This window comes from Streptomyces sulfonofaciens (genome assembly GCF_014656295.1).
GTDB lineage: Bacteria > Actinomycetota > Actinomycetes > Streptomycetales > Streptomycetaceae > Streptomyces > Streptomyces sulfonofaciens.
Genome location: NZ_BNCD01000001.1, coordinates 1 through 765,347 on the forward strand (window position 1 = coordinate 1; position 765,347 = coordinate 765,347).

Annotated in this window: 570 protein-coding genes, 19 tRNA genes, 1 other RNA gene, 15 pseudogenes and 2 riboswitches; of the genes and pseudogenes, 297 read left to right on the plus strand and 308 right to left on the minus strand. The window is 72.9% G+C overall.

Features of this window, described 5'->3' with window-relative positions; genetic code table 11:
• Nucleotides 1-877 precede the first annotated feature (877 nt).
• Complete coding sequence (locus tag IE313_RS00005) at nt 878-1,804, plus strand: phosphotransferase family protein (RefSeq protein WP_189928767.1); 927 nt, start codon at nt 878-880, stop codon at nt 1,802-1,804.
• A gap of 43 nt (nt 1,805-1,847) precedes the next feature.
• Here IE313_RS00005 and IE313_RS00010 read toward each other — a convergent pair whose 3' ends face one another.
• Nucleotides 1,848-3,233, minus strand: coding sequence for a helix-turn-helix domain-containing protein (locus tag IE313_RS00010; RefSeq protein ID WP_506005221.1), 1,386 nt, complete (start codon nt 3,231-3,233; stop codon nt 1,848-1,850).
• A gap of 241 nt (nt 3,234-3,474) precedes the next feature.
• Here IE313_RS00010 and IE313_RS00015 point away from each other — a divergent pair.
• The 5 genes and pseudogenes from IE313_RS00015 to IE313_RS00035 all read left to right on the plus strand — a co-directional run.
• A pseudogene (locus tag IE313_RS00015) lies at nt 3,475-4,068 on the plus strand (bifunctional DNA primase/polymerase); the annotation flags it as partial.
• Nucleotides 4,058-4,351 carry a hypothetical protein gene (locus tag IE313_RS00020; RefSeq protein ID WP_189928769.1) on the plus strand — a complete coding sequence of 98 codons (294 nt, stop codon included), beginning with the start codon at nt 4,058-4,060 and terminating at the stop codon, nt 4,349-4,351. The pseudogene IE313_RS00015 and the gene IE313_RS00020, both read left to right, overlap by 11 nt.
• A gap of 14 nt (nt 4,352-4,365) precedes the next feature.
• The gene (locus tag IE313_RS00025; RefSeq protein ID WP_189928770.1) at nt 4,366-4,686 is read left to right on the plus strand and encodes a hypothetical protein; all 321 of its coding nucleotides are present in this window, start codon (nt 4,366-4,368) and stop codon (nt 4,684-4,686) included.
• Between the two features lie 660 nt (nt 4,687-5,346).
• Entirely contained in the window at nt 5,347-7,512 is a 2,166-nt protein-coding gene (locus tag IE313_RS00030) for a site-specific DNA-methyltransferase (protein ID WP_229924254.1), read from the plus strand.
• Nucleotides 7,513-7,519: 7 nt separating this feature from the next.
• Nucleotides 7,520-10,120, plus strand: a complete 2,601-nt coding sequence (locus IE313_RS00035) for a DEAD/DEAH box helicase (protein WP_189928772.1) — start codon at nt 7,520-7,522, stop codon at nt 10,118-10,120.
• A gap of 291 nt (nt 10,121-10,411) precedes the next feature.
• Here the strand turns inward: IE313_RS00035 and IE313_RS00040 are convergent, their stop codons facing one another.
• Nucleotides 10,412-11,152 (minus strand): GntR family transcriptional regulator, encoded by a 741-nt coding sequence (locus IE313_RS00040; protein ID WP_189928773.1) that lies wholly within the window; start codon nt 11,150-11,152, stop codon nt 10,412-10,414.
• 211 nt (nt 11,153-11,363) lie between these two features.
• Here IE313_RS00040 and IE313_RS00045 point away from each other — a divergent pair, with 211 nt between their 5' ends.
• The 7 genes from IE313_RS00045 (at nt 11,364) to IE313_RS00075 (ending at nt 16,485) form a co-directional block, all read left to right on the plus strand.
• The gene (locus IE313_RS00045; RefSeq protein WP_189928774.1) at nt 11,364-11,726 is read left to right on the plus strand and encodes an SCO3933 family regulatory protein; all 363 of its coding nucleotides are present in this window, start codon (nt 11,364-11,366) and stop codon (nt 11,724-11,726) included.
• Nucleotides 11,723-13,120: an FtsK/SpoIIIE domain-containing protein gene (locus tag IE313_RS00050; protein WP_229924255.1), complete on the plus strand. Its 1,398-nt coding sequence runs from the start codon at nt 11,723-11,725 to the stop codon at nt 13,118-13,120. Before IE313_RS00045 ends, IE313_RS00050 begins: the two co-directional genes overlap by 4 nt.
• Nucleotides 13,121-13,132: 12 nt before the next feature.
• Nucleotides 13,133-13,327, plus strand: a complete 195-nt coding sequence (locus tag IE313_RS00055; protein WP_189928775.1) for a hypothetical protein — start codon at nt 13,133-13,135, stop codon at nt 13,325-13,327.
• Nucleotides 13,328-13,464: 137 nt separating this feature from the next.
• Nucleotides 13,465-13,710: a hypothetical protein gene (locus tag IE313_RS00060; RefSeq protein WP_189928776.1), complete on the plus strand. Its 246-nt coding sequence runs from the start codon at nt 13,465-13,467 to the stop codon at nt 13,708-13,710.
• Nucleotides 13,707-15,095, plus strand: coding sequence for a replication initiator (locus IE313_RS00065; RefSeq protein ID WP_189928777.1), 1,389 nt, complete (start codon nt 13,707-13,709; stop codon nt 15,093-15,095). The genes IE313_RS00060 and IE313_RS00065 overlap by 4 nt, the downstream gene beginning before the upstream one ends.
• Nucleotides 15,092-15,298, plus strand: a complete 207-nt coding sequence (locus IE313_RS00070; protein WP_189928778.1) for a helix-turn-helix domain-containing protein — start codon at nt 15,092-15,094, stop codon at nt 15,296-15,298. The genes IE313_RS00065 and IE313_RS00070 overlap by 4 nt, the downstream gene beginning before the upstream one ends.
• Nucleotides 15,298-16,485: a tyrosine-type recombinase/integrase gene (locus tag IE313_RS00075; RefSeq protein WP_189928779.1), complete on the plus strand. Its 1,188-nt coding sequence runs from the start codon at nt 15,298-15,300 to the stop codon at nt 16,483-16,485. The genes IE313_RS00070 and IE313_RS00075 overlap by 1 nt, the downstream gene beginning before the upstream one ends.
• 129 nt (nt 16,486-16,614) lie before the next feature.
• Here the strand turns inward: IE313_RS00075 and IE313_RS00080 are convergent.
• Together IE313_RS00080 and hglS are read right to left on the minus strand one after the other, a co-directional pair.
• Nucleotides 16,615-16,687: transfer RNA gene (locus tag IE313_RS00080), tRNA-Arg, on the minus strand.
• 666 nt (nt 16,688-17,353) lie between these two features.
• A complete protein-coding gene (gene hglS, locus IE313_RS00085; RefSeq protein WP_189929236.1) occupies nt 17,354-18,778 on the minus strand; it encodes a 2-oxoadipate dioxygenase/decarboxylase in 1,425 nt (474 codons plus the stop codon).
• A 913-nt stretch (nt 18,779-19,691) separates the two neighbouring features.
• Here hglS and IE313_RS00090 point away from each other — a divergent pair.
• From IE313_RS00090 to IE313_RS00100, 3 genes are all read left to right on the plus strand, one after another.
• A complete protein-coding gene (locus IE313_RS00090) occupies nt 19,692-20,360 on the plus strand; it encodes a chitinase (protein ID WP_373316873.1) in 669 nt (222 codons plus the stop codon).
• A 215-nt stretch (nt 20,361-20,575) separates the two neighbouring features.
• Nucleotides 20,576-21,130 (plus strand): glutathione peroxidase, encoded by a 555-nt coding sequence (locus tag IE313_RS00095; protein ID WP_189928781.1) that lies wholly within the window; start codon nt 20,576-20,578, stop codon nt 21,128-21,130.
• 635 nt (nt 21,131-21,765) lie between these two features.
• Nucleotides 21,766-22,608 (plus strand): MerR family transcriptional regulator, encoded by an 843-nt coding sequence (locus IE313_RS00100; RefSeq protein ID WP_229924308.1) that lies wholly within the window; start codon nt 21,766-21,768, stop codon nt 22,606-22,608.
• 104 nt (nt 22,609-22,712) lie between these two features.
• Here IE313_RS00100 and IE313_RS00105 read toward each other — a convergent pair whose 3' ends face one another.
• Both IE313_RS00105 and IE313_RS00110 read right to left on the minus strand, forming a co-directional pair.
• Nucleotides 22,713-24,794 carry a DUF8823 domain-containing protein gene (locus IE313_RS00105; RefSeq protein ID WP_373316874.1) on the minus strand — a complete coding sequence of 694 codons (2,082 nt, stop codon included), beginning with the start codon at nt 24,792-24,794 and terminating at the stop codon, nt 22,713-22,715.
• A 511-nt stretch (nt 24,795-25,305) separates the two neighbouring features.
• Nucleotides 25,306-27,279, minus strand: a complete 1,974-nt coding sequence (locus IE313_RS00110; RefSeq protein WP_308439114.1) for a D-alanyl-D-alanine carboxypeptidase — start codon at nt 27,277-27,279, stop codon at nt 25,306-25,308.
• A 963-nt stretch (nt 27,280-28,242) separates the two neighbouring features.
• Between IE313_RS00110 and IE313_RS00115 the strand changes: the two genes are divergently transcribed.
• The 4 genes from IE313_RS00115 to IE313_RS00130 all read left to right on the plus strand — a co-directional run bounded on the left by IE313_RS00115 (nt 28,243) and on the right by IE313_RS00130 (nt 32,951).
• Nucleotides 28,243-28,989, plus strand: a complete 747-nt coding sequence (locus IE313_RS00115) for a GOLPH3/VPS74 family protein (RefSeq protein ID WP_189928782.1) — start codon at nt 28,243-28,245, stop codon at nt 28,987-28,989.
• A 650-nt stretch (nt 28,990-29,639) separates the two neighbouring features.
• A complete protein-coding gene (locus tag IE313_RS00120; RefSeq protein ID WP_189928783.1) occupies nt 29,640-30,497 on the plus strand; it encodes a helix-turn-helix domain-containing protein in 858 nt (285 codons plus the stop codon).
• A gap of 248 nt (nt 30,498-30,745) precedes the next feature.
• Nucleotides 30,746-30,955 carry a DUF397 domain-containing protein gene (locus IE313_RS00125; RefSeq protein WP_189928784.1) on the plus strand — a complete coding sequence of 70 codons (210 nt, stop codon included), beginning with the start codon at nt 30,746-30,748 and terminating at the stop codon, nt 30,953-30,955.
• A gap of 466 nt (nt 30,956-31,421) precedes the next feature.
• Nucleotides 31,422-32,951, plus strand: a complete 1,530-nt coding sequence (locus IE313_RS00130; RefSeq protein WP_189928785.1) for a sodium:solute symporter family protein — start codon at nt 31,422-31,424, stop codon at nt 32,949-32,951.
• Between the two features lie 241 nt (nt 32,952-33,192).
• On the opposite strand, the gene IE313_RS00135 is transcribed toward IE313_RS00130, so the two are convergent.
• Together IE313_RS00135 and IE313_RS00140 are read right to left on the minus strand one after the other, a co-directional pair.
• Nucleotides 33,193-34,308 (minus strand): ADP-ribosylglycohydrolase family protein, encoded by a 1,116-nt coding sequence (locus IE313_RS00135; RefSeq protein WP_189928786.1) that lies wholly within the window; start codon nt 34,306-34,308, stop codon nt 33,193-33,195.
• Nucleotides 34,309-35,239: 931 nt separating this feature from the next.
• Nucleotides 35,240-37,864: a bifunctional FO biosynthesis protein CofGH gene (locus IE313_RS00140; RefSeq protein ID WP_189928787.1), complete on the minus strand. Its 2,625-nt coding sequence runs from the start codon at nt 37,862-37,864 to the stop codon at nt 35,240-35,242.
• Between the two features lie 472 nt (nt 37,865-38,336).
• Here IE313_RS00140 and IE313_RS00145 point away from each other — a divergent pair, with 472 nt between their 5' ends.
• The 4 genes from IE313_RS00145 (at nt 38,337) to leuS (ending at nt 47,372) form a co-directional block, all read left to right on the plus strand.
• Nucleotides 38,337-39,929, plus strand: a complete 1,593-nt coding sequence (locus IE313_RS00145) for a CehA/McbA family metallohydrolase (RefSeq protein ID WP_189928788.1) — start codon at nt 38,337-38,339, stop codon at nt 39,927-39,929.
• Nucleotides 39,930-40,987: 1,058 nt separating this feature from the next.
• Nucleotides 40,988-43,936, plus strand: a complete 2,949-nt coding sequence (gene afsR, locus IE313_RS00150; RefSeq protein ID WP_189928789.1) for an SARP-family global regulator AfsR — start codon at nt 40,988-40,990, stop codon at nt 43,934-43,936.
• Between the two features lie 211 nt (nt 43,937-44,147).
• Nucleotides 44,148-44,426, plus strand: coding sequence for a hypothetical protein (locus tag IE313_RS00155; protein ID WP_189928790.1), 279 nt, complete (start codon nt 44,148-44,150; stop codon nt 44,424-44,426).
• Nucleotides 44,427-44,906: 480 nt separating this feature from the next.
• Entirely contained in the window at nt 44,907-47,372 is a 2,466-nt protein-coding gene (gene leuS, locus IE313_RS00160) for a leucine--tRNA ligase (RefSeq protein ID WP_189928791.1), read from the plus strand.
• 150 nt (nt 47,373-47,522) lie between these two features.
• Here leuS and IE313_RS00165 read toward each other — a convergent pair whose 3' ends face one another.
• From IE313_RS00165 to IE313_RS00175, 3 genes are all read right to left on the minus strand, one after another.
• Nucleotides 47,523-48,728 (minus strand): phospholipase D-like domain-containing protein, encoded by a 1,206-nt coding sequence (locus IE313_RS00165; protein ID WP_229924257.1) that lies wholly within the window; start codon nt 48,726-48,728, stop codon nt 47,523-47,525.
• Nucleotides 48,729-49,121: 393 nt separating this feature from the next.
• Entirely contained in the window at nt 49,122-50,294 is a 1,173-nt protein-coding gene (locus IE313_RS00170; protein ID WP_189928792.1) for an acetamidase/formamidase family protein, read from the minus strand.
• Nucleotides 50,295-50,738: 444 nt separating this feature from the next.
• The gene (locus IE313_RS00175) at nt 50,739-52,262 is read right to left on the minus strand and encodes an AMP-binding protein (protein ID WP_189928793.1); all 1,524 of its coding nucleotides are present in this window, start codon (nt 52,260-52,262) and stop codon (nt 50,739-50,741) included.
• Between the two features lie 693 nt (nt 52,263-52,955).
• Here IE313_RS00175 and IE313_RS00180 point away from each other — a divergent pair.
• Nucleotides 52,956-53,561: a hypothetical protein gene (locus IE313_RS00180; protein ID WP_189928794.1), complete on the plus strand. Its 606-nt coding sequence runs from the start codon at nt 52,956-52,958 to the stop codon at nt 53,559-53,561.
• 139 nt (nt 53,562-53,700) lie between these two features.
• Here IE313_RS00180 and afsK read toward each other — a convergent pair whose 3' ends face one another.
• Together afsK and IE313_RS00190 are read right to left on the minus strand one after the other, a co-directional pair.
• On the minus strand, nt 53,701-56,097 hold the full coding sequence (gene afsK / locus IE313_RS00185; RefSeq protein WP_189928795.1) for a protein serine/threonine kinase AfsK: 2,397 nt from the start codon (nt 56,095-56,097) through the stop codon (nt 53,701-53,703).
• 486 nt (nt 56,098-56,583) lie between these two features.
• On the minus strand, nt 56,584-56,907 hold the full coding sequence (locus IE313_RS00190; RefSeq protein WP_189928796.1) for a hypothetical protein: 324 nt from the start codon (nt 56,905-56,907) through the stop codon (nt 56,584-56,586).
• Between the two features lie 211 nt (nt 56,908-57,118).
• Here IE313_RS00190 and IE313_RS00195 point away from each other — a divergent pair, with 211 nt between their 5' ends.
• Nucleotides 57,119-57,766 (plus strand): TetR family transcriptional regulator, encoded by a 648-nt coding sequence (locus tag IE313_RS00195; RefSeq protein ID WP_189928797.1) that lies wholly within the window; start codon nt 57,119-57,121, stop codon nt 57,764-57,766.
• A 288-nt stretch (nt 57,767-58,054) separates the two neighbouring features.
• Here the strand turns inward: IE313_RS00195 and IE313_RS35920 are convergent, their stop codons facing one another.
• The 3 genes from IE313_RS35920 to IE313_RS00205 form a co-directional block, all read right to left on the minus strand.
• Nucleotides 58,055-58,189 (minus strand): GNAT family N-acetyltransferase, encoded by a 135-nt coding sequence (locus IE313_RS35920; RefSeq protein ID WP_268256672.1) that lies wholly within the window; start codon nt 58,187-58,189, stop codon nt 58,055-58,057.
• A 254-nt stretch (nt 58,190-58,443) separates the two neighbouring features.
• Nucleotides 58,444-58,578 (minus strand): hypothetical protein, encoded by a 135-nt coding sequence (locus IE313_RS35925; RefSeq protein WP_268256673.1) that lies wholly within the window; start codon nt 58,576-58,578, stop codon nt 58,444-58,446.
• 53 nt (nt 58,579-58,631) lie between these two features.
• Nucleotides 58,632-59,354, minus strand: a complete 723-nt coding sequence (locus IE313_RS00205) for a GNAT family N-acetyltransferase (RefSeq protein ID WP_189928798.1) — start codon at nt 59,352-59,354, stop codon at nt 58,632-58,634.
• Between the two features lie 96 nt (nt 59,355-59,450).
• On the opposite strand from IE313_RS00205, the gene IE313_RS00210 reads away from it, so the two are divergent.
• Entirely contained in the window at nt 59,451-60,638 is a 1,188-nt protein-coding gene (locus IE313_RS00210; protein WP_189928799.1) for a flavin-containing monooxygenase, read from the plus strand.
• A 52-nt stretch (nt 60,639-60,690) separates the two neighbouring features.
• Here IE313_RS00210 and IE313_RS00215 read toward each other — a convergent pair whose 3' ends face one another.
• Entirely contained in the window at nt 60,691-62,016 is a 1,326-nt protein-coding gene (locus IE313_RS00215) for an MFS transporter (protein WP_229924258.1), read from the minus strand.
• Between the two features lie 70 nt (nt 62,017-62,086).
• Between IE313_RS00215 and IE313_RS00220 the strand changes: the two genes are divergently transcribed.
• Complete coding sequence (locus tag IE313_RS00220) at nt 62,087-63,166, plus strand: GlxA family transcriptional regulator (protein ID WP_189928801.1); 1,080 nt, start codon at nt 62,087-62,089, stop codon at nt 63,164-63,166.
• 456 nt (nt 63,167-63,622) lie between these two features.
• Here IE313_RS00220 and IE313_RS00225 read toward each other — a convergent pair whose 3' ends face one another.
• The 3 genes from IE313_RS00225 to IE313_RS00235 form a co-directional block, all read right to left on the minus strand.
• Nucleotides 63,623-64,255 (minus strand): ATP-binding protein, encoded by a 633-nt coding sequence (locus IE313_RS00225; RefSeq protein ID WP_189928802.1) that lies wholly within the window; start codon nt 64,253-64,255, stop codon nt 63,623-63,625.
• 541 nt (nt 64,256-64,796) lie between these two features.
• On the minus strand, nt 64,797-65,309 hold the full coding sequence (locus IE313_RS00230) for an EF-hand domain-containing protein (protein WP_189928803.1): 513 nt from the start codon (nt 65,307-65,309) through the stop codon (nt 64,797-64,799).
• Nucleotides 65,310-65,568: 259 nt separating this feature from the next.
• On the minus strand, nt 65,569-65,943 hold the full coding sequence (locus IE313_RS00235; RefSeq protein WP_189928804.1) for an STAS domain-containing protein: 375 nt from the start codon (nt 65,941-65,943) through the stop codon (nt 65,569-65,571).
• Nucleotides 65,944-66,418: 475 nt separating this feature from the next.
• Between IE313_RS00235 and IE313_RS00240 the strand changes: the two genes are divergently transcribed.
• Nucleotides 66,419-67,075, plus strand: coding sequence for a sigma-70 family RNA polymerase sigma factor (locus IE313_RS00240; RefSeq protein WP_189928805.1), 657 nt, complete (start codon nt 66,419-66,421; stop codon nt 67,073-67,075).
• Nucleotides 67,072-68,508 carry an anti-sigma factor family protein gene (locus IE313_RS00245; protein ID WP_229924259.1) on the plus strand — a complete coding sequence of 479 codons (1,437 nt, stop codon included), beginning with the start codon at nt 67,072-67,074 and terminating at the stop codon, nt 68,506-68,508. Before IE313_RS00240 ends, IE313_RS00245 begins: the two co-directional genes overlap by 4 nt.
• 224 nt (nt 68,509-68,732) lie before the next feature.
• Here the strand turns inward: IE313_RS00245 and purU are convergent, their stop codons facing one another.
• Nucleotides 68,733-69,614 carry a formyltetrahydrofolate deformylase gene (purU, locus tag IE313_RS00250; protein WP_189928806.1) on the minus strand — a complete coding sequence of 294 codons (882 nt, stop codon included), beginning with the start codon at nt 69,612-69,614 and terminating at the stop codon, nt 68,733-68,735.
• Nucleotides 69,615-69,645: 31 nt separating this feature from the next.
• On the minus strand, nt 69,646-70,092 hold the full coding sequence (locus IE313_RS00255) for an SCO4402 family protein (RefSeq protein WP_189928807.1): 447 nt from the start codon (nt 70,090-70,092) through the stop codon (nt 69,646-69,648).
• 171 nt (nt 70,093-70,263) lie between these two features.
• Between IE313_RS00255 and IE313_RS00260 the strand changes: the two genes are divergently transcribed.
• A complete protein-coding gene (locus IE313_RS00260; protein ID WP_189928808.1) occupies nt 70,264-71,574 on the plus strand; it encodes an ABC transporter substrate-binding protein in 1,311 nt (436 codons plus the stop codon).
• Nucleotides 71,575-71,722: 148 nt separating this feature from the next.
• Here IE313_RS00260 and IE313_RS00265 read toward each other — a convergent pair whose 3' ends face one another.
• Both IE313_RS00265 and IE313_RS00270 read right to left on the minus strand, forming a co-directional pair.
• A complete protein-coding gene (locus tag IE313_RS00265; protein WP_189928809.1) occupies nt 71,723-73,510 on the minus strand; it encodes a hypothetical protein in 1,788 nt (595 codons plus the stop codon).
• Nucleotides 73,511-73,971: 461 nt separating this feature from the next.
• The gene (locus IE313_RS00270; protein WP_189928810.1) at nt 73,972-75,360 is read right to left on the minus strand and encodes an NsdA family TPR-like regulatory protein; all 1,389 of its coding nucleotides are present in this window, start codon (nt 75,358-75,360) and stop codon (nt 73,972-73,974) included.
• 575 nt (nt 75,361-75,935) lie between these two features.
• On the opposite strand from IE313_RS00270, the gene IE313_RS00275 reads away from it, so the two are divergent.
• The 3 genes from IE313_RS00275 to IE313_RS00285 all read left to right on the plus strand — a co-directional run bounded on the left by IE313_RS00275 (nt 75,936) and on the right by IE313_RS00285 (nt 79,512).
• Nucleotides 75,936-76,559, plus strand: coding sequence for a bifunctional DNA primase/polymerase (locus IE313_RS00275; RefSeq protein ID WP_189928811.1), 624 nt, complete (start codon nt 75,936-75,938; stop codon nt 76,557-76,559).
• A 482-nt stretch (nt 76,560-77,041) separates the two neighbouring features.
• Nucleotides 77,042-77,863: an ABC transporter ATP-binding protein gene (locus IE313_RS00280; protein ID WP_189929242.1), complete on the plus strand. Its 822-nt coding sequence runs from the start codon at nt 77,042-77,044 to the stop codon at nt 77,861-77,863.
• Nucleotides 77,860-79,512 (plus strand): transporter, encoded by a 1,653-nt coding sequence (locus IE313_RS00285; protein ID WP_189928812.1) that lies wholly within the window; start codon nt 77,860-77,862, stop codon nt 79,510-79,512. The genes IE313_RS00280 and IE313_RS00285 overlap by 4 nt, the downstream gene beginning before the upstream one ends.
• Nucleotides 79,513-79,654: 142 nt before the next feature.
• On the opposite strand, the gene IE313_RS00290 is transcribed toward IE313_RS00285, so the two are convergent.
• Nucleotides 79,655-80,515: an alpha/beta fold hydrolase gene (locus IE313_RS00290; RefSeq protein ID WP_189928813.1), complete on the minus strand. Its 861-nt coding sequence runs from the start codon at nt 80,513-80,515 to the stop codon at nt 79,655-79,657.
• Between the two features lie 606 nt (nt 80,516-81,121).
• Complete coding sequence (locus tag IE313_RS00295; RefSeq protein ID WP_189928814.1) at nt 81,122-81,814, minus strand: iron-dependent transcriptional repressor DtxR; 693 nt, start codon at nt 81,812-81,814, stop codon at nt 81,122-81,124.
• 428 nt (nt 81,815-82,242) lie between these two features.
• Between IE313_RS00295 and IE313_RS00300 the strand changes: the two genes are divergently transcribed.
• A complete protein-coding gene (locus tag IE313_RS00300; RefSeq protein ID WP_189928815.1) occupies nt 82,243-82,998 on the plus strand; it encodes an SIS domain-containing protein in 756 nt (251 codons plus the stop codon).
• A gap of 63 nt (nt 82,999-83,061) precedes the next feature.
• On the opposite strand, the gene IE313_RS00305 is transcribed toward IE313_RS00300, so the two are convergent.
• Nucleotides 83,062-84,492 carry a PAS domain-containing protein gene (locus tag IE313_RS00305; protein WP_189928816.1) on the minus strand — a complete coding sequence of 477 codons (1,431 nt, stop codon included), beginning with the start codon at nt 84,490-84,492 and terminating at the stop codon, nt 83,062-83,064.
• 611 nt (nt 84,493-85,103) lie between these two features.
• Nucleotides 85,104-85,742, minus strand: coding sequence for a pyridoxamine 5'-phosphate oxidase (pdxH, locus tag IE313_RS00310; RefSeq protein ID WP_189929243.1), 639 nt, complete (start codon nt 85,740-85,742; stop codon nt 85,104-85,106).
• A 344-nt stretch (nt 85,743-86,086) separates the two neighbouring features.
• Between pdxH and IE313_RS00315 the strand changes: the two genes are divergently transcribed.
• A complete protein-coding gene (locus tag IE313_RS00315; protein WP_189928817.1) occupies nt 86,087-87,199 on the plus strand; it encodes a citrate synthase 2 in 1,113 nt (370 codons plus the stop codon).
• A gap of 116 nt (nt 87,200-87,315) precedes the next feature.
• Here IE313_RS00315 and IE313_RS00320 read toward each other — a convergent pair whose 3' ends face one another.
• The 15 genes and pseudogenes from IE313_RS00320 to IE313_RS00385 form a co-directional block, all read right to left on the minus strand.
• A complete protein-coding gene (locus tag IE313_RS00320; RefSeq protein WP_189928818.1) occupies nt 87,316-87,945 on the minus strand; it encodes a TetR/AcrR family transcriptional regulator in 630 nt (209 codons plus the stop codon).
• Nucleotides 87,933-88,070: pseudogene (locus IE313_RS34855) on the minus strand (enoyl-CoA hydratase); the annotation flags it as partial. The gene IE313_RS00320 and the pseudogene IE313_RS34855, both read right to left, overlap by 13 nt.
• Before the next feature lie 356 nt (nt 88,071-88,426).
• Complete coding sequence (locus IE313_RS00325) at nt 88,427-89,593, minus strand: acyl-CoA dehydrogenase family protein (protein WP_189928819.1); 1,167 nt, start codon at nt 89,591-89,593, stop codon at nt 88,427-88,429.
• The gene (locus IE313_RS00330; RefSeq protein ID WP_189928820.1) at nt 89,590-91,773 is read right to left on the minus strand and encodes an acetyl/propionyl/methylcrotonyl-CoA carboxylase subunit alpha; all 2,184 of its coding nucleotides are present in this window, start codon (nt 91,771-91,773) and stop codon (nt 89,590-89,592) included. The genes IE313_RS00325 and IE313_RS00330 overlap by 4 nt, the downstream gene beginning before the upstream one ends.
• A gap of 175 nt (nt 91,774-91,948) precedes the next feature.
• A complete protein-coding gene (locus tag IE313_RS00335; protein WP_189928821.1) occupies nt 91,949-93,553 on the minus strand; it encodes an acyl-CoA carboxylase subunit beta in 1,605 nt (534 codons plus the stop codon).
• Complete coding sequence (locus IE313_RS00340; RefSeq protein WP_229924312.1) at nt 93,550-95,484, minus strand: acyclic terpene utilization AtuA family protein; 1,935 nt, start codon at nt 95,482-95,484, stop codon at nt 93,550-93,552. The genes IE313_RS00335 and IE313_RS00340 overlap by 4 nt, the downstream gene beginning before the upstream one ends.
• 383 nt (nt 95,485-95,867) lie before the next feature.
• Nucleotides 95,868-96,656 (minus strand): annotated as a pseudogene (locus IE313_RS00345) (TIGR03084 family metal-binding protein); the annotation flags it as partial.
• Nucleotides 96,657-97,175: 519 nt separating this feature from the next.
• Complete coding sequence (locus IE313_RS00350; protein ID WP_189928823.1) at nt 97,176-98,045, minus strand: LLM class flavin-dependent oxidoreductase; 870 nt, start codon at nt 98,043-98,045, stop codon at nt 97,176-97,178.
• Between the two features lie 101 nt (nt 98,046-98,146).
• A complete protein-coding gene (locus IE313_RS00355) occupies nt 98,147-99,754 on the minus strand; it encodes an APC family permease (protein ID WP_189929245.1) in 1,608 nt (535 codons plus the stop codon).
• A gap of 295 nt (nt 99,755-100,049) precedes the next feature.
• On the minus strand, nt 100,050-100,787 hold the full coding sequence (locus tag IE313_RS00360) for an SDR family oxidoreductase (protein WP_189928824.1): 738 nt from the start codon (nt 100,785-100,787) through the stop codon (nt 100,050-100,052).
• Nucleotides 100,788-100,834: 47 nt separating this feature from the next.
• Complete coding sequence (locus IE313_RS00365; protein WP_189928825.1) at nt 100,835-101,893, minus strand: EamA family transporter; 1,059 nt, start codon at nt 101,891-101,893, stop codon at nt 100,835-100,837.
• Nucleotides 101,894-102,056: 163 nt separating this feature from the next.
• Nucleotides 102,057-105,122 carry an FAD-binding and (Fe-S)-binding domain-containing protein gene (locus IE313_RS00370; RefSeq protein WP_373316876.1) on the minus strand — a complete coding sequence of 1,022 codons (3,066 nt, stop codon included), beginning with the start codon at nt 105,120-105,122 and terminating at the stop codon, nt 102,057-102,059.
• 100 nt (nt 105,123-105,222) lie between these two features.
• Entirely contained in the window at nt 105,223-106,083 is an 861-nt protein-coding gene (locus IE313_RS00375; protein ID WP_189928826.1) for a Sco1979 family transcriptional regulator, read from the minus strand.
• 536 nt (nt 106,084-106,619) lie between these two features.
• A complete protein-coding gene (locus IE313_RS00380; protein WP_189928827.1) occupies nt 106,620-107,111 on the minus strand; it encodes a hypothetical protein in 492 nt (163 codons plus the stop codon).
• Between the two features lie 82 nt (nt 107,112-107,193).
• The gene (locus IE313_RS00385) at nt 107,194-107,859 is read right to left on the minus strand and encodes a SigE family RNA polymerase sigma factor (protein ID WP_189928828.1); all 666 of its coding nucleotides are present in this window, start codon (nt 107,857-107,859) and stop codon (nt 107,194-107,196) included.
• A gap of 1,067 nt (nt 107,860-108,926) precedes the next feature.
• Between IE313_RS00385 and serC the strand changes: the two genes are divergently transcribed.
• The gene (gene serC, locus IE313_RS00390; protein WP_189928829.1) at nt 108,927-110,045 is read left to right on the plus strand and encodes a phosphoserine transaminase; all 1,119 of its coding nucleotides are present in this window, start codon (nt 108,927-108,929) and stop codon (nt 110,043-110,045) included.
• 269 nt (nt 110,046-110,314) lie between these two features.
• On the opposite strand, the gene IE313_RS00395 is transcribed toward serC, so the two are convergent.
• Nucleotides 110,315-111,301 (minus strand): WD40 repeat domain-containing protein, encoded by a 987-nt coding sequence (locus IE313_RS00395; RefSeq protein ID WP_189928830.1) that lies wholly within the window; start codon nt 111,299-111,301, stop codon nt 110,315-110,317.
• Between the two features lie 162 nt (nt 111,302-111,463).
• On the opposite strand from IE313_RS00395, the gene IE313_RS00400 reads away from it, so the two are divergent.
• Entirely contained in the window at nt 111,464-112,150 is a 687-nt protein-coding gene (locus tag IE313_RS00400; protein WP_189928831.1) for an SGNH/GDSL hydrolase family protein, read from the plus strand.
• Between the two features lie 43 nt (nt 112,151-112,193).
• On the opposite strand, the gene IE313_RS00405 is transcribed toward IE313_RS00400, so the two are convergent.
• Nucleotides 112,194-113,177 (minus strand): aldo/keto reductase, encoded by a 984-nt coding sequence (locus tag IE313_RS00405; protein WP_189928832.1) that lies wholly within the window; start codon nt 113,175-113,177, stop codon nt 112,194-112,196.
• A 275-nt stretch (nt 113,178-113,452) separates the two neighbouring features.
• Between IE313_RS00405 and IE313_RS00410 the strand changes: the two genes are divergently transcribed.
• Nucleotides 113,453-114,442, plus strand: a complete 990-nt coding sequence (locus tag IE313_RS00410) for an aldo/keto reductase (protein ID WP_189929247.1) — start codon at nt 113,453-113,455, stop codon at nt 114,440-114,442.
• 207 nt (nt 114,443-114,649) lie between these two features.
• Here the strand turns inward: IE313_RS00410 and IE313_RS00415 are convergent, their stop codons facing one another.
• The 5 genes from IE313_RS00415 to IE313_RS00435 all read right to left on the minus strand — a co-directional run bounded on the left by IE313_RS00415 (nt 114,650) and on the right by IE313_RS00435 (nt 120,077).
• Nucleotides 114,650-114,973 (minus strand): hypothetical protein, encoded by a 324-nt coding sequence (locus IE313_RS00415; protein ID WP_189928833.1) that lies wholly within the window; start codon nt 114,971-114,973, stop codon nt 114,650-114,652.
• Nucleotides 114,974-115,243: 270 nt separating this feature from the next.
• Nucleotides 115,244-115,822 carry an RNA 2',3'-cyclic phosphodiesterase gene (thpR, locus tag IE313_RS00420; RefSeq protein WP_189928834.1) on the minus strand — a complete coding sequence of 193 codons (579 nt, stop codon included), beginning with the start codon at nt 115,820-115,822 and terminating at the stop codon, nt 115,244-115,246.
• 316 nt (nt 115,823-116,138) lie between these two features.
• On the minus strand, nt 116,139-117,767 hold the full coding sequence (locus tag IE313_RS00425) for an MFS transporter (protein ID WP_229924261.1): 1,629 nt from the start codon (nt 117,765-117,767) through the stop codon (nt 116,139-116,141).
• A gap of 144 nt (nt 117,768-117,911) precedes the next feature.
• Nucleotides 117,912-118,349: a MarR family winged helix-turn-helix transcriptional regulator gene (locus IE313_RS00430; protein WP_189928835.1), complete on the minus strand. Its 438-nt coding sequence runs from the start codon at nt 118,347-118,349 to the stop codon at nt 117,912-117,914.
• A gap of 297 nt (nt 118,350-118,646) precedes the next feature.
• On the minus strand, nt 118,647-120,077 hold the full coding sequence (locus IE313_RS00435; protein ID WP_189928836.1) for an NCS2 family permease: 1,431 nt from the start codon (nt 120,075-120,077) through the stop codon (nt 118,647-118,649).
• A gap of 203 nt (nt 120,078-120,280) precedes the next feature.
• On the opposite strand from IE313_RS00435, the gene IE313_RS00440 reads away from it, so the two are divergent.
• On the plus strand, nt 120,281-120,565 hold the full coding sequence (locus IE313_RS00440) for a DUF2530 domain-containing protein (RefSeq protein WP_189928837.1): 285 nt from the start codon (nt 120,281-120,283) through the stop codon (nt 120,563-120,565).
• A gap of 101 nt (nt 120,566-120,666) precedes the next feature.
• The gene (locus tag IE313_RS00445) at nt 120,667-123,081 is read left to right on the plus strand and encodes an HAD-IC family P-type ATPase (protein ID WP_189928838.1); all 2,415 of its coding nucleotides are present in this window, start codon (nt 120,667-120,669) and stop codon (nt 123,079-123,081) included.
• 44 nt (nt 123,082-123,125) lie between these two features.
• On the opposite strand, the gene IE313_RS00450 is transcribed toward IE313_RS00445, so the two are convergent.
• The 3 genes from IE313_RS00450 to IE313_RS00460 form a co-directional block, all read right to left on the minus strand.
• Nucleotides 123,126-123,995 (minus strand): DUF5707 domain-containing protein, encoded by an 870-nt coding sequence (locus IE313_RS00450; protein ID WP_189928839.1) that lies wholly within the window; start codon nt 123,993-123,995, stop codon nt 123,126-123,128.
• Between the two features lie 302 nt (nt 123,996-124,297).
• A complete protein-coding gene (locus IE313_RS00455) occupies nt 124,298-127,663 on the minus strand; it encodes a sacsin N-terminal ATP-binding-like domain-containing protein (protein WP_189928840.1) in 3,366 nt (1,121 codons plus the stop codon).
• 323 nt (nt 127,664-127,986) lie between these two features.
• Entirely contained in the window at nt 127,987-128,907 is a 921-nt protein-coding gene (locus IE313_RS00460) for a DUF3027 domain-containing protein (RefSeq protein WP_189928841.1), read from the minus strand.
• A gap of 455 nt (nt 128,908-129,362) precedes the next feature.
• On the opposite strand from IE313_RS00460, the gene IE313_RS00465 reads away from it, so the two are divergent.
• The 4 genes from IE313_RS00465 to IE313_RS00480 all read left to right on the plus strand — a co-directional run bounded on the left by IE313_RS00465 (nt 129,363) and on the right by IE313_RS00480 (nt 133,203).
• The gene (locus IE313_RS00465) at nt 129,363-130,754 is read left to right on the plus strand and encodes an MFS transporter (protein ID WP_373316877.1); all 1,392 of its coding nucleotides are present in this window, start codon (nt 129,363-129,365) and stop codon (nt 130,752-130,754) included.
• A 162-nt stretch (nt 130,755-130,916) separates the two neighbouring features.
• Complete coding sequence (locus tag IE313_RS00470) at nt 130,917-131,483, plus strand: DUF2771 domain-containing protein (protein WP_229924262.1); 567 nt, start codon at nt 130,917-130,919, stop codon at nt 131,481-131,483.
• A gap of 57 nt (nt 131,484-131,540) precedes the next feature.
• Entirely contained in the window at nt 131,541-132,362 is an 822-nt protein-coding gene (locus IE313_RS00475) for a futalosine hydrolase (protein ID WP_189928842.1), read from the plus strand.
• Nucleotides 132,310-133,203 (plus strand): 1,4-dihydroxy-6-naphtoate synthase, encoded by an 894-nt coding sequence (locus tag IE313_RS00480; RefSeq protein ID WP_189928843.1) that lies wholly within the window; start codon nt 132,310-132,312, stop codon nt 133,201-133,203. Before IE313_RS00475 ends, IE313_RS00480 begins: the two co-directional genes overlap by 53 nt.
• 125 nt (nt 133,204-133,328) lie before the next feature.
• Here IE313_RS00480 and IE313_RS36140 read toward each other — a convergent pair whose 3' ends face one another.
• The 3 genes from IE313_RS36140 to IE313_RS00495 form a co-directional block, all read right to left on the minus strand.
• Nucleotides 133,329-133,712 (minus strand): cold-shock protein, encoded by a 384-nt coding sequence (locus IE313_RS36140; protein WP_189928844.1) that lies wholly within the window; start codon nt 133,710-133,712, stop codon nt 133,329-133,331.
• A 158-nt stretch (nt 133,713-133,870) separates the two neighbouring features.
• Nucleotides 133,871-134,206, minus strand: coding sequence for a recombinase family protein (locus IE313_RS00490; protein ID WP_229924263.1), 336 nt, complete (start codon nt 134,204-134,206; stop codon nt 133,871-133,873).
• 231 nt (nt 134,207-134,437) lie between these two features.
• Complete coding sequence (locus IE313_RS00495) at nt 134,438-136,048, minus strand: recombinase family protein (protein ID WP_189928845.1); 1,611 nt, start codon at nt 136,046-136,048, stop codon at nt 134,438-134,440.
• 223 nt (nt 136,049-136,271) lie between these two features.
• Between IE313_RS00495 and IE313_RS00500 the strand changes: the two genes are divergently transcribed.
• Entirely contained in the window at nt 136,272-136,511 is a 240-nt protein-coding gene (locus tag IE313_RS00500; RefSeq protein ID WP_189928846.1) for a hypothetical protein, read from the plus strand.
• A gap of 110 nt (nt 136,512-136,621) precedes the next feature.
• Here IE313_RS00500 and IE313_RS00505 read toward each other — a convergent pair whose 3' ends face one another.
• From IE313_RS00505 to IE313_RS00515, 3 genes are all read right to left on the minus strand, one after another.
• Nucleotides 136,622-137,245: an HAD family hydrolase gene (locus IE313_RS00505; protein ID WP_189928847.1), complete on the minus strand. Its 624-nt coding sequence runs from the start codon at nt 137,243-137,245 to the stop codon at nt 136,622-136,624.
• 49 nt (nt 137,246-137,294) lie between these two features.
• Nucleotides 137,295-138,122 carry a hypothetical protein gene (locus IE313_RS00510; protein WP_189928848.1) on the minus strand — a complete coding sequence of 276 codons (828 nt, stop codon included), beginning with the start codon at nt 138,120-138,122 and terminating at the stop codon, nt 137,295-137,297.
• A 139-nt stretch (nt 138,123-138,261) separates the two neighbouring features.
• Complete coding sequence (locus IE313_RS00515; protein WP_189928849.1) at nt 138,262-139,572, minus strand: HAAS signaling domain-containing protein; 1,311 nt, start codon at nt 139,570-139,572, stop codon at nt 138,262-138,264.
• Between the two features lie 165 nt (nt 139,573-139,737).
• Between IE313_RS00515 and IE313_RS00520 the strand changes: the two genes are divergently transcribed.
• Nucleotides 139,738-142,428 (plus strand): helicase-associated domain-containing protein, encoded by a 2,691-nt coding sequence (locus IE313_RS00520; RefSeq protein WP_189928850.1) that lies wholly within the window; start codon nt 139,738-139,740, stop codon nt 142,426-142,428.
• 61 nt (nt 142,429-142,489) lie between these two features.
• Here IE313_RS00520 and IE313_RS00525 read toward each other — a convergent pair whose 3' ends face one another.
• The 3 genes from IE313_RS00525 to IE313_RS00535 all read right to left on the minus strand — a co-directional run bounded on the left by IE313_RS00525 (nt 142,490) and on the right by IE313_RS00535 (nt 146,768).
• Nucleotides 142,490-144,250, minus strand: coding sequence for a condensation domain-containing protein (locus IE313_RS00525; RefSeq protein WP_189928851.1), 1,761 nt, complete (start codon nt 144,248-144,250; stop codon nt 142,490-142,492).
• Nucleotides 144,251-144,388: 138 nt separating this feature from the next.
• Nucleotides 144,389-145,945: an amino acid adenylation domain-containing protein gene (locus tag IE313_RS00530; RefSeq protein WP_189928852.1), complete on the minus strand. Its 1,557-nt coding sequence runs from the start codon at nt 145,943-145,945 to the stop codon at nt 144,389-144,391.
• Nucleotides 145,946-146,129: 184 nt separating this feature from the next.
• Entirely contained in the window at nt 146,130-146,768 is a 639-nt protein-coding gene (locus tag IE313_RS00535; RefSeq protein WP_189928853.1) for a hypothetical protein, read from the minus strand.
• A gap of 688 nt (nt 146,769-147,456) precedes the next feature.
• On the opposite strand from IE313_RS00535, the gene IE313_RS00540 reads away from it, so the two are divergent.
• Complete coding sequence (locus IE313_RS00540) at nt 147,457-149,106, plus strand: DNA repair helicase XPB (protein ID WP_189928854.1); 1,650 nt, start codon at nt 147,457-147,459, stop codon at nt 149,104-149,106.
• Nucleotides 149,107-149,347: 241 nt separating this feature from the next.
• A complete protein-coding gene (locus IE313_RS00545) occupies nt 149,348-149,650 on the plus strand; it encodes a hypothetical protein (RefSeq protein ID WP_189928855.1) in 303 nt (100 codons plus the stop codon).
• A 266-nt stretch (nt 149,651-149,916) separates the two neighbouring features.
• On the opposite strand, the gene IE313_RS00550 is transcribed toward IE313_RS00545, so the two are convergent.
• The gene (locus IE313_RS00550) at nt 149,917-150,132 is read right to left on the minus strand and encodes a hypothetical protein (protein WP_189928856.1); all 216 of its coding nucleotides are present in this window, start codon (nt 150,130-150,132) and stop codon (nt 149,917-149,919) included.
• A gap of 799 nt (nt 150,133-150,931) precedes the next feature.
• Here IE313_RS00550 and IE313_RS00555 point away from each other — a divergent pair.
• The gene (locus IE313_RS00555; RefSeq protein ID WP_229924314.1) at nt 150,932-153,004 is read left to right on the plus strand and encodes a HelD family protein; all 2,073 of its coding nucleotides are present in this window, start codon (nt 150,932-150,934) and stop codon (nt 153,002-153,004) included.
• 162 nt (nt 153,005-153,166) lie between these two features.
• Here the strand turns inward: IE313_RS00555 and IE313_RS00560 are convergent, their stop codons facing one another.
• Together IE313_RS00560 and IE313_RS00565 are read right to left on the minus strand one after the other, a co-directional pair.
• Complete coding sequence (locus IE313_RS00560) at nt 153,167-153,874, minus strand: copper homeostasis protein CutC (protein ID WP_189928857.1); 708 nt, start codon at nt 153,872-153,874, stop codon at nt 153,167-153,169.
• 258 nt (nt 153,875-154,132) lie between these two features.
• Nucleotides 154,133-154,891, minus strand: coding sequence for a maleylpyruvate isomerase family mycothiol-dependent enzyme (locus IE313_RS00565; protein WP_189928858.1), 759 nt, complete (start codon nt 154,889-154,891; stop codon nt 154,133-154,135).
• 67 nt (nt 154,892-154,958) lie between these two features.
• Between IE313_RS00565 and IE313_RS00570 the strand changes: the two genes are divergently transcribed.
• Both IE313_RS00570 and IE313_RS00575 read left to right on the plus strand, forming a co-directional pair.
• Nucleotides 154,959-155,630, plus strand: coding sequence for an HD domain-containing protein (locus tag IE313_RS00570; protein ID WP_189929252.1), 672 nt, complete (start codon nt 154,959-154,961; stop codon nt 155,628-155,630).
• Nucleotides 155,631-155,887: 257 nt separating this feature from the next.
• Nucleotides 155,888-157,123 (plus strand): Cmx/CmrA family chloramphenicol efflux MFS transporter, encoded by a 1,236-nt coding sequence (locus IE313_RS00575; RefSeq protein WP_189929253.1) that lies wholly within the window; start codon nt 155,888-155,890, stop codon nt 157,121-157,123.
• Nucleotides 157,124-157,134: 11 nt separating this feature from the next.
• Here the strand turns inward: IE313_RS00575 and IE313_RS00580 are convergent, their stop codons facing one another.
• Complete coding sequence (locus IE313_RS00580) at nt 157,135-157,395, minus strand: DUF4031 domain-containing protein (RefSeq protein ID WP_189928859.1); 261 nt, start codon at nt 157,393-157,395, stop codon at nt 157,135-157,137.
• A 16-nt stretch (nt 157,396-157,411) separates the two neighbouring features.
• Nucleotides 157,412-157,828, minus strand: coding sequence for a DUF8819 family protein (locus IE313_RS00585; RefSeq protein ID WP_189928860.1), 417 nt, complete (start codon nt 157,826-157,828; stop codon nt 157,412-157,414).
• Between the two features lie 254 nt (nt 157,829-158,082).
• On the opposite strand from IE313_RS00585, the gene IE313_RS00590 reads away from it, so the two are divergent.
• Nucleotides 158,083-159,009, plus strand: coding sequence for a MurR/RpiR family transcriptional regulator (locus IE313_RS00590; protein WP_189928861.1), 927 nt, complete (start codon nt 158,083-158,085; stop codon nt 159,007-159,009).
• Between the two features lie 308 nt (nt 159,010-159,317).
• Nucleotides 159,318-160,370, plus strand: coding sequence for an N-acetylmuramic acid 6-phosphate etherase (gene murQ, locus IE313_RS00595; RefSeq protein ID WP_189928862.1), 1,053 nt, complete (start codon nt 159,318-159,320; stop codon nt 160,368-160,370).
• Between the two features lie 649 nt (nt 160,371-161,019).
• Here the strand turns inward: murQ and IE313_RS00600 are convergent.
• Nucleotides 161,020-164,385, minus strand: a complete 3,366-nt coding sequence (locus tag IE313_RS00600; protein ID WP_189928863.1) for an AfsR/SARP family transcriptional regulator — start codon at nt 164,383-164,385, stop codon at nt 161,020-161,022.
• Between the two features lie 869 nt (nt 164,386-165,254).
• Between IE313_RS00600 and IE313_RS00605 the strand changes: the two genes are divergently transcribed.
• From IE313_RS00605 to IE313_RS34875, 3 genes and pseudogenes are all read left to right on the plus strand, one after another.
• Nucleotides 165,255-166,376, plus strand: coding sequence for an FAD-dependent oxidoreductase (locus IE313_RS00605; RefSeq protein ID WP_189928864.1), 1,122 nt, complete (start codon nt 165,255-165,257; stop codon nt 166,374-166,376).
• A gap of 238 nt (nt 166,377-166,614) precedes the next feature.
• A pseudogene (locus tag IE313_RS34865) lies at nt 166,615-166,947 on the plus strand (transposase); the annotation flags it as partial.
• Between the two features lie 240 nt (nt 166,948-167,187).
• Nucleotides 167,188-170,091: a tetratricopeptide repeat protein gene (locus tag IE313_RS34875; RefSeq protein WP_268256677.1), complete on the plus strand. Its 2,904-nt coding sequence runs from the start codon at nt 167,188-167,190 to the stop codon at nt 170,089-170,091.
• 30 nt (nt 170,092-170,121) lie between these two features.
• Here IE313_RS34875 and IE313_RS00615 read toward each other — a convergent pair whose 3' ends face one another.
• The gene (locus IE313_RS00615; protein ID WP_189928866.1) at nt 170,122-171,327 is read right to left on the minus strand and encodes a hypothetical protein; all 1,206 of its coding nucleotides are present in this window, start codon (nt 171,325-171,327) and stop codon (nt 170,122-170,124) included.
• The gene (locus IE313_RS00620; RefSeq protein WP_229924316.1) at nt 171,324-172,505 is read right to left on the minus strand and encodes a hypothetical protein; all 1,182 of its coding nucleotides are present in this window, start codon (nt 172,503-172,505) and stop codon (nt 171,324-171,326) included. The genes IE313_RS00615 and IE313_RS00620 overlap by 4 nt, the downstream gene beginning before the upstream one ends.
• 1,363 nt (nt 172,506-173,868) lie before the next feature.
• Between IE313_RS00620 and IE313_RS00625 the strand changes: the two genes are divergently transcribed.
• The gene (locus tag IE313_RS00625; RefSeq protein WP_229924317.1) at nt 173,869-176,178 is read left to right on the plus strand and encodes a glycoside hydrolase family 9 protein; all 2,310 of its coding nucleotides are present in this window, start codon (nt 173,869-173,871) and stop codon (nt 176,176-176,178) included.
• A gap of 259 nt (nt 176,179-176,437) precedes the next feature.
• Nucleotides 176,438-177,274, plus strand: coding sequence for an undecaprenyl-diphosphate phosphatase (locus IE313_RS00630; RefSeq protein WP_189928868.1), 837 nt, complete (start codon nt 176,438-176,440; stop codon nt 177,272-177,274).
• 284 nt (nt 177,275-177,558) lie between these two features.
• Here IE313_RS00630 and IE313_RS00635 read toward each other — a convergent pair whose 3' ends face one another.
• On the minus strand, nt 177,559-178,422 hold the full coding sequence (locus IE313_RS00635) for an acyl carrier protein (RefSeq protein ID WP_189928869.1): 864 nt from the start codon (nt 178,420-178,422) through the stop codon (nt 177,559-177,561).
• A 423-nt stretch (nt 178,423-178,845) separates the two neighbouring features.
• On the opposite strand from IE313_RS00635, the gene IE313_RS00640 reads away from it, so the two are divergent.
• The 6 genes and pseudogenes from IE313_RS00640 to IE313_RS00665 all read left to right on the plus strand — a co-directional run bounded on the left by IE313_RS00640 (nt 178,846) and on the right by IE313_RS00665 (nt 186,425).
• The gene (locus IE313_RS00640; RefSeq protein WP_189929255.1) at nt 178,846-180,807 is read left to right on the plus strand and encodes an NAD-binding protein; all 1,962 of its coding nucleotides are present in this window, start codon (nt 178,846-178,848) and stop codon (nt 180,805-180,807) included.
• A gap of 320 nt (nt 180,808-181,127) precedes the next feature.
• A pseudogene (locus IE313_RS00645) lies at nt 181,128-182,435 on the plus strand (glycoside hydrolase family 27 protein); the annotation flags it as partial.
• Nucleotides 182,436-182,670: 235 nt separating this feature from the next.
• Nucleotides 182,671-183,156, plus strand: a complete 486-nt coding sequence (locus tag IE313_RS00650) for a DUF6924 domain-containing protein (RefSeq protein WP_189928870.1) — start codon at nt 182,671-182,673, stop codon at nt 183,154-183,156.
• Between the two features lie 244 nt (nt 183,157-183,400).
• On the plus strand, nt 183,401-184,651 hold the full coding sequence (locus tag IE313_RS00655; RefSeq protein ID WP_268256674.1) for a helix-turn-helix domain-containing protein: 1,251 nt from the start codon (nt 183,401-183,403) through the stop codon (nt 184,649-184,651).
• A gap of 159 nt (nt 184,652-184,810) precedes the next feature.
• A complete protein-coding gene (locus IE313_RS00660) occupies nt 184,811-185,995 on the plus strand; it encodes a helix-turn-helix domain-containing protein (RefSeq protein ID WP_189928871.1) in 1,185 nt (394 codons plus the stop codon).
• A 103-nt stretch (nt 185,996-186,098) separates the two neighbouring features.
• The gene (locus tag IE313_RS00665) at nt 186,099-186,425 is read left to right on the plus strand and encodes a hypothetical protein (RefSeq protein ID WP_189929315.1); all 327 of its coding nucleotides are present in this window, start codon (nt 186,099-186,101) and stop codon (nt 186,423-186,425) included.
• Nucleotides 186,426-186,437: 12 nt separating this feature from the next.
• On the opposite strand, the gene IE313_RS34880 is transcribed toward IE313_RS00665, so the two are convergent.
• Entirely contained in the window at nt 186,438-186,767 is a 330-nt protein-coding gene (locus IE313_RS34880) for a TOBE domain-containing protein (protein ID WP_229924265.1), read from the minus strand.
• Between the two features lie 60 nt (nt 186,768-186,827).
• Between IE313_RS34880 and IE313_RS00675 the strand changes: the two genes are divergently transcribed.
• From IE313_RS00675 to IE313_RS00685, 3 genes are all read left to right on the plus strand, one after another.
• Entirely contained in the window at nt 186,828-188,033 is a 1,206-nt protein-coding gene (locus tag IE313_RS00675) for a helix-turn-helix transcriptional regulator (protein WP_189928872.1), read from the plus strand.
• A gap of 417 nt (nt 188,034-188,450) precedes the next feature.
• Nucleotides 188,451-188,861, plus strand: a complete 411-nt coding sequence (locus IE313_RS00680) for an ATP-binding protein (protein ID WP_189928873.1) — start codon at nt 188,451-188,453, stop codon at nt 188,859-188,861.
• 53 nt (nt 188,862-188,914) lie between these two features.
• Complete coding sequence (locus IE313_RS00685; protein ID WP_189928874.1) at nt 188,915-189,643, plus strand: GntR family transcriptional regulator; 729 nt, start codon at nt 188,915-188,917, stop codon at nt 189,641-189,643.
• A 27-nt stretch (nt 189,644-189,670) separates the two neighbouring features.
• Here the strand turns inward: IE313_RS00685 and IE313_RS00690 are convergent, their stop codons facing one another.
• The 8 genes from IE313_RS00690 to IE313_RS00725 all read right to left on the minus strand — a co-directional run bounded on the left by IE313_RS00690 (nt 189,671) and on the right by IE313_RS00725 (nt 198,263).
• Nucleotides 189,671-191,971: an ABC transporter permease gene (locus IE313_RS00690; RefSeq protein ID WP_229924266.1), complete on the minus strand. Its 2,301-nt coding sequence runs from the start codon at nt 191,969-191,971 to the stop codon at nt 189,671-189,673.
• A 13-nt stretch (nt 191,972-191,984) separates the two neighbouring features.
• Nucleotides 191,985-192,806: a molybdate ABC transporter substrate-binding protein gene (gene modA / locus IE313_RS00695; RefSeq protein WP_189928875.1), complete on the minus strand. Its 822-nt coding sequence runs from the start codon at nt 192,804-192,806 to the stop codon at nt 191,985-191,987.
• Nucleotides 192,807-193,171: 365 nt separating this feature from the next.
• A complete protein-coding gene (locus tag IE313_RS00700) occupies nt 193,172-193,567 on the minus strand; it encodes a TOBE domain-containing protein (protein ID WP_189928876.1) in 396 nt (131 codons plus the stop codon).
• A 250-nt stretch (nt 193,568-193,817) separates the two neighbouring features.
• Nucleotides 193,818-194,684: a tyrosinase family protein gene (locus tag IE313_RS00705; RefSeq protein ID WP_189928877.1), complete on the minus strand. Its 867-nt coding sequence runs from the start codon at nt 194,682-194,684 to the stop codon at nt 193,818-193,820.
• A 43-nt stretch (nt 194,685-194,727) separates the two neighbouring features.
• On the minus strand, nt 194,728-195,195 hold the full coding sequence (locus tag IE313_RS00710; protein WP_189928878.1) for a tyrosinase family oxidase copper chaperone: 468 nt from the start codon (nt 195,193-195,195) through the stop codon (nt 194,728-194,730).
• A 376-nt stretch (nt 195,196-195,571) separates the two neighbouring features.
• Nucleotides 195,572-196,153: a vitamin K epoxide reductase family protein gene (locus IE313_RS00715; RefSeq protein ID WP_189928879.1), complete on the minus strand. Its 582-nt coding sequence runs from the start codon at nt 196,151-196,153 to the stop codon at nt 195,572-195,574.
• Between the two features lie 117 nt (nt 196,154-196,270).
• Nucleotides 196,271-196,549 carry a hypothetical protein gene (locus IE313_RS00720; RefSeq protein WP_189928880.1) on the minus strand — a complete coding sequence of 93 codons (279 nt, stop codon included), beginning with the start codon at nt 196,547-196,549 and terminating at the stop codon, nt 196,271-196,273.
• A 535-nt stretch (nt 196,550-197,084) separates the two neighbouring features.
• A complete protein-coding gene (locus IE313_RS00725; RefSeq protein WP_189928881.1) occupies nt 197,085-198,263 on the minus strand; it encodes a hypothetical protein in 1,179 nt (392 codons plus the stop codon).
• Nucleotides 198,264-199,019: 756 nt separating this feature from the next.
• Between IE313_RS00725 and IE313_RS00730 the strand changes: the two genes are divergently transcribed.
• The 8 genes and pseudogenes from IE313_RS00730 to IE313_RS00770 all read left to right on the plus strand — a co-directional run bounded on the left by IE313_RS00730 (nt 199,020) and on the right by IE313_RS00770 (nt 211,983).
• The gene (locus IE313_RS00730) at nt 199,020-200,267 is read left to right on the plus strand and encodes a glycosyltransferase family 4 protein (protein WP_189928882.1); all 1,248 of its coding nucleotides are present in this window, start codon (nt 199,020-199,022) and stop codon (nt 200,265-200,267) included.
• Nucleotides 200,264-202,021 carry a sugar transferase gene (locus IE313_RS00735; RefSeq protein ID WP_229924267.1) on the plus strand — a complete coding sequence of 586 codons (1,758 nt, stop codon included), beginning with the start codon at nt 200,264-200,266 and terminating at the stop codon, nt 202,019-202,021. Before IE313_RS00730 ends, IE313_RS00735 begins: the two co-directional genes overlap by 4 nt.
• 108 nt (nt 202,022-202,129) lie before the next feature.
• Nucleotides 202,130-203,803 carry an O-antigen ligase family protein gene (locus IE313_RS00740; protein WP_373316900.1) on the plus strand — a complete coding sequence of 558 codons (1,674 nt, stop codon included), beginning with the start codon at nt 202,130-202,132 and terminating at the stop codon, nt 203,801-203,803.
• On the plus strand, nt 203,800-207,117 hold the full coding sequence (locus IE313_RS36580; RefSeq protein WP_444546244.1) for a lipid II flippase MurJ: 3,318 nt from the start codon (nt 203,800-203,802) through the stop codon (nt 207,115-207,117). Before IE313_RS00740 ends, IE313_RS36580 begins: the two co-directional genes overlap by 4 nt.
• Nucleotides 207,114-207,888, plus strand: a pseudogene (locus tag IE313_RS00755) (glycosyltransferase); the annotation flags it as partial. The gene IE313_RS36580 and the pseudogene IE313_RS00755, both read left to right, overlap by 4 nt.
• A 530-nt stretch (nt 207,889-208,418) precedes the next feature.
• Nucleotides 208,419-209,834 (plus strand): glycosyltransferase, encoded by a 1,416-nt coding sequence (locus tag IE313_RS36145; protein WP_444546245.1) that lies wholly within the window; start codon nt 208,419-208,421, stop codon nt 209,832-209,834.
• Nucleotides 209,835-210,010: 176 nt separating this feature from the next.
• On the plus strand, nt 210,011-210,664 hold the full coding sequence (locus IE313_RS00765; RefSeq protein ID WP_373316901.1) for a YveK family protein: 654 nt from the start codon (nt 210,011-210,013) through the stop codon (nt 210,662-210,664).
• Entirely contained in the window at nt 210,664-211,983 is a 1,320-nt protein-coding gene (locus IE313_RS00770; protein ID WP_189928883.1) for a GNAT family N-acetyltransferase, read from the plus strand. The genes IE313_RS00765 and IE313_RS00770 overlap by 1 nt, the downstream gene beginning before the upstream one ends.
• A 175-nt stretch (nt 211,984-212,158) precedes the next feature.
• On the opposite strand, the gene IE313_RS00775 is transcribed toward IE313_RS00770, so the two are convergent.
• Together IE313_RS00775 and IE313_RS00780 are read right to left on the minus strand one after the other, a co-directional pair.
• On the minus strand, nt 212,159-212,662 hold the full coding sequence (locus tag IE313_RS00775) for a chaplin family protein (protein WP_229924269.1): 504 nt from the start codon (nt 212,660-212,662) through the stop codon (nt 212,159-212,161).
• A gap of 279 nt (nt 212,663-212,941) precedes the next feature.
• Nucleotides 212,942-213,145: a hypothetical protein gene (locus IE313_RS00780; protein ID WP_189928885.1), complete on the minus strand. Its 204-nt coding sequence runs from the start codon at nt 213,143-213,145 to the stop codon at nt 212,942-212,944.
• A 161-nt stretch (nt 213,146-213,306) separates the two neighbouring features.
• Here IE313_RS00780 and IE313_RS00785 point away from each other — a divergent pair, with 161 nt between their 5' ends.
• Nucleotides 213,307-214,410: an LCP family protein gene (locus IE313_RS00785; RefSeq protein WP_189928886.1), complete on the plus strand. Its 1,104-nt coding sequence runs from the start codon at nt 213,307-213,309 to the stop codon at nt 214,408-214,410.
• Nucleotides 214,411-214,630: 220 nt separating this feature from the next.
• Complete coding sequence (locus tag IE313_RS00790) at nt 214,631-215,497, plus strand: SURF1 family protein (RefSeq protein ID WP_189928887.1); 867 nt, start codon at nt 214,631-214,633, stop codon at nt 215,495-215,497.
• Between the two features lie 307 nt (nt 215,498-215,804).
• Here IE313_RS00790 and IE313_RS00795 read toward each other — a convergent pair whose 3' ends face one another.
• The 7 genes from IE313_RS00795 to IE313_RS00825 all read right to left on the minus strand — a co-directional run bounded on the left by IE313_RS00795 (nt 215,805) and on the right by IE313_RS00825 (nt 222,842).
• The gene (locus IE313_RS00795; protein WP_189928888.1) at nt 215,805-216,938 is read right to left on the minus strand and encodes a hypothetical protein; all 1,134 of its coding nucleotides are present in this window, start codon (nt 216,936-216,938) and stop codon (nt 215,805-215,807) included.
• 335 nt (nt 216,939-217,273) lie between these two features.
• Nucleotides 217,274-217,855, minus strand: a complete 582-nt coding sequence (locus tag IE313_RS00800) for a SigE family RNA polymerase sigma factor (protein WP_373316879.1) — start codon at nt 217,853-217,855, stop codon at nt 217,274-217,276.
• 500 nt (nt 217,856-218,355) lie between these two features.
• Nucleotides 218,356-219,420, minus strand: a complete 1,065-nt coding sequence (locus IE313_RS00805; protein ID WP_189928889.1) for an aspartate-semialdehyde dehydrogenase — start codon at nt 219,418-219,420, stop codon at nt 218,356-218,358.
• A complete protein-coding gene (locus IE313_RS00810; protein WP_189928890.1) occupies nt 219,420-220,712 on the minus strand; it encodes an aspartate kinase in 1,293 nt (430 codons plus the stop codon). The genes IE313_RS00805 and IE313_RS00810 overlap by 1 nt, the downstream gene beginning before the upstream one ends.
• Nucleotides 220,713-220,911: 199 nt before the next feature.
• A complete protein-coding gene (locus tag IE313_RS00815; RefSeq protein ID WP_189928891.1) occupies nt 220,912-221,613 on the minus strand; it encodes a DUF5063 domain-containing protein in 702 nt (233 codons plus the stop codon).
• Nucleotides 221,606-222,205, minus strand: a complete 600-nt coding sequence (recR, locus tag IE313_RS00820; RefSeq protein ID WP_189928892.1) for a recombination mediator RecR — start codon at nt 222,203-222,205, stop codon at nt 221,606-221,608. Before recR ends, IE313_RS00815 begins: the two co-directional genes overlap by 8 nt.
• 298 nt (nt 222,206-222,503) lie before the next feature.
• Nucleotides 222,504-222,842 carry a YbaB/EbfC family nucleoid-associated protein gene (locus IE313_RS00825; protein WP_189928893.1) on the minus strand — a complete coding sequence of 113 codons (339 nt, stop codon included), beginning with the start codon at nt 222,840-222,842 and terminating at the stop codon, nt 222,504-222,506.
• Nucleotides 222,843-223,009: 167 nt separating this feature from the next.
• Here IE313_RS00825 and IE313_RS00830 point away from each other — a divergent pair, with 167 nt between their 5' ends.
• Entirely contained in the window at nt 223,010-223,945 is a 936-nt protein-coding gene (locus IE313_RS00830; RefSeq protein ID WP_189928894.1) for a DNA-formamidopyrimidine glycosylase family protein, read from the plus strand.
• A 218-nt stretch (nt 223,946-224,163) separates the two neighbouring features.
• Here IE313_RS00830 and IE313_RS00835 read toward each other — a convergent pair whose 3' ends face one another.
• From IE313_RS00835 to IE313_RS00845, 3 genes are all read right to left on the minus strand, one after another.
• Nucleotides 224,164-224,814, minus strand: a complete 651-nt coding sequence (locus tag IE313_RS00835) for a putative DNA-mimic protein (protein WP_189928895.1) — start codon at nt 224,812-224,814, stop codon at nt 224,164-224,166.
• Between the two features lie 160 nt (nt 224,815-224,974).
• A complete protein-coding gene (locus IE313_RS00840; protein WP_189928896.1) occupies nt 224,975-227,542 on the minus strand; it encodes a dolichyl-phosphate beta-glucosyltransferase in 2,568 nt (855 codons plus the stop codon).
• Entirely contained in the window at nt 227,539-228,372 is an 834-nt protein-coding gene (locus IE313_RS00845; RefSeq protein WP_189928897.1) for a GntR family transcriptional regulator, read from the minus strand. Before IE313_RS00845 ends, IE313_RS00840 begins: the two co-directional genes overlap by 4 nt.
• A gap of 276 nt (nt 228,373-228,648) precedes the next feature.
• Here IE313_RS00845 and IE313_RS00850 point away from each other — a divergent pair, with 276 nt between their 5' ends.
• Together IE313_RS00850 and IE313_RS00855 are read left to right on the plus strand one after the other, a co-directional pair.
• Nucleotides 228,649-231,177: a serine/threonine-protein kinase gene (locus IE313_RS00850; RefSeq protein WP_189928898.1), complete on the plus strand. Its 2,529-nt coding sequence runs from the start codon at nt 228,649-228,651 to the stop codon at nt 231,175-231,177.
• Between the two features lie 235 nt (nt 231,178-231,412).
• Complete coding sequence (locus IE313_RS00855; protein ID WP_189928899.1) at nt 231,413-231,850, plus strand: VOC family protein; 438 nt, start codon at nt 231,413-231,415, stop codon at nt 231,848-231,850.
• Between the two features lie 40 nt (nt 231,851-231,890).
• On the opposite strand, the gene IE313_RS00860 is transcribed toward IE313_RS00855, so the two are convergent.
• Both IE313_RS00860 and IE313_RS00865 read right to left on the minus strand, forming a co-directional pair.
• A complete protein-coding gene (locus IE313_RS00860) occupies nt 231,891-232,400 on the minus strand; it encodes a DUF6624 domain-containing protein (RefSeq protein ID WP_189928900.1) in 510 nt (169 codons plus the stop codon).
• Nucleotides 232,401-232,546: 146 nt separating this feature from the next.
• Nucleotides 232,547-233,830, minus strand: a complete 1,284-nt coding sequence (locus IE313_RS00865) for an adenylosuccinate synthase (protein ID WP_189928901.1) — start codon at nt 233,828-233,830, stop codon at nt 232,547-232,549.
• A gap of 190 nt (nt 233,831-234,020) precedes the next feature.
• Here IE313_RS00865 and IE313_RS00870 point away from each other — a divergent pair.
• Nucleotides 234,021-234,443: pseudogene (locus IE313_RS00870) on the plus strand (diacylglycerol kinase family protein); the annotation flags it as partial.
• A 1,122-nt stretch (nt 234,444-235,565) separates the two neighbouring features.
• Here IE313_RS00870 and IE313_RS00875 read toward each other — a convergent pair.
• Entirely contained in the window at nt 235,566-236,024 is a 459-nt protein-coding gene (locus tag IE313_RS00875) for a GbsR/MarR family transcriptional regulator (RefSeq protein ID WP_189928902.1), read from the minus strand.
• Nucleotides 236,025-236,663: 639 nt separating this feature from the next.
• On the opposite strand from IE313_RS00875, the gene IE313_RS00880 reads away from it, so the two are divergent.
• Both IE313_RS00880 and IE313_RS00885 read left to right on the plus strand, forming a co-directional pair.
• Nucleotides 236,664-237,614: an ABC transporter ATP-binding protein gene (locus IE313_RS00880; RefSeq protein ID WP_189928903.1), complete on the plus strand. Its 951-nt coding sequence runs from the start codon at nt 236,664-236,666 to the stop codon at nt 237,612-237,614.
• The gene (locus IE313_RS00885) at nt 237,611-239,248 is read left to right on the plus strand and encodes an ABC transporter permease (RefSeq protein ID WP_189928904.1); all 1,638 of its coding nucleotides are present in this window, start codon (nt 237,611-237,613) and stop codon (nt 239,246-239,248) included. Before IE313_RS00880 ends, IE313_RS00885 begins: the two co-directional genes overlap by 4 nt.
• Before the next feature lie 51 nt (nt 239,249-239,299).
• On the opposite strand, the gene IE313_RS00890 is transcribed toward IE313_RS00885, so the two are convergent.
• The 7 genes from IE313_RS00890 to IE313_RS00920 all read right to left on the minus strand — a co-directional run bounded on the left by IE313_RS00890 (nt 239,300) and on the right by IE313_RS00920 (nt 246,730).
• Complete coding sequence (locus tag IE313_RS00890; protein WP_189928905.1) at nt 239,300-240,502, minus strand: cytochrome P450; 1,203 nt, start codon at nt 240,500-240,502, stop codon at nt 239,300-239,302.
• A gap of 305 nt (nt 240,503-240,807) precedes the next feature.
• The gene (locus IE313_RS00895; protein ID WP_189929263.1) at nt 240,808-242,223 is read right to left on the minus strand and encodes an RNA polymerase sigma factor; all 1,416 of its coding nucleotides are present in this window, start codon (nt 242,221-242,223) and stop codon (nt 240,808-240,810) included.
• Nucleotides 242,224-242,325: 102 nt separating this feature from the next.
• Complete coding sequence (locus tag IE313_RS00900) at nt 242,326-242,655, minus strand: YciI family protein (RefSeq protein ID WP_189928906.1); 330 nt, start codon at nt 242,653-242,655, stop codon at nt 242,326-242,328.
• 207 nt (nt 242,656-242,862) lie between these two features.
• Entirely contained in the window at nt 242,863-243,417 is a 555-nt protein-coding gene (locus IE313_RS00905) for an SRPBCC family protein (protein WP_189928907.1), read from the minus strand.
• Nucleotides 243,418-243,622: 205 nt separating this feature from the next.
• The gene (locus IE313_RS00910) at nt 243,623-244,288 is read right to left on the minus strand and encodes a response regulator (RefSeq protein WP_189928908.1); all 666 of its coding nucleotides are present in this window, start codon (nt 244,286-244,288) and stop codon (nt 243,623-243,625) included.
• On the minus strand, nt 244,285-245,769 hold the full coding sequence (locus tag IE313_RS00915) for a histidine kinase (RefSeq protein WP_189928909.1): 1,485 nt from the start codon (nt 245,767-245,769) through the stop codon (nt 244,285-244,287). The genes IE313_RS00910 and IE313_RS00915 overlap by 4 nt, the downstream gene beginning before the upstream one ends.
• A 394-nt stretch (nt 245,770-246,163) precedes the next feature.
• A complete protein-coding gene (locus IE313_RS00920) occupies nt 246,164-246,730 on the minus strand; it encodes a DJ-1/PfpI family protein (protein WP_189928910.1) in 567 nt (188 codons plus the stop codon).
• A 302-nt stretch (nt 246,731-247,032) separates the two neighbouring features.
• On the opposite strand from IE313_RS00920, the gene IE313_RS00925 reads away from it, so the two are divergent.
• Entirely contained in the window at nt 247,033-247,635 is a 603-nt protein-coding gene (locus IE313_RS00925) for a hypothetical protein (RefSeq protein ID WP_189928911.1), read from the plus strand.
• A 142-nt stretch (nt 247,636-247,777) separates the two neighbouring features.
• On the opposite strand, the gene IE313_RS00930 is transcribed toward IE313_RS00925, so the two are convergent.
• From IE313_RS00930 to IE313_RS00940, 3 genes are all read right to left on the minus strand, one after another.
• On the minus strand, nt 247,778-248,686 hold the full coding sequence (locus IE313_RS00930) for an alpha/beta hydrolase family protein (protein WP_189928912.1): 909 nt from the start codon (nt 248,684-248,686) through the stop codon (nt 247,778-247,780).
• A gap of 242 nt (nt 248,687-248,928) precedes the next feature.
• Nucleotides 248,929-250,155, minus strand: a complete 1,227-nt coding sequence (gene kynU / locus IE313_RS00935; protein ID WP_229924319.1) for a kynureninase — start codon at nt 250,153-250,155, stop codon at nt 248,929-248,931.
• A 79-nt stretch (nt 250,156-250,234) separates the two neighbouring features.
• Nucleotides 250,235-251,083 carry a tryptophan 2,3-dioxygenase family protein gene (locus IE313_RS00940; protein ID WP_189928914.1) on the minus strand — a complete coding sequence of 283 codons (849 nt, stop codon included), beginning with the start codon at nt 251,081-251,083 and terminating at the stop codon, nt 250,235-250,237.
• 178 nt (nt 251,084-251,261) lie between these two features.
• Between IE313_RS00940 and IE313_RS00945 the strand changes: the two genes are divergently transcribed.
• Nucleotides 251,262-251,690, plus strand: coding sequence for a DUF3151 domain-containing protein (locus tag IE313_RS00945; RefSeq protein WP_189928915.1), 429 nt, complete (start codon nt 251,262-251,264; stop codon nt 251,688-251,690).
• Between the two features lie 481 nt (nt 251,691-252,171).
• On the opposite strand, the gene fbaA is transcribed toward IE313_RS00945, so the two are convergent.
• The 7 genes from fbaA to IE313_RS00980 all read right to left on the minus strand — a co-directional run bounded on the left by fbaA (nt 252,172) and on the right by IE313_RS00980 (nt 258,703).
• Nucleotides 252,172-253,194, minus strand: coding sequence for a class II fructose-bisphosphate aldolase (fbaA, locus tag IE313_RS00950; RefSeq protein WP_189928916.1), 1,023 nt, complete (start codon nt 253,192-253,194; stop codon nt 252,172-252,174).
• Between the two features lie 147 nt (nt 253,195-253,341).
• The gene (gene pyrE / locus IE313_RS00955; protein WP_189928917.1) at nt 253,342-253,890 is read right to left on the minus strand and encodes an orotate phosphoribosyltransferase; all 549 of its coding nucleotides are present in this window, start codon (nt 253,888-253,890) and stop codon (nt 253,342-253,344) included.
• A gap of 142 nt (nt 253,891-254,032) precedes the next feature.
• A complete protein-coding gene (locus tag IE313_RS00960) occupies nt 254,033-254,827 on the minus strand; it encodes an aldose epimerase family protein (RefSeq protein ID WP_189928918.1) in 795 nt (264 codons plus the stop codon).
• Nucleotides 254,828-254,938: 111 nt separating this feature from the next.
• Nucleotides 254,939-255,775, minus strand: a complete 837-nt coding sequence (locus IE313_RS00965; protein WP_189928919.1) for an SRPBCC domain-containing protein — start codon at nt 255,773-255,775, stop codon at nt 254,939-254,941.
• Between the two features lie 34 nt (nt 255,776-255,809).
• Nucleotides 255,810-257,363: a polyamine aminopropyltransferase gene (locus tag IE313_RS00970; protein ID WP_189928920.1), complete on the minus strand. Its 1,554-nt coding sequence runs from the start codon at nt 257,361-257,363 to the stop codon at nt 255,810-255,812.
• 69 nt (nt 257,364-257,432) lie between these two features.
• On the minus strand, nt 257,433-257,963 hold the full coding sequence (locus IE313_RS00975) for a DUF2617 family protein (RefSeq protein WP_189928921.1): 531 nt from the start codon (nt 257,961-257,963) through the stop codon (nt 257,433-257,435).
• A gap of 431 nt (nt 257,964-258,394) precedes the next feature.
• On the minus strand, nt 258,395-258,703 hold the full coding sequence (locus IE313_RS00980) for a hypothetical protein (RefSeq protein WP_189928922.1): 309 nt from the start codon (nt 258,701-258,703) through the stop codon (nt 258,395-258,397).
• Nucleotides 258,704-258,956: 253 nt separating this feature from the next.
• Between IE313_RS00980 and IE313_RS00985 the strand changes: the two genes are divergently transcribed.
• Nucleotides 258,957-260,282 (plus strand): aminotransferase class I/II-fold pyridoxal phosphate-dependent enzyme, encoded by a 1,326-nt coding sequence (locus IE313_RS00985; RefSeq protein WP_189928923.1) that lies wholly within the window; start codon nt 258,957-258,959, stop codon nt 260,280-260,282.
• A 138-nt stretch (nt 260,283-260,420) separates the two neighbouring features.
• Here the strand turns inward: IE313_RS00985 and IE313_RS00990 are convergent, their stop codons facing one another.
• Both IE313_RS00990 and clpB read right to left on the minus strand, forming a co-directional pair.
• Nucleotides 260,421-260,957: a type III secretion system chaperone family protein gene (locus tag IE313_RS00990; RefSeq protein WP_189928924.1), complete on the minus strand. Its 537-nt coding sequence runs from the start codon at nt 260,955-260,957 to the stop codon at nt 260,421-260,423.
• A gap of 190 nt (nt 260,958-261,147) precedes the next feature.
• Complete coding sequence (clpB, locus tag IE313_RS00995; protein WP_189928925.1) at nt 261,148-263,769, minus strand: ATP-dependent chaperone ClpB; 2,622 nt, start codon at nt 263,767-263,769, stop codon at nt 261,148-261,150.
• A 187-nt stretch (nt 263,770-263,956) separates the two neighbouring features.
• Here clpB and IE313_RS36585 point away from each other — a divergent pair.
• A pseudogene (locus IE313_RS36585) lies at nt 263,957-264,166 on the plus strand (pyridoxamine 5'-phosphate oxidase family protein); the annotation flags it as partial.
• Nucleotides 264,143-264,517: a pyridoxamine 5'-phosphate oxidase family protein gene (locus IE313_RS36150; RefSeq protein WP_444546246.1), complete on the plus strand. Its 375-nt coding sequence runs from the start codon at nt 264,143-264,145 to the stop codon at nt 264,515-264,517. The pseudogene IE313_RS36585 and the gene IE313_RS36150, both read left to right, overlap by 24 nt.
• A gap of 131 nt (nt 264,518-264,648) precedes the next feature.
• On the opposite strand, the gene IE313_RS01010 is transcribed toward IE313_RS36150, so the two are convergent.
• Together IE313_RS01010 and IE313_RS01015 are read right to left on the minus strand one after the other, a co-directional pair.
• Complete coding sequence (locus tag IE313_RS01010; protein ID WP_189928926.1) at nt 264,649-264,987, minus strand: Rieske (2Fe-2S) protein; 339 nt, start codon at nt 264,985-264,987, stop codon at nt 264,649-264,651.
• Entirely contained in the window at nt 264,984-265,379 is a 396-nt protein-coding gene (locus IE313_RS01015; protein WP_189928927.1) for a hypothetical protein, read from the minus strand. Before IE313_RS01015 ends, IE313_RS01010 begins: the two co-directional genes overlap by 4 nt.
• A gap of 182 nt (nt 265,380-265,561) precedes the next feature.
• Between IE313_RS01015 and IE313_RS01020 the strand changes: the two genes are divergently transcribed.
• From IE313_RS01020 to IE313_RS01035, 4 genes are all read left to right on the plus strand, one after another.
• A complete protein-coding gene (locus tag IE313_RS01020) occupies nt 265,562-266,545 on the plus strand; it encodes a helix-turn-helix transcriptional regulator (RefSeq protein WP_189928928.1) in 984 nt (327 codons plus the stop codon).
• Between the two features lie 102 nt (nt 266,546-266,647).
• On the plus strand, nt 266,648-267,628 hold the full coding sequence (locus tag IE313_RS01025; protein ID WP_229924272.1) for a helix-turn-helix transcriptional regulator: 981 nt from the start codon (nt 266,648-266,650) through the stop codon (nt 267,626-267,628).
• Nucleotides 267,629-268,103: 475 nt separating this feature from the next.
• Complete coding sequence (locus tag IE313_RS01030) at nt 268,104-268,985, plus strand: helix-turn-helix domain-containing protein (protein ID WP_189928929.1); 882 nt, start codon at nt 268,104-268,106, stop codon at nt 268,983-268,985.
• 10 nt (nt 268,986-268,995) lie between these two features.
• Nucleotides 268,996-269,187, plus strand: coding sequence for a DUF397 domain-containing protein (locus IE313_RS01035; RefSeq protein WP_189928930.1), 192 nt, complete (start codon nt 268,996-268,998; stop codon nt 269,185-269,187).
• Between the two features lie 525 nt (nt 269,188-269,712).
• Here the strand turns inward: IE313_RS01035 and IE313_RS01040 are convergent.
• The 4 genes from IE313_RS01040 to dnaK form a co-directional block, all read right to left on the minus strand.
• Nucleotides 269,713-270,168 (minus strand): heat shock protein transcriptional repressor HspR, encoded by a 456-nt coding sequence (locus tag IE313_RS01040; protein ID WP_189928931.1) that lies wholly within the window; start codon nt 270,166-270,168, stop codon nt 269,713-269,715.
• A gap of 4 nt (nt 270,169-270,172) precedes the next feature.
• Entirely contained in the window at nt 270,173-271,360 is a 1,188-nt protein-coding gene (gene dnaJ / locus IE313_RS01045; protein WP_189928932.1) for a molecular chaperone DnaJ, read from the minus strand.
• Nucleotides 271,361-271,423: 63 nt separating this feature from the next.
• Entirely contained in the window at nt 271,424-272,155 is a 732-nt protein-coding gene (grpE, locus tag IE313_RS01050; protein WP_189928933.1) for a nucleotide exchange factor GrpE, read from the minus strand.
• A complete protein-coding gene (gene dnaK, locus IE313_RS01055) occupies nt 272,152-274,011 on the minus strand; it encodes a molecular chaperone DnaK (RefSeq protein ID WP_189928934.1) in 1,860 nt (619 codons plus the stop codon). Before dnaK ends, grpE begins: the two co-directional genes overlap by 4 nt.
• Nucleotides 274,012-274,877: 866 nt before the next feature.
• On the opposite strand from dnaK, the gene hrpA reads away from it, so the two are divergent.
• The 3 genes from hrpA (at nt 274,878) to IE313_RS01070 (ending at nt 280,148) form a co-directional block, all read left to right on the plus strand.
• Nucleotides 274,878-278,927: an ATP-dependent RNA helicase HrpA gene (hrpA, locus tag IE313_RS01060; protein WP_373316880.1), complete on the plus strand. Its 4,050-nt coding sequence runs from the start codon at nt 274,878-274,880 to the stop codon at nt 278,925-278,927.
• 108 nt (nt 278,928-279,035) lie between these two features.
• Nucleotides 279,036-279,110: transfer RNA gene (locus tag IE313_RS01065), tRNA-Asp, on the plus strand.
• Nucleotides 279,111-279,926: 816 nt separating this feature from the next.
• Nucleotides 279,927-280,148 carry a DUF6274 family protein gene (locus IE313_RS01070; RefSeq protein ID WP_189929316.1) on the plus strand — a complete coding sequence of 74 codons (222 nt, stop codon included), beginning with the start codon at nt 279,927-279,929 and terminating at the stop codon, nt 280,146-280,148.
• Nucleotides 280,149-280,905: 757 nt separating this feature from the next.
• On the opposite strand, the gene bldC is transcribed toward IE313_RS01070, so the two are convergent.
• Together bldC and IE313_RS01080 are read right to left on the minus strand one after the other, a co-directional pair.
• Nucleotides 280,906-281,112, minus strand: a complete 207-nt coding sequence (gene bldC / locus IE313_RS01075; RefSeq protein ID WP_003949541.1) for a developmental transcriptional regulator BldC — start codon at nt 281,110-281,112, stop codon at nt 280,906-280,908.
• 618 nt (nt 281,113-281,730) lie between these two features.
• Nucleotides 281,731-282,573 carry a DUF8083 family protein gene (locus IE313_RS01080; RefSeq protein WP_189928936.1) on the minus strand — a complete coding sequence of 281 codons (843 nt, stop codon included), beginning with the start codon at nt 282,571-282,573 and terminating at the stop codon, nt 281,731-281,733.
• A 254-nt stretch (nt 282,574-282,827) separates the two neighbouring features.
• On the opposite strand from IE313_RS01080, the gene IE313_RS01085 reads away from it, so the two are divergent.
• Nucleotides 282,828-283,937: a Leu/Phe/Val dehydrogenase gene (locus IE313_RS01085; protein WP_189928937.1), complete on the plus strand. Its 1,110-nt coding sequence runs from the start codon at nt 282,828-282,830 to the stop codon at nt 283,935-283,937.
• A 509-nt stretch (nt 283,938-284,446) separates the two neighbouring features.
• Complete coding sequence (locus tag IE313_RS01090; protein WP_189929265.1) at nt 284,447-284,698, plus strand: DUF3073 domain-containing protein; 252 nt, start codon at nt 284,447-284,449, stop codon at nt 284,696-284,698.
• Nucleotides 284,699-284,892: 194 nt separating this feature from the next.
• Here the strand turns inward: IE313_RS01090 and purM are convergent, their stop codons facing one another.
• From purM to purS, 6 genes are all read right to left on the minus strand, one after another.
• Complete coding sequence (gene purM, locus IE313_RS01095; RefSeq protein WP_189928938.1) at nt 284,893-285,963, minus strand: phosphoribosylformylglycinamidine cyclo-ligase; 1,071 nt, start codon at nt 285,961-285,963, stop codon at nt 284,893-284,895.
• Nucleotides 285,964-286,043: 80 nt separating this feature from the next.
• Nucleotides 286,044-287,570: an amidophosphoribosyltransferase gene (gene purF / locus IE313_RS01100; RefSeq protein ID WP_189928939.1), complete on the minus strand. Its 1,527-nt coding sequence runs from the start codon at nt 287,568-287,570 to the stop codon at nt 286,044-286,046.
• 144 nt (nt 287,571-287,714) lie between these two features.
• Complete coding sequence (locus IE313_RS01105) at nt 287,715-288,509, minus strand: maleylpyruvate isomerase family mycothiol-dependent enzyme (protein ID WP_189928940.1); 795 nt, start codon at nt 288,507-288,509, stop codon at nt 287,715-287,717.
• Between the two features lie 179 nt (nt 288,510-288,688).
• Entirely contained in the window at nt 288,689-290,983 is a 2,295-nt protein-coding gene (gene purL, locus IE313_RS01110) for a phosphoribosylformylglycinamidine synthase subunit PurL (RefSeq protein WP_189928941.1), read from the minus strand.
• Nucleotides 290,980-291,753, minus strand: coding sequence for a phosphoribosylformylglycinamidine synthase subunit PurQ (gene purQ, locus IE313_RS01115; protein ID WP_373316881.1), 774 nt, complete (start codon nt 291,751-291,753; stop codon nt 290,980-290,982). Before purQ ends, purL begins: the two co-directional genes overlap by 4 nt.
• Nucleotides 291,750-292,052 (minus strand): phosphoribosylformylglycinamidine synthase subunit PurS, encoded by a 303-nt coding sequence (gene purS, locus IE313_RS01120; RefSeq protein WP_189928942.1) that lies wholly within the window; start codon nt 292,050-292,052, stop codon nt 291,750-291,752. Before purS ends, purQ begins: the two co-directional genes overlap by 4 nt.
• A gap of 390 nt (nt 292,053-292,442) precedes the next feature.
• Here purS and IE313_RS01125 point away from each other — a divergent pair, with 390 nt between their 5' ends.
• The 4 genes from IE313_RS01125 (at nt 292,443) to IE313_RS01140 (ending at nt 294,071) form a co-directional block, all read left to right on the plus strand.
• Nucleotides 292,443-292,772 (plus strand): histone-like nucleoid-structuring protein Lsr2, encoded by a 330-nt coding sequence (locus IE313_RS01125; RefSeq protein ID WP_189928943.1) that lies wholly within the window; start codon nt 292,443-292,445, stop codon nt 292,770-292,772.
• A 488-nt stretch (nt 292,773-293,260) separates the two neighbouring features.
• Nucleotides 293,261-293,332 (plus strand) — tRNA-Gly (locus IE313_RS01130).
• A 98-nt stretch (nt 293,333-293,430) separates the two neighbouring features.
• Nucleotides 293,431-293,503 (plus strand) — tRNA-Gly (locus IE313_RS01135).
• Between the two features lie 492 nt (nt 293,504-293,995).
• Nucleotides 293,996-294,071: transfer RNA gene (locus IE313_RS01140), tRNA-Gly, on the plus strand.
• Nucleotides 294,072-294,524: 453 nt separating this feature from the next.
• Here IE313_RS01140 and IE313_RS01145 read toward each other — a convergent pair.
• From IE313_RS01145 to ffs, 6 genes are all read right to left on the minus strand, one after another.
• Nucleotides 294,525-295,424, minus strand: coding sequence for a phosphoribosylaminoimidazolesuccinocarboxamide synthase (locus IE313_RS01145; RefSeq protein WP_189928944.1), 900 nt, complete (start codon nt 295,422-295,424; stop codon nt 294,525-294,527).
• 407 nt (nt 295,425-295,831) lie between these two features.
• Complete coding sequence (locus IE313_RS01150; protein ID WP_189928945.1) at nt 295,832-297,337, minus strand: N,N-dimethylformamidase beta subunit family domain-containing protein; 1,506 nt, start codon at nt 297,335-297,337, stop codon at nt 295,832-295,834.
• Nucleotides 297,338-297,494: 157 nt separating this feature from the next.
• Complete coding sequence (locus IE313_RS01155) at nt 297,495-300,071, minus strand: hypothetical protein (RefSeq protein ID WP_189928946.1); 2,577 nt, start codon at nt 300,069-300,071, stop codon at nt 297,495-297,497.
• A gap of 631 nt (nt 300,072-300,702) precedes the next feature.
• Nucleotides 300,703-301,968 (minus strand): phosphoribosylamine--glycine ligase, encoded by a 1,266-nt coding sequence (purD, locus tag IE313_RS01160; RefSeq protein ID WP_189928947.1) that lies wholly within the window; start codon nt 301,966-301,968, stop codon nt 300,703-300,705.
• Between the two features lie 376 nt (nt 301,969-302,344).
• On the minus strand, nt 302,345-305,107 hold the full coding sequence (locus IE313_RS01165) for a DNA polymerase III subunit gamma and tau (protein ID WP_189928948.1): 2,763 nt from the start codon (nt 305,105-305,107) through the stop codon (nt 302,345-302,347).
• Nucleotides 305,108-305,193: 86 nt separating this feature from the next.
• Nucleotides 305,194-305,292: signal recognition particle sRNA small type (gene ffs / locus IE313_RS01170), an RNA gene on the minus strand.
• Between the two features lie 72 nt (nt 305,293-305,364).
• On the opposite strand from ffs, the gene IE313_RS01175 reads away from it, so the two are divergent.
• The 4 genes and pseudogenes from IE313_RS01175 (at nt 305,365) to IE313_RS01190 (ending at nt 309,159) form a co-directional block, all read left to right on the plus strand.
• Nucleotides 305,365-305,452, plus strand: a tRNA-Ser gene (locus tag IE313_RS01175).
• Between the two features lie 685 nt (nt 305,453-306,137).
• Nucleotides 306,138-306,503, plus strand: a complete 366-nt coding sequence (locus IE313_RS34900; RefSeq protein WP_229924274.1) for a helicase-associated domain-containing protein — start codon at nt 306,138-306,140, stop codon at nt 306,501-306,503.
• Between the two features lie 32 nt (nt 306,504-306,535).
• Nucleotides 306,536-307,756, plus strand: a pseudogene (locus tag IE313_RS01185) (AAA family ATPase); the annotation flags it as partial.
• 698 nt (nt 307,757-308,454) lie between these two features.
• A complete protein-coding gene (locus IE313_RS01190; RefSeq protein ID WP_189928949.1) occupies nt 308,455-309,159 on the plus strand; it encodes a nucleotidyltransferase domain-containing protein in 705 nt (234 codons plus the stop codon).
• 256 nt (nt 309,160-309,415) lie between these two features.
• Here the strand turns inward: IE313_RS01190 and IE313_RS01195 are convergent.
• The 10 genes and pseudogenes from IE313_RS01195 to IE313_RS01240 all read right to left on the minus strand — a co-directional run.
• Nucleotides 309,416-310,315 (minus strand): annotated as a pseudogene (locus tag IE313_RS01195) (non-reducing end alpha-L-arabinofuranosidase family hydrolase); the annotation flags it as partial.
• Nucleotides 310,316-311,805: 1,490 nt separating this feature from the next.
• Entirely contained in the window at nt 311,806-312,087 is a 282-nt protein-coding gene (locus IE313_RS01200; RefSeq protein WP_189928951.1) for a helix-turn-helix domain-containing protein, read from the minus strand.
• 533 nt (nt 312,088-312,620) lie between these two features.
• On the minus strand, nt 312,621-313,949 hold the full coding sequence (locus IE313_RS01205; RefSeq protein ID WP_189928952.1) for a hypothetical protein: 1,329 nt from the start codon (nt 313,947-313,949) through the stop codon (nt 312,621-312,623).
• A gap of 20 nt (nt 313,950-313,969) precedes the next feature.
• The gene (locus IE313_RS01210) at nt 313,970-315,907 is read right to left on the minus strand and encodes a hypothetical protein (RefSeq protein ID WP_189928953.1); all 1,938 of its coding nucleotides are present in this window, start codon (nt 315,905-315,907) and stop codon (nt 313,970-313,972) included.
• A 41-nt stretch (nt 315,908-315,948) separates the two neighbouring features.
• Nucleotides 315,949-316,761 carry a toll/interleukin-1 receptor domain-containing protein gene (locus IE313_RS01215; protein WP_189928954.1) on the minus strand — a complete coding sequence of 271 codons (813 nt, stop codon included), beginning with the start codon at nt 316,759-316,761 and terminating at the stop codon, nt 315,949-315,951.
• 237 nt (nt 316,762-316,998) lie between these two features.
• The gene (locus IE313_RS01220; protein ID WP_308439120.1) at nt 316,999-318,219 is read right to left on the minus strand and encodes a helix-turn-helix domain-containing protein; all 1,221 of its coding nucleotides are present in this window, start codon (nt 318,217-318,219) and stop codon (nt 316,999-317,001) included.
• 403 nt (nt 318,220-318,622) lie between these two features.
• Nucleotides 318,623-319,300 carry a DUF4232 domain-containing protein gene (locus IE313_RS01225; protein WP_308439121.1) on the minus strand — a complete coding sequence of 226 codons (678 nt, stop codon included), beginning with the start codon at nt 319,298-319,300 and terminating at the stop codon, nt 318,623-318,625.
• Between the two features lie 206 nt (nt 319,301-319,506).
• Complete coding sequence (locus IE313_RS01230) at nt 319,507-320,097, minus strand: cyclase family protein (RefSeq protein WP_308439128.1); 591 nt, start codon at nt 320,095-320,097, stop codon at nt 319,507-319,509.
• Between the two features lie 410 nt (nt 320,098-320,507).
• The gene (locus tag IE313_RS01235) at nt 320,508-321,404 is read right to left on the minus strand and encodes a class I SAM-dependent methyltransferase (RefSeq protein WP_229924276.1); all 897 of its coding nucleotides are present in this window, start codon (nt 321,402-321,404) and stop codon (nt 320,508-320,510) included.
• 5 nt (nt 321,405-321,409) lie between these two features.
• A complete protein-coding gene (locus IE313_RS01240) occupies nt 321,410-321,943 on the minus strand; it encodes an EF-hand domain-containing protein (RefSeq protein ID WP_189928957.1) in 534 nt (177 codons plus the stop codon).
• Nucleotides 321,944-322,116: 173 nt separating this feature from the next.
• Here IE313_RS01240 and IE313_RS01245 point away from each other — a divergent pair, with 173 nt between their 5' ends.
• Together IE313_RS01245 and IE313_RS01250 are read left to right on the plus strand one after the other, a co-directional pair.
• The gene (locus IE313_RS01245; protein ID WP_189928958.1) at nt 322,117-322,446 is read left to right on the plus strand and encodes a hypothetical protein; all 330 of its coding nucleotides are present in this window, start codon (nt 322,117-322,119) and stop codon (nt 322,444-322,446) included.
• A gap of 76 nt (nt 322,447-322,522) precedes the next feature.
• Nucleotides 322,523-323,551, plus strand: coding sequence for an LLM class flavin-dependent oxidoreductase (locus IE313_RS01250; protein WP_189928959.1), 1,029 nt, complete (start codon nt 322,523-322,525; stop codon nt 323,549-323,551).
• A 119-nt stretch (nt 323,552-323,670) separates the two neighbouring features.
• Here the strand turns inward: IE313_RS01250 and IE313_RS01255 are convergent, their stop codons facing one another.
• Entirely contained in the window at nt 323,671-324,471 is an 801-nt protein-coding gene (locus IE313_RS01255; protein WP_189928960.1) for an SDR family NAD(P)-dependent oxidoreductase, read from the minus strand.
• A 216-nt stretch (nt 324,472-324,687) separates the two neighbouring features.
• Between IE313_RS01255 and IE313_RS01260 the strand changes: the two genes are divergently transcribed.
• Together IE313_RS01260 and IE313_RS01265 are read left to right on the plus strand one after the other, a co-directional pair.
• The gene (locus IE313_RS01260; protein ID WP_189928961.1) at nt 324,688-325,311 is read left to right on the plus strand and encodes a TetR/AcrR family transcriptional regulator; all 624 of its coding nucleotides are present in this window, start codon (nt 324,688-324,690) and stop codon (nt 325,309-325,311) included.
• Nucleotides 325,312-325,496: 185 nt separating this feature from the next.
• Complete coding sequence (locus IE313_RS01265) at nt 325,497-325,910, plus strand: PPOX class F420-dependent oxidoreductase (protein WP_189929268.1); 414 nt, start codon at nt 325,497-325,499, stop codon at nt 325,908-325,910.
• A 274-nt stretch (nt 325,911-326,184) separates the two neighbouring features.
• Here the strand turns inward: IE313_RS01265 and IE313_RS01270 are convergent, their stop codons facing one another.
• Nucleotides 326,185-326,748, minus strand: coding sequence for a ferritin-like fold-containing protein (locus tag IE313_RS01270; protein ID WP_373316882.1), 564 nt, complete (start codon nt 326,746-326,748; stop codon nt 326,185-326,187).
• A 1,713-nt stretch (nt 326,749-328,461) separates the two neighbouring features.
• Here IE313_RS01270 and IE313_RS01275 point away from each other — a divergent pair.
• The 4 genes from IE313_RS01275 (at nt 328,462) to IE313_RS01290 (ending at nt 332,647) form a co-directional block, all read left to right on the plus strand.
• Nucleotides 328,462-328,833, plus strand: a complete 372-nt coding sequence (locus IE313_RS01275; protein ID WP_189928962.1) for a YciI family protein — start codon at nt 328,462-328,464, stop codon at nt 328,831-328,833.
• Complete coding sequence (locus IE313_RS01280) at nt 328,830-330,041, plus strand: RNA polymerase sigma factor (RefSeq protein ID WP_189928963.1); 1,212 nt, start codon at nt 328,830-328,832, stop codon at nt 330,039-330,041. Before IE313_RS01275 ends, IE313_RS01280 begins: the two co-directional genes overlap by 4 nt.
• Before the next feature lie 259 nt (nt 330,042-330,300).
• The gene (locus tag IE313_RS01285; RefSeq protein ID WP_189928964.1) at nt 330,301-331,488 is read left to right on the plus strand and encodes a PQQ-dependent sugar dehydrogenase; all 1,188 of its coding nucleotides are present in this window, start codon (nt 330,301-330,303) and stop codon (nt 331,486-331,488) included.
• A 343-nt stretch (nt 331,489-331,831) separates the two neighbouring features.
• Nucleotides 331,832-332,647 carry a hypothetical protein gene (locus tag IE313_RS01290; RefSeq protein WP_189928965.1) on the plus strand — a complete coding sequence of 272 codons (816 nt, stop codon included), beginning with the start codon at nt 331,832-331,834 and terminating at the stop codon, nt 332,645-332,647.
• Nucleotides 332,648-333,254: 607 nt separating this feature from the next.
• On the opposite strand, the gene IE313_RS01295 is transcribed toward IE313_RS01290, so the two are convergent.
• Both IE313_RS01295 and IE313_RS01300 read right to left on the minus strand, forming a co-directional pair.
• Entirely contained in the window at nt 333,255-333,920 is a 666-nt protein-coding gene (locus tag IE313_RS01295; protein ID WP_189928966.1) for an SDR family NAD(P)-dependent oxidoreductase, read from the minus strand.
• Between the two features lie 313 nt (nt 333,921-334,233).
• Nucleotides 334,234-334,929 carry an antibiotic biosynthesis monooxygenase gene (locus IE313_RS01300; protein ID WP_189928967.1) on the minus strand — a complete coding sequence of 232 codons (696 nt, stop codon included), beginning with the start codon at nt 334,927-334,929 and terminating at the stop codon, nt 334,234-334,236.
• A 245-nt stretch (nt 334,930-335,174) separates the two neighbouring features.
• Here IE313_RS01300 and IE313_RS01305 point away from each other — a divergent pair, with 245 nt between their 5' ends.
• From IE313_RS01305 to IE313_RS01320, 4 genes are all read left to right on the plus strand, one after another.
• Complete coding sequence (locus IE313_RS01305; RefSeq protein WP_189928968.1) at nt 335,175-336,005, plus strand: class I SAM-dependent methyltransferase; 831 nt, start codon at nt 335,175-335,177, stop codon at nt 336,003-336,005.
• A gap of 187 nt (nt 336,006-336,192) precedes the next feature.
• Complete coding sequence (locus IE313_RS01310) at nt 336,193-336,759, plus strand: HhH-GPD-type base excision DNA repair protein (protein WP_189928969.1); 567 nt, start codon at nt 336,193-336,195, stop codon at nt 336,757-336,759.
• 505 nt (nt 336,760-337,264) lie between these two features.
• Nucleotides 337,265-337,561, plus strand: coding sequence for a type II toxin-antitoxin system VapB family antitoxin (locus tag IE313_RS01315; RefSeq protein WP_003955420.1), 297 nt, complete (start codon nt 337,265-337,267; stop codon nt 337,559-337,561).
• Nucleotides 337,562-337,710: 149 nt separating this feature from the next.
• Entirely contained in the window at nt 337,711-338,385 is a 675-nt protein-coding gene (locus IE313_RS01320) for a LytR C-terminal domain-containing protein (protein WP_189928970.1), read from the plus strand.
• 194 nt (nt 338,386-338,579) lie between these two features.
• On the opposite strand, the gene upp is transcribed toward IE313_RS01320, so the two are convergent.
• Entirely contained in the window at nt 338,580-339,215 is a 636-nt protein-coding gene (gene upp, locus IE313_RS01325) for a uracil phosphoribosyltransferase (RefSeq protein ID WP_189928971.1), read from the minus strand.
• 103 nt (nt 339,216-339,318) lie between these two features.
• Between upp and IE313_RS01330 the strand changes: the two genes are divergently transcribed.
• The 8 genes from IE313_RS01330 (at nt 339,319) to IE313_RS01365 (ending at nt 344,490) form a co-directional block, all read left to right on the plus strand.
• On the plus strand, nt 339,319-339,591 hold the full coding sequence (locus IE313_RS01330) for a hypothetical protein (protein ID WP_189928972.1): 273 nt from the start codon (nt 339,319-339,321) through the stop codon (nt 339,589-339,591).
• A gap of 418 nt (nt 339,592-340,009) precedes the next feature.
• On the plus strand, nt 340,010-340,570 hold the full coding sequence (locus tag IE313_RS01335) for a tRNA adenosine deaminase-associated protein (protein ID WP_229924277.1): 561 nt from the start codon (nt 340,010-340,012) through the stop codon (nt 340,568-340,570).
• Nucleotides 340,571-340,634: 64 nt separating this feature from the next.
• Nucleotides 340,635-341,120: a tRNA adenosine(34) deaminase TadA gene (gene tadA, locus IE313_RS01340; RefSeq protein ID WP_189928973.1), complete on the plus strand. Its 486-nt coding sequence runs from the start codon at nt 340,635-340,637 to the stop codon at nt 341,118-341,120.
• 153 nt (nt 341,121-341,273) lie between these two features.
• Nucleotides 341,274-341,358: transfer RNA gene (locus IE313_RS01345), tRNA-Ser, on the plus strand.
• 232 nt (nt 341,359-341,590) lie between these two features.
• A complete protein-coding gene (locus IE313_RS01350) occupies nt 341,591-341,761 on the plus strand; it encodes a hypothetical protein (RefSeq protein WP_189928974.1) in 171 nt (56 codons plus the stop codon).
• A gap of 148 nt (nt 341,762-341,909) precedes the next feature.
• Nucleotides 341,910-342,203, plus strand: a complete 294-nt coding sequence (locus IE313_RS01355; RefSeq protein ID WP_189928975.1) for a Dabb family protein — start codon at nt 341,910-341,912, stop codon at nt 342,201-342,203.
• A gap of 211 nt (nt 342,204-342,414) precedes the next feature.
• Nucleotides 342,415-343,383 (plus strand): RNA polymerase sigma factor SigF, encoded by a 969-nt coding sequence (locus IE313_RS01360; protein ID WP_373316884.1) that lies wholly within the window; start codon nt 342,415-342,417, stop codon nt 343,381-343,383.
• A 252-nt stretch (nt 343,384-343,635) separates the two neighbouring features.
• The gene (locus IE313_RS01365; protein ID WP_189928977.1) at nt 343,636-344,490 is read left to right on the plus strand and encodes an RNA polymerase sigma factor SigF; all 855 of its coding nucleotides are present in this window, start codon (nt 343,636-343,638) and stop codon (nt 344,488-344,490) included.
• A gap of 356 nt (nt 344,491-344,846) precedes the next feature.
• Here IE313_RS01365 and IE313_RS01370 read toward each other — a convergent pair whose 3' ends face one another.
• Nucleotides 344,847-345,059: a hypothetical protein gene (locus tag IE313_RS01370; protein ID WP_189928978.1), complete on the minus strand. Its 213-nt coding sequence runs from the start codon at nt 345,057-345,059 to the stop codon at nt 344,847-344,849.
• A gap of 190 nt (nt 345,060-345,249) precedes the next feature.
• Between IE313_RS01370 and IE313_RS01375 the strand changes: the two genes are divergently transcribed.
• The 4 genes from IE313_RS01375 to IE313_RS01390 all read left to right on the plus strand — a co-directional run bounded on the left by IE313_RS01375 (nt 345,250) and on the right by IE313_RS01390 (nt 350,018).
• Entirely contained in the window at nt 345,250-345,732 is a 483-nt protein-coding gene (locus tag IE313_RS01375) for a MarR family winged helix-turn-helix transcriptional regulator (protein WP_189928979.1), read from the plus strand.
• 135 nt (nt 345,733-345,867) lie between these two features.
• Nucleotides 345,868-348,420: an MFS transporter gene (locus tag IE313_RS01380; protein ID WP_506005223.1), complete on the plus strand. Its 2,553-nt coding sequence runs from the start codon at nt 345,868-345,870 to the stop codon at nt 348,418-348,420.
• A 256-nt stretch (nt 348,421-348,676) separates the two neighbouring features.
• A complete protein-coding gene (locus tag IE313_RS01385; RefSeq protein WP_189928981.1) occupies nt 348,677-349,540 on the plus strand; it encodes a YceI family protein in 864 nt (287 codons plus the stop codon).
• Nucleotides 349,541-349,550: 10 nt separating this feature from the next.
• Nucleotides 349,551-350,018, plus strand: a complete 468-nt coding sequence (locus IE313_RS01390; RefSeq protein ID WP_189928982.1) for a PPOX class F420-dependent oxidoreductase — start codon at nt 349,551-349,553, stop codon at nt 350,016-350,018.
• Nucleotides 350,019-350,175: 157 nt separating this feature from the next.
• Here the strand turns inward: IE313_RS01390 and IE313_RS01395 are convergent, their stop codons facing one another.
• Entirely contained in the window at nt 350,176-350,949 is a 774-nt protein-coding gene (locus tag IE313_RS01395) for a TetR/AcrR family transcriptional regulator (RefSeq protein WP_189928983.1), read from the minus strand.
• Nucleotides 350,950-351,098: 149 nt separating this feature from the next.
• Nucleotides 351,099-352,586: an MFS transporter gene (locus IE313_RS01400; RefSeq protein WP_189928984.1), complete on the minus strand. Its 1,488-nt coding sequence runs from the start codon at nt 352,584-352,586 to the stop codon at nt 351,099-351,101.
• 228 nt (nt 352,587-352,814) lie between these two features.
• Between IE313_RS01400 and IE313_RS01405 the strand changes: the two genes are divergently transcribed.
• Nucleotides 352,815-353,714, plus strand: a complete 900-nt coding sequence (locus IE313_RS01405) for an endonuclease/exonuclease/phosphatase family protein (protein WP_189928985.1) — start codon at nt 352,815-352,817, stop codon at nt 353,712-353,714.
• A gap of 166 nt (nt 353,715-353,880) precedes the next feature.
• Here IE313_RS01405 and IE313_RS01410 read toward each other — a convergent pair whose 3' ends face one another.
• The 5 genes from IE313_RS01410 to IE313_RS01430 form a co-directional block, all read right to left on the minus strand.
• Nucleotides 353,881-356,334, minus strand: a complete 2,454-nt coding sequence (locus IE313_RS01410; protein ID WP_189928986.1) for an ArnT family glycosyltransferase — start codon at nt 356,332-356,334, stop codon at nt 353,881-353,883.
• Nucleotides 356,331-357,998: a bifunctional glycosyltransferase family 2/GtrA family protein gene (locus tag IE313_RS01415; protein WP_229924278.1), complete on the minus strand. Its 1,668-nt coding sequence runs from the start codon at nt 357,996-357,998 to the stop codon at nt 356,331-356,333. Before IE313_RS01415 ends, IE313_RS01410 begins: the two co-directional genes overlap by 4 nt.
• Nucleotides 357,999-358,258: 260 nt before the next feature.
• Nucleotides 358,259-360,061, minus strand: coding sequence for a sensor histidine kinase (locus IE313_RS01420; protein WP_229924321.1), 1,803 nt, complete (start codon nt 360,059-360,061; stop codon nt 358,259-358,261).
• 230 nt (nt 360,062-360,291) lie between these two features.
• The gene (locus IE313_RS01425; RefSeq protein ID WP_308439122.1) at nt 360,292-361,038 is read right to left on the minus strand and encodes a response regulator transcription factor; all 747 of its coding nucleotides are present in this window, start codon (nt 361,036-361,038) and stop codon (nt 360,292-360,294) included.
• A gap of 470 nt (nt 361,039-361,508) precedes the next feature.
• Entirely contained in the window at nt 361,509-361,940 is a 432-nt protein-coding gene (locus IE313_RS01430; protein WP_189929273.1) for a protein-tyrosine phosphatase family protein, read from the minus strand.
• A 275-nt stretch (nt 361,941-362,215) separates the two neighbouring features.
• Here IE313_RS01430 and IE313_RS01435 point away from each other — a divergent pair, with 275 nt between their 5' ends.
• Nucleotides 362,216-362,635, plus strand: coding sequence for a TIGR03668 family PPOX class F420-dependent oxidoreductase (locus IE313_RS01435; RefSeq protein WP_189928987.1), 420 nt, complete (start codon nt 362,216-362,218; stop codon nt 362,633-362,635).
• Between the two features lie 932 nt (nt 362,636-363,567).
• Nucleotides 363,568-366,351 (plus strand): nSTAND1 domain-containing NTPase, encoded by a 2,784-nt coding sequence (locus tag IE313_RS01440; protein ID WP_189928988.1) that lies wholly within the window; start codon nt 363,568-363,570, stop codon nt 366,349-366,351.
• A gap of 98 nt (nt 366,352-366,449) precedes the next feature.
• Here IE313_RS01440 and IE313_RS01445 read toward each other — a convergent pair whose 3' ends face one another.
• The 3 genes from IE313_RS01445 to IE313_RS01455 all read right to left on the minus strand — a co-directional run bounded on the left by IE313_RS01445 (nt 366,450) and on the right by IE313_RS01455 (nt 368,616).
• The gene (locus IE313_RS01445; RefSeq protein WP_189928989.1) at nt 366,450-367,259 is read right to left on the minus strand and encodes a hypothetical protein; all 810 of its coding nucleotides are present in this window, start codon (nt 367,257-367,259) and stop codon (nt 366,450-366,452) included.
• Between the two features lie 137 nt (nt 367,260-367,396).
• Entirely contained in the window at nt 367,397-367,867 is a 471-nt protein-coding gene (locus tag IE313_RS01450; RefSeq protein ID WP_189928990.1) for an NUDIX domain-containing protein, read from the minus strand.
• A gap of 2 nt (nt 367,868-367,869) precedes the next feature.
• On the minus strand, nt 367,870-368,616 hold the full coding sequence (locus IE313_RS01455) for a DUF5919 domain-containing protein (protein WP_189928991.1): 747 nt from the start codon (nt 368,614-368,616) through the stop codon (nt 367,870-367,872).
• A 119-nt stretch (nt 368,617-368,735) separates the two neighbouring features.
• Here IE313_RS01455 and IE313_RS01460 point away from each other — a divergent pair, with 119 nt between their 5' ends.
• The 4 genes from IE313_RS01460 (at nt 368,736) to IE313_RS01475 (ending at nt 371,829) form a co-directional block, all read left to right on the plus strand.
• A complete protein-coding gene (locus IE313_RS01460; protein ID WP_229924279.1) occupies nt 368,736-368,966 on the plus strand; it encodes a hypothetical protein in 231 nt (76 codons plus the stop codon).
• A gap of 249 nt (nt 368,967-369,215) precedes the next feature.
• The gene (locus IE313_RS01465; RefSeq protein WP_189928993.1) at nt 369,216-369,659 is read left to right on the plus strand and encodes a glycine-rich domain-containing protein; all 444 of its coding nucleotides are present in this window, start codon (nt 369,216-369,218) and stop codon (nt 369,657-369,659) included.
• Nucleotides 369,660-369,730: 71 nt separating this feature from the next.
• Nucleotides 369,731-370,567, plus strand: a complete 837-nt coding sequence (locus tag IE313_RS01470; RefSeq protein WP_189928994.1) for a serine/threonine-protein kinase — start codon at nt 369,731-369,733, stop codon at nt 370,565-370,567.
• An 806-nt stretch (nt 370,568-371,373) separates the two neighbouring features.
• The gene (locus IE313_RS01475; protein WP_268256675.1) at nt 371,374-371,829 is read left to right on the plus strand and encodes a tyrosine-type recombinase/integrase; all 456 of its coding nucleotides are present in this window, start codon (nt 371,374-371,376) and stop codon (nt 371,827-371,829) included.
• A 115-nt stretch (nt 371,830-371,944) separates the two neighbouring features.
• Here IE313_RS01475 and IE313_RS01480 read toward each other — a convergent pair whose 3' ends face one another.
• The 4 genes from IE313_RS01480 to IE313_RS01495 all read right to left on the minus strand — a co-directional run bounded on the left by IE313_RS01480 (nt 371,945) and on the right by IE313_RS01495 (nt 373,403).
• On the minus strand, nt 371,945-372,121 hold the full coding sequence (locus tag IE313_RS01480; RefSeq protein WP_189928995.1) for a hypothetical protein: 177 nt from the start codon (nt 372,119-372,121) through the stop codon (nt 371,945-371,947).
• Between the two features lie 5 nt (nt 372,122-372,126).
• The gene (locus IE313_RS01485) at nt 372,127-372,339 is read right to left on the minus strand and encodes a DUF2188 domain-containing protein (protein ID WP_229924281.1); all 213 of its coding nucleotides are present in this window, start codon (nt 372,337-372,339) and stop codon (nt 372,127-372,129) included.
• Between the two features lie 549 nt (nt 372,340-372,888).
• A tRNA-Arg gene (locus IE313_RS01490) sits at nt 372,889-372,961 on the minus strand.
• Nucleotides 372,962-373,312: 351 nt separating this feature from the next.
• Nucleotides 373,313-373,403 (minus strand) — tRNA-Ser (locus IE313_RS01495).
• A 195-nt stretch (nt 373,404-373,598) separates the two neighbouring features.
• Here IE313_RS01495 and IE313_RS01500 point away from each other — a divergent pair.
• Together IE313_RS01500 and IE313_RS01505 are read left to right on the plus strand one after the other, a co-directional pair.
• Nucleotides 373,599-374,048, plus strand: coding sequence for an SSI family serine proteinase inhibitor (locus tag IE313_RS01500; RefSeq protein ID WP_189928997.1), 450 nt, complete (start codon nt 373,599-373,601; stop codon nt 374,046-374,048).
• A 759-nt stretch (nt 374,049-374,807) separates the two neighbouring features.
• Nucleotides 374,808-379,742 carry a PAS domain-containing protein gene (locus tag IE313_RS01505; RefSeq protein ID WP_189928998.1) on the plus strand — a complete coding sequence of 1,645 codons (4,935 nt, stop codon included), beginning with the start codon at nt 374,808-374,810 and terminating at the stop codon, nt 379,740-379,742.
• Nucleotides 379,743-379,858: 116 nt separating this feature from the next.
• Here the strand turns inward: IE313_RS01505 and IE313_RS01510 are convergent, their stop codons facing one another.
• Both IE313_RS01510 and IE313_RS01515 read right to left on the minus strand, forming a co-directional pair.
• Nucleotides 379,859-381,529, minus strand: coding sequence for a long-chain fatty acid--CoA ligase (locus IE313_RS01510; RefSeq protein WP_189928999.1), 1,671 nt, complete (start codon nt 381,527-381,529; stop codon nt 379,859-379,861).
• A 596-nt stretch (nt 381,530-382,125) separates the two neighbouring features.
• Nucleotides 382,126-382,791 carry a SigE family RNA polymerase sigma factor gene (locus IE313_RS01515; RefSeq protein WP_373316886.1) on the minus strand — a complete coding sequence of 222 codons (666 nt, stop codon included), beginning with the start codon at nt 382,789-382,791 and terminating at the stop codon, nt 382,126-382,128.
• 1,329 nt (nt 382,792-384,120) lie between these two features.
• Here IE313_RS01515 and IE313_RS01520 point away from each other — a divergent pair.
• Nucleotides 384,121-385,005, plus strand: a complete 885-nt coding sequence (locus IE313_RS01520; RefSeq protein WP_189929001.1) for a bifunctional DNA primase/polymerase — start codon at nt 384,121-384,123, stop codon at nt 385,003-385,005.
• 244 nt (nt 385,006-385,249) lie between these two features.
• Here the strand turns inward: IE313_RS01520 and IE313_RS01525 are convergent, their stop codons facing one another.
• The 5 genes from IE313_RS01525 to IE313_RS01545 all read right to left on the minus strand — a co-directional run bounded on the left by IE313_RS01525 (nt 385,250) and on the right by IE313_RS01545 (nt 390,013).
• Nucleotides 385,250-385,687 carry a DUF488 domain-containing protein gene (locus IE313_RS01525; RefSeq protein ID WP_189929002.1) on the minus strand — a complete coding sequence of 146 codons (438 nt, stop codon included), beginning with the start codon at nt 385,685-385,687 and terminating at the stop codon, nt 385,250-385,252.
• Nucleotides 385,684-386,298 (minus strand): DUF488 domain-containing protein, encoded by a 615-nt coding sequence (locus IE313_RS01530; RefSeq protein ID WP_189929003.1) that lies wholly within the window; start codon nt 386,296-386,298, stop codon nt 385,684-385,686. Before IE313_RS01530 ends, IE313_RS01525 begins: the two co-directional genes overlap by 4 nt.
• Nucleotides 386,298-386,990, minus strand: a complete 693-nt coding sequence (locus IE313_RS01535; RefSeq protein WP_373316887.1) for a dual OB domain-containing protein — start codon at nt 386,988-386,990, stop codon at nt 386,298-386,300. Before IE313_RS01535 ends, IE313_RS01530 begins: the two co-directional genes overlap by 1 nt.
• A 759-nt stretch (nt 386,991-387,749) precedes the next feature.
• Nucleotides 387,750-387,836 (minus strand) — tRNA-Ser (locus IE313_RS01540).
• Between the two features lie 557 nt (nt 387,837-388,393).
• Nucleotides 388,394-390,013, minus strand: a complete 1,620-nt coding sequence (locus IE313_RS01545; protein WP_189929004.1) for a S1C family serine protease — start codon at nt 390,011-390,013, stop codon at nt 388,394-388,396.
• A 257-nt stretch (nt 390,014-390,270) separates the two neighbouring features.
• Between IE313_RS01545 and IE313_RS36290 the strand changes: the two genes are divergently transcribed.
• The 3 genes and pseudogenes from IE313_RS36290 to IE313_RS01565 all read left to right on the plus strand — a co-directional run bounded on the left by IE313_RS36290 (nt 390,271) and on the right by IE313_RS01565 (nt 393,921).
• On the plus strand, nt 390,271-391,449 hold the full coding sequence (locus tag IE313_RS36290; protein ID WP_373316888.1) for a glycerophosphodiester phosphodiesterase family protein: 1,179 nt from the start codon (nt 390,271-390,273) through the stop codon (nt 391,447-391,449).
• Between the two features lie 77 nt (nt 391,450-391,526).
• Nucleotides 391,527-392,099 (plus strand): annotated as a pseudogene (locus tag IE313_RS01560) (ATP-binding protein); the annotation flags it as partial.
• A gap of 847 nt (nt 392,100-392,946) precedes the next feature.
• Nucleotides 392,947-393,921: a DUF5926 family protein gene (locus IE313_RS01565; protein WP_189929005.1), complete on the plus strand. Its 975-nt coding sequence runs from the start codon at nt 392,947-392,949 to the stop codon at nt 393,919-393,921.
• 1,142 nt (nt 393,922-395,063) lie between these two features.
• On the opposite strand, the gene IE313_RS01570 is transcribed toward IE313_RS01565, so the two are convergent.
• Nucleotides 395,064-395,840 carry a bifunctional DNA primase/polymerase gene (locus tag IE313_RS01570; RefSeq protein ID WP_373316889.1) on the minus strand — a complete coding sequence of 259 codons (777 nt, stop codon included), beginning with the start codon at nt 395,838-395,840 and terminating at the stop codon, nt 395,064-395,066.
• 597 nt (nt 395,841-396,437) lie between these two features.
• On the opposite strand from IE313_RS01570, the gene IE313_RS01575 reads away from it, so the two are divergent.
• Both IE313_RS01575 and IE313_RS01580 read left to right on the plus strand, forming a co-directional pair.
• Nucleotides 396,438-397,904 (plus strand): PP2C family protein-serine/threonine phosphatase, encoded by a 1,467-nt coding sequence (locus IE313_RS01575; RefSeq protein ID WP_189929006.1) that lies wholly within the window; start codon nt 396,438-396,440, stop codon nt 397,902-397,904.
• A 193-nt stretch (nt 397,905-398,097) separates the two neighbouring features.
• Nucleotides 398,098-399,615, plus strand: coding sequence for an aminopeptidase P family protein (locus IE313_RS01580; RefSeq protein ID WP_189929007.1), 1,518 nt, complete (start codon nt 398,098-398,100; stop codon nt 399,613-399,615).
• Nucleotides 399,616-399,699: 84 nt separating this feature from the next.
• Here the strand turns inward: IE313_RS01580 and IE313_RS01585 are convergent, their stop codons facing one another.
• On the minus strand, nt 399,700-400,155 hold the full coding sequence (locus tag IE313_RS01585) for an ATP-binding protein (RefSeq protein ID WP_189929008.1): 456 nt from the start codon (nt 400,153-400,155) through the stop codon (nt 399,700-399,702).
• A gap of 401 nt (nt 400,156-400,556) precedes the next feature.
• Between IE313_RS01585 and IE313_RS01590 the strand changes: the two genes are divergently transcribed.
• From IE313_RS01590 to IE313_RS01630, 9 genes are all read left to right on the plus strand, one after another.
• A complete protein-coding gene (locus tag IE313_RS01590; protein WP_189929009.1) occupies nt 400,557-401,504 on the plus strand; it encodes a hypothetical protein in 948 nt (315 codons plus the stop codon).
• A gap of 229 nt (nt 401,505-401,733) precedes the next feature.
• Entirely contained in the window at nt 401,734-402,477 is a 744-nt protein-coding gene (locus IE313_RS01595) for a YcnI family copper-binding membrane protein (protein WP_189929010.1), read from the plus strand.
• 220 nt (nt 402,478-402,697) lie between these two features.
• A complete protein-coding gene (locus IE313_RS01600; protein WP_189929011.1) occupies nt 402,698-403,360 on the plus strand; it encodes an SCO family protein in 663 nt (220 codons plus the stop codon).
• Nucleotides 403,361-403,449: 89 nt separating this feature from the next.
• A complete protein-coding gene (locus IE313_RS01605; protein ID WP_189929012.1) occupies nt 403,450-404,037 on the plus strand; it encodes a copper chaperone PCu(A)C in 588 nt (195 codons plus the stop codon).
• Nucleotides 404,038-404,047: 10 nt separating this feature from the next.
• Nucleotides 404,048-406,432, plus strand: coding sequence for a copper resistance CopC/CopD family protein (locus IE313_RS01610; RefSeq protein ID WP_373316890.1), 2,385 nt, complete (start codon nt 404,048-404,050; stop codon nt 406,430-406,432).
• Nucleotides 406,433-406,438: 6 nt separating this feature from the next.
• On the plus strand, nt 406,439-407,761 hold the full coding sequence (gene efeB / locus IE313_RS01615; RefSeq protein WP_189929013.1) for an iron uptake transporter deferrochelatase/peroxidase subunit: 1,323 nt from the start codon (nt 406,439-406,441) through the stop codon (nt 407,759-407,761).
• A gap of 114 nt (nt 407,762-407,875) precedes the next feature.
• Nucleotides 407,876-408,811, plus strand: coding sequence for a prephenate dehydratase (gene pheA, locus IE313_RS01620; RefSeq protein ID WP_189929014.1), 936 nt, complete (start codon nt 407,876-407,878; stop codon nt 408,809-408,811).
• Nucleotides 408,812-409,530: 719 nt separating this feature from the next.
• Nucleotides 409,531-410,802, plus strand: a complete 1,272-nt coding sequence (serS, locus tag IE313_RS01625; RefSeq protein ID WP_189929015.1) for a serine--tRNA ligase — start codon at nt 409,531-409,533, stop codon at nt 410,800-410,802.
• Nucleotides 410,799-411,776: an HAD family hydrolase gene (locus IE313_RS01630; protein ID WP_189929016.1), complete on the plus strand. Its 978-nt coding sequence runs from the start codon at nt 410,799-410,801 to the stop codon at nt 411,774-411,776. The genes serS and IE313_RS01630 overlap by 4 nt, the downstream gene beginning before the upstream one ends.
• Here the strand turns inward: IE313_RS01630 and IE313_RS01635 are convergent.
• The 5 genes from IE313_RS01635 to IE313_RS01655 all read right to left on the minus strand — a co-directional run bounded on the left by IE313_RS01635 (nt 411,736) and on the right by IE313_RS01655 (nt 415,999).
• Complete coding sequence (locus tag IE313_RS01635; protein ID WP_189929017.1) at nt 411,736-411,975, minus strand: SGM_3592 family protein; 240 nt, start codon at nt 411,973-411,975, stop codon at nt 411,736-411,738. The genes IE313_RS01630 and IE313_RS01635 overlap by 41 nt on opposite strands.
• A 268-nt stretch (nt 411,976-412,243) precedes the next feature.
• Nucleotides 412,244-412,963 carry an ABC transporter permease gene (locus IE313_RS01640; RefSeq protein WP_189929018.1) on the minus strand — a complete coding sequence of 240 codons (720 nt, stop codon included), beginning with the start codon at nt 412,961-412,963 and terminating at the stop codon, nt 412,244-412,246.
• A gap of 22 nt (nt 412,964-412,985) precedes the next feature.
• Nucleotides 412,986-413,897, minus strand: coding sequence for an ABC transporter ATP-binding protein (locus tag IE313_RS01645; protein WP_189929019.1), 912 nt, complete (start codon nt 413,895-413,897; stop codon nt 412,986-412,988).
• 100 nt (nt 413,898-413,997) lie between these two features.
• Nucleotides 413,998-414,969: an ABC transporter permease subunit gene (locus IE313_RS01650; protein ID WP_189929020.1), complete on the minus strand. Its 972-nt coding sequence runs from the start codon at nt 414,967-414,969 to the stop codon at nt 413,998-414,000.
• A complete protein-coding gene (locus IE313_RS01655; RefSeq protein ID WP_189929277.1) occupies nt 414,959-415,999 on the minus strand; it encodes an ABC transporter ATP-binding protein in 1,041 nt (346 codons plus the stop codon). The genes IE313_RS01650 and IE313_RS01655 overlap by 11 nt, the downstream gene beginning before the upstream one ends.
• Nucleotides 416,000-416,733: 734 nt before the next feature.
• On the opposite strand from IE313_RS01655, the gene IE313_RS01660 reads away from it, so the two are divergent.
• The 3 genes from IE313_RS01660 to IE313_RS01670 all read left to right on the plus strand — a co-directional run bounded on the left by IE313_RS01660 (nt 416,734) and on the right by IE313_RS01670 (nt 419,463).
• Nucleotides 416,734-417,390 carry a cyclodeaminase/cyclohydrolase family protein gene (locus IE313_RS01660; RefSeq protein ID WP_229924283.1) on the plus strand — a complete coding sequence of 219 codons (657 nt, stop codon included), beginning with the start codon at nt 416,734-416,736 and terminating at the stop codon, nt 417,388-417,390.
• The gene (locus tag IE313_RS01665; protein WP_189929021.1) at nt 417,387-418,271 is read left to right on the plus strand and encodes a bifunctional 5,10-methylenetetrahydrofolate dehydrogenase/5,10-methenyltetrahydrofolate cyclohydrolase; all 885 of its coding nucleotides are present in this window, start codon (nt 417,387-417,389) and stop codon (nt 418,269-418,271) included. The genes IE313_RS01660 and IE313_RS01665 overlap by 4 nt, the downstream gene beginning before the upstream one ends.
• Before the next feature lie 157 nt (nt 418,272-418,428).
• Nucleotides 418,429-419,463 (plus strand): HAD hydrolase family protein, encoded by a 1,035-nt coding sequence (locus IE313_RS01670; RefSeq protein ID WP_229924284.1) that lies wholly within the window; start codon nt 418,429-418,431, stop codon nt 419,461-419,463.
• Between the two features lie 349 nt (nt 419,464-419,812).
• On the opposite strand, the gene cydD is transcribed toward IE313_RS01670, so the two are convergent.
• From cydD to hisC, 4 genes are all read right to left on the minus strand, one after another.
• Nucleotides 419,813-423,559, minus strand: coding sequence for a thiol reductant ABC exporter subunit CydD (gene cydD, locus IE313_RS01675; RefSeq protein WP_189929022.1), 3,747 nt, complete (start codon nt 423,557-423,559; stop codon nt 419,813-419,815).
• A 28-nt stretch (nt 423,560-423,587) separates the two neighbouring features.
• Complete coding sequence (gene cydB / locus IE313_RS01680; protein ID WP_189929023.1) at nt 423,588-424,592, minus strand: cytochrome d ubiquinol oxidase subunit II; 1,005 nt, start codon at nt 424,590-424,592, stop codon at nt 423,588-423,590.
• A gap of 45 nt (nt 424,593-424,637) precedes the next feature.
• A complete protein-coding gene (locus IE313_RS01685; protein WP_189929024.1) occupies nt 424,638-426,155 on the minus strand; it encodes a cytochrome ubiquinol oxidase subunit I in 1,518 nt (505 codons plus the stop codon).
• A 775-nt stretch (nt 426,156-426,930) separates the two neighbouring features.
• Nucleotides 426,931-428,019: a histidinol-phosphate transaminase gene (gene hisC, locus IE313_RS01690; RefSeq protein ID WP_189929025.1), complete on the minus strand. Its 1,089-nt coding sequence runs from the start codon at nt 428,017-428,019 to the stop codon at nt 426,931-426,933.
• Nucleotides 428,020-428,647: 628 nt separating this feature from the next.
• Between hisC and IE313_RS01695 the strand changes: the two genes are divergently transcribed.
• The 3 genes from IE313_RS01695 to IE313_RS01705 all read left to right on the plus strand — a co-directional run bounded on the left by IE313_RS01695 (nt 428,648) and on the right by IE313_RS01705 (nt 432,804).
• Nucleotides 428,648-429,769 carry a LacI family DNA-binding transcriptional regulator gene (locus IE313_RS01695; RefSeq protein WP_189929026.1) on the plus strand — a complete coding sequence of 374 codons (1,122 nt, stop codon included), beginning with the start codon at nt 428,648-428,650 and terminating at the stop codon, nt 429,767-429,769.
• 725 nt (nt 429,770-430,494) lie between these two features.
• Complete coding sequence (locus IE313_RS01700) at nt 430,495-431,508, plus strand: metallophosphoesterase (protein WP_373316902.1); 1,014 nt, start codon at nt 430,495-430,497, stop codon at nt 431,506-431,508.
• Between the two features lie 195 nt (nt 431,509-431,703).
• On the plus strand, nt 431,704-432,804 hold the full coding sequence (locus tag IE313_RS01705; RefSeq protein ID WP_189929027.1) for a hypothetical protein: 1,101 nt from the start codon (nt 431,704-431,706) through the stop codon (nt 432,802-432,804).
• 152 nt (nt 432,805-432,956) lie between these two features.
• Here IE313_RS01705 and thiC read toward each other — a convergent pair whose 3' ends face one another.
• On the minus strand, nt 432,957-434,798 hold the full coding sequence (gene thiC / locus IE313_RS01710; RefSeq protein WP_189929028.1) for a phosphomethylpyrimidine synthase ThiC: 1,842 nt from the start codon (nt 434,796-434,798) through the stop codon (nt 432,957-432,959).
• A 683-nt stretch (nt 434,799-435,481) separates the two neighbouring features.
• On the opposite strand from thiC, the gene IE313_RS01715 reads away from it, so the two are divergent.
• Nucleotides 435,482-437,053: a YibE/F family protein gene (locus IE313_RS01715; RefSeq protein WP_229924325.1), complete on the plus strand. Its 1,572-nt coding sequence runs from the start codon at nt 435,482-435,484 to the stop codon at nt 437,051-437,053.
• A 223-nt stretch (nt 437,054-437,276) separates the two neighbouring features.
• Here IE313_RS01715 and IE313_RS01720 read toward each other — a convergent pair whose 3' ends face one another.
• Both IE313_RS01720 and IE313_RS01725 read right to left on the minus strand, forming a co-directional pair.
• Nucleotides 437,277-437,489, minus strand: coding sequence for a DUF5326 family protein (locus tag IE313_RS01720; RefSeq protein WP_189929282.1), 213 nt, complete (start codon nt 437,487-437,489; stop codon nt 437,277-437,279).
• A gap of 284 nt (nt 437,490-437,773) precedes the next feature.
• On the minus strand, nt 437,774-438,094 hold the full coding sequence (locus IE313_RS01725) for a cupin domain-containing protein (RefSeq protein ID WP_189929029.1): 321 nt from the start codon (nt 438,092-438,094) through the stop codon (nt 437,774-437,776).
• A 153-nt stretch (nt 438,095-438,247) separates the two neighbouring features.
• Between IE313_RS01725 and IE313_RS01730 the strand changes: the two genes are divergently transcribed.
• The 4 genes from IE313_RS01730 to IE313_RS01745 all read left to right on the plus strand — a co-directional run bounded on the left by IE313_RS01730 (nt 438,248) and on the right by IE313_RS01745 (nt 441,385).
• The gene (locus tag IE313_RS01730) at nt 438,248-438,625 is read left to right on the plus strand and encodes a phage holin family protein (protein ID WP_189929030.1); all 378 of its coding nucleotides are present in this window, start codon (nt 438,248-438,250) and stop codon (nt 438,623-438,625) included.
• Nucleotides 438,626-438,633: 8 nt separating this feature from the next.
• Nucleotides 438,634-439,149, plus strand: a complete 516-nt coding sequence (locus tag IE313_RS01735) for a low molecular weight protein-tyrosine-phosphatase (protein ID WP_189929031.1) — start codon at nt 438,634-438,636, stop codon at nt 439,147-439,149.
• Entirely contained in the window at nt 439,146-440,420 is a 1,275-nt protein-coding gene (locus IE313_RS01740; protein ID WP_189929032.1) for a cystathionine gamma-lyase, read from the plus strand. The genes IE313_RS01735 and IE313_RS01740 overlap by 4 nt, the downstream gene beginning before the upstream one ends.
• 152 nt (nt 440,421-440,572) lie before the next feature.
• The gene (locus tag IE313_RS01745; protein WP_189929033.1) at nt 440,573-441,385 is read left to right on the plus strand and encodes an SAM-dependent methyltransferase; all 813 of its coding nucleotides are present in this window, start codon (nt 440,573-440,575) and stop codon (nt 441,383-441,385) included.
• A gap of 60 nt (nt 441,386-441,445) precedes the next feature.
• Here IE313_RS01745 and IE313_RS01750 read toward each other — a convergent pair whose 3' ends face one another.
• From IE313_RS01750 to IE313_RS01760, 3 genes are all read right to left on the minus strand, one after another.
• Nucleotides 441,446-442,804, minus strand: coding sequence for a VanZ family protein (locus tag IE313_RS01750; RefSeq protein WP_189929034.1), 1,359 nt, complete (start codon nt 442,802-442,804; stop codon nt 441,446-441,448).
• A 172-nt stretch (nt 442,805-442,976) separates the two neighbouring features.
• A complete protein-coding gene (locus tag IE313_RS01755) occupies nt 442,977-444,422 on the minus strand; it encodes an NAD(P)/FAD-dependent oxidoreductase (protein WP_189929035.1) in 1,446 nt (481 codons plus the stop codon).
• Nucleotides 444,423-444,608: 186 nt separating this feature from the next.
• On the minus strand, nt 444,609-445,727 hold the full coding sequence (locus IE313_RS01760; protein ID WP_189929036.1) for a lipid II:glycine glycyltransferase FemX: 1,119 nt from the start codon (nt 445,725-445,727) through the stop codon (nt 444,609-444,611).
• A 326-nt stretch (nt 445,728-446,053) separates the two neighbouring features.
• Between IE313_RS01760 and IE313_RS01765 the strand changes: the two genes are divergently transcribed.
• The 5 genes from IE313_RS01765 to IE313_RS01785 all read left to right on the plus strand — a co-directional run bounded on the left by IE313_RS01765 (nt 446,054) and on the right by IE313_RS01785 (nt 449,613).
• Nucleotides 446,054-446,956 carry a LysR family transcriptional regulator gene (locus IE313_RS01765; RefSeq protein ID WP_189929037.1) on the plus strand — a complete coding sequence of 301 codons (903 nt, stop codon included), beginning with the start codon at nt 446,054-446,056 and terminating at the stop codon, nt 446,954-446,956.
• 43 nt (nt 446,957-446,999) lie between these two features.
• The gene (locus IE313_RS01770) at nt 447,000-447,482 is read left to right on the plus strand and encodes an NUDIX domain-containing protein (RefSeq protein WP_189929038.1); all 483 of its coding nucleotides are present in this window, start codon (nt 447,000-447,002) and stop codon (nt 447,480-447,482) included.
• A gap of 175 nt (nt 447,483-447,657) precedes the next feature.
• Nucleotides 447,658-448,194 carry a DUF2269 family protein gene (locus IE313_RS01775; protein WP_189929039.1) on the plus strand — a complete coding sequence of 179 codons (537 nt, stop codon included), beginning with the start codon at nt 447,658-447,660 and terminating at the stop codon, nt 448,192-448,194.
• A 5-nt stretch (nt 448,195-448,199) separates the two neighbouring features.
• Nucleotides 448,200-449,063 carry a GNAT family N-acetyltransferase gene (locus tag IE313_RS01780; protein ID WP_189929040.1) on the plus strand — a complete coding sequence of 288 codons (864 nt, stop codon included), beginning with the start codon at nt 448,200-448,202 and terminating at the stop codon, nt 449,061-449,063.
• Nucleotides 449,064-449,160: 97 nt separating this feature from the next.
• Nucleotides 449,161-449,613 (plus strand): GNAT family N-acetyltransferase, encoded by a 453-nt coding sequence (locus IE313_RS01785; RefSeq protein WP_189929041.1) that lies wholly within the window; start codon nt 449,161-449,163, stop codon nt 449,611-449,613.
• A 73-nt stretch (nt 449,614-449,686) separates the two neighbouring features.
• Here the strand turns inward: IE313_RS01785 and IE313_RS01790 are convergent, their stop codons facing one another.
• From IE313_RS01790 to dnaB, 5 genes are all read right to left on the minus strand, one after another.
• Nucleotides 449,687-451,099: a serine hydrolase domain-containing protein gene (locus tag IE313_RS01790; RefSeq protein WP_189929042.1), complete on the minus strand. Its 1,413-nt coding sequence runs from the start codon at nt 451,097-451,099 to the stop codon at nt 449,687-449,689.
• A 151-nt stretch (nt 451,100-451,250) separates the two neighbouring features.
• Nucleotides 451,251-452,594, minus strand: coding sequence for an alpha/beta hydrolase family protein (locus tag IE313_RS01795; RefSeq protein ID WP_189929043.1), 1,344 nt, complete (start codon nt 452,592-452,594; stop codon nt 451,251-451,253).
• Between the two features lie 569 nt (nt 452,595-453,163).
• A complete protein-coding gene (locus IE313_RS01800) occupies nt 453,164-453,820 on the minus strand; it encodes a M15 family metallopeptidase (RefSeq protein ID WP_189929044.1) in 657 nt (218 codons plus the stop codon).
• A 138-nt stretch (nt 453,821-453,958) separates the two neighbouring features.
• The gene (locus IE313_RS01805) at nt 453,959-454,990 is read right to left on the minus strand and encodes a hypothetical protein (protein WP_189929045.1); all 1,032 of its coding nucleotides are present in this window, start codon (nt 454,988-454,990) and stop codon (nt 453,959-453,961) included.
• Nucleotides 454,991-455,450: 460 nt separating this feature from the next.
• Complete coding sequence (gene dnaB, locus IE313_RS01810) at nt 455,451-458,942, minus strand: replicative DNA helicase (protein WP_308439129.1); 3,492 nt, start codon at nt 458,940-458,942, stop codon at nt 455,451-455,453.
• A 311-nt stretch (nt 458,943-459,253) separates the two neighbouring features.
• Here dnaB and IE313_RS01815 point away from each other — a divergent pair, with 311 nt between their 5' ends.
• Nucleotides 459,254-460,603 carry an MATE family efflux transporter gene (locus IE313_RS01815; protein ID WP_189929046.1) on the plus strand — a complete coding sequence of 450 codons (1,350 nt, stop codon included), beginning with the start codon at nt 459,254-459,256 and terminating at the stop codon, nt 460,601-460,603.
• 311 nt (nt 460,604-460,914) lie between these two features.
• Here IE313_RS01815 and rplI read toward each other — a convergent pair whose 3' ends face one another.
• From rplI to rpsF, 4 genes are all read right to left on the minus strand, one after another.
• The gene (rplI, locus tag IE313_RS01820) at nt 460,915-461,361 is read right to left on the minus strand and encodes a 50S ribosomal protein L9 (protein WP_189929047.1); all 447 of its coding nucleotides are present in this window, start codon (nt 461,359-461,361) and stop codon (nt 460,915-460,917) included.
• Nucleotides 461,362-461,379: 18 nt separating this feature from the next.
• Nucleotides 461,380-461,616, minus strand: a complete 237-nt coding sequence (gene rpsR / locus IE313_RS01825; RefSeq protein WP_003949403.1) for a 30S ribosomal protein S18 — start codon at nt 461,614-461,616, stop codon at nt 461,380-461,382.
• A 42-nt stretch (nt 461,617-461,658) separates the two neighbouring features.
• Nucleotides 461,659-462,246: a single-stranded DNA-binding protein gene (locus tag IE313_RS01830; RefSeq protein WP_189929048.1), complete on the minus strand. Its 588-nt coding sequence runs from the start codon at nt 462,244-462,246 to the stop codon at nt 461,659-461,661.
• 73 nt (nt 462,247-462,319) lie between these two features.
• Nucleotides 462,320-462,610 (minus strand): 30S ribosomal protein S6, encoded by a 291-nt coding sequence (gene rpsF, locus IE313_RS01835; RefSeq protein ID WP_189929049.1) that lies wholly within the window; start codon nt 462,608-462,610, stop codon nt 462,320-462,322.
• Nucleotides 462,611-462,902: 292 nt separating this feature from the next.
• Between rpsF and IE313_RS01840 the strand changes: the two genes are divergently transcribed.
• The 3 genes from IE313_RS01840 (at nt 462,903) to IE313_RS01850 (ending at nt 465,691) form a co-directional block, all read left to right on the plus strand.
• Nucleotides 462,903-463,217, plus strand: a complete 315-nt coding sequence (locus IE313_RS01840; protein ID WP_189929050.1) for a hypothetical protein — start codon at nt 462,903-462,905, stop codon at nt 463,215-463,217.
• Nucleotides 463,218-463,375: 158 nt separating this feature from the next.
• Nucleotides 463,376-464,497 carry a lipid II:glycine glycyltransferase FemX gene (locus tag IE313_RS01845; protein WP_189929051.1) on the plus strand — a complete coding sequence of 374 codons (1,122 nt, stop codon included), beginning with the start codon at nt 463,376-463,378 and terminating at the stop codon, nt 464,495-464,497.
• Between the two features lie 159 nt (nt 464,498-464,656).
• Nucleotides 464,657-465,691, plus strand: coding sequence for an alanine racemase (locus tag IE313_RS01850; RefSeq protein ID WP_189929284.1), 1,035 nt, complete (start codon nt 464,657-464,659; stop codon nt 465,689-465,691).
• 118 nt (nt 465,692-465,809) lie between these two features.
• On the opposite strand, the gene IE313_RS01855 is transcribed toward IE313_RS01850, so the two are convergent.
• Both IE313_RS01855 and IE313_RS01860 read right to left on the minus strand, forming a co-directional pair.
• Nucleotides 465,810-467,339, minus strand: a complete 1,530-nt coding sequence (locus IE313_RS01855; RefSeq protein ID WP_373316891.1) for a glycosyltransferase family 87 protein — start codon at nt 467,337-467,339, stop codon at nt 465,810-465,812.
• A 267-nt stretch (nt 467,340-467,606) separates the two neighbouring features.
• Entirely contained in the window at nt 467,607-470,372 is a 2,766-nt protein-coding gene (locus IE313_RS01860; RefSeq protein WP_189929053.1) for a transglycosylase domain-containing protein, read from the minus strand.
• A gap of 438 nt (nt 470,373-470,810) precedes the next feature.
• On the opposite strand from IE313_RS01860, the gene IE313_RS01865 reads away from it, so the two are divergent.
• From IE313_RS01865 to IE313_RS01880, 4 genes are all read left to right on the plus strand, one after another.
• The gene (locus tag IE313_RS01865; RefSeq protein ID WP_189929054.1) at nt 470,811-471,503 is read left to right on the plus strand and encodes a PadR family transcriptional regulator; all 693 of its coding nucleotides are present in this window, start codon (nt 470,811-470,813) and stop codon (nt 471,501-471,503) included.
• Nucleotides 471,504-471,561: 58 nt separating this feature from the next.
• A complete protein-coding gene (locus IE313_RS01870) occupies nt 471,562-472,644 on the plus strand; it encodes an inositol-3-phosphate synthase (RefSeq protein ID WP_189929055.1) in 1,083 nt (360 codons plus the stop codon).
• A 132-nt stretch (nt 472,645-472,776) separates the two neighbouring features.
• Nucleotides 472,777-474,057 carry an MFS transporter gene (locus IE313_RS01875; protein ID WP_189929056.1) on the plus strand — a complete coding sequence of 427 codons (1,281 nt, stop codon included), beginning with the start codon at nt 472,777-472,779 and terminating at the stop codon, nt 474,055-474,057.
• Nucleotides 474,058-474,169: 112 nt separating this feature from the next.
• Nucleotides 474,170-474,688 carry an LppU/SCO3897 family protein gene (locus IE313_RS01880; RefSeq protein WP_189929057.1) on the plus strand — a complete coding sequence of 173 codons (519 nt, stop codon included), beginning with the start codon at nt 474,170-474,172 and terminating at the stop codon, nt 474,686-474,688.
• Between the two features lie 206 nt (nt 474,689-474,894).
• Here IE313_RS01880 and IE313_RS01885 read toward each other — a convergent pair whose 3' ends face one another.
• Nucleotides 474,895-476,382 carry a CCA tRNA nucleotidyltransferase gene (locus IE313_RS01885; RefSeq protein WP_189929058.1) on the minus strand — a complete coding sequence of 496 codons (1,488 nt, stop codon included), beginning with the start codon at nt 476,380-476,382 and terminating at the stop codon, nt 474,895-474,897.
• 258 nt (nt 476,383-476,640) lie between these two features.
• Here IE313_RS01885 and IE313_RS01890 point away from each other — a divergent pair, with 258 nt between their 5' ends.
• The 9 genes from IE313_RS01890 (at nt 476,641) to IE313_RS01930 (ending at nt 489,641) form a co-directional block, all read left to right on the plus strand.
• Nucleotides 476,641-479,190 carry a DUF6049 family protein gene (locus IE313_RS01890; RefSeq protein ID WP_189929059.1) on the plus strand — a complete coding sequence of 850 codons (2,550 nt, stop codon included), beginning with the start codon at nt 476,641-476,643 and terminating at the stop codon, nt 479,188-479,190.
• Nucleotides 479,191-479,521: 331 nt separating this feature from the next.
• Nucleotides 479,522-481,708 (plus strand): murein biosynthesis integral membrane protein MurJ, encoded by a 2,187-nt coding sequence (gene murJ / locus IE313_RS01895; RefSeq protein ID WP_444546247.1) that lies wholly within the window; start codon nt 479,522-479,524, stop codon nt 481,706-481,708.
• Between the two features lie 136 nt (nt 481,709-481,844).
• Nucleotides 481,845-483,884: a serine/threonine protein kinase gene (locus tag IE313_RS01900; protein WP_229924285.1), complete on the plus strand. Its 2,040-nt coding sequence runs from the start codon at nt 481,845-481,847 to the stop codon at nt 483,882-483,884.
• A 275-nt stretch (nt 483,885-484,159) separates the two neighbouring features.
• Nucleotides 484,160-485,017 (plus strand): RNA polymerase sigma factor SigM, encoded by an 858-nt coding sequence (gene sigM / locus IE313_RS01905; protein ID WP_229924327.1) that lies wholly within the window; start codon nt 484,160-484,162, stop codon nt 485,015-485,017.
• Nucleotides 485,014-485,955: an anti-sigma factor family protein gene (locus tag IE313_RS01910; RefSeq protein ID WP_189929062.1), complete on the plus strand. Its 942-nt coding sequence runs from the start codon at nt 485,014-485,016 to the stop codon at nt 485,953-485,955. The genes sigM and IE313_RS01910 overlap by 4 nt, the downstream gene beginning before the upstream one ends.
• Nucleotides 485,956-486,308: 353 nt before the next feature.
• Nucleotides 486,309-487,277, plus strand: a complete 969-nt coding sequence (gene trxB / locus IE313_RS01915) for a thioredoxin-disulfide reductase (RefSeq protein ID WP_189929063.1) — start codon at nt 486,309-486,311, stop codon at nt 487,275-487,277.
• A gap of 33 nt (nt 487,278-487,310) precedes the next feature.
• The gene (gene trxA, locus IE313_RS01920; protein WP_189929064.1) at nt 487,311-487,643 is read left to right on the plus strand and encodes a thioredoxin; all 333 of its coding nucleotides are present in this window, start codon (nt 487,311-487,313) and stop codon (nt 487,641-487,643) included.
• Nucleotides 487,644-487,993: 350 nt separating this feature from the next.
• Entirely contained in the window at nt 487,994-488,842 is an 849-nt protein-coding gene (locus tag IE313_RS01925; protein WP_189929065.1) for a methyltransferase domain-containing protein, read from the plus strand.
• Nucleotides 488,843-489,059: 217 nt separating this feature from the next.
• Nucleotides 489,060-489,641: a GNAT family N-acetyltransferase gene (locus IE313_RS01930; RefSeq protein WP_189929066.1), complete on the plus strand. Its 582-nt coding sequence runs from the start codon at nt 489,060-489,062 to the stop codon at nt 489,639-489,641.
• Between the two features lie 471 nt (nt 489,642-490,112).
• Here the strand turns inward: IE313_RS01930 and IE313_RS01940 are convergent, their stop codons facing one another.
• From IE313_RS01940 to rpmH, 9 genes are all read right to left on the minus strand, one after another.
• Nucleotides 490,113-490,730 carry a GNAT family N-acetyltransferase gene (locus IE313_RS01940; RefSeq protein WP_189929067.1) on the minus strand — a complete coding sequence of 206 codons (618 nt, stop codon included), beginning with the start codon at nt 490,728-490,730 and terminating at the stop codon, nt 490,113-490,115.
• A 321-nt stretch (nt 490,731-491,051) separates the two neighbouring features.
• On the minus strand, nt 491,052-492,179 hold the full coding sequence (locus IE313_RS01945; RefSeq protein WP_189929068.1) for a ParB/RepB/Spo0J family partition protein: 1,128 nt from the start codon (nt 492,177-492,179) through the stop codon (nt 491,052-491,054).
• Nucleotides 492,176-493,252: a ParA family protein gene (locus tag IE313_RS01950; RefSeq protein WP_189929285.1), complete on the minus strand. Its 1,077-nt coding sequence runs from the start codon at nt 493,250-493,252 to the stop codon at nt 492,176-492,178. The genes IE313_RS01945 and IE313_RS01950 overlap by 4 nt, the downstream gene beginning before the upstream one ends.
• A gap of 367 nt (nt 493,253-493,619) precedes the next feature.
• Complete coding sequence (gene rsmG, locus IE313_RS01955) at nt 493,620-494,336, minus strand: 16S rRNA (guanine(527)-N(7))-methyltransferase RsmG (RefSeq protein ID WP_189929069.1); 717 nt, start codon at nt 494,334-494,336, stop codon at nt 493,620-493,622.
• Between the two features lie 102 nt (nt 494,337-494,438).
• The gene (locus tag IE313_RS01960; protein WP_189929070.1) at nt 494,439-494,951 is read right to left on the minus strand and encodes a Jag family protein; all 513 of its coding nucleotides are present in this window, start codon (nt 494,949-494,951) and stop codon (nt 494,439-494,441) included.
• A gap of 14 nt (nt 494,952-494,965) precedes the next feature.
• Entirely contained in the window at nt 494,966-496,336 is a 1,371-nt protein-coding gene (gene yidC, locus IE313_RS01965; RefSeq protein ID WP_189929071.1) for a membrane protein insertase YidC, read from the minus strand.
• Between the two features lie 3 nt (nt 496,337-496,339).
• Complete coding sequence (gene yidD / locus IE313_RS01970; RefSeq protein WP_189929072.1) at nt 496,340-496,702, minus strand: membrane protein insertion efficiency factor YidD; 363 nt, start codon at nt 496,700-496,702, stop codon at nt 496,340-496,342.
• Entirely contained in the window at nt 496,699-497,070 is a 372-nt protein-coding gene (gene rnpA / locus IE313_RS01975; protein WP_189929073.1) for a ribonuclease P protein component, read from the minus strand. The genes yidD and rnpA overlap by 4 nt, the downstream gene beginning before the upstream one ends.
• 27 nt (nt 497,071-497,097) lie before the next feature.
• Nucleotides 497,098-497,235 (minus strand): 50S ribosomal protein L34, encoded by a 138-nt coding sequence (gene rpmH / locus IE313_RS01980; protein ID WP_031511218.1) that lies wholly within the window; start codon nt 497,233-497,235, stop codon nt 497,098-497,100.
• Nucleotides 497,236-497,682: 447 nt separating this feature from the next.
• On the opposite strand from rpmH, the gene dnaA reads away from it, so the two are divergent.
• From dnaA to IE313_RS02025, 9 genes are all read left to right on the plus strand, one after another.
• Nucleotides 497,683-499,635 carry a chromosomal replication initiator protein DnaA gene (dnaA, locus tag IE313_RS01985; RefSeq protein ID WP_189929074.1) on the plus strand — a complete coding sequence of 651 codons (1,953 nt, stop codon included), beginning with the start codon at nt 497,683-497,685 and terminating at the stop codon, nt 499,633-499,635.
• Between the two features lie 1,431 nt (nt 499,636-501,066).
• Entirely contained in the window at nt 501,067-502,197 is a 1,131-nt protein-coding gene (dnaN, locus tag IE313_RS01990) for a DNA polymerase III subunit beta (RefSeq protein ID WP_189929075.1), read from the plus strand.
• Between the two features lie 129 nt (nt 502,198-502,326).
• Nucleotides 502,327-503,202 (plus strand): phosphogluconate dehydrogenase (NAD(+)-dependent, decarboxylating), encoded by an 876-nt coding sequence (gene gnd / locus IE313_RS01995; protein WP_189929076.1) that lies wholly within the window; start codon nt 502,327-502,329, stop codon nt 503,200-503,202.
• 208 nt (nt 503,203-503,410) lie between these two features.
• Complete coding sequence (gene recF, locus IE313_RS02000; RefSeq protein WP_189929077.1) at nt 503,411-504,640, plus strand: DNA replication/repair protein RecF; 1,230 nt, start codon at nt 503,411-503,413, stop codon at nt 504,638-504,640.
• A complete protein-coding gene (locus IE313_RS02005) occupies nt 504,637-505,419 on the plus strand; it encodes a DciA family protein (RefSeq protein WP_373316892.1) in 783 nt (260 codons plus the stop codon). Before recF ends, IE313_RS02005 begins: the two co-directional genes overlap by 4 nt.
• 385 nt (nt 505,420-505,804) lie before the next feature.
• Nucleotides 505,805-507,979, plus strand: a complete 2,175-nt coding sequence (gene gyrB, locus IE313_RS02010; protein ID WP_189929078.1) for a DNA topoisomerase (ATP-hydrolyzing) subunit B — start codon at nt 505,805-505,807, stop codon at nt 507,977-507,979.
• Nucleotides 507,980-508,048: 69 nt separating this feature from the next.
• Nucleotides 508,049-510,799 (plus strand): DNA gyrase subunit A, encoded by a 2,751-nt coding sequence (gene gyrA, locus IE313_RS02015; RefSeq protein WP_189929079.1) that lies wholly within the window; start codon nt 508,049-508,051, stop codon nt 510,797-510,799.
• An 18-nt stretch (nt 510,800-510,817) separates the two neighbouring features.
• Nucleotides 510,818-511,501 (plus strand): DUF3566 domain-containing protein, encoded by a 684-nt coding sequence (locus tag IE313_RS02020; RefSeq protein WP_189929080.1) that lies wholly within the window; start codon nt 510,818-510,820, stop codon nt 511,499-511,501.
• A gap of 152 nt (nt 511,502-511,653) precedes the next feature.
• Nucleotides 511,654-511,727: transfer RNA gene (locus IE313_RS02025), tRNA-Ile, on the plus strand.
• A gap of 217 nt (nt 511,728-511,944) precedes the next feature.
• On the opposite strand, the gene IE313_RS02030 is transcribed toward IE313_RS02025, so the two are convergent.
• Nucleotides 511,945-513,297, minus strand: coding sequence for an acyltransferase family protein (locus tag IE313_RS02030; RefSeq protein WP_189929081.1), 1,353 nt, complete (start codon nt 513,295-513,297; stop codon nt 511,945-511,947).
• Nucleotides 513,298-513,509: 212 nt separating this feature from the next.
• The gene (locus tag IE313_RS02035; RefSeq protein ID WP_189929082.1) at nt 513,510-514,637 is read right to left on the minus strand and encodes a DUF6344 domain-containing protein; all 1,128 of its coding nucleotides are present in this window, start codon (nt 514,635-514,637) and stop codon (nt 513,510-513,512) included.
• Nucleotides 514,638-515,032: 395 nt separating this feature from the next.
• Between IE313_RS02035 and IE313_RS34910 the strand changes: the two genes are divergently transcribed.
• Together IE313_RS34910 and IE313_RS02045 are read left to right on the plus strand one after the other, a co-directional pair.
• Nucleotides 515,033-515,161, plus strand: a complete 129-nt coding sequence (locus tag IE313_RS34910; RefSeq protein WP_003999697.1) for a DLW-39 family protein — start codon at nt 515,033-515,035, stop codon at nt 515,159-515,161.
• A 477-nt stretch (nt 515,162-515,638) separates the two neighbouring features.
• Nucleotides 515,639-517,390: a hypothetical protein gene (locus IE313_RS02045; RefSeq protein WP_189929084.1), complete on the plus strand. Its 1,752-nt coding sequence runs from the start codon at nt 515,639-515,641 to the stop codon at nt 517,388-517,390.
• A gap of 490 nt (nt 517,391-517,880) precedes the next feature.
• Here IE313_RS02045 and IE313_RS02050 read toward each other — a convergent pair whose 3' ends face one another.
• Both IE313_RS02050 and IE313_RS02055 read right to left on the minus strand, forming a co-directional pair.
• Nucleotides 517,881-519,950, minus strand: a complete 2,070-nt coding sequence (locus tag IE313_RS02050) for a serine/threonine-protein kinase (protein ID WP_189929085.1) — start codon at nt 519,948-519,950, stop codon at nt 517,881-517,883.
• 48 nt (nt 519,951-519,998) lie between these two features.
• Nucleotides 519,999-520,547 (minus strand): helix-turn-helix domain-containing protein, encoded by a 549-nt coding sequence (locus IE313_RS02055; RefSeq protein ID WP_189929086.1) that lies wholly within the window; start codon nt 520,545-520,547, stop codon nt 519,999-520,001.
• Between the two features lie 189 nt (nt 520,548-520,736).
• Here IE313_RS02055 and IE313_RS02060 point away from each other — a divergent pair.
• Nucleotides 520,737-520,809: transfer RNA gene (locus IE313_RS02060), tRNA-Ala, on the plus strand.
• A gap of 138 nt (nt 520,810-520,947) precedes the next feature.
• On the opposite strand, the gene IE313_RS36665 is transcribed toward IE313_RS02060, so the two are convergent.
• On the minus strand, nt 520,948-521,430 hold the full coding sequence (locus tag IE313_RS36665) for a DUF6415 family natural product biosynthesis protein (protein WP_506005222.1): 483 nt from the start codon (nt 521,428-521,430) through the stop codon (nt 520,948-520,950).
• Between the two features lie 1,228 nt (nt 521,431-522,658).
• On the opposite strand from IE313_RS36665, the gene IE313_RS02065 reads away from it, so the two are divergent.
• Nucleotides 522,659-523,693, plus strand: a complete 1,035-nt coding sequence (locus IE313_RS02065) for a phage baseplate protein (protein WP_189929087.1) — start codon at nt 522,659-522,661, stop codon at nt 523,691-523,693.
• 343 nt (nt 523,694-524,036) lie between these two features.
• Here IE313_RS02065 and IE313_RS02070 read toward each other — a convergent pair whose 3' ends face one another.
• Nucleotides 524,037-524,786 (minus strand): DUF5324 family protein, encoded by a 750-nt coding sequence (locus IE313_RS02070; protein WP_189929088.1) that lies wholly within the window; start codon nt 524,784-524,786, stop codon nt 524,037-524,039.
• A 384-nt stretch (nt 524,787-525,170) separates the two neighbouring features.
• Here IE313_RS02070 and IE313_RS02075 point away from each other — a divergent pair, with 384 nt between their 5' ends.
• Together IE313_RS02075 and IE313_RS02080 are read left to right on the plus strand one after the other, a co-directional pair.
• The gene (locus IE313_RS02075; protein WP_189929089.1) at nt 525,171-525,704 is read left to right on the plus strand and encodes a peptidylprolyl isomerase; all 534 of its coding nucleotides are present in this window, start codon (nt 525,171-525,173) and stop codon (nt 525,702-525,704) included.
• Nucleotides 525,705-525,907: 203 nt separating this feature from the next.
• The gene (locus tag IE313_RS02080; RefSeq protein WP_189929090.1) at nt 525,908-526,846 is read left to right on the plus strand and encodes a rhomboid family intramembrane serine protease; all 939 of its coding nucleotides are present in this window, start codon (nt 525,908-525,910) and stop codon (nt 526,844-526,846) included.
• Between the two features lie 405 nt (nt 526,847-527,251).
• Here the strand turns inward: IE313_RS02080 and crgA are convergent, their stop codons facing one another.
• Nucleotides 527,252-527,506, minus strand: coding sequence for a cell division protein CrgA (gene crgA / locus IE313_RS02085; RefSeq protein ID WP_189929091.1), 255 nt, complete (start codon nt 527,504-527,506; stop codon nt 527,252-527,254).
• A 153-nt stretch (nt 527,507-527,659) separates the two neighbouring features.
• On the opposite strand from crgA, the gene IE313_RS02090 reads away from it, so the two are divergent.
• The 5 genes from IE313_RS02090 to IE313_RS02110 all read left to right on the plus strand — a co-directional run bounded on the left by IE313_RS02090 (nt 527,660) and on the right by IE313_RS02110 (nt 532,347).
• Nucleotides 527,660-528,481, plus strand: a complete 822-nt coding sequence (locus IE313_RS02090; protein WP_189929092.1) for a DUF881 domain-containing protein — start codon at nt 527,660-527,662, stop codon at nt 528,479-528,481.
• A 194-nt stretch (nt 528,482-528,675) separates the two neighbouring features.
• Nucleotides 528,676-528,867 (plus strand): hypothetical protein, encoded by a 192-nt coding sequence (locus IE313_RS02095; RefSeq protein ID WP_189929287.1) that lies wholly within the window; start codon nt 528,676-528,678, stop codon nt 528,865-528,867.
• A gap of 101 nt (nt 528,868-528,968) precedes the next feature.
• The gene (locus tag IE313_RS02100; protein ID WP_229924287.1) at nt 528,969-529,613 is read left to right on the plus strand and encodes an aminodeoxychorismate/anthranilate synthase component II; all 645 of its coding nucleotides are present in this window, start codon (nt 528,969-528,971) and stop codon (nt 529,611-529,613) included.
• Between the two features lie 659 nt (nt 529,614-530,272).
• Entirely contained in the window at nt 530,273-531,481 is a 1,209-nt protein-coding gene (locus tag IE313_RS02105) for a class E sortase (protein ID WP_308439130.1), read from the plus strand.
• 131 nt (nt 531,482-531,612) lie between these two features.
• Complete coding sequence (locus tag IE313_RS02110) at nt 531,613-532,347, plus strand: class E sortase (protein WP_189929095.1); 735 nt, start codon at nt 531,613-531,615, stop codon at nt 532,345-532,347.
• A 353-nt stretch (nt 532,348-532,700) separates the two neighbouring features.
• Here the strand turns inward: IE313_RS02110 and pknB are convergent, their stop codons facing one another.
• The 6 genes from pknB to IE313_RS02140 all read right to left on the minus strand — a co-directional run bounded on the left by pknB (nt 532,701) and on the right by IE313_RS02140 (nt 540,921).
• Nucleotides 532,701-534,731, minus strand: coding sequence for a Stk1 family PASTA domain-containing Ser/Thr kinase (pknB, locus tag IE313_RS02115; protein ID WP_189929096.1), 2,031 nt, complete (start codon nt 534,729-534,731; stop codon nt 532,701-532,703).
• Between the two features lie 182 nt (nt 534,732-534,913).
• Nucleotides 534,914-536,380 (minus strand): peptidoglycan D,D-transpeptidase FtsI family protein, encoded by a 1,467-nt coding sequence (locus IE313_RS02120; protein ID WP_189929097.1) that lies wholly within the window; start codon nt 536,378-536,380, stop codon nt 534,914-534,916.
• Nucleotides 536,377-537,807: an FtsW/RodA/SpoVE family cell cycle protein gene (locus IE313_RS02125; protein ID WP_189929098.1), complete on the minus strand. Its 1,431-nt coding sequence runs from the start codon at nt 537,805-537,807 to the stop codon at nt 536,377-536,379. The genes IE313_RS02120 and IE313_RS02125 overlap by 4 nt, the downstream gene beginning before the upstream one ends.
• A gap of 23 nt (nt 537,808-537,830) precedes the next feature.
• Nucleotides 537,831-539,420, minus strand: coding sequence for a Stp1/IreP family PP2C-type Ser/Thr phosphatase (locus IE313_RS02130; protein WP_189929099.1), 1,590 nt, complete (start codon nt 539,418-539,420; stop codon nt 537,831-537,833).
• Nucleotides 539,421-539,552: 132 nt separating this feature from the next.
• A complete protein-coding gene (locus IE313_RS02135; protein ID WP_189929100.1) occupies nt 539,553-540,065 on the minus strand; it encodes an FHA domain-containing protein FhaB/FipA in 513 nt (170 codons plus the stop codon).
• A gap of 10 nt (nt 540,066-540,075) precedes the next feature.
• Nucleotides 540,076-540,921, minus strand: a complete 846-nt coding sequence (locus IE313_RS02140) for an FHA domain-containing protein (protein WP_189929101.1) — start codon at nt 540,919-540,921, stop codon at nt 540,076-540,078.
• Between the two features lie 1,066 nt (nt 540,922-541,987).
• Here IE313_RS02140 and IE313_RS02145 point away from each other — a divergent pair.
• Nucleotides 541,988-542,071, plus strand: a tRNA-Leu gene (locus IE313_RS02145).
• Between the two features lie 495 nt (nt 542,072-542,566).
• On the opposite strand, the gene IE313_RS02150 is transcribed toward IE313_RS02145, so the two are convergent.
• Nucleotides 542,567-543,226, minus strand: a complete 660-nt coding sequence (locus IE313_RS02150; RefSeq protein ID WP_189929102.1) for an FMN-dependent NADH-azoreductase — start codon at nt 543,224-543,226, stop codon at nt 542,567-542,569.
• Between the two features lie 139 nt (nt 543,227-543,365).
• Here IE313_RS02150 and IE313_RS02155 point away from each other — a divergent pair, with 139 nt between their 5' ends.
• The 4 genes from IE313_RS02155 (at nt 543,366) to IE313_RS02170 (ending at nt 547,724) form a co-directional block, all read left to right on the plus strand.
• On the plus strand, nt 543,366-543,737 hold the full coding sequence (locus IE313_RS02155; protein WP_189929103.1) for a winged helix-turn-helix transcriptional regulator: 372 nt from the start codon (nt 543,366-543,368) through the stop codon (nt 543,735-543,737).
• Nucleotides 543,738-544,056: 319 nt separating this feature from the next.
• Entirely contained in the window at nt 544,057-545,541 is a 1,485-nt protein-coding gene (locus IE313_RS02160; protein WP_189929104.1) for a DUF2252 domain-containing protein, read from the plus strand.
• A gap of 660 nt (nt 545,542-546,201) precedes the next feature.
• Nucleotides 546,202-547,047 (plus strand): J domain-containing protein, encoded by an 846-nt coding sequence (locus tag IE313_RS02165; protein ID WP_189929105.1) that lies wholly within the window; start codon nt 546,202-546,204, stop codon nt 547,045-547,047.
• Nucleotides 547,048-547,394: 347 nt separating this feature from the next.
• Nucleotides 547,395-547,724, plus strand: coding sequence for a rhodanese-like domain-containing protein (locus IE313_RS02170; protein WP_189929288.1), 330 nt, complete (start codon nt 547,395-547,397; stop codon nt 547,722-547,724).
• Between the two features lie 394 nt (nt 547,725-548,118).
• Here the strand turns inward: IE313_RS02170 and IE313_RS02175 are convergent, their stop codons facing one another.
• From IE313_RS02175 to paaA, 5 genes are all read right to left on the minus strand, one after another.
• Entirely contained in the window at nt 548,119-549,282 is a 1,164-nt protein-coding gene (locus IE313_RS02175) for a 2Fe-2S iron-sulfur cluster-binding protein (RefSeq protein WP_189929106.1), read from the minus strand.
• A complete protein-coding gene (locus tag IE313_RS02180) occupies nt 549,282-549,899 on the minus strand; it encodes a PaaD-like zinc ribbon domain-containing protein (RefSeq protein ID WP_189929289.1) in 618 nt (205 codons plus the stop codon). Before IE313_RS02180 ends, IE313_RS02175 begins: the two co-directional genes overlap by 1 nt.
• Before the next feature lie 203 nt (nt 549,900-550,102).
• Entirely contained in the window at nt 550,103-550,909 is an 807-nt protein-coding gene (gene paaC / locus IE313_RS02185; RefSeq protein WP_189929107.1) for a 1,2-phenylacetyl-CoA epoxidase subunit PaaC, read from the minus strand.
• Nucleotides 550,906-551,292, minus strand: coding sequence for a 1,2-phenylacetyl-CoA epoxidase subunit PaaB (gene paaB / locus IE313_RS02190; protein ID WP_373316893.1), 387 nt, complete (start codon nt 551,290-551,292; stop codon nt 550,906-550,908). Before paaB ends, paaC begins: the two co-directional genes overlap by 4 nt.
• On the minus strand, nt 551,289-552,314 hold the full coding sequence (gene paaA / locus IE313_RS02195) for a 1,2-phenylacetyl-CoA epoxidase subunit PaaA (protein ID WP_189929108.1): 1,026 nt from the start codon (nt 552,312-552,314) through the stop codon (nt 551,289-551,291). Before paaA ends, paaB begins: the two co-directional genes overlap by 4 nt.
• Nucleotides 552,315-553,071: 757 nt before the next feature.
• On the opposite strand from paaA, the gene IE313_RS02200 reads away from it, so the two are divergent.
• From IE313_RS02200 to IE313_RS02210, 3 genes are all read left to right on the plus strand, one after another.
• Nucleotides 553,072-553,992, plus strand: coding sequence for a DUF5819 family protein (locus IE313_RS02200; protein WP_189929109.1), 921 nt, complete (start codon nt 553,072-553,074; stop codon nt 553,990-553,992).
• Complete coding sequence (locus IE313_RS02205) at nt 553,989-555,344, plus strand: HTTM domain-containing protein (protein WP_189929110.1); 1,356 nt, start codon at nt 553,989-553,991, stop codon at nt 555,342-555,344. The genes IE313_RS02200 and IE313_RS02205 overlap by 4 nt, the downstream gene beginning before the upstream one ends.
• Nucleotides 555,345-555,495: 151 nt before the next feature.
• Nucleotides 555,496-556,296, plus strand: a complete 801-nt coding sequence (locus IE313_RS02210) for a TrmH family RNA methyltransferase (protein ID WP_189929111.1) — start codon at nt 555,496-555,498, stop codon at nt 556,294-556,296.
• Between the two features lie 45 nt (nt 556,297-556,341).
• Here IE313_RS02210 and paaN read toward each other — a convergent pair whose 3' ends face one another.
• A complete protein-coding gene (paaN, locus tag IE313_RS02215; protein WP_189929112.1) occupies nt 556,342-558,033 on the minus strand; it encodes a phenylacetic acid degradation protein PaaN in 1,692 nt (563 codons plus the stop codon).
• A gap of 199 nt (nt 558,034-558,232) precedes the next feature.
• On the opposite strand from paaN, the gene IE313_RS02220 reads away from it, so the two are divergent.
• Together IE313_RS02220 and IE313_RS02225 are read left to right on the plus strand one after the other, a co-directional pair.
• Nucleotides 558,233-559,759, plus strand: a complete 1,527-nt coding sequence (locus tag IE313_RS02220; RefSeq protein WP_189929113.1) for a 3-hydroxyacyl-CoA dehydrogenase — start codon at nt 558,233-558,235, stop codon at nt 559,757-559,759.
• Nucleotides 559,756-560,346 carry a TetR/AcrR family transcriptional regulator gene (locus IE313_RS02225; RefSeq protein WP_189929114.1) on the plus strand — a complete coding sequence of 197 codons (591 nt, stop codon included), beginning with the start codon at nt 559,756-559,758 and terminating at the stop codon, nt 560,344-560,346. The genes IE313_RS02220 and IE313_RS02225 overlap by 4 nt, the downstream gene beginning before the upstream one ends.
• Before the next feature lie 110 nt (nt 560,347-560,456).
• Here IE313_RS02225 and IE313_RS02230 read toward each other — a convergent pair whose 3' ends face one another.
• Nucleotides 560,457-560,912 carry an Lrp/AsnC family transcriptional regulator gene (locus tag IE313_RS02230; protein ID WP_189929291.1) on the minus strand — a complete coding sequence of 152 codons (456 nt, stop codon included), beginning with the start codon at nt 560,910-560,912 and terminating at the stop codon, nt 560,457-560,459.
• 471 nt (nt 560,913-561,383) lie between these two features.
• On the opposite strand from IE313_RS02230, the gene pdhA (IE313_RS02235) reads away from it, so the two are divergent.
• From pdhA (IE313_RS02235) to IE313_RS02255, 5 genes are all read left to right on the plus strand, one after another.
• On the plus strand, nt 561,384-562,553 hold the full coding sequence (pdhA, locus tag IE313_RS02235) for a pyruvate dehydrogenase (acetyl-transferring) E1 component subunit alpha (RefSeq protein WP_189929292.1): 1,170 nt from the start codon (nt 561,384-561,386) through the stop codon (nt 562,551-562,553).
• A complete protein-coding gene (locus IE313_RS02240) occupies nt 562,550-563,584 on the plus strand; it encodes an alpha-ketoacid dehydrogenase subunit beta (RefSeq protein WP_189929115.1) in 1,035 nt (344 codons plus the stop codon). Before pdhA (IE313_RS02235) ends, IE313_RS02240 begins: the two co-directional genes overlap by 4 nt.
• Nucleotides 563,584-565,362, plus strand: a complete 1,779-nt coding sequence (locus IE313_RS02245; RefSeq protein WP_229924288.1) for a dihydrolipoamide acetyltransferase family protein — start codon at nt 563,584-563,586, stop codon at nt 565,360-565,362. Before IE313_RS02240 ends, IE313_RS02245 begins: the two co-directional genes overlap by 1 nt.
• A 69-nt stretch (nt 565,363-565,431) precedes the next feature.
• On the plus strand, nt 565,432-566,499 hold the full coding sequence (locus IE313_RS02250; RefSeq protein WP_189929116.1) for a DUF6457 domain-containing protein: 1,068 nt from the start codon (nt 565,432-565,434) through the stop codon (nt 566,497-566,499).
• The gene (locus IE313_RS02255; RefSeq protein WP_189929117.1) at nt 566,496-568,082 is read left to right on the plus strand and encodes a molybdopterin molybdotransferase MoeA; all 1,587 of its coding nucleotides are present in this window, start codon (nt 566,496-566,498) and stop codon (nt 568,080-568,082) included. The genes IE313_RS02250 and IE313_RS02255 overlap by 4 nt, the downstream gene beginning before the upstream one ends.
• Before the next feature lie 173 nt (nt 568,083-568,255).
• Here the strand turns inward: IE313_RS02255 and IE313_RS02260 are convergent, their stop codons facing one another.
• On the minus strand, nt 568,256-569,311 hold the full coding sequence (locus IE313_RS02260) for a potassium channel family protein (protein ID WP_373316894.1): 1,056 nt from the start codon (nt 569,309-569,311) through the stop codon (nt 568,256-568,258).
• A 511-nt stretch (nt 569,312-569,822) separates the two neighbouring features.
• Complete coding sequence (locus tag IE313_RS02265; RefSeq protein ID WP_189929294.1) at nt 569,823-570,632, minus strand: NPP1 family protein; 810 nt, start codon at nt 570,630-570,632, stop codon at nt 569,823-569,825.
• A gap of 408 nt (nt 570,633-571,040) precedes the next feature.
• Here IE313_RS02265 and IE313_RS02270 point away from each other — a divergent pair, with 408 nt between their 5' ends.
• From IE313_RS02270 to IE313_RS02280, 3 genes and pseudogenes are all read left to right on the plus strand, one after another.
• Complete coding sequence (locus IE313_RS02270; RefSeq protein ID WP_189929119.1) at nt 571,041-571,178, plus strand: hypothetical protein; 138 nt, start codon at nt 571,041-571,043, stop codon at nt 571,176-571,178.
• A gap of 191 nt (nt 571,179-571,369) precedes the next feature.
• Nucleotides 571,370-572,119: pseudogene (locus IE313_RS02275) on the plus strand (potassium channel family protein); the annotation flags it as partial.
• Nucleotides 572,120-572,572: 453 nt separating this feature from the next.
• Nucleotides 572,573-573,550 (plus strand): NAD(P)H-quinone oxidoreductase, encoded by a 978-nt coding sequence (locus IE313_RS02280; RefSeq protein WP_189929120.1) that lies wholly within the window; start codon nt 572,573-572,575, stop codon nt 573,548-573,550.
• 879 nt (nt 573,551-574,429) lie between these two features.
• Here the strand turns inward: IE313_RS02280 and IE313_RS02285 are convergent.
• A complete protein-coding gene (locus tag IE313_RS02285) occupies nt 574,430-574,735 on the minus strand; it encodes a hypothetical protein (RefSeq protein ID WP_189929121.1) in 306 nt (101 codons plus the stop codon).
• Between the two features lie 279 nt (nt 574,736-575,014).
• On the opposite strand from IE313_RS02285, the gene IE313_RS02290 reads away from it, so the two are divergent.
• On the plus strand, nt 575,015-575,278 hold the full coding sequence (locus IE313_RS02290) for a hypothetical protein (protein WP_189929122.1): 264 nt from the start codon (nt 575,015-575,017) through the stop codon (nt 575,276-575,278).
• Between the two features lie 357 nt (nt 575,279-575,635).
• Nucleotides 575,636-576,178 carry a bacterial proteasome activator family protein gene (locus IE313_RS02295; protein ID WP_189929123.1) on the plus strand — a complete coding sequence of 181 codons (543 nt, stop codon included), beginning with the start codon at nt 575,636-575,638 and terminating at the stop codon, nt 576,176-576,178.
• A gap of 528 nt (nt 576,179-576,706) precedes the next feature.
• On the opposite strand, the gene IE313_RS02300 is transcribed toward IE313_RS02295, so the two are convergent.
• On the minus strand, nt 576,707-578,338 hold the full coding sequence (locus IE313_RS02300; protein ID WP_189929124.1) for a Stk1 family PASTA domain-containing Ser/Thr kinase: 1,632 nt from the start codon (nt 578,336-578,338) through the stop codon (nt 576,707-576,709).
• 757 nt (nt 578,339-579,095) lie between these two features.
• On the opposite strand from IE313_RS02300, the gene IE313_RS02305 reads away from it, so the two are divergent.
• From IE313_RS02305 to IE313_RS02335, 7 genes are all read left to right on the plus strand, one after another.
• A complete protein-coding gene (locus IE313_RS02305; protein ID WP_189929125.1) occupies nt 579,096-580,661 on the plus strand; it encodes a protein kinase domain-containing protein in 1,566 nt (521 codons plus the stop codon).
• Nucleotides 580,662-581,532: 871 nt separating this feature from the next.
• On the plus strand, nt 581,533-582,762 hold the full coding sequence (gene pdhA / locus IE313_RS02310) for a pyruvate dehydrogenase (acetyl-transferring) E1 component subunit alpha (protein WP_189929126.1): 1,230 nt from the start codon (nt 581,533-581,535) through the stop codon (nt 582,760-582,762).
• 2 nt (nt 582,763-582,764) lie between these two features.
• A complete protein-coding gene (locus IE313_RS02315) occupies nt 582,765-583,745 on the plus strand; it encodes an alpha-ketoacid dehydrogenase subunit beta (RefSeq protein WP_189929127.1) in 981 nt (326 codons plus the stop codon).
• A 12-nt stretch (nt 583,746-583,757) separates the two neighbouring features.
• On the plus strand, nt 583,758-585,356 hold the full coding sequence (locus IE313_RS02320; protein WP_189929128.1) for a dihydrolipoamide acetyltransferase family protein: 1,599 nt from the start codon (nt 583,758-583,760) through the stop codon (nt 585,354-585,356).
• 362 nt (nt 585,357-585,718) lie between these two features.
• Complete coding sequence (locus IE313_RS02325) at nt 585,719-586,663, plus strand: calcium-binding protein (protein WP_189929129.1); 945 nt, start codon at nt 585,719-585,721, stop codon at nt 586,661-586,663.
• Between the two features lie 255 nt (nt 586,664-586,918).
• Nucleotides 586,919-587,641 (plus strand): GntR family transcriptional regulator, encoded by a 723-nt coding sequence (locus tag IE313_RS02330; RefSeq protein WP_189929130.1) that lies wholly within the window; start codon nt 586,919-586,921, stop codon nt 587,639-587,641.
• The gene (locus tag IE313_RS02335) at nt 587,638-588,981 is read left to right on the plus strand and encodes an MFS transporter (protein WP_189929131.1); all 1,344 of its coding nucleotides are present in this window, start codon (nt 587,638-587,640) and stop codon (nt 588,979-588,981) included. The genes IE313_RS02330 and IE313_RS02335 overlap by 4 nt, the downstream gene beginning before the upstream one ends.
• Nucleotides 588,982-589,092: 111 nt before the next feature.
• On the opposite strand, the gene IE313_RS02340 is transcribed toward IE313_RS02335, so the two are convergent.
• Complete coding sequence (locus IE313_RS02340) at nt 589,093-589,917, minus strand: maleylpyruvate isomerase family mycothiol-dependent enzyme (RefSeq protein ID WP_189929132.1); 825 nt, start codon at nt 589,915-589,917, stop codon at nt 589,093-589,095.
• Nucleotides 589,918-590,133: 216 nt separating this feature from the next.
• Between IE313_RS02340 and IE313_RS02345 the strand changes: the two genes are divergently transcribed.
• A complete protein-coding gene (locus IE313_RS02345; protein ID WP_189929133.1) occupies nt 590,134-591,024 on the plus strand; it encodes a carbon-nitrogen family hydrolase in 891 nt (296 codons plus the stop codon).
• A 259-nt stretch (nt 591,025-591,283) separates the two neighbouring features.
• Here IE313_RS02345 and IE313_RS02350 read toward each other — a convergent pair whose 3' ends face one another.
• Together IE313_RS02350 and IE313_RS02355 are read right to left on the minus strand one after the other, a co-directional pair.
• Complete coding sequence (locus IE313_RS02350; protein ID WP_189929134.1) at nt 591,284-591,778, minus strand: LURP-one-related/scramblase family protein; 495 nt, start codon at nt 591,776-591,778, stop codon at nt 591,284-591,286.
• Nucleotides 591,775-592,932 carry a GlxA family transcriptional regulator gene (locus tag IE313_RS02355; RefSeq protein ID WP_229924289.1) on the minus strand — a complete coding sequence of 386 codons (1,158 nt, stop codon included), beginning with the start codon at nt 592,930-592,932 and terminating at the stop codon, nt 591,775-591,777. The genes IE313_RS02350 and IE313_RS02355 overlap by 4 nt, the downstream gene beginning before the upstream one ends.
• A gap of 53 nt (nt 592,933-592,985) precedes the next feature.
• Between IE313_RS02355 and IE313_RS02360 the strand changes: the two genes are divergently transcribed.
• Both IE313_RS02360 and IE313_RS02365 read left to right on the plus strand, forming a co-directional pair.
• Nucleotides 592,986-593,438, plus strand: coding sequence for a cupin domain-containing protein (locus IE313_RS02360; protein WP_189929135.1), 453 nt, complete (start codon nt 592,986-592,988; stop codon nt 593,436-593,438).
• 106 nt (nt 593,439-593,544) lie between these two features.
• Entirely contained in the window at nt 593,545-595,383 is a 1,839-nt protein-coding gene (locus IE313_RS02365) for an NHL domain-containing thioredoxin family protein (protein ID WP_189929136.1), read from the plus strand.
• A 99-nt stretch (nt 595,384-595,482) separates the two neighbouring features.
• Here the strand turns inward: IE313_RS02365 and IE313_RS02370 are convergent, their stop codons facing one another.
• From IE313_RS02370 to IE313_RS02380, 3 genes are all read right to left on the minus strand, one after another.
• A complete protein-coding gene (locus IE313_RS02370; protein WP_189929137.1) occupies nt 595,483-595,740 on the minus strand; it encodes a DUF6458 family protein in 258 nt (85 codons plus the stop codon).
• 310 nt (nt 595,741-596,050) lie between these two features.
• On the minus strand, nt 596,051-597,352 hold the full coding sequence (locus tag IE313_RS02375; protein WP_229924332.1) for a M18 family aminopeptidase: 1,302 nt from the start codon (nt 597,350-597,352) through the stop codon (nt 596,051-596,053).
• A gap of 392 nt (nt 597,353-597,744) precedes the next feature.
• Nucleotides 597,745-599,580: an acyl-CoA dehydrogenase gene (locus IE313_RS02380; RefSeq protein WP_189929139.1), complete on the minus strand. Its 1,836-nt coding sequence runs from the start codon at nt 599,578-599,580 to the stop codon at nt 597,745-597,747.
• Nucleotides 599,581-599,915: 335 nt separating this feature from the next.
• On the opposite strand from IE313_RS02380, the gene IE313_RS02385 reads away from it, so the two are divergent.
• Together IE313_RS02385 and IE313_RS02390 are read left to right on the plus strand one after the other, a co-directional pair.
• Nucleotides 599,916-600,389 (plus strand): SseB family protein, encoded by a 474-nt coding sequence (locus tag IE313_RS02385; protein WP_189929140.1) that lies wholly within the window; start codon nt 599,916-599,918, stop codon nt 600,387-600,389.
• Between the two features lie 198 nt (nt 600,390-600,587).
• Complete coding sequence (locus IE313_RS02390; RefSeq protein ID WP_189929141.1) at nt 600,588-601,541, plus strand: pirin family protein; 954 nt, start codon at nt 600,588-600,590, stop codon at nt 601,539-601,541.
• Between the two features lie 225 nt (nt 601,542-601,766).
• Here IE313_RS02390 and IE313_RS02395 read toward each other — a convergent pair whose 3' ends face one another.
• A complete protein-coding gene (locus tag IE313_RS02395; protein ID WP_189929142.1) occupies nt 601,767-603,224 on the minus strand; it encodes a glycosyltransferase 87 family protein in 1,458 nt (485 codons plus the stop codon).
• A gap of 272 nt (nt 603,225-603,496) precedes the next feature.
• Here IE313_RS02395 and IE313_RS02400 point away from each other — a divergent pair, with 272 nt between their 5' ends.
• Nucleotides 603,497-604,534, plus strand: a complete 1,038-nt coding sequence (locus IE313_RS02400) for an AI-2E family transporter (protein ID WP_189929143.1) — start codon at nt 603,497-603,499, stop codon at nt 604,532-604,534.
• Between the two features lie 61 nt (nt 604,535-604,595).
• Here IE313_RS02400 and IE313_RS02405 read toward each other — a convergent pair whose 3' ends face one another.
• Nucleotides 604,596-606,803, minus strand: a complete 2,208-nt coding sequence (locus tag IE313_RS02405; protein ID WP_189929144.1) for a SpoIIE family protein phosphatase — start codon at nt 606,801-606,803, stop codon at nt 604,596-604,598.
• A 375-nt stretch (nt 606,804-607,178) separates the two neighbouring features.
• Between IE313_RS02405 and aspS the strand changes: the two genes are divergently transcribed.
• The gene (gene aspS / locus IE313_RS02410) at nt 607,179-608,942 is read left to right on the plus strand and encodes an aspartate--tRNA ligase (protein ID WP_189929145.1); all 1,764 of its coding nucleotides are present in this window, start codon (nt 607,179-607,181) and stop codon (nt 608,940-608,942) included.
• Nucleotides 608,943-609,044: 102 nt separating this feature from the next.
• On the opposite strand, the gene metG is transcribed toward aspS, so the two are convergent.
• From metG to IE313_RS02425, 3 genes are all read right to left on the minus strand, one after another.
• Nucleotides 609,045-610,661, minus strand: a complete 1,617-nt coding sequence (gene metG, locus IE313_RS02415) for a methionine--tRNA ligase (RefSeq protein WP_189929146.1) — start codon at nt 610,659-610,661, stop codon at nt 609,045-609,047.
• 123 nt (nt 610,662-610,784) lie between these two features.
• Nucleotides 610,785-612,458 (minus strand): VWA domain-containing protein, encoded by a 1,674-nt coding sequence (locus IE313_RS02420; RefSeq protein WP_308439124.1) that lies wholly within the window; start codon nt 612,456-612,458, stop codon nt 610,785-610,787.
• 480 nt (nt 612,459-612,938) lie between these two features.
• Nucleotides 612,939-613,946: a LysR family transcriptional regulator gene (locus IE313_RS02425; RefSeq protein ID WP_189929148.1), complete on the minus strand. Its 1,008-nt coding sequence runs from the start codon at nt 613,944-613,946 to the stop codon at nt 612,939-612,941.
• Nucleotides 613,947-614,135: 189 nt separating this feature from the next.
• Between IE313_RS02425 and snpA the strand changes: the two genes are divergently transcribed.
• Nucleotides 614,136-614,819: a snapalysin gene (gene snpA / locus IE313_RS02430; protein ID WP_229924290.1), complete on the plus strand. Its 684-nt coding sequence runs from the start codon at nt 614,136-614,138 to the stop codon at nt 614,817-614,819.
• Nucleotides 614,820-615,128: 309 nt separating this feature from the next.
• On the opposite strand, the gene IE313_RS02435 is transcribed toward snpA, so the two are convergent.
• Nucleotides 615,129-616,214 (minus strand): endonuclease/exonuclease/phosphatase family protein, encoded by a 1,086-nt coding sequence (locus IE313_RS02435; RefSeq protein WP_229924291.1) that lies wholly within the window; start codon nt 616,212-616,214, stop codon nt 615,129-615,131.
• 153 nt (nt 616,215-616,367) lie between these two features.
• Nucleotides 616,368-617,252, minus strand: a complete 885-nt coding sequence (locus IE313_RS02440) for a hypothetical protein (RefSeq protein ID WP_189929149.1) — start codon at nt 617,250-617,252, stop codon at nt 616,368-616,370.
• Between the two features lie 249 nt (nt 617,253-617,501).
• Here IE313_RS02440 and IE313_RS02445 point away from each other — a divergent pair, with 249 nt between their 5' ends.
• Nucleotides 617,502-617,924, plus strand: a complete 423-nt coding sequence (locus IE313_RS02445; protein WP_189929150.1) for a hypothetical protein — start codon at nt 617,502-617,504, stop codon at nt 617,922-617,924.
• 49 nt (nt 617,925-617,973) lie between these two features.
• On the opposite strand, the gene IE313_RS02450 is transcribed toward IE313_RS02445, so the two are convergent.
• Nucleotides 617,974-619,365 (minus strand): hypothetical protein, encoded by a 1,392-nt coding sequence (locus IE313_RS02450; protein ID WP_229924333.1) that lies wholly within the window; start codon nt 619,363-619,365, stop codon nt 617,974-617,976.
• Between the two features lie 455 nt (nt 619,366-619,820).
• Between IE313_RS02450 and IE313_RS02455 the strand changes: the two genes are divergently transcribed.
• Nucleotides 619,821-621,218, plus strand: coding sequence for a molybdopterin-dependent oxidoreductase (locus IE313_RS02455; protein WP_189929151.1), 1,398 nt, complete (start codon nt 619,821-619,823; stop codon nt 621,216-621,218).
• A gap of 682 nt (nt 621,219-621,900) precedes the next feature.
• On the opposite strand, the gene IE313_RS02460 is transcribed toward IE313_RS02455, so the two are convergent.
• The 4 genes and pseudogenes from IE313_RS02460 to IE313_RS02475 all read right to left on the minus strand — a co-directional run bounded on the left by IE313_RS02460 (nt 621,901) and on the right by IE313_RS02475 (nt 625,051).
• Nucleotides 621,901-622,710, minus strand: coding sequence for a class I SAM-dependent methyltransferase (locus IE313_RS02460; protein WP_189929152.1), 810 nt, complete (start codon nt 622,708-622,710; stop codon nt 621,901-621,903).
• 125 nt (nt 622,711-622,835) lie between these two features.
• Entirely contained in the window at nt 622,836-623,516 is a 681-nt protein-coding gene (locus tag IE313_RS02465) for a TIGR04282 family arsenosugar biosynthesis glycosyltransferase (protein ID WP_189929153.1), read from the minus strand.
• Between the two features lie 320 nt (nt 623,517-623,836).
• Nucleotides 623,837-624,559: pseudogene (locus IE313_RS02470) on the minus strand (glycosyltransferase family 2 protein); the annotation flags it as partial.
• Between the two features lie 90 nt (nt 624,560-624,649).
• Nucleotides 624,650-625,051, minus strand: coding sequence for a thiol-disulfide oxidoreductase DCC family protein (locus IE313_RS02475; protein WP_189929154.1), 402 nt, complete (start codon nt 625,049-625,051; stop codon nt 624,650-624,652).
• A 649-nt stretch (nt 625,052-625,700) separates the two neighbouring features.
• On the opposite strand from IE313_RS02475, the gene IE313_RS02480 reads away from it, so the two are divergent.
• Together IE313_RS02480 and IE313_RS02485 are read left to right on the plus strand one after the other, a co-directional pair.
• A complete protein-coding gene (locus IE313_RS02480; protein ID WP_229924334.1) occupies nt 625,701-626,516 on the plus strand; it encodes a response regulator transcription factor in 816 nt (271 codons plus the stop codon).
• 60 nt (nt 626,517-626,576) lie between these two features.
• Entirely contained in the window at nt 626,577-627,695 is a 1,119-nt protein-coding gene (locus IE313_RS02485) for a sensor histidine kinase (RefSeq protein ID WP_189929156.1), read from the plus strand.
• 177 nt (nt 627,696-627,872) lie between these two features.
• On the opposite strand, the gene IE313_RS02490 is transcribed toward IE313_RS02485, so the two are convergent.
• Nucleotides 627,873-628,952 carry a sugar ABC transporter substrate-binding protein gene (locus IE313_RS02490; protein WP_229924292.1) on the minus strand — a complete coding sequence of 360 codons (1,080 nt, stop codon included), beginning with the start codon at nt 628,950-628,952 and terminating at the stop codon, nt 627,873-627,875.
• 354 nt (nt 628,953-629,306) lie between these two features.
• A complete protein-coding gene (locus IE313_RS02495) occupies nt 629,307-630,392 on the minus strand; it encodes an NAD-dependent epimerase/dehydratase family protein (protein ID WP_189929157.1) in 1,086 nt (361 codons plus the stop codon).
• A gap of 218 nt (nt 630,393-630,610) precedes the next feature.
• On the opposite strand from IE313_RS02495, the gene IE313_RS02500 reads away from it, so the two are divergent.
• A complete protein-coding gene (locus IE313_RS02500) occupies nt 630,611-631,411 on the plus strand; it encodes a class I SAM-dependent DNA methyltransferase (protein ID WP_189929158.1) in 801 nt (266 codons plus the stop codon).
• A gap of 746 nt (nt 631,412-632,157) precedes the next feature.
• Entirely contained in the window at nt 632,158-633,612 is a 1,455-nt protein-coding gene (locus tag IE313_RS02505; RefSeq protein ID WP_189929159.1) for an FAD-binding oxidoreductase, read from the plus strand.
• Between the two features lie 517 nt (nt 633,613-634,129).
• Here IE313_RS02505 and IE313_RS02510 read toward each other — a convergent pair.
• The 3 genes from IE313_RS02510 to IE313_RS02520 form a co-directional block, all read right to left on the minus strand.
• Nucleotides 634,130-635,233: a hypothetical protein gene (locus IE313_RS02510; protein WP_189929160.1), complete on the minus strand. Its 1,104-nt coding sequence runs from the start codon at nt 635,231-635,233 to the stop codon at nt 634,130-634,132.
• A 188-nt stretch (nt 635,234-635,421) separates the two neighbouring features.
• Nucleotides 635,422-635,688: a hypothetical protein gene (locus tag IE313_RS02515; RefSeq protein WP_189929161.1), complete on the minus strand. Its 267-nt coding sequence runs from the start codon at nt 635,686-635,688 to the stop codon at nt 635,422-635,424.
• A gap of 168 nt (nt 635,689-635,856) precedes the next feature.
• Complete coding sequence (locus tag IE313_RS02520; RefSeq protein ID WP_189929162.1) at nt 635,857-636,246, minus strand: ATP-binding protein; 390 nt, start codon at nt 636,244-636,246, stop codon at nt 635,857-635,859.
• 146 nt (nt 636,247-636,392) lie between these two features.
• On the opposite strand from IE313_RS02520, the gene IE313_RS02525 reads away from it, so the two are divergent.
• A complete protein-coding gene (locus tag IE313_RS02525) occupies nt 636,393-637,217 on the plus strand; it encodes a helix-turn-helix domain-containing protein (RefSeq protein ID WP_189929163.1) in 825 nt (274 codons plus the stop codon).
• On the plus strand, nt 637,201-637,476 hold the full coding sequence (locus IE313_RS02530) for a DUF397 domain-containing protein (RefSeq protein WP_189929164.1): 276 nt from the start codon (nt 637,201-637,203) through the stop codon (nt 637,474-637,476). The genes IE313_RS02525 and IE313_RS02530 overlap by 17 nt, the downstream gene beginning before the upstream one ends.
• Before the next feature lie 78 nt (nt 637,477-637,554).
• On the opposite strand, the gene IE313_RS02535 is transcribed toward IE313_RS02530, so the two are convergent.
• The 3 genes from IE313_RS02535 to IE313_RS02545 form a co-directional block, all read right to left on the minus strand.
• Nucleotides 637,555-637,923, minus strand: a complete 369-nt coding sequence (locus tag IE313_RS02535) for a pentapeptide repeat-containing protein (RefSeq protein ID WP_189929165.1) — start codon at nt 637,921-637,923, stop codon at nt 637,555-637,557.
• Complete coding sequence (locus IE313_RS02540) at nt 637,923-638,213, minus strand: hypothetical protein (RefSeq protein ID WP_189929166.1); 291 nt, start codon at nt 638,211-638,213, stop codon at nt 637,923-637,925. Before IE313_RS02540 ends, IE313_RS02535 begins: the two co-directional genes overlap by 1 nt.
• Nucleotides 638,214-638,307: 94 nt before the next feature.
• Nucleotides 638,308-638,538: a hypothetical protein gene (locus IE313_RS02545; RefSeq protein WP_189929167.1), complete on the minus strand. Its 231-nt coding sequence runs from the start codon at nt 638,536-638,538 to the stop codon at nt 638,308-638,310.
• Between the two features lie 137 nt (nt 638,539-638,675).
• Here IE313_RS02545 and tgmA point away from each other — a divergent pair, with 137 nt between their 5' ends.
• The 6 genes from tgmA to cobM all read left to right on the plus strand — a co-directional run bounded on the left by tgmA (nt 638,676) and on the right by cobM (nt 644,103).
• Nucleotides 638,676-638,927: a putative ATP-grasp-modified RiPP gene (gene tgmA / locus IE313_RS02550; RefSeq protein WP_189929168.1), complete on the plus strand. Its 252-nt coding sequence runs from the start codon at nt 638,676-638,678 to the stop codon at nt 638,925-638,927.
• Nucleotides 638,927-639,907 (plus strand): ATP-grasp ribosomal peptide maturase, encoded by a 981-nt coding sequence (tgmB, locus tag IE313_RS02555; RefSeq protein WP_189929169.1) that lies wholly within the window; start codon nt 638,927-638,929, stop codon nt 639,905-639,907. The genes tgmA and tgmB overlap by 1 nt, the downstream gene beginning before the upstream one ends.
• On the plus strand, nt 639,897-641,033 hold the full coding sequence (gene tgmC, locus IE313_RS02560; RefSeq protein WP_189929170.1) for an ATP-grasp peptide maturase system methyltransferase: 1,137 nt from the start codon (nt 639,897-639,899) through the stop codon (nt 641,031-641,033). The genes tgmB and tgmC overlap by 11 nt, the downstream gene beginning before the upstream one ends.
• Before the next feature lie 115 nt (nt 641,034-641,148).
• Nucleotides 641,149-641,826, plus strand: a complete 678-nt coding sequence (locus IE313_RS02565) for a GNAT family N-acetyltransferase (protein ID WP_189929171.1) — start codon at nt 641,149-641,151, stop codon at nt 641,824-641,826.
• An 85-nt stretch (nt 641,827-641,911) separates the two neighbouring features.
• Nucleotides 641,912-643,357 carry a precorrin-6y C5,15-methyltransferase (decarboxylating) subunit CbiE gene (cbiE, locus tag IE313_RS02570; RefSeq protein WP_229924293.1) on the plus strand — a complete coding sequence of 482 codons (1,446 nt, stop codon included), beginning with the start codon at nt 641,912-641,914 and terminating at the stop codon, nt 643,355-643,357.
• Complete coding sequence (cobM, locus tag IE313_RS02575) at nt 643,354-644,103, plus strand: precorrin-4 C(11)-methyltransferase (RefSeq protein ID WP_189929172.1); 750 nt, start codon at nt 643,354-643,356, stop codon at nt 644,101-644,103. The genes cbiE and cobM overlap by 4 nt, the downstream gene beginning before the upstream one ends.
• A 426-nt stretch (nt 644,104-644,529) precedes the next feature.
• Here the strand turns inward: cobM and IE313_RS02580 are convergent, their stop codons facing one another.
• On the minus strand, nt 644,530-645,891 hold the full coding sequence (locus IE313_RS02580) for an MFS transporter (protein WP_189929173.1): 1,362 nt from the start codon (nt 645,889-645,891) through the stop codon (nt 644,530-644,532).
• A 152-nt stretch (nt 645,892-646,043) separates the two neighbouring features.
• Here IE313_RS02580 and IE313_RS02585 point away from each other — a divergent pair, with 152 nt between their 5' ends.
• On the plus strand, nt 646,044-647,027 hold the full coding sequence (locus IE313_RS02585; RefSeq protein ID WP_189929174.1) for a LysR family transcriptional regulator: 984 nt from the start codon (nt 646,044-646,046) through the stop codon (nt 647,025-647,027).
• Here the strand turns inward: IE313_RS02585 and IE313_RS02590 are convergent.
• The gene (locus tag IE313_RS02590) at nt 647,024-648,355 is read right to left on the minus strand and encodes a cobalt-precorrin-5B (C(1))-methyltransferase (protein ID WP_189929175.1); all 1,332 of its coding nucleotides are present in this window, start codon (nt 648,353-648,355) and stop codon (nt 647,024-647,026) included. The two genes, IE313_RS02585 and IE313_RS02590, sit on opposite strands and share 4 nt — an antisense overlap.
• A gap of 17 nt (nt 648,356-648,372) precedes the next feature.
• Between IE313_RS02590 and IE313_RS02595 the strand changes: the two genes are divergently transcribed.
• Nucleotides 648,373-649,239, plus strand: a complete 867-nt coding sequence (locus IE313_RS02595; RefSeq protein ID WP_229924294.1) for a cobalt-precorrin-6A reductase — start codon at nt 648,373-648,375, stop codon at nt 649,237-649,239.
• On the opposite strand, the gene cobJ is transcribed toward IE313_RS02595, so the two are convergent.
• From cobJ to cobG, 3 genes are all read right to left on the minus strand, one after another.
• Nucleotides 649,213-650,883, minus strand: a complete 1,671-nt coding sequence (gene cobJ, locus IE313_RS02600; protein WP_189929301.1) for a precorrin-3B C(17)-methyltransferase — start codon at nt 650,881-650,883, stop codon at nt 649,213-649,215. The two genes, IE313_RS02595 and cobJ, sit on opposite strands and share 27 nt — an antisense overlap.
• Nucleotides 650,884-651,140: 257 nt before the next feature.
• The gene (locus tag IE313_RS02605; protein WP_189929176.1) at nt 651,141-651,776 is read right to left on the minus strand and encodes a precorrin-8X methylmutase; all 636 of its coding nucleotides are present in this window, start codon (nt 651,774-651,776) and stop codon (nt 651,141-651,143) included.
• Between the two features lie 2 nt (nt 651,777-651,778).
• Nucleotides 651,779-653,350: a precorrin-3B synthase gene (gene cobG / locus IE313_RS02610; RefSeq protein ID WP_229924295.1), complete on the minus strand. Its 1,572-nt coding sequence runs from the start codon at nt 653,348-653,350 to the stop codon at nt 651,779-651,781.
• A 139-nt stretch (nt 653,351-653,489) separates the two neighbouring features.
• On the opposite strand from cobG, the gene IE313_RS02615 reads away from it, so the two are divergent.
• Both IE313_RS02615 and cobN read left to right on the plus strand, forming a co-directional pair.
• Complete coding sequence (locus IE313_RS02615; protein ID WP_189929177.1) at nt 653,490-653,777, plus strand: hypothetical protein; 288 nt, start codon at nt 653,490-653,492, stop codon at nt 653,775-653,777.
• Between the two features lie 444 nt (nt 653,778-654,221).
• Nucleotides 654,222-654,304: riboswitch (cobalamin riboswitch) on the plus strand.
• A 54-nt stretch (nt 654,305-654,358) separates the two neighbouring features.
• Entirely contained in the window at nt 654,359-658,144 is a 3,786-nt protein-coding gene (cobN, locus tag IE313_RS02620) for a cobaltochelatase subunit CobN (protein WP_189929178.1), read from the plus strand.
• Between the two features lie 152 nt (nt 658,145-658,296).
• Here cobN and IE313_RS02625 read toward each other — a convergent pair whose 3' ends face one another.
• The 3 genes from IE313_RS02625 to IE313_RS02635 all read right to left on the minus strand — a co-directional run bounded on the left by IE313_RS02625 (nt 658,297) and on the right by IE313_RS02635 (nt 660,728).
• Nucleotides 658,297-659,418 carry a zinc-binding dehydrogenase gene (locus IE313_RS02625; protein ID WP_189929179.1) on the minus strand — a complete coding sequence of 374 codons (1,122 nt, stop codon included), beginning with the start codon at nt 659,416-659,418 and terminating at the stop codon, nt 658,297-658,299.
• Nucleotides 659,419-659,635: 217 nt separating this feature from the next.
• A complete protein-coding gene (locus IE313_RS02630; protein ID WP_189929303.1) occupies nt 659,636-660,073 on the minus strand; it encodes a potassium channel family protein in 438 nt (145 codons plus the stop codon).
• Between the two features lie 217 nt (nt 660,074-660,290).
• Nucleotides 660,291-660,728, minus strand: a complete 438-nt coding sequence (locus IE313_RS02635; protein ID WP_189929180.1) for a DUF7144 family membrane protein — start codon at nt 660,726-660,728, stop codon at nt 660,291-660,293.
• Between the two features lie 564 nt (nt 660,729-661,292).
• Here IE313_RS02635 and IE313_RS02640 point away from each other — a divergent pair.
• Nucleotides 661,293-662,432, plus strand: coding sequence for a serine hydrolase domain-containing protein (locus IE313_RS02640; protein WP_189929181.1), 1,140 nt, complete (start codon nt 661,293-661,295; stop codon nt 662,430-662,432).
• Nucleotides 662,433-662,579: 147 nt separating this feature from the next.
• Here the strand turns inward: IE313_RS02640 and IE313_RS02645 are convergent, their stop codons facing one another.
• Nucleotides 662,580-663,944, minus strand: coding sequence for a cryptochrome/photolyase family protein (locus IE313_RS02645; RefSeq protein ID WP_189929182.1), 1,365 nt, complete (start codon nt 663,942-663,944; stop codon nt 662,580-662,582).
• A gap of 279 nt (nt 663,945-664,223) precedes the next feature.
• On the opposite strand from IE313_RS02645, the gene IE313_RS02650 reads away from it, so the two are divergent.
• Nucleotides 664,224-665,054 (plus strand): hypothetical protein, encoded by an 831-nt coding sequence (locus tag IE313_RS02650; RefSeq protein ID WP_189929183.1) that lies wholly within the window; start codon nt 664,224-664,226, stop codon nt 665,052-665,054.
• A gap of 254 nt (nt 665,055-665,308) precedes the next feature.
• Here the strand turns inward: IE313_RS02650 and IE313_RS02655 are convergent, their stop codons facing one another.
• Genes IE313_RS02655 through IE313_RS02665 form a run of 3 tightly spaced genes read right to left on the minus strand, consistent with a single transcriptional unit; the run spans nt 665,309 to nt 670,691 of the window.
• Nucleotides 665,309-666,103, minus strand: a complete 795-nt coding sequence (locus IE313_RS02655; protein ID WP_189929184.1) for an FHA domain-containing protein — start codon at nt 666,101-666,103, stop codon at nt 665,309-665,311.
• A 48-nt stretch (nt 666,104-666,151) separates the two neighbouring features.
• Nucleotides 666,152-667,621 (minus strand): protein kinase domain-containing protein, encoded by a 1,470-nt coding sequence (locus IE313_RS02660; RefSeq protein ID WP_189929185.1) that lies wholly within the window; start codon nt 667,619-667,621, stop codon nt 666,152-666,154.
• A complete protein-coding gene (locus tag IE313_RS02665) occupies nt 667,608-670,691 on the minus strand; it encodes a serine/threonine-protein kinase (RefSeq protein WP_189929186.1) in 3,084 nt (1,027 codons plus the stop codon). The genes IE313_RS02660 and IE313_RS02665 overlap by 14 nt, the downstream gene beginning before the upstream one ends.
• Nucleotides 670,692-671,239: 548 nt before the next feature.
• On the opposite strand from IE313_RS02665, the gene IE313_RS02670 reads away from it, so the two are divergent.
• From IE313_RS02670 to IE313_RS02690, 5 genes are all read left to right on the plus strand, one after another.
• Nucleotides 671,240-671,671 (plus strand): SAV_915 family protein, encoded by a 432-nt coding sequence (locus tag IE313_RS02670; RefSeq protein ID WP_189929187.1) that lies wholly within the window; start codon nt 671,240-671,242, stop codon nt 671,669-671,671.
• Nucleotides 671,672-671,681: 10 nt separating this feature from the next.
• Nucleotides 671,682-673,013 (plus strand): diaminopimelate decarboxylase, encoded by a 1,332-nt coding sequence (gene lysA / locus IE313_RS02675; RefSeq protein WP_189929188.1) that lies wholly within the window; start codon nt 671,682-671,684, stop codon nt 673,011-673,013.
• A 273-nt stretch (nt 673,014-673,286) separates the two neighbouring features.
• Nucleotides 673,287-674,441, plus strand: coding sequence for an inorganic phosphate transporter (locus IE313_RS02680; RefSeq protein WP_189929189.1), 1,155 nt, complete (start codon nt 673,287-673,289; stop codon nt 674,439-674,441).
• Nucleotides 674,442-674,461: 20 nt separating this feature from the next.
• Nucleotides 674,462-674,728 (plus strand): hypothetical protein, encoded by a 267-nt coding sequence (locus IE313_RS02685; protein ID WP_189929190.1) that lies wholly within the window; start codon nt 674,462-674,464, stop codon nt 674,726-674,728.
• 309 nt (nt 674,729-675,037) lie between these two features.
• Nucleotides 675,038-676,210, plus strand: a complete 1,173-nt coding sequence (locus IE313_RS02690; protein ID WP_189929191.1) for a PASTA domain-containing protein — start codon at nt 675,038-675,040, stop codon at nt 676,208-676,210.
• A gap of 131 nt (nt 676,211-676,341) precedes the next feature.
• Here the strand turns inward: IE313_RS02690 and IE313_RS02695 are convergent, their stop codons facing one another.
• The 3 genes from IE313_RS02695 to IE313_RS02705 all read right to left on the minus strand — a co-directional run bounded on the left by IE313_RS02695 (nt 676,342) and on the right by IE313_RS02705 (nt 680,570).
• Nucleotides 676,342-677,478, minus strand: coding sequence for a hypothetical protein (locus IE313_RS02695; protein ID WP_189929192.1), 1,137 nt, complete (start codon nt 677,476-677,478; stop codon nt 676,342-676,344).
• Between the two features lie 348 nt (nt 677,479-677,826).
• Entirely contained in the window at nt 677,827-678,915 is a 1,089-nt protein-coding gene (locus IE313_RS02700; RefSeq protein ID WP_373316897.1) for a DUF72 domain-containing protein, read from the minus strand.
• 107 nt (nt 678,916-679,022) lie between these two features.
• Nucleotides 679,023-680,570, minus strand: coding sequence for a helix-turn-helix domain-containing protein (locus IE313_RS02705; protein WP_189929193.1), 1,548 nt, complete (start codon nt 680,568-680,570; stop codon nt 679,023-679,025).
• A gap of 185 nt (nt 680,571-680,755) precedes the next feature.
• Between IE313_RS02705 and IE313_RS02710 the strand changes: the two genes are divergently transcribed.
• Nucleotides 680,756-681,499 (plus strand): DUF4232 domain-containing protein, encoded by a 744-nt coding sequence (locus IE313_RS02710; protein WP_189929194.1) that lies wholly within the window; start codon nt 680,756-680,758, stop codon nt 681,497-681,499.
• A gap of 124 nt (nt 681,500-681,623) precedes the next feature.
• Here the strand turns inward: IE313_RS02710 and IE313_RS02715 are convergent, their stop codons facing one another.
• A complete protein-coding gene (locus tag IE313_RS02715) occupies nt 681,624-682,112 on the minus strand; it encodes a DUF6650 family protein (protein ID WP_189929195.1) in 489 nt (162 codons plus the stop codon).
• 668 nt (nt 682,113-682,780) lie between these two features.
• Between IE313_RS02715 and IE313_RS02720 the strand changes: the two genes are divergently transcribed.
• The 5 genes from IE313_RS02720 (at nt 682,781) to IE313_RS02740 (ending at nt 688,111) form a co-directional block, all read left to right on the plus strand.
• Nucleotides 682,781-683,287: a SigE family RNA polymerase sigma factor gene (locus IE313_RS02720; protein ID WP_189929196.1), complete on the plus strand. Its 507-nt coding sequence runs from the start codon at nt 682,781-682,783 to the stop codon at nt 683,285-683,287.
• An 11-nt stretch (nt 683,288-683,298) separates the two neighbouring features.
• On the plus strand, nt 683,299-683,739 hold the full coding sequence (locus IE313_RS34920) for a cellulase (protein ID WP_229924296.1): 441 nt from the start codon (nt 683,299-683,301) through the stop codon (nt 683,737-683,739).
• Nucleotides 683,740-684,171: 432 nt separating this feature from the next.
• Nucleotides 684,172-685,365: a dolichyl-phosphate beta-glucosyltransferase gene (locus IE313_RS02730; RefSeq protein ID WP_373316903.1), complete on the plus strand. Its 1,194-nt coding sequence runs from the start codon at nt 684,172-684,174 to the stop codon at nt 685,363-685,365.
• Nucleotides 685,362-686,654 (plus strand): glycosyltransferase family 39 protein, encoded by a 1,293-nt coding sequence (locus tag IE313_RS02735; protein ID WP_189929197.1) that lies wholly within the window; start codon nt 685,362-685,364, stop codon nt 686,652-686,654. The genes IE313_RS02730 and IE313_RS02735 overlap by 4 nt, the downstream gene beginning before the upstream one ends.
• A 26-nt stretch (nt 686,655-686,680) precedes the next feature.
• On the plus strand, nt 686,681-688,111 hold the full coding sequence (locus IE313_RS02740; RefSeq protein WP_229924297.1) for a glycosyltransferase family protein: 1,431 nt from the start codon (nt 686,681-686,683) through the stop codon (nt 688,109-688,111).
• A 98-nt stretch (nt 688,112-688,209) separates the two neighbouring features.
• On the opposite strand, the gene IE313_RS02745 is transcribed toward IE313_RS02740, so the two are convergent.
• From IE313_RS02745 to IE313_RS02765, 5 genes and pseudogenes are all read right to left on the minus strand, one after another.
• Nucleotides 688,210-688,530 (minus strand): GYD domain-containing protein, encoded by a 321-nt coding sequence (locus IE313_RS02745; RefSeq protein ID WP_189929198.1) that lies wholly within the window; start codon nt 688,528-688,530, stop codon nt 688,210-688,212.
• Nucleotides 688,531-688,696: 166 nt separating this feature from the next.
• Nucleotides 688,697-689,242: a hypothetical protein gene (locus tag IE313_RS02750; RefSeq protein ID WP_229924298.1), complete on the minus strand. Its 546-nt coding sequence runs from the start codon at nt 689,240-689,242 to the stop codon at nt 688,697-688,699.
• Between the two features lie 111 nt (nt 689,243-689,353).
• Entirely contained in the window at nt 689,354-689,806 is a 453-nt protein-coding gene (locus tag IE313_RS02755; RefSeq protein ID WP_189929199.1) for a hypothetical protein, read from the minus strand.
• A gap of 323 nt (nt 689,807-690,129) precedes the next feature.
• Nucleotides 690,130-690,306: pseudogene (locus IE313_RS34930) on the minus strand (RHS repeat-associated core domain-containing protein); the annotation flags it as partial.
• Between the two features lie 2 nt (nt 690,307-690,308).
• Nucleotides 690,309-691,010, minus strand: a pseudogene (locus tag IE313_RS02765) (IS481 family transposase); the annotation flags it as partial.
• 765 nt (nt 691,011-691,775) lie between these two features.
• On the opposite strand from IE313_RS02765, the gene IE313_RS02770 reads away from it, so the two are divergent.
• Both IE313_RS02770 and IE313_RS02775 read left to right on the plus strand, forming a co-directional pair.
• Nucleotides 691,776-693,464: an ORC-CDC6 family AAA ATPase gene (locus tag IE313_RS02770; protein ID WP_189929200.1), complete on the plus strand. Its 1,689-nt coding sequence runs from the start codon at nt 691,776-691,778 to the stop codon at nt 693,462-693,464.
• Nucleotides 693,457-694,302 carry a hypothetical protein gene (locus IE313_RS02775; RefSeq protein ID WP_189929201.1) on the plus strand — a complete coding sequence of 282 codons (846 nt, stop codon included), beginning with the start codon at nt 693,457-693,459 and terminating at the stop codon, nt 694,300-694,302. The genes IE313_RS02770 and IE313_RS02775 overlap by 8 nt, the downstream gene beginning before the upstream one ends.
• Nucleotides 694,303-694,661: 359 nt before the next feature.
• Here IE313_RS02775 and IE313_RS02780 read toward each other — a convergent pair whose 3' ends face one another.
• The 3 genes from IE313_RS02780 to IE313_RS02790 are packed head-to-tail and all read right to left on the minus strand — an operon-like array spanning nt 694,662 to nt 695,980.
• On the minus strand, nt 694,662-695,063 hold the full coding sequence (locus IE313_RS02780; RefSeq protein ID WP_189929202.1) for a hypothetical protein: 402 nt from the start codon (nt 695,061-695,063) through the stop codon (nt 694,662-694,664).
• Nucleotides 695,057-695,515: an ATP-binding protein gene (locus tag IE313_RS02785; RefSeq protein ID WP_229924299.1), complete on the minus strand. Its 459-nt coding sequence runs from the start codon at nt 695,513-695,515 to the stop codon at nt 695,057-695,059. The genes IE313_RS02780 and IE313_RS02785 overlap by 7 nt, the downstream gene beginning before the upstream one ends.
• 57 nt (nt 695,516-695,572) lie before the next feature.
• Nucleotides 695,573-695,980 (minus strand): NUDIX hydrolase, encoded by a 408-nt coding sequence (locus tag IE313_RS02790; protein WP_189929204.1) that lies wholly within the window; start codon nt 695,978-695,980, stop codon nt 695,573-695,575.
• A gap of 109 nt (nt 695,981-696,089) precedes the next feature.
• On the opposite strand from IE313_RS02790, the gene IE313_RS02795 reads away from it, so the two are divergent.
• Nucleotides 696,090-696,878: a GntR family transcriptional regulator gene (locus tag IE313_RS02795; RefSeq protein ID WP_189929205.1), complete on the plus strand. Its 789-nt coding sequence runs from the start codon at nt 696,090-696,092 to the stop codon at nt 696,876-696,878.
• 145 nt (nt 696,879-697,023) lie between these two features.
• Here the strand turns inward: IE313_RS02795 and IE313_RS02800 are convergent.
• From IE313_RS02800 to IE313_RS02850, 11 genes are all read right to left on the minus strand, one after another.
• A tRNA-Gly gene (locus IE313_RS02800) sits at nt 697,024-697,097 on the minus strand.
• 785 nt (nt 697,098-697,882) lie between these two features.
• Complete coding sequence (locus IE313_RS02805) at nt 697,883-698,359, minus strand: phosphoribosyltransferase (protein WP_189929306.1); 477 nt, start codon at nt 698,357-698,359, stop codon at nt 697,883-697,885.
• Nucleotides 698,360-698,691: 332 nt separating this feature from the next.
• Nucleotides 698,692-699,267, minus strand: coding sequence for a dCTP deaminase (gene dcd / locus IE313_RS02810; protein ID WP_189929206.1), 576 nt, complete (start codon nt 699,265-699,267; stop codon nt 698,692-698,694).
• Nucleotides 699,268-699,513: 246 nt separating this feature from the next.
• A complete protein-coding gene (locus IE313_RS02815; RefSeq protein ID WP_189929207.1) occupies nt 699,514-700,488 on the minus strand; it encodes a Yip1 family protein in 975 nt (324 codons plus the stop codon).
• Nucleotides 700,489-701,457: 969 nt separating this feature from the next.
• Nucleotides 701,458-703,140 (minus strand): FG-GAP repeat protein, encoded by a 1,683-nt coding sequence (locus IE313_RS02820; protein ID WP_189929208.1) that lies wholly within the window; start codon nt 703,138-703,140, stop codon nt 701,458-701,460.
• 232 nt (nt 703,141-703,372) lie between these two features.
• Complete coding sequence (locus IE313_RS02825) at nt 703,373-705,931, minus strand: (Fe-S)-binding protein (protein ID WP_229924300.1); 2,559 nt, start codon at nt 705,929-705,931, stop codon at nt 703,373-703,375.
• Between the two features lie 382 nt (nt 705,932-706,313).
• Complete coding sequence (locus IE313_RS02830) at nt 706,314-707,405, minus strand: PP2C family protein-serine/threonine phosphatase (RefSeq protein ID WP_308439131.1); 1,092 nt, start codon at nt 707,403-707,405, stop codon at nt 706,314-706,316.
• Between the two features lie 230 nt (nt 707,406-707,635).
• Nucleotides 707,636-707,709: transfer RNA gene (locus IE313_RS02835), tRNA-Phe, on the minus strand.
• Between the two features lie 23 nt (nt 707,710-707,732).
• Nucleotides 707,733-707,807: transfer RNA gene (locus IE313_RS02840), tRNA-Asp, on the minus strand.
• Nucleotides 707,808-707,852: 45 nt separating this feature from the next.
• Nucleotides 707,853-707,925, minus strand: a tRNA-Glu gene (locus IE313_RS02845).
• A gap of 383 nt (nt 707,926-708,308) precedes the next feature.
• Nucleotides 708,309-710,003 carry a metallophosphoesterase family protein gene (locus IE313_RS02850; protein ID WP_373316904.1) on the minus strand — a complete coding sequence of 565 codons (1,695 nt, stop codon included), beginning with the start codon at nt 710,001-710,003 and terminating at the stop codon, nt 708,309-708,311.
• Nucleotides 710,004-710,628: 625 nt separating this feature from the next.
• On the opposite strand from IE313_RS02850, the gene IE313_RS02855 reads away from it, so the two are divergent.
• The 6 genes from IE313_RS02855 to IE313_RS02880 all read left to right on the plus strand — a co-directional run bounded on the left by IE313_RS02855 (nt 710,629) and on the right by IE313_RS02880 (nt 720,120).
• The gene (locus IE313_RS02855) at nt 710,629-710,979 is read left to right on the plus strand and encodes a metallopeptidase family protein (protein WP_189929209.1); all 351 of its coding nucleotides are present in this window, start codon (nt 710,629-710,631) and stop codon (nt 710,977-710,979) included.
• 1,988 nt (nt 710,980-712,967) lie between these two features.
• The gene (locus IE313_RS02860; RefSeq protein WP_229924301.1) at nt 712,968-715,973 is read left to right on the plus strand and encodes a DEAD/DEAH box helicase; all 3,006 of its coding nucleotides are present in this window, start codon (nt 712,968-712,970) and stop codon (nt 715,971-715,973) included.
• Nucleotides 715,974-716,219: 246 nt separating this feature from the next.
• A complete protein-coding gene (locus IE313_RS02865) occupies nt 716,220-717,797 on the plus strand; it encodes an amino acid permease (protein WP_229924302.1) in 1,578 nt (525 codons plus the stop codon).
• A gap of 229 nt (nt 717,798-718,026) precedes the next feature.
• Nucleotides 718,027-719,133, plus strand: coding sequence for a DUF5954 family protein (locus tag IE313_RS02870; RefSeq protein WP_189929210.1), 1,107 nt, complete (start codon nt 718,027-718,029; stop codon nt 719,131-719,133).
• A 407-nt stretch (nt 719,134-719,540) separates the two neighbouring features.
• Nucleotides 719,541-719,613, plus strand: a tRNA-Lys gene (locus IE313_RS02875).
• 249 nt (nt 719,614-719,862) lie between these two features.
• On the plus strand, nt 719,863-720,120 hold the full coding sequence (locus tag IE313_RS02880) for a hypothetical protein (protein WP_189929211.1): 258 nt from the start codon (nt 719,863-719,865) through the stop codon (nt 720,118-720,120).
• A gap of 245 nt (nt 720,121-720,365) precedes the next feature.
• On the opposite strand, the gene IE313_RS02885 is transcribed toward IE313_RS02880, so the two are convergent.
• Nucleotides 720,366-720,770 (minus strand): hypothetical protein, encoded by a 405-nt coding sequence (locus IE313_RS02885; RefSeq protein WP_189929212.1) that lies wholly within the window; start codon nt 720,768-720,770, stop codon nt 720,366-720,368.
• Nucleotides 720,771-721,620: 850 nt separating this feature from the next.
• Here IE313_RS02885 and IE313_RS02890 point away from each other — a divergent pair.
• On the plus strand, nt 721,621-722,148 hold the full coding sequence (locus IE313_RS02890) for a flavoprotein (protein ID WP_229924303.1): 528 nt from the start codon (nt 721,621-721,623) through the stop codon (nt 722,146-722,148).
• 653 nt (nt 722,149-722,801) lie between these two features.
• Here the strand turns inward: IE313_RS02890 and IE313_RS02895 are convergent.
• On the minus strand, nt 722,802-723,053 hold the full coding sequence (locus IE313_RS02895; RefSeq protein WP_189929214.1) for a hypothetical protein: 252 nt from the start codon (nt 723,051-723,053) through the stop codon (nt 722,802-722,804).
• Between the two features lie 541 nt (nt 723,054-723,594).
• Between IE313_RS02895 and IE313_RS02900 the strand changes: the two genes are divergently transcribed.
• From IE313_RS02900 to IE313_RS02910, 3 genes are read left to right on the plus strand one after another with little or no spacing between them, the layout of a single operon-like run.
• Entirely contained in the window at nt 723,595-724,881 is a 1,287-nt protein-coding gene (locus IE313_RS02900) for an ABC transporter ATP-binding protein (protein ID WP_189929215.1), read from the plus strand.
• Complete coding sequence (locus IE313_RS02905; protein ID WP_189929216.1) at nt 724,878-725,639, plus strand: ABC transporter permease; 762 nt, start codon at nt 724,878-724,880, stop codon at nt 725,637-725,639. Before IE313_RS02900 ends, IE313_RS02905 begins: the two co-directional genes overlap by 4 nt.
• Nucleotides 725,636-726,301 (plus strand): ABC transporter permease, encoded by a 666-nt coding sequence (locus IE313_RS02910; RefSeq protein ID WP_189929217.1) that lies wholly within the window; start codon nt 725,636-725,638, stop codon nt 726,299-726,301. Before IE313_RS02905 ends, IE313_RS02910 begins: the two co-directional genes overlap by 4 nt.
• Nucleotides 726,302-726,576: 275 nt before the next feature.
• Here IE313_RS02910 and IE313_RS02915 read toward each other — a convergent pair whose 3' ends face one another.
• The 4 genes from IE313_RS02915 to IE313_RS02930 all read right to left on the minus strand — a co-directional run bounded on the left by IE313_RS02915 (nt 726,577) and on the right by IE313_RS02930 (nt 731,543).
• Complete coding sequence (locus tag IE313_RS02915) at nt 726,577-727,221, minus strand: GTP-binding protein (RefSeq protein ID WP_189929218.1); 645 nt, start codon at nt 727,219-727,221, stop codon at nt 726,577-726,579.
• Nucleotides 727,172-727,657 carry a DUF742 domain-containing protein gene (locus IE313_RS02920; protein WP_189929219.1) on the minus strand — a complete coding sequence of 162 codons (486 nt, stop codon included), beginning with the start codon at nt 727,655-727,657 and terminating at the stop codon, nt 727,172-727,174. The genes IE313_RS02915 and IE313_RS02920 overlap by 50 nt, the downstream gene beginning before the upstream one ends.
• Nucleotides 727,658-727,761: 104 nt before the next feature.
• The gene (locus IE313_RS02925; protein WP_189929220.1) at nt 727,762-728,349 is read right to left on the minus strand and encodes a roadblock/LC7 domain-containing protein; all 588 of its coding nucleotides are present in this window, start codon (nt 728,347-728,349) and stop codon (nt 727,762-727,764) included.
• Nucleotides 728,346-731,543 (minus strand): ATP-binding protein, encoded by a 3,198-nt coding sequence (locus tag IE313_RS02930; protein WP_229924304.1) that lies wholly within the window; start codon nt 731,541-731,543, stop codon nt 728,346-728,348. The genes IE313_RS02925 and IE313_RS02930 overlap by 4 nt, the downstream gene beginning before the upstream one ends.
• A 426-nt stretch (nt 731,544-731,969) precedes the next feature.
• On the opposite strand from IE313_RS02930, the gene IE313_RS02935 reads away from it, so the two are divergent.
• The 6 genes from IE313_RS02935 to IE313_RS02960 all read left to right on the plus strand — a co-directional run bounded on the left by IE313_RS02935 (nt 731,970) and on the right by IE313_RS02960 (nt 740,635).
• Nucleotides 731,970-732,911 (plus strand): ABC transporter substrate-binding protein, encoded by a 942-nt coding sequence (locus IE313_RS02935; protein ID WP_189929221.1) that lies wholly within the window; start codon nt 731,970-731,972, stop codon nt 732,909-732,911.
• A gap of 216 nt (nt 732,912-733,127) precedes the next feature.
• Nucleotides 733,128-734,639: an aromatic amino acid ammonia-lyase gene (locus IE313_RS02940; RefSeq protein ID WP_189929222.1), complete on the plus strand. Its 1,512-nt coding sequence runs from the start codon at nt 733,128-733,130 to the stop codon at nt 734,637-734,639.
• A 1,029-nt stretch (nt 734,640-735,668) separates the two neighbouring features.
• Nucleotides 735,669-735,742: transfer RNA gene (locus IE313_RS02945), tRNA-Met, on the plus strand.
• A 531-nt stretch (nt 735,743-736,273) separates the two neighbouring features.
• The gene (locus IE313_RS02950; RefSeq protein ID WP_229924305.1) at nt 736,274-737,491 is read left to right on the plus strand and encodes a PP2C family protein-serine/threonine phosphatase; all 1,218 of its coding nucleotides are present in this window, start codon (nt 736,274-736,276) and stop codon (nt 737,489-737,491) included.
• Nucleotides 737,492-737,750: 259 nt separating this feature from the next.
• Nucleotides 737,751-737,915, plus strand: a riboswitch (cyclic di-AMP (ydaO/yuaA leader).
• Between the two features lie 492 nt (nt 737,916-738,407).
• Entirely contained in the window at nt 738,408-739,538 is a 1,131-nt protein-coding gene (locus tag IE313_RS02955; protein WP_373316905.1) for a M23 family metallopeptidase, read from the plus strand.
• Between the two features lie 152 nt (nt 739,539-739,690).
• Nucleotides 739,691-740,635: an aldo/keto reductase gene (locus IE313_RS02960; protein WP_189929223.1), complete on the plus strand. Its 945-nt coding sequence runs from the start codon at nt 739,691-739,693 to the stop codon at nt 740,633-740,635.
• 40 nt (nt 740,636-740,675) lie between these two features.
• Here the strand turns inward: IE313_RS02960 and IE313_RS02965 are convergent, their stop codons facing one another.
• The 4 genes from IE313_RS02965 to IE313_RS02980 form a co-directional block, all read right to left on the minus strand.
• Nucleotides 740,676-742,181 carry a PrsW family intramembrane metalloprotease gene (locus IE313_RS02965; protein ID WP_189929313.1) on the minus strand — a complete coding sequence of 502 codons (1,506 nt, stop codon included), beginning with the start codon at nt 742,179-742,181 and terminating at the stop codon, nt 740,676-740,678.
• Between the two features lie 363 nt (nt 742,182-742,544).
• Entirely contained in the window at nt 742,545-743,441 is an 897-nt protein-coding gene (gene trmB, locus IE313_RS02970) for a tRNA (guanosine(46)-N7)-methyltransferase TrmB (RefSeq protein ID WP_189929224.1), read from the minus strand.
• 71 nt (nt 743,442-743,512) lie between these two features.
• Nucleotides 743,513-744,715 carry an L-2-hydroxyglutarate dehydrogenase gene (gene lhgD, locus IE313_RS02975; protein ID WP_189929225.1) on the minus strand — a complete coding sequence of 401 codons (1,203 nt, stop codon included), beginning with the start codon at nt 744,713-744,715 and terminating at the stop codon, nt 743,513-743,515.
• A 267-nt stretch (nt 744,716-744,982) separates the two neighbouring features.
• Nucleotides 744,983-746,404, minus strand: coding sequence for an NsdA family TPR-like regulatory protein (locus IE313_RS02980; RefSeq protein WP_189929226.1), 1,422 nt, complete (start codon nt 746,402-746,404; stop codon nt 744,983-744,985).
• Between the two features lie 1,854 nt (nt 746,405-748,258).
• Here IE313_RS02980 and IE313_RS02985 point away from each other — a divergent pair.
• Both IE313_RS02985 and IE313_RS02990 read left to right on the plus strand, forming a co-directional pair.
• On the plus strand, nt 748,259-750,379 hold the full coding sequence (locus IE313_RS02985; RefSeq protein WP_189929227.1) for an asparagine synthase-related protein: 2,121 nt from the start codon (nt 748,259-748,261) through the stop codon (nt 750,377-750,379).
• A gap of 495 nt (nt 750,380-750,874) precedes the next feature.
• Complete coding sequence (locus IE313_RS02990; protein ID WP_189929228.1) at nt 750,875-754,852, plus strand: AfsR/SARP family transcriptional regulator; 3,978 nt, start codon at nt 750,875-750,877, stop codon at nt 754,850-754,852.
• A 297-nt stretch (nt 754,853-755,149) separates the two neighbouring features.
• On the opposite strand, the gene IE313_RS02995 is transcribed toward IE313_RS02990, so the two are convergent.
• Nucleotides 755,150-757,243 (minus strand): sigma-70 family RNA polymerase sigma factor, encoded by a 2,094-nt coding sequence (locus tag IE313_RS02995; RefSeq protein ID WP_189929229.1) that lies wholly within the window; start codon nt 757,241-757,243, stop codon nt 755,150-755,152.
• Nucleotides 757,244-758,043: 800 nt separating this feature from the next.
• The gene (locus IE313_RS03000) at nt 758,044-758,949 is read right to left on the minus strand and encodes a TetR/AcrR family transcriptional regulator (RefSeq protein WP_189929230.1); all 906 of its coding nucleotides are present in this window, start codon (nt 758,947-758,949) and stop codon (nt 758,044-758,046) included.
• A gap of 359 nt (nt 758,950-759,308) precedes the next feature.
• Between IE313_RS03000 and IE313_RS03005 the strand changes: the two genes are divergently transcribed.
• On the plus strand, nt 759,309-760,724 hold the full coding sequence (locus IE313_RS03005; protein WP_189929231.1) for an NAD(P)/FAD-dependent oxidoreductase: 1,416 nt from the start codon (nt 759,309-759,311) through the stop codon (nt 760,722-760,724).
• 279 nt (nt 760,725-761,003) lie between these two features.
• Nucleotides 761,004-762,728 carry an ATP-binding SpoIIE family protein phosphatase gene (locus IE313_RS03010; RefSeq protein ID WP_189929232.1) on the plus strand — a complete coding sequence of 575 codons (1,725 nt, stop codon included), beginning with the start codon at nt 761,004-761,006 and terminating at the stop codon, nt 762,726-762,728.
• 28 nt (nt 762,729-762,756) lie between these two features.
• Here IE313_RS03010 and IE313_RS03015 read toward each other — a convergent pair whose 3' ends face one another.
• On the minus strand, nt 762,757-764,061 hold the full coding sequence (locus IE313_RS03015) for an MFS transporter (RefSeq protein ID WP_189929314.1): 1,305 nt from the start codon (nt 764,059-764,061) through the stop codon (nt 762,757-762,759).
• Between the two features lie 108 nt (nt 764,062-764,169).
• Between IE313_RS03015 and IE313_RS03020 the strand changes: the two genes are divergently transcribed.
• The gene (locus IE313_RS03020; RefSeq protein ID WP_189929233.1) at nt 764,170-764,724 is read left to right on the plus strand and encodes a MarR family winged helix-turn-helix transcriptional regulator; all 555 of its coding nucleotides are present in this window, start codon (nt 764,170-764,172) and stop codon (nt 764,722-764,724) included.
• Nucleotides 764,725-765,347 lie beyond the last annotated feature (623 nt).

Genomic DNA, 765,347 nt, shown 5'->3' on the forward strand with positions numbered 1-765,347 from the left:
AAGCGGGTAACGGGAGGGTCGTGCCATGACCCGATCCTTTCATGAAATCGAGTCTCCATACGAGCCGGGGCGGTTCACGCACTGCCGACACTCTGCTCGTGACAGCATTCCGCCAGTGCCAAGACACGTTGGCTTCTGCATACCTCAAGGACACATGAGCCTCGACCTTCCCGGGCACGCGATTCAGGCACTGATCCGCCCTCGCACCGGGACGAAGGTCCGCCTACGACACACCGAGCGCGGGTTCTCTTCGCATCCACCAGCCCTGGTTCCGCCACATCGCGCGTGTATCACCGGTTCGCCAGGCGGAAGCCAGCTCCCCACGGTTAAAGGCCATGGTTGCGACAGCCCAATGATGGATTGATCACCGCGTGCTCACCGGTAGGGGCGCGCGGGGGTCAGCCACGTCACCCCCATCACCGCCTCAGTCACGTCCTCCCCCTCCGCGGGAGCATCCGGAGCTGGTGCGCGCCGGACCTGTTCGATCTGGCGCTCGATGCCGGAAGGACGGCACCCGCCCTTCACCGAGACCGGCCCCGGCCCCGGCCCCGACGAGAACAACAAGATCAACTGATCTGGCACGGCGGCTCCAGCGCCATGATCCACTCCCCCACATGACTGAGGCCCAGGCATCCGGCTATGTACCGGCTGACCTGGGCCTTAGTCGTGCTCGCCGCGGACGCGGCGTTCGGTGCCCCCGGCAGGATTCGAACCTGCGACACCCGCTTTAGGAGGGTGCTCCGGCGATCATGTCCCTGACCTGGCGAACGCCCAGGCTGCGTGGTTGCGGGTGCCGCTGGCCGTGCTGGACCGTCGGTGACCGTCCGTCCCCCGTCCATCTGGCACGGATCTGGCACGCGCGAGTACCGTCGAGCACATGATCTCTCAGGGGGCGGGCGAGCCGGACGGGCGGCAGGACTTCACGGCGGAGACGGCTGGGACGGCACTGCGTGAGGCGTGCGCTGTCGCTCGCATCGACGCATCGGGGGCGGAGCTGCTGCGGCTCGGCTCGAACGCCGTCTACCGGCTGCCGTCCGCTCCGGTCATCGTCCGTATCGCCCGTGACGTGGACGCGGCGGCGGAGATGGAACGTGCCGTCGCCGTGGCTCGCTGGCTGGAGTCGGAGGACTTCCCCGCGACCCGGGTCCTGCCCGGGGTGGAGCAGCCTCTCACTGCCGGCGGTCGGGTGGTGACGTTCTGGGAGAGCGCGCAGGAGCGCGAGGAGTACGCGACGGTCACAGAGCTGGCGGACCTCTTGCGGCGGCTCCACTGGCTTGAGGAACCCGAGTCACTGCACCTGTCGTACTTCGACCCGGTGGGCAAGCTGTGGTCCTCGCTGCGTGCGATGCGCGGGGTCTCGGCAGAGGACGCGGCGTACCTTGAACAGCGCGTCGTACGCCTGGCCAAGGAGTACGAGAAGCTGGACTTCGTCCTGCCCTTCGGGATGATCCACGGCGACGCCAACATCGGCAACATACTCCGCCATCGCAACGGGCACGCGATCCTCATCGACCTGGACGGCTTCACCCTCGCACCGCGGGAGTGGGACCTGATCCTCACGGCGATCTACTCCGACCGCTTCGGCTGGCACTCCCGCGAACAGTACGAGGACTTCGTTCACCACTACGGCTTCGACGTCATGAACTGGCCCGGGTATCGCGTCCTGGCGGACGTGCGTGAACTGATGATGGTGCTGTGGATGGGCCAGCAGGTTGCCGGTAGCGAGAAGTCGGCTGCGGAGTTCGCGCGGCGGGTGGAGACGCTGCGCACGGACGGGAGCCGTAAGGAGTGGAGTCCGTTCTGAGGGGCTTCGGCACTCAAGTGGTTCGGTGATCGACCACCGACACTCAAACCGGGACCGGACCGTCGGTCGCGATCCAAAGGCGGTGACCCGCCGCCTGTTCCGTGAGCTCTCGTAGCGCGGGCGAGGGGCCCAGCGCTTCGAGATGCCGGCGGAACTCCACCAGATACGCGGCGCACCGAGCCGACTTGAGCTGTTCACCCATGTCGAGGGCATCAAGCGCCACCCGGCAGGCTTCCTCCACGTCCCCGGCGTGCAGGTGCGCGTCCGCGAGCACCAGGGTCGCGAAGAAGTCGCTGCGCACGTGGCTGCCGCTCATGGCGTTCTCCGCGTGGGTCACGGCCTCGCGCGCCTTCCGCACGTCGCGGAAGCAGTGAGCCGTCTCCGCCGCCAGTTCCGCGGCGTCGAAGTAGGTGATCCACTCCGGCTCGTCGCCGATGTTGGCGGCCCCCAGTGCTTTGGCGGCTTGACTGATCGCGAGTTCGGTGGCGCGGCGGTCACCGGTACGTGCGAGAGCACGGGCCTCCATGGCGTGGAACTGCGCGCGCAGGGTCGGCGTCGCCACTCCGGAAATCCCCATGAGCGCCGCGCGGGCGAGCGTCGCAGCATGCGTGTACTGGCCCAGGAAGGTGGCCTGGTGGCTCATCGCGGACAGGATGCTGCCCGCAAGGCGCCGGTCGTTCCCGTCCTGGGCGAGCCGAAGGGCCTGGAGGAAGTAGCGCTGGGCCAGCCCGTGGTGCCCGGCATCGTAGGACATCCACCCGGCGAGCAACGTCGCCTCGGCCACCGTGGAGAACAGTGCGCGCCCCACCTTCTCGGTGTACTGCCCCTTGAGCAGTGGAGCGACATCCCGGCTCAGGTACTGGATGACGGACTGACGGGCGTGGTCGCCACCGAACTGGTCGTCGAGCTGAGCGAACACGTCACCCGTCGACTTGATCACAGCGACGTCGGTGAGGCCCACTTTCGGCGTTCGGCCGTTCCGGGGAGCAGGGAAGGAGGCTTCCGGCGCGACCAACCAGCGGAGCGATGCCTCGTTCCACGCGGGCTCGGACGGCTCGGACTGGAGCAGCGGTTCATACCCGTTCAGGTCAGCACGCCACAACTGGTCAACGGTCGCAATGGCGGCGTCCGGACTCGCGGGGTATGCAGCGTCGAGCAGCGAGAAATCCTGACCTGTGAAGTGGCTGAGCCCCAGTTCGGCGGCCGACAGCTCGAACGCCTCGCACAGCAACGGGCCGTAGAACGCGTCCGGCGTACTGTGTCCGTTCTCCCAACTCGCGATGCGGCGCTTCACACTGGCATCGGTCGGCAGGGTTTGGCCATGATGCGCCGCGGTACGCCGCAGCTCGCTCACCAGCCGGAGCTGACTCCAACCGCGCTGCGTGCGGGCACCCCTTAAGAGGTCCCCGACCGACTGCGCCGCGCCCACAGTTCCCGCCTCCTGAGCCTCCAGCCATGGGCAACGTCGTCCGTTGCCACTCGTCGAATGTACGGAACCCACAGAGCACTTGAACACCGCGTGCGCGAGATGCACGCCAGGAGGCGCGGCGTCTGACAGGGGATGACGCGCTCAGCAGAGGCTCGTCATCCCCCGTCACCTCTCGTCATCTGTCGAGGTCAAAGACCGCGCAGCACCCTTTTCGTAAGCGGCCGCAAGGGCCGGCGAGAAGCGTCCGACCGAGGTGGATGACGTGCAGAGGATGACGAAGCGGGGTGCGGAATGGCTGTCCTCCGTGGCGGAGGACCCGGAACTGTGTCGAAAGCAGTGGGCTGACGACCCGCGGCGTCCCGGCACCCTGCCGACCGGTCTCGCCTTCGACATCGTGATCACCGAACAGCGACTCGGCGTCGAGACCTTCGATCAGCTCGTCAGGCGGCAGATGCCGGTAGGGCCGGTTATGGTCGACCGTGCCGCCCGAAGCATGGGCTTCTTCCTGCCCGCCAGGTCCTGCGAGCGCTTTGAGCGCCTGGTCTTCGAGGAGACGGACTCGCCTCCGGACTACCGCTACCTCCACCAGGGCTCGTTCGTAGTCGTACCGGGTCCTATCCCTCTCGCCTGCGACCGGTACCAGTGGTTGCGCGCCCCCATTCGCTGCCCCGAAAGCAGTCCACTGCGCACGGCCTCGCTGGCAGTCATGCTCGTGGCCGCTGCTGCGCTCATGGAACGCGCCGAGCACTACGGCGAGCGGTACTCCACGGACCACTTCGGCCACGTCGAGGGCCTGGACGACGGGCAGGGATCGGCGGTCGACGATGGCGAGTGAGAACGAGTACCCGGACGCCGCCCACTGGTCCCCGCTGGAAACCGACGAATGGTACGCAGCTCGCAACGCTGCCTCAGCGCTGCGTGAAGTCCTCACCGCGGCGGGCCTGGCCTGCGACTTCCCCTACCTGCGCGCCGATCTCAACGCCTTCGGCCACGGCCTCATCGACCTCGGCCGCGTCGCACCGGAAACTGCCGAACGCCTGGCGGAGATACTGCGGATAGCGCTGCGGTGCACCCAGGACCATCGCGATACCGCCGGCAACTGCCGCCGAACGAACTGACCGGGAGAAAAGACATGGCAGATCGGATGGACCCGCGCCGGGTCGTGGCCCGCCGCGCGGAGAACCTGGCCGAAGCACGCCCCTACGTACGCGGCTGGGCCCAGGCCAAGCGAGCCGCCGAGACCTTGGCGGAACAGCTCCGTTCTGCCGGCCTGGAGACGGACTTCCGCGGACTCAAGGCCGACGTGTCGGTCTTCGGTGACGGCCTGGTCTGCCTCGGCACCCTCCGACCGGATGCGGTGCAGCTGATGGCACGGCTGGTCGCAACGGGACTGACGGCGGAGATGGCGGAGCCCGCGGGCCGGACGGACCATCCGGACACCTCGGCCGCCTGAAGTCGAACTCCGGTCCCGTCGCTCGTCCAAGAGACGACTGGCGGGGCTGTTCGATGTCCTGGCTGGTGCATAGTTCCTCGCCGAGCGCCCGGCCGGGACCGGCGCCCCAGCGCCGCAGCCCGGGCGGAGCGCGAGACAGCGAACCCGCTATCGCGAGCCATCAGCTTGGGAAGCCGCGATCCCTTGAGGCCCGTTCAGGCGCTGACCTGGGCGGAAGCTCGGTGAGCGGCCTCGGCAGGCCGGGCCGCATTCACCGTGACTCCCCACTGTTCCCCGCTCGATCTGGGGTGCGTGCCGTGGATGCTCCGAGGGGCATACAGCTGCACACGCGCGAAGACCCCGGTCTCCGCCTTTCCGCTGGTGACGGGGTCGATGGGCACCTGAGGCAAGGCGCCCTCGGCAGGGCGAACCGGCGCACACGGCTCCGGAGGCCGTTAGCGAGGACCACGGTGGTGCAGGTCACGAGGGAGCCGACGGACCAGAACCTCGGCCTCGTCCACGCATAGTCCACGCAGAGCGCGAGTGCTGACGCCAGGGCTGGGGACCTGCGTCTGCTCCAACTGGCCCTCTGCATGCTGGTGCACCCGATAGCCTTCCATGCGCTGGTGAAGCCAGGGAAGCACATAGTGGACGGCGGAAGGACAGGACCGAGTGTCGACGTTGAGCAACCTCCTGCGGCAGGTCGGACAGAAGGATCCGCAGCTGGCTGCCGACCTAGCTAGGGAGGTGGAAGCGCTAAGCCGGCGTCGCCGCTTCGGACTCAACTTTGAACGCCACGTGCCTGAGACGGTCGATCTGCCAGGGCGGCCGGTTCGCAAGGGTGACAAGGTGCGCTTCCTAGCCGAGCGTGGGGCCCGTCCCAAGTCAGTCGATCAGCGCATCTGGAGAGTCGTTGGTCTCACGCGTACTGGGAGTGGCCGCGTTGCCACCCTCACTCGTCAAGACACTTCCGATGCGGAGGTTGAGACCGCAACCCGCTCCGTAGATGATCTCGTTGTCGTAGCGGAGTTCCGTGACGCCATTTTCCCGGGCCTCATTTCTACTGGCAAAGTCGAGCGAGGGGGCGAAAAGCCGTTCCATTCTGTTATCAATGCGGAGAACTACCACGCACTGCAGACCTTGCTCTTCACCCATGAGGGGAAAGTCGACGCCATCTTCATCGACCCCCCATACAACACTCGCGACAATGATTGGAAGTACAATAACGATTACGTCGACCCTGAAGACGATTACGCCCACTCTAAGTGGCTGGCCTTCATGGAACGGCGTCTGAAGCTCGCGAAGCGCCTTCTTAGCCCCGAGTCCTCTGCCCTTATCGTCACAATCGACGAGAAAGAGGTCCTTCGTCTCGGCCTGCTGCTTGAGCAAACCTTCCCAGAGGCCGCTATTCAGATGGTCACGTCCGTCATTAGCGCAAAGGGGGCAGTGCGGCGCGGGAAATTCTCACGAGTCGAGGAGCATATCTTTTTCTTGACCTTCGGGGGGGCGAAAATTCACCCGTGGGAAAGTAACATGCTCCCGTCGTACAAGGAAACACAGGAAGACGAAGCCGCCGAAGAGGTAGAAGCTGCTCCCAAGCCAATCGAATGGCTTGGCTTGCGACGTAGAGAGCCGTCCAGCGTCCGTGGTTCGCGACCGAATCAGTTCTATCCCATCTTCGTGTCCCGTGAGGATGGGACATTGCACTCTGTTGGTGATCCGATCGATGACGACGTCGATCGATCTGCCGTTCCGACCCCTGCGGGTACAGTCGCGCTTTGGCCACTAAAGCCTGACGGGACAGAAATGCTGTGGGGACTGACGCCTGAGGTTCTGAGGAAAAATTGGACTAACGGCTACGCACGGGTTAAAAACTGGAAGCCAGCCACCGCAAAGGGCACGGTTTATTACCTGCCCAGTGGCACTATTGAGCGCATCCGCAAGGGAGAAATCACCGTCACTGGGCGAGCTGCGGATGGCGCCGTAGAAGGACACGTCACGCCAGACAGTTCAATTGTCACTCCGCCGAAGCGGGTGTGGAATATGGCGTCACACAATGCCGAGATCGGCGGTACAAGTATTCTCTCAGCGCTTATTCCAAAGCGCCACTTCCCGTACCCTAAGTCTCTGTTCGCGGTCGAGGACATCCTGCGCTTCGTTGTTGGCCCCAAAAAGGATGCTCTTGTCGTCGATTTCTTCGGCGGCTCTGGCACTACTGCTCATGCCGTTATGCGTCTGAATCGCCAAGACGAAGGATCCCGATCCAGCATCATCGTCACAAATAACGAGGTGTCGGCGAACGAGCAGGCTCGGCTGCGGACACAAGGATTGCGGCCTGGTGATGCCGAATGGGAGCGACTCGGCATCTGCGACTTCATTACTAAGCCGCGACTGCAAGCGGCAGTCACAGGTTTGACACCCGAGGGCGAGCCCATTAAAGGAAAGTACAGGTTCGCCGACCCATTTCCTATGTCGGATGGCTTCGATGAGAACATCGAATTTTTTACGATGACTTATGAAGCTCCGCGAGCAGTTGCACATCACCGTTCTTTCGAGGCTGTGGCTCCCCTGCTTTGGCTTAAGGCCGGAGCACGAGGACGTCGTATAGAGAACGCGCGCGACGGCTTTGATATCGCTGACTCATACGGCGTGCTTTTTGACATGGATTACTCGCACGACTTTCTGACCGCTCTTGCAGAGGTCGATAGCGTACGAATGGCGTTCATCGTGACTGACGACGACCGTAGCTTCCAAATGGTCTGCTCAGAGCTTCCAGGCCACGTAGAACCAGTGCGCTTGTACGAGTCTTATCTGACGAATTTCACAATCAACACGGGCAGGGAGTAACTGCACGATGCGATTCACGCTGAAGGAGTACCAGAACGACGCCGTGGGTCAAATGCTGACCTACTTCAGTGACGCCCGTGAGGACTTCCATCGGAAGGGTCGTAACGTCTCCTTCTCTCTCGCAGCCACTACCGGTGCCGGTAAAACGGTTATGGCCGCCGCAGTGATCGAGTCTCTTTTCCTCGGCAACGATGATTGGGATTTTGAAGCCGACCAAGGAGCGGTAGTTTTGTGGTTCACAGACGATCCGTCTCTCAACGAGCAGACACGTTTGCGGCTAGTTGAGGCGGCATGTGACCGCATCGCTCACTCCCAATTGCACGTGATCGAGAACACCTTCAATCGAGAGAAGTTTGAATCAGGGAAGGTATACTTCCTCAACTCGCAGAAGCTCTCGAAGAAGTCGCTGCTTGTCCGGGGAGCGGCAGAGGACGAACAGACACCTCTAGTAGAGCGCTCAGTGTCGCCGGACCTACGCGCCTTTACTATCTGGGAGACAATCAAGAACACCATCGAGGATGACCGCCTGACCCTTTATCTGATTCTTGATGAGGCACATAAAGGGATGCGGAAGCTCACTAAAAGCGACCGTGAGGATAGGACCACTATCGTCAAGCGCCTGGTCAACGGAGGTAGTGGGGTGCCTCCGGTCCCCGTGGTGTGGGGCATTTCTGCGACAATTGAACGGTTCTCGGAAGCGATGTCGCAGGCGCAAGGCCGCTTCACCTACCCGGACTATGAGGTTGATCCCGCCCTGATCCAGGAGTCTGGCCTCCTGAAGGACGACATTCGTCTCGACTTCCCCTCAGAATCAGGCGTGTTCGACACCGTCCTTCTAAAGCGAGGCACGCGAAAAGTACGCGAGTCAGCCGCGCAGTGGAAGCAATACGCCGAAGAGCAAGGCACGACATCGGACCCAGTGGTACCGCTCCTGGTGGTACAGGTCCCCAACACTCCATCAGACAGCCTGCTCGTATCGGCCATCGATACTATCCGCGAAGAGTGGCCAGAACTGCCGGCCGGCAGCATCGCGCATGTATTCGGAGAACACGCAAACATCCAATTGGGCGACTACGTGATTCCATACGTGGCGCCGGAAAAGGTCCAGGATAGGTCACATATCAGAGTCATTCTTGCAAAAGATGCTATCTCCACGGGCTGGGATTGTCCTCGGGCTGAGGTGCTTGTATCTTTTCGCCCGGCTACTGACAGGACGCATATCACACAGCTCCTTGGCCGCATGGTTCGGACTCCACTAGCGCGCCGAATTACCGGAAATGATCGCCTCAATTCCGTCGAGTGTGTCCTTCCGTTCTTCAATCGCGCGACCGCCACTGGGGTCGCCGAGATCCTCCTCGGAAAGAGCTCTGGCGACGACAGTGAAGACGGATCTGGAGGTTCCGGCGGAGGCGAGGGACGCCGCGTCCTCTATAAGCCGGTCGACATGGTCGTTAATCAGGCGGTCCCCGCGGAAGTTTGGGATGCATTTGACGCTATTCCGTCCCAGACCCTTCCACGTAAAGCAGCAAAGCCTACTAAGCGACTAACAGCACTTGCCCAGGCTCTCTCACGCGACCACCTCTTGGCTGACGCCCGGAAGGTTGCTTACGCGGAACTATTCGCAGTTCTCGATGGCTTGATGGCTCGACACAAAGAGCAGGTGCAAGTCGCAACGACTGGCATATTGGATGTCAGGGGAGAGACGCTCATTGCCTCCGTTCACAACAAAAATGTTGTTGTAGCGGAAAAATTCACTGAGATCGCGGACGAGCGCTCGGTGGATTCAGACTTCAAAGTTGCGCAACGTCTCCTTTCCCCGGATCTGGCACGCAAGTATGCCGACCATATCGCAGTGGAGGATGATGACGATGATGGTCTTTTTGATGCTCACGTAAAAGTCGCTGCCTTGGCGCAAGTCAACGGTGTTCAGGAGGCTGTCGATCGGGAGGCCGACGCCCTGGCGACCAAATGGCTCTCTCAGTTCCGGGTAGCCATCAAGGGACTGACGGACGAACGCAAGGCCGTCTATGACGACATCGTCGCGATGTCCGTAGAGCCGCAGCGCACCGGAGTTGCACGACCAAAAGTTCGGTCCGAGGAAACAGAGTATTCGGACGGTAGCAAGGTTGTGACTAAGCCTGGACACCTCATGGCTGACGAGAACGGTGACTTCCCCATTTCATCGCTCAACCAGTGGGAAACGAAGGTTCTAGAGTCGGAGATGGGGCAGCCGGGCTTCCTGGCTTGGTATAGGAACCCGGGACGCGCCTCTGAGGATTCGCTCGCAATCGCTTATAAGGACGGCAAGGGTGATTGGCGGCGCATGTGTCCTGACTTCATCTTCTTCCATGGTGATCTCTCTGATGTGAAGGTCTCCATTGTCGATCCGCACGGCTTCCACCTCCGGGACGCTCTCCCTAAGTTGGTGGGTCTGGTGGATTTCACTGAGGAGTACGGCGCTGAATTCCACCGCATCGAGGCTGTGGCAGAGACGAAGGACAAGAGGCTTCGAGTGCTCGACCTAAAGAGTTCTTCGGTGCGAGAAGCTATTAAGGGAGCGAGCGACGCGGAACAGCTTTATCTGTCCGCGGCTGCGACAGATTACTGAGCTTGTCAGGTCGACGGGGCGCGGAAAGCGCGGTCGGCGGAGCGGCTTTGGGGTGGCGCTGCTTTGGCGCGAGTGATCATGGCCCTGTAAGCTTTCGGCGCGTCGGGCAGTCTGTCTACCTGCCCGGTAAAGCACGACGTTGGGGCCATGATCTTCGAGGCTCGCGCCAAAGTGGCTCCGTAAAGCCGCGACAGGAGCGCAGGCTCGGCCGAGGGCTGGGCCGCGCGCGGTGAGCGGAGCGAGCCGCCTTGAAGACGTAGAGAAAGTCTGAGCCACGCAAGTTATCGCGCTTCAGAGTTGGTAGCTCAGTTCCAGGTCGTCGCCCGGCAAGTGGAACTCTTCCAGGGCCAGGGGCTTGCCGTGCTCGTTGAGCGTGACGCGGAGGATGTGCAGGAGTGGCACGCCATCGGGGAGGCGGAGCGCTTCTGCCTCGTCCGGGAGGGGCATGCGGGGGCGTAGGTACTCCGTGAACCGAAGATCGTGGCCTAGGCCCGTCAGTGCTGCGTAGAGCTGCGGGGCCGGTGGTGGGGCCTCCTCCTCATACTTGGTGTCGAGGAGGACCGAGAACGGAATGTGCGTGCGGTGAAGCTGGCGGAGTCGGCCTCGCTCGGCCGTCTGCAAGACGTCGTAGCTGTACATGGGCTCGCCCGGCGGGATGTTCAGCAAGTCTGCGAGCGCCAGCGGTGCGTCTGTGCGTGTGACCGTGGGGTTCTCGGCGTCTGTCCAGCGCAGGCCGTCTGCCTCGACGTAACGTCCGTCGCTGTCTTGGCGGACGCCGCGCGGTCGTGTGTAGCTGGGGCGCGAGTGGGGCGAGCGGACGAACATGCCTCGGCCCATCATGACTTCGACCAGGCCCGCAGCGCGTAGCTCCGCGATGCCCTGGCGGACGGTGGGCCTGGTGACGCCGAACTGCTTGGCCAGGATCTCTTCCGATGGGAGTGGCTGGCCGGCCGGGTAGGTGCCGTCCAGGATGCCTGCGCGCAGGTGCTCGGCGATCAACCGGTACTTGGCAGGGGTCTTCTCCGGCGGCATAGCGGTCTCCACGTCGGCACTTGGCTCGGTCGGTGTCCCTGGTTCCTAGACGATTCGTCTCCGTTCTTGGGACAGCCTCAGCATCTCCCATCCTGTACGGCTTGACAACCCGTAGTACGGGATGCACTCTCGTACCTGCAACCCGTACTACGGGTGGAAGTCATCCCGTAGGCGTCGCCTACGGGCCTTCAAGTCAAGGGAGTTGTACGCAGTGGCAAGCCTTCCGATCGACACAAGCAAGTTCACGGGGATCTTTTGCGCGGTCCCGCCTGCGCCGCGTCTCCAGAACCGCGAGACGGGACAGGTCCGGGTCGACCGCGAGACCGGGCAGACAATGTTCCAGGTCGGCCTGTGCCTGATGGCCGGGGCCGCAGCCGAGGTCGTCAACGTGAGCGTGGCCGGTGAGCCGCGTGGGGTTCAGCTCGGGATGCCCGTACAGGTGCGTGACCTGGTGGCCACGCCGTGGGAGAACGACGGTCGTCACGGCATCGCCTTCCGTGCCGCCGAGATCAAGCCGCTGTCCGCCACCCCGTCGTCCGGTGGCGCTGCGGCAGGCAAGGGCGGTGCGCAGTGACCTACCTCGCCACATCGGCGGCGCACTGGCCCGGCACGGTCCTCGTGCTGATCGCCGGGCTGGCACTCGGCCTCCTGCTCGCCGGTCCGCTGCTGCGGCGCACGTTCCCGGTCGCCTGGTGGCTCCTCCTCGGGTTCCCCGTGGCGTGCGTGCAGGTCGCCCGTACGTGGCGACCGTTGATGGCCGGGTGCGGGCTGGCCGTGAGCCGCAAAGCCGCGCTCGTCGTGGTCTCTGGGCTTGTCGGCAAGGGTGCTCCGCCTCCTCAGCCCCGTGTCCCGCGACGAGGTGTCATGCACCCGACCGCGGGCGGCTTCTGGTTCCTGGTGCGTTTGTTGCCGGGGCAGGTGCCGGAAGCGTTCGCCAAAGCGGCGCCCGCGATGGCGGAGAACTGGCAGGTGCACGCCGTGCGCGTCACCTCGCACCGGCCCGGCATCGTGCGCGTCGTCGCCTCGACCGCGGACCCGTTGCGGGAGCCGCGGATATCCAGGCAACGGGGATCCGGTCGTCTGCTGCGAGTCGTCGTCGGGGCGCTGGAAACCGGCGCGCAGTGGGTGATCGACCTGCGGCAGGTGCCGCACTGGCTCATCGTCGGTGCCACTCGGTCGGGCAAGTCGACGCTCATCAACGCACTCGTGGCCGGCCTCGCGCCCCAACCCGTGGCCCTGGTGGGGATCGACTGTAAGGGCGGCATGGAGCTGTCCCTGTACGGGCCGCGACTATCGGCCCTCGCGACCGATCGGCGGCAGGCGGTGAAGCTGCTCGCCGCACTCGTCGAGCTGACCCTCGACAGGATGGCCGTCTGCCGGAAAGCGCACGTCCGCAATATATGGGGGCTACCCGACGCCGATCAGCCGGTACCCGTCGTGGTCATCGTCGACGAGATCGCGGAACTCTTCCTCATAGCGAACCGCGGTGAGAAGGACGAAGCGCAGGCGGCCGGTACGGCGTTGATCCGGCTCGCTCAGCTCGGTGCCGCGCTCGGGGTGTTCCTGATCGTCGCCGGGCAGCGGGTCGGCTCCGACCTCGGCCCCGGAGTCACCGCGCTACGGGCACAGCTCGGTGGCCGCGTCTGTCACCGCGTCGCCGACCCGGGAACGGCGGAGATGGCCCTCGGCGATCTCAACCCGGACGCCATCAAGGCGGCCCAGGCCATCGCTCCGGAGCAAGCGGGAACCGCTGTCCTCGCCTCGGGGGACGGCTGGGAACGCGCCCGGTCGCACCTCGTCTCCGAGGCCCAGGCCGAGGCGACCGCCGTCGAGTACGCCCACCTGACCCCGTTCCTCCCTGAACTGGCCGATGTCCTCGGCGGCCCGTCCGCCGGGCTGACCGTCCGTCTCGAACGGCTCGACCGCGACAGCCGGACCAGCAACGACGACCACGACCACGACTCATGAAAGGCACCCGCCGTGCTCATCACCATGTCGGCCGCGTTACTGCTCGGCCTCCTGATCTGGTTCCTGCTGCGCATCCGCTACCTGCGCTGGCTGGAGTTCCTGCTCTGCTCGGTCTTCGGCTTCCTCGTCGCCACGACCGCAGCGGCCCCATTCGTCCGCAGCGCACTGGAAGGGGTGAGCACCTTCCTCGGTCACCTGCACTTCTGACCGGCCACGAGACGAAGGAGGCAGTCATGCCCGCGCTCGTTTCCCATGGCCTCCGACGGGGCGCGAAGTCGCCAAACCCGACCCCGCCGGAAGCCCACTCCGACCACCACGTGGACAGTGAAAGGAGCACTCACACTTTGACCAACCCCACCCACCCGCGCAAATCTCCGCCGCCCCGTTGCGAGCTGCGCGAGACCGAGACCCCGACCTGTGTCGGACGTCCGGAAGCCATCCTGGTTGACCGCAATGGTGCCGAGCAGCGGCTCTGCCCGGCGCACGCCGCCGCGTTGTGGCTGACCGATCCCACCCTGCGGTTCAGCGCCAAGACCCGGCCGGAAGCCATCGCGACCGTCATGGCGCAGGCGTTCGGAGGTGGCCGATGAACACTAGGGCGAACGCCATCACCGCACTTGCCGAACGCGCGTCGGCAGGTGACTTCGGGGCCTGGTACCGCAGCATCGTGCGTCTGGGCGGCTGCACCAATCCCGTGCACCTCGTCGGGAACGCCTCGCTCGTCGACGCGACCACGGGAGAGGTGCTGCACTCCTTCGCGACCGACGAGCGCGGCGGCCGGTTGCTCACAGCCTGTGGAAACCGGCGGGCGACCGTCTGCCCGACCTGCGCCGCCCTCTACCGCGCCGACACGTACCAGCTCATCCGTGCCGGACTTGTCGGCGGCAAGGAGACACCGGCCACGGTCGGCGGGCACCCGCGCGTCTTCGTGACCCTCACCGCGCCCGGGTTCGGTGCCGTCCATACCCGCCGTGAACGCTCCGGACGGCTCCAGCCATGCCATGCCCGCCGCACGCAGAAGCACTGCGCGCACGGTGTACCGATCGGTTGCCGCGTGCGGCACGCGGAGGACGACAAGCGACTCGGCGAAGCGCTCTGCCCGCACTGCTACGACTACGCGGGCGCCGTCCTCTGGCAGGCTCACGCGGGACAGCTCTGGCACCGGTTCGCGCTGGAGCTGCGCCGCGAGATCGCCCGGCGGGCCGGGCTCACCCGTACAGAGCTGGGCGGCCGACTGCGGGTCTCGTATGCCAAGGTCGCCGAGTACCAGCGGCGCGGCCTGATCCACTTCCACGCCGTGATCCGGCTCGACGGACCGGAGGGGTCCGAGTCGTCTCCGCCGGGTTGGGCAACCACGCAGTTCCTTGCCGACGCAGTGCACCACGCCTCCAGCCTGGTCCGCCTGCGTGCTCCGGGCGGCGACATCATCGGGCCGCGTGTGCTGCGCTTCGGCTCACAGGTCGACGTACGGCCCATCGCCGAGTTCGGCACCGGAGAGCGGCTGCCCTCTGCGGCCGTGGCCGCGTACATCGCCAAGTACGCGACCAAGGGAGCCGAAGCGGCCGGCGCCGTCGATGCCCGCATTCATAGGGCGGCCGACCTGGCGACGCTCCCCGTCCGGGAGCACACATTGCGCATGATCGGAACGTGCTGGTGGCTCGGCGCGCTGCCGCAGTTCGAGCCGCTGAGGCTGAGGCAGTGGGCGCACATGCTCGGCTACGGCGGCCACTTCTCGACCAAGTCACGCCGCTACTCGACCACCTTGACCGCCCTTCGCACGGCTCGTGCCGAACACCTCGCACAGCAACAGCGCACCGTCCTCGGCCTGGCCGACCGGCCGACGGTCACCGTCTCTCACTGGCGCTTCGCCGGACGCGGCTACGCACCCGACGAAGCGCTCATCGCGGCGGGCGTCCGGGCGGCCAAGACCGAGGTGCCCGCCCCGCGGACAGGCGCACAGGAGGTGCGGGCATGAGTGACCGCCTCCTCTCCGTCGCCCAAGTCGCCGAACGGCTCGGGACCACGCAGCGCTTCCCCCGGCGGCTGATCGCCGAACGGCGCATTGCCTTCGTCAAGGTCGGCCGCCACGTCCGTATACCCGAGTCCGCGCTGAACGCCTACATCGAGCGCCGGACGACGAACCCACACACCACCACGGCAGGAAGGACGGTGGCCTGATGCCGAACAACAAGGGGCGCAAGCGGCGGTTCGGTGCCGTGCGCCAACTTCCGTCCGGCCGGTTCCAGATCCGCTACCCCGACCCGGTGACCAAGCAGCTCCGCAACGGTGACCGGACCTATCCGACGAAGCGTGACGCCGAGGTGGCCTTGTCCGGGATCGAGGCGGACATTGATCGGGGTCGCTGGACCGATCCGGACGCTGGGAAGGTCACGCTCGGCGACTTCATCGACCGCTGGTTCCGCGAGCGGGACTACGCGGCCACCAGTCGCGGCAGGAACGAGGGCGTCATCCGGCTGCACATACGCCCGTACCTCGGGGACCTGGCCGTCGCCGAGATCACCACACCGCGCGTGCGGCAGTGGCGGCGTGACCTGCTCGACGCAGGCGTGGGCGAAGCCACCGTGGTCAAGGCGTACCAGATCCTGCGGGCCGCCATGAACACCGCCGTGGACGACGGGCTGATCCAGCGCAACCCGTGCCGTATCAAGGGCGCAGGCATCACCAAGTCCCCCGAGCGGCCTGTGCTCACCGTTGAGGAAGTCTTCGCCGTGGCCGGCGCCATCGAGGGCCGCTACCGCGTGCTGGTCCTGCTCGCCGCCTTCACCGGTCTCCGCTTCGGCGAACTGGCTGCCCTGCAACGCCGTGACATCGACGTGGAGGGACGCTTCGTCCACGTGCGCCGGGCCCAGGCCGAGCCGCAGTCGGGCAAGCTGGAGATCAAGGCGCCCAAGAGCGCGGCGGGCGTCCGCACGGTGTCGTTCCCAGCCTCCCTCGTGCCGGAGATCAGCGAGCATCTGCGCATCTTCGGTGCGGACGGCCGGACCGGTCTGCTGTTCGTCGGCCCGAAGGGCGGGCGGCTGCGGCGGAACAACTTCCACGACTCGTGGACCGCCGCCTGCCGCCGGGCCGGCGTCAAGGGCGTGCACTTCCACGACCTGCGGCACACCGGCAACAGCCTCGCCGCGACCGGCGGGGCCACTACCCGGGAACTGATGGCCCGTATGGGGCACTCGACGGTCCGGGCCGCCATGATCTATCAGCACCTCGTCGGCGGCCGTGACCGGGAGATCGCCGATCACGTCGACGGACTGATCAAGAAGTCCCAGAGCAAGCAGGGCAACAGGAAGAGCGGCCCCCGTCCCTCCACCGACCCCCACCCCGAGGTGAACAACAAGATCAACTGATCTGGCACGGATCTGGCACGGCAGCTCCGGCGCCATGATCCACCCCCGCACATGACTGAGGCCCAGGCGTCCGGCTACATACCGGCTGACCTGGGCCTTCGTCGTGCTCGCCGCGCACGCGGCGTTCGGTGCCCCCGGCAGGATTCGAACCTGCGACACCCGCTTTAGGAGAGCGGTGCTCTATCCCCTGAGCTACGAAGGCGGGGAGCTGTCGGGCGGTGTGCCGGGGCCGTCCGTGGAGGCGGTCCCGGGGCACGGGTGGCCCGGGCAGTCCGTGGTGCACCAGGGTGGTGCGCCGCCATCAGTGTAGCGGCTGGGGCGATGGCGGCGGTGCCCGGCGGGCGAAGGGGTCCCTGCGCCCCCGCCAGGAGCCCGCGAGCCCCACCAAACACCTTGGGGCCCAAACAAGCACCTCGCGAGCCCCACCAAACACCTCGGGGCCCCATCAAACACCTCGGGGGCCTCACCAGCGTCCCCGAACCCGCCAGGGCCCAAGAGGCCACCCGGGGCCCGGTCGGCTCCACCGAGCATCGCGCGCCCCGTCAGGAACCCGAACCCACCAGGCGCCTCGGCCCGCTCCGAACACCGCGAGCCCCGCCAGGAACCCGAACCCTGCCGGGAAAACGACCCCCACCAAGCATCGCAAGCCCCGCCAGCGTTGCGAACCCCGCCGGCATTGGCGAACCCCCCGACGGCATTGGCGAGCCCCCGCCGGCATCGCGAACCCCGCCGGCATCGCGAACCCCGGAGCCAACCCGGACCCCGCAAAACGCTGCGAGCCCCAAGATCAGGAACCCGATCACCGCCGGGGCCCCCGAGAAACCGGTGCCCGCCTCGGGCGTGGGCGGGGTGGCTCGCCGCAGTGTGTTCAGCGGGTGGCCCGCTCCCTCTGCGCCAGCCCCTGCGTGCCGGGCACGGCGATGCCCAGCTCTTCCGCCGCCGCCTCCAGCGAGCGGCGCTGCTGGGCGTCGTACAGGGTGTAGGGGTCCAGGACGTCACGATCGAGGGCGCCGGAGAGCCAGGTGCTGTCGTAGGCGGTGGCGGTCTGGTCGTCGTCCCTGCGGCCCCGGTCGGTCAGGTTGGACTGGAAGATCCCGGCCGCGGAACGGGGCAGGAAGTCCTCGTAGACGATGGGCTCGGCGCGCAGCCAGCCGGTCGCGAGCAGGTCGGCGAGGGCGGTGGGCGGGTGGGCGCCGTCCCGGGGGCGCTCGGGTGCGGGGCGGTAGGTGAAGTAGGCCAGGCCCTGGGCGGCCAGTTCGTGCTCGGTGCCCGGCATGAGGTCCGCCCACAGGGTCCGGGCGACGGAGGGACGGTCCGCGTCCGGGTCGTGGGCCAGCCGCTCGTCGACCCCGGCCAGCAGGGTGTCGTAGCGCTCGCGTCCTGCCCTGGTGAGCGCGATGCCGCGGGCCTCTACCTCGCCGAACCGTACGCGCAGCGCGCCCTCGCGCACCTGTCCGTCGGGCTCGCGCATCGTCCTGGGCTCCGCGAGGGCGCGGAAGGAGGTCTGGCGGAGGAGGACCGCGGGCCCCCGGCCACCCGGCGGGCCCTGGATGGCGTCGATCATCTCGATGCCGCGGGCGGTCATCCGGCGGTAGAGCTCGTCGATGTCGAGCACGCGCGGGGTGAGGTGGTTGACGTGGGTGCTGCGCACGCCGCCGATGTCCGCGGCGACAGCGGACACCTTCTCCAGCGTCTCGTACCAGACCCGGTCGATGGGCTGGGTGGACAGTTCGAAGGCCGCCACGGCGAGCTGGAGGAAGCGCTCGGCCGCGTCGTCCGGCAGTTCGCCCTCGGCCTCGGCGCGGTCGGCGAGGGCGAGCAGCTCGGGCGGGAAGAGTTCGCGGCCGGCGAGGAACGTCTCCAGGCGGGCGCGGAGTTCCGGGTCGAAGAAGCGGGGGTCGGCCGGGGTGAGCAGGGAGGTGAAGACCCGGAAGGGGTTGCGGGCCAGTTCCTCGCCGTCCACCGGCCTGAACGCCGTCGACACCACGGGGACGGCGCTGGCGGCGGCCTCCCTGAGGTCGTAGAAGCCGACCGGGTGCATGCCGAGGGCACCGAAGACGCGGGCGACCTGCTGGAGTTCCGCGGGTGTGCCGACTCGGACGGCGCCGTGCCGTTCCGCGGTCACCCGGCCGATGGAGCCGAGGCGTTCGGCGTCGGCGCCGCGGTCGCGCAGGACGTCCTCGTTGACCTCGCGCGAGACGTCCACGAGCGTGGTGTACGCCGGGACCTCCCGCCCGTACATCGCGGAGAGCCGTCGGGCGAAAGCGGCACGCAGGCGCCACTGGCTGATCATCTTCACCGGCTTCCCTTCGGTGGCCGCGGTCCGGCGGAGCGGCACGGGTCACATCGCGTCATATCAGTCGTGTCATACCGGTCGCGTCATATCAGTCGCAGCAGTAGTCGCATCAGTAGTCGCATCAGTAGTCACCTCGGTTACCTCGGTCGCACCGGTGGTCCGGTGTGGAGGGTGTAAGGGGACCCAACGGTATGTACTCGTGCATATGGGTGCGTTCCGTGTCGTCTCGTTGTCTCTCCGTCATCGTGCAGCACGTGCACGGCCGGCGTCCAGGTGGCCTCTCACCCGCACCCACCAGGCGCTCCGCCCTCCTTCGATCCCTCCGGAGCCCCTCCGATCCCCCCGGTCCGTGCCCTGCGACCCCGCGCCCTGCGGCCCATGTCCTGCGACCCGTGTCCGCAGGTCCTGTGCGGGAGGGCGACGGAGGCCGTACCCGTAACCGGGTGGTCGGCGCGGCACCCCCGCCCCCGTGCGCCGGGCCTTAGCACACGGCACCGGCCCGCACCACAGGGCGACTTCCGTACGTGGTCTAGACCTGCTAGCCCGGCCGGGCCTATCCTCACCGCGACTCCCCTCCCGATCGGCTCCGACCTCCTCTCCCCTCCTTTCCTTTCCTCACCTTTCCTCACCTTTCATCCCATCTCATCTCCTCTCCTTTGCTCTCCTTTGTTCTCCTTTCCTTCCCTCCTCTTCTGTCCCCCTGCTCCGCCCCCGCCAGTTCCCACTCCCTGCTCCGCCCCCGTTCCGCCCCTGTTCCGTCCCGAACCGGTGCCGTCCCCCGGTTCCCGTTCCGGTTCCACCCCTCCCCCACCGGCTGCGACCCGAGGAGTGACGAAGCGCGTGCTGCGACGACGTATGAGCGGCCTGCCGGCCCTGATGGCGGCCCTCGTGACGGCCCTGACGCTCGCCCGTGCCCGCGGCGTCGGCCGAGGACGGTGCACCGCACACCGTGTCCCCCATGCGCCTGGTGCTCGGCGAGGCGCAGTTCGACCGGATGTTCCCGGACCGCGACCCGTTCTTCACCTACCAGGGGCTGCTCGACGCGACCCGCTCGTACCCGGGGTTCGCGCACACCGGTTCGCTGCTCGTGCGCAGGCAGGAAGCCGCCGCCTTCCTCGCCAACGTCAGCCACGAGACGGGGGCGCTGGTCTACAAGGTCAACCAGAACCCGGCGTCGTACCCCGTCTTCTGCGACGACACCCAGCCCTTCGGTTGCCCGGCCGGCCGTGACGCCTACTACGGGCGCGGTGCGATCATGCTGAGCTGGAACTTCAACTACAAGGCCGCGGGTGACGCACTCGGGCTCGACCTGCTGAACGACCCGTGGCTGGTGGAGCGCGATCCGGCCGTCGCCTGGGCCACCGCCCTGTGGTACTGGAACACCCAGACCGGCCCCGGCACCATGACCGGGCACGACGCCATCGTCCACCACGAGGGGTTCGGCGAGACCATCCGCAGCCTGAACGGCACGGCCGAGTGCGACGGCGGCAACCCCGACCAGATGCGGCACCGCGTCACCCTCTACCGGCAGTACACCCGCATCCTGCACACCCTCCCGGGCCCCGGCCAGACCTGCTGAACCCCGACGGCTCCCCCGGGGGACGCGCACCGCTTCGCAGAGGCGGGCGCCGCTCCCCCGGGCAGCGGGCGGGGCTTTCCCCTGGCAGGCGGGGCTTTCCCGGGGAGCAGGCGGGGCTTTCCCCTGGCAGGCGGGGCTTTCCCGGGGAGCAGGTGGGGCCTTCCCGGGAGGCGGGCGCCGCTCCCGTCGCCCCGCCGCGGCGTTAGGCTCCGGACATGAGCGACAACGAGGCGCAGAACGCGCAGACGGTGGACGGCGGTCCGGTCGACGGGGCCGCGGAGGACGTGTACGGAGTGGAGATCGGGGCGCTGAAGGGCGGCTCGGCGGAGCTCGGGCGGTTCCGCGGCAGCGTCGTCCTGGTGGTGAACGTCGCCTCCCGGTGCGGTCTGACGCCGCAGTACGAGGCCCTCGAACAGTTGCACGAGCAGTACGCGGGCCGTGGGTTCAGCGTGCTGGGCGTGCCCTGCAACCAGTTCATGGGCCAGGAGCCGGGCAGCGCCGACGAGATCGCCGAGTTCTGCTCGGCCACCTACGGGGTGACGTTCCCGATGACCGAGAAGGTCGAGGTCAACGGCGAGGGACGGCACGCACTGTACGAACGCCTGGTGGGCCACGCCGACGCGGAAGGCCACACGGGCGACATCCGCTGGAACTTCGAGAAGTTCCTGATCGGCCGGGACGGCACGGTCACGGCCCGGTTCGCGCCGCAGACGGTTCCGGACGCCCCCGAGGTCGTCGCCGCACTGGAGAAGGCGCTCGCCCGGGAGTGAGCGGCTTTCCCCGCGCCCCTTCCGGGGCCCGGGGCGCCAGCGCTCTTCCGGGCCCGGGGCGCCGGCATGCGCCTCCGCCGCGCGGGCGCGGGCGACCACGACGTGCCCGCTGCGGCCAGCGAGGCGCCCGGCTCCTCACCGCCATCGCCCAGCCGCTCGCCGTCATCACCCAGGCCGTCGCCGTCACCACCCAGGCCCTCGCCGTCATCACCCAGGCCCTCGCCGTCATGATCCGGCCATCGGTCGGCGATCGAGGGGCCGCCGGGCCGCGGCCACCGATCGCCAGTGGCCGATCGCCGGTTGCCGGTTGCCGGTGGCCGGTTGCCCGTCCGCGGCCACTGCCGACTGGCCACCGGCCACGGACCGGCAACCGGCGATCGGCAACCGGCGGGCGCACCGTACCCCCGCCCCGTCCGGTCTCCCGGTGCGGCCGCCCCACCTTGGCCTTGACCTTGTCCTTGGGGCAGAGTTCATCGTCCCTGACACCGGGCGGCAGGCGCCCGGTGACGGAGGATGGGGCTGTGGACGCGGACGACAGGAACGACGGCGTGGACGGCGGCACGGGCGGCAGGGCGAGCGGTCGGGACCGGGGGGCCCGCAGAGGCGCCGACGACACCCCGACCGGTGGCGGAGCACTGCTCACCATAGGTGCCTTCGCCGCCCGCGCCCGTCTCTCGCCCAAGGCCCTGCGGCTCTACGACCGTACGGGCCTGCTCGCTCCTGCCCATGTCGACGAAGCGAACGGCTACCGCTACTACCGCGCCGACCAGGTCGAGCGGGCCCGTCTGGTGGCGCTGCTGCGCCGGCTCGACATGCCGCTCGCCGGGATCGCCGCGGTGGTGCGTGAGCCGGGCGAGCCGGCGGCCCACCGCGTCGCCGCGTACTGGCGCGGCGTCGAGGAGCGCATCGCGGCCCAGCGCACCCTGGTCGACTACCTCCGTGCACGCCTTTCGGGGAGGAGCTCCGAGTTGTACGGGAAGTTCGGGATCAGGACCATGGACGTACCGGCGCGGTACGTCATCACCCAGTCGCGCCACACGCTCGCCGACGAACTGCCGGCCTGGATCGGCGCCTCGATGACCCGGCTGCTGACCGCGGCCGCGGCGTGCGGCGGGGTCACGGGCGCGCCGTTCGTCGTCTACCACGCGGAGGTCACCCAGGAGAGCGACGGCCCCGTCGAGACCTGCGTGCCCGTGCGCGACCCGGCGGCCGCCAGGGCCTGGGTGCTGTCCCAGGGCCGAAGCTGGGACACCCGGGCCCGCCAGGAGCCCGCGCAGCGCCTCGCGTACACCAGGATCACCAAGGCACAGGTGGTGTACCCGCAGATCATCGCCGCCTTCGAGGCGGTGGAGGAGTGGATCGCACGGCAGGGCCTGGGCATCACGGGGCCGAGCCGCGAGGTCTACTTCACGGACTGGATCTCGGCGGACCCCGACGACGAGGTCTGCGACGTGGCGTTCCCGGTGACCGCGGGCTGAGCCCCGGCCCGGACCCTCTGTCCTGCCTCCTGGTCCGCGGGGCCGCGGACCAGGAGGCCAGGCAGCCAGAAGACCAGGGGACGGCTGACGGCTGACGGCCGGTCCTAGCGCAGTTCCGCCGGGCAGGGTGTGCCGCGCGGCAACTGGTAGGGGGCGGCCAGGCGGTAGACGCCGGCGCGCGGGGCGAGGAGTTCGGTCCAGCGGTCGCCCGCGGCGTCCTCCTCGGTCTCCATGAGGCAGCCGTTGACGTTGTCGTAGGACTTGGGTCCGCCGTCCGCGCGGTGCTTGGACTCCTCCGTCTCCTGCGGCGGCTCCACGCCCTTGCCCTGCTTGTCGACGAGGCCGAGCCACGGCGAGTACGGCACCCGGATCAGCACCCGTCCGGCCCGTTTGACCTCGATCGTCAGCTCGCCCTGCTCCGCACGGTCCACCACCGCGGGCGGAGTGGCGAGCGGCATGGGGTCGGTGACGGAGAAGAGCTGCCAGTTGGCGTCGCCCCAGATCTGCTTGAGGTAGGGCTGGCCGCGCATCACCAGCTCGCGCTCCCGCTCGCCGCCGTCGCCGTCCGGCTCGTCCTTGGGGAGCACCACGTAGTGCACGGCCCAGCGCTGGAGCCATTCGTGGTAGTTCGCCGAGTTCAGGGTGTCGTCGTAGAAGAGCGGGTTGCGCTCCATGTCGGCCTGGCGGTTCCAGCCGCGGGCCAGGTTCACGTACGGCGCGAGCGCGGACGCCTCACGGTGGCTGCGGGCCGGCACCACCTCGACCCGGCCACGCTCGGCACCCACCACCTGGAGCTGGTTGACCAGCGGAGCGAGCTGGTGCGCCCAGGACGCGGCGGGCCTGGTGTGCACGACGTCCGCGACGGTGTGTATCCCGATCCACACCACGAACCCGACCAGCGCCACCACCATCGTGTACCACCTGCGGGTGCGCGGCACGGTGAACGGCAGCGCGGCCAGCAGCACGGCGCCCGTGAACAGCATGGCCAACCGGGTGATGTTGGAGCCGACCTGCGAGCTGACCAGCCACGCGAGCAGGACCGAGAGCGCGTAGACGGCACTGGTGATGCGCACCGTCTTCCACCGCCGCGGCACCAGGAAGAAGGCGATCAGGGCGCACGCGATCGGCTCCAGGGCCGAGGCGAACGTCATGGGCTGGGTGCCGGAGAACGGGAACAGCAGCGACGACAGGCCCACCACCGCCGCCGGTGCCAGGCCCAGCGCGTACGCCCCCGGCCGGCGCCGCTGGAGGAAGAGCGCGACCGCGATCAGGCCCACGAAGAGTCCCGCGACCGGCGAGGCGGCGGTGGCGATGCCGGCGAGCGGCGCCGCGACGGCCGCCTTCGCCCAGCGCCTGTACCGCCAGCGGTAGGGCCAGCAGAAGACGGTGGCGACGGCGGCGAGGCCGAACATGGTGCCGAGCCCGAAGGTGACCCGGCCGGAGACGGCGTTGCACAGCAGTCCGAAGACGCCGGCCAGCGCGGGCGGCAGCGGCTTCCGCACGGCACGGCTGCGCATCAGGACCAGGGTGAGCAGCCCGGCCGAGGCGGTGCCCGCCACCATCATCGTGCTGCGCACCCCGAGCACCGACATCAGGTACGGCGACACCACGCTGTACGAGACCGGGTGCATACCGCCGTACCAGGCCAGGTTGTAGGCGGAGTCGGGGTGCCTGCCGACGAACTCGGCCCAGGCGTCCTGTGCCGCCAGGTCACCGCCGCCGTTGGCGAAGACGAAGAACCACACCAGGTGGGCCAGGGCGGCCACGGCGGTGACGACGGTCACGGGGTGGTGCACGAACCGGCGGAGCCGCTCGCGCGCCGGGGGCCGTGAGGGGCGCGGGCCCGCCCCCCTCGGACTCGGCCCGACGTCCTCCGGACCCGGCCCGGCAACCTTCGGACCCGGCCCGACGTCCGCCGGACCCGGCCCGGCGTCCTTCGGGCCCGGTCCGGCGTCCTTCGGCCGAGCACCGGTGCCCCTCGGCGGGGCGCCGGCACTCTTCTCGTCCGGTGCGGAGCGGGTGTCCTTCGCCTGCGGGCCGGTCGCCTCCGTGGCCGTACGTTCTGCGCGCCGGTCCCGGGCTGCGGACTGCGGTATTCGCGTGTCCGTCCTGCCACCTGCCCCCACGCTGCGGCCCCCGCCCGTCTCGTCGGCGTCGTCGGCCCGCGTCGGCTCCGCAGTGGCCACTGAAGGTTCTCCCCGTTTCTCCTGGCCGGGCTCCGGAGGCTTCGCCTCTGGAAACTCCCGACAGCCATCCGGTGACGTAACCCCGATTTCGCGACGCTAGCACGCGGCCCGCGGCGAGGAGCGCGGGCGGGCGCCCGGCGGGGACGGTCCGGCCGGACCGCGCCGGGCCGGCGGCCCTGCAACAACGGGCGGGCCCCCTCGCCCGGTCGGGGGAGGGGGCCCTGGCACACCGCCGGACGGCACACGCCGGACGGCAGACGGCGCACGGCGCAGGCGGCCGGCCGCGGCGGGCCTACGGGAGCGGCGGGCCCGGACTGACCGGCACACGACCGGCACGACCGGAGCGACCGGAGCGACCGGTACGGGCGGGACGGGCGGACGGACGGGCCCAACCAGCCCGACCGGCCCAACCAGCCCGACCGGCCCAACCGAAACGGACGGAACGGACGGAAGGGACGACCGGAACAGCCGATACGCACCCGGCCCGCGCGACCGGTACCGGTCGCCGGGGTCAGCCGATACGGGTGAACTTGGCGCCGTAGCCGGGTTCCGCGAGGTCCTTCTGGAGGGCCACCGGCACCTTGATGGCACTGCCCTTGCCACCGCCCGAGCTGTCACCGGACGCCGAGCCGCCGACGTTGAGCCAACCGACCTCGGTACCCGCCTTCGCCGTGTGCGGCAGGCTCTTGCCGGAGCCGTCGCCGAGTGCCAGGCCCACGGTCAGGCCGGACCAGCCGACGGCACTCACGTCCTTGGTGGCGACGACCGGCGTGTGGCCCCCCAGGCCGTCGTCCACGTACCCGACGACGTCCCCCTTCTTCAGGACCACCGACGACTTCAGCACCTCGCGGGCGGCGACCATGACCGTCCTGCTTGCGTCGTTGACGGCGTCCAGGATCGGTGTCCTGTGCTGGCCGAGGACCGCGCCGACGACGGTGACGGTCTGCCCGTCGACCTCCTTCGTCGCCGCGAACACCAGGTTGCCGCCCGCCTTGGTGGTGGTGCCGGTCTTGATGCCGATCGCGCCGTCGAACGGCACCAGGTGGTTGTAGTTCGGCCAGGTGTGGCCGGACGGGTCCTTCCAGCTCGGCAGCTTGGTGATGTTGGTCAGCGCCGGGTACTTCACCAGCTCGTCCGCGAGCTTGACCTGGTCCTCGGCGCTGCTGACGGTGGTCGCCTCCAGTCCCGAGGGGTCGCTGTACGTGGTGTTCTTCATGCCGAGGTCCTTGGCCGTGGCGTTCATCTTCGCGACGAAGGACTTGACGGAGCCGGCGTCCCAGCGCGCCAGCAGGCGCGCCACGTTGTTCGCGGACGGGATCATGATGGCCGCCAGCGCCTGCTGCTCGGTCAGCATGTCGCCTTCCTTGATGGTGTCCACCGTCGACTCGCCCTGGGCGCTGTAGGCCCCCTCCTTCTCCGCGGTCGCGTCGACCCTGATCTTGGGACCGGCCGCGCCGGCCCCCAGCGGGTGCTCCTTGAGGATGATGTAGGCGGTCATGTTCTTGGCGACCGAACCGATCGGCACGGGTTTCTGCTCGCCGAAGCGGCCCATGGTGCCGATGCCCGAGACGTCCACCCAGCCCTGCCCCTCATCGGGCCAGGGCAGCGCCGGGTGCCCGCCGTCGAAGGCGAAGTTGTCGTCCGCGGTGAGCGCCAGCGTCGGGGCGGGCAGTGGCCGCACCGCCTGTACGACTGCGAACACGACCACCAGCAGCAGGGCCAGCGGCGTCCAGATCTTGATCCGGCGCAGCACGGTGCGCAGCGGGGTCTGCGGGGGCGGCGGGGTGTTCGTCAGCTCGGCGAGGAGGTCGATCGGCGGACGCGGCGGCACGGTCGGCAGCGCGTTGGTGTCCTGCGCTCCGGACGCGCCCTCTGCCTCCTGCCCGCGCACGGGTCCTTCGAGCGGCTTGAGCGCGACGAACTTGCTGGTGCGCTCCGACGGGCTCTCAGGACCCTCGGTGCTCCCGGTGTCCTCGGAGCCCTCGGCGCCCCCGGAGGGCTTGGGGCTCCCGGATGGCTTGGGGCTCCCGGTGTCCTCGGGACTCCCGGAGCCCCCGGATGTCGCGGGGCCCTCGGTCACGCGCTCGCCGCGCGCCCAGGAGGGCGCTCCGGCCCGCGGCCCGCCGGAGGCACCTCCGGACGTGCCGGAGGACGCACCGGCAGACGTGCCGGAGGAGGCGGCGTCCGCACCGGCGGCCGACGCGCCGCCCGCCGTGCCGGCGGCGCCGGTGCGGCGGGCGGCGCCCCACTTCAGCGCGGTCGTCGGCTGGTCCACTGCGGGTGCGGGCTTGGGGGCACGGAAGACGGCGGTCTTCTGGTCGACGTCCGGAGCGTGCGCACCGCGCCCGGCCCCCTCTGCCCCATCCGTATCCGCGTCCGCGTCCACCGTCCGGCCGCCTCCGCTCGCACCCGCGCCCGCATCCGCGCCGGTGTCCTCGTGAGAGCCGGAGGACGCGCCTGCCGCCCGCTCCCCTTCCGTGACCACGCCTGCACCTGCACCTGCGTCGTGAGCCCTGCCCACCTCGCGAGCCTCGTCCCTCTCGCGGGCCTCGTCGGCCTCCTCGGCCTCGCCCGTCTCATCCGTCTCGTCCGTTGCGTCCCCCGCCTCAGGTTCCCCGGACCCCGTGTCCGCGTCCCCGTCGACGGCGCCGCCCTCCCGTGCACCGGTCCGCACGCCCTCCGAAGGGGCTTCCCGCGCGCCGGACGCCTCCGGACCACCGGAACCCCCGGCGGCGTCCTCCGCACCCCCGGAAGCGGCCGTCTCGTCCGTCCCGGCGGCATGCTGTGCCCCGTCGGCACCCTGCGCCCCGTCCGTCCCGGCTGCCGTCCCCGCAGAACCCGCACCCGCAGAACCCGCGGAACCCGCAGAGCCCTCGCGCCCCGCGGACCCCCCGGAAGCCCCCGCAGCCCCGGTCCCGGATCCGGAACGCCTCTCTGCGTCCTTTCCGCCCGGGTTTCCGCCCGGGTTTCCCTCCGGGTTCCCGTCCGGCTCTCCGTCCCGCGCAACCGTTCCGGGGTCCTCCGGCGTCCTTGACTGCGCAGGAGCCGTCGAGGGCTCGTTGCGCTGGGGCGGGGTGCGGAAGACCGCCGTCGGCTGGTCGAGGCGGCCGCGTGCCACCGCCCGCCGGGGGTCGGCCGCGTCCGAGGACGCGGGGTCGGGCTCCGGTGCCGCGGGCGGGCCCCCCGACGACTTCTGCTGCTCGGACCTGTCGGGGGACTGACCCGCCACCGATGCCTCCTCCATATCGCCCTGCGCCATGCCGTCAAGAAGTCAACCCGGCCCGGACCACGGTGTCCGAACCATGTACCAGTGTCCCGTGTGAGGGGTTGACCCCTGTGCTAGACGAGAACGACATACCTACCGGTTCCCTTACGAAGCGGTCACGCGCTCTCGACAGACCAATGTGAGAGGGGTCACCCTGTCATTCATCCACGCGGGGAGGCATGGATGGGCAGGAGCCGCAGAACACTTCCGGAGGAGCTTCTGCTGCTCGCTCTGGACCCGACCACGGGTACCACAGCGCAGCCGCAGTCGCTCGACCTCGGTCTGGCCGGAGCACAGCTAGTGGAGCTGGCGCTGGCCGGACGAATAGCCCCAGACGGGGATCGTATCGCCGTGGTGGTACCACGGCCGACCGGAGATCCGACTCTGGACTGCGCACTGGAGCTGCTGCGAAGGCGCGGCGCACCGGTCAGGGCGGTCCACTGGATCGGCGGGCCCCGCCTGGGGCTGCGCCAGACGTATCTCTCGCATCTCGAACGGTGCGGCATGGTGCATGCCGTGGCGGGCCAGATGTGCGGGGTGCTGCCGACGACTCGCTACCAGGCGACGGACACGGCCATCAGCAGGGAGATCAGGTCCCGACTCGACTCCGCGATCCGCACCGGCGTGCCGCCGGACCCGCGGACCGCGGCGCTCGCCGCGCTGGCCCACGCGGTGGGTCTCGGCAAGCACCTCTACCCGGGCAACGAGGGGCGCTCGTCGCGCTCCCGCCTCCGGGACCTCATCAGGCACGACCCGATGGGCGGCCTCGTGGCGCACGCCGTGATGGACGTCCAGAACGGTGCCGCGGCACAGCCCCGGCGCGGAGGTCCGGCACCCGCCGGACGCCAGGCCGGCGGGCCGGCACCGGAACCCGGCAGGGTCCCGATGCAGCCGCACCGCGGATCCATGGCGCGCGCCGCGGTCCACTGACCCCCGGGCACACCACCGAGCAGGACCGACCCGGCAGCAGGCCGGCACCACCCTGACCGTGATCCAGCACCGGGACGGGGCGGCCGCACGGCGGATCGGGCACCACCCGTACGACCACGCACCCCGGACAGCTCCGGGGCAGATCCAGGAGAGACCCGCGGCACGGACTCAGGAACCGTGCCGCGCCGCAGTCCCGAGACCCGGGCCGGGAGCCGCCGGGGTCGCGCGGGGCGCTGACCGCCGGACGTCACGGACGAGGACACCGGCCCACCGCCCCGTGCGACCCGCCCCCGCCCCGCCCCCGCCACGGGCGGCTCAGGACGCGCGGCGGGCGTCTGCCGGGAAATCGCCGAGCAAGCGCCGAGCGCCAAGCCCCCGATGCCCGATGTCCGATGCCTGATGTCCGACGCCTGATGCCCGCTGCCTGATGTCCGACGCCTGATGCCCGCTGCCTGATGTCCGACGCTGATGTCCGAGGCTGATGTCCGACGCCTGATGTCCGATGCTCGAAGCACCTCGCACAGGTACGGCATATCTGTCGCATATCCCATGCATATCCGCCGTTTCCCAGCGGTGGAAAGGCTCTTGGTGGCAATCTGCTGAACAGCAGATACGCAAAGTGCAGGCCCCAAGCCGGAGGTGCACGTCCCGTGGCGTCCCACGTCAACCCCACCGTAAGACGACGCCGTCTCGGCCAGGAGCTGCGCCGGCTGCGCGAGCTGAAGGGCATGACCGCCGAGGAGGTGGCGGAGCGGCTGCTCGTCTCCCAGTCGAAGATCAGCCGCCTGGAGAACGGCCGGCGCAGCATCAGCCAGCGCGACGTCCGCGACCTCTGCGGGGTCTACGAGGTCGACGACCACCGCATCGTCGAATCGCTGATGCAGATGGCCAAGGACTCCCGCCAGCAGGGCTGGTGGCACTCCTTCGGCGACATCCCCTACAGCGTCTACATCGGCCTGGAGACGGACGCCGCCTCGCTGCGCGTCTACGATCCGCAGGTCGTGCCCGGCCTGCTGCAGACCCGGTGCTACGCCGACGCGCTGATCCGGGGCGCACTGCCGGAGACGCCGCCGGCCGACATCGACAAGCGGGTGCAGGTGCGGATGCGCCGCCAGGACCGGATCCTCTCCTCCGAGAACCCGCTGCGGCTGTGGACGGTCATGGACGAGGCGGCGCTGCGCCGGGTCGTCGGCGACCGCGGCCTGATGCGGGACCAGTTGGAGCACCTGGTGGAGCAGTCCCGACTGCCGCACGTGACCGTGCAGGTGATCCCGTTCGACATGGGAGCGCATCCGGGGCTCAACGGCCAGTACGCGATTCTGGAATTCCCGGACGCCTCCGATTCGAGCGTGGTCTATATCGAAGGAGTCACGAGCGACCTCTACCTGGAGAAGTCGGGTGACGTCCAGAAATACAGCGTGATGTACGAGCACCTGCGGGCACAGGCCCTGAACGTGGAGCAGTCCCGCGAATTCATTTCGAAGATCGCGAAGGACTACGCGCACTGACGAATGCCGTCGTATCCGGCGGAATGAAAGATTCCGAAGCGACTCGGGAACAAACGTGCCGCACGGTACACCTTCATCAGGCGGCGGCGGAAGACTCGGATGGAATATGCCATCCGGTCGGGTGAACGCTCCGTTCAGCGCCTCGGCCGGGCGAGTAGCGTCGATCACGGTCGGCGCCCCTGCGCCGACGGTATGCCGCCCCCGCGGCGGCGCACAGTTCCATGACGACTGGCTGAACCGGAGCAAACATGGCAATCAAGCAGGGCGCTACGTGTGCGTGGACCAAGTCTTCGTATTCCACGGGAAACGGCGCGTGCGTAGAGGTCAAGTCCCCGGTTTCGCACGCGATCGCGGTGCGGGACTCGAAGGTACCCGAGGGGCGTGCGCTCGCGTTCGCGCCCGCATCCTGGACAGCGTTCGTGTCTGAGGTGAACCGGGGCGCGTTCGGTCTCGACTGACGCCCCGTGGGCGGGTACACCCGCCCCGCACCACGCACGGAGCCCTCTCGACTGGTTCGCCGTCCCGGCCGAGGGGGCTCGGCCATGTCCGCATACGTGCACACCCCCACCCCTGTGTGCGTGTCCGCCCCAGCACCGGCCGCCCGGGACCCGCATCCCGTGGCGGCCGTCGTCTTGGCGGGTATCTCTGACGAAGTGCCCGCTCATGGTGGATTCGCCGACCCGGCCACGACAACAGCCCAGCAGGTCAAGAGAACGTAAAATCGTTCTGCTTTCTGACCTGTGTTCATATCCGTGACCTTGAAGGTCTTGACCGTCCCCCACGTACAACGGTTCAATCCCCGAAGTCCCCTCCCGCAAACGGTTGCCCGACCTGGGGGCCCCTCCCACGCCCGACGCCGTGGGGAGTGCTGGCGAAGAGCACACCGGTACGTGGAAGTTCACAAGGCGGACCCCAGGAGGGGGCATGAACGGTTTCGACTGGGCCGTGCTCATCGGCTACTTCGGCGTGATGGCGGCCATCGGCTACTGGTCGCACAAGCGCGTCAACGACGTCAGCGACTTCTTCACCGCGGGCGGCAGGATGCCCTGGTGGATGTCCGGCATCTCGCACCACATGTCCGGTTACAGCGCCGTCATGTTCACCGGGTACGCGGGCATCGCCTACCAGTACGGCTTCACCTCCTTCGCGACCTGGTCCTTCCCGATCGCCGTCGGCATCGCCATCGGCATCAGGACGTTCGCGCCCCGGCTCAACAGACTGCGCTCCCGGCTCGGGGTGGCCTCACCTCTGGAGTACCTGAAGAGCCGTTACAACGTGACGACACAGCAGGCGCTGGCCGTCTCCGGCGTGCTGCTCAAGATCGTCGACGTGGGCGCCAAGTGGGCCGCGATCGCCACCCTGCTCTCGGTGTTCACCGGACTCTCCCTCAACCAGGGCATCCTCATCACCGGTGTGGTCACGGCCGTGTACTGCACCATCGGCGGCCTGTGGGCCGACGCGCTCACGGAGATGGGGCAGTTCATCATCCAGTTCGTCGCGGGCATCGCCATGCTGGTGGCGGTGCTGGGCGAGCTCGGCGGCTTCTCCAGCCTGTGGACCGTGTGGGACAAGCTGCCCGCAGGACACGGGCACCCCACCGCGGGCCCGTACACCGTGACGTTCTTCCTCGCCCTCACCTTCATCAAGACCTTCGAGTACAACGGCGGCATGTGGAACCAGGCCCAGCGGTACATGGCCACCCGCACCGCCCGCGAGGCATCCCGGTCCGCGGCGCTGTCGGCCGCGCTGTGGCTGGTGTGGCCGGCGGTCCTGTTCTTCCCGATGTGGGCCTCGCCGCTGCTGGTCAAGGCGCAGAAGCCGGATGCCTCGGACTCGTACGCCCTGCTCACCGAGCACCTGCTGCCGCACGGTCTGCTGGGTCTCGTCGTCGTCGGGTTCTTCTCGCACACCATGGCCATGTGCTCGTCCGACGCCAACGCGATCGCGGCCGTCTTCACCCGTGACATCCTGCCCGCCGTCACCGAGCGGGCCAGGACCTGGAGCCACCGGGCGGGGCTGCTGGCGGCGCGGTGGACGACGGTCGCCTTCCTCGCGCTCTCCATGGCGGTCGCGACGCAGGTGTCCTCGCCGACGTTCGGCAGCATCATCTCCGTCGTGATCAAGTGGGTGGCGGGACTCATGGGCCCGATCGCCATCCCCTTCATGCTCGGCCTGCTGCGGCCGTGGCGGCGCTCCGGACCGACCGCGGCCCTGGTGTCCTGGGCGCTCGGCCTGTTCGCCTTCTGGCTGACGAACTACGGGATCGACGGGCTCAGTACGCAGGTGCAGACCGCGACGCCGGTGGCGACGTCGCTGGTGCTGTACACCGTGCTGGGGTGGATCAAGCCGGAGCCGTCGGCCGAGCGGGACGCGATCCTGGAGCGCGTCAACACGGACGGGGACGACGAGCAGGCCGGTGGGATCGCCGCACCGGCCGCGGCGGTCAAGGACTGAGTCCGGAACCCTTCGCCCGGCTTCCGCCCGGCTCCCCTGCGGCCCGCTCCCTCTCCTGCCGCCCGCCCACCCATCCGGGGTGGGCGGGCGGCTGCGTTCCCGCCCCCGGTCCCCCCGGCTTGCGGGCTTGCGACCACCGCGCGTGGTGGCACGCCTACCGTCCTGAGCCCGGCACGGCGTACACGGCGGGTGTCGCCGCGGTCACCCGCGCGGGCTCCGGCCGTGCCGGCCCAGGTGGCCGTCAGCCGCGGGGATAGCGGACGAGCCAGACCGGCGAGGCCGTCGCCGGTCCGTGCAGGGCGGGCCCCTGCGTCATCTCCATGGCGAAGTCGTCGGCGAGTTGGAGGACGGTGGCACGCCCCTCCAACTCGGCCACCCAGGCCGGCGGCAGCGCCGTCTCCCCGTGCAGCGCCCCCAGCAGCGCACCGGCCAGCGCCCCGCACACCGCGGAGCCCGCGCCGTGGTTGACCGCGAGGCACAACCCGTGCCGGATGTCCTCACCGACGAGGGCGCAGTACACGGCCGCCGCGAGCAGGCACTCCGCGGTGCCCTCAGCGGCCAGCTCCTCCACCCGGCCCGGCGTCGGCATGCCCTGCCGCACCGCGCCGAGGGCCCGTTGCAGCGCGCTCGTCACGTCCTCGTGGCCGGGGCGCGCGGACAGCAGCGCCAGCGCGCGCTGCACGGCCGCATCCAGGCTCTCGCCACGGGCCAGCGCATGCACGATCACCGCCTGCGCCCCGGCCGTCAGATACGCGACCGGGTGGCCGTGCGTCTGCACCGCGCACTCGACCGCGAGCTGCGCCACCAACTGCGGCTCCCAGCCCACCAGCAGGCCGAAGGCCGCCCCGCGCACGGCGGCCTCCGCGCCCTGCTCCTCGGGGTTGCGCGGTGCGTCCAGCGTGCCCATCGGCGCCTGGCCGAGTCCGAGCAGGCAGGCGCGCACCGGGTCACGGCGCGCGTACAGCCACTCCTCCCGGGCCAGCCAGCCGTCGTCCTTGCGCCGCTCGTCCGGGCCCCAGTCGTGCTGGGTGGTGAGCCAGCGGCGGTAGGCGCGGTGCAGGTCGGTAGGCGGGTGCCAGGCGCCGGTGTCCCGGCGCACCTGGGCGCGGATCAGGCCGTCCACCGTGAACAGGGCGAGCTGGGTGCCTGCGGTGACGGCGCCGCGCCTGCCGAAGGCGGGGGCCAGATCGGTGAGGCCCTCCGCGCCGTGCGCCGCACGGATCTCCTCCAGGCTCAGGGGGGCCACGGGCGCGCCGAGTGCGTCACCTACGGCGAGGCCGAGCAGCGCTCCGCGGACCCGGCTGCGGAAGTCCTGCTGCTCCGCGCGGCCCCAGACGGCGGTGGCCCCTGAGCTCACCGGGTCTCCTCCCTGCCCTCGGCGACGGAGCCCGCGCCGGGGGCCGCCTGCGCAGCACTGTAATGGACCCCGCACGCCGAGTTGAGGTGTTGCCGACTGTGCCGAGTCTCACGGCCCGCCGGCGTTTCGCGCGCGTTCCCGTGCGCCCCGCGGTCGACCCGTGAGGGCGTCGCCGGGCCCGTACGGCCGGGCCTCGCCCCGGTCACGGCGGCGGGCCGCGCGACGCGTGCGGCGCGGACGCGGGACGGGTCGGCGCATGCGGCGCGGACACGGGACCGGCCGACGCGTGCGGCGTCCCCGCGGCCCGGACCCGCGTGCGGCGGGAGCGGCGGGAGCGGCCCGAGGGGCTGCCGGAAGGGGCCGGACTCGTCCTGGGGGCCGACTAATACGGAACGTCTGCGTCCGCTCATCGGCTCGGCCATGGCGGGCTGTCTGGGCTTCATGGCCTCCCTTGCCTTCCGGGCGGGACCGGTCGGGCCCAGTCTGCCCTGCACCGGGGCGCCCCGTCAGGGACCGCGGGAAACCACCCCGGCGCCCCGGCGGGCGCGCGCGGCAGGGGGCGCTCCCCGGCAGAGTGCGGCTCCCCGGCAGGGCGCGGGGAGCCGCGCGACCGGACCCGCGGCCCGCAGCCGGACCACGACCGCGAGAGGCACGGCGCCCGGCGGCCCACGGGGCACGGCATCCGGCGGACCGCCGCAGGACGGGAAACGTCGTCGGGTCCCGGGCGGGCCCGGCCCACGCACAGGCCGTACCGCAGACAGGCCCGCCCGCGCACAGGCCGTACCGCGCACAGGCCGTACCGCGCGCACGCCCCGCCCGCTCCCGCCGCGGCACGTCAACCCGTCAGCCCGTCAGCCGACCCGACCGTCAGCCGATCAGCCCGTCAGCGCGTCAGCCCGTCAGCCCGTCAGCGCGTCAGCCCGTCGGCGCGTCAGTCCGTCAGGACCGGCAGGAGCTGCGGAAGGTGGCCGTCCGAGGCCGCGGCGGCCTGTCGGCGCTCCTCGGGTACGGAGCCGTACAGCGTGGTGCGCGGGCGGGCCGGACGCCCCGCCGCCTCCGCGATCGCGACGAGGTCCCGCACCGAGCGGTACGAGCCGTAGCGCGAGCCGGCCATCCGGGAGATGGTCTCCTCCATCAGGGTGCCGCCCAGGTCGTTGGCGCCCGAGCGCAGCATCTCGGCGGCGCCCTCCGTGCCGAGCTTGACCCAGCTCGTCTGGATGTTGGGGATGCCCGGGTGCAGCAGCAGCCGTGCCATCGCGGTGACCGCGCGGTTGTCCCGGAGGCTGGGCCCCGGGCGGGCGATACCTGCGAGGTAGACGGGGGCGTTGGTGTGGATGAAGGGCAGCGTGACGAACTCGGTGAAGCCCTGGACGCCCTTCTCGTGGGCGGTGCGCTGGATGCCGGCCAGGGTGCGCAGATGCCCGAGCCAGTGGCGCGGCTGGTCCACGTGGCCGTACATCATCGTGGACGAGGTGCGCAGGCCCAGCTCGTGCGCGGTGGTGATCACCTCGGTCCAGGTGGCCGCGGGCAGCTTGCCCTTGGTGAGCACCCAGCGCACCTCGTCGTCCAGGATCTCCGCCGCCGTGCCGGGCAGCGAGTCGACGCCGGCCTCGCGGGCGGCGGTGAGCCAGTCGCGCACCGACATGCCGGTGCGGGCCGCGCCGTTGACGACCTCCATCGGCGAGAAGGCGTGCACGTGCATGCCCGGCACCCGCTCCTTGACCGCGCGGGCCAGGTCGAAGTAGGCGGTGCCGGGCAGATCCGGGTGGATGCCGCCCTGCATGCAGACCTCCACCGCGCCCACGTCCCAGGCCTGCGCGGCGCGGTCGGCGACCTGTTCGAGGGAGAGCGTGTACGCGTCGGCGTCGGTGCGGCGCTGGGCGAACGCGCAGAAGCGGCAGCCGGTGTAGCAGACGTTGGTGAAGTTGATGTTCCGGGTGACGATGTAGGTGACGTCGTCGCCGACGACCGAGCGGCGCAGGTCGTCGGCGACCGTGCAGAGCGCGTCGAGCGCGGGCCCGTCCGCGTGCAGCAGGACGAGGGCCTGCTCGTCGGTGAGGAGGGTCGGGTCGTCGGCGGCCTGGCGGAGCGCGGCGCGGGCGTCGCCGTCGATGCGCTCCGGGACGAGGCCGGGGGCGGCCTGCTCGGCCAGGGCCGCCCAGTCGCCGTAGACCGCGTCGAAGTCGTCGCGCCGGTCGGCGGTGCGGCCCTCGGTGTCGATGGTGCGGTGCAGGTCGGTGCGGCCGGTGGCGGTGAAGCCGGTGTCGGGCTCCTGCCAGGGCAGTCCTGCGGGGCGGGCCGACTCGTCGGCCAGGCCGGTGGCCGGGTCGGCGAGCGCGGTGACGTGCGGCAGCAGGCGCGGGTCGAGCCAGGGTTCGCCGCGGGCGATGAACTCGGGGTAGACGGTGAGGCGCTCGCGCAGCGTGAAGCCCGACTCCGCGGTGCGCGCGGCGAGTTCGTCGATCTGCGGCCAGGGGCGCTCGGGGTTGACGTGGTCGGGGGTGAGCGGCGACACGCCGCCCCAGTCGTCGATGCCCGCGTCGATCAGCAGCGCGTACTCTCCGTCCACCAGGTTCGGCGGGGCCTGGACACGGGCGTCGGGCCCGAGGATGAGCCGGGCCACCGCGACGCACGCGGCCAGCTCCGCCAGCTCGGCGTCGGGCATGCCGCGCATCGCGGTGTCCGGCTTGGCGCGGAAGTTCTGGACGATGACTTCCTGGACGCCGTGGTACGCGCGCTGGACGCGGCGGATCTCGAAGAGCGCGTCGGCGCGCTCCTCGACGCTCTCGCCGATGCCGATGAGGACGCCGGTGGTGAACGGCACGTTGGAGCGGCCCGCGTCGTGCAGCACCCGCAGCCGCACCGCCGGTTCCTTGTCCGGCGAGCCGTGGTGCGGGCCGCCGGGCTCGGACCACAGGCGGGTCGCGGTGGTCTCCAGCATCATGCCCATGGAGGGGGCGACGGGCTTCAGGCGCTGGAAGTCGGTCCAGGTCAGCACGCCCGGGTTGAGGTGCGGCAGCAGGCCCGTCTCCTCCAGGACGCGGACGGCCATGGCGCGCACATAGGCGAGGGTGTCGTCGTAGCCGTGCGCGTCGAGCCACTCGCGGGCCTCGGGCCAGCGGTCCTCCGGCTTGTCGCCGAGGGTGAAGAGGGCTTCCTTGCAGCCCATCTCCGCACCGCGGCGGGCGATGTCGAGGACCTCGTCCGGCGAGAGGTACATGCCGTGCCCCGCGGCGCGCAGCCTGCCCGGCACGGTGACGAAGGTGCAGTAGTGGCAGCGGTCCCGGCACAGCCGGGTGAGCGGGATGAAGACCTTCTTGGAGTACGTGAGCGTGCCGGGCCGGCCGGCCGCTTCGAGACCCGCGTCCCGCACCCGCGCCGCCGCCGCGCACAGCTCCCGCAGGTCCTCTCCGCGCGCCCGCAGCAGCACGGCCGCCTCGTCGACGTCCAGCGCCACTCCGTCCCGAGCCCGCCTGAGCGCACGACGCATCGCGTTCGCGGTGGGGGCGTCGCTCGCGGTGGGGGCGGCGGAGGGCGCAAGGCGGTCATCAGTCATAAAGCGAGCATACGATTCGACCCCGGACCCGTTGCCGGGACGGGGCGGCCCGCCCGGCCCCGGCGCCGGCCGGCGGCACCGCACCGCAGGGGCCCGGCCCACGGCCCGGCACGGCACGGGGCCGCAGAGGCCCGGCCCTGCACGGCACCGCAAGGGGCCCGGCCCCGCGACCCGGAACGGATCCGCACATGCCCGGTGCGCCACGTGCCCGGTGCGGTGCGCGCCCCGTGCGGTGCGTGCCCCGTGCGGTGCCCCGGTGCGGCCGTCCACCGCGGGCGGGCCGGGACCGCTCGCCCGTTCCCCGCGTCCCCGCGTCCCCGCGTCCCCGCGTCCCCGCGTCCCCGCGTCCCCGCGTCCCCGACGAGGCGCCGTGCACGCGCCGGCCGCCTTCCCTTCGCCCGGAGTTCACGGCTCAATACCAGGGTTGGCGGGCATCCACCCAAGTCGTACCCGACCCGTGAGAGGGACGTATATGTGTGAGGACCATGCCAGAACCGGCACCACCGGGGCGGCCGGAGCCGCCGGAGCCGCGCAGGACGCCGCCGGCCCCGGCGGGGACCGGGCACTGGGCAGACGTGCACTGTTCGTGACGTCCGCCGCCGCCGCGCTTACCTTGGGCAGTGTGAGCTTCGCGACCGGCGCCGACGGGCGCGTACCGGCCTCGGGCCGGCAGACCAAGACCGTCAGCGGCACCCTGCCGCCCGGCTCCCCCGACTTCGTCTACCTGCCCGTGGAGGTCCCGGCCGGCGTACGGGAGCTGCACGTTGCCTACACCTACGAGAAGCCCGCCGTGCCGGCCGGCACCCAGGGCAACGCCCTGGACATCGGCCTCTTCGACGAGCGCGGCACGGCGCTCGGCGGTGCCGGCTTCCGCGGCTGGTCGGGCGGCGCCCGCACCGAGTTCTTCGTCCGCGAGGACGACGCCACCCCGGGCTATCTGCCGGGCCCGGTGCGCCCCGGCACCTGGCACGTCGCGCTCGGCCCCTACACCGTCGCGCCCGACGGCCTGCCCTACGAGGTCACCGTCACGCTCACCTACGGCGCCTCCGACCCGACGCCCGAGCCGGTGTACCCGCCCGAGCGCGCCAAGGGCCGCGGACGGGCCTGGTACCGGGGCGACTGCCACCTGCACTCGTGGCACTCCGACGGCCGCCGCACCCCGGCCGAGATCGCCGCGCTGGCCCGCGAGGCCGGCCTCGACTTCATCAACACCTCCGACCACAACACCAACGCCTCGCACCCGCACTGGGCCGACCAGGCCGGGGACGACCTGCTGATCCTGATCGGCGAGGAGGTCACCACCCGCAACGGCCACGTGGTCGCGCTCAGCACCGACCCCGGCACCTTCATCGACTGGCGCTACCGCGCCCGCGACAACCGGTTCGGCGCCTTCGCCCGCGAGATCCACCGCAGCGGCGGCCTGGTGGTGCCCGCGCACCCGCACTCCACCTGCGTCGGCTGCGGCTGGAAGTTCGGCTTCAACGACGCCGACGCCGTCGAGGTGTGGAACGGCCCCTACACCGCGGACGACGAGATCCAGCTCGCCGACTGGGACAACACGCTGGTCGCCGGGGTGCGGGCCGGGCGCAGGGACTGGCTGCCCGCGATGGGCAACAGCGACGCGCACCGGGACCCCGACGTGGTGGGCATGCCGCAGACCGTGGTCCTCGCCGACGACCTCACCCGGCAGGCGATCCTCGACGGCATCCGCGCCGGGCGCAGCTACGTCGCGGAGTCGTCTGCGGTCGAGGTGGCGTTCACGGCGTCCGGCAGCCGCGGCGAGCACGCCGGCATCGGCGAGCGCCTGTCCGTCGGCCCTGACACCCCGGTCACCGTCCGTCTGGAGGTCAAGGGCGCGCCCGGCCGCACCACGCACATCGTCACCGACCAGGGCACCCTCTTCACCGGCCCGGCGCTGGACGACTCCGGTGCCGGCACGGTCGAGTGGCACACCACCGCCTCGTACGCGGCCTACGTCCGTGCCGAGGTGCGGCACCCGGCGACGGCGCCCGGCCTGCCCGGCGCGCTGACGGCGGTCACCAACCCGATCTTCCTGGGGAAATGAGCCCGCCGTAACCGGGGAGGTGAACCCGCCTTCCCGGGAAGTGCGCCCGCGCACCCCTCTGCGGGAAGGGGCGCCCAAGGCCCCGGAGTGGTGAGTTCCGGCTCGCGCACGCGGCGGAACGCGTTAGGGTGATCGGCCCGTTGGCGCCCGCAGTACCGGAAGGCCGTGATCGAACGTGACCGACAGCCCGCGGTCAGCGGCGCCCGGCAGGCTTCCGCCGCCGGTTGCGCACGCCGCGCACGCCGGGCGCAGCCCTGTCCGGTACCGCCCCGCCGTCCTGCCCGCCGCGGCGGCGGGGCGAAGGGGCGCCGGGCGGGCCTGGCGGGCCCGGCCCCACGGGGGCGGCGGGACGTCGCTGGGACGTGCCGCGGTGGTCGGCGGCGGGACGCCGCCGGCACCCGGCGCGGTGCCGGGCCGCGGGACGACACCCGTACGCGCCGTGGTGACGGGCGCGGCCGTGGCGGGCGCGACGGTCGGGGCGCGGCCCGGGTCGGCGGCCCTCGTCCACGCTGCGGAACTCGTCCTCTGTTTACTTCCGGCCAATGCCGAACCCGGGGTATGTTTCAGTACAGGGCGCAGATACCTCCTGAAACGGGTCAGTCTCCACTACACCCCTATATTCGACCACGCCCGGCACAAGGCGGGCGACGCCCCGTCAGGGTGCCGCCCGGCGGCGGAGTCCGGGCCCGGCGCGCGGCGGGAGCGGCCGGCGCGGCGCCGCCGTCGGCGGAGCCCCGCGCGGCACGGCGGTCCCGGTCCGGGAAGCGGACGCCGCGGACCCACCCGGACGGACCGGCGCGGGCGGCCGCGCCACCGGGCGCGCACGGTGCACCCCCCGTCCAGGCGGCCCGTGCGGGCACACGGCGGCGCCGGACGCTGAGCGGAATCCGAAATGCGCCCCCCGAGGCGCCGTTCAGGGCGCCCTCACGCGTCGTACACCCGTGGCGAGAACACACACCCACGTGCGAGGACCCTGTGAGAGGTCATCCGCAGAGCTGACGCATCCGCCATGAACAAGGCAAACTGACGGAGGCGATCCAACTGTGCAGGGGGCAGCGATGAGCGGTGTACCGCGAGTACCGGAGCAGCGGCTTCCGGCCGCGGGGCCCGACCCCGCGCGGCCGGTGCTGCGCTTCAGCGTGCTCGGTCCGGTGCGCGCCTGGCGCGAAGGCGAGCCCCTGTCCATGGGCTCGCCCCAGCAGCAGGCCCTGCTGGCCGCGCTGCTGCTGCGCGACGGCCGCACCGCGACCGCGCCGGAGCTGATCGACGCGCTGTGGGGCACCCAGCCGCCGTCCCAGGCGCTGGCCGCGGTGCGCACGTACGCCTCCAGGCTGCGCAAGATCCTGGGCCCTGGCGTGCTGGTCAGCGAGGCCGGCGGCTACGCGATCCGGGTCGGCGCCGAGGCGCTGGACCTGTCGAGCGCCGAGGAGTTGTGGGCCGAGGCCCAGAAGTCGCGTGGCACGGGCGACCCGGCGCACGCCAGGCATCTCGTCAACCAGGTCCTCGACCTGTGGGACGGCGAGCCGCTGGCGAACGTGCCGGGCCCGTACGCGGACACCCAGCGCACCCGTCTGGAGGAGTGGCGGCTGCAACTGCTGGAGAGCCGCCTGGACATGGACCTGGAGCAGGGCCGGCACGCGGAGGCGGTCTCGGAGCTGACGGCGCTGACGGCCGCGCACCCGCTGCGCGAGCGGCTGCGCGAGCTGCTGATGCTGGCGCTGTACCGCAGTGGGCGGCAGGCCGAGGCGCTGGCCGTGTTCGCCGACACCCGGCGGCTGCTCGCCGAGGAGCTCGGCGTCGACCCGCGGGCCGGGCTCCAGGACCTCCAGCAGCGCATCCTGCGCGCCGATCCCGGTCTCACGGAGCCCGTCTCGACCGCGGTGGAACCGGTCGCCACCCCGGTGCGGCCCGCCCAGTTGCCCGCCACCGTGCCCGACTTCACCGGCCGCAGGGCCTTCGTCTCGGAGCTGACCGAGGTGCTGGCCACGGCCGAGGGCCGGGTGATGGTGGTCTCCGCGCTGGCCGGTATCGGAGGCGTCGGGAAGACCACCCTCGCGGTGCACGTCGCGCACGCCGCGCGCACCGCCTTCCCGGACGGCCAGCTCTACGTGGACCTCCAGGGCACCAACACCCGGGCGGCCGAGCCCGAAGCGGTCCTCGGCGCCTTCCTGCGGGCCCTCGGCACCGCGGAGTCGGCCATCCCCGACACCCTGGACGAGCGGGCCGCGCTGTACCGCTCGGTACTGGACGGCCGCCGTGTGCTGGTGCTGCTCGACAACGCCCACGACGCGGCCCAGGTGCGTCCGCTGCTGCCCGGCACCGAGGGCTGCGCCGCCCTGATCACCTCCCGGGTGCGGATGGTCGACCTGGCGGGCGCGCACCTGGTCGACCTGGACGTGATGTCGCCCGACGAGGCCCTCCAGCTCTTCACGAAGATCGTGGGCATGGAGCGGGTGGCCTCGGAGCGCGAGGCGGCCCTCGACGTGGTCGCGGCCTGCGGCTTCCTGCCGCTGGCGATCCGCATCGCGGCGTCCAGACTCGCGGCACGCCGCACCTGGACGGTCACCCTGCTCGCCGCGAAGCTCGCCGACGAACGGCTCAGGCTGGACGAGTTGCAGGCCGGCGACCTGGCCGTGAAGGCCACCTTCGAGCTGGGCTACGGCCAGTTGGAGCGCACCCAGGCGCGGGCGTTCCGGCTGCTCGGCCTCGCCGACGGCCCCGACGTCTCGCTGGCCGCCGCGGCCGCGCTGCTCGACCTTCCCGTGCCGTACGCCGAGAAGCTCCTGGAGACGCTGGTCGACACGTCCCTGCTGGAGTCCGCAGCGCCGGGCCGCTACCGCTTCCACGATCTGGTGCGCCTGTACGCCCGCTCCTGCGCCGAGCGCGACGAGCCGTCCGCCGAGCGGGCCGCCGCGCTCTCCAGGCTGCTGGACTTCTACCTGGTCACGGCCGTGGGCGTGTACGCGATCGAGCGCCCGGGCGACCGCCTCGTGGACCATCTGGAGCGCACCGAGTACCCGGGGCTGGTCTTCCCCGACCGGGACGCCGCCCTCGACTGGCTGTTCACGGAGTCGGACTGCCTGCTGGCCTGTGTGCAGCAGTGCGCCGCGGGCCCGAGCCTGCGCCGCGCGACGGGCCTGCTGATGGCGTCCACCGACCTCGCCGAGTCCGGCGCGAACTCCCGCCGCTACGAGGCGGCGGCGATCGCCGTGGGCAAGGCGGCGCAGCGGGCCGGCGACTTCCTGGCGGAGGGCCGGGCCCGTACGGTCCTCGCGCACGTCTACAGCCTCACGGGGCGCTTCCGGGAGGCCGAGGACGAGGCGGTGCTCGCCCTGAAGGCCGGCACCGCGGCCGAGGACCCGCTGCCCATCGCGCGGGTGCCCAACCAGCGCGGCATCATCGCCCTCTACGAGCACCGCTACGAGGACGCGTCGGCCCATCTGCGGCAGGCGATCGAGGCCTTCCGCGACGACCTCAACCGCTCGGGCGAGGCCGCCGCGCTGTGCAACCTGTCCCGGGTGCACCTCGAACTCGGGGAGATCTCCAGCGCGGTGGACCTCGCGTTGCAGGGCGTGCACATCTACGCCAGCCTGGGCGCGAGCCTCAGGCTGGCCAACGGCAAGTACGCGCTCGGCGTCGGCCTCACACAGGCGGGCCGGCCCGAGGAGGCGCTGGTGCAGCTCACGGACGCGCTGGACACCTTCCACGAGAGCCGGCAGCCGCTGTGGGAGGGCATGGCCCACTTCCGGCTGGCCGAGGCGCACCTGGCCGCGGCCCGGCCGGCCCGCGCCGCGGAACACGCCGAGCAGGCACTGGCGTTGCGGGGTATCGGAGGGGAGTGGCGACGGGGCATGATGCTCACTGTGCTCGGCAGGGCACTGACGAGGATCAGTCAGACCGTCCGTGCGGAGGCGTGCTGGCGCGAGGCGCTGTCGATCTATGATCGCCTGGGCTCGCCGGAGGCCGCGGAGGTGCGTGCCCTGCTCAGGGCCACGACGGCCCCTTAGCAGACTCGGGGCCTTCGCGGGGCCCGATCGTTCATCATTCGTTTATCGACTCCCGGCACCCTCTTCTGTGTCGATCCGTCGCAGTCGGGGGGCAGACGGATCGCCGCGGCCTCACCGCTAAGGTGATCGGCCCGGAGCAGCACCCGGCGGTCCTCGGGGGAGTCGCCGGGTGGTGCTTCCCGCCCCACCATGCCGAGTTCAGGAGTTAGCGATGAGCGTCGAAGAGAAGCTCGGACCGATCACGACCGAGGACGAGCACGCGGGCAGCGAACCGCTGAAGACGCTGGACGAGCACGCGGGAAGCGAACCGGCCGTCCTCGACGAGCACGCGGGCAGCGAACCGCTGAAGGTCCTCGACGAGCACGCAGGAAGCGAACCCGCCGTCCTCGACGAGCACGCGGGCAGCGAACCGCTGAAGGTCCTCGACGAGCACGCAGGAAGCGAGCACCCCACCGTTCTCGACGAGCACGCGGGCAGCGAGCACGCCTGATCCACAGCGCGGGCGGGGCAGAACCCGCCGCACAGGTCAACCAGGGGAACACACCCTGCCGGAGAACGGCCGCGGCGGCGCGGAGGGGGAGCCGCCGCGGCCGTCGTGCGTCCGGACCCGTGCCGGGGCACCGGTACGACGCGCCCCCGCCCGCCCGGCCGCCTCGGCCCGCGGACGAGGGGCGCGGCGCGTGTGCGGGCGGGCCCGCGGGGCGGACACCGCCGGCGGACGATCCGCGCGACGCCGCGGCCGGGGCCGCCCAATGGATCGGTGAATAAAATGCCGACGCGTCCGCGATGTGCCGCCGGAATATCGAGAAGCTCAAAAAGAGATGGAAATCCAGGCAATGAGATATTCCATAGGAAATGCCTTGACCTGGCCTTTTGAGCAATTACTAACCGGGACGATCATCTTTCCCCATGTGATAGAATACAGCCTCATCATTACGATCAGGCCGGATTAGTTCACGCTAGGAACCCCATGACCGAGGTCACCCCATCCACGCCATTCGATCCCCGCGCGATCGAAAGGCGTTGGCAGCAGGTCTGGCTCGAGGAGCGAAGCTGGGAGGTCTCGAACTCCCAGCCCGCCGACAAGCGGGCGTACGTCCTTGAGATGCTCCCCTACACGAGCGGGGAACCCCATGTGGGGCACCTCAAGAACTACTCGGTCGGGGACGCCGTCGCCCACTTCCTGCGCCGCCAGGGCTATTACGTGCTGCACCCGATGGGATTCGACGCCTTCGGCCTGCCCGCGGAGAACCACGCGATCCGCACCCACAAGCACCCGCGGATCTCCACCGACGAGTCCATCGCGTCCTTCCGCGAGCAGTTCAGGCAGTGGGGCGTCTCGATCGACTGGACGCGCGAGATCAGCACGCACCAGCCGTCGTACTACCGCTGGACACAGTGGATCTTCCTCCAGCTCTACAAGCACAATCTGGCCTACCGCAAGCGCTCCGCCGTCAACTGGTGCCCGCAGGACGCCACCGTCCTGGCGAACGAGCAGGTCGTCGACGGCCACTGCGAGCGCTGCGGCAGCCTGGTGGAGCTGAAGCAACTGGAGCAGTGGTTCTTCCGGATCACCGACTACGCCGAGCGGCTGCTGCGTGACCTGGACGGCCTGGACTGGCCCGAGCACGTCAAGACCATGCAGCGGGCCTGGATCGGCCGCTCCGAGGGTGCCGGCGTCACTTTCAAGGTCGCGGAGCAGCCCCGGGAGATCCGGGTCTTCACCACCCGCCCGGACACCCTGTACGGCGTCACCTTCCTGGCCCTGTCCCCCGAGCACCCGGACCTGGACAAGCTCACGGAGGGCACGCCGCAGGAGGCCGCGGTCCGCGAGTACGTGAACGCCGCACGCCGCGCGGGGCACGCCGAGCGCGGCAACGACGACCGGCCCAAGACGGGCGTCTTCACCGGCCGGCACGCCGTCCACCCGCTGACCGAGCAGAAGATCCCGATCGTGGTCGCCGACTACGTGCTGATGGAGTACGGCACCGGCGCCATCATGGGCGTCCCCGCGCACGACGAGCGGGACTACCAGCTCGCCAGGGCCATCGACCTGCCCATCCGGCCGGTGATCGCGCTGGACGGCGGTGACACCCCCGAACTGCCCTTCAGCGGCCGGGGCACGGCCGTGAACTCCGGCGAGTTCGACGGCACGCCCAGCCGCGAGGCCGCGTCCGCGATCACCGAGCGGCTGGCCGGGCTCGGCCAGGGCGAGTCCGTCGTCAGCTACAAGCTGCGCGACTGGCTGCTGTCCCGCCAGCGGTACTGGGGCTGCCCCATCCCGATCGTGTACTGCGACGGCTGCGGCCTGGTGCCGGTGCCCGAGGAGGAACTGCCGGTCCACCTGCCGGACATCGAGGACTACGCCCCCAAGGGCAAGTCGCCGCTGGCCGCCGCCGAGGACTGGGTGCGCACGTCCTGCCCGAAGTGCGGCGGCGAGGCGCGCCGCGAGACCGACACCATGGACACCTTCGTCGACTCGTCCTGGTACTACCTGCGCTACTGCGACCCGGACAACGACTCCGCGCCCTTCAGCCAGGAGGCCATGCGCGCCTGGATGCCGGTGGACCAGTACATCGGCGGCGTGGAGCACGCGATCCTCCACCTGCTGTACTCGCGCTTCCTGGTGAAGGCGCTCGCCGACTTCGGTCATCTGCCGGTGCAGGAGCCCTTCGGGAAGCTCTTCACCCAGGGCATGATCACCAAGGACGGCGCCAAGATGTCCAAGTCCAAGGGCAACGTCGTCTCGCCCCGGACCATCATCGAGAAGTACGGCGCCGACACCGCCCGCTGCTACGTCCTGTTCATGGGCCCGCCCGAGCAGGGCGCTGACTGGTCGGACGAGGGCCTGGAAGGCGTGCACCGCTTCTTCAGGCGCGTGTGGCGCTACACCGACGAGATCACCGGCACCGGCGCCGAGGTGATCGGCAGGGCCGAGGACCCCGAGCGCGACCTCGCGCTGCGCCGGCGCACGGCGTGGGCGATCAACAAGGTCACCGAGGACATGTCGGGGAAGTTCGCCTTCAACACGGCCATCGCCGCGCTGATGACGCTCTCGAACGACTGCAGCAAGGCCCTCCAGGACGGCATCCGCAGGGAGACCGTCACCGAGGCGGTGAGCACGCTGGCGTCCCTGCTGCTGCCCTTCGCGCCGCACCTGGCCAGCGAGGTCTACCACCGGCTGACCGGCAAGCAGGTCTGGAAGGAGCCGTGGCCCGTCGCCGACGAGTCGCTGCTCCAGACCGAGACGATCGAGCTGATCGTCCAGGTCAACGCCAAGACCCGGGGCCGCGTCAGCGTCCCGGCCGGCGCCTCCGAGGACGACATCAGAAAGACCGTCCGGGCGACCTCGCTCATCCAGCGGGAGGTCGGCGACCGGACCGTCAAGCGCATCATCGTCGTCCCCGGCCGCCTGGTGAACGTCCTGGTCGGCTGAGGGGCCCGCCCGGGGCCCCGGCAGGCCGAGGACCCGGCACGGCACCTTCGCGGGGGCCGCGCACCGCCACCGGTGCGCGGCCCCCGCCGCTTGCCTGCCCCCCGCCGTTTGCCGGGCCCCGCTGTTTGCCGACGCCCGCCGGCAAGGGCGTCAGGACCCCGTGCAGTAGTCCATCAGCCGGTCGTGGTCGGCCTGGTACGCGTCGTAGACCGCGGCGTCGTCCACCTTCAGCAGGGCCTCGTCGTTGTCGCGCAGCGCGCCGTAGGTGTAGTTGTGGCTGCCGGTGAAGACGAGTGCGCGGCCCGCCCTGCCGTCGTAGGTGCCCTTCACGAGCAGGTACTTGGAGTGCACGCCGATGCCGGTGGGGCCGTCGTCGCACTCGACGCGCCGGGCGAGCCTGCCGGAGACGATCTCCTCCACGGCGGGCGGCAGGTGGGGCGTGCCGTTCGGGTCGGTGTGGCCGTCGAACGCGAGGCTCACGGTGCAGCCCGCCGCCTGGAGGTCGACGAGCTTCTGCGCCACCTGGGTGCGGGTGAAGGCGAACATCGCCACGCGTATCTGCGTGCCGCCGGCACAGTCCACGTTGTCCAGGATCAGCTTGACGGTGTCCGTGGCCGGGTCCGTGGTGGGCGTCGTGCCGGACCTCTCGTGGCGCGGGAAGAAGTAGTCCTTGTACGGGCCGCTGGTGGTGGTCCTGTAGTAGTCTGTGAGGCCGCTCGCGGCCGAGCCGTACTCCACCAGGTCGTCGAAGTAGGCCGTGTAGCTGCCGTAGAGGGTCGCGTCCGACAGCGTCACCGCGTTGTTGAAGAGGTCGGTGCGCTGGGTGCTCGTCATGTTGGCGGAGGTCTGCACCACCACGTTGCTCTCCCCGCCCACCTGCGAGAACAGGAAGAACTTGTTGTGGTTGATGCCGCCGCGGTCGGCGATGCAGGCCCGGCCCGCGGGGCAGGCGAGCACCCACGACGCCTTCGAGCGGTCGGTGCCGAGCCCCGACTGGAGCGTGGGGTACTCGGTGCCGTCCAGGCCCAGGGTGTAGTGGTCGACGACGACCTTGACCGCGACACCGCGCCGCGCGGCGGCCACCAGCGCGTCGGCGACCGGGTCGTCGGTGAACCCGTACATCGACACCCTGATCTCGGTTCCGGCTGCGGTGCCCTCGATCAGTGCGAGCACGTAGTCGCGTATCCGGCTCTGGTCGGTCGCCGAGCCCGCCGGATCGTTGAAGACGGCCGGGGCGGTCGCGGTCGTCGTAGTCGCCGCGGTGGCGGCGGCCTGCGCGTTCGGCGGTAAGGCCAGCAGGGCGGCGGGAAGGAGGGCCGCGGCGAGTCCCAGGCGCCGGACGGTGGATCTGTGCACCGGTGTGCTCCCTTCGGGTCCGGCTCCCGGAGTCGGCGGCCCGCGGGGGTGGCGTGTGGGGCGAAGGCGCGCGGGTGGCGCCCGGGCACACCGCACGGAGCGCCCCGAGGGCCGCCGGCGGGCCCCGGGAGCCCGCACGGAAATGGCAACGGAGTCTCCCAGGTCCCCGGGGCCGCGGGAATACGCCGACGAGTGGTGGTAAGCGGCGTTCCGGTTGGCCGGCGGGGCGGCCGGGCGGACGGCCGGTGCACCCGGCCCGCGTGCACCGGTCGCCGCGGCGCGGCACGTCCGCCGGCGGCGCCCGGTGGGAGCTGGGGCCCACCGGAGCCGCGGAAACGGTCACAGGGACTGCCCCACCGTGGCGGCACGCGAGGACGGTCCGTCACCCGCAGATCAGTCGGCCCAGTAGCGCGGCACCTCCGCGAAGACCGCCTTGGGGATCTTGCCGTGCACGACCTTCGTGTAGTTGACGGCCTCGGCGATCTCGAAGTCCACCGCCACGCTGCACAGCGTGTAGGCGTCGGCGGCGCTGAGGCCCATGTTCTTCGTCAGGAAGGTGACGGCCTGCTGGAGCGAGACGGCCAGAGCGGTGTCGAGATCGGTGTCGATCCCCATGCTGATGAAGTGCGTTCTGCTTTCGGCCATCGGCCACGGCGCGTCGACCTGCTTGTGGACGAAGAACTGGAACGTGCTCGTCAGCGACGTCTCGATCGCGGTGCCGTCGACCTCGCCGTCGCCCTGTGCGGTATGCCCGTCACCGGTGGAGAAGAGGGCGCCGTCGTTGAAGACGGGCAGGTAGAGCGTGCACCCCGCGGTGAGGTCGCGCAGGTCCATGTTGCCGCCGAAGGCGCCGGGCGGGCGCGAACTGACCTTCCCGAGCTCGGGCGCGGGGGCCGTGCACATGATGCCCTGGAAGCAGTCGATGGGGACCCGCACGCCGTCGGCCACCGCGGCGAGCTTCCTCTTCAGGTCGAGCTCGATCACCTTCGTCGAGTCACCGTCCAGGAGGTCGGGCAGGACGCCGCTGCCCGGTCCCGTCTTGTTGACGCCGTACGGCACGCGGGCCCGGGAGTCGAGGACGCGGACCTCCAGCACGTCACCGGGCTCGGCACCCTCGACGAAGACCGGGCCGGTCAGCACATGGACGCTCATGCCCGGTTCCGGCTGCTTCGCCGCGTAGACGTCGATGGCGTCCTGGAGCACGTCGCCGCGTGCGATGCCGTGGGCGCCGAAGAAGGCCGCCGGGTCGCTGCCGTTGATCATCCCCTGGTGGGAGAGCGTGTCGATGGTGACCACGTCCCCGGGCGCGACGTGCAGGACGGGCGGGAGCGCGGCGTCCATGTACCCCCACGCGACGGTGTCGGGGCGCGAGGGGAGGTGGAACGAGGGCCGGCCGTGCCGGGCCGACGCGGCGCTGCGGCCGGACCGGGCCGCGGCGCCGGTGGGTATCGCGATGCCGGACGTGGCCGCGGCGAGTACCGCGGTGCTGCCGGCGAGCAGGGTGCGCCGGCTCAGCCGGGAACGCACGCCTTGTGAAGGATCGGCCGAATAACGACTGGTGCTCATATGACTCCTCCGCTGTGAGACCGGCGGAGACGCTAACTTTGTCGTATCTTCGGGCGATTACATCGTCATTGCGGACGCGTTGCCTGACTCGCACAGCCGCACCCCATGGCCACCGGCATGTGCACCCATGTGCCTGTACGCCCGAGCAGCCATGAGCCCGTACGGGTGTGGGGGACTGCGGGGGTGCACGGCCGGGCGCGGCGCGTGCCGGTGCCGGGGCGGGGGTGCGCGGCACCCTGCTGGTGCTCCGCAGGGCATGCCGGGTGTGCCGGACGGGGCGGCCCGGGTGTCCGCCGGACCAGGTCAGCGTCTCGGGGCTGGGCATCCGTTCGGCACGGCCCCCGTCCGCGACCCCGGCCGAGCACGGACGACCGCGCATCCGGCGCAGGCCGGCACCCCGCAGCCGGGGCCCGGCCCCGGGTCGGAGGGCCCGGCCTGGCCCCCCTACGACGGGTCGGGGCCCGCGTTTCGGTACTGCTCCCGCAGCTTGAACTTCTGGAGCTTGCCGGTGGCCGTGCGCGGCAGCTCCGTGCGGAACTCGACGCGCTTCGGGCACTTGTAGGACGCGAGGTGGGCCCGGCAGTGCGCGATCACCCCGTCCGCGGTCAGGTCCGCGTCGTCGGTGACGACCAGTGCGGTGACCAGTTCGCCCCACTTGGCGTCCGGGATGCCGATGACGGCGACCTCGCGCACCGCGCCGTGACTGGTGATCACGTCCTCCACCTCGATGGAGGAGACGTTCTCCCCGCCGGTGATGATGACGTCCTTCTTGCGGTCCGTGAGGGTGAGCTGACCGTCCTCGATCACACCGCCGTCGCCGGTGTGGAACCAGTCGCCGGCCTGCGCCGCGGCCGTCGCCCCGGGGTCGTCCCAGTACGCGGCCAGGTTGTGGTTGCTGCGGGCCAGTACCTCGCCGCTCTCGTCGGTGGTGAGCCGTACGCCGATGCCGGGGGCGCCTGCGCGGCCGAGCCTGACGGCCTGTTCGTGCGGCGGGAGGTCGTCCCACTCGGCACGCATCCGGTTCATGGTCAGGAGCGGGGACGTCTCGGTGAGGCCGTAGAGCTGGATGAACTCCCAACCCAGTTCGGCCCGCAGGCGCTCGATGGTGCGGGTGGGCGGCGGGGCGCCGGCCACCACGATGCGGACCCGGTCACGGCCCGGGATGTCGCCGTCCCAGTCCGGGGCGGCGTCCAGGACCGCGTTGACCACCGCGGGCGCGGCGCACATCAGCGTGACGCCGTGCCGCTCGACACGGCGCAGGATCTCGGTCCCGTCGACCTTGCGGAGCACGATGTGCCGGCCGCCCATGCCGGTGACCGCGTACGGCATGCCCCAGCCGTTGGCGTGGAACATCGGCAGTGTGTGGAGGTAGACGTCTCGGTCGGTGACGCCCGCGTGCCAGCCGAACGTGGCCGCGTTGAGCCACAGGTTGCGGTGGGTGAGCTGGACGCCCTTGGGGCGGGCGGTGGTGCCCGAGGTGTAGTTGAGGGTGGCGGTCGCCTGCTCGTCCGCCTTCCAGGGGCGCGGTGCTGCGTCCGCGCCCCAGATCGCGTCGTCGTCCTCGCCGAGGAGGAAGGTGTGCGGGGCACCGATCTCCTTCGCCAGGTCCTTCAGCTCCGGATCGAGGAGCAGCACCTCGGCGCCTGAGTGGCCGACGATGTAGGTGATCTCGGCCGCGGTGAGGCGGAAGTTGACGGGGACGAGGATCCTGCCCCAGCCGGACACGCCGTAGAACGAGGTGAGCAGGCGGGCGCTGTTCTGCGAGACGATCGCGACCCGGCCGCCGGGCGGCACGCCGAGCCGGTCCAGCGCCGCGGCCTGTGCGGCGGCCCGGCGGCCGAGTTCGGCGTAGGTCACCTCGCCCCAGGACGGGGCGGGCTGGCGGGGTTCGTCGACGATTCCCACGCGGTCGGGGTAGACGGTGACGGCGCGGTCCAGGAAGTCGTGGACGGTGAGCGGGAAGAACACGGGCGGCTCCTTTGCCGGAAGGACGCTCTGCGGCCAATGTTCCTCGGGGATCGGGCGGCTATGCGGGGGTGGGGGGAGTTCGCCCTTTGCCGGTGGGCGGGTCGGCACCTGCCGGTGCGCGGGTCGGCACCTGGCGGTGGGCGGGTCGGCACCTGCCGGTGGGCGGGTCGGCACCTGGCGGTGCGCGGGTCGGCACCTGGCGGTGCGCGGGTCGGCATCTGGCGGTGGGCGGGTCGGCCCGGGTGGGTCCCTGGGGGCGGTGGCGGCCTGGCCCTCTCGTCGTGGCTTGTCGCGCAGTTCCCCGCGCCCCCACCAGAACCGGGCTGCGCCCCGGCCCGGACCGGTCCCCCAGGACAGTGGCGACCCGGCCCCCTCCTCACGGCTTGCCGCGCAATTCCCCACGCCCCCACCAGAACCGGACTCCGCCCCGGCCCGGACCGGCCCCCCAGGACAGTGGCGACCCGACCCTCACGTCGTGGCTTGTCGCGCAGTTCCCCGCGCCCCCACCAGAACCGGGCTGCGCCCCGGCCCGGACCGGTCCCCCAGGACAGTGGCGACCCGGCCCCCTCCTCACGGCTTGCCGCGCAATTCCCCGCGCCCCCACCAGAACCGGGCTGCACCCCGGCCTTGATGCCTTCTGGCGGGGCTCCGGCGGGCGGCGTAGCGTCGTTGGAGGAGGCGAAGGAGGGCGGTATGGTCCGCAACGTCCTTGGGGCGGTCATCGCCGCCGCCGGAGCCGCCGGGGCCCTCTGGAGTCCCTTCCACGGCTGGTACGACGGCCGCCGGGGGCGCGACTACCGGGTGGTGGAGCTGTTCACTCCGTCGGGGATCAGCGGTCATGGCAGCGGCCTGCTCAGCTCCCTCTTCCTGGCCTTCCTCGGCGCGGCGGCGGTGGCGCTCGCGGGGATCGTGCTGCGGTCGCGGCTGCTGGTGGCGGGCGCCGGCGCGGTCGTGCCGGGGTTCACGATCCTGTGGATGGTGCGACAGGGCCAGGTGCACGGGAGCCTCGCCGTGGAGTCGGACGGCACCGGGCTGGGGCTCGGGGTGGCCCTGGCGCTCGCGGGCGGGGTGCTCCTGCTGCTGGGCGCGGTGGTGATGCGGGGACGCAGGGGGCGGGGGCGGCATGTGCGGGGGTACTCCCAGCCGTCGTCGCCGTACGGCACCGCCGCGCGGGACGAACCGGACGTGCCGGGCCCGGATCCCGGCGGCACGGAGGTGCCGGACACCGGCGAGCCGGACGAGCGGGCGCACGGCCCGAAGCCGCCGTCCTGGCAGCGGACGTCCGACGAGCGGTGGTGAGCCGACGGGACGGCGCGCCGGACAGCGGTGCACGGCCGCAGGCGCCGTTCGGGCCCTGGGCGTTCGGACCCTGCCCTGCGGACCGTTGCCGTGCGCCGGCGGGTTCTGGCGGTGCGCCACGAGGTGCCGGCGCCGTCGGCTACGCGCGCGCCGTGCCCGTCCCCTTCTCCGCGTCCAGGGCGTACACGCAGCGGTCCTTGCTGCACGCGTACACGACGCCCGCCTGCACCACGGGCGCACCGGTGATCTCCCCACCGGTGGCGAGCTTCCAGCGCAGCCGGCCGTCGTCGGACTTGAGTGTGTACAGGAGGTGGTCGGTGGAGCCGAAGTGGATCCGGCCGTCGGCCACGACCGGTGAGCCCACGACGTCGCCGCCGGCCTGGAAGCGCCACTTGGGCGTGCCGGTCACCGCGTCCAGCGTGTAGAGCCCCTTGCCGCTGCCGACGTGCACATGGCCGTCGACGATGAGCACCGGCTCGATCGAGGCGCGGGCCTCCGTGGCGATCCGCCAGCGGTCGCGGCCGTCGGTGGCGTCCAGGGCGTAGACCGTGCCGAGGTAGTCGGCGAGGTAGACACCGCCACCGGTGACCGCGGGACCCGGCACGAAGGCCGGCGGCGAGAGGAAGACGGCGGGCGCCTCGAAGTGCCAGCGGACGTGGCCGCCGGCGACGTCGATGGCGAGGGCGCGGGTGCCCGCGCTGACGTAGACGAAGCCGTCCTGCGCCTGTGTCAGCCGCACCGGCACGCCACCGCAGGACGCCGCGTCCCCGATGGGGTACGACCAGCGCTCCTCGCCGGTGCGCGCCTCCAGCGCACGCAGCCGGGCGTCCTGCCAGACGTAGACCGTGCCGTCGTGCACGACGGGGCCGGACTCGGGTGCCTCGAAGTCCGACTGGGCCCCGCTCAGCTCCCAGAGCTGCTGGCCGTTGGACGCCTCCCAGGCCTGGACGCCGCCCCCGCGCGTACCCGTGATGACGGTGCCGCGGTCCGCCTTCAGCGAGTACACCCAGCCCTCGGTGGACAGCCGCCACAGGTCGGCGCCCTCGCGGGCGTCGAGTGCGTAGAGGGTGGGACCGTCCGAGGCGTGGATACGGCCGTCCGAGACGGCCATCGACCAGGCGACGTCCCGGGTCTTGAACCTGCGCCGCCCGCTGGCCACGTCCAGCGCGTGCACCTCGAAGGAGGTGACGTAGACGAGGTCGCCGGCGACCGCCGGAGTTCCCCAGACGTCGTTCGACATCCGGAAGCGCCAGGGGCGCCAGGTGGCCGGGCCGTCCTGCGGGGGCACGGTGGGCGCGGGCACTCCGGGGGCCGCGGGGTCGCCGATCGCGCCGGGCCTGGCCCGTGACCACGAGGCGGCGAGGCCCGCGTCGGCGGCGGCCGGCGCCAGGGCCCGCACGGCGGTGGCACGGGCGTCCGCGACCCGCGGCCCGGGTCCGATGGGCAGTTGCGCACCGCCGAGGCGTACCGGTTCGCCGTCCGGCGCCGCGCCGCCGTGGCCGATGCCGCCGCCGATGCCGCCGCCGGTGGCCGGCGGCGGCACGGGCAGCGGCGGGGGCGGTGCGTGCCGCGGGGGCGGGGGCACCGCGGGCGCGCCGCGGCTGCCGGCGCGCGGGCCGTCCTGGCCGGCCCTGGTGCCCGGCCGCCCGGCGCGGCGCGCCTCGATCAGGGCCACCGCGGGCTCCGGCAGCCAGGCGGAGGCCGTGCCGCTGTCGTCGTCGGAGCCGGCGAAGAGGTGCGGCGCGAGCTGGGCCTGGAGATCGGCGGGGGTGGGCCGGGCGGTGGCGTCCATCTGCATGCAGGCGTCGATCAGCGGACGCAGCTCGTCGGGCAGGCCCGTGAGGTCCGGGCCCTCGCGCAGCAGCATGAAGACCGTCTCCACCGGGTTGGCACCGTGGTAGGGCGCATGGCCGGTGGCGGCGAAGACCAGGGTGGAGGCGAGCGAGAAGACGTCGCTCGCGCCGGTCACGCTGCGGGAGTCCTTCGCCTGCTCGGGGGACATGTACGCGGGCGTGCCCACGGCGACGTTGGTCATCGTCAGCCGGGTGTTGGAGACGCCGCTCGCGATACCGAAGTCGATCACGCGCGGGCCGTCCTCGACGACGAGGACGTTCGACGGCTTGAGGTCGCGGTGCACCAGGCCGGCACCGTGGATGGACTGGAGGGCCTCGGCCACGCCCGCGGCCAGCCAGCGCACCGCCTGGGCGGGCAGCGGGCCGTGCTCGTTCACTATCTCCTCGAGGGAGGGCGCGGGCACGTAGGCGGTCGCGAGCCACGGCACGGCGGCGCGGGGGTCGGCGTCGACGACGGCGGCCGTGTAGAAGCCGGAGACGGCGCGCGCGGCCTCCACCTCGCGGGTGAAGCGGACGCGGAAGAGCTGGTCCTCCGCGAGCTCCGTTCTGACCGTCTTGATCGCCACACGCCGGCCCGACGTCGAGCGCGCGAGATAGACGAGCCCCATGCCCCCGGCTCCGAGCCGGCTCAGCACCTCGAACGGTCCGATCCGTCTCGGATCCTGCTGCGTAAGCTGATCCACCTTGCCTGCCACCTCCCCGTACGGCCGTGCAGAGCGACGGCCTCGTGCAGCGTCTCACCACCGAACCGCCGCGGCGGCACGCACCCTGATTGTTCCTGTCCGGAGCCCGGGTTGCGAACCCGGGTCGGGACGGGGGTGTCCAGGACAAACAAGGACGTATCAAGTGAGGGCGGAGGAAAACAACCCCCTTCGGGTGTCGAGCAGCGCGACCCGGGCGCCGCACGGGGCCTGAACGGGGCCCGCGCGGGGCCCGCACGGTGGACATCGGGGCCGTGCGGCGCCCGCGGACCGCGGTGATCGGGGGCCGGCGGGCGGCAGCCCCCCGTGCCGCGGAGCGCCGCCGCGGGGCACTGCGCGCCGGGGAGCGGGGCGCGGAACGCGCGAGCGGGGGACGGCCAGGCGGGTGGGAGGGCGCCCGGTGCCGAACCGATGCACGGGCGCCCGGCGTCCAACCGGCGCACGGGCGCCCGAGACGGAGTGCGCGGCTCAGCGCGCTTCGAGGTGCCCCGTCGCGCGCAGCCCGCTGTCGCAGGTGAGCGTCTCGGTGCCGTCACCGGTGCGCCAGTCGCCGTAGAGGGTGGTGACGCGCGAGGGGCTGCGCGGGTCGCTGACGTCGTCGCAGTCGGCGACGAGCCGCCAGGTGTACGAGGAGCCGCTGAAGCAGGTGGCGGACGCGGTGCCGCCGCTGCTCGACAGGTTGCACGGCAGCGCCGCGGCGCCGGCGGGCGCGGCCAGGGCGAGCAGGCCGGCGGTCAGGGCGGCTGCGCCGGTGAGCGAGGCGATGACGAGTGCGGCGGTCTTCCTGGGCATGGCGGATTTCCCCTTCGCTTTCTTCGATACGGACGAGCACCCACTATGGATCACCTGCACATCCCAGGTCTAGACCAATATCGTCACCAATGCGGACGCGTTTGCGCACAGGCCCTCACGGACCCGCCCCCCTTGTGCGCGCACCGGCCCCGAGAACCCCATTTGCAGTCGGCCGAATCGCGCTCGGATCACCCGTCGGTAAGCTGACGGCATGACAGGACAAGTACGTACCGTCGACGGCCGGGTGGCCGGACGGCGAGGTCAGGCAACACGTCAGAAACTGTTGGACTGCCTGGGCGAGATGCTGCGCACCTCGCCCTACCGGGATGTCAAGGTCATTGATGTGGCCCGGAAAGCGGGCACCTCACCGGCGACGTTCTACCAGTACTTCCCGGATGTCGAAGGCGCCGTTCTGGAGATCGCGCAGCAATTGGCCGCGGAAGGCGCCGGATTGACCGATCTCGTGGCCGGCCGTTCCTGGGCCGGTAAGTCCGGCTGGCAGACGGCCCAGGAGCTCGTCGACGGGTTCCTGGATTTCTGGCGGCGCAACGACGCAATTCTCCGCGTCATCGACCTGGGTGCGGCCGAGGGCGACAAGCGCTTCGCCAGGATCCGTATGCGGATCCTCAACTCGATCTTCAACTCGCTTGTGGAGAGCGTCAAGGACCTGCAGGCCAGGGGCCGGGTCGACCGCGATGTCAGCGCTCCGGCGGTGGCCGGTTCCCTGGTCACGATGCTCGCCGCGGTCGCCTCCCACCAGAAGAACCTCCAGGGCTGGGGGGTGAAGCAGGCGGAGATCAAACCCAATCTCGCGCTGCTGGTCCATCTGGGGGTGACCGGGAGAAAGCCTCCGAAGTAAGGCAGCACGCGCCGGTTACGGGTGCCGCAGGCACCCCCTCACCCGAATAGCCCGGGGATCTCCCGGGGTCCTGTCTCGCAGCGGCGGGTCGCGGTTCCATTCCGCGGTCCGCCGCTGTCGTGTGCGCGGGACCGCCGCGGCCGCCCTGTGAGCGGGCCGACGCCACCGCCGTGCACCCGCGCCGTGCACCCGCGCCGTGCACCCGCGCCGTGCACCCGCGCCGTGCACCCGCGCCGTGCACCCGCGCCTCGGGGCCGCTGCCCCGCGCGCGGGATCGTCGCCGCGCGCTCACCGCGACGGAGGAGTGGGCGCTGCCGGCCCGGGTGTGAACGCGTGGACGTCGACGTCACCGACCGGGCGGTAGCCGATCCGCTGGTGGAGGGCGTTGCTGGTGGGGTTGGCGAGGTCGGCGAAGAGCAGCACCTGAGCGGCGCCCGCGCCCAGCGCCGCCCGGCCCAGATGAGCCCGGTACCTCCCAGAGGGTGACGCCGCCGTAGCCGATCCGGGTCTGCGCCCACCGCGGGGGATCCTTGCCGGGGCCCTCGCCCACCTCCTGCGCGAAGGCCGTGCACCAGCGGGCCAGCAGGTCGCGGTCGCCCGGCCCCGCGGTACGTGCCCGGCCCGGCGGCACCGGCTCGGGCGGTGCGGCCTCGGCCAGCCGGTACAGCCGCCGGTGCTCACACCGGCGCCGTGCGCGCGCCGGTGTGCAGGGCCGGGTCGGCGGCCGGGAAGCCGCCGGCGCGGTCGAGGAAGGCGTCGAGGTCGTCGGGGAAGCACCACGCGTACGGGCGGCGTGCCGTCTCCTGGTCCATCCCCCCTGCCTACCGGCTCCGCGCCGCGCGGCCCAGCCGTTTTCCGCGGCCCGCTACACCGCGCCGTGGCCCAAGCCGGGATCCGCCCCGCGGGGGTTCCGGTCGGGATCCGCCCCGCCGGGGCGCGTCCCCCCGGGCCGTGCGCCGTCCGCGGGGGCGTCCACCGGCGGATACGGGTCCGAGGCCAGCCGGGCGTGCAGATGGACGTTGCGGAAGGCGTCGTGGCGGCCCGCCTCGAACATGGCGCCGCGCAGCTCGCCCTCGAACCGGTACCCGCACCGCTCGGCGACCCGGCAGGAGACGTCGTGGCCGAGGGCGTGGCCGAGCTCCAGGCGGTGCAGGCCGGCCCCCTCGAAGCCCCAGGCCGAGGCGAGCGCGAGGGCACGGCGGGCGACCCGGCGGCCGCGGGCCTCCGGCAGTACCCAGTAGCCGACGCGGGCGGTGCGCAGGAACGGGTCGACGGTGTTGACGCCCAGGTGCCCGAGGACGGCGCCGCTGCCCGCGTCCGTGACGCAGAACGCGGTGGCCACGCCCTGCCGCGCCTCCTCCAGCCTGGCCCGCAGCGAGCCGCGCGCGTCATCGAGGCTGCCGACCGTCCTGAGCGGGGTGTTCCAGCGCAGGAACTCCGGGTCGCGCACGCCGCGCAGCCAGGCGGCGGCGTCCTCGGCGGACTCGGGGCGCCAGGGCCGCAGCCGCAGCCCGTGCCCGGATATCTCGGCGGCCGGCGGCACGCCGACACCGGTGATGCGCCGACCGCTCCCCACACCGTCGCTCATCCCCCCATTGAACACCGCCGAGTTCGTAATCCATTCGCAACCGATTTCGTATTTGACCGGGACCGATCAATGAAAGGCGGGATTACGCTCCCGCTCATGGCCGCAGATCCGACCGTCCGTGACGACCGCACCGCACGCACCGCCCAGGACCACCCCGTGTACGTCATCGGTGGCGGTCCCGGCGGTCTCGCGGCGGCGCACGCGCTGCGCGCCCGGGGCATCCGGGCGGTCGTCCTGGAGCGGTCCCCGGGTGTCGGCGCCGCCTGGCGCGGCCACTACGACCGGCTCAGGCTGCACACCACCCGGCGGATGTCCGCCCTGCCCGGCCTGCCGATCCCCCGCGCCCACGGGCGCTGGGTGGCGCGCGACGACGTCGTCCGCTACCTGGAGCAGTACGCCGAGCACCACCGTCTGGAGATCGTCACCGGCGTGGAGGTCTTCCGGGTGGAGCGGACCGGCAGCGACGACGGCGACCGCTGGCTGCTGCGGGCCAGCGGCGGGCGGGAACTGCTGGCCAGCGCCGTGGTGGTGGCGACCGGTTACAACCACACGCCCCACCTGCCCGACTGGCCGGGCCGCGACGCCTACCGCGGCGAACTCCTGCACGCCCGCTCCTACCGCAACGCGAGCCCCTACGCCGGCAAGGACGTGCTGGTGGTCGGGGTGGGCAACACCGGCGCCGAGATAGCCGTCGACCTGGTGGAGGGCGGGGCCGCGCGGGTGCGGCTCGCGGTGCGCACCGCCCCGCACATCGTGCGCCGTTCCACGGCGGGCTGGCCCGCGCAGGCCACCGGGATCCTGTGCCGCCGGCTGCCGGTGGCCGTGGTCGACCTGCTGGCCCGGGCGCTCGCCGCCTTGAGCGTCCCCGACCTCGCGGCGCACGGCCTGCCGCGCCCCCGCACGGGCCTGTACACCCGGGCCAGGCAGGGTGCGATCCCGGTGCAGGACACCGGCCTGATCGACGCGGTGCGCAAGGGGCTGGTCGAGCCGGTCGCGGCGGTGGAGTCCTTCGAGGACCACAAGGTGGTGCTCGCGGACGGCACGCTCGTGGCGCCGGACGCGGTCATCGCCGCGACCGGCTACCGCAGGGCCCTGGAGGACCTGGTGGGCCACCTCGGTGTCCTCGACGAACGGGGCCTGCCGCGCGTGCACGGGCCGCGCTCGGCGCGGCACGCCCCTGGGCTGTACTTCACCGGGTTCACCACGCCGCTCAGCGGATCGCTGCGCGAGCTGGCCCGGGACGCCCGCAGGATCGGCCGGACCGTGGCCCGGGCGGCCGGCTGAGCACACCGGGCGCCCCGCCGGCGGCCTCCGCCCCCCTCGCCGGCCCGCCCCGTCAGGCCGGTGCCACGGCACGTGCCGGACGCCGGATCACCAGGGCCATCAGTGCCGCCGCCGCGCACAGCGCCCCGGCCGCGTACCAGACCACGTCGTAGGAGCCGAAGGTGTCGCGGGCCACGCCGCCCAGGTAGGCGACCACCGCGGCGCCGACCTGGTGGGAGGCCAGCACCCAGCCGAACACGATCGCGCTGTCCTGTCCGAAGTGCTCCCGGCACAGCGAGAGGGTGGGCGGCACGGTGGCGACCCAGTCGAGACCGTAGAAGACGATGAAGAACAGCATCGTCGGATGCACGCTGGGCCCCAGCAGCACCGGCAGGAACAGCAGCGAGATCCCGCGCAGCGCGTAGTAGGCGGCCAGCAGGCGGCGCGCCTGGAAGCGGTCCGTGAACCAGCCCGAGGCGATCGTCCCCACGACGTCGAAGACGCCCACCACCGCGAGCAGCGACGCGGCCGCCGTGATCGGCATGCCGTGGTCGTGGGCGGCGGGCACGAAGTGCGTCTGCACCAGGCCGTTGGTGGACGCGCCGCAGATCGCGAAGGTCCCGGCGAGCAGCCAGAACGTGCCCGTGCGTGCGGAGGAGAACAGCACCGCCACGGTGCGCCGCGCGGCACCGCGCACCGGCGGCGGCTTGGCCGCGAACTCCTGCGCCCCGTAGGGCTTCAGGCCCACGTCCGCGGGATGGTCGCGCAGCAGCAGCCAGACGAAGGGCACCACGGCGAGCGCCGCCAGCGCCACCGTCACCGCCGCGGGCCGCCAGCCGTGCCGCTCGACGAGCCAGGAGAGCACCGGCAGGAAGATCAGTTGCCCGGAGGCGGAGGCCGCCGTGAGGACGCCGGTGACCAGGCCGCGCCGCTCGGTGAACCAGCGGTTGGTGACGGTGGCCGCGAAGGCCAGCGCCATCGAGCCGGTGCCGAGACCGACCAGCAGGCCCCAGCAGAGCAGCAGTTGCCAGGCGGCCGTCATCCACACCGTCAGACCCGAGCCGAGCGCGATCACGCTCAGCGCGACGGCGACCACCTTGCGGATGCCGAAGCGGTCCATCAGCGCCGCTGCGAACGGGGAGGTGACCCCGTAGAGCGCCAGGTTGACCGAGACGGCGGCGCCGATGGTGCCGCGCGACCAGTGGAACTCCTGGTGGAGCGGGTCGATCAGCAGGGCCGGCAGGGACCGGAAGGCGGCCGCTCCGATGATGGTGACGAAGGTGACGGCCGCGACGAACCAGGCGCGGTGCACCCGGGCGGTGCGGCGCGTGCGGCGGGTGCGGGCGCCGCCTGCCGCGGGGGCGTCCTCGGGGGTGGGGGCTTCGGTGGTCTGCGTCACCCGTTCAGGCTCGCCGACCGCGAACAGCAGTACGAGTGGCCCGAGGGACAGCATTCGTTACGATCGGGCCATGGTCCTCTCCCCGCCACGTACGGCCGCGGCGCGGCCCGGCCCCCGGCACCGCGTCGTGGTGCTGGCCCTGGACGGGCTGCTCCCGTTCGAACTGGGCATTCCGCAACGGGTCTTCGGCCAGGCGAGGGACGCCGCCCGCCGGCGCCTGTACGACGTGGTGACCTGTTCCGTGCGGCCGCCCGGCCCGGTGGCGACGGACGCGGACTTCGCCGTGCTGGTGGAGAACGGCCCGGAGGCCCTGGCCACGGCCGACACGGTCGTGGTGCCCGCCTCCCACGAGCTGGGCCCGGTCTTCGAGGAGGGCCGGCTGACGCCGGAGCTGGCCGCGGCGTTCGCACGCATCGCGCCGGGCACCCGGCTCGTGTCCATCTGCACCGGCGGCTACGTCCTGGCCGCCGCCGGCCGCCTGGACGGCCGCCCGGCCACCACGCACTGGTCGCACGCCGAGCACTTCCAGCGGCTCTTCCCTAGGATCAGGGTCGACGCGGACGTGCTCTTCGTCGACGACGGCGACGTACTGACGTCCGCGGGGGTGGCCGCCGGCATCGACCTGTGCCTGCACGTGGTACGCCGCGACCACGGCACCGCGGTCGCCAACGACGTGGCCCGCCGCACCGTCGTCCCGCCGCACCGGGAGGGCGGCCAGGCGCAGTACATCGAACGGCCGCTGCCCGAACTCCAGCAGGCGACCACCGCATCGGCCCGCTCCTGGGCGCTGGAGCGGCTGCACGAACCCCTCCAGCTTCGGGACCTGGCCGAGCGCGAGTCCATGTCGGTGCGGACCTTCACGCGGCGGTTCCGCGAGGAGTCCGGTATGAGCCCGGGCCAGTGGCTGACCCAGCAGCGCGTCGCGCGCGCCAGGTATCTGCTGGAGTCCACCGACCTCTCCGTCGACCAGGTGGCGCGGGACTGCGGCTTCGGCACCGCGCAGTCGATGCGCCAGCACCTGCAGAGCGCCCTGGGCGTCACCCCGACCGCCTACCGCCGCACCTTCCGCACCGCGGCGAACGGCTCAGCGGCCAACGGCTCAGCGGTGCACCTCCCGGCGCCGAAGGGCTCAGCGGCGGTCGGCCCGTAGGGACCGGGAGCTGCCCGGCGGGTGGGTCCGGGCCGCCCGCCGCCCCGGTCGTGGCGAGCCACCCGTCGTGCGGCGGCGGGTGCTTGGGGGCGTGAGCAGCCGGGTGCACGGGTTCGACGCGCGCGGGGCGGGGCCGGGGCAGTGAAAAGCGGCGCCCGACGGCCCGCCGGGGTGGATCGGTCGGCGGCGCGCTTGTGGGGTGTGCCGAGCACCGCGCGCCGCCCTTCGGCTCCGACGCACCGGCCCGGTTCCGGGACCCGGGCGAGGGACGCCGCGGCACGACCCGCGCTCGCCGAGCACGCCCCCGTCGGCGCTCTCGGCGTCCCCTCGCGGCGAATCGCTGACCACAAGCGTGATCAAACGGACACCGCACGTCAACACTCGCTCGGGGCTTCCTGACGCGCCTCGCCGCACCGGGAGCACAGGGGCGCACCCGTGGGCCGCGGCCCGCACCCTTCAGACCGCTTCGTACGCCGCCACGCCCTCGTACGCCGGGAGGGTGCGGTAGACGGCGGGCTGGGCCGCGGTCGGGGCGGTGAAGCGGTCCAGCTCGCACCAGACCCGCTTGCCGGCGCCGGACGGCTCCCAGCCCCAGCGGTCCGCGAGGCCGTCCACCAGCTCAAGGCCGCGGCCGCCCGTCTCGTCGCCGTCGGCGTGCCGGGGCCGCGGCGGTCGCCCTGAGCTGTCGGCGACCTCGACACGGACCGTGCGCACGACCGTCTCCGGTGCCCGGCGCGGCTCGTGGGCGGTCTGGTCCCCCGCGGCCGGCGGGCCGGGCCTGGCGGGGCCCTCCGGGGCGCGGCCCGCCGGCCTGCCCCGCCCGTCGGGCCCGCAGCACTGCTCCGGCCCGCAGGGCGCCTCCGGCGCACCGGCCGGCGATCCCCTCAACAGGATCCGCAGCACCGCAGGACAACCGGTGTGCACCACCGCGTTGGTGACCAACTCGGAGACGATCAGGATCAGCGTCTCCGCGATCGGCTCGTCGGCTCCTATGCCCGACCGGGCGAGCCGGGCACGGGCCCATCGTCTGGCCCGCCCCACCTCCGCGGGGTCGGGCCGGACCTCCAGCTGTAATTGAAGCACCTGCACCGCTCACACCATCCGAACCGGCCTGGGGGTACCACCCAGGCTCTTCAAGCACTGGGGGAACATCGCCTTGCCCTCCGATGAGCAACAGGGTTCACGGAACGTGACCCCCCTACGAGACAGCATGGTTGACGTACAGTCACCCCAACAAGCGCTTCGGGCATATTCCAGCGCGAAGGAGTACGCGTGCGGCATACTGTGCGACGCGTACGGCGAGGAGTCGAACAGGCGGGCGTGGGGCTCCGCCCTGCCTGTTGAGCGGCGCACACGCCCAGTTCCGGGGCCACCACAGGGGCGCCACCGGTATGCCTCGGCCTCGCAACCACTCGCATCTCCCACAAGGTACCCGAGCCGGGCGCCGACTCCATGACGTGACGAGCCGTACAGCCGGTCCAAGCCGGTATCAACGCTCCGTGACAGCGCATTCGCACGCTCCGTCACCACCACAGCGCTCCCAAAGCGCCCCCACCACACCTCCACGCCGCCACGCGGCACCCGCGGGACCGTCCCGCGGGCCGGTGCATCGTGCGGCCACCGCCCGGGCCTACTCGGGGACGGTGAAGTACTGCGCGAACGCCGCCACGATCTCGTCCTCGGCGATCCGGCCGTCCGCGTCGGCGTCCAGCACGGCGGTCGCGGTGGCCGCGGCGGCCGGTCCTGCGCCCAGGGCCCGCAGCACCCGGCCCGCCTCGTCGACGGTCACCGTGCCGTCCCCGTCGCCGTCCGCGACCACGAGCGCCGCGTGCAGGAAGGGGCGGGCGATGGCGGCGAACCGGTCCGGGTTGTCCCGCAGCCGTTTGACCGCCCCGTTCACGAACTCGTCGCGGGTGATGCGCTGGTCGCCGTCCCGGTCCGCGATGCCGGCCATGCCCTGCCAGAACGCCTCGGCGCCGACGAACAGGGCCTGACCCTTGTCCGACCGGGCCGTGGTGCCGAATTCGGCCAGGAGCGCCTTGGCCGCGCCGCTGAAGTCCTGACGGTCGATGTAGCCGTTGCCGTCCTGGTCGAAGCCGGCGAACCTGGTGGCGATCCTGTGCTCGTACTCGGAACTGACCATGTCGTGTCGGGCCGCCTCACATGTCCGGTGGGTGGATCCGCCGGGAGCGGACGTCCTCTCCCGGGGAGCCTGCGTCCTTGTGCGGCGAGCGTACGACGTCCCGCCCGGCGAGCGAACGCCCCTTGCGGGCCGGCGGGAGTTCCGGTAAGCGCGCCGGGTGCAGCGGACGGCGCACGGGGGAGCGTACGGGGGGAACCCGGCGCGCGACGGGCGGCCGCGGGCGTGGCGGGTGGCGCGACGAGGGAGCCGGGCGGCCCCATCAGGCCGACAGCGGCTCCGCGGTGTCGGCGGTGGCGTCCGCCACGTCCGCGTAGACCTCGAAGAGGCGGCGCACGCCGAGGGCGGCGAGCACCCGGTTGACGTGCGAACCCTCCTCCGCACCCCGGGCCGGCAGCACCACGCGCAGCCGACCGCGGCACGAGCGCATCAGACGGCGCGTGGCGACCAGCACGCCCACCCCGCTGGAATCGCAGAACAGCACGTCGGAGAGATCGAGTACGAGACTGTGCCGGCCGTCGGCCACCACGAGGTGCACCCGCTCGCGCAGCGCAGGGGACGTCACCAGGTCCATCTCGCCCGAAACCCGCAGCACGGCCCAGCCGCCCTGCGCGTCCTCGGTCACCTTGAGCGCCACGCCCCTCGCCCTTCGCTCGCCGTTCCGGAAGACCCGGCCATATCCCCGTGTTGCGCGGCTGCCCCGGCCTCTCCGTGATGAAACACCCTTCGTAGTACCACCAAAACGGAACCGCTCGAACGTCTAAGAACGTTTTCGGTCACTATTGACCAATAGCTGAGCATCAACGATAAAGAAGTCAGCGGTAGTCCGCACGGAGCGTGAGTGTCCCTCTACCATCTGCGGCTTGCTCCGGGGCGCACAATGCGGCAAAGAGGGGTGCGCACGGAGGGCGGCCACTACATTCGACACCGCGGCCCGGGCCACCGGGCCGTCGCGCGGCAGGACGAAAGGGACGGGACAGCGGGCGGCCTGGCGCGGCGGAGGAGGGAAGAGGCAACCGCGGCGTCCGTGCCGCGCACCGGGCCGCGGGCGGTCCGGTGCAGCGCGGCACGACGGACAGGCGCCGAGCACGACGAAGGCTGAGGGGGCCGTCATGGCTCAGAACGCACCGCCCCGCTGGGACCGCGCCATGCATCTGCGCCTGGCCCGCGGGGAAGCGGCGGCGCTCGGCGAACTGTACGACCGCTACGCCCCCCTCGTGCACGGCCTCGCGCACCGCGTGCTCGCCGAGGACGCCGCCGCCGATGCGATCACCCGCGAGGTCTTCGCCCGCCTGTGGGAGCACCCGGACGCCTACCAGCCCGAGCGCGGCCCGCTGCGCACCTGGCTCGCGGAGCTCGCCCACCGGCTCGCCGTACAGCGGCTGCGCAGCACCGCGCCGGCCGGGGCCGCGGCGGCGCGGGGCGACGGGGGCGGAGCGCACGAGCGGGACCGGCCGGGCGACCACGCCGGCGAGCAACTGGAGCGCACGGTCCACAGGGCCTCCGCCGCGGCGCGCGCCGACTACATCGTGGAGTCCATGCCGGTTTCGCTGCGCGCCGCCCTGGAACTCGCCTACTTCCGGCGCCGCGACTGCCGCCAGGCCGCCGCGGACCTCGGCATCACCGAGGACGAGGCACACCGCCGCCTCCGTCTCGGCCTCCAACTCCTCGCCACCGCCCACGGCTCGGGCCCGCTCGACCCGCCCCTCGGCTACGACACACCACCGGACCCGGCCGACCCCTCCTCGAACCCCGGGAGGACGACGTGACCGACGCCGACCATCCGCAGCACCCGAACGGTCCGTACGGCGCGGACAACCCCGAGAAGCCGAACGGTTCGGAAGAGCCGAACGACCCGGAGGAGCCGAACGGTTCGGATCACCAGGACGGTTCGGAGAACCCGCGGGACCGCCCCCGCTGCAACAACCGGGACGACCGGGGCCAGTGGGACGACCAGGCCGGCCTGGAGAGCGTCCGCATACCCATGCAGCGCACCCCGGCCGAGGACGGCGGGCCGCTGCGGGGCCCCGCCCCGTCCCCGTGGCCGCAGGCCCCCGCCCCGCGCCCGGCGCGACGGCAGGGCAGGACGCCCGAGCAGTTCTCGCACACCGCGCTGCGCTCGCTGCTCGGCGCCTGGGCGCTGACCGCCTGCTCCCCGCGCGAGGCGGCGGCCGTGGAGCACCATCTGGGCGACTGCGGTTCCTGCGCCGAGGAGGCACTGAGACTGCGGGACGCGGTGGGCCTGCTGCACCCCGCCGAGAATCTGGACCTCGCCCCCGAGCTGCGCCCCCGGGTGCTGGCCCACTGCCTGGGCCGCCGCCCGCCGCGCGTCCCGGTGCCGGACTGGGCCGTGCCGTACGAGGCGGAGACGGCCCGGCTCGACGCGCTGCTCAAGGACATCGGCGGCGCCGAGTGGCACGCCCCGGTGCGGCTGCGCTGGTACGAGCACGGCAGACGGGTCAGCCGCCGGACGACGGTCGCCGGCACCGTCGCCCATCTGCTGAGCGTGGACGGCCTGGTCGCGGTCGCGCTCGAACTGGCCGACCCGCTGGGCGCCGACACCCCGGGCGGCCTCGGTCCCACCAAGCGCACGGAGGCGTACTGGGGGGCCTCGCCGGTACCGCCGACCTGCCTCGTCCGCCTGCCCTGGCGCGAGCAGAGCCGCCGCCTGGTGCGCACGGTGTCGTTCCTTGCCGAGGAGGCCGCGGAGCCGGGGGCCGCCGGGGCGCCGGTGTCCTACGGCGACTTCGTCCTGCCACTCCCCGACGCGCTGCTGGAGCGGGCCTTCGAGTGCTGGATCCACGCGGGCGACGTCGCGGAGGCCGTCGCCTACCCCTATGGGCCGCCCGCGGCGAACCATCTGCACCGCATGATCGACCTCGCGGCCCGCCTGCTGCCCGCCGCCCTGGCCCGCCGCAGGTACGACCGCGCCGCCCCGGCCCGCGCCGGTGCGCACGCGCGCTCACTGCGCCTGGAGATCGAGGGCGCCGGCGGCGGCGAGTGGCTGGTCCCGCTGGAGGGTCCGTCCGGGCCCGCGTCGGAGGGCGCCGAGGAGGTCGCGCACGTCGCGCTGGACGGCGTCGAGTTCTGCCGCCTGGCCGCGGGCCGCATCCCGCCGCAGGACGCGATGGCGGGCGGCACCGGCGACCGCGAGGCGATCACCGAGGTGCTGACCGCGGCGGCCGCGCTGAGCCGGTTGTAGCGGTGCCCGAGCCGAGCGGGGACCCGATCCGCGGCCGAGCCCGAACCCGAACCGACAGCACGAACCGACAAGCACCGACAAGCACCGACAAGCACCGACAAGCACCGACAAGCACCGACAGCACGAACCGACGAACCCAACCGACGAACCGAACCTGCAAACCGAGCCGGCGGCCCGAGCCGGCGTGCTCCCGGGGCCGCGCCGGCCGCCCCCGTCGGGAGCCGTCAGGCGAACACCACCGTTCGCCGCCCGTTCAGCAGGATCCTGCGCTCCGCGTGCCAGGCGACCGCCCGGGCCAGGGCCCGGCACTCGACGTCCCGGCCGATGGCGACCAGTTGCCGGGGGGTCACCTGGTGCCCCACGCGCTGGACCTCCTGCTCGATGATCGGCCCCTCGTCCAGGTCGGCCGTCACGTAGTGCGCGGTCGCGCCGATCAGCTTGACGCCCCGGGCGTGCGCCTGGTGGTACGGCTTGGCGCCCTTGAAGCTCGGCAGGAAGGAGTGGTGGATGTTGATGATCCGGCCGCTGAGCTGCTTGCACAGGTCGTCCGAGAGCACCTGCATATAGCGGGCCAGCACCACCAGCTCCACGCGCTCCTCGCGCACCAGGTCGAGCAGCTCGGCCTCGGCCTCCGCCTTGGTGTCCGCAGTGACCGGAATATGGCGGAATGGAATGTTGTACGACGCCACCAGTTCGGCGAACTCCGTATGGTTGGAGACCACCGCCGCGATCTCCACCGGCAGCGCACCGGTACGGGCCCGGAACAGCAGGTCGTTCAGGCAGTGCCCGAACCCGGAGACCATCAGCACCACCCGCATGCGGTGGTCGGCCCGGTGGATCCCCCAGTCCATCTGGAACGAGTCGCCGACCGCGGCGAAGCTGGCCCGCAGCTTCTCCACGGTCACCGGGGCCTCGGCGGAGAAGTGCACCCGCATGAAGAACAGACCGGTGTCATGGTCGCCGAACTGCTGGCTGTCCTCGATGTTGCAGCCCGTCATGAAGAGGTAGCTCGACACGGCGTGCACGATGCCCTGCCTGTCCGGGCAGGACAGGGTCAGCACGTACTGCTCGGCGGGCGCGGTCTGGCGGGCGGACTGCTCGTTCATGCCCGCAAGAATCCCACACGCCGCGCCGCGATCAGGCCGACCTGGTCATGATCTGGAGCACTTCCAGCGACCTGGGCGGCTCGTCGGGGTCGTCGCCGTCGCCGGTCGCCAGGCGCACATGGGCATCACGCGCCGCCCGCACCGCCTCCGGCCACGCGTGGTGGTTCAGATAGGCGGACACCGGGGCGTCGGGGCCGACCTGGTGCATGATGCGCAGCACCCGCAGGACGGCGACGTCGACGAGGGAGGCCTCCTGCGAGTCGCGGAATATCGTGCCCACGTACTTCTCGGCGGACCAGTTGTCCAGCCAGGTGTCCTCCACCAGGCGGTAGACGGCGTCGGTGACGTCGCCGTACCCGGCACGGCCGGCGAGCCAGCACTCCCGCTGGAACTGCGGGTCGGAGAGCATGTGCAGCGCGGAGCGCACATTGCTGCGCCAGCGCCACCACGGCATGTCGTTCAGCGGCATGCCGTCCATGGTGGATGAGGCAGGACCGCGACGGGAAGACTTCTCGGAACTCCGCACGGTTGATGATCATACGTTTCTCCTACGGAAGGCCGCGGGCCGCCCCGCAATTCACCCCCGCGTCACCTTCCGTTGGCCGACGCGCACACGGAGATTCGCGAGCCGAAGGAATCGTGCGGGTGCATGACCGCCCGGCGAAGCAGGCGCACCCTACTCCCGACCCGCCTTCCGCACCGTCACGGAAGGTCCACGCTCCGTGCCGGGCTCTGCCTGGCGCTCTGTGCGGCGCTCAGCGCCGCCTGCGGGGTGCTGCCCGGCGGAGGGAACCCGGGCGGGCCGGTGACCGTCATGACGTGGGCGCCGCAGAACACCAAGGCCACCAACAAGCCGGGCATGCCCGCGCTGGCCCAGGCGTACGCCCGCTGGGCCAATGCCAACGGCGGCCTCGGCGGCCACCACCTCGACGTCCTCACCTGCAACGAGCACAACACCACGGTGGGCGCCGCGGCGTGCGCGCGCCGGGCGGTCGAGGCGAAGGCGGTCGCGGTCGTCGGCTCCTACAGCCAGTACAGCCGCTCGTTCCTCGCCCCGCTGGAAGCCGCCGGCATCCCCTACATCGGCGGCTACGGCCTCACCGACGAGGAGTTCACCAGCCCGCTGTCCTACCCGGTCAACGGCGGCCAGCCCGCGCTGATGGCCGGGGGCGGGCGCCAGCTCGCCGCGAACTGCTCCCGGATCGCCCTGGTCCGCCCCGACACGATCGCCGGCGACAGCCTTCCGCAGCTCCTCGACGCGGGCCTGCGCGCGGGGCGGCACGCCCCGGCCACCGACATCCGCACGGTCGAGGACGCCACCGAGTACGACGCCCAGGCCGAGCACGCGCTGAGCGCGGCCGGCGGCGTGGGCGATCCGGCCGCGCAGGGCGAGGGCTGCGTGTCGGCCGTGCTCGGCGACCGCACGGACACGTTCTTCGACTCCTTCCGCCGCACCCGCGACGCCTACCCCGCGGTCAAGGTCGCCTCCGTGCTCGGCAGCGTCGACCAGTCCACCGTGGACCGCACGGGCGGCGCCTCCAGCCCGTACGAGGGCGCGTACGTCACCGGCTGGTACCCGGTCCTCACCGACTCCCGGTGGGACGCGATGCGCGACGTCATCCGCAGGTACGCGTTCGGCGACAACCGCGTCGACCCGGCGGACGCGGGCGTCCAGACCACCTGGATCGCCTACACCGTGCTGCGCAGGGCGGTGGAGTCCCTGGGCGACCAGGACGTCACCGCCAACTCGCTGCGCCACGCCTTCGACAACGGCCTGGAAGTCGGGACCGGCGGCCTCACACCGCCGCTCAGATGGCGCTTCCAGGACTTCCTGGCCGCCGAGGACTACCCCCGCCTGGTCAACGCCGACGTCACCTTCCAGCAGGTCCGCGACGGCCGCCTGGTCGCGGAACGCAAGGGGTTCGTCAATGTCTCGGGGACGCTGGAGAGCGCGTCCTGACACGGGCGGGAGCGTCCTGACACGGGCGGCGGGCCGTCCCGGCGTTCGAGGACGGGCCGCACGGGCGGCGCGGGCGGCACCGGCCGCACGGGCGACGTGGGCCGCACGGAGGTCCGAGGCCGCCCCGGGAGGGGGCGGCCCCGGTACCTCACAGCTCGGACTTGTCCCGGGAGGTCAACCCGTACTTCTCGGCGATCGCGTTCCAGAGCCCCGCCGCCGTCTCCTTCGCCGAGGTCGCGTCCCCGCTCGCCTTGTTCCCCGCCGCGACCTGCGGAGTGTTGCGCGCGTGCCCCTTGTGGCACCCGTGCCTGCCGGAGACCTGATCGGCCCAGGCCGCGTAGTGGTTGTCGGCGGCGGCCGACGCCTTCCACGCCTCGTTCAGCGCCGAGGTCAGCCGGGTGTGGTTCGCCAGCTTGTCCACGGACAGCCCCGACAGCCGGGTGACCAGGCCGTTCCGCTGCTTGGCCGCGTTGCGCAGATCGGTGGCGGCCTTCCCCAGGTCCTTGCAGTTCTTGACGTCGTCGACGGCCCCGATCACCGTGTCCCGGCTGTTGTTGCTGTCCGCGAGCAGCTTGTCCAGCTCGGTCGCCTGGGCCTGCCCGGGGTCGGGGGCCGCCGACGCCCCGCCGGTCGGTGCGGTCGCCGAGACGGTCTTCTTGTCGCCGTCCCCGTCGCCGTCCCCGCCGCCGCTGAGCAGCGCACCCGCGCCCACGCCGAGCACCACGATGCCGATGCCCAGCGCCGCGATCAGCGGCCCCTTGGAACGGGAGGCGCCCCCGCGGCGCCCCGCGGCCCGGCCGTGCCCGTCCTCGTGCGCCCCGCCGCCGTACCCGCCGGGCGCCCCGGCGGCCGCGGCGCCGTGCGGGTGGCCGGGTCCGGGGTGGCCCGCCCCCTGGGGCTGCTCGAACCGGGGCAGTTGCTGGGTGGCGCCGGCACCCTCCTGCTCGGACCGGGTGCGGAAGAGGCTGTCGAACTCGGCCGGCGGCTGCCGGTCCTCCCCCTGGCCGTCGCCGGGCGAGCCGGGCCGTACGCCGTAGGGGGCGCCGGGCGGCGGCGCGGGGACGGGGGCGATGTACTGCGTGGGCTGGTTGTCGGGGTGCTGCGCCTGCGCCGGTGGGGGCCCCGCGTGCCGACCGTGCTGCGGCACCCGTCCCAGACGCTGGGTCGACTCCGCCGGCATCTCCGGCGGCAGCGCCCCCGGACCGCCCTGCGCGCCGTTCCCGACCGGCGGAAGGTACTGCGTCGCGGCCTCGTCCACACTGCCCGCGGCGTGGACGCCCGGCCCGGCCTGCGGCGGCGCTCCGTTGTAGCCGGCCTGCGGCAGCGGCGCGCCCCGGTCCGCGGCGGACACCGCCCCGTGCTGCCCGAACGGGGGCGTGCCGCCCGGTCCGCCCGGCGGCATCGCGCCCGGGCCCGCGGGCTGCGGTGCCCCGCCGTGCGCGGCGGGCGGCAGGGGGCCGGCGTGGCCGTAGGGTCCTGCGGCCCCGCCCTGCGGCCCGTGCGCCTGCGCGCCCGGGCCCGCCGGGGCGTACCCCGCGGGACCGGCGTCCGCTCCCGCGGGGCCCGCTGCGGGCGCCTGCGGAGGCAGGGGACCCGCACCGTACGGCTGCTGGTACTGCTGCTGGTACTGCTGGTGCGTGTGAGCGGGCGGCTGCGGGGCCGCGCCGGGCGTGCCCCACTGCGGCGGGGCGGCCTCGGGCAGGCCGGGGCCGCCCGCCCATGCGTCCTGCGGTGCGCCCGCCGGGGCGGCGGGCGGCTGTGCGGCCTGGTCCGGCCCCCACGGCTGCCCCCAAGGGCTGCCGCCGGCCGGTGCCGTCCGGTCTCCGGTGGCGCCCGGCACCAGCGGCCCGCTGCCGTCGGCGGGCAGCACGATTCCTTCACGCGGCTGCCGCACCGCAGGAAGGTGCGGATCCTCGCCGTGTCCGCTCTGCGTCACCGGGACTCCTACATAAGGGGGATCATCGGAATCGTCGGATCACGCTACCGGTTGCCCGCAGCCGGGTGCCACGCAGCGCGGTCCCCCGGAGGCCGCCGGACGGCGAAGGGGCGGGGCCGGACGGGGAGGAAACGGACGCCGGGCCCCGCCCGGTAACACGTCTCACCAGTACAGCGCCGTTCCGGGGCCTTGCGTCCGGGTGCCCGCCGCGGGGCATGGTCTGCGTCACATCCGGCCCGCGGCCGCCACCTCGGGTGCCCGCGGGGGCCGTTGCCGGCCCTCCCCGGGCGGTGCCCGTGGCACCCCGGACCCCCGCGCCCGCACCCCGCCGGGTACGGCAGCGGCAGGCCCGGGCGGACCCGCCGCGCTCCGCCCGTCCCGGCCCCGGCGCCCGGCCCGGCCGCCCGCCCCGATCCGCCCGCCGCCGGATCCCGACCGCCCGGCCGTCCGCCCCGCCCGGGTCAGGCCGCCTGGAGCTCCAGCCGCGCCCCGAACTCCCGCACCACCGGCTCGTCCCGGTACGGCTCCAGCCGCTCCTGGAGGTCCTCCAGGTACTCCACACCACGGTTCGAGCGCAGCGAGCCGAGCAGTTCGACCGCCTGCAGTCCCGTGTGGCAGGCCTGTTCCACCTCGCGCTGCTGGACCTGGGCGGTGGCGAGCAGGACGTAGCCGATGGCGCGCCGCCTGGCCCGCGACGCCGGGAGCCCGGCCAGCGCCTCCTGCGCGCGCCTGGCCGCCCCCTCGGCCTGGCCGAGGTCGCGGTGGCAGTGCGCGAGTTCGTCGGCGAGGTACGCCTCGTCGAAGTGCGCGATCCAGGCCGGGTCGTCGCCCGAGTCCTCCTCTCCCGAGGCGCGCTCCATCGCCGCGAGCGCCCGGCCGGCCACCTCCTGGGCCTGGCGGACGTCGCCGAGCAGGGCGTGGCCGCGGGCCTCGGCGGCGTGGAACATCGCCTCGGCACGCGGTGTGACCCGGCCGCGGGTGCCCTCCTGGGCGGCCCTCGCAAGCTGCGCGATCTCCCGCGGGTTGCCGAGCTGCGCCGCCAGGTGGCTCATGGACGCGGCCAGCACGTACCCGCCGTACCCGCGGTCCCCGGCGGCCTGGGAGAGACGCAGGGCCTGGATGTAGTACCGCTGGGCCAGGCCGGGTTGCCCGGTGTCGACGGCCATGTACCCGGCCAGTTCGGTCAGCCGGGCGGCCGCCGCGAAGAGTTCGCGGCCCACCGCCTCCCGGTACGAGCCGGCCAGCAGCCCGGAGACGACGCTGTTGAGGTAGTGCACCACGACCGGGCGCACCTGGCCGCTGCCGTACTGGTGGTCGAGGTCCACCAGTGCCTGCGTCATCGCGCGCAGCGCTGCCACGTCGGACAGTCCGACGCGCGGGCCCGCGGTGCGGGCCACCTGGGGGTCGGGTGTGGAGATCAGCCAGTCGCGGCTCGGTTCGACGAGTGCGGACGCGGCGACGGAGGAGCCGGTGAGGAAGTCCCGCCTGCCGACGTCGCTGCGCCACAGTTCGGAGACCTGCTCGATGGCGCCGAGCACGGTCGGCGAGAACATCAGGCCGACGCCGGAGGCGAGGTTCTTGCCGTTGGCCATGCCGATCTCGTCGATGGTGACCGTACGGCCGAGCTTGCGCCCGAGGGCCTCGGCGATGATGGCAGGCGCGCGGCCGCGCGGCTGCTGCCCGCGCAGCCAGCGGGCCACCGACGTCTTGTCGTAGCGCAGATCGAGACCGTGCTCCGCGCCGCAGAGATTGACCCGGCGGGCCAGTCCCGCGTTGGAGCACGCGGCTTCCTGGATGAGCGCCTGCAGCCGTTCGTTCGGCTGCCGCGCGACGAGGGGCCTTGCGGCCATGGCGTCGTACCCCCTGTGGCTACGGTGGTGCCTGCCCGTGCACCGGTCGGATGGTCGTGCGTGACGTGCGGACGCGCCCCCTGGAGTCCGCTTCGCGGGGCAGGCTCTCCGGGAGCGCCGCCCGGGGACGCCGCCCCGTCCGCGCGTCCTGGCGTCGACGAGGTGTCTCCCCCTCTCGGGGGCCCTCACCGGTGATCGATGCCCAGCAAGTAAAGGGTCGATGCGGGACATACGGGGAATGCCCGGTAAGAGATATTCCGTACTGATGCCCGATCAGGAGCCGTCCCCGCCCCCTTCCCTGGGTACCCGATACGCGGGCCCGCTGCCCGCGCGCGCCCCCGGGTGTGCACCTGTGCGCCCGGACGAAGATCGAGTGCTCCTCCCCGGCGCTCACCAAAGCCGTAACCCGTTGTGACAAACGGACGTTAGGCTTGTTTGTGGAAGAGACCATCGGAGTGACCTCAGCGGTCCCCTCAGCCCGTGTTGCCGTCCCCCCAGCCGGTGTTCAGGCCAAGCCCCGGGCCGCCGCGCCCGCGTCCCGCCCGGTTCCGCGTGCCGCCCGCGACACCTCGCGGATGACCCAGCAGTACGGCGACGGACTGCCGGACGCCGCCGTCAGGTACGCGGAGGAGCGGCACTGGGACGTGTTCCCCGGCGCATGGCTGGAGGTGAGCGACGGGGTGCAGACGTGCTCGTGCCGGGAGCCGTCGTGCGCCGCACCGGGAGCGCACGCGCTGGACGAGAACTGGCCGGCGCTGGCCACCGGTAGTGCGACGGCGGTGCGCAGGATGTGGAGCGAGCGGCCCACGGCCTCGATCCTGCTGCCGGCGGGCCGCGCCTTCGACGTGCTCGACGTCCCCGAGACGGCCGGGTTCCTGGCGCTGGCGCGGATGGAGCGGATGCAGGTGACGCTCGGACCGGTCACGCGCGTGCCCACCGGGCGGTTGCAGTTCTTCGTGCTGCCCGGAGGCGCGGCGAAGGTGCCGGGGATGCTGCGGAAGCTGGGATGGGCGCCCACGGCGCTGGACCTCGCGCCGCTCGGCGAGGGGGCGTACGTGGCGGCGCCGCCGACCCGGCTCGGCGGCCGGGGACTCGTGCAGTGGGCCCGGCGGCCGACCGCGGCCAACCGGTGGCTGCCGGACGCCAAGGAACTGGTGGCGGCGGTGGCCTACGCGTGCGGGCGGGAGGGCGCGCTGTGAGCGGCTTCGGGAGCGCGGGGGCGGCCTGCGTGATCGCCGGAGCCCCGTGGGTGTCGCTGTGGGCGCGGCGGTGGCGGGTGCGGCCGGCGGCCGGCCGCGGCGCGGGCAGGCGCCGTCCGGGGCCTCGGGCGTAACCCCTGCGCCCGGTCGGATGCGCCCCGGGGCACGACCGGACGCACCTCGGGGCCGGTCAGGGGCGCCCCGGGACCGGTCGGGGGCGGACGCGTCCCGCCGCGGGCCTCCGTTCGCCGCGGCCGGAGCGCGGGGCCCCGTCCGCGGCCCAGTGCTCCCGTCGCGCCGCGTGCGGGTCCGCTCCCGTCCCGGAGAAGCCGGCGGCCCGAAGCGGGGCCCCGGTTCAGGGGTACGCCGTATCGTGCCAGCACCTGACGACAACGGGGAAGGGCAGACCGGTGACAGGAACAGAACCGGCGGAAGCCGCGAAGAACACAGCAGCCGGTTCCTCGGCGACGGCCGAGGAACCGGTGGCGGCCGAGGGACCGGTGGCGGCCGAGGAACGGGCGGCAGGCGAGGAACCGGAGGCGGCCGTACGGATCCGGTCCCTCTGGAAGCGCTTCGGCGAGCAGATCGCCGTGGCCGGCATCGACCTCACCCTCCCCGCCGGCCGCTTCATCGGCCTCGTGGGCCCCAACGGCGCGGGAAAGACCACCACTCTCTCCATGATCACGGGCCTGCTCCGCCCGGACCAGGGCACCGTCGAGGTCGTCGGCCGCGACGTCTGGAGCGACCCCGCCGACGTCAAGTCCCGGATCGGCGTGCTCCCCGAAGGACTGCGGATGTTCGAGCGGCTCTCTGGCCGCGAACTCCTCACGTACACCGGCCGCCTGCGCGGACTGCCCACCGCCGAGGTCGACAAGCGCGCCGCCCAGCTCCTCGACGTGCTCGGGCTCTCGGGCTCGCAGCACAAGCTGGTCGTCGACTACTCGACCGGCATGCGCAAGAAGATCGGCCTCGCCTGCGCCCTGCTGCACAACCCCGAAGTGCTCTTCCTCGACGAGCCGTTCGAGGGCGTCGACCCGGTCTCCGCGCAGACCATCCGCAAGGTGCTGGAGCGTTACACGGCCTCCGGCGCGACCGTCGTCTTCTCCAGCCATGTCATGGAACTCGTCGAGTCGCTGTGCGACTGGGTCGCCGTGCTCGCCGCGGGCCGGATCCGGGCGCAGGGCCCGCTCGACGAGGTGCGCGGCGACGCGCCCTCCCTCCAGGCCGCGTTCCTCGAACTGGTCGGCGTCCGCGGCGACGACGCCGAGACCTCCCTCGACTGGCTGGGCGGAGGCACCCGATGAGCGCGCCCGCCCCGTCCGGCACCACACCCGCCGGGGACGTCGGCGGCCCGGTGGGGGGCGCCGCCACGCCCCTCACGCCCGTGATGGTCGCGCTGAAGCTCTCGTTGCTCAGGAACGGCCTGCGGCAGTCGGCCAAGCGGCGGGCGGTGTACCTCGCGTCGGTCGTGGTCGTGCTGCTCTTCGCCGTGCTCCAGTTGGCGGGCCTCGTGGCGCTGCGCGGCAGCGCGCACGCCACGACGATCGGCGTGCTGCTGGTGGCCGTGCTGGCACTCGGCTGGGCGGTGCTGCCGCTGTTCTTCCCGAGCGGCGACGAGACCCTCGACCCGACGCGCCTGGTGATGCTGCCGCTGCATCCGCGGCCCCTGGTGCGGGCCCTGCTGGCCGCGTCCCTGGTCGGCATCGGCCCGCTGTTCACGCTCTGCCTGGTGGTGGGGTCCGCGATCGCGCTGGCGCACGGCGCCGCGGCGGCGGCCGTCGCGGTGCCCGCGGTGCTGCTCGCGCTGCTGGTCTGCGTGGCCCTGGCGCGCGCGGTCGCGGCCGCCAACATCCGGCTGCTGACCTCACGCAGGGGGCGCGACCTCGCGGTCCTCAGCGGCCTGATCATCGCGGTCGGCATCCAGGTGGTGAACTTCAGCGCGCAGAAGCTCGGCACGGCTGGCCTCGGCAAGCTCGACCCGCTGGCCGACGTGGTGCGCTGGATCCCGCCCGCGTCGGCCCTGGGCGCGGTCGACTCGATCGGCGACGGCGCCTACCTCTCCGGGGCCGTCCAACTGGCGCTGACCCTGGTGGCCCTGGTGGTGCTGCTGTACCTGTGGCAGAACAGCATCACCCGGCTGATGACCTCGCCGGACGGTTCGACACTGGACGCCTCGGGTGGCGGCCGGCAGCGGGCGGGCCGCGGCGTCGGACTGGCCCGGCTGCTGCCCGAGGGGCGCCTGGGCGCCGCCATGGAGCGCACCCTGCGCTATGTGTGGCGCGACCCGAAGACCAAGGCCGCCTGGGTGACCTCGCTGACGATCGGCCTGATCGTGCCGGTCTTCAACGCCCTGCAGAACTCGGGGTCGGTGTACTTCGCCTGCTTCGCCTCGGGGATGCTCGGCATCCAGATGTACAACCAGTTCGGGCAGGACGGCTCGGCGTTCTGGATCGTCGCCACCACCGTCTCCGCACCGCGTGAGGCGCTGCTGGAGCTGCGTGGCCGTGCGCAGGCGCTGATCCTGATCACCGTGCCGTACGCGACGCTGGTGACGCTCGTGACCACCGCGCTGGTCGGCGGCTGGAACCGGCTGCCGGAGGTGCTCGGCCTCTCCTACGGGCTGCTGGGCGCGCTGCTGGCCACCGGCGCCTGGTCCTCGGCCCGCTTCCCGTACTCGATCCCCCGCGAGGGCTACAAGAACGTCGCCCCCGGCCAGAGCGGGCTGGCGGGCATCTCCATCGTCGGCGGCATGGCGGCCTCCGCCCTGCTCTGCTCCCCGCTGCTCGGCGCCACCCTCTGGCTGCACCTGTCGGGCGCGGGCGACTGGGGCTGGGTGCTGCTGCCGCTCGGCGCGCTCTACGGAACGGCGGCCACCGTCGTCGGCCTCCGTCTCGCCGCACCCTGTATGGCCCGCCGTCTGCCCGAGATCCTGACGGCGGTCACCGTGGGCTGACCCTCCCGCCCCGCGGGCTGCCCCTCCCCCCGTGGACACGGGCCCGTCCCGTGACGGGGGGCCGAGGGGTGCCCGGGGGCTCGCGGGACCTCGGGACGTGCTTCCGGGGACGAGGGCGCCCCCGTGCCCCGGCCGGGGACGGTCACCCCGTCAGCGCGCCCTCCAGGAACGGCTCGATCGCCGCGCGCCACGCCTCGGGCTGGTCGTAGTGGACGAGGTGGCCGGCGTCCGCGACCTCCGCGTACTGGCCCATGGGCAGGACCCGGACCATCTCCTGGGCCTCGGCGCGGCCCAGGTCGCCGTCCAGACCGCGGACGACCAGGGTGGGGCAGTGCACCTGGGCCAGTTCCTCCCAGTGCGCCTCGTAGACCCAGGTCTCCCGGGCCTTGAGCATCTGCGCGGGATCGAAGACGGGACGCCAGCCGTCGGGGAACTCCGCCATCACCTCGGCGTAGAAGGCCCCGCGGACCGGATTGGGGCGCTCCACCCAGGGGTCGTCCTCGCCGAACCACTTGCGTACGTCGGCGAGCGTGGCGAAGGGCACCGGCCAGGACTTGAACCAGTCCTCCCATTCGCGCTGGGAGGCGACGCCGAGCGCGGAGGCGCGCATGTCGCAGATCACCACACCGCGCACCAGGTCGGGGCGGCGGGCGGCGAGCTGCCAGGCGGTGAGCGCGCCCATGGAGTGGCCGATCAGCACCGCAGGGGCGAGGCCGAGCTGGACGATGGCGGCCTCGGCGTCCGCGATGAACGCCTCGCGGTTGTACGGGCCGGCGGCGGGCTTGGCGCTGTGGCCGTGGCCCCGCTGGTCGAGCGCGACCGCGCGGTGCCGCTCCCCGAGCCAGCGCGCCGTGCCCGCCCAGTGCGAGGCGCGGCCCATCAGGCCATGGAGTAACAGCACGCCGGGCTGGTGTGCGACGTCTCCGCTCTTGGGCGGATCGGCGAATTCCCAGGCGGCCAGGCGCACACCACCCGCGCCCGTCACGTCGATACGCCGCGCCATCTATAGGCCCCCTGTGTCTCCGGCCGGCCTGGCCTGGTAAGTGCCGTTCGTCCCAGAGCGCCCGTACGATATCGAACGCATATTCGAGACTGCTGCTTCTGGCGCCAACACCCCTCGTTCGAGTGACCGCACACGGGGATTGATCGGCTCGGCCAAGGGGAGATCTTCACCGGGAGGCGGACCGCTCGGGGACACCGGTCCGAGGGGATTGACCCTGAGAGCTCGGGGCTCCGGGTCAGCAGGGGAGGACGGGTCCCGGCGCCGCTCGGCGCCGGGACCTTCGCTTCGTCCCCTCCGGCGCGCGTCGTGCGCATTCGTACGGCACATCGCACCACCCCTCTCCTGGCCACGCAGCAGGACCGGCGGCCGGCACCGCCGGGGCCCGGGCCGGGCCTCCATCAGGTCACAGACAACCGAGGACAGCCCTCTCAGGTCATATGCCTCTCGGCACAGCCTCGCACGCAAAGCGTCCGTGCGCTGCCGTTCCGCACACAGAATCCGGTTAATTTTGCATCCTGCGTACCGGCGACTTGAACACAACCTCCCCTGATGCCACATAACTTGACATCTGGAAGGTGCCGACGGGAGCCGGGGTGCGGCGGCCGGTCAGCGCTTGGCCACGAACACGTGCGACGCGGTGCCGGACTCCAGCTCGGCGGCCTCGCCCCCGCTGCCCACCAGCACCCCGCCCGGCGACTCGGTCACGCTCACCACGGAGCCCGGCTGCACTCCCGCGCGGCGCAGGGTGTACATGAGCTGGGCGTCGGTCTGGATCGGCTCGCCGATGCGGCGCACCACGACCGTCTTGCCGTCGGTGCCCGGGTCGAGGTCGGCGAGCGAGACCATGCCCTCGTCGAGGAACGGATCGGCCTGGTCCTTCTGGCCCAGCTCCTCAAGGCCGGGGATGGGGTTCCCGTACGGCGACTCGGCGGGGTGGCGCAGCAGCTCCAGGACGCGGCGCTCCACGGCCTCGCTCATCACGTGCTCCCAGCGGCACGCCTCCGCGTGCACCTGCTCCCACTCCAGGCCGATCACGTCGACCAGCAGGCACTCGGCGAGGCGGTGCTTGCGCATCACCCGGGTCGCCAGCCTGCGGCCCTCCTCCGTCAGGTCCAGGTGGCGGTCGCTGGCGACGGCCACCAGGCCGTCCCGCTCCATGCGCGCGACCGTCTGGCTGACGGTGGGGCCGCTCTGGTCCAGCCGCTCGGCGATGCGGGCCCGCATGGGAACCACACCCTCCTCCTCCAGCTCGAGGATGGTGCGGAGATACATCTCCGTGGTGTCGATCAGTCCGGACATACGTGCCCCTCGCTTGGCTCTGCTGGCTGTGCTGCTCTCCCCGCCGGTGACACCCACGGGTGCGCGTGGCCCTCAACCAATTCTGACGCATACCGCTGACAACCGGACCCGCCGGAATCACGGCGGCCGGCCGCAGGACGGCGTGCGCACCCTCGGGAACCGGTTGACAGCGCACTGGTACGGACCGCACCGTGATCGGCGGCACGCCGCGGGACGCGCCGGGGCGCGGACGGGCACACGGGACCCCCGCGGATCCCTCACCCGCGTCGGACCGGGTGCCAGGAGTGTGCCAGGGGATCCGTGCGCGTGGCCAGGGAAAGCTGCGATGTTCCCCGGCCCCGGGCACCGCCCCCGCTCCCCCGGCACCGCACCGCACCGCACCACAGCGCCGCAGATCCTCCTGCGGCCACCCACGAGAGGACCTCGGGATGAGCGACAGGGACCTGGCCGGTCAGTACTTCGATGCCGCGATCACGCTGCTGGAGCGGGTGCGCGACGAGGAGGCGGACAGCATCAGGGCGGCCGGTTCCCTGCTCGCCGACACCGTCGCGGCCGGCGGCCGGCTGTTCGCGTTCGGCGCGGGCCACTCCTCGCTGGCCGCCCAGGACCTCGTCTACCGTGCCGGCGGTCTCGCGCTGGTGAACCTGCTCACCGTGCCGGGGACGGTCGGCGTCGACGTCATGCCTGCCACGCTCGGCTCCGCGCTGGAGCACGTGGGCGGGCTCGCGCCCGCGGTGCTGGGCGCGAGCCCGGCACGGGCCGGCGACGTACTGGTGATCATCTCGCTGTCCGGGCGCAACGCGCTCCCCGTGGAGATGGCGCTGGCCGCCCGGGAGCGCGGCCTGAAGGTGATCGGCGTGACCTCGGTCGGCTACACCGCCGCGACCGCCTCGCGCCATGCGTCGGGGACCTTCCTCAAGGACCACTGCGACGTGGTGCTGGACAGCAGGATCCCGGTCGGCGACGCGGAGCTGTCCGCGCCGGGCATCGCCGCACCCTTCGCGCCCGCCTCCACCGTCGTCACCAGTGCGCTGCTCCAGGCCACGGTGGCGACCGCCGCCGGGATGCTCGCCGAGCGCGGCACCGAGCCCCCGCTGCTGCGCTCCGCCAACGTGGACGGCGGCCACGCGTGGAACGAGCAGGTGTTCACGGAGTACCGGGACCGGATCTTCTACCAGCACTGACGCGGGCCGCGCCCGTGCCCCGGGCGGCCCGCCGGGGGCACGGCGGCCGGCCCGGGCGGGCGCTCACCCTTGCCCGTCGCCGCCGAGCACCTGGGAGAGGTCGAGGGCCGCCGCTATGCGTACGGCGACGCTCTCCGCGTAGGTGGCGTCCGTACGGTCGAACTGCGCCCGGCTCGCGCCGCGCAGGAACGTCACCACGCCGAGGGTCCTGCCCCGGCTGCGCAGCACCGTGCACAGCGCGTGCACCGCGTCCTCGGGCCACTGCCGGTCCGCGGCCCACGCCGGCGCGGCGACCCGGTCGGTGTCGGCCTGCCCGGCACCGCGGGACCGGTCGCCGGCGCGGGGGGCGTACGCGCTGGCGCGCACGGATCCCTCCCGGTCCACGCACTGGAGCGCCGGGTGCCCGGCGGTGTACCGGACGGGAAGGCCCGTGCCGTCCGCGGGGACGCCCGCGCCGGGCGCTCCGGAGGGCGTGGTCACGGCCCGGACCAGGCGGACGGGGCCGCCGTCCGGGGCCGCGCCCGGTGCGATCAGGTCGATCAGGGCGTGGTCCGCGAAGCCGGCCAGGGCGAAGTCGAGCTGGACGGCGGCGGCCTCCGAGGGGTCCTCGCACTCCGCGGCGGTGCGCGCGGCGCGGTGCAGTTGGTTCGCGCGGAACCTCAGTTGGGCGGCCTCCTGGGCGGCCTGCTTGGTCTCCGTGACGTCCTGGAAGAGCCAGCCCACGCCCAGCGGCACCGGCTCCTCGGCGAGCGGCGAGGCCAGCCGCAGGAACCCGCTGCGCCAGCAGCGGCGGCGCTCCCCCTCGGGGGTCCGCAGGGTCACCCACATCTCGGCGGGCGCGGGCGGCGCACCCTCGGCGAGCACGTGCGTCAGGGCGCTCTCCAGCTCGTCCACGCCCTGGGTGATCAGCTCGCCCAGGGGGCGCCCCAGGAGGGCGGTGCGGCCGCTGCCCAGGGCGCGGGCCGCGTAGCTGTTGACGACGGCCGGACGCAGGTCGGCGTCCACCAGGACGACGCCCCAGGAGGCGTCCTCGAACAGCGCCTCGCTGAGCGCGATGGAGCGTTCCAGGTCTATCTGGGCGTGCACCTCGCTGAACGCGCAGTACACGCCGGCGGGCTCGCCGCCGGTGCCGCGCACGGCCGCGGACTGGGTGCGGACCAGGACCCGCCCGCCGTCCTTGGTGAGCAGCGCGAACTCGTGCACCTGGCGGCCGGGCGCCCGCATCGCCGACAACAGCCGGCCCTGGACCTCCTCGGCGTCCGCCGAGCGCACGGCCCAGCCGGCGAAGCCGTGCCTGCCGACCGCCTCGGCGGCGCTCCAGCCGAGGATCCGCTCGGCCTCGCGGTTCCAGTGGGTCACCACGCCGTCCGCGTCGAACGCGCACAGCGCGGCGTCCATGCCGTCGAGCAGCGCGGCGAGCAGGTCCGCGCCGTCCCGCTCGGGTTCGGGCGGGCCCAGCTCGTCGGTGGTTCCACTGCGCCGGGAAGCACTCACCGGGGCACCCCCTGCCGGCCGATTCCAGTGGAGTGCGCGTGGCGACGGCACTCCCGATCATTCAACTCGAACGTGACGGAGCCCACATGCCGTTCCCCGAAAAACGTCGCACTGTGAATACCCGGCGACGCGGGGGTGACATCGGTGTTCACATCCGCCATGACGTCTGCCATTGATGATGGCCCTCTTCCCGCCCCATGAACAACTGCCCACCCTGTGAAAAACACCCGGCAGCCCCGGCGGCCGCCGGACGCCCCGAAAAACCCTCTTGAGCGCGGGGCCCGGGCGTGCCTAGGCTGGGACCACTCGGGAAAGGAGGTGGTTCGGCAGATGTACACATACCGGACGCGAGAGGTGACTGCGGGCTAGCGGCCCGTCATCACACTCAGTGCGGTGCCGGACCCGCGTGCCGTCGTGCGCGCAGCCGGCCAATTCCACACAGTCACCCGACCCGCGGGCCGCCGGTACGTCCGGCCGGCTTCCTCCGCCCAGGCGGTAGGAACCATGGCCCGCGGGTTGTCCGTTCTCCAGGCCCCTGCGCCCGGGCCGCTGAAGGTCCCGGCCGGTGCCCCGTTCCGCGCCCTGCGGTCGCCGCGCCGCCGCGCCGCCGTTCAGGGATAGAACCGCTCGACCCGCCAGGCCCCCGCCGGTGTCCTGGTGTAGCGCAGGCGGTCGTGCAGGCGGTTCTCCCTGCCCTGCCAGAACTCCACCGTCCGCGGAGCGATGCGGAAGCCTCCCCAGTGCGGCGGGACCGGCACCGCCTCGCCCTCCGGGTAGCGGGTCGCCAGGTCCTCGTAGGCGCGGTCCAGCTCCGCGCGCGAGGCGACCACGGACGACTGCTCGCTGGCCCAGGCGCCGAGCTGCGAGCCGTGCGGCCTGGTGCGGAAGTAGGCGGCGGTCTCGTCGCGGCCGGTGCGGGTCGCGGTGCCGGTGACCACCACCTGGCGGGCCATCGGGTGCCAGGGGAAGAGCAGCCCGATCCGCGGGTTGGCGGCCAGGTCGTGGGCCTTGCGCGAGGTGTAGTTCGTGTAGAAGACGAAGCCCCGCTCGTCGTACTGCTTGAGCAGCACCGTCCGGGAACTGGGGCGGCCCTCCGCGTCGACGGTGGAGACGACCATGGCGTTGGGCTCGTACAGACCGCCCTGCTCGGCCACGTGCGCGGCCTCCTCGAACCAGCGGCCGAACTGCTCCATGGGCCCCGGTGCGAGGTCGGCCTCCGCCAGGCCCTCGGCACGGTAGTGGGCGCGCATCTCGGCGGGGTCGGCGGCGCCGGGCGGCACCGCCACGGCGGGGTGGGCGGCGGCGTCGATAGCGGCGGCGTCTGCCGCGGCGGCCGCTGCCGCGGTGCTGTCCGCGGCCCTGTCCTGCCGGGCGGCGTCAGGGGTGGCGTCCGGGGTGGCGTCGGCTGGCTGCGAGCGGTCTGTCACGCGGTCATCTTGCCGTACGGACGGCCGGCGGCGGAGGTGAGGTCCCGTACGGGTTTCCGGTTCGGGAGCCGGGTGAACGGTCATGAAACCCGGTGGCAGCCTTCGTTCAAGGACTTCTCACCAGTTCGTCCCCCGCACTTGGGCCATTGGCATTAAGGAGCCGTCCGATGTCCGACTTCATACCGGGCCTCGAGGGAGTCGTCGCCTTCGAGACAGAGATCGCCGAACCCGACAGGGAGGGCGGGGCCCTGCGGTACCGGGGCGTCGACATCGAGGACCTGGTGGGGAAGGTCACCTTCCAGAACGTCTGGGGGCTCCTCGTCGACGGGTCGTTCGAGCCGGGACTGCCGCCCGCCGAGCCGTTCCCCATCCCGGTGCACTCCGGTGACGTGCGGGTGGACGTGCAGGCGGCCCTGGCGCTGCTCGCGCCGGTGTGGGGCCTGCGGCCGCTGCTGGACATCGACGCGGCGCAGGCCCGGGCGGACCTGGCGCGGGCCGCCGTCATGGCGCTGTCGTACGTCGCGCAGTCCGCACGCGGACGGGGGCTGCCGATGGTGCCGCAGCGGGAGATCGACAAGGCCGGGAGCGTCACCGAGCGCTTCATGACCCGGTGGCGCGGCGAGCCGGACCCGCGGCACGTGGCGGCCGTCGACGCCTACTGGACGTCGGCCGCCGAGCACGGCATGAACGCCTCCACCTTCACCGCCCGTGTCATCGCCTCGACCGGTGCCGACGTCTCCGCGGCGCTGTCCGGGGCGGTGGGCGCGATGTCCGGGCCGCTGCACGGCGGCGCGCCGTCCCGGGTGCTCGGCATGATCGAGGAGATCGAGCGGTTGGGGGACGCGGGGGCCTATGTGCGCGGCGCGCTGGACCGCGGCGAGCGGCTGATGGGCTTCGGGCACCGGGTCTACCGCGCCGAGGACCCGCGCGCGCGAGTGCTGCGGCGCACGGCACGGGAGCTGGGCGCGCCCCGGTTCGAGGTGGCCGAGGCCCTGGAGCGTGCGGCGCTCGCGGAGCTGCACGAACGGCGTCCCGACCGGGTGCTGGCGACCAACGTGGAGTTCTGGGCCGCGATCGTGCTGGACTTCGCCGAGGTGCCCGCGCACATGTTCACGTCGATGTTCACCTGCGCACGTACGGCGGGCTGGGCGGCGCACATCCTGGAGCAGAAGCGCACGGGTCGACTGGTGCGCCCCACCGCGCGCTATGTGGGCCCGGGGCCGCGCGGCGTCGGTGAGGTCCCGGGATCCGAGGGCCTCGGGGCGCCGGGACGGAGCTAGGCACCGCCCCCGGACGGGGCGTGGGCCGGGACGGGGGCGTGGGCCGGGACGGGGCGTGGGCCGGGACCGGACGTCCGCCGCGCCGGAGCCGGGCGTCCGTCAGGACCGGGCGTCCGTCAGGACCGGGCCTCCGTCACGACCGGGCCTCCTCCCAGGGCCTCGTCCAGCAGCGCCGACCACTGGTTCACCACCCGCTGCCTGCGGCGCGTGTCGTCGGTGAGGACGGCGGCGAGGCCGAGGCCGCGGGCCATGTCCAGGAGTCCCTGGACGGTCTCCCTGGCGCCCGGCACGGACTCGTCGACGCCCAGCAGCTCCACGGCGATGCGGTGCGTCTCACGGCCCACCCTGGCCTCGATCTCGGTCACCCGCAGCCGCAGCAGCTCCTCGTGGGCCGCGGCCGCCCACAATTGGAGCGCGGCCTTGAACAGGGGTCCGGTGAACAGGTCGACCAGCGCGGCGACGACGGCCGCGCGGTCCCGGGCGCCGTCGGGGAAGAGCGCGCGCAGCGCCCCGGAGCGCTGCTCCGCCACGTACTCGACGGCAGCCGTGAAGAGGTCCTCACGGGTCGGGAAGTGGTGCTGCGCCGCCCCGCGGGAGACACCCGCGCGCTCGGCGACCACCGCCACGGTGGAGCCCGCCCAGCCGTGCGCGGCCAGGCAGGTCACGGCGGCCTCCAGGAGCCGCTGCCGGGTGAGACGGCTGCGGTCCTGCTTCGGCGTGCGGTCGGCCGCGGTCACCGTGCCCATGCGGGGTCCCGTCGTTCGAGGAAGGCCGTCATCCCCTCGCGGGCCGCAGCGGAGGCGAACAGCCGCGCGAAGAGCGCGGTCACGGCCTCGCTGACCCGTTCGAAGGTGTCCAGAACCTTAGCGCTCCCTTGCGGGGAACCCCGCCCGTCAGGGGATGCGATGCATCGCATCCCCAAGGGGATGGCGCTAAGCGCCGCCGCATCGCTTCGGCTCCTCGATCCGGGCGCTTCCGGTTCCCGGTGTACTCCTTGGTGATCCACAGGGGTGCGCCTCCGCAGGAGGCGGCGGAGCAGGACGGCGACCGGAAGGCGCCCGCGCACGACGGCCCGGTCGACGCGGCCGGTGGACTCCTGCCGGAGCACGCGGGCGCAGACCCCCGGAGGCTGCCGACGAGCCCGGAAGGCGAGAGGGCCGGGACGTCCGCGTACCGGCTGCGGCGGACCACGGCGGCTCCTTCCGGTGGCCGTGCCGGGCAGCCTGCTCAGTAGGACTTGGGCAGGCCGAGGCTCTGGTGGGACACATAGTTGAGGATCATCTCCCGGCTCACCGGGGCGATCCTGGCCACCCGGGAGGCGGTGACGAGCGAGGCGAGGCCGAACTCCCGGGTCAGGCCGTTGCCGCCGAGGGTCTGCACCGCCTGGTCGACGGCCCGTACGCAGGCCTCCCCCGCCGCGTACTTGGCCATGTTCGCGGCCTCCCCCGCGCCGGTGTCGTCTCCCCCGTCGTACAGCCGGGCCGCCTTCTGCATCATCAGCCGGGCCAGCTCCAGGTCGATGTGGGCCTGCGCGAGGGGGTGTGCGATGGCCTGGTGCGCACCGATGGGGGCCTGCCAGACGGTGCGTTCCCTGGCGTACTCGACGGCCCGGGACAGCGCGTAGCGGCCCATGCCGATGGCGAAGGCGGCGGTCATGATGCGCTCCGGATTGAGCCCGGCGAACAGTTGCAGCAGGCCCGCGTCCTCGTCGCCGACGAGCGCGTCCGCGGGCAGCCTGACGTCGTCGAGGACCAGCTCGAACTGCTTCTCCGCGGCGTGCAGCTCCATGTCGATCCGCCGCCGTGCGAAGCCCTCGGCGTCGCGGTCCACGATGAACAGGCACGCCTTGAGCCGGCCGGTGCGGGCGTCCTCGGTGCGGCCGACGATCAGCGTGGCGTCGGCGGCGTCGACACCGGACACGAACACCTTGCGGCCGCTCAGCAGCCAGTCGCCGGTGGCCGCGTCGCGGCGCGCCGTGGTGGTGATGCGGTGCGAGTTGGAGCCGGCGTCCGGCTCCGTGATGCCGAAGGCCATGGTGCGGCTCCCGTCGGCGAGCCCCGGCAGCCAGGCGCGCTTCTGCGCGTCGGTGCCGAAGCGGGCTAGGACGGTGCCGCAGATGGCGGGCGACACGATCATCATCAGCAGCGGGCAGCCCGCGGCGCCCAGCTCTTCGAGGACCAGGGACAGTTCGGCGATGCCGCCGCCCCCGCCGCCGTACTCCTCGGGGAGGTTGACGCCGAGGTAGCCGAGCGCCGCGGCCTCCCGCCACAGCTCGTCCGGATGGCCTCCGTCGCGGATCACTGAGGTCAGGTAGGCGCGGCCGTAGCGCCTGCCGAGCACGCCGACCGCGGCACGCAGGTCCTGGTGCTCCGCGCTCTCCCCGGCGGTGCTCATACGGGCTTCTCCTCGGTGACGACGGCGAGCAGGGCGCCGGGCTCGACCTGGTGGCCGGGGGCGGCGTGCAGGGCGGTGAGGGTGCCGGAGGCCGGCGCGGTGACGGTGTGCTCCATCTTCATGGCCTCCAGCCACAGCAGCGGCTCCCCCGCGCTCACCCTGGCGCCTTCCGCGAGGCCGTCCGCGAGCCGCACCACGGTGCCGGGCATGGGGGCGAGCAGGGAGCCGGGCGGACGTTCCGGTGCGACCGGTCGCGGCAGGCGGGGCAGCGCGGTGAACTCCGTGTTCCCGACCCAGACCCGGTCGCCGTGCACAGTGACGTCGAACGTCCGCCGGACGCCGCCGGATTCGAGCACGACGCGGTCGGGGGCGGCGTGCACGACGCGGATGCCCGGGGCCGGCGGCGCACCCGGTGCGTGGGGTGCGCGCGGGGTGTCCGGGGCTTCCGGTGCGCGGGGGGCTTCCGGTGCGCGGGGGGCCGCTGGTTCGTCGGGTGCGTGCGGGGGGTCCTGGACTTCCGGGGCGTGGGGCGCGTCCGGTGTGTGCGGGGCGCGCGGTGCGGGGGTGCTCACCAGGGCCTCCACCACCAGGCCGTCGCGGGTGTGCCGGTAGCGGACCTCGTGCTCGGTGCCGTCGGAACCGGCGCGGTAGCGCCTGACCTGGGGCTGGGAGGGCAGGTTGCGGAACCCGCCGAAGCGCGAGCGGCCCTGGGCGGCGGCGACGGCGGCGGCCACCGGTGCGCAGGGGTCGGGGGCCGGGGCGGTCAGCTCGGCGAGGTGCCGCTCGTAGAAACCGGTGTCCATCCGCGCACCGGCGAATTCCGGGTGCCGCAGGGACCGTACGAGCAGGTCCCTGTTGGTCACCGGACCCTGCACGCGCGCGTGCTCCAGGGCCCCGGCGAGCCTGCGCACCGCCTCCGCGCGCGTGGGCGCCCAGGCGATCGCCTTGGCGAGCAGCGGGTCGTAGTGCACACCGACGTGGTCGCCGTCCGCGTACCCGGAGTCGAGCCGCAGGCCCGGGCCGGGAGCGGACTGGCTCCGCTGGGCGGCCCCCTCCTGCACACCGCCCAGGGCGGCCGTGCCGGGCACACCGCACTCGGCGGCCGTGCCGAGGACGGCGCCGGGAACGTGCAGGCGATGCAGGACACCGGTCGAAGGGGCCCAGCCGCGGGCCGGGTCCTCGGCGTAGAGGCGGGCCTCCACCGCGTGCCCGCGCGCGGGCGGCGGAGCGGGGTCGAGCGGGTGGCCCTCGGCGATCCGGATCTGCCAGGCCACCAGGTCGAGGCCGAAGACCGCCTCGGTGACGGGGTGTTCCACCTGGAGGCGGGTGTTCATCTCCAGGAAGTGCACGCGCCCGTCGTCGGGGCCCCCGCCCCCGCCGGTCCCGTCGACCAGGAACTCGACCGTGCCCGCGCCGCAGTAGCCGGTGGCGCGCGCGGCCCGCTCCGCCGCCTCGGTGAGCCGCGCCACGAGGGCCGGTCCGAGGCCGGGGGCGGGGGCCTCCTCGACGACCTTCTGGTGGCGGCGCTGGAGGGAGCAGTCGCGGGTGCCCAGGGTCCACACGGTGCCGTGCGCGTCGGCCAGCACCTGCACCTCCACGTGCCGGCCGCCCTCGACGTAGGGCTCGACGAAGACCTCGCCGTCGCCGAAGGCGCTCGCCGCCTCGGCGCGCGCGGCGGCCAGTTCGGCGTCCAGCGCCGCCAGGTCCCGCACCACCCGCATACCGCGGCCGCCGCCACCCGCCGCGGCCTTCACCAGCACCGGCAGATCGTCCTCGGTGAGGGCGCCGGGATCGGTCACCCGGGGCACGCCCATCAGCTTCTTGGCGTGCGTCTTGGACGCCATCGCCTCGATCGCCTCCGGCGGCGGCCCGATCCAGAGCAGCCCCGCATCGACCACGGCGCGCGCGAACCCGGCGTTCTCGGAGAGGAAGCCGTACCCGGGGTGCACGGCGTCCGCGCCGGCCGTGAGCGCGGCCTCCACCACGAGGTCGCCGCGCAGGTAGGTGTCCGCCGGGGTGCGGCCGGGCAGCCGTACGGCGGCGTCGGCCACGCGCACGTGCAGCGCCTCCGCATCCGCGTCCGCGTAGACGGCCACACCGGCGATGCCGAGGTCGCGGCAGGTGCGCAGGACGCGGCAGGCGATCTCACCGCGGTTGGCGACGAGCAGGGAGGTGATCACCGCTGTGTTCCCATCCTTCCCATCCGTTCCCACCGTGCCCCTTCGGTCCTGTCCGCTCCTGTCCGCTCCTTCCTGCTCCTGTCCGCTCCTTCCTGCTCACGTCCGCTCCTGCCTTCTCACGTCCGCTCCCGTCCGCTCCCGTCCGTCCCCGTCCGGCCGCGCTCATCCGTGTCGTTCACATCCGGAAGACGCCGAAGCCGCCGCGGACGCCCTCGAAGGGCGCCGTGTGGATCGCGGAGAGGCACAGGCCGAGGACCGTGCGGGTGTCGCGCGGGTCGATCACGGCGTCGTCGTAGAGCCGGCCCGACAGGAACACGGGCAGCGACTCCGACTCGATCTGCTGCTCCACCACGGCCCGCAGCCCGGCGTCCGCCTCCTCGTCGTAGGACTGCCCCTTCGCCGCGGCGGACTGCCTGGCGACGATCGACAGCACCCCGGCGAGCTGCTGCGGTCCCATCACCGCCGACTTGGCACTCGGCCATGCGAACAGGAAGCGCGGGTCGTACGCGCGCCCGCACATGCCGTAGTGCCCCGCCCCGTAGGAGGCGCCCATGAGCACCGACAGGTGCGGCACACGGGAGTTGGAGACGGCGTTGATCATCATGGCGCCGTGCTTGATGATGCCGCCCTGCTCGTAGCCGCTGCCGACCATGTAGCCGGTGGTGTTGTGCAGGAAGAGCAGCGGGATGTCGCGCTGGTTGGCGAGCTGGACGAACTGGGCCGCCTTCTGCGACTCCGCGCTGAACAGCACGCCCCGGGCGTTCGCCAGGATGCCGACCGGGTAGCCGTGCAGCCGCGCCCAGCCGGTGGCGAGACTCGTCCCGTAGAGCGGCTTGAACTCGTCGAAGTCCGAGCCGTCGACGATCCTGGCGATCACCTCGCGCGGGTCGAAGGGGCTCTTCAGGTCGCCCGGGACGATGCCGAGCAGCTCGTCGGCGTCGTAGGCGGGCGGCGCCACCTCGTGCGGTGCGGGATCCGGGTACGCCTTGCGGTGGCCGAGGCGGGCGACGATCCGGCGGGCCTGGCGGAGCGCGTCGTGCTCGTCGACGGCGAAGTGGTCGGCGAGGCCCGACACGCGCGCGTGCATCTCCGCGCCGCCCAGGGACTCGTCGTCGCTCTCCTCGCCGGTGGCCATCCTGACCAGCGGCGGGCCGGCGAGGAACACCTTGGAGCGCTCCTTGACCATGATCACGTGGTCGGACATGCCGGGCACGTAGGCGCCTCCGGCGGTCGAGTTGCCGAAGACCACCGCGAGCGTCGGGATGCCGGCCGCGGACAGCCGGGTGAGGTCGCGGAAGAGCGCACCCCCGGGGATGAAGATCTCCTTCTGGGAGGGCAGGTCCGCACCGCCGGACTCGACGAGGCTGATGCAGGGCAGCCGGTTGGCGAACGCGATCTCGTTGGCGCGCAGCGCCTTCTTCAGGGTCCACGGGTTGCTGGCGCCGCCGCGCACGGTGGGGTCGTTGGCGGTGATGAGGCATTCCACGCCCTCGACTACGCCGATGCCGGTCACCAGGGAGGCGCCCACGGTGTACTCGCTGCCCCAGCCCGCGAGGGGCGACAGCTCCAGGAAGGGCGTGTCCGGGTCGAGGAGCAGCTCGATGCGTTCCCGGGCGAGCAGTTTGCCTCTCCCGCGGTGCCGCTCGACGTACTTCTCGCCGCCGCCCGCCAGGGCCTTGGCGTGTTCGGCGGCCAGCGCGGCGAGCTTGCCGAGCATGGCCTCGCGGTTCGCCGCGTAGTCGGGCGCGGTGGTGTCCAGGGCGGACGCGAGCAGGGTCACAGCGGCTCCTCGGAGCGGTCCGCCGGCTTCCGGAGCAGGCCGGCGGCGGGTCCTCCCTGCGGCTCGGCGGGGGGATTGCGCGGCGGCCCGGCGGGGGGCTCGTCCGGCGGCTCGGCGGCGGTCCCGTGCGGGGTGCAGGTCCCCTCGCCCGGGGCTTCCAGCAGCTCCTCGGGGATGTCGAGGTGGCGGGCGCGCAGCCACTCGCCGAGCGCCTTGGCCTGCGGGTCGAAGCGGTGCCGCGCCGCGGCGCCCTCGCCCAGCAGCCCCTCCACGACGAAGTTCAACGCCCGCAGGTTCGGCAGGACGTGGCGGACCACACGCAGCTCGGCGCACTCCGGGAGGAGGGTGCGCAGCCGGTCGGTGGTGAGGGTGCGCAGCAGCCAGTCCCAGACGGCGTCCGTGCGTGCCCCGTCGGACGCGTGGCGGGCCCAGACGCCGATGTTGGCGTCGCCGCCCTTGTCGCCGCTGCGTGCGCCCGCCACGAGACCCAGCGGGGCGCGGCGGGTACGCCGGGCGTCCGCGGCCGGGGTGCGGGCGGCGGATCCCCGGGACGCCGGGGCCGGGGCCGGGGCGGCGGACGGCGTCGAGCGGGCGGGGACGGGCGACGGGTCCGGTACGGGACGCAGTTCCGCGGTCCGGGCGGGTGCGGGGATCCGCCGGCGTCCGCCGTCCGGGAGCACGGCGACGTGCTCGACGGCTCCCTGCTCGACGTAGGCCGTCTCGAACACCCCGTACGGCGTGCCCTTCCCCGGCGGTGCGCTCACATGGAAGCCGGGGTACGAGGCGAGGGCCAGCTCGACCGCGGCGGCGCCCAGCGCACGCCCCACGGCGTCCTGGTCCCGGTCGCGAGCGACCAACCGCAGGAGCGCGCTCGCGGTCTCCTCGGTGCCGGCGTCGGCGTGGTCGGTGCGGGCCAGCTCCCAGCGCAGCTCGGCGGGACGCCGGCCGCCCAGGGCATCCTCCATCTGGTCGCGCACCAGAGCCGCCTTGGCGTCGACGTCGAGACCGGTGAGCACGAACACGACCTCGCCGCGCCAGCCGCCGAACCGGTTCAGGCCGACCTTCAGGGCGGGCGGCGGCGGCTCGCCCCTGACGCCGTCGACGCGGACCCGGTCGCGGCCCACCTGGCTGAGCCCGACCGTGTCGAGGCGGGCGGTCACGTCGGGTCCGGCGTACCGGGCGCCCGAGGTCTCGTAGATGAGCTGCGCGGTGACCGTGCCGGTGTCGACGAAGCCCGAGGTGCCGTCGTGCTTGGTGATGACGCAGGAGCCGTCCTCGTTCAGTTCGGCGAACGGGAAGCCGGAGCGGCGGACGGCGGAGGGGCCGTGCGCGGCGAAGAAGGCGTAGTTGCCGCCGGTGGCCTGGGTGCCGCACTCCAGGACGTGCCCGGCCACCACCGCCCCCGCCAGCTTGTCGTACTCCTGCGGGCCCCACCCGAAGTGCGCCGTGGCGGGACCTGTGACCAGCGCCGCGTCCGTGACCCGTCCCGTGACCACGATGTCGGCGCCGGCACGCAGGCAGGCGGCTATGCCGTGGCCGCCGAGGTAGGCGTGCGCGGTGACGACGCCCTCCCCCCAGTCCCCCCGGCCGATCAGGTCGTCACCGAGGACGTGGGCGACGCGCAGCGGGATGCCCAGGCGTCCCGCGAGCTCGCGGATCCGCGCGGCGAGCGAGGCGGGGTTGACGCCGCCCGCGTTCGTCACGATCCGCACGCCGCGCTCGTGGGCGAGCCCGAGGCACCCCTCCAGTTGGCGCAGGAACGTCTTCGCATAGCCCAGGGCGGGGTCCCGCAGCCGGTCCCGCCCCAGGATCAGCATCGTGAGTTCGGCGAGGTAGTCCCCGGTGAGGACGTCGAGGCCGCCGCCGGCGAGCATGTCGGAGAGCGCGTCGAAACGGTCGCCGTAGAAGCCGGAGAAGTTGCCTATCCGCAGGGTCGCGGGCGCGGCCCCCGGGGAGGGCGGCGCACTCGTGCGCTCCGCGGACGGCTGCGGCGCCGCGCGCGCTGCGGACGGCTGTGCGATCACCCGCTCCGCGGACGGCTGCACGGACGCGCGCTCCGGGGAGGGCGGTGGAACGGGGCTCGCCGGGGAGGCCGGCGGAACCGGGCTCACCGGGCGGGGCCCCTCCCGGTGGCCCGCCCTCGTCGCGGTGCCCCGCCGCCGTCCGGGACCGGTCCCGCTTCCGAGGCCCGACCCGTCTCCGGGACCCGCCCCGCGTCCGCAGCGTCATCCGCCCCCGCGACCATGCCCGGAACCGGAACCGGAACCGGGCCCGGCGCCGGAGCAGGGCCCGGCGCCGGCTCCCCGTCCGCGGCCGGTCCCGGCGCGGGCGGCCGTCCCGCCCCCGGCGGCCCGGCGAAGGCCTGGGCGATGCCCAGCCATTGCTCGGCGTCCGGACCCTCGGCGTGTACGTCGACGTCGGCGCGGTGGGCGCGCTGGGTGGCCAGCAGGCAGAAGTCGAGCGCGGAGCCGGTGACGCGCTGGGCGGCGTCCTCGGGGCCGTGCGCCCAGACCTCCCCCGAAGGCCCGGTCAACTCGACCCGGAACTGTTCTGCGGGCGGGCGCAGCCCCCGTAGCGCGTAGCTGAAGTCCCGTGCCCCGACGCCCATCCGCACCACGTGGCGCAACCGCTCGGTCGGGGTGCGTGCCACGCCCAGCGCGTCGGCGACGTCCTGGCCGTGCGCCCAGGTCTCCATGAGCCGTCCGGTGGCCACGCCCGCGACCGACAGCGGTGGCCCGTACCAGGGGAACCGGGCATCCGCGGGCGCCTCCCGCAGCACCCGCTGCAACTCCTCGCGCCCTGCCCGCCAGCGCGCCACCAGCTCGGCGGAGACGAGTACCGCACCGGCCTCGGCCGCGTCGTCGACGTACGAGTCGGGCGCGGTGGCCGCCTTCTCCACCTCGGCGGCGAAGCCGTCCGGGTCGGTGGCGGCGAGCAGCGCGGCCCGGTCGGTCCAGGCGAGATGGGCGATCTGGTGCGCCACCGTCCACCCCGGCGCCGGCGTCGCCGCGGCCCACTGCGGCGCGGACAGCCCGCTCACCAGCCGGTCGAGCTCGTCGCTCTCGGCACGCAGATCGTCGAGCACGGGCCGGGGGTCGGACACGACACACTCCCTCGCGACGGCGCCGCGTCCGGGGGACGGCGGGTGCCGGGATCCCGGCGGCACGGCGGCGTGTGTGGGAGGGAGCATGGCACGGGGCGGGGGCGGTAACAAGCACGCGTGCTTGGACCGTCCCCGGCCCCCGGCACCCGGCCCGGCCCCCGGCGAGCGCCCGCTCCGAACGGCCCCCGCACCCGGGGCCCGGCACCATCAGCCCCCGGGTGCCCGGCCGCAGACGGGGCAGGGCGGAACTCCCCGACGCAGCGCCGACGCCGAGGCCGCACCAGACGGTCCTGCCCCCACGAGATGCGGGGTGGCGCCGAACCCGTCGGCGAGGGCGGAGCCGAGCGGGAGCCCCCGCCCTCCGCACCGCCCCCGGTCACCCGCCCCGCCGCAGCGGTCGACCACGTCTCCGCCCGGGTCCCGGCCCAGGAGCGGTACCGCTCGTTGCGGCTCCCGGGCGATTCCCGTCCTACGGCCCTGCGCGTCGTCCACGGCGACGACGACCCCCGCACCCGCACCTCACAGCACCAGATCCGCCAGCCGGTCCACCTCCTCCAGTCGCGCCACCGTCGGGGTGAAGGTCAGTTCCGTCATGCCGACGGAGGCGAACTCCTCGACGATGGCGCGGATGCGGGCCGGCGTCCGGACGACGCCCTCGGCGATGGTGTCGGCGTGGCTGCCCGCGTAGGCGTAGTAGCTGCGGATGTAGCGGTCCGACTCGGCCTCGTGGCGGGGGTCGGCGGCGAAGTAGGCGAGGCCGAGCAGCCGGGGCTCGCCCTCGCGGTCCGCCGCCCGCCAGGCGTCCCGTACCTCGCGGATCGTCGGCTCCGCACGGCGCGGGCCGCCGCCCGCCCCCGTCCAGCCCGCGCCCCAGCGGACGGTGCGGCGCACGGCGCGCCTGCTGTGGCCGCCGATCAGGACCGGCACGGCCCGGCCCGCGGGGGCGACGGCGCGGCGCTCGCCGGGGAAGTCGCCGTCCTCGACGGGCTCGCCGCGCCAGGCGCGGTGCAGATACTCGAGCTGGCGGTCGAAGGCGGCGCCGCGGCCGGCGAAGTCGCGCTCGGACGCGCGGTAGTCCGACTCGCGCGCGCCCACGCCGAGCCCGAGGGTGAGCCGGTCGCCGCAGAGTTGGGCGACGGTCGCGGTGATCTTCGCCAGCACCGCGTCGGGGTAGGTGGGCGCGAGGACCGCGTTGGTGAGCAGTCCGATCCGCGAGGTGGCGCCGCCGACCGCGGCGAGCGCGGTCAGCGAGTCGTACGACGGGTACGGCACCCGGCCGATGGTGGAGACGAACGCGAACCCGCGCTCCTCGGCGCGCCGCGCCCAGTCCAGCATGAGCGGGCCGTTGGTACCGGTGGTGGTGTTGGGGAGGGCGATCCCGATCCGCATGAGCTTCCTTTCGTCGTCGTTCCCCCCGTACCCCGCCTCGCCGCCCGTGCCCCCGTACCCGGCCGGCCACCGGGCACCCCCACGTGGGGGTGTCCGCGCGCTCACCCGGCGGGTGGCGGCGACGTCCTCAGGTGCGCGGCTCCGGACCGTACCGCCCAGGCGAACACGCCGAGCGCCACCGCGCCGACCACCACGCTGTCGTACGGCGCGGGCAGACGGCCGGAGCCGCCGAAGGTGCCGAGCCAGGACAGCAGGGTGAGGGCGACCAGGTGCACCACGAGCCAGGCGCCGCGGCGCAGCTCCTCCAGGGGCGGCCGCCCGCCGGAGACCTCCTCCCGGCCCCCGGCGCGCCGCCGGTCGCCGTACCGCAGCACGAGGTAGAGCGGCACGCCCGCCAGCACCATCGGCAGCGCGAGCCGCAGGTCGTCCCAGCCCGACCAGTAGATGAACTCGCTGGCGACGACGTAACTCACCGGGGCCATCCAGCGCACGCCGGGCACCTGCCCCTCGGTGCGCGGCAGGCCGCGGGCCCGGTCGTGGGCGCGGAACGCGGCGGCGGCGACCGCGGAGGCCGCGTAGACGAGCAGGTACATGTCGCCCATCACGCTGACGATGTCCTGCCAGCCGCCGAACGGGAGCATGAAGACGACGATCACCGCGAGGTTGAGCACCAGGGCCCGGTGCGGCATGCCGTGCCGGGGGTCGATCCGCATGAAGTAGCGGGGCAGCAGCCTGTTCTTGGCGAGCGCGTAGGTGTGCCGGGCGTCGATCGCGACGCCCACGTACGCGGAGCCACCGGGCGACAGCACGGCGTCGGCGTACAGCAGGGTGGCCAGCCAGTGGAGGTTGAGGACGAGCGCGAGCTGGCCGAAGGGCGAGTCGAAGTTCACGCCGTGCCAGCCGTGCCCGAGCAGCGAGTCGGGGACCGTGAACAGGAACGCGAACTGGAGGCCCAGGTACATGGCCACCGCGAGGCCGATACCGGTGAGCACGGCCGCGGGGACCGTGCGGCGCGGGTTGCGGGCCTCGCCGGAGAAGTCCAGCGGGGCCTGGAAGCCGTTCACCGAGTAGACGATGCCGCCGCTCGCCAGGGCGCTCAGGCAGGCGGCGTAGCCGTACGGGGCGAAGCCGCCGTGGTCGGTCAGGCGCCCGCCGTGCGTGCCCGAGAGCAGGAGCGCCACCACGGTGATCACCGGGATCGCCACCTTGAGCAGCGACACCAGGTTGTTCATCCGGGCGAAGAGGCGGACCGCGAACCAGTTGAGCACGGTCAGCAGCAGGCTGAGGGCGGCCGCCACGGCGAGGCCCGAGGCGGTGATGCTGCCGCCGTCGTAGAGCCCGGGCACGTAGTGCGCCGCGTACTGCATGATCGCGGCGATCTCGGCCGCGGTGCCGCCGACCGAGAGCAGGACCGACCAGCCGACGACCGTGCCCACCACGCGCCCGCTCGCGTACAGCGGCCAGCGGACCGTTCCGCCGCCCTCCGGGCGGGTGGCGCCCAGCTCGACCATGACGAGCGCCACGAGCGCGCAGAGCGCGCCCGCCGCGATCCAGGAGATCAGCGCTGCGGGGCCGGCGGTCTGGGCGGCGTAGAGGGCCGCGAAGAGCCATCCGGAGCCGACGATGTTGGAGAACCCGATCGCCGTGAGCCCCCAGAACCCGAGGTCCTTGCGGAGCCGGTGCTCCTCGGCGAGCACGGCGCCGGGCACGGCTGACCCGGCTCCCGGGGCCCCTGCCGGCGGCGGCGCGTCCGGCGCCTGCGCCTGTTCCGTCACGTGTCCGGCCTCCTTGGCGTGAAGACAACGGCGTCAAGACAACGTCAGGGGACCGCCCGGCGGCAAGCCCCCGGCGCGATCTTGATCGAATCGCGGCACGGGGCGACGCCGCGAGCGTTGGACCGCCCGGGACGGACGACCGGGGCGAACGGCCGGGACGGACGACCGGAACGAACGGCCGGAACGAACGACCGGAACGAACGACCGCCCGGGGCGGCCCCGGGGGTGGTCACATACCGCCGGCCACCCGCAGCACCGCGCCCGTCGTGTAGGAGGCGTCCGGGGAGAGCAGCCAGGCGATGGCGCCCGCGATCTCCTCGGCCTCGCCCGGTCTGGCCATCGGGAGCCCGGCGGTCGCCGTGACCGGCCGGTCCGGAGCGCCCATCGCGGCGTGGATGTCGGTCTTGATGATCCCCGGGGCGACCGCGTTGACCCGGATCCCGTCCGGACCCAGCTCCTTGGACAGCCCGAGGGTCAGGGTGTCGACGGCCGCCTTGGACGCGGCGTAGTGCACGTAGGTGCCGGGGCTGCCGATGGTGGCCGCGGCCGAGGAGACGTTCACGATGGCGCCGCCGCCCGACGCCGCCATGTCGCGGGCGGCCCTGCGGCAGCAGAGCAGGCAGCCCAGCACGTTCACGTCGAGCACCCTGCGCAGGACGTCGGTCCCGGCGTCGGCGAGCCGGGTGATCGGGCCGGTCACCCCGGCGTTGTTGACCAGGCCGGTGACCGCTCCCAGCTCGGCCGCGGTGTCGAAGAGCCGCTCCACGTCCGCCTCGCTCGCCGTGTCACCGCGCACCGCGACGCAGCGCGCACCGGCCGCGCGCACCTGCCGCGCGGTCTCCTCGGCGGCACCGGCGTCGCGTACGTACCCGAGGACGACGTCGTGCCCCTCGGCGGCGAGCCTGACGCAGGTGGCGGCGCCGATGCCCCGGCTGCCACCCGTGACGACGGTGATCGGACGTGACACGGGCGACTCCTCACGGACCCGGTGCCGTACGGCACCCCGACAGTCCTTCAAGCGTCCCGCACGCCCGGCCGCTTCCCGCACCGGGGTGGCCGCTGCCGCACGGCCCGGGTGCGCACGGCCCCCATCCCGGCCGCGATGACCATGGCGACGGCGAGGGCGTCGGTGGCCGACAGGGCCTGCCGCAGGACGAGGAAGCCGGCGAGTGCGGCGATGGCCGGCTCCAGCGTCATCAGGACCGCGACGGTGGCCGCGGGCAGCCGGCGCAGCGCGACCAGCTCCAGGGTGTACGGCAGGACGGTGGAGAGCATCGCCACCGCCGCGCCGAGGCCGACCGTGCTCGGCACCACGAGGCGCGGGCCCGCGGCCGCGACACCCAGCGGCAGGGAGAGCAGGGCCGCCACGGCCATCGCCAGCGCCAGGCCGTCCGCCTGCGGGAACCGCCGTCCGGTGCGGACGCTGAAGACGATGTACAGCGCCCACATGACCCCGGCGCCGAGCCCGAACGCCACGCCCACCGGGTCGAGCCCGCCGGATCCCGTACCGCCCACGGCTGACTGGGCGCGGGACCCGCCCGTGACCCCGAGCAGGACCACCCCGGTCAGGGCGAGGGCCGCCCACAGGAGATTGATCAGGCGGCGGGAGGCGAGCACGGACAGGGCCAGCGGCCCGAGTACCTCCAGGGTGACGGCGATGCCCAGCGGGACGCGCGCGGCGGCCTGGTAGAAGAGGTTGTTCATCAGGCCGGTGACCACGCCGAAGACGACGACCGTGCCCCAGTCGGCGCGCGTGTGCCCGCGCAGCCGGGGGCGGCAGACGGCCAGCAGGACCGCGGCGGAGACGGCCAGCCGCAGGGCGACCACACCGCTCGGCCCGGTGCGCGGCATCAGCCGGACGGCGAGCGCCGCGCCGAGCTGCACGGACACCGCCGCGCCGACGACCATCGCGACCGCGGGCAGCGGGGTGCGGGCACGGACCGCCCCGCCGTCGGCAACGGGGCCCGGACCGGCCGGGACGGCTCCCCCGGGTCCCGGTGCCGTCCCGGCGCCGTCCACCGCGCCGCCGCCCGTGCGCCCCGTGCCCACCCCGCCCGCTCCTCGGTCCGTCATCGCTCGCTTTCCCGTCGGCCGTCCCGTCGGCGTCCTGCCCGCCGTCCCGTCGGCTCGGCGCCCACGGTACGGAACCGTGCCGGGCCGGGCCCACCGGCCAGGGCGGGCCCACCGGCCGGAGCGGGGCCCCGGGCGGGGTCGGGCCCGGCCGGCGGGCCGGCGGTCAGTGCGCCCCGCCGTCCCCGTCCGCCCCGGTCGGTGCGTCCCTCTCCGCCAGGCCCTCGGCGAGGAGTTCCGCGAGGTGCCGGCCGCGTACGCCGGAAAGCTGTTCGAGCTGGGTGCGGCAGGAGAAGCCGTCGGCGAGGACGGCGGCGCCGGGCGGGGCCTCGCGCACGGACGGCAGGAGCTGTTCCTCGGCGCAGGCCACCGACACGTCGTAGTGGCCGCGTTCGAAGCCGAAGTTGCCCGCGAGGCCGCAGCAGCCGCCGCTCAGCGCCCCGGTCAGGCCGGCGCGCTCGCGCAGCCGCCGCTCGGCGGCGTCGCCGAGGACCGCGTGCTGGTGGCAGTGGGTCTGGCCGACGACCTGCCGGTCGAGCCGCGGCGGGCGCCAGCCGGGCGCCTGCTCCTCCAGGGCCTGGGCGAAGGTGCGCACGGAGTCCGCGAGCCGCCGCGCACGCGGGTCGTCGCTCAGCAGTTCGGGCAGGTCCGTCCGCAGCGCGCTCGCGCAACTGGGCTCCAGGACCACCAGGGGCCGTCCGAGGCCCGCCGGTTCCATCAGGTCCAGGGTGCGGCGCAGCACGGCACGGGCCCGGTCGAGCTGGCCCGTCGAGAGGTACGTCAGACCGCAGCACACGCCCTCGGGGGGCACGGCGACCCGGCGGCCCGCGTCCTGGAGCACCCGGACCGCCGCCTTGCCGACCTCCGGCGAGAGGTGGTCCGTGAAGGTGTCCGGCCACAGGAGGGTGAGGTCGTCCGCCGGGCCCTGCCCGGCGCCGGGGCCGGATCCCTCCGGGTCCGGCGCGGGCGGCAGCGGTCCGGCCACAGCGGGGCGGCGCCCGAACCACTGCCGGAACGTCTCACGGGGCAGCCGCGGGATCTCCCGCTCGGGCGCGAGGCCGCCGAGCCGCTTGGCGAGGGCGGCCAGCGGGCGGATGCGGGTCGCGGCGTTCGCGGGTCCCGCGAGCCGCAGCGCGGCGGCGGCGCGCAGCCACCGCGGCAGCCAGCCGAGCGCGTAGTGCGCCGCCGGGCGCCGCCTGCCCTGGTAGTGGTGGTGCAGGAACTCCGCCTTGTAGGTGGCCATGTCCACACCCACCGGGCAGTCGCTGCGGCAGCCCTTGCACGACAGGCACAGGTCCAGAGCGTCGAGGACCTCCGTGGAGCGCCATCCGTCGGTGATGACGACGTCCACGGGCGTGCGCCCGGTGCTCCCGCCGCCGTCCGGGCCCGCCCCGGAACCGCCCTCCGCGCCGGAACCGGAACCGCCGCCCGCGCCGGGCCGCGGGCCGATCCCGCCGCCCGCCAGCATCTCGTGGAGCAGCCGGGCACGCCCGCGCGTGGAGTGCCGCTCCTCGCCCGTGACCCGGTACGAGGGGCACATGACGGCGGTGTCGCCCGGCTGGACCGCGGTCGTGCGGCACTTCGCCACACCCACGCAGCGCCGCACCGCGGCCGAGAAGTCGCCGGCGTCGTGCGGGTAGCCGTAGGCCACGTCGACGGGTTCGCGGGGCAGCGGTGTGAAGCGCAGGTTCTCGTCGAGCCGCGCGGGCCGTACGAGTATGCCCGGGTTGAGCCCGTCGTCCGGGTCCCACAGGGCCTTGGTCCGCTCGAAGAGCCGTACCAGTTCGGGCCCGTACATCCTCGGGAGCAGTTCGGCGCGGGCCTGGCCGTCGCCGTGCTCGCCGGAGAGCGAGCCGCCGTGCTCGACGACCAGCCGGGCGAGGTCCTCGGAGAAGCTCCTGAAGCGCCGCACCCCGTCGGCGCCGATCAGGTCGAAGTCGATGCGGATGTGGATGCAGCCGTCGCCGAAGTGCCCGTACGGGGTGCCGCGCAGGCCGTGCTCGGTGAGCAGGGCGCGGAAGTTGCGCAGGTAGGCGCCGAGCCGTGCGGGAGGCACGGCGCAGTCCTCCCAGCCGGGCCAGGCCTCGCTGCCGTCCGGCATCCGGGTCGCGGTGCCCGAGGCGTCCTCGCGGATCCGCCACAGGGTGCGCTGCCCGGCCGGGTCGGTCACGACGAGCGCGTCGAGCGCGTCGGCGGCGCGCACGATGGCGTCCGCACGCGCGCGTGCCTCCTCATGGTGCTCGCCACCGGTCTCCACGAACAGCCACGCGCCGCCCCTCGGCAGCCCGCCCGTGTCCGGGGGCACCAGGTCGGCGGCCATGCCCTCCACGGTCAGCGGCCCGAACGGCAGCAGTCCGGCAGCGGCGTCCGCGGCCGCGCCCTCGTCGGCGTAGCCGAGCACGGCGAGCGCACGCGCGCGAGGGGCGTCGACCAGCGTGACGACGGCCTCGGTGAGCAGGCCGAGGGTGCCCTCGCTGCCGCAGAAGAACCGGGCGACGTCGGCGCCCTGCTCGGGCAGCAGCGCGTCCAGGGCGTAGCCGGAGATGCGCCGCGGCAGATCGGGGAAGCCGGTGCGCAGCAGCGCCAACTCGCCCTCCACCAGCGCCCGCAGCCCGTCCGGCGCGCCGGCCCAGTCCCGGCCGAGGCGCAGCGGCTCGCCGCGGTACGTGAGGGCCGACAGCGCGCGGACGTTGGCGGCGGTGGTGCCCCACGCCACGGAGTGCGAGCCGCAGGAGTTGTTGGCGATCATGCCGCCGAGGGTGCAGCGGCCGTGCGTGGAGGGGTCGGGCCCGAACCGCAGCCGGTGCGGGGCCGCCGCCTCCTGGAGCCGGTCGAGGACGACACCGGGCTGGACGACGGCGGTGCGGCTGCCGGGGTCCAGGGCGAGGATGCGGTTCATGTGTCGGGTGAAGTCCAGGACGACGCCGGTGCCGGTGGCCTGGCCCGCGATGGAGGTGCCGCCGCCGCGCGCGACGACCGGGACCCCGTGCGCGCGGCACACGGCGAGCGCCGCGGCCACGTCGTCCGCGTCTCTGGGCGTGACCACGCCGACGGGGACGCGCCGGTAGTTCGAGGCGTCCATCGTGTTCAGGGCCCGTGCGGTGGTGGAGAAGTCCACGTCGTCCGCACCGCCTCCCACGGCGGCGGCCAGCGCGCCGCGCAGCGCGGTCAGCCGGGCGGGGTCGGTCGGGTCCGCAGTCGGGTGGGGGGCCGCGCCGTCGAGATCCGTCATGACTCCAGCATGCATCCCGAGCCCGCCGGGCACCCTGCCCGCGCTCCGGTCCGGCGGCGGGCGGCGGGCGGCGCGGAAGGGGGCGCGGCCCTTCCGGCACTCACACCTCGCCGCGGTAGCGGCGCAGGATCTCCTTGGTGCGCTGGGCGGACTCCGCGTGGGCCACCATGCGGTCCATCGCCTCCATGTGCTCGGTGACCTCGTCGGGCCGGTCGAGGTAGAGCGCGCCGGTCAGGTACTCGATGTAGACCATGTCGGGCAGTTCGGGCGCGCCGAACCGGAAGAGCACGAAGGGGCTGTAGGTGCCCGGGTGGTGGCCCGCGGACAGCTCGGCGATCTGGAGGGTGACGTTCGGCAGCTCGGCCGCTTCCAGCATCCGGTCGATCTGCGCCCGCATCACCGCGGAGGAGCCCACGGGACGCAGCAGCACCGTCTCGTCCACCACCACCCAGAACCGGGGGGCGTCCGGCCGGCGCAGCAGCGCCTGGCGTTCGAGACGCAGAGCGACGTGGCGTTCGACACGTCCTGGTTCGTGGCGGCCCACCGATCCCGTGGTAAGGACCTCGCGCGCGTAGTCCTCGGTCTGCAGCAGGCCGGGCACGAAGTGCGGCTCGTAGGAGCGGATGGTGCGCGCCGACTCCTCCAGGCTCACGTAGCCGCTGAACCAGTCGGGCAGTATGTCGTGGAAGCGCTGCCACCAGCCGGGTTCGTTGGCCTCGTCGGTCAGCCGGAGGAAGACCTCCACCTCCTCGGGAGCCACCCCGTACGCGGGCAGCAGCACCTGGACGTAGGGGAGCTTGAGGGCGACCTCCGCGGTCTCCATGCGGCGCACGGTGCCGGGGGCGACGTGCAGCAGGGCGGCCGCCTGCTCCCTGCTGAGCCCCGCCTTCTCGCGCAGCGCGCGGAGCTGTCTGCTCAGGACGAGCTGACCGATCGTCGGAGCCGACCGCGGCTCACTCACGCCCCACCTCCGAGCCCGCTGACCCGCGGCAGTCTGCCACAGCCCCTGCGCCCGGGGCGGCGTTCCGCGAGATGGTTACGTGAAGAACACGGACCGTGAGGCCGGGCCGGCCGGTGCGGCGGTGCGGGTGGGGTGCGCGGGGCGGCGGGGGCGGCGGATCCGACGGGACCGGTGGCGGCGGACGCGGCGGTGGCGGGTACGGCCGGGCCGGCGGGCGCACGCCTCGTCCGGGGCCGTGACCCGATCGGCCGAGGCGACGGGCGGCCCGGGTAACGGTGGGACCAGGCGACGGACGGCCGAGGCGACGGTGGGCGCAGGCGGCTCAGGCGACGGTCGGCCCGGATACCGGACGTGCCCAAGCGACGGTGGGCGCAGACGGCCCAGGCGACGATCGGCCCGGGAGACCGGACGTGCCCAAGCGACGGTGGGCGCAGACGGCCCAGGCGACGATCGGCCCGGGTAACGATCGGGCCGGGCCGGGAGGGGGGCCGCCCGGGCTCGCGGTGGCCACCTGGGATCGCCGTGCGCCGTCGGAGTCAGGGAGCTCCGGTGCCCGCGACGGCCGCCGGGCCGGAGGGGGCGCCGGGGTGCGGGAGGGTGCCGGGCCTGGAGACGGGGTCGGGGACGGCGCCCGGCCCGGTGCCTGGCAGGGCGTGGGAGGGGCGTGGTCCGGTCCTGGCGGGCGAGGGCCTGGTGGGCGGCCGGGGATGGGGCGCTGGGGTGCGGGAGTACGAGGGGTGCGCGGGCCTCACCGGTTCGCGCCGCTGTGCGCCGTCGCGGGCGAGGACACCGGCGACCAGCACCACGCAGGCCACCGCGGCGGCCAGGGCCAGCACCGCCAGGGTGCCGCCCGCCGGCACCCCGGTCCACCGCAGGCGGCCGCGCGGCGCGGTGGACGGCGGCACGGGACGCCGCAGGTCCGCGTGGCCGACCGCCCCGGCCCGGGCCTCGAAGGCGGCCCGCAGCCGCTGTTCGACCCGCGCCCCGGCGAAACCCGGGACGGGCCCGGGCACGCGCCCGTCCCTCATCGCACCCCTCCCGCCGCTCGGGCCCGCCCGCGCGGCCCCTCCCGGCGGGCCCCCGTCCCGGGCTCGCGCGTGTCCGTCCGCATCAGTCCTCCCGCAACCGTTTCTCCAGCGCGTCCAGCGCCCTGCTCGCCGTGGACTTGACCGCCCCGCGGGACAGCCCGAGGGTCTCCGCGATCTGTGCCTCGGTGAGGTGCGACCAGTACCGCAGCACCAGCACCTCGCGCTGCCGCCGGGTGAGCCGCTTCAGCGCCCCGAGCACCTCGCGGTGCTCCTCGTGCAGCAGGACGTACTCCTCGGCGGGCGGCGCGTGTCCCTCGCGTTCCGGGGCGTGCGCGCGGACCGTCCTGCGCCTGCGCAGCACGGAACGCGCCCGGTTCACCACGCTCGTGCGGATGTACGCCTCCGGGTCCTCCACACCGGCCAGCCGCTCCCCGTACCGTCCGAAGAGCGCGGCGAAGGCGTCCTGGACGACGTCCTCGGCCGTCGGCAGGTCGTCCACCAGGAGCAGGGCCAGTCGTACCAGGTCCAGACGCCGGTGGTGGTACAGCTCGTCGATGCGGGGCGCCCCGCCGGAGCGGGCACCGGCCCCCGCCGCCCCGGCGCCGCCCCCGGCGCCGGAACGGCCCCCCGCCGGCCGGCCGCGGCTCCGCTCGATGCTGCGCAGCAGCGCCCGCCACCACACCGGCACGACCGCACACGGCCGCGCCGGTGCCCGCGCCGGGACGACCGGAAACGTCGCTGTCCTCATGCATCTCCTGGACGTGGGGGGTGTACGGGGCACCGGGCCGCTTCCCGGGCCACGGCACCGGGCCGGAACCGGTGCCGTGGCCCGTGCGGACGCTCGCGGCGGCCCGCGGACCGGCCGGGGGCCGGACGGTCAGCCGGCCCGGGTGTCAGCCAGCCCGGACGGTCAGCCGGCCCGGCGGCCGCACTCCGCGGGCGCACCACCCGCTGCGGGCGCCGCGGCCGTGCGGCCGCACGGCCGCGCGCCGCTCACTTCGCGGGCCGGGTCGCCGGGGCGGGGACGGGGGCGGGCGCGGCGTGGGCCGGGGCGGGCGCGGCCTTGGCCGGGGCGGGCGCGGGCTTCGTGGGGCGCGCAGCACCCGGCGCGGCTTCGGCGGGAGCCGGAGCGGGCACGGTCGCGGCGTCGCCGCGCGCGGTTCCGGGCTGCGCGGCTGCGGGTGCCGGAACGGGCTTCGCGGGCGCCGCGGCGGGCCCGGGCTTCTCGGGCGCGGGCTTCGCGGGCGCGGGGGCGGGCCCGGGCTTCTCGGGTGCCGGCTTCGCCGGTGCGGGCCTCGCCGGAGCAGGTCGCGACGTGTCCGCGTGGGCGGCGAAGGCGCTTCCGAGCCCCAGCGCGGCGACGGCGGCGGCTCCCAGGACCATCCGCGTCCGGCCCCGCAGGGCTCGGCGTACGGCGGTGTGACGTGCGGGCATACCGTTCCTCGAATCAGTAGGTGGTGGCATGGGGTGCCGGGTGGCGGGCGCACGGCACGGGTGGCTTCCCGAACCGCGGACCCTCGTGCGAAGGCGCCTTCACCCCGACAGACGCGCACCCCGCCCCGGGGTTGCAGGTGCCGCCGCACTTTCCTCCGGCCCACCCCGCCCCGGCCCCCGGGCCGCTCCGCCGCCGCGCCGGACCGGCCGGGCCCGCCGGGCGCGCCACGCCGACCGTCCCACCGGACACCCGCCGTCCCACCGGACGCCGACCGCCCCACCGGCCACCCGACGTCACGCCGGACGCCGGCCGTCTCATCGGACGTCTCATCGGACGGACACCTTCCCATCAGGTTTCGCGGAGGCGATACGCTCCGGATCGTGGCTGAGATCCGGATTCCTGCTGACATCAAGCCCGCGGACGGCCGTTTCGGCGCGGGTCCCTCCAAGGTGCGGACAGAGGCGCTGGACGCGCTGGCCGCCACCGGTGCCTCCCTGCTGGGCACCTCCCACCGCCAGGCCCCGGTCAAGAACCTGGTCGGCCGGGTGCGCGAGGGCGTGAGCGCGCTCTTCTCACTGCCCGAGGGCTACGAGGTGATCCTGGGCAACGGCGGCTCCACCGCCTTCTGGGACATCGCGACGCACGGCCTGATCGACAACAAGTCGCAGCACCTCTCGTTCGGCGAGTTCTCGTCGAAGTTCGCCAAGGCGTCGAAGCTCGCGCCGTGGCTCGCCGAGCCGACGATCGTCTCCGCCGACCCCGGCACCCACCCCGAGGCGCACGCCGAGCCGGGCACCGACGTGTACGCGCTCACGCACAACGAGACGTCCACCGGTGTCGCCATGCCGATCAAGCGCGTGGCCGGCGCGGACGAGGGCTCCCTCGTGCTGGTGGACGCCACCTCGGGCGCGGGCGGCCTGCCGGTCGACATCGCCGAGACCGACGTCTACTACTTCGCCCCCCAGAAGTCCTTCGCCTCCGACGGCGGACTGTGGATCGGCGTCTTCTCACCGGCCGCGCTGGAGCGCGCCGCGCGTGTCCACGCCTCGGGCCGGCACGTACCGGAGTTCTTCTCGCTGCCGACCGCGATCGACAACTCCCGCAAGAACCAGACCTACAACACGCCGGCCCTCGCCACGCTCTTCCTGCTCGCCGAGCAGTTGGACTGGATCAACGGGCAGGGCGGCCTGGACTGGGCCGTGCGCCGCACCGCCGCCTCCGCGCGGAACCTGTACGGCTGGGCCGAGGACATCAAGTACGCCAACCCCTTCGTCACCGACCCGGCGAAGCGCTCGCAGGTCATCGGCACCATCGACTTCAGCGACGACATCGACGCCGCCGCGGTCGCCAAGGTGCTGCGCGCCAACGGCATCGTGGACACCGAGCCCTACCGCAAGCTGGGCCGCAACCAGCTACGGATCGCGATGTTCCCCGCCGTCGACCCGGCGGACATCCAGGCCCTGACCGCCTGCGTGGACTACGTCATCGAGCAGTTGTAGACCCGCTCGGCACAGCGGCCGTCCAGGCGGCCGCCACCCACCGCCCCGCAGGCCGTTGGCCGGCGGGGCGGTCGCGTGTACGGCCGCGGACGCGGGCGACGCGCTCGGGCACGGGCGACGCGCTCGGGCACGGGCAACGTGCTCGGACGCGGGCGACGCGCTCGGACGCGGGTGGCGCGCTGAGATGCACGCAACGCAGCAGGCGCAGGCGACTCGCTGGGGCGCGGGACGACTCGCCGGGCGCGGACGGCGCGCTCGGGCGCCGCGGCTCACTTCCGCCGCACGGCCTTCTTCGCGCCGAACACCACCGCCAGGGCGATCAGCAGCACCAGCGCGCCCTTCGCGTAGTCGGCCCGGGCGCCGCCACCGCCCGAGCCGTTGCCCGCGGGGCCGCCGCCCGCCGTGCCCGGGCCGGGGGCCCCGGGCAGCCGGCCCGGCACGACCTGGCTCCTCCTGCCCTCACTGCCGTACATCAGGGTCGAGCCGTCGGTCGTGTAGGTGACGGACTCGCCCTGGCCCTGCATGGGCACGTCCAGCCGTGCCTCACGCTTCGGCCTGCCGTCCCTGAAGGCGTAGAGGATGCCGCCGAAGTAGCCGCGCAGCGCCAGGTGCCCGCCGTCCGGGGAGAACGCCCCGTCGGTCACCCACAGGTCGATGGGGGCCACCTTCGTGAAGACGTTGGTCCCGGAGGGCGAGAGCGTGGCGGGGCCCTCGTACAGGTGGCCGCCGTCCTCCTTCTTGTCGGCGATGTAGACCCGTCCGGTCCTCGGCTGCACCATCAGCGCCTCGGCGTCCCGCGGCCCGTCGGCGTACGTCACCGTGTACTGGGTGGCCCGTACGGTCTGGTCGCGCAGTTGCCGGGGCTCGGGGAGCTTGTAGATCCACACATGGGGCCAGGTGCCGCCCAGGTTGTCGCCGATGTCGCCGACGTAGAGCGTGTCGTCCGGCCCCATGGAGATCGCCTCCACGTCGCGCGGCGCGCCGACTCCCGTCATGGTGACGGTGGCGACGGTCCTGCCGGTCCTCGAATCGACCGCGTAGAGGTAGGCGCCGTCGTCGCTGTCGTTGTGCGTCCAGTAGACGCCCGGGTGCAGGCGGCTGGCCGCCAGGCCGCTGGACTCGGTGATCCGGGGGTCCTCGATGGTGAACGCCTTCGGGCCGCCGTCCGCGACGGCGGCCGCCGGGGTGGGGGCGGCGGGGCCCGCGGACAGGGCGACGAGGAGAGCGGCCCCGGCCAGGGGCGTCAGCGAACGCATGCCCCAAGCCTGCCACCTGCCGGTCCCCGCGGACGGCAGGAACGCCCCTTTGCGGACGCCCCCTTGGGGAAGCCTTCGGAAGTGTTCCGCAAGGGCCCCCGCAGGTGCCCCCGGCAGTGCCCCGGCGGCCCGGTCGCCCGGCGCGTCCGGGATGATGGCCCGATGCTGAGGTTCATGTTCGTCGGCGACTCCATGACGATCGGGAGTGCCGGCGAGCACACCTGGCGCTACCGGATGTGGCAGCACCTGTGCGCCACCTTCGGCGGCCCCTTCGCCATCGTCGGGCCCCGCGACACGCTGTACGACAAGGCGGCGGACGCGCCCGTGTCGTCCGAGTACGCCGATCCCGGCTTCCCCGAGCGGGCCCGGCGGCACCTGGCGGGCTGGGGCGAGGGCTGGCGGCACATGGCGCCGCTGATCGGCGAGTCGGTGGCCCGCGAGCGCGCCGACGTGCTGCTCGTCTCGCTCGGCCTGATCGACCTGGGCTTCTTCACCGACGCGTCCGGGACCGCGGTCAGCATGCACCGCTTCGTGGCCGAGGCGCGGGCCGCGAACCCGGCGGTGCGGATGGTGCTGCTGCCCGTCATCCCGAACATACGCGCCCACTCCGACGCCGTCTTCGCGGCCGAGGTGGCCCGCTTCAACGCCCTGCTCGCCAAGGCCGTCGCCAACCTGGACCAGCCCGGCTCACCCCTGCTCGCGGCCTCCGCGCCCGAGTCGTACGACGTCCACGGCGACACCTACGACGGCACCCACCCGAACGCCTCGGGCGAGCACAAGCTGGCGGCGGCGTTCGCCGAAGCGCTGTACCAGGCGTGGGACCTGGGCGGGCCGTACCGGCTGCGGTAGCCCGGCACGGCCCGTCCGGGGCCCCGGACGGGGCCCCGCGGCCTCACCAGCGGTCGTGGACCTGCGGCCTGATCCGGCGGTCGTAGAGGTCGCGGACGGCGCCCAGGGTGTCGGGCGTGAGCGGCGCGAGCGCGGCCGCCGCGGAGTTCCCGCGGGCCTGCTCGGCGGAGCGGGCGCCCGGGATGACGGTGGTGACGCCGGGCTGCTGCACGATCCAGCGCAACGCGGTCTGGGCGGGCGTGGCGCCCTCGGGGGCGAGCGCCGAGAACTCCGCCGCGGCCTCCACGCCGGTGGCGTAGTCGACGCCGGAGAAGGTCTCCCCCTGGTCGAACGCCTCGCCGTGCCGGTTGTAGGTGCGGTGGTCGTCGGCCGCGAAGACGGTGTCCTTGGTGTACCGGCCGGACAGCAGGCCGGAGGCGAGCGGCACGCGCGCGATGATGGCGACGCCCGCCTCGCGGGCCGCCGGCAGCACCTTCTCCAGCGGCTTCATGCGGAACGCGTTCAGGATGATCTGCACGCTGGCCACCCCGGGGCGCGCGATGGCGGTCAGCGCCTCCTCGCAGGTCTCCACGCTCACTCCGTACCCGGCGATGCGCTCCTCGGCGACCAGGGTGTCCAGCGCGTCGTAGACCTCGCCCGAGGAGTAGACGGGGGTGGGCGGGCAGTGCAACTGGACCAGGTCCAGGCGGTCCACGCCGAGGTTGCGGCGGGAGCGGTCGTTCCAGGTGCGGAAGTTGTCCAGGACGTAGTTCTCGGGCAGTTGCGCCATGCGGCGGCCCATCTTGGTGGCGACCAGGACATCCGCGTCCGGGCGCGCCGCGCGGAAGGCCGCGATGCGCTGCTCGCTGCGGCCGTCCCCGTAGACGTCCGCCGTGTCGAAGAACGTCACTCCGGTCTCGACGGCGGCGTCCAGGACGTCCAGCGCCTCCTTCTCGGCCACGTCTCCCCAGTCCGCACCGAGCTGCCATGTGCCGAGGCCGACGACGGACACCTGCTTGCCGAGCCTGCTGATCTCACGTTGCTCCATGCCACCAGTGTGACAACCCCCGCACCGTCCCCCGCGGGCCCGCCCCCACCCCACCGCGCGCCCCCGTCGCTCCGCCACGCTCCCGAGTGACCCGGTCACCGTGCGTATCGTCGTACCGCCCGGCCGTGCGCCTGCGGGCGACGGCCGGACAGGAACCGCCGTGGAGACCCCGGCTTGCCCGGCCGTGTCGGAACCCCGGCGACCCGGGCCCCGGTGTCCGGGTAGTGGTCGTACCTCTTGATTAGAGCGCACTCCAGGACGTTGGCTTGGCGACCATGAAGTACACGCAACTGGGACGCACGGGACTGAAGGTCAGCCGACTGGTGCTCGGCACCATGAACTTCGGTCCGCAGACCGACGAGGCCGCCAGCCACTCCATCATGGACGCGGCGCTGGCCTCCGGAATCAACTACTTCGACACGGCGAACGTCTACGGCCAGGGCGAGAACAAGGGCCGCACCGAGGAGATCATCGGCCGCTGGTTCGCACAGGGCGGCGAGCGCCGCGACAAGACCGTGCTCGCCACCAAGGTGTACGGCAACATGGCCCCCGATGGCGACGCGTGGCCCAACCACGACAAGCTCTCCGCGGTGAACATCCGCCGTGCCGTGGACGCCAGCCTGAAGCGGCTGCAGACGGACTACATCGACATCTACCAGTTCCACCACATCGACCGTCAGACCCCGTTCGAGGAGATCTGGCAGGCGGTCGACGTCCTGGTGCAGCAGGGGAAGATCCTCTACGCGGGCTCCTCCAACTTCCCGGGCTACAAGATCGCGCAGGCGAACGAGGTGGCCGCCAGGCTCGGCAGCTTCGGCCTGGTCAGCGAGCAGTGCCTGTACAACCTCGCGGAACGCCGCGCCGAGATGGAGGTCATCCCGGCCTCGCAGGACTACGGCCTCGGCGTCATCCCGTGGTCGCCGCTGCACGGCGGACTGCTCGGCGGGGTGCTGAAGAAGACCGCTCAGAGCGGCCGCCGCGCCGGCGGCCGGGCCGCGGACTCGCTCGCCAACCCGGCCGTGCGCACCCAGATCCAGTCGTACGAGGACCTGCTGGACAAGCACGGCCTGGAACCCGGTGAGGCGGCCCTGGCGTGGCTGCTCACCCGGCCCGGTGTGACCGGCCCGATAGTCGGCCCCCGCACCCAGGAGCAGTTGGACTCCGCGCTGCGCGCGGTCGAGCTCGAACTGTCCGAGGAGGTGCTGACGGCCCTCGACGAGATCTTCCCGGGGACGGGGCCGTCGCCGGAGGCGTTCGCCTGGTAGCCGCACGCCCGTGGACGCGGCTGCGTGCGTCCCCGGGCCCGGGCGGGCCCGGGGGCACCGGCCCGCCCGCGCGGGTCGGCGTCCGCCTCGGTGGCCGCCGCCCGGCCGCCCCTGCGCCGGGGGCGCGGGCGGCGCCTGCGGCGGTACACGGGCGGGCGCCGCGGGCGCTGGCGCGGGACCGCACGCCGCGGCGGGGCGCCCCGCGCTCTACGGCCCGGCCGACGCCGCCCCGGGTGCTGCCGGAGTGCAGCCGCGGCCGGTCGGAGCCACCGGCACGGAGGCCGCCGGCAGGCCCACACCGGCGATGCAGACGGCGAGCCCGGTGTCCTGCGCGTCATAGGTGGTGATGTCGTCGATGTCACCGTTCGCGTCGGGCGCGCACTGCTGCCTGCCGTCGGCCCCGGTGCACGTCCAGGTGAGCTCGACGCTGCTCCTGGGCACCTTCTGATGGGCCATGGAGGTACCCACGCCGAGCAGGACGCGTCCGGCCGGCGGGAAGAGGTACTGGACGGCGCGCGGGACGGCAACCATGCGACGACCCTGCCTCACGGGTCCGGCGGGCCGACGATGCCATCGGGGAACCGCACGAAACGGCACCGCGTACCCGCCCCGGGTTCCCCCGGCCCGCATCCTGTCGTGGCGCTCACCACCGGGCAAGGAGTTCCGCGCGCGTCATCGGGGGGGCCGGGCGGTGCGCGGGCTCATTTGTTGACCGCCGCCGCCACGACGACGACGGCGAACATCAGTACGAGCACACCGGCCATGATCCGGTTCCGGGTCTTGGGGTCCACACAGGCGAGGTTAACCGGAGCCGCGCAGCGGCCAGCCGCCGACCTTCGTGTACCGGGGCTGCTCGCCCGGCACTCCGCTGCGCGGCAGGTCGCTGTGGACCAGCGCCAGCTCGTCGACGGTCCACCCGCGGCCGGTGAAGGCGGCCAGCTCGGTGAGATAGGGCTCCAGCCGCCGGGGCCCGCTGCTGCTCGCCAGGGTCAGGTGCGGGCGGTAGCGGCGGTGCCCGTCCATCGGCAGGCCGGCGCGGCGCGCCGCGGCCTCGGCACGCTCGGCGAGCCGCCGCAGCACCGCGAGCTCCCCTTCGGCCCCCGCCCACAGCCGCCGCCCCTGCCCGAACTGCCCGCCGCCCCGCACGGCAAGGCGGAACGGCGCGGTCCGTGCCGCCGCGCGTTCCAGTCGCGCCGACAGCTCCGGCAGGGTCTCCTCGGGCACCTCCCCGTAGAAGGCGAGGGTGAAGTGCCAGCCGGGCCGCTGCGTCCAGCGCAGTCCCTCACCGGCCGCCCCGCCGCGGCTGCGGAGCGAGTCGACGACGACGGCGAGCTCGTCCGCCACCGGCTCGGGCGGGAGCACTGCTGTGAAGAGTCTCATACGGCTACGGCGCCTCCCGGTGCTCTGCTGCCACCCCCGACGAGGGCCAGCCGCATGCTACCGGCGGAGCAGGCGCCCGGCGGGCGGGCACCGCATGGTGCTGCGACGGGCGGGTCCCGCATGCTGCGACGGGCGGGCACCGCATGGTGCTGCGGGCGGGCACCGCATGGTGCGGCGGGCGGGTCCCGGCAGCCGTCGGACGGCCGGGCGCCGCACTGTGCGGTGGGCGGTGGCACGCGCGCGTGCCGGACGCCGTCCGCCCCGGCACTCCCGGCGCTGGCCCGGGGCCCGGGGTGGCAGAAGGTGCCCGGCGGCCCTACGCCGCCGTCGCCAGTTCCTTGCGCGGTACGAACTGCACGTGCTGCCGCCCCCGGCGCAGGTCCACCTTGATGCGCAGGTTGGCGGCGCGGACCAGCATCAGGCCGACGGCGACGGCCGCGGCGGCGCAGACCAGGCCGCCGACGCAGAAGCTGACGCGTACGCCGAAGGAGTCGGCGAGCCAGCCGAAGAGCGGGCCGCCGAGCGGGGTGCCGCCGGTGAAGACCATCATGAACAGGCTCATCACCCGGCCCCGCATCTCCGGGTCCGTGGCCATCTGCACGGACGAGTTCGCGGTGACGTTGGTGGTCATGCCGACGATGCCGATCGGCACGACCAGCACGACGAACATCCAGTACGACGGTGCCCAGGACGCCACGGCCTCCAGGACGCCCAGCGTGAGCCCGGCGGCGATCAGCATCCGCTGCCGGGTGCTGCGGCGGCGGGCGGCGAGCAGTGCCCCGATCAGGGAGCCCGCGGCCATCAGGATGTTGAAGAGGCCGTACATCCCCACACCGCCGTGGAAGATGTCGTTGGCGTAGGCACTGAGCCAGATCGGGAAGTTGAAGGCGAAGGTGCCGACGAAGCCGATCAGGACGATCGGCCAGATCAGCTCGGGGTGTCCCGTGACGTAGTTCAGGCCCTCGCGCAGTTGGCCCTTGCGGCGCGGTGTCGGCACGATCTGGTGCAGTTCGCTCTGCCGCATCAGCAGCAGGCCGGTCAGCGGCGCCAGGAAGGACAGGCCGTTGGCGAGGAACGCCCAGCCGGGGCCGACGGCCGCGGTGAGGGCACTGGCGACGGCGGGGCCGACGAGGCGGGCGGACTGGAAGTTCGCCGAGTTCAGGCTGACGGCGTTGCGCACCCGGTCGGGGCCGACCATCTCGGAGACGAAGGTCTGCCGGGTGGGGTTGTCGACGACCGTCACGAGGCCCGTCCAGAACGCCGCCAGGTAGACGTGCCAGACCTGGACGACGCCGCCGAGGGTGAGCCCGGCCAGCAGCAGACCGCTCAGGCTCATCGCGCTCTGGGTGCAGAAGAGCAGCTTCCGCTTGGCGAACCGGTCGGCTATGAGCCCGCCGTACAGGCCGAAGAGCAGCATCGGCAGGAACTGCATCGCGGTGGTGATGCCCACCGCCGCCGATGATCCGGTCAGGCTCAGGACCAGCCAGTCCTGGGTGATCCGGGACATCCAGGTACCGGTGTTGGAGATGACGGCGCCGGACGCGAACAGCCGGTAGTTGCGGATGCTGAGGGAGGAGAACATCCCGCCGCGTCCTGCGGGACGGCCGGGGTCCTTGGGGCCGTCGAGGGCGACGGCGCCGGCGCCGGGTGCGAGGCGGCGGCCACCGGTGGCGGGGCCGGCCTCGGGGGTTCCCGGGGCCGTGGTGGCGCCCTGCGGCGCGAGGGGAGCCGAGGTCGCCGGCTCCGGTGCGTCCGGGTCGGGGGCGGCATGGCCCGCGGTGCCGTCACGCGGGGTGCGGTCGCCCGCGGTGCGGTCACGCGGGGTGCCGGGCCGCCGGCGTCCGGCCGTGTCGCCGGGGTCCTTGCGCGGTGCGGCGCCCGCGTCCGCGGGGGCCCCGTCGGCCGCCGGGGACCGGGCGGGTCCCGGGGTCCGGGTGGCGCTCATCGTGTCGGGTATCGGTGCGGGGGCGGAATCTGCTCCGGATCCCGTACTCAAAAGGGTTCGCCTCCTCGGCGCTGGGGCACGCAGGGTGTGCCGTGTCGGATGCGGGGTGCGGGGGGCGGTCGGGGGCTCACGGGGTGCACGGGGTCAGAGGTGCGCCAGCTTCTCCAGGACCGGGGCGGCGACGCGCAGCTTCGCCCACTCCTCCTCGTCGAGGCCGGCCGCCAGGTCCGCCAGCCAGGTGTTCCGCCGGCGGCGGCTCTCCTCCAGCATGGCCTCCGCGCGCTCGGTCTGCGTGACGACCTTCTGGCGCCGGTCCTCGGGATGCGGGTCGAGACGGACCAGGCCCTTGGCCTCCAGCAGCGCCACGATGCGCGTCATCGACGGCGGCTGCACATGCTCCTTTCGGGCGAGCTCGCCCGGTGTGGCGGTGCCACAGCGGGCCAGGGTGCCGAGCACCGACATCTCGGTCGGGCTCAGCGACTCGTCGACCCGCTGGTGCTTGAGTCGACGCGACAGGCGCATGACCGCGGAACGCAGTGCGTTCACGGCGTCGGCGTCGTCGCCCAGGGAAAGATCCGGCATAGTCTTTAGAGTAACTCATTACTCTGGCTAAAGACCACCGTGACACGCGCCGCCTGCACCGCGATGCCCGTCAGGGCCGCCAGGGAACCCCCAGCTCACCCGTACGAGTGATGCGGCCGCGGAAAGCGACACCGGGCCCGGGCCGCCCCCGGCCCTCGTGCCCATGGGGCCCCGCGCCCTCGGCCCGCGGCCGGACGGCCCGCTCCTCGAACCCCTGCGGAGGCAGGCCGCCACAAGGGGCACGACCGTGCGGGACCACGTCACCCGGCTGCTCGTGCGGGGCGACTTCGACGAACGTCAGGTGAGCCCGAGCGCCGGCATCAGGTAGTAGAAGCCGAAGATCACCGCGACCACGTACATCGGCAGCGGCACCTCGCGCCCGCGCCCCGCCACCAGACGCAGCACCACGAACGTGATGAATCCCATCCCGATGCCGTTGGTGATCGAGTAGGTGAACGGCATCACGAGCATCGTCACGAACGCCGGCACGGCGATCGTGAAGTCGCTCCAGTCGATCTCGCGGATCGACCCGGCGAAGATCAGGAAGCCGACGGTGAGCAGGGCGGGGGTGGCCGCCTGCGAGGGCACCATCGTGGCCAGCGGCGTCAGGAAGAGGGCGAGCACGAAGAGGCCGCCGGTGACCAGGTTGGCGAAGCCGGTGCGGGCTCCCTCGCCGACACCGGCGGTCGACTCCACGAAGCAGGTGTTGGCCGAGGAGGACGAGGCGCCTCCGACGGCCACGGCTATGCCGTCCACGAAGAGCACGCGGTTGATGCCCGGCACGTTGTCGTGGGCGTCGGTGAGGCCGGCCTCGTCGCTGACGCCCATGATCGTGCCCATCGCGTCGAAGAAGCTCGACAGCAGTACGGTGAACACGAAGAGCACACCGGTGAGCACCCCGACCTTGCCGAAGCCGCCGAACAGGCTGACCTTCCCGATCAGCCCGAAGTCCGGACTGGCCACCGGGTTGCCCGGCCACTTCGGCGCGGTCAGGCCCCAGGACGGCACGTGTGCGACTGCTTCGATCACCATCGCGAGCACCGTCATGGCGACGATGCTGATCAGGATCGCCCCCGGCACCCTGCGCACCAGCAGGCCCAGGGTGAGCAGCACGCCCAGCGCGAAGACCAGCACCGGCCAGCCGTCCAGCCGGCCGTCCGTGCCGAGCTGGAGCGGCACGGTGGTCTGGGCGACGTCCGGGATGCGGGTGACGAAGCCGGAGTCCACCAGCCCGATCAGCATGATGAACAGGCCGATGCCGATGGCGATGCCCTTGCGCAGACCGTGCGGCACCGCGTTCATCACCCGCTCGCGCAGGCCCGTGGCGACCAGCAGCATCACCACGAAGCCGGCCAGCACCACCATGCCCATGGCGTCCGGCCAGGTCATCCGCGGTGCCAACTGGAGCGCCACGACCGTGTTCACACCGAGACCGGCCGCGAGGGCGATGGGGACGTTGCCGAGCACGCCCATCAGCAGCGTGGTGAACGCGGCGGCCAGGGCGGTCGCGGTGACCAACTGGCCGTTGTCGAGGTGGTGCCCGTTCATGTCCTTGGCGCTGCTGAGGATGATCGGGTTCAGCACGATGATGTAGGCCATCGCGAAGAAGGTGGCGAAGCCGCCCCGGATCTCGCGGGCGTAGCTGGAGCCCCGTTCGGAGATCTTGAAGTAGCGGTCGATCGCGTCCCGCGAGGGCTTGGTGGCCGTGGCGGTGGGCGGGTTCGGCATGCGGGGACCTCGGGGCTCGGAAGGGGGGGCCGACGCTGTTTATAGCGGTCGGGTGCTACCCGTACCAGCGCGGGATCGTTTCGGTATGAATACATCACGGACCCCCGCCGCTGCCCGCGCCCGGGGTCCCGTCGCGCCGGTGCGGGCCGCCGCCCGGCGCCGGGGCAGGCGGGGGGCGCGGGAAGGCGCCGTAAGCTGCGGGTATGCGTGGAGTCCCCAGATCCTTCCGGCAGCCCATCCGGCACGAGGCGCCCGACCCGCTGGAGGGTCCCGTCGTCGCCACCGTCACCGGCGGCACCCTCGTCTGGTTCGTCCTCTTCCTCGCCCAGCTCCCCTTCTACGGCTGGTTCCGCTCCCACGGCCACACCTGGTGGCTGTGGACCTGCCTCACCGGCGCCGCACTGGGCACCTTCGGCATCTGGTACGTCCGCCGCAGGGACGCCGCGATCAAGCGGGCGGCCCTGAGCCGGGACGCCCGCGACCAGTAGCGGCGGACGGCAGGCCGGGCGAGGGGGCGGACCACCCGCCGAGCGGCGCCAACCGCGCATTCAACGCGTCAACCGCCATCTCCCCCCGTACCGTCGGATCCATGGCGCCGAACCACCCGGGCGGGGAACTCGCCCCCGTACCCCCGGACGGCAGGCGCGCCCGCGGTCTCACCGCGGCCCAGGTCGCCGAGCGCACCGCACGCGGCGAGGTCAACGACGTCCCCCTGCGCTCCAGCCGCTCCACCGCCGACATCGTCCGCGCCAACGTCCTCACCCGCTTCAACGCGATCATCGGCGTCCTCTGGCTGGTCATGCTGGTGGTGGCCCCGGTCCAGGACAGCCTCTTCGGCTATGTGATCCTCGCCAACACCGGCATCGGCATCCTCCAGGAGCTGCGCGCCAAGAAGACCCTGGACAGCCTGGCCGTCGTCGGCGAGGCCAGACCCACGGTCCGCAGGGACGGCGCCACCGAGCGGATCAGCACCGCGGGGCTCGTGCTCGGTGACGTGATCGAGATCGGGCCCGGCGAGAAGATCGCGGTGGACGGGAGGTGCCTGGAGGCCGACGGCCTGGAGGTCGACGAGTCGCTGCTCACCGGCGAGCCCGAACCCGCCGTGAAGCAGCCCGGCGACGAGCTGCTGTCCGGCAGCTTCGTGGTCGCGGGCACCGGCGCGTTCACCGCCACCAAGGTCGGCCGCGAGGCGTACGCGGCCCGGCTCACCGAGGAGGCGTCCCGCTTCACCCTGGTCCACTCGGAGCTGCGCAGCGGCGTCTCCGTGATCCTCAAGTACGTCGCCTGGATGATGGTTCCGACCGCGCTCGCGCTGGCCGTCAGCCAGCTCGTGGCGTACGGCAGGGACTTCAAGGGCTCCGTGGCGCGCGCCGTGGGCGGCATCGTGCCGATGGTGCCGGAGGGCCTGGTGCTGCTGACGTCCGTGGCCTTCGCGATCGGCGTCATCCGGCTGGGCCGCCACCGCTGCCTGGTGCAGGAGCTGCCTGCGATCGAGGGCCTGGCCCGGGTGGACACCGTCTGCCTGGACAAGACGGGCACGCTCACCGAGGGCGGTGTGAGCGTCACCGAGCTGCGCACCCTGGACGGCAGCGACGAGCGGGAGGTCCGCGCGGTGCTGGCCGCGCTGGGCGGCACCGACCCGCGGCCGAACGCGAGCCTGCGCGCCATCATCGAGGCCTTCCCCGAGGCCCGCCCCGGTGGCCGCCCGCCCGCCGGGCCCGCCGCACCGGTCCTGCCGTTCTCCTCCGCCCGCGGCTACAGCGCGGCGACCCTGGACGGCGGCGAGGCCCCCCGCACCTGGCTGCTCGGCGCGCCCGACGTGCTGCTGCCGGCCGCGCACCCCCAGCTCGCCGCCGCCGCGCGCCTGGACGAACAGGGCCTGCGCGTGCTGCTGCTCGCCCGGGCCGCCCGGGGCCGCGGCGCGCACGACCCCGACGTCGCGGCGGGCGCCCGTCCCGCCGCCCTCGTCGTCCTGGAACAGCGGCTGCGCCCGGACGCGCCGGACGTCCTGCGGTACTTCGTGGCCGAGCGGGTCGGCACGAAGGTGCTCTCCGGCGACAACGCCGTCTCGGTCGGCGCGGTCGCGGCCAGGCTGGGCCTGCCCGGCGCCGAAGACCCCCTCGACGCACGGACGCTGCCCGACGACCCGGACGGCATGGCCGAAGCCGTCGAGAGGGGCACCGTCTTCGGGCGGGTCGCCCCGCGGCAGAAGCAGGCGATGGTCGGCGCGCTCCAGTCCCGCGGCCATGTGGTGGCGATGACCGGTGACGGCGTGAACGACGTCCTGGCGCTGAAGGACGCCGACATCGGCGTCTCCATGGGCTCCGGGTCCGAGGCGACCCGGGCCGTGGCGCAGGTGGTGCTGCTCGACGACAGCTTCGCGGCGCTGCCCGCGGTGGTGGCCGAGGGCCGCCGCGTCATCGGGAACATCACCCGGGTCGCCACGCTCTTCCTGCTGAAGACCGTCTACTCCGTGCTGCTCGCCGTCCTGGTGGTCCTCTTCCGGGTGGAGTACCCGTTCCTGCCGCGCCATCTGACGCTGCTGGCCACCCTCACCATCGGCGTCCCGGCGTTCCTCCTCGCGCTGGCGCCCAACACCGAGCGGGCCAGGCCGCACTTCGTGCGGCAGGTCATGCGGTACGCGCTGCCGGGCGGCGTCCTCATGGGCGCGGCCACCTTCGCCACCTACATGCTGGCCCGCGGCCACTACACGGGCCCCGGCGCCCTCACCGCGGAGACCAGCGCTGCCACGCTCACCCTCTTCCTGGTCTCGCTGTGGGTGCTGGCCATCGTCGCCCGCCCGTACACGTGGTGGCGGATCTGCCTGGTGCCGGCCATGGGCCTGTGCTTCCTGCTGGTGCTGACCGTGCCGGAACTCCAGCGGTTCTTCGCGCTGAAGCTGATCGGCATGGCCGTGCCGTGGGCGGCGGTGGCCGTCGCGGTGGTGGCGTCGGCCGGCCTGGAGCTCGTGTGGCGGAGGGCCGGCCGACGCGCCACCGTCTGAGCGGAGCACCGCAGTGGCGCGGGCCGGCCCCCGCCGGGCGGTGGCTACTGCACGTCGACGAAGTCACCGGCGGCCTTCACGGCCGGGGTGGTGGAGGTGCCGGCGAAGGAGTAGCGCCAGTAGCCGTCGGTGGCTGCCGTGACGGTGGTCTTCAGCTCGCCGGTGCTGTTGGTGGTCAGCGTCTTGACGGTGCTGTAGGTGCTGGAGTCCGCCTTGCGGAACTGGAGCTGCACCTTCTGGCCGGTGTAGCCGTGGTAGGCGTGGTCCTCCCAGTTGGCGCGGGAGAGCTTGCCGGTCACGGTGATGGTGGCGCCCTTCTTCACCGGCTCGGGCGAGGCGTTGACGGTCTGCTTGGACAGCCGCTGCACGTGGTGGGTCGTGTAGTAGTCGTCCCAGAACAGGTCGCCGTCGTTGGAGATGGCGCCCACCCGTACGTGCCAGGTGCCCGCGAGGGCGTTCATGTACAGGTCGGCGCGGGGGTCGATCGTGAAGCTCAGCACGCACTTGGACGTGGTGGCGCTGGAGGCGGTGCAGGTGGCCTGGTCCTCGTTCGGCAGCAGCAGGCCGTCCACGTCGTTGTCGATGTCGGTGCCGTGCCACAGGTCCAGGTAGGCGTCGTAGATGCCCGAGGGGTGCGAGGCGGTGACCGCGACCTTGATCGTCTTCTTGTCCGTGGTGCCCAGGACGATGTCGGCGTCGCCGTGCACGGCGACATCCGTGATCACGGGCTCGGCGGCGGCGGCGCGTACCGCGGCACGCGGCGCCTTCTTCGCCGGGGCGTCGCCGAAGCGCGAGGCGGCGTCGGGTGCGGCGCCCGGAGCGGGGGCTGCTGCCTGGGCGGCCGGGACGGCGAACGCGGTCAGGGCCAGGGCGCCGGACATCGTCGCGGCGGCCACCAGGGTGCGTATGCGCATGTGTTCCCCATGTGGAGAGGGGGCCTGCGTGCCGCAGTTCGGCTCGCAAGGGGCCCGAGTGATCCAGGAGTCTGGTGACTCCGGAGATCAGACCTCCGAAGGGGGAGCCAGGTTGTACGCGAAGTGAATTTTCTGTGACCGAATCTGCACTGGTTCTGCGGACGGCCGGAGCCGGGCCCGGACGACCCGCTCCGACCGGGTGCGGGCGGCACGCCCCGGCCGGATGCGGACGGCCGCGCTCCGGCCGGGGCGGACGGCCGCGCTCCGGCCGGGGCGGACGGCCGGGTTCCGGCCGACCGGCCTCAGTCGAACCAGCGGTCCCGCGCCAACTCCTCCGTGCGGGACGGGTCCTCCAGCAGCGCCGCCACCTCGAAGCGCCGCGGCCACTCGCGCGCCGCCCACGCCAGGCCCGCCGCGACCCCTTCCAGCGTCGCCGCGTGCACCACCCCGTCCGCGGTGCGGTACCAGTCCAGCTCCACGCCGTCCACGACGAGTTCCTCGTGCTCGACGTACGACCGCGGCGTGCCGGCGCCCAGCAGCACCCGCACCGCCTCCGGCACCTCGCGCACCGCGCCCTCGTCCCGGACGGCGCCCGGCACCGTCTCACCCAGCCTGCGCACCTGGAACAGCTCGGCGAGGTCCGCGGCGGCCGGCGGGCGCACCGGCAGCAGCGGGCGGCCGCCGGACAGCGGCAGCAGGTCGGGGGAGTCGGCGACGACCGCGTCGCGCGCGTCCACGACCACCACCCGGCCGTCGCCCTCGACCGCCCGCACCTCGTCGGGCAGCGTCACCTGCTGCGGGTCGAGTTCCGCGAGCGCACCGTAGAGGCCGTGCAACTGGGCCGCGCTCACCTCCCGGTCCGGGTCGGCGAGCCGGTCGAGCAGCTCGGCGGCACCGCCCGGCTCGTCGAGCAGCGCGGCCACGGACGTCCGCACGCCCAGCGCGCGCAGCACCTGCTCGTCCTCGAAACCGGTGGCGTCCGCGGAGTCGTACAGCCCTGCGAGCAGCGGATCGCCGCCGAAGGCGCGCAGCCCGGCGGGCCTGCGCCCGTCCAGCACCGGATGGCCGCGCAGCCACCACGCCGTGTACGGGCGCACGGTCTCGGTGGTGCCGTCGGGCAGCAGGATCCGCACCGGCTGGGTCAGGGCGTCCCGCAGCGGCGGCCTGGACAGCATGGCCATCGCCTGCGGCCAGCGGTCCTCGTCGACCAGGTCGAGGTCGCGGACCGCCACGATCTCGGTGGCCACCGGCGGCACCGGGGTGTCGGGCAGCCGGTCGAGCACGTCCTCGCACCAGACGTCCACCGCGTCCAGCAGGCCCACGTCGTCGGGCTCCGCGTAGTCGCCGTCCCGGGGCTCCAACTCGTCCGGGTCGAGCACCACATCGGTGGCGCGCACCAGCGAGAAGCCGGCCAGGGCGCCGCAGGCGGCGAGCGTCCGGGCGCCCCAGCGGGCGGCCAGCTCCGCGTCCACCTCGGCCAGCTCACCCTCCCGGATCACCTGCGCGAACGGGCTGCCGGGCACGACCAGCTCACCCGCCGGGGCCGGCTCGCCGTCCTCGTCGGGCAGCGCGAGCGCACCCAGCCAGGGCTCGTCGCCCGGTTCGAGACCGGCGTCGCGCACCAGCCCGAGCACCACCTCGGCCAGTTCCTCGGCGTCGGGACGGCGGGCCTCGTCGGCGCCGGGGAACCAGTCGTCCTCGTCCATCGACGCCGCCACCGCAGCCCGCACCTGCGCGGTGGTGAGCACGGCGCGCGGTGACGCGGGCAGCGCGCCGAGCTTCTCCAGCAGGGGATGTGCGGCGTCCGGATGGGCGACCTTCAGGCCGAGGCGGGTCAGGACGCCCGCGGACGCCGCGGTGGTCTCGCCGGGGGACGGCTCGTACCCGGCCCCGGACGCCGGCAGCGGCAGCAGGACGTGGCGGGGGCCGATGGTGGTGCGGGGCAGCGCGGGGCCCTCGCCGGCGGCCGGCCCCGCGCCACCCGGCACGCCGCCGGCCAGCGGGACCGGAAGGCCGGTCAGGCGCTCCGGATCCACTCCGGCGAGGCTGTCGTACAGCCGCCACCACCAGCCTGGCTCCCGCTCCAGGCCGGCGAGCCGGTCGATCGCCTCGGTCAGCGGCACCCGCGCCACCCCGAGCGTGCGCAGCTCCACCCGCCGCTCCAGGCCCGCGGGCAGCAGGCTGGGCAGCACCTCCGCCAGCACCCGCACGGTCTCGGCGCCCGCGCCCTCCACCACCTCGGCGTCCCGCGGGCGCAGTGCCGTGCCGCCGGGCGCACCCGGGCCGAGGTCGCCGAGGTCATCGCCGGCCACGGCCGCCCAGGCCCGCTCGTGCTCGGCGTCCTTCGCCTCCAGGGCGGGCGGCAGGAACGGGGTGCGCGGCAGCCGCTCCAGGATCGCCGCGCGCAGGGCCCCGTCCAGCTCGGCCTTGCCGAGCGGCCCCGGCACCAGGTCGAGCAGGCCCGTGCCGACCGGCTGCCAGGCGGCGAGCAGCGCGGCGTAGGCGTCCGCCGCCCGCTGCACCAGGAAGTCCGTGAGCGGCCCCGGCGCGGCGTGCCTGCGCGCGGTGTCCAGCGGCAGCGAGGCGATCAGCAGCGCGGGCACGCCGAGGGGTTCGTCGCTCGGCGTCGGCGCGTGCACCACGGGCGCGGTGCCCGGGCGGCGCGGGGCGCCCTCGTCGTCCACGGGCACGGCCCAGGTCACGGACCAGTGCGGGCGGAGCCGTTCCTCGATCGGGCGGTCCGCGAGCAGTTCCGCGTCCAGGACGCCGTGGCCGTGTGCGGTGCGCCAGCGGGTGGTGCCGTCGCGTGTGTCGTCGATGACGGTGTACGAGGCGTCGGCGGTGGGGCGGGGGCCGCCCGGGCCGTGGGGTGCCGTGGCGGTCGCGGTTTCGGCGGTGGAGGGGCGTTCGGTGCGGCGGCCCAGGGTGCGGGTGGCCTCGGGGGTCTCCACGACGACCTCGGTGAGGCCGGGCAGGGTGAGCAGCAGGGCGGCGTCGATGCCGTCGAGCAGCCGCTCCACGAGGTCACGGGCGGCGGCGTCCCGCAACGGCAGGAGCACCACCGTGTCGTAGCCGTCGGGAGCGGTGCCCTCGGCCGGGAACGGCAGCCTCAGCAGGGGCACGTGGCCCTCGCGGCGGCGCAGTTCGTCGCCGAGGCCGCTGCTGTGCACGGCGGCCTCGGCGGCCAGCTCGCGTGCCTCGGCGAGCGACCAGCGCACCCCGCCGGTGCGGCCCACGAGCGCGGGCTCGTCGCTGACGGCGAGCACCGCGGCGAAGCCGACGCCGAACCGGCCCACGACACCGGGCTCGCCCGCCGCCCGGTCCGCGTCCGGTTCGTCGCGTTTGGCGGAGGCGCGCAGCGTGGACAGGGACTCGACGCCCGGCGCGTCGAGGGGGGCGCCGGTGTTCGCGGCGACGAGGACGCCGTCGCGGAGGGTGAGGCGCAGACGGCCCGGGGTGCCGGCGCGGGCCGCGGCGTCGGCGGCGTTCTGGGCGAGTTCGACGATCAGGCGGTCGCGGTAGCCGCCGAGTGCGAGGTCCTCCTCGGCGTTGGCGTCCTCGCGGAAGCGGGCGGGGCTGGTGCGCCAGGCGTCGAGTACGCCGCGGCGCAGGCGCGCGGTGCCGAAGGGGTCCGCCCCTTCGGCATCCGGCCGCACGAGCTTGCTCACGGTGGTCACTCCTCGTTACGGGCGATGCGCTTCGGCGGGGCGGTTCCCCTTCGCCGGGGACGACGAGGGTACGCCGGTGCCTGAAGGTATCGCGTGGGGGGCGGGGGAGGGGGGTACGGCCACGGCGCCCGGGGCGCCGCACGGTACCCGGCCGCCACCGCCGGGGAAACCGGGGCGCGGGGGAGGAAGCCGGCCGTGCCCGCCCGGGCGTGGCCGCGTGTCCTGCCGCGTACCGGGGGGGCGGACGGCGCACGGGGGCAGTGCCGCGGTACCGGGGACAGGTAGGGACGGGGGCGGGGGTCCCGCCCCCGGCCCCGGACGGGCTAGCTGTGGCCCAGGTCTTCCTGGGGGGCTCCGGTCTCGACGGAGCCCTGGTCGTCCCGGGGGCGCAGGGGCAGCGGGTCCACCCGCGTCTCGTCGAGCACCGGCGGCGCGGGCTGCGGGGTCCGGGGCATCACCGCCGCCTCCGAGTGCCCCCCGCACCCGTAGGCCAGCGACACCACGTGCCCGTCGGCCGGGGCGTACTCGTTCGCGCAGATCCCGAAGGCCTGCCGCAGCGAGCCCGAGACCGGCACCAGGAAGGCACAGGTCGCACAGGACGCGGGCGCGGCCTGCGCCATCGCCGTCTTCGGCCCGTACGCCTCCTCCCAGCGGTCCGCCGCCGTGTGCAGGCCGTACCGGGACAGCACGCGCGCGCGTCCCATGCCGAGTTCCTCCGCGACGGCGGCGATGGTGCCGCGGGACGGTGCGGCGGGCAGGCTCGCCGGCGGTCCCGCGGTGACCTCGGCGTCCTCGGCCTCGACGAGTTCCGCCATCTCGTGCGACACGGCGGAGTCCGGGGGCGGTGTCACGTCGCCGGTGTAGCCGGGTTCGAGCCGCAGGTCGTCGGCCTCCGTGGGCAGCAGGTCGCCGGGGCCCAGGTCCCCCGGGCGCAGCCGTTCGCTCCAGGGCACCCACTCGGGCGCGAGCAGCGCGTCGGGGCCGGGCAGCAGGACGGTCTCGTCGAGCGTGACGACCTTGGCGCGCGAGGCGCGGGCGACGGTCACCGCCCAGCGCCAGCCGCGGTAGCCCGGCTCCTTGCACTCGAAGAGGTGCGTGACCACGCGGTCGCCCTCGCCGACGGCGGCGACGTGCTCACCGACCACCCCGGGGGCGGCGGCCTCCTCGGCCGCGGCCCGGGCAAGGCCGACCGCCTCGGCGCACAGGCGGTCGGGGGTACGGCCTCGCGTTGTCGCTGCGCTCACAGGTATCGCTTCTCTCCTACGCCGTCTCACGAGTGCGCTGTCCGCTCGGCGAGGGAGCGGACGGAGCGGACCGGTGGGCCGCGTCGACGTCCGCGCCCGGTCGTCCTCGGGCACGCCTGCTGCTTCCATTCTGCGGGATGCCGACAGGCGCGGAGGTGAGGGAGACCGCCGCGGGGCGCGCTACGCACGCTACCTCTTCCGGGGCTACGGTCCCACACCCCCCAGGTGGGAACAGGTGCCCCCCATGTCCCGGCGGCCCCCCGCCCCGGCGAACGAGCCCCCGGCAGCGCGGGGCGACGGGGGCTCCCCGGCGTCCTGACCGGCCGGGCACCATGGGGCGCGCCGCCCGCGACGGGCCCCGTGGCGGGCCGCGACGGCCGCCCCGTGCCGCCATCCGTGCCGTACCCGGCGTGCGAATCAAGCTACCTTTCGGCATCTGGGGGCACTATGACGGAGTGGCAGCCGCACGGGCGTCCCTGACAGCCGGCGGGCCCGGCCCGCTGCGCCGGACCCTCCGGGCGGTGGCCCACGCCCTGCGCCTGCCCTTCACCGCCGCCGCCCGTACCGTCCGCAAGGCCACCCACGCGCACGGCGCCGGCGAGTCCGGCCTCGGCAAGCTCATCGAGTTGCACGGCGTCAACGGCGCCGGCGATGTCATGATCACCGTCGCGCTCGCCTCGACGGTGTTCTTCTCCGTCCCGACCGACGAGGCACGCGGCCGTGTCGCCCTCTACCTGGCCGTAACCCTGGCCCCGTTCACGCTCCTCGCCCCGGTGATCGGCCCGCTGCTCGACCGCGTCCCGCACGGCCGCCGCGCCGCCATGGCCACCGCGATGCTGGCCCGCGTGCTGCTCGCGCTGCTCCTGTCGAACGCGGTCGTCACCGGTTCCCTGGAGCTGTACCCGGCCGCGCTCGGCGTGCTGGTGGCCTCGAAGGCGTACGGGGTGGTGCGCAGCGCGGTCGTGCCACGGCTGCTGCCGCCCCGCTTCTCGCTGGTGAAGGCCAACTCGCGGGTGACGCTCTGCGGTCTGCTCGCGACCGGCGCGGCCGCCCCGGTCGGTGCGGGACTGCACATGGTCGGCGCCCGCTGGCCGCTCTACGGCGCCTGTGCGATCTTCGTCGCGGGCACCGTGCTCTCCTTCCAGTTGCCGCCCAAGGTCGACTCCGGCAAGGGCGAGGACAAGGCGCTGCTCGCGGCCGACGAGGAGCACCTGCACGGCCCGCGTGCGCAGCGCGGCCGCCGTCCCGGGCTGCGCACCGTCGGCCCCGCTGTCGTCCACGCCCTGGCGGCCAACGCGGTCCTGCGCTGGCTCTCCGGCTTCCTGATCTTCTTCCTGGCGTTCCTGCTCCGCGAGCACCCGCTGGCCGGGCAGAGCGCGGCGGTGTCGCTGGGCGCGGCGGCGGTCGGCGCGGGCGCGGGCAACGCGCTGGGCACCGCGGTCGGCGCCTGGCTGAAGGCCCGCGCGCCCGAGGTGATCGTCGTGACGGTGGTGGCGATCGGGGCCGGCACGGCCGTCGCCGCGGCGGCGCTGTTCGGCGCGGTGCTGGTGGCGTGCTTGGCCGCGGTCGCCGGGTTCGCGCAGGCGCTGGCGAAGCTGTCGCTGGACGCGATGATCCAGCGGGACGTGCCCGAGGAGGTGCGCACCTCGGCGTTCGCCAGGTCGGAGACGGTGCTCCAGATGGCCTGGGTGGTCGGCGGCGCGGTCGGCATCGCCCTGCCGCTCAACGGCACGCTGGGGCTGTCGGTCGCGGCGGCGGTGGTGGCCACCGGGTGGCTGACGACCGTACGGGGGCTGTTGTCCGCGGCCCGGCACGGCGGTGCACCGCCCCGGCCGAGAGTGGTCTGAACGGCCCTCCGGCCGGGGTGCGCGGGCACCGCGCACCCCGGGACGCCCGCACGCCGCGACCCCGCACGCCGCGCACCCGCGCCCCCCGCACGCCGCGGCCCGTGCGCGGCACGCCGCCGCCCGCACCGCCGCGACCGCCGACCCGGCGGATAACCTGCGCCCATGACCTCCCCGCCCCCGGCGGAGCCGCGCCCGCCCCGCGCACCCCACCCGGCCCCGTCCGCCCACCAGGACCGCCGGCACCACCAGGACCACCAGGACCACCAGCACCGCCCGGGCCGGGCCGCCAGGACCGCCTCCGCGGCCTGCACGCTGTGCGCCGCGCTGCTCGCGCTCTCCGGCTGCGACAAGCCGACGCCGCTGGCCACCGTCACCGTCGGCGAGGACTCGGTGCACACGGAGGCGGCCTGCTACAACGACGGCAGGCCGGTCCCGGCCGCGGACTTCGAGCGGTGCCTGCGGGAGACGGACCACCACCGCATCGGCGTCGACCCGGACGCCACGGTGCGGTTCGGGGTGGACCCCCAGATCGCCGACCGGGGCTGGGTGATCCTGCTGAACGGCCGGGCGCTCACCGGCACCAGCGGCAAGACGTACCGCACGGTCCCGGGCAGCGTCTTCTTCGACCCGCAGTTCGGTGCGCGGGGCGGTTCGGCCACCGTCAGCGTCCTGGAGGGCAGCGGCAGCCGCCCCATCGGCCTATGGTCGTTCACGTTCGAGCAGTCCTGACCCCGGCACCCCCGGCCCCTGCCCCCCGACGCCAGCAGAAGGGCGACCACCCACCCCATGCGCATACTCGTGGCCACCGCCGTCGTCCCCGAGCGGGACGCGGTGGCGAAGGCGTTCGCCGGCCCGGCACGCCCCTGCGTGCTGCCGGGGGCCGCGCTGCTGTCCCTGGCGGACGACGCGGCGGACGACCCGCCCGCCGGCATGCGCACGGACGCCCCGCCGGCCGGCCGGACCGCACCGGCCGCCCGCTGGGACCTGCTGGCCGCCGGAGTGGGCCCGGCGAGCGCCGCCGCGGGCACCGGTGCCGCGCTCACCGCGGCGGCGCTCGCCGGTGACCCCTACGGCCTCGTCGTCTCCGCCGGCATCGGCGGCGGCTTCGCGCCCGCCGCGCCGCCCGGCTGCCTCGTCGTCGCCGACGCGATCACCGCCGCGGATCTGGGCGCCGAGACACCGGACGGCTTCCTGCCCGTCACCGCACTCGGCTTCGGCACCACCACGCACGCGGTGCCCGCGTCCCTGGTCGCCGCCGCGGCCGCAGCGCTCCCCGCCGTCGTCGGCACCGTGCTCACCGTCTCGACCGCCACCGGCACCGCCTCCCGGGCCGCCGAGCTGCGCGGACGCCATCCGGGCGCCGTGGCCGAGGCGATGGAGGGCTTCGGGGTGGCGGAGGCGGCCGCCGCGCACGGCGTGCCCGCCCTGGAGGTCCGTGCCGTCTCCAACCCCGTCGGCCCCCGCGACCGGGCGGCCTGGCGTATCAAGGAGGCGCTGGCGGCGCTCACCGAGGCGTTCGGGAAGCTCAGGCCCGTACTGGAGAGTTGGAGAGAGCATGAACACCACGCCGACCACCCCGACCGCTGCAGCCGGGCCCGAGCAGGCTGACCGCCCCCTGCGGATCGCCTACTCGCCCTGCCCGAACGACACCTTCACCTTCGACGCGTGGGCGCACGGCCGGGTCCCCGACGCGCCCGCGCTGGACGTCACCTTCGCCGACATCGACATCACCAACGGGATGGCGGAGCGCGGCGAGCACGACGTGCTCAAGGTGTCGTACGCGGTGCTGCCGTGGGTGCTGGACGACTACGCGCTGCTGCCGTGCGGCGGGGCGCTGGGCCGGGGCTGCGGGCCGCTGGTGCTGACGGGCGAGCCCGGCAGGGACCTCAGCGGCGCGGTGGTCGCGGTGCCGAGCGAGCGGTCGACCGCGTACCTGCTCTTCCGGCTCTGGGCCGCCCAGGCCGTGCCGGGCGGCGTCGGCGAGATAGTCGTCATGCCGTTCGACCGGATCATGCCGGCCGTGCGGGACGGCAAGGTCGACGCGGGCCTCGTCATCCACGAGGCCCGCTTCACGTACCGCGCCTACGGGCTGCACTGCCTCGCCGACATGGGCGAGCACTGGGAGTCCACCACCGGCCTGCCGATCCCGCTGGGCGCCATCATCGCCCGCCGCTCGCTGGGTGCGGACACCCTCAAGCGGCTGGCGGAGGCGGCACGCGCCTCGGTCCGGATGGCCTGGGACGACCCGGAGGCGTCCCGTCCCTACGTCCTGGAGCACGCCCAGGAGATGGACCCCGCGGTGGCGGACCAGCACATCGGCCTGTACGTCAACGAGTTCACGGCCGACCTCGGCGAGGAGGGCTACGCAGCCGTGCGCGGCCTGCTCACCCGCGCGGCGGCCGAGGGCCTGGTGCCGGCGATCGGGCCGGACGCGCTGGCCTTCCCCTGACTGGTACGGGACGGGCCGGGCCGGCCCTGGCCGGTCTGGTCCTGGCCGGGCCGGTACTGGACGGGTCCGGGGTGGGGGTCCGGCGCGCCTCGCGGTGGCCGGTTCCCGCGGACCGGACCCGGCTGTCACACGTCGAGCTGGTCCGCCACGGCGCGCAGCAGTCCGGCGATCTTCTTGCCGGAGGTTCTGTCCGGATAGCGGCCCTTCTCCAGCATCGGGGTGATGTTCTCCAGCAGCGTCGTCAGGTCCTGGACGATGGAGGCCAGTTCGTCGGGCTTGCGGCGCTGTGCCGCGGCGACGGAGGGAGTGGGGTCGAGAAGGGTGACGGAAAGGGCCTGATCGCCACGCTGTCCCGCAACGACACCGAATTCGACGCGTTGTCCCGGCTTGAGTGCGTCCACACCGGCCGGCAGTACGGAGGAATGAACGAAGACGTCGCCGCCGTCGTCGCGGGAGAGAAAGCCGAAGCCCTTCTCGCTGTTGAACCACTTGACCTTGCCAGTCGGCAAAGCACACACTCCCTCGATCGCTCCCGGACTGGCCGGACACCCTTGATCTGCCGTTGAGACAGCCTACCGGGGGTCTCTCCACCGGAACACGCCTTAAAACGACACCGAGCCCCTGCCTGCGCCGACAGAGGCTCAAAGTAGTAGGGAAGCGTGAGGGGTTACCCGATGTGCCGGTAGAGAGTGGCGCGGGAGACTCCGAGAGCCTTGGCAATGACAGTGATGCTCTCCCCCTTGGCCTTACGAGCCTCGGCCACAGTCAGCACGTCCTCAGTGATGACGCCAGGACGTCCACCGGTACGCCCCTGAGCCTTGGCAGCGTCGAGACCGGCGCGGGTGCGCTCAACGATCACGTCTCGCTCAAGCTCGGCAAAGGCAACCATCATGGTGAAAAAGAACTTGCCTTCCCCCTTGGGCGAGTAGTTACAGGCGAGAGTTCCCATGAGGATGCGGAGCGCGATTCCACGCTCGTGCAAGTCCTCAGCGATCGTCAGCACGTCCTTTCAACCGAATAGCGGACAGAGTGCCGACTCACCAATAGCGCAGCATTACCCATAGAACCCTAGAGATTACTGATCGCGTTTTCTTTGGCTTTTCGCTGCTCAGCGACACCCCCGCCCTCACCAGCATCGTTTGAATTACCTTCCGAAGCAGGGGGGCGAATTCATAAACCAATTTCATAAAAGAACAAGGCGCCACTATTCAGCGACACCTTATCTTTACGCCCTCTACCGCTTGGCGAGAGCCAATGCCTTCCACAATTTTTCCTGTACATTACGGCTGAGCACCAGCCCAGCCGCCCTCTCTTTCTTTTCCAGGCCGAGTTCCTGAGCCATGGCCTGAATATCCCCCAGATCCATGATCATTCCCGGCTCTTTCTCGTCCGTCCCCTTACCCCAAGCCCAGACCTTCACGCCATAGGCGCGGAGGAATTCCCTACGGTCTTCCTGATCCTTGGCCGTCCATTGTTCTCCGTACTTCTTACCCGTTGCCTTGAGAGCCGGGTCAGCCCTTTCCTCTTCCTGCTTCGCCAGGAGCGCAATCTTTCCCGACAGACCCTTGTGCATTCGCCAGTACGATTCTCCCTGCCCCTCCCCGTCGTACTTCCCAGCGAGGTAGTCACCCTCCAGATTTTCCAGGCGTGCCTTTGCGTCCTGGAGTTCCTTTGCCTGGGACGGTCCCTTACCGGCTCGCTCGTACATGTCCCATTGGCCAATGCTCCCCAGAATTTCCTGGTCAATCCATGCATCGAGAGCAGCCGCACGGACGTACAGACCTTCCTTGCAGTTCCCACCCTTGAACTTATTGGCGCAGCGATAATACCTGTGACCAGGAACCTTCGTACCGTCCTTCCTCTCGTGTCCAGAGCTTTTGAGGGAGGTCACAGGGGTGTTGCAGTGTCCGCAGCGTGCGATGCCCCCCAAGAGGCTCGCAGCGCCGTTACGGGTCTCGGGAGCACCTTCCGGCTTAGGAGCGGGAGCGATCAGGTCGACCAGCTCCAACCACTCATCCATGGTGGCGTGGGGCTCTTCCGGCATGATGTACGGATCACCATTGTCGTTGAGAACAACCTCACCCTTATAGGTATAGATACCGGCGAACCAATTCGACCGGATCATTTTATTGATAATGGTTGCCTGCCACTGAATACCCTTGGGCTCGTCCCCCTTCAGTACTCGCAGATGATCTGACCAGGTGAGAATTTCACGCTTATTGAAGTCCCGCGCAATCCTGTGTGTGGACTGCTTTTCCCGTACCCGAGTCTTGATTTCCTCGATGTACTCCCAGAAGGACTCATCCCGCGCAATGACCTTACGGCGCTCCCCTTCCACCTGGACGATCTTGTATCCGGTAGGCGGAGCGCCCGTAAGCCATGAACGGTTCTCCAGACGCGTCTGTACGCCATTGAGGATTCGAGCTTGGATAATGTCCCACTCAGCCTCGGCAAAGACGGCTGTCATGCGAGCCATCATCTTTCCCTGAGGGGTGCCCAGGTCGAACCCCTCTTCCACACAGACGATGCACTTCCCGTTTTCCTGTGCCCACTCCAACAGTTCATTGAAGTGCATCGAGCGACGCGTAAGCCTGTCCATCTTGGCTGCAATGATCACGTCGAATTCGTCGGCACGCTTCATGAGCCAGTGTCCAAGCTTGGGGCGCTTGAAGGGGCTCATCGAGCCTGAGACATCCGTGTCCTCTGCCTCCCCCACCAGGACGCCGGACAGGTGAGGAGAGCTGACGTGGTGTCGGATCACGCCACGCTGCCACTCGATGGACCTGGAGCCGTCCGAGTCGGCAGACAGACGGAGGCAGGCGAGGTAGCGCAGGTTGGGTTGCATGGGAGCGAGGCTAGCGGAGTCTGCGTGCCTAGATAACCGGCTTGACCGGTGGGCACCTGAAGTCCTCGTCCTCGTACTTGTGTCATGCCGCTTCATCGGAGAAAAACGGCTCTGGATAGCACTACGGCGGGTCACCCGACCCGCCGTCACCAAGGCTAATGGTCCCGTGGCTGGTGACAAGACGCCGCCGTAGTTCCTTCGGGCTGGGAACTACCCTGGTCGGGTGCGTGACAAAACCACTGGGAGCGACGCCGGCGCCGGAGATCGGCTGGTTCGAATCGGTGCCCTCGTTTTCTTTGCCGGAGCCGTGGCCACTCTGATCACGGTGGCACCGCTGTTCTTGGGGACCACACCTTTTCCTGCCTGTATGTACGGCCTGAGCATGCTGATGGCCGTGGGCTTCGCCGTCGCCGGAGCAGGGGTGCTGCGGGTGGTCGCAGAAGGGCGGCGGTCGGTGCGGTAGGCGGGGCGTGCGGCGGGCAGGACGTGCGGCGGCGCGGCGCCGGGCCGGTGGCGGTCTGCCGGTGCGCGGGTGCGCGTGCCGGGTGCGAGTGCGGGGCGGGTGCGGGTGCCTCAGGCTGCCGCGGCCAGGTGTGCGTCCAGCCACCGCGGGAATTCCATGAGATCGGCGAGAACCGCGTCGGCGCCCGCCGCGCGCAGTGCGGCCGCGTCGCACGGGCCGGTCGCCACCGCCACGGACAGCGCCTGGGCGGCGCGTGCGCCGCGCACGTCGCCGATGTGGTCGCCCACGTACACGCTCGCACCGTGCCGGCGCAGGGCCTCCGCCTTGCCCTCCGCCCACAGGTCGCCGACCACGACGTCCGCCTCGATGCCGAGGTGGCGGATGTGCAGCAGGGCGTTGGGCTCGTGCTTGGCGGTGACGACGACGGCGCGGCCGCCCGCCGCGTGCACCGCGTCGATCGCCTCGCGGGCGCCCGGCATCGGCAGCGTCCTGGTGATGGCGTGGTCCGGGTACATCGCGCGGTAGAGGTCGCTGACCTCGGCGACCCGCTCGGCGGGGAACCAGTTCGCCATCTCCTCGTCGAGGGGCGGCCCGAGCCGGGAGACGGCCAGATCGGCGTCTATCGGGACGCCGGTGGCGGCCGAGAGGGCCAGGTAGACGGCGCGGATCCCGGGACGGGAGTCGATGAGCGTCATGTCGAGGTCGAACCCGACGGTCAGGGCGTGGCTGGTCATGCCCGCCATTGTGCAACCGGACCGCGGGCGCCGGGCGCGGGCCCGGGGGTCAGGGCGCGCAGGTGACCGTGGGCCCCGCCAGCATCGCACCGGTGACACGCTGCCCGGCGGGCGCCCAGTACCCCAGCATGGACACGACCGTGGAACACGCGCCCGGCAGGGTGGCGTGCACGGTCACCGTCGCCGGCCGCCCCGGCTGGAGGTCCGTCAGCGCGCAGTCCAGCGCGTGCGCGGACCGCGACGTCGACGGATAACGCCCCGTCAGCGGATTGACGCACCGGCCGTCCGTGGTCGCCAGCGCGATCCTCGCGGACTCCTCGCCGATCAGCCCGAAGCGCGCGCTGCTGTCGCCCTCGCCGGTACGGGTGATCGTGTACGTGAGGGTGGTGGTCCTGCCGGGCCGGACGACCCGGGGGCGGACCTCGATCCGCCGGGTGACCGCGGGCCTCGGCGCGCTGAGGGCGAGCCTGCCGCGGATGGTCCGCCGAACGGCGGGCCCCTGGCCGTCCGTGGGCCGCAGCTCGGCCGCGGCGGTGATCTCGTACGTTCCGGGGCCCGGGTAGTCGGCGCGGCCGGCGAGGTCGCCCGAGGCGGCGACGGCGCCGCCCCGGCGTGCGGTCCAGGTGCCCGACACCCGGCACGCGCAGGTCTCGACGGCCGTCACGGTCATCGCCGCCCCGGTCACCGTGACGCACAGCCCGCTGCCGGCGCGGCGGGCGTCGGGAGCGCAGTGCGCGACGGGGGCCGCGGGCGGCGCCTGCGGGCCGGCCGGCGCCGCCGCGGCGGGTCCCGGCAGCAGCCAGGCGGCGGCGAGCGCCGCCGCGGCGATCGGACGGACGGACGCGCGGCGCGGTCTGCGACGGGCTCCAGGGCGCATGAGGACTCCCAGCGGACGGACGGGCTCCACCGCCGATCCTGCCGGGGTCGGGGGCCTCGCGCGCGCCGGGTGGGCCGTCAGGGGTCACCGCGGGTGACGGGTTGTCACCGGATCCGGGGCCGCGGCGCGTCGGCCGGTGTCACGAACGGCCGCGCTGGGACCTCCAGATGAGGAACAGGGCCGAGACGAGGGCGGCGGCGCGCACCACCCAGGGCCAGGTCCCGGCGATCGCGTCGTTCATGTGGCCCTCGGCGACGGGCTCGCCCCAGCGGCCGTGCTGCCGGCCCCACAGCCAGATCGCGCCGGCCGCCACGGTGGCACCGGGCAGGAGGAGGACGGCCCACTTGGACTCGGCCGCCGTCAGCCGCCGCGAGGCGTAGGCGATGACCCAGCCGAGGCCGAGCGCGAACCAGTTCCCCACGGCGGCACCCGCGACGAGGAGGGCGGCGGCGAGCAGCAGCAGCGGGTTGGCCCAGCGCCTGCCCCCGGCCCCGGCGGGAGCTGCCGGGGCCCCCGCGGGACGCGGCCGCGCGAGGCGACGCCATCCGGTGCGTGCGGGGGCGGCCTCGGGCGCGGTGCCGCCCGCGGCGGGCCTGCCGGGTGTCCCGGGTGAGCCGGGCGCACCCCGGCTGCCCCTCTCGTCCTCGGGGCCCCTGCCGCTCTGGCCGCTCTGCCCGCTCTGGCCGCTCTGATCGAAGGGGCGCAGTGGCGGCGGCTTCAGTATCTCCGGGATCTCCACCCCGCCGGTGAACCCGGGCACCATGTCGGTGCCGCCCAGCGGGACGGTGTCGATCCGCCACCAGTCGGGCTGGGAGCCGGGCGGCCCGAGTTCGTCCGCGCCCGCCAGGTGCGGCGGTGCGGGGCCGTCGAGCGGGAACGCCTCGTAGACGGGCAGCTCGGGCGCCTCGGGGCCCCCGCCCGGGGGCGCCGGGGCGGGCTTGGCCTCGGAGCCCGCGGCGCGCGGGCGCGGCATGCGCCGGCGCAGACCGCCCAGCCGCGGTGGCCGTTCGCTGTCCTGTCCCGGGCCGGTGCCCCCGGGCCGCGCGGTGCCCTGCGCCGCGCTGTCCCCGAGGTGCGGCACGCCGCCCCGGCGCGCGCCGAAGAGCCGCCCCGGCCGGGCGCGTCCCTCGGGGTCCGCGCGGTCCCGGTGAGCGGCCGGCGGTGCCGGCTGCCGCGGCGGTGCCGCCCGGCCGCCGCCCTCCTGCCCGGACGGCGCGCCCTCGCCGGTGGCCCCGCCCGCGCCGGTGACCACATCCTCCGGGCTGCCGAGCCTGGTCAGGATGCGGCGCACGGCCCCGGGGCTGTCCGCGCCCGCGCGGCGCCGGTCGATCTCGCCGCGCAGCTCGGTCACCAGCCGCATCCGCTCGGACGACGGTAGCTGCCGCTGCTGGGCGAGGTCGCCGACCTTGCTCAGATAGTCGAAGACGAGCCGATCGCTCTCGTTCCCCACGAAGTCCCCTCCGGGACGCACCCGTTCCAGTACCCGCCCGACGGTACCGCGCGCCGCGGGCTCCCGCCGGACATCCCGTCCCCGTGCCGTACCCGCACGCTCCCCCGCCCGCACGGAGCCGGTCCCGCCCCCGGGATGTCACCGTCACCCATTACCGTGAGCAGGATGAGCGGTCATGCACACCAGGACCAGGACGGCGGCCTCACGCCCCGTTCCCTCGCGGAGGACCTCCGGCTGCGCGCCGACGCCTCCCTGGCCGGCCTCCTGCGCGCGCGTCCCGACCTGCTCTCTCCGGTGCCGGGCGACCTCACGCAGCTTGCCACCCGTGCCGCCACCCGTGCCTCCGTCGTCCGTGCGCTGGGCCGTCTCGACCTCTTCGCGCTGCAGACCGCCCAGGCCCTGGCGGTGGCGCCGGAACCCACGCCGTACGGGACGCTGCTCGCCCTGCTCGCCGGCGACCCCGAGCCCGGCACCCGCTCCGGCACCGACCCCGGCCCCGGCCCCGGCCCCGGGTCGCACCCGCCGGCCGCGCCCGGCGTGGATCCCGCCGCCGTCGCCGACGCCCTCCCACGCGCCCTCGGGACGCTGCGCGACCAGGCGCTGGTGTGGGGCCCGGACGAGCGGCTGCGGCTGGTGCGCACGGCCCGTGAGCTGCTGGCGCCCGCGCCGCGGCACCCGTCACCGACCGGCCTCGGGCCGACGGTCGCGGAGGCCACCGCGGGCATGTCGCCCGGCCGGATCCAGGAGATCGTGGCGGCCGCGGGGCTGCCGACGACGCACGACGCGGTCTCCGCGGTCTCCGCGCTGACCGCCCTCTTCACGGACCGCGCCCGGATGGCGGCCCTGCTGGACCAGGCGCCGGCCGACTCGCTGGACGTCCTCGCCCGGCTGGTCTGGGGACCGCCGTACGGGCAGGTGACGGCCGAGCCGGCCGCCCATCTGCGCTGGCTGCTGGACCGCGGCCTGCTGCTGCCCACCGCGCCCGGCACGGTGGTACTGCCCCGCGAGGCCGCCCTGCACCTGCGGGCGGGCCGTGCGCACCGCACCCCGGCGCCGCTGCCGCCCGAGGTCACACCCGCCGCCGAGCACCGTCCACAGGTGGTGGACACCACCGCAGCGGGCCAGGCGCACACCGCGCTGGCCACCGTCGAGGAACTGCTGAAGGACTGGGGCGGCGGCGGGCCCACCGTGCTGCGCGCCGGCGGCCTCAGCGTCCGCGACCTCAGGCGGACGGCCGCGCTGCTCGACGTGCCCGAGCAGAGCGCCGCGTTCTGGGTGGAGCTCGCCTACGCGGCGGGCCTGCTGGCGTCGGACGGCGGCTACGAGGGTGCGGCGCACCCGGAGGCGGAGTCCGGCGGCCGGCGCGAGAGCGAGCGGTACGCGCCCACGCCCGCGTACGACGACTGGCTCGCCCTGCCCGCCGCGGAGCGCTGGGCCCATCTGGTCTCGGCCTGGCTGGCGGCCACCCGTACGGCGGGCCTGGTCGGCGGCCGGGACGGCAAGGACCGGGTGTTGTCGGCGCTCGGTCCCGGACTGGACCGCTCCGCGGCTGTGGAGGTGCGCCACCGGGTCCTCGTCCTGCTCGCCGCCCTGCCCGAGGGCGCTGCCGCCGACCGGGACGCCCTGCTGGCCCGGCTCCACTGGGAGCGTCCCGTGCGCGGTGCGGCGCCGGGCCGGCCGAGCGAGCGGGCCGAGCCGCCGGGCCCGCGCCGCGCACCGGGGGCGCCGGCCCCCGCCGACCGGGACGATCTGCGCACCCGTGTCGCCCAGTGGACGCTGGCCGAGGCGGAGCTGCTCGGCGTCACCGGCCGCGGCGCCCTGTCGTCCCACGGCCGCGCCCTGCTCGGCCCGCCGGACGCGGACGACCCCGCGGGCTCCGGGGCGGCGAGGACGGTGCGCGCCGCCGAGGCGGCCCGCCGGCTCGCGCCCCTGCTCCCCGAGCCCCTGGACCACGTACTGCTCCAGGCCGACCTCACCGCTGTCGCCCCCGGCCCCCTGCTGCGCCCGCTCGCCGCGATGCTCGACGTCCTCGCGGAGGTGGAGTCCAAGGGCGGCGCCACCGTCTACCGCTTCACACCGGCCTCCGTGCGCCGCGCCCTGGACGCCGGCCAGTCGGCCGCCGAGCTGCACGCCTTCCTGGCCGCGCACGCGCGCACGCCGGTGCCGCAGCCGCTGTCGTACCTCATCGACGACGTGGCCCGCCGGCACGGCCACCTGCGAATCGGCGCCGCGGCGGCGTACGTGCGCTGCGACGACGACGCCGTGCTCGGCGAGATCCTGGCCGACAGGCGCGCGGCGGCGCTGCGCCTGCGGCGGCTCGCCCCCACCGTGCTCGCCTCCCAGGCCGACCCGGCGACGCTGCTGGACGGCCTGCGTGCGATGGGTTTCGCACCGGCCGCGGAGTCGGCCGAGGGCGATGTGCTGATCACCCGTGCCTCCCGGCACCGCACACCGCCGCGCACCGCGCCGGAGCCCGTGCCCGACGGGCCCCCGGTGCCGGACGGCACCCTGCTGGGCGCGGCGGTCCGCGCGATCCGCGCGGGCGACGCGGCGGCGACGGCGCCGCGCAGGCCGGCGCAGGACCGCACTGCCGACGACGCCGCCGCACCGGCCGACCCCGGCGGCCTGCCCCGCACCACCTCCGCGGACACCCTGGCCACGATGCAGGCGGCGGTGCTGGCGGGCGAGGCGGTGTGGATCGGGTACGTCAACGCCGACGGGGCCGCGAGCCAGCGGGTGATCGCGCCGATCAGCGTGGAGGGCGGTTTCGTCACCGCCTTCGACCACACCGCCGACGAGGTCCGCACCTATCCGCTGCACCGCATCACGGGCGTGGCGGAACTGGCCTCGGAGTAGGGCTCCACGCCGCCTCGCCGCACACCGCCCGGCCGCACACCGCCGGGCGGCCGGGCTGCGGTCAGGTCTGTGCGGACATGTCGAGGGGGGTGCGCAGGGCGTCGAGCCAGCCCTCGACCACGGGTCGGGTGAGCAGCGACCTGCGGTAGGCCGCGTGGCACCGCAGCTCTTCGCCGGAGTCGTAGAGCCACAGGCTGAAGTCGAAGAGGGCGTTGTCCACCTCCGCCGGGCACACCTGCCCGGTCTCCCCCGCGAGGGTGAAGCGGTCCGGGACCTCACCCGACAGGAACACGCAGCGCCGCATGTAGGGCAGTTCACCACCGGTGGCGTCGACGTCCCGCACCTCGTGCAGGACCTCGGGGAACGGCAGGCCCTGGTGCTGGAGCGTCCACAGCAGGCCCTCCCGCACGGCCCGCACCGTCGTCGGCAGGTCGGCCCCGCGGGGCGCGTCGACGAGGACGGGCAGGGGGTTGGCGAAGTTGCCGACCACGTCCCGGGCCTCGGGCACGTAACGCCCCGGGAACGGGCAGAAGAAGGCCAGCTCGTCGCCGATGACGGCGGTGCGCATGGCGTGCAGCACCTTCGCGGCGCCGAGCGCGAAGCCGGTCATGCCGAGCCCTGCGGCCTCGTGCGTGTGCCGGCGGTACGCGGCACCGTGCAGCGACGAGGTGAACGAGCCCGCCTCCGGAGGGCTCTCCTGCCAGGGCCGGGTGTGCCGCAGCATCACCTGCGGCACGCCCCGCGGGAGCCTCGCGCGCCAGGCGGCACGCAGCGCACGCCCCTGCGCTCCGCCGAGGGCGGCCTGCTCCGCGGCCGCCACCTCCGCGAGCGAGGGCCGGGAGGAGACCGCCGGGGAGCCGCCCGCCCCGGTTCCCCCGCCGCCCGCCCCGCCCCCGCCGCTCGCCCCGCCTGCGCCGCTCGCCCCGCTTCCACCGCGCGCCCCGCCCCCGCCGCTCCCGTGGCTCCCGCCACTCGGCTCGCTCCCGCCGCTCCCGCCGCCCCCGCCGCTCGCCGCGTAGGCGTCCGCGATGTCCTCCAGGAACCGGGTGAACGACATCCCGTCGCAGACCGAGTGATCGATCGCGACCACGAGGGCGTACCCCGGCCCCCGGCCCCGCAGGCACACCACCCGCAGGAGTCTGCCCGCCCGGAGGTCCCGTCGGCGTGTCATCTCGCGGTCGGCGGTCCTGCGGGCGGTGGCGGCGAGCGATTCCCAGGTCACCCCTCCCAGCTCGCGGTGGATGACGAGATCGGCCGGGACGGGCCGCTCGGTGTACTGGGGGCCGCGGACCGGGTCGTTGCGGTAGATGCTGTGCAGCGCGGGGTTGATCCCGACCGCTCGCCGTACGGCTTCGTCCAGGCGTACCGGATCGGGTGTCGATGCCGGGAAGAGGAAGGTCCGGCACACGACGCTCACGGAGGCGATGGTGCCGTCCGGCCGCTCCTGCCGCCGCACTCCGAGGCCCATCCGGTACGGCAGGGGGCGCCAGCCGTCCGATGCCCCGGCCTGCGGGCCACCGCCGGCGGGCGGCACGGCCGGCCCGGGCGGCTCCACCGCCCTGCGCGAGGACGGGCCGCGTGCCGCCGCCGTGAACTCGGCGAGCCGTGGATGGTCGAAGAGGGTCCGTATCGACACGTCGGTGCCGAACCGCTCGGCCACCGCGAGGACGAGGGCCTCCGCCAGCAGCGAGTGGCCGCCGAGTTCGAAGAAGGAGTCGTCCGCGGTGACGCCCCCGATGCCGAGCACGTCCTCCCAGACACGGATCATGTCCGTGACCGCCTGCCGTTCCGCCGCAGCCGTCGTGATCACCTCGTCGGTCATGAGTGGGTCTCGGTCATGAGTGGGTTCGGGGCAGTAGTGGGTTCGGGGCAGGAGTGGGTTCGGGGCAGCGGGGCGCGGACACGATCGCGTCCGGCGTGTTCCGGCCGCGGGCAGCGGGCGGGGCCGGGGGCCCGGTCGTCACCTCGGCGTCGTGGCGCCGGAGCCCCGGTCGGCCTCCGTGAGCGCCCGCCGGTCGGTCTTTCCCGCCGCGTTGCGCGGCAGTTCCGGCAGGCGTACGAACCGGCCCGGCATCATGTGCCGCGGCAGTGCGGCGCCGGCCTGCCGGACGATCTCCTCGTCGGGGACGCCGTCGTCGCAGACGACGTAGGCGGTCAGCAGGTGTCCGCCGACCCTGCTGCGGCTGCGCACAACCGCGGCGTCCGCGATGGCCGGCAGCCGCCGCAGCGTGCCCTCCACCTCGCCGAGTTCGATGCGGAAACCGTTGATCTTCACTTGGTCGTCGGACCGGCCCGAGAAGCAGAAGACGTCGTTCTGCGTCCTGGTGGCCAGATCGCCGCTGCGGTAGGAGCGCTCTCCCGTGCCACCGGGCAGCGGGAGCGCACGGAAGCGTTCGGCGGTGAGCGCGGGCCGGCCGAGGTAGCCCACGGCCACCCCGTCACCGGTCACCCATATCTCGCCGGTCCCGCCCCTGGCGACGGGTTCGCCGTGCTCGTCGAGGACGTGGTACGACCAGCCGGGCAGCGGGGCCCCGAGTGCCCGGACGGCCTCCTGGTCCTCGGCCTCCAGCTCCCCCGGGTCCAGGGTGCGGGCGCAGACGAAGACGGTGGTCTCGGTGATGCCGTACAGGTTCACGAACTGGCACGAGTCGCCGAAGCGCCTGCGCCACAGGTTGATGTCGGCGGGCTCGACGGGCTCTCCCCCGAAGAGGACGCGGCGCAGCGCGGGGGAGCTGTCCCGCATCGTCGTGACCGCCCCCACCAGGTACCGGAAGACGGAGGGGACGACGTTCAGCACGGTGACCCGCTCGCGTACGAGGAGTTCCGCGGTGGCCCGGGGCGACAGCGCGGTCCTCTCGGGGACGACGACCAGTGTGGCGCCGGTCGCGAGCGCGCCCCACATCTCCCACACGGAGAAGTCGAAGCAGTAGGAGTGGAAGAGGGTCCACACGTCATCGGTGCGGAAGTCGTAGCGTGCGCAGACGCCGCGCACCAGCGCCACGGCGTTGCGCTGCGACACCTCGACGCCCTTGGGCCGGCCGGTCGAGCCCGAGGTGTAGATGACGTAGGCACTCGTGCCGGAGGTGGCCGGGTGCACGGCCGCCGGCCGCGGGCCCGGCGCCGTGTCGAGGCGGTCCAGCCGGAGCACGGGGACACGGAAGAGGCCGTCGGGTGGTTCCGCGTCGCTGAGGACGAGGCGGATCCCGCTGTCCTCGGCCATGAAGCGCACCCGGTCCTCGGGGTAGGCGGGATCCATCGGGACGTAGGTGTGGCCGGCTGCCGCCACCGCCAGGACGGCCGCCACCATGTCCACGCCGCGCCCGACGTACAGCCCTATCCGGCTGCCGGCCCCGGGATCGCTGCGGCGTATCGCGTCGGCCAGCGCGTCGACGCGGGACCTCAGTTCCCCGTAGCCCAGTGAGGTGCACCCGTCACGTACGGCTTCGTGTGCGGGCGTCCTCGCCGCCTGTGCGGCGAAGAGTCCGTACAGGGTGGGGTCGTCATCGGGTGTCGTCACCACGGTCCACTTCCGCCTTTCCGTCGGGACGTCGGCTGTGACGCCGGCTGCGGCATCGGCTGCGGCGCCGAGTCGGACGTCTGTCGTGACGCCGGCCACGGCATCGGGAGGCGGCATCGGCAGGCGGCAGGCGCATGGCACCGTGTCGGGGACGAGGTCGGGGTCGGGCGAAGGGAGCCGTCCCTCACCGTGCCGCCATGGTGACCAGTTCGGCGTGCAGGGCGCGGGCCCGGCCGGGAACGCCGGGGTCGGCCGCGGTGCCCGCCGTCTCGTGCGGTGCCCTGGGGGAGAAGAGGGACCAGTCGACCCGGCAGCCCGTCCGCGCCTCGACCCGTTCCCGGGTGGCCGCGGTGTGCAGCGTGTCGTAGTCGACGAAGAGCCAGTCGCCGGTCGAAAGCTGGTTGTGCAGGATGTATTCGTAGGTGTGTGTCCACACCTCATAGGCCGTCGGAATGTCGAGCGCGACGTTCGTGACGCCGTGCGCCAGCCTCACCAGGCTGCGCGCCGCCACCTGTGGACAGCGGAAGACGCAGACGCGGAGCGCGTCGCCGAGCACGGGGCTCCAGGCGGCGAGCGTGTAGGAGAACCTCGGGTCCTTCAGGCAGAAGGGCCGGGGAGCGACCTGCTCCCGCATGCTGTCGGCCATTTCCCGGGGAATCTCAGGAAAGCGCAGCTCGTCCCGGGGCAGGACGGCGAGCCAGCGCTCGCCCTCTCCCGTCTCCACGGCACCTGCGCCGTCGAACCAGGACAACATCCGGTCGTTGATGTCGATGATCGAGAGACTTTCGAAATACCCGGTCCTGTTGAACTGGCTGGGAGGCATCGGGTCCGAGCCGATCCAATGCCCGCCACCGCGGGATATCATGCCGGCAAGAACACTTGTGCCATTTCGCGCGCAACCCAGGACCACACAGTCTCGCATGTCCAGCCACAATCTCTCGAAGAATACGACCAGTGGGTACCAGCGGCGTCCTCTCCTGCACTTTCAGCACCGTGCACGCCAGGAGTCTCCTCCGCAAACCGCGACAGTGTCAACAGTGCCGACTTGAACACCCACCGAGGTTCTGACCGGCCACGAATGGACTGCCGACCTCCGGTGGAGTCCATTGGCGCCCGCGAAAACACGGGCCGACCGATATCGCGAGAAATACCGTGCGCATTTTCCTTTCCGACTGAGGAAATGCCGCTGTCGAACGACAGATTACCGGGCAGCAGAAAAGGAAGGCCGTGCAGTGAAAACGGCCGGGTCGGCAACTCGTTCGTCAGCGGAACCCCTCCGCACCGACCGGTGCGGAGGGCACAGGTGACCGCATCAGTCGCTGCCTGCCAGGGCGGATCCCGCGACCGACGCGGCGTGCGGAGTCCCGGTGCATTCCGCCCCGCCGGCCCCGCCCGCGCTCGGGCCCCCGCCCCACCGGCCCGACCAAGTAGACTCCTCTATTCGGCACCGCCCGGAAGTTTGGCACCGCCCGGAAGCCGACCCATCCAGCCCCTCCGCCGGAGGCACACGCGTGTCCTGCCTGATCGTCCAGTCGGACAAAACACTGCTCCTCGAAGTCGACCACGAGCAAGCCGACGCCTGCCGCCGCGCCATCGCACCGTTCGCCGAACTCGAACGCGCCCCCGAGCACATCCACACCTACCGCGTCACCCCCCTCGGCCTGTGGAACGCCCGCGCCGCCGGCCATGACGCCGAACAGGTCGTCGACGCCCTCGTCCAGTACTCCCGCTACCCGGTCCCGCACGCCCTCCTCGTCGACATCGCCGAGACCATGGACCGCTACGGCCGCCTCACCCTGAGCAAGCACCCGACCCACGGTCTCGTCCTGACGAGCACCGACCGGCCGGTTCTCGAAGAGGTGCTGCGCTCCAAGCGGATCGCCCCCCTCGTGGGCGCCAGGATCGACCAGGACACCGTCGCCGTCCACCCCTCGGAGCGCGGCCAGATCAAGCAGACCCTGCTGAAGCTGGGCTGGCCCGCCGAGGACCTGGCGGGCTACGTCGACGGCGAGGCGCACCAGATCGACCTGGCCGAGGACGGCTGGGCCCTGCGCCCGTACCAGAAGCAGGCCGTGGAGAGCTTCTGGCACGGCGGCTCCGGCGTCGTCGTACTGCCCTGCGGCGCGGGCAAGACGCTGGTCGGCGCGGGTGCCATGGCGGAGGCGAAGGCGACGACCCTGATCCTGGTCACCAACACCGTCTCGGCCCGGCAGTGGAAGCACGAGCTGGTCGCCCGCACCTCCCTCACCGCGGACGAGATCGGCGAGTACAGCGGCACGCGGAAGGAGATCCGCCCGGTCACCATCGCCACCTACCAGGTGCTGACGACCAGGCGGAAGGGGATCTACCCGCACCTGGAGCTGTTCGACTCCCGCGACTGGGGCCTGATCCTCTACGACGAGGTGCACCTGCTGCCCGCGCCGGTGTTCAAGTTCACCGCGGACCTCCAGGCGCGCCGCCGCCTCGGGCTGACGGCGACGCTGGTGCGGGAGGACGGCCGCGAGTCCGACGTGTTCTCGCTGATCGGCCCGAAGCGGTTCGACGCACCGTGGAAGGAGATCGAGTCGCAGGGCTACATCGCGCCCGCGGACTGCGTCGAGGTCCGGGTGAACCTCACGGAGGGCGAGCGGCTTGCCTACGCCACCGCCGAGACCGAGGAGAAGTACCGTTTCTGTGCGACGACGGACAGCAAGCGCAGGGTGACCGAGGCGCTGGTGCGGCGGCATGCGGGCGAGCAGACGCTGGTCATCGGCCAGTACATCGACCAGCTCGACGAACTGGGCGAGCACCTGAACGCGCCGGTGATCAAGGGCGAGACGACCAACGCCCAGCGGGAGAAGCTGTTCGGCGCGTTCCGTGAGGGCGAGATCTCGGTACTGGTGGTCTCCAAGGTGGCCAACTTCTCGATCGACCTGCCGGAGGCGACCGTCGCGATCCAGGTGTCCGGCACCTTCGGCTCCCGCCAGGAGGAGGCCCAGCGCCTCGGCCGGGTGCTGCGCCCGAAGGCGGACGGACACGAGGCCCGCTTCTACTCGGTCGTCGCCCGCGACACCATCGACCAGGACTTCGCGGCCCACCGGCAGCGCTTCCTCGCCGAGCAGGGCTATGCGTACCGCATCGTGGACGCGGACGACCTCCTCACCGGAGAGCTGGAGACCTGACGCGGGGTCCGCCCGTCCCGCGGCCGCAGCGTTCCCGGGCGTCGTCCGGGGCCGGGTCCGGGATGCGGTTCCGAGGGGGCGGCCCCTTGGGGCCACGTCCGAGGGCACGCCGGGGAAGGTGCGTGCGCGTACGGCCGGGACCTTCCCCCGACCGTGCAAAGCCTGTCGGCTTTCGCTGCATACGGAGCGTAGGGGTCCGTACCGTGGGTGGCTCCCGTGCTACTCGGTGGAGGGACGAAGGGTGAACGAGGAAGAAAGCCGGCGGCTGCGCAAGCTGGCGCCGGTGATCTCGCAGACCACGGTCGGTCTGCTGCGGAAGGTCGTGGGCCTGGAGCCCGCGGAGCGGATCCCCGAGGAGGCGATGTACGTCGCCGACGAGGTTTTGGAGAAGTACGGGACGGACGGCCTCCGCCTGCTGGTGATGAGCCTGACGGGCTGGGCGGCCGTGGAGATCGAACGGGACGCCCAGCTCAGCGGCCGCACGCACGAGGCACTGCTCGACGACATCGCGCTGACCTGCCTGGAGGCCAACCCGGACGGCTGAGGGCCGGCACGGTCCGTTCCGGACGGCCGAGCGGCCGGCGGGCCCGCCGGGGGAGGTCGGGCCCGCCGCCGGTCCCCGTGGCCGGCGGCCCGGGGCGGGGCCGGCGGCGCCGGGGAGACGCGTCCCCGGCAGCTGGGAGACAGGTCCGCGGTGCCGGGGAGACGGCTGCAGGGGCGCCGGGGTGCCGGGGAGACGCGGAGACGGGGAGCCGGGGCCGCGGGGAGGGCCCGGCGGGCCTGAAAGCCGGAAGCCGGGTGCCGCGGTACTCAGCGGCGCCGCAGCACCCCCGCCTCCTCCAGGTACTCCCCGAGGACCGCCACCTCGAACGCCGAGGCCACGTAGACCCGGACGGCTCGCAGGGCGTCACCGAGCCGGTGCTGGTGCGGGGTCCCGGTCGCGGCGGTCGCGCCCGGCGGCCCCTGGCTGCCCGGCCGCCGTGACGGCAGGGCGGCCGGGGTGAGGGAAAAGGCCGATACGCTCATGTGTCCATAGTCGTTTTCGGTCAGGTCGGACACATCAGCCCAGGGATGTAATCGCAGCGGCCCCACCCGTACGACTCAGGTCCCCTCCCCTACGTCCGGGGAGTGACGGGGACGGCTCCCGGCCCCTGGGTGAGCGGACCGGGCACACGGGCCCCGCGGCCACGACGTCGCCGCCGACACGGCACGAGACGGCACCGGCACGGGCACGGGCACGGCACGGCACAGGCACCGGCACGGGCACGGCGATGCACCGCACGGCCCGCGAAAACCGCTTCGACGTCCGAACCCGCGTCGACTAAACTCCCCGCCCTTGCCCGCCTCCCCTCTGTGGAGTGCCGCCGGCCGGACGGAAACCGGCCGGTTCTTCCGCGCGCCCGCGCGCATCCACCGCACGACGCCCGGCGGCGCACCGCGCCAGCGCGCCCCCGCCGCCGGGATCCGCACGCTCCCGGAGGCAGCACCCGTGTCCACCCCACCCGCTGGTCCCCGTCCCGCCGACGCCCCGTCCGGCGTCCCCGCGGCACGCGGCACTCGGGACGCCGCTCAGGGCGCCCCGGAGAACACCCCCGCACGCACCACCGCGAGCACCGCCCCGGATGCCGCGCCGGGTCCGGCGGCCCGCGCCCGGCCCGAGACCCGCACCCAGGCCGGCGACGAGACCGGTGGCGGGACGCCCCGTGACGCGACGACCCGTGACACGACGACCCGTGACACGACCACCGCCGACGGGACGACCGGCGACGTCCTGCTGGCCCGCGAGCAGGCGCACCTGACCGCCTCGCGTGCGGCCCTGCGCGCGATGCGCGAGGACGCCGAGTCGCTGGACATCAGGGACGTGACGGCGAACTGGGTGAACGCGGAGGTGCTCCGGCGCCAGATCGAAGCCCGCATCAAGTCCCTGGCCGACCTCGCCCACACACCGCTCTTCTTCGGCCGCCTCGACTACGAGCACGCGCCGGGCGCGGACCCGGCCGGGCAGGCCGGGCGGAACGGGCAGGCCGGGGGCGCCGGAGCGGGCGGAGGAGCGGCGGACGGATCGGGTGGCGCAGCCGATGACGGGCCGCCCGGCACCGGCGGCGACGCGGCGACCGCCCTCTACATCGGCCGCCGCCATGTGCACGACGCGGACGGCGACCCCATGGTGATCGACTGGCGCGCCCCGGTCTCGCAGCCGTTCTACCAGGCATCGAAGAAGCAGCCGATGGACGTCGTGCTGCGCCGCCGCTTCGGCTACACGGGCGGCGACCTCACGGCGTACGAGGACGAGCACCTGATGGACCCGGCCGAGGCGGTCCGCACCAGCAGGCTGCTCCAGCAGGAGATCGAGCGGCCGCGCGTGGGCCCGATGCGGGACATCGTGGCGACCATCCAGCCCGAGCAGGACGAGATCGTGCGCTCCGGCCTGACCGGCACGGTCTGTGTGCAGGGCGGTCCGGGCACCGGCAAGACCGCGGTGGGCCTGCACCGCGTCGCCTACCTCCTCTACGCCCACCGGGAGCGGCTGGCGAGGACGGGCACCCTGGTCATCGGCCCGAACGCGTCCTTCCTGCGCTACATCGAGCAGGTGCTGCCCGCCCTGGGCGAGCTGGAGGTGCGGCAGGCGACGATCGGGGAGCTGGTCGGGCAGGTGCCGGTGCACGGCACGGACGACCCGGCCGCGGCGCTGGTGAAGGGCGACGCCCGGATGGCGGAGGTGCTGCGCCGTGCGCTGCGCTCGCACGTGGTCCCGCCGCAGGAGCCCCTGGTGGTGGTCCGCGGTTCGCGCCGCTGGCGGATCCCGGCGTACGAGCTGGAGGAGATCGTCGGCGAGCTGCTGGCCCGCGACATCCGCTACGGCGCCGCGCGCGACGCCCTGCCGCAGCGCATCGCGCACGCCGTGCTGGTCCGCATGGAGCAGGCCGGGGAGGCGCCGGACGACCGCGTGCAGGACGCCGTGGCCCGCAACGCGGCCGTGAAGGCGGTGGTCAAGACCGTCTGGCCGGCGGTCGAGCCGGCGAAGCTGGTGCTGCGGCTGCTCTCCGACGCGGACTTCCTCGCGGCCCATGCGGAGGGGCTGCTCACCGAGGAGGAGCAGAAGACGATCCTGTGGACCAGGCCACCGCGGAGCATCCGGTCGGCGAAGTGGTCGGCGGCCGACGCGGTCCTCGTCGACGAGGCGGCCGACCTGGTCTCGCGCACCACCTCGCTCGGCCATGTCGTCCTCGACGAGGCGCAGGACCTGTCCCCGATGCAGTACCGGGCGGTCGGGCGGCGCTGTTCGACCGGGTCGGCAACGGTCCTCGGCGACCTCGCCCAGGGCACCACGCCGTGGGCGACGAGCAGTTGGGACGAGGCGCTGCGGCACCTGGGCAAGTCGGACGCGGTGGTGGAGGAGCTGACCGCGGGCTTCCGCGTGCCGCGCGAGGTCATCTCCTACGCGTCCCGGCTGCTGCCCGCGATCGCTCCCGGTCTCGCGGAGGTGGACTCCGTACGGGAGTCGCCCGGATCGCTGTCGGTGGTGCGCACCACGCCCGGGGAACTGACCGCGGCGGTGCTGGCCGCGTGCGGCGAGGCGCTGCGGCACGAGGGCTCGATCGGGCTCATCGCCGCGGACGTCCGCGTTCCCGTGCTCGCCGAGGCGCTCGCGTCCACCGGGGTGCCGTACCTCCAGCCCGGCGAGGAGACCACCGCCGCCTCGCGCCTCACCCTGGTGCCGGCGTCCCTGGCCAAGGGTCTGGAGTACGACTACGTGGTCCTCGACGAGCCCGGGGCGATCGTCACCGCGGAGCCGGACGAACGCACCGGGCTGCGGCGGCTGTACGTCTGCCTGACCCGCGCGGTCTCCGGCCTCGCGGTCCTCCACTCCGGCCCGCTCCCCGCCCGGCTGGCATAGGGGGCGCGCCCCGGCACCGGCCGGGCGGCCCGGGCCCGCAGGCCGGGCCGGGCCCACAGTCCGGACCCACGACCCGGCCCCAGGCCCCGGCTCCACGACCCGGCTCCCGGCCCCCGCGGCCGTGCCCGTCCAGGACGGCACCGGACCGGTAGGGCCGGGCCCCTACCGGTCCAGTGCCGTCCGCCACTCCCGCACGGCCGCCGCGGAGACCGGTGCCTGCCAGCCGCCCGGCCGGGCCGCCCGGCCGATGTGGAAGGCGCGGACGCCCCCCGCTCTCAGCCGCTCCACGTGCCCGGGCCGCAGCCCCCCGCCCACCAGCAGCTCCTGCGCGTACCCGGGCTCGCCGCGCCGCGCGGCCTCCGCGAGGAGGACCGGCAGCCCCTCGTCGACGCCCAGCGGCGACCCGGCCGTCAGATACGTGTCGAGCCCGGTCAGGTCGGCGAGCTGCCCCCGCAGTGCCGCCCGGTCGGCCGCGTGGTCGATGGCCCGGTGGAACGTCCACCGGCTCCCGTCGAGTTCGCCGACGACCTCCTCCACCACCCCGGTGTCCGGCGCCCCCCGCCCGTCCAGGAAGCCGAGCACGAACTCCGCGGCCCCTTCGGCCCGAAGCGCCCGCGCGCTGCGGACGAGCGCCGCCACCTCGGCGGACGACGCCGGTGTGAAGCCGCCGGACGGGCGGAGCATCACCCGCACCGGAATGTCCACGGCGGCCCGCACGGCGGCGAAGGTCGCGCAGGAGGGCGTCAGCCCGTCCGCGGCCATGTCGGAGACCAGCTCGATCCGGTCCGCGCCGCCCTGCTGCGCGGCCGCGGCGTCCCGTGCGTCGAGGCCGATCACCTCCAGCAGCGCACGGCCGGCGGGATTGCTCATGGGACCCAGCTCCTCGATCGACGGACGTCCACCTCAATCTACAGGTCTAGTCCACTCCCCCACCGGGGAACCGGAACGACGGGAGTGACCGGGACCACCGAGCCACCGAGCCACCGGACCACCGGACCACCGGACCGAGGGTCCTCGCACCGGGCGGGGGCCCCGCACCGGGCCGAGGGTCCTCGCACCGGACGGAGGTCCTCGCACCGGGCCGGGTCCTCGCACTGGGCCGGGTCCTCGCACCGGGCCCCGGCGCCCTCACCCGAACAACCGCAGCTCCTTCTCGGCCGCGCCCGCCAACTCGTACCGCGCCCCCACCACGGGACGCCCCGCGTACAGCCGTACCAGGGTCGCCGCGTCGCCGATGTACCGCGCCGGGGGCGCGTCCCCGTTCGCGGTCCCGAGGAACAGCGGCTCGTCCTGGTCGTCCAGGTCCGCGTGCAGCGGCAGATGCTCCCGCTCCCGGCTGTACCGGGCCAGCAGGGCCAGCGCGCAGGGCAGTCCCTCCCCCGCGTACGCCCCGGCCTCGCCCAGCGCGTCCCGCACGTCCCCGGCGTGCACCCATTCGCCGAGCGCCACCAGGTCCAGGGGTCCTCCGGCCTCCGCGATCGCAGGGCCGGCGTCGGTCATGCCGCGTTCCAGCTCGTCCAGGACGCGTTCGAGGGGCCAGTCGGCGCGTTCGGCGACGTCCCGTTCGTTGGCCTCGGGTGAGAACGCCCCCTTCCCCGTCCGGCCCTCCACGACCCGTACCAGCACCGCGCCGCAGTGCGCCAGCACGTCGCGGACCGTCCAGCCGGGGCAGGCGGTGCGGGCCGCGAGGTCGGCCTCGGCGCGGGAGCGCAGCAGCGGCAGCAGCGCGTCGCGTTCGATCCGCAGCAGCCGGCCCGGCAGTTCGGGATCCGCTGCCTGCGCCGCGTTCCCGGCGCCGGGGGCACCGCCGGCGACTGCGGGACGCCCGGCACGGCCCAGGTGGTCGGCGTCGTGTGCGTGGGGTTCGTCTCGTACGTCAGCACTCATGCATCCACGCTAGGGGCAACCGGCCCCGCGCACACGCACGGAACCGACCCGCGCCGTGCGAACGATAATGCCGTCCATGGCCCCCTTCCCCGCGCACCCCGCCCACGACGACCTGCGCAGGCGCTGGAGCACCGCTCTGGTCGCGGCCCGCGACGGCGCGGTGGAGCCCGATCCCGCGCCGTACGCCGAGAACCTGCTGGCGCGCTGGGCCGAGCCGCAGCGCCGCTACCACACCACCGGCCACCTCGTGGCGGTGCTCGACCACGTCGACGTGCTGGCACCGCACGCCCAGGACCCGGCCGCGGTCCGGCTCGCGGCCTGGTTCCACGACGCGGTCTACCGACCGGACCGCTCGGAGAACGAGGAGCGCAGCGCCGCCCTCGCCGAGCGCGCGCTGCCCGAGGCCGGGGTGGGGCCCGCGCGCACCGCGGAGGTGGCCCGCCTGGTCCGGCTGACCACCACCCACGACCCGCGCCCCGGCGACACCGACGGCGAGGTGCTGTGCGACGCGGACCTGGCGATCCTGGCCGCGCCGCCCGGCGACTACGCCGCATACGCCGCGGCGGTCCGCGAGGAGTACGCGTTCGTGCCGGACGACGCCTTCCGCGCGGGCCGCGCCGGAGTGCTGCGCCAACTCCTCGCGCTGCCCGCCCTCTTCCGTACCCCGCACGGCGCCGCGCACTGGGAGGCCGCGGCCCGCCACAACCTCGGCACGGAACTGGCGTTGCTCTCCGCCTGACGCACCCTCGGACCGGGAATGCGGCGCTTGGAACACCTGTTCCCGCTGGTATGCCTGCTCCCGCGCCCCCTGGCCCCAGCACGCCCTCGTCCCCGCCCCCGGCCGCCCCGGGCGCCGTTGCCGGACCCGCGGTCCCCGGCGGCACGTCCGCCGCGCCCACCGCGCCGCTCCCGGCACCCGCCGCCGTACTCCCGGCACCCCCCGACCCGCTGCCCGCACCCGCCGACCCGCTGCCCGGCCGCGGCCCCGGCACCCGGATGCCCCTGGCCGTCTACATCCTCGGGCTGTCCGTGTTCGCGCTGGGCACCAGCGAGTTCATGCTGTCCGGCCTGCTGCCGCCGATCGCCGAGGACCTGGGGGTGACGATCCCGCAGGCCGGTCTGCTCATCTCGGCGTTCGCGATCGGCATGGTGGTGGGCGCTCCGCTGCTCGCGGTCACCACCCTGCGGCTGCCGCGCCGCGCGACCCTGCTCGCACTGATCGGCGTCTTCGGCCTCGGGCAGGTGGCGGGCGCCCTCGCGCCGACGTACGGCGTGCTGTTCGTCTCGCGCGTGGTGAGCGCGCTGGCCTGCGCCGGGTTCTGGGCGGTGGGCGCGGCGGTGGCGATCGCGATGGTGCCGGTGACGGCGCGGGCCCGTGCGATGGCGGTGATGATAGGCGGCCTGTCGATCGCGAACGTGCTGGGCGTGCCGGCCGGCGCGTTCCTCGGCGAGCACCTCGGCTGGCGCTCGGCCTTCTGGGCGGTGGGCGCGGCGTCCGTGCTCGCGCTGGCCGGCATCGCGACCCTGATCCCGCCCCTCCCGAGGCCCCGGCGGTTGCCGCAGCTCGGGAGGGAGGCGCGGATCTACCGGGATCGCCAGGTCTGGCTGTCGGTCGCGGTCATCGCGCTCTCCGGCGGTTCCGTCTTCTGCCTGTTCAGCTATCTCGCACCCGTGCTGACCCGGGTGGCGGGCCTGGACGACGGCTGGGTGCCGACCGTGCTCGCGCTGTTCGGGGTGGGCGCGCTGATCGGTACGACGATCGGCGGCCGGATCGCGGACGCGCACCTGTTCGGGGTGATGTCCTCGGGCATCGCGGCCAGTGCCGTGCTGCTCTCGGCCCTCGCGCTGTTCAGCCGCTTCCCCGCCGCCGCGATCGCGCTCTCGCTGCTGCTCGGCGTCTCCGCGTTCTACACGGCTCCGGCGCTGAACGCCCGGATGTTCAACCTGGCCGGCGCGGCCCCCACCCTGGCGGGCGCCACCGCGACGGCCGCCTTCAACCTCGGCAACGCCGGCGGACCGTGGGTCGGCGGCACGGTCATCGACGCGGGCTTCGGCTATGCCGCCACGGCCTGGGCGGGCACCGCGATGGCCCTGCTCGCCCTCGTCGCGGTCGCCGTCTCCTGGTTCCTGCAACGCGGCTCGGGCCGCACCGCGGGCAGGACCAGGATGGTCGCGGGGAGCGTGGCGGTCAGCGCCACCGGGGACGGCGGGGGCCGGCAGGACGGCGCCTGACGGCCCGCGTCCTACCGCCCCTTGGGCCTGCGCAACCCGGAGGCCGTCAGCAGCCGCACCACCTCACGGCTGCTGACCTCCACCGCCCCGGCCCGCACGGCGTCCGCGTAACGGTGCGAGGGCAGGTCGTAGTGGTCGCGCTCGAACGCCCGGGGCGGCACCCCGAGGCGCCCGGCGAAGGCGTGCAGTTCGGCGAACGAGACGTCGCTGACGAGGTGGGACCACATACGGCCGTGCCCGGGCCAGGCCGGCGGGTCGATGTAGACGGTCATCCGACGGGCCCGCCGGTCATGCGGACGGCGTCCCGGTGCCGTGCCCCGGCACCGTGCCGAGGTCCCCGACCGGGGCCACCTGCACGCCCGTCTCGTGGCACACCCAGTGCGGGTCGGGGCCCAGCTCGGGGCGGACGTCGAGGACGTGCGGCTCGTGGGTGCGGCAGACCGGGCACAGCGGCCACCGCCCGTACCGTTCCAGCAGGGCGTCCTGGACGTCCTGGGCGACGAGGCCCGCCACGTACTCGGCGCCCTGCGGCCACTGCTCCACCCACCAGCGCCGGTGGGCCACCGAGTCCTCGACCATCGACACGACGTCCGCGTCCGCCGCGTCCCCGGCCGCGAGGTCGGCCAGCACCAGCGCACGGGCCGCGTGCAGGGCCCGTTCCAGCGCACCGAGAGGCACCGCTCCGGAAGCTTCCGAATCCGCCATGACTCCCATTGTGCGCCCCTGCCGCGGGCGCGGTGGCCGAGGCACACCCGGGGCGCAGGCCCCCGGGCACGGCCCCCGGGCACGGCCCCCAGGCACGGTGGCCGAGGCACGCCCCCGGGCACGGTCCCCCGGTACGGTGGGCCGAAGCCGTGCTCGGAATACGGCGGCCGGACACCCGGCGGCCGGTGGCGTCGGCCGGTGCCGTCGGCCCGGGCCCCTTGACCCATCGGCACACCCGAAAATATCTTTCAACGGTGACCCACGACGTGAAGGAAATTTTCCTGGGCGAGACCCCGCCCGCCCCGGCGGCCCTCGCCGCGAAGGTCCGCACCCTCGCACCCTCCATGACCCGGTCCATGCAGCGCGTCGCAGAGGCGGTCGCCGGCGACCCCGCCGGCTGCGCCGCCCTCACGGTCACCGGCCTCGCCGAGCTCACCGGCACCAGCGAGGCCACCGTCGTCCGCACCGCCCGCCTCCTCGGCTACCCCGGCTACCGCGACCTGCGCCTCGCGCTGGCCGGCCTGGCCGCCCAGCAGCAGTCGGGCCGCGCCCCCGCGGTCACGGCGGACATAGCGGTCGACGACCCCATCGGCGACGTCGTGGCCAAGCTCGCCTACGACGAGCAGCAGACCCTCGCCGACACCGCCGCCGCCCTGGACACGGTGCAGCTCGCCGCCGCCGTCAGCAGCCTCGCCGCCGCCCGCCGCATCGACATCTACGGCCACGCCGCCTCCTGCCTGGTCGGCCAGGACCTCGCCCAGAAGCTGCTGCGCATCGGCCTGATCGCGCACGCCCACGGCGACCCCCACCTGGCGATCACCAACGCCGTGCAACTGCGCGCCAAGGACGTGGCGATCGCGATCACCCACTCCGGTTCCACGGGCGACGTCATCGAGCCCCTGCGGGTCGCCTTCGAGCGCGGCGCGACCACCATCGCCATCACCGGCCGCCCGGACGGCCCGGTAGCCCAGTACGCCGACCACGTCCTGACCACCTCCACGGCCCGCGAGAGCGAGCTGCGCCCCGCCGCGATGTCCTCGCGCACCAGCCAGCTACTGGTCGTGGACTGCCTCTTCGTGGGCGTGGCCCAGCGCACCTACGAGACCGCGGCCCCCGCACTCGCGGCCTCCTACGAGGCCCTGGCCCACCGCCACACGCCCCGCGCCGGCCACGGCCGCTGACCCACGGCCCGCCGGCCCCCACCACCCCCGCCACCCCCGCGACCGCCGCCCGCCCCAGCCGCACCCCGGGCCCCGCGGCGCCGCCCGACCCCCGTACCTTCGCACTCGCGCCCCTGCGCCCCGCACGTCCATCCGACCCCCGCACCCGGCACTCCCCGCACTCCGCACGCCCGCCGTACGCCTCGCATCCGGCGCCCCGCCCCCGCGCAGCCGCACGCCGGCCGCGCCCCGGCCGGGCCCGCCGTCTGCCAGTCCATCGACGCCACCCCCCGGAAAGCACCGGAAAGCACCGGAAAGAGCCGCACGCCATGACCTCCACACCCGACGACCCCACCACCGCTGAAGCCGCAAACGCCGCAGCAGCCGTGGCCGCCGCAGGAGCCGCCGCCGGCACGGCCGACTCCGGCTCCGACCCCGGTGCCGGCACCGGCACCGGCACGGCCTACACCGCCCTGCGCGCGGAGCTGGCCACCCTCACCACCGAGGCGTTCCGGCCGGAACTCGCCGACATCGACCGGCTGCCGACCGAGGACATCGCCAGGCTCATGAACGGCGAGGACACCACCGTCCCCACCGCCGTCGCCGCGCAGCTCCCGCAGATCGCGGCGGCCATCGACGCCACCGCCGACCGGATGTCCCGCGGCGGCCGGCTGATCTACGCGGGCGCGGGCACCGCGGGCCGCATGGGGGTGCTGGACGCCAGCGAGTGCCCGCCGACGTTCAACACGGACCCCTCCGACGTGGTGGGCCTGATCGCGGGCGGCCCCGGGGCCATGGTGACCTCCGTGGAGGGCGCCGAGGACTCGGCGGAGCTGGCCGCGCGCAACCTCGACGACATGGCGGTGACCGGCAACGACGTCGTCGTGGGGATCTCGGCCTCGGGCCGTACGCCGTACGCGGTGGGCGCCGTCGAACACGCGCGTGCGCTGGGCGCCCTGACCGTCGGCCTGTCCTGCAACGCGGACAGCCCGCTCGCCGCCGCCGCCGAGCACGGCATCGAGGTCGTCGTGGGCCCCGAACTGATCACCGGCTCCACCCGCCTGAAGGCGGGCACGGCGCAGAAACTGGTCCTGAACATGATCTCGACCATCACGATGATCCGCCTCGGAAAAACGTTCGGAAACCTGATGGTCGACGTCCGCGCCTCCAACGCCAAGCTGCGCGCCCGCTCCCGCCGCATCGTCTCGCTCGCCACGGACGCCACCGACGAGGAGATCGAACAGGCCCTGACGGCAACGCAGGGCGAGGTGAAGAACGCCATCCTCATGATCCTCGCCAAGGTCGACGCCCCCACGGCCCAGCGACTGCTGTCGGGAAGCCGGGGCCACCTGCGACAGGCCCTGACGGAGGCGGCGGGGTAACCGGACGGGGGCGGGTGCCCGGGCCTTTCGGTTCGGGCACCCGGTCATGGCCCGCTGCCGGGGTACGTCACGAAGAAGATTCGCGGCCTCGGCCCGGCTGTGCACCGGGCCGATCCTCCTCCATCGAGCGACACGTCCCGGTTCACGCGTGTCTTCGACAACTGTTCAGGGCGCGGCGCGCCATGCCGGGGCACCGACGTCAATGCTCACGAGGTGTGGTGCAGATCCGTGACATTCAACAGGGAACCTCTTCGGCAACCGTGTCTGCTTCATCTGGTGTCTGCGGTGCATTCGCGATGGAACTGCCAGTCTGCTCCATCGGTGTGTAGTGATTGGCAGCTACCATTTTCGACGCATCGTCCCGATCGGGCACCTCCGCAGCCCCATGCACAGAGGGAACGGAAACACAGAAAAGAAGCGTCAAAAGAAAGGAGCAGCGCACGAGCATTCTTCAGCTTTCGAGTAGTAATCGCGAGAGGCGGCGCCACAGGGCAACGCGACCTCGCAAATATGTTCGAGATCGCGGATCCTAACACCCGCAGAGCATCACCCACCGTCACGCTCACATGAGCGAGCGGAGCCTCAATGCACCTGCGCGATCATACCGTATGACTAATCTCGACGATCACTGTCATGTACAGACTGGTTACTACGCCTGCGCGTTAGGTCCGATACTGAGTTCGAACGACTGCTGAACCTCTGCCAGCAGTCGCCGCGCCAGAGCGGCTTCATGCAGATCATGAGTTCGATCCGCCAGGGCGATGGCCGCTCGAAGGTGGTCAGCAGCCGTTTCTCCCCCGCCGGCGCCCGCCTCGACCTCGCCCAGCCCTCGATATGCCACCGTCTGTTCGTGTGCCGCGCCTATTTCGATGGCTATGTCCAGTGCATGGCGGTGGCACTCGATCGCATCCGCATATCGCCCTGCCACACGGTATGCGCTGCCGAGTCCATTCAAAGCGCTGGACTGGTTTCTTCTGTCATTCAACGCCCTGAACGAGACCAGGGATTGGCGGTACACGGCGATGGCGGCTTCCGCATCTCCTGACTCCACATAGAGGAACCCAAGACTCATGTTCGCCACACTCAGCTCGTACAAGCTGCCCGTGGATCTGAGAAGGGGAAGAGCTTCTTCAAGGGATGCACGGGCTGACACCAGGTCCGCAGTTTCTATGTAGAGACTGCCAGAATTACCGAGGGCCACGCCCAGACTCCGACTGTCCCCCACTTCGCGAAACCCCGCAATGGCACGCTGGAAATATTCCTGGGCAGTTCTTTTCTCACCCATGTGCACTAGCGTCATTGCGATGTTGTTCTCAAGCCTTACTTGCTCCCACGCCTGTCCAGCTGCGTTTCTTATTTCTAAGGCCATCTCAAAGTGTCGAAGGGCGGCGGAGTTGTCTCCCGCGTACCAGCGGAGCACTCCGAGTTCCCGTAGCGTTTCCGCCTCGGCATCCCTGTCCTGCAGTGAGCGGGCCAGAGCCAACGCTTCCCCACCGACCGCGTCCGCTTCCGCGTACTCGCCAAGCCGAGCGTGAAGCGCAGTAAGGGAGAGCAGGCTTCGGCAGAGCGCTGCCCGTTGATCCCCACTCCGCCAGTGTTCCAAAGAGCGGGAGGCAACCGCCTTCGCGTCCGCCCAATGGCACTCTTCCCTCAGAAACGCCGTCAAGTACTGTGCAAGAACTGCCGCCTGGTACTGCCTGCCATGCCCGTGAGCCTGGCGTTCCAGGTGGAGCAGCGCTCCGCACTCGATCTCGAACCATGCCTGTGCCTCTTTGGCGGTGGGTTCGAAGGGCAGCGGCCCTGGAGGAACCTGGTGCGGCACAGCAGGGGCCAGACGGTGCGGGTACGCCAGACGCTCGGCCTGGTCTGCTGCCATCGTGAAAAAAGAGGTCAGACGCGTCACTGCCCGGTCGCGTTCCGTGCTGCTCTCCTCGCGTTCGGCGAGCAGGGAAGCGTACTCGGCCAGGAGGTCGTGGAACCTGTGGCGGTTGGGTGCGGTCTCCTGGAGGAGATGGCAGGACAACAGAGCCTCGAGTAATCGTTCGGTCTGCGGCAGAGCAAGGTCCAGGAGTGCAGCGGCTGCTTCTGCGGAAAAGCCCGATCCAGGATGGAGGCTCAGCAGGCGGAAAGCGCGGCGTTCAGCCAGCCCCAGAGTGCGGTAGGACAAGGAGAACGCGCGGATCACACCGCGCTGGTCGTCCATGTCACGCAGTTCGTCGAGACGTCCGGGACTACGCGCTAAACGTTCACTGAGCGTGCTCAGTTTCCAAGTGGGACGGCCCCGGAAGCGCATCGCGACGAGTTCGATGGCCAGCGGCAGGTAGCCGCATAAGCGAACGATACGCGCGACCAGTCCTATGTCACGTGTCCGATCCTCACCGACCAGCCTCCTGAACAATCCGATTGCATGCTTCTGGGGCAGTGCCTCAAGGGTCAGGGAATAGGCGTCGGACAGGCCTGCCAGGGACCGCCTGCTGGTGATCACCATCGCGGATGCGGATTCACCCGGCAACATGGGTGTCACCTGCGCCGTGTCAGCCGCGTCGTCCAGGACGACCACACACCGGCGGGAGACGAGCATCGCCCTCCACACGGCGGCGCACTCGTCGACGTCCACCGGCACCGTCTCGGCCGGCGCCCCCAGTCCTCGGAGCAGGATGCCGAGGGCGGTCTCCGGCTTGAGAGGATCCTTCGAACCGTCATGCCCCCGTAGGTCCACATACAGTTCCCCATGTGGAAAGTCCTCCGCGAGCTGCGCGGCTGCGCGTACCGCCAAAGCCGTCTTGCCGACGCCCGGCATACCGGAGACGGTGACGAGCTTGGCCGGAGCACCCTGGCCATGGGCGGCCTGCATGGCAGAGGTGAGTTCCTCCAACTCCGCCTGCCGTCCTTCGAGGGCGGTCTGCCGGGGCAGCATCCTCGGGCGGGGGATGTTCGGCGGAGGCTCCGCCCCACTTTCCGTGGCGCGCTCCCGCGGAACCAGGGACTGCGGCCCCCTGGTTGTGGAGTGGTCAGCGTCCGTCTTGTTCGAGTCACTCCCCCCGGGGGCGCTCACACGCCCGGGGGCCTCGGAGGTCGGCCCACCCGTCGTACTGCGACGTTCCACGGGTGCGGAGGAGTTGTGCACCGCGCCGTCGCGTGTCCGCGATGAGGCGACTCCCGTACCGGACGACGTGGAGGGCACGGCCTCGCGCACCAGGTCCCACACCGGACGGCCGGCTACCACTCCCTCGTAGATTCGGGAGAGGGCGGTACCGGGCCCGGTGCCGAGCCGCGACCTCAACCGCTGACTGACCCGCTGGTAGAGACGCACTGCTTCGCTGTGCCGGTCACTGCCGTGGCAGGCGAGGATCAGATGCCCGGCAAGTTGCTCGTCGCCCGGGTGCCGTTCAACGAGTTCGGACAACTCCCCGACCAGTTCCTCGAAACGGCCCAGGCGCAGCGCCGCCGCACTGCCGGTGACCACGGCGCTGAGGTACTCCTCCTGGAGCACCCGTCGCATCCGGGCCGGCCACAGACCTGGCAGCCCGGCCAATGGTTCGCTGCGCCACAACGCCTTTGCACGAGTGAGGAGTTCAACGACGCGCTCGTCGCTGCCATTGGCCAGAGCCGCCTGCGCCTGCTTGCACAGTTGCCGGAACCGGAGCCGATCAATCGAGTCCGGTGCTGCCATCAGGATGTAGGTATGCGCACGTCGGTCGATGAACGGCGCCGGAGTGCCACCGGTCACCGGAGTCTCCGCCGTGGTGCCCGGCCCCGACGCAGCCCTCGCCTCACGTTCCAGCGCCGCTGCCTCGCGCAACTGCCGCCGCGCACGGGACACATGAGAGTACAACCGGTCCTTGTTCTGCGGCGGATCGCCATCCCACAGGCGCTCCATGAGTATGTCCCTGGCAATCGGCCGACCGGCCTCCAACGCGAGCGCAGCCATCAGACAGCGCACCTTATCGGATGCCAGTTCGAATATTTGCCCTTCGACAGCAAGCTCCACCGGACCGAGGAGCAAGATCTCCATTGACGGCCTCCCCCGTTGGGTTACGTGGGGCAGTCAGCACGTGTGGGCGTTGGCGCACTTGCGAACGGTTTATTTCTATTCCGACGAGGATTACACGGGATTCGACGGCCTCGCCAGGGTGTATTCCTTGCAATCGCAGAGAGGCGTGGCCTGTAACCATCGCTCGACTTCAGATGGACCGTTATGGATCAACACAAGCGTGAGGAAGAGTGGCTGGCGACGAAGCCACTGCATCACAGTGGTGAATGTGATGTTCGACGCACGGGCGATGTGCAAACCACCTCGCACAGGTGCGATCTGCGGCGAGACTGCCGCTCAGGCCAAGTCACCGACCGATCGACTTCGCGCTCTTCACGTCCGGAACGGACTGTGATGCTCAGGCCATGACTGGACGGGCCGTCAGTTTTCGTCCACCGCGAGCGATCGCCACAACCGTGCACGAGCCGATGTTGGCCAGTTAGTACTCCAGTCCGGTTTCGTGATCTATCCGGTGGGCTCGTCGGCGGTCCGTCGTCGGGAGTGGTTGCGTCGGGCTGTTGCCTGGTGGTGTCTGCGCCAGACGGACCAGGGCGAGCGAGTGTCATCTTTTCCGGCAGCACTGCCGAGCCGGTCGAGGCGGTTGTCGAGGACGAACGTGGCTGGCGCGGTGCGTTGCATCGTGAGCGGTCCCGGTCACCGCGAGGCGGATGCCCAGCTATTGTCACGAGGTCGCGAAAACCGATGTTCCTCGGGTCCACCCGCCGGACATCGCTCGTACATCGATGCAGATGGTTCTGATCGGTGAGCGTCTCCTTGCCGAGATCGGGCATCCCGTCCGCTTTTGGCGCTGACCATCGCCGGCGCGTGTCGGCGCAACAGAGGAGCGCAGCATGCAGAAGACCATCGCCATTGTCGGAGCAGGACTGGGCGGGCTGACGCTCGCGCGGGTGCTTCAGGCTCACGGCGTCGCCGCGACGGTCTACGAGGGTGAGGCTTCGGCGAAGACCCGTGCGCAAGGCGGCCTGCTCGACATCGAGATACAAACCGGACAGGTCGCGCTTCGTGCAGCCGGTCTGTACGACGAGTTCCTCACTCTGATCCGCCCGGGCGAGGATGCCAAGCGCGTGGTGGACCGCCACGGCACGATCCTGTTCGACATGCCTGCGGAGCCCGGTTCGGCCCGTCCAGAGGTGGATCGTGGCGAACTGCGGCGCCTGCTCATCCACTCGCTGGCGCCCGGGACGATCAGGTGGGGTCACAAGCTCGCCTCGATCCGGCACCGTGTGGAGGGCGGCTACGACCTCACCTTCGCGGAAGGTTCCACCGCGCTCGCCGACATCGTCATCGGCGCGGACGGTGCCTGGTCGAAGGTGCGTCCGCTGCTCACCCCCGCCAAGCCTGTCTACAGCGGAACCTGCTTCATCGAGATCGCCCTCGCCTCGGGCGGCCAGGACTGTCGGGCGAGCGTGGCCGCGGTCGGCAGCGGCACGCTGATGGCGGTCGCCCCGGGCAAAGGCATCATCGTGCATCGCTACGCCGACGGGCACGTGCGCGGATACGTGGCGCTGAACAAGCCCGAGAAGTGGACGAGGTCGATCGACTTCAGCAACCCGTCCGCCGGCCTCCGTCAACTTGCCGAGGAGTTCGATGGCTGGTCGCCGCTGCTCACCGCCTTCGTGACACAGAGCGACGTGGAACCGCGGCTCCGACCCATCTACGCCCTGCCCGTCGGGCTCAAATGGGACAGGGTGCCCGGCGTGACGCTCGTCGGCGACGCCGCGCATCTGATGTCGCCCTTCGCCGGTGAGGGGGCGAACCTCGCCATGTACGACGGCGCGGACCTGGCGAGCAAGCTGGTTGAGCAACCCGACATCGAGGTCGCGCTCACCGCCTACGAAGAGCGGCTGTTCCTGCGTAGTGGCGACGCCGCCAGCCGCTCGGCGCAGAACCTGGAGGTCTTCTTCGGCCAGGAAGCACCGCAGAGCGTAGTCACTCTGTTCGATCGCTCCTGACACCTCGGTCCGGGTTCGCGATCCTGTCGCGGACCCAGCGGGGAACAGGCACGGCCATCGTATGATCATCGGGGGTTGTGTCGACTCCTGAAGATCATGCGGTGGCTGCACGGCACAGCCCAGACCCTGCCCGTTGGTGGGCGATGTTCGACCAGGTCATGGCCCGGTTCGCGGACCGACTCCGGCGGGTTGAGCCCCGCTCGTCAGCCCATCCCTACCTGCCCGGGCTGTGTCGGGCATGGAGCGGAAGAACTGCTGGCAGATCGCCGAGCAAGCAGGCCATACGCGACCCGGGTCGCTGCAGCGTCTACTGCGGCATGCCTGCTGGGGTGCCGACGCGGTCCGCGACGACCTGCGTTCCTACGCCGCGGAACACCTCGCCGCCCCCGACGGTGTCCTGATCGAGGAGGAGACCGGCTTCCTGAAGAGGGGCCGGTCCTCGGCAGGGGCACAGAGGCAGTGCACCGGCACTGCGGGACGCATCGAGAACTCCCAGGTCGGCGTTTTCGTTGCGCTGGCAACCGGCCGGGGACGTGCTCTGATCGTACGTCGGCTTTGCCTGCCCGAGCCCTTCTGCCCTTGGCCGCGCCGGATGGGGAACGCAACCTGCTGGTGGGTTGTGTTCAGTGGCATATCGAGCTCTGTTGTGTCGCGTTGTTGGGTACGAACACGTCAGAGAACGACCACTGCGGAACCGCAAAAGTGCGGGTCGGCGACAGGGGCAGGCGGTCGGGCAGCGGGCCTGCGGCGGTCGGCGAGCCGTGCGGCTGCCGGTCGCGCGTGGTGGGCGGGCGTCGGGGGGACGGGCGGTATGGGTGCGGTCACGCGTGTCGGGGTCCTGGAACTGGTTGCCATGGCGCTCGGCGGTCCCGGCGGCCCCGGTGACGGCACAGGCCCGGGGCACGACTGGGGCGCCGGGGCGCGGTATGTGCGGCGGACGCTGGGGGCCCTCATCGAGCCTGCCGCGGCCCCCGGGGCCGACGCGGGACACGCCGGTGCAGGACGCACCGGTGCCGATGCAGGTGCCGGGGGCGCAGACGGCGGTCACGCCGGTGCCGGTGCCGGACGGGCAGGCGCCCGGGACGTCGGGGGTGCCGGAGACGCCGAGGGTGCCGGACGGGCAGGCGCCCGGGACGCCGAGGGTGCCGGAGACGTCGGGGGTGCCGGGGACGCCGCAGACCCCGGTACCGGACGCGCGGCCGCCGGTGCCGGTGCCGCCGCGTCCGGAGATGACTCCCCCGGAGACGACGCCCGCCTGGCCCTGCTCTGGCGGCGGGCCCTGGCCGCGCCGGAGGACCCCCGGTATCTGCGGGCGCTCGTCGACGGGCTCCTCGAACGTGCCCCGGCCCGGCCCGAGCTGATGGCGGGGCTCTCCGACCTCGTGGCGCTCGTCGCGCACCAAGACCCGTACTCACCGGGAACGGCACCCTCGCCCACCGATCCGGGCCGGCCGCACCGGCCGCCGGAGACGGACCCCCGCGACCCCCGCGACCCCCGCGACCTCCGCGGCCCCCGCGCCGCCGCGCCCCCCTCCCCCGCCCAGGCCAACTCCCTCACCGGCGGCACCCAGGTGCACGGTCCCGCCATCCAGGCCGGGGACGTGCACGGTTCCATCCACATCCACACCGCCCCGGCCCCCGTCCCCGTCGCCCTTCCGGATCCCGCGCGCCTCCCTCCGGCCCGCCCCCCGGCCCTGCACCAACTCCCCCCGGTTCCCGCCCACTTCACCAGCCGGGGCCCCGATCTGGCCGCACTCGGGGCGCTGCTGCGGCAGAAGCCGCCCACCGCACCGCTGCTGGTCGTCGTCAACGGCCCGCCGGGTGTGGGCAAGACGACGCTCGTCTCCGCCTGGCTGCACGCCGTGGCCGAGGAGTTCCCGGACGGCCAGGTGTACGCGGACCTGCACGGGCACTCGGCCGTGGCGCCCGCGGAGCCGACCGAGGTGCTGGGGCAGTTCCTGCGGGCGCTTGGGGCCGCTTCCGTGCCCGCGGAAGTGGCCGAGCAGACGTCCTTGTGGCGGTCCATGACCGCCGGGCTCCGCCTCGCCGTCATGCTCGACAACGCCTTCACCGCAGCCCAGGTCCGCCCCCTGCTCCCCGGGGGCCCGGACAGCGTCGTCGTCGTGACCAGCAGGAACCGGTTGACGGGGCTGGGGGTGGACGGCGCGCGGTTCCATCCGCTCGGGGTGCTGGACTCCGACGCGTCGCTCGACCTGTTCGCGCGCGGCGTCGGACGGCGCCGCACGGCCTGCGAGCCGGTGGCGACGCGGCGCGTGGTGGAGCTGTGCGGGGGCCTGCCGCTCGCCCTGTGCCTGGCAGCCGCCCGCCTCGCCGCCCGCCCGCGCCAGCCCGTCCAGGCCATGGCCGACGCGCTCGGGCGCGACGCGGGCCCCCTTGCCGTACTCACCGTAGGAGGAGAAGCCGCGGTGCGCAGCGCCCTCGACCTCTCGTACGCCGCCCTCGGCGCCGCCGCCGCACGCCTCTACCGGAGGCTGGGCGCCCTGCCGCTGCGGACGTTCGACACCCGCGCAGCCGCCACCGCCTGCGCACTGCCCGAGGACGAGGCGGAGCGCCTGCTCGACGAACTGATCGAGGCCAACCTCCTGGAGGACGCCGGGCCCGGCCCCGACGGCTTCCGCTTCCACGACCTCGTCAGGGACCACGCCCGCGCGCAGGCCGCCGCGGCCGAGTCCCCGCGCAGCTCGGACGAGGCCGTGCGGCGCGTCTGCGACCTCTACCTCGCGACCGCCACCGCCGCCGAGCAACTGCTCACGCCTGCGCAGTTCGTCCTCTCCCGCGACTACGCCCATCCGCCCGCCGCGCCCGCGCCGTTCAGCGACGGCGCGTCGGCCCTGCGCTGGCTGGACGGGCAGCGGCAGAACCTCATGGCCTGCGTACGGACCGCGGCGGAGCGGGCGTGGTACGACACCGCCTGGCAGCTCGTCGACGCCTGCTGGCCGCTCTTCCTCCGGCTGCGCTACTACGACTTGTGGATCGAGGCCCACGAGATCGGCCTCGCCTGCGCCCGCCTCTCCCGGCATCCCGAACACCGCGAAGCGGAACGCCAGATGCTGAACTCGGGCGCCATCGGCCTCACGGCGGCCCGCAGGACCGACACCGCCATCGGCTGGTACGAGGACGCGTTGCGCGCGGCCCGCGCGGCCGGGGACGTGCGGGGCGAGGGCCAGGCCCTGCACGGCCTGGGCACCTGCCACCACGACGCGGGCCGCCCGGAGCGGGCCGACGCGTACCTGCACCGCGCCATCGGCCTCTGGGAGTCCTGCGGGTACGTCCGCGGGGTGGGCCTCTCCCTGATCGTGCTGGGAGAGGTGCTGCTGGCCACGGGACGGCCCTCGGAAGCCGTCGACCGCCTCGTAAGGGCCCACGAGGTGCTGGCCGGTGTGAACGATCCCCATGACACCACCCGGGCCCTCGCACTGCTCGGCCGTGCCCGGGTCGTCGCGGGCGACGCGGAGGCGGGCCTGGCCGAACTCGACCGCGCGCTGGGACTGTTCAGTGCCGCGGGGTCGCTGCACTGGCAGGCCCGGACCCTGGAGATGCTCGGCGAGAGCGCGGCCGACCGGGGTGACCGGGCGGCCGCCCTGGACCACTTCGAACGCGCCCTGGCCCTGCACGAGACCACCAGCCCGGCCGATGCGCGGCGGGTGCGGGATCGGTTGGGGGAGGTGGCCGGCGGGAGCGGGAGCGGCGGCTGAGACCGGACCCGCCCCCTCCGGCCGCCCCCGTCAGCACCGCAGGACGACCACCGCCGACTCCAGCTCGTCGAGGGTGCGCCCGCTCAGCAGCCAGGCGTGCAGGCAGGACGGCAGGAGCAGGCGCTCCTCGTCCCGCACGCTCCCGCCCCGCACGGCCGGGTCCGGCACGGTCGGGCCCGGCACGGTCGTGTCCCGCACGCTCCCGCCCCGCACGGTCGGGTCCGGCACGGTCGGGCCCGGCACGGTCGTGTCCCGCATGGTCCCGCCCCGCACGGTCGTGTCCCGCACGGTCGTGTCCCGCACGGCTCCGTCACCTGACGCCCCGTCCTGGCCCGCCCCGTCCCGGACCGTCCCGTCTCGTACGGCCGTGTGCGTCCGGACGTGGTGGACGGCCGCGCCCGGTCCGCCGAGCGCGACCGCCCAGCCGCCGTCCGTCCGCGCTGCCGCTGCCAGCAGGCAGCCGCTGTGGGCGGCGGCCAGTTCGACCGCGGCACGTGCGGCACGTGCGGGCGGCCGCGGTCGGCCGGCCACGAGGACGTCCGCCTGACCGCACAGGTCCCGGCCGTGCCGACCGCTCAGGCCGTCCCACCGAACGGCTCCGTCCCACCGACCGGGTCCGTCCTTCCACCGACCGGGCCCGTCCCGCCGACCGGACCCTTCACTCCCACCGCACACGCCGTCCCGGCCGCACCCACCGTGCCGCGGGCCGTCGACGTCCACCACCAGGTGCTCGTCCACCGGCACCGACACCGGCACCGTCGGCACCACCCGCACCTCCGACAACACCGGCACCTCCGACAGCACTGGCACCACCGGTGCCACCGGTGCCCCGGGCTCCTCGACGCCCCAGGCCAGCAGGGAGCAGCCGGGGGCCGCCCCGGGGTCCGACCCGCGCCCGCAGCCGGTGCCCCCCGCGGACCCGGGCCCCCGTGCGGAGCCGGCACCGCGGGCGCCCCCGCAGTGGCCGGTGCCGTCCGAGCCCCGGGCGACCGCGGTGCCCGGCGCCCCCGCGGGCAGCACCGTCACCGCGAGCAGCGGCCGCCCCGTCGTGCCGTACGGCTGTCCTGCCGGGTCGTCCGGCCGCCCCACCGGGCCGACCGGACGGCACGCGCGCAGCGTGCCGGGGCCCGTGGTGCCCGAGGGGCCCCGGGCCTCGCCGCGCCGCTGACGCAGCGCGTCCTCCAGCACGCGCTCGGGCACCTCGCCCAACAGCGCCACCACGACGAAGCGCGTCACGCCGGCACCTCCCCCCGGCCCGCGCCGCCGGGCGTGTGCGCCCAGTTGCCGGAGGTCGTCCAGGAGTCCAGCGCGGGCGGCAGCGGCAGGGGGACGGTGACCGGTTCGTGGGCCGGCTGGCCGAGGCCGAGGAGCCGGTACATCAGACGGCGCATGTTGCGGTTGAACCGGCCCGGCTCCGACGTGATGCGGGCGGCGATCGCCGCGTACTCGTGGCTGCGGTACTCGTCCAGCGCGTACGCGAGCTGGGTGGTGAGCGGAACGGTCGGGGTGAGCGCGGGTGCGGTCATGGCGAGGGCCGCGGCGGGCGAGTCCGGATTGATCTCCTGCTCGGGCGAGGCGGCCAGCAGGATCGGGGCGCCGGTCAGCGTGCCGTAGAGGGTGACGGAGCCGTGGTCGCCGATGATCCAGTCGCCGGCGAGCAGCACCGGGCGCCAGTCGGCCTCGGGCGGCACGACGGACACGCCCTGCCGCGTGCAGTGCGCCAGCCAGGTTCGCACCTGCCAGGGGCTGTGCCCGGCCCACACGTTGGGGTGCACCAGTACGGCGATGCGGTACCGGTCCACGGGCAGTTCGGCGGTCAGCCGCGGCAGCAGCGTCTCGATCCGTCCGAACGACGAGTGCGGGCCCCAGGTGGAGACGGCGACGACCAGGTGTCGGCCGTCGTCGAGACCGAGCGCGCGCCGGTACGCGGCGCGGTACGGCAGGCTGGCCGCGATCCTGTCGTGCACCGGGTCGCCGACCACGCTGGCGACGGGCAGCGCCTCGGGGCAACTGCGCGCCAGGGCCCGCAACTCGTCGCTGTGCGGTACGACGAGGGCCGCGGGCAGGGTCCGGCCGTCCGGCACGATGTCGCGCCGGCGCAGTCCGGCGACCCCGGCCTCCGCCGGGCCCGCCTCCGTGATCCGCTTGAGGTAGGCGGCCCCGTGCGGCAGCGCGACCAGCGGCGCCCTGACCTCGCAGACGCCACCGGGTCCAGCGGCCAGCGCCAGGTCGAACGTCATGCGGGTGACGGCCTGCCAGGGCAGTACCGCGCTGCCGAGCGCCGCCAGGAAGCGGGGCACCTCGTCGCCGAAGACGTGCGGCGGCGCGGTGAACAGCACCTGGATCCGGAAGTCCGCCTCCAGCAGTGCGAGGACGTCGAGCAACCGCTTGACGTAGGTGATGGTGTGCACGATCGCCAGCACTCGCCGGCCCCCCACCTTCGTCAGCCACTGCCGCCCGGCCGGGGCCGGCCGGCCGGGCGGGGCGGCGGACCCGCCGACTGCACCGGCGGGCCGGGCGGGGGCGGCCGCGCAGTGCTCGGTGCCCGGAGCGGACCCGTTGCCGGTGCAGACGGGGTGTCCGGAGCGCCCGGAGCGCACGGTGTGGTCGACGTGACCCGCGTGACCGGCGTGACCGGCGAGCCCGGCCTGACCGGCGTGGTCGACATGACCGGCATGATCGGCCTGACCGGCGGGCTCGGCCTGACCGGCGTGATCGGGGTTTCCGGGGCCTCCCGGGCACCCGGGGCTCCGGGTACCCCCGGCGCCTCCGATCTCTTCGAGGCTTCCCGACGGTGGAGGCACCGGCGGTGCTGTGGGCGTGTTCCAGACGGACATGGTCGATCCCCCGTGCTTTCTCTGCCTGTGTGCAGAATCGGTTGGGATGGGTTCCGGTTGTGTTTCCGGTCGCACGGGTCCGTGCGCGGTGGACCCGCTGAAGGGGTTGTCACCACCCGGTCCGACGGATTGCCTGCCAAATGCTCGCGCGGCCCTTGCCGACACCTTGCAGAAACCTTGCACGGCCCCAACTCCTGGCGTACGCCCGCGCGAACGGGGCGCCCACGCCCTCGGGGGCGATGCGACGGCGCACTTCCGGCCCCTTTGACCGCTTCGAACGAGCCGGGGCCGCCCCTTCGCGCATACGCGCCCGCACCGCACACCGGGCGGCCGGCGCAAGCCGGGATCCGTCATCCGGTGCGGCACGCCCGGATAGCGGAGCGGCACGGCGCACCGGCCAAGTGCCCGCGCGCTCCGGTGTCTTGACGCGCCTTTGGGTGAACCACCACGATGCGGGGGGTGATGGGAGCGCTCCCATCACCCCGGCGTGTGGGACCGGCACCGCACGGTCACCGCGCCGCAGCACCCCCTGGCACCCCTGGCACCGCCGTCACGGCACCACGCGCCACACCACGCACGCGCAACAGACGCACGCGCCGCCCGCACTCGTACCAGCAGCACCAGCAGCACCCACACCCACTGCGCAACCCCGCACCCGCCACGCACCAACCCGCCGACCCGCCCACGCGCCCGCCCACACCCCCGCCCCGCCGGCGAACACGGCGCCGCTGCCCTGCGGATGCCGTCCGGTCACCGAGCAGGGCGCCGGGCAGGCGCCGGGCCGGACGCCGGGCAAGGCGCCGGGCACGGCGTCACGCAGGTGTCGCGCACCACCGCCCGCCCGTTCCGTCACCTCCGGAAGGATCCGACCGTGACCCAACGCCCGTCCAAGGAAGCCGCCACAGCCGCCCGTGTGCGCCGCAGGCGGAGCGGCAGACCGGTGTTCCGCCTCGTCGCCGCGCTCGTCTGCGCCGGTCTGACGGCCGGTGCGCTCGCCGGCAGCGCGTCGGCGGTGCCCGCAACGCCCGCCGCCGGCACCGAGGAGATCGTCAACGGCGACTTCTCCGGCGGTGCCACCGCGCCCTGGTGGTGGACCGCGAACAACCCGGCCTCGGTGGTCGACGGCCGGCTCTGCGCCGATGTGCCGGGCGGCACCACGAACCCGTGGGACGCCATCATCGGGCAGAACGACCTGCCGTTGGCCGCGGGCGAGACGTACGCGCTGACGTACACCGCGAGCGCCACGGTCCCGGTCACCGTCACCACCAACGTCCAGCAGGCCGCGGAACCGTACACGCAGTACTTCACCTCGGCGGACCAGCTCACCTCGGAGCCGAGGACGTTCGCGGAGACGTTCACGGCGAAGACGGACGACGACGCGGCCCAGCTTGCGTTCCAGATCGGCGGCAGCGACGAGGCGTACACGTTCTGCGTGGACGACGTCTCGCTGACCGGCGGCGCGGAGACGCCCCCGTACGACCCCGACACCGGCTCCCCGGTCCGGGTGAACCAGGTCGGGTACCTGCCGGACGGTGCCAAGAAGGGCGTCTACGTCACGGACTCGACCGAGCCCGTCGCCTGGTCGCTGAAGGACGCCCGCGGCACCCAGCGGGCGAGCGGGCGCACGACGCCGCTCGGGGTGGACGCGTCCTCGGGCCAGAACGTGCAGTCGTTCGACTTCAGTGGTGTCACGGCGCCCGGCGACGGCTACACGGTCACGATCGGCGGCGACACCAGCGAGCCGTTCGCCATCGGCTCGGACGTCTACGCCGAGCTGCGCAAGGACGCGTTGCAGTACTTCTACGTGGAGCGCAGCGGCATCGAGATCCGCGGCGACCTGGTCGGCAGCGCCTGGGCGCGGCCCGCCGGGCACCTGAACGTCGCGCCGAACACCGGGGACAACGGCGTGACCTGCGTCGCCGCACAGCCCTGCGGCTACACCCTGAACGCGGCCGGCGGCTGGTACGACGCCGGCGACCAGGGCAAGTACGTGGTCAACGGCGGTATCGCGACGGCCCAGTTACTGTCCGAGTACGAGCGGACGCTGACCGCGCCGGGCGCGTCGAAGGCCGCGCTGGGCGACGGCAGCCTGCGGGTTCCCGAGCGGGGCAACGGCGTGCCGGACATCCTGGACGAGGCCCGCTGGGAGCTGCGGTTCCTGATGTCCATGCAGGTGCCGCAGGGCCAGGCCCTCGCGGGCATGGCGCACCACAAGCTGCACGACGCGCAGTGGACCGCGCTGCCCACCCAGCCCACCGCCGACGACCAGCCTCGCGAGCTGCACCCGCCGTCCACGGCGGCCACGCTGAACCTGGCGGCCGCGGCGGCGCAGGGCGCCCGGCTCTTCAGGAAGTACGACCCCGCGTTCGCCGACAAGCTGCTGGCCTCCGCCCGCAGCGCGTACAGGGCCGCGGTGGCGCACCCGGCCGTGTACGCCCCGGCGTCCGACTCGACCGGCGGCGGCGCGTACAACGACAACAACGTGACCGACGAGTTCTACTGGGCCGCGGCGGAGCTGTACCTCACCACCGGCGAGTCCTCCTACCGCTCCGCGGTGCTGGGCTCGCCGCTGTGGGGCGAGGGCGAGGACGTCTTCCCGCAGGGCGGCTTCTCGTGGGGTTCGACGGCGGCGCTCGGCGCGCTGGACCTGGCGACGGTGCGCGGCGGCCTCACCCGCACCCAGCTCGCCGAGGTGCGCGGCGAGGTCACGCAGGCGGCCGACCGTTACGCGGCCGACGCCGCGGACGCCGCATACGGGATGCCGTACGCCCCGGAGGGCGGCCACTGGGTGTGGGGCTCGAACAGCCAGGTGCTCAACAACGCGGTGGTGCTCGCCACGGCGGCCGACCTGACCGGCCGGCAGAAGTACCGGAACGCCGTGCTGGGCGCCGTGGACTACGTCCTGGGCAACAACCCGATGAACCAGTCGTACGTGACCGGCTTCGGCGAGCGCTCGACGCAGAACCAGCACAACCGGATCTACGCCAACCAGCTCGACCCGGACCTGGCCCATCCGATCGCCGGTTCCCTGGCGGGCGGCCCCGACGACTCGCTCGAGGACCCGAAGGCGGAGCAGAAGCTCGCGGGCTGCGTGGGCGCGATGTGCTACATCGACGACATCGAGTCGTACTCGACCAACGAGCTGGCGATCAACTGGAACGCGCCGCTGTCCTGGGTGGCGTCCTACGTGGACGACCTGGGCGGCGCCGGCACGAGGGACTGGCACGGCGGTCACGGCCCCCGGGGGTGAGCCGGGGCGCGCGGCACCGCGCCGCTGAGGGCAGCGCCGCGGTGCGCCGCTGAGGGCGCGCGAGAATGCGCCGCCGAGGCGCGCGGCACCGCGCCGCCGAGGCCGTGCGGTACCACGCCGCTGGGGATCGACGGCCGGAGCTGTCCATGGGGACCGCTCCGGCCGTCGCTCTGCGTGAGCACCCGGTGCGCGGTGCCGGGCGGGCCGCCCGGCTCCAGTACAGTCGCTTCCGTCTTCCCCGCGGATAAGGACGGAACGCGTGAGCGCCATCAGTACGGGCCAGGCCACGGTCCTCGGGATCGTCGAAGGGATCACCGAGTTCCTTCCGGTCTCCTCCACCGGCCATCTGAAGATCACCGAAGGGCTGATGCACATCCCGGTCGACGACAAGGCCGTGGTCGCGTTCACCGCCGTGATCCAGGTCGGGGCCATCGCCGCCGTGTTCGTCTACTTCTTCAAGGACATCGTGCGGTTCACGAGGGCGCTGCTGCGCGGCATCGCCAACCGTGAGGAGCGCTACCACCACGACTACAAGTTCGCCTGGTGGGTGATCTACGCCACGATTCCGATCGTCGCCGTGGGGCTGGCCGCGAAGCCACTGATCGAGGGGCCGCTCGCCTCGCTGTGGGTGGTGGCGGGCTCACTGATCGTGGGCAGTGCGGTGATGTGGGCCGCGGACCAGATGGGCCGGCACAAGCGCGGCGAGGACGACACCTCGTTCAAGGACGCCATGCTGGTCGGCTGCTCGCAGATCCTGGCGCTCCTCTTCCCCGGCTTCTCCCGCTCCGGTGCCACCATGTCCACCGGCCTCATCCTCGACCTCGACCGGGTCGCCGCGACGCGTCTGTCGTTCTTCCTCGGCCTGCCCGCGCTGACCGGCGCGGGCGTGTACGAGCTGAAGGACGCGGTGGGCGGCGGTGCGCCGGTGATGCCGCTGGTGGTGGGCACGGCCGTGTCGTTCGTGGTGGCCTACGCCTCCATCGCCTGGCTGCTGAAGTTCGTGGCCAAGCACTCCTTCAACGCCTTCGTGCTGTACCGCATCGTGATCGGCGTCCTGCTCTTCGGGCTGCTGGGCATGGGCGTGCTGGACGCCTGAGCGCGGCGCGGGCCCGACGGCACGGGGCCCGCGGCGAACCGGGACCGAAGGGCCCGCTGCCGGTGATGACGGCAGCGGGCCCTCCGCTGTGCGGTGGCCGGCCCCGCGGTGGGGGCCGCGCACGCCCACCGCCCGGCACCGTCACCGCCCGGCGCCGTCCACGTGTGACGCCGTCCACGTGTGACGCCGTCCGCGCCCGGCGTGTCAGCGGGTGTCGCGACGTGTCGGCGGGCGCGACGAGGGCGCGCCTGACGGGGCAGCGTGACGTACCCGCGCCTGACGAGTCAGCGTGTGACGTTCACCACCGGCAGGTCCTGGCCGGCCTTGGAGATGAAGTAGTCGTTCGGGGCGGAGAAGACCGCGAAGTCCTGGTAGTAGTCCTGGACCTTGAGGCTGACGGTGAAGTTGCCGTCGGCGTCGGCGGTGGTCTGGGCGTTGTACTCGTTCTCCCAGTTCCCGCGGAGGAGGACCCGGGTGCCGGCGACCGGGCCGTGACCTTCGGGGAAGATCACCTTGCCGGTCACCGTGAGGGTGTCGCCGGCGCGCACCTTGGTCCTGTTGACCCTGTAGGTGATGCCGCTGCTCACCGACGGGGTGTTGACGAGGGTGTCACCGAAGACGATGTCCTGGTCGGTGGGGTCCTCCGGCGGGTCGTAGGACGCCCAGAACTCCACCTCGTGCAGCGGGGTCAGGAAGGGGCTGGGCGTGCTGTCCCAGCGGTCCGCCGTGACGTCGGGGAGGGTGAAGCGGCCGTTCTCGTCGGTCCGCACGGTGCCGAGGCCCCTGCTCTCCCTCTCGACGGGGTCGATGGGGTCGCCCCACGGGTTCCAGGTCTCGAACAGGACACCCTCGCCGACCGACACCGGGGCGTCCGCGACGGGGGTGCCGTCGTCACGTGTCAGCACACCGCCGACGTCGACCGTGCGGTCGGTGAAGTCGGGTGAGGCGGGGTCGGTGGAGAGCGCGAGGTGGTAGCCGGCCGAGGCGGACGCGGCGGACTCGGCGGAGGCCGCTGAGGTTGCTGAGGTCCCTGAGGCCGCGGTGGGCTCGGCGGTGAGCGCCGTGGCGGGCAGGACGCCGGCCGCGGTGGTGGCCAGGGCGAACAGGACGGTCGCGGCGATGCGCGCCGTGGTGGAACGTGTGTGCACGTGAACTCCGAGGTCGGGCGGCCGGTTCGTTCCGGCCGACGGTGCCGCCGGCAAGCCGGCACACGTTGGACACCCGGTGGGCGGGGGGTAGTTGTAGCCGTCGGCAGGAATGCACAGGTGGGACACCTGGAGTTGGGTGCCCGTACGCCTCCCGTTGACGGTGGCCCGGCGGGCGCGGGACGGATACGGGGCCCCGGTCGCCCGGTGGGCGCGGGACGCGTGCGTGGCTCCGGCGGACCGGATGCTGGCCCTGGCGGGCCGGGTGCGGGAGGGGCGCCGGGGACGGTGCGGAGGCCAACCGGAGCGCGGGCACCGGTTCTGGCCGCGTCTGGCGGGAACTGTGCGGTGGGTGCGGCAGTCTTTCCCTACGTGGCCAGTCCTTCGCTGCGTCCCGCAGCACCGCCGACCGATGTCACCGGGACCATGGTGGTCTGCGGTGACGACACCCTGGCGCACCGGCTCGCGGCCGAGCTGCGCGGCCTCTACGGGGAAACGGTCACCCTGGTGGTGCCGGGACCGGGCCGCGACACCGGGCAGCCGGCCACAGGCAGGGCCCGCACCTCGATGCTGTTCGGCCGGATATCCGCGGCCGTCACCCGCGCCGCCGGCGGCGCGGGTGCCGCGACGGCCGGGTCGAACGGCTCCGGCGGGTCGGGTGCGGGCGGGTCGGGCGCGGGCAGCGCGGGTGCGGTCGGCCCGGGTGCGGTCGGCTTCGCGGGCCAGGGCGTGCAGGCCGCCGACCGGATCGTCGAAGCCCCGGAGCTCACCGAGGAGGTACTGGCCGAGGCGGGTGTGGAACATGCCGCCGCCCTCGCCCTGGTCCATGACGACGACGAGACCAACATCCGTGCCGCGCTCGCCGCCCGCCGCCTCAACCCGCGCCTGCGCCTGGTGATCCGGCTCTACAACCGCCGGCTCGGCCAGTACCTGGAGGATCTGCTCGACCAGGCCGCGGCGCTGGCGGCGCCCGGCATGGACGCGACGGAACTGGACGCCTCCACCACCGTCCTGTCGGACGCAGACACCGCCGCACCCGCGCTGGCCGCCACCGCGATCGCCGGGTCCAGCAAGGTCGTCAGGGCGGGCGGTCTGCTGCTGCGGGCCGCCGAGGTCGATCCGGGGCACGGGGAGGTCGCCGAGCAGGGGCTGTGCACGCTGGCCCTGCTGTCGTCCACCGCGGCCGACCCCGCCGGCGCCGAGGGCTCCGACATCAGCGGCACCGACGGGCCGATGCTGCTGCCGGACGAGGAGTCGGTGGCCGCGGCGCCCGGCCGCGGCACCGTCGTGCTGCGCACCCTGGCGCACACGGGGCCCGCGCCCGCGCGCGGCCGCCGCGTGCCGCTCGGCTGGTTGCTGTCGCGCCGGCTGCGCTGGTCGTTCACCGTGCTGGTCGGAGCGGTGCTCGCGCTCGCGGTGGCATCGATGCTGACCACCGGCGACCACCCGTTGCACGCCATCTACCTCACCGTGCTCGACCTGCTGGCCATCAACGACCCGGCGACCGACGGTCCGGCCGCACGGCAGATCCTCCAACTGCTCTCCGGCGTGGTCGGACTTCTGCTGCTGCCGGTGCTGCTGGCCGCCGTCCTGGAGGCGCTGGGCAGCTTCCGCAGCGGGCCCGTGGCCCGCCGCCCGCCACGCGGTCTGTCCGACCACGTGGTGCTGCTCGGCCTCGGCAAGATAGGCACCCGGGTCCTGCTGGAGCTCAGGAAGCTGAACATCCCGGTGGTGTGCGTGGAGGCCGACCCGGAGGCACGCGGGCTCGCCGTGGCACGGCGGCTCCGGGTGCCGGTGGTGCTCGGCGACGTCACCGAGGAGGGCGTCCTGGAGGCCGCCAAGATCCACCGCGCGGGCGCGCTGCTCGCGCTCACCAGTCTCGACACCATCAACCTGGAGGCCGCCCTCACCGCCCGGTCCGTCAAACCGCAGCTCAGGGTGGTGCTGCGACTGTACGACGACGACTTCGCCACCGTCGTCTACCGGACGCTGCGCGCCGCACACCCCGGGGCGCTCACCCGCAGCCGCAGCGTCTCCCACCTCGCCGCGCCCGCGTTCGCCGGGGCCATGATGGGACGCCAGATCCTGGGCGCCATACCGGTCGAGCGGCGCGTGCTGCTGTTCGCGGTCGTCGACGTCGCGGGGCATCCGCTGCTGGAGGGCCGCACCATCGGACAGGCCTTCCGGCCCGGCCAGTGGCGCATCCTCGCCCTGGCCGCACCCGACACCGCCGAGCGCCCGGCCTCCGCGGACCGCACCCCCGACCTCGTCTGGGACCTCGACCCGAAGCAGCAGCTCGGCCCCGGCGACCGGGTGGTGCTCGCGGCCACCCGGCAGGGCCTGGCCGAGCTGCTGAAGCGGCGGGCTCGGGGGGCGGGAACGCCTTGATTCAACGGTGTTGCGTCGGCGGTAGGTCCGACGGCACCGTACGCGTCGCCGACGACCACGTGGCACGGCGCCCGACGGACCGGTCCCCCGACCCGCCGCGGTGCGCGAGGGGTTGACCGACGCGGGACGCTGCCCTAGCGTCCACCCCGGCCACAGCATCTCGAACAACGTTCGATATCTCGACTACCGTCGCAGCCGTCCCGCACCGCACCGCAGACAGACCCAACGAGCCGTGCCCGCTGATCACCATGCCGGTGAGTCCGGCAGCCCCCCACAGAGTTGATCCGGTACCACTACTCCCGATCGAGGTCAGTAGCGTGATGACGATTCCCTGGCGGCGCCATGGCCGACCGCGCACGCGCGTGGTGGCCCAAACGGTTCTCTCCCTGGTCCTGGCCGCCGCCGTACTGACGGCCGGGCACACCTCCTCCCACGCACGCGTCGCGGACGCGGGCATGGCGGCGCAGGAGGCGCAGGACGCGTCGGCCGACGCGATCAAGGCGGTGACCGCACCACCGATGGGATGGGCGTCGTGGAACACCTTCGCCGCAAAGATCGACTACAACGTGATCAAGGCGCAAACGGACGCCCTGGTCTCGTCCGGCCTCAAGAACGCCGGCTACCAGTACGTCAACATCGATGAGGGCTGGTGGCAGGGCACCCGGGACTCCGCCGGGAACATCACCGTCGACACCGGCGAGTGGCCCGGCGGGATGAAGGCCATCGCCGACTACATCCACAGCAAGGGCCTCAAGGCCGGTATCTACACCGACGCCGGCCGCGACGGGTGTGGTTACTACTACCCCACCGGCCGCCCCGCCGCCCCGGGTTCGGGCAGCGAAGGCCACTACGACCAGGACTTCGCGCAGTTCTCCCGGTGGGGCTTCGACTTCGTCAAGGTGGACTGGTGCGGCGGCAACGCCGAGGGACTCGACGCCCCCACCTCCTACCGGGCGATCAGCGACGCGATCGGGCGCGCGACCACCCGGACCGGACGTCCGATGCTGCTGTCGGTGTGCAACTGGGGCAACCAGAGCCCGTGGAACTGGGCGCCCGGCATGTCCGCCATGTGGCGCACCAGCCAGGACATCATCTACTACGGCGAGAGCCCCTCCATGGACCGCGTGCTGAGCAATTTCGACAGCGCCCAGCACCCGGGTGCGCAGAGCCCCGGTCACTACAACGACCCCGACATGCTGATCGTCGGCATGCCCGGCTTCTCCGCCGCCCAGAACCGCACCCACCTGAGCCTGTGGGCGATCTCCGGAGCCCCGCTGCTGGCCGGCAACAACCTCGCCACGATGAGCGCCGAGACCCGTGCCATCCTGACCAACCGCGAGGTCATCGCCATCGACCAGGACCCCCTGGGCAGGCAGGGCACCAAGGTTGCCGAAGACCGCTCAGGGCTCCAGGTCTACAGCAAGGTCCTCGACGGCACCGGCAAGAGGGCCGTCGTACTGCTCAACCGCACCGGCTCCACCGCGGACATCACCGCACGCTGGTCCAGCCTGGGCCTCAACGGGCCGGCGACCGTGCGCAATGTGTGGACCGAAGCGAACGTCGGCAGGTTCGCCGGTGGCTACACCACCAGCGTGCCCGCGCACACGGCCGTGCTGCTCGCCGTCACCGCGGCCGGCTCCGGCACAAGGTCCGGCTAGTGCCGCGTCAGGCAACGTTCTCCCCGCATCCGACCACGGTTCTCCGTGGCCGGATGCGGGGAGAAGTCGTCGAGCACGATCGCGACACGGAGCTTCAGCGGGTGGCGGCTGCGCGGGTGGCGGCAAAACGCACAAAAGATCGAATGCGCTAAGCTGAGCACCGCAACCTTCGGTTTTTCATTTTAGTGTGCCAGGGAGAAGTTCGGTGAATTTTGCGCAACCATTCGGCGAGCGAAGTGAATTTGACAAACTTGTCATCCGGACGCACTTCGACGACGAAAACGCCTGGCAAGAGGTTGTGGTTGCGATGGACGAACCATGGGACGACGGGGAAGCGGATTCCACCAGCCATGTGGTTGACGACCGCGCATGGGCAGGAGCCACAGTCGATCAGGTCAAGGCCGCGGTCAGGGAACAGGAACCCGACCTGCACGTCGTCTTCATCGCCGATGAAGTGACGATGCAAGCCGATCACCACGCCCTGTTGGCCGTCAACATGGACGACGAACCAAATTACCTGGACAAGGAATACGACGTCGAGCACGGCACAACCTTCGGCCGCCAGTTCCGCATTGCACCGAATGAGGCATCGGGACTCGACTGCAACCTGATGCTCGGCAACATGGATTACGAGGATTGGGCGGAGACGGCAGCCCGTAGTGCCGACGGAGTGTTTCACTGCTGGCCGTAGCGGAACCAAGTCCCGGGAGCCGATCGCAGGACCCGTCGTTCCCGCGATCGGCCCCCAAGGACGTTCACGGCCGAGACGCCGAGGACCACCCCGGGCGGCAGGCCCACACGGCGGTGTCCGCGGTGCCGCCGCCCACGTTCCCAGGAAGAGTCGCACGGGGGGCGTTTTCCGTGTGCTGTCGCTCACGAAGGAAGCGCCCTGCCCCTACGCTGGTTGGTGACGAAGCCGCAAGGAGGGCGAAGCCGTGACTTCCTCAAAGGGCACTCCTGATCCCTACGCACATCCGCTGGCCTTCGGACAGCGACTGAAGCTCCTCCGCCAGCGCAAAGGCATGACACGGAATCAGCTCGGCGGCCTGCTGGGGCATACCGGTTCATGGGTGAAGAGCGTGGAAAGCGGCAGGCTCCAGACCCCGAAGCTGGATGTCGTCCTTCGAATCGCGGAAGTCCTGCGCGTCAGCAACCTGGCGGATCTCACCGGTAACGACGTCCCGGTGGATCTCTTCTCCGGACCAGGGCACCCCCGCCTGTCCAAGGTCAAGGCGGCCGTGGACGCCTTCCCGTTGGCCGACCACGAGCAGGCACCACCCGTCGCCCATCTGAGGGCGCGTCTCGACCTGGCCTGGCAGGCACGCCACAAGGCCCCCGACCACCGGGACGTGATCGGCGCACTCCTTCCCGACCTCATCCGCGACGCCCAGGCCGCAGTAAGGCAGGCGGAGGGTTCCGACAGCCGCCGCACAGCACAGGCACTGCTCAGCGAGACCTATTCGCTCTGCCAGTTCTTCGTCGCCTACCAACCGGATGCCGCGCTCCTGTGGCGCGTTGCCGAACGGGGCCTGATTGCAGCTCAGGAAAGCGAGGACGTGCGGGCCATCGGTGTGGCCGCCTGGCTCGCCGCCGAGGCCCACCGGGATTCCGGGCCTGCTCATTTCGACGCAGCCGACGCCATCGCTCAACAGGGACTGGCCTACCTGGCGCCCCTCCTCCCCGACGCTCCCGCCGACGTGCTGGCCATCGCGGGCGCGCTGACGTTCGGGGCCGGATACACCGCGGCACGCCGCATGGAGACGGGCACGGCGTGGCGGTACTGGGATCAGGCACGCGCCATGGCCGACCGTCTGCCGGGCGACTACTACGACCCCATCACCTCGTTCTCCAAGGCGATCATGGGTGCGCACGCCGTCACGATCGCCGTCGAGCTGCACGCCGGTGGAGAGTCCGTGCGGCAGGCCGCGACCGCGGACGCCGTCACGATCCCGTCCCGGCCGCGTCGTGCCAGGCACCGCATCGAGGAGGCCCGCGGCTACCGTCTCGACGGCCAACCGGACGTGGCACTCGCCATGCTGGACAAGGCCCACGAGGCAGCCCCGGAGACGATCAAGTACAACGGCTACGCGAAGTCGATCGTCCTGGGGGAGACGGAGTCGAAGGTGCCCGCCCGCCGTCGTCGGGCTTCGCAACTGGCCGTCAAGATGGGCATGCTCACGGCGTAATCAAGGGGGCACAATCTGTGCCTCCTCTTTTGTGCGTCCACTCCTACCGTCGTAGCGCACCCCGGCGACCGAACAGTGTGCGCCCTCGCGAACGCGGCCGACTCTGCTGCGCAGACGGCGCCGGTACCGTTCTGGTGTCGAGTCAGAACAGGAGCTCTCATGCACGCTTCTCCGCGCGACCACACGGGCGCGCGCATCAAGCGCCTCCGTCTGGAACGCCACCTCACCCAACGTGCCCTTGCCGACCTCTCCCTGGTCCCCTACAGCACCCTGACCAAGACCGAGCAAGGTGTCATCCCGGCCAGCCCCCACGTCATCGCGAGCGTCGCCCGGGCCCTTCGTGTGGACGTCGCCACGGTCACCGGCCAGCCCTACGTCACCGAGCTGCGCGCCGATGAACTGGATGTCCTGATCAGGCCGATCCGCGAGGCCCTGGACGTCTACGACCTCGGCGCCGACCCGGAGATCTCTCCACGCCCCCGCCGGCTGATCGCCGACGACGCCGAGGAACTGCTGGTGGCGGTGCGGGCCGGGGAGATCAAGCGTGCCGCCCATGAGGTCTCGGGGCTGATCCAGGAGGCGACCACGGCGGCCCACACCGTCAAGGACACCGGGGGCTGGCTGCTGCTCGCCTCCACATACCGCACCGCGTACGACGTCACCACGAAGCTGGGTTACGGCGACCTCGCGGCCATCGCCCTCGCACGGATGGACTGGGCGGCCCAGCGCGGCTCGGACGCCGTGTTCGGCGGCATGCACCGGTACATGCGCGCGCTCACCTACCTGCGCAACGGCCAGGACCGCACCGGTGACCGCCTGGTGCGGATCGGCCTCAGCACGCTGGCGCAGGCGGACCCCGGAAGGGAACGGGACGTGGTCACCGGCCAACTCCACCTCGGAGCCGCCGTCATGGCGGCCCGGGCGCACGACAAGGACCGGGCGGCCGGGCATCTCGACGAGGCACAGAGGCTGGCGGAGTCGACCGGCGAAGCCGTCAAGGTGCACTGGCTCAGCTTCGGTCCGACGAACGCGGCCGTGCACCGGGTCTCGGTGTCCGCGGAGCTGGACGAGTACGCCGACGCGGTGGAAGCCGGCCGCAATCTGAAGTTCCCGCAGGACTGGCCCGCCTCTCGTCGCAGCCACCACCACGCCGAACTCGCACGTGCCCAGATGTGGACCGGGGACCTCGACGGCGCGTTCGGGAACCTGTTGCAGGCCCGGAAGATCGCCCCGCAGCAGGCCCGGTATCACGCGACCGTCCGAGAGACCTACAGCGGTCTCGAAGCAGCCAAGCGCAGGATGCCCGACAGCTTCCTCTCCTACGGCTCCTGGCTGGGCGTCTGACACGCAGTAACTCCTTTGACCCCGACTATCAACAGATCCTGACAGTCGGGGTCTTCACACACCGCGACCATGTCGTCACCGAACCATCGACATGGAGCCGACCATGACGCGTTTTCCAGCCGACCTCGTCCCGCCCGTGGGCGAGGCAGCACCCCGTACCGGAGCCCTGCCCGCCGAGCACGCCCCCCGGGCCGCCGCGCCGACCGCCGCCGAGAGCGCCCGCGCCCACCCGGACGGTCGCCGGGCCAGCCGCCCGCAGCCTCACTGCGCCCTGCGCCGGCCATCGGCCGACGAGGACCACGGCCGCGGACTGCTCCTGGTGGCCGCGCTGGCCGACGCCTGGGGGAGCGCCCCGCGCTGCGGCCCGGGCAAGTGCGTATGGGCCGAGTTCCAACTCGGCACACCACAACCCGCCGCCGTCGCACGGTGATGTCCGTGGCCTTCACGGAGGTGTGGACGGGCTGCCCTCCGCGAGGCCCAGGTCGGCGGCGGCCTCGGGGGTGATCTCCGCGATCAGGTCGGGCGTGGCGTCGGACGTGATGAGGACGCGCGAGCGGCTGCCGAGGGTGTGGCTTCCTCGAAGGACCCGGAAGTCGATCGTCCTGGGGGAGACGGAGTCGAAGGTGCCCGCCCGCCGACGCCGGGCTTCACAACTGGCCGTCAGGATGGGCCTGCTCGCCGCGTGGTCGAGGGGTGGTCCTCCGGTCCCGAACCTCGACCCGCAGCAACTCAGCTCCCGCGACCGGGTGGTGCCCGCACCGCCCAACGACACGCGCGGGAGTGCGTCGTCACGCGCAGTACCGTGGAGGTAACACCTTCTGGCGGGAGTCCTATGAACACTTCCATCGGCGACCGCATTCGCTGCCTGCGCGAATTTCGGGACATGACGCAGGAGGGGCTGGCACGGCGTGCCGGTGTCTCGGCCGACACGATCCGGAAGCTCGAACAGGGAGTACGACAGTCAGCGCGCATCAACACCTTGCGTGCGCTGGCCCGGGCCCTCGATGTCCAGCTCGAACGTCTTGTAGGGCAGCCCACCGTGACACGGACCATCTCCGAGGACGGGGGCCTCATCGCGCTGCGCGACGCGATCCAGGACATCGGTGCGCTGCCCGGTGTGCCCGTTGACGACGACGTCGAGGAACCGCCCGGTGCGGACGTCTGGATCGCCTCCGTGAAAACCGCCGCGGCCATGTACTGGCAAGGCCAGTACTCCGAGTTGTCGGGCACACTGCCGCTGCTACTGCGCGATGGTCGGGCTGTGGTCCGCGAAAATCCCACGGAGCCCGTGTGGCAACAGTTGGCGCTCGCGTACCAGATCGCCGCTTCCCTCGCCGCGCAGTCCGGCCACGCGGACTGGGCATTCCAGGCCGTGGAGCGGCAACTCGCGGCTGCCCGGCGGGCCTCCGACCCGCTCATGGAGGGCATGGGCGTCTCCACCCTGTCGTGGGTGCTGCTGCGGCAAGGCCGATGGGAGCAAGCGCAGGCAATCGCCGAGAAGAAGGCCGACGAGCTCGAGCCGAGCTTCCGCCGGGCGACGCCCGATCACCTCGCCGTGTACGGCAGCCTCCTGGTGGCCGCCGCCACTCCGGCGGCCCGCCGGGACAGGCACGACGACGCCGTACACCTGCTCACCGTGGCCGAGGCGGCGGCCATCCGGTCGGGACAGGTGCATGCCTACGGTAGTGCGTTCTCTCCCGTCGACGTACGCACGCAGAAGGTCAACGTCTTACTCGCGGGCAGTGAAAGCAGGCCGGACGAGGCGCTGCGACACGCCGGGCGTGTGGACATCAGGGAGATCAGCCGGCCCGTCCACTGCGCGCATTACCGCGTGGACGTCGCGCAGGCCCAGTACCAGACCGGCGACGGTTCCGGTGCCCTGGCCACGCTCCTGGAGGTGGAGGCCGAGCAGCCGGAGTGGATCAAGTTCCAGGCGCTCGCAACGGCCACGGTGCGGGAAATGCTGGAAGCCGAGCGGCGCCGCAACACTCCGCTACGAGGGCTGGCGGCGCGGCTGGGGGTCGACCCGACCGGGTGAGCAGGGTAGGACGACATGTCCTAGTCGATCTCCAACTGACGCACCGAATGGTGGCCTTCGCCACTGGGCTGTGATCACCCCACTCCGTAGCGTGATCTCCGTAACACGGCGCCGGCCCACCTGAGGAGTACCCGGTCTGCGCCGCCACGTGCAGCCCAGGGAGACAGGCGTGCGGCGCCATGCCCACCCGCCTTCTTGCTGTTGCTCCCGGGCCTCACCATCCGAGGGAGCGTCATGTCGGGAACGATCACCACGCGGGATGTCGATCCGGTGCGTGAGGCCGAGGCCGAACGCCCCGCTCGGGGTGGTCCGCCACCGCAATGCGGGCCCCGGTCGGTTTCACGTGCCGGAGCCGGCATGCGCGGGGCTCGTTCACGTCATGTGCAGCTCCACTGCGCCCCCTGACCGGAGCCGCATATGGGCACGAACGAGAAGCGCTTCAGCGCTCATCCCGCGTCGGTCGCGCACGCCCGCGAGTGGGTCGTGGGTGCGCTCGCCCGACGCGACCTGCTCTGCCGCGCCGACGACATCCGCCTCTGCGTCTCCGAGCTGGCCACGAACGCCATCGCACACACGACGACCCGCAGACGCAGGTTCGCCGTGCACCTCGCCTTCGCCGGCGAGGCACTGCGCATCGAGGTGCACGACACCGGGGACGGCAACCCCCACCTGCGCCGGCCGTCGGCCGACGAGGACCACGGCCGCGGACTGCTCCTGGTGGCCGCGCTGGCCGACGCCTGGGGGAGCGCCCCGCGCTGCGGCCCGGGCAAGTGCGTATGGGCCGAGTTCCAGCTCGGCACACCACAACCCGCCGCCGTCGCACGGTGACACAGCGCCGCCCCCTGGACCCCGGACCGGAACCCCGACGAGAAGGCACGCAGTTGGCGTACGACCACAAGGATCCCAAGTACATCCGTCTGGCGCGCACGATCCAGCGCCGGATCGAGGACGGTGTGTACGCGCCCGGGGCGCTGCTGCCGAGTGAGCACGCCCTCGCGGGGGCCACGGGCATGTCACGCCCGACCGTGGTGCGCGCGCTGTCGCTGCTGAAGCAGGACGGCTGGATCGAGTCCCGGCAGGGCTACGGAACCGTGGCACGGGGCCGGCCCGAGAGCGTCGGGCAGCGCGTGCAGTGCGGCCGGATCGCCGCGGAACGCGTCGAGTCACAGGCGGACGGCCACCTCGTGGCCGTCGGATTCGTACGGGCCCCGCACCGCATCGCCGCGCTCCTCGACGTGCCGGACCGCACCGTGGTGCTCCTGCGCCGCTTCCTGACCGAGCGGGACGCCGCGCCCTCGGAGGTCGTGTCCGCGTACTTCACCAAGGAGATGGCCGCGGACACCCTGCTGGCGGACCCCGCCCCCCTCGACGAGAGCCTCCTCGGCCACGTCGAGACACGCAGGAGGACGCACTACGACCACATACGGGAGAGGGTGACGGCCCGACCGGCCTGCGACGAGGAGGCGGACCTCCTCGGCCTCGAACCGCGCGCCTGGCTGCTGGCCGTCCTGGCGAGCGCGTACGACACCTTCGGGAACGTCCTGCACGTCACCGAATCCCTGCTGCCTCCGGCCGGCGGGGCGCTCGAAGACGTCTACCGGGTGGGGTGAGCGGCAGGGGTGCGCCGGGAGGCGGACTCACGTGGTGACCACCGTGATGTCCGTGGCCTTCACGGAGGTGTGGACGGGGGTGCCCTCCGCGAGGCCCAGGTCGGCGGCGGCCTCGGGGGTGATCTCGGCGATCAGGTCGGGCGTGGCGTCGGACGTGATGAGGACGCGCAGGCGGCTGCCGAGGGCGGTGATCTCGCGGACCCGGCCCGGCCACACGTTGCGCGGGCTGCCGGTGGGGCGTTCGCGGTGCACGGCCACCGTCTCCGGGGCGATGATCGCCAGTGCCGGGCGGCCGGGGGGCGGCGGGCCGGGGTCGGCGGGGGGCGCGATGACGACATGGGTGCCGGTGGCGGCGAGGGCGAGTCCGTCGGGGGTGGTGGTGCCCGGCCAGGCGTTGCGGCCGAGCATCCTGGCCACCCACGGTGAGCGCGGGCGGCGGGCGACCTCGGCGGGTGGGGCGTCCTGCACCGTTCGGCCGTGGTCGAGGACCAGCACCCGGTCGGCCAGCGACACGGCCTCCACCGGGTCGTGCGTCACGATCAGGCAGACGCCGCCGAAACCCGCGAGGTGGGTGCGCAGCGTGTGCCGGACCTGGGCGCGGGTGGTCTGATCGAGTGCGGCGAGCGGCTCGTCGAGGAGCAGCAGCCGCGGGCGGGGCGCGAGTGCCCTCGCCAGCGCGACGCGTCCCGCCTGCCCGCCGGAGAGCTGGGCGGGCCTGCGGTGGGCGAGGTGCCCCACGCCGAGCCGGTCGAGCCACTGCTGGGCCGTGCGGCGGGCCTCGGCGCGCGGCACGCCACGGGCGCGCAGACCGTACGCGGTGTTGCCGAGCGCCGTCAGATGGGGGAAGAGTGCGCCGTCCTGCGGGACCCAGGCGACCTGGCGGCGGTGCGTCGCGAGGGCGGTGACGTCGGTGCCGCCGAGGCGCAGCCGTGCGGTGGCGCGGGGTGTGAGGCCGAGGAGGGCGCGCAGGAGGGTGGTCTTGCCGGCGCCGTTGGGGCCCACCACGGCGATGGTGGTGCCGGGCGGGGCGCTGAGGGTGAGTTCGTCCTGGCCCGTCACGGTGGCGTCCAGCGCATGCCCGTCCTCCTCGGGTGCGGCGGGCGGGAGCCGGTGGGGGGCGGCGTCCGGTGCGGTGGCGGCCTGGGCGGTCGCCTCCGGCGGGGCGGTGTCCGGTGCGGTCGCCTCCGGCGGGGCGGTGTCCGGTGCGGTCGCTTCCGGGGCGGTGGGGGTGCCGGGGTCCGCGGGTGTTGCGGCGGGGCCCTGCGCGGCTGCCGTCGTCCAGCGGCCGCGCAGGGCCACCAGCACCGCCATCGCGATGGCCAGGAGCAGCAGGGAGACGGACGTGGCCGCCTCGGGGTCGTCCTGGAGGAGCAGGTAGACCCGCAGCGGCAGGGTCTGGGTGGTGCCGGGGAGGTTGCCGGCGAAGGTGATGGTGGCGCCGAACTCGCCGAGCGCCCTGGCCCAGGTGAGGGCCGCGCCGGCGACGAGGCCGGGGGCGACCATCGGCAGGGTGACGGTGCCGAAGACCCGCAGCGGTGAGGCGCCCAGGGACGCGGCCGTCTCCTCGTACCGCGGGCGCAGCCCGGCCAGCGCGCCCTCCAGGCTGATGACGAGGAACGGCATCGAGACGAACGTGGCGGCGACCACCGCGCCCGAGGTGTGGAACGGCAGCGTGATGCCGAACCAGTCCTCCAGCCACGGGCCCAGGAGCCCGCGCCGCCCGAAGCCCAGCAGCAGCGCCACACCGCCCACGGTCGGCGGCAGCACCATGGGCAGCAGGACCAGGGTGCGTACGAGGGTCTTGCCGGGGAAGTCGACCCGGGCCAGCAGCCAGGCAAGCGGCACCCCGAGCAGCAGCGACAGGCCGAGCGCCCAGCAGGACACCACCAGCGAGAGCCGGATGGCCTGCACCGACTCCCCGCTCGTGAGGTGGTGGCCGAGGTCGCCCCAGGACGTGCGGACCAGGATGCCCAGCAGCGGCAGCAGCAGGAACGCCACCGCGAGCAGTGCGGGCAGCGCCAGCGTCACGGGCACCCGCGACCGCGACCGGCTGCGCCCCGGCTCGCGCGTCCGCACACCCTCGCGCGTGCGCACCGGCTCGCGCGACCGCACCGGCCTGCGCCGCGGCCCCGCCGTCCGCCCGGACCGCACCCGCTCCCGCGCGGCCCCGCCCCCCGCGCTCTCCGCGCTCCTGGCGCTCCCGGAGCCGGGGCCGTGCGGCGCGCCCCCCGTGGCCGCGGCGCCCGGCGCGTTCGCGGGCCCGCCCGCCGAGGGGGCCCGGGAGGCGGTGTGCCCGCGCTCCTGGCGGGGCGTGCGTTCGTCTCGCATGCGGGCCACCGTCCTACGGCTGCTGGAAGCCCGCGTCGCGCAGGAGTGCCTGCGCCCGGCGTGAGGAGAGCCAGTGGACGAAGGCGGTGGCCGCCTCGGTGTGCCGGGACTCCTTCAGGGTGGCCGCGGGGTAGGAGGCCAGGGCGTTCTGGGCGTCGGGGATGGCGACCGCGTCGACCTTGCCGGGCGCGGTCGCCGCGTCGGTCCTGTAGACGATGCCGGCGTCGGCCTCGCCCAGTTCGACCTTGCTGAGCACGGCCCGTACGTTGGCCTCCTCGGAGACCGGGTGGACGGTGACCCGCTGGGCGTCGAGCACCTGGCGGCTGTAGTCGCCGACCGGCACCTCGGGCGCGGCGAGCACCACCTTCAGCTTCGGGTCGGCGAGGTCCTTGAGGCCGTGGATCTTCTCCGGGTTGCCCCTGCCGGTGACGATGACCAGGCGGTTTCTGGCTATGACGGTGGGTGTGCCGGTGTCGGAGCGCACCCCGTCCATGGTCCTCCGGTCCGCGGTCACCAGCGCGTCCGCGGGTGCGCCCTCCTTGACCTGCGCGGCGAGTTCCTGCGACCCGGCGAAGGAGAACCTCACACGCGTGCCGGGGTGCTCCTTCTCGTAGGCGGCGCCCGCCTTCTTGAAGACGTCGGTGAGCGACGAGGCGGCGAGCACGGTCAGATCGGCCGCCGGCGGTCCGCTCCGGTCGGCGGACGCCCCGCCCCCGGCGCCCCGGCTGCCGCTCCTGCCGCCGTCGCCGTCACCACCGCAGGCGGCGAGCGCGCCGAGCAGGACGCCGGCGAGCACGGCCGCGGTGACACCGCGGCGGGTGGAAGTGATCCTCATCGGCGGGCTCCTTCGCCATCGGGGGACGTGCGCGGGGTGTCGGGGGCGGTCGGTCGGTGCGGGCCGCACAGGCGCGGCCCTGCACCGGGGGTTGCGGTACGGGCGGTGCGGTGGGGCGGTGTGCGGTACGAGCGGTGGGGCGGTGGGGCGGTGTGCGGTACGGGCGGTGGGGCGGTGTGCGGTACGGGCGGTGGGGCGGTGTGCGGTACGGGCGGTGGGGCGGTGTGCGGTACGAGCGGTGGGGCGGTGTGCGGTACGGGCGGTGCGGTGGAACGGTGTGCGGGCGTGTGGTGCGCGAGGTGCGGGGCATGTGGTGCGCGGGGCGCGGGCGGCCGGACCGGGGCCGCGGGCGCTCGCACGTTCCGTCAGCCGCGGTCGATGTGCACGTTGGTGGCCTTCACCCGGGCGGTGGCCTCCATGCCCACCTCCAGGCCGAGTTCCTCGACGGCCTCACGGGTCAGCAGCGACACCAGCCGGTGCGGGCCTGCCTGGATCTCCACCTGCGCGGCGACGTCGCCGAGCCTGACGCCGGTGACGATGCCGGGGAAGGCGTTCCGCGCGGAGGTGTACGGCACCTCCGCGTCGTCGGCGCCCTGCTGGCCGATCTCGACGGAGAACGCGGCGAGGTCCCGGCCGTCGATGAGGCGGCGCCCGGCCTCGTCGCGGTGGGTGGCGACCCGGCCGGCGTCCGCCCAGCGGCGCGCGGTGTCGGGGCTGACGCCCAGCAGACGCGCGGCCTGGCCGATGGTGTAGGACTGCATGCGCGTCAATGTAGGCGCCCGATCCTCTCATCTGCAAGGAATCGGAGTGTTTCGCCTGGCACCTGCGAGGTGTCGGCCGCCGTGCCGGGCGGCCCCGGCGCTCCGCCCCGCGCGACGGCCGTCCCGGCGGCTCCCACCCCCGCGCGACGGCCCCCGGCCCCGGCATCGAGGGCCGGGCGCGGGGGCCGGAGGCGGGCACGGGGGCCGGGCGCGGGGGCCGCGTCGCGCGGGCCGGGCGCGGGCCCGTGGGTCAGGCGTACCGGTAGATCTTGCTGTGGTCCTCCAGTTGGGACGGCTTGACGTTCCACGGCGGCATGGCCTCGTTGCGGGCGACGATCCTGCGGTACTGGGAACTGTTCCGTCCGGGCGGGGTGGCGGGGAGGTAGGCGGCGCCCGGATGGGCCTTCTGCCAGCTCGACCAGACACGGTCGATCATGGCGTGGTGCAGCCAGAACACCGGGTCGTTGGGGGAGCTGCCGCCGAGCATCTGCCCGCCGACCCAGCGGTGCACGCGGTTGTGGAGCTGGTACTGGGCGTTGCCCGAGCCGCTGCCCCAGCCCTCCAGCTTGTTGCGGAATCCGGAGGCGGAGGTGGAGTTCCACGGGGCGGCGTCGAAGGTCTTCTGGCGGGTGGCCACCGCCAGCTCCGCCTTGGTGGGCAGGGCGATGGGCTGGGCGGGGTAGCCGAGGTCGCGGACCAGGAACGGGTCGTCGGTGACGTTCTCCCTGAGCGTCCAGTTCCCCTGGCGGTAGGCGAACGGGCCCGTGGTCACCCGCCGGTCGCCGTCCCTGCCGTTGCCGCCGAGGAAGTCCGCCGCCCACAGGGACGAGGTCCGGCTGCGGTCGACCGTCCAGTCCCAGTAGGGCACGGTGACCGAGGAGTCGACGCGTTGCAGGGCGCGCTCGAACTCCAGCAGGTACCGGCGGTGCCAGGGCAGGAACGAGGGCGTCATGTGGGCGACCCGCAGTCCGGGCTCGCCGTCGGAGACGTAGTACGTGATGTGGATACGCACGAACTCGTCGTACTCGCCCGTCCGCTTGAGTGCGAGGACCGCGTTGACGAACCTCCGTTTCTCGGTGGCGGTCAGGGCGTTCTGGTTCTTGCGGGTGTACACCATGCCGACTTTCCTTCTGGCCGGAGGCGGTGGAGTGGAAGGCGCGTCAGAGGTGCTGCGCGGGGGCCAGCCGGGACGCGCCGAGGGCGTTGACGGCGCCGCGGGCGGCGGCCAGCACCGTCGGATGGGACCCGTAGTGGTCCACCATGCTCAGGTAGCTGCCGTCCGCACGGCGCATCAGGTGCAGCGGACGCCCGTCGATCAGCACCTCGACCGGCCCGGCGCCGGGGCCCGGGGAGGCCGCGGCGATGTGGCCGGCGTGCTCCTCGGGACGGCCGGTGGGGCCGTCGAGGAGGGCGCGCCGGCGCGCGTGGATGTGGCGGCCGCGGTAGACCTCGTCGAAGAGCACGTCGTGGACCGGTCCGGGGGCGCGGCCGTCGGTCGGGTCGCCCCCGTCCGGCACGTCCGGCTGCCGGGCGTCGGCCACGACGGGCACGATGGCCACGGCCGCGGCGGTGGAGACACCGGAGGCGAACAGGGCCCGCAGCAGGGCGCGGCGGCTGCGGGGCCTCATGGCCGCGGCACCCGGGCCGGGCGGGCTGCGCGGCCTTCTCGTGCGGACAGTGTCATCGGTGATCCGATCCCTTCGCGCTGGTGTGCGGGGCACGCCGGTGCGTGCCTGCGGTGGTGTGCGGGGCACGCCGGTACTGCGGGGGGGCACACGGGTACGTACCGGCGGTGGTGTGCGGTCGGCGCTCCGCCTTCTCCCACCCTCCCCGCCCGCCACGCCCCGGAGGCGTCGGTCGGGGGGCCGCGGCGCCGTGAATTCGCCCGGGCGCAGCAGTGCGCCGCGGCCTTACAGGTGACGTGCCGTCATATCGGCCGACGAGCCGTCGTCGGCCGGCCCGCCCGCCCGCGGCCGGCGGCCGGGCCCGCGGGCCCGGCCGGCCTCAGCCGGTCCAGAAGGACCACCAGCGGGTGAGCACCATCATGCCGACGACGCCGATGTGCAGGACGGGCGGCGCCCACGCGAACTCGGCGAGGAAGGTGCGCAGTCGGCCGGGCGCGGGCAGGAATCCGCTGCGCACGGTGAAGGACGTCACGCACCAGAACATCACGATGGTGGCGGCCCAGGCCAGGCAGCACCACAGGCAGAGCGCGCCGATGCGGTACAGCGACTGGAACTGGAGCCAGCCGCAGAACCCCGCGCCGAGGAGCGCCCCGGCGTTGAGGCCCAGCCAGTACCAGCGCGGGAAGCGGGCCCCGGCGAGCAGGCTCACACCGGTGCAGACGACGGCCGCGTACGCCACCAGGCCCAGCATCGGGTTGGGGAAACCGAACACCGTCGCCTGCGCGCTCTTCATGACACTGCCGCAGGCCACCACCGGGTTGAGGCTGCATCCGGGAGTGAAGTCCGGGTCCCTGAGCAGGGCGAACTCGTCGAGCGTGATGACCCAGGACGGCAGCAGGCCGGCCGCGCCTGTGAGCACGAGCACCAGTGCGAAGGCGCGGCCCGCACCGCTCCTGAGCACGGCGGCGTGCCCGCCGCGGGTCCTTGCGCCGGTTCCCGGGGCCGGCGGCGGGGCGGCGCGATGGCGCGCCCCGGCCGCCGGACGCCCGGTCGGCCGACCGGTGAGGAGGGGCACCGGTCAGCCGACGGGCAGGCCGCCGAGCAACTGCCGGGTGAGGTTGCTCTTCTTGACCTGCTCCGCCACGCCCCGCACCGCCGCGACCGGGGAGGTTTGCTGCTCCGGGGCGAACTGCTGCGCGCCCACGAGGTGGGCGTCGACCGCCTTCTGCTTGCTGACGGTGTCCAGCACGCCGTCCACCACCACGGGGGCGGCGTCGGAGGCGGCGTACGCGGGTGCGGCGGCACCGGCCGCAGCCAGGGCGCCGGCGAGGACCGCAGCAGCCTTCAGGGGCTTCATGGTGTTCCTTTCTCCGGCGACGCACATCGCCGACGGGCTTTCACGTCCGGACACCGGAACGCGTCCGGTGTCCTCGCTTCACCGTGCCCAACGAGCCCTGAGCGGTGGGGAAACTCTGTCAACGGGAAATTCAGCCCGCCCCACCCGATCGAAGGCAACGCCGCGGTGGTGCTCGTACGATCACCCGCCTTTACGGAACTCCGGAATTCGGCCCGGAAAGGGGCCGGGGGAATACGGCCGGGGCTTCGCCGCGCATTCCGTCACGGCGGACGGGGCTCCTGGCGCACGGACCCTTCCGTGGACGGCCCGCGGGTGCATTTGCCCGCGGGCCCCGGCTGCGGCACGGGGCCCCGGCTTTCTGTCCGCGGATTCCGGGAGCGCGGGTGCGTACGGAGGAGACGGGCGTACGGAGGAGACGGGCGTACGGAGGAGACGGGCGTACGCGCGCGTCGTGGCGGTCCGCGGGGACCGGCACGACGCGGGCGGGGCCCGAGCGGGATTCAGGGGTCAGCGGCACTCATGGCCCGAGCGGGATTCAGCGGGCTTGAGCGGGACTCTCCGGGGGTTGCGGCGCCTGCTCCCGCGGGTCGGTCCCGGCCTCGGGGCGCTGCTGGTCGCCCGTCTGCCGTCCGTCCTGGACCGAGGCCCCGTCCCTGGCCCGCCGGTCGTCCTGGGCCTGCCGGTCGTCGCCGGCGTCCTGACGGCCCTCGTCGTGGCCGCGACCGTCGTCGTGACGGCCCTCGTCGTGGCCGCGACCGTCGTCGTGACGGCCCTCGTCGTGGCCGCGACCTTCGTCGTGGCCGCGCCCTTCGTCGTGACGGCCATCGTCATGACCGCTGCCCTCGTCGTGACGGCCCTCGTCGTGGCCCTTGTCCTTCTCCTGGTCGCGGCCCTCGTCGTGACGGCCATCCTCATGACCACGACCCTCGTCGTGACGGCCATCGTCGTGGCCGCGGCCCTCGTCATGACGGCCATCCTCATGACCACGACCCTCGTCATGACGGCCATCGTCGTGGCCCTTGCCCTTCTCCTGGTCGCGGCCCTCGTCGTGGCCCTTGTCCTTCTCGTGGCCCTTGTCCTTCTCGTTGTCGCGGCCCTTGTCCTTCTCGTGGCCCTTGTCCTTGCCGTCGGTGCGGCCGTCGGACAGGAGGAGGGCCGAGTCGGCGCGGGGGGCCGTTCTCGGGAGGCCCTGGAGGTCGGGCGCGGGGAGGCCGCCGGCGACGAGGGTGGCGGCGGCGTAGTCCACCGACGCGCGGACCACCGAAGGACCGTGCTTGTTCACGCCCTGCCTGTCACCCGCCGAGGACGCCTTGACCAGCGCGTCAACCGACGACTGGAGGCGGGTGAGCGCCCGGGCCCGGGGGTCCGCCGCGGCCGTGGTGCCCGCGGGCACGGCGTCGGCGGCGGTCCTGGCCCGAACGGTGGTGATCGCCGACCGCACGGCGTCGGAGTGCTGCTTCGCGGCCGCCGCGGACAGGTGGTTGCGGTCGGCCTTGATGACCGCGTCGAGCAGCTCGCTCACCGGGGTGAGCACGGTCGCGGCGTCGTGCAGCGCCCTGGCCTGGCGGGACAGGTCGGCGGCCCGGGGCGCGGCGGCCGGGGAGCCGCCGCCGGACGTGCCGTCGGAGGCCGCCACGACGGGAGCCGCGGCCGACAGGGTGAGGGCCGCGCAGAGGGCGGAGGTGATGAGGGGACGTACGGGCAGATGACGCATGGTCTTCCCTTCGCTGAGTGCGTCCGATCTTGTGATCACCGTCCGAGCAGCGGTCGCCGTACGCAACCGATCGAGCGCGGAACGTGTCCGCCCCTGGGTCGGTGCGACCGCCGGTTCTGCCTGGTGGGACACGGTCCGCGGGCGCCCGCCGACCCGGCCGCCCGCCTCCGGCCGTTCGGGTCGTCCCACGCCGCACCGGCGGCGCGCCTCCGCACGGCGCGGGCGGCTCTTCCGTTAAGCGGCGGCGCACCATGCACGCGGCCTTTTCACGTGCCGGGGCCCGCGGGCGAAGACCACATCATCAAGAAGTAATGCAAGCCGATACGACACACAGGCTTTCGGAAATTATCGGATACGTTCACAAATCGGCTACAGTTGCCCTTCCCTGAAGCCGTCCTTTAGGCACCGGCGAGTGCAGCGGATCGTGTGATTTTTACTCCCCGCGGGTTTCAGAACCTTCGCATCCCGAAAGGGCAGAGTCGGCCATGCGTCATTCTCCTGGTCCCATCCGAGCTCGTCGTCCCCTCGGCCGTTCGTGTGCACCGTCCTCTTTCGGTTGCCACCCCGGACGCGGCCCGGGACACGCCCTCGTCCGCCCTTTCTCTCTTTCCCCCGGTGACCCCGCCGGCGGCCCCGCCGGTTTCGCCGCCGGTTTCGCCGCCGGGATTTCCCCCGGTGCTCCCTCCGGTGTTTCGCCCGGCGCTCCCCAGGGGCCCGTCCTGCCGTGCGCGGCAGGCGCCCGCGCCGTCGCCGACGATGTCCTCCGGTAGCCCACAGCCGTCGCCCGCCCGTAGCGCACCCCTTCACCGGCCCCGTCGCGTCCTGAACGTCCTGCACGTCACCCAGCCCGTCGACGGCGGGGTGGCGCGTGTGGTCACGGACCTGGTGGCGGCCTCCCCCGCCGAGGACCTCGCCGCCACCGTGGCCTGCCCGGCGGACGGCCCGCTGGCGGGTGCGGTGCGCGACGCCGGCGGTGCGGTGCGGTACTGGGCGGCGTCCAGGACCCCGGGCCCCGCCCTGGCCGGTGAGGTGGGACGGCTCGCACGACTGGTGGCCCAGGTGCGCCCCGACGTGGTGCACGCGCACAGCTCCAAGGCCGGGCTCGCCGCCCGGCTCGCCCTGCGCGGCCGGGTGCCGACCGTCTTCCAGCCGCACGCCTGGTCGTTCGAGGCCGCCCAGGGCAGGGCCGCGCGGTTGGCCCGGCGCTGGGAGCGGTACGGGGCGCGGTGGGCGGCACGGATCGTCTGCGTCAGCGCGGCGGAGATGCGCACCGGGCAGGCCGAGGGGATCGAGGCCGACTGGTCGGTGGTCCAAAACGGTGTGGACACCGCGCGCTTCCGGCCCGCCGCGGGACCGGCGGGCGACCGGCGTGCCGCCCTGCCCCTGCATCCCGGGGTACCGCCCACGGGGCCGCTGGTGGTGTGCATGGCGCGGCTGTGCCGGCAGAAGGGCCAGGACGTGCTCCTCCAGTCCTGGCCGCTGATCGCCCGTCAGGTGCCGGGCGCCCACCTCGTCCTGGTCGGCGACGGACCCGAGGCGGCCGCCCTGCGCCGCGCCGCGCCGCCGTCGGTGACGTTCGCCGGGCCGACCCGCGACCCCGCCGCCTGGTACCGGGCCGCCGACCTCGTGGTGCTGCCGTCCCGCTGGGAGGGCATGGCCCTGGCCCCGCTGGAGGCACTGGCCTGTGGCGCGCCGGTCCTGGTCACCGACGTGGCGGGCGCCCGTGAGGCCCTGCCCGCCGGGCAGGAGGCGCACTGCCTGGTCCCGCCCGCGGACCCCGCGGCGCTGGCCGGTGCCGCCGTCGCCCTGCTGCGCGACGCGCCGCTGCGCGCCGAGCTCGGCCGAGCGGGGCACCGGCACGTCCTCGCCACCCACGACGTGCGGCGCTCCGCCGCCGCGGTCGCGGCCGTGTACCGGGCCCTGCCCGGTATCGCGCACACCGGGCCCACCAGGCACGCGGCGCAGGCCGCGTGCGACGAACGCAGGGAGTCGCTGGCCACGTGACTGCGGAAAGCACCGTCCCACCCCCCGCCGGACAGCCACGGACGGGCGGGAGCCCCTCCCCGATCGCGGTCGTCAGACCCCGCGGCACCTGGCGCGGCCCCCGCCCGCCCCTCGGGCCGCGCCGTGCCGTGCGGCACGCCTCGCCGCTCCCCCTGCTCGCCGTGGACACCGCGGCGGCCCTGCTCGGCGTCGCCGCGGCGGCGTCCACGGCCCGTACCGGCGGGCTCGGCTGGCGGGCCGCGGTGCTCGGGGCACCGGCCGGGGCGCAGTCCTGGCCGGCCGCGTTCCCCCTCTGGCCCGCGGCCCCGCTCGCCTGGCCGGCACTCGCGGTCCTGTGGCCCACGCTGGCGCTGCTGCTGACCGTGACGGCGCTGTACGCACGCGCCGGTCTGTACGGCACACGGGGCGGCCCGCCGCCGCCCCGCGCCCCGCTCGTCCTCGACGAACTCCCCGCGCTCGGCGGCCGGAGCGCGGCCGGCTGGGTGCTGCTCGCCGCGCTGCTCGCCGGGCTCTCCCCGGCCCGGGCGCTGTCGCTGCCCGCCCTCGCCACCGGCTGCGCCGTGCACATCGCGGTGAGTTGCGCGGGCCGCGGCGCGGTGCACCGGCACCGCCGCCGCGAGGCCGCCCGGCACCCGCACCCGACCCTCGTGATCGGTCCCGCGGCCACCGCCCTGCGGGTCGCCGCGGCCCTCCTGCGGCACCCGGCCTGCGGCCTGCGCCCGGTGGGCGTGGCCGGTACGGAACCGGGCCCCGGCCACCCGGAGCCGGGCGCCGCGGAACTGGTCCCGGCGGCAGGTGGCACCGACCGCGGCGGGTCCAGGGCGGCGGCCGCGTCAGGAGTATCAGGCGAAACGGATCTGCCGGTGCTGACCACCCTGCCGGACGTCCGGCGCGCGCTCATCCAGAACACCGTGCGTGCCGGGCTGTTCGTCGGCGCCGACGGAGCGTACGGACCGCTCATGGGACTGCTGACGGAGTACCACTGCCTGGTGTGGCGGCTGGACCCGGAGCCCGCCGCGGTCGCCGTGCCGCACCCCGCGCCCGACGCCGGTGCGAAGCCCCACCCCGCGGCCCTCGTGCCGCACGGCCCCGGCGGCCCCCGGCGCTCCCCTCCGGGCGGCAGCGCATACCTCGCGGGCTTCCCGTGCACCCCGCTGTCGCCCCTGCGGCACACCCGCCCGTCGCGCGGCAAACGGGCCCTGGACGTGACGGTGTCGGGGCTGCTGCTGGTGCTGGCCGGCCCGGTGCTGCTGGGCTGCGCGGCCGCACTGCGGCTGATCGACGGGCCCGGTGTGGTCTTCCGGCAGGAACGTGTCGGCAAGGACGGCCACCCGTTCACCCTGTTGAAGCTCCGCACCCACCGCCCCGCCGACCCGCAGGAGGCGACCACCCGCTGGAGCATCGCCGACGAGCAGGGCATGAGCGCCTTCTGCCGGTTCCTGCGCCGTACCTCCCTCGACGAGCTGCTCCAGTTGTGGAACGTCTTCCGCGGCGACATGAGCCTGGTCGGACCGCGGCCCGAGCGCCCGCACTTCGTCGCCAAGTTCAGCCGGCTGCACCCCGGTTACGCGGCCAGGCACCGCATGCAGACGGGGATCACCGGACTGGCCCAGATCCACGGCCTGCGCGGCGACACCTCCATCGAGGACCGGTGCCGCTTCGACAACGCCTACATCGACACCTGGTCGCTCTGGCAGGACGTCTGCATCCTGCTGCGCACCGCCGCCGCCCTCGTCCGTCCCACCGGGAGCTGAGGCGCCGTGCCCCACCCATCGGCAGCCACCGCCGTGCCGGGACAGGCGCCGGCGGCGCCCCGGGCCGGGCTCGGGGCGGCGTTGCGGCGCCGGGCGCCTGTCCTGCCCGTGGTGGTGCTCATCGCCACGCTCGGGCTGCCCGGGGCGGACGGGCACGGGCCCGCGCTGCCCGGCCTCGGCGCCGGCGCGCCCGGCGGCGCGGGCGGCACGGTGGCCGACGCGGTGTCGGCCCTCGTCGTGCTGTACGCCGCGGTGCGTGCCGTACGCCTGGCGCGCCGGCCGCTGACCAGGACCGCGGCCGTCGTCCTCGGTCTGCCCGTGGCCGGCTTCGCGGTGGCGGCGCTCGGTGCGGCCGACCCCGCCACCGGCCTCGCGGGCTTCGCCCGCTACCTCCAGGTCTTCGTGCTGGTGCCCACGGCGGTGCTGCTCCTGGTCCGCGACCGCGCACAGCTTCGCCTGCTGGCGTGGGCGCTGGTCAGCCTCGCGCTGTGGGAGGGCGGCCTCGGCGTGGCGCAGTACGCCACCGGCACCGGAGCCTCCTACATGGGCTCCGGCATCCGCGCCGTGGGCACCTTCGGAGCCGGGGACATCATGGGGATGGCGACCGTGGTGGCCTACGGCCTGGTGTGCGCGGTGGGTCTCGCGCTCGCACCCGGTGACGCGGGCACGGCGCACGGCACGGCGGCGCTCCGCACGGCGGCGCACGGCCCTGTCCGGGCCGACCGGTGGCGGCGCGCGGTGGCGCTGGGGTGCGCGGTAGTGCTCGTGGTGCCGCTCGCGGTGTCGTTCAGCCGGGGGGCGTGGATCGCGACCGCCGTGGCGTGCGGGGCACAGCTCGCGCTCACGGGTCTGCGCAGGGCGGTCGCGGCGGGTGCCGCGCTGGCCGCCGCGCTGGTGGTGCTGGTCGCCGGGATCGGTGTGGGCGGCTCCATGCTGGAGCAGCGGCTGAGCAGCATCACGCACGTCACCGACGCACCCGACCAGTCGGTCGTGGACCGGTACACCATGTGGTCGGCCGCGCTCGGCATGTGGCGCGAGAGGCCCGTCACCGGCGTGGGCCTGAAGGGCTTCCCCGCGAACCGCGACAGCCGCGCCTCGCTCGCACTGTCCTCCGGCAGCGACACGGAGGGCGCGGGCGCGGCCTTCCGGCGCCAGCCGCTGCTCTCGCCGCACAACATGTACCTCCTCGTACTGAGCGAACAGGGCCTGCTCGGCCTCGTGCCGCTCGCGGGCGGCTGGGCGGCGCTGCTGGTGTGCGGGATCCGCCGGGCGGCCCGGGCCCGGCGCGCCGCGGTGCCGGGGCATTCCCCGACGCCGGGGCGCCCCTCGGTACCGGTGCATCCCCCGGCGGCCGGGCATACCCCGGCGCCCGTGCCTGCCGAGGATCCGGCCCCGGCCCGGTCCGGCCGCGGCCTGGACTGTGCGCTCCTCGCGTGCGGGCTGCTCGTCTGGCAGCTCGTGGACTTCGTCTACGCCGACATCGGCGGCCCGTCCACCGCGCTGACCGCGGTCGTCCTCGGCGTCGCGGCCTGGTGGGCGCTCGGGACGGCGACCGCGGACGGCACGGCGGCGACCGAGACCCCCGGTGCCCGGCCGATGGGCCGTGACGGTGGCGGTGCGACGAAGGGCGGTGCGACGAAGGGTGGTGGCGAGACGACTCGGGACGCCGCGCCGACGAGGGGCGGCGCCGGTGCGGGCGACGGCGCACGACCCGTCCGGGGCGCCGGGAAGCGGGCCGCGGCCGTCGACGGTGCCGTGGGCGGCAGCCCGGCGGGGCGGTGACGGTGGGCGGGGCGGCGGCGGACGGCGGCGGGGGCCCTTCGCGGCGGTTCCTCTTCCGGGCCGCGCTGGTCACCGCGGGACTGACGGCGGCCGGGGCACTGCTGGGGCTCGGCCGCGACCGTGCGCTGGCGCACCTCTTCGGTGCCGGCCGGGACACGGACGCCTTCCTGGTCGCCTGGACGGTGCCCGAGGTCGCGGCGACGCTCCTCATCGAGGACGGCATGGCCTTCGTCCTGGTGCCCGCGTTCAGCCTGGCACTGGCCCGCCGCCGCACCGGCGCCCGCGGACCCGACCCGGTACGGGCGCTGGTGGCCGCCTCGCTGCCCAGGGTCCTGCTGGGCCTCGGCGTGGCGGGCGCGCTGCTGTGCGCAGGGGCGCCGCTGCTCGTGCGGCTGCTGGCGCCGGGCCTGCCGGAGCCGGGCCTCGCCGTGGACTGCACACGGTTCACGGCGACCTGCGCGGTGTCGTTCGGCCTCGCCGGGTACTGCAGCGCGGCCCTGCGCGCACACCGCAGCTTCGCCGTGCCCGCAGCGATCTACGTGGTCCACAACCTCGCCATCGTCGCCGCCGTGTTCGCCTTCGGCGGCCGCCTCGGCGTACGCGCCGCCGCACTCGGCGTGGCCTGCGGCGGCTGCCTGATGGTCGCCGTCCAGGCACCGGCACTGTGGCGGCACCTGCGGGGCGGGCGGCCCCCCGAGGGCACGGAGGCCGCCCGTACACCGACGTACCGGGACCCGGCGAGCCCGGCACGTGCGCGGACGGTGGCAACCGCAGGGCCGGGCGGCTCGCGCGGCCCCCGCACCGTCCCGTCCGCGGCGTACGGCCCCCCGGCGGCACACGTCCACGCCGGATCAGGAGCAGGCGCCGCGGGGGCAGCGGAGGCCACGAAAGCCTCGGAGGCCGGGCAGAGCGAGCGGGCCGGGCAGGCCGTACGCGTCCAGCGGGCCGTACACGACGGGCACGCCGAGCAGCCCAAAGGGGCAGGGCAGAGCGGGCGGAGCGGGCGAGCCGGGGAGGCCGAACAGGTCGGGCGGGCCGGGCGGGCCGGGGTCGAGGGCGGGCTGGTGGCGTGCGTGTTGATGTTCGCGCTGTGCCGGCAGTCGCAGGTGCTCGTCGAGCGCTACCTGGCCTCGTCCCTGCCGCCGGGCGCGATCTCCCACCTCAACTACGCGCAGAAGGTGGCGCAGGTGCCGATGGCGCTCTCGCTCATGCTCTGCACGGTCACCTTCCCGGTGGTGGCGCGGGCGCTGGCAGAGGGCGACACGGCGCGGGCCAGGGACCGCATGGAACGGGACCTGCTGCTGGCGGGCTGCGTGGTGCTGCTGGGCGCCGCCGCCCTCGTCGCCTGCGCGCCCGCGCTGCTGGAACTCCTCTTCCAGCAGGGCGCCTTCACCGCGCGGGACACCGCGGCCACCGCGGGCGTGCTGCGGGTGTACGCGCTCGGGCTGCTCGGCCACACCCTCGTCGGCGCCCTCGTCCGCTGCCACTTCTCCGCGGGCCGCCGCACCTGGTACCCGCTGGCCGCGATGGCCACGGGCGCCGTCGCGACCGCGGTGCTCGGAGCCTGGGGCGCGGGCCCCTGGGGCGCCCGGGGCATCGCCGCCGCCAACGCCGCCGGCATCACCCTCACGGCACTGCTCCTGCTGATCGGCGGGCGCGGGCCAGGGCGCGGGCCAGGAGCCGGAGCCGGGCACGAGCGCAGGCCCGGGCGCCCGAGGCACGGCGGTCGGTACGGCACGAGCCGGCCGACCGCGCCCGCCGCACGTGCCGTGCCGGTCAGGACCCGCCGCGTCCTGACCGGGCTGACCGGGCAACTGGCCGCGGCGGTGCTCGCGGCCGGTGCGGGGCTCTGCTGCGCGGGCTGGGCGCACGGGGCGCCCGCCACCGTCGCGGCCGCATGCGCGGCCACCGCCGCCGTCTACGGTCTGGTGCTCGCCGCGCTCCATCCGGGCGACGTCACGCCCATCCTGCGTACCGCGCTCCGCCACGCGCGCCTGGGCGCCCGCTCCCCCGCCCCCCGTACGGCCCGCCTCTCGCGCCGGGGCGCGGGCTCCCCCGCCCGGGGCTTCCCCGCCCGAAGCCGTCGCGGGCACCCCCGTCACGCCGGCGCCCCCGCTCGGCGCACCCGGGCTCCCCGCGGCCGCACCGGCGTCCCCGCCGCTCCGGCGGCCACCGGCCGCACCCGCCGCACCCGCCCGATCCCCGCCCCACCCGTGATCCCCTCACGCCCCTCACCCCCGTCCTCCTCCTCGTCCTCCCCGTCGTCCCCGCCCGCTTCAGCTCCCTCCCCGCCCTCACCTGCCACACCCCCCTCAACCCCCGCACCCCCCTCACCTCCCTCACCGGAAAGCACCTCCATGTCCGCTGACACACGCGCCGTCACCCCACCGCCCAGGAAACCGTCCGCAGGCCGAAGGCGGCCGGCCCGTGCGATCTGGTGGCCGTCCGGTGCGCCGCCCTGGGTGGCGATGTACCACTCCGTGGCCGACCGCACCGAGGACCCCCACCGGATCACCGTCACGCCCGGCCGTCTCGACGCACAGCTACGACTGCTGCGGCGGCAGGGGTTGCGCGGCGTGAGCGTGGCCGAACTGCTCGCGGCCCGGTCCGCGGGCCGGGACCGCAACCTGGTGGGGCTCACCTTCGACGACGGCTACCGCGACTTCACCGAGCACGCGCTCCCACTGCTGCGCAAGCACGCCTGCACCGCCACCGTCTTCGTGCTGGCGGGCCGGCTCGGCGGCGCGAACACCTGGGAGGCGCACGGCCCGCGCAAACCGCTGCTCGACGCGGACGGCATCCGGCGGGCGGCCGACGCGGGCATGGAGATCGCCTCGCACGGCCTCACCCACACCGACCTCACCCGCGCCGACGAGGCACTGCGGCACGCCGAACTGGTGCACAGCCGGGCGCTGCTCGGCGAGCTGACGGGGCGTGCGGTGCGCGGGTTCTGCTATCCGTACGGGGCCGTCGACCGCGACACGGCGGACGCCGTGCGGCGCGCGGGCTACGCATACGCCTGCGCCATCGCCCCGGGGCCGCTGGCCGGCGTCTTCGCCCTGCCGCGGGTGTACGTCGGGCAGCACGACACGGGCGCCAGACTGACCGCGAAACGACTCCTGGCCCCCCTGCGGCGCCCCCTGCCCGCGCCCGCGCCACCCGCGGCGCCGGAAAGTCGCGCTGCCCGGGGCGGTGCCGCGTCCCCGGCCCCGGCACCTCCCGGCGCCGGCAGCGCCCCCGGCGGCCCCGGGCAGTCCGGTGAGCCCGTGCCGGCAGCCCCCGTACCGTCCGCGCACCCCGGGGAGGCGCCGTGAAGGTGCTCCAGGTCATCACCGGGCTGGGGGTGGGCGGCGCGGAGCAGCAGTTGCGGCTGATGCTCCAGCAGTTGCCCGCCACCTGCGACGTCGTCACCCTCACCGCCCCGGGCCCGGTCGCCGAGGGGCTGGCGGCGGACGGTGTGCGCGTCACCCACGTGAAGATGTCCGGGAACCGCGACGTGACCGCGCTGCCCCGCCTGACCAGGCTGATCAGGGCGGGCCGCTACGACCTGGTGCACACCCACCTGTACCGGGCCTGCCTCTACGGCAGGGTGGCCGCCCGGCTCGCCGGAGTGCGCGCGGTGGTCGCCACCGAGCACTCGCTCGGCGACACCCTGATGGAGGGCCGCCGGCTGACCGGCGGCGTGCGCGCGCTCTACCTCGGCACCGAACGGCTCTCACGCGCCACGGTCGCCGTCTCCCCGACGGTCGCGGAACGGCTGCGCCGCTGGGGCGTGCCCGGCGAGCGCGTCCACGTGGTGCCGAACGGCATCGACGCGGGGCGCTTCCGCTTCGACCCCGACGTGCGGTACCGGGCACGGCGGCTGCTCGGGCTGCCCGACGACGTCTACGTCATCGGCGCCGTGGGCCGGCTGGCGCCCGGGAAACGCTTCGACATCCTGCTGCACGCGCTGACGGCGCTGCCCGACGAGTGCGTGCTGCTGCTGGTGGGCGGCGGGCCCGAGGAGCGGGCGCTGCGCCGCACCGCCCGGCGGCTGGGCATCGGCGAGCGCGTCATCTTCGCCGGCGAGCGCCCCTACCCGCCGCCCGAACCGCTCGGCCCGCCGGACTTCCTCAGGCCCGCCGAGCAGCTCGGCGGCCCGGGCCCGACCGCCCGGGACGGCCGCCTCGCGGACGGCGGACGCCGACCGGGTGGCGGGCGCCCGACGGACGGCGGACGTGCCGCGGGGGGCAGACGTCCCGCGGACGGCGGGCGGCCCGGTGGGCGCGGGAGGCCCGCGGGGCCGGACCCGGTCGCGGAGGCGGGGTTCGGAGCGGGCCCCGGGCCCTTCGGCGGGTACCGGTCCGGTGCCGGGTCCGACCCGCTCGCGGGTACCGACCGGATCGCGGGCGCCGATCCGCTCGCGGGCGCCGATCCCCTCGCCACACACGGCCCCTTCGCCGCACACGAGCCCTTCGCCGTGCACGAGCCCTTCGCCGGTGCCGTGCCGCTTCCCGGGCGTGGGCGGCCAGGGGAACGCGGGCGCGAGGCGGGCGCGGCGCTCGGCGGGCGCGGCGGACCGTCCTGCGCGGACGACCTCGCCACGGCGCGTACGCTGCCCGCGCTGCTGGCGGCCATGGACGTACTGGCCTCGCCGTGCCAGGAGGAGACCTTCGGGCTCGCCGTGGTGGAGGGCCTCGCCGCCGGCCTCCCGGTGCTGTACACGGCCTGCCCGGCGCTCGACGACCTGCCTCCCGCTGCGGCGCCCGGCGCGCGCCGCGTGCCCAGCACCCCGCAGGCATACGCACGGGCGCTGCACCACCTGAGCATCTCCGGAACCGGCCGGTTCCCGGTGCCCGACGCCGTGCAGCACTACGACATCGCCCGCAGCGCCCAGCAGTTGATGCGCGTCTACGCCGCGGCCCTGGCCGGTCCCACGTCCCGCGCCCACCCGCGCGCCCGCGTGCGCCCGCACACGGCGCCCGCCCCCGAGGCCCCCGTCGAGGAGCCAGGGACCACCACGGACGCGAGCCAGGAGCCGCCCACCGCCGCAGCCGCGACCGGTCCCGGCCCGGCCACCGGCATGCCCGGGCGGACCGCCGCCCCTGCCCCGGCCTCCGGCTCCACGGCGGACCCGGCCCCCACCGCTGCGGCGAACGCCGGTGACCCGGCTGCCCCCACCGCCCCGGCCGCCCCCCACCCGTCCACCCACCCGTCCGCCCACGATCCGGCCGCCACCGACCGGGCCGGCGCGGCGAACGCATCCGGCACCGACCACGCCACCACCGCCACCACCGCCACCACCGGCTCGGATGCCCCCGCGGCCCCCGCCGCGCCCGGCGCCCCCGCCGAGCCGACCCCCGGCGCCTGCGCACCGGCGCCGGGGCAGGCGGCACCCGGACACGGAGACGGACGAGCGCTCGGACGGGGAGGGCCCGCGCCGCGGTGGAGTGTGCCGCGGTGGTGGCCGCGCCGCCCGGGCCGCACGGCGCCCCCACCCCCACCCGAGACTCCCGAGGCCCCCGGGACTCCCGAGACCCCCGGGACCCCCGAGCCGCCCAGCGCACCGGACACCAGCCGCACCGCGAACCTCCCCGGCCCGGACCGCACCACCGCCACCGCCCCGGAGGCGGACGCCGCCGCACCGAAACCCGACCCCGGCCCCGACACCCCACCCGCACCCGCACCCCCACCCGCACCCGCACCCGCACCCGCACCCGCACCAACTGTCGACGGCGCCACCGCCAACGGCACCACCGTCGAGGGCGGCCACGGCGCCGTACCGGACCCGGGCGCCCGTTCCCGCCCCGGCAGCACCACCGCCGGTCCCGCCACCGACCCGGCGGCAACGGCCCCCGCCCCCCTCACCGACACCGACACCGCCACCATCCCCAGCCCCGACCCGGGCCCCGACACCGACCCCGCGCCCACCTCCGCGTCCGGATCCGGGGGCCAGGCGTCCGCCGGGGCCACGACCGGTGCCGGGGCGCCGGGGCCGGACCGGGCCGGCTCCGGGGCGGACTCCACCTCGTTGGGAGTGAGCTCCTCATGACCCGAACCCGCGTCAGGCGGCGTATCCCCGCGGAGCCGGCGAAGCGGCCGTCCCCGCCGGAACGGACCGCGCCGGCCGAGTCTCCCGAGCCGGCCGACCCGCCCGCACCCGCCGCCCCGTCCCAGCCGGCCGACGAGCCGGTCCGCACCCCGACCCGGCTGGTCAGGGCCCGGCGCCTGCCGGCCAGGGCCCGGCGCCTGGTGGTCGGCCGTGCGCGGCACGCGCGCGCACGCCGATGGCCGCAGTGGTGGCCGCTGCCCGCCTGTGCCGCGCTCGGCCTGCTCGTCGGCGGCGTGTACGGCCTGGTGAGGGCCCCCCAGTACACGGCCACCAGTTATGTGATCGCGGTGCCGGGGAACAAGGCGGACACGGCACGCGCGCTGGGCTTCGCGCAGGCGTACGGCCGGGTCGCGACCCAGGTGGCGGTGCTCGCCGACGCGCCGGTGTGGGCCCGGGTCCCGGTGGCCACGCTCCGCAGCGGCGTACGCGCGGAGACCTCGCCGGACGCGCCGATGATCGCCATCACCGCCACCTCCTCGCGCCTGGACAGGACCGCCGACATGGCCAACGCGGTCTCCAGGACCCTGATCGCCTACGCCGAGCGGACCCGGCGCGACACGGACGTACGGCTCGTCCCGTTCTCCCGCGCCATCGACCCCGCCGCGCCCGCCTCGGCGTCCGCTCCCCTCTCGGCCCTGGTGGGCGGTTGCGCGGGCGGTCTGCTGGGCGGCCTGGCGCTGCTCGCCCGCCCCCGGCGCCGTCCGGACCCCGCCGCACCGCCCGCGGTGCCCGCTCCCGCCTCCGCCGCCGACCTCCAGGGAGTCCGCTGATGAGGACCACGACGAAGGCACGGCAGCCCCGGACGGACAGCACTGCCGCCGCGGCCCGCCCTGCCGCCCCGGCCGGGCGGGACCGCCCGGCCGGGGCGGCAGGGCCCGGCGCACGGGACGGCTCGAAGCCGGCCGGCCGGGGGCTGTCCGCGCAGGTGTGCACCTCCGCTGACGAGTTCGGCGCCCTCGAAGCGGAGTGGGACCTGCTGCACGGCCGCTGCACGGCCGCCACACCGTTCCAGACGCACGCCTGGCTGCACTCGTGGTGGCGTGCGTACGGGGCGCGCGGGGCGGGTCGCGGCCTGCGGGTGGTGCTGCTGCGCGCGGCGGCCCCGAACGCGGGGGCCGAAGGGGCCCAAGGGGCCGGGCGGCTCGTCGGCGCCGCCGCGATGATGCGCGTGCACCGGCCGTTCCCGGCACTGGTGCCGCTGGGCGGCGCGATCTCCGACTTCTCCGACGTCCTGCTGGACGACGCGTACGCGCAGCAGGCTGCGCCGGCCCTGGCCGAGGCGCTGGCCGGGGCCGCGGGCAGCGCCCTGGTCGACTTCCGCGAGGTGCGGCCGGGGGCCGCGCTGGAGCGGGTGTACGCGTGCTGGCGGGGACCGCGCAGGACACTGCCCGACTCGCTCTGCCTGGAGCTGCCCGCCGTCCCGATGGACGAACTGGTGGCACGCCTGCCGTCGTCCCGGGGCCAGCGCGTCCGCTCGAACCTGCGCAAACTGGCCGCGCTGGGCGTCGAACGCCGGGTGGTGGCGCCCGAGGAGGTGCCCGCCATGCTGCGCGCCCTGCTCGCACTGCACCGGGTGCAGTGGCAGTGCCGGGGCAGGAAGGTGACGGGTGAACACCTGCGGCCGCGGTTCGCCGGGCACCTGGAGCACGCGGTGCGGGCGATGGCGGCGCGCGGTGCGGCGGCGGTCACGGAGTTCCGGCTCGACGGCGCGGTGGTGGCGGTCGACCTGACGCTGCTGGCGCCCCGGCTGGCCGGCGGCTATCTGTTCGGCGCCGACCCGAGGCTGCGGGAGCGGAAGGTGGACGTGGCGACGATGCTGATGCACTCGGGCACCCTGCACCTGGCAGAACTGCGGGACCAGCGGGGCTCCCGGGACCCGGCGGGCGGGCCCGGCGTGCTGAGCCTGCTGCGCGGCGACGAGCCGTACAAGCACCACTGGCGGCCGGAACGGGTCGTCAACCGGCGCCTCCTGCTGGCCCGCGGGCGCTCCGCGGCGCTGCTGACCGCGACGGCCTGGGACTCGGCGGCCCGCTCGCGCGCCAAGGCCCTGCTGCGCAGTCGCCGGGAAGGCATCGGCACGGCCGGGTGAGGACCGGGGTCCGGCGGCGCACGCCGCACGGCACCGCCGTCCCGGCCCGGCGGCCGCACGCCTGCGCCGCGGTGTGAGCGGCCCCGCGGGGCCGTCCGCACCGCGGCGCAGGCGCCGTGGCCGGAAGGCCGCCGGCAGCGCCTGGCCGGGGCCGCCGGCGAGCCTGCGCCGGGGGCTACCGGCGAGCCGCCGCCCTGCCCCTGCGGTACAGGATTCCGCCGCCGGCCAGCAGCACCGCACCGAGGCCGCCGGCCACCAGCGTGGTCGGGTCGCCGCCGGTCTCGGCCAGTTGCGGGGCCGCCACGGGCAGCGTGTGGGCCTCGTGGACCACGGGCTCGTGGTGCTGCGGCGCGGGCGGGTCGGGCTGCGGGGCGCGCGGCTCCGGAGCCTCGGGCTGCGGCGCGTCGGGCTCCGGGCCGTCCGGCTCCGAGCAGTCCGGGTCCGGGCTGTCGGCCTGCGCGTCCTGCTCGTCGCCGACGGTGACGCAACCGGCGGTGAGCTCCTGGATCGGGTCGAGGCCGCCGATGCTGCCGCAGACGTTCACGGGCCCGTCGACGGGCGACTGCGGGATGCCGCCCAACAGCGTGCCGGCCGAGTCCGTCACGATCGCGTCCGCGTCGGCGAACGCGTAGCCGCCCGGAACGGACAGGATGCCCGTCACGGCCGCGGCCGTGAGCATTCCCTTACTGAGGACCTGTCGCACTCTAGTTGTCTTCCTGCTCGCAATGGGGAGCCGGCCTGTCCGGTTGACCGTCCAGGTCCGGCACTGACACAGCCTGGCCGGCTGTTGTAAGTGCCACGTGATACGTGAACGCGGCCGGCCGCGGGAACGGCAGGAGCGCTCTGAGGCGTTTCCGGTTTCCTTTTGTGCTTTTCTGGATAACGGACGCACGTAGGCACTGGCATCTGTTCAACTGCGCCGCATCGGAATGGTTTCGGGTGCTCACCCGGTCGATGTTCAGAAACTGCCACCACGCGGCCAGAAATCCCGCGACACAATCGCGTTCCATTCCGGGTCCGGTCCCCCCGGCAGCGTCCTGCCCTGACGGCGCCATGCCTCGAGCAGGGCGGTGTAGACCGGCTCGGCTGCGCGGTCCTCATGAGGTCGCCGGCTCGCCGGAATCATTCCGTGGCGTTTCCAGCCGCCCTGGCCCTGGGTCATGGTCCCTCATCTCCTCCGGTGTCCCGACGACCCGGGAGCGACCCGCACGCGGGATTGGCACAAAAGAGTTGTCCGGGCGCGCCGCGCCCGGCAGGCGTCCGCACCTTCGACATGCCGGTCATACGCTTATTGCGCTGGAAATGCGTGGGACGGAGCCCGTTGTGGAAAAGCAGAAGAAATCACCGCCCACCAACCAGGAGAACCGGCGGTGGAGTGCCGTGCTCACCGCCGCCGTGCTTTTCGCGCTGGCCGCCGGGATCGCCGGCGCATCGCTCGCGCTGCCTCAGCGGGTCCAACGCGCGGACAGCCTCACCGGTATGCGGGAACGTCCGAATGGCGGACCCGGCACCAACATCCTGCTGATGGGCACGGACGGCCGCGGGACGGTCACGGCGCGGGAGAGGAGCCGGTTCCGGCTGGGCGGCGCCGGGTGCGACTGCACCGATGTGCTGATGCTCGTGCACGTCTCCGACGGGCACGGGCGCGTCAGCGTCGTGGGGCTGCCACGCGACTCGTACGCGCGCATCCCCGCATTTCGCGATCCGGGCACCGGGCAGCGCAGACCGGCGCGTTCGGCGAAGATCAACGCCGCCTACGGCGCGGGCGGCGCGCCGCTGGTGGTCCGGACGGTGGAGGAGATGACGGACGTCCGGATCGACCGCTACGTGCAGGTGGACTTCCGCCGTTTCATCGACACCGTCGACGCCCTGCACGGCGTGGAGGTCTGCACCCAGCGACCGCTGCGGGACACCGCCAGCGGACTCGCCCTCGCCCCGGGTCGGCACCTGCTCGGCGGCGGACAGGCCCTCCAGTACGTGCGCGCCCGGCACACCGACGCCGCCGCCGACTTCGGCCGGATCCAGCGGCAGCAGCGGTTCCTGGTGGCCGTGCTGGAGCGGCTGCGCACCACGCGTGCGCTCGACGACCCCGTCCGGGTGGCCCGGCTCGGCCGCGCCCTGCTCGGCCCCGGCCGGGCCGGCGAACAGCTCACCGTGCCGCAGCTCGTCGCGCTCGCCGGCGCGCTGCGGCAGTTGCGCCCGGGCGCAACGGAGTTCGCGACGGTTGCGGTGGGCACCGGCCGGGTGCGGGTCCCGGGCGGCGGGACCGCGGTCGTCTGGGACCGCCGGCGCGCCGCCGCGCTCTTCGCCCGGCTCCGCGCGGACCGGCCGCTGACCGCGGCCGACCCCGGCGCCCGCTGGGCCGATCCGCCGCTTCCCGGCGGCGACCCGCGCCCCGTGCGCGGCAGCACGCTGGCGTGCCGCTGAGGCACGGCCCCTACCGGACCGCCGAGCCGGACGGCGGCGGCGATCGCCCCGGCCTGCGAGCGCACGCACCCCGGCCGTCAGGCGCACAGGACGGAGCCGCACCGTCCGGCGCACAGGACAGAGCCGCACCGGCGCCGTGTCCGCCGCCGGCGCGTCCGGCGCGCCGCTTCGCACCGCACCCCTCGGCCGCCCCGGCCCCGGCGCCCCGTACCGTGGTGGTGTGTACCGGTTCCTGCTGACGCCCCGCTGGTGGGGGATCAACGTCTTCGCGCTGCTCGCGATCCCGCTCTGCGTCTTCATGGGCACCTGGCAGCTCAGCCGGTTCGAGGGGCACGTGCGGGACCAGCACGCCGCCGACCGCGCGTCCGGCGCCCACCGCCGCGCCGCGCCCCGGCCGCTCGACTCGCTGCTCCCGGTCAGCCAGGCGACCTCCGGCGAACGGGCCACGGCCACCGGGCGCTACGCCACCCAACTGCTGGTGCCGCACCGGCAACTGGACGGCAAGGACGGCAGTTACGTCCTCACCCTGCTGCGCACCGCGAGCGGCAGGGCCCTGCCGGTGGTGCGCGGCTGGCTGCCCGGCCCACCGCGGCCCGGCGCCGTACCGGCACCGCCCACCGGCCGGGTCACCGTGACCGGCTCGCTGCAGTCCTCGGAGACTCCGGACACGGACGGCGTCACCGACACCGGTGGCCTGCCGTCCGGCCAGGTCGGCATGATCAGCGCGGCCTCGCTGGTGAACCTCGTCCCCTACCGGGTCTACGACGCCTGGATCACGCTCGACAGCGCGGCGCCCGGTCTGAAGGCGGTGCCGGCCGTCGCACCGCAGGGCAGCGGCCTCGATCTGAAGGCGTTCCAGAACCTCGGCTACACCGGCGAGTGGTTCGTCTTCGCCGGCTTCGTGGTCTTCATGTGGTTCCGGCTGGCGCGCCGCGAGGCGGAACTGGCCAGGGACGCCCGGCTGGGCCTGGTCACCGCCGAGGACGGCGACGCGGGCACGGAGGACGGCGACGCGGGCATCAGGAACGGCGGTGCGGGCACCGAGGAAGGACGTACCGAGGCGACCACCGCGCCCCGCTCCCCCTGACACCCGTACGGGTGGGGTGCGCGGGCCCCGGGCGGCGCCCGGCCTCGTCCGCGCGAGCACCGCGCAGGCCCTCACGGGCCGGGGCCGCGGCCCGACGCCCCGGTCGGCGGGCTCACACGCCAGGGCGGCGCCCGGGTGCGTCCAAGGGCTGTCCCGTGATCCCCAGTGGATCGGCGAGCGGCGTCGGATGCGGTCGATCGCAAGGCGGAGGGTCGTCCTCGTACCGGGTCGTATGTGGGCGATCCCGACAACGCGGCGGGTGGCCGTGGCCGGCGTCGGGAGCCCGCCGGGGATTACGGGACAGCCCTCAGGACGCGGGCAGCAGGCCCGTCCGGTAGAGCGTGCCCGCACAGGCGTTCGGGATGGTGGTGCCGGCGGTGGGCGCGCCGGGTTCCGCGGTGTGCGAGACGGCGACGCTGCCGTCCGCGGGATCGCCGTCCTCCCGGTAGAGCTGCGGACTCGCACCGGTGTCGCCGCCGGCGGCCGTGGGGGTGTCCGAGGAGGTGGGGTCGGGCGACGCGTCGCCTCCGCTGGGACAGGCCGCGGACGGCACCCAGGCGAACTCCACCTGGTACGACTGGCCCGGCGCCAGGATCAACTGGGCGGGCTGGTCGGCGGGCGCGGGCAGTCCGGTCGCCGGGTCGCCCGCGGTGTGGTCGACGACGGTGATCCTCGCCGGGTCCGCCGCGCCCTGGGCCAGGGTGGCGACGGTGCCCGCGCCGTCGACCGTGCAGTCACTGCCGGAGACGTTGGAGACGCGGAAGCTGCCGTAGACCTTGCCTTCTGCGTCCGGCGGGCCGACGCTCGCCTGGGCGTTGCCGAGCGCGCTCGCCACACAGCCCGGTGAGCGGGCGGCCAGGGTGTTCTCCGGGTCGGGGCTGCCGGCCGAGCCGGCGTCGCCCGTGCCGTGGCCGTGGGAGCCGTGGGCGGCGCCGTCGTGTTTGGAGTGGCCGGATCCGGACGGCTGCCCGGCGCCCTGCCGGCCGCCGTCGGCCTCCTTGCCGTGGCCCGTGCCGCCGGGCACGTCCTGGTCGTGGCCCGCGACGGCGGTGCGGTCGTGGCCCGCGCCGCGGGAGTTCGAGACGTGGATGAGCGCGGGCACCGCGGTGCCGAGCAGGACGACCGCCGCGGCGGCGCCCACCAGGGCCTGCCGCTTGCGGGCCCGCCGGGCGGGCACGGCGCGGCGCAGCCGTTCGAGGCTCTGCTCGCCGGGCCCGACCTCCTTGACCGCCTCCCGCAGCAACCGGCGCAGCGCCTGCTCGTCGGCGCCGAGGCCGTCGTTCTCGCCGGACTCGTCGGGGCCGGACGGCCACGTCCCCGGGTCGCCGGGGCCGCCGTCGCCCGAGCCGCCGCCCGTGCCGGAGCCGCGTCCCGGGCCGCCGGGCCCGCCGGGGGCGTCGTGGCCCCGCGGGCCGGTGGCGGGCGGACCGGTGCGCTCCATGGGGCCCTCGGGGTCCGTCCGGTGGCCGGGGGCCGCCGTGTCGGGCACGTTCGCGTGCGGGCCCTGGATGCCGGGGCCCGCAGTCCCGCGAGCGGTCCCGTCACCGCGAGCGTTCCCGTGCGGGAAGCTGTCGGAGGGGGCGTCGTTCACTGTTGGGTTCCCAGCGTGGTGTCTGTCTGTGTGCCGGTCGACCTGGGCGGGCGGACCGAGGCGGTCGTGCGGATCGTACCGACCGGGGATGCGGGGGGTGCGGGGGTGGCCGGATCCGGGGCGGGCGCCGCGCGGTCCCGGCCCGCCGGCCCGCCCGTACCTGTGGTGCCCTCCTCCGGCGGTGTTCATGCCGGTGCCCCCATGGCCGTGCGCAGGGCGGCGATGCCGCGTGAGCCGTACGCCTTCACGGAGCCGAGCGATATGCCGAGCGTCTCGGCCACCTGGGCCTCCGTCATGTCGGCGAAGTAGCGCAGCACCAGCACCTCGCGCTGCCGCCGCTGGAGGCCCCGCATGGCCTTGATCAGGGCGTCACGCTCCAACTGGTCGTAGGCGCCCTCCTCGGCGCTGGCCATGTCGGGCATCGGCTTGGTGAGCAGCTTCAGGCCCAGGATGCGGCGGCGCAGCGCGGAGCGGGACAGGTTGACGACGGTCTGGCGCAGATAGGCCAGGGTCTTCTCCGGGTCGCGGACCCGCCGGCGGGCCGAGTGCACCCGGATGAACGCCTCCTGGACGACGTCCTCGCAGGACGCGGTGTCGTCGAGGAGCAGCGCCGCGAGGCCGAGGAGCGACCGGTAGTGCGCGCGATAGGTCTCGGTGAGGTGATCGACTGTGGTGCCCGCGGCCATCGTGTCGTCAGCGCCCTCGCGCTGGGTCGGCACGGTGCGCGCTGCGGGCATCGGGGCGATCACCGGCATGCCGCCGGGCATGCGCGGCCGTCTCGGCGGCCTGAGAACGGCGCCGCCGACCGGCGACACCGTGAATGCTGGGTATTTGACGACCTCTGCCACGCAAGTTGGACACTCTTCCCCCCGTCAGGGTTGTACACGCCGGCAGAGTCGTATGCGCCGTACACACCGTGCTTCTCGTTCCGGCCGGACACCGCTCTCGCGGGCACCGCTGTCGGCGGTGCACCACCTGCTCCCCTCCGCATCAGCCCTCCCCTGTGCCCGCGCGGTCCCGGCGGTGCGACACCTCCGGGGTTATCGCGAAGACGCCGTCCGGCTCCCGCGCGGTTCCACGGATCGAAGAGAGAATAAGAGAGCATATTCGGCCGCCGGGTCCGGATGCGTTCGGACGTGTCCGGACGCATCCGGACACGTCAGGACCGGGTGGAGTACTCGCGGCGGTGACGGGGGGCGGTGACCGTGCGCCGGGCCCGGACTCCGGCCCCTGCCGGCCCGGGACCGGGCCCGGTGGCCCGCCCGGCTCAGGCCCCGGTCAGCTCCGCGGCCACCAGCTCGGCGATCTGGGCGGTGTTCAGGGCGGCGCCCTTGCGCAGGTTGTCACCGCAGACGAAGAGGTCGAGCGCGGTGGGATCGTCGAGGGCGCGGCGGACCCGGCCGACCCAGGTGGGGTCGGTGCCGACGGCGTCGGCGGGGGTCGGGAACTCGCCTGCCTCCGGGTCGTCGAAGAGCACCACACCGGGCGCGGTGGCCAGGATCTCCCTGGTGCGGTCGACGGTGACCTCGCCCTCGAAGCGGGCGTGCACGGTCAGCGAGTGGGTGGTGACGACGGGGACCCGGACGCAGGTGGCGGTGACCTTCAGCCGCGGCAGCCCGAGGATCTTGCGGGACTCGTCCCGTACCTTCATCTCCTCCGAGGACCAGCCCTCGTCCCGCAGCGACCCGGCCCACGGGACGACGTTCAGCGCGACGGGCTCGGGGAAGGGGCCCGTGCGGTCGCCGACGGCGCGCCGCACGTCGCCGGGGCTGGTGCCCAGCTCGGTGCCCGCGACCAGCGAGAGCTGCCGGCGCAGGGTCTCCACACCGGCGCGGCCCGCGCCGCTCACCGCCTGGTAGGAGGAGACGACCAGTTCGCGGAGCCCGAACTCGGCGTGCAGCGCGCCCACCGCGACGATCATGGACAGGGTGGTGCAGTTCGGGCCCGCGACGATGCCGCGCGGACGGATCCGGGCGGCGTGCGGATTGACCTCGGGCACGACCAGCGGCACCTGGGGGTCCATCCGGAAGGCCGCCGAGTTGTCGACCACGACCGCCCCGTGCGCGGCGGCGCGCGGCGCCCACTCGGCGGCGACCTCGTCGGGGACGTCGAACATGGCGACGTCCACGCCCTCGAAGGCCGCCTCGTCGAGCGCCACGACCTCGACCTCCTCGCCGCGCACGGTCAGCTTGCGGCCGGCCGAGCGCGGCGAGGCGACAAGGCGGATCTCACCCCAGATGTCCGCGTGCTGGGACAGGATCTGGAGCATGACCGTGCCGACGGCCCCGGTCGCCCCCACGACCGCAAGCGTCGGGCGCGCGGACCGCTCCATCAGCGGCCGGTGCCCCCGTACACCACGGCCTCGTCCGAGTCGGAGTCGAGCCCGAAGGCGCTGTGCACGGCGCGCACGGCCTCGTTGACGTCGTCGGCGCGGGTGACGACCGAGATGCGGATCTCGGAGGTCGAGATCAGCTCGATGTTGACGCCGGCGTCGCTGAGCGCCTCGAAGAACGCGGCCGTGACCCCGGGGTTGGTCTTCATACCGGCTCCGACCAGGGAGATCTTCGCGATCTGGTCGTCGTAGCGCAGCGAGTCGAAGCCGACCGTCGACTTGATCTTCTCCAGGGCGTCGACGACCTTGCGGCCGTCGGTCTTCGGGAGCGTGAAGGAGATGTCGGTGAGGCCGGTGGACGCCGCCGACACGTTCTGCACGATCATGTCGATGTTGATCTGGGCGTCGGCGATGGCGCGGAAGATCGAGGCGGCCTCGCCGGGCTTGTCCGGTACGCCGACAACCGTGACCTTGGCCTCCGAGGTGTCGTGGGCGACACCGGAGATGATGGCCTGCTCCACCTGCTGCTCTCCCTGCTGTCCTCGTGTCCCGTCCGGGCGCTCATTGGTCACCCAGGTGCCCGGGAGCCCCGAGAACGAGGACCGGACGTGGATCGGGATGTCGTACCTGCGTGCGTACTCCACACAGCGGTGGAGCAGCACCTTGGAGCCGGAGCTGGCCAGCTCCAGCATGTCCTCGAACGAGATGCGGTCGATCTTCCGCGCCTTCTTCACGACGCGCGGATCGGCGGTGAACACACCGTCGACATCCGTGTAGATCTCGCAGACGTCGGCCTCGAGTGCGGCGGCGAGCGCCACGGCGGTGGTGTCGGAGCCGCCGCGGCCCAGGGTGGTGATGTCCTTCTTGTCCTGGGACACGCCCTGGAAGCCCGCCACGATGGCGATGTTGCCCTCGTTGATCGACGTGCGGATCCGGCCCGGGGTGACGTCGATGATCCGGGCTTTGGTGTGCACGGAGTCGGTGATGACGCCCGCCTGGCTGCCGGTGAACGACTGGGCCGCATGGCCCAGGTTCTTGATCGCCATGGCCAGCAGCGCCATGGAGATCCGCTCTCCGGCGGTCAGCAGCATGTCGAACTCACGGCCGGCCGGCATCGGGGATACCTGCGCGGCGAGATCGATCAGCTCGTCCGTCGTGTCGCCCATCGCGGAAACCACGACAACCACCTGGTTGCCGTTCTTCTTGGCTTCCACGATCCTCTTGGCGACGCGCTTGATGCCCTCGGCATCGGCTACGGAGGAGCCTCCGTACTTCTGCACGACAAGGCTCACGTGCGCTCCTCGCTCCATCAGTGCCATCGCGCACTCTGCACAAGTGCGGCTCCGTCATTTTACCGGGGCCCCGGAATCCGACCCGTCGACCGGCTGCCCAGAGCGCATCTGCCCCGCATCCGGGAAGACCACTCGGAAAGTGGCTCGGGTCACAACGGACGCCCCCGCCGGGGTGTGCTCCGGCAGGGGCGGCCGGTGCCTACCGGCCCTTGCGCAGCCCGAGCGGACCGGCGATCTCGTCGGCCATCACCTTGCCCGCCTCCTCGGCGAGGGACTCCTCGCCGAGGTCCTCGTCGGTGTCCAGGCCGTCCAGCTCCTCCAGCGGCTGGTTCAGCCGGACGTGCGCCACCAGGGACTGCAGGGCGCGCAGGGCGGCGGAGGCGGTGGAGCCCCAGTTGGAGAAGTACGAGAACTGCCACCACCACAGGGCCTCGACGGTGCGGCCCGCACGGTAGTGCGCCATGCCGTGCCGCAGGTCGGTGACGACGTCGGCGAGGTCGTCGGAGATCCGGCAGGCCACGGGCGCCTTGCGCGGCTCGTACGGGTCGAAGACCTCGGAGTAGACGTCGACCGGGTCGAGCAGCACCGCGAGGCGCTCGCGCAGCTCGGCCCCGTCCTCGGCGTCCCGCTCGGGTCCGAGGTCGGGTTCGTAGCGCTCGTCGGGGACGATGTCCTCGTGCGCGCCGAGCCGGCCGCCGGCCAGCAGCAACTGGGAGACCTCCAGCAGCAGGAACGGGACCGCCGAGTCGGGTTCGTCGCCCTTGGCGACCTCGGTGACCGTGACGATGAAGCTCTCCACCTGGTCGGAGATCTGCACGGCGAAGTCGTCCGGGTCGCCCGCGGCGGTGCCCGCCGCTCCCCGGGCGTCGTGGGTGGTCGCTTGCAGCGTGGTGTCAGACATCTAGGAGTCGTCTCCCCTCGAAGGCGCGGCCCAGCGTGACCTCGTCCGCGTACTCCAGGTCCCCTCCCACCGGGAGGCCGCTGGCCAGGCGGGTGACCTTGAGGCCCATGGGTTTGATCATGCGGGCGAGGTAGGTGGCCGTGGCCTCGCCCTCCAGATTGGGGTCGGTGGCAAGGATCAGTTCGGTGACGGTGCCGTCCGCGAGACGGGCCAGGAGCTCCCTGATGCGGAGGTCGTCGGGGCCGACGCCCTCGATGGGGCTGATCGCCCCGCCCAGGACGTGGTACCGGCCGCGGAACTCACGGGTCCGCTCGATCGCCACCACGTCCTTGGGCTCCTCGACCACGCAGATGACGGCCGGGTCGCGCCGGGGGTCGCGGCAGATGCCGCACTGCTCCTCCTGCGCGACGTTGCCGCACACCGAGCAGAACCTGACCTTCGCCTTCACTTCGAGGAGCGCCTGGGCCAGGCGGCGGACGTCGGCCGGCTCGGTCTGCAGGACGTGGAAGGCGATCCGCTGCGCGCTCTTGGGACCGACGCCGGGCAGCCTGCCCAGTTCGTCGATGAGGTCCTGGACCACGCCTTCGTACAACGGACTGCCTTCCTGCGGGTGGCACGTGCTTACGTGTTGTGTGTCTCACATGTCCTGCGGTCTCGCAGACCGTGCAGGTCGCGAGGGTGGTGCGGCGGTCACGGCACCGGGTGCCGCGGTGCCCGGCCGGTGACCGTGTGCGCCGGCCCGGCCCGTCGGTGGCCCTTCGGCCCTCGGAGCGTTGCAGCCGTCCCATAAGGGCCCGGTCAAGACGGCTCGGACGGAGCGGGCGGGTCGGCCCGGTCGGATCGGACGGGCCGCGCCGGGCGAGGGGCGGGACCGGAGCGGAACGGACGGTTCAGAAAGGCATGCCCGGGATGCCGCCGCCCAGTCCCTGGGTGAGCGGGCCGAGTTTCTGCTGCTGGAGCTTCTGCGCGTTCTCGTTCGCCGCCTGGACCGCCGCGACGACCAGGTCGGCCAGGGTCTCGGTGTCCTCCGGGTCCACCGCCCTGGGGTCGATCTCCAGGCCGCGGAGGTCCCCGGCACCGGTCACGGTCGCCCGCACCAGGCCGCCCCCCGCCTGTCCCTCGACCTCGGTCTCGGCCAGCTCCTCCTGCGCACGCGCGAGTTCCTGCTGCATCTTCTGCGCCTGCTGGAGCAGTTCCTGCATGTTGGGCTGCCCGCCACCGGGAATCACGATCGGCTCCTGTCGTCGGCTGTCCGGGGTCGTCCGCGTGACCCGCCTGACACGAGCCTACGTGTTCCGGCAGCCGCCCGCGCCATGCATCCCCGCGCGGGACCCGGGCACCCGGCACGGGTGTGGACCGGCGATGACGGCACGGAGAACGGCAGGTGGTGGAGGTCATGCCCGAGCTGCCCGACGTCGAGGCGTTCCGTGGGGTCCTGGCGTCCTGTGCGCAGGGGGCCGTGATACGCCGGGTCGACGTGTACGACAGCGGGGTGCTGCACGGGGTGAGCGCGCGGCGGCTCCGCACCGAGCTGACGGGCAGGGCGTTCGCGGCACCCGAGCGGCACGGGAAGTGGTTGCTGGCCCCCACGGTGCGCGGCTCCGAGGCGGCTCTTGAGACGGCGCTTGAGTCGGCTTCCGAAGGGGCTCGCGAGGGGCCGGAGCTGCTGGTGCACTTCGGGATGACCGGGGAACTGGTCTGCGAGGACGCCGGGGCGGGGCTGCACCGGCACGACCGGGTGGTGTTCACGGTGGAGGGCGGGGGCGCGGAGGGCGACGGGGACGGGGACGGCGGCAGCGATCGGGGCCGGGACCGGGGCCGGGACCGGGGCGGCGGCGGGGGCGGGAGCGGCGGGGCACGGGAGCTGCGTTACCGCGATCAGCGGAAGCTGAAGGGGCTGTGGCTGGTCGACGCCGGCGGGGCGGACCGGATGCTGGCCGAGCAGGGGCCGGACGCGGCGGAGGTGGGCCGGACGGGCTTCGACGAGCTGCTGGCCGGGCGGCGCGGTGGGCTCAAGTCGGCCCTGACCGACCAGTCGGTGATCGCGGGGCTGGGCAACCTGCTCGCGGACGAGATCCTGTGGCGGGCGCGGCTGCACCCGTCGGAGGCGGTGAGCGGGCTCTCGCAGGAGGAGCGGGGACGGTTGTACGCACAGGTGCGGGGGACCGTGCGGGCGTCGGTCCGGGCGGGGCGCGTACCGGGCCGCGACTCCTGGCTCACCGGGCACCGGGACGCCCGCGACGCGCACTGCCCGCGCTGCGGCACGGCACTGCGGCGCACCCGTGTGGCGGGCCGCACCACGGTGTGGTGCCCGCACTGCCAGCGACGGTGAGGAGGCACAGCGACCCGCTCTTCGGCGCGGGCCCGGCCCACTTCGACCCGCAGGCGTCCTGCCGCGGCCCGGTGCCCGCCCGCCCCGCCCCCGTGCGGCGCCCCCGCACCGCGCCCCGATCCCGACGGTGGCGGCCGCCGCCGCGCCGCGCCGCCCGTACGGGGCGGCGGGCAGCGGTCGGCCGGGGCGCGGTCGGCCGGGGCGCGGCGGCGGGGCGGTCAACTGAAGACGAGCATCGAACCCTGGGCAAGGCTGCGCGTCGCCGCCGTGTGCAACCCGAGCCACACGTGCCGTTCGCGGGCGAACGGACTGTCGTCGGCGGGCGGCGGGGCCGCGGGCTCCTCCAGGCTCGTCGGCCCCGCGGGCGCCCGCGGTGGCCGGGGCGGGCTCACCGGATCGATCCCGATGGACGGCGCCACGTACTCCAGCTCGCGCAGCAGCGCGTGGGACGACCCCAGCGGCCCGCCCCCGGCCAGCAGCTCCTCGTTGCTGAGCGGCACCGCGAAGTCCACCGGCACGTACGCGCCCGCGTGGTCGTAGTGCCACACCAGGTGCGACTGCTGGGCCGTCGTCTCGAACATCTCCAGCAACTGCTCGTAGTCCCCGCCCAGCTCGTCCACCGGCGTCACCGCGAGCCCGCACACCTGGAGCAGGTACGCCCGCCGCAGGAAGTGCAGCGCGTCGTAGTCGAAGCCCGCCACGGGCGCCACGTCACCGGACAGGCCGGGCATGTACGAGTAGACCGGCACCGGGGGCAGCCCGGCGTCGTTCAGGGTTCTGTCGTAGAGCGCCAGTTCCTCGGCGAAGGGGTTGTCGGGGCTGTGGCACAGCACGTCGACAAGCGGGACCAGCCACAGGTCACAGGCCAAGGAAGACTCCTCGCATAGCGCGGCACACGGCTCGGGTCGCCGGGCACGCCCCGTACCCGGCGGTGGGAGATCAGGACAGCAGGGACCGTACGGATCGCAATGCCGGCCCCCGGCTCCGGCACGGTACGTGGTCAAGGAAGCGTAATGCGTCAACGGCCCCTCAGCTCCCCCGGTGCACTTCCCGTACCCCGGTGGCAGCCCCGTCCAGTTGCCAGATCCAGACACCGTCCACCCACCGGCCCGCCCGTCCGAGCAGCTCCTGGAGCACCCGCCGCAGCGCACCGTCGTTCGGCTGCGGCGCAAGCACCACGAGACCCGCACGCCAGTACGCGAGGTCCCGGCGGGCCTGCGCCCGCCAGGCGCCGCCGATCGGCGGCACCCGCCCCGAGTACCGCACCTGCCTGAGCAGGTTGGAGGTCCAGCGCGGCGGGGCGCCGTAGATGCCGGTGCGCTCGGGGCCGTAGGGGCCGTTGAAGTAGCCGCCCGGCACGCTGAAGCCGAGGCCGGCGGCGGTCTGCCAGTGCAGGGCCTCCGCGTTGCCGGGGTCCGGCAGCGGCACGGGGACGAGGGTCCTGCCACCGCCGGTGTCGAGGTACGACGCCCAGGTGCCGTCGGCGATGAACGGCGGCACCGGCACCCGGTCCACGGCCTCCAGCGGCGCCGGAGCGATCGGCAGCAGCGCGGCGGCCACCGCGGCCAGGCCCAGTGCCCGCATCCCGCGTCCGGTCCTGGCGCCCGCCGGGGCGGCCGGGGCCGCCGACGGGTGCGGGGACGGCCGGCGGCGGACCGGCAGGAGCGCCGCCACGCCCAGTGCCACCAGCATCCCGAGCACCGGGGCGCACACCATCGCCACCCGTGACTCGATGACGGACTCGAAGAGCGGCAGATGGGCGAGGAGCGCCCACGGGCCCGGCAGGACGGTACCGGTGCGGGGCACCGGGATCCGCGGTCCGAGCGAGAGGACCGCCGCGGCCAGCGCGGTCCAGGCCAGGGCGCGGACCACGGGCCGCGCCCACAGCCGTACCGTGATCGCGAAGGCGAGCGCGACCAGCGGCCAGCCGTAGAACGCGTTCTGCTCGGTGGGGTTGGCGGCGAGCCGGGCGGCGGTGTGCACGTCGCCGGCCAGCGAGCCGGCCGCGAAGGAGAGCAGGGCGAGCGGGCTGTTGGCGGCGTTGTCACCGTGCGGCACGCGGCCGTAGCTCTGCGGTCCCAGGAACTGCCAGTACAGCGGGTAGGCGACCAGCGGCAGGCAGAGGGCGGCGGCGACCGGCAGGCCGCGTGCCAGGGGGCGCCACGCGGCGCGCGCGGCATCCCGCCGCACCACCCCGTACCCCGCCAGGAACAGCACGAGGCCGAGCACCGCGAGCAGCAGCGGCTCCTCGCCCAGGAAGACCTGGTACGCCGTGTACAGACCGAGGACCGCACCGTGCCGCACGGCCCGGTCCCGGCCCTCCGTGCACAGCCGCAGCACCCGTTCGACGATCAGCGGGACCATGAACAGGACCACGAAGTTCGGGTGGGCGTTGGCGTGCGAGGCCATCGGCGGCGCGAAGGCGGCGAGCGCGGCTCCGAGGGCGGCGGCCGGGCGGCTCGGGGTGAGCCTGCGGACGATCAGCCGGTACCAGGCGCCGGCGGTCGCGGCCAGGCCCAGCGTCAGCACCAGGGCGAGGCTGAGGGCCGGGCCGAAGAGCCGGGTCACGGGCGCGAGGGGGACGGAGAGGCCGAGCATGGCGGTGTTCGCCATCAGGTTCACGCCGTCGGGGGCGTTCTGGAGGGTGGTGAAGAGCGGATCCTTCAGCCGGGCGACGTGCTCCGCGGTGACCGCGAAGAACCACTCCCACTGGTTCTGGTCCTGGAGCGAGTTCGGCAGGTAGCGGTGGCGGGGCCCGCCGCCGCTCCAGCGGCCCCAGTACAGCGCCACGGACATCGCCAGGAAGAGTGCGGGCGCCAGCAGGTCCGCGCGGCGCACCCCGCGGGCCCTGAGCAGGGTCAGCTCGGCGAGCACCTTCGGGTAGTCGAGCGCGCGTACCTTCGAGCCCTCCTGGTGGGCCCAGCGCACCGGCACCTCCACCACCGGGCGCCCGGTGCGGCGCAGATGGCGCAGTATCTCGACGTCGATGCCCCAGCCGGTGAGCCGGGACGCGGCGAACGCCTCCCGGGCGACATCGCCGTCGAAGAGCTTGAAGCCGCACTGGGTGTCGCGGATGCCGGGCACCGCGATCCCGCGGATGAGGTAGTTGCCACCGCGCCCGAGGAGCTCGCGCAGCCGGTGCTGGTGGGTCTCTATCGTGGCGCCGGGCGTGGCACGCGAGCCTATGGCGGCCGCGTACCCCTCGGTGAGCGCCTTGTCGAGCGCCTCGAGCTCCTCGATGGGCGCGGCCAGGTCGGCGTCGGTCACCAGCACCCGGCGCCCGTAGGACGCCAGCACGCCCTGCCGCAGGGCGTGGCCCTTGCCGCGGTTGCGCCCGCCGCTGACGAGGTGCACCCGGGGCTCGCGGGCGGCGGCAGCGGCGGCTATCTCACGGGTGCGGTCGCGGGAGCCGTCGTCGACGACGATCAGCTCCCACTCGCCCCAGGGGCCCGCCTCGCGGCCGCCGGGAAAGGGCGCGCGCGGACCGCCTCCCGGCCGCTCGCCGCGCAGGTAGGCGCAGATCAGGTCCAGCGTCGGGCCCAGGCGGCGCTCCTCGTCGTACGCGGGGACGACGACCGTCAGATCCACCCCGCTCATCCAGCCGCCAGCCGTTCGACCAGGGCGAGGGCGTGGGCGTTGTAGGCGCAGACCACGGCGCGGGCGGCGCGCGAGTCACGGCGCAGCAGGGCGTCGACGAGTTCGGTGTGCCCGGCCCACAGCACGCCCCTGAGGTCGCCCGCGCGGCGCAGCAGCGGTACGGCGCAGGCCCAGCACTGCACGCGCAGCCGGTGCAGGAAGTCGGCGACGTAGGGGTTGCCGAAGAGGGCGTTGAGTTCGCGCCAGAAGCGCAGGTCGTAGCCGATGAGTACGTTCAGGTCGCCCGCGCAGGCGGCACGCTGGGCCTCCTCGCCGCGGCGGCGGACCGCGAGCAGGGCGCGCTCGGCGCCCACCCCGAGCGGTGGCTGTCCGTCCGCTCCGTGCGGCGTCCCGGATCTGCCGTACCTCTCCGGCCTCACCGGCCTCTCCGGCTTCTCCGGACGCTCCTGGCCCTCCGGACGCTCCTGCTTCTCCGGACGCTCCTGCTTCTCGGGCCTGTCCTGCCGGGCCGTGCCGCACGGCCCGCGCTGCACGAGGTCGCTGAAGATGCCGTCCGCGACGAGGGTGCGGGCCTCGATCATGCCCCGGTAGTCGTCGACGGAGTACTCGTGGACGCGGAACCCGCGGTGCTGGACGGCGTCGAGCAGCCCCTGCGCGGAGAGGTCGACCAGCGCCTCGCGGACCGGTGTGGCGGAGACGCCGTACTGCTCGGCGATCTCCTTCACCGTGAACTCCTGCCCGGGACGCAAGCGCCCGGCGAGCACCTCGTCGCGGAGTGCGTCGGCGATCTGCTGGCGCAGGGTGCTGCGGGTGACGGCAGGGCCGCGCATCGTGGGCGTGCCTCCCGATCGCGTGGTCGCGGAAGTGGATACGGACGGACTTACGACGGAGTAACCCTACGCGGCGGTTCACCTGCCCCGTCGCGGCCCGCGCGGTGCGGCCGCCCGCACGCGGCGCCGCCCCGGCCGTCGTCCGGGGCGCGCGGCACGCCCGGGCGGCGGGCGGCGCGCCGGGGCCCGGACGGCTCGGTGCCGGAAGGTGCCGGTGTGCCGGACTACCCTTGTGCCGTTGCCTGTTGGCATCAGACCGGGGGAGGCGGCGCGGCGATGGAGAAGCTGGGGCCGGCGGACCCGCAGGAGATCGGTGCGTACCGCCTGCTGGGCCGCCTGGGCGCCGGAGGCATGGGCCGGGTGTTCCTGGCCCGCTCCGGGCGGGGCCGCACGGTCGCGGTCAAGCTGGTCCGGCGCGAGCTGGCCGAGCAGGAGGAGTTCCGCGCCAGGTTCCGCAAGGAGGTGCAGGCGGCGCGGCGGGTCGGCGGCCGGTGGACCGCGCCGGTGCTGGACGCGGACACCGAGGCCGCCGTGCCCTGGGTCGCCACCGGGTACGTGGCGGGCCCCTCGCTGCAGGCGGTGGTGGGCCGGGACCACGGCGCGCTCCCCGAGCGTTCCGTGCACGTACTCGCCGCCGGCCTCGCGCACGCCCTGGCAGACATCCACGCCGCGGGCCTGGTGCACCGCGACCTGAAGCCGTCGAACGTCCTGGTCACCATAGACGGCCCCCGCGTCATCGACTTCGGCATCGCCCGCGCGCTGGAGACCGTCACCGACGGCGGCCTGACCCGCACCGGCGGCCTGGTCGGCTCGCCCGGCTTCATGGCGCCCGAGCAGGTCCGCGGCGAGCGGATCACACCCGCCTGCGACGTCTTCTGCCTGGGCTCGGTGCTCGCCTACGCGGCGACGGCCAGGCAGCCCTTCGGCGCGGCGGGCAGCGGTGCGCACGCGCTGATGTTCCGCATCGCCCAGGAGGAGCCGGACCTGACCGGCCTGCCCGAGAGCCTGTCCGCCCTGGTCCTGCACTGCCTGCGCAAGGACCCGGCGGCCCGGCCCGGCATCCCTGAGATCCTTCGGCTCACCCGTGCGCACGTGGCGGACGGCCGCTCCCGCGACCCCTGGCTGCCCGGCGCCCTCGTCGCCCAACTGGGCCGGCACGCGGTGCGCCTGCTGGAGGCGGAGGACCCGCAGGCCGGGCCCGAGGCGACCACGGGCGGCCACCCGACGCACCCCGCACCCGGCCCCGGCCCCGGCCCCGGCAACGCTCCCGGCCCCGGCCCCGGCAACGCTCCCGGCACCGGCCCCGGCCGCGCGGACGGCACCGGCCGCAGGAACGGCACCGGCCGAAACGGTGGCGTGCGGGGCGACGGCGTGCGGGACGGCGGCCTGCGGGGCGACGGCGTACGGGACGGCGGCGTGCGGGACGGCGACCACGGCAGCCGGCGCAACGGCACGGACCGGCAGGGCCGCGTCGGCCACCGCGACGGCGGCGAGCGGCAGGGGCGCCCCGACCTCGCCGCGGAGCCCGGCCGCGGCCCCGCCCCGGGCGCCCCCGGCCCCCGCGCCACCGGGCCGTCCGGGCCATCCGGGCCATCCGGGCCATCCGGGCCATCCGGGCCACTGCCCAGCGTGGTCTCGGGAGGTACGCCGCAGGCTCCCGCCAGCCCGTTCGCGACCCCCTCGCCGACCGGCCCGTTCGGGCCGTCCGGCCCGCCACCGGCACCAGCCCGCGGCACGCCCGCGGTCCCGCGGGACCCGGCACGCTCCGGCGCCCGCAAACCGCCGACCGCCCCGGCCGCCCCGGGCACACCGGGCGCACCCGGCACCCCCGCGCAGCCGCCCGCCCGCACCCCCGCCGCCCCGGGCCACGGCGCCCCGGCCAACGGCTACCCGCGTGCCCGTCCGCCCGCTCCCCAGGGCCCCCCGCAGCCGGGCCCGGGCGGCCCGGGTGCCCGAGGCGGCCCTGTCGCACCGGGCGGCCCACGCGGTCCCGCGGCACCGAGCAGCCACCGCCGTCCGGTCACGCCCGGCGCGCCAGGCGGGGTGTTCCCCGGCGCGCCCCGCACCGCGTTCCCCGGCGGGTCCCAGGTCCCCGCCGCGCCCGGCACCGCCCACCCCGGCGCTCCCCAGGTCCCCGGCGGGCCCGCGCGGCCCGGTTCCGGTGCGCCGTGCCCCTTCGGCACGGGTCCCGTCGCCGGCGGGCCCGCAGTGCCGCAGCCGCCGCCCAACAGCCGCCGGTCCACCGTCGCGCTGATCGTCGCAGCGGTGCTCGTCGCAGCCGGTGCGGGCGGGTCCGTGTACGCGCTGATGAAGGGCGGCAGCGGCGGGGGCCACACGGCACCCACCGCGACCGCGTCCCGCGGGTCCGGCCGTGCGCAGGGCGCGCCGCCGCCCGAGCACTCCCGGGCGCCCGGCGGCGGGCGGTCGTCCCCGGCGGCCGCCCCCGGTCTCGTGCCCGGGCGCTACCTCGGCACCTGGAACGGCGGTATCGACACGGCCGCCGGCCACAGCACGCGCCGGCTGGTCATCCGGCAGGGCGAGGTCGGCGACACGGTGCTCACGCTCACCGCCGACGGCCCCACCGACGGCGGCGGCACCTACCACTGCGTCTTCGAGGCGCCCCTCCAGTCCGCGCCGCACGCCAAGGGACCGCTGCGGATCGGCCCGTCCGTGGTCACCACCGGCGAGCCCGCCACCTCCTGCACCCCCGGCGCCCCCACCAGCCTGGCCCTGCTGCCGGACGGCAGGCTACGGCGCACCAGCACGGACTCCGGCGAGCAGCTCACGTACACCAGGACGCGCTGACGGGGCACACCGGCGCGGACGCGCCGGGCACAGACCCCACGCACGGACCGGACAGGGGCACACGGACCACAAGGGCCCCGTGCGCCGCGGCCCGCGCACGCCGGCCGGCCCGCACGCGCCGAGCGGAACGCGCACACCGAGCGGAACGCACGCGCCGAGCGGGCCGCACCCGGGCCGGGCGGGCGGCGCGGCGGGCGGCCTTCCGGGCAAGACTGGGGCCATGGAAAACGGGCCCATGGCACAGCGCATCAGTCTGATCACTCTGGGGGTCACCGACCTCGGCCGCTCCCGCCACTTCTACGAGAGCCTCGGCTGGCGGGGCCAGGAGGTCGAGGAGACCGTCTTCTTCCAGGCCGGCGGTCTGGCCCTGGTGCTGTGGTCGCGGGAGCGGCTCGCGAGCGACACCGGCCGTGCCGACGACGGCCCGGCGGACGGCTTCGGCGGCATCGTCCTCGCGCAGAACGTCCGCTCGGCCGCGGAGGTGGACGAGCTGATCGCGGCGGCCGGGCAGGCCGGCGCCGCGATCACCCGGCCGCCCGCGGCCACCTTCTACGGCGGCTACGCCGGTGTCTTCACCGATCCCGACGGCCACTCCTGGGAGATCGCCCACAACCCCGGCTTCACACTGGCGGAGGACGGCTCCCTCACCCTGCCCGACTTCGGAGCGGTGTGATCGGGGCCGCCGCGTGGCAGCACCGCGGCGGGCCCCCTGCTCAGCGCACCGAGAACCGGGCCACGTAATCGGCGAACGGCTCGATGCCCACCTCGGCCCGCAGTTCGTCCATGCGCTCGGGCTCCTCGCAGGGCCAGGGCACGGGCGCGCCCCGCCTGACCCCGGCGATCTGGGTGCCGTAGACCTGCTTGCGGCCGTCGTTCACCAGCACCCGGTCGCGCAGGAAGGCCAGGTGCCGGGCGCTGGCCGCGCCCTTCGCCACGGCCCGTTCCATCAGGGCGAGCGCCCGGCGCTGGACGTCCAGTTGGCGGTCGGCGTGCTGGGCGATCAGCCAGGCCGCCTCCGCGGCCTCGGCACCGACCAGGTCGGCCGTCGGCCAGCCGTGGACGGCCATGATCTCGGCGAGCCGGTCCCCGTGCCGGGCGGTCAGGCGCCGCCAGGCCAGTTGCTCCGCCGGGTCGTCGCTGTTCGCCCAGGGACCCATGCGGTGGTCCGCCTCCGCCATGCCGGCGAGCTCCACCGCCACATCGGTGACATCGGATTCCGTCATCACATCTCCCCGCGATCCGGTCGACGGGCGACCACGTCCCGGCAGGACGAGCCGGATCCCGCGGGCGGGACCCCGCTCCGCGAGCAGGACCCCGCCACGGGCAGGACCTCACCTGGCGAGCGGGGCCCCGCCCCACGAGCGGGACCTCACAGGAACGAGTTGATCTGCACCGTCTCGTCCCGGCCCGGTCCCACCCCGATCGCGGAGATCCGCGCGCCGGACATCTCCTCAAGCGCCTTGACGTACCCCTGCGCGTTCTTGGGCAGCTCGGCGAAGGAGCGGGCGGAGGTGATGTCCTCCGACCAGCCGGGCAGCGTCTCGTAGACCGGCTTGGCGTGGTGGAAGTCGGTCTGGGAGTACGGCAGCTCGTCGACGCGCTTGCCGTCGATCTCGTAGGCCACGCAGACCGGGATCTCCTCCCAGCCGGTGAGGACGTCGAGCTTGGTGAGGAAGAAGTCGGTGAGACCGTTGATCCGGGTGGCGTAGCGCGCGATCACCGCGTCGAACCAGCCGCAGCGGCGGTCGCGTCCGGTCGTCACACCGCGCTCGCCGCCGATCCGGCGCAGCGCCTCGCCGTCCGCGTCCAGCAGCTCGGTCGGGAACGGCCCGGCGCCGACCCGGGTGGTGTACGCCTTCAGGATGCCGATCACCCGGCTGATCTTCGTGGGGCCGATGCCCGCACCGGTGCAGGCGCCTCCGGCGGTCGGGTTGGAGGAGGTCACGAAGGGGTACGTGCCGTGGTCGATGTCGAGCAGGGTGCCCTGGCCGCCCTCCAGGAGGACGACCTTGTCCTGCGCCAGGGCCTCGTTGAGGACCAGCGCGGTGTCCACCACGTAGGGCCTGAGCTGCTCGGCGTACTCCAGCATCTCCTCCACCACCTGGTGCACGGTGATGGCGCGGCGGTTGTAGAGCTTGGTGAGCACCTGGTTCTTGACGTCGAGGGCCGCCTCGACCTTCTGCGTCAGGATCGACTCGTCGTAGAGGTCCTGGACGCGGATGCCCACCCGGTTGATCTTGTCGGCGTAGGTGGGACCGATGCCGCGGCCGGTGGTGCCGATCTTGCGGCTGCCGAGGAAGCGTTCCGTCACCTTGTCCACGGTGACGTGGTACGGCGTGATGATGTGTGCGTTACCGCTGATCAGCAGCTTGGACGTGTCGACACCACGCTCGTTCAGACCGCTCAGCTCGGAGAGCAGGACCGACGGGTCGACGACGACGCCGTTGCCGATGACCGGGACACAGCCGGGCGTGAGGATTCCGGAAGGGAGCAGGTGCAGCGCGTACTTCTGGTCGCCCACCACCACCGTGTGGCCGGCGTTGTTGCCGCCCTGGTAGCGCACCACGTAGTCGACGGAGCCACCGAGCAGATCGGTGGCCTTTCCCTTGCCTTCGTCACCCCACTGAGCACCGAGCAGCACAAGTGCGGGCACAGGCGTACACCCCTTCCGGGCGGGGCATGTCCAAAGTCTGGGGGTGGGGCGTACGTGTCGCGCACCCCGCCGACCCTCGTCGGCCGCCAAACCATCGGACCGGTGCCCCGGAATAGACGAAGCCCCTGGCGCAATAGCGCAAGGGGCTCTTGCACAAAGATGCTACCCGAGGAAGCGAGGCTGGACAGAGGTGTCGGCTTCCGATCACTTGCTCGTCGTCGTCGACCCGGTTGCCCGGCGCAGTGACGGGGAGTCGGTGCGGATCGCGAAGGACGTGCTCAGCGCGCGTGCGGCCACGAAGGTGTGCCTGCCGGAGAGCCCGGAGGAGTTCGCACGGGCGGTGTCCAGACGGGGCACACGGCGGCTGGTGGTGGTCGGCGACGACCGTGCGCTGCTGCGCGCGGTCACCCTGCTGCACCGCGCCCGCGAGCTGGACTCCTGCGCACTCTCCCTGGTCCCGGTGGGGACGACGGTGTCGCTGGCCCATTCCCTCGGCGTACCCACCGGCGCGGTGGCGGCGGCGCGCGCGGTGCTGGGGGGTGCCGTGCGCCGTCTCGACCTGCTGGTGGACGACGGCGGGGGCGTGGTCCTCGGCGACCTGCGCATACCCTCCCGGGCCGGCCCCCGGCGGCGCTCCACCGGGCCCGCGGTGCCCGGCCCCGGGCGGCCGGCCGCCGCACCGGGCGGGCCCGTGGCCGACGACGCCGCGGCAGGAGGGCCCGCGGGCGGGGCCGCGGGCGGACCGGACGGGCGGCCCGGCGCCGGACCCGCGGCAGGAGGCCTCGGCGCGCTCGACGGCGCAGGCTACGACGCGGCGGGCACCGCCTCGCACGGGCCGGGCGGCAGCGGCTTCGACCCGACCGGGCACGGTGTGCCCGGTGCCGCGGAGGACGGTGTGCCGGGGCACGGCGGATCCGGACCGGGAGTCGGACTGGGCTACGGGCCCGCACCCGCGTACGGATTCGGATACGGAAGGTCCGGTTACGGGAGATCGGCTTACGAGGAGGCGGCGGGCCGGGACGCGGCCGGCTCCGACGGGACCGGTGGCCGAAAGGGCGCGTCCGGTGCTGCCGGTGGTGCCGCGGCGGCCGGACAGGGCGGTGACGTTCCGGGCTGGCTCCGGCACTGCCAGTCACTGGTGCGCACCTTCGCCACCCGCCGCGGGACGGTGGACGTGGCCCAGCCCCAGCGGTCGGCGCGGCGCTGGGGAGGCACCGCGGGAGCGCAGGGGCCGAAGCCCGCACGGCTGCGGGTGGAGGCGGACGGCGTGACCCTCGTCGACCTGGACCAGCCCGTCGACGCGGTCTGCGTCGCTCCGCACGCGGACGGCCTGGCCCGGATCGAGATCCATCCCGCGGTCCCGGGACCCGACACCCTCTGGATGCACGCCCAGGCCCACACGGTCACCATCTCCGGCGCGGACTTCCGCTACCGCGCGGACACCCTGATCGGGGGCCCGGTCCGCACCCGCACGTGGACGGCACGGGAGGGGGCCTGGGGGTTGACGCTGCCGGTGTGAGGGGTGCGGGACCGCGGGACCGCGGCCCTCACTCGCGTCATCCCGCCCCCACCCCCGCCCCCTACCGGACCGGTGGTGGATCACGGCTCGGCCCCGCCGCCCGGGGCGCAGGGGCGGCCTTCGAGAACCGGACGATCCGGTTTTCGGGGCGACGGGGCATCGGCGCGGCGGCAGGGGACCCGGGGCGACGGTGGAGGCGGCGGGGAGCCGGGGTGGTCAGTCCTCTCCGAAGAGCTCCTCGCGGTGCTTGCGCCAGCGGTCCATCACGGCGCCGAACTCGGCCTGGACGAAGGCGAAGAACTCCAGGGTCTCGGCGATCCGCCGCCCTGGCCTGCTGTCCGGGCCCACGGTGGCGATGCCCTCGCGCAGCGTCAGCTCCCAGCGCCTCAGCAGGCCCTCGCGGTTGGTGAGCATCTCGTACCACTGGTCGCGGTGCACGCGGTAGCGCTCCCGCCGGGAGCCGGGCTCACGCTCGCGGGAGACCATGGTGAAGCCGGTGAGGTAGCGGATCGCGCCGGAGACGGCGGCGGGGCTCACCTGGAGCTGTTCACCGAGTTCCGCGGATGTCATGACGCCTTCCTCGGAGGCGAGCAGCGCCGCGAACACCCGGGCCGGCATGCGCGACATCCCGCCGGCGACCAACTGGGACGCGAAGGCCTCCACGAACCGCGACACGGCCTCCGGATCTGCGGGCGGCGGCCCCCCGCCCCCCGCGACCGACGGGGCGCCCCCCGGTCCGGCCCCCGGCGGCCCCGCGGCGCCCGCCCGTTCCGCGTCCGCGGAATCCACGGGATCCGCAGGGCCCGCAGAGCCCGCAGAGCCCGCAGAGCCCGCAGAAACTGCGGAATCCCCAGAAGTCCCGGTCTCCGCACCGGGCACCCGCCCCGCGCCCCCGGCACCACCGCGCCCGGACACACCGCCGGCCGCGGATCCGACCACACCGCCCGCACCGACCACACCGCCCGCAGCGGCCCCGGCGCCCGCGGCCCCCGCAGCGGACCCGGAGATCCCCGCGCCGGTGCGCGTGCCCCCGCAGGCCCCGGAGTCCCCGCAGGCCCCGGAGTCCCCGGAGGCCCCGGCACCGAAGGCCCCGGAGTTCATGGTCCCGGAGTCCCCGGCTCCGGAATCGCCCGCCTGCGGGGCCCAGCTCGTCTCCCTCATCTCTCGATCATCTCCCACTCCCCCACCACACGGCACGGCTCCCACTCCCCCACCACAACGGCATGACTCCCGCTCCCCCTGCCGTGTGGGGCGGCTGAGTTTATACACTTCCTTAACTTCACAAATTTCTGAAGCAAGCGTACGTTCGCCCTCATGACGACGGCAATCACCGCCTCGGGGCTCCACAAGTCCTTCGGGCGGACACATGCGCTGGACGGCCTCGACCTGGAGGTCGAAACCGGCGAGGTGCACGGCTTCCTGGGGCCCAACGGCGCCGGGAAGTCCACCGCCATCAGGGTCCTGCTCGGCCTGCTGCGCGCCGACGCCGGCGCGGCGCAGCTACTCGGCCGGGACCCGTGGCGCGACGCCGTGGAACTGCACCGGCGGGTCGCCTACGTGCCGGGGGACGTGACCCTGTGGCGCAACCTCAGCGGGGGCGAGGTCATCGACCTCTACGGGCGGCTGCGCGGTGGACTCGACACGGCCAGGCGCGCCGCCCTCATCGACCGCTTCGAGCTCGACCCCACCAAGAAGGGCCGCACCTACTCGAAGGGGAACCGCCAGAAGGTCGCCCTCGTCGCCGCCTTCGCCTCCGACGTGGACGTGCTGATCCTCGACGAGCCGACCTCCGGACTCGACCCGCTGATGGAGGAGGCGTTCCAGATCTGCGTGGACGAGGCGCGCGACCGCGGCCGCACCGTGCTGCTCTCCTCGCACCTCCTCAGCGAGGTGGAGACCCTCTGCGACCGGGTGAGCATCATCCGCAAGGGGCGGACGGTGGAGACCGGCTCGCTGGCGGACCTGCGGCACCTGACCAGGACCAGCATCAGCGCGGAGCTCTCGGGCGAGCCGGGCGCGCTGGACCGGCTGCCGGGCGTGCACGACCTCGACGTGCAGGGCAGACGGGTCAGGCTCCAGGTGGACACCGACAAGCTGGACGCGGTGCTGCGCTCGCTGACCGACTCGGGCGTGCGCACCCTCACCTCCACGCCGCCCACCCTGGAGGAGCTGTTCCTGCGGCACTACCAGGGCGACGACGCGGACGCGGAGGCCGCCGGCACCCGGCCCGGCGGCGGACGGGCGGCGGGGGCGATGGCGCGATGACCGCCCTCGCCCTGCCCGGCACCGCCCGCACCGGCGGCTCCCGGCAGCTCGCCGGCACCGGCGCCCTGCTCAGGCTGGCACTGCGCAGGGACCGCGTGATGCTGCCCGCCTGGGTGCTGATCGTCGGCGGCGTCGTCGCCACCGGCTCCGGGGCCCTGAAGACCCTCTACGGCACCGCCGCCGAACGCGCCGAGCTGGCGCGGTCGATGACCGCGAACAGCTCGTTGCGCTCCCTGTACGGGCCGGTGTTCTCGGACTCGGTCGGCGGCCTCGTCGCCTGGCGCTACGGCGTCTTCGGCGCGGCGCTCGCGGGCGTGATGAGCATGCTCGTCGTCATCCGGCACACCAGGGAGGAGGAGGAGACGGGCCGTCAGGAGCTGCTGTCCTCCGCCATGGTGGGCCGCCGCGCGCCGCTGACCGCAGCGCTGCTCGCGGCCCTGGTCGCCAACGTCGCGATGGCGCTCGTCGTCACGGCGGGCCTGGCGGGCGAGGGCGCGGCGGGCGCGCTGGCGTTCGGGCTGTCCATCGGCGCCTGCGGCATGCTCTTCGCGACGACGGCGGCGATCGCCGCACAGCTCACCGAGAGCGCCCGGCTCGCCAGGGGCCTCACGACGGCGGTGGTCGGGCTCGCGTTCGTCCTGCACGCGGCGGGCGACGCGGCCACCGATGACGGCTCCTCGGTACTGACCTGGCTGTCGCCGGTCGGCTGGACGGAGAACGTGCGCGCCTTCGCCTCGACGGGCACCGTCGTCGGCGGGTCCGGCGAACGCTGGTGGGTACTGCTGCTGTTCGTCGCGGCGACGGCCGTCCAGGGCGTGGCCGCCTACACGCTGGCCGGGCGGCGGGACGTGGGGATGAGCTTCCTGCCGACGCGGCCGGGCCCGGCCGCCGGCCGGATGGGCACCGCGGGCGCGCTCGCGGTGCGGCTGCAACGCGGCACCCTGCTCGGCTGGTGCCTCGGCTTCCTGGTCAGCGGCGCCGTGTTCGGCGGGATGACCGAGGGCGCGGCCGACCTGGTCGGCGACAACGAGCAGGCCAGGGAGATCTTCCAGCGGCTGGGCGGCCAGAGCGGTCTGACCCAGGCGTTCCTCGCGGGGATGGTGGGCGTGCTCGGCATGGTCGCCGCCCTGTACGGGGTGGCCTCGGTGCTCCGGCTGAACGGCGAGGAGAGCGCGGGCCGCGCCGAGCCGATCCTGGCGAACGCCGTCGGCCGGGTCCGCTGGGCCGCGGGCCACCTCGTCGTCGCCTACGGCGGTGCGGCGCTGGTGGTGCTGCTCGGCAGCGCGGGCCTCGCCCTCGGCTACGGGCACCGGGCGCCGGAACTCCTCGGTGCCGGCCTGGTCCAGTTGCCGGCGGTGTGGACGCTGACCGGGGTGACGCTGCTGCTGTACGCCGTGGCCCCGAGGGCCGCGACGGCGGGCTGGGCGGTGGCGGGCGTCTGCCTGGCCATCGGCTGGATCGGGCCCGCACTCGACCTGCCCCAGCCGGTCATGGACCTCTCGCCCTTCACCCACCTGCCCAAGCTGCCGGGTCCGCCCGTGCAGTGGTTCCCGGTGGTGCTGCTGACCGTCGTCGCGGCGGCCCTGGCCGCGGCCTCCCTCGCGGCGCTGCGGCGGCGGGACCTGGCCACCTGACGGCGGCGGCGCACGGCGCGGCGGCCCGTCCCCGGGGGAGGGCGGTCCGCCTCAGACCTCCACCAGCAGTTCGCTCAGGCCCCGGATGACGGCACCCGGCTTGCGGACGGGTTCCGCGGCGAGCCGCAGCGACGGGGCCCTGCGCAGCAGCGCGCCGAAGGACGCGGTGAGTTCGATGCGGGCCAGGGGCGCGCCCAGGCAGTAGTGGATGCCCGCACCGAAGCTGATGTGGGGGTTGTCGGTGCGGGCCAGGTCGAGCCGATCGGGCGCGGCGAAGACGGCGGGGTCGCGGTTGGCGGAACCGAACAGGCAGGCGACCTCGCTGCCCCGCGGTATCCGCACGCCCGCCACCTCGATGTCCTCGAGCACCCAGCGCTCGAAGAGCTGGAGCGGGGTGTCGTAGCGCATCAGCTCCTCGACGGCGGTGGGCAGCAGCGACGGGTCGGCGCGCAGCGCGGCCAGTTGGTCGGGGTGCTCGAAGAGGGTCCACCAGCCGCCGGAGGTGGTGTGCACGGTGGCCTCGTGGCCGGCGTTGAGCAGCAGGGCGCAGGTGGAGACCATCTCCTGCTCGGTGAGCCGGTCCTCGTCGTCGTGCGCCGCGATCAGTGCGGAGACCAGGTCGTCGCCGGGCCGGGCGCGGCGCTCGGCGATCAGGGCGGCGAGGTAGGCGGAGAACTCCTCGGCGGCGCGCACCGCGCGGGACGCGGCACCGGCGGTCGGGTTCAGCTCGTACATGCCGACGATCGCGGCCGACCAGGGCCGCAGCAGGGGCCTGTCGCCCTCGGGGACGCCGAGCATCTCGGCGATCACGGCCACCGGCAGCGGCTCAGCGAGCCCCGCGACCAGATCGCCCCCGCCGTCCGCGAGCAGGCCGTCGACCAGTTCCTCGGCCAGGGCCCGCACGTACGGCCGCAGCCGCTCGACGGTCCGCGGGGTGAACGCCTTCGACACCAGCCGCCGGATCCTGGTGTGCGCGGGCGGTTCCAGGTCGAGCAGCCCGGAGTCGTTGAGGGTGTGGAAGGGCTCCTGGTCGGCGGGCGGGGCCGGGCGCCCGAACTCCTCGTGGCTGAAGCGGTGCCGGTAGGAGCGGCCGAGGCGGCGGTCCCGCAGCAGTGCGGAGACGTCCGCGTGGTGCGGGATCAGGTACTGGTCCGACGCCTCGAAGTAGTGCACGCGCCCCGCGGCGCGCAGTTCGGCATAGGCCGGGTAGGGGTCGGCCTGGAACCGGGGTGACCAGGGGTCGAAGGCTGCCATGGTCGGACGGTAGCGAACGGGACGGGGCGGCACGGCGGCGAGGGGCCCGGGCCCGCCCGCCCGGGACGGCCGCGCGCCCCGGGCCCCTCGCGCATCCCGGACGCCGTGCCGCACCGCGGGTGCGGGCGGCGTTCCGGTCCGGGTCCTGGTGCCGGTCCGGGTTCCAGTTACGGTCCGGGCCCCGTCCCGGTTCCGGTTCAGGCCCGAAGGTCCCGGTTCCGGCCCAGGTTCCGGTTCCGGTCCGGGTCCCGGTTCCGGCCCGGGGTCGCGAACGGCGGTAGCGTGCCGGCGCCGCCGGGCGGGGCTCAGGTCTCGTCGGTCAGCTCGCGCAGGCGCCGCTTCAGATAGCGGCGCTCCGCCTCCGTGGCGCCCAGGGAGAGGGCCTCGCGGTAGGCGGCCGCGGCCTCGGTGCCGCGCCCCAGGCGGCGGAGCAGGTCGGCGCGGGTGGCCGGGAGCTGGCGGTAGCCGGTGAGGGCACCCTCCGCGGCCAGGGCGTCGACCAGCACGAGACCGGCCTCGGGGCCCTCCGCCATGGCCACCGCGACCGCGCGGTTCAGCTCCACCACCGGGCTCGGCGCCCGCCTCGCGAGCTCCGCGTAGAGCAGGGCGATCTGCGGCCAGTCGGTGGCCTGCGGCTCGGCCGCGTCGGCGTGGCAGGCGGCGATGGCGGCCTGCACCTGGTAAGGGCCGGGGTACCGGCGGCGCAGGGCCCGGTCGAGCACCCCGAGGCCCTCGTCGATACGGCGCCGGTCCCAGAGGCCGCGGTCCTGCTCCTCCAGCGGCACCAGCGCACCGTCGGAGCCGGTGCGCGCGGCGCGCCGGGCGTCGTGCAGCAGCATCAGCGCGAGCAGGCCCTCCGCCTCCGCGCGCGGCCGGGGCCCGGCGCCCCCGGCATCCTGTGGCAGCAGGTCGACCACCAGCCGGGCCAGCCGGATGGCCTCCTCGGCGGGTTCCCTGCGCACCAGGGCCTCGCCGCGGGTCGCCGCGTACCCCTCGTTGAAGATCAGATAGAGCACCGCGAGCACGCCGGCGGTGCGCTCGGGGAGGCGGTGCGGCGGCGGGACGCGGAACGGGATCGAGGCGTTCCGGATCTTGTTCTTGGCGCGTACCAGACGCTGGGCCATGGTCGCCTCCGGAACCAGGAACGCCCGCGCGATCTCCGCCGTGCTCAGCCCCGCGAGGCTGCGCAGGGTCAGCGCCACCTGGGCCGTCAGGGGCAGGGCGGGGTGGCAGCAGGTGTAGATGAGTTCGAGGCGGTCGTCCAGGAAGGGATCCACCGGGCCCGCCCTGTCCACCGGGCCCGCGGCGCCCGCCCCCCTTCCCGTTCCCCCAGCCCGCGCTCCCGCGGCGCCCGCAGCCGTGGCACCGGACCCAGCGGCACCGGACCCCGGTGCCGCGGCGGGCCCGTCGGCTTCCGCCGCCTGTGCGGCCCCCTCCGCGGCGGCGTCGGCACCCGCCACCTCGGCCGTGCGCAGGTCACCGGCCAGTTCCCGGAGCTTGCGGCTCTCGGTGGCGGCGCGGCGCAGCCGGTCCAGGGCGGTGTTGCGGGCGGTGGTGGTGAGCCAGGCGCCGGGATTGCGCGGCACACCGAGCCGCGGCCAGCGCTCCAGGGCCTTGGCGAAGGACTCCTGCGCACACTCCTCCGCCAGGTCCCAGTCCCCGCAGAAGTGGATGAGCGCCGCCACGAGCCGCCCCCACTCGGCGTCATAGGCCGCGGCCACCGCGTCGGCGACGGCGTGTTCGTCGCCCCCGGCGCCCGGGCCGCGCCCGCCGGCACCGCCGTGCCCGCCGGAGCCCGGCCCGCCGTCCACCACCACCGCCGGTCACTCCGTCCAGAAGGGGCGTACCTCGACCATGCCGAGCCGGGCCATCGGGTGCTTGGCGGCGACCTCAACCGCCTCGTCCAGGTCGGCGCACTCGATCACGTCGAAGCCCGCCATCTGCTCCTTCGTCTCGGCGAAGGGGCCGTCGGTGACGAGGAGCTCGCCGTCCCGAACCCGTACGGTCGTCGCGTTCTCGGCCGGCCGCACGCGGCTGCCGAACTTCCGCACACCGCGTCCCTCCATCTCCGCCACCCAGGGCTCGGGGTCGCACTCCTCGGGAGCCGCCTGGACCGGCTCCGCCTCTTCGCAGATCAGCAGCAGGTACTTCATCGTGGTACGCCTCTCCTCGGCCGCCTGTTGTCGGCCGTCTGTTGTTGGCCGTCTCTTGGCGGCCGTCTCTTGGCGGCCGTCTCTTGGCGGCCGTCTGTTCTCGGCCGTCTGTTCTCGGCCGTCTGTCGTCGGCCGTCTGTCGTCGGCCGTCGTCCTACGGGCGTGTGCCGGCCGTCCCTCGCGAGTGTGCCGACTCCGTGCCGCACGTCAGGCGGCAGCGGCGGCCATCGCCGCCAGTGTGCGCGTCATATGGGCGCGCAACTGCTCCAGGCGCTCCGGGAACGCCTCCGGCTGCCGCCGTGCACCGGTGTCGCCGGGGCCGTGCTCGAAACTGTGCCGCACCAGCGTGCTGCCGGGGGTGGCACCGGGCCGCAGCTCGTAGCTCCACAGCGAACCCGGCGAGGCGGGGTCCTCGCTGCGGTCGAGCACCACCCAGGCGAAGGCGCCCGGCCGCTCGGCCCGGGTCACCACGCAGTGCACCTCGACCACGTGGTCGTCGGCGAAGCGGTTGCGACCGCGGAAGGACGCACCCGCCCGCGGGCCCGGCCGCTGCTCGTCCACCCATGCGCCGCCCACGCACTCGGGGCTGAACTCCCCGATCCGCGTCACGTCCGTGAGCACGTCCCACAGCCGCTCGGGGGACACGCCGAACTCCCCCTCGACGTCGACCCGGGCACCCGTCACACCGTCCCGGGCCACGCCGCTCTGGCCCCCGCCCCGCACGGCGCCCCCGCCGATCACCACACCGTCCTGAACATCCACGGTCCGTCCGCCCTCCGCGTGCCGGGCCGGCCGTTCCGGCCCGTCTGCCCCCACGACGAACGGACCCCCGCGGTATCGACACCCGGGGCGAGGAAAAATTCGGGGCAGCCGGAACCACGGCACCGCACGAGCCGGGCGGTGAGGGGGGAGAGCGCCGCCGCACCCGCGGCGGCGCCCCCGCACACCCGGGCGGGCCCGGCCCCGTTCAGCCGGGTACCACCAGGCGGGCCTCGTAGGCGAAGACGGCGGCCTGGGTGCGGTCCCGCAGGCCCAGCTTGACCAGGATCCGGCTCACATGGGTCTTGATGGTGGACTCAGCGACCACCAGCCGCCCCGCGATCTCACCGTTCGACAGGCCCTGCGCGATCAGCACCAGCACCTCCGTCTCCCGGTCGGTCAGCTCCCCGTACGCCCCCTGCCCCGGCACCGGCAGCCGCGGTGCCTCGGTGAGCCGGGAGAACTCGGTGATCAGCCGGCGCGTCACGGTCGGGGCGAGCAGCGCCTCCCCGGACGCCACCACCCGCACCCCGTCGGCCAGTTGCTGCGCGGAGGCGTCCTTCAGCAGGAACCCGGACGCACCCGCGCGCAGCGCCTGGTACACGTACTCGTCGAGATCGAAGGTGGTCAGCACCAGCACCTTGGCGTCCGCGTCCGCGGCGACGATCTCGCGGGTGGCCTCGATGCCGTTCAGCTCGGGCATCCGGATGTCCATCAGGACCACGTCCGGTGCCAGCGCCCGCACCCGCTCCACGGCCTCCCGGCCGTTCACCGCCTCGCCGACCACCTCGATGCCCGGCATCGCGTTCAGCAGGACCGAGAAGCCCTCGCGGACCATCATCTGGTCGTCGGCGATCAGCACCCGGATCGTCATGCCGGCTCCCCCTCCCCGTTCTCCCCGCCCCCGGCGCGGCCGGCGGCCTCGCGTGCGGGCCCGGCCGCCACCGGCAGGAAGGCCACCACCTCGTACCCGCCGTCGTCCGCCGGTGCCGCGGTCATCTCGCCGCCCAGCATGGCCACCCGCTCCCGCATCCCGGTGACACCGTGCCCGGCGCCCGGCGACGGCCTGGCCGGCTCGGTGGCCGGGCCGTTCACGATCCTGAGGCCGATGCCGCCGAGCACATGGCTGACCTCCACCACCGCACGCGCGCCCGGCGCATGGCGCAGGACGTTGCTCAGCGCCTCCTGCACGATGCGGTACGCCGAGAGCTCCACGCCCTGCGGCAGCTCGCGCACCGCGCCGGTCACCGTCTTCGTCACGTCCAGCCCCGCCTCGCGGACGTTGGCCAGCAGCGCGTCCAGGTCGCCGAGGGTGGGCTGCGGGGCGTCCGGCGCCTGGTAGTCCTCGGCGCGCACCACCCCGAGCAGGCGGCGCAGCTCGGCGAGCGCGGCCACCGCGTTCTCCCGGATGGTCACGAACGCCTGCTCCAGCTCCGGCGGCGGGTCCTGCACCCGGTACGGGGCGGCCTCCGCCTGGATCGCCACCACCGACATGTGGTGGGCCACCACGTCGTGCAGCTCGCGCGCGATGGTGGTGCGCTCCTCCAGCAGGGTGCGGCGGGACCGCTCGGCCGCGCTGACGTGGCGCTCCGCGGTGACCTCCTGCTGGGCGGTGCGGCGGATGTGGCGCACGGCGACGCACAGCAGCAGGACCGCGGACACCACCAGCATGGGCCCCGAGTCCGAGCCCCCGCCCTGGTCGAGCAGGACCGAGCCCACCACGCCGTACACGGCGGTCAGCCCCCACATCCAGGCGGCGGCCCGCGGCCCGGTGCGCAGCGCCACCACCGTCAGCACGGTCAGGTGGCCGAGGAAGGCGCCCGGCAGCCAGGGCACGTCGTCCGGATAGCCCCAGGCGGCGACGGCCGCGCAGCCCAGCAGCGACCCGGCGAGCGAGGCCCAGAAGGCGGCGACCGGGCGTACCAGGGTGAGCAGCACGGCCGCCGCCGGCAGCACCCCGTCAAGCGCGGCCAGCCCGGTGGAGCCGCTGTACGGGTCGGCGCCGCTGTTGTACCCGATCAGCAGCGTGAACAGGGCCAGCACCACCACCACGGCGTGCGGGGCCCACACCATCGGCCGCCGCAGCCGCGACGGCAGGTGCCGGGTCAGGACGCCGTCCGTGCTCCCCGGCGGCAGCGGCCGGTACGCGGCGGCGTCCTCGACGAGGTCCTGGCGCAGACCGCGCAGGGCGTGCACGGCGAACCGGTACTCGGGGGTGCGGGGCAGTTTGGAGGCGGCGGCCGCCTCGGGGAGCGCGCCCGCGGACGGGTAAGGAGCGGTCGGGACGGTGTGCCGGTCTCTGCCCGGGGCGGGGCGCGCGGGGTCTGCCGGGTGCGGCGCGGGGCTGTCGCTCATACCCGGCACGGTAGGCCCCGCGACGGCTCGCGGTCGTCCCCTCCCAGGAGGGTTGCCGGGGGTCCGTCTCAGGTACTACGCGCTCGCGGGAAGCCGTGGGCGGTGCGCGGTGGGCGGTGGGCACGTGGCCGGGACACCGTCAGGACACCGCCCCGGCGGGCGCCGGCCTCCGCCGACGCCCGCGACGGGGCCGGGCGCACGACGCTCGTGACGACGCCGGACGCCGGACACCGGACGCACGTGACAGCGGCGGACGCGCCCGCGGCCCGGCTCCGGAGGCCGGACGCCCGACTCCGGAGCCGGGCTCCGGACGGCCGACGCCCGTAACGAGGCCCGGCGCCCGTACCGGGCCCGCGCCAGGTCGTACCCGTGCGCGCAACGCCGCCTCGGCCGCTCAGGACAGGGGCGCCTCCTTCCGCAGCACCTCGATGAAGGCCCGCATCCAGCCCGGGTGGTCGGGCCAGGCGCGGGCGGAGACCAGGGTGCCGTCCACCACGGCGTCGCCGTCCTGGTACTGCGCGCCGGCGGCCAGGACGTCCGGTTCCAGGGCCGGGTAGGCGGCGGTCCGCCGGCCGGAGAGCACACCCGCCGCCGCGGTGATCTGCGGGCCGTGGCAGATCTGCGCGACCGGCTTGCCCGCGGCGAAGAAGTGCTCGACGATCCGCTTCAGGTGCGCGTCGCCCCGCAGGTACTCCGGCGCCCTGCCGCCGGGGACGACCAGCGCGGCGTACTGCTCCGGCTCGACCTCCTCGAAGGCCGCGTCCGCGGGCCAGGTGTACCCCGGCTTCTCCGTGTACGTGTCGAAGCCGTCCTCGAAGTCGTGCACCACGAACCGCAGTTTCTTGCGGGCCGGTGCGGCGACCACCACTTCGTAGCCTTCCTCCCGCAGCCGCTGGTAGGGGTACATCACCTCCAGGGACTCGGCCGCGTCCCCGGTCACCAGCAGGATCTTCACCGTCATCGCTGAACTCCCGTCCTCTCGGCGCGTACGGGCCCCGACGGCCCTCGCCCCGCCCACGTCGTCCACGATGCCCGCTGCGGGGCCGGCTGACCCGTCCGCCGGACGAAAGGCCCGGCACGGCGCCCGTCCGCACGGACGGACAGCCCGGCACGACGCCCCTCCGCACGGACGAACAGCCCGGCACGGCGCCCGTACCGCCGCGGGCCCGCGGCACGGATCCGCGGTGCGGGGTATTCCGGCCGCCCCCCCGGGTAGCCCTCCGAGCGACCCGTCTGCCCGGTACCGCAACCGTGGGAGGACACGTGCGACACCTCGGATCCGCGCTCGCCGCGCTCGGCGCCACCGCCCTGGCGCTGACCGGGCCCGCCACGGCCACCCCGGCCGCCGCCACCGGCACGGCCGGGGTGGTGACCGCCGACGACGCGTACCTGCGGCCGTACCCGCAGAGCTGGTTCGTCGGCACCCTGCTCAAGGGCGACCACTTCGACGTCCAGGGCGAGCAGAGCGGCTACTACTGGGGCTACGCGCAGGGCGACTACAACGGCTGCGCCTGGATCGTGGCCGGCTCCGTCGACAGGGGGACGAGCGCGTCCGGCGCCCCGGACTGCGGGCCGCCGCGGCGGCTGGCCCTGCCGGACTCCGCGCACGCACCGGCCGACGGCTACGACACCGACGGCGACGGCACACCTGACCGGCTCACGCTGGAGTACGAGGTGATCTGCCAGGACGCCGGCATGTACGGCAACTACCGCGGCGGGCACCACCTCACCCACCGCGTCGACCTGCCGAACGGCACGCCGGTCGGCTGGCGGTGGACCACCGCCGACGGGCAGTCCGCGGTGGTGCGCTGGGACGCGGGCGACCTGTGGGCGTTCATCCCCCGCGAGTGCGTCGGCCCGCGCTGAGCCCCGTGCCCGCACGGGGCTCAGCGCGGACCCGCACGGGCCGTACCCGGGACGGCCCGCGTCCGCGGCACGGGCGGCGGCGGCACGGGCAGCGGCGGGACCCGGGGCCCACACACCAGGGCCCCGCACACCGGGCCCCCGCTCACCAGGCCAGTTGTGCGATCTCCTCCGCCACCACCGCGCACGCGTCCGCGGCGGGATCGATCAGCGGGTAGTGCCCCACGTCCTCAAGCAGCGTCAGGCCCACCAGTTCGCCGGCCCGGGCGGCGGCATCCGCGTACGCCTCGGCCATCCGCAGCGGCACGACCTCGTCGGCCCTGCCCTGCACCAGCGTGGTGGCTATCCCGGTGGGCAGCAGCGTGGCGGGATCCGCGTACGCCCGCCGCTCCTCGGCGAGCCCCGGGCCGCCCAGTAGCTGCTCCGCCGCGCCCGAGCACACCTTGAGCTCCCGCGCCAGCGCGAAGTCGACTATCGGCGCCAGCGCCACCACTCCGCGCAGCGGGGCGGGTTCGCCGGTCCGCCAGGGCGCGTCCTCGGGCAGCACGTGCCGGGCGGCCGCCCACAGCGCGAGCTGGCCGCCCGCGGAGTGCCCGGTGGCCACCGTGCGCCGCGGATCGGCGGTCGGCAGCGCCTCGCCCACCAGCGCGGGCAGCGCGTCGAAGGCGGCGGCGACATCGTCGAAGGTCTCCGGCCACCTGCCCGCGGGCGCCAGACCGTCCCGTGCGGGGCCGTCCTGGCCCCGCCGGTACTCGACGCTGGCCACCGCGAAGCCGCGCCGCGCGAGGAAGGCGGCGAACGGCGAGACGTGCCAGCGGTCGTAGGGGGCCCGCCAGGAGCCGCCGTGCAGGAGCACCACCAGCGGCGCGGTGCCGTCGCCGCCCGCGGCCGCCCGCGGGGCGTAGAAGTCGATCAACTGCTCGGCGTGGTCTCCGTACGCGGCGGTGGCGTCCGGGGGCACGGCGGCGTGCGAGAAGGCCGACTGCTCCTCGGCGGCGCGTCGGGAGGCGCCCCCGGGGGCACCTGTGTCGGGAGCGACGGCGTCGTCCGGCATGCCTCAGACCTCTCAGCGGTGGGGGTCTCCCCTGGCAGGAGCGCGTCAAACTCCCGGGGAGGACGGGCGAACGCCGGGCGTAGCACGGCCGGTTCGCGGGTTCTGCGTCAGCCGGACGGTATCAGGGGCCGCGGCGCGCCGGGTTGCGGGCGGCCCGCGCTGGTGCGGGCGGGACGGCGGGGGCGCGGGACGGAGCCCGCGCGCCGGAACCCGGGCGGGCCCCCGCGCCCCCGACCGCCCGGCTACGCCGTCTGCCCGCCCAGTTCCCCGGCGAGCACCGCGGCCGCGGCCTCCGTCTCCGCGAAGCCCAGGTACAGCGGGGTGAAGCCGAAGCGCAGCACGTCCGGGGCCCGGAAGTCGCCCACGACACCGCGGGCGATCAGGCGCTCCATGACCGCACCCGCGTCCGGGCAGCGCAGCGCGACCTGGCTGCCCCGCTCGCCGTGCGGCAGCGGAGTGACCACCTCTACCCTGCCGGGCGGCACGTACGCCGCCACGCACTTGAGGAAGAAGTCCGTCAGCGCCAGCGACTTGGCCCTGACGTCCGCGATCCGCACGCCGTCCCAGACGTCGAGCGCCGCCTCGAGCGCCAGCATGGAGAGGATGTCGGGTGTGCCCACCCGGGCCCGCACCACACCGTCCGCCGGGGTGTACTCGCCGCGCATCCCGAACGGCGCCTCGTGCGAGTTCCAGCCGGGCAGCGGGGAGTCGTAGCGCTCCTGGAGGTCCTTGCGCACGTACAGGAAGGCGGGCGCGCCGGGCCCGCCGTTGAGGAACTTGTACGTGCAGCCGACCGCCAGGTCGACGCCGTGCGCGTCCAGGCCGACCGGCAGGGCGCCGGCGCTGTGGCACAGGTCCCAGACCGCGTACCCGCCCGCCCGGTGCACCGCCGCGGTCAGCCCCGGCAGATCGTGCAGCCGGCCGGAGCGGTAGTCGACGTGGTTGAGGAGGACGGCGGCGGTGCGCGGGCCGAGCGCGTCGTGCACCTCGCCGGGGGCCACCGGGCGCAGGGTGCGGCCGGTGAGCCGGGCCGCGGAGCGTGCGATGTAGCCGTCCGTGGGGAACGTGGTGGCGTCGACGAGGAGTTCGTCGCGGTCGTCGCCCGCCATCCGGACCGCCGCCACCAGCGCCTTGAAGACGTTGACGCTGGTCGAGTCGCCCACCACGACCTGCCCGGGCCCGGCCCCGACCAGTGGCGCGATCCGGTCCCCGATCCGCTCCGGCGCCGTCCACCAGCCGCTCTCCCGCCAGGACCGGATCCGCAGCTCGCCCCACTCGCGGCGCACCACGTCCGCCAGCCGCTCCGGCACCGAACGCGGCAGCGCGCCGAGCGAGTTGCCGTCCAGGTACACCCCGGCGGCGCCGCCGTGCGCCCCGGCCGCGGCGTCCGCCGCCCCCAGCACGAACCGCTCCCGCACATGGGCCAGCGGGTCCGCGGCGTCCAGGTGGGCCGCCTCGGCCCTGAGCACCGCGGAGTCGGGACCCCCGGAGTCGGGACCCGCGGGGCGCGCTGCCCGCGCCCTGTGCTGCTGCGTCACACCGTTCTCCTCACACATGGCTGCGCGCCGTCCACAGTTCGGGGAAGACGCTCTTGGCGGCCCGCTTCTCCAGCCACGCCACACCCGCGGAGCCGCCCGTGCCGGTCTTGGCCCCCATGGCCCTGCGGGTGGCGAGCAGGTGGTCGTTGCGCCAGCGCCACACCAGCTCGGCGACGTCCGTCAACGCCTCGCCGAGGCGTACGAGTTCGGCGTCCTGGTCGCCGGCGTAGAGCGCGGTCCACACGGCCTCCACCTCGGGCGAGGGCTCGTAGCGCTCGGTCAGGTCGCGGGCCAGGACGGCCGCGGGGACGGGGTGGCCGCGGCGGGCCAGCAGCCGCAGCACCTCGTCGTACAGGCTCGGCTCGTGCAGCGCCCCGGTCAGCTCGGCGTGGGCGCGCGGGGCGCCGCGGTGCGGGACCAGCATCGATGCGGACCGCTCTCCCAGCAGGAACTCAAGTCGCCGGTACATCGCCGACTGGAAGCCCGAGCCCTCGCCGAGGGCCGAGCGGTAGGAGTTGAACTGCGCCGGAGTCAGGCCGGCGAGCGGCGTCCAGGAGGCGTTCAGCGCCGTGAGCTCGCGGATGCTGCGCTTCAGGGCCGCCATCGCCGTCGGCAGGTCGTCGCCGCGCAGTGCCCGCGCGGCGGTCTCCCACTCGTGGACGAGCACGGTGAACCACAGCTCCATGACCTGGGTGGTGACCAGGAAGACCAGCTCGCCGGGATCGTCGGAGAGCGGCTGTTGGAGGTGGGTGAGGACGTCGGCCCTGACGTAGTCCTCGTACGGGGTCGTGCCCGCAAAGTCGAAGTTCGGGGCGGTCGCCTCCTGGGCGCTGCCGCCCTGCGGCACCTCGTGGGACATCGCTGTCTCCTTGGTACGACTTCGGGTAGCGGTCCGCCCCTGCCGTGCCGGCACGGGGGCCCCGGTCCCCACCCGCATCTTGCGCACCGGACGCCTCGGCGGCAAGAAGGAAATACGGCATAAGCCGGGTAACGGGCACCGGTCCCACCGATGCGCGGTGCGGTGACAGACTGCCGTCATGGACATCTACAACCCCCTGCTGGACGGCCCCGAGCCGACGAGGCTGCCCGACACGCCGGAGAACGCGGACGCCACCCGCCTGCTCGACGAGGGCACCTCCGCCACCGAGGTCGCCGCGCGGTACCCGGCGTTCTCACTGGCCTGGGCCGTCCTCGCCGAGGAGGCCCTCTCCGCGGGCCGCTCCGTCGAGGCGTACGCGTACGCACGAACCGGCTACCACCGCGGCCTGGACCAGTTGCGCCGGGCCCGCTGGGGAGGCCACGGCCCCGTCCCCTACGACCACCGCCCGAACCACGGCTTCCTGCGCTGCCTCGCCGCACTGGCCCGCGCCGCCTCCGCCATCGAGGAGACCGAGGAGGCCACCCGCTGCCGCGACTTCCTCAGGGACAGCAGCGCGGAGGCGTACGCGGCGCTGATCAAGGACTAGCCGGCACGCACCGCACCCGCCCCGCGGGCGGCGGTCGACGCGCCCCGCCCGCCCACCGGGCGCCCCGCGCCGGGCGGGGCGCCGGGCCCCGGCCCGCGGGCAGGACCGGGGCGGCGGTGCCCGCCGCTCCCCGGCCGGCCCGTGCCGGGTCCGCCGCTCACGCGTAGGGGCCGGCCGCCGGCCCCTACGCGGTCCGCGGGGAGGGCCCGGGCAACCGCCCGCGCCCGGTCGGCCGGGGCACGCCGGTGCGACGACCGGCACGCCAGTGCGACGACCGGCACGCCGGCACGACCGGCCAGGACCGATGCGCTCCGTAGGACCGGCGCCCCGCACGACCAGCGCGCCCCGTACGACACGTACGGCCGACGCGACCGTACGACCGACGCACCTCGCACGACCGGCGCGACCCGTACGACATGTACGGCCGACGCGACCCGCACGCCTCACACGACCGGCGCGCCCCGCACGACCGGCGGTCGGACTACTTGATCCTGGTGCCGCTGGACCGCAGGTTCGCGCAGGCCTCCGTGACGCGCTCGGCCATGCCCGCCTCCGCGAGCTTCCCCCAACTGCGCGGGTCGTACGTCTTCTTGTTGCCGACGTCGCCGTCGACCTTCAGGACACCGTCGTAGTTCCTGAACATGTGGTCCGCGATCGGGCGGGTGAAGGCGTACTGGGTGTCGGTGTCCAGGTTCATCTTGACGACACCGTTCTCCAGGGCGGTGGCGATCTCCTCGCGGGTCGAGCCGGAGCCGCCGTGGAAGACGAAGTCGAACGGCGCCTGCTTGCCGTACTTGGCGCCCACGCCTACCTGGAGGTCCTTCAGCAGCTCGGGGCGGAGGACGACGTTGCCCGGCTTGTACACGCCGTGCACGTTGCCGAACGAGGCGGCCAGCAGGTAGCGGCCCTTCTCGCCGAGGCCGAGCGCCTCCGCGGTGCGGACCGCGTCGTCGACGGTCGTGTACAGCTTGTCGTTGATCTCGTGCGTGACGCCGTCCTCCTCTCCGCCGGTCGGCGTGATCTCCACCTCCAGGATGATCTTCGCGGCGGCGGCCTTGGCCAGCAGCTCCTGCCCGATCTCCAGGTTGTGGCCCAGCGTCTCCGCGGAGCCGTCCCACATGTGGGACTGGAAGAGCGGGCCGAGGCCCGCCTCGACGCGCTTGCGGGAGATCTCCAGCAGCGGGCGGACGTAGCCGTCCAGCTTGTCCTTCGGGCAGTGGTCGGTGTGCAGCGCCACCGTGACGGGGTACTTCTCGGCGACGATGTGCGCGAACTCGGCGAGCGCGACGGCGCCGGTCACCATGTCCTTGTTGTACTGGCCGCCCAGGAACTCCGCGCCGCCGGTGGAGATCTGGATGATGCCGTCGCTCTCCGCCTCGGCGAAGCCGCGCAGGGCGGCGTGCAGGGTCTGGGTGGAGGTGACGTTGATGGCCGGGTAGGCGAACCTGCCTGCCTTCGCCCGGTCGAGCATCTCGTTGTAGACCTCGGGGGTCGCGATGGGCATCTGTCCGCTCCTCGTCGATGTGCGGGTGAGTGCTGTGCACGGGGTCGACATCGTCGTCGGCGCCCCATCTTTCCAGACCCGGCGCGCACCGTCCGTCATGCCGGACGCGGCGCCGCCGGGGTACCGGGCGAGACCGGGGCGGGCGCGTCAGTCAAGGCCGAGGTCGTCCTTCGAATAGGCGAAGAAGTACGGCACCCCGGCCGCCTCGATCTTCTCCGCGGCCCCCGTGGCCCGGTCCACGATGGTGGCCACCGCGACCACCTCGGCCCCGGCCTCGCGGACCGCCTCGACGGCGGCGAGCGGTGAGCCGCCGGTGGTCGAGGTGTCCTCCACGACCAGCACCCTGCGGCCCCGGATGTCCGGGCCCTCGACGCGGCGCTGCAACCCGTGCGCCTTGGCCGCCTTGCGCACCACGAACGCGTCCAGAGACCGGCCGCGCGCCGCAGCCGCGTGCAGCATCGACGCGGCCACCGGGTCGGCGCCCATCGTCAGCCCGCCGACGGCCGCGAAGTCGAGGTCGGCGGTCAGGTCGAGCAGCACACGGCCGACCAGCGGGGCCGCCGTGCCGTCCAGGGTGATGCGGCGCAGATCGACGTAGTAGTCGGCCTCCAGCCCCGAGGAGAGCGTCACCCTGCCGTGCACCACGGCCTTGTCCTTGATCTGCTGCAGCAGCACGCCGCGTGCGTCGTCCGTCATGCCTCCAGCATATGAGGCCCGCGGGACGGGCGGCCGGGAGCGCTCCTCGCCTCCGGCGGCACGGGCGGGGCGGGCGGATCGGGCTCCCTGCCCGGGCCCGGACCTGGCCCGGCCTGCGCGCGGGGGAGGCGGGCCGGGGCGCTCAGAGGCGTTGCCAGCCGAAGGTCGCCGTGGTCTCCAGGGGCTCGATGGGGGTGACCAGCCGCGGGTGGGTGTTCAGCCCGTTCGGCGGGCCCGTCTGCGGCTCCACGCACACCGCGGCGTCCTGCTCGTCGTAGACGACGGCCCACTCCTCCCGGGAGGCGACCGTCAGCCGCAGGCGGCCCGGCCAGGTCAGGGTGACGTCGACGCCGCCGGGCATGCCGAAGCAGTCGTCCCACGGGCCCGGCGCCGGTGCGATCCGCTCACCGGTCGGCAGCAGGTCGTCACCCTTGCGCTCCTGCCAGGCGGGTGCGAAGTCGATGCGGACCTCCTCGCCGCCGCCGTCGAGCCTGCGCAGGAACCACGGGTGCCAGCCGGCCTGAGCGGGGAACGACGACTCGTACGTCTCCACCGACATGGTCAGCGTCAGGCCGTCCGGGGCGAGGCGCACCAGGTGGGTGACGCGCCCGCTGTACGGCCAGGGGTCGGCGAGGTCGTAGGTGAACACCGCCTCCTCCGTGCCGGCCCGGGCGGTGTGCCAGGCGGTGTCGCGGCCGGTGCCGTGGATGGCGTGCGGGGGAGAGTTCAGCGGCATCTGGTGGACGTCGGCACCGTCGCGGAACTGGCCGTTCCTGATCCGGCCGCACCACGGCACCATCGGGAAGCACCCGTACCGCTCGCCCTGGCGCAGCAGCTCGGTGCCGGCGATCTTCAGACTTGCGATCCGGCAGCCGTTGTCCGGCCGCACGGTGACCTCCGCGTCGCCCGCGGTCAGCGTGATGTCGTCACTACCCACGGGGCGACCCTACGGGGCGCGGGGCGCGCCGGCACACCCGCAGCCCCCGCCGTGCCGCCCCGCGCCCCGGCCAGGGGCGCGGGGCGCTTGGCGGGCGGAGCCCCCGCGGGGTCAGCGGCGCCGCCGCAACGCCCTGCCGATCACGATGGCGGAGGCCAGGACCACGGCGGCCGCGGGGCCCGCCCAGCGCAGTGCGACCGACGCGGGCGAGCTCTCGGGCGCGGGGACCGGCGCGTACCGCCCGCGCGGCGGCGCGTGATCGACCTCCTCCGCGCTTCGGCCGATCATCGTCCGACGGGCGTGCGCGGCCTCGGCGGGCGGTTGGTTGTCCACCTCGAAGACGGCGCCGCCGTCGCCCGCGGCCGCGGCGTCGAGGGCGTCGGGGCGCGGTCCCTCGCCCTCCTCCCCGCGCGCCGGCTCCAGGGGCGCCGCGGGCTCGGCCCGCGCCTCGTCCGTGCCGCCCGCGGGCAGCTCGTCGGCGCCGGGGGCCGTGCCGGCCGTGTCCGGGGCCGCATCCGCCGTGCCCGGGGCCGCGTCCGCGAGCCGGGCGCCGGCCTTGTTCAGGAGCCTGCGGCCCGCCGTCTCCGCGACCTTCGCGTCGAGGTCGGCGAAGCGGCCGCCGCCGTGTGCGCCCCCGCCGAAGACGAGGGTCGTACCGCCGTCGGCGGCCAGCAGCCGGAGCGTCAGCGCGACCGACACCGCTCCACCCCCGCGCACCTCCGTGGCCTCCCCCTCGACGAGGTAGCCGCCGTCGTCCCGCTCGCTGATCCGCAGCGCGCCCCGGTAGGTGATCGAGGTGCCCCCGACCCGGACCTTGAGCCGGCCGGACACCGGCGGCCCGCCCGCGTCCTGCTGGAGCCCCGGCACCACGCCGGCGACCCGCTCGGGGTCGGCCAGCAGCCGCCGCAGAGGCTCTACCGCGACCGGAACGAACACCTCATGCTCCATGACTACCGAGCCTACCCACGCCCGGCCCCGGAACTCAGCCCCCGTACCGCGGATGCACCAGTGTCGAGGGCACCGTCCCGGCCGGCCGGGCCCCGGCCACGCTCCGGACGCCGGGCCCCCAGCCCCCCGGTCCGCCCACCCCCTTCGGCCCGCCGGGACCGTGCGCGGCGAGCACGAAGCCCCAGCGGCCCGCCCGGTACGGCGTGGTCGTGAGGCCGGCCGCCCGCAGGGTCGCGTCCACCGTCCAGAACGCCCGGTCCGGCGCGCCCGAGCGCCCGGCGCGCACCACGAAGCGCCCGCCGGGTGCCAGCGCCCTGCGGACGAGGCCGTAGAACTCCTGCGAGTAGTACTTCGTGCTGGCGGTCCCGCCGGGGCCGGGCAGGTCGGAGACGATGAGGTCGTAGCGGCGGCGCAGATGGCGCAGGCGGTCGAAGGGGTCGTCGGTGGCGACGTGCACGCGCGGGTCGCGGAACGCCCGCTCGTTCAGCGCGCTCAGGGCCGGGTCGGTGCGCGCCAGCCGGACGACGCCCGGGTCGAGGGCGACCACGTCGACGCTGTGCACCCCTGCCCGGCGCAGGGCCGTCCCGGCCGCCAGTCCGTCGTCACCGCCGAGGACCAGGACCCGGGCCAGGGGGCCGCACGCTGCGGGGGTGACGAGCGCGCTGTGGTAGCGGGGCTCGTCGCGGCTGCGGACGCGCAACCGCCCGTCGAGGAACAGCTTCAACGGCCCACGCGGGCCGCCGGTGAGTACGACTTCCTCTACGTCGGTGTGCAGGGCGATGCGTATGTCGTCGCCGTAGACGGCACGTCGGGCCGCGCGCTCGAAGTCGTCGGCGAGTGTGGCGGCGGTGGCGAGCAGGACGAGCACCAGGACGGTCACCACGAGCAGCACCCGGCGGCTTCTCGGGCTCATGTCACGGCGGAGGAGGCCGAGCGCGAGCGCGCCGCCCGCCAGCGCGTTCACCGCGCCGGTGAGCAGCGCGCCGGTGAGCTGGCCGAGCAGCGGCAGCAGCAGGAAGGGGAAGGCGAGGCCGCCGACCAGCGCGCCGACGTAGTCCGCGGCGAACAGGTCGGCGACGGCCGTGCCCGCGTCCTGGCGCCGCACCCGCTGGATGAGCACCATCAGCAGTGGCACCTCGGCGCCTGTCAGCACCCCGATGGTGAGTGAGCAAAGCACCAGCAGCCAGTGGGGGCCGCTCTCCCAGCCGCAGCCGTCGCCCCAGGCGAAGACCGCGTACAGCCCCATCCCGCTGCATCCGCCGACCAGCGCGAGCGCCGCCTCCACCGCCCCGAAGCCGGCCACCGCGTACGGCCGCAGCCTCTTGGCGCCCAGGGATCCGGCGCCCATCGCGAACACCATCAGGGAGAGCACCACGGAGGTCTGGGTGACCGAGTCCCCCATCAGGGAGGAGGCCAGGGCGACGAGTTCCAGCTCGTAGACGAGGCCGCAGGCAGCGCACACGAACGCTCCTGCCAGCACCAGGACACGGCCCGTCCTGGGACGGACGGGCAGCCCCGGGGCGGCCTGCTGCCCGGGCCCGGACGCCGCGGGCGCGGGCGGCGAGACGGACGCGGGCGGTTCGATCACGTACCGAACGCTACGTCACCGGACAACTCTGCTCCGTCACCCACACGTGTGGTACTGAGGTGAACGGCGTCAACAGCCCGCCAGCAGCAGGCTGGGCACGCGCACGCCCACCCTGGTGCGGGTCGTCACCAGCTCGCCGTCCTGCGGGTAGGCGTGCCAGGTGCGCCAGTGCACGTGTCCGTCGTGCCGCTGCGCCAGCATCGCCGTGAACGCGTAGGGGCTGCCGGGGAAGATGCCGACGAGGCCGTGCGGGTGGTCCGACACCAGCGCGATGAGCTCCCGCGCACGCCCGGCGAACTGGCCGGGGGCCAGGGTCTCCACGCAGGCGGCGAACTCGTACTCCCACTCGCCGAGCCGCTTGGCGACGCCCAGGGGGAGTGAGGTGCTGGTGCCCGGCAGACAGGCGACGGTCTCCGAGCAGACGCCCCGGTCCTCTTCGAGGATGACCTGGTGGGAAGCGCCGAGGAGTCTCAACTGGATCCTGGCGTCCTTGAGTTCGAGATCGAGGTCGGCGAGGGCGGGCAGCGGCTCGCGCCCGAGTGCCCAGGCGAGGTCAGCCGCGCGCGTGTCGGTGTAGGAGGTGGTCAGGGTCCTGAGCATGGGTCCGCTCCGCTAGCACGCAATGGAGGTGGGGCCGGCGCGTCCGTCCGGACGCCGGGGACGTGGCCGGCCGTTCACCGGTGATCGCAGAGAGATCCGTCCGGTCACGCACCGGGCACCCCGAATGCCGACTCGTGCCCACGAGAATGTCCGAGGGCCGCATTAACGGATAAGAGGGAATCATGAGCAGAGGTGTCACCACAGCGTTTTTACCCAACTTCGTCGGGTTTCCTTCGCCCGGGCGCCCCGCAGCCCACCCGTTCAACTCCGCGGCACCTCATGCGCGGGCGTGTGCGACAGCGAAGTGCCCGCCGGGTTCGCTCACCCGGCGGGCACTCCATGGGGACAGGCGCACCGGAGTCGTTCCCCCGGCGGCTCCGGTCCGTGCGGATCGGCTGCCCCGTGTCAGCCGTTCCGCCTCGGCCGCCCCCTCATCCGCCCCCGCCGCCGCAGCCGCCGCCTCCGCAGGACGAGCCGCCGCCGCAGGAGTGGCCGCCTGAGCAGGAGTGGCCGCCGCCGTGCGATCCGCCGTGCCCGTGCGACGAGCCTCCGCTGTCCGACAAGTAGGCGCCGCCCCCGGCCCCGCCGGCCCACCAGCTTCCGGACCCACCGCGCCGCGAACTCCCGCCGCGCCGCTGCGCCTTGGCGCGGGCCACCGTCTTGCCCCTGTTGTTGCGGCTGGTCGCGATCAGGACCGCCGCGACCACCCCCAGCACCACCAGGATGACGACCATCTGCATCGCCCTCCTCCTTCCGTTCTCCCCCGCAGCGACTCCCCCAGCCGCTGTCGGCGCGCTGTCCGCGCCGTTCTCCGTGCCCTGGTGCGTCCCCGAGCCCTCGCGCTTCGCGGCACCGCGGGTAGCGGCCGTCCACCATGGCTCAGACGCCTCAGGGCCTTGCCGTGCTCACGTTCCACCTTCAGCGTGACAGGGGGATGCCCTCGTGCACCGGGCGCCAAAGCAGAGTTGAGGAAGTCCAGAGGTTCGGCCCAGGATGGCTGGCATGACGTCCACTGCCCCCGCCGCCGGCACCGGGCCCCGCCCGCTGCTCAACCGCAGGCTGGCCGAGTTCGGCACCACGATCTTCGCGGAGATGTCCGCACTGGCCCTGCGCACCGGCTCCATCAACCTCGGCCAGGGCTTCCCCGAGACCGACGGCCCCGAGGAGATCCGCGAGGCGGCGGTGCGCGCGCTGCGCGACGGCCGCGGCAACCAGTACCCGCCGGGGCCCGGCGTCCCCGAACTGCGCACCGCGGTCGCCGACCACCAGCGGCGCCGCTACGCGCTCGACCACGACCCGGACACCGAGGTGCTGGTCACGGCGGGTGCGACGGAGGCGATCGCCGCGGCGCTGCTGGCCCTGGTGGAGCCCGGCGACGAGGTGATCGCGCTGGAGCCGTACTACGACTCGTACGCGGCGTGCATCGCCATGGCGGGCGCCACCCGCGTGCCCGTCACCCTGCGGCCCGCCCCGGCCGCCGCACCGGCTCAGGGCTCGGCGGCGCCGGACGCACCGCACGCCTCGAACCCGTCGGCCCCGCCGGGCGCCCCGGTCCCGCGGGGCTCGGCCGGCGGCGCGGCGGCGCACCGCACGTTCCGGCTCGATCTGGACGAGCTGCGGGACGCCGTCACCGACCGCACCCGGCTGCTGCTCCTGAACACTCCGCACAACCCGACCGGCACGGTCCTCACCCGTGCGGAACTGGCCGAGATCGCCCGCCTCGCCGTCGAGCGGGATCTACTGGTCGTCACCGACGAGGTCTACGAGCACCTCGTCTTCGACGGCGCCGAGCACATCCCGCTGGCCACCTTCCCCGGGATGCGGGAGCGCACGGTCACCATCGGCTCCGCGGGCAAGACGTTCTCGTTCACCGGCTGGAAGGTCGGCTGGGCCACCGGATCGGCGGAGCTGGTGACGGCCGTGCGGGCCGCCAAGCAGTTCCTGACGTACGTGGCCTCCGGGCCCTTCCAGTACGCGGCCGCCGAGGCGCTCGCGCTGCCCGACAGCTATTTCGAGGGCCTGCGCGACGAGCTCCAGGCCGGCCGCGACCTGCTGGCGGCCGGCCTCGCCGATGCCGGCTTCGAGGTCTACCGCCCCACGGGCACCTACTTCGTCACGACGGACATCCGCCCGCTCGGCGAGAGCGACGGCTTCGCCTTCTGCCGCGCCCTGCCGGAGCGCGTCGGGGTCGTCGCCATCCCGAACGCGGTCTTCTACGACCACCGCGAGATGGGCGCGCCCTATGTCCGCTTCGCGTTCTGCAAGCGGAAGGACACCCTGGCCGAGGCGGTGACCCGCCTGGGGCGGCTCGCGCCGTGACGGGGCCGGGGACGCGCACGTGCCGGTCCGGCTCCACCGGACGCGGCCGGGCCGGCCGCCGGGATCATGCCCGACGGCCCGGGCTCCGTCCCGCCGCCGGGACGCCGTGCCGTTCCGCCGCCGCGGGGGCGTGGTGCTTCAGGAGTCGTCGTCCGGCTTCTCGTCGTCCGAGGCCGAGTCGACGTCCTTCTCCAGGCCGAACTGCTCGACGAACCAGCGGTCGAACTCGATCGCCGCCCGCACCCAACTGACCGTGGACGACACGAAGTGCTCCAGGCTGACGCCGGTGCCGACCAGCATCTGCGCCTCACCGATGAAGCGGACCGTGCCGTCGTCATGGGTGTGGCTGTAGACCTTGGGCCACAGGGTGCGGCGGTTCCAGTCGTCGACGGCCTCCAGGAGCTGGGGCTTGTCCTCGATCTGGTGGGGCCGGTCGTAGAACGTGCGAACGGAGAAGACCTGCTGGTCGCCCTCGCCGCGGAACATGAAGTACGTACGGAACTTCTCCCACGGCGCCGCGAGGTCGCCCTCTTCGTCGACGACGTACTTCAGCTCCATCTGGTCCAGTAGCTGTTTGACCAGGTCCTGATCGGGGATGACGGGGCCCGCCGGTCCCTCAGGCTGCGGGTCGGGCTTGCCCCCGAAGTTCGGAATCGAGGACGGGTCGATGCTCACCGTGATTGTCCCTTCGTAGGTGCCGCCATCCTCCCCCATGTCCGACGGGTGCCCGCAACCCCCGCCCCTGGAACCGCTCGGGTTTCAGCTTTCAGCACAGTTCCGGCAGCGGCGCGCGTCGGCGGGGTGCCGGGGCGGGGTGCGGCCGGCCGGGGCGCCGAGGGCGCCTTCGCCCGCGGCGCCCTCGGCTCTACAGCTCCTTCTTCGCAAAGGCCGGGCCCACCAGCAGACCGTCCCCGAAGGCGCTCACCCGGACCGTGTCGCCGTCCTTGACCTCACCGGACAGGATCGACCTGGCGAGGCGGTCGCCGATGGCGGTCTGCACGAGGCGGCGCAGCGGCCGTGCGCCGTACGCCGGGTCGTTGCCCTCGTCGGCGAGCCAGACCAGGGCCTCAGGAGTGACCTCCAGGGCGAGGCGGCGCTCGGCGAGGCGCTCCGCGAGGCGGTCGATCTGGAGCTGGGCGATCCGGCTCAGCTCGTCCTTGTCGAGGGCGGAGAAGACCACCAGCTCGTCCAGGCGGTTGAGGAACTCGGGCTTGAAGGAGGCCCTGACCACCTCCAGGACCTGCTGCTTCTTCTCCTCCTCACCGAGCACGGGATCCACCAGGAACTGGCTGCCCAGGTTGGACGTCAGCACCAGGATGGTGTTGCGGAAGTCCACCGTCCGGCCCTGCCCGTCGGTGAGCCGGCCGTCGTCCAGCACCTGGAGGAGGATGTCGAAGACCTCCACGTGGGCCTTCTCCACCTCGTCCAGCAGGATGACGGAGTACGGCCGCCTGCGCACCGCCTCGGTGAGCTGGCCGCCCTCCTCGTAGCCGACGTACCCGGGCGGCGCGCCGACCAGGCGGGCGACGCTGTGCTTCTCGCTGTACTCGCTCATGTCGATGCGGACCATGGCCCGCTCGTCGTCGAAGAGGAAGTCCGCGAGGGCCTTGGCCAGCTCGGTCTTGCCCACGCCCGTCGGGCCGAGGAACAGGAAGGAGCCGGTGGGCCGGTCGGGGTCGGCGACACCGGCCCGGGAGCGGCGCACCGCGTCCGAGACGGCGCGCACGGCCTCGGTCTGGCCGATCAGGCGCTTGCCGATCTCCTCCTCCATGCGCAGCAGCTTCTGGGTCTCGCCCTCCAGGAGGCGCCCCGCGGGGATGCCGGTCCAAGAGCCGACCACGTCCGCGATGTCGTCCGGGCCCACCTCCTCCTTGACCATGGTCTGCTGCTTGCGGAAGGAGGCGACCTCCTCCTCGGCCTCGGAGGCGGCCTCCAGGTCGCGCTCCAGCGCGGGGATCTCCCCGTACAGCAGCTTGGAGGCGGTGTCGAAGTCGCCGTCCCGCTGGGCGCGCTCGGCCTGGCCGCGCAGTTCGTCGAGCTTCTCCTTCAGCTCGCCGACGCGGTTCAGGGACTGCTTCTCCTTCTCCCAGCGGGCGGTCAGGCCGCGCAGCTCCTCCTCCTTGTCGGCGAGGTCGCGGCGCAGCCGCTCCAGGCGCTCCCGGCTCGCCTCGTCGGTGTCCTTGCCGATGGCCAGCTCCTCCATGCGCAGCCGGTCCACGGCGCGCTGGAGCTCGTCGATCTCCACGGGCGAGGAGTCGATCTCCATACGGAGCCGGGAGGCGGCTTCGTCCACGAGGTCGATGGCCTTGTCGGGCAGGAAGCGGGAAGTGATGTACCGGTCGGAGAGCGTGGCGGAGGCGACGAGGGCGCTGTCCGCGATCTGCACCTTGTGGTGCGCCTCGTAGCGGCCCTTGAGGCCGCGCAGGATGGCGATGGTGTCGGCGACGGTCGGCTCGGCGACCAGTACCTGCTGGAAGCGGCGCTCCAGGGCGGCGTCCTTCTCGATCCGCTCCCGGTACTCGTCCAGCGTGGTGGCGCCCACCATGCGCAGCTCGCCGCGGGCCAGCATGGGCTTGAGCATGTTCCCCGCGTCCATGGCGGAGTCGCCGCCCGCGCCGGCGCCGACGACGGTGTGCAGCTCGTCGATGAAGGTGATGACGCGGCCGTCGCTGTCCTTGATCTCGGCCAGCACCGCCTTCAGGCGCTCCTCGAACTCACCGCGGTACTTGGCGCCCGCGACCATCGCGCCCAGGTCCAGCGAGACCAGCCGCTTGTCCTTCAGCGACTCGGGCACGTCGCCCTTGACGATGCGCTGGGCGAGGCCCTCGACGACGGCGGTCTTGCCGACGCCGGGCTCGCCGATGAGCACCGGGTTGTTCTTCGTGCGCCGCGAGAGGACCTGCACCACGCGGCGGATCTCCTGGTCGCGGCCGATGACCGGGTCGAGCTTGCCCTCGCGCGCCGCGGCCGTGAAGTCGGTGCCGTACTTCTCCAGGGCCTTGTACTGGCCCTCCGGGTCGGGTGTGGTCACCCGGCGTCCTCCCCTGGTCTTCTGGAACGCGTCCAGCAGCTTCTGCGCGGTGGCGCCCTGCCCGCGCAGCACCTCGCCCGCCTGGCCGCCCTTGGCGGCGATGCCGATCAGCAGGTGCTCGGTGGAGACGTAGTCGTCGCCCAGCTCCCCGGCGCGCTCCGCGGCGTCGGCGAGCACGGCCAGCAGCTCGCGGTTCGGCTGCGGGGGTGCCACGGTGGAACCCGTGACACGGGGCAGCGCGGCCAGGGCACGCTCCGCGGCGGCCCGTACCGCCGCCCGGTCGGCCCCGACCGCGGCGAGCAGATCGGTGACGTTCGCGGGCTCCTGCTGGCCCCGGCCCTCCAGGAGGGTCAGCAGCAGGTGCAGCGGGGTCAGGTCCGGATGGCCGTCGGCGACGGCTCGGTGGCTGGCCGCGCTGAGCGCGTCCCGGCTTCTGTTCGTCAGCTCGGCGTCCACGTGTGGTGTTCCTTCCTCGCTTCTGGCTCGTTCTGGTGCACTGCCGTCCGCGGGCCCCGGCACCCGGGCCGCCCCCGGCCGCTACTGACTCACATAGCGTACACAAAGTTGAGTCTATTCCGCTCAAGGACAGGAAGGGAGGGGGCGGCCGCGAAGCCGTGCACATCTGTGGATAAGTTTCCGGGCCATGGCCTCCCACCGGCGCGACCCGCACACCCCTTCCGCCTCGTACCTCCGCTTCTGGCAGGACCGGCACCTGTGCACCCTGACGACCCTGCGCGCGGACGGCACGCCGCACGTGGTGCCGGTCGGTGTGACGTACGACCCGGGGGCGGGCCTCGCCCGGGTGATCGCGTCCCGGTCCAGCGCGAAGGTGCGCCATGTGCTCGCCGCGGGCGGGGGTGGGGGCGAGAGTCCTGCCGGCGGGCCCGGCGGGCCCGGCGGGCCCGGCGGATCCGGTGCGCCCGGCGGGACCGGCGGGCCGGGCACGTCCGGCGGGCCCGGCGGATCCGATGCGCCCGGCGGATCCGGTGGGCCGGGGCGGCCGGGGGGCGCGCCGGTAGCGGTCTGCCAGTTCGAGGGCCGGCTGTGGGCCACGCTCGAAGGGCTCGCGGTCGTCCGCACGGAGCCGGAGCTGATCGCGGACGCGGAGCGGCGCTACGAGGAGCGGTACGGGAGGGCGCCGCGGCCGAACCCGAACCGGGTGCTGATCGAGATCGCCCTGACGGCGGCGCTGGGCAACTGCTGAGGGGGCGTGCCGCACCCGAGCGGGGCGTGCCGCACCCGAGAACTGCAGCGGCGCCACCGTGTCTCAGGTCCACGGTGACGCCGCTGCGGGGGGGAAGTGCCTGCGCGATCTACAACGACGGGGGAATCGCGTCAGGCACTGCGGGGGGTGGCGGAGATGGTCTGTGGCGCTCCAGGTGCGTCGGGTTCCACCATGTGGTGGTCGCGCTGGTCGAGGTTGACGAAGATCATTCCGTAACGGACGGCGCACCGCACGGGCCGGGGCGCGCCGCGCGGGCGGCGCAGGCACCGGTAGGCCCGGATGTCGTCGTCACCGTCACGGGCCACGACGACCGGCTCACCGAACAGCGTGACCATCAGCGAGTCCCCGGGGTGCGGGATCGCCGTGACGAGGTCGATGAAGTGCCATCCGGAGCGGTAGGCGGTCGCCATCTCGCGCCGGAAGGAACGGTCGTCGGGAGGGGTGGTCATACGTTCACCGAGCCGGCGGAGTTGCCCCAGCCGCTGTCCGCGGACACCAGGCCCCAGCCGCTGTCGGCGGGCGCGAGGCCCCAGCCGCTGTCCGCCGGCGTGGCCGCGACATCGTTGCCCCAGCCGCTGTCCGCGGGGATCACCCGCGCACCGCCGGAACCCCAGCCGCTGTCGCCGGCCGCGAGACCCCAGCCGCTGTCCGCCGGCGTGGCGCCCCAGCCGCTGTCGGCAGGGAGGACACGGTTGCCCCAACCGCTGTCGGCGGGCACCGCCGAGGCGCCGCTGCCCCAACCGCTGTCGGCCGGAGCCGCCTGTACCGAACCGGCGCCGACCTGCTGCACCGGAGCCTTGGCCTGGCCCTCACCGGCGGCACCGAGTGCCCCAAAAGCCACGACCGTGGAGAAAGCGGTCGCAAGTACTGAGCGAAGCAATCTCGTGTACATAGTCGGCTTCGTCCTCACTTGATGAAGTCTTCTCCCCCGGTGCAACAAGACGATGGCTCATTCAGGCACGTCAATGCCACAGGAGCGATGCATCATGTTCTTGCACGTTCAGGACCCTGGGGGGTGGAGCATTGCCTAGTACTGCAACAAACCCGACACATCCCCACTCGCTGGCCGAACTGTGCGACGAGGGGGCACAGCTCTACGCGAGCGCACTCAGTGCCGGTCGCATCGCCCGCGTCGAGGTGGAGGCCGCACCATGCCTCCTCGACTTCGCTTTGCTGCACCCGGATCCGGACGACGCGAACTGGCTGAGGCCCGTCCCGCCGTCCGTGGCACTCGCCCAGCGGCTGCACCCCCTGGAACGAGAGATCCTGGACAAGCGGCGCCTGTCCATCGAACTGACCGAATCTTTTGAGCCGTTTATGGCGCTGAGCGCCCAGAGCCCCGCGCCCACCCATGCGATCACCGTGCTGGAGGGCCTCGACCGCATCAACGCGGCGTTGAACCTGGCCACGGCCGAGTGCCACACGGAGATGCTGACCATCCAGCCGGGCGGCCGGCGCAGCGAGCACATACTGAATCAGGCCTTGGAACGCGACAGACCGTTGACGGCCCGGGGTGTCCGTATCCGCACCCTCTACCAGCACACGGTCCGGCACAGCCAGGGCACGATGGCCTACGTCGACCGGATGGCCGACGGCCGGGTGCAGATACGCACCCTGGAGGAGCTCATAGAGCGGCTGATCATCTGCGACGACACCGTGGCCTTCATCCCGGCGGGCGACCAGCACGACTTCGCGCTGGAGCTCCGCCACCCCGGTCTCGTCAAGTACCTGATCAAGGTCTTCGAGCAACTGTGGCGCCGCGGCGTCCCACTGCTGGAGGAAGTGCCGTACGATCCGACGCCGGACGGCATCACCGGCGTCCAGCGGACCATCGCGAAGCTCCTCGTCGAGGGGCATGTCGACGAGGCCATCGCCCGGCGTCTCGGTATGAACGTACGTACCTGCCGGGCGCACATAGCGAAGCTCGCCGCAGCCCTCGGCAGCGGCAGCAGGGCCCAGCTCGGATACCTCATCGCACGATCGGGAATCCTGGAGACCGACCGGTGAACCAGGGCCGTCCGTAACGGTCGGCGGCCCGTGGGGGCCGGCGGAGCGGCCCTTGCCCACCGGCGAGGACCGGTTGGTGGATTCCCGGCAGGAGAGCGGTCTGTGACCCAGGAGAGCCATGTGCACGGCGTCGACGAGCAACTGTGCTCGGCGGGCATGGACCTCTACACACGCGCCCTCCAGGAGGGCCGCATCCCGCCCCGGGACGCCGACGCGGCGCCCTGCACCGTCGAGCTCGGCCTGCTCTACCCGGACGGCGAGGGCATGCGGTGGCTGCGGCCCCTGGCTCCCTCCATCGCCCTGCCCCGGCTGCTGCACACCGTCGAGGCCGACATCGAGCGCCGCCGCCGCAGCGAGGTCGCCCTGGCCGACGCCTTCCAGCCGCTCATGGCCCTCGACGCGGAGAACGCGTTCTCGCACAGCCGAACGATGATCACCATGCTGCGCGGGATCCAGCCGATCAACGCCGCGATCAGGCAGGCCGCGATGGAGTCGTCCAAGGAGGTCCTCACCGTGCAGCCGGGCGGGACGCGCCCGCCCACCGCGCTGACCGGAGTGCTGCCCGTCGAGCAGGCGATGCTGGACCGCGGCGCCCGGATGCGCACGCTGTACCAGCACACGTCGCGCCACGCCCCGGCGGTCCTCGCCCACTACGAACAGCTCGTCGGCGACGTGGAGGTGCGCACCCTGAACGAGGTCACGGAGCGGCTGGTGATCCTGGACCGCAGGGTGGCCTTCGTACCCGCCAACACCGACCGCACCGCCGCCCTCGTGGTCCGGCACCCGGCGCTGGTCGCCTACCTGGCCACCACCTTCGAGAGGTTATGGGACCTCGCCACCCCGATGTGGCCGCGCCCCGCCCGCCAGGTCCCGGCCGACGACGGCGTCACACCCCGCCAGCGCGCCATCGCCGCACTGCTGATCGAGGGGCTCACCGACGACAAGATCGCCCTGCGCCTGGCGATGAACGTCCGCACGGTCCGGGTCCACATCGCCAAGCTCGCCGACATCCTCGGCACCGGCAGCCGGGCCCAACTCGGCTACCGCATCGGGCAGTCGGGGATCCTGGAGCAGGACCTCTGACACGGCGGGTGCAGTGGCAACGGGGAACGGGCGAAGAGCCGGCGCATTGCCGGCTATTCGTCGGCACGCGGGGCAGCGCCCGGATTCATGGGCACCCGGCTCGGGCGCCTGCGGCCGGACGGCGACGCGCTCTGCCGCCCCGGCCTGCCGCCCGGCACCTTCCGCACGTGCGGCGGGCGGTGTTCCGGTTGTGCTGCGGGGGTCAACGAGATGTGCCCCGGAAGAGGGCGTTCCTCCACCGCCGTGCACACCTTCCAGGTGCCCGGCCCGTCGAGCTGAAGCCGAAACCGCGACGTGGCAGGGTAGCGCCCCGCGTGGTGCGGCACCGGCCCGCCGCACACGCCCGGGGGCGGATTTACCCGCCGCACCGACCCCCATCCGGTCACGATTGTTTTGTGCACGCTATTCACACGGATCGGTGGACGAACTCCCCTGCCCCCGGGAAAACTCTGATCGACGGACAAGGAGTGCCCCCGTGGGATTGCGCAGCACCATCAGCGAGCGTCAGCGACGACTTGGTTTCGAGCTGAAACATCTACGTGAACAGGCCGGGTTGAGCGCCGCGGAGGCGTCGGAGCGGATCGGGATGGGCCGCGCCCAGCTCAGCCAGATCGAAACGGCCAAGACGACCATCCTCACCGAACGGCTCAGGGCACTCTGCGACCTTTACGGATGCACAGACAAGTCCTACGTGGATGCTCTGGTGGCCCTGTCGGAGGCCTCGGGTAAGGGCTGGTGGAGCGCGTACAAACGCTCCATGGTGACGGATGCCCTGAGCCTCGCCGAACTGGAGGCGGACGCTACGGAAGTGCGAATGCACCAGTCACTCTTCATTCCCGGGATCTTCCAGACCGCCGGCTACGCCCGGGCCATCTTCAACAGCCCCGGCCTCGGTTTCGACAATTTCGAGGCGCCTTTGCGGTTCCGCATGGAGCGGCAGCGCATCCTCAACGGCGAGAATCCGCCACGCATCCGTGCCGTCATCCACGAGGCCGCGCTGCGCATACGGTTCGGTGGGGCACAGGTGGTGCGCGAGCAACTCCTGCGGCTGGTCGAACTGTCCCGGTTGCCGAACGTGACGATCCAGGTCTACCCGTTCAGCGCGCAGGCGTACGCGGCGATCAGCGGTAATTTCCTGCACATCATCCCCAGCAATCCCAGGCTGGGCACCGTGGCACTGGAACAACCCATCGGCTACCAGTACCTGGGCGAGAGTTTCCACCTAGAGCGTTACAGCGCGTTGTTCGACCTGCTTACCGAGAACGCCCTTGCTCCTATCAACGTATCGTCCGCGCCCGAGGCGCATTCGGTGAAGGATTCGCTCGCTCTTATCCAACACCTGCTCTACACGTTGTAGGAAGGCACATATGCCCGAACTCCACTGGCAGAAGTCGACGTTCAGCAGCGGCCCCCAGGGGGAATGCCTGAACGTCGCGGTCGCCCCTGACGGAACGATACGCCTTCGCGAAAGCGATGCCCCGCGCACCGTGCTCATCGCCACGCCGCACGGACTGGCCGCCCTCCTTGAGGACATCAAGGGCGGCACCCCGCACGGCTGAGGGCCCACCGGGCCCTGGAGCGTGCCGGTCGTGTCAGGACCGCGGCACACGGCGCCGCACACGCGCGGTCCCCGCGCCCCTGCCGGGCCGCCCCGGCACCCGGGGCACCCGCCGGGGGCGCGGGGACCGCGCGATCGGCCACGGCGAAGGCCAGTCCCGGCCACCAGGCAAGCGGCCCGGGCGGGGCGGGTGCCCCGGGTCCGGCACGGCCCCGGACCGCGCCGGGCCGGACCGCGCCGGGCCAGGGCCGGATCACCGGCAGACGACACGCCCGCGCCCCGACCGGGACACCCGTGCCCCATGGAGCAGCCGGGTCCCCGCGGAACCCCCCGCGCGCCACCACGCGCCCATGCCCGCACCCGCACCCGCACCCGCGCCCCGCAGAAACACCGCCGCCCCCGCCGGAGAACCGGTGACGCCGGTACGGCGGCCGGTCCGGGACCCGGACAGGGGCGGGAGCAGGAGCAGGAGCGGGAGCAAGGGTGGGCACAGCGGCTGGGCCGGATGCGGACGGGCCAGGAAAGGTCAGTCGGCGGCCTTCTTCGGCCGCCACACGACCAGCGCACTGGTCTGCTGGACCTCCTGGTACGGCACCAGGTCCCTGCGGTACGAGGCGTGCACCGCCGCCTCCCGCTGGCGCATGGCCGCCGCGGCGCCGTCGACCGCGTCCTGGAGTTCGGCGACGCGCGCCTGGAGAGCGGCCACCTGGTTCTCCAGCTCGATGATCCGCTTGATGCCGGCGAGGTTGATGCCCTCGTCCTGCGACAACTGCTGCACCTGCCGGAGCAGTTCGATGTCGCGGGCCGAGTAGCGGCGGCCGCGGCCCGCGGTGCGGTCCGGCGAGACCAGACCCAGGCGGTCGTACTGCCGCAGCGTCTGCGGGTGCAGCCCGCTGAGCTGGGCCGCCACCGAGATGACGTACACCGGGCTCTCTTCGGTCAGCTCGTACGGGTTCCGACCGCGTCCTCGCCGGCTGTCCATAGCGTCAAGCTCCCTTCGCGGCCTGGAAAAGCTCCGCCCGCGGGTCCTCTCCCGCGGTGGCATCGCGATACGCCTCCAGGGCGTCACGCGCCTTGCCTGTCACGTCCTTCGGTACCACGACCTCCACGGTGACGAGAAGGTCTCCGCGGGTGCCGTCCTGGCGGACCGCGCCCTTGCCACGAGCGCGCATCGTACGCCCGTTCGGGGTGCTCTCGGGCAGTTTCAGGGTGACCGGAGGGCCGCCCAGGGTCGGGACCTTCACCTCGCCGCCGAGGGCGGCCTCCGAGAAGGTGACCGGCACGGTGACGGTGAGGTTGTCGCCCCTGCGGCCGAAGACCGGGTGGGCGTCGACGTGGACCACGACGTAGAGGTCCCCGGCGGGACCGCCGCGCTCGCCCGGCGTGCCCTTGCCGCGCAGCCGGATGCGCTGCCCGTCGGAGACACCCGCCGGGATGCGCACCTGCATCGTCCGCGACGACTTGGCGCGGCCCGAGCCCTTGCAGACGTCACAGGGGTCCTGGGCGATGAGGCCGCGGCCCTTGCAGTCCACGCACGGGTCGGTGAGCGAGAATCCGCCACCCCCGCCGCGGGAGACCTGCCCGGTGCCGACGCAGGTCGGGCAGACGCGGGGTGTGCCGTTCTTGTCGCCGGTGCCGGAGCACGCCTTGCAGGGGGCCTGCGAGGACATCCGCAGCGGGACCGTCGCCCCGTTGATGGCCTCCGTGAAGCTGAGGGTCACCTCGGACTCGATGTCCTGGCCGCGCCTGGGCTGCACGCGGCTGCCCGCGGTACCCGTGCCGCCGCGGTTGAAGAGACCGCCGAAGACATCGCCGAGACCGCCGCCGAAGCCGCCGGCGCCGCCCTGGGGGCCGCCGCCACCGCCGCCGAAGAGGTCGCCGAGGTCGAAGTTGAAGCTGCCGCCGCCCCCTGCTGGCCCGGGGCGGAAGCCCCCGTTGCCGAAGAGGGTGCGGGCCTCGTCGTACTCCTTGCGCTTCTTCGGGTCACCGAGCACGTCATTGGCCTCGGAGATCTCCTTGAAGCGCTCCTCCGCCCTGGCGTTGCCCTTGTTGGCGTCCGGGTGGTTCTCGCGGGCGAGCTTCCGGTACGCCTTCTTGATCTCCGCTTCGGTGGCGTCCTTGGGGACGCCGAGAACCTTGTAGTAGTCCTTCTCGATGAAGTCCTTGGTGCTCATTCCCGGCGTCCCTCCTCCCACTCGTGTGCCGCCCGGTGCGCGGCGGCGAGCCGGTGCGCTACGTCAGCCCTCGTCCGGGCCACCGCTGTCCCTGCTGTCGGCGCTCCGGCCCTCGGACGGCTCCGCGGAGCCGTCCGCCGAAGGCTCTCCCGGTTCGCCGGCCTCGTTCTTCCCGCTCTTCGCGGGCTTGTCCTGCTTGACGGTCTGCGCGCCCGGCTGGGGCTCGGCCACCGCCACCCGCGCGGGGCGGATGGTGCGCTCGCCGAACCGATACCCAGGCTGCAGAATCGCCACGCACGTGGTCTCCGTGACGTCCGGCGCATAGCTGTGCATCAGGGCCTCGTGGACCGTCGGATCGAAGGGCTCGCCCTCCTTGCCGAACTGCTGGAGGCCCATCTTGGCCGCGACCGTCTCCAGGGACTCGGCCACCGACTTGAAGCCGCCGACCAGCTCGCCGTGCTCCCGCGCGCGGCCGATGTCGTCCAGCACCGGGAGCAGCTCGGTCAGGAGGTTCGCGACGGCGATCTCCTTGACGGCGATCCGGTCCCGCTCGACCCGGCGTCGGTAGTTCTGGAACTCGGCCTGCAACCGCTGGAGGTCGCCGGTGCGCTCGCCGAGCGCACTGCGCACCTGGTCGAGCTGGGCCCGCAGCCCCGCCGTCTCGTCCCCGGCCGGGGCCGCCGCGCCCTCCTTGGAGGACTCGGCGGCCTTCGACTCGGCGTCGTCAGGGGTGGCGCCGGAGGAGACGTCGGCGGGCTCGTGCTGCTCGTCGAAGCCCGGGGTCTCCTCCGTCACGCGGCACCGTCCTTCCGCTCATCGTCGACGATCTCGGCGTCGACGACGTCGTCGGCGTCATCGGCCTTGGGCTGTCCCGCACCGGCGCCCGCGCCGGCGGCGGAGGCACCCTCGCCCGCGGCCTGGGCATCGGCGTACATGGCCTGGCCCAGCTTCTGGGAGACCGCGGCGACCTTCTCGGTGGCGGTGCGGATCTCGCCCGTGTCGTCGCCCTTGAGCTTCTCCTTGAGGTCGGCCACGGAGGTCTCGACCTCGGTCTTGATCTCGCCGGGGACCTTGTCCTCGTTGTCCTTGAGGAACTTCTCCGTCTGGTAGACGAGCTGCTCGCCCTGGTTGCGGGTCTCGGCGGCCTCGCGGCGGCGGTGGTCCTCCTCCGCGTACTGCTCGGCCTCCTGGCGCATCCGGTCGACCTCGTCCTTCGGCAGCGAGGAGCCGCCGGTGACGGTCATCTTCTGCTCCTTGCCGGTGCCCAGGTCCTTCGCGGTGACGTGCATGATGCCGTTCGCGTCGATGTCGAAGGAGACCTCGATCTGCGGGACGCCGCGCGGCGCCGGGGGCAGACCGGTCAGCTCGAACATGCCGAGCTTCTTGTTGTACGCGGCGATCTCGCGCTCGCCCTGGTAGACCTGGATCTGCACCGACGGCTGGTTGTCCTCGGCGGTGGTGAAGATCTCGGAGCGCTTGGTCGGGATCGTGGTGTTGCGCTCGATCAGCTTGGTCATGATGCCGCCCTTGGTCTCGATGCCGAGGGACAGCGGGGTGACGTCGAGCAGCAGGACGTCCTTGACCTCGCCCTTGAGGACGCCGGCCTGGAGCGAGGCACCGATGGCGACGACCTCGTCCGGGTTCACGCCCTTGTTGGCCTCCTTGCCGCCGGTCAGCTCCTTGACGAGCTCGGCGACGGCCGGCATACGGGTGGAACCGCCCACCAGGACGACGTGGTCGATCTCGCCCAACTGGATGCCCGCGTCCTTGATGACGTTGTGGAACGGCGTCTTGCAGCGCTCCAGGAGGTCGGACGTCAACTGCTGGAACTGGGCGCGGGTCAGGCGCTCGTCCAGGTGCAGCGGGCCCTCGGCGGAGGCCGTGATGTAGGGCAGGTTGATGGTGGTCTCGGTCGACGAGGACAGCTCGATCTTCGCCTTCTCCGCCGCCTCGCGCAGCCGCTGGAGCGCCATCTTGTCCTTGGACAGGTCGACGCCGTGGCCGTTGGCGAACTGCTTGACCAGGTAGTCGACGACGCGCTGGTCCCAGTCGTCGCCGCCGAGGTGGTTGTCGCCGTTGGTGGCCTTCACCTCGACGACGCCGTCGCCGATCTCCAGCAGCGAGACGTCGAAGGTGCCGCCGCCGAGGTCGAAGACCAGGATCGTCTGGTCGTCCTTGTCCAGGCCGTAGGCCAGGGCGGCGGCCGTGGGCTCGTTGACGATGCGCAGGACGTTCAGGCCCGCGATCTCGCCGGCCTCCTTGGTGGCCTGGCGCTCGGAGTCGTTGAAGTACGCGGGGACGGTGATCACGGCGTCCGTGACCTTCTCGCCCAGGTAGGACTCCGCGTCGCGCTTCAGCTTCTGAAGGATGAAGGCGGAGATCTGCTGCGGGTTGAAGCCCTTCTCGTCGATGTCGATCTTCCAGCCGGTGCCCATGTGGCGCTTGACCGACCGAACGGTCCTGTCGACGTTGGTGACCGCCTGACGCTTCGCTACCTCGCCGACGAGCACCTCGCCGTTCTTGGCGAAGGCGACGACGGACGGCGTGGTCCTGGCGCCCTCTGCGTTGGTGATGACGGTGGGCTCACCGCCCTCCAGAACGCTGACGACGGAGTTAGTCGTGCCCAGGTCGATGCCGACCGCACGTGCCATTTCGATTCCTCCAGCTTTATTGAGCGGATCGGGCTCAAGGATGCCTCACCGCGCACAGTGCGTCAACAGAGCTGAGTCGATCAGACTCAACTTTTATACGACGCTTATGCCCAAGAGGCCGCTGACCTGGGCGTACACCTTCACCCGACCCTGCCACGACCCGCGCCACCACCTACCACGGGGAGGGCTCACCCCCGGGCGCCCCCTCGGAGGCCCCGGGCGGCTCCCCCCGGGCGGCTCCCCCCGGGCGGCCCCCCTCGGAAGAACGCGTCCGGGGATCCCTCCCCAGGCGGACGCCGCCGCCCCGCCGCCCTCCCCTGCCCTGCCGCCCGGGCGCCGGTGCCACCAGGCCAGGAAGACCGCGCAGGGCACCAGCGCCCAGGCGGCCGGGACCGGGAACGGGAACGGGAACGCGTGCCGGTGCCCGTGGAAGTACACGGCCGCGCGCCGGCGACTCCTCGAAGGCGGTCCACCGCGCCGAGCGCGCCCCGTCCGCCCGGTGCGCACCCCCGCCGCCCCGCCCGGCCGGGCCCGCCGGATCCCACCCCCGCTCCCGGGCCCCGGCCGTCCTCCGCCCCGTCCACCCCGTCCGCCCCGTCCGCGCCGCCGGGGCGCCGGGGCGCCCCGACGCCCGCCGGGCGACCGCTCCGGCAGATCGGACTCTTCAGGCATACGGCCAAGCCAATCCACTCGTACGGTACATTCCTCCCAATCCACGGCCGGTGCCGCGGCCGGGCACCCCCGGCCCGCACGGCGGCACCGCCGCGGACGCGGCGCGCGCGCCCACCCGGCCCGTACAAAAGCGTTCGCCACACATTTGCCCGAGGTGAGATCCTGGATCGCGTATGTCCACGCAGCCTGGCCATTTGCCTGAATTGTCCTTCGGCGTCCTCGCCCCCCGCCTGTCCGAGCTGTCCCTGCGCGACGCGCACCGGCTCGGCCGCAGGCTGGAAGGCGCGCGCCGGATCCGTAAACCCGAGGCCAGGTCCGCCGTACTCGCCGAGATAGCGGCCGAGGTCGAGCGGGCCGAGGCCCGCATCGCCGTGCGCGCGGCGCGCCTGCCCGCGGTCACCTATCCCGAGCAACTCCCGGTCAGCCAGAAGAAGGACGAGATCCTGGCGGCCGTCCGCGACCACCAGGTGGTGATCGTCGCGGGTGAGACCGGCTCCGGCAAGACGACCCAGATCCCGAAGATCTGCCTGGAGCTGGGCCGCGGTGTGCGCGGCATGATCGGGCACACCCAGCCCCGCCGGATCGCGGCCCGCACGGTCGCGGAGCGCGTGGCCGAGGAGCTGTCCACGCCCCTGGGCGAGGCGGTCGGCTGGAAGGTCCGCTTCACCGACCAGGTCGACCCGGACGGCACCTTCGTCAAGCTGATGACCGACGGCATCCTGCTCGCCGAGATCCAGACCGACCGCGAGCTGCGCGCGTACGACACGATCATCATCGACGAGGCCCACGAGCGGTCCCTGAACATCGACTTCCTGCTCGGCTACCTGGCCCAGTTGCTGCCCAGGCGCCCGGACCTGAAGGTGGTGATCACCTCCGCCACCATCGACCCCGAACGCTTCTCGCGGCACTTCGGCGACGCCCCGATCGTCGAGGTCAGCGGCCGCACGTACCCGGTGGAGGTGCGCTACAGGCCGCTCCTCGAAGAGGCCGCACCCGGCAGCGACGGCATCGGCGCGGACGCCGACCGCGACCAGATCACCGCGATCACCGACGCCGTCGAGGAACTGATGGCCGAGGGCCGGGGCGACATCCTGGTGTTCCTCTCCGGCGAGCGCGAGATCCGCGACACCGCGGAGGCGCTGGAGAAGAAGAAGTACAGATTCACCGAGGTCCTGCCGCTCTACGCCCGCCTCTCGCACGCCGAGCAGCACCGCGTCTTCCAGCGGCCCGCCGCGGGCACGGCCCGCCGCATCGTCCTCGCCACCAACGTCGCCGAGACCTCCCTCACGGTCCCCGGCATCAAGTACGTCATCGACCCCGGCACGGCCCGCATCTCCCGCTACAGCCACCGCACCAAGGTGCAGCGGCTGCCCATCGAGGCGATCAGCCAGGCGAGCGCCAACCAGCGCAAGGGCCGCTGCGGCCGCACCTCGGACGGCATCTGCATCCGGCTCTACTCGGAGGAGGACTTCGCCGCCCGCCCCGAGTTCACCGACGCGGAGATCCTCCGCACCAACCTGGCCTCCGTCATCCTCCAGATGACCGCGGCGGGACTCGGCGACATCGAGAAGTTCCCCTTCATCGACCCTCCGGACCACCGCAACATCCGCGACGGCCTCCAACTCCTCGCGGAACTCGGCGCGCTCGACCCCGAGCAGAAGGACGTCCGCGGGCGCCTCACCCCGATGGGCCGCAAGCTCGCCCAGCTCCCGGTGGACCCGCGGCTGGCCCGGATGGTCGTCGAGGCCGACCGCAACGGCTGCGTCCGGGAGGTCATGGTGATCGCCGCGGCCCTGTCGATCCAGGACCCCCGCGAGCGCCCGGCCGACAAACAGGCCCAGGCCGACCAGCAGCACGCCCGCTTCAAGGACGAGACGAGCGACTTCCTCGCGTACCTGAACCTCTGGCGGTACCTGCGCGAGCAGCAGGAGGCCCGCGGCTCCTCGTCGTTCCGGCGGATGTGCAGGTCCGAGTACCTGAACTTCCTGCGCGTACGCGAATGGCAGGACATCTACAGCCAGCTACGCACCGTCGCGCGGCAGATGGGCATCCACGTCAACGAGGACGACGCCGCCGACCAGCAGATCCACATCTCCCTGCTGGCCGGACTGCTCTCCCACATCGGCATGAAGGACACCCAGGACGGCAAGTCCACCGACACCGCGAAGCGGCAGGGCGAGGGGGCCAGGCGCTCCTCGCGCAACGAGTACCTGGGTGCGCGCAACGCCAAGTTCGCCGTCTTCCCCGGCTCCGCCCTCTTCAAGAAACCGCCCCGCTTCCTCATGTCGGCGGAACTGGTCGAGACCTCCCGGCTGTGGGCCCGCGTCAACGCCCGCATCGAGCCGGAATGGGTCGAGCCGCTGGCCGGGCACCTGGTCAAGCGCACCTATTCGGAGCCGCACTGGGAGAAGGACCAGGCGGCCGTGATGGCGTACGAGAAGGTGACCCTGTACGGCGTCCCGATCGTGGCGCACCGCAAGGTCAACTACGGCCGGATCGACCCGGAGCTCTCCAGGGAGCTTTTCATCCGCAACGCCCTGGTGGAAGGCGACTGGCGCACGCACCACAAGTTCTTCGCCGCCAACCGCAGGCTGCTCACCGAGGTCGAGGACCTCGAACACCGCGCCCGCCGCCGGGACATCCTCGTCGACGACGAGGCGCTCTTCGACTTCTACGACCAGCGGGTGCCCGAGCACGTCGTCTCCGGCGCTCACTTCGACTCCTGGTGGAAGGAGCAGCTCCGGCGCGGCGGCCAGGCCGCGGAACTGCTCGACTTCGAGCGCTCCATGCTCATCAACGAGAAGGCCGGCCGGGTCACCAAGGACGACTACCCGGACACCTGGCACCAGGGCCGGCTGAGGTTCCGGGTGACCTACCAGTTCGAGCCCGGCGCCGACGCGGACGGCGTCACCGTGCACATCCCGCTCCAGGTGCTCAACCAGGTCACCTCCGAGGGCTTCGACTGGCAGATCCCGGGCCTGCGCGAAGAGGTCGTCACCGAGCTGATCCGCTCCCTGCCCAAGCAGATCCGCCGGCACTGCGTGCCCGCGCCCGACTACGCCAGGAAGTTCCTGGAACGGGCGGTGCCCCTCCAGGAGCCGCTGGCGACCACGCTGGCCAGGGAACTGCGGCAGATGGTCGGCGTCCCGCTCGGCCCGGACGACTTCGACTGGGCGAAGGTCCCCGACCACCTGCGGATCACCTTCCGCATCACCGACGAGCGGCGCCGCAAGCTCGACGACCGGGACGGCCCCACCGAGGACAAGGACCTGGAGGCGCTGCGGCTGCGGCTGCGGCCCAAGGCCCGCAAGGCGCTCTCGCGGGCCGCCGCGGCGACCGCCGAGCGCTCGGGCGGCGAGGCGATCGAGCGCAGCGGCCTGACCGACTGGACGATCGGCTCCCTGCCGCGGGTCTTCGAGACGAAGCGGGCCGGCCAGCCCGTCAAGGCGTACCCGGCGCTGGTCGACGACGGCCCCGCCGCGGGCACCGTCTCCGTACGGCTCTTCGACACCGAGGCCGAGCAGCAGGAGGCGATGCGCCGGGGCATCCGGCGCCTGATCGTCCGCAACATCCCGGTGAACCCGGCGAAGTTCGCCGCGGACCGGCTCACCAACCCGCAGAAGCTCGCCCTGTCCGCGAACCCGCACGGCTCCGTGCAGGCCCTCTTCGAGGACTGCGCCACGGCCGCCGCCGACCGCCTCATCGCCGACGCCGGGGGCCCCGCGTGGGACGAGGAGTCGTACCGCAAGCTCTACGAGAAGGTGCGCGCCGACATCGTCGACACCACGGGGCGCACGGTCGGCCAGGTGCAGCAGGTGCTGGCCGCCTGGCAGTCCTGCGAGCGCCGGCTGAAGTCCACCCGCAGCCCGGCGCTGGCGGCCAACCTGGCGGACGTGCGCGACCAGCTCGCGGCGCTCGTCGGGCCCGGCTTCGTCACGGCGACCGGCCTGGCCCGGCTGCCGGACCTGATGCGCTACCTGGTCGCCGCGGACCGCAGACTCCAGCAGATGCCGGCCAACGCCCAGCGGGACTCGACGCGGATGGCGAAGATCCACGAGATGCGGGACGAGTACGCCTGGCTGCTGGAACAGCTCCCCAAGGGGCGTCCGGTCCCGCAGGAGGTGCGCGACATCCGCTGGATGATCGAGGAGTTGCGCGTCAGCTACTTCGCCCATGCGCTGGGCACGGCGTACCCGGTCTCGGACAAGCGCATCATCAAGGCGATCGACGCGGCGCTCGGGTAGCCGGCGGCGCCGGTGCGCGCGCCGCCGGTCCGGGTTCGACCTCCGGTCCTGCCCTGCTGTACAGTCTCGTTTCGCAGCACAGCGCAGTACTCGGTGCCGCACCCTCCAGGTCCTGTGGAGCAGTTTGGAGTGCTCGCCACCCTGTCAAGGTGGAGGCCGCGGGTTCAAATCCCGTCAGGACCGCCCGATGGGCACCCGCCCGCAACCCTCACGAGGTTGCGGGCTTTTTCATGTGCGGTACCCCGGCGCACCGGCCGCATGTGACGGCACCTCGGCCCGACGACGGCTCGGCTCGACAGCGACTCGGCTCGACAGCGACTCGGCTCGACGACGGCTCGGCTCGACGGCGCCTCTCGGCTCGACGACGGCTCTCGGCTCGACAGCGGCTCGTGTCGGAGCGCCGGTGCCTCGGAGCCCCGGAGAGCCGGCACCCCGTGCCGGCACGCCCGAGCCCCCTCCTAGCCCGCAGGAGCCCCCTCCAAGCCCGCAGGAGCCCCGTCCAGGCGCGCCGGTGCCCTCGTAACCGTCCGGGCGCCGCGGCCGCGCCCGCGGAGCCGTGGGGGCCGTACAGACCGCCTGTCGGACCCGCCGCCCGGGCGCCGCCCGCTCCGCCTCCCCTACGCCGGGGTCCCGGCGTTGCGTCCGCCGTACGGCCCTCGCCCCGTACGCCCGCCCCCTCCGCCCTTCCGTGCACCGGCGCACTCCGCACCCCGCGCACCCAATGAATTTTCGGCCTACTACATGTGCACCCCACCCCGCGCGCTGTCACCCGGCATCCGGCATATGCAGCCGCATTGACGGTGTGAAGAACACGGATAAGAGGTACTTTTTCCAGTCGTTCGCACGAGTGCCGAGCAGAGGACACCCGCTGTCCGGATGCACATGTTCTCCCGGCCGAACCCCCGACGATCATCGCGCTGCGTCTTGACCGCATCACATTCCGTCGGTACTCAGACATGTGGGACCGCTGCCCGTCGCCAGCGGCCATGGAGGTGGGGCATGCCGGCATCCGCGAGGCACGAGACGCGCGCTCTTCTGCGCGCCCATCTGTCGGCCGCGACCGGCTACCGCCATCTGACCCGCCGCTGCCCGATATGCCACCAGCTCCAGCGGCTCGCCATGGAGCCCGCTCAGCTTCCCGCGGCAGTCTCCGGCACCCAAGGGGCCACGCGCACCCCACGGGCGCCCCAGCCGGGCGACGAGGGCCCTCCAGGGGCCTGACGCCACCGGGCCCCGGGACGCCGCCCGCCGGGCCGCACACAGGCGCCGACGCGCCCGCCGCGCACCCGCGCCGGCGCACCCGCCCGCACACCGGGACCCGCACACCGGCGACCCGTCCGCCCGACGGCCGCCCGCCCCGCCGCCCGGACACCCGCGCGGGCGGCCGCCCGGACACCTGTACGAGTGCACTCCTGCGGCATCGGTCGGCGCGCCGCGCTGCATCGAGACGCCCGGACACCGATCCTTGTACCGGACCTCGGCTCGAAGGCTCCACCCGTGCGCCACCCCGCGCACGGACGCGCCCCAATAACGCACGAGCAACCCGAACAACAAGCACCCTGCAACGTGACGGGTGTCACGGAATATTTTTCGGTGTCCACCCCACCAAGCCCTCCCCTACAACTGGTCAATTTAATATGTGCAATTGCACTACCCTCTGAGCGCCTCCGCTCCCTCCTCAGTGACCCCCACCCCCGGCGCACACCCCACCCGTCCGAGGATGTGATCGCGGGCCACAAGTGCGCCCCGCAGCACCCCCGTCCAGCGCCGGCGCACACTCACCGACCGCGCGCCCTACGCCGTCCGGGCACAAAAAAGATCGCGCTGGACCCGGCGGAGTCCAGCGCGATCTACGACGCACCCTTTGTCATGTACCCGTGGGTGGGACCTGTTGGGGCAGGACCCTCGTCGTGTGGAGCTGAGGTCCGGGCCTGCTGCGGGTTGGGGGAACCCGCGAAATGCCCGGGTTATGCGGTTTTCAGGCTTCGCTGCGCTGCTGCGGGATGCCCGCGAGCAGCGCGCGGACCTCCGCCTCGCGGTAACGGCGATGCCCGCCGAGCGTGCGGATCGACGTGAGCTTGCCGGCCTTCGCCCAGCGCGTCACCGTCTTCGGGTCGACGCGGAACATGGTGGCAACCTCAGCGGGGGTCAGCAGCGGCTCGGCATCAGGGGTGCGAGCGGTCATGAGCGGCCTCCTCGGGAGAACCGAACCTTCTCGGTTCTTTCCTCTAAATTCTGCACCTTGACCCGCGTTGCCCGAAATGGCGGACGCGGGTCGAGTCGGTTATAGGACGAACGGCTTGTCCTCGGCACTACAACTACACCATCTGTCCAGCCGCGTCGGCCAAACCGATGGAATTGCCCTCCCAGGTGTTCATCAGCGACGGAAGCCGATGGACCGTGCCATAGCGGACAGTCACCCCACTGTGACGATCAGTCACTGAGCGATCACCAGAGACAACAGCGCCCCCCAAAGCGTGCAATGCTGGGCAACCCACCCATAGATGGATGGAAAGAGTCTTCCCCGGACTCCTTGTCCTATTTTGGCACGAGGAGGGGCGATGGACGCAAGAGCACTGAAAGTGCGGTCCATCACGCTTGGCGTGAAAACCCGGGAAGGGACCTCCGTCCCTCACGCCCCGTCCCCCGGCTCCCGAGCGGCCGTTCCGGTAGGCCCCGAAGGGACCCGGCTACCGTCTCACCACCCGGGGAACATCCTCGGGCCCCTCGCACGGCCCGCGCGCCCCGGCGCGGGGGAGGAGCCCCAACTGCACCGCCGCCGGGCGCGGGTGCCCGGCCGGGGTCAGTTCGCCGACTGCCTCTCCCGCACCGTCCGCCAGCGCTCCACCAGACGGGCGTAGGCCTCGCCCGCGCCCTCGCCGTCGCCCTTGCGCAGCGCCTCGATGCCCTCGGCGACGTCCGCGGCCGAGTGGTCGCCGGCCAGGTGCTCCTCGGAGAGCGCGTGCACCAGGCCCCCGTAGTCCAGTTCGACCATCGAGCGCGGGTGGAACTCCTCCAGCCAGCGGCCGACGTCGAACAGGCCCTCGATCAGCGGCCCTTCGTCGAGCGTCTCCTTGAGCGCCTTCAGACCGCGCGCCACCCGTCGTCTGGCCTGCACCATCGGGGTGCGGTAGCGCAGCAGCGGGGGCGTCTGCCCGGACCGCTTCTCGTACGCGCGCTCCTCGTCGGAGACCAGGACGAACCAGTTCAGCGGGACGTGCCAGGTCGCGGTGCGGATCCAGGGGCGGGCGTCCGGGTTCAGCGCGCGCCAGCGCTCGTAGTCGGCCGCCGTCTGGCGGCGCACCACGGGCGGCAGCACCGCGTCGAGCACCGGCGGGAGCAGCTCGCCGTCCAGCGCGTCCAGCGCCTGCCAGCCGCGCAGCCGGGTGCGCCAGGGGCAGACGCACAGCACCCCGTCGACCTCCGCCACGAACGCGTCGTCGCTCTCGTGCACCGGAACCGGTACCGGCGGCGTGGGCAGCAGGTCGGCGAGCGAGCGGCGCAGCTCGTCCTGGTACGAGGGGCGGTCCCGGCGCTCCGCATAGCGCGCCCAATGGGTCCGCTCGGGCTCGGGAAAGGCGGCCAGCGGCTCGTACACGCGCAGGTAGGACGCGTACGGCACGATCAGCGAGGACACCTTGGGCACTCCTGCTGCCTCCCCTGTCGAAGCCCTGGAAAACGCCGGATGGAACCGGGAGGCTCCACCGGGAGCTCGTCGCCACCCAGCAAATCGTCCCATGCCCGTACTCCGCGAGAGGGTGATCCCCGGCACTGGACGATCGCCGGGCGCCCCGAGGCTCTAGTCTCATGCCCAACAGGCGTCCGCAGCGCTTCCCCTGCCACAAGCGGGGGTCCCCAGGGCTCCTCCCCACCCGCCGCAACTAACCGGGAGTCACCACAGTGACCGACGCGACCGACGGCGTCCTGCACACCCTGTTCGGCTCTGACCAGCATCCGGACCAAGGGGGACACGAGCAGGTCGTCCTCTGCCAGGACCGTGCCAGCGGCCTCAAGGCCGTCATCGCCATCCACTCGACCGCCCTGGGCCCCGCCCTCGGCGGCACCCGCTTCTACCCGTACGCGACCGAGGACGAGGCGTTCACCGACGCACTCAACCTCGCGCGCGGGATGTCGTACAAGAACGCCATGGCCGGGCTCGACCACGGCGGCGGCAAGGCGGTGATCATCGGGGATCCGGAGCGGATCAAGTCGGAGGAGCTGCTGCTCGCGTACGGCCGCTGCGTGGCCTCCCTGGGCGGTCGCTACGTCACGGCGTGCGACGTGGGCACCTATGTGGCCGACATGGACGTCGTGGCGCGCGAGTGCCGCTGGACGACCGGCCGCTCGCCCGAGAACGGCGGCGCGGGCGACTCCTCCGTGCTCACCGCCTTCGGCGTCTTCCAGGGCATGCGGGCGTCGGCACAGCACCTGTGGGGAGCCCCGTCGCTGCGCGGCCGCACGGTCGGCATCGCGGGGGTCGGCAAGGTCGGCCACCACCTCGTGGGGCACCTCCTGGAGGACGGTGCGCGGGTCGTCGTCACGGACGTCCGCGAGGAGTCGGTCCGCCGTGTGACCACCGCCCATCCCGAGGTCGAGGTCGTGTCGGGCACCGACGAGCTGATCCGCCGCCCCGGCCTCGACGTGTACGCCCCCTGCGCGCTGGGCGGCGCACTGGACGACGACACCGTGCCGGTGCTGACGGCGACCGTGGTGTGCGGCGCGGCCAACAACCAGCTCGCCCATCCGGGCGTCGAGAAGGACCTCGCCGACCGGGGGATCCTCTACGCGCCGGACTACGTCGTGAACTCCGGCGGCGTCATCCAGGTGGCCGACGAGCTCAGGGGCTTCGACTTCGAGCGGTGCCGGGCGAAGGCCGCGAAGATCTTCGACACCACGCTGGACATATTCGCTCGTGCGAAGGCCGACGGGATTCCGCCCGCCGCGGCGGCCGACCGCCTCGCCGAGCAGCGCATCGCGGACGCCGCGGCCCGCCACCGCGTCCCCCGCTAGCACGCCGACCGACGGCACCCGCGCCGTCCGCCGCCCCCGGCCACCCGGCCGGGGGCGGCAACCCGGCCCCGGGGCGGCGACCCGGGGTCCCTGGCGCCACGGCCGACGGTGGAGCCACCCTGGGCCCCGCCGGCACCTGCTTCCCTCCCCCGGCTGCCCCGCCCCCCTTCCGGGGGTCTTCTTGGGGTGTCCGGGTCACCCCGCCGACCAGGCCGGACGGGTGGGGAAACCGTGTGCGGTACGGAGGGGCGCGCAGACGGGAGAGATGACTCACCCCCGTCGGCGGGTCGTGCCCCATAAGAGGCTAAAATCGGAGTTGACCAGCGGGGACAGGGCGCCTCGCCGGTCTCGCGCAGGGGCACGTCCTGTGGGCGACGTACCGTACAGGCGCGGAAGCAGGTACGGTTGAAGCCCTACGGACCGGTCTCTCCACGGAGGGCCCGTTCCAGATCATGAACGCGTGTCAAGACTCTGGGGCCGTCGAGCCCCGTCACCGAGGGGGTCGAGCCATGGGGCGCGGCCGGGCCAAGGCCAAGCAGACGAAGGTCGCCCGCCAGCTGAAGTACAACAGCGGTGGGACTGACCTCTCACGCCTGGCCAACGAGCTGGGCGCATCGACTTCGAGCCAGCCGCCGAACGGCGAGCCGTTCGAGGACGATGAGGACGACGACCCGTACGCACAGTACGCGGATCTCTACAACGACGACGAGGACGACGAGGAAGAAGAGTCCGGTCCTTCGTCAGGCCGCCGCGGCGCTTGACTGCCGGGCACCGGTCCTCGCGATCCAGACGCGGACCGGCTGCCCCAGCCCCGTAGCAACCGCACCTCTCCCGGTCCGGGCCACAGCGCCGGGCCGGGTTTCGTGCTGCCTCGGCCATGGTGCCGGGGCCCGCGCCACCCGGGTGCGCGTCCTGCCGGCTCCCCGGCCGTGCCTCCACCACGCCGACGCCCGCCTCAGCTCGCGTAGCCGCCCGTGAGCGCGGCGCCGGTGGTGCGGTCGGCGTCGCGGGGGACGATCTCGCCCGCCACCCAGGCCGTGACACCGCGCTCGCCGAGGGTGGTGAGGGCCGCGTTGGCGGCGGTCTCGGGGAGCACGGCGAGCATGCCGACGCCCATGTTCAGGGTCCGCTCCAGCTCCAGTTGCTCGACCCGGCCCACCGTGCCGACCAGTTCGAAGACCGGGGCGGGCGCCCAGGTGGAGCGGTCCACCACGGCGTGCAGCCCGTCCGGGACGACCCGGGCCAGGTTGGCCGCGAGACCCCCGCCGGTGACATGGCTGAAAGCGTGTACCTCGGTACTGCGGGTCAGGGCCAGGCAGTCCAGGGAGTAGATCTTGGTGGGTTCCAGCAGTTCCTCCCCTAGGGTCCTGCCGAACTCCTCGACCGTCCCGTCGAGCGGCATGCCGGCCTGGTCGAGGAGCACGTGCCGGACCAGCGAGTACCCGTTCGAGTGAAGTCCGGAGGACGCCATGGCGACGATCACGTCACCCGCGCGGATCCGTTCCGGCCCGAGCAGCTCGGTGGCCTCGACCGCGCCCGTGCCCGCGCCGGCCACGTCGAAGTCGTCGGGGCCGAGCAGCCCGGGGTGCTCGGCCGTCTCACCGCCGACCAGGGCGCACCCGGCCAGCACACAGCCCTCGGCGATGCCCTTGACGATGGCGGCCACCCGCTCCGGGTGGACCTTGCCCACACAGATGTAGTCGGTCATGAACAGCGGCTCGGCCCCGCACACCACGATGTCGTCCATGACCATCGCCACCAGGTCGTGCCCGATGGTGTCGTACACGCCGAGGCGGCGGGCCAGGTCGACCTTGGTGCCGACACCGTCGGTGGCGGAGGCCAGCAGGGGACGCCGGTAGCGGGTGAGCGCGGAGGCGTCGAAGAGGCCCGCGAAACCGCCGAGGCCGCCCAGCACCTCGGGTCGCCGGGTCTTCTTCACCCACTCCTTCATCAGCTCGACGGCGCGGTCGCCCGCTTCGATGTCGACGCCCGCGCTCGCGTAGCTGGCACCGTGGGTCTCAGACATGACGGAAGGCCTTCGGGTCGTTTCTGAACGTCGTGGTGGAAGAGCGGGGCCGGGCGCCGCGGGGCCGCGGCGCCCCGGCCCTAGGGGCGGCGCAGCGCCTCGGCCGCGGCGGTGGCCGCGGGCCCTGCGGCCAGCTCGGTCTCCAGCAACTGCTTGCCGAGCAGCTCGGGGTCGGGCAGGTCCATCGGGTACTCGCCGTCGAAGCAGGCCCTGCACAGGTTCTGCTTGGGGATGGTGGTGGCCTCGATCATGCCGTCGATGGAGATGTACGAGAGGGAGTCGGCGCCCAGCGACTTGCCGATCTCCTCGATCGTCATGCCGTTCGCGATCAGCTCCGCGCGGGTGGCGAAGTCGATGCCGAAGAAGCACGGCCACTTCACCGGCGGCGAGGAGATCCGGACGTGCACCTCGGCGGCACCCGCCTCGCGCAGCATCTTCACCAGCGCACGCTGGGTGTTCCCGCGCACGATGGAGTCGTCCACGACGACCAGGCGCTTGCCCCTGATGACCTCGCGCAGCGGGTTCAGCTTCAGCCGGATGCCGAGCTGGCGGATGGTCTGGGAGGGCTGGATGAAGGTCCGGCCGACGTAGGCGTTCTTCACCAGGCCGCTGCCGAAGGGGATACCGGACTGCTCGGCGTAGCCGATGGCGGCCGGCGTGCCGGACTCCGGGGTGGCTATGACGAGATCGGCGTCCGCCGGGGCCTCCCGGGCCAGCGTGCGGCCCATCTCGACCCGGCTGAGGTAGACGTTCCGGCCGGCGATGTCCGTGTCGGGGCGGGCCAGGTACACGTACTCGAAGACGCAGCCCTTGGGTTTCGCTTCCGCGAACCGGGTGGAGCGCAGGCCGTTCTCGTCGACGGCGATGAACTCGCCGGGCTCGATCTCGCGTACGAAGCTGGCGCCGCAGATGTCGAGCGCGGCGCTCTCCGAGGCGACCACCCAGCCGCGCTCCAGACGGCCGAGCACCAGCGGGCGCATGCCCTGCGGGTCGCGCGCCGCGTACAGGGTGTGCTCGTCCATGAAGACCAGCGAGAAGGCGCCCTTGACGGCGGGCAGCACCTTCACGGCTGCGGCCTCGACGGTGAGCGGCTTGCCCTCGTCGTCCATCTGGTTGGCGAGCAGCGGGGTGATGAGGTCCGAGTCGTTGGTCGCGGAGACCCGGGGGGTGTGGCCGTTCTCCTTCGGGAGGTCGGCGACCATCCCGGCGAGTTCGGCGGTGTTGACCAGGTTGCCGTTGTGTCCCAGTGCGATCGAGCCGTAACCGGTGGCGCGGAACGTCGGCTGTGAGTTCTCCCACACCGAAGCACCGGTGGTGGAGTAGCGCGTGTGTCCGACCGCGATATGGCCCTGCAGCGAGCTGAGGGAGGTTTCGTCGAAGACCTGGGACACCAGCCCCATGTCCTTGAAGACGAGGATCTGGGAGCCGTTGCTGACCGCGATTCCCGCGGATTCCTGGCCCCGATGCTGGAGGGCGTAGAGCCCGAAGTACGTGAGCTTGGCGACCTCTTCGCCCGGCGCCCAGACACCGAAGACGCCACATGCGTCCTGGGGGCCCTTCTCACCGGGGAGCAGGTCGTGGCTGAGTCGTCCGTCACCACGTGGCACGCAACCGAGTGTAGGCGAGATCGACCACTGGTCCGAATTGGGGATGCCCGAGGGGGCGGTTGTGCGCACGGAGCGTGATCACGGCATGACGCGGAGCCGGGGGAACCGGCCCTCCTGGACGGGTATCCGCCCGGTTCCGTCCGCTCAGCTCATCACCGGGAGCAGTGCCTCCAGATCGGCACGCTCGCCGCTCGCGCCGACCCTGGCCTCCGCGACCTCCGTGCGCCACCGCGCACGGCCGGTGGCGAGCCGGATCCAGGTGAGCGGGTCGGTCTCGACGACGTTCGGCGGGGTGCCGCGGGTGTGCCGGGGGCCGGCTATGCACTGCACGACCGCGAACGGCGGAACGCGCACCTCCGTCGAGGCGCCGGGCGCCTTCGCGGCGAGCGCGTCGGCCAGCAGCCGGGTTGCGGCGGCCAGCGCCCGGCGGTCGACCGCGATGTCGAGGCCGGTGGCGCAGGCCAGGTCGTCGGTGTGCACGACCAGCTCGACGATCCGGGTGACGAGGTAGTCCGTGAGGTTCATGGCGCCGGCGTTGGTGTCCACGAGGCGCTCGGCGCCGGCCGCGGCCATCCGCTCGGCGAACCGGGCTGCCGTGTCCTCGTAGAGCGCGTCGAGGTCCGGATGGGCGGCGGCGAAGGCGCGGGTTCCCTCGTCGACGGCCTCGGCCCGGGCCGAGGTGCCGAGCGCCCAGTCGGTCGCGCCGGTCTCCTGCTTGGCCGGCTCGGGGCCGTCCAGCGCGCGTACGATCGCGTTCGGCGCCAGGGTCAGGTGCGCCGCGAGGTCGCGCACGGTCCACTCCCCCAGCCTCGTCGGCCCCGCCAGTTGCTCCTCGGTGAGGCCCCGTACGGCGTCGCGCACGTGCCCGAACTGGGCGCGCACGGCCGCGCGGGTCTTCACGGGGTCGTAGCGCCGCTGACGCCTCGCTGCTGGTGACATGGGCCGAGCTTACGTCGGCGGAGGGAGCGCCCGGCGGCCCGTCCCTGCGGCTCCCTGCGGCTCCCAGGGGCCTACGGCGGCTCCCCGCGGCTCCCGGCGCCGGAGGGATCCGCCGCGCACCCGCCGCCACCGGCCGGTGGGGCCCGCCGTACCGGGCGCGGGTCCCACCGGACCGGGACTCAGGCGAGCAGGCCGGGAATGGTCGCCTCGTAGGCGTCCCGCAGCTCGCTCAGCGGCAGGCTGAACTCGCCCTGGACCTCCACGGCGTCCCCGTCGACCACACCGATCCGTGCCGCGGGCAGCCCGCGGGCGCCGCACATGCCGGTGAACCTGGCCTCCTCGGAGCGCGGCACGGCGACCACCGCACGCCCCGCGGACTCGGAGAACAGGAAGGTGGAAGCGGACAGGCCCGCAGGCACCACGAGGCGCGCGCCCCGGCCACCCCGCAGACAGGACTCGGTGACCGCCTGGATCAGGCCGCCGTCCGACAGGTCGTGCGCCGCGGCGATCATGCCGTCCCGGGACGCGGCGATCAGGACGTCCGCGAGCAGCCGCTCCCGCTCCAGGTCCACCTTGGGCGGCAGCCCTCCGAGGTGGTCGTGCACGACCTGGGACCAGGCCGAGCCGCCGAACTCCTCGGCGGTCTCGCCGAGGAGGTAGAGCTGGTGCCCCTCTTCGGCGAACGCGGACGGCGTCCTGCGTGCCACGTCGTCGATCACACCGAGCACGGCGATCACGGGGGTCGGGTGGATGGCCGCCTCGCCCGTCTGGTTGTAGAGCGAGACGTTGCCGCCGGTGACCGGCGTGCCGAGCACCTGGCAGGCGTCCGCGAGGCCGCGGATCGCCTCGGTGAACTGCCACATCACCGCCGGGTCCTCGGGCGAGCCGAAGTTGAGGCAGTCGGAGACGGCCAGCGGCCGCGCGCCGGTGGTCGCCACGTTGCGGTACGCCTCGGCGAGCGCGAGCTGTGCACCGGTGTACGGGTCGAGCTTCGTGTACCGGCCGTTGCCGTCGGTGGCCAGCGCGATACCGAGGCCGGTCTCCTCGTCGACCCGGAGCATGCCGGAGTCCTCGGGCTGCGCGAGGACCGTGTTGCCCTGCACGAAGTGGTCGTACTGAGAGGTGATCCACGCCTTGGACGCCTGGTTCGGCGAGGCGACCAGCTTCAGGACCTGGGCGCGCAGTTCCGCGGAGTCGGCCGCCCTGGGGAGGGCGTTCGCGTCGTCCGCCTGGAGGGCGTCCTGCCACTGCGGGCGGCGGTAGGGGCGGTCGTAGACCGGGCCCTCATGGGCGACGGTACGGGCGTCGACGTCGACGATCTTCTCGCCGTGCCAGTAGATCTCCAGCCGGTCGCCGTCGGTGACCTCGCCGATGACGGTGGCGATGACGTCCCACTTGTCGCAGATCTCCAGGAACCGCGCCACCTTCTCCGGCTCCACGACCGCGCACATCCGCTCCTGCGACTCGCTCATGAGGATCTCCTCGGGCGAGAGGGTGGAGTCGCGCAGCGGAACGTCGTCCAGGGTGACGCGCATACCGCCGGAGCCGTTGGACGCCAGCTCGCTGGTGGCGCAGGACAGGCCCGCGGCACCGAGGTCCTGCATGCCGACGACCAGTTTCTCGGCGAACGCCTCCAGGGTGCACTCGATGAGCAGCTTCTCCTGGAAGGGGTCTCCGACCTGGACGGCGGGACGCTTGGACGGCTTCGCGTCGTCGAAGGTCTCCGAGGCGAGGATCGACGCACCGCCGATGCCGTCGCCGCCGGTCCGCGCGCCGTAGAGGATGACCTTGTTGCCGGCCCCCGAGGCCTTGGCGAGGTGGATGTCGTCGTGCCGCATCACGCCGATCGCCCCGGCGTTCACCAGCGGGTTCCCCTGGTAGCAGGCGTCGAAGACGGTCTCGCCGCCGATGTTGGGAAGGCCCAGGCAGTTGCCGTAGCCGCCGATGCCGGCGACGACGCCGGGCAGCACACGCTTGGTGTCGGGGTGGTCGGCGGCGCCGAAGCGCAGCGGGTCGACGACGGCGACGGGACGGGCGCCCATCGCGATGATGTCGCGGACGATGCCGCCGACACCGGTGGCCGCGCCCTGGTAGGGCTCCACGTAGGAGGGGTGGTTGTGCGACTCCACCTTGAAGGTGACCGCATAGCCCTGGCCGATGTCGACGACTCCGGCGTTCTCGCCTATGCCGACGAGCAGGGCGTCGCTGTGGGGCGCCTTCTCGCCGAACTGGCGCAGGTGCTTCTTGGAGGACTTGTAGCTGCAGTGCTCGGACCACATCACCGAGTACATGGCCAGCTCGGCGCCAGTGGGACGGCGGCCGAGCACCTCGCGCACGCGCTCGTACTCGTCCTTCTTCAGGCCCAGTTCGGCCCAGGGCTGCTCGATGTCGGGGGTCGCCGCGGCGTGTTCGACGGTGTCCAGCTTCGAGGGGGCGGCACCGGGGGATCCCGCCCCGGAGGGGGTGCGACTCATGCGGCGGCGCCTTCCACGAAGGTCCTGAGGATCGAGGTGAAGAAGGGGAGGCCGTCGGTGCGGCCGGTGCCCACGAGCGGATCGGTGGCGTGCTCGGGGTGCGGCATCAGTCCGACGACGTTGCCCTCGGCGTTGCAGATGCCCGCGATGCGGCGCAGCGATCCGTTGGGGCTCGCCTGCTCGGTGGGCGGGTATCCGGTGGAGTCGTCGTCGCCCGCGTAGCGGAACACGACGCGGCCCTCGGCCTCCAGCATGTCGAGGGTGCGCTCGTCGGCGACGTAGCGCCCGTCCATGTTCTTCAGCGGGATGTGGATCTCCTGGCCCGCCTCGTAGTCGGTCGTCCAGGCCGTCCCGGCGTTCTCCACGCGGAGCTTCTGGTCGCGGCAGATGAAGTGCAGGTGCTCGTTGCCGAGCATGGCTCCGGGCAGCAGGTGGGCCTCGGTGAGCACCTGGAAGCCGTTGCAGATGCCGAGGACCGGCATGCCCTCCCGGGCGCGCTCGACGACCGTCCCCATCACCGGCGAGAACCGGGAGATGGAGCCCGCGCGGAGGTAGTCGCCGTAGGAGAAGCCGCCCGGCAGGACGACCGCGTCGACCTGTCCCAGGCTGCGGTCCTTGTGCCAGAGCGGCACCGGCTCGGCCCCCGCGAGCCGGATCGCACGCTGCGTGTCCCGGTCGTCGAGGCTGCCCGGGAACGTGACGACGCCGATCCGGACGTTCGGGCGGCCCGCCGAGCCGTCGGTGGCGGTGGCGGACGGACGCACGGTCACTTCGCCTCTCCCGCGGTCACGGTCGCCGCGGGTGCGTCGCCCGGCGCACCGGGCAGGTCCTCCACCTTGACGTCGAAGTTCTCGATCACGGTGTTGGCGAGGAAGGATTCCGCGAGTTCTCGGATGCGGGCGAGCGCTGCATCGTCGACGGGGCCGTCGACTTCGAGTTCGAAGCGCTTTCCCTGGCGGACATCGGAGATGCCCTCGAAGCCGAGACGCGGCAGCGCGCGCTGGACGGCCTGTCCCTGGGGGTCGAGGATCTCGGGCTTGAGCATGACGTCGACTACGACGCGTGCCACTGGCACTCCCGGGTGTGTATGGCTGAGCAGGCAACGCCTTCAGACTACCCGGACAAAATTTCTACGCGGGTAGAAACCTAGTTACCCCCAGGGAACATGACACACGACACAATGCCCGGCACACCGCTCCCACGCCCCGCCGACGGGCCTGACCTGCTGCGCCCGCCCCGCACCCGGGCCGGTCCGCGCCACCCCTTCGCCGAAAATTCCCTGAAAAATCGCAGATCCACAATGAACCTGGACACGCTGATGGTTTTAGTCGGACTTCCCAATTCAATGCCGAGCACTGTACAAAGGGAAATGGCAATAGCCGATACATTGCCCAAGCAGCCGGACAGTCGCCATCACCGCACGTCAAGGCAGTGATGTCGCACGAAGGGACCGATATTCGTGGCGCAGCGTGTTGTGGTCACCCTCTACGACGACATTGACGGAGACGAAGCGGTGGAAACCATCGCCTTCGGCCTGGACGGCAAGTCGTACGAGATCGACCTCAATCCAGCCAATGCCAAGAAACTGCGTAAGGCCCTGGCACCGTACATGCACGCGGGCCGCAAGGCCGCGCGCGCGGGGAAGCTGCCGGTCAAGGCGCTCAAGTACACCTCGCTGACGGCGGATCCCGCGGCCGTGCGCGCCTGGGCCCGCTCGCACAAGATGGAGGTCCCGCCAAGGGGCCGGATCCCCAAGAAGGTGTACGAGGCGTTCGAGGCGGCGAACTGAGGCAGGCCGCCGGGGGAGGCCGCGGGCCGGCACGCGTGCGCGGTGCGCGGGCCGGGGGCCGTGAGCGGCCGCGGTCCCGCACCCGCGTACGGAGTGCGCGGGCTGAGCGTGCGTGCGGCCCGGTTCGCGTGCGGGATGCTCGGGCCGGACCTCCCTCCCCACCCGCTCGCGTGCGCGGCGTGGGCGCCCGCCCCGGCGGTGGCGGGCGCCCGTGGCCGAGCCGCCCGGAGGTGGAACGGCGGGCCTGCCGGGACCGGGACCGGACGGCGGGGGCCGGGCACCGGACGGCGGGGACCGGCGTCGGCCGCACCCCGGTTTCGCCGTGCCGTACGCCGGACGTCACGAGGCCGTCGGCCGGACGGAGTTGCGGTGATCAGGCGCCTGACGGGCCGACTTGCGCGGCACCCCCGCTGATCAGCTAGAGTCTGGAGCACGCCGAGGGGCGAACGAAGGCCGAAAGGCCGGAGCAGCCTCCTCGTAGTGTCCTTGCGGGTGTAGTTCAGTAGCAGAACACCCCCTTTCCAAGGGGGAGGCGCAGTGTGCAATTCCTGTCACCCGCTCTGCATCGTCCACTGATGGCCCGGGCGGTCGGCGACCGTCCGGGTGAATCAGGTAGGCTGGTGCCTGCGCCGATCGGTGAAAGCCGGTCGGAGGCAATGCGGACGTAGCTCAGTTGGTAGAGCGCAACCTTGCCAAGGTTGAGGTCGCGAGTTCGAGCCTCGTCGTCCGCTCGTGAGTAACCCCGGTCCCGGTGGGCCGGGGTTTTTCGTATGGGCCTGGACGCCAGGGTGAACGCCTCGGGCCGCAGCGGGCCACGGCGGCGGAAACGTCTGCCGGGCCAGGCCCCGTCCACCGGCATGGGTACGGACCCGGTAGGCGATGCTCCGGCACTTCGGCGGCGCCCTGCCCGCACCGCGCCGATCCGGCAGGCAGGGGCCGGCTCCGGCCACGAGCCCCGGCCCGCGACACGGACGCCACCGCCTGATCCGGCAGTTGTCGTGCCTTCCGTGCGTGGACGGTGCGCTCGTGGCCGGGGCTCGCAGGCCGGTACACCGCCGTCCGTCTCGCACGCGGCGCACCGCCGTCCGTCTCGCGCGGGGGCGCGGTTGGGTATAGTGGCGTCGCCGGAGTGCACGCCACCCGGGCTGGACTGCCGACCGACGGCATGGCAGTCGGTGTCCCTGCGGCGCGTGTGCACGGTGCTTACGACCCAGCGGTCGTCTGCGGACGTAGCTCAGTTGGTAGAGCGCAACCTTGCCAAGGTTGAGGTCGCGAGTTCGAGCCTCGTCGTCCGCTCCACAGTGAAGTCCCGGTGGCCCTGCCACCGGGACTTCGTGCGTGTACCGGCATATCGGGCCCTGTCCGGGTGCGTCGGGACGCGGGCGTCACCGTCTCCCGCCCGAGCACGCACGCCCCGGACCCGCTTCGAGCACGCACGCCCCGGTCCCGCCTGAACACGCCCCGGCCCCGCCCACGCCCCGGTCCCGGTGGGGCACGGGCAGGGCAGACGCGGGCGAAGTCGGCTCGGGGCCCGCGGGGCCCGCTCCGGGGTCCCCCGGCCCGGGCCCGTCGCCGATCCGGGCCCGTCGCCGTCCGGTGCCCAGAACGTGACCGTTCAGGGCTGTGACCGGTTCAACGCCGTCACCGATCCGCGGGCTTGACCGGCTCAGGACCGTGACCGGTTCAGGACCGTCACCGGTGCAGGACCGTCACCGGTTCATGGCACATGACCGGCTCAAGGCCGTGAGCGGTTCAGCTCCAGGCCGTCCCCGTCAGCCGCTCGTACGCCTCCACGTACTTCGCCCGGGTCGCGGCCACGACCTGCTCAGGGAGCTCCGGTGGCGGCTGCTCGGCGGTACGGTCCCAGCCGGACTCCGCGGAGGTCAGCCAGTCCCGTACGAACTGCTTGTCGTAGGACGGCTGGGCCCGCCCCGGCTTCCACTGGTCCGCGGGCCAGAAGCGGGACGAGTCCGAGGTCAGCACCTCGTCCGCGAGGACCAGCGTCCCGCCGTCCAGGCCGAACTCGAACTTGGTGTCCGCCAGGATGATGCCCCGGTCCCGGGCGATGTCCCGGGCCCGCGCGTACACGGCGAGGGTGGCCTGCCGCAACTGGGCGGCGGTGTCCGCGCCGACCTGGCGGACCACCTCCTCGTACGACACGTTCTCGTCGTGCTCGCCGACCGCCGCCTTGGTCGCGGGGGTGAAGATCGGGGCGGGCAGTTCCGAGCCGTCCACCAGGCCCTCCGGCAGCGCCAGGCCGCAGACGGTCCGGGTCTGCCGGTACTCGGCAAGGCCCGAGCCGGTCAGATAGCCGCGCGCCACGCACTCCACCGGCAGCATCGTGAGGGACTTGCAGACCAGCGTCCGCCCGGCCCAGTCGGCGGGCGCGCCCGCGGGCAGTTCGGTGTCCAGCACATGGTTGGGCACGAGGTCTGCGAGCTGGTCGAACCACCACAGGGAGAGCTGCGTGAGGACCCGGCCCTTGTCGGGGATCTCGGTGGGCAGCACCCAGTCGTAGGCGGAGAGGCGGTCGCTGGCGACCATGACGAGATCGCCCGCCTCGTTCTGGTACAGATCGCGCACCTTTCCGGTGTGCAGGTGCACCAGCCCCGGAACCTGGAGCGGTTCTGGCTTGTCGACGAATCCTGACACGGTTCCTCCCCTGGCTTGTCCAAGAGGGCCAATTCTCCCGTATCCCCCGTCCGGGAGCATCGGAGGCCCCTGCCGGTCGTCCTGCCCTGGGCGGAGCCGGTCCCCGTCCGGGTGGGGGCGCTGCGCGCGGCGGGCTCCGCGGGACGGTGGCCGATCGGGGGCCACGGGCTAGGCTCCGGGGCTCGGACGCGGGCGCGGTGCGCGGGATTCGGGGCGTGGGATTCGGGGTTCGGTGATCGAGGTTCGGGGGTCGGGCGTGGGGGCGCGCGGATCGGGACGCGGGGATCGGGATGCGGGGGCGCGGGGATCGGGACGCGGGGATCGGGACGCGGGGGCGCGGGCGTGGCGCGCGCGGGAGCGGGGGCGTCCGGGGGACGCGGGGCGTCGGAGACTCCCCGCAGACGGGCTCAGGCCCGCTTGCAGATCCGGTCCAGCAGATTGGCCGTGGCCCGCTGCACACGGGGGTCCACGTGCCCGGGCCGGTCCAGAGCGGGAGACCAGGCGAAGGTGCCGGAGGCGAAGACGAGCGCGCCGGACGGCGCACGGTACAGGGAGGTCTCCTGATGGCGCGCGGCACCGTCGGTGTCGAGGTACGGGGAGTGCGCGAGCAGGATCCGGCGCCGGTGCTCGGGCAGTGGCGCGCGCGGGAAGTAACGATCAGCCTCGCCCGCGACGAGCCCCGCGAGTTCGTCCCCCTCGTCCGCGCCCGTCGCCTCCCACAGCCAGTGGTGGCCGTTGCGGACGACCAGCGGATACGGCTCGGGAACCCGCCCGGCGTACTGGATGCCCAGCAGCTCCTGCTCGGGCCGCTCGACCTCGCGCCACAGCGCGGGCCGCCCGGGGCCCCGGTTCTTGCGGCAGGTCAGCAGCCGGTCGGGCGCACCGGACGGCGAGCCGCCCAGTTCGACCTGCCAGTACATGGTGTTGGCGGACAGGAACACCAGCGAGGTGCCGCGGTCGCGGGCCTGCTCCACGGCGCGGCGCATGCTGGTGGACCAGTACTCGTCGTGCCCGGGGAACACCAGACCCCGGTACCTCCCCGGGTCGACGCGGCCCGCGTGCAGGTCCCGGGTGTCGGCGTAGGCGAGGTCGTAGCCGTACCGCTCGGCCCAGCGGACGAAGTCGTAGGCGTGGCCGACGTGCAGTGGCAGGCCCGCGCCTGCGTACGGCCGGTCGAAGGAGACCGTGACCGCGGCGTCCTCCTCGCCGAGCAGCCGCCCGTGCTCGTCCCAGGCGTGGTAGAGGCTGGCCCCGGTACGGCCGTCCTCGGGGTAGAGGTTGTACGCCTGCCAGGTGATGTCCGGGAGGAGGAGCAGCAGGTCGGCGGGGCGGTCGTCGCGGACGGTGAAGGGGATGTGCGAGCGGTAGCCGCCCACCGTGGTGAGGACGGCCACGTAGGCGCCCACGTTCCAGTAACTGGGCATCTGCAACCGCCAGGAGAGCCACCAGTGGTGGCATGAGACCGTGCGGTCGGCCGTGAGCGGAGCGGGCTGCACGATGCCGGAGAGCCGGGGGCTGGTGGTGATCTTGGCGGCCCCGTCACCCGCGTAGTGCCCGATGCGGTAGATGTCCATGCTGAACTGCTGGGGAGGGTCGACGGTGACGTGGAAGTCGATCGCCTCGCCCGGCGCCGCCGCGCCCGGCGAGGCGAACCCCTTGATCTGGCGGTGCACGTCGTCGGCGGTGCGCAGGCCCGTGGCGGAACGGGAGCGGGGGACGTCGGCGGCGCCTGGGGCCGGGGCGTGGTCGACGTACCAGGGGACCACGTGGCCGGTGTCGTCGAAGTAGTTCTCACTCCCGCGCAACCAGGGCAGGGGCCCCAGGCCGAAAGGGTCGGACACCGCGTGCGCCAGCGCACCCGACTCCCAGCGGCGGATCGGCCCGGGCGGCTGCCTCAACCCGTCTGACCCCATCGTGCTCCCCTCCCGCGCTCCCCGAGACCCCGCTCCGCGCCCACCCGTCGCCGCGGCCCGACCCTCAGCACATCACACTACGCAGACAATCGCTTACGGTTCGTCGCGATCGGAAGGCGACAAGAACCTCTTTCCGCCCTGTTGACGTTATTGATTGCTAAACGAGGCGTACGGGCTTTTCGGGACGGACACCGATTCGAGTGAGCCAGCCGCGCAGGGGTTCGGGATCGCCGTCCTCGATCAGGCTGAGCACCCGGGGCGCGAGGTCCGCGGCGCGCTCGCCGCCGATCAGCAGGGAGGGCCCGTCCAGCCAGTCGAGACCCGGGGCCGCCCCCGCGGTGTCCACGGCGGCACAGCAGACCATGGCCGTGACGTGGTCCGCGAGCAGCTCACGGCCGGTACGGGGCGGCTGCGTCGGGAAGAGGGGCAGCATTCCGTCGTCCCACAGGGCGTCGTCGGGTCTGCGCTGCCCCGAGGCTCCCGGCGCCCCGCAGGCCCCCTCCTGCGCGGCCTCCTCCCGGGCCAGCTCGGCACTGAGCCCGGCGGCTAGCGCGGCGCCCCGGCCGTCGCAGAGGCCGCTCACCGGCTCGGGGCCGGCGCCGGTATCCGCTTCGCCACAGGTGCCCGCCGCCGTTCCGGAGTCCTGGCCCGGCTCATGGGCAGGGGGCGCGGGGTGGTCGGGAGCAGTGCTACGGGCGCCGGGCGCATCGAAGCCTGCCAGGGCGTGAGGGGAGTGCGACGGGTATGGGGCCCCGGTGTACACGGGTCCGCTGGGCGCCCCGGGGGTTCCGGGGGTTCCGGCGGCCCCGGGGGCTTCGGACGCTCCGGGGGATCCGGGGGATCCGGGGGATCCGGGGGATCCGGGGGATCCGGGGGTCTCTGCGGCGCCGTGACTTCCGGTGGGTTCGGAGGCTCCGGCGGGTTCGGGGGATCCGAGGGTTCCAGGGAGGCCGGCGGGGTCGGCGGCTTCCGCGGGTTCGGCGGGTTCAGAGGGTCCGGCCGCTTCGGGGGTTCTTTCTGCGGCTTCGGGGGTTCTTTCGGCGGCTTCCGGGATCCTCGCGGCTTCCGGGGTTGCGGCGGCCGCTCCGGGGGTTCCGGCGGCCGCGGGGGTTCCGGCGGTCCCGGTAGTTCTTCCCGCAGCTTGCGGGGTCCCGGCGGCTTCGAGGGATTCGGGGGTGCCCGGGGAGCCGTGGGTACTCGAAGGCGTGGGCGCGGGCGCCGCCAGATGCTCCATCACCCGCGCCAGGCTCGGCCCCATCGGATCACCGCCCCCGCCGTGCCCCGCCACCGCGGGCTGCCGTACGCCCAGGGTGTCGAGCACGCGGTGCAGCCGGGCCGCGTCGGCACGCCACTTGCGGTCGACGACCTCCTCCGGGTACTCCTGCCAGTCGACGGGCACCCAGTCGGGTCCGGGTTCGGCGGGTCCGCCGTGGAAGAGCCGGGCGGCGAGCAGGGACGCGGCCTCGTCGACCGTGCCCGGTTCCTCCAGGAGATCGCATGCCGGGCGCTCGCCGAGCCGTGACGCGAAGCCCTCCGCGAGCCGGTCGCGCCGGGAGAGCTCGGTCAGGGCCGACACCACTCCGGCGTCCAGCCGCGACGGCCAGCGCCCCATCCGCCAGGCGGGCAGCGCCACCTTCGTCAGCAGCCGGTCCCATCCCGCGTACGCGAGGCCCACCTGCTCCTGCGCGACGATCCGCAGCCCGTAATCCACGGCCTGCGCACGCTCGGCGGCAGCCGAGGCGACACCGCGCTCCATCTCGATCGCGGGGGCGCGGCAGGCCCGCAGCAGCGCCCGGGCCGCCCAGCCCGCGCCGCGCAGCGCGGCGCTGCGCAACGGCCCGAGGCCGGGTGCCGCGGCGACCGCGACGGCCGCGTCGAGACCGCGGACGAAGCGCCGCGCCGCGGCTATGTCCGGGTGCGCCGAGGGCCCCGTGCCCGCGACGACGGGAGCGAGCAGCGCGCGTAGCTCGGCGACCCGCATCCACCACAGGAAGGGCGATCCGATGACGAGTACCGGTGCTGCCGCGGCGTGCGTCCGCCGACGGGCGGCCCGGGCGGCCCGCGAGGCGTTCCGCGCACGGCCCGGGCGTCCGCCCGCGGCGCGGGGCGCGCCGCGCTGCTCTCCGGGAACCGGCCGCGCACCACCGCCGGCACCGCCGGACCCTCTGCCTTCCCCGCCCCCGTCGTCCGCCCGAGGGACCCCTGCCGCCGCCCGTCCGCCGAACCGCCCGGGTGCCGCGGAGTCGCCACGGGACGCCCGCGCACGATCCTGGTGGGCAGCGTGCGTACGGTCCTCGTGGGTCGTGTCCGTACGGTCCTCATGGGCCCGGTGCGTACGGTCCTCGAGCCAACTGTCGCAGTCCGGGGTGAGCGCTATGGCCGAGGGTGCGGGGACCTCCAGACGTTCGGCAAGGTCGCGGACCAGACGGTAGAGGTCGGGGGCGGCGGCCTCGGGGATGGTCACCGTGGGGCTGACGGCGGGACGGGCCCGGGTCACGACCAGGCCGAGGAAGACGGCCGCCAGCAGCACCAGCACCGCGAGCACGGTGACCGCCCAGCGCCCGACGGCCCAGCCGGGGCCGGTGAGCTGCCCGGTGGTGCCGCCGACCTGGAGGACCACGGCCACGGCCGCGGGCAGCAGCGCCAGGCCCAGCGCCCTGCCGCGGACCCGTAGTACGGCGAGCGCACGCACCCGCGCGGCCCGCGCCCCCGCTTCCACCGCCGTTCCGGACACGATCGGATGTCACCCCCTTCCGCACTGCCCGTCCGGCGCGCGCTGTCCCAGCCACCGCGGACGGACACCCTTGGCACTGCCCACTCCCCCACTGTGGCACCCGGCTCTGACATCGCAATATCAATGAGCCAAGTGCCGGAACGCCTGCGCGGCACCCTAGTTGGGGCCGCGGCACTCGTCAGCAGGATGGCGGGGCGGTCACTCGATGGAATGGCTTTGGGCAAAGCCAGGTGACGCCATGGCCCGGATCAGGCACGGGATCAGGCACGGAACCGGAGAGGCTGTCGGGGACGGACCGAGCCACGGCAGAACCCGGGACCGGGCCACGACCGCGCCCCGGCCGGGTCGGGTCAGGCCGGGGCGGGGCGGGCCGGGCCGGGTCGACGGAATCGAGCGGGGCCGCGGCCGTGCCCGCCCAGGACCACGGCACCACGGCCCCGACCAGCCCAGGAGCGGGCAGAGCCGGAACCGGAACCGGAGCAGCGACAGCGCGGGAGCAGAAAAGCCCGCGAAGTCAGCGGCAACGGCAACCGGCAACCGGCAACCGGCAGGAAAGACTGGGTCGCAAAGGTAGCGGCAGGAAAGCCTACGACGGCGGCAGGCGCAGGAAAGCCCGCGACGGCCACCACCGCTACGGACGCGCCGTGGCCTCCTCGGCCGCCCGCTGCGCGATGTCCGTACGGTGCTGGGAGCCGTCGAGCCGGATGCGTCCGATCGCCGTGTACGCCCGCTCCCGGGCCTCGCCCAGGTCGGTGCCGGTCGCCGTCACGGACAGCACCCGCCCGCCCGCGCTCAGCACGGCCGCACCCTCCCGCCGCGTCCCCGCGTGCAGGACGTACGCGTGCGGGGCGTCCTCGGACGCCACCTCGGCCAGCCCCTCGATGGGATCGCCCGTGCGGGGCGTACCGGGATAGTTCTGGGAGGCGACCACCACGGTCACCGCGGCGTCCTCGCTCCAGCGCAGCGGTTCGAGGTGGACGAGGGTGCCGTTCGCGGCGGCGAGCAGCACCGAGGACAGCGGGCTCCTGAGGCGGGCCAGCACCACCTGGGTCTCGGGGTCGCCGAACCGTGCGTTGAACTCGATGACCCGTACGCCGCGCGGGGTGATCGCGAGGCCCGCGTACAGCAGCCCCGCGAAGGGGGCGCCGCGCCGCCGCATCTCGTCGACGGTCGGCTGCAGGACCGTCTGCGTCACCTCGTCGACCAGTTTCGGGTCCGCCCAGGGCAGCGGGGAGTACGCGCCCATGCCGCCCGTGTTGGGGCCCTCGTCGCCGTCGAGTGCGCGCTTGAAGTCCTGGGCGGGCTGGAGCGGCACCACGGTGGTGCCGTCGGTGATGGCGAAGAGCGAGACCTCCGGTCCTTCGAGGAACTCCTCGATGACCACACGCCCGCACGCGCGCGCGTGCTCCCGGGCGGTCTCCAGATCGCCGGTGACGACCACGCCCTTGCCCGCGGCGAGCCCGTCGTCCTTGACGACGTAGGGCGCGCCGAAGGCGTCGAGCGCCTCGTCGACCTCGGCGGCGGTGGTGCAGACGTAGCTGCGGGCGGTCGGCACGCCGGCGGCCGCCATCACCTCCTTGGCGAAGGCCTTGGAGCCCTCCAGCGCGGCGGCCTGCCGCGACGGGCCGAAGCAGGGGATGCCCGCGGCCCGCACGGCATCGGCGACCCCGGCGACCAGTGGCGCCTCGGGACCGACGACGACCAGGCCCGCCCCGAGGCGCTCGGCCAGGGCGGCCACGGAGGCACCGTCGAGCGCGTCGACCTCGTGGAGCTCGGCCACCTCGGCGATGCCTGCGTTGCCGGGGGCGCAGTGCAGGGCGGTGACGGCGGAATCGAGGGACAGGGAACGGCACAGGGCGTGCTCGCGGGCACCACTCCCGATGACAAGGACCTTCACGAGAGCCAGCCTAGCCGCCGGGGTACGGCGCCTTGGGACAGGCCTCGTGCAGGGACAGCGCCCTACCGGCCGCACGGTACGCACCGCCGGGCCGTACCTCGCAGGCCGAACCACACGGTACGGCCGCACCGTACGGGCCGGTGCCGTACGGGCCGGTGCCCGTAGGGCCGGTTCCGTACGGGCCGCCCGGGGCGGACACCGCAGCACGGGCCTCGTGGCGCCTGGGTGGAGAGGAGCACGAGCGGCGGAGACACCGGGGCGGCGGAGGACAGCGGAGGACAGGGGAGGACAGGGGAGGACAGGGGTCGGCCGAGGGCCCCGGAGTCGCAGGGGCCGACGGGCCGACGGACCCGACGGACCCGACGGGAGCCTCCGGTCACTCGCTGGCGTACTCCTCCAGGACGGTGGCACCGAGTTCGCGAACGATCAGGTCGTGGCCGGAGAGGGCGGACTCGTCGAGGTCGGGATCGTCGTCCTCGGGGATGTCGTCCTCGGGCGCGACCGGTGGCGGGGCGCCCGGGTCCGGGGCCCAGGGCCGCGAGGAGGCGGACGACGAGGCACCCGTACCGGCGGACCCGGCGGCCGTGGAGGTGCCGTAGGACGACCCGGAAGGCCCGCTTCCGGAACCTTGTGAGGGACCGGAGCCATAGGCCCCGGACGGCCCAGGACCGGAGCCGGCGGATCCCGGCGCGTTCGGCGGCGGGGCGGGGGCCGCCGACTGCGGCGGCCCGGGCCGGGACGGGACCGACGGTTGCGGGGCCCGGCCGCCCTGCGGGCCGCCGGCATGGCCGGGACCACCGGACGGCGCCGACCCCCCGGACGGGTCGACGATGGCCTCGATGTTCCACTGCACACCGAACTGCTCGGCCAGCGCCTGCCGCAGCACGTCCTCGCTGCCGCTGCCGGCGAAGTTGTCGCGCGCGCCGGAGTTGACGAAGCCGACCTGGAGGGTGGCGCCGTCGAAGCCCGCGACGTGGGCGTTCTGGCTGAGCAGGATCCAGGTGAAGCGGCGGCGGTTCTTCACCGCCTCCAGGATGTTCGGCCACAGCGCACGGGGGTCGAGACCACCGCCCGCGCCGGACGCACCGGGGCCGGAGGCGCCTCCCGCGTAGCCGCCGGACGGACCGGGACCGGAGGGCCCCGCGTAGCCGCCGGAGGGCCCGGATCCCGAGGTGGCCGCGGGCCCGGACGGCCCCGCGGACCTGCTTCCCCAGCCGGACGTCTCCGTGGCGCCGGCGGGCCGCGCTCCGCCGCCCGCGGCGGCCGCGGTGGGCCAGCCGCCGGGCCGCCGCGCAGGCGAGCCGGAACCGGCTGCCCCGGCGCCCGGGCCCGTCCCGGAACCCTCGGCACCACCGTCGGAACCGGAGCCGTCCCCAGGGCCCGAACTGCCCGCCGGGCCGCTCGCCCCGGTGGAACGCCGGCCGCCCGTCCCGGGCCAAGCGCCGGGCCCGCCACGACCGGAAGCGGAACCGTCCCCGGAACCGGCGTCGGTACCGGCTTCGGTACCGGCGTAGGCGTCGGCACCGGCAGCCGGGCCTGCGGAACCGGTCCCAGGACCGCCCCCGAAACCGTCAGGACCACCGTCCTCGGTGCCGCCGACGGTGGCGGCCGCACCAGAACCGGCAGCCGGAGATCCGCCGGAAGCCGGGGATCCGCCGGAACCCCAGGCCCCGGATCCGTGACCCGCGCCCGCGCCGCCGGGGCCCGGGCCCGCCGCGCCGCCGACCGCCCCGGGATCGCTCCCCGCGCTTCCGGCACCTGCACGGACACCACCGCCGGCACCCGCGGCGCCGGGAACGCCGCTCGCGCCCGCACGCGCGGCGGCCCGCGCGGCCGAGGCACCGCCGCCCGACGGACCGCCGGCTCCCCCGGCCGCCGCCCCGGTGCCGGGTGCCGGTCCCGCGGGTCCGGCACCCGGCACGTGCGCGTCGGACCCGGGCACGTACCCCATGGCGGGCCCCGCACCGGCGGGCACGACCTGGACGCCGCGCTCTATGCGGTCGAGGCGGGCCAGTACGGACCGCTCGTCGTCGTACGCCGCGGGAAGCAGCACGCGCGCACAGATCAGCTCAAGCTGGAGTCGGGGCGCGGTGGCGCCGCGCATCTCGGTGAGTCCCTCGTTGACCAGGTCGGCGGCCCTGCTGAGCTCGGCGGCACCGAAGGCCCCGGCCTGGGCCTGCATCCGCTCGACGACGTCGGCGGGCGCGTCGATGAGGCCCTTCTCCGCGGCGTCGGGCACGGCCGCGAGGATCACCAGGTCCCGCAGCCGCTCCAGGAGGTCGGCGACGAAGCGGCGCGGATCGTTGCCCCCCTCCACCACGCGGTCGACGACCTCGAAGGCGGCGGCTCCGTCACCGGTGGCGAAGGCCTCCACAACGGCGTCGAGCAGCGAGCCGTCCGTGTAACCGAGCAGGCCGGTGGCCATGGCGTACGTCACGCCCTCCGCACGGGCGCCGGCCAGTAGCTGGTCCATCACGGACATCGAGTCCCGGACGGATCCGGCGCCGGCCCGCACGACCAGCGGCAGGACACCGTCCTCGACGGGGATCTCCTCCCGGCCGCACACCTCGGCGAGGTAGTCACGCAGCGTGCCAGGCGGTACGAGGCGGAACGGGTAGTGGTGCGTCCGCGACCGGATGGTGCCGATGACCTTCTCGGGCTCGGTCGTCGCGAAGATGAACTTGAGGTGCTCCGGCGGCTCCTCGACGACCTTCAGCAGGGCGTTGAACCCGGCCGAGGTCACCATGTGCGCCTCGTCGATGATATAGATCTTGTACCGGCTGGCCGCGGGCCCGAAGAATGCCTTTTCTCGCAGGTCACGGGCATCGTCGACACCACCGTGGGATGCGGCGTCGATCTCGATCACGTCGATGGAACCCGGCCCGTTCCTCGCCAGGTCGAGGCAGGAGCGGCACTCGCCGCAGGGCGTGGGCGTCGGCCCCTGCTCACAGTTCAGGCAGCGGGCCAGGATCCGCGCACTGGTCGTCTTGCCGCACCCGCGCGGCCCGCTGAACAGGTACGCGTGATTGACCCGGTTGTTCCGCAGGGCCTGCTGCAACGGGTCAGTAACATGCTCCTGCCCGATGACCTCGGCAAACGACTCCGGGCGATAGCGGCGGTACAGCGCAAGAGACGACACGCCTACGAGGTTAATGCCGCCCACCGACAACGCCCGGCTCCCCGCACACGGGCCCCGGCCCCCGCGCCCCCGCGCCCGGCCCCGCACACACGAGCGCCCCCCACGCACCCGCCAGAGCCGACCTACCCTTGCTGCCTTCCGGCCCTGGGGGAGTTCAGTCAGATAGCGCCACGTGAGGGGCTGCCCACACAGTACCCGATGGTGGGCCCGGCGAACGAGTTCGCGACCACTCCAGCCCGTCATGTAATGTTTCCGCCGGAGGATTCGCCTAGAGGCCTAGGGCGCACGCTTGGAAAGCGTGTTGGGGGCAACCCCTCACGAGTTCGAATCTCGTATCCTCCGCCACGGCCGACCAGCCGAAACGAAGGTCCCGACCGCCCGGCGGTCGGGACCTTCGTCGTTGCGTGGTCTCAGTCGTGCCAGTACAGGCAGGCGCGAAGTCGCCCACGGGTACAGGGCCGGTTCGCCTCGGTACGCGCGAGCTTGTCGACCAAGCAGATCCAAAGGATGCGGTGCGATGCGATCCTTGGCGGGCAGAGGACGAGCTAAGCAGTCTGGCAACCCCAGCCAGCACAGCAAGTGATCTGACTCACGATCCGGGTGTCGCCCCAGGCGCCACCTTTCCGCCGCCGCAGACGGCTGCGTGCAGGCCCGCCATGGGCTTCTGGCCGCAACCGCCCAATTCCCGGCGGGGCAGGGCATGATGGTCTCCTCGGATCAGGGGCCCTGATCGCCTGGCACCGCCCACTCGCCGACGCATTGCCCCAGGACGGAACGCCGTTCGCGGCCGTGATCCGTGAGGCCGAACTCCTCGGCGTGCTCGCCCGCGGCGCCCTGTCCTCCCTCGGCAGCCATCTGCGGACCGATGACATGCAAGGGCTGAGCGCAACGTGCCGACTGCTGCTGCCGCCGGCCACCGCAGCCGCCCGGATCGGCGCCGACCTCACCGCCATCGTCACCGGCATCCCCTCAGCCCGGCTCGCCGCCTCTGGACTCCGTTGCCGACCGGGAGACCAGCGGCACGGCGTCGGTGTGGCGGTTCAGCGCCGGCAGCATCCGCCGGGCCCTGGACGCCGGCCATGTCCCCGACGGCATCACAGCCGACCTGGCCGCTGTCGCCGCAGGGCCCCTGCCGCAGCCCCTGTCGTACCTGATCGCCGACACGGCACGAGGCCACGGGCGCGTGCGTACCGCCCCCGCCGCCTGCGTCATCCACGGCGACGAACCCGCGCTCCTGGCCGAGCTCGCTGCCCATCGAAGGCTCGCCAAGCTCGGGCGGCGACGTCTGGCGCCGACAGTGCTGGTCAGCCAGAGTCCGCCCGACACGACCCTCGCCGCGCTCCGAGCCGAGGGGTACGTCCTGCTGCCGAGACGGCTGACGGCGAGGTGCGCATAGACCGGCGGGGCGGCGGTGGGTAGCTGGGTCGCTACCACTTCGCCAACTGGGCGGAAGCGGTGGACGCTCTCCTGGCCCTCGGCTCCGAGCGCCCGGTGCCCGTGGTGATCGACGAGTTCCCCTACCTTGCCAGGGCCAACCCCGAGCTCCCCTCGGTGATCCAGGAAGCACTGCGCCCACTGCGCGACCAGCGCGCAGCATCCCGCTCCCGGCTGCTCCTGTGCGGCTCAGCCCTGTCCTTCATGGGCAGACTGCTCTCCGGCAACGCCCCACTGCGCGGCCGGGCCGGACTCGAACTGCTCGTCCGCCCCCTCGACCACCGCCTCGCCGCCGAATTCTGGGACATCACCGACCCCCGTCTTGCACTGAAGGTCAACGCAACCGTCGGAGGCACCCCCGCGTACCGCCGCGAATTCGCACGTGGCGACACCCCGAGTGGTCCGGACGACTTCGATGACTGGGTCATCCGCACCGTCCTCAATCCCGAGACACCCCTGTTCCGTGAGGCGCGGTACCTGCTGGCGGAGGAACCCGACCTGCGCGACACGGCCCTGTACCTGTCCGTCCTTGCCGCCGTGGCCGACGGCAACGCCACCCGCGGCGGCATGGCCGGCTACCTGGAACGTAAGGCCACCGACATCGCCCACCCCATCAACGTCCTCGAAGACGCCGGGCTCCTGCACCGCGACGCCGATGCCTTTCGCGAGAACCGGCCCACCTACCGTATCGCCGAACCGCTGATCGCCTTCTACCACACGATCATGCGCCCGGTCTGGGACCAGCTCGAACGCCCCGGCAGCGCCGCCCGGGTCTGGCAGGCCAGCCGCCGCCGCTTCACCAGCAAGGTGCTCGGCCCCCACTTCGAGCAGGTCTGCCGCGACTGGGCACTCCACCACGCTGACCCCGACCTCCTCGGGGGACTGCCGGCCCGCGTCGGACACGGCGTCGTCCACGATCCCAGAGCCCGCACGGGTCATGAGATCGACGTGGCAGTCATCGGCATCGCCGACGGCACCAAGCCACCCCTGCTCGCCATCGGCGAAGCCAAATGGAACGACACCATCGGCATCGCCCACATCGAACGCCTCCAGCACATTCGCGACCTCATCACCCAAGCCGGACGCTACGACACCACCCACACCCGGCTCATCTGCTTCAGCGGAGCGGGCTTCAACGACAAGGCAGTGGCCGCCGCCAACACGAGGCCCGGAATCGTCCTGATCGATCTGCCCACGCTCTACGGCCAGACCTGAGGCGCTCGGGAACACGCTGTGTCACTCGGGCGTGGTTGCAGTTCTGGTTGCGTTCACCGCCCTGCGGCACCGTTGGAAAGCCAGGCCGGACCTTGCCAGACCGCAGGTCAGAACGTTTCCGTACACTCCAGAGCACTCAGACGAACATGTGGAGAGCGTGTTCGGGGCGACCCCTCACGAGTTCGCATCTCGTATCCTCCGCCCAGCTCTCACCGGGCTGTACGAGGGCCCCGACCGGTCAGCGGCCGGGGCCCTCGTTGTTGTGTGGTCGAAGATCGCGGTCCCCGGCCAGTGCCCGTCGAGGACGGGCCGGCACACGTTGCAGCGCAGGGCGGCGCCCCGCCGGTAGCGCCGCAAAAGCCGGCCACAGCCGACACACAGCCGGCACACGGCACGATCGCCCAGGGCGGGCACCACGGCGCGGCGAAGGCAGCAGCACGCTCCACGGCGGTGATCCGTATCGGTCGCGGGAGCACTGGACCCCCATGCGCCGGCCGGCGCGTCCGTCCCCGCGGCTCGGCACGTGGACCGGCACGCTCCCCCTGGTGGCGCTCCGCAGAACCAGGTCCTCGACGTACACGGGCTTCCGCTGCGGGAAGCGCTCAGCTCGGCCCCGCTCCCGTGGGAACCGGCGGGGCAGCCCGTGTGGACGGCGAAATCCTCGTGCGTCCCGCGCGCGTGGTGCGGATACTCGCTGCATGGAGGCAGTCGATGCCGCACGTGCCGTGGTGGGCGAACATCATCCCGACGCCCGGGCGGCGTTCCTGGGCGGCAGCGTCATCACGGACCGCCGCACGGTGACATCCGACCTCGACATCGTGGTGCTGGTCCACGGCAGCCCGGCCCCGTACCGCTGGAGTTTCCGGCACGAGGACTGGCCCGTCGAGATGTTCGTGCACACCGAGACGACGTGGCACGCCTTCGTCGAACGGGAAGTGCGAGAGCGCCGGTCGCCTCTGCTCCGGATGTGTGCCGACGGACTCCTGCTCCTCGACTCCGACGGACTCGGCGCACGCATCGCGGCGGAAGCCGGCAGGCTGACGGCCGCAGGACCGCCCACGGTGTCCCCCGAGCAGATCGAGGACTTCCGCTACGGCATCACCGACCTCCTGGACGACCTCTCGGGATGCACCGACCAGGGCGAGCTGCTGTGCATCGCCACGGAGCTGGCGCGGCGAACGGGCGAGTTGGCGCTTGCTGCCGGCGGTGCCTGGGGCGGCTGCGGCAAGTGGCTGGCACGTCGTCTCGAGGACGCGGCACCAGGGCTCACCCTGCGTCTGCACCACGGCGTCCGTGAGGCACTGGAGGGGCGGAAGGAACCCCTCGTAACCGTCGTGGACGAGCAACTCGGCCAGGTAGGCGGCCGGCTCTGGGCCGGCTACAGGCGTGCCGGAACCCTCTGAGTTCGGACCGGAGGAGCCCCCGGGGAACACCCTCCAGGCGTCGGGACCGTAGGCGCGCGGCTGGTACTCGACGCCTTCGTCCCGCCGCCACGGCCCTCCCCAGGCGCTCGTGGGAAAGAGGAACCCCGGCCGACGGACGGCTGGGGTTCCTCGACGCGGTGGGTGGCGGTCAGCAGGTGGAGTTGGCAACGCCCTGCACCGCTCGTCCACGCGCCGGCAGACCGCACCGGTTCGCGATCACCGTGGTTCGGGCGGGTCAGCGCTGCAGGGTGAGCACACCCGGCCGCCAGGGCAGTTGGTCGTAGGGGCCGCTCGCGCTGGGGGACTTGCCCTGGTAGAGGAACTGCAGGTTGCAGGGGTCGATGGTCATGGTCTGGTCGGCGTTGTTGCGGACCAGGTCACCGTGGCTGATGTCGTTGGTCCAGGTGGCACCGCTGTTGGCCTTGCCCGCGAAGGGGTTGCTCTCGCTGCCGGCCTGCGGGGTCCACGAACCGCTCAGGCTGGAGGCCGTGAACGAGCGGAAGTAGCGCCCGTTCGCGCCCATCGCCTCAACGAGCATGAGGTACTGGTTCTGGCCCTGGACCTTGTAGACCTGGACCCCCTCGAACAGGTTGTTCGTCGAGTCGCTCATGATCGTGGTGTACGACGAGCCGAAGTTGCCCGGGAAGTTTCCGATCGGCATGCTCGCCCGGTAGATCTTGCCGTTGTCACCGGCGAAGAACAGGTACATGTTCTGGCCGTCAGCGATCAGGGTCTGGTCGATCGGACCGGTGCTGGATCCGGAGATGCTGCCGGTGAACAGCGGCTGCGGCGAGGACCAGCCGTTGGGGTTGGTGGGGTCGCTCGACGTGCGGTAGATGAAGGGCCACGCACCCCACTGGTACGCCAGCACCCAGATGTTCTTGGGCGCGAAGTAGAACAGCGTGGGTGCCACCGCGGACTGGCTCATCCTGTTCTGGCCGGCCGAGCCCATGTCCGACCAGTTCGTGAAGGGGCTGAACGCCATCGAGCCGTAGGCGCTCCCCGCCGTCGTCGCGTAGACCAGGTGCTTGCCGTTGTAGACCACGTTGGTGAAGTCCTTGAGCGCGGCCCACCCGTTCGACGGCTGCGCCAGCACACCCGTCGACGACCACCGGTACGTCGACGGAAGAGAACACGCGTCCTGCGCCGAGGGGGCGCCGGGACCAGCACCGCGCAAGGCGCCGCCGGCGGCCGCCTGAGCCGGGTTGGCGACGAGCGTCGCCGCTAACGCGATCAGGGCCGCGACCGCGGCGGTGAGCACCACGGACAGATTTCTGCGGCTGGAACTTCCTCTGCGCATGGGGACCTCTCAATCCTTGAGCGAGCGTTTCCGGTCGGCCCCTCGGAGGCTGTCCGGACTGTCGATGTGGGGCGGTCTGCTGACGTGGAGCGGACTGCTGACGCTGACGTGACCGTCTGTTGACGTGACGCGTCTGCTGACGTGGAGCGGTTCGTGGCGGGCCATTGCGATCCGCGGTGGTCCGTGACGGCCGGCGGTGATCCGTGGCAGCCCGCGGTGAACATGTCGGTCCGCGAGCGCCGGGCTGTCCCTTGTGGCCTCCCGACCCTTCGAGACCCCCGAAGACGCGGTGGCGACCGTTGTCCTCGAGCCGCAGCGGAATGCGCCGTCCCGGGTCCGAGGAGGGTGAACGCGGTGCCGTCGGCTCCGACCTCGTGCTCGGCACCGGTCCACACGGAGGAGCCGCGCAGCAGCGCGAGTCCGGCCCGGGTCCCGCCGTGCGACGCCGGGAGAGGGTACTGGCGTGCCCATGACACACACATAAGCGGCGTACTCCTTGCGGTTCGGCCAGTGCGGTGGTCGTGACCCGGGAGGTGCCCTGCTGCGCGGGTGGAGCGACTCCGACTCGACTTGTTCGCATTACCGAACAAGGGTCGAAGTATCGAGCAACTTGGATGATAGAGAACCGGCGAACGGCGTCAATACCTCGCGCAAAACTTGCGAGCGATACCGAAAATGTTTCGCAGAGTCAGATGGATGAAACACCGCAGTTCAACGCGATCGAATGACCGATCCGAGCGGATGAAGATCCCTCACGGTCCGCAGAGTTCTGGGGCCGACGGTGTGGGCTTGCCCGAGGTGTGTCGGTAACTTCCCGGTCGCGGGGCATGGTGGGATCAGGCTCGTCGCCCGCGCGGCCCGGGGTCCGTAAGGGCACCGTCCCGCCGGGGGCCTGACCGGGGAGTGCGGTGAGGCGCCGTTGCCGTGGGGACGGGCCGACGGGGAGGGCGGCCGGCGCGGGCGGACCCATCGGCACCACTTCAGTCGGCTCGTCTGAACGCACCCGTCCGGCGACGGCTCACAGGGCCGCCGCCGGATGGGAAACGCGTGTCTCACCGCCGGGCCAAGAGAATCCGGAGCCTGCGAAACAGATGCGACTTGTATAGCCGGAGCGGAGTCCGGTCGGGCAGAAGAAGGGACGGCACGCCTGTGACAACGTGCGATGTGAACGGTGCGGGCTCATCTCAGGAGTCGGCTGCGTCCACGCCAGTTGGTCGCCAGACGGCCTGTCGACGGCTGCCCCGGCGAGGGTTGCCAGCCGGCTGCCGCTCCTGTGGGTCAGCCATCGTCGCCAGGAAGTAGGCAGCCCGCCGGGGATATCACGGTCAGTACTCTTCTTCGCCGCCGGCGAAGCGGGCGCCGGCTTCCATGTCGTCGTAGTGCACTCGTACGTCCTGGATGCCGAGCCCGCGCATGAGGTCCCGGAGACGGACGACGTAGATGCATCCCTTCTTGTGGAGGTGGCACGGGAAGTCACCCCGTCTGGCTCGCCGGTAGGCCGTGGAGAGACCCAAGTCCAGCGCCTTGGCCGCGGTCCGCATGTTGACCAGTGCGGGCAGTCCGAAGACCTCGGAGAACGGTACGGACTCATCACGGCAGCGGGCCATCGGGCGCCCTCCTCATGTCGAACAGGCGCTGCTGCCCGGTCGCCGTGCCGTGCGCCTCACGCCTCGTCGCACGCATTCGCCCCGCGCCGATCGCGCCTGACCTGACGGACGTGCGGCATGACCCCAGGCGGTGGGCCAAGGACCCCAACCGCTCGCCTTGGGCCTGCTGGGCGAGGGCGGGAGAAAGCCATTCGACCCGCACAGCGTGGGAGCGGTCCGAATCGTGCGTTCCGAGCCCCGTCCTGGTTGTTCGCAGCCGCCCTCCATCTCGTCGCGCAGGCGCCGTAGAAGGCGCTGCCACACGACCGCGCGCTCCGGGTTGTCGGGGGCTGTGTCGCTCACCAAGGTGTTCAGTTCGCGCAGCGTCATGTGGTCGAATGCCGGCTGCCCATGGACCGCGTACTCATGCACCGCACGGCCTTGAGGCCGTGGTGTGCGGCACTGCCCTGGTCGCAGACACAAGGAGGTGTCGGCGCATCGACTTTCCACCCAGCGAGCGATGCGGGCGAAGACGTCTTCCGGTGGCTGCATGGTCACTCTCCACCCCAGGTCAGGTCTGGCGGCTGGGACCCGTCCGTCCGGTTCTGGCCAGGTTGGCCAGGCGCCTCCAAGGCAGGATCCTGGTGGGTCGGCGACGTCTCCGAGCGATGATTGGGCGTCCCTTCGACGGTGCCGCCGAGGTGGTCCGTGGTGTGCGGTTCCGGTTCCAGGTCCGGGTCCGGGAGGTCGAAGGGGGACGGGGAGTGCGTCTGGCCGGCCATCGTCTCGCGGGCGGGTGCGGCCGGATCCGCGGTGTGCGGCCTTGCCGGCACCGGTTCGCTGTTGAGGTTCCGGCGCATGTTCTCCGCCACGTCGGGGCGGCCGACCTTCTCCGACATCCGGGCGAGGCGGTCGACGAAGACCGCCCGCTCGTCCGAGCCCGGCGCGAAGCCCATCTCGTCGAGCAAGGCCGAGACGTGCTCGCTGGGCTCCGATGCCCGTCTCCCCCGCACGTGCTCCTGCGGTTCCCGCGGATCCGCGGCTTGCTCCTCCGGTTCCGGATGGCCGAAGCCGCCCGTCGGCTCCCTCTCTGCCGGTGCTCCCGGCGGTGCGCACAGGTGGCGGAAGGTCTCCGGCACTTCCTGGTCGTTGGCAGCAGCCGACAGACAGGTGAGCGGGCCGATCATCTCCACCGCGCGCTCGATCTCGTCCTCGTGGCGGGACAGCCACCACACCACAGCGCTGCCCGGTGTGCGTAAGACGTCCTCGCCTAGGTAGCCACGACGATTGCGCTCGTGCTGCCGGTGCCCCTCCCACGCCCCCACGGACTTGCGCAGCGCGTCGAGTTCGTCCAGACGCTGCTGGTCCGCGGGCCGGAGGGTCAGGCGTACGTTGGTGGCATAGGCGGTCACCAGAGCGGATGCATCGGTCACGGGGGCGCCGAGAGTGCTCTCCAACCAATGTTGGAGGAATCCGCAGCGGCTGGGGGACTCTGCCGCAGCGGTGCTCTGCACCCGGTGCAGAACGGATGCCACGGCCACGCTCGCCGGATTACCGTGCGAGACGGTGGTCAACCCTGTGACATGCCGCCAGTGCACAGTGGCGGAGAACAGGAACGGGTAGTCCGCCATCGCACTCGGGAGGGGAACACCGCTCACCGGGTAGGCGAAGTACGGAGGCTCGGGCGGCGGCTCGGGGGCCACGAATTCGGCTTCGAACCCGTCCTGTGCGAAGACGGCCGGCGCACCGGTGCCCGACCACAGTACGGTCAGCAGGAGCACCCCCGCCAACAGGGTCGGTAGGAGGATCCACAGCCAGACGGGCCATCCGCAGACGGTGCCCAGCACCAGGGTTGCTCCGATGACCAGTCCGACGAGGCTCATACGCGGAACACGGCGGGGATTCATATGCTCTCCGTTGTGCATTGAGGATCAGGGCCGGGGCCCGCTTCATCGACGCCCTGCACCAGGTCGATCTCTCGGCAGAACCGCTCGGCGATCTCTTCGCGGAAACGGCACCGCGTCGGGGACACCTGCGGTGGGCCAGGGGGAGATTGGCCCGCCCAGGCACGGGTGGCCACGTAGAGGCGGTTCAGCAGGAGGTCGTCGCCTGCAGCCGCGAGGAGGAGGGCATGCAGAACCCTGTTGCCCCCGCGACGCTGCTCCAGGGCCGAGAGCCAGCGCTGTACCACTGGCGTCCAGACCTCCGCCGCCATCGCGTTCATGACCACCCGCCAACCGAGCGTGAACTCCCGCCACGGCGGCTGGATCCGCAGATCGGTCGGATCGAGGAGGTCGAGGAGGATGTCCGCATTGCGGGGACTGGACAGGCCGGCATTGACGAGCCGCATCGCGAGCCGCCGGAACAGGAACCGGTTTCCGCGCGCCAGTGTCAGCACGGCGGCCCGTGCGGCTGCGGCCTCCGCGCCGGCCTGACGCACGGCGAGATGCCGGAGTCTGACCACCGCCTGCTCGGGGTGGGTCGCCGCCATCACCTGCTGGCAGACGTCCGTCAGCACGCGCGCGAGGTCCTCGGGCAACGGTCCTGCGGTGACCCAGCCGTACACACGGGATCGAAGGTGCGAGCCGTACTGGTCGTGGCTGAGGCCCAGTTCCAGTACCGCCGCAGCCTCGGGGCGCAGCTTCCCTCCCGCGTCCGGATGTGTCCATCGCCGGGCGAGCACGCACAGGTCGTCGGGGCGACCGGTGGCCAGGGCCTGCTCGGCGAACCGGGCGACCAGGCGCATCCGATCCTCGCCCCGGAGTTCGGACAGCTCCATGCACCGTCCCACCCAGTCTCGGAAGGCCGGCCGCAGATCGGGAAAGTTCTGCCAGAAGTGCCGTCGCACGGCGCTGTCGTAGTCGAGTTGGGCGAAACTGACCCATCCGTCACCGTCTCTGGAGATGGCGAGTGCCCGCAGTTGCTCGCCCAGGCCGGTCTGGGCGAGCCGCGGGGTGTCGTCCCGCTCGTGGCGCAGTACCTCCAGCAGGCGAAGGGCGCCGCTCAGCACCGCCTCCGCCGCCGCGCCACTGGTCATCGCGGCAGTGAGGAGCAGGGCGCGGTCAAGCCCCCCGCGATGGTCGCGAAGTTGCCGGACCACCGCGTCGGAGGCATCGGTGACGGCGGCCACTGCCCCCACGCACCACGCCTCGAAGCCGTTGCCGTACTGGTGACTGTCCCGTGCCCGCACGACCAGGTCCGCCAGCCGCGCCAGCTCACGCATCGGCGAGGTGGAGAACATGCGCGCCAGGACCTCGGTATCGAGCTGCTCCGGCTCGAAGGGGACACGGTTGACGCGCAGGCACCTGGCGAAGACGGCACGGCCACGGGGCCGTTCCAGCTGTACCACCAGTGGTGAGAGTGCGCGGTCGAGCATCCACTCCTGGCCGGCCGGAAGCACTGCGACCAGCCGGGCACCGCTCTGCTCCGTGATCGCCCCGTAGTGCATGAGCGAACGCTGTGCCTCGGGATACTCCGAGTCGGACACACCCGACAGGTCCAGGAGGTAGCAGTCACCGACCGACGCGTCGAGTGAGTCCTCCTCCCACCGCAGCGGCAGTTCCTCGATCCGACTTCCGGGCGCCGCCGCACCCTCCAACAGCATGGTCGCGGCCGCTCGCCGCCCACTCCCGGAGGGACCGTTCAGCAGGACGACCGCACCAGGGTTGTTCAGCCGTTCTGCAGCCTTGCCGTAGTGACGCGGAGGCACAAAGCACTGGGCCAGTCGGCGTCTGTACTCCTGCACGACCCGCAAGCGGGTGGCACCAGCCCTCACCAGGCGTTCGTTCGCGCCTATCAGCCAGTTCGTGACGACGAACTGGTTCCCGCTGCCACTGTGCACGGCCCCTTGCGGATCGTTGACACATGTGTGGCCCGGTCCGGTCACCGCTCTCCGTCCACGGGACGCTCATCCTGGCGTTGCCTGCGCCGGTCCTCGGTGCCGGAGCCGCCCTCGGCGCGGTCGGTGCGCGCCCCGTCATCGGGGAAAGGGGCTCCCCAGTACTGCTCGCGCGAGTGGTAGAGGTGCCCGCTTCCGGTGTGGACCGGTCCCTGGGACTCGCTGACGAACGTCCCGGAGAAGGCGCCGTTGAGGTTGCCGATGCCGCCACGCTGGCGGTGTTTGACCACCTGTGCCGGAAGGCGGGCCTGGTCGGCCTGTCCTACGGACGAGGGCCCGTCTCCGTCCGACTCCACTGGAGCTCCCCGCCCCCGGCCCCGTGCGGCATCTGCCAGCTCGGGTACCAGTAAGGCAAGGTCGATGGCCAGTCGGTCCAGGTCGGCCTCGGCATTGCGGTGGTCGAACCTCCGATACTGGCAGTCCGCGAGCTCACCGAGGACAGGTGGAAGCACTTCCTGCCGCAGCGGTTCCGTCCGGCCGACCAGAAGCGGGATGACCATCGCACCTGACTCGAACGCTTCCAGAATCTCCCGTCGGGTCCAGTCGTCGGGAGCTTCCAGTGCAGTGTGGCCGTCGGCGGATCGCGCCTGCAGCCACCGGGGCCCGATCACGGCGAGCAGAACGCTGCTGCGGCGCACCGCCGTGATCAGCTCCTGCGGATAGCGCCGTCCAGGGCCGATCGACTTGCTGGCACGGAAGACGTTCGTGTCACCGAACCTCCGGGACAGCTCGCGTTCGACGAGCGTTGCCGTGGATTCCTCATCGCCGGTCCGGTAGTTCACGAAGATCAGCGGCATGGTGGTTCCTCCTGAGTGTCGATGGGTGTCTCGGAGCGGCGGTGGGCGCCTTGGCTCGCAGGGCACCGCGGGTTCGCGCACGGGGCCTGACGCGTGGAACAGGTCGGCGCGCACGCGGCGGCGCGCGGCAAGAGAGCCCGTCCGGCCCTGGACACCGGCGGGCTTTCGGGCGCTCGGGACTTTCGGGCTGGTCGAAGAACGGCTCCTGCCGTCCCGCAGGAGCCGTTGTCGGCTGAGTCAGCTGCTTCCCAACGTGCGCAACAGGGCTGGTTGGAGATCGCGCACTGTGCGATGGGTGCGGAAGCGGGACAGTTCCCGCTCGAGCCGGCGTACGTCCGCACGTACGGTGGCGGAGGGAACGAGGTCCGCGCACGGGAGCAGTTCCCGAGCCAGCTCACAGGAGCGTTCGATCTCGCCTGCGGAAGCGTGCGCCAGGGCACTGCGGAAGCCGTAGCGGGCACGGGTGCGCAAGGCGTGCGGGGTGATACGCCGGCATTCCTGGTCCAGGATCTCCGCGGCTTCCCGAGGACGTCCCAGGTCGTAGAGGCACCAGCCGGTCACCATGGACGCCGGGTCGGCCAGGTGCGTGGTGCCCAGTACGGGAGCGTCGGCCGCCGTCTCCTGGGCACGCCGCAGGAGTTCACGTGCGCGGTCCAGTCCGTGCAGACAGGCCTTTTCCTGGCCGGCGAGGGCGTGCCCCTGTGCCTCTCGTTGCGCCGCCAACCCCCGGATCCGGGGCGGTAGGGCGCCGCTCTGGGCCTGTTGGGCAAGGCTGATCGTCTCTGTGGCCGCTCCGCCGTAGAAGGCGACGAGTGCCCGGCGGACCAACGCGTAACCCGCCAGGTGTTCATCACCGCCGGCCTGGGCCAGTCCGACGGCATCGGCCGTCCACCGCAGGGCCTCGGCGTCGTCGCCGGCCTCCTGGGCCATCCAGCCCGTGTACTCGGCGAACCGCGCCGCGAGGGTCAGTAGACCGTCCCGGGTGGAGCCGGCGGCCCTGGTTGCGCAGTTCATCACCGTGGAGGTCTGCGCGGACAGGACGGGCAACAGCATGGCGGGGTCGGTGCTCTGGCCCAGGAGCCGCATCTGTTGCAGTTGGTCCCGGAAGACGGCCAAGGCAGGCAGTGCTGCACCGTCGCCGTGGTTCCCTCCGCCGATCATCCCGATGCCGACCAGCGAACCGACACCGGTGGCGATCACATCACGACGCGCCATGGTCGGCTCGTCGCCGACAGTCTCGTCGTCCTTCCTCTCGGCTTCCGCAAGACGTCGCAAAGTGCCCTCTGCGACGAAGAGGGCGTCGCACCGCCGCGCCAGGGCGGTCGGTGGACGTTTGTCGCCCCGTTCGATCTTACAGAGATAACCTTTGCTGTAGTGAACAGCATAGGCGAGATCCTGCAACGTCATGCCGGCCTCCTGGCGCAGCCGACGCAGCTCCGCACCGAACGCTAATCGCACACCTATACCCCTCTCGATCCACCAAGGTCTTCTGCGCCAGCCCCAGTTGGCGCGCTTTCCGCCTTCGCGAATGAGTCTGACACGCGGTCCACGGCTGTCGCCCCGTTGCGAGAGAGTTTCCTGTTTCCTCTTCTTTCCGTCCGCAAGCATGTACGGGCCAGCCGCCACTTCGCGTGCCGCATTGCAGCCTCGCGGAGCAGAGGTCGGTTGTGCGACCGGTACCCAGCCGAGGTGACGTGTGCTGGGCGACCCCGGCGACGACGGGACCACCGCGTTCCCTCCGACCGACGAGCCGAGCCCGCACGCACCGACGGACCCCGGCCATCACCCCGGCCGGGGTCCGTTCGCACCGCTCAACGCGGAGGTGCTCCTGACTGGCTCCCTCAGCGCCGGGCCGTGGCGGCTACTTGCCCGTGCCGATCGGGTCGACGGTGATGCCGGGGCCGGAGTTGTCGTCGGCGGGGAGGTTGATGCTCTGGGGGAGGGTGTGGGAGTGGGTCTCGTTGGGCGGCGTGACGATGAGGCTGGTGAACGTCACGCCGGAGCCGCCGGTGTGGTTCGGCGGGTAGTGCAGGGTGAAGCGGGTCTCCTGCCCGGGCGCCAGGTGGACGTCGGGGGCGGCGAGCTTGCTGCGGTCGGCGCTGACGGTGCCGTCCCGGCCCTTGAGGTCCACGCTCGGGAAGCCGTGCATGGTGCAGGGGCCGGAGCCGGTGTTCTTGAGGTTGACGATGAGTTCTCCCTCCGCCATGCCGCCCGAGGTGGTGAAGGAGAGGTTGGCGGTGCGGCAGGCGTTGCCGGCGGTGCCGGAGTGCGAGGAACCGGAACGGGAGGACGCAGCAGAGCCGGAGGCGGCACCGGCACCGGAACCGGACCTGGAACCGGAGGACGAAGCAGAGTCGGAGGCGTTGCCGGCCGCTTCGGCGGATCCGGCGGCCGATCCGGCCGACGAGCCGCCCTGGCTGTCCGCGGCGGCGGAACTCGCGGGCGCCGAGCCTCCGTTGGCGTCGGCGTCACTGCTGCAGGCGGTGAGCGAGAGACCGGCGGCCACGGCGACGAGGGTGAGGACCGAGATCTTCCGCATGCGCATTGCTTCTCCGTAGGTTCTGACGCCCGCCCCTGCCGAGCAAGTCGTTCTGCCTTCCTTGATGCCGGTGGCGCCTCCTCAGTTGGCACACCGCAGGCACCAGGACACGCCTGTGACACGGGAGTGGACGGGCCGCAACAAACCGGGAGCGGGCGGGGGCCTCGCGTACCGGGTCGCACGGGGGCAGGGTCGCGCACACCGGGTCACACGGGGGTCTGCTCGTGCAGGGCGAACACCCGGGCCGGGAAGCCCGAGCCGCCGAGGGGCTTGGGCCAGGTGGCGACGATCAGGGCACCGGCCTCCGGAACGTCGTGCAGGTTCGCCGGCATCTCGATCTGCCACCGGTCGCGCTCCAGCACGTACCGTTCCAGGCTGAAGTCCCCGACGGTGGTCGCGCGTCCGGGATCGGTGTCGGTCTGCTCGTGGCCGACGGCGGTGACCCCCGCCTCCTCGCACAGGTAGCGCAGGACCTCGGCCGACCAGCCGGGTGTGTGGGCGGTGCCGTCGCCGTCCCGGTCGGCCATCGCGACGGGGTCCGGCCAGCCGCGGCCCCAACCGGTGCGCAGCGCGACGAAGCAGCGGTCACGAGCGCGCTGTCTGGCCGACCGGGTCAGGCTGTCTGGTCGGTATCGAGTGCACTGTCTGGCCGGCCGGGTCAGGCTGTCTGGTCGGTATCGAGCGCGCTGTCTGGTCGGCCGGGTTCGCCGGTCCCCGCGGTCTGGCTCGCCGGTCCCCGCAGTCGGGTTCGTGTCCCCCCGGCCGGGTTCGTCGGTTCCCCCGGCCGGGTTCGTCAGTTCCCCCGGCCTGGCTTGTCAGTTCCCCTCGGTCGGGCTTGTCAGTTCCCGCGGTCGGGTCGTCAGTCGCCCCGGCCGGGGGCCGTGTCGTCGTGCGTGTCCGTCTTCTCCTTCCCGATCCTTCCCGTTCCTTCCCTCCCTCTCGCATCCGTTCCCGTCCGTGCCGGGGCGAGCGGCGGGTGCTGCGCGTGGGTAGCGGGAGACGGGAGTGATGTGCCGTCAGGCGGCGGGACGGTGTCGTGTCCGGCGGCGACGGCGGGGAGTGGCGGCACGGGAACACCACGGGAACACCACGGGGGCCCCGGGCGCATCGCGCCCGGGGCCCCCGTGGTGTTCCCGTCGCGGCGCGGCGGGACGCTCCGCGAACCGGGACCCGTCGGGGCTCACGTCGAGTACTCGGTCCCGCGTGGTCACCGTGTCGTTCTGGTGGCGAAGACCCATCGGTTGCTCGACAGGGCGTCGTGGGCTTCGGGCAGCGGGCCGCGGCCGTATTGGTGTGTGAAGTCGAAGGGGGTGCGGGTCGACGTGGACCAGCCCCTGGCCGTCAGGGTGCCTGCGGAGTCGGGGCGTGGCTCGGAGTCGAACAGGTGGAGGAGGTCCACGCCCGTCTGGTCCTTCGTCGCGGTGTAGATCGGGCTCTCCCGGACCTCCCGCGACTCGGTGCCGACCTTGGCCTCGTAGGCCAGTGTGCTGCCCCGGGGGCTCAGACGGTCGACGGTGGCGATGAGGTGCCGCTCCGCGGCGCCCGGGAGGTAGAGCAGGAGCCCTTCGGCGAGCCAGGCGGTCGGGGCGGCCGGGTCGTGGCCCGCGTCGGCCAGGGCCCCTGCCCAGTCGGTGCGCAGGTCCGCGGCGACCGGGGTGCGCGCCGGGCCGGGGGTGGCGTTCAGGTCGCGGAGCACGTTGTCCTTGAACGCGAGGACCTCCGCCCTGTCGATCTCGAAGAGGGCGCAGCCGGGGGGCCAGTCCAGGCGGAACGCCCGCGAGTCGAGACCGGCGCCGAGGATGACCGCCTGGCGGACGCCCTCCCGTACCGAGCGGAGGAGGAAGTCGTCGAGGACCCTGGTGCGCAGACCGAAGTACCGCGCCAGCCGGCCCCAGAGCGGGTTCGCTTCGCCGTCGGGGACTTCGTGCGGGCGCAGCGGCCAGTTCGCGGTCGCCCGCGCGGCGCGGACGAAGTGTTCCGCGTAGGCGTCCTGCGCCAGGGAGTCGGCGCGGTGGGTCTCGATGGCCCGGGCCGCGGCGACCAGCAGGGCGGTCAGGCCGACGCCGGCTTCGACGCCGGCGTACCGGCTCTCCGTGTCACGCACCGGGCTCAGGCCGCCGGCTGCCCGACCAGCCGGTCGCCGGGGATGCCGGCCTTGTCGGGGGCGTAGTAGTCCTTGATGCCCTCGACCCAGGTCGTCACCGCGATGCGGTCGCCGTCCGAGGGGCCGAAGGCGTCGAAGAGCGCGTCGATGTTGGGGCGCTCGAAGCCGATCGCCGTCATCAGGGCCGCGAAGAGCGGGCGTTCGACGAGCCCGTCGGCGTCCGGGTCGCCGAGTGCGCCGAGTGATTCGGCGAACTCGGCGATGGTCCCGTCGAAACGCTCGGGTGCCAGCACGCAGGCGACGTACTCGTCGAAGCTGATCCGGCCGTCCTGGTCGGTGTCCAACTCGGCGGCCAGGGTCGTCCAGTACCGCTGGAAGGCGGCCAGCATCGCGTTCTTCGCCGTGTCGTCGGAGTCGCGCGCGGCCTCGACGACACGGCTCGCCATGAGCGCGAGGTCCTCGGCCTCGATGTACCCGTTGCCGTTGGCGTCGAAGAGGGAGAAGACGAGTTGGACGCGGCTGATCGCCTCTGTGCGCATGGGCCGTTCACCTTTCTCACGGTCATCACCTGGTGGCCGGCGCGGACATGGTGCGGGAGCGGTGGGGCGGTGCCCTCCCGCACGGGCGGAGAGGGCGCTGTCCGGCGACGTCCTCACTATCCGGTCGGCAGCCGCGCTCCAGAGGAGAAGACCGGTGCTTTTCACTTGAAAGGATGAGAGACGTCGTGGACGCCTCGGCCGTGGGCGGCTCCGGTGCCCCGCGCCGCCGGGGCCCCGACCTGCCGCGCCGTCCGCGGCACGCCGACCCCGCGCCGTCCGCGGCACGCCCGCACGTCGCCGTCCGCGGCACGCCGAACGGCTCGGTACCAGGAGGCGCGGCCGACGGCTCGGTACCAGGTACTCCTCGCGCGCGTCCAGGTCTCCTGCGCTGTCCTGCCCGGACGTCGCGGCCACCGAGCGGACGCGCACGGGAGGGTGCCGAGCCGCTCGCCGCGCTGTTCGACGGGGCCGCGCCGGCGATCCACCCGCTGACGGCGGGCTGAGCCCCCCTGTCAGAATCGGACCAGCACAGGCGTACGGCCACCGGACCGGTCGCGCCGCGGACGAGGGAGGACTCCCGTGCCGTCGAGTTCGGAGCCGTTGCGGAGGATGGGCTTTCTGACCATCGGGCTGTTCGACGGGGACGACCCCCGTCCCGGCCACGAGACGACGCTGGAGATCATCGAACTGGGCGAACGGCTGGGCTTCGACAGCGCCTGGGTGCGCCACCGCCACCTCCAGTACGGCATCTCCTCACCCGTCGCCGTGCTGGCCGCCGCCTCGCAGCGCACCCGCAGGATCCACCTGGGCACCGCGGTCATCCCGGTGGGCTGGGAGAACCCGCTCCGGCTCGCCGAGGACCTGGCGACCGTCGACGTGCTCTCCGGGGGACGGCTCAATCCCGGCGTCAGCGTCGGGCCGCCGCGGCACTTCGACCGGGTCGGGCAGGCGCTGTATCCCGACACGGCGGGCGCCGAGGACTTCAGCTACGAGCGCGTGCGGCGGCTGCTCGGCCTCGTCCGCGGGGAGGCGGCCACCGACTTCAGCGGCACGGAGGGCTTCGAGGTGTTCTCCGACCGCGTCCAGCCGCACTCGCCCGGCCTGGGCAGCCGGATGTGGTACGGCGGGGCGAGCCTGCGGTCCGCGCGGTGGGCCGGCGAGCAGGGCATGAACTTCCTGACCAGCAGTGTCGTCAAGGCGGAGGAGTCCGAGGAGTTCGCCGAGATCCAGCTCGCGCACATCCGCGCCTTCCGCGCCCACCACCCGGACGGCGAGCGCGCCCGGGTCTCCCAGGGCCTCGTCGTCATCCCGACGGACAGCGCATCGGCCGAGCAGCGTGCGAAGTACGAGGCGTTCGTTGCCCAACGGACCCCGCGCACCGCCGCTCCGCAGGGTCCGGCCCGCATGCTGTTCGCGCCCGACCTCGTCGGCACCTCCGACCGGATCGCCGAGCAGTTGTACGCCCACGCCGCCTTCCGCGAGGTCGACGAGGTCGCCTTCGCGCTGCCCTTCACCTTCGAGCACGAGGACTACGTCCAGATCCTCACCGACATGGCCACCCGCCTCGGTCCCGCCCTGGGCTGGCGGCCGGGCACGGCACAGGACTGAGGCCGGGCACGGCACAGGAATCGGGCCAGGCACGGCACAGGAATCGGGCCGGGCGCGACACCGGGCTCAGGTCGGCGCGGCCGGCGGGCGCGCCGGGGCGGCGCAGGCCCGCGTGAGCACTACTGCACCGAGCGGACGGTTCCGCCGTCCACCCGGAGCGTGGCCCCGCTCACGTAGTCGGCCGGCGGTCCCGCGAGGTAGACCACGGCAGCCGCGACCTCCTCGGGCCGGCCCAGCCGGCCGGTGTCGTTCGGGACCAGTTCCCCGGCGGCGGCGCGCTCGATGCCCTCCCAGTCCTCGCCCCAGCCGTGGGCCGGTGCGATGTCGGTGAGTAGCCGCCGGACGGAGTCCACCAGGATCGCGCCCGGCGCCACCACGTTCGACGTCACGCCCGAGCCCTCCAGCTCGCGCGCCAGCGAGACGGCGAGGTTGTGCCGGGCGGCCAGGGACGCGGTGTAGTGCGGCTGGGCCTGCGTGGGCTGCACGGCGAGACCGCCGCCGATCTGGATCACCCGGCCCCAGCCGCGCTCCCGCATGGCGGGGACCAGCCGCTGGATCATCCGCACCCCGGAGACCACGTTCACCTCGTAGGTGCGGGCCCAGATCTCCGGCGTGGCCTCGGCCCAGGACAGGTGGCCGTAGCCGCCCGCGTTGTTGACCAGGATGTCGACCGGTCCGCCGGCCAGCGCCGCGGCGGCGACCGCGTCGGCACCCGCGTCGGTCGCGAGGTCGCCCAGGGCGACGGCGGCCCGGCCGCCCGCGGCCCGGATGGCGGTCGCCACCGCCTTCGTGCGGTCCGCGTCGCGGCCGTGCACCACGACCTCGGCGCCCTCCGCCGCGAGCATCGAGGCGATGGCCTCGCCCAGCCCTGAGCTCGATCCGGTCACCAGGGCCCGCTTGCCCGTCAACTGGGTGTCCATGAGGTCCTCAGCCTCCTTCCCCTTCTCGACCGTCTCCGATTGCTTCAGGCCGTTCCAGGCCGTTCCAGGCAGTTCTAGGTCAGTTCCGGTCACTTCTGGTCTTTTCCGGCATTCTCCGGCCGTTCTCGACTGCACCAACGAGGGGACCGGACGTTACGCGGACGCTATGTCTACGACTGTATACATGCCCCCACAGGAATGTCTACACTGGTAGACATGAAGTCTGGAGAATCCGGCACGGACGCGCCCGAGCCCCCGGCCAAGCGCCGCCGTGACGCCGGCGCCACCCGCGAGGCGATCCTTCGATCCGCCGTCGCCGCCTTCACCCGGCACGGATACGACGGCGTGGGGGTCCGCGAGATCGCCCGGGACGCCGGGGTGACCGCCATGCTGATCAACCGCTACTTCGGCTCCAAGGAGCAGTTGTTCGCCGAAGCGGTGGACACCGCCTTCGCACCGCGGACGGTGGTGAGCGGCGAGGCCGGAACGCTGGGCCGCGACACCGCCCTGACGCTGGTGGCGCGCACCGCGTCCGGGGCGGACCGGCTCGACCCGTTCCTGCTCATGCTGCGGTCCGCGGGCAGCCCGCGCGCCGCGGAGATCGTCCGGACCGGGGTCGAGCGCCATGTCGGACGCGACCTGGCGGCCCGGCTGCCCGGGCCGGGCGCCGACGAGCGGGCCGAGCTGCTGCTCTCCGTCCTCGCCGGGGTCTGGCTGATGCGGAAGGTGCTGGGGACGCAGGCTCTCGCCGGAGCGGATCCGGCGGAACTGGCCGGCCGGATCGAGGCGCTGTTCGAGCCTCTCGTCAGTCCGCCGGAGGCGGCTTCGACGCAGGACTGAGGGGCCGCGCCCCCGGCCCCCCGGCGGTGGCCGGCTTCGCGTCGCCTGCCGTTCGCGCCCGTCCCGGTGCGGCACCCCGGTGGGACGGCCCGGTACCGCGAGTCGTCGTCGCGGTGGCCGCCCCCTTCCCGTTCCTCGTGTTGCGGCCGGAGAAGCACGGATCGCTGCTGGTCACCATCGTCAGGATGGACGAGGACGAGTGGAAGTCCTTCATCGCCGAGGGCACCCGCACGGGCAAGTTGGCCACCGTACGGGCGGACGGCGCGCCGCACATCGCTCCCGTGTGGTTCCTCCCGGACGGCGACGATCTCGTCTTCACCACGGAGAACGTCACCGTGAAGGCCCATGACATGCTCCGCGACCGACGGGCCGCGATGTGCGTCGACGACGGGGTGCCGCCCTGCTCCCACGCCGTCCTGTGGGGGCACACCGGGATCTCCGAGGACCCCCGGGAGCTGCTCGACTGGGCGACCCGCATCGTCGCGCGCTACATGGGTGAGGAGCGTGCCCCCGAGTTCGGCGCACGCAACAGCGTCCCCGGCATGCTGCTCGTGCGAATGCACGTCGACCGCGTCAGCGCCGACGCGGCCATCGCCTGACGGGGGCCCTCCGCCGAGCCCACCGCCGAGCTCGCCGAGCCCTCCCAGCTCTCCCAGCCTTCCGCCGAGCGGCACCCGTGATCCCGCCGACTCCCGCCGTGGCTCCCGCTACGGTGGCCGCTGCCCGCCGGCGCGCGCTCGGGCCAGGACGGATGGGGCCGCGGACCGGCCCTCGGGCAGACATCGGACGGACTGCGGACCGCCCCTCGGACCGACCGCGGGCCCACCCGCCGGCCTCGGACCGACCGCCGGCCGGCGTCCGTTCGCGGCGGTCCTACGCCTCGTCCGCCGCTGTCGGCTGGTAGAGGTCGTTGAGTTCGTCCGCGTGTTCCTCCTCCTCCGCGAGGACGTCCTCGATGAGCCGCCGGCTGGTCGGATCGCTCTCCCCGATCCAGCGGACGATCTCCGTATAGGTCTCGATGACGATGCGCTCCGCGACGAAGTTCTCGCGGATCATGCCCTGGAGGTCCGTGTCGGCCGGTGCCGCGTATTCGGTGTGCGAGCGGGCCACCAGGGAGCCGGGGTCCATGTCGGGACTGCCGCCCAACTGGTTGATGCGGTCCGAGACCCGCCGGAAGTGGTCGAGTTCCTCGTCCGCGTGCTCCCTGAACATGGCGGCCACCTGCTCGCGGTCGATCCCCTGGGCCACGATCGCGTTCTGGGTGTAGCGCAGGTAGCAGACCATCTCGGTGGCGACGACCTGGTTGAGCACATCGATCAGACGGTCCAGGTCGGAGGTGTTCGCCGGGGTGACGGGGCCCCGGGTGATGTGCTTCCTGGCCTCTTCGCGGATCCGGCTGACGTCGATGGCGAACTGGTTCTGCACGGGTGTCTTCATGGCGTCTCCTCGGCCGACGGCGGAGCGCACCGGCTCTCCGGTCAGCCTTGCTCGATCGGTCCTGCGTCGCGTCGGGCGATGCGTTCGGTGCGGTGTGCGGTGCGGGGGCGGTGTGCGGTGCGGGGGCGGTGTCCGGTGCGGGGGCGGTGTCCGGTGCGGGTGCGGTGTCCGGTGCGGGTGCGGGGGCGGTGTCCGGTGCGGGGGCGGTGTCGGGTGCTGTGTGGGTGCGATGTGCGGTGCGGGTGCGGTGTCCGGTGCGCTGCGGGGCGGTCCGCGAACACGTCCCGTGCGGCGTGCTGGTCCGGGGCCGGGGCCCGCGTCCGAGGTTCGGGTCCCGGGGCCGCGTCCGGGGCCCGGGGCCGGGGGCCCGGAAGGTGGGGTGGGGCGGGGCAGGGCGGCGGAGGAGGACCGTTCCGGACGGGTGCGCCCCGTGCGCTCGGCCCCGGAAATCGTAAGTCGGCGGTTCCCGCCTCCCGGGCAGACGCGCCCGGGCTGCTCCCTTCGCGACATCCCGGAGGACGTCAACGGCCGCAGCTCGCTCTTCGGCACCCTGCACCGCGGTGTCGCACCCGGCGGCTCCTGCAACGAGTCCTCCGGTGTCCGCAGCGGCGAACGGCCCTGTGGGGGTGCCAGAGCGGTTACCACACCTACGCCGTGGAGCTCGACAGGTCGACGTCCCCCGAGCAGATCCGCTGGTACCCGGACGGCCAGGACCGCTTCACCCGCGCGGTGCCCGTCCATCATCGGGCTGCCGGGGCGCACGGCGAGCCGGTCCCGCGGCCTCCCACCCAGAGCCGACCGGCACCCGACCGGTTGCCGACCGGGCGCCTGCCCCGCCCCCGGACCGGGGTGCTCCGCGCCCCGGCGCACGCGTCCAGCAGGACTGCGGGCCTGTCGGGCGGGACCGCGGGCGCCTCCGGCGAGACCACGGCCTGTCCGGCGGACCGCGGGCATGGGCCCGGACCACCGGTGCGCCCGGAGCACGCGCGTAAGCCCCGGAGCACGCGCGTGTGCCCGGAGCGCGGGCGTGCCACCCGGCCACCGCCGGCGTGGGCCCGGACAGCGGGACGACCACCGGAGCCGCCGCAGGAAACCGACCACGGAGCCACCGCACGGGAAGCCGTCCGCAGAACCGCCGCACGCGAAGCCGCACGCGGCGCCACCGAGCCCACCCCACCGACCACGAGGCACACCAACCGCGAGGCACACCGACCACGAGGCACACCAACCGCGAGGCACCGGTACCAGGCTGCGTGCAAGCGCCGACCAGCGCGGCGCGCCGGATGTCAAGGAACGGCGCACACCGCGCGGGAGGCGTTCGCAGCGGCCCTGCACGTCACCGGGGGTGTCGCCGCGCCCCTGCACGTCACCGGGGGCGTCGCCGCGGCCCACTGCGCAGGGGCTCGCCGTACTGGTCCCTGCCGTGCGCCCGGCGACCCGTCGGCCCGGCCGCGCGCCCCGACCGCGAGGCGACCCGCGCGTAGCGCCCTGCCCCGCGGAGCGGTGGGACCATCGGAAGGGACGGGCGTTCCCGGCCTGCGCCGCGGTGGGCCCGCATGGGAAACGGCGGCCCGGCGGCCCCGGGAGGGCGGCGGTGGGAAGCCGGAGAGGGTCCAGGCCAATGTGCGGGCGGGGATGTCAAGGCGACCGCGGCGGCTCCGACCAACGGGTCGAAGGGCCCCGCCGGGGCTCGCGCACAACGAGGAGTACGCGATGCAGTTCCTGATCAGCCTGCACATCAACCCGGCCGTGCTGGACGCGCTGACCGACGAGGAGAAGGCGGCGATCGGCGACGGCCACGCCGCGTTCATCGCGGCGCTGAAGGAGTCCGGCGAGCTGATCACCACGCAGGCGCTGGTCGACCCGTCACAGGCCGCCGTGGTGTCCGTGCGCAACGGCCAGCCGGTGGTGACCGACGGTCCCTTCCTGGAGTCCAAGGAGTACCTGGGCGGCTTCTACCTGCTCGACTGCGAGAACAAGGAGCGGGCGATCGAGCTGGCGCTGCGGATCCCGGACACCGCGATCGAGGGTCTGGGGGTCGAGGTGCGGCAGGTGATGTTCGCCGACGGACAATTGGAGGCATGACGGCACGAGCCATCGAGGACCTGCTGCGGGAGCTCACGCCGCAGGTCCTCGGCGCGCTCGTACGCAGGCACGGCCGGTTCGAGGGGTGTGAGGACGCCGTGCAGGAGGCCGTGCTCGCCGCCGCCGTGCAGTGGCCGGCCGAGGGGGTCCCGGACAATCCGCGCGGCTGGCTGGTGACGGTCGCCTCCCGGCGCCTCATCGACCAGGTGCGCAGTGACCACGCGCGCCGCGAGCGGGAGTCCCGGACGGCCGCCGAGGTGGTGCCCGAGGACGTACCGGACACCGACGACACCCTCGTCCTGCTGTTCCTGTGCTGCCATCCGACGCTGACCGCGGCCTCCCAGACCGCCCTGACACTGCGGGCGGTCGGCGGTCTGACCACGGCCGAGATCGCCAGCGCCTTCCTGGTGCCGCAGGCCACGATGGCGGCCAGGATCAGCCGGGCCAAGCAGCGCATCAGGGCCGCCGGCAGCTCGTTCAGCCTCCCACGGGGCGCGGAGCGCGAGGAACGGCTGCGGGTCGTCCTGCACGTGCTCTACCTGATCTTCAACGAGGGCTACACCGCATCCTCGGGCCGCGAGCTGCACCGTGCCGACCTCGCGCACGAGGCGATCCGGCTGACGAGAACGGTGCACGCCCAGCTCCCCGAGGACGGCGAGGTGACCGGGCTGCTCGCGCTGATGCTGCTCACCCACGCCCGCCGCCGGGCACGGACGACGGCGTCCGGCGACCTGGTGCCGCTGGACGAGCAGGACCGTACGAAGTGGGACCGCGCCATGATCGACGAGGGCGTCGAGCTGGTCAAGGCGTCGCTGGCCGGCCCGGCACTGGGGCCCTACCGGTTGCAGGCCGCGATCGCGGCCACGCACGCCGGCGCGGCCAGGGCCGAGGAGACGAACTGGCGGCAGGTGCACGCCCTCTACCTGATCCTGGAACGGATCGCGCCCAACCCGATGGTCACCCTCAACCGGGCGATCGCGCTCGCCGAGACCGAGGGCCCGGCGGCCGGGCTGGCCCTGCTGTCCGCGCTGGACGGTGACGAGCGGATGGCCGGGCACCACCGGTTGCTGTCCGTACGCGCGCACCTGCTGGAGAAGACCGGCGACACGGCCGGGGCGTACGAGCACTACCGGCGCGCCGCGAGGTCCACCGCGAGCATCGCCGAGCGCCGCCACCTGGAGTCCCGGGCCCGCCGGGTGCGTCCTTAAGGGCTGTCCCGGCGGGCAACGTCCGCCCCGCCACGGGGACCCTGCCTGCCGGGGCACCGGCTCGCCCGCCGACCGGTCCGCGACTCCCCGGGGGCACCCGGCACTTGCCCAAGAACACCCCAAGGGTTGCCCAAGAACATGCTGGTGCCCGAACCGGCGGGCGAGTACGTTCGTTCCGCTCGGCCTGAGATTCTTCTCGACTCTCCTGCGTTTCACTGCGCATCGCCATGAGGAACCCCCACACACCTCTGGAGCCGCCATGACGCAACGCCGATGGACCAAGCTGCTCGTCCTCGCCCTCTCCGCGGCACTCTTCACGCCGTTGACGGCCGGCCAGGCCGGCGCGTCCGTGCCGCTGGACGAGCTGACCGCAACCACCACCCAACTGGCGCAGGGCCTCCAGCGCCCCGTCGGGATCACCGCGCCGGACGACGGCACGGACCGGCTGTTCATCCTGGAGAAGGCCGGAGACGTACGGGTCTACGACCCGGACGGCGGCCTCGCGCCCGACCCGCTGCTCGACATCAGGGACAAGGTCGACACCTCCGGCAACGAGCGCGGTCTGCTGGGCATCGCCCCCGCACCGGACTTCGCGCGGAGCCAGGTGCTCTACCTGGCCTACACGGCCCTGCCGGACGGTGCCGACACCCTGGCCCGCTACTCCCTCGCCGACGACTCACTGGAGGTGCTGCTCTCCCAGGACCACAGCGAGAACTCCAACCACAACGCCGGCCAGCTCGCGTTCGGTTCCGACGGCGACCTGTACTGGAGCATCGGCGACGGCGGCGGCGCCGACGACGCGCCGAACAACGCCCAGAACCTGAACACCCTGCTCGGCAAGATCCTGCGCATCGACGTCAGCAGGACCTGCGGCGACCTGCCGTACTGCGTGCCCGAGGACAATCCGTTCGTCGGCGTCGCGAACGCCCGCCCGGAGATCTGGGTCTACGGGGTGCGCAACCCCTGGCGGTTCTCCTTCGACGAGGCCGACGGGTCGCTGTGGATCGGCGACGTGGGCCAGGGGTCGCAGGAGGAGGTCGACCACCTGACGCCCGACCAGGGCGGCGCCAACCTCGGCTGGTCCTGCCGCGAGGGCAGCGAGGCGCACCTGCCCGGCCGGTGCGCGGACGGCACCGAGTTCACCGAGCCCGTCTTCACGTACCGGACCTCGACGCAGGGCTGCTCGGTCATCGGCGGCTACGTCTACCACGGCGAGGAGTTCGGCGACCTCGCCGAGGGCACCTACCTGGCCAGCGACTACTGCTCCTCCACGGCCTGGGCGATCCGCCAGAACGCCGACGGCACCTACACCACCGGCACCCTCGGTACCCTCCCCACCCAGGTGACCGCCTTCGGCCAGGGCGCCGACGGGGAGCTCTACCTGGTCAACGACCTGCCCGGCCAACTCCACAAGGTCACCTTCGAACAGGTTTCGGCAAGCCGCTGACCACGGCAACCGGCGCCCCGCCGGCGCGGGGCGCCGCACGGCCCCGGCCGCGGGCCGGCGGCCGCAGCGGACCGCCCCCGGTGGCTGCGCCGCACGGCCCCGACTGCGGCTGCCCGTGGTCCGCCATCGCACCTCGGCGTGCGTTCCCGGAGGGCGGACCTTCCGCTGACGCGGAGAAGTCCGAGGAAGACGAAGACCCGGGAAGACGGGACCGGGAAAGACGAAGACCCCATGAGCCGCAAACCATTTCATCGCCTGGTGCGTTGACTACCTCTTTCCGCCATCCAGGTGTATTTCGCCGAGATATCTGTCCCAAACGGCCGTACCGGCGTTGTCACAGGGCATGAAACCACGTGAATTCTGGGATCGGAACACCATCCTGGCCGAGGCTTTCTGCGCCAGCGACGAACGCGTGCGGCAGGCCCGGTCCCTGCTGGACGAGGCCCAGGCGGAACGTTCCAGAACGCTGGCCGCGTTCGCCGTGACCGTCGGCAGCGACGTCACCATCGCGGCCCTCATGGGCCTGAACGAGCGCGAGGTGCGGATGGCCCGCCGCACCGTGGGCCGCGGCGACGCACGGACCGTCGCACAGGACCTGCTGACCCTCGGCCGGCGACCCCAGCAACCCCAGCAGCGCGAACCCCCCGCGCCCGACGCCGCAGCGCCGCCCCGTCCGGACGCCCACGTTCCGCACCCGCGCGAGGAGCAGCCCGCGGCCCCGCTCCCCGCCGGGGCGTACGGCACCCCGCACAGCGCCCCGCACGCCCCCACCACCAGTACCACCGGCCAGGGGCCCGAGCCGGAGCCTGCGGTCATCTGGTCGTCGAGCATGGATTCGGTGCTGCTGTGGAGCTGGAAGTCCGGACTCGACCTCCAGACCGTGGCCACCGAACTCGGCCTGGACGTACGGACCCTGCTGCTGCGGGTGCAGGTGCTCGCCGATGACGGTCTGCTCTCGCCCACCGTGCCGCCCGGCCCGTCGCCCGACCACACCAGATCCGACCACGCCAGGTCCGACCACCCGAGCGCGCCGCCAGCGGACCACCGCCGCCGCTCCGGCCGCCACCGCCGCCACCACGAGGGTGCCTATGCCGCCTTCTTCAGCCCCACCACCACGTTCCCCTCGTACTCCCCGCACTCCCCGCACTCCCCGCACTGAAAGCTTTCGCCTGGCGGTCGCGACGAGCCCGCCGCGAACGGTCCCGTCCCCGTGCGGGCCCCTGGATCGCGCGACGGCCCACTGGCGCACCCGGGATCCGCCGGCCCGACGACCGGCCGCCGAGCACTCGCGCCCACCCGGAGCCGAGCACTCGCGCCCACCTGGAACCGGGCCGCGGTCGGCGAGCGCTGTGCGCCTTTCCCGTGGGCGATATCGCGGAGAACGTCCCTGCCCGGGCCGCCACCGCGGAACTCACTCCCTCCCCGCACCGCGTGGGAATTGTTCGACAACCCGGCCCACCGCGGACTCGGACCGCGGACCGCGGACCGGAAACGGCGAGATGTCCGGACCGAAACCAGGGAGCCTCAAAAGCCAGGTGTATTCCATACTGCGCCGGCAAAGGCGGCATCAGCAGTCGTTTTTCCTCGCGGATGCCGTATCGGTCGACGCGCGGGCGGCGCGACTCGGCTCGGGGCGCGGGCCCGACCCAGGTCTGCGCGGGCGCGGGCCAGCTCTGCGCGGGCGGGACGGGAGCGCAGGCGGGCGGGACGGGAGCGCAGGCGGGCGCGGGCGCCACGGTCAGGACAGGCGGGCGCGGGCGCCACGGTCAGGCTTCGAGTTCCTCCGCGAAGTGCCGGAAGCCCCGCCGCTCCTCGTGCAGGTTCCACAGGGTCTGCGCCAGCACGGCCGGGTCCTTCTTCGGGTGGCCCGCGGTGATCGCACCGGGGATCACGAGCTGGGCGACGTGGATGCCCTCACCCGCCAGCTCCTCGTGCAGCATCTGGGCGAAGGCGCTCTCGCCGGCGAAGGCGATCGAGGTGCCCGCGAGGTGCGGCCTCGGACGTACGGCGGTGCCGCCGTTGACGAAGAGCAGGGTGCCGCGGCCGAGCCTGCGCATCCCCGGCAGCACCTGGTGCACGGCCGCCACCGGCCCGTAGACGGAGAACTCGAGCGGGCCCACCAGGTCGGCGGGGGTGGTCTCCAGCACCGGCCGCATGAAGTCCTTGTGCGGCAGCGGGCTGTACTGCATGACCTCGATCGGGCCCAGCGTCTCGGCGGCGGCCTCCAGGGCCGCCGTGAGGGCGTCCGGGTCGCGGGCGTCGGCGGCGAAGCCGCGGGCCCTCACGCCGTCGCCGGCGAGGCCGGTGGCCAGGGCGTCAGCACGGTCCTGGTGGCGGGAGACGAGCGCGACGTCGAACCCCTGGAGGCCGAACTGCCTGGCGACGGCGGCACCGAGGCCGCGTCCCGCTCCGATGATGGCGATGGTGGTCATGACTCTGCTCCTCGGTACGTCCGGGCGCCGTGCACGCCGGGAGCGCCGACCTTTGCCGCGCGCCCTCCTGCGGTCCGCGCAGTCTTTCAGGACGCACCCGAGCTCCTGGGGGAGGCAGGGCCCTGCCCCGCTCGGGAAGCCGGCGCCCGGGAAGCCGGAGCCCGGGAAGCCGGCGCCCGGGAAGCCGGCGCCCGGGAAGCCGGCGCCCGGGAAGGCAGTACCCGGGAAGGCAGTACCCGCGCAGCGCACCCGGGCCGCGGGCGCCCAAGCCTCAGGCGCCCTAACCACGAGCGCCCTGGCCGCGGGAGCCGGGTCATCCGTGCCGGGAGGGGCCGGAGGTGTGCCGGTGCGGGGTGAAGCGGCGGACCGTCGTACGGCGCAGCCCGGGCCAGGTCTCGATCTCGCGGAAGGACGGGTGGACCGCCCCCGCGTCCGGTGCCTGCGACGCGGCCGCACGGTGCTCGTCGTGCGAGGTCCACTCGACGTAGTTGAGCACCCGCGCGCCGTCCACACTGACGTGGAAGTGCGTCGAGATCAGGCCGGGCGGCGGGTCGGAGGCCGGCAGCGCGAACATCGCGTCGACCCACCGGCGGGCCCGCACCGTGTCCGGCGTCTCGAATTCCCGGCCGACCAGCACGATGCAGCCGGGGATGCGGCGCAGGCCGAACTGCCTGCTGCGGCAGCGCAGGTACGGCACCGTACCGGTCCACTCCGTGCCCGGCACCGCCTCGGTGACGCCGCGGGCCAGTCGCGGTTCCGAGACGGCCGTGTACGCACGCGCCGCGTCGTCGTCGGCCCACTGCGACAACTGGGCCACCCAGGGCCCGTCGGCGTCGAGCAGGCAGGAGCGCGACAGCAGCCCCGCGGGCCAGCGCCCCAGCGCCCAGCTCCCGACCACCGCGTCGGCCGCCCTGCGCTGCCGGCCCGCCACCGCGACCCACTCGCTCAGCAGGGTGACCCCGGCCTCGGGACGGCTCATGTCGGGCACCGCGCCCCGGCCGTGTTCCATCGCAGCTCCCACTCCTCTCCCGCGGCCCCCCTTCCAGTGCGTACCCCGCTGGTGGGCGTTTGCTCGGCGCGGCGGGCACGGATGCCCGGCGGGCGGCCCGGACTCCGGCGCGACCCGGACTCCGGCGCGACCCGGCCGCCTACCCGCCCGGCCGCCTCCCCCGAACGTCGGAGCCCCCCACCGCCGAGCCCGCGCCGGCCGAAAACCGGTGGTGCGCCGTGCCCCGCCCCTGCCACGCTCGCCGGATGACGGATCCGTCCGACCCCACCGCGCATCCCGCCGCCCCGCATCCCGCTGCCGCCCGTCCCACCGCCTCCCGCCCCTTCGACGAGCTGGTCGCCGAGGCCGAGGCCGTTTCCGTCGACGGCTGGGACTTCTCATGGCTGGACGGCCGCGCGACCGAGCAGCGGCCCGAGTGGGGCTACCAGCGGCTGATGGCGGAGCGGATGGCCGGGGCGTCGGCCGCGCTGGACGTGCAGACCGGTGGCGGCGAGGTGCTCGCCGGGGTGCCGCGGCTCGCGCCGCTGACGGCCGCGACGGAGTCCTGGCCGCCGAACATCGCCAAGGCGACCGCACTGCTGCACCCGCGCGGCGCGGTGGTCGTCGCGGACCCGGACGAGCCGCCGCTGCCCTTCGCGGACGGCGCCTTCGACCTGGTGACCAGCCGTCACCCGGTGACCGTCTGGTGGCGGGAGATCGCCAGGGTGCTGCGCCCCGGAGGCACCTACCTCTCCCAGCAGGTCGGGCCCGCCAGCGTCTTCGAGCTCGTCGAGTACTTCACGGGACCGCGCACCGAGGAGGAGCGGCGGGGCCGGCATCCGGACACCGCGCGCCGTGCGGCGGCGGCCGCCGGGCTCGACGTCGTCGACCTGCGGTCCGCGCGGCTGCGGATCGAGTTCTTCGACATCGGCGCGGTGGTCTACTTCCTGCGCAAGGTCATCTGGATGGTGCCCGGCTTCACCGTCGACCGACACCGCGCACGGCTGCGGGAGCTGGACGCGCTGATCCGTGCCGAGGGCCCGTTCGTCGCGCACTCCACCCGCTACCTCGTCGAGGCCCGCAAGCCCGCCGCCTGAGGCGCGTCCACGCCGACGGCCGGCTCCCCGGGCGCCGTGCGGGCCACGCCGGTGCGCCGTCCCGCCACCGGCTGACGCCGGGGACCGCACCCGTACGGGCGAACGCGCGCTACGGCACCCGGACGGCGGAACGCGCAGCGCCGCGCCGCGCGGGCCCCGGGGCCACCGGGCGGCGATCATCGACGGCATGGACGTCACCCTTCACCTCGCCCAGCAGCCCGAGGCCGACGCGCTGCTGAGCCGCAGTCCGCTGGCCGCGCTGGTCGGGATGCTGCTCGACCAGCAGGTGCCGATGGAATGGGCGTTCACGGGGCCCTACACCATCGCGCAGCGGCTGGGCGCCGACGACCTCGACGCCCACGCGATCGCCGCGCACGACCCCGAGGACTTCGCCGCGCTGCTCGCGACGCCGCCCGCCGTGCACCGCTACCCGGGATCCATGGCCAACCGCGTCCAACGGCTCTGCCGGTACCTGGTCGAGCAGTACGACGGCCGGGCCGAGGGTGTCTGGGAGGGGGTGGAGACCGGCGCCGAGGTGCTGCGGCGGCTGGTCGACCTGCCGGGCTTCGGGCGGCAGAAGGCCCAGATCTTCCTGGCCCTGCTGGGCAAGCAGCTCGGCGTCCGCCCGGAGGGCTGGCGCGAGGCGGCGGGCACGTACGGCGAGGAGGGCGCGTACCGCTCCGCCGCCGACATCACCGGCGAGGAGTCCCTGGCGAAGGTGCGGGAGCACAAGCGGGAACTGAAGCGGCGGTAGCCGCGCCGGCCCACCCGGCGACGCACCCCGACCCACCCGCCGACGCACCCCGACCCACCCGGCGACGCACGCGGCCCACCCCGGCGGGGGCAGCACCCACCCGGGAGCGGTCCCGGCGCGGCCGAACCCCGGACGCGAGCAGGGCCCCGGACACGGGCGGAAGCCTCCCGGACGCGAGCAGGGGCCCGGGCGCGGGCGGAAGCCTCCCAGTCGCGGACCGGACCCTCCCGGACGCGGACCGGACCCTCCCAGTCGCGGACGGGACCACCCCGAGCGCGGACCGACCACCCCGAGCGCGGACCGACCATCCCGGGCGCGTACCGGACCATCCCGGGCGCGGGCAGAAGCTTCCCGGGCGCGCGCGGGAGACTCCCCGGCGCGCGCGGGCGCCTCCCCGGCGCGGGCCGCGGCAGACGGGCGCCCGGGCACCGCCGATGACGACGGGCGGGCTTGATTCCCACCGTCGCGGCTGCGCCCACGGAGCGTTGCCCGGTAGGCTTTCCGTGTGATCTTCAAGCGCATCGGCAACGGCCGGCCGTACCCCGACCACGGCCGGGAAAGCACCCGGCAGTGGGCGGACGTCGCGCCGCGCCCGGTCCGCCTCGATCAGCTCGTGACGACCAAGGGCCAGCTCGACCTGGAGACCCTGCTCGCCGAGGACTCGACGTTCTACGGCGACCTCTTCGCCCACGTCGTCAAGTGGCAGGGCGACCTCTACCTGGAGGACGGCCTGCACCGCGCCGTGCGCGCGGCCCTCCAGCAGCGCCAGGTGCTGCACGCCCGGGTGCTCGAACTCGGCTGAGCGACCGGGCCGCCCCGGTGGCCCCTGCCCGCGGGGCCGGTCCCGCATTGGGCCGGACGGGGGCCCGTAGTGACCCATTCGGGGCAGAGTGCGTGTCATACGATGATCATCCGGTAGGCATGGCCGTCCCCTCGCACTACGCTGCGGCCATGAGCATGCTCACTCCCCCCGGCTTGGGCGGCAAATACCGCATCACAGGGAACAAATACCCTCGTATGCGCCGGGGTCGTCGGCGCGGCAGAATCGTGCTCGCCGTCGTCGCCTCCGCCGCGGTGGTCGGCCTGCTCGGGTGGGGGAGCCTCCAACTCGTCAACGTCTTCACGGGCGGCGAGGCGAGTGCCGCGGGTGCCGGCAGGGACTGCGCCGTCACGCCCGGTACGGGCAAGGCGGGCCCCGGGTCCGCGGGCGCCGCCGGAGCCGGCGCCTCGCCCAGCCCCGCCATGACCCTGCCGAAGCCGAAGCAGGTCACCGTCAACGTCCTCAACGCCACCACGCGCAGCGGCCTCGCCAAGAAGACGGCGGACGAGCTGAAGAAACGCGGCTTCACCATCGGCGACGTCGGCAACGCCACGCCCGAGTACGACAAGAAGGTCAAGGGCACCGGCCTGCTGCTCGGCCCGCCGTCCACCATGGACACCGCGATCCCGCTGCTGGGCACGCAGCTCGTGGGCGCCGAGAAGAAGGCGGACGACCGCAAGGGCAAGAGCGTCGACCTGATCATCGGGGACGGCTTCAAGGGCCTGGCGAGCGAGGCCGCCGCGGCGCAGGCGCTGCGGACGCTGACGCATCCGACACCGGCTCCGTCACCGTCGAGGAGCTGCTGAACCCAGCAGCACGCTGAACCCAGCGCCACGCCGAGCCCAGCAGGCGCTGGTCTCAGTGACGCGCTGGTCTCAGCGCACGTTGCACTCGGCAGCACGTTGCACTCAGCAGCGCGCTGGACTCAGTACCCGCCCCCGAACTCAGCACCGCGCACCGCTCGGACACCGCAAGCCCCTCGCCGCTCCGGTGCGCCCTCTCAGGCCACCGTGCCGTACATCCTGTCTCCCGCGTCACCGAGGCCCGGAACGATGTAGCCCTGTTCGTTGAGGCGCTCGTCCAGGGCGGCGGAGACCACGGTGACGGGGGTGCCGGCCAGCTCGCGTTCCATGATCTGTATGCCTTCCGGCGAGGCCAGCAGCACCACGGCGGTGACGTCGTCGGCGCCGCGCCCGATCAGCTCCCTGATGGCCGCGACGAGGGTGCCGCCGGTGGCCAGCATCGGGTCGAGCACGTACACCTGGCGGCCGGAGAGGTCCTCCGGCATCCGGGTGGCGTAGGTCGATGCCTGGAGGGTCTCCTCGTCCCTGATCATGCCGAGGAAGCCGACCTCGGCGGTGGGCAGCAGCCGCACCATGCCCTCCAGCATGCCGAGACCGGCCCGCAGGATCGGCACCACCAGCGGCCGCGGATGCGTCAGCTTCACACCGGTGGTCGTCGACACGGGCGTCACGATGTCGACCTGCTCCGTGCGCACGTCCCGGGTGGCCTCGTACGCGAGCAGCGTGACCAGCTCGTCGGCGAGCCGCCGGAAGGTCGCGGAGTCGGTGCGCTGGTCGCGCAGGGTGGTCAGCTTGTGGGCCACCAGCGGGTGGTCGACGACATGGAGACGCATGCCCCTAACAGTAACGGGGCCCGTGCCGGGGCCATGCCCGCATCAAACCGCCCGGTAGGGGGAAGGTGATGGTTCTTACTGGGGGCTGGGGTGGTGGGGGCCGATGCCTGAGAGCAACGGGGAAGCGCACGCCGGGGACGAGCGGCCGACGGGGAGCACGGCGGGCGGGGGCAGCAGGGGGCGCCCGGGGGCCGGAGCGGGTCAGCGGGGGGCGGGCGCGGGACGGCAGGAGAGCGAGGCGGAGCGCAGGAGGCGCAGGGCGCAGTTCCTGCGGGAGCTGGCCGAGGCGCGCGAACTGCGCGCCCGGGTCCGCCCCCGGCACGCCCGTGCGGAGCGCATGAGGCGGGCGGTGCGCATGCGCACCTTCCGCTGGTAGCCCGACTCCCGCGGGACGGCTCGGGACGGCTCGGGACGGGACCGCGGCCGCCGGGGCCCCTGGCGGGCCCCGGCGCGTCGCACGGATCCTCCGTATTCCCTCGCCTGGCCCCCCGTTCGCCCTCCTGGCGGCAGCCGCGCCGCATCCCGCGCACCGGCACGGCACACCCGCCCGGTCCGCCGGGGCCCCTCGGGCGGTCCGGAGAAAGCGCAGGCCGTGGGCGGGGGGAGTGCTGTTCGCAAGCCGGCGGGGATACGGAAGAATGCCCGAAAGGCGGACCGGGCGAAAACAAGAGCGGACACAGGGGGCGGAAGACCTCTCCTGAAGCCGTTCTTTCTGCCACGATTCCGATTGGGGCGGGGCTCGGCACAGCACCCGCCCCAAGCCGCCGCCGGGGGGACCACCAACCGGCACGCCTATGACCAGTGGGAGAGTCACGGTGTACTTCGCCGCACTGCTCGCGCGCACCGAAGACGGGTGGGAAGCGAGCGACACGGAGCTCGACGATGTGGAGACCCTTTCGGACCTGACCGACCTGGCCCGCGAGGCCGCGTCCGACGAGGACACGGTGCTCGTCTTCATCGAACAGGAGGACGCCTGGTTCGGCGTCGTCCGCGTGGACGGCGAGGAGGACCCGCGCATCTACGTCTCGGACGGCTCGGCCGCCGCCCGCAGCGCGTACGGCGAGATCCTGCTCACCGACGAACTGCTCGGCAGGGAGCCGGGCACCGACGACGACGGCGACGACCTGGACGCCCTCGACCTCGACGGCACGGAGGACGGTGAGCCGGGCAGCGCCGGGGACGACGCCGACCTCGACGCCGACGAGGCCGTGCCGTCCGGCCCCCTCGGCGACTTCGAGATCCTGGCGGACCTGGGAGTCGACGAGAAGGACCTGCTCGCCCTGGACAGCGGTGACGCGCTCGGCGAGATCGCCGATGTCCTCGGGGCGGCGGAGGTGCTGGAAACCGTACGTTGAACTCCACGGCGGGGCCCGGCCACGGGCCCGCGGGTCCGCACGGGCCGCGCACCGCGCTCACCGCATGAGCACGGCGCACGGCCCCCTGCCGGACCCCGTACGCGACCGCTGGCGGGCGTCGATGCGGCACGCCCTGGACGAGGCCGAGCAGGCCGTCCAGGGCGGTGACGTGCCCGTCGGCGCCGTTGTGCTGTCCGCGACCGGCACCGTGCTGGCCACCGGGCACAACGAACGCGAGGCCGCCGCCGACCCCACCGCGCACGCCGAGCTGCTGGCGATCCGGCGCGCCGCCGCGGCGCTCGGCGGCTGGCGGCTGACCGGCTGCACCCTCGTCGTCACCCTGGAGCCGTGCACCATGTGCGCGGGCGCGATCGTGCAGTCCCGCGTGGACCGGCTGGTGTACGGCGCCCGCGACGAGAAGGCCGGCGCCGCGGGCTCGCTCTGGGACGTGGTGCGCGACCGCCGGCTCAACCACCGGCCCGAGGTGATCGCGGGCGTCCTCGCCCAGGACTGCGCCCGGCTGCTCACCGACTTCTTCCGCACCCGCTGACCGGACGGACCGCGGCCGCACCCGTCCCGGCAGCGCGCACCGCCCGCCCCGGCACCGCGCCCCACCCGGGCCCGCCCGCACCCGCACCCACGCCCGCGCCACCGACGGAAACGGATTTCGGAGCACGGGCCCCGGTGGGCTAGGATCTCTCTCGGTAGCGTGTCCGAGCGGCCGAAGGAGCTCGCCTCGAAAGCGAGTGTGGCGCAAGTCACCGAGGGTTCAAATCCCTCCGCTACCGCTGACGGACGAAGGGGCGCACCCGCACGGGTGCGCCCCTTCGTCGTCACCGGGCACCCGGCGCGGCGGTCGGCGCGCCGCGGCGGCGAAGCGGGCCCGGCCGGCCGCCCGGCCGCCGAACGGCGCACGGCGTGCCCGTCGTTCCTCCTCGTCCGGCGTGGGCCGCCGGGTTACACTCACCGCCGGCACCAGGGGACCCACGCGACACCGTAGGCAGGGGAGGCCACAGCACCGTGCAGCCGAAGAAGATCGCACTCTATGTCGTGATCGTCTTCGTGCTCTATCTGATCATTACGGACCCGGCCAAGGCTGCCGACTATGTCCAGATAGGGTTCGAGGGCATATCGAACGCCGCCAGTTCCATCGGCGACTTCATGACCTGGGTCATCAACGGCGGCCACTGACCGGCGCCACCCCTCGCGCCTCCCCGCTCCCCGGCGCCCCCACGCCCGCACCCGGCCGCCCCGCGACGGACCGCCGTGCGCCCGGACCTCCCCGAGCCCGCGCGCCCGACGCCGCTGCCCCGCGCCCCCGCACCGCGAAGGAGCCCCCGTGATCCGCCATCTGGTCCTCTTCAAGCTCAACCAAGGCGTCAAGCGCGACGACCCGCGGGTCGCCGAGGGCTACCGCGCGTTCAAGGAGCTCGGCGACCGCATCCCCGAACTGAAGTTCTGGGAGTGCGAGTGGAACATCTCGGAGCGGCCGATCGCCTACGACTTCGCCATCAACGCCGCCGTGGAGGACGCCGACGCCCTGCGCCGCTACCTGGCCCACCCCGACCACCAGGCGGGCGTAGCACTGTGGCGTGAGTTCTCCACGTGGGTGATCGCCGACTACGCGTTCTGAAGCCTCCCCCACAGGGCCCCCTCGCCCTGGCGGCGAGGGGCCCACCGGCCTTCCGGCGGCCTCAACTCGCCTTCAACACGGCATTATGCGGTGCTTGCACACAGTGCACATGTCTTGTGATGCTATGACCGCTTTTGCTAGCCGAGGTGAACGATTCCCCCTGTGCCGCCCCTCCAGTCCGCGGCCAGCCGCCGTCGTACGAAGGGAAGGGGTGGCCTTGTCCGTGCCGGCCAGTACCGTGCCCCGGGCCCCGACCCGTGACGACCCCCCGGCCACCGCCCCCGAGCCCCCCGCAGGACCCGGCACCGCGCCCGGCGAGCCCCCGCTCCCCGACCCCGCGCCCGCCGGCGACGCGCCCGCCGGCCCAGCCGTGCCCGCGTCCGGTTCCCCGCCCGGTGCGCCGTCCCACCCGAACGCCCGCGGCGCCGACACCCGCGCCCTGACCCAGGTGCTCTTCGGCCGGCTCAAGGACCTCACACCGGGCAGCGCCGAGCACGGCAGGGTGCGCGGCGCGCTGATCGAGGCCAACCTGCCGCTGGTGCGCTACGCCGCCGCCCGCTTCCGCAGCCGCAACGAGCCGATGGAGGACGTCGTCCAGGTCGGCACCATCGGCCTGATCAACGCCATCGACCGGTTCGACCCGGACCGCGGCGTGCAGTTCCCGACCTTCGCGATGCCCACCGTCATCGGCGAGATCAAGCGCTACTTCCGCGACAACGTGCGCACCGTCCACGTGCCGCGCCGGCTGCACGAGTTGTGGGTGCAGGTGAACGGCGCCACGGAGGACCTGACCACCAGCTTCGGCCGCTCGCCCACCACCGCGGAGATCGCCGAGCGGCTGCGCATCACCGAGGAGGAGGTGCTGGCCTGCATCGAGGCGGGCCGCTCCTACCACGCCACCTCCCTGGAGGCCGCCCAGGAGGGCGACGGGCTGCCCGGGCTGCTGGACCGGCTGGGGTACGAGGACCCGGCGCTGGACGGCGTCGAGCACCGCGACCTGGTGCGGCACCTGCTCGTACAACTGCCCGAGCGGGAGCAGCGGATCCTGCTGCTGCGCTACTACAACAACCTGACGCAGTCGCAGATCAGCGCCGAGCTCGGCGTCTCCCAGATGCACGTCTCCCGGCTGCTGGCCCGCAGCTTCGCCCGGCTGAGATCCGCAAACAGAATCGACGCGTAGCTGAGAAGAGTGACCGGCGCCGGGCACTTTCGCGACAGCCGTCCCGGTAATCCACCCCACACCCTTCCTTTCCAGCCCAGAGCCGCCGTCAGGTTGTCGACAAGTCACTACAGCGTGTTGCCGACATGTGACATTCTGCTGGAACCGCGTTTGCCGGAGCTCAGCCTCCGGTATTCAGGTGGAGGCTGTGCTTCTCGGCGTTCCCTCGACGAGAGCGGCCGCAGTGACCGTCCGCGACCTCAAGGGGGTGGCATGTCCGTAGACCAGGGCAGCTCGAAGGTGCTCACGCTCGGTGCGAGTGAGCCCGCGCCCGCACCCGCGCCCGAAGCGTTCCCGCACCCGGAGTCCATCGACACCCGGACCCTCTCCCGCTCCCTCTTCCTGCGGCTGGCCGCGCTGGACGAGCACAGCCCGGAGCGGGCCTACGTCCGGGACACCCTGATCGAGCTGAACCTCCCGCTCGTGCGGTACGCGGCCGCCCGCTTCCGCAGCCGCAACGAGCCGATGGAGGACATCGTCCAGGTCGGCACCATCGGCCTCATCAAGGCCATCGACCGTTTCGACTGCGAACGCGGCGTGGAGTTCCCCACGTTCGCGATGCCCACCGTCGTCGGCGAGATCAAGCGCTTCTTCCGTGACACCTCGTGGTCGGTGAGGGTGCCGCGCCGGCTCCAGGAGCTGCGCCTCGCCCTCACCAAGGCCAGTGACGAGCTCTCACAGCGCCTCGACCGCTCCCCGACCGTTCCCGAACTGGCCTCCGCCCTCGGGGTGTCGGAGGAGGACGTGGTCGACGGACTCGCGGTCGGCAATGCCTACACGGCCTCGTCCCTCGACTCGCCGGCCCCGGAGGACGACGGCGGCGAGGGCTCGCTCGCGGACCGCCTCGGCTACGAGGACAGCGCCCTGGAGGGCGTCGAGTACCGCGAGTCCCTGAAGCCCCTGCTGGCCAAGCTGCCGCCGCGCGAGCGCCGCATCATCATGCTCCGCTTCTTCGCGAACATGACGCAGTCCCAGATCGGCGAGGAGGTCGGCATCTCCCAGATGCACGTCTCCCGGCTGCTCACCCGCACGCTCGCGCAACTGCGCGAGGGGCTCATCTCGGACTGACCCGCCCGGCCGGGACCGCCGCGCCCGGCCGGGACCGCCGCCGGCACCCGGCCACCCGCAGTCGGTCGTCGGCCACCGGCCAGGGACCACCGGAGTCGCCCTCGCCGTGTGCGAGGGCGGCTCTCGTGCGTGCGGGCCGCGCCCGAGCACACGGAACGACCGCGCACCGCCGCGCACCACCGCCCCATACGGCAGCGCACCGCCGCCGCACACAGCGCGGCGGTTCCGCCTCCGGCAGCGACCGGTGCCGTGCGCGGCCGCGTGGACGCCCCGGGACGCGGCACGGCGGGCCCGGACATACGGCCGGGCGGCCACCGGACCGCCCGCGGCGATCCGGGACCGCCCGGAAGATCCTGCTAGGAGACCGCCAGCCAGGCGACTGCCGCCACCACCACGATGACGGCCAGCACGCCGACGATCACGCCGGCGCGCGGTCCGCCCGAGGCGGCCGCCGCCTGGGGGCGGCGCTGCTGTCCTCCGTCGTCGACGAAGGCGCGGAACATCTGGGTACTGCCCGCCGGGTCGTGATTGCCCTCGGGGCCCTGCGGCGCTTGGGGGTTGTGTGCCATGGGCCAGGACCCTAGCGAATCGGAACGGCCCACCCAAGGGTCACCCCTGCCCCCCTGGGGTACATGTTTGCCTCTGCATATAAGTTTCTTTACCAATTCTTGGATCCTGTGAGTTTCCTATCATTTGCCTGCGGCAACCAAATACCTTACGGTTGCCTTAAGCAACGAAAACCCCGGTCCGGGAGGTGCGATGGCGGAACGCCGTCAGTACGAGGAGCTGGCCCGGCAACTGAGCGCGATCGGCGCCGTGAAGCGGGGGCTCGCGCGCATCCTGCCGCCGGAGTGCCCGACGGGCTCCGCCGCGGTACTGACCCTGCTCGACCGGCACGGCCCCATGCGGATGAGCCGGCTGGCCGAACTGCTCTCCGTGGACATGTCCGTGACCAGCCGCCATGTGGCGCACGTGGCGCAGTACGGCTGGATCGACAGGTCCCCGGACCCCTGCGACCGCCGCTCCCGCATCCTGCGGCTCACCGCCGACGGGAGGGCCAAGCTCGCCGAGCTCTCCGAGACCTACGTACGCGCCCTCGCCGGCTGTCTGGCGGACTGGTCCGACGAAGAGGTCGACCAGTTCAACGCCTATCTCGCCCGGCTGCGCGACGGCTTCGACGACTTCCGCTCGGCACCGGCCCGCCCGACGCACCAGCCGGACACCGCGGCCACCCCCACGTGACCCGACGCACGCAGGCGCCCGGCCCCCCACGAAACGCATGACCAGCAAGAGAAAAGGACGTCCATGGCAACGACCACACCGAACGGTGTGCGGGGCAGCCATGCCAGGCACGGCGGCGCCCCCGGGAGCGCGCCGATGACACACCGGCAGATCATGGAGGCGCTCTCCGGGCTGCTGCTCGGCATGTTCGTCGCGATCCTGTCGTCGACGATCGTCTCCAACGCCCTTCCGCACATCATCTCCGACCTGGGCGGCGGGCAGAGCGCCTACACCTGGGTCGTCACCGCGGCGCTGCTCTCGATGACGGCGACCACCCCGCTGTGGGGCAAGCTCGCCGACCTGTTCTCCAAGAAGCTCCTGGTCCAGACAGCCCTGGTCATCTACGTCGGCGGCTCGGTGGTCGCCGGCCTGTCGCAGAACCCGGGCATGCTGATCACCTGCCGCGTGGTGCAGGGCATCGGCGTCGGCGGCCTGTCTGCGCTGGCGCAGATCGTGATGGCCGCGATGATCTCGCCCCGCGAGCGCGGCCGCTACAGCGGCTACCTGGGCGCCACCTTCGCGGTGGCCACCGTCGGCGGCCCGCTGCTCGGCGGTGTCATCACCGACACGAGCTGGCTCGGCTGGCGCTGGTGCTTCTACGTCGGCGTGCCCTTCGCCGTCATCGCGCTGCTCGTGCTCCAGAAGACGCTGAAGCTGCCGGTGGTCAAGCGCGAGGTCAAGGTCGACTGGGGCGGCGCGTTCCTCATCAGCGCCGCGGTCTGCCTGCTGCTGATCTGGGTGACCTTCGCGGGCAACAAGTACGACTGGATCTCGTGGCAGACCTGTGCGATGGTCGGCGGCTCGATCGTGCTGGGGCTGCTCTTCCTCCTGGTCGAGGCCAAGGCCGGCCAGCCGATCGTCCCCCTGCGGCTGTTCCGCAACCGGACGATCGCGCTGGCCTCGCTCGCCTCGCTCTTCGTCGGTGTGGCGATGTTCGCGGGCACGGTCTACTTCAGCCAGTACTTCCAACTGGCGCGCGGCAAGTCGCCGACCATGTCGGGCGTCCTGACCATCCCGATGATCGGCGGCCTGTTCGTCGCCTCCACGGTCTCGGGGCAGATCATCACCAGGACGGGGCGCTGGAAGATCTGGCTGGTGACCGGCACCGTGCTGCTCACCGCGGGCCTCGGTCTGCTGGGCGGCATCCGGTACGACACCCCGTACTGGCACCTGGCCGTCTACATGGGCCTGATGGGCCTCGGCATCGGCATGACCATGCAGAACCTGGTGCTGTGCACGCAGAACCAGGTGGCGGCCGCCGACCTCGGCGCCGCCAGCTCCACCGTGACGTTCTTCCGCTCGCTGGGCGGTGCGATCGGCGTCTCGGCGCTCGGTGCGATCATGGCCGACCGCATCACCGACTACGTCAGGGACGGCCTGGCCGGCCTCGGCCCAAAGGCGGCGCGGCTGGCGGCCGACGGCTCCGACAGCACCGCCATCCCCGACCTCGGCAAGCTGCCGGCCCCCGTGCGCACGGTCGTGGAGAGCGCGTACGGTCATGGCATAGCCGACCTCTTCCTGACGGCGGCGCCGCTGGCCGGAGTCGCCTTCCTGGTCACCCTGTTCATCAAGGAGGTCCCTTTGCGCACCAAGGCCGGTATCGCACAGGAGCAGTCCACCGAGGGCGCACCGCCCGAGGCCGCACCGCCGGCGCAGGCGACAGAGGCCGCCGAGGCCACCGGCGCCTCCGCGGCCACCACATACTCCGGGTCCACCGCGTCCGGCGCGTCCGGCGCGTCCGGCGCGGAGGAGCCCCCCGAGCTGCCCAGGCGCGAGCGGGTGCCGAGCTGGGCCGCCGCAGGCCCCGCGGACCCGTACGGCGGCCAGCGCCTCCAGGCGGCCGCCTCCGCCGCCCCGGCGAACGGTCTCGGCGGTTCCGGTTCGGGCGGTAGCGGCATACCCGTCCAGGGCTTCGTCCGGGGCGCCGAGGGCCTGCCGGTGGCCCGGGCCGCGGTGACCCTCATCTCACTGGCCGGCCGGCAGCTCAGCCGCTCCATGGCCCACCTGGACGGCGGTTACGCCGTCGACGCACCCGGTGCCGGCTCCTACGTCCTGATCGCCTCCGCGGACGGCTACCAGCCGCAGGCGTCGACGGTGGTCGTCGGCGAGGGCCCGGTGGCGTACGACATCCTGCTCAGCGGCACCAGCGGACTCACCGGCACGGTGCGCTCCGTGGACGGCGGCCCGGTCGCGAACGCGGTGGTCATCGTGACCGACGTGCGCGGCGATGTGCTGGCCACCGGAACCAGCGGCGTGCAGGGCGAGTTCGCCTTCACCGAGCTGGTGCCCGGCTATGTGACGGTCGCCGTGAACGCGGAGGGGTACCGGCCGCAGGCGCTGCCGGTCGAGATAGGCGGCTCCGGGGTCACCCGGGCCGATGTGGTGCTCTCCTCCGGCGCACGGGTGCGCGGCACGGTGCGGGCCGCGGGCGGGGCGCTCTCCGAAGCGCGGGTCACGCTGGTGGACGCGGCCGGGAACGTGGTCGGCACGGCGACCACCGGAGTCGACGGCGCCTACGGGTTCGCGGATCTGGACGAGGGGGAGTACACCGTGATCGCCACGGGATACCCGCCGGTGGCCACCGGCGTCTGGGTCAGCGGTCGCGGCGTCGAGGGCCACGACGTCGAACTCACCCACCCCACCGAGTAGCCCGCCCGGGGGCCGACGGCGCCCCCGGCCCGTCCTCCTGGTGGACGGGGTGCGGGGTGTTCCTCCCCCCGCACCCCGTTCCCCGCGGTCACGGCACCTGACCTGCGCCCCACCGCGCCCACCGCTGCCGTCGGCCCCTTCCCCCCGAAGCCGCCACAGAACCCCCACCGACCGCCCCCACGCGAAGAACACTGCGCACCGGCCCCCACGAGAGCCGCGAAGCACCACGTACGACCCCGAAGGAGAACCACACACCATGGCGTTGAGCGCGCGGGTCCGCACCCGGGACGGCTGGGGCGTGTCACACGCGGTAGTCACCGTCACCGACATGACCGGCACCCAGATCCTCCGTGCCGAAGCCGACGACGACGGCACCATCCACGACGACACCCCCCTTGCCCCCGGCCCCTACACCGTCATCATCACGGCCCTCGGCTACACCCCGACCGCCTCGACGGCCATCGTCTCCGCCGCGGGCCGTGCCGAGATCGGCCAGATCGTCCTCGCCCGCCAGGGCGGCTCGCAGCTCCCGCCGCCAGGCGTCTGGACCATCGACCCGGCCCACTCCTCCGTCGCCGCGGTCGCCCAGCACCTGGGCATCTCCAGCGTGCACGGCCGCTTCACCGAGTTCAGCGGCCGCATCGAGATCGCCAAGTACAGCGAGGGCGTCGCCCCCGCCCCCGCCGGCGACCGGGCGGAGAGCATCGAGAACTCCCGCGTGGAGGCCGTGATCCGGTCCGCTTCGATCGACACCGGCAACGGCATGCGCGACGGCCATCTGCGGTCGGCGGACTTCCTCGACGTGGAGCGGCACCCGGAGATCACCTACCGCTCCACCGGCCTGACCCCGGCCGGTCCGGACCGCTGGACGGTGCACGGCGAACTCGGCATGCACGGCGTCGTGCGCCCCGTGGACCTGGACCTCAGCTACCTCGGCACGGGGCCCGACCCCTGGGGCGGCGTCCGCGCCGCGTTCCGCGCCGTCGCCGAGCTGCGCCGCGAGGACTTCGCGATCACCTACAACCAGGTCGTGCAGGCGGGCATAGCGGCCATCGGCACCACGCTCAAGGTGGAGCTGAACATCCAGGCGGTCCAGGGAGAGGCCCTTCCGCAGGCGTAGGCTTCCGGCCATGGCACCGAACATCGCAACGAACACCCCCGTCTCCCGCTCGGAGCTGCTGGACTTCGTCCGCCCCCGCCACCACGCCGTCCTGATCACCCGGCGTGCCGACGGCGCGCCGCAGGCATCCCCCCTGACCTGCGGTGTCGACGACTCGGGCCGGATCGTGGTCTCGACGTACCCGGAGCGGGCGAAGACGCGCAACGCCAAGCGGGACGCGCGCGTCAGCGTGCTGGTGCTCAGCGACGACTGGAACGGCCCCTGGGTCCAGGTCGACGGCACGGCCGAGGTCCTGGACATGCCGGAGGCGGTGGAGCCCCTGGTCGAGTACTACCGCACCATCGCGGGCGAGCACCCGGACTGGGACGAGTACCGCGAGGCCATGCGCAAGCAGGGCAAGTCCCTGATCCGCATCACCCCCGAACGCTGGGGCCCGGTGGCGACGGGCGGCTTCCCGGCGCACCTCGTCCAGGACTGAGGACGCCCCTGGCCGGGCCGGGGGCGTCCCGGCGGCACCGGCCCGCCACGGGCCGGGCCGCCACGGGCACGCCCCTGCGCACCGGGCAGGACCGCGGCCGGGCGGCCACCGGCCCGCGTCCGGGCGGCCACAACCGTTCGCTCGGGCGGCCACCGGCTCAGACGCGGGCGACCATCGCCTCGATGCCCGCCACCAGCACCTCCAGCGCGAACACGAAGTCGCCCTCGCGCAACTGCGCCACCGACCCCGCCCCGCGCGCCGCCACCATGTCCGCGGACTCCCGCATCGGCCCGGCCACCTCGGGCGTCGCCGCTATCGAGCTCATCGCCTCGTGGACGTACTCGTCCTGCGTCATCCCGGCCTCCGCGCACCGCTGGATGAAGTGCCCCTCGATGGTGCCGAACCCGTAGACGAACTGGAAGACCGCCGAGATGGCGCCGGCCTGGCCGTGCGGCGGCAGGCCGGTGCCGCGGATGACGCGCTGCACGGCGGTGGACAGTTCGAGCGAACGGGGGCCGATGTTGAGGAACCGGCCGGCGAGCGGTGACAGCCAGGGGTGGCGCACCAGCAGGGCGCGGTACTCGGTGGCCAGGGCGCGCAGTTGCGGGCGCCAGTCCCCGCCGTCGCCGTCAGACGGCAGGCTCAGCTCGCCGAAGGCGGCGTCCAGGGCCAGTTCGAGGAGGTCGTCCTTGGTGTCCACGTACCAGTAGACGGACATGGCGGTGACGTTGAGCTCCGCGGCGAGCCGGCGCATCGAGAACCGGGCGAGCCCCTCGGCGTCCAGCAGCCGCACCGCCGTCTCGGTGATGCGCTCCCGATCGAGCCCGCTCGGCTGGTCGGAGCGACGGCCCGCCCCGCCGCGCGGGGCCTTTCCGTCCAGCCAGACGCTGGCACGTGGCGGACGCTTCGTCCGGTCGGCTGCCCTCACCATGGCCACCCCTTCGCTGAGCCGTACGCCTCGTCCCGCACCGGAGGGAATCCGGTCCACCTCTCTCGATGCTATGCGGGCGCGGCGCCGATTCCGTTACCGGGCGACCGTGCGCCCCCTCGGAAAGAGCCTGGTCGGGCAGGAGCAATCCGTCAGCTTTGCCCCCTCATAGCCCGTTTCAGCAAGACGGCCGCGAGCAGGCCCCCGAGCAGCACGGCGAGAGCTCCTGCCAGTTGGCTGGTCTCCAGACCCGCGGCGAACGCGGCGGTGATCCGGTCGCGCTGCGCGCCGGGGCGCGCGGCGGCCAGGGCGGCGGGCAGGGACGCGGCGGAGACCGCGGCGGCGGCGGTGAAGCGGGAGCCCAGCACGGCACCGAGGACGGCGACCCCGAGGCCGTTGCCGAACTCGGCCAGCGTGCCGTTGACTCCGGCGCCCACGCCCGCCTTCTCCCGCGGGATGGCGCTCATGATGGCGTTGGCCATGGCCGGCATGGCGAGCGAGATGCCCGCACCCATCACGACCAGGCCGAGCAGCATGCCCGCGTACCCGCCGCCGAGCAGGGCGATCGCGGCGAGACCGGCGGCGAGCAGGGTCATTCCGGTGGCGATGGTGGCGGGTGTGCCGAGCCTCGGCAGCAGGCGGGCGCCGAGTCCGGTGAGGTTGAGCGCGACGACGGTCAGCGCCAGCGGCACCGTGCGCAGGCCCGCCTCCAACGGCCCGTAGCCCAGCACGAACTGGAGGTGCTGGGTGAGCAGGAAGAGCGAGCCGCCCATGCCGAAGGCGACCAGTACGGCGCCCGCGACGGCGCCGACGAAGCGCTGGTCGCGGAAGAAGTGCATGTCGAGCATGGGGAAGGGGGCGCGCAGCTCCCAGCCGGCGAACGCGGCCAGCAGGGCGGCGCCGAGCGCGGCGGAGACCAGCACGTGGGCGGACGTCCAGCCGTGGCCGGGGCCGGAGATGATGGCGTAGACCACGCCCGTCATCCCGCTGGTGGAGAGCAGGGCGCCGAGCAGGTCGGGCCGGTCGCCCTGCGGGTTCCTCGACTCGGGGACCAGCCGCAGCACGAAGACCAGGCCGATCGCCGCCACCGGGATGTTGACCAGGAAGATGGCGCCCCACCAGAAGTGGTCGAGGATCAGCCCGCCGAGCAGTGGACCGACCGCGAAGCCCAGCGAGTTGACGGTCGACCAGATGCCGATCGCCTTCACCCGCTCGGCCTCGTCGAAGATCTGTACGACGACGGCGAGGGTGGTGGTCACCAGCAGGGCCCCGCCGATCCCCATCCCGGCGCGCGCGGCGATCAACTGCCCGCTGGACTGGGCGAGTCCGGCGGCCAGTGAGCCGGCGCCGAAGAGCGCGAGGCCGGCGGTGAGCATCTTCCTGCGCCCGTACCGGTCGGCGGCGCTGCCCGCGGTGAGCAGCAACCCCGACTGCACCAGCGAGTAGGCGTTGATCATCCACTGGACGGCCGCGGTGGACGCCCCCAGCTCCCGGGTGAGGGAGGGGATGGCGACGTTGAGAACCGTGTTGTCCAGCAGGACGGTGAGCTGGGCCAGGCAGATCACCCCGAGGACCAGCCAGCGCTGCGGGTGGCCGGACGGCGCACTGCGGGACCCCTCGTGGGTCGTCGTGGACGTCATGCGGGGCTCCGACTTCTACGGTGTACAGGACTGTGGTTCCCTCACGGTAGGCGAGGCGTCGTACGGTGTGCCACTTGATTTCAGGCGGTAGCGTTCTTCGCGCACGAGTCTGCTGACGCGGGCGGCGCCGGGCGCAGGACCGGGCGGCGGCCGACGTGGAGGCGAAGAGCGGAACCGAGGCCCGAGGACGCGGCGATCGCAGGATCCCGCCGGGCGGATGGGGGTCGTATGTCAGGGCGTCGGCGCGGTGCGAGAGGGCTGGTGACGGCGGGCGCGGTGCTGGGGGTGCTGGGCACCTCCCCCGGGGTGGCCGGGGCCGCACCCGGACCGGCGGCGCACGGCGGCGCGGTGCCGCTGCGGGTCGCCTCGTACAACATCCACGCGGGCGCGGGGACGGACAACGTCTTCGATCTCGACCGGACCGCCGGCGAACTGCGTGCGCTGCACGCGGACGTCATCGGACTGGAGGAGGTCGACGTGCACTGGGACGCGCGCAGCCAGTGGCGCGACCTGGCGGCGGAGCTGGGCCGGGCGACCCGTATGCACGTGTACTTCGCGCCCATCTACGACGAGGACCCGGCCACCGAGGGCGCACCGCGCCGCCAGTACGGGGTGGCCGTGCTCTCCCGGTTCGCGTTCCGCTCCGCCGAGAACCACGACATCACCCGGCTCTCGACGCAGGACCCCGACCCGGTACCCGCTCCGGCGCCCGGCTTCCCCGAGGTCGTGGTGAAGGTGCGCGGCGTGCCGGTGCACGTGTACGTCACGCACCTGGACTACCGCGCCGATCCCGCGGTGCGCCGGGCGCAGGTGGCGGACACCCGGCGGATCATGGCCGAGGACTGCGGTCCCACCGGGCACTGCCCGCGGCAGATCCTGGTCGGCGACTTCAACGCCACCCCCGACGCCCCCGAACTCGCGCCGCTCTGGCAGGACCTGCTGGACGCGGGTCCTGACGCCTCGGCGGGCGCGGCCGGGTACACGTATCCGGCCCTGAACCCGGAGAAGCGCATCGACTTCGTCACCGGCTCGCGCGAGGCGATGTCGGTCCGCGCGGTGACGGTGCCCGACACGCTGGCCTCGGACCACCGACCGGTGGTCGCGGACGTCACGCTGCGCCGCGGGTAGGCGGTTCGGGGGGCGCGGTGCGGCGGTGCGGTTCGGCGGTGCGCGGTTCGGCGGTGCGCGGTTCGGCGGTGCGCGGTGGACGGGCTGCGGGGCACGGCGCTGTGCGGCGTCGTGCGGCACGTGCGCGTGCGTACGGGGGGTGCGGCACGTGCGCGTGCGTACGCTGCTACGCCTTCCTCGTCAGGTCGTAGAACGCCGCGTCGCCCACGGTGACCTTCCTGAAGGTGGCCTCCACCCAGGTGCTGATGTCCGAGGAGACGCGGCTCCCGCCCCGGCTGAAGCCGCCTTCGCCGCCGGCACGGCCGCCGAACGCCGTACGTCCCGTGCCCCCGGCGATGAAGTAGTGGATCCTCCCGTCCGCCACGTACGTCTTGAACTGCGCGAGGGTCGGTGACGGGTCGCTGCCGTTGAAGCCGCCGATCGCCATGACCGGGTCACCGGTGGCCAACTGGTAGCTGGCCGCGTTCTGCGAGCCGACGGCCGCGGCGGGCCAGGTGTACGCCCCGGCGTTCCGCTCCAGCAGGGCCGCGGCCGCCTCGGAGACCCTGGCACCGTCGAGCAGCCCGCCCATACCGCCGCCCCCACCACCACGCGCGCCTCCGCGCATGCCGCCGCCCCGCGCGCCGCCGGGGCCGCCTGCCGCGCCCGAGCCACCCGGGAACCCGCCGGGGAACGGACCGTGGAACGCACCGGACCCTGCGGCGTTCCCGCCCTGGCCGGTGCCCCGGGTCCGGCCCCGGCCGAACGGGCCCGACCGGCCTGCCGCGCCCCGCGGCAGGGCTGTCGCGCCCTCCGGCAGGGCCGCCGGCCCGGCCCAGCGGCCGCCGGGTGCCCCGCCGCGCCAACCGCCTCCGCCGCGGCCCATCACGGCGGCGCCGGGCGGGCCCGCCGTGACGATGGAGCCCGCGTGACCGGTCTCCACGGTGGTGAGGGTGTACGCCAACGGGCCCGCGAGGCAGGCCGCGAGACCGGCGCCGACCGCGGCGAGAGCCGCCCGCCGCGCCGTACGCCCGGTGGACGGCACCCGGAGCGCGGTACTCCCGGTGGATGCCACCCGGTCCGCGGTACTCCCGGTGGACGCCACCCGGTCCGCGGTGCTCCCGGCGGGTGCGGCCCCGGGCGCGTCCGGGCCCGGCCGGCCCGTCGTCCGGCCGCTCAGCGTCCGGCTGTCCATCGTCCGGCCTTCCATCGTCCGGCCGTTCACCATCTGGCTGTCCGCCATCTGGCTGTCCGCCATCTGACGGCCCGTCGTCCAGTGGCCCACCGCCGCGAGGCCGAGGGTGCCCGCGATGGCGCCCGCCAGCACCGCCCAGCGCAGCCAGGGCAGGTAGTCGGGAGTGCGGCCGAGCAGTACGAAGGACCACCAGCCGGTCAGCGCGACCGTGCCCGCGAGCACGAGCGGGGCCCAGCCCCGGGACCGCTCCTCCCAGAGCACCGTCGCACCCATGCCGACCAGCGCGGCCAGGTACGGCGCGAGCGCGACCGTGTAGTACTGGTGGAAGATCCCGGCCATGAAGCTGAAGACGGCGGCCGTCACCAGCAGCGAACCGCCCCAGGCGAGGAACGCCGCCCGTGCCGTGTCGGTCCGGGCGGTGCGCCGGGTCACCAGCAGGCCGGCGGCCAGCAGCACGAGCGCGGCCGGCAGCAGCCAGGAGATCTGGCCGCCGACCTCCGGGCCGAACATCCGGTCCAGGCCCGTGTCCCCCCAGTGCCCGCCGCCGCCCGGGCCGCCGCCTCCGCCGACGCTGCCGGTCTCGTCGCCGCTGATCCGTCCGAACCCGTTGTAGCCGAAGGTCAGTTCGAGGAACGAGTTGTGCTGCGAGCCGCCGATGTACGGACGGGACGACGCGGGCCACAGCTCCACCAGCGCGACCCACCAGCCGCCGGACACCACGAGGACCACCGTGGCGAGCAGCAGTTGGCCGAACCGCCGCAGGGGCCGCACCGGCGCACACACCGCGTACAGCAGCGCGAGCGGCGGCAGGATGAGGAAGGCCTGGAGGGTCTTGACGAGGAAGGCGAGGCCGACCGCCGCCCCGGCCCACACCAGCCACCTCGTACGCCCCTGTTCCAGCGCCCGCAGCACGCAGTACACGGTGACCGTCATCAGGAGCGCGAGCAGCGCGTCCGGGTTGTCGAACCGGAACATCAGGGCGGCCACCGGGGTCAGCGCGAAGGCCACCACCGCGAGGAGCCCGGCCGTCGCGCTGAAGCGGCGGCGCACCGCCGCGTGGAGCACGGCCGCGGTGGCCACGCCCATCAGCACCTGGGGCACCAGGATCTGCCAGGAGCCGAGTCCGAAGATCCGCACCGAGAGTGCCATGGGCCACAGCGCCGCGGGCGGCTTGTCGACGGTGATGGCGTTGGCGGCGTCCAGCGAACCGAAGAAGAATGCCTTCCAGCTCCGGCTGCCGGCCTGGGCGGCGGCGGCGTAGAAGGAGTTCGCGTATCCGGACGCGCTCAGGTTCCAGAGGTAGAGAAGGCCGGTGGCCAGCAGGGACAGCAGGAGGGCGGGCCGCGCCCACGCCGCGTCCCCGGGCCGGCCCCGCCACAGCCGGGCGAGGCGACCGGCGAGGCGACCGGTACCGGTCGGGCGCAGGGCCGGGGAGCAGGTGGTCATCGCGGAGTCCTCGGTTCGTGGTCGGTGGCCGGCGGCGCGGCCCACACGGGGGACGCGCCTTCGGGGGTGGCAGTGGGTGCGCCGGCTTCGGATGCGACGCCTTCGGGGGCGACGCCTTCGGGGGCGACGCCTTCGGGGGCGGCACCCTGGCGGAGTGCCCCGCCTGCGGACGACGGGGGCGCGGAAAGGCACGGCGACGTGGCCGGGGTGACGCGGTCCGGGCGGATCGGGACGGGCGGCTCAGGGCGGGCCTGGACCACGGGGGGCTCAGGGCGGGCCCGGACCGCGGGCTCATCACGGCGGGGGCGGTGGCGCGGTGCCTGGAGTACGGGCTGATCACGGTGGGCGTGGACGACGGGCGGCTCGTGACGGGCCTGAGCGACGGGCGGATCGCGGCGTTCCGCGAACACCCACGCCCGCATCAACAGGAACCGCAGCACGGTGGCCGCCAGGTTCGCGGCGACCAGCACCGCAAGCTCGGTGGAGTGCGGTGCATCGGCGCGCGCCGTGTGCAGCGCCGCGAGCGACCCGCTGGTCAGCGCGAGGCCGATGCCGAACACCACGAGGCCCTGCGCCTGGTGCCGCAGGGCACGTTCGCGTCCCCGCACCCCGAAGGTGAGCCGCCGGTTGGCCGCGGTGTTGGCGAGGGCGGAGACGAGCAGCGCCAGCGCGTTCGCGGCCTGTGCCCCGCAGAGGGTCCGGAAGGCGGAGTACAGCAGCAGGTAGCACGCGGTCGAGAGCACCCCGACGACGCAGAAGCCCACCAGTTGCCGGGCCAGCCCGCGGGGCACCCCGGCCAGCGCGCGGTCCCGCGGGTCGTCGCCGAACGGCCGGGCGAGCCGGTCCAGCGGCAACGCCCCCACCGCGAGCGCCCGCCCCACCCGCCAGACCCCTTTCAGGTCCTCGACTGCGGTGCGTACGAGGTGCACGGTCGAGTCCGGGTCGTCCACCCAGTCGACGGGCACCTCGTGGATCCGCAGCCCGGCGCGCTCGGCGAGCACCAGCATCTCGGTGTCGAAGAACCATCCGCAGTCCTCGACCAGCGGCAGCAGTTCCCTCGCCACCTCCCGTCTGATCGCCTTGAAGCCGCACTGCGCGTCGGAGAACCGGGCGGCCAGCGAGCCTCGCAGGATGAGGTTGTAGGCGCGGCTGACCAGCTCGCGCCGCGGCCCGCGCACCACCCGCGAACTGCGCGCCAGACGGGAGCCGATGGCCAGGTCGGAGTGGCCGGAGAGGAGCGGCGCGACCAGCGGCAGCAGCGCGTTGAGGTCGGTGGACAGGTCTACGTCCATGTAGGCGAGGACCGGTGCCTCGGATGCGGACCACGCGGTGCGCAGCGCCCGCCCGCGCCCCTTCTCCGCCAGCCGGACGCCGCGCACCCCAGGCACCGAGGCCGCGAGCCGGGCCGCGACCTGCGGGGTGCCGTCGGTGGAGGCGTTGTCCGCGATGGTGATGCCGAAGGGGTAGGGGAAGGTACGGGTGAGGTGCTCGTGGAGCCGCCGCACACAGGGTTCGAGGTCCTTCTCCTCGTTGTACACGGGTATCACGACGTCAAGCACGGCCGCGCCCGGCTCGTCCTCGCCTCCGGCCGGCACGTGCTCCCGCGCCGGCAGCGCCCCCGGGTGCCAGGGGGCGCGGGAGCCCGCAGAAGATTCGGTTCGCATGGCTCAGACGTTCGCGACACGCGCTGTCAGGGGCGTGTGGCGAGGCTGTGGCGGGACTGTGAGTCGAAGCGCCGGGCAGGTTCGCTCCGGGCAGGCTCGCTCCGGACCGGCGGACCCGCGGACCGGCGGGCGGCGCGGCCGCGAGCGGGGCCCTCCCACGCCGACTCGGTACCGGTGCCGGTGGCCGGTACCGGTGCGCGATCCGAGCCGGAGGCCGCCGGGCGGGGCCCGATCCGACCCGGGCCGCGAGTGGAGCACGCTCAGGCACCGGGGGCCGGACCCGGCGGCGCTGCGGGCGCGGCCCGTGGCGGATCGACGGCCGATGGCGTTTCGGCGGCCGGTGGCAGGTCGACGGCTGGTGGCACGTCGACGACCCGTGGCGTCTCGGCGACCACTGGCACGTCGACGACCCGTGGCGTCTCGGCGGCCCGTGGCACGTCGACGGCCAGAGGCGTTTCGGCGGCCGGGGCGCCGGGGTCCGTCACCGCGGGCAGGTGCACCGTGAAGACGGTACGGCCGGGCACGCTCCGGGCACCGACCGTGCCGCCGTGCGCCGTGGTGACGGCCTGCACGATCGCCAGGCCGAGGCCGGTGGACCCCGTGGCACCGGGGGCGGCGGACCCACCAGAGGCACCGGAAGTGCCGGGTACGACGGTTGCGGCGGGTACGGCCCCGTCCGCACCGGCTCCCCCGCCCGCCCGCGCCCGGGAGGCGTCCCCGCGGGCGAAGCGTTCGAAGACGTGCGGCAGCAGGGCGGGCGGGATACCGGGGCCGTCGTCCTCGACGTCCAGCCGCACCCACGGCCCCTCCCGCTGCACGCGCGCCGTGACGGTGGTACCGGGCGGGGTGTGCGTTCGGGCGTTGGCGAGGAGGTTGAGCAGGACCTGGTGGAGCCGGGCCGGATCACCGGTCACCAGCATGGGCTCGTCCGGCAGGTCGAGCCGCCAGGCATGGCCCGCACCGGCCGCCCGGGCGTCGCTCAGCGCGTCCACCACGATCGGTGAGAGATCGGTGCTCTCAGACGAGAGCGGCCGTCCCGCGTCGAGCCGGGCGAGCAGCAGCAGATCCTCCACGAGCCCCGACATCCTGCGCGCCTCGGACTCGATCCGGCGCAGCGCGTGCCGGGTGTCGGGACCGGCCTCCTCGCTTCCGCGCCGGGTCAGTTCGGCATAGCCGCGGATGGAGGCCAACGGGGTGCGCAGCTCGTGGCTGGCGTCGGCGACGAACCTGCGGACGCGCGTCTCGCTCCGCTGCCGTGCGTCCAGCGCCTCGTGCACATGGTCGAGCATCCGGTTGAGGGCCGCGCCGACCTGCCCGACCTCGGTGGCCGGATCCGCCTCGGCGTCCGGCACGCGCTCGTGGAGGGCGACCTCACCGCGGTGCAGGGGGAGTTCGGAGACGCGGGTGGCGGTCGCCGCGACCCGGCGCAGCGGGCGCAGGGCCATGCCGACCGCGGCGGCACCCGCGAGGGAGGCCGCGATGAGGCCGGCACCGGTGACGCTCACCTCGACCGCGATCAGGGTCTGCAGCGTGTTGGTCACCCGGTCGGTGGGCAGCCCGACGAGGAAGGAGCCGCGTTCGCCGGAGACGGCCGCCACCCGGTACTCGCCGAGGACCGGCACGTCCACGGTGTGCGGCCTGCCGTCCTCGGCGACGGTACCGAGCGCGGCCGCCTGCGCATCGGTGAGCGGTGCGGCGTGCGCCTGACCGCTGGAGCGGTCCGCCCGCCGCTCCTCGCTGACGACGGCCCTGGCGATGGCGCCGTGGCCGTCCAGGACGGCACCCACGGTGCCGAGTTCCTGGGGCCCCTTGCTGACGAAGTCCAGCGGGTCGCGGCGCGGCAGCTCGGCGCCGGGCGGCGGCCCCGGTGGCCGCTCGCTCCGGGACGCGAACACCCGCGGTCCCGTCGCCCGCATCCCCAGTTCCCCGAGTTGTCCGTCCAACTGCTCGTAGAGGTGGGACCGCAGCGCGATGGTGGTGACGGTGCCGATCACCGCGCAGACGACGGCGATCAGGGTGACCGCGGCGACGACGAGCCGGGTCCGCAGCGACCGCCTCCGCAGTGGCCGCCGCCCCGTGAGCCGTGCCCACGGCCGACGCGCGCGGGGTGTCCCCTCCCCGGGCGTGTCCCCGTCCCGCGCGGGCGGCCGCCGGCCCACATCCGGCAGCCGCCCCGCACCAGGCGGCCGTTCCGCATCCGGCGGCCGACCCGCATCCGGCAGCCGGCCCACATCCGGCAGCCGTCCATCACCGCCGCGAGCGGGAGGCGCCTGTCCGCCACCCCCGCCGTCCGTCACGCCGCGACGGCAGGCTTGATCAGGTAGCCGGCACCGCGGCGCGTGTGGATCATGGGCTCGCGGCCGGCGTCGATCTTCCGCCGCAGGTACGAGATGTACAGCTCGACGACGTTGGCCTGCCCCCCGAAGTCGTACGACCACACCCGGTCGAGGATCTGCGCCTTGCTCAGTACCCGGCGCGGGTTGCGCATCAGGAAGCGCAGCAGCTCGAACTCGGTGGCGGTCAGGTGGATGCCGGTACCGCCCCGGCTCACCTCGTGGCTGTCCTCGTCCAGGACCAGGTCCCCGACGACGAGGGTGGAGTCGCTGCGCCGGTCGGCCGCACCCGAGCGCCGGATCAGCCCGCGCAGCCGGGCGACGACCTCCTCCAGGCTGAACGGCTTGGTCACGTAGTCGTCCCCGCCCGCCGTCAGACCGGCGATGCGGTCCTCGACGGCGTCCTTCGCCGTCAGGAACAGCACCGGCACGTCGGGCAGTTCACGACGGAGCCGGCCGAGGACGGACAGGCCGTCCATGTCCGGCAGCATCATGTCGAGCACGACGGCGTCCGGCCGGAAGGAACGCGCGGTCCGCACCGCGCCCGATCCGTCCCCCGCACTGCGGATCTGCCAGCCCTCGTAGCGCAGGGCCATGGACAGCAGATCGGTGATCGACGCCTCGTCGTCCACGACTAGCACCCGGACGGGCCTCCCGTCCGGCCTGAGCAGTTCGGTACGCCTCTGGGGCGAGGTGGTCGCGGTCATGCCCCTACGGTCGGCGGCCCGCGTGAAGGGGACCTTGGCCTTGTCTGTGAATTCCCTGAGAAAACGCGACGGCGCCCGGGAGACGGTCACCGCCCTCTTCGTCCTCTGCGTCGCCCTCTTCGACCGGCCGTCCGTCTGTCTCATCGCCGCGGGCTCGGCCCTCGGCGGCGGACTCGGCAGCGGACTCGGCAGCGGACTCGGCGCCCGCGCCGGACGCCGCCTCGGCCCCGGTGCCCTGCGCCGGCCCATCGTGACGGTGGGCACGCCGGCACTGGTCCGGCTCCTCCGGGGCCGGCGGCAGGGCACCCCCGCCGACCTCCCCGTCTCCCCGCCTCCCCATCACCCCGCCTCCCCGCCTCCCCGCCTCCCCGCCTCCCCGCCTCCATGGGCGCAGGAAGCGAGCCGGACGTCCGCTGCGGCGGCATGGCCATGCGTCCACGACGGCAGTCTGCGCGGCCGTGCGCACCGCCCTACCCGAAGCGCCGTACGTACCTGCGCTGCCACGGTGTTTCCACGGCCCGGCGGGCGTAGTGCGCGCGGACGTAGTCCACGGCCCGGTCCGCGGGCACGCCGTCCAGAACGGCCAGGCAGGCCAGTGCCGTGCCGGTCCTGCCGTAACCCCCGCCGCAGGCGACCTCGACCCGCTGCTCCCCGGCCCGCCGCCACACCTCCCGGAACGCCTCGGCCGCCGCGCCGCGGTCCGCAGGCAGACGGAAGTCGGGCCAGCGCAGCCATCGGCTCTCCCAGTCGACGGGCACCGGCTCACGGCCCAGCAGATACAGCCCGAAGTCCGGCGCAGGCCCGTCCGGCAGCGGCCGCCGCAACCCCCGCCCCCGCACCAGCCGCCCCGACGGCAGCCTCAGCACACCGACGGCCCCCGGCTCCCAGGCACCGCTCCTCATCTCAGCGCTCACGGGCGCGAGGGTAGCCGCGGAGCGGTTCGGCCGGACGGCTCCGGTCGGCACCTGCGCCTTTGAACAGCTACCCACCGGCTGCCCGACCGGGTGTGCCCGGCCGCGCCGCCCACCGTGCACCTTCCACCGCTCTGCCACCGCCCCCTCCCACCGTCCGTACTCTTTAGCCGCTCTGCCACCGCCCCCTCCCGCCATCCGTACTCTCCGGCCGTGTCCGCCCGCCGTGAGCGGGGTGACGTTCACCGGGCGGGTACGTTCGTCCCGTGGACCTGTCTCCCGCCGAAGCCCGCGACCGCTTCGCCTGCGCCCCGGTCGCCCGGCTGGCCACGGCGGACCCGGCCGGCGTACCGCACCTCGTACCGATGACCTTCGCGGTGCGCGGCGACACGGTCCACTCCGCGGTCGACCACAAGCCCAAGCGCACCTCCCACCTGCGCCGGCTGCGGAACATCGCGGCCAACCCCAGGGTGACGGTCCTCGTGGACCACTACACCGACGACTGGTCGTCCCTGTGGTGGGTGCGAGCCGACGGCCACGCCGAGATCTGGCACTCCGGAGAGCCCCGCCTTCGCGCCCTGGCGCTGCTGCGCGGCAAGTACCACCAGTACGCCGAGACACCACCCACCGGGCCGGTGATCACCATTCGCGTCGACGCCTGGCGCGGGTGGACGTCGGCCGGCTGAACCCGGCGCCCGAACCCCCGGGCCCGGAGCCCGCCGCCCGGCCCCGGGAACCCGCAGCCCGCCCACCGGGCTCCGCCACTCCCCGCACCGAGCCCCCCGCACACCGCTCGCGCCCGCACCGGCCCCACCGCCCGCACCACGCACACGGCTCACCTACGGGAACGCCGACCCACCACCAACACAGCACCACCCCGTATGCCCTACTTGACCCGCTTGACCTACTTACCTGGATCGTCCGCCCAGCGAATCAAGTAGTAGGGCCCGTAGACCATGCCCCAGACCAGGACGGCGGCCCCCGCCGTCAGCACGATGATCGCGATCTTCCATCGTCGTGACACGTACCTCTCCCTCCGAGTGACCCTTGCCGGGTCGCAACTCCGGTCACGGAACAGGAAGCCTCGCCACTGCCGTCCGGTTCCACCGGAGGTCGAATCGGGCACCGGTCCCGGCTCCGCCCTCGGCGGACCGCCGCGACGAGGGGCGAGGAACGAGGCGCAAGGAACGAGGGATGAGGAACGAGGCGCGAGGGGGATCCATGCATGGGCGGGTGACGAGGGGCGGCGGGCCACCGAGAAACGCCAGGGGCCCCGGATCACTCCGGGGCCCCTGACCTACTGTGCACTCGGCAGGATTCGAACCTGCAACCTTCTGATCCGTAGGATCGGGCAGGACGCTGAGCGGGGACCCTGCCTTCTGCCGGAATGATCGCTGACGCTCGTGATCGCCGGTTTGCATGTGCGGTCGTTGCCGTCAGCGGTGCCGTCAGCGGCCTGCCCCCTACCTTGCCCCGGCTGGCCGCGCCCGGCAGCGCTGCGTGCGTGCCGGCTGAGGTAGGCAGCCCTCCGTGGCTGAGATGGTCAGCAGCGGCCGGCCACGGATCGAGCTACAACAAGCCCATCTCGGTTGTCACACCTCGCAGTTACTCTGAAGCAATGGAGCGCCTAGCCGTACAAGATCATCAGGTACTTGTCCTCGCTGCGGGGGACACGCCAGCGGCCCGCAACAACGCCAAGGGTCACCTGTTCGAGAGCTTCGTTGCGCTCCTCTTGCACGAGTACGGCTATGAAGCACCCACAACGAGTGATCTGAATGTGCATTCAGACGGAATCGAGATCGATGTTTCCGCCGCCAACACGATCACTCGCCACAAAGCGATCGTTGAGTGTAAGGCGTACACGTCCAATGTTCGGGCGCAAGCATGCACTTCTTTTCTCGGGAAGCTCCAGCTAGCGCGATACGAGACAGAGGATAATGTCTTTGGTTACTTCTTCGCCCTGCCTCGCCTCGTCGCAGAGGGCGAGGAAGTGGCGAGGAAAGCACGGGCTAAAGACAAGCATTTCAGATACTTCAATGTGACGGATGTGGTCGATCTCCTCCGGAAGCGTCAGCTTATTTCCGAGCCCCCAGAGAACAACTCTGCGACTGCACCCCTACTTAGTGATCCCGCAATCATCATTACTGAGCACGGAATCTATAGCTGCGCCAAATCCCTAGATGCTGCAACCCATCGAGCAGACTCGGTATTGGTTTGGGGCCCCGGGCCCACAGGAGTACCCGAGCCGGTCATCGAGTTACTCGAGGGCGACTCCTACGCCACCGGTCTCCCGATTCGTACAGCTCGGGGTGAGGACTCACGCGCAACGCCAGCAATGCTTGAAGACGAGGCACTTCCGACGATCGTCCGAGTAAGGGGAAGTACGGAAGACTTCGAATATCAACTACCCGCCTCACCCCAACACTTCGTGGGCCGAGGATCTGCAGTACAGGATCTGGAAGCCTTCGTTAGCCAAAATCGGGGGACCCTAGTTCTGAATGCACAGTCCGGCTGGGGAAAAAGCTCTCTTGCGCTACAATTGAAGAAGATCGTTGAATCGCGGGCCGGATACGCAATGATTGTAGACAGCCGAACCGCTACGTCCGCCCGATTCATCAGTGAAGTACTGCGCGTAGCTGCACACGAGGCGGAAGAACTGGGCGTAATCAAGTCGCCCGAGGACTCTTCGTGGGCTAGCTTGGCTAGTTCCATTTGGACTCTCAAAAGAGCAGAATGGAACAGTCAGGATAGGCCCTTCCTTGTGTTCTTCGACCAGTTCGAGAACGTCTTTCAAGATGAGCGCATGACGCAGGAGTTTAGGGATCTAACCCTGATGGTGCGCGACTCAGGGATGCCTCTCCTCGTCGGGTTCGCCTGGAAGACTGACCTTGTCGCATGGACGGAGTCGCATCCCTTTCGCCTCCGTGACGAAATCCGAACCAGCAGCACCTCCATCTCGGTAGGCCCCATGAGGGCACGCGAGATTGAAACACTATTGCGTCGACTAGAGAAAAAACTCGGCACATCACTTTCTCGCGACTTGAGACAAAGACTCCGAGAATATTCCCAAGGGCTGCCGTGGCTGTTCAAAAAACTGAGTGGCCACATCATCCGCGAGTTGCAGACGAGGCAGAAAAGCCAGGAACAACTCGTTAGCGAGGCATTGAACGTTCAGAGTCTTTTTGACTCCGATCTTTCAGGCTTGTCCCCCATCGAGAGCGAAGCACTTCGCCATATTGCGAGATTCGCTCCGGTGTCAGCCGTTGAAGTCACGGAGCGGTACAACAGTGATGCAATTCAATCGCTCCTCGACTCACGTCTAGTTGTCGCACTGGCGGGTAAACTGGATACCTACTGGGACACGTTTCGAGATTTCCTGAACACTGGCCGCGTTCCAATTGAGGACTCGTATATTGTTCGTCAAAGTCCGCGGACTGTAGCGGAGCTACTGTACGCCGTTCTGGCACAGGGCGGTGATGCTTCCGTTGGCGACCTATCAGTGGAGCTGAATGTCAGCACTAAGGTCATCTACAATCGCTCACGCGAGCCTCGACTTTTTGGCTTGACCGCATACGAGCCCAACCGCGTGCGCCTACTGGATGAGGTGCTTAACGCGGTGGACATTGAGGCCGAAATGAGGCGCCGAGTAGCATCCGCTCTCAGAAGGAATAGAGCCTATTCTGCATTTCTTGGCCTAGCCGAGCGGCATGGCGACCGGGTCACCGTAGCCATGTACTCGCGGGAGCTCACTAACGTATTCCCTGCAGTAGAAGCCCAACCGAAATCCTGGCTCGAATACGCACGCTCGTTCGCTATGTGGTTTCACTACGCCGGCCTAGCAATCATGGATGCTGACCAGCTTCAGGTACCTCCAGATGGCTATGTGCCTACTGGCACGCTACGCGGGGGGCGCACGCGGAGCCGAAACGGCGAGTCCTTCACTCTGCGGACGCCTAAGGCGGCATTTGACATGCTGAAGAAGCTGTCGACTAGCCCCGTCACCACCAGAGAGTACAGATCACTCTCTAAAAGGGACCGCCGGGCCTTAACTGAACTCCTCACTCTGAATCTAGCTCAGCGGCTCAATGATGAAATTCACATAGCAGACGACGTTCTCGATAGCTCCGGGCAAGTGATCCCGTCAAAAATCCTCGGAGCTTTGCAGCAAGTTCCGGGAGGCACCGAAGCCCTGAACCTAATTGAGAGCGATCCCCGGGTAAGCAATTACGAGCTGGGCGTCGTCATGCAAGAGGCTCTTGGAGCCGTTTGGGAAGAGTCCACCGTATGGCAGGTGGGAAAGGACTTCCGTTCGTGGGCCAAGAGGGCAGGGGCGCAGGTTGTTCGCGCCCGAGCTTTCGAGCTGTCTCCGGAAGAAGATGAAGAACCTTTCCGCCTCTTCTGAACCGAGGCAGCTTAGCGGGACCCAAGTCCCGCTACATCGTTAAGGTTCTTGGGCCTGCGCTGCCCTATTACGGGCAGCGCAATCCCGAGGTTTTTCGCTTATATCACGGAAGCGGTTGGCTTGTTGGAGTACTCACCCAAAAGGCGAGTGAGCTCATCGTAGTCGGCCTTGAACGCCTCAGACTTCACAATCACTGGCCGCTTCACCAAGCCATAGTCTCCTATTTGGAATCTGTCTCCTCGCTGTACCCCCCACATCATGTCAGCTATAGAAGGCATTATTTGTTCAGCGACTTCGTCCTTACCTACACCCATCGCCGTATTGACACAGTATCTAAACCCTCCCACCGCGAGATCGAAGAGCGAACTCATGTGAGAGGCCCCGTCACACGTCATCGAGTAGTGGACAACCCGTTCGAGGGCCACCTTCCTGCCATCAGGCAGCAACAACGGCTTTTGGAATCGATCGCGCAAGTGACGGTACCCGAATTCTTCATCTATCCTATCTATGCAGACAGCACCATAAGCGTTGCCATGCTGCGCTAGATAGCGCAAGTCGAAATGCGATATCAGCGTATTGAGTGCGAATTCAACCTTCGCGCTGCCCTCTGCCCCTTTCGCGATCCCGTGATGCACGACATAGGCAAGCATCTTCACCCCAGCAGCACGGCCGGCCTTAAGGGCCTCACTCTTCGCCTGATTCCAATCCTGCAGTGAGATCTGCTTGGGTCGTGAACGCGTGTGGAACTTGAACTGGTCAGTATCGACGAAGCCGAATCGAGCACGAATTTCTTTTATTGCGTTGTGGCAATCGACAATTTGACCAGGGGTTCCGATTAGTCCGCCATATATGAAGAACTTCCCCTGGTCCGGCGTGACATTAGTTTCATCCGCGAACAACCAGTGCATGACACCCTCCCTGCCGAGCGTAGGAGACGGTCATATCACTTTTGCTGGTCTGCTGCAGTACTTATGCGAATCCCGAAGGTATCTGGACCCCTGGAGCTCAGTCCATGGGTCGTTCCACATCTGCGTCATGGCTACGATCAGCCGAGGTAGGGCCGCTCTCGGTGTTCCAGGAAGTGGCGGATCCGCAGCCGCTGCGTGTGGTGCATCGGCAGTTGGTCAATCTCCGCCGGCCGTGCGAACCGCAGCTCCGTGGACTCGTCCGAGATTGTGAGCCGACCCCCGACCACCCGGGCGGTGAAGCAGACGTTGAACTGCCTGCGCACCTCACCGTCCGAGTAGGCGATGACGTGACGAGGGTCGGTATACGTGCCCACGAGCCCGGTGATCTCCACGTCCAGACCCGTTTCCTCCTTCACCTCACGCACGGCTGTTCCCGGGAGTGAGTCGGTCATCTCCATACCGCCACCTGGTAGCGCCCAGAGATCGTTGTCCCGCCGGCGCTGGAGGAGAATGCGTCCTTCGTCGTCGGTCACCACGGCGGACGCGGCGACCACCATGTTGTTCGGCTCCGGTGCCGCCGGGTCGTCGTAGTACTCGGTCCTGGCCATGGTCATCCTTCTTCGCTTATCGGCGTCGCGGTTTCCCACACCGCGTCGAAGCTGCTGGCGTAGGTATCGAACATGCCACCCTCCCCGCTGCGGCGCAGATGCCACACGGGAGCACCGTAGGCGTTCACGCCCCAGACGTGGGCATTGACCAGCGCCTGGTCGTCCGCGCGGTAGATCGAGTTGTAGAGCGTGGTGGCATGGGTCCGGACCTCGATGCCAGTGACCTCGGCCAGCGGGCGGTAGTGCATGAGGGCGAGTCGGCAGCGGGACTCGATCCCGTGCCCGAACTTCTCCTCCATACCGCGCTGCTGAACGTTCGTGCTGTCCGGGTCGCCGACTGCGATGCGGACCGCGCACCCATCGGCAGCTCGCTCTCGCAGCAGGTCATTGAGCCGCGGGTACGCCTCGTGCAGGAAGACGGCGGCATAGACCAACACGTCGATGTGCTCGCGAGCCTGGGTCAGCATGTTCACGAAGATCGACACGGGGATGTCTGCCCGCTGGTCGTAGAGCGCCACAAGTTCCGGGCTGACGGCGCGGGCGGGGCGTGCCTGCCGGAGCGCAGGCCATAGAGCGTGCACGTCTTCTCCTAGTGTTTCCGCTGCCAGCATGGCCGTGGCGCGACGCGGCGTACGCCCCAGATTGACCCACCGTTCGACGGACTTGGGATCGACCTCGACCTTGTCCGCGAGGGCGGCGTACGTCCATCCGCTGGCCGCCATGGCAGCACGTAGCCTCTCGTTCGGCATCCCAATCTCTCCTAATACGCGGGGACGGCACTAGGGACGTTCTACCCGACGCAGGACGTCCCAAAGTGGGGTGCGTCGGGGGTTCTGGCGTCCTGCTGAGTGGCGGGATGCTCTGCCGCATGGCGAGCAACCAGCAGACCAGACCAGGCATCGGTGAACTGGCGAAAGACACTGCCAGTGGACGGATCGGCGTCGTCATGGATGAGGTCGGCGCCAGGGTGCAGATAAGGCCCATCGGCGGCGGTGTCGAGTGGGACGCCCTGCCGAACAACCTGGTGGCGCCGACCGCGCGGGAGGAACTGAGCGTCCGCCTTGCCATCAAGAACGGCAACAGCCGGGGTGGCCTGTGATGCGCGCCATCGGCCGGTTCGCGAGGGGTCTTTTCGTCATCGTGGTCAGTGGGTCCTGCGGCCTGGTGATCGGTATGGCCCTCGGTATCAGCCAGTAGACCGGCCGCCCCGAACGGGATGACACCTTCCCCGGCTCCCCCTTCCCCGTTCGGGGCCGGCCTTCCAAACCCCCGGTGGCCCGTGGTCCCCCCCTCGGCGACCGGCGCGGGCGCAAGTGCCAGAGCACAGCGACACTCAAGGAGTATTCGCATGACGGCAACGGCCAACGACCAGAAGACCGGTCGTGCGGTGGCTGGTGAGGAACTGCTCGACAGCCTCAGCCACTTCATGATGGTCCACAACGGACAGACGCGCGAGCGCGCCGAGCGGATCGCGGACCAGGCGGTGGCCTTCGTGGTGACCGCGGCGACCGCCACCGTGCCCATGGTCCCGTCGGACGACGTGGACCTCGGCCTCCACGCGCTCATCCTGCACACCAAGGAGTACGCCGAACTGTGCGATCGGTTCGCGGGCCGCTTTCTCCACCACAACCCCAAGCCGGGTGGAGGGGCGCGTGACCCGAAGAAGGTCGCCTCCTCCGCACACGCGATGAAGGCGGCCGGGTTCATGGTCTTCAACGACCTCTGGACCGTGGACGGCACGAACCTCGCGCAGTTCGACGCGGACTGCGGCCGTCCGTACGGTCAGGCGTAGGGACACGACACCAGCGACGCGGCCGGCCTCGGGTACGGCGTCGGCCGCGTCGCCCGGAAGGAGAACAGACGTTGCCTGGGACACCCCCCGAACTGCCGATCGTCGTGCTCGACGCACTCATGCCCACGGCTCAGCGCCTGGTCCTCAATCGCCGGGGCTCCATGGTCTGGGAGGTCGAGAGCCATCGTGGCCACTACGCCGTGAAGATCGGATACCCCATCCAGGCAACGGCCGACTGGCCGGCCCAGCCCTGGACGGCGCTCGCACCCGCACGCGAGGGCGCCGTGCTGTACCGCCTCGGCTTCCACGACTTCGCGTACGGCGAGTGGGACGGCGGTACCTGGAACTTCCAGCCGTGGCGCGAGGGGCTGGACCTCTATCGAATGTGGGAGCCCTGCCGCGATCCGGAGTCGCGCATCGAACCGGACCCCAGCGTGGCTCTGGGCTGTGTGGAAGCCCTGGCCGAACTGCACGCCAAAGGCTGGGCCCACGGCGACGTACAGCCCGCGCACTTCATCATCGGTCCGGATCGAACTCACCTGATCGACTTGGCATTGGCGAGCGGTGGTCGCGTACCCGAGGGGTACGACTTCCCGTTCCACGGCTGCCTCGTCCACTACGAAGCCCCGGAGATCGCGCGCAGTGTGCTCGCGACCGGAGTGGCAGAGCCCACGCGGGAAGCCGACATCTACGCGCTCGGCGCCGCGCTGCTTATCTCCGCCACGGGTTGGCGGGCGGTCGACTACCCGGACGACGCCCCACGCCCCGTGCAGCGGAAGGCCGTGGCGGACGGCAAGCGTCGGCCCGTCAAGGTGCGGGGTGAGCTGGGGCAGCTGATCGAGGCCATGCTCAGCCACGCTCCCGAAGACAGACCGACGATCTACGAGGTCGGCAAGGCCCTGAGCTGAATTCGGGGCGGGGCACTCCCTGACGCCGCACCCCACAACGAGAACCAGTCTCCCAAAGACCGGACCACCCCTCAGCCTGGACAGCATTCCGGGTGGTCCGGTCGCGGAAGCCCTGATCAGGACCCCGATGCCGATGGTACCGGGGCGATTGGCGCGCTCGGATGCGGGCGCCGCCGCACCCCGGCTCCTTGTCACTGCACTGGAGAGGGGCCTGACATGAGCCACCGAAAGTCGACCACGACGGTGGGTGCGCCGAACGAGCACCCGTCACGTGGGTCTCCAGCAACCCCGTACCGGCCTCAGCCACGCTTCTTTCGTGCGTCGCGGCCCACGCCCCGACCCGGCCTGGGCGTTGATGACACGGCCGGGCAACACGGCACGACCTGTGGTTCGCGGACCCTGCGGCTCTGAATCGGCGAGCGGTTGAGGGGAGTGATCGCGCCTGGCGCAAGGTCGGCGTGCTCCTGGTGCTCGGACTGGTCGGGTTGCTTCCTGAGTTGATCGTCCGCCTTGGCAATGCCGCGCGCTGAGCGGGTGGGGGCCGCCGGAGCGGGGCGGCAGACAGGAGCGGCGGCGGCCCGTGGCCGCCAGCGCCCGCGGCCCGCCGCAGGCGGGCCGCCTTGATCCAGTAAAGAAACTCTGAACAGCTCCGCCGTGCCGGGCCTCTGCCGGTCGTGCGGCCATGCCCTGATCTCGTCTTCCCAGCCGCTCGCAGCTTTCTGCGTCGATTAGGTCCGTTACACCCACATAAGCGCCTATTTGCTCTGGCGGCCGCCGAACTTTATCCACAGGCAAGGGCTTGCAGGATGCCGTTACGGGACCGGTCGGGACCTTCCCGGCCATCCCAGCGCTCGGCCCGCCGCGTGGCTCTGCCGGCCGAATGCGTGACGGCGCTCCGTGCCCAGCGCGCGCAGCAGATAGCCGACCGGAAGGCGGCCGGTGCCAACTGGAAGGGGACAGGTCAGGGCCTCGTCTTCACCACGAAGAACGGGACCCCCATCGAGCCGCGCAACCTAAACCGGTCCTTCGAGGTACTGTGCGCTCGCGCCGGAGTCCGTAAGGTCCGCTTCCATGACCTGCGCCACACCTGCGCGTCCCTGCTCCACGAACAGGGCGCGGACGCCCGGATGATCATGGAAGTCCTCGGCCACAGCTCCATCCGCGTGACCATGGACATCTACACCTTCGTACGACTCGACTCCCAGCGGTCTGCTTTCGACCGCGTGGGCCAAGCCCTACGGGAGGACGACGACACGAAGTGAGTGAGTAGATGGAGGCGAAACCGAGGCCCTAACTGCAACCCCGTGGTTTCGCACTTCCCGAGACGGAGCCCTCGCCGCGCTGGCAGGGGCTCCATCTCAGCACTGCCTACCTGGGTCAGCCACTGACCAGGTCAATCGTCTCTACCCGAGCGGACCGGATTCGGAGCGTCACGACGATGTCACCGTCTTCATCGACCGTGTAGAAGTCGATGAAGTCGCCAACGGTCTTGAAGCCGGCGGCTTCAACCTCACGCTGCCCGCTGAAGTCCTTATTGATCACGTACTTGCCCATCGCGATCAGCCCTTCGACTTCTTCGGGTCCCTGCCCGGCGGAACGGTGTTCTGCTCCCGCACCTGCCCGTTCTTACCGCGAACGCGAAGCTCTCCGCCGCCCTCGTTGGCCAGGATCTCTTTGGCCCGAGCAACTGCCGCCGCCTGAGTCGGCAGAAGTGCACTGGCTCTCTCGGCCCCAGGCTTCGTCACCGCCCAGCCATCGTCGCGCTTGGACACATCCCGGGTGTTGGGCCGGCCTGTCATGGCACATCCGTTTCCGGAGTCGGACGCGCGGTGCTGCCCGTCTTGGAGGAACCAAGAGAGGGCGATAAGGTCCCAAGGCGCGACCAACGCATCAGGCCCCATTGCCGTGTGCCCAACCCCAAGTTGGGCCCCGGCTGGGGCCTGTTTTGGTTTGGCGGATCAAGTGAAGCACCCCGGACGGCCCAGCAGCAAGCAAGACACCACAACATGTGCCATGGCCCAATAGGCACACCACAACATCTAGTGTTCGCGACGGAGCACAACACCAGGCTACCGGCACCCACCGACACCTCAGGGGGCTCAAGGGGAGCTAAGGGCCGGGCAGCCGCACCAACCTCCATCTGCGTCGCCACCGGGCGCAAGCGTCAGCCCCGCGATGGGCGCGCGTGGGGTTCGTGGTCCGCGGTTCGCATCGACAGACGCCCTCGCCGATCGGGGACAGGAGCGGTTGCCGTCAAACACTGCCGTCAAGGCAAAAGCCAGAGGCCCTGTGGATCACTCCACAGGGCCTCTGAACTGTTGTGCACTCGGCAGGATTCGAACCTGCAACCTTCTGATCCGTAGTCAGATGCTCTATCCGTTAAGCTACGAGTGCCTGTGTTCTCTTGTTCTGCCGCTCCGCTCGGCCGGGGTTTTTCGCCCCGTCGGCTTCGCGGGAACAACATTACATGACCCGTGCCGTCAGGCGAAATCCGTTTGGGTCAACCGTGCTGACCTGCGCAATCGTTCCCTGGGCGAGGGGAGCCGGCCAATGGGGCCGCACCCGTGGACCGCCTTCTTCCGGCGGGGAGGCAGGATGCGGAGAACAGCCGTCGAGGGCGGCCGGGCCGCCGAGGGCGACAAGGACGACAAGGACGACATGGCGGAGCCGAGGGGGAGACGGGCGCCGGGGCGTGCACGTGCCGAAGCCCTGGCCGAAAGGGGCCAGGGCTTCGGGATCATGAAGCGGAGGCGGAGGGATTTGAACCCTCGATGGGGTTTAAGCCCCAAACCGCATTAGCAGTGCGGCGCCATAGACCGGACTAGGCGACGCCTCCAAACCTCGCCCGCGCGAGCGCGGTGCGAGCAGATGATGACACAGTCGAGCGGGCTGTCACCAATCGGCCCCCACGGTACTAGGCAGGCAGCCCACAGAGCAAAGCCCATTCGGCGCGCAACGTCTCGGGGCGCCCGGCGTTAGACGCGGTAAAGCCGCGTACGCCCCCCGCGTACCCGTTCCTCCCGGAGCCGCCATGCTGCACCGTCTCGCCCTCGCCGCCGCCGCCTCCCTCGCCGCCCTGGCCGCCGCTCCCGCGATGGCCCACGCCGACGTCGCGCCTATGCCGCTGAGCCTCATGCCGCTGTTCGCCGACCACGACCAGCTCACGGTCACCGTCACCGACGCGGGCACCGGCATCGACGGCTCCTACGTCCTCGAATGCCGCCCGAACGGCGGTACGCACCCCAACCCCGTCGGGGCCTGCGGCAGACTCGGCGAGATGTTCACGGTCGGCCGGGACCCCTTCGCCCCGCTGCCCGAGCGCAGCATCTGCACCCTCCAGTACGGCGGCCCGGCCACCGCCCACGTCACCGGCACCTGGCAGGGCCGCGTCGTCGACGCCCGCTTCAAACGGACGGACGGCTGCGAGGTCAGCCGCTGGGACGCCCTCGTCCCGGTCCTGCCGTCGGCCACCCCGAGCTGACAGCCGCCCGCCGCCCGCCACCAGCCCCGTCCGGCCACCTGACCCGCCGACCCGCCGACCCGCCGACCCGCCGACCCGCCGACAGGATGCCCGACCGGCGGGATCCGGCCCGGCCGGTGCGCCGCGCCGGGTGCGCCGCCGGGTACGCCGGACCGGTTCCGCGCATCGGTGCCCGCCCTCCCGGCCCCGCCCCGTCCGCCCGAGGCCACGCCGAATCACCCGAAAGCCGTACCCGGCGGCCGAGCCCCCACCCCCGAACGTGCCCACGACGGGCCCGGCGGCCGGCCGAGGAGAAGCCCCACGGGCGACAGTGCATCCGGCCGGCGACCGAGCCGGTTCGGCGACCGAGGACCGGCCCGCAATCGAGCCGGGCCGGCGCTCGGGGACAGGGCGGCGATCGAACCGGGTCGGCGATCGGGGGCGGGGCTGCCCCCGGGAGGTGGCGGCCAGGCAGCACGTCCGGGGTGCCCCTCGGACGGAGCCCGGCAGGGAGGTTACGGCAGGGGGATTGAGGACGGGCCCGAACGGCAACAACACCAACACACCCGAAAGTCACGGCGCCCCGTCACCGCCGCCATGACCAGGCACAGGTTCCCGGAAGCACAGCTTCCACGCGCACCCTGCCCGCAACACCCCCCTCATCCGGCGTCGCGAGCGCAACCACTGCCCGTAGACTCGCTCGCGTGACACGCTGCGGGCGGAGAGGCAAGATGGCCCTGGCGGCCAGTACGGAGCAGTAACAAGGGAGGAAGCGTCGTCGTGAGCAGCAGGCCATCCCGAGGCGCTGCTCGCCTCGCAGCCATACTCGACGCGCTCCCGGACGCGTTGGTCCTGGTCAACGCGAACGGCACCGTCGTCAACGCCAACTCCATGGCCCTGGAGGCCCTGGAGGCACCTGGCACCGCCCTCGTCGGGCGGGGACTGCTCGACCTGCTGCCGCACTTCGACTCCCGGCTGATCCCCGGCTCGATGCGCCGCCCGGACACGATGGACGGGCACGGCCGCACCAAGCCCACCCGGATGATGGCCCGCCGCACCGACGGCAGCGAGTTCCCGGTCGAGGTCACGAGCGCGAACGTGGAACGCGGCCAGACCGGCTACGACACCCACGGCTACACCGGCGACGAACTGCTGATGCTGGTCGTGCGCGACCTCTCCGGCACCCTCGACACCGAGGCCGAACTCGCGCGTTCGCAGCGGCAGACGGAGATGATCCTGCGCGCCGCGGCGGAGGGCGTGGTCGGCACCGACACCGACGGCCGGGTGGTGCTCGTCAACCCCGCTGCCGCCCAGATCCTCGGCTACCGGGCCAGCGACCTCGGCGGCCGGGAGCTGCACAACCTCATCCTGCACTCGCGCGCCGACGGCGAGCCCTTCCCGTACGCGGAGTCGCCACTCGCGGACACCCTCAGGTCGGGCCGCAAGCACCGGGTCCGCGGGCAGGTGCTGTGGTCCAAGAAGGGCGAGAAGGTCTCGGTGGACCTGACCACCGCGCCGGTGCGCGACGGCGACCAGTTGGTCGGCGCCGTGATGACCTTCACCGACCGCCGTCCCTACGACGCGCTGGCCGCCGAGAAGGACGAGGAGGAGACCCGGCACCGCGAGGAGCTGGCCCGGGTCCGCGAGGAGCACGCGGCCGAGCTGGCCGAACTCCGCGAACGGCACGCCACCGAGCTCGCCGACCTGCGCGAGCAGCACGCCGAGGCGTACGAGGCGACCGTCGAGGCGCACGAGGAGGAACTGGCGGTCGAGAAGGACCGCTACGCGGCGCTGGCGGAGCGCGAGAAGGACCGCTACGAGGCCCTGGACCAGCGGCACGAACAGCTCCTCGCGGTCCTCGGCGGCTCCCTGCGCGGCCCGCTCGACGAACTCCGCCGCGAGCTGTACGCGCTGGCCCAGGACGACGGCGGCCAGTTGTGGCCCGAGGCCAACCAGGTGCTGCACCACCTCGCCGCCGGCTACTCCCGCATCACCACGCTCGTCGACAACGTCCTGAACTACCAGCGGCTCGACGCGGGCGCCGACCGGATCTACCGGCGGCCGGTGCTGATCGACGGGGTGGTGGCCGCCGGCGTGGACGGCGCGGTCGAACTGATCGGCCCGGGCCGCGCCCAGTTCGCCGTGCACGCGCCGCCGCTGGAGGCCGAGGTCGACCCCGACCGGCTCGCCACCGCGCTGGCCCATCTCGTCGCCGACGTGGCGGGCGTGGACGCCACCGGCAACGCACCCGTCACCTCCGGCGGCTACATGGACTCCACCATCGTGGTGGCCGCCGCCCAGCGCGGCGACGTCGTACGCATCGAGGTGCGCGGCCCGTACTCCGGCGGGGATCTGGTGCACGAGCCGATCGTGCGCGGCATCGTGCGGGCGCACGGCGGTGTGCTCCAGACGCACCAGGTGCCCGGCATGAGCGGTACCGCGTACGTGCTGGAGGTGCCGATCGGAGGAGTGGCGGCGCCCAGCGGCTTCGGCGCGGCGGCGCCCGGGGGTGCGGCGGCGCCCGGCGACGTGGCGGCGCCCGGCGGTGCGACCGCGCTGCCGGCCGCCCGGCCAGGGCCCGGCACGGCCTTCGCCCTGGGCGGCCCGCCCGCGGGCGCCCCTTCGACGGCAGCGGCCCTCGGCGATCCGGCCCTGGGTGATCCGTCCCTGGGCGGGTCCTCCTCCTACCCGGACGACCCTGCGCCCGGCGGGGCCGACCCCCATCCGGCCGTCCCCCCCACGGGGGGCGCGCCCGCGGTGCCGGGTACTCCCCAGGCCGCTGCGGCAGATGCGGGCCAGGAGCCCGGTGCGGTGCCGGCGCTGCCCCAGCAGGCGACCGGTGGACGGCGCAGGGCGCGGCGGTCGTCGGTGGACTCCTTCCTGGACAGCGGCAGGGGCGGGCAGGACGCCCCGGCCGCGGAGGACGACGGCACGGACGGTTCCGGTGCGCCCGCGCCGACCGGGACGGGGCGGCGCCGCGGCCGGCGCGCCGAGGAGGCTCCGGCAGGCCCGCAGCCCGCGAGCCCGGGCCCGGCGCCCGCGCCCGCGCCCGCGGGTGGCGGTACGGGACGCAGGCGCGGCCGGCCGGCGGAGGGCGCCGTGACGACGGCCGCCGAGCACGCGGCGGGCTCCGCGGCCCAGGGCCAGGCGGTACCCCCGCAGGGTGTGCCCGAGCCCACCGGGCGGCGGGCGCGCAGGGCCGTGGGGAGCGCGGAGCAGCCCGCGCTGCCGGCACCCGCACTGCCCGCGGCACCGGCCCAGGGCAACGGGCAGGGCCAGGGCCGGGCAGGACAGTCCGGCCAGGCAGGCCACGCAAACCACGCAGGCCACGCGGGTCACCCCGGCCAGACGGGTCACCCCGGCCAGACGGGTTACCCCGGCCAGACGGGGCGTCCGGCGGGGCCGGGCGCCGGGCGTCAGCCCGGGCGGCCCGGGCAGGCACCCGGCGCGCCGGAGCCGGCGGCCGCCGCGGCCGGCGTCCCCGGCATCCAGGTCCCCCCCGGCACACCGGTGGCACCGGGCAGCCCGCTGCCGCCCGGCGCGGCCCTCCCGCCGGGCGCCCCCGTGCCGCCCGGTTCCGTACTCCCGCCCGGTACGACGATTCCGCCGGGGGCGCCCGTCCCGCTGGCCACGCCGCCGGGTACGCCTGGTGGGCTTGGTGCGCCTGGTGGGCCTGGTGCGCCGGCGATTGGGGGCCCGCAGGGAGCCGGTGGGCCCGGCAACACGCCCGGAGCAGCCGCGGCGGAGAGCGGTGCCGCAGCACGCGGTGGCGCCGCACAGCCCGCCGGGCGCCGCGCACGCCGGGCACTCGCGACGGCCGGAGACCGCGCTCCCTCGGAAGTCGCCGCACCGCGCGCCATGTTCGCCCTGCCGCCCGCGGAGGCTGACCGCACCGCAGACGACACGGACGGCTCCGGCGGCCATGCGGCGGCGCTGCACGACCCGGCCGACGACCACACCCCGCCCGAGCCCCACCCGGTGGAGCCCACCGGCCGCCGCCGGGCCGCCCCCCGGCCCGGGCACCAGCCGGATCCACGCGTCGACCCCAGGCTCGGCCCCGTGCCGCCGTCGTCCGCCCGGCCCCGGCACACCACGACCGGCGCACCCACCGCAGGGCACCCGGCCGCCCCGTCCTGGCCCGGCCACCCCGCCCCGGCATCCGGCACGGGGCCCGCCCCCGGCGCGTCCGACCCCACCGGGCGCCCCGCGCCGACGGCACCCGACCAGCGCGCGCGGCCCGAACTTCCCGTCGCACCGACCGCACCCGCCGGGACCGGTGGGAACGGCGGGACCGGCGGGACCGGCGGGACCGGCGGGACCGCGGCAGGAGGAGCCGGAGCGCCCGGTACGGGCCAGCCGCTCGCCCCGCCCGGCACCGCCATGCCCGCCGAGCACGGCCGCCGGCAGCCGGCGGCACCGGCCGCCCGGGGTCCCGTCCAGCCCGGCGCCCCTGACCCGGACTCGACACAGGGCCGTGCGATCAGCGTCCGCACGCTCGGGCAGGGCGTGCCGTTCGGCCGCCAGGTTCCCGAGCAGTCCGCCACCGGCGGTCAGCCGCATGCGCCGTCCGGTCCCGCCCCCGCGCCGGCCCAGGCCCCGTCCCACCAGCCGGCCCCGCCGGCGGGCGGGCCCCAGGCGCCGGCCGCCGCGGCGCCCCCGCAGCAGCCCGTCCCGCAGCAGCCCGCCCAGGCGCCGGCCCAGAGCCAGTCCGCGGCACGCCGCCGCAAGCTCGGCACCCGGGAGGCCGACGGCGGCACGGCGGGCGGTGCGCACCAGCAGCTCGGCCAGGCCAGGCCGGGCGCCCAGGCGCCCGCCGCGCCCCCTCCGCCGGCCGCGCACACCCGTCTGGCTTCGGCGTCCGAGGGCGCCGGGCGGTCGTACGCGATCGGCGCGCCCGACCAGGACGCCGACGAGGGTCCGGAGCCGCTGGACGGCCCCGGAGGAGCGGTGGAGGTCTCCGACCAGCCGGCGCCGCAACCGCTGGACGACGAGCTGCCGCCCGAGCCGCTGGACAACCCCCGCCGACTGCTCGTCTGGCCCGCTCCGGACGTCTACACCCAGCAGGCCCTGAGCGACCGGGGCTACCGCCCGGTGATCGTGCACTCGCGCGAGGAGGTCGACGCGCAGATCGCCGCCTTCCCCGCCGCGCTCTTCGTCGACCCGCTGACCGGCCCGATCACCAGGACCGCCCTCCAGTCGCTGCGCCAGGCGGCGGTCGCCGCCGAGGTGCCCGTACTGGTCACCGCGGGACTGGGCCAGGCGACCCGGGAGGCCGCGTACGGCGCCGACCCCGCCGTGCTCCTGAAGGCGCTCGCGCCCCGCGACAGCGAGCAGCACCCGCCGCGGGTGCTGCTCATCGAGGAACACCCGGAGATCGCGGTCGCCCTGACCGCCGCGCTGGAGCGGCGCGGCCTCCAGGTCGCCTGCGCCACCAGCGACGCGGACGCGGTGACGCTGGCCGCGCAGATGCGGCCCAACCTGGTCGTCATGGACCTGATGCAGGTACGCCGCAGGCGCGCCGGAATCGTCGACTGGCTGCGTGCCAACGGCCAGTTGAACCGCACCCCCCTCGTCGTCTACACCGCCGCCGTGGACCACGCCGACCTGCCGCGTCTCGCCGCCGGCGAGACGGTCCTCTTCCTCGCGGAGCGTTCGAACAGCGGGGAGGTGCAGGCCCGGATCGTGGACCTGCTGGCGAAGATCGGCACGAACTGACAGCCGGCACGGGCTGAGCGGGCGGCACGGCCTGAGCGGCCCACGGCCTGAACGGGCGGCACGCACGCGCGCGTGGCGGAGTCCGGGCCGTGGGCATGCGGACGGGCGGGCGGGCCTCAGATGCGGGTGACGTCCAGCTCGCCGTCCGCGTACTGGCGCCGGAGGACCTTCTTGTCGAACTTGCCGACGGAGGTCTTGGGCACCGCCCCGACCACCGTCCAGCGCTCCGGAAGCTGCCACCTGGCCAGGCGGCCGGCGAGGAAGTCGCGCAGGGCGGTGAAGTCGGCCGTGGCGCCGTCCTTGAGGACGACGGTGGCGAGCGGCCGCTCGCCCCACTTGTCGTCGGGCACCGCGACGACGGCGGCCTCGGCGACGTCCGGGTGCGCCATCAGCGCGTTCTCCAGTTCCAGGGACGAGATCCACTCGCCGCCCGACTTGATGACGTCCTTCACCCGGTCGGTGAGGACCAGATAGCCGTCGGGGGTGATGGTGCCGACGTCGCCGGTCTTCAGCCAGCCGTCCGGGCTGAACTTGTCCGCGGGCCGCAGCGGTTCGCCGTCCTGGCCGCCGTAGTACGCGCCCGCGATCCACGGCCCGCGCACCTCCAGTTCGCCCGCCGACCTGCCGTCCCACGGCAGCCGCCGCCCGTCCGGACCGGTCAGCCGGGCCTCCACGCCGGCCGGGAAACGGCCCTGCGTGATGCGGTACGCGAACTCCTCGTCGGTGCCGTGGGCGTGCGCCGGCGGCCGGGCGACCGTGCCGAGCGGGGAGGTCTCCGTCATGCCCCAGGCATGGCAGAGCCGCACCCCCAGCTCGTCGAAGGCGGTCATGAGGGCGGGCGGACAGGCCGAGCCGCCGATGGTGACCTGCGTCAGCGAGCCGATGTCGCGCGGCCGTTCGCGGAGCTCGGCCAGCAGGCCGTGCCAGATGGACGGGACGGCGGCGGCGTGCGTAGGCCGCTCGGTCTCGATCATCTCCGCGAGCGGGCCCGGGTGCAGGAAGCGGTCCGGCATCAGCAGGTTGACGCCGGTCATGAAGGTCATGTGCGGCAGGCCCCAGGCGTTCACGTGGAACTGCGGCACGACCACCAGGCTGGTGTCCCGGTCCGTGAGGGCCATCGACTGCGCCATGTTGGCCTGCATCGAGTGCAGGTAGATGGAGCGGTGCGAGTAGACGACGCCCTTGGGGTCGCCGGTGGTGCCGGAGGTGTAGCACATGGCGGCGGCCCGGCGCTCGTCGAGGTCGGGCCAGTCGAAGTCGGTGGGCCGGCCCGCGATCAGCTCTTCGTAGTCGTGGACGTGCGGCCGCACCGGGCCCTGCTCCAGTGCCGCTTCGAGAACGGACGGCTCGCCGGGTCCCGAGACGACGATGTGCTCGATGGTGGGCATCTTCGGCAGCAGCGGCGCCAGCAGCGGCAGCAGCGAGCCGTTGACGACGAGGATCCGGTCGGCGGCGTGGTTGACGATCCACACCAGTTGGTCGGTGGGGAGCCGGAGGTTCAGGGTGTGCAGGACCGCGCCCATGGCGGGAGCGGCGAAGTAGACCTCGACGTGCTCGGCGTTGTTCCACATGAGCGTCGCCACTCGCTCGTCGTCCCGGACCCCCAGCTCGTCGCGGAGCGCGTGCGCGAGCTGTGCAGCCCGCTGCCCGACGGCCGCGAAACCACGGCGGTGCGGCTCCTCGTCCGCTCCCCGCCAGGTGGTGATCGTGGACGCGCCGTGCACCAGCGCACCGTGCCTGAGGATGCGGGTGACGGTCAGCGGTACGTCCTGCATGGTGCTGAGCACAGCATCCTCCCGGGCGGCGTGGCGTACACCTGCCACCGGCCGCCACCTGTACGCGCACGGACGGCTACGCGCGCGTGGGCGGCCTGCGCGGCAGTAGGGGTGCGGCGATTGTCCGTGCATACCGGCCGGTATGTCACTACCCGTGGCAATGATCGATCATGGAGAGGCGCGTTACGGCCATGGCGAGTCCGACTTGGGCGGCACTCAGGGTCGCTCCGCGGTCCGCTCGGACGGTGCTCCGGGCCGGTCCGCGGTCCGCGGTCCGCTTGGACGGTACTCCGGGGGCCGGCCGGACCACGCGTACGGGCGGGCGGCGCCGGCAGATCGACGGACTGTCGACGACAGACCGGCGAAAGGGCGACGGCAGACCGGCGGAAGGACGGCGGGAGACCGGCGGAAGGACGGCGGGAGACCGGCGGAAGGACGGAAGACGGAGGCTCGACGGACAGACGACGGCCGACCGGCCAACGGCCAGTGGGGGATGGGCGACGGACGACGGGCGGGCGACGGGCAACGACCGGCGGCGTACCGCCAACGGGTGGCGGACCGGCGGCGGACGGTCCCATGAGCGGCCAGGTGGGCGGTCAGGTGGGCGGTCAGGCGGCCGGGATGAGCTCCGGGTCGTCGCGTAGCTTGCTCAGCGCACGCGACACGGCGCTCTTGACCGTCCCCACCGACACGCCGAGGACCGCGGCGGTCTGGGCCTCGCTCAGATCCTCGTAGTAGCGCAGGACCACCATCGCACGCTGCCGGGCGGGCAGCTTGACGATCGCGCGCCACATCGCGTCCCGCAGGGCCTGGCTCTCCGCGGTGTCCTCCGCCGGGGCGTTCTCCGGTTCCGGCAGCTCCTCGCAGGCGAACTCGTCGACCTTCCGCTTGCGCCACTGCGAGGTACGGGTGTTCAGCAGGGCCCTGCGGACGTAGCCGTCGAGTGCGCGGTGGTCCTCGATGCGGTCCCATGCGACGTACGTCTTCGTGAGCGCCGTCTGCAACAGGTCCTCGGCGTCGGACGGGTTGGAGGTCAGCGACCGTGCCGTACGCAGCAGGACGGGGCCACGGGCGCGGACGTACGAGGCGAAGGAGGCGTAGGTGTGTCGCGCCACATAGGCATCGTGCGCCGTGTGCGCCGTTGCGGTCCGCACCGCGCGCACCGGGTGCGCCGCGGGGGCAGCGGGTGCCGCGGGCGCCGGGGGTACCGCGGGTGCGCGCCCCGTGGTCGTAGGGGGGCTGGTGCGGACTGGCGGCGCCAGAAGAACGGTCATGACTCCACGCTAGATTCGTCCCCCATATCCCGGGATCGGCCGCAGGTCCTGAAGCGCTGTCCGCCTCAGGTTGTAGGAGGGGGGCTGTCTCCACCTCCTGAGGGTGGAGGCAAGCGCTTCGACCCCTGCGGGTCGTCCCTGACGGAACGGTGCGGCCGGTGCGGGCGGGGCCCACGGGACCCGCGGGGCCCACGCTCCCCCGGGAACCCGGGTGCCCTCGATGCCCCGGGGCCCGCGACGCCCCCGGGTCCCCGTCCCCCGGCCCGGCGAGCCACTCGGAACCATCCCGACACCTCCCGCTATCCCTCGCCACTCCCGACACCCCCGACACCCCCGGCACCTCACAACTCCTCCCCCTCGCGCCCCGTCTCCCTCTCTCTGCTCCCCTCCTGCCCCCTCCCGTCCACGGCCCCGCACACGACTGTGCGGCGATGCCCGAGGCACCGCCGCACAGCCCCTCACACCCACCCCGGGGGAGCCCCCTCACCACCTCCTCACGTGTCCCCAGCAGAGCGCGGAATCCCCCTACCCCCCGCACGACCTCGAAGACGGCTTCGGCACCACCCCGAATGCGACCTCACGCGGCCTCGAACCGACCTCGAACCAACCTCGTGCCGTCGGCACGGCTCCTGCCTTGCTCCCCGCAACCACCTCGACTTCCCGAACCTCACTCCGCCACCCCTGTCCCCCAGGCACCGGCCACACGGTCACCGGCTCCTCACTCCGGCTCCCCCGACCCACCCCTCGAACTGCCGGAGCTCCCGGACTCCACCAGCTCGCCGGCCCACTTCCTCCAGCTCCCCGCTTCTCCTTGCTCTCCCCAACTCCCCTGCTCCCGCCCCTCGGGCGGCAACGGAGGCCCACCCAGCGGATGCGGTGAGCACGGCGTTGCGAGTTCAGAGTTGCCCACCGGAACCGGCCGAACCACCTCAAGAGTCTCGATTCGCTCGCAAGCGTGATCCCCTCCCGGTAAACCCACGAGGCTCCCCGGACCACCCGACCCGGGGGTCCTGTTCGAACCGGGTGGCCTGTTCGACCAGCCACCGACCCACGCACACCATCGACCACCGGGGCACGGCCCCCGGGCTATGGGCCCCGAGCCCCGGGCTACGGGGCCACCGGGGCGCCGGGGCGCCGGGGCGCCGGGGCGCCGGACCAGGGCGCCCCTACGCCAGCACCACCTGCACGAGCACCACCCACGCCAGCACCCCACGCGAGTTCCAGCCCACACGGGCCCCGCCGCCCCTCCGAGACACGCCCGTTCGAACCCCCGCCCTCTCGCACCCCACCCCCCTTCCCTTTATCGAACGTGCGTACGAAAATAATCCCATGGCCACCACCGACCGACACGCCGCTCCCGCCGCAGCCCTGGCCCTCGCCCATGCCCTGGCCGCGGCCGAGCGCGGGCTGTCCGTCCTCCCGCTGTCCCGCACCAAGCTCCCGGCGCTGCGCTCACCGCATCACGACGACCCTCTGCCCACACCCTGCCGCGGCGAGTGCGGAAGCTTCGGGCACGGCGTGTACGACGCGTCCAGTGACCCGCGGCGTGTCCGCGCCCTCTTCGCCGCCGCACCCCGCGCCACCGCCTACGGCGTCGCCTGCGGTGTGCCGCCGCACCACCTCGTCGGCGTCGACCTGGACACCAAACCGGGCACGGACTCGTCGGCCGCGCTGCGCGAGCTGGCACTGCGGCACCTGTTCACCATTCCGGCCACGGTCGTGGTGATCACGCCGAGCGACGGCCGCCACGTGTGGCTGAGCGGTCCGCCGGATGTGGCGGTGCCCAACTCCGTCGGCCGACTGGCCCCCGGCATCGACATACGGGGCGCGGGCGGCTATCTGGTCGGCCCCGGTTCCCTCACGGCGCACGGCGTCTACAGCGCCGCCCCCGGCACGGGACACCTGCGGCCCGCGCCCTGTCCGCCCGCGCTCCTGCGCCTGCTCCTGCCGCCGCCCGCGCACCCGTACCACGCCGCGCCCGACCCGGACGGCCAACGGGGAGCCGGCCTCGTCCAGTTCGTCCTTGCATCGCACGAGGGACAACGGAACACCCGCCTGTTCTGGGCCGCCTGCCGCGCCCACGAGAACGGCCTCGCCGAAACCCTCACGGCGCCCCTGGTCGCCGCGGCCCTGCAAACCGGCCTCACCGAACAGGAGGCCCGCACCACGATCGCCTCGGCGGCCCGGCTGACGGCCACGCGCGGACGCGGCTGACCGGCCGGCCCTGGAGCCGTACGAGGGTCAGCCGGGGCGGGTCCCACGAGGACGTCCGGAGCCGAAGGCCGCACTGGGCATCTGGTCCGCCTTCCAGCAGAAGTACGCCTGGGACACCACCACCTCCCGCCCCGGCGCACAACGCGTCCTGCTGAGAGTCCGCACACACCGCCGGCTCCTGACCGGCACCGCCCAATGACGACTGCACAGGCATCGCGGATACCGGAACCGGACGGAACGCGTGTCAGACCAGATGCTCGACGGCGACGCCACCCCAGCGCTGCGCGAGATACTCCGCGACCAACCGACGGTGGCAGTGGTGGGGTTTGTCCTCGCTGCAGAGCAGGACCGCGTTGTTCAGCAGTTCCTGCGGGACGGTCTCCTCGATTCCCCGCTGCTCCATGAGTGCCAGGAAACTGCCTTCGTACGCAGCCCAGCCGGTGCGCTGCTTCTTGAAGTCATCGAGCATGGGCTGTGTCGGTGCCAGATCGGGCAGGTGCACGTAATCCATTTCGCAGAGCGCGCCCAGAAAATACTTGAGATCGTCCCGTTTCGCGAAACCTGACAGTTGTGAGGTGTTGTTGAGCCGGACGTCGACGAGGGTTGCCGCTCCCGACATACGCAGCAGACCGAAGAACTTCTCGGCAGACTTCTTCGTGAAGCCGATGGTGTGGATTCTCATACGCCTGCCGTCCTACCGGCACGGAACGCCTCTTTGACGTATGCGATCTGGTCTTCCTGGCGGCTGAGCGCGTCTTCCAGTCGCTCGTCCGGCGTGCGGAACAGCTCAGCCTCCGCCAGTCCGAACTTGACCATAAGGCGTTCCATCGCGGAGGCGTGGCTCTCGACCCGCCCGTTGCCGTGGACGTGCCCGATGGTCATGCCGCGCTCCGAGAGCACCCGCGCGATGAGCACCGTGCGATGGCAGTTCAATGGCTCGCCCTCGCTGCACATAATTGCGATGCGCTCGACCTCTGCTCCTTTTGCCAAACGTTCAATCCCGCTCAGAAACTCGTGGGTCTGCGCGAGGCGACCGTACTGCACCCGCCCGTCGACGTAGCAGGTCGTATCGTCCGTGCGCGCCCCGAGTTCCTTGCCCAGGAAGACGTACTTGATGCCCGCCTCGTGGAGGCCGAGATCCAGTGGGCGTTGGTTGTACTGCGGCGCGAAGCGACTGGCGGGAATCGACCGGACATCAGCGACTGCCGTGACGTTGCTCTGCCGAAGCAGCTTTATCAGTGTCGGAAATTCGTGCGTGGAGTGACCGATCGTCACCACAGCGTTCGGAGCCATCACCCACCACCTGATGCGACTTCGGTTCGCTCGATTATAGCAGCCACCAATTTATAGAGATACTCGCGGAACTCCTTCGCCAGACTTATCGTCAGAAAGGACTCACCTAACCCGTAACACCCAAGCCCCATCCTCCTGTACCTTTCTTCATACATGGGGTCGGTCACCCTCAGCGCGTACTTCATTCCCGCGTAGTAAAAATGAGCATATACGACGGGTCTCTGATCGGAGGCCTGACTGAAAGGGGGGACCACCCTTATCTTCACGGCATCCACCCGGATGAGTTTGAGCGAGTCCGACACTGCGTCCTGTCGGGAGGCCGGCACTTGGTTGTTCATACCCTCGCTTGAACTGCTCCCGTTGATCCATAATCGTCTGGGGTGCTGCTCCAGGCGACAGAGGTCACCCCACCCGATCCGCCCCTTCCTTTCCCAACGGAGAGTGGGGTCGAGGAGCCAGTTCTCGCACTGGAAGCCGTCCGGCCGATGCCTGAGAAGCCGCATGGATATGACGTCAAGCACGCGCGGCTCCGCGCCACTCACATATTGGCGCTCCTTTTCCGCGACCCCTTCACCGTGCCCCCTGCTGATGGGGCGAACCCAATTATTCGTACCACTCTCGATCCCCGCGATGCACCGCCCGCCGGGTTTGCGAGAATTCGCTAAGCACACCAACTGCTTGGTCGTCACCATTCGCCCCTCCCGAGTCCACCTTCCCCCAAATACGTCATATTACCGCCCGATCGACTCATTCGGGTGTTCTTTCGACAACTCCGGCGGGATTCGTTCGGAGGCACAGGGACGTCTGGCAGCGGACATCCGGCAGCCACTGAAGCGCGGCGGCATTCCTCTCGCCACCCACACGCGTATCCCGCCGACCCCCGACCCGGTTCCAGGGGCGGGTTTCGGCCTGCATCAACTCCCCCTGGAACTCCGCGAGGTTAGGCATCACCGAAGGTGAAACAGGGTCCGCCAACGTGTGTACGGGTGACAGGAGTTGCTCTGCAACCGCAGGTCAGGCGACTGACCTCCAGCCGGCCCCCAATGTCCTCGCATCCAGTCGGCATGACGGACAAGAGAGGGACGCACCCATGGAAACCCAGAAGGGGAGAAGCGCAGGCGTCGAGTGGCGGCGGCCGAACTCCGCCGAAACCGTTCTCGCCGCAGTGGCCCGGTACGCCCCGCACACAGGCCCCAGATCCCAAAGGCAATCGCTCCGGTGGCCCCCGTCATCCTGCTCCGGTGCGTCCGACTCGGGCCGCGCAAGGTCCGCCGGTAGGTCCAGCCGCGGAATCGGTTCTCCGGTCCGCTTCCCGGCCCGCAGGGACCCCACCCGCACGATCAGCTACTGGGATCCGGGCGAGCGAGCGAGCCGGGGTGAGACAGCGCGCACAGAAGGGGTGCCCCCGATCGAGGGCACCCCTTCTGGCCTGCGACGCCTTACCGTCTGCGCGGAGGCGGTGGGATTTGAACCCACGGTCGTGTTGCCACGACGACGGTTTTCAAGACCGTTCCCTTCGGCCGCTCGGGCACGCCTCCCCGCCGCCGCCCACCTGGGCGGGGCGGGTACAGCCTAGCGGGTGGGCCGGGCAGGTACGGGGGCGTGCCCACCGTGCGCCCGCAACCGCACCAGTTCTCCCCCCGTCGCCTCCTCGCGGAGAGCGCCGCCGGGCCGTGCGGCCGCCGCGTTGCCGCGGCCGTGCCGGGCCCCGCCGGCCCGACCCCACCCTGCGCCAGGCCGAGTACCGAGCCCACGTAAGCCCGAACATCAGGCTCATCGCCGGGCCCCCGGAAAGACCCACCCCAGCCCGCGCCCGGCCGATGGCCCGGGCCCAACATCAGGGGATCGCGCACCCGAGCGCCCGGGGACAGCCAGAGCACCCGAGCACCCGAGCACCCCGGGACAGCCGGAACGCCCGAGCTTCAGGGACGGCCCGAAGGCTCAGGCCCGTGCCCAGACCCGTGCCCAGGCCCAGACCCGTGCCCAGGTCCAGGCCCAGACCCGTGCCCCGGGCGGGCGGTAGGCGCTGGGGGCGAGAGGCAGGCGTGCCGAGGGGGCTGCCGGGTGGCCGGCAGCCCCCTGGTGTCGGCGGTGCTCAGCTCGTGCTGTCGCCCTTGCGCTCGCCCAGCGTCACGTTGACCGTGTGCTCCTTGCCGTCCCGCTTGTAGGTGATCTTGACGGTGTCGCCCGGCTGGTGGTTCCAGATCTCGCCGATCAGGGTCGGGCCGCTGTCGATCACCGAGTCGTCGAAGCGGGTGATGACGTCGCCGGGCTTCAGGCCCGCCTTGTCCGCGGGGCCGCCCGGGGTGATGGGCTGGGAGCCGCCCGGGCCCTGGTCGGAGAGGACCGCGCCGTTGCCCTGGGCCTGGTCGTCCAGGGCGACGGAGGCACCGATCACCGGGTAGACCGGTTGGCCTGTCTTGATGAGCTGCTTGGCGACGTTCTTGGCCTGGTTGATCGGGATGGCGAAGCCGAGGCCGATCGAGCCGCCCTGGCCGCCGCCGCCCATGCCGCCGTCGCTCGACGGCTTGATGGCCGAGTTGATGCCGATCACCGCGCCGCGCGCGTCGAGCAGCGGGCCGCCGGAGTTGCCCGGGTTGATGGAGGCGTCGGTCTGCAGGGCGCTCATGTACGAGGCGTCGTTGCTGTTGCCGCTCTCGCTCGTGGTCACCGGGCGGTCCTTGGCGCTGATGATGCCGGTGGTGACCGTGTTGGACAGGCCGAAGGGCGCGCCGATCGCAATGGTGGAGTCGCCGACGGCCACCCTGCCGGAGTCACCGAGCGGCAGCGGCTTCAGGTTGGACGGCGCGTTCTTCAGCTTGATGACCGCGACGTCGTAGCCCTGGGCCCGCCCCACCACCTCGGCCCTGTACTTCTTGCCGTCGGAGAAGGTCGCCGAGAGCGTCCCGCCGCCGGCCGCGGCCGCCACGACGTGGTTGTTGGTGAGGATGTGGCCCTGCTTGTCGTAGACGAAACCGGTGCCGGTGCCGCCGTCGCCGTTGCCGCTCTGCGCCTCGATGGTGACGACGCTGGGCAGGGCCCGGGCGGCGATGCCCGCCACGGAGTTGGGCGAGCGCTTGATGTCGGAGGGGCCATTGGAGGCGGAGACGGTCGTCGAGTCGGTCGCGTTGTCGCTGCGCTCGGCGGCCCAGTAGCCGATACCGCCGCCGATGCCGCCCGCGACCAGCGCCGCCACCAGCACGGCCGCGACGAGTCCGCCGCCGCCGCGGCGACCACCGGGCCGCTGCTCCGGGGACTGGTACGAGGAGCCCCATCCGGCACCGCCGCCCGCGCCCGCGTCCGCGTACATGGGCGTGGCGGGCGGCGGGGCCGGCCACTCGCCGGAGGCCGGCGACCCGGTGGCACCGGGCTGCCCGGGTGCGTACCCCGGCTGTCCCGGGGCCTGGCCCGGGTGGCCGGGCTGGACGGGGGGCCGGTCGGGCGCCTGGCCCGGGCCCTGGGCCACAGGACCGCCGGGCTGGGGTGGCGCGGGCGGCGGGTACGCCGGCATCCGCGCGGTCCCGGCGTCGGGTGCGGCCGGCGGCGGATCCTGGACGGGATGCTGCACGGCCGTGGCGGCCGGGTCCTGCCCGGCGGCCGGGGCTTCCGCAGCGGAAGGCGCCGCGGGGGAACCCGCCGGCTCGGGAGACTCCACCGGCACGGGAGGTGCGGACGGGGCAGGCGGTACCGCAGCGCCCTCGTTCTCGGTGCTCACAGCTCTTCTCCTCAATCCACGGCTGCAGGTCTCGACAGCACTCGGTCGCATGTTCACGGCACGGCGCGGTCCAGGCTGTGCATTTGTACGCCGTCAGCCTTTCCTACCGGGCGTCAGGGCACTGTAAGCCGATGCTGTGCGTCCGGGCCCATCCTTTACATCGGACACGTCACACCAAATCGGCGCATCCCCAACGCGGCCGGGCGCGGGCCGTCACCGGTCGCACGCCTACCCCGTCGGAGTGGCACCATGACGCGGTGACCGACGCACGCCAGCATGCCATTCAGGTCGTCGCCCACCGAGGGGCCTCGGAAGACGCCCCCGAACACACCCTGGCCGCGTACAAGAAGGCCATCGAGGACGGTGCCGACGCCCTGGAGTGCGACGTCCGGCTCACCGCCGACGGCCATCTCGTGTGCGTGCACGACCGGCGGGTCAACCGTACGTCCAACGGCCGCGGAGCGGTCTCGGCACTCGAGCTGTCGGAGCTCGCCGCGCTCGACTTCGGCTCCTGGAAGCGGCGTGCGCCCGGCGCCGACGCTCCGGGCTGGGAGGAGGGTCCGGACTGGGACGCGTCGAACGGCCCGCCGGGCACCCCCCTCAGCGCCGAGGACACCTCCGTACTCACCCTGGAACGGCTGCTCGGCCTGATCGCGGACACCGACCGCAGGATCGAGCTGGCCATCGAGACCAAGCATCCGACCCGTTGGGCCGGCCAGGTCGAGGAGCGGCTGCTCGCCACACTGCGCCGCTTCGGCCTGGACGCCCCGCGCCCGGCCGCCGGCGGTGGCGGGGAGGGGTCACCCGGCCACCGGCGTGAGGAAGCACACAAGGAAGCACACAAGGAGGACGCCTCCGAGACGGCACACAGGGAGGACGGTTCCGGGACACAGCCCAGGGAGGGCGGTTCCGGGGCAGCGCGCGGGGGGACCGATGCCGGGCGGCCGCACCGGCCGGGCGCCGGCGCGCACGGCGCCGCGGCACGGGCCTCCCGCGCCCCGCAGCGGCAGGGTGGCCCGGGGGCGCCGGTCGGACCGGCCGGTGCGGAGGCCGCGGGCACGGCGGCCGGTGCGAAGTCGGCGCAGTACGCGGCCGTCCCCGAGCCCTCACCTGTGCGGATCATGAGCTTCTCGGCCCGTTCCCTGCAGCGGGTGCACGCCCGCGCGCCCGGCCTGCCGACCGTCTACCTGATGCAGTTCGTCTCACCGCGGCACCGCGAGGGCAGGCTGCCCGACGGAGTGCGCATCGCGGGGCCCTCGATGCGGATCGTCCGCAACCACCCGGGTTACGTCACCAGGCTGAAGGAGGCCGGCCACCAGGTCCACGTATGGACCGTCAACGAGCCGGCGGACGTGGACCTGTGCGTCGCGCTCGGCGTGGACGCCATCATCACCAACCGCCCGAAACAGGTACTGCACCGGCTCGGCCGCGCATAACGGCGGTTACCCGGCCACCCATAACGTCGGTTACCAGGCGTACACCGGCGCGTTCGATGCGTATTCGAGCGTGAGTAATGCGTCACGGTAGGGGGCCTGGCCGGTTTCCGGTCCAGCGGGCCGGGGCATCCACACCGTGGCGTGGGGCAAAGGAGGTCTCGGGGGTGGCGTTGGTGGTGGCACAGGAGGTGCCCGCGTCGTCGAGCATGGCCGTTCCCCATGGCCCTGCGGGCGTGGGAAAAGCGAGACGTTGCATGCGTGATCAACTGCGCGTCAGCGGGGTTTCCGACACGGTCGTCGACGATGCCGTTCTCATCCTTTCCGAACTGCTCAGCAACGCCTGCCGGCACGGCAGGCCACTGGGCGACGCGCCGGCCGGCGACGGGGACGTCATGGCTGCCTGGCGCATCGACACGGCGGGCCGGCTCACGGTCGAGGTCACGGACGGCGGTGGTCCCACCCGCCCGGTTCCGGCCAAGCCCTCGGTCACCGCCCACGGCGGCCGCGGGCTCAACATCATCACCGCCCTCGCCGACGACTGGGGCGTACGCGACGACCCGCACGGCGAGGTCACCGTCTGGGTCGTGGTCCACAAGGAACCCGCTCCCGCCCGCCGCTCCGACGGCGCGGGCCGCGTGGTCGGCCGCGCCCCTCGCGCCGAGAACGGCGTCCACGGCGCCCGTTCGGAAAGCGCCGCTCGGCCCGCCGTCGGCAAGCAGGCCCGCAGGACCGGGGCCGCCCCCGCCGCCCACGCCCACCGCCAGGCGCACCGGCTCGGCGGTGAGCTCGGCGCCCGTCTGCCCTCGCGCCCCCTGTCCGGCCGCGCCGACCGGGAGTTCGCGGAGCCGTTCGACGACCCGGAGTGAGCCGCCCCGGCTCCCGACGGCCCGCAGGGCGCCCCGGCCCGCAGGCGCCCCAGCTCGCCCGCGTGCCTGACTCGCCCCGCGTACCCCGGTTCCTGACGAGTGCCCCGGCCGCCGCGGGCCCCTCTCCCCGGCGTCCGGTCTTCCCGGCATCCGGTCTTCCCGGCATCCCGCCGGTGCGCGCGCCGTTCGCGGGGCGAGTCCGAGTCCACCCCGGTCCGACGGGCGGAGATGCCGTCCCGCCGCCCGGACGCCCACACGCACCCGGACACCCACGCACGGGGCGCCCAACCACACCGGACACCCACACTCACCGAACGCCCACGCGCACGGAACGCCCGCGCACCGAACGCAAATCCACACCGGACGCCCACCCACCGCCCGGACGCCCCAGCCGCCCGCCCCGGCCTCCGCTCCCGCCGCCCGCCGCCCGCCCCAGCCGTCGCCCGCGCCGCACGATCGCGCCGCCCGATCGTGCCGGTGGCCCGTCCCCACCCGGGCGTCCCCCGGATCTCCCCGTTTTCCCCGTTTTCCCCGTTTCCTCGTTTCGCCGTTTCCCCGTTTCCCCGGGCCGTCCACGCGAACGGCTAGGCTCGCGCCGTACGAGACGAGCCGTAACCGGGAGATGCCCACGATGGCGAAGAAGCGCGCCCAGACCAGGGCCAGGCGCCCGCAGCAGAGCACAGGTGCGGACGGAAGCGTTCCGGTCGTCGGTGCCCGTGAGCCCTGCCCGTGCGGCTCGGGCCGCCGTTACAAGGCCTGTCACGGTCGGGCCGCGGCCCATGCGGCGACCGAGCTGGTGCAGCGTCCGTTCGAGGGGCTGGCCGCGGAGGGCGACTGGGTGGCGCTGCGCGAGCTGGTGCCCGCGGCGACCGTCGAGCTGACCCTGCGGGAGGGGCTGCCGGACGACGTCCCCTCGGTCACCCTGGCCACGGTCCTGCCGATGGCCTGGCCCGCGCTGCGCCGCGACGACGGAGCGGTGCTGCTCGGCCTGCAGAACGACATCTCCTCCGGTGACATCAGCCGCGACCTCGCCGACACGCTGCAGCGCGCGCTCACCTCGGAGCCCGGTTCCCCGGTGGCGGGACGGCGAGTGCCCCCGGACGGGCCGCGGCTGCAGGACCTGCTGGACCCCGAGGCGCCCTTCGAGCCCGTGGTGCACGCGGGTTTCGAGTTCTGGGTGCCGGACGCGGAGAACGCCACTGCGGAGGTCGCGGCCTCACTGGAACGTGCGAACGCCGCGGCGATCCCGACCGCAAAGCTTTCCGGGGTGCCTTCGGCGTACTGGTGCGAGACCCCGGAGAAGAACCATCTGCGCTGGGTGATGGAGCATCCCGAGGAGCGGTTGCTCGACGCGCTCGCCAGGCTGCACGCGGCGGATGCCTCGTCGCTGGGCGAAGGCACCCGTCTGGTCGGCTCGTTCCGTGCGCACGGCCTGACCGTGCCGGTCTGGGACCTGCCGAGCGCCATGTCCGCGCAGGACACCGAGAAGCCCGCGGCGCAGTTCGCGGAACGGCTGGCCACCGCCCTGGCCTCGGACGCCCCGCTGACGTCCGACGAGCGCCGCGCCCGCGGTGGACTCACCAACCGGCAGGTCACGCTGAGCTGAGGGAACACGGCTGCGGGGCCCGGGTGGACGGCGCACGCAAGGCGTTCGTCCGCGCGCGGCCCCGGCCTTCTCCGGCCCGCTCGCGAGGGGCCGTACGGGGCGCCGCGCGCACATGCCGCGGCCCGCGGGTCCGCCCGCCGCGTCGGGCGCGTGCGTCGGTCCCGATGGGTCCGTGCGCCGAACGGCCCGGCCGAAGTGGCGAGAGAGCGTGGACGCCGAACCCCGCGAAGGACAGGACGGCCGGCACCCGAGGGGTGCCGGCCGTCCGCTGTCCGTGCGGCGGGGACCGCGTGCCGTGGGCTGCGCTGAGTGACGAGCCGGGTCGTCCACGGACCCCGTATGCGAGCGCCCGGTTGCTGGCGACGGGGGATGCACCAGCAACCGGGCTATATGAACGGTAACAAGAGATCGCCGGTTAGCAAATTCGATCTCGGCCATTCAGACGCCGATTTACCTGCGTGGATGGGGAGTTGTGACAGGAGTCACCCGTCGTTTCCCGCGTTCCTTAGCTGACTGGTCGGTCAGCCGCAAAGGGCGACGGGCAGGTCAGGGGTAGGACGACCGGCAGTGCCCGCAGTTGGCCGGGAAGGGTCCTGGAAACGGGGATGAGCCCGGTGCGGGAGCGGATGCGGCGGATGGGGCGCAGTGGACCCCGGCAGAGGGTGGGGCACGGTCCAACGGACTCGGGTGGGATGGCGAACGTGAGTCCGTGGAGCGGGGTTCCGGGGGCCGGGGGATGCGGAAAGCGGGGTTCCGGGGGCCGGTGGTGCGGGAAGCGGGGTTCCGGGGACGGGAGCGCCGGGTTCCGGTGCACGGGGCGCCCGGAAGTGGGGCCCCGGGGGCCGGAGCCCCCGGGTTCGCCTGCGGCGCACCGTCCTCCACCGGACGGGTGACACGGCGCCGTGCGGCATGGCACCGGATGCACGGTGCCGGGTGGCACGGTGCCGGGTGGCACGGCGCGCGGGTCGCGCCTGCATCACCGGCACACCCGCTCGCACCACCGGCGCGCACCCGCTCACATCTCAGGCACGCCCGCCTGCACCAGGGGCGAGCCGGCCTGCACCGCCGACGTACTCACCCGCACCGCCGAGTCTCACCCGCACCATCGACCTACTGCCCTACGTATGCGGCGGCCTACTGCCCTACATCTCCGGCGCGCTCACACCGCGGTGTGTCAGGGCGTCTACCACCGCGTCCACCACGGCTTCGACGTCGGGCACCCAGGGGGCGGCGGAACCCGGCAGCGGCGCACGCTCCCAGCGGACCTGGCCCTGGCCGGTGGGGGAGGGCGGGAGGGCGATGTAGCCGCCGGTGCCGTGGAAGCGCAGGGAGCCGGGGACGAAGTCCTTGGCGTAGAGCAGGGCGCCGAGCTGCTCCATCGAGTACGGCGCCACCAGGATCGCCCAGCGGGTGGGCGTGGCGACCACCGGGCCGAGCCGGATGTCCTGCTGGTCCAGTACGGCAAGGGCCCGTGCCGCGGCGACCGCGGGGAGGCTGACGGCGCACGGCGCGCGGCCTCCGGTGGCCATCACGACGGGGGCCGTGGGGCGGTTGGACCACCACCAGCGGACCATGCGCTCATCGGTGCTGGCCGCCAGCAGACCGGGGTCGAAGGGGTGGGCGCCCGGCACCGCGCACTCGGGGTCCGGGCACGCGCAGCGGGTACCGCGGGTGCCGCGGTGGGACTGGAGCGCGACGCCCGGCAGCACCGGCCACTGCCACTCGGTCGCGAACGTCAGCGCCGCGCCGGCCATGTCGGGCCGGCCCTTTCTGCCGCCGGACCTGATGCCGTCGCCGCTGCCTTCCTTGCCGGTGCGTGCGCCGCTCACGGGGCTCTCGTCCCCGTTCCCCTTGCCGTTCTTCCGTCCGAAGGTCCACCTGGGCAGGAGCCTGCGTCGCCTTCCGAGGATCTCGCGCATGAGCGCTCGTTCCTTTCCGCGTTGAACGCCGAGGACCACATCACAGCATGTGTCGATCACTTCACTACGCGTACGTGCTGGCGCGTCACACCCCTGCACGGGCAGGGGAAACCCCTCTGGGCCGAGCACTGGCTGTTGTCCATACTGCGCTGTTCAAAGCATGGGCATGGCGTGGGGTGACGGTGCCCGGCGATGTGCCGTCCACATGGCCATCGCCGCCTCCGCCACGGAGGATAGAAGCACGACCGTCGGTGGTTATGACGCCCGGGTCCGCCGTCAGGTTCCGAGGATCACTCAATTCCCGGGTACCCCTGACCGTCACCGATTACGTACCCATCGCGGCCGTCGTGACGCTCCGTTGAACGAAACCAGTCGACCGCAATATGCCCTTCATTGCAGCTCTTTTTGGCCAAGTTCCATGCGTGACGGGCGGGATGCGGCACCACGAATCCGACTAGGACAATACTGGACATCTACGTATCTCTGCGTGTAGATGTGGAGCCATTGCCAGCAGGGCCAGCGGCGCGGAAAGACGCGGGATGTCAGGGGGTTTGCAATGCTTTTGTGGAGTACGCACCGTCCTGAGAGCTGGACACCATGAGCGCTCCGCATCTTCCGAAAGTGGCTGGAATCGACTCCACGGTCCCGGCGCCAGCACACACTGCCGCGCCGTCCGGCGGCCACCCCACCTCCGCCGCAAGCGCCTCTGCGCCCCTCGCTCAGCCGTCCGGACCCGCGGCCGCGTTCCAGGACCGCCTGGCGGGCTGGGTGTCCGATCTCACCACGCTCCACGAGCTCATCGAGCGCCTGACGCGCACCGGGCGCCTCCAGGACGCCCTGCACGAACTGCTGCGCGCCGGCGCCGCCCTCGTCGGCGCACGGCGCGGTCTGGTGGTCCTGGAACCGTCCGACGGACTCGGCCCCGACACCACGCTCGGCTTCGGCCTCTCCCGTGCCGACCTCGGGCATCTGGAGACGGTGCCGAGGGCCGCCACCTCGCACGGGCTGCTGCTCGACACACCTGCCGGGATGCCCGGCGGGGAGCGGGAGATCGTCCATCCGGACCTGCCGTCCGAGGACGGTCTCGATCCGCGGCACCGCGAGGTCAACGCCCGGCTCGGCTGCGGGGCCAGCTACGCGCTGCCGCTCACCACCAAGGCGGCGGGCCGGCTCGGCGCCGTGGTCTGGCTCTACGACGAGCCCGCCGAACCCACCGAGCGCCGCCGTCACCTGATCGGCCTCTACGCCCGGCACGCCACCGAACACCTCGGCCGGCTGCTGGAACTGGAACGCGCGCGTACCGCTCTCACCACGCTCGCCCAGGAGCTGCTGCCGGCCCGGTTGCCGCGGGTGGCCGGGGTACGGCTGGCCGTGCGGCACCGCACCGGGCCGGGGGGCGGCGGCGACTGGTACGACGCACTGCCGCTGCCCGAGGACGCGCTGGGGCTCGCGGTCGGCTCCGTCACCGGGTCGGGGCCCGGGGTGGTGGCCGCGATGGGACGGCTGCGGGCCTCGCTGCGGGCGTACGCGTTGATGGAGGGCGAGGATCCGGTCGCGGTGCTGTCCGATCTCGAACTGCTGATGCGGCTGACGGAACCGGCGCGCGCCGCCACGGCGCTCTTCGCCTACTGCGAGCCCGCGGTGCGCAGGATCACGTTCGCCGGGGCGGGGCACACGCCGCCGCTGATCGTGGGTGCGCACCGCACGGAGTTCGTGGAGACGTCGCTCTCCGCGCCGCTGGGGATGCTCTCGTGCTGGGAGGCGCCGAGCGTGGAGCTCTCGCCCGGGCCGGGAGAAACGGTGCTGCTCTGCACGGACGGGTTGTTGCGGCGGACGGGGGAGCCCATGGACCGGGCGTTCGCCCGGCTGCACGCGGCGGCCGCGAGTGTGCCCGAGGAGGTGCGGGGGGACCCTGCGGCGGTGGTCGACCACGTACTGGGGCGCATGGTGGCTCCCCAGGCCGCTCCCCAGGCCCTGGTCGCGGGCGGCGGGAGCGCCGGGGGCGGGCGGTCCTGCGGGCGGGACGACGCGGACGTGGTGCTGCTGGGGGCCTGCTTCGCCTGAGGCAGGCCCCGGGACGGGCGGGGGTGCGCCGGAGGGCGCCCGGGGACGTGTCAGGGCGCCCGGGCACACCTCAGGGGCGGGCGGGGGCACGCCCCGGACGGACGGGGGCGTGGCGGGAAGGCGGACGGGGGTGCGCCGGGCGGAGCCGCCGTACGGGCAAGGCCACTGACCGCGCCCGGGCCGCCGATCTACGATGGACGGGGTCCAGGCGTTGCGTGCCGTAGTAGAGGAGAAGACCGTGGCCGAAGAGCAGCCGTCGCCGTCCCCCGAGGCCGCGGACGAGCAGCCCGCCGAGAAGCCGATCAAGCAGCGGAAGAACGGTCTGTACTCCGCCGTCTCCGACGAGCTCGCGGAGAACATGAAGTCCGGCTGGGCCGACACCGAACTGCACGACCTCGCACCCATCGCCCAGGCCGACCGCACCGCCGCCCGCCGCGCCGCGCTCTCCGCGCGGTTCCCGGGCGAGCGCCTGGTGGTCCCGGCCGGCAACCTGAAGACCCGGTCCAACGACACGGACTACCCCTTCCGCGCGTCCGTCGAGTACGCGTACCTGACCGGCGACCAGACCCAGGACGGCGTCCTCGTCCTGGAGCCCACCGCCGGCGGGCACACCGCGACCGTCTACCTGCTGCCCCGTTCCAACCGGGAGAACGGCGAGTTCTGGCTGGACGGCCAGGGCGAGCTGTGGGTCGGGCGGCGGTACTCGCTCGCGGAGGCCGAGCGGCGGTACGGCATCCCGGCGGCGGACGTCCGGGAGCTGCCGGGGATCCTGCGGGAGGCGACGGGCCCGGTCCGCGTGGTGCGCGGCCACGACGCCGGGATCGAGGCGGCGCTCACCGACAAGGTCACCCGCGAGCAGGACGACGAGCTGCGGTTCTTCCTGTCCGAGGCGCGGCTGGTGAAGGACGAGTTCGAGATCGGCGAACTCCAGAAGGCCGTGGACTCCACGGTGCGGGGCTTCGAGGACGTCGTGAAGGTGCTGGACCGCGCCGAGGCCACCAGCGAGCGCTACATCGAGGGAACGTTCTTCCTGCGCGCCCGCGTCGAGGGCAACGACATCGGCTACGGCTCCATCTGCGCCGCGGGCGCCCACGCCTGCACCCTGCACTGGGTGCGCAACGACGGCCCGGTGCGCTCCGGCGAACTGCTGCTGCTGGACGCGGGCGTCGAGACCCACACCCTCTACACCGCGGACGTCACCCGCACCCTGCCCGTGGACGGCCGGTTCAACGCCGTGCAGCGCAAGGTGTACGACGCGGTGTACGAGGCACAGGAGGCCGGTATCGCCGCCGTGCAGCCCGGCGGCAAGTACCGCGACTTCCATGACGCGGCCCAGCGGGTGCTGGCGACCCGGCTGGTCGAGTGGGGCCTGGTGGAGGGGCCGGTCGAACGGGTCCTGGAGCTGGGCCTGCAACGCCGCTGGACGCTGCACGGCACCGGCCACATGCTCGGCATGGACGTGCACGACTGCGCGGTGGCCCGCCGCGAGACCTACGCCGACGGCGTACTCGAACCGGGCATGTGCCTCACCGTCGAGCCCGGCCTCTACTTCCAGGCCGACGACCTGACGGTGCCCGAGGAGTACCGGGGCATCGGTGTCCGCATCGAGGACGACATCCTCGTCACCGAGGACGGCAACAGGAACCTGTCGGCCGGCCTGCCGCGCCGCTCCGACGAGGTGGAGTCGTGGATGGCGAAGCTGAGGGGGTGAGCCGGATCCCCGACGCGGCGGGCCGGGGCGTTCGCCCCGGCCCGTTCTCTGGATGTGCCGGACCTTCCGGATGTTCCAGGCGTTCTACACGGCGACCAGTGGCGCGTCCTCCCGCCACTTGAGGATCTTGTCGAAGCTCACCACCGCTCCGCTCTGCCCCGGCTTGTTGCCGAAGTGCACATGGTCGGCGAGTTGTTCGATGAGACCGAGTCCTCGGCCGTGCTCGGTGCTCGACGGGGCCGGGCGGGTGACGGCCCGCGGGCGGCCGGCCGGGAAGCCCGGGCCCGAGTCGGCCACCTCGATACGGCATTTCTCGCCGTCGAGATAGGCGGTGACCTGATACGCGCCCGACGATCCCGCCGGGGCGGCAGACCCGCCGTGCGCGACAGCGTTGGCACATGCCTCGCTGAGCGCGACGGAGAGGTCGTAGGAGATGTCCGGATCGACTCCGGCGGTCTCCATCGCGCCGATCAGCAGGCGCCGGGCAAGCGGCACGCTCGCAGCTTCACGCCGCAAGTGGAGTGACCACGAGATGCTCATGCTCCAGCCTCCTCGGTGCGGCTCGACATACCGATACGTATTGCCTCAAGCAGGCGGAAGTAAGCCCTACGCGTATCGGACACCGCCCGTTCGGCGGATGCGCGAAGCAGGGCGGTCAAGGTATGGAACACGGCGCACAACACCCCCTGAACAGCGGACCTGCGCGGACGGCGTAGGCAAGTGCGGCGGCGGGAGCCGGTCCCGGCGTGTGCGATCCGAAGAAACACGCCTGGTGTTTCTGTCAAAGTCAGCCACTCAGGGAACGCCCTATGCCATTGAATTCCAGGAACTTTTACGGATAGTGCATGGAATAGCGACTCAGTGTGACCTATTCGGACCTAATATGACCTTGCGGACCTGCCGCGTGGAACACCAGTACGCAATGGGATGATGGCCCAGCCATGACTGCCCCCCGCCCGCGCGAGGCACGCGCCGGAGCCGGCCTCCGGCTGTTGAGGGCCGCGGTGTTCACCGCGGTCTGCGTCGCGCTGTCCGCGGCGGGCCACAGCCTCGCCTCCGAGGCCACCGTCCCACTGTGGACGCTGGCCGCCGGATTCGGCGGCCTGCTGCTGGTCGTGGTGCCGCTCGCCGGACGGCAGCGCTCGCTCCCCGGCATCACGGCGGTGCTCGCGGTCGGGCAGATCGCCCTGCACACCCTCTTCGGCCTGGGCCAGTGCGACATGGCGGTGCCGAACACCGCCGCGGGAGCCGGGCTGACGGGCGGTGCCGCACGGCTGGTGCGCGGCGCCGCGGCGGCCGCGGCGGGCGCGGGCCACCCGGGCACGGCCGTCGCCTCCGGCGCCGAGCGCTCCGGGGCCATGGCAGCACATATGCCTGGTATGTCACATATGGCCGATATGACCTCCGGAAGCGGGGCGGTGTCCTCGCAGCTCGCCGAGGCGCACATGGCCGGTGCCGCGCCGGGTGCCGCCGGCGTGCTGGGTCAGACGGGCGGCCTGCCCGGGCTCGCGGACGCCTCGCTGCCGGCCCCGCACACGGTGTCCCTGCTGCACCTCGTGCCCATGCTGCCATCGCTGCCGATGGTGCTCGGGCACCTGCTGGCGGCGGTGGTCGCCGGATGGCTGCTGCGCCGCGGCGACCTGGCGGTCTTCCGGCTCCTCGCCCTCTCCGCGCAGGGTGTCGCGGAGGCCGCGCTGGTCCGTGCGCTGCGCGCCGCGCTCGCCCTGGTGTGCGCCCTGCGCGCCGGACTGCCCTGCGCCGGCCGCACCGGCCCGCGCCCTCCGCACCCCGCCGCGCCCGCCCCGCCGCCGCCCCACGCGGCCGTTCTCCAGCACACGGTGATCCGGCGCGGGCCGCCCCGCGCCCTTCCCTGCCTCCTCGCAGCCTGACGCGACACCGCCGTACCGGCCACCGGTCCTCCGTACCCGGCCAGGTGGTCCTCGTGCTCCTCCGCGCGCTCCTGCCGCGGCCCGGGCACCGGGGCCACCGGACGACGGGCGCCTCCGCCCGCCGCCGTCCGGTACTCCACGAGAGGTGTCGCGCTGCACAGCACCGTGCACTTCCTCACCGGTGGCCGCCGGTGAGCACCGAACCTCTCCTGACCGTGGAGTGTCCGACATGAAGCTTTCCCGCGTCGGCGTGGTGGGAGCCACCGCCGCGCTCGCCGTCCTCGGACTGTCCGTGCCCGCCTTCGCACACGTCAGCGTGGCCTCCGAGGGCGAGGCCGCCAAGGGCGGATACGCCGTGCTCGACTTCAAGGTGCCCAACGAGCGCGACAAGGCCTCGACCACCAAGCTGGAGGTCGACTTCCCCTACCAGCAGCACCCGCTCACCTCCGTGGCGCCGCAGCCGGTCCCGGGGTGGACCATCAAGATCACCAGGAGCCGGCTGGCCACGCCGCTGAAGTCGGAGGGCGGCACCGTCGACGAGGCGGTCTCCAGGGTGACCTGGACCGCGGACGGCGACGGCATCGAGCCCGGCTACTTCCAGAAGTTCCCTGTCTCGGTCGGCAAACTGCCCGAGGACGCCGACTCGCTCACGTTCAAGGCCCTGCAGACCTACTCCAACCACGAGATCGTGCGCTGGATCGAGGTACAGCAGAAGGGCCGACCGGAGCCGGACAACCCCGCACCCGTGCTCCAGTTGACCGCCCCGCCCGCCGAGGACGGGGCCGGCGGTGCGCAGGCGGCCGGCAGCCGGGCCCAGGAGGGGAAGACGGGCACCGGCGCAAGCACCACCGCCGCGGCCGACGATTCCGGCGGCTCGGACACCACCGCGCGCGTCCTGGGCGTTGTCGGCATCGTCGTGGGCGTACTCGGTGTGGCCTTCGGCGTGCTGGCGGGACGCCGCCGCACCAACTGATTCCGCGCGCCGGCACGCTCGGGCCACGCCCGGGCCCACCGGCCACCGCCCCGGGCCGGCCACGGCCGACCCGGGGCCCTTCCGGAGCGCGTGGCCCCCGTACGGTGCCGTACGGGGTGCGGGCCGCCTGCCCGCTCCGCCACGCGCCCCGGGACGCACCAGCCCGGGGACACACCGCTCCGGTGCACCCCGGGGACCACACCATCTGGGACGACCATTCATGCGCAAGAAGACCCTGCCCCTGGCCGCGGCCCTGCTGACCTCGGCCGTACTGGCCCTGTCCGCGTGCGGCGGCGGCAGCGGAGACGAGAGTTCCAAGCCCGTCGACGTCCAGGCCGACGCCCACTCCGGCCGGCGGGCCCTGACCGTGCTCGACCCGCCCTTCACCAAGCCCGACCTCGTCCTCACCGACACCCACGGCGAGAAGTACGACCTGCGGGAGCGGACCAAGGGCCGCCCCACACTGCTCTACTTCGGCTACACGCACTGCCCCGACATCTGCCCGCTGACGATGAGCAACATCGCCGTGGCCAAGAAGCAGCTACCCAAGGCCGTACAGGAGAAGCTGCGCGTCGTCTTCGTCACCACCGACCCGGAGCGGGACACCCCCGCCGCGCTCGGTAGCTGGCTGCGCCAGCAGGACCCCGAGTTCATCGGCCTGACCGGGAAGTTCGCGACGATCCAGCACGCCGCACGGCAGCTCGGCATCAGCATCGACCCGCCGAAGAAGGAGAAGGACGGCACCGTCGTGTCGACGCACGGCACCGAGGTCGTCGCCTTCTCGCCGAAGTCGGACGGCGGCTACCTGCTCTACCACGAGGACGCCACCGTCGACGACTACACGAAGGACCTGCCGAAGATAGTGCAGGGGCAGCGGCCGTGAGGCGGCGCGGCGCCGCGGCGACGGCGGCAACAGCAGCGACGAGCAACACGACCGCGACGGACACCACGGGACCGACAGCACCGGCGGCCATGGCGGCACCGACGGCGGCAGCCGGAGCACGGGCCCGGGTGGTGGCGCTCGCGCTGGCGGCCGTGGTGGGCTGCGGGGCGCTCGCCGGGTGCGGTGGCGGTTCCGGAGCCGACGGCACCGACGGCACCGGAGGCAGGAGCGGCGGGCAGGCCGCGGCGGACACGGCGGCGCGACCGCACCTGCGGATCAGCGGCGCGTTCCTCCCCGTGCCCGTCACCACCGGTCTGGCGGCCGGGTTCTGCGTCGTGCGCAACACCGGCGGAGCCGACACGCTCACCTCTGTGACCAGCGACATCGCCGATCGGGTCACGCTGCACCGCACCCGCAACGGGCGGATGGAGATGCAGGACTCCTTCCCGGTGCCCGCGCACGGCGCGCTGGACTTCTCCCGCGGCGGCAACCATCTGATGTTCGAACAGCTCACGCACAAGCCGAAGGTGGGCGACACGGTGACGGTCCGGCTGCACTTCCGCCGCTCGGGGACGCTCACCGTCAAGGTCCCGGTCCGGCCCGCCACCTACAACCCGGGCGCCGGCGGCGCCTTTGGCACCCCGCCGGACGGCGCCGGCAGCGCGAGAACACCGTGAGGAGCTGACCGTGCAGAGCACCCCCTTCCGCCCCGGTCCGACCGGACAGCGCCGCCGGGCGCTGTACGCGTTCGTGCTGTGCGCGCTCGCCTGCGCGGCAGCCCTGCTCGCGGCCGCCGCGCCCGCCGGTGCGCACGCCGCGCTCACCGGCAGCGACCCCCGCCAGGGCGCGGTGGTCCAGGCGGCCCCGACGCAGGTGTCGCTGACCTTCTCCGAGGAGGTCAGCATCGCGGCCGGCGGGCTGAGGGTGCTCGACCCGGCGGGGGGCTCCGCCACCGCCGGCACGGTCGTCCACACGGGCGGCGACACCTACCGGGTGCCCCTGCGCACGGGTCTGCCGCACGGCACCTACACGGTCGCCTACCAGGTGATCTCGGCGGACAGCCATCCCGTCTCCGGTGCCTACACCTTCTCCGTGGGCGCGCCGTCGAAGACCTCCGTGTCGCTGCCCGACCGGGCGGCCGGCGGCGGTGTGGTCGGCGCCCTGTACGACACCGCACGGTATGTGTCGTACACGGGGTTCATCCTGCTGGTGGGCGGGGTCGCGTTCGTCCTGGCCTGCTGGCCGCGCGGGGCCGGGGTACGGCCGGTGCAGCGCCTCGTGGTCTCCGGCTGGGTGGCGATGACCGCGGCGACACTGGCCCTGCTGCTGATGCGCGGCTCCTACACCGGGTCGGGGAAGGTCGCCGACATCGTCGACCTGGGCCTGCTCCATGACGTACTGGGGACCAAGGAGGGCACGGCGCTCGTCTCCCGACTGCTGCTGCTCGCGGTGGCCGCGCTGTTCGTCGCGGTGCTCTTCGGTGCGTACGCGAAACGGGCCGGGGCCGGGGATCGGCCGGGTGCCGGTGAGGACGGGGGCGCCGGCGGGCCGGGGTCCGGCGACGGCGGCGGGCGCGACGGGACGGCTGCCGGAAGCGGGCGCGAGAGCGGGGGTGCCGCCCGGCAGGACCCGGGCGCGGGCGACCTCGCCTTCGGGCTCTCGGTGGGCGGGGCGGTGGTCGCGATCGGTCTCGCGGCGACCTGGGCACTGTCCGAACACGCCTCCGTGGGCATCCAGACCCGGCTCGCCGTCCCGGTGGACGTCCTGCACCTGCTGGCCGTGGCGACCTGGCTCGGCGGCCTCGCGACGCTGCTCACCGCGCTGTACCGGGCGCCGTCGGACGCGGCGCCGCCGATCGGGGCGGCGGCGGTGCGGCGGTTCTCGGCCGTCGCGTTCGGCAGCGTCCTGGTGCTGGTGGCCACCGGGCTCTACCAGTCCTGGCGCCAGGTCGGATCCTGGTCCGCGCTCACCGGCACGGACTTCGGACGGCTGCTGCTCGTCAAGGTCGCCCTGGTCGCCGTGGTCGTCGCCATCGCCGGCACCTCGCGCCGCTGGACCGGGCGGCTGACGGACGCCGCGGCGGCCACGGCCGGGGACAGCGCGAGCGCCGAGCCCGGCGCCGCGCGGGCGGATGCGGCCGCGCCCCGGCCCCAGGCGGCGGCACGCGCGGATGCCACCGCGGCGGTGGACACCGGCGCCGCCACCGCCCCCACGGACACCTCCACGGCGGCGGGCACCCGCCCGGCCGCGGACACCCGCACGGCGGCGGGCGCCTCCACCGCGCCGGAGGCAGGCGCGGCGCCGGCAGCCGGCACGGCGGTACATGCCTCCCCCGCGGAGGAAGCCCCCGCCACGGAGGAAGCCCCGGGCGCGGGGAGAGCCCCCACCTCCGAGGAAGCCCCCGTCGCGAGGGAAGCCCCCACCCCCCGGAAAGCCGCCGCCGCGGAGAAGCCCCCCGCACCAGGGGAAGCAGGCACGGACGCCGGCGGGGACGCCCCCGCTCGTGCCGCGCAACTCGCACGGCAGCGCGCGGCCATGGCCACCGCACGCCGCAGGAGGCTGCGCGATGCCGACCCGGCTCGCTCCGGACTGCGCCGCTCGGTCCTCGCCGAGGCGGCCGTCGCGGTCGTGGTGCTGGCCGTCACCACCCTTCTGACCACGACGGAGACGGGCCGTACGGCGGAGGAGGCCGCGCGGGCCGGCGGCGCGGTCGTCACCGGGGAGCAGGCTCCTCCGGTCTCCCTCGACCTGCCCTTCGACACCGGCGGCCCCCGGGGACGGGGCACCGTGATGCTCGACCTCGACCCCAGTCACCCAGGCCGCAACACCATGGACATCATGGTGATGGACCCGCAGGGCAGGACGGTCGACGTCCCCGAGGTGCAGGTCGCCCTGACGCTCAGGTCCCAGCACATCGGCCCGCTGCGCATCACGCCCGAGCACATCGCGCCCGGCCAGTGGACGGCGCGTGGCGTCCAGATCCCGATGGCGGGCGACTGGCAGTTCGCCCTGACCGTCCGTACCTCCGACATCGACGAAGTGACCGTCTACAAGAACGCGAAGATCGGCTGACCCACCATGGCGGATTCTGCCCACCCCTCCGACTCCCCGGCCCCTCCCGCCCCCCGGGCGGCAACCGGGACCACCGGACCGGCGATCACCCGACGCCGTCTGCTCGGTACCGCAGGTGCCACCGGCCTGGCCCTGGGCGCGGTGGGAGGCGCCATCGGCCATGCCACGGCCGGCGGCGACCCTTCGTCCGGGGCACGGTCAGCGGGCGGATCCGCCGTACCGCTGACCACGCTCGGCGCCGACACGGCGATGTTTCACGGGAAACATCAGCCCGGGATCACCACCGCGATGCAGTCCCGGGGCCATCTGGTCGCGTTCGACCTGCGTGCCGGCACCGGCCGCAAGGAGGCCGCGGCCCTGCTGCGCCGCTGGTCGGCCACGGCGGAGCGGCTGATGGCGGGCGAGCCCGTGACCGCCGGTGGGCATGACACCGGGATCGCCCTGGACGCCGGGCCGTCCTCGCTGACGGTGACCTTCGGCTTCGGCCACAGCTTCTTCGCCCGGACCGGCCTGGAGAAACAGCGCCCGACAGCGCTCGACCCGCTGCCCGACTTCTCCTCCGACCGCCTCGATGCGGCGCGCAGCAATGGCGACCTCTGGGTACAGATAGGCGCCGACGACGCGCTGGTCGCCTTCCACGCCCTGCGCGCCCTCCAGAAGGACGCGGCGGGCACGGCCGGAGTGCGCTGGCAGATGAACGGCTTCAACCGCTCGCCCGGCGCCACCGCCCGCCCGATGACCACCCGCAACCTGATGGGCCAGATCGACGGCACCGACAACCCGGAGCCCTCCGACCACGACTTCGACCAGCGGATCTTCGTACCCGCGCAGGGCAGCCCCGACTGGATGTCGCACGGCTCCTACGCCGTCGTACGCCGTATCCGGATGCTCCTCGACGACTGGGAGAAACTCAGCGTGGGGGACCAGGAGAAGGTGATAGGGCGGCGCAAGTCCTCGGGGGCGCCGCTGACCGGCGGCGGCGAGCGCAGCGAGATGAAGCTCGACCGGGTGGACGGCGACGGCAGGCCGGTGATCCCGCTGAACGCCCACGCACGGATCACGCGTCCCGACCAGAACGGCGGGGCCGCGATGCTGCGCCGCCCGTTCTCCTTCCACGACGGCTTCGACGCGGACGGCACCCCGGACGCGGGCCTGCTCTTCATCTGCTGGCAGGCCGATCCGCTGCGCGGTTTCGTCCCCGTCCAGCGCAAGCTGGACCGCGGCGACGCCCTCTCCGTATTCATCCGCCACGAGGCCAGCGGCCTCTTCGCGGTGCCGGGCGGAGCGGCGGACGGCGAGTACGTGGGGCAGCGGCTGCTGGAGGCGTGAGCGCGGGGGCCGGTCACCGGGGCGCGGCCGCGGGCAGGTCGTCGGGCCCGATGCCGGTGGCCGTCCGTTGCGGGCATGTCCGAGGTCACTTCCGGCGCGGACTAGGGTGACCGTATGTCGGCAACACGCTTCACGTATCTGGGCCCCGAGGGAACCTTCACCGAGGCCGCTCTCCGTACGCTCCCGGAATCGGCCACCCGGGAGCTGGTCCCCATGGTGTCCGTGCCGGCCACGCTGGACGCGGTGCGCAGCGGTGAGGCCTCGGGGGCCCTGGTGCCGATCGAGAACTCGGTGGAGGGCGGGGTCACCGCCACGGTCGACGAGCTGGCCAAGGGCTCCCCGCTGATGATCTACCGCGAGGTGGTCCTGCCGATCGCGTTCGCGCTGCTGGCGCGGCCCGGTACCACGCTGACGGATGTGAAGACGGTCACCGGGCACCCGGTGGCCCAGCCCCAGGTCCGCAACTGGCTGGCGGCACATCTGCCGGACGCCGTGTGGGAGTCGGCGGCGTCCAACGCGGACGGTGCCCGGCTGGTGCAGGAGGGCCGCTACGACGCGGCCTTCGCGGGCGAGTTCGCCGCGGCGACCTACGGCCTCACCCCCCTGGTCACCGACATCCACGACGCGGCGAACGCCGAGACCCGCTTCGTCCTGGTCGGCCGCCCCGCCCGGCCCTCGGCGCCGACCGGTGCCGACAAGACCTCGGTGGTCATCTGGCTCGGCGACGACCGCCCGGGCGGCCTGCTGGAGCTGCTCCAGGAGTTCAAGGTGCGCGGCGTCAACCTGATGCGGATCGAGTCCCGGCCCACCGGTCGCGGCATCGGCGACTACTGCTTCTCGGTGGACGCCGAGGGCCACATCACGGACCGCAGGATGGGTGAGGCCCTGATGGGGCTCAAGCGCATCTCCCCGCAGGTCCGCTTCCTCGGCTCCTACCCGCGCGCCTCGGTGGCGCCCTCGGACGTCGGCGCACCCGTGCCCGGCACCTCCGACGACGACTTCGTGGCCGCCTCCGACTGGCTGACGCGGTGCCAGGACGGCCGCTTCTGAGACGGTCACGGCCGCCGGTCCTCCGCAGGGGCAGGGGCCGGTACTCCGCGGGCACCGAGGCCGGTCGTCCGCGGGGCACAGCGGCGTGTCCGCAGTGCCCACAGGGGCCCCGCACCGGTGGGCACGGGTTGTCCACAGAGGTTATCCACAGGGTGTCCGACGACCTGGGGACAAGTCGACAAGGAAGCGCAACACAGTCGACAAATCACCCCAGAGGCACCCTCCACCCCTAGATCGCCCCACAATCCACCGCATCGCCACTCGTCCACTCATTTCTCTTGATCAACTCTTTGGAGCGAACCGATTCCACTCGAAAGTGGGGCTGAGCAGGGTTTGCTGCCTGAATCATCCCATTCTCCTCCAGTTTCGGAATGATCACTTTCCGTGCCGCCAAGGTAACCTTCCGACGTCCACAGATCTTCCACACAGGCTGTGGATAACTTTCCCCGACATGTGGACACCTGTGGACAACCAATGCCCCGACCGGCCGCCAAGTCCCGCTCGCGGCACCGGAGTACGGTCAAGGCGCCACCTTCGCACTCCCTCGTTCCAGGGAGTGCGGAACGCCTGATTGACACCCCGGAACAGACAATTCCGATCCGCGGCCACGGCACCGCACGCAGCGGCATTCCCGATTTCCCTTTCCGGCAATTCGGTCATCACCGTCCGGGTGGAATATGGGCTCGTGACCCGGAAGCGGGCACCGGTAGCCTTGAGGGGTGATTGACCTTCGCCTGCTCCGTGAGGACCCCGACCGCATCCGCGCCTCCCAGCGCGCCCGTGGAGAGGACGTCGCCCTGGTCGACGCCCTGCTCTCCGCCGACGAGTGGCGCAGGTCGTCCGGCGTCCGCTTCGACGAGCTGCGCTCGGAGCAGAAGGCGCTGGGCAAGCTCATCCCGAGGGCCTCCGGCGACGAGAAGCAGGAGCTGCTGGCCAAGGCGGGCGAGCTGGCCGCCGCGGTCAAGGCGGCCGACGCCGAGCGGGACGAGGCCGACGAGGAGACCAGGAAGCTCCTCCTGCGGCTGGGCAACCTCGTGCACGAGGACGTCCCTGTCGGCGGCGAGGAGGACTTCGCGCTGCTGGAGACGCACGGCACCATCCGGGACTTCGCGGCCGAGGGCTTCGAGCCCAAGGACCACCTGGAGCTGGGCGAGGCCCTGGGCGCCATCGACGTGGAGCGCGCCGCCAAGGTCTCCGGATCGCGGTTCTACTACCTCACCGGTGTCGGCGCCCTCCTGGAGCTCGCCCTCGTCAACGCGGCGGTCGCCCAGGCCACCGAGGCGGGCTTCATCCCCATGCTGACGCCGTCGCTGGTCCGCCCGCGCGCCATGGAGGGCACCGGCTTCCTCGGCCAGGCCGCGGAGAACGTCTACCACCTGGAAGGCGACGACTACTACCTCGTCGGCACCTCCGAGGTCCCGCTCGCCGCCTACCACATGGACGAGATCGTCGAGGCCGACCGCCTCCCGCTGCGCTACGCCGGCTTCTCGCCCTGCTACCGCCGCGAGGCCGGCACCTACGGCAAGGACACCCGGGGCATCTTCCGGGTGCACCAGTTCGACAAGGTCGAGATGTTCTCGTACGTCACCCCCGAGGACGCCGAGGCGGAGCACCAGCGCCTGCTCGACTGGGAGAAGCAGTGGCTGACCGGGCTCGGGCTGCCGTTCCGGGTGATCGACGTGGCCACCGGCGACCTGGGCGCCTCGGCCTCGCGGAAGTTCGACTGCGAGGCGTGGATCCCCACCCAGGGCAAGTACCGCGAGCTGACCTCCGCCTCCAACTGCAACGAGTTCCAGGCCCGCCGCCTGTCCATCCGGATGCGCGAGGGCAAGCGGGTACGCCCGCTCGCCACGCTGAACGGCACGCTCTGCGCCGTCCCGCGCACCATCGTCGCCCTGCTGGAGAACCACCAGCAGCCCGACGGCTCCGTGCGCGTCCCCGAGGTGCTCCGCCCCTACCTCGGCGGCCGGGAGCTCCTGGAACCCAAGTGAGCACCGCTTCCGACGAGCCCGGGCGCCCGCCGGCACCGCGCCCCCCGCACCGCCGTACCGGCCCGCCCTCGCCCGGCGGATCGGCTGCGGCCGCGAGCCCGCCCCTCCAGCCGCCCCGGCCGCGCGAGTCGCCCGGCCCTGCGGCGTTCCCCTACCGGCTCCTCGCCACCGACCTCGACGGGACGCTGCTGCGCTCCGACGGGACGGTCTCCGACCGGACCCGTGCGGCGCTCGCCGCCGCCACCTCCGCGGGCGCGGCGCACATCGTCGTCACCGGGCGTGCGGTCCCCTGGACCCGGTACATCCTGGACGACCTCGGCTACCGGGGCCTCGCGGTGTGCGGCCAGGGCTCGCAGGTGTACGACGCGGGCGCGCACCGCCTGGTCACCTCGGTGACCCTGGACCGCAGGCTGGCCGCCCACGCGCTGGAGCGCATCGAGGCCGGGACGGGTCCGCTGGCGCTGGCCGCGAGCCGCGACGGCGTCGAGGCGGACGTCCTGGTGGGACCCGGCTACCGGGTGCACGAGGGGCCGCTGCCCGTCACCCCGTTCACCGACCGCAGCGAGCTGTGGTCCGCGCCGCTGAACAAGCTCTACCTCCAGCACCCCCGGCTCTCCGACGACGAGCTGGCGCGTGCGGCGCGCGCGGCCGCCGGCGACCTGGTGTCGGTGACGATGGCGGGCGAGGGCATCGTGGAGCTGCTGCCGCTCGGCCTCAGCAAGGCCACCGGGCTGTCCCTGGCCGCCCGCCGCCTCGGCGTACGCCGTGCGGACACCCTCGCCTTCGGGGACATGCCCAACGACGTTCCCATGTTCGCCTGGGCCGCGCACGGTGTGGCGATGGCGAACGCCCACCCGGACCTGCTGGCCGTCGCCGACCAGGTCACGGCCGGAAACGACGAGGACGGTGTCGCACTCGTCCTGGAGGACCTGCTCAGCGCTTCCTGCGCCACCACCGACGCCGCGCCCGGCTGAAGAACCAGCCCGCAGGCGGCTCGTCGGACCGCCACGGCTGGGGCTCAGGGGCGCCGTCGCGCCAGCGTGCGGCGAGCATCCGCGCTCGCGCGGACGGCTCCCGCTGCCGGGCACAGCGTATGAAGTCCTCGTCGAGGGAGACCTCGTCCCAACCTTCGCCGGGGGGCGTCTCCCCCTCCGGCACGGGCTCGCTGCCCATCTCGGCTCCTCACTCAACGGGCGCGCACGGCGCTCGGCCGGAATCCTCGGTGCCCGGCCCGCGCGGAGCGCGCTCACCCTCCCACCAGTGTCCGGAAGGGAGGGTGAAGACGGCGTCAAGATGTGTACGCCCTGGGCGAAGCCCTCTGGCGGGCCGCTGCCGGACTGCGCTAGGCCCTGGCGGGCGCCGCGCCCGCCGGCCCCCGCCGGCACCGGCGCCTTCTGCCGGCCCGCGCCGGAGCCTGCTGCTCGCCTGCTCGTCTGCTCCTCTACTCGTCGCCCGCCAGCTTCAGCGCGCGCAGCTTCCGGCCCGCGTACCAGGTGGCGGCGATGGTCACCCCGGCCAGCAGGACCGTGGCCGTGGGCAGGCCGACGTCCGAGGTGATCAGGTCGTTGCCGGCCGCCTTGTGGGCGACGGCGAGCGACCACTGCTGCACGCTCAGCGTCTTCGCTCCCGACACGAACGAGCCGAAGAGCGCCTCCCAGACCAGGGCGTAGACGAGGCCGAAGACCACGGCGTGCCGGGTGACCGTGCCGAGCAGCAGGAACAGTGCGGCGTAGGCGATCGAGGAGACCAGGGCGGCGATGGTGTAGGCCACGGCGACCTGCTGGCCGTTGCCGTTCAGGATGAGGCCGGCGAGCAGGGTCGGGACGGCCGAGAAGGCCATCGTCACGGCGATCGCCACGATCAGCTTGGTGAGGATGATCGTGGGCCGCTTGACCGGCTTGGCCAGCAGGTACACCACCGAGCCGTCGTCGATCTCGGGCCCGATCGCGCCGGTGCCCGCGATCACGCCGATGATCGGCACCATGGTGGCGAGTGCGAAGCCGCCGAGCACGTCGGAGGCGGTCTGGTCGTCCGCGCCGCTGAAGCCGCGCACCGCTGCGGCGATCACGAGCAGCAGGGCCGGCAGCACGAAGAGGATCAGGGCCCGGCGGCGGCCGAGCAGGGCCCGGTAGGTGAGCCGGGCGACGGTGGGGTTGTACATCCTGGGCCTCCTACGGCCGCGACTAGGCCGCAACTAGATACGAGAAGACGGACTCGAGGGACTCGTCGGACGGCGAGACGGTGAGCAGCCGGACGCCGTGCTCGCGTGCGACCCTCGGCAGCAGCGCCGTGAACCGCCCGAAGTCGACCGCCTGGATGTGCAGCGCGCCCTCCTGGACGTCCACCTCGATGCCGGCCGTCGACGGGTCCGCGATGAGTGCCGCGGCCAGGGCGCGGTCGTCGCTGGAACGCACCAGGTAGCGGTGCGGGCGGTCGGTCATCAGACGGCGGATCCTGCGGAAGTCGCCGGACGCGGCGTGCCGACCTGCGACGATCACCTCGATGTGGGACGCCAGTTGCTCGACCTCCTCCAGGATGTGCGAGGAGAACAGCACCGTACGGCCCTCCTCCCCCATCCGCCGCAGCAGCTCCATGAGCTGCATGCGCTGGCGCGGGTCCATGCCGTTGAAGGGCTCGTCGAGCAGCAGCACGGACGGCTCGTGCACCAGGGCGGAGGCCATCTTCACGCGCTGCCGCATGCCCTTGCTGTAGGTGGAGATCTTCCGGTCCTGGGCGTACTCCATCTCGACCGTGGCGAGCGCGCGCCGGGCCTCGGAACTGCCCAGGCCGTGCAGTTCTGCGTTGGCCTCGACGAACTCGCGACCCGTGAGGAAGTCGTACATCGCCTCGCGCTCGGGCACGATGCCGATGTGCCGGTAGATCCCCTCGTTGCGCCAGATCGTTCCGCCGTCCAGGGTGACGGTGCCGGTGGAGGGCGCGAGGAAGCCGGCCATCATGTTGATGAGGGTGGACTTGCCCGCACCGTTCGGACCGAGCAGTCCGGTGACGCCGGGGCCGATGGTCATGGTGACGTCGTTGACGGCGACGACGTTGCCGAACCAGCGGGAGGTGTGGTCGATCTGAAGAGTGGTCATGGGCGGGGCCCGATCCTTGGAAGGGTGGTGGCGGGCGACGGGCCGGCGGGGGCTGGGCGGGGCCCCGTGCGCGGCGCGCCTGCGGTCGGCAGCGGGGAGGTCACAGCCCGACCTTTCGGTAGCGGCGGATCAGCAGGCCGTAGCTGCCCGCGATGAGGCCGAGGACGACCAGCAGGTAGACGGTGCCGAGTCCGGCGGACAGGTCCGGCGCGCCGGGGAAGGCCGAGGTGGCGCCGAGGAAGGCGCTCTGCACGCCGTCGATCAGGGTGATCGGCGAGAACAGGCCGAGCCAGCCGACGGCCGCGTGGCTGTCCTGCGTGTAGGCGATGGCCTGCACGGTGGAGACGGCGCCGTAGGAGATGGTCATGACGGCGATGACGGCCGCGATACCGAAGCCGCGGCGCGGGGTGATGGCCGAGATGACCAGGCCGATGCCGGCGAAGAGGAGGGAGAGCAGCGCCACGGAGACCAACCCCTGGAGGAAACCCTTCGTCTGGTCCGCGAAGTCGAGCTTCGCGAGCAGCGCGCCCACATAGAGCACCAGCAGGGGCGCCGCGGTGAGGATGAGCAGGGCGGATGCCATGGCCGCGTACTTGGCGCGCACGTAGTCGCCGTGCTCGATGGGACGGGAGAAGTACAGCGGCACCGTCTTGAACCGCAGGTCGCGGGAGACGGACTGCGGGGCCTGCGCCGCCAGGTAGAGGCCGATGACCGCCTGGAGGACGATCGCGTACCTGGTGTAGTCCAGCGGCAGGTCCTTCGCCTTGGTGGCGACGGTGACGGCCACCAGGATCAGCGCGGGCGCGATCATCGCCACGAACAGCACCATCGGCAGCACCTTGGACTTGGCCGAGCGGCCGAGGCCGTAGGCACCGCGCAGGGACTGCGAGTACAGCGAGCGGGTCGCGTACCCCCGGCCGAGGCGCGGGCCGTCGTAGCTGCGGTAGCCGATGTTGTGGATCCGGCTCTGCTCGGCGAGGGCCGCCGCCGCGGTCCCCGGCGGGGTTCCCGGGGCGGCCCCTGCCGCGGTCCCTGCCGCCCGGCCGGTCGGTCCGGTGCGCTCAGCCGCCATTGCGGGCCTCCTCCTTCTTCTGCGGGTCGGGCTGGGACGGGGACGCCCCTGCCGCGGGCCGGCCGGTGGGGGCCGTGCCGTCGCCCGGCCGGGTGCCACCGGACTCCTCGACACGGAACACCTCGGCGATCTGGTGCCTGCGCTGCTCCATGCGGACCAGACCGAGGCCCAGGTCGGCGACGGCGTCGCGGACCACGTCGTAGGTCTCCTCGCCGTCGGCCGTGAGCAGCAGGACGTGCCCGGCGCCGGGCAGACCGCTGCCGGACTCGGTGCCGATGCCGCGGGCGGCGAGCTCGTCGCGCAGGGCCGCGGTGCCGTCCGGGTGCTCGTCGGTGTCGGTGACCTCGACGGCGAGCGTGGTGGTGGTCTGGGTGAAGTCGGTGGTGGCGCTGGAGCGCAGCAGCTTCCCGCCGTCGACGACGACGACGTGGTCGCAGGTGCGCTCCAGCTCGCCGAGGAGGTGCGAGGTGACCAGGACCGAGATGCCGAAGTCGGTGTGCACCCGGCGGATCAGCCCGAGCATGTCGTCGCGGCCCACCGGGTCGAGGCCGTTGGTGGGCTCGTCGAGGAAGACCAGCTCGGGGTCGTGCACGAGGGCCTGCGCCAGCTTGACGCGCTGCTTCATGCCGGTCGAGTAGCCGCCGATGGGGCGGTAGCGCTCCTCGTAGAGGCCGACGTGCCGCAGGGTGTCCGCGGTGCGCTCACGGGCCGACGTGGGCGGCAGCCCCGACATCCGGGCCATGTGCACGACGAACTCGGTGGCCGAGACGTCGGGCGGCAGGCAGTCGTGCTCGGGCATGTACCCGACACGCTCGCGGATGGTGGAGCCCTTGGTCGCGACATCGAGGCCGAGCACTTCGGCACGGCCCTCGGACGCGGGCGACAGACCCAGCAGGATCTTGATCAGTGTGGACTTGCCGGCTCCGTTGGCCCCGACGAGTCCGGTCACACCGGGCCCGATATCCACGGAGAGCCGGTCAAGAGCGGTCACCCTGGGGAACCGCTTGCTCAGGCTTTCGGTCGCGATCACAGTCACACCTCGACGGTAGGGGCGGCTCCGGAGCCAGGCGTCAGACCAGAGTGCCGGACCGGTCTCAGCCTCCAGTCGTACGGGCCCGTAGGGGAAGGGACCGCAGGGGGAGGAGCCGCGCTACGCCAGGAGCGGTGCGGGCGGTGGACGTCTCCGCGGTGGAGCGCCGCTGGGCGCCGCTGCGAGACGCCGCGTGCGCAGCGGGGCGGCGCCGTGCAGAGGCCGCCGTGCGCTGTGGAGCACCGCCGTGCAGACGCCGCCGTGCGCTGTGGAGCACCGCCGTGCAGACGCCGGCGCCCAGGCGCCGTCCGCCCCGGCGCGACGATCCGCGTACGGGCCGAGATGCGCCCTCGGCCGCGGGTGGCGGCCGTCAGGCTCGGCCGCGGCGCGCTGCTCGGGGAGCTCGGCCGCGGGTGGTGGCCGGGGTCCTCGCCCACAGGCCTCGACGCGGGGCCACACCCACGGGCGGCGGCAAAACGAAGGAAGCGGCCAAAAAACGCGTAGGGGCCTGCCACTTGTCCACAGAATCGCCAATTCCCCTGTGGATAACCGTACTTGGCTGTGGATCAAACCTCGTGACGTCATTTTCTGCTGTGAATTCACGGGCACGGCCGGGTGACCACCGGGTTGCGGGCGGGGTGCACGGCAACCGCCGTGGCGGGGCCGGACCATGGCACGTGCACATGGAAAGATGGCCGCGGACCCGCACCGACCGTCCTGGAGGGCGACCGCCCATGCCCCATGATCCTTCCCCGCCCGCCGAGCTCCCCCTGCGGGACGAGACCATCGGCGGATTCCTCGGCCGGCTGGCGGCGCGGGTGCCCGCGCCCGGCGGTGGCGCCTCCGCCGCGCTGCACGCCGCCCAGGCCGCCGCACTGCTCGGCATGGTCGCCCGGTACAGCACCGGCGAGAAGTACGCGGCGCACGCCGGTGCGGTCGCACGCATCACCGCCGCCTCCGACGACCTGTGCACCACCGCCGTGTGCCTCGCGGAGGACGACGCCCGGGCCTTCACCGCGGTCACCGACGCCTATCGGCTGCCGCGCGCCACGCCCGACGAGAAGGCCGCCAGGTCGGCGGCGATCGCCCGGGCGCTGGCTGCCGCAGCGACGCCTCCGGCCGAGGTCATCGGCACCGCCCTGCGCACCGTCGAGCTGGCCGAGGAACTGCTGCCCGCCGCCAACCGCAATGTGGTCACCGATGTGGCCGCCGCCGCGGAGGCGGCCCGCGCCGCGGCCACCACCGCGCGGATCAACGTGGAGATCAACCTGTCCGGCATCAAGGACCCCCTGGTACGCGCCGAGCTCACCGAGGCGGTGCACCGGGTGGACGCCATCGTGGCCCGCGCCGAGCAGATCACCGCGGCGGTGCGCAAGGAGATCACCGCATGACCGCCGGGTCTCCGGGCGCCGCGGGGAACGCGGCGCCGGCCCGGTTGCGGGAGCTCCGGGGCCGCGAGCTGGCCGCCGCGCTGCGCACCGACACCGCGGACCGGGCCGCCGAGCTGGCCGCCCGGGGCACCGCGCCGCACCTCGCCGTGGTGACCGCGACCGCGGACGAGTCCAGCGCGTGGTACGTGCGCTCCATCGCGCGCAGCGCCGAGAAGGCCGGGCTGGAGTGCACCGTCGTCGACCTCGGCCCCGGCGCGGCCGAGTCCGGGATCCGCGCACGGCTGCGGACGCTGAGCGCCGACCCGACGGTGCACGGGATCATCCTCCAGACGCCGCTGCCCGCCGGGGCGCGACTGGAGGACCTGGCGTCCGCGATCGACCCCGTGAAGGACGTGGACGGCGCCAACCCGCTCTCCCTGGGGCGCCTGGCCGCCGGTCTGCCCGCCTTCGCGCCGGCCACCGCGGAGGCCGTGGTGGCCCTGCTCGACCACCACAAGATCCCGCTCGCCGGCCGCCACGCCGTGGTCGTGGGCCGCTCGACCGTGGTCGGCAAGCCGGCCGCCCATCTGCTGCTCGACCGCGATGCCACGGTCACGGTCTGCCATTCGCGCACCACGGACCTGGCTGCGCTCACGCGGACGGCGGACGTGCTGATCGCGGCGGTGGGGCGGCCGCGCCTCATCACCGCGGACCACGTCGGGGAGGGCGCGGTGGTCATCGACGTGGGCACCAACGTGACCGAGGACGGCAGCCTGGTCGGCGACGTCGACCCCGCCGCGGGCGCCCGGGCCGGCGCGCTCACTCCGGTTCCTGGCGGCGTCGGGCCCGTGACGACAGCCCTCCTGCTCCAGCACACGGTGCGGGCGGCCCTGACGTTGTGAGCAACGGCCGGTGGCCCGCGAGGGCCACCGGCCGCGCGGGGACCGGCGGGGCGGCGCCGCGCGGTGACCGGCGGGGCGGCGCCGCGCAGGACGGCAGGGAGGGGCCCCGGAGCAGGGCCACTCAGATGTGCGCCCCAGCGCACGCCCGTGCTGGCATATGCGGGACAATACGACCGTGACCTCAGCTACCGCACGGCCCCGGAACCCCGCCCACCCCGTTCGGCCGCGGCTGATCGCCACCGATCTGGACGGCACGCTGCTGCGCGACGACAAGTCCGTCTCACGGCGTACGGTGGCCGCGCTCGCAGCCGCCGAGCAGGCCGGTATCGAGGTCTTCTTCGTGACCGGCCGGCCGGCCCGCTGGATGGACGTGGTCGCCGACCACGTCCACGGGCACGGCCTGGCCATCTGCGCGAACGGCGCCGCGGTGGTGGACCTGCACAGCGGTAGGGAGACGGCCGGGAGCACCGGCGGAGCGGAAGGCACCGGGAGCACCCCGGCCGGCGCAGGCACCCCGAATACCGAAGGTGCCTCAGGTGCCTCAGGTGCCGGAAACGTCCAGGGGGGCGGGGGCGCCGGGAGCGATGAGGGGCAGTGGTTCGGTGGGCATCGGTTCATCAAGATCCGGCCCTTGGCGCGGTCCCGGGCCCTGGAGGTCGTGGACGTGCTGCGCTCCGCGGCGCCCGGCACGTCGTTCGCCGTGGAGCTGAGCGGCGGACTGCACCACGAGCCCACGTACCCGCCGCTGCACCTGGAGCCCGGGGAGAGCATCGCACCGGCGGAGAAGCTCCTCTCCGAGCACTCCGACGTCGCAGGCCAGCCCCTTCTGAAGGTCCTGGCCTACCACCCCGAGCTGGCCCCCGACGACTTCCTGGCGCTCGCGCGCACCGAGGTGCGGGAGCGTGCGACGATCACCCGCTCCAGCCCCAGCGCGCTGCTGGAGATCAGCGGTGCGGGGGTGTCCAAGGCCAGCACCCTGGCACTGTGCTGCGAGGAGCGGGGCATCTCACCGGCCGAGGTCGTCGCCTTCGGCGACATGCCGAACGACGTCGACATGCTCACCTGGGCGGGCACCTCCTACGCCATGGGCAACGCCCATCCCGCCGTCACCGCAGCCGCCTCCGGCCGCACGGCGGGCAACAACGACGACGGCGTGGCGGCGGTCATCGAGCAGATCCTGCTGAACCGCTGAACGGCTGGTACCGCTGGGACTACTGGCACCGCTAGGACTACTAGGACTGCTGGGGCTGCTGGGGCTGCTGGGCCGCCGTGCAGCAGTGCAGCAGTACCGTCGAGTCGTCGAGTCGCCGAGCACCTGGGCCGAGGGGCCGGCCGATCCGCAGGGCCTCGCACGCGCCGTGCACCGCGGCGGCCCCCCGCCGAACGTCCCGAGGCCGACCTCGCGGGCACCCCGGCTCCGGTGAGGCAGCGGGAGGGCGGCAGCGGCGGACCCGGCAGCGGAAACGACGGCAGTGGCGGACCGGCCGCCGAAACGACAGCAGCGGCGGACCGGCAGCGGGAGAACCGCTGGCGGCCTCCTCTCAGCCCAGGGCCGCCGACTCCGCCCCACTCGCCCGTTCCCGCTCCCACAGCCGCCGCAACGGCCCCTCCACCGCCACCAGTTCCGCGTACCGGCCGCGCTGAACCACTCGGCCGCCGTCCAGTACCAGCACCTCGTCCACCGCTTCGAGACCGGTGAGCCGGTGGGTGATCAGCAGGGTGGTGCGGCCCTCGGTCGCCGCCAGCAGATCGGCGGTGAGGGCGTCCCCGGTCGGCAGGTCGAGGTGTTCCGCGGGCTCGTCCAGAACGAGGACGGGGAAGTCGGCGAGGAGTGCACGCGCCAGCGCCAGCCGCTGCCGCTGCCCGCCGGAGAGCCGCGCCCCGTGCTCGCCGACCAGCGTGTCCAGGCCGTCCGGCAACGACTCCGCCCAGTCCAGCAGCCTGACCCGGGCCAGGGCGTGGCGCAGTTGGTCCTCGGTCGCCTCCTTCCGCGCCAGCAGCAGGTTCTCGCGCACCGAGCTGTCGAAGGTGTGGGCGTCCTGCGCGCACAGCCCGACATGGCGCCGCACCGTGTCCCCGTCCAGCGCGTACGCGTCCACCCCGCCCAGCGTGTACGTCCCCTGATACGCGTCCAGGAACCGCAACAGCACCTGTGCCAGCGTCGACTTGCCCGCACCGGACGGCCCGACCACGGCGACCCTGCGGCCCCGCTCCAGCGTCAGATCGAGCCCGAAGAGCGCGTCGCCCTCCGGCACTCCGGTTCCACGGGGCCTCGCTGACCGTACGGGGTCCGGCCCGGTCCCGGGGCCGGGCCGCTCCGCGTACCGTGCCGCCAGTCCTCGCAGCCGGAGCGGAAACGGGGTCGCGGGCGCGGCGGCGGGGGCCGCCGGTTCACGTACCGGGACGGGTGCGTCCAGCACTTCGTACACGCGCTCCGCGCTCCTGCGCACCCGCTGCCGATGCCGGGCGGCGAGCGGCAGGCCGAGGAGCGCTTCGAAGGCGGCGGTCGGAACGAGGACGACGACGGCGAGGGCCACCCCGTCGAGCCTCCCCTCCCGCACGGCCGTCACCCCGCACAGGGCCGTACCGGCCACCGTCAGCCCGGACACCAGCGCGGTCAGGCCGCTGCCGAGTGCCGTGGCCGCCGCGGCGCGCGCGGCGATCCGGGTCAGCGCGGTGTCGGCGCGCTTCGCGAGGGCGGTACGGGCGGGCAGCGCGCCGGCGACCGTCAGCTCGGCGGTCCCGGTGAGCAGGTCGGCGACCCGGGTGGCGAGCATGCCCCGCACGGGTGCGAGCCTGCGTTCCGCACGCCGCGCCACCGCCGCGGCGAGCAGCGGTACGCCGACACCGGCGACCAGCAGCCCGGTGGCGAGCACCGCACCGGCGGAGGGCAGCAGCCAGGCTGTGAACGCCACGGTGCCCATGGAGACCAGGACGGCCGCGGCCACCGGGAGCAGCCAGCGCAGCCAGTAGTCCTGGAGCGCCTCCACGTCGGCGACCAGCCGGGAGAGCAGGTCTCCGCGGCGGACGGTGCGAAGACCTGCGGGCGCCAGCCGTTCGAGGCCCCGGTAGACCGTCACCCGGGCATCGGCCAGGATCCGCAGCACCGTGTCGTGCGACACCAGCCTTTCGGCGTACCGGAAGGCGGCCCGGCCGATGCCGAAGGCCCTGGTGGCTGTGACGGCCACCATCAGATACAGCACCGGAGGCCGCTCGGCCGCACGCGAGATCAGCCATCCGGACGTACCCATCAGCCCGACCGCGCTCCCCAGCGCCAGCGCCCCCAGTGCCAGGGCCGCCACCAGTTGTCCGCGCCGTGCCGCCGCCATCCTGCGCACCCGCCGCAGCACGGCCGCGCCACCCGTGCCCGCCGCCTCGGCCGCCGGGGGCGCAGCACCGTCCGCCCCGCCCCCGACCCGCGGGGGGACCCCGTCTTCGGTGCCCCCCACTCCGCCGCCCGCACCGGCACCAGTGCCAATACCCGCATCTCCCCGCCCCGTCCAGGAGCGCTCCGGCACCGGCTGCCCCACGGGAGCGCCGTCGGTCCGGCGCGCCGCCGGGTCCGCGTCCGTCGCGGGGCCGGGTATCCGCACCACCCGGTCCGCCGCCGCGAGCAGCGCCGGCCGGTGTGCCACCAGCAGAACGGTCCGGCCGTGCGCCAGCCGGCGGACGGCCGCCACCACATCGGCCTCGGTCGCGCCGTCCAGTGACGCCGTCGGCTCGTCGAGCACCAGCACAGGACGGTCCGCAAGGAACGCCCTGGCCAGCGCGATCCTCTGGCGCTGGCCAGCCGACAGTCCGGCTCCGTCCTCGCCGAGCACCGTCCGTACTCCGTCGGGCAACGCGTCGACGAACTCCAAAGCGCCCGCGTCGTGCAGCGCCCCGCGTACGTCTGCCGTGGCGGCCCCCGGGCGGGCCAGGCGGACGTTCTCGGCTATCGAGCCCGCATGGAGGTGGGGCCGCTGCGGCACCCATGCGACCTGGCGGTGCCACTCCTCAAGCGGCACCTCCGCCAGGTCGGCACCTCCGGCGCGCACCCGTCCTGCCGTGGGGCGTACCAGCCCCAGCGCCACGCTCACCAACGTCGACTTGCCCGCTCCGCTGGGCCCGACCAGCGCCACCGTCTCCCCGGGCCGCACCTCGAACGACATCTCGGACACCGCCTCCGAGGACCGCCCGGGATACCGCACCGACACCCCGTCGAACCGGATCCCCCAGGGCCCTCGGAGCAGCCCCCCACCACCCGGCCCCGGGCGGCCTGCGCCGGCCGGGGCACCCATCGGCACCAGCGGCTTCCCGACCTCCGGTGTGCCCGTCTTGTGCACCGTCTCCGGCATGGTGTCCAGCACCGCGAAGACATCCTCGGCCGCGGCCAGCCCCTCCGCCGCCGCGTGGTACTGCGCACCGACCTGCCGCACCGGCAGATATGCCTCCGGCGCCAGGACCAGGACCAGCAGCCCCGTGTGAAGATCCAGTTCACCGTGCACCAGCCGCATTCCAATGGTCACCGCCACCAGTGCAACCGACAGGGTGGCCAGCAGTTCCAGGGCGAACGACGACAGGAAGGCGATCCGCAGGGTGCGCATGGTGGCACGGCGGTAGGCACCGGTGATCCGGCGGATGGACTCCGCCTGCGCCTTCGCCCTGCCGAACACCTTGAGCGTCGGCAATCCGGCGACCACATCCAGGAAGTGGCCGGACAGCCGTGACAGCAGACGCCACTGGCGGTCCATCCGGCTCTGGGTCGACCAGCCGATCAGCACCATGAAGACCGGTATCAGGGGCAGTGTGCCGGCGATGATCACGGCAGACAGCCAGTCCTCGGTGACGATCCGTGCCAGCACGGCCGCCGGCACCACCACGGCAAGGCCCAGTTGCGGCAGATAGCGCGCGAAGTAGTCGTCCAGCGCGTCGACACCACGGGTGGCAAGCGCCACCAGCGAGCCGGTGTGCTGTCCGCCGAGCCACTGCGGCCCCAGCACGCCCACGCGTTCCAGTAGCCGTCCTCTCAGCTCCGACTTGACCGCGGCGCTGGCACGGTGCGCCGCATGCTCGGTCAGCCAGCCGACGGCGCCCCGGCCCATCGCGACGACCACCAGCAGCGTGAGGGGCTCCCGTAGCTCGCCGACGGACAGCCCGTGCTGGAAAGCACCCACCACCACATCGGCGATCAGCATCGCCTGCGCCACCACCAGACCCGCCCCGGCAAGCCCGAGGACGACCACGGCGACCAGGAAGAACCGGGTGGCCCGGGCATAGCGCAGCAATCGCGGATCGACTGGTTTCACGTGAAACACCGCCCCTCGGCCAAGTCCCTCAGTGCCCGGTGTCGGCTATGTGCTGCGTGCCGATCCGCTTACGGAAGACCCAGTACGTCCACGACTGGTAGAGCAGCACCAGCGGGGTCGCGATCCCCGCGCACCACGTCATGATCTTGAGCGTGTAGGGACTGGAGGCCGCGTTGGATACCGTCAGGCTCCAGTCCGCGTTCAGCGAGGACGGCATCACCTCGGGGAAGAGCGCCAGGAAGAGCATGGCGACGCTGGCCGCGATCGCGGTCCCGGAGAGTGCGAACGCCCAGCCCTCACGACCGCGGGCATTGGCCATGAGCGCTCCCCCCAGCCCGGCCACGGCCACAACCAGGGCCACGAGGCTCCGCCCGTTCCCGGTACCGGCCTGGGTCCAGAGCAGGAAGGCGATGGCGGCCACCGCGGCGACGACACCGGCGAACCCGGCCAGCCGCCGCGCCCGCACCCGGATGTCGCCGACCGTCTTGAGCGCGACGAACACCGCGCCGTGGAAGGTGAAGAGCGTCAGCGTGACCACTCCACCCAGCAGCGCATAAGGCCCCAGCAGGCCCCCGAGACCGCCGGTGTAGTCGCCGTGCGCATTGATCCGCACACCGTGCACGATGTTCGCGAAGGCCACCCCCCAGAGCACCGCAGGCACCACGGAGGCCCAGAAGATCGCCCTCTCCCAGGCCCGCTGCCATCCCTCACCCGGCCGCTTCGCCCGGTACTCGAAGGCCACCCCGCGCACGATCAGCGCGACCAGGATGACCAGCAGAGGCAGATAGAAACCGGAGAAGAGCGTGGCGTACCAGTCGGGGAAGGCGGCGAAGGTGGCACCGCCTGCCGACAGCAGCCATACCTCGTTGCCGTCCCAGACCGGCCCGATGGTGTTGATCAGCACCCGCTTCTCGGCCCGGTCGCGGGCCAGCACCCCGGTGAGGATCCCGACCCCGAAGTCGAAGCCCTCCAGGAAGAAGTAGCCGGTCCACAGGACGGCGATAAGGACGAACCAGACAGTGTGAAGTTCCATGTCCGCGCTCCTGAGCTCTCGCTGCTCGGTCTTCCGGTCCCGGCCTCAGTACGAGAAGGCCATCGGCCGGTCGGGGTCGTGATCGGCGTCGTCGTGATCGCCGCCGATACGGGTGGGCGGGTGGAGGTCGGCGTCCGTCAGCTCCGGTGGTCCCGCCTTCACATAGGTGGCCAGCAGCCGGACCTCGATGACGGCGAGGATCGCGTAGAGCACGGTGAAGACACCCATGGACAGCAGCACCTCGCCCTGGGAGACACCGGGGGAGACGGCCTGACGGGTCTGGAGCACGCCGTAGACGGCCCAGGGCTGGCGGCCCGTCTCCGTGAAGATCCAGCCCCATGAGTTGGCGATCAGCGGGAACGCCAGCGTCCAGACGGCGGCCCGCCAGTACCAGGCGGTGAGGCGCGAGCCGAGCGGACTCCTGAACAGCACCAGATGCGGAACCTCGTCCTCGCCCGTCCGCAGCCACTGGGGCAGCAGGAACCTCTTCCTGGTCAGCCAGAGCCCGACCGCACCCAGGGCGAACGACGCCATGCCGAAGCCGATCATCCAGCGGAAGCCCCAGAAGGCGACGGGGATGTTCGGCCGGTAGTCACCGGGACCGAACCGCTGCTGCTCGGCCTTGTTGACGTCGTTGATCCCGGGCACATAGGAGTGGAAGCTGTCGTCGGCGAGGAAGGACAGCAGTCCGGGTACCTCGATGGCAACGGAGTTGTGGCCCTTCTCCACATCGCCGTAGGCGAAGACCGAGAAGGGTGCGGGCTGCTGCCCGTCCCACAGGGCCTCCGCCGAGGCCATCTTCATCGGCTGCTGCTTGAACATCACCTTGCCGAGCGCATCGCCGCTCACGGCGGTGAGGAGTCCGGCGATCACAACGGTGACCAGGCCGAGCCGTAGCGAGGTCCGCATCACCCGGATGTGCTTCCTGCGGGCGAGGTGGTAGGCGGCGATTCCGACCATGAAGGCGCCACCGGTGAGGAAGGAGGCGGCGAGCGTGTGGAAGGCCTGGGCCAGTGCCGTGTTCTGCGTCAGCACCGCCAAGAAGTCGGTGAGCTCCGCCCGGCCCGTGCTCTTGTTGATGTGGTAGCCGACCGGGTGCTGCATCCATGAGTTGGCCGCCAGGATGAAGTAGGCGGACAGCACGGTGCCGAGCGCGACCATCCAGATCGTGGCCAGGTGCAGGCGCTTCGGCAGCTTGTCCCAGCCGAAGATCCACAGCCCGATGAAGGTCGATTCGAAGAAGAAGGCGATCAGGGCCTCGAAGGCCAGCGGAGCACCGAAGACATCACCGACGAAGCGGGAGTAGTCCGACCAGTTCATGCCGAACTGGAACTCCTGCACAATGCCGGTGACGACCCCCATCGCGATATTGATCAGGAAGAGCTTCCCCCAGAACTTCGTCGCTCTGAGGTACTTCTCGTTCCCCGTGCGCACCCACGCCGTCTCCAGGCCGGCCGTGAGGGCGGCGAGCGAGATCGTCAGGGGCACGAAGAGGAAGTGGTAGACGGTGGTGATACCGAACTGCCAGCGCGCCAGGGTCTCCGGCGCCAGAGCCATATCCACGTCGACCTCTCCTTAGCTCGGCCGTGCTCTGGGTCCAGCGGCGCTTTGCCCGCATGATCTCTGCCATACCGGGATCAAGCGGGTGCGCTTGTGAACGCGTTCACATTCACAAGCATTATGACTCACTCGATTGGAGGGTGTTCACGGGGGGGTCCCCTTTGGGACGTATGGCCGATGCGCCGGGGACCGGCCGAGTGGAGGCGGCAGCCGCACCGGCCAACCGGGTGCCGTTCCGGGGAGGGGCTGGGACGCGGCGGACGAGGGCTGGGATGCGCCGGGGGCGAGCCGAGCGCGTGCGAACCAGGACCCCCGGACACAGACCGACCACCTGCGAACCGGGACCACCGGACACAGACCGAGCGTCGGCCGCGACGGGCCGGGTGCGGTGGCGCGGTGGCGCGACAGGCCGGGGCGCGGCCGCGCGGATAGCCGGGACGGCGGATGGCAGGCGGCGGGTGGCGAGGGCGTGAGTGCGGGACGCCCGGCGACCCGGGCGGGGCCCCGGCTCGCCCAGCCCCCGCTCCGGGGGAGTCCAGCAGCGTGCCGCGCCCAGCAGCTTTGCTACCGGGAAGGAAGGGATGCCCGGTACCGACCGGTGCGGCCCGGTTCCGGTACGGGGACGCGCCGGCCGCGTCCAACGGCGGCGAACCGGCGCCGATCCGCCCCGGGGCCGGGCCCCGGGCGGGGTCCGGCCCCGCCCGGAAGACCGCCCACGAGCAGGGCCCGGCCCCTCATCCGGGTGCGGGCCCCCATGAGGCGCGCACCTTCTCGAAACTCACATCTTCTTGCGGAACTCCGCGGCCGTCTGCAGGAACAGGTCGTCCGCCTCGGTCTCGGCCACCGTCACCCGTACGCCCTCACCGGAGAACGGCCGGACCACGACGCCGCGCTCCTCGCAGGCCGCCGCGAACTCGTTCGTACGCTCGCCGAGGCGGAGCCAGAGGAAGTTCGCCTGGGTCTCGGGGACCGTCCACCCCTGGGCGCGCAGGGCGTCGACCACGCGGGTGCGCTCGTCGACCAGGAGGCCCACCCGGCCGAGCAGTTCGTCCTCCGCGCGCAGCGAGGCCACCGCCGCCTCCTGGGCGAGCTGGCTGACCCCGAACGGCACCGCCGTCTTCCGCAGGGCCGCCGCCACCGGCTCATGCGCGATCGCAAAGCCGACGCGCAGACCCGCGAGCCCGTACGCCTTGGAGAAGGTGCGCAGGACGCAGACGTTCGGCCGCTCGCGGTAGAGCTCTATGCCGTCCGGCACGTCCGGGTCGCGGATGAACTCGCAGTAGGCCTCGTCGATCACCACCAGCACATCGTCCGGGACGCGGTCGAGGAAGCGCTCCAGCTCGGCACGGCGTACCACGGTGCCGGTCGGGTTGTTGGGGTTGCAGACGAAGATCAGGCGGGTGCGGTCGGTGACCGCGTCGGCCATCGCGTCGAGGTCGTGCACCTCGGTCGAGGTCAGCGGGACCTGCACCGCGCGTGCGCCGCTGATCTGCGTGATGATCGGATACGCCTCGAAGGACCGCCAGGCGTAGATCACCTCGTCGCCGGCACCGGCGGCGGCCTGGAGCAGTTGCTGGGCGACGCCGACCGAGCCGGTACCCGTCGCCACGTGCGAGACGGGCACCGCGAAGCGCTCGGACAGCTCGTTCATGAGGTGGGTGCACACCATGTCCGGGTAGCGGTTGAGCGTGCCGGCCGCGGCCACCACGCTCTCCATGACACCGGGGAGCGGTGGGTACGGGTTCTCGTTGGACGAGAGCTTGTAGGCGGCGGGGGCGCCGGGGGCCACGGCGGCGGCCGGCTTGCCCGGCTTGTAGGTGGGGATCCCCTCCAGCTCCGGACGCAACCTCGGATGTGTCTCGCTCACTCCAGCCCTCCTCACGACCACCGGCACCCGCCGGTTCCACCACTGCTCACCATAGGAGGATTGCCCCCGTCAGCGAATGACCTGTGGATAACTCTGCCACCGCTGCCCGTCCGGTCCCCCGCCGCCCCTTCCCACCTCGCGGGTACAGCCGCCTCGACCACCCCGTGGGCATCCGCTCGGGTGCCCGCCCGGGTGCCCGTGGGGACCCGGGCGGGCGCAGCGAGCACATCCCGGACGCACGGTCCCGGACCCGACGGGCCCACCGCCCTCGGGACCGACGCGCGCCGTCCCGAAGCCGACGGGCACCGCCCCGGGACCAATGTGGATCTTCACGGACCGGCCGGACGGTCCGGCTGGACGGATCAGGGGGGCGCGTTGTCCTGATCTACGCGCGCCGGTGGTCTGCGCCCTTGCACGCGTCGCTCGTCAAGGTGAGTTGAGACCTCTTCGAAACATGGTTCATTTGGCAGGTTTATGCGCTCAGAAAGCAAATCAATCCCCCACCATCGGACTTACACCCTTCCAATCCAAGGTGAATGACCCTGTTCCACCATGCAGAAACGTGCCTGTCAACGCATGCTTGTACGTCCGCGCTACCCCACCCCATGAGCCCTACTATCGGCTCGCCATGACAGCAGCAGGGAAGCACCAGGTGAACCGGGCGGAGGCTGCCCGGCGGGGGCGTCGACCGGGGCGGGCGGGCATCAGAGATGTGGCCGCCGCGGCCGGTGTCTCCATCACGACCGTCTCCGACGCCCTCAACGGCAAGGGACGGCTCCCGGATGCGACTCGCCGCCACGTGCGCGAGGTCGCCGACCGGCTGGGCTACCGGCCGTCCGCCGCGGCCCGCACCCTGCGCACCGGCAAGTCCGGCCTCATCGGCCTGACCGTCACCACGTACGGGGATGAACCTTTCACCTTCACGGAGTTCGCCTACTTCGCGGAGATGGCGCGGGCCGCCACCTCCGCCGCGCTGGCCCGCGGCTACGCGCTGGTGATCCTCCCCGCCACCTCCCGCCGCAGCCCCGTCGACGTCTGGTCGAACGTCGCCCTGGACGGCACGGTGGTCATCGACCCCTCCGACAAGGACCCGCTCGTCATGGAGTTGGTCCGGCAGGGATTACCGGTCGTCTCCGACGGGCGCCCGGCGGGCCAACTGCCCGTCACCGCATGGGTCGACAACGACCACGAGGCCGCCGTCACCGGCATCCTCAACCATCTCGCGGACGCCGGCGCCCGCCGTATCGGCCTGCTCACCGGCACCTCCACGGACACCTACACGCACCTCTCCACCACCGCGTACCTGCGGTGGTGCGAGCGCATGGGGCAGGACCCGGTGTACGAGAGCTACCCGGCCCACGACCCGCGCGCCGGCGCGGGCGCCGCCGACCGCCTGCTGGCACGTCCGGACCGTCCCGACGCCGTCTACGGCCTCTTCGACCCGAACGGCACGGACCTGCTGGCCGCCGCCCGCCGGTACGGCCTGCGCGTGCCCGACGACCTGCTGCTGATCTGCTGCAGCGAGTCCACGGTCTACGCCAACACGGAACCCCCGGTCACCACGCTCTCGTTGAAGCCGCGCCGGATCGGCACGGCGGTCGTCCAACTGCTGATCGACGCCATCGAGGGCATCGACTCGGGCCAGCCGGTCGAGCAGGTGATACCGACGGAGCTGATCGTGCGGAGCTCGTCCCAGAGACGACCGCCGCGTACCACGGTCAGCCCGCCCCGGTCCTCGGGGCAGAGCTAGTCCTCGGGGCAGAGCTAGTCCTCGGGGCAGGGCCGATCCTCGGGGCAGAGGTGGCGGCCCCTCCCGCGGGCCCCGCGGCCCGGGAACGCACCGGGGTGGCCCAGGCTCAGGGGAGACTCAGGGGAAAGGGTCGGATAATTCGGGCGAAATTCTCGGTGAAACGGTGTCAGGCGCCGATTCACCACCCCTGGGTCATCACACAGCGCGAGCCGCATTCCTATGATGGGCGCACGACACCGCGGGCCGCTGCGACCAGGCAGTCCGATCCGGTGCAGTTGCGGCGCGATGTGGTGGAGGGGTCGATGACTCAGGGGGCCGGTCAGGGACCCGCGATGCGGACGGCAACGCTGCGCGACTTCCGCGTACCGGCGTATGTGCACGGCATCGGTCCCGAGGACGACGGGCCGGATCCCGCCGACGGGTATGCCGACGGGTATGCGGAGAGCCCCGGCGCCCACGCCCACCACGACGTGCCGGGCGAGCAGGAGGAACCCGCCGGCGCCAGAGGGTACGACGAGGGCGCGCAGGTCCCTGGCGAAGCGCACACCGCGCAACCCACGGCGCACGACCCGTTCGACTCCGCCCCCCTCCCGCCGGAGCCCCCGCACCCCGTGCACGGTGCCGTCGCCCCGGCACCACCGGCACCGGCCGCCGCACCGCACACAGCCGTGCAGGGCCCCCAGGTCACCCAGGGCCCCCAGGTCGCCCAGGGCGCACCCGACGCCGTGCGGGAGAGCGCCGCCCACGGCCCCGTACCACCCGCCGCCACCGCCTCCTTCGACGCGCCCGGAGGGCTCGCCGAGCCGGAGGGGTACACCCCCACCCAGCGCGACCTGCCGGTCATCAACCGCGGTGACACCGTGCAGGTGCCGGTCACTCCCGCCCCCGCGCCCGCCCCGGTCCTGAACAACCCGGAGGGGCCCGGTCCGCTGTTCGTCGTCGGCGACGTGCACGGCTACCTCGAAGAACTGCTCGCCGCGCTGCGCGCGCAGGGCATCATCGACGCGGAAGGGCAGTGGATCGCCGGCAACACCCGCCTGTGGTTCCTGGGCGACTTCACCGACCGCGGCCCCGACGGCATCGGCGTCATCGACACCGTCATGCGGCTGTCCGCCGAGGCCGCCGCCGCGGGCGGCTACTGCAAGGCGCTGATGGGCAACCACGAGCTGCTGCTGCTCGGCGCCAAGCGCTTCGGCGACACGCCGGTGAACTCCGGCGCGGGCACCGCCACCTTCCAGGCCGCCTGGCTGCTGAACGGCGGCCAGAAGACCGACATGGAGCGGCTGGAGGACCACCACCTGCAGTGGATGGCCCGGCTCGACGCCATGGAGGAGGAGGACGGCCACCTGCTGGTGCACTCGGACACCACCGCCTACCTCGACTACGGCGACTCCATCGAGGCCGTGAACGACACGGTCCGCGAGACCCTCACGCGCAACGACGCCAACGAGTGCTGGGACCTGTTCCGCAAGTTCACCAAACGCTTCGCCTTCCGTGACGACAACGGCGCGGACGCCGTGCGCGAGCTGCTGAACGTCTACGGCGGCACCCGGATCGTGCACGGTCACAGCCCCATCCCCTACCTGCTGGGCGAGGTCGGTTCCGAGGAGGCCGAGGAGGGCACAGGCCCCGTCGTCGAGGGGCCGCACGTCTACGCGGACGGCCTGGCCATCGCCATGGACGGCGGTGTGACCATGGCCGGAAAGCTGCTGGTCCGCCCTCTTCCCCTGACCGCCTGACCGGCCGACTGTCCGTTCGTCCCCAAGCGGTCCTCGAACTGCCCTGGCCAGTGGGGCAATTTTCGGCAACCCCCTGTCACCGCGTGCCGAGACCGCTCTACCATCTGTTCATCCGTAGCAGGGTTCCCCTCCGTTTCTGCCCGCGGCCCGCGTCCCAGCGGGCCGCACCGTCCTACGGAGCATCGGGGGAAGCACATGAACAGCGCTCCGCGCCTGCTCGATGAGGACCGCCGGGAGTACGAGCGGCTCCTCGACGAAGCGTTGCGCGCGCACCGTCAGGACCTCGCCGTGGCCGGCGGCCCACTCACCGCCGGGCGGCTGCGCACCATGGCACTCGACGCGACGGCCCTGATAACGGCCGCCGCCGACGCCGAGTACCGGCACTATGTGAAGGTGCGCGCCGACCTGCGCGCTCCGGCGCGCACCACCCGCACACCTCGCACCACCCGCACACCCCGCACCACCCGCACATTCCGGATGGGCAGAGTGAGACGCGACGCGGGACGCGACACCGCAGCCGGTGCCGGGGCCGGACGGAGCACGGGAGGCGGCACGGGACCGGGCACTGGACGCGACGCGGCGGGCGGCGCCGGGCGCAGTTCCGAGCCCGGCTCGGGGGTCAGCGCGGTGGACGGGCCCGGGCGCGGCGCTGCGCACGGCTCACGCCGGGAACGAGGCACCGGCCAGGAACGCAGCGCCCGCCAGGAGCCGGGCGCCCCGAGCGGCTCGGCCCGAGCCGGCGCCGAGCCCGGGGAGCGCACCGGAGCGGGCCTGGCCGCAGTGGTCGCGGTGCTCGCGCCGCTACTGGCCGGCGCCGCCGCGCTGATCTTCCTCCTCATCGGTTATGCCCTGCGCATGGTCGGGCCCGAGCCGGCGTTCGCCCGGGCGCTGCGCACCACGGGATGGGTGTTCGCCGTGATCGCCGCGGCGGCCATCCTCGTCGCCGGGGCCGGCCTGCTGCTGACGGCACTGCGCAACGGCTCGACCTCGGTGCTGGCCGAGGACCGCGACCAGCTCGACGAGGACGTGCGGCGGGCCCGTGATGCCTGGCGCCTGGCCCTGCTCGAACGGGGCATCCGCCCCTTCCTCCGGGACGCCCTGCTGGAACGGAGGACGGCCGCGGCGAGCGGCACGGAGCACTCCGAAGCCGGGGGCACCGGCCGCATGCCCCACCTCGGCTACCACCGCCCCGGCTTCACGAGCCCCGAAGGCGGCCCCACAACCACCCGCCCCCGCTACTCCAGCCCCGACTTCACCAGCCCGGACTTCGGAGGTCCTGAGCACCAGCCGGAGTGAGATGGGCGCAGGGCGCGGGGGGTGCGCCCGGAGCGCAGGGGTACACGCCGGCGCGGCCGAACACCACAGACTGGAGAGCCAGTACCACGCGTCCGCACCGCTGAGAGGCCCCGGCCACCGGGGCCTCTCAGAATCGAGCTCGTCCGTGACGGCTACTCCGCCAACGGCAGGTACACCCTGTTCCCCGCCGCCGCGAACTCCTTCGACTTCTGGAGCATCCCGGCCTCGATCTCCTCGTCCGAGGCCCCCGCGGCACCGTCCGCGCCCCCGCCGCCCTCACCGCCGAAGCGCTCGGAGATATCGCGACTGATCTTCATGGAGCAGAACTTCGGCCCGCACATCGAACAGAAGTGCGCCGTCTTCGCCGGCTCCGCCGGCAGTGTCTCGTCGTGGAACTCGCGGGCCGTGTCCGGGTCGAGGGCCAGGTTGAACTGATCCTCCCAGCGGAACTCGAAGCGGGCGTCCGAGAGGGCGTCGTCCCAGTCCTGGGCCCCGGGGTGGCCCTTGGCGAGGTCCGCCGCGTGGGCCGCGATCTTGTAGGTGATCACGCCCGTCTTCACGTCCTCGCGGTTCGGCAGGCCCAGGTGCTCCTTCGGCGTGACGTAGCAGAGCATGGCCGTTCCCCACCAGCCGATCATCGCCGCGCCGATGCCCGACGTGATGTGGTCGTACGCGGGCGCGATGTCGGTGGTCAGCGGGCCGAGCGTGTAGAACGGCGCCTCCTCGCAGATCTCCTGCTGAAGGTCGATGTTCTCCTTGATCTTGTGCATCGGGACATGGCCCGGACCCTCGATCATCGTCTGCACGTCATGCCGCTTGGCGATCCTGTTGAGCTCGCCCAGTGTCTCCAGTTCGGCGAACTGCGCACGGTCGTTGGCGTCCGCGATGGAGCCGGGGCGCAGGCCGTCGCCGAGCGAGTACGTGATGTCGTAGGCCGCGAGGATCTCGCAGAGCTCCTCGAAGTGCTCGTAGAGGAAGCTCTCCTTGTGGTGTGCGAGGCACCACGCGGCCATGATGGAGCCGCCCCGCGAGACGATGCCGGTCTTGCGGTTCGCGGTGAGCGGCACATACGCCAGGCGTACGCCCGCGTGCACCGTCATATAGTCCACGCCCTGCTCGGCCTGCTCGACGACGGTGTCCTTGTAGATCTCCCAGGTGAGTTCCTCCGCCTTGCCGTCGACCTTCTCCAGCGCCTGGTAGAGCGGGACGGTGCCAATGGGTACGGGGGAGTTGCGGAGCACCCACTCGCGGGTGGTGTGGATGTTGCGGCCGGTGGAGAGGTCCATGACCGTGTCCGCGCCCCAACGGGTGGCCCAGGTCATCTTCTCCACCTCCTCCTCGATGGAGGAGGTCACCGCGGAGTTGCCGATGTTGGCGTTCACCTTCACCAGGAACCGCTTGCCGATGATCATCGGCTCGGACTCCGGGTGGTTGATGTTCGCGGGCAGCACCGCGCGGCCCGCCGCGATCTCCTCGCGCACCACCTCGGGCGCCATGTTCTCCCGGACGGCGACGAACTCCATCTCGGGGGTGATCTCGCCCCGGCGCGCGTACGCGAGCTGGGTCACCGCGAATCCCGGACGGCCCCGCAGCGGCCTGCGCGAGCGGCCCGGGAAGACCGCGTCGAGATTGCGCAGCCCGCCGCGGGGGGTGGTGTGCTTGACGCCGTCGTCCTCGGGGCGGACCGGACGGCCCGCGTACTCCTCGGTGTCCCCGCGCGCCGTGATCCAGTTCTCCCGCAGCGGTACCAGGCCGCGGCGGACGTCTGTCTCGACGGCCGGGTCGGTGTACGGGCCCGAGGTGTCGTACAGCGTGACCGACTCCCCGTTGGTGAGGTGCACCACACGGACCGGTACACGCATCTCGGGGTGGTTTCCCCGGGGATCAGGCAGATACGCCTTGTGCCAGCCGACGGACTTCCCGTTCTCCGTGGTGGGAGACGGGGAGGACGTGGCCGGGGCGGTGGCAGGCGTGTGTGCGTCCTGACTGGTCATAAGACCTACTCCCTACGCCGGCATTACCCGGTAACAGGTTCGGCGGTCGACGCAGCCACTCCCTACGACGGGGCCTCGATCCGTGTGTGCGTACGTCCGTACGCGAACGGCAGGTGTCCCGTGTGTGAGATTCAGCGCCCTCTCAGCCCGGTGCTCCGAGCTCCCGCGTGTGCAAAGGTGCCTCCACGCTAGCGTCATGCCGGGCGCGATGAACAGAGGGCCCACGCCTCTATGCGAGTACTTGCGATGATCGGTCGGTGACCAACATGCAGCCGCCTCCTCCCCCGCCCCCCGGCCGCCGTCCCCGCCCGGCCTCCGGCGGCTACGGTCCTCCCGGTCCCGAATCCGCAGGTCAAGGGCGCGGCCCGGGCGCCGCGGGGCCGGGCCGCGGGCCTGGCTGGGCCCCGGGCGGGGAGCGCGAGGAGTACGGCGGCCACGACGGCCCGTCCCAAAGGGCACGCGGGTTCGAGGGGTACGGCGGGCCCGGTGGGTCCGACGGGCCCGGTGGCCGTTCCGGTGCGCGGGACGGTTACGACGGCAACGACGGCTACGGCGGTTACGGCGGGCGCGACGGCTACGACGGTCGGGGCGCGTACGGCCCGCGCGACGAGTACGGCCACGGCGGGGACGAGTACGGCCACGGCGGGGACGCGGGCGACCGCGGGTTCCCTGGCCCCGGGCCCCTGCCCGGGCGGCGCGAAGCCACCGGGCCGCAGGGACCGGACGGGCGCCCTGGACAGGGTGGACGACCTGTCCCGGGTGGACGACCCGGACCGGGCGGGCACACCGGTCCGCCCCTCGTCGCATCCGGCCCCGGTGCCCCGCAGGCCCCCCACGACCACACACACGCCCACCCCCCTGCCCACGCCCCCGCCGGCCAGGACCATGTCGGCCACTCCCATGGCCACTCCCACGGCCACGGCCCCGCCACCCCCGTCTCACGGCATCTGCGCAAGGTGATCGCCGCCGTGCTGATCCCCTTCACCGTGGCGGTCCTGGTGGGCCTGGTCGCGCTCTGGCCGGGCGGGGCGCCGCCGCACAAGCGGACCGGGGTCGGCTTCGACCGGCAGACCCAGCAGGCCGTGGTGGTCCGCGTCGACAAGGTGAGCTGCGCCTCCGTGAACGCCTCCGCGGACACCCCTACGGGCGACACCTCGACCGCCGAGGGCAGCTCGGCCCAGCAGGAGAAGGGCGGGACCTGCGGAAAGGCCACGGTCCGGGTCTCCAGCGGCAAGGACAGCGGCCGTACGTTCACGGAGATCGTCCAGCCGGACGCCCCTCGGCAACTGCACCAGGGGCAGAAGGTGGTGGTGGCCTACGCGCCCGATGCGCCCAGGGACCTGCAGTACTCGGTGACCGACGTGGACCGGAAGTTCCCGATGCTGCTGCTCGCGGGGATCTTCGCACTCGCGGTGGTCGTGGTGGGCCGATTGCGCGGCCTCACGGCGCTGGTCGCGCTGGCCGCCAGCTTCCTGGTGCTGACGTCCTTCATCCTGCCGGCGGTCCTACAGGGGCAGAACCCGCTGGTCGTGGCCGTGGTCGGGTCGAGTGCCATCATGCTGATCGCGCTCTACATGTGCCACGGTCTGACCGCGCGCACCTCCGTGGCCGTGCTGGGCACGCTGGTCTCTCTGCTGCTCATCGGGGTGCTCGGCTCGGTCTTCATCGGTTGGGCCTCCCTGACGGGCAACACGGACGACAACACGGGTCTGATCCACGGCCTGTATCCGTCGATCGACATGAGCGGTCTGCTGCTGGCCGGCGTGATCATCGGTTCACTGGGTGTGCTCGACGATGTGACGGTGACGCAGACCTCGGCGGTCTGGGAGCTGCACCAGGCCGACCCGACGATGGGCTGGCGGGGGCTGTACCGGGCGGGCATCAGGATCGGGCGCGACCACATCGCGTCGGTCGTCAACACGCTGGTGCTGGCCTATGCGGGCGCGGCACTTCCGCTGCTGCTGCTCTTCTCGATCGCACAGAGCGGGGTGGGCACGGTCGCCAACAGCGAGCTGGTGGCGGAGGAGATCGTACGCACCCTGGTGGGGTCGATCGGGCTGGTGGCGTCGGTGCCGGTGACCACGGCGCTGGCGGCCCTGGTCGTCTCCGCGGATCGGACCGGCGGCGGAGCGGCCGCCGCCCGGATTCCCGAGCCCGGGGCGCCGGCGGACGGGGTGCCGGTGGCGGCCGGCGACGGCGGGGCGGTGCGCGGCGGCGGTCAGAAGGCCGGCAGGGGACGGCGGCGCAGGCACTGACCACGCGCGCCACCTGCGACGGCCCACGTACGCGCGGTCCCAACGGCCCACGTGCGCACGACACCGACAGCACACGAGTACCTGACTTTCGTCCGGGCACGGCCGCCGTGGTCGGCGGCCGACGCGACCGGCACGAGCGATGCGGCCGACGCGACCGATCCGGTCGGCACGAGCGATGCGGCCGACGTGCCCCGCGCGGACGCCCGCGCGGGCGTCCTGCGCGTCACCAGCCGCCGTGTGAGGACTTGTTCGACATGAACTTGCGTATCACGTACAGCAGCCCGCCCACGATCGCGACGAACACGAGCACCTTGAAGAGCAGCCCTATGAGGAAGGTGAGTATGCCGACGATCAGCCCGCCGAACACGAAGAGGGCGATGACCGGTATCACGACCCATTTGAGCCACCAGGGCATGCCCGCGAAGATCCCACGCACCGCCATCGTCCTTACCGTCCTTAACTTCTACGACCTCTACAACCTCTGCGCCGCCGCGGACCCGAATTCCCGGGGGGCCGCACGGCCCGGTGCCCGCGCACCGCGGCTGTGTCGTGCTTTCGATGCTAAGCGGCCCGGAGGCAAGACGGAGGTCCCGGCGGCCCTTGTCCTTCCCTGACCCGTCCCCTAGGGAATCCGGGGCTCCGGCCCCCGAGGCCGGCACGGGCTTCCCGCCACCGCCCTCCCACCGCGCACCGGCCGCCCCTGCGGCACGGAACAGCAGGTCAGCTTCCCTCCGGCGGAGAGAAGACCACCAGTACCCGCAGGTCCTCGGTGATGTGGTGGAACTTGTGCGGCACTCCGGCTGGGACGTACACCACACTGCCGCGGGCGACCTGGGTGCTCTCGGTGCCGACGGTGACGGCGGCGCGGCCGCTGACCACGAAGTAGACCTCGTCCTGGCGGTGCGGCTGCTGCGTGTCGAGGGCTCCGGCGTCGAGTGCGTAGAGACCCACTGACATGTTCCGCTCACGGAGGAACTGGAGGTACGCCCCGTCGTTCGCGGCGCGCTCCGCGTCCAGCTCGTCAAGTCGGAATGCCTTCATCGCCCTGTCCGCCCCTCGTACGCCGTGTGGCCGTCCACCGGGTGGCCGCCGATCCATGGCCCGTGGCCCGTGGCACATGGCCGTGGCCCGTGACCCGTGGCCCTGCTCACGATCCATCCCGGATGGTCTCCCGTGTCTGCGACGATCAGACACATGAAGAATTTCCTAGTCAAGACGATCGCCAACGCGGCGGCCCTGGCCGTGGCGGTGTGGGTGCTCGACAAGATCACTCTCACCGGAGGCAGCACCGGCGGCAAGGTGCTCACGCTGATCATCGTCGCGTTGATCTTCGGCTTGGTGAACGTCCTGGTCAAGCCCATCGTGAAGGTGCTGACGTTCCCCCTGTTCATACTCACCCTGGGGTTGATCACGCTGGTGGTCAACGCCCTGATGCTGCTGCTGACCTCCTGGGTCGCGGGCAAGCTGGACGTGAGCTTCCACGTCGAGGGCTTCTGGACCGCGGTGCTGGGCGGTCTGATCGTCTCCGTGGTGTCCTGGGCGCTGCACCTCGTCCTGCCCGACGAGGACTGAGGACCGGCATGGCGACATCGGGGCCCGCTCCGCGGCCGTACCGCGTGTGCTTCGTGTGCAGCGGCAACATCTGCCGTTCGCCGATGGCCGAGTCCGTCTTCCGTGCGCGGCTGGACGACGCGGGCCTCGGCGACCTGGTCGAGGTGGACAGCGCGGGGACGGGCGGCTGGCACGTGGGGAACGGCGCGGACCCGCGTACGGTCGCCGTGCTTCAGGCGGCGGGTTACGGCAGCGAACACACGGCCCGGCAGTTCGACGCCTCCTGGTTCGCGGGGCTCGACCTGGTGATCGCGCTGGACGGCGAGCACCTGAGCGCACTGCGTCAGCTCTCGCCCACCGGGGCGGACGCCAAGAAGGTGCGGCTGCTGCGCTCCTACGACCCCGCCGTCGACGGCGACCTGGACGTACCGGACCCTTATTACGGCGGTATCGACGGTTTCGAGACCTGCCTGGAGATGGTGGAGGCGGCCTGCGAGGGGCTGCTCGCCGCCGTCGCCGAGGCGGTGGAGGGCAGGACGGCATGACGCACGCGCGCGTGGACGACGACGGGCGGCGGGACGACGCGCCGGGCACCACTGGCGTGCCGGGCACGACGGGCCCGGCGGGCGAGACCGGCTCGGCGGGCGCGGGGGCGGCGGTCGAGGGCGACGGCACCCGGCTGGTGCGGGCCGGGCTGCCCGCCCCGCTGAAGTACGAGCCCACGCTCCCGGGACCGGTGTTCGCGGCCCACTACCACCTGCCCGGCGACCCCACCGGCCCCTACACGTACGGGCGTGACGAGAACCCCACCTGGACACGCCTGGAGCAGGCCATCGGCGAGCTGGAGGCACCGGGGCAGGAGGGTGTGCGGACGCTGGTGTTCGCCTCCGGGATGGCGGCCACCTCCGCGGTGCTCTTCTCGCAGTTGCGCGCCGGCGACAGCGTGGTCCTGCCGAGCGACGGCTACCAGGCGCTGCCGTTGATCGCCGAGCAGTTGACCGCGTTCGGCGTCGAGGTGCGCACGGCGCCGACCGGTGGCGACGCCCAGCTCGACCTGCTGGACGGTGCGCGGCTGCTCTGGCTGGAGACGCCCTCGAACCCGGGCCTCGACGTGTGCGACGTACGGCGCCTGGTGGCGGCCGCACGCGCGCGGGGTGCACTGACGGCTGTCGACAACACCCTCGCCACCCCGCTCGGCCAGCGCCCCCTGGAACTGGGCGCGGACTTCTCCGTGGCCAGCGGCACCAAGCAGCTCACCGGCCACGGCGACGTGCTGCTCGGCTATGTGACCGGCCGCGACGCCGCCCTGATGGCCGAGGTGAAGCGCTGGCGCAAGATCGCGGGGGCCATCCAGGGACCGATGGAGGCCTGGCTCGCACACCGTTCGCTGGCCACCCTGCACCTGCGGGCGGAGCGGCAGAACGCCAACGCCCTGGCGCTCGCCGAGGCCCTCGCGGCGCGGTCCGACGTCACCGGGCTGCGGTATCCCGGACTGCCCGGGGACGCGGCGCACGAGGTCGCCGCCCGGCAGATGCGGCGCTTCGGGTGCGTGGTGTCGTTCACGCTCGCCACGCGCGCGCGTGCGGAACGGTTCCTGGCCGCGCTGCGCCTGGTCGACGACGCGACGAGCTTCGGCGGGGTGCGCTCCACCGCGGAGCGCCGCGGCCGCTGGGGAGGCGATGACGTGCCCGAGGGCTTCATCCGCTTCTCCGCCGGGGCCGAGGACACCGCGGACCTGGTACGGGACGTCCTGCACGCCCTGGACACCGCGGCGGGGGAACCCGCAGGCAGTGACGGCCCGGGCAGCGACGGCTGAGGTTCTCCAGCGGCAGTCGGGGCGCTGGAGGTGCAGGGGGCTCTGGGGATACGTGTGCCGGTAGGGGAGCATGGGGCGGTAAGGGGTCATGGAACCGCAAGGAAGCATGCCCCGGGGAGCCTCAGGCCCGCCGCCCACGCGAGGAGGACGCAATGGAGCACGACGACGCAGCACCGGCGCCGGCTACCCCCAGGATCGACACCAGCAAGGCCCACTCTGCGCGTGTCTACAACTACATCCTGGGCGGCAAGGACAACTATCCCGTCGACGTGGCGGCCGCCGAGGCCCTGCTGGACGCCTGGCCGAAGCTCGCCACCAGCATGCGGATCAACCGCGACACGATGCGGCGGATGGCGCGCTGGCTGGCGACCGAGGCCGGCATCCGGCAGTTCCTCGACATCGGCACCGGGCTGCCGACCTCGCCCAACCTGCACGAGGTGGTGCAGGAGGTCGCGCCGGAGAGCCGGGTCGTCTACGTCGACAACGACCCGATCGTGCTGGCCCACGCCCGTGCCCTGCTCACCAGCAGTCCCGAGGGGCGTACGGCCTATATCGACGCCGACATGCGCAGCCCCGAGAAGGTGCTCCGCTCGCCCGACCTGCTGGAGACGCTCGACCTCGGCAAGCCGGTCGGCGTGACCCTGATAGCGATGCTGCAGTTCGTGGCGGACGCGGAGAGCCTGGTGCGTCAGTTGACCGCGGCCCTGCCGTCCGGCAGCCATGTGGCGCTGACGATCGCCACCGGGGACCTGACCCCCAGTGAGGTGAAGGCCATGGCCGAGGAGTACACCCGTCGGGACGTGCCCATGTTCCTGCGCACCCGGAGCGAGGTCGAGGCGCTCTTCGCGGGTCTGGAGATGGTCGGCCCCGGAGTGGTCCCCATGAACCGCTGGATGCCGGAGCCCGGTGACGAGATCCGCGACGACGACGTCAACATGTACGCCGGTGTGGGACGCGTGCCCTGAGCGGCGCTCGACGGGGTGGCACGGCGCACTGCGGCGTGTCGAGGCGGCACGGCGCGTCCGCTAGGAACGGGGGCCGAGCAGGACCTGGCCGCGGGCCCCGGCGGCCGCGGCTGCCTCGGTCCTGACGGGCGTGCGGTCGCCGGACACGGACGCGGTGGGGGCCGCGGGGGCACCGGACACGGACGCGGCCACGGCTCCCGTGGTGGTCCGCGTGGCGGCGGTCCGGGCCCGGCGTGCGCGGGCGTGGGGCAGGGCCTCGTTCCGCACGCCGGAGGCCACTTCATGGATGCCGAGTCCGCCGGAGCGGCGCCGCGCCAGCACCGCGTACGTCCCGAGCGCGCCGAGGAGCAGCACCACCAGGAGGGTCTGCGCGGGGTGGTAGGCCATGAGGTACAGCGCGCCTGTGTCGCCCCCCTGCCGGGCGTGGTCCAGCACGGTGGACGGTGAGGGGTCGAACAGCAGTGCCGCCGGCAGGGCCGCACCGGAGGTCAGCAGGGGCAGGGTGACGACGCCGAGGACCAGCGCGCGCACGGCGAGCCGCCAGGGCGCGGGCCGACCGCCGCCGGCCGTCACCAACCTGAGCAGCAGCAGTCGCTTGCCGGGGGTCGCACCGGTCAGCCACGGCAGCAGCACGAACCAGACCGCGAAGACCACCGGCGGCACGCGCAGCACGTTCTGCATGCCTCCGTCGCCCACGTAGGCCATGGCCAGCACGCCGAACGCGGTGGTCGACGCGACTCCGATCAGGTCCACCGCCAGTGCCGTCAGCCGTCGGCCGAAGGCCACCGGGCGGCGGGCGAGCACCCGGTCGTCCAGCGTCTCCATGGTGGGCAGCAGGCGGGCCGGGCGGCCTGCGAGGACCCAGCCGACGACCGCTCCCGCGGTGTTGATGAGCAGGTCGTCCACGTCGAAGAGGCGGTACGGGCACGGGTAGGCGCCCCAGAGGCCGGTGCCCTGGGTGAGTTCGAAGAACAGCGAGGCGCCGAAACCGGCCGCGGCTGCGGCCCGGATGCCGCGGCGGAAGTGGTAGCGCAGGAAGACGCCCAGCGGCAGCAGCAGGATCAGGTTGAAGACCGCTCCGGCGACCGCCGGGTTGTGCAGGACCAGGGCGTTCAGCGTGGTCTTGTGGTGTGCCTCCTTCCAGATGTCGCTGAAGGTGTTGCCCGGTATCCACTGCGGGTGGGCGACGGGCGCGAAGGTGCGGCACATGTCCTGCGTGCGCCTGGGCAGCGGCACGACCGTCATGCAGACGGCGGTGACCGCGTAGTAGAGGAAGCCGGAGAGGCTCAGCGCGCGCCACTGCGAGAGCACGCCGTGCCGCCGGTAGAGGACCACGGCCGTCGGCAGGAAGAGCGCCAGCGCGAGCAGGGGGAAGAGGGCGGCGGCCGTCTTGATCGGCAGTACGTAGGCGGCGGTCATGGCGATGACTATACATCAAGCGTATACACCATGTGTATAGCCGAAAGGGTTGCGATGGAGGCGCCTCTGAACAGGAACTTTCCACATGTGCCTGTTCAGGCGCCCCACTCAGCCGTCCACTGAGGCGGGCGGCCTCCCGCGTACGCCCACCCGCCCGGGCGGCCGCCGCCCCTCAGGCACCGAGGGGGTCGTCGGACGTCTGTGAGGGGGGTGGGGCGTGTGTGATGGTGCGGACGGCCGCGTCCAGGGGAGGTTCCGCAAGCGCCGGGCCCGTGGGGCCGAGGAGCGCGGCCAGGGCGGCCCCCGGCCGGACGAGCCGGGACATCGGCTCGGAGAGGGTGAAGGCGTCGTAGAGGGCAGCGGCCGCCCCGGGCCGGTCGTTGGCGGTCCTCATGAGCCGGTCCGTGTAGCGCTGGACGAGGCGTGCGGTGACGGTGGGCGGGGCACCCATGGCGTCCGGGTAGCAGACGTCCTGCGTGGTGGCCGTCGCCCAGGCGCCTTCCGTGGTGCGGGCGACGGCCCGCTGGATGCGGTGGGCCACTCCCGAGAGCCGGCCGTAGCGGGCCAGCCCCCGGTGGAGTGCGACCGCGCCGTGTGCGGCGACCGACATGCCGTGCCCGTAGAGGGGGTTGAAGGTGGCGAGTGCGTCACCGAGGACGATGAACCCGTCGGGCCATCGGGGCAGCCGCTCGAAGTACCGCCGTCGGTTGGCGGTGCTGTGCGAGCAGTACACCGGCCCCTCGGGCTCGGCGTGCGCGATCAGGTCGCCCACGATGGGGTGCCGGACGCCACGGGCGAAGTCGACGAAGCAGGAGGCGTCGGCGGGCGGCTCGCCGCCCCGGGTGCCGGAGAGGGTGACCAGCCAGCGGTGGTTCTCGATGGGGACCAGGGTGGCGGTCTGACCGGGCTGCGGCATGCGGTGGTCGGCCTGCACGTTGATGAGCGGGAAGTCGGCCGGCGCGTCGGGCGGGGCGCGGAAGATCCTGGTCGCGTAGGCGAGTCCGGAGTCGACCGTCCGCTCCCGCACGCCGTACAACCCGATCCCGGCCAGCCAGCGCTCGGCCTGTGAACCGCGCCCGGTAGCGTCGACGACGAAGTCGGCCCGCATCTCCGTCTCCCGGCCGCTGTCCTCGTCACGCACCCGGACCCCGGTGACACGGGTGACACCGCCCAGCAGCCCCACGGCCCGGCCGTGCGGGGCGAGCGTGACGCGTTCGTGGGCGAGGACGCGTTCGCGGACCACCCAGTCCAGGAGGTCACGGCTGCAGGTGATCAGGTACTGGCGCTGCGGCCCGCGGCGCAGCCAGCCCTGGGCGGACATGGTGACGAGTTCGTCGGGGACGCCGATCCTCCGGGCGCCGACGGCCAGCCACCGCCGGGTGATGCCCGGCAGCAGCGACTCGACGGCACGGACGCCGCCCGACCACAGCAGATGGGCATGCCGGGCCTGGGGCACTCCCCGGCGCTCGGCCGGGCCGTCGGGGAGGGGGTGGCGTTCCACGACGGTGACCCGGTCAAGGTGGGGAACCAGTGCGGCGGCGGCCAGTGTTCCGGCCAGTCCGCCGCCGAGGACGATGGCGTGCGTGTGCGCACGTACGGTGTCGATGCCTTGCCGCATACCAGCAGGCTGTGGGCCGGCCGGGGGTCGAGGCAAAGATAATTTCCCCTTTCTTTGCTCCCTCATGATTGATTTGAGCCATCGGCTCGACCTCGTCATGGCAATGAGCGGCTCCCGCGGACGGCCCGGGCACGGAGAACCGGCGGACTCGCCGCAAGGAGGCCGCGGCACGACCGGGGCCGGTCCTCAGCGCCGGGACATGTAGAGCTCGAAGGCGCGGTACAGGAGGCGGTTGAGGGGGAAGTCCCATTCGCCGACGTACTCGACGGCCTCACCGCCGGTGCCGACCTTGAAGCGCAGCAGGCCCACCAGATGGTCGGCCTCGTCCAGGGTGTCGGTGATGCCGCGCAGATCGTAGACGGCGGCGCCGCGCTCGTGGGCGTCGGAGAGCATCCGCCACTGGATGGCGTTGTTCGGCTGGACCTCGCGCTTGCGGCCGGTGGATGCCCCGTACGAGTACCAGACGTGCTCGCCGACGGTGATCATGGTGGCCGCCGCCAGCAGGTCGCCCTCGTGATGGGCCAGGTAGAGCCGCATCCGGCCCGGGTCCTCGGCGGTCAGCGCCGTCCACATACGCTGGAAGTAGGCAAGCGGCCGGGGGGCGAACCGGTCGCGTGCCGCGGTCTCCACATACAGCTCGTAGAACCCGGGCAGGTCGTCGCGGTCGCCCTGGACGACCTTGACGCCCGCCTTCTCGGCCTTCTTGATGTTGCGCCGCCACTGCTGGTTCAGGCCGCGCCGTACCTCGTCCAGGGTCCGGCCCGCCAACGGCACCTGGAACACATAACGAGGCTGGCCGGCGCTGAAGCCGTCCGCGCCGTCCGCTCGGGGGCTCCGCCAGCCCATCCGGCGCAGCCGGTCGACGAGGGCGGCGGCCGCCGGCTCGTGCGCGGTGGCGTGGACGTCGGACAGCCGCCGTGCGTCGGGATCGGCCAGCGCGGCCTTGACCGTCTCGGCGTCCCATCGGTGGGCCACGACCGGCGGCCCCATCTTCACCCCGAAGGCGCCCCTGGCCCGCAGATGAGTGAGCAGGAGGGTGAGCCGCTGTTCCAGGTCGGGCGCGGACCAGTCGAGGAGAGGGCCCTCGGGTAGATACGCGAGCGAGCGCCCGATTCCGGGGAGGGGGCGGAAAAGGACCAGGCCGGCGCCGACGAGCCGATCGCCGTCCAGCCATCCCAGACTCTCCGGCCGCCAGTCCGGCTTCACCTCGCCCCAGGACGGCAACTGCAGATGGCTCGCCGAGGGCCGGGATCCGACGAACTCCAGGTGCTGCTCACGGGTAATCGGTGTCAGGCGAAGGCTCATACGCCACGCACTCCTTCGATCGGCACCGTCAGCCTATGAGCTGCCGTAGGAGTCCGTCCGGCGAGGAAACCGGCTGTACGCCAATCGTGGGAGCGAACACACTCGCTCGGCCCGCCCCTGGGCTCCCGAGCGTCCACGAGCGCACGCAGACGGCCCGAGCCTCCCCCCTCATGGCTCGGGCCGCCTTCCCCCGGGGTCTCCGCGCGGAGAACCGTGTGAAACAGGCTAGTTGACTCTCTGTCAGTGTCCAATCACTCTGGTAACGGGCACCTATCGACTTATTTATAGTTGCACGGTTCCGAGGGCAGGGAGGGGTGAGGTGCGGCATGGATCTGGCCCTGTTGCGCACCTTCGTGATGGTGCACCGGGCCGGTTCGTTCACCCGCGCCGCGGCTCTACTGGGCCTCTCCCAACCTGCGGTGACCGCCCAGATCCGGGCGCTGGAGAGGCAGCTCGGCCGCCCTCTGTTCCTGCGGCAGGCGCGTGGGGTCACGCCCACCTCCCTCGGTGACGAGCTCGCGCACAAGGCCGCACCGCACCTCGACGCCCTGGTGGAGATAGTCCAGAGCGGGCTCGACGATCCCGCGTCACAGCGCACCCTCCATCTGAACGGGCCTCCGGAGTTCATCTCGGAACGGGCCCTGCCCGCGCTGACCGCCCTGGTCGAGGACGGGCACCGGATGGCGCTGCGTGCGTCGTTCGGCCACGCCGAGGCATCCCTGGAAGGTCTGGCGGCCGGCCACTACGACCTGGCCATCACCACCGCCCGTCCTCGCGGCACACTGCTCACGGCCACGGCGCTCTGCGACGAGGAGCATGTCCTGATCGCCGGTCCACGCTGGGCCGCGCGCATCGCGCCGGGCGTGCTCCGGCTGAAGGGGGCCCCGGCGATGGAGAGCATGCCGGTGGTGGAGGTCCATGAGTCCCTCCCGCTGGTCACCCGGTACTGGGCCGAGGTCTTTGACGCGCTGCCCTCCACCTCCGGCACGGTGATCGTTCCGGACCTCCGCGCCGTCCTCACCTGCGTCATCTCGGGAGCCGGTTTCGCCGTCCTGCCGCGCTACCTCTGTACTGCCGCACTGGAACGGGGGGAGGTCGTGGCGCTGCTCGATCCACCGATACCCCCGCTGCGCACCTATTTCCTTGTGGTGCGCTCGGGCACTCTCGCCCTGCCGCATATGGCCTGGGCCCATGAATGGTTGCTGCGTGCCGCGCTTGACTGGGACTGAACGGGAATGTTTCACGTGGAACCAGCCGGGCCACATTTCTCCCATGACCGTCCGACCCGTGGTCAAACGCACCGCACGCGCCGTCCTGCTCGACGGCGACGATCTGATCCTGATCAAGCGGACCAAGCCCGGGGTCGACCCGTACTGGGTGACTCCCGGCGGCGGGGTGGAGCCCAGAGACACCACCGTGATAGACGCCCTCCACCGAGAGGTGGACGAGGAGCTGGGCGCCAAGATCGTCGATGTGGTGCCCTGCTTCGTGGACACCGTGGAGCACATCGGCGAGGACGGCGGTGCGACCGGGGTCAAGGTGCAGCACTTCTTCGTCTGCCGTCTGGAGTCCATGGACATCTCCCTGCGGCATGGCCCCGAGGTCGAGGAGCCCTGCGGGGAGTACGAGATCGTGCGTGTGCCCTTCACCCGGGTAGGTATCGCCTCCGTCCACCTTGTTCCGCTCTCACTGAGGCACTATCTGGACGGCAATATCGAGGGCGTACGGGCGCTCCACGCGCCTGACCTGGGGTGACGCCGGTATCCCGGAGAGGTGGGCAAGCGGCGGACCAGGGCCTGCCCGGAGCGGGCGCGGCGCGTGGCCCAGGGCCGGCGGCGCGGGAGCGGGGTGTGGTGTACGCCGACGCTAGTAGGCCCGGTTACTCCCCCTGCCGGACGCCGCCCCGGCCTTCGCTCGGCACGCTGGCGGAATGAGACTTCGTCGACCGGCCCGCCGGGCCCTCCTTGTCGTCCATGTGGCCGCCTCGGTCAGTTGGCTCGGGCTCACGCTGGGGCTGCTGGCACTGGGCGTGACCGCGGCCACCACACGTTCGCCGGCGGTCGCCGAGGCGTCGTACCGCTCGATGAAGGTCTTCGCCGACTGGCTGAACATCCCCATCGCCCTGCTGAGCCTGGTGTCGGGTGTGGTGCTCTCGCTCGGCACCCCCTGGGGACTGGCGCGGCACCGGTGGGTCCTCACCAAGTTCTGGATGACCCTGGCCGCCACCGGCCTCACGATCTTCGCTCTTCGTCCGGAGATCACCAGAGCCGCTCAGCAGGCGGTGGCGGGTCGGCAGGTCACCCAGGCGTCGGATCTCATCGTGGCCCCGTCGGTCGCCCTGGTCACCTACGCCTTTATGACGGCGATCTCCGTGCTGAAGCCGTGGGGACTGACCCGGCGAGGTCGAAAGCTGAGGATCAGTGCCCGCAAACAGGTGGACGTCAAGGCACTGCGTCCGACAGCCTGACCTGCGTGTCGACACCTTCTCTCACCGCACTCCCCATCCGCCGCCTGACCCCGCGCGATCTCCAAGCCTGCGCGGATCTGTCCGAGGACCGCGGCTGGCCCCGTGAAGAGCACAAGTGGGGCCTCCTCCTCACGGCCGGCACCGCCTACGGCATCGACGATCCGGGGGGCGGCCTCGTCAGCGCCTGCGTCCTCACCTCCTACGGCCCTCGGGAGGCGCCCGAGCTGGGGGCGATCGGCATGATGCTGGTCGCCGAGCGCCATGCCAGGCAAGGGGTCGGACGCAGGATGATGCGGTACGTCGTCGAAGCCGCGGGCCAGACACCGCTGACTCTCTACGCCACCCCCGAAGGTCGCCCGCTCTACGAGGAACTGGGGTTCAAGGCGATCGGACGAGCCGAGATGCTGCGAGGGCCCTTCGTTGCCGACGGGACTGCGGGGCCGGCGACCCGCCCCGCCGTCGCCGAGGATCTGCCCGCCATCCTCCGACTGGACAACGCGGTCTTCGGCGTCGACCGCACCCATATGATCACGCGCCTGCCCGCCTTCGCCGACCAGTTCCGCGTCGCCGAGGCAGCGGGAGAGGTCACCGGGTACACGGCAGCCTGGCCGAACACGGGCACCCATGTGATCGGGCCCCTGGTCGCCCAGGACCTTGCGACCGCCAAGGCGCTGATCAGCTCTCTGGCCGCCCACACGGACGGTCCCCTACGGGCCGATGTGGACGTCCGCCATGAGGGACTGGCGGCCTGGCTCAAGGAACGCGGCCTCGTCTCGCAAAGCTTCGACACCGTCATGGCCTACGGCATGCCGGAGCTTCCCAGTGACTGGACGCGGAACTTCACACCGCTGACGATGGCCACAGGCTGACCTGCCGAGGTGCCGGTGCGCGTGTGGGCTCTCCCGCCTGTCGCCGGCGGGCACCGGCTCACCGGTCCGGTGAGCCGGTGCCCTTAGGCTCGGGACCATGGGAGAACTCGACATACGACCGGCCACCGCGGAGGACATCCCGGCCATCGTGGCGATGCTGGCCGATGACCCGCTGGGGGCCGAACGGGAATCGCCCGGCGACCTCACGCCCTACACCGCCGCCTTCGAGCGGCTGGTCGGCGACCCGCACCAGCACCTGGTCGTCGCGGTACGCGAAGGTCGTGTGGTGGGGACGCTCCAGCTCACCATCATCCCCGGACTGTCCCGGCAAGGCGCCACGCGTTCCCTCATCGAGGGCGTCCGCGTCCATGCCGAGGAGCGCGGCAGTGGGCTGGGCAGCCGGCTGATCACCTGGGCCATTGAGGAGTCGCGGCGCCGGGACTGCCATCTGGTCCAGCTCACCTCGGATTCGACGCGCACCGACGCCCACCGTTTCTACGAACGGCTCGGATTCTCCGCCACACATATCGGGTTCAAGCTGGCGTTGTGAGAGGCGCCGGCCGCCCGGTCTTGTCCGGAAGGTCACTGGCGGGTGTTTCACGTGAAACACCCGCCGAGGACTGCTATGCCGGAAGCGGTCCCCATCCCTTCGGGTCCACTCCGCCCGGAACCGGGGCTTCTCTGTCATAGGGCTCGCGGGTGAAGACGAACGACCCCAGGTCCAGATGGCTGACCGAGCCATCGGCTCGTCGTACGGCACGCAGGATCTCGCCGGCGTAGTAGCCGTTGAGTCCGATCCATGTGCCGTCAGCGCGGGACCGGAAGCGTGCGCTACGGCCGCGCCCCGCCAATGGACTCAGCTCAAGAGTTCCGTCCCCGGTCAACCGTAGGGCCGATGCCTGTGTACCCCAGTACCAGGGGCCGGCCAGTTCCAGGACGGCCGGATCCACGTCCTTCAGCGGTGTCCAGGGTTCCGGGATCGGCGGCTCGGCCTCGGCGACGATTCGTACGAGATCGGCGGCCACGGCGCCGACAGCCAGGCCGGACGTGCAGTTGGTGAGGACGACGGCACCAAGCCGCTCTTCCACGCTGATCGTGACGGTCGCGAGAAAGCCCGGTAGTGAGCCGGAGTGGCCTACCAGGACCCGGCCCTCCTGGTCCTGGATCTGCATTCCCAGGCCATAGGTGTAGCCCGCCGACACATCGGCGGTCTCGGCGGGTGCCGCGGGGGTCCGCATCTCACGCAGCGTCTGCGCGCTGAGCACCCGGTCGTCGCCGTCCATCAGGAAGACGGCGAACCGTGCCAGATCACCGGTGGTGGACCATAGCTGTCCGGCGGGTGCCATCAGTCCGAGGTCCTCGGCGGGCTCCGGCATCATCACATCGGCCCAGGGGTGCACGGCCCAGCCTCCGGCGTTCGGCGGCTGCGGTCGGCCGCTGGTGCGGTCCAGTCCCAGCGGGTCCAGAACCTCCCGGCGCAGTACGTCTTCCCAGCATGCTCCTCGTAGCTTCTCGACCAGGGCACCCAGCAGCGTGTACCCGGGGTTGGAGTAGTGGTGCAGCCGTCCGGTCGGGTGGCGGAACGGTGTCTCGCCGAGGACATCGCCGAGCGTGGGGCGCAGCGATCCCGGGGTCCGCTCCCACCAGGAGCCCGGTGTCTCGGCCGCCAGGCCCCCCGTGTGCGAGAGGAGTTCGGCGATGGTGACCTCTCCGACGCCGGTGCCCGGGAGGTGCTTCTCCAGCGGGTCGCCGAGCTCCAGCAGGCCCTCGTCACGTAGCCGCATCACCAGGACGGCCGTGAACGTCTTGGTGATCGAGCCGATCCGGTACTGCACCTGCTCGTTCGGTCCGTGGCCGGGCACGCAGGTCCGTGCCCCGTGCCAGACCGTCTCGCCCTCACGGACCACGGCGGCCGCCACGGAGGGCGCTCGACCCTCCTTCTGGCCGACGGCGAGACGGTGCAGCAGGGCACGGCGCGTGGCCGGCAGCAACTGCTCGGTGCCGGACGGGGCCTGATCGGCGTTCGGTGTCTTCATGGGGTCAGTCCACCGCGGGACGGGGCGGGCGTCGAGCGGATTACCCGAGGGACCGCCGGGCGGGGGGTGCCCGCCGGCCCCCGCCCTCTTCGCACCACCGCAGTCCGGAGTTCCGCGCATCCTCGGCCCGGGGCCGGACCGCGTGCCGGGATTACACGGTCCGCGGGAAGAACCGTGCCTCCGGAAAGCGCGGCGACGGGCCGTCCAGCAGCCCGTGGTCATCCCTGCTCCGCAGGAAGCGGTCGAAGAAGGCGGCGAGGTAGGTGCGCCCCGCCGTGATCGCGCGCCCGGGGGCGATGGTTCCCACGTTCTCCCGCACGGTCTCGTCCGGCAGGCCGAGCTGAGCGGCGATCTGGGGGACGATCGTCTCCGCGTCCGTGTATGTGGCGTGCTCGGCGCCGCGCAGGATCAGCCCGCGGTGCCAACCGCTACTGTTCCGCCACAGCGCTTCCCAGGACGGTTCCGTACCGAGGTCGTCGCCGTCCTTGCCGATCAACAGGAACGGCCGGTCGAGTCCCTCGGCGGCAACGGTGGAGAGACGACCCGGGTCGGTGTCCTCCTGGACGTAGGCGAGGACGCCGTCGAAGTTGGCGCCGGCCAGGATCCGCGGGTCGTCGTGCATGGCCTGGAGCGCGGTGAAGCCACCGGCCGACTGGCCGAACATGCCGATCCGGTCCGGGAGGGCCACGGCACGCGGCCCCCTCGGCAGCGCGTCCGGCAGGCAGTCGAGGACGAACCGGGTGTCGGCGACCCGTACCGATGTCACCTTCTCCAGCAGCGCCACGATCAGCTCCGGATCCCCGCCGGCCTTGCCAAGCTCCGCGGGCAGGACGGACGCCTCCACCCGCCCACCGGGGAACTGAACCGCACCCGCGTCGTACGTGTGGTCGACGCTCACCACGACATACCCGCGGGAGGCCAGATCGTCACAGAGGGTGGTCCCGAGTGCCCGCGGGTCGGCGACGCCCGGTGAGTAGAGCACGATCGGGTACGGGCCGCGGCTCGTGTCGGCCGGCGCTCCCTCGTGGGCGTGGGTACGGGTGGCCGCCCAGTCGACCTTGTCGGCAGGGATTCCGGCGAGGTTGTTGAGTGCGGCGAAACCGGCGGCCTCACCGGGCAGCATCTGCGGGGCGGCCGGGTGGGCGGCGGGGCTGAGGGCCGGGTACCGGACGGTGGTCATGAGTTCGCGGTACGGCTGCCCGGGTCGCCAGGGGTCGGGCCGGGAGCGGTCCACCAGGCGCAGCGCCTCGGTTCCGACGGCGTACGGGCCGGTGGGTACGGGCAGCGTCAGCCGGACGAGGCCGCTCGTACCCGGTGCGCCCGCGGTACGCGCGGGAGTACCGGCCGTCCTTCCCACGGCGTTGCGCCCCCTGCCTGCGGCGGAGGTGGAGCGCCCGGCGGAGGCTGCCGGAGGTACGACGGCCAGTGCGGCGACGGCGGTGCCCGAGAGCAGTGCCGCGCGACGGGTGAGCAGTACGGAGCGACGGTTGAGCATGAGGGATTCCCCCGGGTGGATGGAGGGCGGGCGGTGCACGGGGTCCGCGGGAGCCCCGGGTGTCCGGGCTCACGGCGCTTCGGCGGCACGGGCGCACGGCGCTTCGGACTTCACCGCACCGCGGCTGCTGGCTTCACCGCCTCGGTGCCGGCGTGCGTCCGGGCGCCGACGCACCGAGGCTCCGAAGTGCCGGCCGCCGCGAGAACCGATGCCCGGAACCCGGATGACCCCGGCACGCCGGCGATGACGGCCCCAGAATCGCCGATCACCGCGGGGGTGCCCACCCGGCTGGCCGGGTGATCTGTGTGGGGGACAACCGGTAGCACCGGGCACGTCGGCTGGGCCAGGGCAACCGGACCGCCCCGACGACACCGCCTTCCACACCTTTGACGACCAGCTCCTGACCGCCGCCCGGCTGCGCGCGCCGCCCGGCCCGGGAGACCGGTCGGCCGTCAGCGCCCGCAACCGGGTGCTCGCTCCACCGGCGAGCGGCCATTCCTGCGTGGTTCGCGTGAGCGCCGACACGGCGCTTCACCGGCCAGGAGGCCCCACCCTCACCCTCCCTGCCGTCAGCCCAGTTCCCTGGGCCCGTAGGGCGCGGCCGCCGCACCCGTCAGCAGGGCCCAGTAGCGGTCGCCGTACGACCAGTGCCACCACTCCGTGGGGTAGTTGACCAGGCCGGCAGCAGCCAGCGCAGTGCCAAGGACCTCCCGGTGGGAGCGAGCGGCGTCGCCGATGTTGTCGGCCCCCGTGTAACAGGCGCCCGCGCTCTCCTCCGGAGTCGCGTTCATACGCGTGCCGAGGTCGAGTTCACGGCCGTCCTCGTCGGCGAGCGTCAGGTCGACGGCGGCCCCGGCGCTGTGCGGCGCGATCTCGGGCGGGGAGACGTAGCGACTCGCCGCCGCCCGGACCTGCCCAGCGGTCCATTCCGGATGATCCGCACGCAGTTCTGCGGCGTACGTGTCGAAGTAGTGGCGTTGGAGGGACGGGGGCCGGTACCCCTCGACGAACAGCAGCCGCATCCCCCGCGGCAACTGCGCCTGGGCTTCGAGGAGCCGGTCGAGCACCCCTTCCCGGAGGTGCACGAAGGCCCCTGCGGAGTCCTGCCGCTTCCGCTCGTCGACCAGCAGGGCACTGTCCCTGCGCACGTCCACGAGCCGTTCACCGCACTCCCGGACGGACACCGCCGCGACCCTGGGGTCCGACATCAGGATGAGCTCAGTCATGCCACGATCATCCCGCGGACACACCGCCGTGCGGACCGCGCAGCCGGATCCGGCGGGACCGCCCGAGGGCCGGGCGGGGCCGCTGCGCGGGGCCGGGCAACGTGTACGAGGCGGCGGTACGGGTCGGCTGACCGGCCGTCACTGGGAGATCTCGCTCCACCGGGGCCGGCGCGAGCGCACCCGCACCCTGCGGTGCGGCGGTGAACTGTTGCGGTACAGCGAGCGCTCGCCGTCCGTCAGGAACCACGGGTCGGCGGGCAGATCCCCCTCGGGGAAGGAATCCCGCACCGCGAGGTAGTTGATGCCGATGACGGCGCGCTGGAAGTCCGTGAGCGATGCCACGGGGCTCTCCGGGGCGCCGTCGAAACCGTGCCCTGACCCCGGTGGCGGGGCCGGTGTGCCATCGATCGGCAGGGGGTGGTCGGTCAACCGCCGGTAGATACCGATGATCCACCGCAGGTGGGCGCGGTCGACGGTGGCGCCGCTCCTCGGTTCGAGGAGGGCGCTGATCTCCCGTCCCATGAAGGAGCCCGGCGCCCGGCTCGCCGCTGCGTCCTGTACGTCATCCTCGTCCCGGACGCCATCCTCGTCCCGGACGGCTTCGAGCCGGGACAGACCGATCAGCCACCTGCCGCCCGCCCACCAGTTGACCACCGTCAGCACCAGTGCGAGCGCCACCAACCAGCCGCTCCCGCCGAAGCGCAGCCCCGTCTTCCCCCACCACCACGGCGCTACCGCCAGGACCAGGAGGACGCCGGCGCCCCGGGCCACCCAGGCGGACGGATCACGGCGTGACATCCGATGGACGAACCCGGGCCGGCGTCGAGGAACGGCACGCGAGACCAGCCCGTGCACGAACGCGTTCCCGCCGGTCGTGATCTCGTCGAACACCCAGCCCGCGCGCTCGGCCGAGGGCATCCTGTCCAGGTACTCCTCGATATGGGCGGCGAGGAACCATGCCGTGAACGCGTGGGCGACCGTCAGCGCGGCGAAGACGATCCACATCCGCTCGACCTGCACGGAGACCGCGGCCACCTGGAGGGACCGACCCCCGGCCAGGAGGCGGGTGAGCACGACGGCGACGGCCAGGAGCCCGCCGAAGGCCAGGATCCGCGCCGCGTTGCGGGCTCCGGCCACAATGCGCCGCTGGGAAGCACTCGGGTCGTTCACCGGCTCACGGTCGTTCAGCCGGACCGGGGTTGGCAAGTCCCCGCACGTGTTCCGCGACCCGCCGCGGCTTCCTCCGCCCGCCGCGGCAGCGTTCGGCACCCTGACCGCGCGACCGAGGACCGCGTCTCCTCCGGGGGACCGGCCCTGCGGGTCTCGCGCTCGTGTCGAACGCCGCCCTCGTGGCCTGCGGCTTCGCCCGGGGCCTCACGACGTGTCGGACGGTGGAACCTCGCGCCTGTGTCGTCCGCCCGCGGGTCCGCCTTGGCGTGCGTAAGCATGACCGATGTGGCGGAGTCGGGAGATCACTTGGGCCGATCCTCGGCATGACCGGTCGGGCGACGCGGGGACGAGGGAGCAGGGCCGCTGTCACAGACCGGGCTGCCGTTCGCTGTGGGCACCGGCCGTCCGACATCGACCGTGGGCTTCCGACACGGGAAACGAGACCCCACAGGCCCGGCCCTCACGTCCCCGCCATGTCCACGAACCGCGAGTAGTGCCCCTGGAAGGCCACGGTGATGGTGGCCGTCGGGCCGTTGCGGTGCTTGGCCACGATCAGGTCGGCCTCGCCGGCGCGCGGGGACTCCTTCTCGTAGGCGTCCTCGCGGTGCAGCAGGATGACCATGTCGGCGTCCTGCTCGATGCTGTTGTGGGCGAGGATGCCGTCCGCGATGAAGTTGTGCGTGCCCTTGACGGTGGCGTCGAAGACCGGCTGCTCGCCGAGCGGTTCGATCGCGACCACACGGTCCCAGAACACGTCGTTGCGCTCCTCGGAGGCGGGGACCGCGCCGTCGTCCAGGACCCGGCCCGGCGCCGCTCCGCCCGCCGCGCCGATCACCTGGTGGAAGACCCGCGACCCGGCCGCGTCGGCGACCACCACGCGGCACCGCGGGCCTCGCCCCTCGGGCCCGGCGGCCGCACCGCCCCGCGCAACCGCTCCCAGTTCCTCGATCCGGGACACGATCCCGAACCGGGACAGCAGCACCGCCACCGCATCGGCCAGCTCACGGCTCGACGTGGTGAACGACGGGGTGTCCGGGGCCGCACCCGCGCCCACAGCCGTATCCGCGCCCGCGCCGCACTCCCACAGGCGCCGCAGGAAGACCGCCACCTCACGATCGCCCGCCGCGTACACGGCATCGGGCACACGCTCCGCGCGGGCGCCGGTCGCATCGTCCGCGACCGCCTCCGCCAGTTCCCCGATCCTGCTGTCCGGCCAGTCGAGTCCCGCCACCAGCGGAGCCGGGACGCGCCTCGGCACCGCGATGACGCTGCCGGCGGCCAGCTCACCCAGCGGCCGCCAGCCCCCGCCCGTCAGGAACGGGTGGTTCGCCGTCGCCTTGACCCGGCGCCCGGATGCCAGCCGCAACCGGAACACGGGCTTGGTGCCGGACGAGAACACATGGGTGACCGGCGCCCGCACCAGCCGTCCCGCCTCGTCGAGCGACCACACCAGCACTCCCTCGTGGCCGTTCGCCATCAGCTCGGCGAAGGTCACCGGCGCGCCGGTGTCCGCGCGCAGCAGGGCCGTGTCGGCGGTCATGCAGCCCGACTCGCGCAGGTCGGACACCATGGGCTTCTTGTCCGTACGCTGCTCGGGCCCGCGGTTGAGCTGGGAGAGCGCGATGACGGGCAGTTCCAGCTCCTTGGCGAGCAGTTTCAGGTTCCGGGACATGTCGGAGACCTCCTGCTGACGGCTCTCCGCCCGCCGGGAACCGCCGGACTGCATCAGTTGCAGGTAGTCGATGACGACCAGCCGCAGGTCGTGCCGCTGCTTCAGGCGGCGGCACTTCGCCCGGATCTCCATCATGGAGAGGTTCGGCGAGTCGTCGATGTAGAGCGGGGCAGCCGTCACTTCGGGCATCCGCCGCGCCAGACGTGTCCAGTCGTCGTCCGTCATGGTGCCGGAGCGCATGTGGTGCAGCGCCACACGCGCCTCCGCGGACAGCAGCCGCATGGCGATCTCGTTGCGCCCCATCTCCAGCGAGAAGATGACACTGGGCAGATCGTTCTTGATCGAGGCGCTTCGGGCGAAGTCCAGGGCGAGCGTGCTGTTGTGCGTGGGCACCATCGAGCGGGTCGCGAGGTACAGGTGCGCGGGGTTGTCCACCTGTACGCACCGGACGGGAACGGAGCTGACCTCCTGCACGTCCCTGATGAACCGCTGCTTCAGCCTCGGCGCCACCGGGCGGCGCCGGGCCCGGTGCACCTGCTGCCCGGGCCCCGGCCGGAACACCTCGTCGTCGGTGGAGAAGGTGACGACGTAGCGGGTCGAGGGCTGCCCGGAACGTCCCCTGACGCGCTCGCTCCGCGTGCCGCACCGGTACCCGAGGCTCAGCACCAGCTCGCGGAAGCCGTCGGCCAGGGCGGGGTGCCCGGCGGCGAACCGGACCGCGCCGGTGCGGTGCACGCGTCCGCCGGAGTGGAGGAGACCGGCGAGCAGGGCCCGCCGCTGGGAGAGCGACGCCCGCAGATACGCGCCGGGGATGTGCCTGTTCCCCAGCAGTCCCATGGCGCGGTACCGCGAGAGCTGCGGGTCCCCGGTGGCGTGTGCCGCCGCGTCGCCGTCCGCGTCCCCGAGCCACACCCCCAGCGTGTAGGGCTCCACCGGGAGGTCCCGGTCGGGGAGGTCGAGGGGGGCACCTAGGCGGACGGAGTGGTTCATCCGCCGGTCGTCGGCGGCACAGCGCACCGTCTCGGCGATCTCCTTGGTGGTCCTGACCGAGGCGAACACCCGCTGGGCGCGGACCTTGCCGGCCGCGGCCTCCTGCGCCGACCTGCGGGAGGCGCGGGTGTCGGTGAGCCACTGGTGGTCGGCGTCGGCGATCACACTCGTCCCGTCATCGAAGGTGATCTCGAAGCACGGGCGCCCCTCCATCACCTCCGTGGCGGCCACGACCCGGGTCGGTCTTCCGTCCGCCCCCATGAGCAGGTCGCCCTCCGCGACCTCGCCCATCGTGGTCCAACCGGTGGGCGTGGGCAGCGGGGTGTCCAGGGCGAGGGCCTTGCCCATGGCGGGACGCGCCGCGATAACGATCATCTGGCCCGGGTGCAGGCCGTTCGTCAGCGAGTCGAAGTCGGTGAAGCCGGTCGGCACGCCCGTCATCTCACCGCTGCGGGAGCCGATCGCCTCGATCTCGTCGAGGGCGCCCTCCATGATGTCGCCGAGCGGGAGGTAGTCCTCGCTGGTGCGCTGCTCGGTGACGGCGTAGATCTCGGCCTGGGCGCTGTTCACGATCTCGTCGACGTCGCCGTCGGCCGCGTATCCCATCTGGGTGATACGCGTGCCCGCCTCCACCAGACGGCGCAGCACCGCACGCTCGCGGACGATCTCCGCGTAGTACTCGGCGTTGGCCGCGGTCGGGACCGTCTGCACGAGGCTGTGCAGGTAGGCGGCACCGCCGATGCGGGTGATCTCGCCGCGGCGGGTGAGCTCGGCCGCGACCGTGATGGGGTCGGCCGGCTCCCCCTTGGCGTACAGGTCCAGGATCGCCTGGAAGACGGTCTCGTGGGCCGGGCGGTAGAAGTCGCGGCCCTTGAGGACCTCGACGACGTCCGCGATGGCATCCTTGGAGAGCAGCATGCCGCCGAGGACGGACTGCTCGGCCTCCGGATCCTGGGGCGGCACCCGCTCGAAGGAGGCACCGCCGTCCCAGGTGTCGCTCTCACGGCCGCGCTCGTGCTGGTCGTCACGGCCGCGGCGGCCTTCGGCGGCGCGGTCTGCGTCGGGGCGGCGGCGCGAGGCGGGCAGACGATCGCCTGGTCCACTGTCGGCCCACGGATCGTCCAAGGGCTCGGAAAGGCTCACCGGGCCACCTCCTCGCGTCCGCCGAGCGGACCTAGCCGTGCCCTTCTTTCCTACGGCACGGCACTGACAAAGTAAGAGGGCCCAGTCCACTTCCGACGCGTGATTCTGTGGGGTTTCCGCGGTCTCCGAACGGGACGGGCGCCGCACTACCGTAGGCCGCTCGGCGGCGTCAGCCAATCTGGTTATCCACAGGCACTGTGGATAACGGTTCCCAGGCTGTGGAGAACCCGCCAAAACCTGTGCACGAGCCAGTGGACAGCACTGTGAACAAGCCGGAAGTCCTCTCCATGGACACCTTCTGACCTGGCCTTTCAGCGTCCACCGGCTGTGCAGAAGAAAAATTTTCCCGGTCGGCTCAAGATCACACCAAGCCCTGTACGGCAGGCCACCCGACCGAGTCAAGGTAATAGGCAGAGAAGCGTTGCGTCTCTTACCTGTGGAAGATTACATTGATGCCCATGACACAGGCTCCCGCGGCGGCCGACCGCGCCTCACAGAAGCCGCACCGACGGCACGATCGAGAGATCCTCGCGCTCGCCCTCCCCGCCTTCGGTGCCCTCGTCGCCGAGCCTCTGTTCGTCATGGCGGACAGCGCCATCGTGGGCCACCTCGGCACCAGTCAACTGGCCGGGCTCGGCGTCTCCTCCGCCCTGCTTACCACCGCGGTCAGCGTCTTCGTCTTCCTCGCCTACGCCACCACCGCCGCCGTAGCCCGCCGGGTCGGCGCCGGGGACCTCCAGGCCGCCGTCCGCCAGGGGGTGGACGGCATCTGGCTCGCCCTGATCCTCGGCGCCGCCGTCATCCTCGTCGTCCTGCCCACCGCGCCCGCACTCGTGGAGGTCTTCGGCGCCTCACCGACCGCGGCCCCGTACGCCACGACCTATCTGCGGATCTCCTCCCTCGGCATCCCCGCCATGCTGGTCGTGCTGGCCGCCACCGGTGTCCTACGCGGTCTCCAGGACACCCGCACCCCGCTCTACGTCGCCATCGCAGGCTTCGTCGCCAACGGCGTCCTCAACGCCGCCCTGGTCTACGGCGCCGGCCTCGGTATCGCCGGGTCCGCCTGGGGGACCGTGATCGCGCAGTGCGGCATGGCGGCCGTCTACCTCACGGTCGTGGTCCGCGGCGCCCGGCGGCATGGCGCCTCGCTGCGGCCCGACGCCGCAGGCATACGCGCCTGCGCCACCGCAGGCGCTCCCCTGCTCATCCGTACGCTCTCGCTCCGGGCCATCCTGATGATCGCCACCGCGGTCGCCGCACGGCTGGGAGACGCCGATATCGCCGCCCACCAGATCGTCCAGTCGCTCTGGAGCCTGCTCGCCTTCGCTCTCGACGCCATAGCCATCGCCGGGCAGGCGATCATAGGCCGCTACCTGGGAGCGGCCGACACCCGCGGAGCCCGTGACGCCTGCCGCCGGATGGTGCAGTGGGGAATCGCCTCCGGAGTGGTGCTCGGCCTGCTGGTGATCGTGGCCAGGCCGCTGTTCCTTCCCCTCTTCACCTCGGACGCCGCCGTCAGGAACACCGCGCTGCCCGCCCTGGTGATGATTGCCGTATCGCAGCCGATCTGCGGGATCGTCTTCGTCCTGGACGGCGTACTGATGGGCGCGGGGGACGGGCCTTACCTGGCCGGAGCCATGCTGGTCACCTTGGCCGTCTTCACACCCGCGGCTCTTCTGGTGCCCGTCCTCGACGGGGGGCTGACCGCCCTCTGGGGAGCCATGACGTTGATGATGGTGGTGCGGATGCTGACGCTGTGGCTCCGCTCCCGCTCCGGACGCTGGATGGTCACCGGCGCCGCACGCTGATCTTTCGCCAACACCGTCCACAGGGCACCGCGCGCCGACCTCCGATGGAACCGATCGCAGAACACCGCGGGCTGACCTTTCAGCGGCACCATGCGCTGAGCACACCGCACCGAGTCCCACCGTCTCGCTCCGTCCGTACACCTCAAGCATGTTTCACGTGAAACACCGCCATCGGACGCAGAGGGGACGGAACACACCACAAGCCCGGCCTCGGTTCTGTGCACCGGGACAGCGAAGGGGCCGCACCCTCACGGATGCGGCCCCTGACGCGCTGTCTCGCCGCGCTCTATCGCTCTGCCCAGCGCCTGCGCTCAGGCAGCGACCACCTCGACGGTGACCTGAGCGGCCACCTCGGGGTGCAGACGCACGGACGTCGCATGCGCGCCCAGCGTCTTGATCGGCGAGCCCAGCTCCACACGGCGCTTGTCGACCTCGGGACCGCCGGCGGCCTTGATCGCCGAGGCGACATCGGCCGGGGTGACGGAACCGAAGAGGCGTCCGGCGTCGCCGGAACGCACGGCCAGACGGACCTTCACAGCCTCAAGCCGGGCCTTGATCTCGTTGGCCTGCTCGATGGTCGCGATCTCGTGGATCTTACGAGCACGACGGATCTGCTCGACGTCCTTCTCGCCGCCCTTGGTCCAGCGGATCGCGAACTTCCGCGGGATCAGGTAGTTGCGAGCGTAACCGTCCTTGACGTCGACGACATCGCCGGCGGCGCCGAGGCCCGAGACCTCATGGGTAAGGATGATCTTCATCAGTAGGTCACCCTTTCCTTAACGCGCGGTGGAGGTGTACGGCAGCAGCGCCATCTCACGGCTGTTCTTGACGGCCGTGGCGACGTCACGCTGGTGCTGCGTGCAGTTGCCGGTCACGCGGCGGGCACGGATCTTGCCGCGGTCGGAAATGAACTTCCGCAGCATGTTCGTGTCCTTGTAGTCCACGTACGTGACCTTGTCCTTGCAGAATGCGCAGACCTTTTTCTTGGGCTTGCGCACAGGCGGCTTCGCCATGGTGTTTCTCCTGTGTGATCAAGAAGTGTGGGGTACGGGCCCTTAGAAGGGGGGCTCGTCCGAGTAGCCGCCGCCGCTGCTGGAGCCACCGCCCCAGCCGCCGCCACCGCCGCCCTGGCCACCGCCGGCCGGCGCTCCGGTCGCCCAGGGGTCGTCGGCAGGCGCGCCGCCGCCACCCTGCTGACCGCCACCGGGGCCACCGCCCCAGCCGCCGCCCTGCTGGCCGCCACCGCCGCCGCCCCCGTAACCACCCTGGCCGCTGCGGCCGGTGGTCTTGGTGACCTTGGCCGTGGCGTTGCGCAGGCTCGCCCCGACCTCTTCGACGTCGAGCTCGTAGACCGTGCGCTTGACGCCCTCCCGGTCTTCGTACGACCGCTGCTTCAGCCGGCCCTGCACGATGACGCGCATGCCCCTCTGGAGCGATTCGGCGACGTTCTCCGCCGCCTGGCGCCAGACCGAGCAGGTGAGGAAGAGGCTCTCGCCGTCCCGCCACTCATTGGTCTGACGGTCGAAGGTACGCGGGGTGGACGCGACACGGAACTTCGCGACCGCCGCACCGGAAGGGGTGAAGCGCAGCTCGGGGTCGTCGACAAGATTGCCGACGACCGTGATGACGGTCTCGCCTGCCATGGGGAACCTCTCGGCGGGTTTGCTGCTGGCTTGTGCTGCTACTCGGTGCCCGAGCGCCGCTGAGCCGTCCGGCTCAGTGCGTCTCGGGACGGAGGACCTTGGTCCGGAGGACCGACTCGTTCAGGTTCATCTGGCGGTCGAGCTCCTTGACGACCGCAGGCTCGGCCTGCAGGTCGATGACCGAGTAGATGCCCTCGGGCTTCTTCTTGATCTCGTACGAGAGACGACGACGGCCCCAGGTGTCGACCTTCTCGACCTTGCCGTTGCCCTCGCGGACGACGGACAGGAAGGTCTCGATCAGCGGGGAGACAGCGCGCTCCTCGAGATCGGGGTCGAGGATGACCATCACCTCGTAATGACGCATGTGTAACCCACCTCCTTTGGACTCAGCGGCCACGGTCGTTCCGTGGCAGGAGGGTCGTGATGCGTACGCACCGGTTTCTGCGAGTAAATCAGCCGCCACTGACATCGCCATGCCGACTGGATGTCCCGCGGGGGAGTACCCGGGCCATGGCCTGGGCAGACACCGATGCAGACGGTACAGCCTACCCGTACACCGGCTTCCGGTTGAAATCCGGCACCGGCGACCCGCAGTCTGTATCCGACGGGTGTGTATGGCACTACGATGCGCTGCTCTCTTGCGGGAGGTGCCCTCCATGGCACATGCAATGCGGTCAAACGCCGTTTCGTCCCTCCTCTCCACGGACGGCAAGCCCCACCCCCTCCAGGACACCCTGCTCGTGGTGACGCTGGTCCTGGGAGCGACCGCGGCCATTTCCTCGATCTTCACCGGGCTCCACCTGCTCAGTTCCTGGACGGGGCTGATCGGGGTGCTCACGGGTGGCTACGGGCAGTTCATCTCCGAGACGACGCGGGCCCGCTTCGGGCTGATCCTCGGCATGGGGGCGGCCGCGGTCGGCCTCCTCATCGGCATGGCGCACGGCGGCCTCTTCGGCGGCCTCATCGGCTGACCGCCGCTTTGGGCAGGTGCCCTCCGCTCCGCCCCGGCACAGCGGTGGAGCGAGGTCCGGCATGCCCGGACAAGGCGCTTACCGGGCGCAGTAGGCTTCGGCGCGAGAGCCGGAGCCCCTGACCCCATGGGGACACACCAGCCCAAGGAGCGTCCCGAATGAGCCTGACGTTGAGGACCATCAGTCGTGAGCAGCATCTGGCCCACATCCAGAGCCTGCCCGCGGCCAGTCACATGCAGGTTCCGGCCTGGGCCGACGTCAAGGCGGAGTGGCGCGCGGAGAACCTGGGGTGGTTCGACGACAGAACGAATGAGCTGGTCGGTAGCGGTCTGGTGCTGTACCGGCAGTTGCCCAAGATCAAGCGGTACCTCGCCTATCTGCCCGAGGGTCCGGTGATCAACTGGTATGCGCCGAACCTCGACGAGTGGCTGCGGCCGATGCTCGCGCACCTCAAGCAGCAGGGCGCGTTCTCGGTGAAAATGGGGCCGCCGGTGGTGATCCGGCGCTGGGACGCCGCCTCGATCAAGCAGGGCATCCAGAGCCCGGACGTCAAGAGGCTGCGGGACATCGAGGCGGACGTCATCGAGCCGCGCGCCTTCGAGGTCGCCGACCGGCTGCGGCGCATGGGCTGGCAGCAGGGCGAGGACGGCGGCGCCGGCTTCGGCGACGTACAGCCCCGCTACGTCTTCCAGGTGCCGCTGGCGAACCGCTCCCTGGAAGAGGTCCACAAGAACTTCAACCAGTTGTGGCGACGCAACATCAAGAAGGCCGAGAAGGCGGGAGTCGAGGTCGTCCAGGGCGGCTACGACGATCTCGCCGAATGGCAGCGGCTCTACGAGATCACGGCCGAGCGGGACCGCTTCCGGCCCAGGCCCCTCGGATACTTCCAGCGGATGTGGACCGCGCTGAACACCGAGGACCCCAACCGCATGCGGCTGTACTTCGCGCGGCACAACGGGGTGAACCTGTCCGCCGCGACCATGCTGGTCGTGGGCGGGCACGTCTGGTACTCCTACGGGGCGTCCGACAACATCGGGCGCGAGGTGCGACCGTCGAACGCGATGCAGTGGCGGATGCTGCGCGACGCCTACGCACTCGGCGCGACCGTCTACGACCTCCGGGGAATCAGCGACTCCCTGGACGAGGCCGACCATCTCTTCGGACTGATCCAGTTCAAGGTGGGCACGGGTGGGCAGGCTGCCGAGTACCTCGGCGAATGGGACTTCCCACTCAACAAACTGCTGCACAAGGCGCTCGACATATACATGTCGCGCCGCTGAGCACAGCAGGAGTCGGCACCCGGCCCACAAGGCCCCCGGCGGCGGTGACCGAGGCCACCGGAGCAAACGAGGGTCACGTCGGCTTTCCGGCGTATCCGGCAGAATTTCCGTCCATACATGTCATACACCGCAGACACGAGAAGGGTTCCGGGACCGGCCATGGCGCTCACGCTGTACGTCGACACCGCGCGCTGGCGGGCACATCACAAGCACGTGCTGGAGCAGTTCCCCGGGCTGGTCCCGGTCTGCAAGGGCAATGGCTACGGCTTCGGTCACGAACGTCTCGCGGAAGAGGCGACACGCTTCGGCTCGGACGTCCTCGCCGTCGGTACCACCTACGAGGCGGCCCGGATCAAGGACTGGTTCAGTGGTGACCTGCTGGTGCTCACGCCCTTCCGCCGCGGTGAGGAGCCGGTACCGCTGCCCGACCGGGTCATCAGGTCCGTCTCGTCCGTGGACGGGGTGCACGGCCTCGTCGGTGCCCGCGTCGTCATCGAGGTCATGTCGTCGATGAAGCGGCACGGTGTGAACGAGCGCGACCTCCCGCTGCTGCACGCGGCCATCGAGGACGTCCGGCTGGAGGGGTTCGCGATCCACCTGCCGCTGGACCGCACCGACGGCTCCGACGCCGTCGAGGAGGTCATCGGCTGGATGGACCGGCTTCGCGCGGCCCGGCTGCCGCTGCATACCATGTTCGTCAGCCATCTCAAGGCGATGGAGCTGGCCCGCCTCCAGCAGCAGTTCCCGCAGACCCGCTTCCGCGCCCGGATCGGCACCCGGCTCTGGCTCGGGGACCACGAGGCGACCGAGTACCGCGGTGCCGTCCTCGATGTCACCCGGGTCGCCAAGGGCGACCGCTTCGGCTACCGGCAGCAGAGGGCCGCCTCCGACGGCTACCTGGTGGTGGTCGCGGGCGGTACGTCGCACGGGGTGGGCCTGGAAGCGCCGAAGGCCCTGCACGGCGTGATGCCGCGTGCCAAGGGCGTCGCCCGCGCCGGCCTGGCGACGGTCAACCGCAACCTCTCCCCGTTCGTCTGGGCGGGCAAGCAGCGTTGGTTCGCCGAGCCGCCGCACATGCAGGTGTCCATCCTGTTCGTGCCGGCCGAGGGCTCCCCGGAGCCCAAGGTGGGCGATGAGCTGGTGGCCCATCTGCGGCACACCACGACGCAGTTCGACCGGCTGGTCGACCGGTAAGCCGGCGGCGGGCCCTTTCTGGGTATCCGCTACGTGTCCGTGCGCCCGCCTCCCTTGCGGCCTCCTGCACGCCCGTAGGGGCGTGCCCACAGGGGTGCGCCCGCCAAGGCCCCGCCGCTCACTCCCACCGGTGCCCCTCCGCGGCCTCCGGCGGGTTGTTCCCCCAGTGCACCGACGGCCCTCCTACCGGAGGGGCTCCTGCCGCGTGTGCCGCATGCCTGGGCGGGTGGGCGGCCTGGCCGAGGACGAAGACGTCCTCGGCCCCGTCCAGCACACCGCCCGAGGGATCGTCGTCGCCGGAGCGCCGCACCGGATCCCGCTCGGGCAGCAGTACGTCACGCACCACCACCGCACAGAGGTAGAGGGTGCCCAGCAGGTGCACGGCGATGGCCAGGTGGTACCCGTCGGTGGGCAGGCCGCGGTGCTTGTCGCCGCTGGTCGTGTAGGCGAGGTACATCCAGATACCCAGGAAGTACGCCGTCTCGCAGGCCTGCCAGATCAGGAAGTCCCGCCAGCGGGGGCGGGCCAGCGCCGCCAGGGGGATCAGCCACAGCACGTACTGCGGTGAGTAGACCTTGTTCGTCAGGATGAAGGCGGCCACCACCAGGAGGGCCAACTGGGCGAAGCGGGGCCTGCGGGGAGCGGTGAAGGTCAGGGCCGCGATGCCCGCGCAGGCCGCCGCCATCAGCACCATGGCGAGGGTGTTCACGGTGTCGGTGCCCAGCGGACTGCTCATCCGCTGGGACAGGATCAGCCAGAAGGATCCGAAGTCCACGCCGCGCTCCTGGCTGAACGTGTAGAACTTCGCCCAGCCCTCCGGGGCCAGCAGCAGCACCGGAAGGTTCACCGCCAGCCACGCCACGGCCGCGCCCGTGACCGCGATCCGGTACTGGCGCCAGGCGCCTGCCCGCCAGCACAGCAGGAGCAGCGGCCCCAGCAGCAGCGCGGGATAGAGCTTGGCAGCGGTCGCCAGGCCCAGCAGCACACCGAACGCCAGCGAGCGCTCACGGGCCCACATCAGCATCGCCCCGGCCGTGAGGGCCACGGCGAGCAGGTCCCAGTTGATGGTGGCGGTCAGGGCCAGGGCGGGCGCCAGAGCGACCAGCAGGCCGTCCCAGGGGCGGCGCCGGTGGGTGCGGGTGACGCAGACGGCGACGAAGGCCGCGCAGACCATCAGCATCCCGGCGTTGACCAGCCAGTACACCTGCTCCCGGTGCTGCATGGTGCCGCCACCCGGAGTGAGCCAGGAAGCCGCCTCCATGAACACTCCGGTGAGGACCGGATACTCAAGGTAGTCCATATCGCCGGACAGCCGGTCGAAGTACGGCACGAGGCCGTCGGCGAAGCCCCGACCCTGGTAGAGGTGGGGGACATCGGAGTAGCAGGCATGGGTGTACTGGGAGCTGGCCCCGAAGAACCAGGCACCGTCGTAGCACGGGAACTTCTGCACCATGCCCAGCGCGAACATCCCCAGCATCACCAGCGCGATGACCCGCACCGGAGTCCACCAGGACGCTCCCCGAAGCGCCCGTAGCCCCATGGGACCGCCGAGCAGCTCACTGCCGGCCGCAGCGACCTCGTCCTCCCTGGTCGGCCGCACGGCCTCCGGCTGCTGGACGCTCGTGGGCATCATCTCTGCACTGGGCATGCCGCCCATCCTGCCGTACGCGTCCGGGGAACCCTAAGAAGCCCGGAGAGGGGCCGCGGCAAGAGCCGTCAGCGCCGGGAAGGAACCGCGAAGAAGGGGGGCAGGGGGAAGGCAGGGGGAGGGCAGGAGGAGCGCGAACAGGACGGGAGGCCGGAAAAGGAGCGGGCGGTCGGACTGGCGGAAGGAGCCGGGAACGGGACGAGGGCCGCCCCAGGGGGACGGCCCTCGTTTCACGTGAAACACCGGCTACTGCCGGCCATCACCGGCTCAGCCTGATGGTCCTCCGAAGAGTCCACCACCGTCTTCGCCGCCGTTGCCGCCATTACCGCCACCGTTCTTGCCACCTCCGGTGTCGGTACCGCCGGTATCGGTGCCGGTCGTGGTGCCTCCGGTGTCGGTACCGCCGGTGGTGCCTCCGGTGTCCGTGCCGCCGTTCTCCGTACCGCCATTGTTGTTTCCGCCGTCACAGGGCCACCAGGGGCCGCAGGACTGGCTTTCCGACGGGCTCGGGGAGTCCGACGGGCCGGAATCGGACGGGGTGGGGCTGGGCGAGTTGTCCGGGCTGGCCGTGTCCGAGGGTGTCACCGACGGCGACGGTGTGGCGCCCACGACCTCACCGATGGGCTGCGGCTTGGCGAAGGGCACGGGCGGCACGCCCTGGAGCGCCTTGGACATGTAGTCATGCCAGATCTCGGCCGGGAACGAGGCGCCGTGGATCTTCTCCTGGCCGCCCGTGCCGAACATCTCCAGGAACTCGCGCTTCTTGTTCTTCTCGTTGTCGTCGAGGCGGTACATGGAGATCGCCGTGGACAGTTGCGGGGTGTATCCGGCGAACCACGCGGACTTGTTGCCGTCCGTCGTACCCGTCTTGCCCGCGACTTCCCGCCCCGGCAGCTTGGCCGCAGTACCGGTTCCCGCGTCGACGACGGTCTTCAGTACATCGGTGACATTGTCGGCGACCTCCGGAGTGAAGGCCTGCTTGACCTTGTCCGTGTGCCGGTAGGTGACTTCCCCGTCCTCCTTGACCTGCTTGACCGAGAACGGGTCACGCTGCTGGCCGTGGGTCGCGAAGGTCCCGTAGGCGCCGGCGATCCGGATGGCACTGGGGTCGGAGGTGCCGATCGAGAACGAGGGGAAGGCGGAGCTTGCGAGGCTGCTCTCCAGGATGCCTGCATCGAGAGCGGACTGCTTGACCTTGTCCAGACCGACGTCCATGCCGAGCTGGACGTACGGGGAGTTCACCGACTCCCGCATGGCCTCGCGGAGGGTGATGAGGTAGTCGGGCTTCTTCCCGAACGACTCGTCGCCGTCGTTGGTCTGCAGCCACTCCTTGCCGTCCCGGTCCTGCCAGACCGACCCGTCGTAGTTTCTGATCTTGAGCTTGTTCATGCCGTTGTACAGGCTCTTCGGCGAGGCGATGGTGCGTTCGTCGGCGCCTTGGTCGGGCCCGTCGTGCGGGTTTCGCACACCGTCCCTCATGGCCGCTGCCAGTACGAAGGGCTTGAACGTCGAACCGACGAGGGCACCTGTCTGGTCGGCGTTGTCGGTGAAGTGCTTGGTGGCGTCCTCACCGCCGTAGATGGCCTCGATCGCCCCTGTCTTGGGATTGACGGAGGCGGCACCGAACTGCACGTGCGTATCCGTCTTCGGGCGCAGCTCGGGCTTGATGTTCGCCTTGCGGACCTTGTCGACGGAGGTCTGCAGCTCCTGGACCCTCTTCTTGTCGAAGGTCGTGTAGATCTGGTAGCCGCCGCGCTCGAGGTTGCTCTCCGGGATGTGGGCGTTGTTGACGATGTAGCCGTTGGCCAGATCGACCAGGTAACCGATCTGCCCGCGCTGGGTGTTGGACCGGGGGGTGTGCAGCTCGGGGAACTCGGTGTACTTGGCACGCTCCGCGGCGCTCATATGGCCGAACTTGACTTCCAGGTCAAGGATGTCGGTCCAGCGCTTCACGGCGCGCGCCCTGTTCGCCTCCGGGGTGGCGGCGGGATCGATGTTCGTCGCGCCCGCCGGGTCGTAGTACGTGGCGCCCTTCAGGGTCGCGGCCAGGAAGGCGCACTGGCTCGGGTTGAGCTTCGAGGCGTCCACGTTGTAGTACGCACGCGCGGCGGCCTGGATCCCGTAGGCACCGCGTCCGTAGTACGCGGTGTTCAGGTACCCCGCCAGGATCTCGCTCTTGGGGACCCGGGCGCCCACCTTGATCGAGATGAAGAATTCCTTGAACTTACGGCTGAAGGTCTGGGCCTGGTCGTCGAGCCGGGCGTTCTTCACGTACTGCTGGGTGATGGTGGAGCCACCCTGGGTCTCACCGCCCTTGGCCATGTTGAGCAGCGCGCGGGCGATACCCGTCGGGTCGACGCCCTTGTCCGTCCAGAACGTCTTGTTCTCGGCGGAGATCACGGCCCAGCGCATCGCCTCGGGGATGTCCTCGTACTTGAGGATCTGCCGGTTGGCACTGCCGCCCGTGGCGACCATCTCGGTGCCGTCGGACCAGTAGTAGACGTTGTTCTGGGCCTTGGCCGATTTGGCCTCGTCCGGCACGCCCACCATCGCGTACGCGATGCCCGCGACCGCCATGATGCCGCCGAAGAAGGTGATGCACATGCCGGTCACCAGGCGCCACGACGGCATCCAGCGCGCCCACCCGTACCTGTCGGAGCGCGGGTAGTCGATGAACCGCTTCCTGGGCGCGGGGCCGCGGCCCTTGCCGCGCCCAGGCCCGTTCGGGCCGCCCGGTCCTCCCGGGCCGCCGGGACCGCCACCGCGGCCGCGCCCGCCGCGGCCGGCGCCGTCGGCGGCTCTGCGCCGACCGCCGCGCTGTGCTGCGCGCCGGGCCGCAGCCCTGCCTTCGTAGGGCGGCTCGCTTCCGGCATCCGGACCGTACGAGTCGTATGAATCGTATGAATCGGAAGGTGTTCCGGTGGTGCTTCGGGGGGCCGCTCGGCGACTTGGCGGCGCACTGGGCGTGCCACGGCGGGCCGCGGCACGTCCGCCACCCCCTGGCTGAGGCGATTTGCGACGGTGCTCGCTCATCGAAGAACTACTCCTCGGGCAGGCGCTGGTCCGCCTGGACACGACAACGGTTTTCCGGCTTCCCCCCACATACGGATGTGGCCTGATCGGCGTCCACCCGCGGTGCACCAGGGAGAACGACGATAGGGGGACGTCACTCGGTTCCCGGTGGTCTGCATGGCGCACAGACTACGCACCGTCAAAGCCCTCGGAAGACACAAGGGGCCCCTAATCCAGGCATCTTGTTTCCCATGAATCACCGATGTGACGCCGTTCACGGTTGTCCCTCTTGTCGCGTCCGGCAGGCCGTTCTATCGTCGAGATGTATCGAGTCGATACATCAGCACGAGATAAGCGCGGATCCGGGCACCGGATCCCCCACCGTGCGGGCGTCCGTACGGACCGGCCGCGCCGACAGCACAGACGCGGCACAGCCAGACCGTGCAGAAGGAGGCGACCATGAGCCGACGCTCCGGCATCCTTGAGTTCGCCATCCTCGGTCTGCTCCGCGAGTCCCCAATGCACGGCTATGAGCTGCGCAAACGACTCAATACATCGCTGGGGGTGTTCCGTGCGTTCAGCTACGGGTCGCTCTACCCCTGCCTGAAGACTCTGGTCGGCCAGGGCTGGTTGATCGAGGAACCGGGCAGCACACCGCAGGACGCCCTCGCCACCCCGCTCGCGGGCCGCCGGGCCAAGATCGTCTACCGGCTGACCGCGGAGGGCAAGGAGCACTTCGAGGAGCTGCTCTCGCAGACCGGGCCCGACGCCTACGAGGACGAGCACTTCGCCGCCCGTTTCGCCTTCTTCGGACAGACGTCACGGGATGTGCGCATGCGCGTACTGGAGGGTCGCCGCAGCCGGCTGGAGGAGCGGCTGGAGAAGATGCGCGCCTCCCTGGCCCGCACCCGGGAGCGTCTCGACGGCTACACGCTGGAGCTGCAACGCCACGGCATGGAGTCGGTCGAGCGCGAGGTGCGCTGGCTGAACGAGCTCATCGAGAGCGAGAGAGCGGGTCGGGAACGGCCTCGGGATGCCGATGCCGCTTCCCCCACGGGGGATGCCGCTCAGCAGGACACATCAGGGACACCGGGCGGCCTGCCCCGGTCCGGGGAGACCCGGCCGGATCCGTCCGATGGCCCCACCTCATGAGGACCTGCACGTCCGCAGGCCCTCATCCGCAGGATCGACAACACAGGGAGCAACCGGTATGGGTTCGGTACGCGTAGCCATCGTGGGCGTGGGCAACTGCGCCGCATCGCTGGTGCAGGGCGTCGAGTACTACAAGGACGCCGACCCGAAGAGCAGGGTCCCGGGTCTGATGCACGTCCAGTTCGGCGACTACCACATCAGCGACGTCGAATTCGTCGCGGCTTTCGACATCGACGCCAAGAAGGTCGGTCTCGACCTCGCGGACGCCATCGGGGCCAGCGAGAACAACACCATCACGTTCGCCGACGTGCCGCGCACCGGGGTGTCCGTCCAGCGCGGCCACACGCTCGACGGCCTCGGCAAGTACTACCGCGAGACCATCGACGAGTCCCCTGAGGCGCCGGTCGACGTGGTCCAGGTCCTGAGGGACAAGCAGGTAGACGTCCTCGTCTGCTACCTCCCGGTCGGTTCCGAGGACGCCGCGAAGTACTACGCCCAGTGCGCCATCGACGCGAAGGTCGCCTTCGTCAACGCCCTGCCTGTCTTCATCGCCGGGACCAAGGAGTGGGCGGACAAGTTCACCGAGGCCGGCGTGCCGATCGTCGGTGACGACATCAAGTCTCAGGTGGGTGCCACCATCACGCACCGCGTCCTGGCGAAGCTGTTCGAGGACCGCGGCGTCATCCTGGATCGCACCATGCAGTTGAACGTCGGCGGCAACATGGACTTCAAGAACATGCTGGAGCGTGAGCGGCTGGAGTCCAAGAAGATCTCCAAGACGCAGTCCGTCACCTCGCAGATCCGCGACCGCGAACTGGGTGCCGACAACGTCCACATCGGCCCGTCCGACTACGTGGCCTGGCTCGACGACCGCAAGTGGGCCTACGTCCGTCTGGAGGGCCGTGCCTTCGGCGACGTCCCGCTGAACCTGGAGTACAAGCTCGAGGTCTGGGACTCGCCGAACTCGGCCGGCGTCATCATCGACGCCCTGCGCGCCGCGAAGATCGCCAAGGACCGCGGCATCGGCGGTCCCATCCTCTCCGCGTCCTCGTACTTCATGAAGTCCCCGCCGGTGCAGTACTTCGACGACGAGGCCCGCGAGAACGTGGAGAAGTTCATCAGGGGCGAGGTCGAGCGCTGACTCCGCTCCCGGCACGGCTACGGGAGTCCAACGCCCGGTTCACCGGCGTTGACCTGCCGTGAGCGGTGAAGGGGCCCCGGGCCGTGCGCCCGGGGCCCCTGCTGTGCGCCGGTGTGTGTGAGGCTGTGATCCATGGCTGTCGTCGGTGACCTGCGTGCACTCCTGCGCTTCGGGGGCTTTCGTCGGCTGCTCGCCGTACGGCTGCTGTCCCAGGGGGCCGACGGTGTCTACCAGGTCGCGCTGGCCGCCCATGTCGTCTTCTCGCCCGAGAAGGAGACCTCGGCGGGCGCCATCGCCTCCGCCATGGCCGTCCTGCTGCTGCCGTACTCGCTCGTCGGGCCCTTCGCCGGGGTCCTGCTGGACCGCTGGCAGCGCCGACAGGTCTTCCTGCACGGCAATCTGCTGCGTGCGCTGCTCGCCGCCACCACGGCCGCTCTCATGGCGACCACCGCCCCCGGCTGGCTCTTCTACGCCTCCGCCCTCTGCGTCACGGCCGTGAACCGTTTCGTCCTCGCCGGCCTGTCCGCGGCACTGCCCCGGGTCGTCGACGCGGAACGGCTGGTGGTGGCCAACTCCCTGTCCCCCACCGCCGGCACCCTCGCGGCAACCGTCTGCGGCGGACTCGCGTTCGTCGTCCGGTTGGCCGGAGCCGACTCCGACGCCGCCGTGGTGCTGCTGGCCGCGGCGCTCTATCTGGCGTCGGCGCTGGCGGCACTGCGCTTGGGCCGCGCCCAACTAGGCCCCGGCGCCGCGGACATCCGGCCCGGTCTCGGCGCCGCGCTCGCCGGCACGGCACGAGGTCTCGCGGCGGGCGTACGGCATCTGGCGGCGCCGCGGTGCCGACCTGCGGCCCGGGCGCTGCTGGCGATGACGCTGATGCGGTTCTGCTACGGCGCACTGACCGTCATGGTGCTGATGCTCTGCCGGTACGCGTGGCCGGCCGGCCACGGGGCACTGACCGGCCGGAGCGGTGGGCTTGCGCTGCTGGGGCTGGCGGTGGGGCTCTCGGGTGCCGGGTTCTTCGTCGCGGCCGTACTGACGCCCTCGGCGGTGGCACTGCTGGGTGCCGCGGGGTGGATCACCGCCTGTGCGGGGTCGGCCGCGGTCCTGGTGCCGGCGCTCGGCCTGCCCTTCGCTCCGGTGCCGCTGCTGATCGCCGCCTTCGTCCTGGGGCTGGTCACGCAGGGAGCGAAGATCTCCACGGACACCGTGGTACAGGCATCCGTCGACGACCGCTTCCGTGGCCGGACCTTCTCCCTGTACGACGTGCTCTTCAACGTCGCCTTCGTCGGCGCCGCGGGAGTGGCCGCACTGATCCTTCCGCCCGACGGCCGATCCGTCCCCCTCCTGGTCACCGTGGCCGCCGTCTACGCGGTCATTACGGGGTCGATGGCCCGTTTTGGGGCACGGTAAGTGTCACATCAATGCCACAGACCCCTTCTTGAGCGCAGAGTTCCGAGGCGCGCCCGGTAACTTACGTGGGTCTTATCCGCGCCAATGCGCCAAAATTTCAAGGGGGACCCCCGTGAGTACGCCGCCGCCCCAAGGCCAGAACCCATATGCCCAGGCACCGAACGCCTACGGGCAGCAGCCGCCGCCTCCGCAGGGAGGCTACGGCTACCCGCCGCAGCAGGGGCAGCAGCCGGGCATGCCGCCGGGGCCCTCGCCGTACATCAATCAGGGTGCGCCGCTGCCGCCGGCGCCCCCGCGCCGGAGCAGGAAGTCGGTTCTGCGCATAGCCGGCTTCGCGGTGGTCGCCGTCGTGGCCATCGGCGGTTGGTACGCCAGCAGGGACGACGCGAAGACCGCAAGCGTCGGCGACTGCATGCACCGCGGCAGCACCAACGACACCAACCCCGATCTGGAGGTTGTCGACTGCAACGACGCCAAGGCGCAGTACAAGGTGCTCGCCAAGATCGATGGCACCTTCACCTCCACGGAGGCGGACGCCAAGTGCGTAGCAGCGGCAAAGGACTTCCAGTACGCCTACACCGAGACCGGTGGCGGCAACAGCTTCCTGCTCTGCCTGAAGGACTACAAGTAAGAGCCTTCGGCGCGAAGGGGTACACAAAGGAGTTCGCGCCGGAGGAGCGGCCCTCAGAGCGGTCCTCAGCATGAACGAGGGGCCGATGTTTCACGTGAAACATCGGCCCCTCGTCGTGTGCGAAGTGATGTTTCACGTGAAACATCGGCCGTCGCGACCCCTGGCCGCCCCCGACCACTCCTTGGTTCTGCCGTCGCGAGCCTTCCTCAGCCCTCCGTGGGGGAGCCTGCCTCCTGGGCCTTCCACCACGCCAGGAGAGCCTCCACTGCCCGGTCGTGTTCCATCGGCCCGTTCTCCAGACGCAGCTCCAGCAGGAACTTGTAGGCCTCACCGACCACCGGCCCCGGAGGAACGTCCAGGATCTTCATGATCTGGTTGCCGTCGAGATCGGGACGGATGGCGTCCAGCTCTTCCTGCTCCTGGAGCTGAGCAATGCGCTCTTCCAGGCCGTCGTAGGCACGGGAGAGGGCGCTCGCCTTGCGCCTGTTCCGCGTGGTGCAGTCCGAGCGGGTCAGCTTGTGCAGCCGGGACAGCAGCGGGCCGGCGTCCCGGACATAGCGACGCACGGCAGAGTCCGTCCACTCTCCGGTGCCATAGCCATGGAAGCGGAGATGGAGTTCGACCAGGCGTGAGACGTCCTTCACCATGTCGTTGGAGTACTTCAGCGCGGTCAGCCGCTTCTTGGTCAGCTTCGCGCCCACCACTTCATGGTGGTGGAAGGAGACCCGGCCGTCCTTCTCGAAGCGGCGGGTCCTCGGCTTGCCGATGTCATGCAGGAGTGCGGCCAGCCGCAGGGTGAGGTCCGGGCCGTCCTCTTCCAGAGCCATGGCCTGTTCGAGAACGGTCAGTGTGTGCTCGTAGACGTCCTTGTGCCGGTGGTGTTCATCGCGTTCGAGACGGAGGGCGGGCAGCTCGGGCAGGACATGCCCGGCAAGGCCGGTATCGACCAGCAGCGTCAGGCCCTTGCGGGGATGGGCGGAGAGGACCAGCTTGTTGAGCTCGTCCCGTACCCGCTCCGCGGAGACGATCTCGATGCGCTCGGCCATGGCCTTCATGGCCGAGACGACCTCCGGAGCCACGTCGAACTCCAACTGGGCGGCGAAGCGCGCGGCACGCATCATCCGCAGCGGATCATCCGAGAACGACGCCTCCGGAGTGCCCGGAGTACGCAGCACCCTCGCCGCCAGGTCCCTGAGCCCGCCATGCGGATCGATGAACCGTTTCTCGGGGAGGGACACCGCCATGGCGTTCACGGTGAAGTCGCGGCGGACGAGGTCCTCCTCGATGGAGTCGCCGTAGGAGACCTCGGGCTTACGAGAGGTGCGGTCGTACGACTCCGACCGGAAAGTCGTGATCTCGATCTGGAAAGTCTGATCAGTCCCCTCCACATGGCCGGTCTTGTGGCAGCCCACGGTGCCGAAGGCGATCCCCACCTCCCAGAGCGCGTCCGCCCAGGGCCGGACGATCTTCAGTACGTCATGGGGGCGGGCATCGGTCGTGAAGTCCAGATCATTGCCCAGCCGGCCCAACAGCGCGTCCCTGACCGAGCCCCCCACCAGCGAGAGGGAGAACCCGGCCGCCTGGAACCGGCGGGCGAGATCATCGGCGACGGGGGACACCCGCAGCAGTTCGCTGACCGCGCGGTGCTGCACCTGGCTCAGGGCACTGGACTTGTCTTCGTTGGCGTTCGGCACAACAGAAAAGGGTACGTGCCCACGGTCCCGCGTCGCGCCTTCCAGAGGCCCTCAGCGGCCGACCGGGGACCCGGGGCGGCCCGGCGCACCCGCTGGTCCCGGTACCCTGCCCGCACGGGTCGAGTGATCGCGTGGGGTGGTGCGCGGCACGTCGCCACAGCGAGCCTCGTTACCATGCGGGGAACGGTTTCCCACGAGCGCGGACACGCGCGGGCGGGACACCCACGACCACTGACGACGACGAGGACGGGCGAGCGCGTGGCCGAGGCGGCAGACTTCCAGGGGACGAGTGCCTCGGCCGCCCGACGGTGGCTGCGGCGGACGGGGGCGGTGCTCGCAGGAGCACCGCTCGTCATGGGCCTGGCGCTGCACTCTCCCACCCAGGCGGCCGCCGGCACCGCCGGTGCCACTCCCCTGCGGGGCGCGGGCGCCCAGGCGGCGCAGAAGACCGCGCCCACCGGTTCGGGGACCGTGGACGTGGCACTGGACTCGCTCTCACCGAGCACGCCGACCGCAGGGGACACCCTGAAGGTGTCAGGCACGCTCACCAACAAGGGCCGGCGCTCGATCTCCGCCGCCTCCGTGGCACTGCGCGTGGGCCCCGTCCTGGGCGGGCGTTCCGCGATCGAGGCGGTGTCGAAGCACATGGCCTTCGGAGCGGGTCCCGAGGGCTCGGGGATCGACGACAAGTACACGAAGAAGGTCGCCGGGCTCGCTCCCGGCGTCGCCCAGCCCTTCACCCTCTCCGTTCCCGTCAGCAAGCTGCATCTCGGCTCCGACGGGGTCTACCAGCTCGGCGTCACCCTGACCGGGAAGACCGCCGCACAGCCCTGGCAGCAGGTGCTCGGCGTGGAGCGGACCGTCCTTCCCTGGCAGCACGAGCCCGCTGGGTCCAAGACCAGGACTACCTATCTCTGGCCGCTGATCTCCGCCACGCACGTCACCGCGGAGACGGGCTCCGACGAGCAGCAGACGCCCGTCTTCCACGACGATTCACTGGCCAAGGAGATCGCTCCGGGCGGCCGGCTCCAGCAGATGCTCTCGCTGGGCAGCAAGCTCGACGTGACCTGGGTCATCGACCCGGACCTGCTGGCGTCCGTCGACGCGATGACCCGGAACTACCGGGTTCAGCAGCCGGACGGCACCACCAAGCCCGGCACCAACCAGGCGGTGGCCAAGCAGTGGCTGAACGACCTGGAGAAGGCCGTGGCCGGCGCGAAGGTCGTCGCCCTGCCGTTCGGCGACCCCGACCTCGCCTCGCTCGCCCACACCGGCAAGAACGTCTCCGGTTCGCTGGGCCACCTCCAGGACGCCACCGATGTGGCAGCCATCACCGTGGAGACGGTGCTCCACGTGAAACCGGACACCGGCTTCGCCTGGCCCGCCGACGGGGCCGTGGACCCGTCCATCATCGATGTCGCCACCTCGGCGGGCGCCCATGCGGTGATCGCCCGTAGCGACAGCTTCCGTGAGGCGGGCACCCTGCCCTACACGCCCACGGCCGCCCGGCCCATCGGCGGCGGTACGACGGCGGTGGTGGCCGACGCGGGCCTGTCGAAGGCGTTCCAGGGCGATATGACACGCGCCGAGAACTCCACCCTGGCCGTGCAGAGCTTCCTGGCCCAGAGCCTGATGATCAGGCAGCAGGCTCCTGACAAGCAGCGCAGCATCGTGGTGGCCCCGCAGCGCACGCCCAGCGCCAGCCAGGCCCAGACGATGGCCAGGGCGGTCCAGGCACTCCAGAACGGGGGCTGGTCCCAGCCGCAGGACCTGGCGGCGGCGGCCAAGGCCAAGCCCGACCCGAGTGCCACCACCCACGTACCGTCGGCCCGCTCGTACCCGGCGGCGCTGCGCCGGCAGGAGATCCCGAAGCGCGCCTTCGAAGCCATCGAGAGGACCGAGCACACGCTCGACGGCTTCAAGGTGATCCTCACGGACTCCTCCCGAGTCGTCACCCCCTTCGGACGGGCCATGGACCGCGAGATGTCCACGTCCTGGCGGGGGCACGCGGCGGACGCCAGGACCTTCCGCAGGGGCGTCACCTCGTATCTGGACGGCCTCACCAAGGGCGTGCGGCTGATCGACAAGTCCGAGACCAAGCTCTCGGGCCGCAGCGCCACGATTCCGGTGACGGTGCAGAACGCCCTGGTGCAGGGCGCGGACCACCTGACGCTGCGGCTCACCTCGTCCAAGCCCACCCGCCTCAAGATCGGTAACGGCGCCTACGCGGAACAGCCGGTGAAGGTCAGCGGCGGCCACAGCCAGTCCGTGAAGTTCACCACCACCGCCAACGCCAACGGCCCCGTGCCGGTGGTCGCGCAGCTCTACACCGAGGACGGGCAGCCCTACGGCGCTCCGGTCACCTTCGACGTGGACGTAACCGAGATCACAGCCACGGTGATGCTGGTCATCGCCGGTGGCGTGCTGCTGCTCGTCCTCGCCGGGTTCCGTATGTACACGCAGCGCAAGCGCGCGGCGGCCAGGGAGGCCGGCGGCGACCTCGAAGGTCCCGGGGGCAGCCCTGGGGGCGGTGAGGGGGCGGGCCCCGCGGACGGTGCGGCGAAGGCCGTCACACCGTCGGACGAGGCCGCAGGGAGCACGCCGGGGACCGGCGCTGCGACTGCCTCCACCTCCGGTGCCACGACGGGCGACGGCAGCCGGGCCACGGCCCCGGCAGGCGATGGAACCACCTCGGACACCCTTCAGAAGTCACGGGTCGCGGGCCCTGAGCAGCCGAGTGACCCGGCACCGGACACCGCGCCGGAAAGCACCGACCCGTCCGGGACGGGTGAGAGAGTGGACCGTTGAGCGATGTCGTGGCCGGGCCGGCCGGGGACGATGAGGTGGGGTATCCATGAACGCGCCGTACGACGGTGACCGTGGCCAGGGCACGGGCGGTCCACCCGCCGGCGACCCCTACCCCGGCACGCCCGAGCCCGGCTACCCCGGCACCGCCGAGTCCGGCCCCCGAGGCACCCATGATCCCGGCCGTCCGGGCACACCCGGCCCCGCCGGCACGGCCGCCTACGAGCCGGGGCACGCCGGTGCTCCCGGGCACCCCGGCACCGGACGCCACGCCGCTCCCGGCAGCGGTCGCCCCGGCCCGGACCCCCGGATGCCGCAGCAGCAGACCGCGGACATGTACGTCCAGGACGCCTACGCTCAGGACCCCTACCGCGGACAGGACCCCACCCTCCACGACCCGGTCGCCGAGGCTCTCTACGACCGTGCGGCGCACCTGCCGCCTGCCCCCGGCGGCTACCCGGCCCCGCAGGGCCCCTACCCCCCTCCGCCCGCCCCCGACCGGTCCGAGCATCCGCAGATGTGGGCCGCGCGGGGCCAGGGGCCCGGGCCGGAGGGCCCCGGCCACACCGGCCGCACCGGACACACCGGGCCCTACGGCGACGACGCGCGTACGACGCAGTACCTGGGCGCCGACGGCCCGATGGGGGACGCGGGCCGGGAGAGCCCGCAGCAGGACGCCTTCGCGTACCTCTTCCGCGACCAGCAGTACGACGCCACGCGCCCGGCCGACCCCCGCGCGACCCCTGTGGCTGCCTCGGCGCCGGTCGAGGCCACCGGACCAGGCAGGCCGGGCGGACCGTCCGTGCCCGCCGGCCCGCTCGGCGGCGGCACGGACGTGCCCGATGCCTCCCCCGCGCCGGCCCCTGCTCCGGCGCCCGCGCCGAAGGCCGGGGGGCGCGCCTCCAGCATCCTGAAGTCCAGCGCCGTCATGGCAGCCGGCACGATGGTGTCCCGTCTCACCGGGTTCGTCCGCACCATCGTGATCACGGCCGCACTGGGCGCGGGAACACTCGGCGACAGCTTCACCATCGCCTACACCCTGCCGACGATGGTGTACATCCTCACCGTCGGCGGCGGTCTGAACTCGGTCTTCGTTCCGCAGCTTGTGCGGTCCATGAAGGAGGACGACGACGGCGGCGAGGCCTACGCGAACCGGCTGCTGACGCTGGTGATGGTCACCCTCGCCGTGATCACCGCCGTCGTCGTGCTGGCGGCTCCCTACCTGATCCGCCTCCAGTCCCCCACGATCGCCGACAACGTGGCGGCCAACAGCGTCTCCGTCGCCTTCGCCCGCTACTGCCTGCCCACCATCTTCTTCATGGGCATCCATGTGGTCATGGGCCAGATCCTGAACGCCCGCGGCAGGTTCGGCGCGATGATGTGGACCCCGGTCCTCAACAACATCGTCATGATCGCCGCCTTCGGGTCCTTCATCTGGGTCTACGGCACCTCTGCGCACACCCGGATGGGCGTGCAGACGATCCCGCCGGAAGGCATGCGGCTGCTGGGCGTCGGCACCCTGCTCGGCCTGGTCGTACAGGCGCTGGCCATGATCCCGTATCTGCGGGAGGCCGGTTTCCGCTTCCGCCCGCGCTTCGACTGGCGCGGCCACGGCCTCGGCAAGACGGTGGCACTGGCGAAGTGGACCATACTGTTCGTCCTGGCCAACCAGGCGGGCCTGATCGTCGTCACCGAACTGTCCACCGCGGCCGGCAAGACCTCCGGCGTGGACGGCACCGGCTTCCTCGCCTACAGCAACGCCCAGCTCATCTGGGCGATGCCGCAGGCCATCATCACCGTCTCCGTGATGGCCGCGCTGCTCCCGCGCATCTCACGGGCCGCCGCTGACGGCGACCTGGGAGCGATCCGTGACGACATCTCGCACGGCCTGCGCAACTCGGCCGTGGTGATCGTGCCGATCTCCTTCGCCTTCGTCGCCCTAGGCGTCCCGATGTGCACGCTCCTGTACGGATCGAGCAGCACAGAGGCCGCCATGTCCATGGGCTACATCCTGATGGCCTTCGGAGTGGGGCTGATCCCGTACTCGGTCCAGTACGTCGTCCTGCGTGGCTTCTACGCCTTCGAGGACACCCGTACGCCGTTCTACAACACGGTGATCGTGGCGATCGCCAATGCCGCCGTCTCGGGCCTGTGTTACCTCCTCCTCCCCGCCAGGTGGGCGGTCGTGGGCATGGCTGGCGCCTACGGGCTGGCTTACGCCATCGGGGTGGGCGTCGCCTGGCGGCGGCTGAGCAAGCGGCTCGGCGGCGATCTGGACGGTGCGCACGTGCTGCGCAGCTACGCGCGGCTGTGCATGGCATCGATCCCCGCGGCTCTGATCGGCGGGGCACTGGGGTTCCTGATCAACCGGGCGCTGGGACACGGCGTGCTGGGCTCGGTGGCGGCCCTGGTCGGCGGCGGTATCGCACTGGTCGCGGTCTTCGTCCTGGCCGCCCGCCGTATGCGCGTCCAGGAGCTGAACTCGGTACTCGGCATGGTCAGGGGCAGACTCGGGCGCTGAGCTCCGGCGACAGCTCCGGGTGGGGGTCACGCACAACCATCGCCACCCGTCGTGTGTCGTGCATAGCGGTGGACTGTGGGCACAATTGGGTTTGGCGTCGAACGGATCACACATGGATGGGGAGGCAGGAACGACGGTGGCGGAACGGAGCACGGCTGCCGTCGACGTGGCAGACAACAGCGGTGACGAGCCGCTGCCCGCGAAGGCGGAGCAGGCCACGGCCGACGGGGTGGCCCGGGAGCGGGACACTGCAAACGAGGCCGCGGACGGCGCGAACCGGACGTCCGAACCGGCCGGCGCCGGCGACGGTGCCCCCGACGCCCCGCCCGGCAGGACTCCCGGGGCACCGGGCACGGAGTCCGGGACGGACGACGAAAACCCTGGCGAGACCGCCGAAGACACCGAACGGGCAGAGCCGTCCCGCGGCCCCTCCGGCAAGTCCTCCGGTACGGACACCGAGAAGCCCTCCACAACGGACTCCGGCGGGGACACCGACCCGGACCCGAAACCGGGCCCGGCCAGGGCCGCTGACAGGGCCTCGGGCACGGAAGACACGGAAACCTCCGCGGACACGAAGTCCTCCTCGGAGAGTCCCGGCGAGCCGTCCGGGAAGCCGTCACAGCCGCCCGAGCTACACAGCGGGCACAAGCTCGCCGGGCGCTACCGCCTTGAGGAATGCGTCACCCGTTTGGACGGGTTCAGCAGTTGGCGTGCGGTGGACGAGAAACTCCGTCGGGCCGTGGGCGTACACCTGCTGCCCGCGGACCACCCGCGAGCCCGTTCCGTGCTCGCCGCGGCCCGTTCCTCCGCGCTGCTCGGCGACCCGCGCTTCGTACAGGTGCTGGACGCCGTCGAGGAGAACGACCTCGTCTATGTCGTCCAGGAGTGGCTGCCCGACGCCACGGAGCTCACCGCACTGCTCGCCTCCGGCCCGCTGGAGGTGCACGACGCGTACCAGATGGTCAGCCAGGTCGCGCAGGCGATGACGGCAGCGCACCGCGAGGGTCTGGCCCATCTGCGCCTCAACCCCGGTGCCGTGCTGCGGACCTCGTCCGGGCAGTGGCGGGTGCGCGGGCTCGCGGTCAACGCGGCCCTGCGCGGCATCACCTCCGAGGCCCCGCAGCGCGCCGACGTCGAAGCGATCGGCGCCCTGCTGTACGCGGCTCTCACCCAGCGCTGGCCGTACGAGAGCGATGCCTACGGCCTGCACGGGCTGCCCAAGGGAATGGGCCTGATCGCCCCCGACCAGGTACGGGCGGGCGTGCACCGCGGTCTGTCCGAGCTCGCCATGCGGGCGTTGGTCAATGACGGCGCGACGGCCTCCCGCCAGGACCCGCCGTGCACCACCGCCGAGGACCTGCTGAAGGCCATCAGCGCTCTGCCGAGGATCCGCCCGCCGGAGCCGGCGTTCACCGCACCGCCGGAGTACCGGCGCACCGCCTACCAGCAGGGGGCCTACCGCCGGGCGGCCACGGGCGGTCCAGCGGTGCCCGCACCCGTGGAGCCGCCCCCGCCGCCGTTGCAGAGCCGCACCGGCCGGGTCCTCAAGTGGGGCGTGTCCGCGCTTCTGATCGCCGCTCTCGGGCTCGGCAGTTGGCAGCTCGCGGACGCCCTCCTGGACCGCGGCAAGGACGCCGGCGCGGAGCCGGGCGCCTCGGGCACCCACGACGGCGGCACCGGCAGGAAGGCGACCCTCGACGGCAAGCCGCTGAAGATCGACAGTGCGAACGAGTTCGCGCCTTCGGGATCGGGGATCCAGGAGGACCAGGTTCCACTGGCCGTGGACGGCAAGAAGGACACCGCCTGGGTGACCCCGTACTACCAGGGCTACGCGAACTTCGGCAATCTGCCCAACCGCCAGGAAGGCAGCGGCATCATCGTCGACCTGGGCAGCGTGCAGGACGTGTCCGGCTTCGATCTCGACCTGTACCGCAGCGGGCAGAAGTTGGAGGTGCTCGCGGCGGGCGCGGATGCGTCCGGTCCCACCGCGCTGAGCGACTTCCCGCAGCGGCTGACCAAGCTGAACACGGTCGGCAGCACGCTCAAGCAGGCTCTGAGCAAGGCGGTGCGGACCAGGTACGTACTGATCCACATCACCTCGCTGCCACCGGAGAGAACCCAGGGTCGCTATCGTGGCGGAATTTCCGAGATAAAGGTACTCGGCACCTCCTCCTAATAGCCTTCCAAAGCCCGGGAGCTGGTTTCCTCTCTCCTCCACGCCTTCGCCGAACGAAGCTCGTATTCCGGCCAAGATGTGGAGGTACCACAGGTGGAGGTGCAGGCACGGGGGGTGGCGCGGAACCGCCCACCTGCCCGGGAAAATGCAGCATCGGATAAATGGTCCAGGGGTTAACAGCTTCTGGACCATTTCCTTTGCCTGGGAACCCCCGGCCGTTTACAGGCACCTGGGGCGCCTATAGTCTGAGCGCCCTGGACGGCATAGGGGGCACGGTGCAAGCGGAGGAGACCTCATCAGGGGATTCCGACAAGGCCCTCCTGGCCCGCCATGTCGCGGGCGATCCGGATGCCTTCGGTGAGCTGGTACGACGCCACCGGGACCGACTGTGGGCGGTGGCACTGCGCACCCTGGGTGACCGCGAGGAGGCCGCCGACGCGGTGCAGGATGCCCTGGTCTCCGCCTATCGAGCCGCCCACACCTTCCGCGGGCAGTCCGCCGTCACCACCTGGCTGCACCGCATCACCGTGAACGCCTGCCTGGACCGGGCCAGGAAGACCGCTTCCCGCAAGACCTCGCCCATCGAGGACACCGAGCGCCTTGAGCACCTACTCGAACCCCATGAAGCGGCCTCCGTCCCGGCAGAGCGCAAGGATCTGAGTCGAGAGCTGCTGGACGCCCTGCGGACCCTTCCCGCCGAGCAGCGGGCCGCCCTTGTGCTCGTCGATATGCACGGCTATCCCGTGGCCGAGGCCGCGGGCATCCTCGATGTGGCGACGGGGACGGTGAAGAGCCGCTGCGCGCGCGGCAGGGCCAGACTGCTACCGCTGCTCACCCATCTGCGGCCCGGCAGGAAGGGCAGGGACGATGACGCCGGCCGCACCGAGGACGCTGCCGATGATGAGCGGGAGGCCGGCAGCGGAGCTACCCGCAAGGGCTCGGGTGGACGTGGGAGCAAGATCAGCGGCAGAGGAAAGTCGGCCGGAGGCCGCGGTGGGGGAGACGGTGGCGTCAGGAAGCCCCGCGAAGGAAGGAACCGGACGCAGGAGGCATCCGTCCCACCCGCGGAAGACTCGGTGGGCAAGGAATCACATGACTCAACTGCTGTGAAGGGCGGAGGTGGGCGAGCGTGACATCCACGACCGGCGCGGCCGGACATCCCGACGTGGACGAGATCTCCGCGCTCGTCGAGGGCCTGTTGTCCCCCGCCGAGACGGAGGACATCCATCGGCATCTGGCGGACTGCCCGGACTGCTCGGACGTCTATGCCTCGCTGGAGGAGGTCCGAGCGCTCCTCGGTGAGCTGTCGGCCCCGATACCCATGCCGGACGACGTTGCCGAGCGTATCGACGCAGCGCTCTCCGCCGAGGCGCTCCTCGCTGCGGCACCCTCGCCGCCCCCGTCGCTGGCGCATGTTTCACGTGAAACATCGTCCGCGGATGATTCCAAGACTTCGGGAAGCCGTCCTGGGGGTCATCCGCGAGGCTCCACGGGCCCAGGCCGTACGGGGCACACCCGTTCCCGGAACCGTCGCCGGACCATCACCCTCGGAGCGGTCTTTACGGTGGCGCTCCTCGGGCTGGGCTCCTTCCTGCTCCAGTCGATGAACAGCGGAGACGGTGGAGGGCCGTCCGACGCATATGGCGTCCGGCCGTCCGATGCTCGCCACACCTTCTCGTCGCGGAATCTTGAGGAGCAGGTCACCACGCTCCTCAAGGAGGAGCCTGCTCCGGTGAAGACTGAGGGCGACTCGGAACCCGTCACCCCTACGCCTACGCCGTCCCTCGATCTGGGCCCCAAGGACACTCCGCCGAAGACGGCGACTCCGTTGCAGAGGACCGAGATCGCCGTGGCGATACCTGACTGCATCCGAAAGGGCATCGGGCGGCCTGAGGCACCGATTGCCGCGGAGCAGGGAGTCTTCGAGGGCACGGAGGCTTACCTTGTGGTGCTGCCCCATGCGACGGACCCCAGCAAGATCTCGGCCTATGTGGTCGATGCAGATTGCACGCAGCCGCCCGTGTCCCCCGTGGGGGCGATCTTGATGGCCCGCTCCTACGCACGCCACTGATCCAGACGGCCACGCTCACGCGCCTGACCGCAAACGGCGACACTCACGCCACTGACCGCAGCCGGTGACGTGCTCAGCCGGTTTCTGTGCCGACCACGCCGCGAGCATCCACATAAGGCCCGCGGATGGGCCCATGAGGCGCTGCCGCCCCGAGCCCCGCCGGAGTACCGCACATGTGCGGCCCAGGCGCTCAGAGGCCCGGTAGATGGTCTTGGGAGCGTCGACACACGTGTCGCCCCGGGCACGCAGTCGTCGGGAATGCAGGCCCCGTAGGATCCGTTGGGTGGTGTGAGAGTCCAGAAACGGCTCCCGCCAGGAGTAGCAGCCAGTCCCCAGAGACGAGGAATGAAGCCGTGAGCGACGTCCGTAACGTGATCATCATTGGGTCCGGGCCCGCCGGTTATACGGCGGCGCTCTACACTGCGCGTGCGTCGCTGAAGCCGCTGGTGTTCGAGGGCGCTGTCACCGCCGGTGGCGCACTGATGAACACCACCGAGGTCGAGAACTTCCCCGGCTTCCAGGACGGCATCATGGGCCCTGAGCTGATGGACAGCATGCGGGCCCAGGCAGAGCGCTTCGGCGCGGAGCTGATTCCGGATGACGTGGTCTCGGTCGACCTCAGCGGTGAGATCAAGACCGTCACCGACACCGCCGGTACCGTGCACCAGGCCAAGGCCATCATCGTCGCTACCGGGTCGCAGCACCGCAAGCTCGGTCTGCCGAATGAGGACGCCCTCTCCGGACGCGGCGTCTCCTGGTGTGCCACGTGTGACGGCTTCTTCTTCAAGGACCAGGACATCGCGGTGATCGGTGGCGGTGACACCGCCATGGAGGAGGCCACCTTCCTCTCCCGCTTCGCCAAGTCCGTCACCATCGTGCACCGCCGCGACACCCTTCGCGCCTCCAAGGCGATGCAGGACCGTGCCCTCGCCGACCCCAAGATCAAGTTCATCTGGGACAGCGAGGTGGCCGAGATCCACGGAGATCAGAAGCTGTCCGGGCTGACCCTGCGCAACGTCAAGACGGGCGAGACGTCACCGCTCCCGGTGACGGGTCTGTTCATCGCCATCGGCCACGACCCGCGTACCGAGCTGTTCAAGAGCCAGCTCGATCTGGATGTCGAGGGCTACCTCAAGGTGGACGCGCCCTCCACGCGCACCAATCTGACCGGCGTCTTCGCTGCCGGTGATGTCGTCGACCACACCTACCGCCAGGCGATTACCGCGGCGGGCACAGGCTGCTCCGCGGCCCTCGACGCAGAGCGGTTCCTCGCTGCTCTCGCTGACACCGAGACCGCCCCCTCGGCCAGCGCCATCGTCTGATACACCCACCCACACCCATCTAAGGAGCTAGCCGTGGCCGGCACTCTGAAGCACGTGACCGACGATTCCTTCGAGCAGGACGTCCTCAAGAGCGACAAGCCCGTACTGGTGGACTTCTGGGCCGCCTGGTGCGGTCCGTGCCGCCAGATCGCTCCGTCCCTGGAGGCGATCGCGGCCGAGTACGGCGACAAGATCGAGGTCGTCAAGCTCAACATCGACGAGAACCCAGGAATTGCCGCCAAGTACGGCGTCATGTCCATCCCGACGCTGAACGTCTACCAGGATGGCGAGGTCGCCAAGACGATCGTCGGCGCCAAGCCGAAGGCCGCAATCGTCCGCGATCTTGAGGACTTCATCTCGGAGTGACACAGCGGTGCTGTTTCACGTGAAACATCGACGGGCCAACCCACCGGGTTGGCCCGTCGATGTTTAGGCACTGACAACTTGCCGTCGGCGGCGCGAGAGGCTTGCGACGGAGTTCGTAGACTTGGACCGTGGCATTCACGAGTACTCCGCACTGCTTCCTGTGAGCGGGAACCCTTGAGGGCGATGCTGGACGGCATCGCCCTCCTTGGTGTGCCTGCTGTGTGACCCACGCTTTCCGGCTCTGCCCGAACCGAGGCGGCCAGACGCCGGGTCCGCTCCTTCCCGGGGCAGCGACTCTCCGGGCGCGCGCAGGCACGGTCCCTTCCTTTCACCGTTGCCAGGAGTGCCTTGTGCCCGTATCGCTTCCCCCTGCCCTCGAACCGTTTCTCGCGCAGTTGCGCTGCCCGACGTGCCGCGCCCACCTTGATTACGACCGAGGCGCGTTGGGCTGCCCCTCAGGCCACACCTTCCATATCGCCCGTGTTGGCTACGTCAGTCTCCTGACAGGCGGCCGCGCCACGAGCGGCGACGATGCGACCATGGCCCGGGCTCGGGATCGGTTCCTGTCGACCGGAAAGTACGGGATGATCCGGGACACCGTGACGGCCTTGGCGGACAGCGTCATGGCCGAGCAGAGTTCGGTAGTGGACGTCGGGTGCGGCACCGGCTACTACCTGGCCGGTGTACTCGACGAGGTGCCTGATGCCCGTGGTCTGGGGCTTGACACCTCGGTACGCGCACTGCGCTCGGCGGCCCGGGCCCATGAGCGAGCTGCCACGGCGACCTGGGACGTCTTTCGCCCCTTCCCGCTGGCCGACGGAGCAGTCGATGTGGTGCTGGACGTGTTCGCGCCGCGTAACCCTTCCGAGTTCCACCGAGTACTACGTCCGACCGGCCGACTGATCGTAGTGCGCCCCAGCGGCGGACACTTGGCCGAGCTGCGCGGCCATGTGTCCGCGATGATCACGATCGACCCCGCCAAGGAACAGCGCCTGCGCCAGGCGCTGGACCCCTTCTTCCAAGCCACCGGTACCGAGCAGATCGAGTACGCCATATCTCTGACCAAGCAGGATGCCCTCGATCTGGTGGGGATGACGCCAAGTGCCCGCCATCTGGACCATGCAGGGCTGGACGGTCTGGACGGTCTTCCTGATCAGGTGACCGTCTCCGTGCTGGCCACCGTCTATCGGGCCCGGTGAGCACTGCGGGCGTAAGCGACTGGCTTCGTTGGCGTTCGGTAGCAGCGTGCGTCCACCGGTTTGGAAGGCGACGGGGAGTCGGAGTCTCCGTAGATGTTCAGGAGAGATGACGTCGTGACGTCGCCCTAAGCCCGCGAAGCTCAACCGTGCCTAGTTGAGTGACGGGCAACCGATAATGCGTTGTCGGTCTCAACTGGGTTGCGAGAGCATGCGATGCATGGAAGAGCCTGCCGAGAGTCTCGTTTCTGACCAGGTTGAACTGCGCCGGTGGCGTATGAGCGATCTCGATGCCTTGGAACGGGCGATCCACGAGTCCCTGGACCATCTGGCGCCGTGGATGCCCTGGGCAGCCGACTCTGGAAGACAGCAGACCTCTGATTTCCTCGCCCGCAACCAGGAAGAGTGGGAAACCAGGCAAGCCTTCGGCTATGCGATCACATCAGAGGCTGCGGTGATCGGTAGCTGCGGCCTCATGCGTCGCATCGGAGCCGGCGGCCTCGACATCGGTTACTGGCTCCACCCCCATTGGACCGGGCGGGGGCTGGCCACGATGGCCGCAGCGGCTCTTGTCCGCCAGGGCTTCCAGCTCGCAGGCATCGACCGTATCGAGATCCATCACGATCTCGCCAACCCTGCCAGCGGAGCCGTCGCCCGCCGCTTGGGATTCACTGAGGTTGAGCGCGTACGAGCAGTTGAAGGGCCCGTCGCTCCTGGCGAAGTGGGGATCGATGTCATCTGGCGTATGACGGCAGACCAATGGGAGGCAAGGACGGCCGAGCATGCCCAACAAGCGAGCTGAGCAGAGGTAGCCCGGGACTTCCTGTTGGCGGACACCGCCCGTGCAGCGGCGTCCGCCAGAACGGGACCGTCAGGTGCCAACCAGCCTTGGCGTGCTCTTCGGCTCCTGATCGGGTGCCGGCGAGGCGGTAGGAGCCGGTGCCGGTCTCGAACGGCCCTTCCGGCAGCGGCATGGGCAGCGGCTAGCGGATCTTGCTTTGCGGGACACCGCCGCTGACCACCACCGCACCATCGAGGGGATCATCTCCAGATGGAGCACTGGGGTCCCATGGCGCGACCTGCCCCGCGAGGCGGGTGCGGCAGCGAGATCCAACACGGCGTGCGGCAAGGGGCCGCCTGATCGCCATCGGGGTCACCGCAGGGCAGCGCAGCGACCACGCGCTCCTGCACGAGGTTCTACCGGAATACAGCACCATGCCCGAACCCCGGCCCACAGCAGCGGACGACGCCCGTGAACGTGTGCGGTGTCGGCTCACAGCGGCCGAAGCACGGGTTCCTTCTGGACCGCACCGAGAAGGCGGTCAATGGCCATCTCGACGTCTTCCTTCCATGACAGCGTCGTCCGTAGTTCCAGCCGCAGCCGGGGATAAGCGGGATGGGGGCGCACCGTCTTGAAACCCACCGCGAGCAGATGGTCGGCGGGGAGGAGACAGGCGGGCTCCTTCCAGCGGGCGTCGCCGAACGCCTCGATCGCCTTGAAGCCCCTGCGGAGCAGATCCTTTGCGACCGTCTGGACGATCACACGCCCCAGCCCCTGTCCCTGGTAGCCGGGCATGACCCAGGCAGTCATGAGCTGTACGGCGTCGGGCGAGACGGGACTCGTGGGGAAGGCGGTGGAGCGCGGAACATACGCCGGTGGTGCATAGAGCACAAAGCCGACCGGCACATCATCGATATAGACGACGCGCCCGCAGGACCCCCACTCCAGCAGGACGGCGGAGATCCATGCCTCTTTCTCCAGATCGGGTGTGCCGGCCTTCTCCGCGGCCTGTCCACTGACCGGATCGAGCTCCCAGAACACGCAGGTACGACAGCGCTTGGGGAGATCCGGAAGGTTGTCCAGCGTAAGCGGTACGAGCCGACGCCCCATGAAGGCAGTTCCTCACTTCCTCCGCCATCCGCCGCGCCACGGACGGCTGTGATGCGCCCCGTTACCTGAGCCGGGCTGCCCGGCGATCGCCCGGGCAGCCTGCCCATACCTCAGTCGACGGCACGGTGCGGCCCACCGGCTGCAGGGCCCGCCCATTGTGGGAGTCCTACCAGGTGCGCCCGCCTTACCTGATCGCATCGTAGCCACGATGCGATTGCACCGATACCGTAATAAAGCAAAGAGCGGGCCGTGTTCCGGTACACACCGGACACGGCCCGCTCTCCATGTCACTCATCGCGCTGCGGTCAGAAGCCCATCAGCTCAGGCTTCCTTCACCTCGGGCTCCTCATGACCCAGTCCGTTTCCCAGGACGGGCCCCTCGCCGGGGGCGAGCGTGCCGAGAATGCGCTCCAGATCGTCCATGGAGGCGAATTCCACGACGATCTTGCCCTTCTTCTGGCCCAGGTCGACCTTGACCCGTGTCTCAAAGCGATCCGAGAGCCGTGTGGCAAGGTCGCTCAGCGCGGGCGACACCCGACCGCCGGCCCGCGGCCCCTTGGGGCGCGGGGCGCTCGCCGGACGCGACCCCATCAGGGTCACAATCTCCTCCACCGCCCGCACCGAGAGCCCTTCGGCCACGATCCGGTGGGCAAGGCGATCCTGCTCCTCCGAGTCCTCCACGGAGAGCAACGCCCTCGCATGCCCCGCGGAGAGCACCCCGGCGGCCACCCTGCGTTGGACGGCCGGTGAGAGCTTCAGCAGGCGCAGCGTGTTGGAGACCTGAGGGCGCGAGCGGCCAATACGGTCGGCGAGCTGGTCATGGGTGCAGTTGAAGTCCTTGAGGAGCTGGTCATAGGCAGCGGCCTCTTCCAGCGGGTTCAACTGGGCGCGGTGCAGGTTCTCCAGCAGGGCGTCCAGGAGGAGCTTCTCGTCGTCGGTGTCGCGAACGATCGCGGGGATACGATCCAGGCCGGCCTCACGGCATGCCCGCCACCGGCGCTCGCCCATGATCAGCTCATAGCGGGACGCACCCACCTGCCGGACCACAACCGGCTGCAGAAGGCCGACTTCCTTGATGGAGGTGACCAGTTCCGCCAGAGCATCATCGTCGAACACCTCGCGCGGCTGACGCGGGTTGGGAGTGATGCTGTCGAGCGGCAACTCCGCGAAATAGGCGCCTGCGGGATGCTGCTCCAGAGTCTCCGTGACGCTGGGCGCGTGTCCCGGCCCCACCTGCGAGGACTCCTCCATCTCGGGAGAGACGGTGCCTCTGGGAAGGGTGGCCACCTTGGCCGCCGCCACTCCCCGTTCGGCACTGAGGACGGGTGCGGCCGCTGCCGGTGACGACGCGCCGTTGCCCACTGCCGGGGGCGCGGACTTCTCGGCTGTCGGAGCCGCAGGGATCAGAGCCCCGAGGCCGCGGCCCAATCCTCTCCGTCGGTCACTCACTGGATCCCCTCCGCGATGCTTTGCTGTTCATTCTGAGAGCCCAGATGGGCATGCGTGGCGTCGTACCGCAAGCCGACACCTCGCAAGGCAATCTCCCGGGCCGCCTCCAGGTACGAGAGGGCGCCGCTTGATCCTGGATCGTAGGTCAGGACGGTCTGCCCGTAGCTGGGTGCCTCCGAGATACGTACCGAGCGCGGGATGCTGGTCCGTAGGACCTCTTCTCCGAAGTGATTGCGTACCTCTTCGGCGACCTGTGACGCCAGCCTGGTCCGACCGTCGTACATGGTGAGCAGGATCGTGGAGACATGCAGGGTCGGATTGAGATGGCCGCGCACGAGGTCCACGTTCCGCAGTAGCTGCCCCAGGCCCTCCAGTGCGTAGTACTCGCACTGAATGGGGATCAGGACCTCCGCGCCGGCCACCAGAGCGTTGACGGTCAGCAGGCCCAGCGACGGAGGGCAGTCGATCAGAACATAGTCCAGCGGCTGCTCATACGCCTGGATGGCCCGCTGCAACCTGCTCTCCCTGGCCACCAGAGAGACCAACTCGATTTCCGCGCCGGCGAGATCGATGGTGGCGGGTGCACAGAACAAGCCCTCCACATCGGGGACCGGCTGCACAACCTCGGAGAGCGGCTTGCTCTCGACCAACACGTCGTAGATCGAGGGGACTTCCGCATGGTGGTCGATCCCCAGGGCGGTGGACGCATTGCCCTGCGGGTCCAGGTCGACCACCAGGACCCTGGCACCATGCACTGCCAGGGACGCAGCCAGGTTGACCGTGGTCGTGGTCTTGCCGACCCCGCCTTTCTGGTTGGCAACCACCATGATCCGGGTCTGCTCCGGCCGTGGCAAGCCTTCACCGGCACGCCCCAGGGCCTCCACCGCCATCTGGGCAGCGCGACCGATGGGGGTGTCGTCGAGCGGGGCCGGTGTTTCACGTGAAACATCCTCCCCCGCCGTCTCGGTGCGGGGACCGGGGACCGGATCGGTCATCGGTCCCGCGATGTTGGCGTCGGACCGCAAGGATTCACTCTCCTCGACTTCAGGCTCGCGATGAACAGAGCCTCCCATGTCTTTGGGGTCGTGAACCAGCGAGGTCTGTTCTTCTGTGGAGAAATCCGCGCCTGTGGACAACTCCATGCCCTGTTCGGGTGACCCCAGGGCCCCCAAGGGCCTGCGATCACGCGGATGGGCCGCAGCGCGACCCCGACTGATGATGCCATGCAGAAGTGAGCGACGTTTCACGTGAAACACGATGCATACCCGTCAACGCCATACTCGCGCGACACTCCGAGATGCGTACTTTCGGCAGCTTGTGTGGAGTACGGCCTATCGCCAAGACGGATGACCGACGTCGTCCATTACCGCGGCCAGCAGGAGCGCACTCCGTGACCAATTCGTGATCACGGTCTTGACCAGGGCGGAGTCAGCTACTGGATCATCGGCGACGCCGTGCACGTCCCGTCCGAGCCGCCTTGGCCCGCTTCGCCGCGAACCGTACCCCGCCCGGGCTCTCGCCGACCTCGACGCGTACCACGGTCGCCCGAGGATCCACCACACCTTCACCGACGTGAAGGACCGACGCCTCGACGGCACCCAGCTTGCTGAGGGCTGCGCGGGCGCTCTTCACTTCTTCCTCGGCGGTATCGCCCTTGAGCGCCAGCATCTCCCCGTAGGGCCGTAGCAGCGGCACTCCCCAGCCCGCCAGCCGGTCGAGCGGAGCCACGGCACGGGCCGTGACCACATGCACCGGCTGTAGCGTGCCCAGCACCTCCTCGGCCCGTCCGCGTACCACGGTCACATGATCAAGCCCCAGCAGCTCGACGGCCTCGGAGAGGAAGTTGGTGCGGCGCAGCAGCGGCTCAAGGAGCGTGATCTTCAGGTCGGGACGCACCAGAGCCAGCGGGATGCCCGGTAGGCCCGCCCCCGAGCCCACATCGCAGACGGTGACGCTGTCCGGCACGACCTCGGAGAGCACGGCACAGTTGAGCAGATGGCGCTCCCAGAGCCGGGGCACCTCCCGGGGTCCGATCAGCCCCCGCCGCACGCCTGTATCGGCCAGCAGCTCTCCGTACCGAACCGCGTCCGGGAAACGCTCGCCGAAGATCGCCCGGGCCTCCTCGGGCGCCGGGGGAAGCTCCGCTGCCTCGGTCACGGGGACCGTCCTTCCGTACCGCGCTGACGCACGGCTGGTGACTATCAGGCTGACAAAGATCGGCCCCGTCTGCGAACAGACGGGGCCGGGGCTTGTGAAAAATCAGGCGGGAAGCACAACGACGAAGCGCTGCGGTTCCTCACCCTCGGACTCGCTGCGCAGGCCGGCGGCCTTCACCGCGTCGTGCACCACCTTGCGCTCGAAGGGGGTCATCGGGTCGAGACGGACCGGCTCGCCGGAGCTCTTCACATCCGCGGCGGCCTTGGCACCCAGTTCGGAGAGCTCGGCGCGCTTCTTGGCGCGGTGCCCGGCGATGTCCAGCATCAGCCGGCTGCGGTCGCCGGTCTCGCGGTGGACGGCCAGGCGGGTGAGTTCCTGGAGAGCCTCCAGCACCTCGCCCTCGCGTCCGACCAGCTTCTGCAGATCGCGGCTCCCCGTGTCGCTGATGATCGACACGGATGCCCGGTCGGCCTCGACGTCCATGTCGATGTCACCGTCCAGGTCGGCGATGTCCAGCAGACCCTCCAGGTAGTCCGCGGCGATCTCGCCCTCCTGCTCCAGGCGGGTCAGGGTGTCGCTCGCCTCGGCAGGGGCAGCGGTGGTGCCTTCCGTCACGAATGGACTCCTTCTTACTTCTTGGACGGGTGCTTGGGCCGCTGCTGGCCCTTGCGCTGTCCGGACTTGGCTTGGCGTGCATTACCGGACGACGCCCTGCTCCGGGCCGGCTTGGCCGACGACTTGGTGTCCTGCGGCTCTTCCCGCTGGGCGCCTCCGGACGCGCCCTGGGTCTTCTCCAGCGAGGCCTTGCCCGCGTCCGACCCCTCATCGGCCGCATCGGCCGGCCTGGCACCACCCGGGGCCTTGGCGCCGCCGTGGCCGCCTGCGCCTCCCGACTGCCGCTGGGACTTCGACTGCCGCTTGGGCTGCTGGCGCCGGGGCGCACCGCCGGTCGTCGGAGTACCGCCCTCGGCGTCTCCGGCGCCCTCCACCGCGGCGGTGGCCTTCACGCTCTCGCTCTGCGCCACGGTGCCGTCGGCCAGGGCCGCCAGCCCCGCCTTGCCCAGTCCGGTGATGAACTTGCGCTCGAACTCGTTGCGGTCCCGGCCCTTGGCGACGATCGCCTTGACGATGGCGCGCTCACGACGGTTGCGGGTCTTGCCGTGGTGCGTGACGTGCTTGTGCAGGCGCTCCAGGTAAGCGGCCTGGGCCTTGGAACCCGGGGTCGGGTTGTTGCGGATCACATACATCTGCTGGCCCATGGTCCACACGTTGGTGGTCAGCCAGTAGACAAGGACACCGACCGGGAAGTTGATACCGAAGACGGCGAAGATCAGCGGGAAGACGTACATGAGCATCTTCTGCTGCTGCATGAACGGCGTCTTCACCGTGGTGTCGACGTTCTTCGTCATCAACTGGCGCTGCGTGTAGAACTGCGAGAACGACATCAGCACGATCATGATCGCGGTCACGACCCGGACGTCGGTCAGGCTGGCGCCGAGCGCCCCGACCTTGTCGGCGCTGTCCAGGAACTTCGCGGCCAGCGGCGCGCCGAAGATGTGCGCCTTCTGGGCGCTCTGCAGCAGCGGCTGGTCGATCACGCCGATGGTCTTGCCGGAGGCGATGCCGCTGAGCACGTGGTACAGGGCGAAGAAGAACGGCGACTGCGCCAGGATGGGAAGACACGAGGAGAGCGGGTTGGTGCCCGTCTCCTTGTAGAGCTTCATCATCTCTTCGGACTGACGCTGCTTGTCGCTCTTGTAGCGCTCCTGGATCTTCTTCATCTCAGGCTGGAGCGTCTGCATGGCGCGGGTCGCCTTGATCTGCTTCACGAAGAGCGGGATCAGGCAGATCCGGATCAAAACCACCAGGGACACGATGGACAGGCCCCAGGCCAGCCCCGTATCGGCGCCGAAGATCGCACCGAACAGCGTGTGGAACTGAACGATGACCCAAGAGACGGGTGTCGTGATGAAGCTGAACAAGCTGGCAATCGTGTCCACTAATCAGGCTCCTTGAGCATGGGTCGGGGTCTCGGCGACCCGGCTCTGGGTCTCGGCGGGGTGGTGGTCCCCGGAAGGCTCGCCGGCGGCGGAAGGCCCGCCCCTGCGTGTACGCCAGGCGTCACGCAGCATCTCGTGCCATCGTGGACGCTTACGCGGCGGGACGTGATCCACGCCACCCGGCGACCAGGGATTGCACCGCAGGATGCGCCAGGCGGTGAGCGCCGTGCCTTTGACCGCGCCATGCCGGTCGATGGCCGCGTAGCCGTAGTGGGAACACGACGGGTAGTACTTGCACACCGGTCCCAGCAGTGGGCTGATGGTCCACTGGTACAACTTGATCAGGGCAAGTAGTGGGTACTTCATCGCGCACCCCCTCCCAGCAATCGCTGAAGAGCGGCGTCCAGGTCTCGGGCCAACTGTGCGTGATCGGCGTCGCCCGCACCGGGCAGCGCTCGCACGACTACCAGGCTACCGGGCGGCAGAAAAGCCACTCTGTCGCGCATCAGATGGCGAAGCCTGCGCTTCACTGTGTTCCGTATCACCGCTCCGCCCACGGCTTTGCTCACGACGAAACCCGCACGGGCCGGGGGAACACTTTCCCCGGCCGCGTGCGGGTCCGTGACACCGCTGCGGAGGTGGACGACGAGGAGCGGGCGCCCGGCCCGGCGTCCCCGGCGTACCGCGGTCGCGAAGTCCTCGGGCCGCCTCAGCCGATGCTCGGTAGGCAGCACGGCGACATCGGCCTCGGCTCAGCCGGCTCAGGCCGACAGACGGGCGCGACCCTTGCTGCGGCGGGAGGCGATGATCGCGCGACCGGCACGGGTGCGCATACGAAGCCGGAAGCCGTGGGTCTTCGCGCGACGACGGTTGTTCGGCTGGAAGGTGCGCTTACTCACTCGGGGGCTCCAGAGATGATGTCGTTGGATGGCGGGTGTCGCCTGGCTGTCACCGTGCGCCCACGAGTAGCTCGCTTACGCCCGAGTGCACCGCTTCCCGATCACTCTGCGTGATCTATGCCCTTCGGAGGCAGGCGGCAGCAGCCATCGACAACTCGACCTCGTAACGGTACGGCGGCCCGGGCCACTCGGTCAAACCAGCGGCCTCGGTGCGGGCGAAGCGCAGACTGCGAGACACTGTGCACAGCCTGTGGACAACAACTTGAACCGTACGGGCGCCCTGACTACCGTGACTGGACTCCGATTCGTCCCTTCCACGACCCGTCGCCCCCGTCCTGCCATCCGTCAGGATCCCCACGGTCCGAGTCCCTTCCGGGCCCCTCAAGATTTTCTTCCGACCCGTCCCAAGAACCACACCTTCGTGGGACCTGTGAGAGAGCGTGCCCTGTGGCTGATGTACCTGCCGATCTTGCCGCAGTGTGGCCACGGGTCCTCGAACAGCTCCTCGGTGAGGGACGGGGCCACCGGGAGCCCAGCGTCGAGGCGAAGGACGAGCACTGGATCAGGCGCTGCCAGCCCCTGGCGCTGGTGGCGGACACGGCCCTGCTTGCCGTGCCGAACGAGTTCGCGAAGGGCGTACTGGAGGGCAGGCTCGCACCGGTCGTCAGCGACACCCTGAGCCGCGAGTGCGGCCGCCCGATCCGGATCGCCATCACGGTCGACGACTCCGCGGGCGAGCCTCCGTCGCCGGCCGCCCAGCACCCCGTCCCGCAGCAGCGCTACGAGGAGCCGGAGCTGCCGCCGCGTCCCGACCAGCTCCCCACCGCCCGCCCGGCATACCCGGAGCAGTACGAGCGCCGCGAGCCCGGCGGCTGGCCACGCCCCGGGGACGACTTCTCCTGGCAGCAGCCCCGGCTCGGCTTCCCCGAACGGGACCCGTACGCGACCACGCCGCACCAGGCGGGGCACGACTACCGGCCGGGGCCCGCCGAGCGCTCCCCGTACGAGCCGGGCCGCCCCCCGTACGAGAGCGAGCGGCCCGGCTACGACCAGGAGCGGGCGCCGTACGACCAGGACCGGCAGACCTACGACCGCGATCGGCAGCCGTACGATCCCGACCGGCAGGCGTACGAGCAGCAGCGTGCCGACTACGAGTCGCAGCGCCCCGACTACGAAGGTCGCTCCGACTACGTCCAGCGCGGTGACCGTTCCGAGCGGCCGGAGCCGCCGTCCGTCGGCATGCGCGGGCCGGGCATGCCCGGCGGAGTGCGCGGCGGAGGCCCGGTCGGTTCCGTGCTGCCGGCGTCCAGTGGCGCGCCGGGGCCGCTCGCCGCGCAGCCCGCACCCGCGACGGGTCCCGGCGAGCCGACCGCCCGGCTGAACCCCAAGTACCTCTTCGACACCTTCGTGATCGGTGCCTCGAACCGTTTCGCGCACGCCGCCGCGGTGGCCGTCGCGGAGGCTCCTGCCAAGGCGTACAACCCGTTGTTCATCTACGGGGAGTCCGGTCTCGGCAAGACGCACCTCCTGCACGCCATCGGCCACTACGCCCGCAGTCTCTACCCGGGGACACGGGTGCGGTACGTGAGCTCGGAGGAGTTCACGAACGAGTTCATCAACTCCATCCGGGACGGCAAGGGCGACAGCTTCCGCAAGCGCTACCGGGAGATGGACATCCTGCTCGTCGACGACATCCAGTTCCTCGCGGACAAGGAGTCGACGCAGGAGGAGTTCTTCCACACCTTCAACACGCTCCACAACGCGAACAAACAGATCGTGCTGTCCTCGGATCGCCCGCCCAAACAGTTGGTGACCCTGGAGGACCGGCTGCGCAACCGCTTCGAGTGGGGTCTGATCACGGACGTCCAGCCGCCCGAGCTGGAGACCCGGATCGCCATCCTCCGCAAGAAGGCGGTCCAGGAGCAGTTGAACGCGCCGCCGGAGGTGCTGGAGTTCATCGCGTCCCGCATCTCGCGGAACATCCGCGAGCTCGAGGGCGCACTGATCCGGGTCACCGCGTTCGCCTCGCTCAACCGGCAGCCCGTGGACCTCGGTCTCACGGAGATCGTCCTCAAGGACCTCATCCCGGGCGGGGAGGACGCGTCCCCGGAGATCACGGCGACGGCGATCATGGGGGCCACGGCGGACTACTTCGGCCTCACCGTCGAGGACCTGTGCGGCTCGTCGCGGAGCAGGGTGCTGGTGACCGCGCGCCAGATCGCCATGTACCTGTGCCGGGAACTCACGGACCTGTCCCTGCCCAAGATCGGCGCACAGTTCGGCGGCCGCGACCACACGACGGTGATGCACGCCGACCGGAAGATCCGGGCGCTGATGGCCGAGCGCCGGTCGATCTACAACCAGGTGACGGAACTCACCAACCGCATCAAGAACGGCTGACCTCACGCTTCACGGACGGCCCCGCCGGCCCTGTCTCGCCGGCCCTGTCTCGCCGGCCCTGTCTCGCCGGCCCCGCCACGTAAGCCCTGCCGCGTCATCCGGAGTGGCGGGGGCGAGCGCCGGTGTGCCGGCATGCCGTCGGCCGGGCCTGCCGCCCGTCGTCCGGGGTCCCCGCTTCGCCGGGGGCGGGCCCGGCCGGGCGCCGCCGCGGCCCGTCCGCAGGCCCGCCCGGCCCAGTCCCCCCGCAGCCCCGCCCGGTCCCGCCCCGCCCGGCCCGGTCCTGTCCGGCCCGGTCCTGTCCGGCCTGCGACCTGACCGGTGTCGCCGCCCGTGCCGCCGCCCAGTACGCCCTCCCGCACCGGACAGGGCTCCCTCGTCCGCGTCCCGCAGCCGGCGCCCTCGCCCCCTCCGCAACGTGGCCCGCGAGCAGGGCGGCCCCCGCGCCCCCCTGCGACCCGCCCCGGTCACCGACCATCCGCCCGACGCCAGTGCCGGACGCCACCGCCGGACGGCACGCGCGCGGGCCCGGGAGCGCGTGCAGGACGCACAGGGCCTGCGGAGTCCCGTCGCAGCCCCGTCGGAGCCCGCGCCGCTCCGTTCGATTTCCCCACAGGTCACGGGTGTTCTCCACAGATCCGGGGACTTTTTCCCGTCCACACCCTGGGGAGGGCGAAGTTGTCCAGACCGTGTCCACAGGCGCGCCTGCCGAAGATCCTCCATGCCAGGTCACCGGGCTGTGGATTCGTGGACAGAGGCTCTCCACAGACTGTGGACGACGCCGCTGTCCACAGTGCCGCGCGATCGTTGTCCACCGCCCGCCCACAGGCTGGGGACGGTTGTCCCCAGCCTTTCCCCGCTTCTCCACACGGCTGTCCACTGTTCGGCAACACAACGCGCCTTCTCACCGGGTCGAGTGAAAGGCGTCACATCGATGCGCCGGCATGGCCTGTGGGGAACCTGGGTAAACCTGGGGACGCCGCTGGGGAGAAGTGGCCCCTGCCTGTGCATCGGGTGTGCAGAACTTTTCCCCGTCCACAGAAGCACCGGGTTGTCCACGGGCACCGCCCACAGGCCCGGTGGACAAAATTCGCTCTCTGAGCTGCGGAAACAGGGTTATCCACGGTTTCCACAAGCCCTACTACTACCCCCACTTGGAGAGAGCGAGGAATCCGTTTCGAAGTGGGGGCTGTGCACAACTCGCGGCTCGCGGCGACACGACACCCCGGCACCGACGGGCATGACTTGACCCCGACGGGCTCCTACTGTCAGTGCTGTGCGTCAGACTGTTCCCCGGTGTCCTTCCCCGTACGGGACGAGCCGACACCGAGTCAGACGGCAGACGGCAACCAGAGGGCACACGCCGGCGCGGCAAGGGCCGGCAACAGCGAGAGCGGCCGGCACGCGGCCGGCAACAGCAGGAGGCGGCTTACGGTGAAGATCCGGGTGGAACGCGACGTACTCGCGGAGGCAGTGGCCTGGGCGGCGCGCAGCCTCCCGGCCCGTCCGCCGGCGCCTGTCCTCGCCGGCCTGCTGCTGAAGGCCGAGGACGGCGCGCTGAGCCTCTCCAGCTTCGACTACGAGGTCTCGGCCCGGGTCTCCGTGGAGGCCGAGGTGGAGGAGGAGGGCACCGTCCTCGTCTCGGGCCGCCTGCTCGCCGACATCTGCCGCGCCCTCCCGAACCGCCCCGTGGAGATCTCCACAGACGGTGTACGGGCGACCGTCGTCTGCGGTTCCTCGCGCTTCACCCTGCACACCCTGCCCGTGGAGGAGTACCCGGCGCTGCCGCAGATGCCGTCCGCGACCGGCACCGTGCCCGGTGAGGTCTTCGCCTCGGCCGCCTCCCAGGTGGCCATCGCCGCCGGCCGCGACGACACCCTCCCGGTGCTCACGGGCGTCCGGATCGAGATCGAGGGCGACACCGTCACGCTGGCGTCCACCGACCGCTACCGCTTCGCCGTCCGCGAGTTCCTGTGGAAGCCGGAGGCGGCCGACGCCTCCGCCGTCGCCCTGGTCCCCGCCAAGACGCTCCTGGACACCGCCAAGGCGCTCACCAGCGGCGACAGCGTCACCATCGCGCTGTCCGGCTCCGGCGCGGGCGAGGGCCTGATCGGTTTCGAGGGCGCCGGCCGCCGTACCACCACCCGGCTGCTCGAAGGCGACCTGCCGAAGTACCGCACCCTCTTCCCGACGGAGTTCAACTCGGTCGCGGTCATCGAGACCGCCCCCTTCGTGGAGGCCGTCAAGCGCGTGGCCCTGGTGGCGGAGCGGAACACCCCGGTCCGGCTCAGCTTCGAGCAGGGCGTGCTCACCCTGGAGGCGGGCTCCAGCGACGACGCACAGGCTGTGGAAAGGGTCGACGCCCAACTGGAGGGCGATGACATCTCCATCGCCTTCAACCCGACGTTCCTGCTGGACGGCCTCAGCGCCATCGACTCGCCGGTCGCCCAGCTCTCCTTCACCACCTCCACCAAGCCAGCCCTGCTCAGCGGCAAACCCGCCGTGGACGCCGAGGCCGACGACGCGTACAAGTACCTGATCATGCCGGTGCGCCTGTCGGGCTGAGCGGCCCCTCCCGGCCACGCGAGTGACGCCTGAGCGGCTGAGCCCACAGGTGTGCACGGAGGGCCGGGCGTAGGCTCGAAGGCGGGTACGCAAGTGCCGCAACGCGACGTCGCTACTTAAGGAACACTGATGGAGCTCGGTCTCGTCGGCCTCGGCAAGATGGGCGGCAACATGCGTGAGCGCATCCGCCGCGCCGGCCACACCGTCATCGGCTACGACCGCAACCCGGATCTCTCCGATGTCGGCAGTCTGGAGGAGCTGGTGGGCCGGCTCGAAGGCCCCCGCGTGGTCTGGGTGATGGTCCCCGCCGGCGCCCCGACGCAGGCAACCATAGACGAGCTGGCCGGCCTCCTGGAGCCCGGTGACGTCGTCGTGGACGGCGGCAACTCCCGCTGGACCGACGACGAGAAGCACGCCGTGGAACTCGGCCTCAAGCGCATCGGCTTCGTGGACTGCGGCGTCTCCGGCGGCGTCTGGGGCCTGGAGAACGGCTACGCCCTCATGTACGGCGGTGACGAGAAGGACGTCGCCAAGGTGCAGCCCGTCTTCGACGCCCTCAAGCCGGAGGGCGAGTTCGGCGCGGTGCACGCCGGCAAGGTCGGTGCGGGCCACTTCGCCAAGATGGTCCACAACGGCATCGAGTACGCCATGATGCAGGCCTTCGCCGAGGGCTGGGAGCTGCTGGAGGCCGTCCACTCGGTGACCGACGTACGCGAGGTCTTCCGCTCCTGGCAGTCCGGCACCGTCATCCGCTCCTGGCTGCTCGACCTCGCCGTCAACGCCCTCGACGAGGACGAGCACCTGAAGGGCCTCAAGGGTTTCGCACACGACTCCGGCGAGGGCAGGTGGACGGTCGAGGCCGCCATCGACAACGCCGTCCCGCTGCCCGCCATCACCGCCTCCCTCTTCGCCCGCTTCGCCTCCCGCCAGGAGGACTCCCCGCAGATGAAGATGATCGCCGCGCTGCGCAACCAGTTCGGCGGCCACGAGGTCGAGAAGAGCTGACCCCGGCGCGCGCCACGGCAGGTCCGGACCGACCGCCACGGCAGGTCCGGACCGACCGCCACGGCAGGTCCGGACCGCGCAGGGGCGCGTGTGCCGTACGGGCCCTGCGCCTGCCACCATCAGCGCACACAGCAGCGCGCACCCGGCAACCAGCACCCAGTTGTACCCGTAGTACTCCGTGACACCAGGGGGAGGTCGGCGTCCGACCATGCACCTCACGCATCTGTCGCTCGCCGACTTCCGCTCGTACGCCCAGGTCGACGTGGCACTCGACCCGGGCGTCACGGCCTTCGTGGGCCCCAACGGCCAGGGCAAGACCAACCTCGTCGAAGCGGTCGGCTATCTGGCGACGCTCGGCAGCCACCGGGTCTCCTCGGACGCGCCGCTGGTCCGCATGGGAGCGGAGCGCGCGGTGGTCCGGGCCGCGGTGCGCCAGGGCGAGCGCCGGCAACTGGTCGAGCTCGAACTGAACCCCGGCAAGGCCAACCGCGCCCGTATCAACAGGTCCTCGCAGGTCAAACCGCGCGATGTGCTCGGCATCGTACGCACGGTGCTGTTCGCGCCGGAGGACCTGGCACTGATCAAGGGCGACCCGGGAGAGCGCCGGCGGTTCCTCGACGAGCTGATCACGGCGCGGACGCCGCGCATGGCGGGAGTGCGCTCCGACTACGAGCGCGTCCTCAAGCAACGCAACACCCTCCTGAAATCGGCCGCGCTCGCCCGGCGGCACGGCGGCCGTTCCATGGACCTGTCCACACTGGACGTCTGGGACCAGCACCTCGCGCGCGCGGGCGCGGAGCTGCTGGCGCAGCGGCTCTCCCTGATCGCCGCACTGCAACCGCTGGCGGACAAGGCGTACGAGCAGCTTGCGCCCGGCGGCGGCCCGGTCACCCTGGAGTACAAGCCGTCCGCGCCCGGTGGGGCGGAGACCCGCGACGATCTCTTCGAACAGCTCATGGGCGCCCTCGGCGGTGCCCGCAAGCAGGAGATCGAACGAGGTGTGACGCTGGTGGGCCCGCACCGCGACGACCTCCTCATCAGGCTGGGCCGGCTGCCCGCGAAGGGGTACGCGAGCCACGGAGAGTCCTGGTCCTGCGCGCTGGCGCTGCGCCTGGCGTCGTACGACCTGCTGCGCGCCGAGGACCCCTGGGCACCACAGCACGGGCCCACCCCCTCGGCGCCGCCCCAGGAGGCCGCAGCGGACGCGTCCTCCACCGCTTCCACCGCCCCCTCGGCCGAGGGCCGGCGGCCGGGTGAACCGGTGCTGGTGCTCGACGACGTCTTCGCGGAGCTGGACGCGCGGCGCCGCGAGCGCCTGGCGGAGCTGGTCGCCCCCGGCGAACAGGTACTGGTGACGGCCGCGGTGGACGACGACGTCCCCGCGGTGCTCACCGGGCGGCGCTACGCGGTCGCCGACGGGACGGTGGAGCGCATATGAGCGACATCACACCGCACGGCGGGCTGCCCGGCGACGGCACGCCCCGGGGCGGCGGGCTGCCCCTCGGCGGCCGCCCCGCCCCCGGCGGGCTGCCGGGCCGGCCCCCGGAGCCCGGCCGGACCGCGGCACAGGCCCGCGGCACCGGAGCGGAACCGCCGCGGTCACCCGGACCCACCGAGCCGCCCGCCACCCCCGCCACCTCCTCCATTCCTGCCGTCTCCTCCACATCCCCTTCCATCTCCACATATGCTGCTCCCGTCGCCCCCGCCGCTCCTGTCCCCACCGGCGTCGACCTCGCGCGGGTCGCGCTGCGGGCCGCCAAGGAGGAGGCACGCGCGCGTGGAGCCCTCGTCCAGCAGAAGCGGCAGGCGCGCAGGGGCGGCCTCAGGTCCGGCGCGCGGGCCGACGGCCGCGACCCCGTCCCGCTGGGCTCCGCGATCAGCAGGCTGATCACCGACCGGGCCTGGGAGACACCGGCCGCGGTGGGCGGGGTGATGGGGCGCTGGCCGCAGATCGTCGGCGAGGACCTGGCGCACCACTGCGCACCGCTCTCCTACGACGAGGCCCCCGACCAACGGGTGCTGACCGTCCAGTGCGACTCGACGGCCTGGGCGACACAGGTGCGGCTGCTGGCGCCGCAGCTCCTCGCGCGCCTCAACGCCGACCTGGGACAGGGCACCGTGAAGCGCATCAAGGTGCTGGGACCCCATACGCCCACACGCCGTTTCGGGCCCCTTCGCGCCCCCGGCAGCGTGGGGCCGCGCGACACCTATGGGTGATCGCCGAGGCACCCTGGGTGATCCTCCGGGGCGGTAGCTGGGGGTTGACGGCCCAAAGCGCTGAGTGCCGCTGTGAGCCTCTTGGAGGCGGGGGCCGCATATGGGGAGTCGGTAGCGGCCGGTTCAGGGCGGCACATGCGGACTCAGGTACCCGCAAACCCCCATCACTGTCGGCGCTACCGGTAGACTGAAGCCAATCCTCGCCCATTCGTGGGAGGAGCGCTTCAGAGAACGCCGAGCAACCCCGTGCGACGCGGGGGGACCCCGAGTACCAAAGACCCATCCCGAAGATCACCGATAGTCGCTGCACCTAGCTGAGCAACGCTGACAAGGCTTACCAACGCACCACGCCGCAGCCGCTCCGGCCCCTGCCGGGACCCTGGTTGTGCTGTGCCAGAAAGGGCGCTTCGTGGCCGATTCCGGCAACCCCAACGAGAACATCCCGTCCACCGCCGCAGGCGAGCCCGCAGAGGGCCGTGTGGGCGTCCCAGAGGCCGTCACGGGGGCCTCGGAGGCCGCGGCCGGGACCGCGCAGTCGGCAGTGCCCACGAAGTCCGCGCAGACTTCCGAGCCTTCCGAGTCCGCTGCGTACGACGCCAGCGCCATCACGGTCCTGGAGGGCCTTGACGCGGTCCGCAAGCGGCCCGGCATGTACATCGGCTCGACCGGCGAGCGCGGCCTGCACCACCTCGTGACCGAGGTCGTCGACAACTCCGTCGACGAGGCCCTGGCCGGCCACGCGGACTCGATCGACGTGACGATCCTGCCCGACGGCGGCGTGCGCGTCGTGGACAACGGCCGCGGCATCCCGGTGGACATCGTGCCGTCCGAGAAGAAGCCGGCCGTCGAGGTCGTGCTGACGGTGCTGCACGCGGGCGGCAAGTTCGGCGGCGGCGGGTACGCGGTCTCCGGCGGTCTGCACGGCGTCGGCGTCTCCGTGGTGAACGCCCTGTCCACCAAGGTCTCCGTCGAGATCAAGCGCGACGGCTACCGCTGGACGCAGGACTACAAGCTCGGTGTCCCCACCGCCGCCCTGCAGCGCAACGAGCCCACCGACGAGACCGGCACCACGGTCACGTTCTGGGCCGACCCCGACATCTTCGAGACCACGGACTACTCCTTCGAGACGCTCTCGCGGCGCTTCCAGGAGATGGCGTTCCTCAACAAGGGCCTGCGGATCGCGCTCACCGACGAGCGCGAGTCCGCCAAGGCCACCAGCGGCGCGGACGCAGGCGAGGCGGTCGACGAGACCGTCGCCGAGCCCCGCTCGGTGACGTACTACTACGAGGGCGGCATCGTCGACTTCGTGAAGTACCTCAACTCCCGCAAGGGCGACGTCGTCCACGACACCGTGATCGACATCGACGCCGAGGACAGGGAGAGGATGCTGTCCGTCGAGGTCGCGATGCAGTGGAACAGCGGGTACAGCGAGGGCGTGTACTCCTTCGCCAACACCATCCACACCCATGAGGGCGGTACGCACGAGGAGGGCTTCAGGGCCGCGCTGACGGGCCTGATCAACCGCTACGCGCGCGACAAGAAGCTGCTCAGGGAGAAGGACGACAACCTCACCGGCGACGACATCCGCGAGGGCCTGACGGCCATCATCTCCGTCAAGCTCGGCGAGCCCCAGTTCGAGGGCCAGACGAAGACCAAGCTGGGCAACACCGAGGCGAAGACCTTCGTGCAGAAGGTCGTCCACGAGCACCTCAGCGACTGGCTGGACCGCAACCCCAACGAGGCCGCGGAGATCATCCGCAAGGGCATCCAGGCGGCCACCGCGCGCGTGGCGGCCCGCAAGGCGCGCGACCTGACCCGCCGCAAGGGCCTCCTGGAGACCGCGTCCCTGCCCGGCAAGCTCTCCGACTGCCAGTCGAACGACCCCACCAAGTGCGAGATCTTCATCGTCGAGGGCGACTCCGCCGGCGGCTCGGCCAAGTCCGGCCGCGACCCCATGTACCAGGCCATCCTGCCCATCCGGGGCAAGATCCTGAACGTGGAGAAGGCCCGCGTCGACAAGATCCTGCACAACCAGGAGATCCAGGCGCTGATCTCGGCCTTCGGCACCGGGGTCCACGAGGACTTCGACATCGAGCGGCTCCGCTATCACAAGATCATCCTGATGGCGGACGCCGACGTCGACGGCCAGCACATCAACACCCTCCTGCTGACGTTCCTCTTCCGCTTCATGCGGCCGCTGGTCGAGGCCGGGCACGTGTTCCTCTCCCGCCCGCCGCTGTACAAGATCAAGTGGGGCCGTGACGACTTCGAGTACGCCTACTCGGACCGTGAGCGCGACGCGCTGATCGAGCTGGGGCGCCAGCACGGCAAGCGCGTCAGGGACGACTCGGTCCAGCGCTTCAAGGGCCTCGGCGAGATGAACGCGGAAGAGCTGCGCATCACCACCATGGACCAGGAGCACCGCGTCCTCGGTCAGGTCACGCTCGACGACGCCGCCCAGGCCGACGACCTCTTCTCCGTGCTGATGGGCGAGGACGTCGAAGCCCGCCGCCAGTTCATCCAGCGCAACGCCAAGGACGTCCGCTTCCTCGACATCTGACCCGGCACCCGGCCGGCGCGAGCCGGCCGGTGACGGATGCGAGAAGTCCGAAAGGATTGAGTTACGGCAATGGCCGACGAGAACACCCCCACCCCGCCCGAGGGTCCCGAGGGCCCCAAGGTCCCCGAAGGCCTCGTGGGCATCGAGGACCCCGCGGCCCTGGCCCAGCGCGTCGAGCCCGTCGGGCTCGAGACGGAGATGCAGCGCTCGTACCTCGACTACGCGATGTCCGTCATCGTCTCGCGCGCCCTGCCGGACGTACGGGACGGCCTGAAGCCCGTGCACCGCCGTGTGCTGTACGCCATGTACGACGGCGGCTACCGCCCCGAGAAGGGCTTCTACAAGTGTGCGCGCGTCGTCGGCGACGTGATGGGCAACTACCACCCGCACGGCGACTCCTCGATCTACGACGCGCTCGTCCGCCTCGCCCAGTCCTGGTCGATGCGCATGCCGCTGGTGGACTCCAACGGCAACTTCGGCTCCCCGGGCAACGACCCCGCCGCGGCCATGCGCTACACCGAGTGCAAGATGGCGCCGCTGTCCATGGAGATGGTCCGCGACATCGACGAGGACACCGTCGACTTCACGGACAACTACGACGGCCGCTCCCAGGAGCCCACCGTCCTCCCGGCCCGCTTCCCGAACCTGCTGATCAACGGCTCGGCGGGCATCGCGGTCGGCATGGCCACCAACATCCCGCCGCACAACCTGCGCGAGGTCGCCGACGGCGCCCAGTGGTACCTCCAGCACCCGGAGGCCAGCCACGAGGAACTGCTCGACGCGCTGATCGAGCGCATCAAGGGCCCCGACTTCCCGACCGGTGCCCTGGTGGTGGGCCGCAAGGGCATCGAGGAGGCGTACCGCACCGGCCGCGGCTCGATCACCATGCGCGCCGTGGTGGAGGTCGAGGAGATCCAGGGCCGCCAGTGCCTGGTCGTCACCGAGCTGCCCTACCAGGTGAATCCGGACAACCTCGCGCAGAAGATCGCCGACGGGGTAAAGGACGGCAAGATCGGCGGCATCGCCGACGTCCGCGACGAGACCAGCTCCCGCACCGGCCAGCGCCTGGTCATCGTCCTCAAGCGCGACGCGGTCGCCAAGGTCGTCCTGAACAACCTCTACAAGCACACCGACCTGCAGACCAACTTCGGCGCCAACATGCTGGCCCTGGTCGACGGTGTGCCGCGCACCCTCTCCCTGGACGCGTTCATCCGCCACTGGGTGACGCACCAGATCGAGGTCGTCGTCCGCCGCACCCGCTTCAGGCTGCGCAAGGCCGAGGAGCGCGCCCACATCCTGCGCGGCCTGCTCAAGGCCCTGGACGCGATCGACGAGGTCATCGCGCTGATCCGCGGCAGCGACACCGTGGACACGGCCCGGGACGGCCTGATGGGCCTGCTGGAGATCGACGAGATCCAGGCGAACGCCATCCTGGAGATGCAGCTCCGCCGGCTGGCCGCCCTGGAGCGTCAGAAGATCGTCCAGGAGCACGACGAACTCCAGGCGAAGATCGCCGAGTACAACGCGATCCTGGCCTCCCCGGTCCGCCAGCGCGGCATCATCAGCGAGGAGCTCGCCGCGATCGTCGAGAAGTTCGGCGACGACCGGCGCTCCAAGCTGGTGCCCTTCGACGGCGACATGTCCATGGAGGACCTCATCGCCGAGGAGGACATCGTCGTCACCATCACGCGCGGGGGCTACGTCAAGCGCACCAAGACCGACGACTACCGTTCCCAGAAGCGCGGCGGCAAGGGCGTACGCGGCACCAAGCTCAGGGAAGACGACATCGTCGACCACTTCTTCGTGTCGACGACCCACCACTGGCTGCTCTTCTTCACCAACAAGGGCCGCGTCTACCGCGCCAAGGCGTACGAACTGCCCGACGCCGGCCGTGACGCCCGCGGTCAGCACGTCGCGAACCTGCTCGCCTTCCAGCCGGACGAGTCGATCGCCGAGATCCTCGCCATCCGCGACTACGAGGCGGCGCCCTACCTGGTGCTGGCCACCAAGGCGGGACTCGTCAAGAAGACGTCCCTGAAGGACTACGACTCGCCCCGCTCGGGCGGTGTGATCGCCATCAACCTCCGGGAGACGGAGACCGGTCCCGAGGGCACCGCCGACGAGCTGATCGGAGCCGAGCTGGTCTCCGCCGAGGACGACCTGCTGCTCATCAGCAAGAAGGCGCAGTCGATCAGGTTCACGGCCACGGACGACGCCCTGCGGCCCATGGGCCGCGCCACCTCCGGTGTCAAGGGCATGAGTTTCCGCGAGGGCGACGAACTGCTCTCGATGAATGTCGTCCGGCCCGGTACGTTCGTGTTCACCGCGACCGACGGCGGGTACGCGAAGCGGACCGCCGTCGACGAGTACCGCGTCCAGGGCCGCGGCGGTCTCGGCATCAAGGCGGCCAAGATCGTCGAGGACCGCGGTTCGCTCGTCGGCGCGCTGGTGGTCGAGGAGGCCGACGAGATCCTCGCCATCACCCTCGGCGGTGGCGTGATCCGTACGCGGGTGAATGAGATCAGGGAGACGGGCCGTGACACCATGGGCGTCCAACTGATCGCCCTGGGCAAGCGCGACGCCGTGGTCGGCATCGCGCGCAACGCAGAGGCGGGCCGCGAGGCCGAAGAAGTAGAAGAAGCAGCAGAAGCAGCAGAAGCAGCAGAAGCAGCAGGAGCCGGAGAGGCAGCGGAGGCCGGGGAGGCGGTGGGCACTGCGGACACCGCAGGAGCCGCCGACGCCGCCGACGACGCCGGAGCCGTGGCCCCGGGCCAGCCGGCCACCGGTACGGACGAGGACACCCGGCCCCCGGCCGAGTAGGACGAGGAGAGAGTCGACGTGAGCGGAGCCACGGGCCCCGGAGCGAGCGGAACCGGAGCAGACGGCGTCCGTGGCGCCGCCACCGACGCTCAGCAGCCACATGGACCCCAGGGGGGAACTGTGACGGACACCCGCGGGTCCCAGGCGGGGCCTTACGAGGGATACGGCGCGTCCCAGGGATACGACGCCGCGGGGGCACCGCCCTCCGCGACGCCCCTCCCCGGCGAGCGGCAGCCCTCGGCCCCGCAGGGCCCGTACCACCCGCCGGAGGCGTACCAGACGCCGCCGGACGCCGTCCGCCGTCCGCGGACCGGTGCGCGCACCGCGCCGCGCACCCGCAAGGCGCGGCTGCGGGTGGCCAAGGCCGACCCGTGGTCGGTGATGAAGGTCAGCTTCCTGCTCTCCATCGCGCTCGGCATCTGCACGGTGATCGCCGCCACGGTGCTGTGGATGGTGATGGACGCCATGGGCGTGTTCTCCACGGTCGGCGGCACCATCTCGGAGGCCACCGGATCCAACGACGCGGGCGGCTTCGACCTCCAGTCGTTCCTGTCGCTGCCGCGCGTACTGACCTTCACCGGGATCATCGCGGTCATCGACGTCGTTTTGGCCACCGCGCTCGCCACGCTCGGCGCCTTCATCTACAACCTCTCCGCGGGGTTCATGGGCGGCGTCGAGCTGACTCTGGCGGAGGACGAGTAGGGCGCCCCGTGCGGGCCTTGCGGCCCGCACGGGCGGTCGGTCCCCGGCACGGGGCGGCGCGGTTACCGATTTTGGGACTGACCCCGTCGTGCGCTAATCTTCAGTGGTCAGCGCGCAGTGCGTGCAGGTCCGCTCGGCGGTCTGCAAGGCGCGGGGCTATAGCTCAGACGGTTAGAGCGCTTCCCTGATAAGGAAGAGGCCACAGGTTCAAGTCCTGTTAGCCCCACAGACGAGGCACAGCACGCCGGAGGCCCGGCGGATCCCAGGATCCGCCGGGCCTTCCGCATGTGTGCCGTCCCTTGAGGCGCGGGCCGTTCCGGCGCGATGCGGTGGGGTGCGGTGTGGTGCGGTGCGATGCCGCGGGGTGTGGCTGATGCGGTGTGGTGCGATGCCGCACGGTGCGGTGCGACGAGGCGTGGTGCCACGGTGCGGCGGCAGCCGGTTCATCCGGCCCGGCGGCCACCTGCCGCGCGGGCCGCGCGGAGCAGGGCCGCGCCGGCCAGGAAGACTGCCAGGGCCGCGGCCGGCACACCCAGCGGGCCGCGGTCGGCCGGACCGGTGACGGCCACGTCCAGCAGACCGGCCACACAGGCGGCGTAACCGACGACGGCCGCGCCGGTGCGTGTCCGGGGCCGGTCGAGCGCGTGCGGCGTCCACCACCCGCGTGCGGCCGGGGACGCGCGCCGCAGTCCGTGCGTCTCGACCCGGCCGAAGACCGCCACCAACGCGCCGAGCACGGCGAAGAGCGCGACCAGCCACGGCAGCTTCCACAGCAGCCACGCGCCCGTGTCCCCGGGCGGCCGGGGCAGCGGGAGACCGGAGGCGTACGCGGCCGCGACGACGAGGACGAACGCGCTCATGTGCCACAGCAGCACCGTCAGGATCACCGAGTTCACGGCGATCACGGCCGTCCACGGGCCGAGCCGCCGCAGCCACCGCTCCGAAGTGTCGCGCAGCAGCAGCATGAGCCCGAGCTGGGTGGTGGCCAGCGCCAGCAGTGCGAGCGTCGGTGGCGACAGGTTGCCCAACGCCCCACCGGGAACGTCGACCATGCTGATCGGGTACGGGCCGGCCACCGTCAGCAGCACCGCCGCCGTTCCCCCGCCCGCCAGCAGCGGCACGGCCACCCGCGGCCGCACCGGGAGCGTCCCGTCCTGCCAGGCGAAGCCGATCTGGTGCACCGCCAGCCAGGCGAACAGGTAGTTGCCCCGTTGCAGGGCCACCGCGTCGAACGCCAGTCGCGCCACGTCGCCCGCCGCCACCAGCACCACCAGCACCAGCGGCACGACCAGCCCCGCCCGCCGGTGCAGACGGTGTGTCAGGGGCGTCAGGAAGACCACCACGAGGTAGACCAGCACGAACCACAACGGGATCGAGGCCAACCACACCGCCCTGCCGACCTGGGCGGGAGCGACGCCCGCCGACCGGGCGACCAGCGCGGCGGCGGCCAGCACCACCAGCAGGACGGTCGTCGGCCGCACGAGCCGCGCGCTGCGGTCGAGCAGCCAGTCCCCGGCCTGCCCGCCGCCGCGGAGGTGCGAGGTCAGCGAGGCTGCGTTGGCGAACCCGCCCACCACGAAGAACACCGGCATCACCTGGACGAGCCAGGTGACCGGCCGGCCCCACGACAGGACTTGCAGTGCGCTGAAGCCCCCGGCACCGCCACCGCGCGCGGTGACGACGATGACCATCCAGTGGCCGAGCACCACGATGAGGATGGCGATGGCCCGCAGCAGATCGACATGGCGTTCGCGGTGCGGCGGTGTGCGCTCTGCGTTCTCGCGCAGGCGGTGCATACGGCCATCGTAGGAGCGCCGGCCGGCGAAGATCGGCAAGCACGGCGGCGGATGCCACGCGTGCGTGCACGCCGTTGGACGGGGCCGCGCCCGCGGAGTCCGGGCGTGGGCCGTGGACGGGGGCTGCCAGGTGGTGCCGCGGACGCCGGAAGGCCCGGCAACCCTGGGGTTGCCGGGCCTTGTGTACGCCGGTGGAGGTGAGGGGCGAAGGCTCAGGTCCTTCTGCCGGTGAGGGCCGCCAGGATGGCCTGGGCGATGGAGGTGTTCTCCGGGCGGAGCTGGGAGGCGGCCCCGGGCTGGGCGGCCGGCTGTTCCTGGCCGCTGCCGTCGCCCTCACCGGGGCGGTCGGCCTCCGGGGCCTGGGTCCCGCCGGCACCCTCGGCCTCGGTGGGCTCGCTGTTCTCGCTGTTCTCGCCGCCCTCGGTGGGCCCGGCGGCTTCGGCGGACCGTGCCGGCTGGGTGGACGGGGCGGGCTGTGCCTGCTGGGCGGGCCCCGCGGACCGGGCGGCTTCGGACGACGGGGCGGCTTCGGAGGACGGGGCGGCTTCGGTGGACGGGGTGGCGTCCGCGGGCTCGGTCGCCGTCTGCCCGGAGTCGCCTGCCTGCGCGGCCCCTGCATCGGCGGGCCGCGCGGCCTCGTCGGGGCGGGACGCGGCGGTGGGCTGCGCGGTCCGGTCGGGTCCTGCCGCCGCGGGCTGCGCGGCCTCCGAAGACGGCACCCCGGCCGGCTGTCCCGCCGCGCCGGCCTGGGCGGGCGTCTGCTGCCAGGGGTTCGCACCCGGCTGATCGGCGCCCGGTCGGCCGGTGCCGTCCGCGGGGCGGGCCTGGTCCGTGGAGGTGTCCGTCGCAGGAGCGGCGGCCGCCTCGGAGCCAGATGCGGACGACGCCTCAGGGGCGGTGCCGCCCGGAGCGGTGCCCCCCTGGGATGCGGTGTCAGGAACGGCGGCGTCTGAGGTGCCCGCGGTGGACTCGGGAGACGCGGTGGATTCGGGAGACGCCGAGGACTCGGGGGAGCCCGCCTCGGCGCCGGAGTTCCCGCACCACTCGGCGAGTTGCCCGGAGGAGGGGGCCGACCCGCTGCGGCAGCTCGGGGACGAACCGTGCGCCTCAGCCAGGATCCGCTGCTTGATCGTGGGGGGCAGCGAGCGCAGGAACGACTCCGTCCACTGCTCCGGAACCGGCTGGGGAGCCGGCAGGTCGGCGGCGCTGTTGCGCGCTTCGCCGATCTGGGGTACCGCGGCGGCAGCCGGCGCCGTGGTGGCGAATCCAAGGGCTGCGAGCACCGCGACACAGGCGGCCAGAAGGACGGACCACAGCTTCATGACCTTGTTTCCGGTCATGGCCCCTCACTTTCGGGTCAGGCGATTTGCGTACTTTCCTCATGATGTGTATGCAGGGTGCGGGGCACAGGACCGACGCTCCTCTCGTGGTGTTCACGAGGGGAACACCACTCGAACAGCGGTGTATGAACGAAAAAATGAAAAGCGCGGGGAATGTCGTGGAGTGCGAACGCGGGCCGGGGGGCCTGCGGAGGGGTGACCGGCGGCGCCCAGGGCGCGTCCGAGGGGCGTCCGGGTGGCCGGAGGGGACTGCTTCCAAGCCCTTGTCAGGCCCGCGGGAACAGGGTTCCGCGGGTGCTCCCGGGGCTCGGGACGCAGGTCACCGATCGGTATCGGTCGGTGTGTATAGTCGGGCGGCAGAAGTCCCCTACGTCAAGGAAAGACGAGGTCGCGCGGTGAAGAAGCTTCTCCTGGTCGCACTGGCCGCCATCGGCGGGCTCCTCGTGTACCGCCAGATCCAGGCGGATCGCGCCGAGCAGGATCTGTGGACGGAGGCGACCGACTCCGTGCCCACGGGTTCGTGAGTATCCCCGACAGTCTCGCCAGGGCCCCGGCCGCCGATGCGGCCGGGGCCCTGTGCTGTGTGCGGACGGTATGCGATCTCGGTCACGTGTACCTGTCACACACAGGTGATCCTTTGGCCATCGAATTTACTTGAGCAAATGATCATTTCGGGGATCCGCCGCGTTGTTCTCCTCGTGGCGCATAACCGACGTTTATGACGTGCGTGAGGAGCCCAGGGTCGCGGGGCGGCCGGGTGGGCGCCGTGAACAAGGCGGACCTTACGGGTGATTGAGCCTTCGGTGCGGACAGTGGACACCTGGGCGAGGCAGGATGGCCACCGCTGCGGTTGCCGCGTGCATGCGCTCGGGTGCACAGGGTGCACAGGGTGCACGGAGTGCAGGGGCGCGGTGCCGCGCAGCGGTCCGACGGGGCCGCCGGGTCGGCGACCAGGGGACGAGAGCGGCAGGGACGGAGGGCGGCGCAGGATGTGGCGCGTGATGAGGCGTCTCGCGACGGGACGGCGGCACGGTGACAAGGCCCCGTCGCACGCTCCCCGGACACCGCCCGCGGTGCGCGGCGCGCTCTGCCTGACGGCGGCTCTGTGCGCGGTGGCCCAACTGCCGGGCGCCGCGGTCGCCGACGCGGGGGCCGCCGACCCCTACGCCTACGACGGGGCGGCGGGCACGGTGCAGGGTGCCGCGAGCAAGGGAGCCGCCCAGGAGATGGCGCTGGGTGCCACGTACAAGAGCACGATCGGCCCGCAGGGCGGTTCCCAGGGAAAGCTCTACTACCGGCTGGAACTCGGTGCGAGGGACGACGTCTACGTGTCCGTGACGGCCGTCCCGCGGCTGGGCACCAAGGCGGAGTACGCCGACGGCCTCAAGGTGAGCCTCCAGGACGCCGAGGGCTACGAGTGCTCCGACGACAACGCGCAGTTCGGCTCGGCGGAGAGCCCCTGGCCCGTCGCCGCCCTGGCCACCCGGAGGATCGACCCCACCACCACCGCCTGTCAGAAGCCCGGCACGTACTACCTGATCGTCGAGCGCAACGAGGCCGCCGCCTCCGCCCCGGACGACTGGGGCCTGGAGCTGAGTTCGGTCACGGAGCCCGCCGCACGGGCGACGGGCCCGAGCACGCCTCCGCACGGCTGGAGGTCCCTTCCTCCCGGGACGCCGTCGGGCGGTCACGGCAGGCGCCACGGCGGCACCAGCTTCAGTACGGCCACCACCGTCGAGGAGGGCGTCTGGCAGGACACCGTCGAGCCGGGGGAAACGCGCTTCTACCGGGTCCCGGTGGGCTGGGGCCAGCAGGTCTCCGCCGCGGCCGATCTGGTCGGCCCGGCCGGGTCCGCTGGACCGGACGGCGGCACGGGCGGCCAGGACCGCGGCGACTTCGTCGGGGCCGCGCTGGCCATGTGGCTGTACAACCCCGTCCGCGGGCGCGTGGCCACCGCGGACGCCTCGTACAGCGGTGACCGGACGTCGGCCGCGTTCGGCTCGCTGCCGCCCGTCGCGTACCGCAACCGCGGCTCCGTCGACCCGCGGGTGTCGGGGATGCGGTTCGCCGGCTGGTACTACCTGGTGGTGAACCTCAATCCGCAGCTCGCCGAGGAGTACGGCGACCAGGCGTACGCGGTGACGCTCCAGGTGCGTGTCTCCGGCACCGCCGAGCGGGGCCCGGACTACGCGGGCGTGCCGAAGCCCGAGGGAGTCTTCGACGTCCCGGGCCAGGACGGGACCGGTGCCGGCGGGGGCGCCTCTGCGGGGCCGGCCGGCGGAACGCTGCGCGTGCTCGGCGTCGCCGCCCTCGGTGTGGGCGTCGCGCTGCTGCTGGTCCTCGCCGTCTGGACGGTGGCGGCCCGGCGGCAGGCGGCGGCGGGCGGACCGCCGTCAGCCGGGCGGGAGACCACGCCCACGGGCGGCGCCCCGGGCGACGGCGGGGACCTCACCGGTGACGGCGGCCACCGGGGCGGAGCCACCGGCTACGGCGACGGCACGGATCCCACCGGCGGCCAGGGCTACGGCGAGGTGCCCGGGTACCGCGACAGGGGCGGGTACGGCGGTGGGCACGGCACCTCGGAGTACGGGGAGCACGGGCAGCACGGCGTGGACCACGGTCGCGCGGAGTACGGGCCGCCGGGGTACGGGCCCGCGGGCGGCCGGGGCGCGGGTGCCCCACACGGCGGCGCGTCGGGACACGGCGCCCCGCAGGGCCAGTCGGGACCGTACGGACCACCGCGCGGCTGGTAGGTGCCGGGTGCCGGGCTTCCGGTTCGGGGGACCGGTGGGCGCCGGTTCGGTGGGGCGCGGGACGGGGCGTGACGGGCACCAATGCGTGGAGCTCCGTGCGAGCCGGCCCCTGGGCGAGCGCCCGCACCCGGCGGGCCGTCCGGACCAGCGCCCGGTTCCGAAGGGGTGCTGTGGCGGTTGGGCCAGGAGAGGTGCCGAGGTGGTCGGGTCTGGTGCGGTGCTGTGTCGGTCGGGCCAGGAGAGGTGCCGTGGCGGTCGGACCTGGAGGGTTGCTGTGGCGGTCGGGTCTGGTGCGGTGCTGTGGCGGTCGGACCTGGAGGGTAGCCGCGGCGGCCGGGCCCGAAGGGGTGTTGTGACGCCCGGCCCCGGAGCGGTTCCGTGACGGTCGGCCGTGGGCGGTGCCGGGCGGTACGACTCCCGGACCAGCGCCGGGACGGTCGGCCCCGGGCCCGCACGGGGACGGTCGGCCCCCGGACCGGCGCCGGGACCGTCAGCCCTCGACCAGCGCCCAGATGCCGAACACGATGCAGAGCACCGCGACGACGAGCACCGGGACGGCGACCTTGAGGGGCGGCCCCGGTTTCCGCTGTCGTGGCCTGCGCCGGGACGGCCGGCCGGCACGCGGGGCGGCGTCCGTCCCGGCCGCGGCGGCCGTCGCCCCGTGCGCCCCGTCGGCGCACGGCCCGCCCTGCTGGGTGAGTACGGCGGCGGGTTCGTAAGGCGCCGGTTCGTACGGCGCACCGCCCCCCGCGGGATGGGGAGCCCTCGGGTACTGGCCGGTGTACGGACGGGTGGGAGCCGTTTCGCGCTGTGCCGGGGTGGTGGGGGTCTGGGAGGAGTCGGGCGGCTGCGGACCGCCTGGTGACGGGGCCCCGGGCGCGGCCTGACCCGGGGAGGCAGGACCGGGGGAGAGCTGGGGGGACGGCTGGGCGGGTGCGGCGTGCCGGGCGGGGTGCGCGTGCTGCGGGGGCGCCGGAGGGCCCACGGCCGGGGCGTGCCGTGCGGCCGCTGCGCCGGGAGCGGGCGGCCCGTGGGGCGCGGGTGGCTGCTCGTGCGCCGGGGGCTGGCCCTGACGCTGCCCCTGCACCGCCTCGTAGGCGGGTGTGGGAGCGGGCGCGGAGGAAGCGGGGGAAGCGGGGGACGGGGAACCGGTGCCGGGTTCGGAGGGGGCGGGGGCTCCGGAGGGCGCGGCGGCTTGGGCGGGGGCGGCGGAGGAGGCCGCCTGCCCGTGCCGCGCGCCGGGCTCCTGTCCGTCCTGTGCGCCCAGTCCGTCCCGTGCGCCCAGTCCGTCCCGTGCGTCCTGTGCGTCCTGTCCGGGCGCGGGGGCGCCCGGGTGCTGGGGGTCCGCCTGCCGCCCCTGACGGAATCCCTCCTGCGGGCCGACCCGGTGGCCGCCCGTCCGCGGGTCCTCCCCCCGGGGCCGCGGCCCGGCGGCGGAGGCCCCCTCGGAGCCCTGCGCCGCCCCGGTGCCGCCCCGGGCCGCCGCGGCGCCTCCGGAGAAGGAGGCGGAGCCGGACGCCGCGGGCTCCGAGAAGGAGGCGGCGCCCCGGGAGGCTGCCGGCCCCTGGCCGGGAGGCGGCGGGAGGTGGAAGCTTCCGGTCTCGGACATGGCGGGCCCTGCGGTCGGCCCCGTGCCGGGCGGCTGCCGGTCCGCGCCCGGTACGGCGGGTGGCGGGGCGGGCAGCGGGCCCTGCGGGCCGAAGCCGGAGGGCAGCGGCCCGATCTGGTCGAAGACCTCCACCAGTTCGTCGTCGGGCCCGGGCTCCGGCAGCATCTCCGCCGCGTGGATCAGTGCCTTGCGCGCTCCCGTGGCGGTACGGAAGCGGGCGTCCGGGTCGGGCTGCAACAGGGTGGCGATGACCTGCCACAGCGGCTCCGGGATGTCCTGCGGAGCTGACGGTGTGCCGTGTGCCCGGAAGCGGTCCACCAGCGCCTTGGCGTCCGGCTTGGCGCCCTGGAGCAGATAGAGCGTGACCAGGCCCACGGCGAAGAGGTCGGCCGGGAAGTCCGGCTCGGAGCCGATGATCTGCTCCGGTGCGAAGTAACCGGGCGTGCCGACGACGAAGTTGGTGTCCGTCAGCCGCGGCTCGCCCTTGCGCATCGAGATGCCGAAGTCGGAGAGCCGCAGATGGGGCCGCCCGGTCCCGGTCGCCTCAAGGAGCACGTTCGCGGGCTTGATGTCGCGGTGCACGACCCCCTCCGCGTGCACCGCGGCAAGCCCGGACAGCAACTGGTCCACGAGGGTGCAGACGAAGGCGGGCGGCAGCGGCCCGTAGTCCCCGATCAGATGGGCGAGGGAGCCGCCGGCGACGAGGTCCATCGTGAAGAGCACCTTGTCGTCGTCCGCGGCCCAACTGGCCGGGGCGAGCACATGAGGGTGGTCGATCCGCACCGCCTGCTCCCTGACGAACCTCAGCAGGGTGTGCGCGTCGCTCTGCTGGAGGACCTTGGCGGCCACGTACCGCCGCCGCCGGTGGTCCCAGGCACGCCAGACGGCGCCGACTCCCCCGCGCCCGATCGGGTCGACCAGTTCGTACCTGCCGGCGAAGACCTCACCCATCGTCGTGCGTCGCTCTCCTTCAGCGCGGCGGCGGTTCTCGCCGCCGCCTCAGCTCTGGTGCGCCTGGTAGTGCGCGACCGCGTCCGCCGTGCGCCCCGCGCCGTACACCCGCAGGAACTCTGCCAGCTCCGGATGGCTGTCGGCGAGCGTGTCCGCCGCTTCGATGATGTCACCGGCAGCGGCGACCGACCGGAGCAGCGACTGGATCTCCCGCACCACGCGCTTGACGGTCGGCGCTCCCGAACTGTTCGTCGTGTGCACGGTGTTGCTGAGCACCGAGCCCCCCTGCGACTTCTTGATCTCGTCCATCCGGTCGGTGGCCTCTGCGGCGCTCACGGTGCCGTCGGCGACCTGGCCCGACAGCTCCTGGAGAAGCTGCACCCGCTGGACGACCGCAGGATTCCCGATCTTGGCGCGCTGGCCGCTCATCAACTGGGAGAGCATGGGAGCCGAGAGCCCGAGCACCCCGGCCAGCCGCGCCTGGTTGAGACCGAGATCGTCGATCAGTCTGCGGAAGAGCGCCCCCAGCGGCTCCCCGTACCAGTTCCGCTGCAGTTCGCGGGCTCTGGCCGTTGCTTCCTGTTGTGCGGCATCCATTGCGTCTCCCCATCGCTTCAAGAACCGCGGTTCGCTCCAGCGAACCCGTGGGGGGCATCCTACGGAGCGTGGTCGCATGCCGGGACCCCCAATCCTTTTGCGGAATACCGGGGAGTACCCGGTACTCTTGTCCCCGGCGCCCACCCGGAACGAGATCCCTTCGGAAGCCCGGCCGGACGCCTCCCTTACGGGGCCTTAGCTCAGTTGGTAGAGCGCTGTCTTTGCATGGCAGATGTCAGGGGTTCGACTCCCCTAGGCTCCACCTGATCCGTAGCAGGTAGAGGACTGTGTGTGGCCCCTTGGAGGCGACTCCAGGGGGCCACTTCCATCGGATAGTCCTCATATCGTCCACATCCCCGAGCGGCTCCGCCGGGAGATGTCACCTGGACGGGGGATTCGGTCACCCTGCGGCCGTACCCGCAGCGGCGAAAGCTGACGGGGACCGGCGCACCTTCCCGAGCCCGCCGCACGCGCGCGCGTGCCGACCCACGGCGTCCTGGTGGGGAGGCCGGGTCCGCACGGCGCCCCCGTGGGCTGCCACCGGCAGACGTGTCCGTCCCGTCCCGCGGGCACGGGCGCGGGACGGCCCGCCCCGGCGACCTCCGACCGGGCCGGACGGCCACCGGCCAGACGGCCAGACGGCCGGGGTGACCGGGGCGGTGGCCCGGGTGGCATACCCATCGGGCAGCGTGCGCGCCGCATCCTCCACGAGGGGAGTCGGCACCATGAGATGGGCCCGCAGCCGGGCCGCCGCGTCGGCCAGGTCGTCGAACCGCGGCAGCAGCGCGTCCGGCTCCGGCAGTCCGGATGCGGCCGCGCGCATCGACTCCGTGCCCGGGGGCCCGCTTCCCACCGGCGCCGAGGGGGTGCTGCGTTCGCTCATGCCGACTCCTGGCAGTCGGCCGTGCCCCGGGGCCGTGGGCGCGGTCGCCGGGGTCGACTCCTGCACCGTTCGTGGAGCCGGACGGCAGGCGCGCTACGTTGCCGGGTGAGCACGCAAAGCGCGTGCCTTGCGGCGGGTGTCGCACACGGACACCGGGCGCCTCGGCCGCCGCACCGCCCACTGGGACGCTCGCAGAGGCTTCACGCAGGCGGACTCCGGCCGGCTGACGGGGCGGTCGAGGCGCTGGGACGCCGTCCGCCGCCCGGTGGTGGGAGCCCCGACTGAGGGAGCTGGAGGACTTCCGCAGGCCACCCAGTGCGCTCGCAGTACAGACTGCCGTGGGAGAGCGACCGCCTGCCGAAGGCCGACGTGATGCTCGTCGCCCCCTGTCGGCAACGAGTCCGAACAAGTGGGGCGCTGGAATCGCGGACACCCTTGCACTGGGCCTCGTGACCGAAGGCGTGCACATGGGCGCGCCGGTCGTCGCCACGCCCTTTTTCAACCGTGCGCAAGGCGCCCAACCGGCGATCACCCCGAGCGCCGCCGACCTACGGGGCCAGGGGTGCGGTACCTCGGCGGCCGGGCCGGCATGGGGCAGACCTGCCCGAGCAGCAGGATGCTTCTGCCTTTCCGTGGGCACGGGCCCCTTGACGCCGTCGATGCCGTCGACGGCGTCTGACGGTGGCGAACGCCCCCGCCGGCCGCGGGCGGAAGGAAGCACGGCTCAGCAATCCGTGCCCAACACCCCCTGAACCGACCGAGTCGGATCGGTGACGCCGCTCTGAAGAGTTTCTTTTCGTATGTCTGTTTTCGGCCCTCCTCAACGGGACCCGGGCGCGGGAGACGACGGGGGTGCCGGGCCCGGCCGGGCGTGTGGGGGTGCGGGGGCGGCGCGCGGGGCCGGGCGGGGGGCGGAGGGCCAGATGAACGGGTGTTCCCACAGGGGCCCGGGTGGTGTCCGTGCGGGACGACGGCCCTGTAGGGAGCGTCCCGCCCGGCAGGATTCCGTAGATCGATTCCGGCCGCCGGTTCACCAATCTCCATGGCGCGTTTCCTTTATGGCTGGACTTCAGTTGTCACGGGGGTGGGGGAACACGGGATCGGACGGCTGGAAAAGGCCGCTCCGAAGGCTGACTCATCACCGCAAAGGGCATGCACATGACATGCCTGCGAACTATCGCCGGCGCGTCTCGTGGCCCAGGTGACGGATGAGGCAGGAGAGTCCGACATGATCAATCGAAGGGCCTTTGTGCTGGCCGGTGCGGCCGGACTGGCGGCGGCCACCACCTTGACGAGTCCGGCCATCGCGGCCGGAGCGTCCCGTTCCGCGGTACCGGGTGCCCGTACCGCCGCGTCGGACGGTCGGTTCGACCTCACCGCACCCGCCGTCCAGTACCTCCGGGAGAAGACCCTCTACAACTCGACGATCTTGCAGTCGTTCGCCTTCGACGACGTCCACCGCTGCATCTTCGCGGTGCAGTTGATGGAGGGCGGCATACAACTGCCCGACGAGCCCGGGCCCGTCTCCGGCGGCGACCGCAGCGCCCGCGGCGACATGTGCCTCACCAGGCTCGGCCTCGGTGGCGAACAGCTCGGCCATATGTACCTGCGTGGTTTCGGCCATGGCGCCTCCATCGGGGTCGAGCCCGGCAGCGGTACCTCGTACATCTGGACAGAGGCGGATGCGAATCCGGACAGCGGTTACGGCACGGCCGTGGCTCGTTTTTCCTATGTGGACGGGGCCGTTCTGGACAGTGGTTCAAGCGCGGTCGACAAGATCTACGTCGTGCCGGGCTCGACCAGCAACCGGCCGGCAGTCGACGTGCTCAACCGGAGGCTGCTGGTGCAGTACATGGTTCCCGACGGCGGCTACCGCTACCGCGTGCTGGACCTGGACCGTGCGAAGCGGGGCGACCTCCGCCCCCTCTTCGACATTCCCCGTGTGGGGATCGACGACACCGAGACCCCCCAGGGCGTGGCCATCCTCGGCGACCACGTCTACCAGATGACCGGCACCCACTACACGGACGAGTCCGGCGACAACCCGCCCTCCGGCCACGGCAACGCCTACCTCAGCCGTGTCCACCTGCCCACGAGCCGGTTGGAGCAGCGGATCCGCACCGAGGCCGCGTACTCCCTGGACTACCGCGAGCCCGAGGGCATAGCCATCCAGTTGGGCCCCTCCCCCCGACTCCACCTGGGCTTCGCCTCGGGCGTCGCGGGGGCGCGCAAGTACACGCTCTACTACAAGTCGCAGTCCTGACGGCGGCACCGGGGCAGACGGTAGGTGCCGAGCGCCGAGCGCCGAGCGCCGAGCGCCGGGCGCCGCGTGCGGCGTCCGACGGCCCGCGGTGCGTGCGGCGTCCGGCGTCCCACGTGCGGTGTGCGGCGCGTCCGGCAATGCGTCCCGCGTCCCGCGTCCGGCAACGCGTGCGGCGCCCGGCAGCGGACCCCAGCACCAGCGGGAGCCCTCCGCGCCCGCGGAAGCCCTCCGGATCCGCGGAAGTCCTCCGGTACCCGCGGAAGCCCCCGGCGGTCCCGGGGGCTTCCGCTCGCCCGGCGCCCGTGGGCATCGGGGGCACGGGGGCGCGTACGCCCCCGCAGTCTCACTTTCCTTGGCGCCGCTCCCGAGCGACCCGCTCCGCGGACTCGGACTCCGTCTGCCTGGCGGCCACGTCCGGGTCGAGCGAGCGGCCGACACTTCCGTCGACCGACGAGAGCCGGGATTCCTCGGACACCTCCGTGGCGGCCGGCGGCTCGACCAGCCAGTCCGGGTTGGCCTGCTTGTCCCACCACTTCCACACCGCGAAGGCGCCGCCGGCCAGGGCCCCGAGCAGCAGGGCCCCCTTGGCCATCCGGCCGGCCATGGCGCGCCGCTCACGGCGGCGGACGATCCGCTGGACGTCCTTGGCCGACACCTGGCCGCGCAGTGCCGCGAGCGTGGCGCTGCTGCGGGAGACCGCCTCCTGCCGGGCCGGCCCGGCCACGGCGACGGCCTGCTCGATACGGGGGCGCGACACCGCGACGGCCTGCTCGATCCGCGGCCCGGCCACGGCGGCGGCCTGCCGTGCCACCTTGGCGGTGCGCCCCGCGGCCTCGTCGACCTTCGTCGGCACGTGCGAGCGTGCCTGTTTGCGCGCCTGGACGATGCGCGGCGCCAGGTGCGCGTCGTACTGGACGCGTGCCTGGTCCGCGGCGAGCGAGACCTTGGGCGCGATGCGCACCCGGGCCTCGTGGGCGTAGTGGACGGCCTTGTCCCTGGCCGTGTCGGCGTAGGGCGCCACCACTTCCGCGGCGTGCAGCACGCTGTCCTTCGCCGAGTCCGTCGCGGCGCGCACGCTGTCGATGCGGGTCACGGGAATCCTCCTCCTTGGTGGCGTACGGTATTGCACCTTTCCACCCCTTTACGGATCATGCCTGCCGGACTCTGCCCCGGCATGCGAAGGCGGGCATCCGGGTCATGACCGTCCCGGAACGTCTGCCCGGGTTCCCCCGGCACGGCCCGGATAGGCGCGGACGGGCCCCGAAAGGGGCGAGGAAAGTCACCGGAAGGGCCTCGGCGGGGTCGTGGACGGCTGCGGAGACGGGCGAGGACGGACGCGGACGGGCGGGCGCGGGCGGCGCCACCCCGGCGGACGTGCCCATGCGCACCCGGCGCGGGCGCCGGTCGTGGTGGCAGCCGCCCGGAGAGCGGTCCATGCGAGGATCGTGGGGTCCCAGACGACAACGGAAGGCAGATCGTGGCTGAGCAGCTCTACGCCACCCTGAAGACCAACCACGGCGACATCGAGGTACGGCTGCTGCCGAACCACGCTCCCAAAACGGTCAAGAACTTCGTCGAGCTCGCCCAGGGCGAGCGGGAGTGGGTCCACCCGGAGACCGGCGCGAAGTCCACGGGCAGGCTGTACGACGGTACGGTCTTCCACCGGGTCATCAGCGGTTTCATGATCCAGGGCGGGGACCCGCTGGGGAACGGCACCGGCGGCCCCGGCTACACCTTCGAGGACGAGTTCCACCCCGACCTGGCCTTCGACCGGCCCTACCTGCTGGCCATGGCCAACGCGGGCCCGGGCACGAACGGCTCGCAGTTCTTCATCACCGTCGCCCCGACCGCGTGGCTCACCCGCAAGCACACCATCTTCGGCGAGGTCACGGACGCGCCCAGCCAGAAGGTCGTGGACTCCATCGCCGGTGCCCAGACCAACCCGCGCACCGACCGGCCGGTCAACGACGTCGTCATCGAGTCGGTCGTCGTGGAGACCCGCGCCAGCTAACAGGGGCGCCGAGGGGGGAGGCCGACGCAGGGCGGCAGGACAGAGCCCGCCCCCGGCCGCGTTCGTGCGCCCGTTCGGGAACCAATCCGCCCCGCCCGACCGTAAGGAAGGGCGGGGCTGGGCGTCACCACCCGGGCCCTTCGGGCTCCGGGGAGCGTTTGGTACGGCCCCGGTGCGTTCGTACGGAGAATGAGGGGATTCCCATGGGCCAGGCCGACCAGGCGCCGGACACTCCGCCGCCGGGCGACCGGCAGGGCGCGGGCGGTGCGGGGAGCGCACCGACCTGCTACCGCCACCCGGACCGCGAGACGGGCGTGCGCTGCTCCCGCTGTGACCGCCCGATCTGCCCCGAGTGCATGGTCAGCGCCGCGGTCGGCTTCCAGTGCCCCGCATGCGTCAGCAGCGGCTCCGGCACCGGGCACGGGCCGGCGGCCGGCCGGCCGCGCACCATCGCCGGCGGGGCGGTGGCGTCGGACCCGCATCTGATCACCAAGATCCTCATCGGGATCAACATCGCGGTCTTCATCGCGATCTCGCTCGACGACAGCCTGGTCGACCGCCTGGTGCTGATCGGAAGCTGGCCGCCCAGGAGCGTGTTCCCGCCGGGGGTGCCCTACCACGCGACGGAGGGCCTTGCGGCCGGCCAGTGGTACCGCCTGGTCACGTCCATGTTCGCGCACCAGGAGATCTGGCACATCGGGTTCAACATGCTCAGCCTGTGGTGGCTGGGCGGCCCGCTGGAGGCGGCCCTCGGCAGGGCCCGCTACCTCGCGCTGTACCTGGTGGCGGGGCTCGCCGGCGGCGTCCTCACCTATCTGCTGGCCTCTCCGACGGAGGCATCGCTGGGCGCGTCCGGAGCGATCTACGGCCTCTTCGGCGCCACCGCCGTCCTGGTGCGCCGGCTCCGCTACGACATGCGTCCGGTCATCGCCCTGCTGGTGATCAACCTGATCTTCACCTTCAGCATGAGCGGCATCGCCTGGCAGGCCCACATCGGCGGCCTGGTCGCCGGTGTGCCGCTGGCCTACGCGATGGTGCACGCGCCACGGGCCAGGCGTGCGCTGGTGCAGTGGGGGGCGTGCGCGGTGGTGCTGCTCGTCGAGGTGGTCGTGCTCGTCGTACGGACGGTGTCGCTCACCTGACGGGGGCGCTCACCCGACGTCGGGCGCCGTGTGTGTGAGCGGACGGCGCCCACCCCCGACCACTCGCCTGCCCACAGCGTTGTCCACAGCGTGTGCTGGATCTTGTGCATGGTGTGGGCAACACCGTCCGGCCACCCGGGCGCCCTGTGTTCAGAGCTGCTTCCGCCGCTCTGACCAGGGCTTTTTTCAACCGTGGAGGAAGTGGAAGGCGGACCGGAGGGCCGGGATGACAGTCATACCGGCGTCAACGCCCGCTGAGTTATCCACAGATCTTCTGAATATCCCCACGTGTGGACAGGCCTGTGGATAACTCAACGGATACGTTCCTGGTGGGACGGTGTACACCCGTCCGTCACCCGTCGTTCCCCGAGCGTGCGGCCGCGCTCCGGTGCCCCGGAGGCGCCGTCACTTCCACTGGGTGGAGACGCCGAAGCCCGCCGCGATGAAGCCGAAGCCGACGACGATGTTCCAGTTGCCGAGCGAGTCGATCGGCAGGTCGCCGTCCGTCACGTAGAAGAGGACGATCCAGGCGAGGCCCACCAGGAACATCGCCAGCATCACCGGCGCCACCCAGGCGCGGTTCGTCAGCTTGATCGCCGCCGTCTGCCTGGTGGGCGGCGGCGTGTAGTCGGCCTTCTTGCGGATGCGTGACTTCGGCACGAGAAACTCTCCTGTCGATGCGCTGCGTGGCCGCGCAGGGAAACGGGCGGGCTCCCGGGCAGCGTACAAGGGGAAGTACGAGGGGCACCGAGCGCTCCCCAGGGCGTCCGTTAGCGTAGTGCCTTCCAGGCGCCGTAAGGAGTAAGGATACCGTTGAGCAAGCAGAGCAATTCTGCCGACTCCCCCGGCACCGGCACCAGCCCCGCGCACACCGGGCGCCGGGGACCGGCCGGAACGGGCCCCGCGCCGCTGCGGCACTGGGGAAGGGTGCTCACCGTCGGCGTCTTCGCGCTGGCCGGCCTGATCTTCGTCACGAGCTTCAACACCGCCAAAGGGACCAACATCCGCACGGACGCCTCCCTGCTGAAGCTGTCCGACCTCATCCAGGAGCGCAGCCGCAAGAACGCCACCCTGGAGACCGCCAACGGCACCCTGCGCGAGGACGTCGAGTCCCTCGCCGCCCGCGACGACGGGCGCACCAAGGAAGAGGACGACAAGCTCACGGCCCTGGAGAAGGAGGCGGCCACCAAGGCGCTGCGCGGCAGGGCCGTCAGCGTCACCCTGGACGACGCGCCGCCGGACGCCACCGCCAAGCTGCCCGGCTACCCCGAGCCGCAGCCGAACGACCTGGTGATCCATCAGCAGGACCTCCAGGCCGTCGTCAACGCCCTGTGGCACGGCGGCGCGCGGGGTATCAAGGTGATGGACCAGCGGCTCATCTCGACCAGCGCCGTGCGCTGCGTCGGCAACACCCTCATCCTCCAGGGCCGGGTCTACTCGCCCCCCTACGAGATGACCGCCGTCGGCGACCCGGACAAGCTCCAGAAGGCCCTCGCGGACTCCCCCGAGATCCAGAACTACATGCTGTACGTGAACGCCTACGGGCTCGGCTGGCGGGTCAAGGAGGAGGGGACGCTGACGCTGCCCGGCTACAAGGGCACCGTGGACCTCCACTACGCCGAGCCGCTGGAGTAGCCGGCCGCACGCCCGCGCCGCACGCCCGTACAGCCCCGCGCCGTGCCCGCGCCCTGCTCCCGCGCCACCCGCGCGCACCACCCCGCGCCGGCCGTGACGAGGCGCACGTCACGCTTTCCACAGGCTGCCCACGTACCCTTCGCCTCACCGTAGTCTGGTGGACGCAAACTTTGTCGACGGCGAGTAGGGACGGCATGTACGGCTGGATCTGGCGGCATCTGCCGGGCAACACATGGGTGAAGGCGCTGATCTCGTTCGTCCTGGTGCTGGCCGTGGTGTACGTCCTCTTCCAGTACGTCTTCCCCTGGGCCGAGCCCCTCCTCCCCTTCAACGACGTCACGGTCAACGGCAGTGCGCCGTGGCCGGGATCGGTGGCCGCCCGATGACCAGCCAGAGCTGTCCGCCCGCCGGCCCGGTCGCGCCCACCGGGGCCCGTGCGGCCGTCCGTTCCACCGCCGTCCCTCCTGGTACCCCCCGCCCCGCGCGTGTGCTCGTCGTCGACAACTACGACAGCTTCGTCTTCAACCTCGTGCAGTACCTCTACCAGCTCGGCGCCGAGTGCGAGGTGCTCAGGAACGACGCCGTCTCCCCGGAGTACGTCCGGCGGCGCGCGGCGGACGGCGGCGGCTTCGACGGCGTCCTGCTGTCCCCGGGCCCGGGCACCCCCGAGGAGGCCGGCGTCTGCGTCGACATGGTGCACCGCTGCGCGGAAACCGGAGTCCCGGTCTTCGGCGTCTGTCTCGGCATGCAGTCGATGACGGTGGCGTACGGGGGCGTGGTCGACCGCGCCCCGGAGCTGCTGCACGGCAAGACCTCGCCCGTGGAGCACGACGGACGCGGCGTCTTCGCCGGCCTTCCCTCGCCCTTCACCGCGACCCGCTACCACTCCCTCGCCGCCGAGCCGGCCGCCGTCCCCGCCGAGTTGGAGGTCACCGCCCGCACGCGCGACGGCATCATCATGGGCATCCGCCACCGTGACCTGCCCGTGGAAGGCGTGCAGTTCCACCCGGAGTCCGTGCTCACCGAGCACGGCCACCTGATGCTGGCCAACTGGCTGGCGCAGTGCGGGGATGAAGGGGCGGTGCAGCGGTCCGCGGGCCTCGCGCCCGTGGTGGGCAGGGCCTCGGCGTGACCGCACTGCGCCCCGAGCGCGAAGGAGCCCCGTACGGCGAGTACGACGCGCAGGACGCGTACGCCCCCGGGAAGCCGTCCGCCTTCGGAGACGCACTCCTTCCGGACGCCGCCGTCTTCGGGGCCGGCTCCTACGGTGACGCCGCCCGGTTCGAGGCGGGCACCTACGGGGACGCCGCGGCCTTCGAGGCGGCCGTGGAGCAGCTCGCCGACCCGTTGAACGACCCGCTGCCCGGCTCCACCGCCCAGGACGCGTCGCCGGGCCCGCACAGCACGTACGGGCACCCCGGCCGGCGCCCCCCGCTGCCCGAGCCGCCGCCGGGCCGCTACCCGGCCTCCTACGACCCGCCGCAGGGCAGGCACTCCGCCGCGCCGCAGGACCCCTCTTCGGGCCGCCCCCCCGCGGTCGGCGACCCGTTGGCCGGGCCTTCGCCCGCGACGCAGGGGCAGCCGTCCGCGCCGTACGCGTTCGGGTACGCCCCCCTTGCGGGTGAACCCGCCGCCGCGTCGCCGCATCACTCCTCCGAGTGGTTTCGCAGCGAGCCCGTCGAGCGGCAGCCCTCCGAGGAGAGACAGCCCCCCGGGGAACCCCGTCCGCAACCGCGCCGCTCGCACCGCAAGCCGCCCCCGGAGGCACCCCAGGACGTCACCCAGACCCTCGTGCAGCCCCTCTACGACCCGGCCGCGCAGGACGCGCCCGACACCGCACCGGGGCCGCCGCGCAGGCCCGGCTCCGGGCACGCGGCCGGAGCGGGCACGCGACGCCGCCCGAACCGCGGCGCGGCTCCCCGCACCGACCACGGCGCGGGCGCGGACACCGACCGGGAGACCGGCACAGGCGCACAGGAGGCGGCACCGGCCGCCGGGTCAGCGGGCTCGGACGCGGCAGGGTCGGCCCTGGGCGCGGCCGTGACCGCGTCAGCCGCGGCCGGGGGCCGGGCCGCGCGGCGGCGGGCCGCCAAGCAGCGCAGTGGCGGTGGCGGCGGTGGCGGACGCCGCCGTGCCGGTGGCCGGCACGACAGCAGGACCGCGGGCCGCGGCGGGCACCGGGCCCGCGGGCACCGGGCCCGCGGGCACCGCGCCGGCGACGAGCCCTGGGAGCAGGAGCAGGAGCAGGAGCAGGAGACCGGGAGCGCCGGGGAGTCCGCCCCGCTGACCCGGATGGAGGCGCGCCGCGCGGCCCGTGCGGCCAGACCGAGCGCCTCGGTGGTCGCGAGCCGGGTGATCGGCGAACTCTTCATCAGCATCGGTGTGATGATGCTGCTCTTCGTCACCTACCAGCTCTGGTGGACGAACGTCCGCGCGCACGAGGAGGCGGACGGTGCGGCGCACAGCCTCCAGGACGACTGGGCGAACGGCAAGGGCAAGCCGGGTGTCTTCGCGCCGGGCCAGGGCTTCGCCATCATGCACATCCCCAAGTTGGACGTCGTCGTGCCGATCGCCGAGGGCACCGACAAGCACCGGGTCCTCGACCGCGGCATGGTCGGCCACTACGGCGGTCCGAACGACATCCAGACGGCGATGCCCGACGCCAAGACGGGCAACTTCGCGGTGGCCGGCCACCGCAACACCCATGGCGAGCCGTTCCGTTACATCAACCGCCTCACGCGCGGCGACGTGATCGTGGTCGAGACGCAGGACACCTACTACGTCTACAAGGTGACCAGCATGCTGCCGCAGACCCCGCCCAGCAACATAGGCGTCATCGGCCCCGTGCCCCCAGGATCCGGTTTCACCGGGCCCGGGCGGTACATCACCCTGACGACGTGTACGCCTGAATACACCAGTAAGTACCGTCTGATCGTCTGGGGCAAGATGGTCGAGCAGCGGCCCCGCAGCAAGGGCAAGCCGACGGCCCTCGTCAACTGAGCGCACGCGCCCTGACCAACGGCCGTCCGGACGAGGCAGACTGACACGGACAACACCGGCTGAACGCGCCGGGGGCCGGGCAGCTCCGACAGCCGTGGGCCCGGCGGGACGGACAGAACAGGGCAGATGCAGTGGTAGCGACGACCGACCCCGACGACAGGACCGAAGCGTCCTCGCCGCCGCCACCCGTCCGGCGGCCGCGCCACCGGATCGCCTTCGCGGTGAGCGTGTTCGGAGAGCTGCTGATCACCGTGGGGTTGGTGCTCGGCCTCTTCGTCGCCTACTCCCTGTGGTGGACGAACGTCACCGCGGACCGCGAGGCGAACCGCCAGAGCGACCAGGTGCGCCACCACTGGGCCGACCCGGGCCCCGGCGCGCTCGACACCAAGGACGGCATCGGCTTCCTGCACGTGCCCGCCATGCACAACGGCGAGGTGCTGGTGAAGAAGGGCACGTCGGCCGCGGTGCTGAACGACGGCGTCGCCGGCTACTACACGCATCCGGTCAAGTCGGCGCTGCCCGGCGACCCCGAGGGCAATGTCACGCTGGCGGCGCACCGGGACGGGCACGGCGCGAAGTTCCACAACATCGACAGGATGAGGAAGGGCGACGCGATCGTCCTGGAGACCAAGGACACCTGGTACGTCTACAAGGTCTACGACATCCTCAAGGAGACCTCGAAGTACAACGTGCAGGTGATCGACCAGGTCCCGAAGGAGTCCGGCAAGAAGAAGCCCGGCCGGTACATCACCCTGACCACCTGTACGCCCGTGTACACCTCCCTGTACCGCTATGTGGTCTGGGGCGAGCTGGAGCGCACGCAGAAGGTCGACAGCGACCGGACGCCACCGGTGGAGCTGCGGTAGCCCGTGCGGTGGCCCGGCACCGCCCCGCGCCCGGCGCACACCCGGCGGGTGCCGGTCCACCGAGGAGGCGTACGTCCGGTCGGCGCCGGCCCGCTCCCGGGCCGTGTCGGGTGCCGTTCCACGGAGGGGGCGCCCACCCGGCGGGCGCGCCGGCCCGCTCCCGGGCCGTACGTCCGGCGGGCGCCGGTCCACCGCCAGGGAGGGCTACGGAAAACGCATGTGGGCCCGGCCGGAAGCCGGGCCCACATGCGTTTCTCAGGTACCGATCAGAGCGCGGAGCCAGCAGCGGAGCAGGTGCTCCGGAGGCGGGGGTCCCGCGGCTCCCGGGGGCCCGTCGAGGGCCCCCGGTCAGCTCAGAAGCCCCGCTGACCCCCGAAGACGTTGCCGCCGGGGCCGCCGTCGTCCCCGCCCGGGCCGCCGGGGCCGCCGGGGCCGCCTCCGCCGCCCACCGTCTGGAGATCGACCGCCGTACCGGGTGCGACCTGCTGGCCGGCCCCGGGGCTGGAGGTGATGACGAAGGCGTTGTCGTCACCCGGGCCGTTGATCTTGCCGACCTGGAGGCCGGCGCCCGCCAGCGCCTGCTTGGCGGCGGCCACGGTCTGCCCGGAGAGATTGGGGACCGCGACCTGCTGGGCGGCCTTGGCCACCTGGACGGTCACGGTGGAGCCGGGGTCGACCTGGGTGTTGGGGGCCGGACTGGTCTGGACCACCTTCCCGGGCTCGACGCTGCTGCTCTCGACGTCCTGCCGCTGGACCTTGAGGTTGTTGGACTCCAGTTGGGCCTTGGCGTCCTCGAAGGTCTTCCCGGTCACATCGGGGACGGTGACCTGCTTCTTCTCCTTGGCGACGGTCAGCGTGACCGTGCTGCCCGACTCCCGCTCGGTGCCCGGGTCGGGATTCTGGGAGAGCACCTGGTCGACCGGCTGCGTGGACTCCTTGAATTTGACCTCGACGTCGAACTTCTTGTCGGACAGCTCCGACCTGGCGTCGTCGAGCGAGTCACCGATGACGTTGGGCACCGCGACCTTCGGGGCGCCCGTCGACATCACGACCGAGACCGTGCTGTTCTTGGCGATCTTCCCGCCGGGCTCGGGCTCCTGGGTGCAGACATGGCCCCGGGGCTGGTCCTTGCACTCCTTGTTGCCGGAGACCGAGACCTTGAGGTCGACATTGGCCGCCTTGGCCTTGGCGCCGGACAGGGTCTCGCCCACCAGCGTGGGCACGGGCACCTGGGCGTCGCCCTGGCCGCTGTCGCTGAACGCCCACTTCCCGATCAGGATCGCGCCGACCAGCACCAGCACACCGGCGACGACCAGCAGGACCGTGGACGTGCTCGACTTCTTCTGGCGGCGCCGGTCTGGCCGCTCCTCGTAGCCGAACCCGCCGTCGTCCGGGTTGACCGGCGGCAGCATCGACGTGCGCTCCCCACCGGGGTCCTGGGGGCGCATCGCCGTGGTCGGCTGGTCGTCGGGGCCGTAGCCCGCGTAGGCCGCCGCACCCATCGCCGCGGCGGCCGCGACGGGCGCTCCGTCGAGGCATGCCTCGATGTCGGCGCGCATCTCGTCCGCGGACTGGTAGCGGTAGTTGGGATCCTTTACCAGGGCCTTCAGGACGATTGCGTCCATTTCGGGCGTGATCTCGGGATCGAAGGCGCTCGGCGGCTGCGCCTCCTCGCGGACGTGCTGGTAGGCCACCGCGACCGGGGAGTCGCCCACGAACGGCGGGCGGACGGTCAGCAGCTCGTACAGCAGGCAGCCGGTGGAGTACAGGTCGGAGCGGGCGTCGACGGTCTCGCCCTTGGCCTGCTCGGGCGAGAGGTACTGCGCGGTGCCGATCACGGCAGCGGTCTGGGTCATGGTCATCCCGGCGTCGCCCATGGCGCGGGCGATGCCGAAGTCCATGACCTTGACCTGCCCGGTGCGGGTGAGCATGACGTTCGCGGGCTTGATGTCGCGGTGCACGATGCCGCTGCGGTGCGAGTACTCCAGCGCCTGGAGGATGCCGATGGTCATCTCCAGGGAACGCTCGGGCAGCAGCTTGCGGCCCGAGTGCAGCAGCTCACGGAGCGTGGAGCCGTCCACGTACTCCATGACGATGTACGGGATCGAGACCCCGGCACCCCCGGTGGCCTGGTCGTAGACCATGTCCTCGCCGGTGTCGTAGACCGCCACGATCGCGGGGTGGTTGAGCGAGGCGGCCGACTGGGCCTCACGGCGGAACCGGGCCTGGAACGACGGGTCACGGGCGAGGTCGGCGCGCAGCGTCTTCACCGCCACGGTGCGGCCGAGGCGGGTGTCGTGCGCGAGGTAGACCTCCGCCATGCCACCGCGGCCGAGCACCTGGCCCAGCTCGTACCGGCCGCCGAGGCGACGCGGCTCTTCCATAGCTACCTACCAGCCCTCTCCGTCGGTCCCGACCGCACCCGATGTGTGGTCCGGCGGTGTGCTGTCCGGGCTACCGTACCCGGCTCACCTTCCTTGCCACGGCCCTCCCGGCCACCCGATACCGGACCGGTACCGCATCGTGCACCGATGTGAAGGGGACGTGATCAGGGTCACGTCCGGGCTCAGTGCTTGCTGTTGATGACCGCCTGCATCACGTTCTTCGCGATCGGTGCGGCCAGACCACCACCCGAGATGTCGTCCCGGTTGGCAGCGCCGTCCTCGACCACGACCGCGACGGCGACGGGCGAGCCCGAGTCCGTCTTGGCGTACGAGATGAACCAGGCGTACGGCGTGCCCTCGTTGTTGATGCCGTGCTGCGCGGTACCGGTCTTGCCGCCGACCGTGACGCCCGGGATCTTGGCGGTGTAGCCGGTGCCCGAGTTGATGACGGTCTGCATCATCGACTGGAGCTTCTGGGCGTTCTCCGGCGAGAGCGGCTGGCTGAGCTTCTTCGGCGTGTGCTTCTCGATGGTGTCCAGGTTGGGCGCCTGGAGCTCGTCCACCATGTACGGCTCCATGAGGGTGCCGTCATTGGCGACCGCAGAGGCGACCATGGCCATCTGGAGCGGGGTGGCCGCGGTGTCGTACTGGCCGATCGCGGACAGCGCCGTCTGCGACGGGTTCATGTTCTTGTCGAAGTTGGACGCGTTCGAGCGCACCGGGGTGAACTGCTCGGAGTTGAATCCGAAGGACTCCGCCGTCTTGAGCATCTTGTCCTCGCCGAGATCGGAGCCGATCTTGCCGAAGACGGTGTTGCAGGACACTTCGAGTGCCTGGCGCAGGCTCGCGTCCTTGCAGGGGAGCGGGCCCTCGTTCGGCAGCACCGTGGTGGTGCCGGGCATCGTCCACGGCAGCGGCGACTTGGTCTTGGCGTCGATGTCCTCGTACAGGCCGTTCTGGAGGGCGGCGGCGGCCGTGACGACCTTGAAGGTGGAGCCCGGCGGGTAGGTCTGGCGCAGTGCGCGGTTGAGCAGCGGCTCGTCCGGGTCCTGCTTCTTCTGGAGCTTCACCCAGGCCTTCTCGTCCTTGGTGGAGTTCCCCGCGAAGGTGGACGGGTCGTACGAGGGCGTGGAGGCCAGTGCCAGGATCGCGCCGGTGGACGGGTCGAGCGCGGCCACCGCGCCCTTCCTCTTGCCGAGCCCCGTGAAGGCGGCCTTCTGCGCGTCGGGGTTGAGGGTGGTCACGACGCGGCCGCCCTCCTCCTTCTTGCCGGTGATCATGTCCAGCGTGCGGTTGAAGAAGAGCCGGTCGTCGTTGCCGGTGAGGATGCCGTCGTCCAGGTTCTCCAACTGCGTGGCGCCGAAGGCCTGCGAGGCGTACCCGGTGACCGGTGCCCACATCGGCCCGTTCTTGTAGGTGCGCTTGTACGCGAAGTCGCTGCCGGGGGTCGTCACCGAGCCGGTGACGTCCTTTCCGCCGACGATGATGTTGCCGCGCGGGTGGGCGTACCGCTCGATGGAGACGCGGCGGTTCATGTCGTTCGACTGGAGGGACGACGCCTGCACGTACTGGATCCAGTTGTCGCGGGCGAGGAGGGCGAGGACGAGGAGCGCGCAGAAGATCGCGATCCGGCGCAGGGGCTTGTTCACGGTCGGACCACCTGGGTCATCTCGGCGTCGGGGTTGGTGGCGGGGGTCGGGGCGGGCCGGCGGGCCGTGTCGCTGATGCGGATCAGGATGCCGATCAGGGCCCAGTTGGCGATCACGGAGGAACCGCCGTAGGCGACGAAGGGCATCGTCATGCCGCTGAGCGGGATGAGTCCCATCACACCGCCGCCGACCACGAACACCTGGATCGCGAAGGCGCTGGACAGGCCCACCGCGAGCAGTTTGCCGAACGGGTCGCGGGCGGCGAGGGCGGTGCGGATGCCGCGCTCCACGATCAGCCCGTAGATCAGCAGGACCGCCATCACCCCGGCGAGGCCCAGTTCCTCGCCGAAGGTGGCGAAGATGAAGTCCGAGTTGGCCGCGAAGCCGATCAGGTCCGAGTTGCCCTGGCCGAGGCCCGTGCCGAGCACACCGCCCGAGCCGAACGCCATCAGGGACTGCGCGACCTGGTCGCTGCCGGTCTGTGCGATCACCTTGTCCGAGAACGGGTGCAGCCAGGCCGCCACACGCGACTGCACGTGCGGCTCGAACGAGGCCACGCCGACCGCGCCGACCGCCGACATCAGCAGACCGAAGACGATCCAACTGGTCCGCTCGGTGGCGACGTACAGCACGACGACGAACATTCCGAAGAACAGCAGCGAGGTGCCGAGGTCGGTCTCGAAGACGAGGATGAGCAGGCTCATCGCCCACACGGTGATGATCGGCCCGAGGTCGCGGCCGCGCGGCAGGTACAGGCCCATGAAGCGGCGGCTGGCCAGCGCCAGCGCGTCCCGCTTCACCATGAGGTAGCCGGAGAAGAAGATCGCGATGATGATCTTCGCGAACTCACCGGGCTGGATGGTGAAGCCGCCGATGCTGATCCAGATCTTGGCGCCGTTGACCGCCGGGAAGAACACCGGCGCGACCAGCAGGACCAGCGCCACGACCATGGAGATGTACGTGTAGCGCTGCAGGATGCGGTGGTCCTTGAGGACGATCAGGATGACCGCGAAGAACGCGATGCCCAGCGCGGAGTACATCAGTTGCTTGGGCGCGTCCGGGCTGAAGGCGCCGAAGAGGTCCTCGGCGCGCTGCTGGAGCCTCGGCGACTGGTCGAGCCGCCAGATGACCACCAGGCCGAGGCCGTTCATCAGGGTCGCAAGCGGCAGCAGCAGCGGGTCCGCGTAGGGCGCGAACTTGCGCACCACGAGGTGGCCGACGCCGGCCAGCAGCCCGAGGCCCAGGCCGTAGCTGAGCAGGCCCGGTGGGACGGAGTCGTTGATGGCGAGGCCCACGTTGGCGTAGGCGAAGACCGGGATGACGACCGCGAACACCAGCAGCGCGAGCTCGGTGTTGCGCCGGCTCGGCGTGCCGATCGACCCGATGGTCGAGGTATGGGCGGTATGCGTCGTATGCGTACTGCTCATGGTGTGACAGGGCCCCTCACGGCTTACTGCTTACCGCACAGCGCGACCAGCTTCTGCTCTTCCTCGGAGAGGCTGGGCCCGGGTGTGGGTGTCGGTGCGGTCTTGGTCTTGTCGTCGGAGCTGTTGGCCGTTTCCTGCCCGCCCTGGGTCTGGTCGGTGCCGGCCGCACTGTCCTTGTCGGTGGTCTGCTGGCCGGACGTGCCGGCCTCGGTGCTGTCGGTGAGCGGCTTCTTGGCGCCGCTGTCGGGGCCGCCGGGGGCCTTGCCGCCGGGCTTGGCGTTGCTCTCGGAGGAGCGGCGCTCGGCGTCCTTGCGGCACGCGGAGGCCTGCACCGCAAGCTCGTCGATCTTGCTGCTGGCCCTGGAGCGGTCGTCCTCCGCGATGGTCGCCTGGACCTGCTCGCGCTGGTACGGCGGCAGGTACTTGAGCTCGATCTCGGGGTGGTCCGTCTCGACCTTGGACAGGCTCACCCAGGCGAGGTCCTGGCTGATGCCGCGGTACAGGGCCACGTGCTCGCCCTTGGCGCCCACGTAGTACTGGGTCTGCGTCCAGCGGTAGCCGCCGTACAGGCCGCCGCCGACCACGGCGAGCGCCAGCACGAGGTACGCCGACCTCTTGAGCCAGGGGTGGCGGCCGCGGCCCTTGACGAAGTCCTCGTCGCCGTACGGGCCGAAGCCGTCCTCGGGGGCGTAGCCGGCCGCCGCGCCGCTGCCGGGCGGGCCGAACCGGCCGCCCGCGCCGCCCTGTCCGGGCACCGACCTGCCGAGGCCGGAGGCCCGTCCCGCGGGCGTCTCCATGGCGCCGCCGTCGTGCAGTTGGTGCTGGTTCTCGGCGACCGCGCCGACCACGACCGGGGTGTCGGAGAGCCGTTCCGCCAGGGTGTCGCCGCTGTCGATGTCCAGGACGTCCGCGACGATGACCGTGACGTTGTCCGGGCCGCCGCCGCGCAGGGCGAGCTGGATGAGCTCCTGGACGGTCTCCTGGGGGCCCTGGTAGCTGGCGAGGGCGTCCTCCATCGTCTGGTGGGAGACGACGCCGGACAGCCCGTCGGAGCAGATCAGGTAGCGGTCGCCGGCGCGCACCTCGCGGATCGACAGGTCGGGCTCGACGTGCTCGCTGCTGCCGAGGGCGCGCATCAGCAGCGAACGCTGCGGGTGGGTGGTGGCCTCCTCCTCGGTGATGCGGCCCTCGTCGACGAGCCGCTGCACCCAGGTGTGGTCCTGTGTGATCTGGCTGAGCGCACCGTCGCGCAGCAGGTACGCGCGCGAGTCGCCGACGTGCACGAGGCCGAGCCGCTGGCCGGTCCACAGCAGCGCGGTCAGGGTGGTCCCCATGCCTTCCAGTTGCGGGTCCTCCTCGACCATCACCCGTAGCTGGTCGTTGGCGCGCTGCACGGCGGTGCCCAGGGAGGTGAGGATGTCCGAGCCGGGGACGTCGTCGTCGAGCGCGACCAGGGTGGAGATCACCTCGGACGACGCGACCTCGCCCGCCGCCTGCCCGCCCATGCCGTCGGCGATGGCGAGCAGCCGGGGCCCCGCGTAACCGGAGTCCTCGTTGCCCTCACGGATCATGCCCTTGTGCGATCCGGCGGCGAAGCGCAGTGACAGACTCATGCGCACCTCGCCCGTCGGCTCCGACTGCAGCCGGTCGTGTCGAGCCACACTGCCCACCCTCCGGTCGGGAGCGTGCTGGCGTCCGTGGTGGGGACAGCGTCGGCTCGCTCGCTCCGCTCGCTCATTGTCGTACTACTTCCGCAGCTCGATGACGGTCTTGCCGATGCGGATCGGTGCGCCCAGCGGGATCGGCGTCGGGGTCGTCAGCCGGGTCCTGTCGAGATAGGTGCCGTTGGTGGACCCGAGGTCCTCCACGATCCACTGGCCGTCACGGTCCGGGTAGATCCTGGCATGCTTGCTCGACGCGTAGTCGTCGTCCAGCACGATCGTGGAGTCGTGGGCACGACCCAGTGTGATCGTCTGGCCCTGGAGCGCGACGGTGGTGCCGGCCAGCGTGCCCTCGGCGACGACCAGCCTGGTGGGGGCGCCGCGGCGCTGCCGTCCCGCGGCCCCGCCGCGCTGCTGAGGGGGAGCCTCACGGGTGGGCCTCGCGGCCGGCGGGCGACCGCCATCGCGGCGCGCCCCGCGCTGGGTGACGCGCGTACCGAACAGGTCGCTGCGGATGACCTGGACGGCCACGATCACGAACAGCCACAGAACGGCCAGGAAACCCAGCCGCATGACCGTCAGGGTCAGCTCTGACATTGCCCCCGCTTCACCCTTCGGCTTGCCGGTAAATGATGGTGGTGCTGCCCACGACGATCCGCGAGCCGTCGCGGAGCGTAGCGCGGGTGGTGTGCTGCCCGTCCACCACGATGCCGTTGGTGGACCCGAGATCCTGGATCGTCGAGGGCGTGCCGGTCCTGATCTCGCAGTGCCGGCGGGAGACACCGGGATCGTCGATCCGTACGTCGGCGTCGGTGCTGCGGCCCAGCACCATCGTCGGGCGGGCGATCTGGTGGCGTGTGCCGTTGATCTCGATCCAGTGGCGGACCTGGCCGCCCATCGTGCCGGGGTGGGAGCCCGAGGGGCCCTGGCGCATGCCGGGCGGCGGCGCGGCGGGCATGGGGGGAGCGCCGACGGGCTGCGGGGGATAGCCGTAGCCGCCGCCTCCCCGGCCGGGGGCGCCCTGGGGCGGGTAGCCGCCCGCGGGGCCCGGCGGGGCGTTGCCGGGCGTCTGCGAGCTGCTGGACGCCAGCGTGCGGCTGCGCACCCGGTACAGGCCGGTGTCGAGATCGTCGGCCTTCTCCAGATGGACCTTGATGGGGCCCATGAAGGTGTAGCGCTGCTGCTTCGCGTAGTCGCGGACCATGCCGGCGAGCTCGTCGCCGAGTTGGCCCGCGTAGGGGCTCAGGCGCTCGTAGTCGGGCGCGCTCAGCTCGACGATGAAGTCGTTGGGGACGACGGTGCGCTCGCGGTTCCAGATCGTCGCGTTGTTGTCGCACTCGCGCTGGAGGGCGCCGGCGATCTCGACGGGCTGCACCTCGGACTTGAAGACCTTGGCGAAGGTGCCGTTGACCAGACCTTCGAGGCGCTGCTCGAACTTCTTCAGGACTCCCACGGGGCACCTCCTCCTTCTCTTCCCAGCACGGCTCGGTGGCCGCGGCGTTCGTCGTGTTCGCTCTGCTCGTCGTGCTCTTGCCGGTACTGCTTACTGATCGTATCCACGCGCCGGTAAATCGGCTGGTTCCCCCTGTCTGCCCGGCCGACGGGTGTCGACTCTCACAGGACATGCCCCCGCCGGACTCCCGGGATCCCTCCCGGGCCCTTGCGGGCCCCCTTTCAGGGCGGCGGCCCGTGCGCCTTGCGGCACCGGCCCGGCCCTTCGGGGGTGGCCGTTCCGGCCTCCTCCCAGGAGGACCGTTCGGCCTCCTTCCAGAAGGATCGTAAAGGGGGCCGGAATCCAGTGTCCCGCACCCGCGGCGCACTCCGGACCATGCGCGCCCGTGGTGCGGCGACTGGTGCGGGGTTGATGCGGGGTTGATACGGAGTGGGGGGTGGGGAGCATCACGGGGGCCGCCGTGCGGTGCGTGCGGCGGCTCCGGCGGGGGTGCCGGTCCCGTTCGGCCGGGCGGCCGTCCGCGGCTGCTGCGCGGTCGACCGCGGGCCGGACGCGGGTCGACCGCGCAGCAGCCGCGGGTCAACGGCGGGTCAACCGTGCGAAGCGGTGTATCACTGGTCCTAACGGTGTGGATCGGGTTTTTCCCTATGTTCGGACCGGATATTCAGGTCAGTGGTTACGGATGTGCGGACCGGTGGTTCCGGATATCGGTCCCGGTGGTTCCGGATGCGCGGACCGGTGGTTCTGGATCTCGGGTCCGGTGGTTGCGGGGTGTGCGGACCGGCGGTCCCGGTCGGTGGCCCGGGGCGTGTCGCGGCGGCGGGGAAGCGGGGCCCGGTCCGGCCCTCGCGGTGTCGAGTGGGTCGGTCGAGCCGGGTCGGTCGAGCGGGGGCCGGCGGGGGGCCGGGCGGGGTCAACAGGGTGGCTCCCGCGGTGGGACGGCGTACGGGCGGAGGCGGGTGGGCCGGTGGAAACGGATGTGAAGCCACCCTTGTCACCGTGCTAACCTTCTGGGTGTCGGGAGGCGATCTCACCAGCAGGCGAGGGAGCCGAAGACAGCACCTATGCGCGGGTGGCGGAATAGGCAGACGCGCTGGATTCAGGTTCCAGTGCCCGCAAGGGCGTGGGGGTTCAACTCCCCCCTCGCGCACAGCGAAGCGGTCCTCACGGTTCTTACCGTGGGGGCCGCTTTCTTTTCTTGTGTCCTGCTGCGCTTCGTCCGAGGAGCTCTGCACGAGGAGCTTTGCCCGAGGCGCTCGTCTGCTGTGTTCGGTCTGGCGTGCTTGGCCTGGCGTGCTTGGTCTTTATTGCCTCGTCCTCTGTGCTTCGGCTTCTGTGCTTGGTCTCTGTGCTCGGGTCTCGTGCTTGGTCTGGCGTGCTTCGTGCGATGCGCGTGGGGGCTGAGTGTGTGTGAGAAGGGTCTCAAAATGTGTGCGGACTGTGGAGGCCCTCGCGCGGGCTCCGTAATCGCCTGAAAAGCCCGTTCTGCTCCTGCTTCTGACGTGTCCCGCCCCGGACGTGCCGGAGCCCGGTCGGGCAACCCCTGGAGTGGGGTTGCCCGACCGGGCTGCCGGGTCTCCGCCGGACGCGGCGGAGAAGCGTGCGGTGCCTTCGCGGGGTCACCGCCGCGAACGGCCGGAAAAGGTCACGAACCGGTGGCCGCAAGGCGCTCGGCGAGTGCCTTGGCCTTGGAGGCGGCGTCCTCCAGGGCCTTGCTGCGGGACGCCTCCGCCAGCGGAACCAGGTCCTTCATGGCCGGCACGGAGTGCGCCAGCGTGAGCTCGGTGACGATGAAGTCCACCTCGGCGCCGAACATGTCGGTGAGGGCGGCCTCCAGGTACCGCTGCACGTACTCGAAGGACTCGCGCGGCGTGCCGGCCGAGTAGCCGCCGCCGCGGCTGGCCACGACCGTGATCGGCTTGCCCTTGATGGACGAGTTCTCACCGGCGGTGCGGCCGACCAGGATCACGTTGTCCAGCCACGCCTTGAGGGTGGAGGGGATCGTGAAGTTGTACATCGGAGCGCCGATCAGCACCGCGTCGGCCTGCTCCAGCTCCTCGATCAGCTTGACGCGCCCGGCGAAGGCCGCGGCCTGCTCGGGGGTGTGCGTGGCGGGGTCCGCGAAGCCCGCGGACGCACCGTGCACGTCGAGGTGCGGTACGGGGTCGGTGGCGAGGTCGCGGTAGATCACCGTGCCCTCGGGGTGCTGTTCCTCCCATGCCTTGCGGAATGCGTCGGTGACGACGCGGGACGCGGACGCGGAACCCGGGAAGAGGGAAGAGTCCAGGTGCAGCAGGGTGGCCATGTCGTTCTCCCAAAACGGGTGTGCCCGGACGGCCGGTGGTCGGGCCGGTCGCAGAGGGCGGTTGTTGAGTACTGGACTATTATTAGCACAGCCGCTTACTTTTTCTCACCTACTTGTTCCGACGCAGTACTCTTGTGGCATGGCGGCAGACCGGATCCACGACGAGGCGGCCTGTACGAAGGTCGACGACGATATGACGCGTGTCTTCACGCTGCTCGGAAAGCGCTGGTCAGGCCTGGTCGTCGCCGTGCTGATGCGGCAGCCCGCGCACTTCGCCGATCTCCGTCGGGCCATTCCTGGCATCAGCGAGCGGATGCTCTCCGACCGGTTGGCCGAGCTGGTGGGCGTCGGCCTGGTCGTCCGGCAGGTGGCGGAAGGGCCGCCGTTGCGGGTGTCCTACCGGCTGTCCGAGGCCGGCTCCGCCCTTGGTCCCGCGCTCGGCGAACTGCGCCGGTGGGCCGAGCGGTATCTGCCCGAGGACGGGCAGTGTCCGGAGGAGTTCCGGAAGTAGGGGGCAGGGGCGGGCCACGCCGGGGCGGGACTCGGGGCTCGGTGGGCCGGGGTTTCGGGGTTTCGGGGTTTCGGCCGGGGTTCTGGGTCCGGGCTCGGTGATTCGGGGCTCGGACTCGGGGCTCGGTGGGGCAGGGCTTCTGGTCGCGGTCCCGGGAGGTGGGGCCACGGGTTGTCCACAGGCCCGCACGGGGTACGGCGTGTGGGGGTACCGTCATGCCCAGTTGGTGTCCGGAAGGCCCGGTTGCGACGACGTCCAGCGCGTCCGTACGGCCGAAGCGGCCGCCGGGTGCGCAGGCGGCGAGACGGGGGTGGTCGGCATGACCGGGAGCGGTGCGGCGCTGCCGCGGGGTGGCGAGGAGGCTCCTGCCCGGAGCGCGCGCCCAGAGGCGTGGATCTCTGAGAGACCGGCGGCGGCGGATCGCCGTCTGCCGCACGTGAGGGGCTTCGCCGAGCGCTCCCCCAAGGGTTCCCCCAAGCGGGCCGGGCGCGCCCTGCGCGACCGGGTGCCGCGTGCGGCGCACGCCGAGCTGCCGGCGGACGGCACCCGTCCGGACGCGGTGACGGCCGTCCAGCAGTCGAACGAAGGCCGCCTCGCCGACCTGGTCCCCATCCGGGTCGGCAGGATGATCGCAACCCCGTTCGCCTTCCTGCGCGGCTCCGCCGGGCTCATGGCCCATGACCTCGCGCGCACCCCCATGACCGGCATCGGCGCCCAGATCTGCGGCGACGCCCACGCCGCCAACTTCGGCCTGTACGCGGACGCCCTGGGCGGCCTGGTCATCGACCTGAACGACTTCGACGAGACCGCCCACGGCCCCTGGGAGTGGGACGTCAAGCGCCTCGCCGCCTCGCTGGTCCTCGCCGGCCGGGAGGCCGGCGCCGCCGAGGACGTCTGCCGCGAGGCGGCGTTCGACGCGGTCGGCGCCTACCGGCGCACCATGCGCCTGCTGGCCAAGCTCCCCGCCCTCGACGCCTGGAACGCCATCGCGGACGAGGAACTCGTCTCGCACACGGACGCCCACGACCTGCTCGGCACGCTGGAGCGGGTGGCGGAGAAGGCCAAGAAGAACACGAGCGGCCGGTTCGCGGCCAAGTCCACCGAGTCGGTCGAGGGCGGCGGCCGCCGGTTCGTCGACGCCCCGCCGGTGCTGCGCCGCGTCCCCGACGCGGAGGCGGCCGCGGTCGCCTCCGCGCTGGGCGACTGGGCCGACACCCTCCCGGAGGACCTCCTCCCACTGATCGGCCGCCATGCGATTCACGACGTCGCCTTCCGGGTGGTCGGCACCGGAAGCGTCGGCACCCGCTCCTACGTGGTGCTGCTCCTCGACCACCGGGGCGAGCCGCTGGTGCTCCAGGTGAAGGAGGCCCGCCCCTCCGTGCTGCTGCCGCATCTGTCCACGGCAGGGTTTCCGGTGCCCAAGGTGACCCACGAGGGCCGGAGGGTGGTGCTCGGCCAGCAGCGGATGCAGATCGTCAGCGACATCATGCTGGGCTGGACCCAGGTGGAGGGCAGGCCGTTCCAGGTCCGGCAGTTCCGCAACCGCAAGGGCAGCGTCGACCCCGCCGCCCTCGCCGCGGACCAGCTCGACGACTACGGCCGGATGACCGGCGCCCTGCTGGCCCGCGCCCACGCCCACAGTGCCGATCCGCTGCTGATCGCGGGCTACTGCGGCAAGAACGACTCGCTCGACACGGCCATGGCCGATTTCGCCGTCAGCTACGCCGACCGCACGGAGGCCGACCATGCCGCCCTGGTGAGCGCGGTACGCGCGGGCCGAGTGGCGGCCGAGACGGAGGTGTGACCGACCCGGCGCCACGGGGCCGCTGCCTGGGCGTCCGCTGCCGTGGACGTCCGCTGTCACGGAAACCCGGCGCCATGGAGCCCGGCGGCGCCCGGCCATGGCGGTCGGGTTGCTGGGATCTGGCTATGGCGGTCGGGTTGCTGGGGTCGGAGCGCGGGGGCCGGGCTGTGGGGCGCCGGGCTGTGGCGGTCGGGTTGCTGGGTCTGGCTACGGCCGCCGGGGTGCCCGGAGCGCGAGGGCCGGGCTAAGGAGCGGCCGGAGCGCGGGGGCCGGCTGATGCGGGCCTGGGGCGCGGGAGCCGGGGACGGGTGTGGGCCTGGGGTGCGGGTCCTTGCGCCGCGCGGGCCGCGGTGGCCCACCCTCTACTCTGGACGGGTGACGAGCCCGGAAGCCGAACCTCCCCAGTCCGACAGCCCTGCCGCGGTGCCGCGCGGGGACGCCGAGCCCGGAGCGCGGCCCGCAGCGGCGTCCGGCGACCCCTCGTCCCGGCAGGCCCCGGGGCCACAGGGACAGGCGGCACACACAGGCGGCGAGACCGGCGGTGACGCGGTCGGCGTCGGCGAGGCCGGCGGTGACGCGGCCGGGGGGCACCCAGCCGCGGGAGGGGGAGCCGGAGCAGACGGGGCCCGAGGTGACGGGGCCCGAGGTGACGCGGACGCCGTGGAGCAGGCCCCGGAGGGCAGCCGGGCGTCGACCGGTTCCGGGTCCGGGTCCGCATCCGCGTCCGGGCGCCCGCGGCCCGAGGAGCGGCTGGAGCGTGCCGTGCGCACGGCGGAGCAGGCGCTGATCGAGTACGAGATCGCGGTGGAGACGTTCCGCATCGAGGTGGAGAACTTCTCCCGGCTGCACCACCAGAAACTCGGCCCCATGTACACCCGTCTCGACGAGCTCGACGCCCAGATCGCCGAGGCCAAGGCGGCCAGGACCGGTGACCCGGAGGACATCCGCGCCGCGCACGACGCCCGCGCCCGGGTGATGCCGATGCCGAACGTGGAAGAGCTGTTCCACGACTGGCTGGACTCCGACGGCCTCTCGCCCGAGGCCACCGCCATGCTCACCGAGCAGCCCGTCCGAGCGCCGGAACGGGTGCGCCCCAGCGACGAGGCCCGCAAGCTCTACCGCGAGCTGGCCCGCAAGGCCCATCCCGACCTGGCCCAGGACGAGAAGGAACGCGCGCGCCGGGACGAGTTCATCGCCCGTGTCAACGCCGCCTACGGCCGCGGCGACGAAACGCTGCTGCGCGAGCTGGCCGAGGAATGGGCGGCGGGACCCGCGCCGCAGGAGCGCCGGCCCAGCAGGAGCGAGGAGCTGTACGCCCGCCTGGAGTGGCTGACGCACCGCAAGGAACTGCTCACCATGGTGGCCCGCGATCTGGAGGAGAGCGCCATCGGGGCGATGCTCCGGATGGCCCCGGACGATCCGGACCGCCTCCTGGACGAGATCGCGGAACAACTGCTGGCCCAGGTCGCCGAACGCGAGGCGGAACTGGTGGCCCTGACGGCCTGAGCCGCCTGCCCAGCCCGGTCCTGCCTTGCCCGGTCCTGCCCTGCCTGGTCCTGCCCTGCCTGGTCCGGCCCTGCCTGGTCCGGCCCGGCCCTGCCCGGTCCTGCCCTGCCTGGTCCGCTTCGCGTCCCGGCGCTATGAGGCGTCCTGGGCCGGAAGGCCTGGCCTGGCCCTTTCCATTCCGCCCCGGCCTGCCCAGTTGAACCGCGGGCGGTCCTGCCCTGCCCGGTTCGGTCCGCCTCGGTGGCGGCGGGGCGCCGGGGTGGGCGCGCGCCCGAAAGTCCCTTCGGCGGGATGATCGGATGACTGCTCGGTTCGGGTAGCGTCACATCATGGATTTCGGTTCTGGTGTGCCTACGGTCAGGGTCGGCGAGCTCGCTGACGGGGATTTCCTGCTGGACGTCCGGGAGGACGACGAATGGGAGGCGGGCCACGCCGAGCGTGCGCTGCACATCCCGATGAGCGAGTTCGTGGCCCGGTACGGCGAGCTCACCGAGGCGGCCCCGCAGGACGCCAAGGTGCACGTCATCTGCCGGTCCGGCGGCCGCTCGGCGCAGGTGACGATGTACCTCACCCAGCAGGGCGTCGACGCGGTGAACGTCGACGGCGGCATGGTGTCCTGGGAGGCGTCCGGTCGTCCGGTGGTGGACGACAAGGGACAGCCGGGGACAGTGATCTGACCCGGCACTGGCGCGCGGCCCGCTGGGCCCGCGCTGCCCGCTGGGCCCGCTGAGGGCGCTCAGGCTGAGCCCGGTCTACCGGCACCGTGCCTGGGACCACGGTGCCGGTGCCGCGTGTGACCGATGAGCCGGCCCCTGCCCTCCTCCGGGCGGCTCCGAGCCGGACCCACGGCCCGGGATTCGGGACCGGCCGCAACCGCGGGGGCAGTTTCGCCACCCGAGACGCCTGGAGGCGCCCGAGACGTCTGGAGGCGCCCGAGACGCCTCGCTGCGCCCGCGGGCCAGGGGCCCCGCGCCCTCCGGGGCCGGGTGCGACCCGCCCGCGACCCGGCCTCCACCGCTCGCGACCGGCTACCACCGTCCGCGTCCGGGGGCGGCCGGGCGCCGGGCGTCCTCAGCGGTCGAAGTCCAGTTCCACCCGCTCCGTGGCCGGACGGGACTGGCAGGCCAGCACGTAACCGGCCTCCGTCTCCTCCGGCTCCAGCGCGAAGTTGCGGTCCATACGCACGTCGCCCGCCACCAGATAGGCGCGGCAGGTGCCGCAGACCCCGCCCTTGCAGGCGTACGGGGCGTCCGGACGATTGCGCAGCACCGCCTCCAGCAGGGACTCGCCCTCCCGTACGGGCCAGGAGCCGGAGCGGCCGTCGAGCCGTGCGGTCACCGTGCTCCGCACCGGCGCGGAGCTGTGCGCCGAGTACGGTGACCCGGCCGTTGCCGCCGTGGCCGCGGCGGACGGTGCCGTCGCGATGACGAACGGTGCCGTTGCGGTGGTGGACGGTGCCGTTGCGGCGGCGGCCGTCCGGTCGTCGTCCACGTGGAAGATCTCCTCGTGGATACGGGACCGCCGCACACCCAGCCCGCGCAGTGCCCGCTCCGCGCCCTGGACCAGGCCGAACGGCCCGCACAGGAACCATCCCGCCACCTCGTCCACCGGCAGCAGCGCGGGCAGCAGCCGGGCCAGGCGCTCACGGTCGAGCCGCCCGGACGGCAGGCCCGTCTGCTGATCCTCGCGCGAGAGCACCGTCACCAACTGGAAACGCTCAGGGAAGCGGTCCTTCAGATCCGCGACCTCCTCCAGGAACATCGTCGACGCCGCGGTGCGGTCACTGCGGACCAGGCAGAACCGTGCGCCCGGGGCGCGCTCGAGCAGGGTGGTGACGATCGACAGCACCGGTGTGATGCCGCTGCCGCCCACCACCGCCGCGTAGAGACCGGGCGCCGGATCCAGCGTGAAACGTCCGGAGGGGGTCATGACCTCCAACTCGTCCCCGGCGGCGATCTCCTTGTGGGCGTACGTCGAGAAGGCACCGCCCGCCACCAGGCGTACGCCGACCCGCAGCGTGCGCGGTCCCTCGCCGCCGGGCACCGGGGCCGGGGAGCAGATCGAGTAGGTGCGGCGTATCTCCGTGCCGTCCTCGGTGCGGCGCAGGGCGAGGTGCTGGCCGGGGGCGTGGTGGTACTCCTCGCGCAGGCCGGGCGGTACGGCGAAGGTGAGGGCCACGGAGTCCTCGGTGAGCCGGTCGACCGCTGCCACGCGCAGCCGGTGGAAGCGGGCCATCACAACTCCTTGAAGTGGTCGAACGGCTCCCGGCAGGCCAGACAGCGCCGCAGCGCCTTGCAGGCCGTCGACGAGAACCGGCTCAGCAGCTCGGTGTCCGCGGAACCGCAGTGCGGGCACCGCACGGCCTTGGGCACCGCGGCCGTGCCGTGGGGCCCGCAGGGGTGCCCGGGCCGGCGACCCGGGGCGGAAGCGCCGCCCGCCGACGAGCCCCCGCCCGCCGACGAGCCCCCGCCCGCCGACGAGCCGGGGCGCGTACGGGTCGGACCGAGGGACACCGGGACCGGTCCCGCGGCATGCCGGGTGCGGGGCGGGGCTATCCCCGACTCCCGCAGTTTGCGCAGGCCCTCCTGCGAGATGTCGTCGGTCGTCCAGGGCGGTGACAGCACGCGGCGGACGCTCACCTGCGGGATGCCGTGGGCGTGGAGCACGCGCTCGATGTCCGTCGCCATGGTCTCGACCGCCGGGCAGCCGGTGTACGTGGGCGTCAGCACGACCTCGACCCGGTCGGGACCGAGGACCTGAACGCTGCGCAGGACGCCCAGCTCCTCCAGGCTGAGCACCGGCAGCTCAGGGTCCGGGACGGCGCCGGCCAGCCTGTGCAGCTCCGCTTCCAGCGCTGTCGCGGCGCCGTCCGGCCGTGCCGGAACGCCCGTCCGCCCACCTGCCTCCGCCGTCCGCCCACCTGTCTTCGCCGTCCGCCCCCCGGTCTCCGCCTGCTGCCCCCCGGTCTCCGTCGTCCGCCCGTCTGCCGTCGGTGCTCCCTCCTGAGGGGTGCCGTCGGCGTGGGCGTGCCGGATGCCCTCCGTGTGGCTGCGGCTCACCACGACGCTCCCGGGTGGCTGCGGTGCAGGTGCTGCATCTCCGCGAGCATCCGCCCGAACGCCTCGGTGTGCACCCCCTGCCGACCCGCTCCCGCGCTCCACGCTCCCCGGCGCGGGCCGTCGGGCACGGAGAGGGTGGCCTCCTCCAGGACGGCCGTGACGGACGACAGCCAGTCGGCCTCCAGGGCGGCCCAGTCCACCACGAGGCCGCCGTCCCCGAGGCCGCCGTCCCCGACACCGCCGGGCCGGCTGCCCGGCCGCACGTCCTCCGCCGGGCCCTGCGCGCCCCCCAGCGGTTGGAAGAGCTCGCCGGTGAACCGCCACAGGCTCTCGCAGCCCCGCTGCATCCGCCGGTGGCTCTCGTCGGTGCCGTCGCCGAGGCGGAGGGTCCACTGCCGGGCATGGTCCTGGTGGTAGGCGACCTCCTTCACCGCCTTGGCGGCCAGCGCGGCGAGCGGCCCGGAACCGTCGCCCGCGGCGGCGAGCCGTGCGTAGAGCAGGTGCTGGTAGGTGGAGAAGTAGAGCTGCCGGGCGATGGTGTGGGCGAAGTCGCCGTTCGGCTGCTCCACGAGCTGGCAGTTGCGGAAGGCGCGCTCTTCGCGGAGGTAGGCCAGCTCGTCCTCGTCGCCGACGAGGGAGAGCAGGACGCGGGCCTGGCCCAGGAGGTCGAGGGCGATGTTCGCGAGGGCGACCTCCTCCTCGAGTACGGGGGCGTGCCCGGCCCACTCCCCCAACCGGTGCGAGAGCACCAGGGCGTCGTCACCGAGGGCCAGGACGGGTGCGGTCTCCGCGGTGGCGGTCACAGGTGCCTCACCCCTTCCGGGATCTCGTAGAAGGTCGGGTGGCGGTACGGCTTGTCCGCGGAGGGCTCGAAGAACGGGTCCTTCTCGTCGGGGGAGGAGGCGGTGACGGCGGCGGAGGGGACGACCCAGATGGAGACGCCCTCACCGCGCCGGGTGTAGAGGTCGCGCGCATTGCGCAGGGCCAGCTCCGCGTCGGGAGCGTGCAGGCTGCCCGCGTGGGTGTGGGACAGGCCGCGGCGCGCGCGTACGAAGACCTCCCACAGCGGCCACTCCCCGGCGGTCCGGCCGCTGCCCGCTTCCGCGCCTGGGCCCGCGCCCGCGCCTGGGCCCGGGGCCGCCGCGCCCGCGGCTTCCTGGTGCCCTTGCTCCGGTGTTCCGGTCATGCCGCCGCCTCGCCTTCCGTGCGGACACCGCTGTGCTTGCGGGCGTGAGCCGCGGCGGCCTCCCGCACCCAGGAGCCTTCCTCGTGCGCCCGGCGGCGCTGGGTGATGCGCTGGTCGTTGCAGGGGCCCTGGCCGGCGAGGACCTGGCGGAACTCGGCCCAGTCGATGGGCCCGAAGTCGTAGTGTCCTCGCTCCTCGTTCCAGGTCAGCTCCGGGTCAGGAAGGGTGAGGCCGAGGGATTCGGCCTGCGGTACGCAGATGTCCACGAAGCGCTGGCGTAGCTCGTCGTTCGAGTGGCGCTTGATCTTCCAGGCCATGGACTGCGCGGAGTGCGCCGACTCGTCGTCGGGCGGGCCGAACATCATCAGCGAGGGCCACCACCAGCGGTTCACCGCGTCCTGGGCCATGGCGTGCTGGGCCTCGGTACCGCGGCTGAGGGCGAGCAGCAGCTCGTATCCCTGGCGCTGGTGGAAGGACTCCTCCTTGCAGATCCTGATCATCGCGCGGGCGTACGGGCCGTAGGAGCAGCGGCACAGCGGGACCTGGTTGGTGATGGCGGCGCCGTCCACCAGCCAGCCGATGGCGCCCACGTCGGCCCAGGTCAACGTCGGGTAGTTGAAGATCGACGAGTACTTCTGGCGGCCGGAGTGGAGCTTGTCGAGCAGCTCGTCGCGACCGGTGCCCAGGGTTTCGGCGGCCGAGTAGAGGTAGAGGCCGTGCCCTGCCTCGTCCTGGACCTTGGCCATCAGGATCGCCTTGCGCCGCAGGGAGGGGGCGCGGGTGATCCAGTTGGCCTCGGGCTGCATGCCGATGATCTCGGAGTGCGCGTGCTGGGCCATCTGGCGCACCAGCGTCCTGCGGTAGGCGTCGGGCATCCAGTCGCGCGGCTCGATGCGCTCGTCCGCCGCGACGGCCGCGTCGAAGACGGCCTCCAGCGCGGCCGTGTCCGGTGCGCCGGAGCCGGGCCGCGGGGCCTGGTCCTGCCCCGCCCCGGATGTCCGCTGCACAGATGCTGTGCTCATGCCGATCCCCTCGACTCCCGACTCCTACCACGGCTGCCCGCACATGCGGCTGCCCGTCCACCGCCGACCCGACAGGACCGGACCCGACCGGCGCCCGGCGCGGTCTGCCGTCGGCTTTCGGCGCGGCAGGCGCGATGGGCTCGCGGCCCGGGGCGCACCGGCGCGCGATCCGGTTCCGATGTCCCGACCGATCGTTCGGTCAGCCACCCCCATGGTGAGTCGCGATTCCATAACGTGTCAACCCTGTGGATAACCTCAAGGCGCCCTGCGCCGAGGGGCCGAGGTGAGTACCGTGCTCGTGCGATCGCGGCCGCGCGGCCGTGTGCGAAGGCGCGTGCACCGGCAGGGGCCGCGGCCGCGGCGGGCGCGCACGTCCCCTGGTACCCGGCCGGGGGACGGCCATGGCGCAACCGACCGGAACGGGAAGCGGGAACGGGACGGAATGGACTCGTACGACGAGCGAACGAACTCACGGCCCGGTGCACGGCGGCCCGCCGTGCCCGGGGCCGCCGAGGCATCCCCCGGCCCGAGAGAGCAGTCCGCGGATCACGGCCCGGGCGGGGGCCCGGACGACGCAACACCCCCGAGGGACGAGGCGCTGCCGTCGGCGGACGGCGTGGGAACGCACGGGAACGGCGTGGGAACGCACGGACACGGCGTGGGGGCGTATGGGGACGGCGCAAGGACGCGGGGGGACGACGCGGGCCCGGGCCCGGAGCCGGATTCGGGGTCGGCGGCGGTGCCTCCGGCAGAGGGCGTGCAGCCCGGCATTACGGCGCCCGGTGCAAGCACGGCGCGCGCCACCCCCTCAGCGCGCCCCCTGGAAGCGACCCGCACGACCCGCGCGGCGGACCAGGCGCACGGCGGCGAAGGGCACGAGGTCGAGGACCCGGCTCCCCCCGTCGGCCGCCACGCTTCCCCCGTCGGCCACGAGGCCCCCGTCGGCCATGCGCCCCCCGCGGGCCCGTCCGCACCCGGCACCGGCATCAACGGACTCTCCTTCCGCTACCAGGTGGTCTCCGCCGTGGCCCTGGCCGCCATCGGGATCGTCGTCTGCGTGCACCTGCTGCTCGTCTTCCTGCACGTGGCCCCGGCGAACACCATGACCAAGCAGCACGGTCAGGTGGTGAACGACTGGGTCCTGCCGGAGTTCGAACAGAACTGGAAACTGTTCGCGCCCAACCCGCTCCAGCAGAACATAGCCGTGGAGGCGCGCGCCCAGGTGCGCACCGCCTCCGGGGACATGCGGACCACCGGGTGGTACAACTTCTCCGCGCTCGACGGCGCGGCCATCGACGGCAACCCGCTGCCCAGCCACACCCAGCAGAACGAACTCCGCAGGGCCTGGGACTTCTTCGTGTCCTCGCACGACAACCGGAACCGCCCCATCGGAACCCGCGGCAAGCTCTCCGAGGGCTACCTGCGCCGCATCATGGCGCTGCGGCTCAGCCGCGTCGGCGTGGGCGGAAAGGGCGCGAAGGACACGGTCGTGAGCGTCCAGGTCCGCTCCATGACGACGAACGTGCAGCCTCCCGTGTGGAGCGGTGAGGGCCGAACGAGCACCAAGCCCTTCTACCGCACCCTCTCCTGGTGGCCGGTCAGCGCCGGCGACCTGCCGTCGGACGCCGCAGCGGCCGCCGGCCCCCAGGACGCCGAGACGGAGGCGAACCCCCGGTGACCAGCATCGAAGTGTGGCTCGCGCGCGGGATCAACCGCATCACCGCCGCGCCCCTGGGCGTCTACCAGTCCGCCGTGATCCGCATCGGCTTCTCGGCCACCTGGCTGCTGTTCCTGCTGCGGGAGTTCCCGCACCGCCAGGAGCTGTACGGGCCCGACGCCCCGTGGAGCTGGTCCATGGCGCGTGAACTGATCGACGGCAACGGCGCCTTCACCGCCCTCATATGGACCGACGGCCAGGTCTGGTTCGAGGTCGTCTACGCCCTGGCCGTGGTCTCCGCCGCCCTGCTGCTGCTGGGCTGGCACACCCGCGCCGTGTCGGTGCTCTTCATGGTGGGCGTGCTCTCCCTGGAGAACCGCAGCATCTTCGTGAGCGACGGCGGCGACAACGTCATCCATCTGATGTCGATCTACCTGGTGTTCACCCGCTGCGGAGCCGTCTGGTCCCTGGACGCCCGCCGCAGGCGGCGCAGCGCGCGGGCACGCGCGCGTGGGGCACGGCTTCGTGCGGACGCGGTCGGTCCCGTGCTGTGGGCGCTGCTCGGCCTGGTGCTGGCGGTGGTGTCGGGACGGGGCTTTCTCAGCACGGGCTGGATGCTGGTCTTCTGGGGTCTGTGGGCGGTGCACGGCCTGTGGTGGATCGCGGACCGGCGGGCGGCCCGCGAGACGGCCACCGTCGCTCCTACCGCTCTCACCGGTTCTGCCGCTCCTGCCGCTCCCGCCGCTGCCCTGGGCGGCTCGCCGTCCGCCGGCGGCCCGGCCCGCGACCAACTGCGGCTGCTGCTCGACGTCATCGCCAATCTGGCGCACAACGCGGGGCTGCTCGTGATCATGGCCGAGGCATGCCTGATCTACGCCACGGCGGGCTGGTACAAGATCCAGGGCAGCCGCTGGGAGGACGGCACCGCCGTCTACTACCCCCTGCACCTCGACTACTTCTCACCCTGGCCCGCCCTGTCCGACCAGCTCTCCGCCCATGGGCTCGTCGTCATGGTCATCACCTACGGGACGGTCATGGTCCAGGTGGCCTTCCCCTTCACCCTCTTCAACCGGAGGGTCAAGAACGTGCTTCTGGTGGCCATGATCATTGAGCACACCGTCATCGCCGTCACGCTCGGTCTGCCGTTCTTCTCACTGGCGATGATCGCCGCGGACTCGGTGTTCCTGCCGACGTCGTTCCTGCGGTCGCTGGGGAGCTGGGCGACGCGCGCGTCGGGCCGGCTGTCCCCCCGTACCCGGCGCCCGGCGGCGGGCCTTCCGCGGGCGGACGGCGCAGGTGGGGACGGCGGACCCGGCGAGCCGCCTCCGGGTGCACCGCTGAGCCCGGCCGGCGCCCGCGGCCGACACGTCTGAGCCCGCCCCGCCGCCCCGCCGCCCCGTCGCCCGTTCCCGCGACCCCCGCGGCCCTCGCCGCCCGGCACCCGGCCACCGCACGTACGCTGCACGCAAGGACCGGACGGCGGGGCCGAGGAGCGGCGCGGGCCCCGGGACGGGAGACGGGTTGATGCGGGTACGGGAGAACGGTGCCGAGGCCGGCGGCGCCGGGGCGGCGGCCGAGCGGGCCGCCCATGCCGTACGCGCATGGCGGCAGGCCGCGGAGGACGCCGATGCCGTGCTCCTCGACGGCTTCCACGCGGTCAAGCACGCCCTGCGCTTCGGCGCGGCGCCGGTGGTGGCGCTGACCTGCGACCTGCCGGCCGCGCTCGCCCTGGCCGACGACCTCGCGCCGGACGTCGGGCCTGCGCTTGCCGACCGGCTGGTGGAGCTTCCGGCGGACACCCTGCGCTCCCTGGTGCCCCGGCTGCACCCCACCGGGGTCGCGGCACTGGCGGTGCGGCCCGCCCGCAGCGCCCACCTGGAAGCGCTGTCGCGTCGCTCGCGCACGGCGCCCGTGGTGGTTCTCGACCAGCCCCGCAACCTCGGCAACGCAGGGGCCGTGATCCGCCTCGCGGCCGGCTGCGGCGCGACCGGAGTGATCACCACGGGGCCGCTCGACCCGTGGCACCCGGCGGTCGTGCGCGGCGGCGCCGGCCTGCACTTCGCGACCGCCGTGGCCCGCATGGACGTCGACGAGCTGCCGGAGGGTCCGGTCATCGCCCTGGACGCCGAGGGCGAGGACATCCGCGGGACGGTGATCCCGGACGACGCCCTGCTCGCCTTCGGGTCCGAACGCACCGGCCTGTCCGACGGGCTCCGGGCGAGGGCCGATCGTGTGGTCGCGCTGCCGATGCGCCCCCAGGTCTCCAGCTACAACCTGGCCACCAGCGTCGCCATGGCGCTCTACCACTGGTCACTGGGCGGGTAGCGGGACAGCCGGGGCCCGGCGCCCCGGCCCTACCCCCGCCCGGGCCTACACCTCCCGGCGCACCTCCACCACCCGGAACCGGTTGGCCACGAACGCGCCGTCGCACAGGGCCGCGTTCGCCGCGGGGTTGCCGCCGGAGCCGTGGAAGTCGGAGAACGCGGCGGTCTGGTTGACGTACACACCGCCCGTCAGGTTCAGGGAGAGCTGGGCGCACTCCTCCAGGCAGGTCTCCTCCACGGCCCTCTCCACCTCCTCCGAGGTGGTGTAGGCGCCGACGGTCATCGCGCCGCGCTCGCGGACCGTGCGCCGCAGCAGGTCAACGGCCGCCTCGGCGGAGTCGACCGCGACGGCGAAGGACACGGGCCCGAACCACTCGCTCTGGCAGGCGGCGAGGTCGTCCGGCCTGGCGGCGTCGAGCTTGACGATCAGCGGGGTGCGGACCGCGGCGTCGGGGAACTCGGGGTGATCGATCTTCCGGGAGGCGAGGGCTACTTCGCCCAGGTCCGGAGCGGCCTCCAGGCGGGCCCTCACCTCCGGGTTCACCAGCGCGCCCAGCAGGCCGCCGGCCCGGGCGTCGTCGCCCAGCAGGGACTCGATCGCGCCCGCCAGGTCGGTGACGACCTCGTCGAAGGACTTGGGTCCGGCGTCCGTCGAGATGCCCGCGCGCGGGATGAGCAGGTTCTGCGGGGTGGTGCACATCTGGCCGCTGTACAGGGAGAGGGAGAAGGCGAGGTTGGCCAGCATGCCCCGGTAGTCGTCGGTGGAGTCGATGACTACCGTGTTGACCCCGGCCTTCTCCGTGTACACCTGGGCCTGGTGGGCGTGGACCTCCAGCCAGTCGCCGAAGGCCGTCGAGCCCGTGTAGTCGATGATCCTGATCTCGGGGCGCACGGCCAGGGTCTTGGCGATGCCCTCGCCGGGCCGCTCGGCGGCCAGGGCCACCAGATTCGGGTCGAAGCCCGCCTCGGCGAGCACGTCGCGGGCGATCTGGACGGTGCGGGCGAGCGGCAGCACCGCGCGCGGGTGCGGCTTGACCAGGACCGCGTTCCCCGTGGCGAGGGAGGCGAAGAGGCCCGGGTAGCCGTTCCACGTGGGGAAGGTGTTGCAGCCGATGAGCAGGGAGATGCCGCGAGGGACCGGGGTGAAGCGCTTCTGGAGGGTCAGGGGGTCGCGCCTGCCCTGGGGCTTGGTCCATTCCGCGGTGTCCGGGGTGCGGGTCTGCTCCGCGTACGCGTACGCCACCGCTTCCAGGCCGCGGTCCTGGGCGTGCGGCCCGCCGGCCTGGAACGCCATCATGAATGCCTGACCGCTGGTGTGCATCACCGTGTGCGCGAACTCATGGGTGCGGGCGCTGATCCGGGACAGGATCTCCAGGCAGACCGCCGCGCGCAGCTCCGGGCCCGCCGCGCGCCAGGCGCGCATCCCGGCGCCCATGGCGGGCAGCAGGACGTCCACGTCCGGGTGCGGGTAGGTGACGCCGAGTTCCACTCCGTACGGCGAGGTCTCCGCGCCCACCCAGCCGTCGGTGCCCGGCTGGTCCAGGTCGAGGCGGGTGCCGAGGAGGGCGTCGAACGCGGCCTTGCCCTCCGCCGGGCCCAGGGTGCCCTGCTCCCCGTAGGCCTTGGGGTGCTCGGGGTGGGGGGACCAGTACGCGCGTGTGCCGATGGTCTTCAGGGCCTGGTCGAGGGTGGGCCGGTGACGGGCGGTGAGCTGGGACTCGGTGAGTGCGGCGGCCATGAGGGACCAACTCCTCCTCGCGCCGGTTCCGCGTCGAACCGGCGGGCTGGGTAGGACGGGATCTGGGCGGGCGCGGAGCGCCCCGGTGCGCGATCGTGGACGGCGAACGGGCCGACATGGTTAGAGTAACCGAACGATCGGTCGGGACAAGAGGGGTCCGGCGAACCTGTGGAAAACCCGGTGCGGGAGGATCGTGAGCATGACAGCAATCGACCGGAAGAGCGCTGTGGCGGTCGTCGGCAGCGGCACCATGGGCCAGGGCATCGCCCAGGTCGCGCTCCTGGCCGGCCATCCCGTACGGCTCCATGACGCGGTGCCCGGCCGCGCGGAGGAGGCCGGGGAGGCGATCGCCGCCCGGCTGGAGCGGCTGGTCGGCAAGGGCCGCCTGAGTACGACGGACCGGGACGCCGCGCTGGCCCGCCTGGAGACGGCGGACAGCCTGGCCGCGCTCGCCGGCGCCGCTCTGGTCGTCGAGGCGGTCGTCGAGCGGCTCGACGCCAAGCAGGCGCTCTTCCGCGAGCTGGAAGAGGTCGTCGACGACGCGTGCCTGCTCGCCACCAACACCTCCTCCCTCTCCGTCACCGCCGTCGGCGGCGCGCTGCGCGTCCCCGGGCGCCTGGTCGGCCTGCACTTCTTCAACCCGGCACCGCTGCTGCCGCTCGTGGAGGTGGTCTCCGGCGTCGCCACCGACGAGGCGTCGGCCACGCGCGCGTACGACACCGCCCGGTCGTGGGGCAAGACACCGGTCCGCTGCGCGGACACCCCGGGGTTCATCGTCAACCGCATAGCCCGCCCCTACTACGCGGAGGCCTTCCGCCTGTACGAGGAGCGTGCCGCCGACCCCGCCACCATCGACGCCGTGCTGCGGGAGAGCGGCGGCTTCCGGATGGGCCCCTTCGAGCTGACCGACCTCATCGGTCAGGACGTCAACGAGGCCGTCACCCGCTCCGTGTGGGAGTCCTTCTTCCACGACCCCAAGTTCACCCCGTCGCCGGCCCAGCGCCGCCTCGTGGAGTCCGGCAGGCTCGGCCGCAAGTCCGGCCACGGCTGGTACGACTACGCGCAGGACGCCGAACCCGCCCGCCCGCACACCGCGGAGCCCTGCCAGGCGCCCGCCGAGGTCGGCGTGCTCGCCGGACCCGAGAGCCCCCTGAGGGCCGTCGTGGGCCTGCTGGAGGAGTCCGGTGTGCGTCTCACCGGCGAGCGCTCGCCGGCCGTGGCGCAGTCCGCCCTCACGCTTCCCGGGGGCACCCGGCTGACCGTGACCGAGGGCGACACCGCCACCGGCGACGCAGCAGGCCCCGCCATCCGCCTCGACCTGGCGCTGAACTACCGCACCTGCACGCGCGTGGCGCTCGCCCCGGGTGCCGGCGCCGGCCCCGGGGACGTCCGCGCGGCGATCGGCCTCTTCCAGAAGCTCGGCAAGAAGGTCAGCGTCGTGGCGGACGCACCGGGCATGATCGTGGGCCGCACGGTCGCCATGCTGGTCGACTTCGCCCTGGACGCGCAGGCCCGCGGGGTCGCGGACCGCACGGACATCGACACCGCGATGAAGCTGGGCGTCAACTACCCGCGCGGACCGCTGGAATGGTGCGACGAGCTGGGGGTGCGGTGGGTGCGGCAGACGCTGCAGAATCTGCACGCCGCCTATCCCGGCGGACGCTACGGTGCCAGCCTCGCGCTCGCGCACCGCTCGCATCTCGCCGACAAGCAGGGGCTCTCATGACGACCGCCAGGCGCGACACCTACACACCGGATTCGCTGCTCGCGGTCGCGGTCACCGTCTTCAACGAACGCGGTTACGACGGCACCTCCATGGAGCACCTCTCCAAGGCCGCGGGCATCTCCAAGTCGTCGATATACCACCACGTCTCCGGCAAGGAGGAACTGCTGCGGCGGGCCGTCAGCCGTGCGCTCGACGAGCTCTTCGGGATCCTGGACGAGGACCACGCGCGCGGGGGGCGCGCCGTGGAACGGCTGGAGTACGTCACCCGGCGCATGGTCGAGGTGCTCACCGCCGAGCTGCCCTACGTCACGCTGCTGCTGCGCGTGCGCGGCAACACCGCCACGGAGCGCTGGGCGCTGGAGCGCCGCAGGGAGTTCGACCACCAGGTCGCCAGGCTCCTCAGGGAGGCGGCTGCCGACGGTGAGGTGCGGGCGGACGTCGAAGTCCGGCTCGCCACCCGGTTGGTCTTCGGAATGATCAACTCGATCGTCGAGTGGTACCGGCCCGACGGCCGCGACGCGGGCGACGGGCGGCTCGCCGACACCGTGGTCCGCCTGGTCTTCGCCGGACTGCGCGGCGAGGGCTGAGGCACCGCGGCAGGACGACGCCGCTGCGGGCGCCCCGCAGCCGGGCCGCCCCGCAGCCGGGCCGCCCCGCAGCCGGGCCGCCCCGGGGTCGGTGCACGCCGCCCGCGCGCTCAGATCTCCTGCTCCAGGTCCTCCTCCTCGAAGACCAGCAGCGTGCGGGTGCTGAGCACCTCGGGGATGGCCTGGAGCCTGGTGAGGACCAGTTCGCGCAGGGCCCTGTTGTCCGGGGTGTGCACCAGCAGAAGGACGTCGAAGTCGCCGCTGACCAGGGCGATGTGGGAGGCGCCCGGCAGCGCGGCGAGCTGGTCGCGCACCGTGCGCCAGGTGTTCTGCACGATCTTGAGCGTGATGTACGCCGAAGCGCCGTGCCCCGCCCGCTCGTGGTGGATCCGGGCTCCGAAGCCGCGGATCACGCCGTCCTCGATGAGCCGGTTGATACGGGCGTAGGCGTTGGCCCGCGAGACGTGCACCCGCTCGGCCACGGATCGTATCGAGGCGCGGCCGTCCGCCTGGAGCATCTGGAGGATGTCGCGGTCGATGGCGTCCAGCGGGCGCGGCGGCGGCACCTGCGGGGCACCGTCGTCGTCCTGCCGCGGCGGTGCCTCGGGCCCGGGGGGCCGGGGCGGTGCCTCGGGCCGCCGGGGCCGCCCGGGGCCCGGCGAGGCGTCTCCCGTCCGGCCCAGCGCGTCCAGCGCACGCGCAGGCGCCTGCGGCCCAGGGCCGTGCGCGGTTCCCTCCTGCGCGCCCCCCGGCGGCTCCTGCCGGTGCGGCGCCGTCGTCCGGCGCTCCTGCGCGGGCTCCCCGGCCATTCGTTCAGATGCCATGTCCCCCCGCCTCTCCAGCATGGACGCACTGCATCCATCTCAGGCTGTGGAGAACCGTTTGTCCACAGGCTGAGGGTGCCTGTAGCCAAAATGCCCCTGTCGACCGAACAATCGGTAGGTGAGGCGTGCCCACCGTGCACCGCCTCCGCCGCTCCCACGAGGAGATCCGTTCACGAGGAGGTGCACGCGGTGAAGAGGCACAGCACGCCCGTCATGGAGCAGCCCGGTGCGCACCGGCCGATCCCGCCGCCGGCCTGGCAGCCGCGCACGGACCCCGCCCCGCTGCTGCCCGACCCCGAGCCCTACCGCGCCCTGGGCACGGACGCCGCCCGCACGGCCGACCCGGCCCTGCTCCGCAGTCTCTACGCCCACCTGGTCCGCGGGCGCAGGTACAACACACAGGCCACCGCCCTCACCCGCCAGGGCCGGCTCGCCGTCTATCCGTCGAGCACCGGTCAGGAGGCGTGCGAGGTCGCCGCAGCGCTGGTGCTGAAGGACCAGGACTGGCTCTTCCCCAGTTACCGTGACACGCTCGCCGCCGTCGCCCGCGGCCTCGACCCGGCGCAGGCCCTGTCGCTGCTGCGCGGCGACTGGCACACGGGATACGACCCCCGCGAGTGCCGCATCGCCCCCCTGTGCACCCCCCTTGCCACCCAGCTCCCGCACGCCGTGGGCGTCGCGCACGCCGCCCGCCTCAAGGGTGACGACGTGGTCGCGCTCGCCATGGTGGGCGACGGCGGCACCAGCGAGGGCGACTTCCACGAGGCGCTGAACTTCGCCGCCGTCTGGCAGGCCCCCGTCGTCTTCCTGGTGCAGAACAACGGCTTCGCGATCTCGGTCCCGCTCGCCAAGCAGACCGCCGCCCCGTCGCTGGCCCACAAGGCCGTCGGCTACGGGATGCCGGGCCGCCTGGTGGACGGCAACGACGCCCTTGCGGTGTACGAGGTGCTGGACTCCGCGGTGCGCCGCGCGCGCGAGGGCGGCGGTCCCACCCTCGTCGAGGCCGTCACCTACCGCCTGGACGCGCACACGAACGCCGACGACGCCACCCGCTACCGCACCGACTCGGAGGTGGAGGCCTGGCGTGCGCACGATCCGATCGCCCTGATGGAGCGGGCACTGGCGGATCGGGGCCTCATGGACGAGGAGGGCAGGGCCGCCGTGCGCGAGGAGGCCGAGGCGATGGCCGCCGCACTGCGCGCCCACCTGAACGAGGACCCGCAGCTCGACCCGATGGAGCTGTTCACGCACGTCTTCGCCGAGCAGACCAGCCAGTTGCGCGAGCAGGCCGCGCAGTTGCGCGCCGAGCTGGCGGCCGAGGAGGAGGGCCCTGCGGAGAGAGGCCCGGAAGAGGCGGACGACACGGAGGGGACGGGGCGATGATCACCGAGCAGACCACCGGGACCGCGCCCGCCGAGCCCGCCGTCAAACCGGTCGCGATGGCGCAGGCGCTCCGCCGGGCGCTGCGGGACGCACTGGCCGAGGATCCGTCCGTCCATGTGCTGGGCGAGGACGTCGGCACCCTGGGCGGTGTCTTCCGGATCACCGACGGCCTCGCGAAGGAGTTCGGCGACGACCGCTGCACCGACACCCCGCTCGCCGAGGCCGGCATCCTGGGCACGGCGGTGGGCATGGCGATGTACGGGCTGCGGCCGGTGGTCGAGATGCAGTTCGACGCGTTCGCCTATCCGTCCTTCGAGCAGTTGGTGTCGCACGTGGCGCGGATGCGCAACCGCACCAAGGGAGCCATGCCGCTGCCGATCACCGTCCGAGTGCCGTACGGCGGCGGCATCGGCGGTGTGGAGCACCACAGCGACTCCTCCGAGGCCTACTACATGGCGACCCCCGGCCTCCACGTCGTCACCCCCGCGACGGTCGCCGACGCGTACGGCCTGCTGCGGGCCGCCATCGCCTCCGACGACCCGGTGGTCTTCCTGGAACCCAAGCGCCTCTACTGGTCCAAGGCGGAATGGAACCCGAGCAGTCCGCCGGCCGTTGAACCGATCGGCCGCGCGGTCGTGCGCCGCAGGGGCCGCAGCGCGACCCTCATCACCTACGGGCCCTCGCTCCCCGTCTGCCTGGAGGCGGCCGAGGCGGCGCGGGCCGAGGGATGGGACCTCGAAGTCGTCGATCTGCGCTCCCTGGTGCCGTTCGACGACGAGACGGTCTGTGCGTCGGTGCGGCGCACCGGCCGAGCGGTCGTGGTACACGAATCGGGTGGTTTCGGCGGCCCGGGTGGGGAGATCGCCGCGCGGGTCACGGAGCGCTGCTTCCATCACCTGGAGGCTCCGGTGCTCCGGGTGGCCGGCTTCGACATCCCCTTTCCGCCGCCGATGCTGGAGCGGCACCATATGCCCGGGGTCGACCGGATCCTGGACGCGGTGGCGCGATTGCAGTGGGAGGCTGAGGGCTGATGGAGCAGGCCTTTGACATGCACAGCCTGGAGTTCAGGCTGCCCGACCTGGGGGAGGGGCTCACCGAGGCCGGGATCGTCCGCTGGCTGGTGGAGGTCGGCGATGTCGTCGCGGTCGACCAGCCCGTGGTCGAGGTGGAGACCGCCAAGGCCATGGTCGAGGTGCCCTGCCCCTACGGCGGTGTGGTCACCGCCCGCTTCGGCGAGGAGGGCACGGAGCTGCCCGTGGGCGCGCCGCTGCTGACCGTCGCGGTGGACCGGCCGGGCGAGGGCGGCACGGCGGGATCGGGCGGTGCCGCGCGGGGCGGTCGGACCGCGGAGCATGCGGAGGCGCCGGCCGGGGCCGCCGAGCACGGCGGCCGGGCCCAGGGGGCGCCGCGGGACGCGGCTGCGGGGCCGCGGGCGGCGGATGAGAGCACCCAGGGCGGGGCGGGCGGCGACCGGAGCACGCGGAACGGCACCGTCCGGGGTGCCGCCGGAGCGCGGCCCGCGGCAGGGTCGGGCGCGCGGCCGCCGGGCGGGCCGGGGCGCGAGGCTTCGCCCCCCGCGAGCAGTACGGCAGGCGGGGACGGTCGACGGGCGGCGCGGCCCGGCCCGCAGCAGGGCGGGGCGGGCGGCGCGTCGCAGCCGGCCGCCGCCGAGGAGGGCTCGGGGAACGTCCTCGTCGGGTACGGCACCGCGGCCGCTCCGGCGCGTCGCCGCAGGGTGCGGCAGTCGGACCTGACGGCAGCGCGCGGGCCCGTGCCCGTCATCTCGCCCCTGGTGCGCAGACTGGCCCGCGAGCATGGCCTCGACCTGCGTGAACTGGCCGGCTCGGGCCCCGATGGACTGATCATGCGTGCGGACGTGGAGTACGCGGTGCGTGCCGCGGCACGGGCGCAGGCGGCACCGGGCACGGCCGCCCTCTCGCTCACCGGGGGCCCCGGCAGCCGGACCGCCGTACCCGCCGAGACCACCGGCAGGGCGACCGCGGCGGCTCCCGCCGAGGCCCCCGCGCCCGGCACGGCTCCTGCGCCCGGCGGTCCGACGGTGCGGGGCAGTGCGGCAGGAGCGGGGCAGGCGGCAGGGGCCGCGCGTGCCGAGTCGCGTGCCGGCGTGCGAGTGCCGCTGCGGGGTGTGCGCGGTGCCGTCGCCGAGAAGATGGCGCGCAGCCGCCGCGAGATACCGGAGGCGACCTGCTGGGTCGACGCCGACGCCACGGAGCTGCTGGCCGCACGCGCGGCGATGAACGCCGTGCAGGGGCCGAAGATCTCCGTCCTGGCGCTGTTCGCCCGGATATGCACCGCCGGGCTGGCCCGCTACCCGGAGCTCAACTCCACGGTGGACACCGAGGCCCGCGAGATCGTCCGGTTCGAGGAGGTGCACCTGGGCTTCGCGGCGCAGACCGATCGGGGCCTGGTGGTGCCGGTGGTCCGGGACGCCCACACCAGGGACGCGGAGTCGCTGAGCGGGGAGCTGGGCCGGCTGACCGGGGCGGCTCGCGCGGGCACGCTCACCCCGGGAGAACTCACCGGCGGCACCTTCACGTTGAACAACTACGGCGTGTTCGGTGTGGACGGTTCCACCCCGATCATCAACCATCCCGAGGCGGCGATGCTCGGTATCGGCAGGATCGCGGCCAAACCGTGGGTGCATCAGGGGGAGCTGGCGGTGCGCCAGGTGGTCCAGCTCTCGCTGACGTTCGACCACCGGGTGTGCGACGGCGGCACGGCCTCCGGTTTTCTGCGCTTCGTCACGGACTGCGTGGAGCAACCCGCGGTACTGCTGCGCAGCCTGTGACGCGGTTCTCGGCCAGGCGGTGGCCGGTGCGGGGGTGGCAAAGATCGCGCGGGCACTCATACTCGGGGGATGACCGCGTATGCGTACGAGCCCGAGGGTGAGGCGGGTGCCGTGGCCGACGGGGGCGGAGCCCCCGGGGCCGGTCCCGCTGTCCGGCAGGCCGGGCATGCCGGTGCGGCGGGGCGGGGATCGGTCTTCGACGCCGTCGTGCTGGCCGGCGGTGCCGCCCGGCGGCTCGGCGGTGCCGACAAACCGGGTGTGAGCGTGGGCGGCAGATCGCTGCTCGACCGGGTGCTCGCCGCCTGTGCGGCGGCGGGTACCACGGTGGTCGTCGGGGGTCGCAGGCCTACCTCCCGGCCGGTGGTGTGGGCCCTTGAGGAGCCCCGGGGAGGCGGGCCGCTCGCGGCACTCCACGCCGGTCTGCGCCGGACCACGGCCGAGCGCGTGGTCGTACTCTCCGCCGATCTGCCGTTCCTCGCCGAGCAGACGGTGCGCGGTCTGCTGGCGGCACTCGGCGCCCCGGGGCAGGACGCCCGCCCGGATACCCCCGAAAGGGACGTCGGCTCGGACACTCCCGGGCAGGACGCCGGCTCGGGCACCTCCGGTGCCCACCCGGTGCACGGCCCCGAGGGCGCGGTGCTCGTCGACGCCGAGGGGCGCGAGCAGCCGCTGGTCGGCGCCTACCTGAGCGAGCCGCTGCAACGGGAGATCGCGCTGCTCGCGGCCGAGCACGGCGGACTGGCGGGACTGCCGCTGCGGCTGCTCACCGCGGAACTCACCCTCACCCGAATGTCCGACCCTGTCGCGTCCTTCGACTGCGACACCTGGGACGACATTGCCACCGCGCGATCACGGATCAGGGAGCATGGGCACGTGCTGGATGAATGGATGACCGCAGTCAAGGACGAGCTGGGCCTCGATCTCGACGTCGACACCGGCGTCCTGCTCGACCTCACACGCGATGTGGCGCACGGTGTCGCCAGGCCGGCGGCGCCGCTGACGTCCTTTCTCGTCGGCTACGCCGCCGCGCAGAACGGCGGCGGCCGGGAGGCCGTGGCCGAGGCGGCCCGCAAGGCGGCGGCGCTCGCCGCCCGCTGGGAGGCCGAGGACCGGCCCGGGAAACCGGACGCGGGATGACCGGCCGCCCCACCCACCAGGGCCCGCAAGGCCGGCCGGCCGCGCCGGGACCCGCGGCCGACCGGGCGCAGGGCGCCGCCCCCGGGCACACCACCGGCCCGGGGCACCCGGGCACCGCGGGCCGTGCGACCGCGCCCGGGCGCCCGGCCGACCCCGGAGGCCGCCAGGCCGCCCCCCAAGGACTCCACCCGGCAGATCACAGCCACCCACACCACCACGCATCCACCCCCTGGCCCGAGGCCCGTGCCATCGCGGCGCGGGCCGGCGCGGCCCAGCGCGCTGCGCAAGGGCGCCAGGGGCGGACCGCAAGGGGCCGGGAATCCCCCGACACTCCCTGGACGCCGCTGGACGAGGCGCTGGGCCTGGTGACGGCGGCTCCCCTCATCGCGCTCACCGACCTGCCGTCGTTCGACAGTTCCGCCATGGACGGCTGGGCGGTCGTGGGTCCGGGGCCGTGGCTCATCCAGGGTGAGGGTGAGGGTGAGGGCGGGGGCGAAAGGTCCGGTGCGCCCGCGTCCGACCGGATCCCCCGCGGTCTCCTCGCCGGCCATGACAGCCCCGAACTCATCGGTGACGGCCAGGCCGTCCATATCGCCACTGGTGCACGTATCCCGCACGACGCCACCGCCGTCATCCGCAGCGAGCACGCCCACACCGACCACCGGGGCCGGCTCTATGCGACCCGCGAGGTGGTGCACGGGCAGGACATCCGCCCGCGCGGCCAGGAGTGCCGCAAGGGCGACCGGCTGCTGCCGAGCGGGGTCGTGATCACCCCGGCCGTGCTCGGACTCGCCGCGGCCGCCGGATACGACGAGCTGCCGACGGTGCCACGTCCGCGTGCCGAGGTGCTCATCCTGGGCGATGAGCTGCTGACCGCCGGATTGCCGCACGACGGGCTGATCCGCGACGCGCTCGGCCCGATGCTGGCTCCCTGGCTGCGCGCCCTCGGCGTCGAGGTCACCGCGGTCCGCAGGCTGGGCGACGACGCACGGGCGCTGCACAGGGCCGTGACCGGGTCCACCGCGGACATGCTCGTCACCACGGGCGGTACGGCCGCCGGGCCGGTGGACCACGTGCACCCGACGCTGCACCGGATCGGCGCCGACCTCCTCGTGGACGGTGTCGCCGTGCGCCCCGGCCATCCCATGTTGCTGGCCCGCACCAAGGAGCACCAGCACCTGGTCGGCCTGCCCGGGAATCCGCTCGCCGCCGTCTCCGGCCTGCTCACCCTCGCCGAGCCCCTGGCCCGTGCGCTGAGGGGACTCGGCGTTCCGGGCCTCGCGGTCCCCGCCGTCCCGCAGTCCTCCTCGTCCTCCTCGTCCTCCGTGCCAGGGACGCGGGGCCGCACGGCGGTGGTCGGCGACGGCGTCCAGGGGCATCCGCGGGACACCCGGCTGGTTCCCGTCGCCCTCAGTGGCGGCGATGCCCTTCCGCTGCACTACAACGGCCCCGCGATGCTCCGGGGTGTCGCCGAGGCGGATGCGCTGGCCGTGGTGCCGCCCGGGGGTGCCCAGGCCGGAGAGGTGCTGGACATCCTGGACCTGCCGTGGGCCCGGGGCGGTGGCGGGAGCGGGGCGAGCTGACGGGTGCCCGGGGGTGCCCGCGGGTGTAGCGGCCGGGATGTTTCACGTGAAACTGTCAAGCACCCGCGCCGGGCTCCAGCGACTCTCGCACCCGGAGGAGTCTCCCTGCCCGTCGACCGATCGGGCGTGAGCCCTCTGAAAATCGGGTGTGACCCCTCTGAAAGGGGACACGCTCAGCCACGGAACGACGACCTCCTGATGGCGATCACCCGGTCCCCCGCTTGGAGCTGCGCGGCCTCGGGATGGGTGTAGTCCAGTACCTGCTTCCGGCGCACCACGGCCACCACCAGATCGGAGCAGCCGCGGGGAGACTGCCCGACCTCCTCCTTGGTCACCGGTCGCTCGACCATCTCCAGTCTGCTGCCGTTGGCCATCAGGGATTCCAGGGTGCTGGCGGCATGGGAACTGGTCATGGAGACGCCCAGCAGCCGGCCCGCCGAACTGGAGCTGGTGATGACGGTGGTGGCGCCGCTCTGTTTGAGCAGGGGGACGTTCTCGTCCTCGCGGACCGCGGCCACGATGGTCGCGCGCCTGTTGAGCTGACGGGCTGTGAGGGTGACCAGGGTGGCGGTGTCGTCGCGCTGAGGAGCGATGATCACCTGGGCGGCGCTCGGCAGCTCTGCCTTGCGGAGGGTGTCGGTGCGGCTGGCGTCCCCGAGGACGGAGACGAGGCCATCGCTGCCGGCGGCCTCGACCGCCTTGCGCTGGGCGTCGACGACGACGATCCGGTCCTTGGCGACCCCCTGGCCGAGCAGTGTCTCCACGGCATGCCGTCCCTTGGTCCCGTAGCCCACCACCACGACGTGGTCACGCGTCCGGGAGCGCCAGCGGTGCACACGTACCTGCTGGCGGGTGCGCTCGGTGAGCACCTCCAGGGTGGTGCCGACCAGGATGATCAGGAAGAGCACGCGCAGCGGCGTGATGACGAGGATGTTGGTGAGACGGGCTGAGTCGCTGACGGGGGTGATGTCGCCGTAGCCGGTGGTGGAGAGGGTGACGGTCGAGTAGTAGGCGGCGTCCAGCAGGTCGACCGCGCCATCCGAGTTGTCCTGGTAGCCCGCGCGGTCGACCCAGACGAGGAACGTGGTGAGGGCCAGCAGCAACAGGGCCATGGCCAGCCGCCGCAGTACCTGCTGGAGGGGTGCGGTGCCCTCGATCGGTATGGTGATCGAACGTCCGGCCTCGGCGTCATGGGCTTCCGAACGCGAGCGGTACCAGAGGGATCGCACGATCGAGAGCCTGCCTGCCTTGGGCGATGATCGGTCGCCGTCCCTCATCGCTCACTCCCCGCGGCGGTGATCCAGTCAGTCAGCACGGTGACCATGGTTGCGGAAGAAGCACGGGCGGGGAAGGACGTGCAAGCCGCTCGAATCGCCCGGGTCGTGCGGGGCCACTCACGTCACTCACGTCACGCACCTGCTGTCCACGTCACACACGTACCGCTCATGCCGGGAACACCCGACGGCGGGGGCATCCGACGGTGGGGCATCCGACGGTGGGGACACTCGGGGTCGGGAGGCTTCAAGTCGGTGACGCCCCATGTCGGTGACGCCCCATGACGGGGATGCCCATGACGGTGGAACCTCACATCGGTCACGTGCTGCGCCTCGGTCACGGCACGAGGGCACGCGCGATGCGTCGGTCGGGGGCCGGGTCGCGTGTCGTGCGGGGCGCGGTGGTGTGGCCCTCCGCTTCTCCGGCGGAGGGCCACTTCTTCGGCACAGGTTCGCAGCGCAGAACTCAGGCGTTGGGGTCGAACGGTATTCCGTCGGGCTTGGAGTTGGCCAGCGCCGAGTTGAAGGTGCTGTCGGTTATTTTGATGGTGGCCTCACCGAAATCGGCGGTCATGAGTTTGTCGCGAAGACCTGCCGGGTAGCCTTCCCAACCCACGAGGCGCGGGTAGAACCAGCCGCCGGTGGCGTTCTCCGGCGGTTCGTCGTTGTCGTTGGCGAAGCGGAAGTCGTGCGTCGAAACGCCGTCCTTGTGGTAAACGATCTTCGGGTGTGTGCCGTCGAAGCGCACGGACGAACTGGCCGACACCTGGTAGCCGGAGTGCTGTGACACCGAGACGTACTGGACCTGGTTGTTGTTGATCCACACCACGACGTGCTCCCAGTCGTGGGTGTGCCCGATGGCCGCCGGGCCCAGCGTGGCCTGGTCCTTCTCGAAGTAGCTGGCGTACACCACCGCGCACCAGCCGTTGTTGCACTTCTCGCGCGAGTAGGTGTTGGCGGCGTCCAACTGGGCCTGGTCGTGGCAGTGGCCGTTGACGTCCCCGCCGAGCTTCAGGCCCGGGTTGAGCGTGCCGTCCGCGCCGATGGCGGCCGTGGCGTAGCAGCCGTCGCCGTCGTAGTCGTAGGCGGGTGAGAAGGTCTGCTCCAGGCCGTCGGCGTTCTGCGGCAGAGGCTGGAGTACGTCCGCGTGGGCCTGCGCGGGCAGGGCCACCACCAGGGCCGCGGCACCGAGGGCGCTCGCGAGCGCGGTCCGCCGGAGTCTCCCGTGCCGCCTGGGACGGGCCGCCGTTTCCCCGGGATTGGTCGTCGATGACATCAGGCTGCGCACACCAGCTCCTCAGCAACAAATATGGCGCGCGGGTTTTGTGTGAATTCCTTGCGCCGGGTCCGTGGTTCCTGTGCGGTGGAAGATCCCATTTGTGTCGAAGGCCCGTAGGCACACGTCTTCGGTGTGGGATTTATCCGGGTGATGCGGCATCAAATTAGCCCGGCGCCCGGCGTGATGCAAGGAAATGGGCGGCTCGAATAACGTCCGCAAAAGGCATTCCGGGATATACCGTGAGATCCCCGGGGCGGGAAAGCGGGGTAATCAAACAATGCTGCAAAACTATCTGAACGGAAGAGGGAGCGGCCTTTGCGCCGGGTTCCGGTCCGGCGGTGGTGGCGCCGTGCGGCTGGAAGGGCGACCGATGTGGAGAGCCCGGGGAAGGTGTGGGTGGAACCTGTGGGCCCTGTGGACGCGGTCGACATGTTCGGCAGGGTGGACACGTTCGACGCGGTCGACATGTTCGGCACGGTGGGCAAAGGCGGCTGCGGGGGTTCGGCGGGCCGGTTCGGGGCGGACGCGTCTGCCGGACCGTGAGCGGTTCGGGTCGGACGCGTCTGCGAGGCTGGTCCGGGGCGGACGCGTCTGCGAGGCCGGTTCGGGTCGGGGCCGGCTGCCGGGTCGGCCCGTACCCGTCCGCGGGACCGGATCCGGCTCCTGGATTTCCGGGGCTTTGCGGTGGGCACGTTGCACAGGGCCCGGTCCGCGTACCGTGGCCACTTCCGTCACACCGCTGGAGGCACCCCGTGCGTGACCACACCGTCGTTGTCGGCTTCGGCACCAAGGGCCGCTCGGCGATCCAGACCGTGTGCGCGACCGGTCTGAGGAGCAAGCAGGTGGTGGTCGTCGACCCGAGCGGCCGGGCGGTCGACGCGGCCGTGGCCGACGGGTACACGGGCGTCGTCGGCGACGCCACCAGGAGCGACGTGCTGCTGCGGGCCGAGGCGCAGCGGGCCCGGCAGATCATCATCGCCACCCAGCGCGACGACACCGCCGTCCTGGTCGCCCTGACGGCCCGCCAGCTCAACGGCGAGGCGAAGATCGTGGCGGCGGTGCGCGAGGAGGAGAACGCACCGCTGCTGCGGCAGTCCGGCGCCGATGCCGTGGTCGTCAGCGCGGGCGCGGCCGGGCGCCTGCTCGGCCTCTCGGTCCTCAGCCCCAGCGCCGCAATGGTCATGGAGGACCTCATCCAGCAGGGCAGCGGGCTCGACCTCGTCGAACGGCCGGTGGTGAAGGCCGAGGTGGGCCGAGGCGTACGGGAGACCGAGGACCTGGTGGTGAGCGTGATACGCGGTCACCGGGTGCTGGGGTTCGACGATCCGGCGGTCGGCACGCTCCAGTTGACGGACCGCCTGATCACGGTCGTCCGTGCCGACCCCGCGACGGCGACGGCTCCGGCCGCCCGGAACGTGCCGGAGGCCCAGCCATGCCGGGCCCCCGACGCCGCGCAGGACGGAAGGGGGCCGGCGGAACGGTAGCCGCGCGACCCAGCGGCCGTCCGCCGCCCGCCCCCGGGCCCGCCGGCGCGCCCTGACCTGTCCGGCCCGGGGTCGGTCACCGGTTTTCGTTCGGTCCGGGGTCGGTTACCGGTTTTCGTTCGGTCCGGGGGCGGTCACCGGCTTCCGTTCGGTCCGGGGGCGGTCGCCGGCCTTCGTGCGGCTCGGGGGCGGTCACCGGCCTTCGTCCGGCTCGGGGCCGGTCGCCCGCCCTCGTCCGGCCCGCGGCCGGACGCCGAACCTGCTCCGACCCCGGTCGGTTGCCCGCCCAGTCCGCCCCGGGCCGCTCAGCCGTCCTGTGCGGCCGCCCACCGCCCGGCGTGTGCGGGTGTCTCGTTGCGGCCGGGCGCAGGCCAAGGAGGGAGCGCACCACGAGCGCACCACCCGGCCCGTGCCCACGAGTACGCGGCAATCCCGGGGAGTACCGTCCACCCCATGCATGCGATCACGATTCCTGAACCCGGAGGGCCTGACGCTCTGGTGTGGGCGGAGGTCCCCGATCCGGTGCCCGGTGAGGGCGAGGTCCTGGTGGAGGTGACGGCCAGTGCGGTCAACCGCGCCGACATCCTCCAGCGCCAGGGCCACTACAACCCCCCGCCCGGCGCCTCGCCATACCCAGGTCTCGAATGCGCGGGCCGCATCGCCGCGCTGGGACCGGGGGTCACCGGCTGGGCGGTCGGCGACGAGGTGTGCGCACTGCTCGCGGGCGGCGGGTACGCGGAGAAGGTCGCCGTCCCCCACGGGCAGTTGCTGCCGGTGCCCGAGGGCGCGGACCTGGTCCGGGCGGCGGCGCTGCCCGAGGTGACCTGCACGGTCTGGTCGAACGTCTTCATGGTCGCCCACCTGCGGCCGGGCGAGACCGTGCTGGTGCACGGCGGTTCCAGCGGTGTCGGCACCATGGCGATCCAGCTCGCCAAGGCGGTCGGCGCCAAGGTCGTGGTCACGGCGGGCAGCAAGGAGAAGCTGGACCGCTGCGCGGAACTCGGCGCCGACGTGCTGGTCAACTACCGCGACCAGGACTTCGTGGCGGAGGTGCGCGACGCCACCGACGGGGCCGGCGCCGACGTGATCCTCGACATCATGGGTGCGAAGTACCTGGAGCGCAACGTGAAGGCGCTCGCCGTCAACGGGCGGCTGGCGATCATCGGCCTCCAGGGCGGCGTCAAGGGCGAGCTGAACCTCGGCGCCCTGCTCAACAAGCGCGCCGCCGTCACCGCGACCTCACTGCGCGGGCGTCCGGTGGACGAGAAGGCGGCGATCGTGGCGGCGGTGCGCGAGCACGTCTGGCCGTTGATCGGCGGCGGACAGGTCCGGCCCGTCGTCGACCGCACCATGCCGATGAGTGAGGCGGCGGCCGCCCACCGGGTGGTGGAGGAGAGCGGCCACATCGGGAAGGTGGTGCTGGTGCGGTAGGGGCCGCCGCGCGCCGCCTCCCCCGGCGGCGCGGCGGGGCGCGAGGTTTCCTACGGCGGCCGGTGCCGAGGGCTGGGCGATGCGCCCGCCCCGGTACCGGCCGCCTTGGCCTGTCGCGGGCATGCGGGGCGGCCGGGCGGACAAGATGCCGGGATTATTGCGCTATGTAACGCTTAGTGGCGTACATCTTGACGGCTTCGCCCGGAGGGGGCACCCCACGTGGCTCCGCGGTTCAGCAGGTCCCCTATGCGTGGTGCAGGCCGCGGTAGCCGGGCGTCCGGTGCGAACGGCGACGGCAGTGGGGCGGGTGCCCGGACACGGCCCGTCGGCCGTCCCACCGGCGAGCCCGCCGTACGCGGCTCCGCAGCGGGCGAAGCGGATCATGACACGGCGCACGACGAAGCGCACGGCCCTGCCAGCGACCCTGCCCTCGGCCCCGCCCTCGGCCCCGCCCGCGACAGGGCGCAGGACACGGTGGATGCCGCCCACGGCAGTGTCCACGACGGCGTCCACGACGGCATCCACGACGGCGCACATGGTGGGGCACACACTGCCGTACGCCGCTCCGGCCCCGGCGGCCCGCACCGGGCGGACCCTCATCGGGCAGGCCCCCATCGGTCAGGCTCGCACGGGGCGAACCTCCGTCGGGCGGACCCGCACCGCGCGAACCCCCGCCGGGCGGGCCTGCGGGCGGCCGCGGCGGTACTGGTGCTCGTCGCCGCGGTGCTGGGGCAGGGCGTGCCGGCCCACGGGACGGCGGCCGGGGACGGCGCCGGCCGCGTCGTGGGGGTCGCAACAGGGGCCGCGGGCACGGCAGGCGCGGTGGCCCGGGCGGCTGGGGCGGCCGGGGGAGCCGTGGTGCAGGTCCGCGGGCCCGGGTCACCGGATGACGCCTGGCGGGAGCGTGCCGGACGCGACGTGCCGAACCGCCCGGTTCCCGGCGATCCGGGCCATGCGCCCCGGGGGGAACGGGACGACGGCGGTGCCCGGGACGACGGGGTGCCCGGGGGCGGGCCGGGGCGGGGCCACGAGCTGCCGGGCGGCGGCCCGGAGCAGCCCGGTCAGGACGGCGAGGACGACCGGTGGTGGGAGGCGGTGCCGAGGGAACCGGGGACGCGCGGCGAACGGGAGCGGCACCAGGGGCATCGCCATCAGCACCACCACCGCCATCACCACGATCGTCACGGGGTGCACCCGGGCCGGGGGCCGTCCGACACGGCGGACGGATCGTCCCGGCCGCACGGCGAGCACGGCACGAACCCGAGGGTCGGCACGAACCCAAGGGGCACCAGGGATGCCAGAGACGCCAGGGACAGGAGGGATGGGCAGGACGGGAGGGATGGGCAGGACAGGAGGGACGGGCAGGACGGGAGGGACGGGCGGGACGGAAGGAAGGGGAACCCGGAGCCGGGCCGGGCCGCCGGGGGGAGGGCGGCCTCCCCGACGGAGCCGGGCACCGGGCGGGTGGGGGCCTCGCCGGACGGCGGCGAGCACGGCCGGGCACGGCAGCGGCGCGACGGTGACGCGGACGCGGGCGCGAACGCGGTGGGGAGTGACGGGGACGGCACGTCGACCGGCGAGCCCGGACGCACGGTGGACGCGGCGGGCCGGGGAGCGGGCCGGGTGCGGATGGGTACGGCGGAGTCCGGGGTGGTCTCGTTCGGGGCGGGCCTGGTGTTCATCGGGCTCGGCCTCGGATTCCTGGGCGTGCGGTTGCGCAGAGGGTGACGGGGGCGCGAGGAGCATGGGGAACCACGCCTGCTCACCCCACTACGACTCCCTCCTACTCCTCCCGGCCCCCGCCCCTGACCCCCGGCGTCTGACCCCCGGCCCCTGGCCCCCGGCGTCTGACCCCCGGCCCCCGGCCGCTGGCCCCAGACCCCCGGCCGCCGGAGCCGGACCCCGTCCGGCCCGGGACCCCGTACAGCTCCGCCGCACATCCCACACCGCTCCGTCGCACGTCCGCCCGCAGCCGGGCGGTGCACCCCGCCATGGGTCATGACCTGCGCGGGTGGATGGCGGGTGCAGGGAGATCGGGGTGGGGCTGGGCCTTCGGTGGATGGGGGCATGGGAGACAATGGGGGCATGGAGAAGCCGAGTAACGAAAGGTCGCAGGAGAGCCCGAAGGTTCTGGTAGTGGGCCAGGACGGGATGGCGCTCGGCGGCGGAGACAACGAGGACTCCCGCGAGGTCTCGGTGACGGACCAGGTGGAGCAGCCCGCGAAGGTCATGCGCATCGGCAGCATGATCAAGCAGCTCCTGGAGGAGGTGCGCGCGGCTCCCCTCGACGAGGCGAGCAGGCAGCGCCTCAAGGAGATCCACTCAAGCTCCGTGAAGGAGCTGGAGGACGGCTTGGCGCCGCAGCTTGTGGAGGAGCTGGAGCGCCTGTCCCTCCCGTTCACCGACGGCACCACACCCACCGACGCGGAGCTGCGCATCGCGCAGGCCCAGTTGGTCGGCTGGCTCGAGGGCCTCTTCCACGGGATCCAGACGACGCTGTTCGCCCAGCAGATGGCCGCGCGCGCCCAACTGGAGCAGATGCGCCGCGCCCTGCCCCCGGGCGTCGTCCCGGCGGAGGAGGGCGACGACCCGCGCACCGGCGGCCGCTCGGGCGGCCCGTACCTGTAAACCGGCGCCCCGGCGCTCCTGGTGCCCCGGCGCCTGCCGCCGGGCGCCGCGCGTACGCACAGCCGGCCGGACCGGCGCGACAGCCCGGACGCGGTCGACCGCGTCCGGGCTGTCGCACGCTGTCACGCCCCGCGCGTCCCCGCGCCCGCGCCCCGGCGCGTCCCCCTCCGGCACGTCCCGCACCCGCAGGGCCGCGCACCCGTAGGGCCACGCCTCGGCAGCCGCGTGCCTCGGCAGCCGCGTGCATGGGCAGCGGCGCGCATCGGCAGGCTCGTGCCCGCTCGCAAACCTGAACGCCTCCGCACCGCTGCACCGGCGCCGTGCGCCCGCACACCCGCGTACCGGAACGATGAGCCCGCGCGCCCTGGAAGCACCGAGCCCCCGCGTACCGGAACCACCGAGTCCGCGCGTACCGGAAGCACCGAACCCCCGCGTACCGCCTGCCGTGCGCCCCTGTCGCCCTGTCGCCCTGTCGCCCTGTCGCCCCAGTCGGCGCTGCACTGCGCAGTGCAGCGCCGCTACCGGCCGTCAGGCCGGCGGGTTGCCCGTCGAGACGTCGAACTGGATCTGCGGCGGGTCCTTCGGGTCGAAGTCCGTGTCGGCCTTGGGGGACTGGTGCATGACCGTGTCCTGGCCGTAGGTGTTCTCGTCGATGTCCGTGATGTCGTAGCGCCACCCGGCCGCCTGGAGGCATGCCTGGACCGACTTCCAGTTCTTGAACTGGAAGTCGGGCATCTGGACCTTCTTGGGGTCGTTGTACGACTCCTCGGGCTCCGTGCACGCGGTGGTCTCGATCGTCTTCGTCAGGTCGGGGCCGCGGTGGCCCGCCACCGCGGACGGCGACTTGTCGGGCTGGTCGGCGGCCTGGCCGTCGCCGTGGTTCAGCGACAGGGCCGTGATGACTCCGCCGACGACGACCAGTGCCGCGACGATCGAGCCGACGATCAGCGGCGCGTTGCTCCTGCGGCCCCCGCCGACGGGGTGTGACGCCGCGGTGCTCGGCTGGGGCGAGATCGGGTACGGGGCCGGGGCGCCCGCGCCGGGCACTCCGTACGCGCCGGGAGCGCCCGTGGTGGGCGCCGGGGTCTGGTAGCCCGGCTGCGGATAGCCGTATCCGGGGGCCGGGGCGGGGGTGCCGTAGGGGCCCGGCTGGTAGGGGGTCTGGACCGGGCCGGTCGGAGCCGGGGTGCTCTGGTCGACGGGCGGGAAGACCGCGGAGCCCACGCCCTGGCCGCTGGCCGACTGCGCGCCCGGCACGATGCTGGGCGCCGCGGGCTGCAGCGACTGGGCGACGCGCAGGCACTCGTCGCGCATCGCCTCGGCGCTGGGGAAGCGCTCGTTCGGGTTCTTCCGCAGGGCGCGGGCGACGAGGGCGTCCACCGCCGGGGGCAGTGCGCGGTTGATCGAGGAGGGGGCCACCGGCTCCTCCTGGACGTGCGCGTACGCGATGGCCAGCGGGGAGTCCGCGTCGAACGGGAGCCGGCCGGTGACCAGTTGGAAGAGCATGATGCCGACGGAGTAGAGGTCGGAGCGCGCGTCGACGCCGCGGCCGAGGGCCTGCTCGGGCGAGAGGTACTGGGGGGTGCCGACGACCATGCCGGTCTGGGTCATCGAGGTGACGCCGGACTGCATGGCGCGGGCGATGCCGAAGTCCATGACCTTGACCACATTGCGCTTGGTCATCATCACGTTGCCCGGCTTGATGTCCCGGTGCACCAGGCCCATCTCGTGGCTGATCTCCAGTGCGGCGAGCACGTCCGCGGTGATCCTCAGGGCCTTGTCGGCGGGCATCGCGCCGTACTGCCGCACGTCCTGGTCGAGGACCGAGCCGAGCGGGCGGCCCTCGATGTACTCCATGACGATGTAGGGGGTGGTGCCGACACCCTGGAGCTCGTCCTCGCCGGTGTCGAAGACCGAGACGATGTTGGTGTGCGTGAGCTTCGCCACTGCCTGGGCCTCGCGGCGGAACCGCTCGCGGAACGCCTGCTCGCGGCCTAGCTCGGTGTGCAGGGTCTTGATCGCGACATGGCGGTCGAGCACCGAGTCGTACGCCAGGTGCACGGAGGCCATGCCGCCTTCGCCGAGCAGGTCACGAAGCTGGTACCGACCGCCGGCCACGGAACGCCCCGCGTACCGGCCCTGTGCGCCGTCCTGGCTCATGTTCTGCGTCCCCCATCGGCGCGGGCGGTGGCCGCCCGGGCGCTCCCGCGTTTGGTGATCGAATGCCCTATCCCGGGCCAAGTCTGCCCGAGGGCACCGACACGTCAAGCTCGGTGCCCGTTCCGTGACCGTACGGCCGGGAAGCGTCGCGGAAGCGTTACAGGGCGGCACGGGGGCGCCGGGGCCGGGCCCCGTGGCACCGTCCACCCGCCTGCCCCGGCCACCGCCCGCCGAGCCGCGGGCCACCGCCCGCCGGTCCGCGGAACCGCCCTTCGGCCACCGCCCGCCGGTCCATCGGTATCGGCCACCGGGAGCCGGTATCGGCCACGAGGTGCCGGTGACCGTCACCGGTCACCGGTAACCGCCGGTACGCGGGGGACGAGCGGGGCGTTCTTGCTCACTCGGCTCTGGCCGGAATCCGCGGAAAGCTCTTCCTTTTCCTTCGGTTTCCCGCCCTTTTCTTTGCATTTCTTATGGGTCTGCAAAGAGCCGCTTCCCCGGTGCCGACGGATTCCGTTTCCGCCCCCGCGCCGACCCCGGCCGCTTCCCCCAGGTCGGTCCCGGATTTGCGGTGCGCGGCGGCAAGCGGTTTGATGGCCGGTCGCCCGCGGTCCGGCCGTCCGGTCGGCCATCCCGGAACGGCGTGGTGCGCGGAGGCTGTAGCGTGGCCCGTGGAGACCCCGGAGGACCGTAACAGCCACCGCGCGGTCGCGGGAGCACACCGCACGGACGCGGGCAGATACGACGGCGAGGACAGATGGCACAGACGCAGCGCGCCCAGGGCCCGTCCGACCCCGAGGCGACTGGCGGTGGTATGTCAGATGCGCCGGAAATGTGGGGTAACGGCGGGCTTGTCGGGGATGGCCGGTACCGGTTGACCGGCAGACTCGGCCGGGGCGGCATGGCCGAGGTGTTCGCCGCCGAGGACGTCCGGCTCGGCCGCACCGTCGCCGTCAAGCTGCTCCGCGCCGACCTCGCCGAGGACCCGGTCTCCAAGGCCCGCTTCACGCGCGAGGCCCAGTCGGTGGCGGGCCTCAACCACCACGCGGTGGTCGCTGTCTACGACTCCGGCGAGGACGTCGTCGGCCACAGCACCGTCCCGTACATCGTCATGGAGCTCGTCGAGGGCCACACCATCCGCGACCTGCTGCTCAACGCCGAGGCGCCGGGCCCCGAGCAGGCGCTGATCATCGTCTCCGGAGTGCTGGAGGCGCTGGCCTACTCGCACCAGCACGGCATCGTGCACCGCGACATCAAGCCCGCGAACGTGATCATCACCAACACCGGTGCGGTCAAGGTGATGGACTTCGGCATCGCCCGCGCCCTGCACGGCGCACAGCAGACGATGACCCAGACCGGCATGGTCATGGGCACGCCCCAGTACCTCTCGCCCGAGCAGGCGCTCGGCAAGGCCGTCGACCACCGCTCCGACCTGTACGCGACCGGCTGCCTGCTCTACGAACTGCTCGCGCTGCGCCCGCCGTTCACCGGCGAGACCCCGCTCTCCGTGGTCTACCAGCACGTCCAGGACCCGCCCGTGCCGCCGTCCCGGGTGCTGGGCGAGGTGCCGCCCGAGCTGGACGGCCTGGTGATGCGCGCGCTGGCGAAGGAGCCGGACGACCGGTTCCAGACCGCGGAGGAGATGCGCGGCCTGGTCCAGTACGCCCTCCAGATGCTCTACGACCAGGGCAGCCACACCGGCACCTGGAACACCGGGCCGGTGGACGTGCACGAACGCGGCAACACCCCTGCCATGGGCCTCGGGGGCACCACCGCGCTGCCGCACCCCGGCGAGCACGGCACGACCCAGGTCCCCCTGCTCCAGCCGCACGGCGCCGGCGGGCCCGACAGGCGCCGGGGCGGGGGCCGCGGCAAGGTGTGGCTGCTCGCGGTCCTCGCGGTGCTCGTGATCGCCGCGGGCGTCGCGGTCGCACTCCAGAACGGGGGCGGCGGCGGAGGCTCGCCCGCCACCCACGAGTCGCCGGCCACCACCCCGTCGAGCGACGACCAGCAGCCCAGCGAGAGCACCGGCGACGAGGGCACGGACGACACCACGGAGCCCGGCACGGGCTCCGACGCCGGCACCGGCTTCACTCCGTCCGCACCGCAGACGAGCGGTGACCAGGGCAACCCGACGCCCACGGAGAACACCCCGTCGGGCCGTCCCACGCCGACCCAGAAGCCCACGCCGACCCAGAAGCCGACCGACGACGACCCGCCGCCCCCGAGCGAACAGCCGTCCGGCGATCCGACCGACACGATCGGCGGCGACGACGGCGGCGGCCCGGGCGCGACCGGCGGCACCGGCTCCGGCGGCGAGTGAGCTGAAGCCCGGGGCCGGACGGCCACCGGACCCCTCCCCGAGCCGTCCCGGGCCGCGCTCGACGGGTGCGTCACGGGCCGCGCTCCACGGCCGCGTCGCAAGCCGTGCCCCACGGGACGTGCTCCACGTCCACGGGTGCGTTCAGGGGTCCGTTCAGGGGTGCGTTCAGGGTCGCGGGCCCGGTGCCCGCGCCGGAGCTGCCGGCGTCGAAGCGTCACCCGAACGGCGGCTCCGGAGGGCGTGCGCGAGGACCACCGCGCTCCGTACGGGCCGGGGACGCCGCTCGTACGGGGAAGCGCCCGTCGTACGAGCAAGGACCCCGGGCGTACGGCCAAGGGCGCCGGCGCCCCCACGCACCGGCGCCCCCGCAACGGGGCCCGTACCACGTCCCTTCCCGGCCCCCTGGTACCCGCCCGGGCCCGGTGCATGCCCGCGCAGGACGGGCCGCGGGCGCCCGCCGCGAGACGCCGCACCCCTGCCCCCGCACGCACCGGGTGCCACGGGGGCCGAGCCTTCCGCGATCTCTTCCGCTGCTCCGGTCGGCGGGATAACGTGCCGGTGTTCCGGTGGCCTGCGAGGCTGGGAAGCGGTTGATCCAGGGCCCTGACCAGCAGCGTTGTCAGAATCTCGGTTTTTACTTGGAAATCCAAGCAAAATCGCAGGTCAGACAGGGTTTCGCAGATATGCGAAGCTCTGGGTAACGTGCCCTTTGCAGGGCACTCGCCGGAGCACCTGTCACGCCTGTTCCCGGCCGAGTCGCACCCACCCCGTGCGGGGCCGGGGCCGGGCGAGCCGTTCCCTCCAGTCCACCAGGACAGGGGGGTTCCCCGTTCCCGGCGACCCCGGGGGCAGGACCGACGGAGGAGCACACGTGACCGTGGACAGCACTGCCGCGCGCAAGCCGCGCAAGCGCACAGGGGCCAAGAAGCCGCCGGGCGGCAAGCCCGACCCCGACCTCGTCCAGTTGCTGACCCCCGAGGGCAGGCGGGTCACGCCCTCGAGGACCGCCCGGAGCGCACGGACCTCCCGCACCGAGGGCGCCCCGGCGCCGCAGGAGTTCGCCGAGTACGTCGCCGACATCACCGCGGAGGACCTGCGCGGCCTGTACCGCGACATGGTCCTCACCCGCCGCTTCGACACCGAGGCCACCGCCCTGCAACGGCAGGGCGAACTGGGCCTGTGGGCCTCGCTGCTGGGCCAGGAGGCCGCGCAGATCGGCTCGGGGCGCGCCACCCGCGACGACGACTACGTCTTCCCGACCTATCGCGAACACGGCGTCGCCTGGTGCCGGGGGGTCGACCCGACCAACCTGCTGGGCATGTTCCGCGGGGTCAACAACGGCGGCTGGGACCCGACGGCCAACAACTTCCACCTGTACACCATCGTCATCGGCTCCCAGGCCCTGCACGCCACCGGCTACGCGATGGGCGTGGCCATGGACGGCGCCGACTCCGCCGTGATCGCGTATTTCGGCGACGGCGCCTCCAGCCAGGGCGACGTCGCCGAGGCGTTCACCTTCGCGGCCGTCTACAACGCGCCCGTGGTGTTCTTCTGCCAGAACAACCAGTGGGCCATCTCCGAGCCCACCGACCGGCAGACCCGGGTGCCGCTGTACCAGCGCGCCCAGGGCTACGGCTTCCCGGGTGTACGCGTCGACGGCAACGACGTGCTCGCCTGCCTCGCGGTCACCAGGTGGGCCCTGGAGCGTGCCAGGCGCGGCGAGGGGCCGACGCTCATCGAGGCGTTCACCTACCGGATGGGCGCGCACACCACCTCCGACGATCCCACCCGCTACCGGGCCTCCGAGGAGCGCGAGGCGTGGGAGGCGAAGGACCCGATCGCACGGCTGCGCGCCCATCTGGAATCCGAGCATCACACGGATGAGGGATTCTTCGCGGAACTCGAAACGGAGAGTGAAGCGTTGGGCAGGCGGGTGCGTGAGGCGGTGCGGGCCATGCCCGATCCGGAGCACCTCGCCATCTTCGAGCACGCCTACGCGGACGGCCACGCACTCGTGGACGAGGAGCGTGCGCAGTTCGCCGCCTACCAGGCGTCGTTCTCGGATTCCACCGACACTACTGCCACCGAGGGGAGCCGGTGACCATGGCGGTACAGAAGCTTCCGCTCGCGCGCGCCCTGAACGAGTCGCTGCGCAGGGCGCTGGAGACCGACCCGAAGGTCGTCCTGATGGGCGAGGACGTGGGCAAGCTCGGCGGCGTCTTCCGGGTCACGGACGGCCTGCAGAAGGACTTCGGCGAGGACCGGGTGATCGACACCCCGCTCGCCGAGTCCGGCATCGTCGGCACCGCCATCGGTCTCGCCCTGCGCGGCTACCGCCCGGTCGTCGAGATCCAGTTCGACGGCTTCGTGTTCCCGGCGTACGACCAGATCGTCACCCAGCTCGCGAAGATGCACGCACGCGCGCTGGGCAAGGTCAAGCTCCCCGTCGTCATCCGCATCCCCTACGGCGGCGGCATCGGCGCCGTGGAGCACCACTCCGAGTCGCCCGAGGCCCTGTTCGCGCACGTCGCGGGCCTGAAGGTGGTCTCGCCCTCCAACTCGTCCGACGCGTACTGGATGATGCAGCAGGCCATCCAGAGCGACGATCCGGTGATCTTCTTCGAGCCCAAGCGGCGCTACTGGGACAAGGCCGAGGTCGACACGGAGGCCATTCCCGGCCCCCTGCACGCGGCCCGCGTGGTCCGCGAGGGCGCCCGGGTGACGCTCGCCGCCTACGGGCCGATGGTGAAGGTGTGCCTGGAGGCCGCGGCGGCCGCCGAGGAGGAGGGCATCTCCCTGGAGGTCGTCGACCTGCGCTCCCTGTCGCCGATCGACTTCGGCACCGTCCAGCGGTCGGTGGAGAGGACCGGCCGGCTCGTCGTGGTGCACGAGGCACCCGTCTTCCTCGGCGCCGGGGCCGAGGTCGCCGCGCGCATCACCGAGCGCTGCTTCTACCACCTGGAGGCGCCCGTGCTGCGCGTCGGCGGCTACCACACCCCGTACCCGCCGGCCCGCCTGGAGGAGGAGTACCTGCCGGGCCTGGACCGCGTGCTCGACGCCGTCGACCGCGCGCTGGCGTACTGAGGGGGCGTGACGATGAGCAAGGTGAGCGGTGCGGTCGGCGGCGCGGTCCGGGAGTTCCGGATGCCCGACGTGGGCGAGGGGCTGACCGAGGCGGAGATCCTGAAGTGGTACGTACGGCCCGGTGACGCGGTCACCGACGGCCAGGTGGTCTGCGAGGTCGAGACCGCCAAGGCGGCCGTCGAGCTGCCCATCCCCTACGACGGCGTGGTGGCCGACCTGCACTACCCGGAGGGCACCACGGTGGACGTCGGCCAAGTGATCATCGCGGTGGACGTGTCGGGCGGTGCCGCGGGGAGCGCGGAAGCCGACTCGGGCGGCGGTGCGGCGGGCGGCGAGCCCGGTGGCGGTGCGGCGGGTGGCGAGCCCGGTGGTGCCGGCGCGCCGAGCGCTGCCGAGGAGGCCGGGGCGGCAGGCGGCGAGGGGCGTCAGCCCGTGCTCGTGGGCTACGGGGTGTCTCCGTCCTCGTCGAAGCGGCGGCCGCGGAAGAACGCGGCGGCGGAGGCGCTCCAGGCCGAGCTGAACGGTCACGGTGCCCCCGCGCAGGCGGCGCGCGCAGCCGAGGGTGCGGCCGCCGGGGCGGGTACGGCACCCGCGGGTACACCGTCCGCGGCGTCCGCGCCGTCCGCACCGGCTGCGGTGGGCGCTCCGGCGGACGGCGGGGCGCGGCCGCTGGCCAAGCCCCCGGTGCGGAAGCTGGCCAAGGACCTCGGCGTCGACCTGGCCGGGGTCGCGCCGTCGGGGCCCGACGGGATCATCACCCGTGAGGACGTGCACGCCGCCGCGGCCGCGGCGGCCCCGCCCGCCCCACCGGCGCCCGCCGGCCCGGCCGGCGTGCAGGCGGGCGTTGCGGCGGATGCAGGCGCCGGGCAGGAGGGGGCCGCGGCCGCCGGGGCGGACGGCGCCCGGGAGACCCGTATCCCCGTCAAGGGCGTGCGCAAGGCCACCGCGCAGGCGATGGTCGGGTCCGCGTTCACCGCGCCGCACGTCACCGAGTGGGTGACCGTCGACGTGACGCGGACGATGAAGCTCATCGACGAGCTGAAGCGGGACGCCGACACCCACGGGCTGACCGGGCTGCGGGTGAACCCGCTGCTGATGATCGCGAAGGCGCTGCTGGTCGCCATCAGGCGGAACCCCGCCATCAACGCGTCCTGGGACGAGGAGCGGCAGGAGATCGTCCAGAAGCACTATGTGAACCTGGGCATCGCGGCGGCCACCCCCCGCGGCCTCATCGTGCCCAACATCAAGGACGCGCACGCCAAGACGCTGCCCGAGCTGGCCGGGGCCCTGTCCGAGCTGGTGAGCACGGCTCGGGAGGGCCGTACGACGCCCGGCGCGATGCAGGGCGGGACGGTCACGATCACCAACGTCGGTGTGTTCGGGATCGACTCCGGGACGCCGATCCTCAATCCCGGGGAGTCGGCGATCCTCGCGGTCGGAGCGATCAGGCTCCAGCCGTGGGTGCACAAGGGCAAGGTGAAGCCGCGCCAGGTGACGACGCTCGCGTTGTCGTTCGACCACCGCCTCGTGGACGGCGAGCTGGGGTCCAAGGTGCTGGCGGATGTGGCGGCGGTCCTGGAGGAGCCGAAGCGGCTGATCTCCTGGGGCTAGGAGCCCGCCCCGGGGGCGGGTCCCCCGGGCCCCCGGGCCCCGGGCCGGGGTTCTGCTCGGATGTACGGCGAGGCGTGCGTGACGCCTCGCCGTACGCGTCTTGCCGTTCGCGTCTTCTCGTACGCGTCTTGCCGTTCGCGTCGCGTCGTTCGCGTCTTCTCGTACGCCTCGCGCCGGTGTGCGCGCCGGTTCTCAGCTCGGGCGCGGCGGGAGGGTTGTGCGGGACCGTGTGGGAGACGCGTGGGCCTTGTCCGAACACCCGTTGAACGCATCACCAACTCTCCTGGCTCGCACGCAACGCTGCCCGGGCCACCGGGGTCGCACAGGGCATCCGCTACCGACCCCCCTCAAGGAGCCTCCTGATGCGTGCGCTCGGACGAAAAGCCGCCACCGCGCCCCTGGCCCTCGCCCTCGCCCTGGGCGGTGCCCTGCTCACGGCACCCACCGCCACGGCGGACACCACTGCCATGGCGGAAGCCACCGCCACCGCGGACGCCACCGCCACCGCGGACGCCACCGCCACCGCGGACACCGCAGCCCCGGCGGCCACCATCGTCTTCGAGGACGGCGCGCTGTGGTACAAGGCCGCGCCCGGTCAGACGAACGAGCTGTCGGTCTCCGTGTCGACCACCGGCACCGGCCCGTCCCGGCCGAACGCCGACTACGTCATCACGTTCCGGGACCGGGTCGACATCGGCTTCGTCCCGGCCGCCCGCGTGGTCTGCACATATCCGGCCCCGGCCGACCGCACCGTCGTGCGGTGCACGGATCCCGAGCCCCTGGGCTCGGACGACTCCGACATCTACGACGTCGACCTCGGCGACGGCGACGACACCGCGACGGTCGAGGACGGCGGCACCACGGTCTACGGCGGCCCGGGCGACGACGTCATCCACGGCACCGGGCCCAACGCGTACCGGGGCGGGGACGGCAACGACCGCATCGACGCGGAGGGATACGGGTCCTGGGGCGACGCCGGCGACGACATCCTCACCGACTGCGTGTGGGAGTGCCACGGCGGCGCCGGGAACGACTCCCTCACCGCGTCCGGCGACGGCGAGGCCCCGGTGCGCTCCCTGTACGGGGACGCCGGCGAGGACACCCTCCAGGGCGGACCCGACGCCGACGCCCTGTACGGCGGCGATGACGACGACCTGATGTACGGCGCCCAGGGCGACGACCAGCTCTACGGCGAGGGCGGCGACGACACGATGTACGGCAACAGCGGCGACGACCTGCTGCACGGCGGCGCCGGCGACGACACGCTCTCCGGCGGTCCGGGGAGCAACGAGGTCCACCAGGACTGAGCGCCGCCACGCGGTCGGGCGGCGCGGGGCAGCAGGGATGCTCGGACGGCCGTCCCGCCCGGGGGCCTGACCGGACCCGTGCGCGCGGGCGCTGCGCCGTCGGCCCCGCCGCGTTCGCCGTCGGCCCCGCCACGTTCACCGGCGAGCCCGGCCCGCTCCGCCGAGGTGGGCCGGGGCCGTCCTGGAGACCCGGCGTGCTCGTCCGGATGGCGGACGGGAAAAGGCATCCGGGCGTGTTGTATCTATGCTGTACGCATGTCCCCAGCAGCCTCGACCGCGACGACTCCCCTGCCCGCGACACCCTCCGCACCCCGCCCCCGTACCGACGCCCCGCCCGCCGTCAGGCAGCCGGCCGCCGCCGACCGGGTCTACGACCATGTGAAGCGCGGTGTGCTGGAGCGGCGGTACGAGGGTGGGACGCTGCTCACCGAGGGCGAGCTCGCCGAGGCGGTGGGGGTGTCGCGGACCCCGGTGCGCGAGGCGCTGCTGCGCCTTGAGGTCGAGGGGCTCATCAGGCTGTATCCGAAGAAGGGCGCCCTGGTGCTGCCGGTCTCCGCGCAGGAGATCGCCGATGTGGTGGAGACCCGGCAGTTGGTGGAGGCGCATGCCGCGCGCAAGGCGGTGCCCGCGTCGCCGCGGCTGATCGCCCGTCTGGAGGAGCTGCTTGAGCAGCAGAAGCGGCAGGCGGCGGCGGGCGACTTCGCCGAGGCCGCGGTCAGCGACCGGTGCTTCCACGCCGAGATCGTCCGCAGCGGCGGCAACGAGATCCTCTCCCGGCTCTACGACCAGTTGCGGGACCGCCAGCTCAGGATGGGCGTCGCCGTGCTGCACGCCCACCCGGACCGGATCGCCAAGACCCTCACGGAGCACGAGGAGATGCTGGGCGCGCTGCGGGCGGGTGACGCCGAAGCGGCCGTGGCGCTGGTCCACCGGCACGTCAGTTGGTTCTCCCACCTGGCCCGGGGCGAGGAACGATGAGCGCTCTCTCCTCCTCGTCGGCCGGGGACTCCGGCGACGGCGGCGGCATAGCCCTGCCCGCCGACCCGCCCGGCGGCCGGCGGGCCGTCGTGGTGTGGGGCGTCGGGGTCGCGGTCTACTTCGTCGCGGTCACCTTCCGCACCTCACTGGGTGTCGCGGGGCTGGACGCCGCAGCCCGCTTCCACGTCAGCGCCTCGGCCCTGTCCACCTTCTCCATTCTCCAACTGCTCGTCTACGCCGGTATGCAGATCCCGGTGGGCCTGCTGGTCGACCGGCTCGGCACCAAGAGGGTGCTGGGCCTTGGGGCCGTGCTGTTCACCGCGGGGCAACTGGCCTTCGCGCTCTCCCCCTCGTACGGCATGGCACTGGCCGCGCGGGCGCTGCTGGGCTGCGGGGACGCGATGACGTTCATCAGCGTGCTGCGGCTCGGCACCCGCTGGTTCCCGGTCCGGCGCGGCCCGCTGATCGCCCAGCTCGCCGGTCTCGTCGGCATGGCCGGCAACCTGGTCTCCACGCTGGTGCTGGCCAGGCTGCTGCACTCGCTCGGCTGGACGCAGGCGTTCGCGGGCAGTTCGCTGGCGGGTGTCGTCGTCCTCGTCCTGCTGGTGCTCCTCCTCAAGGACCACCCGGACGGTCACGAGCCCGGGCACGTGCCGCACCAGGGCCCGGCATACGTGCGCCGGCAGATCGCGGCGGCCTGGCGGGAGCCCGGCACCCGGCTGGGCATGTGGGTGCACTTCACGACGCAGTTCCCCGCGATGTTCTTCCTGCTGCTGTGGGGGCTGCCCTTCCTGGTCCAGGCCCAGGGGCTGTCGGCGGCGGGCGCGGGCGAGCTGCTCACGCTGGTCGTGGTCTCGAACATGGTGGTCGGCCTCGTCTACGGCCAGATCGTGGCCCGGCACCATGCGGCGCGGCTGCCGCTCGCGCTCGGCACGGCCGGGGCGACGGCCCTGATGTGGGCGCTGACCCTCGGGTACCCGGGGGAGCGGGTGCCGATCGGTGTGCTGGTGGTGCTCTGCACGGTGCTCGGCGCGTGCGGGCCCGCGTCCATGCTCGGCTTCGACTTCGCGCGTCCCGCCAACCCGCCCGAGCGCCAGGGCACCGCCTCCGGCATCGTCAACATGGGCGGCTTCACCGCCTCCATGGTCACGCTGCTCGCGGTCGGCGTCCTGCTGGACGCGACCGGCGACGACTACCGGGTGGCCTTCTCGGTGATCTTCCTGCTGGAGGCGCTGGGTGTCGTGCAGATCCTGCGGCTGCGGGGCCGGGTGGCCCGTATCGAACGGGAGCGGCTGGTGGTCAGCAGGGTGGAGACCTGGCGCAAGCCCGTGCACCGATGAGGCCCGGCGGGCGCCCGCCGGGCCGGGGCGTGGGGCGGCGGGCCGACGCGCGGGCCGCCGGGCCGGTTCCCGGCCGACCGGCCGGCTCCCGGGCGGCGGGGCCGCACCGGCTCAGGGCGTGACCGCGAAGTTCGCCAGGATCCTGTGCGCCATCTCCAGGTCGCCCTCCAGCTTGAGGCGGTCCTCGACCGCCTCGGGCGCGACCCGGCCGCAGGCGAGGCGCACGTACGTCTCCCAGTCGACGGCGATGGTGACCAGCGGGCCGAGCGAGGGGGCGCCGTCGATGGTGCCGTTGCCCTCGGCGTCGACGCGGACGGTGCGCAGGAACTCCACCGGGCCGTGCACGTCGAAGACGAAGGCCGAACTGGCCGGGGCCTTGGCCTTCCTGGCGACGACCCCGGGGAGCAGTTCGAGGAGCACGTCGCGGGTGACGTGGGCGCCGGGGGAGTCGAGGTTGCCGGGGCGGTCCAGTGCGGTGCGCAGGTCCTGCTCGTGCACCCACACGTCGAACGCCCGCTTGCGCATGGCGTTCTCCAGCGTCTCCTCGGTGCCCATCGGGCCGCGCACGGCACGGTCGGGCTGGCGGTTCTCGTTCCGTAGCTGGCGGTTGCGGCGGATGATGGTGTATTCGAGCTCCGCCGTCATCTCCGGCGCGGTGTGGTGGCGGCGCACGTCGACCTGCATCTCGTTGTACCGCTGGTGGTCGTTCTTCACGTGGAACAGGTCGCGGGGCAGCGAGTGGATCGGCCGGGGGTCGCCCAACGCCTCGCAGTCGAGACCTATGACGTGCGAGACGATGTCCCGCACCGACCAGCCCGGGCAGGGCGTGGCCCTGCTCCACTCCCCTTCGACGAGCGGCTGCACCAGCTCTGCGATCGACTCCACGGAGTGGGACCAGGCGTCGGCATAGGTCTGAAGGCTGGGATGGAGACTCACGGACGGGACCCCTCGGGCGTTCGTTGCGTGCGGCTGGGTGACGACTGGGTGATCGGGTACGGGACTTGGCGGTGACTGCGGTGGCGTCGGAGGGCTGGCGAGGGTCGGGGGGACTCCCCCGGAAAGGCACAGTACGCTGCCCCGCGGTACCCCGGCAGCCCTTTCGTGACGATGGTAGGCCGGTATGGCCGACTCGAATGCCAGGACGGTGGTAGTGTGCGCGCCTCTCTGATCCAGATCGCCGTGACTGATGACGAACCGGTCGAATCCCGGCGGCGGCGCGCGGCTTCCCTGGTGGCGCGGGCGGCCCGCGAGTCGGGTGCCCGGCTCGTCGTCCTGCCCGAGCTGTGGACCGTGGGCGCCTTCGCCCACCGGGACTTCGGGAGCGGCGCGGAGCCGCTGCGCGGGCCGACGTACGAGGCCATGGCCGCGGCCGCGGCCGACGCGGGGGTGTGGCTGCACGCGGGCTCCGTACCGGAGCGGGTACCGGCCGGTGCGGAGGGCTCTCCTGCGCAGGGCTCTCGGGGCGGCTCCCTCCCGGAGGGCTCTCCCGCGGACGGTGGCGGCGGATCCGGTGCCGGCACCCTCTACAACACCTCCCTCGTCTTCTCACCGGAGGGCGAGCTGGCCGCCGTCTACCGCAAGATCCACCGCTTCGGCTTCGACAAGGGCGAGGCGGTGCTGATGGGCGCCGGGTCAGAGCTGGTCACCGTCCGCCTCCCGGAGACCACCATGGGCGTCGCCACCTGCTACGACCTGCGGTTCCCCGAGATGTTCCGGGGACTGGTCGACGCGGGCGCCGAGCTCCTGGTGGTCCCGGCCGGGTGGCCGGAGCGGCGCCGCTCGCACTGGACCCTGCTGGCCAGGGCCCGCGCCGTGGAGAACCAGTGCTACGTCCTGGCCTGCGGCAGCGCGGGCACCCACGCCGGCGTCCCGCAGGCCGGGCACAGCATCGCCGTCGACCCCTGGGGCGAGGTGCTGGCGGAGGCGGGCGCCGAGGAGGAGATCCTCACGGTCGACCTGGACCCGGCCGAGGTGCCCGGCGCCCGCAAGCGCTTCCCGGTGCTCAGGGACCGGGTGCTCGGCCTCGCGCCACCGCGGCGCTGACGCGGCGGTGCGGACTCGCCGAGCTGATGCCCCGGTGCGGCCGCGGCGGTGCTGATGCCGCGGTGGAGACGGGGCGGTACGGACGCTGCCCCGCTGACACCGCGGTATGGCCACTGCGGCGGTATGGCCACTGCGGCGCCGACGCCGCCGTGCTGACGCGGCGGTACGGACGTCGCCGTGCTGACGCCGTGTCCGCTCGCCGTACCCGCGCGGGCCGAAAGGCCCTTGCGTGCCGGGCCGCCCGTGCGGCCGGTTCGGTTCAGTCTCCGCCGTGCTCCTTGTCCGCCAGGTGGACCACGCACACCGTCACCGCGATCAGCAGCGCCGGATCGGCGTCGTCGCGGACGATCTCCACGCCGTACGTCTCGCGGATCCGCAGCCAGCGGCGGGAGATGTGGGCGAGCAGGTCGCCGTCCCGCTCGATGGCGAACTCGCGGTCCAGGACCTTGCCGCTGACGTCCAGCTCGGAGCCGTCCGCGAGCTCCACCCGGTAGTGGTGGCGCAGCAGGGAGAGGCGCTTGCGCCGCACCGTGGCGAGCGGGCGGCCGTCCCGCTCGATGCGCATGGTGTCGCGCAGCGCGAACATCTTCTTCCTGATGTCGATCAGCACCCGCCCCTGCCGGTCCTTCAGCTCGAAGGTGTCCCGCAGGCGGAGTGCCTTGCCGTCGACGAGGAAGACCTTGGAACCGCTCTCGTCCTCGATCCAGTAGTCCTCGCCGATGCCGAGGAGCCGGTCGCGCACCTGGAACTTCATACCGGTACCGGTTCCCCGGCCACGGGTCCGAAACGCCGCCGGTAGGCCGACGGGCTGAGGCCGGTCTCGCGGCGCAGCCGGGCCCGCAGGTTGGCCGCCGTGCCCAGGCCGCTGCGCCGGGCCACCACGTCGAGACGGCCCTCGCCCCGCTCGATGAGCCGGCAGGCGTACCGGACGCGTTCACCGGTCAGCCACGCCAGGGGGGTGGTGCCGAGCTGGGCGCGGAAGCGGCGGTGCAGGGTGGCGGTGCTGACGGCGGCACGCTCGGCGAGTCCCGCGACGGTCAGCGGCTCGCCGATGCGCTCCTGGGCCCAGGCCAGCAGCGGGGCCAGCGACTCGTCGGCCGCCGTGGGCACCGGCCGTTCCACGAACTGCCGCTGGCCGCCGTCCCGGTGCGCGGCGAACACCAGCCGCCTGCTCACCGCGGCGGCGATCTCGGCGCCGTGGTCGCGGCGCACCAGGTGCAGGCCGAGGTCGAGCGCGGCGGCGCTGCCCGACGCGGTGAGGATGTCGCCGTCGTCGACGAAGAGCACGTCGCCTTCCAGGCGCACCCGCGGGAAGCGGTCCCGGAAGGCGTCGGCCCACATCCAGTGGCAGGCGGCCCGCCGCCCGTCCAGCAGCCCGGCCTCGGCGAGCGTGAACGCACCGCTGCAGAACCCGACGAGCCGGGCGCCGCGGGCGTGGGCGCGGCGGACCGCGTCCAGGACGTCGGGGGTGCGCGGGGTCGCGGTGTCCGGACGGTTCGGCACGATCACGGTGTCGGCGGCCTCGGCCGCGTCCAGACCGGCGACGCCGGTGAGCGCGAAGAAGCCGTCGCGCATCCTGGTGGTGGGCTCGGGCGCGCAGAGCCGGAAGTCGTAGAGGCGTCTGCCCAGTTCCGGTCTGTGCAGGCCGAAGACCTCCGTGGCGCAGCCCAGCTCGAACGGGTTGGAGTTCTCGTCGACGATCACGACGACCCGGTGCGGCGCGGGGGCCCCGGCGGTGTCGCGCGGCCGGGCGGCCCCCGGGAGCGTGCCGTCCGGAGCGCCGCTGCCCGGGAGCGCGCCGTCCGGGGCCGTGCTGCCCGGGGCCGTGCCGTCCGGGAGCGTGCTGCCCGGGGCCGTGCCGTCCGGGAGCGTGCCGTCCACCGGGCCGTGCGAGAAATCTTGCGCCATGTGCGATTTCTAGCACTCGCACGGGCCGCCCGGCACGGCGGACGATGGCCGGCATGAGCAACGAACCGACCACCCCGGGCACGGGGGCCGCGCCCACCGCCCCCGCCGGGCGCCCGGCGGGCGAGCCCGTCTCCCTGCCCACCGCCCTGGCCGCCTTCGACGACCTGTGGAGCCCGCGGATCGTCACCCGCGTCAACGACCACGACGTGCGCGTCGCCAAGGTCGCGGGCGAGCACCTGTGGCACGCGCACGACAGCGCGGACGAGTTCTTCCTCGTCCTGGAGGGAGAGCTGACCATCGCCCTGCGCGAGCCGGCCGGCGAGCGCACCGTCACCCTGGCCGAGGGCGCCGCCTTCACGGTCCCGCGCGGCGTCGAGCACCGGCCCGCCGCACCCGGCGGCGCCTCGATCCTGCTCTTCGAGCCCACCGGCACCCTCACGGTCGGCGACCGCCACGACACCGTCCCCGACCACGTGGACGCGACGACCGGCCATGCGCTCCCGTAGGCCCCCGGGACCGGCGCACCCGGGCACCACCGCGGCGAAGGGGGACACAAGCACGTAAGGGCGACCCCCGGGAATACTCACCCACAGTGATGGCATTCTGGGACGCATGAGCAATCCCGTGCCCGCCCCCGCCCCCCGCCGTGCCCGTGTCCGCGCCCCCGAGCTGATCGGCAGGGGCGGCTGGCTGAACACCGGCGGCAAGGACCTGTCCCTCGCGGACTTCCGGGGCCGCGTGCTGGTGCTGGACTTCTGGACCTTCTGCTGCATCAACTGCCTGCACGTCCTCGACGAGCTGCGCGAGCTGGAGGAGAAGCACCGCGACACCGTCGTGATCGTCGGGGTGCACTCGCCCAAGTTCGTCCACGAGGCGGAGCACGAGGCGGTGGTGGACGCCGTCGAGCGGTACGGGGTGGAGCACCCCGTGCTGGACGACCCGGAGCTGGCCACCTGGAAGCAGTACGCGGTGCGGGCCTGGCCCACGCTCGTCGTGATCGACCCGGAGGGCTACGTCGTGGCCCAGCACGCCGGCGAGGGGCACGCGCACGCCATCGAGCGGCTGGTCGCCCGGCTGGAGGAGGAGCACGAGGCCAAGGGCACGCTGCGGCGCGGCGAGGGGCCGTACGTGCCGCCGGAGCCGGTGGCGACCCATCTGCGCTTCCCCGGCAAGGCGCTCCTGCTGCCGTCCGGGAACCTGCTGGTGTCCGACACCACCCGGCACCAGCTCGTGGAGCTGGCGGCGGACGGCGAGAGCGTGGTGCGGCGGATCGGCTCCGGGCAGCGCACCTTCCTGGACGGCCCGGCCGAGGTCGCGGGCTTCAGCGAGCCGCAGGGGCTCGCACTGCTGGACGAGGGGTCGGTCGTCGTCGCGGACACGGTGAACCACGCACTGCGCCGCGTCGACCTCGCCACCGGCGCCGTCACCACCCTCGCGGGCACCGGCCGGCAGTGGTGGCAGGGCTCACCGACCAGCGGCCCGGCGCGCGAGGTGGCGCTCTCCTCGCCGTGGGACGTCGCCCTCTTCGGCGGCAGGGTGTGGATCGCCATGGCGGGCGTGCACCAGTTGTGGGCGTACGACCCGGCGGAGGGGACCGTCGCGGTCGCCGCGGGCACGACGAACGAGGGGCTGGTCGACGGGCCCGGCGCGCAGGCGTGGTTCGCGCAGCCGTCCGGGCTCGCGGCGGCCGGCGACCGGCTGTGGGTGGCCGACTCGGAGACCTCAGCGCTGCGCTGGGTGGACACCGAGGGCGCCGTGCACACCGCCGTCGGCACCGGCCTCTTCGACTTCGGGCACCGCGACGGACCGGCCGGGCAGGCGCTGCTCCAGCACCCGCTCGGGGTCACCGCCCTGCCGGACGGCTCGGTTGCCGTCAGCGACACGTACAACCACGCGCTGCGCCGCTACGACCCGGCCACCGGCGAGGTCAGCACGCTCGCGACCGATCTGCGCGAGCCCTCCGGGGCGGTGGTCGACGGTGACGACATCGTGGTGGTGGAGTCGGCGCGGCACCGGCTGACCAGGCTGCGGCTGCCGGATGAGGCGGTCCGCGTCGCCGCCGTCGCGCACCGCACGCGGCGTGCCGCGACCGAGGTGGCCCCCGGCGCACTGCGGCTGGACGTGATCTTCGAGGCGCCCGCCGGCCAGAAGCTGGACGAGCGCTACGGTCCCGCGACCCGGCTCCTGGTCTCCTCGACCCCGCCCGAGCTGCTGCTCGACGGCAGCGGCGCGGACACCGCCCTGAGCCGTACCCTCACGCTCGACCCGGCCGTGCGGGAGGGTGTGCTGCACGTCTCCGCGATGGCGGCGTCCTGCGACGACGCCGCGGACATCGAGTTCCCCGCCTGCCACGTCCACCAGCAGGACTGGGGCGTCCCGGTCCGCCTCACCGAGCACGGCGCGGACCGTCTGCCGCTGGTGCTGGCGGGGCTGGACACGGGTGGGGAGTAGGCAGGCGCTGCCGGGCCGCGGCGCGGGTGCCCCGCCGCGGACCCGGAGGCGCCGGCGGCCGGGGCCGGGGGCTCGTTCGCGGCCGCCGCGGTCCGGGGCTCACTCGTAGCCGCCGTAGTCCCCGTAGGTGCCGTCCGGGCGGTGGTGGTGGTGCCGCTCCTCCTCCACCACCGGGGCGTTGGGCATCAGTACGCGGCGACGCCTGGCGATGCTGCTGAAGGTGGCGATGCCGATCAGCCCGACGGCCATGAGGATCACGCCGACCAGATCGAGGTTGACGCCCTTCATGTGCCAGTTGGTCGCGAAGGTGAGGATCGCGCCTGCGGCGATCAGGATGATGCACCCGCCGAGACCCATGTCGATCCCTCCAGTCCGTCCGTGCGGAGTTGGTTCGTGGTGCCGGGGAGGGGGCTCCCGCTCCCGGCTCGTGAGTCCGGGTCAGGAACGCTCCCCGCCCCGGCTCCTGAGCCCGGATGAAGGCACCCGGACCCGACCTCCGGGTACCCCGGCCCCGGGCGGGCATGCGGGACGATGCTCAGGCGGGGCGGACGGCACGGCGGGAACGGGGCGGGAACGGGACGGACGGCACGGCGGGAACGGGACGGGGACGGGGCGGACGGCACGGCGGGAACGGGACGGCGGGGGAGGCGCGCCCGTCCGGTGGCGGTCAGTCCTCCAGGAACGCCTTCAGCGCGCTCGCCAGCAGGAACGGGTCCTGGGCGGCGCACAGTTCGCGTGCGCTGTGCATGGACAGGATGGCGACGCCGACGTCCACGGTCCTGATGCCGTGCCGCGCGGCGGTGATCGGGCCGATCGTGGTGCCGCACGGCATCGAGTTGTTGGACACGAACGACTGGAAGGGCACGCCCGCCTTCTCGCAGGCCGCCGCGAAGACGGCCCGGCCGCTGCCGTCCGTGGCGTAGCGGTTGTTCACGTTGACCTTGAGGATCGGACCGCCGCCGGCGCGTGGGTGGTGCGTCGGGTCGTGCCGCTCCGCGTAGTTGGGATGCACCGCGTGGCCGGTGTCCGAGGAGAGGCAGACGCTTCCGGCGAAGGCCCGCGCCCGGTCCTCGTAGGACCCGCCGCGGGCGAAGACGGAGCGCTCCAGCACCGAGCCGAGCAGCGGGCCGTCGGCGCCCGTGTCGGACTGGGAGCCGTTCTCCTCGTGGTCGAAGGCGACCAGGACGGGGATGTGCGGCAGCTCGGGCTGCGCCGCGCCCTGGCCGTCCGCCGGTCCTTCGGACGGGGTGGGACCGCAGGCCGCGCTCGTCACGGCGGTCAGCGCCGCGGTGGCCGCGTGCACCGAGAGCAGGTCGTCCATGCGCGGTGCCGCGATCAGCTCGCGGTCCTGTCCGAGGTAGGCAGGGGCCTCGACGGAGTGCGTCATCAGGTCCCAGCCGGTGACCTCGCCCGCCGGCAGCCCGCACTCCTCTTCCAGGAACCGGAGCAGATCGCCCTCGTGCGTCTGGCCGAGGCCCCACACCGGCTGCATGTGCCGCTGCTTGTCGAGCTTCAGGCCCTCGGAGCCGACGCCCCGGTCGAGGTGGATGGCGAGCTGCGGCACCCGCAGCAGCGGCCGGTCGATGCTGACGAGCCGGGAGCTGCCGTCCCGCAGCGTGAGCCGGCCCGAGAGCCCGAGGTCGCGGTCCAGCCAGGAGTTGAGCAGCGGGCCGCCGTAGATCTCCACCGCCACCTGCCGCCAGCCGTGCGCACCGGTGTCCGGCAGCGGCTTGACCCGCAGGTTCGGGGAGTCGGTGTGTGCGCCGACGATCCGGAAGGGGGTGTGCGCCGCCGCGTTGTGCGGCACGTACCAGGCGACTATGGCGCCGCCGCGCAGGACGTACTTGCCGCCCGACGACCCGTCCCAGGCGTCGGTCTCGGCGATCTGCCGGAACCCGGCCTTCTCCAGCCGCTCGGCCGCGTTCGCGACGGCGTGGTACGGGGAGGGGCTGGCCGCGAGGAAGGACATGAGGTCGTCCGTGTGGCCGCGGTCGAAAGTGAGAGGTGCGCGCGGTTCGCCCCCTGCGGGGGCGGCGGCGGGAGACGGGTGGGCGCAAGTGCTCATGGGTTCACCTTAACGACGCGCGAGGGCCCGCTCCCGGGGTTGGGGAACGGGCCCTCGAACGAGGGCAGGAACGAACCGGTGCCCCGGGGCGGTGAGGCCGCGGACCGCCGGTCACTCGGCCGGCGCCGCCGGTGCGGGACGGCCGGGGCCCCGGCGGTCGGTCGGGGGGTGGGGGCCCGGCCTGCCGGCCGGGGCCCCGGCCGCTCGTGACGGACGTGCCGGGGCGGCCGGGGCCTGTCGTCCGGATCATGCCGGGGTCACGGGCCCCGGTACAGACCCGATCCAGGCGAGAGACCCTAGAAGGCCGCCTCGTCCAGGTCCATCAGGTCCAGTCCGACTCCCTCGGCGATGCCGCGCTGCACGGCGACACCGGGCAGCACGGTCGACGCGAAGAACTTCGCCGCGGCGATCTTGCCCTGGTAGAAGGCGACGTCCCTGGCGGTCAGGCCGGCCCCGCCGGACAGCTTCTCCGCGGCCACCGCCGCGCCGCGCAGCAGCAGGTAGGCCACGATCACGTCGCCGGAGGCCAGCAGCAGGCGGGTGGTGTTGAGGCCGACCCGGTAGATGCTCTTGACGTCGCTCTCCGTGGCGGCCAGGTCGGTGAGCATGGTGCCGACGATGGCCTCCAGCTCGACGGTGGCCTTGGCCAGCTCCTCGCGGGCACCGGCCAGCTCCTCGCCACCGCTGCCGACCGCGAGGAACTTCTTGATCTCCTCGGCGAGCGAGTTCAGCGCCTGGCCCTGGTTGCGGACGATCTTGCGGAAGAAGTAGTCCTGGCCCTGGATGGCGGTGGTGCCCTCGTAGAGGGTGTCGATCTTGGCGTCACGGATGTACTGCTCGACGGGGTACTCCTGGAGGTAGCCGGAGCCGCCGAAGGTCTGCAGGGACTGCGCGAGCTGCTCGTACGCCTTCTCGGAGCCGTAGCCCTTGACGACGGGCAGCAGCAGGTCGTTCAGCGCGTGCTGCTGGGCCGCGTCCTCGCCGCGGGCCTCCCTGAGCGCGATCTCGTCCTGCACGGTGGCCGTGTACAGCACCAGGGCGCGCATGCCCTCCGCGTACGCCTTCTGCGTCATCAGCGAGCGGCGGACGTCGGGGTGGTGGGCGATGGTGACCTTCGGCGCGGACTTGTCCATGAACTGCGCCAGGTCCGGGCCCTGCACCCGCTCCTTGGCGTACTCCAGGGCGTTGAGGTAGCCGGAGGAGAGGGTGGAGATGGCCTTGGTGCCGACCATCATGCGGGCGAACTCGATGATCCGGAACATCTGCCGGATGCCGTCGTGCCGGTCGCCGATCAGCCAGCCCTTGGCGGGGTGGCGGTCGCCGAAGGTCAGCTCGCAGGTGTTGGAGACCTTCAGGCCCATCTTGTGCTCGACGTTGGTGGCGTAGACGCCGTTGCGCTCGCCGAGCTCGCCGGTCTCGAAGTCGAACTCGTACTTCGGCACGAGGAAGAGGGACAGGCCCTTGGTGCCGGGCCCCGCGCCCTCGGGGCGGGCCAGGACGTAGTGGAGGATGTTCTCCTCCAGGTCGTGCTCGCCCGAGGTGATGAAGCGCTTGACGCCCTCGATGTGCCAGGAGCCGTCCTCCTGCCGGACCGCCTTCGTACGGCCCGCGCCGACGTCGGAGCCGGCGTCCGGCTCGGTGAGCACCATCGTGGAGGCCCAGCGCCTGTCGACGGCGACCTGGGCTATGTGCTTCTGCTCCTCGGTGCCCTCCTCGAAGAGGATGCGCGCGAACGCCGGGCCCGAGGCGTACATCCACAGCGCCGGGTTGGCGCCGAGCACCAGTTCCGCGTACGACCAGATGAGGGACGGGGGTGTGGCGGTGCCGCCGATCTCCTCGGGGATGCCGAGGCGCCAGTACTCGGAGTCCATGAAGGTGCGGTACGTCTTCTTGAAGGACTCGGGGAGCGGGGCCGTGTTCGTCTTCGGGTCGAAGACGGGCGGGGTGCGGTCGCCCTCCGCGTAGGACTCGGCGAGGTCCTGCTCGGCGAGGCGGCTGACCTCGGACAGGATGCTCCTGGCGGTGTCGGTGTCCATCTCCGCGAACGGGCCGGTGCCGTACAGCTTGTCGCGGCCGAGGACCTCGAAGAGGTTGAACTCGACGTCGCGGAGATTCGACTTGTAGTGGCCCATGGCTACGGCTCCGTAAGCGAGTCGGAGGGGTGGGTACCTCGTGGGTTCGTGGCGGTGCGGGGGCGTGGGTGCCTGCGATTGCTTTGCCTTGCTTTTTTCCTTTGCTTTGCACGCACACGCATCCACGCGCAGCTATGTCCTTCTACTAGCTGGTAACCACCATCATGCTACCCACCGGTAATAAGAATCAACCCCTTCCTGCGGTTTCGTGGATCCATGGGAGGGGGCGCGCTGTTTCGGCCGCGGGTGGTACGGGCGCGGCCCGCGGGCCCGGGCGAGCCGGGGGCGGGGCGTGAGGGCATGGCGGAAGGCGGCCACTGGGTACGCTTGCGTACATGTACGGCTACGACCAGCACGCGGCCCACGGACAGCAGTACCCGCCGCATCAGCCGCCGCCCCAGATGCCCAACGGGTACGGGCAGCCGCCGGGGCCCCTGTACCCGGAGCCGTCGCCCCCGTCGCTCGCCGACGCCGTACGCGCCTTCACCACCGGCTCGATGTCCGCCGAGGACTTCCAGCAGATCTTCGCCACCTCCAAGGTGTACTGCCCGCGCGGCGACAGCCCCGGGTTCCTGGCCCTGCACAACACGCAGCAGCCGGTGATCCCCATGTTCACCTCCCTGAAGGAGCTGCGCCGGTACGCCGGCAAGGACTCGAAGTACTTCGTGATCACGGGGGCGGAGGTGATCGACCTGCTGCCCACCGGGTACGGGTTCGTCCTCGACATGGAGGGGGACCACCGGATGGTGTTCGACGCCAAGGCGGTCCAGGAGATGGTCGACTTCGCCATGCGCCGCATGTACGGCTAACCGTTGGGGCGTGCCCCCGAGGGGTCGCCTCCGTTCTGTGCCCGCGGGGTGCTCCTCTTGTCCGCGGCGCCCGTGATGACCCCTTGTGCCCCGTAGTGCCCGTAGTGCCCGCAGGGAATGCCCTGCGGGCACTTCTCGTTGTTGAGGTGGCAAGAAGTTCTACGTTCAACTAAACTCGGAGCACAAGGAGGTACCACCATGCCCGCAGTGACCGTCGAGAACCCGCTGACCCTTCCGCGCGTGGCACCCCCGGCCGACGCCGCCCCCCGCCCCGTCCTGGCCGTGACCACCGCCCCCAGCGGATTCGAGGGCGAGGGCTTCCCGGTACGCCGCGCCTTCGCCGGCATCGACTACAAGTACCTGGACCCGTTCATCATGATGGACCAGATGGGCGAGGTGGAGTATCAGCCCGGGGAGCCGAAGGGCACCCCGTGGCACCCGCACCGCGGCTTCGAGACCGTCACGTACATCATCGACGGGATCTTCGACCACCAGGACAGCCAGGGCGGTGGCGGCACCATCACCAACGGCGACACCCAGTGGATGACGGCGGGCTCCGGCCTGCTGCACATCGAGGCGCCGCCGGAGCAGCTTGTCGTGTCGGGCGGGCTCTTCCACGGCCTCCAGCTATGGGTGAACCTGCCGGCCGCCGACAAGATGATGGCCCCCAGGTACCAGGACATCCGCAGCGGCAGTGTCCAGCTCCTCACCTCCCCGGACGGCGGCGCGCTGCTGCGGGTCATCGCCGGTGAGCTGGACGGTCACGAGGGCCCGGGCATCACGCACACGCCGATCACGATGGTCCACGCGACCCTCGCGCCGGGCGCCGAGGTCACCCTGCCCTGGCGGGAGGAGTTCAACGGGCTCGCGTACGTGCTGGCCGGCCGCGGGTCGGTGGGCGCCGAGCGGCGTCCGGTCCACCTGGGGCAGACGGCGGTCTTCGGGACCGGCGGCTCGCTGACCCTGCGCGCGGACGAGAAGCAGGACGCCCACACCCCCGACCTGGAGGTCGTCCTGCTCGGCGGCCGTCCGATCAGGGAGCCCATGGCGCACTACGGACCGTTCGTGATGAACACCCGCGAGGAGCTCCAGCAGGCCTTCGAGGACTTCCAGAAGGGCCGGCTCGGCACCGTCCCGGTGCCGCACACCTGATCCCGCCGACCGGTCCCCGACGCCCCGCCGGCCAGGCCCCGGGCGGGCCTCGCGGACGGGCCCCGAGCCGCGCCGGGCGTCCGGCGCACCCGGCAGCGGGCCCCCACTCCCCGGGGCCCGCTGCGCCCGCGGGGCCGGGCAGGACCCGGCCGTGCGGGACCGACCCCGGACGGGCAGGACCGACCCCGGACGGGCAGGACCGACCCCGGACGGGCAGGCCGCCGCTCAGCCGCTCAGCCGCCCCGCCGCCTCGGGGGCCGCCCGGCCCCGGACCAGCCACGCGGCCAGGGCCAGCACGAAGGCCGCGGCCGCGGCGTGCGTGGCCGCGAGTAGCTGCTCCCCGGCACCCAGCGTCAGCTCCGACTCCTCGGCGCGGATCCCGGTGACCGGGTCGGGCGTGAACACCGCGAGCAGCACCAGCAGGAACACCACCGCGGGACGCGACCGCTCGGTGGCGGCCAGTTGCGCGAGGCGCAGCACGAGCGGCACCAGCGCCCACGTCCAGTAGAAGGTCCATGCCACCGGCAGTACCAGCAGGATCAGGGTGGCGCAGACCGCGAGGCCGAGCAGTTCCTCGTCCCGCTGCCAGCACTTCCTGGCCAGGCGGAGCCCGGCCGCGAGGACGGCCGCGGCGAGCAGCAGGTACGGCACCGTCGTGCCGTCCGTGCCGTGCAGCGCGCGGACCAGCAGGCTCTTGATGGTCTCGCTGTCCGCCGTCTGCGGGGCCCCTATCCGGTCGCTCGCGAAGACGTAGCGGGACCAGTAGTCGAAGGAGTCGCCCGGCAGGACCGCCGCGCCCAGCGCCGCCGTGGCCGCGAAGGTGCCCGCCGCGGCCAGGGCCGGGCGGCGGCGCCCGGTGCACAGGTAGTACGCCGCGAAGACGCCCGGGACCAGCTTCAGACCCGCCATCAGCCCTATGCCGAACCCCTTGGCCCTGCTGCCGTCCGCACGGGTGAGGTCCCAGGCGGTCACGGCCAGGATCAGGAACGTGACCTGGCCGAGCATCAGGCTGGTGCGCCCGGGATAGAGCCAGACGAAGACGGCGCTGAAGGCGATCACGGCCCGGTGCCGTACCCGGGGCGCGGGCCACGCCGCGTGCCTGAGGAACGACTCCACCGCCACGTGCAGCAGCACCGTCGAGGAGAAGACCACGAGCAGCGCGCAGCAGGCGCCGCCGGGCAGGGAGAGCGGGGCGAGCAGCAGTGCGCCGAACGGCGGATAGGTGAAGTCGATGTCGTTGCGGTAGAGCGGCGCCCCGTCCAGGACCTGGTCCACGCCCTGCCGGTACACGGTCAGGTCGTACTGCCAGGCCCCCGCGGTGCGGTAGGAGAGGAGGACCAGGGCGGTGAGCGTGGCGGCCGAGAGCGCGTACCAGGCCGCCCGGTACGCCGCGCGCGGCGGCCCGCCCTCGGCGGCGCCTGTCCCGCCGGCCGCCTCGCGCCTGTTGCTGTGGCCGTCGCCGTTGTTCCCCTTGTGCCGCTCGTTGCCCTTGTAGCCCTTGTAGCCCTTGTTCCCTTCGTTCGCCGCGTTGTCGTTCTCCTCGTTCCGGTGCTTCCGGTGCTTCCGGTGCTTCCGGTGCTTCCGGTGCTTCCGGTGCTTCCGGTGTGTCTCGTCCTTACGGTGCTTCTCGTCGTTCTCGTCGTTCTCGTCGTGCGCATCGTCCGTTGCTTCGCAGAGCGGCACGTGTGCGTCCCCCCGTGGCCAGAAGTGCTCGGAACGCGCTGTACCTCAGGACCGCGGTGCCGGTCGTGACCGCGGTGCCCCGTACGCGGTGCTGGTCGGGCCCGGTACGCGGTGCTGTCGGTGTGACGCCTTGTGGGTGAGCAGATTCGCAGCGTGTCCGGACGTCCGCTATATACCGATGATGTGATGCATGACACATTCTGTGGTGCCGGTCTTCACCCCCGTGGCCCGGTCCGCATGACTGCGGACCGGCTGCGTGATCGGCTGTCAGGGTGCAGCCCGTGCAGCCCCTGCTCCCGGAGCCCGTTCGGCGCACCGCGGCCTGGTGCGTCGTCATCCTGCTGGTCACCGGGGTGGCCGCGGTCGGCATCCGGTTGTGCGTGGTGCTCCAGACGGCCGTCACCCCCCTGCTGCTCGCGCTGCTCGGCACGGCCCTGCTCAGGCCGCTGTACCGGCGCCTGGTGCGGGCCCGGGTCAACCGTTCGCTGGCCGCCGGGCTGACCTGCGTCGCGGTGCTCGCCGTGGTCGGCGGCGCCGTCTGGGTCGTGGTGGCCTCGCTGGTCGACAACGGCGACCAGATCACCGCCTCGCTCAGGCACGCCGGCACCTCCGTGGCCCGGCACTTCGGCGCCGCGGGCACCTCGCTGGACGACGTGGCCGAGAACGCCGGCAAGCTGCTGTCGAAGTTCGGCGCGACCGCGGCATCCGGCGTGATCAGCGGGCTGAGCGTGGTGGCGGAGTGGATCGCCACCGGCGTGCTCGCCCTGCTGCTGGTCTTCTTCCTCCTGCGGGACGGCGGGCGTGCGCTGCGGACGCTGCGGGCCCTGGCGCCGCGGGAGAGCGGAGCGGTGCTGGAGGCGATGGCGCGGCGCGCGTTCGGAGCCGTCGAGGGCTTCATGCGCGGCACCACGCTGATCGCGCTCATCGACGCGCTCTGCATCACCGCCGGCCTGCTGATCCTGCGGGTGCCGGGCGCGGTGGGCCTCGGCGCGCTGGTCTTCGTCGGCGCCTTCATCCCCTACCTCGGCGCCGTGATCTCGGGAGCGGTGGCGGTCCTCGTGGCGCTCGCCGACCGCGGCTTCGCCATCGCCCTGTGGGCGCTCGGCGTGGTGCTGGCCGTGCAGGTCCTGGAGGGCCACGTCCTCCAGCCGGCCATCCAGAGCCGCACCGTGCAGATGCACCCCGCCGCCATCCTGCTGGCCCTCACCGCCGGCGCGTCGGTGGCCGGCATCCTCGGCCTGCTGCTCGCGGTCCCGCTCACCGCCGCCGCCTTCGGCGTGCTCGCGGAGCTGCGCGAACGCTACGAGTAGCCCGGCCGAGGGTGCCGCCCGCCGCCGCGCCCCCTCAGCCTCCTCAGTCCCCTCAGCCCCCTCAGTCTCCTCGGTCCGTCCGGTCTCCTCGGTCCGTCCGGTCTCCTCGGTCCGTCCGGTCTCCTCGGTCCGCCCCGGGCTCGGGCTCGCCCAGCTCGAACCAGATGCTCTTGCCCTGCCCCCGCGGCGCCACGCCCCACGAGTCCGCGAGGTACTCGATCAGCAGCAGGCCGCGCCCGGACGACGCGAGCTCGCCCGGCCGTCGTTTGTGCGGCAGGTCGTCACTGCTGTCCGCGACCTCCACCCGCATGTACCGGTGCCCGGGGCGGCCGGTGACCTCGGCGACCAGCCGGGCGTCGCCGTCGGTGTGCCGCAGCACGTTCGACAGCAGCTCGGAGACCAGCAGTTCCGCGGACTCCACCTGCTCGCCGTCCGGCCAGTCGTGCAGCAGCTCGCGCAGTTGGAGGCGGGCCTCCGCGATCCGCTCCGGCTCGGTCTGCGCGATGGCCAGCGTGGCCCGCCTGGCCGCCCTGCCCGACTCCGGCACGCTGGTCCTGCGCAGCAGCATCAGGCCGATGTCGTCGTCGCGGCGGTCGGTGAGGGGGCCGGTCGTGTGGTGCGACCCGGGTCCGTACACGGCCCCGATCAGCGCGTCCGCCAGCACCTCCAGGTTCTCGCTGCCGAACTCCTCCAGGGTCGCCTTGATCCGCGCCCACCCGGTGGACAGGTCGTGCCCGCCCGTCTCCACCAGGCCGTCCGTGCAGACCAGCATCGTCTCGCCGGGCTCCAGGACGATGCGGGTGGTCGGGTAGTCGCAGTCCGGGTCGATGCCGAGCGGCAGCCCGCCCGCGGTCGGCCGCATCAGCACGGTGCCGTCGGCCATCTGCACCGCCGGGTCCAGATGGCCGGCCCGGGCGATCTCCAGCATCCCGGTGGCCGGGTCCGCCTCCACGTACAGGCAGGTCGCGAACCGCTCGTCGCCGTCCCGGCCGTCCTGGCCCCGGGTGGCGCCGGTGGCGCCGAACTCGGCGATGCCGGCCATGAAGCGGTTGGCGCGGGTCAGCACGGCGTCCGGCGGGTGGCCCTCCGCGGCATAGGCGCGCAGCGCGATCCGCAGTTGGCCCATCAGCCCCGCGGCCCGTACGTCGTGGCCCTGCACGTCTCCGATGACCAGGGCGATCCGGTCGGACGGCAGGGTGATCACGTCGTACCAGTCGCCGCCCACCTCCAGCCCGCCGCCGGTGGGTACGTAGCGGCCCGCGACACCGAGGCCGGGCACCCGCGGGCCCAGGTCCGGCATCATCGAGCGCTGGAGGCCCTGCGTGAGCTCCTTCTCCGTCTCGGCGGCGCTCGCCCTGGACAGCGCCTGCCCGAGCATCCTGGCCACCGTCGTCAGCACGGACCGCTCGTCCGGTGTGAACCGCACCGGGTAGGCGAAGGCCGCCAGCCACGCGCCCATCGTGCCGCCGCCCGCGGTCAGCGGCAGGAACGCCCAGGACCTGCGCGCGAACCGCTCGACCATCGGCCAGGCGGCCGGGTAGCGCTCCGCGTACTCGCGCGGCGAGGAGAGGTAGACGGCGTGGCCGGTGCGTATCACCTCGGCGGCCGGATAGTCGGAGTCCAGCGGCATCTCCGTGAAGGGACCCACGTCCGAGGGGTCGTGCCCCTGGTGGCCGACGAGCACCAGCCGGTCGCCCTCGGAGCCGAAGACGGCCAGGCCGTCCGGCGAGAAGCCGGGCATGGACAGGCCCGCGGCCACCCGCAGCACCTCGGCGGTGGACCGCGCCTCGGCCAGCGCCCGCCCGGCGTCCAGCAGGAACGCCTCACGGGAGCGCCGCCAGTCGCCGGTGACCTCGCTGAGCGCGGCCGCGCCCGCCGAGGCGCCGGTGACCTCCTGGAGGGTGCCGGTCATCTCGTAGCTGTCGTTCCTCGGGTCCACGAGGGGCTTGCAGCGCGCCCGCACCACCCGGATCTCGCGCCCGTGCTCGTCCACGATCCGCAGCCGGGCCTCGGCCACGGTGCCCTCGGTGATGGCGAGCCGGGAGATGCTGTCGAGTTCGTTCCAGTCGACCGGGTGGAAGCGGGAGCGGATGTTCGCCGAGGCCACCGTGACGGCATGGGCCGGCAGGCCCACCAGCCGGGCCGCCTCCGCGTCCAGGGTGACCGTGCCCGCCGCCTCGTCCCAGCGCCAGACGCCGGTGCCGACGGCGGCCAGCACCGTGTCCGGGTCCGGCAGCGACCCCTCCTGCACCTCACCGGTCCCGCTCATCGGGGGGAGCGGGGCGCCCGGGTCGGGTCCGCCGGGGCCGTCCCCGCGGGGCAGGCCCCGCCCTCCCGCCTGGGAGAGCGGGCCGCCACCCAGCTCCGGGTGGGGGTCATCCCCAACGGACGGGAGGGGATTATTGGTGCGCATCACTCCACTGTAGGAACATACGGGCGCTGGTGGCGACTGAGCGTGACCCTCTCGGCGGTTCGGACCGGACGGTAGCCTTGGTTCGCCCGGCACCCGGCCACTGTCACCGGGGCCCGGGTACCGAATACCGGGCCCGCGCTGACGGGCGGCCCCGGCGGCCGGGCCTCGCGGCCCGAGCCGGCCGGCTGCCGGCCACGGGCGACGAACAGCGACACGAAGGCTGGATGAGAGATGCATCGGTACAGGTCCCACACGTGCGGCGAGCTGCGTGCCTCCGACGTCGGCACGGACGTCCGGCTGAGCGGCTGGCTGCACAATCGCCGAGACCTGGGCGGCATCCTGTTCATCGATCTGCGTGACCACCACGGCGTCACCCAGCTCGTGGCCCGCCCCGGCACCGCCGCCGCCGAGGCGCTGGACAAGCTCTCCAAGGAGACCGTGCTCCGCGTCGACGGCCGGGTCGTCTCGCGCGGCGCCGACAACGTCAACCCCGACCTGCCCACCGGCGAGATCGAGATCGAGGCGGCCGAGGTGGAGGTGCTCGGCGAGGCCGCGCCGCTGCCCTTCACCGTCAACGCCGACGACGGGGTGAACGAGGAGCGCCGGCTCGAATACCGCTTCCTCGACCTGCGCCGTGCCCGTATGCACCGCAACATCATGCTGCGCACCGCCGTCATCTCGGCGATCCGCAACAAGATGACCGCGCTCGGCTTCACCGAGATGGCGACCCCGATCCTCACCGCCACCTCGCCCGAGGGCGCCCGCGACTTCGTCGTGCCCTCCCGCATCCACCCGGGCAGGTTCTACGCGCTCCCGCAGGCCCCGCAGCAGTTCAAGCAGTTGCTGATGATCGCCGGCTTCGACCGCTACTTCCAGATCGCGCCGTGCTTCCGCGACGAGGACGCCCGCGCGGACCGCTCGCCCGGCGAGTTCTACCAGTTGGACCTGGAGATGTCCTTCGTCGAGCAGGAGGACATCTTCCAGCCGGTCGAGAAGCTGATGACGGAGCTGTTCGAGGAGTTCGGCGGCGGCCGCCACGTGTCGTCGCCCTTCCCGCGCATCCCCTACCGGGAGGCGATGGAGAAGTACGGCTCGGACAAGCCCGACCTGCGTGCGGAGCTGGAACTCGTCGACGTCTCGGACGTCTTCGCCTCCTCCGGGTTCAACGCCTTCGCCGGCCGGCACGTAAGGGCGCTGCCGGTGGCCGGTGTGCAGGACCAGCCGCGCAGGTTCTTCGACCAGCTCGGCGAGTACGCGGTCGAGCAGGGCGCCAAGGGCCTCGCCTGGGTGCGGGTCGGCGAGGACGGCGCGCTGTCGGGGCCGATCGCCAAGTTCCTCACCGAGAAGGACGTCGCCGAGCTGACCAGGAGGCTCGCGCTCGCCCCCGGGCACGCCGTCTTCTTCGGCGCGGGCGAGTACGCCGAGGTGTCCCGGATCATGGGCGCGGTACGGGTGGAGGCCGCCCGGCGCTCCGGCCACTTCACCGAGGACGTCTTCCGCTTCTGCTGGGTGGTGGACTTCCCGATGTACGAGAAGGACGAGGACACCGGGCGGATCGACTTCTCGCACAACCCGTTCTCGATGCCGCAGGGCGGCCTGGACGCGCTGCGCACCCAGGACCCGCTGGACGTGCTGGCCTGGCAGTACGACATCGTCTGCAACGGCGTCGAACTCTCCTCCGGCGCGATCAGGAACCACGAGCCGGAGATCATGCTGTCGGCCTTCGAGATCGCCGGCTACGAACGGGCGGACGTGGAGCGCGACTTCGCCGGCATGCTCCGCGCCCTGCGCTTCGGCGCCCCGCCGCACGGTGGCATCGCGCCCGGCGTGGACCGCATCGTGATGCTCCTCGCCGACGAGCCCAACATCCGCGAGACCATCGCCTTCCCGCTGAACGGCAACGCCCAGGACCTGATGATGGGCGCCCCCTCCGAGCTCACCGAGGCACGCCTGCGCGAACTCCACCTCGGGGTGCGGCGGCCCTCGGGGGCGTAGCCGCGCTCCGGGCGCGCCCGCACGGGGCGCGCCCGGGACGGCACGGCCGGGGCCGAAGCCCCGGGGCCCCGGGCGCCGTGGCGTCCCGGGGCCGGTGCCGTCTCAGGCCGTGGGCCGCTCCTCCAGCCGGGGGAAGAGCACCTCGCCCTTGGTGACCGTCGAGCCCGCGGGCAGCAGGCCCCAGTCGGCCGCACCGGCGATCCGCTGGTCGGCCAGCGCGCCGAGGGACACCTCGGCGCCCAGCGAGTCCCAGAGCTTCTGGGCGGTGGCGGGCATCACCGGGTTCAGCAGCACGGCGACGGCCCGCAGCGCCTCCGCCGCGGTGTACAGGATGGTGGCGAGCCGGGCCTGGCCCTCGGGGCTCTTGTCCTTCGCGACCTTCCAGGGCTCCTGCTCGGTCAGGTAGCCGTTGACCAGCCGGATGAACTCGAAGACCGCGGCGATGCCGCCGGCGAAGTCCAGCTCCTCGCCGATCCGCCGGTCCGCCTCCGCGGCGGCCTTCGCCAGGCCCTCGGAGATCGCCGTCTCCGCCGGACCGGCCGCGGTGGCCGCCGGCAGCGCCCCGTCGAAGTAGCGGGCGACCATCGCCGCCACCCGCGACGCCAGGTTGCCGAAGTCGTTGGCCAGCTCGCTGGTGTACCGGGCGGAGAAGTCCTCCCAGGAGAACGAGCCGTCCTGGCCGTAGGCGATGGCGCGCAGGAAGTACCAGCGGTAGGCGTCGACGCCGAAGTGCGACGTCAGATCCTGCGGCTTGATGCCGGTGAGGTTGGACTTCGACATCTTCTCGCCGCCGACCATCAGCCAGCCGTTCGCGAAGACCCGGCCCGGCACGGGCAGGCCGTTCGCCATCAGCATCGCCGGCCAGATGATCGCGTGGAACCGCAGGATGTCCTTGCCGACCAGGTGGATGTCGGCGGGGAAGACCGAGTCGAACCTCGCCTGGTCGGTGCCGTAGCCCACGGCCGTGGCGTAGTTCAGCAGCGCGTCGATCCACACGTAGATGACGTGCTTCTCGTCCCAGGGGACCTTGACGCCCCAGTCGAAGGTGGAGCGTGAGATCGACAGGTCCTGGAGGCCCTGCCGGACGAAGTTCACGACCTCGTTGCGCGCGGACTCGGGCTGCACGAAGTCGGGGCGGGACTCGTACAGCTCCAGCAGCTTCGGACCGTACTCGCTCAGCCGGAAGAAGTAGTTCTCCTCCTTGAGGATCTCCACCGGGGTCTTGTGGATGGGGCAGAGCTTCTGCCCGGCGAAGGCGCCCTCGCCGTCCAGCAGCTCGCCCGGGAGCTTGTACTCCTCGCAGCCCACGCAGTAAGGGCCCTCGTAGCCGCCCTTGTAGACCTCGCCCTTGTCGTACAGCGCCTGGACGAACTCCTGCACACGGTCGGTGTGCCGCTTCTCGGTGGTGCGGATGAAGTCGTCGTTCGCGATCTCCAGGTGCTCCCAGAGGGGCTTCCACGCCTCCTCGACGAGCTTGTCGCACCACTCCTGGGGGCTGACGCCGTTCGCCTGGGCGGTGCGCATGATCTTCTGACCGTGCTCGTCCGTGCCGGTGAGGTACCACACCTTCTCGCCGCGCTGACGGTGCCAGCGCGTGAGCACGTCGCCTGCGACGGTCGTGTAGGCGTGGCCCAGGTGAGGAGCGTCGTTGACGTAATAGATGGGGGTGGAGACGTAGTACGCCTTGCCACCCTGCTTCTCGGATCCAGTGGCCGCCATGGTCGAAATCCTACTGGCCCGGGGGAGATCGACTCACACCGATCACACGCGGTGACGGGGTGGGACCGCCGGTGCGTACCGGTGGTCCCACCCCGTCGTCCGATGGTCGGGAAGGCCCGCGGGCTACGGGCGCCAGACCGCGAGCAGGCCCTCGTACAGCTCGGCGTCGGTCAGCTCGCGGGGCGTGGGGCCCGCGTGGAAGAACGCGGCGTTGTCCGCCTTCAGCCTGCGCAGGTAGTCGAAGCCCTTGGCGTCGTGCTCGCCGAAGGCCACGAACTGGAAGAACAGCGGCAGCTTCGCCGCGTCCGCCAGCGCCTGGGTGGCCGGGCCCTTGGTGTCCGGGGGCCCGTCGGTCTGGAAGACCACCAGGGCGGGGTCCTCGCTGCCCGACTTCTCGTAGTCGGCCACGACCTCCTCGACCGCGCGGTGGTAGCTGGTGCGCCCCATCCGGCCGCATGCCTCGTGCAGCTCGTCGACCTTGCCCTCGTGGGCGTCCAGGGTCAGCTCGCCGGTGCCGTCGATGTCCGTCGAGAAGAACACGACGTGCACGGTCGCCTCGGGGTCGGTGTGCGCGGCCAGGGCGAGCACCTGCTCCCCGAGGCTCTGCGCGGAGCCGTCCTTGTAGTACGGACGCATGGAGCCGGACCGGTCCAGCACGAGGTACACCCGGGCCCGCACGTCCGCGAGCCCGGCCCGTTCCAGGACGGCGCCCGCGGTCTCGTAGGCCGCCGCCAGCCCCGGCGCCACGTCCCTGACCCGCTCCCCGGCGGCCGCGCCGACGGCCACGGGCTCCCCGACCTGCACGGCCTCGGGCTCGGGCGCCGTTTCGGCGGCGGGTGCGGGCGAGGTTGCGGCGGCGGGCTCGGCCACAGGCTCCGCCTCCGGCTCGGGTTCGGGCTCCGGTGCGGGTTCGGCGGCGGGTGCGGGCTCGGGTTCGGGCTCCGGCTCGGGCTCGGCTTCGGCGGCGGGTGCGGGCTCGGGTTCGGGCTCCGGTGCGGGTTCTGGTGCGGTCTCGGCGGTGGTTTCCGGCTCGGCTCCGGGTGCGGTTTCGGCGGCGGGCTTGGGCCCGGCTTCGGCAGCGGGTTCGGCTTCGGCGGCGGGCTCGGGCTCGGCTTCGGGCTCGGGCGCTGCGGCGGGTTCTGGTGCGGTTTCGGCCACCGGCTCCGGGGCGGGTTCGGGCTCGGGGGCGGTGGCGGGCCGCGCCTCGGGCTCGGCGGTGGCGGCGGGCTCGGCGGTGGCGGCGGGCTCGGGGGCGGCTTCGGGTGCGGTTTCGGCGACCGGCTCGGACTCGGGCTCAGGGGCGGTGTCGACCTCGGCCTCGGGCCCGATCTCGGCCTCGGCCTCGGGTTCGGGCTCCGGCTCGGATTCGGCTTCGGCGGCGGGCTCGGGCCGGGGCTCCGGGTCGGGTTCGGCTTCGGCGGCGGGCTCGGGCCGGGGCTCCGGGTCGGGTTCGGGGGCGGGCGTGGACGCGGTCGCGGGTTCCGGCTCGGGGTCGGCGGCGGTCACGTGCGCCCGCTCGGCTTCGGGCTCGGACTCGGACTCGGGCGCGGTGTCGGCCGTGGGCTCCGGCTCGGCTGCGGACTCCGGCTCGACCGTCGGCTCCGGTGCGGCCGTGGGGGCGGGGGTGGTTTCGGGGGCCGCCGGGGCGACGTCCGCGGATCCGTCCCGGGTCGGCGCCTCCGCCGCGGGCTCGCGCGCCTCGGGGGCGGCGTCGGACTCCTCGCCCCCGGCCGGTGCACCCCCGGCGGAAGGCTTCGCGGCCACCCGGTCGAACGCGGCGGCGACAAGATCGTCCACCAAGGACCCCTCCGCCGCGGACGTGTCCGTCTCAGCGGTGGAGGAAGCGGAGGACGCGGAGGACGCGAAGGGCCCGGTCTCCTCGGACGCCGTGGACGAGGGGGAGGCCCCGGAACCGGTGGACACCGCGGAAGGCGTGCCGGCCGCGGAGGCGGCGGGGGACTCCGACCCGTCCGGCGCCGCGGGCGTGCTCACCGCGGAGGCGGAGCCGTCACCCTCGGCGGACGCCCCCACCTGCTCCGCACCCGACCGACCACGCTTCCGGGACCGACCCCCCCACGCATCCCGCAGCCGACTCAGAATGCCCATGTGCACAACCCTCCGCGTGACGTGCTTCCCTAGATCCCTGGTAATCCCTGGCCAGGGCGGACACGTAAGGTTAGCCTCCACGGCACATGATCTTCGGGAGGGTGGCGACCGGCCCCCGCTGCCCGGCACGCGCCCGCGGCGCCCCGGCGGGCCCCGAACCCACCCGAACGCCTACGAGTTCGTGACCTCGGCATTCAGGAGCCGCACGTCGTCGTCCCGCAGCGCGGGAAGTCCCGCCCCGACGGTTCCCGCGGGCGACCGGCGCAACCACTCACGGTAGGCGGGCGCCTCCCACGCCACCTCCCAGTACGCCTCCTCCAACTCCGGGTAGACCGCGTCCGCCTCCGCCTCGGTACGCGCGGCGAGCAGCAGCCGTACGCCTATCGGATCGCCCTGGAGGGGCCGTATCACCAGGTCGGGACGGGGCCGTGAGGTCGGCTGGCTGATGGTGACGACCTCGCCGGTGGCGACCAGGGAGTAGGCGGTCAGGTAGTCGCCGTGCAGCATGCACGGGTCGAGCCCGGCGGTGCGGAACACCCGGCACAGCGCGTCCCACTCGCCGTCCACCGTGGAGTCCACCATCCACCGTTCCGAGGCGAGGTCGGAGAGCGGCACCACCTGCCGGGCCACGGAGGGGTGGTCCGCGGCGATCGTCACGAACTGCGGCTCCCGCTCGACCAGGGTCCGCAGGCACAGTCCGGGTGGGATCCGCAGCGGGCTGCCCTCCACCTCGTGGACGAACGCCACGTCGAGCTGGCCGGCGGCCACCATGCGCAGCAGCGCGTTCGCCGAGACGTCCATCTGGAGGGTCGGCTCCGGGCGCGGCGGGCAGGCGCGCAGCCTGCGCAACCAGCCCGGGATGGCACGGCTCGCGGTGGCACCGATCCGCAGGTGGGGTCCGCCCGCGGCGCGCGCCGCGGTCGTGCGGGCCTCCTGGACCAGCGCCGACAGCTCGGCGATCAGCGGCCGGGCGCGGCTGAGCACCGCGCGGCCGAGCGGCGTGGGGCGGCAGCCGGTGCGCTCGCGGGCGAACAGCTCCCCGCCCAGGGAGTGCTCGATGCGGCGCAACTGGGTGCTCAACGAGGGCTGTGCCATGCCCAGTTCGCGCGCCGCCTTGTGCAGGCTGCCCGTGTCGGCGATGGCGCACAGTACGCGCAGGTGCCTGACCTCCAGGTCCATGGCCACCGAGACTAGGCCCGCCCCAAGCGCCGCGCCAGATGGTCAAATCGGCCCAGAAGCACACCAGTCGAAGGCCGATAGCTCCGGGCTATCCCCAAGTGCCATCATCCGCAGGGCCGTTCGTTCGCCGAGACTCCTCCTACCGACCGTTCGTTCTCGACCCCACACAAGAACGAGTAGGAGCCCCCCATGACTTCCATGACCAGGAAGCCCGCCAAGAGACTCGTCGCGCTCGCGCTGGGCCTGGGCCTTGCCACCGCGGCCCTCGGCACCGCGGTTCCCGCCGCGGCGCAGACCGCCACCCCGGGCGCGGCCTCCGCGGCCTCGTACGCGCGGTACGCGGGTTCGGCCGAGGACAACGCCAACACCAAGGCGTTCTTCGAGGCCGTGCTGAAGGCCGCGGCCGAGAAGCAGGCCGCCCACCCGGACCTCGCGGCCGTCACCGTCACGTACGACCCCTCGGACGCGCCCAGCTACCGGTCGCAGATCTCCAGCGCCGCCCAGATCTGGAACAGCTCCGTGTCGAACGTGCGCCTCGCGGCCAGCAGCGGCGGATCCGACTTCTACTACACCGAGGGCGACGACCCGCGGGGCTCGTACGCGTCCACGGACGGGCACGGCAGGGGCTACATCTTCATCGACCACGCCCAGAGCCAGCAGTACGACCAGATCCGGATCGTCGCGCACGAGACCGGCCACGTGCTCGGTCTGCCGGACCACTACACCGGCCCGTGCAGCGAGCTGATGTCCGGTGGCGGCCCCGGCCCGTCCTGCACCAACCGGTACCCGGACTCCAACGAGCGGTCCAGGGTCAACCAGCTCTGGGCCAACGGGTTCGCGAAGGCCCTCGACAAGCTGAACAAGGTCGGCTGACCGGCGACGACGGCTGACCCGGCGCCGACCGGCCGGGGCCCGTGCCGGGGCCCCGACCGGCCGGCTCGCGTCCAGCTCCGGCCTCCCCCGGCTGTCACCCCCCACTGGTACGGGGCCGCTCTCCCACCGTGCGGTCCGTGCCCTCACGAACGGCCCGGGGAGGCCGGCTCCATACGTGGGACGCACCCCCTCGATGCCCCGGCTGCCGGCCGGGGCATCGCCGCGTTCGCCGCGGGGAGGCCCCCGCACGGGCCCGCCCGCCGGTTCGGTCCACCGGCTCGGTCCGCCGGTGCGGTGCGCCCGTGCGGCCTACCGGACCGGCGGTGTGCCGTGCAGCGTGAGGTCGGTGAGCAGTGCCCGGTGGTCGGTGCCGGCAAGACCGAGGAAGCGGGCGCCGCGGGCGGAGAGGTCGGCGCTGACGAGGACGTGGTCGAGCTGCGCGCCGAGCACCGGGGCGGTGCGGGAGGGCCAGCTCGGGGTGCGCGCCTGGCCGGCGAGGCGGGCGCTGTCGCGCAGGCCGGTGTCCAGGATGCGGCGGAACGCGGCGTGGTCCTGGGTGGCGTTGAAGTCGCCGGCGAGGATCGTCGTGCGGTGCGCGGCCGCCGTCCCTGCGGCGAAGCCGCGCAGGGCGGCCAGGTCCGTGCGCCAGCGGCCGAGGCTGTCCGGCAGCGGCGGCACGGGGTGGGCGAGCTGGAGCCGGACGGGGCGGCCGTGGACGGTGGCGGTGGCGCCCGGCATCCGCAGCGTGCCGGGCAGCGCGGGCGCGGGGACGAGGGGGTAGCGGCTGAGGATGACGGAGCCGTGGGCCCCGGGGGCCCTGGCCTGACTGCGGTAGGGGTACGTGCCGGGCGGGCCGGGCCGCCCCTCGCGGCGGGCCCGGTCCTGGGCCGGGAACGCCGTGTCCAGGAGACGCAGGCAGCGGCTGTCGCACTCCTCGACGAAGACGATGTCGGGGCGCTCGCGGCGGACGGCGCCGGTCAGTGCCGGGGTGCCGCGGCCGTACTGGACGTTGGAGGCAAGGACGCGGATCTCGGCGACCGGCGGGCCGTGCGGGTCCCCGACCCTGCCGTAGGGCTCCATGAACCAGGCGAGGGCGGCGAGGACCGCGAGTCCCCAGACGAGGCCGGTGCGGAAGCGGGTGAGGGCGGCCAGCAGGAGGGCCGCCGCCGTGGGGGCGATCAGCCAGGGCCAGAACGCGAGGAGCTGCGGGACGGGCGTGGTGGCGTCGGTGTCGGTGATGCGGCAGGTGACGACGGCGGTGACGGCCGCGAGGAGCAGGACGGCCGGCCAGGCGGCCGGGTGCGGGCGGCGCCCGGCGCGCCCCTGCCCGGGGCTCGGGGCGCCGCCGCCCGGCCGGCGGGCCGGCGGGCCTTCGACGATCATGCGGCTGCTCATCGTGGACGCATCCTCTCGCATCCGGCGCCGAGCGGGGCCCAGGACGCGCGGCCTGGACGCGCGGTGTGCTGGGTGCGGGGGCTCCGGGGTCGCGCGGTGTGCTGGGTGCGGGCGCGTGGGCCGGGCGGTGGCGGTGTCCGCGGGCGGGCGGGGCTAGGACCGCGGCGACCCGCGGCGGGTCAGGAAGAAGGCGACCGCCGCCACCCCGGCCGCGCCGCCCGCGATGCTCCACGCGGTGACCCGCAGGCTCCGCGTCAGCGCGTCATACACCGCCCCCGCCGCCGCCCGCGAGACGTCCGGCGGCAGGTCCCCCAGGGCCAGCCCCCGCCCCACCGCGATCGTCCCCAGCAGCACGGCCGCGCCCAGCGCCACGCCCAGGGCGGTGGCCAGGACCGCCCGTCTCCTGCGGACGGCCGCGGCCACTCCGCCCACCGCGCATCCCACTGCCGCGACCGGCAGCCACAGCCCCATCACCTGGAGCATCCGGAACCCCTTCCGTGACACCGCCAGGTCCTTGGGCCCGAGCAGGGTGACATCGGTGTGCTCCACCGGGATGTGCTCGGCGAACGGCACCGAGTCGTCCAGGAGCTGCTGTTTGATGTGGGCGCTGATCGGCGCGAGGTCGAAGCCGACCTCGTCCCCGTGCCCGCCGCGCAGCTCCCGCACCACCGCGTCATGGGTGGCGCGGTTCGCCGCGTTCCAGGCCGCACGGAACGCCTTGGTCCCGGTGAAGGAGCGCACCGCGTCGTTGACGAACGTCTCGACGCCGCCGTGCAGCGGCCCCCGGTCGCCCGAGCTGCCGCCGCTGCGCCCGGTACGGCTGACATAGGTCATGATCGCTTCGGTGACGGCGTCCGCGACGTCCTCCTTCACCGCTGTGTCACTGGCCAGCGGTTCCATGGTCGCCACGTAGGTGTCGGTGTCGGCGATGTCGTTGAGGGCCCAGGCGGAGACCGTCGCCAGGGGCACCAGGAGGCAGGCGACGGTGATCAGCACCGTCGACAGGACGTTCCGTGCGGTGGTGCGTCGCTGGGACATACCTTCAAGGCAAGAGCCCGGGTGCGGCGGGCGCTAGCGGGGGGAGTGCATCCGGGTGCCGGTGTCCGGGGCCGGGTGCCGGTGCGGTGCCCGGGGGCCGGGTGCGCGGGGTGTGCACCGCGGGGACGGGCGGGCGCGCGTCAGTGCGGGCAAAAAGGGTAGTGCGGCAGAAGGCAATGAGACGCGAAGGAAGAGCAAGAAAAGGGATGAACGGCAGCAGAGGAAGAAGAGGAAGAAGGGGAGTCAGCCATGACCTATGCGATACCCGCGCGCAGTGACCGTGCCCAGGTCCTCCCGCCCGCGATCCGGCCGCGCAGCACCGCGTCCTGGTCGCTCCCCCTGACGCTGGGCATCCTGTACGGCCTGTGGGCCGCCATGATCGACCGCAGCGCGGGTCCGATCACCACCGGCAACGTCCTCTTCGGCGTCTTCAGCGGGCTGGCGGTGGCCTTGTCGGCCTTCGCGCTGCACCAGGTCTCCCCCCGGCTGCCGCGGGTACGCCGCGCGTTCTCGTGGGGGGCCTTCACGGGGGTGACCTTCGGGTGGATGTACAGCATCACGGACGCGCCGCACATCCGGACCGTCGTCATCAGCATCCTGGCCGCGGCCGGCACGGTCGCGATGACGTCGTACTTCTACCACGTCTCGGAAGTGCCGCCCGAGCGTCTGTGACGGTCCTGGCCCGCGCGTCCGGTACCGACGCCCACCTCGCCCACCTCGCTCACCACCCCGTCAGCAGCAGATGGTTGACCAGCAGGGCCAAGGCCGCCTGAGCCGCCAGCCAGCGACGGTGGGAGCCGGTGGGCAGCAGCGCGGCGGCCGGCAGGAGCCACAGCGCGAACGGCTGCCAGATGCGTTCCGTCTCCGCCTTGCTCATGCCGGAGAGGTCCGCGGCCAGGATCGCGAGGAGCGCGACCAGGACCAGGACGACCAGGTGGTCGGCGGCCCGGGACCCGGTGGCGGGCCGTGCCCCGGCAGCGGGCCGGGGTGCGGTGGGTGCGGTCCGCCGCGTGCGGCGCCCCGGTGGGAGGACCGCCGCGAACGGGGCGAGCACCCGCCCCGTCGCCCCGGGTGCCGCGGCCAGTACGCGCCGGACCCCGGCGGCCGTCGCCAGCCCGGTGATCAACCCGGTGCAGGCCGGGTTCGCCCAGATCCAGTAGCCGTACGGACGGATGCCGCCCGCGCCCTGGTCATAGCGGGTGACGAGCAGCCGGTACGCCTCCCACCAGTCGAAACCGGCCAGGGTGAAGGCCGCGGGCACCACCGCCGCGCCCACCAGCACCCAGGGCAGCGGCCGCACGGTGCGGGTGAGCAGCAGGACCGCGGCGGCGGGCAGCGCCATGAGCGTGAGGCCGTAGGAGAGGTAGCAGGTGAGGCCGAGGAGCAGACCGGAGCCGAGGCCCGCCGCGACCGGGGCCCGGGTGGTGCGGGTGGCGGCCAGCGCGAGCAGCGCGACGGCCCAGGCCGCGACCGCGGCGAAGTACGCGTCCGCCGAGACCCCGGCCCACACCGCCATCGGGGCGAGGACGAGGAAGGGCGCGGCGCGGCGCGCGGTGGCCTCGTCGGTGAGCGCGCGCAGGGCGACCAGCACGGCCGCCACCGCGGAGGTCCCGCTCACCAGCACGAAGACCGCCCCCCACGCGCCGCCGCCCAGGCCGAGGTGGTCCAGCCAGACGAAGGTGAGCGTCGCGGCCGGCGGGTGACCGGCCACGTGCGCGGGCCAGTGGTCCGGGGAGTGCAGCAGGATGTGGTGCGTGAAGTCCCGCAGCGCCGCCCCGACGTCGTGGAAGGCGCCGATCGACTGGAGGTACTCGTTGCCGGTGGTGAGGCGCCGGGCGACGCCGCGGTGCCAGCCGTCGACCAGTGCCAGGGAGAAGGTCCAGGCCAGTGCGGCGGCCCAGGCGGCCGCTACCAGCGCGCGCCAGCCCAGCCGCGCGGCCAGCCCGGGCCCGTAGGCGACGACGGCCACCGCCACCGCGATCGCGGCCGGCGTCCCGGGGCCCGCGTGCGGCTCCCAGGACGCGAAGAGCGGCGGCCAGCTCACGAAGAGGGAGTGGTGGACGGCCTCGATGCGGGTGCCGACGACCGCCGCGGCGGCGAACAGGAGTACCACGAAGGCGGCGGCCAGCAGATCGGGCCGGACGCCGGACGCGCCGGGCCCGCCGGGCCGCGCGGCCGGAGCCGGAGCCGGAGCCGGAGCCGCGCCGGGGCCACCGTGCCCGGTGGGGCCGCCGTGTCCGGTGGGGTCGCCGACACCCCCGGGGTCGCCGTGCCCGCCGGGCGCGTGGGGGGCGCCGGGTGCGCGGGGGTCGCGGGAAGTGGTGGCGCCCGGGGCGCGGGAGGGGGCGGGGCCCGGGGCGCGGGTGCCCGTGGGGGAGCCGTCGTCGGAGGTCGCGGGTGTCACCCTCGGCACGCTAGGCGGCTTCCGGCCGTCGCGGGCCGATTGACGGGGCGGTGTCACGGAACCGTCAGATCCCGGCGGACGCCCGGCCGCACGGGCGGTGACGTCAGCGTTTCGTCATACGCCATGGGCCCTGTCACGGGCCGGCACCGGCTTACGGTCGGCCCATGTTCGACCTACGGAACGACAGACTCCCCACCTCGCCACGCTTCTGGCGCAGCCCGCTGCGCGGCCCCTGGCTGACCTCGCTTCTGGGCCTCGTGCTGCTGGGCGGTATCACGCTGGTCTTCGTCACCGGGCTGCTCTCCTACGCCGCGTACAACCCGAACCTCGGCGTCAACGACCAGACCCCGGACAAGGGCCTGCTCGGGTTCTACCTCTTCTCCTGGCCGACCCATCCGCACTGGCTGTACCGGCTGACGCAGGGCGTGCACGTCACGCTCGGGATCGTGCTGGTCCCGGTCGTGCTGGCCAAGCTCTGGTCGGTGGTGCCGAAGCTCTTCGAGCTGCCGCCGGCCCGTTCCGTCGGCCATGCGCTGGAGCGGATCTCACTGCTGCTGCTCGTCGGCGGTGTGCTCTTCGAGTTCACGACCGGCGTGCTCAACGTCCAGCTCGACTACATCTTCCCGGGCTCGTTCTACCCGCTGCACTTCTACGGCGCATGGGTGTTCTTCGCCGCGTTCCTCACCCACGTGGTGCTGCGGACACCGCAGGCCGTACGGGTGCTGCGGGAGGGACGGTGGCGGTCGGGCGCCGACGGCGCCGACGGCGGCGAGGGCCGTGCGGGCGCCGGGGGTGCGACGGACGTGGCCGGCGGTGGCGGCGGTGTCACGGGTGCGGCCGGCGAACGGGTGGCGCGGGAGGCCGAGGGACTGGCCTCGCCCCGCCCGGCCCCGGCCACCCTCTCCCGGCGGGGCGCGGTCGGCGTGGTCGGCGCGGGCTCGCTCGTCCTGCTGCTGGTGACCGCGGGGCAGAGCATCGGCGGGCCGCTGCGCCGGCTGGCACTGCTCGCGCCGCACGGCGGCGGCGATCCGCAGGGCCCCAACCGCGGCGGGAACTCGTTCCAGATCAACAAGACCGCGGCGACGTCGGCGATCGACCTGCGCGAGACGGGCACGGCGTGGCGGCTGACGGTCGAGGGCCCCAAGGGCGTCGTACGGCTCGACCGGGCCGCGCTGCTGCGGATGGCCCAGCACACGGCGGCCCTGCCGATCGCCTGCGTGGAGGGCTGGTCGACGGACGACCAGCACTGGAGCGGCGTACGGCTGCGCGACCTCGCCGCGCTGGTGGGCTATGCGCCCGACGCGGCGTACGAGGGCACGCCACGCCCCGGTGAGCGGCTCGCGCCCGATGTGCTCGTCGAGTCCCTCCAGCGCCGCGGCGCCTTCCGGCACGCCGCGCTGCGCGCCAACCAGGTCCGCGACTCCCGCTCGCTGCTGGCGCTGCACGTGAACGGCGCCGACCTCTCGCCCGACCACGGCTATCCGGCCCGCATCATCGTCCCCGCCGCCCCGGGTGTCCTCAACACCAAATGGGTGGCCCGTCTGACCTTCGGAGACCTGTGATGACCGACGACTCCTCCGGCTCCCCGGACGACCGGGGCCCTTCCGGCGTTCCCGAGAACCGGCGCCCCCGCGGCGCCTCGCCCGCCGACGGCGGCCGACGGCAGCGGCCGCCGGGGGGCGCCCGGGGGCCGGCCGGTGCGCTCGCCGCGCGTGCGGGACGCTGGTACGGCGAAGGACCCCTGCAACTGGTGCTGCTCGTCGTCTCGTTCGCGGTGGCGGCGTACGCCGGGGTGCGGCTGGTGCACGGCGCGGACAGCGCCCTCACACTGGTGCTGTGGTTCGTCGGCGCGGCCCTGGTGCACGACGTGGTGCTTGTTCCCCTGTACGGGTTCGTCGACCGCCTCGCCCAGGCGGTGTTCGCCGTGGGCGCGTACACGCCGGCCGGACGCGGCGCACGGGCGTCCGCGGGCGAGGGCCCGGCGGGCGGGTGGGCGGACGACCCGGAGGCCGGGCGGGTGGACGGCGCGTCGGAGGCCCGCGGGGACGATCCGGCGCAGGGGCGCGGGGACGGTCCGACGGCGAGGCGCGGGGACGGTCCGGCGCAGGGGCGCGAGGACGGCACGGCGGATGCGCGCCGGCTGCGCCGTACCGCCTGGCTGAACCACCTGCGCGTCCCCGCCCTCCTCTCCGCCCTGCTCCTGCTGGTGTACTTCCCGCTGATCTCGGGTCAGCGGGAGGCCCACTACGAGGCGGCCACCACGCTCTCCGGCAGCGGGTTCCTGTCCCGGTGGCTGCTGATCACGGCCGGTCTCTTCGTGCTGTCCGCACTGTGGCTGCTGGTCCGGCTCGCCGTGGGCCGGTCGGCTCCGGGGCGCAGGGCCACGAAGGGCCGTCCGTCGACGACCCACTGACGTACCGGCCGCCAGCCGAGCCGGTGCGCGTGCCGGAGCAGCGCCGGGGTGCCGACCCGGGCCCAGGGGAACAGGGTGCCCGCGGCACCCCGGCCGTCGTCCACCCGGACCTGGACGCGTTCGTCGACGTCCACGGGCGCGGCCTCCGCGAGCAGCAGCCCGCCGGGCCCGAGCAGGGCGCCGACGCGGGCGATCAGGGCGCCCGGGTCGCCCCCGATGCCGATGTTGCCGTCGATCAGCAGAGCGGTGTCCCAGCGCCCCTCGCCCGGCAGCGTCTCGAAGACGGAGCGCCGCAGGGCCTGCCCGCCGAGCCGCACGGTGTGCGCGACGGCCGCCTCGCTGACGTCGATGCCGAGCACGCGGTGGCCGCGCGCCGCCAGTTCGGCGACCAGCCGGCCCGGGCCGCAGCCGATGTCGAGCACGGCGCCCTCGCACTGCCGCAGCGCGGACAGGTCGGCCGCGTCGGGCCGGGCGCACCAGCGCTCCACCTCCAGCGGCAGCAGCCACCCGTCGGTACGCCTGAGGAACAACGGGCCACGGCCGCTGCGCAGCGCGTCCGCGTACGGGTCGACGGGGCCGACGGACCACGAGATCCGCTCCGTGGCCAGGTCGGGCACGAGGTCTGGTGCCGCGTCAGCCATCCGGTCCCCGCTCGTATCCGCCGTCCGGTCGACCGTCCCGTTCGCCGCCCGATCCGGCGTCCGGTCGGACGGTCGCTCGGGCAGCCGCTGCCTGCGTACCGGGCTCAGCCTGCCCCGGGCCGTGCTCACAGCGCGCCGGCCCTGGTCAGGCCCGCCAGGGCGGCGGCGAAACGGGTGCCGGGGGCGGCGGCGGCGACCTGCTCGGCGTCCTGCGGCGTGTCGACGTCCCGCAGCCTGGGCAGGTCGCGCACCCGCAGGCCCGCGCTCGTCAGCCGGGCGCGCTGGACGGCGCCGGTGGTGGCGGTCGACATGGGTACGCCGCGCAGCAGCGCGGGATCCGGCGCGGCGAGGCCGAGCGCCCAGAAACCGCCGTCCTCCGCAGGTCCGAACCACGCCTCGCAGTCCCGCCAGGCGTCCGCGGCGAGCGCGGGCGCGAGCAGTTCGGGGGTGATCTGCGGGGTGTCCATGCCGACCAGCAGTGCGGGTCCGGTGCACTGCCCGAAGGCCGCGGCGAGCCGCTCGTCGAGCCCGCCCGGCGTCTGCGGCACCACCTCCACGCCGGGCGGCAGCCACGGGCCCGGTGCCCCGTCCAGGACCAGCACCCGGCGCCGCGCCGGTACCGCGAGCACCGCCTGGAGCGTGTCGGCGAGCGCGGCCGCCGCCAGGTGGGCCGCCTCCTGGGGGGTGAAGTGCGGGGTGAGCCGGGTCTTCACCCGGCCCGGCAGGGGCTCCTTGGCGATGACCAGCACGGTGGTTCCGCCCTGCCGGGCGTGCGTCGTCGTCCCGGCGGTGTGCACCGTGCTCATAGGGCGGAGGTCTCCGTGCGTCCGGTGGGGTCGGTAAGCGTGCGGCTCGCGACCGTGCGGTTCGCGGCCGTGCGGTTCGCGGTCGTGCGGTTCGCGGTCGCGGGGCTCGTGGCCGCGGGGCCGGTGGGTGGGGGACCTGTGGTCGTCGCCGCGGCGGGAGTCCGGCCCGGTCCCGTGGGGCCGACGGGTCCGGTGGGGCCACTGGGACCGGCGGGACCGGCGGGGCCGGTCGGCGTGGGGCCCGTGGTCGTCGCCCCGGCGGGAGTCCGGCCGGGGTGGGCGGAAGCAGTGCGGCCGGTGGGGCCGGTGGGACCTGCGGAGGCGCGGGCCGCGCCCGGGGGTTCGGCGAGTACGCCGCGCATGTCGCGCACCGCGTGCCAGGTGCCCCGCCAGGTGCCGGTGACCTTGGACTTCCCGGCCCGCGGGAGGTAGGGGACGTCGTGTTCCGTGATCCGCCAGCCGTCGTCCGCGGCGCGCACCACCATCTGGAGCGGATAGCCGCTGCGCCGGTCGCTGAGGGCGAGGCCCAGCAGCGCGGTGCGGCGGGCGGCGCGCAGCGGACCCAGGTCGTGCAGGCGCACCCCGGTGCGCCGGTGCAGCATCCGGGCCAGCGCGAAGTTGCCCACGCGCGCGTGCGGCGGCCAGGCGCCGCGCCGCTGCGGCCTCCTGCGGCCCAGCACCAGATCGGCCCGGCCCGTCGCCACCTCCTCGACGAACGGGACGAGCAGCCCCGGATCGAGGGAGGCGTCGCAGTCGCAGAAGCAGACGAACTCGGCGGTGGCCGCGGTCAGACCGGCGTGGCAGGCGGCACCGAAGCCGCGCCGCGGTTCGGCCACGACGGTGGCCCCGAGGCTGCGGGCGAGGTCCGCGGAGCCGTCGGTGGAACCGTTGTCCACCACGATCGCGCGCCAGCCGGCGGGGATGCGGTCCAGCACCCAGGGCAGCGCCTCGGACTCGTCCAGACACGGCAGGACGACGTCCACGGCGGGGGTGGCCGGGTGGGCTGGTTGAGGTGGGGGAGGAGAGGCAGTCACGCCCCTCACCCTACGGACGCAAAACGGGCAAAAAGGGTGGCGGCGCCTTACGAAAGTCGGACGTCGACCGGACCGGCTCAGACGCCGACCGGACCGGCCTCAGCGGTGTCCCGCCGCACCGGGCCTCCGGTTCGCCGGGAGCGCGCAGGCCGCCGTGCCGCCCGGCATCCTGTGGCGGTGGTCGGCGACGGCGCGGTAGAGCCCGTGGGCGAGCCACCGGAGCGGCGGCACGCTGAGCACCGCTCCCAGGACGGGCCAGGCGCCGCCCCCGCTCAGCAGGAGCTTCGCGACGGCCCGGGCGCCGCCGTACACCGATCCGCCGGGAGTGATCCAGAGCAGTTCGTGCTCGGCCCGCCGCCGGGTGACTCCGAGGGCGTCCAGCTCCGCGAACTGCCAGGGTCCCGCGTCGCAGTCCGGCCGGATCCGCTTCCCGGCGAAGGCGACCGAGGTCGTGCAGAAGCCGCAGTCGCCGTCGTAGACGAGCACAGGTCGGGTCCGCATGCCACCCATGATGCCCCCGCCCGGCGGTGGAACGCGGGCTCGCGGACGGCGGCGGCCGCAGGGCGTGCCGGGCCTCCCCTCCGCCGCCGCCCGCACCCGTCCGCCGCCGTCCCGCGCCCGTCCGCCGCCGCGGGCCCCGTCCGCTGCCGCCGTCCCGTACCCGTCCCGTACCGTCCGCTGCCGCCCGTCCCGCATGCCGCAGGCCCGCACCGTCCGCTGCCGCCCGTCCCGCACCTGGCCCCTGCCGCGCGCCCGCACCGTCCGTCGCCACCCGTCCGCCGCCGCTGTCCCGCACCCTCTCCGCCGCCGTCCCGCACCGCCCCCCTGCCGCCGTCCCGCACGTCTTCCCGCCCGGTGGCCACGAACGGTCACCGGGCGGTCCCGGCCGGTTCCCGCACTCCTTACGAATCGCGGACATCGCACCTCCGCCTTCCCGCGGATGCGGTGGCCGCGCGGCCCGGGTGCGAGGCTGATACGCATGCCGTATCCCTCCCAGTCCCCAGGCCGGCCCGCCGGTGGCCCCCAGGACCGGCCCACGGGCGGACCGGACCAGCCCCGCGCCCCGTTCACGGACCCGGCACCTGCACCGTCCGCGGGCGCACCGTCCGCGGCCGCGTCCGCGGCCGGCGCGCCGTCCGGTGCCGCCCGGATCCTCGTCGTGGACGACGACCCCACCGTCGCCGAGGTGGTCTCCGGCTATCTGCAACGCGCCGGGCACGCCGTGGACCGCGCCGCGGACGGGCCCACCGCGCTGGCGCGGGCCACGGCGCACCGGCCCGACCTCGTGGTGCTCGACCTGATGCTGCCGGGCATGGACGGTCTTGAGGTGTGCCGGCGGATGCGGGCGCAGGGGCCGGTGCCGGTGATCATGTTGACCGCCCGGGGCGACGAGGACGACCGGATCCTGGGCCTCGAAGTCGGCGCGGACGACTACGTCACCAAGCCATTCAGCCCGCGTGAGCTGGTGCTGCGCGTCGAGTCGGTGCTGCGCCGCAGCCGGCCGCCGGCGTTCGGCGAGGTCCGACCGCCCGGCGGGCTGCTGCGCGCCGCGGGCCTGACCGTCGACCCCGGCGCCCGGCGCGCCACCAAGGCCGGTGCGGAGCTGTCCCTCACCGTCCGCGAGTTCGACCTGCTCGCCTTCTTCCTGCGCAACCCGGGCCGCGCGTTCGGGCGTGAGGAGCTGATGCGCGAGGTCTGGGGCTGGGACTTCGGCGACCTCTCCACGGTCACCGTCCACGTCCGCCGGTTGCGCGGCAAGATCGAGGACGACCCCGCCCGGCCCCGGCTCATCCAAACGGTCTGGGGTGTTGGGTACCGGATGGACGCGGAAGGCGGGGCCGACCCGGCCGGTCCCGCCGGTGCGTCCGACCCCCGTGCCGCGGACGGCCCGAACGGCCCCGGCGCCCCGGGCGGCCCGAGCGGCGCCGCCGGCACCTCCGGCGCCTCCGGCCGGGCCGCCCCGTGACGCGTTCCTGACCCGCGCCCCCGCCACTCCCCGAGGTTCCACCCGCCCCGAAGGACCGCCGTGCACAACAACCTCCTCATCGCGCTGTTCGCCTTCCTCGGCGCCGCCACCGCGGGGCTCCTCGGTGCCCTGGTGCTGCGTGCGCTGCGGCGCCGGTCGCTGATCGTGTCCGTTTCGGTGGTCGCCGCGGTGGCCGTCCTCGCGATGCTGGCCGGGACGCTCGCGGTGGCGTGGGCGATGTTCCTCTCCGAGCACGACCTGAAGGTGGTGACGACGGTGGTCGCCATGGCCGCCGTCGTCTCGATGGCCACCGCGCTGCTGCTGGGCCGCTGGGTGGTGGCCAGCGGGCGGGCGCTGACCGCGGCGACCCGGTCCTTCGGCGAGGCCGGCAGCTTCGCCGCCCCGGCGGCCCCGGCCGTCGCGGAACTGGCCGCCCTCACCCGCGAACTGGAGCTGACCAGCGCCAGGCTGGCCGAGTCCCGGGACCGCGAGCGCGCACTGGAGACCTCGCGCCGGGAGCTGGTCGCCTGGATCTCGCACGACCTGCGCACGCCGCTCGCCGGTCTGCGGGCCATGTCCGAGGCTCTTGAGGACGGCATGGTGGACGATCCGGACCGCTATCTGCGCCGGATCCGCACCGAGGTGGAGCGCCTCAACGCCATGGTCGGCGACCTCTTCGAACTGTCCAGGATCCACGCCGGGACGCTGGCGCTCACGCCCTCCAGGATGTCCGTCTACGACCTGATCGGCGATGCGCTCGCGGGCGCCGACCCGCTGGCCCGCGAGCACGGCGTACGGCTGGTCGGCGACGGCATCGAGCAGGTGCCGGTGGAGGTCGACGGCAAGGAGATGAGCCGGGTGCTGGGCAACCTCCTCATCAACGCGATCCGCCGCACCCCGGCGGACGGCACGGTGGCGGTGGCGGCGCGGCGCTCCGAGCAGGGCGTGGTGCTGTCGGTCACCGACGGCTGCGGCGGCATCCCCGAGGACGACCTGCCGCGCGTCTTCGACACCGGCTGGCGCGGCACGGACGCCCGTACGCCGCCGGCGGGCGCCGGCCTCGGCCTCGCCATAGTGCGCGGCATCGTGGAGGCCCACCAGGGCAGGACGACGGTCCGCAACGTCACGGGCGGCTGCCGCTTCGAGGTCACCCTCCCGGCCGCGGAACCGGTGGGCTGACGCCCCGGCCCGCCCCGACCCGGCCCGGTCCGGCCCCGGCCCGCCCCGCGCAATCGGGCTCGGCGGTTCGGTGGATGCGGCGGGCTCAGGGGATGTGGCGGGTCCGGCGGGCTCAGGGGATGCGGCGGGCTCGCGTGCGAGCGTGCGAGACTCCGCGGCCGACCCGGCGCAGAACCCTTACTTCTCCAGCCCGATCGTCCGGCAGGCCGCCTCGTACGCCGGGGTGCAGATGTCCTTGACCGTGTAGATCCCGTCCTTGACGACCGTCGACGCGATGGTCCGCTGCATGACCGGCCGCACCGGGACGAGGTGGGAGGGGATGTCCCTGGTCGAGGCGTTCTTCGCGCGGTCCATGGCGAGGGCGTCGAACTCGATCAGACGGCCCTGGGAGATCTTGACGGCCATCTCGGCGGCCACCGCCGCCTCCTGGCGGTAGGGCTTGTACACGGTCATGTACTGCTCGCCCGCGACGACCCGCTGCACCGCGGGCAGCTCCGCGTCCTGGCCGGTGATCGGCGGGAGCTGGGTCACACCGGCGTCCTTGAGCGCAGTGACGATGCCGCCCGCCATGCCGTCGTTGGCCGAGTAGACGCCCGCGATGTTCCGCGCGCCGATCGACTTGATGGCGGCGGCCATGTTGGCGCGGGCGTTCTCCGGCTTCCAGTCCACCGTGTCGTACGACTTGGCGATGGTGACGTCCTGGAGCTCGGCGAGCGCGCCCTTCTTGAAGAGGGCGGCGTTCGGGTCGGTCGGCGAGCCGTTCATCATGACGATCCTGCTGCTCTTGTCGGCATGCTTGCCCAGCGCCTCCATCAGCGCCCGGCCCTGCACCTGGCCGACCAACTCGCCGTCGAAGGTGATGTAGCCGTCGACGGGGCCCTCGGCGAGGCGGTCGTAGGCGATCACGTTGATGCCGGCGGCCTTGGCGCGCCCCACGGCCGGTCCGATCGCCTTGGCGTCCACGGCGTCGACGAGGATCGTGTCGACGTTGTCATCGATCATGTCGTCCATCTGCGCCTTCTGCTTGCCGGCGCTGGAGTCGGCGTTGGCGTAGACGACCGTGCCCTTGCCGTGCGTCAGCTTCTTGACCTGCTCCTCCACCACCGGCCGGTCGAACCTCTCGTACCGCGCGGTCTCCTTCTCCGGCAGCAGCAGCCCCACCTTGACGGCGTCGCCGGCGACCTTGCGGTGCGGGTCGTCGTCGCCGGAGCCCGGGAGGTGGCCGCAGGCGGCGGCGCAGAGCGTCAGCGCGCACACGACCCCGGCGGCACGCGCACCCCGGAACCCCGCGCTCCCAAACCCCGCACCGCGGCCCGCACCGCGGCGCGTGCGGAGGGCCGGGGCGCCTTCCGCCACCGCGCCCGCGCCGGGCGCGGCCCCCTGTGCGGCGACCCGTGCAGCGCCAGTGCGTACGGTGCCGGCACGTGCTGTGCCACGTATAAAGGTCTTCACTCCGGTGCACCTCCTGACGTGGCCACTGGGCGGGCCCGAACTGGCTGAAAGCCAACCTCGGGCAGACATCGGCGTCAAGGAGTCAAGACTTAACGAGATAGCAATGGGTCCGGGCGTTTACCCCGTGAACACCGAAAGCGCCCGACCCGTCCCGTTCCGTCAACTCCCGCCCCGCAGCGGCTCCTTGGCGAACTCCCGCATCCCGTCCTCGAACCCGACCGACGCCCGCCAGCCCAGGTCGGCACGGAGCCGTGCGGAGTCGGCGGTGATGTGGCGCACGTCCCCGAGGCGGTAGGCGCCGGTGGTGCGCGGAGCGGGTCCGCCGTGGGCCCCGGCGAGCGCGTGCGCCATCTCGCCGACCGTGTGGGGGTCCCCGCTGCCCGTGTTGTAGGCGACCAGCGTCCCGGAACGGCCGTCCGCACGGCCCGCGGCGCCGGTCTCCGCAGCGACTTCCTCCACGGCCAGCGCATGCGCCTCCGCGACATCGCGTACATGGATGAAATCGCGCCGTTGTCCGCCGTCCTCGAAGACCTGCGGGGCCTCGCCGCGGGCCAGGGCCGAGCGGAAGAGGGAGGCCACACCCGCGTAGGGGGTGTCGCGGGGCATGCCGGGACCGTAGACGTTGTGGTAGCGCAGCGAGGTGGCGCGGCCGCCGGTGGAACGCGCCCAGGAGGCGGCCAGGTGCTCCTGGGCGAGCTTGGTCGTCGCGTAGACGTTGCGCGGGTCCACGGGAGCGTCCTCGGCGACCAGGCCGGGGCGCAGCTCGTCGCCGCACCGCGGGCAGCGCGGCTCGAAGCGGCCGGCCTCCAGATCGTCGACGGTGCGCGGCCCGGGCCGTACGGTGCCGTGCCGCCCGCACTCGTAGCGGCCCTCGCCGTACACCACCATCGAGCCCGCCAGGACCAGGCCCCGGATGCCCCGTTCGGCCATGGTGGCGAGCAGGACGGCGGTGCCGAGGTCGTTGCAGCCGACGTAGTCGGGCGCGTCGGCGAAGTCCTTGCCGAGGCCGACCATCGCGGCCTGGTGGCTGACCACGTCGATGCCGGTGAGCGCGATGCGCAGCGTGTCCCTGTCGCGGACGTCCGCCACGACGCGGGGCACGTCGTTGGGCGGGGGCGGCGGCGGCTCCTTGTGCGCCGCGGGCAGCAGGGCGTCGTAGACGACGACGTCATGGCCGCGGTGCGTGAGCACCTCCACGATCTGGGATCCGATGAACCCGGCACCGCCGGTGACCAGTACACGCATGACCGCCACGCTAGGCGGCACCGGTGCCCCGCGGACGGTGCCGCGGCCGGGCGTCACAGCTCCGTAAGCTCCTTCGGACGGCATCCCGACCCCCGACCCCCTGTCCCCGATCCCCGATCCCGATCCCCGATCCCGCCCCCTATCCCTGGTGCCCGGTTGCGCCGAGCGGGCGAAATCCGGTGGCCCCGCGGCCGGGCGGCGTGGCAGCCTGCCCTGCCATGGACGCGGATGACCCCCAGCGGGACGCCCTGGACACGGATGACCCGGAGCGGGATGCCTTGGACACGCATGCCCCGGTGTGGGACGAGCGGGTGGCGCGGAGCTACGACGAGTCGTCCGCGTACATGTTCACCCCCGACGTCCTCGATCCGGCCCTCGACTTCCTCGCCGCACGCGCGGGCGGCGGCCGGGCCCTGGAGTTCGCGATCGGCACCGGACGCGTCGCGCTGCCGCTGAGCGCCAGGGGCGTGCCGGTGGCCGGCATCGAGCTGTCGGAGCCGATGGCGCGCCGGCTCCGCGGCAAGCCCGGGGGCGCCGACCTGCCGGTGACCATCGGCGACATGGCCACCGCCCGGGTGCCGGGCGAGTTCGGCCTCGTCTACCTCGTCTTCAACACGATCACCAACCTGCTCTCCCAGGACCAGCAGATCGCGTGCTTCCGCAACGCCGCGCGGCACCTCGGCCCCGGCGGACGCTTCGTCATCGAGAACTTCGTCCCCGACCTCCGGCGCCTGCCCCCCGGCGAGACCGCGCGCCCGGCCCACATCGGCGCCGACCACGTCGGCTTCGACACCTACGACGTGCCGAACCAGCGGATGGTCTCGCACCACTACTGGATCACCGACGGCAGGGCCGACACCTTCCGTTCCCAGCACCGCTTCGTCTGGCCCTCGGAGCTGGACCTGATGGGCAGGCTCGCCGGTCTGGAACCGCGCGAGCGGTGGGCGGACTGGCGCGAGACGCCCTTCACGGCCGAGAGCGACTCACACGTCTCCGTGTGGCAGAAGCCCGCCGACTGAGGGCAGTGCGTCGGCGGCCCCGGCGGGGAGCCCCCGCGATCGTCGCGGCCCGGCACCGAGCGCCGTGATCTCCGTGAATCCTGTGTCCGGCGTGACCCCTGCGGCCGGCGGGCCCGGTGCGGCCGGCGTGGTCGCGACCGGCCGAGGTCGGTGCCGCACCAGCGAGCATTCTGGACATATGTACTGATTCTCGGCGTGTGGAACTACTCTGGTGAGAACAGTGCTCACCGTGCTCAGTGTGCTCGCCGGCACGGAGTCGGAGCGACGCCCGCGTCCGGGAGCGACGCTCGTGGACGAGAGCAGCGCCCGCGGACGAGAGCAGCGCCCGCAGACGAGAGCGTTGCTCACGGCGAAGGCCGGTGCACGCGGCCGGGAGTGGCGCTCATGGTCGAGAGCGGCGCTCACAGTCAAGGGCGGCGCTCACGGTCAAGGGCGGTGCCCGCGGCCGAGAGCAGCGCCCGCAGACGAGAGCGTTGCTCACGGCGAAGGCCGGTGCACGCGGCCGGGAGTGGCGCTCATGGTCGAGAGCGGCGCTCACAGCCGGGGCGCGACGCTCACAGCCAAGAGCGTTGCCCATGGCCAGGTGCGGCGCTCACAACCAAGAGCGTTGCTCATGGCAGAGGAGAGCGACGCACTCGCCGCCACGGTGAGTCGAGGCGAGACCAGGTGAGACCACGCGAGACCGGGTGAGACCAGGTCAGACAGGCGGGAGCAGTGCTCGCCGCCGCCGGAACAGGAGCAGCCACATGCCAGCCACCTCCCGGCCGGACCCCGCTCCGACCCCCTCCGCACTCTCCGCCGCCGAGGAGCTCCGCGGGCGGCTGCCGCACGACAGCGTCATCCTCCCGGGGCCGCACTTCCGCGAGAGCGCCCGGATCTGGAACACGGCCGTGGACCGGACGCCCGCACTGATCGTCCGGCCCGCAACGGCGTCCGAGGTGCAGGCCGCCGTACGCGCCGCCCGCACACACCACCTCCCGCTCTCCGTGCGCGGCGGCGGACACGACTGGGCGGGGCGGGCGCTGCGACCGGGCGGGCTGGTCGTCGACCTGACGGCGATGCGACGGGTCACGGTGGACGCGGAGCAGCGCACCGCCACCGTCGAGGGCGGTGCGACCACGGAAGACGTCATCGAGGCCGCGTTCCCGCACGGCCTCGCCGCAGCCACCGGCACCGTCCGCAGCGTCGGCCTCACCGGTCTCACGCTCGGCGGCGGCTACGGTCCGCTGATGGGCCACTACGGCCTGGCCGCGGACAACCTGCTCGGCGCGGAGGTGGTACTCGCCGACGGCAGCAGCGTCACCGCGGACGCGGGCCACCAGCCCGACCTGTACTGGGCGCTGCGCGGCGGCGGTGGGAACTTCGGCGTGGTCACGGCCATGCGGATCCGGCTGCACCCGGTGCCGAGGGTGCTCGCAGGTCTCGTCCTCTACCCCTTCGAGAAACCCGCGCAGGCCGCACAGACCGCACAGGCCGAGCGGACCGAGCGGACCGCACAGGCCGAGCGGACCGCACAGGCCGCGCACGTCTTCGACCGGCTGGGCACCGTGCTGCACGCCGTGCCGGACGAACTCACCGTGCAGAGTGGCGTGCTCCTTACGCCGGAAGCCGGTCCCGTCGTCTTCCTCAACCCGGTCTGGAGCGGGGACCTCGAACAGGGCCGCAAGTACATGGACGAGCTCCGGCAGCTCGGGACGCCGCTGCCGACCGAGGTGGGGCCGCGCCCCTACGGCGAGATGCTCGCCCTCTCCGACCCCTGGACCACCGAGCGCGGCTACGACCTGCGGACGCGGACGGTGCCCGGGTTCAGCCGGGCGGTCGTCGCGGCGCTGGTGGCGGCCGGGGAGACGGTGCCCTCGCCGTCCAGCGGCATCGTGATCCACCACTTCCACGGGGCGGCGACGCGGGTGCCGAGCATCGCCACCGCGTTCGGGTTCCGGGCGAAGCACTTCGTGGTGGAGATCGTGGCGGGCTGGGACGAGGGGGAGGGGGGCGCGGAGCGGGCGTGGGCCGAGCGGGTGTCCGCCGCGCTCGGCCCGCACGCGCTGCCCGGTGGCTACGCGGGACTGCTCGGACCCGATCACCACGAGCAGATCGCCCACGCGTACGGGCCCAACGCGGCACGGCTGCGGGCGGTCAAGCGGCGGTACGACCCCACCGGCCTGTTCTCGGGCATACCCCTGCCGCCCGCACCGACATGAACGGTGTCCCACGACCGCCGGACTGCTGCCACACGCCTCTACCACACGCCTCGGGCGGGTCGGCCCCGATGACCATGGCGGTGAACGGCGGTTCCCTCGGATCGGTGGTGTGCCCGGCGCGGTCGAAGCGGGCCGTGGCCAGGACCGCGACGTAGAACAGGCTGGGCACGTCGTCGATCGCGGGCACCCCGTCCGGTGGCCCGATCGGCGACCGCATCGGCGAGGCGGCGTCGGCGAGCACCGGCGCCAGCACCACCGCACCCCCCCAGCGGCAGCAGGATCGGGGCGGCCACCACCCCGCGCACCGCATCCGCACGAACATCTCCGAGAAGGTCTCCCTGCCGACCTCGACACACAGCTCGTACAGGATGGGACCGGGCCTCTCCCCCCCCGTGGGGTGCCGCTGACGAGCGGCGAACCAACCGACAAGCAACCCGCCTGGTGGCAGGTGGATACGACCTGGCGAGTGGACTACCCACCGCCGCTTGCCCCAAGCCGTGAGCACGCCTGGCCCATCTCAATCGACACCCAACTTCTCCTTGAGCTCGGCCAGCGGAAACCGGGCGTCGGCACCGAATGCCCGGACAGCCTCCGCCAGGGCCGCCAATACCGCTTGGAGCGGTGTGAGCGACCTCGCGGCGTAGAGGGTCCCCACGGCCCGGCGCAGCGAGGAGTCCTCGTCGGCTCCGACCTCCAGCATCGGCGCGAAGCGCGCCGGCACCCGAGGTTCGGTCCGCAACCGTTCCCAGGCCACGCCCACCCGGTGGAACGGCGGGGGAAGCGTCTCACCCGCGTCCAGGGCGTCCAGCGCGGGCGCCACCCAGTCCAGCTCGGCGATGCCGATCTCCTGATAGGCGCGGCGCACCAACCAGTTGGCGATCCTGCGCTGTCCGTCCAGATCCACCGCGGCGAGCGCCCTGGTCAACGCCTTCTCCGCCAGGGCCACGTCGCGCGCCTCTCCGCCCATCCCCCTCATGGCCGGGCTGGGCAGCGTCCCGCCCCACGGTGCGGCCTCGGCGGCCATCTCGGCCGCGACCCGCTCTCCCTCCCTGTTCCATTCGTCCAGTTCCGCCTTCCAGCGGGCCTCCTCGTCCGGATCGGGCAGTTCCGGGGGCGGCAGTGTGCTGACGAGCTCGTGCAGGTGGTCGGCAACTCGACTGGTCTGCTTGACCACCTGGTCAGGCTCCGGCGGGCAGGGCCAGAACTGAAGCAGGTAACGGTCGATCATCGGCTCATCGTCGCCGCGACTGTGCGCGTCGGCCGCGCGGTCCACCCCGGAGGCCGAGTACCGGACCCGGTAGTCGGTCTCCGCCAGGCCCAGGTCCCAGGAGTCCCCGCCGCCCCACTCCACCAGCGAGGCCCGCCCGACCGGACGGTACGGCGCCTCGACGATCTCCTCCCACCCCTCGTCCGCATCCGGCCGTTCGTCATGCACTTCAACCCGGAAACCGACCCGGCCGTAGTGCAGTCCGGTTGCCAGCCACAGTGTGCCCGGCCAAGCCGCACCGCACAGCCCGTTGCTCTGGCCGCCGAACGTGTCCTTCATGTCGTCGAACGGGGACGCGTCCTCGCTTTCCACGTAGATCTGGCTGTACGACACGTCGACTTCGTCATCCAGCACCGTCCGCACGTTGGTTCTCCCCTCCGCTGTGAAGACCGCTCACTTCGGAGTGGCCCCGGTCGTCTTCGATGTTGCACCGCCCCACTGACAGAGCTTGTCGGACGCGAACCGCGGGCCATCGCCGTGCCGGCCGGCGGTTGCCGCCGGCGCGCACGGCCTGCGCAGGGCGGCCTCTTTCGGGATGTCGATCAGGGCGACGGTGCCCCACGTGTTGCGGATCGCCTTCTTGAGGCGGCGCGGGCGTCCGCCTGCTTCTTCGTCAGGCACCTGTCGCAGACCACCGTGACGTCGATGTGCGGGTTGTGCCGGTGCAAGTACTCGGCGAGGTCGTTGCAGCGGTGCGGGCCGCGGGGCTCGTCGAAGCAGTCGAGCTGGGTGCCTGCGGGCCGGGCCGGTTCGAACGGTGTGCACCCGCCCTTCGAGGCGCAGTGGTGCTCCTTGACGAACCAGTCCACTGTTGCGCAGCCCGCCCCCTCTGTTCGCGGAACTCCCCGCCCGTGTCGTGCACCGGCCCCCACCCGCACAACGAACGCGGTCGTGGGGTCGGCGCGGCGCCCCTTCCGCCTCGGCCCCCGCCCGCGTCGGCCCGCATCCGTCCCCGCCCGCGCCGGTCCGCGCCCGCGTCAGCTCCCCTTCGCGTCGCATTCGTACCACACGGTCTTGCCGGCCCCGTCCACCCGCGGCAGCACCCCCCACCGGTCCACCGTCCCCGCCACCACGGCCAGACCCCGCCCGTCCTCCGTGAGGTCGTCGGGCCCCACGCCCGGCTCCGCCGGGTGCGGCACCGGCCGCACCCGCGGCAGCACCGGACTGTCGTCCGAGACCTCCACCCGCAGCCCCTTCGGCTCCCGGAGCAGCCGCACCGTGCAGTGCCGCCCCGGCACGTGCCGCACGACGTTCGCCACCAGCTCGGTCAGCGCCAGCGTGCCCGCGTCGACCAGCTCCGGCATCTCCCAGGCGAGCAGGTACGCCCGCAGGATCCGGCGCAGATGCCGAGCCGAGTGCTCACCCATAGTGAAGCTAACACCATATGTCGTGCCAAGTACGGGCTCGGACGGATTAGTTGTGGGATTCACCCCCCAAGAATGCGCACGCTCAACTACGCTCGGCTACCGTCCGAAATCGACGCCTGCGGGCGTGAGCTAGGGGGTGACCGTCCATGGTCAACATCCGCGCACTCGATCCCAGCGCCTCTCCGCTGGACTTCTACGGGGCGGAGCTGCGCCGCCTGAGAGAGGCGGCGGGGCTCAACCAGAAGCAGTTGGGCGAGCTGCTCTACTGCACGGCGTCGCTGATCGGCCAGATCGAGACGGCCAGCAAGGTGCCGACCCGCCCGTTCTCCAAGCAGGTGGACGCGGCCCTCAAGACCGACGGTGTGATGGTGAGGTTGCTGGGGCTGGTGTTACGCAGCCAGCTTCCGTCGTGGTTCCAGCCGTACGCGAAGATGGAGGCGAAGGCCACCTATATTTCGACGTACCAGACGCAGGTGGTCTACGGGCTGCTCCAGACACCGGAGTACGCGCGGGCGGTACTGGGCGCACCCTCGCCGAAGAACCTCGACGAGTTGGTCGAGGCTCGCATGGAGCGCCAGCAGATCCTGCTGCGTGAGAGCCCGCCGCTGATCTGGGTAGTCCTGGACGAGGCTGTGCTGCACCGGGTGATCGGCAGCAGGGAGACTATGCGGAGGCAGCTCGATCGTCTGTTGAGCTTCGATGGTCAGCGGGCCGTGCAGATTCAGGTGCTTCCCTTCGAGGCGGGACAACATCCCGGCCTGACGGGATCGTTCAATCTGCTGCGCTTCGAAGAAGACCACGACATCGTCTATACGGACGACTTCTACTCGGGCCATATGACGGCGAATCCAGAAGCCGTCATGGAGGGGTGGCTCCGTTACTCTCGACTTCAGGCCGCCGCATTGTCCGTTGAGGACTCGGCTGCCCTGATTTCCCGGGTAATGGAGGAGCGCTATGGGGACAAGCCGTGAACTGTCAGTCGTAACGTGGCGAAGGTCGTCGTACAGCGGCGATAACGGCGGCGACTGCGTCGAATGCGCCCCCCTCGGCCCCATCGAGTGGCGCAAGTCGTCATACAGCGCGGACAACGGTGGCCAATGCCTCGAAGTCGCCACCCTGAACGCATCCGTAGCCATACGTGACTCGAAGAACCCCGACGGGGGAACCGTACGCATCAGCCCCGTCGCCTTCGAACGGTTCGTCCGGGCCGCGGCGACCGCCGCGGTCTGAACGGACCGCACGTCACACCCACAGCACAGCGCACCCACAGCGGCCGGTGACCCCACCGGCCGCTGTCCATGCCGGGCGCTACGCGTCGTCGAGGTCTTCGCCGTAGGTGACGTCCAGCTCTGCGGCGAGGGCTTCGGCCAGTTGCAGCGTCTGCGCCCGTTCGATGATCACCTGCTTGAGCGAGGCGATGCCACGGAGCTGGGAGAGGTCGTTGCCGCGCAGGTCCAGGCCGCGGTACCTGCCGCCGTCGAACTCGGCCTGCCGTAGATTGCAGGCGTCGAACAGCGCCCTGCCCAGGTCGGTCGTCGTGAACGTGGTCTCCCGCAGGGAGCACTGGGAGAAGATCACGGGCCCGGCGGCCCGGACGCCGGTGAGGGTGCTGTAGTCGAGCTTGCAGCGTTCGAACAGGACGTTGTCGAGGATGACGTCCTCCATCCTGGCGCCCATCAGCTTGCAGTCGCGGAAGAGGGCGCGGGAGAAACCTTGCTGTCGGACCAGCGCAGAGAGGCCAGGTCGCAGCCGGTGAACTCCACGGAGTCGACGCGTAGCCTCTCCAGACGCACGCCCTGGGTCCTGAGCCCGGTGACGCGGCCGTCCGCCAGGTGTGTGTCGGCCAGGTCGAGCGCGCGCAGGTCCGCATCGCCGTAATGGAACTCCGTGACCCGACCGCGGCCGCTCCCCAGCGAGGTCACGCTGGACAGATACGCCAGTTGTCCCACGTAGGTCGGTTGTCCCACGGCGTCCCCGTGGTCGCGGAGACCGGGAAGCCGTGGGTGTGGATCAAGTCCATCACGACGGGCGCATCGGATGCGGCCAATCCTTCCAGGAGTGTCATGCTGCTTGTCCCTTCTCTGTGGTCGCGAGCGTGGACAGGGCCGTGACCAGGGCCTGCCGTGAGACCCGGCAGTAGTTGGTCTCGGTGGTCGTGAGGCTGCCGTTCTCGAAGTAGCGGTTGGCGGCCTGAGCCCCGCGGCAGAAGTCGAAGAACGCGCATCCGGCGCGGCAGTCCTCCAGGCCGGTGAGGAAGTCACCTTCGGTCCGTCCTCGTGCGAGCGGGTCCATACGAGGGTGCGACGCCAGAACTCCACCGGCCACTGCCAGATGCCAGGGGCACCTGGGATGCGGCGGGCCATCTAGCCGGGAGAAGCTGTCCGTAGCACACTGGTCACTGAAAGCAACGCGCCGAGCAGGAGGCGTAGATGACCGACCACACCACGAAGCCCTGGGGACTGACCCGTATGAGGCCGTTCCCGGCAGGATCGCGGGTCTCCCACAGTGTCGTCGTGCTCGACCCGAAGACGCAGACCGGTCTGTGGGTCGACGAGGACGGCACGCCAGTGCCGGTGACGGACCGGCACAAGAGGTCCGAGACCTCGAAGGAGACCAGCCCGAGGACGAGCCTTGACGGTAACAGGGACGAAGGGAGCGACCAGGAGGGCGACACCGACTGATGCCCGGCACCCGAGAGCCACCGGCCGTACTTGTCGTCAGCAGGCTCGACGATGTGACGGCGGACGTGGTCATCGAGAAGCTGAACGACCGTGCGGTACCCGTCTTCCGGCTGGACCCCGGTGACTTTCCCGCGGCCGTCAGCGTGAGCGCGTTCCTGGGTGCGGGCGGGTTGGGCGGGAGCCTGCACACGTCCACCAGGCGTGTCGACCTCCAGCAGGTGCGCTCCGTGTACTGGCGCAGGCCGAGCCCCTACGGGGCGCCCGAGGGGTTGCCCGAGGAGGACGCGCACTGGTGCGTCGACCAGGCCCGGTACGGCCTCGGCGGCATCCTCGGGGCGCTGCCCGGTGCGCACTACGTGAACCACCCATGGCGGAACCGGGACGCGGAGTACAAGCCCGCGCAGCTCGCGGTCGCCGCCCGGTGCGGTCTCGCCGTGCCGGCGACGTTGGTCACCAACGACCCCGACCGGGCCCGGAGGTTCGCGAAGGACCACGGGCCCGTGGTTTACAAGCCGGTGCGAAACACTGCCTACCGCGGCGGTGGTACCCGAGCGCTCACTGTGTGGATCGAGGAGGTGGACCCGTCGGAAATCGGCGTGGGCGTGGCCGGGACCATCCATATGTTCCAGCAGCGCCTGGACAAAGTCGCCGACGTCCGCCTCACCGTCGTGGGCGGACAGCAGTTCGCGGTGCGCATCGACGGTGCGCCGGGCCTGGACTGGCGCCGGGACTACGAGGCGTTGTCCTACACCGTGATGGAGACACCACCGTCGGTGGCCGAGGGGGTGCGGGCCTATCTGCACGCGTTCGGCCTCGTCTTCGGAGCCTTCGACTTCGGCCTCGACGCGCACGGACGGTGGTGGCTGTTCGAGTGCAACCCCAATGGTCAGTGGGCCTGGTTCCCCGACCGCATCACCGACAGGATCGCCGTCGCGCTCGCCGACCGGCTTCAGCAACCGGGACATCGCCATGACCACTGACACCGCAGAACTCCGCCGCGCTCTGGCCGACAGGATCAGTGGAACCGGTGCGCTGAAGGACCCGGCGTGGCGGGCGGCCGTGGAGGCCGTGCAGCGTGACCTCTTCCTGGGTGGTCATGTCTATCGGGCCGACGGGCCGAAGTGGGAGCCCGTGCACAGAGCGGAAGTCGGTGAGGAGGACTGGCTCGGGCTCGTGTTCTCCGACACCACGTGGGTGACCCAGGTCGAGGGCGTCGCCGCCGCTGACGCCGCCGGGCCGCTGTCCGGTCGGCCGACGTCCTCCTCCACCCTGCCCTCCCTGGTGGTGCGGACGCTCGAAGCGGCCGGAGTCCGGGAGGGGGACAAGGTACTGGAGATCGGAACGGGGACCGGCTACTCCACCGCCATCCTCTGCCACCGGATCGGCGCGGAGCACGTCTACTCGGTCGAGTACGACGCCGCCCTGGCCGCGAGCGCCGCCCAGCATCTGCGCGCAGCCGGTTGCTCCCCGCACCTGGTCGTCGGCGACGGCCTCCAGGGGCACCGGGAGGGCGCTGACTACGACGCCGTGGTCGCCACGTGCTCGGTGCGGCACATCCCTCGCTCATGGCTGTGGCAGGTACGCGCCGGTGGCACGATCACCACCACCCTGGGTGGCTGGATGACGGCCTCCGGCCTCATTCGTCTCACGGTCGACGACGAGGGCGTGGCGACCGGTCGCTTCACCGGGGACACGATCTCCTACATGCTCGCCCGACCTCACGAGCGCCCGCCCCGCCCGGTGTTCTACCCGCTGGACGGCGAGACCCGGACCTGCCGTGTCGATCCCGGCCTCCTTGAGGACTGGACCGGTTGCTTCGTCGCCCAGCTCGCCGCTCCGTCGGCCGAGTACGTGGGAAGCGGCGACCGTGCGGTCCTGGTCGACGTGGCGACCGGATCGCAGGCGTGGACGGAGGTCGCGGGGAGCGGCTGGCGGGTCCACCAGCACGGACCGCTGCGCCTGTGGGACCAGGTGGAGGAGGCCCTGCTGACGTGGCGGGCCGCGGGCTCGCCCGATCAGTCGGGGTTCGGTATGACCGCCACCGACGAGGTGCAGACGGTCTGGATCGGGGACCCGGCGGGACCGGGCTGGCAGCTCCCGTTCTAGGGGCACGGGAGGAAGCCGACGCACGTGGAACGGCCGCGACCGAGAACTTCGCGGAGGCCACGCACCGTCCACGGGTGCCCTTGTGAGAGCGCTTCCCGCGGGTGAGGATTCCGACGTGAGCAACGAACCGGCCGTCCGCCGATACCGCCCTGAAGACCGTCCCGCGCTGGACGACATCTGCGTCCGCACCGGCCACGCGGGCGGCGACGCACGCGAGGTCTACCCGGACCACGGCCTGCTGTCGACGATCTTCGCCGCGCCGTACGCCGAGCTGGAGCCCGAGCTGACCTTCGTCCTCGACGACGGCACCGGACGCGCCGTCGGCTACGTGCTCGGCACCGCTGACACGCCCCGGTTCGCCGCGGCCTTCCGCACCGAGTGGCTGCCGAGGGTCGCGGCCCGCTACCCGGCGCCCGCCGGCCCGCCCTCGACCCCCACCGAGGAGATGCTGGCGCTCCTGCACGACCCCGAGCGCATGGTCGTCCCCGAGCTGGCCGACCACCCGGCCCACCTGCACATCGACCTGCTCCCCGAGTGGCAGCACCGCGGCTTCGGCCGCGCCCTGATGCACCGCTTCCTGGACGAGCTGCACGGCAGGGGCGTCCCCGCCGTGCACCTCACCATGGCCACCGCCAACGTCGCGGCCCGCGCCTTCTACGACCGCCTCGGCTTCAGGGAGTTGGCCGTGCCGCACCCGGACACGGTGACGGTCCTCGGGCGGCCGACGGAGCGCACGCCCCCCGAGCGGGCCCCGGGGCCCCTCGGCCGGAGCGCCCGGCCGGCGACGTCGTAGAGTGCCCGTCGGACTCCCGTCCACCCCCGTCCACCCCGCCGGAGCCACCCGCGCCGGCCGACCCCGTCACGAGGCGACCGCGCAGATGGCTCCCGTTATCCCCTCGCGTCCTGGTGTGAGTGTCGTCGGCATCGGTGCGGACGGGTGGGCCGGGCTCGGCCCGGCCGCCCGTCGGGAGCTGTGCGGGGCGGACGTCGTGATCGGCGGGGCCCGCCAGCTCGCGCTGCTGCCGGAGGAGTGCCGGGGCGAGCGGGTGGCGTGGCCCTCGCCGCTGCGGCCCGCGGTGCCCCGGCTGCTCGCCGCCCACGCGGACCGCAGGGTTGCCGTACTCGCCAGCGGGGACCCGCTGTTCCACGGCATCGGGCGGGCCGTCGCCGAGGAGGCGGCCGCGCTGCGGGGCGAAGGCGTCGCGGAGCCCCGGTTCCTGCCGCACCCGTCCTCCGTGTCGTACGCCTGCGCCCGGCTCGGCTGGCCGCTGGAGGACACCGACGTCGTCACGCTCGTCGGCCGCCCGACGGACCGGCTCGCCGCCGCGCTGCACGACGGCCGCCGGCTGCTGGTGCTCAGCGCGGGTGCCGGCACGCCCGCGGAGGTCGCCGCGCTGCTGCGGGACCGCGGGTTCGGGCCGAGCGCGCTGCGGGTGCTCGAACAGCTCGGCGGACCGCGCGAGCGGGTGGTCCCGGACGCCGGGGCCACCGCCGACGACTGGTCCGAGCCGCCCGGCGACCCGCTCAACATCGTGGCCGTCGAGTGCCGCAGGGCACCCGGCGCGGTCCGGCTCGGCGCGGTGCCCGGGCTGCCCGACACGGCGTACGAGAACGACGGACAGCTCACCAAGCGGTACGTCCGCGCGGCCACCCTCGCGGCCCTCGCGCCCGCACCCGGCGAACTGCTCTGGGACGTGGGCGGCGGCTCCGGCTCGATCGCCATCGAGTGGCTGCGGGCGCACCACGCCTGCCGCGCCGTCAGCGTCGAACGCGACCCGGTCCGCGCCGCGCGCATCGAGCGCAACGCCGCCCGGCTCGGCGTACCCGGCCTGCGCGTCGTCACCGGCGCGGCTCCCGCCGCGCTGGCCGAACTGCCCGCGCCCGACGCGGTGTTCGTCGGCGGCGGGCTGACCGCGCCCGGCCTGCTCGACACCTGCTGGGCCGCGCTGCCGCCCGGCGGGCGGCTGGTCGTCAACACCGTCACCCTGGAGTCGGAGGCCCTGCTCGCCGACGCCCACCGCAGGTACGGCGGCGAACTCGTGCGCCTCGCCGTCGCGCACGCCGTGCCCGTCGGCACCTTCACCGGCTGGCGGCAGGCGATGCCGGTGACGCAGTGGGCGGCGACCAAGCCGGAGGACGGCCGGGACCCGGCCGGGAACCCGCCGCCCTCCTCCGCTGACGCACCGCCCGCTGACCCACCGCCCGCTGACGCGCCGGATGCCGCCGCGCCGCCCGGCGCCCCCGTGCTACCCGATGCCGCCGCGCCGCCCGGCGCGGGCCCCGCAAGCCCCCCGTACCCCACAGCCCCAGGAGGCCGGCCATGACGGTGTACTTCATCGGCGCGGGACCCGGCGCCGCCGACCTGATCACGGTGCGCGGCGCCCGGCTGCTCGCCGCCTGCCCGGTCTGCCTGTACGCCGGCAGCCTGGTGCCGCGCGAACTGCTCGACGGCTGCCCGCCGGACGCCCGGCTGGTCGACACGTCACGGCTCGACCTTGACCAGATCACCGCGGAGCTGGTGGCCGCGGACCGCGCGGGTCAGGACGTGGCCCGGCTGCACTCCGGCGACCCGTCCGTCTTCAGTGCCGTCGCCGAGCAGATGCGGCGGCTCGACGCGGCGGGCGTGGCGTACCGGATGGTGCCGGGCGTGCCCGCGTTCGCGGCCGCCGCGGCGGCGCTGGGCCGGGAGCTGACCGTGCCGACCGTCGGCCAGACCGTCGTCCTCACCCGGATCGCCCGGCAGGCCACCCCGATGCCCGAGGGCGAGGACCTGGCCACCCTCGGCCGCAGCGGCGCCCTGCTCGTGCTGCACCTGGCGGTGCGCCACGCGGACGAGGTCGTCGCCGAACTCCTGCCGCACTACGGCCCCGACTGCCCCGCCGCCGTCGTCGCCCACGCGAGCCGCCCCGAGGAACTGGTGCTGCGCGGCACCCTCGCCGACATCGCCGGCCAGGTGCGCGAGGCGGGCATCACCCGCACCGCCGTGATCATCGTGGGCCGGACGCTGGCCGCGGCGGAGTTCCGCGACAGCCACCTCTACTCGGCGGAGCGCGACAGGCACGTCTGCTAGGCGGCGCGTCTGCTGGGCGGGGCGCGACCCGTACCCGTGCCTGGTGGGGCGCGACCCTTACGTGTGCGGGGCGGGTGGTCCCGGCCGTCACTGGCGCTGCCGGTGTCCCGTGTTCAACCGGCGATCCGGTGCGGTCGAGCGGAGCGGTGCACGGGCGGGCCCGCCATGCCGACGCACGCCTCGTTCCCCTCGGGACCGGCCGGCACCCGCTTCGGCGGCGCGTCGGCGCCGTCCACCAGACGGCCGCCGACCACGGGCGCCACGGCTGTCCGGGCCTCGTTCCGGTGGCCTCGTTCCGGTGGCCTCGGTCCGGTCGCCTCGGCCCGGTCGTACGGCACCCACACGTCGATGTGGACCCGGTGCGCTGCGGGCGCGGTGCGTCCATCCGCCGGAAGGAGAACGGCACCGCGCGGCGGTGCGGGTCGATCAGGTCCTCGCCGCCGTCCGCGCGGCCTCCGCCGGCTCGTGCGGTGCGGGGTCCTCGCGGCGCGGGAGCAGGAGCGGGGTGGCGAGGAGGAGCACGCCGGCGAGCGCGATCGCGGTGCGGGGGCCCGCGGCGGCGGCCAGCACGCCCCACAGTGCGGTCAGGGTCGCGATGGCGGCCTTGCTGGTGACCGACCAGGCGGACAGGGTGCGGGCGACGCGGCCCGGGTCCGTCTGCTCCAGCCGGTAGGTGGCGTACACCGGGTTGAAGACCCCTATGCAGAAGATCAGCCCCAGCTCCACACCCATGACGAGGACGAGACCGGGCAGGCCGGGACGGATGAAGGCCAGCCCCACGGGCCAGCAGACGCGCAGCGCCCCGGCGGTGAGCATGACCCTGCGCCGGCCGAACCGGGCGACGAGCCCGCCGGAGAGCCGGGAGCCGGCCAGCCCGCCCAGGCAGGGCACGGCGAAGGCGAGGCCGTACTGCCACGGCGCGAAGGCGAGGGGGCCGAGCATGAGGACGGCGAGCAGCGGCTCGGCCGCCATGATCAGGCCGTTGACGAGGACCGTGTTGAAGAACAGCGGACGCAGCGCCGGGTTCGCCAGGATGTGGCGCCACCCGTCGAGCAGGTCGCCGGCACGCGGCCGGGCCGGTGCGCCGCCGGTGCGTCCGGTGCCTCCGGTACGGCCAATGCGCCCCGTCCGCCCAGTGCGCCCCGTCCGCCCTGTGCGCTCGGGCCGCCCAGTGTCCTCGGGCCGCTCGGGCCGCTCGGGCTGCGGCTCGCCGCCGCCGATCGCGCGGATGCCCAGCGCCGACAGCAGGTAGCTGACCGCGTCCGCCAGCACGGTCGCCACCGGGCCGAGAAGACCCATCGCGGCCCCGCCGAGCGGCGGCCCGAGCACGGTGGTGGTCCAGGTCGTGGACTCCAGGCGGCTGTTGGCCGCGAGCAGGTCCTTCGGCGGCACGAGCGCCTTCAGGTACGCGCCACTGGCCGCGGTGAAGGCGATGTCGGCGGCGGCCACGGCGACCGACACCACGAGTAGCTGGGCGAAGGTGAGCAGGCCGCACGCGAACGCCACCGGGACGGTCAGCAGCGCGGCGCACCGGACCAGGTCCATCGCCGCCATCACCGGCCGCTTGCGGCGGAACTCCACCCACGGCCCGAGCGGCACGGCCACCAGGGCGCCCACCGCCGGTCCCACGGCGGCCAGCGCGGAGACCTGCGCCGGGCTCGCGTGCAGCAGACGGATCGCCATCAGCGGGAACGCGTTGAACGCCAGCCTCGTCCCCATCGCGCTGACCGCGTACGCCGCCCACAGCCACTCGAACCGCCGCCCCAGCGACCGCCTCCGCCACACCATGCCCAGCGCACCCTTCCGCCGTCCGGTCCCCCGGCCCGTCGCGCCGACCCCGCGCCGACCAGCGAGATCCAAGCGCGAGGCGGGGCCGGAGAGCAAACAACCGACCCGGCCCGCGGGCAACAACCGCGCGTTGTAAGGCTAGGCTGGCGGATGTGGATCTCACTGCGGTGCGCACCTTCGTCGCCGTCGCGGACACGGGCCAGTTCCAGGAGGCCGCCGCGGGCCTTTCGGTCACCCAGCAGGCCGTCTCCAAGCGCGTCGCCGCACTGGAGAAGGACCTCGGTGTGCGGCTGTTCGCGCGCGGCGCGCGCGGTGCCCGGCTCACCATCGACGGCCAGGCGTTCCTGCCGCACGCCCGCGACCTGCTGCGCGCCGAGGAGCGGGCCGCCGCCTCCGTGCGGCCCGGCCGCCGCGCGCTGCGCGTCGACGTGATCGGCCGCCGGCTCGCACCCGCCGACCTGCTGCGCGGCTTCCACCGCGCGCACCCCGCCACCGAACTCGACGTCGTGACCCTCTTCGACGCGGAAGCCGCCGTCGCCGCCGTCCGCGCCGGGACCATCGACGTGTCGTTCCGCGCCGTCCCCGGGTCCGCGCGGCGGCTCCCCGACGGCGTCGAGGCCACCCGTGTCCTCGACGAACCCGTCCAGCTCCTCACCGGCCCCGGGCACCCGCTCGCCGCCGCAGGCGCGATCACACCCGACCGGCTCGCCGGGCACCGGATCTGGATGCCCGGCAACGTCGCCGGCACCGAGTGGGCCGCCTACTACGACGAGCTGGCCGCGGCGTTCGGGTGCACCATCGAGGTCACGGGGCCCGACCTCGGCACCGAGCCGCTCCTCGACACGATCGCCGGCTCACCCGTGTTCGCGACCTTCATCGGCGAGCGGACCAGCCTGGTCTGGCCCGCCGAGTACGACCTGCGGCGCGTCGCGCTCCACGACCCGACGCCCGTCTACCCGCACTCGCTGCTCAGGCGCGCCGACAACCCGCACCCCGCGCTCGCCGCGCTGCGCGACCACCTCGACTCGCTGCGGCCCCGCCCCGGCGCCCCCGGGACCTGGATGCCGAAGTGGACACGGCGCGCGGTCGCCGCCCGGGCGCCGCGCGGCGGCAACGACATGAGCCGCACGGTCTAGACGGCTCCGGCCCCGGCCCCCGCCCCCGCCCCGGTGCCGGGCCCGGCACCGGGATCCGCGACGGCGCTGCGCCCCACCACCGTTCCGGCCCGGTCGATGCAGATCACGTCCACCGCCACCGGCGCGCCGCGCAGCACCGACAGGGCGTGGTCGCGGGCCGCCCCGGCCACCAGGTCGCCCAGCGGCACCGAGGCGGCCTCGCACAACCGGAGCGCCTCAAGGCCGGTGTTGGCCGCCGCGACCGCCGCCGCCAGCGCCTCGTCGGCCCCGCCCCGCCGGGCCAGCGACGCCAGGAACCCCTTGTCCACCTGGGAGCGCGCCGAGTGCAGGTCGAGGTGCCCGGCCGCCAGCTTGGACAGCTTGGCGAAGCCGCCGCAGACGGTGAGCCGGTCGACGGGGTGCCGGCGGACGTACTTGAGCACCGCGCCCGCGAAGTCGCCCATGTCGAGCAGCGCGTCCTCCGGGAGCCCGTACGCGTCGACCACGGCCCGCTCCGAGGTGGCGCCCGTGCACCCTGCGACATGGCGGCGCCCCGCGGCCCGCGCCACGTCCACGCCGCGCCGGATCGAGTCGATCCACGCGGAGCAGGAGTAGGGCACCACGATGCCGGTCGTGCCGAGGACGGACAGACCGCCGAGGATGCCGAGCCGCGGGTTCCAGGTGGACCGGGCTATCTCCTCGCCGTCGTCGATGGAGACGGTGACCTCGGCGGAGACGGCTTCCGTGGTGGTGGGGGCTTCCGCGACGGCTTCCGTGGCGGCGGCCTCCGTGGTGACGGCTGCGGTGTCCGCGGCTTCCGTGGTGGTGGCTACCGTGGTGACGGCTTCGGCGGTGGCTTCCGTGGCCGCGGTCCCGGCGGGGCCGGTGGGGTGGGCGGCGCGGGCCAGGTTGTCGCGGATCATCTGCCGCGGTACGGGGTTGATCGCGGGCTCGCCCACGTCGAGGGGCAGTCCGGGCCGGGTGACGGTGCCCACGCCGGGGCCGGCCCTGAAGACCACGCCCGAGCCCGGCGGCAGCCGCCGCACGGTCGCCCGCACCAGTGCGCCGTGCGTGACGTCAGGGTCGTCGCCCGCGTCCTTGACGACCCCGGCCGTGGCCGTGCCGCGGTCCTCGTCCAGCTCCTCCACGGCCAGCGCGAACGCCACGGTGCGCCCGCCGGGCAGCACGATCGTCACCGGGTCGGGGAACTCCCCGGTGCGCAGCGCGACCCACGCCGCGGTGGCCGCCGCGGTCGCGCAGGCCCCGGTCGTCCAGCCGGGCCGCAGCCCGCTGTGCTTCAGTTGACCCCGGCGCCCGCCCTGTCCCGCGCCGTCCGTCGCCTCAGTCATGGAAGGACCTCCCCGGCATGCACATACTCGTCCTCGGCGGCACCACGGAGGGCCGGAGGGTGGCGGAGCTGCTGACCGCAGACGGCGCGACCGGCGCGACCGGCGCGACCGGCGCGACCGGCGCGACCGGCGCGACCGGCGCGACCGGCGCGACCGGCGCCGACGGTGCGGCCGGTGCCACGGCCCGGGCCGCGTCCGCGGGTCCGGCCGTGCGGGTCACCACGTCGCTCGCCGGGCGGGTCGCCGCGCCGCGCACGCCCCCCGGCGAGGTGCGCGTCGGCGGCTTCGGCGGGATCGCGCCCATGGCGCGCTGGCTTGCCGAGCACCGGGTCGATGTGCTCATCGACGCCACCCATCCCTTCGCCGGGACCATCAGTTTCCACGCGGCCGAGGCCGCCGCCAGGGCCCATGTTCCCCTCCTCGCGCTGCGCCGCCCCGGGTGGGTGCCCGGCGCGGGCGACGACTGGCACCCGGCCGGCTCCCTCCAGGAGGCGGCCGCGCTGCTGCCCGCGCTCGGCGGCCGTGTCTTCCTCACCACCGGACGCATGGGCCTCGCCGCCTTCGCCGCACTGGACACGCCCTGGTTCCTCGTGCGCTCCGTGGACCGGCCGCAGCCGCCGCACCCGCCGCGGATGCAGGTGCTGCTGGACCGCGGCCCCTTCACCCTGGACGGCGAGCGCGAGCTGCTGCGCCGGCACCGCATCGACGTCCTCGTCACCAAGGACAGCGGCGGCCTCGCCACCGCCCCCAAGCTCACCGCCGCCCGCGAGGCGGGCATCCCGGTGGTGATGGTCGGCCGGCCGCCGCTGCCCGACGGCGTCCCGGTCGTCACCACCCCCGAGGAGGCGGTGGCGTGGCTACGGGTGCGGTGGGGCGACGGGTAGCGCGGCGGGCGGTGCGGCGTCCTCCGGATACGTGCGCGGTGTCCAGGCGACCACCACCTCGTCGCCGTCCGGCCCGCCGCGGCGTGCCGTGCGGGTCTGGGACGAGCCGACGATCAGGAGGGTGCGCATGTCGACCTCGGCCGGGTCGAGCGCGGCCAGCTCGACCACCCGGATCCGCTCCCCTGGCCCGCCGACATCCCGGGCGACCACCACGGGGGTGTCCGGCGCCCGGTGTTCGAGCAGCACGTCGCGGGCCTTTCCGACCTGCCAGGTGCGGCTGCGGGAACCGGGGTTGTAGAGCGCGAGCACCAGGTCGGCGGCGGCCGCGGCGCGCAGCCGCCCCGCGATGACCTCCCACGGCTTGAGCCGGTCCGACAGGGACAGCGTGGCGTAGTCGTGGCCGAGCGGCGCACCGGCGCGTGCCGCGGCCGCGTTCGCCGCGGTCACCCCGGGCAGCACCCGCACCGGCACCTTGCGGTACGCGTCCTGCGCGGCGGCCTCCAGCACGGCGGTCGCCATCGCGAAGACGCCCGGGTCGCCGCCGGACACCACCGCGACCCGCCGACCGCGCCGCGCCAGCTCCAGCGCGAACTCGGCGCGCTCCGCCTCCACCTTGTTGTCCGAGCCGTGCCGGCGCTGGCCCGGGCGGACCGGGATGCGGTCCAGGTAGGTCGTGTAGCCGACCAGGTCCTCCGCGGCGGCCAGTGCGCCCCGGGTCTCGGGCGTCATCCACAGCGGCCCCGCGGGTCCGGTGCCGATCACCACGACCTCACCCGCGGGCGGGGCACCGGTCTCGGCGGCGGGCGGGGCGGGCGCCAGGGCCGCCGGGAGCACGCCACGGGCGTGCGGTGCGCCGGCGGCGGCGTCCGCGTGCGGCTGCGGTGCGTCCGCGGTGGGGTCCGCGTAGGGCTGAGGCGCGTCCGCCGGGTCCCCGGTCGTGGCCAGATGTGCCGCGGGACCGGTGGCCGGGGGCGCCGTGAGGCGGCTGGGCAGGACCGCCACCGAGAAGTACGGCACGGAACCCGCGTCGACGGCGGCGAGTTCGCCGGTGCGCTCGCCGGGCATGGTGGCCCGCTCCACGTAGTGCGCGTCGGCCAGCCGGCCGGCCCTGGCGAGGGCGCCGCGCACGGCGGGGAAGGTGCGGCCGAGCTTCATCACCACCGCCGCGTCCGTGGCGGCGAGCCGTGCCGCCAGCTCCTCCTCGGGCAGGGTGCCCGGCAGGATGCTCAGCACCTCCTCGCCCTCCACCAGCGGGGTGCCGAGCCGGGCCGCGGCGGCGCTCACGGACGTCACGCCCGGCACCACCTCGGTCGGGTAGCGGTGCGCCAGCCGCTTGTGCATGTGCATGTAGGAGCCGTAGAACAGCGGATCGCCCTCGGCGAGCACCGCGACGCTGCGGCCCGCGTCCAGGTGCACGGCGAGCCGGGCCGCCGCCTGCTCGTAGAACTCCTCCAGCGCCCCGCGGTACCCGCCAGGGTGGTCGGTGCTCTCGGTCGTGACCGGGTAGACCAGCGCCTCCTCGATGTGGTCCGCACGCAGGTGGCGCGCCGCGATGGACCGTGCGATCGAGCGCCCGTGGCGTGCGCTGTGGTACGCGACCACGTCCGCGGCGCCGATCACCTCGACGGCCCGCACGGTGAGCAGCGACGGGTCGCCGGGGCCGAGTCCGACGCCGTAGAGCCGGCCGGTGCGCGGGGCGCCCGTGCCTCCCTGCGCCGTGCTGCCCTGCGCCGTGCTGCCCTGCGCCGTGCTGCCCTGCGCCGTGCTGCCCTGCGCCGTGGCGTGCGGCGCCCGGCCCGCGTCGCCGCGGGGTGCCGTGCCGTTCTGCCCGGTGCCGTTCCGTCCGGTTCCGTCGCGGCCGGTGCCGTCGTGGCCGGGCCGTCCGGTGCTCGCCTGAGTGCTCACTCCGCCTCGCTCGCTATCGCGTTGACGGCCGCAGCGGCCATCGCACTGCCACCGCGCCGCCCGCGCACCACCAGGTGCTCGACGCCGAGGGCGGAGGCCGCCAGCGCCTCCTTGGACTCCGCGGCCCCGATGAACCCGACGGGCATCCCGATGACGGCCGCCGGGCGCGGCCCGCCGGACCCGCCCTCCTCAAGGATCTCCAGCAGCCGGAAGAGGGCGGTGGGTGCGTTGCCGACGGCGACCACGGCGCCGTCGAGCCGGTCGCGCCACAGTTCCAGCGCGGCGGCGCTGCGGGTGGTGCCCAGCTTCTCCGCGAGTGCGGGCACGGACGGGTCGGAGAGGGTGCAGATCACCTCGTTCCCCGCGGGCAGCCGGCGGCGGGTGACGCCGCTCGCGACCATCTGGGCGTCGCACAGCACGGGCGCTCCGGCCCGCAGTGCGGCACGCGCCCGGGCCACGACGCCCGGCGTGTACCCGAGGTCGTCCACCAGGTCGACCATGCCGCAGGCATGGATCATGCGGACTGCTACCTGGGCCACGTCGGAGGGCAGTCGCGCGAGGTCGGCCTCGGCGCGAATGGTCGCGAAGGACTGCCGGTAGATCGCGGCCCCGTCCTTCTCATACTCGAACACGGTCACTGTGCGCTCGCTCGGGTCGGTGGTACGCGGACAGGGGGGACGGGGGACACAAGGGGGACGAGGGAGTCGGGGTCAGGGTCTGGTCCGGTGACGGGTGCGGGCGCCGGGGCCGGGACGGCCGTGCGGCGCAGGGCGGTGCGGTAGCCGTGCCGTGCGGCGGGGGTGGGACCGGCGGTACCCGGTGCGCCGTGCGGAGGGGTGCCACGGTTGTCGCCGGGTGCGCCGTCCTGCGCTTCCTGCGCCTCCAGGGTTTCCTGCGCAGGCGCGTCGTCCGCGGCGAGCACGTCGACCCAGTCGCCGTGCGGGTGACCGCACCGCCGTGCGCAGCCGGACCAGTAGACGGGCAGGCCATGGCCGCCGGCCGGGAGCGCGTCCGGGACGCGGGCCCCGGCCCGTGCGGCGGCCGAGGCGTCGGAGCGCACGTCGGAACGGGACTTGGCGCAGCCCGGCGCTCCGGTGCAGGCCCCGAGCCCGTACCAGGGGGAGTCGGCGCGGGTGACGAACCCGGCCCGCTCCAGTGCCCGCAGCCGTTCGTCCGCGACCGCCGCGGCACAGCCCGGCACGACGATCCCCCGCCACGGCGTCAGCCGCAGCTCCCCACCGGACCCGGGCAGCAGGGCGCGCCACTGCGCGACCGAGAGCCTGCCGAGCCGCGGGAAGACGGACAGGACGACGGTGCCGTCGGGGGCGGGCAGCAGACCGGGCGGCGGGCCGCCGGCGGTTCCGCCGGTTCCGCCGGTTCCGCCTGATCCGCCTGATCCGGCGGATTCGGCGGGTGCGGCGGATTCGGCGGGTGCGGTGGGTGTGGCGAGATCGGTGGGTTCGGTGGGTTCGGTGGGTGCAGTGGGTTCGGTGGGGTGTGCGGCCGCGGCGGTGAACTCCGCCTCAAGGCCGGCCCGGTGCAGTGCCCCGGCCAGGTCGGGCGCATGTCCCGAGGGCAGTTCGTCCACCCGCCAGGCGCCGGTGCCCGCGGCGCGCGCCGCGTCGAGGAACGCCCGCGCGGCGGCGAGCGCGGCCCGCGGCGCGTCGGCGGCGGCGATCCGCGCGGTGTGCGCACCGACGCGCAGGACCGCACGGCCCCCGGGCGCGCCGGACACGGTGACGTCGCCGCCGAGGCCGGTGACGTCACCGCGGCCGTCGTCGAGTACGAAAAGGAAGCGCCCGGACAGCTCCGCCGTCCAGTCCTGTCCGCACAGCAGGGCGTCGAGCTGCGCGGCCCAGGCGCGGGTGTCGGCGTGCCCGCGGCCGTCCAGGCCGGACAGCGGGGTGGCGACGATGTTGCGGACCCGCTCGTGCCGGTGGGACGGGAGCAGGCCCGCGCCGGTGAGCAGGTCCGTCCACTCGGCGGCGTCGTGCTGGTCGAGGCCGCGGATCTCGACGTTGCCGCGGGAGGTGATGCCGAGGTGGCCGTCTCCCAGGCGGTCGGCGGCGTCCGCGAGTACGGCTGCCTGCCGACCCGTCAGCACGCCACCGGGGACACGGATCCTGGCCACCCGGCCGTCCTCGGCGCTGTGCAGCCTGAGGGCGCCGGGGCAGGCGTCTGTGGTGGGCCTGGTGGGAGGGGGCATGCGGGCGAGCATACCTACGGGGTTCAACCGAAATATACGGCGCCGACCACGCGGACAGGGGATACCGTTCGGCCAGGGGGAAAGGTTTCAGCCGGACCCGGTGGGACGGCCGGGGCCGGACGGCACGGAAGGGGACGGCGTGGAGGGACGCCGTATCGCGCTCACACGCGAAGACCGCACGGCCGGCAACGAGTTGATCTCGCTACATGGCCACCTCGTCGACGACGGCAGCCTCGACCGGCTCGGCGGGCCCCGCACCGCGGCCGTGCGGTACGACCTGACGGATTTCGGCCAAGGGCTGCTGACGGACGTCGCCGCCGACCGGGAGGCGGCCCCGGCCCCGGGCACCACCGCTCCCGTGGCGCACCACGTCACCGACGCGGCCGTCACGGACCCGGCGGCCGACGCGGACGCCGCACGCCCCTGAACGGCACGGCTTCCCCGGCTTCCTCGGTTTCCCCGGCCTCTCCGGCCTCTCCGGTTTCCCCGGCTTCCCTGCCTCGACCGCCTCGACCGCCTCGACCGCCCCGACCGCCCCGACCGCCCCGACCGCCCCGACCGCCCCGACCGCCTCGCGGCTCCGGGCGGTGGCGCGGAGGCCCGGTGCCCGTCGGCGGTGTCCCGGTGGCCGGTCGGCGGTGGCGCGGTGGCCCGGTGGCCGGCTGCCGGTGGCCGTGCGGCTCGCGGGGTCCTGTGCCGGTGCCGGGCGGGGCCCGGGGCGGTCTGCGCACTGCCTGATCGTCAGAAAAGCCCTGTACCGGGCAGAGGTCCCCGCGAAGCCATGTGCGGCCGTACCATGCCTCACGGTGGTTCCGCCCCCGCGGGACCGCTGTTGCCAGCGACGACATGGGTCCCCACCGGGGGTCCGGGGGAGGAAGCCGGTGTGACACCGGCGCGGTCCCGCCACTGTGAGTCCGGCCCGGGGTGAACCCGGACCGGGCGAGTCAGGAACTCCCGCCGTCCACACGACCACCCGGGGCGTGGACACCCCGAGGAAGGCCCCGCCGCATGATCCTGCTGCTGTCGACCTCCGACACGGACCTGCTCAGCGCCCGCGCAGCCGAAGGCCCCGTCACCTACCGGTACGCGAACCCGACCCGGCTCGCCCTGGACGACCTGCCCGCCCTGCTCGACGGCGTCGACCTCGTGGTCGTGCGCCTCCTCGGCGGCATCCGGGCCTGGCAGGACGGCCTCGACCTGCTCCTCGGCGCGGACAGGACCGCATCCTCGGACGGCACGGGCACGGGCACCGGCGGCGAGGTGGAGGCCGCCGGGACCGGGGGCGGGCCGGGCGCACCGGACGTGCCCCGCCTCCCCGTCGTCGTCCTCACCGGCGAACAGGCCCCGGACGCCCAACTGATGGCCGCCTCCACCGTCCCCATCGGCATCGCCGCGGAGGCGCACGCCTACCTGGCGCACGGCGGCCCCGCCAACCTGGCCCAACTCGCCCGCTTCCTGTCGGACACGGTCCTGCTCACCGGCCACGGCTTCGACCCCCCGGCCCCCGCCCCCACCTGGGGCCACCTGACGGGCCCCACCGGATCCGAGGCGGCACCCGCGGCCCGGCCCCAGGCCGAACCCGCCGCCCCCCGCCCGACCGTCGCCGTCCTCTACTACCGGGCCCACCAGATGAGCGGCAACACCGGCTTCGTGGCGGCGCTCTGCACCGCCATCGAGGACGCCGGAGCCCGCCCCCTGCCCCTCTACGTCGCCTCCCTGCGCGCCCCCGAGCCCGAGCTGATCGAGGAGCTGCGCGCGGCGGACGCCATCGTCACCACCGTGCTCGCCGCGGGCGGCAGCAGGCCCGCACAGGCGTCGGCGGGCGGCGACGACGAGGCGTGGGACGCGGGGGCGCTGGCCGCGCTGGACGTTCCGGTGCTCCAGGCGCTCTGCCTGACCAGCCCGCGCAGCGCGTGGGAGGAGAACGACGAGGGTGTTTCGCCGCTGGACGCGGCGAGCCAGATCGCGGTGCCCGAGTTCGACGGGCGGCTGATCACAGTGCCGTTCTCCTTCAAGGAGATCGACGAGGACGGCCTGCCCTCGTACGTGGCCGACCCGGAGCGCGCGGCGCGGGTCGCCGGCATCGCCGTGCGCCACGCGCGCCTGCGCCACATACCGGCCGAGCGCAAGCGCCTGGCGCTGGTGCTCTCCGCGTACCCCACCAAGCACTCCAGGATCGGCAACGCCGTGGGCCTGGACACGCCGGCCTCCGCGGTGGCGCTGCTGCGCAGGCTCAGCGCGGAGGGCTACGACCTCGGTGAGCCGGACCCGCAGACGGGCGCGCCCGCCGTGCCCGGGCTGGCCTCGGGCGACGGCGACGAGCTGATCCGCGCGCTGATCGACGCGGGCGGCCACGACCAGGACTGGCTGACCGAGGAGCAACTGGCCCGCAACCCGATCCGGATCCCGGCCGCCGACTACGAGCGCTGGTTCGCCACCCTCCCCGAGGAGCTGCGGGCCGCGGTGGAGCGGCACTGGGGCCCGCCGCCCGGCGAGATGTTCGTCGACCGCAGCCGGGCCGGTGCCGACGGCGCCGGGGACATCGTGCTGGCCGCGCTGCGGTACGGCAACGTCCTCATCCTCATCCAGCCGCCGCGCGGCTTCGGCGAGAACCCCATCGCGATCTACCACGATCCGGACCTGCCGCCGTCCCACCACTACCTGGCCGCCTACCGCTGGCTCGCGGCCCCTGCCGGCGAGGGCGGCTTCGGCGCGGACGCCGTGATCCACCTCGGCAAGCACGGCAACCTGGAGTGGCTGCCCGGCAAGAACGCGGGCCTGTCCGCGGCCTGCGCCCCCGACGCCGCCCTGGGCGACCTGCCGCTGGTCTACCCGTTCCTGGTGAACGACCCGGGCGAGGGCACGCAGGCCAAGCGCCGCGCGCACGCCACCCTCGTCGACCACCTCGTGCCGCCGATGGCCCGCGCCGACTCCTACGGCGACATCGCCCGCCTCGAACAACTGCTGGACGAGCACGCCCAGATCGCCGCCATGGACCCGGCGAAGCTCCCGGCGATCCGCGCCCAGATCTGGACGCTGATCCAGGCCGCCCGGCTCGACCACGACCTCGGGCTCGCGGACCGGCCCGACGACGAGGGCTTCGACGACCTGATCCTGCACGTCGACGGCTGGCTCTGCGAGGTCAAGGACGCCCAGATCCGCGACGGCCTGCACGTGCTGGGCGCACCGCCGGCCGGCGGGGACCGGGTCAACCTGGTCCTCGCGATCCTGCGCGCCCGCCAGATCTGGGGCGGCAGCACGGCGCTGCCCGGACTGCGCGAGGCCCTCGGCCTGGACGAGTCCGCGGCGACCAGGACCGCCGCCGACACCGCGGAGGAGCAGGCCCGCGCGCTCGTCACGGCCATGGAGGACGCCGACTGGGACCCGGCCGCGGTGCCCCGGGTGGCCGCGGGCCTGCCGGACGCGGTCGCGGACATCCTCGCCTTCGCGGCCCGCGAGGTGGTGCCGCGGCTGGCCGCCACGACCGCCGAGCTGGACCACACCGTGCACGCCCTGAACGGCGGCTTCGTGCCCGCGGGCCCGTCCGGTTCGCCGCTGCGCGGCCTCGTCAACGTCCTGCCGACGGGCCGCAACTTCTACTCCGTGGACCCGAAGGCGATCCCGTCCCGGCTCGCCTGGGAGACCGGCCAGGCACTCGCCGACTCCCTCCTCGCCCGCTACCGCGCCGACAACGACGGCGCGTGGCCGACGTCCGTGGGCCTGTCGCTGTGGGGGACGAGCGCGATGCGCACCGCGGGCGACGACGTCGCCGAGGCGCTGGCGCTGCTCGGCGTGCGGCCGGTGTGGGACGACGCGTCGCGGCGGGTCACCGGCCTGGAGCCGGTGCCGCTCACGACGCTGGGCCGGCCCCGCGTCGACGTCACGCTGCGCATCTCGGGCTTCTTCCGCGACGCGTTCCCGCACACCGTCGCCATCCTCGACGACGCGGTGCGGATGGTCGCGGCACTCGACGAGCCCGACGAGAGCAACCACGTGCGCGCCCACACCCGGGCCGACCTGGCGGCGGGCGCCGACGAGCGGCGCGCCACCACCCGGATCTTCGGCTCCCGGCCGGGCACGTACGGCGCGGGCCTGCTCCAGCTCATCGACTCCCGCGACTGGCGCACCGACGCCGACCTCGCCGAGGTGTACACGGTCTGGGGCGGCTACGCGTACGGCCGCGGGCTCGAAGGGCGTCCGGCACGTGCCGAGATGGAGTCGGCGTACCGGCGGATCGCGGTGGCCGCGAAGAACACCGACACCCGCGAGCACGACATCGCCGACTCCGACGACTACTACCAGTACCACGGCGGCATGGTGGCCGCGGTGCGCGCGCTGCGCGGCAGCGCGCCCGCCGCGTACATCGGCGACTCCACGCGACCCGAGACGGTGCGCACCCGCACCCTCACCGAGGAGACCTCCCGGGTCTTCCGGGCCCGCGTGGTCAACCCGAAGTGGGTCGAGGCGATGCGCCGGCACGGCTACAAGGGCGCCTTCGAGCTGGCCGCCACGGTCGACTACCTCTTCGGCTACGACGCGACGACCGGAGTGGTCGCCGACTGGATGTACGACAAGCTCACCGAGACCTACGTCCTGGACCCGGTGAACCGCGCGTTCCTGGAGGAGTCCAACCCCTGGGCGCTGCACGGCATCGCGGAGCGCCTCCTGGAGGCGGAGTCCCGCGGTATGTGGGCCAAGCCGGATCCGGCGGTCCTCGCAGCCCTGCGGGAGGCGTTCCTGGAGGTGGAGGGCTCCCTCGAAGAGGACTCGGAAGACGGCGCGGACGGCGTCTGAGGCCGGCGCACCGGTGCCGTCGGCGAACCGGCCGGCGGCACCGGCGCACCGGTGGCGGTGCGCTTCACGGCACCGGGGCGCCTGGCGGCACCGGGGCGGCAGGTGGCGGGGCGCCAGGCGTGCCGGTGCGCCGGTGCGCCGGTGGCGGGGGGTCAGGCGGTGCTGGTGAGGACCGCCTTCATCACCGTTCCGTCCGCGACCGCCGCCAGCGCCCGCGCGTGCTCGGCGAGCGGGAACTCGGTCACCAGGGACGCAAGGTCGAAGCGCGCGTTCAGGGCGGGAAGCAGGCGCACGTACTCCACGAGGTGGGCGCCGGAGAACGCCCAGGAGCCGATCACGTCGAGCTGGCGGTGCACGATCTGGTGGGGGTTGAGGAGGGTGTCACCGGCATCGGTGTACTGGCCCACCACCAGGTACGAGCCGCCCCGCCGGGCCAGGGTGAGCCCCTGGGCGACGGCCGCGGGGACGCCCGCGCACTCGATCACCAGATCGGCACCGGCGCCCCCGGTGGCGGCGCGCACCTCGTCGAGGACGGCGCCGGGGTCGGCGGCGCCCGCGATGTCCAGGTGGACGTCGCCGATGCCCGCGGCGGCCGCCAGCCGCAGCCGGCCCGCCGGACCGCCCGCGACGATCACCTTCGCGGCCCCGGAGAGCTGCGCGAAGGCCGCCGCCGCGAGCCCCACGGGCCCGCTGCCCTGCACCACCACGGTCTCCCCGAGCCGGACCGGGCGCCGCTCGTACAGGGCGTGCACCACGGTCGGGCCCGCGCAGGCCAGTGCCATCGCGGCCGGCGGCGGGACGTCCTCGGGGGCGCGCACCAGGGTGGTGCCCGGTTGCAGCACGATGTGGTCGGCCCAGGACCCGGAGAGCGCGGGCCCGTCGGTGATCGAGCGGTTGACGCCGTAGGTGCGGCGGTTCTCGCAGAGCGTGGGCTCGCGGTGCAGCCGGCACGGCGGGCACTGGCCGCATGCGATCGACGAGGCCCACATCACCGCGTCGCCCTCGCGCAGCGGCGCACCCGTCGCGTCGTGCGTCAGCCCGGGCCCCAGCTCACGCACGGTGCCCAGTCCCTCGTGGCCGAGCACGAGCGGGGTGGGCACCGGCAGGTGCCCCTGCTGGAGGTGCAGATCCGTCCCGCAGATCCCGCCGTACCCGCACGCGACGACGGCGCCCCCGGCGGGTGCCCCCGGCACCCCGAACTCCCGCAGCACGGTGGGCCGCCCGACCTCTTCCAGTACGACGGCCCGTCCCACGACACCCTCTCCCACAGTCATAGGGCCATGGTCGCAGCCACCGCCTCCCGCCCGGGCGGCACCCGGGAGGTACGGGCGCCTCCTTCACCTCGCGCCGGGCCGGGGCCCGGACTCCCGTCCTGAGCGGGCGCACGGCCGGGCGGCGGCCGGGGCCCGGCGGCCGGGCACCGGGCACCACTCGTGGCCGGCACCGCGGCCGGTGCCGGGCACCCCGGTCGGCCCACGCGCCGTGGGCGCACTACGCCCCCACCCGCCCCCGCACGTACCGCCCGAGCGCCGTCGTCGCCGCCGTCAGGAAGACGAAGGTGTAGAGGATCTGGATGACCGTGACCAGGCGCGCGGACTGGCCGAGGGGGGCGATGTCGCCGTAGCCGACGGTGGCGAGGGTGACCATGGTGAAGTACACGGCGTCGAGGCGGGTGTGCAGGCTGCGGATCTCGCCGGGCTGCTTGGCCAGGGCGAAGTAGGCGGCCGAGAAGACCAGCACGGTGAGGCAGACGAGCAGGGGGATCACCAGGCCCGGCCTGCGTCGCGGGCGGTCCGTGAGCACCGCGAGGACCTCCCGGACGAGGAGGGCGGCGACGAGGGCGAGGGCGGTGACGAAGACCGTCCAGCTCACCGCTGGGTGCCGGGGGCCGAGGCCGTCCAGGGGGAGCAGCCAGTACGCCGCCACCATGGCCGCCGCGAGCAGGACCGCCACCGCGTACACCCGCGCGGGCGCGAAGGAGCCGCGCCCGTCCGGCGGGCGCCCGGCGGGGCCCGGGTGGGCGGGTCCGGCGGGACCAACCGGGCCGCCCCCGCCGGGGCCCGCACCGGAGCCGCCTCCGCCGGGGCCCGCAGGGGGGCGACCCGGACCGTCCCCGCCGGGCCGGCCCCCGTCGCCCCCGCCGGGCTCAGTCCATCTGCACACGCCTGCGGTCCGTGCACAGCGCCCACACCACGAAGATGTCGATGGCGATGGAGATCAGCGCCCAGACCGGCTGGTAGGGCAGCCAGATGAAGTTCGCGATGATGCTCAGCGACGCCATCGCCACACCGAAGGCCCGCGCCAACGGCGCCCTGGCCAGGATGCCCAGGCCCGCGAGGACGACCACGATGCCGACGCCCAGGTGCAGCCAGCCCCAGGAGTTCACGCTGAACGCGTAGACGTAGTTCCCCACCCCCGCGAACGCGTTGTTGCTGATGATCCCCGCGATGCCCTTGAGGATGCTGAGCAGGCCGTCCACAAGGAGCAGGATGCCCGCGAAGATCGTGCCGCCCCTGGCGAGGCCGCCGGCCATCCCGCCGGGTGGGGGGCGGTGGGGCGTGCGGGGTGCCGCTGTCTGTGCCATGAGAGGGCTCCTTATGTCGGAAGAGGACACCTGGAGCTGAGCCGGTGTCCCTAGCTCATATCGAGCGTGTGCGCCCCTTGTGGGCCCCACCACCGCAGTACGGCCAAACGGGTGATGGCCTTCCCGTCGCCGCAGGTCAGGGCCGTGCGAGAGTGGCCGTCGAACCCCGCGACGCGTCGAAGGCGCCGCGTGCGCGTCACTCCACCGGCCCCGCGAAGGGCGCCCGGGGCGTGTGCGCTGTCGCGGACCGGCCGCCGCTGCCCCTGCCGGTCGCCGCTGTCGCGGACCGGCCGCCGACGCCCACCGGTCACCCGGCACGCCTGCCGGAGCCGGGGAGCCCGGACGGCCCGGACACCGCGCCGCAGCCGCACAGGCGCGCGCGGGCCCCGGGCGCCTCGGCGGTGTCCCGGGCCCCTCGGCCGAGGGGCGGCCCGCGGCCCGGTAAATGGCTCGTGGCCGACCACCGCACCCCCGTACCGTGGGCCGGTCGCGCACCGGCGTGCGGGCCCGGCGCCCGGTGGCCGCACTCCGGGCAGCGGCACACGGACGAACGGGACAGGGGTCGTGGAACACAACGGATGGGCCGACGAGCGCTTCGGCGCCGTGGCGGACGCCTTCGCGCGGAACTACACCGCGTACCCGGAGCTGGGCTCGGCCGTCACGGTGTTCGCGGGCGGACGCAAGGTCGTGGAGCTGTGGGGCGGGGTCGCCGACGAGCGGACCGGGCGCCCCTGGCGGCAGGACACGGCGGTGCCGGTCTTCTCCTGTGCCAAGGGCCTGGTCAGCGTGGCCGCGCACCTCCTCGCGCAGCAGGGCCGACTCGATCTCGACGCGCCGGTCGGCCGGTACTGGCCCGCCTTCGCGGCGCACGGCAAGGAGGCCGTCACCACCCGGATGGTGCTCGGCCACCGGGCCGGGCTGCCCGCCCTGGACAGGGTGCTCACCTTCGACGAGACGGCCGCCTGGGCACCCGTGGCGGCCGCCATCGAGGAACAGCGGCCGCTGTGGGAGCCGGGCACCGCGTACGAGTACCACGGCCATGTCTTCGGCTTCCTCGTCGGCGAGGTCATCCGCAGGATCACCGGCCTCACCCCGGGCGCCTACCTCCGCACCGCCGTCACGGGGCCGCTGGGCCTGCGGGCCTGGATCGGGCTGCCCGCCGAGGAGGTCGCACAGCGGGCGGTGCTGGTGGAAGCGGCCGGCCGGCCCCCGCTGCCGCCTCCCCAGTCGCTGCTCACCCGGATCGTGACGATGAACGGCGCCCTGGTCTTCCCGGGCCTGGACGAGCCGCGCGGCTGGAACGACCCGGCGCTGCTGCGCATGGAACTGCCCGGCGCGGGCGCGGTGGCCTCGGCGAGCGGTCTCGCCGGCCTCTACGCGGCGGCGGCCACGGGTCTCGACGGGGGCCCGCGGCTGCTCGGCGCCGAGCAGGTGGCCGACGCGGTGCGCGAGGTGTCGTCCGGCACCGGCTGGCTGGGCTTCGACGCCGGTGCCCGGTGGGGCTCGGGGTTCCTGCTCGACTCCGCCTTCCGCCCGATGCTCGGCCCGCGCAGCTTCGGCAACGACGGCGCCGGCGGGCAGTTCGCGTTCGGCGACGACGCGTACGGGGTCGGCTTCGCCTACGTCGCCAACCGCATGGTCGGGCACGGCGACGGGCGGGCCCGCGCGCTGGTCGACGCGGTACGCGGCTGCCTGGCGTCCTGACCGCCCCGGCCGGCCGCCGGGTGGCCCCGGCCGCCGGGGGCGCACCCCTGCCGGGCCGGGGGCGCCGGCGCCGCCGACGGAACGGGGCGGGTGCACGGGCCGGTTCGGCGCGGGCGGCGGGCACGCGGGCGGATCGCCGCGGGCGGCTCAGCGCAGGCCGCGGGCCGTGCGGAAGCGGTCCAGGCCCTCGGCGAGGTCCACGATCGGCTCGGGGTAGTGCCCCGGCAGTGCGCGGCCGGGCAGCAGCCAGGGCCGGTGCACGGCGCGGCCCTCGACGCCTGCCAGCTCCGGCACCCAGCGCCGTACGTAGTCCCCGTCGGGGTCGAAGCGCCGGGCCTGCACGAGGGGGTTGAGCACGCGGTGCGGACGGGTGTCCGTGCCGGTGCCCGCCACCCACTGCCAGTTGAGCTGGTTGTTGGCCACGTCGCCGTCGACCAGCCAGTCGAGGAAGTGCCGGGCGCCCACCCGCCAGTCCACGTAGAGCGTCTTGGTGAGGAAGCTCGCCACCAGCAGCCGGGCCCTGTTGTGCATCCAGCCCTCGTGCCGCAGTTGCCGCATCGCCGCGTCGACCACCGGGTAGCCGGTGCGTCCCGCGCGCCACGCCTCGGCCTCGCGCGGCGCCCGGCGCCAGCGGTCGTGCCGGGTGCGGTAGTCCGCGTGGGCGGCGTCCGGGCGGGCCGCGAGCACCTGGTGGTGGAAGTCGCGCCAGGCGAGCTGGCGCACGAACGCCTCGGCGCCCGCGCCGCCGTGCCCACGGGCCCGGTGCACCACCTCGGCCGCGGACAGCGTGCCGAAGTGCAGGTGCGGCGAGAGCCGAGAGGTGCCGTCCAGGGACAGGTCGTCCTGCCGGTCGGCGTACCCGTCGAGACCGCCGCCGAGCCATCCGGACAGCGCACGGCGCCCCGCGCGCTCGCCGCCCCCGGCAAGGCCCGGCGAGGTGCCGGGCACCCCGGCGCTGTGCGGCAGCGGCTCGGAGGCGATGCCGTCCGGCACCCGGGCGGCCCGCGGCGCCGCGAGCGGCGACCGCAGGCCGGTGGCCGACCAGCGGCGGAAGTACGGCGTGAAGACGGCGAAGTGGTCCTTGCCCTGCGGAGTGACCGCGGCCGGCGGCAGCGCGGTGACGACACCCTCGTGGACGTGCAGCCGCACGCCGTCGGCTGCGAGCGCCGCCCGCAGCCGCGCGGTGCGCCGCTGCGCGTAGCCGCTGACATCGGCCGCGACGTGCACGTCCCGGGCCCCGGCCGCGTGCGCGACCCGGCAGGTCTGCTCCACGACGTCGCCCGAGCGCAGCACCAGCCGGCCGCCGCGGCGGCGCAGCCCGGCGTCGAGGTCGGCGAGGCAGTCGGCGAGGAAGGCACGCCGGTTGGGCACGTCGAATCCGGCCGACCCGATCCCGCCGTCCCGCACGAACAGCGGCACGACCGCGTCCGCGCCGCCCGACGCGCCGTGCAGCACCGGGTTGTCGTGCAGCCGCAGGTCCGCGGTGAACAGGGCGACTGCTGCGGTGGGCACACGGGCTCCCGGGACGGCGGATCTGGGCGAGCCGCACCACCCGCGGGCGGCGCCCGCCCATTGTCGGCCCGTCGCCCGGCCCCGGCCGCCGGGCCTGCCGCGACACGCCGCGCCGCGCCCCGGTCGGCCGCCGGACGCCCGCCCCGGTCGGCCGCCGGACGCCCGCCCCGGTGGGCCCGGCGCCGGCCGCCGCCGGGGACCGGTCCCCGCGTGCCGCCCTAACGTGCACGCAGGCCGGGGCGTCGAGCCGAGGGACAACGGTGGGCAGGCGATGGGGTCATGGGTGAACAGGCGTGGGCGGACGAGGAGCGGTTTCCCGAGTACCGGGCGGGCTCGGGCGGGCTCGGCCTCGGACTGCCGGGCTTCGGTCTCGTCGGCATCATGGCCGGGATGGCCGAGCTGTCGAGGAGCGGGGCGCCGCTGTGGCTGCTGCTCGGGCTGCCGCTGCTGCTGGTCGTGCTGCTCCTGCTGGTCCGCGCCGCGGCCAGGCGCAGCGCGACGCTCACCGACGCGGAGGGCATCACGGTCGTGACCGCGCTGGGCTCCCGCAGGACGGCCTGGCGGGACGTCCAGGCCATCGAGATCCAGACCGTTCCCGTCGCGGTGAAGGGGCCCGGGTCCGTCACGGAGACGGTCGTGATCCACGACGGCACGGGTCGCCGCAGCCTCCTGCCGCACCTCGACGACAGGGCCGTCTTCGCGCTGCACGAGGAGGTGCGGGAGCTGCGGGCCCTGTGGGAGCGGCGGCGCGGTCCCGGCTGGGCGCCCGCTCCCGGCACCGCCGAACGCGTCGCCCGCGCGCGCCGCGGCATCGAACGGTCCCGCGCCTGGATCGCCGGCACGGCCGCGGGTCTCGGCGGGATGTTCCTGGGCGTCGCGCTGCTCCTCGTCCTGCTCTTCGCCGGAGCGCTGGACGACCTCGACGGAGCCGCGGCGGTGGTCCTCTCACCGGCGGTGCTCATGGCGGTCCCCGCGGTGCTGTGCGGGGTGGCGGGCGCGGTCCTCTCCGGGCGCCGCGAGTCCGGGTGCCGCGGGTCGGAGTGCCGCGGGTCCGGGTGCCGCGAGCGGTGCCGGCGGGAGCGGGACGCCGCCGCGGGTGGCTCGGGCTGAGCGGTCGGCCGGTCCCGTGCAGGCCGGTCCCGTGCCTCTTCCGCCGACTCCCGGATCTCCCCCACTGGCTCCGGCGTCCGTACCGGCTCGGCTTTCGCACCGGCCCTCGTTCCGGCGCCCGTACCGGCCCCCAAACCTCCCCCACCGGCCCCGGCGCCCGCACCGGTCGTCGTCCCGGCTTCCGCTCCCCGGCTCCGGCTCCCGCACCGGCCGTCGTCCCGGCGCCCGTACCGCTCTCCGGGACGGCGGCCGGCTCAGGCGGCGTGCCGGGGGCCGAGCAGGTGCAGGTCCGCCCTGGCGATCGTCGTGGTGACCAGCAGGTCGGTGATCAGATGGTGGTTGAGGGCGTTGCCCACCGGCTGCGGGACCTCCTCCTCCAGCAGCCCGGGCACCCCGTGCCGTGCGCTGAGCCGCTTGCGCACCCGCGCCACGATGTGGGCGGCGCGCTTGGCGCTCCACTGCTCCGCGGGCCTCAGCTCCGCCAGCTCGAAGGCGACCTGAGCCCAGGTCAGCGGCTGGGGCTGCGGATCGTTGCGCAGATAGCGCTGGGCGAGGCAGACCAGGACCAGCTTCTCCTCGCCGCTCAGGTCCCGTGCGTCGCGGTCGAGGGTCTCCTCGCCGTACAGCTCGGGGCCGCCGCCCGCGCGCGGCGGCGCACCCGCGGCGATCCTGACCTCCAGCAGGTGCTCCTGACGGGGGGCCACGATGAACAGCGGGGTGTACCCCGTCGGCAGCTCCGCCTCGTCCCCGCTCAGCACCAGGCGCGAGCCGGGGAAGCGGATCGGCAGCTTGCCGGTGTTGCGCAGCACCCAGCGCGAGTACTCGTGGGTGATCAGGCCGTGCCGCCGGCTGACGCAGGTGTCGCCGACGCCGACACAGACGTGGACGTCGGGCTGGTTGCGCCCGAAAAGCAGCCGGAAGCCGGCGTCCGGGGACACGCTCATCCCGCCGTCGGAGCCGAGGACGAAGAGCGTGCCCGGCCGGGACGGCGGCAGCCCGCGGCTGAGGCTGCCCATGCCCTTCGGCAGAAAGCTGACCTTGCTCGCCATGCTGTACGCCCCTCCCTCGCGACCGCGCCCGCGGTGCCCGGATCCACGCTAGCCGCCGGTGCCGGGGAGGGGTCCCGGGGCGATCGCCACGGCTCCTCCCGTGTCGACGTCGTACGGGTACGGGAACGTCGTGCCCCCCATCGGCAGGGGGTACGTCTCGTCGCTCTTCTCGACGCCGTTGACGAGCACCCGGCATCTGGCCCTGCCCGCCGGGATGGTGAACCGCAGCCGCCAGTCCACGCTGCCCGCCGCACTCGTCACCTCGACCTTCGTGCGCCAGGACAGCCGTACGTCCTTCCGTACGGTGAACGTGCCGTTCACCGCGTACGCCAGGGAGGTCAGCGGACCGTCGCCGGTGATCACGAACTCCAGGGTGAAGCGTCTGGCGGCGGGCGAGGGGGCAGGGGAGGCCGCGGCGCCGGAGGAGCCGGGCCGGTCCGACGCCGCCCCGTCCTGGCGGCCCGGCCGCGCACGCCCGCCGGGCGCCCCTTCCGACCCCCCGCCGGACGCCACCGCGAACACGGTGCCCGTGGCCGCCGCGACGAGGACGGCGGCACCGGTGAGCAGCAGCCGGCGGCGCGGTGGAAGGGCGGCGGGCAGCGGGGGGTTGTCCGCGGCGCTCGCCTTCGCGTCGATCGCCGCCAACAGCGCCGGGGCGAGCCAGGGCGCGCCGGCCGGCGGCAGCCACGGCGCACCGGGCCGCTCCGCGTCCGCGGCCGGTGCGGCCAGCCGCCGGGTCAGCTCGGCCGCGGTCGGCCGGTCCGCGGGCTCGGGCCGCCGGCAGGCGCCGATCAGTTCGCGCAGCGCGCCGTCCGTGCCGGGCCGGCCGCCGAGGGCGTACTCCAGCGTGGCGCCGAGCGAGTACACGTCACTCGGCGCGCCCGCCGTCCCCGCCACCTGCTCCGGTGACATGAAGCCCCAGGTGCCGGCGGGGCGGGACACGGCGGCCGGGTGCTCCCCGGCCGTGCCCGGCGGACCGTGCGGTGCGTGCGGCTCGGGGGCCGGGCCGTGGGAGTCCGGGTCCGCCGCCGCCGTCGTCGGCGCGGCGATGCCGAAGTCGATCAGTCGCGGTCCCTCGGCCGTCAGCAGGACGTTCGCCGGATTGACGTCGAGGTGGGCGATCCCGGCGCGGTGCAGTGCGGCCAGTGCCTCGGCGAGGCCGGCGGCCAGCCGCCGGACCGTGCCTGCGGGCAGCGCGCCGAACCTGTCCACGGCCTCCCGCAGCGACAGCGACGGCAGGAACGCGGTCGCCATCCACGGCGTCGCGGCCTGTGGGTCCGCGCCCAGCACGGGCGGGCTGTGCACGCCGCCGGCCGCCGTGGCCGCCGCCACCTCGCGCCCGAAGCGGGCCCGCAACTCCTGTTCGCGGGCCAGCTCCGCGTGCATCACCTTGACGGCCACCGCCCGGCCGCCCCTGGACCGGGCCAGGTAGACGGCCGCCATCCCGCCGGACCCGATCCGCGCCAGGATCCGGAAGCTGCCGAGCACCCGGGGGTCGTCCTGCTCAAGCGGCTCCACGCGGGCCCCCGTCCGTCCGGCCCGGCACGCTCAGCGCCCGGGCCCGCCCGCCATCCGTGCGGAGCCGGCCCCGTGCGCGTGCCCGCACGTACCCGGAGTGCCCGGCCTGACCGAGATGGCCGCCGTACCCGGCGTACGGCACGCCGCCGCGGCCCGACGCGCCCTGCGCGAGTCCGCCGTGCCAGGGCCCTCCGTCCGCGGGCCCTCCGTCCGCGGGTGGGCTGTCCGCGGGTGGGCTGCCCGCGGGTGGGCTGTCCGCGGGTGGGCTGTCCGTGAGTGGGCTGTCCGCCAGTCCGTCGTCCGCGGGTGCGCTGTCCGCGGGTGGGCTGTCCGAAGGTGCGTCGTCCGCGGGTGCGCCGTCCGCCAGTTTGTCGTCCGCGGGTGCGCCGTGCGCCGCCCGGCCGTCCAGGATGAGCGCACCCACCTGCCCGCCCACCTGCCCGCCGCCCGGTCGGGCGCCGCCGTCCGTTTTGGCACCCCGCGCACGACCGGGGGCGCGCGCCGCCTCCACGTGGCCCGCCTGGGTGCCGAGAACCACGAGCCCGGCGACGGACACCGCACCCGCCCCGGTGCCGGAGTCGGTGTCGAACCCGGCGTCGGCGCCGTAGGTCCACAAGGTCCTGCCGTCGGAGGCGTCCAGCGCGTACACCGTACGGTCGGTGCCGCCGACCCACAGCACACCGCCGGACAGCCCCAGCACGCTGGACTCGGCGTACGGGTTCCGGGCGTCCCGGCCCGGCCGGCGGGACCACACCGCCTCACCCGTGCCGGCCCGCAGCGCCCGGACGCGCCCGTCGGTGTCGTCCACGTAGACCAGGCCGCCGCCGGTGTGGCGGACCTGGCTGCGGTAGTCGAGCGTCTTCTTCCAAACGCCCCCGCCGTCGGCCGAGCGGATCGCGTACAGCGTGCCCAAGGCGTCGCGCACGAAGACCAGGCCGTCGCCGACCAGCGGGGACTGCGGCGACTCGGCGACCCGATACGTCCACAGGACCCGCCCGTCGGACGCGCCGAGGCCGGTGAGGACGTCCTCGCCCACCGCCACCACCAGCCCGTCGCCCGCGACGACGGTCATCCCGGTGGCACGGGCGCTCCAGCGCCGCCCGCCGGTCCTCGCGTCGAGCCCCGCGACCTGCCCGCCGAAGGCGACGCAGACCACGGGCCCCGTGGCGGCCACGCCCCACGGGAAGTTGCCGAGCGGCACGGTGTACGTCCACCGGGTGCGTCCGGAGGCCGGGGCGACGGCGCGCAGCACCGAGACCTCGTGGGCACGCGGGTCCACCAGGTACGCGCCGCCGGGGCCGACCGTGACCTTGTCCGCGGGGCCCGGGTCGGCGGGACGGGACCACAGGGTGCGGCCGGTGGCCGGGTCGAGCGCGTGCACCTCGCTACCGCCGCCGTGCGTGGCGAGCAGCACGCCGTCGACGGTGTGCAGGAGCGGGTAGCCGTAGCGGTCGTCGATGACCTTCTTGCGCCACTGCCCGGCGGCCTCCGGTGGCGGCGCGCCGGTCGAGGGCGAGGAGGCGGGTCCGTGCGGGGCGCGCCCGGACGGCGGCGCGGTGTCCGGCGCCGACAGCGTCCTGCGGAGCAGGAAGGCGGCTCCCGTCGCGACGGGCACGGCGACCGCGGCCGCCAGCAGCGCACGGCGGGCCGGAGGCCACGGGGCTGTGGGGGAGCTGGGAGCCTTGCGGGACCTGGGGGATCTGGGGAACCCAGGGAACCTGCCGGACCTTGGGGACTTGCGGGGGTGGTTGGCGGGTCGGGGCGGCGCGTGCCCGGCCGGCGGCGAGGGCCCGTCCGCCGTCGTGAGCGCGGCGGGCCGCGCGGCCCCGTCGGCCGCCGCCGGCCCGGCCACCGCGGCGGGACCGCCCGCCACCCCGGGACCGGTCGTCATGGCCGCGGGACCGCCCGTCACGGCCGGCCCGCCCGTCACCGCCGGCCCGGTCGTCACCGCGGAACAGCCCGCCGACGCGGGTCCCTTTGCCGCAGATTCTGCGGGAGCCGGCCCCGTGGCCGCAGGTTCTGCGGGAGCCGGCCCCGTGGCCGCAGGTTCTGCGGGAGCCGGTCCCGCGGCCGCCGGTCCTTCCGCCGTCGAGTCGTCGTGCAGGGCCGGCGGGTGCCCCGGGGCGGGCTGCCCGGGCGCCGTGCCGGGCGGGGGGAACGCGGTCGGCGGCAGTACGGTCCCCGGCGGTGGCTCGGGGTGGCCGATGCGCCGGTCGATCTCCTCCGCCAGCGGCGCGGGCAGCCAGCGGGTGCCCCGCACCGACGCGGCGGGTTCGCCGAGCCGGTCAAGCACCGCGGCCGCGGAGGGCCGCTGCCGCGGCTCGCGGCGCAGGCAGGCCGCGACCAGCGCGCGCAGCCGGCGGTCCGTGAGCCCGGTGAGGTCCGGGCGCGCCAGCCGGACCCGCGCCAGCGTGGCCGCCCGGTCGGCGGCAGCGAACGGCTCGTGCCCGCTCGCCGCGTACAACAGGACCGCGCCGAGCGCGAAGACGTCGCTCCCCGGCCCCGCGACACCGCCCAACGCCTGCTCGGGGGACATGAAGCCGGGCGTGCCGAGGACCGCGCCCGGCAGGGTGATCGCGGTGGCGGCGTCCGGCCGGGCGATGCCGAAGTCGATCACCCGGGGGCCGCCGGCGGTCAGCATGATGTTCTCCGGCTTGAGGTCGCGGTGTGCGAGGCCGGCCCGGTGGATGTCGGCCAGCGCCTCGGCGAGCGCGGCGGCCAACAGCCGTACCGTGGCCTGCGGGAAGCCGCCGAAGGTGCCGACCGCCTCGCGCAGCGAGAGCCCCGGCAGGTACTCGGCGACCAACCACGGCACCAGGGCCTCCGGGTCGGCGTCCAGCAGCGGGGCCGTGAAGGCGCCGGTGACCGTGCGGGCCGCGGCCACCTCGCGCCGGAACCGCGCGCGGTAGCGGGCGTCACGGGCGAGGCCCGCACGGACCAGCTTGACCGCGACCATCCGGCCGCCCGGCGAACTGCCGAGGTAGACGGCGCCCATGCCGCCCGCGCCCAGTCGCGCCAGCAACCGGTAGGCGCCGACCCGGTCCGGATCCTCTGGCTGGAGCGGCTGCACGGTACTCCCCCTCCGCCGCCACGGCGTACGAAACAGACCGCACCGCCCCGTACAGGCCGCGCATCGCTCGGGTTCCGGTGACGGCGGCGCGACTTCACCAGACTCTAACCGCCGGGCCGCCCCGCCCGCCTCCGCCTGCGGCTGGACCACGGCGCCCGGGGAGCCCGCGCCCCGGGCGGCCGCGTATGCAGGGGTGCAAGTGTGTCCGGCGTTGCCGTGTGCTCGTGGTGCGGCGTGTCCGGTGGTGCGGTGTGTCCGGTGGTGCGGTGCGCCTGGCGGCCCCGCGTACCGCCCGGCCCCGCATACCGTCGGTCCCGCGCGCGGCCCGGTCCCGCGCACCGCCCGGGGCCGGGGCCCGTCGGCACCCCGGTGGGCGGCTCGCGCGTCAGCAACGTGTCAGTATCCGCGTCCTCGCCGTCAGCATCGCGTCATGGGGCCACGGGGAGGCGGGAGCGCGGGCTTAGCGTCGGTGGCGTGCCGCGGCTCCGGCCCCCGCGGGGCGCGGGACCGCGGCACGTACCGCCCACGGATCCTCCAGGAGGCATCCCATGACAGAACCCACCCGCGGTGGCGATCCGGAACCCCTCGATCGTCTCCCGGCCGGACCGCTCTACGTGCCCGTCCGGCCGGGGCCCTCGGGGTGCGCGACCCGTCTGTTCCGCACCCCGCTCGGCGGCCGCACCGCCGTCGCCTTCACCACCGAGCGGCGGCTGACCGCGGCCCTCGGACCGCGGCAGGCGTGGATCAGACTCGCCGAGCCCGCGCTGCGCGCCCTCACCGAGCCGCTCGGCGTCACCGCCCTCACCGTCGATCCGCAGCTCACCGCGCCGTCCGCGACCCGGGTGCGGCGTCCCGCGCCCCCCGCCGCCGAACCGCGGACCACGCGGGCCCGACCCCACCGGCACACGCGGACCGCCGCCGCGCTGCGCGTCACGGGTGCCGCCGCGCTGATCGAGGCGCTGGCACTGTGGGCCGGCTGAGGAGGCACGCGTGATCACCGTTCCTGACCCCGCCGGCACCGCCGCGTTCGACCTCTCGGTGTGGCCGGCCGGTACGACCGAGCGGACCCGGGGAGAACCGGCCGTGGGCGGTGTCCCGCTGACCGAGGTCGCGAGCCGCTTCGGCACCCCCGTCTACGTGCTGGACGAGCAGGAGGTGCGGAACCGCTGCCGCACCTACCGGCTCGCCTTCCCGGACGCCGACGTCCGCTACGCCGCCAAGGCGTTCCTGTGCAGGGCCATGGCCCACTGGGTCGCCGAGGAGGGCCTCGGGATGGACGTCTGCTCCGCGGGCGAACTGGAGGTCGCGGTCGCCGCCGGGGTGCCGCCCGAGCGGATCGTGCTGCACGGCAACGCCAAGTCGCCCGCCGACCTCGATGCCGCGCTCAGGCTCGGCGTCGGGCGCATCGTGATCGACAGCCCCTCCGAGATCGCCCGGCTCGCCGCGGCGGTCGGGCCCGAGGGCCGGCAGAAGGTCATGGTGCGGGTGGTGCCGGGTGTCGGCGCCGGCGGCCACGAGAAGATCCGCACCGGCACGGACGACCAGAAGTTCGGCCTGTCCCTCACCGACGGCCACGCCCAGCACGCCGTCGCCCGCATCCTGGACCAGCCCCGGCTGACCCTGACCGGGCTGCACTGCCACCTCGGCTCCCAGATCACGACCGTCAAGCCCTACCTGGCGGCGGTGCGCCGGATGGTGGGGCTGATGGCCCGCATCCGCGAGCAGCACGGCCTGGTGCTGCCCGAACTCGACCTGGGCGGCGGACACGGCATCGCCTACCGGCCGGGCGAGGCGGCGCTCGACGTCACCGCGCTGGCCCGCAGGGTCCGCGCGGAGCTGGCGGGAAGCTGCGCGGCGGCCGGCCTGCCCGTGCCCCGGCTGATCATCGAGCCCGGGCGCGCCATCGCCGGGCCCGCCGGGGTCGTCCTCTACCGGGTCCTGGCGGTCAAGCGCACCGCGGGGACGGTCTTCGTGGCGGTGGACGGCGGCATGAGCGACAACCCGCGGCCCGCGCTGTACGGCGCGCGCTACGCGCCCCGGCTCGTCGGCAGGGCCGGCGCGGCGGACCCGGCCCTGATGACCGTGGTCGGCAGGCACTGCGAGGCCGGTGACGTGCTCGCCCCCGACGTCGTGCTGCCCGGCGACGTGCACCCGGGCGACCTGCTCGCCGTGCCGGTGGCCGGGGCCTACCACCTGTCCATGGCCTCCGGCTACAACATGGTCGGCCGGCCACCGGTGGTCGCAGTGCACGAGGGCCGCGCCCGGCTCCTGGTCCGCCGGGAGTCGCTGGACGACATCCGGGGCCGTGACGTGGGCCTCTGAACCCGGCCCAACCACGCGGCCCACGCGGCCCAGACGGCCCCCCACACCACCTCCGGGCGGGTGACCCGGCCCGGCCCCCTCGCCCGGAGGTGCCCACACCCACACCCGCACCCACCGCCCGTCCCGGCCGGAGGCGGTCTCCCGGATGTGGTCTCCCGGAGGGGGGTCTCGCGCCGGCGCGCAGGAGGACCGGCACGCGCGTGTCCCCCGTGGCAAACCCCGGCGTCTCCTCCGGTTCCACCGGCGTACGCCTCGGGCCGCTTTCCTTGCGACATGGATCACATCACGTTCCTCGTGGCGGTCGTCATCGTCACGGCGCTCGCCTTCGACTTCACGAACGGGTTCCACGACACCGCGAACGCGATGGCCACCTCCATCGCCACCGGTGCGCTCACACCGAGAACGGCGGTGCTGGTCAGCGGCGTGCTGAACATCGTCGGCGCGTTCCTGTCGACCGAGGTCGCCAGGACGATCTCGGGCGGCATCGTGGACGACACCCTGGTCACCCCGGGCATGGTCTTCGCCGGGCTGGTCGGTGCGATCCTGTGGAACCTGCTGACCTGGCTGCTCGGCCTGCCGTCCAGTTCCTCGCACGCGCTGTTCGGCGGCCTGATCGGTGCCGTGTGGGTCGGGGCCGGACAGCACGGGGTGCACTTCTCCAAGGTGGTCGAGAAGGTGCTCGTACCGGCGGTGGCCTCGCCGATCGTGGCCGGCGTCGCCGCACTGCTCGCCACCTACCTCGCGTACCGGATCACCGCGCGGGCCCGCACGGAGTCGGTGACGCGGGGCTTCAGGCTCGGCCAGATCGCCTCGGCCTCGCTGGTGTCCCTCGCACACGGCACCAACGACGCACAGAAGACGATGGGCGTCATCACGCTGACGCTGATCTCCGCGGGCGCGCTCGGCCACGACGCGGGACCGCCGCTCTGGGTGGTCGCGGCCGCCGGGCTCGCCATCGGCCTGGGCACCTACCTGGGCGGCTGGCGGATCATCCGCACCATGGGCCGGGGTCTGACGGACATCCAGTCGCCGCAGGGCTTCGCCGCGGAGGCCGCCGCCACGACGGTGATCCTGAGCTCCGCGCACCTGGGCTTCGCGCTGTCCACCACGCAGGTGTGCTCGGGCGGCATACTCGGCGCGGGCCTGGGCCGCCGCCTCGCCGAGGTGCGCTGGGGCACCGCGGGCCGCATGGTGATCGCCTGGCTGGTCACGCTGCCCGCCGCCGCGCTGGTCGGCGGCCTCTCTGCGATCGCCGTCACCCACGGCGGCAACCTCGGCACCGCGCTGATCGCACTGCTCGCCGCTGCCGTCGCCACCGCCATCGTGCTCGCCTCGCGCCGCAACCCGGTGCACGCGCGGAACGTCAACGACGCCCACCGGGTCACCCTCCGCGGCGCCGCACCCGCGAGCGTCGGCAGCGCCGCCTGAGCACGGGAAGGAAACCCACCATGGATCTGGACTGGACCGCCCTCGGCGAGGTCGCCGCCGTGAGCACCGGAGTCACCGTCGCGGTCGTCGCCGTCTTCGCGCTCGGCGTCCTCGGCCTCTCCCGGGCCGACAGCACCCGCACCACGGGCAGGCCCCGCACCGCGGGCAGGGCCCCCACCGCGGGCAGGGCCCCCACCGCGGCCCTCGCACAGGCAGGCGTGTGCTTCCTCGCCTGCGCGGCGGCGGTGGGGTACGGGATCTACCTGATCGTGCCGCAGTTCCACTGACCGGGGGTCGCTGACCGGGGGCCACTGGCCGGGGTTTCCGGCCGGAGCCGCTGGCCGGGGTCGCCGGCCGGGGCGCGCCCGTGGGGCGGGGCCCACCGCTGTGCGTGCTGCTGCCCGGTTTCATCCGGGTGCGCGCTGTTCCCGTTTGCTCCTGGATATCCGGAAGTTCGGATGTCCGGAACTTTCTGTTCTATTTTGAACGCATAGGTAATATCTGGCGGTTTCCTTCCGGAACCGAGAAAGGCCCGCCTCCGGGTGCACCGGAGGCGGGCCCGTCCTCTTTCCCACCGAGCCCAGGAAGACCGCCACGTGAACCAGCCTTCGTCACCGCCTCCGCGCACGGCCGCACGGCCCTGGTGGAGAACCACCCCTGCCGCGCTCGGCCTCCTCGTCCTGGTCGCCGTCCTCGGGGCCTTGAGCCTCCCCCTGGGGTTCCTCGTGCTGATCGCCTCGGTCGTGGCGCTGTGGATGCTGCCGCCCTGGCGGTGGTTCACCAGGCTCGGGGCCACCGTCGGCGCGTTCTTCCTCCTGACGATCGGCGCGGGGCTGGGCGGGCAACTGGACGACACCGGGAAGGAGAAGGCGAACCAGGTGGCGGTCGGGACGGGTACGCCGGCACCGTCCTCGGCCACGGGCTCGCCGCGCGCGTCCCTGCACGCGCCCGACCTCACCGGCAGTCACCTCGACGAGGCGGAGGACAGGGCCCGCGACGCCGGGTTCACCACCGGCCACCACGATGCCTCCCCGGCCGGGCGGACGGTCGTCGTGCGGTCCGGTTGGGTCGTGTGTTTCCAGCAGGCCGAACACGACGGCGGCCGCGAGGTGATCGAGTTCGCCGCGGTCAAGGACCGTGAGCCCTGTCCGGAGGAGGACGGCGGACGGATCCCCTGGCCCGCGATGCCGGACCTGATCGGGAAGACCTGGCGGACCGCCGTGGCGGAACTGGCCGACCGCGGTGTCGACGGGCACGACGTCACGGCGGAGGCCCGCTACCTCAACGACGCCCTGCCGGAGGGCGGTCACGACTCCTGGCGGGTGTGCGAGCAGGACCCCGCCGAGGGCGAGGACATCACGTCGCAGGTGACGCTCGGACTGGCGCACCCCGCGGCGGGTTGCTCCACGGACGGCTCCTACCTGGGCGACAGGGACCACGACGGCCGCCCGGACTACCGGGACCACAGCGACGACCGCGCCACCACGGGCGGTGGAGCCCCGGGCGGCTCGTCCACCGCCGGCGGTACGTCAGGAGGCTCGGCGGCCTCGTCCACCGGTGGCGGTGGCAGTGGGGACGGCAGTAGCGGCGGTTCGTCGGGGGGCTCGTCCACCGGGGGTGGCGGTTCGTCGGCCACGGGCGGCGGCGGTCCGATCGTCCACCCGGGCGCCTTCTGCGCGCCCGCGGGTGCGACGGGTGTCACGTCCGCGGGCACGCCCATGGTGTGCGGCCCGGCCTCCGACGGACGCAACCGCTGGCACCACGCCTGAAGCCGGCGCCCTCTGCCGCAGCCCCGACCGTCCTGCGGCAGAGGACCCAGCAGGCCCCGCAGGCCCCACGTCTACCGCTACCTCATACCGCCACCGCCGGCTCCGCCGCTCTCCCCGCCGCTCGGCCGTCCCTACCCCTCGGCCGGACCGCCGTCGGCGGTGCGCACGCCGTGTGCGGTCGCGGCGGCCGGCACCGGGGCCGGGGCCGTGGCCGAGGGGACCGGTCCCGTGCCCGACCGGGGCGCGGCCGAGGGCGACCTGCTCAGCAGGGTGCGCCCGGTGCCCGGCAGGGGAGTGGAGGCGGAGGGGAACTCGATGCCGTCGCCGAGCGGCCGCAAACGGTCCTGGCGGGCCTCCCACACGATGAGCGCGGCCATGGCCAGCCCGCCGACCACCTCCAGCAGGTTCTGTCCGCTGGCGGCCGGCACCTGGAACAGCGTGCCCGCCACCGAGGCACCCCACAGGTCGGTGAACGACGACGGCACCATGAACAGCGAGAGGCCCAGCGCGAAGCCGTCGGCCACCGGACGGCGCCGGGCGGCGAGCAGCATGCCCGCGCCGCACAGCAGGGTCAGGCACGTCCACTGCCAGGGCGACGACACGGCGAGCACCGCACGTCCCGTGCCCCGCCCGGCGAGCAGGTGGGCGAGCCCGTGCGGGCCGACCCGGTAGGCGGTGATGGCGTTGCGGAAGATGTAGACCACGTTCAGCACGGCGAGCACGGCACCGGAGGCGGTGGCCGTGACCTTCACCGGCCGGATCGCGCCGCCGTGCAGGGCCGCCGCCTCCGCGGCGGCCTCCGCCTCGGCGATCTCGTTCTCCAACTGCCGGGCCCGCACCAGCAGGGTGCCCAGCACGGCGGCGACCAGGACCGCGAAGACGCAGGTGAGGCCCACCACGTCGAGCGACGCGCCGGTGAGCATGCCGAACCACGGGTTCGAGGGGGAGTTCAGCAGCAGGTACCAGAGCACGGGGAGCCGGAACAGCACGGTCGCGGCGCACGCGGTCACCAGCAGCCCGCCGGCGCCGCGCCCCCTGCGCAGTGCGGCCCAGCCCGCGGTGAGTTGCAGGGCCGCGAGTCCGAGGTCCAGTGAGCTGGTCGCGGACAGCCCGGAGGGGGTGCCGGTGGTCCACACGGTCCACGCCCCGTCGACACCGCGCTCGGCCACGTCGTAGCCGAGCCAGCACGCCGTCTGCGCGAAGAGCACCAGGCTCAGCACTCCCACGACGGTCCGCACCCGCTTGATCGACGTCCCTGGATGGCTCATGTTGCGCTGTCTCCTCAATGGTGCACGCGGGACCGGGAGATGGGCCGGCCGCAGCCGACCAGAGAGAGGTTGAGCGCGCAACGACCAAGCGGACGGAGCAGAGCATAGAGCGTGCCCCCCGCCCGGCACCACGCCGGAGCACGGACCTGACACGTGAACATGCGGTGTGCGTCACCGCGCCGGGCACACGGGGCGCCCCGCCTCCCGCCCGAGCGGGCCGGTGTTCCGGCCGGAGTCGGACGGTACGTCAGGGCCGGCTCGGCCGGTACGCCGGGGCCGGCTCGGCCGGTACGCCGGGGCCGATTCGGCCGGTACGTCAGGGGCGTTCCGGCCGTGGGTGACACGACATCACGACGACCCGGTCCGGCGGCCGGGCGAGGACGCCGATGCGGATGCCGATGCCGATGCCGATGCCGACGTTGACGTTGACGTTGACGCCGATGTTGAGGCCGACGTGGGCCGCTCGTCGACGGACCGGTCGTCCAGGGGGTGTCCGTCGACGGGCCGGTCGTCCTCGGGGTGTTCGTCGACGGGCCGGTCGTCCTCGGGGTGTTCGTCGACGGACCGCTCGTCCAGGGGGTGTTCATCGACGGACCGCCCCAGCAGTCGCGCCATGGCCTCGGCGGCCCGTACCGCCGCGTCGCCGCAGCAGTTGTTGAACAGGACGTGGAGTTGCTCGACCCGTCCGGCGAGGGTACGCAACCGCGGCAGCCACTCGGCGAGTTCGCCGTCACCGTAGGCGTACCGGAACCGCTCCTCCTTGCTCCCGGTCGTCCAGGCGGCACTGCGCCCGTGGAACCGCACGACGGACAGCCTGGACGAGGTGACCGGTGCGACCGGTGGTACCGAGGACGGCAGCGACTGGTTCATGTCGACCGCGACGGCGGCCATGCCGTACCGCGCGAGCAGCGCGCACGTGGCATCGGCCTGCCCCTCCCGCCACCACGCGGGGTGCCGGAACTCGACGGCGACGGGCCACCCCTCGGTCCGCCGGGCGGACTGTGCCAGAAAGGCCTCCGCACGCGCCCCGGGCCGGAACCACGGCGGGAACTGGAACAGCACGCTCCCCAGCCGCCCGGCCCGCCGCAACGGCGCGATCCCCGCGGCGAAGCGCGCCCACACCTCGTTCAGCACCCCCGGGTCCCGTGCGTCGGCCGGCAAGCCGTCAGGCATCACCGCGCTCCGGGTGGGGTGCCCGGTGAGAAGGGAGAACGCCTTCACGTCGAACACGAAGCCGTCCGGTGTCCGCTCCGCCCACAGCCGGCTGTTCCGCTCGCCGGGCAGCGCGTAGTAGGAGGCGTCGACCTCCACCACCCCGAACCGCTCGGCGTAGTGCCGCAACCGGCCCTCGGCGTCCCGCCGCCCCGCCGGGTACCAGCCGCTGCGGACCAGCATCGGGTCGGTCCACGAACACGTGCCCACGAGGATGTCGCCCATGGCGGGCGGTTACCCACCCGGCACGCGGGCAGACGGGCGGACCACCACCCGGACTCCACCACGGCGGGCGCGGGCCGGGCGGCGCAGGGCCGCGCACCCGGCTCCCGTCAGCCCTCCCGCTCGATCCACTCGCCGCCGCCCAGCGGGTAGTCGTAGCCCGGACGGCCGGCGTCGGCGCTGGTACGGAAGGCGGTGCCGCTGTTGTCGACGTGGACGGTGCCGTGGCGGCTGCCGCTGGACCAGTCCAGGGCGAGGTCCCAGCGGACGTCGTGCGCCGCGGTGTGGGCGTTGACGTAGAAGACCTCCGGATCCGACTCGCTGACCTTGTACGGGAAGTCGCGCTGGCCGTTCTCGGCGGTGACCGTGGGACTGCCGTCGTCGAGGCCGATGTCGAACGACGCGGTGCCGACGCCGCCGCCGCAGCCGACACCCATCGAGTAGTCGTTCCAGGCGAGCGGCGCGCCCTTGGAGAGGACGCGTACGTGCAACGCCTCCAGGACGACGGTGTCCTCGCCGGTGCCCTGGACGGTGAGGGCGACCCGCTGGGAGCCCGAGGACACCGCCCCGTACGCGGCGGCCCAGCGCGGGGCGTCCTGCTCGCTCGCCGGCGGACCGACCTGCTCGGGCCCGCTGTCGACGAGGAAGTGCTGGCTGCACGGGTCCTCGTAGACATAGGGACGGGTGCCGACGGTCAGCGGGACGGCGCCGGAGGCGCTGCCGCCGGCGCCGCCGTCCCCGGTGGGCCGGGCCGCGCCCTGCTCGCCGCCCCCCGCGGTGCCGGGCCCGGGCCCCGCGGACCCGGTGGGGGAGCCGGAGGCCGACGCGGGCGACCTGGGACCCTGCGGGCCGTGGGACGGCGCCGGGGACTTCCCCGCGTCCGACGTAACGGTGTTCCCGGCGGCCTTGCGGTCCCCCGCCCCGTGCCCACCGCCGAACGGCGGACGCACGCTGAGCGCGACGGCTCCCAGCACGGCGGCCGCCGCGACGGAGGCGATCAGCACGGTACGGGTACGGGGCCGGGGCCGGGCAAGCCGCGGTGCCGTGAGCTCGCCCGCCACGCCGACGACGACCGCCTCACCGCCGTTGCTCTCGCTCTCGCGCTCGCCCTGGCCCTGGCTCTCGTCCTGGCTCCCGGTCTGCCTCTCGCCCTGGCTCCCGTAGTGGTTCCCGCTCCCGCTCCCGTTCTGGTTATGGCTCTGGTTCCCGTTCTCGTCTTCGCCCCGTCCGCGCGCTGCCGCCGGGCCGGACCCCGCCGTTTCCACGGCTGTCGGCGCAGGGGCCGAACCCCCGGAACCGGTCGAACCGGCTCCGGGGGCCGAACCGATGCCGGGCGCCGAACCGGTCGAACCGATGCCGGGGGCCGAACCGGTCGCCGCAGCCTGATCCGCCCGGCGTCCTCGTTCCGCGTCCGCCAGGATCCAGCGCCGGTGGAGTTCCACCAGCTCCTGCGGCGTTGCCCGGCAGACCCGTGCGAGCCGCTCCACCGGTGCGTACTCGATGGGCACCGCGGTGCCGTTGCAGTAGCGGTGCAGCGTCGACGTGCTCATGTGCAGCCGCTTGGCAAGCGCCCCGTAACTCAGCCCGGAGCGGTCCTTGAGCTCCCGCAGCAGCCGCGCGAACGCCTCCGTCCCCCCGGCCCCTGTTGCCCCTGACACCCGTTTCCCATCCCGCCGTGTTCCAGTCGCGCGTTCCAGGGCACTTGCTCCGTGCCTGGTCAGAGCGCGTTTTCGTGTTCCAGCGTCCCCGACTTCCCGCCGTGCGTGGCGGCTGGGACGGATCACCTCACAAGCTTCGGTCATCCAATCACCACCCCACCCGAACACCGAAGGGGCACAGCCAGATGTCCAGCCTCCGCACCCCCCGCACCCGTCTCGTCGCCGCCGCCGCGACCGCCGTTCTCGCCGCGCTCTCCCTGACCGCGTGCAGCGACGGAACGGGCGTCCACGACGAGGGCGCCTCGGCCGCCACCACCACGCCGGCGAAGTCCCCGGCCGGCACCCCCGCTTCAGGCTCCGGCTCGGGCACCGACTCGTCCTCTTCCTCGTCCTCTTCCATGTCCACGTCCACGGATGCGAAGCCCGCCCACACCACCACGACGACCACCGCGAGGCCCGCCACGCGCACCTCCGCACCGAAGGCGCCCGCCTCCTCCGGCAGGCCGGTCACCTGTGAGGGGTCCGTCACCAAGACGGTCGCGGCCCCGCTGAACCGCCCCGTGAACCACATGCTGCTCACGGTGACCAACACCGGCAGCAGGAGCTGCTACCTCTACGGCTACCCGGCCGTCCGCTTCGGTGAGGCCCAGGCCGTGCCGCCGGTCATCGAGGACTCGAAGCCGCAGGCGGTCGTCACGCTCAAGCCGGGCGAGTCCGGCTACGCCTCCGTCACCCTGTCCGCCGCCGACGGCAGCGGAACGAACAGCCACAACGTGACGTCCCTGGCCGTCTACTTCCAGGGCCGCTCCGGCAACGAGAGCGTCGGCACGGGCGCCCACCCGTCGCTGCCCGCCGAGGGCGTCTACGTCGACGACTCGCTCAGGGTCACGTACTGGCAGCAGTCGTTGGACGACGCCATCGTCTGGTGACGCCGGCACGGCGCGCCCGGCGGCCCGCGCGGCCGCACCCGGACAGCACCTTCGCCGCGGCCGTCCAGGAAACCACCCTGGACGGCCGCGGCGCGTCGTGCCAGTTCCGGAGTCGCAGGGCCGCCTACTCGTCGTCGGTGTCGGAGGCGGGGAGGATGGCCGTCAGCTCCTCGGGCAGGTCGACGTGGTGGCGCGCGGCGATGATGCCGAGCTGGATCCCGAAGACCGCTCGCAGTTCGCCGAGGGCAGCACCGAACGTGGCGGACAGCATGTGACTGCGTGCCCCTCCGGTGTGGTCGGGTCCCACGGTGTCCAGGAACCGCCGGCATGCGGCCCGCATCGCCTTGAGGTTCTCCGCGAGTTGGTCCCCGGTGTCGGGCTCCATCAGGATCCGGGTCAGCGTCGCCCTGATCTCCAGCACCGAAGCGACACAGTTCTCCCGGTCCTCGACCGCGACCATGCCCACGCGGCGCACCGTGAGAACCCTGCGGTCCTCCAGGTAGACGACGACCTTCTCGGCAACGGCGCGTTGCGGAGGCGGCAGCTCCCAGTCCACGCCTCCGAGCGGCGTGCTGAAGCCCTTGATCCGTCGCATGACCTCCATGACCCTCATGCTCGGCATCCTAAGGAGGCCGGCGAACGGCCGTGGCCCATCCACGCGGGTTCGTGTGAACGGCGAACCACGGGTGGCACTCGGGTTCCGGCCTCTTCCGTACGTCCGTGCGCGCGGCCGGTGGTCGCCGCACGACCTGCGCCGACGACCGCGGTGTTCGATGGTGCGTGGCGAGCGCGCGCCCGCACCGTCGCCGTGTCCTTCGGCAATGGCCTCCACCTCTTCGACACCGCCCTGATGCCGTGCCGGGCGGTCGCCGTCCACGACGAGTTGCCCTCATCCCTCATCCGCGCCCCTCGTCCCTCATCCCTTGCCCCCTGGCCTCTTGCCCCCTCGCCCCTCGCCCCTCGTCACCGAAGTGAGAGCGGACCGGCCGCGAGATCGTGGGAAGACGGCCACGAGATCGGAGGCAGTCGCCGGGGGCGTCGCTCGGTACCTGACCGGCCGTCGGACCGGCCGTCGGACCGGCCGTCGGACCGGCCGTCGGACCGGCCGTCGCATCGGCTGCCGCTTCGCCGATCCGCTGCGACCACCGCGCCAACGGAACGGCGGACCAGCACGGCCGCCGCCGTCATGTGACCCAGGTCACGGACCGCAGGTGCAGCGTGGGTCGGGTGCCAGTGCCTTCTTCAGGGTGTAGGCGACCGGCGAGAACAGGGACAGTGCGGATGGAGAAGGGCCGAGCCCGAGAGTTCGACGAGTTCGTGGCCGCCCGCTGGTCGGCGCTGGTGCACCTGGCCCGTCTGCTCGTCGGAGGCGATCGGCACCAGGCCGAGGACCTGCTGCAGGAGTCCCTGGTCAAGCTCTGGTTCGTCTGGCCCAGGGTCGCGGACGGTGCACCGGAGCCGTACGTCCGCAAGGTGATGGTGCGCGCGGCGGCACGCTCCAGACAGCGGCGCTGGTGGGGTGAACGGCCCGTCGAACGGATGCCCGAGGCGGCGGTGGCCGGCGATGTGTCCGCGGACGTGGCGGAGCGTTCCCGGCTGGAGACCGCGCTGGCCCGGTTGCCGCCCAAGCAGCGGGTGGCGGTGGTGCTGCGCTACTACCAGGACCTGCCCGAGAGACAGGTGGCGGAGGCGCTCGGGTGCCCGGTGGGCACGGCCCGGTCCCATGCCGCACGCGGAGTGGCGCGGCTGAGGCAGCTCCTGGCCGAAATGAACGAGCCGGTGCGGTGAAGGAGAACCCCATGGATCACTTCGAGCGGCAACTGGTGCGGATGATGCGCGACGCCGAGGCACCCGCACCCTTCGAGCCGAGGCACCGGGAACGGCTCTGGGCGGGAGTCCGTGTCCGCCGTCGCAAGCGGGCCGCGCGGAGGGCCGTCGGCTCCGTCCTGGCCGTCGCCGGCCTCAGTGCCGGGCTGTTCCTGCTGCCCGGCCACGTGACCCGGGTCGAGCCCGGCCACCCCCGCCCACTGCCCGGGACGAGCCCGTCGCCCGCCGTCCCGCCCGCCGTCCCGCCCGCGACGCCCGACGGGGCCTCCTCCTTCCCCCCTGCGACACCCGACGGGCCTCCGGGCGCGCCCTCATCGTCGGGCACCCCCACTGCCACCAACCCCCCGGCCACCAGCACGCCCGGGAGTGAGGGCACCGAGACCCCGTCGGGGAGCCCGGCCGACGCGTCGTGACCTTCGGCCTCGGCCCCGCCCTCGGCCTCGATCCTGCCCTCGGCCTCGATCCTGCCCTCGGCCTCGGCCTCGCCTCGGGCACGGCGACTGCGCAGAGGGAGCCGTAGGCGGCCCCGTCCCCGCTCACCACGCGTAACGCCCGCGCACGCCCCGCCCCGAGTGTCTTCGGCCTGCCCCGAGTGTCTTCGGCCTGCCCCGAGTGTCTTCGACCCGCCCCCGCCAGGTCACGAACAAGGACGAAACGTGAGAGACCAGAGATCCCCTGAGCTGAAGGATCTGGACCGGCTGCCACATCGCGCACCGGCGACGACGAACGACCCGGAGTCCGTGCCGAGGCACCGCCTGGAACCCGTCCCGCCGCACCACCTGCAACCCCTGCCGACGCACCGTCCGAAGCCCGTGCCGCCGCACCGCCCGGAGTCGACGGGCCACCTGGACCTCCTGCCGACGCACCGCCCGGAGCCGGTGCCGGCACACCCCCCGGAGCCCGTCCTGGACATCGTCGTCCCCGTGTTCAACGAGGAGAGGGCTCTGGCGCCGAGCGTACGGAGGCTGCACGCACATCTGCGTAAGACCTTCCCCTACCCGTTCCGTATCACCATCGCCGACAACGCCAGCACGGACAGCACTCCGCGCATAGCCGCCCGGCTGGCGGACGAACTGACCGAAGCACAGTGGCTCCGGCTGGCCGAGAAGGGCCGCGGCCGGGCGCTGCGCACCGCCTGGTCGCTCTCGCCGGCACTCGTACTCGCGTACATGGACGTGGACCTGTCCACGGAACTGACCGCGCTGCTGCCGCTCGTGGCCCCGGTGCTCTCCGGCCACTCCGACATGGCCATCGGCACCCGTCTTGCCCCCGGTTCCCGGGTGGTGCGCGGCCCCTACCGGGAGATCACCTCCCGTGGCTACAACGCCCTCCTGCGCGCCGTCCTCGGCGTGGGTTTCTCCGACGCGCAGTGCGGGTTCAAGGCGGTGCGGCGTGAGGTGGCCGAGCGGCTGCTGCCGCTCGTGCAGGATTCCGAGTGGTTCTTCGACACCGAACTGCTGGTGATCGCCGAGCGTGCCGGGCTGCGCATCCACGAGGTGCCGGTCGACTGGGTGGACGACTCCGACAGCCGGGTCGACATCCTCGCCACGGCGCTGGCCGACCTGCGCGGCATCGCCAGGATCGGCGTGGCGCTGGCGCGAGGCACGCTGCTGCCGCGCGGGTCGCTCCGCGACGGCGGCGCGGACGCACCGGGCGGGCTCGCCACCCGACTCGTGTGCTTCGCCGCGGCGGGATCCCTCAGCACCCTCGCCTCCCTGCTCCTCTACGGGGCGCTGCGCCCAGCGGCGGGATCCCGGGCCGCCGACGCTCTCACGCTGCTGGTCTGCGCCGTCGCCGGCGCGGCCGTGACCGGACGGCTCACCTTCGGCCCCCGCGGTCGCCGCGGTGTGCCGCGCCACCGGGGCAGGGGCCTGGCCGCCCTCCTGATCGGCCTGGCGCTCACCGGCGGATCGCTCGCCGCCCTGCACCACACGGCCCCGGCCGGGCGCGCCACCGAACTCGCCGTACTCCTCGCCGCCAACCTGGCCGCGGCGCTGCTGCGGTTCCCGCTCTCGCGAGCACGGGCGTTCCGCGCATGAACAGGACCACCACCCGTACGGCCGCGACCGCCACCCCGTACCGGCACGCGAGGCCGTCGCAGCAGCCCGCCACCACGGGTCCCGACCGACGACGCGGACTGCGCCGCACGGTCGAGCACCAGGTCGAGCACCATGGGCCCGTACTGGCCGTCTACGGCACGCTCAAGCTCGTCGGCTTCGCCGCCTTCATGTGGCTGCTGCACTCCGGCGGGGACTACCGCACGAAGCACCCGCGCTTCGGCGGCGGCGCTCATCCATGGGACGTCCTGGCCAGTTGGGACGGCTGGTGGTACCAGCAGATCGCCGCACACGGGTACGACCCCCGGCTGATCCCGATCCCGGGCGCCACGGGTCCGATCACGCTCGAAGGGAACTCGGCGGCGTTCTTCCCGCTCTACCCCGCTCTGATGCGGCTGGTCTCCGAGCTCACCGGCCTCGGCCTGTACGGTGCAGGACTGCTGGTCTCCGTCGTCGCCTCCTTCGCCGCCGCACTGGGCGTCTACACCCTCACCGAACGCCTCGGGGGCAGACGGGCCGGGCTGGCCGCGGCCGGCCTCTGGGCGGTCTGGCCCGGTTCCGGCGTGGAGTGGGCGCTCTACTCCGACTCCCTCTACGTGGCCCTGGCCGTCTGGGCCTGCCACGCCGTCCTGAGCCGCCGCTGGCTCACGGCCGGTCTCCTCACCTGCGTGGCCGGGCTCAACAGGCCCACCGCCGCGGCGCTGATCGCAGCCGTCGCCGCCGCGGCCCTGCTCGCGCTCCACCGCCGCCGCGACGGCATCCTGCGGCCGGTGGCCGCGATGGCCGTCGCCCCACTCGGCCTCCTCGCCTATCTCGGCTGGGTGGGTCATCGAACGGGTCAACGCGACGGCTACTTCAGACTTCAGTCCGGTGCCTGGGCCCACGAGTGGGACTTCGGCCGGCACACCCTCGACGTCCTCTCCTCCGTCCCGGTGGGCCACTTCGACTACCCCTTCGCCTGGCCCTTCGAGGACCTGGTCGGCGTCGGTGTCGTCCTGCTCGCGCTCGTCCTGTTCCCGCTGCTGCTCCGGCTGCGTCCCCCGGTCGTCCTGGTGGTCCACACCGTGCTCACCCTCGTCCTCGTCCTGGGCAGCCGGCAGATATTCGGCAACGTCTCCCGCTATCTGCTCCCCCTCTTCCCCCTCTTCCTCCCGCTCGCCCTCGCCCTGCGCCGCCTCAGCCCGACCCACCAGACCCTGCTGCTGGGCATCGCGGCCCTGGCTTCCGGCTCGTACGCCGGCTACGGCCTTTTCGAACTCGGCGTCCCGTAACCGACGGACCCGGGAGAGGACGCCCGATGACCACGACCCTGCCCACCGCCGACCGGTCGGCCGCGCATCCGGCACACGACGCTCCCGTACGGGACCCAGGTCCCGTACGGGACCCAGGTCCCGTACGGGAGCCCACCGGCGCCCCCGAGCAGCGGCGACTGCTCACCCGACTCAGCCGACTGGCCCGACTCACTCGGCTGGCGCGACTCACTCGACTGGCGCGACGCACTTGGCTGGCGCGACTGGCGCGACTGGCCCCGACGGACCTCCGGGTACTCCGGCTCTACCTGTTCACGCGCCTCGGGCTGTGCGTCGTCGCGTACTGCACCGCCTGGCTGGCCCCTGCCGGATCCGACGCCGGAACACCCGCCCCATGGCTGTCCCGCTGGGAGCAATGGGACTGGGTGCACTACCAGCACATAGCGCAGTACGGCTACTTCGGCCCCTTCCCGGGACTCGACCCCGCGTCCGACAACCGGGTGGCCTTCTTCCCCGGTTTGCCCTTCCTGCTGCGCGCCGTGCACACCCTCATCGCGGACTGGGCCGTGGCAGGGCTGCTGATCTCCCTGGTGAGCGGTGCGGTGGCCGTCGTAGCCCTGGCCAGGATCGCCGGACAGGACCGACGGGATGGTGCTCTGGTCGGTCGGCGGGGCGGTGCTCCGGCCGACCGGCGGGACGGCGCTCTGGCCGGCCGACGGGCCGCGAGCTTCCTGCTGCTGTCGCCCGCCGCGGTGTTCCTGGCGGCCGGCTACACGGAATCCCTCTTCCTCGCGTTCGCGCTGCCGTCCTGGCTCGCGGCGAGGAACCGCAACTGGCCGGCCGCGGGCGTTCTCGCCGCCCTGGCCACCACCACCCGGATCAGCGGCCTGTTCCTGGCCGCCGCGATCGCGGTCGAATGCGTCCTGGTCCGGGACGGGTGCCCAGGGCACGGTCGTTGGCGCACCCGTTGGCGTGGCCGTTGGCGCGCTCTGCCCTGGTGCGCTCTGCCCGCCGTGCCCGCCGCGGCCTACACCGCCTACCTGCACGCGAACACCGGCGACTGGAGTGCCTGGAAGCACGCGCAGGAACGCGGCTGGAATCGGTCCTTCCATACGCCGGCCGAAGCGTTCCGGAACACCTGGCGGAACGCCTTCGACCACCTCCAGACCACCGGCTACGCCTGGGAGTTCCAGCTCGAACTGGCCGCGATGGCGGTCGGTGTCCTGCTGCTCTCCGTCCTCCTGCTCCGCCGCCGCTGGCCGGAAGCCGTGTACATCGGGCTCAACCTCTGGGCCCTGGGCACGTCGTACTGGTACCTCTCCATCCCCCGCGCAACCCTGCTCTGGTGGCCGCTGTGGACGGGCCTGGCCCACTGGAGCCTGCGGCGCACATGGGTGAAGGAGGCGTACGTCGGCACAGCGGCTCCGCTGATGGCGGTACTCGCGGTGACGTTCACCTCGGGTCACTGGTCCGGCTGAGGTGATGTTCGTGTCGGCCTCTGGTCCGGGTGCGGTGACGTTCCTCCGGCATACATCTGGCACACCTCTGGAACGCCTCCCGCCAGGCTGTTTGCGGTCTACTTGCCGGGAGGGCGGAAGGCGACCTGCCGGCGGGCGGCCTCGTCGACCTCACCGACGGTGAGGAGGGGAGTGGCCCGGGTGCGGACCGCGCCGCTGGCCTTGACCGTGAGGCTGACGGCGGCCATGGAAACCGGATCGGGGAAGTCCACGATGCAGACGAGGTCGTCGTCCCCGAAAGCGAAGTACATGACCTCGACAGTCCCGCCGAGTTCGCCGACGACGTGGTCGACGGCCGCCCGGCGCCCACTCCCCCCTTCCTTGAGCAGACCTTTCGTACCCTCGGCGGTGTAGGACGCCTGGATGAGAAACTTCGGCATGGGGGCTCCCTACCAGCGAACTCGTACGGTGTGCAGGTGGACCTTCCCGCCGCCACGCCGCCCGCCACGCACGACACGGCTGAATCACTCGTTGGAAGCCGAACGGTGTCTTCGTGTCGCCAAGGCCACCGATGCGACGGTTGACGTCCGGTTGGTTCGCCCGGCGTCATCGTGATCGGGGGATGTCGGCGTTCACGGTGGAGGCTGAGGCGGGTCGGGGATTCGGCGGTAGGCGGTCGGCCGGAGGCGGACAGTCCCGTGGCGGGAGAGGAGCACGGGCCGTCACAAAACTGACGACAGGGCCGTCCTCGGAATTCGATGCCGTGACCTCGAACGTACGATCTGGGAACGCTTCCCGCAGACAGCGGCGCCATGAAACGGAGATCTGTTCTGCAAGGGCAACGGCACCGGCCTCCGAGGCGGGACCCTCGGAAATGTCGACGTACAGCCACAACCGGAATTGGTTCAACGTGGCTTCAATGGCTCTGCTGTCGCCCTGCAATCGTTCGTGCCAGTCTTGGAAGTTTCCCGGATCGTAGACCCGATCCCACAGCACGCAGCCTTCCACTTCTACGAACCGCGGCATGAAAACTCGCGCGAAAGCAGCCCATCCACCCAGACCCACATTCTGTGCGAGGTAATCCAGGTAGTCGGTCGTGTCGCCCGCGGCTTGCGTCCACTCACTGAGTCCCGGGATGCTCGTGGGGTCCATGGGCGCTCTCTTCGGCCCAATCTCAAGGCCAGTCGGGGCAGAAACATGCGTGAACGGCGATGGCGACCTTCCGCGAGATCGGGTACGGGATAAGAGACCAAGGATTCACTGTCACCCCCAGACCGCTCGCAGATCATTGCTCCGCACGGTGATCGATGCGTCCGTCAGTGCCATCTCGTGAATGCAGCCGCCGTCCTGATCCGGAAGGATCTCGTCGAGCAGTATCGCATCGGCCGGCATCCAGTCGATTTCCTGCTGGTAGTCGATCGAGAAATGCCGCACGCCTGAGTAGGTGATGGTGAGGCCGGTGTCGTGCTTCCACTCATTGGGCGCAAATTCCAACGTCAGACGGCCGCTCTTGTCTGTGGCCAGGTGGATGTCGGAAAGTTCGAGGTCCTTGACGCAATGAGTACTACTCATGCTGTAATGCCCCGGGTCGGATGCAAATTCCCAGGCGCCCGGGGGGAGTTCCTCGCGCAGTTTGGGAAGTTCAGCCAGATAGGACTGTGGGTCAACATGGAACCCCTGCAGGTCCGCATCCCAATCCGCCTTGACGAATTTCATTTGCAACCTTCCGCTGAGAGTGGCGGGCGACGCCATTTATCTCCCGAGATGTCCTCGGTTCCCTTCGGACCGATGCGTCCGATCTTTCGCATCGTGTCGACGGCGCGTCCCTTGACGGCATTCTCCACGCTCGGTGGAACCTCGACGTCGGCCCCGGTGTGGCCATGCTTGTTGAACCAGCCGTCACTGCGGAACACTCCGACCTCACGCATCGACTTATCGTAGACGTGGATCTCGAAGTCGGTTCCCTTGGTCCCTTCCGGCCAGGTGTCGAGGCGGCCGGTGTACCCCTGGCCGAATTGCAGGGGATTCTTCGGCCCCCGTGGGGCCAGGCCGAGGGTGTCGTCCCAGCCAAGTGGGTTGGGCACGTAGGCGTGATGATTGGGCGCCGGCTCCAGGCCGAGGGGGTCGGGGCCGATGTAGCGGGCTGCTTCCGGGTCGTAGTAGCGGAAGTAGTTGTAGTTGAGTCCCGTTTCGGAATCGGCGTACTGTCCCGGAAAACATCGCGCCACAGACGGGACTTGTAGCAGGAACCGTTGTCGGTCAGCACGCGCTCGACGGTGATCCCGCTCGAGGCGAAGAACGCCTGCGCCCGGACCTAGAAAGCGACGGCAGTCTCCTTCTTCTCGTCGGTGAAAATCTCGCTGTAGGCCAGGCGGGAGTGGTCGTCGACGGCGGTGTGCAGGTAGCTGTAGCCGGTGCCGGAGCGGGTCTTGCGGCCCGCTTGGCGGCCCAAGACCTTGTGGCCGCCGTCATCGGGGATATTGCCGAGCTTCTTGATGTCGACGTGGACCAGCTCGCCGCGCCTGGCGCGTTTGTAGCGGCGTATGACGCGGCCGGTGGCCCGGTCCAGATGTGTGAGGCGGGCCAGGCCGTAGCGGGTCAGTACCCGGTGCACGGTGGAGGGCGCCAGCCGCAACAGGCTCGCGATCCGTGCGGGTCCCCAGTGGCGCAGTACGCGCACCTTGATGATCCGCCGCTCGGTACGTGTCTGCGTCTGGCGTGGGCTGGCGTGCGGGCGGCTGGAGCGGTCGGTCATGCCCGCCTCTCCGAGCCTTCGGTAGCGGTCGGCCCACCGCTGTGCCGTTGTCGGTGAGACCTGGAAGCGTTCCGCGGCCCGCCGCAGGGGCCCCTTGTCCTCGACGATGCAGCGGGCCAGCCGCAGTCGTCCTGTCTCGGTCAGCGGTGCGTTACGGTGCGGCATGAGGGCCTTTCTGGTCGCCGGTGCAGATGTGGCAATCCACACCGAGCCAGAAGGCCCTCACTCATTTCAAGATCACACAACAGTGATCGCTGTCACCAACCTCCGTGGACAGAACATCTAGAGCACATAGTGCATGCCCGCGTGGTCCGACTCGGATAAGCTCCATACCCTGACCAGCGACTCTGAAGAAGCCTACGGCTCTGACTAGCAGATGCCGTGGGCTTCTGTCGTTGTTGGTCAGCCTCGGGCGACTTCGTACGGCCCAGGGCGGCCGGCTACGGTCGTGATGGTTGCTGAACTTCGGTGCTGTACTGCAACGGCTTTGGAGAGTCCTGCGCTCCCAGGCGTGTGCTCAGGTCACGCGCTTCCAACTGCCTGGCCTGGTACGGCTTGTCCACGGATAGTCCACGGGCACGATTTGGTCCGTAGCTATGTGTGGGTAGATCAGGAAGGGGCATACAGGTCACCCGAAGGTCCGGGAAGGTCAGTATGGGGTGCTGCCGGTCACTGCGGTTGCTGTGCCTACTTGCTGTACCGCGATCAGACGCCCACCGCCTTAGAAATTTGACCTTAACGCACAAAAAGCACCATTTGTATAATGCAGGTTGGATACACGCAATCATCGACAGTGAGCATTACACACATAGAGACCTAATCGAGCGAAGTGGTGCAAATTGCCTGTTCACTGCCGACTCTGGCATTTTAACTGCGCGGACCGCACGCTTGCGGGTACGATCACCGACAAGCAGCTCAAGAGAGGCAGGCATGGGAATGGTCGAAGAACCTCTTCTCGCTAGCGTGTTCGAGGAGAGGGCTGAGTACCTGTCCAAAACCGAACTTTCCGAATGGACTGCGGTCACTAATGCCGACAGAGCGACGCTCTCAAAACTGAAAGGGCCCGGAGCGAAACTCCTCATCGGCCCACGTGGCAGCGGTAAATCCACGCTGTTGAAGCAAGCCTATTTTGAGCTCCAAGATGAGGGGAAGAGCCTCGCTGTTTACGTGAACTACAGCAAGTCACTGGCACTGGAGCCGCTATTTCACAAAACTGCAAACGCATTGCAGCTATTCCGCCAGTGGGTTCTGCTGAAGATCGCCCTCGGAGCGGCAGAGTCGTTGAAGGAGTGCCAAAAAGAAATCCCTGACGATCTCGCGGAAATGACTACTGCCGCGGATGAATTTATCAAGCGACTCGAAGCCGGCGCAGTAATTAACTTCCCCGAGCATTACACCACACCAACTGAACTTTTGCATGCCTTGGAGACTTGGACAGCGGAATCGGGTTTGAAGCGCTGCGTACTACTTCTCGATGACGCCGCTCATGCTTTCTCTTCTGAGCAGCAGCGAGAGTTCTTTGAAATCTTTCGAGAGCTCCGTTCGCGCGGCATTGCACCTAAGGCTGCAGTATACCCGGGGATTACGAGTTACTCTGCCAACTTCCACGTTGGCCATGAAGCTGAATTGGTCGAGTGCTGGTATCGTCCAGACGATGAGGACTACCTGCAGGTGATGCGGGAAATCGTCTCCCGTAGGATTCCTGAAACGCTCCTTGCTCGCCTCAAAGGTCGGGAGGAGCTGATCGATTACCTCGCTCTCGCCTCGTTTGGACTCCCTCGCGGCTTCCTCGTCATGCTTTCTCAGTTGCTCGGCGTGGAGGAGGACGAGTCACACAGGCCAACACGCCCGTTGGCGGACAAGGCAATCGCCGATCACGCATCGTCTGTTCGGCAAATCTTTTTTAGTCTCGCTGAGAAACTACCTCGCTACAAGCGCTTCGTGGAGTTGGGGGGCGAGCTAGAGCAGGGTTCGATTCGGCAATTGCAACATTTTAATGCTGGCCGAGCTTCGCGTTCAAAGGCTACGGTAATCGCCTATCCCGAGCCAGTTGACTCCAAGCTGGCGCGAATGATCTCCATGCTGGAATATGCGGGAATCATTCGAGATGCGCATACCATCTCGCATGGTGCAAAGGGAGTATATCATCGATACACGCTTCACTATGCCCTATTGGTAGAAGGGAATGCGCTCGGACTTGGGCGAAATTTCTCTGTAGGGGATATCATCTCTGCGCTTTCAACACGCGACGCACATGCCTTGTCCCGGGTTAGCCCAGTTGCTTTACTCGGCAAGGACTACGCAGACAGATGCACACTCGATTTGTTGCCCTGTCAGAATTGTGGATCTCCGCGCTTCTCTGAAGACGCTCAGTTCTGCATGAAATGTGGACGTCAGCTACGATCTGCTTCCGTCTACGAAGAGCTTATTAAATCACCGATCGACAAACTCCCATTGACGCCTAATAAGCTTCACGGCCTCTTGAACCACACCGCCATTCGCACCGTTAATGACATCTTGATGGATGAAGACAATATGCAGATCCGTCAAGTGCCACACATCGGACCAGTGTGGTCGGACCGGATTCGACGCTACGCGCAGGAGTTTGTGAGTGTCTAGCGCAAGACCGGGTTTCCGCTGGGATGCAATTAACGAGTCGCCGGATACGGTTGATGATGATTTTTCTGCTTGCTGTGTGCAGTCGACTTCTTCCGCTTGCCCCATCGACGCCTTTTATGAAAACACCGGCGAGGTACTTAAACTCGGCTTGCCTCAAAACCTAGCTAGTAGTCCGACTCTGGGTCGTCTACTAACGCTTGGTTTGGTCACCGGGGCGGAAGCCTATTTCCGCTCCATCTTCTTGGGTATGCTTCGCATATGCCCGCTTGCCCGTGAGAGGGCTGCCGATCAAATGATCCCTTTAGGCGCTTTGGAGTATTACGGGGCCGATAAAATCGGAATGGGTATATTTGAAGGTATAAGCTTCGCAGGTGGACTTGAAGTAAAAAAGCGCAGCGGTACGCTACTCAATTTCTCTTGGCCCGCGACCGGTTCGCTTGGCGTAGCACTGAGCAACTTCGACGCAGTCTGCCACATTCGACACGCCAGCGTGCATTCACAAGGGATGCTGAGCAGAGGTAACGCTCGCGCTTTGCGGGTTCCACCGACGGCGGCGGCAAGTCAGGTGGTCATCGATTTTCCACACCTACAAAAAATTGCCCTAATCTGCACGAGCCTAGTGCGCGCCTACAACAGTGATCTTTTCAAGGTGACGGTCGATAAATGGATATCGGAGAAGATTCTTACAGGGTCATGGGCGGACGACCGCAAATCATTCACGGAACTATGCGCCCTGTTCGTATCTCGCGTAGACGCCGTCGGCCCAAGAGCGGCAAATTACCGGTATAAGGCGCTCGCGCCAAAGATTGGTAAGCGAATCTCGCGGCCGAAAGCTTAGACGTGTAGGAACCTTCGCTTTCCCTCTAAGATCGGCGGAGCGATTTTGGCCAGGAGCTACTTTGGGGCGAGTGATCATGGCCCCGTAAGTTTCCCGCACGTCGGGCAGTCGTTGACCTGCCTGGTAATGGGGCCATGATCTTGGAGGCTCGCCCCAAAGTGGCTGCCTAGAGCCGTGGAGCCGACCGCCCCAGCCACGACGTATCCCCTTTCTGGCATCAAGTGGTTGATCGCCGAAGTGCGCGGCATGGGTGCCGGCCGGCTGGGGCGGGGCGGAGACAAAGCGCAGGCCCGGCCGGGGGCCGGGACGCGCGCGGTGAGCGGAGCGAGCCGCCTTGAACTCGTAGAGAAAGTTGTAACTCAGCGCTCCTGGGCTCGATGTCGGCCCGGACTGCTGCGACGGCGGCCGTTGTTGGCGGCGAGTCCGAGTGTCGGGCGAGCCGTGAGGATGTAGCGGGTCGAGTGCTCGAAGGCCGTGAACGTGTAGGAGTGGCCGGCGGCCAGTAAGCGCAGGGCCTGTTCGTGTTCCTTGCGGTCCTGGAGCCAGTAGCGGATGAGGTCGGCTGCCCGGGTGTCGAGTTGATCGGCGATGTCGTGGCCGCGGCTGTGGAGCCAGCGCAGGGCGAGCCGTGGTGTGGAGGCTGAGTGGGAGCCGAGCCAATGGGTGCCGACCATGGGGACGACTGCGACGGCTTCTGACCAGTAGAGGGCGCTGGTGCCCTGTAGGGAAGTTCCGGCCTGCCGTTTCAGGAGCTTCAGCATGTCTGGCGCTCCGGGGAGGGTGTCGGGCTGGTGGTTGGGACCGCGGGAACTCCTGCTTCTTTTGCGCGAAGCGTGGCGATGACGACGTGGCCCAACGCGTAGTTGCCGTGCACTTCCATCCGGTGGGCGATGGCTTCGACCAGGGCGAGCCCGCGGCCGTGAAGGGTCTTGTCGCTGGGGTGCTTGATGCGGGGCTTGGCGCGGGTCCCGCCGGAATCCTTGACCGAGATCGTCACCTCCTTCGAACTGCACGTAAGCGTGAGGTGGAAGCGGTCTTGGCTGCTGCCGCTGTCGGTGTGGAGGAGCGCGTTGGTGGCCAGCTCGGTGACGATCAGGGCGGCGTCATCTGCGTGTGGGCTGTCGCTGAGGACGTCGCGTGTCCAGCGGCGGGCGCGGCCCACCTCTTCGAGGAGGCCGGGGCAGGTGAGTTCCCAGATTTGCGCTGTACTCATATACTCGTGCATACAAGTTCCTTTGCGCTGGTGGCCGCTATGGGTGGTGGGTTAGAGCTAGACGAGTTTCACGCCGTCGTGCGCGCGCACGGCCGGCGGGGAGGCCCCGTCCAGGGCATCCAGGACGCGGATGGCATACGCCTCGTCGGCCAGGTCGGTGACCTCTTCACGCGTGGCCCAGCGCAGCGCGTAGGTCTCCTCGCCGGTCGTCGGGGCACCGTCGGCCGCCTTGCAGCGGAAGACGAGGGAGACGATCAGGCCGGTCATGTTCTTGTAGACGCCGGTGAGGGTGGCCGGGAGATTGATCTTGATGCCGGTCTCTTCGAGGACTTCGCGTTGCAGGGCCTCGTTGATGGTCTCGCCGGGTTCGAGGACGCCGCCCGGCGGCTCCCAGTGGCCGTTGTCCCTGCGCTGGATCAGCAGCGCTCGCCCGCGGTCGTCGACGATGACTCCTGCGACACTCACGGAGTGCGGGCGCTCGGTAGTGCTCACGTCTCTCGGCTTTCCCTCGCTGGCCAGGCTCCACCGTAGCAACGCCACTCGACCTCTCGTCTAGATATCTGAAGGAGTAGAAATGGCGGCTCTACCTCCCGGCCTTCTCGGGACGCTGGACCCCACCAGTGACCGTGCGGTGTTCCGGCAGATCGCCGATCAACTGCGGGAAGCCATCGCCAAGGGCCGTTTCGCCGAGGGTGCCAAGCTGCCATCTGAAGCGGAGCTGACCGATCATTTCGGGGTCTCCCGGATGACCGTCCGTAACGCGCTTTCCATCCTTCAGAGTGAAGGGCTCGCCTCCGCCGAACACGGGCGCGGTGTCTTCGTGCGGCCTCGGCCGCCCGTGCGGCGGCTGGCGTCCGATCGGTTCGCCCAGCGGCATCGAGATCAGGGGAAGTCGGGCTTCACGGTGGAAGCTGAGGCGGTCGGCAGCCGGCCGGAGGTGGACAGTCTCGTGGTGCGGGAGGAGCGGTCCACCCCGGAGATGTCCGCTCGTTTGGGGTCGGCGCGGAAGGTGCTCGCTCGGCGCCGCCGGTATCTCCTGGACGGCAAGCCTGTCGAGACTGCGACCTCGTATCTTCCGCTGGACATCGCCCGGGGTACGCCCATTGCCGAGCCGAACCCCGGGCCTGGTGGGATCTACGCCCGGCTGGAGGAGTTGGGGCACCGCCTGGACCACTTCGAGGAAGAAGTGCGGGCTCGGATGCCGGCACCCGACGAGGTCAAGACGCTGCGACTGGCCCCCGGCGTGCCCGTCATCCACGTCGTGCGTACCGCGTTCGACACGGATGGGCGGGCGGTGGAGGTCTGCGACACGGTCATGGCTGCGGATGCCTACGTGTTGGCCTACCGGCTTCCGGCTACCTGATCTGATCTGGTGTGGGTGGGCGGGGCTTCTGCGGTGGCTCGGTGTGCTGTCGCCGTCTCGTACGTGTCGAGCGGTTGTGGTGCGCCGCCCGGACGCCGGTCTGGGCAGCAAACAACCCCCGGGCCTCGGGGCTGGGGGTTCGTGGTGGAGCGGGTGACGAGAATCGAACTCGCGCTCTCAGCTTGGGAAGCTGATGTTCTACCATTAAACTACACCCGCGCGGGGACAAAGCCGACTCAACCGGCCCTCCCAACGTCGCACACTGTACCCCATCTCAGGCCCCCGGCGCTCATGCCGAGGGGCCTTTGCGCTGCCTGCGGGGGCTTCCCGGGGTAGCTCCGGACGTGTCCCGGCTGTGTCCTGGGCATGTCATCGGGGACAATGCCCCGGGGGCTTCGGAGTGCCGCCCGACGTGAGTGTGGGCCGGGTGGCGTGGGGCGTCCGGGCGGGGGTGGGTGGGGAGCGTGAGAGTGTGGGGGGTCCCGGTGTGAGGGTGGGGTGAGGGGGGTTGGATGGGGCGTGCCCCCCTGGAAGGGGATCCCTTTCGTCCCGTAATGTGGCAGTTGTTGGTGCCATGTCGGTTCGTGGGGAAGGGACTTGAGGATTTGATGGAGCCCACCGTCGTCCGTTGTGCCGAAGGTCATGTGTTCAGTACGGCGTCGTTCCCGATGCAGCAGGCCGAGCGGCTCGGCCCCGGACGGCTCCTTCGGTGTCCACGGTGCCAGCGGCTTCGGAACGCAGTTCCCGTCCGGGCCGCGGGTGTGGGCCGGACGGTGTGCGAGGCCGGTGCGGTCGGTGGCGCCGAGGTTGCGGGAGGTGCGGCCGCGCTCCGTGTGGTGGGGCCCGTTCCCGTCGAGTAGTCCGCCCGTTCCAGGCGAGTAGTCCGGCAGTCCGGTAGTGCAGTGGTCCGGTAGTTCAGTGGTCCAAGGGGCGAGTGGTCCAGTGGCGCTGTGAGCGAACGGCCGACGTTCGCCGGGGTACGTCGAGGGGCGTGTGGCCGGGGCTTATGCCTCCGGCCCGCGCCCCTCGCGCCGTACGACCGGTGACTGCACGCTCCACGGGAAGTTGATCCAGCGGTCCGTGCGGCGCCAGACATACTCGCACTTCACCAGGGAGTGCGGCTTCTCGTAGATCACGGCGCTGCGTACCTCGGCCACCGCACCGACGCAGAAGTCGCGGACGAGCTTCAGGGTCTTGCCGGTGTCGGCGACGTCGTCGGCGATCAGGACCTTCTTGTCGGTGAAGTCGATCACGTTCGGTACCGGGGCGAGCATCACCGGCATGTCCAGGGTCGTGCCGACGCCGGTGTAGAACTCCACGTTCACCAGGTGGATGTTCTTGCAGTCGAGTGCGTACGCCAGGCCGCCCGCCACGAAGACGCCGCCGCGTGCGATGGACAGGACGAGGTCCGGTTCGAAGCCGTCCTCCGCGATGGCGCGCGCCAACTCGCGTACGGCGGTGCCGAACGTCTCGTAGGTCAGGTTCTCGCGGGCGTCCGGGGCCGCTCCGCCCCCTTCGGGGGCCGGCGGCGTGCGGCCGGCGTCCCCGGCCGTGTTTCCAGGCCCGTCCCCGGTCGCGTCCCCGGTCGTGTGCCCTGTCGTGCTCCCGGTCGCGTCCCCTGTCGTGTGGGCGCCGCCCGCGCCGGTGCCGCCCGCCCCGGCTCCGCCGGCTGCGGTGCGGCTGCCGCCGGCCCCGCCGCGTTCGCCGGCCCCACCGCGTTCACCGGTGCGACCGTTCTCGCGGGTGCCGCCGTTCTCGCCGGTCCCCTCGGCGCCCCGGGCCGCCCCGTGCGCTCCACCACGTGCCGGTGCGCTCATACGTTCGTCCGATGGAAGTTGAGGAAGGAACGGGACGCGGTCGGGCCGCGCTGGCCCTGGTAGCGGGAGCCGTAGCGGTCGGACCCGTACGGGAACTCCGCCGGGGAGGTGAGGCGGAAGAGGCAGAGCTGGCCGATCTTCATGCCCGGCCAGAGTTTGATCGGCAGCGTGGCCAGGTTGGAGAGTTCCAGGGTGACGTGGCCGGAGAACCCCGGGTCGATGAAACCGGCCGTCGAGTGGGTGACCAGGCCCAGCCGGCCGAGGCTCGACTTGCCCTCCAGCCTCGACGCGAGGTCGTCGGGGAGCGTGATGGCCTCGTACGTCGAGGCCAGCACGAACTCCCCGGGATGCAGGATGAACGGCTCCTCCCCCTTCGGTTCCACCAGCCGCGTCAGATCGGTCTGCTCGATGGAGGGGTCGATGTGCGGGTACCGGTGGTTCTCGAACACCCGGAAGTACCGGTCGAGCCGTACGTCGATGCTCGACGGCTGCATCATCGACTCGTCGTAGGGGTCGATCCGCACCCGTCCCGCGTTGATCTCGGCCCGAATGTCCTTGTCTGAGAGAAGCACGCCCCGAGGATACGCAGGGTGGGGGGGCGTGGGGCAATGCGGGAGGCCCCTGGGGCGTGGGCATTCCAGGGGGTGGGTGGGGTGTGCGGCGTTCGAGGGGCGCGGGGCTCCTGGTGCGGCCCCCGCCCCGGCCCCGGCGGCCCCCAGCCACCGCCCACCAACGGCGGCACCGGCGGCACCGGGGGCACTGGCGGCGCCGAGGGCACCAGTGGCCTTAGTGGCCCCGGGGCCCCCGGGGCCAAACCCCTAGAACGTGCCCAACTTCAGCAGCGACAACAGTGCGATCAGTTGGATCGCCGACGCACCCAGCGCCTTCGGCCACGGCAGGTCATGGGACCGGGACACCATCATCGTGAACAGGAAGCCCGCGCCGATCCAGGTCGCGCCGCCCAGGACCTGCACGAACGACGCGTCGCCGCCCATGAAGATCGCGAACACCAGCCGGGGCGCGTCGGTCAGGGACATGATCAGCATGGAGAGGCCGACCGTCGGCTGCCACGCCCCGTCGCCGCCGAGCTGGCGGGCGAGCGTGTGGGTGACGACACCGAGGATGAGGGCGCTCAGCACCAGTGCGACCGCGGTGAGGAGGACGAACGGCACGGCCGACGAGATGGTGGCGTGGATCGCGTCCTCGCGGGCGCCGTCGAAGCCGAACACCGCCAGCAGCCCGTACACGAACGTCACGATCAGGGCCGGGCCCCACATCGGGTAGTCGCGCATCTGGAGGAAGGTCTGCTTCGGGCGCAGCACGACGCCGGTGATCAGGTCCTTCCAGGGCAGCCGCGGACCGGCGGCCGGCGCGGAGGTGTGGCCGGCGCGGTAGGTCCCGCCCTGGCTGTACGGGTCCTCGCCGATGCTGAAGGCCTGGGTGTGCCCGGGATTGTTCGCGACGTACGAGTCGGGCCCGGGGCCCTGGTCGTAGCCGTCGCCGTCGCCGAAGTACTCCGGCTCCTCCTGGCCCGTCGCAGCGGAGCCCTGCGTCCACTGCTGCTGGTACTGGCCGTACGGCGGGCCGCCCGCGGGGGCGCCCGGCGGCTGCTGGGCGTGGGGGTACCCGTAGCGCTGCGGCTGCTGGGTGGGGGTGTAGGGGGGCGCGGCGGGGGCGCCGTACGGGGCGTGGCCCTGGGGGGCCTGTCCGTACGGCTGCTGCCGCGGGTGCTGTTGCGGTTGCGCGTGCGGGAGGCGGCCCGCCCGGCCGCGTCCGATCCTGAATCCAGCCACGTCAACGAACGTACCCGTTCCGGCGAACTGCCGTACGGGGCCCGGGCTGCGTCCAGCTCTTTGCGGCCGAGCTGTGACATCCCCTAGGGGGTTCCGGCGGGGCGGTTCTCAGGGGTTCTCAGGGGTCCGCGGGGCTCCCCGGGGGTACGGCGGCATGCCCGGGACGGGGGACCGGACGGGAACGAGATCTCGATCACATCTGAGCTGGACGGGGGAGGGCGGAGGTGACCGAGGCGAGGACGTGACGGAGGGGACGGCGGGAGTGGAGGGGACGGCGGGAGTGGAGGGGACGAGGGGCGACGGGGGACGTCGGCGGGGGAGAGGACTGAGGCGACGAGGGACGGAGACGGGGGATGGAGGCGACGAGGGATGGAGACGGGGGATGGAGCTGACGGGGGACGGCGGCGGAGGAGGGGACGGAGGCGACGGAGGCGACGGGGGGGAACGGAGATGACGGATATGACGGAGGGGTGGGCGTTGGTGAGGTGACGGAGGGGAGGGCGTGACTGAGGCGATGGCGGGGGCGGAGGGGGCGGGCCGGTTCCGCGCCGCCGTGTGTGCGGCTGCAGACCGGCCCGCCGGCTCAGGTGGGACGGGCCCTGGGCCCGGGGCCGTCCCGTGCGGAGGCGGAACCCGGTGAACCCGGCGCACCAGGTCAATCCGGTGAACCCGGTTGAACCCGGTTGAACCCGGTGGACCCGGTGGGCGCACCGCCCACGGCACGCCCCGCCCGGTGCGGATCCGCCCATACGCCGCCGGTACACGACCGACGCGCCGCCCGGCCGCCCACCTGCGCCGGAGACCGAGCAGCCCCACCCGCGCCGGGGACCGCGCGACGGACCAGCGCCGGAGACCGCCACCCGCGCCGGAGCCGCGCGACGGACCAGCGCAGGGAACCGCGCCCCGCACCTGCGCCGCGGACCGCACCCCGTACTTCCAGCATGTACCCCCAGCATCCCTCCTGGGCCGCTACTCGTCGATCGCCGCGCCGTACGCCGCGCCGCGGTACGCCGCTCCGAGCGAACCAGCCCCGTACGTCCACGCGCCCTTGGTGGTGATGCCGCCGGAGGCCGCCGGGAGGAGCCAGGCCGCGCCGTTGCCGGCGTTCTCGCCGGGTGCGGCGGCCACCAGGTCGAAGCGGCCGTCGGCGTTCGGGTCCGCGAGCCGTACCTGCGCGCCCCAGCGGTCGCCGTCCTCGGCGGTGCCCGGAACGTGCGGGGTGTCCTGGGACCATGTGTGCGCCCCGGTGCCCGTGAGGCCGTCGGGTGTGCCGTGCAGGACCGTCACCGAGCCGGCGTCGACGGCTGCGTCCCCGGTGCCGGGTGCCAGGTCCTCGCCGGGTGCGCCGACGGCCACGTCCGCGTAGCCGTCCCCGTCGGAGTCGCCCACCGAGACGTCCGCGCCCCAGGCGTCGCCGCGCTCGGCGGTGCCGGGGACGTGTGCGGAGTCCTGGGTCCAGTGCTGGACGCGCGTGTCGGGGCCCGGGCCGCCGGGGCCGCCGTAGTGCACGGTGACCACGCCGGCACCGGGCTGCTCCCCGGCGCCCCCGTCCTGGCCCGCGGCGGTGGCGGTGGTGGCGGCGGTGGCGTCAGCGGCGTCCGTGGGGCCGGTGGCGTCCAGCTCGCCGGTGACCAGGTCGTCGTAGCCGTCGCCGTCGATGTCGCCGGAGGCGGCGACGGGGCCGCCGGGCAGGTCGTGCGTCCAGACCGGTCCCTCGACGCCGCCGGCCAGGTACGCGGACCAGCCGCGCCCGGGGCCGTCACCGGTCGGGCCGTCACCGGTCGGGCCGTCACCGGTGGTGACCCCGGAGACCACCAGGTCGGCGAAGCCGTCGTTGTCGTAGTCCCCGGTGGTCAGGGAGCGCGGGGCGAACGCGCGCCGGCCCTCGCCCGCCCCGGCCCCGGCACCCCGCGCGACCCCCTGTCCCGCGACCCCCTGGCCCGCGGTTCCCGTCCCCGCGGTCGCCGTGCCCATGGCCGACGGCCGCAGCGTCCCGCGGCCCCGGGTGAGGGCCCCGTCGCCCGCCCCACCGCCGCCGGGCGCGGCCTCGTAGGTGAAGAGCCGCACGTCGGAGCGGTCGAGCACCGCGAGGACGTCCCCGGGGGTGGCGCCGCTGAGCCGGGCCGCGGTGACGGCGGAGCCGAAGTGGCCCCCCTTCGTGGCGGCCACAGGCGCGAGCCAGGTGCTGTCGGGGCCCCTCAGGCCGTCCGGGGAGCCCCACAGGATGAGCACGCCGCCCGCGTCGGCCACCCCGGAGAAGTCGTCGCCCGGGATGCCGACGATCGCGTCGTCGTAGCCGTCGGAGTCCAGGTCGCCGCTGGCCACGGCGGTCCCGAAGCCGTCGCCCGGCTGCGCGGGGCCCGCGACGCCGGGCGTGGCCCTGCTGATGGCACGCGCGTGGACGGTGCCGATGCCCCTCGGTGAGCCGTACTGCACGGTCACCAGCCCCGCGCCCCGGGACCCGGCGGCGGCCGCGCCGGGCGCGCCGATGAGGACGTCCTCGAATCCGTCGCCGTTGAAGTCGCAGTTGCGGTCGTTGGCGTGCGTGCCGCCGGGGGTTCCGGCGGAGGCGGCCGGCGCGGCGGCGATGGCGGCGCCCGCCAGCAGCAGGAACGAGGCCGCGGCTGTCGCGGCCGAGCGGTAGGTACGCACGTACGGCTCCCAGGGTCCGGTGTGGGCCGGGCTGTGCTGCGGATGGCGCTGCCGGACGGGGCCCGTTCCCGACCGGCGTCTGTACGACGCCGGGTGGGCGGCAAGGGTTGCACGGGGGGTGCGGGGTGTGCGGGGTCCCCGGGGTGGTGCGCCGGGGTGAGGGGGGCGTGTGCCGGTGCTGTGCGCCAGGGCCCTCGCGTGGGGCGCCCCTGGCATGGGGCGCCCCGGTCCGCTACTCCACCGGCTCCGGCCTCGCTCCTTCGGAAGCCGCGGCCCCACCCTCCGGACCGGAACCGGAACCGGAAGCGGAACCGGAACCGGTGCCCGTGCCGGTGCCGGAACCTGTCCCGGAACCGGAGCCACTGGCACGCCCGGCGCCGCCACCGCCTGCACGGCCCCCGTCCCCGGCACCGTCCCCGTCCCCGGCGCCGTCCGCGGAACCGCCCCCGGCACCGTCCGCGGCCTCGTCCTCGTCCTCGTCGGGAGCCTTCTTCACGGAGTCGAGCAGGAGCTGGGCCACGTCCACGACCCTGAGCGACTCCTTGACGGCCACCGCGGTGGCACCGCCCGCACCGCCGGCCCCGCCCGAGCCGGCGGCACCCGTCGCACCAGCCGTCCCGGCCGTCACGGACTCGGCCGCGGCCTTCTTGCCGTTGACCGAGTCCGTCAGCATGACGAGGCAGAACGGGCAGGCCGTCGAGATGATGTCCGGGTTCAGGGACAGCGCCTCGTCCACGCGCTCGTTGTTGATGCGCTTGCCGATCCGCTCCTCCATCCACATCCGGGCCCCGCCGGCGCCGCAGCAGAAGCCGCGCTCCTTGTGGCGGTGCATCTCCTCGTTCCGCAGGCCCGGCACCTTGGCGATGATCTCGCGCGGCGGTGTGTAGACCTTGTTGTGGCGGCCGAGGTAGCACGGGTCGTGGTAGGTGATCAGGCCCTCCACCGGCGTGACGGGGACCAGCTTGCCCTCGTCGACCAGGTGCTGGAGCAACTGGGTGTGGTGGATCACCTCGTACTCGCCGCCGAGCTGCGGGTACTCGTTGGCGAGGGTGTTGAAGCAGTGCGGGCAGGTCGCGACGATCCTCTTGGTGGACCTGGGCTTCCTGTTCGCGGGGTCGGGGTTGCCCTCGTCGTCCGGTTCCTCGCCGAACGCCATGTTCAGCGAGGCGACGTTCTCCATGCCGAGCTCCTGGAACAGCGGCTCGTTGCCGAGGCGCCGCGCGGAGTCACCGGTGCACTTCTCGTCGCCGCCCATGATCGCGAACTTCACGCCGGCGATGTGCAGCAGCTCGGCGAACGCCTTGGTGGTCTTCTTGGCCCGGTCCTCCAGGGCGCCGGCGCAGCCGACCCAGTACAGGTAGTCGACCTCGGTGAGGTCCTCGACGTCCTTGCCGACCACGGGCACGTCGAAGTCGACTTCCTTGACCCACTCAAGCCGCTGCTTCTTGGCGAGCCCCCAGGGGTTGCCCTTCTTCTCCAGGTTCTTGAGCATCGTCCCGGCCTCGCTGGGGAAGGCGCTCTCGATCATCACCTGGTAGCGGCGCATGTCGACGATGTGGTCGACGTGCTCGATGTCGACGGGGCACTGCTCGACGCAGGCGCCGCAGGTGGTGCAGGACCACAGCACGTCCGGGTCGATGACGCCGTTCTCCTCCAGCGTCCCGACGAGCGGCCGCTCGGCCTCGGCGAGCGCGGCTGCCGGCACGTCGCGCAGTTGCTCCTCGGTGCCCTTCTCCTCGCCCTCGGCCGTCTTGCCGCCGCCCGCGAGCAGGTAGGGCGCCTTGGCGTGCGCATGGTCGCGCAGGGACATGACCAGCAGCTTCGGCGAGAGCGGCTTGCCGGTGTTCCAGGCCGGGCACTGCGACTGGCAGCGGCCGCACTCGGTGCAGGTGGAGAAGTCCAGCAGGCCCTTCCAGGAGAAGTGCTCCACCTGGCTGACGCCGAAGACGTCGTCCTCGCCGGGGTCGGTGAAGTCGATCGGCTCACCGGCCGACGTCATGGGCGACAGCGCCCCCAGCGCCGTGCCGCCGTCGGCCTCCCGCTTGAACCAGATGTTCGGGAAGGCCAGGAAGCGGTGCCAGGCCACGCCCATGTCCGTCTTCAGCGCCACCGTGATCATCCAGACGAAGGATGTGCCGATCTTGATCAGGGCGACGAGGTAGACGAGGTTCTGCAGCGTGCCGAGGTCCAGGCCCCGGAAGGCGGCGACCAGCGGGTACGAGACCAGGTACGACGCCTCGTAGCCGGTGACGTGGTGCAGGGCGCCCTCAAGGCCGCGCAGGGTGAGGATGCAGAGTCCGATGATCAGGATGACGGCCTCGACGAAGTACGCCTGACCGAAATTGGATCCCGCGAAGCGGGACTTCCGCCCGGCGCGGCCGGGCAGCGAGAGCTGGCGGATCACGATGAGCGTGAGGATGCCGAGCGTCGTCAGGATGCCGATCAGCTCGACGAAGACCTCGTACGGAGCCCAGTCGCCGATCACCGGCAGGGCCCAGTCGGCCACGAAGAGCTGGCCGAAGGCGTTGACGAGTGTCAGGACGAGGGTGAAGAAGCCCACCGCCACGAACCAGTGCGCGACGCCGACCACGCCCCACCTGTTCATCCGCGTGTGGCCCAGGAACTCCCTGGCCAAGGTGGCGGTGCGCTGTGCCGGCTGGTCGGTCCTGGTCCCTGCGGGCACCGGCTGGCCGAGCCGCACGAAGCCGTAGATCTGCGCGACGGCCCTGGCGAACAGGGCCACGCCGACCACGGCGAGGACCAACGACACGATGATCGCGGCGAGTTGCATGAAGGCTCCTCGAACCTGCGCGAGCGGATTACCAAGCCGCTTACTAAGCGGTAACTTATGTAGTCCGTTCGAGAGTACCCAGTTCTTGCGTCGCACTGTAGCCGTGGGGCGGTGATCTGCGTCGTGGATCTTCTGCGTCGTGGATCTTCTGCGCTGTGGGTGGGGTGCGTTGTGGGTGGGCTGCGCTGCGGGTGTCCGGGTTGCGGGTGGTCCGGGTTGTGGGTGGGCTGCCTCGTGGGTGGTCCGCGCTGTGAGCGGCCCGCGTTGTGGGTGGTCCGGGTTGTGGGTGGTCCGCTTGTGGGTGGTCCGTGCCGCGGAAGGTCCGCCTTGCGGATGTGCGGTGCGGATGTGCGGTGGGGCAGCCGGGGGCCGGGCGGTGGCGTCACCGCGGGTGGCGGGGGCGGCCGGGGCCCGGGGGCGGTCCGCGGGACGGTACCGGGGCGCGGCAGAGCGCGACGAGGGCGGCGTCGTCGGCCAGCCGCCCGCCCGCGTGACCGAGCAGATCGCGCCGTACGCGGTGCAGCAGCGCTTCCGGCGGATCGTCCGTCCACTGCGCGGCACGCTCGGCGAACGGGTAGAACGCGCCGTCGCCGTCGCGGGCCTCGACGACACCGTCCGTGTACAGGAGGAGGGTGTCCCCGGGCTCGAAGGAGAGGTCGAGCTGGCTGCCCGCATCGCCGGCCCCGCCGACGCCGAGCGGCGGCGAGGGGTCCACGTCGGGCACGCTGACCGGGCGCCCGCGGCTGAGCAGCAGCGGCGGTGGGTGCCCGCAACTGGTCAGGCGCGTGACCGGGCGGTCGTCGGGGATCTCCAGGAGCAGGACGGTGGCGAAGCGCTCGCCGGCCTCCTCGGTCGGCTCGAAGTCGGCCAGATAGCGGGTGACGCTCCTGTCCAGGGCGCGGGCCAGCCGGGGCAGGGTGCTCTGCTCGTGGGCCGCCTCCCGGAAGGCGCCGAGCACGAGGGCGGCCTCGCCGACGGCGGGCAGGCCCTTGCCCCGTACGTCGCCGATCATCACGCGGGTGCCGTGCTCGGTGCGGGTCGCGGCGTACAGGTCGCCGCCGATCTGGGCCTCGTCCTCGGCGGCCAGGTACAGGGAGGCGACCCGCAGTGGCCCGAGCCGCTCCGGCAGCGGCCACAGCAGCACCTGCTGTGCGGCCTCGGCGACGGACCGTACCTGCGCGAGCTGTCTGCTGCGCCGCTGCCGCACCACCGAGAACGACCAGATGAGGGCGGACAGCACCGCGATGGTCGGGATCTGCACCAGGTGGTTGGTGGTGGTGAGCCCGCCGTGCCACTGCGCGATGACCACCTGGGCCACCGTGGCCAGCACGCCGATGAACGCGACCCTGCGTGGCCCGGCGAACGACGGCGTGAGCGCCGGCGCGATCACCAGCGCGGGCCCCAGGTGGACGGTGTCGGGGGTGCGGATGTCCACCACCGTGATCACCGCGATGAGCACAATCGGTATCAACAGCAGCACGGTGCCCGATGGCCACGACTGCCGCACCCCGGCAAACCGCCGCCGGAAGTCCACCACTCCACCGTGCACGGTGGGACGGCAGCCGACAAACGCAACGCACACACCGGGCGCGCCCGGGAACGTTCCCGCCGGACATCCCTTCCGGCTGTCCGCCGGCGCGGCGGACACGGAAGAAGCCCTCGCCGGAGATCTCCGGCGAGGGCTTCTTCCGTACAACTCTCTTGTGGCTGGGGCCGGGGTCGAACCGGCGACCTTCCGCTTTTCAGGCGGACGCTCGTACCAACTGAGCTACCCAGCCACGCGGTTCACGGGGAACCGCAGCGGTCCTGACGGGATTTGAACCCGCGGCCTCCACCTTGACAGGGTGGCGAGCACTCCAAACTGCTCCACAGGACCAAGCTTCGTGGTTTCGCGGGACTTAGTCTCGCACACCATGACGCGTGCCCCCAACGGGATTCGAACCCGTGCTACCGCCTTGAAAGGGCGGCGTCCTAGGCCGCTAGACGATGAGGGCTATCGGCCCGCCTGGGCGCTTCTCAGCGCGTCGGGGACGAGAGAAGCATATGGGATGGCGGTTGGGATCGCCAAAACGGTTTACGGAGGGGTGGACGGCCCCGCGCGGGCGCTCGACGGCGGTCACCGGGGGCTCCTCGCGGTCCCCGGGCGCTCCCAGGCGCCTCCCGATGGTTACGGGTGCCTTCGAGCGCCCGCGCCGGGCCTGTGGGCGCCTGCGGAGCGGGGTCGGTGGGGCTGGCGGGGGCCGGCGGGGCCTGGGGGGCCTGGGGGGCCTGGACCCAGCCGGGCGCGGGTCACCAGGTCAGCCGGGGGCTGCCTGTCCGGGGCCTACCGGGGTCGGCGCGGTGTCCGGGCCGGAGGGGGCACGTGCGGTCGGCGGGCTCAGCGGGACGGTGACGGCGACGACGGTGACGGTGCCGGCGGCGACGGCGATGAGAACGGGGGCGGGGACGGGGCCGGGGTGCCCGGGGTGGCCTGGCGGATTGCGGGGGCGGAGGAGGAGCCGGTCGGCCGGGGCGGCGCGGGGGTGCGGCCGCCGTGCGCCGCACCGGGCTGGTTCTCCTCGGGGAGGTGGCGGCTGACCTCCGCCGTGGACAGGCCGAGGCCGCCCAGCCGGATCTGGTCCCAGGCCTGGAGGTGCCGGGTGTCCCGGTCGAAGTAGAGCACCGACGCCTCGATCGGGTCCGGGTACCTGCCCTCCACCGCGCGCAGTCCGCTGCCGCCGGTCGAGCCCTCGACGCGCAGCCGGGTGCCGAGCTTCATGACCTCGGTCTCCTCGTGGTGGATGTGGCCCGCGAGGACCAGCGGGACGGTGCCGTCGGTCTGGCGTGCGGCCATCGGGTTGTGGGCGATGGCGATGTCCACGGGTGTGCCGGCCGCCTTCTGGTCGCGGACGGCGGACGCGAGCCGGGCGCCGGCGATCACCTCGGCCGGGTCGCCGGCGGCCTGGATCGAGCGGTCCGGCGTGTACTGCGGATCACCCGTTCCGGCGAACCGCAGGCCCGCGACAGAGACCGCCCGGCCGCCGTCGAGCACGTGCACGTTCCGCATGTGCTCCAGGTACCGCTGGGTGGTGCCCGAGTCGTGGTTGCCCCGCACCCAGATGTAGGGGGCGCCGAGGTCCTTGATCGGGTCCAGGAAGCCGTTCTCGGCGGCGGTGCCGTGGTCCATGGTGTCGCCGGAGTCGACGATCACGTCGATGTCGTACTGGTCGACGAGCGAACCGACGATGTGCCAGCTCGCCGGGTTCAGGTGGACGTCGGAGATGTGCAGCACCCGGATCGTGCTCGGGTCGGGGCGGTAGGCGGGGAGGGTCGACGTCACCTCGTAGAGCTTGGTCACGTTGGTGACGAGGCGGGCCAGTTCCTGCTGGTAGACGTCGAACTCGCTGACGATGCTGCGGGCGTTGCCGACGACCGAGGGCGCACTGCTGAGCAGTCCGGAGAACTTGGGTTCGAGGACGGAGTTCGGGTTCCAGGTGGCGTACGCGGTGCCGCCCGACGCGGCGAGCAGGGCGAGCGCGAGGCCGCCGGCGGCCAGGGCGCGGCGCGGGCGCCGGTAGACGACGAGGCCGAGTGCGGTCGCCCCCGCGACCACGGCCACGCAGGAGCGCACGGCGAGGTCCAGCGTGCCGTGCGCGACGTCGCGGGCGACCTCGTCCTGGAGGCCCGAGAGCCGTTCCGGGTGCTTGACCAGGGCCTCCGAGCGCACCGGGTCGAGCCGGTCCACATCGACGTCCAGGCGGATGGGCGCGGTGTGCGAGTCCAGTTCCAGCGCGCCGAGCGGCGACACGTTGATCTTCGTACCGCCGGTCAGCGACGGCCGCAGCGTCATCCGCGTGTCCATCGGACCCACCGGCGCCCGCACTCCGCCGACGGTCAGCAGCCCGAGCCAGGCGCCCAGCAGGACGACGCAGATCAGTGCGAGGGCACGCAGGTACGGGCGGGGCGGCCCTGACGCGGGGTCGGGGAGGGCGGGACCCCGCGGCGGCGCCGGGGGCCGGCCACCACCGCCCGGACGCCCCGGGAACCGGCCGCTCCCCGGGCGCCCCGGGAACCGGTTACCGCCCGGCAGGATCCGGGGCCGGACGCCTGACGTCCCTTCGTGGCGCGGCCGGCCCTGCCGCGGCCCGTCACCTTGCGGGCGGCCGGTGCGGGCGCGCAGGAGGCGGCCGAGCCCGGCGGGCGTGCGCCGGAGCAGCCGGAGTGTGGTGCCGGAGCGGCGCAGGGCCCGGGGCGCACGGCGCAGGGCCGCGGACATGCGGTGCCGGGTGCGGCGTGCCGCGGGGGCCGTGGGGGCCGCGGGGGCGGTGACTGCACGGGCGGCGACCGCACGGGCGGTGGTCGTGCCGGTCCGCGCGGCACGGCCGACGGCGGCGGCCGTGCCGGCGGGGGTCGACGCGGGGGCCGACGGGGCGGTCGACGGGGCGGTCGACGGGGTGGTCATGCCGGCCGCAGTCGACGCGGCGGTCGTGGCGGCTGGGGCATCGGCGCGGGTGGCGGGTGCGCGGGCCATTCACCGCGTATGCCCAAGGCCGGTGGCCGGTATGCCCGGTGCGCGGTGCCTGGTGCAGGCCGCGGGGTCGTGCGCGGCGGGGCTGGTGCACGGCACGCGCCGGCTCCCGGGGCCGCCCGGTGCCCGGTGTGCCGGTGCGCCGACGGCACGGGGGTCGCAGGGTTCCGCCGTGGCCGACAATGGCGGTGTGCTGGAGATGACGCGCGAGGAGTTCGAGGAACTGGTCGCCGAGGCGCTGGACCGCGTCCCGCCCGAGCTGATGCGGCTGCTCGACAACGTGGCGGTGTTCGTCGAGGACGAGCCCGATCCGTCCGACCCGGATCTGCTCGGCCTGTACGAGGGCACGCCGTTGACCGAGCGCGGCGAGTGGTACGCCGGTGTGCTGCCCGACCGCATCACCATCTACCGCGGCCCCACGCTGCGCATGTGCACGACCCGGGAGGAGGTCGTCGAGGAGACCGAGGTGACCGTGGTCCATGAGATCGCCCACCACTTCGGCATCGACGACGCGCGCCTGCACGACCTCGGCTACGGATGACACGACCCGGGCCGCGGGTGAGGGCGCGGGTGGGGACGAGGGTGAGGGGCCCGGCGGCTGGAAATGAGCGGTGCGGTGGGTGCGCGGCGGGGTGTGGGGTCCCGGCGCGTGTCCTTGTGCGGGCGGCGGGAGTTGGGCAGGTGGTTCCGTGCCCCCGTGTCCCGGAGGTGGCTTTCGTGCGCCCCTTGTACGTGTCCGACCGTCCGTTGCGCGCGTCCACTCGCTCGCTGCACGTCCCCGTACGCCTGACGGTGGCGGTGCTGGCCGTCGCCGCGACCGCGGGGTGTATGAGTTTCGCCTCCGGCGACGAGCGCGCGCCGACGCGCTCTCCGCTGCCCTCCCGCTCCGCCGCGCACCCGGACGGGGCCGCGGGCGGCGGCGCCGCGGTGCAGGGCGGCGCGCGGGGGGAGGACCGGCCGGACGGGGCGGCGGCGGAGGAGAGGAAGGCACGCAAGGGCGCGGACAAGGCAGATAAGGCAAACAAGGCGGATAAGGCGGATAAGAGGGGGAAGGGCGGGAAGGCCGAGGGCGGCGAGGAGGACGGGCAGGGCGGGGCGGGGCAGGGGCGGCCCGGTGCGGGTGCGGCGTCCGGGCCGGGAGGCCATGCGGGGTCCGGCGGGGGCGGATCCGGTTCAGGGGCGGGATCCGGCCATGCGCCGCAGCCGGGGGAGTCCCGGCCCGGCACGCCGGACAGCCCGCCGCCGTCCGGTTCCGGGAGCGGTCCCTCCGCGCCCGCTCAGGACCCGACGCCCACCCCCACGGCCCCTCCCGCGTCCCCCGCGGCGACCAGGGACGTCAAGGACGCCAAGGAGGCCGAGGGAGGGGCGCCCTCGGCCCGTGGGGCCACGCCCCGGCCGTGGGGCAACCCGCCACCCGCGGCGCGGAGGCCGGGGAGCGCCTAGCGGTGCCGGTGCGGGACGTGACGGGGCTCCCCCGCAGGGTGGGGTGCGGTGTGGTGGAGCTCGCGCTGCCCGGCGCGGTGGGCAGCCGGGCGCGGCGTGGCGTGGCGCGGGCAGTGGCGGGCTCCCGGCGTGGTGGGGGAGTGCGGGCAGTGATGGGTTCCCCGGCGTGGCGGGGGTGCGGACGGATCGGTGTCGGGCGCGTGTGCCGGGGCGCGGGGGGCGGAGGCGGCGGAGGTGACGGAGGTGACGGGCGGTTTCCGGCCGGTTTCGGCGGGGGCTCCGGGGCGGTCAGGTACGACTTGCCTGCGGGGCTGCGGGGCTGCGGGGCTGCGGGGCTGCGGGGCTGCGGGGCTGCGGGGCTGCGGGGCTGCGGGGCTGCGGGGCTGGGCGCGGCTTCCGTGCGGGGCTTTCGCGTGGGGGCCCGGCCCGGCTTCCGCGTGGGCTTTCGCGTCGGGCCCCGGCCCGGCTTCCGTACGGGACTGCGGTGGGGCCTCGGCCCGGCTTTCGCGTCGGGCCCCGGCCCGGCTTCCGTGCGGCCGGTCGCGGCGTGCCCCGGGTGGTACGCGTCCCCGAGCGGTGGCGGCCCCGGGTGGTGGTGGCGCGGCCTCGGGCGGTGGTGGCCCCGGGTGGTGGCGGCGCGGCCTCGGGCGGTGGTGGGGCCCCGGGTGGTGGTGGCGCGGGCCCGGGCGGTGTCGGTGCGGCTGCCAGCGGCGGGCTCCCGGGCGGTTTCCGCGGGGCCGCCGACGGGGCTTCCGGGTGCCGCGGGAGCGGGTTCCGACCCGGTTCGGGCAGGACCTCCGCGTGGACTTGGGCCGGGCTGGGGCCGGGGCTTCGTACGGGCTTCCGAGCGAGTGCGGGGCCGCTCGCGGGCGCGCTCCGTGCTGGTTTGCCATTCGGGCCCGGGGCCCCGTATGGTGGTAGATCGTTTGATCCCATTTGCCCGGCGCACTCCCCACAGAGCGGGGACCTGAAGCGCGCCGCGTGTGGCGCGTATCCCTAGCCGTGGCAGGACCGCATCGAGGCGGCCGGTAATGACCTCACGGAGTCCGGGCGCGTGCCGTGAACTCCGGAAGGTTTGCATTTCGCATGTCTGTTTCCATTCCTGACCACGTCGCCGTGTCCGAGTCCCGGTCCGACGCGATCGACGCCCCCGGCGCAGCCGACGCGGCCGACGCCGTGGACATGGCCGGCGCCGCTGATGTGGCCGACGTGACCGGCGAGTTGGACGTGGCCGGTGTGCCCGACGCGACCGACGTGACCGACGTTACCGACGGCACCACCGAAGCCGACGCACGGTCGGAGACCCGGTCGTACGACGAGGCCGCCGGTACCGAGGCCGCCGCGACCGACGAGGTGGGCGAGGCCGCGGACAGCGAGTCCGCTCGCAACGACGGCGCCCCCGCCCCGTCCGACGGGCCCGCCCCGTCCGACGAGCCCGCCGCCCCCACCTTCGCCGACCTCGGCCTGCCCGACGCCGTCGTCCGCAAGCTCGCGCAGAACGGCGTGACCACCCCCTTCCCGATCCAGGCCGCCACCATCCCGGACGCCCTGGCCGGCCGGGACATCCTGGGCCGCGGTCGCACCGGCTCCGGCAAGACGCTCTCCTTCGGCCTGCCCCTGCTCACCACCCTGGCCGGCGGCTACACCGAGAAGAAGCACCCCCGCGGCGTCATCCTCACCCCGACCCGCGAGCTGGCCATGCAGGTCGCCGACGCCCTCCAGCCCTACGGCGACGTGCTCGGGCTGAAGATGAAGGTGGTCTGCGGCGGCACCTCGATGGGCAACCAGATCTACGCCCTGGAGCGCGGCGTCGACATCCTCGTCGCCACCCCCGGCCGGCTGCGGGACCTCATCGGCCGCGGCGCCTGCTCGCTGTCCAGCGTCCAGGTCGCCGTCCTCGACGAGGCCGACCAGATGGCCGACCTGGGCTTCCTGCCCGAGGTCACCGAACTGCTCGACCAGGTGCCCGAGGGCGGCCAGCGGATGCTGTTCTCGGCCACCCTCGACCACGACATCGACACCCTCATCAAGCGGTACCTGAACGCCCCGGTCACCCACGAGGTGGACCCCTCCGCCGGTGCGGTCACCACCATGAGCCACCACATCCTGATCGTGAAGCCGCGCGACAAGGCGCCGGTGACCGCCGCGATCGCCTCGCGCAAGGGCCGCACGATCGTGTTCGTGCGCACCCAGATGGGTGCCGACCGCATCGCCGAGCAACTCCGTGACGCCGGCGTGCGCGCCGACGCGCTGCACGGCGGTATGACCCAGGGCGCCCGCACCCGCACGCTGGCCGACTTCAAGGACGGTTACGTCAACGTCCTCGTCGCCACCGACGTCGCCGCCCGCGGCATCCACGTCGACGACGTCGACCTCGTCCTGAACGTCGACCCGGCCGGCGACCACAAGGACTACCTGCACCGTTCGGGCCGTACCGCACGCGCGGGCCGCTCGGGAACGGTCGTCTCGCTCGCCCTGCCGCACCAGCGGCGCCAGATGTTCCGCCTCATGGAGGACGCGGGCGTGGACGCCGCGCGCCACATCGTGGGCGGCGGCGGTGTGTTCGACCCCGCGGTCGCGGAGATCACCGGCGCCCGGTCGATGACCGAGGTGCAGGCCGAGTCCGCGGGACGTGCGGCGGAGCAGGCGGAGCGCGAGGTCAAGGACCTCACGAAGGAGCTGGAACGCGCCCAGCGCAGGGCGGTGGAACTCCGCGAGGAGGCCGACCACCTCACGCTGCGTGCGGCGCGGGAGCGGGGCGAGGAGCCCCCGCGGGCGGCGTCCGGCGCCCACTCGCCGTCCGGTGCCGCGTCCGAGCCGGCAGGGGCGGCGCCCGCTGGGGCGGCGCCCGCCGAGACGGTCTCCGCCGGGACGGCGCCTGCCGCCCCCGTTCCGCCGGTCGCGTCCGCGGAGGCCGCGGCACCGGCCGCGGAGTCCGGCGCCACGCAGGGCGGTACGGCCGCGGAGCCGTCCGAGGACACCGCGGAGGCGGCCGACGCGTCGTCCGCCGAGACCATGCTTACCGTGGCGTCCGACGGGTCCGTGACGCAGACTCCGTCGTCCCAGCCGCCGGTCTCCGTGCCGCGGCAGTCGGGTCCCCAGGACGCCGACCGGGCCGCGGGCACCGACCGGCGTACCGGCGGCTTCGGCGGCCGGGACCGGGATCGCGACCGTGACGGCGGGCGTGGCTTCGACCGGGACCGTGGCGGGCGTTCGTACGAGCGCCGTGACGGTGAGCGTGCCGGCCGTTCGTTCGACCGGCGTGACGACCGCCGTGACGGTGGGCGTGACGACCGCGGTGGCTACCGGCGCGATGACCGGGCCTCCGGCGGCTTCCGCCGCGACGACCGCGGTGGCCGTTCGTTCGACCGCCGCGAGCAGGGCGGCAACCGGAGCTGGGACCGCGACCGCGGTACCGCGGGCCGGGACCGTGACGGCGAGCGCGGCGGCTTCGGCGGCCGGGACCGGGATCGCGACCGTGACGGCGGGCGTGGCTTCGACCGGGACCGTGGCGGGCGTTCGTACGAGCGCCGTGACGGTGAGCGTGCCGGCCGTTCGTTCGACCGGCGTGACGACCGCCGTGACGGTGGGCGTGACGACCGCGGTGGCTACCGCCGGGATGACCGGACCTCCGGCGGCTTCCGCCGCGACGGCGACCGGCCCGGCCACGGCCGCGACAGCCGTCCCGCCTTCGGCCGGGACCGCGACCGCGACAGGGACCGCCCGGGCTTCGACCGGGACCGGAACCGCGACGGCGACCGCGGCGGCTTCGGCGGCCGGGACCGGGACGGCGACCGCCCCCGCTTCTCACGCGACCGCGACCGCGGCGACCGCCCCGGCTTCCGCCACGACGACCGCGGCGGCCACCGCGGCAGCGACCGGCCGTACAACCGCGACCGCCGTGACGACCGCCCCTCCGGCGACCGTCCCGCCGGCGGCCACCGCTCGGGCGGCTACCGCCCCGGCGGCCACGACCGGCCGGGCGCCCGGCGGGACGACCACAGGGGCGGCGGCACCGGCTCCGCGTCCGGTGGCGGCGCCGGAGCCCACCGGCGCCGTGAGGACAAGCCCCGCTGGAAGCGCAACGGCTGAGACCGGCCGCGGTGGCCGAATGCGTGAGAACGCCAGGGCCCCGCGCACGGCACGGACCACCGCAGCGGCCCGCGGCACCGGCCCGACCTGCTGAGAACGGCCCACCCACCGGGTGGGCCGTTCGTGTTCCACCCCCGCGCACGCCGGTGTGTTCGGCCGGAACCGCACGCCGAGCCGCCTCACTTCCCCAAGGGCGGCCCCGGGCGAAGCGCATGCGGCGCACCCCGCGTGGGAATCGCTGGGTGCATGACAAGCGACCCCCGCCAGGCCCCCGACCCCGCCGCACCGGCCGCCCAGGAGTCCGGCGCGGCCCCACCCGCCGCGCTCTCCGACGAGCAACGGCTGGCCGAACTCGGCTACACGCAGGTGCTGGCCCGCCGGATGTCGGCGTTCTCCAACTACGCCGTCTCGTTCACGATCATCTCGGTCCTCTCCGGCTGCCTGACCCTCTACCTCTTCGGCATGAACACCGGCGGCCCGGCGCTGATCACCTGGGGCTGGGTGGCCGTCGGCCTGATGACGCTGTTCGTCGGGCTCGCGATGGCCGAGATCTGCTCGGCGTACCCGACCTCGGCGGGCCTCTACTTCTGGGCGCACCGGCTGGCACCGTCCCGTACGGCGGCGGCCTGGGCGTGGTTCACGGGCTGGTTCAACGTGCTGGGGCAGGTCGCGGTGACCGCCGGCATCGACTTCGGCGCCGCGTCGTTCCTGGGCGCCTATCTGAACCTGCAGTTCGACTTCGCGGTCACGCCGGGCCGCACGATCCTGCTGTTCGCCGCGATCCTGCTGCTGCACGGCCTGCTGAACACCTTCGGCGTGCGCATCGTCGGCCTGCTCAACAGCGTCAGCGTGTGGTGGCACGTGCTCGGGGTCGCGGTGATCGTGGCGGCGCTGGCGTTCGTGCCGGACAGCCACCAGTCCGCGTCCTTCGTCCTCACCCGGTTCGTCAACAACACCGGCTGGGGCAGCGGCGTCTACGTCGTCCTCATCGGGCTGCTGATGGCGCAGTACACGTTCACGGGCTACGACGCCTCCGCGCACATGACCGAGGAGACCCGCGACGCGTCCACGGCCGGGCCCAAGGGGATCGTCCGGTCGATCTGGACCTCGTGGGTGGCCGGTCTCGTGCTGCTGCTCGGCTTCACCTTCGCCATCCAGTCGTACGACGACGAGCTGGCCTCGCCGACCGGGGCGCCCCCCGCGCAGATCCTGCTGGACGCGCTGGGCGCGACCGCGGGGAAGCTGCTGCTGCTCGTGGTGATCGGGGCCCAGCTCTTCTGCGGGATGGCCTCGGTCACCGCCAACAGCCGGATGATCTACGCCTTCTCACGCGACGGCGCGCTGCCCTTCTCGCGCCTGTGGCACACCGTCAGCCCGCGCAGCCGCACCCCCGTCGCCGCGGTGTGGCTGGCGTCGCTGGGCGCGCTGGTGCTCGGGCTGCCGTACCTGATCAACGTGACGGCGTATGCGGCGGTGACGTCCATCGCGGTGATCGGTCTCTACATCGCCTACGCCGTCCCGACGCTGCTGCGGTTGCGCAAGGGCGACGGTTTCGAGCGGGGGCCCTGGCACCTGGGCCGGTGGTCGCGGCCGGTGGGGTGGGTCGCGGTGGTCTGGGTCGGGGTGATCACGGTGCTCTTCATGCTGCCGCAGGTCTCGCCGGTGACCTGGGAGACCTTCAACTACGCCCCGGTCGCGGTCCTGGTGGTGCTCGGCTTCGCGGCGACCTGGTGGCTGGCGTCGGCGCGGCACTGGTTCCTCAACCCGCAGCACGAGCGGACCATCGAACGGGAGGCGGCGCGGGAGAGGGCCGGCCGGGACTGAGCGGCACGGGCGGACGGGTACGGACGGGCCCGGGCCGGGTGGTGCGGGAGGGGCACGGCCCGGGCCGAGGAGGGGGCGGGCCCGGGCTGAGGGGTGCGGGAGGGGCAGAGCCCGGGCCGAGGAGGGGGCGGGCCCGGGCCGAGGGGGGAGTGGCGGCCGCCGCGCAACAGCACGACGCGTTGTGTTCGCACCGCTGAACCCGGCAGGACCGCAGGGCAATGCTGGAGGTATGTCTGAGTACGGCGAACATGTGCCCGGGTACCGGAGGGTCCGAGTGGTGGCCCACGAGGACTCGCCGGTGGCCGCCCTTGCCGATGCGGAGGCGTGGGAGGCCCGCGAACGCTATCCGGAACTGATGTCCGGCGGGGGGCCGCTGTTCGCGGTGGCGCAGGAGCTGGAGTCGGGCGGCTGGGAACTGCTGACCCGGGCCGATGCCACACCGCAGGGCGCGCGGGACGCCATGGCCATGGTGTTCCGCGAGCGGGCGCACCACGCGGGCCCGGCCGGCGACACCGCCGCGCGCGACGGCCTCCTCGCGGCCGCCGAGCTGCTCGACCGGGAGCGGCACGACGAGCTGGCCGTCCACGGCGTCCGCCACCGGATCGTCCGAGCCGAACCGTTCATCCGGATGGGCCCCTCGGGCCCCGAGCCGCCCCGTCCCACCGACCCCGACCCGGCGGCCGCCGGCAGGTCCCACGAGGTGCCGAACCCCACCCGCGGGTTCGTGATCGACCCGTTCGCCGGGACGGGCCCGTCCGAGAGCATCCTGCGCCTCGAACTGCTCGCGCTCGTCCGCAAGGCGGGCACCGTCCCCCTCGACGTCCACAGGGATTCCCGGCACGCGGCGCACACGCACCCCGGCGGGGTCCTGCTGCCCGCCGAGTTCATGATCGCCGAGTACGCGGACGGACGCTGGCAGCCGACCGCGGGGCCCAGCAGCACGCCGCAGGGCGCCCGGGACTCCCTGGCGATGTACCTGCGCGTGCTGGCGCCGGTCCTCGAACGGCTGGACGACACCGGGCGCGCGGCCTACGCACGGCTGGCCGACCGGCTGGACGCAGAGCGCCGCGACGAGGTGGAGATAGCGGGCCGGCCCACGCGCGTGGTGCGGGTCGAGCGGCTGGTCCGCATCGGCCCGGACGGCCCGGAGGGCCCGCGCCCCTCCGACCCCGACCCGGACCCGCCCACCGCCCTGGGCGCCGAGCAACTGCGCGAACGGGGCGTCCGCATCGACGACGATGCCCCGTACGACCCGTCCCCCGCCGCCCGGGAGCTGGCCCGCCTCTTCGACGAGGAGCGGCGGCGGAAGGACGGACCGGCGGGGGACCCCGCCTAGGTCCGGGGTACGGGCGGTGTGCCTCGGAGGCGGGCGGTGTGCCCCCTGATGCGGGGGGTGTGCTTGGGGAGCGCGCGGTGTGCGGTGTGCGGGCGGCGGCGCCCGGCCGTGTCGCGGCTGATCCGTGCCCGTCGCGTGCCGGTCCTGTCGAGGCGTGCGGGCGGAAACTCGGAGGCGTGGGAGGGCGGACGGGTGCCAAGATGACGGGGCGGGGCGGTGACGCCCCGGCCCCGGGGCCGGTCGGCCCTGGTGAGCGGTGGGAGCCGTGGCTCTACGGGGGGAGCCGCGGCATCACCCACCGTGAGACCACCCCCCCACCGGGACGCTGGGCCTCCCGTGTGTTTGCGCACATCCCGTCAAGGGACGGCGACAGCCCGCGGCGACCGGCCCGCTATGCTGCGGGATGCGGGCCGTTAGCTCAATTGGCAGAGCAGTGGACTTTTAATCCATTGGTTGTGGGTTCGAGTCCCACACGGCCTACCGAACAGGCGATCGAAAGTTGGTCGCTGACCTGCACAGGGTCGCCCGCCTTGGGATCGCCAGGGCGGGCGATCAGCCTTTCCCGGCCTTCTGCGTGAGCGGTGCGTGAGCGGATGTACCGGTGCCCGTCTTCCGTGCCTGTCTTCCGTGCCCGAGGTACGACCGCTGCCGCGCGCTCGGTCGGTTCATCCTCGTACTCCTCGAACAGCTTGGGTCACCGGCGACGGCTGGCAGGGCGACACGCACGAGGTGTTCGGGATCGACCTGGACGGCGGCGAGGTCTCCGCCGACGTCAACCACGACCCGCGCGACCACGACGACCTGGTGGCCGATCTCAACGACGCGGTGGCCCGCGACTACAAGCTGGTCCGGCCCATCGGCCTGGGCGAGTGGGCGTTCAAGGCCGTCATGACCGGGTTCGAGCCGGACGCCTCCCCACGACGACAAGCTGTCCGCTTCCCTCACGTTCCGGGTGACGGGCAGTTGCCTAGCTGTGCCCTCCCATGAGTTGGTGCCGTCTGCTGACGGCCTCAAGCCACGCGGTGAGCAGGCCACCGGACGGATGGCCGAGGCAACCTGCTGCCTCGGCCCCGCACCGAGTACCACAGCCGCACCATCCGCCGACTCGCATGACGACCTCCACACGCCGAGCCGGGCCAGAAGTTACCGACCAGTGGAAACCACTGATCAGCGATTGTCGCGTCACCTTCAGCGAGTCGTCCGCGCCGCTCGACGCCTACCCGAACGGTTCATCAGCCGTCGTCGCTTGTGATGGTCCGGGAATTGCAGGAGAAGGGCGTTCCACTCGCGCCGTCCTGGGCGCACACCTTGAGCCCCACAGTGTCCCCCGCCGTCACATTCGGGATGTCGACGTACACCTCTGTGTTGAACCCGCCGCCGTTGCGCTGCGCACCGATCAGCGTGCCATTGATCCAGAACCACGCTTTGACTCCGACGCCGTCCTTGCACGCGTCGTAGACTCCGACGGTGTCATCTCCGTGTTCGTCGTAGTCGATGTACGCCGCCGATCCGTATCGGGAGCACAACGGCGACTCACCGGTGTCGATGGAGAAACCGTCGTTGGTCGTGGCCCTGGCCGAGGCGGGAACGGCGCTCAGGACAGACAAGACGGCGCTCACGAGCAGGGCACTGCTCATGGTGCCACCGCGCCTTGAACGAGTCGTTCTCATGACCGTTTTCCCTTCGAGGAGATGTCGGGCGTCTGTGAGCCCGGCTGGTGTCCCCATCGTCGGGATGGATCTCGGGTTGCTCAATGGTCCGCTGCTAGTTGAGCACGCAATGGGATGTCCCACCTGCTGACCAGCGGAGACTCATCCTGGACTGACACCTCGCCGGGACGAGGAGGCAGCGATGCGGGCTGCAAACGGCTGTGTCTCCAGAGGGCTTTCCAGACCACATCCGCTACGAGTTCCAGGGGGTGAGCCGTGGCGGTCGACACCAACACGGCCGAGTTCGTGGGCGCGACCGCCATGCGCACGTGGGCCCGCGCGCTGCCGGCCGACGCGCCGGATGCGCCGCCGGCCCGGCCCACGGTGGACCTGTCACGGCTCGTTGCCCGCGGCCCGCACGGACCCGCGCGCCGCCCAGGGCGCCCCTGGGCCGGTCGGCCCGCCCGGACCGCCCGGGCGCGGAGGGAAGGACGGAGCCGCCGGCCCTGACGGCGACGCGGGGGCGGGCGCCGACGGTGCGACCGGCCCAGCCGGCCCGCAGGGCGAGCAGGGGCCGAAGGGCGACACCGGCCCCGAAGGGCCCCGCGGACCGGCCGGGCCAGCCGGACCGGCCTGCCCGGACGGCTACTCCCTCCAGGCGCCGCCGAGCGACCCTGACGCGCCGGTGTGCCGCCGGAGCGACGGCGCATGTCGACGAAGCAGGTGAGATCGCCGAGCAGCAGGGTGCTGACCTGGACCTGGTCAAGGACGTCCTGGGAGCAACACCGGTGCCGAGCGCGGCCTTGCGTCGGCTCGCCGCCCAATGTGGACTCACGGCATGAGCACTCTGTACCTGATCGCCTGCGCGGCGGGGCCGACGCAGTATGTCGACGAGGGCGTCCGCCAGGCGCAGGCCCGCGGCTGGGACGTCTGCCTCATCCTCACCCCCTCGGCAGCTCGGTGGTGGGAGCCGCGCACAGGCGAACTGGAGGCGTTGACCGGGCACCCCGTGCGGTCGCAGTACAAGCTGCCGTGGGAATCGGACGTTCTCCCGAAGGCAGACGCCATGCTCGTTGCGCCCTTGTCGGCGACGAGTCTGAACAAGTGGGGCGCCGGCATCGCGGACACCCTTGCGTTGGGCCTCGTCACTGAAGGCGTGCACATGGGCGTACCGGTCATCGCGATGCCCTACTTCAACCGTTCTCAAGGCGCCCAACCGGCGATCGCCCGGAGCATTGCCGACCTGCGGGCCCAAGGCGTTCGGTACCTCGACGGAGCGGACGGCTACGAGCCGCACCCGCCCAAAAACGGAGATGCCTCCGCATTCCCCTGGGTGCGGGCGCTCGACGCCGTCAGAGCTGCCTGACAACACGAAACCACCCCCTTCCGCCGCGAGGACGGAAGGGGGCGCGGTGCTCAGGGGCACCGCCTGCGTCGGGGTCCAGGCCGGCGGCCTCCGGAACGGTCGAGCCTCCACTGTCACCGGGCGGCGGCGGGGACCCGTACGACGCGAAGGTGAAGCTGCGGCACTCGACGATCACGCTGACCTCGGACACGTACATGGCGCTGTGCGCGGAGTACGAGGAGGAGCCGGCGGAGCGCGCCGCCGCGGCGGCGCCTCGGACACGCCGTGCTTCGCACAGTGCCGTCACGGGTCCCCTCAGTAAAGCGTCACGCCTCCCTCTTCTTCAGAGCAGGCAGGCTGTGGGTTCGAGTCCCATACGGCCTACCGAGCAGGTGACCGGGTCTCGGCCGCTGACCTGCGAGAATCGCCCGGATCGGCGCGACCGGCCCGGCCGGTCCGCCGTTTTCGGTCCGGGCGGTCCGCCGTTTCGGGTCCGGGTGGGTCCCGGTGGTGCCGGTGGGCCCCCGGTGGTCAGAGTGGCCCCCGATGGTCCGGGTGGAGCTCCGATGGTCCGGGTGGTCCGGGTGGTCCGGGTGCGCGCGGGTGGGTGGGCGTGGGTGGGCGTGCCGGTTGGCCCGGGGCCGCCCGCACCGACGGGGCGTGCGTGCGCTTCGCTAGCAGACCTCGTTGACCAGGTCCTGCGCGTTCACCACGTCCTCCCGTCTCTCCGGCACCTGGGCGGTCAGCTTCTCCACAAGCTGTTCCTGCGCCTGGATCCTCTCGGGGTCCGCGGGCGTCTCCGCCTGCAGACGCACCAGCTCGCGCCTGGCCTCGTCCCGCCTCCGGAAGGTGTCGTTGAGCCTCTTCTTCGCGGTTTCCAGCAACTTCTTGGCGTCCCTGCAGATGTCCGGAACCTCTTGCGGCATCTCACGTGCTCCTTGCCGATCCTGCGAGCCGTCAGGTGTTTCGCCCTGTGACCGGTTTCCACCGGTTTCCTCAAGAGTCTTTCGTGCCGCACGGCGCCTCGCACCTCGGCGGGCGGCCGTTGCGCCGTGCGGGGCGGCGATCGGGCGTGTGCGGCGCCGACCGGATGTGCGGGTGCGTCGCCGGGCGCGCCCGGGGCGGCGGTGGAGCCGCCCATAGGGACGGGCGCCCCGTCCCCGCGCCGTTACGCGCCGGTGCCGCCGTCGGCTCCGGCGCCGGTGTTTGCGGCGTGTCCCGCCACCCCCTGCGCTGCTCGTGCGCCGGAGGCGCCCTAAACTTGCGCACTCACGGTTACCACCTGCCGTCCCGGAGGCCGTCTCGGGCCGGGAGGAGAGCACGGGCAGGGCGGGCCCCACGAGCCGGCCGGCCCGGGGGAGCCCGCCGGGCACGCGGCCACCGACCCGGACCCGTGCGGCCATGACCCCGACCCACCCAGCCACGAGAACGAACCCACCACGCCAAGACCGAGGGGTGTTCGGCGCCTTGATAGTCATCGAAGATGTCAGCAAGCGGTATCCCGACGGCACCGTCGCCGTCGACCGGCTGTCGCTGGAGGTGCCGGACCGCTCGATCACCGTGCTGGTGGGCCCCTCCGGGTGCGGAAAGACCACCACACTGCGGATGATCAACCGCATGATCGAGCCCTCCTCCGGGCGGATCCTGCTCGACGGGGCGGACATCCAGCAGCAGCCGGTCAACGCCCTGCGCCGCTCCATGGGCTACGTCATCCAGAACGCCGGCCTCTTCCAGCACCGCACGGTCATCGACAACATCGCCACCGTGCCGAGGCTGCTCGGCTGGCACCGGCAGCGCGCCCGCGCCCGGGCGGCCGAGCTGATGGAACGGGTCGGTCTGGACGCGTCGATGGCCAAGCGCTACCCGTACCAGCTCTCCGGGGGCCAGCAGCAGCGGGTCGGCGTGGCCAGGGCACTGGCCGCGGACCCGCCGGTGCTGCTGATGGACGAGCCGTTCTCGGCGGTCGACCCGGTGGTGCGCCGCGGCCTCCAGGAGGAACTGCTGCGGATCCAGGAGGAGCTGGGCAAGGCCATCCTCTTCGTCACGCACGACATCGACGAGGCCATCCGGCTCGGCGACCAGGTGGCCGTACTGCGCACCGGCGGCCGGCTCGCGCAGTTCGCGCCGCCCGACGAGCTGCTGTCCTCGCCGGCCGACCCTTTCGTGGCGGACTTCCTCGGCGCCGACCGAGGCATCCGCGGCCTGTCGTTCTTCACCTCCGCGGGGCTGAACCTCGATCCGGCGCCGGTCGTCGCGGTCGACGCCACCGCCAAGCAGATGGCCAAGCGCGTCACGCCCGATGTGCCGTACGTGCTGGTCACCGATGTGGACGGCAAGCCGCTCGGCTGGGCGGAGCCGGCGCGGTGGGCGGAGGGCGGGAAGACCCTCACACCGTACGGGCAGACCTTCGAGTTCGGCCGGGACTCCCTGCGCGTCGCCCTGGACTGCGCGGTGCTCTCGCCCACCGGCTGGGCGGTGGGCGTGGACCGCACCGGCAGCGTGGTGGGCGTCGCCTCACAGGAGTCCGTCGCGACCGCGATCCGCGCAGCGCACGCCGAGCGTGCCGTCAGGGCCCGCGACGCGGCGGCGCCCGGCACGGGGGCGCGGGGCACGGGGGCGCCCGGCACGGGGGCGCGGGGCACCGGGGCGCGGGGCGCCGGGCCGGCGGGTGCGGCGCGGCGCGGCGGTGCCGGTGGTGAGGCAGGTGGTGCGCCGGGCTCCGCGGCGGGCGCCGGCGCGGAGGCGGCGCAGTGAACGGCTTCTTCGACATGCCAAGCGACCTCCAGCACACCTGGCTGGGCCTGGTGGGCTGGCATCTTCAGGAGTCGCTGGTCCCCGTGCTGGCCGGGTTGCTGGTCGCGCTGCCGGTCGCCCAGCTCTGCGTACGCTTCAACTGGCTGTACCCGCCGGTCCTGTGGATCACCACCGTGCTGTACGCGGTGCCGTCGCTGGCCTTCTTCGTGGTCCTGATCGACTACACGGGCCAGAGCCAGACCACCGTCATGATCCCGCTGGCCCTCTACAGCCTGGTGGTCCTGGTGCCGGCGATCGTGGACGGCGTGCGGTCGGTGCCCGCGGAGACCAACGCCGCGGCCGTGGCCATGGGCATCGGCCCGGTGCGCCGCTACCTCCGGGTCCAGCTCCCCATCGCGGTCCCGGCGATCTTCGCGGGACTGCGGGTGGCGACCGTCTCCAGCATCAGCCTGGTCAGCGTCGGCGCGCTGATCGGGAACCAGGGCGCGCTCGGCAACCTGCTCGCCGACGCGATGTTCTACCACCGTCCGATCCTCGCGGTCAGCTCGGTGGTCACCACGGCCGTGCTCGCCATTCTCGCCGACGCGCTGCTGGTGCTGGCCAGAAGACTGCTGACGCCGTGGCAGCCGCCCGGGGCGCGGGCCGCCGCGCGTGCCGCGCGCCGCGGCGGGCGGGGCGCCGGCCGGCCGAGCGGTGGCCGCCCGCACTCCCGGGACGCCGGAGAGGGCCCCGCCCCGGCCCTGGAGCGTGTGCCGTGAACGTCTTCCACTTCGTACAGGCCTTCTTCTCCGACGGCGCGCACTGGCACGGCTACGACGGCATCCCGCGGCGCATGGTCGAGCACCTCCAGTACTCGGCGGCGGCACTGGGCGTCGCGGCGGCGATCGCACTGCCGATCGGCCTGGTCACCGGGCACACCGGCCGTGGCGGCAACGCGCTGGCGTTCGTCGCGACGGCGGCCCGCGCACTGCCCAGCTTCGGCCTGCTCGTGCTGATGTTCGTGCTGATGGGCCTGAGCATCCTGCCGGTGATGATCCCGCTGGTGGTGCTCGCCGTGCCGCCCATCCTGGTGACGACCTACGAGGCGGTGCGCAATGTGGACGCCTCGCCCGTGGACGCCGCCCGGGGCATGGGCATGCACCCCGCCAAGATCCTCTTCCAGGTGGAGCTCCCGGTGGCGCTGCCGCTGATCCTGAGCGGGCTCAGGTCGGCGGCGATCCAGATCGTCTCCACCGCCACCATCGCCGCGTACGTGAGCCTCGGCGGCCTGGGCCGCTACATCGTCGACGGCCTCTACCAGCGCGACTACGAGAAGGTGGTGGGCGGCGCTGCCCTGGTGGCGGCCCTCGCCCTGCTGGTCCTCGGCCTGTTCTGGGCGGTGGGCCGGGCGGTGGTGTCACCGGGCGTGCGCAGGCGCTGAGCCCCGCCCCGGGGAGGACGCCGGGACCCGTCCCAGGGAGGGCGCTGGACCCCGTCCCGGGGGAGGGCGCTGGGCCCCGTCCGGGAGGGGAGCGTGGCTCTGGGGCGCGCCCCCCACGAGCGCCGGGGCCCCACGAGCGCCGGGGCCGGTCATCCTCCCGCCGGGGCGCTCGCCCTCCCACCGGGGCCCCGAGCCCCTGTGCGGTCGCTCAACCCCTGCGTGACCGGTCGCCCGTGCGGCCGGTCGCCGGTGCGGCCGGTCGCCCGTGCGGACGCTCAGCCTCCCGCGCGGGCCAGCGCGTGTTCCAGCACCACCAGCAGCGCATCGCGCACCGAGCCGCGCTCACGGGCGTCGAAGACCGTCAGCGGGACGTTGTCGCGGACGTCCAGTGCCCAGCGCACATCGCCGAGGTCGTGCTCGACCTGTCCGTCGAAGGCGTTCACGGCGACCGCGAAGGGGATGTCGCGGTGCTCGAAGTAGTCGACGGCGGCGTAGCAGTCGTCCAGCCTCCGGGTGTCCACGATCACCAGACCGCCCAGCGCGCCCTCCACCAGGTCGTCCCACATGAAGCCGAACCTCTCCTGGCCGGGCGTGCCGAAGAGGTACAGCTTGAGCGTCGGGTCGAGCGTGACGCAGCCGAAGTCGAGGGCCACCGTGGTGGTGGTCTTCTGCGGGGTGTGGGTGAGGTCGTCCACGCCCGCGGCGACCGAGGTGATGGACGCCTCCGTGGTCAGCGGTGCTATCTCGGAGATGGACGCCACCGTGGTCGTCTTGCCCACCCCGAAGCCGCCCGCGATCACCATCTTGACCGGCAGCGGCGGGCGCGCGGGGACGTCGTCGGGAAGGCGGGCCATGCCGGGCTCCGGGGCGTCAGTAGTCACGGCGGGCGCCCCTGGAGTCGGGAACGGCGCGGAGTCCATCGATAACCCTTCTCAGGACGGAGGCATCGCGGGCGGGGTTGCCCTGCGGGAGGTGCAAGGTCAGCCGGCCGTCGACGCGCAGGTCGTCGGCGAGCACACGGATGACGTTGAGGTGCATGCGGAGCTTCGCGGCGATCTCGGCCAGCGACAGCGGCTCCTGGCAGACGGCGACGATGTCCCGGTGCTCGAAGGCGAAGGTGTCGAGCGCGGCGATGCCCCCGCTCGTCGCCACCACCTGCGTCTCCACCGGGATCGGCGGTACCAGGCTCTCGCCGCCCGCCACCCTCCCCGCGGTGAGCAGGAACGGGCGGACCGCCGAGGCGGGCCGGACCGGTTCGGTGTGCGGTTCGGGGTGCGGCTGCGGGTACGAACCGGGGCACGGCTCGGGGTAGGCGTCGTCGGCAGCGCTCCCTGATGGTGCCTCACCGGCCGTCATGGTGCCCGCCCTCCTCGCCCGTGGCCCTCGCCGTGGCCCTCGCCGTGGCCCTCGCCGTGGTCCATCGTCCCGCCCGGTCCGCACGCGTCGTCGCCGGGGCCGGTTCACCCGGTGGCGGTCCCGCCGACCGAGTGCTTCAGCTCCATGATGAGCTGCGGGGTGAGCGCGGCGCCCGCACGATTGGCGAACAGGGCCATTTCATAGGCGATGTTGCCCAGCTTCGCCTCCTTCGAGGCGACCACGCCGAGCACCGCTCCCGCCCCGATCGCCGAGACGAGCAGGTGCCCGCCCGCGAGGTCGACGATGACCTTGTTGAGGGCGCCGAGGCCGTAGGCGCCGGAGGCGCCGGCGGCCAGGCTGGTGAGGCCGGAGACGATCGCCGCGAGCCGTTCCGAGTCGGCGTGGTCGCGCAGCCGGGAGACGGCGATCAGCAGCCCGTCGGACGACACCCCTATCGCGTCCACGACGCCCGCGGTCTCGGTGGCGAACCTGCTCAGCAGCCAGTTGAAGTCGGCCGCCGCGCTGCGCAGGGCGGGGTCGGCGGTGCCGGGGTCGGCTGTGGCGGGTGCTGCGGTGCCGGGTGCTGCGGTGCCGGGTGCTGCGGTGCCGGGTGGTACGGACGCGTGCGGTGTGCCCGGGCCCGGGCGCGGTTCGGCCGCGCCGGAGGCGGACCCGTCGGTCCAGGTGGTCATTGGCCCACCCCTTCTGAGGATGCGGACGGCTCGGTACCGGTCGTACGGCGCCTGTCGGGCCAGGGGGCCGCCGTCCGGTGCGGTGCGCTCGGCGGCACAGACGCCTGGGACCCCTGTGGTGGTTGCGCTTCGTGATGCTCTTGCAACCGGTTGCGTAGGTACGTGGCGCCGAGGAACCGTGCGCTGTCGCGTTGTGCCCGCTCGACGGCCGCCTCGAACTCCTCCAGTTCCAGGCGGGCCGCCTCCGCGTCCACCGGCCGCCACCCCGGTGGCCCCTGCTGCCCGGGCTGCTGCGGCAGCACGCCGGACGCGGTGGTGGCCGACAGCGTCGCGCCGCGCACCCGGCGCCGCAGCGGCCGCGGAGACCGCGCACCCGGCACCGGAGTGCGCCCGGCCGCCGGCCCGCCGGCCGCCGACCCGTGCGACGCGCGTCCTGGCGGACCGTCCGCGCCGTACGAGCCGCCGGTGAAGGCCGACGCGTCCTCGTACGGCGAGCGCTCCTCGTGCGGCGAGCCGTCCGCGCGCGGTGAGCGGTCCTCGTGCGGTGAGCCGTCCCCGTACGGTGAACGGTCCTCGTGCGGTGAGCCGTCCCCGTACGGTGAACGGTCCTCGTGCGGTGAGCCGTCCCCGTACGGTGAGCGCTCCCCGTACGACGAACCGTCCCTGTACGACGAACCGCCCGGGGTGCCCGAACCCTCGGGGAAGCCCGAACCCTCGGGGAAGCCCGAACCCTCCGGGAATCCCGAACCCTCCGGGACGCCCGGGCCCTCCGGGGCGGGTGCGTCGCCGCGGAAGGCGTCGAAGAACGGCGAGCCGTCCGGGAGGCCGTCGGGGAGGGCGGAGCCGCGCCCGACCGGCCCCACGCGGTCCGTGTCGGGCGCCGACCGCGGGGCCGGCACCCGGCGCGGCAGCCCCGTGGCGGCGCCCGTCGGCGGGCCGGCGGGCGGGCCGGCCGGTGGGCGCCGGACGCGGCCGGGCGACTGGCGCGCGGGCGTGGGCCGCGGCGCGACCGTGGCGGCCGTGTGCATCGGCAGCAGGTGCACCGGCGGCACGATGACCGTGGCGGTGAGGCCCCCGCCGGGGGTGCGCGACAGCGTGACCTGGATGCCCCAGCGCCGCGAGAGGCTGCCGACCACGAAGAGCCCGAGCACCTTGGTCGGCACCAGGTCGAGCCGTTCGCGGCGCACCAGCCTGGCGTTCTCCTCGGCCAGCCGCTCGGGGCCCATGCCCAGGCCGTGGTCGGCGATCTCGACCACGGCACCGTCGGTCACCAGCCGCCGGGAGGCGCCGGCCCACGGCTCCGCCACGTCCTCGTCCTCGGCCGCGGGCGCCGCTCCCGTGGACCGGCCTCCGCCGCCCGTCAGCAGCCGCACCTCGACCCGGCTGCCGGCCGGCGAGAACGCCACCGCGTTCTCCAGCAGCTCCGCCAGCATCAGCGTGAGGTCGCCGACCACGTCGGGCGCGATGGTGACGTCGCCGTCGGCGCGCGGCGTCACCCGCTGGTAGTCCTCGATCTGCCCGAGCGCGGCCCGCACCACGTTGCTCAGCCGGACCGGGCCGGTGTCGGTGCCCCGCTCGCGCAGCCCGGCGAGCAGCATCAGGCTGTCGGCGTTGCGCTGCAGCCGTACCGCGATGTGGTCGATCCGGTAGAGGCGCTCCAGCACCTCCGGATCGGTCTCGCCGCGCTCGACCGCGTCGATCAGCGCGAGCTGGCGCGCCGTCAGGTTGCTGACGCGCCGTCCGATGTTGCCGAACATCTCCGCGAAGTTGCGGCGGCTGAGCACCTGCCGTTCGAGCAGCGCGGTCGCGGTGATCTGCACCTGGTTGAACGCCTCGGCGAGCTCGCCGATCTCGTCGCGGACCGGCACCGGCACGGCCGCGAGGCGGGGCGGCCCGGTGTCGGCGGAGCCGTCGTCCGCGACCCGGGCCAGCTCCTCGCCGGCCGCCGCGGCCACCTGCCGTGCCGCACCGGTCAGCGTCCGCACGGTCCGCAGCACCGAGCGGCGGGCCAGGACGGAGAACAGCAGCCAGGCGGTGAACGCCAGCAGGGCCGCCACCAGCAGCCCGCCGGCCCGCCACCAGGCGTCCTCGGAGGCCCGCTGGGTCTGGGCCGCGATCTGGTGGATCAGCGCCCCGGTGACCTCCAGCCGGTGCCGTGCCTGCTGCTCGTAGGTGGGGACCTCCCGCAACGACGCGTCGAGAGCGGCCCGCACCTGTGCCGGGCGCTCGGCCACCAGGCCGCCGGGGTCGACCTGGAGGGCGGCGTAGTGCTCGGCGATGACGCTCTGGTAGGGGGTGCGTTCGATCCCGGCCAGCTCGTCGCCCTGGGCGGGGCCGGCGTGCCGGCGGAACCGGTCGGACTGGTAGGTGTACTGGTCGTAGGAGCCGACCGCGCCGGTGAACTCGATGAGCGCGTTGGGGTCGCCGGTGCGTGCCGAGAACACGCTGGTCTCGAAGGTGGCGTGCGCGGTGTCGGCGCGCAGCAGGGCGTCCAGCAGGGTGGCGGAGGCGTTCGTGGGCGGCTCTGGCGCGTCGGCGGGCTGCGCGGCGCCGGTGCCGGCCGCTGCCGGGTCGCCGGGGCGGCCGGCGGACGCGTCCCTTCCGTCGTCCTGGTAGGCGTTGTCGGGGTCCGAGCCGTTGATGCCGAGCCCGTTGATCAGGTCGGCGACGGCACCGCCGTAGGCGGGGTCGATGTTGTCGGCGGGGATGGGGCCCTGCGCGACGGTGCCGCGCAGGCTGTCCAGGCCCTCGATCTCCTTCAGGGCCCGCGCCTCCGCCTCGGGCAGCCGGTCGCCGAAGGTCCTGCGCACCGTCTCCACCTGCGCGTTCACGGCCCGCTGCGCGGCCAGGTAGGGCGCGGTGCCGGGTGCCCGGGTGGCGCCCCGGCCCTTCGCCTCGTAGCGCAGCGAGACCAGGATCGCCTGGCGGTGCTCGGTCTGCAGGCCGTCGATGAGCCTCGCCACCTGCTCGCTGCTGCGCACCAGACGGGCGGTGTCGGCCGCCGACCGGGCCTGCCCGATCTGCTGGTGCGCGACGAACGCCAGCATGGCCGCGATGACCAGCACCGGGACGAACACCAGAACGTCCAGCTTGCGGCGGAAGGGCCAGCGGTCGAGCAGCGGGCCGCGCGGCCGGGGCACCTCGCGCACCGCCGGTGCGCCGGTCCTCGGCGGGTCCTTTCTCTGCCCGGGCACCGGGCCTCCTTGCAGCACTCCTGGGGGTGGGGACGACTTGCTGCGGCGCTGGGGGGTTGGTTCCGGGGAACGGCCGTACGGAGGGCGAGACTAGCGAGCTGTCAAACCACTTCGCCCACGAATCGACCAAGAATGGGCCACAACACGCAGCGGAGTCGATCACATCTTCACCAGGACCATGCGTCGGGGCCCGGAGCGCCGGGGCGCGCAGCCGGTCCCCGTCCGTGCGTGGGGCCGGTCCCGTCCGCCCGGGGAGCCGGTCCCGTCCGCGCGCGGAACCGGCCGTGCAGGACGCGGCGGATCGCAATCCGAACGCGCTTGACTCCGCGTGCGGGCTCTCGTTGGATCGTCCGCACGTGCCGTCCCGCACAGCCGTGCGGCCGGCCCCGTCAGCCGTCGCCTGGACAAGGGAACGTGACCGCAACCATGAGCAGCCAGAAGCGCCTCCTCGCGACCGCCGCGGTCGTCCTGACCAGCGCCCTGACGGCCGCCCTGACCGGATGCTCCTCGTCCGGCGGCTCCGGAGGCGATCCGCTGAAGGGCGACGGGGGCGGGAACGGCACGGTCGTCGTCGGCTCCAACAACTTCGCCGAGAGCACCCTGCTGTCCGACATCTACGGCGAGGCGCTCAAGGCCAAGGGCCTCAAGGTCGAGTACAAGCACAACATCGGCAGTCGGGAGACCACCTACGGCCTGATCAAGAACGGCACGCTGACGGTGCTCCCCGAGTACAACGGCGCGCTGCTCGCCTACCTGGACAAGGACGCGGTCCCGAAGACCGTCGAGGAGACCGGCAAGGCCGTCACCGACAAGCTGGCCCCCAAGCTGGGCCTCCTCGAACCGTCCAGGGCCCAGGACAAGGACGCGGTCACGGTCAACGCGGCCACCGCCGGGAAGTACCACCTGACGTCCGACTCCACGATCGCGGACCTCGCCGACGCCGCACCCGGCCTGGTGATCGGCGGCTCGCCCGAGTTCCAGACCCGGCACCAGGGCCTGGACGGGCTGAAGTCCGTCTACGGCGTCACGTTCAGGTCCTTCAAGGCGCTCGACGCGGGCGGCCCCCTGACCATCGCGGCGCTCAAGGGCGGCAACATCCAGGTCGGCGACGTCTTCACGACCGATCCGAGCATCCGTAAGAACAGGTTCGTCGTCCTCCGGGACCCGAAGAACCTCTTCGGCTTCGAGAACGTCGTCCCGCTGGTGTACCGCCCGGACCTCCCCAAGGCCGGCGCCGCCGCGCTCAACGCGGTCTCGGCCGCGCTCGACACCCCGACCCTGCTCAAGCTCGGCACCGAGGTCCAGAACGAGCAGAAGGACCCCATGGACGTCGCGAGGTCCTGGCTGAAGGCCGAGCACCTGATCTGACCCGGGCCCGGGCCCGGGTCAGATCAGGTGCTCGGCGTACCCGCCGTACACCCGTACACCGCACCCGTACAGCCCGTACGCCCGTACAGCCCGTACGCCCGGACCGGCCCGGACCGCTGCGGCCGCCGCCCGCCCCGCGGAGGGGCGGGCGGCGCCGTCGGGCGCAGTCCCCGCCCCCGCCCGGGGGCGGCACCGGAAGACCCAGGAGGAGGCGGCATGCTCACGACCCCCGTACACCGCAGCGCACCCCCCGACCCGGTGGTGCTCGACGGCCACACCCTGGACGCCACCGGCGTGACCCGCCTGGCCGATGTCCAGGCGGACCCGCGCGTCGACCCCGCGGCGCTCACCCGGATGGAGACCACCTGGCGCGCGGCCCGGCAACTGACCAAGACAGGGCGGATATACGGCCGCAGCACCGGCGTCGGCGCCCACCGCTCGGTGGAGATCACCCCCCAGGACGCGGACGGCCACGACCTGCGCCTCCTCGCCAGCCACGCCGGCGGCATCGGAGCCCCGCTCCCGGCCCGCCAGGTCCGGGCCATGCTCGCGGTGCGGATCAACCAGCTACTGGCCGGCGGCTCCGGCCTGCGCCCCGCCATCGTGCTCACCCTCGCCGAGGCGCTCCGCGCCCGGGTGCACCCGGAGGTGAACGAATACGGCGCGATCGGCACCGGGGACCTCACCGCACTCGCGCAGCTCGGTCTCACCCTCGTCGGCCGCAGGCCCTGGTCGGCCGCGGAGCCGCAGGCGGGTGACCCCCCTGCCGCCATCCCCATGGAGCCCGGCGACGCGCTCGGCCTGCTGAGCAGCAACGCCCTCACGCTCGGCCAGGCCGCCCTGGTCTGCCACGACCTGGGCGGGCTGCTGCGCGCCTCGCACGCCGTCACGGCCCTGTCGCTGCTGGCGGTGGAGGGCTCCCTGGAGGCGTACGCGGCACCGGTGCACGCCGCCCGGCCGCACCCCGGCTCGGTGCACACCGCCGCGGAGGTCCGGCGGCTGCTCGGGGCCCCGGACCGGCCGGAGCCGCCGGCCGGCCGCATCCAGGACCCGTTCGCCTTCCGCTGCTTCCCGCAGCAGCACGGTCCCGCGCTGGAGGCCTGCGCGGCGCTGGAGCGGGTGCTCGCCGTGGACCTGAACTGCGCCGCGGAGAACCCGCTGTTCACCCGGGAGGGCCCGGGCGGCGGTCCAGGCGCCTACCACCACGGCGGCTTCTTCGCCGCGCCGCTCACCCTCGCGCTCGACCAGCTCTGCCTGGCCGTGCTCGGCACCGCCCGGCTGTCCGCGGCCCGCCTGGTGGCCCTCGGCAGGAGCGATCTCACCGGGCTGCCGTCCTTCCTCACCGACGGCACGCCCGGCAGCTCCGGGATGATGATCCTGGAGCACAGCGCCACCGGCGCGCTGGCCGAGGTGGAGGCGTGCGCGGCGCCGGCCTCGCTCTCCCATGCGGTGCTCGCGCAGGGCGTGGAGGAGGCCGCCAGCTTCGCCACCCAGGCGTCCCGCAAGGCGCTGCGCGCCATCGGCGCCTACCGGCTGGTCCTCGGCTGCGAACTGCTGGCCGCGGTGCGCGCGCTGCGACTGCGCGGCTGCGCGCCTGACCCGGCGCTGCCCGCGGGGCAGGCGTTCGCACTCGCCGCGGCCGCCCTCGACCCGGAGACGGCCGACCGTCCGCTCACCGCGGACGTCGCGGCGGCCGCCGCCGTACTCGACGACCTGCCGGGTCTGTAGCGGCGGCCTGCCGGGTCTGTAGCGGCGGCTACCGGTCGGCTACAGCGGCTACCGGTCTGTAGCGGCGGCCTGCCGGGTCTGTAGCGGTGCCGCCGGGTCGGTAGCGGCGGCTACCGGTCTGTAGCAGGTGGCCTGCCGGGTCTGTAGCGGTGCCTGCGGTCTGTAGCGGTGCCTGCCGGGTCTGTGGCGGGGGTCGCCTGTGTGTCCGGGGTCGCCTGTGTGTCAGGGGTCGCCGGTGGTTCTGGGGTCACCCGTGATCATGGGTCGCCCGTGCCCGGGGTTGCCTGTCCCTGGGGAGCTGGTTCCTGGGGCGCCTTTGCCCGACGGTCGTCCGCCGGTGCCGCCTGCGTCCGGGGTTGCCGGTCCCTGCGGTCGCCGGCGCCCTCCCGCGGCGCCCGCCGGGCGCCGCGGGCTGTGCCGCGGGCAGTGGTCCTGGCGTCCGGTGCCCGTGGTGGCCCCGGCCCCGGCCGCCCTCGTCCCTGCCGAGGTGCCCGGCACCGACGAGCGCGGTCGTGACCGCACCCTCGGATGTACCGGTGCCGGTGCACCTGGCCTCGGCCAGTGGGCGGATGGTCCCACCGGCCGAAGTCGGTGAGGGCCGCCGGCGTGGGCAGGGAAGGACGGCGGCCCCCCTCCGCACGGACACCGGGGCCCGCACGGCCTTGCCGGCCAGTCCACCGCTTTCCGGGGCCCCTGGGGAGTGTGCGCACGCCGGGAACACGGGTGCGCGTTTCACACGGGGTGCGCGCCAGGTCCGGACCACCACGGCCCCCTCCGCCCCGGGCCACCACGGCTGCCCCCTCCGCCCCGGGCCTCCGACCCGCCCCGGGCCTCCGCCCCGCTTCTGCTGTTCGCCCCGCGTACCTCCGCTTCTGCCGCCCGCCCCGCCTCCCTCCGGTGGGCCCCCGCCGCGCCCCCGAACGGCAGCCTCGTGCCGCCAGGCGCCGGCGCACGCGGGCAGCTCGGTGGAGTGGCTGCCGGGGACTGGCAAGATCGGTCCGGAAGATGGCGTACACTCGTAATCACCGACGCGGGGTGGAGCAGCTCGGTAGCTCGCTGGGCTCATAACCCAGAGGTCGCAGGTTCAAATCCTGTCCCCGCTACTGAGACCGAGGGGCCGGAACCGCTCATGGTTCCGGCCCCTCGGCGTGTCTGCGTGCCGTTCGTGCGCCGTCTGCGGGCGTCTCCATGCATCTGCGGTGCGTGTACGTGTACGCCCGCGGCGCGTGTACGTGTGCGCCCATGGGGCCCCGGCCCGTGTCCGTCCGCGGTCCGTGTCCGTGTCCGTCCGCGGGGCGTGCCCGTGTCCGTCCGCGGGGCGCGTGTGGCGCCCGCGGAGCCGACGACCGAGCGCCGATCGATTCGCCATAAGCGACAAAACCGGTCAAGCTTGATTCTGTTGCCGAAACACGAGCAGCAGTGGCAGGAGAAGAGCGGTGACGCAGCCAGGACCGTACGGCGACGGACACCGCGAGGGAGACGGGCCGTCCCTCGGCGGCGGGCCGCCCGGTGCCGTGCGGCCGCCCGACACCCCACGGCCGTCCGGCGCCTCCCGGTCCCCCGCCGCCCGGCGGGGGCCCGCGGGAGCACGTGCGGCCGCCGGCCCGCCGCGCCCGGGCGCCGTCCCGCGCCGCGTGCCGTCCAGGGGCGCCACCCGGCACCGCGCGTCCGTCGCGCAGCCGCTGCGGCCCACCCTGGTCACCACCCTCTTCGCGCCCGTCCGACCGCTGCCCGGCAGGGCCCTGCCGGGCACCGGCGGCGGGCTCGCGCCGGACGCGGGGCGCTGGGCCCGGCTGATGCGGCAACTGGTGCGGCTGTCGCCGTGGCTGATCGTCCTCGGCGGGCTGCTCTTCGACGCCCTGCTGCCGGTGAAGTACAGCGCGGTGCCCATCTTCGTGGCCGCCCCGCTGATCGCCGCGCCGTTCTACCGGCCGCATGCCGTGATCGTCATCGGCGCTATCGCACTGACCGGCACCCTGGTGCGCAACGCCGAGCGCATGACGATCGACAACGCCAACGGCATCACCCAGCTCGTCACCTGCTTCGTCGTGAGCCTGCTCGCCCTGCTCATCAACCGCGTCGTGCAGCGCGGCTACACGATGCTCACCTCCGCCAGACAGGTCGCCACGGCCGTCCAGCGCGCCGTGCTGCCCGAGCCCCCCGAGCGCCTCGCGGGCCTGGAGGTGGCGGCGCGCTACGAGGCGGCGCAGGCCGAGGCGTTCATCGGCGGCGACCTCTACGCCGTGCAGGACACCCCGCACGGCGTACGGGTCGTGGTCGGCGACGTCAGAGGCAAGGGCCTCGGTGCGGTGGCAGCGGTCGCGGTGCTGATCGGTGCCTTCCGGGAGGCCGCGGAGCAGGAGTCCTCGCTGGAGGCGGTGGCGCAGCGGCTCGACCGCGCGCTGGCGCGCGAGACGGCGATCCGGCAGGGGCCCGAGGGGTTCGAGGAGTTCGCCACCGCGGTCTTCGCCGAGATCCCGCACGGCCGGGACGTCGTGCGGGTCGTCAACCGCGGCCACCCCTGGCCGCTCGCGCTGTACGCGGACGGCGCACTGCGGGAGGTGGCGGCCTGCGACGCCGCGCTGCCGCTCGGCATGTCCGACCTCGGCGCATGGCCCCCGCAGGCCCGGGACGTCCCGTTCCCGCGCGGAGCCACCCTGCTGATGTACACCGACGGGGTCACCGAGGCCCGCAACGCGCACGGGACCTTCTACGACCCGGTGGCCAGCCTCCGGGGGCGGGTCTTCGGCGGCCCCGACGACCTGCTGTCCGTCGTCACCGGGGAGGTGCGCCGGCACACCGGAGACGGTGGGACGGACGACCTGGCCCTGCTCGCCGTGCGCCGCCCCTGAGAGCTACGCGCGTCACTCCACCGTCGGCACTCGTCACCTTCGGTGACCGGGTGACCCCCCTGCGCATAACAACTGAGGCACCGTCAGAAAGTTACCAGGCGGAACACCCGGGTCAACTCGCCCGATTGCGTTCCCTCGTGTCCTGTTAAGTCCGGGCCGAAGCGGTCAATGATCAGTGGGAACTGCTTGGAATCGGGTGTGGTCCTCTATTAACGTTCGATAACGCAGCGCGGTCGTCCCAGCCGCCACAAGGCGGCTCCGCGCGCACGCGCCGAATCCCGCGAGGGAACCGGGGAACCATCCATGTGGGGTGAATCGGGCGCGCCTTGGCCGTACGGAGCCATCCGTACGGAGCGGGCCGCCCGTAGGAGACCTTCCTGCTCCGAACCCGTCAGCTAACCCGGTAGGCGAGAAGGAAGGAAAGGAGCGCGCCCCCGTGGCGTCCAACCGGCCTGCCCCTTATGCCCCGGGCAATCCCCAGTCCACCCAGTCCTTCCCCGCCTTTTCCGGCGAGGGCCCCGGCGGCTCGGCCCACCGCCCCGCCGGGCACGTGCACCACCAGCCGTACCCCGCGGCCCCCGCCCCGTCCCGTCCGCAGCAGGACCGGGCCGCCGAGCAGTACGGGCGGCAGTACGGAGAGCAGCACGGGCAGCAGCACGGGCAGTGGGCCGCGGCGCAGGGCGCCACCGGCGAGCTCCGGCAGCCGGGCGGCCGGCAGCCCACTCCGCCGCGTGGCACCCGGGTCGCCGCCGACGACCCGTGGCAGCCCCGGACCACCCATGCCTTCGCCGCCCCGGCCCCCGCGGCACAGGCCGCCCACGAGGCCCACACCGGCGACTTCGGCACCCGCACCTTCGGCCTCCACGACATCGCCGAGGGCACCGGTACCGGCACCGGGCAGTTCACCTTCCCCGACCTGACCGCCGGCGCCCCCGACGACGCCCGCGCGTTCCACGGCACCCGCCCCGGTGACGACTTCTTCGCCGACGCCGACGACGCCGCCGACCACGCCGGTGCCGAAGACCACACCGGCGCCGGGTACGCCGACGAGAACGGGGTCGCCGGGGACGCCCGGGACACCGAGTGGAACCCGACCGCGGACTCCGTGCGCCCCGTACGCGGCAGGCACCGGGTCATGAAGCAGCGCGGCGGCCTCGCACGCAGCTCCACCGTCCTCGGTGTCGGCGTGATCGCCGCCGTCGGCGCGGGCGGCATCGCCACCGCGGAGGGCGGCAAGCCCTCGGTGCACGTCGCCATGCAGGACCTGTCGTCGATGGCCCACTCACTGCCCGACGAGGCCAGATCGCTGCCCGGCGTGGGCCACCTGCTGCCCGGCGGCTCCGACTCCTCCGGCACCCGCACCGACCCGCTCACCGGTGCCGGCGTCACCGCCGAGGACGCCGAACGCGGCACCACCGACGCCGGTGAGGCACTGCGCGAGCGAATCCTCCAGCAGGCCGAGCAGCAGCAGGACCAGGCGGAGAGCGCCGTCGAGCGCGCCGCCGAGGACGCCGCGGCGAAGAAGGCGGCCGAAGAGGCGGCCCAGCAGAAGGAGGCGGCACGGAAGAAGGCCGCCGCCGAGCAGCAGAAGGCGGAGGAGGCCGCCAGGCGCAAGGCCGAGGCCGAGCGCCTGGCCAAGCTCGCCAAGAGCTACACCCTCCCCGTCTCTTCCTACACCCTGACCTCCCGCTTCGGTGACGCCGGTTCGATGTGGTCCTCCGGCTACCACACCGGCCTGGACTTCGCGGCCCCCACCGGCACCCCGCTGAAGGCCATCCACACCGCGACCGTCAAGGAGGCCGGCTGGTCCGGCTCCTACGGCTACCGCACCGTCCTGGAGCTCGACGACGGCACGGAGCTCTGGTACTGCCACCAGTCCTCGATCAGCGTCAGCGTCGGCCAGAAGGTCAGCACCGGCCAGGTCATCGGCCGGGTCGGCGCCACCGGCAACGTCACGGGGCCCCACCTCCACCTGGAGGTCCACCCCGGCGGCGGTGCCGCCATCGACCCCTTCGCCTGGCTGGAGAAGGACGGCATCACGCCGTAGGCGCGCGGCCCCGGCCCCGGCAGGGGGCCGGGCCGGGGGGCCGGGCCGGGCTGCCGCCCGGCCCGGCTCCGTGCCGGACCGGTCCGGCTCAGTACCGGACCGTGCCGGACCGTACCGGAATACGCGCCTCAGCAGGCGCGTTGGCACCTGCCATGACCTCACTCCGCACACTCGGCTCGTCCGACCTCGCTGTTTCCCCGCTCTCGCTCGGCGGCAACGTCTTCGGCTGGACCGCCGACGAGTCGCAGTCCTTCGCCGTGCTCGACGCCTACGCCGCGGCCGGGGGCAACTTCATCGACACCGCCGACGTCTACTCGGCGTGGATCGACGGCAACAAGGGCGGCGAGTCCGAGACCATCATCGGGAAGTGGCTGGCCGCACGCGGCAACCGCGACGAGATCGTCGTCGCGACCAAGGTCGGTGCGCACCCCGACTACCCGGGCCTGTCCGCGGCCAACATCAAGGCCGCCGCGGAGGAGTCGCTGCGCCGCCTCGGCACCGACCACATCGACCTGTACTACACGCACAAGGACGACACCTCCGTCCCCGTGGAGGAGATCGTCACCGCTCTGGACGACCTGGTGAAGGCCGGCAAGGTGCGCGCCGTCGCGGCCTCCAACCTCACCGCCGAGCGCCTGAAGCAGTCCCTCGACTTCGCCGAGCGCGAGAACCTCGCGCCCTATGTGGCGATCCAGCCGCACTACAACCTGGTCTCCCGGGACACCTACGAGGGCGCCCTCCAGGACACCGCAGAGGCCGCGGGCGTCTCCGCCGCGCCCTACTTCTCGCTCGCCTCCGGCTTCCTGACCGGCAAGTACCGGCCAGGCGGCACCGTCGACAGCGCCCGGGCCGAAGGCGCGGGCAAGCACCTGACCACCGAGCGCGGCCGCAGGGTGCTCGGGGCGCTGGACACCGTGGCGAAGGCGCACGGCGCCGAGCCCGCCACCGTCGCCCTCGCGTGGCTGCTCACCCGGCCCACCGTCGTCTCCCCGATCGCCAGCGCCCGCACCCTGGAGCAGCTTCCCGCGCTGCTGGCCGTGACGGATCTCACCCTCACGGAGGAGGACGTCCGGCTCCTGACGGACGCCTCGGCCTGACGAGCCGCCCGGCCCGGGTCCCCACGGATCCGGGCCCGGCTCAGACCCCCACGGGCCCGGCTCCCACGGCCCCGGTCCCACCGCCGCCCGTCGACGGGCCCTGACGCCCGGGCCCCTCGCCGCCGCCCGGGCCGTAGGGGGCCACCCCGTACGGCACCCCGTACGGCAGGACGGGCTGCGCCGCGTAGGGAGCCCCGTACGGAAGCTGCCGGGCACCGGGCAGCGGGTGGCCGTAGCCGCCGGTCGGGTGGCCGTGGCCACCGGGCCAGGATCCATGGCCGCCGGTCGGGGGCCCGTACCCGTACGGGCCCCACCGCGGGCCGAACCAGGGCACCGGAGGCAGTGCGCGGGTGGCGTGCGCCAGTGCGGGCCCCGCCACCTGCCTGCGCTGCCAAAGCTGCCGCAGCAGCGCCTCCTCGCGGGCCACGAAGTCCGTGCCGGCGCGCCCCCGCCGGCCCCGGTGCCGCAGGAAGGCCAGGGACGTGGCGAACGCCTCGTACTCGGCGACGGCCCGTGCGGCCGGCCTGCCGCCCAGCGTGTGGCCGGCGTACTCCCGTGCGGTGCGGCGGGCCCGCATCGAGCCCAGCACCAGGGGTTCGTGGGGCGGCAGCCAGCCGGCCGCCACATAGACCGGCAGCTCCTCGCGGACCGTGCGCAGCTCGCGCTGCCTGCTCCAGATCACCAGCCAGGTCAGCAGCGCAAACACGGGCACCATGAACACCACGTACACCAGCAGAAAGCCGTAGTCGCCGAAGTCCGACGAGGCGTTCCACGTGGCGTGCATGCCGGCGGCCAGCAGCAGCCCGCAGAGCGGCAGCAGGACCCGGCGCGCCCGCTGGCGGTCGGCGGAGCCCGCCGCGAGCCCGAACCCGATGCCGGAGAGCACGGTGAACAGCGGATGCGCGAAGGGCGACATGACCACGCGGACGAAGAACGTGGCCATCGTCAGCGAGGCGAAGCCGCTGTCGCCGGTGAGCTGGTCGTCGCCGAAGGCGGTGCCCAGGTAGAGGACGTTCTCGGTGAACGCGAAGCCGGTGGCGGTGATGCCGGCGACCACCACGCCGTCGACCAGGCCGGTGAGGTCCCGGCGCCGGAAGAGGAAGATCAGCAGCACCGCGGCGGCCTTCGAGGACTCCTCCACCACCGGCGCTATCACGGTGGCGCCCAGCGTGTCGGCGCCGGACGGGTCGGCGGTGGCGGTGGCTATCCAGTGCGTCGCGAAGCTGTTGGCGACGATCGCGATGAGCGCGGCCGCGCAGGCGCCCCAGGCGAAGCAGAAGACGACGTTCCGCCAGGGCCCCGGAGCGACCCGGTCGAGCCAGCGGAAGGCCGCGACGAGCAATGGCACGGGCAGCACGGCCAGCCCGAGGCCGACCAGGAAGCCCTCGGTGCCGGTCTGCTCGCGCACCAGGGCCAGGATCACCAGCCCGCAGAGTGCGAGCAGCGTGCTCAGCGCGCCCACACGGGCGCCGCGCCGCTGCCACCAGTGCGGATGACGGGCGGCGGGCGCGGGCACGGGCACGCCCGGCTGGGCGGGGGGCGTCACCGCCGGGGCGTAGGGGTTCGGACGGGTGGACACGGTATCGACCCTAACCAGCCCGGCGTTCGGCCGCGATGGTGCCTCGTCCGCTCACGGGCGCCTCGCCGGCCCGGCCCGGGTCACGGGGCGTCGTCGGTTCGGGGTTGCCTTGTCGGTTCGGCTCGGCGTGGACGTGCCTTGTGCCTCGTCGGTTCGGGGTTGCCCTGTCGGCTCGGCCCGGCCCACGGGGCTTTGTCGGTTCGGCTCGGGCCTCATCGGCTCGGCTCGACCCGGCTCGGGGATGCCTCGTCGACCCGGCTCACGGAGCTTCGTCGGCCCATGGAGCTTCGTCGGCTCACGGAGCTTCGTCCGGTCACGGGCCCCGTCGGCTCACTCGGGCCCGGCCGTGTTCTCCGCCGCCTCGGCCGCGGTGCGGCGGAACATCAGGTCGTGCACCACGTGCCCCTTCTCGACGCCCTGCTCCTCGAAACGCGTCCTGGGACGGAACGGGGGACGCGGCGCGTAGCCGCCGTCGGCCTGGGTGTTCTCGAAGCCGGGGTGGGCGCTCAGCACGTCGAGCATCTGCTCCGCGTACGGTTCCCAGTCCGTGGCGCAGTGCACCAGCGCGCCCGGTTTGAGGCGGGTCGCGGCGAGGGTCAGGAACGCGGGCTGGATCAGGCGCCGCTTGTGGTGCCGCTTCTTCGGCCAGGGATCGGGGAAGTACACGCGCAGGCCGTCCAGGGACGCAGGCGCGAGCATGGTGCGCAGCAGGATGACGGCGTCGCCGTTGGCCACCCGGACGTTCGTCAGGCCGTACCGCTCGGCGAGCGCGAGCAGGTTGCCCTGGCCGGGGGTGTGCACGTCGACGGCGAGGATGCCGGTGCCCGGGTCGTCGGCGGCCATCCGAGCGGTGGTCTCGCCCATGCCGAAGCCGATCTCCATGACGACCGGACGGCCCTCGAAGAGCGCCTCCAGGTCGAGGACGTGCGATCCGTCGACGTCGAAGCCCCAGGTCGGCCAGAGCCTCCTGAGCGCTCCCGCCTGTCCCGCGGTGACGCGGCTGCGACGCGGCTGGAAACTCCGGATCCGCCGCTCGAAACGGGTTCCCGCAGGGTCGGGGGAGGGGCCGGTGCCGGCGGGGAACATGCGCTTGCGGTCGGGTCGCCCGGGGCCGGATTCGTCGTGCTGTGACACAGTGCGTCGATTGTACGGAGGGGTGGGGCGTGCGGAGGAGTGGGGCCGTGCGGTGGGGCGGGGCCTGCCAGGGGGCGGGGGCTGTGTGCCCATGTCCGTGCGGTGGGGCCGGGGCCCGTTCGGGCGGTGGGAATGGCCGTCGACAGTCGGCCGTCGGCCGGTGCTCAGGTGCCGGACAGCGCCCGCAGCGCCCTGCGGGCCACCTCCCGTCCGATGGGCAGCGACGCGGTCGCCGCGGGTGACGGCGCGTTCAGCACGTGGACCGTGCGCACCGCCTCCCGTATCAGGAAGTCGTCCACCAGGGTGCCGTCCCGCAGCACCGCCTGGGCGCGGACGCCCGCCGCGGTGGGCACCAGGTCGTCCGCCTCGACCTCCGGCAGCAGCCGGCGCACCGCCTCCGCGAACGCCCGGGGGGACACCGAGCGCCGCAGCTCCCCGGCCCCGTACCGCCAGTGGCGGCGGGCGATGCGCCAGGAGCCGGGCCAGGCGAGCGTGGCGGCCAGCTCACGGGGCCGGACGGTCGCCCACCCGTACCCCTCGCGGGCGAGCGCCGGGACCGCGTTGGGGCCGATGTGCACGCCGCCGTCGATGCCGCGGGTGAGGTGGACGCCGAGGAAGGGGAACGCCGGGTCGGGCACCGGATACACCAGGCCGCGCACCAGCTCGGGCCGGGCCAGCTCGTAGTACTCGCCGCGGAAGGGGACGATCCGCATCCCGGGCTCGTCACCCGCGAGGCGGGCCACCTCGTCGCAGTGCAGCCCCGCGCAGTTGACCAGCACCCGGCCGCGCAGTACCGCGCCGTCCGAGGTGCGCACCGCCACACCGCGCTCCGGGCGGCGGTCGATGCGCGTCACCCGCGCGCCGTAGCGGATGCGTGCTCCGGATGCCTCCGCGAGGTGGCGCCCGACCTGCTGGTAGTCGCAGACGCCGGTGGTGGCGACATGGATGGCGGCGAGGCCGCGCACGTGCGGCTCGTACTCGGCGATCTGCGCGGGGCCCAGCTCCCGCACGGGAATGCCGTTCTCCCTGCCGCGCTGGACGAGGGCGTGCAGGCGCGGCAGCTCACCGCGCTCGGTGGCGACGATCAGCTTGCCGGTCTGGGCGTGCGGGATGTCGTACTCGGCGCAGAACTTCTGCATCTCCGCGGCGCCGCGCACCGCGTACCGCGCCTTCAGCGAGCCGGGCCGGTAGTAGATGCCGCTGTGGATGACGCCGCTGTTGCGCCCGGTCTGGTGGCGCGCGGGACCCTGCTCCTTCTCCAGGACCGTCACCCGTGTGCCGGGCGCGGCGCGCGTGAGCGCGTACGCGGTCGACAGGCCGACGATCCCGCCGCCGATCACCAGCACGTCGCAGTCGGTCTGCGCCACGCGTCCACCTCCCACGTCCGATAGTGCACTGCACCGCTGACGACGCGCTCAAACCCCTGAACGGGCCCGTGGTGCGCCCCGCAGCACACCGGACCGCCCGGACCGCCGCCGGACCGCCCCTCCCGCCCCTCCCGCCCGGGCCGCCAGGGCGGCGGGAGTCGCGCGGGTGCCGCGGGCGCGCCGGGCGGCGGGAGCCCGCCGGGGGCCGGCCGGCCCGCCGGGACGGTCACCGGCGGGCGGGGGCCGGGGCCCCGCGCCGGCCGGCGGTCAGGCCGGTGCCATGAGCAGCGGGCGGGCCCGCTCGCGCAGCTCCACCACCCGCGGCTCGTCCCCGTACGGCTCCAGGCGGTGCAGCAGGTCCTTCACGTACTCGGTGGTACGCGCCGACGAGATCCGCCCGGCCACCTCCACGGCCCGCACGCCCTGCTCGCACGCCGCGTCCAGGTTCCCCGACTCCAGCTCGGCGACCGCGGAGACCACCAGGCGCAGCCCGTGCGAGCGCACGTACTCCTCGGTGGGCCGGGACAGGGCGTGCTCGGTGAAGCGCCGCACCTGGCGGGGGGCCTTCAGATCCCGGTAGCACTCCGCCGCGTCGGCCGCGAACCGGTCGTACGAGTAGAAGCCCAGCCAGGACGGGTCGTTGTCGCCCTCGCGGGACCGCTCCAGCCAGCCCTCGGCGGCCCGCAGCGCGGCACCGGCCGCCTGGGCGTCGCCCGCGCGCGCGTGGGCACGTGCCTCGACGAGCCGGAAGAAGCTCATGGTGCGGGCCGTGGCCAGGCCGCGGTTGCGCTCCAGGGCCGCCTGGGCGAGGTCCACGCCTTCGTCGCCGAAGCCCCGGTAGGTGGCCTGCAACGACATCGACGCCAGTACGTAGCCGCCGAGTGGGACGTCCGCGGCGGCCCGGGCCAGGCGCAGCGCCTGGATGTAGTAGCGCTGCGCGGCCTCCTGCTGGCCGGTGTCGAAGGCCATCCAGCCGGCCAGCCGGGTCAGCTCGGCACTGGCGCCGAAGAGGGCGCGGCCCACCTCGTCCGAGTACGAGGCGAGCAGCAGCGGGGCCGCTTCCACCCGCAGGCATTCGGGCACCATGGAGGAGCGCCAGTCGCCGCCCCCGTACTTGGAGTCCCAGCGCCGGGCGTCCTCGGCCGCCTCCCGCAGCTTGCGTACGTCGCTGTGGCCGACCTTCAGCGGACCACCGGCCCCCAGGGGCCCGGCGTTGCGCTCCACCGAACTGTCGGCCGGGGTTATCAGCCAGCGTGAGGCGGGCGTCGCATACGCACTGACCGCGAACGACCCGGCGAGTGACTGCCAGATGCCGCCGCTGCCCGCCCGCCGGCCCGCCAGGTCGAGCCTGTAGAGCTCCGTCGCCGACTTCACCGCGGCGCCGACGTCGCGCGGGAAGGCGAGGCCCACCTCGGGGGCCGGATCCGCGTCCGCCAGGCCGATCTCGTGCAGCGGCACGGGTCGGCCCAGCTTCTGCCCGATGGCCGCCGCTATCAGGTGGGGCGCGGCGCCTTGCGGCACCATGCCCTTCGACACCCATCTGGCGACCGAGGTCTTGTCGTAGCGGAGCGTCAATCCGCGTTGCGCTCCGAGGTCGTTGACCCTCCGCGCGAGTCCTGCGTTGCTGATTCCCGCGAGGGCGAGGACGGCGCCGAGCTTTTCGTTCGGCCCGCGTTGGTCCCTGGACATGCGCCACCCCTCGACACAGAAGGCTGCCGCGGCGGTCGCACCACCGCCCGGCATTCGTACCGTGTCCCCACGGCGCCGCTCCGGCCCCCGGCTGCAAGCGCAGGTGTCCGAGCCCCGGGGTATATGCCACCGCGAAAACACAGGCACACACAGGGTAGTTCGGTGCATCCCAAGCGTTAAGAGGCATAGTTCCGGATGGCGAGATTGTTGCCCGTCGCGAAGTGCGACCATGCCGGCGCGCGCTCCGCGCGTGTGGCCGTGCGCCTGCCCGTGCGCTCTTCTCCGGCCACTACGGGAGCGCTTCGATGGATCACGCGTGGGTCGGCCCGCTGTACTGGGTCCAGTGGGCTGGGGGACACCGCCGCCTCCATCCCCGCGGGCGGCGGACCGGTCCGGGAGGCGTACGCCGCCTCCCGGACCGTGAGTTGGGTCCGCCCGCTGGGATGGAGTGCGTAGGGCAATTTCATCCCGGCCGAAATGGCTGAATCCCGCCCCACGGATCGGTCCCGAGAGGGCCGAGGATCTTTCCCGCCCGGGTCCGGGCGCCGCCTGCGCGGCGCCCCGTTCCCGTCCGGACGCCGCGAGGGCGCGAGGTACGGGTGAGGGTGGGGGGCGGGAAGGTGCGGGGCGGCCCTCCGGGGCCCCGGGGAGCCCGGGAGCGCGCGGGAGTGTGCGGGAGCGCGCGGGAGTGTGCGGCAAGGCTCGGGGGAGAGCCCGGGAGAGCACGCGAAGGCCCGGGAGGGCCCGGAGAGGCCGGGAGGGTTCGGGAGAGGGGTGCGCCGGGCGCCCGGCGCGGCCCGTCGTGCGGTCCTCCGGTGATCCCTGGTGATCCACTGGCGACCTCTTGGTGGTTCTCCGGCGGTTCTCCGGCAGTTCTCCATGGGTTCCCCGATGGCTCCATGACGGCTCTCGGGCGGGCCTCCGGCGGCTCTCCGGAGGCCCGCGGGACGCCGTTCGACGAGGACCTCGGGCCTCGCGGGGTCCCTGGCCGCCGCTGCGCCCCCCGGGCGCTCCCGGATATCCCGAACCGCGGCTCCGGGGTCCTCCCCACCGGGGTGAATATCGTGTGCACTTGTGAAGTCGTGCAACGCGGCCCCTGCGCCCCGCCTTCGTGCGTCGGCTCGCCCGACCTCGTCCGGCTGATCGTCAGCCTGCATGGCCGCCTGGTTCTGCATGGCCGCCTGGTTCTGCACGACCGCATGGTTCTGGTCGTCCCGTCTGGTCCTGATCGTCCCGCCCGATCGTTCGACACCGCCATGCCTGGTCGTACGGCGGCGCCGGTTCGGTCGTACGGCGTTCCGGCCTGACGGGTCGTCCGGGTCGTCCGGCTTCCCAGGTCGTCGCCCGGCTTCCCGGCCGCTCGGTCACCCGACCTCCCGGCCGCCCGGGTCCGCCGTCCCACCGCGCCCCGATGAGCGCCACACATGCACCGGGACGCCTACCGCGTCCCGCGACCCGCGCCCCACCGGCGCGTTCCCCGCCGTGTCCGCCGGTCCCCGCATCCGTGCCCCGTGGTGCAACTTCCGCTCCGTGGACCGCATCGCGACCCGGTGGCCCCCCGGGTGCGCCGCCCGCTCGCCCCGGCTCCGGCGAGCCCCGCTCCACCGCGCGCGGACGCGGTGGATTCGTCCCTGGGTGTGGTTGTCTGTTGTTCAACCAGCAGTCTCCTGTGGTGCGTCACCTGTCGCATGCCAGGGGCGCATGCAGGAGCGCGGAAGCAGGTCCGTAAACCTTCCCGTGCGCCTCCTTCGTGGCAGCATGGTCCCGAGTCCGTCCGGTGTGGTGGTTCTTCGACGCCCTGGTTGCACTGGTCGCAGTGCTCGTAGTGGTTGTCCACAGCCTGTGGAGGCGGCAATGCGGTGGTTGGTGGGGTGGAGCAGTGCCACCGCAGGAGCCCTCCGGCCGGGGGCGGTACGCCCGGCCCCGGCGGGCGGCTGGAGTGACGTCGAGGGCGAGACCGTGCACCCGGTGGGTTCCCAACTCCTGTGGGGCGATCCCGATCCGCTGTGGGCCGTGGGCGACTGGCGTCCCGACGAGGTCCGCGTCGTCAAGGCCGACGCGGAGACCCGCATCGCCGTCCTCGGCACCTGCGCGGCCACCGACGAGCAACTGCGCGTCGCCCTCTTCGCGGCCCGCGGCGGCGCACTGCGGCACCTCACCGCGTGGGCCGGCAGCTACACGGCCGTCGTCCAGGTCGGCCGGCGCGTCACCGTCGCGGGCGACCTCGCCGGCGCACGGCCCGTCTTCCACACACCCTGGGCGGGCGGCACCGCGTACGCCACCGCCGCCCTGCCCCTGGCCGACCTCATCGAGGCCCCCCTCGACATCGGGCACCTCGCCGCCCTGCTCGCCGCCCCCGACGTGCCCGAGGCCATCCAGGACTCGACGCCCTACGACGGCGTGCGCCGCATCCCGCCGGGCCACGCCCTCGTGCTGCGCACGGGAGCCCGCGAGATCGCCGGGTACGAGCCCGTCGCCTCCCTCGCCGTCGCCGCCCCGCCCGTCGACGCCGCCAGTGCCGTGGAGGGAGTCAGGGACGCCCTCGTGGAGGCCGTACGCGCCCGGCTCGCGGCCCCCCGCCACGTCCCCGGGGCCGGCATCGACCCGGGCCCCGTCCCCGGCATGGGACCCGCCGAGCGGCGCGCGGCCCGCGGCATGCCGGTGCCCGGCATCGGCGCCGACCTCTCCGGCGGGCCCGCCTCCGGCACCCTGGCCCTGCTCGCGGCGGGCCTGCCCGGCATGCCGGGCACCGTCCTCGGCCACGGCACCGGTGCGGGCGAGCGGCTCCTCGCGGTCACCTTCAACGACCTCGCCGTCGGCGGCCAGGAAGCCGAGCTGGAGCGCGCGGGTGCCATAGCGGCCAACCCCCGCCTGCACCACGTCGTCGTCGCGGGCGGCGAGGAGGCACTCCCGTACGCCAGCCTGGACGCGCCCCTCACCGACGAGCCCGGCCCCTCCCTGGTGGTCGCCGCGCGCCACCGCGCCAGGCTCGCCGCGGGCAGCGCCGACCACTTCACCGGGTACGGCGCCCGCCAGGTCCTGGACGCGCACCCCGCGCGCCTGGCCGACCTGCTGATGGACCGCAAGCGCCGCCACCTGGTGCGCCCGGTCGCGGCACTCGCCAAGGCGGACGGCTCCGTCATGGTCCCCGCGCGCGTGTACAGCGCGGCGCGCCGCCTCGCCCGCACCCCCTACCGCGCCGGCGTCGACGCCCTCGCCGACCTGCTGCTGCGCCGCCGCTTCGACCGGACGGGCGACCTGGGGGGGCCGGTGGACGCCTCGCTCGCGGCACTCGCCTGGGGCAGACCCGGTCCGGCCGCACGGTGGCTGACGGGAGAGGCCCTGGCCGAAGTATCGGTTCGCCTCAGCACCGCGGCGGCCCGGCCGGGACCCGGTTCCGGACTGCGCCCGGGCGACTTCCGCGCCCGGGCCGCCCTCGCCCGGTACGCCGCCGACCTCCGCATCCTGGAACAGGCCGCGGAGATCCGCTTCCAGCGGCTGCACACCCCGTTCCTGGACAACCAGGTGGTACGCGCGTGCCGCGCACTCCCCGTCGCGCTGCGCGTCCAGCCCGGCGCCCGAGCCGCCGTCCTGCGCAAGGTCCTTGAAGGCTCCGGCGTCGCCGACCTGCCCGCCGGCTGGGGAGCGCCCACGCCCGCCGGCTCCTCGGCCGCCGTCCGCATAGGAATGCGCACCGCGATCGGTGACCTGGTGAGCCTCTTCGACACCCCTCTGCTGGCGGAGGCCGGGCTCGTCGAGGCCCGGGTGGTGCGCAAGGCCCTGCGCGCGGCGTCCGAAGGCGAACCGCTGCCCCTGGACGGCCTCGCCGACCTGGTCTCCCTGGAGGTGTGGCTGCGCCGCCTCCTCGCCCGCCGCGGCACCTGCTGGACCGGCACCCCCTCCCGCCAGCGCGCCGTCCCCTCCGGAAGCGTCGTCCCCCAGAGGGACGCCCTGGGCGCGGCACGCCGGCAGTGAACGACGCCGGCAGTGAACGACGCCGGGGTGTGCACGGAACGGGTGTGTACGGCTCGGGGTGTGTACGGCTGGGCATGTACGGCGCGGGTGCGTACGGCGTCGGGGGCGTGTGCGGCGTGTGGTGACGTGTACGGCTCGGGGTGGTGTGCGGCGTGTGGTGACGTGTACGGCGTGGAGGACGCGTACCACGTCCGGAGGCGCACCAAGGGGCTCCCCCGGACTCGTCCAGCACCTGCCCCGGCCTGCCGGGCCCCCGCCGCCTACGGCACCGTGGAGCGCCCGGCGCGCGCGTGCCCCCCGCCCAGAGCGCCGCTCGGCACCCGGTGCGCCACCGCGAAGCCGGCTTCCGAGCCGCCCGCAGGCCGCCGCCCCTGGGGCCGCACGGGGCCGTCCCCGCAGGCCCCCCGGTGGCCGTCCCGGCGGCCGCACGCCCTGCCGCGCCGCCACGAGCGGAAACAAGCTGCTCCAGGACCGGGCCCCGGTGAGAATGGACCCGTGCGGTACCAGATCCTCGGCACCACCCGGGCGCAGACCGACCAGGGCGCTCCGATACCCCTGGGCGGCCCCCGCCTGCGCGCACTGCTGACGGTCCTGGCCCTGCACCCCGACCGTGCGGTCAGCACGGACCGGCTCATCGCGGACGTGTGGGCCGACCGCCCTCCTTCCGACGCGCCCGCCGCGCTCCAGGCGCTCGTCGGCCGGCTGCGCCGCGCCCTGGGCAAGCTTGCCGTCGCCTCCGACGCGGGCGGCTACCGCTTGGTGGCCGACCCCGAGGACGTCGACCTCTTCCGGTTCGAACGGCTCGCGCGGGAGGGCGCCGCGGCCCTGGGCCGCGGCGACGCGGGCACCGCGGCCCGCACCCTGCGGGAGGCGCTGGCCCTGTGGCACGGCCCGGCCCTCGCCGACCTGCCGGACCGCGGTGCGGCCACCCGCCCCGAGGTCCAGCGCCTCGAGGCGGTCCGCGTCCGGGTCGCCGCCGACCTGCGGCTGGGCCGCGCCACCGAGCTGATACCGGAGCTGACGGAGTTGACCGCGGCGCATCCCTACGACGAGCCCCTGCACGCGCTCTTCATCCGGGCCCTGCGCGCCGCCGGCCGCGGCGCCGACGCACTGGCCGCTTACGAGCGGGCACGCCGGACCCTGGCGGAGGGTCTGGGCGCCGACCCCGGCCAGGAACTGCGCGCGCTGCACACCGAACTCCTGGGCGGCGCCGACCCACCCACCCACACCCCTCCGGTCCCTCTGGCCTCTCCGGCCCCTCCGCTCTCTGAGGTCACCCCGGTCGTCCCGGTCACCCCGGTCGTCCCGGTCACCCCGGTCGTCCCGGCCACCCCGGCCGTCCCGGCCACCCCGGCCGTCCCGGGTGCCCGGGTCATCCCAGGCGCCCCGGGCGTCGAAGCCGCCCCGGATGCCACGGAACCCCCGGGCAACCACTCCGCCCCCGCCGCGTGGTCCGGCGCGGGCACCCGATCCGTCCCGCAAGCCCGGTCCGCCCGGGAGAGCTGGTCCGTCCAGGAAGTCCGGTCCACTTCGGGCCCCCGGGCCGTCCAGGACACCCGATCCGCCCCCGGCGCGAGGCAGACCGCTCCCGGCGTGGGGCCGACCGACGGCGCGGGGCAGACCGCCCCCGGCGTGGGGCCGACCGCCCCGCACACCGCCCCGCACACCGAGGACCCCCGGCCTCAGGAGCACCCGCTCCCGGAGCACCCCCTCCCGGGGCGTCCGCTTCCCGAACACCCGCCCACCGGGCGCCCGCTCTCCGGCCCGCCCGGCGCGAAGGACGACCGGAAGGGCAACCTCCGCCCCCGTTTGACGTCCTTCGTCGGTCGGGAGCCCGAACTCGACGCCATCCGTGCCGACATACGAAGAGCCCGTCTGGTCACCCTCACCGGCCCCGGCGGCTCCGGGAAGACCCGCCTCGCCGAGGAGGCCGCCGCCGGGCATCCGCGGGCATGGCTGGCCGAGCTGGCCCCGCTCGACCGGCCGGAGGCGGTCCCGGGCGCCGTCGTCAGCGCCCTCGGTCTCCGTGAGACGGTGCTGCGGACGGCCGACAGGACCATCCCGCAGGACGACCCCGTCGCCCTGCTCGTGGAGCACTGCGCGGCCCGGAGCCTGCTTCTGATCCTCGACAACTGCGAGCATGTCGTCGACGCCGCGGCCCAGTTGGCGGAGACCCTGCTGACCCGCTGCCCCGGGCTCACCGTCCTCGCCACCAGCCGCGAGCCCCTGGGCGTGCCCGGTGAGTGCGTGCGCCCCGTGGAGCCGCTGCCACCGCAGCCGGCCCACCGTCTGTTCATCGAGCGCGCCGCCGCCGTCAGCCCCGGCCTCGACCCCGCGCGTGACCCCGCCGCGGTCGACGAGATCTGCCGCCGCCTCGACGGCCTCCCGCTCGCCATCGAGCTGGCCGCCGCCCGTCTGCGCCTGCTCACACCCCGTCAGATCGCCGACCGCCTCGACGACCGGTTCCGCCTGCTCACCAGCGGCAGCCGCACCGTCCTGCCCCGCCAGCAGACCCTGCGGGCCGTCGTCGACTGGTCCTGGGAGCTGCTCACCGACCAGGAGCGCAGGGTCCTGTGCGAGGTCTCGGTGTTCGCCGGCGGATGGGACCTGCCCGCCGCGGAGGCCGTCTGCACCGGCCCCGCCGCGGACGTCCTCGGCGCCCTCGTCGACAAGTCCCTCGTCGTCGCCACCCCGGACGAGAGCGCGCGGGACGGCGTGGGCGGCATGCGCTACCGCCTCCTGGAGACGATCCACGAGTACGCGGCCGAGCGTGCCGCCGAGCGCCCCCGCGAGCGTGCCGCCGCCGAGCGCCGCCACAGTGCGTACGTCCGCGCCCTGGTCGAGGAGGCCGAGCCCCTGCTCCGCTCCGGCGAGCAACTCCCCTGGATCGACCGGCTGGAGACGGAGCTGGACAACATCCGCGCCGTCCTGCACCGCGCCCTCGCCGAGGGCGACGAGGAACTGGCGGCTGCCGTGGCCCTCGCCGTCGGCTGGTTCTGGTGGCTGCGCAACTACCGCGGGGAGGGCGCCGACTGGGTCCGGCGCATCCTCCGCCTCCCGGCCGCCCAGGCCCCCGTCCCTGCCCAGGCCCCCGTCCCTGCCCAGGCCCCCACCCCTGCCCAGGCCCCCGGCGCGGCCCCGTCCCGCCGGCCCGGCGGGCCCGCCCCGTCCGCCGTTTCCGCCGCCGCGCCCTCCTTGCCGGCCGCGGACGGGGCCCGGCTCCTCGCTCCCATCGATGACCAGGGCAGAGCTGCCACGGATCCCGTCGGCGACGACGACCACCCGCTGTACTGGCCGCGGATGAACCTCCGGCTGATGTACCTGTTCCTGGTGGCCGAGTCCGGGCCGGTGGAGGCGATGCACGACGAACGCTCCCGCGCCTCCGTCGCGCGCGTGCGCCGTGCCTTCGAACGCCCCAGCCCCGCCGCGGCCCGTTTCCCCGGGCTGGTCTGGCCGTTCACGGTCTTCTTCCTGGACGGCCCGTCCGCGGTCGCCCCCGCCATCGACGCCGCGGTCGCCAACTGCCGTGTGCACGGCGGTGACTGGGAGATCGGCGTGATGCTGATGTTCCGGACCCACATCGCCGTCGACATGCCGGGCGGCCTGCGGGGCGTCGACGAGGACCTGGCCGAGCTGCGTGAGCTGAGCAAGCGGGTCGGCGACCGCTGGATGCGGGCGCAGGTGTGCAGCGCGAGCGGCGAGGCCGCCATGGCCCGCAGCCGGTTCGCGGAGGCCGAGCAGGAGTACGAGGAGGCGCTGCGCCTCGCCTACGAGGTCGGCGCCCACGCCGAGGCGCCGTTCCTGCTGGCCCGGCTCGCCGAGATCGCCTACCGTGCGGGCGACCGCGCCCGGATGGTGAAGTTCATCGACGGGGCGGCCGACGCCGCCGACCGGTACGGAGTGATCGACTCGCGTGCGTTCATCCGTCTGCTGCGCGCCCTCATCGCCCTGGACGACGGCGATCTGCCCGAGGCCCGTGCCTGGTGCGAGGCCGCCCGCGCCGACACCGTCCTCGGCACCCCGCCCCCGCAGTTCCTGGCCATGCTGGACAACGTCCAGGCCCGTGTCACCGCCGCCGACGAGGGCCCCGCGGCAGGGCTCCTGCTGCTGATCCACGCGCTGCACCAGGCGCTGAGCGGCCATTGCGCCGAGGTGGTGACCGCGGCACTCGTCGACAGCGGTGCCGCGCTGGTGTCCGACCTGGGTGACCACGCGCGCGTGGCCCGGCTGCTGGCGGCCTCGTCGGCCTGGCGCGGCGGCCACGACAGGCCGATGCCCGACCGTGCGATCGCCGAGCGGGCGGCCGCGGCGGCGATGGCCGTGCTCGGCACGGACCGCTACGAGAGCGAGCGGACGACGGGCCGGCACCTCGATCCGGACGGGGTCCTCGCCGAGCTTGCCGCCGCCATCGGCGCGGCCCCGCCCCGCCCGGTGGCCGAGAGCCTCCGGGCCTGGCCGCCCACCGCTCGCTGACCCGGCCGCATCCGGTCGTGTTCGTCTCGGCCGTGCTTGCTCCGGTCGTGTTCGTCTCGGCCGTGCTTGCTCCGGTCCCGTTCGCTTCCGGCCCTGCTTGCCCCGGCCCCGTTCATTCCGGCTCCGCTCGTCCCGGCCTCGGGCGCCGTGTCCCACCTCGGCCACCGCGTCCCCCTTCGCTCGTGGCCCGCGCGCCCCGGGCGGCGTTCCCGCAGGCCGGACGGCGTCCGCCGGGGCACGGGGTCCCGCGGGAGCCCGGCCGGAGGTGCGGCGGCGGTCCCGCCGGGCACCTCGGGTTCAGCGGCAGGTGAACCGGGACTCGGCCCAGTCCGCGAGTACCACCGCGTCCAGCACGCCCCGCGGTTGCACGTCGAAGCGCACCGTGCTGCGCCCCGCCAGCGACAGATGCACCGGCAGGGCCGGGCTGCCACCCCTGACCAGCGGTGACCGCCATATGGGCACACCGTCCGCGACGACGGAGAACCGCACCGCGCCAAGGCCCAGCATGGTGTCGTCGATCCCGACGAGCGCGTCGTACGCCGTGCAGGCGCGGTTCAGATCGATGGTGACGGACGACCTGCCGTGCACCGTCACACCGTGGGCGTACCGCCGGTGGCTGATGTACAGGCCCTGGCGCTGCCACACCCAACTGCTCGTGCCCCGCATCTCCGGCCTGCTGCCGTCGCCGACCGCGCCGTACTGCAACTGGCTCCACTCGTAGACGACCGGGGCCGGCGGCGACGTGGGAGGTGGCGGCGGTGCGGACGGGGTCGGTGCGGTCGGTGTGGATGTGGGTGTGGGTGAGGGGGAGGGGGAGGGGAGCGACGGTGCCGGGTCGTGAGGCGGCTCCCCGGCCGGTTCCGCGGTGGGCTCTGTCGGGTCTGCGGGTACTGCGGCCGGTGGGGAGGCGGGCATCGGCTTGGCGACCGGCGGCCGCCCGGGCCCCGGCTTCTCCGCCGCGGGCGGCGCCCCGGACGAGGGCGGCTTCTGCGGCACCACCGGTTCCGACGCCGGGGGCTTGGCCCTGGGGCTGCCGGGCGGGGTCGTCCCGCTGCCGGCCAGGGCCAGGGCCAGGGCCACCGCGGCCGCGGCCGCCGCGGCCACCACCGCCGTGAGCCCGGCCTTCACCGACATGCCGAGCCCCGTCGAAGCCGCTTGGGAACCGGCTCCGCCGCCCGAGGCGGACGCGGCTCCGCCGCCCGCCGCCGCACCTCCACCGGTGGCCGCTCCGCCGGCCGTCCCGCCGCCGGCCCCGCCCGAGACCGCCCCTGACCCTGCCGCCGCTCCCGATCCTGCCGCCGCGGAACCAGCGGCCCCGCCCGATGCCGCTCCAGCTCCTGCCCCCGCTCCAGCTCCAGCCCCTGCCCCCGCACCCGCCGCTGCCCCGGCCGCGCCCGCGGCACCTCCGGCGAAGAGCGCGGCCACCTTCGCGTACCCCGCGGCACCGAACCAGCCGATGACGGCGACCGGTACCACGCCGGGAATGCCTCCGGCGACCTCCTTGATCTGCCCCGCGGCCAGCCGGCACCGCGCGCAATCGGCGAGGTGCTTGCGCAGACCGCGTTCCGCCCGGGCCCGCAGGCTGCCGCGGGCGTACGCGCCGAGCCGGTCGGCGAAGCGCGCGCACTCCTCGTCGGCGGCCAGCGCAGCGCTCACGTGCGCCTGCAGATAGGCCTCCTTCAGGCCCTCGCGGGCCCGGCTGGCCAGCACCCGGGTGCCGTTGGCGTCGAGTCCGAACAGCGTGGCGACCTCGCCCGGGGACTCGTCCTCGACCTCGGTGTGCCACAGCACCGCCTGCCAGCGCTCGGGCAGGCTGCGGAAGGCCTGCATGGCGAGCGACTGCTCCGCCTCGTGCATGGCGAGCACGTCGGCGCCCAGGTCCAGGGTCTCGTCGCCGGGATGGTCGGTACCACGGGCGGACTGCGCCGCGAACGCCGCGAAGTCGTCGACCAGGTGCTCCCGCCGGCGGGATTTGGTCCAGCCCGCGGCGACCCGGCGCACCGTGGACAGCAGGTAGGCGCGTATCGCGTGCTCGGGCCCCGCGCCGCCGCGCACCGCCTGGAGCATCCGGGCGAAGACCTCGGCCGTGAGGTCGTCGGCCGTGTGGGCGTCCTGGCAGCAGGTGCGCGCGTAGCGCCGTACCGCCGCGGCGTGGCGGCGGAACAGGTCCTCGTACGCGCTGTCGTCGCCCGCCCGCATACGGGCGATCAGTTCGGCGTCGGAGGGGGGACGGACGGTGCCGTCCGTCGGGTCGCCCAGCGCACCCCCGGCGCCCGCCCCTGCCGGGCCGGAGCCCGTGCGCTGGGCGGGCACGTTCGCGCTGTCTGGCGTGCCCTCGCCACCGGGTGGTTCGTCCCGTCCGTGTAACTCGTCCCGTCCGTCAGTGCTCATCGGGGACAGCCTCCGCTTGCCCGTACGACCCGGCCATCGGCTCAGCGTGCCACACGATCGCGCCCCTTCGGTGCCCCTTCGCGGCCCTCACCCGTACGGCGGTTGCGCCGACCGTCCGGCGGGCTCACGCCCGTCCCGTCCGGCACGTTCCACGGCGCACGCACACTCGCTCGCCCGCCCGCTCGCGGGGCCGCCCGCAGGGCCGCCGAAGGCCGCTCGCGGACCCGCTCACCACGGACGGCGATGCCACGACGACTCCCGCGGCAGCCTTATGGCACATGGGTTCGACGGGTGAAGCCGCACCCCGGCGCTGTCGCCCCACCAGGGCCCGTGAGCACCAGCCCGTGAGCACCAGCCCGTGGGCAGGTTCGTGGATGCCAGGCCCGTGGGCGCCAGGCCCGTGGGCGGGCAGCCGCGTCCGCAAAGGCCCCTTGACCCCGGGGGCCCGCCCCCGAGCCGAGCCCCGCACACCCGCGGACGCCCGGGCCTGCGGAACCGCCGGAGCCTGACCCCGCGGCCCAGCAACCTGGCGCCACAGCCCACCAGCCCGGACCCGTGGCCCCCGCCCCGCGGACCCACCGCCCGACGCCCTCGCGTCCCCGCCCGGCCCCGACGCCCTCGCGTCCCTGCCCACCGCCCGACGCCCTCGCGTCCCTGCCCGGCCCCGTCGACATCAGGCCCCGCCAGGCCCCCAGGTCCCAGCGGACGCGCCAGGCCCCGCCAGGACCTAGCAGACCCGTCGGCCCCACCAGGTCCCGTCGGCCCCACCGGGTCCCGCGCCACGCGCGTAGCGCGCGTGCCTACGGACGTCCGGGCCGTGACCGGAGCCCCTCCAGCAGGATGTCGAGCAGCCGCTCCGATGCCGCGGCCTGCTGGGCGGCGTCCGGCAGCGCGGGCGCCGCCGTCGCTATCACCAGCAGCACATCGGAGACCGTGACGTCCGCACGGAGCTCGCCCGCGGCACGCGCGCGCTCCACCAGCCGTCCTACGACGTCGAGCAGCGCACGCGCGCCGGGTTCGTCCAGCGGACCCGGGGCCCCACCACTCGCCGGACGCCGCTCGGCCGAGGACCCCACCAGCCGCAGATCGGGCGCGGAGCCACGCCCCGCGGGCCCGGCGCCCGCCGGGGGCCGGACCGGTGAGCCGGTGGCGCCGCCCGCCTCCGTGCCGGTCGTCCCGCGCTGCTGCGGCAGCCGCCTCGCCGACTGGTCCGCACCGGGGCCGCTCTCGCCCCGCCCCTGCGCGGCTCCCGTCCCGGGTTCGGCCCGGCGGCCGCCCTCGACGTCGACGCGGAGTATCTGCGGCGGCAGCAGGCGCCCCGCGCCGGACGCGACCGACGTGCGCAGGAAGCGGGAGAGCGCCGACCACGGCTGCTCCTCCTGCCCCAGCGCGGCCCGCGCCTGGTCGGCCAGCCGCGCGGTCTCCTCCGCCGCTATCCGTCTGACGAGGACGTCCTTGCTGGGGAAGCGGCGGTAGACGGTGCCCACGCCGACCCGGGCGCGGCGCGCCACGTCCTCCATCGGCGCCCCGTACCCCAGCTCGCCGAACACCTCGCGCGCCGCGCGCAGCACGTGCTCCAGATTGCGCTGTGCGTCCACCCGCAGCGGGGCCGTCCGTGCCCCGCCCGCGGAAGCCTGACCGCTCCCACCGCCTCCACCGCCGGAAGCGACGGCAGGTGCGACGGACCAAGAGTCATGAATGTGCATAAAATTCCCCCGGTAATGACGTCTCCCCCCGGAGACTCTCCCCGCCATTGGCAACCGGAGCACGGGGAACAACCCTGTGGCACTGGCCCGGTGCGAGCCTGCCGAGCGCATCCCCCAACGCCCCGACGTCCCACGAACATAGTTGAGCTGGGGTCAATTCAGAAGGGGCAGACTCCGCATCGACGGCCGCCCGATCGGGCTACCCACCCGTCCACCCCGGGGCACGCCTCGCCCCGACGCCCCCTGCGCCCCTCCTGACCTGCGTTGATCTCAAGGACTCCGGCATGTCGCCTGGACGACGTTTCGTACGACTTCCAGTCATACAAATTGCTGAGCCTGTGGACAAACGCCGGACCGCGATGCGTCATGGGAAGGTGAAGGCCTCACTATCACCGGGGACCACCCCCGGCCCCACAGCGGCTGCGCGCATTCTCGTCGTAGGCGGCGGTTACGTCGGCATGTACACCGCCCTGCACCTCCAGCGGAGACTGAAACGCGAGCTGACCCGGGGCGAGGTCGAGATCGTCGTGGTCACCCCCGACCCGTACATGACCTACCAGCCGTTCCTGCCGGAAGCCGCCGCCGGATCGATCTCGCCGCGCCACGTCGTCGTACCGCTGCGCCGGGTCCTTCGGCAGTGCCGGGTCGTCATCGGCGAGGCCCAGTCCATCGACCACGCCAAGCGGACCGCCACGCTCGCCACCCTCTCCACCCACGAGGAGGGCACCGGCTCCGTGGAGATCGGCTACGACGAACTGGTGCTCGCCCCCGGCTCCGTCTCACGGACCCTGCCCGTGCCCGGCCTCGCGGACCACGGCATCGGCTTCAAGACGGTCGAGGAGGCCATCGGGCTGCGCAACCACGTCATCGAGCAGATGGACATCGCCTCCTCCACCCGCGATCCCGCCGTCCGCGACGCCGCCCTGACCTTCGTCTTCGTCGGCGGCGGGTACGCGGGCGTGGAGGCGCTCGGGGAACTGGAGGACATGGCGCGCTACGCCGCGCGCTACTACCACAACATCCGGGCCGAGGACATGAAGTGGATCCTCGTGGAGGCCACCGGCCGGATCCTGCCCGAGGTCGGCGAGGAGATGGGCACCTACGCCGTGCGCGAACTGCGCGGCCGCAACATCGACGTCCGCCTGCACACCCGCCTGGAGTCCTGCGAGGACCGCGTCGCCGTACTCGACGACGGCTCCCGCTTCCCGACCCGTACGCTCGTGTGGACCGCGGGCGTCAAACCGCACCCGATCCTGGCCGCCGCCGACCTGCCGCTCGACGAGCGGGGCAGGCTCGTGTGCACCACCCGGCTGACCGTCGGCGGAGTGACGCACGCGTGGGCGGCCGGTGACGCCGCGGCCGTCCCCGACTCCACCTCCGACCAGCCCGGCGCGCTCTGCGCACCCAACGCCCAGCACGCCGTGCGCCAGGCCAGGGTGCTCGCCGAGAACATCGCCGCCACCCTGCACGGGGCGCCCCTCAAGGAGTACGCGCACTCCTACGCCGGCTCCGTGGCCTCCCTGGGACTGCACAAGGGCGTCGCGCACGTCTACGGGCGGAAGCTGAAGGGCTATCCTGCATGGTTCATGCACCGCGTCTACCACCTGAGCAGGGTGCCCACCTTCAACCGCAAGGCACGCGTGCTCGCGGAATGGATCCTCTCGGGACTGTTCAAACGCGAGATCGTGTCCCTGGGGTCACTCGAACATCCCCGTGCGGAGTTCGAACTCGCGGCCGGAGGGAAACACCCGAAGGACCCGAAGGGGTCTTCCTGAGCGGAGCCAGGAACTCCCCTCCCCGGCCCAGCGTCTGACGGATAACGGATTTCCGCCCCGTCGGCCAGACTGGATCCGTGACCATGGGCGGTGCTCCCCCACCAGGGACGCGCCCCGCCCGGCGACACCCCATGACACCCCATGACATCGCTGACACCCCCCGGCACCCCGGCGTCCCCGACATCGCAAGGCTGCTCCCCAGTGCTGCGTCTCCCGGAGCACCCTCCGGGACCGCTGCGACGGGGCGGACCGCACCCGACGACACGAGGCAAGAATTCGGTGAATTTCACCCGCTGGAGCGCCCGGCTCTCCGGAACGCAGCGCCGCGCTGCACGGACCGACCCCGCGACCTCCCCGGCACCGCGAGGGGAGAGCGCCGTGCCCGCCGCCCGCGCCGAGCGGCCGGCCCACCAGGGCGCATCCGCCGACCACGCGCCCAGCGCCGCCTCCGCCACCGACACGGCCCCCGCCCCGGGCCTGCCCGGCGTCACCGACGCGCGCGTACGTGACGTACTGGACCACCTCCCTGCCCTCGTCGCCCTCGTGCACGGCCGCGACCACCGCGTCAGCTACGTCAACGGCGCCTACGAGACCGCCTTCGGACCCCGTCGGCACGGCGCCCCCGCCCGCGAGGCCCTGCCCGAGCTCGACGAGCTGGGCCTGCTGCCCCTCCTCGACCAGGTGCTGCGCAGCCACAGGCCACGCACCGTCAAGTCCCGCAAGGCCCCCGACGGCCGCTCGTACACGTTCACCTGCACCTACGTCGACTCCCTCGCCGCCCACGAGGACAGCGGCGTCCTGATCTTCGCCGCCGACGTCACCGACCACGCCGAGGCCGCCGAGCGGCTCCGCGCCGGGGAGCGCAACCAGCGCGAGACCGCCGTCACCCTGCAACGCTCCCTGCTGCCGCAGAAGCTGGAGGAGCCCGACGACCTGCGCATCGCCGCCACCTACCACCCCGGCGGCACCGAAGCCGCGGTCGGCGGCGACTGGTACGACGTCATCACCCTGGGCGGCGGCCGCACCGCCGTCGTCATCGGCGACGTGATGGGCCGCGGCGTGCGCGCCGCAGCCGTCATGGGCCAGCTCCGCACCGCCGTACGCGCCTACGCCCGCCTGGACCTGCCCCCGCACGAGGTACTGCAACTCCTCGACGGCCTCGCCGCCGACATCGACCCCGACCAGATCGCCACCTGCGTCTACGCCGTCCACGACCCGAACGAGGGCCGCCTCGTCTACGCCTCCGCCGGCCATCCCCCGGTCCTCGTACGCGGCGAGGACGGCTCCGTGCGCCGCGCCGACGAACCCACCGGGCCCCCGCTCGGCACCGGCGGCTGGCTGCACGCCTCGGGGTCCGTCCCGCTCGGCCCGGGCTGCACCGCCGTGCTCTACACGGACGGCCTCGTCGAGCGGCGCGACCAGGACATCGACGAAGGCGTCGCATCCCTGGAGCTCGCCCTCGCGGGCGCCACCGGCACACCCCAGGTCGTGTGCGACCGCCTTCTGCGCACGGCGGGCGTCACCGCCGACCACGACGACGACGTCGCCGTCCTCGTCCTCCAGCACGCCGCGCGCAGCGGCCCGGACCGCGACCTCTTCCGCAACGCCGCGCTCGACCTCCTGGGAGGCGTCGAGGCCGCGCCACGCGCGCGTGCCTTCGCCTCAGGCGTCCTCACCAGTTGGCGCTTCTCCACGGAGATCCACGACCTGGGCGTCCTCGCGGCCAGCGAACTCGTCGCCAACTCCCTCCAGCACGGCACCCCGCCCATGCGCCTGAGGCTGCGCCGTACCGACCGTCGGCTCATCATCGAGGTCACCGACGGCGACGACCACCTGCCGCGGCGCCGCCGTGCCGCGCCCGCGGACGAAGCGGGCCGCGGCATCGCCATCGTCGCCACCATCGCCGCCAACTGGGGCGCCCGCCGGACCCCGGACGGCGGCAAGGCCGTGTGGTGCGAGTTCGACCTGCCGCCGGCGTCCGGCGCGCCACGGGCGCTCCGCTGACGCAGGCCCCTCGGGCGGCCCGGCCGGCTCAGGCGCCGGCCGGGTCCGGGGTGATGCGCTCCGCGGCCGGCCCGCCCGCGGCCACGACCCTGCTGCGCGCGGGCAGGGGCAGGTCCTGCGCGGGTGCGAGCCGTCGTCCCAGGCGCAGCGCGAGAACCGTCACACCCAGGGAGAGCGCCAGGAACGTCAGCACATAGGGGGTGTGCGCGGCCGCGGCCATCGGCCCGCCCACGGCCGGACCCGCCGCCAGGGCGAGCTGCTTCACCAGCGCGAAAGCGGAGTTGTACCGGCCGACCGTGCCGGCCGGAGCGAGATCCGCGACCAGCGGCGCGAGCGTCGGCGACAACATGGTCTCGCCGAGTCCGAACAGCGCGTACGCGGTGATGAACGCGCCCGTGGCCGTCGCCCTGCCACCGTGGCCGAGCCCCGCACAGCCGGCCGCCGCCCACGCCACGGCCCACAGCAGACCCACCACGGCGATCACCCGCGAGCGCCGCCTGCGCTCCACCAGCCGCAGCACGGCGAACTGCGCGACCACGATCATCGCCGTGTTCGCGGCGAGGGCGACGCCGAGCGTCGACGGCGAGACCCCCGCCGCCTCCACGCCGTACGCCGAGAGCCCCGACTCGAACTGTCCGTAGCAGACGAAGAACACCGCGAAGGCGAGTGCGCAGAACTGGACCATGGCCCGGTGCGCCAGCAGCGCGCGGACACCGCCCGGGGCGGCGCCCTCGGACTCGCCCGGCACCGCCTCCGCGCTCCCGGCGCCCGCAGCGATCCCCGGCACCCTGACCGACAGCACGATCCCGGCGAGCACCAGGAACATCGCCGACTCGAACGAGAAGAGCAGCGTGAAACTGCCGGGACGGTGTACGTCGACGAGCTGCCCGCCCAACAGTCCGCCCGCACCGAGGCCGAGGTTCTGCAGGAAGAACTGCGTCGCGAAGGCACGCGTACGCGTCTCGGCGTCGGAGCACCACACGATCAGCGTGGCGAGCGCGGGCTGCATCACCGCCGTACCCGCGCCGAGCATCGACGCCGACAGCAGTGCGAGGGGCACACCGTTCGCGAAGCCGAGGCCCGCAGCGCCCGAGGCGGCCATCAGGGCCGCCCCCACCAGGACCGGCAGCGGTCCGCGCCGGTCGATCGCCCTGCCGACGAACGGCAGCACCACCAGCGCCGCCAACGCGAACACGGCGAGCACCAACCCCGCCGCGCCGGCCCCCAGCCCCCGTACCTGCGCCACGTAGACATAGAGGTACGGGACCGTGAACCCGGCGCCGAACGCGCTCAGTGCACTGCCTGTCTGGATCCGCCGCACCGCGGCGGCCACTGCCCTGGTCACTCTCACCTTCCTGAAGACTTCGAACCTAAACTTCGACTCTAAACTTTATAGGATGAAGGACTTCAACGCAAAGACAGCTCGTGCCATACTGGCCCCATGGGTGAAACCCCGCATGTGAGCGAACCGGCGCTCGACGAGCAGATCGCTGCCTACCAGCGAGAATTCGCGGATCTGGATCCGCAGGTGGAGCAGATCGTCTCTGCCCTGGGCCGCCTCAACCGCCGCATGAACGTCGCCTACGGCCGTCAGAACGCGACCCTGGGCATCAGCAACGCCGAGTGGGAGGTCCTCAAGGCCCTCGTCCTCTCCGGCCCGCCCTACCAGCTCGGCCCCGGCGACCTGGCCAAGCGGCTGGGCCTCACGCCCGCCGCCATGACCCATCGCATCGACCGCATGGTCGACGAGGGCCTGGTCACCCGCGACCGCGACGAGAGCAACCGGGTGCGCGTGATCATCGAGATCACCGCGGAGGGCCGCGGGAAGTGGCTGGAGGCCATGCGCCTGGCGACCGTCTTCGAGGGCGACCTGGTCCAGGACCTCTCGCCCGAGGAGCGCAAGTCCCTCGGCGAGGTGCTCATCCGGCTGCTCCGTCGTGTGGAGCAGACCCAGCCCGACGGGGGCGGCCGCATGGAGGACCTCGACCGGGCCTGAGCCGGCACCGCCTGGCCCCGACCGGCCGCACCGCCCCCGTGGCGGGAACCGAGTTGACAGCCTTCTGGGTGATCCGTAAGGTACTTCGAGTTGCCACGGAGCCGTAACGGTTCTACGGCAGCGAGTCACGCCGCAACTGCGGCAAACCCACACCTCAGCACGGCCTCCCAGCGGAATCGAATTCGGCGTGCCCGAAATTCAATTGCGCAGACTCGATTAGGAGTCGCCGGGAAAGTGGGCTAAGGTGTGGAACGCCGCACCGGCCGCAAGGCCGAAAAGGCAACCCGCTCCGACCGGGAATCGGCTCCGAAAGGATCTGATAGAGTCGGAAACACCGAAGGGAAACGCCCGGAGGAAAGCCGCGGAGGGTCGCGGTGAGTACGAAGGAAGTGTCCGTTCCTTGAGAACTCAACAGCGTGCCAAAAGTCAACGCCAGATATGTTGATACCCCGTCCGTTCAGGAATTCAGGTTTCTGGATGGTCGTGGTTCCTTTGAAGAAGAATACACAGCGAGGATGCTGTGAGCCTCCTGATTATTCCTTGGGAGGTTCCGCTCTCGTGATGTGTTGCCGGGATAGCCCGGAAGCATTCACGGAGAGTTTGATCCTGGCTCAGGACGAACG

Coding starts and splice junctions, on each gene's coding strand:
- IE313_RS02825 (WP_229924300.1), bottom strand. CDS start 705,931: ATGCAACTCGCCGCGATCATCGTGTCGTTGGTCCTCGCCGTGGTCGGC.
- IE313_RS00255 (WP_189928807.1), bottom strand. CDS start 70,092: ATGGACGGCATGCCGCTGAACGACATGCCGTGGTGGCGCTGGCGCAGC.
- IE313_RS02240 (WP_189929115.1), top strand. CDS start 562,550: ATGATCACCGAGCAGACCACCGGGACCGCGCCCGCCGAGCCCGCCGTC.
- IE313_RS01565 (WP_189929005.1), top strand. CDS start 392,947: ATGGCGAAGAAGCGCGCCCAGACCAGGGCCAGGCGCCCGCAGCAGAGC.
- IE313_RS01760 (WP_189929036.1), bottom strand. CDS start 445,727: ATGAGCCTTCGCCTGACACCGATTACCCGTGAGCAGCACCTGGAGTTC.
- IE313_RS02295 (WP_189929123.1), top strand. CDS start 575,636: ATGGAGAAGCCGAGTAACGAAAGGTCGCAGGAGAGCCCGAAGGTTCTG.
- IE313_RS02925 (WP_189929220.1), bottom strand. CDS start 728,349: ATGACCACCTGGACCGACGGGTCCGCCTCCGGCGCGGCCGAACCGCGC.
- IE313_RS02175 (WP_189929106.1), bottom strand. CDS start 549,282: ATGGCCCGCTTCCACCGGCTGCGCGTGGCAGCGGTCGACCGGCTCACC.
- IE313_RS01090 (WP_189929265.1), top strand. CDS start 284,447: ATGGGGCGCGGCCGGGCCAAGGCCAAGCAGACGAAGGTCGCCCGCCAG.
- IE313_RS01010 (WP_189928926.1), bottom strand. CDS start 264,987: ATGACCACCCCTCCCGACGACCGTTCCTTCCGGCGCGAGATGGCGACC.
- IE313_RS02695 (WP_189929192.1), bottom strand. CDS start 677,478: ATGAGCCATCCAGGGACGTCGATCAAGCGGGTGCGGACCGTCGTGGGA.
- IE313_RS01035 (WP_189928930.1), top strand. CDS start 268,996: ATGCCCGAACTCCACTGGCAGAAGTCGACGTTCAGCAGCGGCCCCCAG.
- IE313_RS00660 (WP_189928871.1), top strand. CDS start 184,811: ATGCACGCTTCTCCGCGCGACCACACGGGCGCGCGCATCAAGCGCCTC.
- paaB (WP_373316893.1), bottom strand. CDS start 551,292: ATGACCGGAACACCGGAGCAAGGGCACCAGGAAGCCGCGGGCGCGGCG.
- IE313_RS02280 (WP_189929120.1), top strand. CDS start 572,573: ATGCATGCGATCACGATTCCTGAACCCGGAGGGCCTGACGCTCTGGTG.
- IE313_RS02245 (WP_229924288.1), top strand. CDS start 563,584: ATGGAGCAGGCCTTTGACATGCACAGCCTGGAGTTCAGGCTGCCCGAC.
- IE313_RS00605 (WP_189928864.1), top strand. CDS start 165,255: ATGCAGAAGACCATCGCCATTGTCGGAGCAGGACTGGGCGGGCTGACG.
- IE313_RS00640 (WP_189929255.1), top strand. CDS start 178,846: ATGGTGGTCTGCGGTGACGACACCCTGGCGCACCGGCTCGCGGCCGAG.
- IE313_RS01375 (WP_189928979.1), top strand. CDS start 345,250: ATGGCGGAACGCCGTCAGTACGAGGAGCTGGCCCGGCAACTGAGCGCG.
- trmB (WP_189929224.1), bottom strand. CDS start 743,441: ATGGGCACACAGCCCCCGCCCCCTGGCAGGCCCCGCCCCACCGCACGG.
- IE313_RS01840 (WP_189929050.1), top strand. CDS start 462,903: ATGGCACATGCAATGCGGTCAAACGCCGTTTCGTCCCTCCTCTCCACG.
- IE313_RS01695 (WP_189929026.1), top strand. CDS start 428,648: ATGACAGCAGCAGGGAAGCACCAGGTGAACCGGGCGGAGGCTGCCCGG.
- IE313_RS01575 (WP_189929006.1), top strand. CDS start 396,438: ATGAGCGCTCCGCATCTTCCGAAAGTGGCTGGAATCGACTCCACGGTC.
- IE313_RS02530 (WP_189929164.1), top strand. CDS start 637,201: ATGGGGACAAGCCGTGAACTGTCAGTCGTAACGTGGCGAAGGTCGTCG.
- IE313_RS00005 (WP_189928767.1), top strand. CDS start 878: ATGATCTCTCAGGGGGCGGGCGAGCCGGACGGGCGGCAGGACTTCACG.
- IE313_RS01725 (WP_189929029.1), bottom strand. CDS start 438,094: ATGAAGGCATTCCGACTTGACGAGCTGGACGCGGAGCGCGCCGCGAAC.
- IE313_RS01320 (WP_189928970.1), top strand. CDS start 337,711: ATGAGCATGCTCACTCCCCCCGGCTTGGGCGGCAAATACCGCATCACA.
- modA (WP_189928875.1), bottom strand. CDS start 192,806: ATGAGGATCACTTCCACCCGCCGCGGTGTCACCGCGGCCGTGCTCGCC.
- IE313_RS01305 (WP_189928968.1), top strand. CDS start 335,175: ATGACGGATCCGTCCGACCCCACCGCGCATCCCGCCGCCCCGCATCCC.
- IE313_RS02795 (WP_189929205.1), top strand. CDS start 696,090: ATGGCGGCTCTACCTCCCGGCCTTCTCGGGACGCTGGACCCCACCAGT.
- IE313_RS01450 (WP_189928990.1), bottom strand. CDS start 367,867: ATGGCCAGGACCGAGTACTACGACGACCCGGCGGCACCGGAGCCGAAC.
- IE313_RS00555 (WP_229924314.1), top strand. CDS start 150,932: ATGCGCGAGGACGCCGAGTCGCTGGACATCAGGGACGTGACGGCGAAC.
- IE313_RS01040 (WP_189928931.1), bottom strand. CDS start 270,168: ATGGACAGCCGGCGAGGACGCGGTCGGAACCCGTACGAGCTGACCGAA.
- tgmA (WP_189929168.1), top strand. CDS start 638,676: ATGACCGACCACACCACGAAGCCCTGGGGACTGACCCGTATGAGGCCG.
- IE313_RS02460 (WP_189929152.1), bottom strand. CDS start 622,710: ATGGCTGACGCGGCACCAGACCTCGTGCCCGACCTGGCCACGGAGCGG.
- IE313_RS00180 (WP_189928794.1), top strand. CDS start 52,956: ATGGTCCGCAACGTCCTTGGGGCGGTCATCGCCGCCGCCGGAGCCGCC.
- IE313_RS00415 (WP_189928833.1), bottom strand. CDS start 114,973: ATGGTTGCCGTCCCGCGCGCCGTCCAGTACCTCTTCCCGCCGGCCGGA.
- IE313_RS00260 (WP_189928808.1), top strand. CDS start 70,264: ATGACCGCCCGGCGAAGCAGGCGCACCCTACTCCCGACCCGCCTTCCG.
- IE313_RS36665 (WP_506005222.1), bottom strand. CDS start 521,430: ATGAGCGAACGCAGCACCCCCTCGGCGCCGGTGGGAAGCGGGCCCCCG.
- IE313_RS02160 (WP_189929104.1), top strand. CDS start 544,057: ATGACCGGGAGCGGTGCGGCGCTGCCGCGGGGTGGCGAGGAGGCTCCT.
- IE313_RS02860 (WP_229924301.1), top strand. CDS start 712,968: ATGTCTGTTTCCATTCCTGACCACGTCGCCGTGTCCGAGTCCCGGTCC.
- IE313_RS02635 (WP_189929180.1), bottom strand. CDS start 660,728: ATGGCACAGACAGCGGCACCCCGCACGCCCCACCGCCCCCCACCCGGC.
- IE313_RS02890 (WP_229924303.1), top strand. CDS start 721,621: ATGAGCACTCTGTACCTGATCGCCTGCGCGGCGGGGCCGACGCAGTAT.
- IE313_RS01205 (WP_189928952.1), bottom strand. CDS start 313,949: ATGAGCCTCGTCGGACTGGTCATCGGAGCAACCCTGGTGCTGGGCACC.
- IE313_RS01865 (WP_189929054.1), top strand. CDS start 470,811: ATGAGCCGACGCTCCGGCATCCTTGAGTTCGCCATCCTCGGTCTGCTC.
- IE313_RS00440 (WP_189928837.1), top strand. CDS start 120,281: ATGCGTGGAGTCCCCAGATCCTTCCGGCAGCCCATCCGGCACGAGGCG.
- aspS (WP_189929145.1), top strand. CDS start 607,179: ATGCATCGGTACAGGTCCCACACGTGCGGCGAGCTGCGTGCCTCCGAC.
- IE313_RS00885 (WP_189928904.1), top strand. CDS start 237,611: ATGACCGCCCTCGCCCTGCCCGGCACCGCCCGCACCGGCGGCTCCCGG.
- IE313_RS02440 (WP_189929149.1), bottom strand. CDS start 617,252: ATGTCCCAGCGACGCACCACCGCACGGAACGTCCTGTCGACGGTGCTG.
- IE313_RS00890 (WP_189928905.1), bottom strand. CDS start 240,502: ATGGCAGCCTTCGACCCCTGGTCACCCCGGTTCCAGGCCGACCCCTAC.
- IE313_RS00565 (WP_189928858.1), bottom strand. CDS start 154,891: ATGAGTGCTGACGTACGAGACGAACCCCACGCACACGACGCCGACCAC.
- IE313_RS01335 (WP_229924277.1), top strand. CDS start 340,010: ATGACCAGTGGGAGAGTCACGGTGTACTTCGCCGCACTGCTCGCGCGC.
- IE313_RS01755 (WP_189929035.1), bottom strand. CDS start 444,422: ATGCGGCAAGGCATCGACACCGTACGTGCGCACACGCACGCCATCGTC.
- IE313_RS02785 (WP_229924299.1), bottom strand. CDS start 695,515: ATGAGTACAGCGCAAATCTGGGAACTCACCTGCCCCGGCCTCCTCGAA.
- IE313_RS01105 (WP_189928940.1), bottom strand. CDS start 288,509: ATGTCACCAGCAGCGAGGCGTCAGCGGCGCTACGACCCCGTGAAGACC.
- IE313_RS01255 (WP_189928960.1), bottom strand. CDS start 324,471: ATGGACACCCAGTTGACGGGCAAGCGGGCCCTGGTGACCGGATCGAGC.
- IE313_RS01830 (WP_189929048.1), bottom strand. CDS start 462,246: ATGGCAGGCGAGACCGTCATCACGGTCGTCGGCAATCTTGTCGACGAC.
- IE313_RS01730 (WP_189929030.1), top strand. CDS start 438,248: ATGAAGAATTTCCTAGTCAAGACGATCGCCAACGCGGCGGCCCTGGCC.
- IE313_RS01850 (WP_189929284.1), top strand. CDS start 464,657: ATGGCGCTCACGCTGTACGTCGACACCGCGCGCTGGCGGGCACATCAC.
- IE313_RS01605 (WP_189929012.1), top strand. CDS start 403,450: ATGGCGGCACCGACGGCGGCAGCCGGAGCACGGGCCCGGGTGGTGGCG.
- IE313_RS01745 (WP_189929033.1), top strand. CDS start 440,573: ATGGAGCACGACGACGCAGCACCGGCGCCGGCTACCCCCAGGATCGAC.
- IE313_RS01475 (WP_268256675.1), top strand. CDS start 371,374: ATGCCGTTACGGGACCGGTCGGGACCTTCCCGGCCATCCCAGCGCTCG.
- IE313_RS00725 (WP_189928881.1), bottom strand. CDS start 198,263: ATGCGTCATCTGCCCGTACGTCCCCTCATCACCTCCGCCCTCTGCGCG.
- IE313_RS00575 (WP_189929253.1), top strand. CDS start 155,888: ATGCCCCTGGCCGTCTACATCCTCGGGCTGTCCGTGTTCGCGCTGGGC.
- IE313_RS02225 (WP_189929114.1), top strand. CDS start 559,756: ATGACGACCGCCAGGCGCGACACCTACACACCGGATTCGCTGCTCGCG.
- IE313_RS02755 (WP_189929199.1), bottom strand. CDS start 689,806: ATGAAATTCGTCAAGGCGGATTGGGATGCGGACCTGCAGGGGTTCCAT.
- IE313_RS00270 (WP_189928810.1), bottom strand. CDS start 75,360: ATGGCCGCAAGGCCCCTCGTCGCGCGGCAGCCGAACGAACGGCTGCAG.
- murJ (WP_444546247.1), top strand. CDS start 479,522: ATGTACGTCCAGGACGCCTACGCTCAGGACCCCTACCGCGGACAGGAC.
- IE313_RS02935 (WP_189929221.1), top strand. CDS start 731,970: ATGAGCAGCCAGAAGCGCCTCCTCGCGACCGCCGCGGTCGTCCTGACC.
- IE313_RS01460 (WP_229924279.1), top strand. CDS start 368,736: ATGGCGAGCAACCAGCAGACCAGACCAGGCATCGGTGAACTGGCGAAA.
- IE313_RS01415 (WP_229924278.1), bottom strand. CDS start 357,998: ATGCGAACCGAATCTTCTGCGGGCTCCCGCGCCCCCTGGCACCCGGGG.
- IE313_RS01380 (WP_506005223.1), top strand. CDS start 345,868: ATGACACACCGGCAGATCATGGAGGCGCTCTCCGGGCTGCTGCTCGGC.
- IE313_RS01270 (WP_373316882.1), bottom strand. CDS start 326,748: ATGAAGACACCCGTGCAGAACCAGTTCGCCATCGACGTCAGCCGGATC.
- IE313_RS00570 (WP_189929252.1), top strand. CDS start 154,959: ATGCCGTCCATGGCCCCCTTCCCCGCGCACCCCGCCCACGACGACCTG.
- IE313_RS01735 (WP_189929031.1), top strand. CDS start 438,634: ATGGCGACATCGGGGCCCGCTCCGCGGCCGTACCGCGTGTGCTTCGTG.
- IE313_RS02375 (WP_229924332.1), bottom strand. CDS start 597,352: ATGTCCTTCCTCGCGGCCAGCCCCTCCCCGTACCACGCCGTCGCGAAC.
- IE313_RS00585 (WP_189928860.1), bottom strand. CDS start 157,828: ATGGCGGATTCGGAAGCTTCCGGAGCGGTGCCTCTCGGTGCGCTGGAA.
- IE313_RS00400 (WP_189928831.1), top strand. CDS start 111,464: ATGCTGAGGTTCATGTTCGTCGGCGACTCCATGACGATCGGGAGTGCC.
- IE313_RS00720 (WP_189928880.1), bottom strand. CDS start 196,549: ATGAAGCCCCTGAAGGCTGCTGCGGTCCTCGCCGGCGCCCTGGCTGCG.
- IE313_RS02080 (WP_189929090.1), top strand. CDS start 525,908: ATGGGCCAGGCCGACCAGGCGCCGGACACTCCGCCGCCGGGCGACCGG.
- IE313_RS02520 (WP_189929162.1), bottom strand. CDS start 636,246: ATGGGTGAGCACTCGGCTCGGCATCTGCGCCGGATCCTGCGGGCGTAC.
- IE313_RS02685 (WP_189929190.1), top strand. CDS start 674,462: ATGGATCTGGACTGGACCGCCCTCGGCGAGGTCGCCGCCGTGAGCACC.
- IE313_RS01300 (WP_189928967.1), bottom strand. CDS start 334,929: ATGGAACACGGCCGGGGCGCGGTGCCCGACATGAGCCGTCCCGAGGCC.
- IE313_RS01430 (WP_189929273.1), bottom strand. CDS start 361,940: ATGAGGAGCGGTGCCTGGGAGCCGGGGGCCGTCGGTGTGCTGAGGCTG.
- IE313_RS02390 (WP_189929141.1), top strand. CDS start 600,588: ATGCCCGCAGTGACCGTCGAGAACCCGCTGACCCTTCCGCGCGTGGCA.
- IE313_RS03000 (WP_189929230.1), bottom strand. CDS start 758,949: ATGCACATTCATGACTCTTGGTCCGTCGCACCTGCCGTCGCTTCCGGC.
- IE313_RS00445 (WP_189928838.1), top strand. CDS start 120,667: ATGGCGCCGAACCACCCGGGCGGGGAACTCGCCCCCGTACCCCCGGAC.
- IE313_RS00845 (WP_189928897.1), bottom strand. CDS start 228,372: ATGCGCGGCCCTGCCGTCACCCGCAGCACCCTGCGCCAGCAGATCGCC.
- IE313_RS00680 (WP_189928873.1), top strand. CDS start 188,451: ATGGGCACGAACGAGAAGCGCTTCAGCGCTCATCCCGCGTCGGTCGCG.
- IE313_RS00195 (WP_189928797.1), top strand. CDS start 57,119: ATGACAGGACAAGTACGTACCGTCGACGGCCGGGTGGCCGGACGGCGA.
- IE313_RS02050 (WP_189929085.1), bottom strand. CDS start 519,950: ATGGGTGAGGTCTTCGCCGGCAGGTACGAACTGGTCGACCCGATCGGG.
- IE313_RS00535 (WP_189928853.1), bottom strand. CDS start 146,768: ATGCCTCCCAGCCAGTTCAACAGGACCGGGTATTTCGAAAGTCTCTCG.
- IE313_RS00815 (WP_189928891.1), bottom strand. CDS start 221,613: ATGTCTGACACCACGCTGCAAGCGACCACCCACGACGCCCGGGGAGCG.
- IE313_RS01570 (WP_373316889.1), bottom strand. CDS start 395,840: ATGCGCGAGATCCTCGGAAGGCGACGCAGGCTCCTGCCCAGGTGGACC.
- efeB (WP_189929013.1), top strand. CDS start 406,439: ATGGCGGATTCTGCCCACCCCTCCGACTCCCCGGCCCCTCCCGCCCCC.
- IE313_RS00780 (WP_189928885.1), bottom strand. CDS start 213,145: ATGACCCAGGGCCAGGGCGGCTGGAAACGCCACGGAATGATTCCGGCG.
- IE313_RS01640 (WP_189929018.1), bottom strand. CDS start 412,963: ATGTACAACCCCACCGTCGCCCGGCTCACCTACCGGGCCCTGCTCGGC.
- IE313_RS02055 (WP_189929086.1), bottom strand. CDS start 520,547: ATGGATGCCGCACAACAGGAAGCAACGGCCAGAGCCCGCGAACTGCAG.
- cbiE (WP_229924293.1), top strand. CDS start 641,912: ATGGCTCCCGTTATCCCCTCGCGTCCTGGTGTGAGTGTCGTCGGCATC.
- IE313_RS01395 (WP_189928983.1), bottom strand. CDS start 350,949: ATGGTGAGGGCAGCCGACCGGACGAAGCGTCCGCCACGTGCCAGCGTC.
- IE313_RS01370 (WP_189928978.1), bottom strand. CDS start 345,059: ATGGCACACAACCCCCAAGCGCCGCAGGGCCCCGAGGGCAATCACGAC.
- IE313_RS01410 (WP_189928986.1), bottom strand. CDS start 356,334: ATGACCACCTGCTCCCCGGCCCTGCGCCCGACCGGTACCGGTCGCCTC.
- IE313_RS00775 (WP_229924269.1), bottom strand. CDS start 212,662: ATGCTCACGGCCGCGGCCGTGACGGGCATCCTGTCCGTTCCGGGCGGC.
- IE313_RS01070 (WP_189929316.1), top strand. CDS start 279,927: ATGCCGGCATCCGCGAGGCACGAGACGCGCGCTCTTCTGCGCGCCCAT.
- IE313_RS02405 (WP_189929144.1), bottom strand. CDS start 606,803: ATGAGCGGGACCGGTGAGGTGCAGGAGGGGTCGCTGCCGGACCCGGAC.
- IE313_RS00930 (WP_189928912.1), bottom strand. CDS start 248,686: ATGCCGGACGACGCCGTCGCTCCCGACACAGGTGCCCCCGGGGGCGCC.
- IE313_RS02360 (WP_189929135.1), top strand. CDS start 592,986: ATGAGCAACGAACCGACCACCCCGGGCACGGGGGCCGCGCCCACCGCC.
- IE313_RS02710 (WP_189929194.1), top strand. CDS start 680,756: ATGTCCAGCCTCCGCACCCCCCGCACCCGTCTCGTCGCCGCCGCCGCG.
- cydB (WP_189929023.1), bottom strand. CDS start 424,592: ATGGAACTTCACACTGTCTGGTTCGTCCTTATCGCCGTCCTGTGGACC.
- snpA (WP_229924290.1), top strand. CDS start 614,136: ATGACTTCCATGACCAGGAAGCCCGCCAAGAGACTCGTCGCGCTCGCG.
- IE313_RS02475 (WP_189929154.1), bottom strand. CDS start 625,051: ATGCGGACCCGACCTGTGCTCGTCTACGACGGCGACTGCGGCTTCTGC.
- leuS (WP_189928791.1), top strand. CDS start 44,907: ATGACCGAGGTCACCCCATCCACGCCATTCGATCCCCGCGCGATCGAA.
- IE313_RS01750 (WP_189929034.1), bottom strand. CDS start 442,804: ATGACCGCCGCCTACGTACTGCCGATCAAGACGGCCGCCGCCCTCTTC.
- IE313_RS00425 (WP_229924261.1), bottom strand. CDS start 117,767: ATGAGCGCCACCCGGACCCCGGGACCCGCCCGGTCCCCGGCGGCCGAC.
- IE313_RS02545 (WP_189929167.1), bottom strand. CDS start 638,538: ATGGACCCGCTCGCACGAGGACGGACCGAAGGTGACTTCCTCACCGGC.
- tadA (WP_189928973.1), top strand. CDS start 340,635: ATGAGCACGGCGCACGGCCCCCTGCCGGACCCCGTACGCGACCGCTGG.
- IE313_RS02995 (WP_189929229.1), bottom strand. CDS start 757,243: ATGAGCACTGACGGACGGGACGAGTTACACGGACGGGACGAACCACCC.
- IE313_RS00965 (WP_189928919.1), bottom strand. CDS start 255,775: ATGGAGCATGAGGTGTTCGTTCCGGTCGCGGTAGAGCCTCTGCGGCGG.
- IE313_RS01585 (WP_189929008.1), bottom strand. CDS start 400,155: ATGAGCATCTCGTGGTCACTCCACTTGCGGCGTGAAGCTGCGAGCGTG.
- IE313_RS02980 (WP_189929226.1), bottom strand. CDS start 746,404: ATGTCCAGGGACCAACGCGGGCCGAACGAAAAGCTCGGCGCCGTCCTC.
- IE313_RS00275 (WP_189928811.1), top strand. CDS start 75,936: ATGACCCAGCAGTACGGCGACGGACTGCCGGACGCCGCCGTCAGGTAC.
- IE313_RS00300 (WP_189928815.1), top strand. CDS start 82,243: ATGAGCGACAGGGACCTGGCCGGTCAGTACTTCGATGCCGCGATCACG.
- IE313_RS01455 (WP_189928991.1), bottom strand. CDS start 368,616: ATGCCGAACGAGAGGCTACGTGCTGCCATGGCGGCCAGCGGATGGACG.
- IE313_RS00285 (WP_189928812.1), top strand. CDS start 77,860: ATGAGCGCGCCCGCCCCGTCCGGCACCACACCCGCCGGGGACGTCGGC.
- IE313_RS00395 (WP_189928830.1), bottom strand. CDS start 111,301: ATGCGTTCGCTGACGCCCCTGGCCGGGGCCGCTCTCCTCGTCGCCCTG.
- IE313_RS01385 (WP_189928981.1), top strand. CDS start 348,677: ATGGCGTTGAGCGCGCGGGTCCGCACCCGGGACGGCTGGGGCGTGTCA.
- IE313_RS02505 (WP_189929159.1), top strand. CDS start 632,158: ATGCCAGCCACCTCCCGGCCGGACCCCGCTCCGACCCCCTCCGCACTC.
- IE313_RS00290 (WP_189928813.1), bottom strand. CDS start 80,515: ATGGCGCGGCGTATCGACGTGACGGGCGCGGGTGGTGTGCGCCTGGCC.
- IE313_RS02155 (WP_189929103.1), top strand. CDS start 543,366: ATGGCGGCAGACCGGATCCACGACGAGGCGGCCTGTACGAAGGTCGAC.
- IE313_RS00560 (WP_189928857.1), bottom strand. CDS start 153,874: ATGAGCAATCCCGCCGGCCGTGCGCTGCTGGAGGTGATCGGCCTCGAC.
- IE313_RS02655 (WP_189929184.1), bottom strand. CDS start 666,103: ATGGCGAGCAAGGTCAGCTTTCTGCCGAAGGGCATGGGCAGCCTCAGC.
- IE313_RS00860 (WP_189928900.1), bottom strand. CDS start 232,400: ATGACGGAATCCGATGTCACCGATGTGGCGGTGGAGCTCGCCGGCATG.
- IE313_RS02715 (WP_189929195.1), bottom strand. CDS start 682,112: ATGAGGGTCATGGAGGTCATGCGACGGATCAAGGGCTTCAGCACGCCG.
- metG (WP_189929146.1), bottom strand. CDS start 610,661: ATGGCGGCCACTGGATCCGAGAAGCAGGGTGGCAAGGCGTACTACGTC.
- cobN (WP_189929178.1), top strand. CDS start 654,359: ATGATCCTGCTGCTGTCGACCTCCGACACGGACCTGCTCAGCGCCCGC.
- IE313_RS00505 (WP_189928847.1), bottom strand. CDS start 137,245: ATGACCAGCCACGCCCTGACCGTCGGGTTCGACCTCGACATGACGCTC.
- IE313_RS02770 (WP_189929200.1), top strand. CDS start 691,776: ATGGGAATGGTCGAAGAACCTCTTCTCGCTAGCGTGTTCGAGGAGAGG.
- IE313_RS00190 (WP_189928796.1), bottom strand. CDS start 56,907: ATGCCCAGGAAGACCGCCGCACTCGTCATCGCCTCGCTCACCGGCGCA.
- pdxH (WP_189929243.1), bottom strand. CDS start 85,742: ATGCGCGCCCACTACCGTGCCGAGGGCCTGGCGGAGGCCGACCTCGCA.
- IE313_RS01225 (WP_308439121.1), bottom strand. CDS start 319,300: ATGCGGAAGATCTCGGTCCTCACCCTCGTCGCCGTGGCCGCCGGTCTC.
- IE313_RS00800 (WP_373316879.1), bottom strand. CDS start 217,855: ATGCCCGGCGGCATGCCGGTGATCGCCCCGATGCCCGCAGCGCGCACC.
- IE313_RS00975 (WP_189928921.1), bottom strand. CDS start 257,963: ATGCTCAGGACCCTGACCACCTCCTACACCGACACGCGCGCGGCTGAC.
- IE313_RS00065 (WP_189928777.1), top strand. CDS start 13,707: ATGAACACTAGGGCGAACGCCATCACCGCACTTGCCGAACGCGCGTCG.
- IE313_RS01590 (WP_189929009.1), top strand. CDS start 400,557: ATGACTGCCCCCCGCCCGCGCGAGGCACGCGCCGGAGCCGGCCTCCGG.
- IE313_RS02320 (WP_189929128.1), top strand. CDS start 583,758: ATGAGCAAGGTGAGCGGTGCGGTCGGCGGCGCGGTCCGGGAGTTCCGG.
- IE313_RS02960 (WP_189929223.1), top strand. CDS start 739,691: ATGACCTCACTCCGCACACTCGGCTCGTCCGACCTCGCTGTTTCCCCG.
- IE313_RS02210 (WP_189929111.1), top strand. CDS start 555,496: ATGCGGGTACGGGAGAACGGTGCCGAGGCCGGCGGCGCCGGGGCGGCG.
- IE313_RS01465 (WP_189928993.1), top strand. CDS start 369,216: ATGACGGCAACGGCCAACGACCAGAAGACCGGTCGTGCGGTGGCTGGT.
- IE313_RS02370 (WP_189929137.1), bottom strand. CDS start 595,740: ATGGGTCTCGGCGGGTGCATCATCCTGATCGCCGCAGGCGCGATCCTC.
- IE313_RS00020 (WP_189928769.1), top strand. CDS start 4,058: ATGGCGAGTGAGAACGAGTACCCGGACGCCGCCCACTGGTCCCCGCTG.
- IE313_RS00705 (WP_189928877.1), bottom strand. CDS start 194,684: ATGGTGTACACCCGCAAGAACCAGAACGCCCTGACCGCCACCGAGAAA.
- IE313_RS01800 (WP_189929044.1), bottom strand. CDS start 453,820: ATGACTGAGCTCATCCTGATGTCGGACCCCAGGGTCGCGGCGGTGTCC.
- pknB (WP_189929096.1), bottom strand. CDS start 534,731: ATGGAAGAGCCGCGTCGCCTCGGCGGCCGGTACGAGCTGGGCCAGGTG.
- IE313_RS00210 (WP_189928799.1), top strand. CDS start 59,451: ATGGCCGCAGATCCGACCGTCCGTGACGACCGCACCGCACGCACCGCC.
- IE313_RS02700 (WP_373316897.1), bottom strand. CDS start 678,915: ATGGGCGACATCCTCGTGGGCACGTGTTCGTGGACCGACCCGATGCTG.
- rplI (WP_189929047.1), bottom strand. CDS start 461,361: ATGAAGATCATCCTTACCCATGAGGTCTCGGGCCTCGGCGCCGCCGGC.
- IE313_RS34920 (WP_229924296.1), top strand. CDS start 683,299: ATGGATCACTTCGAGCGGCAACTGGTGCGGATGATGCGCGACGCCGAG.
- gyrA (WP_189929079.1), top strand. CDS start 508,049: ATGGCCGACGAGAACACCCCCACCCCGCCCGAGGGTCCCGAGGGCCCC.
- IE313_RS02895 (WP_189929214.1), bottom strand. CDS start 723,053: ATGCCGCAAGAGGTTCCGGACATCTGCAGGGACGCCAAGAAGTTGCTG.
- IE313_RS03020 (WP_189929233.1), top strand. CDS start 764,170: ATGGGTGAAACCCCGCATGTGAGCGAACCGGCGCTCGACGAGCAGATC.
- IE313_RS00320 (WP_189928818.1), bottom strand. CDS start 87,945: ATGGGCACGGTGACCGCGGCCGACCGCACGCCGAAGCAGGACCGCAGC.
- IE313_RS02385 (WP_189929140.1), top strand. CDS start 599,916: ATGTACGGCTACGACCAGCACGCGGCCCACGGACAGCAGTACCCGCCG.
- IE313_RS02445 (WP_189929150.1), top strand. CDS start 617,502: ATGACCTATGCGATACCCGCGCGCAGTGACCGTGCCCAGGTCCTCCCG.
- IE313_RS01245 (WP_189928958.1), top strand. CDS start 322,117: ATGAGAGACGTCGTGGACGCCTCGGCCGTGGGCGGCTCCGGTGCCCCG.
- IE313_RS01595 (WP_189929010.1), top strand. CDS start 401,734: ATGAAGCTTTCCCGCGTCGGCGTGGTGGGAGCCACCGCCGCGCTCGCC.
- IE313_RS00125 (WP_189928784.1), top strand. CDS start 30,746: ATGGCAATCAAGCAGGGCGCTACGTGTGCGTGGACCAAGTCTTCGTAT.
- IE313_RS02325 (WP_189929129.1), top strand. CDS start 585,719: ATGCGTGCGCTCGGACGAAAAGCCGCCACCGCGCCCCTGGCCCTCGCC.
- IE313_RS36145 (WP_444546245.1), top strand. CDS start 208,419: ATGGACGTACTGGCCTCGCCGTGCCAGGAGGAGACCTTCGGGCTCGCC.
- IE313_RS00700 (WP_189928876.1), bottom strand. CDS start 193,567: ATGCAGTCCTACACCATCGGCCAGGCCGCGCGTCTGCTGGGCGTCAGC.
- IE313_RS02150 (WP_189929102.1), bottom strand. CDS start 543,226: ATGGCCACCCTGCTGCACCTGGACTCTTCCCTCTTCCCGGGTTCCGCG.
- IE313_RS00855 (WP_189928899.1), top strand. CDS start 231,413: ATGGCACAGCGCATCAGTCTGATCACTCTGGGGGTCACCGACCTCGGC.
- tgmB (WP_189929169.1), top strand. CDS start 638,927: ATGCCCGGCACCCGAGAGCCACCGGCCGTACTTGTCGTCAGCAGGCTC.
- IE313_RS02595 (WP_229924294.1), top strand. CDS start 648,373: ATGCACATACTCGTCCTCGGCGGCACCACGGAGGGCCGGAGGGTGGCG.
- IE313_RS01765 (WP_189929037.1), top strand. CDS start 446,054: ATGGATCTGGCCCTGTTGCGCACCTTCGTGATGGTGCACCGGGCCGGT.
- tgmC (WP_189929170.1), top strand. CDS start 639,897: ATGACCACTGACACCGCAGAACTCCGCCGCGCTCTGGCCGACAGGATC.
- IE313_RS02590 (WP_189929175.1), bottom strand. CDS start 648,355: ATGACTGAGGCGACGGACGGCGCGGGACAGGGCGGGCGCCGGGGTCAA.
- IE313_RS00900 (WP_189928906.1), bottom strand. CDS start 242,655: ATGAAGTACCTGCTGCTGATCTGCGAAGAGGCGGAGCCGGTCCAGGCG.
- IE313_RS02985 (WP_189929227.1), top strand. CDS start 748,259: ATGCGGTGGTTGGTGGGGTGGAGCAGTGCCACCGCAGGAGCCCTCCGG.
- IE313_RS02940 (WP_189929222.1), top strand. CDS start 733,128: ATGCTCACGACCCCCGTACACCGCAGCGCACCCCCCGACCCGGTGGTG.
- IE313_RS01845 (WP_189929051.1), top strand. CDS start 463,376: ATGAGCCTGACGTTGAGGACCATCAGTCGTGAGCAGCATCTGGCCCAC.
- upp (WP_189928971.1), bottom strand. CDS start 339,215: ATGCGTCTCCATGTCGTCGACCACCCGCTGGTGGCCCACAAGCTGACC.
- IE313_RS02330 (WP_189929130.1), top strand. CDS start 586,919: ATGTCCCCAGCAGCCTCGACCGCGACGACTCCCCTGCCCGCGACACCC.
- pheA (WP_189929014.1), top strand. CDS start 407,876: ATGTCGGCAACACGCTTCACGTATCTGGGCCCCGAGGGAACCTTCACC.
- IE313_RS01215 (WP_189928954.1), bottom strand. CDS start 316,761: ATGCCGCTGATCTTCGTGAACTACCGGACCGGCGATGAGGAATCCACG.
- IE313_RS02780 (WP_189929202.1), bottom strand. CDS start 695,063: ATGCTGAAGCTCCTGAAACGGCAGGCCGGAACTTCCCTACAGGGCACC.
- IE313_RS02435 (WP_229924291.1), bottom strand. CDS start 616,214: ATGAGCAGCCGCATGATCGTCGAAGGCCCGCCGGCCCGCCGGCCGGGC.
- IE313_RS02680 (WP_189929189.1), top strand. CDS start 673,287: ATGGATCACATCACGTTCCTCGTGGCGGTCGTCATCGTCACGGCGCTC.
- IE313_RS01705 (WP_189929027.1), top strand. CDS start 431,704: ATGAACAGCGCTCCGCGCCTGCTCGATGAGGACCGCCGGGAGTACGAG.
- IE313_RS01660 (WP_229924283.1), top strand. CDS start 416,734: ATGCCCCATGATCCTTCCCCGCCCGCCGAGCTCCCCCTGCGGGACGAG.
- IE313_RS02535 (WP_189929165.1), bottom strand. CDS start 637,923: ATGGGCGCCAGGATGGAGGACGTCATCCTCGACAACGTCCTGTTCGAA.
- IE313_RS02130 (WP_189929099.1), bottom strand. CDS start 539,420: ATGAGTCTGTCACTGCGCTTCGCCGCCGGATCGCACAAGGGCATGATC.
- IE313_RS02005 (WP_373316892.1), top strand. CDS start 504,637: ATGAGCGACATCACACCGCACGGCGGGCTGCCCGGCGACGGCACGCCC.
- IE313_RS01480 (WP_189928995.1), bottom strand. CDS start 372,121: ATGGGCAAGTACGTGATCAATAAGGACTTCAGCGGGCAGCGTGAGGTT.
- IE313_RS01530 (WP_189929003.1), bottom strand. CDS start 386,298: ATGGCTCCGAACGCTGTGGTGACGATCGGTCACTCCACGCACGAATTT.
- IE313_RS02525 (WP_189929163.1), top strand. CDS start 636,393: ATGGTCAACATCCGCGCACTCGATCCCAGCGCCTCTCCGCTGGACTTC.
- IE313_RS01525 (WP_189929002.1), bottom strand. CDS start 385,687: ATGAGAATCCACACCATCGGCTTCACGAAGAAGTCTGCCGAGAAGTTC.
- cobG (WP_229924295.1), bottom strand. CDS start 653,350: ATGCCCCCTCCCACCAGGCCCACCACAGACGCCTGCCCCGGCGCCCTC.
- IE313_RS01265 (WP_189929268.1), top strand. CDS start 325,497: ATGGACGAGGACGAGTGGAAGTCCTTCATCGCCGAGGGCACCCGCACG.
- IE313_RS02735 (WP_189929197.1), top strand. CDS start 685,362: ATGAACAGGACCACCACCCGTACGGCCGCGACCGCCACCCCGTACCGG.
- IE313_RS01330 (WP_189928972.1), top strand. CDS start 339,319: ATGCCTGAGAGCAACGGGGAAGCGCACGCCGGGGACGAGCGGCCGACG.
- IE313_RS02465 (WP_189929153.1), bottom strand. CDS start 623,516: ATGAGCACGGTGCACACCGCCGGGACGACGACGCACGCCCGGCAGGGC.
- IE313_RS02495 (WP_189929157.1), bottom strand. CDS start 630,392: ATGCGTGTACTGGTCACCGGCGGTGCCGGGTTCATCGGATCCCAGATC.
- recF (WP_189929077.1), top strand. CDS start 503,411: ATGCACCTCACGCATCTGTCGCTCGCCGACTTCCGCTCGTACGCCCAG.
- IE313_RS02300 (WP_189929124.1), bottom strand. CDS start 578,338: ATGAGCCAGGACGGCGCACAGGGCCGGTACGCGGGGCGTTCCGTGGCC.
- IE313_RS01150 (WP_189928945.1), bottom strand. CDS start 297,337: ATGGGGTCAGACGGGTTGAGGCAGCCGCCCGGGCCGATCCGCCGCTGG.
- pdhA (WP_189929292.1), top strand. CDS start 561,384: ATGGAGCAGCCCGGTGCGCACCGGCCGATCCCGCCGCCGGCCTGGCAG.
- IE313_RS01520 (WP_189929001.1), top strand. CDS start 384,121: ATGGCCACCACCGACCGACACGCCGCTCCCGCCGCAGCCCTGGCCCTC.
- IE313_RS01290 (WP_189928965.1), top strand. CDS start 331,832: ATGAAACCACGTGAATTCTGGGATCGGAACACCATCCTGGCCGAGGCT.
- IE313_RS00730 (WP_189928882.1), top strand. CDS start 199,020: ATGTCCTCCGGTAGCCCACAGCCGTCGCCCGCCCGTAGCGCACCCCTT.
- IE313_RS00370 (WP_373316876.1), bottom strand. CDS start 105,122: ATGACGGATCTCGACGGCGCGGCCCCCCACCCGACTGCGGACCCGACC.
- IE313_RS00315 (WP_189928817.1), top strand. CDS start 86,087: ATGTCCGACTTCATACCGGGCCTCGAGGGAGTCGTCGCCTTCGAGACA.
- pyrE (WP_189928917.1), bottom strand. CDS start 253,890: ATGACGGACGACGCACGCGGCGTGCTGCTGCAGCAGATCAAGGACAAG.
- IE313_RS02745 (WP_189929198.1), bottom strand. CDS start 688,530: ATGCCGAAGTTTCTCATCCAGGCGTCCTACACCGCCGAGGGTACGAAA.
- IE313_RS00205 (WP_189928798.1), bottom strand. CDS start 59,354: ATGAGCGACGGTGTGGGGAGCGGTCGGCGCATCACCGGTGTCGGCGTG.
- IE313_RS00035 (WP_189928772.1), top strand. CDS start 7,520: ATGCGATTCACGCTGAAGGAGTACCAGAACGACGCCGTGGGTCAAATG.
- IE313_RS00710 (WP_189928878.1), bottom strand. CDS start 195,195: ATGAGGCCCCGCAGCCGCCGCGCCCTGCTGCGGGCCCTGTTCGCCTCC.
- IE313_RS01275 (WP_189928962.1), top strand. CDS start 328,462: ATGCAGTTCCTGATCAGCCTGCACATCAACCCGGCCGTGCTGGACGCG.
- IE313_RS00130 (WP_189928785.1), top strand. CDS start 31,422: ATGAACGGTTTCGACTGGGCCGTGCTCATCGGCTACTTCGGCGTGATG.
- IE313_RS00520 (WP_189928850.1), top strand. CDS start 139,738: ATGAGCGGTCATGCACACCAGGACCAGGACGGCGGCCTCACGCCCCGT.
- IE313_RS02380 (WP_189929139.1), bottom strand. CDS start 599,580: ATGGGCCACTACAAGTCGAATCTCCGCGACGTCGAGTTCAACCTCTTC.
- cobM (WP_189929172.1), top strand. CDS start 643,354: ATGACGGTGTACTTCATCGGCGCGGGACCCGGCGCCGCCGACCTGATC.
- IE313_RS00510 (WP_189928848.1), bottom strand. CDS start 138,122: ATGCGCCCTGGAGCCCGTCGCAGACCGCGCCGCGCGTCCGTCCGTCCG.
- IE313_RS01875 (WP_189929056.1), top strand. CDS start 472,777: ATGGCTGTCGTCGGTGACCTGCGTGCACTCCTGCGCTTCGGGGGCTTT.
- IE313_RS00145 (WP_189928788.1), top strand. CDS start 38,337: ATGTGTGAGGACCATGCCAGAACCGGCACCACCGGGGCGGCCGGAGCC.
- IE313_RS02740 (WP_229924297.1), top strand. CDS start 686,681: ATGACCACGACCCTGCCCACCGCCGACCGGTCGGCCGCGCATCCGGCA.
- IE313_RS00910 (WP_189928908.1), bottom strand. CDS start 244,288: ATGACGATCCGGGTGCTGATCGCCGACGACCAGATGATGGTCCGCGAG.
- IE313_RS01260 (WP_189928961.1), top strand. CDS start 324,688: ATGAAGTCTGGAGAATCCGGCACGGACGCGCCCGAGCCCCCGGCCAAG.
- thpR (WP_189928834.1), bottom strand. CDS start 115,822: ATGAGACTCTTCACAGCAGTGCTCCCGCCCGAGCCGGTGGCGGACGAG.
- IE313_RS01790 (WP_189929042.1), bottom strand. CDS start 451,099: ATGAAGACACCGAACGCCGATCAGGCCCCGTCCGGCACCGAGCAGTTG.
- IE313_RS01930 (WP_189929066.1), top strand. CDS start 489,060: ATGGAAGAGCCTGCCGAGAGTCTCGTTTCTGACCAGGTTGAACTGCGC.
- IE313_RS01860 (WP_189929053.1), bottom strand. CDS start 470,372: ATGAGCGAGCACCGTCGCAAATCGCCTCAGCCAGGGGGTGGCGGACGT.
- purM (WP_189928938.1), bottom strand. CDS start 285,963: ATGTCTGAGACCCACGGTGCCAGCTACGCGAGCGCGGGCGTCGACATC.
- IE313_RS01580 (WP_189929007.1), top strand. CDS start 398,098: ATGGACGGGGTCCAGGCGTTGCGTGCCGTAGTAGAGGAGAAGACCGTG.
- IE313_RS02335 (WP_189929131.1), top strand. CDS start 587,638: ATGAGCGCTCTCTCCTCCTCGTCGGCCGGGGACTCCGGCGACGGCGGC.
- IE313_RS01310 (WP_189928969.1), top strand. CDS start 336,193: ATGGACGTCACCCTTCACCTCGCCCAGCAGCCCGAGGCCGACGCGCTG.
- IE313_RS02670 (WP_189929187.1), top strand. CDS start 671,240: ATGACAGAACCCACCCGCGGTGGCGATCCGGAACCCCTCGATCGTCTC.
- IE313_RS00580 (WP_189928859.1), bottom strand. CDS start 157,395: ATGACCGTCTACATCGACCCGCCGGCCTGGCCCGGGCACGGCCGTATG.
- IE313_RS00840 (WP_189928896.1), bottom strand. CDS start 227,542: ATGAGCGGGGTGGATCTGACGGTCGTCGTCCCCGCGTACGACGAGGAG.
- IE313_RS00850 (WP_189928898.1), top strand. CDS start 228,649: ATGGAGAAGCTGGGGCCGGCGGACCCGCAGGAGATCGGTGCGTACCGC.
- IE313_RS00115 (WP_189928782.1), top strand. CDS start 28,243: ATGGGCAGGAGCCGCAGAACACTTCCGGAGGAGCTTCTGCTGCTCGCT.
- IE313_RS00940 (WP_189928914.1), bottom strand. CDS start 251,083: ATGTCCCACGAGGTGCCGCAGGGCGGCAGCGCCCAGGAGGCGACCGCC.
- IE313_RS02920 (WP_189929219.1), bottom strand. CDS start 727,657: ATGACGGCCGGTGAGGCACCATCAGGGAGCGCTGCCGACGACGCCTAC.
- IE313_RS02030 (WP_189929081.1), bottom strand. CDS start 513,297: ATGCACCGCCTGCGCGAGAACGCAGAGCGCACACCGCCGCACCGCGAA.
- IE313_RS02035 (WP_189929082.1), bottom strand. CDS start 514,637: ATGACCGGAAACAAGGTCATGAAGCTGTGGTCCGTCCTTCTGGCCGCC.
- IE313_RS01440 (WP_189928988.1), top strand. CDS start 363,568: ATGGAGCGCCTAGCCGTACAAGATCATCAGGTACTTGTCCTCGCTGCG.
- IE313_RS01950 (WP_189929285.1), bottom strand. CDS start 493,252: ATGGGAGGCTCTGTTCATCGCGAGCCTGAAGTCGAGGAGAGTGAATCC.
- IE313_RS02425 (WP_189929148.1), bottom strand. CDS start 613,946: ATGGACCTGGAGGTCAGGCACCTGCGCGTACTGTGCGCCATCGCCGAC.
- IE313_RS03005 (WP_189929231.1), top strand. CDS start 759,309: ATGCGTCATGGGAAGGTGAAGGCCTCACTATCACCGGGGACCACCCCC.
- IE313_RS02255 (WP_189929117.1), top strand. CDS start 566,496: ATGACCGGCCGCCCCACCCACCAGGGCCCGCAAGGCCGGCCGGCCGCG.
- IE313_RS00470 (WP_229924262.1), top strand. CDS start 130,917: ATGACCTCCCCGCCCCCGGCGGAGCCGCGCCCGCCCCGCGCACCCCAC.
- IE313_RS00945 (WP_189928915.1), top strand. CDS start 251,262: ATGGACATCTACAACCCCCTGCTGGACGGCCCCGAGCCGACGAGGCTG.
- IE313_RS01940 (WP_189929067.1), bottom strand. CDS start 490,730: ATGGGGCGTCGGCTCGTACCGCTTACGCTGGACAACCTTCCGGATCTC.
- IE313_RS00435 (WP_189928836.1), bottom strand. CDS start 120,077: ATGCCGAACCCGCCCACCGCCACGGCCACCAAGCCCTCGCGGGACGCG.
- IE313_RS00525 (WP_189928851.1), bottom strand. CDS start 144,250: ATGACCGACGAGGTGATCACGACGGCTGCGGCGGAACGGCAGGCGGTC.
- bldC (WP_003949541.1), bottom strand. CDS start 281,112: ATGACCGCTCGCACCCCTGATGCCGAGCCGCTGCTGACCCCCGCTGAG.
- IE313_RS02750 (WP_229924298.1), bottom strand. CDS start 689,242: ATGGACCCCACGAGCATCCCGGGACTCAGTGAGTGGACGCAAGCCGCG.
- IE313_RS00095 (WP_189928781.1), top strand. CDS start 20,576: ATGAGCGACAACGAGGCGCAGAACGCGCAGACGGTGGACGGCGGTCCG.
- murQ (WP_189928862.1), top strand. CDS start 159,318: ATGACCTCCACACCCGACGACCCCACCACCGCTGAAGCCGCAAACGCC.
- IE313_RS02305 (WP_189929125.1), top strand. CDS start 579,096: ATGGCACAGACGCAGCGCGCCCAGGGCCCGTCCGACCCCGAGGCGACT.
- IE313_RS02355 (WP_229924289.1), bottom strand. CDS start 592,932: ATGGCGCAAGATTTCTCGCACGGCCCGGTGGACGGCACGCTCCCGGAC.
- IE313_RS01365 (WP_189928977.1), top strand. CDS start 343,636: ATGTCCGTAGACCAGGGCAGCTCGAAGGTGCTCACGCTCGGTGCGAGT.
- IE313_RS01200 (WP_189928951.1), bottom strand. CDS start 312,087: ATGGCCCGCTGCCGTGATGAGTCCGTACCGTTCTCCGAGGTCTTCGGA.
- IE313_RS00385 (WP_189928828.1), bottom strand. CDS start 107,859: ATGAGGACAGCGACGTTTCCGGTCGTCCCGGCGCGGGCACCGGCGCGG.
- IE313_RS02870 (WP_189929210.1), top strand. CDS start 718,027: ATGTCTGAGTACGGCGAACATGTGCCCGGGTACCGGAGGGTCCGAGTG.
- IE313_RS00025 (WP_189928770.1), top strand. CDS start 4,366: ATGGCAGATCGGATGGACCCGCGCCGGGTCGTGGCCCGCCGCGCGGAG.
- IE313_RS00430 (WP_189928835.1), bottom strand. CDS start 118,349: ATGCCGGATCTTTCCCTGGGCGACGACGCCGACGCCGTGAACGCACTG.
- afsR (WP_189928789.1), top strand. CDS start 40,988: ATGAGCGGTGTACCGCGAGTACCGGAGCAGCGGCTTCCGGCCGCGGGG.
- IE313_RS00170 (WP_189928792.1), bottom strand. CDS start 50,294: ATGAGCACCAGTCGTTATTCGGCCGATCCTTCACAAGGCGTGCGTTCC.
- IE313_RS02650 (WP_189929183.1), top strand. CDS start 664,224: ATGGGTGAACAGGCGTGGGCGGACGAGGAGCGGTTTCCCGAGTACCGG.
- IE313_RS00550 (WP_189928856.1), bottom strand. CDS start 150,132: ATGAGCGTATCGGCCTTTTCCCTCACCCCGGCCGCCCTGCCGTCACGG.
- IE313_RS01855 (WP_373316891.1), bottom strand. CDS start 467,339: ATGCCCAGTGCAGAGATGATGCCCACGAGCGTCCAGCAGCCGGAGGCC.
- IE313_RS01665 (WP_189929021.1), top strand. CDS start 417,387: ATGACCGCCGGGTCTCCGGGCGCCGCGGGGAACGCGGCGCCGGCCCGG.
- IE313_RS01770 (WP_189929038.1), top strand. CDS start 447,000: ATGACCGTCCGACCCGTGGTCAAACGCACCGCACGCGCCGTCCTGCTC.
- IE313_RS02315 (WP_189929127.1), top strand. CDS start 582,765: ATGGCGGTACAGAAGCTTCCGCTCGCGCGCGCCCTGAACGAGTCGCTG.
- rpsF (WP_189929049.1), bottom strand. CDS start 462,610: ATGCGTCATTACGAGGTGATGGTCATCCTCGACCCCGATCTCGAGGAG.
- paaA (WP_189929108.1), bottom strand. CDS start 552,314: ATGAGCACAGCATCTGTGCAGCGGACATCCGGGGCGGGGCAGGACCAG.
- IE313_RS02625 (WP_189929179.1), bottom strand. CDS start 659,418: ATGACTGTGGGAGAGGGTGTCGTGGGACGGGCCGTCGTACTGGAAGAG.
- IE313_RS01650 (WP_189929020.1), bottom strand. CDS start 414,969: ATGGCGGCTGAGCGCACCGGACCGACCGGCCGGGCGGCAGGGACCGCG.
- IE313_RS00140 (WP_189928787.1), bottom strand. CDS start 37,864: ATGACTGATGACCGCCTTGCGCCCTCCGCCGCCCCCACCGCGAGCGAC.
- IE313_RS00325 (WP_189928819.1), bottom strand. CDS start 89,593: ATGAGCACCGCCGGGGAGAGCGCGGAGCACCAGGACCTGCGTGCCGCG.
- IE313_RS01280 (WP_189928963.1), top strand. CDS start 328,830: ATGACGGCACGAGCCATCGAGGACCTGCTGCGGGAGCTCACGCCGCAG.
- IE313_RS00350 (WP_189928823.1), bottom strand. CDS start 98,045: ATGCGGATCGGGATCGCCCTCCCCAACACCACCACCGGTACCAACGGC.
- IE313_RS00070 (WP_189928778.1), top strand. CDS start 15,092: ATGAGTGACCGCCTCCTCTCCGTCGCCCAAGTCGCCGAACGGCTCGGG.
- IE313_RS00795 (WP_189928888.1), bottom strand. CDS start 216,938: ATGGAGCGCACCGGTCCGCCCGCCACCGGCCCGCGGGGCCACGACGCC.
- IE313_RS02135 (WP_189929100.1), bottom strand. CDS start 540,065: ATGTCAGAGCTGACCCTGACGGTCATGCGGCTGGGTTTCCTGGCCGTT.
- IE313_RS00295 (WP_189928814.1), bottom strand. CDS start 81,814: ATGTCCGGACTGATCGACACCACGGAGATGTATCTCCGCACCATCCTC.
- IE313_RS01190 (WP_189928949.1), top strand. CDS start 308,455: ATGGAGGCAGTCGATGCCGCACGTGCCGTGGTGGGCGAACATCATCCC.
- IE313_RS00600 (WP_189928863.1), bottom strand. CDS start 164,385: ATGGAGATCTTGCTCCTCGGTCCGGTGGAGCTTGCTGTCGAAGGGCAA.
- IE313_RS01815 (WP_189929046.1), top strand. CDS start 459,254: ATGACACAGGCTCCCGCGGCGGCCGACCGCGCCTCACAGAAGCCGCAC.
- IE313_RS02865 (WP_229924302.1), top strand. CDS start 716,220: ATGACAAGCGACCCCCGCCAGGCCCCCGACCCCGCCGCACCGGCCGCC.
- IE313_RS01670 (WP_229924284.1), top strand. CDS start 418,429: ATGCGGGACAATACGACCGTGACCTCAGCTACCGCACGGCCCCGGAAC.
- IE313_RS01645 (WP_189929019.1), bottom strand. CDS start 413,897: ATGACCACTCTTCAGATCGACCACACCTCCCGCTGGTTCGGCAACGTC.
- fbaA (WP_189928916.1), bottom strand. CDS start 253,194: ATGCCCATCGCGACCCCCGAGGTCTACAACGAGATGCTCGACCGGGCG.
- IE313_RS01740 (WP_189929032.1), top strand. CDS start 439,146: ATGACGCACGCGCGCGTGGACGACGACGGGCGGCGGGACGACGCGCCG.
- IE313_RS02365 (WP_189929136.1), top strand. CDS start 593,545: ATGAGCAATCCCGTGCCCGCCCCCGCCCCCCGCCGTGCCCGTGTCCGC.
- IE313_RS00380 (WP_189928827.1), bottom strand. CDS start 107,111: ATGAGGGACGGGCGCGTGCCCGGGCCCGTCCCGGGTTTCGCCGGGGCG.
- IE313_RS00805 (WP_189928889.1), bottom strand. CDS start 219,420: ATGGAGCGGTCCGCGCGCCCGACGCTTGCGGTCGTGGGGGCGACCGGG.
- dnaJ (WP_189928932.1), bottom strand. CDS start 271,360: ATGAGCACCAAGGACTTCATCGAGAAGGACTACTACAAGGTTCTCGGC.
- IE313_RS02250 (WP_189929116.1), top strand. CDS start 565,432: ATGACCGCGTATGCGTACGAGCCCGAGGGTGAGGCGGGTGCCGTGGCC.
- rpsR (WP_003949403.1), bottom strand. CDS start 461,616: ATGGCGAAGCCGCCTGTGCGCAAGCCCAAGAAAAAGGTCTGCGCATTC.
- IE313_RS02500 (WP_189929158.1), top strand. CDS start 630,611: ATGGACGCGGATGACCCCCAGCGGGACGCCCTGGACACGGATGACCCG.
- IE313_RS02915 (WP_189929218.1), bottom strand. CDS start 727,221: ATGGACTCCGCGCCGTTCCCGACTCCAGGGGCGCCCGCCGTGACTACT.
- IE313_RS00915 (WP_189928909.1), bottom strand. CDS start 245,769: ATGAGCGACAGCCCCGCGCCGCACCCGGCAGACCCCGCGCGCCCCGCC.
- IE313_RS01535 (WP_373316887.1), bottom strand. CDS start 386,990: ATGGTGACGACCAAGCAGTTGGTGTGCTTAGCGAATTCTCGCAAACCC.
- IE313_RS02885 (WP_189929212.1), bottom strand. CDS start 720,770: ATGAGCAGTGCCCTGCTCGTGAGCGCCGTCTTGTCTGTCCTGAGCGCC.
- IE313_RS00830 (WP_189928894.1), top strand. CDS start 223,010: ATGCCCGAGCTGCCCGACGTCGAGGCGTTCCGTGGGGTCCTGGCGTCC.
- IE313_RS00220 (WP_189928801.1), top strand. CDS start 62,087: ATGGTCCTCTCCCCGCCACGTACGGCCGCGGCGCGGCCCGGCCCCCGG.
- yidD (WP_189929072.1), bottom strand. CDS start 496,702: ATGAAGTACCCACTACTTGCCCTGATCAAGTTGTACCAGTGGACCATC.
- IE313_RS35925 (WP_268256673.1), bottom strand. CDS start 58,578: ATGGACCAGGAGACGGCACGCCGCCCGTACGCGTGGTGCTTCCCCGAC.
- purU (WP_189928806.1), bottom strand. CDS start 69,614: ATGAACGAGCAGTCCGCCCGCCAGACCGCGCCCGCCGAGCAGTACGTG.
- IE313_RS02580 (WP_189929173.1), bottom strand. CDS start 645,891: ATGGTGTGGCGGAGGCGGTCGCTGGGGCGGCGGTTCGAGTGGCTGTGG.
- IE313_RS00480 (WP_189928843.1), top strand. CDS start 132,310: ATGAACACCACGCCGACCACCCCGACCGCTGCAGCCGGGCCCGAGCAG.
- IE313_RS01405 (WP_189928985.1), top strand. CDS start 352,815: ATGTCAGGGCGTCGGCGCGGTGCGAGAGGGCTGGTGACGGCGGGCGCG.
- IE313_RS02125 (WP_189929098.1), bottom strand. CDS start 537,807: ATGAGCAGTACGCATACGACGCATACCGCCCATACCTCGACCATCGGG.
- IE313_RS00880 (WP_189928903.1), top strand. CDS start 236,664: ATGACGACGGCAATCACCGCCTCGGGGCTCCACAAGTCCTTCGGGCGG.
- IE313_RS00690 (WP_229924266.1), bottom strand. CDS start 191,971: ATGCGAGACGAACGCACGCCCCGCCAGGAGCGCGGGCACACCGCCTCC.
- IE313_RS01400 (WP_189928984.1), bottom strand. CDS start 352,586: ATGACGTCCACGACGACCCACGAGGGGTCCCGCAGTGCGCCGTCCGGC.
- IE313_RS01870 (WP_189929055.1), top strand. CDS start 471,562: ATGGGTTCGGTACGCGTAGCCATCGTGGGCGTGGGCAACTGCGCCGCA.
- IE313_RS00980 (WP_189928922.1), bottom strand. CDS start 258,703: ATGCAGATGGTCGTCATCCTGGTGGTGCTGGGGGTGGTCGCGGCGGTC.
- IE313_RS02045 (WP_189929084.1), top strand. CDS start 515,639: ATGAGGCGTCTCGCGACGGGACGGCGGCACGGTGACAAGGCCCCGTCG.
- IE313_RS01295 (WP_189928966.1), bottom strand. CDS start 333,920: ATGACCACCATCGCCATCATCGGAGCGGGACGCGGCCTCGGTGCCGCC.
- thiC (WP_189929028.1), bottom strand. CDS start 434,798: ATGACCAGTCAGGACGCACACACGCCTGCCACCGCCCCGGCCACGTCC.
- IE313_RS01425 (WP_308439122.1), bottom strand. CDS start 361,038: ATGACCGCGACCACCTCGCCCCAGAGGCGTACCGAACTGCTCAGGCCG.
- IE313_RS01390 (WP_189928982.1), top strand. CDS start 349,551: ATGGCACCGAACATCGCAACGAACACCCCCGTCTCCCGCTCGGAGCTG.
- IE313_RS02065 (WP_189929087.1), top strand. CDS start 522,659: ATGATCAATCGAAGGGCCTTTGTGCTGGCCGGTGCGGCCGGACTGGCG.
- IE313_RS01285 (WP_189928964.1), top strand. CDS start 330,301: ATGACGCAACGCCGATGGACCAAGCTGCTCGTCCTCGCCCTCTCCGCG.
- IE313_RS00495 (WP_189928845.1), bottom strand. CDS start 136,048: ATGCAACCCAACCTGCGCTACCTCGCCTGCCTCCGTCTGTCTGCCGAC.
- IE313_RS00920 (WP_189928910.1), bottom strand. CDS start 246,730: ATGACGGTGAAGATCCTGCTGGTGACCGGGGACGCGGCCGAGTCCCTG.
- IE313_RS00665 (WP_189929315.1), top strand. CDS start 186,099: ATGACGCGTTTTCCAGCCGACCTCGTCCCGCCCGTGGGCGAGGCAGCA.
- IE313_RS02455 (WP_189929151.1), top strand. CDS start 619,821: ATGTTCGACCTACGGAACGACAGACTCCCCACCTCGCCACGCTTCTGG.
- IE313_RS00450 (WP_189928839.1), bottom strand. CDS start 123,995: ATGCGCATACGCACCCTGGTGGCCGCCGCGACGATGTCCGGCGCCCTG.
- IE313_RS00675 (WP_189928872.1), top strand. CDS start 186,828: ATGAACACTTCCATCGGCGACCGCATTCGCTGCCTGCGCGAATTTCGG.
- IE313_RS00410 (WP_189929247.1), top strand. CDS start 113,453: ATGAAGTACACGCAACTGGGACGCACGGGACTGAAGGTCAGCCGACTG.
- IE313_RS00040 (WP_189928773.1), bottom strand. CDS start 11,152: ATGCCGCCGGAGAAGACCCCTGCCAAGTACCGGTTGATCGCCGAGCAC.
- gnd (WP_189929076.1), top strand. CDS start 502,327: ATGGAGCTCGGTCTCGTCGGCCTCGGCAAGATGGGCGGCAACATGCGT.
- IE313_RS02720 (WP_189929196.1), top strand. CDS start 682,781: ATGGAGAAGGGCCGAGCCCGAGAGTTCGACGAGTTCGTGGCCGCCCGC.
- IE313_RS34875 (WP_268256677.1), top strand. CDS start 167,188: ATGGGTGCGGTCACGCGTGTCGGGGTCCTGGAACTGGTTGCCATGGCG.
- IE313_RS00985 (WP_189928923.1), top strand. CDS start 258,957: ATGGCTGGCATGACGTCCACTGCCCCCGCCGCCGGCACCGGGCCCCGC.
- IE313_RS01600 (WP_189929011.1), top strand. CDS start 402,698: ATGCGCAAGAAGACCCTGCCCCTGGCCGCGGCCCTGCTGACCTCGGCC.
- IE313_RS00155 (WP_189928790.1), top strand. CDS start 44,148: ATGAGCGTCGAAGAGAAGCTCGGACCGATCACGACCGAGGACGAGCAC.
- IE313_RS01500 (WP_189928997.1), top strand. CDS start 373,599: ATGCTGCACCGTCTCGCCCTCGCCGCCGCCGCCTCCCTCGCCGCCCTG.
- IE313_RS02220 (WP_189929113.1), top strand. CDS start 558,233: ATGACAGCAATCGACCGGAAGAGCGCTGTGGCGGTCGTCGGCAGCGGC.
- IE313_RS01515 (WP_373316886.1), bottom strand. CDS start 382,791: ATGACCGTTCTTCTGGCGCCGCCAGTCCGCACCAGCCCCCCTACGACC.
- IE313_RS02095 (WP_189929287.1), top strand. CDS start 528,676: ATGTACGGCTGGATCTGGCGGCATCTGCCGGGCAACACATGGGTGAAG.
- IE313_RS00365 (WP_189928825.1), bottom strand. CDS start 101,893: ATGACGGACCGAGGAGCGGGCGGGGTGGGCACGGGGCGCACGGGCGGC.
- IE313_RS01635 (WP_189929017.1), bottom strand. CDS start 411,975: ATGGGCAGCGAGCCCGTGCCGGAGGGGGAGACGCCCCCCGGCGAAGGT.
- dnaK (WP_189928934.1), bottom strand. CDS start 274,011: ATGGCACGTGCGGTCGGCATCGACCTGGGCACGACTAACTCCGTCGTC.
- IE313_RS00240 (WP_189928805.1), top strand. CDS start 66,419: ATGGCTCAGAACGCACCGCCCCGCTGGGACCGCGCCATGCATCTGCGC.
- IE313_RS01775 (WP_189929039.1), top strand. CDS start 447,658: ATGAGACTTCGTCGACCGGCCCGCCGGGCCCTCCTTGTCGTCCATGTG.
- IE313_RS02350 (WP_189929134.1), bottom strand. CDS start 591,778: ATGAAGTTCCAGGTGCGCGACCGGCTCCTCGGCATCGGCGAGGACTAC.
- IE313_RS00405 (WP_189928832.1), bottom strand. CDS start 113,177: ATGGAGCAACGTGAGATCAGCAGGCTCGGCAAGCAGGTGTCCGTCGTC.
- IE313_RS00475 (WP_189928842.1), top strand. CDS start 131,541: ATGCGCATACTCGTGGCCACCGCCGTCGTCCCCGAGCGGGACGCGGTG.
- IE313_RS01240 (WP_189928957.1), bottom strand. CDS start 321,943: ATGCGCACAGAGGCGATCAGCCGCGTCCAACTCGTCTTCTCCCTCTTC.
- purL (WP_189928941.1), bottom strand. CDS start 290,983: ATGAGTCGCACCCCCTCCGGGGCGGGATCCCCCGGTGCCGCCCCCTCG.
- IE313_RS00075 (WP_189928779.1), top strand. CDS start 15,298: ATGCCGAACAACAAGGGGCGCAAGCGGCGGTTCGGTGCCGTGCGCCAA.
- IE313_RS01445 (WP_189928989.1), bottom strand. CDS start 367,259: ATGCACTGGTTGTTCGCGGATGAAACTAATGTCACGCCGGACCAGGGG.
- IE313_RS00230 (WP_189928803.1), bottom strand. CDS start 65,309: ATGGTCAGTTCCGAGTACGAGCACAGGATCGCCACCAGGTTCGCCGGC.
- IE313_RS01795 (WP_189929043.1), bottom strand. CDS start 452,594: ATGCTCAACCGTCGCTCCGTACTGCTCACCCGTCGCGCGGCACTGCTC.
- paaN (WP_189929112.1), bottom strand. CDS start 558,033: ATGGCCGCCGCACTCACCGAGTCCCAGCTCACCGCCCGTCACCGGCCC.
- IE313_RS01785 (WP_189929041.1), top strand. CDS start 449,161: ATGGGAGAACTCGACATACGACCGGCCACCGCGGAGGACATCCCGGCC.
- hglS (WP_189929236.1), bottom strand. CDS start 18,778: ATGATCAGCCAGTGGCGCCTGCGTGCCGCTTTCGCCCGACGGCTCTCC.
- IE313_RS02265 (WP_189929294.1), bottom strand. CDS start 570,632: ATGTCATCGACGACCAATCCCGGGGAAACGGCGGCCCGTCCCAGGCGG.
- IE313_RS02630 (WP_189929303.1), bottom strand. CDS start 660,073: ATGGTGGCGGCGTACTGGCTGCTCCCCCTGGACGGCCTCGGCCCCCGG.
- IE313_RS00770 (WP_189928883.1), top strand. CDS start 210,664: ATGAGGACCACGACGAAGGCACGGCAGCCCCGGACGGACAGCACTGCC.